Origin of the sequence: Kitasatospora sp. NBC_01287 (assembly GCF_026340565.1) — a bacterium.
Lineage (GTDB): Bacteria > Actinomycetota > Actinomycetes > Streptomycetales > Streptomycetaceae > Kitasatospora.
This window is the reverse complement of sequence record NZ_JAPEPB010000001.1, coordinates 7707697-8515066: the sequence shown is the minus strand read 5'-3', so window position 1 is coordinate 8515066 and position 807370 is coordinate 7707697. Positions and strand designations below refer to the sequence as shown.

General features: G+C 73.0%; 687 protein-coding genes, 2 tRNA genes, 6 rRNA genes, 15 pseudogenes, 2 CRISPR repeat arrays and 3 riboswitches (1 of these 715 cut by a window edge). Of the genes and pseudogenes, 323 read left to right on the top strand and 387 right to left on the bottom strand.

Features of this window, described 5'->3' with window-relative positions; genetic code table 11:
* Positions 1 to 175: 175 nt before the first annotated feature.
* The 23 genes from OG455_RS36700 to OG455_RS36590 all read right to left on the bottom strand — a co-directional run bounded on the left by OG455_RS36700 (position 176) and on the right by OG455_RS36590 (position 7774).
* The gene (locus OG455_RS36700; RefSeq protein WP_266300609.1) at positions 176 to 424 is read right to left on the bottom strand and encodes a hypothetical protein; all 249 of its coding nucleotides are present in this window, start codon (positions 422 to 424) and stop codon (positions 176 to 178) included.
* Positions 421 to 660, bottom strand: a complete 240-nt coding sequence (locus tag OG455_RS36695; RefSeq protein WP_266300608.1) for a hypothetical protein — start codon at positions 658 to 660, stop codon at positions 421 to 423. Before OG455_RS36695 ends, OG455_RS36700 begins: the two co-directional genes overlap by 4 nt.
* A complete protein-coding gene (locus tag OG455_RS36690; RefSeq protein ID WP_266300607.1) occupies positions 657 to 1199 on the bottom strand; it encodes a hypothetical protein in 543 nt (180 codons plus the stop codon). Before OG455_RS36690 ends, OG455_RS36695 begins: the two co-directional genes overlap by 4 nt.
* Before the next feature lie 139 nt (positions 1200 to 1338).
* Complete coding sequence (locus OG455_RS36685; protein WP_266300606.1) at positions 1339 to 1860, bottom strand: HD domain-containing protein; 522 nt, start codon at positions 1858 to 1860, stop codon at positions 1339 to 1341.
* Between the two features lie 111 nt (positions 1861 to 1971).
* Positions 1972 to 2250: a hypothetical protein gene (locus tag OG455_RS36680; RefSeq protein ID WP_266300605.1), complete on the bottom strand. Its 279-nt coding sequence runs from the start codon at positions 2248 to 2250 to the stop codon at positions 1972 to 1974.
* Positions 2247 to 2504 carry a hypothetical protein gene (locus OG455_RS36675; RefSeq protein WP_266300604.1) on the bottom strand — a complete coding sequence of 86 codons (258 nt, stop codon included), beginning with the start codon at positions 2502 to 2504 and terminating at the stop codon, positions 2247 to 2249. The genes OG455_RS36680 and OG455_RS36675 overlap by 4 nt, the downstream gene beginning before the upstream one ends.
* Positions 2501 to 2728 (bottom strand): hypothetical protein, encoded by a 228-nt coding sequence (locus tag OG455_RS36670; protein ID WP_266300603.1) that lies wholly within the window; start codon positions 2726 to 2728, stop codon positions 2501 to 2503. Before OG455_RS36670 ends, OG455_RS36675 begins: the two co-directional genes overlap by 4 nt.
* Positions 2729 to 2741: 13 nt before the next feature.
* A complete protein-coding gene (locus OG455_RS36665) occupies positions 2742 to 2864 on the bottom strand; it encodes a hypothetical protein (RefSeq protein ID WP_266300602.1) in 123 nt (40 codons plus the stop codon).
* Positions 2861 to 3163, bottom strand: coding sequence for a hypothetical protein (locus OG455_RS36660; RefSeq protein WP_266300601.1), 303 nt, complete (start codon positions 3161 to 3163; stop codon positions 2861 to 2863). Before OG455_RS36660 ends, OG455_RS36665 begins: the two co-directional genes overlap by 4 nt.
* The gene (locus tag OG455_RS36655; RefSeq protein ID WP_266300600.1) at positions 3160 to 3345 is read right to left on the bottom strand and encodes a hypothetical protein; all 186 of its coding nucleotides are present in this window, start codon (positions 3343 to 3345) and stop codon (positions 3160 to 3162) included. Before OG455_RS36655 ends, OG455_RS36660 begins: the two co-directional genes overlap by 4 nt.
* Complete coding sequence (locus OG455_RS36650) at positions 3342 to 3611, bottom strand: hypothetical protein (protein WP_266300599.1); 270 nt, start codon at positions 3609 to 3611, stop codon at positions 3342 to 3344. The genes OG455_RS36655 and OG455_RS36650 overlap by 4 nt, the downstream gene beginning before the upstream one ends.
* Positions 3611 to 3832, bottom strand: a complete 222-nt coding sequence (locus OG455_RS36645; protein WP_266300598.1) for a hypothetical protein — start codon at positions 3830 to 3832, stop codon at positions 3611 to 3613. Before OG455_RS36645 ends, OG455_RS36650 begins: the two co-directional genes overlap by 1 nt.
* Positions 3832 to 4008, bottom strand: coding sequence for a hypothetical protein (locus OG455_RS36640; RefSeq protein ID WP_266300597.1), 177 nt, complete (start codon positions 4006 to 4008; stop codon positions 3832 to 3834). The genes OG455_RS36645 and OG455_RS36640 overlap by 1 nt, the downstream gene beginning before the upstream one ends.
* 10 nt (positions 4009 to 4018) lie before the next feature.
* On the bottom strand, positions 4019 to 4267 hold the full coding sequence (locus OG455_RS36635; RefSeq protein ID WP_266300596.1) for a hypothetical protein: 249 nt from the start codon (positions 4265 to 4267) through the stop codon (positions 4019 to 4021).
* Positions 4264 to 4515, bottom strand: a complete 252-nt coding sequence (locus tag OG455_RS36630; RefSeq protein WP_266300595.1) for a hypothetical protein — start codon at positions 4513 to 4515, stop codon at positions 4264 to 4266. Before OG455_RS36630 ends, OG455_RS36635 begins: the two co-directional genes overlap by 4 nt.
* Positions 4516 to 4525: 10 nt before the next feature.
* A complete protein-coding gene (locus OG455_RS36625) occupies positions 4526 to 4765 on the bottom strand; it encodes a hypothetical protein (RefSeq protein WP_266300594.1) in 240 nt (79 codons plus the stop codon).
* The gene (locus tag OG455_RS36620; protein ID WP_266300593.1) at positions 4762 to 5136 is read right to left on the bottom strand and encodes a hypothetical protein; all 375 of its coding nucleotides are present in this window, start codon (positions 5134 to 5136) and stop codon (positions 4762 to 4764) included. The genes OG455_RS36625 and OG455_RS36620 overlap by 4 nt, the downstream gene beginning before the upstream one ends.
* Before the next feature lie 11 nt (positions 5137 to 5147).
* On the bottom strand, positions 5148 to 5420 hold the full coding sequence (locus OG455_RS36615; RefSeq protein WP_266300592.1) for a hypothetical protein: 273 nt from the start codon (positions 5418 to 5420) through the stop codon (positions 5148 to 5150).
* A 171-nt stretch (positions 5421 to 5591) separates the two neighbouring features.
* Complete coding sequence (locus tag OG455_RS36610) at positions 5592 to 5843, bottom strand: hypothetical protein (protein WP_266300591.1); 252 nt, start codon at positions 5841 to 5843, stop codon at positions 5592 to 5594.
* A 52-nt stretch (positions 5844 to 5895) separates the two neighbouring features.
* The gene (locus OG455_RS36605) at positions 5896 to 6513 is read right to left on the bottom strand and encodes a vWA domain-containing protein (protein ID WP_266300590.1); all 618 of its coding nucleotides are present in this window, start codon (positions 6511 to 6513) and stop codon (positions 5896 to 5898) included.
* A gap of 57 nt (positions 6514 to 6570) precedes the next feature.
* Positions 6571 to 6963, bottom strand: a complete 393-nt coding sequence (locus tag OG455_RS36600) for a hypothetical protein (protein ID WP_266300589.1) — start codon at positions 6961 to 6963, stop codon at positions 6571 to 6573.
* A gap of 13 nt (positions 6964 to 6976) precedes the next feature.
* Positions 6977 to 7423, bottom strand: coding sequence for a hypothetical protein (locus tag OG455_RS36595; protein WP_266300588.1), 447 nt, complete (start codon positions 7421 to 7423; stop codon positions 6977 to 6979).
* Positions 7424 to 7477: 54 nt separating this feature from the next.
* Positions 7478 to 7774, bottom strand: a complete 297-nt coding sequence (locus tag OG455_RS36590; RefSeq protein ID WP_266300587.1) for a hypothetical protein — start codon at positions 7772 to 7774, stop codon at positions 7478 to 7480.
* 322 nt (positions 7775 to 8096) lie between these two features.
* Between OG455_RS36590 and OG455_RS36585 the strand changes: the two genes are divergently transcribed.
* On the top strand, positions 8097 to 8411 hold the full coding sequence (locus tag OG455_RS36585) for a sigma-70 family RNA polymerase sigma factor (RefSeq protein WP_266300586.1): 315 nt from the start codon (positions 8097 to 8099) through the stop codon (positions 8409 to 8411).
* 53 nt (positions 8412 to 8464) lie between these two features.
* Entirely contained in the window at positions 8465 to 8695 is a 231-nt protein-coding gene (locus tag OG455_RS36580) for a hypothetical protein (protein ID WP_266300585.1), read from the top strand.
* 212 nt (positions 8696 to 8907) lie between these two features.
* On the opposite strand, the gene OG455_RS36575 is transcribed toward OG455_RS36580, so the two are convergent.
* From OG455_RS36575 to OG455_RS36520, 12 genes are all read right to left on the bottom strand, one after another.
* Positions 8908 to 9324, bottom strand: coding sequence for a hypothetical protein (locus OG455_RS36575; RefSeq protein ID WP_266300584.1), 417 nt, complete (start codon positions 9322 to 9324; stop codon positions 8908 to 8910).
* The gene (locus tag OG455_RS36570; RefSeq protein WP_266300583.1) at positions 9321 to 10139 is read right to left on the bottom strand and encodes a hypothetical protein; all 819 of its coding nucleotides are present in this window, start codon (positions 10137 to 10139) and stop codon (positions 9321 to 9323) included. Before OG455_RS36570 ends, OG455_RS36575 begins: the two co-directional genes overlap by 4 nt.
* Positions 10136 to 10516, bottom strand: coding sequence for a hypothetical protein (locus tag OG455_RS36565; protein WP_266300582.1), 381 nt, complete (start codon positions 10514 to 10516; stop codon positions 10136 to 10138). Before OG455_RS36565 ends, OG455_RS36570 begins: the two co-directional genes overlap by 4 nt.
* 1 nt (position 10517) lies before the next feature.
* Positions 10518 to 11156, bottom strand: coding sequence for a hypothetical protein (locus OG455_RS36560; RefSeq protein WP_266300581.1), 639 nt, complete (start codon positions 11154 to 11156; stop codon positions 10518 to 10520).
* 148 nt (positions 11157 to 11304) lie between these two features.
* Positions 11305 to 13980 (bottom strand): DEAD/DEAH box helicase, encoded by a 2676-nt coding sequence (locus OG455_RS36555; RefSeq protein WP_266300580.1) that lies wholly within the window; start codon positions 13978 to 13980, stop codon positions 11305 to 11307.
* A gap of 180 nt (positions 13981 to 14160) precedes the next feature.
* On the bottom strand, positions 14161 to 14619 hold the full coding sequence (locus OG455_RS36550; RefSeq protein ID WP_266300579.1) for a hypothetical protein: 459 nt from the start codon (positions 14617 to 14619) through the stop codon (positions 14161 to 14163).
* 4 nt (positions 14620 to 14623) lie between these two features.
* Complete coding sequence (locus OG455_RS36545; RefSeq protein WP_266300578.1) at positions 14624 to 14860, bottom strand: hypothetical protein; 237 nt, start codon at positions 14858 to 14860, stop codon at positions 14624 to 14626.
* 28 nt (positions 14861 to 14888) lie between these two features.
* Complete coding sequence (locus OG455_RS36540) at positions 14889 to 16250, bottom strand: replicative DNA helicase (RefSeq protein ID WP_266300577.1); 1362 nt, start codon at positions 16248 to 16250, stop codon at positions 14889 to 14891.
* A 15-nt stretch (positions 16251 to 16265) separates the two neighbouring features.
* Complete coding sequence (locus tag OG455_RS36535; RefSeq protein ID WP_266300576.1) at positions 16266 to 17180, bottom strand: hypothetical protein; 915 nt, start codon at positions 17178 to 17180, stop codon at positions 16266 to 16268.
* A gap of 111 nt (positions 17181 to 17291) precedes the next feature.
* Complete coding sequence (locus tag OG455_RS36530) at positions 17292 to 17486, bottom strand: hypothetical protein (RefSeq protein WP_266300575.1); 195 nt, start codon at positions 17484 to 17486, stop codon at positions 17292 to 17294.
* Entirely contained in the window at positions 17486 to 17683 is a 198-nt protein-coding gene (locus OG455_RS36525) for a hypothetical protein (RefSeq protein WP_266300574.1), read from the bottom strand. Before OG455_RS36525 ends, OG455_RS36530 begins: the two co-directional genes overlap by 1 nt.
* Entirely contained in the window at positions 17680 to 18033 is a 354-nt protein-coding gene (locus OG455_RS36520; protein ID WP_266300573.1) for a hypothetical protein, read from the bottom strand. The genes OG455_RS36525 and OG455_RS36520 overlap by 4 nt, the downstream gene beginning before the upstream one ends.
* 197 nt (positions 18034 to 18230) lie before the next feature.
* Between OG455_RS36520 and OG455_RS36515 the strand changes: the two genes are divergently transcribed.
* Positions 18231 to 18728: a GIY-YIG nuclease family protein gene (locus OG455_RS36515; RefSeq protein ID WP_266300572.1), complete on the top strand. Its 498-nt coding sequence runs from the start codon at positions 18231 to 18233 to the stop codon at positions 18726 to 18728.
* Positions 18729 to 18783: 55 nt separating this feature from the next.
* On the opposite strand, the gene OG455_RS36510 is transcribed toward OG455_RS36515, so the two are convergent.
* From OG455_RS36510 to OG455_RS36475, 8 genes are all read right to left on the bottom strand, one after another.
* Entirely contained in the window at positions 18784 to 18918 is a 135-nt protein-coding gene (locus OG455_RS36510) for a hypothetical protein (protein ID WP_266300571.1), read from the bottom strand.
* Positions 18918 to 20051 carry a methyltransferase domain-containing protein gene (locus OG455_RS36505; RefSeq protein ID WP_266300570.1) on the bottom strand — a complete coding sequence of 378 codons (1134 nt, stop codon included), beginning with the start codon at positions 20049 to 20051 and terminating at the stop codon, positions 18918 to 18920. Before OG455_RS36505 ends, OG455_RS36510 begins: the two co-directional genes overlap by 1 nt.
* Positions 20048 to 20173, bottom strand: a complete 126-nt coding sequence (locus tag OG455_RS36500) for a hypothetical protein (RefSeq protein WP_266300569.1) — start codon at positions 20171 to 20173, stop codon at positions 20048 to 20050. Before OG455_RS36500 ends, OG455_RS36505 begins: the two co-directional genes overlap by 4 nt.
* A gap of 118 nt (positions 20174 to 20291) precedes the next feature.
* A complete protein-coding gene (locus OG455_RS36495; protein ID WP_266300568.1) occupies positions 20292 to 20555 on the bottom strand; it encodes a hypothetical protein in 264 nt (87 codons plus the stop codon).
* A complete protein-coding gene (locus OG455_RS36490) occupies positions 20548 to 20829 on the bottom strand; it encodes a hypothetical protein (RefSeq protein WP_266300567.1) in 282 nt (93 codons plus the stop codon). Before OG455_RS36490 ends, OG455_RS36495 begins: the two co-directional genes overlap by 8 nt.
* 93 nt (positions 20830 to 20922) lie before the next feature.
* The gene (locus OG455_RS36485) at positions 20923 to 21045 is read right to left on the bottom strand and encodes a hypothetical protein (RefSeq protein WP_266300566.1); all 123 of its coding nucleotides are present in this window, start codon (positions 21043 to 21045) and stop codon (positions 20923 to 20925) included.
* A gap of 94 nt (positions 21046 to 21139) precedes the next feature.
* On the bottom strand, positions 21140 to 21955 hold the full coding sequence (locus OG455_RS36480; RefSeq protein WP_266300565.1) for a GntR family transcriptional regulator: 816 nt from the start codon (positions 21953 to 21955) through the stop codon (positions 21140 to 21142).
* A 3-nt stretch (positions 21956 to 21958) separates the two neighbouring features.
* Complete coding sequence (locus OG455_RS36475) at positions 21959 to 22501, bottom strand: UTRA domain-containing protein (RefSeq protein ID WP_266300564.1); 543 nt, start codon at positions 22499 to 22501, stop codon at positions 21959 to 21961.
* Positions 22502 to 22572: 71 nt separating this feature from the next.
* Between OG455_RS36475 and OG455_RS36470 the strand changes: the two genes are divergently transcribed.
* From OG455_RS36470 to OG455_RS36185, 58 genes are all read left to right on the top strand, one after another.
* Positions 22573 to 22890: a helix-turn-helix domain-containing protein gene (locus OG455_RS36470; RefSeq protein ID WP_266300563.1), complete on the top strand. Its 318-nt coding sequence runs from the start codon at positions 22573 to 22575 to the stop codon at positions 22888 to 22890.
* The gene (locus OG455_RS36465) at positions 22890 to 23048 is read left to right on the top strand and encodes a hypothetical protein (protein ID WP_266300562.1); all 159 of its coding nucleotides are present in this window, start codon (positions 22890 to 22892) and stop codon (positions 23046 to 23048) included. Before OG455_RS36470 ends, OG455_RS36465 begins: the two co-directional genes overlap by 1 nt.
* Entirely contained in the window at positions 23045 to 23263 is a 219-nt protein-coding gene (locus tag OG455_RS36460) for a hypothetical protein (protein ID WP_266300561.1), read from the top strand. The genes OG455_RS36465 and OG455_RS36460 overlap by 4 nt, the downstream gene beginning before the upstream one ends.
* Positions 23260 to 23508, top strand: coding sequence for a hypothetical protein (locus OG455_RS36455; protein ID WP_266300560.1), 249 nt, complete (start codon positions 23260 to 23262; stop codon positions 23506 to 23508). Before OG455_RS36460 ends, OG455_RS36455 begins: the two co-directional genes overlap by 4 nt.
* The gene (locus OG455_RS36450) at positions 23505 to 23666 is read left to right on the top strand and encodes a hypothetical protein (RefSeq protein WP_266300559.1); all 162 of its coding nucleotides are present in this window, start codon (positions 23505 to 23507) and stop codon (positions 23664 to 23666) included. Before OG455_RS36455 ends, OG455_RS36450 begins: the two co-directional genes overlap by 4 nt.
* Positions 23663 to 23788, top strand: a complete 126-nt coding sequence (locus OG455_RS36445) for a hypothetical protein (protein WP_266300558.1) — start codon at positions 23663 to 23665, stop codon at positions 23786 to 23788. Before OG455_RS36450 ends, OG455_RS36445 begins: the two co-directional genes overlap by 4 nt.
* Positions 23785 to 23913: a hypothetical protein gene (locus OG455_RS36440; protein ID WP_266300557.1), complete on the top strand. Its 129-nt coding sequence runs from the start codon at positions 23785 to 23787 to the stop codon at positions 23911 to 23913. Before OG455_RS36445 ends, OG455_RS36440 begins: the two co-directional genes overlap by 4 nt.
* Positions 23914 to 24098: 185 nt before the next feature.
* Positions 24099 to 24296 carry a hypothetical protein gene (locus OG455_RS36435; RefSeq protein ID WP_266300556.1) on the top strand — a complete coding sequence of 66 codons (198 nt, stop codon included), beginning with the start codon at positions 24099 to 24101 and terminating at the stop codon, positions 24294 to 24296.
* A 179-nt stretch (positions 24297 to 24475) separates the two neighbouring features.
* Positions 24476 to 24721: a hypothetical protein gene (locus tag OG455_RS36430; RefSeq protein ID WP_266300555.1), complete on the top strand. Its 246-nt coding sequence runs from the start codon at positions 24476 to 24478 to the stop codon at positions 24719 to 24721.
* Between the two features lie 91 nt (positions 24722 to 24812).
* Positions 24813 to 25253, top strand: coding sequence for a hypothetical protein (locus tag OG455_RS36425; RefSeq protein ID WP_266300554.1), 441 nt, complete (start codon positions 24813 to 24815; stop codon positions 25251 to 25253).
* A 1-nt stretch (position 25254) separates the two neighbouring features.
* On the top strand, positions 25255 to 25473 hold the full coding sequence (locus OG455_RS36420; RefSeq protein WP_266300553.1) for a hypothetical protein: 219 nt from the start codon (positions 25255 to 25257) through the stop codon (positions 25471 to 25473).
* Between the two features lie 95 nt (positions 25474 to 25568).
* Positions 25569 to 25751, top strand: coding sequence for a hypothetical protein (locus OG455_RS36415; protein WP_266300552.1), 183 nt, complete (start codon positions 25569 to 25571; stop codon positions 25749 to 25751).
* A gap of 37 nt (positions 25752 to 25788) precedes the next feature.
* A complete protein-coding gene (locus OG455_RS36410) occupies positions 25789 to 25971 on the top strand; it encodes a hypothetical protein (protein ID WP_266300551.1) in 183 nt (60 codons plus the stop codon).
* 58 nt (positions 25972 to 26029) lie between these two features.
* Positions 26030 to 26260, top strand: coding sequence for a hypothetical protein (locus tag OG455_RS36405; protein WP_266300550.1), 231 nt, complete (start codon positions 26030 to 26032; stop codon positions 26258 to 26260).
* Between the two features lie 90 nt (positions 26261 to 26350).
* Positions 26351 to 26575 carry a hypothetical protein gene (locus OG455_RS36400; protein WP_266300549.1) on the top strand — a complete coding sequence of 75 codons (225 nt, stop codon included), beginning with the start codon at positions 26351 to 26353 and terminating at the stop codon, positions 26573 to 26575.
* Positions 26576 to 26596: 21 nt separating this feature from the next.
* The gene (locus tag OG455_RS36395) at positions 26597 to 26863 is read left to right on the top strand and encodes a hypothetical protein (protein ID WP_266300548.1); all 267 of its coding nucleotides are present in this window, start codon (positions 26597 to 26599) and stop codon (positions 26861 to 26863) included.
* A gap of 34 nt (positions 26864 to 26897) precedes the next feature.
* A complete protein-coding gene (locus tag OG455_RS36390) occupies positions 26898 to 27893 on the top strand; it encodes a DUF2637 domain-containing protein (RefSeq protein WP_266300547.1) in 996 nt (331 codons plus the stop codon).
* Between the two features lie 30 nt (positions 27894 to 27923).
* Positions 27924 to 29888, top strand: a complete 1965-nt coding sequence (locus OG455_RS36385; protein ID WP_266300546.1) for an FtsK/SpoIIIE domain-containing protein — start codon at positions 27924 to 27926, stop codon at positions 29886 to 29888.
* A 13-nt stretch (positions 29889 to 29901) separates the two neighbouring features.
* Positions 29902 to 30429 carry a hypothetical protein gene (locus OG455_RS36380; protein WP_266300545.1) on the top strand — a complete coding sequence of 176 codons (528 nt, stop codon included), beginning with the start codon at positions 29902 to 29904 and terminating at the stop codon, positions 30427 to 30429.
* A gap of 59 nt (positions 30430 to 30488) precedes the next feature.
* Positions 30489 to 31142 carry a restriction endonuclease gene (locus tag OG455_RS36375; RefSeq protein WP_266300544.1) on the top strand — a complete coding sequence of 218 codons (654 nt, stop codon included), beginning with the start codon at positions 30489 to 30491 and terminating at the stop codon, positions 31140 to 31142.
* Positions 31143 to 31155: 13 nt separating this feature from the next.
* The gene (locus OG455_RS36370; protein WP_266300543.1) at positions 31156 to 31308 is read left to right on the top strand and encodes a hypothetical protein; all 153 of its coding nucleotides are present in this window, start codon (positions 31156 to 31158) and stop codon (positions 31306 to 31308) included.
* A gap of 5 nt (positions 31309 to 31313) precedes the next feature.
* A complete protein-coding gene (locus tag OG455_RS36365; protein ID WP_266300542.1) occupies positions 31314 to 31496 on the top strand; it encodes a hypothetical protein in 183 nt (60 codons plus the stop codon).
* A 313-nt stretch (positions 31497 to 31809) separates the two neighbouring features.
* Entirely contained in the window at positions 31810 to 32607 is a 798-nt protein-coding gene (locus tag OG455_RS36360) for a hypothetical protein (protein ID WP_266300541.1), read from the top strand.
* A 112-nt stretch (positions 32608 to 32719) separates the two neighbouring features.
* Positions 32720 to 32956 carry a hypothetical protein gene (locus OG455_RS36355; RefSeq protein WP_266300540.1) on the top strand — a complete coding sequence of 79 codons (237 nt, stop codon included), beginning with the start codon at positions 32720 to 32722 and terminating at the stop codon, positions 32954 to 32956.
* Between the two features lie 257 nt (positions 32957 to 33213).
* Positions 33214 to 33399, top strand: coding sequence for a hypothetical protein (locus tag OG455_RS36350; RefSeq protein ID WP_266300539.1), 186 nt, complete (start codon positions 33214 to 33216; stop codon positions 33397 to 33399).
* A 9-nt stretch (positions 33400 to 33408) separates the two neighbouring features.
* Complete coding sequence (locus OG455_RS36345) at positions 33409 to 33669, top strand: hypothetical protein (RefSeq protein ID WP_266300538.1); 261 nt, start codon at positions 33409 to 33411, stop codon at positions 33667 to 33669.
* Positions 33670 to 33699: 30 nt separating this feature from the next.
* On the top strand, positions 33700 to 33870 hold the full coding sequence (locus OG455_RS36340; protein WP_266300537.1) for a hypothetical protein: 171 nt from the start codon (positions 33700 to 33702) through the stop codon (positions 33868 to 33870).
* Between the two features lie 26 nt (positions 33871 to 33896).
* Positions 33897 to 34136 carry a hypothetical protein gene (locus OG455_RS36335; RefSeq protein WP_266300536.1) on the top strand — a complete coding sequence of 80 codons (240 nt, stop codon included), beginning with the start codon at positions 33897 to 33899 and terminating at the stop codon, positions 34134 to 34136.
* A gap of 62 nt (positions 34137 to 34198) precedes the next feature.
* Positions 34199 to 34768 carry a hypothetical protein gene (locus OG455_RS36330; protein WP_266300535.1) on the top strand — a complete coding sequence of 190 codons (570 nt, stop codon included), beginning with the start codon at positions 34199 to 34201 and terminating at the stop codon, positions 34766 to 34768.
* Between the two features lie 10 nt (positions 34769 to 34778).
* Positions 34779 to 36386 carry a phage terminase large subunit gene (gene terL / locus OG455_RS36325; protein WP_266300534.1) on the top strand — a complete coding sequence of 536 codons (1608 nt, stop codon included), beginning with the start codon at positions 34779 to 34781 and terminating at the stop codon, positions 36384 to 36386.
* A 15-nt stretch (positions 36387 to 36401) separates the two neighbouring features.
* A complete protein-coding gene (locus OG455_RS36320) occupies positions 36402 to 39374 on the top strand; it encodes a phage portal protein (RefSeq protein WP_266300533.1) in 2973 nt (990 codons plus the stop codon).
* Positions 39375 to 39385: 11 nt separating this feature from the next.
* A complete protein-coding gene (locus OG455_RS36315) occupies positions 39386 to 39766 on the top strand; it encodes an XkdF-like putative serine protease domain-containing protein (protein WP_266300532.1) in 381 nt (126 codons plus the stop codon).
* Between the two features lie 53 nt (positions 39767 to 39819).
* Positions 39820 to 41412: a hypothetical protein gene (locus OG455_RS36310; RefSeq protein WP_266300531.1), complete on the top strand. Its 1593-nt coding sequence runs from the start codon at positions 39820 to 39822 to the stop codon at positions 41410 to 41412.
* 79 nt (positions 41413 to 41491) lie between these two features.
* On the top strand, positions 41492 to 42985 hold the full coding sequence (locus OG455_RS36305; protein ID WP_266300530.1) for a hypothetical protein: 1494 nt from the start codon (positions 41492 to 41494) through the stop codon (positions 42983 to 42985).
* A gap of 96 nt (positions 42986 to 43081) precedes the next feature.
* Positions 43082 to 43519, top strand: coding sequence for a hypothetical protein (locus OG455_RS36300; protein WP_266300529.1), 438 nt, complete (start codon positions 43082 to 43084; stop codon positions 43517 to 43519).
* 44 nt (positions 43520 to 43563) lie between these two features.
* Positions 43564 to 43899: a hypothetical protein gene (locus OG455_RS36295; RefSeq protein ID WP_266300528.1), complete on the top strand. Its 336-nt coding sequence runs from the start codon at positions 43564 to 43566 to the stop codon at positions 43897 to 43899.
* Between the two features lie 14 nt (positions 43900 to 43913).
* Positions 43914 to 44849, top strand: coding sequence for a hypothetical protein (locus OG455_RS36290; protein WP_266300527.1), 936 nt, complete (start codon positions 43914 to 43916; stop codon positions 44847 to 44849).
* On the top strand, positions 44846 to 45259 hold the full coding sequence (locus OG455_RS36285; protein WP_266300526.1) for a hypothetical protein: 414 nt from the start codon (positions 44846 to 44848) through the stop codon (positions 45257 to 45259). The genes OG455_RS36290 and OG455_RS36285 overlap by 4 nt, the downstream gene beginning before the upstream one ends.
* 8 nt (positions 45260 to 45267) lie before the next feature.
* Entirely contained in the window at positions 45268 to 45648 is a 381-nt protein-coding gene (locus tag OG455_RS36280) for an HK97 gp10 family phage protein (protein WP_266300525.1), read from the top strand.
* Positions 45649 to 45666: 18 nt separating this feature from the next.
* Positions 45667 to 46167, top strand: a complete 501-nt coding sequence (locus OG455_RS36275) for a hypothetical protein (protein WP_266300524.1) — start codon at positions 45667 to 45669, stop codon at positions 46165 to 46167.
* 11 nt (positions 46168 to 46178) lie between these two features.
* The gene (locus tag OG455_RS36270; protein ID WP_266300523.1) at positions 46179 to 46355 is read left to right on the top strand and encodes a hypothetical protein; all 177 of its coding nucleotides are present in this window, start codon (positions 46179 to 46181) and stop codon (positions 46353 to 46355) included.
* Positions 46352 to 46714 carry a hypothetical protein gene (locus OG455_RS36265; RefSeq protein ID WP_266300522.1) on the top strand — a complete coding sequence of 121 codons (363 nt, stop codon included), beginning with the start codon at positions 46352 to 46354 and terminating at the stop codon, positions 46712 to 46714. The genes OG455_RS36270 and OG455_RS36265 overlap by 4 nt, the downstream gene beginning before the upstream one ends.
* 99 nt (positions 46715 to 46813) lie before the next feature.
* Positions 46814 to 47398, top strand: coding sequence for a hypothetical protein (locus OG455_RS36260; protein ID WP_266301087.1), 585 nt, complete (start codon positions 46814 to 46816; stop codon positions 47396 to 47398).
* 67 nt (positions 47399 to 47465) lie between these two features.
* Entirely contained in the window at positions 47466 to 47864 is a 399-nt protein-coding gene (locus OG455_RS36255; RefSeq protein WP_266300521.1) for a hypothetical protein, read from the top strand.
* 38 nt (positions 47865 to 47902) lie between these two features.
* Positions 47903 to 48187, top strand: a complete 285-nt coding sequence (locus OG455_RS36250) for a hypothetical protein (protein WP_266300520.1) — start codon at positions 47903 to 47905, stop codon at positions 48185 to 48187.
* A gap of 19 nt (positions 48188 to 48206) precedes the next feature.
* Positions 48207 to 52559, top strand: coding sequence for a hypothetical protein (locus tag OG455_RS36245; protein WP_266300519.1), 4353 nt, complete (start codon positions 48207 to 48209; stop codon positions 52557 to 52559).
* A gap of 32 nt (positions 52560 to 52591) precedes the next feature.
* Positions 52592 to 53842 (top strand): phage tail domain-containing protein, encoded by a 1251-nt coding sequence (locus OG455_RS36240; protein ID WP_266300518.1) that lies wholly within the window; start codon positions 52592 to 52594, stop codon positions 53840 to 53842.
* Positions 53843 to 53851: 9 nt separating this feature from the next.
* Positions 53852 to 54940 carry a hypothetical protein gene (locus tag OG455_RS36235; RefSeq protein ID WP_266300517.1) on the top strand — a complete coding sequence of 363 codons (1089 nt, stop codon included), beginning with the start codon at positions 53852 to 53854 and terminating at the stop codon, positions 54938 to 54940.
* Positions 54940 to 56148 (top strand): hypothetical protein, encoded by a 1209-nt coding sequence (locus OG455_RS36230; RefSeq protein ID WP_266300516.1) that lies wholly within the window; start codon positions 54940 to 54942, stop codon positions 56146 to 56148. The genes OG455_RS36235 and OG455_RS36230 overlap by 1 nt, the downstream gene beginning before the upstream one ends.
* Before the next feature lie 9 nt (positions 56149 to 56157).
* The gene (locus OG455_RS36225; protein ID WP_266300515.1) at positions 56158 to 56463 is read left to right on the top strand and encodes a hypothetical protein; all 306 of its coding nucleotides are present in this window, start codon (positions 56158 to 56160) and stop codon (positions 56461 to 56463) included.
* A gap of 31 nt (positions 56464 to 56494) precedes the next feature.
* A complete protein-coding gene (locus OG455_RS36220; RefSeq protein ID WP_266301086.1) occupies positions 56495 to 58279 on the top strand; it encodes a right-handed parallel beta-helix repeat-containing protein in 1785 nt (594 codons plus the stop codon).
* A gap of 69 nt (positions 58280 to 58348) precedes the next feature.
* Positions 58349 to 59227 carry a hypothetical protein gene (locus OG455_RS36215; protein ID WP_266300514.1) on the top strand — a complete coding sequence of 293 codons (879 nt, stop codon included), beginning with the start codon at positions 58349 to 58351 and terminating at the stop codon, positions 59225 to 59227.
* Positions 59227 to 59796 (top strand): phospholipase D-like domain-containing protein, encoded by a 570-nt coding sequence (locus OG455_RS36210; protein ID WP_266300513.1) that lies wholly within the window; start codon positions 59227 to 59229, stop codon positions 59794 to 59796. The genes OG455_RS36215 and OG455_RS36210 overlap by 1 nt, the downstream gene beginning before the upstream one ends.
* A gap of 1 nt (position 59797) precedes the next feature.
* Positions 59798 to 60619 carry a GH25 family lysozyme gene (locus OG455_RS36205; protein ID WP_266300512.1) on the top strand — a complete coding sequence of 274 codons (822 nt, stop codon included), beginning with the start codon at positions 59798 to 59800 and terminating at the stop codon, positions 60617 to 60619.
* Positions 60620 to 60701: 82 nt separating this feature from the next.
* Positions 60702 to 61055, top strand: coding sequence for a hypothetical protein (locus OG455_RS36200; RefSeq protein WP_266300511.1), 354 nt, complete (start codon positions 60702 to 60704; stop codon positions 61053 to 61055).
* A gap of 204 nt (positions 61056 to 61259) precedes the next feature.
* On the top strand, positions 61260 to 61622 hold the full coding sequence (locus OG455_RS36195) for a hypothetical protein (RefSeq protein WP_266300510.1): 363 nt from the start codon (positions 61260 to 61262) through the stop codon (positions 61620 to 61622).
* A gap of 132 nt (positions 61623 to 61754) precedes the next feature.
* Complete coding sequence (locus tag OG455_RS36190; protein ID WP_266300509.1) at positions 61755 to 62291, top strand: helix-turn-helix domain-containing protein; 537 nt, start codon at positions 61755 to 61757, stop codon at positions 62289 to 62291.
* A 20-nt stretch (positions 62292 to 62311) separates the two neighbouring features.
* A complete protein-coding gene (locus OG455_RS36185) occupies positions 62312 to 62803 on the top strand; it encodes a hypothetical protein (protein ID WP_266300508.1) in 492 nt (163 codons plus the stop codon).
* A gap of 288 nt (positions 62804 to 63091) precedes the next feature.
* On the opposite strand, the gene OG455_RS36180 is transcribed toward OG455_RS36185, so the two are convergent.
* A complete protein-coding gene (locus tag OG455_RS36180; protein ID WP_266300507.1) occupies positions 63092 to 63766 on the bottom strand; it encodes an HAD family hydrolase in 675 nt (224 codons plus the stop codon).
* Between the two features lie 101 nt (positions 63767 to 63867).
* On the opposite strand from OG455_RS36180, the gene OG455_RS36175 reads away from it, so the two are divergent.
* Positions 63868 to 65067: a helix-turn-helix domain-containing protein gene (locus OG455_RS36175; RefSeq protein ID WP_266300506.1), complete on the top strand. Its 1200-nt coding sequence runs from the start codon at positions 63868 to 63870 to the stop codon at positions 65065 to 65067.
* A 76-nt stretch (positions 65068 to 65143) separates the two neighbouring features.
* Positions 65144 to 65470 (top strand): hypothetical protein, encoded by a 327-nt coding sequence (locus OG455_RS36170; protein ID WP_266300505.1) that lies wholly within the window; start codon positions 65144 to 65146, stop codon positions 65468 to 65470.
* A gap of 174 nt (positions 65471 to 65644) precedes the next feature.
* Here the strand turns inward: OG455_RS36170 and OG455_RS42285 are convergent, their stop codons facing one another.
* The gene (locus OG455_RS42285; protein ID WP_353963033.1) at positions 65645 to 65908 is read right to left on the bottom strand and encodes a helix-turn-helix transcriptional regulator; all 264 of its coding nucleotides are present in this window, start codon (positions 65906 to 65908) and stop codon (positions 65645 to 65647) included.
* A gap of 618 nt (positions 65909 to 66526) precedes the next feature.
* Positions 66527 to 66841 (bottom strand): annotated as a pseudogene (locus OG455_RS36160) (amino acid permease); the annotation flags it as partial.
* A 351-nt stretch (positions 66842 to 67192) separates the two neighbouring features.
* Between OG455_RS36160 and OG455_RS36155 the strand changes: the two are divergent.
* Positions 67193 to 67939 carry an FCD domain-containing protein gene (locus tag OG455_RS36155; RefSeq protein ID WP_323185631.1) on the top strand — a complete coding sequence of 249 codons (747 nt, stop codon included), beginning with the start codon at positions 67193 to 67195 and terminating at the stop codon, positions 67937 to 67939.
* Between the two features lie 148 nt (positions 67940 to 68087).
* Here the strand turns inward: OG455_RS36155 and OG455_RS36150 are convergent, their stop codons facing one another.
* Both OG455_RS36150 and OG455_RS36145 read right to left on the bottom strand, forming a co-directional pair.
* Positions 68088 to 68945, bottom strand: coding sequence for a DUF4389 domain-containing protein (locus OG455_RS36150; RefSeq protein ID WP_266300503.1), 858 nt, complete (start codon positions 68943 to 68945; stop codon positions 68088 to 68090).
* A gap of 155 nt (positions 68946 to 69100) precedes the next feature.
* Positions 69101 to 69514 (bottom strand): GNAT family N-acetyltransferase, encoded by a 414-nt coding sequence (locus OG455_RS36145; RefSeq protein ID WP_266300502.1) that lies wholly within the window; start codon positions 69512 to 69514, stop codon positions 69101 to 69103.
* A gap of 155 nt (positions 69515 to 69669) precedes the next feature.
* Here OG455_RS36145 and OG455_RS36140 point away from each other — a divergent pair, with 155 nt between their 5' ends.
* Positions 69670 to 70092: an SRPBCC family protein gene (locus OG455_RS36140; RefSeq protein WP_266300501.1), complete on the top strand. Its 423-nt coding sequence runs from the start codon at positions 69670 to 69672 to the stop codon at positions 70090 to 70092.
* A gap of 255 nt (positions 70093 to 70347) precedes the next feature.
* Here the strand turns inward: OG455_RS36140 and OG455_RS36135 are convergent, their stop codons facing one another.
* The 6 genes from OG455_RS36135 to OG455_RS36110 all read right to left on the bottom strand — a co-directional run bounded on the left by OG455_RS36135 (position 70348) and on the right by OG455_RS36110 (position 74730).
* Positions 70348 to 70749 carry a (2Fe-2S) ferredoxin domain-containing protein gene (locus tag OG455_RS36135; protein ID WP_266301084.1) on the bottom strand — a complete coding sequence of 134 codons (402 nt, stop codon included), beginning with the start codon at positions 70747 to 70749 and terminating at the stop codon, positions 70348 to 70350.
* Positions 70750 to 70949: 200 nt separating this feature from the next.
* The gene (locus OG455_RS36130; RefSeq protein WP_266300500.1) at positions 70950 to 71129 is read right to left on the bottom strand and encodes a hypothetical protein; all 180 of its coding nucleotides are present in this window, start codon (positions 71127 to 71129) and stop codon (positions 70950 to 70952) included.
* A 294-nt stretch (positions 71130 to 71423) separates the two neighbouring features.
* The gene (locus tag OG455_RS36125; RefSeq protein WP_266300499.1) at positions 71424 to 71915 is read right to left on the bottom strand and encodes an HIT family protein; all 492 of its coding nucleotides are present in this window, start codon (positions 71913 to 71915) and stop codon (positions 71424 to 71426) included.
* Positions 71916 to 71994: 79 nt separating this feature from the next.
* Positions 71995 to 73218, bottom strand: coding sequence for an MFS transporter (locus tag OG455_RS36120; protein ID WP_266300498.1), 1224 nt, complete (start codon positions 73216 to 73218; stop codon positions 71995 to 71997).
* A gap of 4 nt (positions 73219 to 73222) precedes the next feature.
* Complete coding sequence (locus tag OG455_RS36115) at positions 73223 to 73765, bottom strand: transcriptional regulator (protein ID WP_266300497.1); 543 nt, start codon at positions 73763 to 73765, stop codon at positions 73223 to 73225.
* 179 nt (positions 73766 to 73944) lie between these two features.
* Positions 73945 to 74730 (bottom strand): alpha/beta fold hydrolase, encoded by a 786-nt coding sequence (locus OG455_RS36110; protein WP_266300496.1) that lies wholly within the window; start codon positions 74728 to 74730, stop codon positions 73945 to 73947.
* Between the two features lie 301 nt (positions 74731 to 75031).
* On the opposite strand from OG455_RS36110, the gene OG455_RS36105 reads away from it, so the two are divergent.
* Entirely contained in the window at positions 75032 to 75676 is a 645-nt protein-coding gene (locus OG455_RS36105; RefSeq protein ID WP_266300495.1) for a dihydrofolate reductase family protein, read from the top strand.
* Here the strand turns inward: OG455_RS36105 and OG455_RS36100 are convergent.
* From OG455_RS36100 to OG455_RS36090, 3 genes are all read right to left on the bottom strand, one after another.
* Positions 75663 to 76430, bottom strand: coding sequence for an HAD family hydrolase (locus OG455_RS36100; protein WP_266300494.1), 768 nt, complete (start codon positions 76428 to 76430; stop codon positions 75663 to 75665). The genes OG455_RS36105 and OG455_RS36100 overlap by 14 nt on opposite strands.
* Positions 76427 to 76915 carry an SRPBCC family protein gene (locus tag OG455_RS36095; RefSeq protein ID WP_266300493.1) on the bottom strand — a complete coding sequence of 163 codons (489 nt, stop codon included), beginning with the start codon at positions 76913 to 76915 and terminating at the stop codon, positions 76427 to 76429. Before OG455_RS36095 ends, OG455_RS36100 begins: the two co-directional genes overlap by 4 nt.
* A gap of 62 nt (positions 76916 to 76977) precedes the next feature.
* The gene (locus OG455_RS36090; RefSeq protein ID WP_266300492.1) at positions 76978 to 78207 is read right to left on the bottom strand and encodes a Gfo/Idh/MocA family protein; all 1230 of its coding nucleotides are present in this window, start codon (positions 78205 to 78207) and stop codon (positions 76978 to 76980) included.
* A 112-nt stretch (positions 78208 to 78319) separates the two neighbouring features.
* On the opposite strand from OG455_RS36090, the gene OG455_RS36085 reads away from it, so the two are divergent.
* From OG455_RS36085 to OG455_RS36075, 3 genes are all read left to right on the top strand, one after another.
* Positions 78320 to 78958 (top strand): TetR/AcrR family transcriptional regulator, encoded by a 639-nt coding sequence (locus OG455_RS36085; RefSeq protein ID WP_266300491.1) that lies wholly within the window; start codon positions 78320 to 78322, stop codon positions 78956 to 78958.
* 64 nt (positions 78959 to 79022) lie between these two features.
* Complete coding sequence (locus OG455_RS36080) at positions 79023 to 79763, top strand: maleylpyruvate isomerase N-terminal domain-containing protein (RefSeq protein WP_323185630.1); 741 nt, start codon at positions 79023 to 79025, stop codon at positions 79761 to 79763.
* Positions 79764 to 79884: 121 nt separating this feature from the next.
* Positions 79885 to 80172, top strand: a complete 288-nt coding sequence (locus tag OG455_RS36075) for a hypothetical protein (RefSeq protein WP_266300490.1) — start codon at positions 79885 to 79887, stop codon at positions 80170 to 80172.
* 122 nt (positions 80173 to 80294) lie between these two features.
* Here the strand turns inward: OG455_RS36075 and OG455_RS36070 are convergent, their stop codons facing one another.
* The 4 genes from OG455_RS36070 to OG455_RS36055 form a co-directional block, all read right to left on the bottom strand.
* On the bottom strand, positions 80295 to 81569 hold the full coding sequence (locus tag OG455_RS36070; RefSeq protein ID WP_266300489.1) for a hypothetical protein: 1275 nt from the start codon (positions 81567 to 81569) through the stop codon (positions 80295 to 80297).
* Positions 81570 to 81791: 222 nt separating this feature from the next.
* The gene (locus OG455_RS36065; protein WP_266300488.1) at positions 81792 to 82220 is read right to left on the bottom strand and encodes a DUF4259 domain-containing protein; all 429 of its coding nucleotides are present in this window, start codon (positions 82218 to 82220) and stop codon (positions 81792 to 81794) included.
* Positions 82221 to 82395: 175 nt separating this feature from the next.
* Entirely contained in the window at positions 82396 to 83100 is a 705-nt protein-coding gene (locus OG455_RS36060) for a hypothetical protein (protein WP_323185629.1), read from the bottom strand.
* A 184-nt stretch (positions 83101 to 83284) separates the two neighbouring features.
* Complete coding sequence (locus OG455_RS36055; protein WP_266300487.1) at positions 83285 to 84499, bottom strand: trans-acting enoyl reductase family protein; 1215 nt, start codon at positions 84497 to 84499, stop codon at positions 83285 to 83287.
* A gap of 443 nt (positions 84500 to 84942) precedes the next feature.
* Between OG455_RS36055 and OG455_RS36050 the strand changes: the two genes are divergently transcribed.
* Positions 84943 to 86718 (top strand): serine/threonine-protein kinase, encoded by a 1776-nt coding sequence (locus tag OG455_RS36050; protein WP_266300486.1) that lies wholly within the window; start codon positions 84943 to 84945, stop codon positions 86716 to 86718.
* A 252-nt stretch (positions 86719 to 86970) separates the two neighbouring features.
* On the opposite strand, the gene OG455_RS36045 is transcribed toward OG455_RS36050, so the two are convergent.
* Positions 86971 to 87990: a PHP domain-containing protein gene (locus OG455_RS36045; RefSeq protein WP_266300485.1), complete on the bottom strand. Its 1020-nt coding sequence runs from the start codon at positions 87988 to 87990 to the stop codon at positions 86971 to 86973.
* A 71-nt stretch (positions 87991 to 88061) separates the two neighbouring features.
* Between OG455_RS36045 and ligD (OG455_RS36040) the strand changes: the two genes are divergently transcribed.
* The gene (gene ligD, locus OG455_RS36040; protein ID WP_266300484.1) at positions 88062 to 88973 is read left to right on the top strand and encodes a non-homologous end-joining DNA ligase; all 912 of its coding nucleotides are present in this window, start codon (positions 88062 to 88064) and stop codon (positions 88971 to 88973) included.
* Between the two features lie 140 nt (positions 88974 to 89113).
* Here the strand turns inward: ligD (OG455_RS36040) and OG455_RS36035 are convergent, their stop codons facing one another.
* Positions 89114 to 90430, bottom strand: coding sequence for a YhgE/Pip domain-containing protein (locus OG455_RS36035; protein WP_266300483.1), 1317 nt, complete (start codon positions 90428 to 90430; stop codon positions 89114 to 89116).
* Positions 90431 to 90670: 240 nt separating this feature from the next.
* Complete coding sequence (locus tag OG455_RS36030; RefSeq protein ID WP_266300482.1) at positions 90671 to 91153, bottom strand: GreA/GreB family elongation factor; 483 nt, start codon at positions 91151 to 91153, stop codon at positions 90671 to 90673.
* 341 nt (positions 91154 to 91494) lie between these two features.
* Here OG455_RS36030 and OG455_RS36025 point away from each other — a divergent pair, with 341 nt between their 5' ends.
* The 3 genes from OG455_RS36025 (at position 91495) to OG455_RS36015 (ending at position 93538) form a co-directional block, all read left to right on the top strand.
* Positions 91495 to 91791: a hypothetical protein gene (locus OG455_RS36025; RefSeq protein WP_266300481.1), complete on the top strand. Its 297-nt coding sequence runs from the start codon at positions 91495 to 91497 to the stop codon at positions 91789 to 91791.
* 224 nt (positions 91792 to 92015) lie between these two features.
* A complete protein-coding gene (locus tag OG455_RS36020) occupies positions 92016 to 92819 on the top strand; it encodes a helical backbone metal receptor (protein ID WP_266300480.1) in 804 nt (267 codons plus the stop codon).
* Positions 92820 to 93016: 197 nt separating this feature from the next.
* On the top strand, positions 93017 to 93538 hold the full coding sequence (locus OG455_RS36015; protein ID WP_266300479.1) for a hypothetical protein: 522 nt from the start codon (positions 93017 to 93019) through the stop codon (positions 93536 to 93538).
* A 564-nt stretch (positions 93539 to 94102) separates the two neighbouring features.
* Here the strand turns inward: OG455_RS36015 and OG455_RS42175 are convergent.
* Positions 94103 to 94822, bottom strand: a pseudogene (locus OG455_RS42175) (MFS transporter); the annotation flags it as partial.
* 218 nt (positions 94823 to 95040) lie between these two features.
* Here OG455_RS42175 and OG455_RS36005 point away from each other — a divergent pair.
* The 3 genes from OG455_RS36005 to OG455_RS35995 all read left to right on the top strand — a co-directional run bounded on the left by OG455_RS36005 (position 95041) and on the right by OG455_RS35995 (position 99377).
* Positions 95041 to 95604: a CGNR zinc finger domain-containing protein gene (locus tag OG455_RS36005; protein WP_266300478.1), complete on the top strand. Its 564-nt coding sequence runs from the start codon at positions 95041 to 95043 to the stop codon at positions 95602 to 95604.
* 337 nt (positions 95605 to 95941) lie between these two features.
* Positions 95942 to 97345, top strand: a complete 1404-nt coding sequence (locus tag OG455_RS36000) for a recombinase family protein (protein ID WP_266300477.1) — start codon at positions 95942 to 95944, stop codon at positions 97343 to 97345.
* Positions 97346 to 97517: 172 nt separating this feature from the next.
* Positions 97518 to 99377, top strand: coding sequence for an FAD-dependent oxidoreductase (locus OG455_RS35995; RefSeq protein WP_266300476.1), 1860 nt, complete (start codon positions 97518 to 97520; stop codon positions 99375 to 99377).
* 23 nt (positions 99378 to 99400) lie between these two features.
* Here the strand turns inward: OG455_RS35995 and OG455_RS35990 are convergent, their stop codons facing one another.
* Positions 99401 to 99772, bottom strand: coding sequence for an SHOCT domain-containing protein (locus OG455_RS35990; protein WP_266300475.1), 372 nt, complete (start codon positions 99770 to 99772; stop codon positions 99401 to 99403).
* Between the two features lie 790 nt (positions 99773 to 100562).
* Here OG455_RS35990 and OG455_RS35985 point away from each other — a divergent pair.
* Positions 100563 to 102743, top strand: a pseudogene (locus OG455_RS35985) (TIM-barrel domain-containing protein); the annotation flags it as partial.
* Positions 102744 to 102874: 131 nt separating this feature from the next.
* Positions 102875 to 104659: a SpoIIE family protein phosphatase gene (locus OG455_RS35980; protein ID WP_266300474.1), complete on the top strand. Its 1785-nt coding sequence runs from the start codon at positions 102875 to 102877 to the stop codon at positions 104657 to 104659.
* A gap of 24 nt (positions 104660 to 104683) precedes the next feature.
* Here OG455_RS35980 and OG455_RS35975 read toward each other — a convergent pair whose 3' ends face one another.
* The 5 genes from OG455_RS35975 to OG455_RS35955 form a co-directional block, all read right to left on the bottom strand.
* Positions 104684 to 104914: a hypothetical protein gene (locus OG455_RS35975; protein WP_266300473.1), complete on the bottom strand. Its 231-nt coding sequence runs from the start codon at positions 104912 to 104914 to the stop codon at positions 104684 to 104686.
* Between the two features lie 62 nt (positions 104915 to 104976).
* The gene (locus OG455_RS35970; RefSeq protein ID WP_266300472.1) at positions 104977 to 108660 is read right to left on the bottom strand and encodes a GH92 family glycosyl hydrolase; all 3684 of its coding nucleotides are present in this window, start codon (positions 108658 to 108660) and stop codon (positions 104977 to 104979) included.
* Positions 108661 to 108736: 76 nt separating this feature from the next.
* Positions 108737 to 109792 (bottom strand): ABC transporter substrate-binding protein, encoded by a 1056-nt coding sequence (locus tag OG455_RS35965; protein ID WP_266300471.1) that lies wholly within the window; start codon positions 109790 to 109792, stop codon positions 108737 to 108739.
* Positions 109789 to 110850, bottom strand: coding sequence for an ABC transporter permease (locus tag OG455_RS35960; RefSeq protein WP_266300470.1), 1062 nt, complete (start codon positions 110848 to 110850; stop codon positions 109789 to 109791). The genes OG455_RS35965 and OG455_RS35960 overlap by 4 nt, the downstream gene beginning before the upstream one ends.
* A complete protein-coding gene (locus OG455_RS35955; RefSeq protein WP_266300469.1) occupies positions 110847 to 111614 on the bottom strand; it encodes an ATP-binding cassette domain-containing protein in 768 nt (255 codons plus the stop codon). Before OG455_RS35955 ends, OG455_RS35960 begins: the two co-directional genes overlap by 4 nt.
* A 238-nt stretch (positions 111615 to 111852) precedes the next feature.
* Between OG455_RS35955 and OG455_RS35950 the strand changes: the two genes are divergently transcribed.
* From OG455_RS35950 to OG455_RS35935, 4 genes are all read left to right on the top strand, one after another.
* Positions 111853 to 112890 carry a LacI family DNA-binding transcriptional regulator gene (locus OG455_RS35950; protein ID WP_266300468.1) on the top strand — a complete coding sequence of 346 codons (1038 nt, stop codon included), beginning with the start codon at positions 111853 to 111855 and terminating at the stop codon, positions 112888 to 112890.
* A 334-nt stretch (positions 112891 to 113224) separates the two neighbouring features.
* The gene (locus OG455_RS35945) at positions 113225 to 114154 is read left to right on the top strand and encodes a pseudouridine-5'-phosphate glycosidase (RefSeq protein WP_266300467.1); all 930 of its coding nucleotides are present in this window, start codon (positions 113225 to 113227) and stop codon (positions 114152 to 114154) included.
* 11 nt (positions 114155 to 114165) lie between these two features.
* Positions 114166 to 115107, top strand: a complete 942-nt coding sequence (locus OG455_RS35940) for a carbohydrate kinase family protein (RefSeq protein WP_266300466.1) — start codon at positions 114166 to 114168, stop codon at positions 115105 to 115107.
* A gap of 107 nt (positions 115108 to 115214) precedes the next feature.
* On the top strand, positions 115215 to 116018 hold the full coding sequence (locus OG455_RS35935) for a trans-aconitate 2-methyltransferase (protein WP_266300465.1): 804 nt from the start codon (positions 115215 to 115217) through the stop codon (positions 116016 to 116018).
* Positions 116019 to 116086: 68 nt separating this feature from the next.
* Here OG455_RS35935 and OG455_RS35930 read toward each other — a convergent pair whose 3' ends face one another.
* Positions 116087 to 116647 (bottom strand): histidine kinase, encoded by a 561-nt coding sequence (locus OG455_RS35930; RefSeq protein WP_266300464.1) that lies wholly within the window; start codon positions 116645 to 116647, stop codon positions 116087 to 116089.
* Positions 116648 to 116937: 290 nt separating this feature from the next.
* Here OG455_RS35930 and lnt point away from each other — a divergent pair, with 290 nt between their 5' ends.
* Entirely contained in the window at positions 116938 to 118491 is a 1554-nt protein-coding gene (gene lnt / locus OG455_RS35925; RefSeq protein ID WP_266300463.1) for an apolipoprotein N-acyltransferase, read from the top strand.
* A 66-nt stretch (positions 118492 to 118557) separates the two neighbouring features.
* Here the strand turns inward: lnt and ligD (OG455_RS35920) are convergent, their stop codons facing one another.
* On the bottom strand, positions 118558 to 119571 hold the full coding sequence (gene ligD / locus OG455_RS35920) for a non-homologous end-joining DNA ligase (RefSeq protein WP_266300462.1): 1014 nt from the start codon (positions 119569 to 119571) through the stop codon (positions 118558 to 118560).
* 70 nt (positions 119572 to 119641) lie between these two features.
* Here ligD (OG455_RS35920) and OG455_RS35915 point away from each other — a divergent pair, with 70 nt between their 5' ends.
* The 6 genes from OG455_RS35915 (at position 119642) to OG455_RS35890 (ending at position 123924) form a co-directional block, all read left to right on the top strand.
* Complete coding sequence (locus OG455_RS35915; protein WP_266300461.1) at positions 119642 to 120739, top strand: ATP-dependent DNA ligase; 1098 nt, start codon at positions 119642 to 119644, stop codon at positions 120737 to 120739.
* Positions 120740 to 120793: 54 nt separating this feature from the next.
* Positions 120794 to 121027 carry a DUF3040 domain-containing protein gene (locus OG455_RS35910; RefSeq protein WP_266300460.1) on the top strand — a complete coding sequence of 78 codons (234 nt, stop codon included), beginning with the start codon at positions 120794 to 120796 and terminating at the stop codon, positions 121025 to 121027.
* A gap of 124 nt (positions 121028 to 121151) precedes the next feature.
* On the top strand, positions 121152 to 121646 hold the full coding sequence (locus OG455_RS35905) for a hemerythrin domain-containing protein (RefSeq protein WP_266300459.1): 495 nt from the start codon (positions 121152 to 121154) through the stop codon (positions 121644 to 121646).
* A 46-nt stretch (positions 121647 to 121692) separates the two neighbouring features.
* Positions 121693 to 121974, top strand: coding sequence for a DUF6158 family protein (locus OG455_RS35900; protein ID WP_266300458.1), 282 nt, complete (start codon positions 121693 to 121695; stop codon positions 121972 to 121974).
* 55 nt (positions 121975 to 122029) lie between these two features.
* Complete coding sequence (locus OG455_RS35895; RefSeq protein WP_266300457.1) at positions 122030 to 122659, top strand: TIGR03086 family metal-binding protein; 630 nt, start codon at positions 122030 to 122032, stop codon at positions 122657 to 122659.
* Between the two features lie 248 nt (positions 122660 to 122907).
* The gene (locus OG455_RS35890) at positions 122908 to 123924 is read left to right on the top strand and encodes a hypothetical protein (RefSeq protein WP_266300456.1); all 1017 of its coding nucleotides are present in this window, start codon (positions 122908 to 122910) and stop codon (positions 123922 to 123924) included.
* Between the two features lie 71 nt (positions 123925 to 123995).
* Here OG455_RS35890 and OG455_RS35885 read toward each other — a convergent pair whose 3' ends face one another.
* Entirely contained in the window at positions 123996 to 124223 is a 228-nt protein-coding gene (locus tag OG455_RS35885) for a DUF2277 domain-containing protein (protein WP_266300455.1), read from the bottom strand.
* Positions 124224 to 124363: 140 nt separating this feature from the next.
* On the opposite strand from OG455_RS35885, the gene OG455_RS35880 reads away from it, so the two are divergent.
* Positions 124364 to 125503, top strand: coding sequence for a pyridoxal phosphate-dependent aminotransferase (locus OG455_RS35880; RefSeq protein ID WP_266300454.1), 1140 nt, complete (start codon positions 124364 to 124366; stop codon positions 125501 to 125503).
* Here OG455_RS35880 and argJ read toward each other — a convergent pair.
* Entirely contained in the window at positions 125491 to 126645 is a 1155-nt protein-coding gene (argJ, locus tag OG455_RS35875) for a bifunctional glutamate N-acetyltransferase/amino-acid acetyltransferase ArgJ (protein WP_266300453.1), read from the bottom strand. The two genes, OG455_RS35880 and argJ, sit on opposite strands and share 13 nt — an antisense overlap.
* A 170-nt stretch (positions 126646 to 126815) precedes the next feature.
* Here argJ and OG455_RS35870 point away from each other — a divergent pair, with 170 nt between their 5' ends.
* The 3 genes from OG455_RS35870 to OG455_RS35860 all read left to right on the top strand — a co-directional run bounded on the left by OG455_RS35870 (position 126816) and on the right by OG455_RS35860 (position 129826).
* Positions 126816 to 128360: an ATP-dependent DNA ligase gene (locus OG455_RS35870; RefSeq protein ID WP_266300452.1), complete on the top strand. Its 1545-nt coding sequence runs from the start codon at positions 126816 to 126818 to the stop codon at positions 128358 to 128360.
* Between the two features lie 128 nt (positions 128361 to 128488).
* A complete protein-coding gene (locus tag OG455_RS35865; RefSeq protein ID WP_266300451.1) occupies positions 128489 to 129139 on the top strand; it encodes an NAD(P)-dependent oxidoreductase in 651 nt (216 codons plus the stop codon).
* A 192-nt stretch (positions 129140 to 129331) separates the two neighbouring features.
* Complete coding sequence (locus OG455_RS35860; RefSeq protein ID WP_266300450.1) at positions 129332 to 129826, top strand: MarR family winged helix-turn-helix transcriptional regulator; 495 nt, start codon at positions 129332 to 129334, stop codon at positions 129824 to 129826.
* 46 nt (positions 129827 to 129872) lie between these two features.
* Here the strand turns inward: OG455_RS35860 and OG455_RS35855 are convergent, their stop codons facing one another.
* From OG455_RS35855 to OG455_RS35845, 3 genes are all read right to left on the bottom strand, one after another.
* Entirely contained in the window at positions 129873 to 130550 is a 678-nt protein-coding gene (locus tag OG455_RS35855) for a hypothetical protein (protein WP_266300449.1), read from the bottom strand.
* An 86-nt stretch (positions 130551 to 130636) separates the two neighbouring features.
* Positions 130637 to 131401 (bottom strand): VOC family protein, encoded by a 765-nt coding sequence (locus tag OG455_RS35850; RefSeq protein ID WP_266300448.1) that lies wholly within the window; start codon positions 131399 to 131401, stop codon positions 130637 to 130639.
* A gap of 104 nt (positions 131402 to 131505) precedes the next feature.
* The gene (locus tag OG455_RS35845) at positions 131506 to 132483 is read right to left on the bottom strand and encodes a YafY family protein (RefSeq protein WP_266300447.1); all 978 of its coding nucleotides are present in this window, start codon (positions 132481 to 132483) and stop codon (positions 131506 to 131508) included.
* A 106-nt stretch (positions 132484 to 132589) separates the two neighbouring features.
* On the opposite strand from OG455_RS35845, the gene OG455_RS35840 reads away from it, so the two are divergent.
* Complete coding sequence (locus OG455_RS35840) at positions 132590 to 134062, top strand: MFS transporter (protein WP_266300446.1); 1473 nt, start codon at positions 132590 to 132592, stop codon at positions 134060 to 134062.
* Positions 134063 to 134199: 137 nt separating this feature from the next.
* Positions 134200 to 134406 carry a hypothetical protein gene (locus OG455_RS35835; protein WP_266300445.1) on the top strand — a complete coding sequence of 69 codons (207 nt, stop codon included), beginning with the start codon at positions 134200 to 134202 and terminating at the stop codon, positions 134404 to 134406.
* Between the two features lie 70 nt (positions 134407 to 134476).
* Here the strand turns inward: OG455_RS35835 and OG455_RS35830 are convergent, their stop codons facing one another.
* The 3 genes from OG455_RS35830 to OG455_RS35820 are packed head-to-tail and all read right to left on the bottom strand — an operon-like array spanning position 134477 to position 139118.
* Positions 134477 to 136156 (bottom strand): SpoIIE family protein phosphatase, encoded by a 1680-nt coding sequence (locus tag OG455_RS35830; protein ID WP_266300444.1) that lies wholly within the window; start codon positions 136154 to 136156, stop codon positions 134477 to 134479.
* Positions 136153 to 136641, bottom strand: coding sequence for a universal stress protein (locus tag OG455_RS35825; protein WP_266300443.1), 489 nt, complete (start codon positions 136639 to 136641; stop codon positions 136153 to 136155). Before OG455_RS35825 ends, OG455_RS35830 begins: the two co-directional genes overlap by 4 nt.
* Positions 136642 to 136646: 5 nt before the next feature.
* A complete protein-coding gene (locus tag OG455_RS35820) occupies positions 136647 to 139118 on the bottom strand; it encodes an ATP-dependent Clp protease ATP-binding subunit (RefSeq protein WP_266300442.1) in 2472 nt (823 codons plus the stop codon).
* Between the two features lie 137 nt (positions 139119 to 139255).
* Here OG455_RS35820 and OG455_RS35815 point away from each other — a divergent pair, with 137 nt between their 5' ends.
* Positions 139256 to 140758, top strand: coding sequence for an MFS transporter (locus OG455_RS35815; protein WP_266300441.1), 1503 nt, complete (start codon positions 139256 to 139258; stop codon positions 140756 to 140758).
* Between the two features lie 49 nt (positions 140759 to 140807).
* On the opposite strand, the gene purB is transcribed toward OG455_RS35815, so the two are convergent.
* The 5 genes from purB to OG455_RS35790 form a co-directional block, all read right to left on the bottom strand.
* Positions 140808 to 142247, bottom strand: a complete 1440-nt coding sequence (gene purB / locus OG455_RS35810; protein ID WP_266300440.1) for an adenylosuccinate lyase — start codon at positions 142245 to 142247, stop codon at positions 140808 to 140810.
* Positions 142248 to 142334: 87 nt separating this feature from the next.
* Positions 142335 to 143066, bottom strand: coding sequence for a sulfite exporter TauE/SafE family protein (locus OG455_RS35805; RefSeq protein ID WP_266301081.1), 732 nt, complete (start codon positions 143064 to 143066; stop codon positions 142335 to 142337).
* A gap of 213 nt (positions 143067 to 143279) precedes the next feature.
* On the bottom strand, positions 143280 to 143720 hold the full coding sequence (locus OG455_RS35800; RefSeq protein ID WP_266300439.1) for a MarR family winged helix-turn-helix transcriptional regulator: 441 nt from the start codon (positions 143718 to 143720) through the stop codon (positions 143280 to 143282).
* 122 nt (positions 143721 to 143842) lie between these two features.
* The gene (locus OG455_RS35795; protein WP_266301080.1) at positions 143843 to 144244 is read right to left on the bottom strand and encodes a DUF3037 domain-containing protein; all 402 of its coding nucleotides are present in this window, start codon (positions 144242 to 144244) and stop codon (positions 143843 to 143845) included.
* Between the two features lie 32 nt (positions 144245 to 144276).
* Positions 144277 to 145056 (bottom strand): HipA family kinase, encoded by a 780-nt coding sequence (locus OG455_RS35790; RefSeq protein ID WP_266300438.1) that lies wholly within the window; start codon positions 145054 to 145056, stop codon positions 144277 to 144279.
* 115 nt (positions 145057 to 145171) lie between these two features.
* Between OG455_RS35790 and OG455_RS35785 the strand changes: the two genes are divergently transcribed.
* Positions 145172 to 146530 (top strand): NAD(P)/FAD-dependent oxidoreductase, encoded by a 1359-nt coding sequence (locus tag OG455_RS35785; protein ID WP_266300437.1) that lies wholly within the window; start codon positions 145172 to 145174, stop codon positions 146528 to 146530.
* Positions 146531 to 146633: 103 nt separating this feature from the next.
* Here the strand turns inward: OG455_RS35785 and OG455_RS35780 are convergent, their stop codons facing one another.
* Both OG455_RS35780 and OG455_RS35775 read right to left on the bottom strand, forming a co-directional pair.
* The gene (locus tag OG455_RS35780) at positions 146634 to 147815 is read right to left on the bottom strand and encodes a GDSL-type esterase/lipase family protein (protein ID WP_266300436.1); all 1182 of its coding nucleotides are present in this window, start codon (positions 147813 to 147815) and stop codon (positions 146634 to 146636) included.
* 377 nt (positions 147816 to 148192) lie between these two features.
* A complete protein-coding gene (locus OG455_RS35775; RefSeq protein ID WP_266300435.1) occupies positions 148193 to 149545 on the bottom strand; it encodes an aminotransferase class I/II-fold pyridoxal phosphate-dependent enzyme in 1353 nt (450 codons plus the stop codon).
* Between the two features lie 35 nt (positions 149546 to 149580).
* Between OG455_RS35775 and OG455_RS35770 the strand changes: the two genes are divergently transcribed.
* The 4 genes from OG455_RS35770 (at position 149581) to OG455_RS35755 (ending at position 153217) form a co-directional block, all read left to right on the top strand.
* The gene (locus OG455_RS35770; RefSeq protein ID WP_266300434.1) at positions 149581 to 150273 is read left to right on the top strand and encodes a pyridoxamine 5'-phosphate oxidase family protein; all 693 of its coding nucleotides are present in this window, start codon (positions 149581 to 149583) and stop codon (positions 150271 to 150273) included.
* Positions 150267 to 150902, top strand: a complete 636-nt coding sequence (locus tag OG455_RS35765; RefSeq protein WP_266300433.1) for an FMN-binding negative transcriptional regulator — start codon at positions 150267 to 150269, stop codon at positions 150900 to 150902. Before OG455_RS35770 ends, OG455_RS35765 begins: the two co-directional genes overlap by 7 nt.
* Before the next feature lie 270 nt (positions 150903 to 151172).
* Complete coding sequence (locus OG455_RS35760; protein WP_323185628.1) at positions 151173 to 152507, top strand: sugar porter family MFS transporter; 1335 nt, start codon at positions 151173 to 151175, stop codon at positions 152505 to 152507.
* Positions 152504 to 153217, top strand: a complete 714-nt coding sequence (locus tag OG455_RS35755) for a dienelactone hydrolase family protein (protein ID WP_266300432.1) — start codon at positions 152504 to 152506, stop codon at positions 153215 to 153217. Before OG455_RS35760 ends, OG455_RS35755 begins: the two co-directional genes overlap by 4 nt.
* Here OG455_RS35755 and OG455_RS35750 read toward each other — a convergent pair.
* Complete coding sequence (locus OG455_RS35750; protein ID WP_266300431.1) at positions 153189 to 154301, bottom strand: hypothetical protein; 1113 nt, start codon at positions 154299 to 154301, stop codon at positions 153189 to 153191. The two genes, OG455_RS35755 and OG455_RS35750, sit on opposite strands and share 29 nt — an antisense overlap.
* Positions 154302 to 154455: 154 nt before the next feature.
* On the opposite strand from OG455_RS35750, the gene OG455_RS35745 reads away from it, so the two are divergent.
* Positions 154456 to 156024, top strand: a complete 1569-nt coding sequence (locus OG455_RS35745; RefSeq protein WP_266300430.1) for an MFS transporter — start codon at positions 154456 to 154458, stop codon at positions 156022 to 156024.
* A 23-nt stretch (positions 156025 to 156047) separates the two neighbouring features.
* Here OG455_RS35745 and OG455_RS35740 read toward each other — a convergent pair.
* A pseudogene (locus tag OG455_RS35740) lies at positions 156048 to 157319 on the bottom strand (MFS transporter); the annotation flags it as partial.
* A gap of 44 nt (positions 157320 to 157363) precedes the next feature.
* Here OG455_RS35740 and OG455_RS35735 point away from each other — a divergent pair.
* The gene (locus OG455_RS35735; RefSeq protein ID WP_266300429.1) at positions 157364 to 158068 is read left to right on the top strand and encodes a TetR/AcrR family transcriptional regulator; all 705 of its coding nucleotides are present in this window, start codon (positions 157364 to 157366) and stop codon (positions 158066 to 158068) included.
* 189 nt (positions 158069 to 158257) lie between these two features.
* Entirely contained in the window at positions 158258 to 158410 is a 153-nt protein-coding gene (locus tag OG455_RS35730) for a hypothetical protein (protein WP_266301105.1), read from the top strand.
* Between the two features lie 114 nt (positions 158411 to 158524).
* On the opposite strand, the gene OG455_RS35725 is transcribed toward OG455_RS35730, so the two are convergent.
* The 4 genes from OG455_RS35725 to OG455_RS35710 form a co-directional block, all read right to left on the bottom strand.
* Positions 158525 to 158779, bottom strand: a complete 255-nt coding sequence (locus OG455_RS35725; protein ID WP_266300428.1) for a lipopolysaccharide assembly protein LapA domain-containing protein — start codon at positions 158777 to 158779, stop codon at positions 158525 to 158527.
* 79 nt (positions 158780 to 158858) lie between these two features.
* Positions 158859 to 160010 carry an OpgC domain-containing protein gene (opgC, locus tag OG455_RS35720; RefSeq protein WP_266300427.1) on the bottom strand — a complete coding sequence of 384 codons (1152 nt, stop codon included), beginning with the start codon at positions 160008 to 160010 and terminating at the stop codon, positions 158859 to 158861.
* A gap of 135 nt (positions 160011 to 160145) precedes the next feature.
* Positions 160146 to 162092: a penicillin-binding transpeptidase domain-containing protein gene (locus tag OG455_RS35715; protein ID WP_266300426.1), complete on the bottom strand. Its 1947-nt coding sequence runs from the start codon at positions 162090 to 162092 to the stop codon at positions 160146 to 160148.
* Positions 162093 to 162308: 216 nt separating this feature from the next.
* Entirely contained in the window at positions 162309 to 162671 is a 363-nt protein-coding gene (locus OG455_RS35710; RefSeq protein WP_266300425.1) for a hypothetical protein, read from the bottom strand.
* Positions 162672 to 163027: 356 nt separating this feature from the next.
* On the opposite strand from OG455_RS35710, the gene OG455_RS35705 reads away from it, so the two are divergent.
* From OG455_RS35705 to OG455_RS35690, 4 genes are all read left to right on the top strand, one after another.
* Positions 163028 to 163231, top strand: a complete 204-nt coding sequence (locus OG455_RS35705; RefSeq protein WP_030916923.1) for a cold-shock protein — start codon at positions 163028 to 163030, stop codon at positions 163229 to 163231.
* 372 nt (positions 163232 to 163603) lie between these two features.
* Entirely contained in the window at positions 163604 to 165136 is a 1533-nt protein-coding gene (locus OG455_RS35700) for a DEAD/DEAH box helicase (protein ID WP_266300424.1), read from the top strand.
* Between the two features lie 161 nt (positions 165137 to 165297).
* The gene (locus OG455_RS35695) at positions 165298 to 165678 is read left to right on the top strand and encodes a CBS domain-containing protein (protein WP_266300423.1); all 381 of its coding nucleotides are present in this window, start codon (positions 165298 to 165300) and stop codon (positions 165676 to 165678) included.
* Positions 165679 to 166003: 325 nt separating this feature from the next.
* Positions 166004 to 167488, top strand: a complete 1485-nt coding sequence (locus OG455_RS35690; RefSeq protein WP_353963039.1) for an IMP dehydrogenase — start codon at positions 166004 to 166006, stop codon at positions 167486 to 167488.
* A 197-nt stretch (positions 167489 to 167685) separates the two neighbouring features.
* Here OG455_RS35690 and OG455_RS35685 read toward each other — a convergent pair whose 3' ends face one another.
* Complete coding sequence (locus OG455_RS35685) at positions 167686 to 168657, bottom strand: Clp protease N-terminal domain-containing protein (RefSeq protein WP_266300421.1); 972 nt, start codon at positions 168655 to 168657, stop codon at positions 167686 to 167688.
* A 68-nt stretch (positions 168658 to 168725) separates the two neighbouring features.
* On the opposite strand from OG455_RS35685, the gene OG455_RS35680 reads away from it, so the two are divergent.
* From OG455_RS35680 to OG455_RS35670, 3 genes are all read left to right on the top strand, one after another.
* Positions 168726 to 169085 (top strand): excisionase, encoded by a 360-nt coding sequence (locus tag OG455_RS35680; protein ID WP_266300420.1) that lies wholly within the window; start codon positions 168726 to 168728, stop codon positions 169083 to 169085.
* Positions 169086 to 169300: 215 nt separating this feature from the next.
* Positions 169301 to 169492 carry a DUF1508 domain-containing protein gene (locus OG455_RS35675; protein WP_266300419.1) on the top strand — a complete coding sequence of 64 codons (192 nt, stop codon included), beginning with the start codon at positions 169301 to 169303 and terminating at the stop codon, positions 169490 to 169492.
* A gap of 127 nt (positions 169493 to 169619) precedes the next feature.
* Complete coding sequence (locus tag OG455_RS35670) at positions 169620 to 170555, top strand: PhzF family phenazine biosynthesis protein (protein ID WP_266300418.1); 936 nt, start codon at positions 169620 to 169622, stop codon at positions 170553 to 170555.
* Here OG455_RS35670 and OG455_RS35665 read toward each other — a convergent pair.
* Both OG455_RS35665 and OG455_RS35660 read right to left on the bottom strand, forming a co-directional pair.
* Positions 170533 to 171336: a CPBP family intramembrane glutamic endopeptidase gene (locus tag OG455_RS35665; protein ID WP_266300417.1), complete on the bottom strand. Its 804-nt coding sequence runs from the start codon at positions 171334 to 171336 to the stop codon at positions 170533 to 170535. The genes OG455_RS35670 and OG455_RS35665 overlap by 23 nt on opposite strands.
* Before the next feature lie 163 nt (positions 171337 to 171499).
* The gene (locus tag OG455_RS35660) at positions 171500 to 173002 is read right to left on the bottom strand and encodes a glutamate-cysteine ligase family protein (RefSeq protein WP_266300416.1); all 1503 of its coding nucleotides are present in this window, start codon (positions 173000 to 173002) and stop codon (positions 171500 to 171502) included.
* A 381-nt stretch (positions 173003 to 173383) separates the two neighbouring features.
* Between OG455_RS35660 and OG455_RS35655 the strand changes: the two genes are divergently transcribed.
* Positions 173384 to 174046 (top strand): hypothetical protein, encoded by a 663-nt coding sequence (locus OG455_RS35655; protein WP_266300415.1) that lies wholly within the window; start codon positions 173384 to 173386, stop codon positions 174044 to 174046.
* Positions 174047 to 174391: 345 nt separating this feature from the next.
* On the top strand, positions 174392 to 174583 hold the full coding sequence (locus OG455_RS35650; RefSeq protein WP_266300414.1) for a DUF5999 family protein: 192 nt from the start codon (positions 174392 to 174394) through the stop codon (positions 174581 to 174583).
* Between the two features lie 129 nt (positions 174584 to 174712).
* Here the strand turns inward: OG455_RS35650 and gcvP are convergent, their stop codons facing one another.
* Positions 174713 to 177613 carry an aminomethyl-transferring glycine dehydrogenase gene (gene gcvP / locus OG455_RS35645; protein ID WP_266300413.1) on the bottom strand — a complete coding sequence of 967 codons (2901 nt, stop codon included), beginning with the start codon at positions 177611 to 177613 and terminating at the stop codon, positions 174713 to 174715.
* A gap of 232 nt (positions 177614 to 177845) precedes the next feature.
* A riboswitch (glycine riboswitch) is annotated at positions 177846 to 177951 on the bottom strand.
* A gap of 168 nt (positions 177952 to 178119) precedes the next feature.
* On the opposite strand from gcvP, the gene OG455_RS35640 reads away from it, so the two are divergent.
* On the top strand, positions 178120 to 179196 hold the full coding sequence (locus OG455_RS35640) for a PRC and DUF2382 domain-containing protein (RefSeq protein WP_266300412.1): 1077 nt from the start codon (positions 178120 to 178122) through the stop codon (positions 179194 to 179196).
* A gap of 342 nt (positions 179197 to 179538) precedes the next feature.
* Positions 179539 to 181026, top strand: a complete 1488-nt coding sequence (locus tag OG455_RS35635; protein WP_266300411.1) for an MFS transporter — start codon at positions 179539 to 179541, stop codon at positions 181024 to 181026.
* Between the two features lie 191 nt (positions 181027 to 181217).
* Here the strand turns inward: OG455_RS35635 and OG455_RS35630 are convergent, their stop codons facing one another.
* From OG455_RS35630 to OG455_RS35565, 14 genes are all read right to left on the bottom strand, one after another.
* Positions 181218 to 182723: a DNA polymerase IV gene (locus tag OG455_RS35630; RefSeq protein ID WP_266300410.1), complete on the bottom strand. Its 1506-nt coding sequence runs from the start codon at positions 182721 to 182723 to the stop codon at positions 181218 to 181220.
* Between the two features lie 60 nt (positions 182724 to 182783).
* Positions 182784 to 183485, bottom strand: coding sequence for a vancomycin high temperature exclusion protein (locus OG455_RS35625; protein ID WP_266300409.1), 702 nt, complete (start codon positions 183483 to 183485; stop codon positions 182784 to 182786).
* 109 nt (positions 183486 to 183594) lie between these two features.
* Complete coding sequence (locus tag OG455_RS35620) at positions 183595 to 184296, bottom strand: MerR family transcriptional regulator (RefSeq protein ID WP_266300408.1); 702 nt, start codon at positions 184294 to 184296, stop codon at positions 183595 to 183597.
* Between the two features lie 268 nt (positions 184297 to 184564).
* The gene (locus OG455_RS35615) at positions 184565 to 185038 is read right to left on the bottom strand and encodes a bifunctional nuclease family protein (protein WP_184934015.1); all 474 of its coding nucleotides are present in this window, start codon (positions 185036 to 185038) and stop codon (positions 184565 to 184567) included.
* Positions 185039 to 185092: 54 nt separating this feature from the next.
* A complete protein-coding gene (locus tag OG455_RS35610) occupies positions 185093 to 185887 on the bottom strand; it encodes a MerR family transcriptional regulator (protein WP_266300407.1) in 795 nt (264 codons plus the stop codon).
* A 69-nt stretch (positions 185888 to 185956) separates the two neighbouring features.
* Positions 185957 to 186490 (bottom strand): FHA domain-containing protein, encoded by a 534-nt coding sequence (locus OG455_RS42170; protein WP_323185627.1) that lies wholly within the window; start codon positions 186488 to 186490, stop codon positions 185957 to 185959.
* Between the two features lie 526 nt (positions 186491 to 187016).
* Complete coding sequence (locus tag OG455_RS35600) at positions 187017 to 188066, bottom strand: DUF881 domain-containing protein (protein ID WP_266300406.1); 1050 nt, start codon at positions 188064 to 188066, stop codon at positions 187017 to 187019.
* A 14-nt stretch (positions 188067 to 188080) separates the two neighbouring features.
* Positions 188081 to 188413 carry a small basic family protein gene (locus OG455_RS35595; RefSeq protein ID WP_266300405.1) on the bottom strand — a complete coding sequence of 111 codons (333 nt, stop codon included), beginning with the start codon at positions 188411 to 188413 and terminating at the stop codon, positions 188081 to 188083.
* On the bottom strand, positions 188410 to 189486 hold the full coding sequence (locus OG455_RS35590; protein ID WP_266300404.1) for a DUF881 domain-containing protein: 1077 nt from the start codon (positions 189484 to 189486) through the stop codon (positions 188410 to 188412). The genes OG455_RS35595 and OG455_RS35590 overlap by 4 nt, the downstream gene beginning before the upstream one ends.
* Positions 189487 to 189594: 108 nt before the next feature.
* Positions 189595 to 192090: a mannose-1-phosphate guanyltransferase gene (locus OG455_RS35585; RefSeq protein ID WP_266300403.1), complete on the bottom strand. Its 2496-nt coding sequence runs from the start codon at positions 192088 to 192090 to the stop codon at positions 189595 to 189597.
* A 125-nt stretch (positions 192091 to 192215) separates the two neighbouring features.
* Entirely contained in the window at positions 192216 to 192827 is a 612-nt protein-coding gene (pgsA, locus tag OG455_RS35580) for a CDP-diacylglycerol--glycerol-3-phosphate 3-phosphatidyltransferase (RefSeq protein WP_266300402.1), read from the bottom strand.
* A 112-nt stretch (positions 192828 to 192939) separates the two neighbouring features.
* Positions 192940 to 193056, bottom strand: a 5S ribosomal RNA gene (rrf, locus tag OG455_RS35575).
* A gap of 83 nt (positions 193057 to 193139) precedes the next feature.
* Positions 193140 to 196259 (bottom strand): 23S ribosomal RNA (locus tag OG455_RS35570).
* A gap of 279 nt (positions 196260 to 196538) precedes the next feature.
* Positions 196539 to 198060, bottom strand: a 16S ribosomal RNA gene (locus OG455_RS35565).
* Together the 16S, 23S and 5S rRNA genes form the textbook arrangement of a ribosomal RNA operon.
* A gap of 709 nt (positions 198061 to 198769) precedes the next feature.
* Between OG455_RS35565 and OG455_RS35560 the strand changes: the two genes are divergently transcribed.
* Both OG455_RS35560 and ptsP read left to right on the top strand, forming a co-directional pair.
* Entirely contained in the window at positions 198770 to 199219 is a 450-nt protein-coding gene (locus OG455_RS35560) for a PTS glucose transporter subunit IIA (RefSeq protein ID WP_266300401.1), read from the top strand.
* 114 nt (positions 199220 to 199333) lie between these two features.
* Positions 199334 to 201004: a phosphoenolpyruvate--protein phosphotransferase gene (ptsP, locus tag OG455_RS35555; RefSeq protein WP_266300400.1), complete on the top strand. Its 1671-nt coding sequence runs from the start codon at positions 199334 to 199336 to the stop codon at positions 201002 to 201004.
* A gap of 78 nt (positions 201005 to 201082) precedes the next feature.
* Here ptsP and OG455_RS35550 read toward each other — a convergent pair whose 3' ends face one another.
* Positions 201083 to 203125: an acetoacetate--CoA ligase gene (locus OG455_RS35550; protein WP_266300399.1), complete on the bottom strand. Its 2043-nt coding sequence runs from the start codon at positions 203123 to 203125 to the stop codon at positions 201083 to 201085.
* Between the two features lie 175 nt (positions 203126 to 203300).
* Complete coding sequence (locus tag OG455_RS35545; RefSeq protein WP_266300398.1) at positions 203301 to 204503, bottom strand: M20 family metallopeptidase; 1203 nt, start codon at positions 204501 to 204503, stop codon at positions 203301 to 203303.
* A gap of 211 nt (positions 204504 to 204714) precedes the next feature.
* Between OG455_RS35545 and OG455_RS35540 the strand changes: the two genes are divergently transcribed.
* Complete coding sequence (locus OG455_RS35540) at positions 204715 to 205383, top strand: TIGR03085 family metal-binding protein (protein ID WP_266300397.1); 669 nt, start codon at positions 204715 to 204717, stop codon at positions 205381 to 205383.
* Between the two features lie 126 nt (positions 205384 to 205509).
* The gene (locus OG455_RS35535) at positions 205510 to 206235 is read left to right on the top strand and encodes a helix-turn-helix transcriptional regulator (RefSeq protein WP_266301077.1); all 726 of its coding nucleotides are present in this window, start codon (positions 205510 to 205512) and stop codon (positions 206233 to 206235) included.
* Between the two features lie 88 nt (positions 206236 to 206323).
* On the opposite strand, the gene OG455_RS35530 is transcribed toward OG455_RS35535, so the two are convergent.
* Positions 206324 to 207106: a methyltransferase domain-containing protein gene (locus tag OG455_RS35530; protein ID WP_266300396.1), complete on the bottom strand. Its 783-nt coding sequence runs from the start codon at positions 207104 to 207106 to the stop codon at positions 206324 to 206326.
* 81 nt (positions 207107 to 207187) lie between these two features.
* Complete coding sequence (locus tag OG455_RS35525) at positions 207188 to 207742, bottom strand: NUDIX domain-containing protein (protein WP_266300395.1); 555 nt, start codon at positions 207740 to 207742, stop codon at positions 207188 to 207190.
* A 139-nt stretch (positions 207743 to 207881) separates the two neighbouring features.
* Between OG455_RS35525 and mmuM the strand changes: the two genes are divergently transcribed.
* From mmuM to OG455_RS35495, 6 genes are all read left to right on the top strand, one after another.
* A complete protein-coding gene (mmuM, locus tag OG455_RS35520; RefSeq protein ID WP_266300394.1) occupies positions 207882 to 208841 on the top strand; it encodes a homocysteine S-methyltransferase in 960 nt (319 codons plus the stop codon).
* A gap of 216 nt (positions 208842 to 209057) precedes the next feature.
* Positions 209058 to 209822, top strand: a complete 765-nt coding sequence (locus OG455_RS35515) for an IclR family transcriptional regulator (protein ID WP_266300393.1) — start codon at positions 209058 to 209060, stop codon at positions 209820 to 209822.
* Positions 209823 to 210299: 477 nt separating this feature from the next.
* On the top strand, positions 210300 to 211019 hold the full coding sequence (locus tag OG455_RS35510; protein ID WP_266300392.1) for an MIP/aquaporin family protein: 720 nt from the start codon (positions 210300 to 210302) through the stop codon (positions 211017 to 211019).
* Between the two features lie 61 nt (positions 211020 to 211080).
* Positions 211081 to 212616 carry a glycerol kinase GlpK gene (gene glpK, locus OG455_RS35505; RefSeq protein WP_266300391.1) on the top strand — a complete coding sequence of 512 codons (1536 nt, stop codon included), beginning with the start codon at positions 211081 to 211083 and terminating at the stop codon, positions 212614 to 212616.
* A 126-nt stretch (positions 212617 to 212742) separates the two neighbouring features.
* Positions 212743 to 214338: a glycerol-3-phosphate dehydrogenase/oxidase gene (locus tag OG455_RS35500; RefSeq protein WP_266300390.1), complete on the top strand. Its 1596-nt coding sequence runs from the start codon at positions 212743 to 212745 to the stop codon at positions 214336 to 214338.
* A 143-nt stretch (positions 214339 to 214481) separates the two neighbouring features.
* The gene (locus OG455_RS35495; RefSeq protein ID WP_266300389.1) at positions 214482 to 215003 is read left to right on the top strand and encodes a YbhB/YbcL family Raf kinase inhibitor-like protein; all 522 of its coding nucleotides are present in this window, start codon (positions 214482 to 214484) and stop codon (positions 215001 to 215003) included.
* A 57-nt stretch (positions 215004 to 215060) separates the two neighbouring features.
* Here the strand turns inward: OG455_RS35495 and OG455_RS35490 are convergent, their stop codons facing one another.
* From OG455_RS35490 to OG455_RS35475, 4 genes are all read right to left on the bottom strand, one after another.
* Positions 215061 to 216458 (bottom strand): acyltransferase, encoded by a 1398-nt coding sequence (locus tag OG455_RS35490; protein WP_266300388.1) that lies wholly within the window; start codon positions 216456 to 216458, stop codon positions 215061 to 215063.
* A gap of 79 nt (positions 216459 to 216537) precedes the next feature.
* Positions 216538 to 216984 (bottom strand): nitroreductase family deazaflavin-dependent oxidoreductase, encoded by a 447-nt coding sequence (locus tag OG455_RS35485; RefSeq protein ID WP_266300387.1) that lies wholly within the window; start codon positions 216982 to 216984, stop codon positions 216538 to 216540.
* A gap of 195 nt (positions 216985 to 217179) precedes the next feature.
* Positions 217180 to 219444 carry a hypothetical protein gene (locus OG455_RS35480; RefSeq protein ID WP_266300386.1) on the bottom strand — a complete coding sequence of 755 codons (2265 nt, stop codon included), beginning with the start codon at positions 219442 to 219444 and terminating at the stop codon, positions 217180 to 217182.
* A 474-nt stretch (positions 219445 to 219918) separates the two neighbouring features.
* A complete protein-coding gene (locus OG455_RS35475; protein ID WP_266300385.1) occupies positions 219919 to 220362 on the bottom strand; it encodes a nitroreductase family deazaflavin-dependent oxidoreductase in 444 nt (147 codons plus the stop codon).
* Positions 220363 to 220563: 201 nt separating this feature from the next.
* On the opposite strand from OG455_RS35475, the gene OG455_RS35470 reads away from it, so the two are divergent.
* Together OG455_RS35470 and OG455_RS35465 are read left to right on the top strand one after the other, a co-directional pair.
* A complete protein-coding gene (locus OG455_RS35470) occupies positions 220564 to 221028 on the top strand; it encodes a cytidine deaminase (RefSeq protein ID WP_266300384.1) in 465 nt (154 codons plus the stop codon).
* Positions 221025 to 221540 (top strand): GNAT family N-acetyltransferase, encoded by a 516-nt coding sequence (locus OG455_RS35465; RefSeq protein ID WP_266300383.1) that lies wholly within the window; start codon positions 221025 to 221027, stop codon positions 221538 to 221540. The genes OG455_RS35470 and OG455_RS35465 overlap by 4 nt, the downstream gene beginning before the upstream one ends.
* 23 nt (positions 221541 to 221563) lie before the next feature.
* Here OG455_RS35465 and OG455_RS35460 read toward each other — a convergent pair whose 3' ends face one another.
* Positions 221564 to 222088 (bottom strand): gluconokinase, encoded by a 525-nt coding sequence (locus OG455_RS35460; RefSeq protein WP_266301076.1) that lies wholly within the window; start codon positions 222086 to 222088, stop codon positions 221564 to 221566.
* A 373-nt stretch (positions 222089 to 222461) separates the two neighbouring features.
* On the opposite strand from OG455_RS35460, the gene OG455_RS35455 reads away from it, so the two are divergent.
* The 3 genes from OG455_RS35455 (at position 222462) to OG455_RS35445 (ending at position 224273) form a co-directional block, all read left to right on the top strand.
* The gene (locus tag OG455_RS35455) at positions 222462 to 223157 is read left to right on the top strand and encodes a FadR/GntR family transcriptional regulator (protein ID WP_266300382.1); all 696 of its coding nucleotides are present in this window, start codon (positions 222462 to 222464) and stop codon (positions 223155 to 223157) included.
* Between the two features lie 138 nt (positions 223158 to 223295).
* On the top strand, positions 223296 to 223565 hold the full coding sequence (locus OG455_RS35450; RefSeq protein WP_266300381.1) for a hypothetical protein: 270 nt from the start codon (positions 223296 to 223298) through the stop codon (positions 223563 to 223565).
* Positions 223566 to 223640: 75 nt separating this feature from the next.
* Positions 223641 to 224273, top strand: coding sequence for a hypothetical protein (locus OG455_RS35445; protein WP_266300380.1), 633 nt, complete (start codon positions 223641 to 223643; stop codon positions 224271 to 224273).
* A gap of 190 nt (positions 224274 to 224463) precedes the next feature.
* On the opposite strand, the gene OG455_RS35440 is transcribed toward OG455_RS35445, so the two are convergent.
* Positions 224464 to 225570, bottom strand: coding sequence for an NADH:flavin oxidoreductase/NADH oxidase (locus OG455_RS35440; RefSeq protein ID WP_266300379.1), 1107 nt, complete (start codon positions 225568 to 225570; stop codon positions 224464 to 224466).
* Between the two features lie 157 nt (positions 225571 to 225727).
* Here OG455_RS35440 and OG455_RS35435 point away from each other — a divergent pair.
* The 4 genes and pseudogenes from OG455_RS35435 to OG455_RS35420 form a co-directional block, all read left to right on the top strand.
* Positions 225728 to 226030 (top strand): annotated as a pseudogene (locus tag OG455_RS35435) (ArsR/SmtB family transcription factor); the annotation flags it as partial.
* 202 nt (positions 226031 to 226232) lie between these two features.
* A complete protein-coding gene (locus tag OG455_RS35430) occupies positions 226233 to 226628 on the top strand; it encodes an SSI family serine proteinase inhibitor (RefSeq protein WP_266300378.1) in 396 nt (131 codons plus the stop codon).
* A 437-nt stretch (positions 226629 to 227065) separates the two neighbouring features.
* Positions 227066 to 230935, top strand: coding sequence for a Pls/PosA family non-ribosomal peptide synthetase (locus OG455_RS35425; RefSeq protein ID WP_266300377.1), 3870 nt, complete (start codon positions 227066 to 227068; stop codon positions 230933 to 230935).
* 12 nt (positions 230936 to 230947) lie between these two features.
* Positions 230948 to 232399 carry a M1 family metallopeptidase gene (locus OG455_RS35420; protein WP_266300376.1) on the top strand — a complete coding sequence of 484 codons (1452 nt, stop codon included), beginning with the start codon at positions 230948 to 230950 and terminating at the stop codon, positions 232397 to 232399.
* 77 nt (positions 232400 to 232476) lie between these two features.
* Here the strand turns inward: OG455_RS35420 and OG455_RS35415 are convergent, their stop codons facing one another.
* The 7 genes from OG455_RS35415 to OG455_RS35385 form a co-directional block, all read right to left on the bottom strand.
* Positions 232477 to 233040 carry a TetR/AcrR family transcriptional regulator gene (locus OG455_RS35415; protein WP_266300375.1) on the bottom strand — a complete coding sequence of 188 codons (564 nt, stop codon included), beginning with the start codon at positions 233038 to 233040 and terminating at the stop codon, positions 232477 to 232479.
* 141 nt (positions 233041 to 233181) lie between these two features.
* Positions 233182 to 233913, bottom strand: coding sequence for a trans-aconitate 2-methyltransferase (locus tag OG455_RS35410; RefSeq protein ID WP_266300374.1), 732 nt, complete (start codon positions 233911 to 233913; stop codon positions 233182 to 233184).
* Positions 233914 to 233946: 33 nt separating this feature from the next.
* The gene (locus OG455_RS35405) at positions 233947 to 234459 is read right to left on the bottom strand and encodes a hypothetical protein (protein WP_266300373.1); all 513 of its coding nucleotides are present in this window, start codon (positions 234457 to 234459) and stop codon (positions 233947 to 233949) included.
* A gap of 64 nt (positions 234460 to 234523) precedes the next feature.
* Positions 234524 to 235189 (bottom strand): TMEM175 family protein, encoded by a 666-nt coding sequence (locus tag OG455_RS35400; RefSeq protein ID WP_266300372.1) that lies wholly within the window; start codon positions 235187 to 235189, stop codon positions 234524 to 234526.
* Between the two features lie 70 nt (positions 235190 to 235259).
* A complete protein-coding gene (locus OG455_RS35395) occupies positions 235260 to 239882 on the bottom strand; it encodes a hypothetical protein (protein WP_266300371.1) in 4623 nt (1540 codons plus the stop codon).
* A 22-nt stretch (positions 239883 to 239904) separates the two neighbouring features.
* Positions 239905 to 240762 carry a hypothetical protein gene (locus OG455_RS35390; protein WP_266300370.1) on the bottom strand — a complete coding sequence of 286 codons (858 nt, stop codon included), beginning with the start codon at positions 240760 to 240762 and terminating at the stop codon, positions 239905 to 239907.
* Between the two features lie 112 nt (positions 240763 to 240874).
* Complete coding sequence (locus OG455_RS35385) at positions 240875 to 242314, bottom strand: hypothetical protein (RefSeq protein ID WP_266301075.1); 1440 nt, start codon at positions 242312 to 242314, stop codon at positions 240875 to 240877.
* Between the two features lie 507 nt (positions 242315 to 242821).
* Here OG455_RS35385 and OG455_RS35380 point away from each other — a divergent pair.
* On the top strand, positions 242822 to 243295 hold the full coding sequence (locus OG455_RS35380) for a hypothetical protein (RefSeq protein ID WP_266301074.1): 474 nt from the start codon (positions 242822 to 242824) through the stop codon (positions 243293 to 243295).
* A gap of 146 nt (positions 243296 to 243441) precedes the next feature.
* A complete protein-coding gene (locus OG455_RS35375) occupies positions 243442 to 243969 on the top strand; it encodes a peptidylprolyl isomerase (RefSeq protein ID WP_266300369.1) in 528 nt (175 codons plus the stop codon).
* A gap of 172 nt (positions 243970 to 244141) precedes the next feature.
* Here OG455_RS35375 and OG455_RS35370 read toward each other — a convergent pair whose 3' ends face one another.
* Together OG455_RS35370 and OG455_RS35365 are read right to left on the bottom strand one after the other, a co-directional pair.
* On the bottom strand, positions 244142 to 245023 hold the full coding sequence (locus tag OG455_RS35370) for an inositol monophosphatase (protein WP_266300368.1): 882 nt from the start codon (positions 245021 to 245023) through the stop codon (positions 244142 to 244144).
* Positions 245024 to 245033: 10 nt separating this feature from the next.
* A complete protein-coding gene (locus OG455_RS35365; protein WP_266300367.1) occupies positions 245034 to 245645 on the bottom strand; it encodes a bifunctional 2-polyprenyl-6-hydroxyphenol methylase/3-demethylubiquinol 3-O-methyltransferase UbiG in 612 nt (203 codons plus the stop codon).
* A 127-nt stretch (positions 245646 to 245772) separates the two neighbouring features.
* On the opposite strand from OG455_RS35365, the gene OG455_RS35360 reads away from it, so the two are divergent.
* Positions 245773 to 246549 carry a LamB/YcsF family protein gene (locus OG455_RS35360; RefSeq protein ID WP_266300366.1) on the top strand — a complete coding sequence of 259 codons (777 nt, stop codon included), beginning with the start codon at positions 245773 to 245775 and terminating at the stop codon, positions 246547 to 246549.
* 271 nt (positions 246550 to 246820) lie between these two features.
* Here the strand turns inward: OG455_RS35360 and OG455_RS35355 are convergent, their stop codons facing one another.
* Complete coding sequence (locus OG455_RS35355) at positions 246821 to 247009, bottom strand: hypothetical protein (protein WP_266301104.1); 189 nt, start codon at positions 247007 to 247009, stop codon at positions 246821 to 246823.
* Between OG455_RS35355 and pxpB the strand changes: the two genes are divergently transcribed.
* The 4 genes from pxpB (at position 246983) to OG455_RS35335 (ending at position 251218) form a co-directional block, all read left to right on the top strand.
* Positions 246983 to 247696 (top strand): 5-oxoprolinase subunit PxpB, encoded by a 714-nt coding sequence (gene pxpB, locus OG455_RS35350; protein ID WP_266301073.1) that lies wholly within the window; start codon positions 246983 to 246985, stop codon positions 247694 to 247696. The two genes, OG455_RS35355 and pxpB, sit on opposite strands and share 27 nt — an antisense overlap.
* Positions 247693 to 248670 (top strand): biotin-dependent carboxyltransferase family protein, encoded by a 978-nt coding sequence (locus tag OG455_RS35345; protein ID WP_266300365.1) that lies wholly within the window; start codon positions 247693 to 247695, stop codon positions 248668 to 248670. Before pxpB ends, OG455_RS35345 begins: the two co-directional genes overlap by 4 nt.
* Positions 248671 to 248856: 186 nt before the next feature.
* Entirely contained in the window at positions 248857 to 249909 is a 1053-nt protein-coding gene (locus tag OG455_RS35340) for a MerR family transcriptional regulator (protein ID WP_266300364.1), read from the top strand.
* Between the two features lies 1 nt (position 249910).
* Positions 249911 to 251218: an MFS transporter gene (locus OG455_RS35335; RefSeq protein WP_266300363.1), complete on the top strand. Its 1308-nt coding sequence runs from the start codon at positions 249911 to 249913 to the stop codon at positions 251216 to 251218.
* 87 nt (positions 251219 to 251305) lie between these two features.
* Here the strand turns inward: OG455_RS35335 and OG455_RS35330 are convergent, their stop codons facing one another.
* Complete coding sequence (locus OG455_RS35330; protein ID WP_266300362.1) at positions 251306 to 252796, bottom strand: HEAT repeat domain-containing protein; 1491 nt, start codon at positions 252794 to 252796, stop codon at positions 251306 to 251308.
* A gap of 290 nt (positions 252797 to 253086) precedes the next feature.
* Here OG455_RS35330 and OG455_RS35325 point away from each other — a divergent pair, with 290 nt between their 5' ends.
* A complete protein-coding gene (locus OG455_RS35325) occupies positions 253087 to 253533 on the top strand; it encodes a hypothetical protein (RefSeq protein ID WP_266300361.1) in 447 nt (148 codons plus the stop codon).
* 173 nt (positions 253534 to 253706) lie between these two features.
* On the top strand, positions 253707 to 253883 hold the full coding sequence (locus OG455_RS35320; protein WP_266300360.1) for a hypothetical protein: 177 nt from the start codon (positions 253707 to 253709) through the stop codon (positions 253881 to 253883).
* A gap of 8 nt (positions 253884 to 253891) precedes the next feature.
* Here OG455_RS35320 and OG455_RS35315 read toward each other — a convergent pair whose 3' ends face one another.
* Positions 253892 to 255361 (bottom strand): hypothetical protein, encoded by a 1470-nt coding sequence (locus tag OG455_RS35315; protein ID WP_266300359.1) that lies wholly within the window; start codon positions 255359 to 255361, stop codon positions 253892 to 253894.
* A 556-nt stretch (positions 255362 to 255917) separates the two neighbouring features.
* Between OG455_RS35315 and OG455_RS35310 the strand changes: the two genes are divergently transcribed.
* Positions 255918 to 257042 carry a phosphotransferase gene (locus OG455_RS35310; protein WP_266300358.1) on the top strand — a complete coding sequence of 375 codons (1125 nt, stop codon included), beginning with the start codon at positions 255918 to 255920 and terminating at the stop codon, positions 257040 to 257042.
* 87 nt (positions 257043 to 257129) lie between these two features.
* On the opposite strand, the gene OG455_RS35305 is transcribed toward OG455_RS35310, so the two are convergent.
* The 3 genes from OG455_RS35305 to OG455_RS35295 form a co-directional block, all read right to left on the bottom strand.
* Positions 257130 to 258257 (bottom strand): acyl-CoA dehydrogenase family protein, encoded by a 1128-nt coding sequence (locus OG455_RS35305; RefSeq protein ID WP_266300357.1) that lies wholly within the window; start codon positions 258255 to 258257, stop codon positions 257130 to 257132.
* A gap of 626 nt (positions 258258 to 258883) precedes the next feature.
* Positions 258884 to 259378, bottom strand: a complete 495-nt coding sequence (locus tag OG455_RS35300; RefSeq protein ID WP_266300356.1) for a hypothetical protein — start codon at positions 259376 to 259378, stop codon at positions 258884 to 258886.
* A gap of 715 nt (positions 259379 to 260093) precedes the next feature.
* Positions 260094 to 260291 carry a DUF397 domain-containing protein gene (locus OG455_RS35295; RefSeq protein ID WP_221521773.1) on the bottom strand — a complete coding sequence of 66 codons (198 nt, stop codon included), beginning with the start codon at positions 260289 to 260291 and terminating at the stop codon, positions 260094 to 260096.
* 379 nt (positions 260292 to 260670) lie between these two features.
* On the opposite strand from OG455_RS35295, the gene OG455_RS35290 reads away from it, so the two are divergent.
* A complete protein-coding gene (locus tag OG455_RS35290; protein WP_266300355.1) occupies positions 260671 to 261186 on the top strand; it encodes a PTS-dependent dihydroxyacetone kinase phosphotransferase subunit DhaM in 516 nt (171 codons plus the stop codon).
* Between the two features lie 290 nt (positions 261187 to 261476).
* On the top strand, positions 261477 to 262640 hold the full coding sequence (locus tag OG455_RS35285; protein ID WP_266300354.1) for a polysaccharide deacetylase family protein: 1164 nt from the start codon (positions 261477 to 261479) through the stop codon (positions 262638 to 262640).
* Positions 262641 to 262678: 38 nt separating this feature from the next.
* Here OG455_RS35285 and OG455_RS35280 read toward each other — a convergent pair whose 3' ends face one another.
* Positions 262679 to 263482 (bottom strand): glutamate racemase, encoded by an 804-nt coding sequence (locus tag OG455_RS35280; RefSeq protein WP_266300353.1) that lies wholly within the window; start codon positions 263480 to 263482, stop codon positions 262679 to 262681.
* Positions 263483 to 263550: 68 nt separating this feature from the next.
* Here OG455_RS35280 and OG455_RS35275 point away from each other — a divergent pair, with 68 nt between their 5' ends.
* Complete coding sequence (locus OG455_RS35275; protein ID WP_266300352.1) at positions 263551 to 264729, top strand: glycosyltransferase; 1179 nt, start codon at positions 263551 to 263553, stop codon at positions 264727 to 264729.
* A 33-nt stretch (positions 264730 to 264762) separates the two neighbouring features.
* Here OG455_RS35275 and OG455_RS35270 read toward each other — a convergent pair whose 3' ends face one another.
* Together OG455_RS35270 and OG455_RS35265 are read right to left on the bottom strand one after the other, a co-directional pair.
* A complete protein-coding gene (locus tag OG455_RS35270; RefSeq protein ID WP_266300351.1) occupies positions 264763 to 265443 on the bottom strand; it encodes a thiol:disulfide interchange protein DsbA/DsbL in 681 nt (226 codons plus the stop codon).
* Between the two features lie 75 nt (positions 265444 to 265518).
* Positions 265519 to 266445: a slipin family protein gene (locus OG455_RS35265; protein ID WP_266300350.1), complete on the bottom strand. Its 927-nt coding sequence runs from the start codon at positions 266443 to 266445 to the stop codon at positions 265519 to 265521.
* Between the two features lie 395 nt (positions 266446 to 266840).
* Between OG455_RS35265 and mscL the strand changes: the two genes are divergently transcribed.
* The 5 genes from mscL (at position 266841) to OG455_RS35240 (ending at position 272656) form a co-directional block, all read left to right on the top strand.
* Complete coding sequence (mscL, locus tag OG455_RS35260; protein ID WP_266300349.1) at positions 266841 to 267284, top strand: large conductance mechanosensitive channel protein MscL; 444 nt, start codon at positions 266841 to 266843, stop codon at positions 267282 to 267284.
* A 229-nt stretch (positions 267285 to 267513) separates the two neighbouring features.
* On the top strand, positions 267514 to 268194 hold the full coding sequence (locus tag OG455_RS35255; RefSeq protein WP_266300348.1) for a DUF6643 family protein: 681 nt from the start codon (positions 267514 to 267516) through the stop codon (positions 268192 to 268194).
* 183 nt (positions 268195 to 268377) lie between these two features.
* Positions 268378 to 269256 carry an MOSC domain-containing protein gene (locus tag OG455_RS35250; protein WP_266300347.1) on the top strand — a complete coding sequence of 293 codons (879 nt, stop codon included), beginning with the start codon at positions 268378 to 268380 and terminating at the stop codon, positions 269254 to 269256.
* Positions 269257 to 269346: 90 nt separating this feature from the next.
* A complete protein-coding gene (locus OG455_RS35245) occupies positions 269347 to 271785 on the top strand; it encodes a right-handed parallel beta-helix repeat-containing protein (protein ID WP_266300346.1) in 2439 nt (812 codons plus the stop codon).
* 55 nt (positions 271786 to 271840) lie between these two features.
* Positions 271841 to 272656: a DeoR/GlpR family DNA-binding transcription regulator gene (locus tag OG455_RS35240; RefSeq protein ID WP_266300345.1), complete on the top strand. Its 816-nt coding sequence runs from the start codon at positions 271841 to 271843 to the stop codon at positions 272654 to 272656.
* A gap of 84 nt (positions 272657 to 272740) precedes the next feature.
* Here the strand turns inward: OG455_RS35240 and OG455_RS35235 are convergent, their stop codons facing one another.
* The 4 genes from OG455_RS35235 to OG455_RS35220 all read right to left on the bottom strand — a co-directional run bounded on the left by OG455_RS35235 (position 272741) and on the right by OG455_RS35220 (position 276472).
* Complete coding sequence (locus OG455_RS35235; protein WP_266300344.1) at positions 272741 to 273847, bottom strand: PLP-dependent cysteine synthase family protein; 1107 nt, start codon at positions 273845 to 273847, stop codon at positions 272741 to 272743.
* Between the two features lie 79 nt (positions 273848 to 273926).
* Entirely contained in the window at positions 273927 to 274508 is a 582-nt protein-coding gene (locus OG455_RS35230) for a hypothetical protein (protein WP_266300343.1), read from the bottom strand.
* A 162-nt stretch (positions 274509 to 274670) separates the two neighbouring features.
* Positions 274671 to 275039, bottom strand: a complete 369-nt coding sequence (locus tag OG455_RS35225) for an SHOCT domain-containing protein (RefSeq protein ID WP_323185626.1) — start codon at positions 275037 to 275039, stop codon at positions 274671 to 274673.
* A 209-nt stretch (positions 275040 to 275248) separates the two neighbouring features.
* Positions 275249 to 276472 (bottom strand): ROK family protein, encoded by a 1224-nt coding sequence (locus OG455_RS35220; protein ID WP_266300342.1) that lies wholly within the window; start codon positions 276470 to 276472, stop codon positions 275249 to 275251.
* Positions 276473 to 276489: 17 nt separating this feature from the next.
* Between OG455_RS35220 and OG455_RS35215 the strand changes: the two genes are divergently transcribed.
* The 3 genes from OG455_RS35215 to OG455_RS35205 are packed head-to-tail and all read left to right on the top strand — an operon-like array spanning position 276490 to position 279037.
* Positions 276490 to 277737, top strand: coding sequence for an MFS transporter (locus OG455_RS35215; RefSeq protein ID WP_266300341.1), 1248 nt, complete (start codon positions 276490 to 276492; stop codon positions 277735 to 277737).
* Entirely contained in the window at positions 277734 to 278261 is a 528-nt protein-coding gene (locus OG455_RS35210) for a HutD family protein (protein ID WP_266300340.1), read from the top strand. Before OG455_RS35215 ends, OG455_RS35210 begins: the two co-directional genes overlap by 4 nt.
* Positions 278262 to 278314: 53 nt before the next feature.
* Positions 278315 to 279037 carry a nucleotidyltransferase domain-containing protein gene (locus OG455_RS35205; protein ID WP_266300339.1) on the top strand — a complete coding sequence of 241 codons (723 nt, stop codon included), beginning with the start codon at positions 278315 to 278317 and terminating at the stop codon, positions 279035 to 279037.
* 73 nt (positions 279038 to 279110) lie between these two features.
* On the opposite strand, the gene OG455_RS35200 is transcribed toward OG455_RS35205, so the two are convergent.
* The 4 genes from OG455_RS35200 to OG455_RS35185 all read right to left on the bottom strand — a co-directional run bounded on the left by OG455_RS35200 (position 279111) and on the right by OG455_RS35185 (position 282692).
* Entirely contained in the window at positions 279111 to 279608 is a 498-nt protein-coding gene (locus OG455_RS35200; protein ID WP_266300338.1) for a GNAT family N-acetyltransferase, read from the bottom strand.
* A 9-nt stretch (positions 279609 to 279617) separates the two neighbouring features.
* A complete protein-coding gene (locus OG455_RS35195; RefSeq protein ID WP_266300337.1) occupies positions 279618 to 280370 on the bottom strand; it encodes a DapH/DapD/GlmU-related protein in 753 nt (250 codons plus the stop codon).
* 137 nt (positions 280371 to 280507) lie between these two features.
* A complete protein-coding gene (locus tag OG455_RS35190; protein ID WP_266300336.1) occupies positions 280508 to 281290 on the bottom strand; it encodes an enoyl-CoA hydratase family protein in 783 nt (260 codons plus the stop codon).
* 118 nt (positions 281291 to 281408) lie between these two features.
* Positions 281409 to 282692 (bottom strand): MFS transporter, encoded by a 1284-nt coding sequence (locus tag OG455_RS35185; protein ID WP_266300335.1) that lies wholly within the window; start codon positions 282690 to 282692, stop codon positions 281409 to 281411.
* A gap of 71 nt (positions 282693 to 282763) precedes the next feature.
* Between OG455_RS35185 and OG455_RS35180 the strand changes: the two genes are divergently transcribed.
* Complete coding sequence (locus tag OG455_RS35180) at positions 282764 to 283750, top strand: MarR family transcriptional regulator (RefSeq protein ID WP_266300334.1); 987 nt, start codon at positions 282764 to 282766, stop codon at positions 283748 to 283750.
* Positions 283751 to 283798: 48 nt separating this feature from the next.
* On the opposite strand, the gene OG455_RS35175 is transcribed toward OG455_RS35180, so the two are convergent.
* From OG455_RS35175 to OG455_RS35165, 3 genes are all read right to left on the bottom strand, one after another.
* The gene (locus tag OG455_RS35175) at positions 283799 to 284470 is read right to left on the bottom strand and encodes a response regulator transcription factor (protein WP_266300333.1); all 672 of its coding nucleotides are present in this window, start codon (positions 284468 to 284470) and stop codon (positions 283799 to 283801) included.
* Positions 284467 to 285783, bottom strand: coding sequence for a sensor histidine kinase (locus OG455_RS35170; RefSeq protein WP_266300332.1), 1317 nt, complete (start codon positions 285781 to 285783; stop codon positions 284467 to 284469). Before OG455_RS35170 ends, OG455_RS35175 begins: the two co-directional genes overlap by 4 nt.
* Before the next feature lie 93 nt (positions 285784 to 285876).
* Positions 285877 to 287073: a geranylgeranyl reductase family protein gene (locus OG455_RS35165; protein WP_266301071.1), complete on the bottom strand. Its 1197-nt coding sequence runs from the start codon at positions 287071 to 287073 to the stop codon at positions 285877 to 285879.
* Between the two features lie 223 nt (positions 287074 to 287296).
* On the opposite strand from OG455_RS35165, the gene OG455_RS35160 reads away from it, so the two are divergent.
* Positions 287297 to 288670, top strand: a complete 1374-nt coding sequence (locus tag OG455_RS35160; RefSeq protein WP_266300331.1) for a dipeptidase — start codon at positions 287297 to 287299, stop codon at positions 288668 to 288670.
* 52 nt (positions 288671 to 288722) lie between these two features.
* Here OG455_RS35160 and OG455_RS35155 read toward each other — a convergent pair whose 3' ends face one another.
* From OG455_RS35155 to OG455_RS35145, 3 genes are all read right to left on the bottom strand, one after another.
* Positions 288723 to 289676 (bottom strand): DUF4184 family protein, encoded by a 954-nt coding sequence (locus tag OG455_RS35155; RefSeq protein ID WP_266300330.1) that lies wholly within the window; start codon positions 289674 to 289676, stop codon positions 288723 to 288725.
* Between the two features lie 126 nt (positions 289677 to 289802).
* Positions 289803 to 290861: an NUDIX hydrolase gene (locus OG455_RS35150; protein ID WP_266300329.1), complete on the bottom strand. Its 1059-nt coding sequence runs from the start codon at positions 290859 to 290861 to the stop codon at positions 289803 to 289805.
* Between the two features lie 228 nt (positions 290862 to 291089).
* Positions 291090 to 292028, bottom strand: a complete 939-nt coding sequence (locus OG455_RS35145; RefSeq protein ID WP_266300328.1) for an ROK family protein — start codon at positions 292026 to 292028, stop codon at positions 291090 to 291092.
* 227 nt (positions 292029 to 292255) lie between these two features.
* Between OG455_RS35145 and OG455_RS35140 the strand changes: the two genes are divergently transcribed.
* Complete coding sequence (locus OG455_RS35140) at positions 292256 to 292819, top strand: DUF1707 and FHA domain-containing protein (protein WP_266300327.1); 564 nt, start codon at positions 292256 to 292258, stop codon at positions 292817 to 292819.
* A 48-nt stretch (positions 292820 to 292867) separates the two neighbouring features.
* Here OG455_RS35140 and OG455_RS35135 read toward each other — a convergent pair whose 3' ends face one another.
* From OG455_RS35135 to OG455_RS35120, 4 genes are all read right to left on the bottom strand, one after another.
* Complete coding sequence (locus tag OG455_RS35135) at positions 292868 to 294283, bottom strand: acyl-CoA synthetase (RefSeq protein WP_266300326.1); 1416 nt, start codon at positions 294281 to 294283, stop codon at positions 292868 to 292870.
* A 110-nt stretch (positions 294284 to 294393) separates the two neighbouring features.
* Positions 294394 to 295356 carry an electron transfer flavoprotein subunit alpha/FixB family protein gene (locus tag OG455_RS35130; RefSeq protein WP_266300325.1) on the bottom strand — a complete coding sequence of 321 codons (963 nt, stop codon included), beginning with the start codon at positions 295354 to 295356 and terminating at the stop codon, positions 294394 to 294396.
* Positions 295357 to 295398: 42 nt separating this feature from the next.
* A complete protein-coding gene (locus OG455_RS35125; protein WP_266300324.1) occupies positions 295399 to 296184 on the bottom strand; it encodes an electron transfer flavoprotein subunit beta/FixA family protein in 786 nt (261 codons plus the stop codon).
* Between the two features lie 350 nt (positions 296185 to 296534).
* Positions 296535 to 296963, bottom strand: coding sequence for a thioredoxin family protein (locus OG455_RS35120; protein ID WP_266300323.1), 429 nt, complete (start codon positions 296961 to 296963; stop codon positions 296535 to 296537).
* Between the two features lie 235 nt (positions 296964 to 297198).
* Here OG455_RS35120 and OG455_RS35115 point away from each other — a divergent pair, with 235 nt between their 5' ends.
* Both OG455_RS35115 and OG455_RS35110 read left to right on the top strand, forming a co-directional pair.
* Positions 297199 to 297615 (top strand): DUF4395 domain-containing protein, encoded by a 417-nt coding sequence (locus OG455_RS35115; RefSeq protein ID WP_266300322.1) that lies wholly within the window; start codon positions 297199 to 297201, stop codon positions 297613 to 297615.
* A gap of 311 nt (positions 297616 to 297926) precedes the next feature.
* Complete coding sequence (locus OG455_RS35110; protein ID WP_266300321.1) at positions 297927 to 298694, top strand: 1-acyl-sn-glycerol-3-phosphate acyltransferase; 768 nt, start codon at positions 297927 to 297929, stop codon at positions 298692 to 298694.
* Positions 298695 to 298846: 152 nt separating this feature from the next.
* On the opposite strand, the gene OG455_RS35105 is transcribed toward OG455_RS35110, so the two are convergent.
* The 4 genes from OG455_RS35105 to OG455_RS35090 all read right to left on the bottom strand — a co-directional run bounded on the left by OG455_RS35105 (position 298847) and on the right by OG455_RS35090 (position 304636).
* Positions 298847 to 299455, bottom strand: coding sequence for an HIT family protein (locus tag OG455_RS35105; protein WP_266300320.1), 609 nt, complete (start codon positions 299453 to 299455; stop codon positions 298847 to 298849).
* Positions 299456 to 299523: 68 nt separating this feature from the next.
* A 5S ribosomal RNA gene (rrf, locus tag OG455_RS35100) occupies positions 299524 to 299640 on the bottom strand.
* 83 nt (positions 299641 to 299723) lie between these two features.
* Positions 299724 to 302843, bottom strand: a 23S ribosomal RNA gene (locus OG455_RS35095).
* 271 nt (positions 302844 to 303114) lie between these two features.
* Positions 303115 to 304636, bottom strand: a 16S ribosomal RNA gene (locus tag OG455_RS35090).
* A gap of 467 nt (positions 304637 to 305103) precedes the next feature.
* Here OG455_RS35090 and OG455_RS35085 point away from each other — a divergent pair.
* Positions 305104 to 306255 carry an alpha/beta hydrolase gene (locus OG455_RS35085; protein WP_266300319.1) on the top strand — a complete coding sequence of 384 codons (1152 nt, stop codon included), beginning with the start codon at positions 305104 to 305106 and terminating at the stop codon, positions 306253 to 306255.
* Between the two features lie 111 nt (positions 306256 to 306366).
* On the opposite strand, the gene OG455_RS35080 is transcribed toward OG455_RS35085, so the two are convergent.
* The 3 genes from OG455_RS35080 to OG455_RS35070 are packed head-to-tail and all read right to left on the bottom strand — an operon-like array spanning position 306367 to position 309622.
* Positions 306367 to 307482, bottom strand: coding sequence for a low specificity L-threonine aldolase (locus tag OG455_RS35080; protein WP_266300318.1), 1116 nt, complete (start codon positions 307480 to 307482; stop codon positions 306367 to 306369).
* Entirely contained in the window at positions 307479 to 308228 is a 750-nt protein-coding gene (locus OG455_RS35075; protein WP_266300317.1) for an SDR family NAD(P)-dependent oxidoreductase, read from the bottom strand. The genes OG455_RS35080 and OG455_RS35075 overlap by 4 nt, the downstream gene beginning before the upstream one ends.
* Complete coding sequence (locus OG455_RS35070) at positions 308225 to 309622, bottom strand: DUF6421 family protein (protein WP_266300316.1); 1398 nt, start codon at positions 309620 to 309622, stop codon at positions 308225 to 308227. Before OG455_RS35070 ends, OG455_RS35075 begins: the two co-directional genes overlap by 4 nt.
* 351 nt (positions 309623 to 309973) lie before the next feature.
* Here OG455_RS35070 and OG455_RS35065 point away from each other — a divergent pair, with 351 nt between their 5' ends.
* On the top strand, positions 309974 to 310627 hold the full coding sequence (locus OG455_RS35065; RefSeq protein ID WP_266300315.1) for a DUF5134 domain-containing protein: 654 nt from the start codon (positions 309974 to 309976) through the stop codon (positions 310625 to 310627).
* 135 nt (positions 310628 to 310762) lie between these two features.
* Positions 310763 to 311725 (top strand): M56 family metallopeptidase, encoded by a 963-nt coding sequence (locus OG455_RS35060; protein ID WP_266300314.1) that lies wholly within the window; start codon positions 310763 to 310765, stop codon positions 311723 to 311725.
* Positions 311726 to 311809: 84 nt separating this feature from the next.
* On the opposite strand, the gene OG455_RS35055 is transcribed toward OG455_RS35060, so the two are convergent.
* A complete protein-coding gene (locus OG455_RS35055) occupies positions 311810 to 312229 on the bottom strand; it encodes a MarR family winged helix-turn-helix transcriptional regulator (RefSeq protein WP_266301070.1) in 420 nt (139 codons plus the stop codon).
* Between the two features lie 111 nt (positions 312230 to 312340).
* On the opposite strand from OG455_RS35055, the gene OG455_RS35050 reads away from it, so the two are divergent.
* Both OG455_RS35050 and OG455_RS35045 read left to right on the top strand, forming a co-directional pair.
* Positions 312341 to 313867, top strand: coding sequence for an MFS transporter (locus OG455_RS35050; RefSeq protein ID WP_266300313.1), 1527 nt, complete (start codon positions 312341 to 312343; stop codon positions 313865 to 313867).
* Positions 313868 to 314074: 207 nt separating this feature from the next.
* The gene (locus OG455_RS35045) at positions 314075 to 314725 is read left to right on the top strand and encodes a TetR/AcrR family transcriptional regulator (RefSeq protein ID WP_266300312.1); all 651 of its coding nucleotides are present in this window, start codon (positions 314075 to 314077) and stop codon (positions 314723 to 314725) included.
* A gap of 128 nt (positions 314726 to 314853) precedes the next feature.
* Here OG455_RS35045 and OG455_RS35040 read toward each other — a convergent pair whose 3' ends face one another.
* Positions 314854 to 315720, bottom strand: coding sequence for a helix-turn-helix transcriptional regulator (locus OG455_RS35040; RefSeq protein WP_266300311.1), 867 nt, complete (start codon positions 315718 to 315720; stop codon positions 314854 to 314856).
* Positions 315721 to 316103: 383 nt separating this feature from the next.
* On the opposite strand from OG455_RS35040, the gene OG455_RS35035 reads away from it, so the two are divergent.
* Complete coding sequence (locus OG455_RS35035) at positions 316104 to 316724, top strand: ATP-binding protein (protein WP_266300310.1); 621 nt, start codon at positions 316104 to 316106, stop codon at positions 316722 to 316724.
* Between the two features lie 405 nt (positions 316725 to 317129).
* Here OG455_RS35035 and OG455_RS35030 read toward each other — a convergent pair whose 3' ends face one another.
* Positions 317130 to 317366: a DUF397 domain-containing protein gene (locus tag OG455_RS35030; RefSeq protein ID WP_266300309.1), complete on the bottom strand. Its 237-nt coding sequence runs from the start codon at positions 317364 to 317366 to the stop codon at positions 317130 to 317132.
* A 487-nt stretch (positions 317367 to 317853) separates the two neighbouring features.
* On the opposite strand from OG455_RS35030, the gene OG455_RS35025 reads away from it, so the two are divergent.
* Together OG455_RS35025 and OG455_RS35015 are read left to right on the top strand one after the other, a co-directional pair.
* Positions 317854 to 318858 (top strand): hypothetical protein, encoded by a 1005-nt coding sequence (locus OG455_RS35025; RefSeq protein WP_266300308.1) that lies wholly within the window; start codon positions 317854 to 317856, stop codon positions 318856 to 318858.
* Between the two features lie 755 nt (positions 318859 to 319613).
* Positions 319614 to 319777, top strand: a riboswitch (cyclic di-AMP (ydaO/yuaA leader).
* Between the two features lie 7 nt (positions 319778 to 319784).
* Positions 319785 to 320987 carry a transglycosylase family protein gene (locus OG455_RS35015; protein WP_323185625.1) on the top strand — a complete coding sequence of 401 codons (1203 nt, stop codon included), beginning with the start codon at positions 319785 to 319787 and terminating at the stop codon, positions 320985 to 320987.
* A 482-nt stretch (positions 320988 to 321469) separates the two neighbouring features.
* Here OG455_RS35015 and OG455_RS35010 read toward each other — a convergent pair whose 3' ends face one another.
* The 5 genes from OG455_RS35010 to OG455_RS34990 all read right to left on the bottom strand — a co-directional run bounded on the left by OG455_RS35010 (position 321470) and on the right by OG455_RS34990 (position 327696).
* Entirely contained in the window at positions 321470 to 322522 is a 1053-nt protein-coding gene (locus tag OG455_RS35010) for a LacI family DNA-binding transcriptional regulator (RefSeq protein ID WP_266300307.1), read from the bottom strand.
* Between the two features lies 1 nt (position 322523).
* Complete coding sequence (locus OG455_RS35005; RefSeq protein ID WP_266300306.1) at positions 322524 to 324203, bottom strand: glycoside hydrolase family 13 protein; 1680 nt, start codon at positions 324201 to 324203, stop codon at positions 322524 to 322526.
* A 174-nt stretch (positions 324204 to 324377) separates the two neighbouring features.
* Positions 324378 to 325313: a sugar ABC transporter permease gene (locus OG455_RS35000; protein ID WP_266300305.1), complete on the bottom strand. Its 936-nt coding sequence runs from the start codon at positions 325311 to 325313 to the stop codon at positions 324378 to 324380.
* A 52-nt stretch (positions 325314 to 325365) separates the two neighbouring features.
* A complete protein-coding gene (locus OG455_RS34995) occupies positions 325366 to 326313 on the bottom strand; it encodes a carbohydrate ABC transporter permease (RefSeq protein WP_266300304.1) in 948 nt (315 codons plus the stop codon).
* Between the two features lie 102 nt (positions 326314 to 326415).
* Positions 326416 to 327696, bottom strand: coding sequence for an extracellular solute-binding protein (locus OG455_RS34990; protein WP_266300303.1), 1281 nt, complete (start codon positions 327694 to 327696; stop codon positions 326416 to 326418).
* A 350-nt stretch (positions 327697 to 328046) separates the two neighbouring features.
* Here OG455_RS34990 and OG455_RS34985 point away from each other — a divergent pair, with 350 nt between their 5' ends.
* From OG455_RS34985 to OG455_RS34970, 4 genes are all read left to right on the top strand, one after another.
* Entirely contained in the window at positions 328047 to 329279 is a 1233-nt protein-coding gene (locus OG455_RS34985) for a homogentisate 1,2-dioxygenase (protein WP_266300302.1), read from the top strand.
* On the top strand, positions 329276 to 330484 hold the full coding sequence (gene fahA / locus OG455_RS34980; RefSeq protein WP_266300301.1) for a fumarylacetoacetase: 1209 nt from the start codon (positions 329276 to 329278) through the stop codon (positions 330482 to 330484). The genes OG455_RS34985 and fahA overlap by 4 nt, the downstream gene beginning before the upstream one ends.
* A 243-nt stretch (positions 330485 to 330727) precedes the next feature.
* Entirely contained in the window at positions 330728 to 331492 is a 765-nt protein-coding gene (locus OG455_RS34975) for a G1 family glutamic endopeptidase (protein ID WP_266300300.1), read from the top strand.
* A 160-nt stretch (positions 331493 to 331652) separates the two neighbouring features.
* On the top strand, positions 331653 to 332420 hold the full coding sequence (locus OG455_RS34970) for a G1 family glutamic endopeptidase (RefSeq protein WP_266300299.1): 768 nt from the start codon (positions 331653 to 331655) through the stop codon (positions 332418 to 332420).
* 104 nt (positions 332421 to 332524) lie between these two features.
* Here OG455_RS34970 and OG455_RS34965 read toward each other — a convergent pair whose 3' ends face one another.
* From OG455_RS34965 to OG455_RS34940, 6 genes are all read right to left on the bottom strand, one after another.
* Positions 332525 to 333091, bottom strand: a complete 567-nt coding sequence (locus OG455_RS34965; RefSeq protein ID WP_266300298.1) for an ATP/GTP-binding protein — start codon at positions 333089 to 333091, stop codon at positions 332525 to 332527.
* 2 nt (positions 333092 to 333093) lie between these two features.
* On the bottom strand, positions 333094 to 333438 hold the full coding sequence (locus OG455_RS34960; protein ID WP_266301068.1) for a DUF742 domain-containing protein: 345 nt from the start codon (positions 333436 to 333438) through the stop codon (positions 333094 to 333096).
* 53 nt (positions 333439 to 333491) lie between these two features.
* Positions 333492 to 333896, bottom strand: a complete 405-nt coding sequence (locus tag OG455_RS34955; RefSeq protein WP_266300297.1) for a roadblock/LC7 domain-containing protein — start codon at positions 333894 to 333896, stop codon at positions 333492 to 333494.
* Positions 333893 to 336349, bottom strand: a complete 2457-nt coding sequence (locus OG455_RS34950; protein ID WP_266300296.1) for a nitrate- and nitrite sensing domain-containing protein — start codon at positions 336347 to 336349, stop codon at positions 333893 to 333895. The genes OG455_RS34955 and OG455_RS34950 overlap by 4 nt, the downstream gene beginning before the upstream one ends.
* Positions 336350 to 336386: 37 nt before the next feature.
* Positions 336387 to 337493, bottom strand: a complete 1107-nt coding sequence (locus OG455_RS34945) for an aldose epimerase family protein (RefSeq protein ID WP_266300295.1) — start codon at positions 337491 to 337493, stop codon at positions 336387 to 336389.
* Between the two features lie 80 nt (positions 337494 to 337573).
* Positions 337574 to 340558, bottom strand: a complete 2985-nt coding sequence (locus tag OG455_RS34940) for an AAA family ATPase (RefSeq protein WP_266300294.1) — start codon at positions 340556 to 340558, stop codon at positions 337574 to 337576.
* A gap of 248 nt (positions 340559 to 340806) precedes the next feature.
* On the opposite strand from OG455_RS34940, the gene OG455_RS34935 reads away from it, so the two are divergent.
* The 3 genes from OG455_RS34935 (at position 340807) to OG455_RS34925 (ending at position 343880) form a co-directional block, all read left to right on the top strand.
* Entirely contained in the window at positions 340807 to 341787 is a 981-nt protein-coding gene (locus OG455_RS34935) for a hypothetical protein (RefSeq protein WP_266300293.1), read from the top strand.
* A 106-nt stretch (positions 341788 to 341893) separates the two neighbouring features.
* The gene (locus tag OG455_RS34930) at positions 341894 to 343399 is read left to right on the top strand and encodes an aldehyde dehydrogenase family protein (protein WP_266300292.1); all 1506 of its coding nucleotides are present in this window, start codon (positions 341894 to 341896) and stop codon (positions 343397 to 343399) included.
* Positions 343400 to 343445: 46 nt separating this feature from the next.
* Positions 343446 to 343880, top strand: coding sequence for a DUF779 domain-containing protein (locus OG455_RS34925; protein WP_266300291.1), 435 nt, complete (start codon positions 343446 to 343448; stop codon positions 343878 to 343880).
* A gap of 34 nt (positions 343881 to 343914) precedes the next feature.
* On the opposite strand, the gene OG455_RS34920 is transcribed toward OG455_RS34925, so the two are convergent.
* Both OG455_RS34920 and OG455_RS34915 read right to left on the bottom strand, forming a co-directional pair.
* On the bottom strand, positions 343915 to 344742 hold the full coding sequence (locus OG455_RS34920; RefSeq protein ID WP_266300290.1) for a hypothetical protein: 828 nt from the start codon (positions 344740 to 344742) through the stop codon (positions 343915 to 343917).
* A gap of 103 nt (positions 344743 to 344845) precedes the next feature.
* A complete protein-coding gene (locus OG455_RS34915; RefSeq protein WP_266300289.1) occupies positions 344846 to 346072 on the bottom strand; it encodes a serine hydrolase domain-containing protein in 1227 nt (408 codons plus the stop codon).
* An 80-nt stretch (positions 346073 to 346152) separates the two neighbouring features.
* Between OG455_RS34915 and OG455_RS34910 the strand changes: the two genes are divergently transcribed.
* The gene (locus OG455_RS34910; RefSeq protein WP_266300288.1) at positions 346153 to 346665 is read left to right on the top strand and encodes an NUDIX domain-containing protein; all 513 of its coding nucleotides are present in this window, start codon (positions 346153 to 346155) and stop codon (positions 346663 to 346665) included.
* Between the two features lie 81 nt (positions 346666 to 346746).
* On the opposite strand, the gene OG455_RS34905 is transcribed toward OG455_RS34910, so the two are convergent.
* On the bottom strand, positions 346747 to 347388 hold the full coding sequence (locus OG455_RS34905; RefSeq protein ID WP_266300287.1) for a cytochrome b/b6 domain-containing protein: 642 nt from the start codon (positions 347386 to 347388) through the stop codon (positions 346747 to 346749).
* On the bottom strand, positions 347372 to 348037 hold the full coding sequence (locus tag OG455_RS34900; protein ID WP_266301067.1) for a molybdopterin-dependent oxidoreductase: 666 nt from the start codon (positions 348035 to 348037) through the stop codon (positions 347372 to 347374). The genes OG455_RS34905 and OG455_RS34900 overlap by 17 nt, the downstream gene beginning before the upstream one ends.
* 374 nt (positions 348038 to 348411) lie before the next feature.
* Between OG455_RS34900 and OG455_RS34895 the strand changes: the two genes are divergently transcribed.
* Together OG455_RS34895 and OG455_RS34890 are read left to right on the top strand one after the other, a co-directional pair.
* Positions 348412 to 349149: a TetR/AcrR family transcriptional regulator gene (locus tag OG455_RS34895; RefSeq protein WP_266301066.1), complete on the top strand. Its 738-nt coding sequence runs from the start codon at positions 348412 to 348414 to the stop codon at positions 349147 to 349149.
* A 114-nt stretch (positions 349150 to 349263) separates the two neighbouring features.
* Positions 349264 to 351108, top strand: a complete 1845-nt coding sequence (locus OG455_RS34890; RefSeq protein WP_266300286.1) for a hypothetical protein — start codon at positions 349264 to 349266, stop codon at positions 351106 to 351108.
* A 124-nt stretch (positions 351109 to 351232) separates the two neighbouring features.
* Here the strand turns inward: OG455_RS34890 and OG455_RS34885 are convergent, their stop codons facing one another.
* The 4 genes from OG455_RS34885 to OG455_RS34870 all read right to left on the bottom strand — a co-directional run bounded on the left by OG455_RS34885 (position 351233) and on the right by OG455_RS34870 (position 354329).
* The gene (locus OG455_RS34885; protein ID WP_266300285.1) at positions 351233 to 352291 is read right to left on the bottom strand and encodes a YeiH family protein; all 1059 of its coding nucleotides are present in this window, start codon (positions 352289 to 352291) and stop codon (positions 351233 to 351235) included.
* Positions 352282 to 352863, bottom strand: coding sequence for a cysteine dioxygenase family protein (locus tag OG455_RS34880; RefSeq protein ID WP_266300284.1), 582 nt, complete (start codon positions 352861 to 352863; stop codon positions 352282 to 352284). Before OG455_RS34880 ends, OG455_RS34885 begins: the two co-directional genes overlap by 10 nt.
* Before the next feature lie 112 nt (positions 352864 to 352975).
* Positions 352976 to 353881, bottom strand: coding sequence for a LysR family transcriptional regulator (locus OG455_RS34875; protein WP_266300283.1), 906 nt, complete (start codon positions 353879 to 353881; stop codon positions 352976 to 352978).
* Between the two features lie 190 nt (positions 353882 to 354071).
* Positions 354072 to 354329, bottom strand: coding sequence for a LapA family protein (locus OG455_RS34870; RefSeq protein WP_266300282.1), 258 nt, complete (start codon positions 354327 to 354329; stop codon positions 354072 to 354074).
* A gap of 198 nt (positions 354330 to 354527) precedes the next feature.
* On the opposite strand from OG455_RS34870, the gene OG455_RS34865 reads away from it, so the two are divergent.
* The gene (locus tag OG455_RS34865) at positions 354528 to 355382 is read left to right on the top strand and encodes an aldo/keto reductase (RefSeq protein WP_266300281.1); all 855 of its coding nucleotides are present in this window, start codon (positions 354528 to 354530) and stop codon (positions 355380 to 355382) included.
* 128 nt (positions 355383 to 355510) lie between these two features.
* Here the strand turns inward: OG455_RS34865 and OG455_RS42165 are convergent, their stop codons facing one another.
* Positions 355511 to 356296 (bottom strand): MarR family winged helix-turn-helix transcriptional regulator, encoded by a 786-nt coding sequence (locus OG455_RS42165; protein ID WP_323185624.1) that lies wholly within the window; start codon positions 356294 to 356296, stop codon positions 355511 to 355513.
* Positions 356297 to 356780: 484 nt separating this feature from the next.
* On the opposite strand from OG455_RS42165, the gene fabG reads away from it, so the two are divergent.
* Complete coding sequence (gene fabG, locus OG455_RS34850; RefSeq protein WP_266300280.1) at positions 356781 to 357551, top strand: 3-oxoacyl-ACP reductase FabG; 771 nt, start codon at positions 356781 to 356783, stop codon at positions 357549 to 357551.
* 347 nt (positions 357552 to 357898) lie between these two features.
* Here the strand turns inward: fabG and OG455_RS34845 are convergent, their stop codons facing one another.
* Positions 357899 to 358117 (bottom strand): hypothetical protein, encoded by a 219-nt coding sequence (locus OG455_RS34845; protein WP_266300279.1) that lies wholly within the window; start codon positions 358115 to 358117, stop codon positions 357899 to 357901.
* Between the two features lie 67 nt (positions 358118 to 358184).
* Complete coding sequence (locus OG455_RS34840; RefSeq protein ID WP_266300278.1) at positions 358185 to 358433, bottom strand: hypothetical protein; 249 nt, start codon at positions 358431 to 358433, stop codon at positions 358185 to 358187.
* A gap of 117 nt (positions 358434 to 358550) precedes the next feature.
* Between OG455_RS34840 and OG455_RS34835 the strand changes: the two genes are divergently transcribed.
* Positions 358551 to 358826, top strand: a complete 276-nt coding sequence (locus OG455_RS34835) for a DUF6343 family protein (protein WP_266300277.1) — start codon at positions 358551 to 358553, stop codon at positions 358824 to 358826.
* 32 nt (positions 358827 to 358858) lie between these two features.
* On the opposite strand, the gene OG455_RS34830 is transcribed toward OG455_RS34835, so the two are convergent.
* From OG455_RS34830 to OG455_RS34755, 16 genes are all read right to left on the bottom strand, one after another.
* Positions 358859 to 360274 (bottom strand): aspartate aminotransferase family protein, encoded by a 1416-nt coding sequence (locus OG455_RS34830; RefSeq protein WP_266300276.1) that lies wholly within the window; start codon positions 360272 to 360274, stop codon positions 358859 to 358861.
* Positions 360264 to 362186, bottom strand: a complete 1923-nt coding sequence (gene dxs / locus OG455_RS34825) for a 1-deoxy-D-xylulose-5-phosphate synthase (RefSeq protein ID WP_266300275.1) — start codon at positions 362184 to 362186, stop codon at positions 360264 to 360266. The genes OG455_RS34830 and dxs overlap by 11 nt, the downstream gene beginning before the upstream one ends.
* A 67-nt stretch (positions 362187 to 362253) precedes the next feature.
* Positions 362254 to 363414: a flavodoxin-dependent (E)-4-hydroxy-3-methylbut-2-enyl-diphosphate synthase gene (gene ispG / locus OG455_RS34820; protein WP_266300274.1), complete on the bottom strand. Its 1161-nt coding sequence runs from the start codon at positions 363412 to 363414 to the stop codon at positions 362254 to 362256.
* 86 nt (positions 363415 to 363500) lie between these two features.
* The gene (gene hpnH, locus OG455_RS34815) at positions 363501 to 364523 is read right to left on the bottom strand and encodes an adenosyl-hopene transferase HpnH (protein WP_266300273.1); all 1023 of its coding nucleotides are present in this window, start codon (positions 364521 to 364523) and stop codon (positions 363501 to 363503) included.
* 2 nt (positions 364524 to 364525) lie between these two features.
* A complete protein-coding gene (locus tag OG455_RS34810; RefSeq protein ID WP_266300272.1) occupies positions 364526 to 365236 on the bottom strand; it encodes a 1-hydroxy-2-methyl-2-butenyl 4-diphosphate reductase in 711 nt (236 codons plus the stop codon).
* Complete coding sequence (gene shc / locus OG455_RS34805) at positions 365233 to 367314, bottom strand: squalene--hopene cyclase (RefSeq protein WP_266300271.1); 2082 nt, start codon at positions 367312 to 367314, stop codon at positions 365233 to 365235. The genes OG455_RS34810 and shc overlap by 4 nt, the downstream gene beginning before the upstream one ends.
* A 7-nt stretch (positions 367315 to 367321) precedes the next feature.
* Entirely contained in the window at positions 367322 to 368419 is a 1098-nt protein-coding gene (locus OG455_RS34800; RefSeq protein ID WP_266300270.1) for a polyprenyl synthetase family protein, read from the bottom strand.
* Positions 368420 to 368526: 107 nt separating this feature from the next.
* Positions 368527 to 369996 carry a hydroxysqualene dehydroxylase HpnE gene (gene hpnE / locus OG455_RS34795; RefSeq protein ID WP_266300269.1) on the bottom strand — a complete coding sequence of 490 codons (1470 nt, stop codon included), beginning with the start codon at positions 369994 to 369996 and terminating at the stop codon, positions 368527 to 368529.
* Between the two features lie 160 nt (positions 369997 to 370156).
* Positions 370157 to 371014, bottom strand: coding sequence for a presqualene diphosphate synthase HpnD (hpnD, locus tag OG455_RS34790; RefSeq protein WP_266301064.1), 858 nt, complete (start codon positions 371012 to 371014; stop codon positions 370157 to 370159).
* Between the two features lie 41 nt (positions 371015 to 371055).
* Positions 371056 to 371958 (bottom strand): squalene synthase HpnC, encoded by a 903-nt coding sequence (hpnC, locus tag OG455_RS34785; protein WP_266301063.1) that lies wholly within the window; start codon positions 371956 to 371958, stop codon positions 371056 to 371058.
* A gap of 387 nt (positions 371959 to 372345) precedes the next feature.
* Positions 372346 to 373206: an ABC transporter ATP-binding protein gene (locus OG455_RS34780; protein ID WP_266300268.1), complete on the bottom strand. Its 861-nt coding sequence runs from the start codon at positions 373204 to 373206 to the stop codon at positions 372346 to 372348.
* Positions 373199 to 374137 carry an ABC transporter permease gene (locus OG455_RS34775; protein WP_266300267.1) on the bottom strand — a complete coding sequence of 313 codons (939 nt, stop codon included), beginning with the start codon at positions 374135 to 374137 and terminating at the stop codon, positions 373199 to 373201. Before OG455_RS34775 ends, OG455_RS34780 begins: the two co-directional genes overlap by 8 nt.
* A gap of 125 nt (positions 374138 to 374262) precedes the next feature.
* On the bottom strand, positions 374263 to 375108 hold the full coding sequence (locus OG455_RS34770; protein WP_266301062.1) for a glycosyltransferase family 2 protein: 846 nt from the start codon (positions 375106 to 375108) through the stop codon (positions 374263 to 374265).
* A gap of 98 nt (positions 375109 to 375206) precedes the next feature.
* Positions 375207 to 375944: a CDP-alcohol phosphatidyltransferase family protein gene (locus OG455_RS34765; protein ID WP_266301061.1), complete on the bottom strand. Its 738-nt coding sequence runs from the start codon at positions 375942 to 375944 to the stop codon at positions 375207 to 375209.
* A 214-nt stretch (positions 375945 to 376158) separates the two neighbouring features.
* Positions 376159 to 377220, bottom strand: coding sequence for an iron-containing alcohol dehydrogenase family protein (locus tag OG455_RS34760; protein WP_266300266.1), 1062 nt, complete (start codon positions 377218 to 377220; stop codon positions 376159 to 376161).
* On the bottom strand, positions 377208 to 377963 hold the full coding sequence (locus OG455_RS34755) for a phosphocholine cytidylyltransferase family protein (RefSeq protein ID WP_266300265.1): 756 nt from the start codon (positions 377961 to 377963) through the stop codon (positions 377208 to 377210). Before OG455_RS34755 ends, OG455_RS34760 begins: the two co-directional genes overlap by 13 nt.
* Before the next feature lie 570 nt (positions 377964 to 378533).
* On the opposite strand from OG455_RS34755, the gene idi reads away from it, so the two are divergent.
* Positions 378534 to 379160 (top strand): isopentenyl-diphosphate Delta-isomerase, encoded by a 627-nt coding sequence (gene idi, locus OG455_RS34750; RefSeq protein WP_266300264.1) that lies wholly within the window; start codon positions 378534 to 378536, stop codon positions 379158 to 379160.
* A gap of 82 nt (positions 379161 to 379242) precedes the next feature.
* On the opposite strand, the gene OG455_RS34745 is transcribed toward idi, so the two are convergent.
* Positions 379243 to 379701, bottom strand: a complete 459-nt coding sequence (locus OG455_RS34745; protein ID WP_323185658.1) for an ATP-binding protein — start codon at positions 379699 to 379701, stop codon at positions 379243 to 379245.
* 533 nt (positions 379702 to 380234) lie between these two features.
* On the opposite strand from OG455_RS34745, the gene OG455_RS34740 reads away from it, so the two are divergent.
* Positions 380235 to 380319: transfer RNA gene (locus tag OG455_RS34740), tRNA-Leu, on the top strand.
* Here OG455_RS34740 and OG455_RS34735 read toward each other — a convergent pair.
* The 5 genes and pseudogenes from OG455_RS34735 to OG455_RS34715 all read right to left on the bottom strand — a co-directional run bounded on the left by OG455_RS34735 (position 380284) and on the right by OG455_RS34715 (position 385334).
* Positions 380284 to 381996 carry a recombinase family protein gene (locus tag OG455_RS34735; protein ID WP_266300263.1) on the bottom strand — a complete coding sequence of 571 codons (1713 nt, stop codon included), beginning with the start codon at positions 381994 to 381996 and terminating at the stop codon, positions 380284 to 380286. The two genes, OG455_RS34740 and OG455_RS34735, sit on opposite strands and share 36 nt — an antisense overlap.
* 616 nt (positions 381997 to 382612) lie before the next feature.
* Complete coding sequence (locus OG455_RS34730; protein WP_266301103.1) at positions 382613 to 382942, bottom strand: hypothetical protein; 330 nt, start codon at positions 382940 to 382942, stop codon at positions 382613 to 382615.
* A gap of 19 nt (positions 382943 to 382961) precedes the next feature.
* Positions 382962 to 383510 (bottom strand): annotated as a pseudogene (locus OG455_RS34725) (DNA cytosine methyltransferase); the annotation flags it as partial.
* Positions 383507 to 384484, bottom strand: a complete 978-nt coding sequence (locus tag OG455_RS34720) for a TRM11 family methyltransferase (RefSeq protein ID WP_266300262.1) — start codon at positions 384482 to 384484, stop codon at positions 383507 to 383509. The pseudogene OG455_RS34725 and the gene OG455_RS34720, both read right to left, overlap by 4 nt.
* 55 nt (positions 384485 to 384539) lie before the next feature.
* Positions 384540 to 385334, bottom strand: coding sequence for a hypothetical protein (locus tag OG455_RS34715; RefSeq protein WP_266300261.1), 795 nt, complete (start codon positions 385332 to 385334; stop codon positions 384540 to 384542).
* A gap of 422 nt (positions 385335 to 385756) precedes the next feature.
* On the opposite strand from OG455_RS34715, the gene OG455_RS34710 reads away from it, so the two are divergent.
* The 10 genes from OG455_RS34710 (at position 385757) to OG455_RS34665 (ending at position 398246) form a co-directional block, all read left to right on the top strand.
* Positions 385757 to 386521: a hypothetical protein gene (locus OG455_RS34710; RefSeq protein WP_266300260.1), complete on the top strand. Its 765-nt coding sequence runs from the start codon at positions 385757 to 385759 to the stop codon at positions 386519 to 386521.
* A 264-nt stretch (positions 386522 to 386785) separates the two neighbouring features.
* Positions 386786 to 387148, top strand: a complete 363-nt coding sequence (locus OG455_RS34705; protein ID WP_266300259.1) for a pilin — start codon at positions 386786 to 386788, stop codon at positions 387146 to 387148.
* A gap of 221 nt (positions 387149 to 387369) precedes the next feature.
* Positions 387370 to 388995, top strand: a complete 1626-nt coding sequence (locus OG455_RS34700; RefSeq protein ID WP_266300258.1) for a hypothetical protein — start codon at positions 387370 to 387372, stop codon at positions 388993 to 388995.
* Positions 388992 to 389948, top strand: coding sequence for a PrgI family protein (locus OG455_RS34695; protein WP_266300257.1), 957 nt, complete (start codon positions 388992 to 388994; stop codon positions 389946 to 389948). Before OG455_RS34700 ends, OG455_RS34695 begins: the two co-directional genes overlap by 4 nt.
* Complete coding sequence (locus tag OG455_RS34690; protein ID WP_266300256.1) at positions 389945 to 391714, top strand: VirB4 family type IV secretion system protein; 1770 nt, start codon at positions 389945 to 389947, stop codon at positions 391712 to 391714. The genes OG455_RS34695 and OG455_RS34690 overlap by 4 nt, the downstream gene beginning before the upstream one ends.
* Positions 391711 to 394143 (top strand): type IV secretion system DNA-binding domain-containing protein, encoded by a 2433-nt coding sequence (locus OG455_RS34685; RefSeq protein ID WP_266300255.1) that lies wholly within the window; start codon positions 391711 to 391713, stop codon positions 394141 to 394143. Before OG455_RS34690 ends, OG455_RS34685 begins: the two co-directional genes overlap by 4 nt.
* Before the next feature lie 15 nt (positions 394144 to 394158).
* Complete coding sequence (locus OG455_RS34680; protein WP_266301059.1) at positions 394159 to 395115, top strand: replication-relaxation family protein; 957 nt, start codon at positions 394159 to 394161, stop codon at positions 395113 to 395115.
* 15 nt (positions 395116 to 395130) lie between these two features.
* Entirely contained in the window at positions 395131 to 396075 is a 945-nt protein-coding gene (locus tag OG455_RS34675; protein ID WP_266300254.1) for a C40 family peptidase, read from the top strand.
* Positions 396076 to 396160: 85 nt separating this feature from the next.
* Positions 396161 to 397210, top strand: a complete 1050-nt coding sequence (locus tag OG455_RS34670; protein ID WP_266300253.1) for a hypothetical protein — start codon at positions 396161 to 396163, stop codon at positions 397208 to 397210.
* Between the two features lie 910 nt (positions 397211 to 398120).
* On the top strand, positions 398121 to 398246 hold the full coding sequence (locus OG455_RS34665; protein ID WP_266300252.1) for a hypothetical protein: 126 nt from the start codon (positions 398121 to 398123) through the stop codon (positions 398244 to 398246).
* Between the two features lie 475 nt (positions 398247 to 398721).
* On the opposite strand, the gene cas6e is transcribed toward OG455_RS34665, so the two are convergent.
* From cas6e to OG455_RS34630, 7 genes are all read right to left on the bottom strand, one after another.
* Complete coding sequence (gene cas6e / locus OG455_RS34660; RefSeq protein ID WP_266300251.1) at positions 398722 to 399372, bottom strand: type I-E CRISPR-associated protein Cas6/Cse3/CasE; 651 nt, start codon at positions 399370 to 399372, stop codon at positions 398722 to 398724.
* Positions 399369 to 400238, bottom strand: a complete 870-nt coding sequence (cas5e, locus tag OG455_RS34655) for a type I-E CRISPR-associated protein Cas5/CasD (RefSeq protein ID WP_266300250.1) — start codon at positions 400236 to 400238, stop codon at positions 399369 to 399371. Before cas5e ends, cas6e begins: the two co-directional genes overlap by 4 nt.
* Positions 400235 to 401407 carry a type I-E CRISPR-associated protein Cas7/Cse4/CasC gene (gene cas7e / locus OG455_RS34650; protein WP_266300249.1) on the bottom strand — a complete coding sequence of 391 codons (1173 nt, stop codon included), beginning with the start codon at positions 401405 to 401407 and terminating at the stop codon, positions 400235 to 400237. The genes cas5e and cas7e overlap by 4 nt, the downstream gene beginning before the upstream one ends.
* A 49-nt stretch (positions 401408 to 401456) precedes the next feature.
* Positions 401457 to 402203: a type I-E CRISPR-associated protein Cse2/CasB gene (casB, locus tag OG455_RS34645; protein WP_266300248.1), complete on the bottom strand. Its 747-nt coding sequence runs from the start codon at positions 402201 to 402203 to the stop codon at positions 401457 to 401459.
* Positions 402200 to 403804, bottom strand: a complete 1605-nt coding sequence (casA, locus tag OG455_RS34640; RefSeq protein WP_266300247.1) for a type I-E CRISPR-associated protein Cse1/CasA — start codon at positions 403802 to 403804, stop codon at positions 402200 to 402202. Before casA ends, casB begins: the two co-directional genes overlap by 4 nt.
* 211 nt (positions 403805 to 404015) lie before the next feature.
* A complete protein-coding gene (gene cas3, locus OG455_RS34635) occupies positions 404016 to 406871 on the bottom strand; it encodes a CRISPR-associated helicase Cas3' (RefSeq protein ID WP_266300246.1) in 2856 nt (951 codons plus the stop codon).
* Positions 406872 to 408289: 1418 nt separating this feature from the next.
* Positions 408290 to 409239: direct repeats of the CRISPR family, unit length 29 nt; unit sequence GTCCGCCCCGCGCGAGCGGGGGTCAGCCG.
* Positions 409240 to 409317: 78 nt separating this feature from the next.
* The gene (locus OG455_RS34630; protein ID WP_266296011.1) at positions 409318 to 410934 is read right to left on the bottom strand and encodes an ISL3 family transposase; all 1617 of its coding nucleotides are present in this window, start codon (positions 410932 to 410934) and stop codon (positions 409318 to 409320) included.
* 68 nt (positions 410935 to 411002) lie between these two features.
* On the opposite strand from OG455_RS34630, the gene OG455_RS34625 reads away from it, so the two are divergent.
* Positions 411003 to 411179, top strand: coding sequence for a hypothetical protein (locus OG455_RS34625; protein WP_266301101.1), 177 nt, complete (start codon positions 411003 to 411005; stop codon positions 411177 to 411179).
* A 133-nt stretch (positions 411180 to 411312) separates the two neighbouring features.
* A CRISPR array of direct repeats spans positions 411313 to 412073; the repeat unit is 29 nt; unit sequence GTCCGCCCCGCGCGAGCGGGGGTCAGCCG.
* A gap of 67 nt (positions 412074 to 412140) precedes the next feature.
* On the opposite strand, the gene OG455_RS34620 is transcribed toward OG455_RS34625, so the two are convergent.
* The 6 genes from OG455_RS34620 to OG455_RS34595 form a co-directional block, all read right to left on the bottom strand.
* Positions 412141 to 413358 carry a hypothetical protein gene (locus OG455_RS34620; protein ID WP_266300245.1) on the bottom strand — a complete coding sequence of 406 codons (1218 nt, stop codon included), beginning with the start codon at positions 413356 to 413358 and terminating at the stop codon, positions 412141 to 412143.
* A 97-nt stretch (positions 413359 to 413455) separates the two neighbouring features.
* Complete coding sequence (locus OG455_RS34615; RefSeq protein ID WP_266300244.1) at positions 413456 to 413656, bottom strand: hypothetical protein; 201 nt, start codon at positions 413654 to 413656, stop codon at positions 413456 to 413458.
* A 124-nt stretch (positions 413657 to 413780) separates the two neighbouring features.
* On the bottom strand, positions 413781 to 414077 hold the full coding sequence (locus OG455_RS34610; RefSeq protein ID WP_266300243.1) for a hypothetical protein: 297 nt from the start codon (positions 414075 to 414077) through the stop codon (positions 413781 to 413783).
* A 68-nt stretch (positions 414078 to 414145) separates the two neighbouring features.
* Positions 414146 to 414640 (bottom strand): hypothetical protein, encoded by a 495-nt coding sequence (locus OG455_RS34605; protein WP_266300242.1) that lies wholly within the window; start codon positions 414638 to 414640, stop codon positions 414146 to 414148.
* 70 nt (positions 414641 to 414710) lie between these two features.
* On the bottom strand, positions 414711 to 415175 hold the full coding sequence (locus OG455_RS34600; protein ID WP_266300241.1) for a hypothetical protein: 465 nt from the start codon (positions 415173 to 415175) through the stop codon (positions 414711 to 414713).
* 98 nt (positions 415176 to 415273) lie between these two features.
* Positions 415274 to 416089 carry a DUF317 domain-containing protein gene (locus tag OG455_RS34595; protein WP_266300240.1) on the bottom strand — a complete coding sequence of 272 codons (816 nt, stop codon included), beginning with the start codon at positions 416087 to 416089 and terminating at the stop codon, positions 415274 to 415276.
* Positions 416090 to 416412: 323 nt separating this feature from the next.
* Between OG455_RS34595 and OG455_RS42280 the strand changes: the two genes are divergently transcribed.
* Positions 416413 to 417228: a hypothetical protein gene (locus OG455_RS42280; protein ID WP_353963032.1), complete on the top strand. Its 816-nt coding sequence runs from the start codon at positions 416413 to 416415 to the stop codon at positions 417226 to 417228.
* A gap of 239 nt (positions 417229 to 417467) precedes the next feature.
* Here the strand turns inward: OG455_RS42280 and OG455_RS34585 are convergent, their stop codons facing one another.
* The 14 genes from OG455_RS34585 to OG455_RS34520 all read right to left on the bottom strand — a co-directional run bounded on the left by OG455_RS34585 (position 417468) and on the right by OG455_RS34520 (position 430515).
* Positions 417468 to 420350, bottom strand: coding sequence for a BTAD domain-containing putative transcriptional regulator (locus OG455_RS34585; RefSeq protein WP_266300239.1), 2883 nt, complete (start codon positions 420348 to 420350; stop codon positions 417468 to 417470).
* Positions 420347 to 420775: a pilus assembly protein TadG-related protein gene (locus OG455_RS34580; protein ID WP_266300238.1), complete on the bottom strand. Its 429-nt coding sequence runs from the start codon at positions 420773 to 420775 to the stop codon at positions 420347 to 420349. The genes OG455_RS34585 and OG455_RS34580 overlap by 4 nt, the downstream gene beginning before the upstream one ends.
* Positions 420772 to 421206, bottom strand: coding sequence for a TadE/TadG family type IV pilus assembly protein (locus OG455_RS34575; protein WP_266300237.1), 435 nt, complete (start codon positions 421204 to 421206; stop codon positions 420772 to 420774). The genes OG455_RS34580 and OG455_RS34575 overlap by 4 nt, the downstream gene beginning before the upstream one ends.
* Before the next feature lie 18 nt (positions 421207 to 421224).
* Positions 421225 to 421644 (bottom strand): TadE/TadG family type IV pilus assembly protein, encoded by a 420-nt coding sequence (locus OG455_RS34570; protein WP_266300236.1) that lies wholly within the window; start codon positions 421642 to 421644, stop codon positions 421225 to 421227.
* Between the two features lie 10 nt (positions 421645 to 421654).
* Positions 421655 to 421876 (bottom strand): hypothetical protein, encoded by a 222-nt coding sequence (locus OG455_RS34565; RefSeq protein ID WP_266300235.1) that lies wholly within the window; start codon positions 421874 to 421876, stop codon positions 421655 to 421657.
* A gap of 28 nt (positions 421877 to 421904) precedes the next feature.
* On the bottom strand, positions 421905 to 422792 hold the full coding sequence (locus OG455_RS34560) for a type II secretion system F family protein (protein WP_266300234.1): 888 nt from the start codon (positions 422790 to 422792) through the stop codon (positions 421905 to 421907).
* Positions 422789 to 423670, bottom strand: coding sequence for a type II secretion system F family protein (locus OG455_RS34555; protein WP_266300233.1), 882 nt, complete (start codon positions 423668 to 423670; stop codon positions 422789 to 422791). Before OG455_RS34555 ends, OG455_RS34560 begins: the two co-directional genes overlap by 4 nt.
* Positions 423658 to 424998 (bottom strand): CpaF family protein, encoded by a 1341-nt coding sequence (locus tag OG455_RS34550; protein WP_266300232.1) that lies wholly within the window; start codon positions 424996 to 424998, stop codon positions 423658 to 423660. The genes OG455_RS34555 and OG455_RS34550 overlap by 13 nt, the downstream gene beginning before the upstream one ends.
* On the bottom strand, positions 424995 to 425768 hold the full coding sequence (locus OG455_RS34545; protein WP_266300231.1) for a hypothetical protein: 774 nt from the start codon (positions 425766 to 425768) through the stop codon (positions 424995 to 424997). The genes OG455_RS34550 and OG455_RS34545 overlap by 4 nt, the downstream gene beginning before the upstream one ends.
* Positions 425769 to 425809: 41 nt before the next feature.
* A complete protein-coding gene (locus OG455_RS34540) occupies positions 425810 to 426412 on the bottom strand; it encodes an SAF domain-containing protein (protein ID WP_266300230.1) in 603 nt (200 codons plus the stop codon).
* 128 nt (positions 426413 to 426540) lie between these two features.
* Positions 426541 to 427197 carry a hypothetical protein gene (locus tag OG455_RS34535; protein ID WP_266300229.1) on the bottom strand — a complete coding sequence of 219 codons (657 nt, stop codon included), beginning with the start codon at positions 427195 to 427197 and terminating at the stop codon, positions 426541 to 426543.
* Positions 427198 to 427427: 230 nt separating this feature from the next.
* Positions 427428 to 427796, bottom strand: coding sequence for a hypothetical protein (locus OG455_RS34530; protein ID WP_266300228.1), 369 nt, complete (start codon positions 427794 to 427796; stop codon positions 427428 to 427430).
* Positions 427797 to 428365: 569 nt separating this feature from the next.
* On the bottom strand, positions 428366 to 429079 hold the full coding sequence (locus OG455_RS34525; protein ID WP_266300227.1) for an HAD family hydrolase: 714 nt from the start codon (positions 429077 to 429079) through the stop codon (positions 428366 to 428368).
* Positions 429080 to 429081: 2 nt separating this feature from the next.
* Positions 429082 to 430515 carry a helix-turn-helix domain-containing protein gene (locus tag OG455_RS34520; protein WP_266300226.1) on the bottom strand — a complete coding sequence of 478 codons (1434 nt, stop codon included), beginning with the start codon at positions 430513 to 430515 and terminating at the stop codon, positions 429082 to 429084.
* A gap of 332 nt (positions 430516 to 430847) precedes the next feature.
* Here OG455_RS34520 and OG455_RS34515 point away from each other — a divergent pair, with 332 nt between their 5' ends.
* Positions 430848 to 431306: an ATP-binding protein gene (locus OG455_RS34515; RefSeq protein WP_266300225.1), complete on the top strand. Its 459-nt coding sequence runs from the start codon at positions 430848 to 430850 to the stop codon at positions 431304 to 431306.
* 2 nt (positions 431307 to 431308) lie between these two features.
* Here OG455_RS34515 and OG455_RS34510 read toward each other — a convergent pair whose 3' ends face one another.
* The gene (locus OG455_RS34510; RefSeq protein WP_266300224.1) at positions 431309 to 432475 is read right to left on the bottom strand and encodes a helix-turn-helix domain-containing protein; all 1167 of its coding nucleotides are present in this window, start codon (positions 432473 to 432475) and stop codon (positions 431309 to 431311) included.
* Between the two features lie 6 nt (positions 432476 to 432481).
* On the bottom strand, positions 432482 to 432904 hold the full coding sequence (locus tag OG455_RS34505) for an NUDIX domain-containing protein (protein WP_266300223.1): 423 nt from the start codon (positions 432902 to 432904) through the stop codon (positions 432482 to 432484).
* Positions 432905 to 433128: 224 nt separating this feature from the next.
* On the opposite strand from OG455_RS34505, the gene OG455_RS34500 reads away from it, so the two are divergent.
* On the top strand, positions 433129 to 433785 hold the full coding sequence (locus OG455_RS34500; protein WP_266290265.1) for a hypothetical protein: 657 nt from the start codon (positions 433129 to 433131) through the stop codon (positions 433783 to 433785).
* On the opposite strand, the gene OG455_RS34495 is transcribed toward OG455_RS34500, so the two are convergent.
* From OG455_RS34495 to OG455_RS34440, 12 genes and pseudogenes are all read right to left on the bottom strand, one after another.
* Positions 433694 to 434659: an IS5 family transposase gene (locus OG455_RS34495; protein WP_266290267.1), complete on the bottom strand. Its 966-nt coding sequence runs from the start codon at positions 434657 to 434659 to the stop codon at positions 433694 to 433696. The genes OG455_RS34500 and OG455_RS34495 overlap by 92 nt on opposite strands.
* A gap of 1089 nt (positions 434660 to 435748) precedes the next feature.
* Entirely contained in the window at positions 435749 to 436210 is a 462-nt protein-coding gene (locus OG455_RS34490; RefSeq protein WP_266300222.1) for a hypothetical protein, read from the bottom strand.
* Positions 436207 to 436923, bottom strand: a pseudogene (locus OG455_RS34485) (integrase core domain-containing protein); the annotation flags it as partial. The pseudogene OG455_RS34485 and the gene OG455_RS34490, both read right to left, overlap by 4 nt.
* A gap of 169 nt (positions 436924 to 437092) precedes the next feature.
* Positions 437093 to 438316 carry an IS4 family transposase gene (locus tag OG455_RS34480; protein ID WP_266300221.1) on the bottom strand — a complete coding sequence of 408 codons (1224 nt, stop codon included), beginning with the start codon at positions 438314 to 438316 and terminating at the stop codon, positions 437093 to 437095.
* Between the two features lie 48 nt (positions 438317 to 438364).
* A pseudogene (locus OG455_RS34475) lies at positions 438365 to 438745 on the bottom strand (integrase); the annotation flags it as partial.
* A gap of 143 nt (positions 438746 to 438888) precedes the next feature.
* A pseudogene (locus OG455_RS34470) lies at positions 438889 to 439265 on the bottom strand (transposase); the annotation flags it as partial.
* A 178-nt stretch (positions 439266 to 439443) separates the two neighbouring features.
* The gene (locus OG455_RS34465) at positions 439444 to 439857 is read right to left on the bottom strand and encodes an Imm50 family immunity protein (protein ID WP_266300220.1); all 414 of its coding nucleotides are present in this window, start codon (positions 439855 to 439857) and stop codon (positions 439444 to 439446) included.
* Positions 439844 to 440344, bottom strand: a complete 501-nt coding sequence (locus OG455_RS34460; protein ID WP_266300219.1) for an Imm50 family immunity protein — start codon at positions 440342 to 440344, stop codon at positions 439844 to 439846. Before OG455_RS34460 ends, OG455_RS34465 begins: the two co-directional genes overlap by 14 nt.
* Positions 440325 to 445067, bottom strand: coding sequence for a putative T7SS-secreted protein (locus OG455_RS34455; protein WP_266300218.1), 4743 nt, complete (start codon positions 445065 to 445067; stop codon positions 440325 to 440327). Before OG455_RS34455 ends, OG455_RS34460 begins: the two co-directional genes overlap by 20 nt.
* Positions 445068 to 445477: 410 nt before the next feature.
* Positions 445478 to 450169 carry a putative T7SS-secreted protein gene (locus OG455_RS34450; protein ID WP_266300217.1) on the bottom strand — a complete coding sequence of 1564 codons (4692 nt, stop codon included), beginning with the start codon at positions 450167 to 450169 and terminating at the stop codon, positions 445478 to 445480.
* On the bottom strand, positions 450169 to 450741 hold the full coding sequence (locus OG455_RS34445) for a hypothetical protein (protein WP_266300216.1): 573 nt from the start codon (positions 450739 to 450741) through the stop codon (positions 450169 to 450171). The genes OG455_RS34450 and OG455_RS34445 overlap by 1 nt, the downstream gene beginning before the upstream one ends.
* The gene (locus OG455_RS34440; RefSeq protein ID WP_266300215.1) at positions 450734 to 451090 is read right to left on the bottom strand and encodes an SseB family protein; all 357 of its coding nucleotides are present in this window, start codon (positions 451088 to 451090) and stop codon (positions 450734 to 450736) included. Before OG455_RS34440 ends, OG455_RS34445 begins: the two co-directional genes overlap by 8 nt.
* 368 nt (positions 451091 to 451458) lie before the next feature.
* On the opposite strand from OG455_RS34440, the gene OG455_RS34435 reads away from it, so the two are divergent.
* Positions 451459 to 451827, top strand: a complete 369-nt coding sequence (locus OG455_RS34435; protein WP_266300214.1) for a hypothetical protein — start codon at positions 451459 to 451461, stop codon at positions 451825 to 451827.
* Between the two features lie 23 nt (positions 451828 to 451850).
* Here OG455_RS34435 and OG455_RS34430 read toward each other — a convergent pair whose 3' ends face one another.
* The 3 genes from OG455_RS34430 to OG455_RS34420 form a co-directional block, all read right to left on the bottom strand.
* On the bottom strand, positions 451851 to 452150 hold the full coding sequence (locus OG455_RS34430; protein ID WP_266300213.1) for a muconolactone Delta-isomerase family protein: 300 nt from the start codon (positions 452148 to 452150) through the stop codon (positions 451851 to 451853).
* Between the two features lie 39 nt (positions 452151 to 452189).
* Positions 452190 to 452798, bottom strand: a complete 609-nt coding sequence (wrbA, locus tag OG455_RS34425; protein WP_266300212.1) for an NAD(P)H:quinone oxidoreductase — start codon at positions 452796 to 452798, stop codon at positions 452190 to 452192.
* A gap of 110 nt (positions 452799 to 452908) precedes the next feature.
* Positions 452909 to 453571, bottom strand: coding sequence for an SDR family NAD(P)-dependent oxidoreductase (locus OG455_RS34420; RefSeq protein WP_266300211.1), 663 nt, complete (start codon positions 453569 to 453571; stop codon positions 452909 to 452911).
* Between the two features lie 109 nt (positions 453572 to 453680).
* Here OG455_RS34420 and OG455_RS34415 point away from each other — a divergent pair, with 109 nt between their 5' ends.
* Together OG455_RS34415 and OG455_RS34410 are read left to right on the top strand one after the other, a co-directional pair.
* The gene (locus OG455_RS34415; protein WP_266300210.1) at positions 453681 to 454034 is read left to right on the top strand and encodes a MerR family transcriptional regulator; all 354 of its coding nucleotides are present in this window, start codon (positions 453681 to 453683) and stop codon (positions 454032 to 454034) included.
* A 203-nt stretch (positions 454035 to 454237) separates the two neighbouring features.
* On the top strand, positions 454238 to 454369 hold the full coding sequence (locus OG455_RS34410) for a hypothetical protein (protein WP_266300209.1): 132 nt from the start codon (positions 454238 to 454240) through the stop codon (positions 454367 to 454369).
* Between the two features lie 590 nt (positions 454370 to 454959).
* On the opposite strand, the gene OG455_RS34405 is transcribed toward OG455_RS34410, so the two are convergent.
* Together OG455_RS34405 and OG455_RS34400 are read right to left on the bottom strand one after the other, a co-directional pair.
* Complete coding sequence (locus OG455_RS34405) at positions 454960 to 455217, bottom strand: tyrosine-type recombinase/integrase (RefSeq protein WP_266301058.1); 258 nt, start codon at positions 455215 to 455217, stop codon at positions 454960 to 454962.
* Between the two features lie 169 nt (positions 455218 to 455386).
* Positions 455387 to 456079, bottom strand: coding sequence for a suppressor of fused domain protein (locus OG455_RS34400; RefSeq protein WP_266300208.1), 693 nt, complete (start codon positions 456077 to 456079; stop codon positions 455387 to 455389).
* Positions 456080 to 456192: 113 nt separating this feature from the next.
* Here OG455_RS34400 and OG455_RS34395 point away from each other — a divergent pair.
* Positions 456193 to 457043: pseudogene (locus OG455_RS34395) on the top strand (transposase); the annotation flags it as partial.
* Between the two features lie 175 nt (positions 457044 to 457218).
* Here the strand turns inward: OG455_RS34395 and OG455_RS34390 are convergent.
* From OG455_RS34390 to OG455_RS34370, 5 genes are all read right to left on the bottom strand, one after another.
* Positions 457219 to 457893, bottom strand: coding sequence for an HAD family phosphatase (locus OG455_RS34390; protein WP_266300207.1), 675 nt, complete (start codon positions 457891 to 457893; stop codon positions 457219 to 457221).
* Between the two features lie 91 nt (positions 457894 to 457984).
* A complete protein-coding gene (locus OG455_RS34385) occupies positions 457985 to 458506 on the bottom strand; it encodes a hypothetical protein (RefSeq protein WP_323185622.1) in 522 nt (173 codons plus the stop codon).
* A gap of 129 nt (positions 458507 to 458635) precedes the next feature.
* The gene (locus OG455_RS34380; RefSeq protein ID WP_266300206.1) at positions 458636 to 458914 is read right to left on the bottom strand and encodes a hypothetical protein; all 279 of its coding nucleotides are present in this window, start codon (positions 458912 to 458914) and stop codon (positions 458636 to 458638) included.
* A 177-nt stretch (positions 458915 to 459091) separates the two neighbouring features.
* Entirely contained in the window at positions 459092 to 460642 is a 1551-nt protein-coding gene (locus OG455_RS34375) for a DEAD/DEAH box helicase (protein WP_266300205.1), read from the bottom strand.
* A gap of 366 nt (positions 460643 to 461008) precedes the next feature.
* Positions 461009 to 461212, bottom strand: a complete 204-nt coding sequence (locus tag OG455_RS34370; protein WP_030918248.1) for a cold-shock protein — start codon at positions 461210 to 461212, stop codon at positions 461009 to 461011.
* Between the two features lie 548 nt (positions 461213 to 461760).
* Between OG455_RS34370 and OG455_RS34365 the strand changes: the two genes are divergently transcribed.
* The 5 genes from OG455_RS34365 (at position 461761) to OG455_RS34345 (ending at position 463914) form a co-directional block, all read left to right on the top strand.
* Positions 461761 to 461988 (top strand): hypothetical protein, encoded by a 228-nt coding sequence (locus OG455_RS34365; RefSeq protein ID WP_266300204.1) that lies wholly within the window; start codon positions 461761 to 461763, stop codon positions 461986 to 461988.
* A gap of 251 nt (positions 461989 to 462239) precedes the next feature.
* A complete protein-coding gene (locus OG455_RS34360; RefSeq protein WP_266300203.1) occupies positions 462240 to 462680 on the top strand; it encodes a hypothetical protein in 441 nt (146 codons plus the stop codon).
* Positions 462667 to 463029, top strand: a complete 363-nt coding sequence (locus OG455_RS34355) for a hypothetical protein (protein ID WP_266300202.1) — start codon at positions 462667 to 462669, stop codon at positions 463027 to 463029. Before OG455_RS34360 ends, OG455_RS34355 begins: the two co-directional genes overlap by 14 nt.
* A 336-nt stretch (positions 463030 to 463365) precedes the next feature.
* The gene (locus OG455_RS34350; RefSeq protein ID WP_266300201.1) at positions 463366 to 463722 is read left to right on the top strand and encodes a PRC-barrel domain containing protein; all 357 of its coding nucleotides are present in this window, start codon (positions 463366 to 463368) and stop codon (positions 463720 to 463722) included.
* A 27-nt stretch (positions 463723 to 463749) separates the two neighbouring features.
* Complete coding sequence (locus tag OG455_RS34345) at positions 463750 to 463914, top strand: hypothetical protein (protein ID WP_266300200.1); 165 nt, start codon at positions 463750 to 463752, stop codon at positions 463912 to 463914.
* Positions 463915 to 464059: 145 nt separating this feature from the next.
* Here the strand turns inward: OG455_RS34345 and OG455_RS34340 are convergent, their stop codons facing one another.
* From OG455_RS34340 to OG455_RS34325, 4 genes are all read right to left on the bottom strand, one after another.
* Positions 464060 to 464455, bottom strand: coding sequence for a DUF2267 domain-containing protein (locus tag OG455_RS34340; protein ID WP_266300199.1), 396 nt, complete (start codon positions 464453 to 464455; stop codon positions 464060 to 464062).
* Positions 464456 to 464509: 54 nt separating this feature from the next.
* A complete protein-coding gene (locus OG455_RS34335) occupies positions 464510 to 464914 on the bottom strand; it encodes a DUF2267 domain-containing protein (protein ID WP_266300198.1) in 405 nt (134 codons plus the stop codon).
* 256 nt (positions 464915 to 465170) lie between these two features.
* Entirely contained in the window at positions 465171 to 465605 is a 435-nt protein-coding gene (locus tag OG455_RS34330) for an Hsp20/alpha crystallin family protein (protein ID WP_266300197.1), read from the bottom strand.
* A 504-nt stretch (positions 465606 to 466109) separates the two neighbouring features.
* Positions 466110 to 467012, bottom strand: coding sequence for an NAD(P)-dependent oxidoreductase (locus tag OG455_RS34325; RefSeq protein ID WP_266301057.1), 903 nt, complete (start codon positions 467010 to 467012; stop codon positions 466110 to 466112).
* 369 nt (positions 467013 to 467381) lie between these two features.
* On the opposite strand from OG455_RS34325, the gene OG455_RS34320 reads away from it, so the two are divergent.
* The 3 genes from OG455_RS34320 (at position 467382) to OG455_RS34310 (ending at position 469802) form a co-directional block, all read left to right on the top strand.
* Positions 467382 to 468614 carry an ABC transporter substrate-binding protein gene (locus OG455_RS34320; RefSeq protein WP_266300196.1) on the top strand — a complete coding sequence of 411 codons (1233 nt, stop codon included), beginning with the start codon at positions 467382 to 467384 and terminating at the stop codon, positions 468612 to 468614.
* 482 nt (positions 468615 to 469096) lie between these two features.
* Entirely contained in the window at positions 469097 to 469318 is a 222-nt protein-coding gene (locus OG455_RS34315) for a hypothetical protein (protein ID WP_266300195.1), read from the top strand.
* A 118-nt stretch (positions 469319 to 469436) separates the two neighbouring features.
* Positions 469437 to 469802 carry a hypothetical protein gene (locus tag OG455_RS34310; RefSeq protein WP_266300194.1) on the top strand — a complete coding sequence of 122 codons (366 nt, stop codon included), beginning with the start codon at positions 469437 to 469439 and terminating at the stop codon, positions 469800 to 469802.
* 152 nt (positions 469803 to 469954) lie between these two features.
* Here the strand turns inward: OG455_RS34310 and OG455_RS34305 are convergent, their stop codons facing one another.
* The 4 genes from OG455_RS34305 to OG455_RS34290 form a co-directional block, all read right to left on the bottom strand.
* Positions 469955 to 470935: a zinc-binding dehydrogenase gene (locus OG455_RS34305; RefSeq protein ID WP_266300193.1), complete on the bottom strand. Its 981-nt coding sequence runs from the start codon at positions 470933 to 470935 to the stop codon at positions 469955 to 469957.
* Between the two features lie 126 nt (positions 470936 to 471061).
* On the bottom strand, positions 471062 to 471646 hold the full coding sequence (locus OG455_RS34300) for a TetR/AcrR family transcriptional regulator (protein WP_266300192.1): 585 nt from the start codon (positions 471644 to 471646) through the stop codon (positions 471062 to 471064).
* A 1043-nt stretch (positions 471647 to 472689) separates the two neighbouring features.
* Entirely contained in the window at positions 472690 to 473724 is a 1035-nt protein-coding gene (locus OG455_RS34295; protein WP_266300191.1) for a 3-oxoacyl-ACP synthase III family protein, read from the bottom strand.
* Positions 473721 to 475571, bottom strand: a complete 1851-nt coding sequence (locus OG455_RS34290) for a ThiF family adenylyltransferase (RefSeq protein ID WP_266300190.1) — start codon at positions 475569 to 475571, stop codon at positions 473721 to 473723. Before OG455_RS34290 ends, OG455_RS34295 begins: the two co-directional genes overlap by 4 nt.
* 414 nt (positions 475572 to 475985) lie before the next feature.
* On the opposite strand from OG455_RS34290, the gene OG455_RS34285 reads away from it, so the two are divergent.
* Positions 475986 to 477260, top strand: a complete 1275-nt coding sequence (locus tag OG455_RS34285) for a glycosyltransferase (protein WP_266300189.1) — start codon at positions 475986 to 475988, stop codon at positions 477258 to 477260.
* 73 nt (positions 477261 to 477333) lie between these two features.
* On the opposite strand, the gene OG455_RS34280 is transcribed toward OG455_RS34285, so the two are convergent.
* From OG455_RS34280 to OG455_RS34265, 4 genes are all read right to left on the bottom strand, one after another.
* Positions 477334 to 478827, bottom strand: a complete 1494-nt coding sequence (locus OG455_RS34280) for a hypothetical protein (protein WP_266300188.1) — start codon at positions 478825 to 478827, stop codon at positions 477334 to 477336.
* A complete protein-coding gene (locus OG455_RS34275) occupies positions 478827 to 479273 on the bottom strand; it encodes a hypothetical protein (protein WP_266300187.1) in 447 nt (148 codons plus the stop codon). Before OG455_RS34275 ends, OG455_RS34280 begins: the two co-directional genes overlap by 1 nt.
* 162 nt (positions 479274 to 479435) lie before the next feature.
* Positions 479436 to 480251 carry an SDR family NAD(P)-dependent oxidoreductase gene (locus tag OG455_RS34270; protein ID WP_266300186.1) on the bottom strand — a complete coding sequence of 272 codons (816 nt, stop codon included), beginning with the start codon at positions 480249 to 480251 and terminating at the stop codon, positions 479436 to 479438.
* Between the two features lie 447 nt (positions 480252 to 480698).
* Complete coding sequence (locus OG455_RS34265; RefSeq protein WP_266300185.1) at positions 480699 to 481478, bottom strand: helix-turn-helix domain-containing protein; 780 nt, start codon at positions 481476 to 481478, stop codon at positions 480699 to 480701.
* A 227-nt stretch (positions 481479 to 481705) separates the two neighbouring features.
* On the opposite strand from OG455_RS34265, the gene OG455_RS34260 reads away from it, so the two are divergent.
* Both OG455_RS34260 and OG455_RS34255 read left to right on the top strand, forming a co-directional pair.
* Positions 481706 to 482371 carry a DUF4097 family beta strand repeat-containing protein gene (locus OG455_RS34260; protein ID WP_266300184.1) on the top strand — a complete coding sequence of 222 codons (666 nt, stop codon included), beginning with the start codon at positions 481706 to 481708 and terminating at the stop codon, positions 482369 to 482371.
* Positions 482372 to 482675: 304 nt separating this feature from the next.
* Complete coding sequence (locus tag OG455_RS34255; RefSeq protein ID WP_266300183.1) at positions 482676 to 484124, top strand: DUF2254 domain-containing protein; 1449 nt, start codon at positions 482676 to 482678, stop codon at positions 484122 to 484124.
* Positions 484125 to 484206: 82 nt separating this feature from the next.
* Here OG455_RS34255 and OG455_RS34250 read toward each other — a convergent pair whose 3' ends face one another.
* Positions 484207 to 484653 carry a S26 family signal peptidase gene (locus OG455_RS34250; RefSeq protein ID WP_266300182.1) on the bottom strand — a complete coding sequence of 149 codons (447 nt, stop codon included), beginning with the start codon at positions 484651 to 484653 and terminating at the stop codon, positions 484207 to 484209.
* A 345-nt stretch (positions 484654 to 484998) separates the two neighbouring features.
* Between OG455_RS34250 and OG455_RS34245 the strand changes: the two genes are divergently transcribed.
* Genes OG455_RS34245 through OG455_RS34235 form a run of 3 tightly spaced genes read left to right on the top strand, consistent with a single transcriptional unit; the run spans position 484999 to position 487930 of the window.
* The gene (locus OG455_RS34245; RefSeq protein WP_266300181.1) at positions 484999 to 485559 is read left to right on the top strand and encodes a hypothetical protein; all 561 of its coding nucleotides are present in this window, start codon (positions 484999 to 485001) and stop codon (positions 485557 to 485559) included.
* On the top strand, positions 485556 to 487412 hold the full coding sequence (locus tag OG455_RS34240; RefSeq protein ID WP_266300180.1) for an ABC transporter ATP-binding protein: 1857 nt from the start codon (positions 485556 to 485558) through the stop codon (positions 487410 to 487412). Before OG455_RS34245 ends, OG455_RS34240 begins: the two co-directional genes overlap by 4 nt.
* A complete protein-coding gene (locus tag OG455_RS34235; RefSeq protein WP_266300179.1) occupies positions 487409 to 487930 on the top strand; it encodes a MauE/DoxX family redox-associated membrane protein in 522 nt (173 codons plus the stop codon). Before OG455_RS34240 ends, OG455_RS34235 begins: the two co-directional genes overlap by 4 nt.
* Here OG455_RS34235 and OG455_RS34230 read toward each other — a convergent pair.
* Positions 487894 to 488670: an AfsR/SARP family transcriptional regulator gene (locus OG455_RS34230; RefSeq protein ID WP_266300178.1), complete on the bottom strand. Its 777-nt coding sequence runs from the start codon at positions 488668 to 488670 to the stop codon at positions 487894 to 487896. The genes OG455_RS34235 and OG455_RS34230 overlap by 37 nt on opposite strands.
* A 377-nt stretch (positions 488671 to 489047) precedes the next feature.
* Between OG455_RS34230 and OG455_RS34225 the strand changes: the two genes are divergently transcribed.
* The gene (locus OG455_RS34225) at positions 489048 to 492005 is read left to right on the top strand and encodes a BTAD domain-containing putative transcriptional regulator (protein ID WP_266300177.1); all 2958 of its coding nucleotides are present in this window, start codon (positions 489048 to 489050) and stop codon (positions 492003 to 492005) included.
* Between the two features lie 625 nt (positions 492006 to 492630).
* Positions 492631 to 492882, top strand: a complete 252-nt coding sequence (locus OG455_RS34220) for a Smr/MutS family protein (RefSeq protein ID WP_266300176.1) — start codon at positions 492631 to 492633, stop codon at positions 492880 to 492882.
* Between the two features lie 16 nt (positions 492883 to 492898).
* On the opposite strand, the gene OG455_RS34215 is transcribed toward OG455_RS34220, so the two are convergent.
* Complete coding sequence (locus OG455_RS34215) at positions 492899 to 493780, bottom strand: carbon-nitrogen hydrolase family protein (RefSeq protein WP_266300175.1); 882 nt, start codon at positions 493778 to 493780, stop codon at positions 492899 to 492901.
* Between the two features lie 5 nt (positions 493781 to 493785).
* Positions 493786 to 495366 carry an APC family permease gene (locus tag OG455_RS34210; RefSeq protein ID WP_266300174.1) on the bottom strand — a complete coding sequence of 527 codons (1581 nt, stop codon included), beginning with the start codon at positions 495364 to 495366 and terminating at the stop codon, positions 493786 to 493788.
* 134 nt (positions 495367 to 495500) lie between these two features.
* On the opposite strand from OG455_RS34210, the gene OG455_RS34205 reads away from it, so the two are divergent.
* Together OG455_RS34205 and OG455_RS34200 are read left to right on the top strand one after the other, a co-directional pair.
* Positions 495501 to 496109: a TetR/AcrR family transcriptional regulator gene (locus OG455_RS34205; RefSeq protein ID WP_266300173.1), complete on the top strand. Its 609-nt coding sequence runs from the start codon at positions 495501 to 495503 to the stop codon at positions 496107 to 496109.
* A gap of 133 nt (positions 496110 to 496242) precedes the next feature.
* Positions 496243 to 496905 carry an HAD family hydrolase gene (locus tag OG455_RS34200; protein ID WP_266300172.1) on the top strand — a complete coding sequence of 221 codons (663 nt, stop codon included), beginning with the start codon at positions 496243 to 496245 and terminating at the stop codon, positions 496903 to 496905.
* Positions 496906 to 497001: 96 nt separating this feature from the next.
* Here OG455_RS34200 and OG455_RS34195 read toward each other — a convergent pair whose 3' ends face one another.
* The 3 genes from OG455_RS34195 to OG455_RS34185 form a co-directional block, all read right to left on the bottom strand.
* On the bottom strand, positions 497002 to 497469 hold the full coding sequence (locus OG455_RS34195; protein ID WP_266300171.1) for an NUDIX hydrolase: 468 nt from the start codon (positions 497467 to 497469) through the stop codon (positions 497002 to 497004).
* A 159-nt stretch (positions 497470 to 497628) separates the two neighbouring features.
* Positions 497629 to 498165 carry an NUDIX hydrolase gene (locus OG455_RS34190; RefSeq protein WP_266300170.1) on the bottom strand — a complete coding sequence of 179 codons (537 nt, stop codon included), beginning with the start codon at positions 498163 to 498165 and terminating at the stop codon, positions 497629 to 497631.
* A 43-nt stretch (positions 498166 to 498208) separates the two neighbouring features.
* The gene (locus OG455_RS34185) at positions 498209 to 499543 is read right to left on the bottom strand and encodes a transcriptional regulator (protein ID WP_266300169.1); all 1335 of its coding nucleotides are present in this window, start codon (positions 499541 to 499543) and stop codon (positions 498209 to 498211) included.
* Positions 499544 to 499745: 202 nt separating this feature from the next.
* Between OG455_RS34185 and OG455_RS34180 the strand changes: the two genes are divergently transcribed.
* The 7 genes from OG455_RS34180 to OG455_RS34150 all read left to right on the top strand — a co-directional run bounded on the left by OG455_RS34180 (position 499746) and on the right by OG455_RS34150 (position 509519).
* Positions 499746 to 500669 (top strand): hypothetical protein, encoded by a 924-nt coding sequence (locus OG455_RS34180; RefSeq protein WP_266300168.1) that lies wholly within the window; start codon positions 499746 to 499748, stop codon positions 500667 to 500669.
* Complete coding sequence (locus OG455_RS34175; protein ID WP_266300167.1) at positions 500666 to 500875, top strand: hypothetical protein; 210 nt, start codon at positions 500666 to 500668, stop codon at positions 500873 to 500875. Before OG455_RS34180 ends, OG455_RS34175 begins: the two co-directional genes overlap by 4 nt.
* Before the next feature lie 172 nt (positions 500876 to 501047).
* Complete coding sequence (locus tag OG455_RS34170) at positions 501048 to 503048, top strand: ATP-binding protein (RefSeq protein ID WP_266300166.1); 2001 nt, start codon at positions 501048 to 501050, stop codon at positions 503046 to 503048.
* A 159-nt stretch (positions 503049 to 503207) separates the two neighbouring features.
* Positions 503208 to 504785 (top strand): MFS transporter, encoded by a 1578-nt coding sequence (locus OG455_RS34165; RefSeq protein WP_266300165.1) that lies wholly within the window; start codon positions 503208 to 503210, stop codon positions 504783 to 504785.
* 61 nt (positions 504786 to 504846) lie between these two features.
* Complete coding sequence (locus OG455_RS34160; protein WP_266300164.1) at positions 504847 to 506211, top strand: carotenoid oxygenase family protein; 1365 nt, start codon at positions 504847 to 504849, stop codon at positions 506209 to 506211.
* Positions 506212 to 506364: 153 nt separating this feature from the next.
* Positions 506365 to 507960, top strand: a complete 1596-nt coding sequence (locus tag OG455_RS34155; protein ID WP_266300163.1) for a serine/threonine-protein kinase — start codon at positions 506365 to 506367, stop codon at positions 507958 to 507960.
* On the top strand, positions 507957 to 509519 hold the full coding sequence (locus OG455_RS34150; protein WP_266300162.1) for a serine/threonine-protein kinase: 1563 nt from the start codon (positions 507957 to 507959) through the stop codon (positions 509517 to 509519). Before OG455_RS34155 ends, OG455_RS34150 begins: the two co-directional genes overlap by 4 nt.
* 53 nt (positions 509520 to 509572) lie before the next feature.
* Here OG455_RS34150 and OG455_RS34145 read toward each other — a convergent pair whose 3' ends face one another.
* The 4 genes from OG455_RS34145 to OG455_RS34130 all read right to left on the bottom strand — a co-directional run bounded on the left by OG455_RS34145 (position 509573) and on the right by OG455_RS34130 (position 518652).
* The gene (locus OG455_RS34145; protein ID WP_266300161.1) at positions 509573 to 509866 is read right to left on the bottom strand and encodes a hypothetical protein; all 294 of its coding nucleotides are present in this window, start codon (positions 509864 to 509866) and stop codon (positions 509573 to 509575) included.
* Positions 509867 to 510114: 248 nt separating this feature from the next.
* Positions 510115 to 515496 carry a LamG-like jellyroll fold domain-containing protein gene (locus OG455_RS34140; protein ID WP_266300160.1) on the bottom strand — a complete coding sequence of 1794 codons (5382 nt, stop codon included), beginning with the start codon at positions 515494 to 515496 and terminating at the stop codon, positions 510115 to 510117.
* Between the two features lie 69 nt (positions 515497 to 515565).
* On the bottom strand, positions 515566 to 517707 hold the full coding sequence (locus OG455_RS34135; protein WP_266300159.1) for an alkaline phosphatase family protein: 2142 nt from the start codon (positions 517705 to 517707) through the stop codon (positions 515566 to 515568).
* A 213-nt stretch (positions 517708 to 517920) separates the two neighbouring features.
* Complete coding sequence (locus OG455_RS34130) at positions 517921 to 518652, bottom strand: GntR family transcriptional regulator (RefSeq protein ID WP_266300158.1); 732 nt, start codon at positions 518650 to 518652, stop codon at positions 517921 to 517923.
* A 316-nt stretch (positions 518653 to 518968) separates the two neighbouring features.
* Here OG455_RS34130 and OG455_RS34125 point away from each other — a divergent pair, with 316 nt between their 5' ends.
* From OG455_RS34125 to OG455_RS34110, 4 genes are read left to right on the top strand one after another with little or no spacing between them, the layout of a single operon-like run.
* Positions 518969 to 519403: an XRE family transcriptional regulator gene (locus OG455_RS34125; RefSeq protein WP_266300157.1), complete on the top strand. Its 435-nt coding sequence runs from the start codon at positions 518969 to 518971 to the stop codon at positions 519401 to 519403.
* A gap of 8 nt (positions 519404 to 519411) precedes the next feature.
* Entirely contained in the window at positions 519412 to 519900 is a 489-nt protein-coding gene (locus OG455_RS34120) for a hypothetical protein (RefSeq protein ID WP_266300156.1), read from the top strand.
* 9 nt (positions 519901 to 519909) lie between these two features.
* Positions 519910 to 521124 (top strand): MAB_1171c family putative transporter, encoded by a 1215-nt coding sequence (locus tag OG455_RS34115; protein WP_266300155.1) that lies wholly within the window; start codon positions 519910 to 519912, stop codon positions 521122 to 521124.
* Positions 521115 to 522587, top strand: coding sequence for an amidase (locus OG455_RS34110; protein WP_266300154.1), 1473 nt, complete (start codon positions 521115 to 521117; stop codon positions 522585 to 522587). Before OG455_RS34115 ends, OG455_RS34110 begins: the two co-directional genes overlap by 10 nt.
* Before the next feature lie 186 nt (positions 522588 to 522773).
* Here OG455_RS34110 and OG455_RS42160 read toward each other — a convergent pair whose 3' ends face one another.
* Together OG455_RS42160 and OG455_RS34100 are read right to left on the bottom strand one after the other, a co-directional pair.
* On the bottom strand, positions 522774 to 523979 hold the full coding sequence (locus tag OG455_RS42160) for a TerD family protein (protein ID WP_323185620.1): 1206 nt from the start codon (positions 523977 to 523979) through the stop codon (positions 522774 to 522776).
* A gap of 184 nt (positions 523980 to 524163) precedes the next feature.
* On the bottom strand, positions 524164 to 525123 hold the full coding sequence (locus OG455_RS34100) for a chlorophyllase (protein ID WP_266300153.1): 960 nt from the start codon (positions 525121 to 525123) through the stop codon (positions 524164 to 524166).
* A gap of 186 nt (positions 525124 to 525309) precedes the next feature.
* Between OG455_RS34100 and OG455_RS34095 the strand changes: the two genes are divergently transcribed.
* The 12 genes from OG455_RS34095 (at position 525310) to OG455_RS34040 (ending at position 558227) form a co-directional block, all read left to right on the top strand.
* Positions 525310 to 525906: a TetR/AcrR family transcriptional regulator gene (locus tag OG455_RS34095; RefSeq protein ID WP_266300152.1), complete on the top strand. Its 597-nt coding sequence runs from the start codon at positions 525310 to 525312 to the stop codon at positions 525904 to 525906.
* A gap of 119 nt (positions 525907 to 526025) precedes the next feature.
* The gene (locus tag OG455_RS34090; RefSeq protein WP_266300151.1) at positions 526026 to 526403 is read left to right on the top strand and encodes a glyoxalase; all 378 of its coding nucleotides are present in this window, start codon (positions 526026 to 526028) and stop codon (positions 526401 to 526403) included.
* A 323-nt stretch (positions 526404 to 526726) separates the two neighbouring features.
* A complete protein-coding gene (locus tag OG455_RS34085; protein WP_266300150.1) occupies positions 526727 to 528043 on the top strand; it encodes a pyridoxal-dependent decarboxylase, exosortase A system-associated in 1317 nt (438 codons plus the stop codon).
* Positions 528044 to 528119: 76 nt separating this feature from the next.
* A complete protein-coding gene (locus OG455_RS34080) occupies positions 528120 to 530240 on the top strand; it encodes an AfsR/SARP family transcriptional regulator (protein WP_266300149.1) in 2121 nt (706 codons plus the stop codon).
* A gap of 518 nt (positions 530241 to 530758) precedes the next feature.
* Entirely contained in the window at positions 530759 to 539521 is an 8763-nt protein-coding gene (locus tag OG455_RS34075; RefSeq protein WP_266300148.1) for a type I polyketide synthase, read from the top strand.
* A gap of 65 nt (positions 539522 to 539586) precedes the next feature.
* Entirely contained in the window at positions 539587 to 544641 is a 5055-nt protein-coding gene (locus tag OG455_RS34070; protein ID WP_266300147.1) for a type I polyketide synthase, read from the top strand.
* Positions 544634 to 553894, top strand: coding sequence for a type I polyketide synthase (locus tag OG455_RS34065; RefSeq protein ID WP_266300146.1), 9261 nt, complete (start codon positions 544634 to 544636; stop codon positions 553892 to 553894). The genes OG455_RS34070 and OG455_RS34065 overlap by 8 nt, the downstream gene beginning before the upstream one ends.
* Before the next feature lie 65 nt (positions 553895 to 553959).
* Positions 553960 to 554805 (top strand): 3-hydroxyacyl-CoA dehydrogenase family protein, encoded by an 846-nt coding sequence (locus OG455_RS34060; RefSeq protein WP_266300145.1) that lies wholly within the window; start codon positions 553960 to 553962, stop codon positions 554803 to 554805.
* 25 nt (positions 554806 to 554830) lie between these two features.
* Positions 554831 to 555085, top strand: coding sequence for an acyl carrier protein (locus OG455_RS34055; RefSeq protein WP_266300144.1), 255 nt, complete (start codon positions 554831 to 554833; stop codon positions 555083 to 555085).
* 9 nt (positions 555086 to 555094) lie between these two features.
* A complete protein-coding gene (locus tag OG455_RS34050) occupies positions 555095 to 556255 on the top strand; it encodes an acyl-CoA dehydrogenase family protein (RefSeq protein WP_266300143.1) in 1161 nt (386 codons plus the stop codon).
* Between the two features lie 11 nt (positions 556256 to 556266).
* Positions 556267 to 557412, top strand: a complete 1146-nt coding sequence (locus tag OG455_RS34045) for an HAD family hydrolase (RefSeq protein ID WP_266300142.1) — start codon at positions 556267 to 556269, stop codon at positions 557410 to 557412.
* Positions 557409 to 558227, top strand: a complete 819-nt coding sequence (locus OG455_RS34040; RefSeq protein WP_266300141.1) for a thioesterase II family protein — start codon at positions 557409 to 557411, stop codon at positions 558225 to 558227. The genes OG455_RS34045 and OG455_RS34040 overlap by 4 nt, the downstream gene beginning before the upstream one ends.
* 150 nt (positions 558228 to 558377) lie before the next feature.
* Here the strand turns inward: OG455_RS34040 and OG455_RS34035 are convergent.
* The 6 genes and pseudogenes from OG455_RS34035 to OG455_RS34010 form a co-directional block, all read right to left on the bottom strand.
* Positions 558378 to 559161, bottom strand: a pseudogene (locus OG455_RS34035) (SDR family oxidoreductase).
* Positions 559162 to 559269: 108 nt separating this feature from the next.
* A complete protein-coding gene (locus tag OG455_RS34030; RefSeq protein ID WP_266300140.1) occupies positions 559270 to 562944 on the bottom strand; it encodes an SDR family NAD(P)-dependent oxidoreductase in 3675 nt (1224 codons plus the stop codon).
* 187 nt (positions 562945 to 563131) lie between these two features.
* Complete coding sequence (locus OG455_RS34025; RefSeq protein WP_266300139.1) at positions 563132 to 563902, bottom strand: ABC transporter permease; 771 nt, start codon at positions 563900 to 563902, stop codon at positions 563132 to 563134.
* Positions 563892 to 564725, bottom strand: coding sequence for an ABC transporter ATP-binding protein (locus OG455_RS34020; RefSeq protein ID WP_266300138.1), 834 nt, complete (start codon positions 564723 to 564725; stop codon positions 563892 to 563894). Before OG455_RS34020 ends, OG455_RS34025 begins: the two co-directional genes overlap by 11 nt.
* Before the next feature lie 160 nt (positions 564726 to 564885).
* Positions 564886 to 566529, bottom strand: a complete 1644-nt coding sequence (locus tag OG455_RS34015; protein ID WP_266300137.1) for an acyl-CoA ligase (AMP-forming), exosortase A system-associated — start codon at positions 566527 to 566529, stop codon at positions 564886 to 564888.
* The gene (locus tag OG455_RS34010; RefSeq protein WP_266300136.1) at positions 566522 to 566788 is read right to left on the bottom strand and encodes a phosphopantetheine-binding protein; all 267 of its coding nucleotides are present in this window, start codon (positions 566786 to 566788) and stop codon (positions 566522 to 566524) included. Before OG455_RS34010 ends, OG455_RS34015 begins: the two co-directional genes overlap by 8 nt.
* Before the next feature lie 345 nt (positions 566789 to 567133).
* Here OG455_RS34010 and OG455_RS34005 point away from each other — a divergent pair, with 345 nt between their 5' ends.
* Positions 567134 to 568189 (top strand): hypothetical protein, encoded by a 1056-nt coding sequence (locus tag OG455_RS34005; protein WP_266300135.1) that lies wholly within the window; start codon positions 567134 to 567136, stop codon positions 568187 to 568189.
* 175 nt (positions 568190 to 568364) lie between these two features.
* Here the strand turns inward: OG455_RS34005 and OG455_RS34000 are convergent, their stop codons facing one another.
* From OG455_RS34000 to OG455_RS33935, 14 genes are all read right to left on the bottom strand, one after another.
* Entirely contained in the window at positions 568365 to 569126 is a 762-nt protein-coding gene (locus tag OG455_RS34000; protein WP_266300134.1) for a hypothetical protein, read from the bottom strand.
* Positions 569119 to 570255, bottom strand: a complete 1137-nt coding sequence (locus tag OG455_RS33995; protein ID WP_266300133.1) for an acyl-CoA dehydrogenase family protein — start codon at positions 570253 to 570255, stop codon at positions 569119 to 569121. Before OG455_RS33995 ends, OG455_RS34000 begins: the two co-directional genes overlap by 8 nt.
* Before the next feature lie 160 nt (positions 570256 to 570415).
* Positions 570416 to 573055, bottom strand: coding sequence for an amino acid adenylation domain-containing protein (locus OG455_RS33990; protein WP_266300132.1), 2640 nt, complete (start codon positions 573053 to 573055; stop codon positions 570416 to 570418).
* The gene (acpS, locus tag OG455_RS33985; protein WP_266300131.1) at positions 573052 to 573576 is read right to left on the bottom strand and encodes a holo-ACP synthase; all 525 of its coding nucleotides are present in this window, start codon (positions 573574 to 573576) and stop codon (positions 573052 to 573054) included. Before acpS ends, OG455_RS33990 begins: the two co-directional genes overlap by 4 nt.
* Before the next feature lie 5 nt (positions 573577 to 573581).
* Complete coding sequence (locus OG455_RS33980) at positions 573582 to 574430, bottom strand: hypothetical protein (protein WP_266300130.1); 849 nt, start codon at positions 574428 to 574430, stop codon at positions 573582 to 573584.
* Positions 574427 to 575455: a 3-oxoacyl-[acyl-carrier-protein] synthase III C-terminal domain-containing protein gene (locus tag OG455_RS33975; RefSeq protein ID WP_266300129.1), complete on the bottom strand. Its 1029-nt coding sequence runs from the start codon at positions 575453 to 575455 to the stop codon at positions 574427 to 574429. Before OG455_RS33975 ends, OG455_RS33980 begins: the two co-directional genes overlap by 4 nt.
* Positions 575455 to 576459 (bottom strand): 3-oxoacyl-[acyl-carrier-protein] synthase III C-terminal domain-containing protein, encoded by a 1005-nt coding sequence (locus OG455_RS33970; RefSeq protein ID WP_266300128.1) that lies wholly within the window; start codon positions 576457 to 576459, stop codon positions 575455 to 575457. The genes OG455_RS33975 and OG455_RS33970 overlap by 1 nt, the downstream gene beginning before the upstream one ends.
* Before the next feature lie 81 nt (positions 576460 to 576540).
* Positions 576541 to 577707, bottom strand: coding sequence for an acyl-CoA dehydrogenase family protein (locus OG455_RS33965; RefSeq protein ID WP_266300127.1), 1167 nt, complete (start codon positions 577705 to 577707; stop codon positions 576541 to 576543).
* Positions 577704 to 578300, bottom strand: coding sequence for an acyl-CoA dehydrogenase family protein (locus OG455_RS33960; protein WP_266300126.1), 597 nt, complete (start codon positions 578298 to 578300; stop codon positions 577704 to 577706). Before OG455_RS33960 ends, OG455_RS33965 begins: the two co-directional genes overlap by 4 nt.
* Positions 578297 to 579232 carry a 3-oxoacyl-[acyl-carrier-protein] synthase III C-terminal domain-containing protein gene (locus OG455_RS33955; protein ID WP_266301056.1) on the bottom strand — a complete coding sequence of 312 codons (936 nt, stop codon included), beginning with the start codon at positions 579230 to 579232 and terminating at the stop codon, positions 578297 to 578299. The genes OG455_RS33960 and OG455_RS33955 overlap by 4 nt, the downstream gene beginning before the upstream one ends.
* A gap of 54 nt (positions 579233 to 579286) precedes the next feature.
* Positions 579287 to 579550, bottom strand: a complete 264-nt coding sequence (locus OG455_RS33950) for an acyl carrier protein (protein WP_266300125.1) — start codon at positions 579548 to 579550, stop codon at positions 579287 to 579289.
* Positions 579550 to 580848, bottom strand: coding sequence for a type III PLP-dependent enzyme (locus tag OG455_RS33945; RefSeq protein WP_266300124.1), 1299 nt, complete (start codon positions 580846 to 580848; stop codon positions 579550 to 579552). The genes OG455_RS33950 and OG455_RS33945 overlap by 1 nt, the downstream gene beginning before the upstream one ends.
* Complete coding sequence (locus OG455_RS33940; protein ID WP_266300123.1) at positions 580845 to 582167, bottom strand: ATP-grasp domain-containing protein; 1323 nt, start codon at positions 582165 to 582167, stop codon at positions 580845 to 580847. The genes OG455_RS33945 and OG455_RS33940 overlap by 4 nt, the downstream gene beginning before the upstream one ends.
* A 125-nt stretch (positions 582168 to 582292) precedes the next feature.
* Complete coding sequence (locus tag OG455_RS33935) at positions 582293 to 583948, bottom strand: condensation domain-containing protein (protein ID WP_266300122.1); 1656 nt, start codon at positions 583946 to 583948, stop codon at positions 582293 to 582295.
* 268 nt (positions 583949 to 584216) lie between these two features.
* Between OG455_RS33935 and OG455_RS33930 the strand changes: the two genes are divergently transcribed.
* Genes OG455_RS33930 through OG455_RS33920 form a run of 3 tightly spaced genes read left to right on the top strand, consistent with a single transcriptional unit; the run spans position 584217 to position 586946 of the window.
* Positions 584217 to 584933, top strand: coding sequence for an acyl-CoA dehydrogenase family protein (locus OG455_RS33930; RefSeq protein WP_266300121.1), 717 nt, complete (start codon positions 584217 to 584219; stop codon positions 584931 to 584933).
* A complete protein-coding gene (locus tag OG455_RS33925; protein ID WP_266300120.1) occupies positions 584930 to 586180 on the top strand; it encodes an acyl-CoA dehydrogenase family protein in 1251 nt (416 codons plus the stop codon). The genes OG455_RS33930 and OG455_RS33925 overlap by 4 nt, the downstream gene beginning before the upstream one ends.
* 22 nt (positions 586181 to 586202) lie before the next feature.
* Entirely contained in the window at positions 586203 to 586946 is a 744-nt protein-coding gene (locus OG455_RS33920; protein ID WP_266300119.1) for a 4'-phosphopantetheinyl transferase superfamily protein, read from the top strand.
* A 95-nt stretch (positions 586947 to 587041) separates the two neighbouring features.
* Here OG455_RS33920 and OG455_RS33915 read toward each other — a convergent pair whose 3' ends face one another.
* Positions 587042 to 588007, bottom strand: a complete 966-nt coding sequence (locus tag OG455_RS33915) for a TIGR03564 family F420-dependent LLM class oxidoreductase (protein ID WP_266300118.1) — start codon at positions 588005 to 588007, stop codon at positions 587042 to 587044.
* A gap of 444 nt (positions 588008 to 588451) precedes the next feature.
* Here OG455_RS33915 and OG455_RS33910 point away from each other — a divergent pair, with 444 nt between their 5' ends.
* Both OG455_RS33910 and OG455_RS33905 read left to right on the top strand, forming a co-directional pair.
* Positions 588452 to 589045: a TetR/AcrR family transcriptional regulator gene (locus tag OG455_RS33910; protein WP_266300117.1), complete on the top strand. Its 594-nt coding sequence runs from the start codon at positions 588452 to 588454 to the stop codon at positions 589043 to 589045.
* Positions 589042 to 589980: an alpha/beta fold hydrolase gene (locus tag OG455_RS33905; protein WP_266300116.1), complete on the top strand. Its 939-nt coding sequence runs from the start codon at positions 589042 to 589044 to the stop codon at positions 589978 to 589980. The genes OG455_RS33910 and OG455_RS33905 overlap by 4 nt, the downstream gene beginning before the upstream one ends.
* 75 nt (positions 589981 to 590055) lie before the next feature.
* On the opposite strand, the gene OG455_RS33900 is transcribed toward OG455_RS33905, so the two are convergent.
* The 3 genes from OG455_RS33900 to OG455_RS33890 all read right to left on the bottom strand — a co-directional run bounded on the left by OG455_RS33900 (position 590056) and on the right by OG455_RS33890 (position 593572).
* Positions 590056 to 590241, bottom strand: coding sequence for a DUF397 domain-containing protein (locus tag OG455_RS33900; RefSeq protein WP_323185618.1), 186 nt, complete (start codon positions 590239 to 590241; stop codon positions 590056 to 590058).
* A 117-nt stretch (positions 590242 to 590358) separates the two neighbouring features.
* Entirely contained in the window at positions 590359 to 592698 is a 2340-nt protein-coding gene (locus OG455_RS33895) for an ABC transporter permease (protein ID WP_266300115.1), read from the bottom strand.
* A 145-nt stretch (positions 592699 to 592843) separates the two neighbouring features.
* Positions 592844 to 593572 carry an ABC transporter ATP-binding protein gene (locus OG455_RS33890; protein ID WP_266300114.1) on the bottom strand — a complete coding sequence of 243 codons (729 nt, stop codon included), beginning with the start codon at positions 593570 to 593572 and terminating at the stop codon, positions 592844 to 592846.
* A 142-nt stretch (positions 593573 to 593714) separates the two neighbouring features.
* Between OG455_RS33890 and OG455_RS33885 the strand changes: the two genes are divergently transcribed.
* The gene (locus OG455_RS33885) at positions 593715 to 594929 is read left to right on the top strand and encodes a sensor histidine kinase (protein WP_266300113.1); all 1215 of its coding nucleotides are present in this window, start codon (positions 593715 to 593717) and stop codon (positions 594927 to 594929) included.
* Entirely contained in the window at positions 594926 to 595609 is a 684-nt protein-coding gene (locus OG455_RS33880; RefSeq protein WP_266300112.1) for a response regulator transcription factor, read from the top strand. Before OG455_RS33885 ends, OG455_RS33880 begins: the two co-directional genes overlap by 4 nt.
* Positions 595610 to 595861: 252 nt before the next feature.
* On the opposite strand, the gene OG455_RS33875 is transcribed toward OG455_RS33880, so the two are convergent.
* Together OG455_RS33875 and OG455_RS33870 are read right to left on the bottom strand one after the other, a co-directional pair.
* Positions 595862 to 596068, bottom strand: coding sequence for a DUF397 domain-containing protein (locus OG455_RS33875; protein ID WP_266300111.1), 207 nt, complete (start codon positions 596066 to 596068; stop codon positions 595862 to 595864).
* Positions 596065 to 596904: a helix-turn-helix transcriptional regulator gene (locus OG455_RS33870; RefSeq protein WP_266300110.1), complete on the bottom strand. Its 840-nt coding sequence runs from the start codon at positions 596902 to 596904 to the stop codon at positions 596065 to 596067. The genes OG455_RS33875 and OG455_RS33870 overlap by 4 nt, the downstream gene beginning before the upstream one ends.
* Before the next feature lie 284 nt (positions 596905 to 597188).
* Between OG455_RS33870 and OG455_RS33865 the strand changes: the two genes are divergently transcribed.
* Both OG455_RS33865 and OG455_RS33860 read left to right on the top strand, forming a co-directional pair.
* Entirely contained in the window at positions 597189 to 597617 is a 429-nt protein-coding gene (locus OG455_RS33865) for an ATP-binding protein (RefSeq protein ID WP_266300109.1), read from the top strand.
* A 2-nt stretch (positions 597618 to 597619) separates the two neighbouring features.
* On the top strand, positions 597620 to 597961 hold the full coding sequence (locus OG455_RS33860) for a hypothetical protein (RefSeq protein ID WP_266300108.1): 342 nt from the start codon (positions 597620 to 597622) through the stop codon (positions 597959 to 597961).
* A 286-nt stretch (positions 597962 to 598247) separates the two neighbouring features.
* On the opposite strand, the gene OG455_RS33855 is transcribed toward OG455_RS33860, so the two are convergent.
* The gene (locus OG455_RS33855; protein ID WP_266300107.1) at positions 598248 to 598808 is read right to left on the bottom strand and encodes a histidine phosphatase family protein; all 561 of its coding nucleotides are present in this window, start codon (positions 598806 to 598808) and stop codon (positions 598248 to 598250) included.
* A gap of 42 nt (positions 598809 to 598850) precedes the next feature.
* A complete protein-coding gene (locus OG455_RS33850) occupies positions 598851 to 599552 on the bottom strand; it encodes a 2-phosphosulfolactate phosphatase (RefSeq protein WP_323185617.1) in 702 nt (233 codons plus the stop codon).
* 185 nt (positions 599553 to 599737) lie between these two features.
* On the opposite strand from OG455_RS33850, the gene OG455_RS33845 reads away from it, so the two are divergent.
* Positions 599738 to 599938, top strand: a complete 201-nt coding sequence (locus OG455_RS33845; RefSeq protein WP_266300105.1) for a hypothetical protein — start codon at positions 599738 to 599740, stop codon at positions 599936 to 599938.
* A gap of 110 nt (positions 599939 to 600048) precedes the next feature.
* Here the strand turns inward: OG455_RS33845 and OG455_RS33840 are convergent, their stop codons facing one another.
* Both OG455_RS33840 and OG455_RS33835 read right to left on the bottom strand, forming a co-directional pair.
* Positions 600049 to 600900: an ABC transporter permease gene (locus tag OG455_RS33840; protein ID WP_266300104.1), complete on the bottom strand. Its 852-nt coding sequence runs from the start codon at positions 600898 to 600900 to the stop codon at positions 600049 to 600051.
* Entirely contained in the window at positions 600897 to 601808 is a 912-nt protein-coding gene (locus OG455_RS33835) for an ABC transporter ATP-binding protein (protein WP_266300103.1), read from the bottom strand. Before OG455_RS33835 ends, OG455_RS33840 begins: the two co-directional genes overlap by 4 nt.
* 134 nt (positions 601809 to 601942) lie before the next feature.
* On the opposite strand from OG455_RS33835, the gene OG455_RS33830 reads away from it, so the two are divergent.
* Both OG455_RS33830 and OG455_RS33825 read left to right on the top strand, forming a co-directional pair.
* Positions 601943 to 603148, top strand: a complete 1206-nt coding sequence (locus OG455_RS33830) for a sensor histidine kinase (RefSeq protein WP_266300102.1) — start codon at positions 601943 to 601945, stop codon at positions 603146 to 603148.
* The gene (locus OG455_RS33825; RefSeq protein WP_266300101.1) at positions 603145 to 603804 is read left to right on the top strand and encodes a response regulator transcription factor; all 660 of its coding nucleotides are present in this window, start codon (positions 603145 to 603147) and stop codon (positions 603802 to 603804) included. Before OG455_RS33830 ends, OG455_RS33825 begins: the two co-directional genes overlap by 4 nt.
* A gap of 228 nt (positions 603805 to 604032) precedes the next feature.
* Here the strand turns inward: OG455_RS33825 and OG455_RS33820 are convergent, their stop codons facing one another.
* Positions 604033 to 604428, bottom strand: coding sequence for a hypothetical protein (locus tag OG455_RS33820; RefSeq protein ID WP_266300100.1), 396 nt, complete (start codon positions 604426 to 604428; stop codon positions 604033 to 604035).
* 136 nt (positions 604429 to 604564) lie between these two features.
* Here OG455_RS33820 and OG455_RS33815 point away from each other — a divergent pair, with 136 nt between their 5' ends.
* From OG455_RS33815 to OG455_RS33785, 7 genes are all read left to right on the top strand, one after another.
* Positions 604565 to 605818 (top strand): sensor histidine kinase, encoded by a 1254-nt coding sequence (locus tag OG455_RS33815; RefSeq protein ID WP_266300099.1) that lies wholly within the window; start codon positions 604565 to 604567, stop codon positions 605816 to 605818.
* Positions 605819 to 605889: 71 nt separating this feature from the next.
* Entirely contained in the window at positions 605890 to 606552 is a 663-nt protein-coding gene (locus OG455_RS33810) for a response regulator transcription factor (RefSeq protein ID WP_266301054.1), read from the top strand.
* A 138-nt stretch (positions 606553 to 606690) separates the two neighbouring features.
* Positions 606691 to 607110, top strand: a complete 420-nt coding sequence (locus tag OG455_RS33805) for an SseB family protein (RefSeq protein ID WP_266300098.1) — start codon at positions 606691 to 606693, stop codon at positions 607108 to 607110.
* Positions 607107 to 607691 carry a hypothetical protein gene (locus OG455_RS33800; RefSeq protein WP_266300097.1) on the top strand — a complete coding sequence of 195 codons (585 nt, stop codon included), beginning with the start codon at positions 607107 to 607109 and terminating at the stop codon, positions 607689 to 607691. The genes OG455_RS33805 and OG455_RS33800 overlap by 4 nt, the downstream gene beginning before the upstream one ends.
* Before the next feature lie 16 nt (positions 607692 to 607707).
* Positions 607708 to 609429 (top strand): putative T7SS-secreted protein, encoded by a 1722-nt coding sequence (locus OG455_RS33795; RefSeq protein ID WP_266300096.1) that lies wholly within the window; start codon positions 607708 to 607710, stop codon positions 609427 to 609429.
* Between the two features lie 43 nt (positions 609430 to 609472).
* On the top strand, positions 609473 to 610075 hold the full coding sequence (locus OG455_RS33790) for a type VII secretion system-associated protein (protein ID WP_266300095.1): 603 nt from the start codon (positions 609473 to 609475) through the stop codon (positions 610073 to 610075).
* Positions 610072 to 612228 carry a hypothetical protein gene (locus tag OG455_RS33785; protein WP_266300094.1) on the top strand — a complete coding sequence of 719 codons (2157 nt, stop codon included), beginning with the start codon at positions 610072 to 610074 and terminating at the stop codon, positions 612226 to 612228. The genes OG455_RS33790 and OG455_RS33785 overlap by 4 nt, the downstream gene beginning before the upstream one ends.
* Before the next feature lie 79 nt (positions 612229 to 612307).
* On the opposite strand, the gene OG455_RS33780 is transcribed toward OG455_RS33785, so the two are convergent.
* From OG455_RS33780 to OG455_RS33770, 3 genes are read right to left on the bottom strand one after another with little or no spacing between them, the layout of a single operon-like run.
* On the bottom strand, positions 612308 to 617356 hold the full coding sequence (locus OG455_RS33780; protein ID WP_266300093.1) for a hypothetical protein: 5049 nt from the start codon (positions 617354 to 617356) through the stop codon (positions 612308 to 612310).
* On the bottom strand, positions 617353 to 620529 hold the full coding sequence (locus OG455_RS33775; RefSeq protein WP_266300092.1) for an AAA family ATPase: 3177 nt from the start codon (positions 620527 to 620529) through the stop codon (positions 617353 to 617355). Before OG455_RS33775 ends, OG455_RS33780 begins: the two co-directional genes overlap by 4 nt.
* On the bottom strand, positions 620522 to 621367 hold the full coding sequence (locus tag OG455_RS33770) for an alpha/beta fold hydrolase (RefSeq protein ID WP_266300091.1): 846 nt from the start codon (positions 621365 to 621367) through the stop codon (positions 620522 to 620524). Before OG455_RS33770 ends, OG455_RS33775 begins: the two co-directional genes overlap by 8 nt.
* 405 nt (positions 621368 to 621772) lie before the next feature.
* Between OG455_RS33770 and OG455_RS33765 the strand changes: the two genes are divergently transcribed.
* The gene (locus tag OG455_RS33765) at positions 621773 to 622222 is read left to right on the top strand and encodes a hypothetical protein (RefSeq protein ID WP_266300090.1); all 450 of its coding nucleotides are present in this window, start codon (positions 621773 to 621775) and stop codon (positions 622220 to 622222) included.
* A 234-nt stretch (positions 622223 to 622456) separates the two neighbouring features.
* Here the strand turns inward: OG455_RS33765 and OG455_RS33760 are convergent, their stop codons facing one another.
* Complete coding sequence (locus OG455_RS33760; RefSeq protein ID WP_266300089.1) at positions 622457 to 623581, bottom strand: D-alanine--D-alanine ligase family protein; 1125 nt, start codon at positions 623579 to 623581, stop codon at positions 622457 to 622459.
* Complete coding sequence (alr, locus tag OG455_RS33755) at positions 623574 to 624947, bottom strand: alanine racemase (RefSeq protein WP_266300088.1); 1374 nt, start codon at positions 624945 to 624947, stop codon at positions 623574 to 623576. The genes OG455_RS33760 and alr overlap by 8 nt, the downstream gene beginning before the upstream one ends.
* 240 nt (positions 624948 to 625187) lie before the next feature.
* Between alr and OG455_RS33750 the strand changes: the two genes are divergently transcribed.
* Positions 625188 to 626495 carry a HAMP domain-containing sensor histidine kinase gene (locus OG455_RS33750; RefSeq protein WP_266300087.1) on the top strand — a complete coding sequence of 436 codons (1308 nt, stop codon included), beginning with the start codon at positions 625188 to 625190 and terminating at the stop codon, positions 626493 to 626495.
* Between the two features lie 10 nt (positions 626496 to 626505).
* On the opposite strand, the gene OG455_RS33745 is transcribed toward OG455_RS33750, so the two are convergent.
* The 3 genes from OG455_RS33745 to OG455_RS33735 all read right to left on the bottom strand — a co-directional run bounded on the left by OG455_RS33745 (position 626506) and on the right by OG455_RS33735 (position 628814).
* Positions 626506 to 627162 carry a response regulator transcription factor gene (locus OG455_RS33745; protein WP_266301053.1) on the bottom strand — a complete coding sequence of 219 codons (657 nt, stop codon included), beginning with the start codon at positions 627160 to 627162 and terminating at the stop codon, positions 626506 to 626508.
* A 329-nt stretch (positions 627163 to 627491) separates the two neighbouring features.
* Positions 627492 to 627884 (bottom strand): nuclear transport factor 2 family protein, encoded by a 393-nt coding sequence (locus tag OG455_RS33740; protein WP_266300086.1) that lies wholly within the window; start codon positions 627882 to 627884, stop codon positions 627492 to 627494.
* Between the two features lie 114 nt (positions 627885 to 627998).
* Positions 627999 to 628814 (bottom strand): helix-turn-helix domain-containing protein, encoded by an 816-nt coding sequence (locus tag OG455_RS33735; protein WP_266300085.1) that lies wholly within the window; start codon positions 628812 to 628814, stop codon positions 627999 to 628001.
* Between the two features lie 233 nt (positions 628815 to 629047).
* Here OG455_RS33735 and OG455_RS33730 point away from each other — a divergent pair, with 233 nt between their 5' ends.
* Positions 629048 to 630736: a glycoside hydrolase family 10 protein gene (locus OG455_RS33730; protein ID WP_266300084.1), complete on the top strand. Its 1689-nt coding sequence runs from the start codon at positions 629048 to 629050 to the stop codon at positions 630734 to 630736.
* A 104-nt stretch (positions 630737 to 630840) separates the two neighbouring features.
* On the opposite strand, the gene OG455_RS33725 is transcribed toward OG455_RS33730, so the two are convergent.
* Together OG455_RS33725 and OG455_RS33720 are read right to left on the bottom strand one after the other, a co-directional pair.
* On the bottom strand, positions 630841 to 631599 hold the full coding sequence (locus OG455_RS33725; RefSeq protein ID WP_266300083.1) for a DeoR/GlpR family DNA-binding transcription regulator: 759 nt from the start codon (positions 631597 to 631599) through the stop codon (positions 630841 to 630843).
* Positions 631600 to 631738: 139 nt separating this feature from the next.
* Positions 631739 to 633730, bottom strand: coding sequence for a ricin-type beta-trefoil lectin domain protein (locus OG455_RS33720; protein WP_266300082.1), 1992 nt, complete (start codon positions 633728 to 633730; stop codon positions 631739 to 631741).
* 471 nt (positions 633731 to 634201) lie between these two features.
* On the opposite strand from OG455_RS33720, the gene OG455_RS33715 reads away from it, so the two are divergent.
* The 9 genes from OG455_RS33715 (at position 634202) to OG455_RS33675 (ending at position 642601) form a co-directional block, all read left to right on the top strand.
* Positions 634202 to 635482 carry an extracellular solute-binding protein gene (locus tag OG455_RS33715; protein WP_266300081.1) on the top strand — a complete coding sequence of 427 codons (1281 nt, stop codon included), beginning with the start codon at positions 634202 to 634204 and terminating at the stop codon, positions 635480 to 635482.
* A 117-nt stretch (positions 635483 to 635599) separates the two neighbouring features.
* Positions 635600 to 636535 carry a carbohydrate ABC transporter permease gene (locus OG455_RS33710; protein WP_266300080.1) on the top strand — a complete coding sequence of 312 codons (936 nt, stop codon included), beginning with the start codon at positions 635600 to 635602 and terminating at the stop codon, positions 636533 to 636535.
* Complete coding sequence (locus OG455_RS33705) at positions 636535 to 637380, top strand: carbohydrate ABC transporter permease (RefSeq protein ID WP_266300079.1); 846 nt, start codon at positions 636535 to 636537, stop codon at positions 637378 to 637380. The genes OG455_RS33710 and OG455_RS33705 overlap by 1 nt, the downstream gene beginning before the upstream one ends.
* A 185-nt stretch (positions 637381 to 637565) precedes the next feature.
* A complete protein-coding gene (locus tag OG455_RS33700; protein WP_266300078.1) occupies positions 637566 to 638516 on the top strand; it encodes an SIS domain-containing protein in 951 nt (316 codons plus the stop codon).
* A complete protein-coding gene (locus OG455_RS33695; RefSeq protein ID WP_266300077.1) occupies positions 638509 to 639480 on the top strand; it encodes an ROK family protein in 972 nt (323 codons plus the stop codon). The genes OG455_RS33700 and OG455_RS33695 overlap by 8 nt, the downstream gene beginning before the upstream one ends.
* Positions 639477 to 640412 carry a 1-phosphofructokinase family hexose kinase gene (locus OG455_RS33690; protein ID WP_266300076.1) on the top strand — a complete coding sequence of 312 codons (936 nt, stop codon included), beginning with the start codon at positions 639477 to 639479 and terminating at the stop codon, positions 640410 to 640412. Before OG455_RS33695 ends, OG455_RS33690 begins: the two co-directional genes overlap by 4 nt.
* On the top strand, positions 640390 to 641235 hold the full coding sequence (locus OG455_RS33685; RefSeq protein WP_266300075.1) for a class II fructose-bisphosphate aldolase: 846 nt from the start codon (positions 640390 to 640392) through the stop codon (positions 641233 to 641235). Before OG455_RS33690 ends, OG455_RS33685 begins: the two co-directional genes overlap by 23 nt.
* 81 nt (positions 641236 to 641316) lie before the next feature.
* The gene (locus tag OG455_RS33680; RefSeq protein ID WP_266300074.1) at positions 641317 to 641766 is read left to right on the top strand and encodes a GNAT family N-acetyltransferase; all 450 of its coding nucleotides are present in this window, start codon (positions 641317 to 641319) and stop codon (positions 641764 to 641766) included.
* Positions 641767 to 641863: 97 nt separating this feature from the next.
* On the top strand, positions 641864 to 642601 hold the full coding sequence (locus OG455_RS33675) for a VOC family protein (protein WP_266300073.1): 738 nt from the start codon (positions 641864 to 641866) through the stop codon (positions 642599 to 642601).
* A gap of 57 nt (positions 642602 to 642658) precedes the next feature.
* On the opposite strand, the gene OG455_RS33670 is transcribed toward OG455_RS33675, so the two are convergent.
* From OG455_RS33670 to OG455_RS33645, 6 genes are all read right to left on the bottom strand, one after another.
* Positions 642659 to 647962, bottom strand: a complete 5304-nt coding sequence (locus OG455_RS33670) for a tetratricopeptide repeat protein (RefSeq protein WP_266300072.1) — start codon at positions 647960 to 647962, stop codon at positions 642659 to 642661.
* On the bottom strand, positions 647959 to 649389 hold the full coding sequence (locus OG455_RS33665; RefSeq protein ID WP_266300071.1) for a triacylglycerol lipase: 1431 nt from the start codon (positions 649387 to 649389) through the stop codon (positions 647959 to 647961). The genes OG455_RS33670 and OG455_RS33665 overlap by 4 nt, the downstream gene beginning before the upstream one ends.
* A gap of 146 nt (positions 649390 to 649535) precedes the next feature.
* Entirely contained in the window at positions 649536 to 652517 is a 2982-nt protein-coding gene (locus OG455_RS33660) for an AAA family ATPase (RefSeq protein WP_266300070.1), read from the bottom strand.
* Positions 652518 to 652604: 87 nt separating this feature from the next.
* Complete coding sequence (locus OG455_RS33655; RefSeq protein WP_266301052.1) at positions 652605 to 653501, bottom strand: ABC transporter ATP-binding protein; 897 nt, start codon at positions 653499 to 653501, stop codon at positions 652605 to 652607.
* 23 nt (positions 653502 to 653524) lie between these two features.
* Positions 653525 to 656386 (bottom strand): hypothetical protein, encoded by a 2862-nt coding sequence (locus OG455_RS33650; RefSeq protein WP_266300069.1) that lies wholly within the window; start codon positions 656384 to 656386, stop codon positions 653525 to 653527.
* A gap of 106 nt (positions 656387 to 656492) precedes the next feature.
* Positions 656493 to 659927, bottom strand: a complete 3435-nt coding sequence (locus OG455_RS33645) for an FtsX-like permease family protein (protein ID WP_266300068.1) — start codon at positions 659925 to 659927, stop codon at positions 656493 to 656495.
* A gap of 257 nt (positions 659928 to 660184) precedes the next feature.
* Here OG455_RS33645 and OG455_RS33640 point away from each other — a divergent pair.
* The 3 genes and pseudogenes from OG455_RS33640 to OG455_RS42155 form a co-directional block, all read left to right on the top strand.
* Positions 660185 to 660258: transfer RNA gene (locus OG455_RS33640), tRNA-Met, on the top strand.
* Between the two features lie 399 nt (positions 660259 to 660657).
* Entirely contained in the window at positions 660658 to 661407 is a 750-nt protein-coding gene (locus OG455_RS33635) for a hypothetical protein (protein WP_266300067.1), read from the top strand.
* A 136-nt stretch (positions 661408 to 661543) separates the two neighbouring features.
* Positions 661544 to 662200, top strand: a pseudogene (locus OG455_RS42155) (FAD-dependent oxidoreductase); the annotation flags it as partial.
* A 902-nt stretch (positions 662201 to 663102) separates the two neighbouring features.
* Here the strand turns inward: OG455_RS42155 and OG455_RS33625 are convergent.
* Entirely contained in the window at positions 663103 to 664563 is a 1461-nt protein-coding gene (locus OG455_RS33625) for a chloride channel protein (protein WP_266300066.1), read from the bottom strand.
* Between the two features lie 255 nt (positions 664564 to 664818).
* Between OG455_RS33625 and OG455_RS33620 the strand changes: the two genes are divergently transcribed.
* The gene (locus tag OG455_RS33620; RefSeq protein WP_266300065.1) at positions 664819 to 665841 is read left to right on the top strand and encodes a formylglycine-generating enzyme family protein; all 1023 of its coding nucleotides are present in this window, start codon (positions 664819 to 664821) and stop codon (positions 665839 to 665841) included.
* A gap of 7 nt (positions 665842 to 665848) precedes the next feature.
* Here OG455_RS33620 and OG455_RS33615 read toward each other — a convergent pair whose 3' ends face one another.
* From OG455_RS33615 to OG455_RS33600, 4 genes are all read right to left on the bottom strand, one after another.
* Complete coding sequence (locus tag OG455_RS33615) at positions 665849 to 666448, bottom strand: cadmium resistance transporter (protein ID WP_266300064.1); 600 nt, start codon at positions 666446 to 666448, stop codon at positions 665849 to 665851.
* 18 nt (positions 666449 to 666466) lie between these two features.
* On the bottom strand, positions 666467 to 666790 hold the full coding sequence (locus OG455_RS33610) for an SHOCT domain-containing protein (protein ID WP_266300063.1): 324 nt from the start codon (positions 666788 to 666790) through the stop codon (positions 666467 to 666469).
* A 35-nt stretch (positions 666791 to 666825) separates the two neighbouring features.
* Entirely contained in the window at positions 666826 to 667248 is a 423-nt protein-coding gene (locus tag OG455_RS33605; RefSeq protein ID WP_266300062.1) for a DUF6325 family protein, read from the bottom strand.
* 79 nt (positions 667249 to 667327) lie between these two features.
* Positions 667328 to 669685: an arylsulfatase gene (locus OG455_RS33600; RefSeq protein ID WP_266300061.1), complete on the bottom strand. Its 2358-nt coding sequence runs from the start codon at positions 669683 to 669685 to the stop codon at positions 667328 to 667330.
* 177 nt (positions 669686 to 669862) lie between these two features.
* Here OG455_RS33600 and OG455_RS33595 point away from each other — a divergent pair, with 177 nt between their 5' ends.
* The 3 genes from OG455_RS33595 (at position 669863) to OG455_RS33585 (ending at position 673503) form a co-directional block, all read left to right on the top strand.
* Positions 669863 to 672769 carry a LuxR C-terminal-related transcriptional regulator gene (locus OG455_RS33595; RefSeq protein ID WP_266300060.1) on the top strand — a complete coding sequence of 969 codons (2907 nt, stop codon included), beginning with the start codon at positions 669863 to 669865 and terminating at the stop codon, positions 672767 to 672769.
* A gap of 175 nt (positions 672770 to 672944) precedes the next feature.
* Entirely contained in the window at positions 672945 to 673142 is a 198-nt protein-coding gene (locus OG455_RS33590) for a hypothetical protein (protein ID WP_266300059.1), read from the top strand.
* 91 nt (positions 673143 to 673233) lie between these two features.
* Positions 673234 to 673503 carry a hypothetical protein gene (locus OG455_RS33585; RefSeq protein WP_266300058.1) on the top strand — a complete coding sequence of 90 codons (270 nt, stop codon included), beginning with the start codon at positions 673234 to 673236 and terminating at the stop codon, positions 673501 to 673503.
* A 60-nt stretch (positions 673504 to 673563) separates the two neighbouring features.
* Here OG455_RS33585 and OG455_RS33580 read toward each other — a convergent pair whose 3' ends face one another.
* On the bottom strand, positions 673564 to 674448 hold the full coding sequence (locus OG455_RS33580; RefSeq protein WP_266300057.1) for a UbiA family prenyltransferase: 885 nt from the start codon (positions 674446 to 674448) through the stop codon (positions 673564 to 673566).
* A gap of 97 nt (positions 674449 to 674545) precedes the next feature.
* Here OG455_RS33580 and OG455_RS33575 point away from each other — a divergent pair, with 97 nt between their 5' ends.
* The 5 genes from OG455_RS33575 to OG455_RS33555 all read left to right on the top strand — a co-directional run bounded on the left by OG455_RS33575 (position 674546) and on the right by OG455_RS33555 (position 678683).
* Positions 674546 to 675610 (top strand): type III polyketide synthase, encoded by a 1065-nt coding sequence (locus OG455_RS33575; protein WP_266300056.1) that lies wholly within the window; start codon positions 674546 to 674548, stop codon positions 675608 to 675610.
* Between the two features lie 6 nt (positions 675611 to 675616).
* Positions 675617 to 676138 carry an isoprenylcysteine carboxyl methyltransferase family protein gene (locus tag OG455_RS33570; RefSeq protein WP_266300055.1) on the top strand — a complete coding sequence of 174 codons (522 nt, stop codon included), beginning with the start codon at positions 675617 to 675619 and terminating at the stop codon, positions 676136 to 676138.
* Positions 676135 to 677148, top strand: a complete 1014-nt coding sequence (locus tag OG455_RS33565) for an NAD(P)/FAD-dependent oxidoreductase (RefSeq protein WP_266300054.1) — start codon at positions 676135 to 676137, stop codon at positions 677146 to 677148. Before OG455_RS33570 ends, OG455_RS33565 begins: the two co-directional genes overlap by 4 nt.
* 85 nt (positions 677149 to 677233) lie before the next feature.
* On the top strand, positions 677234 to 677734 hold the full coding sequence (locus OG455_RS33560) for a universal stress protein (protein ID WP_266300053.1): 501 nt from the start codon (positions 677234 to 677236) through the stop codon (positions 677732 to 677734).
* 127 nt (positions 677735 to 677861) lie between these two features.
* Positions 677862 to 678683 carry a sulfotransferase domain-containing protein gene (locus OG455_RS33555; RefSeq protein ID WP_266300052.1) on the top strand — a complete coding sequence of 274 codons (822 nt, stop codon included), beginning with the start codon at positions 677862 to 677864 and terminating at the stop codon, positions 678681 to 678683.
* Positions 678684 to 678715: 32 nt separating this feature from the next.
* Here the strand turns inward: OG455_RS33555 and OG455_RS33550 are convergent, their stop codons facing one another.
* The 3 genes from OG455_RS33550 to OG455_RS33540 form a co-directional block, all read right to left on the bottom strand.
* Complete coding sequence (locus OG455_RS33550) at positions 678716 to 680593, bottom strand: ABC transporter ATP-binding protein (RefSeq protein WP_266300051.1); 1878 nt, start codon at positions 680591 to 680593, stop codon at positions 678716 to 678718.
* Between the two features lie 316 nt (positions 680594 to 680909).
* The gene (locus OG455_RS33545; RefSeq protein ID WP_266300050.1) at positions 680910 to 681869 is read right to left on the bottom strand and encodes an NAD-dependent epimerase/dehydratase family protein; all 960 of its coding nucleotides are present in this window, start codon (positions 681867 to 681869) and stop codon (positions 680910 to 680912) included.
* Positions 681869 to 683011 (bottom strand): glycosyltransferase family 4 protein, encoded by a 1143-nt coding sequence (locus tag OG455_RS33540; RefSeq protein WP_266300049.1) that lies wholly within the window; start codon positions 683009 to 683011, stop codon positions 681869 to 681871. The genes OG455_RS33545 and OG455_RS33540 overlap by 1 nt, the downstream gene beginning before the upstream one ends.
* Positions 683012 to 683581: 570 nt before the next feature.
* Here OG455_RS33540 and OG455_RS33535 point away from each other — a divergent pair.
* The 4 genes from OG455_RS33535 (at position 683582) to OG455_RS33520 (ending at position 687931) form a co-directional block, all read left to right on the top strand.
* Positions 683582 to 684481 carry an HEXXH motif-containing putative peptide modification protein gene (locus tag OG455_RS33535; protein WP_266300048.1) on the top strand — a complete coding sequence of 300 codons (900 nt, stop codon included), beginning with the start codon at positions 683582 to 683584 and terminating at the stop codon, positions 684479 to 684481.
* A 247-nt stretch (positions 684482 to 684728) separates the two neighbouring features.
* The gene (locus tag OG455_RS33530; RefSeq protein WP_266300047.1) at positions 684729 to 685934 is read left to right on the top strand and encodes a YcaO-like family protein; all 1206 of its coding nucleotides are present in this window, start codon (positions 684729 to 684731) and stop codon (positions 685932 to 685934) included.
* 72 nt (positions 685935 to 686006) lie between these two features.
* Positions 686007 to 686750: a class I SAM-dependent methyltransferase gene (locus OG455_RS33525; protein WP_266300046.1), complete on the top strand. Its 744-nt coding sequence runs from the start codon at positions 686007 to 686009 to the stop codon at positions 686748 to 686750.
* Positions 686751 to 687040: 290 nt separating this feature from the next.
* Positions 687041 to 687931 (top strand): phytanoyl-CoA dioxygenase family protein, encoded by an 891-nt coding sequence (locus OG455_RS33520; protein WP_266300045.1) that lies wholly within the window; start codon positions 687041 to 687043, stop codon positions 687929 to 687931.
* 149 nt (positions 687932 to 688080) lie between these two features.
* Here the strand turns inward: OG455_RS33520 and OG455_RS33515 are convergent, their stop codons facing one another.
* Positions 688081 to 688884, bottom strand: a complete 804-nt coding sequence (locus tag OG455_RS33515; protein WP_266300044.1) for a DUF2470 domain-containing protein — start codon at positions 688882 to 688884, stop codon at positions 688081 to 688083.
* A 133-nt stretch (positions 688885 to 689017) separates the two neighbouring features.
* Positions 689018 to 689141: riboswitch (cobalamin riboswitch) on the top strand.
* Between the two features lie 91 nt (positions 689142 to 689232).
* Between OG455_RS33515 and OG455_RS33510 the strand changes: the two genes are divergently transcribed.
* The 4 genes from OG455_RS33510 to OG455_RS33495 all read left to right on the top strand — a co-directional run bounded on the left by OG455_RS33510 (position 689233) and on the right by OG455_RS33495 (position 691616).
* Positions 689233 to 689397 carry a CbtB-domain containing protein gene (locus tag OG455_RS33510; protein ID WP_353963038.1) on the top strand — a complete coding sequence of 55 codons (165 nt, stop codon included), beginning with the start codon at positions 689233 to 689235 and terminating at the stop codon, positions 689395 to 689397.
* 77 nt (positions 689398 to 689474) lie between these two features.
* The gene (locus OG455_RS33505; protein WP_266300042.1) at positions 689475 to 690347 is read left to right on the top strand and encodes a CbtA family protein; all 873 of its coding nucleotides are present in this window, start codon (positions 689475 to 689477) and stop codon (positions 690345 to 690347) included.
* Positions 690344 to 691237, top strand: a complete 894-nt coding sequence (locus tag OG455_RS33500; RefSeq protein ID WP_266300041.1) for a (2Fe-2S)-binding protein — start codon at positions 690344 to 690346, stop codon at positions 691235 to 691237. The genes OG455_RS33505 and OG455_RS33500 overlap by 4 nt, the downstream gene beginning before the upstream one ends.
* A 103-nt stretch (positions 691238 to 691340) precedes the next feature.
* Positions 691341 to 691616: a hypothetical protein gene (locus tag OG455_RS33495; protein WP_266300040.1), complete on the top strand. Its 276-nt coding sequence runs from the start codon at positions 691341 to 691343 to the stop codon at positions 691614 to 691616.
* A 79-nt stretch (positions 691617 to 691695) separates the two neighbouring features.
* Here OG455_RS33495 and OG455_RS33490 read toward each other — a convergent pair whose 3' ends face one another.
* The 5 genes from OG455_RS33490 to OG455_RS33470 form a co-directional block, all read right to left on the bottom strand.
* Entirely contained in the window at positions 691696 to 694425 is a 2730-nt protein-coding gene (locus tag OG455_RS33490; protein WP_266300039.1) for a SpoIIE family protein phosphatase, read from the bottom strand.
* 81 nt (positions 694426 to 694506) lie between these two features.
* Entirely contained in the window at positions 694507 to 695685 is a 1179-nt protein-coding gene (locus OG455_RS33485; protein ID WP_266300038.1) for a methyltransferase domain-containing protein, read from the bottom strand.
* Between the two features lie 553 nt (positions 695686 to 696238).
* A complete protein-coding gene (locus OG455_RS33480) occupies positions 696239 to 696520 on the bottom strand; it encodes a hypothetical protein (RefSeq protein ID WP_266300037.1) in 282 nt (93 codons plus the stop codon).
* 77 nt (positions 696521 to 696597) lie between these two features.
* Positions 696598 to 696813 (bottom strand): hypothetical protein, encoded by a 216-nt coding sequence (locus tag OG455_RS33475; RefSeq protein ID WP_266300036.1) that lies wholly within the window; start codon positions 696811 to 696813, stop codon positions 696598 to 696600.
* The gene (locus tag OG455_RS33470; RefSeq protein WP_266300035.1) at positions 696810 to 697046 is read right to left on the bottom strand and encodes a hypothetical protein; all 237 of its coding nucleotides are present in this window, start codon (positions 697044 to 697046) and stop codon (positions 696810 to 696812) included. Before OG455_RS33470 ends, OG455_RS33475 begins: the two co-directional genes overlap by 4 nt.
* 101 nt (positions 697047 to 697147) lie before the next feature.
* Between OG455_RS33470 and OG455_RS33465 the strand changes: the two genes are divergently transcribed.
* The 3 genes and pseudogenes from OG455_RS33465 to OG455_RS42150 form a co-directional block, all read left to right on the top strand.
* Complete coding sequence (locus OG455_RS33465; RefSeq protein WP_266300034.1) at positions 697148 to 697984, top strand: helix-turn-helix transcriptional regulator; 837 nt, start codon at positions 697148 to 697150, stop codon at positions 697982 to 697984.
* Positions 697981 to 698187 (top strand): DUF397 domain-containing protein, encoded by a 207-nt coding sequence (locus OG455_RS33460; RefSeq protein WP_266300033.1) that lies wholly within the window; start codon positions 697981 to 697983, stop codon positions 698185 to 698187. Before OG455_RS33465 ends, OG455_RS33460 begins: the two co-directional genes overlap by 4 nt.
* A 138-nt stretch (positions 698188 to 698325) precedes the next feature.
* Positions 698326 to 698490 (top strand): annotated as a pseudogene (locus OG455_RS42150) (glutathione peroxidase); the annotation flags it as partial.
* 105 nt (positions 698491 to 698595) lie between these two features.
* Here the strand turns inward: OG455_RS42150 and OG455_RS33450 are convergent.
* The 5 genes from OG455_RS33450 to OG455_RS33430 all read right to left on the bottom strand — a co-directional run bounded on the left by OG455_RS33450 (position 698596) and on the right by OG455_RS33430 (position 702144).
* Positions 698596 to 699162: a hypothetical protein gene (locus OG455_RS33450; protein ID WP_266300032.1), complete on the bottom strand. Its 567-nt coding sequence runs from the start codon at positions 699160 to 699162 to the stop codon at positions 698596 to 698598.
* Between the two features lie 848 nt (positions 699163 to 700010).
* The gene (locus tag OG455_RS33445; protein ID WP_266300031.1) at positions 700011 to 700208 is read right to left on the bottom strand and encodes a hypothetical protein; all 198 of its coding nucleotides are present in this window, start codon (positions 700206 to 700208) and stop codon (positions 700011 to 700013) included.
* The gene (locus OG455_RS33440; RefSeq protein WP_266300030.1) at positions 700208 to 700435 is read right to left on the bottom strand and encodes a hypothetical protein; all 228 of its coding nucleotides are present in this window, start codon (positions 700433 to 700435) and stop codon (positions 700208 to 700210) included. Before OG455_RS33440 ends, OG455_RS33445 begins: the two co-directional genes overlap by 1 nt.
* A gap of 93 nt (positions 700436 to 700528) precedes the next feature.
* Entirely contained in the window at positions 700529 to 701392 is an 864-nt protein-coding gene (locus OG455_RS33435) for a helix-turn-helix transcriptional regulator (RefSeq protein ID WP_266300029.1), read from the bottom strand.
* Entirely contained in the window at positions 701389 to 702144 is a 756-nt protein-coding gene (locus OG455_RS33430; RefSeq protein WP_266300028.1) for a DUF6879 family protein, read from the bottom strand. The genes OG455_RS33435 and OG455_RS33430 overlap by 4 nt, the downstream gene beginning before the upstream one ends.
* A 257-nt stretch (positions 702145 to 702401) precedes the next feature.
* Between OG455_RS33430 and OG455_RS33425 the strand changes: the two genes are divergently transcribed.
* The 3 genes from OG455_RS33425 to OG455_RS33415 all read left to right on the top strand — a co-directional run bounded on the left by OG455_RS33425 (position 702402) and on the right by OG455_RS33415 (position 705556).
* Positions 702402 to 702890, top strand: a complete 489-nt coding sequence (locus OG455_RS33425; protein WP_266300027.1) for a glutathione peroxidase — start codon at positions 702402 to 702404, stop codon at positions 702888 to 702890.
* A 105-nt stretch (positions 702891 to 702995) separates the two neighbouring features.
* Positions 702996 to 703724, top strand: coding sequence for an ABC transporter ATP-binding protein (locus tag OG455_RS33420; RefSeq protein ID WP_266300026.1), 729 nt, complete (start codon positions 702996 to 702998; stop codon positions 703722 to 703724).
* Complete coding sequence (locus tag OG455_RS33415) at positions 703721 to 705556, top strand: hypothetical protein (RefSeq protein WP_266300025.1); 1836 nt, start codon at positions 703721 to 703723, stop codon at positions 705554 to 705556. Before OG455_RS33420 ends, OG455_RS33415 begins: the two co-directional genes overlap by 4 nt.
* A gap of 50 nt (positions 705557 to 705606) precedes the next feature.
* Here the strand turns inward: OG455_RS33415 and OG455_RS33410 are convergent, their stop codons facing one another.
* The 4 genes from OG455_RS33410 to OG455_RS33395 all read right to left on the bottom strand — a co-directional run bounded on the left by OG455_RS33410 (position 705607) and on the right by OG455_RS33395 (position 709277).
* A complete protein-coding gene (locus OG455_RS33410; RefSeq protein ID WP_266300024.1) occupies positions 705607 to 706674 on the bottom strand; it encodes an acyltransferase domain-containing protein in 1068 nt (355 codons plus the stop codon).
* Positions 706675 to 706752: 78 nt separating this feature from the next.
* Positions 706753 to 707064 carry a hypothetical protein gene (locus OG455_RS33405; RefSeq protein ID WP_266300023.1) on the bottom strand — a complete coding sequence of 104 codons (312 nt, stop codon included), beginning with the start codon at positions 707062 to 707064 and terminating at the stop codon, positions 706753 to 706755.
* Entirely contained in the window at positions 707061 to 708644 is a 1584-nt protein-coding gene (locus tag OG455_RS33400; protein ID WP_266300022.1) for a glycosyltransferase, read from the bottom strand. Before OG455_RS33400 ends, OG455_RS33405 begins: the two co-directional genes overlap by 4 nt.
* A 162-nt stretch (positions 708645 to 708806) precedes the next feature.
* The gene (locus OG455_RS33395) at positions 708807 to 709277 is read right to left on the bottom strand and encodes a hypothetical protein (RefSeq protein WP_266300021.1); all 471 of its coding nucleotides are present in this window, start codon (positions 709275 to 709277) and stop codon (positions 708807 to 708809) included.
* 27 nt (positions 709278 to 709304) lie between these two features.
* On the opposite strand from OG455_RS33395, the gene OG455_RS33390 reads away from it, so the two are divergent.
* The 8 genes from OG455_RS33390 to OG455_RS33355 all read left to right on the top strand — a co-directional run bounded on the left by OG455_RS33390 (position 709305) and on the right by OG455_RS33355 (position 722871).
* Complete coding sequence (locus tag OG455_RS33390) at positions 709305 to 709457, top strand: hypothetical protein (RefSeq protein ID WP_266300020.1); 153 nt, start codon at positions 709305 to 709307, stop codon at positions 709455 to 709457.
* Positions 709458 to 709693: 236 nt separating this feature from the next.
* On the top strand, positions 709694 to 711796 hold the full coding sequence (locus OG455_RS33385; protein ID WP_266300019.1) for a hypothetical protein: 2103 nt from the start codon (positions 709694 to 709696) through the stop codon (positions 711794 to 711796).
* Positions 711797 to 711817: 21 nt separating this feature from the next.
* The gene (locus tag OG455_RS33380; protein WP_266300018.1) at positions 711818 to 713362 is read left to right on the top strand and encodes an ABC transporter substrate-binding protein; all 1545 of its coding nucleotides are present in this window, start codon (positions 711818 to 711820) and stop codon (positions 713360 to 713362) included.
* A 275-nt stretch (positions 713363 to 713637) separates the two neighbouring features.
* Positions 713638 to 714585, top strand: coding sequence for an AIR synthase-related protein (locus OG455_RS33375; RefSeq protein WP_266300017.1), 948 nt, complete (start codon positions 713638 to 713640; stop codon positions 714583 to 714585).
* 170 nt (positions 714586 to 714755) lie between these two features.
* Positions 714756 to 715769, top strand: coding sequence for an AfsA-related hotdog domain-containing protein (locus OG455_RS33370; protein ID WP_266300016.1), 1014 nt, complete (start codon positions 714756 to 714758; stop codon positions 715767 to 715769).
* A 12-nt stretch (positions 715770 to 715781) separates the two neighbouring features.
* A complete protein-coding gene (locus tag OG455_RS33365) occupies positions 715782 to 718712 on the top strand; it encodes an AfsR/SARP family transcriptional regulator (RefSeq protein WP_266300015.1) in 2931 nt (976 codons plus the stop codon).
* A gap of 101 nt (positions 718713 to 718813) precedes the next feature.
* Entirely contained in the window at positions 718814 to 721057 is a 2244-nt protein-coding gene (locus OG455_RS33360; RefSeq protein ID WP_266300014.1) for a LuxR C-terminal-related transcriptional regulator, read from the top strand.
* The gene (locus tag OG455_RS33355; protein ID WP_266300013.1) at positions 721057 to 722871 is read left to right on the top strand and encodes an AMP-binding protein; all 1815 of its coding nucleotides are present in this window, start codon (positions 721057 to 721059) and stop codon (positions 722869 to 722871) included. The genes OG455_RS33360 and OG455_RS33355 overlap by 1 nt, the downstream gene beginning before the upstream one ends.
* A 112-nt stretch (positions 722872 to 722983) precedes the next feature.
* On the opposite strand, the gene OG455_RS33350 is transcribed toward OG455_RS33355, so the two are convergent.
* Both OG455_RS33350 and OG455_RS33345 read right to left on the bottom strand, forming a co-directional pair.
* Positions 722984 to 723934 carry a polyprenyl synthetase family protein gene (locus OG455_RS33350; protein ID WP_266300012.1) on the bottom strand — a complete coding sequence of 317 codons (951 nt, stop codon included), beginning with the start codon at positions 723932 to 723934 and terminating at the stop codon, positions 722984 to 722986.
* A gap of 277 nt (positions 723935 to 724211) precedes the next feature.
* Positions 724212 to 726932, bottom strand: a complete 2721-nt coding sequence (locus OG455_RS33345) for a LuxR family transcriptional regulator (protein ID WP_266300011.1) — start codon at positions 726930 to 726932, stop codon at positions 724212 to 724214.
* A gap of 659 nt (positions 726933 to 727591) precedes the next feature.
* Here OG455_RS33345 and OG455_RS33340 point away from each other — a divergent pair.
* Positions 727592 to 728329: a 4'-phosphopantetheinyl transferase gene (locus OG455_RS33340; RefSeq protein WP_266300010.1), complete on the top strand. Its 738-nt coding sequence runs from the start codon at positions 727592 to 727594 to the stop codon at positions 728327 to 728329.
* 55 nt (positions 728330 to 728384) lie between these two features.
* Here the strand turns inward: OG455_RS33340 and OG455_RS33335 are convergent, their stop codons facing one another.
* Entirely contained in the window at positions 728385 to 728816 is a 432-nt protein-coding gene (locus OG455_RS33335) for a hypothetical protein (protein WP_266300009.1), read from the bottom strand.
* A gap of 270 nt (positions 728817 to 729086) precedes the next feature.
* Between OG455_RS33335 and OG455_RS33330 the strand changes: the two genes are divergently transcribed.
* Positions 729087 to 730037: a hypothetical protein gene (locus tag OG455_RS33330; RefSeq protein WP_266300008.1), complete on the top strand. Its 951-nt coding sequence runs from the start codon at positions 729087 to 729089 to the stop codon at positions 730035 to 730037.
* Between the two features lie 7 nt (positions 730038 to 730044).
* On the opposite strand, the gene OG455_RS33325 is transcribed toward OG455_RS33330, so the two are convergent.
* The 8 genes from OG455_RS33325 to OG455_RS33290 are packed head-to-tail and all read right to left on the bottom strand — an operon-like array spanning position 730045 to position 741037.
* Positions 730045 to 730923, bottom strand: a complete 879-nt coding sequence (locus OG455_RS33325; protein WP_266300007.1) for a 4'-phosphopantetheinyl transferase superfamily protein — start codon at positions 730921 to 730923, stop codon at positions 730045 to 730047.
* On the bottom strand, positions 730920 to 731150 hold the full coding sequence (locus OG455_RS33320; RefSeq protein WP_266300006.1) for a hypothetical protein: 231 nt from the start codon (positions 731148 to 731150) through the stop codon (positions 730920 to 730922). Before OG455_RS33320 ends, OG455_RS33325 begins: the two co-directional genes overlap by 4 nt.
* Positions 731150 to 733033 (bottom strand): HAD family hydrolase, encoded by a 1884-nt coding sequence (locus OG455_RS33315; RefSeq protein ID WP_266300005.1) that lies wholly within the window; start codon positions 733031 to 733033, stop codon positions 731150 to 731152. Before OG455_RS33315 ends, OG455_RS33320 begins: the two co-directional genes overlap by 1 nt.
* Positions 733030 to 734043 carry a 3-oxoacyl-ACP synthase III family protein gene (locus OG455_RS33310; RefSeq protein WP_266301051.1) on the bottom strand — a complete coding sequence of 338 codons (1014 nt, stop codon included), beginning with the start codon at positions 734041 to 734043 and terminating at the stop codon, positions 733030 to 733032. The genes OG455_RS33315 and OG455_RS33310 overlap by 4 nt, the downstream gene beginning before the upstream one ends.
* A 32-nt stretch (positions 734044 to 734075) precedes the next feature.
* On the bottom strand, positions 734076 to 737129 hold the full coding sequence (locus OG455_RS33305) for a type I polyketide synthase (protein WP_266300004.1): 3054 nt from the start codon (positions 737127 to 737129) through the stop codon (positions 734076 to 734078).
* Positions 737129 to 737440, bottom strand: a complete 312-nt coding sequence (locus OG455_RS33300; RefSeq protein WP_266300003.1) for an acyl carrier protein — start codon at positions 737438 to 737440, stop codon at positions 737129 to 737131. Before OG455_RS33300 ends, OG455_RS33305 begins: the two co-directional genes overlap by 1 nt.
* Positions 737441 to 737471: 31 nt before the next feature.
* Positions 737472 to 739223 (bottom strand): acyl-CoA dehydrogenase, encoded by a 1752-nt coding sequence (locus tag OG455_RS33295; protein ID WP_266300002.1) that lies wholly within the window; start codon positions 739221 to 739223, stop codon positions 737472 to 737474.
* A complete protein-coding gene (locus tag OG455_RS33290; protein WP_266300001.1) occupies positions 739220 to 741037 on the bottom strand; it encodes a fatty acyl-AMP ligase in 1818 nt (605 codons plus the stop codon). The genes OG455_RS33295 and OG455_RS33290 overlap by 4 nt, the downstream gene beginning before the upstream one ends.
* Before the next feature lie 201 nt (positions 741038 to 741238).
* Here OG455_RS33290 and OG455_RS33285 point away from each other — a divergent pair, with 201 nt between their 5' ends.
* The 7 genes from OG455_RS33285 (at position 741239) to OG455_RS33255 (ending at position 751783) form a co-directional block, all read left to right on the top strand.
* Complete coding sequence (locus OG455_RS33285) at positions 741239 to 742798, top strand: acyl-CoA carboxylase subunit beta (RefSeq protein WP_266300000.1); 1560 nt, start codon at positions 741239 to 741241, stop codon at positions 742796 to 742798.
* 57 nt (positions 742799 to 742855) lie between these two features.
* Positions 742856 to 743092 (top strand): acyl-CoA carboxylase epsilon subunit, encoded by a 237-nt coding sequence (locus OG455_RS33280; RefSeq protein WP_266299999.1) that lies wholly within the window; start codon positions 742856 to 742858, stop codon positions 743090 to 743092.
* Positions 743093 to 743255: 163 nt separating this feature from the next.
* A complete protein-coding gene (locus OG455_RS33275) occupies positions 743256 to 744491 on the top strand; it encodes a cytochrome P450 (RefSeq protein WP_266299998.1) in 1236 nt (411 codons plus the stop codon).
* Between the two features lie 41 nt (positions 744492 to 744532).
* Positions 744533 to 745327 carry a hypothetical protein gene (locus OG455_RS33270; RefSeq protein WP_266299997.1) on the top strand — a complete coding sequence of 265 codons (795 nt, stop codon included), beginning with the start codon at positions 744533 to 744535 and terminating at the stop codon, positions 745325 to 745327.
* Positions 745328 to 745506: 179 nt separating this feature from the next.
* On the top strand, positions 745507 to 746721 hold the full coding sequence (locus tag OG455_RS33265) for a cytochrome P450 (RefSeq protein WP_266299996.1): 1215 nt from the start codon (positions 745507 to 745509) through the stop codon (positions 746719 to 746721).
* A gap of 56 nt (positions 746722 to 746777) precedes the next feature.
* Positions 746778 to 749804, top strand: coding sequence for a condensation domain-containing protein (locus OG455_RS33260; protein WP_266299995.1), 3027 nt, complete (start codon positions 746778 to 746780; stop codon positions 749802 to 749804).
* Between the two features lie 158 nt (positions 749805 to 749962).
* Positions 749963 to 751783 carry a non-ribosomal peptide synthetase gene (locus tag OG455_RS33255; RefSeq protein ID WP_266299994.1) on the top strand — a complete coding sequence of 607 codons (1821 nt, stop codon included), beginning with the start codon at positions 749963 to 749965 and terminating at the stop codon, positions 751781 to 751783.
* Positions 751784 to 752021: 238 nt separating this feature from the next.
* Here OG455_RS33255 and OG455_RS33250 read toward each other — a convergent pair whose 3' ends face one another.
* The 3 genes from OG455_RS33250 to OG455_RS33240 form a co-directional block, all read right to left on the bottom strand.
* A complete protein-coding gene (locus OG455_RS33250) occupies positions 752022 to 752330 on the bottom strand; it encodes a cupin domain-containing protein (RefSeq protein ID WP_266299993.1) in 309 nt (102 codons plus the stop codon).
* A 335-nt stretch (positions 752331 to 752665) separates the two neighbouring features.
* Entirely contained in the window at positions 752666 to 753166 is a 501-nt protein-coding gene (locus tag OG455_RS33245) for a GNAT family N-acetyltransferase (protein WP_266299992.1), read from the bottom strand.
* A complete protein-coding gene (locus OG455_RS33240; protein ID WP_266299991.1) occupies positions 753163 to 753420 on the bottom strand; it encodes a hypothetical protein in 258 nt (85 codons plus the stop codon). The genes OG455_RS33245 and OG455_RS33240 overlap by 4 nt, the downstream gene beginning before the upstream one ends.
* A gap of 207 nt (positions 753421 to 753627) precedes the next feature.
* Between OG455_RS33240 and OG455_RS33235 the strand changes: the two genes are divergently transcribed.
* Positions 753628 to 754602, top strand: a complete 975-nt coding sequence (locus OG455_RS33235) for a site-specific integrase (protein ID WP_266299990.1) — start codon at positions 753628 to 753630, stop codon at positions 754600 to 754602.
* 120 nt (positions 754603 to 754722) lie between these two features.
* Positions 754723 to 755628, top strand: a complete 906-nt coding sequence (locus OG455_RS33230) for an alpha/beta fold hydrolase (RefSeq protein ID WP_266299989.1) — start codon at positions 754723 to 754725, stop codon at positions 755626 to 755628.
* Between the two features lie 57 nt (positions 755629 to 755685).
* Here OG455_RS33230 and OG455_RS33225 read toward each other — a convergent pair whose 3' ends face one another.
* The 6 genes and pseudogenes from OG455_RS33225 to OG455_RS33200 form a co-directional block, all read right to left on the bottom strand.
* Positions 755686 to 755886 (bottom strand): Tn3 family transposase, encoded by a 201-nt coding sequence (locus tag OG455_RS33225; protein WP_266301050.1) that lies wholly within the window; start codon positions 755884 to 755886, stop codon positions 755686 to 755688.
* Between the two features lie 81 nt (positions 755887 to 755967).
* Positions 755968 to 756255: a hypothetical protein gene (locus OG455_RS33220; RefSeq protein WP_266299988.1), complete on the bottom strand. Its 288-nt coding sequence runs from the start codon at positions 756253 to 756255 to the stop codon at positions 755968 to 755970.
* A 90-nt stretch (positions 756256 to 756345) separates the two neighbouring features.
* Complete coding sequence (locus OG455_RS33215; protein ID WP_266299987.1) at positions 756346 to 756768, bottom strand: DUF6262 family protein; 423 nt, start codon at positions 756766 to 756768, stop codon at positions 756346 to 756348.
* 3 nt (positions 756769 to 756771) lie between these two features.
* The gene (locus OG455_RS33210; RefSeq protein WP_266301049.1) at positions 756772 to 758919 is read right to left on the bottom strand and encodes a tyrosine-type recombinase/integrase; all 2148 of its coding nucleotides are present in this window, start codon (positions 758917 to 758919) and stop codon (positions 756772 to 756774) included.
* Positions 758919 to 760145 carry a tyrosine-type recombinase/integrase gene (locus OG455_RS33205; RefSeq protein ID WP_266299986.1) on the bottom strand — a complete coding sequence of 409 codons (1227 nt, stop codon included), beginning with the start codon at positions 760143 to 760145 and terminating at the stop codon, positions 758919 to 758921. Before OG455_RS33205 ends, OG455_RS33210 begins: the two co-directional genes overlap by 1 nt.
* Positions 760146 to 760250: 105 nt before the next feature.
* A pseudogene (locus OG455_RS33200) lies at positions 760251 to 762659 on the bottom strand (Tn3 family transposase); the annotation flags it as partial.
* Between the two features lie 129 nt (positions 762660 to 762788).
* On the opposite strand from OG455_RS33200, the pseudogene OG455_RS33195 reads away from it, so the two are divergent.
* Positions 762789 to 763079 (top strand): annotated as a pseudogene (locus OG455_RS33195) (hypothetical protein); the annotation flags it as partial.
* Between the two features lie 21 nt (positions 763080 to 763100).
* On the opposite strand, the gene OG455_RS33190 reads toward OG455_RS33195, so the two are convergent.
* Both OG455_RS33190 and OG455_RS33185 read right to left on the bottom strand, forming a co-directional pair.
* A complete protein-coding gene (locus OG455_RS33190; RefSeq protein ID WP_266299984.1) occupies positions 763101 to 763781 on the bottom strand; it encodes an SIMPL domain-containing protein in 681 nt (226 codons plus the stop codon).
* 49 nt (positions 763782 to 763830) lie between these two features.
* Positions 763831 to 764259: a nuclear transport factor 2 family protein gene (locus OG455_RS33185; RefSeq protein WP_266299983.1), complete on the bottom strand. Its 429-nt coding sequence runs from the start codon at positions 764257 to 764259 to the stop codon at positions 763831 to 763833.
* Positions 764260 to 764397: 138 nt separating this feature from the next.
* On the opposite strand from OG455_RS33185, the gene OG455_RS33180 reads away from it, so the two are divergent.
* Together OG455_RS33180 and OG455_RS33175 are read left to right on the top strand one after the other, a co-directional pair.
* Positions 764398 to 765240: a MerR family transcriptional regulator gene (locus tag OG455_RS33180; protein WP_266299982.1), complete on the top strand. Its 843-nt coding sequence runs from the start codon at positions 764398 to 764400 to the stop codon at positions 765238 to 765240.
* A 195-nt stretch (positions 765241 to 765435) separates the two neighbouring features.
* Complete coding sequence (locus tag OG455_RS33175; protein WP_266299981.1) at positions 765436 to 765753, top strand: hypothetical protein; 318 nt, start codon at positions 765436 to 765438, stop codon at positions 765751 to 765753.
* On the opposite strand, the gene OG455_RS33170 is transcribed toward OG455_RS33175, so the two are convergent.
* From OG455_RS33170 to OG455_RS33135, 6 genes are all read right to left on the bottom strand, one after another.
* Complete coding sequence (locus OG455_RS33170) at positions 765708 to 766409, bottom strand: nucleotidyltransferase family protein (protein WP_266299980.1); 702 nt, start codon at positions 766407 to 766409, stop codon at positions 765708 to 765710. The two genes, OG455_RS33175 and OG455_RS33170, sit on opposite strands and share 46 nt — an antisense overlap.
* Before the next feature lie 147 nt (positions 766410 to 766556).
* Positions 766557 to 767324 (bottom strand): thioesterase II family protein, encoded by a 768-nt coding sequence (locus tag OG455_RS33165; RefSeq protein WP_266299979.1) that lies wholly within the window; start codon positions 767322 to 767324, stop codon positions 766557 to 766559.
* Between the two features lie 28 nt (positions 767325 to 767352).
* Positions 767353 to 777033 carry a type I polyketide synthase gene (locus OG455_RS33160; RefSeq protein WP_266299978.1) on the bottom strand — a complete coding sequence of 3227 codons (9681 nt, stop codon included), beginning with the start codon at positions 777031 to 777033 and terminating at the stop codon, positions 767353 to 767355.
* A gap of 95 nt (positions 777034 to 777128) precedes the next feature.
* On the bottom strand, positions 777129 to 792833 hold the full coding sequence (locus tag OG455_RS33155; RefSeq protein ID WP_266299977.1) for a type I polyketide synthase: 15705 nt from the start codon (positions 792831 to 792833) through the stop codon (positions 777129 to 777131).
* A 57-nt stretch (positions 792834 to 792890) separates the two neighbouring features.
* Complete coding sequence (locus OG455_RS33150; RefSeq protein ID WP_323185616.1) at positions 792891 to 802373, bottom strand: type I polyketide synthase; 9483 nt, start codon at positions 802371 to 802373, stop codon at positions 792891 to 792893.
* A gap of 43 nt (positions 802374 to 802416) precedes the next feature.
* A protein-coding gene (locus OG455_RS33135; protein WP_266299976.1) for a type I polyketide synthase crosses the window boundary here: on the bottom strand, positions 802417 to 807370 show its final stretch. 30602 nt of this gene lie beyond the right edge of the window; 4954 of the gene's 35556 nt are visible here — the last part of the coding sequence; its start codon lies beyond the right edge, outside the window; the stop codon is at positions 802417 to 802419.

Below are 807370 nucleotides of genomic sequence, written 5' to 3'. Positions count from 1 at the left end.
TCGTCGAGCATCTCATCGAGGTACCACCAGACGCCGTCGCGTTCTTGCCGGCGGTCCCGGTGCGCCTTGAGCCACTGCTCGAACTGGTCACCGCGGCGGGGCAGGGGCTCGGGCTGGTAGCTGGGGCCGGTGTGGAGTACGGCCGCGCCGAGTCGACGCCAGAAACTGCGGTCGGTCACTGCTCCTCCGTCGGGTACTGCTCGCCGCGGGCCAACGCTGCGCGGGCTTGTTGGGCTTCGGCGATGAACGCGTCCAGGCGGGCGAGGGCCGTGGTCTGGACGGTGGGGTCCTCATACGCGTTCTCGTCGTCGATGCGCCACTGGTCACACTGGTGGGGCAGGAAGACGCGCCAGCCGGGCTTGTTGTCCTCATCCCAGGGCTCGTCAACGTACTCCACGGTGAAGCCGAACTTCCTGGCGGTCATCCCCGGACCTCCTTCTCGCAGGTGTCGCAGAGTGGGTGGTCGCCGGGTGTGGCCCCGTAGTTGCCGCAGATCTGGCACTCGGTGTTGGCGCGGGCGGAGGCGAGATCATCGGCCAGATCGATGAGCGTGTTCAGCAACTCGTCACGGCTGTGGTCTTCCCGCAGGTGCTCGTACAGGTCCGTCCGGCCGTACAGGTCGTCTTCGTTGCAGTCGGCGATGGGGCAGGTGGTGATCATGCTGCGGTCTCCGTCTCCAGCGAGTTGGCCCAGTCGGCGAGCGCCTCGAAGTCGGCAGGCAGCATGCCGAGGCGCGGATCGACGTGATGAAGGAGCGCCGGGCCTTCGTGGACATCGGTCACGAACTCCCGGTCCGCAGCGCCGATCTCGTCGTCGACCCACGCGAACGGCCGGCCCTGCGCCCAGCGGACGACCTCCCACGTCTTGAAGTACATGCCGTCCGGCCGGCTGGCCCAGAGGTGCTCGAACGGCACGTGCGGCAGCTCGGGGAGGCCGAGGTGCGGGCCGATCCAGTAGTTCGCTTCGGCCTGCCACGTGGTGCACCACACGAGGTCGTACGGCAGGGCCTGCAGCATGGCGCCGTGATCGTGGTTGAGCCAGACGCGCAGGGGCTTGGCGCGGCGGGGGTTGGCTTGCCGGGCGATCCAGGAGGCGGGCAGCATGCGGTAGGTGGAGTATCCGTCGGGGCGTCGGGTGGCCTTCGCGGCGAACGGATTGAGCGGTCCGTCAACATCGATCAGGAGCAGCGGGCGAGTCATCGCCGGGCCTCCAGTAGGTGCTTGCCGTACGCGAGGTGCGCGCCGGTGACGGTGGTGTAGGTGCGGGACTGCCAGTCGCCGCATGTGCACGACGCCCAGCAGCCGTGACGGCCGGTCCGGTACAGCCAAGGGTGGTGCTTCACCGCCACAGCTGAGCCCCCAGCTCGCCGAGAAGCGCCGGGTTGACGATGCTGACGATCGCCTTGACGTCTTCGACGGGGACGGCTGCCCAGAGCACACTGCGGGCGTCTGCGTACTTTCGGGCGAGGCGCTCGCGCTTCTCAGCAGGGAGCTGGGCGGTCCGGTCGGGGTGGCTGTTGTGCGCGTTATCAGCGATCTTGATGAGGGTGGCGCCGTAGTTCGTGACGATCGCCTCGATCTTCGCCTGGTAGGTGACGTCCGGGTTGTTCGTCACCCGTTGCACCAGATCGACGACTGTACCCGGCACCCCGGCGGCGAGCAGCTGTTCGGCGGTCAGGTCGGTGTCTTCGAGGGTGTCGTGGAGGAGCCCGGCCATCTGCATGCCGACGCCGAACGGTGCGAGGCCGGCGGCGACAGCTTCGACGTGCCGGATGTACGGGGCACCGATCTTGTCGAACTGTCCGGCGTGAGCTTCGGTGGCGAGGGCGTGGACGTCGGCGAGGGTGATTCGGGTCGGCATGAGGGTGCCTCTCGGGCTGGGTGGTATGCGTCGATTATCTCATTTGTGCCACTTGATCGCATCTGCCTTGCGGGCCCAATCCGTGCCCTGAGCAGGGAAGTTGGGCCCGCGTCAGGCGCCGGGCGTGTCGCTCCTGGCCACCCAGTTCGGGCTGTAGACGACGGGCGGCTCGGGGTCGTCCTTGCGGTGGCGCAGGGCGCGCAGGGTTTCGCGGGGAGCAGTGACAGCCAGGGCGAGAAGCAACACCGTCTGGCGGAGCTTACTGCCGCAGTACCAGCTCCCACTGCTCCGCATCTGTCCCTTCGCCCAGTCGCCGAGCCAGCCCCACGGGCGGAGCCGGCCGGCCAGGTAGCCGGCCACGGCGGCCACAGCCACGACGAGCGCAGTCACGACTGGCAGCCGATCTGGTGGTCGCCGCCGGTCCCGGTACACGTCGGGCAGGCGTCGCCCTTGAATCGGGCCTCAACGGCCTTGTCGTCGATCCGGCGGTTGATGACCGTGGCGGTCGCGTCGATCGCCTTGGCGCACTCGTCGACCTCGAAGCGGGGGTTGTCGCCGGTGGTGGTTTCACGGCGTTCGGTGGTCTTGGTGTAGGTGCCGTCGGCTCGTTCGACCTCGACGGTGATCGTTACGGTGATCTTCACTTCGTCTCCAGTGCGTATCCGGTGCGGCGGGGCTTGCCGGTCTTGGTGGTCGGGGAGTCGTGGAGCTGGTCCGTGCGGATCCGGCCGTAGATGATGCCTGGCCTTCTGGTGTCGAGGTAGGTGATCGCGGCGTGGTCGTCGTGGATCGTGTCGATGCGGATCCGCGTCGGGTAGATGACGCGCGGGTCGCACTGCTGGTAGATCCGGCCGGGCTTCGCGGGCATGTGCTGCTCCTTGTCAGAGGGGTCGGCCGTCGCAGTCGTAGTAGTCGCCGCTACGGACGTGCGGCTGGTAGCAGCCATCGTGGTCGAACGGGTCGTCCTCGTCCTCGTCGTAAGCGTCGGGCTTCTGGTCGATCACGCCTGCTCCAGGGCGAGTTCGACGCAGTACAGGGCGAACTTGGTGCTGTAGTCGGAGTGGCCGATGGCCTGCTGCTCGACAGCCTCGACGGCACTGATGGGGATAGGCGGCAGAAGCTGGGCGGCCCGCGCGGCGTTGACCGCGTTGAGCATGACGGTCCGTTCGAATGTGACCCAGTCAAGTTCGCCGTTGAAGACTTCCTGGCGTTCGGGGCGTTCTTGCTGCGCCTCGGTGAGGATGTTGAGGAGTTGATCGTGGAGGGCGAGGCGCTGGTTGATCTGTCGCGGGGTGAGGGTCACCGGTGTTCTCCTGTCTGGCAGTAGTGGGTTCCGTCGGGGTGCGGGGTCCAGCCGGCGTCTCGCGCGGCGGTGTCGGCTTCGTGCTGGGTGTCGTAGGTTTCGCGGTGGCCGTAGCCCTGGCCGAGTTCACGGCCGCAGCCGTCGCAGGTGACGACGTGGACGGTGACCTGGCGGACCGTCACTGGGCTACTCCGTTGCGGGCGATGCGCGCAGCCATGCGAAGCATGTCGTTTCTGTCGCGGGCGCGATCGCCCATGCCCTCCCATGTGACAATCCCGGCCTCGTACCCGCGGGCGACCTGCTCACGGACGTGGGCCTCAACGGCCCGCTCCAGCTCGGCGAGTTGGGCGCGAACCCGGGCGGCGTCCCACGCTGGCAGGGTGTTCAGGGCCTCGTAGATGGTGCGTCGGGCTTCTTGAACGGCGAGAACGGTCGGGTCGGTGGTCATCACCACTCCTTGGGGTCGATGAGGTCGAACAGCGTCCAGCGGCTGGCGTCGGGTTCCCACTGCTCGACGCGGATCCAGGTGACGCGGCTGCTGCCGGCCTTCACGGCGTCGCGGACTTCACGGGCCTTCTCGTAGGCCTTGTTCTCGCTTGTGTGCTCGGTGCGGAACGGGCCGTCGGGGGTCCTGCAGATGACGGCCCAGGGCTTGGACTTGCGGGCCATCAGGACTCCTTCTCGACCCAGGGCCCGTTGGCGTTGGCGCGGGTGGCGAGGCTGAACGGCGCGGCGGGCAGCAGCAGGTCGGGGCCGGGGTTGTCGCCGGTGTAGCCGCCGGTCTGCTCGGCGCCGCAGCCGCAGTAGCTGCCCTCGTAGGCGTAGCAGTGCTTGAAGTGGATCACGGGTGGCTCCTCAGCTGTTGCGGATGGTGTCGGCGGCCCAGTCGACGCCCGCACTGAAGTCGGCGTCCCGGTCGGGGTTGGCATCGAGGAGCAGCTGCGCGAAGTGCTCGCGGATCGCGGGCCAAGCGGCATCGAAGGCCGCGTCGGCGATCTCGATGGCGGCGGAGTTCGGCAGCTGGCCGGAGTAGAGGGACTGTAGCTTGGCGACGGCGGCGTTCCGAGTGGTCTCGCGGATGCTGGCGGGGATCTGGCTGGTCACTTGGCGGCTCCGTTTCGGGCGGTGTGGGCGGCGTGTTCGATGCCGCCGTTGCGGATCTGTGCGGCGTCGTTGGTGGCGGGGAGGATGAGTTGCTCGATCTCGCGGGCGACCTGTTCGCGGATGCGCTGCTCGATCGCGGGCCAGAAGTGCGCCAGGAGGTATGCGGCCTGGCCGGGGCTCTTCGGGATGATCCATGGTGCGGACGCACACAGCTTGGTGACGCTGGCCGGAATGTCGTCGGGGCTCACGGGTGGCTCCTCAGTGCTGGTTGGGCTGGTCGCTGGCGTCGCAGGCCAGGCAGAAGGTGTACCTGTGGCCGAAGCCGGTGGCCTCGATCTGCGCGCGGGACCGCAGCGTCATGTACGGCTCCCGGAACTGGTCGTGGGGCGTGCGGCTGCTGTACGTCCGGATCGTCGGGTTGCACAGCGCGGTCTTGTCGTGGGTGAAGCGGTGGAGGTCGAACATGTCCTCGGTCGTGCCGGCCCAGTCGCTGCTCATGCTGCTCCTTCGGCCTGCTGGAGCCTGTCGCGGAGCCGCTGGGCGTAGTCGGCGGCGATGCCGTGCGGGGAGCAGTAGTCGCCCATCTCGTCCGCGAACGCCCGGGCGGCGGCCTCCACGGCGCGCAGTCGGCGGACCTCGGCAAGGAGAGCGGGCATGTCCTCGCGGGCGTGGGCGACGAATTCGGCGTCGGCCTGGTTGTTGTTGCCGAGGTAACCGAGGTTGATCTCGACAGTGCCGGCCTCATTGGTGACCCAGCGGTTGAGGTCCTGCTTGTCGTCCTCTCGGTACCACGGGCCCGGCCTGGCGGCGGCCTCGCGGGCGCTGATGTCGGCGAGCTGCTCGTCGGTGAGCGGGGCGGTGTCGGTCATCGTGCTGCTCCTCAGCAGAAGTCGCCGTTGTAGAAGGCGTGGCCGTCGGGGTCGATGTACTCACGGTTGCGGAGCTGATCGCTGGCCCGGTCTCCGTAGCGGGCCTTGAGTGGCTCGCCGTGGCCGTCCTCGGTGCGGTCCGCGATGAGCCGGAACTCGTCGAGGGGGTAGGGCCGGTCGTACTCGTCGCGGATGCTGCCCATGTTCTTGGCGAGGGCGAGGCGTGCCCAGATCGGCAGGTCGTCGGGGTGGTTCGGGGACATGGTGGTGGTGGTGGTGGGCATCGTGCTGCTCCTCAGTCGTTGACGTGGTCGTTGCTGCGCGTGCACGGCCCGGCGTGGACCAGGCCGTGGCAGGTGCCGTACACGGACCGGGCGCCGCAGAACTGCAACTGCTCGGCGCCGTGCTGCCTCATGGCGTCGGCGAGGTTCTGCGACAGCCCGGGGCGGTCAGACTCAGGGCTGGGCGTCAGCGAGGTAGGCGGCGCCGTCTCGGAGGCCCTGCAGTCGAGCGGCCCGTACGGCGAGCTGAAGGGCGGCCTGGGCGATCGCGCTGGCCTCACCGCTGCGAGTGTCCTCGCTGCTGCGGGCGAGCGCGTCGGCGAGGTTTCGGGTGTCCTTGGCGAGGATCTCGGCGTCGCGGACGAGGAGGGCATGGTCGGTGGTGATCTGGCGAACCGCGAAATCGCGGGTGAATTGGTCCGGCATGGTGACTCCTTGGTGTGATCGGGCCCGGCCGCCGATGGGGCCGGGCGGGTGGTCAGCTGGTCTCGTCGCGCTCGTCCTGCGTGAACCCGTACAGGCCCGTCTGCGTGCCGCGGGCGACCATCCGGCCCGCATTCGTCATGGACCGGTGGGTGTGCTCGCCGGAGTAGGAGAGCGTCGTGTCCGCCCGGATGCCCATGCCGCCAGCGGCGGCGAACGCGTCCTGGTCGGCGCCGAGGAACACGAACTGCCAACCGTAGGTGCCCTGCTGCTCGGTGATGAGCCGCTTGACGTGGTGCAGGTTGAACTCGCGGGAGGAGTTTTCTTCGCCGTCGGTGAGGATGACGACGATGACCTCGCCGGGCCGGTCTCCCGCCGGGAGGGCGGCGAGTTGCGCGCCGACGGTGGTGATGGTCCGCCCGACCGCGTCGAGGAGGGCGGTACCGCCGCGCGGGACGAGGGTGAAGTGGGGGACGTCGGCGAGCGGGGCGTTTTCGTACACGGTGTCGTATGAGGTGTCGAACTGGTACAGGGACACGGTGGTGTCGCCGGGGGCGTCGGCCTGGGCGGCGAGGAAGGCGCGCAGGCCGCCTTCGGTGTCGGTCTTGACGGTCTGCATGCTGCCGGAGCGGTCGAGGACGATGGCGATGTGACGGCGGTCGGGGTTGGTCATGTAGTGCTCCTCGGGTGGGGGTGGCCACCAGGTAGAGGCCACCAGGTTGGGCGACGGTCAGAGGTTGACGAGCTGGCCGTCCTCATCGCGCGGACAGTCACACCCGCACGCGTGCTCGCGGCTGGGGCAGTAGCAGTGACACATGCCCTCGCCGCACGGCTCGCGGTCATCGTCCTCGCTGCTCATGAGGTGGTCGCAGTAGTTGCAGGCGTCGCGCCACAGTGGCGCCGCGATGTCGTAGCCCTCCTGGGCCTGCAGGCGCTTCCACAGGCCGATGGACGGGTCGGGCTGGCCCGGTACGGCCTGCTGGTCGAGTTCGACCATCAGGTAGGCGAGTTCGACGAAGCTGGTGGGCAGCCGGTCGGCGGGGATGTCGGGCTGCTCGGGCGCCCAGTCGGCGGAGTCGAGGTCGATCAGGGTGCGGACACGCTGTCCGATGGCGAGGGACATGAGGGTCTCCTGGTCAGAACGGGCTGAGGGCGCTGTTCGACAACTCGTAGGCGTACCCGTAGGCGGGATCGAGGAGCGGACCGGCGGCGCCGTGGTAGTACTCAGCGATGGCCCGCAGGAGGATCTGCTGAGCACCAAACAGGGCACGCGCCTCCTGCTTGAGGTGCTGCTGCGCCTCGGCCGCGATGCCGCCCTCGACGACGTCGCCGCGGATCTCACTGTCGAGCTGATCGATGGCGCCGTACCAGGTGGAGAGCATGTCGAAGTGTCCGCGGATGGCCATGTACGCCGCAGCGGCCAACTGGCTGTTCGAGCTATCGGCGATGACCTCGGCTTCGTGGCGGATCGCATCGGCGGTGAAGGAGTCGAAGCAGTCGGAGATGCCGGCGATCTGCGCTTCGTAGCGGTTGATGGCGTCGTGCAGGGATTGCCGGAGCGGAGTGGTGCCGAGGTCGGACATCGAGACTCCTTACGGTGAGAGGGGCCCAGCCGCCGGGGCAGCCGGGCGGGATGGTCAGCGCGCGTTGGGGCAGTCGTCGGTGAGCGGGATCAACTCGTCCGGCCCGTAGATCCCGCAGTGGTGGCCTCGGGCGTCGATGAGCGCCGCAGTGCCGTCGCCCTGCCCGACCCAGTGGCCGAAGCGGTGCACGCCGTACGACGCCGAGCCGGGACAGGCGTGCAGGTCGGGGGTGGGTCCGCCGGTGATGAACCGGTCGCTGGACTTGAGGTCACGGGCGGGCACCCAGCGAGAAACGTTGTAGAAGCCGACGGTGCTGGTCCGTTCCCTGGTGATGCTGCCCCAGTTGCTCATGCCGGCCTCCTCGTTGGCGGTGCGCGGTCCGCAGAGGGCGATCAGGTCCAGGTCGTCCGTCCAGGTCTCAGCCCGGCCTACTCGGTCACGTTGTGCGTAAGCGTTGGCTGCCAGTTATCCGCTGTCCCCCGCTGTGCGGCGGTCACGGCTTCCCTGCGCGTCGCTTTGCCTCTCGGCTCACGGTGGTAGCGCGGGCAGCTCCCTGCTCACTGATCGCTCTCTGTGGAGTTGTTGCCGGTCTGCCGCTGGGCGGTGTTCCGACACTCAAAGATTAGCGGGTACCCGCTATTAATGTCAAGCGGGTACCCGCTACACTCTCCACATGGACACGCCGCCGCCACCCTTCGAAGCACTCGCCGACCTGACCAAAGACCCCGGCACCCTCGAACGCGCCAAGCTGCTCACCGACGCGCTGAACGCCGTGCCCGACCTGCAGAAGTGGCTGAGGCAGCTCCGCCAGCAGGACGTCTTGGCGCTCCACGAGGCCGGCATGTCCTACACCGACATCGCGCCCCACCTCGGCGTGAAGCCCGAACGCGCCTCAGGGATCGCCCGCGGCGCCTCCCGAAGCACCAACCCCGGCGGATCAGGCCGCCGCACCAAGGCCCCCGGCCCCGCCGAGCCCGACGGCCCCTGACCCGTTGTCGGTCCGCCATGCCAGGCTTACCCCATCCGACCGAAGGAGCAGCAATGACTCAGCCCACCCTCCCCTGGCAGCCTGGCGACCTCGTCCTCGCCGCCGACGGCCACCTGTGGGTACGCGCCTACCCGGAGGATGTCGAGAAGGGCTGGCCGTGGGCGCATTCGGCTGAGACTGTCGGTGCTGGCTCGGGCGCCGTCGAGGAGGACTATCCGGTGCGGCCGTTGACTCTGCTGGTGCGTGACGGCAGGGCGGTCGGCGGGACCGTGGTTGCCGAGTAGCCCGTGGCGTTCCCAAGGCCCCCTCACGTCGAGGGGGCTTCCTGCTGTCCGGCCCAGCAGCCCCGCCCCGGCCCGTGGCGGGCCCTCAGGCGGCCGAACCCGGGCCGGAGGAAGCCCGGGAGCCTGCGAGGCGAGAACGGGCCGCTACGGCGTTCCAACTTCGCACCGGGCGGCTGGTGGGGTTCGCCGCGGCCGGACACACCCCGAGACGATCAGGACGAGGCGAGCAACTCGCCATCCACCGCAGCGAGGTCGAGGATGGCCCGCGCAACGACCACGGCCTCAGGGCCGCCGGACGGCCCTTTCGCGATGAACTCGTCGCGCTCCTTCTGTCCCGCGTCGTCGGTCCCGGCCCATACGTGTTCGGCGGCCTGCCGGTTGGCGTCGAAGGAGCGCGTAGCCCAGTCGAGGAGTTCCGTCAGTGGCCCACGAAGGCGCTTCGGCACGTCCTCAGCCACTGCTGGCGCATAGGAGTGCTGGTCGTAGCAGTCCTTGCACCAGGGCGCGCCGTCGGCGTCAGCGACGTGAAGCTCCTCGGGGCAGCCGCAGCCACGCTGCTGGCAGACGTCATCCACGGCCCGGAGAACGGCGATTGCTCGGCGCAGGACATCAGCCGGGGCCTCGATCATCGCTGCTCCCCCGTGCCGAAGTCCCGCTCCAACTGGGCCGTCAGGTCGCCGGACACGCACCAGCAGCCGGTCCACTTGCCTTGCCCGCGCGGCCAGTGCCACTCCTGGTAGCGGTGCTCCACGTCGACGCTCGGACAGTCCACGTCGGTGCAGGTCTTGCTGTCGTCGAAGTGGTGGCTGAGGTGGCCTTCGCAGTAGAAGCCACGACGCCGGCCGGGTACGGCTGCCGCCCACCGCTTGTCGTACGCCTGCAGTTCGTGGCGGCACGACCCGCGCAGGTGGAACATGGCGGAGCCGTCACCGAGGTCGGGCCGAATCAGGTTCGGGCCGTCGAACCGGTGGAACTTCTGCCGGCTGGTGATGGGTTCGCGGCAGCCGTGGCAGGACCCGGGCATGATGGCCATCTGCTTCTCGAAGTGTTCCTCGGCGCGTTCGGCGATCTTCTCGTTGTGCACGTGCTGGCAGGGCGGGAGTTCACCGCACAGACGGCAGACCGAGTAGTGCTCGGGCAGGGTCCGCCACATGATCGACGCGGAGCCGGACAGGTGCAGGGGCTTCGCCTCGGGCTGGTCAACGTCGCGCAGAACCAGGACGAGCGGCCGGTACGGCCAGGTGGCAGGTTCGGGGCAGCCGTGGTCAACCCAGGTGTCGCGGACGGTGTCGTCCCAGTCGAACGGGTCACGTTCGCGGGTCTCGACGACGCGGTAGGGCTTGCGGTCCCAGATGACGATCTGGCCGGGGGTGAGCCTGCTGCCACTGCGGTGGTCGGCACGCTGGTCGGGGCGCCAGGCGTCGGCTTCGATACGGATGATCACTGCTGGCTCCTCAGTCCGGATTCGTCGCGGTTCCATCCGCAGGTGAACATGGCGCCGGCCTCGCGAAGGCGCAGCAGCCGTGCTGCATAGCCGACTTCGGCGGGGTCGTGCTGGGCGAGGTCGGACCATGCTGCGCCGCTCATGCGTTGGCCGGTCGTGTCGTGCGGGTCGCCGCAGGGGCACGGGCAGTTCGGCGGGTTATCGTCGAGGATGTTGGCGCCCCAGCACTTGTGGTGCCAGTGCTTGGCGCAGGCCTCGCACGCGTCGCGGGGGACGATCAGGAACGGCCCGTCACCGTCATCCCCACCACCACCCTTGCGCTTCCGCTTCGGGTCGGGCGTCTCACGGACGTGGGCGAGGTGCAGTGCGGCACCCATCTCAGGCCTCCTGGGTGGCGACGCGCTGGGCGAGCACCTGCTCGTACACGTTCTCGGTGAACAGCCAGCCCGCGGCGGTGTGCCGCTGGGGACGCCACGGTGTCGGCGGGACGAGCGTCTCGCTGCGGTACGCAACGCCGACACCCCAGAAGTCGGCCTCAGCCAGCACGCCCTTGTCGCGCGGGAGTGCTGCCGCGAGGATCGCACGGGCGCAGAACGGGGCGTACGCGGTCGCCCGTTCGATCGTCGTGCGGGTTGCGGTGCCGGGGAGGAGCGCCAGATGCACCGTCACCGGCCGGACCGCAGTGCGGGTCACGTGCCCGGCCTCGACGTGGACCGCGGCAGCGGGCAGGTGGCGCAGCAACTGCTGGTCCCGCCGGTCCAGCGAGCCGACAGGGACCGGCTCCCAGGCGGGCAGGCCGAGCAGCAGCCCGAGGTGCTCGATCCGGGTGATGGCGCGCAGCCCGGCGCGCTGGCGGCGGGTGTGCTCGACCTGGTCGACGGTGACGAACAGGGTGGCGCCGCGGCCGTAGCTGGCGGGTGCGGGAACAGCGACAGCGTGCTCGGGAAGATCGGGGACGAGGGCGCGGGCAGCGGCGAGCAGCGCGTCGCTGATCGCTGCGGCAGTGGGGGCCAGCATGATGGTGCCTCACTTTGCGATGGTATGTGGTCAAGTGTCCCGTGTTTTTGGGCGCACGGGTACCCCTTTGGCGTGGCGGTCCACGACCAATTCGGCTGGTGGGGTGGGGAGATGGGGCCGGCCGGTTCAGGTCACGGCCGGCTCCGGGTCAGGCTGCGGCCCTCTGCGCTGACGGTCGAGCCCGAGATGACTCGTCCCAGTCGACGTCCCAGTCGATCCCAAGGGCCTCCAGCAACGCTGCGCTCGCACCCGTGAGTGTGCCGTCCGCTCGCCGCTGTCGTTGGACCTGCAACCAGCAGCCCAGGTAGCACGGGTAGCGCTGTGGAACGTCCGCTCTGAAGTGGAGCGGGACGCGTAGATCGCCGTGGTCCTTGAAGTACTTCACTGCGAGCTCCGCCGTCTCCATCCAATCCGCAGCCGCCTCGGAACGGCTGGGTCCGGCCACTACCCAGCCGACCCCGAGTTCGTTGAGAGCGGCGGCTTGTTCAGGCGCCAGGTCACCTCGATTCGCGTCCCGTCGCTGGTCATTGAGCCAGCTAGACAGAGACTGGTCAAAGACACCCTCCCTGACCGGGTTCTCAAACTCACGCGGGATGTCGACATGCCCGAACGTCGCATGGAATGCCGCTACTCGTTCAAGGTATTGACGCCACCAGGGCGGAAGCCAGTCGAACCCCATGGCAGCGATGGCCGTTCCTTCCTCGGGGCCGAGTTCTCCCCAGTGGCGTCGGCGGCAGACGTCCTCCAGCCACTTGACGATGTCCACCTCGTTGCCATGGATGTCTGTTGCGATCACGCGGCCAGGCAGGTTGGCGCATCCGTGCTCTGCCAGCCACGCCGCAACCGCTTCTCTGGCCGCCCGCTGCTTGACTTCCCGGGCGGCCTCCATCTCGGCCTGCCGAACGGCCAGAGGCACCCAGTCGAAGCCACAGCCGTTGAGGGCAGCAATCCGTTCCTGGCTCAACGTGGCATCGGCGTAAGCGTCTTGCTGCTCCTCCACCCACTTCCAGTAACGCCTGCCCATCATGGCGAAGCCCTCAGTGCCCCTCTCGGACCCAGCGAAGAACTCATACATCCGCCACCAGGCGGCGGTCTCCGCATCCCACTCGAAGCCCAAGGCATCAAGAGCAGCCACTCGCTCGAACGGCAGGATCCCCTTCAGGCGATCCGAACGCTGGCGGGCGATCCACCTCTTCAAGAAGGAGCCGTCGGCAAGCTTGGCCCCGGCGGGGACGTTGAGGTGACCGGCCTCGTCGTGGAACGCTTTCAGCGCGGCGTAGCCGTCCAGCCAGGGTGCCGTTGTGTGGTCGATGAGCGCGACAGCAATCTGCCGAAGGATCTCAGGGTCGGCGCACGGACCCGCGATGGCGATCCTGTCGGGCAGTCCATCCTGCTGCGAATCGTCGGCCTCCTGGGCTTCAGGTTCGCGCACCGCGGAAGTGCGCAGCTGGTCGAGTTCGGCGCCAAGGTCGTTGTCGAGGTCTCGCAACGCCCGGATGACCGTCCACGCCGGCTCGTAGTCGGTGCCGTCCAGGACGTTCGAAGGAAGGTCGCCGTCGGGCGCTTCGGGGAGCATCATCGGCAGGATGAACTTGGCGACGCCGCGGCCGCCAGGACTTCGTCGCAGAGCCCGGCCGGCCGACTGGATGATGTCGACCTCGGACCGCTTGGGGCAGGCGAAGAGAACCGCATCCACCGACGGCACGTCCACGCCTTCACCCAGGCAGCGAGCGTTCGACACCACGACCAGCCGACCGTCCGACGGTGCCGCCAACTCGGCCAGGATCGGGGCGCGCTGCTCGCTGCTCATCGAGCCGTCCACATGGAGCGCCGTGACCATGTCGGGGTCGTAGCCCAACATCGCCGCCACCTGACGGAGCTGCGCGGTGAACACTTTGGACCCGCGGATCGAGTCGCAGAACGCGATCGCCCTGCCCACGCCCTGCTCCTGCCAGGAGCGAAGGAGGGCAACCTGCGCCACCACCGTGTTGCGGGCCTCGCCGGCATCGGTGTCTCGTGCCTCGTCAAGCAGTTCCAGGATCCGGCGGACCCTCTCACTCTCGACGACCGTCACCAGGGCCCGGTAGTCGTCCAGGTGTCCGTCGGCGATCGCCTTCGGGAACGCATACTCGTACGCGACCTCACCGAACAGCGCCGAGTCGTCCATGCTCAGCGCGCCGCTGCTCGTGACGCGCTCGGTGAACAGGCGCGGCGTGGCGGTCATGTAGACCCGCCGCGTTGCGGGGAGCCACCCTGGGTCCGAGACGAGGCTCCGCAGGGATGCGGCCGGGTTGCCGGCCAAGTGGTGCGCCTCGTCGCACACAAGGACGTCCAGCGGCCGCCCTGCTGCTTGAACGCCTCGCGCCAGCACTGCCACGGAGGCGTATGTACTGACGATCAGGAGTATCCCGGACGCAGGTAGGGCACGAAGCCGATGCTCGAGCACGGCGGGGTCCGTGGTCACCTGCGCGTCGAGGTCCGCGACACGAGCTGACTCGTCGCACTGGCCGATGGTGCGGTCGGAGCAGACCGCGAGGCACTGGACGGGGCCGAGTTCGGCGTCCCGGCGCCAGCCGTCGACGAACTGCTTCACGAGCGCCAGAGACGGCGTCACGACGGCTACGACACCCGGCTGCTGGCCCCGCTGTCGCACAGCCTCCAGAAGGGCCTCCGCGGCCCGCTGAGCAGTCAGTGACTTTCCGGTGCCACAGGCCATTCGCAGCTGCCGGACGCCACCGCCAGCAAGGGCGGTGGCGACCGACGCCACGGCCGCACGCTGGTAGTCACGGAGTTGCGGGGCCACCGTCCGGACGACTGTGCTCACGAGGGTCTCCTCGAATGGGGTTGCTAGTCATAATGCCGCCTTATGACTCCGAATGCGCGGACAGCGGGAGCGTGGTGGGGATGGCAAGCGAACAGCCAGCCTCACATACTCAGTTCGGCTCGTCACTGGTGGGCGGCACGGGGCCGGTCCCCGGGCCGACACGCCGGGAGCTAACCGAACTCAGCCGCCGACGGATCGTGCGAAGTCTTCGCCAGCCTGCTCGACGTAGCCGCACAGCCAGTCACAGCCGCCCTCTCTGCCGAAGCCCTCGCGGTGCAGCACCTCGTGCAGCTCCCCCGCAGTCGACCAGTCGACGTCGGCTGGCCCACTCCTCGGCGAGTAGCTGCAGCCGCGGAACATGCGCTGCGCCAGGTACGTCACCGGGTTCTCGTGGGCGTCACGGCGGGCGGCGTGCCCGTGCAGCCAGCGGGCGAACGTCATCGGCAGGGCCACGGCGGGCTTCCGCCCCGAGCCACCGCACTGGGTGTGCCAGACGACACCGCCGTCGGTGATCGTGCCGACGATCGGCCCGTCAGGGTCGTACGGCTGCTCATGCCGGTACAGGGTGCCGTTGTTGCGGATCCGGATGGTTTCCTCGCAGACCGGGCACAAGCCGGTCGTGGTGATCGTGGCGGTCATGCGGTCACTCCTCGGGGTCATGGGTGGCGGGCAGGCGCGGGATCGGGTCGCCGGGCCGGCCGCATCCTGCGGGCCACGCCCCGACCGGACGGCCGTCCTCGCGCGACTGCGGCGGGGCGGTCCTTGGGACTTCGTCATCGGTCTTCGAACCGGGGCGCTGGATAAGGCTTCGTACGAAGGTGCTCAAATCGCCCTGCTGCGCCATCTGGTGGATGTCGTCGGGGGTGAACTCACTGGCCATGGATGCACACTCCGATCACTGAGGGTGGCTAGCTGTCGTGCGGCAGGTCGCAGGCATGGGCCAGATGTCCCTTGAAGGCCACTGTGGCGGTCCCCGTTGTGCCCATGCGGTTCTTCGCGACAATCAGGTCGAGTTCACCGGCTCGCGGGGAGGTCTTCTCGTAGTAGTCCTCCCGATGCAGCAAGATCACTACGTTGGCGTTTTGCTCGATCCCGCCGCTTTCGCGCAGGTCAGACATCATCGGGACCTTGTCCGGACGCTGCGACACCTGCCGGTTCAGCTGCGCCGCGGCAACAACCACGATCTCGAACTCCTGCGCCAGCTCCTTCAACCCGACCGCGATGGAGTCGACCTGTGTCGTGCGGTTCGCCCCAGCCTCGGCCTCGGCCTTCGCGATCTGCAGGTAGTCGACGACGTACAGGTCCGGCAGTTCGCCAACCGCCTGCATCTGCCGCAGCCTGGTCTTCATCCGTGACACCGGCACCCGTGGCGAGTCGTCGATCCGCAGCTGCTTGGCGTGGATCCGCTGGATCGCCATGGCGACCCGGTGCATCTCGTCGTCGTCCAAGCAGCGGGCCCGGAAGCGCTTCAGGTTGACCTTGGCCTCGGCGCAGATGATCCGCTGCCCGATCTGGGTGTGCGGCATCTCCATGCTGCCAACCAGGGTCCGGCCGTCGTTGGCGATCGACACACACCGCGCCCAGTCGGTCATCACTGTGGTCTTGCCCATGCCCGGGGAGGCCGCGACGACGACCAGGTCGGTCTTCTCGACCGGCGCCAGTTCGGCCAGGTCCGCGTACGGGATCGGCAGTGATCCGTCTCCGGGGTTGAAGTACATGGCCATGGTGTTGTCCAAAACCTCGTGCAGGGGCTTCTCGCGGCTGACCGCGGTCGTGCTGGACGTCGCGGTGAGCTTCTGCAGCAGGCCCGCGGCATGGTCGAGGACCTCTTCCGCATCGCCGCCTGCTGAGGCGTAGCCGGCTTGCACGAGGCTCGTGCCGGTGTCGACGATGGCGCGCAGGGTGGCCTGTGCCTTGACGATGTCGGCGTAGTAGCCGGCGCTTGCCGCGGTCGGCGCCGAGTTGCTGCAGGTGAACAGGTAGTTGACGCCGCCGACTCGGACCAGGTCGTTCGCGTCGAGGGCGTTCTGGACGGTGAACGGGTCGGCGGGCTCACCGCGCTGGTACAGGCCGACGATGGTGCGGTGCAGCAGCTGGTGGGCGCCGCGGTAGTAGTCCTCGGCGGTGAGGATGTCGACGACTTCGGTGATGGCGTCCTTGGAGAGGAGCATGGCGCCGATGACGGCCTGCTCGGCGGGGATGTTCTGCGGGGAAACGCGTTCGATGGACTGGGCGACGGCGTCGGCGGGTTCGGTGTCGAACAGGGTCACTGGCTAAGTCCTTGGTCAGGCCGCGATGGGCGCGGCGTCGGGATGGCAGTCCGGGCAGAGGCCGCCGGCCGGGCTCTTGCGGAGCCGGGGATTGAAGCGGGCGGCCGGGTTGGCGTCCTCGCAGCGGGTGCAGGGTTCCAGCAGTGCGAGCCCGGCGGGCTGGGCAGCGGCTCCGGTCTGCTCGGCCCGCCACACGGCGGCGAGGTCGGAGAGGTCTCCGGCGGCACTGACGGTCCGCCACCAGCCGGGACCGCGGGGGTTGTGGGTGCGGGTGAGCCAGTCGATGAACGCCGGCTCGTCGGCTTCTGGAACAACGCCGGCCGCACGGACGGCACGGTGGGCAGCAGTCGTCGGGGTTGCTTGTGGTCGCGCAGCGATTGTCTCTCTCTCGTCGCTGGGTGCGGCGGGAGGCTGCTGGGGGTCGGGTTCAGACGGGTCGGACGGGGAGGAGAGAGATTGAAGAGGAGGAGATAGAGGAGTAGGACCCCCTCTGTAGGGGGGTCTTTCCGCCGATTGCCCCCCGTTCTTGGGGGGTCTTTCCTCTTGATTGACCCCCGCTCCTGGGGGGTCTTTCCGTTCTCCCTTGACGACGTACCCACCGAAAGCCCCCCTCTGCAGGGGGGTCTTTCGCCAGTCCTGGATGACGCACGGCGCAAACAGCGATGCGATGCGATACCGAACCGCTTGACCGCGGAATCCGCCGGACACCGGTTCGATCAGACCGCGCTTCAGCAGGATCGACCGCATCGCCTCCCACTTCTTCGCCGTCATCCGGATCCGGCGCAGGATCTCCGGATGCTCGGGCCCGTGCCAGGTCTCCCGGGTGGCATCGTTGGCGTCCCTGGCGAGCACGGTCAGGCACCAGCGTTGGGCTGGCGTCACGTCGTCCGGGCACCAGTCCATGACCTCTTCGACCAGCTTGATCCCCATCAACTCACCGCCGTGGGCGGCATGTCAGGGGTGTTGGGGTACACGTCGGCTCCAGCTGGGCGCAGGGGTGGTGTGTGCGGGCCGCCCGCGAAGCGCAGGCGGCCCGGGGGCCTATCGGCCGAGGATGTTGCCGAGCACGTTGCGGGCGTGCTGCTGGCCGGGCGGGTCGGTGACGACGTCGAACGCGTCGCCCAGCGACCGGTACTCGACGTGCGCGGGGACACCGCCCTGGGTGTACTCGCGGGCCTCGCTGGTGGCGTTGGCGGGCGCGTCGGGGTTGTTGCCGGGGTAGCTGTTGACGACCATCACTCCCCCAGCCCGCTGGTGCCGGCGAGGGTTCGCTGGATGCGCAGGCCGAGCAGCCAGTCGCCGTAGCGGTCGAGGCGGTGGCGGGCGGCGGCGCGGTCGAGGAGGAGCTGGGAGAGGTTGAGGCGCGGCGGCTTGGCGCGCATGGCGAGGCCGATCGCAGCGTTCTCGGTGGGGCGCGGGGCGGTCGTGTTCACCGGTTCACCTCGTGGAGGCGCTGGGCGGCGGCGAGGTGCGCGGCCTGGATCTGTAGGCGGTTCGCGAAGTCGCGCAGGCCCGCGGCGAGCTGGTCAACCTCGGCCAACGTGAGGTCGCCGTCGAAGCCGGAGATGCCGACCGAGAGGCGGGGTGCGGCGAAGTCGGTGCCCGCGTAGGAGTACAGGCGGGCGGACGCCAGCGACTGGATGGCTTCGTCCGGGCGGATCGCGGCGACCTCGTTGTCGGGTCCCCAGTGCTCGTCATGGGGGCCCTGTTCAACGCACTGGGTGTTGAGATGCGGGCACGAACCGGCGGGGGTGGTGGTGCTTCGGGCAGCCAGAGCTGTCATGATGGGCTCATCTCTGCTGTGAGTGCCTCGGTTACCAGGCCAGCTGGCACTCATGACGAGTCATCGGCCCCGCTTCTGCGGGGCCGTTCCCGTTTCTAGGGACAACCTGACCGTACAAGGTTTCTTGATAAGTTGCAATGTTCTGGAGGAATGGGCCACACTGGCTCGACATGACGGCACCAGGACCGGAGGACCCCGTGAAGAAAGATCTCCCCGATCGACCCACCGCGCTCTACCGGTTCTACGACGCGGACGACGCCCTGCTGTACGTCGGCATCACTCACGACTTACGAACACGCTGGTCAACGCACCGCTACTACCAGCCCTGGTGGCATCTCGTCGCGCGCAAGACCTACGAGTGGTACGAAGACAGGTCGCTGGCCGGAGCTGCCGAGAAGGCGGCCGTCGAGCATGAGAAGCCACGTTTCGACGCCTCGCACCTAAGCCGCGCTCACAGGGTCGACGGCGATCGCTATGAAGATCCACGGAAGGCCAAGATCGCAAAGCTGTTCCGCGCCGACATCGACAGCGGCGCGTTCCCCCGTGGTCGCATGCTTCCATTCCCAACCATCCTGGCAGCCAAGTACCAGACGTCACCGGCGACCATGTCCGCCCTGATGTGGGATCTCTGTGAGCGCCGTGTACTTGAGGGGCACGGTCGCAGATGCTGGCCAGCTGGCAGTCGACTGAAGTAGGCGTGCATAGGCGCCCGCCGCGAAATGCGGCGGGCGCCATCGTCGTTGGCCGGGCCTACTCGGCGGGGGCTCGCAGGAACCAGCTCAGGCGTGGATCCTCGCCGCGCTCCTTGGCCTCCTGCTGTGCCTTGCGGTACCGCGCGACCAGCTCCGCGTACTCGGGGCTGGTCCACTCGTCCTCTGCCGGCATCAGGGCTCCACTCGGTTGTCGGGACTGTTCAGCCATGGATGCTGGCCGTCGCGATCGACGGTCAGGCCGAACCGGTCGATGCCCGGCCGGCCAGCGGCCTGCCACCAGTCGTGGGCTGCCTCCATCTCGTCCCAGAGCCGCCGCGGTCCGGACTGCCACACCGTGGACCGCTCCACCTCGTCCTGGAACACGACGGCGGCCCACGACTTGTCCGCGAGCCCGTACAACCACACCACCCGCTCGTCACCGCGCCGGTCCGTGACGTGAGTGAGGCCTGCGAGGCGCAGGCCAGCAACGAACGGAAACGCCTTCCACGGCCCGAACGGCGGCCGCGCAGCGGTTGTGCTGACGGAGGCGTCGCCGGGGAAGTCGACAGGATGCTGCGGCGGCGTGAGGCGCTGCGAGCGCATCTTCATGAACTCCACCGGGCGCAGGAACGGGCCCGCCAGGGTGCCATCCTGGGCTGCGGTCAGACGCACCAGGGCGTCGCCGTTCTCGAAGTGCGTGCCCCACGGGGCGAGGATGACACCGCCCGGTTGGAGCTGCTCGATCCAAGCGTGCGGAATGTGCCGCATGCCGCAGGTGGCGATGATCCGATCGTAGGGCGCCCCGGCCGGGTGACCGGCAGAGCCGTCGCCTGTAATCACGGTGGGGTGGAGGCCTGCGGCGGCCAGGTGCTCGCGGGCTGCCTCGGCGACAGCAGGGTCCACTTCAATGGTCGTCACCGCGTTGTCGCCGAGCCGGTGCGCAAGCAGGCCGGCGTTCCATCCGGTGCCGGTGCCGATCTCCAGCACGCGCATGCCTGGGCTCGCGTCGAGGTCTTCGAGCATGCCGGCGACGATGGACGGCATGCTCGCCGAGCTGGTCGGCACCGTGCCCGCCTGGGCGTCGGAGTTCCGGCCGTCGTCCCACTGGGTGACGAGCGGGATGTCCGCCGCGGCGGCCTCACCCCAAGCGTCGGGATCTGCCCGGCGGTCAACGGGCTCGCTGGCGCCGGTAAACATGTCGTGCGCCCACATCAGGTCGGGCAGGAACAGGGCCCGGGGGAGCGCGTCCATCGCGGCGGCCCACGGCCCGGATACGGGGAAGGACCGCCCCGTAGTGCCGGGGCGGTCCTGATCGGTGGCGGTCACTTGCGGTGGCCCCCGTCGCCGGGGGGCGGCCCACCGTCGGGCTGTGGCTCCGGGTTCGGCACGGGCCACGGCTGGCCGGGTAGCTTGTCGCCGCCACCGTCCGCGTTGATCGTCTCGGGCATTGCTGCTCCTCTTCGAGGGTCTGCGTCAGCCCTACTCAATCGCGCGCGGCTGGCCGGCGCTAGAGCGCACCGGCGCACCGAGGGGCGCGCGTCAGCCCGCCGCAGCACGGGCGGCCCTCTACGGACCGACCAGGATGTTGACGACCCGGATCTGCTCTTCGCCGATCCGGTAGGAGAGCGTCATCCCCGGGACGGCGTCATCCCCAGGCACCACGATGATGCGTCCCGACAGGTCGTCACCGGCCGTGTACGGCAGACCGATCTCCGAGTCCCGCTGGAGGCTGCGAAGTGTGTGCAGCAGCTTCTTGCGCTGCTCCGGAGTCATGGCGATGGCCGCTACCCGCGCTGCGTCGTCGAGGAAAATGTCGGGCAGGTCAGACACTGACGTCCTCCCACTCGGGGAAGATCTCGGCGATCGGCGTGCCGGGCCGGTCGAACGCGGTGCGCAGCGCCTCCCCGATCTCCGGGACGGTGCGCAGGTGGAGCAGGTGCTGCCAGCCCTTGAGGTACTGGCGGATCTCGTGCAGGGGCACGTCGTCGATCTCCCGGTTGAAGCGGGCCAGGTCCGTCCCGGTGAGGACCGCGCGGAACTCGCGGATCGTCTGAGGGCTGTGGCTGTCCGGTGAGCCGTAGTGCTCGATCGGCTGTGCGGTCATGGATGGCGTCCGTTCGCTGCGGCGATGGCGGTTGGCTCCCTGTCGGGATGTGCTCACGCTACCGGGTAGCAAAGCGCGCGAGGTCGCTTTGGGTCAGCCGAGGAGCCGGACCTTCGCCTTCGGCAACTCCGCCAGGCCGCCCTTGTAGACCACCTTGTACTCGGCGAGGGGGGCGGCCCCGGCGTCGGCGGGCTGGGACTTCTTGAAGAGGGCCATCGTGCTGCTCCTGCTGTCGGGGACGGGCAGGAGCAGCCTCGCAGCAGAGACTGACGGGCGATCAGGGAGTTGCCAAGCTGTTACTCCGCCAGCATCAGAACTCGTACTCGACTGCGTAAAGGTGGCTGGCCTTCACCATCTCCGTTACTTCAATGACCCGGTCGTTGTTGCTGTAGACCACGCGCAGGGTGCGCAGCACGGGAAGCTTGCCCGGCATCTTGAGGGCCTTGACGTGCTCCGGGGTCGGCAGGATGGCCATCACCTTGTCAACGCAGCGGACGGGTGGGTAGCCCATGTCTGCCAGCAGGCGCGGGGTGCCACCCTTGATCTTCTTCTTCTCGGCGATCTGCGTGCCCCGGGCGATCTCGACCGGATAGTAGGACTTCACGAGCTCCGCAGGCTCATCATTCATCGAAAGCATCTGGACTCGCAGGATCGCCACACCGCCCGCACCCAGCCCCATCGCCGCAGCCGCGTCTGCCGGCGGCCCTACCTCCGCCACCTCCAGCAGCGTGCTACTCGCGCGATCACCCTGCTTTGCCGCCTCGTCGAGCCAGCGGTAGGTCTGGCCCGGCGCAGCCGGCTCCTTGTACCTGGCGGGCGTAAGCGTCCGCTGCCGGGGCGGCTGAACAAAGATGCCGCTCCCGCGCTGGCTGCGGACTAGCCCCTCCTCGGCGAGCATGTCGTTGGCGTTCTTGATGGTCTGCGGTGCGATCCCGTACATCTCAACCAGCCGCGGCGTGGACAGCAGTTTGCTTCCGGGCGGGGAGTCGCCAGTCAGAATGCCGTACCGCAGGTAGTTAGCGACGAGCTCGTGCTGAGCCCAGCTGCTCTCATTGGCTCCCAGGCGGTCCAGCGCTTCCGCTTTCGCCTGCCTCGCCTGCGCCTTGGCGTCGTCTTCGTCAGTCATGTGTCAGCCGATCTTGGCGATGTAGTGGAGGGTGCGCCCGCGTGCAGGCATCGTCATGGTGGTGACCTCGAACGGCTCGTCGTCGGCGTTGACTACAAGTCGGCAGACATCGAGGACCCACTCGTTGTCGTCTAGTGCGAGCGCTGTCCGCTCCCCGTCGCTGGGCTCGCGCGCCATCACTTCCTCGTGCCGGGCGTGTCCGACGTAGCCGAGTTCGGCGAGCAGGGTGACGGCGCCGCCACGGATCTTCCGGGGCTCGGCTAGGGCGGTACCTCGTGCGATGTGGGCTGGGTAATAGGAGTCGGTCAGCTCTGTTGCTTTGCCGTCGAGAGAGATGATCCGACGGCGCACGACAACTGGGGTGCCACCTGATATGCGCAGCGCGCGAGCCACGCGGGCAGGTGGGACGACCTCACCCACTTCGGTGAGCTGCTGCTCCCCCCTGTGCCCGTGCTGCTGTGCTTCCTGTTGCCAGGCGCCGGGTTCTCCTGTGGCAACCGGACGGAGATACGGCTCTGCGTCCTCCGCCCAGTGTTCCCTGCTCAAGAGCTACTCCCCTGTGCGAATCATGATCGAACGACCTTGTTGCCTTTCACGGTAGGGCACAAGGTTCGCTCGTGGATAGCGAGAGAACCTTGCAACCTTTCAAGAGAAGCTATACAGTCGAGTCGTCCCCATCCGAGACGACTCGATTGGAGAGCTCACAGATGCTCCCGGAGAGCCCCCCTGTACTGACCGTGAGAGAGGTGGCAACAGCTCTCCGGGTCAGCGTTCCGACCGTCTACCGCTGGGTGAAGGACGGCGAGCTCGAAGCCATCCGCCACGGGAAGCAGTGGTCCCGTGGCCAGGCCGGCCGAGGCGGAGCGATTCGCATCCCAGTTGCCGTGGTCGCCGCGAAGCTGCAAGCCATCTACGACTTGGGTGAGGTGGCGTGATGGCCGAGCCCGCTGAGCAACCGCCTACCGACCCGCTCGCCGCCGCTCAGTCCGCGGCCGCTGCGCTCACCGACTTCACTCTCACCGGCGAGCAGCGCGCCGACGCCGTCGCCGAGATCAAGGAGCACCTGCGGCAGGCCGACGAGGCCCCGCGGTGAGCGTCGACCGGGCCCGCACGATGGGCCTCACCGCCCGGGAAATCGCCGAAGCCCTCACCGACACCCCGCTCGACGAACCCGTTGACTACCCGCACCCCTCCGCACCCCGCTTCGGCTGGGGGGCGCCCGACATCGGCGCCTGGGCCACCCGCGACATCTACGGCCGGCCCGCCGCCTGGAACGCGTTCGGCGAAAACCTCAAGGAGCAGCAGTGACCACCACCTGGCCCGACGGCGTCATCGCCCGCTACCTGACCGTCGGCGGCGCCACCGTCGACATCGAGGACATCGACCCCGACCGTGTCACGGCCTGGTGTTTCAGCCCGTGCGGATCCACTCGCACGTTCCTCGGCCCGCACCTCTACGAGCAGGACCAGCCGATCCGCGACGCGAAAGCGTGGTCCCAAGCCCACGCCGAAACCTGCCGCGCCCGGCCCAGGCCGAACGGAGCCCAGCGGTGAACGCCCCGGTCGGCAGCCCCTGCCAGGCATGCGGTAACCCCACGGGCCCGCAGGATCCGCCCGCCCGCTTCGACGGATTCCTGATCCACGCCCGCCACCTCACCGACCCGCACAGCGGCTTCTACGGAGGCACGCCCGACACCGAGGAACCCCAGTGAACGCCAGCAACACGCCCGCTGAGCCGCCGCCCGCCCCGGTACTGATCCACCTCGACTGGCTGGAGACCGGAACCCCCGGCGGCAACCCCCCGAAGCCCGAAACCCCGCAGGAGCAGCAGTGAGTGTCTCCCCCGAGGCCTGGCAGGACGCGCCCGACGGGCTCTGGACGGACGAGGCCGAGGCGACCGAGGCCGACTGCTACACCGAGCAGCTCGCCGACCAGATCCTCGCCGAACTCGCCCAGTGAGCGCCCTTCATCGCCATGCCGAGGACAACCTGTCCGTCGCCACCGCGCCCTCGGCAGGCCCGCACCCCACGACCACGACCACGACGACCCGCAAGTCCAGCGCAACGCCGAAGACCTGATCCGGATCCTCGGCTACCTAGCCGATCGCCAACCTGTCAGCCGATAGACATCGAAAGGGAACTGTCATGCCCATGTTCGGAATCGGCGACGAAGTCACCGTGATCGACACCGAAGGACAGCCCACCAAGACTCTCGGCCGCACCGGCCGAGTTGTCGACACCGCCGGAGACGAACTCGTCGCCGTCGCCGGCATCGACCACAAGGTCACCGAATGGCTCCTCGGCGAGCGCGCCTACCGCCCCGACCAGCTCAAGAAGGTCTGACCGGTGAACCTCGACCAGCGACTCGACCGGGCCCTCGACGGCTACAACCGCGACGTCGTCAACCCGCAGCAGTAACTGCGCCCCGGGGCGGCCGCCCATCCGACCAAGAACGCCGGCCTCCCCAGGCCCCCCATACCCTCACAAGCCGATAGAAATCCGACAAGACAAGGGAACCCACGATGGCCGCCACTGCCACCCCCGCCGACTTCCCGATCCTCCTCCAAATGGTTGCAGCTGATCGCCGCGGCTACGTGGCCGACAGCTTCCTGGAGCAGGCCACGACGTACGGCACCCCCGCCGAGAAGGCCCTGATCCGTCGGCACGCCATCCCCAGCCACTCGCTCAGCGGCCGAATCGAGGCCGTGATCGAGGCCCTTGCCCGGGAGCTCGGCGTCGAGATCCCGGAGCTCACGCCCCGCAGCTAGCACTACCCCGGGGCGGCCGCCAGGTCGCCAAACTCACCGACCTCCCCGGGCAACCCTGCCACCCGCATCGAGCAGAAGGGCCACCGCCAGTATGAACATCGCCACCCACCTCATCCGCAAGGGCGCCAGCCGCATCATCGCCGACCGCGAGGTCAAGCGGATCCGCGCCGAGCACGACGAGTTCGTCCGCAACGCGCAGATCGGCGTCACCTACTACACGATCAAGCCGTACTGCCAGTACGACGAGCAGCCCGGCCGCCCCGTCCACGTCACCTACACGTTCACCGCCCACGGCCGAGGCATCCGCGCCGGGCAGCTCATCACCGACAGCGGCAGCGGCTCCTGGGCGATCTGGTACCAGAACGGGCCCCTCACCACCACCCGGCTACCCACCGCGGTCGACCACCGGGACGCCGACGACCGGGCATTCGGCGGTGCCGCAGCCGCCGCCCAGCAGCGAGTCACCGCCGCTGTCGAAGCGGAGATGCGGCGCCTCTACCCGGCTTCCGTCGACCAGCTCATCGCGGCCTGACATGGGCCCGCACCGGGACCGTCCGATCTACGTCGTCACCGCCTCTCACCCCGACGGCAGCCCCTACCACGACTACCTGTGCACCAAGATCACCGGCGGGCCCTATCCCTGCACCGGATGCGGCCGGTCCGCCTACGGCGACAACGACCGCGACCAGAAACTCGCCAACATCCGCGCCAACGGCCTCACCCCCCACTGGCGCGTGGCCCCGGAGAACTGACGTGCACCGGATCGGCTACTACGCCATCGCCCTCGGCGTGCTGATCGCCGCCACCGAAGCCATCACCCGGCCGACCATCACGACCCGGAGCTGACATGGACCCCCGAGAGACAGCCGACGCCTACCGCCGTGCCCGCCGCGCCGGAGACGACGACCTGTGCAAGCAGATCGTCGGCGAGGTGACCGCCCGGTTCGCCACCCGAACGACCGACGGAACTGAACTCGCTGCGCTCTACCGGGCCAACCGCGACACCCCGCTCGCTCAGCCCAATGCCTGATCGCCGTACGGCGCCTCCACTGACAGGGAGTCCACACATGAGGCACTTCAGCTACCACGCCACCGTCCGCGACTTCCACGGACGTGTCCTGTTCCAGGTCGGCAATCCCGGCATTCCCGTCTCCAACGACCAGGCCACCGACGAGCAGATCCGCCAAGAGATCAAGCGCATCCTCATCGAAGGCCAGCAGTGGGAGATCAACCTCACCCGCGTCAGCTGAGCAACTGATCGCCGTACGGCGCCGCACAGCCCCGCCATCAACCCCAAAGGACCACCCCATGCCCACCTTGTCGCTGACCCGCGACGGAGCCGACACCCCGGTCCCGCTCGGCGACTACGCCGGCACCCTCATCACCGAACTGCACGACACCATCGGAGCTGGCGTCAGCGTCAGGCAGATCACCACCCAGGTCACGGCCCCCCACACCCTGGGCTCACTTGCCGCCGGACTCACCACCCTGCTCCACGTGCCCGGCGCCGTAGTCGACCTCGCCATCACCTCCAGGTAGCAAGCCTGAGCACCGGCCGGCGCCGCACAGCCCCTGCTCTGTGCGGCAGCCGCAGGCACTCAGACGCGCCGCCTCGAAAGGACACCAATCGTGATCACCGTCAAGGCAGGAAACGACCTCGCCCTCCGCTGCACCTGCGGCTCCTACGCCTTCCGCGGCAACTGGACCGACTACGAGCCGTCAGGCACCTGGCGCGAACGGCGCGCCGGCCGGGTCGACGCCCACTGCCACGGCTACTGCGCCAACTGTGGCGAACACGTCCACACGGTCATCGAAAACACCCGCTGCGGCCGCCACGACCCCATCGACCTCTAGCCACCCCACCAGGAGCCCGTCATGCGCGCCCTCTTTGCCTTCCTCCTTCTCAGCATCGCCTGGCCCGCACTCGGCACCGCCGCCATCACCGCCAGCACCTGGCTCGCCGCCAACCTCACCCTCGACCTCACCGCCGCCGCCCTGATCCTCCTCGCCCGACACCGACCCCACCGCGCCCACCCGATCATCACGTTCCTCGCCGGCGCCGCAATCGCCACCTGGATCACCGGCCACCGACCCAAGCCCACACCGCTCACCACGGCCACCGGCCCCCAGATCCCCGCCTAACCCACCACCAACCACTCGAAGGAGAACCGCCGCCGTGACCGCCCACCGCGAACGCCTCGCCCTCGGCGCAGCGCTCGTCATCATCGCCCTCACAGTCGCCGCGTTCTGGCTCTCCTACGCCCACCTGCACGCCGTCGCCGCCGCACACGGCCTCGGCCAGTCCCCGGCCCGCTCCTGGGCGTGGCCCGCCACCCTCGACCTGTTCATCGTCGCCGGCGAACTCCTCATGCTCCGCGCCTCCCTCGCCCGCGCCACAGACTGGTGGGCCATCGGACTCACCGTCGTCGGATCCGGCGGCTCCATCGCCCTCAACGTTTTCGGCGTCGGCGGCCACGACCCGCTCGCGTACGTCACCGCCGCAGTCCCACCGACCGCCGCTCTGCTGGCCTTCGGCGCACTGATGCGCCAGGTCCACTCGCTGCTCTCCGATCACGACGAAGTGACGCCCGTCGACCATGAATCGGCGTACCTCCCGAGCGCCACGGACGCCGCTAGCGTGGCGCTCCAGCGCAGCTCCCAGAGCGCCACGCCAGGCGCCGCCAAGGCGCCCCGAACCAGCGCCCCGGCCACCACCCGGAGCGCCCCGGCAACCGCCACGATGGCGCCCTGGTCGCCCGCGCAGAGCGCCACGCAAGGCGCCACCGTCAGTCTCGTGAAGCGCTCTCAAGGCGCCGCCCAGAGCGCCCCGGTGAGCCTGACGAAGCGCCACCAGAGCGCCCCAACACCGCCCGTCGTGGCGCCCCCGCAGCGCCCCGCCCCCGCCACAACCACCGCCACCAAGGCGCCCCGACCGGCCGCCACAAAGCGCCCCAAGGGCAACCTCCGAGACGCCGCACGCGACGCCATCAAAGCGCTCTACGAAACGAACCAGAAGCGCCCTCTGGAATCCGAGATGGTCGCCGCACTGAAGGCAGCGAAGCTCCCGCACTCCCGCCAGTTCGCCAACGCCCGCCGGCTTGAGATCGAGAAGGACGACCCGGCGCTGGCCGCACTCGGCTCCCAGAACGTCCGCCCCCTGACCGGCTCCTGATCAGCCGCGACCACCGAAGGAGTACTTCTGATGGCCCAGTACATCGGCTACGCGCCGGCCCCGGCCGACCTGCCGGGCCCCCGTACGACGATCTCGACGACCGTGGCGACGGCCCCGACGACGACAGGGGGCAATCGCTCACAGACCGTCACAAATCGGGACACGTATGGGAACTCTCCGTACCCGCCGTCATCGTCGCCACGACCCCGCCGCACCCGATTCTTCATCTCCTGCACCACGGTCGTCATCCGCGCCACCAACTGGGCGCTCGCCCACCGGTGGGAACTCGCCCCCGCCGCCACCATCGCCGCCCTCACCACACTCGGCTGGTGGCAACACGGCACACCGGGCGCCGGCTGGGAAGCCGCCGGCTACCTGGCGCTCGCCGCCGGCTCCGGCACCGCAGCCGCGCACGGGCTTAAGCACAAGCACCAGCACCTGTACGGCGCGGGAGCCGGCCTCGCGGTGGCGTTCGGCGACGTGGCAGCCGGGACCGGATTCGGGCCTGACGCGGCCTCGCTCACCGTGGCGGCAATCAGCACCGCACTCGCCTATGCGGCGTACGTGCCGTGGCTGGCCGAGCACGGCAAGGGCCACAAGCACCCGGCGCGCCCCGCCGAGACAGCGGCTGCCATCGGGCCGGAGACGGGAACACGCCGCGCCCGGCAGTTCGCGGGCACGCCGAAGCCGGAGGACCCGAACAACGAGGCCCTGGCGGAGAGTGGCCAGCCGGTCGAGGTCGACAGCGTCTACGAGGCGCTTCAGCACAACCCGTTCTTCGACGATGTCATCCCGTACGCCGATGACGAGAGCGATGACCTGGCCGATCCGATCCGGATCGGCTGGGACGAAACCGGGGAGCCCGTGTATCTCACGATGCTGTACCGGCACACCCTCGTCGCCGGCGCTTCGGATTTCGGGAAATCCGGCCTCGTCAACCTGATCATCAAGAAGCTCCTCCGGAAGCAGCACGCCGAACTGTTCGGCATCGACATGAAGCCGGGCGCCCCCGAACTCGGCCCATGGGAGCCGACGCTGCGCAGGCTCGCCCGCACCCCGGAGGAAGCCCGCGACCTGCTCCAGTTCATCCGGGCAGAGTGCGACCGGCGCGGCGCATTCCTCGCGGACTTGTCCGCCAGCTCGATGGCCTCCGGCCGCGGCCCGGTCCGCAAGTGGATCCCCGGCGTCCACGGGCCCGCCTGGTGGATCGTCACTGACGAGCTGGCCGAGCTGATCCGCCAGGACGAGGAGCTTCGCAAGCTGGAAGCAGAGATCCGCAAGGTCAGTGAGGACCCCGAGCCTGCCGAGCCGAAGATCTCCACCACCTACGAGAGTCTGCTGGCGATGGCCCGTTTCCTCGGCATCCAATTCATCTCCGCCACGCAGCAGCCCTCCGCCAAGGTTTTCGGCGGCAACACCGATGCGCGCGGGAACTACGCCAACCGGATCTCTACGCGGGTCGGCGAGGCCGGGCACACACAATTCATCTTCGGCAGCGGCTGCACCGGGAAGGGCTGGAAGCCGGAGGAGCTGACCAGGCCGGGCGAGTTCTACCTGGGTGCTCCGGAGATGCCGTTGGTGGACCCTCCGCAGTGTCGGGCCGAGTACGTCACCGACGCGGACATCGGTGCGGACGTCGGGCACTACTTTCAGGCTGGTCACCGCGGGCCAGCGGTGGTGGTGACGGAGCCGAAGGTGCGGATGCTGAAGTCCGTGCCGGCCGATGCGGCTCCCGCCGAGCCTGAGCTGGTATTCCCGGACGGTTCGGCGGTTGGTCGCAACGACTGGCCCGACCTGTACCGGGTGTTCTGCCGCCTGTGCGCCGACCGGGGTTACGCCACCAAGGACGACCTGGTGGACGGGGGGCCGTTCAACTCCCGTGACACCGTGCGCCGGGCCACCGAGGAGTGGCTGACCCGCGGGGTCCAGGTCCGCAAGGCCGGCCGCGCTGAGCAGTTCTACCTACCCGACACCGCTACCGATTCCGATGACTGACCAGGAGACCCTCATGTATCAGGACACCGCCCCCGCGACGATCACGACACTGCTCGAGCCGAACACCACGATCCCCGCCCAGCTCGCCCCATACGTGCCACCCCCGCAGCCCACGATCATCCCCGCTGCGAGCCCCGCCGTTCCCGGCGTCATCATCGGTGTCGACGGCACCCCCTACTACGGGCACCCGCCGATCATCTACGCCCAGCCCCAGATGCTCGCCGACCCGCAAGCCGCCCAGATGGTCGGCCGCGGCGCGATGCTCGCCGGCGGAGGCATCCTCGCCGCCGGAGTCGGCGTCGGCGCCGCTGAACTCGTGTCAGCCGTCGCGGCCGCCGGCGTCGGGGCCGGTACCCTCCTTGCCGCTGCGGCGCTGATGGCGATCGGGAAGGCCAAGGCACCCAAGCGGATCGTCAACCACATCAACCGCCGTGAGGAGTACCACCAGCACGTCACGAACACCGCTACCGGCTGGCTCGGCCGGGCAACCGGCTCCATCAATTCGGCGAGCAACCACACGACCAGCAGCACGATCAGCTGAACACCGCCCACCCGTCGGCGCGGTGCACCACACTGGAACCTCACACCGAGGGGGACTCTGTGGCCGCACCGCGTCGACGCCGCACCAACTACCGGCCAGGGCGCCGCCGCACTACCATCCGTCGACCACGCCGCAGGTACGGGCTGTTCTCCCCGCCCGTCATCCTCACCGCCAGCGTGCTGGTCGCGATCGGCTCCCCCACCATCGGGATCCCGATCCTGGTCCTGGCCGTTGCCGGGCTGTGGTTCATGAAGCCCCGCCGTGTTCGGCGCATCGTCCGGGCACCGCGCAGGCCGGCCACCATGCGGCCGCGCATGGCCAGCGCTAGCATCGGCAGCTACCAGGCCATGACACCGGGCCAGTTCGAGCACGCCCTCGCCGCCCTGTGCCGCCGCGACGGCTGCACCAACGTCCAAGTGGTCGGCGGCGCAGGGGACCTCGGTGCCGACGTCATCGCCACCCTTCCCGACGGCCGACGCCTCGTCATCCAAGCCAAGCGCTACGCACTCACCACCAAAGTCGGCTCCGGTGACGTACAGAAGGTCGGCGGCACCGCCCGGCAGATCCATGGCGCAGACATCGCAGCCGTCGTCACCACCTCCACGTTCACCCCCGCAGCACGCTCCTACGCGACGCAGGTCGGCATCCGCACCCTCGATGGGAACGCCCTGGCCCGCTGGGCGAGCCGAACCGGGGCCGCACCCTGGCAGTGACATCCTGGACCGCATGACCGACTGCCCCGCCACCGCCACCATCCAACTCGGCGGCGAACTCTGCACCGCCATCTGCAACCTGCCGCCCGGCCACCACGGCCCCCACGAAGACATCGTGCTCGGCGAATGGGGCAGCCCCGAAACGGCCGCACCCGCGAGAGGATGAACAGCATGACACCCACGAACCCGTTCCGAGTCGATGCGATGCCCGCGGGCGAAGTCCGAGTGAGCGCCACGCTCTTCCCCGAGGAGATACGGCACGGCGCGGTAGTCCGCGGCTTCAGCATCGCTGAGGCGCGAGACCTGGCCGCACAGCTCCTCGCCGCAGCCGAGGTCGCCGAGGCCCATCAGTGACCGGCGATCTGGTGGCGTTCCCGCGGACATGCCTCCGCGAGATCAGGAATGGGATCCGTGCCATGCTCCGCGCACTGGCTGGTGACCCCAATCCGACCATGACGCCTGCGGAAGTCTGGATCGCCCTGACCGGGAAGCAGTTGCCTCGATGAGCTACCCCGACTATCGCAGCGAATGGGCACCCGAGGAGGGCTGAGCTGGGTGGCTGTCACTCAACTCCAACTGTGCTGTGACATGCGATAATTGGCCTACAACAGTACCCCGGCGACGGCGGTAACCGTCCCGGGGTTTGGCCGACTGCATAGGAGTCGACGTGGGCCAGACTAGCCCATTCACCCCCAACGAAATCAGCGACGGCAACTACGGCGTCCGACCAAGCATGGCGGGCCTAATTGAGCTGGTCGACACGTCGGATCCGGCCTTTCCATACATCGCGGCCGTCCTCCGGGACATGCAGGGCGGGGGCGTCGAGCTGAACGAGGCGACCATCGCGATTGCCATCCAGCTTGGACGTCAGAAGCAGGTGCGGAGCAGGTCGATGGGAACCCAGTCCGGCCATGCTGACACTGTCCACCCGACCACTGGCGCGATCGTCTACTACATACGCCGCAGCGAAGCAATCAAGATCGGCACCACTGCTTCGCCCGTGAAGCGCTTTCGGAGCCTCCTGCCCGACGAGATCATGGCGTTCGAACCCGGCGGTTACGCACTTGAAGCTGAACGGCACACGCAGTTCGCGCACCTTCGGATCGCCGCGAACCAGGAGTACTTCACCCCGGCCTCGGATCTCCTTTCCCATATCTCGACTGTGCGGGACCAACACGGCTCTCCCGACCCGGCGTGGCCGACTCTGGGATGGGTGCATCCTCGCTACGCCGTCGAACTCCCGCCACCAGCCACGACGGAGATGGTCACCGCCGCAGATGGTTGCACGCGTCTCGGCGTCAAGAAGAGCACGCTTCACGGCTGGGTTCATCGAGGGCGAATCTCCCCCGTCGGCTACAACTCTCGTGGTCACCAGCTCTTCTACATCGACCACCTGAGGTACCTTGCGCGCCTGAACGCACCGTGGACTGGCTGGACCGACGACGAGGCCACGCTTTCCGCGTAGTGGACAAGATCCCCGGGGAGGTGTCACACTCCGATCCAGCAGTACTACTGCGCCCAGAACCTGGAAGGCCTCCACCATCGGTGGGGGCCTTCACGCATGTCCGGGGGTGTCCGTGGACCGTGTCCTTCTCGAAGTCGTCCCCGAGCATCTCGTCTACGCACACGAGGCCGAGGCGGAGACCGGCGTTCCGCAGCAGGTGCTTCGTCAGTGGGCGCGGCGCGGAAAGATCCACCGCTTCCCCGGTGACGGCCGCCCCTCTGGCCAGGGCCACCTCTACCGGACCATGTACTCCCTGCCGGAAGTCCGCGAGGCCGCAGCGTCCTACCAGCCTCGCGCCGCAGCCGCCTAACTCCCGCCGGCCCGCACCCCCTGCGGGCGTCGAGGCGGGACGGCCCGCGTCCCGAGGGTGGCGCAGGGCCCGGGGGGTCCCGTAGTTGTCCGGCACTCCGAGGGCGCCGACGCCGACCACGGGACCCCACAACCCTCAAGGGAGGAGCACACGGTGGCCGACTGCCTGTGGTGCGGGCACCGCATCCCACCAGACATGGACGGCGAATACTGCTCCACCCGATGCGCCCTCCTCCACGCACGATCAGCAGGAGCCGAGTGACCCAGCACGACCAGGCCACCCGCGCCCTCGACGCCCCGTTCACGCCGCCTGACGACTGGGACCCGATCCCCGGAACCTGCACCCGCTGCGGGCAGCCAGCGTGGCTTGGTGAAACCAAGTGGTGGCACAACGCGGAACCCTGCCAATCCCGCGGCCGCACCGCCGACTTCCTGCCCGACTGAGGAGGCGCCGTGCACTGGCTCGCGCACTTCTTCGGCCTCGACAACCCGTCCGGCCCCGCATACCTCCTCTGGTCCGGTGTCGGCTCCGACGTGAGCGAACTCGCCATCATCGGCGGCCTCATCAGCATGTGGCGCCGCCACAACTGCCACGTCCGCGGTTGCTGGCGAATCGCCCGGCACCCAGTGGACGGCACCAACTGGGTCGTCTGCCGCCACCACCACCCCGACGACCCGCCCACCGCCGCAGCCGTACGCAACGCCAGGCACTGACCGACCCTCACCGCGAAGGAGCACTCCCTCATGCTCGTTCTCCCCACCCGCTCGCAGCGACGCTACGCGTCCCGCAAGCTCGCCCGCCAGTACGCGTTCTACAACGGGCCCGCGCCCCGTTACGAGCCGGTGCGCGACCTGTCCTGCCACGTGCACCACAGGCAGGCGCCGTGCAAGCGGTGCGCCGGCGACACGAAGTAACCCACCCTCACCGCAAGGAGATCACGATGTCCAAGATTGCCGACGAGCTCCGCGCAGAGTTCAACTCCCTCGTCACCAAATTCCACGCCGTCCTCGACAAGCTCCACGGCGACGAGACCACCCTCGCCACCGAGGCTCACGCCGACGAGATGCAGGTCGCCCAGGACGCGAAGCCGGTCGTCGACGAGGTGAAGACCGACGCCGAACAGCTGGTCACCGAGGCCGTCGACGACGCCAAGAACCTCAACACCCCGCCCACCGCCTGACCATGGGGCGCGACGACGCCAGACTCTCTCCCAGCAGGCGAGCCGCCCAGGAAGGCGGCACCGTGTCGGAGAAGCCCAAGTGCGGCGCGAAGACGAGACAAGAGGACTCGAAGGAGTTCTGCACCCTCGCCGCAGGCTGGGGTACGCCACACCCAGGAATCGGACATTGCCGCCTCCACGGCGGGAACACCGGCGGGCAGAAGATCAAAGCCGCGAAGATCAAGGCCGATCGGGAGGTCCAGGTGGTACTCGCCGAACTCGACGTCACCCCAGTCGACGACCCCCTCACCGCCCTGTCCCAGCTCGCAGGCCAGGTCGTCGCCTGGCAGAAAGCCACCGCCGCCCTCGTCAACCGCCTCGGAGACGAAATCCGGTACGAAGGCCACGCCGGGGCTGAACAGCTCCGCGCTGAGGTGCAAATGTACGAACGGGCCATGGACCGGGCCAACACCGTCCTGTCCACCATCGCCCGCCTCGACATCGACGGCCGGCTCGCCCGCATCGAAGAAAGCAAGGCGAAGCTGCTGATGGACGCCGTCCAAGCCGGACTCGCCGCAATCGGAATCACCGGCGATCAAGCCGTCAAGGTCAAGCAGGTCATGGCCCGAAAGCTCAGGGCCGTCTCCGGATAGGCGGTGAGCCGTGCCACGGCTCGACGCAATGACACTGCTGGCCGACAAGCTGGAACGCGGCGACGGGCAACCACAGTGGTCGACCCCCGGCGACCTGGCCGCCCTGGTCGACCCCACCACAGTGCAGACCCCGGCACTCGACCGGATCGACCGTGAGATCGCCTGGGCCTACTCGACCCCCGGCGCCCGGCTGATCATCAGCCTGCCGCCCCAAGAGGGCAAGTCGAGCCGCGTCACGAAGATCGGATCGCTGTGGGCGCTCGCCCGCGACCCCGAACTCCGCATCGCGATCGTCTCCTACAGCCAGCCTCTCGCCGAAGGTTTCGGCCGCGACGTCCGCAACTGGATCACCGTCAACGACGGCGACGAAGGAACTTTCGACATCGGCCTGCGGATCGCCCGCGACTACGGATCCGCTAAACGGTGGCAACTCGAAGGGCACCGCGGCGGCATCGTCTGCGTCGGCATCGGCGGCGGCCTCACCGGCAAACCCGCCGAGGCCCTCGTTATCGACGACCCGTTCTCCGACAAATCACAGGCCGACTCCGCCTACTACCGGGACCGGGTATGGGGCTGGTGGCAGTCCGTCGGATCAACACGCCTCGCCCCCGGCGCCCCCGTCATCCTGATCAACACCAGGTGGCACGAAGACGACCTCGCCGGACGGTTCCTTGCCGCCGACGACGGACACCGCTGGCGAGTCGTCAACATCCCAGCGCTCGCCGACCACGACCCCACAAAGGGCGAGAGCGACCCCCTGGGCCGCGAGCCGGGACAATGGCTCACCTCGGCCCGAGGCCGCACCGACACCGAATGGGAAGCAATCCGTATTCAGGCCGGCAGCCGGGTGTTCAACGCCCTCTACCAGGGCCGCCCCTCTCCTGATGCGGGGAACGTGTGGCAGCGCCACTGGTGGCGCCGCTACACCACCCCCCTGTGGTCACAGCACCCTCACCGACCGGACGCCTACCGGGTCGACGAGGCGGACGAGATCGTCATGTCGTGGGACATGGCCTTCAAAGACACCAAGAGCAGCGACTACGTCGTCGGCCAGGTGTGGGCCCGGCGCGGCGCCAACGTGTACCTCCTCGACCAGGTCCACAAGCGCCTCTCGTTCACGGACACGGTCACCGCATTCACCGCGATGGCCGCCCGCTGGCCGCAAGCCACCGCCAAGTACGTGGAGGACAAGGCGAACGGCACGGCGATCATCGACACTCTCAAGTCGAAGATCCCCGGGATCGTGGCCATCAACCCGACCGAGTCGAAGTACGCGCGGGCCAACGCCGTCGCCCCGGTCATCGAGGCCGGCAACGTGTTCCTCCCGGAGGCGGGGATCGCCCTGTTCGACCCCGAGGAACTCATCGACGAGGCTGCAGGGTTCCCCAACGCGGCGCACGACGACCAGGTCGACGCCACCAGCCAAGCCCTCGCGCAAATGCTCCTCGACGGCACCGGCGCCCAAGCCTGGCTGGCGTACGCGCGCCGCAAGGCCGAGGCCGCCACCGCTCCTGCCGCCGAACCCGCCCTCGAGCAGGCAACCCCAGGCAACCCCGAAGACCCAGCCGACATTCACAAAGCCGCCCGAGACGCCGCCTTTCGAGCCGCACGCCGATAACCAAGGGGGGTCCACGTGCCCGACCCCCGCCGCCTCACCAAAACGTTCGGGTCGGGCGCCCCAGCCGCGATGACCGCCGGTGAGAACGCCGCCCTGATGACGCCCTCCGCGCCGTTCTCACCCGGCACACCCATCAGCCCGTACGACGGCTACTCCCGCACACCCCGCGCCCACGAGTACGTCACCAGCTACAACACCAGTGCCCGGCCCCGATCGCACGAGCGGGTCAGCTTTGACAGTCTCCGCGGTCTCATCGAGTCCTACGACGTCGCCCAGATGTGCATCTGGCACAGGATCGACTCGATCCGGTCCCTGGACTGGTCGCTGGTCGCCGCCCCGCACTTCGACGGTGATGTGGCCGACGCAATCAACGTTGGCATGGCGGCCCTGGCGCGGCCAGACCGTCAAACCCCGTTCTCGACCTGGCTGTCCGCCTACCTGTACGACGTTCTCGCCTACGACGCCGGTGCCCTCTACCGGCTGCGGAACCGGCGCGGTGACGCGATCGGTCTCATGAACGTCGACGGGACCACGATCGCCCCGCTGCTGGACTACTGGGGGCGGTCTCCCGGGGGCAGCGCAGAAGCCTACGTCCAGTACATCAACGGCCTGCCGTGGAACTGGTTGACCCGCGGTGACTTGATCTATGAGCCGTTTCGGAAGCGCCCGAACTCACCGTACGGGTTGGCGCCGCTGGAGACGATCCTCCTCAACGCCAACACGGACATCCGCTTCCAGGTCTACTTCCTGGAGCGGTTCACCGAAGGCAACATTCCCCAGGCCTTCGCGTCCGCACCCGAATCGTGGTCCCCCGACCAGATCGAGCAGTGGCAGACACTGTGGGACTCGTTCATGGCCGGGGACCAGGCCGCCAAACACACCATCAAGTGGATGCCCGGCGGGTCCACGATCGCGTGGAGCAACGAGAAGGATTTCACCGACCAGTTCAGCCTCTTCCTGATGAGGAAGACCGCCGCCGCGTTCCACGTCGTACCCAGTGACATGGGGTTCACGGAGAACGTCAACCTCTCCTCCGGCGAATCCCAGGCCGACGTACAGCACCGCGTCGGTGACCTCCCACTGATCCGCCACCTGCAGCACATCCTCAGCGCCTTCCTCCAGGACGACCTCGGGCTCCCCCTCAATTTCACGTTCGACCTGGGCGAAGAGCAGGCCGACCGGCTACAGCAGGCCCAAGCCGATCAGATCTACATCCAGAACGGCGTGATCGGCGCCAGTGACATCCGCTCCATGCGGTACGGGCTCGAAGAACCCGAAGGCATCCCCGTGCCAAGGTTCATCTTCGACGCGCGAGGCGGCCCCATCCCGCTCGCCTCCCTGTACGCGGTCGCCGGACAGATCGACCCGGCAACCGCCGCACCAACCCCCGGCACACAGCTACCGCACACCGCTTTCGCCGGCGTCGAGGGCGTCATGCCGAACCCCCCGGTGCTCACCGCACCGCTCGCCGAGCAGGAATACGGGCCCTCCGCACTGCCTCCTGCACCACCGCCACAGCCAGCCGCCCCGGGTTCTGCCCCAGTGGCCAAGGCCGGCAGCGGCCAGCAGCAACGCGAGCAAGAGGCAAAAGCCGAACTTGCCGCGTTCCGGAAGTTCACCAAGTCCCGGCACCGCGCCGGCCGATGGAGGGACTTCGAGTTCCGCACCATCGACCCTGTCCGGGCACGCCGCCTCAACCAAGACGGCAGGCTCGCCCTTCGTAAGGCCGACGGTCAGGTTGCTGTAGCCGGCCTCGCTGTCCAGGCCGCCGACACCGGCCGGGTCCTGATGCTGCAGCGGGCCCTCGACCCCGAGGATCCGGCCGCCGGCACCTGGGAGATTCCAGGCGGTCACCTTGAAGGAGATGAGACACCGCTTCGGGGCGCCTGGCGGGAATGGTCAGAGGAGACCGGCTGCATACCGCCGCCGGGATGCCAGACCGGCTCCTGGACGAGCGCCAACGGGGTCTACCAGGGCACCGTCTGGACCGTCGACTCCGAGGACTGGGTGCCGCTCAGCAGCCGCGACCAGGTGTCGAACCCAGACGACCCGGATGGCGACTGCATCGAGGCGATCGCCTGGTGGGACCCGGCCCAACTCGCCGGCAACCCCGCCGTGCGACCTGAACTCCTGGCCAGCCTTCCGGACGTGCTCTCCGCGCTCGGCATCGAACCGGATGACGCGCCGGGGGAGTTGCTGAAGGCGGCTGCCAGCCCAAAAGGATCGGCCCCTGACGGGGCCTGGCCCGGATGGGAGCTGGATCTTGCCGTCGCCGCGCACTGGGCTCCGCTTATCGCCGCTGCGCTCGCCGGGGTCGTCACCATCGACAGGGCACGCCGGCTGGTCAACGGCTACACCGCCCAGCAGTCGGAACAGCCGACCATCGACGATGCCATCGACTGGCTGGACGGGCAGGGCATCGACCTGACCGACCCGCTCGTTCCCGTCCTGACCGGGCTGACCACTGACGCCTATCTCCTCGGCGCCGCCTCTGCTCAAGCCACCGTCAGCGGCGGCGATCTGCAGACAAGCGGCTGGCAGCCCGGCCAGAGCGGCACCGCGCGAGACCGGATCGAAGAGCTGGGACTCGCCGCCGGACTGACTGCCGTCCTTGCGGCCATCCCCGCACTGGCCGACAAGGTGGCCGACACCCGCATGAAAGCCGTCGCCCACATGCTGGCAACCGGTCCAGTGGCTGACATTGACGCGCTCGCCGAGGCGGTCAGCGATGCTGCCTCCGACCCGGGCGCAGTTGAGGCCGTTGCGGTGACCGAAACCACTCGCGGCGCCGCGACAGCGGCCGCCGACTACTACCAGCAGCAGAAGGTGCACGAGGGCCGATGGCTGACCGAGCCGGACGGCCGCGTCTGCCCCGTCTGTGACGCCAACGCGGCCGCCGGCCCCCGACCGATCGGGACCAACTACCCGAGCGGCGACATCTCACCACCCGCGCACCCGCGCTGCCGGTGCGCCCTCGTCCCCGCCTAGGAGGTGGCCAAATGCCTGAGCAGCGTTACCTCTTGGGGGTCGCCTACCAGGCCGGACCCGACCCGCGCATCCAGCGCGGCGCCGACGGCGGCCGCGACTACTTCTCGGCGGACGAGCTGGAGAAGGCCGCATGGAGCTTCCTTCCCGGCGGCGCCGAAGTCGGGCTGTTCCACGGACCCGAGGAAACCGTCGGCCACTTCACCGTCACAGAGTCCTACATCTACCGGGGCCCCGACTGGGATGTCGGCGACGGCACCATCGTCAAGGCCGGCGACTGGCTCCTGGGTGGCATCTGCGACGAGACCGCGTGGCGGCTCTACAAGTCCGGCCGGATCACCGGCTTCTCGCCGCAAGGGCAGGCGCGGCGCATCACACGACGGAGCACCGAATGACCTCACGCGCCGAGGACGAGTTCACCGAGCTCGTCGACGCCGACATCCCCCGCGTGGACCTCGTCGACAAGGCCGCCAACGGCACCACGTTCCTGATCGCCAAGCGAGCGGATGGCACAGGGCTCATGGGCTCGGACCTTGTGCGTGAGCTCATCGGAAAGTCCGTACCTGACCCCGCCCTGGAGGAGACCGTGACGATGACAGGCAGCCCCGGCGCGCTCATGAAGCTCATCCACGAAGCGGCCGCGCGCCACGAGCCCGCCGAACCGGTCGCAAAGACGGGCGAGCGGAACGCCCAGGACGACGGGGTCACCAAGGCGCTCGTCACCGGCGAACTCGACGACAGCGCCGACGGCATGGACCCCACCGTGGTCCTCGCCGCACCCGACACCGACGACGCCCCTGGCGACCCCAACGAGCCCGGCAGCCCCGCCTGGGAGGCCGTCGACGCGGCCACCGCCCAGAAGTGGATCTCGATCGCGGTCCGGCTCAAGAACGCCCTGGGTGTCCTCGCCGACCGTGAGCTGCTCGAAGCTGCCACCGTCGACCCCGATGACGCCGACAACGCGTGGGACCTGCAGGACGCCCAGTGCGCCCTCGACTACGTCATCGACACCCTCGCCGGATTCGCCGTCGACGAGCAGGCCGAGGCCGAGCTGTGCACCGAGGCTATGGAGCAGGTCGGCAAGGCGCTTCGAGGATTCGACGTGGCGCCGCTCGCCACCTTCGAAGCGCTCGCGCCGATCGCGAAGGCAGGCCGCAGCCTGTCCGCGGCGAACGAGCAGGCGATCCGGGACGCGGTCGACAGCCTGCAGAACGTGCTCGCATCCCTGCCCGCCGCACCTGTCGAGAAGAGCAGCGGCCCCGTGGTCGCCAAGACCGCACACGAGGAGCCGAACATGCCCGTACCGACCGAGAGTTCCGACACCATCGACGCGTCCGGCCAGGAACCCGCGATGGGAACCCAGGAGCCGATGGCAAAGGCCGACGGCGAGAAGGCCCCCGTGGTTGTCTGCTACGACCAGAAGGGCCGGCTGATCGGCATCGCAGACCCCGCCGACATCACCCCCGTCGCGAACGCGGAAGCCGATCCCGACGACATGGATAGCTCCGACAACGCCGACACCTCAGACGACTCCCCCGAGACGGCGGACGACGCCACCCAGACCACCGACCTTGACCCGCAGCCCGCGGACCAGGCCGGAACCCCCGCCGACGCCACCCCCGACGACGGCGCAGTCACCAAGCAGACCGACGACACCACCCTCTCGGACATGTTCAAGAGCAGCCTCCTGGCCGCGGTCGAAGACGCCATGACGAAGCACAGCGCCACCCAGGCCGAAAAGATCGCCAAGACCGGCGATGCGGTCCTCGAACTGGCGGAACTCGTCGAGACGCTCAAGGGCCGCATCGGGACGCTGGAAGAGCAGCCCGCCGAGCCGAAGGTCTTCACCCAGGGGGCCGGTCCCGTCCCGCAGCACCTTCGCGGACAGAACCACGGCGCCCCGGCCATCGACGTCGGCAAGGCCCAGGAACTCAAGAAGAGCCTCATGGCCTCCACCGACGCCGTCGAACAGCGAAACATCGCGGCCCTCATGAACCAGCAGGCCCGCCTCGCGTTCGACCAGCTCCAGCAGCGCGGCTAACCCCAGCGCCCCACCCACTTCGAAGCCCCCGACCGGCCAACGCCGTCGGGGGCTTTCGCATACCCCGAAGCAGGTGCTCATGAACACCCAGCAGGAAATGACGGAGGCCACCCTCGCGGCGATCGCCAAGGCCTCCACCAACGGCATCACCACCGCAACCGGCCTGTACTCCTACGATCTCGGGCCGCTCGTCCAGCTCGTCCCGGTCGTCACCCCCGCCCGCGACGCCATCCCGCGCGTCACCGCCACAGACGGCAACCCCTACGCCGTGTGGAGGGCCATCCTCAACAACACCAGCGCCCAGCCCAGCCCGTTCATGGGCCTGGACTACGCGGCGAACGTCTCCAAGGTCTCTGAGCAGGATTTTCAGGCGAAGTACATGCGCTCCGGCATGGGTGGCACCGTCACCCTCGACGCGCAGGATTTCTCCAAGGGCTACTCCGACGCCAACGCCGTCGCAACCTTCCAGACCCTGAACCAGGTGCTGATCGGTGACGACCGCGCGCTCGTCGGCGCCCAGAGTTTCCCGCTGGCCCGGCCGGCCGCGCCCACCCTGACCCAGCACGCCACCGGCGGATCGATCGGTGCTGTCCAGGTGTACGTCGGTGTCGCTGCTCGCACCGGGATCGGCTACTACTACGGGACCGGCAACAGCCAGGGCAACTCGGCGAACACCACGTTCGGTTCCGGCACAACCAACAGCCTCACCGCGACGGTTGGCGCGGTGCGGGGTGCCGTCTGCTACGACTGGTTCCAGTCCGCGAACGGCACCACCTGGTACTACTACACCACCACCACGGTCAACACGGTCACCATGACCTCGGTCATCTCCGCCAACAACGCCCTCCCCTCCGGCCTCGCCGTCCCCGACCTGTCCGTGAACTGGAAGGGCACCGCGAACACGGTCCCGACCATCAACACGGCCGCGGACAACAACTCCGGTGACCCCACCCAGTACGACGGGCTCCTCGCCTCCCTGTCCGGCGACTACTCCTCGACCGGCCAGTGGGTGCAGTCCGGGACCGCCAACACCAACCCGTCGACGTTCTCCTCCCTGGACGGGGCCGGGCTGACCCTGGGCGGCGGCAGCATCAACGAGTTCAACCAGTACCTGTTCCTGCCGCTGTGGAACGCCGTCAAGTGCAGCCCCACGGCGCTGATGATGAACGCGGCGCAGGCGCAGGAGACCGCGACCCTCATCCTCGGGTCGACCGGCGCGACGACGTTCCTCAACACCGACTCCTCGGGGCGTCTCAACGTCACCGCGGGTGGCCGGGTCGGCAGCGTCATCAACGCACCCGCCGGCGGCATCGAGGTGCCGATCGAGGTTCACCCGTCGGTGCCGCCCGGCACCATCGTCGCGCGAACGGACAGGGTTCCGTTCCCGCAGGCCAATGTGTCCAACGTGCTGGAGTACCGGGCCCTGCGCGACACCTACCGGTACGACTACGCGAGCGCCCGTCTGGCGAACACCGCAGGTGGGGGGCCCCGAGTCGACTACGAGATCGAGTCTCTCGGTGCCTTCGTGAACCGAGCGCCTGTGGCGATGGCGGTCTTGTCCAATGTGGCCTGACCGGCACTGATTTCACCTGCTTCCTGCCACCTGGGGTGTGTCAGCATCCCAGGTGGCAGGTGACGCCTTTCCCTCGCCAGTCCTACAGGAGGTGCGATGGCGCCCACGCGGGCAACAGCCCCGTTCACCACACTTGCCAGCACCCAGGAACTATTCCGCGCCGACGGCCTGACGCTGAACAGCAACTCGGACACCGTGACCGCGAACGTCAAAAACCAGCTGACGAACCAGGTCGGTGGTGTCATCGACGTGTCGGCGGTCTCGAACGGCTTGCTGATCGTCAACGTCGGATCGGTGGCAGGGAGTAGCCCGGGGCTCGCTGTGTTCTTCGACGTTCAGGACGCGTTCGGCAACTGGGTCCTCACCTCAAACCCCACCGCGATCTCCGGTGTCGTCCTCGGCTTCGCGACACCCGTCTGGGGCAACATCTCGACCGGTTACAACCTGACCCTCAACGGCAGGATCCGCTGGGTCGTCACTGGAACTGGAAGCCCGGTATTCAGTGGCGTCTCGTTCTCCCTGTTCGGACGCTGACCGACAGCACATCACCCACCCTCACTGCCGATTGGAGAGCAGGCATGCGCCTGTACTCGCGCACGGGCGCCACCGCGCTCGACGACCCCGAATATGGTCATTTCGAAGCCGACGCGGACGGCGGCTTCGACCTGCCCGATCCACTCGCTGCCAGGGAGCACGGCTTCGCTGTGCGTGGGGCGCGGATCTGGGAGACCGACATCGAGCGGCAGCACAGGCTGATCGCCGAGGAGGTCGAGCGCCGCAAGGACCCGGCGACACTGCTGCAGGCGGTCGAGCAGCTGGTGAACGCCCAGAGCAATTTCCGGGAGCAGTCGGCTGCTGAGACCCCGGCCAAGCGAACGTCCAAGCGAACCACCTCCTCTCGAGGCGCCGAGTAGACAGATGAACGGCGGTGATGCAGATGCCTGCTACGCCGTACATCACACCGGCGATGCTCACCTCGGCGCCAGCCGGGATCTCCTGGACCGTTGTCCCAACGCTCACGGCCAACACCCAGCAGCAGGCCGCCCAGTTGGCGCAGGTGTGTTGGCAGGCAACGTCGGCGGTGGACCGGTACTGCCGGCAGCCGTTGCGGGCTGTCATCAACACGGAGACGGGCTCCGGGCCGGGGTTGCCGCGGATCGCTTCGGACCGGTCCACCTGCAGGGGCACGATCGTGACGCGCCGCTGGCCTGTGACCGCGGTCGAGGCCATTCAGACGTCACCGTCCACTGCGTTCCCACAGCAGTGGACGGTGGTGCCGGCCGGGCAGTGGAAGATCAGGCAGCCGGTGATCATGACGGCAGCACCGACGCCGGACACCGGCCCGTCGGGCGGCAACGTCATTGATGTGGCACCGGGTTACATCACCTGGGACCGCGGTCGTGGCGGCTGGGACGTGATGACGTCCTACCAGTCGGGTCACCCGCACGCCGGGCTGACCGCAACCGCAACCGCTGGCGCCCAGACCGTGCTTGTGGATGATGTCACCGGATGGGCCGGGGCTGTCGGCTTCCTGTACGACGGGGTGTCGACGGAGCTGGTCGAGGTGGCATCGGTTGCGGCGACGGTTCCGGTGCAGCTGCCCGGGGTCGCTGGCGCGGTGCAGGCCGGGCCAGGCGTGCTCACCTTGTCCCAGCCCCTGACGTTCAACCACAGCTCGGACGCGGTCCTGTCCGCACTGCCGCCGGACGTCATCCGGGCCACCGCGTTGCAGGCTTCGGTGATGGCGTTGGAGACGATCGACGCGATCTCCACGCAGTCCCTGTCCGGGCAGATGGCCGGCGGCACGACCGTCCTCGCTGAGGAGGTCGAGATGATCCTTGACGACTACCGGCGGGTCGCGTGATGGCGCGCACCCGCACCGCGCGCGGCGGCAGCGGTGGTGCGACGGGCGGCGCCGGGGCTCTGCGGTTCCTCAACCGCACGATCACGATCATGCGGGGTGTCGAGGCGAACCCGTACGGGGACCTCTCCGACGTCGGGATCCCCCGGTACACGGGCGTGCAGGCAGCGATCGCCGAAACCTCCCAAACCTACTTCGACGCGGCTTCACAGCGGAATCAGATCATCCGGGCCATCGAGTGCATCGTCCCGGCGTGGGTCGACGTCGAGACCACGGACACGCTGATGGACGAGTCCACCGGCTACTACTACATGATCGAGGGAATCCGGGAACAGCCAGGCATCGGCTACTACCCGGCCCCGAAAGTCCTCACCCTGCGCATGCGTTCAGGTATCAACGTCACCTCGGACTAGGGGGCGCCATGACGAACCGCGTCGACATTGACGACTCGTGGCACGCCGAGGTCAGCGCCGCGGTGGAGGCTTTCCTCACGGACAGGCTCGGCCCGGACATCGTCAGCGACGCCAAACGGTACTGCCCGGAGCGCACCGGGGCACTGCAGGAGAGCATCGAGCACCACCTCGAGGACGGCGACTTGATCGTCTCCGCGACGGGCGGTGACGACGGTCGCACGTACGCGGCGTACGTGGAGCTGGGTACGCGGCCGCACGTCATCCTGCCCCGGGACCGTAGGGCGCTGTTCTGGCCGGGTGCTGGCCATCCAGTCGGAAAAGTCGACCACCCGGGCACACGCCCCCAGCCCTTTCTACGTCCGGCGCTTTTCAAGGAGCGCGGCGAGTAGCACAGCAGGGGGTGACCTGTGACGACTCCTTCCCTGCCGCTACTGCCGAACGATGAACTCGTCGCGGCCGCATGGCTCGGCTCGATCCCGGGCCTCACACCAACCATGGTCGGCACCCAACTGCCCCCGGATGTTGATCCGCAGGGCCTGGTCGCACCGTGGATCGCGACCGGCTTCATCACCGTGTCGGTCATCGGGGGGACCCCGGACCCGCTGCTGCCCATCAACCGGCCGGTGCTGCAGGTCGACTGTTGGGCTGCTGTGCCAGGCAGCAACAAACCGCCCTGGCACAAGGCCGCGGCGCTCGCTTCGGCGATCAGGTACGCGACGTGGGACCGGCGCCGCATTCCGCGTCCGCTGGCGCTGTCCGCCGCGGGCGTCACCTACCCGCAGGCCGTGGTGCAAGGCGCCTACCTGGCCACGGCTTTCCGGCGGCTTTATGACGACCAGGGTGATTACGCCTGCTACCAGGGGGACTTGGTCCTGTCCTGGGTAGCACCCACCGATGTCTTCGAGTGAGAGGACCCGCTGTGGCCGAGTACGCCACCGTTCAGACGACGATTTTCCCCGGCCCGATTGAAGTGCCACTGGACGAGGTGCAGGTGCTGCGCTCGCAGGGCCTCCTCGTCGAACCGGCCGCTGCACCCACCGACCCCGACCTTGCGCCGGCCCCGAGGGGGAGCGCGCAGAAGGACATGACGCCATGAGCCTGCTCAGTCTCTCCCCCACCCAGCTCCCCAGGACGGGCGCTTCCGCGCCTCTCAATCTCACGACGCTCATGGCAGCCGGAACGCTCGGCTCAAACACCGGTGTGACGTGGGCGAACACCGGCCGGGAGTTCCTGGTCATCGCTGTCGCCTCCGGCGGGTCGACGTGCTCGATTCCGATCGGCACGACGATCGAGGGTCAGGCTGTCGCCCCGCTCACGCCGACGCTGACCGCGTCAGCGACGAACGTCATCGGCCCGTTCCCGAGCGACGAGACCCTCGGCGGTGTGATGACCGTGAATTTCGGGACGGCGGCCAACGTGACCGTCGCGCTCGTGCAGTACATCGGCGTCATCTGACCCTCCCTGCGCACCACGTCCGGGCCCGCCACGTGCGGGCCTTTCGCATGCCCGCGCCCAGTTGCGGCGCCTGATCCAGAAGGATTGATCGCCTTGACCGTGAATGCGGCAAATTTGGTACTAGGTCCGGCCAGGCTCTACGTCGCCCCTTTCGGTGCCACCGAGCCACTCGACTCCGCCGTGACCCCCAATGGCCCGTCGAATCCGCCGTCGGCGCCGTGGACGGATGTGGGCGGCACTGACGGCGGTGTGACCTTCGAGGTCGACAACACGTACCAGGACCTCCAGGTCGATCAGCTGACCATGATGGTCGGCTCCCGGCTGACGGCCATGAAGATGACCGTGACCGCGAAGCTGTCGGAGATGACTCTCGCCAACCTCAACACCGCGCTCAACAGCATCGGTACGACGGGTGGCGGCACCGGCTACAGCACGCTGGACATTCCTGTGGGCTCGTCGTCAACGCAGCCGACGTACGCGGCGCTGATGATCGATGGGTGGGCGCCGACGCTGTCGACGAGCGCTCCGGCGCTGCGGCGCATCATCGTCCGCAAGGTGCTGTCGCAGGTCAAGGCCACGCTGGCGTACGACAAGAAGACGCAACAGAGCCTCGACTGTACGTTCACGGCGTATTTCGTGAGCAGCAGCATTTCGCCGGTCCACATCGTCGACCAAACGGCGTGACCCGTCCCGGCACGTGAGCCCGTGCCGGGACCCAGCCAATCACCCTCAACCCTCAAGCGAGATTCACATGGCAGCAACCGTGAGAGCAAAGGCCCCCGCGAAGCGCCCCAGCCGCACCGCGCCGGATCCGACACCCACCCCCGCGGCCGGCGGGGCGGTCGCCTTCGAGCCGCCGCGCCTGACGAGCAGCACAGCGCCGGCGGAGCGTGTGCCGCTGTTCTACATCGATGACCGCGAGTACTCGGTCACGCTCAAGCCCGGTGTCAACGTCGGCCTCAAGTACCTGCATTTGTCGCGGACTATCGGCGAGGCGCAGGCCATGGACTACCTGCTGGAGAAGCTCCTCGGCGCCGAGGGCTACCAGGCGCTGATGGACTACGACGACCTGACGCAGGAGCAGTTCCAGGGGATCTGCGAGATCGCCTCAAGGTTGACTGTGGGCGCCCTGGAACTCCCAAAAGCCTGACCGAGCGGGTCGCCCAACTGGCGTGGATTCTGGACTACTTGGACGACATTGAGTCCGACCTGTCCGTGTTCCACCGCATCGACGACCCGACCGCACTCGACGGTCCGCGGTATTTCCGGTTGGTGTGGCGGCTGGCCGCCTACCAGGGCGTGATGCAGGCCCGCACGCTCGCGGCGCGCGACGAGCAGCAGCAGTCTCCCGCCGCCGGCCCGCGTCACGAGGCCGGTACAGGCCGACGCGATATCAACCCTGGGATACGAGCCACCTTGCAGGCGGAGCCGGCGTTCGCCGGTGTTTTCTCTTTCGGGGCCCCTGACGGCTGACTGGTGAAAGGGGGCCTCGATGCCTGAGGGTTTCCGCGTTGCCAGCGCGTTTGTGCAGGTCAGCCCCGACATGGAGGGTTTCAAGGAGGAGCTGAAGGCGAGGCTCGATGAGGCGGTGGCTGGCACTGAGGCGCGGGCTCGGGTCACCCTCGACACGTCCGAGCTGGACGCGAAAGCAGACCAGGCCAGGGCGCGGGTCGATGAGCTGGATGGCGCCAGGGCTGAGCCGTCGGTGCACCTGGACGACGCGGACCTGGGTGCACGGGCTGATCAGGCTCGGGCGAAGATCGACGAACTGGACAGCAAGAGCGCGCGGCCGGATATCGGCCTGGAAAGCTCGGAGCTGGACGAGCAGGTTGATCGGGCCCGCGAGAAGTTGGATCAGCTCGACGGCAAGCGCACCGCGCCGGTGGTTTCGCTGGACACGGCGGAGTTCGACGCGAAGTTGGATGAGGCTCGGGCGAAGCTCGATGCTTTCAGCTCCAAGTCCGCCTCGGCCCGGCTGGGTGCGTCCGGTGGTAGTGGGGGCTCGTCCGGTGGTGGCGGTGAGGGCGGCGGCCTGGGCGGCGCGCTGGCCCTGGGTTTGGGTGCCATGTTGCCGGGTCTGGGTGGTGCTGCCGCGGCCGTTGGTCTGGGGGGTGCCGCCGGGTTCCTTGGCCTGGGTGGGATCGGGAAGGCGCTGTCCGCCGCGCACCAGGCGAGCCTGAACGTCGGCCTGACTCCGCAGGAGTTGGCGTCCACCCAGTTCTCGAACTCGGTGCAGAACAAGCAGGCGCAGGACCAGGTGACGCAGGCCCGGATGCAGGCGTCGCAGGACGCGATCACCTCGGCGAACAGCATCGAGCAGTCGCAGATGAACTTGGCGTCGGTGCAGCGGAACGCGGCGGAGCAGCAGGTCCAGGCCCTGCAGGCCGTGAAGCAGGCGCAGCAGGGCGTGGAGGAGGCGGACTACAGCCTCAGTGAGGCGCAGTACAACCTCAACCAGGCGTGGGAGGCCGCCCGCGAGCAGGTCCGGCAGCTCGATGACCAGCTGGCCGACTCGAAACTGAACGTGCAGTCAGCTGAGTTGGCGATTCAGCAGGCGATGTATCAGCAGCGCCTGACGAACCAGAACGCTTACTCGACCAGCCTGGACCGTCAGCAGGCGGCGCTTGCGGTGGCCCGTGCCCAGCAGCAGCTGACGGACGCCCAGGATCAGCAGACGGCGTCCGCGTATGCGGCGAACCTGGCGCATCAGCAGGGTGTGTCCGGTTCCCAGACCGTCATTCAGGCTCAGCAGGCGGTGACCGCCGCGCAGTACGGGCAGGCGGACTCGCACGCGAGCCTCACGGAGGCGCAGTCGCAGGCCACGTTGACGCAGCTGAACAATGCGGACCAGATCAAGCAGGCTCAGATGCAGCTGGCCGCGACGGAGGAGCAGACCGCTTTCCAGCGGGAGATGGACGCCCGGAACGTTGCGCTGGCCGAGCGGAATGTGACGGATACGCTGCGGGAGCAGCAGCTGCAGATGGCCGCGACGATGTCGACCAGCAATGAGGCGGCGAACGAGTTCGCGAAGGACATGGCGCGTTTGTCGCCCGCGGCCCAGCAGGTCGTTGAGCAGATCCTGAGCATGAAGGGATCTTTCAAGGAGCTGGAGACGGCCGCACAGAACGCGATCGCCCCTGGCCTACTGGTGTTCTTGCAGGGCGTGTCGGCGATGATGCCGGAGGTCACGGTCGCGGTCACGAAGATGGCCACGTTGATCTCGGGGGCGTTCGCCGATCTGGGTCGGGCGATGCAGACCAAGGGCGCGCAGGAGGTTTTCGCGGGCCTGGTCACCAACGGTCTGCAGTTCGCACAGGTCGTGGTGCCAGCGTTCGCCGGGTTCGCCGGCGAGCTGCTGAAGATCGGTTCGGCGCCGGGAGCGTCGAGCGGCATAGCGAACGTGCTGGCCGGTATCGGGCATGCTCTGACCGGGCTGACGGCGAGCATCGGCACGTACACGCCGCAGATCAACAATTTCCTGAGCGCTGTCGGCGTGATCATCGCGCAGATCGGCCCTCCGCTCGGCGTGATCATCGGTCAGGTGGCCAAGGCCCTGGGCCCGCTCGCGACATACCTCAACCAGCACCCCAACGGCACGGTCGTCAAAGTGATCGGTGACATCGTCGCCGGGATGCTCGCCCTCCAGGGCCTGAAGAAGATCATCCCCGATGTCTTGCTCGGGCCGTTGGAGAAGCTCGGCGACAAGGCGCTCCTCGGCCCGCTGAAGAGCACCCTGAAGTCGATACCGGGCCTGTTCAAGGACTCGCTCGGTCCTGGGGGCGGCTGGGACTACCTGGTGCAGTCCGTCAAGGGATTCGCCGCTCCCGGGGGCCCGTGGGACGGGATCCGACTGCAGGCCATGTATGCCGGCGAGAACGTCTCCAAGGCCGTCTCTGGGTGGGGCTCGAACATCGCCAACGCGGTGAAGGGCGTCATGCCGACCAAGCTGGACGCGCAACTCCTGCTGCAGTCCGCGAAAGACGCCGGTTCGCAGTTGGCGTCGCGTTTCATGAGTGCGGCGAGTTCGGTCGGCACCTGGTTCACGACAACCCTGCCGGCGGCGACCCGCTCGGGGATGAGTTCCCTGGGGACGTTCGCGTCGAGCGCGGGCGAGACCATCGCCGGTTGGGGGTCGTCCGTTGGCACTGCCATGAGCAGTGCGGCGTCCAGCACCGCGGCTTTTGTCGCCGACTTCGGCTCCAAACTGGCTGCGGCCGCCGTCGCTACCGGCACGTGGATCGCCGAACAGACCGTGGCTGCGGCGACGTTCATTGCGGAGAACGTCGCCGAGGCGGCGGCTGCGACGACAGCGTTCATCGCGGAGAACCTGGCGACGATGGGCATCGTTGCCGGGATCGCCCTGGTTGTCACCGCGGTTATCTATCTGGCGACGCACTGGAAGCAAGTCTTCGCGGATATCGAGAGCTGGACACTGTGGTTGTGGCACAACGTGCTGGACCCGTTCTGGCAGGCGATCGAGTGGGGGGCAATGTGGCTTTACGATCACGGGATCCAGCCGCTAGTCACCGGTTTCACCGAAGCTTTCGACAAGATCGAGTCCGGCGCCGGTTGGCTGAAGGACCATGTCTTCGCGCCGTTTTTCTCGGACATTCAGAAAGGGGCTGAGTCCTTCGTCAGCACTTTCGGGACGGCGTGGGGAAAGCTGGAGGACGTCTTCAAGTCGCCAGTGAACTTTCTGATCTCCACGGTCTACACCGACGGTATTGAGGCCCTGTGGAACGGTGTTGTCGGGGCGATCGGGCAGGACTCCCTGAAGCTGCCGGACATCAAGCCGTTCGCGACTGGCGGTGTGGTTCCCGGTTATGCGCCGGGTGAGGACACTGTGCCGGCGATGCTCAGCCCGGGTGAGGGTGTCCTTGTGCCGGAGGCTGTTCGGGCGCTCGGGCCGCAGACGGTCCTGGCTCTGAACGCTGCTTACGGCGGTGGGCGGGTCTCAACCCCGGGCCATTACAAGGGCGGCGGCATCATCAGCAACCTTTGGGGTGACGTCACCGGGGGTATCAGCAAAGCTGTCGACCTCGGCAAGATCGTCGCAGCGGTGACGACCGGAAACACCACCGCGCTGGACAACGCACTGACGAAGTTGGTCGGGACGAATGCGGTCGGGAATCTCGGCAAGCTGATGCTCGGCATGCCGACGACACTCATCCATGACGCGGTTCAGGCTGTTGCGTCCCTCTTCGGCGGCGGCTCATCGGGCAAGGGCAGCAGCAGCGCCTCGTCCCCGGGGCCGATCAGCGGCACCGTCGCCGACTGGTTCGCAGCCGCCGTGCAGGCAACAGGCGTTCCGACGTCGTGGATCCCGGACCTGGAGACGATCGGGATGCACGAGTCGAGCAACAACCCCAACGCGGCGAACAACTGGGACTCCAACGCCGCAGCCGGGGACCCGTCGCGCGGCATCATGCAGACGATCATGTCGACGTTTCTTGCCTATCACCAGGCCGGGACCGCCAACAACATTTTCGATCCGACGGCAAACATCGCCTCCGCGATCAACTACATCAAGGCCCGCTACCACGACGTCACCAACGTGCCCGGCATCAAGTCACTCGCCCGCGGTGGCCCTTACGTCGGCTACGACTCCGGGGGCTGGCTCATGCCGTCCGGGATGCCCGTCAACGGGCTCGGCCGGCCCGAGGCAGTCCTGACCCCGGACGAATCGCAAGCATTCGTAGCGATCGTGCGGCAACTGACCCAACAGGGCGGGGCCGGCACCGCCCTCGGATCGAAGGGCGTCGTCATCAATTTCACCGGCACCCAGTACCCGAATCCTGAGCAACTCGCCGCGATCAAACGGGACATGGCTCTCGCACTCGGCTGACCAATGCCCAGCACGACGGAGGAGGCGAGTGAGTGTCAACAGCGCAGGCGGGGCAGCCGTACCAGCTCAACCTGAATTTCTACTCGGCGACCGCCGGCGTCCTGGCCGACCCGTCCACCATCACCCTGGACATCACCTACGGCCAGCAAGTCGGCTTCGTCCCTGACGTCGCCGGCCCGTTCACCTACTCGGGGGCCTCCTCCCCGACCTACGGGCAGGTTTGGCGCACTGGCGTCGGCCAGTACTCGTGCATCTGGATCATCCCGGCGGGTTCCCCGCAAGGCGTGTACGTCGCCAACTGGACGTGCGGGTACGGCACTAGCACGTTCCTGGGCGTCGAGGATTTCACGGTCACCGGCGGTGTCACACCGGCGGTGCCGGCCGGTGACGTCGGCTACTGGACCGGCGGCCTGCTCTACGGGTCCCAGGACGTGGAGTTCGGCCAGACAGATGCCAGCGGGGTTTCCTGGATCTGGCGAAAGATCGAGGGCTGGGACGGCCCGGACGTGCAGGGCGGCGGGCTGGTCGCCCGCGCCGGTGACCACGGCGCCTGGGCCTCCCCCCAGTACGTCGCGGCCCGCACGATGACTCTCACCGTGACGGCGTCGGCCCCGACACAGGCGCTGCGGGATGTGGCCCGTGCGACGCTGCAGCAGGCGGTTCCCGTGTCGGATCTCGCGATGCTCCGGTATGACGAGCCGGTGCCGAAATACGCATGGGTGCGCCGGTCGGGGAAGTTGACCGAGGCGTATCCGACGCTCACTGATGTGACGTTCACCGTCGGTCTCGTGGCACCGGATCCGCGAAAATACGCGGTGGCTCAACGGTCCCTGTCCGTCGGTCTGCTGCCGTCCGGCGGCGGCGGCACCATGGTGACACCTTTCACCGTCCCCGTGACGTTGCATTCGTCACCGCCACCGGGTGGGGGTTACGCGGTCAACGGCGGAAGTTTCCTCTCACCACCGGTCGTTGTCATTTCTGGGCCGGCAAGCGGGCCACGAATCTCGAACGTGACAACCGGTCAGACCGTGTCCTGGTCGTCGGTGACGCTCAATTCGGGTGATGTGCTGGTGGTGGATTTCCTCAACCGGCAGGGTTATGTGAATCCCACGATGGTTTCCACCAGTCCGGGTTTTCCGTCCACCGGCGGCACGTACTGGCCCGCCGACCTGACCTCGTCCTGGTGGCAACTGGCTCCGGGCTCCAACACGTTGCAGTACGGCGGCGCGTCGATCTCCAGTGGCAGCACCGCGACAGCGTATTGGCATGACGCGTACCTTTAGGAGGGCCGCATGGCGACATCTGTGACCACCAGCCTGCCGATGTGGCTGACCGGCTGCACCTACGACGGCAGCGGCGGAAATGACCTGCGTAACAGCGGGGTCACTGCTTTCTTCTTCGACCCGGGCATTACCACCGGCAGCACGATCGGTCTACGCTCCGGGGTCGTTGGTGGTGCCGGCCTGTACGTGCAGCCCGGCACGGGCATGAACGTGCTGGTGCAGCCCGGCAGTTTCGTTGTCGCGAATTCCTCGAACGTCCTGTACGGCGGGTACGCTTCGACGCTCGCCTCGCAGGCGACTCTGTCGGTGGCCACCGCGGACCCGACGAATCCACGAATCGACCTGATCGTCGCCTATGTCTCCGACGTGGGTACCTCAGCGTCTTTCGGGGCTGTGGCGATTATCACCGGAACACCCGGCCCGGCCCCCTCCGCCCCGTCCGCACCGGCGAACTCGCTGACGCTGTCACAGCTGTCGGTCCCGGCGGGGACGTCGACCATCACGTCGGGTCTGCTGACGGAAAAACGGGTTTTCACGACGGCCGCGGGTGGTGTCCTGGTCGCCGTCAAGGGGTCCGCCTCCGGGTACCTCGGACAGTTGGCCTACGATCCTACGTCCGGCGCGTTCTACCACAACAACAATCTGACGGCGGCCACCCAGCTGAAGGTGTTGCCGTGGCAGCCCGCGATGACGAAGTTGACGACCCCGTACACGGTCAGTGACTCGGCCGAGCACACCATCATCAGCACCACCGTCACCACCGACGGCTACACCGACATCGAGTGTTTTTTCAAGAGCCCCGGCGTGCAGTCCGCCACCACATCCTCATCGAAGATCCGGCCCTTTTACCGGCTCTATCTGGACAGCACCCTGCTGGACAGCATCTACGCTGCCGAGGCAACAGCCGACTCCTACATCCAGTCGGGGGTGGCCTGGAGCTACTACACCTCCCCGTCGACCGCCGACACCCCGTCCGCCGGAACGCACACCGTATCGGTGAGCATCACCAACACGCTGTCATCGATCCAGTTCAGCCAGTTCGCCACAACAAGCACCGCGGCGAGCATCATCCTGCGCGTAAAGCCAGTGTCGACCTGATGGGTGTCTTCACGTATCAGGCGACCGACCTGATCAGCGGCCGGGTCCTGGCCGACAGCATCCCCCTGAACGTCCAGAGTTTCAGCGCCCAACTCAACGGGTCGGGCACGCTGTCCGGACAGCTGACCCTGGACGAGATCTACGCGGTCAACGCCCCGTTTGTCCGGGCATTGGAATGCCGACGGGCCGTCCTGTGGGTCCTCGAGGACGGCTACCCGGTGTGGGCCGGCCCGGTGTGGGACTGGCCGGACACCAGCCGCGCCCAGGGCACGCTGCCGATCCAGGCGCACACTTTCGACAGCATCTGGTCGCACCGGCTGATCACGGACACGATCGAGTACCAGCAGGTCGACCTCTGCACCGCATTCACCGACCTGATCGTCTACGGGCAGAGCAAGCAGTCGGCGTACATCGCCACCGGCGTCTCACCGGCCGCCACCCGCACCGCCGCATACCTGCAGACGGTTGCCACCAACGGGCCGGTCGCACGCCTGGTGCTCCCGACGGGGGCCGCGGCGATCGCAGGGGTCCCATGGACCGCGTCATACGTGTGGTCAGACCTCACCCAGATATCCAGCGCCTGGTCCGACATGTGCGCCAGCGGCCAACTGGAGTACGCGTTCGTGCCCGGCCTGGACAGCAGCGGCAACCTCGTGGTGTTCCTGCGGCTCGCCTACCTGCAACTGGGGCGCCCCGCCGCGCAAGCCGGGTACACGCTCAGCTACCCGGGCAACTGCCTGGATTACGGCTACCAGCGCACCGGCTCGCAGTCCAGCAACATCGTCTGGGCCACCGCACCACCCAACGGCTCGGCGCAGCAGTGGCAGTCGGTGTACCCGCACGGTGCTGACCTCGCGGACCTGGCCGGCGGGTATCCGCTGATGGAGTCCACCGCGTCCTGGCAGGGCTCAGTTGTCACCACGCAAGCCCAGATCGACTCCTGGGCGGATGGCCAAGTCGCCCTGAAGACTCAGGCGATGACCTTGCCCGTCATCACCGTGGGTGGCTCTTCCCTCCCGCGACTGCGGGACATCACCCTCGGCGACTCCACGGTCCTCACCGCGACGTCCGCGCTGCACCCGGCCAAGGCTGACGGCTCCCCTGGCCTGCAGGTGGCGGTCCGGGTCACCGGTTGGACCGCCTACCCGCCCGGCCCGCAGCAAGCGGAGTCGTACCAGCTGACAACGTCCAGTGTGATCGCCGCCTAGGAGGCTGTCGTGACCCTCTATCCGACGGACCTGCAACGGCGTTTCGAGACGACGTTCAGGGCCCTTTTGCAGCGCGTCTCGAGGTTGGAGACGCGGACGGCGTCCATCGACTCGGGTTGGCCCCTCGCAGCGCTGCCCGCCACCATCGACCCGGGCTACAGCAGCGGCGACCCCAAGGCCTACCTCAACGGGGCAACCACCCTGACCGGCCCCTACCAGCGCCTCGCGCCCTACACGCCCGCGGCCGGCGACAGCGTCCTGGTCGTGCCGGTAGGCGCGTCCCGGACCTACGTGGTCCTCGGCAAACTCGTCTGACCCTCGACCTGGGAGGACCCACGTGGTCTCCATGTACGGCGCCACCGACAAAGTTTCGAAAGCCGGTGACACGATGACCGGCCCGCTCAACCTCCCGGCGTTGAAAGTGACGACCAGCCCGGCCAACGGCAGCGTCCTCACCTCCGACTCCGCCGGCAACGCCTCCTGGCAGACGCCGGGGGCTGTGTCCGGCCTGGACTACCTGAACGTCAAGGCATACGGGGCCCTGGGGGATGGTGCCACCGACGACACCGCGGCCATCCAGAGCGCGCTGAACACATGCCCGGTGGGGGGCGTCGTCTACCTGCCCAAGGGCATCTACCGCACCAGCGCACCGATCAAGGTCCTGCCGGGAACCACCCTGGAGGGCAGTCACGGCGGGGGCGAGGCCCAGTCCACGGCCTGGGTCGCGCCGTCCTGCATCAAGCCGCTCGCCACGTTCAGCGGTGTGGCGGCCATTCAGGTCCTGGACCAGCAGCTCGGCAGCTACGCGACGCTGGCCAGCGAGATCACCATCCGCAACCTGACGATCGATGGCTCCGCGGTCCCTGGGGCGACCGCGGTCGACGGTATTCGCGCCACCGGGCAGATCCAGCATCTGGTTCTGCGCGAAGTGCAGGTCCGCAGTGCGACCGGGGTCGGCATCAACACCACCTACAACATGGGTGTTTCGTCGGGGCCGCAGGCCCCGTACTGCCTGCACTTCGACCGGGTGTCCGTCCTGTGGGCGGCGAGCTACGGCGTGGTCCTCAACAACTCCACCGACAGTTTCCTGAACGATGTGTACGTTCTGGGCTGTACCGGGCCCGGCTGGTACATCTCCGGAGCCGACAGCACCACGTTCGTCGGGTGCCGCGCCGAGTGGTCCGGCAGCGACGGCTTTCAACTCGCCGGCGGCAACGGCATCCAGAGCTACATCAGCTGCTCGACAGACCGCAACGCGCACAACGGCTGGTCCGTCACCGCGTCCACCAACACTGGACTGATCACCATGGTCGGCTGCCGCGCCACCCGCGACGGCAGCGCCAGCACCTCCGCCGGATACGCCGGCCTCGCAGTCGCCAGCACCACCCGCAAGGTGATCGTCGACAATTTCCAGACCGTCACCGGCGCGAACGACGACGGCAGTGGCCTCACCACCCCGCAGTACGGCGTGTCCGTCACCAGCTCCGCCTACGTCACCGTGTCCTCCGGGATCCTCACCGCTGTCACGGCGGGCTGGTACGACGGCGGCGGCAACACAGTTGCCCGGCGCGGCGCGATGCTGACCGGAACGGGCATCAGCACCTGGTCATGGTCAGGGACGGCGTCGCCCGTCGGGGCGGCGACCTCGACGGTGCTTCTGCAGGCCCAGGTCACCGGGGACACGCAGCAGCGGTTCACGGTCGGCTCGGACGGCAAACTCCAGTGGGGCCCTGGGAACGCCGGCCAGGACGTCGACCTGTACCGGTCCAGCAGCGCCCAACTGCAGACCGACTCGTATTTCGTGGTGGGTGCTGGTCAGTCCAACGGGACCTGGACCTCGTGGTCGAGCAGCGCGAAGGCTCTCATCTGCGGTTCGGCAGGCGCAGGACTGGCAATCGCGGAGGGCAGCAACGCCCGCTCCGGCACAGCGACCCTGGCTGCTGGGACCGTGACGGTCTCCAACACGAGCGTGACGGCCAACACCCGGATCCAATTGACGATCCAGTCCCCTGGCGGCACGGTGGGCGCCCCGTACGTCAACGCCCGTACGGCCTCCACCTCGTTCACGATCAAGTCGACGTCTGCCAGTGACACGAGCGTCGTGGCGTGGCTCCTGGTCGAGCCCGCCTAACAACCACCTCACCGACTCCCTCAAAGCCCCGCCACCGCGCGGGGCTTTCGCATGCCCGGAGGCAATCGCATGACCCTCACATTCCGTGGCGGCCGGCTCCCCGCCCAGCCTGCCCGACCGCAACTTCGGCTTCGCGACTACCTGACCGCGGGCACAGTGCCGCCGGCACCGACCACAGCCGACTGGCAGTCCCGCGTCACCAGCTGGCCCATGTACCTGAACGACCAGATCGGGGACTGCACCTGTGCCGCGGTCGGCCACATGATCCAGGCCGAGACCACCTACGGCCAGGGCACCACCGTCACCGTCGCCGACCAGGACATCCTCACCACCTACGAGAAGGTCAGCGGCTACAACCCCGCTGACCCCTCCACCGATCAGGGCGCGGTGATCCAGGACGTCCTCGCCTACTGGCAGAAGACCGGCATCGCGGGCCACAAGATCCTGGCGTACGCGTCCGTTGACGTCGGCAACCCCGCCGAGATCCGGGCTGCGATCGACCTGTTCGGATCCGTTGACGTCGGCTTCAACTTCCCAGCCAGCGCCATGACCCAGTTCAACGCCGGGCAGCCCTGGGACGTCGTCAAGGGCTCGAAGATCGAGGGCGGCCACAGCGTCCCGGTCGGGGCCTACGCCGCCGACGGGACCCTGACCTGCGTCACCTGGGGTGCGGTACAGAAGTTGACCGCGGCGTTCTGGTCCACGTACGTGGACGAGGCGTGGGTCGTCATCACCCAGGACTGGCTGTCGGCGAAGGGCTTGGACCCGCAGGGCATCAACCTGTACCAGCTCGGCCAGGACTTCGCGGCGCTGACCGGCAAGCCCAACCCGATCCCCACCCCGCAGCCGACCCCGAGCCCCACCCCGGCACCCACGCCGGCCCCTGCCTCCGTGGACGCCACGCTCGCCGCCGCGGTGCACACCTGGCTCACCGCGAAGGGCCTGTGATGGCCCTCCCCGATCTGAGCGCGCTCGATGGCCACCGGGTCGGCGGCTTCCCCGGCTACAAGCCAGGCCTGCGCGACTTCTACTCCCCGGTTGACGATGTCCACGGAGTCCTCCTCGACCTGATCAAGTCGGCCGATACGAGCCTGATTCTCGCCCAGTACGGCTTTGACGACGACGAGCTCGCCGATGCTCTTCACGAGAAGCTCGCCGACGAGAAGGTCTTCGTCCAGTTGACGCTCGACTCAAGTCAGGCAGGCGGCGTCCACGAACGCGTCCTACTGGCACGCGAGTCATACCCGGCGAGCAGTGTCGCGGTCGGCCGGTCCGAGAAGGGCGCCATTCAGCACCTCAAGCTGCTGATCGTCGACGGTCAGGATGTCGTCACCGGCTCAACGAATTGGTCGACGTCCGGCGAGACGCTGCAGGACAACCACTTGGTCGTGATCAGGAACGAGAAGGTCGCGACGCGTGCGCGGGCCCGGGTAGACGCGATCCATGCACACATGCTGGCCGCCGCTCGGGCGGCCCGCCCGTCAACGATCGCCGCGAAGACCGACAAGGAGCACTGACATGGGCATCTACGGGCAGGACTGGGCGAGTTACCAGTCGGCGACACCGGATACGACCGGCTTGAGCTTCGCGTTTATCAAGGTGAGCCAGGGCCTGACCTACACCAACCCGGAGTGGACGGCGCAGCGGGACCACGCCCGCGCCGCCGGCCTGGTGGTGGGGTACTACCACTACCCGGACATGGCCAACTCGCCGCAGCAGGAGGCCGATCACTTCCTCTCGCTCGCGCAGCCGCAGGTGGGCGAGCTGGTGTGTCTGGACTGGGAGGGCTACGACGCGGCGAACACCGCGGTGTCGCACGCCACGCAGCTCGCCTACAAGGAGGCGTTCCTCCGGCACCTGAAGGGCGCTGCCCCGCACAGCCCTGTCGGCCTGTACTGCAACACGGAGTACTGGCAGCACGTCGACACCACGGGGTACTTCCAGGACTTCCTGTGGATCGCCACCTCGGGTCTTCCCGCCGGGCAGCCGGGCATCAGCGCGAGCTGGCTGTTCCACCAGTACTCCAGCTCGGGTGTCGACCACGACTACTGCCACCTGGGCAGCACCGCGGCGCTGAGCGCTTGGGCCCGGTCGTTCGCTCCGGCCCCGGCGTGGCCGGGCGAGTACCTGCGGCTGCAGTCCCCGATGCTGCACGACGGGAACGTACGGACCTGGCAGCAGCAGATGGCTGACCGCGGCTGGTCGCTGACCGTGGACGGCTGGTACGGCTCGGCGTCCGCCGCGGTGTGCCGGCAGTTCCAGCAGGAGAAGCGGCTCACCGTGGACGGCGTGGTCGGCCCGGCCACGTGGGCGGCGGCCTGGGCGGATCCGGTGACGTGAGCCGCCCGCTCGTGACCGCTCACTTGTCTACCCGCTGGGGGTTGTGATCTGGGCTCTGGCTGCGGAGGGGGCTCCGGATGTGATGGCTGTATCCCTGTGGCCGGGCGGCGCGGCCGGCCTGGTTGCGCTGTTCGTTGTGCTGGTACTGCGCGGCGCGCTCGTGCCGCGCTCCACCGTGAGGGACTTCAGGGCGGACCGGGACGCGCGGATCGCCGACCGGGACGCGAGGATAAAAGAGCTGATGGCGGAGCGGGACACCTGGCGGGCCGCGTACGAGACCAGTGAGGCCGGCCGGCATCTGTCGCAGTCTCAGACTGGCGAGCTGCTGGAGCTGTCCCGCACCGCGGCGCACGTCCTGACGTCGCTGCCTCGCCCTACTCGGGAGGTGACCGCCGGTGCCGCAGTGGATCCGCAGGCTGTGGCGTCGCCGCCCTGACCCGGTGTCGCTGGTGCGGATGGTGCCGCGCACGACGCAGGGTCAGAGGGATGCGGAGGCGGCCCTGCGTCGGGCTGAGGCGGGGCGAATCGCCTGCGAAGGGCAGGCAAGCGAAGTCGGGGAGGTCGCGGGTGTCCTCCGGGTGCTCCGCGAGCGCAACCATTTCGCAGACGCAATCCGGGGGGCGTTGGAAGGAGGCCGCTGATGCTGGCGCTAGCGGATCTGTCACGCCTTGATTGGTCGCAGCTCGCGAACGTCTCGGCGTCGGCTTTAATCGCCATCGCGTGCACGCGCACGGTGGCCGTGTACCGGCGGGCACCGTGGAGGAGCAGCAGGGTCGGCCGGCACATGATGACGGTCACGGTGTCGATCGGGCTGCTCGGCGCCTACACCGTCGCCGCGACCCTGTGGCCATCGGGTCCGGTCTCGACTGTGCTGCGGGTTGTCCGGGTCGTCGTCCTGATGGTCCTCGCCGTGCTGATGCACCAGCGGGCCCGCATGGTCGCCGACGGGCGCCGCGGCAAGGTCGAGCCGATTCGCGACCCGATGAAGGAACCCCACCAGTAGTAGCCACGCCCCCGCCTGGCCTTCGGGCCGGGCGGGGGCGCTTCTGTGCGTCCAGCTGGGTTGTCGGTATTGAAAACCTCGGGCAGGGCGGCTATAGTTTTCGGTATCGGAAACGTCAGAGGAGGGGACACGATGGCCACCATCACCACCACCGAAGCAGCCCACCAGGCCGGCGTCACCATCGCCACCATCCGCCACTGGTGCCGCTACGGAGCCGTCACCGCCGCCAAGGTCGGCCGCCGCTGGGCCATCGAAACCGCCTCCCTCACCCACCGGATCGCCCTCAGCATCCGCCGCACCCGGAAGGCCAAGCCCGTGACCCTCACCCCCGAGCGCCTCGTCGCCATCGGCGGCAGCCGCTGGCAGAAGAACGGCAAGGACCGCATCTACTTCAACGACTGGGCCCAGTTCGCCGGGCTCGACATCAGCCGCTACCAGAGCGGCGGCGTGAACGGCGCCAGCCTCGGCGGCCGCGGCATCGCCAACGGCCGCATCGGCGCCATCCTGGCCAGCATCGACAAGGTCTGGTTCGACGTCGCCGACGGCAAGTTCTACGCCTACGAGAACGGGTCCACCGAGCTCTCCATCCGCTACCTCAACGGCGACCGCGACACCATCAACCTGTTCGCCCTCGTCGTGGCCGGCATCCGCGCCGCCGCAACGAACTGACCCCGGAACGGAGCGCCACCATGGCCCGAATCACCGTCCAGCAGCCCGACGGCAGCCTCGGCTGGTTCAACCCCAACGTCACCACCGCCGAGATTCCTGAGGGCAAGCGGTGGGACGGCAACAACCACCGCGGCGTCAAGTCCGGCCTGCAGATCGGCTACAGCGAGCTGATCCGCACCAAGCAGGGCCGATGGGTCCAGCACACCGACGCCCGCTCCGAGTTCAACGGGCCCGAGACATGGGAATTCCTGGCCGACGACGAGGCGCGTCACTGGCTGATGACCGCAGACAGCGAGGAAGCCGAAGAGGCACTCCTGAAGTACTTCGGGGAGCCGGACGAGGAGGCCGGCCCGAACCTCGGCGGCCGGCCCGAGGTCGGCAAGGCGTTCAGCATCAAATTCCCGGACGACCTGCGCGAGCGTGTGGACACTGCGCGCGGTAGCACATCGCGTGCGGAGTGGCTGCGGGTCGCGGCAGAACTCCGCCTTTCGGGTGAACCGGCCACCGACTGACGGTGGCCGGTGCTACGGTGAAGCCGTCCCCGGGAAGCCGGGGGTGAGCCGCGTGGGGTGTAAGAATCTCATTCGGCATGACGCCCTCCCCGCGCGAGCGGGGGTGAGCCTCCTCTAGCTGACCGGTTGGAGAGGTTCAGTGCGTACGCCCCGCGCAAGCGGGGGTCGGCTTGGCCCCGCATCTGCGGGGATGGCCCATAGCTCCGTCTCACCTGCACGTTGGCCCCGCGCTCGCGGGTTGTGCGCCCCGCCTCCCGAAGGAGGCGGGGCGCTTCTGCATGCCCGGGGTCAGCCTCGCGCCTGGACCAGCTCCACGACCCGCGCCGTGTCCTCCAGGCTGGGCAGCACCACGTCGGCACCGGCCGCCGCCAGCTCCTCCGCACTCGTCCGCCCGGTGGCCACCCCCACGACGCCCACGCCCGTCTCCCAGCCGGCCTCAACGTCCGCGACCGTGTCCCCGAAAATGATCGCCTCGAACGGCTTCACGCCACCCCGCCTGAGCACGACCCGGATCATGTCCGCCCGCACCTCCGCGTCCTCCCCATACCCGCCCACCTCGAAGTCAATGTGCCGATCCAGGCCGAACGTAGCCAGCTTGACCTCCGCAACCGGCCGCACATTCCCCGTCCCCACCGTCTGCACCACCCCCGGCACCGCCGCGAGCGCATCCAGCGCGGCCGCGGCCCCCGGCAGCGCATGCCCGCGCTCCCGCAAATCCGCCGCCCGCCGCCCGTACTCATCCGCGAGCAGCGCCGTGTACGTCGGGAAATCGACCAGATCCCGAGGCAGGCCATGCAGCGCCAGCGTCTCCCGGAAAATGACCAACTCGCTGCGGCCCGTGATCTCCGCCTGATGCACCAACGGCCGCCCAGTCGCCCGCTCGAACGCACCCGCGAACGCGTCGCGTCCAACCCCGCGCGTCGCGATCAGCGTGTGGTCAACATCCCAAAGCACCAGCACCATACCCGCTCCCCAAGTCAGCCCGGCCCGAGTTCAACAGCCTGCCACGAACCACCCCCGGCCGCCCCTACCCTAGAGAACCCACCACCACGACAGGAGCCGCGATGGTCGCCCCAGATCTCCCCATCGGTGACCGCATCCGGCACTACCGGCAAACCCGCGGCGGCCGCCGCCAGGACGTCATCGCCGGCCTCGTCGGGATCACCCCGGACTACCTCGGCCAGATCGAACGCGGCCTCAAAACCCCCACCATCCAGGTCCTGCATGCCATCGCCCAGGAGCTCGGAGTGCCCACAGCAGCCCTGCTAGCCGAGGCGCCCGTGCTGGCCAGCACGCCCCGCGACAGCACCGAACCGGCCATCGCCCAGGCCCTCATGGGCTACGGGCCGCCCCGTAGTGCCGAACCCGTTCCCACCCCGGCCCTGCGCGAACGCGTCGAGCAAGCCTGGCGCAGCTGGCAGACCTCGCGCACCAGATTCACTGACGCCGCCACCGTGCTGCCCGCACTCATCGCCGACACCGAACACGCCGTCCGCGCCCACCGCGCTGACCCGGGACAGCACCGCAACGCCCTACGGATCTCCGCCGACCTCTACTTCCTTCTCCGCTCCTATCTCCGCCGCACCGGACGCGTCGACCTCTCCCTCATGGCCGCCGACCGGGCCGTCCGCGCCGCCGAGGATGCCGACGACCCGCTGCGGATCGCCGCCGCTCAGTGGAATTTGGGCCATGTCCTCCTCGCCGCTGATGAGCCCGACGGTGCCGAACAGGTCGTCCTGCGAGCCGCGGAGGCCATCAAGCAGGAGGCGATCGAGGAGGAGAAGCGCGCCGCCATGGCCGGCGCCCTGCAGCTCGTCAGCGTCGTCGCCGCGGCCCGCCGCCGCGACTGGTGGACCGCCCGCGATCGACTCAACAAGGCCCGCACGACCGCCCAACACGTCGGCGAAGGCAACGTCGCCTGGACCGTCTACGGACCCGTCAACGTCGAGCTGCACCGCGTCTCGATTGAGATGGAGGCCGGCGAAGCAGGGGAGGCCCTGCGAATGGCCGATGCCGTCGACACCAGCGGCCTGCCGTCGATGGAGCGCGAATTCACGTTCCTCCTCGAAGTCGCCCGCTGCTACGACCTGCGCCGTGAGGACTCCGCCGTCCTCCTTCACCTCCTGGAGCTGGAGCAGATGGCCCCCGAGGACCTGGCCAGGCAGCCGATGGCCCGCGACATGCTCCTCGGCCTGATCCGGCGGGCCCGGGCGATGCACGCCCGACAGGCAGAGGCGCTGGCCGGCAGGGTCGGTGTCCTGTGAGAGCAATGCCGTACTGACAGTTCACCCGAGCTGACAGTTCGTCCAGCCCGACCGGGACGGCCCTACCGTCCTGCCCATGGCAGAGATCACCACCACGCCGGCCACATGCATCAACTGCGGCAGCCCCGACGCCCCACACCGCGGGGAGATCCGGACGACCCGCGTAGCCGACGGCGTCGTCCGCGACCAGCGCGTCCACCGCTGCACCCCATGCCAGGTCCAGCGGTACGAGCCCCAGGAACTCCGCGACGGGCAGTGGGCCGTCCGCGACCGCAGCGACGGCACCCTCACCGTCCACGTCGCCGACGGCCGCCCCCTCCTCTACCCCGACCGCGCCACCGCCCAGGCGTGGATCGACCGCGAGCACCAGCTCGACCAGGAGACGTCCCGTGGCCGACGCTGACCCGCCACGGCCCTGGCAGCATGGCGCCGCACACCGTGCCGGCCGCACCGTCATCGGACGCACCGACCCCACTCCGGACGACCTCGAGGACGAGGCTCCCGACCCGTGGCCGGCCCCGGGCCCGCTGCCGCCCCAGTTCTACCGTCACGCCCGCTGACCGCCGCCCGGCCCCGCTCACCCCCCGGCAGGGCCGGGCGGCCTATCCCTCGGCAGGAGATCGCCTGACGGGACTTCGAGAGCGTGGGCGATCCAGGCGACGAGATCGAGGCCGATCGAGTGCCAGCCATTCTCGGCCCGCGAGATGGTTTTGCTGTCGACGCTGAGCTGCTCGGCCAGTTGTTCCTGGGTCAGGCCGCGCCGCCGACGGGCCTGGCCGATGCGCTCGCCGACCTCTCGACGGTGTTGTCGGACCCACTCCGGTTGATCATCTTTCGCCACCCCTAACGCTTAGGTGACGTATCAGAGCACGTCCCTACCGCCGGGTGGTAAATCAGCAAGACATGGCGTCAATAAGCAACCGAGACGTCACTTACCGTCGATGCAAACTGGGCCACAGGTAGCACCCAGTCACTTCATATTCGAACAACAGGCAACAGTTCGACGAAGTCCGTAGCCGTCCCACCTGGCGATCTGCCAAGGTGAAGCAAGATTCCGCTACCCAGTCCTCGGGGACAGAATCGGACACCTGACGGCCCACCACACCCCACACCAGCGCGGCCACCCCCACCGCGCCCCGACGGCGTCAGCGCACACCCGCACGGGCACCAACAGCGCACCAGGAAGACAGTGACCAGCCCGGACCATGGCAGCAAGCAGGGCTCCGACGTCAGCAGCAAGCACGGATCCCCAACCCCCGACATGATCGAAGCCCGCATCGCACTCGCCGAACAGGACCTAACCGAGGCTGACGAGGTCAACCTCGCAACCGCCGGAGCAGCCGACCTAGTGGTCCTTGTCGCGAAACTCAAGGGCGCGGTAGCCGACCTGATTCGGCTCCACCGAGAGCGGGCAACGCCTCCCACCTGGGGAAATAGCTAAGGGCAACTTGACCCTCTAGAGAAAACTGAACCAGCCGGTGAACCAGCTCGCGGCGGGCGCGTTGCCGCGCGCCAGCTTGGCCGCCCAGTAGTAGAGGCCGCCCGCGGTCGGGTAGGCGGAGCAGATCTCGGCCATGGCCAGGCCCACGCACAGGGTCATGGCGCCGACCAGCGGCCAGCCCCAGGTGATCAGTGCGGGGCCGCCGGTCACCATGCCGAAGCCGTAGAGGGTGAGGCAACCGGAGAGGATCGAGACGATGGAGAAGGAGACGGCGAAGTTGGAGAAGCCGGAGAGCGAGCGGGCCAGCTCCTGGGTGTAGCCCAGCTCGCGCAGCCGCTGCTCGTCCTCCGAGAGGGCCGGGTCGGCGGCGGCATCGGGGCCGGCCGGCGTGTCGGCACTGGTGGAGTCGGCGGGGCCGGTGGAAACATGAGGGCCGGTGGAAACACGCGGGGGAACCACGTGCAACACAGGCGGGGAATCCTGGTTGACGGGTGACTGCTCGGAGGACATGCGCACCCCTTGGGGGTTCGGTGGGGGATCCGAAACATGCGCCCACAGCACTGTGGCCGCCAATGGCCCGGAACTAGACCTTTGACGTACCGCGCATGCTTCCGTCTCCGCCCGCACCGCGTCAAGAGGGGCATGCCCGCTGGTCGCGGGCTCGCACCTCGGTACGATTCGCTGGTGGCAGGAGCAGGCGAGGGTGACGCGGGAATGGACTGGCAGGGCGGCGCGATCTTCCGCCCCGTCCGGACCGGAAACACCTTCGAGGAGACCGTCGAACGGATCCTGGAGGCGGTCAAGCTCGGGGTCTTCGGCTACGGGGACCGGCTGCCGCCCGAGCGGGAACTGGCCGCCCGGCTCGGGATCAGCCGCGAGACGCTGCGCGAGGCGATCCGCTCGCTGCAGGAGGCGGGCTGCGTGGAGTCCCGCCGCGGCCGCTACGGCGGCACCTTCGTCACCTACCGGCTGCCGGCCCCGGACCTGGGCGAACTGCGGCGCGCCGTCCAGCACATGGGCGGCGAGTTGGAGGACGCGCTGACCTTCCGGATGGTGCTGGAGACCGGCGCCGCCGAACAGGCCGCCCGGCGCGAGCTGACCGAGGACCAGCGCGACTACCTCCAGCGGCGGCTGGCCGAGCTGGAGGCGGCCGGCACCGAGGAGTACCGCCGCCTGGACTCGCGCTTCCACCTGGCGATCGCCGAACTGACCGGCTCACCCTCGCTGGCCGCCGGGGTGGCCGAGAGCCGGATGCGGCTCAACGACCTGCTGAACGCGATACCCGTGCTGGAGCGCAACATCGAGCACGCCTCGCACCAGCACCGCGCGATGGTGCGGGCGATCCTGGGCGGGGACGTGGCGGGCGCGCGGCGCTCGACGGAGGAGCACCTCGCGGCGACGGCGGCACTGCTGCGCGGGTTCCTGGGCTGACGGGGGCACAGGGCGGGGGCCGGGCCGGGGCGGCGCGGCGCGGCGCGGCGCGGCGCGGCGCGGGGGACGCCGGGAGCGGCGCGGGCTCAGGGCGCGGCGCGGCGCGGGGGACGCCGGGAGCGGCGCGGGCTCGGGGCGCGGCAGTGGCCTACCGCACCGGTGTGGTGACGGGCGGCGCGCTGGACGAGTGGTGATCCGTGCTCACGAAGTCACTGGACACGTGGCCCGCCAGCCCGAGCACCAGGAACGCCACCAGGAACCCCTTGCCCGCACCGCTCAGCACCAGCGGCCGGGTGGCGGAGGCCGCCGGCTCGGCGGCGCCCGGTGCGGCAAAGCCCGGCGTGCTGGTGTCCGGTGCGGCGGCGCCCGGTGCGGTGAGCTGGGGCTCCTCACCGAACAGGCCCTTGGGATAGGCGGAGGTCAGCATCAGCACATAGGCGTCGAACCGCATCCGGAACCGCACGAAGGCCGCCGTCGCCTCGAAGACCGGCCGGGGCAACCGCCCGGTGACCAGCACCCAGAGCCAGATGAAGAAGGCGAGCGCCAGCCAGCCGGTGCCGAGCAGGCTGTTGACCACCGCCGCCGGGATCATCAGGATCAACCGGAAGAAGACCGCCGCCCGGTTCAACCGGCCCGGGCGCAGCTCGATCTGGACGGGGTAGTCGGGCTGCCGGCGCAGCGAGAACGGCGGGTAGCGGTCGACCAGCAGCGTGGCGGCCGCCGCCACCCGGGTGTCGTAGGCGACGTAGTCCGCCAGGTAGCGGGCGATCCCGCCGGGCAGGTGCGCGGTGAAGAGTGCGGCGAACCAGCCGATCACGGCGGCGAAGAAGGCGACCACCGAGAGCACCCAGAGCACGATGAACTGGGGCAGCAGCAGGAGCCAGCGGAAGAGGACGGTCAACCGGCGCTGCGGGCCCGGGCCGGGGATGTCCAGGATCGGCAGGAACTCCGGTGGCGCCGGCGCCACCGGCATCGTCCAGCCGCCCGGACCCGGGGTCTGCGCCATGGTGTGCTCCTTCGCTCCGTGTCCGACTCCTGCTCAGAACGCTCGCAGGCGGCCCGGCCCACGGCATCTCGGGACGGCCGGACGTGGGCGCGGGGGCGGCAGCGGAGGCATGGGACGGGCCGGGCACAGGCAGAGCCGGATCCAGGGCAGTCCGTTCAGAGCCGCATGAGCCCGGCGGCGGTCGGCCGGAATCCGCACTGCTCGTAGAAGGACTCCAAGTGCGGCTCGTAGTCGACGTGCAGCCACTGGGCACCGTGCGTCTTCGCCGCCTCGGCGGCCGCCCGCACCAGCCGGATCCCGAGTCCCTGCCGGCGCTCGTCCGGGTGCACGGTCGTGTCCAGGACGAAGGCGTGCGCGCCGCCGTCGCCGACCACGTTGACGAAGCCGATCAGCCGGCTCCCCCGCCGCGCCGCGATCCAAGTCAGACTGCGGGACAGCATCCGCGCGAAGGAGGTCGGCCGGTGGGCCGGCCACGACGCACCGAACAACTCGTTGAGCTCGACGTCCGTCAGCTCGGGACGCACCGCGAGCACCTCGTCTCCGGCCCCCGGCGCCTGGCTGATCATCATGCCGAGCAGCCTGGCACGAACCGGCGACCGTGCTCAACGCCTTTGCGGCGCTCTCACCGAACAGCGAGGCCTCGGCCCCGCCGGGGCCCTCAGGACGCATGATCAGGTCCATGCGGACACCTCACCTCACGCAGGCCCCCGCCGCCCGTGCATGCATGATCATCCGAAGGCCGGCCGAGGAGGCCTTCCAGGCGTTCGCCGACCCGGGCGTCACCTCCCGGTTCTGGTACAGCGGGAGCAGCGGACCGATGGTCGCGGGGGCCCGGCTGCGCTGGGAGTGGGAGACGTACGGCGCGTCCGTCGACGTGGTGGTCAAGGAGGTGCGCGATGGGCGGCTGATCCGGTTCGAGTGGGGGAACTACGAGCAGCCGACCACCGTCGAACTGCGGTTCACCCCACGGTCGGCGTACGCCACGTTCGTCGAGGTCACTGAGACCGGCTTCCAGGGCTCAGGTGACGATGCCGTCCGCTGGGTCAACGACACCGTCGGCGGCTTCACCACCGCCCTGTGTGCGATGAAGGCCCTGCTGGAGCACGGTATCGAGCTCAACGCCGTGCCCGACCACCACCCGGTCTGAGCGGCCCCGGAGGCCCGCCGGGCGCGGGCCCGGAGGAGTCCGGGTGTCGGCGAAGGTGGCGCGCCGGGCTCACAGGCCGGGGGGCACCGGTTCGGTCTGCCCCGTGGAAATCGGTCCAGCAGCTGACAGCTAACAGACGACGCTCAACAGGTAACGGGTAACGGGTAATGGGGATCGGGCAACAGGCGACGGATAACAGCTGACAGATGATGAAATCTGTCAGCTGTTATCCGTCAACCTCCAGCCGACAACGCCTCACCCCTCCAGCGACTCACGAATCCGGCGGGACGGGCTGAAGGAGTAAAGGTCCAGGATCTCCGGCGGCTCCACCAGCCCCGGCCCACCGGCCGCGACCCAGGCGGTGATGTCCCGCGCCGCGTCCTCATCGTTGACGAATCCGAGCCAGACCGGCCGGCCACCGGCTCTGCGGCCTTGCGGCGAGGGCTGTATGACGATCACGTTCGCGCGGTCACAAGCGTCCAGGCAGCCGACCGCCCGCACCTCGGACACCCCGGTCAGGCTCGCGCGGAGCCCGGTGAACTGAGCGGCGTGGTCGATCCCCGGCACCTTCGGAGTGCCGCAGCAGCAGCCGCGGCAGACGCTCACCGTGCAACGCGCCACCCCACCGCCACCGGCTCGCTGACCAGGCTCCGCCACCACTGCCGAACGGCCCTTGCCGCCCTTGTCCCCACGCCGCTTGCTCACCACGGCACCGTATCCCACCCCTCATCCCCCGCAGGCCGGGCAGGGTGGCATGAACAGGACCTGATGCACCCCCGGACCCCACCACCGGACCCCATCACCGGACCCCATCACCGGGTCCAGGCCCGAGGCCGAACACCGCGGCCGGCCCGCCATCAGCGTCGACGGCGACGCACCTTGCGCACCCTGCTCCAGAACCACCCGGCCGGCGGTCGGTCGGACCGCCACGGCTGCGGCTCCGGGGGCTCGCGACGCCAGCGGGCGGCCAGCATCCGGGCCCGTCCGGAGGGCTCGACCACCGAGGCGGAGCGGACGAAGGCCTCGTCCAGCTCCACCTCGTCCCAGTCACCGGCCGGCCACTGATCCGACCCTCCGGACCCTCCGGACCCGCCAAACCTCTCGGACCTCTCCGAACTCCCGGACGGCTCCGGCAGCCCCGACGGCGTGTCCGCGCTGCCCATCGACCCACCCTCCGTCCCGCTCGACGCTCTCGCCCTGTCAAACGCACGACCGTCCACCGCAGTGCCCGCACCCCGCCTCACGAGCGCGGCCGACGAGCACCGCACCGCCCGGACGGGTACGCCCCGATCAGATCCGCCACGATCAGGTCCGCCCCGAACAACCGACCGTCAGTCAGCGTCCGGACCCAGCTGGGCCAACCGGTCCAGCTCGGCGCCGATCTCCTCCCGCAGCGCGTCATGGTGCGGCCCGAGCGCGAACCGCTCGTCACTCCAGCGCTCCAGCGGATACAGCCAAACCGGCATGCCGACCAGCTCCGCGGGCTCCCACGCGTAACGCGGCCAGATGTGGGCGTGCAGGAAGCCGTCGGTGTTCCCCAGGATCTCCAGGTTCACCCGGCGGAAGGACGGATCCGACCGGCGGCAGGCGCGTTCGACCGCCTCCGCCAGTCGCTCCATGTCGGCCAGGAACGCCGATCGCCTCGCGCGCGGGAGGTCGGACAACCGCTGCACGGCGGGCTCGTCCGTCAGGAGCACCGAGTACCCGGGAAGGAACTGGACGTCCCCGATCACCGCGAACCCCGCCTCCAGGCGCCTCAGCACCGAGGGGTTCTCGCCGCGCAGTGCGCTGCCGATCCTGTCCGTCCGCCAGTCATTCTTCATGATCGGACCATATCGTTGGACCATATCGTCGGGCCCTGTCGCGGGTGCCGGTGGGAACCGTGAACGATCAACGCCGCGGCTACGGGGCAGTGTCAGCGGTATCCACCGCTGGTTCGACTCCGCCACGGCGGCGGTGCTCGGGGCGGGTGAGCAGGTAGGCCGACGCCAGCGCCGCCAGGCTCGCGATGGCCAGGAGCAGGATCCGGTAGTCCAGCACGGCGATCAGTGCGGCTCCAACCGCGATCGCGATCGTCTGCGGGGCGGACAGCACCAGGCCGAGCGCCGCGTCCGTCCTGCCCATCAGCTCAGCCGGTGTGCGCCGCTGAAAGAGCGTCACGATGCCGACGCTGATCCACGGCAGGCCTGATCCGATGAGTGCGCAGCCCGCGAGGACGGCCGGCGTCGACGAGGCGGTCTGCAGCAGGAACCCGACCGCGGTGCCGACCAGGCCCAGGGCGACGACGCGCCCCTCGCTGAGGCGTCGCATCAGCGGAGCCGCCGTGACCCCGGCGGCGACCGCACCGGCTCCCTGGGTCGAGATCAGGACCCCCAGGAAGGCATCCGGACGGTGCAATCCCTCACTCACCACGGCGAAGACGGCTGTCTCCGAGAACCCGAACGCGATCACGGCCAGCGCGCCGGCCATGGCCAGTTGCCGCAGAACGGGGGTGTCGCGGATGTGGCGGGCGCCGGCGAGCGCTTCGGCGAGCCAGGGCTTCTCGGACGGCGTCGGCCGCTCCTCCCGCACCCGCAGGGCGAGCAGGGAGGCAACGGCGACAAGGAACGTCACGGCGTCGCCGATGATCACCGGGGCCGCGCCGAACGCGGCCAGCAGCCCGGCGCCGAGGAGCGGGGTGGCCAGTCTCAGCCCCCACTGCGTTGTCTGCATGGCGCTGTTCGCGTCCCCCAGGAGTTCGGCGGGGACCATGGACTGCAGCAGGGCGGTCTGCGCCGGCCCGAGGACAGCGGCCGACAGGCCGTAGCCGAGCATCACGACGTAGATCAGCCACACCTGGCTCCGGACGTGGACCAGCAGCAGGACCATGACCAGCGTCGCGGTGGCCAGATTGGTGGCGATCAGCAAGGGCCTGCGGCGCAGCCGGTCGGCGAGAACGCCACCGACCGGCCCGCCCAACGTCCCCAGCGTGAACATGAAGAACGACAGGCCCGCGGCCGACGCGCTCCCGGTGAGCATCTTGACCCAGATGCCCAGGGCCAGCCACAGCGCCGAGTCCCCGAAGGTCGACAAGGTCTGCCCGGCTATGTAGAGGCGGGCGTTGCGGTTCGCCAACAGCCGTCGCATCTGCTCATTCCTCCGGCTTGGCGGCGTCGAGCGGGTACGTGAACAGGAGCATCTCGACCGGCAGGCTCTCGGCCGGGCGGCGCGAAGGATCCTCCAAGCGGTCCTGGTAGCGGTCGAGGACCACACGGAGGTCGGCGTGCAGTTGCCGGGCCTCATCGGGTGTCAGGTAGGCCAGGTTCTCGATTCCACTGGTCACCTGCAGCCAGGGGCCCTCGAACCCGGACCGGCGGGCGTTCACCGCGGCGGCCCGGTTGAGCCAGGTCTCCCACAGCACCCTGGCCAAGGCTTCGGACGCATGGGATGCCTCGGTCCCGCCCTGCGCGTGGTCCACCCGGAAGCCGAGGTGCCTGAGTCGCCACGGCCTACGCCGCCCAGGCGCGTCGCCGGCTTCCTCCACGAAGCCGTACTTGGCCAAGGTGCGCAGATGGAACGCGCAGTTGGTCGGTGACTCCCCGAGCAGCTCGGCGGCCTCGGTCGCCGTGAGGGGTGCGTGCCGGGCAAGCACCTCCAGCAGCGCGAGCCGGGTTGGATGGGCGACCGCTCTCATCGTCCTGGGGTCCGTGAGTCGGCGGAGCGGACGCTCGCTCTCCATCCGGCGCTCAGCGGTCGGCCCTGATTCCTCAGAAGACATGTTTCGAGAGACTAGGCTCGAAACGACCCTTTCGACAAGGCCTCGGGGGGCCACCCGCGAGGCGACACGAACATCGGCTTCCGGTACGGCAGGAGCTACGCCCAGGCCTCGGCCAGCAGGCGGTTCACCTCTTCGGGCTGGTCGCGGTGCGGCAGGTGGTCCGCGCCCGGGATCCGGACCAGGCGGGCGCCGATCCGCTCCGCGATGAACTCGCCGCAAGCCGTCATGGCCTCGCCGATGAACGCTCGGTACTCCGGGTGCGCTGTGTCCCAGGTGCCGTTGAGCACCAGTTTCGGATAGTCGGCGCGGGCGAGCGGGGTCAGCGGGATCTCGGCGTCCCAGACCACGCGCTCCGCCATTGCCGAGGCCGCGGCACGCAGCAGGTGCGGGGTGAACTCGGGGAGCGGCAGGCCGTAGTCCTCCGTCGAGTGGCGCAGGTACTCCTCGGGGCTCATCGGCTCGCGCTCCTCGCCGAAGGCCGCCCGGATCCGGACGAGCGCCTCCCGGACCGCCGGGACCTCCTCGGCGACGCGCAGCACCGACGGCTCGATCAGCGTCAGCGAGTGGACGGCCTCCGGACGGCGCGCCGCAGCGATCATCGCACCGGCGGCGCCGTAGGAATATCCCACCAAGTGCGCGCCGGTGCCGAGCAGTTCCGCGATGTCCTCGGCGTCCACCTCGTAGTCGGCGCGCTCGATGTCGGGGCTGTCCCCGAAGCCGCGCCGGTCCATCAGCTCCAGCCGGAACCCGCCGGCCAGCGGACGCTGAGCCCGGAAGCAGTCGGTCCCCCAGCTCATGGTGCCGTGCACAAGCAGTGCCCGGGGAACGGTTGCTGATGCCTCGTCCTGCCACGTCGTCACATGAACTGCTTCGCGTCCCATAATGCTCATCCTACGAACCATGCCAAGGCGCGTGGCCTGGCCATGGGGGTCAGCCCGGCCACCCGTCTCGACACCGGCACGGCCACCCCCGGCACGACCACCCCCATCTCGTCAGCCACCATCTCGTCAGCCACCATCTCGTCAGCCACCGTCTCGACAGCCACCGTCTCGACAGCCGCACGGCTCAGACCCGTTCATGTCGCTCCCCTTCGGAGGCGTGCCATCACGCCTAGGCTCGGCACCGGTGACCGACGGAGCGTCCGCAGTCATCCAGTGGTCAGCAGCAGCAGGAGGTCTCACCATGTCCCGGGTACGGGTCCACAACTTCTCCGTCTCCCTCGACGGCTTCGGCACCGGCGACGGGCAGAACCTGGAAGCGCCGTTCGGGCACGCCGGGATGCGGCTCGTCGACTGGTTCACGCAGACGCAGGCGTTCCGCCAGATGCACGGGCAGGGCAGCGGCGAGACCGGGGTCGACAACGCGATGGCCCTGACCTGGGGGGTCGGCATCGGCGCGGAGATCATGGGGCGGAACAAGTTCGGGCCGCAGCGCGGGCCCTGGGAGGACCACGAGTGGACCGGCTGGTGGGGCCCGGACCCGGTCTTCCACACCCCCGTGTTCGTGCTCACCCATCACCCCCGCCCCTCCGTCGAGATGGCGGGCGGCACCACGTTCCACTTCATCGACGCCACGCCGCAGGAGGCGCTGCGCCAGGCGCGCGAGGCCGCCGGGGGGCTGGACGTGCGGATCGGCGGCGGGCCCAGCACGGTGCGGGAGTTCCTGGCCGCCGACCTGGTCGATTACCTCCACGTCACCATCGTCCCGATCGTGCTGGGCCGCGGCGTGCGGCTCTGGGACGGCCTCGAAGGGCTTGAGCAGCGCTTCAGGACCGAGTCCGTGACGACGCCCAGCGGGGTCACGCACCTGGTCCTCAGCCGGGCGTAGCCCCGCCATCCAGCAGCGCGTCGATCACCTCGGTGACCCGATCGGCCACCAGGTCGGGAGGCCGCGCGGTAGCGGGCCAAGTGCGACCGCGACGGATCCAGGCCGTGCGCAGCCCGGCCGCCTGGCCGCCGCCGATGTCGGCGGCGACGCTGTCGCCGACCATCCAGACCGGCGCCGCAGCGACCTCCGCTCGCGTGTCCGCCACCGACGCGGCCACCATGGGCGCGCCCACCATCAGCACGGCCTCCGCTCGCGCGTCCGCGGCGGGACGGAGTCCGGGAAAGCAGCAGCGTTCGGCCGCCAGGGCGAAGATCCGCGGGTCGGGTTTGCGCAGGCCCTCCGCCTCGGAGACGCACCAACCGTCGACCAGATCGGCGAGACCGGTCAGCCACAGGGCGGCGACCTGCTGCTCGTTGGTGCCGTTGGTCACCACGCCGATCCGCCAGCCCGCCGCGCGCAGCCGGGTCAGGCCCGCCGACACCGCGGGCTCGCACCGCATCAGCTCCGCGTGACGGCGCCGGTATTGCGCCCACAGCTCCGCCACCGGGCTCGGCAGGTCGAAGCGGTCGCGGATGGCGGTGAAGACCTCGGCCTTGGGACGCAGCCCGTCGCCGTCCAGCTCGGTCAGCCAGGCGGCGGCGTCCGGCCCGAGCCGCCAGTGTCCGCTGAACTCCTCGACCCAGGCGGCAAGGGCGGCATCACGGTCGACCAGGGTGTTGTCCAGGTCGAAGAGCACGAGCCCTGCGGCCGTCACCGTCCCGCAGCCTCGGCCTCGGCCCGCCCGGCCCCGTCCACCGCGGCTCGGCCCCCGTCCACCGCCTCCGCCCCCTCGGCCGCCTTGACCAGGGCCGCCATCGTCACCGGCCAGTCACCGGTGACCGCCGGGCCCACCTCGGGGCCGAGCCGGTCGGCCGTCGGGCCGGTGATCTCCATCCGGTAGACGACCCGGGTGCGGCCCGGCCCGACCGGCTCCAGACGGTGCGCGGTGCGCAGCAGGAGGCCGTCGAACTCCGCCTCGTCGATGAAGAGTTCGCCAGGCACCAGATCACCGATCCGCAGCTCGACCGGGTCCTGCCCGGCCGGGGTCATGGTGATCTCACTGCCGGTCGCGAACGGTCCGCGCAGCTCGATCCGCTCGATGTCGGCGTTCCAGCGGCCCCAGTTCGCCACATCGGCCCAGAGCCCCCAGAGAGCCCGCGGCGAAGCGGTGGTCTCGATCCGGTGCTCGTACTCCCACATGGCAACTACCTCCGGTGCGGCGCGGCGGGCGATAACCTTCCAACAGATTATCTCCGCAGAGACTATATGTCGAGTGTCTGCCGCGCCCCGGTCGCGTCCGAGCGCCGGATCGCGTCGAGCAACCGGTGCAGGCGCAGGCCCGCCGCGAAGTCCGGCACGGTGCGCCCGCCGCCGCGCAGGTCGGCGGCGAACTGCGCGTACTGCTGCGCGACATGGAACCCCTGCTCGTCGACGGCAGTCGGGTCGACCGCGAAGTACCTTGACGGAACGGGAAGTTCGACGAAGGATCGATCCGCGCCGGCCTGGCCGCGCGCGCCCAGCAGCCGCAGTTCGCCGACCTGGACGCCCAGCGGACCGGCCGGGCCTGCCGAGACCAGCACCAGGTCGCCCTCGGTACCCGAGACCTCCAACCGGGTGCGCGCGTCGGCGCCCTTGCCGTCGTGCAGGTGCGCGGCGAGCAGCGTGCCGCCGGCCAGCCGCGCGTTCAGCAGCACCTGGTCGGGGCTGGTGACCTCGACCCGCTCGTCCGTCTCGGCGATCCGGAAGGACGACCGGCGCACCGCGAGGGTCGCGGAGAGCTGCTCGATGTCGCCCAGCAGGTGCTGCACCGCGTCCAGCGTGTGGCCACCGGCCACCTCCAGCGTCCCGGCGCCGTTGCGCTGGTCCAGCGTGTAGGCGGCCCAGGCCGGCAGGGCCGGGCCGGCCCCCTTCCCGCGGGCGGCGTAGAGGGTGGCCGAGTCGACCTCGCCGAGGTAGCCGTCCGCGATCAACTCCCGCGCGTAGGCCAGCGCGGGGGCACTCCTGGCCTGCAGGCCGACCGCGTGGTGGACCCCCGCCCCCTCGGCGGCGGCGACCAGCCGCTCGGCCTGCGCCGTGGTGCGGGCGAGCGGCCACTCGCAGTAGACGTGCTTGCCGGCCGCGAGCGCGGCCTCCACCAGCTCCAGATGAGCGGGTACCTTCACGGTGACGACGACCAGGTCGACCTCGGGGTGCTCGGCCAGCGCCCGCGCGTCGGCGAAAGCGTGCGGGACGCCGAAGTGCTGCGCGGCCGCCCGGGCGCTCTCGATCCGACTGGTGCCGACCGCGGTGATCTCGTAGTCGGGCAGCGCGCGCAGCGCCGGGATGTGGGCTCGCGCCGCCCACCCCTGCCGCGGGTTGACCCCGATGATGCCCACCCGGATCCGCGGCACCGCCCGGCGGTCGCGCCCCTGCGACGCCCGCACCTCCGACGCGTGCCCCTGCCCCTGCCCCTGCCCCTGCCCCTGCCCCTGCCCCTGCCCGACCATGGCCATGGCTCCTCCCGTACGTCAAACGGACAGATCTTGTCCGCTTCTGACGTAACCGGACTCTAGCCAACCGGACAGACTTGGTCCAGTTATTTCGCGACCGGGATAGGATCGGGTCATGAGCAGTTCGATCAGCGCCGTGGACCGCCTGACCACCGACCCGACGGGGCGTCAACCCCGAGCGGACGCAAGGCGGAACGTGGCACGGCTGGTGGTGGCGGCCCGCACGGCGATCGCCGAACTGGGCGTGGACGCCTCCGCGCACGAGATCGCCGCCCGGGCCGGAGTCGGCGTCGGCACCTTCTACCGGCGGATCCCGTCGCGCGAGGCGCTGCTGCTGGCCGTCCTGGACGAGGTGCTGGGCGAGATGATCGAACTCGCCGACCGCGCGCTGGCCGAGCCGGACCCCTGGCAGGGGCTCAGCACCTTCGCGGCCGCGTACGTGGGGCTGCGCACCGAGAGCTGCGGCATCGGCGAAGCGCTCGGCGGCGCCTGCGGCGCAGCGCTGGAGGCCACCCTGGCCGCCCTGCGCGAGCGATTCCGCCTCCTGGTCGAGCGCGCCCAGGAGGCCGGCGCGATGCGGCGGGACCTGCGCTGGCAGGACGTCCCGTTCCTGCTCGCCTCGGTCGCCGCCACCGGCGAACGCACCGTGGGCCTGCGGGCCGGCGGCGAGCAGTGGCGCCGCACCCTGCAGGTCCTGCTCGACGGGCTGCGCACCGGCTCGCCCACCCCGCCGCCAGGCGTCGCGCCGAGCTGATCGACCGTCAACCACCGGCCGAAATCGTTTGCCGATGGACGGCCTGGCCTGCCACGATCGCTCGATGGAGCAGACGGACCCGCCGCAGAGCGACCCCCAGGCCGACCCCCAGGCCGACCCCCGGGCCGACTGGCCCGCCACACCGAAGGCCACCCCGGGGAACACGCCACCCGCCGCCCCGGACACCGGTGGGCCGAGCGGTGGGCCGAGCGGGCGGCAGCACGGTCGGCCCGGCGAGATGACCAGCCATGACGTCGACCTCGCCGTCGCCGAGTTGCTCCGGGCACTCTCACCGCAGCTGGCGGCCGACTGGCAGGTGCGGGCCGGCACCCTGGAATGGACGTGCGCGGCGACCGCCGCCCACATCGCGCACGACCTGCTCGCCTACGCCGGCCAGGTGGCTGCCAGACCGGCCGGCGCCTACCTGCCCTTCGACCTCCAGGTCCGCCCCACGGCCACGCCGGACGAGTTGCTCGCGGTGGTGCGCGCCTGCGGCCGGCTGCTGAGCGGCGCACTCGCCGCCGCCGACCCGGCGGACCGGGCGTGGCACTGGGGCCCGACCGATCCGAGCGGTTTCGCCGCGATGGGTGTCGCCGAGACCCTGCTGCACACCCACGACATCACCCAGGGCCTGCGGATCGACTGGCGTCCGCCGGTCGACCTGTGCGCCAAGGTGCTTTCCCGACTCTTCCCGACCGCACCCGCGGGGGACCCGGTCGAGGTCCTGCTCTGGTCCACCGGCCGCGGTCCGCTCGGTGACCGCGAGCCGCTCAGCTCCTGGGTATGGAAGGCCGCGGTGAGCTGACCAGCCTGACCATCTCGACCAACTCCGACCAACTCCGACCAAGTCCGCCTAGGTACTCGCGCGGATAGGCGGAAGGAGGATACCGGCGGGGTCCGGGCAGGGGCCTGCGCAGTGTGCGACGGTGACGCTTCGTGCTCGCGCGGCTGCGCAGCTCGACCGGTCCCTGCGTCGAATTCCGACCGCCCACGCCGATGCGTTGCCGGCGGTGGCGACGGCGGTGCTCGACGGCCGCCCCGTCGCGGTCACCGGCGGCGACGATTGCACGGTGCGGATCCGGGACCTGACCACCGGCGACCAGGTCGGGCCGGAGTTGGTGTTCCCGTTGCCGGTCTGCGCGGTGGCCGTGGTGCCGGATGGCCGGCTGGTGGTGGGCTTCGGCTGGGAGGTCGCGGTGTTGGCCCGACGTTGACCGGGCCCCGCACAAACGCGCGACCTCTGAACCTGACCGATCCGACCGTGGCGAGGACCGCTCGGTCCCCGGGAGCTCAGGGGTGGCGACCGACTCCTCGCCAGTCACCACCCCCTGGAGGCTCAGTTCTCCCCGGCCCCGAGGCCCAGGATCTCGTCGTAGCCCAGGCCGAGCTGGTTCAGCGCGGTGATCGACTCCGGCGTCTGGCCGGTCTTCGCGGTCAGCTCCTTGACCTGGGCGGCCGTCAGCGGCGGCGCAGGGACCGTCGGGAAGGTGCTGCCCTTCAGCAACGAGCTGTCGGCGGCCCCGCCGGTGCCGGTCGCGTCCCCCTCAGCGTCCCCGAAGCCTGCCACCATGGCCATCAAGGCCTGCTGGAGGTCGGTCTCGGTGAGCTTGGCGGCCTTGTCGGGCGCCTGGATCACAGGGGCGTTCGTGTCGACGGCGATCTTGAGCGGCAGGTGGACGTCGGCGGTGGCCTTGCTGTCCAACTGGGCCAGGTCGAACCGGGCGCCGACCAGCACGCCGTTCTTGATCGAGAAGTCGGCCGCGACATTCTTGTCCGGGACGTCGGCGGGCACCGTGTCGGGCAGCTTCTCCTTGGTCGGCAGCTGCGCCATCACCGGCTTGACGGCCTTGAGCAGGTCCTCGGCCGCCTTGCGGAACGGGGCGGTGACCTGAACCTGGTCGGCTCCGTCCACGGTGCCCTTGCTCGCGAAGGTGAGGTCGTTGGAGAGGATGCCCTTGAGCGACCCGAGCAGGTCCGTGGTGGTCTTCGGGTCCAGCGAGGGCGCCGCCGACGGGACCGGCGCACCCTCTCCCGTGGGGTCGGCGCCGAACTCCTCCAGGGTCTTGGCGTCGAGCGAGACCCAACTGCCGGTCAGCGCGTCGTGCAGCGGCCCCAGGTCGGCGGCCACCTTGTCGAACTCCCCGCGCACCGCGGCCCCGTCCTCGCCGGAGAGCTTGGCCAGACCGGAGATGTCACCCCGCAGGTAGACCACACCGCCGACCTGCCGGAACTCGATCAGCGCGGCGCCGGACCGATCGGTCAGCTGGTAATCGACGTTGATCGCCTCGGCCTCGGCCTTCACCTTGGCGTCCTGCGGGTTCGCCGGGTGCTTGACGCTCTCCAGCTCCTTCAACGGCTTGTCGGCGTGCAGCGCCACCGAGATGCCCAGGCCGGCGACCGCATCGGCGTCCTGCTGCTCCATCTTCTCGCCGGTGGCCTTGCCATAGGCCATGAGCTGATCAGGAGTGGCGTCCAGGTCGAACTTGACGCTCAGATCCTTGCTGTCGCCGAGCTTGCCGAAGGCGTTGGAGAGCTTCTGGGCAGCAGTCAGCTCCTTCACCGTGCCGCAGGCTGCCAGGCCGGCGGTCAGCAGAGCGGCGCTGGTGGCCACGACGACGACGGTGCGGGCGGCACGGGCTATGGCGGTATTGATGGTTCTTCTCCTGTGTGTGGGCGCACGGCACTTCGGCAGGGCTGCGATCCGCCCGGACAGCGGAACGTACGAGCCAGAAGATCACAAAGTGCAAGCAAAAAGCACCCTATTTCTTTACCCTCTCTTGAAGGTCTCGGATAACCTACCGCACCGTTCTGCCCGCTCCCGCACCCAGGGCCACTACCCGCACCCGGGCCGCCACCGACCGTGCCCGTCGAGCACCGCGCGCAGCCTGGCCAGCCGCTCGCGCCAGCGGGGCTCCTCCCCGGAGTCCGCCCACTGCTCGGCGAGCGCGCTCCCCTCCCCGCCGACCAGGTCCAGCACCCGGCGGGCGAGCCCGCCGAACTCGGCGTCGAGCCAGGGGATCCGCTCCTTCGGCGCATAGGCCGGGTCGATCGGCTCGCCGCCGGGCAACTGCGCCGCGACCAATGCCACGGCTGCCATCGCCTCCTCGGCGTGCGCGGGCTCCAGGCGGACGTCAGCGGCGAGCGCGCGCTCCAGCGCCGCCAGCAGCAGAGCCGGGCGCTCGGCAGAGCCCGCCTCGTCCAGCCTCAGGGAGAAGTCAGCGGCGGTGTCGTTGTCGAAGGGGCCGGCGTCCCAGGTGCCCATGACCGCTCTCCTCAATCGAGCAATTGTTCGAATAGATGCCGCCAGCATGGCACCTACCACTGACAATCACGGGAGCGCGGGGCCGGCCCCCGGCCCGATGTGACTGGTCGCGATGGTTCTCACCTGCTCGCGACATCTGCCGGTCCCACGCCACCCCCGCGATGGCCCGACCGGCTCAGGAGTCCTGAACGAGCAGCCTGCCCTCGGTGCCGTCCTCGGACACGAAGGCGAAAAGCCTCGGCGCCGCGCCCAGGTCGAGGTGGAACGGCAGCCAGTTCGAGTCAAGTTGCAGCAGCAGCCGCCAAGGGCCGCCGTCCGGCCACTCGTCGCCCTGGAAGAACAGCGGCGTTCCGCCGATCTGGTCGCCGTCGGTCAACTCGACGTAGCGGCTTCGATCGGTGGAGGGCAGGCCTTCGAGTTCCTCATCCGTCACGGAACCGGGCTCGTCGGCAGCGCGGAGGTCGACGGTGTACTCCACCTCCGACCCGTCGACGCCGTACAGCCCGGGCCCGGTCGCCAGCGGGCGCACCGGACCGGCATAGTGGCCGCCCGGCTGCACGATCACCGCGTTCTCACCGCCATCGGGGTCGACGATGTCGGGGTCGAAGAAGTCCTCTTCGTGATCGGCATGGGTCACGAAGACATAGGCCATCCTCCCCTGGCCGGCCGCTCCGATCACCGGGCCCAACTCGATCTGGCCGACGAACCGCATCGGTCGACCCCACGCCGCGCTGATCGGCCACTGCGGACCTGCCAGCCACCCGGGCTGGCCGCCGAACTTGGTGGTCGGCGTGGAGATCGGCCGGCCGGTCTCGGAGAAGCCCTTGATACGCAGTGTTCTCACCATGCCCGGCATCATGGCAAACGGTGGCGACATCACCGCGGCGGGTTGCCCGCATCACCACCGCGAAGCCCGCCGCCTTGCCGGGATCCGGCACTGCCGGAGGGCTCGCGCCAGGAGAGGCCCCTTCGGCGCTCGGCAGGCTGCCCGTTACGTCGCGCGCCCGACAGGATCCGAAGGATCCGAAAGATCCGAAAGAGAGGCCCTGGCTCGACCGGCCACCTCAGACCACCCGGCGTGGCGCCCTCGCCGGGGGCTTGACCAGCACCCTGAAACGGATGCCGGCGGCCTGCAGCCGCTCGATCAGCGCCTCGCCCATGGCGACGGCCGGCGTCACCTGCCCCGCCGTCACCGGTAGCTCGTCGAAGGCGAGGCTGAGCGCCGACTCGGCCAGCATCTTCGCCGTCTCGGTGTATCCGGGATCGCCGCCGCCGACCTCGGTCCAGACCCGCGCCCCACCGCTCTCGGCCGCGAACCTGACGGTGAACCAGGAGTCGGCCCGCCGCGCCGCACTGGGCCCCTCCCCCGGCTTGCGCAGCGCCGAGAGCCCGCGGCGCAGGGCCGGCAGTTGGGCCGCCGCGAGCAGTAGCGCGATCCCCGCGCTGCCGCCGAGCGCGACCGGCAGGTGCTTGACGGCGGCGTAGTGGCCGTACCGGAAGTCGGGTCCGTAGAGCGGCAATGCGGCCGCCGAACGGCCCACCACCTGCGCGTCGATGGTGGGCAACGGCCAGGCCCAGGCCCGCGCGTCGTCGGACCAGCGCGGACGGTCCGGCGTGGTGCGGATCCGCCGGCCGGCCGGGCGCTCCTCGACCGCGCGGCGCTCGCGCGCGGCCCTGGCGGCGGCCCGCGGCCGGGAGAGCGCGGTCAGTGCCGAGGCGAAGGTGCCGCCGGAGAAGGTGCCGCCGGCCCGGACGAACCCGCGCACCTCGACCGGGGCGTCCCTGGTACCGGCCGGCAGCGTGCGCACGGTGAAGAGCACCCCGAGGTCGTGCGGCACCGAGTCGAAGCCGCAGGCGTGCACCAGCCGTGCGCCGTTCGCCTTGGCCCGCGCGTGGTGCAGCAGGTACATCCGGTCCACGAACTCGGGCTCGCCGGTCAGGTCGACGTAGTCGGTGCCCGCGTCGGCGCAGGCGGCGACCAGCGGCTCGCCGTGGCGCAGGTAGGGACCGACGGTGGAGATCACCACCCGGGCCGCACCGGCCACCTCCCGCAGCGCCGTCCGGTCGGCGGCATCGGCGGTGAGCAACGGCAGTTCGGCGAGCGCGGGATCGATGGCGGTGAGCGAGCGCCGCACCTCGGTCAGCCGGTCGAGGCTGCGGCCGGCCAGGGCCCAGCGGCAGCCCTCGGGCACGGCACGGGCGAGGTACTCCGCGGTGAGCCGACCGGTGAAGCCGGTCGCGCCGAACAGGACGAGGTCATAGGGGCGCTCGGAGTGCATGCTGATCCCTACTGGCCGGTAGCTGGGGCGCCCACGCTAAGGAGCGGAGCGTGCGAGTGTCAACGGTCATGACAACCATGCCAAGCGCGGGTCGACCATGGACACCACCGATCCTCCCCCGGTTTTCCGCGATCATTCGCACAGTCGCACCCCGGAGCCCGCAGCCCACCCGGAGCCCGCACCTCGCAGCCCGCAGCCCGCAGCCCGCAGCCGACCAGCGCTGACCGCCCGACCGGCCGACCGGCCGACCGCCGGCCCCGACTCCTGGACCTGTGCGCTGACGATCTGTCAATTCGTCGACAGGTCAAAGGAGGCAGCGCCGGGAGAACCGCTGCCCGGCCCCGGCCGCCGCGTTCGGGAACCGGCCCGGCTACCGGTACCGTCTGGCGTGACGTCGGGCGAGTGATCGGCGGCGCGACGGCGGCGAGGGGAGCGGTGTCGACATGGAGGCGCTGGGGGCGGCGGACCCGCGGCAGTTGGGCGGGTACCGGCTGCTGCGCAGGCTGGGCGCGGGCGGGATGGGCCAGGTCTACCTGGGCCGGACGGCCGGCGGGCGGACGGTGGCCGTGAAGACGGTGCGCGCCGAGTACGCGGCGGACCACGAGTTCCGGGTGCGCTTCCGCCAGGAGGTGGCGGCCGCCCGGCAGGTCGGCGGCCGCTGGACGGCGCCTGTGCTGGACGCTGACACCGAGGGCCCGCAGCCCTGGGTGGCCACCGGCTACGTGGCCGGGCCCGCGCTGGGCACGGCGGTGCGCGAGTTCGGCCCGCTGCCGGGTGCGGCGGTCCGCGCGCTCGGGTTCGGGCTCGCGGAAGCGCTCGCCACCGTGCACGGGCTGGGCCTGGTGCACCGTGACGTGAAGCCGTCCAACGTCCTGCTCGCGCTGGACGGCCCACGGCTGATCGACTTCGGCATCACCAGGGCGATGGACGCCGCCACCGCCCTCACCCGGTCCGGCTTCGTCGTCGGCTCCCCCGGGTTCCTCTCCCCCGAACAGGCCCAGGGGCTGTTGGCCGGGCCACCCAGCGACATCTTCTCGCTCGGCGCCGTGCTCGCCTACGCGGCCACCGGGGACGCCCCGTTCGGCGAGGGGGTGAGCGCGCCCGTGCTGCTCTACCGGGTGCTGCACGAGGAGCCGGACCTGGCACGGCTGAGCTCGGTCGACCCCGCGTTGCGGGCGCTGGTCGCCGCCTGCCTGGCCAAGGACCCGCAGGCGCGCCCGACACCGGTTCAGCTGCGCGCCGCACTCGCGTCGGACGGCGAGCCGGCGCTCGCGCTGGAGCGGCGCGACTGGCTCCCGGCGCCGGTCGCGGGGGCGCTGGCCCGGCTGGCGGTCGAACTGCTGGACCTGGACGGCGCCACCGGGGCCGGCGGCTCGAACATCGGCGGCTCGAACATCGGCGACCCACGGATCGGCGCCCCACAGATCGGCGGCGGGCACGCGACAGGGGCCGGCTTGGACGGGACGGGACGGGCAGCGCCGGCCTTCACCCGGACGGCCGGATCAGCACCTGGATCAGTGCACGGGGCGGCGCACGGATCGGCGCACGGGGCGACACCGCCCCCGGCTCCGACGTACGCTCCCACGCCCTCGCCCGGCGCACTTCCCACTGCGGTGCCCGGCGGCCGACCGCCACGTGGACGCGGGCTGCTGACCGTGCTGCTCGCGGCGGTCGTCGCGGCGGCGGTGGCGGGAACGGCGGTGTGGCTGACCGACGATCACGGGAGCACCCCGACCGCCGCCACGACGCAGCAGCAGAGCCACCAGCAGGCACCGACCCTCAACGCGGCCACCGGCACCCCCGGCAGCGGCACACACCCGGGCACCTCCGCCCCGCCGGCGGCGCCCGACTCGCCCTCGGCGGCCGGGGCCGCGGCAGCCGGGGCGGTGCCGAGCGCCTTCCTCGGCACCTGGCAGGGCAAGCTCAGCAGTCCGCAGTTCAGCACCCAGGCCGACTTCCGTATCACCATCGCCCAGGGCCAGGTCGGCGACCCGGTCGCCACCATTCACAACAACACCGGCCCCGGCACCGCCTACTGCGACGACGTGGGCTCGCTGACCTCCGCCGCCGCCGAGCGCTTGGTCATCACCTCCGAACCGACCACCGGGCTCAGCGGCTGCATCGCGATCACCCTGCCGCAGATATACACCCGCAACGCGAACGGCACCCTCCACCTGGTGATCGACGGCGTCAGCGGCGACCTGGCGAAGACGGGATAGTCGAGGACCAGATCGTCCCGGACCAGGTCGTCCAGAGCAGGATTATCCAGAACCGGATCATCTAAAATCTGATCGTCAAGGAACTGATGGTCCCAAATTGGATCGCCCAGGATCGTGTGGTCCAGAATTGGATGGTCCAGAACCGAAAAGCCCGGGAACCAAAGGAACCCAGGCCCCAAAGAACCAAGACCGGATCGTCCAAAACATGATCGTCCAGAACCGGATGGTTCAGAACCGAAGCACCCAGCGCAGCTACGGCCGCCGGCCCGTCCGCGTCCAGTCCAGCAGTTGGTCCACCGACCACGTGGTGATCACCCGCTCGGCCGGGACGCCCGCCCGGGCGGCCCGGGCGCAGCCGTAGTCCTGCCAGGTGAGCTGGCCCGGCGCGTGCGCGTCCGTGTCGAGCGCGAAGAGGCAGCCGGCCTCCTCGGCCTGGCGGAGCAGGCGGCTCGGCGGGTCCAACCGCTCGGGGCGGGAGTTGATCTCGACGGCGGTGCGGTGTTCGACGCAGGCGGCGAAGACCGTGGCGGCGTCGAACACCGACTCCGGGCGCTGCTTGCCGCTGATCAGCCGGCCGGTGCAGTGGCCCAGCACGTCGACCAGCGGGTTGCTGACGGCGGCCAGCAAGCGCCGCGTCATCGGCTCGGCGGCCATCCGCAGCTTGGAGTGCACGGAGGCGACCACCACGTCCAACTCGGCCAGCAGCTCGTCCTCCTGGTCGAGCGAGCCGTCGTCCAGGATGTCGCACTCGATCCCGGTGAGCAGCCGGAACGGCGCCAGCGCCCGGTTCACCTCGGCCACCACCGCGAGCTGTTCGCGCAGCCGTTCGGCGCTCAGGCCGCGGGCCACGGTCAGCCGCGGGGAGTGGTCGGTCAGCACGGCCCAGTCGTGGCCGAGGTCGCGGGCGGTGCGGGCCATCAGCTCGATCGGGCTGCCGCCGTCCGACCAGTCGGAGTGCAGGTGGCAGTCCCCGCGCAGGGCCCGGCGCAGCGCGGTGGCCGGGCCGTCCAACTCGGCGAGCGGGGCGGCGGCCCGCTCCTCCAGCTCGGCGAGGTAGTCGGGGGTGCGGCCGGCCTGGGCCTCGACGACCACGGCGGCGGTGACCGGGCCCAGCCCGGGGAGCGCGGTCAGTCCGGCGGTGGTGCGCGGCAGTTCGGCGCGGGAGCGCAGGGTCGCGGCCGCCTTGCGGAAGGCCTGGACCCGGTAGGTGGAGGCCTGCTCCCGCTCCAGCAGGAAGGCGATCCGCTCCAGCGTCGTGATCGGGTCCGTCACCCGCTCATCATCGGGCAGCCCGTCCCGCGCGCCGCCGACGACTCGCCGGGCGGGCTGCCACCATCGAAGGCATGCCCGACCCCGACCCCACCGCCGCGGTCACCGAGGTGGCCGGCCGGCGCCTGCGGCTGACCCACCTGGACCGCGTGCTCTACCCGCGGACCGGCTACACCAAGGCCGCCGTGCTGCGCTACTACACGCTGGTCGCGCCCGTCCTGCTGCCGCAGCTGGCCGGGCGTCCGGCCAGCTTCCTGCGGCTGCCCGAGGGGGTGGAGGGGCAGCGGTTCTGGGCCAAGCGGGTGCCGCCGGGCGCACCGGACTGGGTGCCCGCCCTGGAGGTGACGCACCGTCATGAAGTCCTGCGCCAGGCCGTGGTGGCCGACCTGCCGACGCTGCTCTGGGCCGCGAACCTGGGCTGCCTGGAGTTCCACGTCCCGCAGTGGCGCACGGATCCCCGCACCCACGACCGGCTGATCATCGACCTGGATCCCGGCGAGGGGACGGGGGTGGTGGAGTGCTGCGCGGTGGCGCTGGCCGCGCGCGAGCTGCTGGCGGCGGACGGGCTGCGCTGCTGGCCCAAGACCACCGGGAGCAAGGGGCTGCACCTGACCGTGCCGCTGCGCGAGACCCCGGCCGCACGCGTGGCGGGGTACGCCCGCGAGCTGGCCCGGCGGCTGCGCGCGGCACTGCCGGAGCTGGTGGTGGACCAGATGGCGAAGGAGCTGCGGTCCGGGCGGGTCTTCGTGGACTGGTCGCAGAACAACAGCTCGAAGACCACGGTGGCCGCGTACTCGCTGCGGGCCCGCCCGGAGCCCACCGTCTCGACACCGCTGGAGTGGTCGGAGGTGGCCGGCTGCCGCCGGGCCGAGCAGTTGGTCTTCAGCGCCGACCAAGTGGCCGAGCGGGTCCGGACCACCGGCGATCCGCACGCCGCGGTGACCGACCCGGCCCAGGCGGGTACGCTTCCGGCCCGGCCGAGCTGACCCGGGACCGCCGACCGGCCGCCGACCGGCCGGCAACCGCTGAGGCCCCGCCGCCCAGTCCCGCCACGCAGCAAACGGGCCGGCGCGCCAGACGGGCCGGGGCGTCGGGGCAAGCCGGGGCGTCGGGGCGGCCCGGGGCGTCAGACGGGCTGGGGCGTGGGGGCAGGCTGGGGCGTCAGACGGCGCAGGCCTCGGCGGTCGTAGTAGCGGGTCATGCCGAAGCCGAAGACCAGGGCGGCGGCGAACCCGATCGCGATCATGATCCAGCCCCGGGTGAGGCCGGCGTCCGCGCGGGCGTCGAAGTAGAGGATCGCCCGCACTCCGGCGGCGAGTTGGCGCATCGGCTCGAAGACGGCGAGGAAGCGGTAGAAGCCCGGCACGGCCTCCAGCGGGATGGTGGCACCGGAGGAGGGCAGGGCCAGGGCGATGAACACGAACATCGCCACGAGCTGGCCGATGCCGCCGAACGCGGCGTTGATGGCCTGGACGCCCAGGCCCACCGCCAGGCACGCGCAGTAGGAGAAGAGCCACAGCAGCAGCAGGTGCGGCGCGTCCATGCCGAGGACCGCCACCGTGGCGAGCAGGATCAGCGCGGTCGTCAGGAGCGAGATCCCGGCGGTCATCCCCATCTTCAGCAGCAGCGTCTGGGTGCGGTTGATCGGCACCGTGGGACGGCGGGTGTGCCACGGGCCGAGCTCGCTGTCGGCGTAGCCGAGGGCGGTGTCCACGCCGTTGTGGATGATGTTCGCGCCGATGAACCCCGCCAGCACCAGCAGCAGGGTGTAGTAGAAAGCGCTCAGGCCGAGTCCGGTGTGCGTGCCGATCGGATGGCCGACCTCGGTGTCGACCTGGACCGGATCGGCGAGCAGCACGCGTGCGGTGGAGCCTGCGGTGGAGCTGTCGCCCGCGACCGCCGGCGAGGCGGTCAGCTGTCGGCCGATGGCCAGCGACCCCTGGTGCGCCGCACTCTGGGTGATCTGGGAGGCGATCGAGGAGGCCAGGCTCCCCACCCCGGGGTTGGTCAGCACGGTGAGGGTGGGGCGGGTCGTGGCCCGGCTGGTGGTCAGCGCGGTGACGGTGGCGGTGAAGTCGGCGGGGATCACCAGTGCGCCGTACACCTTGCCGGAGGCGAGCTGCTCGTCGGCCTGCGCCCGGGTCAGCGGGCGCCAGGCGACGTGCCCGGCGGGGGTGGCGGCGGTGACCTGGACGCTCAGCTGGGTGCCGAGGTTCTCCCGCCCGCCGGGCAGCGCAGGGCCGGTGTCGGCGTTCACCAGGGCGATGGGCAGGTGGCGCAGGCTGCTGGTGGGGGTCAGGATGCCGCCCATGTACAGCAGCGAGAGCAGCAACGCGACCAAACCACTGAGCACGCTCGGGACGAGCCAGAGCTTCCCCCGACGCAGCAGCACCGCCGCACGCGTGTCGAGGGACGGCAGGCGCGGAGGCATCGCGGAGGCCACGCAACTCCTGTGGCTCGGTGGTCCGTTCCGAAGAGGGGCCAGCGGCGGGTAGGGATGCCCACGACGGACTTGCACGCCGCCGAGGAGCGCACGACCACGGTCGCAGCACGACGATAGACGCCGCGGGCGAGCACGGGCGGCCGCGACACTCGGCCACGACACTCGGCCACGACACTCGCGGCGCCGTGGCGGCGGGCCGGCACGCGGTCGGCGGGTCGACGCCGTACTCGGTCGGACCGCTCAGCCGCTGCTGGGCGGATCGCCGACGGACTCCACCACCGCGCTGGCCCGCCCGACGGGGGTGTCGTAGCTCACCGAGTCACCGGCCCGGTGGCCGAGCAGCGCGTGGCCGAGCGGGCTGTCGGCCGTCAACAGGCCCTGGTCCAGCTCGTTGGCCAGCTCACCGAGCTGGAAGGACTCCCGCGTGCCGTCGGCGAACGACACGGTGAAGCTGCTGCCCACCCCGATCACGTCCTGGCGCGGCGCGGCGGCCACGGCCGCCTCGCTCAGCCGCGAGGTGATCTCGGCGATCCCGGCGTCAAGGCGTGCTGCCTCACCAGCACGCTGCAGTTCGTCGGCCTGGTCGGCCTGGTCGCCGGGTGAGTCGGCGTCGTTGCCCTGCAGGGTCGCCGCGACCGCGTCGCGTTCGGCGCGCAGGTCGGCGAGTTCCTGTTCGAGCGCCCGGCGGGCCTCAGGGCTGATCGGCTCGGGGATACCAGTCATTCCTGCTCCCGTGGTGGTGGCGGGACCGCATCGATCGGCATCAGCGTGACCGCCGCGACCGCCGCGAATTGAGACATGTCCGCGCACAGCAATTCTCGTCCCGTGCCGAGCCCGACGCCCCTTGGGCCACCGGGAGGAGTGCGTTCCGACCGCAGGGGGTCGGCAGCCGGCGTCAGCAGCTGGGACCGGTGCGGAGCGGCCGCTGGCCCCCGGTTGCGGGCACCTGGGCGCGGAGTTGGAGTTTAGAGGTGGGGGTGCCGCCAGTCCGTCGCCGGCACCGAGGGCGACCGGGAGCGGTGGCCGCCGGCTGCCGGACCGGGCCGCGAGCGTCTGGAGGAGCCATGTCGCACCACAAGTCGAACAAGGCCGTCGAGGGCGAGGAGGCCACCGGCCACGGGCGCGGCATGCCGCGCCGTCCCGACGGCGACCAACTGGAGGAGCGCACCGAGCAGGACCGCGAGGAGGCGGGCCTGGACCCGGATCCTGGTGTGTCGTTCGCCGACCAGAACCCCGAGGCGAACTACGCGGACGAGCGGAACGAGCTCGACCGCGAGGTCGCGGAGGGCGACGTACCCACGGACCGGGGGACCACCCGCAAGGAACGCGATCCCCTTCCGCCGACCCGCTACGACGGCTGAGCGCGAGCCGCCCTGCCGCGCCGAGGCCCGGAGCCCGGAGCCCGGTAGCCCCGGAGCGGCGGGGTCGAGTGCGGGAGCGTGTGCGCGGTCCGGTGCGGGGGCGAGTTCGGGGGCGAGTTCGGGGGCGAGTTCGGCGAGAATGCCGTACCGGCCGTTGGCCGTCCCCGCCCCGCCAACGCCTCCCGCCAACGCCCCCCGCCCGCCCGCCGACCCGGAGCAGCGCGATGACCGCACCTCTCCCCCGCACGATCCACGACGACCAGGGCAGGCCCGTGCCGATCGGCGCCGTACGGCGGGTGGTCTCGCTGGTGCCCTCGCTCACCGAGGCGGTCGCCGCCACCTCGCCGGGCCTGCTGGTCGGCGCGACCGACTGGTGCAGCCGGCCGGCCGACCTGGCGGTGACCCGGATCGGCGGCACCAAGAACCCGGACGTGGCCGCCATCCGCGCACTGGCGCCCGACCTGGTGATCGCCAACGAGGAGGAGAACCGGCTGCCCGACCTGACTGCCCTGCGCGCGGCCGGGATCGCGGTGTACGTGACCGAGATCCGCACCCTGGACGCCGCGTTCACCTCGCTGGAGCGCCTGCTGACCGTGGCCTGCGGGCTGCCGGGCCCGGCCTGGCTGACCAGGGCCAGGGCCGCCTGGCAGCGGCTGCCGGTGCCGGCACCGGAGGGCACGCGGCGCGCGATCGTCCCGATCTGGCGCCGGCCGTGGATGGTGCTGGGTCGGGACACCTTCGCCGGTGACGTGCTGCGACGGCTGGGCGTGCACCAGCTCTACGCGGACCACTCCGAGCGCTACCCCGCCGTCCCGCTGCCCGAGCTGCTGGCCTGCGGCGCGGAGCTGGTGGTACTGCCGGACGAGCCGTACCGGTTCAGCGCCGCGGACGGCCCCGAAGCCTTCCCCGGGATCCCGACGGCGCTGTTGAGCGGCCGTCACCTCACCTGGTACGGACCATCGTTGACCGAGGCGCCCGACCTTCTCACCGCCCAGCTGCGCCGCGCCGGCCAGGGCCTGGACGGCTGAGCGGAGCCCCGATCGGCGTGGTCGGCGTGCTCGGCGTGCTCGGCGGTACCGCTCGGGACACCGGTTCCTGACGTGCCTTCAGCTCACCCGCCGCCTGCCACGGGAGACCTCTCCACCCCCGGGTGGAGAACGGGTTCAACCCTCCGCCCACCCGGGGGCCGAGGCGGTGGGGGGCCGGTCGGCGGCACGCTGGTCCCATGAACACCACCGAGTACTGCGTGCAGATCGCCCTGGTCCTGCTGGTCCTGCGGCAGATGAAGGGCGGCAAGCTGGACCTGGCCAGCCTGGTCCTGCCGGTTGTGCTGATCGCCGCCACCGCCGTGTTCTACCTCAAGTCGGTACCCACCGCGGGCGGGGACCTCGGGCTGGAGGTCGGCCTGGCCGCAGCCGGTGTGCTGCTCGGCACGCTGGCCGGCCTGACCACCAAGGTCTGGAACACCCGCGAGGGTGCGTTCGCGAAGGCCGGGCTGCTCGCGGCCGCCTTCTGGGTGGGCGGGATCGGCGCCCGGATCGCCTTCGTCCTGGCCAGTGAGCACACCGGGTTCGGGCAGCGGGTGACCGACTTCAGCCGGAACAACCACATCACCAGCCAGCAGGCCTGGGTGGCCGCCTTCGTCCTGATGGCGCTGGGCGAGGCCGTCTCGCGGCTGCTGACCATCCGGCTCCGCGCGCTGCGCCTGCGCACCGCACCCGGTGCGGTGGCCGCCCGTACCGTCTGACGCCTGGCACACTCCCCCGCGCGACTCCCCCGACCCGCTCCCCGGGCCGGGGGTTTCCCGGGTTTCCCGGGTTTCCCGGGTTTCCCGGGTTTCCCGGGTTTCCCGACCTGCCCGACCTGCCCGACCTGCCCGAGCACCGTGCCCGCCCCGCCTCCGGCCGACGCGGTCCAGCAGCGCGGGAAGTGGCAGCACGAGCAGTTGGAGGGCTGCGGCGGTCAGCAGCGCGGGGGCCGGCGAACGGCTCGCGAGGAGCCCGGACAGGCCCGCACCGAGCGCGAAGCCGGTCAGCTTGAGGCTGGCGCCGGTGGTGAAGAGCTGGCCCCGCAGCCGCGCCGGCGCCTCCCGGTGGCGCACCGCGAAGAGCGCCGTGAGCTGCGGCCCCTCGACGGCACCCAGCAGGACCGCACCTGCCAGCACCGGCCCCGGTCGGCCGGTCGCCACCAGCAGCAGCCCGCCCGCCTGCCCGGTCGGCGCCCAGCGGACCACCGGGTCAGGCGCGAGCACCCGCGGCAGCCGGGCGATCAGCGCGTTGGCCGCCAGCGCGGCACCGGCGATCACGGCGAGCAGCAGCGGGCCGCGCCCGGCGCCGCCGAGCACCCGCGCCCCGAGCAGCGGCACGCAGGCGACCAGCACGCCCTGGCCCGCGCAGGACACCACCGAACTGACGGTGGCCAAGGCCAGCGGACGGCTGCGCAGCGCGGCGCGGAACCCGGCACCCAGCTCGGCGCCCAGCCCACCAACCGCCGCGCCGACAGCGACGTCGCCCTCGCCGTCGCCGTCGCTCGTACGGCCGCCGCCGGGAAGCCGCCACGCCACCGGCACGGCGCAGCAGATCAGGCCGACCGCGGCCGCCACACCGGACCGCGCCCCGGCGAGCCCCGCGACCGCCCCGGCAAGCGCGGGTCCCGCCAGGCTCGCCACGTCGAAGGTCATCGCGTCCAGCGCGCTCGCCCGGGCCCGCCCGCCCGGCGACACCAGGTGGAACAACTGCGCCGTCCAACCGCCGGAGAGTGCGGGAGCGAGCAGGCCCGCCCCGACGGCGATCAGCAGCCCGACCGCCAGGTGCAGGCGGCCCAGGCTCAGCGGCACCGCCGCCAGCGCCACCGCGTAGAGCGCCAGCGCCCCGGCCAGCAGCCGTCCGGGACGGGCCGCGCGGTCGAGCAGCGCTCCGAAGACCGGCCCGCCGACCGCCGCGGCGACGGTGAGCCCGGCCAGCAACGCCGAGGCCGACGCGGTCGATCCAGTGGCCGCCAGCCCTGCCAGCAGCAGGGCCGGACCTGACATCTCGTCACCGATCCGCGCGCCGGCCGCACCGGCGAGGTAGGTCGCCGTCCTCATCCCCGCGGCCGTCCCATCTGTCGCACTCATCCCACCCGTCCCACCTGGCCGCGCCATCCGTGCTGTCCGTGCTGTCCGTGCCATCTCGATCACCCTCCTGGTCCCGCCTGACGGCACGGTATCCAGGTAACGCAATCCTTCGCCAGATGCGTTACATTGCCTGGATGCCACTCACCGACGACGACTGGTCGACCCGCCACTCGGTGGCGGCCACCGCCCGCCGCACCGCCGCACTGGTCAACGTGCTGACCGCCGAGCAGTCGGCACCGGCGGCGGCCGTCGCCGCGGTGCTGCGCGAGCACGGCGAGGGCGACCCGATCGAGCTGACGGAACGCGATCTCGCGGAGCTCCGCGCCGCCGCGCTGCTGCTGCGCGAGGCTTTCGCGGCCGAGGAGGCCGACGCGGTCGCAGGCGTCCTGAACCGGCTGCTCGCCGCGCACACCGGACAGCTGCGCATCTCCTCGCACCGGGGCAGCACTCCATGGCACCCGCACCTGGACGCCGATGACGACGGCCCGTGGGGCGCCTGGCTGCTGGCCTCCTCCTGCCTGGCCCTGACCGTGCTGCTCTGGGACCGCCAGCGCCCGCCGGGCGGACTCTGCGCCTCCCCGAGCTGCCACCAGGTCTTCCTCGCGCAGGGCAGCGGCCCCACTCGCCGCTACTGCTCGCGCCGCTGCGCCACCCGCGAACGGGTCGCCGCGCACCGCCGCGCCCAACCGCACAACTGACCCGGCTGACCCGGCTGACCTGACGGACCCCAGAGACCTGCCAGACCCGCCAGACCCGCCAGACCCGCCAGACCCGCCAGACCCGCCAGACCCGCCAGACCCGCCAGACCCAGCAGACCCAGCAGACCACCCGTCAGGCCGCCCTCTTCCAGCGAGCCCTGGGCCGGGCTAGCCTCCCTTGGGTTGTCCTGGCCTGGCCTGGCCACCGCAGGCTTCCCCCGAGCCCGTCACCACGCCCGGTCCGGACGGCATCCCCTGCGGGAGGCCGCAACCCCCACACCCGAGGACCCCAGACCCGAGGACCCCACACCCGAGGACCCCACACCCGAGGACCGCCGTGCCCGCTGCCAGCCCCGCCAGCGACCCCGCCCGCCGCGCCGCGGTCTACTGCTGGCCGCTGACCGGCGCCACGAGCCGGGACGGTCAGGACAGCCTCGATCTACAGGAGTCACTGGCCCGCGAGCGGAGCGCCGCACTCGGTCTCACGCTGGCCGCCCGCCACGTCTTCACCGACGCCCGCCCGCCGGCCGCCCTGTCCCCCGCGGCGCAGCCGGGCTGGGCCGCGCTGCTCGACGCGGTCACCGCCCAGGAGTTCGGCCACCTCTTCCTGCACCAGGCCGAACGGCTTGCGGAACACCCGTGCGCCCTGACCGAGTTGCTCACCCTCGCCACCCGGCACGGGCTGCGCCTGCACGGGCACCCGCAGGACCTGGACGACCCCGCCGTCCGCGCCGCGCTGCTGCGCCCGGCCGAACGCGCCTGCCGCGCCGCGCGCCTCAGCTCCGAGCGCGCCCGCACCGCGCACCGGGCCGCGGCCGAGGCGGGGCGCACCCACGGCGGCGGGCTGCGCCCATTCGGCTACGCCGCCGGGATGGCCGAACTGGTCGAGGCCGAGGCGGTGGTGGTCCGCGAGCTGTTCGCGCGGTTCCTGGCCGGGGAGTCGCTGCGCGCGCTCGCGCTCGACCTGAACCACCGCCGGATACCCACCGCCTACGGCAAGAACTGGACCGTCAGCGGGGTCGGCCGGCTGATCGCCGCACCGCGCTACGCCGGGCTGCGACTGCTGGCGGGCGGGATCGTGCGCTCGCCCGAGGGCGGCTACCTGAGTGCCGGCTGGCCCGCGTGCGTGAGCGTCGCCGACTGGGAGGCGGCAGGGGAGCTGCGCAGCAGGCGGGCGCGGGAGCAGGCGGCGACCAGCAGGCCGCGGCGCGTGTACCCGCTCACCTCGCTGGTGCGCTGCACCCGCTGCGAACGCCACATGGTGGGGTCGATGGTGGGCACGTACCCGACCTACGCCTGCACCTCCAGCAGCAGCCTGGAGGCGGATCGCTGCTCCCGGCACATCGGCGCCGAGTCGCTGGAGGCGCACGTCACCGAGCGGGCGATCGCGCTGCTCGAAGCCCTCGCGCCGGACCGGGCCGAGCCACCCGCCGACGGCGCGCACCCCCGCGCTCCAAGCCGTCCGGTCCCAAGCCCCCCGGCCCCGAGCGCCCAGCCTCAGCCCCCGCACCGCGCCCTGCACCGCGCCCTGCACGGCGCCCTGCACGGCGTCCCGCTCGGTGCGGCGGCCCGGTCGGGCTGGTCCGGGCTCACCCCGGCCCGCAAGGCCGCGGTCTTCCGGCACCTCTTCGCGAGCATCCGGATCTCCGCGTCCGCCACCAGCCGCGGCGTCTTCGACCCCACCCGGATCGAGATCAGGCCGCGCACCCACCGCCCCGCGACCGGCCCGGCCACTCCGTGACCCCCACTGTCCCCACCACCCTTGCTGTCCCGACCATTCCAACCGCTCGCGCCATCCCGACCACCTTCGGGTGAACCGGGCGGCCGACGCGTTCCCTTGACTATCTCAACCAAGTTGACGTTGGCGTCCAGTGTCTTTCGATTCGCCAGTATCTTTCGATTCAGGAGCCTTGATGTCCAACCCGCCTGTCAACGAGGCAACTTCAGCGGAGGAGACGAGCCCGCGACTGCGCCGCCGCGGCTTCCTCGGCGCGGCCGGCGCGACGGCCGCCCTCGCCGCCACCGCCACCGCCGCCCCCGCGTTCGCCACCACCACCGCACCGCGCGCCGTCCCCGCGCCCGCCGCCGCCCCCGGCAGCACCGGCGGCACGCGCGAGATCGACGCCGACCTCGCCCGCGACCTGGCACGCAAGCTGCTGCTGGTCGGCGACGACGGCTCCGACCTCAAGTACCAGTACCTGCGGATCCTGATCGACGGCCAACTGCCCGCCCGCGCGGCACGCAAGAAGGTGCTCGTGGTGGGCGCCGGCGTGGCCGGCCTGACCGCCGCGACCCTGCTCAAGCAGGCCGGGCACGAGGTGGTGATCATCGAGGCCAACGCGAGCCGGACCGGCGGCCGGGTGAAGACCTTCCGCGGCTTCAAGGACCCGGCGCTGTACGCGGAGGCCGGGGCGATGCGGCTGCCGGACTTCCACCCGCTGGTACTGGCGCTGGCCGACAAGCTGAACCTGAAGCGCCGGCTCTTCTACAACGCCGACGTCGCCCCGGGCGCCGAACCGACCGGCCCGCTGCCGCCGGTGAGCTACCAGGCGTTCACCGGTGAGAGCTGGAGCAACGGCAGCCCCCAGGGCCCGTTCACCCCGCCCCCGGCCACCGACCGCCGGCTGATCCGGGTCAACGATCTCGCCACCACCCGGGCCGGCTACGCGAACAGCCCGCAGCGGATCAACGAGAGCTTCGGCACCGACGCCACCAGCACCATGGCGGACACGATCAACGCCGCGCTGGCCCCGGTGACCGTGCCGACCAACCAGCCGATCGACACCCAGCTGGACGCCTGGACCCGGATCATCCAGGACTACGACGACTACTCGACCCACCGCTTCCTGATCGAGCAGGCCGGCTGGGACCTGGCCACCGTCCAGGCGGCCGGCACCCTGGAGAACCTCACCTCCCGGCTGCACTACTCGCTGATCCCCACCCTGATGGACCACGCCGTGATCCAACCGGGCAACCGCTACTGGGAGTTGGAGGGCGGCACCGACACGCTGACCACCGCGCTCGCCGCGCCGCTGCGCAACGAGCTGCGGATGGGCCGGCGGATGACCCGCCTGGTGCAGACCGACACCGGGGTGCGGATCGAGACCACGGCCGAGAGCGGCACCGAGGAGTCCTGCGACGGCGCGCCCACCGGCCCCGTCGAGTCCTTCGAGGGCGACTACGCGATCGTCACCATCCCGTTCAGCGCGCTGCGCTTCTGCTCCGTCGAGCCGCTGATGTCCTACCCGAAGCGCCGGGCGGTCAACGAGTTGCACTACGACGCGGCGACCAAGGTGCTGCTGGAGTTCAAGACCAGGTTCTGGGAGCAGGGCGGTACCGGTTTCACCGGCGGCGGCTGCACCTCGGACAGCCCCAGCCGCTTCACCTACATGCCCTCGCACTCGCCGGCCGGCTCGCCGGGCGGTGTGCTGCTCGCCTCCTACACCTGGTCCGACGACGCGATGCGCTGGGACTCGCTGACCCCGGGCGAGCGGTACGCCTTCGCGCTGGACGACCTGGCGAGGCTCTTCGGCCCCGGCGTCCGCAAGGAGTTCACCGGCCGGGCCGCCACCCAGTCCTGGGCCCGCGCCCGGTACGCGCTGGGCGAGGCCGGCATCTTCACCCCGGGACAGCTGCACGAGCTGCACCCGGCCACCCGCACGGTGGAGGGCCGGGTGCACTTCGCGGGTGAGCACACCAGCCTGAAGCCGGCCTGGATCGAGGGCGCCCTGGAATCGGCGGTCCGCACCTTCCTGGAGGTGCACCCGCGCTGATCAGCCAGGCGCACCCGCGCTGATCAGCCCGTTCCGGGCGGCCCGCCGACGGGCGGCCCGCCCGGAACGCCCGGCCCGCCCGGCCCGCCTGGATCGCGCAGCATCCGCAGCCGCCGCTGGTACTCCGCTTCGTCGATCTCGCCCCGCGCGTACCGCTCGCCGAGGATGCGCTCGGCCTCGCCGCCGCCCGACGCACCGGGCCCGCCGGCGCCCGGTCCGCCCGCACCGGCGCCACCGTGCGAGGCCGGGTGGTGCCGGCTCCCCAGCAGCCGGACCAGCAGCACGATGAGCACGACCAGCAGTGCGAGCAGCACGAAGCCGCCGATCGAGAAGAGCCAGAAACCGGCGTGCCAGCCGCCGATCCCACCTCCGTGGTGATAGCGGTGGAAGTTCATCTCACGCCACCTCTCCGACCTCGGGTCGAGGCCGTCCGCGCCACCCCCCGCCAGTCGAATCCCCTCCAGTGTGCGCCCCGATCATGAGCGCGCTTCTCAGAAAGCTGCGCGTTCGTGCGCGCAACACCATTGAGCGCGCAGAAACGCACTGCTACCCTCGGCCACGGTCGCGGCTCGCGCACAGCTCCGCGACCTCTCTTGTCATGCACTCACCATCTGCAGGAATGCGCCACGCCGGTTCCGCCTCCCGCTCCCCTCCACGCCCCTGGACGGCTGTATGCGAACGCGCCGAACTCCCCCGCGCCGAACTCCCCCGCCCCGCTCCCTCGCCCTGAGCGCCGTCCTCGCCGTGCTCTGCGCCCTGCTGGGCGGTCAGGTCGCCGCCCGCGCCGCCGCCCCGCCCGGCGGCACCCTGGCCCTGACCGGGCAGCACTCCATCGGCTGGCAGGGCCAGAGCTTCGCACAGGGCTCGGTCCCCGACCCGGCCCACTGCCCGCCACAGGCCCAGGACCCGCAGAACCTGACGTGCGACCACTTCGACCTCACCGTCGACGTCCCCGCGAGCTACTGGCAGGGCAACCCGGACGGCGGCGTCCCGGTCTCCATCAGCTGGGCCGACCAGAACAACGACTTCGACCTCTACATCTACGACAGCGCCGGTCACGAGGTCGCCGAGAGCGCCTCCTCCGCCGACCCCGAGTCGACCGTGGTCCCGAACGCCTCGGGCCTCTACCACGTGCTGGTCGTGCCGTACGCGGTGACCGGCTCCGGCTACACCGCGACCGCGAGCATCCCGCAGCCCACCACGGTCGGCGCCGCCACCGCGCTGACCCACGACGGCAACGGCTACCTGATCCAGGCCGGCAGCGCCAGGGCCCGGATCGACTTCACCGGTGACGACGTCTTCCGGCTCCAGCTGGCCCCCGACGGCACCTTCACCGACCCGCCGGGCCAGGAGATGGTCCCGGACCCGCCCAAGGCCGTCGCCGGTACCCACCAGTGGGACGCCGGTGCCTACTGGGCGGTGGCCTCCAAGGACCTGGTGCTGCGCGCCTACAAGAACCCGCTGCGCTTCGCGCTCTACAGGGCCGACAACCGCACCGTCGTCTGGCAGGAGACCCGCGGCCTGACCTGGACCGGGGACGCGATGCAGCAGACCCTCGCGCGCGGCCCGCAGGAGCAGTTCTACGGCGGTGGCGAGCAGAACGGCAGCTTCTCGCACCGCGACCAGAGCGTGCACGTGGCCAACAGCTTCGACTGGAACGAGGGCGGCTACAACAACTCGCAGCCCTTCTACCTCTCCAGCGCCGGCTACGGGGTCTTCCGCGACACCTTCGCGCCGGGGCTCTACGACTTCGGCGACCCGGTGGCCACCTCGGCCCAGGAGCGCCGCTTCGACGGCTACTACTTCTACGGCCCCGACCTGAAGAAGATCATCGGCCAGTACACCGACCTGGTCGGCAAGCCCTTCATGCCCCCGGTCTACGGCCTGGAGCCGGGCGACTCGGACTGCTACCTGCACAACGCCAACCGCGGTGAGCGGCACACCCTGGACGCGCTCACGGTGGCCGACGGCTACACCGCCAACCAGGACCCGCTGGGCTGGATGCTGGTCAACGACGGCTACGGCTGCGGCTACGAGGACCTCCAGCAGACCGGCCAGGGCCTGCGCGACCACCACATGCAGCTGGGCCTGTGGACCTCCACCGGCCTGCCGGGCCAGGACCAGGAGGTGCAGGCCGGGGTCCGGGTCCGCAAGCTCGACGTCGGCTGGGTCGGCCCCGGCTACCAGTTCGCGCTGGACGGCTGCCAGCAGGCCAAGGACGGCATCGAGCAGAACAGCGACGCGCGCGGCTTCGTCTGGCTGCCGGTCTCCTGGGCCGGCGTGCAGCGCTGCGGAGTGGTGTGGAGCGGCGACCAGACCGGCACCACCGACTACCTGAAGTGGCAGATCCCCACCTACGCGGGCGCCACCATGTCCGGCATCGCCTACGACACCGGCGACGTGGGCGGCATCTTCGGCAGCGATCCGCAGGTGGAGACCCGCGACCTGGAGTGGAAGACCTTCATCCCGACCATCATGACCATGGACGGCTGGGCCGCCACCGACAAGCAGCCCTGGCGCTCCGGCCAGCCCTACAGCGCGGTCAACACGAGCTACCTGCAGCTCAAGGAGCGGCTGCTGCCCTACTTCTACACGCTGGCCGCCCAGGCCCACACGACCGGCGTCGGCCCGGTGCGCCCGCTGGTCCTGGACTACCCGGACGACCCGAACACCTGGGGCGACGCGGCCAAGTACGAGTTCCTCTCCGGTGACGACTTCCTGGTCGCGCCGGTCTACGACGGCTCGCAGACCCGCGACGGCATCTACCTGCCCAAGGGCACCTGGGTCGACTACTGGAGCGGCAAGACCTACCAGGGCCCGACCACGATCAACGGCTACCAGGCGCCGCTCGCCACCCTGCCGCTCTTCGTCAAGGCGGGCGCGGTGGTGCCGATGTGGCCGCAGGGCACCCTCTCCTGGCAGACCCGGGACACCAGCAGGCTGGCCTACGACATCTACGCCCAGGGGCAGTCGGACTACACCCTCTACGAGGACGACGGCACCACCCGGGCCTACCAGCAGGGTGCCGACGCCACCCAGCGGGTCGACGTGCGGGCCCTGGGCCAGGGGCACGGGGTGACCGAGGTGACGGTCGGCCCGAGCGTCGGCGACTACACCGGCAAGCCCGCCGCCCGCGCGTACGACTTCACGGTGCACGTGGGCGCCGCGCCGGCGGCGGTGCTGCTGGGCGGCCGCCCGCTGCCCGCCGTCAGCACGCCCACCATCACCACGCCCACCGTCACCACGGCGGCCGCGCCCGCGGCGGCCACCGGCGGCTGGTGGTACGACGCGGCGGCCGGTGTGGTGCACATCAGCACACCGCGGGAGTCCACCGGGAGCGGCTTCTCGCTGCTGCTGGCGGGCTCGGGCGGGCTCGCCCACTGACGAGCGGAACGGCCGGTGGCCGCCGGGACCCGCGGAACTCGCGGCACCCGGCGGCCACCGCTGATCGATGGGATGATCGATCGAGGAGTGCCCCTCGTTCGGCAGGAGGGACCATGGCCGATCCCGGCGCCCCACTCTCCTTCCTCGACGACGCGCAGGCCCGCGAACTGCTGGCCGTCCTCGGCACCGCGCTCGGCGAGCGGCCCGAGCTGGAGACGCTGCTGAGCGACTACCACCTGGTCCGCCAGATCCTGGACCGCGCCACGGTGGGCATCGCCGTCCTCGACCTGGAGCTGCGCTACCAGTACGTCAACGCCACCCTCGCCGCCGTCAACGGCGTCAGCGCGGCCGGGCACACGGGGCGCACCATCGCCGAGGTGGTCCCCGGGATCGACGCCGGCGCCGCCGAGGCCGAGCTGCGCGCCGTGCTGGCCGACGGCAAGCCGCGGGTGCACACCGTCGAGGGGACCACCGCCTCCGGACCGCCGACCGAGCGGCGCTGGTGGCACAACTCCTACCACCGCTTGGAAGCCGCGGACGGCACCGCGCTGGGCCTGGTCGCGATGGTGCTGGAGATCACCGAGGACCGCCGGATCCGCCAGGCGCTGGACCGGGCCAGGGTCCGCCTGGCGCTGCTGGACGAGGCCGCCACCCGGATCGGCACCACCCTCGACGTGCAACAGGCCGCCAAGGAGCTGACCCGGTTGCTGGTGCCCCGGCTGGCCGACGCCGCCATGGTCGACATCCTGGAGCCGGAGCGGCCCGCGGCCGAGAACGGCGGCGGGCCGGCGATGCGCCGGCTCGCCTTGAGCAGCACGCCGGAGCTGGTCGGCCTCGCCGCCTCGATCGGCGGCACCGGCGCGGCGGTCCACCCGCAGCCGGGCTCGGCCGCCGCCCGGTGCGTGCTGGAGCAGCGGCCGGTCGTGCTCAACTTCCCGACCGACGCCCAGTTGCGCACCACCGCGCCCAACGCCGCCCGGATCAGCCGCTACCGGCGGCTCGGGCTGCACTCGGGCGTCTACGTGCCGCTCACCGCGGGCGGCCTGGTGATCGGCACGGTGATCCTGATCCGGGGCGGCGACTCACCCGCCTTCAGCCCGGACGAGGTGGCGCTGATGGTCGAGCTGGCGGGCCGGGCCGGCTCGGGGATCAACAACGCGCAGCTCTACTCGCACGAGCACGAATCCGCGCTGGCCCTGCAGCGGGCACTGCTGGCCGAGCCGATGACCCCGCACCCCGACGTCGAGTCCGCCGGGCGCTACCTGCCGGCCGGCACCAGCGCCGAGGTGGGCGGCGACTGGTACGACACGGTGGCGCTGCCCGGCGGACGGACCCTGCTGGTGGTGGGCGATGTGATGGGGCACGGTCTCGACGCGGCCGCCACCATGAGCGAGTACCGCTCGCTGGTGCGGGCGCTGGCGCTGCAGCGGCGCTCGCCGGCCGGGATCCTGCGCGAGGCGGAGCGGATCACCGAGGCGCTCGAACAGGAGCGGGTCGCGACCTGCGTGCTGGCGCTGCTCGACCCCGCCTCGCAGCTGTGCACCTTCGCCACCGCCGGCCACCTGCCGCCGCTCCAGCTCGACCGGCCGCACCTGCGCGGCCGCCTGCTGCGGCTGCCGGTCGGCCCGCCCCTGGGCGCGGGGGCGGGCGGCCACAGCCAGCTCACCCTGCCGTTCGGCCCGGGTTCGACGCTGCTGCTCTACACCGACGGCCTCATCGAGCGCCGCACCCGCGACATCGAGGAGTCGCTCACGGCACTGGCCGCGCTGCGCTTCGACCCGGCCGCCCCGCTGGAGCACCTGATCGACACCGCGCTGACCGGACTGTCCGCCGGCCACGGCGAGGACGACGTCGCCATCCTCGCCACCCGCCTCTCCGCACCGAGCGAGACCGTCTGAGCACCCGGGCGGTGGGGGACGGCGCTACGCCTCGCCCGGCCGCCAGGAGGGCCACTCCCAGGGATGGTCCTGCCACTCGACCTGCTCGGGGTCGTCCATGTCGATCCGCGGGAAGAGGCGCGCCGCCTCGGCCCGGAACTCCGCCTGCTCGACCGGCTCCCAGGAGTGCCCCTTGAAGCGGACCAGGCGGTAGCGGCTGTCGCTGCTCAGCGCGGCGACCTCGACCAGCGGATCATGACTCGCGTTCGTGTCCATACCACCAGGCTGCGCCTCCTGCCGGGAGATCGCAGCGCCCGCCGCCTTCGACCTCGCCGTCCTCACCCCGTCACCGCGATCCCGTCCGGCACGTTGCCGGTCGCGATCGGCGGCCCGACCTGGCCGGTGGCCACCGTCACCGGGCGCACGTCGTTGACGTTGCTGTCCACCACCCAGGCCGTGCTCCCGTCCGGTCCGAACGCCACCGCGTAGGCCCCGGCACCGGTCGCCAGCAGCGGCCCCGGGGTGCCGGTCGCCACCGCGATCGGGGTGACGCCGCCGCTGCCCGCGTCGGTGACGTAGAGCGTGCCGCCGTCCGGGGTGAGCGCCAGGCCCTCGGGCGCGGCGCCGACCGGCACGGTGCCCAGCAGCCGGTAGCCACGTGCGTCGAGCACGCTCACCGCGCCGCTGCCGTTGTCGCTCACATAGGCCCGGCTGCCGTCCGGGGTCAGCGCGACGCCGAACGGCGCGGTGCCGACCGGGATCGTGGCGGTCACCGCACGGCTCGCCAGGTCGACCACGCTGACCGTGCCGTCCCCCTGGTCCGCGACCCACAGGTGGGCACCGTCGGGCGACACCGCCACCCGCTCGGGCTGGCTGCCCACCCGCACCGGCGGGCCGGCCGCCAGGGTCGCGGTGTCGATCGGCTGCACGGTGCCGTCGCCGAAGTCGCTCACCCAGACCGTCTTCCCGTCCGGGGTGGCGGCCAGGCCCGCCGCGACGCCGCCGACCTTCACGGTGGCGGTCACGGCATTGCTGGTGGTGTCGATCACCGTGACGTCGTCGCTGTTGTTGTCGGCCACGAAGAGGTGGCCGGCGGCGACCACCATGCCGTCGGGGCCGCTGCCCACCGGGATCGGCGGGCCCGCGGTGCGGGTGCGGGTGTCCACCGGGGTGACGGTGTTGTCGCTGTAATTCGAGACGTAGGCGGTGGGGATGGTCTCGCCGGGGCGGGCCACGGTGACCAGCAGTGAGGTGTGCGCGATCACCGCGCCGTCGGCCTCGTGCGCGTCCACCCCGACCTGGTAGTACCCGGTGGCCGCGTCCGCCGCCGCGGTGAGCGTCACCGGGGTGCGTGCGGTGGCGCCCGGGGCGACGGTGGCGGTGCCGGCGGCGGGGCTCGCGGTCAGCGCCGCCGGGACGTCGGTCAGACTCCAGCTGACGGTGGCCGGCACCGCGCCCGCGCTGTTGTCGACCGTGATGCCGAAGCCGCTCCCGGCGCCGGGCGCGATCCGCAGCTGGGCCGGATCGGCGCTGACGGCCGCCCGGGTGGTGGGCGGGAAGTGCACAGGACCGGCGCCGAAGGAGGGCGGCGCGTCGCCGGCGCCGCTGCCCCAGGCCGGGTCCGGGTTGGTCCCGAGGGTGAAGTCGAGCCGGTGGGCGCGGGTCGGATCGATCCAGGTGCGGCTGCTCGGCCGGCCGTCGACGGCCAGGCTCTGCACGTAAGTGCCGCCAGCGCCAAGGGCGTTGATGGTCAGGTCGCCGTGCCCGGTGTGCAGCACGGCGTGCGGGAAGAGCGGGCTGCCCAGCACCAGCATCGGCACTCCCGGCGTCTGCGGGTAGAGCCCGAGCGCCGCCCAGACGTACCAGGAGCTCATCGCGCCGAGGTCGTCGTTGCCGGGTTCGCCACCCGGGCCGAGCCGGTAGAGCTGGTCCATGACGGCCCGCACCGTGGCCTGCGTCTTCCAGGGCTGCCCGGCGGTGTCGTAGGCCCAGGGGGTGTCGAAGGCCGGCTCGTTGCCCTGCCAGTGGTAGGGCAGGTCTGGACCGGCGTTCAACTGGCTGAAGTAGGCGTCCAGTCGGCCGGCCGCGGCCGCCGGACCGCCCATCCCCGCCATCAGCGCGGCCAGGTTCTGCGGGACCATCCAGGTGTACTGCGCCGCGTTGCCCTCCTGGAAGCCGCTCTGGCCGAAGCCGCCGGTGGTCTGCACGGGCGGGCCGCTGGGGAAGGCCCCCTGGGCGTCCCGGGGGCGCAGGTAGCCGGTGGCGGTGTCGAAGAGCTGGGCCCAGTTCTGCGAGCGGCCGGCGAAGCGCGCCGCGGTGTCCCGCTGCCCGAGCGCGCCGGCCAGCCGGGAGACCGCGAAGTCGTCCAGCGCGTACTCCAGCGTCTCCGAGGCGCCGTTGGGCACCGGGCTGATCGAGTCGGAGCCCAGGTTGGGCACGTAGCCGCGGCTGAGGTAGGCGGCGGCGTTCGGGCGCTCCACGTACCAGCCCTGGCCGGGCGGGCCGCCGGTGGCCTCCGCGCCGTTCACCATGGCCGCCAGCGCCTTGCCCGCGTCGAAGTCGCGGGCCCCGAAGGCGTAGGCGTCGGCCAGGATCGGATCGGCCGGGTCGCCGTTCATCACCCCGCTCTCGCCGTTGGCCACCGGCCACTTGGGCAGCCAACCGCCCATCTGGTCGGCGTCGTCCAGCAGCGAGGTGGCCATGTCGCCCATCCTGTCGGGGGCGATCAGGGCGAGCAGCGGGATCTGCGAGCGGTAGATGTCCCAGCCCGAGTAGTCGGCGTACTGCGCATGGCCCTTGGGCACGTGGTGCACCGCGTTGTCGAAGCCGAGGTAGCTGCCGTCCGCGTCGCTGAAGGTGTTGGGGTGCAGCAGCGAGTGGTAGAGCGCGGTGTAGAAGGTGGCCTGCTGCTGCCGGGTGCCACCGCCGATCGCGACCGCCCCGAGCGCCCGGTTCCAGGCGTCGTGGGTCTGCCGGGCCACCGCGTCGACGTCCCAGCTCCTGGCCTCGGCGGCGAGGTTGGCCTCGGCGCCCCGCACGCTGACGTAGGAGAGGGCCACCTGCATGCCGACCACGGGGTCGGTGCGGGTGTCGAAGGTCAGCCAGCCGCCCGCCACCACGGCACCGTCCGGCGCGGTGCGCTGCCGCGCGGCCGGGCCGCCCTGCGCCGCCTGCGCGGTGCCGCCCGGCTGCGCGCTGAGGGGCGGCTGCGCGCTGGCGGGCGGCTGCGCGTCCGGACCGCTGACGCTCACGCTGCCGCTACCCGGACGCGGCACCGCGCTCGCGGCGTCCTGGCCGCCCCAGGTGCCCACCGAGCTGAACGGGCGGTCGAAGCGGGCGGCGAAGTGCACGGTGTAGCTGTCCGGTTGACCGCAGAAGTGGCCGCTGGTCACGGTGCCGGTGATCTCCCGGTCGCCGACGGTCTGGAACGCCGCCGCCGAGCTGCCGTTGGCACTGTCGGCGACCTTGACCAGCAGCAGGGCCCGGTCGGTCGCCGGGTAGCTGAAACTTCCCACCCCGGCACGGGTACTGACGGCCAGTCGGGTTCGCACGCCGCCGGCGGTGACCGCGTACGAACCGGGACCGGCCTGCTCGCTCGCGTGGTCGAAGGGCGCGCCGGCCGCTCCGGGATCGGCGGGCAGCGCGCCGGTGAGCGGCAGGAACGGGATGTCGCCCGCGATCGAGCAGCCAGGACCGGAGAGGTGGGTCAGACTGTAGCCGGTGATCGCCTGGTCCGCGTCGTCGTAGCCGCCGCCCGGCGGACGTGACGGTGTGTCAGGACTCCACTGCAGCATACCGAACGGCGCGTCGGCCCCCGGAAAGGTGTCCACCTGGCCGACCACGCCGCCGCCGTTGCCGGTGCCCGCGAAGGTGTCGACCAGGGCGGCCGGGTCGGTGACCCGGTCCGCCGGCGCCTCGGCGCCCGCCCGGGCGGCCGGGGCGAGGGTGAGGGCGGCCAGCAGGGCACCGGCGAGCAGCAGTGCTCGGGGGCGCCGGGCGGTGGCGGCTGACAGGCGGAGCACGCGGGCACCTCGCGTCCGGTCGGGGGCAAGTCGGGTCAGATCAGGTGCGGTTCATGCCGGTCCAGGGGGGCGGACGTCAGGAGTCGCAGTCCGTCCGGTACAGGAAGCGAGACATGCTCGGGTCGCCCACGTTGTCCCGGGTGATGCCGGCCAGATCGGTCTGGATGCTCCCGGTCACCGGCTTGCCGGTCAACGCGTTCACCAACTGGTCCACCGCCTGCTGCCCGATCCCGTACGGGTCCTGCGAGATCAACGCGTCCACCGCGCCGCTCTTCAGCTCGCTGACCTGCTGCGGGCCGGCGTCGAAGGAGACCACCTTCACCGCGCCCTGCCTGCCCGCGTTCTTGAGCCCGGTGCCCACCCCTTCACCGGTCTGCGAGTTGGCGGCGAAGATGCCCACCAGGTGCAGGTGGGCGGCGAGTTCGTCACCTACGGCGGCGGCCGCGCCTTGCGCGGTATCGCCCACCTGGCGGGTGTCGTCGATCCGCAACCCCGGGTACTTCGAGGCGAGTTGCTGCTTGAAGCCCTGGATCCTGGCATTGGTGGTGGTCGTGGTCAGGTCCGGGGTGAGCAGCACCACCTCGCCGCTGCCGCCGGTCAGCTGCGCCATGCTGTCGGCCGCCTGCCGGCCACCCTGGAGGTTGTCGGAGGAGATCCGGGTGACACCGATCGAGGAGTCGGTCAGCGTGGTGTCGACGATCGCCACCTTGGTCCCGCCGCTCTGCAGGGTGCGGATCGGCCCCTGCAGCGAGTTCGGGTCCACCGGCGAGATCAGCACGCCGCCGGGACGGGTCGCGGTCACCGCGGAGACCGAGCCGACCTGCTCGGGCACGCTCCAGTCGGCCGAGCCGGTGGCGGTGAACTTCTCGCCCAGCTTGGCCGCCTCGGCCTGCGCGCCGCACTTCATGGTGATGTAGAACGGGTCGCCGGTCTTGCCGGCCACGAAGGTGATGCTCTTGCCGCCCGATCCGCCGGAGCCCGAGCCGGAGCCCGTGCCCGTGCCCGAGCCCGAGCCCGAGCCCGAGCCTCCCGAGCTTGAGCACCCGGCCGCCAGCGCGAGCAGCGCCACCGCACCCACTGCCAAAGCCTTGCCGTGCACCGTGAGTTCCTCCTTGCTGGGGTTGCCGGTCATCGGTTGCCGCGTCTGCGGCGGCGCAGCTGGTCGAAGTAGACGGCCAGGATCAGCACCGCCCCCACCGCCACGGTCTGCCAGAAGGACTGCACCTGAAGGATGGTGAAGCCGCTCTGCAGCACCGCCGGGATGAAGACGCCGATCACGGTGCCGATCACCGTGCCGACGCCGCCGAAGAGGCTGGTCCCGCCGAGCACCACCGCGGCGATGGCGTTCAGGTTGTCCTGGGCCCCGCTGGTCAGCGTGGTGCTGCTGTAGTGCGCGAGGTTGAGCACGCCCGCCAGGCCGGAGAGCAGGCCGGAGAGGGCGTAGACCTTGATCAGGTGCCGGTCGACCCGGATGCCGACCCGGGCGGCCGCCTCCTCGTTGGAGCCGACCGCCAGTGTGTAGCGGCCGAACCTGGTGGCGTGCAGCGCCGGCGCGGCCAGCGCGACCACCAGCACCGCCACCACGATCAGCCAGGGGATGCCGAGCACACTGCCGCTTCCGACCGAATTCGCCAGCGAGGAAGGCACGTTGCCGACATCGATGCCATGGGTGAGCACCTGCCCGAGGCCGAGCGCGATGCCCAGCGTGCCCAGCGTGACGATCAGCGGCGGGACCTTGGCCTTGGCCACCCAGACCCCGTTGAAGATCCCCCAGCCGAGCCCCGCCAGCAGGCCGGCCAGCACGCCGATCAGCACCGCGCCGGTGCCGGCGTCGGGGCTCGGGTCCAGCGCGTTCATCGTCCTGACCGCGACCACGCCGGAGAAGATCAGCACCGAGCCGACCGACAGGTCGATCCCCGAGGTGACGATGACGAAGGTCTGGCCGACCGCGAGCACCACCAGGATCGAGGACTCCACGGCGATGCTGCGGAACTCGAAGCCGGTGGCGAAGGCGTCCGGGCGCAGCGCCGAGAAGGCCGCCACCAGCACCAGCAGCACCAGGAAGGTCCAGAGCGTGTTCTGGGCGCGGGCGCGCTGCCAGAGCGGCCGGAACTGCCGGAGCGGCCGGAGCGGCCAGGACGGGCGCTTCGCCGGTGCGGGCGCCGGCCCGGGCGGGGCGGTGTCGCTCACGGCTGCTCCCCCTCGTTCACCAGGGCGCCGGTCATCGCGGCCACCAGTTCGTCCAGCGAGGTCCCCGCCGCCGTGAAGCGCGCCACCCGCCGCCCGAGCCGCAGGACTTCGACCCGGTCGGCCACCGCGAGCACATCGGGCATGTTGTGGCTGATCAGCACCGTGGCCACGCCCCGGTCGCGGACCTTGCGGATCACGTCGAGCACCCGGGCGCGCTGCACCACGCCGAGCGCGGCGGTCGGTTCGTCCATGAAGACCACCCGGGAGGCCCAGGCCACCGAGCGGGCGATCGCCACGCTCTGCCGCTGGCCGCCCGAGAGGGTGGCCACCGGGGCGTCGATGTCCCCCAGCTCGACGCCGAGTTCGGCGAACGCGGCCGCCGAGCGGGCCCGCATGGCGCGCTTGTCCAGCACCCCGAGGGCGCCGAGCGGCCCCGCGCGCAGCAACTCGCGTCCGAGGAACAGGTTCGCCGCGGCGTCCAACTCGGCGGCCAGCGCCAGGTCCTGGTAGACGGTCTCGATGCCCAGCCGCTGGGCCTGCCGCGGGGTGCCGAAGAGGACCGGCCGGCCGTCCATCCGGATCTCGCCGCGGTCCGGGGCCACCGCCCCGACCAGGGTCTTCACCAGGGTGGACTTGCCCGCGCCGTTGTCACCGATCAGGGCCACCACCTCGCCCGGGTGGACGGTGAAGTTCGCGCCGCGCAGCGCCTCCACCTGGCCGTACGTCTTCCACAGGCCGCGTGCGTCGAGCAGCGGTTCGGGCATCTCTCCTCCGCCCTGACAACGTTGTCACCGTCTGCATGAACTCACGCATGACGGTGCACTGTCAATGCCGCGGGCTGAACTGGCCGATCGTCAATTGCCACTGATCAAAGGTCAGTTGCCTGCTCCTGACAGGGCGTCGGGCAGCTGCCTATACTGCGCTGGCAACGTTGCCGGCGCGCCATCGGCAACGTCGCCGGCGAGTCATCATCGGTCCAGCGCGTGCGGAAGGTGCCAGCGGATGCCCGAGGCCCAGACGCGGCCCGAGCCCGCACCCGCGGGGCGGTCCACCATGAAGGACGTGGCGGCCGCGGCGGGCGTCGGGATCAAGACCGTCTCCCGGGTGGTCAACGAGGAGTCCGGTGTCACGGCCGGGACGGCGGCCCGGGTCCGCCAGGCCATCGAGACCCTCGGCTACCGGCGCCACGACGGGGCCCGGCTGCTGCGCCAGGGCCTGCGCACCGGCAGCGTCGGCCTGATCATCGAGGACCTCGCCGACCCGTTCTACGCGGCGCTCTGCCGGGCCGTGGAGGAGGCGGCCCGGCACCGCGGCTCGCTGCTCTTCGCCGGCTCCTCGGCCCAGCAGCCACCGCGCGAACGCGAGCTGGCGCTGACCTTCTGCGCCCGCCGGGTGGACGGCCTGATCCTGGTCCCGACCGGGACCGACCAGGGCTACCTGCTGCCCGAGCAGAGCGCCGGCACCCCGATCGTCTGCGTGGACCGCCCGGCCACCGGCCTGGTGGCCGACACCGTGCTCAGCGACAACGCGCGCGGCGCCCGCGAGGGCACCGAGCACCTGCTGCGCCAGGGGCACCGCCGGATCGGCTTCCTCGGCGACTGCCCGGAGCTGCACACCGCGGCCGAGCGGCTGCGCGGCTACCGCGCCGCGCTGGCCGGGGCCGGCCTGCGCGGCCGGGCCGACTGGGTGGCGATGGGCGCGCCGGAGCCGGCCCGGCTGCGACCGGCCCTGGAGCGGATGCTGGCCGGGCGCCGGCCGGTCACCGCGCTGCTCTGCGGCAACAACCGGATCACCGTCACCGTGCTGCGCGAACTGGCCTCGCTCCCCCACCGCCCGGCCCTGGTCGGCTTCGACGACTTCGAACTGGCCGATCTGCTCGCCCCGCCGGTGACCGTGATCGCCCAGGACCCGGCCGGACTCGGCCGCACCGCCGCCGAACTGCTCTTCGCCCGCCTGGCCGGCGAGCGCGGCCCGGCCCAGCGGATCGAGCTGCCCGCCAGGCTGATCCCACGCGGCTCCGGCGAACTCCCCGCCCGGTAGCCCGGGCGGGCCGCCCGTCATCGCGGACGAAGTGCCCGAAGTGCTGGACGAATCGCTCGAAATACTGGGCGAAAACCCTTGACCACGGGGAAATACGGAGGAAACTGGGCATTACACCGGAATACCGGAGAGAGCCACACCGCCTGCGGAGACGTCCCGCCGGCCGGCCGCGTGACCCTGATCCAGGCTCTGGCCAGACCCCCGATGGTCCCGTTCGAGACCGGAGTGGCCGGCGACGACCGGCACCCATGGATCGAGCCGCACCACCGGGGGCCGCCACTTGCCCACGCGCCGCACAGGTTTGAAGCCCACCACGCCACGCCAGGTATAGGGGATGACCGATCCCGCCCCCGCCCTGCTCCTCTCCGACGAGGTGCGCGACGCCCTCGCCGACCGCCGCCCCGTGGTCGCCCTGGAGTCCACGATCATCGCCCACGGCCTGCCACGACCTCGCAACCTGGCGGTGGCAAGGGAGTTGGAGGAGCTGGTCAGGGCCGGCGGCGCCGTGCCGGCCACCATCGCGGTACTGGACGGCATCGCCCGGATCGGCCTGGCCGAGCCGGAGCTGCTGCGGGTCGCCGAGGACCGGGCGCTGCGCAAGTTCGGCTTCCGCGATCTCGCCCCGGCGCTGGCGAGCGGCGCGAGCGGGGCGACCACCGTCTCCGGCACGGCCTTCCTGGCCGCCCGGGCCGGGATCCGGGTCTTCGCCACCGGCGGCCTGGGCGGCGTGCACCGGGGCTGGACCGAGACCATGGACGAGTCGGCCGACCTCAACCTGCTCTCCCGGACCCGGATCACCGTGGTCTGCGCCGGAGTGAAGTCGATCCTGGACGTGCCGGCCACCCTGGAGCGGCTGGAGACCCTGGGGATCACCGTGCTGGGGTACCGCACCGCCGAGTTCCCCGGCTTCTACCTGCGCACCTCGGGCCGGCCGGTCGATTGGACCGTCCAGCAGGCCTGGGAGGTGGCCCAGTTGATGCTCCGTCAGGATCAGCTCGGCGGGCTGGAATCCGCGCTCGTGGTGGCCAACCCGGTATCGGCCGAAGAGCAGTTGGACCCACTGCTGCACGACCGGGTGCTCGCCGAGGGTCTGGCGGCGGCCGAGCGGGCCGGGGCCACCGGGCAGGCGGCGACCCCCTTCCTGCTCGCCCACCTCGCCGAGCACACCGCGGGCGCCTCGCTGGAGGCCAACCTCGCGGCGGTGCGCGGCAACGTCAGGCTCGCCGCCGAGATCGCCGCCGACTGGGCGGGCCCGCACCGGTGACGCCTGCCCCGGTGACACCCGCACCAGTGACGCCCGCGCCGGTCAGGCCCGCGCCGGGCGCCCTGCTGGTCATCGGCGACATCGCCACCGACATCGTCGCCCTGCTCGGCGCGCCGCTCGCCCCGGACACCGACACCGCCGCCCGGATCACCCTGCGCCCCGGCGGCTCGGCGGCCAACACGGCTGCCTGGGCGGCGCGTTCGGGCGCCGAAGCGCGCCTGCTGTCCCGGGTCGGGGCGGACTTCGCGAGCTGGCACCGGGCCGAACTGCTGGCCGCCGGAGTGCGGCCGGTGCTGACGGTCGATCAGGAGCTGGCCACCGCGACAGTGATCGCCCTGGTGGACATGGCCGCCGAGCGCAGCTTCCTGACCGACAGCGGCGCCGCCCTGCGCCTGGGCCCCGCGGACTGGGACCCGGCCCTGCTGGCCGGCGCCGGACACCTGCACCTCTCCGGCTACCTGCTCTTCTCCACGCCGGGCCGCGCGCTGGCCCGGCGCGCGATCACCGCCGCCCGCGCCGCCGCACTGCCGGTGAGCGTCGATCCGGCCTCCACCGGCTTCATCGAGGAGCTGGGCACCGTCGCCTTCCTGGCCGCGATCGAGGGCGTCGACCTGCTGCTGCCCAACCTCGCCGAGGCCCGGCTGCTCTCCGGCGCCACCGATCCGAGCACCGCCGCCGAACGACTCAGCGCCGCCTTCGGGCAGGCGGTGGTGACCCTGGGCCCCGCCGGCGCGATCACCGCCGAGGCCGGCGCCGTCGTTGCCCGGGTGCCGGGCGTCCCGGCGGCGGCGCTCGACAGCACCGGGGCGGGCGACGCCTTCGCCGGTGCCTTCCTCGCCGCCCGGCTGCGCGGCGCGGACCTCACCGCGGCCACCGCCGCCGGCTGCCGCACCGGCGCCGAGGCGGTCACGGTGATCGGCGGCCGTCCCACCCACCGAGCAATAGCCAAGTAACAGCCAAAGAACCCTATTGCCTCTTACTCGATGCCGAGTAGAGTGGGTAACACCTCCAGGCGCCAGGAGCACCTTACCCATCTCTCCTCACCATGATCGGCGGCACCATGACCGACACTCAGCTCACCGGCCCCGTCCTGCCCGCCGACCCCGGTCTCGACACCGAGCACGTCTCCTGGGAGGACTGGCAGCGCAGCTGGGACCGGCAGCAGGAGTGGTACCTGCCGGACCGCGAGGAGCGCTTCCGGGTGATGCTCGACGTGGTCGAGGCGGTCGGCGGCCCCGCGCCGCGCGTCCTCGACCTCGCCTGCGGCACCGGCAGCATCAGCCGCCGCCTGCTGGCCCGGCTGCCCGGGGCGAGCAGCGTCGGCGTCGACCTCGATCCCGCGCTGCTGGCCATCGCCGAGGGCAGCTTCGGCGCCGACCCGCGCCTGACCCTGGTCACCGCGGACCTGCGCGACCCGGGGTGGGCCGCCGCCCTGCCCGCCGGCCCGTTCGACGCCGTGGTCACCGCGACCGCCCTGCACTGGCTCAATTCCCAGGACCTGCTGCGCCTCTACCGCGACCTGACGGGCCTGCTCCGCCCGGGCGGGGTCTTCCTGAACGCGGACCGCGCCCGGCAGCCGGACACCCCGCTGCTCAACGCGCTCGACCAGGCCCAGCAGGAGCGGCGGCAGGAGCAGGAGCGGAGCGAGGGCGTGCTCGACTGGGCCCAGTGGTGGCAGGCCGCGGCGGCCGATCCGCGCCTGGCCGCGCCGGTGGCCGCCCGCTCCGCCCTCTACCGCGACCACAAGGACGGCGAGCTGCACCCCGCCGAGTGGCACACCGCCCGGCTCGTCGAGGTCGGCTTCGCCGAGGCGGGCGTCGCCTGGCGCTCGGTCTCCGACGCGCTGGTCACCGCGATCCGCTGACGCCCGCTCTCAGCCCGCCCCGGCCGCCCCGGCCCCCTGTCGCGCCACCGCACCACCGCACCACCGCCTCAGCCCGCGTCGTCCTGCCCCGCCCGCCCGACCGACTCCTCGCCCGGCTCCTCGCCCGGCTCATCAGCCGACGAGCTCGCCGCCCGCTCGGCGGCCCGGACCTCCGCCGCCACCTCGTCGGCCGGGCGGCGCAGCAGTGTGCCGCCATGGCGGGCGGCCAGCTCGTCGGCGAGCTCGCGGTGCCGCTCGTGCAGCTCGACGATCAGCATCGCGTGACCCTCGGCCAGATCCCTGCTGTACACCAGCAGCCCCTCGGCCCCGTCCTGGAACTGCCTCAACTCCGCGGCCCCGCCCAGCACCGTGCCGGCCGTCCAGCCGAGCAGTACCCCGATCGGGCCGCCGAACAGCCCGAGCAGGCCGCCCACGATCCCGGTCGCCACCGTCGGCGTGCCCGCCCCGCGCACCCAGCTCTCGGGCGTGTCCAGCAGCCCCTCGGCCGACCGGCGCAGGACCGCCGCCTGCCGCGCCCCCGGCAGCTCCTTCGCCTCGGCGAAGGCGGCGAGCGCGGCGGTGGGGTCGGCGAAGGTGATGAAGAGCATCGTGTGGGTCTCGTCCGCCATCGTGCTTCCTCTCCAGAACGACGCCGGATCAACTCCGGTCCGGCTCCACGGCCGTACGACTCAACGACCGTATGACTCAACGACCGTACGACTCAACGACCGTACGACTCCACGGCCGCGGCGCCCTCCGGCGCCGCGGTCGCACGGCCCTACGGTGCACGTTAGGCGCCGCGCCCGGGCCCGGCGACGGCGCCACGCCCGGGCGGCCGACCGGCGTGAGCAACGCGACACGCGCGACCCAAGGGGCCGCTGTCATGGTGTCGACAGGCCCGGCAGCGGACAATCGGCCCATGCCGATTCGCACCGCGCTCGCCGTTCCCGCCCGCTACGGCTCCCTGGCCGCGGGCATGCTCCCGGTGCTCGCCTTCCCCGCGCTCGACCTGGCGCCGCTGGCCTGGGTCGGCCTGCTGCCGGGCCTGCTGCTCTTCCGTGCCGCGCCACGGGCCCGGGAGGCGGCGGTGCGCGGCTGGTGGTTCGGCACCGGCTACGTGCTGGCCGCGATGTACTGGCTGCTGCCCTCGGTGGGCCCGGCGCTGCCGGTGATCGCGCTGGTCTTCGGCGTCCTGCAGACCGGCCTCGGCGCGGCGACCTGGGCGCTGCTGCGGCCCCCGCTGACGGCGCGTCGGGCGCTGGCCGCGCTCGTCGTACTGCCCTCCCTCTGGGTGGTCGCCGAGTTCGCCCGCTCCTGGCAGGCGCTCGGCGGCCCCTGGGCGCTGCTCGGCGCCACCCAGTGGCAGCATCCGGCGGTGCTCGCGCTGGCCTCGATCGGCGGGGTCTGGCTGCTCAGTGCCGCCGTGGTCGCGGTCAACACCGCCGTGCTGATCGTGCTGATCGCCGAGCGCACCGCCGTCCGGATCGCCGGCGGCGTCACGGCCGCCGCCCTGCTGCTGGCCGGCCCGCTGGCCTTCGCGCTCACCCCCGCCCCGCGCCCGGTGCGCACCACCACCCTGGCCCTGGTGCAGCCCGGCATCACCCCGGACGGCCCGTCCCGGCTGGCGGCCTCGGCCCGGCTCACCGCGGAGCTGACCGACCGCCCCGACCTGGTGGTCTGGGGCGAGAGCAGTGTCACCACCGACCTGGCCAGGGACACCGCGACCCTGGCCCGGCTCCGCGCGCTCTCGGCGGCCACCGGCAGCGAGCTGCTGGTCAACGAGGACGCCCGGAAGGCCGACGGGACCATCTCCAAGGACGCGGTGCTGATCGACCCCGCCGGTGTCCAGGCCCGGTACGCGAAGATGCGCCTGGTCCCGTTCGGCGAGTACATCCCGTTCCGCTCCGCGCTCGGCTGGCTCACCGGGATCAGCAAGGCGGCGGCCGAGAACCGCACTCCCGGCCACAGCTTCCACCTCTTCCAGCCGGTGGACCGCACCGGGCGCCCGCTGCCCACCGGGGTGCTGATCTGCTTCGAGTCGGCCTTCCCCGACCTGTCGCGCACCGCGACCCTGCAGGGCGCGCAGCTGATCGTCTACCAGTCCGCGACCTCCACCTTCCAGCACAGCTGGGCCCCCGCGCAGCACGCCTCACTGGCCGCGCTGCGCGCCGCCGAAACCGGCCGCCCGGTGGTGCAGGCGGCCCTCACCGGTGTCTCGGTGGCCTTCGACGCGCAGGGCCGCGAGCTGGCGCGCTACGGCACCGGTCAGCGCGGCGTGCTCACCGTCCACCTCGCGCTGCCCGCGCCGAGCGCCCGCACCTGGTACGACCGGGTGGGCGATGTGGTGCCGTGGACGGCGGTGACCGTCACCCTCGTCGCGGCGGCCGTGGCGCTGCGCTCGACCCGCCGCCGCCCGCCCCGCGCCGCCCTGCCCGCGCCGGCGGAGGAGCGGCACCCGGCGGCCCAAGGCTGAACCGCGGAGCCGCCCGGCCGCCACTCACTCCTGCCCCTGCTCCTGCTCCTGCTCCTGCTCCTGCTCTCACTCCGGCCGGGCCCGGCTCGGCTGCACCCGGGGCGGCTCGCCCGGCATCTTCGGATGGTCCGGCGGATAGGGCAGCTCGCCCAGCCCGTGGTCGCGCTCCTGGCGCTCCGCCAGCTCCAGCACCGCCTCCAGCCCGAAGGCCTGCCCCTCCATCCCGGCATACGGATCGCCCAGCTCGGCGAGCCGGTCCGGCACGGTGCGCAGCGTGAAGTCGCCGGGCGCCGCCTCGTCCAGCTCCGCCCAGGTCAGCGGGGTGGAGACGGTGGCCTCGGGGCGGGCGCGCAGCGAGTAGGGCGAGGCGATGGTGCGGTCGCGGGCCATCTGGTTGTAGTCGACGAAGACCCGCACCCCCCGCTCCTCCTTCCACCAGTGCGTGGTGACCTGCTCGGGCATCCGCCGCTCCAGCGCCCGGCCGAGCGCGATCGCGCAGCGCCGCACCTCGGCGAAGTGCCAGGCCGGGTGGATCGGCACGTAGACGTGCAGGCCGCGTCCGCCGGAGGTCTTGGGCCAGCCGGTCAGCCCGCACTCGGCGAGCACCTCGCGCAGTTGGTGGGCGGCCCGCACGGCGTCGGTGAAGTCGGTGCCGGGCTGCGGGTCGAGGTCCAGGCGCAGCTCGTCGGGCCGGTCGGTGTCCCCGCGGCGGACCGGCCAGGGGTGGAAGGTGAGGCAGCCGAGGTTGGCCGCCCAGAGCACGGCGGCCGGCTCACCCGGGCAGATCTCGTCGGCGAACCGTCCGCTGGGGAAGGCGATCCGGGCGGTCGGCAGCCAGTCGGGCGTGTTCTTGGGCGCCCGCTTCTGGTAGAAGAACTCGCCCTCGACGCCGTCCGGGAAGCGCTGCAGCGTGGTCGGCCGGTCCCGCAGCCCGCGCAGCACCGCGGGCGCGACCGCCTGGTAGTACCGCGCGACGTCCAGCTTGGTGTAGCCGGGCCCCGGGTAGTACACCTTCCCGGGGCTGGAGAGCCTGACCGTCCGCTCCCCCACCTGCAGTTCGACCGCGTCCGAAGAAGCCATGGCTCCACGCTAGACTCCCGGGCCGCGGCCCGCGCTGCGGCCCGCGCGGGGGTGGCGCACCATCGGTGCCATGGACCTTCCCGTGCTGCCTCCCCTCGCCCCGATGCTGGCCAAGGCGGTCGCCGAGATCCCCGCCGGCATGCACTACGAGGCCAAATGGGACGGCTTCCGGGCGATCGTCTTCCGCGACGGGGACGAGGTGGAGGTGGCCAGCCGCACCGGCAAGTCGCTGGCGCGCTACTTCCCCGAGCTGCTGGACGCCCTGCGGGCCGAGTTGCCGCCGCGCTGCGTGCTGGACGGCGAGATCGTGCTGGCCCACGACGGACGGCTGCACTTCGAGGAGTTGCAGGAGCGGATCCACCCGGCGGCCTCCCGGGTGCGCAAGCTCGCCGCCGAGAAGCCGGTCAGCTTCATCGCCTTCGACCTGCTGGCGCTGGCGGACCGGTCGCTGCTGGCCCTGCCGCTGGCCGAGCGCCGCACGGCGCTGACCCGGGCCCTGGCCGGTGCGGGCCCCTGGGTGCACCTGGCGCCGGCCACCACCGACCGGGAGCTGGCCCGGCAGTGGTTCACCCGCTTCGAGGGCGCGGGCCTGGACGGGATCATGGCCAAGCCACTGGACGCGCCCTACCGGCCCGGCATCCGTTCGATGTTCAAGATCAAGCACGGCCGCACCGCCGACTGCGTGGTGGCCGGCTACCGCGAACACAAGGACGGCCAGGGCGTCGGCTCCCTGCTGCTCGGGCTGTACGACGCGGCCGGTGTGCTGCAGCACGTCGGCGTCTGCTCCTCGTTCACCGCCGCCCGGCGGCGGCAGCTGGCCGAGGAGCTGGCCCCGCTGCGCCTGGCCGACGCGAGCGCGCACCCGTGGGCGGCCTGGACCGAGGAGAGCGCGCACGAGGCGAACCGGATGCCCGGGGCGCCCAGCCGGTGGAGCGGCGGCAAGGACGGCGAGCGCGCCAAGAGCGCAGCGTGGGTCGCGCTCCGCCCTGAACTGGTCTGCGAGGTCGCGTACGATCACATGGAAGGGACCAGGTTCCGGCACACCACGCGCTTCCAGCGGTGGCGCCCCGACCGGTCCCCGCGCAGCTGTGACTACGGCCAGCTGGAGGAGCCGGTCGGCTACGACCTGGCACAGCTGCTGGCCGACGGCGGGGCGCCGGAGCACTGAGGCCCGAAGGCGCGCCCCATGGTGGAAGGGCCGAAAGGACAGCAGGTGAGGATCATGGTCCTCTCACGGCAGGAGGCTCGGGAGAGTCGGCGGATCGAGACCCGGCTGGTAGCCGAGGATCCGGTGCTGGAGCGAAGATTCGAGCAGTGGCGGCGCAGCCGCGACCGGGTGGCCGAGGCCGCCGCGCTCGCCGCCGGGCGCACCCCCGCACCGGATCCGACCGGTCCGCCGCCCCGGCTGCGCCGCCTGTGGCACGAGATCCTGCGCGGCCGCATCCCGCTGCCGTGAGGCCCTCCGCCGATCGGCTCCCACCGCCGGCCGGCCCCACCCGATCGGCCGCGCCGCCCGGCGGACCGTTCGTTTTGGCACCATCGTTCTCAGGGGAGACGCGAGGCCGAGAAGGTGAGAGCGGATGTCCAGCGACGCGATCGTGCTGCTGAAGCAGGAGCACAAGGAGTTGCAGCGGCTCTTCAAGGAGTACCGCGCGGTCGGGCCCGCCGATGCCGCGGCCCGCGTGGACCTCGCGCAGCACATCGTGCACGACCTCACGGTCCACTCCTACCTGGTGGACGAGGTGCTGTATCCGCAGGTCGTCGCCCTGCTGCGGGATCCGGCGCACGAGGCGCTGCGCGGCTACCGGGACCACCGGGCGATCGACCGGCTCTGCGAGGAGGTGTCGGGGCGCGGGGTCGGTGACCCGGCGTTCACCGGACTGGTGGACTCGCTGCTGTCGGCCGCCGCCCAGCAGATGAGCCAGGAGGAGCGGGAGTGGTTCCCGCAGCTGCGGGCCGCGCTGCGGCGCGCGGACCTGCAGGAGATCGGCACCCGGCTGCTCGCCGTCCGCGAGACGGCGCCACGCCACCCGTCCGGCCCAGTTTCCGACGCTCCGCAGGGGGCACCGGGGTAACAGGGGGGTCGCGACCCGCGAGGTCGACACCGAGGAGGCACCCGCCATGCGATTGACCGCCACCACGGACGGCGCGTCCGAGGGAGTCGCCGCCCGCAGCCTGCTGGACGAGCGGCTGCTGCATGAGCTGGAACAGCTCCACCGGACCAGGCACGAGACCTTCCTGTACGGCTCCGACGAGGCGCTGCGGCACCACACCGAGCGCTCGGCGGAGCTGGAGGCGGAGTACCTGCGCCGCTTCCCGAACCGCCTGGTCACCGCCGGCCGCACCCGCTCCGGCGCCCGCGCCCGGGAGGCCGCCGCCCGGATCGAGGCCACCCCCCGGTGACCGGTCAGGTCCGGCAGCGGCCCACGGCACCCCGGCACGGCAGGACGGGCGGCCGATGAGCCGCGAGCGCGCCGAGCGGCGCCACCGCGAGGTCCTGCGCCTGTACGCCGAGGCGCTGGCCTCCTTCGGCCGCCGGGTGCCGGCAGTGGCCCGCAACCAGTGGCAGGCACCGACCCCGTGCGCGGGGTGGTCGGTGCGGGACCTGGTCAACCACGTGGCGGCCGAGCAGCTCTGGGCCCCGGAGCTGCTGCTCGGCGCGACCCCGGCCGAGGTCGGCGACCGCTTCGAGGGCGATGTGCTGGGCGCGGACCCGGCCGCCGGCTGGGCCCGCGCGGCGGCCGGCGCCCGGGCGGCGTTCGCCGTGCCGGACGCCCTGGCCCTGACCGTGCACCTGTCCTACGGCGACCGGTCGGCGCTGGACTACTGCACCCAGCTGACCATCGACCTGGTGGTGCACACCTGGGACCTGGCCAGGGCCACCGGCCAGGACAGCCACCTGGCACCGGAGCTCGTGGAGTTCGGGCTGCACGAGGTCGCTCCGTACGCGGACCGGCTGGCCGCCACCGAGCGCTTCGCCGCCCCGGTACCGACCGCGCCGAACGCCGACCCGCAGACGAGGCTGCTCGGCCTGGTCGGCCGCCACTCGGCACCGCACCCGCCGGTCGACCCCGAGCTGGCCGACTGAGCCCCCATCAGCTGAATGTCCGCTGACCGTCGGCTGAATACTGCCTGAATGCCACGTGAATCCAAGATGACGGACCGTCAGGCCGCACGCCGACGACGCGTCAGGCACAGCCTCCGCCCCGGTCGCAAGACCGGGCACACCGTCGGATATCGTCCCGCTCTCAGACGCAATGGCCCCGGCCGGTCCACGGACCCGCCGGGGCGGTGCGCCACACCACACTGTGCACCTACGTTCAGGGAGCAACACCCGTGCACCACCCCCTGCGCCGGACTCTTCCGGCACTGGCGGCGCTCGGCATAGCCGTGACCGCCCCCCTCCTGACCGCCGGGCCCGCCCAGGCCCACGAGGTCGACCACTGCGACAGCGCGACGGTCGAGTACTCCGTCGACAACGGCGCCACCTGGCAGAACGGCGACCGGATGGCCCAGCCGCACGGCACCATCCAGGTCAAGCTGGACGGCGACATCAGCAAGGGCTGCTCGTACCAGATCTCGCTGGCGTCCTACAGCACCGAGGGCCCGACCTGGCCCACCTCGGGCACCCAGAGCTTCCTGGGCTGGGCGACCACCACGCTCTCCCAGAGCCACCGTCAGGCGAAGCTGGACGTCAGCGGCAGCCTGCCGCCGTGCTTCGGCCAGATCGACCTCTACAGCGGCGGCACCAAGTTCGACGGCACCAAGGGCAACGGGCCACTGCCCAAGTACCCCAACGGGGTCTTCTCGAACAGCCTGATCAGCGCGTGGAACGGCGGGACCGCCTGCCAGGGCACCCCGACGCCCACCCCCTCGCAGAGCGCGAGCCCGTCGGCCTCCGCCTCGGGCTCCACCAGCCCCTCGCCCTCCGCCTCGACCTCCACCAGCCCCTCGCCCTCGGGCAGCACCTCGTCGAGCCCCTCCGGCTCGCCGAGCCCGTCGGCCTCCACCTCGGGCTCCACCAGCCCCTCACCCTCCGTCTCGGCCTCGACGAGCACCTCGCCGTCGGCCTCGGCCTCGGTGAGCACCTCGACCAAGCCGAGTTCCTCGGCGTCGGCCCCGGCCGCCGTCGCGGCCACCCCGTCGGCGCCCGCGCCCTCGGGTTCGCCGGTCACCACCGATGAGCTGGTCGGCTCGCCGTCGGTCCAGCCGGTCTCCGCCACGCCCACCGGCCTGGCCTTCACCGGCACCAACGGCGGCCAGCTGGTCACCTTCGGTGTCGGCGGCGCGGTGCTGATCGCCGCCGGCGTCGGCGCGGTCCTCTTCACCCGTCGCCGCAGCGCGCAGCGCTGACCCTGCGGCACACCGTCGCGCCCGTGGCACCGGCCCCGCCAGGCCGGCGCCACGGGCGTCCCGCGTTCCGGCTACTCGGACGCCCGACCACCCGAACCGCGCACCTCCAGGCCCGCCAGCAGCGCGGCAGTGGCCGCGGCGACGGCCGCGACGGCCTGGTCGAAGACCGCGCGGTTGTGCGCGGCCGGGGCCCGGAACCCGGAGACCTTGCGGACGTACTGGAGCGCCGCGGCGTGGATGTCCTCCTCGGTGACCTCGGGCTGCACGGGCGGACGGAGGGTCTTGATGCTTCGGCACATGCCTCCAGTCTGCTCCCCCGGACGGGACCGCCGGGCAGCCGGCCGCGCCCCTGGCGGGCAGGATCTCGACAGGTCGCCCGGTCCGGACGTACCGTCCAGGCACGGCGGGGAACTCTCCGCACACGGAGGGAGACCCACGGATGACCAGACTGCCCGAATTCCGGCTCGAAACCTACCTCTCCCGCTGGGAGTTCACCGCCCGCTACCACCTGACCGCCTCCGACGCGCAGACCATGGCGATGGCCGAGCTGCTCGCCCTGGCGGACGAGGAGGACGCGCGGGCCTGGGAGACGCTGACCCTGGGGTACACCGAGACCTACGGCGATCCCGGGCTGCGCCAGGCCATCGCGGACACCTACGACCTGGCCGGCCCGCAGGACGTGCTCTGCTTCGCGGGCGCGGAGGAGGGCCTCTACCTGGCGATGCGGGCGCTGCTCGGTCCGGAGGACCACGCGGTGGTCGTCACTCCCAACTACCAGTCCGCCGAGACCGTGCCGCGCTCGCTCTGCGCGGTGACCGGAGTGGCCCTGGACGCGGCCCGCGACTGGGCCCTGGACCTGGACCGGCTGGTCGCGGCGCTGCGCCCGAACACCAAGGTGGTCTCGGTCAACTTCCCGAACAACCCGACCGGCAAGCTGATCACCGCCGCGGACTTCCGTGAGCTGGCCCGGATCTGCGACGAGCGCGGCATCCGCCTGTTCAGCGACGAGGTCTACCGCGGCCTGGAGCGCGACCCCTCGACGCGGTTGCCGCAGGCCGTCGACCTGTCGGAGCGGGCGCTCTCGCTCAACGTCACCTCCAAGTCGCTGGGGCTGCCGGGGCTGCGGATCGGCTGGATCGCCTGCCGCGACCGGCAACTGCTGAGCGAACTGGAGCGGGCCAAGCACTACACCACGATCTGCTCCTCGGCGCCGAGCGAGGTGCTGGCCCGGATCGCGCTGAAGGCCCGGGACACCCTGGTGGCGCGCAGCCGCTCGACCATCGCCGCCAACCTGCCGCTCTTCGAGGCCTTCTTCGCCGAGTTCGGCGACCTCTTCGAGTGGTCCGCGCCGGACGGCGGCTGCGTGGCCTTCCCCCGGTACCTGGGCCGGGAGGGGGTCGAGGAGTTCTGCGGCCGGCTGGTCCAGGAGGCCGGGGTGCTGCTGCTGCCGGCCTCGGTCTACCGCTCGGAGCTCACCGCGACGCCGACCGACCGGTTCCGGATCGGAGTGGGGCGCGCCGATCCGGAGCCGGCGCTGGCGGCCTTCGCCGACTGGCTGACCAAGCGTCAGGTGGTGTAGCCGGAGTTCAGTTCGACGTAGCCCGGCGTCAGATCGCAGCCGTAGACGGTGAATCCGGCGTCCCCGAGACCGAGGTCGATCCCGATCACGACCTCGCTCCCGCCCAGGTAGGCGCGGGCCCGGGCGAGCAGCTCGTCGTCCGGCTCCTCGGGGAACACGGCCAGCGCCCCGTAGCGGATGGCCACCTTGGCCGGGTCCAGGTCGAGGTCGTCGTCCAGCTTGCCGATCGCCATCGCCACCCGGCCCCAGTTGGGGTCGGCGCCGTACACCGAGGTCTTCACCAGCGGGGAGTTGACCACCGCCTTGCCCACCCGCTTGGCCTGCGCGGTGTCCCGGGCGCCGGTGACCTCGACCTCGATCAGCTTGCTCGCGCCCTCGCCGTCCGAGGCGATGTCGCGGACCAGGGCCAGCGCGGCCCGGTGGAGCACGGCCTCGAAGGCGGCGGGGTCGACCGGCCCGGCCAGGCCGTTGGCGAAGACCGCGGCGGTGTCGCTGGTCGAGGTGTCGGTGTCGATGCTGAGCGCGTTGAAGGTGCGGTCCATCACCCGCCGGAAGACCGCGTCCAGCTCGCCGGCCGGCAGCTCGGCGTCAGTGAAGAAGAAGGTCAGCAGGGTGGCCATGTTCGGCTCGATCATCCCGACGCCCTTGGCGATGCCCACCAGCACGGCGTCGCCGCAGCGCAGGTGGACCGACTTGGCCCGGGTGTCGGTGGTCATGATCGCCGCGGCGGCCGCCTGGAAGTCGGCGGGGGGCAGCCGCGCGGGGAGCTCCGCCACACCCGCCCGGATCGACTCCATCGGATAGGGCCGGCCGATCACCCCGGTGGAGCCGATCACCAGTTGCTCCGGCGCCACCCCGGCCGCCGCCGCGGCCAGCCGGCGGACCTCGGCGGCGTTGTCCGCGCCGGCCCGTCCGGTGGCCACGTTGGCGTTGCGGGAGATCACCACCATGCCCCGGGCGTCCTGCCGGGCCGCGTCGCCCCGGCTCAGCAGCACGCTCGGCCCGGCGAACCGGGAGCGGGTGAAGACCGCGGCCGAGACGGCGGGCGCCTCGGAGACGACGAGCGCGAAGTCGTCCGCGTCGTCCTTGAGGCCCATGTTGGCCGTCCAGGAGAGGAACCCCCGCGGCAGCGGCCGGTTCATCACACCACCCCCATCTGTATAAGTATTCTGATTTGCGCATACAATATCAGGTGGACGGGACAGCGGACCGGGCGGACGGCCGACCGGCGAGGGTGCGGGGATCCGCCCTCGGCCACCCCTGGCGGCGTGTCACCGGCGCCACGCCCGAACGGCCGGGCGAGCATGGGTCCATGCTGCTGGCCGACCTCGCCCGGACCTCGCGCGAGGTCGCCGCCACCTCGGCCCGTTCGCGGAAGGTCGCGCTGCTGGCCGAACTCCTCAGCGCCACCGAGCCGGCCGAGGCACCCACGGTGATCACCTACCTGGCCGGTCGGCTGCCGCAGGGCCGGCTCGGCGTGGGCTGGAGCGTGCTCGGCCGGCCGGTCCCGCCCGCCCCCGCCGCCACCCTGACGGTCCACCAGGTCGACGCCGCGCTGGCGGAGCTGGCGGCCGTGCGCGGCACGGGCGCGCAGGCCGAGCGGCGGCGGCTGCTGACCGGGCTGCTGGGCGCGGCCACCGGCCCCGAGCAGGAGTTCCTGCTCCGGCTGCTGGGCGGCGAGGTGCGCCAGGGCGCGCTGGACGCCGTCGCCGTGGAGGCCCTGGCGGCAGCGGGCGGCGCTCCCGCCGAGCAGGTGCGCCGGGCGGTGATGCTCGGCGGCACGCTGGGCGCGGTGGCCGGGGCGCTGCTGGCGGACGGGCCGCCGGCGCTGGCGCGGTTCCGCCTGCTGGTGGGCCGCCCGGTGCTGCCGATGCTCGCGCACGCCGCCAAGAGCGTCGACGAGGCGCTGGACCGGCTCGGCCCGTGCGCGGTGGAGCAGAAGCTGGACGGGATCCGGATCCAGGTGCACCGGGACGGAGCGGTCGTGCGGGTCTTCACCCGGACCCTGGAGGAGATCACCGACCGGCTGCCCGAGGTGGCGGCCGCCGCGCTGGCCCTGCCGGCCGAGCAGGCGGTGCTGGACGGCGAGGTCATCGCGCTGGACGCGGCCGGCCGGCCCCGTCCGTTCCAGGAGACCGCCGGCCGGGTCGGCTCACGGCTGGACGTCCCCGGCGCCACCGCGTCACTGCCGCTCTCCCCGGTCTTCTTCGACCTGCTCGCGGTGGACGGCCGGGACCTGCTGGAGCTGCCCGCCGAGCAGCGGCACGCCGAACTGGCCCGCCTGGTGCCCGGGTCACTGCGGGTGCGCCGGCTGGTGGCGGCGACCCCCGCCGAGCCGGCCACCCGGCGGGCGGCGGGCGAGTTCGCCGCGGCGGCCCTCGACCAGGGCCACGAAGGCGTGGTGGTCAAAGCGCTGGACGCGCCCTACACCGCCGGACGGCGCGGCACCGCCTGGCTGAAGGTGAAGCCCGTGCACACGCTGGACCTGGTGGTGCTGGCCGCCGAGTGGGGCCACGGGCGGCGCGCGGGCCGCCTGTCGAACCTGCACCTGGGCGCACGGCGTGTGGACGGATCGTTCGCGATGCTCGGCAAGACCTTCAAGGGACTGACCGACGTCCTGCTCGCCTGGCAGACCGAGCGGCTGGCCCGGCTCGCGGTGGAGCGGCCGGCCTGGGGCGTGCGGGTGCGGCCCGAGCTGGTGGTGGAGATCGCCTTCGACGGGGTGCAGCGCTCCTCGCGCTATCCGGCGGGGGTCACGCTGCGCTTCGCGCGGGTGCTGCGCTACCGCGAGGACAAACCCGCCGCCGAGGCGGACACCGTCGAGGCGGTGCGGGCCCTGCTGCCGAAAGAATCCTGACCGGACGGAAATACCTGACTGCTCAGATACTGTTGACTCAGATGATGGTCGCTACCGCCCATCGGCCCCACCCGCTCGTCAGTCCCACCGCTCGTCAGTCCCGCAGCATCCCTAGAGGAGGACCTCGCATGTCCAAGATCGCTGTCTTCGGCGCCAACGGCACCATCGGAAGCGCCGTCGTGCGCGAGGCGCTGAGCCGCGGCCACCAGGTCACCGCCGTGGTCCGCGACCCCGCCAAGATCACCGAGAGCTCCCCCGCCCTCACCGTCACCCAGGGCGACGTGCTCGACCCGGCCTCGGTCCACGCCGCGGCCGCCGGGCAGGACGCGCTGGTCAGCGCGGTCGGCGGCGGGGACGGCCCGGGCCACCTGGCCACCATCGAGCCCGCCGCCAGGTCCCTGGTGACGGGCCTGCGCGCGCTCGGCGACCAGGCGCCGCGGCTGATCGCGGTCGGCGGCGCCGGCTCGCTGCGCACCCCCGACGGCACGCTGGTCTGGGACGCCCCCGGCCTGCCCGACTGGCTGCTGCAGATCATGCACGCGCACGGCGACGCCCTCGACTACTACCGCACCGTCAGCGACGTGGCCTGGACCAGCCTCAGCCCGGCGGCGCTGATCGAGCCCGGTGACCGGACCGGCTCCTACCGCACCGCCCAGGACGACGTGGTCGCCGCCGCGGACGGCAACAGCAAGATCTCCGTCGAGGACTACGCGGTCGCCGTGGTCGACGAGATCGAGCGGCCGGCGCACCTCGGCGAGCGGTTCACCTGCGGCTACTGACCGGGCTGGCCGTCCGGCCGCGGCGGGCGGCACCGGCACCGACTGGACCGGCGCCGCCCCACTGGCCACGATAGGGGCCGACGAACCTGCCGAACCTGACGGACCCGACGGACCCGGCGAACCTGACGGACCCGACGGACCCGGCGAACCTGACGGACCCGCCGAACCCGACGATGCCGAGGGAGATCCAGCGTGCCCGAGCCCGACCAGCAGCCCCGCAGCGTCGCGCAGGTGGCCGCCGACCCGGGGATCCAGGCGGTCGGCGTGCTGCTCAACACCTCCGCGCTGATCGAACGGCTGCTCGCCGGCGCGATCCAACGGGCTGCCGGGATCAGCCACTCGATGTTCGAGGTGCTGCTCATCCTGGCCGCCCAGCCCGGCGGTACCCCGGTCAGCCGGCTCTCCGGCGGCCTGGTGCTCACCAGCGGCGGCGCCACCCGGCTGATCGACCGGATGACCGAGGTCGGCCTGGTGACCCGGACCCCCTCGCCGACCGACCGGCGGGTGCAACTGGTCGCCATGACCGAGCAGGGCGAGCGCACCCTGCTCACGGCCGCCGCCGCCCACACCAGGGAGGCCGAACGGCTGCTGCACGGGGCCCTCGCCCCCGCCGAGGCCACCGCCATGGTGGACGCGCTGGACCGGCTGGGCCGGCACGCCCGCGCCGAGCTGCCGCCGCTGGGGTAGCCGGCGCGCCCGCCGAGCGCGCCGGCTACCCCAGCGGCACGAGTGGTCAGGGCGCCGGGTTGCCCGGGCGGCCGTTCAACCGGCCCGACCAGCGCGGCTCGACCACCGACCAGCCCTCGGCCCACTCGCGCAGGCAGCGGCGCTCCAGCGCGCGGCGGCGCATCGCGTGGCCGGCCAGGACCGCCGCACTCGCCAGCAGCCAGGCGCCACCGCCGAATCCGATTGCCAGCAGGACCAGGCCCGCGGTGGTCGGCGGCGGCGAACCGAGGCGTCCGTCGTCGGTCACCCAGACCGGCAGCGTGGCGCCCGCCGACGCCGGACGGTTCAGCGCGACCCGGCCGGTGCCGCTGTGCCCGGCGGGATACTCCCAGGCCACCGTCACCCGGTCGCCGCCGTTGAAGCGGAAGCCGGGTGAGCTGGCGTCAGGCCGGGGCGGACCGAGCACCTCGGCCCGTACCCGGTGCAGCTGGGCGGCGCGGGCGGCCACCTGCCGGGGCGCGCTCGCCACACCGCGTACGGCCAGCAGTGAGCCGAGCAGCAGCGCGGTCAGCAGGCCGAGCACGGTGAGCAGTTGCCCCCGGCTGCGGACGCGATCCAGCTGCCGACCGAGCGGCCCGAGGTCGCGGCCGAACGCGAACCGCAGCTGCCGGCCGAACGCGCGCAGCGGTCGGCGGCGCCATCGGGACAGCGGTGCTCCAGGGGGGTGTTCAGGGTTGCGCCGCACGGACATCCCTCCCCTCCCGTGCCGCACTGATGATCCGACGATAACTCAGACAATGGCACTTTCGACACGGGTGGTACGCAGGATCATCACCCCTCGGTACCGGCCAGGTAGACGCCGAAGCCCGCGCCCTGCGGGTCGCTCAGCACCGCGATCCGCCGACCGCCGGCCAGATCCATCGGAGCCAGCAGGGTGCCGGCGCCGAGGCCGGCGGCCCGCCGCACCACGGCGTCCACGTCGGTGACCGCGAAGTACGGCCGCCAGTGCGGCGGCACCTCGGCCGGGACCCGGTCGTCCAGCCGCATCATCCCGCCGAAGTCGGCGCCGTCGACGCCCCACTGGGTGTACCACTCACCGGCCGCCACGCTCCAGCCGAAGACCCGCGGGTAGAACTGGAGGGCGCCGGGGACGTCCCGGGTCAGCAGCTCGACCCAGCCGAGCGAGCCCGGCCGGTTGAACACCGCCGCGCCGCCGAACCGCCGCGGCTGCCAGAGCGCGAACACCGCCCGCGCCGGGTCGGCGACCACCGCGAACCGGCCCGCGTCGAAGACGTCCATCGGCCCCGTCACCACCTGGCCGCCGGCCGCGGTGACGGCCGCCGCGGTGGCGTCGGTGTCGGTGACGGCGAAGGAGACCGACCAGGCGGTGGGCTGTCCCGGCGCGTACAGCGGGGTCAGCGCGGCCACCGGGGCGCCGTCGAGCAGCAGCATGGTGTAGCCGCCGGCCTCCGGACGGGGATCGGTCTCGGCCCGCCAGCCGAAGAGCTCCCGGTAGAACGCGGCGGCCGCCGCCGGATCGGCGCTCCCCAACTCGACCCAGCACGGGCCGCCGGTGACCACCTGATCGTTCTTCACCTGACGCTCCTTCGGATCCCTGACGTGCCTGGGGGACTCTAGCGCCCGCCGATGGTCCGCCCCGGGCAGCGCGCCAGCGCCGAACGGGGGATCGCGCCGTCCCGTCAGGCGGTGGCCCGACCGTCCCCTCGGGCGGTGGCCCGGCCGATCCGCTCGCCCAGCTCCCGCAGGTGGTCGAGGAGTTCGGGCGGCTCCTCGACCTGGAACTCGCAGCCGAGCGCGAGCAGCCTGAAGGCCAGCCACTCCAGGGTGTCGGCCGACGAGCACAGCCGGCAGCTCACCGCGTCCACCGGCTCCAGCCGCACCGGCGCCTGGCCGAGCCGCAGTTGGGCCTGGACCAGCGGCAGCCCGAGCAGCACCACCGCCGTGAAGGTCTGGGCGTGCAGCCGCAGCTTGGCCGACACGTACGCGGCGGCGTCCGCCGCGGGCAGCTCGCGCGGTGCCACCCGCACGCCGGTGGGCCGCGCCGCCGCGATCCGATCGACCCGGAAGATCCGCCAGTCGTCGCGGTCGTTGTCGAAGGCGACCAGGTACCAGCGCCGCCCGGTGGCGACCAGCCGGTGCGGCTCGACCAGCCGCAGGCTCTCCGCGCCGTCCGCCGCCTGATAGCCGAACCGCAGCCGTTCCGGACCGGCCACCGCGCCGGCCAGCACCGCGAGCAGCTCGGGATCGACCGCCGGTCCGCCGCCCGGCAGCGGCACGGTGGCCGCGGTCAGCGCCCCCACCCGGTGCCGCAGCCGGGCCGGCAGCACCTGGGCGAGCTTGGCCAGTGCCCGCACCGAGGCCTCCTCGATCCCGCTGACCGCGCTGCCGGCGGCCGTGCGCAGCCCGACCGCGATCGCCACCGCCTCCTCGTCGTCCAGCAGCAGCGGCGGCATCGCCTGCCCGGCCGCCAGTCGGTAGCCGCCGACCGAGCCGAGCGTGGCCTGCACCGGGTAGCCCAGCTCCCGCAGCCGTTCGACGTCGCGGCGGATGGTCCGCGGGCTCACGCCGAGCCGCTCGGCCAGCTCGCTGCCGGGCCACTCGCGCGGTGTCTGCAACAGGGAGAGCAGGCTCAGCAGCCGGCCCGGGGTATCGGTCACGGGATCCAGGATGCCGGAGAACTGGGACAGGAGCTGACCTAGTTGGCCGCTACGGTCGGTCCGGACGACGAACCGAACACCGACGCAACAGGAGACGCTGCACCTCATGACCACGACGACAGCACTCGATCGGCGGCGCTGGATAGCGCTGGCCATCGTGATGACCGCCTCGTTCATGGACCTGGTCGACGTGACCATCGTCAACATCGCGGTGCCGAGCATCCAGCGGAACCTGGGCGCCTCGTTCAGCGCGATCCAGTGGGTCACCGGGGGTTACGCGCTGGCCTTCGCGATCGGCCTGATCACCGGTGGACGGCTGGGCGACGTCTACGGGCGCAAGCGGATCTTCCTGCTCGGCATCGGCGGCTTCACCGTGGCCTCCGCGCTCTGCGGCCTGGCGTCCGACCCCGGGATCCTGGTGGCGACCCGGGTCCTGCAGGGCGGCACGGCCGCGCTGATGGTGCCCCAGGTGCTCTCGATCATCCACGCCACCTTCCCGGCCGAGGAGCGCGGCAAGGTCTTCGGCATGTTCGGCGCGATGGTGGGCCTGGGCGCGGTCAGCGGACCACTGCTCGGCGCGCTGCTGACCGAGTGGGACCTGTTCGGCCTGCAGTGGCGGCCGATCTTCCTGATCAACCTGCCGGTCGGGGTGGCCGGGCTGCTGCTCGGGCGGCGCTTCATCACCGAGTCGCGCGCCGAGCGCGTCCTGCGGCTCGACCTGGTGGGCATGGCGCTGGCCGGCCTCGGCCTGCTGATGCTGCTCTACCCGCTCACCCAGGGCCGGGAGGCCGGCTGGCCGCTCTGGGGCTTCGTCTCGATGGGCCTGAGCGTGCCGGTGCTCGGGCTCTTCGTCGCCTACGAGCGGGTCAAGACCCGCCGGGACGGCTCACCGCTGGTCGAGCTCTCGCTCTTCCGGGTGCGCAGTTTCGCCGGCGGCGTCGCGGTGCAGCTGATCTTCGGGGTGACCTGCGGGATCTTCTTCCTGGTCTGGACGCTGTGGATGCAGATCGGCCTGGGCTGGAGCCCGTTGCGGGCGGGCACCACCGGGGTCCCGTTCTCGATCGCGGTCTCGGCCGCGGCCGGGATCTCGGTGCAGGCCCTGGTGCCGCGCTTCGGACGCAAGGTGCTGCAAGCCGGCGCGCTGGTGATGGCGACCGGCGTGCTGCTCTACCTCGGCGAGGCGCACCGGTACGGCACCGGCATCCACCCCTGGCAGATGGCGCTGCCACTGGTCGTGATGGGCCTGGGCATGGGGCTGATCGTGGCGCCGCTGACCGACGCGGTGCTCGCCGAGGTGCCGCGCGAGCACGCCGGCTCGGCCTCCGGGCTGATCAACACCACCCAGCAGCTGGGCAACGCGCTGGGCCTCGGCCTGGTCTCGGTGGCCTTCTTCGGAGTGGTCGACACGGCCGCGCCCGGGCAGGCGGTCGGGGTGGTCTTCACCCACGCCTTCAGCCACGCGCTCTGGTGGCTGGTCGGCTGCCTGCTGGCGGTCTTCCTGCTGATGTTCGCGCTGCCGGCGCGCACGGCGGCGGCCCCGGCGCCAGCGGACTCCCGAGAGCCGCAGCTGGTGGGCTGATCGGCGCACCTCGAAGGTCTTCGGCGGCCATCAGGGTGAAAAAGTCCGTATGCAATTAACTGTCGGGTCGTCAGGTGGTGCATTCTCATCGTCATCACGGGCCGAAATCCGCGGCCCGCCGGATAAGGGGAATACGCATGCGACTTCGCACCGCCCTGATCGGCTTTGCCCTCGCCGGACTGACCGTCGCCGGGACCGCCACCGCCGCCAGCGCGCACAGCATCAGCGGTTACCACGCGGGCTACGCCAGCGGCAGCGGCAGCATCATCGCCGGCCACGGCACCGTCGGCAAGACCTACCAGTTCGAGGATGGCCACGAGGCCGGCTTCACCGCCGGCGAGTGAATTCCGCCGGAGCGCGCATTCCGAGCTGAGTGCGCGGGCTGAGGGAATAGTGCCGGGCGCTGATGGACCATCAGCCGCCCGGCACAGCCGTGCCCGCCGGTTCGTCCCCGGGCCCCAGTCGGCGCAGCAGCAGGAGCGCGGCGTCGTCCTCGGCCTCCAGCCGCCCGCCCAGGGTGTCCCGCAGGTGGTCGGCCAGCGCTGGCAGCTCCACGGGCCCCTCCGCCAGCACCCTGGCCAGCCGGGCCAGGCCCAGCTCCAGGTCCTCCCCCGGCCGCTCGACCAGGCCGTCGGTGTAGAGCAGCAGGGTGCCGCCCGGCGCCAGGTGGAAGTCGGTGTGCGGGTAACCGTTCGGCAACCAGTCGGCGGGCAGACCCAGCGGCAGGCCGGTGGCCACCTCGATCAGCTCGACCGTGCCGTCGGCGTGCCGCACCAGCGGCGGCAGGTGTCCCGCGTTGGCCGCCCTCACCTGACCGGTGGCCAGCGAGACCTGGGCGTAGAGGCAGGTGGCGAAGCGGTCGGCGTGCAGCTCGGCCAGGAAGGCCGAGGCGCGGGTCAGCACCTCGGCGGTGCCGTGGCCCTCGGCGGCGTAGGCGGTCATCGCGATCCGCAGCTGCCCCATGATCGCGGCGGCCTCGGTGTCGTGCCCCTGCACATCGCCGATCGCCACCCCGACCACGCCGCCGGGCAGCGGCAGCGCGTCGTACCAGTCGCCACCGATCCAGACGCCCTCGCGCGCGGTGCGGTAGCGCACCGCGAGCACGCCGCCGACCAGCCGGGGCAGCCGGCGCGGCAGCATCGCGTTCTGCAGCCCGGCCGCGATCTCCCGGGACTGGTCGACCAGCATGGCGCGCTGCAGGGACTGGGCGATGGCGCTGGCCAGCGTGGTCAGCAGGGTGCGGTCCTCGCTGCTGAAGCTGCGCTTGCCCTCGTAGACCAGGGCGAGCGCGCCGATCGGACGGCCCTGCGCGGTCAACGGCAGGAAGGCGGCGGCGGTGGCCAGGCTGTCCTGCAGTTGGTCGGCCAGGTCCGGGTAGCGGCGCACGAACACCTGGCGCGAGGTGAAGAAGGCGGGCTCACCCGAGCGGACCACGTCGTTCAGCGGCCGGGGCTCGGTCAGCCGGGCCTGGTGCAGCGCGCGGACCCGGACGTTCACCTGCCCGACCGCCCCGACCAGTTTGATCCGCCCCTGGTCCACCACGCCCAGGGTGATGCCCTGCGCGCCGAGCCGGCGCATGCTCTGGTCACCCGTCAGCGCCAGCACCACGTCCTCCACGGTGAGCGCCTCACCGAGCGCCTGCGCCACCTCGCCCAGCGCCGTCTCCTGGCGCCGGCGGTCGTCCTCGGCCATCAGCCGCAGTGCCGAGTGGGCCAGCTCCGCGGTCGCGTCGCGCACCACGCCGACCACCCGGATGCCCTCGCGGCCGGGCTCGCGGACCACCTGCCCCTGGGTGTGGGTCCAGCGCATCGAGCCGTCGCGGCGGCGGATCCGGAAGTAGCTGCTGTACGAGTCGCTGCGCCCGGCGCGGATGTCCTCCACCAGCTTGAAGAGCCGGATCACCTCCTCCACCGGGATCCGCCGGGTGAGCCCGGCCGCCATGCCGTCGTACTCGTCCGGTCGCAGGTCGAAGACGGCCAGGCCGACGGGGTCCAGGGTGAACCGCTCGGTGGCCGGGTCCCACTCGAAGCAGCCGATCCCGGTGGCGGCCATCGCCTCCACCGGGTCGACGTGCGGTGGCGGGCGCTCGGTCATCCGTCACCGGCCGGTTCGTCACCGCCGTGGTGCTCCCCCGACCTGGCCCGGACCACCACCGCCGGGCACGGCGCGTGCTCGACCACGTGGCGGCTGACCGAGCCGAGCAGCACCCCGGCGAAGCCGCCCAGCCCCCGGCTGCCGACCACCAGCAGCTCGGCTCCCTTCGCCTGGCCGAGCAGCGCGACCGAGGCGGGCCCGGGCAGCACCAGTTCGCGCACCGGCACCGCCGGCTCTCCCCCGGTCACCTCCCGCACGGCCTCGGCCAGCACCTGGGCGGCGAGCCGCTCGGGGTCCAGCTCGGCCGGGGGCGGCGGCACCATGCCGCCGGCGAACGCGTAGCCGGCCGGCAGCTCCCAGACCATCACCGCCTCCACCACGTCGGCCCCGGTCACCCGGGCCTGCTCGATCGCCCAGCGCAGCGCCTGCGCGGCACTCGCCGAGCCGTCCACGCCGACCACGATCCGCCGCTGCTTCGCCACCATCGCGCTCACTCCTTCCCACTGGCCGCGGGGCGGGCCAGCGTGCAGGTCAGCTCGCCGTCCTCGACGTCGGCGAGCACGGTGTCACCGGCTTGGACGGTGCCCTCCAGCAGCAGGTTGGCCACCCGGTTGTCCAGCTCGGACTGGATGGTGCGGCGCAGCGGACGGGCGCCGAACTCGGGCTGGTAGCCGCGGTTGGCCAGCCACTCCTTGGCGTTCGCGGTGACCTCCAGGTCGACCTCCTGCGCCCTGAGTCGGCGGCGGCTGCGGTCGAGCAGCAGGTCCACGATCCGCACCAGGTCGGCCCGGGTGAGCGCGTGGAAGACGATCACCTCGTCGATCCGGTTGAGGAACTCGGGCCGGAAGTGCTGCCCCAGGTCCTTCATCAGGTCACCGCGGATGGTGTCGACCTCGCCGTGGTGCTCCAGGATCCGGCGGGAGCCGATGTTGCTGGTCATGATGACCACCGTGTTGCGGAAGTCGACGGTGCGGCCCTGGGCATCGGTGAGCCGGCCGTCGTCCAGCACCTGGAGCAGCAGGTTGAAGACGTCCGGGTGGGCCTTCTCCACCTCGTCGAGCAGCAGCACGCTGTACGGCTTGCGGCGCACCGCCTCGGTCAGCTGGCCGGCCTCCTCGTAGCCGACGTAGCCGGGTGGGGAGCCGACCAGGCGGGAGACGGTGTGCTTCTCCTGGAACTCGCTCATGTCGAAGCGGATCATCCGGTCCGGGTCGCCGAAGAGCAGCTCGGCCAGGGCCTTGGCCAGCTCGGTCTTGCCGACCCCGGTGGGGCCCAGGAAGAGGAAGCTGCCGGTGGGGCGGTCCGGGTCGCCCATCCCGGCCCGGCCGCGGCGCACCGCCTGGGCGACGGCGACCACCGCCTCGTCCTGGCCGATCACCTTCTGGTGCAGGGTCTCCTCCAGCTTGAGCAGCCGGTCCCGCTCGGTCTCGGTGAGCTGGGCGACCGGGATGCCGGTGCGCCGGGAGAGCACCTCGGCGATGTCCTGGGGGGTCACGCTCACCACGCCCTCGCGCTGCTCGGCGACCTCGGCCAGCCCGTCCTCGGCCTGCCGCAGCTGCTGCTTGTACTCGGCGGCGCGGGCGAAGTCCTCCTCGGCCACCGCCTCGTCCAGCTCGCGGCGCAGCCTGGCGATCGCGTCCTTGCTCCGCTGCGCCTCGCCGCTGCCGCCCAGGCCGCGCAGCCGCACCCGGGCGCCGGCCTGGTCCAGCAGGTCGATCGCCTTGTCCGGCAGGAAGCGGTCGCTGACGTAGCGGTCGGAGAGCGCGGCGGCCGCGTCCAGCGCCTCGTCGGTGAAGCGGACCTGATGGTGGGCCTCGTAGGAGTCGCGCAGGCCCTGCAGGATCCGCACGGTCTCCTCGACGCTCGGCTCGGGGACCAGCACCGGCTGGAAGCGGCGCTCCAGCGCGGCGTCCTTCTCCACGTGCCGGCGGTACTCGTCCAGCGTGGTGGCGCCCACCACGCTCAGCTCGCCGCGGGCCAGCGCCGGCTTGAGGATGTTGCCGGCGTCCATCGAGCCCTCACCGCCGCCGCCCGCGCCGACCACGGTGTGCAGCTCGTCCAGGAAGAGGATCACGCTCTGGTCGGCGGCGACCACCTCGTCGATCACCTTCTTCAGCCGCTCCTCGAACTCGCCGCGGTACTTGGAGCCGGCCACCAGCCCGGTCAGGTCGAGGGTGACCACCCGGCGGTCCTTCAGGGTCCGCGGCACGTCCCCCGAGACGATCCGCTGGGCCAGGCCCTCCACGATGGCGGTCTTGCCGACACCCGGCTCACCGATCAGCACCGGGTTGTTCTTGGTGCGCCGGGAGAGGATCTCGACGGTCTGCTCGATCTCCTCGGCCCGGCCGACCACCGGGTCGAGCTTGCCGGCCCGCGCGTCGACGGTCAGGTCCCGCCCGTACTCGTCCAGGGTCGGCGTGTCGCTCGGGCTGCCGCCCTCCCCCGCGGTCGCCGTGCGCAGCGCGCCGGGCGAGGGCGCCACGTTGCGCAGCGCCTGGCCGGCCCCGGAGCGCTCCTGCTCCAGCAGCGCGCCGAGGATGTGCTCGGGGCCGATGTAGGAGGCGCCGGCGGCCTGCGAACGGGCGTGCGCGGTGAGCAGCGCGCGCTTGGCGGCGGGGGTGAGTGACGGCTCGCCGGTGGTCCCCACGGCGTCGGTGGGCAGCGAGGCGCGCAGGTCCTCGGCCAGCTCGTCGGGATCGACCCCGGCCCGCTCCAGCATCCGGCGGGCGGCGTCGACCTGGGTGGCGGCCCAGAGCAGGTGGCCGGTGTCCAGGTCGGTGCTGCCGTCCTCGGCCGCGCGCTGGGCGGCCGCCTCGATCAGCTCCCGGCTCGACTCGTTGAGCAGCCGGCCGATCGGGACCCGCTGCACGGCGGGCGGCGAGGAGAGCGGGCTGGTACCGAAGAAGCGGCTGAAGATGTCGGAGAAGGGATCGCCGGCGCCGAAGGCCGAGGGCAGCGTCATGGGGCATCACCTGACTGCACGGGGGGACATGATCCGGCTCCACCCTCACCCGCCCCAGGTCCGGTCGCCACCCGGGATCGGCCACCCCGGCGCGGCGGTGTTCCGCCCGCGAGCCGCGTCCCGCAGGATCGGAGGTTATGGAGAGTCAGCTGAGGTTGAAGAGCCGTCAGGGGCGCTGGGTGGTGGTGGCCGCCGCGCTCGGGTCGGGGATGGCGATGCTGGACGGCACCGTCGTCAACGTCGCGCTGCCGGCCATCGGTGACGACCTCGGGGCCTCGCTGGCCGCGCTCCAGTGGACGGTCAACGCCTACCTGCTGACGCTCGCCGGGCTGATCCTGCTGGGCGGCTCGCTGGGCGACCGGTACGGGCGGCGGCGGATCTTCGTGATCGGCGTCTGCTGGTTCGCCGCCGCCTCCGGGATCTGCGCGATCGCGCCCTCGGTCGGCGTGCTGGTGGCCGCCCGCGCACTGCAGGGCGTGGGCGGCGCGCTGCTGACCCCCGGCTCGCTCGCGCTGCTCCAGGCGAGCTTCCACCCCGACGACCGCTCGGCGGCCGTCGGTGCCTGGTCCGGGCTGGGCGGGGTGGCCACGGCGGTCGGGCCGATCCTGGGCGGCTGGCTGGTGAGCGGTCCCGGCTGGCGCTGGATCTTCGTGATCAACCTGCCGGTCGCGGTCGTGGTCGCGGTGCTGACCCTGCGCCACGTGCCGGAGAGTCGGGACGAGCAGGCCACGGGCGGCTTCGACGTGCCGGGGTCGGTGCTGGCCGCGCTCTCGCTGGGCGGGGTCACCTACGCGCTGACGGCCGCGGCGGAGCAGGTGTCGGCGGCGGTCTGGGTCTCGGCGGTCGCCGGCGTGCTGCTGGGCGTCGCGTTCGTGACCGTCGAGCGGCGCAGTGCCCATCCGATGCTGCCGCTGGAGCTCTTCCGCTCGCGGCTGTTCAGCGCGGTCAACCTGGTGACGCTCGGCGTCTACGGCGCGCTGGGCGGGATCTTCTTCTTCCTCCAGGTGCAGCTGCAGACCGTGTCCGGGTTCGAGCCGCTGGTGGCGGGGGTGGCGTTCGCCCCGGTCACGGTGCTGATGCTGCTCTTCTCGGCCCGGGCGGGCGCGCTCGCGACCCGGATCGGCCCCCGGCTGCCGCTGACCGCCGGTCCGCTGATCGCGGCGGGCGGGGTGCTGCTGATGCTGCGGATCGGCCCGGACGCCTCGTACTGGACGGATGTGCTGCCGGCCGCCGTGCTCTTCGGGATCGGTCTGACGCTGCTGGTGGCGCCGCTGACCGCGACCGTGCTGGCGGCGGTGGAGGTGCGCCGGGCCGGCATCGCCAGCGGGGTGAACAATGCCGCGGCGCGCGCCGCCGGCCTGCTGGCGGTCGCGGCGCTGCCGCTGCTCACCGGGCTGAGCGGCGAGCAGTACCGGGTGCCGAGCGCGGTGGACGCCGCGTTCCGCACGGCCGTGCTGATCTGCGCGGGGGTGCTCGCCGCGGCCGGGCTGCTGGCACTGGCCACGGTGCCGGGCCGGCCGCCGGTGCCCGAGCCCACGCCCACCGGCGAGCCCACGGTCGAGCCGGACGGCACCTGGTACTGCGGCACCACCGGCCCGCCGGTGGACCCGGGGCACGAATGCCCCGGGTCCACCCGCTGACGGGCGGCGGCGGGCAGGTCAGGTCCGCCGGGAGGGACGGCTCAGCGGCTCAGAGGATGTCGCCCGGCGCGTACTTGGCGGCCTGCGGGTGGGCGGTGGCGACGGCCTCGATCCGGCGGACCACCTCGGCCACCTGGGCCCCGGCGGCGCCGGTGAAGGAGAGCCGGTCGGCGAGCAGCGCGTCCAGCCCGGCCCGGTCCAGCGGGATCCGCTCGTCGGCGGCCAGCCGGTCGAGCAGCTCGTTCTCGCGGGCGCCGGCGCGCATCGCGAGCGCCGAGGCGACCGCGTGCTCCTTGATCACCTCGTGCCCGACCTCGCGGCCGACCCCGGCACGCACCGCGCCCATCAGCACCTTGGTGGTGGCCAGGAAGGGCAGGTAGCGGTCCAGCTCGGCCTCGATCACGGCCGGGAAGGCGCCGAACTCGTCGAGCACCGTCAGGAAGGTCTCCAGCAGACCGTCGAAGGCGAAGAAGGCGTCCGGCAGCGCGACCCGGCGCACCACCGAGCAGGAGACGTCGCCCTCGTTCCACTGGTCGCCGGCCAGCTCGGCGGTCATCGAGGCGTAGCCGCGCAGGATCACCGTGAGGCCGTTCACCCGCTCGCAGGAGCGGGTGTTCATCTTGTGCGGCATCGCGGAGGAGCCGACCTGGCCCTCCTTGAAGCCCTCGGTCACCAGCTCGTGGCCGGCCATCAGGCGGATCGTCTTGGCCAGGCTGGAGGGTGCGGCGGCCAGCTGGACCAGCGCGGTGAGCACCTCGAAGTCCAGCGAGCGCGGGTAGACCTGGCCGACCGAGGTGAAGACGTGTCCGAAGCCGAGGTGGCCGGCCACCCGCTGCTCCAGCTCGGCCAGCTTGCCGGCGTCGCCGCCCAGCAGGTCGAGCATGTCCTGCGCGGTGCCGACCGGGCCCTTGATCCCGCGCAGCGGGTACCGGGCGATCAGCTCCTCCAGGCGGGCGAAGGCGACCAGCAGCTCGTCGGCGATGCTGGCGAAGCGCTTGCCGAGGGTGGTGGCCTGGGCGGCGACGTTGTGCGAGCGGCCGGCCATCACCAGCGCGGCGTGCTCGGCGGAGAGCCGGCCCAGGCGGACCAGGACGGCGACGGTGCGGTCCCGCACGTGCTCCAGGGACTGGCGGATCTGCAGTTGCTCGACGTTCTCGGTCAGATCCCGGGAGGTCATCCCCTTGTGGATCTGCTCGTGGCCCGCGAGCTCGCTGAACTCCTCGATCCGGGCCTTCACGTCGTGCCGGGTGACCCGCTCACGGGCGGCGATGGAAGCGAGGTCGACCTGGTCGATCACCCGCTCGTAGTCGGCGACAGCGGTCTCGGGGACGTCGATCCCGAGATCCTGCTGGGCCTTCAGGACGGCGAGCCACAGGTGGCGTTCGAGGACCACCTTGTGCTCGGGGGACCACAGCTGGGCCAGGGTAGCCGAGGCGTACCGGGCGGCCAGGACATTGGGGATCTGGGGCTTCGCGCTCACGCTTCGCAAGGTTAACAGCCGAGGTCAGCCGGTCGGCACGACGGGGCTGGGGCCCGGTCGGCACAGCTCAGCTGGGGCCCGGTCGGCACGACGGCCCTACAGCTCGAGGAGGCCCTTGGCCAGGGTGGTCAGCCCGCCGGCCAGGGCGAGCAGCAGGACGACGGTGCGGGCCCGGCGCTCGGGCACCCGCTCGGCCAACTCGCGTCCGATCAGCGCGCCCAGCAGCAGGGCGGCGGACACCGCCAGCCAGGCAGGGCGGCCGAGCCGGGGCACGCCCTTGGCGAGGAGTGAGAAGAGGTTCACCAGGAGGCCGTAGAACTGGGCGTTCGGCACGAACTCGCGAACCGTCCAGCCCGCGTTCACCGCGTACAGCGACAGGGCGGGGCCGCCGACCCCGGCCGCGGAGTTCATGAAGCCGCTGGCCGCCCCCGCCGCCAGCGCGCCGCGCAGCCCGCGCAGCGCGGCCACCCGGGTACCGAAGATGACCAGCAGCACCGCGACGCTGACCATGGCGCCCATCGAGACGAACAGCTGCGGTTCCGGCAGCCGGGCGGCCACCCAGGCGCCGAGCGGGACACTCACCGCGGCGGCCGCCACCAGCGGCACCATCGCCGCCGGGCGGACCTGGCGCCAGCTGGTGGCCAGCCCGATCGCGCTGATCGCCCCGGCGGCGCAGTTGGACAGCACCACCCCGGGGCCCGCGCCCAGCAGCAGCGCCAGCGCCGGCGCGGCGACCAGCGCGAAGCCGATCCCCGCCATCCGCTGCACCGAGGCCCCGGCCAGCACCACGGCGCCCAGCAGTAGGTCCGCTCCCCAGCCCTGCGTCACCGACACGCCCCCCGATCGATCGGACCCGAACCGGGGACACGTAAGCAGACGGCGGACGGCGTCGTCCAGCGGCAGGACGCGCCGAGCAGCCGGTCGGGCAGTCCGGCAGCCGATCGACCAGTCGGTCAGCCAACCAGCCAACCAGTCGGTCAGTCGGTCAGTCGGTCAGTCGGTCAGTCGGTCAGTCGGTCAGTCGGTCAGTCGGTCAGTCGGTCAGTCGGTCAACAGTGGCAGCAGCTGGTGGCACATCGCCAGCAGTTCGGTGCGCTGCGCCTCGCTGAGCGAGTCCAGGGCCCGGTGCGCCTTGGCCATGTCGGCACGGATGTTCAGCAGCACCTCGCGGCCCTGCTCGGTGATGGTGACGATCTTGACCCGGCGGTCCCCGGCGGCCGCTTCGCGGCGGGCCAGGCCCAGGCCCTCCAGGCGGTCGACGATGCCGGTGACGTTCGAGGCGTCGCAGCCGAGCCGGCCGGCCAGCGCCCGCATCGGCACCGGTTCCAGCACCACGCCCAGGGCCTTGGCCTGTGAGGAGCTGAGCCCGTGCCGCCCCGCCGCGGCGGTGAAGTCGAGGAAGTAAGCGGCGCTGACGGCGGCCACCGCCTCCATCAGAGCGGAGGTGGCGACGGGGGGTGCGGCGGTGGTCATGGAGCCCATGAGACCACAGTACGCATAAAAGTTTTATCTACTCCAGTGTTGAATCCGACAACCGACCTGTCCTGTTCAACTGAGTGTTCAACTGAGACCCGCCAGGCCAGGCCCGCGCCGGGCGATCCGGGTCAGGCGACCAGCTGGGCGAAGAGCCGCTCCAGCTCCGCCGCCGGGTCGCCGGTCAGCCCGGTGTGCACCGGTCCCGGCTGCACCACGGCGCTGCGCGGCGCGGTCAGCCAGCGGAACCGCTGCCCGGGGCTGTCCCCGGCCGCCGGTCCAGCCGCTGGGCCGCCGGCGCAGACGCCCTCGATGCCGCGCAGCGCCCGCGCCACCCCGGACAGGTCCAGGGCCGGGTCCAGCACCAGCAGCTTCGCCTCGGGCAGCAGCGTGCGCACCGCCAGCTCCTCGCGCCAGCGGCAGTACAGGAGCACCCCGAGGTTGACGCACTCACCGCGCTCCACCCGGGGAACCGCCCGGATCACCGCGTACTCGTAGTCGTGCAGGTCGGTCGGGCCGTGCGGGTCGGTCATGCGGTGCAGGTCGGTCATGCGGTGCGGGTCGGTCATGCGGTCGCCTCCGGGGAGTGCGGGGGGAGCACGGGCAGCCAGTCGCGCGGTCCGGCCAGCCGCGCCAGCAACTGGTCGACGTAGGCGGCCCGGACGGCCGCGGGGTCCGCGAAGCCGGGCTCGTCCAGCAGGAACTCCTCGGGGATCGCCTCCGCCGCCGCGGCCAGCAGCCCCGGCGTGGCGCGCCCGGCCAGCTCCGCGTCGGCTGCCGCCAGGTCGCCGGCGAAGCGGCGCAGCGCGTGGTCGCCCGCGTCGTAGGGCCGCCGGGTCCACCGGGCCGCACCGGCCCAGTGGTGGTGGAAGATCAGGCTCGCGCCGTGGTCGATCAGCTGCAGCCGCCCGTCGACCACCAGCAGGTTGGGGTTGCGCCAGGAGCGGTCGACGTTGCCGATCAGGGCGTCGAACCAGAGCACCCGGGCGGCCTGCTCCGGATCCACCTCGAAGCAGAGCGGGTCGAAGTTGAACGCCCCGCTCAGGAAGGCCAGGCCCACGTTGACCCCGCCGCTGGCCCGGATCTGCTCCTGGATCTGCTGCTCCGGCTCACTGCGGGCCAGCACCGGGTCGAGGTCGATCCGGACCAGTTCGGGTACCGGCAGTCCGAGCCCGCGCGCCAGTTCGCCGGCCAGCACCTCGGCCACCAGCGCCTTGCGCCCCTGTGCCGCACCGCTCCACTTGAGCGCGTAGAGCCGGTGGTCGTCGGCCGCCACCAGGCCCGGCATCGAGCCGCCTTCTCGCAGTGGCGTCACATAGCGGACCGCCGTCACCTCACGAAGCACGCGCCAACCCTACCCATCCGCCCGGCTTGCGGTGGCGCGCCCCCAGGGCCCGTGCAAGGGTTGCCAGGACGTGGCGTCCCGTCACATGGGCCCCGCCGACTGCGAAGGAAGACAGATGGAACGTCCTCGGATCCTGGTGGTGGGCGGTGGCTTCGCCGGTCTGGAGTGCGCGCGTCGGCTGGAGCGCAAGCTCGCCGCGACGGAGGCGCAGATCACCCTGGTCGCCCCCTTCAGCTACCAGCTGTACCTGCCGCTGCTCCCGCACGTCGCCGCCGGGGTGCTCACGCCCTCGTCCGTGGCCATCTCGCTGCGCCGCACGCTGCGCCGCACCGACATCATCCCGGGCGGCGCGATCGGCATCGACCCGCGCGCCAAGGTGTGCATCATCCGCAAGATCACCGAGCAGGTGGTCGCCGAGCCCTACGACTACCTGGTGCTGGCGCCCGGCAGCATCACCCGCACCTTCGACATCCCCGGCCTGAGCGATCACGCCCGCGGCATGAAGACGCTGGCCGAGGCCGCCTACATCCGCGACCACGTGATCGCGCAGCTCGACCTCGCCTCCGCCACGCTGGACCAGGCCGAGCGCGAATCCCGGCTGCAGTTCGTGGTGGTCGGCGGCGGCTACGCGGGCACCGAGACGGCCGCCTGCCTGCAGCGGCTGACCACCGCCGCGCTGGACCGCTACCCGCGGCTGGATCCGCGGCTGATCAAGTGGCACCTGATCGACATCGCGCCCAAGTTGATGCCCGAACTCGGCGAGCACCTGGGCACCCGCGCCATGAAGGTGCTGCGCGAGCGCGGCGTGGACGTCTCGCTCGGCGTCTCGGTGGCCGAGGTCGGCGACACCACGGTGACCTTCACCGACGGGCGGGTGATCCCCTCGCGCACGCTGATCTGGACCGCCGGGGTGGCCGCCAGCCCGCTGATCGGCACGCTGGACGCGGAGACGGTGCGCGGGCGGATCGCGGTGACCGCCGAGATGCGGGTGCCGCAGTTCGAGGGCATCTTCGCGCTCGGCGACGCGGCGGCCGTGCCGGACCTGGCCAAGGGCGACGGCGCGGTCTGCCCGCCCACCGCGCAGCACTCGGCGCGCCAGGGCCGCAAGGTGGCCGACAACCTGGTCGCCGCGCTGCGCAACCAGCCGCTGGAGCCGTACTACCACAAGGACTTGGGCCTGGTGGTCGACCTGGGCGGCAAGGACGCGGTCTCCAAGCCGCTCGGCGTGGAGATGAGCGGCCTGCCGGCGCAGCTGGTGGCGCGCGGCTACCACCTGATGGCGATGCGGACCAACGTGGCCAAGCTGCGGGTCGGCGCCAACTGGGCCATGAACGCCACCGCGGGCGACGACTTCGTGCGGATCGGCTTCCTGGCCCGGCGCCCCGCCAGGCTGCGGGACTTCGAGTACACCGACGCCTACCTGACCAAGGAGCAGATCCGCGAGCACACCAGCTCGCTGCACGCCAAGCACTGAGGCCGCCCCGGCCCCCGCGCCGTCGCACCCCGGCCCGCCGTGTCCAGCGCACGGCGGGCCGGGGTGCGTCCCGGTGCGGGTCCCGAGCAGGACCGCCGGGGTGTCAGGAGGTGGCGCTGAGGTACATCCCGGAGGCGTCCTGGCCAGGGGTGTTGCGGCAGGCGAAGTCGCCGCTGGTGCGGGCCCAGAGCAGGGTCAGGCAGCGGCCCAGGGCCTGCTGGGCGTAGTAGTTCGGGTGCATCGACTCCTGGGTCGTGCCCTGGGTGGTGGTGCCGACGTCGACGAAGCGGGCCCACTCGCTGGTGGTCGCCGAGGGCGGGGTGCCCGGGGTGGCCAGCCGGGTCGCGGTGGAGCAGACCTCGCGGCCCTGCAGGAAGTCACGCAGGTCGAGGAACTGCACGCCCTTGGCGGCCGCGACCGCCGCCAGCTGGTCGGAGACCTCGGGGACCATGGTGTCCCTGGCCCAGTCGGAGTCGGCGTCCCAGAACGGGCAGCCGCCGGTGTTCACCCGGTCCCAGCCGCTCTCGCTGTAGCGGTTCTCGCCGCTGCGCGGGATCGGCGAGGGGTAGGACTGCAGCACGATCCGGTAGGAGCCGCTGGCGTAGCCGTCGCCCGCCATCGCCGCGCGGATCTCGTCGATCGCCTTGCCGACCCCGGCCATCGCGGCGGGCATCTTGCCGTCGATCGCCGACTGCTCGGTGTCGGCGCAGTAGGAGTCCCAGATCGCGTAGTCCTCGGCGCAGTCGGTGATCACGTCCGAGAAGCCGAGGTCGTTGCCGCCGATGGACAGGGTGATCAGCTTGACGTTGTCCTTGGCCGCCAGGGCGGCGAGCTGGTCGGCCTGCGGGGCCTCGCCCTTGAAGGACTGGCCGCCGTCGGCGGCCCGGAAGACGTTGGCGGTGGTGGCACCCGAGCAGGCCAGGTTGACGCTGGTCTGGGCGATGCCGGTGGCGCTCTTCACCTCGGCCACGTCCGAGCGGTCGCACCCGCTGGCGTAGGTCGAGCCGTAGATGCCGGCGGGCGCGTAGCCGCTGCCGTTCCACGCGCGGTCGGTGCCGTCCCGGCTGCCGGAGGTGTCGTCGCTGTTGCCCTTCCAGCGACCCGCCTCCCCGGAGATGTAGCTGTCACCGAGCGTGACGCTGGCGGTGGGGCCGGCGGGGGCGGCGGCGTGCGCGGGGGCGGCCAGGGTGAGCAGGCCGCCGGCGCAGAGCGGGAGCGTGAGCAGCGTGGCCAGCGACCGTCTCAACGGGACGGTGCGCTTGACCTGTGGGGATCGTTCGAGCACGGCTTTACTCCTGCGGACGGCGGCGTCCCGGTGTGGGAGTGGGACGCCGCTGAGGGTGAGGGAGAGCCGCCGGCCGGTGGCGCGATGAATGTGGCATGAGCGCGCCGGTTACCGCTAGGTAGCTGCAGCACCTTTCTCACGCCGTTACCGGTGCGTTAACTTCTGTCGCTCCCTCAGGCCGCCGCCCGACCCGGCGCCCCACCCCGCGCTACCCGTCCCGCCCACCCCGCCGCATCTCTCCCGCCCACCCAGTCATGTTTCTCCCGCCCACCCAGCCCTGTTTCTCCCGCCCACCCAGCCCTGCTTGTCCCACCCACCCAGCCCTGTTTCTCCCGCCCACCCAGCCCTGCTTGTCCCACCCACCCAGCCCTGCCTGCTCAGATCTGCCGCGCGCCCGCCGCGGAGCCGCCGAGCACGGCGGCCAGGTCGGCGGCGAACCGCGGCGCCTCGGCCGGGTCCAGCCGGGCGATGGTGACCCGGATCCCGCTCGGGGAGTCCACCCGGAACGCCGCCCCCGGCGTGACCACCCACCCGCGCTGCAGCAGGCCCACCACCACCCCGGTCTCCTCCGGCACCGGGATCCAGACGTTCACCCCGCTCACCCCGTGGCCCGCGATGCCGTGCGCGGCCAGCGCCGCGAGCAGCGCCTCGCGGCGACCCCGGTAGGCCTCGGCGACGCCCGCCGGGCGGGCGCCGTGGGTGCGCCAGAGCTCGGCGGTGGCGCGCTGCAGCAGGTGGCTGACCCAGCCGGTGTCCAGCCGCTGACGTCCGCGCAGCCGGTCGACGGTGGCCCGGTCGCCGGTCAGCACGGCGAGCCGCAGGTCCGGGCCGAAGGCCTTGGCCGCGGAGCGGACCACCACCCATCGGGTGACCAGCGGCCGGCCGTCCGGCCCCGCGATCAGGGTGGCGAACGGCAGCTCGGTGATGCCGTGCCCGTGGTCGTCCTCCAGCAGCAGCACGTCCGGGTGCCCGGCCAGCACGGCGCGCAGTTCGGCGGCGCGGGCGGCGGTGATCGCGGCGCCGGTCGGGTTCTGCGCCCGGCTGGTGACGATCAGCGCGCGGGCGCCGGCCGCCAGGGCCGCGGCCAGCGCCGCCGGGCGCGGGCCCTGGTCGTCCAGCGCGACCGGCAGGGTGCGCAGCCCGTGGGCGGGCAGCAGGTCGAGCAGGCTCCCCCAGCCCGGGTCCTCGACGGCGACGGCGTCGCCGGGGCGCAGCTGGGTGGCGAGCACCCGATCGATCGCGTCCAACGCGCCGTTGGTGACCGCGAAGGCGCCCTCGGGCACCTTGTCGGCCCGGAAGCCGGCGGTGGCGAAGGCGGCCAGCTCGGGCTCGGCGGTGGGCTGGCCGTAGAGCACCGGGGACCGGTCGGCCGCGGCGGCGGCCACCGCGAGGGCGGGGCCCAGCGGTGGCAGCAGGGCGGGATCGGGATTGCCGGCCGCCAGGTTGCGGGCGCCCGCCGGGACGTCGAGCCGGACCTGGTCGCGGTAGCTGGTGACCGGGCGCGGACGGATCCGGCTGCCCTTGCGCCCGGCGGTCTCGATCACCCCGCGGTCGCGCAGCAGGCGGTAGGCGGCGGCCACGGTGTTGGGGTTGACCCCCAGCTCCTCGGCCAACTCACGCAGCGGGGGCAGCGGCTGGCCGGGCTCCAGCCGCCCGGCGCTGACGGCCCGCTCGACGTCGGCCGCGATGTCCGTGGCGCGGCGGCCCTGAATCCGATAGTCTCCTAGCACAAAAGAAATTATGCACTAGTACATAGGGGGTTGTCATGTCGGACCCGCGCGCCGAACAGCACGACGAGCGCTACGCCCGCACCCCGCGCACCACACCCACCCGCTACCGGGACCGGGCCAGCTGGGAGCGGACCGAGATCCACGCGATCCTGGACTCCTCCTGGGTCTGCCACCTGGGCTTCGCCGGCACCGACGGGCCGGTCGTGCTACCGACGATCTTCGCCCGGGTCGAGGACCGGCTCTACCTGCACGGCTCCACCGGCAGCCGCCCGCTGCGGGCCGCCGGCGCCCCGGCGGGCCTGCCGGTCTGCGTGACCGTCACCCAGGTGGACGGCCTGGTGCTGGCCAAGTCCGCGTTCCGGCACTCCGTCAACTTCCGCTCGGTGGTCGCGCACGGCGTCGCCGAGCAGGTCACCGATCCCGCGGAGCTCGCGGTGGCGCTGGACGCGCTGGTCGACCAGGCAGTCCCGGGGCGCTCGCGGGACGTGCGGGGTGCCAGCCCCAAGGAGCTGGCCATGACGGCGGTGATCCGGCTGGTGCTGGACGAGGTCTCGGCCAAGACCCGGGCCGGCACGGTGAACGACGATCCCGAGGACGCGGACCTGCCGTACTGGGCCGGCGTCGTGCCGGTGTCCACCGCCTACGGCACGCCCGAGCCGCACCCGGACACCGAGCGCGAACTGCCCCCGTACCTGAGGGACTTCCGGCCCGGCGGTGCGGCGTGCTGATCCGCTCCTGGGACCGGGGCAGCGAGGCCGAGTGGCGCGACTTCATGGTCGGGCGGGACTTCGGCGTGCTGGCGGCCAACGGGCGCGGTGACGACGGCCCGGTGCTGGTGCCCACCCACTTCGCCCTGGACGCGGACCGGGGCGAGATCCTGCTCCACCTGGCCTCGCCCAACCCGCTCTTCGCCGCGATCGAGGCCAACCCGCGGGTCACCCTCGTGGTGACCGACGACTACGTCTTCGTGCCCGGTTACTGGCAGGCCAGCCGCACGCCGACCAGCTACTACGCCGCGGTGCAGTTCGACTGCCTGGCCGAGGCCGTGGACAGCACCGCCGGCAAGGCCGAGATCCTCAACCGGCAACTGGCGCACTTCCAGCCGGAGACGCCGGAGGTGCGGGTGGTGCCCGGCGCGGAGCCGTACGGGCCGCGCCTGTCGGGCATCCGCGGACTGCGCCTGACGGTGGGTGAGGTGCGGGCGAAGTTCAAGTACGACGACAAGGTGCCGGTGGAGCAGCAGAGCGCCGCCGCCCAGCGGCTCGCCGACCGCGCCGGCCCCGGGGACGCTGGCGCGCGGGCCCAGCTGGTGCGGCGCAACCGGCAGCGCGGCGGCTGCCCGGTGGAGCAGCCTTAGGGCACCTGCCTGACGGGTGGCCGCAGGGGTGGGTCACCCGCGTGACGGCTGGTCAGGCCGGTCCAATCTGATGGACATACCGGTGGCATTACGGGGAAGACGGGCATCCACCTGATCTGATGGTACGGATCAGCCCAAAACGATCAGCCCAAAGCTGATCAGCCCCGACCACACCCCCGGGAGCCCACCCTGTCCAGGACCGCACCGGCCCAGCCGGCCGCCGAGAGCCCCCATCTGGGCCGCGTCATCTTCATCTCCGCGGCCGCGGCCATGGGCGGCTTCCTCTTCGGCTACGACAGCGCCGTCATCAACGGCGCCGTCACCGGCATCCAGAAGCACTTCCACGTCGGCAGCGGGGAGACCGCCTTCGTGGTGGCGATCGCGCTGCTCGGCTCGGCGGTCGGCGCGGTGGCGGCCGGTTGGCTGGCCGACCACCTGGGGCGGGTGCGGACCATGTGGCTGGCCGCGGTGCTCTTCGCGATCAGCGGGGTGGGCTCGATGTTCCCGCCGAGCGTCCAGGTGCTGGGCCTGTGGCGGGTGCTGGGCGGCATCGCGATCGGCATCGCCTCCGTGGTCGCGCCCACCTACATCGCCGAGGTGGCGCCGACCGCCTACCGGGGCCGGCTGGCCTCCTTCCAGCAGATGGCGATCGTGCTCGGCATCACCTTCTCCCAACTGGTCAACTACGGGCTCAACCAGTGGGCGGGCGGGGAGTCGACCAACCCCCTGGCGGGCATCCAGGCCTGGCAGTGGATGCTGGGCGCGGAGACGGTGCCCGCCCTGGTCTACGGCGTGATGACGCTGCGCATCCCCGAATCGCCGCGCTACCTGATCGCCACCGGCCGGGAGGCGCAGGCCCGCGAGGTGCTGCGCGAGGTGGAGGGTCCCAGGGCCGACCTGGACGCCCGGGTGACGGAGATCCACACGGTGCTGCGCGCCGACCACAAGCCCCGGCTGCACGACCTGCTGGGCGGCCAGTTCGGCCTGCTGCCGATCGTCTGGGTCGGCATCGGCGCCTCGGTCTTCCAGCAGTTCGTCGGCATCAACGTGATCTTCTACTACTCCTCGGTGCTCTGGCAGTCGGTCGGCATCAACGAGAGCAACTCCCTGCTGATCAGCATCTCCACCTCGATCGTCAACGTGATCGGCACCGTGATCGCGATGCTGCTGGTGGACCGGATCGGCCGCAAGCCGCTGGCCCTGGCCGGCTCGATCGGGATGGCGATCTCGCTGGCCACCGCCGCCTGGGCCTTCTCCTACCGCACCGGTACCGGCACCAGCGCCACCCTGCCCAGCCTGCAGGGCACCGTCGCGCTGGTCGCCGCGCACGTCTTCGTGCTCTGCTTCGCCTTCTCCTGGGGCGTGGTGGTCTGGGTGCTGCTCGGCGAGATGTTCCCGAACAAGATCCGCGCGCTGGCCCTCTCGGTGGCCGCCTCCGCCCAGTGGCTCGCCAACTGGGCGATCACCGTCACCTTCCCGGACCTCGCGGACTGGAACCTCTCCGCGACCTACGTGATCTACGCCTGCTTCGCGCTGCTCTCGATCCCGTTCGTGGTCTTCTGCATCAAGGAGACCCGCGGCAAGCCGCTGGAGGAGATGGGTTGAGCGACTCGACCACCGGACCGGCCGCGGGGGCGCAGAACACCACCTTCCCGAGCGACGGGGGCCGAGCGCACGGCTATCTCGCGCTGCCGCCGCGGGGGCGCGGCCCCGGGCTGCTGGTGGTGCAGGAGTGGTGGGGCCTGACCACGCACATCACCTCGATGGTCGACCGGTTCGCCGCCGAGGGCTTCCTGGCCCTGGCGCCCGACCTGTACGGCGGCGCCACCACCCACGACCGGGCCGAGGCCGCCGAACTGCTCGCGCGCCTGCCGCCCGAGCGGGCGGCGGGCGACCTGCGCGGCGCCGTCGACTTCCTGCTCGGCCACCCGGCGCTGATCGGGGACGCGGTCGCGGTGGTCGGCTTCTGCATGGGCGGCGGCCTCGCGCTGCGGCTGGCCGCGCTGGAGGGCGACAAGGTGGCGGCGGTGGTGCCGTTCTACGGGCTGCCGCGCGAACCCGACTACGACTACCGGGGGCTGACCGCTCACGTGCTGGGCCACTTCGCCGAGCACGACCACGGGTTGCCCATGGCCGCGGTGGACGAGGCGGCGATCCGGATCGGTGAGGCGACCGACGTCCGCCCCGAGATCCACTTCTACCCGGCCGGGCACGCCTTCATGAACGACGAGGACCCCGACGGCGCCTACGACCCGCTGCAGGCCAGGATCGCCTGGCGGCGCACCCTCAGCTTCCTTCGCGGGCACCTGGGCTGAGGGCCTGGCCCGGTTCCGCGAAAGCGGGGTAACCGGGCAGCGGTGGCACGCTCCAGTTCGCCGCCGGCCCGCGCAGCAGCCGGTCCATGGTCTCGCCCAGGACCGGCAGGCCCGGCAGCGCGGCCGCCCGCTCCCAGCGCTGCCGCAGCACCTGGCGGATGGTGGGCACCGGGCGGCGGGTGCGGTGCGTCGGAGCGTCCGCCGTCACCGCGCGGGGCAGCAGGCCGACCGTCAGGTCCACCGTCCAGACGGCGACGGCCTGCGCCATCCCCGCCTCCCAGATCGCGTCCTCGGCCAGCTCCGGGTAGCAGGCCAGCAGCTCACTCCGGTAGGCCCGCTCGATCCGGGCGGGCAGGCCGGGCGGCAGCTCGAAGACGCACCAGCAGCTGGAGAAGGGCATCCGGCAGTACGCGGCGGTCAGGAACACCGACTCGAAGCCGGCCGCCTCGAAGTCGATCAGCCGCAACCCGTCCGCGGTCAGCAGGTTGTTGTCCGGGCAGGTGTCACCAGGGCCGAAGCCGGGGTAGCGCGCGCGGCCGGCCGTGCCGACCTCGGCCAGCTCGGCCGCCAGCCCCGGGGGCGGCTCGACCCCGGCGGCGCGCAGCACGGCGGGCAGTTCCTCGGCGTTCTTCGCCGCCCACGGCTCACCGTCCCCGGGCGGCATGCCGAGGTCGTAGCGGGTCAGCAACTCGGCGAACTCGGCGCGGCGGCCGACCGAGTCGGCGGCCAGCCGGCCCAGGCTGCGGGCCCAGTCGAGCAGGCCGAGCTCGGCGGCCTTCGGGTCCGAGCCGAGCAGCAGGTCGGCCAGCGTCGGCGCGGCGCCCAGATCGGCCAGCACCAGCAGCCGCAAGTCCCGGTCAGCGGCGAGGAGTTCGGGACCGGCCAAGCCGAGCGCCAGACCGGCCGCCTCGCTGCTGAAGGAGCGGCGCGCCTCCTCGTCCTCGGCGAAGGCCTTGAGCACCACGCTGCCGCCCTCGCCCGTCCGGCAGCGCAGCACGCGGCTGCGCGGGCTGCCGCCCAGGTCAACCGGATCGGTCAACTGGCAGTCCAACAGAGCACCGGCCGCGCGGAGAAGATCATCCATTCGGCCGATGCTGCCATGGGGGTTCGGAGCATCCAAGTTGATTTTCGATCAGCCTCGACCAGTTTCGAGCTCTGATTGCCGGGTAACTCACCCAACCTGTCCGTACCTGTCCGTAGCGTGGACAGGCTTCCATGCCACCGTCATAGTCGGGCGAATGCCGAACCGAGCCACCACCACTGTCGGCCGCACGCCGAACCACCGTGAGAACCGCCCCCGGAACCGAACAGCTCACCGCCCCCGCCCGCCCTCCTGGGCCGGCCGCGACTATCTGATCCAGACCGGCGCCACCGTGGTCAGCGGCCTGGGCAACGCCGGGGCCCCGATCGCCACCGCCTTCGCGCTGCTGCGGATGGGCGGCGGCGCCGCCGAGATCGGCTACGTGACCGGCGCGCGGCTGGCCGCCATCGTGCTCTTCCTGCTGATCGGCGGCGCGGTCGCCGACCGGCTGCCCCGGCACCGGGTGATGGTCGCCGCCAACCTCGGCAACGCGCTCTCCCAAGCAGCGCTGGCCGCCCTCGTGCTGACCGGCTCGGCCCAGCTCTGGCAGGTGGTGCTGCTGGCGGCGGCCAACGGGATCGGGCAGGCCTTCTACGCCCCCGCGGCCGAGGGCATGATCATGGAATCGGTCGACCAGGAGCAGGCCCCACGGGCCTTCGCGCTCTTCCGCACCGCGCTCAACTCCTCGCAGATCGGTGGCGCGGCGCTGGGCGGCGCGCTGGTCGCGGCGGTCGGCCCCGGCTGGGTGCTGGCGCTGGACGCCACCACGCTGGCCGCGGCCGGTGCGCTGCGGGTCTTCCTGCGCACCCCGGCGCCGGCCGCCGCGGCCACCGCCCTGGCCGCGCGGGGCGGCGGTGGGGCAGCGACTGCCGACCGGTGCGCCGGGCCGGGCCCGGGGCCGGACGCCGGACGCGAGGGCGGACCAGGGATGCTGGCTGATCTGCGCGAGGGCTGGCGGGAGTTCACCTCCCGGCGCTGGCTCTGGGCGGTGGTGGTGCAGTACGGCGTGGTGAACGCCTGCCTGATCGCCGCCGAGTCGGTGCTCGGCCCGCTGGTGGCCGACCAACGGCTCGGCGGGCCGCGCCCCTGGGGCCTGGTGAACGCGGCGATGGGCGCGGGACTGGTGGCCGGTGGGCTGCTGATGGTCCGTTGGCAGCCGCGCCGGCTGCTGCTGGCCGGCACCTTCGGGATCCTGCTCTTCGCCGCCCCGGCCGCCTCGCTGGCGGCGGGTGCTTCGCTGACCGTGATCGGCTGCGCGATGTTCGCCTCCGGCGTCGGCGGCACCGTCTACGGGGTCTGCTGGATGGTGGCGCTGCAGCAGGAGATCCCGGCGGCGAGCTTCTCCCGGGTGGCCGCCTACGACTGGTGCGGCTCGGTCGCGCTGGCCCCGGTGGGCACCGTGGCGGCCGCGCCGCTGGCGGGCGGCCTCGGGCTGAACGGAGCGCTGTGGGCCTGCGCGGGTGGGATGACGCTGCTGTCGGTGCTGGTGCTCGCGGTGCCCGAGGTGCGGCGGCTGGCACGGGTGACCGCCGTCTCACCGGCAGCGGCGACCGCGACGGCGGCCACTGCGCCGTTATCGGCGGCCGGAGCGGCCGGATCAGCAAGAACGGCCGGATCAGCAGGAGCGGCCGGATCGCCGGCTGCGGCGACAGTGGCGACAGTGGCCACGGTCCGCGTGGACCCCGTCCCCGTCGCCGTCCCCGTAGCGGCCAGGGCCGCGGCCTGACGAGCGGTCAGCACCCGGAAGAGCAGCGGTGCGACCAGCACGGTCAGCGCGGCGCCGACCGCGAACGGGGCCCGCAGCCCGTAGGCGTGCGCCACCAGGCCGGCCAGCACGGCACCGACGGCCAGGCCGCCGTTGGCGACCATCTGGTACGCCATGCTGACTCGGCCGAGCAGGTGCTCCGGCACCAGGTCCTGCCGCAGCGAGACGGCGAGCACCCCCCAGGCCAGGCTCAGCGCGCCGTACCCGACGGTGGCGGCGCCCGCCAGCGGCCAGCTGTCGGCACCGGCGGCCACCGCGAGCGCGAGGCCGGAGCCGAGCATGGTGACCAGCAGCGTCCACCGGGTGCCCAGGCGGCGGCCGAGCCGGGGCGCCAGCAGCGAGCCGACCACCCCGCCGACCGCGAAGGCGGCGACCAGCAGGCCGTAGCCGAGCGTCCCGAGGTGCAGCACCTGGCGCGCGTAGAGCACCAGTTCCGCGATCACGCCGCCGAGCACCAGGTTGGCCGTGGCGGCCGCCAGGCAGAGCGCGCGCAGCAGCGGGTGCCGGGCCAGCCAGCGGGCGCCTTCGAGGGCCTCGGCGAGCAGGCCGCGCACCGCCGGGCGGGCGGCCGCCGGCGAGCCCGGCGCCTGCTCCACGTCCCGCTCATCCTCCCGCCGCCCGGTCGGCGGGCGGCCCGGCGCGACCGCCTCGGGCCGCGGCACCCGCAGGCTTCCCGGCAGCACGAAGACCAGCAGCGCGGCGAGCGCGAAGGAGAGCGCGTCCACCGCGAACGGCGCGAGCGCGGCGAGCCCGAAGAGCACGGTGCCCAGCGGCGCACCGAGCAGCGAGTCCGACACCAGCGCGCCCGCCTGCAGCCGTCCGTTGGCCCGCGGCCGGTCCACGGGCGGTACCACCGCGGGGACCACGCCCGCCCAACCCGCGTTGTAGAGCGTCTGACCGCAGCCGAGCAGGAAGCCGACCAGCGCGATCCCCGCGATGTCCACCGCGCCCAGCGCCACCGCGACCGCGAAGCCGGCGGCCAGCAGCGCGCGGCACAGGTCCACCGTCCAGAGCAGCCGCCGCCGGTCGACCCGGTCGGCCAGCGCGCCGGCCGGCAGGCTGAGCAGCAGCCAGGGCAGCTGCTCGGCCACGGCCACCAGGGCCAGATCGCGCGGGTCGCCGGAGATCCGCGCGGCGAGCAGCGGCAGCGCGACGAAGCGCATCCCGTCGCCGAGCGAGGAGACCGTGACCGAGGTCCAGAGCAGGCGGAAGCGGGATCCCAGTGGCGCGGCTGCCGATCCCCCGGTGGAAAACATGAACTAGACTCTGATTCACCTTTGAGGCCCTGTCAAGGAGCGCGATGACCGAGACCGACCCGTCAGCCGCCCCCGCCCAGCCCGCAGCCCTGCCCGCCGAGCCGCCCGCCGAGTCGCCCGCCGCCCGCCCGCTGCCCGCCGGCGTGCTGCGCGAGCCGCAGCAACAGCGCAGCCGGGAGAAGGTGGCCCGGATCCTGGCGGCCACCGCCCGGCTGCTGGAGGAGCGGGACTACGAGGAGGTCGGCACGAAGCTGATCGCCGCCGAGGCCGGGGTCTCGATCGGCGTGCTGTACCGCTTCTTCCCGGACAAGGAGGCGATCGTCACCACCCTGACCGCCCGCTGGCTGGACGAGTTCGACGCCCTGGGCCGGCGCGTCCTGAGCGGGCCGCTGCCGGACACCCCCGGCGAACTGGCCGCCCGGCTGCTCGACGCCCACGCCCGGTTCCGCCGCGAGCAACCCGGCTTCCACCGCCTCTGGTTCGCGGGGCCGCCGCCGCCCGCCCTGCGCGCCTACGGCGACGCGAACGACCGACGGCTGGCCGCCGCCGTGCACAGCACGCTGGTCTCCCGCTACGGCTACCCCGACACCCCCGCCTTCGCGCTGCGCGCCGAACTGGCTGTGCTCAGCGCCGCGCACCTGCTCAACACCGCGTTCCAGGACCGCCCCGAGGGCGACCCGGCGGTCCTGGCCGAGATCCAACTGATGCTGGACCGCTGGCTGTTCGAGCGGCCGACCGCAGCGGGCTGAACCCAGCACCGGAACGCAACCTTCCGCCTACGGCGGTGGTCCCACTACCGAGGTCCACCGCCCGGGAGGGAGACCCTGTTGTCACCATCGTTGCGGCTCAACCGAGATGACGACCAATCAGACCGACCAGACCGACCAGACCGACCAGACCGATCGGCCGGTGCCTGCTGGCTGGTCGAGCTGGCCGGGGTGGACGGGCGGCGCTACGCCTACCGCGTGTACGCCTCCCGGCACGCGCTCCCGGCCGACCTGTTCTGGTCCGCCCTGCACCACCACGACCAGGGGCCGCTGCCGCGCGCTCTCGACCTCTTCGACAGCGCGCTGATCCGGCTGCTGGGCTGACCGCCCGATCACCGGCCGGCCTGGCCGTGCGGCAGTCGGCTCCGCGGCGGTCGGCTCACGGCTACGGGCACTGCGGCTACGGGCACCGCGGCAACGGGCGCCGCGGCGGTCGGCTCACGGCCTGGTGCGGCGGCGGCCCAGGACGTAGCCGATCAGCAGCCCCACCAACAGGGTCACGGTGAGCACCGCCCACAGCGGCAGTGTGACGGTGGGGATCCACAGCCTGACGGAGACCGATCCGGTGTTGGCCGCGATGAACCAGATGGCGAGCACCGCGAGCACGGCGAGCCCGATCGTACGGAACCGCACGTCGCGTCCCTTGACCGTGATGCCCGGCGGACGGTGCGGCGGAGGAGTGTTCTGCGCCATTCCTCCAGTATGGTCCGCCCCCGGCCGCCGGGCCTGCGCTGGAGCGCCGGGGCCAGGCCCGGCGGCCGGCGGCGCGCGGCTACCCGGGGATCAGGAACGCCAGGAAGCGCGTGCGCACCGCGAACCAGGTCACCGCGATCACCGAGACGTCGAAGACGGTGTTCTCCCAGAATCCGCTGGGGCCGACCACGAACGGGATCAGGAAGACGAAGAAGCTCTGCGCGACGTAGACGTACAGCGAGCTCCGGCCGAACGGCAGCAGCAGCCTGCCGACGGTCCGCGCGATCGGCTCCTCGTACTTGCGGACCAGCAGGAAGGTGCCCGCGAAGCTCACCGGGGCGGCGAAGGGCCGCAGCAGGCCGAGCCGGTTGTTCTGGAACAGGTGGTTGTAGGTGTCCGAGTCGACGATCAGCTCGGGGTGGAAGAGCAGCAGCATGCCGACCAGGTAGAGCAGGACGGTCCCCACGACCAGCCCGGTGCACAGCGCCCGCCGCACCGCGGGCGACAGTCGGCCCACCAGCCGTCGCAGGTCGTCCCAGTGGTAGCCGGCGATGGTGCCGAGGAAGAAGTACACGCCCCACTGCAGGAAGGGACTGAAGAAGCTGGTGTCGTAGTGCGAGGGCAGCACGAACCCGGCGTACGCCAGCAGGACGACCACCGGCGCCAGGCGGCGGGAGAGCAGCCAGACCGTCAGCGGCGCGATCAGGAACATCGGCACGTAGAAGGTCAGGAAGTCCGCCCAGCCGTAGGTGTACCGCAGGGTCAGGGTGTTGGCCAGCAGGGCCATCGGTGAGGAGTCGCTGTCGAGGCCCACCTTCACGTTCGACACGCCGTGCGCGACCGCGAGGCGCCCGATGACGGTGAAGAGCAGGGTGAGGCTGACCGCGAGCACGTAGAGCTGACCTGCGCGCTTCCACGCGTTGCGCGCCATCCGGAGCGGCCCGTGCCGCTCCAGGTCGCGCCGACGCAGCATACCCACCAGCAGGCCGGAGATCAGGAAGAAGTTCTCCGCCTCGGAGACCAGCAGCGAACCGCGGCCGTCGAACAGGCCCAGCAGGGAGGGGAGGTAGTCGAGGTGGACCGCCGCGAGCACTCCCACGTAGTACCCGCGCATCAGGTCGAGGGTCACCATGCGCGTCCGTCTCGGGGCGGCGGGGAGCGGCCCGGTCAGGGCGGCGGCGCGGGTGGTGACGTTGGCCGAGGCTGTCGCGGGCAGGCGCAGTGACGTCATGCGGCCATTTCGCCAGGCCGGTCTTTGACGCGGCTGAGAAACGGGTCAACCGCGCTCAACTGTCAGGATCTTCTCAGATCGACCGGCACCTGATGGGGGTCTCGGGCTCCCCATCAGGTTCCTCCCGCCGCTCGGCTATCCGTTGCCGACCGCCAGCACCTGGGCCACCGCGCTGCCCGCCACCCCGGCGCCGTGGCCGCCGCCCTCCACCTCCGCGGCCACGGCGAGGTTGCCGCGGTAGCCGATGAACCAGCTGTTGGGGGACGCGGCCCCGCCGACGTCCGCGGTGCCGGTCTTGGCCCCGACCTCGCCGCTCAGACCCGCCATCGCCTGCTGGGCCGTGCCGGAGGCGGCGGTCTGGGCCATCATCGCGCGCAACCCCTTGGCCACCGAGGACGGCAGCGACCCGGTGGCCTTCACCTGAGGCTGGCCGGGCAGCAGGACCGGCTGGCGGAAGGTGCCGTTCTGCACGGTCGCGGCAACCGAGGCCATGGTCAGCGCGTTGGCCTGGATGGCGTCCTGCCCGACCGCCTCGGCGGCCGCGTGGTCGGAGGCGTCCGGGTCGCTCGGCACCGGGATCTTGGCGTCGAAGCTCGGCACGCCCGGGGCCGTCGACCAGGTGAGGCCGACACCGAACTGGTCCCGCGCGACCGCTGCCAGGGTGCCGGCCGGCAGCTTGGCGTACTCGTTGATGAAAGCCGTGTTGCAGGAGTGCGCGAAGTCGTCGGCCAGCGTGTAGCCGGGGAACGAGCCCGGCTCGTCGTTGGTCCAGAGCTTGGGCGAATTGGTGCTGCTCGGGCAGGCCACCGGGGTGCCGGGGGTGTCGCCGGCCTCCAGCAGGGCGGCCGCGGTGATCACCTTCATTGTCGAGCCGGGCGCGAGGCCGGCCAGGAAGGCCTCGTTGAAGCCGGCCGCCGGCGCGTTGGCGACCGCCAGGATGTCGCCGGTGCTCGGCTCCACGGCGACCAGGCCGGCCGCGTTGGCGCCCGCCTGGGTCTGCAGCGCCTGCTCGGCCGCCCGCTGCACATCGGCGTCCAGGGTCAGCCGCACCTGCCGCGCGGCGGCCGGCGGGCTGACCACGAAGAGCTGCTGGGCCGGCTTCTGCCCCGTGTCGTCCAGGAGCACCACGGCCTGGCCGTTCCCGGTGGCCGAGGCGGTGCCGTCCCCGGCGGACGGACTGCCGGACGGGGAGGCGCCGGACGGGGAGGTGTCGGCGTCGCTCTGGAGGGCGGCGAGCAGCGGGGCCAGGGAGGGGAACCCGGCGAGCGAGCGGCCCTTGCGGTCGGTCACCACCGTCGCCGCCTGCGAGCTGATCGCCCGCAGCGCGATGGACTCGCCGTCCGTCAGCCGCGGATAGACCACGCTCGGCGCCCAGTGCACCAGGGTCTGCCCGTCGCCGGTCCGCAGCAGGCCCAGCTGCCCCTGGTACTGCCAGGGGTTGGCGCCCGCACCCGCGAAGCCGACCGAGGCCGTGAACCCCAGCGTCAGCAGGCCGCCGCCGGCCGGGGGCGAGGAGGTGGCCGGGGCAGCGGGCGCCGGGCTGGACCCGGCGGTCGCCGGGCCGCCCGGGGTGAGGGTCAGCGCGCTGAAGCCCAGCTGCTGCTGGAACCCACCGAGTGCCTCCTTGGCCATGCCCGGGTCGTCCGTCAGCCCGGCCGCGCCCGCCAGGTCGCCCTTGGCCCAGGCGGCCAGGAACGCGTCTGCCGCGGTGGCGGCCTGGGCGGCGGTGGGCGGTGCGACCGTCGCCGCCGGGCCGCTCGCCGTGCGCGCGGGTCCGCTCCTGGCGGGGCCGTCGCCCAGCACCGCCGAGGCCAGGTTGAAGGCGCCGCAGCCACCGACGGTCAGCAGACCGGCGAAGACCAGCCCGCAGGCGATCCGCACCGCCGTGCGCGAGACCGGGCGGCGGGCAGCGGGCGGGGCGTCGTCGTGCTCCCCGTCCTCCTCGTCGTCCTCCGCGTCCTCGTCGTACTCCGGGTACCCGTCCCGCTCGCCGTCACGGTCGGCCTCACGGCCCGCGTCACCGGCCGCGGCCAGGTGGCTGCCGCCGTCCAGCCGCACCAGCTGCTCGTCCTCGGGTTCCATGCTTCGCCGCTCCCCCTGGCCGGCGGCCGCGCACTCCTGCAGTGCCCGTCTCCCACCGGTCCCTCGGCGCGCGGCAGCCATCGCCCGCGCCTCCGTGTACCTGACGCTCCGGGCCGGCGAAATGTTGCAGGGGTTCCGCCGGATTTTCCGTGCTCCGCCGAGGCCTGGGCGGCACACGGCGGAGCAGGCGCGGGCGATCGCCCGCCGCGCGGCGTCTCAGGTGTCGGAGTAGCTGAGGTCCCCGACCGTCCAACTGCTGATGTCCTCGATGGCGATGCGGTACATGCCGCCGGTGTGCGGGAGCCCGAAGTCGCCCTGCAGGATCCTCGCCCGGTGCAGGTGGAGGTGGGTGGGTCGCGCGGGCGGGGTCTCGGCGGGTGCGGCGAAGAGGGCGGCGAACGGCTTGAGGTGCTCCGAGGCCTGGAGGACCTCCGCCACCCGCCCCCACCACAGGGACACCGGCGCGAGCCTGCCGGTGATCACCGCGCCTGGGACCACCACTGTCAAGGACATCTGGTTGCTGTGCTCGGACTCGACCATCGCGGCGATGTCGACGAGCAGCCCGTCAGGGTTCGACATGACTCCAGATTAGGCCACGCCGCCCCGGGTCCTGACGCCGACCCCGGGGCGGCGATCGCGCCGTGTGCGGGCGTCCGACGGGTCGGGAGCCGCGGCCCGGGCGAGGTTCCCGCGGGCCCCGAGGGGCTCCCACGAGGGGCTCCCACGAAACCCGAGGTGGAATGTTCCACCACTGCGGGCCGGGGCCTGCTAAGCTGATCCCAGTTGCAGTAGTGGTTCCCATGAACTTTGTGTGCGCCTGCTGATGTATCGCAGGCGCATTTTTGTTTCCCGGCCTCGCCGGGTGGGTGCTTATCGCGGCGACTCGGAGTTCGCGCAGTGCGTTCTCCGGACAGCCCTTTGAAGGAGAAGTTTTTATGGCTAATGGCACTGTGAAGTGGTTCAACGCGGAAAAGGGCTTCGGCTTCATCGAGCAGGAGGGTGGCGGCCCCGACGTCTTCGCCCACTACTCGAACATCAACGCCAGCGGCTTCCGTGAGCTGCTCGAGGGCCAGAAGGTCGAGTTCGACGTCACGCAGGGTCAGAAGGGCCCGCAGGCCGAGAACATTCGCCCGCTGTAGTTTTTCTGCCATGGCACCCGCCTAGCAGCGAGGGGCCCGCACCGAGTACATGCCCGGTGCGGGCCCCTCGGCATTGCGCCACGACACATTCCCCGCCGCTCAGGCCCCCTGGCTCCGCCACCGGCGGCCCTCCCGACGCGAGACGCACAGCGCCGCGTCCGGATGAGCGCCCTGCCGTGACATCTCACGGTTCGAGGTCTTCGCCCCGCCCCTGTCGGTGAGCGCCGACCGTAGGTGCAGGTGACGTGTCGCACGGTTTCTTCCGTCCACGCTCCGCCCGTCACGCTTCCGGCCCGTTCCCTTGCGGCCTCCGCCGGCGCCCCGCGCCGCGGAGCCTTCCTCGTGACGTGCCGCCCTGAGGAAGGTTTTCGCATGAACCGCTCCAGTCGTTCCTCCTACCAGAACGCCAACTCCCGCTCCGGCGGCGCCGCCTACGGATCCCGCTCCGGCGGCCGTCCCTCCTCCGGCTCCCGTTCGGGGGGCGCCCAGCGACCCTCGGGCCGCAGGCCCGGTCAGGGCTCCTCGGTGCAGGGCGAGTTCGCGATGCCGGTCAGCACCACCCCGGCCCTGCCGGCCGTCGAGTCGTTCGCCGAACTGGACATGCCGAAGGCACTGCTGCCGGTGCTGACCCGTCAGGGCGTCACCTCGCCGTTCCCCATCCAGGCCGCCACGCTGCCGAACTCGCTGGCCGGCCGCGACCTGCTGGGCCGCGGGCGTACCGGTTCGGGCAAGACCATCGCGTTCGGGCTCGCCGTGCTGGCCCGCACCGCCGGCCAGAAGGCCGAGCCGCGCCGGCCGCTGGCCCTGGTGCTGGTGCCCACCCGTGAACTCGCCCAGCAGGTCACCGAGGCACTCACCCCCTACGCCCACGCCGTGCGCCTGCGGATGGCGACCGTGGTGGGCGGCATGTCGATCGGCCGCCAGGCCCAGGCGCTCAACCGCGGAGCCGAGATCGTGGTGGCCACCCCCGGCAGGCTCAAGGACCTGATCCAGCGCGGGGACTGCCAGCTCGACGGGGTCGGCATCGCGGTGCTCGACGAGGCCGACCAGATGGCGGACATGGGCTTCCTGCCGCAGGTGACCGAACTGCTCGACCAGGTCGCCGAAGGCTGCCAGACGATGCTCTTCTCCGCCACCCTGGACCGCAACGTCGACCGGCTGGTGCGCCGCTTCCTCAAGGACCCGGTCACCCATTCGGTGGACCCCTCGGCCGCGACGGTCAGCACCATGGCGCACCACGTCCTGCACGTCCAGAACCGGGACAAGGACGCCACGATCGCCCACATCGCCTCCCGCGAGGGCGGGGTGATCATGTTCATCGACACCAAGCACGCCGCGGACCGCCTGGTGGAGCAGCTCCTCGCGAACGGGGTGAAGGCGGCGGCGCTGCACGGCGGCAAGTCCCAGCCGCAGCGCACCCGCACGCTGGAGCAGTTCCGCACCGGCCAGGTGACCGCGTTGATCGCCACCAACGTCGCCGCCCGCGGCATCCACATCGACGGGCTCGACCTGGTCGTCAACCTGGACCCGCCGAACGACCACAAGGACTACCTGCACCGCGGCGGGCGCACCGCCCGGGCCGGCGAGTCCGGCACCGTGGTCACCCTCGTGCTGCCCAACCAGCGCCGCGAGATGGCCCGCATGATGACCACCGCCGGCATCACCCCGGTGTCCACCCAGGTCCACTCCAGCGACGAGGAGCTGGCCCGCATCACCGGCGCCCGCGTCCCCACCGGCGTTCCCGTCGTGATCGCCGACCCCGTCGTCGAACGCCCCCGCCGCAGCGCCTCGGCCAGCCGCGGCCGCCGCGGTCGCCCCGGCTATGCCGGGCGCGACCAGCAGACCGCCAACGGCTCCCGCGGCTCCCGCGGCGGCGCGCCCAAGCGCGTCGTCCTCGCCGCGTAGGACACCGCGCGGGCCCGGTCGCGACGCGCGGCCGGGCCCGGCAGGATCCCCCAGTGGGGAGCCGGGGCCGCAGCCGGCTCCCGCGGGCGCCGTCGACCACCCCGCCGCCAGTGCCCCGAGCGCCGCCACGACCGGCGGCGCAGACGCGAAGGAGTCCGCCCATGACCACCGCCCTCGACCGCCCCGCGACCACCCTCGTGGTCCGCGACCTGATGAAACGCCCGGACCTGCAGATCAGCGACGACGTCATGGTCGACACCGCGATGGACATCCTGCAGAGCTCCGGCGCGGACCACGTCCTGGTCCGCGACGACGACGGCCGCTGCGCCGGGCTGCTGACCCGCCTGCACCTCGCGCCGTTCCAGGCCCGGTCCTGGTACACCGAACGCACCGCGGTGCGCGACATCGTCCTCGACCGCGCCCCCTTCGCCACCGCCGACATGCCCGCCGATGACGCGGCCGCCGCCATGCGCTCCCGCGGTCTGGACGCGTGGCCGGTGGTGGACCACGACGGCCACGTCATCGGACTGTTCAGCTGCTGAGTCGTGCCGTGCGGATCGCGCCGGGCGCACCTCGGGTGACGGTGACGGTGGCGCGCAGTCGGTGGCGGGCGGGTCGGCCGGCCTCCGCTCCCGGCACGACCCACCGGCCAGGATTCGTGCACAGGCCGATCAATCGATAGGGTGCGGGATCACTACCGCACCTTGTTCGGGCAAGGGACAGGTCAGAGTGCATGCCCCAGCGGCGTGAACTCCGCCGAGGCGTCGCTGACTTCTGGCCGCCCGGGCCGTCGGACCCGGGGGCGATCTGCACGGCCGGCCGGCGGGGCGCCGGCCGATGGATCAGGAGGAATCAGTGGCAAAGATCATGGCCGAGGTCTCACGAACGTTCAACGAGTACCTGCTGCTGCCGAATCGGACCCGCACCGATTGCTCACCCGGGACGGTCGACCTGCGCACCCCTCTGGTGCGGCACCTGGTGGGCGAGGCGCCGGCGATCGAGCTGCGGTCCCCGTTCACCTCGGCGATCATGCAGGCGGTCGGTTCGCCGGAGCTCGCGATCGCGCTCGCGCGCAACGGCGGCCTGACCTTCCTCCACCACAACCAGTCGATCGAGGAACAGGCCGCGGCCGTCCGGAAGGTGAAGAACTTCAAGGCCGGGTTCGTCACCAGCGACACGAACGTCCGCCCCGACGACACCCTGCGGCACCTGGTCGACGTGATGCGGCGAACCGGCCACAGCACCGCCGCCGTCACCCACGACGGCAGCGCCACCGGACGCCTGCTGGGACTGGTGACCTCCCGTGACTTCCACCCCCAGCGCCACGACCTCGACGGGCCCGTCAGCGGCCGTATGACCGCCACCGCCGACCTGCCCCACGCCGGCAGTGACACCACGCTCTCCGCGGCCAACGCGCGACTCTGGGACGAGCGGCTGGACTGCCTCCCGGTGCTGGACGAGGGCGGAAACCTGCAGCACCTGGTGTTCCGGTCCGACTACGCGGACAACAAGCGCTTCCCGAACCAGATCGTGGACGGCGACAAGCGCCTGCGCGTGGGCGCGGGCGTCAACACCCACGACTACCGTGAGCGCGTCCCCGCCCTGCTGGAGGCCGGCGCGGACGTCCTGTGCTTCGACTCGTCCGACGGCTACAGCGACTGGCAGGCGCAGGCCCTGACCTGGGTGAAGAAGCACTATCCGGAGATCCCGATCGGCGGCGGCAACGTGGTCGACGGCGAGGCGTTCACCTTCCTCGCCGAGGCCGGTGCGGACTTCGTCAAGGTCGGCGTGGGCGGGGGCTCCATCTGCATCACCCGCGACCAGAAGGGCATCGGCCGCGGCCAGGCGAGCGCCGTCCTGGACGTCGCCGCGGCCCGGGACGCCTTCGCCGAGCGCACCGGCGAGTACGTGCCGATCTGTTCCGACGGCGGGCTGGTGCACGACTACCACGTGGCCCTGGCACTCGCGATGGGATCCGACTTCGTCATGATGGGCCGCTACTTCGCCCGCTTCGACCAGGCGCCCGGTGCGAAGCTCCCCACCCGGGACGGCTTCGTCAAGGAGTACTGGGGCGAGGGCTCGAACCGGGCCCGCAACTGGCAGCGCTACGGCCAGGGCGGCCAGGGGCTGATCTTCGAGGAAGGCGTCGACGGCTACGTCCCCTACGCGGGCGACCTCCACGAGGGCCTGGCCGTCACCACCGCGAAGATCAAGTCCACCATGGTCTCCTGCGGCTCCGCCTCGTTGCCCGAGTTCCGCTCCACCGCCCGGCTGACGATGGTCTCCGAGCAGAGCTTCCAGGAGAGCCACGCCAACGTCACCGTGCGGGACACCCCGGCGACGATCGCCTGAGCGCACCCGCCGTGCCGACCGGCGTCTGCAGCCGGTCCGCTCCGGTCCGCTCCGCACGCGGCGCGGGATCGAGACCCGCGACGGGCAGCCCGGCACGCCCGCTCCCGTAGGCCGGCACGACGGGACGGGTGATGTCGGCGAGACTCAGCTTGTCCCAGTTGTCCCAACGGCAGGTTCCGGCCCGCTGATCAGCCGGATCACCGGCGGAGCCGGGGCGCCAGGACCGCGCGTACGACCTTGGCCACGCCGCTCGCGGCGGGGCCGTCCTCTTCTCCGGATTCCGGTTCCAGCACCCGCTGGATCTGCAGCAGCAGCTGATTGGTCGACCGCCAGAGCGGGACGAACATGCCGGCCACCGGCCCGACGCCCTGGATCGGGCCGGTGGACAGCTCGGTGACCTTCTTGGCGATCGTGACCGTCGTCGGGTCCCGCAGGATCAGGTGCACCTCATCGTCGACCAGCCGGATCTCCATCCTGCGCGCGGCGGCCTCCTCCGGGTTCGCGTCCGTGGTCGTCTCCGGGTCCAGTTCGTCGATCTTGGCGGCGACCGCGTCCGGGTCGACCCCGAGTTCACGCAGCGCCCTGGCCGCCATGCTGTTCTCCGACCGCAGCATCGCCTCGAGCAGGTGATGGCTGCCGACCGGTCCACCACCGGCCAGCGCGCTCGCGGCGGACACGGTGTCCTCGGTGGCGGCTGTGCCGGCCGGCCATGGGCCGGCCTCGACGTCCTGCGATCCCTCCAGTGACGCCAGCACCGCGGCACGGATCTTGCTGATCGGATTGATCCGCTCGGCAAGTGCTTCGGCGCCGACGCCCTCGCCTTCCGTGACCAGGGCAAGCAGGATGTGCTCCGTACCGATGTAGGTGTGGTGCAGTTGCAGCGCCTCGCGCAGGGCGAGGTCCAGCGCCTTCTTCGCGCTCGGCGCGAACGGAATGTGGCCGCTCAGCTCCTTCGTGCCGGGCTTGACCACCGCGGCGATATCGGCCCGCGCCGCCTCCTTGTCGTACCCGAGCTGGTGCAGAACTCTCGCCGCCGTGCTGTCCGGCGCGTCGAGCAGCCCCAGCAGGATGTGTTCCGTGCCGATGTGGTTGTGCTTGAGCAGCCTCGCCTCCTCCTGAGCCGTGACGACCACCTTGCGGGCTTCCACCGTGAACCGTTCGAAAGTCATGGTTCCATGGTCGCAACCCTGTCAATACACTGCTATTGACAGGGTCACCATGTTGAAGGGAGGGTGTCATGGAGCCACCGTCGAACTGGGAGGACCGGCTCGCCCGCTGGCAGAACGAGCTGGAGCTGTTCGAGCGGCTGGACGAGAAGCCCTGGGTCACGCTGGGCAAGGCGGAAGCCGAGAGCGGCGTCTCCCGCTCGGCCCTGCGGTCCTGGTACCGCAATGGCGAGATCCAGTCCCGGCTGGTGGACGGCCCGAACGGGCCGCAGCGACTGGTCCGGTTGGACGCGGTGATCGAGCGCGCCGCCGCGTCACCGCGCATTCAGCGCAGGGCGGAACGCGAGGTCAGCCTGGAAGCCCAGGTCACCCTGCTACGGCACCGGGTTGACCAGCTAGAGCTGCGGCTGGCCGCGCTGGAGCGGAAGTGACTGCTCCAGGGCCACGATGCCGTACTTGACGAACCGTCAAATATGCACTGCCGCACGGGAAACGCTGAGATCCGGCTGCGAGCCGGGCCCAGCCGTCCGCCCGGTGAGCGCCGCCCCGCTCCCCGCCCCCGACAGGCTGTCCGACATGCGACCCCGTCACCGACCGCCTACCGTGCGTGAGGAGGGGGGTGACCGAGCACGAGAGGTGGATCTCCATGGCAGGGAAGTTCGAGCTCTACAAGGACGACAGCGGCATGCACCGGTTCCGGCTCAAGGCCAGCAACGGCTCCGTCGTCGTGGTCGGCGACGCGCACGAGTCCAAGGAGTCGCTGCTGAAGAACATCGAGTCGCTCCGCAAGCTGGCGCCCTACGCGGAGGTCCTCGAAACGAGCGGCAGCCCGGCGTAGCGGTCCTCGAACTCCGGTGGGGAGCGGTCGATCCTGACCGCTCCCCACCGGCGTGACCGATTCGGCCAGGCCGGACCTGCCGAATTGGCACTGTCGAGCGCACACTGACTGCCCGTAGGCTCGGGGAATGCGCATCTCGATCATCGACGCCTTCACCGACCGACCGTTCGCCGGCAACCCGGCCGGGGTCTGCCTGCTGGAGACGGACGACTGGCCCGCCGAGCAGTGGATGCGCCGGCTGGCCCGGGAGCTGAACCTCTCCGAGACCGCCTTCGTCCGTCCGCTGAACGGCGACGGCACGGCCGGCGACGGCACGGCCGGCGACGACACGGCCGGCGACGACACGGCCGGCGACGACACGGCCGGCGACGACACGGCCGACTGGGCGCTGCGCTGGTTCACCCCGATGACCGAGGTCCCGCTCTGCGGCCACGGGACGCTGGCCGCCACCCACGCCCTGCGCGCCCGCGGCCTGGTGGGGCAGGAGCCGGTCCGGTTCAGCTCGCTGAGCGGGGTGCTGACGGCCACACCGCGCGCCGACGGGATGATCACCCTGGACTTCCCGGCCGCCCGGCCGCGCCCCGCCGAGGTGCCCGAGGGCCTGGCCGAGGCGCTCGGCAGTCCGGTGCTCAGCTGCCGGACCACCGGCACGCTGGACATCCTGCTGGCCGAGTTGCGCAGCGAGCACGCGGTGCGCGGTCTGGCCCCCGACCTGGCGGCCATCACCCGCCAGCTGGCCCGCGGCGTGGTGGTCACCGCGCTCGCCGAGGACCCGGCGGACGGCTACGACTTCGTCTCGCGCTACTTCGCGCCGGCCGCAGGGGTGCCCGAGGACCCGGTGACCGGCAGTGCGCACACCGTGCTCGCGCCGTTCTGGGGCGAGCGGTTGGGGCGCACCGTGCTGACGGGCTACCAGGCCTCGGTGCGCGGCGGACTGGTCCACTGCGAGCTGCTCGGGACGCCCGGTGGCCCGGCCCGGGCCGAGGGCGGGGCGAGGGTGCTGCTCTCCGGTAGCGCGGTCACGGTGCTGGACGGCGTGCTCAGCCCGTCGGCAGCCAGCTGACGTGCCCGGCCAGCAGCGCGTAGCCGACGAAGGCGGTGGTGTCGATCAGCGCGTGCGCGGCGGCCAGCGGCATCACCCGGCCCCAGCGCCGGTAGAGCAGGCAGAAGACCGCACCCATCACCATGTTGCCGACCAGGCCGCCCACGCCCTGGTAGAGGTGGTAGGAGCCGCGCAGCACCGAGCTGGCCACCAGGATGGCCGGCCGGCTCCAGCCTCGCTGGTCGAGCCGGCGGATCAGGTAGCCCAGCACGACCACCTCCTCCAGCACCGCGTTCTGGCAGGCTGAGGCGATCAGCACCGGGATCCGCCACCAGACGTCCGGCAGCCCCGAGGGCACCACGGTGAGGTTGAATCCGGCGGCCCGGGAGCCCAGGTACAGGGCCAGTCCGCTGCCCCCGATCACGGCGGCCACCGCCGCGCCGCGGCGGAGGTCGGCCAGTTTGTGCCGCAGGTCGAAGCCGAGCACCCGCAGGCTGGTCCCCTCGCGGATCAGCAGGTAGCCGACCAGCGCCACCGGCATCAGGCCGCGCGCGATGTAGTAGAGCTGGTAGGCCAGGTCGAGCCAGGGCCGGCCGGGCGCGGCCGAGGAGTTCAGCGGCGCGATCTGCTGGCTGAGCGCGGCGTGCTGGGTGAGCGAGTCGACGAAGCTGATCACGGCGTACACGCCGCTCGCGCCGAGGGAGAGGCCCAGGACGATCAGCAGCTCGATCCCGAGCAGCCGGCGCCCGGGAGGGCCTGGCGGCAGGGTGTTCTCGGGGTGCGCGGGGGGTGCGATCGTCATGGCCGATCATCCTGTCATACCAGGATGATCGCGCCCTTCAGGCCCGCGCCCGTCCCCGGCGCCCGCCTCGCCGGCGCCCACCCGCGTCCGGCCGCCGCACGACCAGCCACCGCACGGCCGACCACCGTAACGGCCGCCGCACGACCGACCGCCGCACGACCACTCACCCCACCGGCCAGGTGTGCACCGGCTCCCCCGCCCGCATCAGCTCCATGTAGCGCCGGGTCATGGTGGCCAGCGCGGTGGCCCGGTCCATGCCGTAGCGCTCTCGCAGCTGGTGCACGGTGGCGGCCTGCCAGGCGGCGCCGTTGGTCCGGCGCAGGCAGCGCTGCTCGATGATGCCCAGGTAGCGGTCCCGGTCGGCCGGCTGCACACCCCAGGCGTCCAGTCCCTGGTGGGCCAGCGGCAGCAGCTCGCCGAGCACCAGGTCCACCACCGGCACCTCGGCGACCGCGCCGCGCGCCCCGCGGCCCGAGCGGGGCCAGCGGACGGCGCTGTCGATGCCGTAGCGCGCGGCGGTGTGGAAGTTCTGGTCGGCGGTGGCGAACGGCAGCCTGCTCCAGACCGGCCGGTTCTGCTCGGCCAGCGCCCGGACCAGGCCGTAGTAGAAGGCGGCGTTGGCCAGGGTGTCGGCCACCGTCGGGCCCGCCGGCAGGCAGCGGTTCTCCACCCGCAGGTGGGGCACGCCGTCGGCCACGTCGTAGATCGGGCGGTTCCAGCGGTAGATGGTGCCGTTGTGCAGCCGCATCTCGGCGAGCCTGGGGACCCCGCCGGAGGCGAGCACCTTGGCCGGGTCCTCGTCGTCGCAGATCGGTAGCAGCGCGGGGAAGTAGCGCAGGTTCTCCTCGAAGAGCTCCAGCGCGGATTCCACCCAGCGCTCCCCGAACCAGGTGATCGGGCGCACGCCCTGTGCCTTGAGCTCGGCCGAACGGGTGTCGCAGGCCTGCTGGAAGAGCACCGGCCGGGTCTCCCGCCACAGCTCGCGGCCGAACAGGAAGGGCGAGTTGGCGCCCAGCGCCACCTGGACGGCGGCGATCGCCTGGGCCGAGTTCCAGACCGAGGCGAAGCGGTCAGGGGTGACCTGCAGGTGCAGCTGGAGCGAGGTCGCAGCCGCCTCGGCCACCATGGTCACCGAGTCCAGCACCAGGTGCTCGACGCCCTCGATGTCGAGCGCGATGTCCTCACCGCGGGCCGCCAGGATCTGGTCGCTGAGCAGGCTGTAGCGGTTGTTGTGGGACATCGACTCCAGCCCCGTGTGCTCCACCCCCAGGGTCGGCAGCACCCCGACCATGATGATCCGGGCGCCGGCCTCGGCCGCCCGCCGGTCGGCGTAGCGCAGGCCGGTGTCGATCTCCTCTCGCAGCTCCTCGAAGACATGGCCGCTGAGCCGGTGCGGGGCGATGTTGACCTCGATGTTGAACTGGCCCAGCTCGGTCTGGAAGTCGGTGGACCCGATCGCCGCCAGGACCTGCTCGTTGCGCATCAGCGGCAGGCCCTGCTCGTCCGCCAGGTTGAGCTCGATCTCCAGCCCCAGGACCGCCCGCGGCCGGTCGAACCGGCCCTCCCGCAGCATCCGCTCCAGTGCCTCCTGGCAGGACTGCAGTTTGCGTCGGTACTGCTGCCGGTCCGCCAGGTCCGCGCGGGTCGCGATGACCTTCTCCCCCATACCTGTCCCCTTCACCCGGTGCCACCGTGCCCAGCATCATGCCCACCCGGAAGATCGATACCCGAGGTGCCTCAATGCCTTGCGCCACAAGGGAACTGACGCTTTCTCACTTTTCTCGCCGACTTGCCGGGCACGACAGAAGGTGATAAACAGGTCACCCTGCGCACTTGTTCGAGTAGGCTCCGCGCCGCTTGCCGTCCCGGCCCCGAACCGCTGCCCCGGACCACGGTCCGGGCCGTTGTCCCGGACCTGGGCGGCACCCTCGCGTGCGGTGGAGTCGCGCGCCAAGCCCCGCGATCACGCCCAACCGGACCCGGCCCTGTCGCGCCACGCCGGTATGCCGCTTTCGCACGCCGATCTCGCACGGAGAGGCGACCCGCCATGACCTTGCAAACGCCCCAGCCCCCGCCCAGCGCACTGCGCGCCGTCCTGGCCGCACTGACCTCACCGGCCGCACTGCGGCAGTCCGGGGCCGCCGCGCTGCTCAGTCCCACCGGCCGGCTGGTGCCCGCCCATCCCCTGGCCGTCCATCAGCTGCCCCCGGGGACGACCACGGCCCGCGCCCTGGCCGCCGCGCCGCGCTCGGGCTGGCGCTTCCTGGTCAAGGACACCCTGGCCAAGGGCGGCTCGGTCGAGCCGGGCGGCGCGGTGGTGGCGGCGGCCGAGGTGATGAAGTCCGCGGAGGGCCACAGCTTCGCGCACTTCGCGGCCGGCCCCTACCTCGACTCCACGATGCAGGCCCTGGACCAGGCCTGGCAGCTGGTGCAGGCGCAGCGCACCAGCCATCAGGCGCGGTTGCTGTCGATGCCGGGTCACTACGCCACCGCACTCTGGCTGCACGGGATCGACGCCACCCCCGACGACGACCTGCTGATCCCGCTGGCACCGGCGCCGCTCGGCATCACCGCGCACCGCGCCTACCCGGCCGGCGAGCTGCTCGCACTGCTCACCCGGCCCTCGGCGGCCAGGGACACGGACACCGCGGCACCCGCGGCACCCGCGGCACCCGTCAGCACGCCGCTCGCCCCGGTGCCCGCGTTCTAGGCGGGCACGCCTCACCCTGACGGACTACCTCGCGGCCACCCGGCCGAACCAGGGCCGGGTGGCCCGTTTGTGCGCCCGGAGGCCGGAGAGACATCTGAATGGGTGATCTATGCCCTGGAGTTGTGGCGCGTGTCACCAAACAGCTGCGGGACGGGCCGCGGATGCCGACACTGGGAACCAGCGTGGAAGGACCACCTGTCCTACCCACAGATGCGTCGGCTCACACCTGAGCCGGCCGGACAGGATCCGACCACCGTCAACGGTGTTCCGGAGCCGCGGGTCCACCAGGGCTCAGGCCGGTACCGCTGCGGGGGGCGTGGATCGTGAGTGAAGCGAGGTACAAAGATGTGCCAGCATCGACCTGAGTGCCCGTCGGCCGAATCCGCCGACCGAGAGGCGGCCGTGCCGGTCGCCCGCCACCCCGAGCAGGGCTGGAGCCTGCTCTGCAACGGGGTCCTGCTCTTCGAGGACACCGGCGAACTGCTGCCGGACGGCCGGGTGATCGCGCCGCACCGCTCGCTGGTGATCGCCGCCTGAGCCGATCCACGCCGCCCGCCGGGCACCTCCCCGCCCAGGGCCCTGCCCAGGCCTGGTCCAAGCCCCGCCCGAACGTGACGAAGTCCCCTGCGGCAGCTGCCGCAGGGGACTTCGTCACACCGGGGACGGTCAGGCGCCGTACTCGTCCAGCGGCGGGCAGGAGCAGACCAGGTGACGGTCGCCGTAGGCACCGTCGATCCGGCTCACCGGCGGCCAGTACTTGTCCGCCGGGTTCACCCCGGCCGGGAAGACCGCCTCGTGGCGCTGGTAGGCGTGCGACCAGTCACCGGCCAGGGCGGCGGCGGTGTGCGGGGCGTTGCGCAGCGGGTTGTCGTCCGCGGCCCACTCGCCCGAGCCCACCTTCTCGATCTCCGCGCGGATCTCGATCATCGCGGCGCAGAACCGGTCGATCTCGTGCAGGTCCTCGGACTCGGTCGGCTCGATCATCAGCGTGCCGGCCACCGGGAAGGACATGGTCGGGGCGTGGAAGCCGTAGTCGATCAGGCGCTTGGCGATGTCGTCCACGGTCACCCCCGTCTCCTTGGTCAGCGGGCGCAGGTCGATGATGCACTCGTGCGCCACCAGGCCGCCGGGGCCGGTGTAGAGCACCGGGAAGTGCGGGGCCAGCCGCTTGGCGATGTAGTTGGCGCTCAGCACCGCGACCTGGGTCGCGTGCTTGAGGCCCTCGCCGCCCATAAGCCGCACGTACGCCCAGGAGATCGGCAGGATCGCGGCCGAGCCCCACGGGGCGGCCGAGATCGGGCCGACACCGGTGGCCGGACCGGCCTCCGACTGCAGCGGGTGGTTGGGCAGGTACGGCGCCAGGTGCGCGCGCACCGCGACCGGGCCGACGCCCGGGCCGCCGCCGCCGTGCGGGATGCAGAAGGTCTTGTGCAGGTTCAGGTGCGAGACGTCCGCGCCGAACTTGCCCGGCTTGGCGAGGCCGACCAGGGCGTTCAGGTTGGCGCCGTCCACGTAGACCTGGCCGCCGGCCTCGTGCACCAGGGCGCAGATGTCGGTGATCTGGGTCTCGAAGACACCGTGGGTGGAGGGGTAGGTGACCATCAGCACGGCGAGCTGCTCGCGGTGCTGCTCGATCTTGGCCTTCAGGTCCTCGACGTCCACGTCACCGTCGGTCAGGGTCTTGACCACGACCACCCGCATGCCGGCCATCACGGCGGAGGCGGCGTTGGTGCCGTGCGCCGAGGCCGGGATCAGGCAGACGTCGCGCTGGGTGTCGCCGTTGGCGTGGTGGTAGGCGCGCACCGCCAGCAGGCCGGCGAACTCGCCCTGGGAGCCGGCGTTCGGCTGGATCGAGACGGCGTCGTAGCCGGTGACCTCGACCAGCTGGTGCTCCAGCTGACGGATCAGGGTCAGGTAGCCCTGGGCCTGGTCGATGGGGGCGAAGGGGTGCAGCTGGCCGAACTCCGGCCAGGTGACCGCCTCCATCTCGGTGGTGGCGTTGAGCTTCATGGTGCAGGAGCCGAGCGGGATCATGCCGCGGTCCAGCGCGTAGTCCCGGTCCGAGAGGCGGCGCAGGTAGCGCAGCATCGCCGTCTCCGAGCGGTGGCTGTGGAAGACCGGGTGGGTGAGGTACTCGTCCTCGCGCAGCAGGTCGGCCGGGAGCGTCTCGGCGACCGCGTCCGCGTCCACGCCCGCGACGCCGAAGGCGGCCCAGACGGCGGCGAGGTGCTCGCGGGTGGTGGTCTCGTCGCAGGAGATCGAGACCGTGTCGGCGTCCACCTGGTACAGGTTGACCCCGGCCTCACGCGCGGCGGCCAGCACGGCGGCGGCGCGACCCGTGACCTTCGCGGTGACGGTGTCGAAGAAGGCCTCGTGGGCGAGCTCGACACCGCCGGCCCGCAGGCCCGCGGCCAGCGCGGCGGCGTAGCGGTGGGTCCGGCGGGCGATGTCGGCCAGACCGTCCGGGCCGTGGTAGACGGCGTACATCGAGGCCATCACGGCGAGCAGCACCTGGGCGGTGCAGATGTTGCTGGTGGCCTTCTCCCGGCGGATGTGCTGCTCGCGGGTCTGCAGCGCCAGCCGGTAGGCGCGGTGGCCGTCGGCGTCCACCGAGACACCGACCAGGCGGCCGGGCAGCGAGCGGGCGTATTCGGCGCGCACCGAGAGGTAGCCGGCGTGCGGGCCGCCGAAGCCCATCGGCACACCGAAGCGCTGCGAGGTGCCGCAGGCGATGTCGGCGCCGAGCGAGCCGGGCGACTTGAGCAGGGTGAGCGCGAGCAGGTCGGCGGCGACCGCGACGATCGCACCCAGTCCGTGCGCCTGCTCGATCACGGCAGCGAGGTCGCGGACCGCGCCGGAGGCACCGGGGTACTGCAGCAGCACGCCGAAGACACCGCCCTCGGCGATCTCCGCCGGGATGCCCTGGGAGAGGTCGGCGACGACCACCTCGACACCGGTGGGCAGCGCGCGGGTCCTGATCACCGCGACGGTCTGCGGCAGCGTGTCGGCGTCGACCAGGAAGACACCGCCCTTCACCTTGGTGACCCGGCGGGCCAGCGCCATCGCCTCGGCGGCGGCGGTGCCCTCGTCGAGCAGCGAGGAGCCCGAGGTGGACAGACCGGTCAGGTCGGAGACCAGGGTCTGGAAGTTGAGCAGCGCCTCCAGGCGGCCCTGCGAGATCTCCGGCTGGTACGGGGTGTACGCGGTGTACCAGGCCGGGTTCTCCATGACGTTGCGCAGGATCACCGGCGGGGTGAAGGTGCCGTAGTAACCCAGCCCGATCATCGGGGTGAGCACCTCGTTGCGGGCGGCGAGCTCACGCAGCTCGGCCAGCACCTGGGCCTCGGAGCGGCCCTCGGGCAGGTCCAGGCCGGTGATGCTGCGGATCGCCTCGGGGACGGCGGCGGCGGAGAGCTCATCGAGCGAGCCGTAGCCCACCTGCGCCAGCATCTTCTCCTGGGCGGCGGAGTCGGGGCCGATGTGCCGGGACTCGAAGGGGCTGGCCGCTTCGAGTTCGGCGAGGGTGGCAGCGCTGCGGGGACGACCGGCGGTCGGCTGGGCAGTCATGGTGGTCGAGGCCTCCTGGTCACGGACCGGCGGGGGCACACACGCCTCAGGACTCGCCGCCGTGGGGAAGCGGATGAGCCTGGACGGGCGAGCCCGACAGGCCTCCCCCTCTGTCATCGGGACCTGAGAGCTTCGCCCGCACGGGGCGGGGGCCCCGTCGGCTTGCACCGTCGGTGAGGGTGGTCCCCGCCAGCTCCCTCGCCGGCGGTCCTGCCCTGCTTTCCAGAGTGACCTATCCCACACGGTACGGATGCCTGAGAGATTCCGGGGAGGGTTTGCTCCTTCGGCGCCTCACTCCCCTGCGTTTCCAAGGGTGAGGACTCTCCCGAGCGGGTTCGGCGGTCGCGCCCAGGGTACCAGCGCGGACCTGCGCGGCAGCCGCCCAGGTGAGCGAATCCACTCCCCCACATGGCGCAGTACGCGCACGGACGGCCGCGCTCGGCTCGCCCCGGTCCGCTTTGTGCCTTTTGGTGTGAATCGCAGACAGTAACTTAATGGAGGAAAGCGTGCAGACCGACATCGACCCCCGAGACCTGATCGGGCACAAGGCCGTCGACCGCAACGGCGACAAGATCGGCACGGTGGACGAGGTCTACCTCGACGACGCGACCGGCGAACCCGAATGGGCCGCCGTGCGGACCGGGATCTTCGGGCGGGACGCCTTCGTCCCGCTGACCACGAGCGAGTTCTCCGGCGAGGAACTGCGGGTGCCCTACGACAAGTCGCTGATCAAGGAGTCACCGGACTTCGGCGTCGGCCAGCACCTGTCGCCCGCGCAGGAGCTGCAGCTCTACCGCTACTACGGGCTCGACTCGCCGAACAACGGCCGCCCGACCGAGCGGAGCGGGGCGCCGGCCAACGGCTCGGGCGCCGCTCAGGACCTCGACTTCGGCATCGGATCCGGCTCCGGCCCGGGCGCCCCGATGGCGGCGGCCGCCGCGGCGAGCACCTCGGCCGCGCGGTCCGGCGGCACCACGGCCGGCCCCGCCACCCAGCTGACCGCCCAACCGACGGCGGCCCCGACCACCATCGGCCTGGACAAGCCGATCGATCCGCACCCCGCTCCCGTCCCGCCGCCCACTCCGGACCCGGTGCACGCGCCCCAGAAGGCCGGCGCAGCGCACGCACCGGCGACCTCGCCGCCGCCCGGGCCGATCGAGCTCACCCTGCGCGAGGAGCGGCTGGAGATCACCAACGAATGGCACGTGCTGGGCACCGCCCGGCTGCGCAAGTACGTGGTGACAGAGCCGGTCGAGCGGCGGGTGCAGGTGGTGCGCGAGCGCGTCCGGGTCGAGCGGGTGCCGGTGAGCGAAGCGGAACAGGCCGCCCTCACCGCGCAGGAGATCGCCGAGGGGGTGGAGGAGGTCACGCTGCGCGAGGAGCGACCCGCGGTGCGCAAGTACGTCGCACCGCTGGAGCGGGTGCGACTGGTGGTCGAGCGGTACACCGAGGAGAAGGTGATCCGCGAGGAGTTGCGCCGCGAGCAGGTGGAGATCCACGACAGCACCTCGCCCGACGCGGCCGGGCCGACCCCGCCCAGCCGGCCGGCGATGCCGCCGGAGCACGGCGGCCGCGAGCACTGAACGGCTCGTCCGCCCCTGGAGGCGCGCTGGCCAGGACCCCCGATCAAGGGTTCTGACCAGCGCGCCTTCGGCCGTTCCAGCCCGCCGGTGAGCCGTGCGACGAGCCGTGCGACCGGCCGTCCGGTGGGCCGTGCGACCGGTCGGCCGATGACCCGGCAGACCGGCCGTCCGGTGGGCCGTGCGACCGGTCGGCCGATGACCCGGCAGGTCGACCGCGCCAAAGGTTCAGCGATAGATATTTGACATACTGAAGCACTTTGGGCATGGTTACTTCAGTTCATTGACTATCGCTGGCTTGAAGCAGCTGCAGAGCCGCTGGAGCCCGTTCCTGAAGGAGCCACCGTGAGTGAGGCAGCCAAGCCCGCCGCCACGGCCGTGAAACCGAGCAGTGCCCGGGTGCTGCCCGCCTTGGTGCTGGCGATGCTGGCCTACAGCGTGATCCAGACCGCGGTCGTGCCGATCCTCCCGTCGCTGGCGCTGGAGCTGAAGGTCTCCGGCTCCGACATCACCTGGCTGATGACGGCGAACCTGCTCTCGGCCGCCGTACTGACCCCGCTGCTGGGCCGCTTCGGCGACCTGCGCGGCCGCAAGCCGATGCTGCTGATCTCGCTCGCCGGCCTGGTGCTCGGCTCCGGGCTCGCGGTGGTGACCCACTCCTTCACCCTGCTGATCATCGCCCGCGTGCTGCAGGGCGCCGGCGGTGGCGTGCTGCCGCTGGCGATCAGCATCGTGCGCGACGAGCTGCCGCGTGAGAAGGTCACCGGCGGCGTGGCCGCGATCAGCGCCTCGATGGGTGTCGGCAGCGGCCTGGGCCTGGTGGCCACCGGCGTGCTGCTGGAGCACTGGGACTACAAGTCGATCTTCTGGATGGGCCTGGTCTTCGCCCTGATCGCGGCCGCCCTGGTGATGGTCCGGGTCCCGAACGACCCGGTGGTCGACAAGAACGGCGGCGCCGACCCGCTGGGCGCCATCACACTGGCCGGCTGGCTCTCCGCCCTGCTGATCGCGGTCAGCCGCGGCAACGAGTGGGGCTGGACCTCCACCAAGACCCTGGGCCTGTTCGCCGTCGCCGCGGTGGTCGCGCTGATCTGGGGCGTCATCGAGGTCAAGGTCAAGCACCCGCTGGTCGACATGAAGATGATGGCCCGCCCGGCCGTCGCCTTCACCAACATCTCCGGCCTGCTGATCGGCTTCGGGATGTACGGCTCCTTCCTGGTCATCAGCAACTTCACCCAGACCCCCGAGAAGTACGCGCACTACGGCTTCACCGCCAGCGTGCTGCACGCCGGTGTGCTGCTGCTGCCCTCCGCGGCCGGCTCGATGGTCGCCGCCCCGCTCGGCGCGATGCTGATCGCCCGTCGCGGCCCGCGCCTGCCCCTGGTGCTCGGCGGCCTCTTCGGCGGCGTCGCCATGGTCTACCTGGCCCTGCGGCACAGTGCCGAGGGTGACGTCTACTTCGCGGCCGGCCTCTTCGGCCTCGGCGTCGGGATGGCCTACGCGGCCATGCCGGCCTTCATCAACGGCGCCGTGCCGGCCGAGCAGAGCGGCATCGCCAACGGCATGAACGCCGTGCTGCGCACCGTCGGCGGCGCGATCGGCACCGCCGTGCTGGGCGCGATCCTGACCGGGTCCACCATGAAGTTCCCGGTCCCGCTGCCGGTCCAGATCCCGACCCTGGACGCCTACAAGCACGCCTACTGGATCACCGCGGTGATCTGCCTGGTCGCCGCCGTCGTCCCGTTCGCGATCCGGACCGCCGGCCGCTCCACCCCGGTGGCCCAGGCCGCCCAGCCGAGCGACGCGGCGCAGCCCGCCAAGACCGGCGCCTGACGAGGCGCCAGCCGGCGGCGCCGCCAGGGATCGGCGGTGCCGCCCGCGGATCGCCCCGCCCGACTTCTCGGACGGGGCGATCGGCGTTCGGTACCTGATGTTCGACGTTCCACGACCCGCGCTCCGTGGTTCACCGCCGGGCTGCCCGCGCGCTAATCAGCCGGCCAGGACCCCCCAGGACCCCCAGGACTCTAGGGATCGGCCCCCGCGCCAGGCTGCTGACCAGCGCCCGGCGGCCGCAGCGGCAGCGGGTCGGCGGTAGTGAGCGCCGGGTCGTCCACCGCGAAGGTCCGCACCCGCCCCGGCGGCGAGTCCGGCGTCTCGAAACGCACCGTGACCCGGCCGACCCCGCTGCCCTGCACCCAGCCGGCGCCGAACTCCTGGTGCCACACGTCCTGTCCCGGCATCCAGAGGCGCGGCCGCACCGGCTGGTCGGCGGCGGCGGTCGGGGTGGCGAACGGTCCCGGCTCCCCGGGGGCGACCTGCGCCGCCGACTCGGACCCGGCGCCCGCACCGGACGGGCCCGCGGCCTCGGCTGCCGCTGCCGCTGTCTCGTGCGCGGCAGCGGCAGCGGCAGCGGCGTCCGCCTCCGCCTCGGCTGCCGCCTGGGCGAAGAGGTCCTCCTGGGTGTACTCCGCCAGTTGGGAGACGCCGACCCCGAGGAGCCGGATCCCGCCGGTGAGGTTGACCTGCTCGGCCAGGCGCCGCGCGGTGGCGGCGATCACCCGCTCGTCGTCGGTCGGGCCGCGCAGCGTCTCGGAGCGGGTCAGCGTGCTGAAGTCGAACCGCCGCACCTTGATCACCACGGTGCGCCCCGACCGCCCGGCGGCCTGGAGCCGGCGCACGCAGCGGGCGGCCAGCACGTCCAGTTCGCGCAGCACCTGGTCCCGGTCGGCGAGGTCGACCTCGTAGGTGTCCTCGACCGAGACCGACTTGGCATCCCGGTCGGGGACCACCGCCCGATCGTCCAGGCCGCGCGCCATCAGCGAGATACCGGCCCCGTGCGCCTTGCCGAGCAGCCGGACCAGCTCCTCCTCGGACTGGTCGGCGACCTCGGCCACCGTCAGCAGCCCGGCACGGCGCAGCGCCTGCTCGGTGGCCGGCCCCACCCCGGGCAGTGCCCGGACCGGCATCGGGCCGAGCACCGCCCGCTCCTGCCCCGGGGGCACCAGCACCAGCCCGTCCGGCTTGGCCTGCTCGGAGGCGATCTTGGCCATGAGCTTCGAGCCCGCCGCCCCGATCGAGGCGGTCAGACCGGTGCGCGCGTGGATGTCCGCCCGCAGATCCTGGGCGATCGCCTCGATCAGCTCCGCCCCCTCGGCCACCGGCACCGCCCCAAGCGCGGCGCCGTAGGGCCCGACCGCCAGATCGACGTAGGCCTCGTCCACGCTCAGCTGCTCCACCAGCGGCGACAGCTCCCGCATCATCGCCATCACCTGCTCGCTGACCTCGCGGTAGGCGACGAACCGCGGGCACAGATAGGCACCGTTCGGACAGAGCCGCCGCGCCACGGCGGTGGCCATCGCCGAGCGCACCCCGAAGACCCGCGCCTCGTAGGAGGCGGTGGAGACCACTCCCCGTCCGCCCAGCCCGCCCACGATCACCGGCTTGCCGCGCAGGCTCGGCTTGGCCGCCTGCTCCACCGAGGCGAAGAAGGCGTCCATGTCGAGGTGGAGGATGCTGGGCACGGTCCGCACCAGGCGATCATCGCGCACAGGTCCGACAAACGGCCCCGACCCTGCCGAGGCGGGGAGAGGTCAGCCCGCGGAGCGTGCCGCGTCCGCCAGGGCCACGGCCACGCCCGGCTCCTTCGGCCCCAGCAGTGCCGGCGCGGGGTGGAACAGCGCGCTCAGCAGGGCCTTGTCGGCCCCCGGTATCTCGCGGACCGTGCCGTGGTACCAGGTGGAATCGCGCGGCTCGGGCACCCCGACCGCGTAGGAGTCGATCCCGGCCGCCCGGCAGAGCGCGAGCGCCCGGGGTACGTGGTAGTCCTGACTGACCAGCACCGCGCGGTCGACCCCGAAGATCCGCTTGGCCCGGGTGCAGGAGTCCCAGGTGTCGAAGCCCGCGTAGTCGCGGACCACCCGCACCGCCGGCACCCCGTGCGCCACCAGGTAGTCGTACATCGCGCCCGGCTCGTTGTAGCCCGTCCTGCTGTTGTCCCCGGTCACCAGGATCGCCTGCACCTTGTGCGCCTGGTAGAGCCGCAGCGCCGCGTCCAGCCGGTCGGCGAGGTAGGGCGAGGGGACGTCGTCCACCTCGGCGGCACCGAAGACCACGGCGACCGGCTCGGCCGGGACGTCCGCCACTGTGCGGATCCGCGCGCTCTCCGCGCAGAACAGCCAGGCGCTGGGGGCCAGCACGAGCACACTGAGCAGCAGCACCGCCTGGAACGCCCAGCGCTGCCGCCTGCGCCCCCGCAGCAGCCCGCCGACCCGCCGCAACCAGCGCACCCGCATCTCCTCGCCCCCCGTTCCGACCCACGGTGATCCACCTTGATCCACCATCAGGCCGGACGACAGCGCGGGCCCGGGCGGTTCCCCGCCCGGGCCCGCGACCGATGGGTTCTCAGACCGCGCGGTTGCGCCGCCGCGCGAGCTCGTCGGCCGGATCCTGGCTGACCAGGGTCTCCCCGGTGTCCGTCCGCTCGGCGTGCAGCCGCGTGAGGGCGGCCTCCAACTCCTGGGCCACCGCGCCGACCGCGATGCCGAAGACGCCCTGACCACCCTTCAGCAGGTCGAGCACCTGCTGCGGCGAGGTGCACTCGTAGACCGTCGCCCCGTCACTCATCAGGGTGAGCCCGGCGAGATCGGGCAGCTCGGCGGACTGCAGGTGGGTGACGGCCACCCGGATGTTCTGCAGCGAGACCCCGGCGTCCAGCAGGCGCTTGACGATCTTCAGGATCAGCAGGTCGCGGAAGCTGTAGAGCCGCTGGGCACCCGCCGGGTGGGCGGTCCGCACGCTCGGCTCCAGCAGGCCGGTACGGGCCCAGTAGTCGAGTTGACGATAGGTGATGCCGGCCGCCGCGCAGGCCGTCGGGCCGCGGTAGGCCAGCGGGCTCGCCGCGCGGGTGGGCTCCGCGGTCGGCGGGATCCGCTCCACCGCCGGCTGGCCGGCCTGGATGGCGGGGAACCGGCCCACCCGGGGCGGCTCGGCGACCGCCTCCGCGACCGGGGCCTCCCACGATCGGCCGATCATCGCCCGGTTGCCACGGGGCAGGTGGAGGGCGCACGGGCCTCCCACGGCCGCCTCATCGCCGCTGCTGCTCATGCCAACCTCCGTCCACTCGTGCACCGGGCGCCCGGATCGGGTCATCCCGGCGACCACCCCTGACGGTAGGCAGTCGTCCAAGACCCGTCAACGATCGCCACGCCGGGGCGCCGAAACAGCTTCACTCCACAGAGTGGTTTCGCGTGCCCCTAGTGTGGGTAGGTCCGCAGTTTTTGGCAAAACAACTGATCGAATCGGACTCGACCCCGGCTACACCAACAGGCCCGACAGGTCCTGCCGGACCGGCCCGGGCCACGTCGCCGACCGGCTACTGGGCGCTGCCGCCGAAGTCCTCGGGCGACACCTGGTCGAGGAACTCGCGGAACTTCTCGACCTCGTCCTCCTGCTCGTCCGGGATCGCGATGCCCGCCTCGGCGAGCACCTCCTCCGCCCCGTAGATCGGCGTACCGGTGCGCAGCGCCAGCGCTATCGCGTCGGACGGCCGGGCGCTCACCTCGACCCCGCCGGTGAAGACCAGCTCGGCGTAGAAGACACCCTCGCGCAGATCGGTGATCCGCACCTCGGTGAGCTGCTGGCCCAGCGCCTCCAGCACGTCCTTGAACAGGTCATGGGTCAGCGGCCGCACCGGAGTCATGCCCTGTTGGGCGAAGGCGATCGCGGTCGCCTCGCCTGGGCCGATCCAAATCGGCAGGTACCGATCACCCCCCACTTCGCGCAGCAGGACGATCGGCTGGTTGGAGGGCATCTCCACCCGGACACCCACGACGTCGAGCTCATTCACAAGGCAACCCTATGGCTCCTCCGTGAGATATGAAAGCGCGGCCCGGCCCGGAGGCTAGGACCGGCCGCGCAGACCGGCCTGCACCATCGTCGCGTGCAGCCGCACCGCCAGCGTGGCCAGCTCCCGTGCGGTGGTCTCCGCATGGGCTCTGGTCTGCGGGTTACGGTGCCGGCGCAGCGGCGCGACCACCTGGTCCACCAGAGCGATCTCGCGCTCGGCGGCGGCTTTCACCTGGCGCAGGTGCCGGGGCTCGAGACCGAACCGGCCCAGCTCGGCCACCAGCCGGGCGATCTGCAGGGTGTCGGCGTCGTAGCCGCCGTCCGGGCCGGCCACGACCAGCCCGTAGGACTCCCAGGCGGCCAGGTCGCCCTCCTCGGCCCCCGCGGCGGCCAGCAGCTCGGCGCGGCCCAGCCGGACCCCGCCGCCCTGGCCGCCCGCGACCAGCTCACGGTCCGCCTCCTCCAACGGCCCGGGCCGGGCCTCGGTGGAGGCCGGCAGTGCCGGCGGCTGCTCACCGCGCTCGATCGCGTCCAGGTGCTCGCGGATCACCCGCAGCGGCAGGTAGTGGTCGCGCTGCATGCGCAGCACGTAGGCCAGCCGCTCGACGTCGGCCGGGCCGAACTTGCGGTAGCCCGACGGCGTGCGCTGCGGCTCGACCAGCCCCTCCGCCTCCAGGAAGCGGATCTTGGAGATGGTGACTTCGGGGAAGTCCTCGCGCAGGAAGGCGAGCACCGCGCCGATACTCAGCAGCTCGCCCCCGCGCCGTTCGGCGGACCGGCTCACCGGGCCGCCGGGCCGGCGCGGGGTCGTCACGGTTGTCACAGTTGTCACGGTCTGATTCGAGGTCATGCGCACTCTCCTGCTGGCGTCGTGCTGCGAACCCCCACCTGTCCGTGTCCCGGTGCCGCCGGACTCGACTCAGTACCGCTGCGGGCCGGCGAAGAACACCAGCCGGTACTTGCCGATCTGCACCTCGTCGCCGTTGTTGAGACCGACCTCGTCGATCCGCTCGCGGTTGACGTACGTCCCGTTCAGGCTGCCGACGTCCGCGACGGTGAAACCACCGGGGCGGCGGCGGAACTCCACATGCCGGCGCGAGACGGTGACGTCGTCGAGGAAGATGTCGCCCTGCGGGTGCCGGCCCGCCGTGGTGACGTCCGCGTCGAGCAGGAAGCGACTGCCGGAGTTCGGCCCGCGCTGCACGATCAGCAGGGCCGAGCCCGGCGGCAGCGCGTCGATCGCGGCCAGGACCTCGGCCGACAGCGCCGTGTTGGCACCGGTGCTGGTTGCGGTGGGGTCGTAGGACTCCAGGCCGGCGATCGAGATGGTCGAGGTCGTCTCGGCCGGCATCTCCGGCGAGCCGCCGCGCAACGGGCTTCCGCAGTTGTTGCAGAACCGGGCGGTGGCCGGGTTCTGGTTGCCGCACCGAGGGCAGACGATCGGGCCGGTCATGTTCGCAGCCTCCTGGCGCGGCACTCCCCCTGGGACGTGCCCGGCGTAGGGATCCGGGGCAAACCCTCCACCAGAGGTTGAGGGTGCTGTCGGGAAACCTATGCGGGGCGCGCCCGAAGAATCAACCGACGCGCCGTAGCCCGGATCGCGGAAGAGCGGACGCTCGCCGGCCGGCTGGTAGCCCTCCTGCGGCGCTCCCCTCATCCCGGGGACCTGGCCCGACTCATCCTCCTCGCGCCGGTGGCGCGCGGTGGGCATCTCCACGGCGGCCGCGCGACGGCGGTTGGAACGGCCGAACAGCTTCGAGAACAGACTCACGGGCGAATCCCCTTGCGTGAAACAGACCCGCCCGCGGGGCAGGGTGAGAACCTCGGACAGGCTGGGAGCCCGGCGTCAGGCCGGGGCTGCGGGAGTGGTACTGCACAGTGTGGCCGACGCCGTTCCGGCGGTCTGCACCGGGGGGCGTTCACAAGCGCAGGTGAGGGGCGGTGGAGCCGACGGCACGTCAGCTGAATCGGGTGGCGCGTCACTGTGCCGCCGGCTTGGCGAACTGCGCCGGTGCTGGCACTGCAAGCGCGTCCACCGTCACCCTCTGCTGCTCCGAGATGTTGGTGCCCACCTGCTCCTTCTCCAGAGTACGGACGATGCCACCCGGAATGTTCAGAGCCGGCGTCAGGTCCTGCGGATCACCGATCACCGTGAAGCGGTACGGCTGCGCGACCTTCGTCCCGTCGATCGAGACGCCGCCCGAGGACAGGTCGGTGAAATAGGTGTGGGCCACCACGCGCACATCGTTGATCTGAATCGCCTCCGCCCCCGCCGCTCGGAGTTCCTGCAGGGTGTCCAGCAGCATATCGGCCTTGACCTGCCCCTGGGGGTCATCGACCGTCAGTACGATTCCCGGGCCGCTCGCCTTCACCGTACCGGCCAGCACGCCGAGCTCCTGCGTCTTCTGCTGGGTCTGCTCCTGGGCCTCCTTGGCCTGGTTCGAGCTGTTCTCGAGTTGGGTCAGCGACTGGTCGAGCTGATTCTTCTCCTGCTGCAGGCGCTGCTGACGACTGTCCAGCTCGTCCAGGATCCGCACCAGGTCGTCCTGGCGGGCGCCGCGCAGCGCACTGTGGTCGTTGGTGCTGCGCACCTGGATCGCCAGGCCCAGGCCCAGCGCGAAGAGCAGCAGCGCGACGACCAACTGCCCTCGGGAGACGCGCGGCGGCCAGACCGCGTTGCGCAGCCGCCCGCGGCCGTCCAGCGGCGCAGCGGGCCCATCGGACGAGTCCGGCGCCTCGACCTGGCCGGCCCGCTCGGGGTGCTCGGCCCGCTCGGGCTGCTCGGACCCGGCCACGGAGGCAACCGCCGGCCCGGCCTCGGACACCGGCTCAGGGTCGGGCTCAGGCTGTGGTTCAGGCTCGGGTTCAGGCCCGGCCTGCTGAACGGCGGCCCCGAGTTCCGCCGAGCCCGCGGCCCCTGTCAGCTCGGCCATGGCCGGATCGACCATGGCCGGATCGACCGCCGCCGGCTCGGCCCCGGTCGGTGCGGCCGCCGGCTGCGGCTCGTCCTTGCCGCTCTCCTCCGTCACGCCACGCACCCGCCTCAGGCCCGGAACACGTGGCGCCGGATGGCGGCCGCGTTCGAGAAGATCCGGATGCCCAGCACCACGACCACGCCGGTGGACAACTGCGAGCCCACGCCCAGTTGGTCGCCGAGGAAGACGATCAAGGCCGCCACCACCACGTTGGAGAGGAAGGAGACCACGAAGACCTTGTCGTCGAAGATCCCGTCGAGCATCGCCCGCACCCCGCCGAAGACCGCGTCCAGCGCGGCCACCACGGCGATCGGCAGGTACGGCACGACGGCCGCCGGCACCGACGGCTGCACGAAGAGCCCGACGACGACCCCGACTACCAGGCCCAGTACGGCGATCACGGCTTGGATGCTCCTGTCGTAGCGGTCGGCACGGTTCTCGACGGCGCGGCTGCCGAGGGTGCGGCCGGGACGGTGGGTGACGCTGAAGGTACGGCTGAACCTGAGGGTGAGGGTCTGCCGGACGACGCCGGTGCGGGAGCGGCCCCCGGCGACCGCGTGGCGGTCGGTGCGGCACTCGGCGGGACGGTCGGCGCCCCGGTGTCGGGGGCGGCCAGGCGCAGCGTGAACCCCACGGCGGCGGGTAGGTCCAGCGAGTGCTGCGCGCTGGCGGTGGCCTTGATCCCGTAGCTGTCCTGCAGCACCTTCAGGTAGCGCCCGCCCATGCTGTTCTGGAACGCTCCCGGCAGCCGCTTCTCGTCTCCGACCGCCAGCACCGTGTACGGCGGCACCAGCGGCCGGTTGTCGACCAGGATCGCGTCCCCGGCCGCGCGGATCGCGGAGAGCGCGGTGAGCCGCTGCCCGTTCACCGAGACCGCCTCGGCCCCGGCCTCCCAGAGCCCGTTGACGATCAGCTGCAGGTCGCGGTCGTGCAGCCGGCCGCCCGTGAAGTCGTCACCGGTGCGGGGGTCCACCCCGCCGCCCGAATCGGTCCCCGCCGCGTCGTCCAGCACCAGTTTGAGCCCTGGCCCGCGCACCGCGCCGGTACCCACCGCGGCGGACAGGTCGGTCAGCGCGACATCGCCCCCCGGCTCCCGCAGGGCCCGCTGTTGCTGCTGCGCGACCTGGGTCCTGGCCGCCTCCACCTGGCGCTGCAGCTTGTCGGCGGCGGCCGTCTCGTCGGTGACCTTCTGCACCAACGCGTCGTGCTGCTTGGCCAGCACCGGTTCGTCGTCGTGTGCCGTGACCCCGCTGACCGTCACCACCACGGCTGCCAGCGCCAGCCCGAGGGAGAGCAGCAGCCGCCCCCGGGTGGTGGTCGGCAGCCGGCGCTCGCCCACCTCGCCACGGGCCCGCGCCGCAGCGGCGTAGCCCTCGTCCAGACTCTGGTCCATGACCGTGGTCAGCAGCCGCATCGAGGCGTCGGGACGGGCGAACCGCCCGCTCCCCCGCACCGGTGGCCGCGTCGCTGACATGCGGGACATCGTCCCATGGCGCTGTGGCCCCCGATGACCAGCCCCCTGGATCAGGGGCGGCCACCGGGGGCCACACGCGTCAGAGGCCTTGCGGCCGAGGGTGGTTGATCAGCGTCCGGCGCTGTCCACCACCGCCGCCCACTCGTCCAGCAGGCCCTGGGTGGCCTCGTCGTCCGGGCCCTCGGCCCAGAGGTGGGTGACCGCCTCGGCCGGGTCCGGCAGCACCAGGGTCCAGCGGCCGTCCGGCTCCACCACGCGCACGCCGTCGGTGGTGTCGAGCCGCCGGTTGCCGGCCGCCTCCACCACCACGCGCATCACCATGCCCTTGGCCGCCCACGGCGTCGCGATGTCCCGCCGCTGCATGTGTGCCTGCGGGATCCGCGCGTCGATCTGGCTCAGGGTGAGCTGGGTGCGGGCCACCAGGCCCACCAGTCGCACGAAAGCCGCCGCGCCGTCCATCACGCCACTGAACTCAGGGACCACGAAGCCGCCGCGCCCGTCCCCGCCGAAGATGGTGCCCTCGGCGGCGGCGGCCTTGGCCAGGTCGTCCGGCGAAGTGGTGGTCCAGGTGACCTGGGTGCCGTGGTAGGCAGCCACCTGCTCGGCGATCCGAGTGGTGGTCACCGGCAGGGCCACCTGCCCACTGCGCCGCTCGGCGGCGACCAGGTCGAGCAGCACCAGCAGCGCCCGGTCGTCCTCGATCACCCGGCCCAGCTCGTCGACGAAGGAGACCCGCTCGCCGACCGGGTCGAACCGCACCCCGAACGCCGCCCGCGAGGAGGCCACCAGCGCGCCGAGCCGGGCCAGGCCCGCCCGCCGCTCCTCGGCGTCCTCGGTGGGCCTGGCCTCGTCCAGGCCGCTGCTGACCGTCAGTGCCTCCACCCCGAGCCGGCCCAGGATGCTGGGCAGCACCAACCCGGCGCTGCCGTGCGCGGTGTCCACCACCACCTTGAGCCCGGCCTCCCGGGCCCCGGTCGTGTCGATCGCCCGCAGCAGGTTGCCCGCGTAGGAGTCGAAGACGCTGGACGGGAAGGTCAGGTCACCGATCTCACCGGGGAAGGCCCGGCGGTACTCCTGGCGGGAGTAGACCCGGTCCAGCTTGCGCTGGCCCGCCTGGGAGAGGTCGGCACCGCGCTCGTCGAAGAAGAGGATGTCCAACGAGTCCGGCACCCCGGGGGTGGTGCGCAGGAAGATGCCGCCCGCGCTGCCCCGCGCGGTGTGCTGGCGCGCCACCGGCAGCGGCACGTTCTCCAGGTCGCGCACGTCGATCGCACTGGTCTGCAGGGCCGAGATCATCGCCCGTTTGAGGGCACGGGCGCCACGCGAGTGGTCACGCGCGATGGTGACGGTGGCGCCCTTCTTCAGCGTGGTCGCGTACGCGCCCGCCAGTCGCACGGCCAGCTCCGGGGTGATCTCCACATTGAGGATCCCGGAGACCCCTCGCGCGCCGAAGAGGTGCTCCTGGCCGCGGGACTCCCAGATCACCGAGGTGTTGACGAAGGCGCCGGCCTCGATCGTCTTGAACGGGTAGACCCGCACGCCGCCGGCGATGATCGACTCCTCGCCGATCAAGCACTCGTCCCCGATCACCGCGCCGTCCTCGATCCGGGCCGCACGCATCACATCGGTGTTCTTGCCGACCACGCAGCCGCGCAGGTTGGTCTGCGGACCCACATAGACGTTGTCGTGCACGACCGCCTTGTGCAGGAACGCGCCGCGCTTGACGACCACGTTGCTGCCCAGCACCGTGTGCTCACGCAGCTCCACGCCGGCCTCGACCTTGGCGTAGTCGCCGATGTAGAGCGGGCCGCGCAGGATCGCCTCAGGATCCACCTCGGCCCCTTCGGCGACCCAGACGCCGGGCGAGATCTCGAAGCCGTCGAGCTCGACCTCGACCTTGCCGTCCAGGACGTCCGCCTGGGCCTTGCCGTAGCTCTCGTGGGTGCCGACATCCTCCCAGTAGCCCTCGGCGATGTACCCGAAGACCGGCTTGCCCTCCTTGAGCAACTGCGGGAAGACATCGCTCGACCAGTCGACCGACTGCCCGGCCGCGACGTAGTCGAAGACCTCGGGCTCCATCACATAGATGCCGGTGTTCACCGTGTCCGAGAAGACCTGGCCCCAGGTGGGCTTCTCCAGGAACCGCTCGACCCGGCCCTCGTCATCGACGATCGTGATACCGAATTCCAGCGGGTCGGGAACCCGGGTCAGGCACACCGTCACCAGGGCGCCCTTGCTCCGGTGAAAAGCGATCAGTTCGGAAAGATCGAAATCGGTGAGCGCGTCCCCTGAGATGACCAGAAAAGAGTCGTCGCGCAGTGCGTCCTCGGCGTTCTTGACACTGCCGGCGGTACCGAGCGGAATCTCCTCGTTCGCATAGGTGAGGTTCATGCCGAGGTCCTCACCGTCACCGAAGTAGTTCTTCACCAGTGAGGCGAGGAACTGGACGGTGACCACGGTATCGGTGAGGCCGTGCCGCTTGAGCAGCCGCAGCACGTGCTCCATGATCGGGCGGTTGGCCACCGGCAGGAGCGGCTTGGGCATACTCGAAGTCATCGGGCGGAGACGAGTTCCCTCGCCTCCTGCCATCACAACGGCTTTCATTGCGGGTGCGTCCTCCTTCGCGGCTATGGACTCCACGTCCATCAAACCGTTCCAGGACACCTCTACCCGGCAGAAAAGATCCGACGCGCGGACGGACGGGTCATCTGCGCCACGATTACGGCGCGTCAGCCGACGACCGCGGTCTCCGCCTTCACGATGCGCCGTGCCTGCACGGCGTAGAGGATGCCGGCCCACCAGTACAGAACGGTGCCCCACCAGATGAATGCCCAGCTGACGGCGCTCGCGGTGCGGTGGACCCACCCCTCCCCCTGCCCCAGCAGCAGCAGCGGAAACGCGTACATCAGATTGAACGTGGCCGCTTTGCCCAGAAAACTGACCTGCAGCGGACCGTAACCGTGGCGGTTGAGAATCGGTAGAAGCCCCGCGATGAAGAGCTCCCGGGCCAGCAGGATCGCGGTCAGCCACCAGGGAAGGATCTCGCGCCAGGTCAGCCCCAGCAGGGTGGAGAGCACATACAGCCGGTCCGCCAGCGGATCCAGGATCTGGCCGACCCTGCTGATCTGGCCCCACCGGCGGGCGAGCTTCCCGTCGAGGTAGTCGCTGATCCCGCTCAGCAGCAGGATGAGCAGTGCCCAACCGTCGTTGTTCGGCCCGCCGAACTGCGGCCAGAGAATCAGCCAGAGAAAGACCGGGACCCCGACCAGCCGCGCCATGCTGAGCAGATTGGGGATGGTGAGGACGCGGTCGGTCTGGACGCGCGTCTCCTGGACCTCCACCCGGGGGCCTCCTTCTCCTGACGGTGACTGTGCGGGCCCGACTTTACCCGGCCGCGCATGGGAACGCGAAGAAGCCCCCAGCCGAAAGGCTGGGGGCTTCTCCTGAATGATTGTTCGGCGGCGTCCTACTCTCCCACAGGGTCCCCCCTGCAGTACCATCGGCGCTGTAAGGCTTAGCTTCCGGGTTCGGAATGTAACCGGGCGTTTCCCTCACGCTATGACCACCGAAACACTATGAAACTGTCACCGCACCGTCCCATGGCCATGGAACGGGGTCGTTGTTTCAGAACAACACAGTGGACGCGAGCAACTGAGGACAAGCCCTCGGCCTATTAGTACCGGTCAGCTCCACCCATTACTGGGCTTCCACATCCGGCCTATCAACCCAGTCGTCTACTGGGAGCCTTACCCTCTCAAGGAGGTGGGAGTGCTCATCTCGAAGCAGGCTTCCCGCTTAGATGCTTTCAGCGGTTATCCCTCCCGAACGTAGCCAACCAGCCATGCCCTTGGCAGGACAACTGGCACACCAGAGGTTCGTCCGTCCCGGTCCTCTCGTACTAGGGACAGCCCTTCTCAACACTCCTACGCGCACAGCGGATAGGGACCGAACTGTCTCACGACGTTCTAAACCCAGCTCGCGTACCGCTTTAATGGGCGAACAGCCCAACCCTTGGGACCTACTCCAGCCCCAGGATGCGACGAGCCGACATCGAGGTGCCAAACCATCCCGTCGATATGGACTCTTGGGGAAGATCAGCCTGTTATCCCCGGGGTACCTTTTATCCGTTGAGCGACGGCGCTTCCACAAGCCACCGCCGGATCACTAGTCCCTGCTTTCGCACCTGCTCGACCCGTCGGTCTCACAGTCAAGCTCCCTTGTGCACTTACACTCAACACCTGATTGCCAACCAGGCTGAGGGAACCTTTGGGCGCCTCCGTTACTCTTTAGGAGGCAACCGCCCCAGTTAAACTACCCACCAGACACTGTCCCTGATCCGGATCACGGACCCAGGTTAGACATCCAGCACGACCAGAGTGGTATTTCAACGTCGACTCCACGACAACTGGCGTTGCCGCTTCAAAGTCTCCCACCTATCCTACACAAGCCGAACCGAACACCAATATCAAGCTATAGTAAAGGTCCCGGGGTCTTTCCGTCCTGCTGCGCGAAACGAGCATCTTTACTCGTAATGCAATTTCACCGGGCCTATGGTTGAGACAGTCGAGAAGTCGTTACGCCATTCGTGCAGGTCGGAACTTACCCGACAAGGAATTTCGCTACCTTAGGATGGTTATAGTTACCACCGCCGTTTACTGGCGCTTAAGTTCTCAGCTTCGCCCCACCGAAGTGGAGCTAACCGGTCCCCTTAACGTTCCAGCACCGGGCAGGCGTCAGTCCGTATACATCGCCTTACGGCTTCGCACGGACCTGTGTTTTTAGTAAACAGTCGCTTCTCGCTGGTCTCTGCGGCCACACCCAGCTCAGAGAGCAAGTCTCCTCACCAGACATGGCCCCCCTTCTCCCGAAGTTACGGGGGCATTTTGCCGAGTTCCTTAACCATAGTTCACCCGAACGCCTCGGTATTCTCTACCTGACCACCTGAGTCGGTTTGGGGTACGGGCCGCCATGAAACTCGCTAGAGGCTTTTCTCGACAGCATAGGATCATCCACTTCACCACAATCGGCTCGGCATCAGGTCTCAGCCCTAATGAGTGGCGGATTTGCCTACCACTCGGCCTACACCCTTACCCCGGGACTACCACCGCCCGGGCTGGACTACCTTCCTGCGTCACCCCATCGCTCACCTACTACCCTGTTGGATCAGCGGCTCCACCACGTCCCTTCGTCCGAAGACTCCAGGCCGGCTTCACGGCTTTAGCATCCAGAGGTTCGACGTTGGCGCTTCAAAGCGGGTACGGGAATATCAACCCGTTGTCCATCGACTACGCCTGTCGGCCTCGCCTTAGGTCCCGACTTACCCTGGGCAGATCAGCTTGACCCAGGAACCCTTGGTCAATCGGCGCAAGAGTTTCCCACTCTTGTATCGCTACTCATGCCTGCATTCTCACTCGTATCCCGTCCACGACTCGATTCCTCGGCCGCTTCACCCGGAACACGACGCTCCCCTACCCATCCACAGCGCCGTTGGACGTATTCTGTGAATGACACGACTTCGGTGGTGTGCTTGAGCCCCGCTACATTGTCGGCGCGGAATCACTTGACCAGTGAGCTATTACGCACTCTTTCAAGGGTGGCTGCTTCTAAGCCAACCTCCTGGTTGTCTCTGCGACTCCACATCCTTTCCCACTTAGCACACGCTTAGGGACCTTAGTCGGTGTTCTGGGCTGTTTCCCTCTCGACCATGGAGCTTATCCCCCACAGTCTCACTGCCACGCTCTCACTTACCGGCATTCGGAGTTTGGCTAAGGTCAGTAACCCGGTGAGGCCCATCGCCTATCCAGTGCTCTACCTCCGGCAAGAAACACGTGACGCTGCACCTAAATGCATTTCGGGGAGAACCAGCTATCACGGAGTTTGATTGGCCTTTCACCCCTAACCACAGGTCATCCCCCAGGTTTTCAACCCTGGTGGGTTCGGTCCTCCACGCGGTCTTACCCGCGCTTCAACCTGCCCATGGCTAGATCACTCCGCTTCGGGTCTTGGGCATGCAACTCAAACGCCCTATTCGGACTCGCTTTCGCTACGGCTACCCCACACGGGTTAACCTCGCTACACACCGCAAACTCGCAGGCTCATTCTTCAAAAGGCACGCAGTCACGGCCCGTGTCCGAAGACACGAACGACGCTCCCACGGCTTGTAGGCACACGGTTTCAGGTACTATTTCACTCCGCTCCCGCGGTACTTTTCACCATTCCCTCACGGTACTATCCGCTATCGGTCACCAGGGAATATTTAGGCTTAGCGGGTGGTCCCGCCAGATTCACACGGAATTTCTCGGGCTCCGTGCTACTTGGGAAAAGCTCAAGTGAGCCGCACAGATTTCGTCTACGGGGGTCTTACCCTCTACGCCGGACCTTTCGCATGTCCTTCGACTATCCATACGGTTTCTGACTCACCCAGCCGCCGGCAGACGACTGAAGAACTCTCCCACGACCCCGAAGTGGCAACCCCTGCCGGGTCTCACACCACTACGGTTTAGCCTCATCCGGTTTCGCTCGCCACTACTCCCGGAATCACGGTTGTTTTCTCTTCCTGCGGGTACTGAGATGTTTCACTTCCCCGCGTTCCCTCCACATACCCTATGTGTTCAGGTATGGGTGACAGCCCATGACGACTGCCGGGTTTCCCCATTCGGACACCCCCGGATCAAAGCTCGGTTGACAGCTCCCCGGGGCCTATCGCGGCCTCCCACGTCCTTCATCGGTTCCTGGTGCCAAGGCATCCACCGTGCGCCCTTAAAAACTTGGCCACAGATGCTCGCGTCCACTGTGCAGTTCTCAAACAACGACCAGACACCCACCCACACAACCCCCAAAAGAGACTGTGTCCGTGGGACCGGCACTGAGGTGACGACCAAACGGCCGTTCCCTCAGGACCCAACAACGTGCCCGACACACCAGACTCACAGTTACGCTTTCCACGCCGAAGCAGTACTCACGAACCATCACCCAGTGTGCCGAATAGTCAACGTTCCACCCATGAGCGAGCACTCCGGGACATTCGCCCGAAGCTGCTATGTGCTCCTTAGAAAGGAGGTGATCCAGCCGCACCTTCCGGTACGGCTACCTTGTTACGACTTCGTCCCAATCGCTGGTCCCACCTTCGACGGCTCCCTCCCAAGGGTTAGGCCACCGGCTTCGGGTGTTACCGACTTTCGTGACGTGACGGGCGGTGTGTACAAGGCCCGGGAACGTATTCACCGCAGCATGCTGATCTGCGATTACTAGCAACTCCAACTTCATGGGGTCGAGTTGCAGACCCCAATCCGAACTGAGGCCGGCTTTTTGGGATTCGCTCCACCTCACGGTATCGCAGCCCTTTGTACCGACCATTGTAGCACGTGTGCAGCCCAAGACATAAGGGGCATGATGATTTGACGTCGTCCCCACCTTCCTCCGAGTTGACCCCGGCAGTCTCCTGTGAGTCCCCATCACCCCGAAAGGCATGCTGGCAACACAGAACAAGGGTTGCGCTCGTTGCGGGACTTAACCCAACATCTCACGACACGAGCTGACGACAACCATGCACCACCTGTATACCGACCACAAGGGGGCGCCCATCTCTGGACGTTTCCGGCATATGTCAAGCCTTGGTAAGGTTCTTCGCGTTGCGTCGAATTAAGCCACATGCTCCGCTGCTTGTGCGGGCCCCCGTCAATTCCTTTGAGTTTTAGCCTTGCGGCCGTACTCCCCAGGCGGGGAACTTAATGCGTTAGCTGCGGCACCGACGACGTGGAATGTCGCCAACACCTAGTTCCCAACGTTTACGGCGTGGACTACCAGGGTATCTAATCCTGTTCGCTCCCCACGCTTTCGCTCCTCAGCGTCAGTAATGGCCCAGAGATCCGCCTTCGCCACCGGTGTTCCTCCTGATATCTGCGCATTTCACCGCTACACCAGGAATTCCGATCTCCCCTACCACACTCTAGCCTGCCCGTATCGAATGCAGACCCGGGGTTAAGCCCCGGGCTTTCACATCCGACGCGACAGGCCGCCTACGAGCTCTTTACGCCCAATAATTCCGGACAACGCTCGCACCCTACGTATTACCGCGGCTGCTGGCACGTAGTTAGCCGGTGCTTCTTCTGCAGGTACCGTCACTTGCGCTTCTTCCCTGCTGAAAGAGGTTTACAACCCGAAGGCCGTCATCCCTCACGCGGCGTCGCTGCATCAGGCTTTCGCCCATTGTGCAATATTCCCCACTGCTGCCTCCCGTAGGAGTCTGGGCCGTGTCTCAGTCCCAGTGTGGCCGGTCGCCCTCTCAGGCCGGCTACCCGTCGTCGCCTTGGTAGGCCATTACCCCACCAACAAGCTGATAGGCCGCGGGCTCATCCTGCACCGCCGGAGCTTTACACCAACCCCCATGCGGAGGAAGGTCATATCCGGTATTAGACCCCGTTTCCAGGGCTTGTCCCAGAGTGCAGGGCAGATTGCCCACGTGTTACTCACCCGTTCGCCACTGATCCACCCCGAAGGGCTTCACCGTTCGACTTGCATGTGTTAAGCACGCCGCCAGCGTTCGTCCTGAGCCAGGATCAAACTCTCCGTGAATGATTACCCGTAATCGGGTTCACACCCGCGTTGAGCGGCACGACAACCACCGGAATAGGGCGGCCCCGTGCACTGCGTCCTCGCTGTGTCTTACTTCAAAAGGAATCTCCAACCCCCACCAAACGGTGAAGGCCGGGGATGTCAACATATCTGGCGTTGACTTTTGGCACGCTGTTGAGTTCTCAAGGAACGGACACTTCCTTCAAGCCGCTCTCGCAAGCTCTCCGGGCATTCGTTTCAGTTACTGCGTTCTTTCGTGTCCTCAGCTTAGCACGTGATTTTCGCTCGGCTTTCACCGTGAATTCACTTGCTGTTGTCGCTGGATTCACCATCACCTTGCGGCGACTCGGCCAACCATAGCCGCTCCGGGCTGGTCCGCCTAATCGAGCATGGTGCGCCCCGAGCCGACCGTCCGCCAGCACCGCGCGGAGTGCCACGCCGGGACGATCGTCGGACTCACTCGGATGCCGTAGAGTGCGGCGCGTCGACCAAGAGGACTAGACCACTTGGGTCGCGCAGGGGCCTGACCGGCCCGGGATCCGGTCGACGACCGACGTCGGAGTGAGTCCGGCGGGTCGCACGCGACCGCCCGGGGCGGACGTCTCTTACGTGACGGTATGTCCGAAGTTGGCATGATTTAGGCTTCAGCCGACACATCCCGCCGCAGGCCGCGGCCGCACGCTGTACTCCGCACCTGGGAGGCTCCACCATGACCACCGTGACGTCGCCGCTGACCGGCCGCGCCATTGGACTTGCCGCCGTGCCCGACCCCGTCTTCTCCGGCGCGATGGTCGGCCCGGGCACTGCCATCGACCCCGTGCGCGAACCCACCACGGCGGTAGCGCCGGTGGACGGGCTGGTCGTCTCCATGCACCCTCACGCGTTCGTGGTGATGGACGCGGACGGCCACGGGGTGCTGACCCACCTCGGGATCGACACCGTCCAGCTGAACGGCGAGGGCTTCGAGCTGCTGGTCAGCAAGGGGGACCAGGTGACACGTGGACAGCCGGTGATCGCGTGGAACCCGGCTGCCGTGGAGGCTGCGGGCAAGTCGCCGATCTCGCCGATCGTGGCCCTGGAGGCCTCGGTGGACCAGCTCGGCGCGGTCACCGAGTCGGGTGAGGTCGCCACCGGTGGCGACCTGTTCACCTGGCACTGACCGACCTGCCACCACTGACCGACCCGGAACCGACCTGACGGAACGCCGGACGCAGCCCCGTCCCACATGCTCTGGTGGGACGGGGCTGCGATGCGGGCGAGAGGAAAGAAGCACATGGAGAAGACGCTGCGCGGCGTAGGAGTAAGCCACGGGGTCGCCATCGGCCAGGTGCGGCACATGGGCACCGCCGTACTGGAGCCCACGACCACCCAGATCCCCAGCGAGGACGCCCCGCGCGAGCAGGCGCGGGCCAAGGCGGCCGTGGACGCGGTGGCCGCCGATCTGATCGCGCGGGGGAACCTGGCCGGCGGTGAGGCGCAGGGGGTGCTGGAGGCGCAGGCGCTGATGGCGCAGGACCCGGAGCTGATGGCGGACGTGGAGCGTCGGATCGCGGTGGGCAGCAGCGCCGAGCGCGGCGTCTACGACGCGTTCGCCGCCTACCGGGCGCTGCTGGCCTCGGCCGGCGAGTACCTGGCCGGCCGGGTCGCGGACCTGGACGACGTGCGCAACCGGATCGTCGCCCGCCTGCTGGGCGTGCCGATGCCGGGCGTGCCGGACAGCGACGAGCCGTACGTGCTGCTCGCCCGGGACCTCGCGCCGGCCGACACCGCGCTGCTCGACCCGGCTCTGGTGCTGGGCTTCGTGACCGAGGAGGGCGGGCCGACCAGCCACTCGGCGATCCTGGCCCGCGCCATGGGCGTGCCGGCCGTGGTCGCGCTGCCCGGGGCCACCGACATCGCCGAGGGTCTCGTCGTTGCGGTGGACGGCAGCAGCGGTGAGGTGCTGATCGGCCCGAGCCAGCAGAGGCAGGACGAGCTGCGCCGGCTGGCCGCCGAGCGCAAGGCCGCGCTGGCCGCGTCCTCCGGTCCGGGGCGGACCTCGGACGGGCACCTGGTGCCGCTGCTCGCGAACGTCGGCGGCCCAGCCGACGTGGCGGCGGCGCTGGACGCGGGGGCGGAGGGCGTCGGGCTGTTCCGCACCGAGTTCCTCTTCCTCGACGACTCGAAGCGGGCCCCCAACGAGGAGAGCCAGGTCGAGGCGTACCGCAAGGTGCTGGAGGCCTTCCCGGAGGGCCGGGTGGTGGTGCGGGTGCTGGACGCCGGCGCCGACAAGCCGCTGGACTTCCTGACGCCGGCGGACGAGCCGAACCCGGCCCTGGGTGTGCGCGGTCTGCGCACCCTGCTGGAGCACCCGGAGGTGCTGCGCGCCCAGCTGCGGGCGCTGGCGACGGCGGCCGAAGGGCTGCCGGTGCACCTTGAGGTGATGGCGCCGATGGTGGCGGACCGGGCGGACGCCAAGGCGTTCGCGCAGGCCTGCCGGGAGGCGGGGCTGGCCGCGAAGTTCGGCGCGATGGTGGAGATCCCCTCGGCCGCGCTGCGGGCCCGGGCGATCCTGGAGGAGGTCGAGTTCCTCTCGCTGGGGACCAATGACCTGGCGCAGTACACCTTCGCGGCCGACCGCCAGGTCGGCGCGCTGGCACGGCTGCAGGACCCGTGGCAGCCCGCGCTGCTCGACCTGGTGGCGACGGCGGCGACGGCGGCCCAGGCTGCGGGCAAGAGCTGTGGGGTCTGTGGTGAAGCCGCCGCCGACCCGCTGCTGGCCTGTGTGCTGACGGGTCTGGGCGTGACCAGCCTGTCGATGGGCGCCGCGTCGATCCCCTATGTGCGGGCCTCGCTGGCCACCTTCACGCTGGCGCAGTGCCGGCGGGCGGCCGAGGCGGCCCGGGCGGCGGACAGCGCGGAGGAAGCGCGGGCGGCCGCGCAGCAGGTGCTGTCCGGCGAGTGAGCTGCCGGTGAAGGACGCGAAGGGCCCCCGCCGAGGCGGGGGCCCTTCGCGTTCGGGCGCGGTGCCGGAGCACGGCGATCAGGCTCGGCGTTCGCGGCCCAGGCGCTCGAAGAAGCGCAGGTGGTCGAGGTTGTCGACGGATCCGGGGTTGACCGCCTGGTCGAGCGGGGTGCCGGCGAGCAGGCGCTTGACCGGGACCTCGATCCGCTTGCCGGTGAGGGTGTGCGGCAGGCCGTCGACCGCGATCACCTCGTCGGGGACGTGGCGCGGGGAGAGCTGCTCGCGCAGCACGGTGCGGATCCGCCCGCGCAGCCCGTCGTCCAGCGCGGCGCCGGGGGCGAGGACGACGAAGAGCGGCATCCAGTAGCCGCCGCCGTCCTCCTCCAGGCCGATCACCAGGGATTCGGTGATCTCGGGCAGGCGCTCGACCACCTCGTAGATGTCGGAGGAACCCATCCGCACACCCTGGCGGTTGAGGGTGGAGTCGGAGCGGCCGTGGATGACGACGGTGCCGCGCGAGGTGACGGTGATCCAGTCGCCGTGGCGCCAGGTGCCGGGGAACATCTCGAAGTAGCTGTCGCGGTAGCGGGCACCGTCGGGGTCGTTCCAGAAGCCGGTGGGCATCGACGGGAGCGGCTTGGTGACCACCAGCTCGCCGACCTCGTCGATGTGCGGCTTGCCGTTGACGTCCCAGGACTCGACGGCGGCGCCCAGGCAGGGGGCCTGGATCTCGCCGAGGTGGACCGGGAGGGTGGGGACGCCGCCGACGAAGCAGCTGCAGACGTCGGTGCCACCGCTGACCGAGGCGAGCCAGACGTCGGGCTTGACCTCGTCGTAGATCCAGCGGAAGCCGTCGGGGGGCAGCGGGGAGCCGGTGGTGCCGATGCAGCGGACGGCGGAGAGGTCGAGGTCGCGGCCCGGGTGCAGCTCGGCCTTGCGGCTGGCGATCACGTAGGCGGCGGAGGTGCCGAGCACGGTGGCGCCGGTGCGGGCGGCCACCTCCCACAGGGCGCCGGTGGTGGGGTGGCCGGGGCTGCCGTCGTAGGTGACCACGGTGGCGCCCACCAGCAGGCCGGCCACCAGGAAGTTCCACATCATCCAGCCGGTGGAGGTGTACCAGAGGAAGCGGTCCGCCGGCCCGAGGTCGAGGTGCAGGCCGGCCTGCTTGAGGTGCTCCACCAGGATGCCGCCCTGGCTCTGCACGATGGCCTTGGGCAGGCCGGTGGTGCCGGAGGAGTAGAGCACCCAGAGCGGGTGGTCGAAGGGGAGCGGCTCGAAGACCGGCTCGGTGTCCTGGCTGGTGAGGTCGGCCCAGTCCCGGGCGCCCTCGGGGGCCGGGGTGCCGAGCAGCGGGACGTGCACCACGGCGCGCAGGGTGGGCAGTTCGCGGCGCAGCTCGGCGACCACCTCGGCGCGGTCGTGGTTCTTGCCGCCGTAGTGGTAGCCGTCGACGGCGAAGAGGACGACGGGTTCGATCTGCTGCAGGCGGTCCAGCACGCTGCGGGCGCCGAAGTCGGGGGCGCAGGAGGTCCAGATCGCGCCGATCGAGGCGGTGGCGAGCAGCGCGGTGATGGCCTGCGGGATGTTCGGCAGGTAGGCGCCGACGCGGTCGCCGGGGCCAACGCCCTGGGCGCGCAGCGCGGCGGCGAGCGAGCCGACCTGGCGGCGCAGCTCGGCCCAGCTGATCGCGACCGGCTCGGCGGTGGTCTCGTCCAGGTGCAGGATGGCCGGGAGTCCGGCATGGGCCGGATCGGCGCCGAAGCGCAGCGCGTGCTCGGCGTAGTTGAGGGTGGCGCCGGGGAACCAGCGGGCGCCGGGCATCGCCGGGTCGGCGAGGACGGCCTGCGGCGGGGTGCTGAAGCGGATGTCGAAGTGCTCGGTGACGGCGGTCCAGAACCGGTCGAGATCGGCGGTGGACCAGGCGTGCAGCTCGGCGTAGCGGGCGGCGGCGGTGGCGTCGTCCGGGGCTGGGGCCAGCGGGGCGGCGGGGGCGCCGTGGTGCTCGGCGGCCCAGGCCTGGAAGGCGACCAGGCGGGTGGCCGCGGCCGCCTCGGGGGTGGGGCGCCAGAGCGCCTCGCTCGCGTCGGTGGCGGGGGCCTGGTCCTTGGGTGGGGTGCTCACGGTGGTGGTCTCCCGGCCGGAGGATGGGGGCGGGGGTGGCGCTGGTGGCGGCTCCCCTCCCGTGCGTACGGACGGTGCAAGACCCTGCCATGTGATCGTCCGGTGCGCCAGGGGTGGCCGGAGCGGCAGCCCCTGGCAAGGTGGCGCTGGGTGGCGGTCGCCCCGTGGGCCGGCCTCACCCCTGGCTGAGCCGCTCCAGGGCGAGGCCGGCCAGCAGGGCGGCGGCGTCGCCGAGCACCGCGTCGTCGAAGACGGCCTGCGGGGCGTGGTTGTAGGGAGCCGTGGCCGGGGCGGTGCCGGGCGGGCAGGCGCCGAGCATCAGGTAGGCCGCGGGCACGTGCTCGGCGACCACGGCGAAGTCCTCGGAGCCGGCGATCGGCCGGGGCAGCTCGAAGAAGCGCTCGGCGCCGAGCAGTTCGCGGGCGGTGCGGACGGCGAACGCGGCCTCGCCGGGGTGGTTGACGGTGACCGGGTAACCCTCGTGGTGCCGGGTCTCGGCGGTCAGGCCGTGCGCCTCGGCGATGCCGCGCACCACCCGGGGCGCCTCGGTGAGCACCCGGTCGCGGGCCTCGGGCGAGAAGGAGCGGACGGTGGCGGAGAAGACCGCCCGGTCCGGGATCACGTTGGCGGCCGTGCCGGCGTGGAAGCTGCCGACGGTGAGCACCACCGGGTCCTGGACGTCGAAGCGGCGGGTCGCCATGGTCTGCAGTGCCAGCACGGCCTCGCAGGCGACCGGGACCGGGTCCAGGGCCAGGTGCGGGCTGGAGCCGTGACCGCCGTGGCCGCGCACGGTGACGGTGAGCGTGTCGGAGCCGGCGAGCACCGGTCCGGGGCGGGTGGCGACCACGCCGAACGGCAGCTGGGAGGCGGCGACGTGCAGTGCGTACGCGGCCACCGGCAGCTCGCCCGCGGCGCTCAGCACGCCCTCCTCGATCATCAGCCGGGCCCCGCCGTCCCCCTCCTCGCCGGGCTGGAACATCAGGACCACCGAGCCGGGGAGCTCGGCCTGCCGTTCGGCCAGCAGCCGCGCGGCGCCGACCAGCGCGGCGGTGTGCAGGTCGTGGCCGCAGGCGTGCATCCGGCCGGGGATCGTGGAGGCGTAGGGCAGCTCGGTGGCCTCCTGGACGGGCAGCGCGTCCAGGTCGGCGCGGAGCAGCACGACCGGGCCGGGGCGGTGGCCGCGCAGCACTCCGGTGACCGAGCTGAGGCGCTTGCCGAGGGTGAGTTCCAGCGGCAGGCCGTCGAGGGCTGCGAGCACCTTGGCCTGGGTGAGCGGCAGGTCCAGGCCGAGTTCGGGCTCCTGGTGCAAGGCCCGGCGCAGGGCGGTGAGTTCGGGCTGGAGCTCGGCGGCGGATGCGCGCAGGGTAGGGGTCGGCATGGCACTCCTCGCGGAACGGGCTGCGGAACGGCTGCGTTGGGACCTGGCCATGCTGCCCGGTGCGGCGGCGGTACGGCTAGGAGCTGTCCGGTCGATCTTGTCGCGCGCCCGGCAAGATCGGCCGGACAGCTCCTAGTGGCGCGCGGATCGCGGGGGATCGCCCGGCCGCGCGCACGGATCCGCCGCCGGTCGGCGCCGCTAGCCTGACGGCATGTCGAATCACGCGCGCGGGGAGCGGGAGCGGTTGGCAGGGCTGCTGGCGGCGGCGGGACCGGACGGGCCGACGCTCTGCGCCGGCTGGCGGACCCGGGACCTGGCCGCCCATCTGGTGGTGCGCGAGGGGCGCCCGGACGCGGCGCCCGGGATCCAGCTGCGGCGGTTGGCGGGCTGGACGGCGCGGGTACAGGCCGGGTACGCGCGCCGCCCGTACGAGGAGTTGGTGGCGCGGTTCGCGGCCGGGCCGCCGCGGTTGTCGCCGTTCGCGCTGCCGGGGGCGGACGAGGCGGCCAACACGGTGGAGTACTTCGTGCACGCCGAGGACGTGCGGCGGGCGGTGGCCTGGGAGCCGCGGCCCCTCGGGCCGGCGCTCGCGGAGGTGCTCTGGCGGCGGCTGCCGATGCTCGCGCGGTTCGAGCTGGGGCGGCGCACTCCGGTGCGGCTGGTGCTGGACCGGCCGGACGGGGCGAATCTGACGGTGGCTCAGCGGCGGGCGGGCTCGGTGCGGGTCACCGGCGAGCCGGCGGAGCTGCTGCTCTTCGCCTTCGGACGCGGGGCACAGGCGGCGGTCACCGTGCGCGGGCCGGCGGACGAGGTGGCGCTGCTGCGGAGCGCGGTGGCGCTGCCGGCGGAGTCGGCTGGATCGGCTGGGTCGGCGGAGTAGCCGGGGCGCGATCGGCGGGCCGGTCGGGGGCGTGCGGTGCCACTACCGGGATCATGCGGCCCGTCCTGGGCGGCCCGCGTTTCGGCGGTGGCCGAACGGTCGGCGAGGAGAATGGGGTACATGGCGATGACCGAACAGATGGACGAGGCTCCACAACTGGCGAAGGTGGCCGCGCTGCTGGCGGACGGTACGCGCGCGGCCTTCTGCCTTGCGCTGGTCGACGGGCGGGCCTGGACGGCCGGTGAGCTGGCCCGACACGCGGGGGTGGCCCCGGCGACCGCGACCGGGCACCTGCATCAGCTGGTCGCGGGCGGGCTGCTGGCCGAGGAGCGGCAGGGGCGGCACCGGTACGTCCGGCTGGCGAATCCGCAAGTGGCCGAGCTGATCGAGCAGTTGGCCGCGCTGGCCCCGCCCCGGCCCACACCCCCGCCGCCGCGCTCGCTCTCGGCCGCCGGGCGCCGGAACGCGCTGGCGCGGGCGCGGACCTGCTACGACCACCTGGCCGGCACGGTGGGCGTGGCGATCTACGACGCGATGACCGAGCGCGGGCTGCTGGACCGCACCAGCGGGCTGCGGCTGACCGAGCAGGGCGGGGAGTGGCTGGCGGCGCTGGAGGTGGCCGTCCCGGCGGGCGGGCAGCGGCCGGCGGTGCTGGCCTGCCTGGACTGGACGGAGCGGCGCCCGCACCTGGCGGGCGCCGTCGGGGCGGCGTTCTGCCGGCACGCGCTGGCGGCGGGCTGGGTGACCCGGATCGGCAGCACCCGCGCGGTCGCGATCACCGCGGCCGGGCAGGCGGTGCTGCGCGAGCGGCTGGGGATCGCGGCCGAGACGCTGGCGGGCGAGGCGGCCTGAGGCGGGGCAGCCAGGCCCGGGGCGGGGGGCAGGCCTGGCCCGGGGCGGGGGGCAGGCCTGGCCGAGGTGGTCGGGCAGGCCGCCGGGATCAGGCCTCGGGCACCTCGGCGAGCACGGTGAAGAGCGTGAAGGCCGCCAGGAACGGCCCGGCGCCGAGCGAGGCGAACCAGGCACGGCCGCGCTGCTCGTCGAGGGCGCCGCGGTCGATGGCCCGCTGGGTGTTGCGGCCCAGCGCGAGCAGCTGATCGGCGAGCCGCGGGTCGCGGAAGACCGGGGTGTGGGCCTCGACGGTGCGGACGGTGCAGCCCGCCTGCTCGGCCAGCCGGGCCAGCCGGCGGCCGATGGCGGCGTTGCGGACCACCTCGGTGACCGTGAAGCGGGTGAAGGCCCGGCTGGTGTCGAGGTCCTCGGCGTCCACCACCAGGGTGTCCCAGTCGGGCTCGGCGAGGGCGATCAGGCCGCCGGGCCTGACCACCCGGCGCAGCTCGGCCAGCACCTGGGCGGGGTCGGCGACGTGCATCAGGACGCGGTCCACCCGCGCCCGGTCCACGCTCGCGGCGGCGAGCGGCAGCGCGTGCGCGTCGCCTTCGAGCAACTCGACCCAGGGGCGGTCGGCGGTGCGGCGGGCCGCCTCGGCGAGCATCACCGGGTCCTGGTCGACGCCGATCACCCGGCCCCGCTCCCCCACCGCCCCGGCCAGCGCGCCCAGGTCGGTGCCGGGGCCGCACCCGAGGTCGAGCACGGCCTGCCCCGGCCCGGGGTCGAGCAGTTGGAGCAGGCGCCGCTTGTAGGCTGCGCCCGCGTCGGTGGCGGCGGCCTGGGTGAGGTAGTCGACCTGGTCCGGACGGGGTACGCCGAGTGTCTCTGTCATGGGTTGCAGTCAAGCATCGGCGTGAAGCCCGGTCTTCCGTCCACGGACTGGTGGAGGATCAGACCCCGGGCGGACGCCGGCTCAGCTCCTCGGCTGGTACTCGCCGGCGAACCAGGCGTCGGCCACCCGGGTGTGGAAGGGGAAGGCCAGCCGGGTCGGTGCCTCGATCAGCTGCCAGCCCTCGGTCTCGTCGGTGGGGACGGACGGCGGCAGCGCGGCCAGGTCCTGGGCGGGGAGCAGGGCGAAGAGGCAGAGGAAGCCGCCGGCGCTGTCGGAGTCGGTGGCCACCAGGGTGACGTCGGCGGCGTCGGCGTGGATGCCGGTCTCCTCGCGCAGCTCGCGCACGGCGGCCTGCTGCCAGCTCTCGCCGTAGTCGACGTAGCCGCCGGGCAGCGCCAGCAGACCGTAGCCGGGCTCGATCGTGCGGCGGATCACCACCAGGCTCTGACCGCCGTCGGGGCGGTTCACCGGGAGCAGGCTGACCGTCACGGGCAGCGGGTTGCGGTAGCTGATCTCGCCGCAGCCGGAGCAGGTGCGCGGCCAGGCGGTGGTGCCCTCCGGATAGGGCGTGCCGCACCAGTGGCAGTGCGCCCAGGGGCCGAAGGTGGCGGGGCGGGTGGCCTGGTGAGTGGTCATGGTGTGGATCGTAGTCCGCGCGGCTGACGGCAGGTCTACGGTTCAGTTGGAGCCGCCGTGCGAGGTGGGAGGTACGCGGTGGTCCAGGCGTGGTGGTGCCTGCGCGGTAGTGCCTGCGCGGTCGAAGGAGGTGGCGAGGGTGGCGGCGGACGATTTCGCCCGGGCGCTGGCGGCGGGCCCGCTGGTGCTGGACGGCGGGCTGTCGAACCAGCTGACCGCCGCCGGGCACGACCTGGGCGACGGCGAGCTCTGGTCGGCCCGGCTGCTGGCGGACGCGCCCGAGGCACTGGTGGCGGCGCACCGGGCGTACTACGCGGCGGGGGCCGAGGTGGTGATCACGGCCAGCTACCAGGCGAGCTTCGCGGGGTTCGCCCGGCGCGGGATCGGGCGCGGCGAGGCGGAGCGGCTGCTGGCCTCCAGCGTGGCGCTGGCCCGGCAGGCGGCGGACGTCGCCGCAGGGGACGTCGCCGCGGGGGCCGTCGCCGCGGGGGCCGTCGCCGCGGGGGACGGGCGGCGGCGCTGGGTGGCCGCCTCGGTCGGGCCGTACGGGGCGGCGCTGGCGGACGGTTCGGAGTATCGCGGCCGGTACGGGCTGAGCGTGGCCGAGCTGGAGCGCTTCCACCGGCCCCGCATTGAGGTGCTGGCGGCGGCCGGGCCCGATGTGCTCGCGCTGGAGACGGTGCCGGACGTGACCGAGGCACGGGCGCTGGTGCGCGCGGTGCGTGGCGTCGGGGTGCCGGCCTGGCTCTGCTACACCGTGGCGGGCGGCCGGACCAGGGCCGGTGAGCCGCTGGCCGAGGCCTTCGCGGTGGCCGCCGGGGCACCCGAGGTGGTCGCGGTCGGGGTCAACTGCTGCGCGCCCGAGGAGGTCGGCGCGGCGGTGCGGCTCGCGGCGCGGGTGACCGGCAAGCCGGTGGTGGCCTATCCGAACAGCGGTGAGCGGTGGGATCCGGCCGCGCGGGACTGGACGGGAGCGGGCGCCGGACCGGCCGGGTTCGCGGCGGGGTGGGTCGCGGACGGGGCCCGGCTGGTGGGCGGGTGCTGCCGGGTCGGGCCGGAGCGGATCGCCGAGTTGAGCGCCGTCCTGTCGCCGCGCTGACGTCGCGCCGGGATCGCACCGAGGTCGGTGCGACGGCCGCGACCGGGGAGGATGGCGGCGAAGAAAACGGCCGAGAACCGGTAGGCGACGTGCGGGTCCGCGGTCGCGCCTGGCAGACTCGGGACGATACCCCTGCGGTCGGCATGACCACGAACTGTGCGACATTGTCGAACGTCAACCAGAACCACCTGTCAGAGTTGCCAGTGGAGGTCCCCCATGCCCGGCCCGATCCAGTCGCTCTCCCGGGCCGCCGCGATCCTGCGTCTGCTGGCCGGCGGTGAGCGCCGGCTGGGCCTGTCCGAGGTGGCCACCTCGCTCGACCTCGCCAAGGGCACCGCGCACGGCATCCTGCGCACGCTGCAGCAGGAGGGCTTCGTCGAGCAGGACCCGGAGAGCGGCAAGTACCAGCTGGGCGCCGAGCTGCTGCGGCTGGGCCAGAGCTACCTGGACGTGCACGAGCTGCGGGCCCGCGCCCTGGTCTGGGCCGACGACCTGGCGAGGGCGGGCGGCGAGACGGTCTACCTCGGGGTGCTGCACCAGCGCGGGGTGCTGATCGTGCACCACGTCTTCCGGCCCGACGACACCCGCCAGGTGCTGGAGGTGGGGTCGATGCACCCGTTGCACAGCACCGCGCTCGGCAAGGTGCTGCTGGCCTACGACCCGGTGGCCCGCGGCGAGCTCGGCGACGAGCCGCTGCAGGCGTACACCCCGCGCACACTGACCTCCCTGGAGGACGTCGACGCCGAGTGCGCGCTGATCCGCGAGCGCGGCTGGGCGGACGCGATCGAGGAGACCTGGGAGGGGGTGGCCTCGATCGGCGCGCTGATCCAGGACCGCCGCCGCAACCCGGTCGGCGCGGTCTGCGTGAGCGGCGCGGTGGAGCGGGTCTGCGAGGACGGATTCGTGCGGCCGCAGCTGGTCGCCTCGGTGCGGGACGCGGCCCGGGCGATCTCCCGGGACCTGGGCGCCGGGCGGTTCTGAGCGGTCGGTCCGGGGCGCGGGCCCCGAACGACGCCGAACGACGCCAGGTGGTCCCTGGGCGGTCCCTGGGCGGCCACTGTGCGGCGCTGCGGGAGTCGAAGAGGTTACGGAGGGTGGACAGGCTTCCTGTCCACCCTCCGGTGTTTTGTCCTTATTTTCAGCTATTTGGCTGGTAGCTTCGCGGGACCGGCGGCCCGGCCGGAGGAGGGGAGGGTCACAGGGAGGTAACCCGGCCTTGACGTAGCCGCCGACAAGGGGAAAACTCCCGCATAGCGGTCGACAATGTCGAACGGTGGCCGCCGGAGGCGACGAGCACAGCCTGATCCTCCGCCCACCGGTCGTCCCCACCGCAGGCCCGCCTCCCGGTGACGGAAGGCGCGCGCACCCGCCACGGTCTCCCCCGCCGTGGCGCTCTCCCCCACCGCCTGCCACGGGCTCGACCCACTAGGCACCGGCCATATGGACAAAGGAGTCTTTGTGTCCGCCTTCTCGAACGGCGATGTCTTCGTCGGTGAAACGCTCGGCACGGCCGCCCTGATACTCCTGGGCGGTGGCGTCTGCGCCGCCGTCACGCTGAAGAAGTCCAAGGCCTTCAACGCCGGCTGGGTGGCCATCACCTTCGGCTGGGGCTTCGCGGTGCTGATCGCCGCGTACATGGTCGCCTCGAAGTCCGGTGGTCAACTCAACCCGGCGGTCACGCTGGCCGTCGCCGTCAAGACCGGCCAGTGGAGCCAGGTGCCGCTCTACCTCGGTTCCCAGTTGCTCGGCGCGATGATCGGCGCCGTCCTCGTCTACCTGACCTACCTCGGCCAGTTCAAGGCGAACGAGGAGCCCACGCTCGGCATCTTCTCGACCGGTCCCGAGATCCGGAACCCGATCCAGAACCTCCTCACCGAGATCATCGCGACCATGGTGCTCTGCATGGCGATCCTGACCCAGGGGCTGACCGTCAACGGCGCCCTGACCGGCATCGGCGTGCTGCTGACCGCCTTCACCGTGGTCGGCATCGGCCTCTCGCTCGGCGGCCCGACCGGCTACGCCATCAACCCGGTCCGCGACCTCGGCCCGCGCATCGTGCACTCGCTGCTGCCGATCCCGAACAAGGGCGGCTCGGACTGGAGCTACGCCTGGATCCCGGTCGCCGGTCCCGTCATCGGTGGCCTGCTCTCCGGCCTGCTGTACAAGGGCCTGTTCTAAAGGCACCGTGCTGCCAGTGCCAAGACCCCACCCACCCCTCAGAGCCGAGGATTTGACCCACATGAGTGCGAACAGCGAGCCCGCCGGCAACTACATCGCCGCGATCGACCAGGGCACCACCTCCAGCCGCTGCATCATCTTCGGCGCCGACGGCCGGATCGTCGCGGTCGACCAGCAGGAGCACCGCCAGATCTTCCCGCAGCCCGGCTACGTCGAGCACGACGCCGCCGAGATCTGGACCCGGGTGCAGTCCGTGGTCCGCGGCGCGCTGGAGAAGGCGAACCTGACCAAGGACGACATCCGCGCGATCGGCATCACCAACCAGCGCGAGACCACCGTGCTCTGGGACAAGAACACCGGCGAGCCGGTGCACAACGCGCTGGTCTGGCAGGACACCCGCACCGAGGCGCTCTGCCGCGAGCTGGGCCGCAACGTCGGCCAGGACCGGTTCCGCCGCGAGACCGGCCTGCCGCTGGCCAGCTACTTCGCCGGCCCGAAGATCCGCTGGCTGCTGGACAACGTCGAGGGCCTGCGCGAGCGCGCCGAGGCCGGCGACATCCTGTTCGGCACCATGGACACCTGGGTGATCTGGAACCTCACCGGTGGCGTCGACGGCGGCAAGCACATCACCGATGTCACCAACGCCTCGCGCACCATGCTGATGAACCTCAACACGCTGGCCTGGGACGAGAAGATCGCGGACTCGATGGGCGTGCCGCTGGCCGTCCTGCCCGAGATCCGCTCCTCCGCCGAGGTCTACGGCGAGGCCGTCGGCGACCTGGCGGGCGTCCCGGTCGCCGCCGCGCTCGGCGACCAGCAGGCGGCCCTGTTCGGCCAGACCTGCTTCGACGAGGGCGAGGCCAAGTCGACCTACGGCACCGGCACCTTCCTGCTGCTGAACACCGGCGAGAAGATCGTCAACTCGTACCACGGCCTGCTGACCACGGTCGGCTACCGGATCGGCGACCAGAAGCCGGTCTACGCCCTGGAGGGCTCGATCGCGGTCACCGGCTCGCTGGTGCAGTGGCTGCGGGACCAGCTCGGCATCATCTCCACCGCGGCCGAGATCGAGACCCTGGCCAACACCGTCGAGGACAACGGCGGCGCCTACTTCGTGCCGGCCTTCTCCGGCCTCTTCGCCCCGTACTGGCGCTCCGACGCCCGCGGTGTGATCGCCGGCCTGACCCGGTACGTGACCAAGGGCCACCTGGCCCGCGCCGTCCTGGAGGCCACCGCCTGGCAGACCCGCGAGGTCGTCGACGCGATGGAGAAGGACTCCGGCGTGACGCTGACCGCGCTCAAGGTCGACGGCGGCATGACCTCCAACAACCTGCTGATGCAGAACATCGCGGACGTGCTGGACGCCCCGGTCGAGCGCCCGTTCGTGGCCGAGACCACCGCGCTCGGCGCGGCCTACGCGGCCGGCCTGGCCGTCGGCTTCTGGAACGACCTGGACACCCTGCGGGCCAACTGGCACCGCGCCGCCGAGTGGACGCCGCGGATGGACGAGGCCACCCGGGAGCGCGAGTACAAGAAGTGGCTCAAGGCCGTGGAGCGCACCATGGGCTGGGTGGAGGAGGACGACCAGGAGAGCTGAGCAGGACGCCGGCCGGGGCGGTGACGCCCCGGCCGGCACGCGAGTTTTCCCCGGCCTCCCCGGAGGCCGAACCGCACTTCGAGAGGAGACCCGGCGCCGCCCGCACCGCGGCCCGGAACACACACCATGGCAACCATCCCGACCCTGGGCGCCGAGCGCACCCCCGGCCGCACCGCTTCCCGCGCCGAGACCCGTGAGCTGCTGGGCAAGGCCACCTACGACCTGCTGGTGATCGGGGGCGGCATCCTCGGCACGGCCGTGGCCTGGACCGCCTCCCAGGCGGGCCTCAAGGTCGCCATGGTGGACGGGGGCGACTTCGCGGGCGCCACCTCCAGCGCCTCCTCCAAGCTGGTCCACGGCGGTCTGCGCTACCTGCAGACCGGCGCGGTCAAGCTGGTCGCCGAGAACCACAAGGAGCGCCGGGCGCTGGCCACCGACGTGGCCCCGCACCTGGTCAACCCGCTCACCTTCTTCGTGCCGGTCTACAAGGGCGGCCCGCACAGCGCCCCCAAGCTCGGCGCCGGCGTCTTCCTCTACTCCGCGCTCTCCGCCTTCCGCGACGGCATGGGCCGGGTCTCCACCGCCGCGCACGCCGCCCAGCAGGTGCCGGCGCTGCGCACCGAGGGCCTGCGCTCGGTCGCGGTCTACGGCGATCACCAGATGAACGACTCGCGCGTCGCCGTGATGACGGTGCGCGCCGCCGTGGACGCGGGCGCCGTGGTGCTCAACCACGCCGAGGTCACCGGCCTGCGCTTCACCGGCACCCGGGTCACCGGCGCCGAGCTGGTGGACCGGCTGGACGGCACCGAGTTCGGCGTCGACGCCCGCCTGGTGCTCAACGCCACCGGCCCCTGGGTCGACCACCTGCGCCGGATGGAGGACGCGGGCGCCGCCCCGAGCATCCGCCTCTCCAAGGGCGCCCACGTGGTGGTCAAGCGCCGCTCCCCGTGGCGTGCCGCGCTGACCATCCCGATCGACAAGTACCGCGTCTCCTTCGCCATTCCGTGGGAGGACCACGTCCTGCTCGGCACCACGGACGAGGAGTACACCGGCGACCCGCGCGACGTGCGCGCCACCGACGCGGACATCGACCAGATCCTGGACGAGGCAGGCCACGCGATCAAGGACGAGCACCTCGACCGCGACCTGATCACCTACGCCTTCGCGGGCCTGCGGGTACTGCCCGGCGGCCCCGGCGACACCGCCGCCGCCAAGCGCGAGACCGTGGTGACCGAGGGCCGCGGCGGGATGCTGTCGGTGGCCGGCGGCAAGTGGACCACCTACCGCCACATCGGCCGCACCGTGCTGGAGAAGCTCGCCCACGTGCGCGGCACCGGCATCGGTGAGGACCTCTCGCCGATCCCCGCCACCGTCCCGCTGCCGGGCATCGGCGCGCCGAACGCGGTGGCGCACCGGCTGCTGATCGACCGCGAGCCCGGCTCGCGGATGGAGCCGCTGGTCGCCAAGCACCTGGCCAGCCACTACGGCACGCTCTCCTTCGGCATCGCCCGCCTGATCGCCGAGGACCCGGCGCTCGGCGAGCCGATCCACCCGGACGGTCCGGACGTGTGGGCGCAGGTCGCCTTCGCGGCCGACAACGAGTGGGCCTACACCACCGACGACGTGCTGCGCCGCCGCACCACCATGACGGTGCGCGGGCTGGACACGCCCCAGGTGAAGGAGCAGGTCGCCGAGTTCCTGGCAAAGCGCGACCAGGGCTGACGACCGGTCGGCGACCGGCTGACGGCTGGCTGACGACCGGCTGACGACGCGTCGAGTTGAAGGGCGGTCACCCCGTGGAGGGGTGGCCGCCCTTCGTCTACTCTCGGACCCAACCATCCCGCATCCTCAGGAGCTCTCCCGACGTGACCAGGCCACCGCTTCCGCACGACTTCCAGCGCCCCGTCCCCGGCTTCACCGTGACCAGCACCGACCTGACCGACGGTGGCCTGCTGCCCGAGGCCCAGGTGCTGGCCGGCGGCGACACCTCGCCGCAGCTGAGCTGGGCGGGCTTCCCGCCCGGGACCCAGAGCTTCGCCGTCACCTGCTTCGACCCCGACGCGCCGACCGGCAGCGGCTGGTGGCACTGGGTGCTCTTCGACATCCCGGCCGACGTGACCTCGCTGCCGACCGGCGCGGGCACCGGGGACTTCGCGGGCCTGCCGGCCGGCGCGGTCCAGGCGCGCAACGACTACGGGACGAAGAACTTCGGTGGCGCCGCGCCGCCGCCCGGGCACGGCCCGCACCGCTACGTCTTCTCGGTGACAGCGGTGGGCGCGCCGAAGCTCGGCCTGGACTCGGACACCTCGCCGGCCGCGATCGGCGGCACGCTCGGGTTCCTGGCGGTCGGCCGCGGCACGATCACGGCGACCTACGAGAACGAGTGACGGTACCGGGTTGAGCCGGCCTTGTGGCGCGGGGCCGGCCGGCCCCGCGCCACAGGCTCAGACCAGCTTGCGGACCGCGCCCGCCAGCGGCGGCAGCACGTCGGCCGGCTCGCGGAATTGGTGCAGCGCCGCACGGCCGGCCGCCGAGCGCACCTTGGCCGCGAGTCTGGCCGGGAGCACCACGGTGAGCAGGTAGCCGCTGCCCTCGAAGCCCTCGACCAGCCAGGAGACCCAGGGCAGCGGGAGGTTGCCGGTCGGGCTGAAGAAGCTCGGGCGCTGTCCCTCGAAGCTGAGCCGGTAGATCCCGGTGCGGCACCAGCTGGAGAGCGTGAAGGTCTTGCGTGCCGGGTCGAAGCCCAACGGCACGCAGTCGCGCAGCCGTTCGCGGCCCAGGGCGTCGAGGAAGGCCCGGCTGGCGCGCAGGCTCAGGTGCGAGCCGGTGAAGTCGGTGACGGCGGCCCGGATGGCTGCGGCCAGTTCGGCCGGGGCCTGGTCCGGGGGGCCGGCGAGGTAGACCTCGCCGAGCAGGTTGCCGAGCACCCCGGGCGGGGCGTCCAGGAAGCGGCGCAGGTTGACGGGCATGGTGAGGTACTGCTCGTCGTGGTTCTCGTCCAACTGGCGCAGGGTGCTCATCAGATGGGCCGTCAGCACGTCGTTGGTGGACAGGCGGGTGCCGGCCTGCTCGCTGAACTCGGCGCGCATCCGGGCCGGTTCGTCGTCGGTGAAGTAGACCTGCACGGTGCGGTTGGCCAGCGCCGCCTGCTCGATCTCGCGGGTCAGCCTGGCGGCGTCGGCCGCGTCCGGCAGCCGGAAGCCCGGACGGCCCGCGTCGGTGGGCGGGAGCACCGAGTCGAGGTAGGCGTCGCGGTCCTCGACCACGGTGATCTCCGGCGCCTCGGTGCCCTCGACGGCGGCCGACCAGGCGCTCATCAGCACCATGAAGGTCTGCATGTCGCCCAGGGCGTGGTGCCAGGAGCAGCCGAGCGCCGTGCCACCGTCGGCCAGCCTGGTCAGCCGGACGGTCAGCAGCGGGTGGCCGCCGGTGCGGGCGGCGGTGGCCTGGACGTGGTCGGTGTAGCCGGCGGCGGTCAGGGTCAGCCGGCCGAGCACCTCGGGCAGGGTGTCGGGGGCCACCGCGGTGGTGAACGGGACGCCGTCGTCGGTGCAGCGGATCTCCAGCGTGCCGTCGGGCGCGGTGCGCAGGCGGCCGGCGAAGATCGGCGCCCGGGCGAGGGCGCGGGCCAGGCCGGCCGCCATCCGGTCGGCGTCCAGTGCCCGCGGGAAGCAGAAGACGACGGAGACCGCCAGGTCGGCGAGCATCAGATCGGGCAGGCCGCAGCGGACGGTGGTGCCCGGCGCCGAGCCCGCCCGCACGGTGCGGGTGGCGTCCGCCGGGGCGGTGGTGGTGGCGACCGCCGGGGCGGTGGTGCGTTGCTCGGTCAGTACCTCGTCCACGGTGCGAACCCCTGCTCCCCGGCGGCCGGTGGTGATCTCCGGGACGGACGATAGAGCAGGGGGCGCGGGGAATCCAGGGTCAGTCCGCGGCAGCTGCGGGCTCCAGGACGAAGACCGGGATCACCCGGTCCGTCTTCTTCTGGTACTCGGCGTAGTCCGGCCACGCCTCCACGGCGCGGTCCCACCACAACTCCCGCTCCGCGCCGCTGACCTCACGGGCCGTCATGTCCCGTCGCCGAGCACCGTCCTGCAGCTCGACCAGCGGATGCGCCACCAGGTTGTGGTACCAGGTCGGATGCTTGGGCGCACCACCCTGGGAGGCCACCACGGCGTACCGGCCGTCGTGCTCGACCCGCATCAGCGGGTTCTTGCGGATCTTGCCACTGCGCGCGCCCACACTGGTGAGGACGACCACCGGCCGGCCCCGCATGGTGGTGCCGTCGGCGCCGTTGGACGACTCGTAGAGCTCGACCTGGTCGCGCACCCACTGCTCCGGGCTCGGCTCGTACTCACCGCTGAGAGGCATGCTGTTCCGTTCCGTTCCGTTGACCGACTGTGCGCACTCCATCATTCACGGCCGGAGCCCGCGCGGCCGGGCAGCGCGCCGTGCGCGGTCGGCCTGGTGGCCGACACGCCGACGGCACGCCGCGCGGACCGATGCTGCGTCAGCGGTTCTTCAGGTGGCGCTTCAGTGGCGCTTCAGTAGCACTTCAGTGCCTGGTCAGCGCTTGGTCAGGAGCTGATCAGGCTTGGTCAGGAGCTGGTCGGCGTGCAGCCGGGTGGCGTCCTGCGGGCCGAACGGCACCGGGACGCGGACCCCGGCGGGCACCGCGGCAGGCGCTGCGGCGGGCGCTGCGGCGGGGGCCACGGCCCGGGCCTGCGAGGGTCGGGCGGAGGCGACCACGGGCGGGACGGGGGGCGGCTGGTTCGGGTCCGGCGGCGGGTCGGCCTGGGGCAGGGTGACCGTCAGCGTCACGGCGCTCTGCCCGGTGTCGGGGGTGAGCCAGCCGGACAACTCGTCGGCGTAGAGCGAACCGGGTTGCGCGGTGCCGGCCTGCTTCACCTGCAGGCTGCCGTAGGGCACGGTCACCGGCACCTGGACCCCGCTCGGCGCGGAGACGGTCACCGTGGAGCCGACCCGGTAGGCGGTCACCTGGCCCGCCGCCAGGGCGGCGTTCCAGGCCGCCTGGTTGCGCAGTTGGGTGGCGATGTCGCTCAGCGACAGGTTGACCAGCGGGGTGTCAGGACCGTACAGGGTCTGATAGGTGGCGAGGATCTGGTTGAGCACCGGGTAGGCGATCCGGTCCTCCGCCAGGTTGGACTGCGACAGCACGTCCGGCGTCGGGTCGTTGGCGAGCATCCGCTGCAGCACCATCTTGGCCTCGGTGGGCACGATGGTGCTCTGGAAGCCGGTGCTCTCGTTCAGCGGCGCGGACAGGCAGGTCGAGCTGGACGAGCCGGTGCACTGGCCGCTGCCACCCTGGGCGGCGGCGGTGTAGAGCCAGTTGTACTCGTCGGCCTCCTCGGCGGCCGTGCCGGCGTTGGGGTAGAGGTCGAGCTGATGCTGCGGGACGGCGAGCGCCGATCCGACCGGCCGGGCGGCCGCCTCGGTGGCGGCGTTGGCGCCGAGCGCCGTGACCCCGAGCGCGGTCAGTGCGGGGGCGAGGGCCGGGTTGTCCTGGCTCTGCTGCGGCGGCAGGGCCAACCCGGAGTTCTGCGCGGTGACCAGCGTGCTCGGGTCCACCGGCAGCCCCTTGGCCTGTGCCCAGGCGAGGTTGGTCTGCGCGGCCGCGGTGATGGCCGCCTGGCTGCTCCACTCGGTGGCGCCGGTGCCATCGGTGCCGCAGACCCACGGCACCACCGTGACGTCGCGCACGCAGCCCAGGAACGGCTGCCCGTAGGTGCCGTTGATCCAGCGGAAGGCCGCCGGGTCGGCGGCGAACGCCGCCTCGGTGGGATCGGAGCCGTTCGCGGCGGCCACGCTGTCACTGCCGCTGCCGTCGTAGGCCAGGTCGAGCGTGAGGTGGTTGGCCGCCTCCCACTTCTCGGCGTACTCGACGTCGGCCGCCGTCATCCGGATCGGTACGGTGTCCGGGCCGCCCGGCACGGTGGCGCACCCCACGTCCCCCTGGGTGCACTTGAGCGTCGTGCTCCAGCGGTTCTGGGCGAGCAGGGTGCTGCCGACCTGGACGGAGAGGTAGTTGCGGTTGTAGCCGAGGTGGACGCCCTGGGTCATCCAGTCGACCACGCCCTGGGCGATCGCCTGCCACTGCTGCTGGTACTGGTTGAACGCGAAGGTGAAGACCAGTTGGTGGCGTCCGTCGTAGTAGTCGCCGACCAGCACGCCGTCCTGGGTGCTGCCGGGGATCGGCATCACCACCAGCGGCTCCATCTCTATGTTGAGCGGGGTCGCCAGGTAGCCGTAACTCTCCACCTTGTTCGGGTCGTTGTCCTCGAACGGGATGGGTCCGGCGAGGTAGTGGAAGGGGAAGAACCAGCCGATCTCGAACACCGAGGCGGTCATGCCGTCCAACGACCCGATGTAGCCGGGGTTCTGGGCCCAGTTCAGGCCGACGGCGGGCTGCGCGTAGGTGTTCAGGTCCACCTGCCCGACGTTGTAGGCGTGTTCGTAGGCGATCAGCGCGTTGGTCTCGGCGCTGCCGCTGCCCAGGGCGTCAAGGGTGGGGAGCACGATCGACTGGAACTTGGCCTCGACCGTGCCGTCGGGGAGCAGATCGTCGAGGTAGGCGTCGTTGATGGTCGGGCGGTTCGGGTCGGCGAGGTTCACCGTGGTGTACGGGATGCCCTCGCTCACCAGCTCGGCGCGGACCGCCGCCACCGAACTGCTGCCGTCGTCGACCAGCAGGATGCGCAGGTCGGTGCGGTAGGTCGGCGCGCTGTCCGCGTGTGCGGCGAGCGCCGGCGACCCGAACGCCAGCAGGGCGGCCGCGGCGATCGCGGCCGGCCAGCGTTGTCTGAGGCCCATCGGATTTCCTCCTGGGAGGAGGCGCGCGCCCTCGCACACGCCTCGGGGGAACGGCCGCGGACGCGGTTCTGCCCGCGCGCGGATCGCGCTGTGCGTGTGCGGTGCTGTGCGCGTGCGGTGCATGTGCGGTGCATGTGCGGTGCTGTGCGTACGTGGCGCTGTGCGTGTGGTGGGGCGCGGGGTCCCGTGGGCGGCACCCGTGGGCCGCGCGGCACGACGAAACCTAGCCCACCGGCGGGCGCTCCGGCAGGCGTTCAGGCGGTCCCGGACCGGACGGCTGGCCGGTTCCCGACCCGGGACAGCAGGAGGCGGGCACCCCATCCGCACACGAATGGACGCTCCCCTTCCGGTCACCCCTGGTCGCCGCCGCCGCGCCGGGCCACGCGGGCGGCGGCGGCCGGGGGCGCCGGGCCGCCGTGGCGCCGGGCCTCGCCGGCTATTGGCGAGAACCCGCCGCCACGGACGCTGCCGGGGTCAGTTCGCGGCAGCGGGCTCCAGGACGAAGACCGGGATCACCCGGTCCGTCTTCTTCTGGTACTCGGCGTAGTCCGGCCACGCCTCCACGGCCCGGTCCCACCACAACTCCCGCTCCTCACCAGTGACCTCACGGGCCGTCATGTCCTGGCGCAGCGGGCCGTCCTGCAGCTCGACCAGCGGGCCGGCGGCGAGGTTGTGGTACCAGGTCGGATGCTTGGGCGCACCGCCCTGGGAGGCCACCACGGCGTACCGACCATCGTGCTCGACCCGCATCAGCGGGTTCTTGCGGATCTTGCCGCTGCGCGCGCCCACACTGGTGAGGACGACCACCGGCTTGTCCCGGTAGGTCGTGCCCTCGGTGCCACCGGAGGACTCGTACTGCTCGACCTGGTCGCGCACCCACTGGTCGGAGCTGGGCTCGTAATCGCCGGTCAGAGGCATGGTGTTCAGTCCCATCGTTGAGGGCCGGGACGACTGACGACACGTCAGTGACCGTGGCCCGTCGGTCGGATCTGTCACCGCCCATCATTCCCCATCGCCACTTCACGTCCACCGGGGTCCACCGGGGTCCACCGGGGCCGGGGCGCTCACGCGATCGAAAACGGGTTCCCAGTCATGTGCGGGATGCGTACCATCCGCGGCATGAGTCTTGATCAAGAGGGCTTCGACGGCTCGCACCCCGTCGTCGACCAGGAGCTCGTGGACGCCGCGATCGAGTTGTGCCGTTCCCGCTTCCCCGGGCAGGACTGGTCCGGGGCCGCCGCGCTACGGCTGGACAACGGAGCGATCCTCACCAGCGTCGCCCCCGAGGTGCCCAACGGCGCGGTGCGGCTGTGCCACGAGACGGGTGCGATCTGCGAGGCGTTCAAGCTGGGGCGGCGGGTGGTGGCGTCGGCCTGCGTGACCCTGGCCGACGAGGGCCGCGGCTTCTGGGTGCTGGCGCCGTGCGGCGTCTGTCAGGAGCGACTGCTCGCGTACGGCCCGGACGTGGCGGTCGCGGTGCCACAGGGCCCGGACCCGCGCGAGTGGCGCTCGCTGCGGCTGCGGGACGTGCAACCGCACTGGTTCGGGCGGGTGTTCCCGGAGGAGAACTGGCCACTCACGTGACCGAGCCGCCGAACGCGCCGCTCACCGACGGCACCATCGCGGTCCGGTTGCGCCGCGTCACGGATCTGGACGCGATCGCGGCGGCGAGCCATGACCCCGAGACGCGGCACTGGCTCGACGACGCCCCCATGGACGCGGACGCCCGCCGAACCAGCCTGGCCCGTGCCGAGGAGGCCTGGCGCAGCGGGCGGGCCACCCCGCTGGTGGTCGCGGACGCGAAGACCGACGAGCCGCTGGGCCTGGTGAACCTGCGGTTCCGAGCAGGCGCCGAGGAGGCGACCGTCGCCTACAGCGTGTTCCCCGCGCACCGGGGGCGGGGCATCGCGCCCAGAGCGGTCCGCCTGGTGGTGGAGTGGGCCTTGCGCGAACTGGGGCTGACACGGGTGCTGCTGGAGGCCAAGGAGGCGAACACGGCCTCGATCCGGGTCGCCGAGAAGTGCGGGTTCCAGCGGATCGACAGCAGGGGCGGCGGCGCGGGCGTGACGGTCGTCTTCTCGCTCGGACGTGCGTGAACCGGGACCCGCCGCCACTGCCTTCAGCCGGCTGCCGAGACGCCCGGGGCCTCGGGGCCACCGGGACCGGGCCGCAGCAATGTGGCGGCCAGCTCGACGAGTTCTTGGGGAGTGCGCGCCCCGAGCTTCAGCACGGCTCCGTATTCGTCCTCTTGGAGCGGTTCGAGCAGGGCGAACTGGGAGTCGAGCAGCGAGGGCGCCATGAAGTGGCCGGTGCGCAGGGCGAGTCGGCCGGCGACCAGGCGGCGGCTGCCGTCCAGGTGCAGGAAGAACGCCGCCGGGCAGCCTGCCCGCAGGGTGTCGCGGTAGCGGCGCTTGAGGGCGGAGCAGGTGACCACGCCCCCGGTGCCGGCCTCGCCGCGGTCACGCAGCCAGCCGGCGAGCGCGCGCAGCCAGGGGGCCCGGTCGGCGTCGTCCAGCGGGATGCCCGCCCGCATCTTGGCGATGTTGGCGGCGGGGTGGAAGTCGTCCGCCTCCGCGTACGGGACGCCGAGGCGCTCGGCGAGCAGCTTGGCGACGGTGGTCTTGCCGACGCCGGAGACGCCCATCACCACGATCAGTGGACGGGCGCTCGCCGCCTGCGGGTAGGACGGCCGAGCATTGAATGGCTGGGGATCGGACGGCTGCGGATCGGACGGCTGGTTCTCGGCGCTGAGAGCCATGGGTTCTGCTCCTGCCACTTCGGGCGGGCGCCGGCCGATGGACCGGTCGGCGCCCGCGATGACGTCACTATCCTGCCAAAGGTATGACCATTTCAAGGCAGCGACACTAACTAGTCATACTTATCTACTCGGCTCTACTCGGCGCCGAGCCCAACGCGCCGCACCGCCACCTACCGCACCGCCACCTACCGCACTTACGCCGACTCCGGCCGGGTGACCACGCGTTCGAGCGGTCGGCGGCGTCATCTAGGCTGGACGGATGGAGATCCAGGGCCTGCCCGGCAGACTGCTCGCCTCGTTGGGACCGGCCATCGCGTCCGGGGAGCTCGCCGAGGGGGCGGTGCTGCGGATCGAAGAGCTGGAGGCCCGGTTCGGGGTGTCCCGCACGGTGGTGCGGGAGGCGGTGCGGATCCTGGAGTCGATGCACCTGGTCGCCTCCAAGCGGCGGGTCGGCATCACGGTGCAACCCCGGCGCGACTGGGACGTCTTCGATCCGCTGGTGATCCGCTGGCGGCTGGCCGGCGCCGACCGGGCGGCGCAACTGCGCTCGCTCGGCTCGCTGCGGGTGGCCATCGAACCGGCCGCCGCCGCGCTCGCCGCGCAGTATGCCGGCCCGGACGACTGCCGTGAACTGAGCTCCCTCGCCGTGGAGTTGACGGTCAGCGCGCGGGCCGCCGACCTGGCCGCGTTCCTGCGCCACGACATCGCCTTCCATGCCACCGTACTGCGGGCCTCCGGCAACGAGATGTTCGCACACCTGGGCGACACGGTGGGCGCGGTGCTGACCGGGCGCACCGAGCACAAGTTGATGCCGCATCAGCCGCACGCCTATGCCGTCCAGTTGCACCGGGAGGTCGCGGAGGCGATCTGCGCGGGGGCACCGGAGCGGGCCGAACAGGCGATGCGCACCATCGTCACGGGAGCGATGCAGGAGCTGGCCGCCGAGTTGGGCTAGGCCGTGGGCCGGGGCGGACAGGATTCAGCAGAGCGTTTGCCCGGTGCGCGAGCGGGCAGGCAGTGGGCGGGGCGTGACGGACCGCCCCGCTCCGAGTCTCCCCGGGGGTTGGCGCCGATGGCCGCGGCACGCAGACGGATGCCTGACGAGGTGCGGGCCGCCGCTGTGCGCACCGTGCTCTTCCTGGCCCTCACCCTCGTCGGCCTGACCATCGCCACCCTCGCCTCGTTCGCGCACGAGCCCAGGACGCTGACGCTGATGCTGCTCCTCAGCGGGCTGGGCGTGTTCGGCATCGTCTGGTGCCTGCTGGAGATCGTGATCTCGCGTCAGATCGCCTCCCAGCGGCGGCGCGGCCCCGGCCGCGACTCCCCGCGCGCGGTCAGCGACTTCCACCGGGCGGCCGGCTGATGCCCTGCCCGCAACGGGTGGTGGGTGATCGTAGCGATTGGAGGAGGCCGCGCGAGCCGGGTTAGGCTGACGATCATGAATACGGGGAGAGCCGCGGTCGTCGGCATGGTGAGTCTCATGGCCCTGGCCACAGGATGCGGGAGTGCGGGATCGGGATCGGACGGCACCGGCGCCAAGGCCGCACCCCCGACGGCGCTGGCCTTGCTGCCGCAGAAGCTGGACAAGCCCGCCGGCCCGTATCCGGACCTGACCCCGTCGCCGTCCCCGGCGCACGACGCGACCTTCAGCGAGAACCTTGAGTTCGAACTGCGCCGCAGGACCCTCGCGATGACCCTCGCACCGGGCGAAACCTCTGCCCAGTGCCCCAAGGACCTCGACTCGAAGGCCGGCACGACGGTGGCGTGCACCGTCACCTACGACAGCCTCGACCTCGTGTGGGACGTGGCCCTCGGGGACAAGGCCGCCTGGTCCGACAACTACGTGACCTACCAGGCGCAGCCCCGCCAGGGCATCCTCACCCGCGACGGCCTCGCACTCTACTTCTACGGCAACTTCTCGCCCGACGAGGTGCGCTGCAACAACGTTCCCACGGCCGTCCTGGTACCGCTGAACCAGCTCACCGATTACGCCTGCCAGACCGTGAGCGGCGGCCGGCCCGGTACGGCCGACAAGGTTCGGATCACCGACTCAGGACCGCTGGCCGGCTGACCAGGCCGCGGCCGGGGCCCGGCCGCTGACGGTCCGTCGGCCGTGCGGCCGGCCAACAACAGCACGACCGGCCACAGCACGGGCAGCCTCGGCCAGGGTGGCGCCATGACGACGAGGGACGAGTTGCGGCGCACCACATCGGCGACGGGCCGGCCGGTGGCGCGGCAGCACCACCGGCCGGGCGCGGGTCTCAGCCGCGGGTGCCGACCGCGCCCGCGTACTGGCTGGGCCAGCGGCGCTCGGCCTGCAGCTCGCGCGCGGCGTGCTGCGCGAAGTACGGGTTGCGCAGCAGCTCGCGCCCGAGCAGGACGACATCCGCGCGTCCCTCGGCGATGATCTGCTCCGCCTGCGCGGGCTCGGTGATCAGACCGACCGCACCGACCGGCAGGCCGGTGGCCTCGCGGACCTGCTCGGCGAACGGCACCTGGTAGCCGGGGCCGACCGGGATCCGGGCGCCGGGCACCAGGCCGCCGGTGGAGACGTCCAGCAGGTCGATGCCGATGGCCTGCAGCTCCTTGGCCAGCTTGACGGTGTCCTCGCCGGTCCAGCCCTCGCGCCCGTCCTCGGGGTTCTCGGTCAGCCAGTCGGTGGCCGAGGTGCGGAAGAAGACGGGCAACTCAGCGGGCCAGACCGCGCGGACGGCGGCGGCCACCTCCAGCGCGAAACGGGCCCGGTTCTCGAAGGAGCCGCCGTACTCGTCGGTGCGGTGGTTGGAGTTCGGCGACAGGAAGGAGTGGGTGAGGTAGCCGTGCGCGCCGTGCACCTCGACCACCTGGAAGCCGGCCGCCAGCGCCCGCTCGGCCGCCGCCGCGAAGGCGCGGACGACCTCGCCGATCTGCTCGACGGTGAGCGCGTCCGGGTCCGGGAAGTCACCGAAGGGCTCGCTGGTCGGACCGACCGCGCGCCAGCCGCCCTCGCCCTCGGGGATGGCGCGGCCGCCGACCCACGGGGAGGCGGAGGAGGCCTTGCGACCGGCGTGCGCCAGCTGGATGCCCGCCACCGTGCCGTAGCTCTTGATCGCCGCCGCCACCCGGGCCAGGCCCTGCTGCTGGCGCTCGTTCCACAGGCCCAGGTCCTGGGCGCTGATCCGGCCCTCGGGCGCGACCGCGGTCGCCTCGACCAGGATCAGGCCGGTGCCGCCGGCCGCCCGGCTGGTCAGGTGGGTGAAGTGGAAGTCGGTGACGACACCGGTCTCCGGCCCCTCGGCGGCGGCCGAGTACATGCACATCGGGGCCATCCAGATCCGGTTCGGAACGGTCAGCTCGCGCAGCTTGATGGGCTCGAACAGAACAGACACGGCAGGCTCCTCGGAGCTCAGTGGCAATTAGTACGAGAACCAACGTACTACTAAATCCTTCGAAGTACGATCCTCGCCGTATGAATCGCCGTATGATGGGGGGATGAGCGGAGAAGAGACGGCGCGGCGCGAGGCGGCGAGCGGAAGTGCGGCGCCGATCGGGGACGGCAGCTGCTGCCTGCCCGAGCCGGCCGCCGGTGAGATCCGGCTGGCCACCGTGCTGCACGCCCTGGCCGACCCGCTGCGGCTGCGGATCGTGCGCGAGCTGGCGGCCGGGCACGCCGAGATGTCCTGCATCGCGTTCCAGCTGCCGATCAGCAAGTCGACCACCACCCACCACTTCCGGGTCCTGCGCGAGGCGGGCGTGATCCGCCAGAACCGGCGCGGCACCTCGCGGGTGAGCACGCTGCGCGCCTCGGAGCTGTCCGGGCTCTTCCCGGGCCTGCTGGAGGGCCTGCTCGCCGCCGCGGCGGCCGAGGAGCGGCGGGACGCGGCGGCGAGGCCGATCGCTGCGACGGCTGCGTCAGCGGCGGCTACGACGGCGACCACCATGACGGCGGCCACCACGACAGCGGCCGCCGTCGACGTTTGAGTCGTCCGCCGCGCCCACGATCGGGTGATGACTTGGGCGCGCCGCGTAACCCGCTGGTACCCCTGTCCGCGTGATCTCCCTGCGTATCCGCGCGGCACTGTCCGCGCTCGCCCTCGCCCTGCTCACCGTGCCCACGCCCGCCCAGGCACGGCCCGCCGACCCGACCACCCGGCTGCGGTTGACCATCCAGGACGGCTCCGGCAGCACCTCCCGGAGCGTCGAACTGTCCTGTGCTCCGATCAGCGGAGACCATCCGCGGGCACAGCCCGCCTGCGCCGCGATCGAGGCCGCCGACGGAGACCTCGACCAGCTCAAGGGCGTGCCCGGGACCCTCTGCAACGACCTCTACCAGCCGGTGACCGCCTCAGCGGTCGGCTACTCCCAAGGCCAGGGGGTCCGCTGGCAGCGGCACTTCGCCAACCTGTGCGGACTGCACACCAGGACGGACCCGGTCTTCCACTTCTGACATCCCGCCGACTCCTACTGAGTCCCAGGCCCGAACGGCCCACCGAAGCCCACCCAAGCCCGCTGAACCCGCGGAATCCCGCGGAATCCCGCGCCCGAACGGCCCGCGCCACCGGGCGGCGCACCCGACACGCCCGTACCGTGTTGCCTGAGTCACATTCGAAAAACAGACCTGACGGACCGTCAATCCAACTGACGGTCCGTCAGCATCTTTGCCAGGACACGCACATCAGAGCTGATGCATCGTCAGTTTTGATCAAATCCGGGCCAGTTGAGCCGGAGGCACCCTCGCCGTCTCGCTGCGTATCGGACTAACATCGATCGGGTTGTTGTGCTCCGGGCCGGGGCCGATCACCTGGACATGCGGATCGTCGCAGCTCACCGGGGGTCCGGCAGTGGCCCGAGTGGGGGACGAGGGACGAGGATCGCATGGCTGTCATGACACAGATCAGCACGCAGGGTGACCAGCGGGAGCCGGTCGCCCCTCTTGGCGTGCCCGCACTCTTCGACGCCGGCGCGGCCCCGGTCCCCCGCACCCTGGTGGACATCCTGGCGGCCAGCTGCCGGGCCCACCCGCAGGAGCCCGCCCTGGACGACGGGCGCGCCCAGCTGAGCTACCGCGCGCTGGCCGCCGAGGTGGAGGCCCTGCGCCGCCGCCTGGCCGCCGCCGGGGTCGGGCTCGGCGACCGGGTGGGCATCCGCGTCCCGTCCGGCACCAACGACCTCTACGTCGGGATCCTGGCCGTGCTGGCCGCCGGCGCCGCCTACGTGCCGGTGGACGCGGAGGACCCGCAGGAGCGCGCCGACCTGGTCTTCGGCGAGGCCGAGGTGACCGCCGTGCTGGGCGCCGCGGGCGAGCTGACCGTGCTGCGCCAGGGCAGCGGGATCGCCGAGCGGCCCACCCCGGACCACGACGCGTGGATCATCTTCACCTCCGGCTCCACCGGCAAGCCCAAGGGCGTGGCCGTCACCCACCGCAACGCCGCCGCCTTCGTGGACGCCGAGGCCGCGATGTTCCTCCAGGAGGAGCCGATCGGCCCGGGCGACCGGGTGATGGCCGGGCTCTCGGTCGCCTTCGACGCCTCCTGCGAGGAGATGTGGCTGGCCTGGCGCTACGGCGCCTGCCTGGTGCCGGTGCCCCGCTCGCAGGTACGCGGCGGCGCCGACCTGGGCCCCTGGCTGGCCGAGCAGGAGGTCAGCGTGGTCTCCACCGTGCCGACGCTGGCCGCGCTCTGGCCCGCCGAGTCGCTCGGCGACGTGCGGCTGCTGATCTTCGGCGGCGAGGCGTGCCCGCCCGAGCTGGTCGAGCGCCTGGTCACCGAGGGGCGCGAGGTGTGGAACACCTACGGCCCGACCGAGGCCACCGTGGTCGCCTGCGGGGCGCTGCTGACCGGCGAGGGCCCGGTGCGGATCGGCCTGCCGCTGGACGGCTGGGAGCTGGCCGTCGTCGACGAGGCGGGCCGGCCGGTCGCGATGGGCGAGTGCGGCCAGCTGGTGATCGGCGGGGTCGGCCTGGCCCGCTACCTGGACCCGGCCAAGGACGCCGAGAAGTACGCCCCGCTGCCCTCGCTCGGCTGGGAGCGCGCCTACCGCAGCGGCGACCTGGTCCGCGCCGAACCGGCGGGCCTGGTCTTCCTGGGCCGCGCCGACGAGCAGATCAAGCTCGGCGGGCGCCGGATCGAGCTGGGCGAGGTGGACGCCGCGCTGCAGGCGCTGCCGGGCGTGGCGGGCGCGGCCGCGGCCGTGCGGACCGCGCGCGGCGGCAACCAGCTGCTGGTCGGCTACCTGGTCACCCAGGAGGGCTTCGACCGCGAGGCGGCGGTCGCCAAGCTGCGCGCCGAGCTGCCCGCCGCCCTGGTGCCGCTGCTCGCGCCGGTCGCCGACCTGCCCACCCGCACCTCCGGCAAGGTGGACCGCGACGCGCTGCCCTGGCCGCTGGAGCTGCCCGAGGCCGGCGGCCCCACCGAGCAGCTCTACGGCACCGAGGCCTGGCTGGCCGAGCAGTGGAGCGAGATCCTCGGCGTGCCGGTCAGCGGCGCCCGGGACGACTTCTTCGCGATCGGCGGCGGCAGCCTGGCAGCCGCCCGGCTGACCACGCTGCTGCGCACCCGCTACCCGACCGCGGCGGTGCTCGACATCTACCAGCAGCCGGTGCTGCGCAAGCTGGCGCGCCACCTGGAGCGCTCGGCGCAGGGTGACGGGGCCGCGCGCGAGATCGCGCCCACCCCCACCCGGGCCAAGCTGGTGCAGCTGCTCCTGCTGCTGCCGCTCTTCACCCTGACCGGGCTGCGCTGGACGGTGGCCCTGCTGGCGCTGGGCAACGTGCTGCACTGGTTCGGCGCCTACCCGTGGGCGCCGGGCGCCTCCTGGTGGCTGGTCGGCGCGGGCGCCGCGCTGCTCTTCAGCCCGCCAGGGCGGCTCGCCGTCGGGGCGGGCGGGGCCCGGCTGCTGCTGCGCGGGCTCACCCCCGGCAGCTACCCGCGCGGCGGCTCGGTGCACCTGCGGCTCTGGGCGGCCGAGCGGCTGGCCGAGGCGAGCGGCGCCACCGAGCTCTCCGGCTCCTGGCTGATCCGCTACGGGCGGGCGCTGGGCGCCAAGATCCACTCCGAGGTGGACCTGCACGCGCTGCCGCCGGTCACCGGCATGCTCCGGCTGGGCCGCGGCGCGGCGATCGAGGCCGAGGTGGACCTGTCCGGCTACTGGCTGGACGGCGACCGGCTGGAGGTCGGCACCGTCAAGATCGGCGCGGGCGCCGTGGTCGGCACCCGCAGCGCGCTCTTCCCCGGTGCCAAGGTCGGCAAGCGGGCCGAGGTGGCACCCGGCTCCTCGGTCACCGGCCTGGTGCCGACCGGGCAGCGCTGGGGTGGCGCGCCCGCCGTGAAGCTGGGCCGGGCCGACCGGGCCTGGCCCGAGCAGCGCCCGCCGCGCCGACCGCTCTGGGCGGCGGCGTACGGGGTCGGCGGCTTCGCCATGACCCTGCTGCCGGTGCTGTCGGCGCTGCCCGCGCTGCTGCTGGCCGGCCGGTTCGTCGGCGAACGGGACGGGCTGGGCGAGGCGCTGCGCGGCGCGCTGCTCGCGGTGGCGCCCGCCGCACTGGTCTTCGGCCTCGTCTACGCGGCGCTGCTGGCCGGCGCGGTGCGGCTGCTGAGCCTGGGGCTGCGGGCCGGGCATCACCCGGTGCACAGCCGGCAGGGCTGGCAGGCGTGGACGGTCAGCCAGCTGATGGACCTGGCCCGGGAGACCCTCTTCCCGCTCTACGCGGGCCTGGTCACCCCCCTCTGGCTGCGGCTGCTCGGCATGAAGGTGGGCCGCGGCGCCGAGGTCTCCACGGTGCTCGCGCTGCCCAGCCTGACCACGGTGGGCGAGGGCGCGTTCCTGGCCGACGACACGCTGATCGCCCCGTACGAGCTGGGCGGCGGCTGGCTGCGGATCGGCCCGGCCGAGATCGGCCGCCGCGCCTTCCTGGGCAACTCCGGGATGACCGCGCCCGGCCGGTCGGTGCCGGACCGGGGCCTGGTCGGGGTGCTCTCGGCGACCCCGAAGAAGGCCAAGAAGGGCAGCTCCTACCTGGGCCTGCCGCCGGTGAAGCTGCCGCGCGCCGCCGAGGGCGGCGACCAGAGCCTGACGTACGAGCCGCCGACCCGGCTGCTCTGGGCGCGCGGGCTGGTCGAGCTGGCCCGGCTGGTGCCGGTCTTCTGCTCGGTGGCGCTGGGTGTGCTGACCGTGGCGGCGCTCTGCCTGCTGGGCTCGCCGTGGCTGATGGCGCTGCTCGGCGGCGCGGTGCTGCTGGTGGCCGGCGCGGTGGCCTGCCTGGTCTCGCTGGCCGCGAAGTGGCTGCTGGTCGGCCGGTTCCGGGCGGTGGAGCACCCGCTGTGGAGCGGCTTCGTCTGGCGCAACGAGCTGGCCGACACCTTCACCGAGGTGCTGGCCGTGCCGTGGTTGATCGGCGCGGTGCCCGGCACGCCCGTGATGACGCTCTGGCTGCGCGGCCTGGGCGCCCGGATCGGGCGGGGCGTCTGGTGCGAGAGCTACTGGCTGCCCGAGGCCGACCTGGTCACCCTGGGCGACGGGGTCAGCGTGAACCGCGGCTGCGTGCTGCAGACCCACCTCTTCCACGACCGGATCATGCGCATGGATACTGTGGTCCTCCGCGAGGGCGCCACGCTGGGCCCGGGCGGGATCGTGCTGCCCGGCAGCACCATCGGGGAGCGCAGCACGCTGGGCCCGGCCTCGCTGGTGATGCGCGCGGAGTCCGTCCCGGCGGACACCCGCTGGCTGGGCAACCCGATCGAGGCCTGGCAGGCGTAGCGAGTGAACGGCATGGAACGGGGAGCGGGTACGACGGTGGGTAGCAAGCAGATCGACCCGTACTTCCCGGACAACGGCGATCCCCGCTACCGGGTGCACCGCTACGAGCTGACGTTGGACTACCGGCCGGGACCCAACCGGCTGGCCGGCTCGGCGCGGATCAGCGCGCTGGCCGGGCCCGAGCCGCTGCGCGAGTTCGCGCTCGACCTGGCGGACTTCCGGATCGGCCGGGTGCTGGTGGACGGCAAGGCCGCGCACTACACGCACCGCGGCGGCAAGCTGCGGATCCGCCCGGGCCGCGGCCCGGCGGCCGGGGCGGCGTTCACCGTCGAGGTGCACTACAGCGGCAACCCGAAGCCGGTGCGCAGCCAGTGGGGCGGCCTGGGCTGGGAGGAGCTGACCGACGGCGCCCTCGCGGCCAGCCAGCCGGTCGGCGCGCCGTCCTGGTACCCGTGCAACGACCGGCCCGCGGACAAGGCCTCGTACCTGGTCTCGATCACCACGCCCTCGCCGTACGCGGTGGTGACGGGCGGGCGGCTGCTCACCCGGACCACCCGGGCGAGCAGCACCACCTGGGTCTACGAGCAGGCCGCGCCCACCGCGAGCTACCTGGTCGGGATAGCGATCGGCGTCTTCGAGAAGGTGCTGCTGGTGGACGCCGAGCCGGGCGCGGTGCCGCAGTCCGGCTACGTCCCCTCGCAGCTGGTCTCCCGTTTCGCGGGCGACTTCGGGCGCCAGCCGCAGATGATGCGCTTCTTCGAGGAGCTCTTCGGGCCCTACCCGTTCGGCGAGTACGTGGTGGTGGTCGCGGACGAGGAGCTGGACGTCCCGGTCGAGGCGCAGGGCATGGCGGCCTTCGGGGTCAACCACGTGGACGGGCTGCGGGGTTCGGAGCGGCTGGTGGCGCACGAGCTGGCGCACCAGTGGTTCGGCAACAGCGTGACCGTCGCGGACTGGCGGCACATCTGGCTGAACGAGGGCTTCGCCAAGTACGCGGAGTGGCTCTGGGCCGAGCACGCGGGCGGCCGCACCGCCCAGGCCCACGCGGCGGACGCGCACCGGCTGCTGGCCGGGCTCCCCCAGGACCTGCGGCTGGCCGATCCCGGCCGGAAGCTGATGTTCGACGACCGGCTCTACGAGCGCGGCGGCCTGGCCGTGCACGCGCTGCGGGTCGCGCTCGGCGAGCAGGCCTTCCGGCGGATGCTGCGGGACTGGGCCACCGGGCGGCGCCACGGTGTGGTGACCACGGCGGACTTCATGGCGCACGTGCGGCGCTACGCGGGGGCGGGCGACTCGGTGGTGGAGCTGTTCGACGCCTGGCTCTTCGAGGGGGCGCTGCCGCCGCTGCCGGTGCTGCCGATGCCCGTGCCGCCGCTGCCCGTGGCTCCGGTGCCTGTGCCGCCGATGCCCGTGCCGCCGATGCCGACCGTGCCGCCCGCGGTGCCGGCGCCGCCGGCCTGGTAACCGGTCCTGGCGGGCCTGGCGGGCCTGGCCACCGGGTGAACCGGCCGCAGTCGCCGGCGGATCCGCGGGCGGCCTCGCTACCGCTGCTCGATCCCGCTCCGGACCACCGCCAGCAGCCGCTCCGTCCGCCCCTCGGCCGCACCGCCCGCCTGCTGCCCGGCCCAGGCGATCCCGGCCACCAGGGCGAGCAGGTCGTTCACCGTCAGGTCCGCGCGCACCTCGCCCGCCTGCTGGGCCCTGGTCAGCAGCGTCGCGGCTGCCGCGCGCATCGCCGCGCAGGAGCGGTGCAGGTCGGAGGCCTCGTCCTGGAGGGCGGCCAGGATCGAGGCGGGCAGGCCCTGGTAGCGGGTGGAGCCGACCGCGAACGCCGCCAGCCAGTCGAACAGCGCCTGCTGGGTCGACGGCGCGTCGAGGAGTTCCTCGGCCTCGGCCCGCAGCGCGTCCAGGCCGTGGCGCATGGCGGCTTCGAGCAGCGCCTCACGGGTCGGGAAGTGGCGGTAGAGGGTGCCGATCCCGACACCGGCGCGGCGGGCGACCTCGCGCAGCGAGACCTCGGTGCCCAGCTCGTCGAAGGCGGCCCGGCCGGCCGCCAGCAGGAGTTCGTGGTTGCGCCGGCCGTCCGCGCGCCTGGTCTCCGCCACCGGGTCCGCCTCTCTGGGGAGTTGCTTGGGACGTTGTCCGTGGAGTTGCCTGAGGGACTACGAGCCGGAGCGCTGCTCCGGCCGCTCATCCTAGTCGAGGGGAGCGGGCAGGCGGGCGGGCTCAGGCGCGGACGGGCGGGCTCAGGCGCGGACGGCGACAGTGACGATCTCCCGGCTGGTGGCGGTGACCGGGCCGCGGTGCCAGTCGCCGTAGCGGGCCTCGACCGTGAAGCCCGCCTCGGCGAGCAGATAGTCGAGGGCCTCGGGCGCGAGGAAGCGCAGGCTCGAGCGGTCCCGGTGGAGCACGGTGCCATCGGGCGCAGCCGTCGTCGAGTTGAAGGTGACGACTGCGTCGTCGGCGGACTCGACCTCGTGCCAGATCCGCAGCGCGCGCCCGGCCCCGTCGGTGAGCTCGACGGCGTTCGCCGGGTTCCACTCCAGCCAGGCACGGGCCTGCGGATGGCGGGTCTCGAAGGCGAACCGGCCGCCCGGGCGCAGCGCGGCACGGATCGCCGCCAGCGAGGCGCGCAACTCCTCGTCGCCGACCAGGCACTGGAAGGCGTGGCTGGTCATCGTCGCGAGGTCGAACTCGCCCGACCAGGCCGCGTCCGCCGCCCGGCCGTCGACCCACTCGATGTCGGACCGGCGCCGGGCCCGGGCCAGTGAGGGCCGGTCCGGGTCGAGGCCGACCAGCCGCCCGGTGTGGCCCTGTTCACGCGCGCGGTGCAACATCGCGCCGGTGCCACAGCCGACGTCGAGCACGGTGGGGGCGGCCAGCACGAGTTCGTCGTAGAAGGCGTTGTCGGGCGAGCGAGCCGGATCCCAGGGGTTCAGCAGGTCGTACAGCGCGGCGGCGTCATCGTCTGAGTACACGGCGGGAGTGTGCCGGGCCCGGCGCTCGGGGCGCTACCCGTTTTCCGACGGACGGTGCGTCAGCAGATCGCGGGCGGCCAGCACGACGCCCTCGGAGAGTTCCTCGTGCGTGTAGTCCCACTCCTCGTCCCGGACGTCCCAGGTGAGCGCCCATCTGACCATCGGTGCCAGCGCCTCGGGGTGGCCGAGTTCCACGGCTACCTCCCTGATCAGGTCCGCGCCCCGGGCGGGCTCGAGCACCCCTTCGACGATCCGGGCGGCCAGCCAGTCGGCCAGTGCCCGGCGGTCGGCGGCGAACGTGGCACCGACCGGCCGCGGGTAGGCCAGGCCGAGCTCGTCCAGCACCTGGTCGAAGAGGTCCAGGGCCTGCGGCTCCTCGTTGCGGCCGAGCCCGGCGAGCAGTGGCAGCGAGGGACTGTCGACCCCGGCCAGCAGCGCGTCGAGCCCGAACCGGATCAGCTGGTCGGAGCCGGGGTGCAACCCCAGGCCCCGGTCGACGGCCAGGGCGCGCAGGGTCCGCAGGGCCTCGGCTTCGGCCTCGGTCATCGAGAACTCCTCGGGCAGCTGGTCGCGGCCTGCGGCACGGCGCGCAGGAAGAGTTGACGCATCGTCAGAACTGGTTCAGTGGCTTGAGGTTGGGAGCTATCGCCGAGTTGAGCTGGAGCAGGATGATCAGCGCGACGCTCAGGTAGGTGTTGACCAGGCCGAGCAGCACCGCGGCCGCGTAGAGCGTCTGGGCCACCACGATCCGGCGCCTGGCGGCGGCGACCAGGCCGGCCGGGGCGTCCTCGCGGAACAGGGCGGCGCGTTCGGCGTAGCGCAGGGCGGCGAGCAGCAGCAGGCCCAGGGTGAGCAGGTGCAGCCAGTAGACGAGCAGCGCGACGCGGTAGGTCTCGTACGCGGCGAGCAGTGCGGTGGAGAAGGGCATCAGCGAGACCGCGCAGAGGAAGGCGAGGTGGATCCAGGTCAAGTGCCGGTCGCCGCGGGCCAGGTGATCGAGCTGTGCCTGCTGGCCGAGCCAGAACATGCCCAGGGTCAGGAATCCGAGTACGAAGACCCCCAGGTGCGGGGCCAGTCGCGCCAGCGCGTGCCAGAGCTGGGCCTCGCCGTCGCCGGCGCCCGGCGCCCAGAGCGTGTGCTGCGCGTTCAACAACTGGATGGCGGGGACGTGCAGATCGAGCACCAGCAGCGTCATCGCGACGGCGAAGATCCCGTCGCTGATCGCGGCCAGCCGGTGCACGCTGCCGCCGACGATGCGGTGGTAGGCGTTCGCCATGGTCTTCTCCCCCGAGGTCAGGCGACCATCCAAGCAGGGGTGGCCGCCCGACCGCACTCCGGGGGCGCCGTCAGCCGGCGGCCGGCACCTCCGGCGGGCGCTTGAACATCCGGGTGGCGGTGATCTCGCCGTGGATCGCCGGGCCGTCCGGGTCCTGGGGGGTGGGCAGGCCGGGGCGCAGGTGCTCCTCCACCGAGATGTACTTCAGGCCGGCCCGCAGGTCGGCGTCGTTGCGCAGCCGGATGACCAGCGGGAACTCGGCCAGCGCGGTGGTGTCGAACAGACCGGTGGTGTAGATCAGCTGGACGCCGAGCGCGTCGGCCACCGCCCGCTGCAGCTCCAGCAGGTAGGTGGCGTTGGCGCGCCCGATCGGGTTGTCCAGGAAGAGCGTGCCGGCGTGCCGCAGTTGGGACTGGCCCCGGTCGTTGGCGCGCAGCGCGGCCATCGTGCAGTAGAGCGCGATGGCGGCGGTGAGCAGCTGGCCGCCGGAGAAGACGTCGGACATCTGGCCCACGCTCACCCGCTCGGCGCGCAGCACCGCGTCGGGCTTGAGGATCTCGACGCTCACCCCCTTGGGGCCGATCGCCGCCGCCACCGCGCGCAGCAGCAGCGACATGCCGTCGCGGCGCCCGAACTCGTTGGCGGCCGTGGAGTTCTTCTTGACGGCGGCCCGGGTGGCCTCGTCGATCACCTCGCCGAGGCGTTCGGCGAGCACCGACTGGTCCGGGTCCTCGAAGCGGATCCGCAGGAACTCCTGACCCGACCACTCGCCCAGGCCCTCGGGCAGCCGGGAGAGCCGCTGGGCGGCGCGCAGGGTGGCGAGCGAGGTCTCCACCAGGCCGCGCAGCCGGTCCACGATCGAGCCGCGGTTGCGCTCCAACTGGGTCAGCTCGTCGGTGAGCACCCGCAGCCTGGGGGCGAAGGCGTCGGCCCAGGCGGCGGCGTGCTCGGGCAGCGCGGCGGCCGGCAGTTCGCGGATCTGCTGGCGGGCGGGGGTGCGGACGGCCTCGTAGCGGGCCGCGTTGGCGTGCCGGACCAGCGCGTCGCAGGCGTCGCGGACGGCGAGGTCGGCGGCGCTCAGCTCGGCGGAGGCGGTGCGCAGCGCGCGGCGGGTCTCGGTGGCGGCGGTGCGGGCCTCGGCCAGCGGGTCGAGGTACGGCTCGGCGGCCGGCTCGCCCTCCTCGGCGGTGTGGTCGCGAAGGCCGTCGCGCAGCTGGGCCGCGGCCTCGTCGAAGTCGGCCGCGGCGGACTGCGCGGACTGCAGGGTGCGCAGCAGCTCGCTGTGCTCGATCCGGGCACCCTCCAGCTCCTCGCGCCGCTCGGCCAGTTGGCCGGTGGCCACGCGAAGCAGTTGCTGCGCGTGCTCGGGGTCGGTGGGCACCAGGTCCTCGGGCAGCTCGGTGTGTGCCTCGCCCGAGGCCGGGGCCGAGCGCTCGACCTCGCCGCGCAGCCGGCCGAGTTGCTCACTTGCCACCGCCGAACGGGCCTCGATGGTGGCGACCAGCTCCTCGGCCCGGGCCGCGGCGGCCTGGCGGGCCGGGCCGTCGGCGCCGTCGGGGCTGTTCAGCAGCTCCTCGGCGCGGATCCGGACCTTGTTGGTGAGCCGGTCCAACTCGGCCTGGGCGGCGGTCTCGTCGCTCTCCGCGCGGGCCTGCTCGGCCCGCAGGTCGGCGCCGACTCCGACCTTCTCGTAGAGCTGGGCGGCGGCCCGGTAGGCCTCGCGCAGGGCAGGCAGCGAGGCGGTCGGCAGTTCGTCGCTGACCGCCACGGTGCCGGCCAGCTCGGCCCGCTCGGCCCGCAGGGTGCGGGCGGTGCGGCGGGCGTCGTCGGCGGCGCGCTGGGCGGCCCGGCGGTCCTCGTCGCAGGCCTGGGCGCGCTCGGCGCAGGCCCCCTGGCGGCGCTCGCACTCGGCGGCGTCCTCGGCCAGCTCGCGCAGCGACCTGGTCCAGGCGGGGCGCTCGCGCAGCCGGAAGGCGAGGCCGGCCAGCGCGTCGGCGCGGCGGCGGGCGCGCTGGGTGGACTCGCGCCGCTCCTCGTGCACGCTCGCGGCGGCGGCGCGGTCGGCCTCCGCCTCGGCGTGCTCGGCGCGGGCGGCGGCCAGTTGGGCGGCGGCGAACTCGGCCTGCTCGGTGGCGGCGGAGGCCGCGTCCGCCACCTCGCCGAGGGTGCCGGACGGGCTGGCGGCCTGCCAGGAGGCGAGCCGGGCGGCCAGCGCGCGGTCGCCGCCGAGCCGGGCGGCCAGCTCGCGGATGTGCTCGTCCCGGGCGCTCGCCCGCTCGCGCAGCTCGCGGCGCTCGGTGTCGGCGGCGCTCTCGTCGTGCATGGCCGGGTTCGGCGGCACGAGGAAGAAGGCAGGTTCCTCGGTGATCGGGGCGATCAGCGCGGCGGCCGTGCCGACCGCCACGGTGGAGCGCGGCAGCAGTGCGGCGGCCTGCAGCGCCTCGCGGGCCCGGTCCAGCGCGGACGGGTCGGTGACCACCACGCCGTCGACCAGTTCGGGACGGGCGGCCAGGATCCGCTCGTGGTCGAGCGGGTCGACGGACTGGGCCAGGTAGCGCCAGCCGGGCAGCGCCGGCACGCCGTGCTCGCCCAGGTACTCGACGGTGGCCAGCACGTCGGGCCCCGGCGGCAGCAGGCCGCCGTCGCCGAGCGCGGCCAGGATCCGGGAGTCATCGGCGGCGGCGGTGCGCAGGTCGAACAGGGTGCGCTCGGCGGTGGCGACGGAGGTGTCGAGCAGCTCGGCGAGATCCTCGGCGGCGCGGTCCAGCACGTCGGGGGTGAGCACCTCCGCGCGGCCCGAGAGGTCAGCCGGTTCTGACGGTCCGTCAACATCGACGTCGTAGTAGGGAGCCAGCCCCAGCAGTTCGGCCAGCCGGGGCTCCCCCGCCAGCCGCGCGGCGGTGCGGCGCTCGGCGGCCAGCGCGCGCTGGGCGGCCGAGCGGGCGTCGCTGGCCCGGGCGGCGGCCAGCTCGGCGCGGCCCTCGGCGGCGGCCGCCTCGCGGGTGCGGGCGGTGGCCAGCTCGGCGGCGGCGCGGGCCTGCTCCAGTGCGGCGGTGGCGCTCTGCTCGGCGTCGGCGGCGTGCAGGGCGGCGCGGGCCGGGTCCCCGGCGGGGTTCGCGGCATCGCCCGCGGTGTCGATCCACCCGGCGGCCACGGCGGCCTGGGTCTCCTGCTCGACCTCGGCGAGCCGCTGGCGCAGGTGGTCGGCGTCGGAGCGGGCCTTCTGGCCGGCGGTGGCGGCGGCCAGCGAGTCGGCCTGCGCGCGGGCGCCGTCCTGCTGCAGCTCGGCGGCGCGGCCCTCCTCCGACTCGGCGCGCTCCTCGGCGGTGCCGGCGGCGGCCTCCAGCGCGTGGGCGAGCGCGCCGGCGGCCTGGGCGCGGGCGGCGAGCGCGGGGGCCGCGTCCAGCTCGGCCTCGCGGATCGCCACGGCGACCCGGGCCGCCCGGTCGGCGGCGGCGCGGTGGCGAAGCACCGCCTCGGCGGCCTGCCAGGCGGCGTGCAGGGTGCGGGCGTCGAGCAGTTCGCGGCGCAGCCCGGCGGCCTCCCCGGTCGCCGCGGCGAGCGAGAGCGTGGCGTGACGGTGGGTCAGCTCGGCGGTGATCAGCGAGTGGCGGGTGCGGTCGGCCTCGGCGGTGGTCACCGCGCCCGCGGCGGCGGCCACTTCGATGGCCAGGTCCTGGGCCCGACCGCGCTCGGCGCCGGCCCGGGCGGCCAGCGCCTGGGCGAGTCGGCGGGTGCGGCGCTCGGCGGCTCGGTGCGCCTCGCGGACGCCCTCGCGGGCGGCGCCGGCGCCCACGATCCGCTCCAGCAGCTCCAACGAACCGGCGGTGAAGTCGCGTTCCGCGGTCAGCTCGGCGCGGCGGCCCAGCTTGGCGGCGAAGCCGTGCACCAGGTCGGCCAGGCCGTCGGTGTCCCGGGTGTCGGTGACCGCGCGCAGCAGCAGGTCGGTGAAGTCGGCGTCGTGCTTGACCGCGAAGAGGCCGGCCGCTTCGCCCTCGTCGGCGTTCATCTCGCGCTGGTAGCGGAAGAGTTCGGGGTCCAGGCCGAGTTCGCCCAGGTGCTCGGTCCAGCGGTCGTGCCCGTCCTCGAAGGTGAGGTCGAGGTAGGGGTAGGCCTTGCCGGCCTCGGTGAGCGCGTCGCGGAAGCCCTTCATGGTGCGGCGTCGGCCGCGCGGACGGGCGGTCGGGGCGCCCAGGGTGGCGCGCTCGGCGACCGGCAACGCGTCCAGGGTCAGGCCGGGGCCCGGGCGGAAGGAGTACCAGGTCTCGGCGAACTTGCGCGGGTCGGAGGAGACCTGGCGGCCGCGCCACTCGCTCACCTTGCCGACCACGATCAGTTCGCCGGTGACGGTGTGCTGCCACTCCAGCGCCACGTGGCCGCAGTCGTCGGCGAGCAGGAACTTGCGCAGCACCCCGGAGCTGGCGCCGCCCAGGGTGTTGCGGTGTCCCGGCAGCATCACCGAGAAGATCAGCTTGAGCAGGACCGACTTGCCGCCGCCGTTCTCCAGGAAGAGCACACCGGCCGGGGCCGGGCGGCGCTGCGGGCCCTCGGGCTCCTCGCCGAACAGGCCGGGCTGCTGCGGGGCGGGACTGGCCACCGGCTCGCCGACACCGCGCAGGTCCAGCACGGTGTCGGCGTAGCGGGCGCCGGCCGGGCCGATGGAGTAGAGGCGGACCCGGTTGAGCTCGTACATGAAGTCTTGGCCTTAACAGGTGTCAGAGGGAGTGGAACGGCAGGCCGGCGTCGGCCACCAGCTCTTCGCTGTGGTCAGCGGGCAGCAGGGTGGCCGTGCCGTCGGAGACCGGGACCACACCGAGGTCGAGCAGTTCGGCCATCGCGGCGGTGCCGGCCAGGTCGCGGACCTGGAGCTGGTAGCGGGCGGTGGTGCGGAAGGTGCCGCCGGCGTCGTCCGAGGTCCGCTGCAGGAAGCCGGAGTCGACCAGGAAGGCGACCGCCTTGCCGGTGATGCCGATGGTGGAGCCGGACAGTCGCCGGGCGTCCTTGGTGGCGCCGGTGGTGGAGCGGCGGGCCCAGACCCGCCAGGCGGCCTCCAGGCCGGGCGCGTCGCTGGCCGGGTCGGTGTTGGCGCCGGCCAGCTCGGCCTGCTCCTCCAGGCGGCGGCAGGCCTGGCGGACGAAGGCGTCCACCCCGTTGACGGTGATCCGGCCGAGGTAGCCGTCGTCGGCCAGGTCCTCGGGGCGGGGGAACGCCATCGCGGCGACCGCGAGGTGCGCCAGGCCGTGCAGGAAGCGGTCGGCGGTGTCGGAGGCGGCGCGGCGCGAGTAGTCGCCCATCTTGACCGCGAAGGCCGAGTCCTCGGCGGCGGCCAGGGCCATCCCCGCGCGGGCCGAGACCTCCAGCACCACCAGGCCCAGCCCGGTGGCGACCGCGTCGGCCAGCCGGGCGAACGACGGGTCCTCGCGGTGGCGGCGCACCAGCTCGCCGTACTCGGCGTCGCGGGCGGGCAGCAGCTTGGCCTGCAGGCCGAAGGAGACCAGCCGGGCGGCGTCGGCCACGTCGGCGGGGGTGACCGCGGCCTCGCGCGGCTGGGCTTCGTCGTGAGGCGTCGTCACGGGTGGTGCTCCTCGGTCCGGGATGGGGGCGCCCCAGGCCGGGGCCTGGGGTCGCGGCGTCACTTGCGCGTCCTTGGATCGCGGCGTCACTGCGCGTCCTTGGATCGTGGCGTCACTGCGCGTCCTTCCGGTCGGCCGCCATGCCGACCGCGTCCAGCAGGGCGCTGCCGACGATCAGGTCGGCGCCGCCGAACTCCGGGTCGGCCAGCTGGGCGCCGTCGTCCACCGCGAAGAGCAGCCGCTCCTCGCCCTGGCGGTAGGCGGTGCCGACCGGCGGACTGGCGGCGTGCACGGCGAGCAGCGCGACCAGGTAGGGCAGCTCCGGATCCTGCGCGCGGGCCTCCGCGAGCAGGCCGGAGAGCCGCCGGGGCGCGTCGGCGGGCAGGTCGAGCAGCACCAGCGCGGCCTCCAGCTGGGCCTCGGAGAAGCGGCTGTCGTCGGGGGTGGCGACCAGGTCGGGATCGGGCAGCTCGGCGCCCAGGTGCTCTCGCTCGACCGGCGGGGTGAGCAGCAGCTCGACCAGGTCGGCCACCCGGACGGCGGTGGGGGTGCGCAGCCCGGTGCCGCGGGCGAAGAAGGCATCGGTGGGCCGGATCGCCTGCTCGATCGGCAGCCGCAGCACCGGCGCCAGCAGCTGGCCGTAGAGGTCGACGCCGACCCGGGAGGTGGGCGCGGCGAAGGCCTGGCGGTCCTGCTCGGCGCGGAACAGCGGGCCGGCCTCCAGCAGCCGGGTCTGCAGCTGGGTGTGCCGGCGGATGCAGTCCTTGACGATGTCCACCAGTTCGGCGGCCTGCCGCTTGTGCTCGGCGCTCTCGGCCTCGTCCCGGGCGCGGCGGATGTTGGTGAGGATCGCGTTCTCGTGCCGGTAGCGGTCGGCGATGTGGTCCAGCGCCTCGTCGATCAGGTCGGGGATCGCCTGCATCCAGTCCACCGCGCGGACGTTGCGCCGGGTGGCGTCCAGGGCGCGGCGCAGCGTCTCGGCGTACTGGACGGTGCGGTAGCGGGCCTGCTCGGCGGCGAGCTGGGCGTCGGCGAGGCGGCCGCGGCGGATCAGCACCTCCAGCTTGACCTCGGCGGCGATCTGAGCCGAGGTCACATCGGTGTCCAGCGCGCCCACCAGGACGTTGACCGCCTCGTCGGTGGTCCGCAGGTAGACCCCGCCGTCCGGTCCCGGAACCTCCTCGATCAGCTTGAAGTCGTAGTCGCGGCGCAGGTAGCTGCCGTCCGCGCCGAAGGTGCCGTAGACGGCACGGAAGCCGCGATCGACGCTGCCGACGTTGATCAGCGACTCCAGCACCCAGCGGACGACCCGCTGGTGCTCGGCAGCCGGGCGCCGCGGGTGCTGGGCGGCGACCCGGGGCAGCAGGCGGCCCAGGACTATCTCCCGGTCGGCCCCGGTGTCGAAGTCCATGTGCAGGGTGACCAGATCGATCGCCGCGAGGCCGACCTCGGCCATCGCGTAGCCGCCGTACTCGCCGGCCAGGTTGACCTTGCGGTTGTCGAGGTCGTGCAGCGGCGCGGTGCAGGCGAGCGCCTTGAGCCGGCGGGCCAGACCCTCGTCGGCGGCCGGGCCCGGCGCGGGGCGGGCGCCGGGGCCCGCGGGCGGGCGGGCACCGCCGGTGGGCGGGCGGTGCTCGCGCTCGGCGGGCTGATCAGCGATGACGGTCACGGTGGACAAGCCTAGGGCCATCGACCGACAGGGCCTGAAATGGGGGTACTCGTCAGGACTCATCCCGCTTTGGGCGGCGGGGCGGGGTGGGGCGCTCGGGACGGGGTGCTCGGGCAGGGCACTCGGGGCGGATGACTCGGGCGAAGCGCTTGGGGCGAAGCGCTTGGGGCGGACCGCTCGGGGCGGAGCGCGAGACTGGCGGAAGAAAGTTGAACGTGTTCAAATCCAGGTCTAGAGTCGGCCTCGCCGGGCAGCGGCCCGGCCCGGCAACGGCCGGTCCGAAGGGGGAGCAACATGACTGTTGGGACTCACGGCGAGGCATCCGCCGCAGCACCGGGGGTGGTGCCGGCCGCGGATGCCACCGACCTGCGCACCGTGCGCCGCTGGCTCATGATCTTCATCGTCTGCCTGGTCCTCAGCGGACTGACCGCCTTCCCGCTGCGCACCGAGACCGCATGGCTGGCCGACGCCGCGCACCGGCTGCCCACTCCGGCACCGCTGCTCCACTGGCTCGACCGGGTCCGCACCGGTCTGGCCGACACGGACGCCCGCTACCCCTTCATCGCCTACGGCACCGACTGGCTGGCCTTCGCGCACCTGGTGATCGCCGGGGCGTTCTGGGGACCGCTACGCGATCCGGTGCGCAATGTCTGGGTGATCCAGTGGGCGCTCGGGGCGTGCGCGGCGATCGTGCCGCTCGCCCTGATCTGCGGGCCACTACGCGGGATTCCGGTCTATTGGCGATGTGTCGACATGTCGTTCGGGGCGGTCGGGGCCGTGCCGCTGCTGCTGGTACTGCGGGCGATCCGCCGGGTGGAACGGGTGGGCCGGGTGGGCCGGGTGGGGCAGCTGAAGCGCCCGTGACCGGCTGCGCCGCACCGCACCCGCTCCTCCCACGGACCAGTTCCCCGGCCGTCGGCACCGCCGCACCGGCCTCGGCGGGAATCAGGACACCCGCCCCGTTCCACCCTTACGGTGAGGCCGACCGCCAGACCGAGGGAAGGCATGACATGGCCGAGCAGCTCTACGCGACCATCAAGACGAACCAGGGCGACATCGAGGTGCGGCTGCTGCCGAACCACGCCCCGAAGACCGTGCGGAATTTCGTCGAGCTCGCCAAGGGCGAGCGCGAGTGGACCCATCCGGAGACCGGCCGGCCGACCACAGCCCCGCTCTACGACGGCACCGTCTTCCACCGGGTGCTCGAAGGCTTCATGATCCAGGGCGGTGACCCGCTGGGGAACGGCACCGGCGGCCCCGGCTACAAGTTCGCCGACGAGTTCCACCCCGACCTCGCCTTCACCAAGCCCTACCTGCTCGCCATGGCCAACGCCGGCCCGGGAACCAACGGCTCGCAGTTCTTCATCACCGTCGCCCCCACCACCTGGCTGACCCGTAAGCACACCATCTTCGGCGAGGTCACCAGCGACGCCGGCAAGAAGGTGGTGGACGCCATCGCCACGACCGCGACCAACCCGGGCAACGACCGTCCGGTCGAGGATGTCGTCATCGAGTCGGTCGTGATCGAGACCCGCTAATCCAGCGAAGGACCGACGAAGAACCGGCGAAGGACCGACGAAGGACCGACGAAGGAATCCGACCAGATCTCGGCGACGACGGCCGGCCCGCAGGCTCACAGGCTCACAGACCCGCGGTGAGCGGGCCCGGGACGGGGCAGCCCACTCACCGCGGGAGCCACTGCCTGCCTGCTCAGTCCTCCAGGGCTGAGCGGACCGCGGCCCAGCAGTGCGGGTCGGCCACGGCCAGCAGGCCGGTCCGCTCGTCGGTCACCCGGTACTCGCTCCCGTCCAACCGACGCACCGCACCGCCGGCTTCGCTCAGCAGCAGCGCGCCCGGTGCGTGGTCCCAGGGCAGGGTGCGGTGGTAGCGGAGGAAGTCCAGCTCGCCGTCGACCAGTTGGGGGTAGTCGATCCCCGCGCTCTTGGTACCGCTGCCCAGCGCGGCGAACCGCCCGGCGGCCCGCTCGACCCTGGCGCGCGCGGCCGGGTCGAGGAACCGGGTGAGCGCGGCCCCACGCAGCGCGCCGAGGTCGCTGGTGGCGCCAGGGCCGCCTGGCGAGCCGTTGCCTCCGGGGCCGCCAGGGCCGCCGGGGCCGCCAGGCGAGCCAGGCGCGGGTACGGGCGCCATGGCCGGTGCGCGCCGCAGCCGCACCCCGTCCCGCCAGGCTCCCGCGCCCAGCTCCGCCGTGTAGGCGCGCCCGGTCGCGGGCTGCACGATCCACGCGGCCACCACCTGCCCCGAGCGCACCAGCGCCGCCATCACCGCGTAGTGCGGCCGTCCCGCGACGAAGTTGGCGGTGCCGTCCAGCGGATCGACCAGCCAGGCGGCGGGCGCCTCGCGCAGCGCGGCCACCAGCCCCGGCTCGGCAGCGCTCGCCTCCTCGCCCACCACCGGGACGTCGAGCAGCGCGCGCAACCGCGGGGTGATCAGCTCCTCGGCCTCCTGGTCGGCGGCGGTGACCAGTTCGCCCGGACTCTTCTCGGTCACCTCACCCTCCGCAAGTGCTCGGTAGCGCGGCAGGATGGCGGCCGCGGCCGCCTCGCGGAGGATCTCGGTGACTCGGTCCATCATGATCGTCATCCTAGGCGGGCGCCCGGTAGACCAGCAGGTACCGCCAGAACAGCAACCGCCGCACCCGTGCTCCGGGCAGCAGCAGCGCCGCCTGCCGCCGCACCTCGGCGTACGGCAGCCGGGGCGGCGCGACCGGCGCGGCCACCTCCGCCGGGGCACCACCGCGCAGCCACTCCCCCGCCGCCACCGTCACCCGGAACACCGCGTTGACCGGCACCGCCGTCAGGCTCCACGCCCAGTCCACCGCCGACTCCTCCGGCGCGCAGCCGAGCACCAGCAGCACCCCACCAGGCGCGAGAGCGGCCCGTAGCCGACCGACGGTCTCGAACGGCAGATGGTGCAGGCTCGCCAAGCAGCTGATCACGTCGTACGCCCGGTCGGGCAGCTCGGTCTCGGCGAGGTCCTGCCGACGGAACGTCAGTCCGGCCATGCCGGCCGCGGCCTCGCGCGCCGCCTCGATCACCGCCGACGAGCTGTCCAGCGCGGTCACCGCGATCCCGCGCGCGGCCATCCGACGGGCGAACCGGCCGGTGCCGCAGCCCACGTCCAGGGCCGTCCGCGCACCGGGCGGCAACTGCCTTGTCAACAACCGGTGGTAGAAGTCGTTGTGGTTGAACGCCATGGTCCGACCCTGGCACAGCCGCACCCGAATGCGTGCGCCCGAACGGGGTGACCTGGGCGGCCCTGGCCGGGAGTCAGGCCCTACCATCCCCTCAGGCGTCTGCGGCAGCTCTGGGAGGCAGTGGCTCGTGACCGGTACGGTGATCGATCTCAACGCGGATCTCGGTGAGGGGTTCGGACGCTGGACGCTGACCGACGACGAGGCGCTGCTCTCGGTGGTGACCAGCGCCAACGTGGCCTGCGGCTTCCACGCCGGTGACGCGTCCACGATGCGCCGCGTCTGCTCGCTGGCTGCCGAGCGGGGGGTGCGGATCGGGGCTCAGGTCTCCTACCGGGACCTGGCAGGCTTCGGGCGGCGGCCGATGGAGGTGCCGCCGGACGAGCTGGCCGACGAGATCGCCTACCAGATCGGCGCGCTGCAGGTCTTCGCCCGGGCGGCCGGCTCGCGGGTGAGCTACGTCAAACCGCACGGCGCCCTCTACAACAAGGTGGTGGCGGACAGCGAGCAGGCCGAGGCCGTGGTCGCCGGGGTGCTGCGCGCCGGGGCGGTCTGCGACGGGCCGCTGCCGGTCCTCGGGCTGCCGGGCTCCAAGCTGCTGCAGGTCGCCGAGGGGGTCGGCCTGCCGGTGGTCACCGAGGCGTTCGCCGACCGCGCGTACACCTGGGCGGGCACCCTGGTGCCGCGCAAGGACGCGGACGCGGTGGTGCACGACCCGGAGACGGTGATCGCACGGGCGGTCGGCATGGCCCGGGACGGGCTCGTGACCGCGATCGGCGGCGAGCCGGTCGCGGTTGACGCCCGCTCGCTCTGCGTGCACGGGGACACACCGGGCGCGGCCCAGCTCGCCTGGCGGGTGCGGGGAGCATTGGCCTCGGCGGGGATCCGGGTGGAAGCCTTCACCTGATGAACTGTCGGGGGGCAGAATCATCGAATGCGGGACGGTCGACTGGCGAACGGTCGACTGGCGGACGGTCGACTGGCGGACGGTCGGACGTCCAAGGGGGAAGTGGCAATCTGGCGCCGGGCGACCGAGGGGCACCAATGGTCCGGAGAGCAGACGGTCGGCAGCCGGAGGATCGAGTGACAGACGATCGAGTTGGCAGGCAGTCCGCTCCGCAGACGGTCGAATGATGGACGATCAAGTGACGGGTACTCGGATGGTCGATGATCAGATGTCAAGCGGTCGCACAATCGATCGTCGGAAAGTAGATGGTCGAATCACTGACGATCAGCCGGAGAACGATCGGTGTTCCGACGGCCTGGTGGGAAACGATCAGACAGGCAACGACCAGCCAAGCGACGATCGGACAGCCGACGATCAGCCTACGGATGATCGACTGACGATCCGTCCCTTCGGCGACCACGCACTGCTGCTTGAGGTCGCCACCGGCGACCAGGTGGCAGCGCTGTATTCCCGCCTGCTGGCCGAGCGGGAGCGCGGGCGGCTGGGCGAGGTCGCGGAGATCGTGCCCGCCGCGCGCACCGTGCTGCTGGACGGCGTGGCGCAGCCGCACGAGATGGCCGCGCTGCTGGCACCGTGGCGGGTGACCGGCGCCGAGCCGGTGGCCGGACCGCTGCTGGAGATCCCGACCGTGTACGACGGCGCCGACCTCGCGGAGGTGGCCGCGCACTGGGGGGTGACGCCCGAGGCGGCGGTGGCGCTGCACAGCCGGATCGAGTACCGGGTGGCGTTCTGCGGCTTCTCGCCGGGCTTCGGCTACCTGACCGGCCTGCCGCCCGAGCGCGAGGTGCCGCGCCGGGCCACCCCGCGTCCCGTGGTGCCGGCCGGGTCGGTGTCGGTGGCGGGACCGTACACCGGGGTGTACCCGCGCTCCTCCCCCGGCGGCTGGCAGTTGCTGGGGCGCACCGCGCTGGTGCTCTGGGACACCGGGCGAGAACCGGCCGCACTGCTCACCCCGGGGGTGCGGGTTCGGTTCGTCCCGGTGCGGGGCGAACCCCTGGGGTGCGGCTCGGCGCGGGACGCGCCGGCGCGGGACCTGCCCGTGCGGGACGCGCCGGTGCGGGACGCCGCGACCGGGGGTGGGGTGTGAGGGCGTTGAGCGTGGTGCGGCCGGGGCCGCTGACCACCGTGCAGGACCTGGGGCGTTCCGGTGTCGCGCATCAAGGCGTGCCACGGGCCGGGGCGCTGGACCGGCCCGCCCATGTGGCCGCCAACCGCCTGGTCGGCAACCCACCCGGGGCCGCCACTCTGGAAACGACGCTCGGGGGTGTCACGGTCCGCGCGGTGGGCGGGCCGCTCTCGGTGGCCGTCACCGGTGCGCCCGCCGGAGTACGGGTCGACGGACGTCCCGCGGCTTGGGGTTCGGCCGTGCGGCTGGAGGTCGGCGAAACACTGGACGTCGGCCCGGCCGACTTCGGCGTCCGCAGCTACCTGGCGGTGCGCGGCGGGATCGCGGTCCCCCTGGTGTTGGGCAGCCGCTCGGCCGACCTGCTCACCGGTCTGGGGCCCGCGCCACTGCGGGCGGGTGACCTGCTGCCGGTCGGTGACCCGCAACCGACCGGTTACCCGCTGGCGCTCCCGCTCGGCGCGAGCGGAGCCGAGGCCGGAGCGGTTGAGGCCGGAGCAGCTGAGGCCGGAGCAGCTGAGGACGAAGACCTCGGTACCCGCGCCCGGCCGTGGGGCGCCGACCTGGTGCCGCTGCCCGGGATGCCGACGGAACTGGTGCTGCGCCTGCGCCCGGGCCCACGCGCGGACTGGTTCCTGCCGGGCTCACTGGCCACCCTGGCCCGGGCCCGCTACCGGGTGGCGGCGGCCAGCAACCGGATCGCCCTGCGCACCGAGGGCCCGGGGTTGGACCGGCTGCGGCACCAGGAACTGGCGAGCGAGGGCATGGTGCTGGGAGCCGTGCAGGTACCGCCGGACGGGCAACCGGTGGTCTTCCTCGCCGACCACCCCACCACCGGCGGCTACCCCGTGCTCGGAGTGGTGCCGGAGGCCGACCTGGCAGCCGCCGCGCAGGCCAGGCCGGGGGTCACGGTACGGTTCGTCCCAGCACCGAACTGAGCCCGCCACGCCACGCCGAGCACGCCAAGCCACGCCACGCCACGCCGAGCAGGCCAGGCCAGGCAAGGCCAGGGCAGGCCGAGCAGGCCACGGCCGGGCCGGGGTTGACCTTGCCCCAGGGGGAAGCCCGAGCATCCTGGGCACCGGGCACCGCGCCCGGTACGACGAGGAGGGGACGGGGAAGGGTTGGACCGGCTGACCATCGGGGCGTTCGCCCGGGCCTGCGGGCTGACGCCGAAGGCGCTGCGCATCTACGACGAGCTGGGCCTGCTGCGCCCGGCCGAGGTGGACCCGCTCTCCGGCTACCGGTTCTACGCCCCTGAGCAGTTGGAGCGCGCCCGCCTGGTGGCCCACCTGCGCCGGATCGGCCTGCCACTGGCCCGGATCCAGCAGGTCTGCGAACTGACGCCCGTTCAGGCGGCGGCCGAGCTCGGCGCCTACTGGGACGGGGTGCTGGCCGACACGGCCGCCCGGCAGGACCTGGTCACCCTCCTCCTCGGCCACCTCACCGGGAGCACGCGAATGACCACCACACTGCGGCTGCGCTACGCGGCCCGTACCGACCGGGGCCTGGTGCGGGCCCACAACGAGGACACCGCGTACGCGGACGGTTCGCTGCTGGCCGTCGCGGACGGCTTCGGCGGACCGCAGGCGGCCGGTGCCGCCGTCGAGGCGCTGAAGCGCTTCCCATCGCGGCACTTGGAACCGGAACCCACCGCCGCCGGGCCCGGCGAGCTGCTGAACGCGCTGGCCGAGGCCGTGCGCGCAGGGGTGGACGCAGCACCGGGCGAGGCCGGAACCACGCTGACCGCGCTGCTGCTCGCCGGCTCGCGGCTGGCCCTGGTGCACATCGGCGACTCCCGGGCGTACCTGCTGCGCGACGGGGAGCTGTTCCAGATCACCCACGACCACACACTCGTCCAGGCGATGGTGGACGAGGGCCGGATCGCCGCCGCCGAGGCCGCCTCGCACCCGCAGCGTGCCATGCTGCTGCGCGCACTCACCGGCCCGGCCGGTGAGGCACGGCCCGACGTGTCGCTGCACAGCGCGCGGCTCGGCGACCGCTACCTGCTCTGCTCCGACGGTCTGAGCACGGTGGTGGCACAGGACAGGCTGCACACCGCGCTGAGCACCATCGCGGACCCGGACCAGGCCGTGCAGCAGCTGATCACGCTGGCCAACCGGGCCGGCGGACCGGACAACATCGCCTGCGCGGTGGCCGACGTGGTGGCGGCCTGAGATGCGCTCGGCCCTGCTCGACCCGCGGCCGCTGCGGCTGCCCGATTTCCGCCGGCTCTACCTCTCCTCCGCCGTCACCGCGGTCGGCGGCCAGCTGACCGCTTTCGCCGTACCGCTCCAGCTCTACCGGCTGACCGGCTCCTCGCTCTGGGTCGGACTCGGCAGTTCGGCCGGGCTGCTGCCGATGGTGCTGGCCGCCCTCTGGGGCGGCGCGGTGGCCGACACCGCGGATCGGCGGCGGCTGCTACTGCTCGGCAACACCGGGATCGCCCTCTGCTCGCTGCTGCTCTGGGCACAGGCGGCGGCCGGCCTGGCTTCGGCGCCGCTGCTGCTGGTCCTGATCGCCGCGCAACAGGCCTGCTTCGGCGCCAACTCCACCGTGCGGGGCGCGCTGGCACCCCGCCTGGTGCCCGCCGAACTCCTTCCCGCCGCCAACGCGCTGCAATCGATGCTCAGTTGGCTGGGCGGCATCGGCGGTCCGCTGCTCGCGGGCATCCTGGTCGCGTTCACCGGCCTGGGGCCGCTCTACCTGCTGGACGCCCTCGCGCTGCTGGCTGCCCTGCTCTGGGTGCGGAAGCTGCCGCCCCTGCCGCCGACGCTCGCCGAGGGCGCCGCCGACAGGACCGACAGCACCGCCCCGGCGGGCCGCTCCCCGCTGCGCGACATCGCCGACGGGTTCCGCTATCTGGCGGGCCGGCGGATCCTGCTGGTCGCCTATCTTGCCGACTTCACCGCGATGTTCCTCGGGATGCCCGTCGCCCTCTTCCCGCAGCTCGCGCGGCAGGGCCTCGGTACGGCGGCGATCGGTGTCCTCTCGGCGGCGCTCTCGGGGGGCGCGGTGCTCGCGGGTGCCCTCTCCGGCAGCTTCGTCCGGGTCCGCAGGCACGGGGTGATGGTGACCTGCGGGGTCTGCGGTTGGGGCCTGACGATGGTCGGCCTCGGCCTGGTGCGCTCGCTCTGGGCGTCGGCGGTGCTGCTCGCGCTGGGCGGGGCGGGCATCGTGGTGCTGAGCGTCTTCCGCAAGACCATCCTGCAGAGCGCCGCCACCGACGGGATGCGCGGGCGGCTGCAAGGCGCGGACACGGTGATCGCGGCCGGCGGGCCCCGGCTGGCGGGCCTGGCGCACGGCGCGGCGGGCACCGCCCTCGGCACGGGCTGGGCGATCAGCGGGGGCGGGCTGCTGGTGGTGCTGGTGATGCTGGCCACCGTGGCGGCGGCACCCGCCTTCTGGCGCTACCGGCCGGTCCCCGCTCCCCTCACTGCGGCACCCGCCTCGGGCCCCGCGCCCAGGCCGGCCCACGCAGACTGAGCCCGCCCGTGGCGTCGGGCCCTGCCGCGGCCGGTCAGCACGGCCGCGGCGGTCAGCACGGCCGCGGCGGTCGCCCTGCCGCGGCGGTCAGCGCGGCCGCGGCACCGACCCCGTGTGGTCGCCGCCCGAGGCCATCCCGGCGGAGCCGCGTGAGGTGAGCCGGCCGCGCACGGCGGCGTGCACCTCGGCCTCCTCGGCCGGATCGGCGGCCAGCCGGCGCAGGCGTTCCAGCACCCGGGCGTCGCCCGTGGTCACCACGTGGTGGGCGGCCAGTTCGCGGGTGGTCTCCTCGCAGTCCCAGAGGCACTCGACGGCCACGCCGCAGGCGAAGTACGGGTCGGTGACGGCCAGTGCCCTGGCCGCGCGGCCGCGCAGGTCGGAGGAGGCGGCCTCGCCGTAGACGTGGCGCAGGATCGGCACGGCTTCCACGGCGGCCAGCCGCCCCGCGCCGTCCACCAAGCCGCCCAGCCCGGGAGCGCGCACCCCGCGCACCAGCATCCACTGCCGCAGCCCGGCCACCAGGGCGGGGGCGTCGGCCGACTCGCCGATGTCGGCGAGCAGCAGCACCGCGGCCTCGCCGAGGGCGCTGTCGACGCCGCCGGCGGCCGGGTCGGCCCAGCGGCGGGCCCGGGCCAGGGCGCGCGGGCCGCGCATCCTGGCCAACGCGTCGAGCGCGGCGCGGACCACCCGCTGGTCGGGGTCGGCGGCGGCCGCCTCGATCAGCTCGGTGAGGGCCTCGTCGTCCTGGTCGACCAGGTGGCGCAGCACGGCGCGGCGGGCGCCCTCGGCACCGTCGCGGGCGGCGGCGAGCAGGGTGTCACGGTCCTCGGGGCGTGCCACGGCGGCCAGGCAGCGGGAGGCGGCCGCGGCCCGGCGCTCGATGGCGGCCTGGTCGGGGCGGACGACGTTCTCGGCCTGGTCGGCCCAGGCGAGCACATCGGTCACGCTCCAGCCCGGGGTCACCCCGCCGCCGCGGCCCAGTTGGCGCTGCCAGAGGTCGAAGGGGGACTGCTCGCTCGCGTCGGCGATCCGCTGGTGGTGCTCGGCCCACAGCCGCCACGGCCGCGGTTCGTACGCGGCACGGATCGCGGCGCGCAGGTCGGCCTCGCCCTGCGGGGTCTCGGGGAAGCGGCTCAGCACGGCGGGGGCCAGCGCGAGCAGCGCGGCGTCCTCGTCGCGCAGGCCGAGCTCGTCCAGCGCCCAGGCCCAGTTGGAGCCGGTCTCGGCGTACTGGCGCAGCAGCAGCAGCGCGTCGCGGCGGCCGTAGCCGGCCAGGTGGCCCAGGACCGCGAGGGCCAGGCCGGTGCGCTGATCATCCGGGTCGAGCAGGTCGTCGAGGTGGGACAGGTGCCGCTCGATGCCGCCGAGCGGGGCTTCCAGGTCCATGTAGACGCGTGCGTAGTAGAGGGAGCGGTTCTCGACCTGCCAGTCACCGCGCGGGTCGCTGGTGACGCACTCCTCCAGGGCGGCGATCGCCTCGTCACGGTCAGCTGCGAGCGCATGCAACTGCCCGTCACCGCGTCCTCGCTGAAGCAGGCCGAGGAGGCTGTTGCTGGGGGCTATCACGGGCTCGAACATGAGGTCAGCATCCGTTGCGGCGGTCGTCGTGGCAACGGGATTTCCGTCGCCGGGGGTCTGGTGGTCACGCTGGGCGGGCGCCCGGGCGCCGGAATCACCGTAGGTTACCGCCTGCCTGCCCATGACGCACACATCTCAATCGGATCCGGCTGGATCGGGGGACCGATCGGCATATGCCAGGTGAAAGTTCCCTGCGTTTCTGCCATTCTTCCCACACGGACGGTGATGCTGTGCGACAGTCGTCACCACCGCTCCTCCGTTCACCTCTACCTGCCTTGGCGGTCCCGCCGATGAGTCTCCCCCTGAGCAGCGAGTCACCGGCCGCACCCGCGACGACACCGTCCACGGCACCGTCGAACACGGCAGCGGGCGCACCGTCGAACACGGCAGCGGGCGCACCGTCGAACGCGGCAGCGGTGACCGCGGCCGCCGCCGTCGAGTGGGACCTGGTCCGGGACACGGTGCGCTGGTCCGCGGCGGCCTACCCGATCCTGGCCCGCGATCCCGAGCTCGGTCCGCTGACCCTGGACCAGCTGCCGGGCCAGCTGGTCCCGCAGGACCGGCCGGCGCTCTGCCGGATGGTGACCGAGGCGCTGGTGCACGGCCGCCCGCTGGACGGGGTGGTCCGGATCCACCGGCCGACCGGTCCGGCCGCCGCGGTGCACTGCTCCGGCCGCCCGGTGCTCGGCCCGGACGGCCAGGTGGTCTCGCTGCGGATGCGGATCCGCGCCTGCTGACCCAGGGCCGCTGCCCGAAAGTCGCTGTCCGAAGGCCGCTGACCTCCGCGCGCGACCGCTCGGGTACCGCTCGTGTCGTGGCGCCCTGGGCGATCAGCCGTCACCCGGCCCGACATATGCTGTCCGCCGCAGCGTCAGCAAAGGGCGGACCTGCACCAAGGGAGGACCGTTCCATGGAAAGCCAGATTCTTCACAAGGCCGCATTCCTGCTGCACGACTGCCACGAGCCCGAGCAGGTCGTGGTGGAGCGCCTCAAGGAGTACTTCCCCGCGCTGAGCCTGGTCGAGCGCGAGCGCTACGTCCAGGAGGCCTGGGACCAGGTGCACACCGCGGCTGTCGACACCCTCTGAGGCCGGCGCTACTCGGCGGGGCGGCGGGCCGGCGGTACCGCCGCCCTGATCTCGGCCCGCAGCTCGGCCACCGCCGGCAGCCCCTGGTAGCGCGCGGCCAGCTGGTCCATCCGGTACAGCCGGTCCCAGGTCCGGTGCGAGGACGTGTCACCGATCCGCTCCAGCGCCTCCCGGGTCTGCCGCAGGGCCTCCTCCGGCTCCCCGGTGAGCCAGTGCACCGAGGCGAGCGTGACCAGGTCCAGCACCGTGGACCGCTCCTGGCCCTGCCCGGCACGCAGCCGCATCGCGGCCCGCACGTGGGCCACTGCCTTCTCGGCGGCGTCCGGATCGTGCTCCGCCAGGGTGCGGTAGACCAGTGACTGCATCCCGTGCAGCTCGGCCTCGTTGAAGTTCTGCATCCAGTCCGGCTGCGGCTCGGCGGCGCCCCGGGTGTAGTACTCCTCGGACTCGCCGAGCAGTCGGGCCACCTCCTGGGTGCGGCCCAGCGAGGCCTGGGCCCAGGCCTCCACCGTGTTCAGCATCGCCCGGTTCAGCGGCCCCATGGCGGGGCCGGCGCCCGCGTGGGCCATCCGCATCAGGTCCAGCGCCTCGGCGGCCCGGCCGTGGTGCAGCAGTTGGCGGGCGCAGCGCGAGATCGCCTCCCCCGCTCTTGGCCGGTCGCCGGCCTCCTTGGCCGCCTGCGCGGCGATCACGAAGTAGCGCTGCCCGGTCGACTCCAGGCCGACGTCGTGCGACATCCAGCCGGCCAGCGCCGCCAGGTTGGCCGCCACCAGCCACAGCCGCCGCGCTGCCTCCGGGGGGTGCGGGTGGGTCAGCAGGCCGCCCACCTCGTTGAGCTGGCCGATCACCGCCTTGCGCTGCAGGCCGCCGCCGCGTGAGGCGTCCCAGGCCCGGAAGACCTCGAACGAGCGCTCCAGCGCGGCCACCTCCTCCAGGCCGGCCGGGCCCGGCTCGTAGACGTCCACGATCGGCCGGCCCGGGGTGCCGGTGATCACCTGGCGCGGCAACGAACGGCTTGCCGCATACGCGACGCTGTCCCCGGAGAGCCAGCGGTAGAGGGAGTCGGGGATGACGGAGGCGCCCGGCAGCTCCGTGACGGTATCGGCCAGTCCGCGTCGGTTGAGCATGAGATCCATTCCCGTGAACTCGGTGAGGATCTCGGCCGTCCGCTCCGGCTCCTCGGCCTCGGCGGTACCCGCCCTGGCCGAACTGGATCGCCGTTGTCGTGCCAGACCGAGGTCCTCCATGGAGACGACACGGCCGAGCCGCTCGGTGAACACCGCCGCCAGCACCCGCGGCACCGGATCGCGCGGGATCTCCCCCCGCTCGATCCAACGCCGCACCCGCGAAGTGTCGGTGGACAGCTGCTGCTGCCCCATCGCCGCTCCCCGCCGGTTGACCAGCCTGGCCAGCTCGCCCTTGGACCAACCGGTCAGGGCGAACAGGTCGGCGAGTCTGGTGTTGGGTCCGCTGCTCACATCAAGCCCCCAGGCTCCTCGGCTGCTTCGAGCCTAATGGCCTGTCACATGCCAGGCGAGCATTCGCCAGGCTTCGCCAGGGCACGCCAACTGGTGAGCCAGTGCGGCCGAGGTGTCAGGTAGAGATGCGCAACCCCACCCCGGGGCCGAGGAGTCCTCCGGGCCCTGGAAACAGTGGCCGCGGCAGCGATCCGGGAGCCGGCGGCGGGCCGCTGGTCGGCCTGGCGAAAGGGGGTGGCGCGACCGGGTGGCGCGTCGGCGCCGGGCCCGGCCGATCGCACGGACCAGCGCATTTCCCCAGGGTGCGCGGGTCCGCTCGGGCGGCCGGTCCCGGCCCGAGGTCCGCCCACCCGCGGAGCCCCGCCCGTCCCACCCATCCCGGGCGGCCCCCGCGCCCGGGTACGCCGGAGCGCGCCCCCGTGCGCCGTCGTACACACCAGCGAGCCAGGTCGTACGCAGCTGCGAGCCGGCTCCGCCGGTACCAGCGCCTGACCACGCCAAGGCCGCCGCCTTGGCTGACATATGCCGTCGGCAAGGAAGGGAATCCCTCCCCCTCATGTACTCCTCCGCGACTTCCCCCACCGCGCCCCGGACCGGCATCCCGCAGCGGCCGCCGTCCTCCGTGGCGGTCCGCCGGCCCGGGCCGAAGCCTGCCCTGCCCGCCCGTCCGGCCGGGCGCATCGAGGCACCCGCCTACCTGCCGCGCGCCGGTGAGCGCCTGCTGCGCCCCCGCATGCCCCAGCAGGCCGCCCCCGTCGCGGAGCGGACGGACACCGTCGCCCTCGCCACCCCGGCCGTGCGGGCCGCGCTGGCCCACATCACCCGGATATGTCCCGCCTTCTCGGCGCGCCAGGTGCTGCGCGAGGACGGGGCGCACATCCTGATCACCGGGCTGATCGGGCGCACCGCGGTGGTCGCCAAGTGCCTCTCCCCGCAAGCGGTGCAGGGCGAGCGGCGGGCTGTGCTGGTGGAGCGGTTCCGGCGCGAGGTGGCGATCTACCGGGGGTTCGTCCGGCACCGGCCCTCGGTGCGGATGCCGCGCCTGGTCGCGGCCGACCACGACCGCTGCGTGCTGGTGCTGGAGCGGATCCCCGGCCGGCCGGCCGCGATGGAGCGCCACCCGGCCAACGCCCCCACCCCCGGCGAGGTGCGCGCGATCCTGGGCTCGATCCGCTCGCTCAACCTGTGGCGCCCGCCGGTCGACGTCTTCCACCAGCCGCTGGACTACCAGTTCGAGATCGGCCGCTACCACTCCGTCGGTCAGCTGACCGACCGCGACGCGAGCGACCTGCGCCAGCTGCTGCACGGCCTCTCGCACACCGGCTGGCAGCTGTGCCACGGCGACGCACTGCTCGGCAACATCATGCTGGCGCCCTCCGGGCCGGTGCTGCTCGACTGGGAGCAGGCCGGCTGGTACCTGCCCGGCTACGACCTGGCGGTGCTGTGGAGCGTGCTCTCCGGCGACACCGCGGCCCGCCGCCAGATCAGCCAGCTGGCCCAGCTCGACGGCACGGTGGCGCGGGACGCCTTCCTGGTCAACCTGGTGCTGGTGCTGATGCGCGAGCTGCGGATCTACGACGTGCCCGGAGCCGGCGAGGAGCAGCGGCTGATGATCCGCCGCCTCTACGACGACGCGGCGCTGGCCCGCCGCGCGGTCCGGGCAGCGGTGGGCACCCGCTGAGCCTCGGCGGGCCACCGCCGCGCGGTCCCTGGCGCGCGGCGGGGCCGTGCGGGCCCTGGCGCCGTCGCCCCGGCGGCTGACGCCCGGTCAGCCGCCACCACGCGGGCGCGGCGGCGGAGCCAGCGCCGCCCGGCCCGCCTCGGTCAGCACCTGCTCCTCGCAGCGCGCGTGCACCCGGCAGCTGAGCGCGTCGCGCAGGTAGCGCTCCAGCGGGTGGCGCCGGCTCAGCCCCGGGCCCCCGGTGAGCGCCACCGCCCGCTGCACCGCGTCGACCACCGCGCGGGTGGCCAGCAGCTGGGCCGCGCCGGTCCGCGCCGCCGCGCCGCTCTCTCCCGCGTCGATCCGGCCGGCCAGGCCCAGCACCAGCTCCTCCGCCCCGACCAGCGCGCTCTCCATCTCGCCCAGCCCGAGCTGGTACCGCGGCAGGGTGCCGAGCGGCTCACCGAGGTTGGCCGGTGTCCTCTGACTCAGGAACCGGACCAGCCAGTCCCGGGCCGCGCGGCCCACACCGAGCTGCACGGCCGCGAGGGCCAGGTCCCGCCAGGCGGTGTTCGACGCGGCCGCCGGGTCCGGCCCGGCGTCGAGCCGGCGCAGCCCGACCGCCGCCTCGGCCGGCACCGCGACCTCACTGAACACCACGTCATGTCCGGCGCTGGCGCGCAGACCGAGCTGGTCCCAGACCGGGTCGACCTCGACCCCCGCGCTCTCGCCGCGGACCAGGAAGAGGCCGGTGCGCGGCTCGGGCTCATCGGTGACCGCCCGCACCGCCAGCCAGGCCAGCGCCTCGGCGCCGGTGCAGCCGCTGCGGCGGCCGGTCAGCAGCCAGCCGGTCCCGTCCCGGCGGGCCAGCGGCAGCGCGGGCTCCCCCGGTTCGACGTCGAGCGTGCTGACCAGCGCCGGGCCGCGCCGGGACTCGGCCAGCACCCGGCGGTAGGCGGCGGCCGGCCAGCTGCCGACGCGGTCCTGCTCGGCGTGCAGCAGCAGGGTCTGGGCTGCGACCAGGGCCACCGAGGCGTCGCCCCGGCCCAGTTCGGCCAGTACCCGGACGGTGTCCGCGAGGCCGCCGGCCGGGCCACCGAAGCGCCGACCCACCGTCAGGGTGAGCAGGCCGGCCTCGTGCACCGCCTCGATCCCCTGGTACGGGAAGGTCGCGTCCCGGTCGTGCTCCTCGGCTCTGGCGGCCAGCAGGTCCACCACCCGGGGCAGTTTGGCCATCGCCTCGGCCAGCGCCGATGGGGTGTCCGTCTCCTTACCGGGTTCGGCAGTTGACGAACGGTCCGCTGCTGACCGGGCGCCCGTCGAGCGGCCGGGCGCCGCGTGATCGGCTGCCGCGTGATCGGCTGCCGGGTGATCGGCTGCTGAGCGACCCACTGCTGAGCGATCGGTTGCTGAGTGGTCGGCCGCGGGGCGGTCCGCTGACGAACGGTCGGTGCGAGTGGTCATGGCGCTGCTGCCTCCGGGCGGCCGGCGTGGGGGCTCGGCAGCCGGCGTCGGCTGCACGGCGGTGGGAGCGTGCGGGAACGCGGGGCACGGCCGCTCTGGCATGGGGCAGCACGGCCGTCCTCGCCGATCGGACGCTCGGGAGCCGGGTCGGCGCCCCGCGCGGTCCGGGCAGGCCCTGGTGCCGCGTCAGGCAACTTTTGCGCGACGGGGCGAAGGTTGCCTGACGCGGCACTAGCGACAGAGGGCGCTGGCGGTCCGCCGCAGGTCCAGGTAGCTGCGACTGGTCAGCAGCGGGCGGCGGGACGACATGCTGGTGACTGTACGAAGTGTTGATCGAAATCGTCAAGCAACGCTCGAACAGCGGTCGAGCGGGCGCGGTCGGCCGCCCGCGCTCCCGGTCAGCCCTGCTGGAACAGGTCGGCCGGCAGCGGCTTGAGCAGCTGGTAGAGGTCGTCCGCGATCGGCCGGTCCCAACTGGCGATGGTGACCTGGACCTGGTCGCTGCGGTCGAACTGGGCGCAGAAGACGCGCTCCTCGGAGACCTTGACCTTCTTCACGATCAGCAGGTCGTCGCCGAGCATGACCGGGAAGTCCTCGGCCGAGACGAAGTCCACCGGCTCGTCCAGCTCCAGCGCCGCGAGCAGTTGTCTGATCTCGAACGGCACGCCGTCCTCAGGATCGCGGGCCGGCGATCCGTCCGGCAGGTTGCCGATGAACATCGCCGGGCCGCGACCGCCGAACAGGTCGTAGCGCAGGAAGATCCCCTGGCAGGAGCCGTCCGGGCCGGTCATCACCGCGGCGCCGAAGAGGCCGGGCCAGTCGCCCGGATCCATCGCGAGGACGTCGAAGTCCGGGCCCGCGGGGGTGCCGGAGCGTCGGCGGAGGAATGACATGTCGCCATCGTACGTGCCCGGGGGCGCGCGTCGGCACGGGGCGCCGCCGAGGCGCGTTCGCCAAGCGTTCACGGAGCCGCGAGCTCCACGCTCCGAGACGAATGTTGACGCTGAGCAACCGTCCGGGCTACGGTCGCGATGTACGGCAGCTGCTGTGGACCCGCTCCACGTGGGGGTGGCCTGCTGTGGCGCATTCGCGTGCGCCCATCCACCCCTGCCTCCCTTGGCACGGGCCGTACAGCGACTGCGGCCTCGCACCACCACAGCTCGTTGATCAGTGCAACCTTTTCAGCTTCGCCATCTTTCACACCCAAAGCCTGGTTCGTGGGTTCCCCGACTCCGTCGCGCCCGCGAACCACGCCTGGGACACCGACGCGTGGGGGCGTTCGGATCCCGGGCACCGGCGGCCTGGGCCACTGGCCCCGCCGTCAGCCTCCCGGCGGCGCCGGTCTTCGCGGACCGGCGTCGGGGACAGCCGGAGGGAGCCCGGTTTCGCGAACCGGGCCGCACAGCAGGCGCCGTGCACGACCGCGTGGGGGCGGTCGGCACGGCGCCTGCCTGTTGCGCGGGCGCGCCGACGGGCCCGCGCCCCTGCGGGCGGCGGGGAGCGCGTAGCGCGCCGCCTCGATCGGACGCGGGGGGCACGGACGCCGAAGGCCGCCGATCACGAGAACCGGCGGCCCTGGGCCGTCCCTGTGCGACGCTCGAGCTGACCTCAGGTCAGGTCGAACTCCCCGTCCTGGGCGCCGAGCACGAAGGCCCGCCACTCCTCCGGGGTGAACACCAGCACCGGCCCGTCCGGGAAGCGCCCGTCGCGCATCGCGATGTAGCCGTCCACGAAGGCGATCTGCACGTCGCCGGGCGAGCCGTCCTCCTGCTTGGCGGAGAGCCACTCGGCCCCCGTGGTGTCCAACGTGGGCTTGCGCGCCGGGGGAACGGCGGCCCGGCCCTGGGCGCTCTGGTCGGCGCTGGTCTCGGTTGACACTGGTCCTACTCCTCCCGAAGATCCTTCAGCCCGGCCAGCGTATCCGTCCGGGGAGCCTCCGGAGCCGCCTGCGCCAGGACTCCTCCGGTCGGGGGGAGCCGGAGCGGAGCGGGCAGCGGGCGCGGGGGCTTCGTGCTAGGCCGTGTCTGACAATTCCCGCCGGGCCCGCGGGGCCAGCACTCCGTCAGGTCCGCCGCGAGGCCGGCGCGGGGCCGCTCCGGCGCGGCGGGACGGGCACGGCGGGCCGGGTTTGCGAGAGTGGGCAGCGAGTGGCAGGAGCACGGGCAGGAGAGCTTGGGAGCGGCCGATGGGGCAGATCAGCCCGCGGGGCGGGAGCGGAGCGGATGTCATCCCGATCAGGGAGGCCCCGTCGGCCGCCCGGGTGCCGGGCCAGGCGCCTATCCGCTCGGCCGCACTCGGCCGGGTGGGCGTGGTACTGGTCTCGCACAGTCGGGACCTGGCGCAGGACACCGCGGACCTGGCCCGGGCGATGGCGCAGACGGAGGATCCGGCCGCCGTGGCGGCCACCGGCGGCCACCCCGGCGACGGCCTGGGCAGCAGCGCCCTGCTGCTCGCGGCGGCCGCCCGGCGGGTGGACCAGGGGCACGGGGTCGCGGTGCTGGCCGACCTGCCGTCCGCCGTCCAGACGGTGCTGGCGGTGCTGGCGGCGGCGGACGAGCACGGGCTGCCGTTCCCGGTGCGGTTCGCCGACGCGCCCTTCGTGGAGGGCGCGGTGGCCGCCGTACTGACCGCCTCGGCGGGCGGCGACCTGGCGGCGGTGGTGGACGCCGCGGAGGAGACGTTCCGGCAGGGCAAGGTCTGAGCGGGCCGGATGCCGGCGGCGGCTGCCTCGATGGTCGATCAGGTGAACACTGCGCGATGGAAGATGTACGGAACATGTCCGATCGGCTGCGCCCGGCTCGCCCGGAGCGCCGGACGGCCTCACTGCCCCACATGTGGGGTTCCCCGCGGCCCGCGCGGGGCGGTCGCGGGGCGGCGGCAGATCGCTCGCACTGTCGGCCCCATCGCGTACAACCATCCGCGGGACGTGAGAGTCCGTATGACGTTGAGCGATTTCTTGCCGGGTCCGCCCGGCCATGCCTTGGGGGCACCGTGCCGCGACCGGATACCAGGACACCGGGCTTCAGGACACCGCACGTCGGGACACCGCACGTCGGGACACCGCACGTCGGGACACCGCACGTCGGGACACCGCACGTCGGGACAGCGAACGGCGGGCCGCAGGAGCTCGGGACAGCGGGCTGCGAGACGGAGGACTACGAGACACCGGGCTCCAGGTCGCGGGAGCGCGAGCGGGCGCGGGAGTACGGCGCCCGCCGGTTCGGCGCGCCCGACGCGCCCCAGCCGGCCGGCGCCGACCGGCTGGTGCAGTGGCTGCGCCACTCCCCCGCCCAGCCGCTCTTCCGCGCCCACGCGGCGCGCCGCCTGGTGGTGCTGGCCTTTCGCCGGGTGACCGACCGGCACGTCTTCGGCGCCCAGCTGGACCGGCTCTGCCGCGTCGCGGTGCCGGTCTCGCTGCGCGCCCTGGAGCAGGCGGTGCGCGAGGGCCGACCGCTGCCGCCGCGCAGTGTGCTGATCACCTTCGACGACGCCGACCGCGGCGTGCTGGACCACGCGCTGCCCGCCCTGACGGCCCGCGGGCTGCCGGCGGTGGCCTTCGTGGTCACCGAGCTGATCGGCACCGACCGCCCGTCCTGGCGGCAGGAGGCCGCTTTCCTGCTCGCCAACGGCGGCCACGCGCGCGCCGTCACCGCCGACGGCCTGGCCGCCCGGCTGGCCCAGCTCGCCACGCTGCCCGACCCGGACCGCCGCCGGAGCCTGCACGAGTTGCGGGTCAACTCGCCCGTCCGCCCGCCGCGCCGTGAGCGGCTGACTCCGGAGCAGCTGCGGCGGCTGACGGCCGCTCAGGTGGTGATCGGCAACCAGACCCTCGGCGACGCCGACCTGCGGCGCTGCGACGACGCCACCGTGCACGCCGAGATCCGCACCGCCCACCAGGCCCTGACCGAGTGGCTGGGCGCCGCCCCCACCGCCTTCGCCTATCCCGGCGGCCACCACGACCCGCGCGCCGCCGGGCTGCTGACCGACCTCGGCTACCCCACCGCCTTCGTGAACGACGACCGCCTCAGCCCCCGGCTGCCCCGCGAACCGCTGCGGGTGAGCCGGCTGGCGGTCGAGGCGGGGTGCGACGGCGCCCAGTTCGAGGCGGTGCTCTCCGGGCTCCATCCGGCGGTGCACCGCTGGCGGGGGGTGTAGCGCGGAGGCGGCGGCGTGCTGGGGGTGGTACCGGGGAGCTACCGGGCGCCGAGCTCCGCGCCCCGGCGGAAGCCCTGCCGGCGCAGGGCGCGCCCCTGCGGGTAGCGGATCGCGGCGGACGGGAGCGGGCTGACCTCGCCGGCGTGCAGGACGGTCAGGGTGGCGCCGCCGCTGCGGGCAAGCGCCTCGGCCGGCAGGCGGCGCAGGGCCTGGGCGGCGACGGCGTCGGCGGAGCCGTACAGGGCCAGGTCGGGGTGGGCGGTCGCGGCGATGGCGGCGCGGATCGGCTCGGCGACCAGCTCGTAGTGGGTGCAGCCGAGCACCACGGCCGTGGTGCCGGGCGGGGTGAGCGCGGCGGCCGCGGCGATCGCCTCGTACTGGGCGGCCTCGTCGGCGTGCTCCACCGCGTCGGCCAGGCCCGGGCAGCCGACCTCGGTGACCTCCGCCTCGCCGCCGAACTCGGCGATCAGTCCGCGCTGGTAGGCACTGCCGGTGGTGGCCGGGGTGGCCCAGATCGCCACCTTGCCGCCCGCTCGGGCGGCCGGCTTGATCGCCGGGACGGTGCCGATCACCAGCAGCTCCGGCTCCAACTCGGCGCGCAGCGTGGCCAGGGCGTGCACCGAGGCGGTGTTGCAGGCGACCACCAGCGCGTCCGGGCGCAACGCAGCGGCGGCCCGCGCGCAGGCGAGCGCGTGCTCGGTGAGGTCGGCGGGCGTGCGCGGACCCCAGGGCATGCTCTCGGGATCGCTGGAGAGCACCAGATCGACATCCGGACGCAGGGTCCGAAGGGCGGCGGCCGCCGGGAGCAGGCCGATTCCGGAGTCAATCAGTGCGATCTTCACGACATATGACCCTAGCCGATCCGGCCGTGCTGAGCGCCTAGGCGGTACCGCTGCGGCAGACTGCGACCGTGACGCTGCTGCCGTGGATCACCGGGCTGACCGGACTGTCGCTGCTCTGCTGGCTCTGGCTGGCCTGCGGCCAAGGGCTGTTCTGGCGCACGGATGTGCGACTCCCGCCGCACCGCCCCGATCCGGACAGGTGGCCCGAGGTGGCCATCGTGGTGCCGGCCCGGGACGAGGCGGCGGTGCTGCCGCTGAGCCTGCCGGGGCTGCTGGGGCAGAAGTACCTCGGACGGGCCAGGGTGATCCTGGTGGACGACCACAGCTCGGACGGCACGGCCGAGACCGCCCGCGCGCTCGCCGCGCGGTTCCCGGACGGCCTGCCGCTCACCGTCACCACCCCGCCCGCGCTGCCGGCCGGCTGGACCGGCAAGCTCTGGGCGGTGCGGCACGGCGTCGAGCTGGCCGGCGAGAGCGGGGACGTGGAACTGCTGCTGCTCACCGACGCCGACATCGCGCACGGCCCGCAGACGCTGGCCGCGCTGGTGGCCGGCGCGCAGGCGGAGCGGCTCGACCTGGTCTCGCAGATGGCCCGGCTGCGCACCGAGACCGGCTGGGAACGGCTGATCGTGCCGGCCTTCGTCTACTTCTTCGCCCAGCTCTACCCCTTCCGCTGGAGCAACCGGCCCGGCGGAAGGACGGCGGCGGCGGCCGGGGGCTGCTCCCTGGTGCGCCGGGCGGCGCTGGAGCGGGCCGGCGGGGTGGCCGCGATCCGGGGCGCGGTGATCGACGACGTGTCGCTGGCCCGCGCCGTCAAGCGGACCGGCGGGCGCACCTGGCTGGGCCTGGCCGAGCGGACCGAGGCGCTGGCCGTGCTGAGCGTGCGCCCGTACCCGGGGCTCGGCCCGCTGTGGCGGATGGTCTCGCGCAGCGCGTACGCCCAGTTGCGGCACTCGCTGCCCCTGCTGCTGGGCACGGTGCTGGGGCTGGCGCTGATCTACCTGCTGCCGCCCGTCGCCGCCGTGCTGGGGGCCGCCTCGGGCCACTGGCTGCTCGCGGGCGGCGGCGCGGCGGCGTGGGCGGTGATGACGGCGACCTATCTGCCCATGACCCGCTACTACGACCGGCCCGCCCCCGCCGCCCTGCTGCTGCCGCTCACCGCGCTGCTGTACCTGCTGATGACGGTGGACTCGGCCGTCCAGCACTACCGGGGGCGCGGGGCCGCCTGGAAGGGCCGCACCTACTGACCGCTGAGACCGCCGGGACCGCCGGGAACGGCTTCAGGTGGTGGGGGCGGCGGATGCGGCACGCTCCGAGCGCACCTGCTCCAGCAGCTGGTCCAGCACCCGCGGCACCGCGTCCACCCCGCCCGCGCGGGTGGGCGAGGTGAGGTAGCGGCCCTGGACCACCGCGCTCGGCAGCTCGGTGACCTCGTAGCGGGCCAGGTCGTCCGGCGCCTGGGCCACCTCCTGGCGGACCCGGTCGGACTCGTAGGCGGCGGTGAACCTCTCGCGGTCCACCTGCTGGGCCACCGCCCAGTCGGCGGCGGCCGCCTCGGTGGTCAGATCCAGGCCCTCGTCGCGCACGGCGTGGAAGACGGCGCGCTGCAGCCGGTCCACCTCGCCGAGCTGCTCCAGTGTGAAGTAGAGCCGGGCGTGCGCCCGCTGGGCCGTCTGGTCCGAGTCGCCGGGCCAGACGGCGGGCAGCCGGCGCAGCACCACATCGGCGGGCCGGCGGGCGGCCCACTCCTCCAGGGGGCCCTCCAGCAGCTGGGAGTGCTGGCAGCCGTACCAGAAGACCTCGACCACCTCGCGCTTGGCCGCCTCGCCCACCGGCTGCGGGTGACGCAGGCTCACGTACGACGCCTGCTCGGCCGGCGCCGCACCGCAGACGGGCACGGCGGTGCCGAGCGCACAGGTGACGGAGACCAGCAGGACGGCGGCGCGGATGACGGGCTTCATGCCCGCCACCGTGCCAGTCCGCCTGCCGCGCGGGCCAGTTGCACCGCGCGGGTTCGCCCGATCGAGCGAGTGCGGTTACTCCGGAAGCTCCTCGATGGCGACCGGCGCGGGGACGTCCGCCGCCAGGACCGCAGCCGGTGCGGCCGCCAGCGCGGGAGCGGCCTGCGCCGCCGCCACCTCGGCCGGCGCTTCAGCCCGCCCGGCCCGCTCGGCCGGCGCGGCCTGCGGCGCCGCGGGGGTGTGCGCGGCGGCGGCACCCGCCGCGCTCTCGAAGAACCGCAGCAGCTCCACCGGGAAAGGCAGCACCAGCGTCGAGTTCTTCTCCGCCGCCACCTCCACCACGGTCTGCAGCAGCCGCAGCTGCATCGCGGCCGGCGTCTCGGACATCTTGTGCGCCGCCTCCGCCAGCTTGGCGGCGGCCTGGAACTCACCGTCGGCGGTGATGATCCGGGCCCGCCGCTCGCGGTCGGCCTCGGCCTGGCGGGCCATCGAGCGCTTCATCGAGTCGGGCAGCGCGACGTCCTTGATCTCCACCCGGTCGATGTGCACGCCCCAGCCGACCGCCGGGCTCTCCAGCATCAGCTCCAGGCCCCGGTGCAGTTGCTCGCGCCCCGACAGCAGGTCGTCCAGCTCGCTCTTGCCGATGATCGAGCGCAGCGAGGTCTGCGCGACCTGCAGCATCGCGAAGGAGTAGTTCTGCACGTCCACCGTGGCGCGCACCGGCTCGATCACCCGGAAGTAGAGCACCGCGTCCACCCGGACGGTGACGTTGTCCTTGGTGATGCCCTCCTGGGCGGGCACCGGCATGGTGATCACCTGGACATTGACCTTGCGCATCCGGTCGACCAGCGGTATCAGCAGCGTCAGTCCGGGCTCGCGCACCTTGCCGCGCACCCGGCCGAGACGGAACACCACCCCACGCTCGTACTGCTGCACCACCCGCATGCTGGTGGCCAGGAAGGCCACCCCGAGCACCACCAACGCGACGATCACGCCAGGCATCGAGAACTCGCCCATCCCCTCGGGCGGCGCACCACCCCCGGGCCCCCGTGGGTCCGGTCGGCCGGCACGCGCCGCGCGGATCAGTATGCGCCCGCCCACGGCGGGGCGACAGGTGTTTTCACCGGCGGGACGGCGGGCGGCACCACCAGCCGCCGGCTCCGGTCAACAGCGCGGCGCCGCACGCCACTGCTCGCACACCCGTCCGCTTGCACCGCGCCCGCCTCGCGAGCCGCGGCACGGGCGCACACGGACGATCTGATGCGTCGTCAACTTCGGTATCACCATTGGGCGGAACGGGTGATCGCGAATGGACCCGGGCACCCCGGCCCGACCAGGATGTGGGTCCGCCAGCGGGCCGAGCCGTCGCCCCGCGTGATCCTCCTGGAGTCAGAGCCGTGTTCAAGGGCTTTCGCAGCTTCCTGCTGCGCGGAAACGTCGTCGACCTGGCCGTCGGTATCGTCATCGGGGCGGCCTTCACCGCCGTGGTCACCGGGTTCGTCACGGCGTTCCTGACGCCGCTGGTCGGGGTCGCCATGGGGGCGGTCGGCGACTTCACCAAGGAGAGCTTCGAGGTCGCCGGGGTGGCCTTCCCGTACGGCGGCTTCCTGAACGCGGTGATCAGCTTCGTGCTGGTCGCGGCGGTGATCTACTTCGGCGTGGTGCTCCCGATCGGCAAGGTGCACGCGCGTTTCGAGGCGCCCAAGGCGGCCGAGCCGGCCAAGACGGACTGCCCGCAGTGCCTGAGCAGGATTCCGGCCGCCGCCTCGCGTTGCGCGTTCTGCACCGCCGAGCTGGCCGTGCAGCCGGGCTTCCCGGTCCAGGCGATGCAGCGCGGCTGATCAGAGGCCTCCCGGCCGGACGGACGCGGATGTCGCGTGCGCCGGAGTGAGCCCCCCGGCGCGAGGGGGCTCATCCATTTCTCATGACCAAGTTTGACCGGAAATCATTCGCAAAATGTCCGATCTCTGATCATTCGCCAGGTTTGGGTTGGCGAAGACTGCGTAAACAGTCGAACTGCCACCCCTCCCAGTCTCCTCAGGGGCGCATTCTGGGCTTACGGTATGCCCCATGACCTCGCCCCGCTCCTACGACGGAGTCGGCTACTACCCTCCGTCCTTCTCGTCGGGCACGCCCATCTACGACAGCTTGGTCGCAGAGCGCGGAGTCCCGCAGATCGCGCCGATCAATGTGCCCGCCGCACTCCCCCCGGCGCCCGTCCCGGCGGGCGGCTACGGCGGCTCGGCCCTGGAGTCCACGAGCCTGCTGCCCGCGCTGCCGCCGGCCCGCCTCGCACTCGGCCCGGGCCCCAGCAGCCCCGGTTTCCAGACCCCGCCGCCCGGCACCGGCTACGCCGGCCAGCCGTACGTGCCCGGTCCGCGGATCCCGGCCGCGCCGATGCCGCCGGGCTACCCGCAGCCGGCCGCGCAGCAGGCCTGGGACCAGCAGCCCGGCGCCTTCAGACCGACCGGTCCGATGGCACCCGCGCCGGTGGCCCCGGTGCGGCCGATGCCGCCGCAGCAGTTCTTCCAGCAGCCGGGGCAGCAGTTCCCGGGGCAGCAGAACCCGGCCCAGCAGCAGCCGCAGGCCTACGCGAGCCAGCAGCCGACCGGTCAGCAGCAGCAGTTCGGCCAGCAGCAGTTCGGGCAGCCCTCGTTCGGCCAGCAGCCCTTCGGGCAGCAGCAGTTCAGCCAGCAGCAGCCGGGCCAGCCGCAGCAGCCCGGCCAGCCCTACCAGGGGCAGGCCTACTGATCGTGAGGAAACCGGTCGACCGACCGGAGCAGTAACCACAGGGGGGTCAGCCACGGGCCGCCCGGCGCACCGAGGACATCGGCGCACCGGGCGGCCCGCGTGCGTCCACCCCCACCACCGGGCTCCCGGCCGGTGGCGCCCGAGCCGGTCGGGAGCGTCCCGGCGACCTGGCAGGATGGTCGTATGCCACTCCTTTCCGGCCTGCACCGATATCCCGTCAAGTCGATGTACCGGCAGGACCTCGAAACCGCCGCCGTGGAGCCGTGGGGGCTGCGCGGGGACCGGCGCTGGATGCTCGCGCGCCCCTCCGGCCTGGCCGTCACCCAGCGCGACCTGCCCGAACTGGCCCGGTACCGGGTGGCCTCGGCCGCCGACGGAGCGCTGCGGGTCACCTCCCCCGAGGGTGACGAGCTGCAGGTCCCCGCCCCCGGGTCCGGGCAGGGTGCCACCGCGACCGAGGGCGACGTCTTCGGCACCCGGTTCGCCGCCGTCGAGGCCGACCCGAAGGCCCAGCTCTGGTTCGCCGAGCGGCTGGGCCCGCACGAGCTGGGCGAGGTGCGCCTGCTGCACCTGGCCGACCCGCTGGCCCGCCAGGTCGCCCCCGCGTTCAGCGCCCCGGGCGAGACGGTCAGCATGGCGGACGGGTTCCCGCTGCTGGCGATCACCACCTCCTCGCTGGCCGCCCTGAACGGGTGGCTGACCGACGGCGGGCAGCCGGGCGTCCCCAAGGAGCGGTTCCGCGCCAACCTGGTGATCGAGGGCACCGAGCCCTGGGAGGAGGACGGCTGGCGGCGGGTGCGGGTCGGCGGGCTGACGTTCCGGGCCGTCAAGCTGTGCGGGCGCTGCATCGTCACCACCACCGACCAGGAGACCGGCGAGCGGATGGGCCAGGAGCCGCTGCGCACCCTGGCCAAGCGCCGCCGCTTCGACAAGAAGTCCGCCTTCGGCGTCAACCTGATACCCGAGCGCCCCGACCAGGTGACCGCCTCGGAGCTCGGCACCCTCCGGTTGGGTGACCAGGTCAGCGTGCTCGCCCGGGGCGAGCGGCTCCCAGCCGCTTAGCAGCTGGGGGCCCAGGTGAGCACGCTACGGTGAGCCAACGGCACGATCAGCGGAAGGCGGGACGGCACAGCGTCATGAGTGGGCACCGTCATGAGTGAGCACAGGGTCCGGGTCACGCAGGACAGCGGCTCGCGCTGGCGCCGCCGTGCCGGGGAGTACCAGACACTGGCCGAGGCGCTGGCCGCCGCCGAGCCCGGTGACACCGTCACGGTGCGCCCGGGGGTGTTCCGCGAGAACGTGCTGCTCGACAAGGCGGTCACCGTGCTGCCCGCCGAGGGCCCGGGCACCGTGCGGATCGACCCGCCCACGGGGGTGCCGCTCACCGTGACCGCCGCCGCCACCGTGCGCGACCTGGTGGTCGAGGGCTTCAACAGCTCGGCCGCGGCCGTCCGGATCGCCGGCCCCGAGGCGGCCGCCACCCTGATCGGGGTCCGGGTGGACACCCACTCGGCGGTCGGCGTCGAGGTGGCCGACCAGGCGCGGGCGCAGCTGACCGGATGCACCGTCAGCAACCCCTCGGGCCTGGGACTACGGCTGCGCGGCGCGGCCACCGCGCGGATCGACGAGTGCGAGGTCACCCAGGCCGGGCAGGCGGCGCTGGCGGTGCTGGAGGGATCGACCGCCGTGCTGAAACGTTGCCGGCTGCACAACGCGGTCGGCGCCGGCGTGCTGCTGACCGACGCCGGCACCCTGGCCGAACTGACCGGCTGCGAACTGTACGAGATCAAGGGCAGCGGCGTGCAGGCCGAGGCCAAGGCGGTGGGCCGGCTGACCGACTGCGAGGTGCACCGGGTCACCGGCAACGGCCTGACCCTGGACACCGAGGCCGAGCTGCGGCTGCTCGACTGCCGGCTGCACGACCTGCCGGAGAACGCCGCCGACCTGCGCGACCGCGCCGTCCTGACGCTGGAGCGCAGCACGATCAGGGCCTTCGGACGCGGCGCGCTCTCGGTCTGGGACACCGGCACCACGGCCGTGGCGACCGGCTGCCTGATCGAGGACAGCACCGGCGACTACCCGGCGATCTGGATCAGCGACGGCGCTCAGCTGGCGCTGACCGACTGCACCCTGCAGAACCTGCCGGACGCGCTCTTCGTGCTGGACCGGGACTCCCGGGCCACCGCCACGGACACCTCGTTCAGCGCGATCCGCAGTTCGGCGGTCTCGGTCAGCTCGGGGGCGAGCGTGGCGCTGGAGCGCTGCAAGGTGCGCGAGGCGGGCACCGGCCTCTGGTTCCGCGACCACGGCAGCGGCGGGCTGCTGACGGAGTGTGAGATCTCCGACGTGGCCACCGGCGTGATCGTCACCAAGGGCGCCGACCCGGTGCTGCGCGACTGCGTGGTGCGCGGCAGCACCGAGGCGGCGGTGTACGTCTCGGCGCAGGGGCGGGGCAGCTTCGAGGACTGCCGGGCGGTGCAGGGCAAGGGCTTCGGCTTCCACGTGATCGACGGCTGCCGCACCGCGCTGACCCGCTGCCGGGCCGAGCAGAACGGGCGGGCCGGCTTCGAGTTCTCCGAGCCGGGCCCGGTGGTCGAGGCCTGCACCTCGGACGACGTGCCGGGCGCGAGCGCGGCCGCCCCGGCCAAGCCCCCGGCCCCCGCGCAGGCGCCGAGCGCGCCCGCGCAGCCGGAGACGGTACCGGGACCGCGCACCGCGCAGCTGACCACGGCCGGCGCGCTCACCGCCCCACCGCAGATCTCCCCGATCCCGGACTGCCGCCCGGCGGAGGAGGCGCTGGCCGAGCTGGACTCGCTGATCGGGCTGGCCACGGTGAAGCAGGAGGTGCGCACCCTGATCGACCTGATCTCGGTGGGCCGGCGCCGCCGGCAGGCCGGGCTGAAGGCGCCCTCGCTCCGCCGGCACCTGGTCTTCACCGGCGCCCCCGGCACCGGCAAGACCACGGTGGCCCGGCTCTACGGCGAGATCCTGGCCGCCCTCGGGGTGCTGCAGCGCGGGCACCTGGTGGAGGTGGCCCGGGTGGACCTGGTCGGCGAGCACATCGGCTCCACCGCGATCCGCACCCAGGCCGCCTTCGACCAGGCCAGGGGCGGGGTGCTGTTCATCGACGAGGCCTACACGCTCTCCCCCGAGGACGGCGCCCGCGACTTCGGCCGCGAGGCGATCGACACCCTGGTCAAGCTGATGGAGGACCACCGCGACGAGGTGGTGGTGATCGTGGCCGGCTACACCGCCGAGATGGAGCGCTTCCTCGGTTCCAACCCCGGTGTCTCGTCCCGCTTCTCACGCACCGTCGCGTTCCCCGACTACACCGACGCCGAACTGCTGGCGATCGCCCGCACCCAGGCCGTGGAGCACGAGTACCAGCTCGCCGCGGCCACCGAGGACGCGCTGCTCGGCCACTTCGCCACCCTGCACCGCGGCCCCAGCTTCGGCAACGGCCGCACCGCCCGCCAGGTCTTCGAGACAATGATCGAGCGGCACGCGATGCGGGTGGCCCACCTGCCCGACCCCTCCACCGAGGACCTCCAACTCCTGGTTCCCGCTGACCTCCCGCTCCCACCCGGCTAGCCCGACGTGGCAGGATGACTATAAGAACGGATCACCGAAAGGCGGGGTAACGTACGTGGCCGACAACAGCAACCTGCTCGCCGAGCAGCGCCGGGCGCTGATCCTGGACGAGGTACGGCGGCGCGGCGGTGTGCGGGTCAACGAGCTGACCCGTCGGCTGAACGTGTCGGACATGACGATCCGACGGGACCTCGACGCGCTCGCCAAGGTCGGCGCGATCGAGAAGGTGCACGGCGGCGCGGTGCCGGTGGAGGAGGCGCGCACCCATGAGCCGGGCTTCGAGGCGAAGTCGGCGCTGGAGCTCTCCGCCAAGGAGGAGATCGCGCGGGCGGCCGCCGCCCTGGTCACCCCCGGCAGCGCCATCGCCCTCTCCGGCGGCACCACCACCTTCGCGCTGGCCCAGCACCTGGTGTTGATCGGATCGCTGACCGTGGTGACCAACTCGGTCCGGGTCGCGGACGTCTTCGAGCGTGCCCAGCGCCAGGGAGAGGGGGCCGGCACCACGGTGGTGCTGACCGGCGGGGTGCGCACCCCCTCGGACTCCCTGGTCGGCCCGGTGGCGGACCGCGCGATCCGCTCGCTCCACTTCGACCTGCTCTTCCTGGGCACCCACGGCCTCTCCCCCGAGGCAGGCCTGTCCACCCCGAACCTGGCCGAGGCCGAGACCAACCGGAACTTCGTGGCCTCGGCCCGCCGCGTGGTGGCGGTGGCCGACCACACCAAGTGGGGCGTGGTCGGCCTGTCCACCTTCGCCGAGCTCGCCGAGGTGGACACCTGGGTCACCGACGCCGCGCTGCCCGGCGAGGCCGCCGACGCGGCCCGCGAGCACGTGCGGGAGCTGCTGCTGGCACCGTCCGGGGCACAGGGGTAGCAGCGGCACGGGGGTAGCGACGGCACGGGAGTACGGCGGGGCCCGGGTGGCGGCGAGGTGGCGGCCGACGCGGAGGCCGCTCGGTCAGAAGCCGGACGGTTCCTGGTCGTCCGCGCGGAGGAAGGCCTCCAGCGAGCGCTGGTACGGAGCGATGTCCAGGCCCTGGGCCGTGAGCCAGGAGTCGGCGTAGTACTTGTCCAGGTAGCGGTCGCCCGGGTCGCAGATCAGGGTGACCACGCTGCCGCGCTCACCGCGCTCGCGCATCTCGGCGACGATCTTGAGCGCGCTCCACAACCCGGTCCCGCTGGAGGCGCCGGCCCGCTTGCCGAGCACCCGCTCCAGCACCCGGATCGCGGCGATCGACGCCGCGTCAGGAACCTTCATCATCCGGTCGATCGCGCCGGGCACGAAGCTCGGCTCCATCCGAGGCCGCCCGATCCCCTCGATCCGCGAGCCGCGCTCGCAGACCGCCGCCGGGTCGCGCTCGACCCACCCCTCGAAGAAGCAGGAGTTCTCCGGGTCGGCCACGCATATCCGGGTGTCGTACTGCTGGTAGCGCACGTAGCGCGCGATGGTCGCCGAGGTGCCGCCGGTGCCCGCCGTCGCCACGATCCAGGCCGGCTCGGGGTGCGGCTCCAGGCTCAGCTGGGCGAAGACCGACTCGGCGATGTTGTTGTTGCCGCGCCAGTCGGTGGCCCGCTCGGCGTAGGTGAACTGGTCCATGTAGTGCCCGCCGGTCTCGGCCGCCAGCCTGGCCGAGGTCTCGTAGACCTCGCACGGGTCGTCCACCAGGTGGCAGCTGCCGCCGTGGAACTCGATCAGGTCGATCTTGGCGCGACTGGTCGTCCTGGCCATCACCGCGATGAACGGGACGCCGATCAGCTTGGCGAAGTACGCCTCGGAGACGGCCGTGGAACCACTGGAGGCCTCGATCACCGGCTTGTCCGGCCGGATCCACCCGTTGCACAGCCCGTACAGGAAGAGCGAGCGGGCCAGCCGGTGCTTGAGGCTCCCGGTGGGGTGCGTGGACTCGTCCTTGAGGTAGAGGTCGATGCCCCACGCCGCGGGGAGGGGGAAGCGCAGCAGGTGGGTGTCGGCCGAGCGGTTGGCGTCGGCCTGCACCCGGCGGACGGCCTCCTTGAGCCAAGCTCGGTAGGCGGCGTCGGACCGGTCGACATCCAGTGTTTCCATGAACATCATTGTAACGGAAAGTAATCATTTTGAGAGTCATAGGTTCCGCTTATCGAGTGCACCGCCGCCCGCGCGGCCGCTACCCGAGCGGGGCCGCGAAGGCTCCCGGCCCGTACCCGCGGCGACCCGACGGCGGAGCCACGCAGATGCAGGCGCCGACGAGCAGGACGCCCATCGGCACCACCGCGCCGCCGATCAGGAACGTGACGAACCCGGCGACCCCGGCCAGCACCACGAGCACCGCGAGCGCCCACGCCGTCCGGGCCGCCGCCCTGGAGCGCTCGGCGGCGCCGGTCCGGACGAGCAGGCCGACCACCAGGGCCGCCAGCAGCGGCAGCAGCACCAGCAGCAGGACGCCGTAGCCGCTCTGCGCGACCAGGCTGACCCGCGGCTCCGTGACGAAGACCTGGGACGCCGGGTCGGACGGGCCAACTGCCCCGGTCAGGGCGGCTGTCGGGGCCGCTGTCGGGGCGGCGGTCGCGAACACCGGAGGACTCTGTACCGTCACGATCGGCAACCAGCGGGCCAGCGCCAGCAGCACCAGCCCCCAGCCGACCGCCGCACCGGCGAGCAGCACGGCCGTCCGGCGCGCGGGCGGGACCGGGACCGGGACCGGGAACGCCGTGACGGGGCCGGGAGCGGCGCTGGGGGCAGGGCTCATCGGTTGCTCCTCCGGTCCGGCGGCCGGTGGGCGGCGCACGCGCCGCCCACCAGTTTTGAGCGAGTGCTCAAACTTTCCGTCCCCACCGTAGGGTCGCGCGGCAGGGGCGTCAATGCGTCGCTGACAACCGGTCAACTCCGTTGCGCACCAGTGCGGCACCGACTACCGGCTGCCGCCCCGCTCCTCCTCCCCGGCGTTCAGGGTGGCCCGGCGCGCCCAGTACTCGTCCTCGTCGATCTCGCCCCGGGCGAACCGCTCCGCCAGCAGCGTCAGCGGCGAGGACTGCGAGGCGGCCTGCGGACCGCCGTGGGACCAGGGGCCGGTGCGCCCCGTGGGCCCGGCGGCACCGAAGCGGCCGGCAGGTCCCGTGGGGCCGAAGCGGCCGCGGCGCCAGGCGGTGCGGCGCAGCGTCACGAAGACGAAGGCCAGGAAGGCGAACCAGAGCAGCGGGAAGAACAGGAACCACGGGCCGCCGTGCCAGTGGTCGTCGGCCAGCAGGGCCGTCGCGGTCGTCGCGTTCATCGCGTCCATCGGGATCCATCTCCTCGGGTGCGGCCCGGGTGGCACCGGGCCCGTCCCCTTGAGCGTCCCGCGCGGGGGTGCGACGGCGCGTCGTGCGGGCGGCGGCGGTGGGCGTACCACGCGGGGAGTACGTGGGCCGGTCCGGCCTGCGCCGGCGGCCCGCGCCGGCGGCCAGGGCCGGGGGCCCGCGCCGGGGGCCCGCGCCGGGGACGCCGCAGCTACGCCTCGGCCAGCTGCGGGTTCTCCAGGTACGGCGCCCAGGCCAGTTCGGCCGCCCCGGCCAGGCCCGCGTGGGCGAGCGAGGCGGCGAGGATCGGGACCTGGTCGCAGCGGCCCCACAGGCTGTGCCCGGTCACCTGCGCGGGCAGCCGCTCGGGGGCGGCGGCCAGCAGGTCGCGGTGCAGGCCGCCGAGCACGATCCGGTCGGGGTTGAGGATGTTGGCCAGGCCGGCCAGGCCGAGGCCGAGGCGGTCGACCACCTTGTCCACCGCCGCCCGGGCGACCGGGTCGTGGGCGGCCGAGGCGGCCAGCTCGTGGGCCTGGTCGAGCAGCCGGACGCCGGGCTCGGGGCTGCGGTCGGCGGCGGCCAGCAGGGCCGTCGGGTCGGTCTCCACGTTGAGGCAGCCCCGGTTGCCGCACGGGCAGGGGCGGCCCAGCGGATCCACCGTCAGGTGGCCTACCTCCAGCGCGAGTCCGGCGCTGCCGGTGTGCAGCCGTCCGTCCACCACCAGCGCGCCACCGACGCCCCGGTGCCCCGAGGTGACCAGCAGCAGGTGGCGGGCCCCGCGCCCCGCGCCGTGCCGGTGCTCGGCGAGCGCGACCAGGTTGGCGTCGTTGGCCACCGCGGTGGGCAGCGGCCGCCTGGTCCGGGGACCGAGGTCCTGGGCGGCCAGTGCCTCGGCGAACAGGGCCGCCGCCGGGGTGTCGCCGGGCCAGCCGAAGGTGAGCGCGGCCGGGGCGGTGCCATCGGGCTCGCGGACCGGATTGGGCAGCGCGAGCGCGGCACCCAGGCAGCGGCGGCGGTCGGCGCGGACCAGCGCGGCGCCGGCCTCGGCGATCGCCGCCGTCAGCGCGCTCGGCCCGGTGTCGGTGGGCAGCGGCAGCTGCACGGGCTCGCCCAGCGCGCCGCCGAGGCCGGCCAGCGCGAGCGAGAAGCCGTCGGCGTGCAGCTGGGCGGCGAGCACCACCGGGCCGTCGGGGGCGGGGCCGAGCCGGTGCGAGGGGCGTCCCCGGCTGCTGCCGACCGGGTGCTGGTCGACGCTCACCAGGCCCAGTGCGGCCAGTTCGCCCGCGACGGCGCCGGCCGTGGCCCGGGTGACGTCCAGGGCGGCGGTGAGCGCGGAACGGGTCGGGGCGCGGCCGGTGTGGATCAGTTCGAGGGCCGGGCCGAGCAGGCTGCGGCCTCGGTCGGGCGTGCGACGGGTTGTCGGAGTGTGCGGCACTCCTCTATTCTCACTTTGTGCCGCCCCTAAACAAAATACGCGCCGCCGTCCACCACTCACCGGCCCCGACCGGCTCCCCGCACCCGGCCCGCCGCACCGCCTGGCCCAGTGCCTGGCCCAGCGCCCGGCTCGCCCTCACCGCCTTCTTCGCGGCCGACGGCTTCCTCTTCGCCGCCTGGGTGGTCCGGATCCCCGACATCCGGGCCCAGGTGCACGCCTCGCACTCGGCGCTCGGGCTCGCGCTGCTCTGCGTCTCGGCCGGGGCGGTGGCCACCATGCCGCTGGTCGGCCGGCTCTGCCTGCGCCACGGCAGCCGCCGGATCACCGTGCTCTCGCTCGCCCTGCTGAGCGCCGCCGTACTGCTGCCTCCGCACACCCACTCGGTGCCGGCGCTCGGCGCGGTCCTGCTGCTCTTCGGCGCGGCGTACGGCGGCGCCAACGTCGCGATGAACAGCACCGCCGTCGAGCTGGTGACCGAGCTGCGCCGCCCGGTGATGCCCAGCTTCCACGCCGGCTACAGCCTGGGCGGACTCGTCGGCGCGGCGGTCGGCGGGCTGCTGGCCGGGCAGCTGACGGCGAGTTGGGCGCTGGCCGGCAGCGGGGCGTTCGGGCTGCTGGTCACCGGCTGGGCCGGCGTGGTGCTGCTGCGCGGCCACGGCACCACCCACCGGCGCGATCCGGCCGCACCGGCGGCCGCACCGCTGCTGCCGAAGGTGCGGGTGCTGGTGCTGCTGGTCGGGCTGACCGCGCTCTGCAGCTCGTACGGGGAGGGCTCGCTCGCCGACTGGGCCACCCTGCACCTGACCGACGACGTGCACGCGGGTGCGACGCTCGCCGCCTTCGGCTACGCCGCCTACGCCTTCGCGATGACGGCCGGACGGCTGGCCGGCACCTGGCTCTCGATCAGGCTGGGCCACGCGCGGCTGATGGTCGCGGGCGGCCTGACCGCCGCCGCCGGAATGCTGGTGGCCGCACTGACGCCCTCGGCCTGGGTGGTGCTGGCCGGCTTCGTGCTGATCGGACTCGGACTGGCCAACCTCTTCCCGCTCGCCATCGCCCGGGCCGGCGAGGTCGGCGGCCCGCGCGGGGTGGCCACCGCCTCCACCCTCGGCTACGCGGGCATGCTGATCGGTCCGCCGGTGATCGGCGTCCTCGCCGACGCCGTGAGCCTGCCGGTCGCGCTGACCACGGTCGCGGCGGCGAGCGCGGGGGCGGCGGCGCTGGCGCTGGTGGCGAGCCGGGCCGGGAGTAGCCTGCGGGCATGAGCGTTCTGCGACTGCCCGCCGCCACCCGCACCGCCACCGAGTGGCGCAACGGCGGCGGGCTGACCCGCGAGGTGGCGGCCGACCCCGGCGGGGCGTGGCGGGTCAGCCTGGCGGAGGTGGCGGCGGACGGGCCGTTCTCGCTCTTCCCCGGGCTGGCGCGGATCCTCACCGTGGTCGCGGGCGAGGGGCTGGAGCTGACCGTGGGCGAGGCAGCGCCCATCGCCGTCACCCCGCTGCGCCCGTTCGCCTTCGCCGGCTCGCTGCCCGTCCGCGCCCGGTTGCTGGGCGGCCCGGTCACCGCGCTCAACCTGATGACCCGCGTCGAGCGGCCCGACGCCGCCGTCACGCTCACCCCGGGCGGCGGCGAGCTGCGTCCGGCCGCGGGCGGGGCACTCCTGGCCCTCGCCCTGGAGGGCTACGACGCGCTGCTGGTCGAGCACCCCTCGACCGCACCCGGGCCGACCGGACCGACGGCGCTGATCCGGCTCCAGGCCAGACCTGGTCCGGCGCTGATCCGGCGCTGATCCGGCGCTGAAAACCCCTGGTCAGCCGGTGCGGATACTGCCATCCTCCCGCTATGCGCCAAGATCTCGCCGCTCAGGCCCAACGCCTCGTCAGCCTCCGCTTCCCGCACGCCCTCGGGGCCGTGCTCGGCGGCTCCGCCGCGACCGGGCGGGCCACCGCGACCAGCGACCTGGACCTCGTGGTGCTGGTCGGTGAGGACACCGGCACGACCTACCGGGAGACGATCCGCTTCGAGGGCCGGGTCGCCGAGCTCTTCGTGCACACCCCGACCGCCCTGGCCGAACTCTTCGCCGCCGGGCGGGCCGACCGGCGCGGGGTGCTGCAACGGGTGTACGCCGAGGGCGCGGTGCTGGTCGACGCCGAGGGCCACGCCACCCGGGCCAGGGCCAGCGCCGAGACCGAACTCGCCGCGGGGCCGCCGCCGCTGGGGCCCGGTGAGCGGGAGAGCCTGCGGTACGGCCTGACCGAGGCGCTGGACGACCTGGCCGACAACACCGACCCCGACGAGCGCGCCGCGATCGCCACCGTGCTGCTGCGCCAGGCGGCCGACCTGCTCTTCGACCACCACCGGGCCTGGAGCGGCGCCGGCAAGTGGCTGCCCCGCCGCCTGCTCGCCGCCTCCCCCACCCTCGGCGCCGCCCTGCTCTCCGGGCACCGCACCGCCGTCGAGGACCCCGCCGCACTGCTGCACGCGGGCGGCCGGGTGCTGGCCCGCACCGGCGGCACCCTGCGCGAGGGCTTCCGGCGGGAGTGGCCGGGCAGCCGGCAGGGGTGAGCCGCCCAGGGGCGGGCCGGGACGAGCCGAGCCGGCGGGGGACGCGGCGTCCGGTCGGCCACGAGCAACCGGCTCAGCCGGGGTGCCGCACCATCCAGACGTCCACCGCGTCCTCGCTCTCCGTCGTGAAGCCGAACCGCTCGTAGAGCCGCCGCGCCGGGCTGCCCTGGAGGACGTTCAACCGGACCGTCCTGCCCCGCGCGTCCGCCTCGGCAAGGAGTTCGCGCAGCACCGCGCCGCCGAGGCCGCGCCCCTGGCGGGCCGGGTCCAGGTAGAAGTGCTCCAGCCAGTGCCCGTCCGCCGCCGGGCGCAGCGCGACGCATCCCGCGAAGGCGTCGGGACCACCGGTACCGTCACCAGCCTGGTCACCAGTACCGCCGGCGGGACCGTCGGCGGCCAGGATCACCCAGGTGTGCTCGGCCGCGAAGCCCTCGCGCAGGCGCTGCCGCACCCGGTCGGGGTCGTAGCGGCCCAGCCGTTCCAGGTCGGTGCGCAGCACCACCGCGCGCAGTTCGGCGATCGGCTCGACATCCTGCGGGCGGGCCGGGCGCAGGCGTGCAGTCGCGGTCATCAGGGCGGATCAGCTCCCGGCGGGCGGTCGGAGGTCCCAGCCCACCAGCGCCCGCAACTGCTCGGCGGTCACGCCGTCCGGCAGTGGGCGCGGCGGGTCGGTGCGGAAGGGGGGCTGCCAGCCATCGGCATCGGTGAAGCCGCGCACCACCCGGGCGGGGGCGCCGGCCACCACGCTGTGGTCGGGGATCTCGCCGCGGACCACCGAACCGGCGGCGACCACCACGTTGCGGCCCAGCCGGGCGCCGGGCAGGATCACCGCGCCGGTGCCGATCCAGCTGCCGGCCCCGATCTCGACCGGCTCGTTGCGCGGCCACTGCTTGCCGATCGGCAGCGTGGTGTCGCGGTACTCGTGGGCCTGGTCGCTGATGTAGACGTTCGGGCCGGTCCAGACGTCGTCGCCGAGCACGATCGACTGGTGCCCGACCAGGTGGCTGCCCCGGCCGATCACGCAGCCGCCGCCGATGGTGATCACCGGCTCGGGGCCGAGGTCCAGGCCGGGCAGGAAGCCGGCCGAGATGGTGACCCGCTCGCCGATGATGCAGAACGGGCCGATCGCGATCGACTGCTCGTTGAAGACGGTGCCGAGCGGGAAGGCGAGCTTGCTGCCGTCGCCGAGGGTGTGGAACCGGTACGGTCCGGGGCTCTGGTTGGAGACCGCGCCGCGCTCCTGCACCCAGCGCCAGCCCCGGTGCACGACCCGGCCCGCGGCCCGGTGGGCCGTGGCGCGAAGGGCGGTGAGCAGGGCGGCGGCGTTCGGCATGCGCACACCGTAGCCGCCGCCGGGCCTCGGCAGGCCGCCGGGGGAGCAAGATCACACCCCGGCGCCGCGGAGCACCCCGCCAGTGAGCACCCCGCCGGTGAGCAGCTCCCAGGACCCCGGTCGGCCCGCGGACCCGGTCAGTCCGCGTCCACCGCCCAGGGCGCGGGGCGGCGCTCCAGGAAGGCCTTCATCCCCTGCTGGGCCTCGGGCGAGCCGAAGAGCCGGGCGGACTGCTCGACCCGGGCGTCCGCGTCCTGCTCGAAGGAGCGCACCACCTCGGCGTTGACCAGCCGCTTGGACTCGGCCAGGCCCTGCGGGGAGGCCAGGCGCAGGGCGGCGAGCACCTCCTCCAGCGCCTTGGCCGCCTCGTCCTCGGCAGCGGCGGCCAGGGTGATCAGGCCGATCCGGGCCGCCTCGACCGCGTCGAAGGTCTCGCCGGTCAGGTAGTAGCGCGCGGCGGCCCGCGGCTGCAGCTTGGGGCGCAGCGGCAGCGAGATGACGGCGGGCGCCAGGCCGAGCCGCACCTCGGTGAAGGCGAAGGTGGCGGCGGGCCCGGCGATCGCCAGGTCGGCCGCGCCGAGCAGCCCGAGCCCGCCGGCCCGCACATGGCCGTTGACGTAGGCGATCACCGGCTTGGGGCAGTCCACGATGGCCCGCTGGATGTCGACCAGGCCGCGCGGTCCCACCGTGGGGTCGCTGCCGGTCGCCTCCGAGAGGTCAGCGCCCGCGCAGAACACCTTGCCGGTGTGGCCGAGCACCACCGCGCGCACCGCCGGGTCCGCGGCAGCCGTCGCCAGCCCCTGGGCCAGCTCGGCCATCAGCCGGGTGGAGAGGGCGTTGCGGTTGTGCGGGGAGTCCAGCTCCAGGGTGGTGACGGCGCCGGTGGTGCCGACGCGGACGAAGGGGGCTGCGCTGGTCATCGTGGTGGGACCTGCTTTCCGGTATCCGACATGAGGGTGGTTCGGACGGGCTGGGAGCACTCTGGCATGCCGGGCGCGGGAGAACCAGAGGCCACCGGCCCGGCGCCCCGGCGCTCCGTCAGGCCGTCGCCCGGCGCTGCGCCCAGCGGCTCGCGGGGGCCATCGCGGCCCCGGCGGCGGCGAGCAGCAGGCCGGTGCAGAGCCAGCCGAGCAGCCCGTGGCCGACCACGCCCAGGGTGACCAGGGCGGGCCCGACCATCATGGCCGCGGCCGCACCCGCGTTGAAGACGCCCTGGTAGGCGCCGACCGCGCCGTCACCGGCCAGGTCGTAGCTGAGCGCCCAGCCGCCCGCCTGGGTGAGCACCTCACCACCCGCCTCGACGATGAGACCGAGCGCCAGGACCACCGAGGCGAGCAGCGGCGACAGCCCGTGCGCCAGGGAGACCAGCACGAAGCCGGCCGCCAGCAGCAGACCGCCGCGCAGGCAGACCCGGGCCGCCGTCCCCGGCCGCTCGGTGCCCCGGGTGGCCCGGACCTGGAAGAGCACCACCAGCACGGTGTTGATGGCCATGGAGGCCGCGACCATGGCGCGCGGCGCGTGCGTGTCCCGGACGATCCAGAGCGGGACGCCGATCTCCAGCAGCGCGAACTGCAGGGTGAGCACGGCGTTGAGGCAGGTGATGACGATGAACGGCAGGTCGCGCAGCGCTGGGTTGCGCCGCTCGGCGCGGGTGCGGGCGGCGGCGGCCGCGCGCACGGCCGGCGGGCGCCCCGGCAGGCGCGTCATGACCACCGCCACCGCCAGGAAGCTGGCGGCGTCCGCCAGCACGGTCACGGTGTAGGCGAAGCGGGTGTCGGCCTGCAGGGTGAGGCCTGCCACGATGCCGCCCAGGCCCATCGCGACGTTGGTGACGGCCCGCAGGTAGGCCCGCCCCGCCACCCGCTGCTCGCTCGGCAGCACCTCGGAGTAGAGCGCGCTGCGCGCGGTGGCCTGTCCCCGGTCGAGCGCGGTCACCGCGCAGGAGAGGATCACGAAGGCGGCCAGGCCGTGCAGCAGCGGGTAGGCGGTCGCGCCCACCCCCTCGACGGCGCACAGCGCGATCGCCACCCGCTTGCTGCCCCACCGGTCGGCGGCCCGCCCGGCGGGGATGCTGGCCAGCACCCCGCACAGTCCGGCCACGGTCAGCACCACACCGACCTGCGTCAGGCCGTAGCCGAGGATCCGGGTGAAGTAGAGCGCGCTGACCGTGAAGAAGAGGCCGTTGCCGAGGCTGTTGACGAGGGTGACCCAGGTCAGCAGCCGCACCACCGGGTCGGCGGGCAGCAGGCGGCCGCGCGGGCGGATGGGGGCGGGCGGGGGGATGGCGGTGGACGTCGTGGGGGCAGCGCTTGTCGTCGTCATGACGCGAATCTCAGCCCGGCCGGATACCGTACGGACACTGATTTAGCACCAGGCTAAAGTGGCGCCCTGTTATGCACCGCTATCACCTCGGCCTGGCCGACCTCGCCGCAGTCTCCTTCGCCCGCTCACCGCTGCAGGAGACGGTGCTGAGCCTGCGGATGTGGACCCATCCGGGCAGCTACCCGGCGCAGCAGCCCTGGTTCCGCCCGCTGCGTCCGCACTTCGAACGGCTCGAAGGCGGTCCCCTGCTCCGCTCGCTGGTCGGCGCCAACCGGTACATACCGGACTTTCTGACGCCCCGTCCGAACACACCCGCCCCCGCCTTCCGCACCGAGCTGAGTGTGGTGCGGGCCACCGACCCGGCCGTACTGCGGAGCGAGCTGGAGAAGGCCCTGCTGCCACCACGGGGAGAGCTGCCCGCCCTGCTCGCCGAGGGGTTGTCGGATCCGGCGCGGCTGCTGGCGGAGATCTGCCTGGCCCTGGCGGAGTACTGGGAGAACTGCCTGGCCCCGCACTGGTGGCCCAGGGCCGGGTCGGTGCTGGAGGCGGACATCGTGCACCGCGCGCGGACGCTGGCCCAGCACGGCATGGCCGCGATGCTCGCCGAGCTGGACGGCCGGCTGCACTGGGCGGACGGCGTGCTGACCATCAACCGCAGCTGGGACCGCTCGCCGGACGCGGACATCCAGGTGGACAGGCGTGGCCTGGTCTTCCTGCCGACCTGCTTCGCCGGTGCGGCCAACACCTCGATCAGCACCGACTGTCCGCCGGCCATCTGCTACCCGGCCCGCGGCCAGGGCACCATGGCGGAGGCCCTCGACCCGCCGGCCACCCCCCACGCGCTGGCGCAGCTGCTCGGCACCCCCAAGGCGCGGCTGCTGACCCTGCTGCACGAGCCGGTCTCCACCACCGAACTGGCGCTGCGCCTGGGAGTCACCCCCGGCGCGGTGAGCCAGCACCTCGCGGTGCTGCTGGCCACCCGCCTGGTCACCCGGGCCCGGCACGGCCGCTCGGTGCTCTACCTGCGCAGCCCGCTGGGCGAGGAGCTCTGCCACTGACCGGCGCCAGCGGTTGCCCTGGGCTCCCCTGGCGCCACGTCGGTCGGCTCAGCCCAGCCACCCCGGCCGTACCAGGCCGCTCTCGTAGGCCAGCACCACCAGCTGCGCCCGGTCACGGGCACCCGACTTGACCATCGCGCGGCTCACATGGGTCTTCGCGGTCAGTGGGCTGACCACCAGGCGGCGGGCGATCTCGGCGTTGGACAGGCCCAGGCCGACCAGCGCCAGCACCTCCCGTTCGCGCTCGGTCAGCCGGTCGAGCGCGGGGCCGGCGGTCGGCTCCGGAGGCTTGGAGCGGGCGGCGAACTCGCCGATCAGGCGGCGGGTGGCCCCGGGCGAGAGCAGTGCGTCGCCGGCCGCCACCACCCGCACCGCGCGCAGCAGATCGGCCGGCTCGGTGTCCTTGACGAGGAAGCCGGCCGCACCGCCGCGCAGCGCCTCGAAGACGTACTCGTCCAGCTCGAAGGTGGTCAGCACTACCACCTTGACCTCGGCCAGCTCGGGGCGGGCGGTGATCCGGCGGGTGGCCGCCAGCCCGTCCAGGCCGGGCATCCGGATGTCCATCAGCACCACGTCGGGGCGCAGTTCGGCGGTCAGCTCGACGGCCGCCGCGCCGTCGCCGGCCTCACCGACCACCGTCAGGTCGGCCTGCGCGTCCAGCAGCGCCCGGAAGCCGGCCCGCACCAGTGCCTGGTCGTCCGCCAGCAGGACCCGGATCATCCCTGGTGCTCCTCGTCCGTCGCGCGGTCGGTGCCGGTGGTCGGCAGGTACGCCCGCACCCGGAAGCCACCCGCGTGCGGCCCCGCCGCCAGCGTGCCACCCAGCGCCCGGACCCGCTCCCGCATGCCCGCCAGTCCGTTGCCGCCGCCCGCCGGCTCGGCCGTGTCCGGCGCGGCGGGCGGCCCGGGGTCGTCCACCTGGACGGTCAGGCCGGTGGCGGCCGTCCAGTCCAGCAGCAGCTCGGCGCGGCGGGCGGCCGAGTGCCGGATCACGTTGGTCAGCGCCTCCTGGACGATCCGGAAGGCCGCCAGGCCCACACCGGCGGGCAGCGCGCGCTCGCCGCCCTCGGTGCGGACGGCGACGCTCAGTCCCGCGTGCGCCGCCTGCGCGGTCAGCTCGGGCAACCGGTCCAGGCCGGGGGCCGGGCGGCGCGGCGCGGCCGCGCCGGGGGTCCGCAGGGTGCCGAGCACCTGGCGGACCTCACCGAGCGCCTCCTTGCTGGCGGCCTTGATGGTGATCAGGGCGGACCGCGCCTGCTCGGGCTGATCGTCGATCAGCTCCAGGGCCACCCCGGCCTGGAGGTGGATCAGCGAGATGCTGTGGGCCAGGATGTCGTGCAGTTCGCGGGCCATCCGCAGCCGCTCCTCATCGGCCCGGCGTTGGGCGGCGGCCTGGCGGGCGGCGCGGTGCGCGGCGGCCTGCTCGCGGCGGAACCGCAGCAGCTCGGCGACGGCGGCCAGCAGCAGGGCGAGCGCGGTCAGGCCGAACTCGGGCCAGGCGCCGACCGGGCCGCCGCCACCGCGCAGCCAGCGGGCCGGCAGCGCGAGGGCGAGCAGCAGGTGGCCGCCGTAGAGGCCCAGCAGGCTCAGCACGGCGGCGCGGCGGTGGCCGCGCTGGACCGCGGCGCAGTAGGCGACCGCGAAGCTCAGGAAGACGGGGCCGTAGGGGTAGCCGGCGGCCAGGTAGCCGAGGGTGACCGCGGCCGTCCCCACCACCACCGCGGCCGGGTGGCGCCGCCGCAGCACCAGCAGCGCGGGGCCGATCAGCAGCAGCAGGTAGCCGGGGGCGTCCAGCGGCACCCACGGCGGCACCTGGTGCCTGACCGCCCCGGCCGTGCCCGCGAGCTGGAGGGCGGCGACGAGGAGCGAGGAGACCACCGGAGGGCCGCCCCGGCGCCGGCCGGCCCAGGGCGGACCCCACGGCCCGGGTCCGGGTCCGGCACTCGGGCCGGGTCCGGCACTCGGGCCGGGTTCGCCGCTCGGGCCGCGCCGGGCAGGCGGGCCGCTTTCGCCGCTCGGGCCGGAAGAGCTCATGCCGGAAGGCTAGGGCAGCCGCACCCCGGCGGACGTCAGCCCGCCGGGGTGCCCGCGCCTACTCCCCCGGGAGTACGGACGGTCGTGCCGCGGTCAGCGCGAGGCCAGCGCCGCCAGCCGGCGGGCGGCACCGTACTGGCGCAGGATCTGGGCGAAGGTGCTGTGCCCCTGGGTGGTCCGGGCGAAAGCCCGCCACGCCGGGTCGATCAGGCAGACCGCCAGGTGGAACAGGTGCGGCCGCCGCTCGAAGGCCTCCAGCATCACCTTGCCCGCCCGCATCTCCACGCCCAGGCCCGCCTTGACCGCGAAGGCGTAGTTCAGCGCCTGCCGCCGCACCTCCTGCGGGCCGGTCGCCTCGGCCACCTGCACCGCCCACTCACCGGCCAGCCGGCCCGAGCGCAGCGCGTACGAGATGCCCTCGCGGGTCCACGGCTCCAGCAGCCCGGCCGCGTCGCCGGCCACCAGCACCCGGCCGCGGGAGAGCGGAGAGTCCTCGGCCCGGCAGCGGGTCAGGTGGCCGGACTCCACGGCCGGAGTGAAGCCGGAGAGCCCCAGGCGGCGGATGTAGTCGGCCAGGTAGCGCTTGGTCAGCTCGCCGTCGCCGCGCGCCGAGATCACCCCGACGGTCAGCGTGCCGGAGTCGGTCTTCGGGAAGACCCAGCCGTAACTGCCCGGCAGCGGCCCCCAGTCCAGGTGGATCCGGCCCTCCCAGGCGCGGGCCACCTGCTCGGGCACCGGGATCTCGGCCTCCAGGCCGAGATCGATCTGGTCGAAGGTGACCCCGACGTGCCGCCCGATCCGGCTGGCGCTGCCGTCCGCGCCGACCACCGCGCGGGCCTGCACCGAGCGCCCGTCGGCCAGCGTCACGGCCACCGTGCGGCGGTCGGCGCCCCCCTGCTGCTCGACGCCGGTCACGGTGACCCCGCAGACCAGCACCGCGCCCGCCTGCTGGGCCGCCTCGACCAGCCGCAGGTCGAACTCGTCGCGGTTGACCAGGCCGAAGAGCATCCGCTTGGAGCGCCGGGTGCGGGTGAAGCGGCCGTTCAGCGCGAAGGTGACGGCGTGCACCCGGTCCTGCAGCGGGAGCTTGAAGTCCGGCGGCAGGCTGTCCCGGGACGGGCCGATGATGCCGCCGCCGCAGGTCTTGTAGCGGGGGTGCTCGGCCTTGTCCAGCAGCAGCACCCGGCGGCCCTGCGCCGCCGCGGCGTGCGCGGCCGAGGAACCGGCCGGGCCGGCCCCGACCACCACGACGTCCCAGACACCGTCGAGCGGGTCGGGGCCATCGGTCACGGCTGCTGGGTCGGCGGCGGGTCCGTCCGGGCCGTCGACGGGCTGGCTGGTGGTCAGGCTGGCTTCGGGTGCGCTACCGGAGTCTCTCACGTCGAGTCATCTTAGGCGGCGGACGGCCGCGGGCCTCCTGCGCCACCAGCCCCATCGCGCGGCCGGGGCACCGGGGCGGCGCCTATGCTCGGTCGCACGTGTGATCAGACCTGCCAGCTTCCGGAGAACTTCCATGACCGAACCCTCGCCCGATCTCGCCACCGCCGTCCGCGCCCTGATGCCCCGTGCCCAGCGCGAGCTGGCCGAGCTGGTGGCGTTCCCGTCGATCGCCGATCCGCAGCTCGGGCTGGAGCGGGAGTGCCAGGCGGCGGCGCAGTGGGTGGCCGACGCGCTGCGCGCCGAAGGCCTGACCAATGTGTCGCTGATCGACACCCCCGACGGCAGCCAGTCCGTCTACGGCGAACTGACCGGGGTGCCGGACGCGCCCACCGTGCTGCTCTACGCGCACTACGACGTGCAGCCGCAGCTGGACGAAGCCGCCTGGAGCACCCCTCCGTTCGAGCTCGTCGAGCGGGACGGCCGCTGGTACGGACGCGGCGCGGCCGACTGCAAGGGCAACATCCTGATGCACCTGACGGCCCTTCGGGCGCTGCGCGAGAGCGGCGGCCAGGTGCTGCCGGTCAACCTGAAGGTGATCATCGAAGGCTCCGAGGAGCAGGGCACCGGCGGCATGGAGCAGTACGCCCTGGCGCACCCCGAGTTGCTGACCGCGGACGCCATCGTGATCGGCGACGTCGGCAACTTCGCGGCCGGCCTGCCGACCGCCACCGCCTCGCTGCGCGGCATCACCGAGGTCTCGGTCGAGGTCCGCACGCTGGCCGGCAACCTGCACTCGGGCCAGTTCGGCGGCGCCGCCCCCGACGCGCTCGCCGCGCTGCTCAAGATCCTCGCCTCGCTCTACGACGAGCACGGCGCCACCACGATCAACGGCCTGCCCGCCGACCAGACCTGGCCGGGCGTCAGCTACCCGGAGGACCGGTTCCGCGCGGACGCCAGGGTGCTGGACGGCGTCGCGCTGATCGGCACCGGCGGGATCGCGGACCGGCTCTGGGCCCGCCCCGCCGTGACGGTGGTGGGCATCGACGTGCCTTCGGTGGTCGGCTCCACCTCCTCGGTGCAGGCCGGTGCCCGGGCCAAGGTGAGCCTGCGGGTGCCGCCGGGCATGTCGATCGAGACCGCCCAGGACGCGCTGATCGCCCACCTGGAGCAGGCCGCCCCGTGGCAGGTCCAGCTCACCGTGACCCGGCTCAACGGCGGTCACCCCTTCCTCGCCGAGACCTCGGGCCCCGCCTACGAGGCGCTGGGCGAGGCGATGCGCGAGGCGTTCGGGACGGACATGGTGGTGGCCGGCGAGGGCGGCTCGATCCCGCTCTGCAACACGCTGCGCACCCTCTACCCCAAGGCCGAGATCGTGCTGATCGGCGTCGAGGAGCCGACCACCCAGATCCACGCGGTCAACGAGAGCGTGGACCCGGAGGAGCTGACCCGGATGGCGCTCTCCGAGGCGCTCTTCCTGCGGCGGTACGCACAGGTCTGGCAGGGCTGACGGGGCCGGGGCGGCGCCGGTGCGCACCGCCCGTGCGCGGCGCCGGGAGCCGTCAGCGCGGGTCGGCGCCGGGCCGCCCCAGCGGGTCGAGCGCGCCCAGGTCGAGCGCGCCCAGCGCGGCGGCGGCCGTCACGGCGCCGGCGATGGCGCCGAAGCAGAGGTCAGCGATCAGGTCGGGCCGCCCGCCGGGGCCACGGACCCGGCCGGCGCGGACCACCCGGTGGGCCGCCCCCACCACCGTCCCCGCGGCGACCACGGCGCGGCGCCGGGCGGTCCGGGCGGCTGCGGTCCGGGCGGCTGCGGTCCGAGGCCCGACGGCCCAGGCCTCAGCGGGGCGCTGGGCATCGGTGGGGCGCTGGGCCTCGGTGGGGCGCTGGGCGGCGTCCGGCTGCCGGGCGGTGGCGGGGTGCCGCTGCCCGGTGGACGCCGGGTCGCCGGTCAGCGGTGCGGTCGCGGCGGCGCGCAGCTCGCGGGCCAGGTAGCCGCCCAGCCCGGCCAGGGCGAGGGCCGAACTGCCGTACTGCGCCACCGTGCAGAGCGGCACGCCCGCCACCCGCCGCTCCAGCGCCGGCAGCAGCCGCACGCCGGCCCGCCCCGAGTGGGTGAACGCGTCCCACCCCACGTGGCCGGCCGCCCCCAGCGCGGCGGAGAGGGCGAACCAGGCCGCCCGCTCCCCGGGCCCGCCGCCGGCCGCGCGGCGCTCGGTGGCCGCCAGCGCGGGAGCCGCCCAGCGCGGCGGCAGCAGCCCGAGCAGCGGGCGCCGCAGCAGCCCCTGCCAGCCGGCCACCAGCACCCCGGCCAGCACGACGTCCACCGTGGGCACCGCCCACCAGCGGTGGGTCAGCGCGCCGCGCCGGAACAGCCCGGGGTGCCAGCTCTCGGCGAAGAACGGCAGGTCCGGCGCCATCGACCCGGCGACCAGCGCCGACGCCACCAGCGGCCCCCGGCCCCGCAGTCCGCGCATTAGCGGCAGCACGGCGGCGGGGTGGCTGAAGGTGAACGGCATGCGCCCATCCTGCCCGAGCACCGTCCGCCGGGCCGCTCGACGCGACCGCCGGATGCCACCACTCGACGCCATCGCCCGGCACGCGTACCTGCCACGCGTACCTGCCACCCGTACCCGGCCGGCCCGCTACCAGCCGCTGCCGACCCCGCGCGCGGCCGGCCGACCCGCCTCCAGGTAGCTCGGCGTCCCCTGGCCGCGCGCCGCCAGGGCGCCGGCCAGGCGCCGGTGGCGGCCCGCGGAGAGCAGTTGCCCGGCCTCCTCCAGGGTGACGAACCGCCAGTCCCGCAGCTCGTCCGGCGGCAGCCGCAGTCCGGCCCGCTGAGCGGCCGTCAGCCGACCGCCGTCGTAGACCAGCCGGATGCCGCCGCGGCGCGACCCGACCCGCGGCTCCCAGTCGACCGCCAGCAGCCGCAGCTCCTCCTGGTCCAGCCGCAGCCCCAGCTCCTCGGCGGCCTCCCGGACGGCGGCCAGGGTGGGCGCCTCACCGCGCTCCACCACGCCGCCGGGGAACTCCCAGTCCGGCTTGTAGACGGGGTCGACCAGCAGCACCCGGTCGTCCTCGTCGAAGAGCAGCACCGCGGCCGCCACCGTGTCGTCCGCCGAGTCCGTGCCGCGGACGATCGGGCAGCGGGCGACCCCCTCCTTGACCAGGGCGGCGAGCGTCCGAGCCACCTGGCGCGGGGTCAGCCCCGCGGTGTCCAGCACGCAGGCGTCGCGGTGCATCCAGGCCTGTGCCTCCTGGTAGGCGGGCAGGTGGGCCAGGCGCCAACGGCGGCATCTCTCGCTCGCCGCGGGATCGCCGGGCACCTCCTCGCTCAGCGCGATCCGCTCGCGCAGGATCGTTTCCTCAGCGTGCAGCACGAAGTGGTGCACGGGCAGGCCGCGGGCGGCGAGTGCGCCGAAGATCTCGTCCCGGTAGGACTCGCGCAGCAGGGTCATCGGAACCACCAGCGTGCCCGGCACCTCGCCCAGCAGCGCGGCGGCGGCCTCGGTGACCAGGCTGCGCCAGGCCGGCAGCTCCTGGAAGTCCCTGACCTCGGCCATCCGGCGGCCCGGCACGATCCGCCGCAGGAGGGCGCCGACCTCCTCGGGATCGAAGAGCGTGCTGCCCGGCAGCAGCTCGACCAGTTCGCGGCAGGCCGTGCTCTTGCCCGCGCCGAACGTCCCGTTGACCCAGATGATCATGATTCCCCCTGACCTCGGGCGAACCCGGCGGCGTCCGCGCCGGACGGCTGCCGGGCCCGCCGCGCCGGAACGCCGGCCGCGCCGACACCCCCGCCGCGCCGAGCGCCCGGCACCATCCGAGGTGGTACCCGCCCGGGCCGACCTCTCATTCCTGACGAACTGCCGCGGCGTCATTTCTCAGCCCCGGGCGGGCGCGCACGCCAGCTCCCCGCGCCGTCCGGACCACCCTCACGCCCCGGTGGACCAGAGCGCCGCCGCGGCGGCGCCCACCAAGCCCGCGTCGGTGGCCAGCGCCGCCTGCCGCAGCCGCAGGCCGCGCACGTAGGAGAGGGTCGCGTAGTCCCCCAGCCGCTCGCGCAGCGGACCGAAGAGCAGCTCACCGGCCTGGGCGACGCCGCCGCCGATCACCACCACCTCCAGCTCGACCAGCGTCGCGGCGGCCGCGATGCCGGCCGCCAGCGCCTGCCCGGCCCGGGCGAAGGCGGCCAGCGCGGCCGGATCACCGGCCCGCGCCGCGACGGCCACGGCGGCCGCGTCCGCCCGCTCGGCGGGGCGCCAACCGGCCGCCAGCGCGTGCCGGGCGATCGCGGTGCCGCTGGCCAGGCTCTCCAGGCAGCCCCGTCCGCCGCAGGCGCACGGCTCACCGTCCAGGTCCACGCTGATGTGGCCGATATGCCCCGCGTTCCCGGTCGGCCCCGGGCGCAGCGTGCCACCCAGCACCAGGCCGCCGCCGACCCCGGTGGAGACCACCATGCAGAGCGCGTTGTCGAAGCCCCGAGCCGCGCCGCGCCAGTGCTCGGCGGCGGTCATCGCCACCCCGTCGCCGGTCAGCACCACGGGGCGGTGGCCGGCCAGCTCGCGCACCTCCTCGACCACGGGGAAGTCGCGCCAGCCGGGGATGTTCACCGGGCTGACGGTCCCCCGGACCGTGTCCACCGGGCCGGCGCTGCCCACCCCGACCAGTTCGACCCGGGACCACTCGGGCGAGCCGGCCAGGGCCTCGACCACCTCGGCCAGCGAGTCGCGCACCGCCTTGCCGGACTCCCGCGCCCTGGTGGGGCGCTCGATCCGGTGGCGCAGCTCGCCGTCCACGGCGCCGACCAGGGCACCGGCGATCTTCGTCCCACCGATGTCGACCGCCGCGACCAGCGCCTGACCCGCCATCATCCACCGCCCTGTTCCATGTGCCCGCTCCTTGTGCCCTGGTGCCCGATCCGCGCGCGCCGGGCCCGACGCGCTCCGCTCCGCACCGCACTGCCGCTGTACTCGACCCCATCCTGCCCGGTCCCGGTGCCACGGCCGCCGCTCATCTGCTGGACTGCCACCGAGCCGCGCACGGTTCCCGCCGGCCTGATTCTGGACACCGCGCCCACGGGCAGCTCAGAATCGGTGCCATGACCGCTCCCGAGCCCCTCACCAGCGCGGCCCCGGCCGACATCCGACCGCGCCCCTCGGAGGCCGATCGCGAGCGGGTGCTCGGGGTGCTGCGGGCCGGCGCGGGCGACGGCCGGCTCTCGCACGACACCTTCATCCGCCGGATGGAGCTGGTGCTGACGGCGCGCAGCGCGGCCGAACTCGACGCGGTGCTGGCCGACCTGCCCGCCGACGGCCCGCTGGCCCGGTTCACGCTGCGCACGGTCGGACGGCTCTCCGCCTTCACGGTCCGGCTTCGCGATGCCTGGCGGGCCGAACGACTGCCAGGGCTGACGCTGCCTCAACTGGGACCGGCGGCACTGCGGGTGGGCCGGGCACCCGGCTCGGACCTGCGGCTGACCGACATCTCGGTCTCCCGCTGGCACGCCGAGCTGCGTCGCAACGCCAACGGCTGGGTGCTCTACGACCTGGGCTCGACCAACGGCACCCAGGTCAACGGCCACCGGGTCACCGGCGGGGTGCCGGTCCGCCCCGGCGACCAGATCTCCTTCGGCAGCCAGGCCTTCCGCGTCGCGAGCGGCTGACCGACCTGACCTGACCGAGCCGACCGGGCGCGGACACGGCCCGCCGACCTAGCCCTCCAGCAACCGCTTCTTCAGCACCTTGCCCATCGCGTTCCGCGGCAGTTCCTCGACCAGGACCACCTTGCGCGGGCGCTTGTGCACCGAGAGCCGTTCGGCGACGAACGCGGTCAGCTGATCGCCCGTCACCTGGCCGTCGGGGATCACGAAGGCCACCACGGCCTGGCCCAGGTCCGCGTCCGGCGCGCCGACCACCGCGGCGTCCGCGACGGCCGGGTGGTCGCGCAGTGCGGCCTCGACCTCGCCGGCGCCGATCTTGAAGCCGCCGCTCTTGATCACGTCCACCGAGCCGCGGCCGACGATCCGGTGGAAGCCGTCGGGGCCGATGGTGGCCACGTCGCCGGTGCGGAACCAGCCGTCCGCGGTGAAGGCCTCGGCGTCGGCGACCGGGTTGCCCAGGTAGCCGTCGAAGACCGAGGGGCCGCGGACCTGCAGGTCGCCCACGCTCTCGCCGTCGGCGGGCACCGGGCGCCCGTCCTCGGTGACCAGCCGCGTCTCGGTGCCGGCCAGCGGCAGGCCGACGCTGCCGGGGCGGCGCTCGCCGTCGGCCCGGGTGCTCACGGTGATCAGGGTCTCGGTCATGCCGTAGCGCTCGACCGGGCGGTGGCCGGTCAGCGCGGCCAGCTTGTCGAAGACCGGCACGGGCAGCGGAGCACTGCCGGAGACCAGCAGCCGGGCGCCGCCGAGCGCGCGGGCCGCGGCCTCGTCGGCGGCGACCCTGGACCAGACGGTGGGCACCCCGAAGTAGAGGCTGCCGCCCGCCTCGGCGTAGGCGGCGGCGGTCGGACGGCCGGTGTGCACCAGGCGGCAGCCGGTGCGCAGCGCGCCCAGCACACCGAGCACCAGGCCGTGCACGTGGAACAGCGGCAGGCCGTGGACCAGGGTGTCCTCGGCCGTCCAGGCCCAGGCCTCGGCCAGCGCGTCCAGGTCGGCGGCGACCGCGCGGCGGGAGATGATCACGCCCTTGGGCGGCCCGGTGGTGCCGGAGGTGTAGAGCACGAAGGCGGCCTGCTCGGGCGCCGGTTCGGGACGGCTCTCGGCGCTGGTCTCGCCGAGGTCGACCGGCAGCGCCTCGACGGTGTCCTCGGCCGCGACCTCCTTGACCGCCGGGCCCTCGCCGGCCAGCAGCTGAGCTCCGCTGTCGCGCAGGATGTGCGAGCGCTCCAGCGGTCCGGCGTCCGGCGGCAGCGGCACCACGGGCACCCCCGCGAGAAGCCCGCCGACCACGGCCGTCACGCTCTCCACGCTGGGCCGGGCCAGCACCGCCAGCGCCTTGGCGCCCGCGACCCGCGCCGCCACCGTGTTGGCCGCGCCCAGCAGCCGCTCCCGCGACAGGGCCCGGCCATCGATCCGCAGCGCGTCGGCCGCGTCGCCGTGCCCGCCCTGAAGTGCCGTCAACAGGTTCACGGCCGAACTCTACGGGACCCGCACACGCCGCAGGGCGTGATCCACACCACCACGGGGGATCACGCCCTGCCAGGGACGATCGGCCTGAGCCGTCCTCAAGCTCTCGGGTTTCAGCCCTTGCGAGCCTTGACCTCACCGGTCAGCTGCGGCAGCACGTCGAACAGGTCGCCGACCACGCCGTAGTCGACCAGCTCGAAGATCGGCGCCTCTTCGTCCTTGTTGATCGCGACGATGGTCTTCGAGGTCTGCATGCCGGCCCGGTGCTGGATCGCGCCGGAGATGCCCGCCGCGACGTAGAGCTGCGGGGAGACCTGCTTGCCGGTCTGGCCGACCTGGTTGCTGTGCGGGTACCAGCCGGCGTCCACCGCGGCGCGCGAGGCGCCGACGGCCGCGCCGAGCGCGTCCGCGAGCTCCTCGACCACGCCGAAGCCCTCGGCGGCACCGACACCGCGGCCGCCGGAGACCACGATCGCGGCCTCGGTCAGCTCGGGGCGGCCGGTGGAGACCCGCGCGGCGCGCGCGGTGACCTTGGCGGCGTTGCCGGTGAACTCGACGGTGACGTTCTCGACCGTGCCGGCGGCCGGGGCGGCCTCCGGAGCGGCGGCGTTCGGCTTCACGGTGATGACCGGAGCGCCGTGCGAGACCTTCGACTTCACCTGGAAGGAGGCGGCGAAGACCGACTGGGTCGCGACCGGACCGTCGGCGCCGGCCTCCAGGTCGACGGCGTCGGTGATGATGCCGGAGCCCAGGCGCAGCGCGACGCGGGCCGCGACCTCCTTGCCCTCACCGGAGGAGGTGACCAGGACGGCCGCGGCACCGGAGGCCTTGGCGATCTGGGTCAGCGCGTCCACCTTGGGGACGACCAGGTAGTCGGCGAACTCGGCGGCGTCGGCGACGTACACCTTGGCGGCACCGAACTCGGCGGCCTTGGCGGCGATGTCGGCCGCGGCCGCGCCGGCGCCGAGCACCACGGCGGCGGGCTCGCCGATCCGGCGGGCCAGGGTGAGCAGCTCCAGGGCGGGCTTGCGGACGGCGCCGTCGGCGTGGTCCACGAGGACCAGGATCTCAGCCATGATTTCTTATCTCCTGATGGAACGTGGGGTCCGGACGGCGGGTCAGATGAACTTCTGGTCGGCGAGGTAGCCGGCGAGCTGCTTGCCGCCCTCGCCCTCGTCCTTGACGATCGTTCCCTTGGTGCGGGCCGGGCGCTCGGTGACGGTCTCCACCGCGGTCCAGGCACCGGCCAGGCCGACCTGCTCCGCGTCGATGCCCAGGTCGTCCAGGTCGAGCTCCTCGACCGGCTTCTTCTTGGCGGCCATGATGCCCTTGAAGGACGGGTAGCGGGCCTCGCCGGACTGGTCGGTGACCGAGACGACGGCCGGCAGCGCGGCCTCGACCTGCTCGGTGGCGGCGTCGCCGTCGCGGCGGCCCTTGACCACGCCCGCCTCGACGCTGACCTCGGAGAGCAGGGTCACCTGCGGCACGCCCAGGCGCTCGGCGAGCAGCGCGGGCAGCACGCCCATGGTGCCGTCGGTGGAGGCCATGCCGCAGACCACCAGGTCGTAGCCGGTCTTCTCCAGCGCCTTGGCGAGGACGGCGGAGGTGGCGATCACGTCCGAGCCGTGGATGTCGTCGTCGTTGACGTGGACACCCTTGTCGGCGCCCATGGAGAGGGCCTTCTTCAGCGCGTCCCGGGCGTCGTCGCCGCCGACGGTCAGCACGGTCACCTCGGCGTCACCGGACGCCTCGGCGATCCGCAGCGCCTGCTCGACGCCGTACTCGTCGAGCTCCGACAGGAGGCCGTCCACGGCGTCCCGGTCGGTGGTGGTGTCGTCCGCGAAGCGACGGTCACCGGTCGCGTCGGGCACGTACTTCACACAGACAACGATCCTCAAGCTCACGGCCTGTCTCCTGTACTGGTCTTGTCCGGCGGCTGCGGCGGTGCAACAGACGGGCGCGCTCACGGCGGCACCCGCTACGGACAGCGCATTCCCGCTGCCCCGACCGGCACTTCCGGCAGCATACTCGGCGGCGTCCCGCTCTGGTTACTCGTCAGTATCTAAATACCGGTCGCCCACATCTTGCCGCAATGTCAGGGCGTTATCCCCCCTGATCATTGTGACGAAGCTCTCGACTTCCACGGACCGCAACCCACCGGCGATTCCAAGGTCGGCGAAAGGCGCCCGGGGCGTCGCCGCGCGGGTACCGGGCGGCTGCCACGGCAGGCGTACCGCGGGTGTCGCGGGAGTACTCAGCCGGCTTCGCCCAGCGCGGCGATCACGTCCGCGCGGCGCGGCTGGCCGGCGGCCCGCTTCACCACCCGGCCCTCGGGATCGAGCACCAGCACGGTCGGCGTGCGCAGGATCTCCAGTCGGCGGACCAGCTCCAGGTGCCGCTCCGCGTCGATCTCCACGTGCGCCACGCCGGCCACCATCGCGGCCACCTCGGCCAGCACCCGCCGGGTGGCCCGGCAGGGCTGGCAGAAGGCGGTGGAGAACTGCACCAGGGTGGCCCGCTCCCCCAGCTCGACGCCCTCGCCCAGATCGGCAGCGGACAGCAGCACGCCCTCGTCCCTCCCGCGCGCCGCCACGGCGCGCACCCTGCCGTCGCGGCGGGCCCGGAACAACCCGAAGACGCTCGCCGTGGCGAGCACCGCGACGCACACCAGCAGTCCGGTCATGCGCAACAGTGTGCGCCACCGCACGCCCGGACCGGACACCAGGCCCTGGCTCCCGAGCTCGCCGGGCGCGTACCATCGCGCCGTGGACACTCCAGGGAACCGACTGACGCGCCGCCGCGTGGTCGACCTGTGCCGGGCCACCGCGTCCCGCTGTCGGTGAACTCTGCTGCCGCTCGCCCCTTTCACCTCGACAGCCCGACGCCCTGACGCCCTGACGCCACCGGAGCAGTCCACCGTGCAGATCGACCCCCGCGGGCCGCGGTTCGCCGCCGCCCTCACCAGCCTTGTCCTGGCCGCCGTCCTGATCACCGGCAGCGGGCCGCTGCTCGCCGTCCAGGCCCTCGTCTTCGCGCTCGGCGCGCTGGCCGGCCTCTCCTACTCCCCCTACGGCTGGCTCTTCCGGGTACTGGTGCGGCCCCGCCTCGCGCCGCCCGCCGAGTTGGAGGACGCCCGGGCACCGCGCTTCGCCCAGGCCGTCGGGCTGCTCTTCGCACTCGTCGGAGTGGCCGGCTACCTGGGCGGCGCGAGCTGGCTGGGGCTGGCCGCCACCGCCTGCGCACTGGCGGCCGCCTTCCTCAACGCCGCGTTCGGCTACTGCCTCGGCTGCGAGATCTACCTGCTCTGGCGCCGGGCGGTGCCGAGCCGCGCCTGAGCGCGGCGATCGGCCGGGGCGGGCGGGCAGCTGGGTAGGCGGGCAGTCGGGCGAGCGGGCAACTGAACGGGCGGGCAGCTGGGCGAGCAGTTGCCGAAGAGTTCCCGAGCACCGCTGACCTGCGGTGTGATGACTATCTCGCGCAGCCGAGGCATGGCCAGATGACAGATGGCACCCCTTCGAGGGACCATCATCAGCAGAATCACCCGTGTCAGCCGCGGCGTGCCGCGCCCCGGGGCCCGGTCCACCGGCGCGGCGATCCGGGTGCCGTCGTGCCGGGCAAGGGCCCGCAAGCAGAAGTAGGGCTGACCGTGGCAGAGTTCGTATACCCGCCGGTGATCGGTGCCGCGCTGACCGTCTTCAAAGCGCTCGACTGCCGGATCACCATCGTGGGTGCCGAACACGTGCCGGCCACCGGTGGCGCGGTGCTGGTGAGCAATCACATCAGCTACCTGGACTTCCTCTTCGCCGGCCTGGGCACCGTCCGGGGCGCCAAGCGCAAGACCCGCTTCATGGCCAAGGACGACGTCTTCCGGCACAAGATCTCCGGCCCGCTGATGCGCGGCATGAAGCACATCCCGGTCGACCGGACGGACGGCCAGCCCGCCTACGCGGCCGCGGTGCGCGCCCTGCAGGCGGGCGAGGTGGTCGGCGTCTTCCCCGAGGCCACCATCAGCCGTTCCTTCACCCTGAAGAAGTTCAAGACCGGCGCGGCCCGGATGGCCGCCGACTCCGGCGCTCCGCTGCTCCCGGTGATCCTCTGGGGCACCCAGCAGCTCTGGACCAAGGGCCGCCCGAAGACCCTGACCAAGCGGCACGTGCCGGTCACCATCATGATCGGTGAGCCGATCCACCTGGAGCCCACCGACAAGCCGGTGATGGTCACCCGGCGACTGCGCGCGGCGATGACCGAGATGCTGGACCGCGCCCAGCGCGACTACCCCGTCAAGCCGACCGGCCCCGACGACTCCTGGTGGCTCCCGGCCCACCTCGGCGGCACCGCGCCGACCCTGGAGGTCGCGGAGGCCGAGGACGAGCAGGAGGCGGCGGCGAAAGCGGCCCGACGGGCAGAGGCCTGAGCAGCGGCCCGCACTCCTGCTGACGGCGCGCCACCCTTCCCGGGTGGCGCGCCGTCAGGCATTTCGGACAGTCAGGGTTTCCTGCCCGGCTACCGCTACCCGGCTTCCGCTGCCTGGCATCCGCCGCCCGGCTTCGTCCGGCTGACCGCGGCTCAGCTCTCGGCGGCCAGCGCGGCGGCGATCCGGCGGTTGGTCTCGGCCCAGACCTCCGGCTCCACCTTGGGCATCACATCGCCCCAGAGCGGCAGGAAGGTCCCCTTCAGCTGTGTCATGCCCTCCGGTCGCGCCAGGAACCAGAGGTGGAAGTGCGCGGCCCCGTCGCCCCACCGGTTGACGTGCACCCTGGCTATACCGCCCAGGGAGATCACGGCGCGCTCCACGCGCTGAATCATCGGCCCGAGCTCGGCAGACCGCTCCGGCGGCAGGTCCGCCAGGTCGTAGTGCCCGCGCGAGTAGAGCATCACCGCGGCCGGCAGCGCCTCGGGCTCGTCGAACCCGCAGACCATCCAGTGCTCGTCGGCCCAGAGCACCTTGGGGTCGGTGACCTCCCGCCGGCAGGCGTGGCAGCCCTCGGGACCGTCCTCACCCATGCGCGGCGCCTCGGGCAGCTCCGGTTCGGCCAGCACCTTGACCCTCATGTCGCCCTCGAGCGGGAACTGGGCCCAACTCACCACGCCGTCCTCGGCCAGGGGCAGTGGCTTACCGATCGGCAGGCTCCGGACGTACGCGCTGGGCTCTGCGGAGAGTTCGTTCTCAGTCATGCGCGGAATTCTGGCACACAAACAAAGAAGCCCCCAGCCGAAAGGCTGGGGGCTTCTCCTGAATGATTGTTCGGCGGCGTCCTACTCTCCCACAGGGTCCCCCCTGCAGTACCATCGGCGCTGTAAGGCTTAGCTTCCGGGTTCGGAATGTAACCGGGCGTTTCCCTCACGCTATGACCACCGAAACACTATGAAACTGTCACCGCACCGTCCCATGGCCATGGAACGGGGTCGTTGTTTCAGAACAACACAGTGGACGCGAGCAACTGAGGACAAGCCCTCGGCCTATTAGTACCGGTCAGCTCCACCCATTACTGGGCTTCCACATCCGGCCTATCAACCCAGTCGTCTACTGGGAGCCTTACCCTCTCAAGGAGGTGGGAGTGCTCATCTCGAAGCAGGCTTCCCGCTTAGATGCTTTCAGCGGTTATCCCTCCCGAACGTAGCCAACCAGCCATGCCCTTGGCAGGACAACTGGCACACCAGAGGTTCGTCCGTCCCGGTCCTCTCGTACTAGGGACAGCCCTTCTCAACACTCCTACGCGCACAGCGGATAGGGACCGAACTGTCTCACGACGTTCTAAACCCAGCTCGCGTACCGCTTTAATGGGCGAACAGCCCAACCCTTGGGACCTACTCCAGCCCCAGGATGCGACGAGCCGACATCGAGGTGCCAAACCATCCCGTCGATATGGACTCTTGGGGAAGATCAGCCTGTTATCCCCGGGGTACCTTTTATCCGTTGAGCGACGGCGCTTCCACAAGCCACCGCCGGATCACTAGTCCCTGCTTTCGCACCTGCTCGACCCGTCGGTCTCACAGTCAAGCTCCCTTGTGCACTTACACTCAACACCTGATTGCCAACCAGGCTGAGGGAACCTTTGGGCGCCTCCGTTACTCTTTAGGAGGCAACCGCCCCAGTTAAACTACCCACCAGACACTGTCCCTGATCCGGATCACGGACCCAGGTTAGACATCCAGCACGACCAGAGTGGTATTTCAACGTCGACTCCACGACAACTGGCGTTGCCGCTTCAAAGTCTCCCACCTATCCTACACAAGCCGAACCGAACACCAATATCAAGCTATAGTAAAGGTCCCGGGGTCTTTCCGTCCTGCTGCGCGAAACGAGCATCTTTACTCGTAATGCAATTTCACCGGGCCTATGGTTGAGACAGTCGAGAAGTCGTTACGCCATTCGTGCAGGTCGGAACTTACCCGACAAGGAATTTCGCTACCTTAGGATGGTTATAGTTACCACCGCCGTTTACTGGCGCTTAAGTTCTCAGCTTCGCCCCACCGAAGTGGAGCTAACCGGTCCCCTTAACGTTCCAGCACCGGGCAGGCGTCAGTCCGTATACATCGCCTTACGGCTTCGCACGGACCTGTGTTTTTAGTAAACAGTCGCTTCTCGCTGGTCTCTGCGGCCACACCCAGCTCAGAGAGCAAGTCTCCTCACCAGACATGGCCCCCCTTCTCCCGAAGTTACGGGGGCATTTTGCCGAGTTCCTTAACCATAGTTCACCCGAACGCCTCGGTATTCTCTACCTGACCACCTGAGTCGGTTTGGGGTACGGGCCGCCATGAAACTCGCTAGAGGCTTTTCTCGACAGCATAGGATCATCCACTTCACCACAATCGGCTCGGCATCAGGTCTCAGCCTCAATGAGTGGCGGATTTGCCTACCACTCGGCCTACACCCTTACCCCGGGACTACCACCGCCCGGGCTGGACTACCTTCCTGCGTCACCCCATCGCTCACCTACTACCCTGTTGGATCAGCGGCTCCACCACGTCCCTTCGTCCGAAGACTCCAGGCCGGCTTCACGGCTTTAGCATCCAGAGGTTCGACGTTGGCGCTTCAAAGCGGGTACGGGAATATCAACCCGTTGTCCATCGACTACGCCTGTCGGCCTCGCCTTAGGTCCCGACTTACCCTGGGCAGATCAGCTTGACCCAGGAACCCTTGGTCAATCGGCGCAAGAGTTTCCCACTCTTGTATCGCTACTCATGCCTGCATTCTCACTCGTATCCCGTCCACGACTCGATTCCTCGGCCGCTTCACCCGGAACACGACGCTCCCCTACCCATCCACAGCGTCGTTGGACGTATTCTGTGAATGACACGACTTCGGTGGTGTGCTTGAGCCCCGCTACATTGTCGGCGCGGAATCACTTGACCAGTGAGCTATTACGCACTCTTTCAAGGGTGGCTGCTTCTAAGCCAACCTCCTGGTTGTCTCTGCGACTCCACATCCTTTCCCACTTAGCACACGCTTAGGGACCTTAGTCGGTGTTCTGGGCTGTTTCCCTCTCGACCATGGAGCTTATCCCCCACAGTCTCACTGCCACGCTCTCACTTACCGGCATTCGGAGTTTGGCTAAGGTCAGTAACCCGGTGAGGCCCATCGCCTATCCAGTGCTCTACCTCCGGCAAGAAACACGTGACGCTGCACCTAAATGCATTTCGGGGAGAACCAGCTATCACGGAGTTTGATTGGCCTTTCACCCCTAACCACAGGTCATCCCCCAGGTTTTCAACCCTGGTGGGTTCGGTCCTCCACGCGGTCTTACCCGCGCTTCAACCTGCCCATGGCTAGATCACTCCGCTTCGGGTCTTGGGCATGCAACTCAAACGCCCTATTCGGACTCGCTTTCGCTACGGCTACCCCACACGGGTTAACCTCGCTACACACCGCAAACTCGCAGGCTCATTCTTCAAAAGGCACGCAGTCACGGCCCGTGTCCGAAGACACGAACGACGCTCCCACGGCTTGTAGGCACACGGTTTCAGGTACTATTTCACTCCGCTCCCGCGGTACTTTTCACCATTCCCTCACGGTACTATCCGCTATCGGTCACCAGGGAATATTTAGGCTTAGCGGGTGGTCCCGCCAGATTCACACGGAATTTCTCGGGCTCCGTGCTACTTGGGAAAAGCTCAAGTGAGCCGCACAGATTTCGTCTACGGGGGTCTTACCCTCTACGCCGGACCTTTCGCATGTCCTTCGACTATCCATACGGTTTCTGACTCACCCAGCCGCCGGCAGACGACTGAAGAACTCTCCCACGACCCCGAAGTGGCAACCCCTGCCGGGTCTCACACCACTACGGTTTAGCCTCATCCGGTTTCGCTCGCCACTACTCCCGGAATCACGGTTGTTTTCTCTTCCTGCGGGTACTGAGATGTTTCACTTCCCCGCGTTCCCTCCACATACCCTATGTGTTCAGGTATGGGTGACAGCCCATGACGACTGCCGGGTTTCCCCATTCGGACACCCCCGGATCAAAGCTCGGTTGACAGCTCCCCGGGGCCTATCGCGGCCTCCCACGTCCTTCATCGGTTCCTGGTGCCAAGGCATCCACCGTGCGCCCTTAAAAACTTGGCCACAGATGCTCGCGTCCACTGTGCAGTTCTCAAACAACGACCAGACACCCACCCTCAACACCCGAAGGCATCTCAAGTAGGACCGGCACTGAGACAACGGAAACCCGTTCCCTCAGGACCCAACAACGTGCCCGACACACCAGACTCACAGTTACGCTTTCCACGCCGAAGCAGTACTCACGAACCATCACCCAGTGTGCCGAATAGTCAACGTTCCACCCATGAGCAACCAATCCGAGGCATTCGCTCGGATCTGGCCATGTGCTCCTTAGAAAGGAGGTGATCCAGCCGCACCTTCCGGTACGGCTACCTTGTTACGACTTCGTCCCAATCGCTGGTCCCACCTTCGACGGCTCCCTCCCAAGGGTTAGGCCACCGGCTTCGGGTGTTACCGACTTTCGTGACGTGACGGGCGGTGTGTACAAGGCCCGGGAACGTATTCACCGCAGCATGCTGATCTGCGATTACTAGCAACTCCAACTTCATGGGGTCGAGTTGCAGACCCCAATCCGAACTGAGGCCGGCTTTTTGGGATTCGCTCCACCTCACGGTATCGCAGCCCTTTGTACCGACCATTGTAGCACGTGTGCAGCCCAAGACATAAGGGGCATGATGATTTGACGTCGTCCCCACCTTCCTCCGAGTTGACCCCGGCAGTCTCCTGTGAGTCCCCATCACCCCGAAAGGCATGCTGGCAACACAGAACAAGGGTTGCGCTCGTTGCGGGACTTAACCCAACATCTCACGACACGAGCTGACGACAACCATGCACCACCTGTATACCGACCACAAGGGGGCGCCCATCTCTGGACGTTTCCGGCATATGTCAAGCCTTGGTAAGGTTCTTCGCGTTGCGTCGAATTAAGCCACATGCTCCGCTGCTTGTGCGGGCCCCCGTCAATTCCTTTGAGTTTTAGCCTTGCGGCCGTACTCCCCAGGCGGGGAACTTAATGCGTTAGCTGCGGCACCGACGACGTGGAATGTCGCCAACACCTAGTTCCCAACGTTTACGGCGTGGACTACCAGGGTATCTAATCCTGTTCGCTCCCCACGCTTTCGCTCCTCAGCGTCAGTAATGGCCCAGAGATCCGCCTTCGCCACCGGTGTTCCTCCTGATATCTGCGCATTTCACCGCTACACCAGGAATTCCGATCTCCCCTACCACACTCTAGCCTGCCCGTATCGAATGCAGACCCGGGGTTAAGCCCCGGGCTTTCACATCCGACGCGACAGGCCGCCTACGAGCTCTTTACGCCCAATAATTCCGGACAACGCTCGCACCCTACGTATTACCGCGGCTGCTGGCACGTAGTTAGCCGGTGCTTCTTCTGCAGGTACCGTCACTTGCGCTTCTTCCCTGCTGAAAGAGGTTTACAACCCGAAGGCCGTCATCCCTCACGCGGCGTCGCTGCATCAGGCTTTCGCCCATTGTGCAATATTCCCCACTGCTGCCTCCCGTAGGAGTCTGGGCCGTGTCTCAGTCCCAGTGTGGCCGGTCGCCCTCTCAGGCCGGCTACCCGTCGTCGCCTTGGTAGGCCATTACCCCACCAACAAGCTGATAGGCCGCGGGCTCATCCTGCACCGCCGGAGCTTTACACCAACCCCCATGCGGAGGAAGGTCATATCCGGTATTAGACCCCGTTTCCAGGGCTTGTCCCAGAGTGCAGGGCAGATTGCCCACGTGTTACTCACCCGTTCGCCACTGATCCACCCCGAAGGGCTTCACCGTTCGACTTGCATGTGTTAAGCACGCCGCCAGCGTTCGTCCTGAGCCAGGATCAAACTCTCCGTGAATGATTACCCGGCCCCGTCATCAACAGAGCCGGTTCACACCCGCGTTGAGCGGCACGACAACCACCGGAATAGGGCGGCCCCGTGCGCTGCGTCCTCGCTGTGTCTTACTTCAAAAGGAATCTCCAACCCCCACCAAACGGTGAAGGCCGGGGATGTCAACATATCTGGCGTTGACTTTTGGCACGCTGTTGAGTTCTCAAGGAACGGACACTTCCTTCGAGCCGCTCTCGCAAGCTCTCCGGGCATTCGTTTCAGTGTTGCTGTGTTGCTGTGTTCTTACTTCGTAGAGCTTATCAGATCAGCTTCACTCCGATTTACCGAAGTTCATCTTCCCGACTCACTCAGTCGCCCTTCTCGGCGCGACTCCGGAACTGTACGGGCACCGGGCCACCGCAAGCAAATCGCCCGTCCGGCATTCTTTGGGTGCCGGTCCGACCGGCCCGGCCAGCCTGAGGGAGGGAGCGGCCTTGGACGTGATCAGGACGCTGAGCGAGGCACTGAACGCCGTCGCGGTGCCCGTCGGCGAGGGAGCCGGCGACGGGATCGGCCACCACCGATTCGTCCTACCGGATCCGGTGGAGCCCCCCGTCGTTCTCGATGTACTGGCGACGCCCGGAGCGCGGCCCGAGCGGGTGACCGTGCTGCTGCCCGGGGGCGGGCTCAATGTGCGGGCGAACTACTGCACGGCGCGGGGGCGCGGCCTGGCCCGGTTCCTGGCCGACCACGGGCGGCTGGTCATCGGCATCACGCCGCGCGAGGACGGGCTGACCGGGGCGAGCACCGGCCCGCGGTGCGCCACGTGGGGGCTGGCGGCGCACCGTCGCGACGTACAGCGGGTGCTCACCGCGGTGCTCCCGGTACTCGGCCTGCCCCACGAGCTGCTCGGGCACTCGGCGGGCGCCGTCCTCGCGCTGGACACGGCTGCCCGGCCCGGCAGCACGGCGGACCGGGTCCTGGTGCTCGACAGCACCGGTCCCTACGATCCGGCGACCGATCCGGAGTGGGCCGCGCGGGCCGGCGTCCTCGCCGACACGCTCGCCAACCAGCTCGCCCGGGGCGTGTGGACCACCGACCCCGGTCTCTCGGCGCTCTTCGACCGGGCCACCGCCGACCCGGCCGGCAGCAGCCCGTTCCCACGGCCCGGACATCCGGGGACCGCCTTCAGCAACCTCGGGCTGCTGCACTACGCGCTCACGCACACCGGGGAGCTGCCGGGTCCGGCGAACTGGATCTACCACCGGGGCCACAGCAGCGGCACCTTCACGTTCGGCGCGACGCCCGGCGAGGACCGGTTCGCGCTGGACCGCACGCCGATCGAGGTCTGGGCCCGCGCGGTCGCCGCGCTCGGCAGCGGCCTGCAGCCCAACGCCCTGCTGCGCGACCTGGCGGCGGTGTGGGCAGGCCGGACGGAGGTGTACCGGATCGACTGGGCCGCGATCAGCGCCGACGTGGTCTGGGTGAACACGGAGCTGGGCCGGGGGGACCACGACCTGGGGGCCCGGCTGATCCGGGCGGGCGGCGCCCGGGTCGACTACCAGGTGGTCCCCGGCTACGGCCACGGGGACGTGGTGTGGGCGCCCGGCGCCGAGCGGGAGGTCTGGCCGCTCCTGCTGGGCTGAGCCGTCCACCCCGTCCAGCCCCGTCCAGCCCCGGACGGGGCTGGACGGGGCTGGACGCACGAGCGGCCGGTCGGGACAGGGTCCCGACCGGCCGCTCCCACCAGCGCCGGGTCAGACGCCCCGACCCAGCTCCTCCGCGATCGCCGCGGCGAACGCGTCGATGTCCGCCTCGGTGGTGTCGAAGGCGGTCATCCAGCGCACCTCGCCGGTCTGCTCGTTCCAGAAGTAGAAGCGGTAACGCTTCTGCAGGCGCTCACTGACCTCGCGCGGCAGGATCGCGAAGACCGCGTTCGCCTGCACCGGCCGGACCAGCTCGACGCCCTCGATCGTGCGGACCGCCGCCTCCAGGCGCTGGGCCATCGCGTTGGCGTGCCCGGCGTTGCGCAGCCAGAGGTCGCCGGTGAGCAGCGCCTCGAACTGCACGGAGACGAAGCGCATCTTCGAGGCGAGCTGCATCGACATCTTGCGCAGGTACTTGATGTTCCGGACCTTCTCCGGATTCAGCACCACCACGACCTCGCCGGCCAGCAGGCCGTTCTTGGTGCCGCCGAAGGAGAGCACGTCGACGCCGGCCTCGGTGGTGAACTCCCGGAACGGGCGGCCCAGCGAGGCGGCGGCGTTGGCCAGCCGGGAGCCGTCCATGTGGACGAGCATGCCGCGCTCGTGGGCGTGGTCGCAGATCGCCCGGACCTCGTCGACGGTGTAGAGGGTGCCCAGCTCGGTGCTCTGGGTGATGGAGACCGCGAGCGGGGCGGCGCGGTGCTCGTCGTCCCAGCCGTATGCCTGCTGGTCGATCAGTTCGGGGCTGAGCTTGCCGTCGGGGGTGACGACGGTGTGCAGCTTGATGCCGGCGACCTTCTCCGGCGCCCCGCACTCGTCGACGTTGATGTGCGCGCTGGTGGCCGTGATCACCGCGCCCCAGCGCGGCAGCAGGGCCTGCAGCGCGACCACGTTGGCGCCGGTGCCGTTGAAGACGGGGTAGGCCTCGGCCCGCTCGCCGAAGTGCTGCTTGAAGACCGACTGCAGGTGCTCGGTGTACTGGTCCTCGCCGTAGGCGACCTGGTGGCCGCCGTTGGCCAGGGCGATCGCGGCGAGGACCTCCGGGTGGACGCCGGCGTAGTTGTCGCTCGCGAACCCCCGCACGGCGGGATCGTGCCGCCGCCGCGCGTCGGTGTCCTGGCCGGTGGTGCCAGTGGTGCCGGTGGTGCCGGTGGGGTTGGTGCTCATCGGGCTGTCAGCCACAGGTGCTGTCCGTTCAGTTCTGCTGCGGGGCGGTCCCAGAGGCCCGCCAGGGTGTCGGCCAGGTCGGCGGTGTCGGTGAAGCCGGCGAACTTCGCCTCCGGCTTCTCGGCCCGCATCTCGGGGGTGACCAGGGCCTTGATGACCAGGATGACGGCCGCCGCCGTCGGGGCGCCGTCGGGGGCGGTGGTCTCCTTGGTGAAGGAGTGCGCCATCGAGCGGGTCCAGGCCTCGCTCGCGGCCTTGGCCGCCGCGTAGGCGGCGCCGCCGGCGGTGGGCTGGTGGGCGGCGGTGGCGGAGATCATCGCGAACCGGCCGGCCTCGCTGCGCAGCAGGGCGGGCTGGAAGGCGAGCGAGGTGTGCTGCAGGGTGCGGACCACCCGGTCCTGGAGCCAGTCCCAGTCGTCGATCCGGCTGTCGTGGAAGGTCTTGCTGCCGCGCCAGCCGCCGACCAGGTGGAACAGGCCGTCGACCCGGTCGTGCTCGGCCTCCAGGTGGTCGGCCCAGTCGTGCACCTCCTGCGGGTCGAGCAGGTCGATCACCTGGCCGCTGATCCTGGCCCCGGGCACGGCGGACCGCACGGCGTCGGTGGCGGCGTCCAGGCGCCGGGCGTCGCTGCCGGCGGCGACCACGGTGGCACCGGCGACTGCCAGGCGGCGCAGGGTAGCGCGGCCGGCCGGGCCGGTGGCACCGGCGACCGCGATCACCTTTCCGGAGAGGTCGAGGTCGCTCATGCCGCCACGTCCTGGGTGCCGGCGCCGGTGATGCCCGCGGTGGCGGCGATCACGGTGGAGAGCTTCTTGGACAGGGCCTCGTAGAACATGCTGAGCGGGAACTCGTCGGGGTGGACGGCGTCGCAGAGCGCCTTGTTGAGCGCCTTGCCGTCCAGCTCCAGCGGGAGGGCCGCCGCGCCCTTGGCCCAGGTGGAGGCCGGGTGCGGGGTGAGGTAGCGGGAGACCAGCTCGTAGGCGGCGATCCAGTGGGCGGTCTTCGGGCGGTCGATGCCGGCCCGGTAGAGCGCCTCGATCTCGGCGCAGAGCGCGTTGGTCACCTCGGCGACCCGGTCCCAGTCGATGCTGAGGCGGTTGTCGCGCCAGCGCAGCGCGTCGTGCTGGTGCAGGTAGGCGAAGAGCAGCTGGCCGCCCATGCCGTCGTAGTTGCGGACCCGGCCGCCGGTGACCGGGAACCGGAAGAGGCGGTCGAAGAGGATCGCGTACTGGACGTCGCGGCCCTGCTCGTAACCCTCGGCCTCCAGCTTGACGGCCTCCTTGAAGGCGGTCAGGTCACAGCGCAGCTCCTCCAGGCCGTACATCCAGAACGGGCTGCGCTGCTTGATCATGAACGGGTCGAACGGCAGGTCACCGTGGCTGTGGGTGCGGTCGTGCACCAGGTCCCACAGGACGAAGGTCTGCTGCGCGCGGGCCTGGTCGTTGATCAGCGCGGCGGCGTCGGCCGGGATCTCCAGGCCGAGCAGCTCGACGGCGGAGTTCGAGACGGCGCGGAACCGCGCGGCCTCGCGGTCGCAGAAGATGCCGCCCCAGGTGAAGCGCTCGGGGGCCTTGCGGACGGCGACGGTCTCCGGGAAGAGGACCGCGGAGTTGGTGTCGTAGCCGGCCGTGAAGTCGGTGAAGGTGATCGGCACGAACATCGGGTTGTCGAAGCGGGTGCGCTCCAGCTCGGCCAGCCAGTCGGGCCAGACCACCTGGAGGAGGACGGCCTCCAGGTTGCGGTCGGGGTTGCCGTTCTGGGTGTACATCGGGAAGACGACCAGGTGGCCGAGGCCGTCGACGCGCTCGTCGGCGGGCTGGAAGGCGAGCAGCGAGTCCAGGAAGTCGGGCTCGCGGTAGCCGGTCTCGGCCCATTTGCGCAGGTCGGCCTGGACGGCGTCGAGGTACGCGGCGTCGTGCGGGAAGAACGGCGCGAGCTCCTGGATCGCCCCGAGCACGGTGTCGAGGAGCGGGTCGACGCTCTGCCGCTGGACGGCGGAGAGGTCGATCGAGCCGTCCTTCGACTGCAGCGGGCGCAGGGCCTCGACGGCCTGCTTGAGCCGCTGCCAGGCGGGGTGCTCGGCCAGGGACGCCGCCGGAAGGTCGGCCGCCACAGCGAGCTTCGACGAAAGATTCTGCATGGGAGACCTGCTTCGACAGAAGTTATTGAATCAAGGACACGATAAGGACGAAAGGTTCTCCTGTTCAAGGGGGGGTCGGTGAGAGATTCTCCACGCCACGGGGCGTATGGCCGAAATCCTTCCTGCGCCCGGCAGTTGGACACCCCTGGGAGCGACCCTGCCCGGGGCCGCCGGGCGCCGCCAGCGGAGCGCGGCCAGTCGGCCGCCCGTGCCACCGGCCCCGGCGCGCGGCTCGGGAGCGCGGCCCCGGCTCACCTCAGTGCGCCCCTGTGCGCGCCCTGCTGTCGGCCGGTGGCGGTGGGTGATCGTGGACGTGTCCCCGCTGCGCGCGGGCACGAAGGGGGAGCGGCGATGCACGGACCGGCTGTGCTCAGTTGGCTGCTGGTGGTGCTGACCACCGCGACCGGGCTGCTGTGCCTGCTGCGGCTGCGCCGACCGGGCACCGGCACCCGACACCCCGCGGGCCTGCTCAGGGACGGCGCGCACCCCGGCAGCCGCGAGTCGGACGCGGCGGAGGCCGCGATGGCGCTGGGCACGGCGGCGATGGTGCTGCTGGGCGACCGGCTGCCGGCCCCGCTCTGGGTGGGGCTCTTCGGGCTGCTGGGCGCGGCCTCGCTCTGCGCGGCGGCCGGCCCGCGGGCCTCGGGGCGCCGGGCGCACCGGCTGCACCACGTGATGGGGGCCGGTGCGATGGCCTACATGGCACTGGCGATGGGCCAGGGTGCGCGGGCGGAGCACCCGGGGATGGCGATGCCGATGGGGCTGCCCGTGGTGACCGGGCTGCTGCTGCTCTACTTCGGCGGCTACACGCTCTGGTCCGGCAGCCGGCTGCTCTCGGTGGCGGCACACCCGGGCGGCCCGGTCGCCGGGACGGCGGGGGGCACGGACCCGGCGGGCACCGGGGCCGGGGCCGGGCCGGAGGGTGGTCTGCTGGGCGGCGCGCTCCCCCAGGCCTGCCGACTCGCCATGGGCGTGGGGATGTTCGCGATGCTGCTGGTGCTCTGAGCCCGCGCGTGGTGTTGTTGGTCACTGCCGCGGCACGATGGTTCCACGCCGTCCGGTGAGCGCCTAGATTGAGCCGCAGCGTTCGGTCACGCCTTTCGCGTTCGGTCACGCCTTTCCCTGGGGGGACCTCCTGCCATGACGGCCCTGCTCGGCCTGCTGCTGCTCGGTGTGCTGCTCGCCACCGCCGGTCCCCTGCTGCTGACCCGGGCCGGCTGGGCGGAGCGGGAACCGGTGCTGGCGCTGCTGGTCTGGCAGTGCCTGGTGATCGCGGTGCTGCTCTGCTGCCTGCTGAGCCTGCTGCTGGCCGTCTCCGCCTCGCTGCCCGAGGTCCGCGCGCTGCTCTTCACCGGTGCCCCGCACGGGGTGGAGGCCGCCTACGGGCTGGCCGGCGCCGAGGGCTGGGGGCGGCTGTGCGCGGCGCTGCTGGCGCTCGGCGGGCTGCGCACGGCGCTCTCGCTCACCCGCGAGGTCCGGGCCGCCCGCGCACTGCGGGACCACCGGCACGCCGAGCTGGCCCACCGCGCGCCCGAGCTGCCCGCCGGTATCGGGCACGCGCCGGCCCGCCGGGAGCGGTTGGTGGTGCTGGAGAGCGGCCGCCCGGAGGCCTGGTCGCTGCCCGGTCCGCAGTCCCGCCTGGTGGTCACCACCGGCGCGCTCAGCCGGCTCACCGACCGCGAGCTGGCGGCGGTGCTGAGCCATGAGCGCGGGCACGTGCGCGCCCGGCACCACTGGCTGGCGCAGTGTGCCCAGGCGCTCGCGGCCGGCTTTCCCGGAGTCGGGGTGTTCAGCGCGTTCCGCGACCAGGTGGGCGAGCTGGTGGAGCTGGCGGCCGACGACCGGGCCGCGCGGCGGCACGGCCGGCTGACCACCGCCCACGCGATGGTCGAACTCAACGCCGGGCGCGGGGTCTTCGGGGCCTGCTCGGGGCAACTGGCCCCCGGTCAGCTGGCCCAGGCGCCGCGCCGGGTGGACCGGCTGCTCGCCGGGGCACCCCGGCTGCCGGTGACCAGTCGGCTGCGGCTGACGGCGCTCGCACTGGCGGCCCCGGTCACCGTGCTGCTGCTCGCGGTGCTGCCGGGGCTGACCGCCCTGCGCTGACCCCGTGCGCACCGTGCCCGGACGGGCCGGACGACTGCCGGGCACCACTGACGGGTTGCGGGTCTGCCGTGGCCCAACGCCGTTTCAGCCGCAGCTCGGTGGCGCCTGAGGTGTCGTCAGCATGCGGCCGATGACCTCGCGGTGCAGCGGCCGGGCCGCCTCGTAGCGCTCGCGGCCGGCCTCGGAGAGCAGCACGACGATGCCGCGCCGGTCGATCTCGCACATCACCCGCTCGACCAGGCCGGCCTTCTCCAGCCGGCCGATCAGCCGGGAGAGCGCGCTCTGACTCAGGTGCACCTTGTCGGCGAGCACCTGCACCCGCAGCTTGCCCGGGGCCTCGGCCAGCCGCTCCAGGACCTCGAAGTCGCTCATGCAGAGGCCGAAGGCCTCGCCCAGCTCACGGTCGAGGGCGCAGGCGGTCGCCGCGTGGCGGGCCAGCAGGTCGCGCCACTCGGCGACCAGGGCGGTCGTCTCGACGCCGGACTGCTCGGCGCCGGACCGCAGGGACTGAGGGTCTTGTACGGACACCCGGGCAGCCTATCACATGCACGGGAACTATATGAGTTCACACTATATTTACTTGCATTGATTGCACGTGCATGTAGTCTCTTGCCCATGACCACAGCACCCCGTGACGCCTCACCGAGCCATGCCCGAAGGAACCCTGACGCTCCGTCCGATGCCCTGCGCTGGAGCCCCCAGCTCTGGGGCGCGCTGATCGTGCTCTGCGCCGCTCTCTTCCTGGACGCGCTGGACGTCTCCATGGTCGGCGTCGCCCTGCCCTCGATCGGCTCCGACCTCAAGCTCTCCACGTCCGCGCTGCAATGGGTGGTCTCCGGCTACGTACTCGGCTACGGCGGACTGTTGCTGCTCGGCGGGCGGGCGGCCGACCTGCTCGGCCGGCGCCGGGTCTTCCTGATCGCCCTCGCGGTCTTCGCCGCCGCCTCACTGCTCGGCGGCGTGGTGGACGACGGCGGGCTGCTGATCGGCGCCCGGTTCCTGAAGGGCGCCAGCGCCGCGTTCACCGCGCCGGCCGCCCTGTCGATCATCACCACCACGTTCCCCGAGGGCCCGGCCCGCAACAAGGCGCTGTCGATCTTCACCACCTGCGGCGCCAGCGGCTACTCGCTCGGCCTGGTGCTCAGCGGCCTGCTCACCTCGGTCGGCTGGCGCTGGACCTTCCTGATGCCGGTCCCGGTGGCCCTGATCGCCCTGGTCTTCGCGGTCAAGCTGCTCCCCCGGCACTCGCACGAGCAGCAGGGCGGCGGCTACGACGTGGCCGGCGCGATCACCGGCACCGCCTCGCTGCTGCTGCTCGTCTACACCGTCACCGAGGCGCAGGGCGCCGGCTGGGCCAGCCTTCGCACCCTCGGCTCGCTGCTCGTGGTCCTGGTGCTCGGCGCGGCCTTCCTGCTGATCGAGCAGCGCACCGCACACCCGCTGGTGCGGCTGGGCATCTTCCGCAACGGCAGCGTGGCGCGGGCCAACCTGGCCGCCTTCACGCTGATGGGCTCCTACGCGGGCTTCCAGTTCATCGTCGCGCTCTACCTGCAGCGGGTGCTGCACTGGTCGGCCCTGGAGATGGGCTTCGCGCTGCTGCCGGCCGGCGCCCTGGTCGCCCTGTCGGCCACCAGGATGGGCGCCATCGTGGACCGCTACGGCACCGGCAAGCTGCTGCCGCTCGGCAGCCTGGCGATGGTCATCGGCTACGCGCTCTTCCTGCGCCTGGGCACCCACAGCACCTTCCTCGCCCTGGTACTGCCCAGCATGGTGCTGCTCGGCCTGGGCTTCGCGCTCTTCTACCCCTCGGCCAACATCGCCGCCACCAACGGGGTGGCCGACGAGGAGCAGGGGTTGGCCTCGGGCCTGGTGAACACCGCGATGCAGATCGGCAACGCCCTGGTGCTCGCCGTGACCACCGCCGTGCTCACCGCCGGCAGCCATGGCGGCACCAGCGCCACCGCGCAACTGGACGGCTACCGGCCCGGGTTGGCCCTGGTGACCGGAGTGGCCCTGGTGGCCCTGGTGGTGACCGTGACAGGGGCGCTGCTGGACCGGCGACGCGCCGGCGCCGCGCTCACCGTCCCGGACTACGATTACGGTCGGCTCGGCGCCGAGGCGGCGCTGGAGGAGAAGGTCTGACCGACCGGCACGCACGACTGTCACGCCCACCGGGCCGGCGGAACCGCCGCTGCCCGGTGGGCGTCGGTCTCACCAGTCCCCCGTTCTGGTGAGACCGACACCGTTCCGTACCGGCCGACGCCCGCCTTCGCCTCGGGCATCCGCCATCGGTGCTCCGCGCCAGACGTATATTGGCCCTGAGTCAACCAAACGTACGGAGCTGACACGATGGCACCTCGTGGGGAATCGGTCAACGAGGAGATGCGGCTGCGCTCCCGGCGCCGGCTGATGCGGGCCACCGTGGAACTCGTCGACCAGCACGGATACGCGGCCACCACACTGGCCGACATCGCTGAGCGGGCCGGGCTCGCACGCGGCCTGGTGTCCTACTACTTCGACGGCAAACGACTCCTGATGCAGTCGGCCACGCACCGGTTGATGCACCTGGAGCTGACCGCCGCGCTCGCCGAACTGCCCGCCGACGCCTCCGCGCAGGCCCGACTGGCCACCGCGATCGACACGGTGCTGCACCTCGCGCTCGACCACCCGCGGGTGATGCGCTCACACCTGGCGCTGATCCTCGACCCGGACACCGGCGGCTTCGTGCAGGACCCGGAGCAGCAGCAGTTGGGGGCGATCCTGCGCGAGGTGCTGGTGGGCTGGGGCGCCCAGGACCCGGTGGCCGAGCACGCGGTGCTGCGCAGCGCCTTGATGGGCGGCTGCATCGGCGTGCTGCTGCCGGACGCGCAGACCCCGCTGCCGCCGATCAGGGCCGACCTGTTCGCACGCTACTCGCTGCCCTGGGAGCTGGGCCGCCCGCCGCAGCCGCAGGCGCCGAGCCGGCCGCACTGGGTGCCGCCGGGACCGACCGCCTCCTGAGCGGGGCCGGTCCGCGATCCCCGCCCGGCCGGGCGGAGTTCTGGTGGAGCCGGGTGGAATCCTGGTGGAGCCGGGCGGAATCCGGGCGCAGCAGGCCGGAGTTCGGACACCGCGGGTCGGATTCCGGCTCAGCTCTCCGCGAGGATCGAGGCGAGCAGCTCGATCGTGCGCTCGGGGGTCAGGCTGTCCACGCAGAGCCGCTCCATCACCTGCACGTAGGCATCGACGTCGTCGCGCTTGTCCAGGTACAGCGCGCTGGTCAGCTGCTCCAGGTAGACCACGTCGGCCAAGTCCTGTTCGGGGAAGCGCAGGATGCTGAACGCGCCGCTCTCGCCGGCGTGCGCGCCGAACCGGAACGGCATCACCTGGATCACCACGTTGGGCTGCTCGGCGATGTCGATCAGGTACTGGAGCTGACCGCGCATCACCTTCGGCCCGCCGACCGGACGGCGCAGCGCCGCCTCGTCGATCACCGCCCACAGGCGCGGCCCCTGACCATCCGTCAGCAGCTTCTGGCGGCGCAGCCGCAGGCCGACCAGGCGCTCGATCTCCTCGTCGCTGAGCACCGGCCGGCTCTGCCCGAAGACCGCGCGGGCGTAGTCCTCGGACTGGAGCAGGCCGGGGATGAACTGCACTTCGTAGGTGCGGATGAGGGAGGCGGCCTCCTCCAGGCCCACGTAGGTCTGGAACCAGCCGGGCAGCACGTCGCTGAAGCTGTGCCACCAGCCGGACTTGTTGGCCTCGCGGACCAGGCCGAGCAGCGACTCGCGCTCCTCACCGTCGGTCACGCCGTACAGGCTCAGCAGGTCGGCGACGTCGCGCTCCTTGAAGCTGACCCGACCGAGCTCCATCCGACTGATCTTGGACTCGGAGGCGCGGATCGCGTAACCGGCGTCCTCACGCGTGATGTTGCGGCTCTCGCGCAGGCGGCGCAGCTGAGAGCCCAGGAGGATCCGGCGCACCATGGAACCGCCGCCGGGCTGCGCTGTGGTCATGCCGTGGGAACCTCCGCATCGGGAAACAGCGCACAGTCTGCCATCACTTGGCCGCTCACAGTGCGTGTAGTGGCAGAAGGATCTATCAATTCTGCATCGGCACGTCCATCCGCACGTCCATCAGCACGTTCCGCTGCACGTGCATCCGGCGCCTGCATATGCCAATCGGCCGACTGCACGTGAATCGACTCTTGCATCTGCCGTGAGCGCAGAGCACGATGGTGCACGTGCAGTTGCACGCCCCTTGGACATTCCCCGCGGGCTACGTCGTCGACCGTGCGCGGTTGGTCACGACGAGGGCGAAGCGGCCGAGCGAGTCGGAGGTGACCGGCATGACCCCGCCGGGTCCAGCCGTGTCCGCCCCCTTATGGGAGGAGCTCTTCATGGGCACCGCTACGGCCCTGGCCGTCGATTCTGACGTCGTGACGTGTACGCTCGCCCCCCGCTACGACGCGGTGAAGACCGCGCGCGACTTCACCCGGAGCACTCTGCTGCACTGGGGCCTGGACGACCTCTTCGACGATGTGGCCCTGGTGGCCTCGGAGTTGGTCACCAACGCGCTGCGCCACGCGATCGGGCAGCCGACGCCGAGCGACCTGGCGGCGGCCTCCTGTCCGGGCGGCGTCATGGCCGGCTTCCCCGTACAGGGCGGCAGCGGCCGCTCCCTGGAGAGCCAGCACCCCGAGGTCCGGCCGAACTCCGAGGGCCGGCTGCCGATCCGAATAAGCCTGGTCCACCGAGCACCCCAACTGGTCTGCGCGGTCAGCGACCCGAGCAGCGCGGGACCGGTCACCCGGGAGGCGGACTTCGTCGCCGAGTCGGGCCGCGGCCTGCACCTGGTCGACTCCTTCAGCCGCTCCTGGGGCTGGCACCCGCTGGCCTCCGGGGCCGGCAAGGTGGTCTGGGCCCTGTTCCAGGCCGACGAGACGTCAGAAGGCGACTCCGGCCTGGCGCCTGACGCCCTGTCAGCGATGACCGCCGGACGCCACCGCCGCTCCGCCTAGGGCCGGTCCGGGCGATCTTGGCGCCCGGCAAGATCGCCCGGACCGGCCCTAGCCGTCGGCCGTGCGACGAGGGCGCGCCTCCCGGTCGACGGCCGGGGGGAGCCGAGCCCTCGCCCGGCCTTCCGCCGTCTTCGCGGCCGGCACTCGGCGCACCGGCTCCGCCCGCACCAACACCGCCCGCACTGATACCTGCCGGCACCGAGACTGGCCGCACCGCACCTCCCGGCCCCACCCCGCTCGGAGGCCGCACGACCGGCGGCCGCACATCCGGCGGCTCCTCAACCAGCAATCGCGCCTCCGGCGGCCACGCCAGGAGCGCGCACCGCGTGCCCGGACACGCCGAACGCCGTCGCGGCACCAACTCCCACGACGGCGCTTACTCGTATCGGTGGGCGCACTCGCCCATCAGGCCACCAGGTGGTCGAACTCCCCGTCCTTGACGCCGAGCAGCATCGCCGTGATCTCGTCGCGGGTGTAGATGAGCGCCGGCCCGTTCGGGAAGCGCGAGTTGCGCATCGCGACCGCACCGTCGGGGAGGGCGGCGAACTCGACGCAGTTTCCCTTGGAGTTGCTGTGCCGACTCTTCTGCCAGACCACGCCGTCGAGGTCCGCAGCCGCCATGCCGTTGTACGTGTGGTGCATAGAAATCTCCCAAGAGCCTGGAGTGCTCGTACTACGCGACGCCCGACCGCTCCGGCCGCCGGCCGCCTCCGGCTCGTACGGGCAGGGCTGATGCCTTACTACTCGTAATGATAACGCTAATGCACGTGCATCGGCATGTGATTTTGCGCGTGCAGAAGCCCGTACGCGAGGTGACCACAGCAGTCCTCCAGAACCCCTCCAGCCACACAGAACCGGACAACTGACGCCAAATCGCCCGACGATCAGTGACCTGGCGTCGGAGTACGGGCCGATAAGGCTGACCGGTTCAGCCATTGACACCGCTCCCCGGTGATCAACTTCGCAGCCAAACCCTCACACTCCGTCACATCAGCACCAGGCGGGGAGGGTTTTGCCGCGGCTTGTCCGGGTTGGCGGCCCGCACGGCACCGCCCCCTCCCCTTCTATGACGCGCGAGGAGGCCCGGCCGGATGCGGGGCGATCACGCGCATGTCCTACGATCTCCGGCATGAGCACTGCAGCCATCCCGGGCGCACCACTGCCCGTCCGCACGCCAGGCTCCCGCGCGCGGGGGCGCCACCGTCGGCCCGAGAGGCCGGAGGTGCCGGTCGGCGCACCGGCACTCGTGCTCGCCGTGCCCGCCGTGGCCACCCCGGCCGCGGTCGCGCTGGTGAACGAGCTGGTCTCGGTGATCCGCGGCGAGCAGCCCGGCATCGAGGTCGCCGCCGGCTGGCTGCCCACCGCCCCGGCGGCGGAGCAGGACCCGTACCAGGGCGAGCCGACCGCGAACGCGGACGAGGGCGCCGAACCGAACGAAACGAACGCACACCCGCGGTTCTGGCCGACCGCGACGGTCGAGGGCTTGATCGCCGGCGCCCTGGAGGCCGGCCGCCCGGCCCCGGTGCTGGTGCCGCTGCTGCCCGGCCCGCACGACTACCTGACGGACCTGCACTCCCTGGCCGCCGAAACCGGCGCGCTGCCGACCGAGGCGCTCGGCCCGCACCCGCTGCTGGCGGAGGCGGTGCACGTGCGACTCTCCGAGGCCGGCCTGGCCCGCGCCGACCGCGCCCGACTCTTCGCCATCACCACCGCGGCGGACGGCGTGGTGCTGACCACGGTCGGCGGCCAGGCCGCCGCCGATGCCGCCGGGATCACCGGCGTGCTGCTCGCGGCCCGCCTGGCGGTGCCGGTGGTGGCGGCCGCGCTGGACGTGCCCGGGTCGGTGGCCGCCGCCGTCGAGCACCTGCGGGCCACCGGTTCGCAGCGCCCGGCGCTGGCGCCGCTGGTGATCGGCCCCGAGGTCGAGGAAGAGCTGCTGGTCGCCGCCGCCGAGGAGACCGGCTGCCCGAGCGCCGCCGCACTGGGCGCCTACCCGACGATCGGTCAGCTGATCGCCTCGTCGTACCTGGCCGCTCTGCCCGCCCCGACCGCCGAGGAGGCGGCCGAGCGTGCCGCCGCGGAGCTGGCCGCCGCCGAGCGGGCGCTCGCCGAGGAGGCCGACGCGGGCGAGTGACGCGGTAGGAGAACGCGGCACACACTCAGCAGGACCGCTCCTGGCCCTGTCCACGGTGAACACCGGGGACAGGGCCAGTGGCGTGCCCCCGGGCGGCTGGTCCGCGCTTCCGGCTCCTCGACGAGCGCTCCGACGGGCACTCGACAGCCGCTTGGACGGCGCTCCGACGGGCGCTCGGCAGACGGTCGACAGACGATCGGCGGGCCACCGGCGGGCTACCCCCGCGGCCCCGCCCGGCCCCGCCCGGCCCCGGCGAGGTGGCGAGCAGATGACGAACCGATGACAAGCGGGGGCGTCCACGGCCGCGGCCGAGGGGGCGGCAGGGAGCGGTTCGCGGCGTCGTCCTGACGGAGTGACAGAAGGGGCAAATCGGACATTCAGTTGATGTCGACCTGTCACACCGCCCCGCGCCCCACCGGACTCCCACCCCGCTCGCCGACCCGTCTCCGGCAGTGAATTTCTCTGCTCACCCGGCCGCCGCCGACCCCGCGGAACGGACGGCCCATCAGCGTCCGAGCGCCTGAGGGGCCAGCACCTTCCGTGCCCGGCGGGCCAGTTGCCGACGCCGGGAGCCTCACTCCCCCGACACCCCCTCAGCTGTCACTCCGGGGCGATCTTGAAGCACTCGTGGAGCCGGTGTGATGGCCATCACAGCTGTTTGCGATTTCAACTTATCTCTGTCTAACGTGCTCCCCGTTCGTGGTCACACGGACCCAGCGCGCCGGACGCCTAGTCCTGCCACCGACCGCGCTGGCAGCGCGAAAACGCAGCCACGGCAGGAGCGGGGGAACCAGGTAAGCCGCCCAGGCGCCGGTCTTCGGACCGGTGATCGGGGCTAGGGGTGAAGCCGCGCAGCAGCGCGGCCGGGCAACTCCAGTCCGAATCCGACAGCTCACCTCGCAGGCGTAGGAGAGGATCGCGTCTTTATGCTGCCCACCACCGGCACGACCCGTCCGTCCCGCACCACCCGCCGGGTGATCGCCGCCACCGGTCTGCTGGGCCTCGGCCTGAGCCTGCCGTGCATCACCGCCACCACCGCCTCCGCCGCCTCGGTCTCCACCTGGGACAAGGTCGCCCAGTGCGAGAGCACCGGCGACTGGAGCATCAACACCGGCAACGGCTACTACGGCGGCCTGCAGTTCAGCGCCTCCACCTGGGCCGCCTACGGCGGCACCCAGTACGCCGCGCAGGCCAACCAGGCCACCAAGGACCAGCAGATCGCCGTCGCCGAGAAGGTGCTCGCCGACCAGGGCCCCGGCGCCTGGCCCGTCTGCTCCGTGCAGGCCGGCCTGACCCAGGGCGGCCCCGCCCCGGTCGTCAACACCGGCTCCTCCTCCACCGGCAGCACCAGCACCCCGGCGCCGAGCACCCCCGCCCCCAGCGCCCCGGCGCAGAGCACCCCGGCGCAGAGCGGCTCGACCCAGGGCTCCTCCGACCAGGGCTCCTCGAGCCACGGGAGCTGGGGCCACTGGAACCACTCCCAGGGCGACCAGAGCTACACCGTGCAGGCCGGCGACTGGCTCTCCACCATCGCCAACGCCCACCACGTGGACGGCGGCTGGCAGAAGCTCTACGACCTCAACAAGTCGGTCCTGACCCACGGCCCCGACGTCCTCTACCCGGGCCAGCACCTGTCCCTGGGCGGCTCGCAGGGCACCACCACCTCCGCTCCCGCCAGCACCCCGGCACCGGCACCGGCGCCGGCCCCGGCCGTGCCCGCCCAGACCACCGCCGCCACCAGCAGCGCCACCAGCGCGCCGGCGGCGAGCGGCTCGATGGCCGCGGCGATCAGCTTCGCCGAGTCCCAGGTCGGCCAGGCCTACATCTACGGCGGCACCGGCAACGGCGGCTGGGACTGCTCCGGCCTGACCCAGGCGGCGATGGCCAAGGCCGGGATCTCCATCCCGCGCGTCGCCGCCGACCAGGCCGCCGCCAGCACCCCGGTGTCGATGAACAGCCTGCAGCCGGGCGACCTGCTGTTCTGGTCGAACAACGGCCAGGACTCGGGCGTCTACCACGTCGCCATCTACGTGGGCAACGGCCAGTTCGTCGAGGCCGCCAACCCGAGCGCGGGCGTGAAGTACGAGACCATCGCCAACTACGCCCCGGACTTCGCCGGCCGGGTCTGATCCAGCCGGCGCGCGCGTAGTGAAGTACGCGTGGTGACCGACGCGTAGTGAAGTACGCGATGCCGTGGACGTAGTGAAGTACGCACACGGACGGACATGTGCCGATCGGCCCCGCCGATCGCAACCGCAGGGCAGCCAAGAGGGCCGTCTCCCCCCAGGGGAGACGGCCCTCGGGCGTGCCGGTGCGTGCCGCGGCCCGCACCGACCGCGAAGGGGACCCGCGGCCGTGGTGGACAGCACGCCGGACACCGACGGCTGACCCGCCCGCCCGGCACGCGCGTACGCAGCACTCGGCACGCAGCACGGCACGGCGCCGCGGGTCCGCTCGGAACCCGCGGCGCCGTGCCGTCGTGAGTGCTGTGCCGTCGTGAGTGCTGTGCTGTCGCGAGTGCTGTGCCGTCGTGAGTGCTGTGCCGTCGCGAGTGCTGTGCGGTGCCACCGTGCCGCGCCGCGCCGCCCGGTGGCGGCGCCCGTGCGGCCGGCTACTCCCCGCGGTGCGCGCGGGCCCCCGTGGAGCCGCGCACCACCAGCTCGGGCTGGAACATGAACTCGGCGCGCTGGCCCGACTCCCCGCCGACCTCCTCCAGCAGCGCGTCCACCGCCGCGATGGCCATCGCCTCGACGGGCTGGCGGATGGTGGTGAGCGGCGGGTCGGTGAAGGCCATCAGCGGCGAGTCGTCGAAGCCGACCACCGAGACGTCGCCGGGCACGCTCAGGCCGCGCTGACGCACCGCGCGGATCGCGCCGAGCGCCATCAGGTCGCTGCCGCAGATGATCGCGGTGCAGCCTCGGTCCAGCAGCACACCGGCGGCCGCGTGACCGCCCTCGACGGTGAAGAGGGTGTGGTGCACCAACTCCTCGACCTGCTCGGCCCCGAGCCCGAGCACCGAGCGCACCGCCGCCGTGAAGCCCTCGATCTTGCGCAGCACGGGCACGTAGCGGCGCTGGCCCACGGCCAGGCCGATCCGCTGGTGGCCGAGTTCGGCCAGGTGCTGGACGGCCATCGCCATCGCGGCCCGGTCGTCGGGCGAGATGAACGGCGCGGCGATCTTCTCGCTGTAGCCGTTGACCAGGACGAACGGCACCTGGCGGCCGGTCAGTTTGGCGTACCGGTCGTGGTCGGCGGTCACGTCGGCGTGCAGCCCGGAGACGAAGACGATGCCCGCCACGCCCCGCTCGACCAGCAGCTCGACGAGTTCGTCCTCGGTCGAGCCGCCCGGGGTCTGGGTGCAGAGCACCGGCGTGTAGCCGTGCCGACTGAGCACCTGCTCGATCACCTGGGCCAGCGCCGGGAAGATCGGGTTGCTCAGCTCCGGGGTGATCAGACCGATCAGACCGGCACTGCGCTGGCGCAGACGGGTGGGGCGCTCGTAGCCGAGCACGTCCAGCGCGGCCAGCACGGTCTGCCGGGTGGCGGCCGAAACGCCCGCCTTGCCGTTGAGGACGCGGCTGACGGTGGCCTCGCTGACCCCCGCCTGCGCCGCGATGTCCGAGAGTCGCGCCGTAGTCACGAGCCCAGAGCCTATTGCAACCATGTCAGACCGCCCACCAGCTGGTGGAGTCCGGAGCCAGCAGGCCCGGCTCGACCGTCCCGGCCGAGGCGAGCAGCAGGCGTCCGTGCGTCGGGTGGGCGACCGGCTCGCCGGTGGTGTTGACCAGGCAGACGAAGCCCTCGCGGCGGAAGGCGAGCACCCCCTGCGGGGCCCGCAGCCACTCCACCGAGCTGCCCGCGCCGAGTTCGGGCCGCTCACGGCGCACGGCGAGCGCGGCGCGGTAGAGCTCCAGGGTGGAGGCCGGGTCGCCGGTCTGCGCCTCGACGCTCAGCGCGGCCCACTCGGCGGGCTGCGGCAGCCAGCTGGGGCCGCCCTCGCTCGGGCCGAAGCCGAAGGGGGCGGTGCTGCCGGACCACGGGATCGGGACCCGGCAGCCGTCGCGGAAGCCGTCCTGGCCGCTGGCGCGGAAGAAGGAGGGGTCCTGGCGGACCTCGTCGGGCAGGTCGGTGACGTCGGGCAGGCCGAGCTCCTCGCCCTGGTAGAGGTAGGCGGAGCCGGGCAGCGCGAGCATCAGCAGGGTGGCGGCACGGGCCCGGCGCAGGCCGAGTTCGCGGTCGCCGGGGGTGCGGATCTGGGTGCCGCCGGGCGGGTTGGCGAAGCGGGTGGCGTGCCGGGTGACGTCGTGGTTGGAGAGCACCCAGGTGGCGGGGGCGTCGACCGGGCGCATCGCGGCGAGCGAGGAGTCGATCACGGCGCGCAGCTCGGCGGCGTCCCAGGCGGTGCCCAGGTACTGGAAGTTGAAGGCCTGGTGCAGCTCGTCGGGGCGCACGTAGTTGGCGGTGCGCTCGACGGTGGGGGTCCAGGCCTCGGCCACCGCGATCCGCTCGCCCGGGTACTCGTCCAGGATCCGGCGCCAGGCGCGGTAGATCTCGTGCACGCCGTCCTGGTCGAAGAAGGGCATCACGTCGTTGCCGAGCAGCTTGAGCTGGTCGTGGCTGCCCAGGTCGGGCAGGCCCGGGGCCTTGACCAGGCCGTGCGCGACGTCGACCCGGAAGCCGTCCACGCCCATGTCCAGCCAGAAGCGCAGGATCGAGCGGAACTCGTCGGCGACGGCGGGGCTGTCCCAGTTGAAGTCGGGCTGCTCGGGGGCGAACAGGTGCAGGTACCAGTCGCCCCGGGTGCCGTCGGGGTCGGTGGTGCGGGTCCAGGCCGGGCCGCCGAAGATGGACTCCCAGTCGTTGGGCGGCAGTTCGCCGTCCACGCCGTTGCCGGGGCGGAAGTGGTAGCGCTCCCGCAGCGCGGAGCCGGGGCCCTCGCGCAGCGCGCGCTGGAACCACTCGTGCTGGTCGGAGGAGTGGTTGGGGACCAGGTCCACGATGATCCGCAGGCCCAGCGCGTGCGCGTCGCGGATCAGGCCGTCCGCGTCCAGCAGGGTGCCGAACATCGGGTCCACCGCGCGGTAGTCGGCCACGTCGTAGCCGGCGTCGGCCTGCGGGGAGGCGTAGAACGGGGAGAGCCAGACCGCGTCGACACCGAGGTCGCGCAGGTAGGGCAGCCGGCTGCGGACGCCGGGCAGGTCGCCCATCCCGTCGCCGTTGGCGTCGGCGAAGCTGCGCGGGTACACCTGGTAGATGACGGCGTCCCGCCACCAGCCTCTGGAACCGCCGCCGAGGGCGGCGCAGGCGGTGGTCGGCCGGGTGGTGTCGGCCAGGTTCTGGGTCATCAGGCAGATCCCTCGGGGACTAGGTGGCGTGCCGGCGACTCGCGCGAATGGGCGCTCGACGCACGCGCAAAAGGCAGAATACTGGTAGGAGTTGACTGTCCGTCAGGACTTCTGTCAGGACGTCTGTCAGGATTTCCGCCTGGACTTCTGTCAGGACGTCTGTCTGGACTTCCGTCAGGACTTCGCGGCACCCGCGGTCAGCCCGGCGACCAGATGCCGCTGGACCAGGTAGAAGAAGGCCGAGGCGGGGATCGCGATCAGCACCGCGGTGGCGGCCATCAGGTTCCACTGGCTGTCGTGCTGGCTGACGAAGGTGGTCAGGCCGACGGCCAGGGTGTACTTGTCGGAGCTGAGCATGAAGGTGGAGGCGAACGGCACCTCGGCCCAGCAGGTCAGGAAGGTGTAGAACGCGGCCACCGCCAGGCCCGGGCGGGCCAGCGGCAGGATCAGCCGCCAGAAGGTGCCGAACGGGCTGAGCCCGTCCACCCGCCCGGCCTCGTCGATCTCCAGCGGGATGGTGTCGAAGTAACCCTTCAGCAGCCAGGCGCAGTACGGCACCACGGTGCCGGCGTAGACCAGGATCAGGCCGCCGTAGCTGTCCAGCAGGTTGAGGCCGGCCAGGATGTAGTACATCGGCACGATCAGCACGGCGATCGGGAACATCTGGGTCACCAGCAGCGACCACATCAGCGGGCGCAGCCCGGGGAAGCGCATCCGGGAGACGGCGTAGCCGGTGCTGGCGGCGATCATCACGCCGAGCACGCAGGTGCCGCCGGCCACCAGCAGCGAGTTGCCGAACCAGGTGAGGAAGTCGGTGTGGTTCAGCACCTGGGAGAAGTTGGCGAAGCTCGCCTTGTGCAGGATCCCGCCGGGCTTGAGGTAGTCGGTCTCGTCCGGGCCGAGCGCGATGTACGCCAGCCAGAGGACCGGGAAGACGGCGACGAAGGCGGCCAGCACCAGCACGCCGTGGGTGAGCACGGAGGCGGTGCGGCTGCGCTCGCCGCGCCGGCGGACCCGGCCGGCGCCGGCCGGCCGGGTGCGCGCCGAGGGGCGGGCCGGGGCGGGGGCGGCGAGGTCGGTGGTGCTGGTCCTGGTGGTGCTGGTGGTCATCTGAAGGCCTTCCGTTCCTGCGTGCTCTCGTGGCGGTGGTGCGGACCGGCCGTCAGATGGCGGTCTGGTCGTTGCGCTTGAGCCAGCGCTGGTAGAAGCCCGTGAAGACGATCAGGATGGAGAGCAGGATGATTCCGTAGCTCGCCGACTGGGCGTAGTCACGCGGCTGCTGGCCGAAGCCCAGCTGATAGGCCCAGGTCACCAGGATCTGCACGTCAGGGGCGTTCATGCCGAACAGCAGGTAGATGATGGCGAACTGGTTGAAGGTCCAGATCACGCCGAGCAGCACCACGGTGCTGGAGACCGAGCGCAGGCCCGGCAGCGTGACGTGGCGGAACTGCTGCCAGGCGCTCGCACCGTCCATCTCGGCGGCCTCGTAGAGCTCGGCGGGGATCGACTGCAGGCCGCCGAGCAGCGAGAGCATCATGAACGGCACCCCGCACCAGGTGTTGACCAGGATCGCGGCGGTCTTCTGGGCCAGCGGGTCCTCCAGCCAACTGGGCTGGGGCAGGTGCAGCGAGCCGAGCAGCGTGTTGACCAGGCCGCCGTCGGCGAGCATCAGCCGCCAGGAGAAGACGGTCACGAAGGTGGGCACCGCCCACGGCACGACCAGCAGCATCCGGTAGGCGGTGCGGCCGCGCAGCTTCTGGTTGAGCAGCAGCGCCAGGCCCAGACCGGTGCCGACGGTGAGGGTCACGCAGAGCACGGTCCACTCGATGGTCCACACGAAGTGCGACCAGAAGCGGTCGTAGGAGCCGGGGCCGAAGAGGATGTCGGAGTAGTTGTGCAGCCCGACGAACGTGAAGGTGTCGGGGATGTGGTTGACCCCGACCGTGTGGCCGACGTTGAGGCTGTTGGCGTCGGTCAGGGTCAGGTAGATGCCCCGGCCCAGCGGATAGGCCACCAGGACGCCCAGCACGATGACCACCGGTGCCACCATCGCGTAGGCGTACCAGTACTTGCTGTACGAGAGCTTCAGGCGCTGCGCCAGGGCTGCCATGGGGGTGACACCTTCTTGGGAGGACGACGTGCGGGGCGGGGCGGTCGGACGGGGCAGCGACCGCTCGGCCCGCCCCCGTGGCGGGCCGAGCGGAGGGGCTGACTACTGCTTGGCGAAGTCCGGCAGGATCTTGGCGTAGTCCTGCGCGGTGGCGTCCAGGCCGGCCTGCACACCCTTCTGACCGGTGGCCACCTGGGCCAGGTTGGTGCCCAGCGAGGTGAAGAGCGAGGCGTACTCGGGCAGCGCCGGACGCGGCTGGGCCGACGACAGGATCTGCTGGAAGCCGGCGATGCCCGGGTCGGACTTGACGTCGGCGGTGAAGGCGTCGGAGCGGGTCGGCAGGGTGGAGTTCTTCTCCGCGATGAACGACTCGCTGTCGGCCGAGGTCATGAAGGCGGCGAACTTCTCGGCTGCGGCCTGGTGGGCGGCGTCCGAACCGGCGTAGACCGCGATGTTGTGGCCGCCGGTGGGGGCGCCGGCCTTGCCCGTGGAGCCGGCCGGGACGGCGGCGATGCCCAGGTTGGTGTGGTCGGTGAAGGCCGAGCCCTTGTAGATGTTGGTGATCTCCCACGGGCCGTTGATGATCGCCGCGACCTTGCCGCTGTTGAAGGCGTCCATCATGTGGGCGTAGCCGTCGGAGGTGATGTCGGCCTTGACCGTGCCGGGCGCGGTGAACAGCGACTGGTAGGTGTTGATCGCCTTCACGGCCTCGGGCGAGTTGACGGTGATCTTCTTGTTGGCGGCGTCCACCATGTCGCTGCCCTCGCCGAAGAGCAGCGGCATCGCGTAGTAGCCGTCACCGGCCCGCATCTCGAAGCCGTCGACGCCGGTCTTGTCCTTGACCGTGGCGGCGTCGGCCTTCAGCTCGTCCCAGGTGGTGGGCGCGGCGGTGATGCCGGCCTTGGCGAAGAGCGCCTTGTTGTAGAGCAGGCCCAGGGTGTCGGTGACCAGCGGCACGCCGTAGGTCTTGCCCTGGTACTGGGCCTGCTTGATCAGGCTGGGCTGGAAGACGCCGGCGTTCGGCAGCGCGGCGGTGCCGTCGAGCGGGGTCAGGTAGCCGCCCTTGGCGAAGGCGGCGGTCCAGCCGACGTCGGAGCGGAAGACGTCCGGGGCGCCCTTGCTGCTCATCGCCGTCTGCAGCTTGTTCTGCGCCTGGTCGAACGGCACGTTGACGAAGTTGACCTTGATGGTCGGGTTGGCCGCCTCGAACTTCTGCACCACGGCCTGGTAGTTCGGCGCCTCGTTGGTGGCGTTGGAGGTGTCCCAGTAGGTGATGGTCACCGGGCCGGAGGCCGAGGACGAACCGGAGCCGTTGCTGCCGCAGGCCGCGAGAGAGACCGCGAGGGCCGCGACAAGGGCGGAGGCCGCGATGCCACGCCGCATGAGAACTCCTTGGGGAAAGGGGGGTGGGGGTGGGGTGCCCGGGCCGGGGGACGGGAGCGCATACTGGCCCCCTGACACCGACCGCACCGGGTGTCGGCGCCGGGCTTGTGACCAGGAACGTAACAGCGCCGCAAGGCGCTTTGAAAGTTCTTGCAGCGGTTTTCTGCAAGAACTGGTTGATCGTTACATCCGCGTGTCCGGAGAGTTGCCGTCGCGCGTCTTGACCCGCAGGGCGGTCCTTGACAGCACCGGGGCCCTGGCCATGGGATTGGTCCGGACCGCCCCCACCCCATGGGCGGGTCTCGCCCTGGCCGGCGCAGTCCAGGGCGTCAGTCGCTCAGGAGGCGCAGATGGCGTACTACCGCACCGTCGGCACGGTGCCGCCCAAAAGGCACACGCAGCACCGCAACGAGGCCGGCGGCCTCTACTACGAGGAGCTGATGGGCGAGGAGGGCTTCTCCTCCGACTCCTCGCTGCTCTACCACCGCGCCATCCCCTCCGCCCTGGTGGACAGCCGGATCTGGGCGCTGCCGGACGGCAAGCCGGAGCCGAACCACCCGCTGAAGCCCTTCCACTTCAAGCTGCACGACCTCTTCCCGGGCGAGCAGTGGCGGCAGACCGACGCGGTGCGCGGGCGCCGGGTGGTGCTCGCCAACGCCGACGTGCGGATCGCCTACGTCGCCTGCGGGGCGCCCTCCCCGCTCTACCGCAACGCCATAGGCGACGAGTGCGTCTACGTGGAGTCCGGCAGCGGCACGGTCGAGACGGTCTTCGGCTCGCTGGAGGTCGGCCAGGGCGACTACGTGGTGCTGCCCCGCGCCACCACCCACCGCTGGCTGCCGACCGGCGAGCAGCCGCTGCGGTTGTACGCGATCGAGGCCAACAGCCACATCACCCCGGCCAAGCGCTACCTCTCCAAGTACGGCCAGCTCCTGGAGCACGCGCCGTTCTGCGAGCGCGACCTGCGCGGGCCGGTGGGGCCGCTGCTGGCCGGGGACGCCGAGCGCGACGAGGACACCGAGATCTACGTCAAGCACCGGGGCAACGGCTCCTCGGGCATCGCCGGCACCGTCTTCGTCACCCCGACCCACCCCTTCGACGTGGTGGGTTGGGACGGCTGCCTCTACCCGTACGCCTTCAACATCAGCGACTACGAGCCGATCACCGGCCGGATCCACCAGCCGCCGCCGGCCCACCAGGTCTTCGAGGGCAACAACTTCGTGATCTGCAACTTCGTGCCGCGCAAGGTGGACTACCACCCGCTCTCCATCCCGGTGCCGTACTACCACGCCAACGTGGACAGCGACGAGGTGATGTTCTACTGCGGCGGCGACTACGAGGCGCGCAAGGGCTCGGGCATCGGCCAGGGCTCCATCTCGCTGCACCCCGGCGGGCACACCCACGGTCCGCAGCCCGGCGCCTACGAGCGCTCGATCGGCGCCGAGTTCTTCGACGAGCTCGCGGTGATGGTGGACACCTTCCGCCCGCTGGAGGTCGCCGAGGGCGGGCGGGCGAGTGACGACGGCAAGTACGCGTGGAGTTGGAGCGGGCGCGGCCCGCAGGACGGTGGCAAGCAGCAGTGACAGCCCTCCAGAGCTGGGTCCCGGTGCCGGACGGCTCCGACTTCCCGGTGCAGAACCTGCCCTACGGCGTCTTCACCCCGCGCGGGTCGGCCGAACCGCGGGTCGGGGTGGCGATCGGCGCGTTCGTGCTCGACCTCTCGGCGGTCTGGGCCGGCACCCCGCTCGGCGCCGACCTGGCCACCGGCTCGCTCAACCGGTTCCTGCGCCGGGGCCCGGCCGAGTGGGCCTACGTGCGCGAGCGGGTCACCGACCTGCTGACCACCGAGGGCGAGCGACGCCTGGTGGAGGCCAACCTCCACCGGATCGACCAGGTGAAGCTCCACCTTCCGGTGGAGGTGGCCGACTACGTGGACTTCTACGCTTCGGAGCAGCACGCCACCAACCTGGGCCACATCTTCCGGCCCGACGGTGAGGCGCTGCTGCCGAACTGGAAGCACCTGCCGGTCGGCTACCACGGGCGCGCGGGCACCGTGGTGGTCTCCGGCACCGAGATCCGCCGCCCGAGCGGGCAGCGCAAGGCGCAGAGCGACCCGGCACCGGTCTTCGGCCCCTCGGTGAAGCTGGACATCGAGGCCGAGCTCGGCTTCGTCGTCGGCGCCGGCTCGAAGCTGGGCGAGCCGGTGGACGTCGACGACTTCGCGCAGCACGTCTTCGGCGCCGTACTGCTCAACGACTGGAGCGCGCGCGACATCCAGGCCTGGGAGTACGTGCCGCTCGGCCCGTTCCTCGGCAAGTCCTTCGCGACCTCCATCTCCCCCTGGGTGGTGCCGCTGGCCGCGCTGGAGGCCGCCCGGGTGGCCACCCCGGTGCAGCAGCCGCAGCCACTGCCCTACCTGGTGGAGAAGGAGCCCTGGGGGCTGGACATCGACCTGGCGGTGCGGCTGAACGGCTCGGTGGTCTCCCGCCCGCCGTACGCCGGGATGTACTGGTCGCCGGCCCAGATGCTGGCGCACACCACGGCCAACGGCGCCTCGCTGCGCACCGGTGACCTCTACGGCTCGGGCACGATCTCCGGCCCCGAGGCGGACCAGCGCGGCTCGCTGATCGAGCTGACCTGGAACGGGCGCGACCAGCTCACCCTGCCGGACGGGGAGAGCCGGACCTTCCTGCAGGACGGCGACACCGTGACGATGACCGCCACCGCACCGGGCGCGGACGGCGTGCGGATCGGGTTCGGCGAGGTGAGCGGCACCATCACCGGCTGACGCACCGACAGCGAAGCGGCCGGCCACCCCATCCGGGGTGGCCGGCCGCTTCGCTGCGCCCGCTCCCACCGCCCCCGCTCCGCATGGAACTCTTCTCATCGACCTCACAGGAAGATTTGCATACCCGTAACATCATCTACCCGGCTGGCTGCCCTAAAGTTGTCGGCGCGCCGTCAAACAGGCGCATCCCCACCGCAGTTCGCGCGACACCGACCCCCTCCTCTCGCCCCCAAGGGAGCAGCCATGTCCGCAACTCCTCGCCGTACCCTGGCCATCGCCGCCGCACTCACCGCGGTCCTCGGCAGCGCCGCGCCCGCCCTCGCCGTCGGCGCACCCGCGCTGGTCAACGCGCCGATGGCGGTCGCCTCGCACCACCTCACCGCGCACGGCGGGACCGTCAACAGCACCAGCAGCAACTGGTCCGGCTACTCCGCCACCGGCTCCAAGTTCACCAGCGTCAGCGCCAGCTGGGTGCAGCCGGCGGCCAGTTGCAACGGCGACGACACCTACTCCAGCTTCTGGGTCGGCCTCGACGGGGACGGCAGCAACTCGGTCGAGCAGACCGGCAGCGAGGTCGACTGCTCCGGCGGCTCCCCGCAGTACTACTCCTGGTACGAGATGTACCCGGCCTACCCCGTGAACTTCAGCAACACGGTCCGCCCCGGCGACCACTTCACCGCCTCGGTCACCGAGAGCGGCAGCGGCGCCTTCGTGCTGAAGCTCTCGGACACCACCCAGGGCTGGTCGAAGACCGAGAACAAGACCCTGAAGAACGCGGCCCTCGCCTCCGCCGAGGTCATCGCCGAGGCGCCGTCCGACTCGAGCGGCGCCCTGCCGCTGACCAACTTCGGCAAGATCAACTTCACCTCGGCCACCGCCAACGGCCAGCCGATCGGCAACTTCTCGCCCGACCAGATCACCATGGCCAGCGGCGGCACCACGCTGGCCAGCACCTCCGCCCTGAGCGGCGGCAACGCCTTCTCGGTGACCTGGAAGGCCGAGGGCTGACCACCGCCGGACGCTGACTAGCGGTCAGGGCGCGGCAGCTCACCCGAACAGGTGAAGCACAGGGTAGATCTGAGTATGTGTCACATCAACGGACCGTCGGACGGGCATACGTAGCTCGGCATACAGCCTGTCAGCACACAATCGATCCGGTGGAGTAGCCATGCCCGCCCCCTGCCGCCGCGCCCTGGCCGCCTCCGCCGCCCTGGCGGCGGCCCTCGGCACCCCCCTGCCCGCTCTCGCCGCCGCCGGCCCCGGCCTGGTCCGGGCGCCGATGGTGGCCACCTCCCCTCACCTGACCGGTCCGCACGGCCCGGTCGCCCAGGGGACCAGCACCAACTGGTCCGGCTACGCCGCGACCGGTGCCAAGTTCACCAGCGTCAGCGCGAGCTGGGTCCAGCCCGCCGGACAGTGCGGCAGCACAGACACCTGGTCCAGCTTCTGGGTCGGCCTGGACGGGGACGGCAGCGACTCGGTCGAGCAGACCGGCAGCGAGGTCGACTGCTCCGGCGGCTCCCCGCAGTACTACTCCTGGTACGAGATGTACCCGGCCTACCCGGTCAGCTACAACGACCCGGTGGCGGCGGGCGACCACTTCACCGCCTCGGTCACCGAGTCCGGCAGCGGCTCCTTCACCCTGAAGCTCTCGGACACCACCCAGGGCTGGAGCCACACCATCCACAAGACCCTGCACAACCCCGCGCTGGCCTCCGCCGAGATCATCGCCGAGGCGCCGTCCACCGCGAGCGGGCCGCTGCCGCTGACCGACTTCGGCCAGGTGCAGTTCAGCGACGCCAGCGCCAACGGCAAGCCGATCGGGAGCTTCGACCCCGAGAACATCACCATGGCCGAGCACGACGGCACCACCCTGGCGACCACCTCCGCGCTGACCACGCAGAACGCCTTCTCGGTGGCCTGGCAGCACAGCTGAGCACCGCGCACCGCGCACCGCGCACCGCGCCGAACGCACGCGGGCCCGCCGGTCACCGACCGGCGGGCCCGCGGCGTCGTGGCGCCCGGATGGTTCAGGGGGCTTCAGACGAGGGCAGGCTGGTTGATCAGGTGGTCGACCAGGGCGAGCAGCACGTCCCGCCCGAACGGCCGCGAGCGCGCGTCCCCGATCAGCAGCGGCACCTGGGGGTCCAGGTCCAGCGCGGCTCGGATCTCGGCAGATGCGCGGCTGTTGACCCCGTCGAAGCAGTTGATCGCCACCACGAACGGGATCTGTCGGCTCTCGAAGAAGTCGATCGAGGCGAAGCTGCTCTCCAGTCGCCGGGTGTCGGCGATCACCACCCCGCCCAGCGCGCCGTTCACCAGGTCGTTCCACATGAACCAGAAGCGCTCCTGGCCCGGGGTGCCGAAGAGGTAGACCACCAGCTCGGGGCCGATGGTGATCCGGCCGAAGTCGAGCGCGACGGTGGTGGTGTCCTTGGAGTCCACCCCGTCCAGGAAGTCGACGCCGACGCTGGCCCGGGTCAGGTACTCCTCGGTGCGCAGCGGGGCGACCTCGCTGACCGAGCCCACCAGCGTGGTCTTGCCGACGCCGAAGCCGCCCGCGATCAGGATCTTTACGGCGGCCGGAGCCGCCTGACTGTCAGTCATCTCTAGAGTCTCCGCAGTCCTTCACGTACGGCGTTCAACAGGCCGATGTCCACGCCCCCGCTGGCCCGTGCCACCGAGATCGGGGCGCGGGCGACCAGCAGGCCCTGGGCGATCAGGTCGCCGAGCAGGATCTTGGTCACCGAGACCGGCAGGTCCAGATCGGCCGCGAGCTCGGCGACCGCCGCCGGCTGCCGCAGGCAGCGGGCCATGATCACCCGGTGCTCGGGCTGCAGCCGCCGGCTCGCCTGGTCGGCGCCGCGCGACACCGCCGAGAGCACGGTGATCAGGGTCAGGTCGTCGCGCTCGGGCGCGGTGCGGCCACGGGTGATGGTGTACGGGCGGACCATGGACTCCGCGCCGTCGTCACCGATCTCCGCCTCCAGCTCCTGCCAGCGCGGGGTCACCCGACACCCCTGATCGGGGTGCTGAGCTTCTGGCCGACCTGCTGCACCAGCGTGTGCATGGCCAGCGACATCACCTCGGCGTCCACCGACTGGGAGGCGATCACGGCCAGGTGGGTGCCCTGCCCGGCCGCGGTGATGAAGAGCCACAACTCGGCCAGCTCCACGATCACCTGGTGCACCGAACCACCGCCGAAGAGGGTGCCGACCCCGCGGGCCAGGCTCTGCTGACCGGTGGCGACCGCCGCCAGCCGCTCGGCGTCCGCCCGGTCGATCCCGCGCGACTTGCTGACCACCAGGCCGTCGTCGGAGAGCAGTACGGCGTGTCTGGTCCCGGCCACCGAGTCGACCAACCCGTCCAGCAGCCAGTCCAGATCCTGATGGGTGGCGGTGGTGCGCGTCATGACGGGTCCTCACTGGTCGGGATAGGGGTCAGCTCCCCGGTGCTTTCGTCACCGAGGCGGGCGGCGCGCGAGCGGCGCTGGAAGGCCCCGATCGCGGCACCGGATCGGGTGGGGGCGGGGGGCGGCACCTCAGCCGGGTCACCAGGGGTCGGGCCTTGGTCCGCCGAGGTGGGCGGGATGCGCAGCTCGGCGGCCAGGCTGGCCTGGCGGACCCGCTGCGGGAGCGGGGGCTGCACGGTCTCGGCCGTCCGTTCGTGGTCGGTGGCGGAGGCCGCCCAGGACGGACGGACCGCGGGGGCGGACTCGGGCGCGGGCACCGGGGCGGACGCGGGCGCGGCGGCCGGCGGCAGGGGCTGCCGCACCGCGGCCGGCTCGGCGGGCAGAGTGCGGCCGCGGACCCGGGAGGGCAGCGCGCCGGCCTCCACCAGCACCGGCTCCAGCACCGGTCCGCTGGTGACCAGCTCGCCCGGGATCAGCACCACCGCGCGGGTGCCGCCGAACGCCGAGGCGCGGAACTCCACCCGCAGACCCAGCGTGTCGGCCAGTCGGGCGACCACGTAGAGGCCGAGCCGGATGTCCTCGGCCTGCGCCAGCACGTCCAGTCGCGGCGGGCGGCGCATCAGTCCGTTGGCGGCGTCCAACTGCTCGGTCTCCATGCCGAGCCCGCGGTCCTCGATCTCCACCGCCAGACCCCGGCCGACCATCGCGGCCCGCACCTCGACCGGTGTGGGCGGCTTGGAGAAGGCCGCGGCGTTCTCCATCAGCTCGGCCAGCACGTGCACCACCGGGCCGACCGCGCGCTCGGAGAGCCACGGGGTGCCCTCGATGTCGATCAGGATCCGCCGGTAGTCCTGCACCTCGCCCTGGGCGGCGCGCAGCACGTCCAGCAGCGGGACCGGCTTGCGCCAGCGGCGCTGGGGCTGACCGCCGGCCAGGATGACCAGGTTCTCCTCGTAACGGCGCAGGCGGGCGGTGAGGTGGTCGAGGTCGAAGAGGCCTTCGAGCACCTCGGGGTCCTCGTGCTTGCGCTCCATCTCGTCCAGCGTCTTGAGCTGGAGGCCGATCAGCAGCTGGGTGCGGCGGGCGATGCGCTGCAGCAACCGCTCGAAGCCGCGGTGCTGCTCGGCCTGGCCGACGGCGGCGGTGACGGCGCTGTGCCGGGCCAGGTCGAGCGCCTGGCCGAGCCGGCTGAGCTCGTCGCCGCCGGCCGGATCGGCGCTGACCTCCCGGCTCCCCTGCTCCGGTGCCACCTGCTCGCCGCGTCCGAGCCGGTCCACCAGCTCCGGCAGGGTGCGTTCGAGCTCGACGGCCTGGCCCTGCAGGTCCACGATCCGGCGGCGCAGCGAGCGGGTCAGCCGCCAGGAGGTGATGATCACGGCGATCACGGCGATCAGGCCGATGACGCTGGTCAGCACCACCCGCAGCAGCAGCGTCCTGACGGCGCTCTTGCCGGTGGCGACCACCGAGTCGGAGCGGGTCTGCAGCAGCGAGACCAACTGCGGGGTGGCCAGGTCGACGGACTGGCGCCACTGGGCCTGCACGGGTGGCAGCGGGATGGTCCCGTCGGCGTTGGCCGCGGCGGGCTTCAGCACCATCAGCTGCTCGATGCCGACCTTGGTCTGCCAGGCCGAGCCGTTGGTCAACTGCTGCGCGGCGGCGGCCTCCTTCGGAGGCAGGAACGGCAGGATCTCGCTCTTGTAGAGGAGGGCCTGGGCGCCGATCAACTGCTGTACCGAAGCGAGGTCCAGCGCCGAGAGCTTGCCGCTGGGCCAGCCGCGGGCCAGGATCGCGTCCTCGCGGGAGATCGTCTCCTCGGCCCAGAACTCCTGGACCAGGACCCGCGAGATGTAGCTGACCTCGCCGTTGTCCACGTGGCCGATCGCGGTCAGCAGTGCGAGGTCGTCGCTGATCGCGTCCGTGTAGTAGGAGAACGTGGTCTCCTGGTCCGTCTTCCCCTGGTCCACGGCGGTGCGCTGCTGGGCGAGCCGACCCAGCGCGGTGCGGGTGGTGTCGAGGGCACCGCGCACCTCGGTGGAGGCGTTGGAGTCGGTGACCTTCGAGAGGTTCAGGAAGGTGCGCACCGCGTCGTCGGTGCTCTGCCGCTGGCGGGCCAGCTGGTCGGTGACGCTCCCGGGCTGGGCCAGTTGCTGGGCGCTGAGCCGGCGTTCCTCCTGCAGGTTGTAGTACACGATGTTGGTGGGCTGGCCGGCCTTCTGGGCCAGCATCCCCTGCGCCGCCTGCCGCTGGAAGTCGGACAGGGTCTGTCCGGTGGTGACGGCCCAGAGCGCGGTGAGCGCGATGCTGGGCACGATCGCCAGGACCAGCAGGGCGGTCCGCAGGGTCAGGCGCGAGCGCCCGTTCTTCGACGTCTTACGCGACGTCTTTCGCAGCTTGGAGGCTCCACGCGCGCGCAGGGCATTCTCCTCGTGAGGGGCGGCGATCTGTAGCGACACGCCGTCTGTGGTACGACCTTTGACGGAGCGATACTAGTCATACTGTGTGACTCCTGGGAAAACCCGAGGCGAACCGCAGTACGGTCACCGAACGAAACTCCTGGCCAGGGCGCAACTCGGTGGACGGGTAGGCCGGGTGGTGCGGCGAATCCGGGTGGTGCTGCGTCTCCAGCGCGACCCCGGCGTAAGGCCCGTAGGCGACCCCGCTCGGCCCGCGGACCGCGCCGTGGAAGCTGTTGGCCGTGTACACCTGGACCCCCGGTTCGGTGGTGAGCACTTCCAGGCTTCGCCCAGAAACCGGGTCCTCCAGCAGCGCCGCCCGCACCGGCGGCCCGTCCTGCGGGCGCGGGCGCAGGACCCAGTTGTGGTCGTAGCCACCGGGGCCGGTCAGCTGCGGGTGCTCCTCGTGGATGCCCTTGCCGATCGGGCGCGGGGTACGGAAGTCGAACGGGGTGCCGGCCACCGGCTCGTACGGGCCGAAGGGGATCTGCCGCTCGTCCACCGGGGTGTACTCGTCGGCGTCCACGGTGAGCAGGTGGCCGAGCACGTCGCCGCTGCCCTCGCCGGCCAGGTTGACGTAGGCGTGGTTGGTCAGGTTGACGACGGTGGGCCGGGTGGTCACGGCCCGGTACTCGATGGCCAGTTCACCGCCGCCGGAGAGCAGGTAGCTGACCCAGACGTCCAGCGCCCCGGGGAAGCCCTGGTCGCCGTCGGGGCTGTGCAGGTGCAGCCGGACCCCCGCGCGCCCCTCCTCGCCGACCTGCTCGGCCTGCCACAACCGGTCGGCGAAGCCGTCCGGACCGCCGTGCAGCGTGACCCCGCCGCCGGTCGGCGCCAGCCGGTGCTCCACGCCGTCCAGGGTGACGCGGCTGTCGGCGATCCGGTTGGCGTAGCGCCCCACGGTGGCGCCGAAGTGGCGGGCCGGACCGAGCAACTCGCCCAGGTGCTCGGAGCCCAGCAGCACCTGGGCCACCGCGCCGGTGCGGTCCGGGACCCGCACGCCGTGCAGGGTGGCGCCCAGGGTGAGCACCTGCACCTCCACCGGCCCGGCCGCCAGCGTCCAACGCTCGATCGCGGCGCCGGCACCGCTGGAATCCAGCGGTGCCCGGGAGACCGTCACCGGGGGAACGGGATTCGACGCCATCTGCTGCTCCTTCGAATTCGCCTTGCGGACGGGAGGCTTGCCGATCATCGACCGCCGACCATCAGCCGCCGATCGCCAGCCTAGGACGTTTCCGGCCGCTCACCCGGGAGGCCGAGCGCGGCGCCCAGCCCCTCCGGGGTGCTGCCGGTCTTGCGCAGCACGGCGGCCAGCCGACGCTCGATCAGGGAGACGTCGACGTGCAGCCGGTCGGCGATCACTGCCTCCGACAGCCCGGCGACGGTCAGCTCGGCGACCCGCCACTCGACCTTGCTGAGCGCGTCCTGACCGGTGCTGCGCAGCCGGATGGGCCGCAACCCGGAGGCCTTGAGCTCCTCGCGGGCCCTGACCATCAGGCCGTCGGCGCTGCACTCCACGGCCAGCTCCATGCCCTGGTGCAGCTGCTCGGTGGCCTCGGCGAGCCGGCCCGCCTTGCGCAACGCGGCACCCAACTCGACCAGGACCTGGGCCTGCTCGTAGCCGACCGGGGAGCGCCCGAGCTGGCGCGCCGCCTCCCGCAGCCGCTCGACCGCCAACTGGCCCTCGACCACGGCGGCGCTGATCCGCAGCGCGGTGCCGACGGCCGAGGCGGCACCGAAGGCCTGCGCCCTGGCCAGCCCCTCGTCGGCCAGCTCGCGGGCCCGCTCCGGGTCCGCGGGCAGCACGGCGAGGGCGAGGTTGCCGAGCCAGGGCGCCCAGATGGTGTTGTGCCAACCGCGCTCGGCCAGTCGACCGCCGACCTCGGTGAACACCTCGGCGGCGCCCTCGTGGTCCTGCCGGGCCAGCAGCAGCTTGCCGTAGAGGGTGGCCGCGTCCGGCAGCACCATCGCGGTGGGGTGGTAGGGCGGGGCGAAGGCGTAGTCGGTGGCCAACTTCCAGGCCTCCTCGGTCCGGCCGCGGGCCAGCAGGGTGTCGGCCAGCACCCCGACCGCGTCCCACTGCAGCGGCAGGCCGGGGCCCAGCCCCTTGGCGACCCGCAGCGCCTTGCGCAGCAGTTCCTCCGCCTCGGCCAGCGCGCCGCGCCGGAACTGCGCCAGGCCCATCAGGAAGTGGGCGAAGCCGAGGTGGCCACCGCCCCAGCCCGCCACCTCGAAGGTCATGATCGCCTCCTCGAAGAGCTTCTCGGCGCGGTCCAGGCGGTCGGCGTAGACGTAGGTGAGGCCGATGATGCCCGGCAGCTCCAGGCCCCACATGGTGCTGGTCCACTCCAGGCCCTCGGAGAGCCTGCCCTCCGGGGTCAGCACCGAGTCGACCAGGACCAGCGCCTCGGCGGCGCTCTCGCCCCGCAGCGTCAGGTCCCAGGCCAGCAGCGCCCGGGCTGCGCGGGCGTAGACGTCGTCACCGGGCAGTTCGGCGCAGAGCGCGGCCAGCCGGGCCGAGCGGCCGGGGCCGTCGTCCTCCTCGCGCTGGAAGGCGGCCCAGATGAAGTGCGCCACCTGCAGCCTGGTGCGCCCGGGCCCCGGCGGGGTCCGCTCGGCCTCCGCCAGGGTGACCTCGGCGGCCTCCACCAGACGGCCGCTGTGGGCCAGCACCTCGGAGAGCCGGAAGGTGGCGTCCACCCGCAGGTCGGCGCGCAGGCCCTTGGTGTCCAGAGCCAGCCGCAGCTGGTTGACGGTGCTGACCGGGTCGGTGAGCAGCGTCGCGCAGCCGAGTTCGTAGATCACCTCGGCCCGGTCCTCGTCCTCCGGTGGCTCGGCGAGCGCCCGGTCCAAGCAGCGCACGGCCGCCTCCGGGGCGCCGACGGCCAGGTGCTCGTCGGCCGCCCGGCGCAGCTTGGCGACCACCTCGGGATCGCCCTCGGCATGGGTCTCCAGCAGGTGCCGGGAGGACTCCACCAGCGGGCGGCCGGCGTTCTCCAGCTCGACGGCGGCCTTGCCGTGCATGGCGGTGCGCATGCCCGGCCGGATCGACTTGTAGAGCGCGGTGGCCAGCAGCGGGTGGACGAACTCCAGCGGGCCCTCGGCCGGACCGTTGAGCACCTGGTGGCGGCGCAGCTCGGCGATCGCCTCGGCCGCGGCCGAGGGGGCCAGGCCGGTGATCCGGGTGGCCACCGGGATCGCGATCTGGGTGCCGAGCAGTGCCGCGGCCTGGGCGAAGTTGAAGGTGTTGACGGTGAGCTTGGTCAACCAGTATTCGCGGTCCATGCCCTGGGCCTCGGCGGCCAGGTCGTGCAGTAACGGGACGTTCTCGTGCACCGGGTCGATGCCGCTCTCGCGGACCTTGGCGAGCAGTGCGTTGACCAGGAACGGGTTGCCGTTGGTGACCGCCCAGACCTGGCGGCAGAAGGAGTCCTCGGCGGTCTCCGGGAAGACCTCGCGCACCAGCTTCTCGACCGGCGCCGGCTGCAGGCCCTTGAACTCCAGGTGGCGGTGCGCGTTGGCGGCCACCAGCGTACGGAACGCCTGGGCCTGTTCGGGCAGTTCGTTCGAGCGCCAGGCGATGGCCAGCAGCACCGGCAGCTCCGGGCAGCTCTTCGCGAAGGACTCCAGCCAGCTGAGCGACTCGTGGTCGGCCCACTGCAGGTCGTCCACCAGCATCACCAGCGGGGCCTTGCGGATGGCCAGTTGGGTGACCACGTAGTCGAGGCCGTCACGCACGCTCTGCGGGTCCGGCGCCTTGCCGCCGGGCGGCAGCAGGCCGATCGCGGGGCCGGCCACGGGCCACCAGTCGCCGAGCAGTGCCCGCTGCTCCTCGCCGCTCAGCCGCAGCAGCTCGGGCCGCAGCAACTGGCGCAGCAGGTAGAACGGCTCGTTGACGCGCTGCTCGCCGGCCCGGCCGTTGAGCACGGTCAGGCCCCGCGTCCCCGCGAGCTTCCGTACCTGCTGGAGCATGCTGGTCTTGCCGAGGCCGGCGGTGCCGCTGTAGAGCAGCACCGAGCCGAGCTGGTACCCGCCGGCCGCGAAGTCCCGGCACAGGGAGTCGATCGCCGTCCTGGCGGCGCCGATCGCGCTCTCCCGCTCGTAGAGTCGCGGGAGCTCCGGGGTCTCGTCCGCTCCCGGCCCGCTCTCCTGCCGGCTCTCCTGCCCGCTCTCCGGCCCGCTCGCCGGCCCGCTCGCCCGTTCGGTCACCGTCGGTCCCCTCCACCTCGCCACCAGCTGGTCCTGCCGTGAGGCTATCGCCGGGAGGGGCGCTCGCGCCGGGCTTCACGCAGGTAGAACAGCCGCGCATGGTTCAAGCGCAGATGCCATGGGCAATTGCTGCGACAGTCAGGCCATCTGATGGTGTGATCGGATACCCTACGGGCCGGGGAGACCCAGGGGATCATGGTAGACCGTTGCAGCACCTGTACAGCCGGCCCTCACCCCCCGGGAGCCCGATGTCCGACGCGACGACCCTCGACGTGCCCTACCCCCACCGCCGCAACCCGCACCGCCCGAACGCCGAATCCCAGCACGGGCGCTGGCTGACCGAGCACCGGATGCTCGGCAGCGCGCTGACCCCCGAGGCCTACGCCCGGTGGGACGTCCCCGACCTGGCCGCCCTCAGCTATCCGGACTGCACGGCCGAGGAGTTGGCGCTCGCCACCGACCTCATGGGGTTCTACTTCCTCTTCGACGACCAGTTCGACGGACCGCTCGGCCGCCGACCCGCCGAGGTCGCGGTGCTCTGCGACCGGCTGACCGGCGTGCTGCACGGCACGCCCGCCCCGGCGGACACCCCGTGCGCCGCGGCCTTCGAGGACCTCTGGCAGCGGATCAGCCGCGGGATGTCAGCGCGCTGGCGGGCCCGGGCCACCTACAACTGGGAGAGCTACTTCGCCAGCCACCCCGCCGAGGCGGCCGGCCGGCGCGGCGGCCAGCCCCCGGACCGGGAGACCTATCTGATCCTGCGCCGGGGAACGGCCGCGATGGAGTCGGTGCTCGACATGGTGGAGCGGCTGGGCCGGTTCGAGGTGGCCCCCGCCGCCTTCCACAGCCCGCCGCTCAAGCAGCTGCGCCAACTGGCCGCCGACATACCCTCGCTGAGCAATGACATCCGCTCCTATCCGCAGGAGGCACCCCGCGGTGACGTGAACAACCTGGTCATGATCGTGCAGCGGGAGCGCGGCTGCTCGCTGGAGGAGGCCGGCTCGGTGGTGCTCGCCGAGGCCCAGCTGATGGTCGACCGCTACGCCCGGCTGGTGGACGAACTGCCGCGCACCTACCGGGAACTGGAGCTCGGACCGGACCAGAGCCGGACCGCGCAGCGCTACGCGGACGGCCTGACCGCCTGGCTCTCGGGCTATCTGAGCTGGGAGAGCGGCACCGGCCGGTACCGGCCCGAGCAGCCCGGGCCCGAGCAGCCCGGACCCGAGTGATCCCTGGTGATCGGCGTGGCACACACGGTAGCCGAGCGGCCGAAGCAAGGCTAGGGTGCGCAGAGCACGTCACCTTTCGGGCCACCCTGCCGAGGAGAAACCGGACTTGACGATCTACCAGCCTCCCACCAGCTTCAAGTCCCGCTACGAGAACTGGATCGGCGGCGCCTGGGTGCCGCCGGTCCGGGGCCAGTACTTCGAGAACCCGACCCCGGTCACCGGCCAGGTCTTCTGCGAGGTCGCCCGCTCCACCGCCGCCGACATCGAGCTGGCTCTGGACGCGGCGCACGCCGCCGCGCCCGCCTTCGGCCGCACCTCCCCCGCCGAGCGCGCCCAGTTGCTCAACGCGATAGCCGACCGGATGGCCGCCAACCTCGAACTCCTCGCGGTCGCCGAGAGCTGGGAGAACGGCAAGCCGGTGCGCGAGGCACTGGCCGCGGACATCCCGCTGGCCATCGACCACCTGCGGTACTTCGCGGGCGCGATCCGGGCCCAGGAGGGCGGCCTCTCGCAGATCGACGAGGACACCGTCGCCTACCACTTCCACGAGCCGCTGGGCGTGGTCGGCCAGATCATCCCGTGGAACTTCCCGATCCTGATGGCGATCTGGAAGCTGGCCCCGGCGCTGGCGGCCGGCAACGCGGTGGTGCTCAAGCCCGCCGAGCAGACCCCGGCCTCGATCCTGGTGCTGATCGAGCTGATCGCCGACCTGCTGCCGCCCGGCGTGGTCAACGTGGTCAGCGGCTTCGGCGTGGAGGCGGGCAAGCCGCTGGCCTCCAGCAGCCGGATCCGCAAGATCGCCTTCACCGGCGAGACCACCACCGGCCGCCTGATCATGCAGTACGCCAGCGCCAACCTGATCCCGGTCAGCCTGGAGCTGGGCGGCAAGAGCCCCAACCTCTTCTTCGCCGACGTGGCGGCCGAGCGGGACGCCTTCTACGACAAGGCACTCGAGGGCTTCGCCATGTTCGCCCTGAACCAGGGCGAGGTCTGCACCTGTCCCAGCCGGGCGCTGATCCAGTCCTCGATCTACGACCGCTTCCTGGGCGACGGCCTGGAGCGGGTGCGCGCGATCAAGCAGGGCAACCCGCTGGACACCGAGACCATGGTGGGCGCGCAGGCCAGCAACGACCAGTTGGAGAAGATCCTCTCCTACATCGACATCGGCCAGGCCGAGGGTGCCAAGGTGCTGGCCGGCGGCGAGCGGGTGGACCTGGGCGGCGAGTTGGCCGGCGGCTACTACGTGGCGCCGACCGTCTTCGAGGGCGACAACGGGATGCGGATCTTCCAGGAGGAGATCTTCGGCCCGGTCGTCGCGGTGACCCGGTTCGACGGCTTCGAGGACGCGATCGAGATCGCCAACGACACGCTCTACGGGCTGGGCGCGGGCGTCTGGAGCCGGGACGGCTCGACCGCCTACCGGGCCGGGCGGGCGATCCAGGCGGGCCGGGTGTGGACGAACGCCTACCACCTGTACCCGGCCCACGCGGCCTTCGGCGGCTACAAGAACTCCGGCATCGGCCGGGAGAATCACCAGATGATGCTGGAGCACTACCAGCAGACCAAGAACCTGCTGGTCAGCTACTCGCCGCAGGCGCTGGGGTTCTTCTGATGGGGCTTCTTCCCGTGGGGCTTCTTCCCGTGGACGGGGAACGCTGATGCCCAGGGTCGCGGTGACCGCGGCGGCGGCCGAGCTGCTGCGCGACTTGGCAGCCGAGCACGGTCCGCTGATGTTCCATCAGTCGGGCGGCTGCTGCGACGGCTCGGCGCCGATGTGCTACCCCGCCGGGGAGTTCCTCACCTCGGCGGGCGACGTGCGGCTCGGTGAACTGGCCGTGGCCGGGCTCGCCGAGCCGGTCGCGGTCTGGATGGCGCGCGACCAGTTCGCCTACTGGTCGCACACCCACCTGACCATCGACGTGGTGCCCGGCCGGGGCAGCGGCTTCTCGCTGGAGTCGCCGACCGGGCAGCGCTTCCTGACCCGCTCGCGACTGCTCACCGACGCCGAGGCGGCGGAGGCGGCGGAGGTGGCCGCAGTGGCGCAGGCCGCGGCGGCAACTGAGGAGGCGGCTGAGGCGGACCAGGCCAGGTGACCGGGCCGGCCACGCCGGCCGGGCCGGCCTCGGCTCAGCCCATCGCCGGGAGCAGCGCGGCCGCCACCTTCGACAGGTCCGGATAGCTCCCCGAGCTGTTGTCGGCGTGCACCGAGACCATCAGGTCGCCGCGCCGCACCAGCAGGTTCTCCTGTCCGGTGTACGGGCCCTGGGGCGCCACCCGGACCAGCACCGCCTCGTCCCCGAGGCCGCCGGCCGGCGCGGCGAAAACGTCCACCGTGACGGCCCCGGCCTGCTGCATCGCGGTGAACGACTGGCAGGTCGTGCTGGTGCTCTTCCGGACCTCCGCGAGGACCTTGGCCGCGTCACCGGGCGGATAGGCGTACAGGCCCACCCCCGCGGGGGAGTTGCCGTTGTTCAGCGGTTCGGTCGCGCCGGCGACGCTGTAGCTGCCCGCCAGATCGAGCCCCTTGGCGTTCAGGTAGTCGCAGGTCCCGGCGCCCACGAGCGAGGGGGCCGGAGTCGCGGCGGCCGCCGGACCGCTGTCGTGCTCGTCGTTGTCGTCGGCCACCCACCCGCTGGGCAGCGCGGTACCGGACACCCCGGGGACCGCCGCACCGGCGCGGGTCGGCAGCAGCGTCTTCAGGTAACTCCCGGTCGGATGCTGGGCGTCGCCCGCCGCGCCGGTCGGCGCCACCGGAGTCGACGGCACGGACGACGCCGAGGGCGGGGGCGCCGCCGGGCTCGACGGGTTGCCCGGAACGGAGCCGGTCGGAACGGAGCCGGTCGGCGCACTCACCGCCGCGGACGGTTTCGCCGCGCCGTCCGAGCAGCCGGCCAGGACCATCCCCACCGCCAACCCCCCGACCAGCAGACCCATCCCGCGTACCGACTTCAGCAAGCCAACCACCCCTCCCTGTATCGGCGTCCGGGCCCTGTGGTCCCTACTCCACCACAGCCCCCGCCTCCCTCATAGCCCTAACGGAGGCGGCCGCGCCCGGCGTTCACCCCCGGTTCACTCCCAGGCAGCCGCGGACCGCGGCGATCAGCCCCCGGGAGCGGATGTCCCCGGTCACCCCCGGCTGCATGCCGCAGGTGACGTAGCCGAAGCCGATCCCCAGCTCGGGGTCGGCGAAGCCCAGCGCGCCGCCGCGCCCGGGGTGCCCGAAAGCCGCCGGCGAGGACATCGGCGAGGTCGAGCTGTGCCGGAAGTAGCCGTGCCCGAAGCGCGAGTTGACGATCAGTACCCGGTCGGGGCCGTCCGAGGCGGAGCCGACCGCCTCGGCCAGCGTCCCGGCCGTGAAGAGGGCCGGCAGCGGCTGCCCGGGCGGGCCGCTGTGCCGGTCGGCGGCGCCGATCAGCGCCGCGTAGAAGCGGGCCACCGATCGGGCCGTGCCGATCCCGTTGGCGCCGGGGATCTCGGCGGCCTGCGCGGCCGGGTCGTTCAGGTCCAGCGCCGGGCGCACCACGCCGAAGGCGCGCGCGGTCAGCGAGGCCTGGTCCTGGTAGGCCTCGGTGACCGAGCGCTTGGGCCGCAGCCGTAGCCCGCCGGCCGGGGCGGCGGCCGGGGGCGCGGGCAGGTCCACCAGCCGGCCGACCCGCGGCGCGGCCCCGGTGGGCAGCCCGATCCACAGGTCCAGGCCGAGCGGCTGGGCGATCTCCTCGGCGAAGTAGCGGCCCACCGTGCGCCCGCTCACCCGCCGCACCACCTCGCCGACCAGCCAGCCGAAGGTGTACGGGTGGTAGCCGTGCGCGCTGCCCGGCTCCCAGGCGGGCGCCTGCGCGGCGACCGCGGCCACCGCGGGCTCCCAGGCCAGCACGTCCTCCACCCGCAGCGGCACGTCCAGGGCCGGCAGCCCGGCCCGGTGCGAGAGCAGCCAGCGCACCTGGATCCGCTCCTTGCCCGCCGCCTTGAACTCGGGCCAGTACTCGGCCACGGGCGCGTCCAGGTCGAGTTGCCCGCGCTGGGCGAGCAGCAGCGCGGTGGCCGCCGTGCAGCCCTTGGTCACCGAGCGCAGCACCTGAGCGGTGTCCGCCGTCCAGGCCACCGCCGGCGCCGGGCGCCCGCCGACCTCGGGGCGTGCGTCCCCGCCCCACAGGTCCACCACCTTGCGGCCGCGCACGTAGAGCGCGAAGGCCGCGCCGAGCTCGCCGTAGTCCTGGAAGTTGCGCTCGAAGGCCGCCCGCACCGGCTCGTAGCCATCGGCCGTCTCGCCCCAGATCTCCACCACCGCGCGCCGCCTCCGCTGCTGAATCCACCATTCCGATTCTCGGTCGAAGACTAGCTCGGTCGATGACTAGTCTGATCATCATGAGCAACCCCACCGAAGAGCTGCTGGACGTGGTCGACACGCAGGACCGCGTGCTGCGCACCGCGACCCGGGACGAGGTCTACCGCGACCGGCTCACCCACCGCTGCGCGATGGTGCTGGTCCGCGACGCCGAGGGGCGGATCTTCACCCACCGCCGCTCGCCGGACAAGACCTACGGCCCCGGCACCTACGACGTCTTCGTCGGCGGTGTGGTCGGCGCGGGCGAGAGCTACGCCGAGGCCGCCGTGCGGGAGGCCGAGGAGGAGCTCGGGGTGCGCGGGATCAGCACCGAGCCGCTCTTCCGCTTCCTCTTCGAGACGCCCGACTACTCCTGGTTCTGCGACGTGCACCAGGCCCGCTGGACCGGCCCGGTGTCGCCGCAGGTCGAGGAGATCGACTGGCACGGCTGGCTCACCGAGGCGGAGATCGCCGAGCGGCTGGCCGACGGTGAGTGGACCTTCGTGCCGGACGGTCGCGAGGCCTACCGGCGCTTCCTGCTGGCCCGCGGCTGATCCGGCTGCTCCAGCTGATCCAGCAGGCCGGCAGACCGGCAGACCGGCAGACAGGCAGGCAGGCAGGCCGGCAGGCCCTGGTCAGGTGCGGTCGCCCTCCGCCTCGGTCGGCTCCCACTCCGGATGCTCGCGCACCGCCCAGTGCCGCTCCACCCACCCGGTGCGCATGCCGAGGCGGGCCTCCGGGTCGCCGAACGCCATGTAGAGGTGCCCGGCGACCACGACGCCGATGGCCAGCGCCAGCCAGTCGTGCACGAAGGTGGCCCCGGTCCGCCAGCCGATCGACGTGAGGTGGGTGAACCACATCAGCAGCCCGGTGCCGAGCATCACCAGCACGGCGCCCGCGATCCAGCCCGCGAAGAGCTTCTGCCCGGCGTTGAACTTGCCCGCCCGGCGGCCCCGTCGGCGGCGGCGCAGCGCGGCCGCCAGCCAGGCCCGGTCGTAGGGCAGGAAGCGGTTCAGCCGACCCAGGTCCCGGCGCAGCGCCCGCGAGAGGAGGCCGAGCAGCAGCGGCACCGGCAGCAGCAGCCCCGACCACTCGTGCACCAGCACGACCAGGCGGCGGCGGCCCACCAGCACGGCCAGCTCCGGCAGGTAGAGGCAGGCGGCGGTGGCGATGCAGACCATCATCAGGGTCGCGGTGCAGCGGTGCACCCAGCGCTCGGCGCGGGTGAAGCGGGGCAGCCGGCCCTCCCCGGGGGCCGGGTCAATCGGTCGGGGCATCGTCGCGCCCGTTGGACTTGCCGACCCAGGCGTCGATGTCATACCCGTAGTTCTCCCAGTAGCCCGCCTCGACGGAGGGGGTGAGCGTGATGCCGGACAGCCACTTGGCCGACTTGTAGAAGTACATCGGCGCCACGTACAGCCGCACCGGGCCGCCGTGGTCGTGGGTCACCGGCTTGTCCTGCATCTTCAGCGCCACCAGCACGTCGTCGCGCCGCGCCTGCTCCAGCGTGAGGCTCTCGGTGTAGCTGCCGTCGAAGCAGGTGAAGTGCACGGCGGTGGCGCCCTTGCCGACCCCCGCCGCCTCCAGCAGGTCCGCCAGCCTGACGCCTTCGAACGGCGTCTTGGGCACCCGCCAGCCGGTCACGCACTGCACGTCGTGCACGATCCGCACCTGCGGCAGCGCCTGCAGCTGGGCCAGGGTGTAGCTGGCCGGGCGGTCCACCAGGCCGTCGACGGTCAGCCGGTAGTCGGCCGCCGTCTTCGTCGGCACCGCGCCGGTCACCGAGTAGTACTCGAAGCTGCCGGTGTCGGGCAGCAGGCCGGTCAGCCCGGTCGGGTCCTGCTTCGCGATCCCGGAGAGCAGCGAGTTGACCGTCTGGGAGAGCGCGGGCCCGGCGGCCACACCCGCGGCGCCCAGCCCGAGCATCCCGAGCACCACACGTCGGCCGACCGGCGTGCCGCGGGTCGGAGGGTTGTCGTTCACGAGCCCATTGTCGTCCGCTGCGCCGGCGCACGGACAGGGGCCGGGCCCGGCCGTCAGACTTTCGTCATCTCCCCGACCGGACCTCGCCGGCACGGCCGGGTCCGGCACCCGGGCCCGGCACCTGCGGCCCCACCCGCACGCGCATCCGCATCCGCACCCGCACCGAGCCGCTGGTCCGGACCACCCCGCACCGACCCGACCGGATCCGAACCGGACTGGATAGGGTGACGCCCATGTCCCCGTCCGCCGCGAAGCCGGCCGCCGCGTCCGCCGCCCGATCAGCCGGCCCCGCCGCCAAGGCCCAACCGCGGCGGCGGCTGAGCGTCGACGAGCGGCGCGAGCAGCTGATCGCCGTCGCCCTGGAGCTGTTCAGCGCCCGGCCGCCGGAGGAGGTGTCGATCGACGACATCGCGGCGGCGGCCGGCGCCTCCCGGCCGCTGGTCTACCACTACTTCCCCGGCAAGCAGGCGATCTACGAGGAGTCGCTGCGCCGGGCCGGGCAGGAGCTGGCCGGGCGCTTCGAGGAGCCGGCCGCCGGACCGCTCTCCGAGCGGCTGGCCCGGGTGATGGACCGGTACCTGGACTTCGTCGCCTCGCACGGCCCCGGCTTCGCGGCCCTGCTGCGCGGCGGCTCGGTGGCGGCCAGCCCGGGCACGAACGCGGTGATCGACGAGGTCCGGCAGGCCGCGCACGACCAGATCCTCAGCCACCTCGCGCTGCCCGATCCGAGCGCGGCCCTGCGGCTGACCGTCCGGTGCTGGATCGCCAACGCCGAGATCAGCTCGCTGGCCTGGCTGGCCGACCGGCAGCGGCCACCGCGCGAGGAGGTCCGGCTGCGCCTGGTGCAGGACTTCGTGGCGGCCCTGGTGGTCACCGCCGCCCGCGAACCGGCGCTCGCCGCCGCCCTGCCCGGCTATCTCGCCGACGAGCGCCCGGACACCCCCACCGGCACCCTGGTCCACTCCCTCGCGGGCCTGCTGGCCGTCCCAGGCCTGGCCGGGACCCTCGGCGGCCTCGCGGCCGGCCTGCCCGGCCCCGCCCCCAGCGCCGGGTAGCGCGCGGCGGACGCGGGTGCGACCTGGGGCGGGACCGGCCGACGGGCGCGGTCTGATACAACAGCGGAGCAGACGGATCAGCACAACGGAACGATCGAACGGGGGCTGCGGAGCATGACGCAGGACGGCCACGGGGGGCTCACCGGAGCGGCGGTGGCGACGGCCGCCGAACGCATCTCCGCCTCGCTCGACTCACTCGCCGAGGCACTGCTCGGCCCGGACGTCGCCCGGCACGCACCGAGCACCCTGTTCAGCGGCCCACCCGCCGCCCGGCTCTTCGAAACCTGGCTCACCCGCACCGGCCACGGCCGACTGGCCCGCTCCGGCCGCGGCACCCTGGTCTCCTGCGCCCCGGCGGCTCCGGCCGCCGCCACCGCCGGCACCGTCGAGCGGCTGCTCGCGCACTACGGTCACGGGCCGGTGCGCGGGGTGGCCCAGGCCCCGAGCGCGGCCGCCTTCCAGCTGCCGGTCAGCGCGGAGCCCTCGGCCGCCCGGCTGCGCCCGGCCTTCGCCGCACCGCTGGCCGAACTCGCCGCCGGGCGCCAGACCCTGGGCCCGGCCGAACTGCCCACCGGCAGCGGGGTGGAGGTCCGCTTCACCGTCCCCGCGGCCTTCCACGCGCTGACGGTGCGCGGCGCCGACGAGGCCTGGGCCGAGCAGCTGGGCGAGGTGTCGGAGGAGCTGTTCGCCGCCGCCGGCCCCACCGCCCGCCGGGACTGGGCCCTGCTCAACGCGGCGCTGCTGGACGACAGTACGGCGGCCGGCGTGCGGTTCGCCGCCGTGGCAGCGGTACGGGTGGACGGGCGGCCGAGCAACGCCTCGCTGGTCGTCGCGCTGCACCAGGACCGCACCCCGATTGCCGAACTCGCCGCCGAGCTGGCCACCTCCCGCCCGCAGGCCGAGGTGTGGACGGTGATCCTGCCCTCCGGCCCGGCCGTGGTGCTGGTGCAGGGGCGCACCGGCGCGGTGCCGGCCCCGCTCGCCGAGGACGGCAACCGGCGCTGGGTGGTCTCCTCGGTGGTGCAGGCCTTCCTGCCGTTGCCGGACGGCGCCTCGCTGCTGAGCGTGCAGCTGGGGACGGCGCACGGCGAGGACTGGGAGCTGTACGCGACGGTCTTCGCCGAGCTGCTGCGGAGCGTCGAGCTCGGCTGGGACGGGGTGCCCGCACCCGCCGCCGCGGCACGGCCGGCGCCGATGCCCCCGGCACCCGCACCCGCACCCGCACCCGCACCCGCACAAGTCGCGGTGACACCGGTGGCCCCGCCCGCCACCGCGCCGGTAGTCGCGCCGCTGCCTGCGCCGCTCCCCGTGCCACCCCCGCCGCCGTTGCCCCCGGCACCGCCGAGCACGCCGCCCGCGCAGCCCGTCCCCGCGCCCGCCGCCGCACCGGCCGCCGCCGACGCTGCCGCGACGCCCCCGGCCGCCAGGAAGGGCACCCCGGTCAACGTCCCACCGCCGGACTTCGACCCCTTCGCCCCCCAGACCGAACCCGCGCCCGCCCCCGCACCGGCCGCCGCACCAGCCGCCGTCCCAGCCCCGGCCGCCGCCGAACCCGCGCCCGCGCCCGTCCCGCAGCCGCTCGATCCCTTCGGCACGGTGATGAAGAATCAGCCCGCGGACCCCTTCGGCACGGTGGCCCGCCCCAGCGCGCCCGTCGCCGCCCCGCCACCGAGCGCGCCCCCCGCGACCGCCACCGCACCGCCCGGCAAGGGCACCCCGGTCAACGTCCCGCCGCCGGACTTCGACCCCTTCGCCCCCCAGACCGAACCCGCGTCCGCCCCCGCACCGGCCGCCGAGGCCGCGGCCGTCCCGGCCCCCGGCAAGGGCACTCCGGTCAACGTCCCCCCACCGGACTTCGACCCCTTCGCCCCCGCCAACGCCGCCCCGGCCGCAGCCCCGGCTCCCACCAGCGGTTCAAGCTCTGCTTCAGCGGCTTCCAAGCCCGATCCGTTCTCCTAGCCCCAGGTAGCCGCTGACGGGGCGTCACCATCGGTCGACCCCGGGGTCCCCCACACCCCGCCGACCGATCGGGCCTCCCCCATGCCCGACGCCTCGTCAGCCGCGCTACCGGTCGGCCCCGGTCTCAGGTGGTCAGCAGCACACCCGCGTACGACACCCCCGCCACCACCACCCAGGAAGCCAGCCCGAGCAGCGCCAGCCGGCCTCCGGTGCGGACCATGGTGCGCAGGTTCACCGCCGCCCCGAGCCCGAACAGCGCGGCCGCCAGCACGAGTTGCTGCAGCTGGTCAGCGGCGTTCAGCTCCCCGGCCCCGAGCAGGCCGGTGCTGCGCAGCACGATCATCGCCAGGAACCCGGCCACGAAGAGCGGCAGCAGCGGCACCCGCGCGGCCCCGACCGGTCGCGGCCCCCGGGAGCGGCGGGCCGCGATCCCGACCCCCGCGACCAGCGGGGCCAGCAGCGCCACCCGCATCAGCTTGACCAGCACCGCCTCACGCAGCGCGACCGGCCCGGCGGTCTGTGCGGTGGCGACCACCTGACCCACGTCGTGGACGCTGGCACCGACCCAGCGGCCGAACTGCGCGCCGTCCAGACCGAGCGGGGCGTGCAGCAACGGCAGCACGGCGATCGCCAGCGTGCCGCAGAGGGTGACCAGCGCCACCGAGCCGGCGATGTCCTCCTCCTCACTGCCGGCCACCTGGCTGACCGCGCCGATCGCCGAGGCGCCGCAGATCGAGTAGCCGGTGGCGACCAGCAGCGGCTGGTCACCGGGCAGGCCCATCCGCCGGCCCAGCCAGTAGGTGCCGCCGAAGGTGGCGGCGACCACGGTGAGCACCATCGCCACGGTGGCCCAGCCGAGCCCGGCCACGTCGGAGACGCTGAGCTTGAGGCCGAGCAGCACCACGCCGACCCGCATCAAGCGCTTGCCGGCCAGCGCCAGTCCGGGCTTGGCCACGCCCTGGGCCAGTCGGCGGGTGGCGGGGAGTTGGGCGGCCCCGATGCCGAGCAGCACCGAGGCGGTCAGCATCGGCACGGCGGGCACCACCCGGTGCACCCCGATCGCCAGCAGCACGCCGGTGGCCGCCATCGACAGGCCCGGCAGGGCGGCGGGCGGGCGCGGGCGGAGCGGGCGCCGGTCGAGCCAGGCGGCCGCCGGGCGGTGCTGAACGCGGGTCAGTGCCATCTGCCGCTCTCGTCCTGCGAGCACTCGTAGACCCGGCGGATGCTGGAGCCCAGGCGCAGCACGTTCGCGCCGTAGACGTGGATCGAGATCGCGGTGCCGGTACAGGAGTTGCGCACCTCGTGGATGTCGCCGGGCGGGGCGAAGCCGCAGACCGAGCCGAGCGGGTTCACCACGTCCTCGGTGGGGACCAGTTGGGCAGCGCTGCCCCCGGGCACCAGCCGGTAGCGGCGCTCGCTCTCCTCGCCCTGGTGGACGCCCGCCACGCACCAGGAGACGTGGTCGTGGATCGCGGTGCGCTGGCCCGGCAGCCAGACCAGCGCGACCACCGAGAAGCTGCCGTCGGCCTCGGCGTGCAGCACGTGCTGGCGGTAGTGGTCGGGGTCGCCCTCGCACTGCTCGGGGGTCAGTAACGCCGGGTCACCGAGGTGGTCGCGCAGTGCCTCGGCGATCAGGTGGGCCGTCAGCTCGGGCGGCAGGCCGCGCGCCACCACGGCGCGCACCTGGGCGATCAGGGCGGCTGCGAGCGGGGTGATGCGCGCGCCCTCGGTACGGGCGGTGGTGGTCAGTGTCATGTCCGGCAGCTTCCGGCCGGTCGGGCCGCCGCGTCCAAGGAGCGCTGCTTGGCGACCCCCTAGCTCCGCTTATCGGTCCCAGCAGTCACCCCTGTCTCAGCACCGGTGGCTCTCAGCAGCCCACCCGGGCGGCGGCCGCCGCGCGCAGCCCGTCCAGCACCAGCTCGGTGGCCGGCAGCGGCAGGTGCTCGCGCAGCACGTAGGCGCAGACCTGGCGGCGGACGTGCGGCTCCAGCGCCCGGCCTGTCACCTTGCGGTGGTTGAGGAAGGAGAGGACCAGCGAGGGCGCCACCGCCAGGCCGACCCCGGCGGCCACCAGGCTCTGCAGCGCGAGGTTGTCGTCGGTGGTGAAGACGATGTCCGGGTCGAAGCCCTGCTCGGCGCAGATGTGCAGGAAGTTGGCCCGGCAGCGCGGACAGCCCGCGATCCAGCGGGCCTGGGCCAGCTCGGCCAGCCGCACCGCGTGCCGGCGGGCCAGCGGGTGGCCGACCGGCAGCAGCACCGTCAGCAGGTCCTCCATCAACCGGACCTCCACCAGTTCGGGCGGCAGCTCGGCACGCATCCCGGGGTAGCTGAAGGAGAGCGCGATGTCGCACTCGCCGGCCAGCAGCTTGTGCAGTGACTCGGGTGGCTCGGCCTCCAGCAGTTCCACCCGCACGCCGGGGTGCTCGGCCAGCAGCGCGGCCATCGCCTCGGGTATCAGGGTGGCGTTGGCGCTCGGGAAGGCGCAGACCCGCACCCGGCCGGCCCGCAGCCGGGCCAGGGCCTGGAGCTGCTGCTGGGCGGCGCCGAGGTTCTCCAGGATCACCCCCGCGTGCCGGGCCAGCGTCTCGCCCGCCTCGGTCAGCTTCATCCGGCGCCCGTCGCGGGTGAAGAGCGGCACGCCGGCCTCGCGCTCCAGGGCGCGGATCTGCTGGGTGACAGCCGGCTGGGTGTAGCCGAGGGAGCGCGCGGCCGCGGTGAACGAGCCGGTGCTGACCACCTCGTGAAAGGTCCGGATGTGTCGGGAATCCAGCATCCGAGAATCATAAGCAGAAGTTGGGGAAAATTGACCTGCGCGTAGTAGCGGTGATCACTTCCCCGATGCTCAGGCCCGTGCGGCCCGCCGACGGACCGCTGCCGGGCCTGAGGCGGCGCCGCTGCCGGGCCTGAGCCGGCGCCGCTGCCCTGCCCCAGCCCTGCCGCCGCTGCCCTGCCGTTGCCGGCGCCTACCGGCTATCGCGCCGGCCCTTGACGAGGTAGCCGAGCACGCCGCCGATCAGCAGCGTCGCGGCGAGCGCGATCCACAGCGGCGAGGTCACGGTGAAGACCCAGAACTGGATCCTGACACTGTTCAGGTTCGCCAGCAGGAACCAGAGCGCGAGCCCGGCCACCACCACGCCGACGATCAGTCTGGTGGGGATTCCGGCGATCTCACTCTGCTTCGCCTTCTGGCCGGCGAACGGGCGCTCCGAGTTCCTGGTCACACCGGCAGTCTGCGCGCCGAGCCGGTCCCGGCCACCGCGAGCCACCGCCGACTGGCCCGGACGGCGTACCCGTTGTCCCCCGCCGGGGTGGCCGGCGGGGCCTCCGGCACCGAATGCGGCGATGCGGGAACACCCCTGTGCCCCAGTTGGTTGACCCACCGGCAGAATCAGGACAAACCGAAGGGCACACCAGAGCTCGTGAGCACCATTCCGACGATCACCCTGAACAACGGCGTCGCCATCCCGCAGCTCGGCTTCGGCGTCTGGCAGGTCCCCGAGGAGGAGGCCGCCGCCGCCGTGCGCACGGCCATCGAGACCGGGTACCGGAGCATCGACACGGCCGCCATCTACGAGAACGAGACCGGCACCGGCCTGGGCATCCGGCAGGCCGGCGTGCCGCGCTCGGAGCTCTTCATCACCACCAAGCTGTGGAACAGCGGCACCCGCGACTGGACCGGCCAGGCCGGCCGGGATGCCGTGCTGACCGAGTTCGACGCCTCGCTGGCCAAGCTCGGCCTGGAGACCCTCGACCTCTACCTGATCCACTGGCCGCGCCCGATGCACGGCAGCTACGCGAATGTCTGGCAGGGGCTGGAGGAGCTGCTCGCCTCCGGCCGGGTCAAGGCGGTCGGCGTCTCCAACTTCGGCCAGGCCGAGCTGACCCGCCTCTTCGAGACCACCTCGATCGTGCCGGCGCTCAACCAGGTCGAGCTGCACCCGCACTTCCCGCAGCGCGAGCTGCGCGCCTTCCACGCCGAGCACGGCATCGCCACCGAGGCGTGGAGCCCGCTGGGCCAGGGCAAGGGCCTGCTCACCGACCCGGTGCTGGCCAAGGTCGCCGCCAAGCACGGGCGCACCACCGCCCAGGTGGTGCTCCGCTGGCACCTGCAGAGCGGCGTCATCGCGATCCCGAAGTCGGTCACCCCGTCCCGGATCGCGGAGAACTTCGACGTGACCGGCTTCGAGCTGGACGCCGAGGACCTCGCCGCGATCGCGGGCATCGAGACCGGTCAGCGGCTGGGCCCGGACCCGGTCCACTTCGACTGGAACTGAGTCACCACTGGTCGCGAGTCAATTCGTGACCGGTGAACTGTTGGCTCCCGCCCACTGGACGGGAGCCAACAGTTATGCGGGACGCATCGGAATTCCCAGTCGATTGCCAGGAATTTCCGGGCGAATCGTTACGCCACCGGCCCGAGTCGAGCCGCCTTGGCCAGCAGGATCACCGCCTGCTGGTGTTCTGCCGGGTCCAACGGTTCGAGCAGCAACTGCTCCACCCGCGCCACTCCGGCGGCGGCGCTGTGCAGCAGCTCCTGACCGGTGGGCGAGAGCGAGAGCAGGTTGCGCCGCCCGTCCGAGGGGTCCCGCCGACGCAGCACCAGACCGCGCCGCACCAGCCGGGAGACCATCTCGGCCATCGTCGCCTTGTCCAGTGAGGCCAGCTCGCCGACCGTCCGCTGGTCGGCTCCCGGCTCGCTCTCCAAGGCATCGAGCACCGCGAACTGAGGAGCCGTCAGCTCCGAGCCGACGTGCTCGGACCAGAGCTTGGTATGGACCTGCTGGCCCACCCGGATCAGATAGCCGACCGCACGCTGCGCATCGAGCAGCGGGCGGGTGTCGGTCAGCGCGGCCACCGCGGCCGGCTCCAACTTGGCTATCTTGGCCAGAAAACGGACCAGTTCGAGCTGCTCATCGGCCGTCAGCGGCTCGAACAGGGTGCGCTGGACGCGCACCACACCGCCGGTGGCCTCGCGGACCGCCTGGGCCCCGCTCTGTGAGAGCGCGAGCAGTTTGCGCCGGCCGTCCGCCGGATCGCGGCGACGCAGCACCAGGCCACGCCGCACCAGCCGAGCGACCATCTCGGCCATCGTCGCCTTGTCCAGTGAGGCTCGTTCGCCCACCGTGCGCTGGTCAGCGCCCGGTTCGAGGGCAAGAGCGAGCAGCACGGCGAACTGGGGAGCCGTCAATTCGGCTCCCACATGTTCGGACCACAGCCTGGTATGCACCTGCTGTGCCACGCGAATGAGGTGACCGGGCGACTGCTGCAGTCGTCCGGGCACACGGGTCGTCGGGATCTCCCCCAGCACCATGAATCCGTCCTGATGTCACACCCGGCGCGCTGTGGGACGCCCGGGCGGGGCAGTAGCGGCGTGCTGGCCTCCCCCGGTGCGAATCGAGAACCAACCGCAGTGATTTCGATCCGTATCGAGGGGAGCTCCGCCGTGCAGCCGACGGCTGCTGGCGCACACTATACAAACGGACTCCCTGTTGTGGCAGGCAGGGGCAGATAGTAGACGGATGTTCACCGCACTTGTGGTATTTCGTCCCGAGCCATCGAGTTGACCACTCGCCCGGACCGCACCCTGGCCCCCTCAACTACCCGCCGGTAGGGTATTCGCGCACCGCTCTCACCACCATTTTTCGCACAACCGAGAGGGACAGGTAATACGTATGACCGAGCAGCAGAGCAGCACGCCCCGGGTCGCGATCGTCACCGGCGCGGCCCGCGGCATCGGCTCCGCCACGGCCCAGCGGCTGGCGGCCGACGGCTACGCCGTCGCCGTGGTCGACCTGGAGGAGTCGGCCGGCAAGGAGACCGTCGAGAAGATCACCGCGGCCGGCGGCCGGGCCCTCGCGGTGGGCGCCGACGTCTCCGACGAGGCCCAGGTCCAGGCGGCCGTGGAGCGGATCGCGACCGAACTCGGCGCCCCCGTGGTGCTGGTCAACAACGCCGGCGTGCTCCGCGACAACCTGCTGTTCAAGATGTCGGCGGCCGACTGGGACACCGTCATGAACGTGCACCTGCGCGGTGCCTTCCTGATGACCCGCGCGGTGCAGAAGCACATGGTGGACGCGGGGTTCGGGCGGATCGTCAACCTCTCCTCCTCCTCGGCGCAGGGCAACCGCGGCCAGGCCAACTACTCCGCCGCCAAGGCGGGGCTGCAGGGCTTCACCAAGACGCTGGCGATCGAGCTGGGCAAGTTCGGCATCACCGCCAACGCGGTGGCCCCCGGCTTCATCGCGACGGACATGACCGCGGCCACCGCCGCCCGGGTCGGCATGGAGTTCGAGGCCTTCAAGCAGGCCGCGGCCTCGCAGATCCCGGTCCAGCGGGTGGGCGTCCCCGCGGACATCGCGCACACCATCTCGTTCCTCGCCAGTGAGGGCGCGGGCTTCGTCAGCGGACAGGTGATTTACGTCGCCGGCGGACCGCTCGACTAGTCCACCGGACGTAGCGCCTCTGGTCACCTTTCCGATCCGGTGGCCAGCGGCGCTACGCTGCTGCGACGCTTTTCCCCGGCCGTGCGCCGGATGTGATGCTCCGTCGTCGATCCGATCGGCCCCGGCCGGCGCCGTGGCGCGGCAGTCCGGCGGCGCGAGTACGGGTCGCCCGCGGACGCCGGTTCACCCGCCGCACCATGGCCACCGCCGCGGGCCGGCTGGCCGGCCCGGTCAGTGGATGCCGGCGGACGACGGCGGACGGTCGGCGGAGCGGGGTCGTTCAGCGGCAGGGCCAGGCGGCCGGGTGGCCGCGGGCAGACACCGGTCGACAGCCGGTACTAGAGGATCTAGTACTGCTGCAGTGCCCGCAGCCGGGCCGCCTCCGCGACCATGGCGGCCCGCTCGGACCGGCGTGCCTTGCGCGCCTCGTCCGCACCGACCGGCTCGACCACGTGGAAGCAGGCTCCGCAGACGTAGCCGCCCTCGGGCCCCTCGGAGACCGGGGTGCCGCAGTGCGCGCAGTAGCGGGAGTAGGTGACGGTGGCGACCATGACGACCTCTCGCATCGGTTACGAAGAGTAGGTCCACGGTAGCCGCTCGGTTCAGTGCCAGAAAGAGCGAACTGATACTCGATCAGGCCTCGACGGGACGGTTCCCGGTGATCGACCCGGTACCGTCGCAGGTCCGGCAGGGCTCCTCGCGGTATGCCTGCTTGCTGCCGTCGGCCGAGACCCGGTAGCGGGTATAGGTGCCGGTCCCGCTGCACAGGAAGCAGTTGCCGCCGCCGTCCCGCTCGGTGGTGCCGGTGCCCGTGCAGGTCCGGCACTGCAGTCCGGCCAGTCGCCCGGTGCCGGTGCAGATGGTGCACACCGCGATGCTCACGCCGGTACCTCCGTTCCTCGTGCTCCCGCCAGGGGGCCGAATGCCACGCCCGACGAGCCTACCGCCGGAATAACCTGGACTTGTCCGGGTACCCCGTTCCGGACGGAGGTGGACCAGATGCGGCACGCGACCACACCACGCCGATGGCGCAGCGGGACCGAGCCGAGGTTCGCACGCAGCGACCTGAAGCTGCGCTTCCTGCTCTCGCTGATCTTCATCCCCGTGTTCGTCCTGATGACGGCCGCTTTCGCGCTCTTCGCCGCACTGGCGAAGCCGACCAGCACGCCCCCACGGGACACCCTGATCGGCTTCGCCGCCTTCTGCTTCGCGCTGACCGTCGTCGCCTGCGTCGACCTCTACGTGGTGATCAGGCGCCGCCGGGTCGAACTCTAGGACCGGTCGGACCGGCCTCCGGTAGCACTCCGCTACCGGCTCGCCACGGCCTGCTTCACCAGGGTCTTGCCGAAGTCCCACATCAGGCCGCTGCCGCGGTGGGCGTCGTCCATCACCTCGCAGAACGCGTCCACGAACCGGTCCACCTCGCGCTCGGTGATGATCAGCGGCGGGATCAGCTTGATCACCTCCAGGTGGTCCCCCGAGACCTGGGTCAGGATCCGGTGGCGCTGCAGCAGCGGCACCACCACCATCTGGGCGAAGAGCCCCTTGCGGGCGGCCTGCAGCGCCGTCCAGCCGGTGCGCAGCTTGAGCGAGCGCGGCCGGCCGAACTCGATGCCGATCATCAGGCCGCGTCCGCGCACGTCGGCGAGCAGCTCGTACCTCTCGGTGAGCGCGGCCAGCCGCTCGCGCAGCAGGTCACCGACCCGGCGGGCGTTCTCCACCACCCGCTCGTCCCGCATCACCTGGAGGGTGGCCAGGCCCGCGGCCATCGCCTGGGCGTTGGAGCCGAAGCTGGCCGAGTGCACCAGCACCCGCTCCATCGAGGAGTAGACCTTCTCGAAGATCCAGCCCTTGCCGAGAGTGGCGCCGATCGGCACGTAGCCGCCGGAGAGCGCCTTGGCGGCGCAGACCAGGTCGGGCAGCACGCCCTCCTCGTCCTGGTAGGCGAAGAACGCCCCGGTGCGCCCGACGCCGGTCTGCACCTCGTCGCAGATCAGCAGCGCCCTGTTCTCGTGGAGCAGCTCCTGGGCCGCGCGCAGCCAGCCGGGCGGGGCGCTGTGCACGCCCTTGCCCTGGATCGGCTCCACGATCAGCGCGGCCACGTCGCCCTTGCGCAGCTCGCGCTGCAGGGCGCCGAGATCACCCAGCGGGATCGCGGTGTCCGGCAGCAGCGGGCCGAAGCCCTTGCGGAAGCCGCCCTCACCGTTGATCGAGAGCGATCCGGTGGTCAGCCCGTGGAAGGCGTGGTCGCAGTAGAGGATCCGGCCCCGGCCGGTGGCGTAGCGGGCGAACTTGATGGCGGTCTCCACCGCCTCGGTGCCGCTGTTGCCGAAGAAGACCCGGTCGAGGCCGGGCGCCTGCGCGAGCAGCCGCTCGGCGAAGAGCCCGGGCAGCGGTGGGCAGTCGAACCGGGTCAGGTCGGGCAGATCGAGGTCCATCACCTGCTGGACCGCGTCGCGCACCACCGGATGGTGGCGGCCGAGCGCGAAGATGCCGAAGCCGGCCAGCATGTCCAGGTACTCGTTGCCCTCGGCGTCGTAGAAGTACGGGCCGGCGGCACGCTCGTAGGTCTTGTCGAACCCGATGGTGTGCAGCATCCGCGGCAGCTGCGGATTGAGGTAGCGGCCGTGCAGCTCGTACCGCTCGCCGCCGCGCTCGGCGAGCAGGGCGGCGAGGTCGAGAGCGCCTTCAGGTCGGTCGAGCGGCACGCGGTCAGCTGGCACGGGGTTCGTTCACTCCTCGGTTCGGTAGCAGGTGCTTGGCGAAGGCCGCGGTCTGGGCGGCGATCCCGGTGCCGGTCAGGCCGGCCTCCTCCATGATCTCGCCGCGCCCGGCGTGCTGCAGGAACTCCTGCGGAATGCCCAGATCGCGCAGCGGGGTGTCCACGTCGGCGTCCCGCAGCGCCTGGGCGATCGCCGCGCCCACGCCGCCGATCCGGCCGTTGTCCTCGACGGTGACCACCAGCCGGTGGCGGGCGGCGAGTTGGACGAGCGCCGGGTCGACCGGCTTGACCCAGCGCGGGTCGACCACGGTGGTGGCCAGGCCGTCGGCGGTCAGCAGCGCCGCGGCGTCCAGGCAGGCGCAGGCCATCGAGCCGACCGAGACCAGCAGCACGTCCTGGCCCTTCGTCCCCGGCACCTGGGTGCGCTGCAGCACGTCGACGCCGCCGAGGTGCTCGACGGCCGGGCGGACCGGGGCCACCTCCCCCTTGGGGAAGCGGATCACGGTCGGCGCGTCGGTGACCTCCAGCGCTTCGCGCAGCTGGGCCTTGAGCTGCTCGGCGTCGCGCGGCGCGGCCAGCCGCAGGCCGGGCACCACCTGCAGGATCGACATGTCCCACATGCCGTTGTGCGAGGCACCGTCGTTGCCCGTCACCCCGGCCCGGTCCAGCACGAAGGTGACGCCCAACCGGTGCAGCGCGACGTCCATCAGCACCTGGTCGAAGGCCCGGTTGAGGAAGGTCGCGTAGACCGCGACGACCGGGTGCAGCCCGGCGGTGGCCAGGCCCGCGGCGCTGGCGACGGCGTGCTGCTCGGCGATGCCCACGTCGAAGATCCGCTGCGGATAGGCCTTGGCGAACGGGGCCAGGCCCACCGGCTGGAGCATCGCGGCGGTGATCGCCACGACGTCCGGGTGCTGGGCGCCGACCGCCACCATCTCCTCACCGAAGACCGAGGTCCACGAGGTACCGCCGGTCGGCGAGATCGGCAGGCAGGTGTAGGGGTCCATGGCGCCCACCGCGTGGAACCGGTCCGCCTCGTCCAGCTCGGCGGGCCGGTAGCCGCGGCCCTTGACCGTCAGGCAGTGCACGATCACCGGGCCGCCGAACCCGCGGGCCTTGCGCAGCGCGGACTCGACCGCGGCGGTGTCGTGCCCGTCGATCGGGCCGACGTACTTCAGGCCCAGGTCCTCGAACATGCCCTGCGGGGCGAAGGAGTCCTTGAACCCCTTCTTGGCGCCGTGCAGCGCCTCGAAGATCGGCTGGCCGACCACGGGCGTGCGTTGCAGCGCCTCCTTGCCCCAGGCCAGGAAGCGCTCGTAGCCCTGGGTGGTGCGCAGCGTGGCCAGGTGGTTGGCCAGGCCGCCGATGGTCTTGGCGTAGGAGCGCTCGTTGTCGTTGACCACGATGACCAGCGGGCGGTCCGCGGCCTCGGCGATGTTGTTGAGCGCCTCCCAGGCGAGCCCGCCGGTGAGCGCGCCGTCGCCGATCACCGCGACGGTGTGCCGGTCCCCGTGCCCCTGGATCTGATGCGCCTTGGCGATGCCGTCGGCGTAGCCGAGCACGGTGGAGGCGTGCGAGTTCTCGATCACGTCGTGCTCGGACTCGGCCCTGGACGGGTAGCCGGAGAGTCCGCCCCTGGCCCGCAGCCGGCTGAAGTCCTGCCGCCCGGTGAGCAGCTTGTGCACGTAGGTCTGGTGTCCGGTGTCGAAGAGGATCCGGTCCCGGGGCGAGTCGAAGACCCGGTGCAGCGCGATGGTGAGCTCGACCACCCCGAGGTTGGGCCCGAGGTGACCGCCGGTGCGGGAGACGGCCTCGATCAGGAAGTCCCGGATCTCCTGGGCCAGCTGCGGCATCCGGTTGGCCGGCAGTCGCCGCAGATCGGCTGGTCCGTGGATTGAGGACAGGAGGGACATGGCTCCACCTCTTCACTCGGTGTCGGAGGGACTGGCAGGACGCGCGGAACTGATGGGACGTCTGGGTTCAGCCTGCGCCGATCACCGTCGGAACGCCCGCCGGGACGCCCTCGGCCTGCATCTGCTCGGCGAGCAGCAGGGCCTCCTCGATCAGGGTCTCGACGATCTTGGACTCGGGCACGGTCTTGATCACCTCGCCCTTGACGAAGATCTGCCCCTTGCCGTTGCCCGAGGCCACCCCCAGATCCGCCTCACGCGCCTCACCCGGCCCGTTCACCACACACCCCATCACCGCCACCCGCAGCGGCACCTCCATGCCCTCCAGACCAGCGGTGACCTCCTCCGCCAGCTTGTACACATCCACCTGCGCCCGCCCGCACGAAGGACACGACACGATCTCCAGACCACGCTGACGCAGGTTCAACGACTCCAGGATCTGGTTGCCGACCTTGATCTCCTCCACCGGCGGCGCCGACAACGAGACCCGGATCGTGTCCCCGATCCCCTCCGCCAGCAACGCCCCGAACGCCACCGCCGACTTGATCGTCCCCTGGAACGAAGGACCCGCCTCCGTCACCCCCAGATGCAACGGATAATCACACGCCGCCGCCAACTGCCGGTACGCGTTGATCATCACCACCGGATCGTTGTGCTTCACCGAGATCTTGATGTCCCGGAACCCGTGCTCCTCGAACAGCGAGCACTCCCACAACGCCGACTCCACCAACGCCTCAGGAGTCGCCCGCCCGTACTTCTCCAACAACCGCTTGTCCAACGACCCCGCGTTGACCCCGATCCGGATCGGCACCCCCGCCGACCCCGCCGCCCTCGCGATCTCACCCACCTTGTCGTCGAACGCCTTGATGTTGCCCGGATTCACCCGCACCGCCGCACACCCCGCGTCGATCGCCGCGAACACGTACTTCGGCTGGAAGTGGATGTCCGCGATCACCGGGATCTTCGACTTGCGCGCGATGATCGGCAACGCGTCCGCATCGTCCTGCGAAGGCACCGCCACCCGCACGATCTGACACCCCGAAGCCGTCAGCTCCGCGATCTGCTGGAGCGTCGCGTTCACATCCGAGGTCAACGTGGTGGTCATCGACTGCACCGACACCGGCGCGTCACCACCCACCGGAACGTTGCCGACCATGATCCGACGCGAATGACGCCGCTGGGCCAACGGCTTCAGCGGCAGGGACGGAATACCGAGCGAGATCGCGGTCATGACTGTTCGCACATCCTTGCTGTGTTGGTCCTGGTGTCATGGTCGAGCCCGGCGCACGGTCCCGCACGCGCGCCGGGCCCGCCGACTCAGCGGTTGCCGCTGACGGTCTCCCGCAGCGCCCGCAGCGACTCCTTGAGCGAGCCCATGGTGGCCAGCACGGCCGTCGGCTCGTAGCCGCAGTGCGCCATGCAGTTCTCGCAGCGGGGGTCCTTGCCACGGCCGTACTTGGCCCAGTCGGTCTTCTCGATCAGCTCGCGGTAGGTGGGCACGTACCCGTCCGACATCAGGTAGCAGGGACGCTGCCAGCCGAAGAGCGAGTAGTTGGGGATGCCCCACGCGGTGCACTCGAAGTCGACCTTGCCCTCCAGGAAGTCCAGGAAGAGCGGGCTGTGGTTCAGCCGCCAGCGGCCGCGGTTGCCGCCGGAGAAGGCCTTGCGGAAGAGTTCGCGGGTCTGCTCGACACCCAGGAAGTGCTCCTGGTCCGGAGCCTTCTCGTAGGCGAAGGCCGGAGAGATCATCATCTCCTCGACCTTGAGGTCGTCATTGAGGTAGTCCAGCACCTCGATGATGGTCTGCGGGGTGTCCGTGTTGAAGAAGGTGCTGTTGGTGGTCACCCGGAACCCCCGTCGCTTGGCCTCCTTGATGGCGGCCACCGCCTCGTCGAACGTCCCCTCCTTGGCGACCGACTCATCGTGCCGCTCGCGCAGCCCGTCGATGTGCACCGTGAAGGTGAAGTACGGCGAAGGAGTGAACTTGTCCAACTTCTTCCGCAGCAGCAGCGCGTTTGTGCAAAGGAAGACGTACTTGCGCCGTTCCACCAGCTGGCGGACGATCTCGTCGATCTGAGGGTGCATCAGCGGCTCGCCGCCCGCGATGGAGACCATCGGGGCGCCGGACTCCAGCACCGCACCGACCGCCTGGGCGACCGGCATCCGCTGCTTGAGCACCCCGGCCGGGTGCTGGATCTTCCCGCAGCCCTCACAGGCGAGGTTGCAGGCGAAGAGCGGCTCCAGCTCGACGATCAGCGGGAACTTGTCCCGCCGCTTGAGCAGCTTCTGCTGCATGAGGTAGGTACCTACCCGCACGGTCTGGCGCAGCGGCATGGCCATGGCTAGCTCGCCTCCTGAGGGAGCGTCGGCTGAGAAGAGTGGGGCATCGGGGGCAAGGCGGACGGCTCCGGTATCGGGCGCGGGTGCGGGGCACCGGCCTGAGCGCCGAGGGTGGCGCGGTGCCAGCCGAGCAGAGCGGGCACCAGGGCCCGCAGGGTACGGAAGGCGCGCAGCCCGGCCGGCAACGTGCCCGGTCGCAGCAGCTCGCGTTCGGGGGTGTCGACCACCACCCGGATCGCCGCAACCGGCAGCCCCGGGGGCAGCCGGTCGAGCGCGGCGGCGGACTCCATGTCCACCGCGAGCACTCCTCGGCGGTGCAGCATCCGGCGCTCGTGGCCGCGCACCACGTGGTCGGCGGAGTACAGCGGGCCGGTGCGCACCGGCAGGTCCAGAGCGGTGACGGCCTGGGCGAGGAGATCGGGCGACCGGGTGGCAGTTGAACATCCCGAGGCGGACTGCACCCTGTCGGCAACAATCACGTCGCCGGGTCTTGTTCCCGGCGCGGCGGCGGCGCAGAATCCGGTCATCAGCACCGCGCCGTATCCCGAAGGAGCGGCCGCCAGCAGGGTGCTGACGGTCCGTCCGGTGCGGATCGGGCCCATCCCGGTGCGCGCGAGCACCGCCGGACCGCCGAGCGCGTTCGCCCAGTCACCGCCGCGCAGCGCCCACTCCTCGGGGGGCAGCGCGCACAGGACCAGGAGTGGAGCACTCATGTCAGCCTCCCCAGCACCGGGTTGCCGTGCAGGTAGCGGCCCAGCGCGGTGACCGGGAAGACCAGCCGGTAGAGGTGGTAGTTGATCGAGAAGTCCCACGGGAACCCGGTGCCGGTGAACTGCGGCTCGTCCCAGCTGCCCTCGGCCAGCTGGGTGGCGGCCAGCCAGCCGACGCCGCGTTCGACCGCGGCGCTGCCCCGGTCGGCCGCGGGCGCGAACCGTCCACCGGGGCCCTCGCCGGCCGACAGCAGCGCCATCAGCGCCCAGGCGGTCTGCGAGGCGGTGGACTCGCCGCGCCCGGACCAGTTCTCCGGGTCCTCGTAGGAGCGCATGTCCTCGCCCCAGCCGCCGTCCGGGTTCTGCCGCGCCTCCAGCCAGCGCACCGCGCGGCGGATCGCCGGGTCGGACTCGGGCACCCCGGCGGCGACCAGGGCCGGCACCACCGAACCGGTGCCGTAGATGTAGTTGGTCCCCCAGCGGCCGAACCAGGAGCCCTCGGCCTCCTGGTTGCGCAGCAGCCAGTCCACGCCACGTCTGGTGCGCGGGTCGTCGGCCTTGCCGACCTCGGCCAGCATCTCCACCACGTGGGCGGTGACATCGGCCGACGGCGGATCGACCACCTCGCCGAAGTCGCAGAACGGCAGCTTGTTCGGCAGCGTGCTGGTGTTGTCGACGTCGAAGGCTCCCCAGGCGCCGTTCTTGGACTGCATCCCGAGGTTCCACTCCACGCCCCGGTGGACCGCCCCCGCCACCACGGCGGGGTCGGGGTGGCGCACCCGGCGCAGGGCCAGCACCACCTCGGCGGTGTCGTCGATGTCGGGGTAGGTCTCGTTGTGGAACTCGAAGGCCCAGCCGCCCGGGGCCAGCTGCGGGCGCTGGACGGACCAGTCGCCCTTGGTGGTGATCTCCTCGCCGATCATCCAGTCGGTCGCCTTGACCAGCGCCGGATGGTCGGCCGGCAGCCCGGCGTCGACCAGCGCGATGGTGGCCAGGCAGGTGTCCCAGACCGGGGACTGGCAGGCCTCCAGCCAGCGCTTGCCGTCCTCGGTGTGCACGGTGAAGCGCTCGAAGGCGGCCAGTCCCGCCTTCATCACCGGGTGGTCCAGCTCGTAGCCGAGCAGGTTCAGCGCGATCAGCGAATAGACGGCGGGCGGCTGGATCCCGCCCCAGCAACCGTCCGCCTCCTGCCGCTCGACGATCCAGCGCCCCGCCTGGCTCAGGGCCAGCCGGCGCAGCGGGCGCACCGCGCGCTTGTGGTAGGCGTGCAGCACCAGGTCGAGCCGCTCGAAGAGGCCGTCCCAGCTGGCTGGTGGCGCGAGCGGGCGCAGCGGGAACGGGTTGTCCGGGTCGGTGTGCAGCTCGTTCAGGTCGAACGGCGCCGGTCTGACCGGGCGGTGCGCGGAGACCACGGTGAGCGGGACGATGGTCTGACGGGCCCAGCAGCCGAACGCGTAGATGTTCAGCGGCAGCCACTTGGGCAGGAACATGATCTCGGGGGGCATCTCCGGCAAACGCTCCCACGGCCACCAGCCGAAGAGCGCGAGCCAGATCCGGGTGAAGACCCGGGTCGCCGCGATGCCACCGCAGTCGCGGACGTACGTGGCGGCCGCCCGCATGTGCGGGGCGTCCGGCTCGTCGCCGGCCAGGCGCAGCGCGACATAGGCCTCGACCGTGGTGGAGATCTCCGGCGGACCGCCGTGGAAGGTCCCCCAGGTGCCGTCCGCGCGCTGCTGCGAGCGGATCCACTCGGCCGTGGCCGCGGTGTGCTCCGCGGTCCTGATTCCCAGGAACTGACGGAGTAACAGGTCCTCCGCGTCCATGGTGACGTTGGTCTCCAGGTCCCCCTTCCACCAGCCTTCGGCGTCCTGCAGGGACAGCAGGTGCGCGGTGGCCCGGCGCAAGCTGTCCTCGATCTGCGCGCGGCTCGCCGGGGCGGCCGCCACCGGCTCGGCGGCGTCCTCGGCGCCCGCCACCCCCACCTGCCAGGGGGCGCCCACCGGCTCGGCCGGCCGCTCGTCCACCGCGACCGGCTCGGGATCGTACTCAGGGTCGAGCCGGCCGTCCGCGGTTGCTGTCAACTTGATGTCACCTCTCTCGTACCACCACGAATTCGGCGAGGGCGACGAAGCGTTCGCGCACCTCGTCGGCCATCGATACCTCGTCCAGTGCGGCGAGGGCGGTCGTGTGCTGGCGGCGGGCCTCCTCCTGGGTCCAGGCACGGCCCCCCGCCTGCTCGATCAGCGCGGCGCGCCCGGCGAGCACCTCCTCGGACTCCTCGCCGCGGCCGTGCGGGTCGGCGAGCAGCTCGGCCAGCCGGCGCGAGGCCGTCCCGCCCTCGGCCAGCGCGGCGGCGACCGGCAGCGACTTCTTGCGCTGGCGCAGGTCCCCCCAGTGCGGCTTGCCGGTGACCTCGGTGGCGCCCCAGATGCCGAGCAGGTCGTCGACGGCCTGGAAGGCCAGGCCCAGGTGGTGCCCGTAGCGCTCCAGCGCGTCGGCGGTGCGGTCGTCGGCGCCGGCCAGCACCGCGCCGACGGCGGAGGCCGCGGCCAGCAGGGCGCCGGTCTTGTTGCCCTCCATCGCCAGGCACTCCTCGACGGTGACGACGTCGCGGTGCTCGAAGGAGAGGTCCTGGGCCTGGCCGTCGATCAGCTTGCGGGTGGCGGTGGTGAGCAGCCGCACGGCGCGGGCCGCGTCGGCGGCGGTCGCCGAATGACCCTTGGAGGGGAGCGCGGAGTCGAGCAGGACCTCGGTGCCGAGAGTGGCCAGCGCGTCACCGACCAGGATGGCCTGGGCCGGGCCGAAGACCGTCCAAGCGGTGGCCCGGTGCCTGCGGGTCTCGTCACCGTCCATCAGATCATCATGCAGGAGCGAGAAGTTGTGCACCAGCTCAACGGCCACCGCACCCGGTACTCCGGCAGATGCGTCGGCACCCGCCGCCTCCGCCGAGAGCAGTGCCAGGGCCGGGCGGACCGCCTTGCCACCGTCACCCGCGGTGGGGTTGCCGGCCCGGTCGGTCCAGCCGAAGTGGTAGGCGGCGACCGCGTCCATCGGAGGCGCCAGCCGCGCGATCGCCGCGCGCAGCGGCGGGGTGCAGAGCGTGCGGCCTCTGGCCAGCAGCTCGGGTACCGAGACGGGCTCGGCCTGGGCCGTGGCTCCCGCGGCCGTGCTGGGGCGTGCCTCCACGTGTGTTCCCTCTCCGTGGGCCGTTGTGCTGGGGTCGGTGCTGGTGGGGTGAGCCGCTGAACGGCCCGCCGGGCCCGCTGGGGCGGGCGGGGCTGCCTGCGGCGCGCTCATCGGGGCCACCGCCCGTCGCCGCGGTCCACCGGGACCCGGACCCCCGCGGCGCGCAGCGCGGCGTCGGCGGCGGCGTGGCCGCTGCGCACGGCGCTCTCCATGGTCGCGGGCCAGCCGGTGGCGGTCCACGAACCGGCCAGCAGCAGGCCGGGGATCCTGGTGGCGGCCGCCGGCCGCAGCGCCGCGGTGCCGGGCGCCGGGTCGAAGGTGGCGGTGCGCTCGCGGGTGACGAAGAAGTCGAGCACCTCGGCGCCGCGGGCGGCGGGCAGCAGGCGCTCCAGCTCCGGCAGGTAGCGCTCCCGCAGCTCGGCGACCGGCAGGTCGATCTCCTCGCGCACCGCGGACTGCGACAGTGCCAGGTACTGGGCACCGGGGCGGGTCCTGGCGAGCTCGGAGCCGGCGAGACCGGAGTGCGGCGTCCGATCGAAGACCCACTGCACCGGGGAGTCGAGCGCGGCGAAGAACGGGCGGCGCAGCACCGTGCGGTCGTAGACCACGTGCACGTTCAGGATCGGCGCGGTGCCCAGCTCGGCGAGCCGGTGCTGCCCCTCGATCGCCTCGGGCGGCAGCAGGGCGGCGGCCGTGTCCTGGGCGCCGGCCAGCACCACGGTGTCGGCGCTGAGCAGCTCGCCGCTCTCCAGCCGCAGCGCGTGCGGCGGTCCGACGGCGGCCGAGACCGACTTGAGCTCGACCACCTTGGCGCGCAGCCGCACCTCGACGCCCGCGCGCTCCAGCGCGGCGAGCGCCGCGTCGTGGTGCAGGGCACCGAGCGGGACGGCGGCGGCGCCGATGTCGCTGGCCCCGGGGTCGGTGAGCAGCCCGGTCTTGAAGACCATCGCGGCCAGCGCCAGCGAGACCTCGTCGGCCCGGGCGTTCAGGGTGGCCACGCCGACCAGGTCCCACAGGGCGGCCAGCGTGCGCTCGTTCTGGCCGTGCGCGCGCAGCCAGGCGCCGAAGGAAACCTGGTCCAGCGCCGGGTCGGCGAGGTCCAGGCGCTGCAGCGCGAGCGCGCCGCGCACCACCCGAAGCCGGTCCAGCGGGCCCAGGTGCGGATAGGTCGCCAGGCTGGCGGCCAGGTGCAGCGGGACGGGCAGCCCGGCCCGGCTCAGCCGGCCGAGCCGTCGCCGCTCCCCGTGCACCGCGAGCACCGGCACGTCGAGCCGGGGCTGGATCGTGACCTGGTCGGTGGCCCCGAGGCGCTCGACGAGGCCGCGGTAGGCGGTGCAGCAGCGCAGGAAGACGTGCTGCCCGTTGTCCACGGTCAGCTCGCCGCGGCGGAACGAGAAGGCCAGCCCGCCCAGCCGGGGGCGGGCCTCGACCAGGGTCACCCGGTGGTCGGCCTCGGCCAGCCGGAGCGCGGCGGTCAGGCCGGCCAGTCCGCCGCCGACCACCACCGCGGCGGGCCGGCCCGCCTGCTCGCCCGGCCTGCTCGGCCCGGTCACCTTCGGCCCGCTCACCGCACTCATCGCACCTCCCCGCTGACCGCTCCGGACACCCGGGCCACCGGTGCCGCGGCACCGTTCACCTGAGTGCGCACCTGTCCCACGCACAACACCCGCAACAACAACGCTGCCGACCTTCTCGCTGATTCCCCGTCGCCGGCGGCTGATGGGGGGTCGGACGGGTTCAAGAACGTCCTCCGGCCAGGCCGGAGAGCGCGACGTACGCCTTCTCCCAGCCCGGCAGCGAGACCCGGCCGCGCAGCACCGACTCGGGCTCGGCGGCGATCCGCGCGAGCAGCCGGTGGTAGATGCCGGCCATCGCGGCGGTACAGGCACGGCTGCGGCGGTCCAGCATCGGCAGCAGCCGCAGGCCCTCCTCGAAGTACCCCTGGGCGCGCCGGGCCTCGAAGGCCACCAGGCCGGTGAAGTCGGCGCCGGCCGGCGGCACCGCCGAGGCGAAGCCCTGCTCGCAGCCGAACCTGGCCAGGTCCTCGGCGGGCAGGTAGGTGCGGCCGTTGACCGCGTCCTCGCGCAGGTCGCGCAGGATGTTGGTGAGCTGCAGCGCCAGGCCCAGGGTGTCCGCGTACTCGGCACCGCGCTTGGGGTCCGCGCAGCCGTACACGCCCAGCGAGAGCCGGCCGATCGAGCCCGCCACGCAGCGGCAGTAGACCTTGAGGTCCTCGAAGGTCCGGTACTCCTCGCCGCGCAGGTCCATCTCGACGCCGTCGATCAGCTCGTCGAAGGCGTCCAGCGGGATCGGGAACCGCCGCGCGGCGTCCGCCAGAGCCACCTTGATCGGATCGGTGTCCTCCTCGGTCACCGCGCCGGCCCGGACCTCGTCCAGCAGGGCACGGGTGGCGAGCAGCTGCTCCTGCTTGCGCTCGGCGGACAGCTCGCCGTCGCCGATGTCGTCGACCCGGCGGGCCAGCGCGTAGAGCGCGGACATGGCCAGGCGCTTGGACTCGGGGAGCAGCCGGATCCCATAGCTGAAGTTGCGGGCCTGCAGGGCGGTGACCGCCTCGCAGTACCGGTACGCCGCCATGACCGGTGCCGACGCCAGTGGTGATGCCGCCACTCGGGCGTTCACCTTCCCTTCGCGAAGATGGCCGCCGCCTTCATCGCGAGGCGGCGCTTGTCGGGCTTCGGCTGCTGGGCCAGCACGTCGTACCCGGCGGCCTCGATGGCCGCCAGGGCCGCGTACCCACCCGCGGTGAATCCCGCCAGGAGAAGTCGAAGCCTCCCCCGAACCGTACCCACCAGCGGCGCGCCGTGATCGAGCAGGGTCCGCGCCCGGGCCGCCTCGAAGGCGATCAGTTCGCGCACCCCGCCACCGGCGGTCGGGGCGGCCAGGTCGGCCTCGGTGACGCCGAACCTCGCCAGGTCCTCGGCCGGGAGGTACACGCGACCTCGGGCGAAGTCCTCGGCCACGTCCTGCAGGTGCTCGATCACCTGGAGCGCGGTGCAGACCGCGTCCGAGAGCTCGATCCGCTCCGGCGTCGCGACGTCGGCGAGCGCGAGCACCAGGCGGCCGACCGGGTCGGCGGACAGCGTGCAGTAGCCGACCAGACTGTCGAAGGTCGGGTACCGGGTGGTGGTCTGGTCCACCCGGTTGGCCTGGATCAGGCGGCGGAACGGCTCGGGCGTGACGGCGTGCCGACCGATCAGCGGGACCAGGGCGCCCAGCAGCGGGTGGCGCGGGGGCTCGGCGCCGACGGCACCCGGCAGGGCCGCGGGCAGCGCGGCCTCGAAGGCGCGGTCCAGGTCGCGCTCCAGCGCGTCGAGCAGGCCGAGCCGGAAGGCGGTCTCGTCACCGCCGTGCGCGGGTGCGCCGAGCAGCGCGGCGGTGGCCGCGGGATCGGCGAGGTCGCCGTCACCCGCGTCGTCCACCAGGCGGGCGAAGCCGTAGACGGCCATCAGGTCGTCGCGCCAGGCGGCGGGCAGGAAGCCGGGCGCGACCGGGAAGTTCTCCCGGGCCGCCTTGGCCAGTGTCTCCCCCTGGTCGGGATCGCCCGCTCCGCCACTGCCCGGCCGCGCCGAGAACTGAGCCGAAGTCGTCACTGCCGTCACTCCCCCGTTCTACACCGGTGCTGACCATGGACCTGATTCGGACACGCTCCCCCGCAGGCTGGGCCGCTCCCGGCCCTCAGCCTTTCACTTCCGGCCGCTCGCCGAAAAGACCACCCCCCGGCGCGCCGACCCCCCTCACCCTCCCGGCGCACACGCGGGGGCGTGAACGCAGGGCACGCGCCGAGGCCGGCCCCCGATGGGAGCCGGAGGATCACCTCGTTGCCGAGGGCAACAATGCCAGAGCCGGTGCCCGAAACGCTCGCGCGTTTTCGGACACCGGCTCTGCGGGCCGGCTACGGTGCGGCCCTACGGGCGCTCGCCGCGCTCGTACATGCCGACGACCTCGTCGGTCGGACCGTCCATGATCAGCTTGCCGGTCTCGATCCAGACGGTCCGCTCGCAGGTGTCCCGGATCGCGTTGTTGTTGTGGCTGACCAGGAAGACCGTACCGGCCTCCTTGCGCAGCTCACGGATGCGGGCCTCGCTGCGGCGCTGGAAGGCCTGGTCACCGGTGGACAGGGCCTCGTCGATCAGCAGCACGTCATGGGTCTTGGCCGCCGCGATGGAGAAGCGCAGGCGGGCGGCCATACCGGAGGAGTAGGTGCGCATGGGCAGGTTGATGAACTCGCCCTTCTCGTTGATGCCCGAGAAGTCGACGATGTTCGGGTAGCGCTCCTTCACCTGGGCCGGGCTCATGCCCATCGCCAGGCAGCCGAGCACCACGTTGCGCTCACCGGTCAGGTCGTCCATCAGGGCCGCGTTCACGCCGAGCAGCGAGGGCTGGCCGTGCGTGTAAATGCCGCCCTTCTCGGTCGGCAGCAGGCCGGCGATCGCCGACAGCAGGGTCGACTTGCCCGAGCCGTTGGAGCCGATCAGGCCGACCGCCTCACCCTTGTACGCGGTGAAGCTGACGCCGCGCACCGCGTGCACCTCGGTGATCGCGGGCGAGCGCTTGCGGGAGATCAGGCGGGAGAGAGCCGAGGTGGCGCTGCCCTTGCCGGCGGAGGCGCCGTGCACCTTGTAGACGATGTGCACGTCGTCGACGACCACGGTGGGGGTGCGGGTCTCCTTGGCGGCCTCGACCGCGCGGACGTCACGCTCCCGGCGGGCTGCAGCCCGCTCCTCCTTGGTCATCTCCTCATCGGACTTCGTGATGGTGTCAGCCACGTCCGTACTCCTCTTCGGCCTTCCAGAAGAACACATAGCCGATCACGAAGGCCACGACAGCCCAGCCCGTGGCCATCGCCCAGATGTGCGGCGGCATGGTCAGGTGATTACTGGGGTACTTGTGCTTGCTGTAGATGCTCGGGATCATCGCGTGCCGCACCAGCTCCATGTACACGGAGGCAGGGTTGGCCTGGGCGATCATCTGCACCCAGTGCGGCCAGTTCTTGACGTGGTCCGAGATGGTGTACATGACGCCGGACAGGTACATCCAGGTGCGCAGCAGGAACGGCATCAACTGGGAGACGTCACTGGTCTTGGCGCCGATCCGGGCGAAGACCAGCGCGAGACCGGTGTTGAAGAAGGAGAGCAGGATCAGCGTCGGGATCACCTGGAACCAGGTCAGCCCGGGCATCAGGTTGTTGGACAGCACGATGGCGACCAGCACGACCATCGAGATCAGCAGCTGCTGGAGCTGGATGACCGTGAAGGCGATCGGCATGCAGGCCCGCGGGAAGTGCAGCGCGCGGATCAGCCCGAGGTTGTACGAGATCGCCCCGGTGCCGGACTGGATGGCACTCTGGATGAACTGGAAGATGAAGACACCGACGCACAGCCACGGGATGTACTTCGGGGTGTTGTTGCCGCTCAGGATGACGCCGAAGACCAGGTAGAACACCGCGCAGTTCAGCAGCGGCGTGACGACCTGCCAGATCTGGCCCATCTTCGCCGTGGTGTACTGCGCCACCAGCCGCGCGGTCGCGAAGGCGACGATGAAGTGTCGGCGCCCCCACAACTGCTTGGTGTAGGCGAAGAGCCCTGGGCGGGCGCCGCTCACGCTCAGGCCGTACTTGTCGGCGAGCTGCTTCGGGGTCAGTCCGGTGTCAACACCCCCAGGTAGTGAGAGGTTGATCGGTTCAGTCACTGTCGACACATTCGTCCTTCACGGGCTCGGAAGTCCGGCTGCTGGCCGGGGGGCAGGCGCCGGGGCTCTCGGCGGGGAGATCCAAGCGGATCACAGGGGGGCCGGATGGCGGCGTGGTGTCCGCCACCGAGTGATCAGATGACCGGCGGTCTGCCCAACCTGGTCAATCGCCATACAGTACGCCATCGCATCGGGCGCCGCTCACCGCACGGTGTGCGCCAGCCCTCCCGGAACCCGCCCCACCAGGCCTTGCGCGCCTCCGGGGCGGGACGGCGGGCCAGGGTGAGCAGGATCCAGGTACTCAGGTAGAGAGGCACCAACGGGGCCGGAAGGTTCCGTCGGGCCAGCCACACCCGGTTGCGCGCCACGTTGTGGAAGTACGCGGCGTGCCGGGCGGGCGAGGTGGCGGGGTGGTGCAGCACGATGTCCGCCCGGTAGTCGATCGACCACCCGGCATCCAGCGCCCGCCACGCGAAGTCGGTCTCCTCATGGGCGTAGAAGAAGACACCGGGCAGCTGCCCGGCCTGCTCGAACACCTCCGACCGGACGGCGCTGGCACCGCCGAGGAACGTGGTGACCCGGGAGGAGCGCAACGGGTCGGCGGCGCGCAGCCGCGGTACGTGCCGGCGCTGGGTGGCGCCGGTATCCGGATCGGCGATCCGGAAGCTGACGATGCCGAGCCCCGGGTCGGCGGTGAAGGCCTCGCGCAGCAGCTTCGCCGAGTCGGTCAGCGGCAGCCGGCCGTCGTCGTCCAGGAAGAGGACGGCGTCCACCTCGCGGGCGTCGGGGCCGAAGAGCTCGATGCCCACGTTGCGCCCGCCAGGGATGCCGAGGTTCTCCGGCAGTTCGACGGCACGCACCCCGGCGGGCAGCGGCGGCAGCGGGGCGCCGTTGCCGACCACGGCCAGTTGGACGGCCTGGCCCTGCTGCGCCAGCACCGAGTCGATCAGCGCGTTCAGCTCGGCCGGGCGGTTGCCCATGGTGATGATGACGGCACCCAGGCGGAAGGTGTCGGCCTTGGTGGCGGGGTCGTTGGTGGCGTCGACAGCGGGGTCGCTGGCGTGATCAGTGGTCATGTTCACCGGAGCCTGCTGGAGAGGACGATGCTGAGCAGGTGGAGCACGGTCTGGAGCATCGCGATGGCGGCGAGCACCACGATCGCGAGACGGGTGAAGAGGAGGCCGCCGTGCGCCTGGTCGGCGATCCCGGCCGCCAGGATGAGCAGCGAGGCCTCGACCGCGCCCACCAGCCGGTGGAACTTCAGCAGGGAGGCGACCCGGCGGGCCCTGGCCACGCCCGCCGAGCGCGGCACCGAGGCACTGTCCTCGACGGCGGTCAGTCCGCTGCGGGCCCGGGCCACGTCCACCAGGTCGGTCTCCGACTTGATCAGGATCGCGCCGAGCGCGGCCAGGGCACCGAGGAAGGCCCACTCCCAGTGCGCGGCGCTCCCGGCGCGGTGCAGCAGGTCCGCGCCGCGCAGGCCCAGGCCGGTCAGCAGCGCGGCCTCCGACATGTAGTGGCCGACCCGGTCGAGGTAGACACCGGTCAGCGAGGTCTGCCGACGCCAGCGGGCCACCTCGCCGTCCACGCAGTCGAGCAGCAGGTAGAGCTGGATCAGCAGCGCCCCGGCGACGGCGCCGGCCAGGCCGGGAACGAGCAGCCCGGCGCCGGCCAGGATGCCGGTGGCCATCATCAGGTAGGTCAGCCCGTTGGGCGTGATCGCGGTGACCGTGGACAGGATCCGGGTGATCCGCAGCGAGACGCCGCGCATGTAGAGGCGGCCGGCCCAGTGTTCGGCGCTGCGGCGCTGCAGCATGCCCGCCGGGTGGATCACGGCGCGCAGTTCCTCGATCGAGGGGCGGACCGTGAGGTCGGGGCGGACCACCAGGTCGGGCCCGGCGCCGATGGCGGCCGCCGCGGGGGCGGCAACCTGTGCGGCAACGGGGGCGGCTGCGCGGGCTGTTGAGGCGCCGCCGGCCCGCGAGGAGGTGCCGGCTGTTGAGGCGCTGCCGCCCGGTGCGGGCGGTGCCTCAGCTGTTGACGGCTTGGACATAGTCGGCGTACGCGTCCCTGATCGCTGATGGGGAGAGGTCGAGGTGCTCGAGAATGGTGAAGCGGCCCGGCCTGGTGTTCGGAGCGTAGTGCACCGCATCGGTGAACTCCGCCTCGGTGAAGCCGATCTGATCGGCGGTCACCGGCAGGCCGTGGGCCCGCAGGCGGTCGACGATCAGCTTGGTCAGCTCCTGCTCCCCCCGCAGGAAGCTCGCGAAGGCGGCCCCGAGGCCGACCTGCTCGCCGTGCTGCGCGGAGCGCTTGGGATGCAGCACGTCCAAAGCATGCGAGATCTCGTGGCAGGCGCCCGAGGAAGGCCGGGTGCTGCCCGCGATGCTCATCGCGATGCCGGACAGTACCAGTGCTTCCGCGAGTGCCGTAAGGAGGTCCGAATCCTCCAGCCGGCCCGGGTGGCGCAGCAGGCTCTCGCCCGCGGAACGGGCCATCGCCACCGCCAGTCCGTCCACCTTCTCGCCCGTGACGCGCTGGGAGAGTTCCCAGTCGGCACAGGCCGAGATGTTGGACAGGACGTCACCGATCCCGGCCGCCACGTAGCGACGCGGGGCCTGGCGGACCACGTCCAGGTCGACCACGACACCGATCGGTCCGGGCACCCCGTAGGAGCCACGGCCCGCGTCGTTGTCCAACGTGGCGACCGGGGAGCAGATGCCGTCGTGCGCCAGGTTGGTGGCGACGGCGACCACAGGCAGCCCGACCCGCGCGGCGGCGTACTTGGCGGCGTCGATGATCTTACCGCCCCCGAGACCCACCAGGACGTCGTAGTGCCCGCCGCGGACCTCGTCCGCCAGCCGCACCGCACCGTCCAGGGTGCCGTCGGCCGCCTCGAACCAGTCGGCGTCCGGCAGCATCGGCAGCAGGCGCTCGCGCAGCCGGGCGCCCGAGCCGTTGCTGATCGCCACCGCGACCCGTCCGGCGGTGGAGAGCCGCTGGTCGGCGAGGATGCCGGCCAGGGAGTCCAGCGCGCCCGGACGGATCTCGACGAAGACCGGGGAGGGGATCAGCCGGGTCAGTACTGGCACGCGATCTCCCGCGCCTTCGTCAGGTCCGCGTGGTTGTCGACCTCGACCCAGGAGACCTCGCCGATCGGCTGCACGTCGATCCGGAAGCCGCCGTCGACCAACTCCTGGTACCCGTCCTCGTAGTAGAGCTGCGGGTCGCGCTCGAAGGTGGTGCGCAGCGCCCGCGCCAGCTCGGCGGCGGCGGACGGGTTGATCACGGTGACGCCGATGTACTCGCCGGTCGCGTCGAGCGGATCCATCAGCTTGGTGATCTTTTGCATGCCCTTGACCGGGTCGGCGACGACCTTCATCTCCTCGTCGGCCAGCGACTTCACGGTGTCCAGCGCGAGCAGGATGCCCGGGGCCCGGCCCTCGGCGATCAGCCGGTCGTTTCCGTCGAGCATGGTGCGCTGGACGGAGGCCGGGTGCACGGTGTCGCCGTTCGCCAGCAGCAGGCCCTCACCGAAGAGATCGCGGGCGCACCAGAGCGAGTAGGCGTTGTTCCACTCCTCGGCCTTGTCGTTCTCGACCAGGGTGAGCTTGACGCCGTACTTCTGCTCCAGCGCCTCCTGCCGCTCGTACACGGCCTCCTTGCGGTACCCCACGACGATCGCGGCCTCGCGCAGCCCGACCTCGGCGAAGTTGCCGAGCGTGAGGTCCAGCACGGTCCTCTCGCCGTCCACCGGCACCAGCGCCTTGGGGAGCGTGTCGGTGTACGGGCGGAGTCGGCGGCCGGCTCCGGCCGCCAGAACGAGGCCGATCATGCGGGGTCTCCTGATTCGTCGTCGTACCCGGGTACCCGGTACGCGGACCGGGTCTCGGGCCCGCGCCCGCCGGGCACCGGCCCGCGGCACCACGCCCGAGAACGCCCGAGAACGCCCCGGTGACGCCCCGGGTGACGCCCCGGTCCCGCCGCTCGGCGGAGCACCGTGTCGTATGTGATGGTAGGCGACGGCCGCGACCAGCCCGAACGCCGCCCCAGGCCGCGTCCGGGGCCGCGCGAGGGTCCGGCGGGACTCGCGTGGAGGCGGCGAGGATCTTGGATGACGGGGACGTGACAGGGTCGTGACCGACTGGTGTTCGATATTCAGCCACGGAGTGGACGCCCGTTCCCCTCCGGGGCGCCCGACCGTGCCTTCGCGCCGGTGTTCCCGGGGCTGGTGCGTCGAATCCGTCCCAGTGACCCCACCATGCGGCAGACTGGGCAGCCGACGCCCTCCGTCAGCGCCGAGTACAACCGCGCCGGGGGCGTACTGCCGTCCGCTGGACCGGGGGGGCTCGCCCGGGTGGCGCACCCGGGTGGCGGCGCCGGTCCCCGTGCCGAAAGAGGCGCTATGTCCGAGAGTCGATCGACCAGCCTTGCCACCGAGCCGGCCGCCGCTCCCGCGAGAGCCGCGGCTGCCGCCGGAGCCGCTCCCCTCGACGCGGAGATCATGCTGGAGCTGGTCGACGACACGGGCGTGACCATCGGGACCGCCGAGAAGCTCTGGGCGCACCAGCAGCCGGGCCACCTGCACCGGGCGTTCTCGGTCTTCCTCTTCGACCAGCAGGGCCGCCTGCTGCTGCAGCGCCGCGCGCTCGGCAAGTACCACTCCCCCGGGGTCTGGTCCAACACCTGCTGCGGCCACCCCTACCCCGGCGAGCCGCCGTTCGTGGCCGCGGCCCGTCGCACCGCCGAGGAGCTGGGCGCCGCCCCGGGCCTGCTCTGCGCGGCCGGGACCGTGCGGTACGACCTGCCCGACGAGGCCTCCGGGCTGATCGAGCGGGAGTGGAACCACCTCTTCGTGGGCCTGATGACCGATGAGCTGCGGCCCGACCCGGCGGAGGTCGAGGACACCCGCTTCGTGACGGCCCGCGAGCTGAAGGAGTTGCAGGCGGGGAAGCCGTTCTCGGTCTGGTTCAGCACGGTGTTCGAGGCGGCGCTGCCCGGGATCCGGGAGATCGCGGGACGGGACTGGTAGTCGCGCGGGGGGGCGGGAGCGGGGAGCGGGAGCAAGCGGCGGCGGGCGGGCGGCCGGGGCGGCTGAGGCTACGGGGCGGCGGTCAGCCCGCCACCCGGCTCCCGGCCGGGGACGGCAGGGGCAGGGGCAGGGAGGCCCAGATCACCTTTCCGCCGTCCCCCGTCCGCTCCACGTCGCAGGACCCGCCCGCCGCCAGCGCGATGCTCTTGACCAGCATCAGCCCGCGCCCGCCGGTCTGCTCCGTGTCACTCTGCACGGCCTTGGGCCGGTGCGGGTGCCCGTCCTCCACCGCGACCCGCACCTGCCCGTCGCCGATCGCCAGCTCGGTGGTCACCCGCGGCGAGAGCAGCGCCGCGTGCGTGACGGCATTGGTCACCAGCTCGGAGACGATCAGCAGCAGCCCATCGGTCAGGTCCTCGTAGCGTTCCCCCGTCAGCCCCCGGTCGCGCAGCAGGTCCCGCACCACGTGCCTGACCCGCGGCACCGAGGCCTCCCGCGCCACGGCGACGATCCGCCACAGACCCTCGGCCGCACGCTCCACCTCGACACTGTCGACCACGCACTCAGCCGCCCCCGGTTTCCGCTGCTGCGGCTGGCTGCTCTGCGGCTGGTGCTGGAGCTGCTTCCGCAGCACCCCCGGCGTCGTCGCGCTCGTCCGCTCCACGTCCTGCCACCCTTCGTCCGGGCCTCGGGAGGCATCGCCGGTGCCGGCCGACACCGGCCGGCCCTCCGGGAACGGGGCGTTCCGTTCAGGGCTCCCCTTCGTCTCCGAGGCTAGGAGAGCCACCGGAATCCCTGTGTCCGGTCGAGCAACTTGCCCCCCGCGGGACCGCTTCCGACCGACCATGACCACATCTGCCCGTCTCCTGCCCGCCTTCCCCCGGACTTCCGGCGCAGGACCGTTCATCCTCCAGCCCCTCCGCCGCCCCCGGCCCACCCCGGCTCCGCCGCCACCCTGGCCCATCCTCCCGAGGACAGCGCAGGTGAACGGGGGTGAGGGGCACTCCGAAAGCCTGATAGTGTTCTCTCTGTCGCCGCGGGGACAGAGAGAACAACCCCCAAGGCATACACCCTGTCCGGGTGGCGGAATGGCAGACGCGCTAGCTTGAGGTGCTAGTGCCCTTTATCGGGCGTGGGGGTTCAAGTCCCCCCTCGGACACTTCGATACGCACATAGAAGATGCGGGTCGTGACTCAACAGTCACGATCCGCTTCTTTGCGTTGTAGGTCAGGTTAAGGCCGAATGCCTCGTAGAGCGGCGCCTTACGTGCGGGTGTGGCCTGCATGAGGCGGTCGGTGAGGTTGCCGAGCTCGGTGATCAGCGCCTGGATCTGGTCGGCCGTCAGGGTGGGTGGTGCTTCGGCGGTGAGCTGGTTCAGGCGTTGCTGGGCGGTGGTCTGGTCGAGGCGGGCTTCGTTGATCCACCCGGCGACGGTGGCGGGGTCGCCGCCCGCGTCGAGGGCGGCTCGGTAGCTGGTGAGCCGGGCGGCGCTTGTGTCCAGGTCGCGGCGGGCTGCTTCGAGGGCGACGGGGTCGGGGCCGCTGACGGCCTGGGCTTCTTGCATCTCGTGGATGGTGCACTTGAGCCGGCCGGGAGCGAAGACGGTACCGATCCAGCTGTCGAGGGCGGGAAGCAGCGCGTCCTCGCGCAGGTAGACGGTCAGCGGGTGGTCGAGGGCGCGGCTCTGGGCGTATTCGCTCGGGTAGCGGCAGCGGTAGTGGGGGTGGCCGTTGTTGAAGTTGCCCTGCATCTTGCGCTCGCACAGCCCGCAGCGGAGCAGTCCACGTAGCGCGTAGGTGCGGTCGGTGGTGCGGGGTTTGCGCTCGACGGGGTGGGTTGCGGCGGATTTGGTGGCGAGTTTGAGCTGGGCCTGTTCGAAGTCGCCGGTGGTGATGAGGGGTTCGTGGGCGAGGCCGGCGGACTTGATCCACTTCTCGGGGTCGTTCCAGCGCAGCTTGGTGATGTGGCCCAGCGCGACGTCTTCGACGTCGAGGAGGACCTCGTCCTTGCGCTGGCGGTTCCAGACCTGGTGGCCGGTGTAGCGGGGGTTGAGGAGGATGGCGCGGATCGCGCTCTTGGCCCAGGCGTTGCCGTGGCGGTGAGGGTTGCGGGCGCGGTCGTGGGCGGAGGGGCAGGGGATGTTGTCGCGGGTGAGGCCTTCGGCGATGGCGTACAGACCTTTGCCGCGCAGGTACTCGGCGAAGATCCGCTGGATGACGGGGGCGGCGGTCGGGTCGGGTTCGAGGCAGCGCAGGCGCTTGCCGTCGCGGGCCTTGATGGGGTTGGGGTGGGGTCCGGCGTCGGCGAGGCGGTAGCCGTAGGGCGGCCGGCCGCCGAGGTAGCGGCCTTCGAGGGCTGCTTGGGAGGCCATGGCGGTGCGGACCCGGATCTTGATGCGGGTCCGTTCGCCCTTGGACATGCCGCCGAAGACGGACATGACCAGGTCGTGGGCCTCGCTGTCGGGGTCGACGGCGCCACCGACTTCGGGCACCCACAGCTGAACGCCGTAGTGGGCGAAGACGGGTTGGGTGAGGCCGTACTGGTTGCCGTAGAAGACGCGCTGGGGTTCGCCGATGACGACGGCGTCGAACCCTCGGTCGGGATCCTTGAGGGCGGCGAGCAGGGCGGCGGCCCGGGGGCGGCGCTTCCAGGGCAGGGAGCGGGAGTAGCCGACGTCGAAGAACTCGGTGACGATCCGGCCGCCGGCCGGGGTGATGAGCGCTTCGGCGCGGGTGCGCTGCCAGTTGCGGGAGGTCTCCGGGTCTTGAAGGTCCTCGGTGGAGACGCGTCCGGCGAAGGCGAACGCGAGGGCAGTGGGACTGGGGGTGGCGGTCATGGGCAACTCCAGGGGCGGCTGGCGGTTGGTACGCCCCCGTCGTAACTCGGACGGGGGCGAAGGGCCAGTCGGCGCGACGAGTTCACGGCTGTCAACCGATGGATGGGGGCCTTGTGGCCTGGGCTCGTTCGGCCTTGAGGAAGGCCAGCAGAGCTGCGGCAGCGGGGCTGGTGAGGTCCGGTGGGTGTTCGGGAAGTACCACAGTGACGGTCACGGGCGGAAGTTCGTCGTGCTGCCGGGCAACGCGTGCTGTCGAGCCGTCAGAGCGCCGTTGGCGCGGCGATTCAGGCCGCGGCCGGCGATCCTCGGCCGGCGAGGTGCCTGACATGTCAGCTCCGGTCCGAGGCGGCGTGCTGCTGGAGGAGTTCGGTGAGGGCTCCGGCTGCCTGGTTGACGACCACGGAGTTGCCGAGCAAGCGCAGGCGGGCGGTGCGCAAGATGCCGGGCACAGTTGTCCACCCGGGCGGGGTCCCCATCACCCACTCCACGAACACCGGTGACAGGACGGGCGTGCCGGTCCGCCCCGGGACGGTGGGCGGGGGCGCCGGGCGGCCGAGTATGTCCTCCCAGCGGCGGATCGCCGACTCGTAATCGCCCCAGTCGATATGACCAGAGGTCAGGTCGCGCGATCCGGCGGGCGGCCGAGGGCGGCAACGGCCGAGGGCAGGGAGAGGTCGCCCTTGGATCCCTTCTGGCGCGGACTGCCCTTGGCACCGTCGCCCGCCAGCGGGGTGGGCAGCAGGACGCACGGAGCACCGCGGCGGCATATCGCGCCGTACTCCAGCGTCGTCATCGCGGCCAGCTCCGGCTGTTCGGGTCCCTGGGCGGTCATGGTGGTGGCGTCGGTCGGCGTCAGGGTGAGGGCGACCTGAGTGCGCAGGTTGAGGCCGCGGGCGAGGGGGTGGGTGCGGTTCGGACCCGTCGAGTCGGAGGCGGTGGGGGTCACCAGCAGGCGTGCCGGGGTGGGCGGCGAGGAGGAAGAGGCGGTCGCGGCGGTGAGGGGCTCCGACGTCGCTCGCTCGTAGGCAGCGCCACGCCAGGTCGTACCCGCTCGCGGCCAGGTCGGCGGCGACGGTGTCGAGCCCGCGTCGGCGCAGGGCGGGGACGTTCTCCACGAACACGAGTCCGGGTCGAAGTATGCGAACGGCACGGGCGACGGTATGCCACAGGCCACTGCGGGTGCCTTCCTTCAGGCCGGCTCCGCGTCCGGCGTAGGAGATGTCCTGGCAGGGGAAGCCGGCGGTCACAATGTCCACCGGCGGGACCTTGTGCCAGTCGATGGCGGTGAGGTCGCCGAGGTTGGGGACGTGGGGGAAGCGGTGGGCGAGGAGCAGGCTCGCGGCGGGGTCGTTGTCGGCGCACCAGGCGAGCCGGGCGGGCAGGACCTGTTGGACGGCGAGGTCGAGGGTGCCGATTCCGGTGCAGAGGCTGCCGATCCGCAGGGCCGGCTCGGGCGACGGGATGGGGCCCTGCGGGCCGGGAGTGCCCGGCCCGCAGGTGAGAGTGGGGCTCACGCGACCGTGCCCTTGGCCGAGTTGGCGGCGTGGTCGGTCGGGTGAGCGAGTGTCCGGCGGTCGCCGGGTTTGGTGAAGACCAGGACGTCCTCGTGGACGATCAGGTGCATGGGGATGCCGGCGGCGCGGGCGGCGCGGATGTTGGTGAGTTGGAAGAAGGAGGGGCGGGCGAGGAGTTCGCCGTCGCGGACCGCGGCCAGGAGGGCGATGCAGCGCTCGACGGGGGTGAGGCCGGCGTTTTGGCCAGCGGCGATGATGGCGGTGGGGAGGTCGACGAGTTCGCCGTGGTGGCGCCAGGGGCGGGCGGTGACCGCGACGTGGGCGCCGGGGGCGAGCAGTGGCAGGCAGTTGGTGAGGATGGCGGTGAAGGCGTCCAAGAGGTGGTCGGTGGAGGCGTGGGCGAGGTTGGCGGGGTGGGCGCCGTAGGTGGCGTTGAACTTGGCGATGCCACCGCGGTGGGTGTCGCGGGTGGGGCGGACCCGGCCGTGGACGGAGGCGCCGTAGGGCGGGGAGGTGAGCAGGAGCTGGACCCTGCCGTGGTGTTCGGGGTCGAGGAGGGTGTGGGTGTGGCGGGCGTCGCCGGTGGTCACGGTGGCGGTGCCGGTGGCGCCTCGGGTGCGGGCGAGGTGGAGGTTGGCGCGGGCGGTGGCCGTCCAGCGGCCTTCGAGCTCGATGCCGAGGGCGTTGCGGCCGAGGTCGACGGCTTCGATGAGGGTGGTGCCGATGCCGCACATCGGGTCCAGGACGAGCTGGCCGGGGGCGGTGTAGGTGGAGATGGCGTGGGCGGCGATCGCGGGGAGCATCTTCGCGGGGTGGGCGGAGGAGGCGGGGGTGTAGCGGTCGCGGCGCTGGCCGGCGGCGGTCTTCTGGGCGGTGACCCACACGGAGGTCGGCAAGTCGGCGAGAGTGACCGGGGTGGTGGGGCGGCCCGGCTCGCGGGGCGGCGGCACGGGAGCGGTGCGGAGCTGGTTCATCGCGGTCTCCTCACAGGGGCTGGCGGCGGGGCTGACAAGCGGAGGTGACGGCTGGTCAGGACTTGGTGAGGACCAGGAGGTCGTGGTGGGCCAGCAGGTGGCGGCCGGGGCTGGTGCGGGGGTGGTGGCAGGAGCAGCCGGGCCGGTGGCGGGTGGGCGCGGTGGGGGTGAGGCGGTCGTCGGTGGCGGTGGCTTCGACGGCGGCGATGTGCTGGAGGTAGATGAGGCCGGCGGCCTGGGCGTGGGCGGTGAGGTGTCCGGCGGTCTCCTGGCCGCTGCTCTGGCGGGTGGTGATCACGAGGGTGCCGCCGGGTGCGAGGGCGCGGGCGCAGGTGCGGATGAGGGCGGCGATCTGCCCGGGGGTGGCGGGCTGGTGCGGGGCCGCGATCGCCAGCTGGGCGGTGGCGTCCGGGCCGGGCCTGGTGGGCGGGGTGCCGGGGTTGCCTCGTCGTAGGACGGCCAGGGAGGCGAGCTGCGGAGCCTGGGTGTGGAGGGTGTCGTAGGCGAGGTCGGCGCCGTGGCGGGTGGGGGCGTGGGCGAGGACCTTGCGGCCGGTGGTGACGGCGGCGATCAGGCAGGCGGCGTTGCCGGCCTCGGGGACGTAGACGAGGTCGCCGCACTTGGAGAACGCGTCGATGACGCGCCGGGCGAGGGTGGGGCTGAGGCGGTGGGCGCAGGCCGCGTCGATCGGGGGCTCGCAGTGCGGGCAGCAACCGGTGAGCGGGCCGGTCAGCCAGACCGACAGCGGCACCTCGGTCGGTCGGGAGCGCCGGGGGCGGGGCGGCTTCGGGGCCGGGCGGGGCGTGGTCGAGCGGCGGGTGAAGAGGGCCTGGAGGACGGCGGGGCTCACGGGGCGGGTTGGCTGGTTCATGCGGGTTCGGCCCGACGGCCGCCGCGAAGACGCTGACACCTGGAGAAACCGGATTTCAGGCCCGTTTCTAACGGCCTGTCCATTCGACTGCGGATAAGTCATATCGCAGCCGGGTTCTCGGGCGGCCGCCGGAAGGGCTCGTCCGAGGTTTTTCGGGATTCTCTCCGGTGCCCGCATCTCCAACTCTCCCCCAGCCGTCGTGTGCTCGTTTGTGCTGGTCAACGGCATGCTGGGGCCGGGCTGGGGGTGCTCGTCCAGGGTGGGGAAGCCACCGGATCCCCAGCTGTTCCCCGCGTCGGCTCCTGGCTCTGCCCGGATTGTCTCCGGCCCGTCCCCAGGGCCTTGGCGAAACCGGTGCCGACGGCGAAACCACGCCGTCGGCAACCGAGAGGACGACCGCCATGCGAGAGAACACCACCGCCGCGATGGAGCCGCTGCAGGCCGTGGAGGAGGAGCTACACCGTCTGGTGGAGCGCTCGTGCCCGCTGACCCTGGTGGTCGGCGACCTGGATCCGGCGCTGCCGCAGCACCCGCTGGACATGGTCGCGCTGCGGGCGCTGCTGCTGCACCCCTCGATCGGCTACCAGACTCGCGGGGCGATCTGGGCTCGCCTGCTGAAGCTGACCGCAGCCCCGGGGTGGCGCGGTGAGGACTGGCCGACCGCGGTGTGCGCGATGGCGCTGCCGGGGCTTCGGCGGATCGCCGGGCGGCTGCGCAAGGAGGCGCCGGAGCTGGTGCAGGGCGAGGTGCAGCAGGCGATCCTGGCCGGGTTCTGGGCGGCGGCGGTCGAGCTGCGCGGACGGTTGGACTGCGTGGACGTGGGCCGGATTGCGGCGAGTCTGTGCTGGTCGGCGGACCGGGCGGCCCGCGCCTACCGGCTCGGCGAGCAGCGGCACGCCGAGGCCCGGGCGGAGCTGGACGAGCAGTCCGAGCAGCAGGTGGAGGTTCCGGCGGGCAGCCCCGATGCGGTGCTGGAGCGGGCGGTCGCCCGTGGAGTGCTGGGCCGGGAGCAGGCTGAGTTGATCGCGCGTACACGGCTGGAGGGGATGCCTGCGCGGGTGCTGGCGGAGCGGGCCGGGATCAGTGTGGAGGCGATGGGGATGCGCCGTCACCGGGCCGAGCTCAGGTTGGCCAAGGCCGTGCGGGCCGGTCTCCTGAGCGACTGACGTCCGGTGTGACTTTCTCGACCGGGCGTTAGACACGCCGTCGAATCCCGGTTTTCAGAGAGTGAAAGGGCGCCGCCGACCGGCACGGCGGCCGCTGTCTCGGATCCGCCGCAGACGCTGACACCGCTGCCCCGTCCACCATCCGCGCATGAGTGGAGGTGACGGCCCACGGAGCTCCGAGACGGCCTCCCGCTACGGCGGCGCCCTCTCCCTTTGACACGAGCGGTCGCACCCGCTCCCCCGTCCCCACCGGCTGGAGCCCCCATGCCCCTACGGCGTCCAACCCATCCCCTCGCCTCTTCGGCCGTCGTCAGCGCGCTGGCGGTACTGCTGCTCCTGGGCCCGGCCACGGCTGCGGACGCAATCGCGCCGCTGGCCGTCCTGGCCGCGCCGCCCACGGTCGACCAGCTGTTCGCGAACATCACCACGTGGATCACCGGGATCATCGCCACGATCGCCACCACCTTCCTGACCTTCGGCGGCCTGCGCTACCTGCTGGCCGGCGGCGACCCGGGCGAGGTCGAGAAGGCCAAGGGCGCGCTGAAGGGCGCCGGGGTCGGCTACATGATCGCGATCCTCGCCCCGGTGATCCTGGACATCCTCAAGGGCCTGGTCGGCGCCAAGTGACTCCCGCCCAGGGCCACTCGGTCCGGTGGAGGCTGCGGTCCGGGACGGCAGCTGTGCTCCTCGCCGCCGCCCTCCTCTGTGGGCAGCAACCCGCCCTCGCGGATCCAAGCGGCCCGGGCCCAGCGCCGGGGGCAAGTCCCGCGCCCGCACCGTCCCCACCCGGGACGGACGGACCGCGCCCCGCCCCGAGCGGTCAGCAGGTGACTCCGACCCCAGGGTTGATGCCTTCGGCTCCGGTCAGTGAGCCCGCGCGGCCGCTGCCGACCCCCACCTCGTCGCCCGGGCCCGCGCCGGTGGCGCCGGCCGACAGCGGCACCAGCACCGGCGGTGGCGGCGACTCAGCGTCGTTCTGGGACATCCCCGGCCAGATCCGCGAGGCGATCACCGGCTGGCTGGCCGACCTGATCCGGCCGTTCGTCGAACCGCTGTTCAACACGCTGATCGAAGCCCTGCTGACCACCGTCAACCCCGCCGACCAGCCCAGGATCAGCGAGCTGTGGGAGGCGATGCGGCTGCTGGCGACCGCAGGCTACGGCCTGTTCGTCCTCGCCGGCGGCCTCACCTCGATGACCCACGGCAGCCTCCAGCAGCGCTGGTCCGCCCGCGACCTGCTGCCCCGCCTGGTCCTCGGCATCGCCGCCTCCAACCTCTCGCTGACCATCTGCTCCACCACGGTCGAGCTGACCAACGCACTCGCCTGGGCGATCTTCGGCAACGGGGTGAACGCCCACGACGTGGCCGGCACCCTCGTCGGGCTACTCCTCGCCCAGCTCACCAACACCGCGGCGCCCTACCTCGTCGTCATCCAGCTCGTCGCGACCACCCTGGGCGCGACCCTGCTGATCACCGTCCTGCTGCGCACCGCCGCCATCGACGTACTCACCGTCGCAGCCCCGCTGATGCTCGCCTGCCACGCCCACCCCGCCAGCGACGCCATCGCCCGGCTCTGGTGGCGCGCCTACCTCGGCTGCATGGCCACCGAGGTCGCCCAGGCCATCGCGCTGCTGGTGTGCGTCAAAGCCCTCCTCGACCCCGACAACTACGGCCTGGTGCCGTCCGACGGCAGCACGCCCCTGCTGAACCTGCTGCTCCTGTGCTGCGCCCTCTACCTGCTCATCAAGATCCCCTCCTGGATCCGACGCATCGTCACGACCCCCGCCCGCGCCATCACCGGCAGCACCCAGGGCCCGCGCCTGCCCGGCCTGCGGGTCCTGCGCAAGGTCGCCCTCGGCGCCCTGGGGATGTCGCTGGGCCCGTACGCCTTCGGCGCCCACCTCGCCGGACGCGTGCGCGGCACCCACGGCACCGGTGCGGCAGCCTTCCGTGCGGCACGGGGCGGCGCGGGCGGCCCCCGCCACGGCCGGGGAGGCCCGCGCCGCAGCCACCCCGGCGGCCCGGGCCCCGGTCCCGCCGCGCCTCCCGGCGGACCGCCACCACCGCCACCACCGCCACCCGGCGGCGGCCACCCCGGCCCACCCCCAGGCCGCCCGAGCTCGCCCGGCTACCGGTGGGGACGCCCGCGCCGCCGCACCGCGAACAACCATCTCGACACCCAGCAGCCCCCCACTACCCCCGCTCTGCCACCCACCCCGCCGGCACCGCCGCCCACTTCCGGCGGCACCGGCCCCGCACAGCCCCCACCCAGCGGCCCACGCAACACCAACCGAACACCACCCTCGCCCGGACCACCGCCCCCACCCCCGCCGGCAGTTCGGCCCACCGCCGCCGCGAACCTGCGCCCGGCCCGCGCCAATCTGCCACCCGCGCTCCCCCGCCCCGCGCCGCTTCGCCCGCCCCTGGACAACGACCCACCACCCAAGTCCCGCCGAGGAAGGAGACCGCGGTGAGCAACCGCCCCGACCACGACGAACCGTGGGCCTCGCTCGTCAAGATCCCCGCAGACGTCGACAAGGACGACACCGTCCTTGGCCCCTTCACAGCCCACCAGAGCATCCAACTCGGCGCCATGGCCATCATCCTGTGGGCCGGCTATCACGCCACCCGGCACCTCCTGCCACCCCTGCTCCTCGCCGCCCTCGCGCTCCCCCTCGCCACCACCGGTGTGCTCGCCGTCCTCACTCGCCACGACGGCCTGCCGCTGGAGCGCTGGCTGCTGGCCGCCTGGCGCCACCACCGTGCACCCAAGCGTCTCGTTCCCACCGGCGGCCTTGCGGACGTCCTGCCCTGGCAAGCCGACCTCCTCCGCCACCGAGCAGCACCCGAACGCATCGGGACCCTGACGCTGCCGGTAGCCGACATCGACAGCGATGGACTGCTCGATCTGGGCCTCGCCGGATGCGCGGCACTCAGCGAGGCCGGAACGGTCAACTTCGCGCTGCGTACCCCGCGGGAGCAGCAGATCCTGGTCACCGGCTTCGGACGCTGGCTGAACTCGCTGGCCGGCCCCGTCCAGATCCTGCTGCGCACCCGCCCCCTGGAGCTCGGCCCGCGCGTGGCGGCAATGCGCCAGGCAGCGCCCGCGCTGCCGCACCCACTGCTGGAACAGGCCTGCCTGGACCACGCCACCTTCCTCATCGACCTCGACCAGCGGCACGAACTGCTGGAGCGCCACGTGCTGCTCGTCCACCGCGAGCCACGCCTGGACGCCGCAGCGCCCGCGCGGGCCCTGCGCCGCAGCGAGGAGTCCATTGCGCTGCTGGCCACCGCCGAGATCGCCGTCCGGCCCCTGGCGGGCACCGCCGCGTTCGCCGCGCTCTCGGCCGCCTGCGACCCGCAAACACCCCTCCACCCCTGCCCAGCTCTGCCCCACGCCCCCGTCACCTCCGGAGAACCACAGTGAGAACAGCCCTCCTGAAGAGCCATCAGCAGGACTTCGGCGCAGGCCACGAGGGGGAGCCGCTGGGCCTGGGGCCGGACTCGGTCCAGGTCGAAGCGCGCCTGCTGTCGGTCGGCGACCTGCTCGCCACCACGCTGATCGTCACCGGCTACCCCGCCGAGGTCACCCCGGGCTGGCTGGACCCGCTGCTCACCTACCCCGGCCGCCTGGACCTCTCGCTCCACATCGAACCCGTCCCGCCCGCCGTCGCCTCCCAACGGCTGCGCAAGCAGCGCGCCCGCCTGGAGTCCAGCCTGCGCACCGGCCAACGCCAGGGGCGCCTGGAGGATCCGGAGACCGAAGCGGCCGCGGCCGACGCCGCCGAACTGGCATGGCGTGTCGCCCGGGGCGAGGGCAAGCTCTTCCGCGTCGGCCTCTACCTCACCCTCTACGCCAGCGACCACCAAGCGCTGGCCGACGAGGTGTCCGCCGTGCGCGCGCTCACCGAATCGATGCTCCTACGCTGCCAGAGCGCCACCTGGCGAGCGCTGCGGGGCTGGACCACCTGCCTACCCCTCGGTATCGACCAACTCCGCGCCACCCGCACCCTCGACACCGCGGCGCTCGCCAGCTGCTTCCCCTTCTCCTCCACCACGCTGCCCGCCCCCGGCCCGGACGACGAGCACGGCGTCGGCACCGTGCTCTACGGGCTCGACACCGCCGCCTCCGGCCTCGTGCTGTGGGACCGCTTCGCCCAGGACAACCACAACTCCGTCACCCTCGCCCGCTCCGGCGCCGGCAAGTCCTACCTCGCCAAACTCGAAGCCCTCCGACTGCTCTACCAAGGCGTCCAGGTCTTCGTGATCGACCCCGAGGACGAGTACACCCGCCTCGCCCAGGCCGTCGGCGGCACCCTGATCCGGCTCGGCGCACCCGGCACCCGGGTGAATCCGCTCGACCTCGCCACCGACGGCTCCGCCGACCAACTCACGCGCCGCGCGCTGTTCCTGCACTCCTTCCTCGCCGTCCTCCTCGGCCAGACACCCACCCCTGAGGAGAAGGCCCTGCTCGACACCGCGATCCTCACCGCCTACCGCCAAGCCGGCATCACCCTCGACCCGCGCACCCACACCCGCCCCGCCCCGCTCCTCGCCGAACTCGCCACCGCGCTCGCCGCCGCAGGACCGCCCGGCGAGGCCCTCGCCACCCGCCTCGCGCCCTACACCACCGGCACCCACCGAGGACTCTTCGACGGCCCCACCACCCACCAGCTGAGCGGACACCTGACCGTCTACTCGCTGCGAGACGTCCCCGAGGAACTGAAGACCGCGGCCACCATGCTCACCCTCGACGCGACCTGGCAGGCCGTCACCAACCCGGCCGATCGCAGGCCTCGCCTGGTCGTCATCGACGAGGCCTGGCTGCTGATGCGCGACGAGCACGGAGCCCGTTTCCTCCACCGGATGGCCAAGTCCTCCCGCAAGCACTGGGCCGGACTGTCCGTCATCACCCAGGACACCCCCGACCTGCTCGCCACCGACCTCGGCAAGGCCGTCGTCACCAACGCCGCCACCCAACTCCTGCTGCGGCAAGCACCCCAGGCCATCGACGCCGTGTCCGATGCCTTCCGCCTCTCCGCCGGAGAAGCCGCCTACCTCCTCACCGCTGCCAAGGGCGAGGCCCTGCTCTGCGCCGGGCCAGGACGACGCACGGCCTTCACCACCGTCGCATCCGACCTTGAGCACCAGCTCGTCACCACCGACCCCGCCGAACTCGAAGTGACACCGTGAGCGCTCCGACGCCGGGCGGACCGCTCGGCAACCTCCTCCTCGATCGGGCCACTTGGTGGGAGTCCGGGCTGAAAGCCGTCGCGTCGATCGGCTCGGCACAGTGGGTGGTGCTCCTCTCCTCGACGGCCGGCGCGGCCGCAGCCTTCTGCACGGCCAGGCGAGCGCTGCACCACAGGCAGCAGACGCGGCTCACCGAGGGCGGGACCGTGCTGACGGTCCTGTGCCCGCCCAAGGTCGACCCGGCCGCCGCCGCAGCCCTGTGGAGCCACCTCGTGGGCCTGCTCCGGCCCTGGTACCGACGCCTCTTCGAAGGCCAGCCGCACCTCGCCTTCGAGTACCACTTCACCACCGACGGCCTCACCGTCAGGCTCTGGGCGCCGGCCACCGTCCCGCAGACCCTGCTGCGGCGCGCCGTCGAAGCCGCCTGGCACGGCGCCCACGCCCAACCCGAACAGCTGCCCGTGCAACTCGCCAAGCAGAATCAGCGGTTCACTGCCGGCGGAACACTGCGCCTGGGCCGCCCGGAGATTCTGCCGCTGCGCACCGACCACAACACCGACCCCCTGCGCGCACTGCTCGGCGCGGGCCTGGCCCTCCACCACGGCGAGCACATCACCGTCAGCGTGCTCGCCCGACCCGCCACCGGCCGGCGCGTGCGCCGAGCCAAGTACCAACTGCGCAGCCTGCGTTCCGGCACCGGCAGCCCCAGCCGAGCCGGGCGGCTCCTCGACCTGCTCACCCACCAGCCCTCCCGCACCACCCTCACCGCCCACTCCCCCGAGCAGAGCACCGAACTACGGGCCGCCCTCGCCAAGTCCGTCGGGCCGCAGTGGGAGACGGCGATCCGCTACGCAGTCACCACCCCCATCCGAGCCATTCCCGCCGAGCCCGGCCGCGACGGCGAGGCAACCGAGCAGGCGCTCGCGCTGGCCCGAGCCCGGGCCCGAGGCCGCGCGCACGCCATCGCTTCCGCCTTCGCCGTCCACTCCGGCCGCAACTTCTACACCCGCCGCCGACTGCTCCACCCCGCCCAGCAGCTGGCCGCACGCCACTTCCCCCGCCGCGGGGACCTGCTGAGCATCCCCGAACTCGCCGCCATCGCCCACCTCCCCCACGACCCGGACGCCCCCGGCGTCCAACGAGCCGGCGCCCGCTCCATCCCGCCCACCGCCGCCATCCCTCTGCCCGGGCCGAGCGTCAAGCCGCTCGGCGTCGCCGACACCGGCACGTCGCGCCCCGTCGGGATCTCCGTCCCCGACGGCCGGCACCACCTGCACATCATCGGCGCCACCGGCTCCGGCAAGTCCACCCTGATGGCCACCATGGTCCTCGCCGACGCCACCGCGGGGCGCGGAGCGCTGGTCGTCGACCCCAAGGGCGACCTCATCAACGACCTCCTCGCCCGGCTTCCCGAATCAGCGCTCGGCCGGACCGTCCTCATCGACCCCGACGACCACGCCCACCCGCCCCGCCTCAACGTCCTGGAAGGCGCGGACCCCGGCGTCGTGGTCGACAACCTGGTCGGGATCTTCCGGCGGATCTTCACCGCCTTCTGGGGCCCACGCACCGACGACGTGATGCGCGCCGCCTGCCTGACCCTCATGACCTCGCGCACCGCCGGCCCCACCGTCACGCTCGCCGACATCCCCCGCCTGCTGACCGAGCCCGCCTACCGCCGCCGCACAACCGCAGGCGTCGACGACCGCGTCCTCCTGGGCTTCTGGACCTGGTACGAGCAGTTGTCCGAACCCGCCCGCGCCGCGGCGACCGGGCCGCTGATGAACAAGCTCCGCGCGTTCCTGCTGCGCCCCTTCGTCCAGCACGCCATCGCCTCCGGCCCCTCCACCTTCGACCTCGCCGACGTCCTCGACGGCGGCATCGCGCTGATCCGCCTCCCCAAGGGCGTGCTGGGCGAGGAGACCGCCCGCCTGCTCGGCTCCTTCGTCGTCGCCAAGACCTGGCAAGCCGCCTCCAGCCGCGCCACCGCCCGCGAGCAGGGCCGCCGCGACGCCGCCCTCTACCTCGACGAGTGCCACAACTTCCTCACCCTGCCCTACCCGCTGGAGGACATGCTCGCCGAAGCCCGCGGCTACCGCCTCAGCCTCGTCCTCGCCCACCAGCACCTCGCCCAACTCCCCCACGACCTGCGCGAAGGCATCTCCGCCAACGCCCGCTCCAAGATCGTCTTCAACGCCTCCCCCGAGGACGCCCGCGACCTCGAACGCCACATAGCCCCGCACCTCGCCGCGCACGACCTCTCCCACCTCGGCGCCTACCAAGCAGCCGCCCGCCTCGTCACCTCCGCCGCCAACGCCCCCGCCTTCACCCTGCGCACCACACCCCTGCCCGAGCCCGTCCCCGGCCGCGCCACCGCCATCCGCCGCTCCTCGCGCACCACCTACGGACCCAAGACCACCCACCGGAAGTGAGCCGCGTTGAACCCCATGCCCCCGCCCCGCCGCCGCGCCAACCCCGATCGCCGTGTCCCCCTCACGCTGCTCGCCCGACGCCTGACCAGCCGTGACATCTGGACCCTGGAGATGCTCCTGGAACACACCGTGCTGACCTCGACCCACCTGACCGACCTGCTCACCGTCTCTCGACGTTCCGTCAACCGCCGCCTGGCCACCCTCACCCGCCTCGGCGTCATCGACTCCTTCCGCCCCCACCACCGGCCCGGCTCCGCCCCCGAGCACTACGTCCTCGGCACCACCGGCGCGGCGCTGCTCGCCGCCCGCTACGCCACCACCCCGGCCGCCCTCGGCTGGCACCGAGACCAAGCCACCCGTGCCATGTTCTCCCCCTTCCTCACCCACGACACCGGCACCAGAACCTTCTTCACCCACCTCACCCGGACCACCGCGTCCGGCGAGCACCTCACCACCTGGTGGTCCGAACGCCGCTGCGCCCAGCTCTGGGACGACCTCGCCACCCCCGACGGCTACGGCCAGATCACCGGGCCCACCGGCAGCAGCACCCCGTTCTTCGTGGAGTTCGACACCGGCACCGAGTCCCTGCCCCGACTCGCCACCAAACTCGACTCCTACGCCGAACTCGCCACCACCACCCGCACCCGCCCCCTGCTCCTGTTCACCCTTCACAGCACCACCCGTGAGACCAACCTCCACCAGCGCCTGACCGGCCACCGCGCCCTCGACCACCTCGCCGTCGCCACCACCAGCCGCGACCAGCACCACCCCGCCGACGACGCCTGGCTCCCCGTCGGCCGGCCCGCCACCCGGACCCGCCTCGTCGGCCTCCCCGGCACGTGGCCCGCGAACCTGCGCCCCACCCCGGTCCTCGCCGCCGACGACGAACCGGCGGCCGGCCTCCGCCCCGACGCACGGCCAGCCGTCCCCGCGCCCGCGCCCCTGCCACCGCCCCACATCGACCGCTACTGACCCCGGGCGAGCGCCATGGAGTCGACCGCCGCCCGGATCGGCGCCGCGGCCGGGGCCGGGTGCCTGGCCTTCCTCGTCCTCGCCGCGGCCGCGGCCACCGCCGTCCTGTCCACCCTCACCGGCGGCCTGTTCGACTTCTTCGGCGGCGGCGCCGGTGCCGGCCCCAGCGCGCCGGCCGACATCCCGCCCCGCATGCTCGCCCTCTACCAGCAGGCCGCCCCCACCTGCCCCGGCCTGCCCTGGACCGTCCTCGCCGCCATCGGCAAGATCGAGACCGACCACGGCCGCGTCCCCAACCAGGTCTCGACCGCCGGCGCGGTGGGCCCGATGCAGTTCCTCCCCGGCACCTTCGACCAGTACACCACCCCCGTCCCGCCAGGCGGCGCCACCCCACCCACCCCCTGGGACCCCGTCGACGCCGCAGCCCGCCTCCTGTGCGCCAACGGCGCCCGCGACGGCCTCGACCTGCACGCCGCGATCTACGCCTACAACCACGCCGACTGGTACGTCGACGAGGTCCTCACCCAGGCCCGCGCCTACGCCAAGGACGCCCGCCTCCAGGCCGAGGCCGTCCTACCACCCAACCAGACCACCGCCACGACCATCGCCTACGCCCGCTCCAAGATCGGCACCCCCTACGAATGGGGCGGCACCGGCACCCCCGGCCACGGCTACGACTGCTCCGGCCTCACCCAAGCCGCCTACGCAGCTGCCGGCGTCAACCTCCCCCGCGTCGCCCAGGACCAGTACAACGCCACCCTCAAACTCCCCTCCACCGCGCCGCTCCTCCCCGGCGACCTCCTCTTCTACGGCGCCGACCTCACCAACATCACCCACGTCGGCCTCTACACCGGCGACGGACAGATGATCGACGCCGCCCATACCGGCACCCCCGTCCGCACCGAACCCGCCCGCCACCCCGACGACCACTACCTCGCCGCCACCAGGCCCGCCCCGTGAACCGCACCACCCAGGTACGCAGTCCCCCAGCGCACCCGGTGCACACCTGTCCCCTCCCCCACCGCCCTCCAGGAGCACCATCACCGTGACGAGCGCGCACCAGCCCCACCCGCCGTCCCAGGCCGAACTACGCCGGGCAGGACAGGTGATCACCCTGGGCACCTGGACCCTGATCACCGCGGTGTGCACCTTCTCCGCCATGACCGGCGCCCACTTCATCGGCGCCCACACCCCCTGGCCCTGGTCCGGCTGGATCCTGGCCACCGGCATCGACAGCGCCTTCGTCATGGCCCTCCAAACCGACGCCACCCTCGCCCGCTACGGCACCGCCCCAGGCCCCTGGCCCACCACCTTCCGCTGGACCACCGGCCTCTGCTCCCTCTTCGTCAACACCGGCGACGCCGCCCTCCACCACGACTCCGTCGGCATCGCCATCCACCTCATCGCCCCCACGCTCCTGCTCACCCTCGGAGAAGCCGCACCCTCCTGGCGCCGCCGGCTCTCAACGCTCGAGTACCTCGCCAAAAGCAGCGAACCATCCGTAGCGAACGACTGCTTCGGCCTCACCCGGACCAGCCTTCCTGGTGCGCATCAGCCCGCAGAGCGCGAACACCACCCACCCGAAGCCGAGGACCGACCCCTTCCCGAGCAGGCTCCAACAGCTTCAGCAGCTCCCACAGCGAATCCGACCGGCTCCCCGGTGCGAACAGACTCCACGGTCCGCCCCGCAGTGGTGACCGCCGCGGGCACCCAGTCATCCGCCGCCGAGTGCGAGGTACCCACTCCAGGGGCTCACTCCGCAGCCACCTCGGGCACCCGCGCCCTCCCTGCGAACGGAGTTGAGCCCAAGGTCGCCACGGTGAACACCGAACACGCAGCTCACACTGCCGAACACCCGTCGCGCGTGCTCAGCGACGTCCCAGCCGCGCCCGCCAACGCCCGCGAGGCCCGCTCCCGCATTGTCCAGGGCCGACTCAACGGCCTCAGCCAACGCGAAACAGCCCGCCTCGCCCACCGCAGTCCCACGTACGTCCGCAAGGTGTGGACATCCGTCGAAGGCCAACACCGGCAACCTGCAGCGCCACAGACGCCGGACCGGCTTTCCCTTAGCCGCCAGTCAGCACCGGACAGTTGACTTCGTCAACGGCCCTGGTGATAGCGACCTGCCTCTTGCGGCGCAGTCCGCTCGCCCGGGTGTAGCTACTGCGCATGCCGCCCAGCTGGACAGAGCAGCCCCGCGCGAGCGCGGCGGACGAGCCCCGGCAGTCCGACCCGCACTACGCCGCCGGCTGACCCCCGCTCGCGCGGGGCGGAGTCGACGCTCTCGCCCAGGCCGTCACCGAAGATCGGCTGACCCCCGCTTGCGCGGGGCGGACACCGAGACCGCCATCAGCTCGGGAAGATCTTCCGGCTGACCCCCCGCTCGCGCGCAGCGGACCCCAGCCAGAAGATCAACACCACCACGTACTACGGCTGACCCCCGCTCGCGCGGGGCGTACGCACTGAACCTCTCCAACCGGTCAGCTAGAGGCGGCTCACCCCCGCTCGCGCGGGGCAGACACATTCAATTAGACCTGCAGCGTACTGGTTCCTATCCGACACTTAAGGATCACTGTTCGACTGGCCTGTCGACGTGCCAGATGGGCGGTGGAGCGGCCGGCAGTGGTGTCGGCCTCGTTGAACCGGGCGATCAGGTAAGTGGCATGGCCATGCGAGCTAGCCTGTCGGCCGCCGTTGGGCCCGCGCGCATGAGCCCCCGAGGGAACAGAGACAGTCAGAAGATCAGCGACAGGCACGCAGCATGATCGATAGTCGTCAAGGTGGAGTCGCGAGCGGCTCGCATCAACCAAAGCCTCTTGCAGAGCAGTTACGAGAGGTTCACAGGCGTGTACCCTGACCTGCTGATTCGACCGGCGAGCACAAGGGCACTAGAGTCATCCTCACGATCAATCAGATGACGACTCGTCAATTGATCATGTCAGGAAGGGTGTTATGGCCATGGGGGCGATCTCGACTGGCTTCCATTGACAGCAAGGGAGAAGTGCATGGCTGAAAGTGATCCGCCAAAAGGCGGCGAAGAAGGTGCACCGGATCCGAAGTGGATCCGCTTGACGATCGCCATCCTCGCGGCGGTCACGGCCGTTGCCGAATGTATCCAGCACCTGCACTAGCGGGAGTACTTGGCGCGGTCGATCGGGTCTCGGGTCTCTATGCGGACCCGGCCGCTTCTTGGTCGACCGGGTCCGCATAGGACTTCCGTGCACGCCTTCACGTCCGGCTCCGGTTGCCCCCGGAGTCGGACCTTGGCGGCACACTCCGCTTCAGAGGCGGAAGTCTTCGGCTGATGCAGCTGCTGGGAGCCACGCAGCCACCACGCTCACCTGTCTATTCTTCCGCGGTGACTTCAACTGGCAGCGCACGCCCCCGTCGATGATAGAGCTTTCTGGCGCACTAGATGAAGCCCTCGTGCTCGGTGCAGGCCTACTCAGCTTGAAGGGAGCCGACGCGCTACCGCGCCAGGTGACCAAAGGAGTGTCTGGTCCAACTATCGCTGACAGGTGAAACCCCGACCTGTAATCAACTGTCATTCATAAAAACTTCTGTGCTGCCGGGTCATGTCTGGCAGGTTTCGACGAGACATGGCCATCAGGGCTGCCTGGCGGGTGCGATGCTGAGCAGGCCGCAGCCGTAGGCCTTGCCCTTGCCGATGCCGTCGGTGAGGCGGGTGCGGAGTTGGTCGGGGTCGGTGATGAGGGCGGTGCCTTCGAACTGGGTGCGGGCGTGCTTGATGCGGTTGTGGTCCTGGCGGCGGGTGCCGCGGGCCGCGTCCAGCGGGGTGGAGTGCACGGTGATGACCTTGAGGCCGGAGTTCTCGGCCTGGCGGATCCACCATTCCTCGGCGGCGGCGCCGTTGAGGGGGACGACGGGGCCGAGGTTGTAGAGCTCGCGGGTGGTGCGGCCGGGCTTGCGGATGGCGTTGGCGGCTATGCGGTAGCGGATGGTGAGGTCCGCGCGCAGGGCGTCGAGCAGGGGGGTGAGGGGTTTGGTGGCGGCGGTTCCGTAGCCGGTGGGGAGGCGGGTGAGGTCGGGTGGTTGGGTGCTCTGCAGGAGGATCTGGGTGCCGGCGGGTGCGTCTTCGACGCGGAAGAGGACGCCGAGGTGCTGGCGGGCCTGGTCGCCGATGTGGTCGGGGAACAGGGCCATCAGGCGGTGGTGCAGGTCGACCGCTGCGTTCAGGTCCTTGCGGGCGTCGCGGTGGCGCTGGTCGGGCAGGATGCGGGTGAGCCACAGGTTCACGCGTGGCCCCTTTCCAGGTGGCGGGTGTGCTGGTCGAGGTAGGTGACGAGCGCGGTGAGGTAGGCGCTGCCGAGGCCTGCGCACTGGGCGGCGGGCAGGGTGAGGGTGCGCTGGTAGCGGGTGCGGGCCCGGTAGGCGCGGGTGCGGGGGTGGAAGCCGAGGGGGTCGTCGTTGACCTGTCCGGCCGGTGACGTGCCGTCGGCATCCGTGCGGTCGGCGGCTTCGGCGGCGTCACGGGCAACAGGCAGGCGGCCGAGCGGCTGGTCGCCGTGGAAGACCACCCGCACCGGTCCGGCCTCGCCGTTGCGCGCGCGGACGGCGAGCGGCAGTTGGACCAGGTGTTGCAGGGGCTGCTCGAGCAGGTCGATGAGCAGCGGGCCTTCGGGTGGGCAGGAGCGACGTCCGAGGTAGAGCGGCCACCTGGGTGCGCGCAGTGCGGCCGCGCACCGGTCGAGCAGGTCGGTGTCGGTGCCGGTGACGGCCGCGGTGAAGGCGGCGTCGGCCAGGTAGTAGCGGTGGGAGAGCAGGGTGGCGGTGGCGCCGCTGCGCTTCTTGCCGTCCGCGGTGGTGACGGTGTCGCGGCCGCGCAGGCCGCCACCGACGGTGTGCAGGTCGCGCAGCAGCACGCCGGGGCGGTCGGCGCGCACGGTCAGTGACAGACGGGCGAGGTCGTCGATCGGCTCGTCGCGGTGGCGGCCGAGGGCGCAGGCGAGCAGGCCGATGACCCCGGAGCGGGTGGGGAAGGGCGCGGTGTCGCGCTGGTTGAACTGGCTTCGCTCGCCCCAGGATTGCAGGGGGCCTGCCAGGTGCAGGAGCAGTCCGGGTGCGGCCGGGTCGGTCGTGGTGGGCTCGGGGCTGGTGCTCACGCGTCGGCCCGGGTGTTCAGGGCGGCGTTGACGGCGAGGTCGATGAGTGCGGGGAAGGAGTCGACGCGCGAGCCGAGGCCGGTCAGGTCCTTGTCCTCGAGGCTGGCCCAGCCGGAGGTGACGACGCCGCGGTGGCCGAGCAGCTTGTTGGCGGCGGTGGCGTAGGTGTTGAGGGCGGAGCGGGAGGCGGTGGCGTAGCCGCCCTCGTCGTGGGAGCGAACGGGCTTCTCGAACGCGGCGGCGTAGGAGAGCGGGCGGTCCGAGCGGACGCTGACGTGGACGAGGTCGGGGATGGTGTGCGGGGCGGTGGCGGTCTTCTTGGCCTGCGGCAGGGAGAGGATGAAGGCCTCGATGAAGGCCTCGGCCAGTTCGCGCGCGGCCTGGCGGTCGCCGCCGAGGTTGGCGAGCAGGTCGGCCAGGTCGACGGTGGCGTAACGGTAGAAGACGCCGGCGCTGTATTCGGTGTGGCCCATGTGGGCGCTGCCGGTGGTGTCGCCCCAGGTGGAGGTGACGTCGTCGACGGCCGAGAAGTAGTCGAGTTCGACGTCGGTGCCGTGGGTGGTCAGGGCGTGGGCGACCTGGACGGCGCCGTCCACGCCGGCGTCGTCGACCTCGGCGAGCATCCGGCCGAAGAGGTTGATGACGCCGTTGCGGGTGCGCAGGATCGCGTCGATGCGGTCCTTGGGCAGCACGCTCTTGTCGGCGGGCTTCTTGATGTCCTTCGCGCCCTCCAGGGCGGTGCGGAACTCGTCTGCGAGGTCGGCCAGTTCGGCGACGGCGGTTTCGGGGACGTAGACCATGGCGTTGGTCAACACCACCGGGTCGTCCTTGCCGAGTTCGAACTTGATGCTGCTGCCGGCGGCGGCGTGCTGTCCGGCGCGGCGGGCGAGGTCGGCGGGCCAGGCGCGCTCGGTCTCCAGCAGGTGCGTGACGCGGGCGCCGATGCGGCGGGTGCGCAGCGCGTTCTCGCCGATGGTCTGCTGGAAGTACTGGCGCACGGCGCGCTTCCAGGACTGGCTGCTGACCCGGGTGCGATCGGTGTCGCCGTAGCGGACGGTCTTGACGGAGTTGTTGTCGTCGCGGTTCAGGTTGGCGAAGGGCACGCTCTGCACGACGTGGATGTCGATGAACCGGGCCGGGGCGCTGGCGTTGGTGTTCTCGGTGGGCATCGTTGGCTCTTTTCCTGGGACGGGAAGGCTTGCGGCCTGGGGTGGTCGGTCAGTTCTCGGCGGCGTCTTCGGCGGGTGGGGCGGGCGGGTTCGCGTCGTCCTGCCAGCGGGCGTGCTCGTTCTCGGCGGCGTTGCGGGCGCGGTAGTAGTCCTGCAGCCAGCGACGCTTGATGCTGCCGCTGTGACGGTGCCAGCGGGTCAGGTCCACCAGCAGCTGCGCCCAGTCGACGTCGACGTTCTTGTCCCGCAACTGGCGCACGGCGCCGGGCAGGTGGCGGTGCAGCCCGTTGACGCTCTGGCGGGTCAGCAGGTTGAGGCGGGTCTCGGCCGAGCTCTCGCGGATGCCGTCGGTGCCCTTGGCGACGGCGGCGGCGAAGGCGGTGCCCAGGCTGGTGCCGTAGCGGCGCTCGGGCGTGGCGGTGCTGCTCTCCTGCTGGTTGCCCGGGGCGTCGGCCTCGCCGACGGGCGGCTTCTGCTTCGCGGCGGCGTACTGGTCGCGGCGCTGGTTGGCGATCAGGGACGCGATGGCGTAGTAGGCGCGCTGGGTGTCGGGGGTGCGCAGGTGCTCGGCGGTCAGCCAGTTCACGACGTACCTGTGCATGAAGGGAACGTCGTCCAACGGCCGGCCCACGCCGCGGCGAAGGGCACTGCGCACTCCCGGGTCGGTGTGGCACCGCTGGTCGATCCAGCCGACGAAGGCCCTGGCGTGGCCCAGCGGCGAGCCGGCCCGATCGGTGGCGAGGGGCGCGCTGCTGCTCTTGGCGGGGGTGGTCGGGTCGGTGGCGGTGTCGCTCACGTGTCCTCCGTGGTGCTGCTCCGGCGGGTGGCGCCGGCCTTGGCAGGGGCCTTGGCAGGGGCCTTGGCAGGGGTCTTGGCGGCGGCCTTGGCCGCGCCGCCGTACAGTTCGCCGCGGGCTTGTGAGCAGGCCTTGGCGCCGCGCAGAGTCCCCAGGGCCTTGCGGGTGACGGTGTCGTAGACCTGTTCGGCGAGCTGCCGGAAGGCTGCGGCCGCGGTAGCGAAGTCCTGGTTCTCCAGGCGGTGCCAGAACTCCGCCTCGGCCGCCGGCCAGTAGCGGGCGCCGGCATCCAGGGACCAGGTGCAGTCCTCGATCTTGGGCACGTCGATGTAGAGGGCCCAGGCCTTCTTCACGGCCCGGTTCAGCCGGGCCCCGTACGTCTCGCCGACGATCCGCAGGTTGCCGATCTGCGGGGCGAGGTCCTCGTTGCAGTCCTCGGTCAGACCCAGGACGGGCGGGGTCGAGGCGTCGACGAACTGGACGTCCTTGGCCTGGCCGTCCTGCTCGAAGCCCAGCGCGCGCACCCGCAGGTCGTCCGAGACGTCGAACGCGGTGAGGAACACCCGGGGGCGCTGCGGCCGGGCCGTCCCGCTGGGATTCTTCAGCAGCAGCGCGTCCAGGTCGCGCCACAGCGCGCGGCCGGAGTCGGCCGGCCGCGGGTAGGGGTTGCCCTCCTTGCTGGTCTGCCAGATCAGGTACGGGTCGCCCGTGCGGGAGATCTTGTCCCGGTAGGCCCAGGTGATGAACGCGTCCTTCACATGCCGTCCGGTGGCGTCCGGGACCAGGAGGAGGGCGTGCTGCGAGCGGGCCGTCAGCCCGGAGCAGGGACCGCTCAACTCCGGCGGAGCCGCGCTCGGGGCGGGGAGCTCGTCCCGTTCCCACGGGCACAGGTCGCTGACGCGGCGCACGGTGCTCTCGGGCATGGGCAGCCCGGCGAGCAGGCTCTCGAAGAGCGATGCGCCCTCGGGGTGGTAGGAGAGCGTGCTGCGCAACGGCCCGGCCAGCGAGTTCGCGATCTTCTCCGCACCGACCGTGCGACTGGAGCAGCGCCCCGAGGGGCCGTAGTAGAGCCAGACCAGCAGGTGCAGCACCGCCTGATCGGTGGTCGGCAGGTCGGGGGCAGTGTCGGAGACGTGGCGGAACCAGGCGTGGTTGTTGCCCGAGGGCCGGGTGGTGATCAGCTTGTTGACGCCGGCGGTGTTCTCGGCGTCGCACTGGTGAGTCAGGCGCGGGTCCTGAAGGAACGGCTGCCGCGGATCGAAGAGGTCGAAGCGCCCGTGCTGGTCCTGGACGAACTTCTCGACCGCGCCGGCGTCCAGCCGTTCCCCGTCGAGGAGTTCGAGCCGCCGGGTTCGCCAGTCGCCGGGGCCGGCGGCGGCCTCGTCCAGCGCGGTGACGCGCGCGGTGACGGCGTACAGGATCCGGTAGAGGGCGGAGAGGGCGGGCGGTAATGCGATGGCGATGTGGCTGATCTCGTGGCTGCGGAGCAGGAGTTCGCGCAGTCCCACGGCCTCGGGCCTGGAATCCTGGGCGCTGATGGTCCAGCGCACGGGGATCCAGGGTTCGTCGAACAGGTTGTAGGTGGGTGGGTCGGGCGGCATCCTGCCTCCGGTCGAGGGCTGGGCTGTGTACGGCTGGGTAGGCTGCAGCGGGTTCCCCGCACCGGGCGGGGGTCAGCCGCCTGGGGTGTAGATACCGCACGATGCGCGGCCACCCGCATCCCCGCGCGAGCGGGGGCTGGCGTGGTTCCGGCGCGGCGCGCCGCGCCGGAACCACGCCATCACAGTACACACAAGCCTGGTGTGTAGATGGTCAGTTCCCGGAAATCCCGAGTTCGGAGATCTCGATCTCACGGGCGCCGAGCCGGCACGTCCACCGCCCGTCCGTGCCTCGGCGCATCGGCAACAGCACGAGCTCCGCGAGCAGCGGACGCTTTCCCCAGGGGGACGGGATGTCGTGCTCGGCGGTGCGCCCCAGGAGCCACGGGCCGGGCAGCGGGACCGTGTGGCGCATCACCAGGGCGACATCCTGGCGCGCCGGTGTGCGGCCGGACGCGGCCGGCAGCGGTGTCGTGCCGACGGCGTCCAGGGTGCGGGAGCCGTCTGCCTGGAGGTAGACGCAGACCGCGCGCCCGGTGTCCGCGCCCAGACGAGTCGTCAGCAGCTCCTCGGTGATCCCCGGGTCGCTCGTGCTCAGCGCCGACAGATCGCCGGCGACGTCCAGTGGCGCCGGGATCGCCGCCATCTTCGCCAACTGGCCTTCCGCCGCGGCGGTCGCGAGGCGCTCGGCGTCCATGCGGGCCAGCCGATCGCGCTCGGCGGCGTCCGCGAGGTGGGTGGAGAAGTCGTCGGCGTAAACGGCGTCGACCAGGTGCTGCACGTCGCCCGGGACCTGGATGGTTTGGTGTTCCGGTGTGTTCAGGAGAACGCTGGTGCGGTGCAGCAGGGCGCCGTCGTAGACCGCGCCCCAGCTCCTCGGTGCGGCGAGGGTGCCGTCCTCGTCGAGCGGCTCCAGGACGACCAGGCGCGGTGTGCGCGGGTCGCCCGTCCAGGCGGGCCGGTTGGCGCGGTTGTGGCGCTTGCCGCGTCCGGCCCGCTGCAGGAGTTGGGCGAGTGGGGCGAGGTCGCTGACGACCAGGTCGAAGTCCAGGTCCAGGGACTGCTCGACGATCTGGGTCGCCACCAGGATCGAGCCGGCGCGGGCCTGGGACGCGGCGTTCCCGTCGGCCGGCTTGCCGTAGGCGGCCTCGCACTCCCGCGAGATCCGCTGGCGCTCATGGGCCGGGTAGCGGGAGTGGAGCAGCCGCAGCCCGCCCTCGCGCGAGGCCAGTTCCGGCAGGGCGTGACACAGGTCCCGGTAGGTGCGCTGGGCCTCGTCCACGGTGGTACAGCAGACCAGTACGCAACCGCCGTGATCGGTGACCGGCGCCAGCAGTTCGCGCAGCGCCTCGCGGCGCGAGCCCGCCTGCGGTCGCACCGCGGGATCCTCGCGCACGTCCCAGCGCACCTGGCGGGTCTCCACCTGGAGGCTGCGCTCCCGGTCGCTCTTCACCGCGCGGGGCTCGCTGACCTCCCCCGTGCCGGCATCGACATACAGCCAGCCCGGGTAGCACGGCGCGATCGCACTCGGCTCGTTGAACCCGGCGCCGCGACGATAGGCCTCCACCAGCGAGGAGGCCGCCCTGCCGGTCAGCGTCGCCGACAGCAGGACGACCGGCGCCCGCAACGCGCCCAGCCACTCCAGCAGCCGCACCAGCAGGCTGTGCATCCACGGCCCGTACGCGTGCGCCTCGTCCACCACGAACACCTTGTCCGACAGGCCCAGCAGGCGCAGCACGTTGTACCGCACCGGCAGGACCGCCGTCAGCGCCTGGTCGATGGTGCCGTTGCTCAGCGGCGACAACAGACCGCGCCGGCCCGTACGCAGCCACCGCCCCGCCTCGACTCCCGTCCGCTCGTCCGACAGCACCGGCGATCCCTGCTCCGCCTCGTCGGGCTCGGCGTACGCCGGGCTGAGCCACGCCATGCTGTGCAGCAGCGTCAGCGCGCGCTCGCCGACGACATTGCCCTCGGCGAACTTCCGCACCCGCTCGAACATCGCGTCCGCCGTGGCCATCGTCGGCAACGCGAAGTACAGCCCGCTCGCGCCCGAGGCCCTGGCCATCACCGAGGCGGCGTGCAGCGCGGCTTCCGTCTTGCCGTCCCCGGTCGGCGCGGTGACCAGCAGCAGCCCCGCCCCCGACACCACCTCGGGCAGGCGGGCGGCGATATCGGCCTGCAACCCGTTCGGCGGGAACGGGAACCGCTCCTCGAACGACCGTTCCACGAACTCGGCACGGCCAAGTCCCGCTTGCCGCACCAGCGCCGGCGCCGACTCGACCGCCGCGACGTAGTGCGCGTCGAGCTGCGCGCTGTTCCCTTGCCAGCCCGGCTCCGGCAGCCGTTCGGTGATCACCTCGGCCTGACTGGCCAGCCAGTCCGCCACGACCACCAGCCCCGTGACGACAGCCGCCGTCGGCGCCGACAGCGCCCCCTTCGGCACCGCGACCGCACCCGTCAGCCGACGCACCGCAGTCGCGTGAGCCGTCCGCTGCTCACGCCAGCCGTGCTCCCCCAGGCCCGGCTGATACGCCGTCGGGTTCGCCAACTCCTTCTTCCGAAGCGGCTCCCCGAAACGGCCGTGGTGCCCGCCAAGCAGTTGGGCGATCTGATGGCCGGCGGAGAGACTGACGAGCCTGCTCGTCGGGTAGCCGCATTGCGCGAAGAACTCGGCGAGCGCCCAGTGCGTCACCGTCTCATGACGCAGAGCCGGTCCGGAGACGGCGGCGAGGCCGGCGCCTTCTCCGTAGCGGGGGTCATCCGCCACGCGCGCGAACGCGGCCTTGTCCAGGGCCTGGAACGGCGGCGAGATCTTCCCCACGTCGTGCAGCCCGGCCCAGAAGCACACCACTTGGCGGCCCTCAGCCTCTGACAGGCCCATCTCCGCGGCGATCCGCCGGCGCGAGCGCGGGCTCGTCATCCGGTCCCACAGGGCTCCCGCCACGGCCGCGGTGTCGAGCAGGTGGCAGATCACCGGATACGGTCGCGGCAGGTCGGCGCTCTTGCCCCACAGGCGGACGTCCAGCCCCAACTCGTGACTCTCGGCGATCGGCTCAGTGTTCTCAGTCATGACCGAAGAGGTAGCAGAGCCCACTGACAAACCCGCTCCGCAGGATCGGGAAGGTCCCGGTCGACCGCTCCGGAGACCTCTAGTATCTGCGTTGTGACAGACGAGATCCGCGGTGGTGGAGGTGTGTTGCGCGGGATGCGGACTGGTCCGGGCAGCAGCATGACGGATCGTAAAGCTATGGCAAACACCCTCTAGCGTTGCAGGTCAGGAAGTGTCCGCCCCGCGCGAGCGGGGGTCAGCCGACTGACAGGCCTGGTGAGATCGCATTTTCCGCGTCCGCCCCGCGCGAGCGGGGGTCAGCCGTACTTCAGCAGCGCCCCGTCGGCCTGATCGCTGTCCGCCCCGCGCGAGCGGGGGTCAGCCGCAGAGAGTGATCGCGGCGAGGGCGGTGACGAGGTCCGCCCCGCGCGAGCGGGGGTCAGCCGATCCACAGGTTCCCCGGTGACGGCCGGCCGTCGTCCGCCCCGCGCGAGCGGGGGTCAGCCGGACTCTGCTTGCTGCGGCCCGGGCGGGTACGCGTCCGCCCCGCGCGAGCGGGGGTCAGCCGACTGACAGGCCTGGTGAGATCGCATTTTCCGCGTCCGCCCCGCGCGAGCGGGGGTCAGCCGTACTTCAGCAGCGCCCCGTCGGCCTGATCGCTGTCCGCCCCGCGCGAGCGGGGGTCAGCCGCAGAGAGTGATCGCGGCGAGGGCGGTGACGAGGTCCGCCCCGCGCGAGCGGGGGTCAGCCGATCCACAGGTTCCCCGGTGACGGCCGGCCGTCGTCCGCCCCGCGCGAGCGGGGGTCAGCCGTCCCCCGCGGGCGCCGAGGGGCTGTCGCAGTTGTCCGCCCCGCGCGAGCGGGGGTCAGCCGCACCCGGGCACCATGGCCGACCCGGCCACGTTGTCCGCCCCGCGCGAGCGGGGGTCAGCCGCCACACCACCCGCGCGGCGGCGGCGGAACGGCGTCCGCCCCGCGCGAGCGGGGGTCAGCCGTTCCCCAACGGCAGCTTGATCATGTTCCGGTAGTCCGCCCCGCGCGAGCGGGGGTCAGCCGCCGACCCCGACGACATGGATAGCTCCGACAACGTCCGCCCCGCGCGAGCGGGGGTCAGCCGTGCAGGTTGTTGTCCTGCGCGAGGCTGCGGGCGTCCGCCCCGCGCGAGCGGGGGTCAGCCGCCCTCGCACGTGCCGCACCACCCGTCCAGGCGGTCCGCCCCGCGCGAGCGGGGGTCAGCCGTAGGCGCCGCGGGCGCTGGGCATGGAGTCGCTGTCCGCCCCGCGCGAGCGGGGGTCAGCCGCTGAGGACTGTTCCGGAGATCGCGGTCGGGTTGTCCGCCCCGCGCGAGCGGGGGTCAGCCGCCGCAGGGCTCTCCCGTAAGGAACTGGCGGACGTCCGCCCCGCGCGAGCGGGGGTCAGCCGTCCCTGGCCTCGGGCGGCCCTTACGTCGGCGAGCGGGGGTCAGCCGGCGGCCCAGGGGCACGTGCGGGCGCCTGGCTAGTCCGCCCCGCGCGAGCGGGGGTCAGCCGCCGTTCCGCCGAATTACCGGCCCGGCCACCCGGTCCGCCCCGCGCGAGCGGGGGTCAGCCGGCGTTGGCCGAAGGCCGCAGCACCCCTGAGCTGTCCGCCCCGCGCGAGCGGGGGTCAGCCGCAGCCGCGCGCCACGAGCCCGCCGAAACGGTCGTCCGCCCCGCGCGAGCGGGGGTCAGCCGGATGAACTCGGCGTACTCGTCCGGGTGGATCGGTCCGCCCCGCGCGAGCGGGGGTCAGCCGGCGTCCGCCCGCGAGGCAGAGGCGACGCGCAGGTCCGCCCCGCGCGAGCGGGGGTCAGCCGTAGCCGCTGACCAGGGCGTGGTCGGTGACCGCGTCCGCCCCGCGCGAGCGGGGGTCAGCCGCCATACGGTCCCCCGTGCTGAACAAGCCCACCTGACCCGTCCGCCCCGCGCGAGCGGGGGTCAGCCGCCTCACCACCCCCAGCATGCCGCCCTGATGGCGTCCGCCCCGCGCGAGCGGGGGTCAGCCGGTGTACCGCACCAGCGGCTCGACCGGCACCGAGTCCGCCCCGCGCGAGCGGGGGTCAGCCGAGGTGTCTCGGTGGTCGGCGCGGGCCGGTACGGTCCGCCCCGCGCGAGCGGGGGTCAGCCGTGGGAGCAGGAACGCGAAGCAGCCGCCGAGCAGTCCGCCCCGCGCGAGCGGGGGGCAGCCGGTGCTCCCAGGATCGCCACATGGCGTTCAGACGTCCGCCCCGCGCGAGCGGGGGTCAGCCGGACCACCTGCAGGCCCGCCGCGATGTGATCGAGTCCGCCCCGCGCGAGCGGGGGTCAGCCGCAGGTTCGAGTGTTCCCGGTTCTCCTCGGTCCGTCCGCCCCGCGCGAGCGAGTGTCGGCAACGGCTGAAATCGGGTTCTGGATCACTTTCCGTGCTGATATGACTGATCGTCACTGACCGTGCTGGGGTCGGGTGCCGGTCACGGGGCGAGGAGCACGCGCTTGCGCAGGAGGTCCAGGCCCGCGCGGCCGAACATCTGCCGCTTCAGCATCTTGATCCGGTTCACCTGCCCCTCCACCGCCCCCGAGCTGAACGGCAGACTCAACCCCGCCACCACCGCACCCAGATCAGACCCGATCCCGTTCACGAACGACACCAGCTCGGGCAGGCCGGTGGCCTTCACCTGGTCGATCCAGCCTGCCAGTTGAGTGTGGCCGGTGCGGGCGGTCATCATCTCGGCGAAGGTGCGGACGTGGTCGGCGGTGGTGGCGAGCTGCGGGCACCGGGCGAGGACGCCCTTGAGCTTGAGGGTCTCGTCCGTGGTGAGGCTGTCGGGGTGGCGGGTGATCCAGGAGGTCACGTCGCGGACCGAGGGCGGCCGGGTGGAGCGATCCTGCGGCTGGGCGCCGGACCGTAGGGGCCGCAGGTAGTCGCGCAGGACGGTGAGGCCGCCGGTGTAGCCGACGGCTTTGATCTCGTCGAAGAGCGTCTTCGCGGTGGTGCAGCCTTCCTGCCACCGCTGATGGAGGTAGGGCTTGTAGTCGTCCAGGACGCTCGTGCGGCCCTGCCACTTGCCGACCACAAGTTCCTCGGGGGCGGTGGCGCGGGCGAACCTGCGCACTGTGCCGCGGGCCAGGCCCAGTCGGCGGCTGATCTCCCGCCGGGACAGGCCCTGGGCGAGCAGGTCGTGTACGGCCTGGTGTCGCTCGCTGGTGCGGTCCGCGTATCGGTGGGCGCCCCTGGCCGCCTTCGCCGTCGTGGTGACCTTCTCCAGTTCGGCGAGGGCCGCCGCGGATTCCTCGGGGGTGGGAACGTGGGCGGGTTCGCGCAGCTGGGTGGAGTGCCGGGTGACGCAGCGTTCCACGGCTTCGGTGAGATTGTGGAACAGGTGCCAGCGGTCCGCGACTTGGACCGCGTTGGGTGCGCCGAGGCGGGCGCCTTCGGCGTAGGCGATGGCGCGGTCGCGGCAGATGACCTCGACGCCGGGGTGCTCGGTCAGCCAGCGGGCAAGGGTGGCTGCCTCGCGGTCGGGCAGCAGGTCGACGGGACGGCGGGTCTCGATATTGATCAGCACGGTGCCGTAGACGTGACCCTTGCGCAGGGCGAAGTCATCAACTCCGAGCACTCGTGGTGCCGTTGTCGGTGGATCGGGCATCGCGCGGATCAGCCTCAGCAGCGTCGAGCGACTGACCTTCGAGCTGAGGACGCTGGACAGCCGGGCGCCGGCTCGTCCGGCCAGCATCAGCGCCACTGACTGCAGGACGGTGTGCAGCCGCAAGCTCCGCCGCCCGTGGCGGAAAGTGAGCCCGGCGACCTGCTCGACGAACGTCGACCGGGCGCACGACGTCGCGGGGCAGCGGAAGCGCCGGACCTGCAGCTTCACGACCACTCGCCGGCCACCGACCGCCGAGTCCGCCAGCCGGCGCTCGTAGCGGCTGTGGACCCGACGTGATCCGGCGCCGCAGGCAGGGCAGAGCGCCTCGGGCGCACACGCGCAGGCCGTGACGGTCACGCTGTCGCCGCCGATCTCGATGTTCGCTATCTCTAGGTCGCCCAGGTCTGGGAACAGGACTTCCTCAACATCCACGTCGCTCACGACTGTTGATCATCACGCATGTGGCGCGACCCCAGCCCGGGAGCATCGAAAGTGACCACAAGTCGTTGGTGTCGTTCGTGAACGGGATCGGGTCTGATCTGGGTGCGGTGGTGGCGGGGTTGAGTCTGCCGTTCAGCTCGGGGGCGGTGGAGGGGCAGGTGAACCGGATCAAGATGCTGAAGCGGCAGATGTTCGGCCGCGCGGGCCTGGACCTCCTGCGCAAGCGCGTGCTCCTCGCCCCGTGACCGGCACCCGACCCCAGCACGGTCAGTGACGATCAGTCATATCAGCACGGAAAGTGATCCAGACCCCCGTTTCACCCGTTGCCGACAGCGGGGGTCAGCCGGTGCTCCCAGGATCGCCACATGGCGTTCAGACGTCCGCCCCGCGCGAGCGGGGGTCAGCCGGCGAGAGCGTCGTCGATCTGCCGCTCGGGGTCGTCCGCCCCGCGCGAGCGGGGGTCAGCCGGCGAGAGCGTCGTCGATCTGCCGCTCGGGGTCGTCCGCCCCGCGCGAGCGGGGGTCAGCCGACGATGTCGGCGTGTACGCCGCGGTGAGTCGCGTCCGCCCCGCGCGAGCGGGGGTCAGCCGATCGAGCAGCCCACCGCGCCCGGGACGACGGCGTCCGCCCCGCGCGAGCGGGGGTCAGCCGCCCAGGCGCCGCGCGCGGGTCCAGGCGGACCAGTCCGCCCCGCGCGAGCGGGGGTCAGCTGGGTCAGCGCGCGGGCCGCACGTTCACGGCTGAGTCCGCCCCGCGCGAGCGGGGGTCAGCCGCCCGAGCCGCACATCCGCGGCGGCCGGCGCGCGTCCGCCCCGCGCGAGCGGGGGTCAGCCGGTGCTGGACGCCGTCCGGTTGGGCAACCAGGCGTCCGCCCCGCGCGAGCGGGGGGCAGCCGGCATGGCACATCACATCGGTTCCGACGGGTCCGTCCGCCCCGCGCAAGCGGGGGTCAGCCGAAGTCGGAGCAGGTGACGCGTTCCCTGGTGCAGTCCGCCCCGCGCGAGCGGGGGTCAGCCGGCCGTCCAGGTCGTCCAAGTCGAAGAATGGGGGTCCGCCCCGCGCGAGCGGGGGTCAGCCAGCGTTTTCCGACGCCGGCTACACCCGGCACCCGTCCGCCCCGCGCCAGCGGAGGTCAGAGCTGCGATCGCCGAGCGGAGGCGGGGCTGCGCGGAGCTGATCTCGGTCCGCGCGGCCCCGTTTCCCGGTTCACCCGGCGTTGGTGCCGTCCTCGGCGGCGGTGGGAGCAGCCTGGTAGCGGCGAGGCTTGTCGGACGTCATCAGCGCTTCACCGCGGCTGACCATGGTGGTCAGCGCGTTGCCGATGGCGCCGGAGGAGCGGCCGAGGATCTTGGCGATGGCGGTCGGGGTCCACGCCTGGTCCCGGTTGGCTCGCAGGTGGTCGAGGACGAGCCGGTGCAGGCCGCCGGGCAGCAGTCGGGGCCCGCCGCTGGTGACGGCAGCAGCGGGCCGCTTGCGCGCCCGGGAGGGGAGCTGGGTACCGCAGGTCGCGCAGATGCAGACGTGATCGGCGGGCTCGACCGACGCATCGCTGGATACCGCCCCCGGCCCGGCTCCGGCGCCGTCCGTCGGCCCGCTGTGACCGTCGGATACGGCCCCGGTGTCCCGGCGGGTCGAGTCGCTGGTGCCTTCCTCCGGAGCATCGGCTGCGGCTGGCACGTCCGCGGTACGGTCCTGGGCGGCCGGATCGCTGCCCGGCGGCGTGCCGTCCGACGCCCCCGGTGCCTCTCCGACGGCGGTCCACCCGATCGCCGTGGACCCCGTGTTCACCGACGGCGGGGTGCCGGTGTCGGTCCCGGTGGTGCCTGGCACCCTCTCGCCGGTGCCGCCGGATGCCGCGACCGCCGCAACCGGGTCGACGTCCGCGACACCGCCACGCCCGTACTGCTGCTGCGCAATGCCGTCTTCTGCCGCACCAAGGTCCGTGCTCTCACCGCCACGCGGCAACCCGGCCTCTTCGCACCGGACTTCGGAATCTCCCTTGTCCGGCGAACTGTGCTGGTCGGCACCTGCGGTGGTTGTCCCGTTCTCCGTGTCGCGTTGGGGGAAGGTGCTGCCGCCGACATCACCGGCCGTGGGCTCGGAGCCGCGCGTCGACTCGGCGGTCTCGGCCGTGTCGGTCGGGGTGGCGGCGGGGACGGCCGTCGTGTCGTTGTCGGCCGGGTACCAGAGGTCGGCGAGCTTGCGGGTGCGGTCGTTGCCGCCGGGCGTGCGGCGGGCCAGGCCGCGCTGCTCCAGGGTGGCGAGGGCCTTGCGGGCGGACGAGGGGCTGACCTCGGCCGCGAGCGCCAAGGCGGCGGCGGTGACGGCCTGCTGGCCGCACAGTTCGGTGTAGACGGCGGCCGTGGCGCCGGTCAGCGCGGTGACCGGCTGAGTGGGGATGGCATCGGCGGTGGTCTGGGACATGGTGGGCCTCCTTGGTGTGGTCAGCGGGTCGGTAGGGGGTCCCAGGGCCGCCGGGCGGGCGGCCCTGGGAGAAGGGGTTGGGCGGTCAGCGGCGGCCTCAGCCGGCGTGGCCGCAGCCACCACAGAATCCGCCGGTGGCGCAACCGCGCTGGCAGCTGCCCGAGCGGGCACGCTGGCGGGGAAGGCGACCGGAGCCGCTGGCGGCGGACACCAGCGCGGGGCGCACCGCGGCCAGGACGAGGTCGGCCAGTTCGGTGCGGGTGGTGGGCCGGTTGGGCGAGGACTGCGGGGTGCGCATGGCGGGGCTCTCCTGGGGTGTGGCAGGTGCGGTTTCGGGGTGGGCCGGGGCGTGGGGTGCCCCGGCCCGATCGGGGTCTCCGTGCGGCGGACATTGGCGGTCTGCCGTGCGGCGGTGGATGCGGTCAGGCGACGCCGGTCAGGTCGTCGTCGGGGTCGCGGTGGAGCTCGACCCAGGCCTCGGGCGGGAGGTGGCCGATCTGGCCGCCGTCACCGATCCACACCGCACCGCGCTGCTCATCGTGCGCGGCGGCGGTGGTGCTGTCGGGGGTGGTGGGCGGGATGTGGGGGGTGGCGGTGATGGCGCCGACGTAGTGCTCGAAGGGCCACTCCGGGGACAGCGCCAGGCGCACCGGGGTGCGCGGGTCGTGGGCGGCCAGGCTGTTGATGAGGTCGGCGACGGTCAAGTGGCGCTCGGGCATGTCAGGTTGTGCCTCTCTCCGCGCTGCCCGGGGCGGCGCGGCCGGTTGGAGCAGCGGGGGTCGGTTGGTCAGCTGCCGTAGGCGCAGCGGTCACGGTGGCCCGGGTCGGTGAGGAGGACCTGGGCGCTGGAGGCGGTGCGCAGGACCTCGGGGAGCGAGGCCTCATCGGGGAGCTGCGGAACCCGCCCTGCGCGGGCGAGGTCGGCCAGGGTCCGGATCTCGCGGAACGCGACCTCGCTGCCGCAGCCGGGGCAAGGGCCCAGGAGGCGGAACGGCTCGTCGTCGTAGCGGGGGTCGATCAGGGAGAACCGGTGGACGGCGTCCGGGTCGGTGGGGTCGGTGGCGGTGAGGATCAGCGCGTCGTGCTTGCGGGTGGCGCGCAGCTCGTCGTCAGTGGTGGTGACGTCCGTGGGCGCGATGCCGAGCAGGGCGGCCAGGCGCAGGTGGGCCAGGGCCTGCTCCTCGGCGTGCCACCGTGGGTCGGGGTCCTGGGCGGTGATCGCGCGCAGGTACTCGGCGGCCTGCTCGGCCCGGGCGGCGATCGTGCTGGGAGGGGTGGTCATGACGGTGAATCACTTTCGGAGTCAGGGGGCCGGGTGAGCCCGGCCCCTGTGTTGGTGTGGTCGGGTGCGGTCAGCGAAGACCGGCGGGCAGCGGCGCGTGGGGGTCGGTGTCCCACGGCAGGAGGTGGCTCGCCCGGGGTCGGGTGCTCTTCCTCTCACCGCTACGGATCACCTGGAGTCCCTCGGGGCGCAGGACGTAGACCCACGCATGGCGGGGCAACGTGCTTTCCTGGTCGATCAGTTGGGGCTCGGCAGCGAACGGGCCGTGGCACAGGCACCGGCTGTAGAAGGCGCCGGGGTCCGTGCGGGGGGCGGTCGAGTCGGGCAGCACGGTGAAGTCGATGCCCAGCTCGTCCCATCCGGCGGGGTGGTCGTCCAGGTAGAACCGAGCGGCCGCCTGGACGTCACCGCGGAAGTGGTCCCGAACGGCGGTCAGCAGGACCGGCACCTTGGCGCGCGGGTAGCCGTCGTAGTGGACGTAGCGTCCGGCGAAGCCACCGGGGGTGGGGCGGGCGATGACTGCATGGGTGGTCACGGCACGGCCTCCAGCTTTCGTGTCGGCTTGGCGAGGTGGGATGCTGGGTGGCGGTGCCGCCCCCGATTGGCGCGGGGACGGCACCACTTGTCCTGGCGTCAGGTGCGGGTGACCGTGTCGCGGCAGGCCCAGGGGACCTGGTGGTCCTCGCGCACCAGCGGGGCGGGGTCGGTCAGGGCCCGGCAGAACGCGGCGATCAGGCCGGTCGGGGTGCCCGTGCTGAAGACCGCGTCCCAGAGCGGGCGGCGGTACGGGGCCGGGGCGGCCCAGATCGTCCAGCGGGGCTCGCCGTGCAGGATCTCGGTCTCGACGCTGCCGCGCGCGTTGATCCGCACCTCCACCCCGGCCCGGCCGTCCGGCGCCGTCCACCGCTCCAGGCTCTGGCCCCGTCCGGTGTTCGGGTCCCGGCCCCAGTCGGCGAGCTGGAGGACCGTCAGGACCTTCTCGATTCCGTCACGGTGACCGTCGTCGGGCTGGGCGAAGGGCGGGTCGTCGGGACGGTAGCCGTGCGCCCAGTCGGCAGTGAAGGCGGCGATGAACTCGTAGGGCACCTCGTCCGAGAACGCCGCCATCCAGGTGCGCGCGCCGTGGTGGTGCGGGCGCGCCCAGGCCTTCCACCGTCCGACCTCCTCCGGGTGGTGCTCCGGCAGGAACCCGAGGTAGGCGCGCCCGCAGGGGCTGGTGAGGTGGCGGTTGGCGAGCTCGTCGCTCCAGGCGTGCCAACCGGCACTGTCGGTCAGCGGGTCCATCGCGGCGTCCGCGTCGTGGCCGGACCCGGCGAGGTAGCGGGGCGCGATGCGCACCTCCCGCCAGGGGATGACGGCGGCGCCGGACGGGGCGGGGGCGATGGGGATGGAGGCCGCAGGCGGCGGCTCAGCGGTCGTGACTCCGCTGGCAGCGGTGGGGCAGTCCATGGTGAATCTCCTTTTCTGGTAGTGGAGTTGAAGGGCGGTTGGCGGTGAGAATCGGCGTTCCCGCGCTGTGGAGCCGAGGCCGGTGGGCGGGGGTCGGGCGCGGACGGGTCCAGCACTGTGTGCTCCGGCCGCAGCAGAACCGCGTTCATCACTTCTTCCGCGCGCATCTGAATTCCCCTTTTCTTTTCTGCGTCAGGGCATTCCTCACCTGCCGCAGGATTTCATTGATGGATTCTGGCAGGATTCCCGCCGCCGGTTTCCCGGGCACACTTAAAAGATAGCTCGATCCCGGAACGATGTGAAGTCGTATTCAGGGCTCTGAAATGATGGAATCCTCAGGATTTCACGACACCTTGCGTCGTGAAATCGAAAATGCTCGACGCGTTCTGCCGTCTAATCAGGGCAGCACGACCGATTCAAAGGAAACGTCCCGTTCCGGGTGCCTGATTGTCACCCGATCGGGTGACAATCAGGCACCCGGAACGCCAGCGGGGCGGGCCAACCCCGGGCGGGCCAACCCCGAGCGGGCCAACCCCGAGCGGGCCAACCCCGAGCGGGCCAACCCCGGGCGGGCCAACCCCGGGCGGGCCAACCCCGGGCGGGCCAACCCCGGGCGGGCCAACCCCGGGCGGGCCAACCCCGGGCGGGCCAACCCCGGGCGGGCCAACCCCGGGCGGGCCAACCCCGAGCGGGCCAACCCCGAGCGGGCCAACCCCGAGCGGGCCAACCCCGAGCGGGCCAACCCCGAGCGGGCCAACCCCGAGCGGGCCAACCCCGAGCGGGCCAACCCCGAGCGGGCCAACCCCGAGCGGGCCAACCCCGAGCGGGCCAACCCCGAGCGGGCCAACCCCGAGCGGGCCAACCCCGAGCGGGCCAACCCCGAGCGGGCTGCTCGCCCACCGCTTCGCGGGGGCATCGCGCCCGCCGGGGCCTGGCCGGCAGCTGACGCCGACGGGGGTACCGGGACCTGCAGAAGGGGAGGGCAGCCGCCGGTCAAGAGGCAACGGGGGCGGGGCGGCACCGCCGGGACCGGGCTACCTGGCCGCCGGGACGCGCGAAGACCGGGTGGGGACCTACCACCGGGTATTGAGTCCGGCCATGCCCAATTGCCCCATCAGACCGCCCACCTGCGGCGATGAACCGGGACAGGGCGTCCCGTCCAGGGCGGGACACCTGAGGCGACATCCGAGGATCGACACCCATGGGTCGACGTCCCACCGGCCACCCGGTTCGGACTCCGCAGCGCCTGGCCACCGTCGGCCGATGAGCCGGCAGGCGCTCCTCCCGGCCGGTCGCACCACCTACCTCCCGGTGGATCGCCCGCATCGAAGCTGCTGCTCGGCATGCCGAGCAGCAGCCTTCGGAGCCACCTGGCCGGCTACCGCCTGACAGGCGCGCCCGGGCCCGAGGTGGAGCGGGCCGGGCGAAGCGATGCCGCCGATTCGGGACGTCGGGGTGTTGGCCCGTCGAGGACCGAGCGGGCGGATCGCCCGGCGAGGAGTTCATGGAAGGCGCGGGTGGTCGCGGCGGTCGGGCGTTCCTCGATCTCGGCGAGCCGACTGCGGAGCCGCTCCTGGGTCCGGTGGACGGCCTCGGTGCGGCCCAGAGCGATGTGCTGGCGGGCCAGGCGCAGGTGGAGTTCCTCGTTGTAGGGGTCGTGCTCCAGGGCGCGCTCCAGCAGGCCGAGCGCTTCTTCGGGGTCCGCGGTGCCGGTGGCCAGAATGCCGAGGGCGTTGAGGACGCGGCGGCGGGCCTCCTCCCGCGGCGCGGTGAGCCAGGGGCGGTCCATGCCCTCGCACAGTTCCCCGGTGTAGAGAGCGACGGTGCGGCGGTGAGCGGCGAGGCGTTCGGCCTGGTCAGGCGTGGTGGTCGCTCGCCGTACCGCTTCGTGGAAGGCGTCGAGATCGGTCTCCGCGAGCATGGGGTCCAGGCGCCACAGGCCACCGGCCTGCAGGAGGACGCCGAGCGAGGTGGTGGCACCCAGTGCGGTGCGCAGGGCGCCGCGAATGCTCTTCTTCGCGGTGTGGAAGGCCTCGGTACCGGTGGTCGCGGGGTCCTTGTCGGGCCAGATGGCTTCCAGGATCGCGTCCTTGGTGGAACCGCCGGGGTGGGTGGCGAGGTGCGCGAGTAGCTCACCGGCGTACCCACTCAGCCCCTTGGCCACCAGGTCGCCCCGGACGGTCGCGGCCAGGGGGCCGAGCAGGGTGACGCTCACCGGGCGTCGCTCGGCGACGGCGGTGCGGGTTTCGCCCGCACCAGCCTCGGCTGTCGGGCGTGATCGGGGTGTCCGCTGGGGGTCGATCGATTCCCAGGCGGTGCCCGAGGGGACATCCCTCCCTGTCGCGAGCATGAGCTCGCTGTTATCGGAGCGGTCCTGCTGGCTCGCTTTTCCCAGCTCGATGGAATTCTGCGTACCCACAGAATTCTCAGGCCTCTCCGGGGTCGGCGGCTTGCGCTCAGGAGCGCCCGGGGAAGGCTCCCGCCCTTCATCTTCTTGCCCAGCGGCGGAAGCCCCTCCGGCAATTACCCGGGTTTCCGCCAGGGGCTGTTCTTCGCTCTGCTGGATGAGGCCCAGCAGGATGTCCGAGCTGCTCATCGGCAGGTGGAAGAAGTGCAGCGGACTGTCGGTGTGCGGGCTGCCGGCGGTGGCGTGGCCGTCCGTGTCGACCTGGTAGGCCAGAGCGTCGGGTGGCGCCGGTGCGGTGCCGGTGAGGACCAGGGCAGTCAGTCCATGGGGGCGGCCGGCCTTGAGCACGGCGGCCAGGCGCTGGTGGTGGCGCGGATCGTGCTGGGTGAGCAGGACCATCGGCCGGGGCTCCCGCGCGGCGGCGGATCGCTCTGCATCATGGTGCTGGCGGGTGCGGCGCAGAAGTTCTGTCTCCAGCACCGAGAGGGCCTCGTCAAGGTCCGCGGTCAACTGGCATGCCGGGAGGCGCCGGTTGGCCAAGCCGGGCGCCAGGCGGACGGCATCGGTTCGGGGCAGGAGCAGGCGGGCCTGTCCCGGTGCCGTCAGCACGGTGACGAGCAAGGCGCGGGCCGCGTCCTCGGCACCGGGGCCGGAGAGGGCCAGGACGGCTTGCTGATTGCCTGCCAGGAGATCGAGCAGGTGGCACTGTCGGGTTCCGCGGGTGGCGAGCGGGACGTCGCCCTGGTCGGCTCCCGGTTCACGGCCGGCCGGTGGGTGGAGACTGGCGATGCTGCGGAGCGCGGCGACGAGCGAGGTCTCCTCGGGACGCGGGTGGTGCTCCTCCCCCACGTCGCCGGGGTGGTAGTCGCGACGCCGGTGCAGAGTCCGGCGCACAGCGGCGGCGCTCAGCGCGGTCCCTACCGCCAGGGCCAGGTATCCCGCCTCCCGGGGAAGCTGGATCCCTGGAGCGGCCGCTTGGTGCGGGACCGCCGGGGGAGCAGCCGCTGCCGGGTCCTGGGCGGTGGTCGCATGCGGCTCGACCGGCGTGCTCGGGGTCGCCGCCGTCGGGGAAGGCATCCGTGGAGAGGGCGTCGGCCGCGTGGGCGGGGCGGGCACCGGGGCCGGGCGGCTCGTGACCGGGGCCGGGTTCGCGGCGGGCGGCAGCAGCATGGTCCAGCCGGGGGTGATCCGGTCCGGGTCGCTGAGGTGACTGCCGTCGGGTTGCGGGCGGAGCCGGTTGAGTTGGTAGATCTCTTTCCAGCGCAGCGGGTTGTCGAGGTGGCGTTCGGCGAGGTCCCAGAGGGTGTCGCCGGGCCGCACCTCGCATGCGGCGGTCGTGTCGGTGCTCGCCGCGGCGCGCGCTGTCGCGCTGTTCGGTGAGGGAACGGGGGTGGCCGGGGCGGTCGCGGCGATCGGCGTGGTCCACGCGGCCAGGCTCGCGTCGCCGCGTTCGACGGGTGTGCCGCGCAGGCCTGCGGCGATGGCCAGCACGATCGCGCCGACGAGCAGCCCGGCGATCGTGCGCCGGGCCACGGCCGTGACCGCCCCCGGGCCCGCCTCGCTCAGCAGCGCTCCGAAGTTGGCGGCGTACCAGCACACTTCGCGCAGTACCTGGAGCAGCAGGTAGGCCCAGAGTAGCCAGCTGGCGCAGTAGAGCAGTTGCAGCAGGAGGAACGCGGCGAGCGGGTCCTGCGCCCAGACGGTCGCCTCGCCCAGAGTGGGCAGGTGCTGGGGCCGGAACTGCGCGGCGTAGTGCAGGAGGGCGTACGGGAGTCCGGCGAGGAGGCCGGTCAGAGCCGCGGTCGCGACCAGGGCGCGCAGCAGGTGACCGGCGCGGTGCGCGAAGGGGGTCACGGGGTACCGGTCTCCTCGGCGCGCGCGGTGGCGGTGGCGCTCACGTCGATGGTGCGGATGCCCAGCAGGGTGAGGATCTGGGTGTGCTGGGTGCGGTGGACGGTGACGGTCACCTCGTTGCCGCGGGCTGTGGCTCGGCCGGTGGCTCCGGCGGTGTGCAGGTAGTCGGTTGAGGCCTGTTCGGCCTGGGTGCTGCGCACGGTGAGGGTGCGCTGGTCGCGCAGTTGCCGGAGGTCGAGGTGGCGGGCGCCGTCGCGGGCTGCTTCCTGGGCTTGGCCATAGGCGCGGACCCGGGCGGCCAGGGCGAGGCCGCCGTCGACGGTCAGGCCCAGGAGCGCGAGCAGGCCGAGCACGATGGCGACGGTGAACGCGGTCACCGAGCCCTCGTCCCGGCAACGGGCTGCACCGCGGTGGGGGTTGGTCACTTCGTCTCCGTGGCGCGGTAGGTCTCCAGGGGTGCGGTGAACGTCTCGGCGACGGTCCGCTCGCCCGGCCAGGGCAGCAGGGTGAGGCCGCTGAGCGAGGCTGCGCACACCACGGTGACGCTGATCCGCCCGCCGGGGCGGAAGGCGGTCGTGTCGGTGGTGACCGCGAGGTGGGAGCAGGCCAGTCCGGCTCCCACCAGTGCCTCGCGGGCCGCCTGCGTCGCGGCTCCGGTGGCGGCGCTGGGTGTGCGGGCCAGGGTGGCGGCGCGGGCGGCCTGGTGGGCGGCATCCGCCACGTCCAGGCGCGCCGAGACGAGGCGTCCCGCGCCGATGCCGAAGAGGAGCAGGAGCACCAGCAGCGGCGCGGTCAGGGCCATCTCGGCGGTCACCGAGCCCCGGTCACCGAGGCGGCGTGCCGGATGGTCGGGCACAGGCTCTCCTCCTTTGGGCTAGCGGTCGGGGCCGGTGAGGTGTTCGACCGGGCCGGCCGCGCGGGCGGTGACGTGCAGGTCGAGGAACGGGATCAGCTTCACGACGGTGCCGCTGACCTCCACGCTTGCCCGCGTGCCGGTGCGGGTCACCGCCACGCTCGGCCCCCTCAGCGAGCCGGAGTCGACCGCGCGCAGCAGCGCCTGTCCATCGGCTCGTCCGGCTTCGGCGGTGGCGTGCTCGGCGCGGGCGGTGGCAAGGGCGCGGGAGGCTGCGGCCTGGGCGATGTGGTGGGCGTGGACAGCCAGCGCGAACTGCACGATCGCCAGCAGCAGGAGCAGCAGCAGCGGTGCGACGATGGCGAGTTCGGTGCTGGCCGAGCCCCGGTCCCGCTCTGCGGCGCTGGGTCGTCGAATACGGGTGCGTCGGATGCGGGGCATGGCGGTGTCCCTAGAACTCGAGGCCCTTGGCCTTGGCGAGGACCTTCGCGGTGATGTAGCCGACTGCCGCCAGGCCGCAGGCGATGAGCAGCGCGGTGATGATGACGGTCTCGGTGGTGTAGCCGGCGTCGGGCTCCGCCTTGAACCGGGCACGGGCGTCGGCCAGGCGGGAGGCGATGCGGTGTCCGAGGATGCGGGCGATGGAATTGGCGTTGGTGAGGGTGGTGCGCACGTGGGGTTCTCCTTCGTGAGGGTGAGGTTCAGAGGCCGGCGAGGGCGTGGGTGAGGGCCGGGTAGCCGATGAAGAGGAGGAAGCCGGCGAAGAGGACGACCACCGGCAGGCTCATCCGCTCGGTGGCCGAGGCGGCTTCGGCTTCCGCCTCGGCGAGCAGGTGGGCGCGCACGGTGGCGGCCTTGCTGGTCAGGGAGGTCTTGATGCGGGCACCTTCGTGGCCGGCGAGCGAGGTGGTGGCGGCCAGTTCGACCAGTTCCGCCACCCCCAGGCGCTCCCCCAGCTCGCCCAGCGGCCCCCAGGGCGCGGTGCGGGTGAGTTCCGCCTCGCGCAGCGCGCGGCGGAAGGCGGTGAACGCCGCTCCGTGGCCCGCGCCGGCGGCATCGGTCAGCGCCTGCTCCACCCCGGCGCCACCGGACAGCGCCACCACGGTCAACTCCAGGAGGGTGGACAGGGCCTGGCGGACCTCGGAGCGGTAGGCGGCCGCGCGTCGGCGCACCGCCAGGTCGGGGGCGAGGAAGAGCGCACCGGCCAGCGCCACCGACGTCCAGGCGGGCAGCAGCAGCGTGAACCGCGCGCCGGCGAAGGCGGTCAGCAGGGCCATCAGCCACGGGATCAGCAGCCCCGCCACAGCGGCGCCGGCCTTCTCGGCCAGGTGCCGCTCGACCGGGACGGACAGGGCCAGCAGGTCCGCGCGGGTCTTGCGGCCGGGAAGGTGCCGGCGTCCCAGAAGGGGGACGAACCGATCCCCGATCCGAGCCGACCAGCCGTCAGCTGAGGCGGGCCGCGGCGTGGTCGCGGGAGCGGGCGCCCTGGGGGTGAGGGCGTCGGCGAGGGCGGGCAGAGGTGGGCGCCAGCCGAGGAAGGCCCACCAGGCTCCGGCTCCGAAACCCGCGCCGATCAGAAGGTGGATCATCGTGCGGCCTCCGGCGTCGGGACGGCGAGCAGCCGGGCTGGCTGGGTGAAGGTGGCGATGCGGCGCAGCCAGCCGAACGCGGCCGCGAACAGGGCGGCCACCAGCACCAGGACGAGTTGCCCGGTAGCGGTGTCGAACGGCGCCAGGTAGGGCCGGTTGAGGATGATCAGGGCGCCCGCCATGGTGAGGGTGGTGGCGACCACGATCCGCACCGAGGTCTGGATCCGGGCCCGCGACGATGCCGTCCTGGTGCGCATCAGCGCCTGCTCCCGCGCCGAGCCCGCCAGACCCGCCAGCAGGTCGCCCAGGCGTCCGGCCTGCCGTCCCGAGGCGCTGGTCAGCGCGATCACCACCAGGTCGCCCAGCGGGTCGGCCAGGTCGTCTCCGAGTTCGCGCAGGGCATCCGGTAGGCGTTGGCCTCGCGAGATGCGCTCGGCGCACGTGGCAAGCTGCGGCCGCACCGACGGCGGGGCCGTGGCGGCGGTGGCGAGCAACGCCTGCTCCAGTCCGGCCGCGGCCGCGAGAGTGTCGCGCAACTGCTCGGTCCAGGTGGCGATCGCCTCGATTCGGGCCACGGCCCGCTCGTGCTCCTTGTCCCGCCCCAGCAGGCCCGGCAGCGACCAAGCCGCAAGCGCGGCAATCGGCGCGGCCACCACCCACCCCGTGACCACCAATGCGGCCAGCGCGGCGAGAACGGCCCCGGCCGCCCGGCGGCGCGGGCGCGGCGGGCGGTTGTGCCGCCACCATTTCGCGAGCCTCGGCTCCTGAAGCTCGACCGGCTCGGTCGGCCACAGGCCGGCCCACAGCAGCCACACCCCGCCGCCGAACCCGGCACCGAGCAACAGGACGAGCAGCAGCCGGGCACTCACCGCGACCACCCGCCGACCATGTCCGGCACCCGGAAGCCCACCGCGACCAGGTCCTCCACCGTGGTGGCGCGCAGCGGAACAGCCGCGACCGCGCGGCGATCGGGACCGGGCCGGTAGACCTCGTTGGAGACCAGCTGGCCGCCGTCCGCGTCCACGATCTCGCGGACCGAGGAGAGCACCCGGCGCCCGGCCGTGTCCCGGGCGAGGTGGATGACGAAGTGGACGGCGGAGGCGACCAGCAGGTTCGTCGCCTCCAGGCTCAGCCGCTCAGGGGCCTGGACGGCGTAGGCGGCCAGCTTGGTGAACACCCCGCGCGAACTGGAGGCGTGGATCGTGGACAGCGAGCCGTCATTGCCCTGCGACATGGCGTTGCACATCGGCACCACCTCGGCGCCGCGGATCTCGCCCACGATCACCCGGTCCGGTGCCATCCGAAGGCCCCAACGGACCAGCTCCGCCTGGTCGATCGCGCCCTCGCCCTCGATGTTCGCCTCGCGAGCCTGCATCGGCACGACGTCCGGGTGCAGCCCGTCCAGGTGCAGCCCCAGCTCGAAGGTGTCCTCGATCGTCACCAACCGCTCGATCGACGGGATCTCCGAGGCCAGTGCGCGCAGCAGCGTCGTCTTGCCGACGTTCGTGCCGCCCGCCACGATGATGTTCTTGCGCGCCAACACCAGAGCCCGCAGCAACGACTCCGGCTCCGCGTCGAACACACCCAGGCGCCGCAGCTCCGGCAGCGTGGCGCGCGGGTAGCGGTGCCGGCGGATCGACAGCGACACCCGCCCCGAGACCGCCATCACCGCGAACATCCGCGAGCCGTCCGGCAGCTGCACGTTCAGCCTCGGCACCGCCCGGTCGAACCGGCGCTCCTCGCTGCCCCCGCGCGCCGCGATCGTGCGGATCAGCTCCACCAACTCCCCGTCCGAGGAGGCGATCGGCCCGACCCGCTCCTTGCGGCCGTCCGCGTAGCGCACGAACACCGCGTCGCACCCGTTCGCGTCGATGTTCTCCACCGACGCGTCCTCCAGCAGCTCCTGCAGCCCGCCCAGCCCGAACAACGAACCGTGCGCGGCACGCACCACCCGCCGCTCCGCCTCCGCGTCCAGAGCCGGCCGGCCGAGCGCAAGCAGCCGGGCCGTGTGGCGCTCCAGCGCCTCACCCAGCAACCGCTCCCCCAGCGAGCGCCGCTCGGTGGCGGAGCGGGCCGGCGCGCCCACGTCCTCCCGCTCCTGTGCGTCCGCCACCAGCAGCCGCGCAACCTCGGCGCGCAGGACCTCGCTCAACTCACCATGGCCCGTCGCAGCTTGCTCGGGCATCCCGTACGGGGTCGTCGTCATGCCCGCTCACCTCCCAACACGGACGCCAGGTCGCCAGGCCCGGATACCGAACTCGGCTCCCACAACGGGCTGTCCTCAGCGGCCTGCCGTTCGGGAAGCCGTCGGTCGATCTCGCGCGCAAGCTGTCCGGCCGCGCCGAGCAGGGGACGACCTGGCCCACCGAACCAGCGGCGCTTCGGCTCGGGCCGCCCCCGCAGCAGCGCGGCGCTCGCCGAATCGTGCGGAAGGAGCCGGCAGAGGTCCGCACCGAGCGCGGCCTCCACCTCCGCAGCCGGCCAGGCACACGGACCGACCACCGCGACCACCAGGCACCCGGCCCGCGACCGCAGCCGAGCCGCGGCCTCGGCCGTGTGCGCCAGCGCCTCCACCGCGCCGCCTGTCACGAGCAGCACCGCATCCGCGGAGCGCAGCAGCGCCTCCGTCCCGCTCTCCCGCGGGCCGAGCCGCCCGCAGTCCACGATCAGCAGCGCGCCATCGACCTCGGCCTCCGCCCAGGCCGGACCCAGCGCATCCAGCGCCGCCGCGCACTGCGCGCTCTCCGCCGGAGCGACCACGACGTCGACGCCGCCCGGCAGCCGCTGCGCGTGCTCACCGATCAGGGCCGCGCTCAGCCCCGCCCGCCGGGAGGCCGCCGCCAGGCTCACCAGCCCCGGCGACTCCCGCAGCCCGAAGCGCAACAGCGCGTCCCCGCCCGCCGCGTCCGCCTCCACCACCAGCGGCCTCCGCTCGCCGGGCCACGCCGCTGCCAACGCCAGCGCGGTCGTACTCACGCCCGGCGAACCCTTCGCCGACACCACCGCGACCACGGCCATCAGCGCCCACCCCCGCCCGGTCCGGCCCCCAGCACCACCACGGCCGGCTCCTGGTCCGCCACCAGCCCGCCCGCGCTCTCGGCCGAAGCCTGAAGCGTCACCACCGCACCACCCGACGAACCGTCGCCGGGCCGAACGTCCAGCACCATCGCCTCGACCGGAACGCCGACACCACCACCGGCACCACCGGCCGCGGGCTCGGGACGGGCCTCGTAGACCGCGACCCGGTCGCCCGCGTCGAGGGTCGGCGGATACCGCCCCTCCTTGACCGCCAGCGCCAATACCGCCGCCCCCGGCCCTGCCACACTCCGCCCCAGCAACTCGTCCGAGAGCAGCAGACCGGCCGGCAGCGACGCACTCACCCGCTGCCCCACCACCGCGTCGAGCCGCTCCGCACCGATCGTCGCCGTACCCGCCTCGGCCGAGACCAGCACCGACTTCACATCAGCACCGGTCAACACCTGCCCGGCGGCGACCGGCCGCGCCAACACCAGCACCCGGCTCCGGTGCCCCGTCACGATCGCGAGCGCGCCGAACAGCAGCGCGCACACCGCCATCACCGCCAGCCCGGCCAACAGCCGCATCCGATCACGCCGCTTCACCGCCGCGACCCGCGCACCGCGCTCCGGCCCTGGCGCTCCCGGGCTCGCTCCCCCGGCCCGCGCCGACGGCACTCTCAACGACAACACCAACGCACCTCTCCTCAAAGAGTCTTGAACACGGACAGCTCTCAGTGCCCGGCCCCGGCCACCACGAGCGACTGCACCTCCACAACCTTCACCGGCAGCACCGAACGCGACGTCAGATCCGGAAACGTCCCGCCCTGCCCCGCCCCCGACCACGACACCGACCAATGCGCCGTCACCACCACCCGGAACACAGCACCCGGCTCCCCCGCCGATGCCCGCTCGAAGGTGTGCCCGCAGTCCGGCGACTCCCCGTCCGGATCCGACCCCGGCCCGTACGGCGTCCCAGGACCTCGGCACACCACCGGGACCGTCCCGTCCCCCAGCTCCCACGTCACCGAGGACGGCGTCGCGGTCGCCACGACCTCGACCCCCGGCACCTCGGCGCTCGACTCCACCGGTTTCCACAAGCTGCTCTCGACCCACAACCACGACGGCACCCCGACCACCTGCCGCGCCGTCTCCACCGGCGACATCCGAACCACCGGCTTCGGCAGCTCCAGCCGCGACGCCGCCTGCACCGCCAGTACACCGGGATCGACAGCCGGGGCAGCGGGCTTGTCGCCCTTGCCGAGGTCAGCCCACAGCGGACCACCGGTCAGCGGCGTCGACCCGAAATTCCCCTGCGGCAGCGTCCCGCCGCAGTCGAGCTCGTACCACTGACCCTGGTGCCCGTCTCCCAGCGTCAGCACGTCCGTCACCGGTTTGCTCGCACAGGTGGGTTGGCCGCCCCCGCCGTCGACGGGCTCAGCCGGCCGCGCGGGTGCTCCCAGCTGCCCCTGCTGCGCCGAGGACACCCCTGCGGTCAGCTGGCACTGCCCCTGGGAGCAAGCCGTGGATCCCGTCCCGAGGGTGCCGTCAGCAGCAGCCTGGGGCGCGACAACAGCGAGCCCCAGCAGGCAGCCCAGGGCGAGGACGGCACGACGGTGGTTCAGCACGTGCCGATCGCTCCGATCACCTGCTGGTCCACAACCCACGAGCCGTCGGGCTGGCGGACGATGGCCGCCGCCGAGAGGTGCCTGCCTCCCGCGACCTGGTCGGCGGGTTCACCATCCGGCAGGTACTTCAACCAGCCGCTGTCGTCCAGGCAGTCGGTCACCTCGACTCGCTCGGGCTGCGAATCCGGGCTGACCTTCGTCACGCGCGGGCTCCACTTCGGCGCACCATGACTCACAAGCCCCTTGGCTTGCTGGTTCGCCAGAGCTGTGGTCCAGAAGGAAAGGGCCTGCGCGGTCATGTGCGCGGCGAGACGCGGATTCTTGTAGTCGGACGTCGCTGCCACCGCGGTGACATCGCGCATCATGGCGTCATAGGCCGCGAGCGCCTCGGGAGGCGCGGGAACCCCGCTCCACGACGGCGTTGAAGACGGCGAAGCCGGCACCGGGGAGCTGGAACTCGACGCTCCGCCAGCCACCGCAGTGGGAGCAGCACGAACAGAACTCTTGCTACTGGGACTTCCGTCGGCCACACAGCCAGCCACGCAACCCAAGCCGATCAACCCGGCAGCCAGCGCCGCCAGCGACCTTCGGCTTACCGGCGTAATCAGTTTCGTCACCGCACACACCCCACCCATCGCTCTGGTCACGAAGAACCTGTGCCACACCTCGGCGGCGATACAGATTCCATTGCACACCGAGAAAGATCACGATCGCGATCTTTCTCACACGGGAGAGTGCAAAGTCCGACAAGCTGTCCAGCTTGGGGACTCGTAGCTCCGCCCGCCCGGTCGTGGACAGCGTGCCCGCTCCGGGTGTGCTGGACAGGGGATTGTGGAGCTATTCACGGTCACGGAGGACAAATCCTCCGAACTAACGGTCCGTCCAGGGGAATCCTCGCGATGACAGAACCTTGGAGCCCGCAGTTCCGGCTTCAGCTGACCAGCCGTGCGATGGTGGCGAGCAGAACCTGGGCATCCGTCAGGTCCGTCAGAACCGCGTCCGCCCCGGCGTCTTCGAGGTCCTGCGCATCAGCAGTCCCGGAGGCGACGCCGATCACGCGCGCGCCGCCCTGAAGGCCGGTTCGAATGTCCTCCAGGGAATCGCCGATGATCACCGTATTGGCACGGGTGAACGCCGTCCGGTGCTTCAGCCCCGCACGTCGCTGGGCCACGGCGACAAGCGCCGGCCGGTGAGAATCGTCAGAGGAGAAGGCACCGATCGAGCTTTCCAGGTAGGAGCTCAGCTCGAACGCCTGGAGCTTGATCTCGGCGTTGGCCCGCAGGTTCCCTGTCAGCACCGTCGGGACCAGCCCAGCGGTCTGGCGCACTGCCTGCAGAGCGGCGACCGCCCCGTCCATGAGCCGGCCCCCCTCGCGCATCTCCACTCTCCGGGCGGCCAGCAGCTCCGGCAGCAGCCGAATGACACGCTCGGCGAGAGCTTCGACCTCCGGCTCGGGCACGCCGTTCTCGCGCAGCAGTTGCCGCACGGCCAACGGCATCGTCACCCCGGTGCCCCGGGCGGGCAGCCGCTCGACGGGGCGGCCGACGACCCGCTCGAACGCCTCGCGGTAGACCCGCCGGTCGGTCTCGCCGACGTAGAGAAGGGTGCGGTCGATGTCCCAGAGGACGAGCGCTCCACCGGGCATGGTCAGCTCCCTTGAGCCAGGAGGAGGTCAGCGCGCTCGATCAGCGCGTTCGCGTTCGCCCCACCGCCGAAGGAGCGCAGGTCGTCGGCCGTACGGCCGAGGTGCTCGTGCAGGCGGGGTGACTGCACACCAACCGCAAGCTCCAACACGCTCTCGACGGCCGCGAATCCCGCCTCGCGCTCGCCGCTCCGCAGGTGGGCCGAAGCCGCTCGAGCCTCGAACAGGGCGCGAGTCCGGCGGTCCGCCGGGTTCAGGGACGCATGGGCCGCTTCGAACTTCACCGCGGCGCCTCGTGGCTCACCCAGGTCGAGGTGGCAGCTGCCGGCCTGACCCGCGATCTCCCCGCTGTTGATCCAGTACAGCCAGCCCGGGTCCTCCTCCGACGGGCCCGCCGCAGCGAACTCGGCGGCCGCCCCCAACGCCCGCAGGCACGCCTCCCGCTCGCCCAGCTTGGCGTGGCCGCGCGCCTGCCGGGTGAGGAGCATCGCCTTCAGTGAAGGCGAGTTGACGGACTTGACCTTCTCCCGGGCCGCCTGCATCGCGCCGACCGCGTCACGGGGGTCACCGTTGGAGTAGCTCTGGATCGCCAGGTAGGAGAGCGCTCCGGCGCCGAGCCGCGGGTCACCGGAGGCGTGGGCTGCCCGCAACGCGCCGAGGAGGGCCTGCTGGGCGGCGGCGTGCCGGCCGGCGTCGAAGTGGAACCAGCCGAGCTGGGTGGCGGTGTCGGCGGCGATGGCGGCGAGCGAGCGCCCGGTCGCCTCGTCGTAGCTCGCGTTCCGCAACATGCCTTCGAGGAGGGAGAGATGGGCGCGGGCCAGATCCGCGAGGCTCCCGCTGCCGGTGCTGGCATCCATGTGCCGCAACTGGTCGACGGTTCCGCCGAGGTGGGCGATCAGCTCCCCGGTGATCCGGCCGCCGTTCTCGGCCCGGTGCAGCGGCTCCGGGTCGGCGATGCCCCAGTGGTGGATGTGTACGGTCAGCGCCGTACCTGACAGGGTGAGAAATCGGCGGCGGTCCATGGACTCCCCTAACACCGCGTTGTGCAGTGCGGTCACCATACGACCCGCGGTCCAGGGCAAGCCGGGGTCCAGGACGACCGCGTTGCCCGATTCGCCGGTGTCCTGGCTCGGGACCGGCGGGGGCTGGGGAGTCGTCGCGAGCCGACGGGGAAGTCTGATCAGGTCCGCCGGAACTCCGAGGCCGACGAGGAAGTCGAGCGCCTTGTCGATGTTGGTCAGGCGGCGGCTGCCGGCCTCCAGCATCGACAGGTAGCCCTGACTGAGCCCGGTGAGCGCGGCCACGTCCTCCTGCCGTAGGGAGGCAGAATCCCTTACAGACTTGCTGAGTTGACCGAAGTCCCAGCGTGCGATGGAGTTCCGCACCGCCGGGTCCAGCCAGACCCGGGCAGGGACCTCCAGTCGAACAGGCGGAGGCATCGCGACTGCGCGCGCGCACGGTCCGCACAGGGAACCAGCGGTGTTGTAGCGGCTGAGCCGGCACCCGCACCTGCCGCACCGTTCTTCTGCCAAGGCCGTCCCCATCCGCTCAGCAAAGTCTGGCCAACAGCGCTCATCGTGGCGGCGATCCGGATATCACAGCCGTGATATCCGGCCTGCGATGTGCGCCAACCACCGCCTTCGGAGCACCCTACTGCTGTCAGCGACGCCTGGGGGACGGAATGTGACGCCCCCGCTTCCTGTCCCCGTCGGATGAGTCGGCAGCCAGGTCAGGCACCGCACAACCCCCTTTCCATAGAGGAGGTGTAGCCATGTCGTCGCCCCGAACCATCTGGGGTCTGGGCAGTGTCCCCGACCTCTCCCTGATTCCATCGCCGGACCCGAGCGTCGGTGTCCTTCGCTGCGTGTTGCCGGTAACGAACGAAGCCGGTCGAACCGCCCGTGACCGACTGAAGCGGCACTTCGCCACCCAGCTGACTGATACCGCTCGCGACAACGCCGAGCTGATCCTCACCGAACTCGTCGCCAACGCCGTCGCCGCGTCCATCGGCACTGACGTCATCCTGCTGGTCGTTCGGGTCACGGCGGGCCAACTGCTGATCGAGGTCTTCGACGAGTCCCCCGCCATGCCCCGCCCACGGTCGGCCGACGACTGCGCCGAGGACGGACGCGGCCTCCAGCTGGTCGACGCGCTCAGCACCACCTGGGGCTGGCACCCCTCCCCAGGCGGCAAGGTCGTCTGGGCGCTCCCCAAGGCCGGTGCCGCGTGAACTCAGGCCGCCATCCCGATCTCAAGGTCACGCAGCGCGACGGAGGCCTGCTCGTGCAGGTCTGGCACGGACCTGCTGGCTCGAAGTACCCGTTGGAGCTGGTGCGGCAGGTGGTGGGCCGCGGCGCCGGTGAGTCCGGCGGACAGCCGCTCCCGCGCCGCAGCCGAATCGCCGTGGCGCAACAGGACCTGCCCAACGGTGATGTGCTCGATGATGCGCCACTGCGCCGTCGTGTGCGCGCCGGCCTGCGGAGCGCGATCGAGCAGCCCGGCGGCCTCCCGCGTGCGGCTGGTCGCGGCGAGACCGCGGAGCTGGATCTCGTGCAGCGCGAAAGCGTTGAACAAGGAGCCGTGCTCAGCACTGTCGAGCAGCCGCCTGCCTTCCTCGACGACCTCGTCGAAGAGCGACGGGCGGTTCGCCGCGCCGGCGGCTCGGGCCAGGAGTGCGAGCGCGGCGGCCCGGTCTGTTCGCGTCGGAGCGAGCGCGCAAGCTCTGTGCAGCCGGTCGAGCGCCGCTTCGTGCAGCCCAGCTTTCCTGAGCTCGTTGCCGTGCATGCGCAGGGCGTAGGCATGGAAGGCTGGGTCGTCCAACCGGCGGGCCAGCGAGACTCCGCTGCCGGTCCACCGCGCCGCGGTTGCCAGGCGTTCCTCTGGGAGGACGTGCCCCAGCGCCACACCGAGTCCGACCCGGGCGCGGGCGAGCAGCGCCAGCGCGGCGCGCTCGGGATGGCAGTCGGTCGCACGGGCCTCCAGCCTGGCCACCAGCGACCACAGCTCCCTGACCGCATCGACGGCGTTGCCGCTCTGACGGGCGGTCTCCGCGAGGCGCACGGTGGAGTCCCCGAACTGCAGCAGAGCGGCGAAGTCGGCGTCCGAGGGGTCCGTCGCGCCCAGGGCGTGGGCCGGCAGGGCCAGGGTCCGTGCGATGTGGCGCAGCGAGGGCAGGTCGAGGATGGTGCGGCGCCCGTTCTCCAGCAGCGAGATGTAGGTCTTGTCGTAGCCGAGGGCTGCTCCGAGCGCGGTCTGCGAGAGGCCGTTGATCATGCGGTGGTACTTGAGGATCTCGCCGAGCCGGCGCCGCTGCAGCACCTGCTCGGCCTGCGGGGTGGCCCAGCGCCAGAGCGTCGCGGCGCTCGTCGGCGCAGGCGCGGTGAAGGTGGGCGCTGCCATGTCGGGTCAGCCGAGACCGAGGTGCACGTACCAGCGGGCCACGGAGTCCTTGTAGCCCTGCGGCATCACCAGGTCGGCCACCTCGTCCTTCCGGAAGAGCCCGATCTCCTTGTGCTCGGCGCTGACCACCGGCGCTTGGTCCGGGCCGAGTCTGCGGCAGCCGTAGGTCACGATGAAGACGTGGCGGTCTGGGATCGGCCGGTACATCCAGACGTCCAGCAGCGGGCCGGCTTCAACAGTCCAGCCGCTCTCCTCCTGGACCTCACGGGCGGCGCAGGCCGCAGGCTCTTCTCCGAGTTCCAGCTTCCCGCCGGGCAGCTCCCACTCCTCCCGCTCGTTCTTGAGCAGCAGCACGCGGTCCTGCTGATCGAGCACGACGCCCTTGACGGAGATGGGGAAGGTACGCGGGACGTACGGGGTGTCGTTCATGGCTTCCTTCGCGGTGCGCCGACAGCCAGTGGCGTTTCGAACCTAGCACCTGACGTGGCGTCACTGCTGGGCGAGCCTCGATTGCCCTGGTTGACAGTCAGAGCGTTGTGGTGAACCGCTCTGTAGCTCGATGAGCTGCGGTTTCCTCAGCACGGTGGTGTGTGGATGGCTTCTTCAGGGCAGCCAGCTGACGGTTGGTTGGGTCGGTGGTGGAGGTGTCGTTCGTGCCGTCGGTGATTGCGTTGCTGGAGCGTCGTGAGGCGCGGGCCCGGGAAGAGTTGGATGCCTGGCAGGAGCTGCTGCGCGAGGCCCAGGAGCAGGTGGCTGTCCATCAGGAGCGGTTGGAGTGTGCGCGGATCGGCCGGGAGGAGGTGCTGCGTGCGCTGGCGGAGGAGGCCGAGGCCGTGATGGTGCAGCCGCTGACTGCGGTGACGCCCACCGCTCGCGCGCTGGCGCCGGTGACGGCACCGCAAGTGCCGCCGCAGCCGCCGCACGAGGCGGGGGACGGCGTGCCGGAGCCGGCAGTGCCCGCGGTGCCTTCGGTCCTGCGGACGGGTTACGATCCGCGGCCGCCTGCGTGGCAGCCGGGCCTGGGCGTGGAGGTGCTGGCCGGGGCCTATCGGCAGGTCTTCGATGTGGTCGCGGGTGCGGGTGCCCCGGTGGCGGTCAAGGCGTTGACTGTCGCGCTGGGGCGGGACGCAGAGCGGCTGAAGGAGATCGAGAAGGTCCGTCACCGGGCCTATGCGCTGCAGGCCAGGGGCTGGCTGGGGCGGGTGCCGGGCGGGTTGTTCATCCCCGCGCCGGGCCCGGCGCGGGGAGCCGGTGCGGGCGGAACTCGGGCCAGTGCAGGCGCTGGCGGGCCATCCGCCGGCCGAGGGTGATCGAGGCGGCCCACCACACCATCTGCACGTGGTGGTCGTCGCGGCGCTCGTGGTCGCGGTTCAGGCGCCGCGAGCGCGAGAGCCAGCCGAGCGTGCGCTCCACCACCCACCTGCGCGCCAGTACCCTGAACCCCTTGGTTCCGTCGGTGCGCTTGACCACCTCCACTCTCACCCCGTGCGCGGCGAAGGCGTCGGCCAGTTCCTGGCCCTGGTAGGCGGAGTCCGTCCACACGAGTTCGAGCAGCCGTCCGGGCTCGGCCATGAATGCCTCGAGCAACTCCGGGGCGGCCTTGGAGTCGTGCACGTTGGCCGCGGTGACGGTGACCTCCAGCAGCAGTCCGCCGGTGTCGGTCAGGACGTGGCGCTTGCGCCCGTCGCGCAGCTTGCCGCCGTCGAAGCCGCGTGAGGTGGCCGGACAGGTCTCCGAGCCGTCCACGGACTGAGAGTCGATGATGCCCGCGCTCGGCTCCGTCGCCTTGCCCTGCTTCTTGCGCTCGGTGCGGCGCAAGCGCTGGTAGAGCTCGCGGATGTAGCCGTGGCGGCGCCAGCGGCGGAAGAAGTCGTACACCGCCCGCCAGAAGGGGTAGTCCGCAGGCAGATTGCGCCACTTGACGCCATTGTCGACCAGATAGCGCACCGCGTCGATCACCCCCCGGTGGCAGTGCGCCTCAGGGCGTCCGCCCTTCCCCTCCAGCCAGGCGGGCATCGGCATCGCGCCGCGGATCACCGCCCATTCGGCGTCCGTCATGTCGCTGTCGTAGCGCGGCGCGCGGTGCCCCTCCCCGATCGCCCCGTACAGGTGCACGTAGCAGTCACACCCCGGAGTGAGCGCAGTGGACTCGCCGGCACCGGGAGTGCTGAACTGGTTGGGCAACGGGCCTCCTCGGGCGAAAGCGGTCTCGACAACCAGCTCTCTACCAAGGGGCCCGTTGCTTCACGCCCAAGCGGTCACGGGCACCTGCGTGCGAACGCTCACCCTCCCCACCTGCAAACCTCGAACGCCGCACGGTTCACCACAACGCTCTGAGACCGCCGACCGCCCTCCAGACCGATCTGGACGAGAACGACATCCCCCGAACGAAGTCCTGGCGAACCCTTGGCACTTGAGCACAACGTCCAAGATCCCCGACAGAGTCACTCACTGGCGCCTTCTCCGTATTCGTCAACGTCGGAGACGCCGCGCTCCGGCACGACCTGGTCGGCATCGCCGTCCACCTCATCGCCCCCTCCTGCTCGTCCTCGGCGAAGCCGGACCCGCCTGGCGCCGCCAGCTCGTCGTTCTGGAACAGGTAGCCGCCGCCCACGCCCGCCAGCCGCACCCCAGCACACCCCACCCGTCTCCCGACTGTCCAATGTGATCGCGCACGCCGATCCGCCGCGCACCCCTCTCTCCACCCAGCAGCCAGAGCCAGCCCCCTCGGAGCAAACGTGCAGTTCAGCCGGGTGCGCTTGATTGCCGGGGGGCGTGGTCCTGGTGGTTTCACGTTCCGGGATGTCCACGATGATCGGAATGACGCCGGTCTCGGTGCGGCGGCGGGGGCCGTCGTAGAAGGGCATCTCGACCTCGGCAAACCCGATGTAACGAGCCATCGGGGCGGTTAACTTGGCGTTCGACGCGGATTCACCACCGGCACCCCGCCCACGGCTCCGGCGCCCGGCTCGCCCGAAGCAGAGCCCCTTGAGCAATCCACCTGCAGCCGACACCTCGTCACCCGGGCCGACCGTCGCCCACATGCGCTCGTGGGCACGCGAACACGGCCTCGCGGTCCCTGCCCGCGGCAAGCTACGGGCCGCGATCTGGGACCCATACCGCGAGGCCCGCCCGTACCCAACAAACTGAACCCCTGCGACCTCCGGGCCTACGGCCGTCGTCGGCGCCGTGCCGCAAGGCCGACAGCCCTCTGGCCTCACTCGAATGAGTGAAACCCAGCCATCGGCCCTTCCGCGAGCCTCTTCAGCACTGTCAGGATGTCATCAGGAGGCTGGCGGACACCCACTGCGCTCGGCGGGCTTTCCCTGACCCAAGGTCCATTCCAAGATCAAAGACGAGGCGAAGTCCCGTACTGCTACAGGGATAGCTCCCCGAGCAACGGTGACATGTGCGTATGGGTCGACACACCCCTCGGACACCGACCATGGGCCTACGGGTCCCGAAGAAGTGCTGATCGAGGTTCATCTCGATCAGCACTTCTTGCTTTCCGGAATCATAGGTCAGGATCAGCCCGAGCTGCTGGTAGAGCGCTGCCCGGTCGGCGGGCTCGGCGCCGGTGAGGACGGTGACGAGGTCACTGTTGGCGCGGGCGAGGGCGGCGATGTCGTCGCGGGTGAGCTGACCTGCGCCGGCCTGGAAGGCGGTGCGGACTTCGGCTTCGGCGCCGGCGCGGGTGGCCTTGTAGGTGCCAAGAACCACGTCCATGCTGGTCACGCTGCGTGTTGGTATTCGTGCAGGATGCCGCCGAGGCGGTCGCGTCGGCGGACGTCGAGGTGGGTGAGCCGATCGGGTTCGGTGATCGGTTCGGGTAGTGGGCATAGGGGCGCGGCGCTGGCGAGGCTGCGGTGGGGCCTGTGCGTGTTGTAGAACTGCTCGTACTCGCGTAGCGCGTGGAGTATGTGGGCCTGATTCCAGATGAGGATGCGGTCGAGGAGTTCGGTTCGGCATGAGCGCACCCAGCGCTCCATGATTGCGTTCATGCGCGGCATTCGGACGCCGGTCTGGACGACCTCGATGCCCTCGGCCTGCAGGACGGCGTCGAAGGCGGCCGGGTAGCGGATGTCCCGGTCCCGGATCAGGAACTTCACCCTGGCGCCCGTGCCCTGAAGGTCCATGACCATGTTCCGGGCGAGCTGGGTCATCCAGGTCGCGGTCGGGTGCGCGGTCGCCCCGAGGATCCGCACGCGCCGGGTGGCGTGCTCGATCACCGCCAGGACGGTCACGGTCGCCCCGGTCAGAGTCTTGGTCTCGAAGAAGTCGGCGGCGAGGATGGCGTGGGCTTGGGAGCGCAGGAACGCTGCCCAGGTGGTGTGGTCGCGTTCGGGTGCGGGGTCGATGCCGTACTCCTTGAGGATGTTCCACACAGTGGAGGCGGCGACCTTGATTCCGAGCGCGGCGAGTTCGCCGTGGATGCGCCTCTAGCCCCAATGCCGGTGACTTTAGGTTGTTCTTGGCTGGGTGATGGTGACTGCCGTCGGTTCTGGTTGCGGCCAGTTGCGGTGGTGGGCGCGTTTGAGGGGCCAGTTGGACATCTTGCGTTTGATGACGCGCGGGCAGGTCCGCCTGTGGCGTTCGGGTAGCAGGCGGTCGGTGATCTCAGCCAGGGTGCGGGTCAGTGCGCGGGCGAGTCTGCCGGGGGGAAAGTCCCGCCTGGGCGGGGACTTGGCGGCGCACGACGCGCAGGCTGCGGGTGAACGAGAGCCGGTCGGGGTCGATGCCCTCGTGCAGGGCCGCTTGGTGCATCAACTGCCGGATCGCGTAGTGGACGAGCAGGAGGCCGTAGACCTCCTGCTCGACTCCCCACGGGTACTTGGAGCGCAGGACGAGCTTGGGGCCGCGCTGGTGGGTCTTGACCTCGTCCAGGGTGGTCTCGATCTCCCAGCGCTGGGTGTAGAGCGCGGCCAGCTCGGCGGCCGGTGCCTGCTTCGGGTCCAGAAGGGTGGTGATCAGGCGGTAGACGGTGGCATCGCCGGTGCGGGCCAGGGTGTACTCCACGACCCGCACGACCACCGGGTTGCGGCGGGCCTTGCGGTCCTGTTCGGCGTGGATCGCGCTGAGGTAGGAGCCGTCGTCGAGAACCCGCACGACCGGCAGCGCCGCGTTCTTCTTGACCCGCCACAGCAGGTCCGCGCCACTCGCCCGCGCCTGCTGCCACAGCTCGAAGCCGTAGAAGCCGCGATCGGCCAGCAGCAGCATTCCCGCCCGCAGGTGGGCGAACAGCTGCCGGGACAGGGTCTGCTCGCTGACCGACAGCGGCCCCAGCGCGGCGCCGAACACGATGTGGGTGCCGCACTCGGCCAGGGCGACCAGCCTGGCCTGCGGGAACGCGCCGACCCCGCGTCCGGAGCCCGGGCGGCCGAAGAACTCGTCGTTGGCCTCGGTGTCCGCCAGGTCCAGCGTGGTGCCGTCCACCGCGACCAGATGCCAGCGCCGGTACCAGGCACCCGCCGTCCCGGACACCGCCACCGGACGGCACACCCGCGCGAACAAAAGCCGCAACGGCTCCGGACCCAGCCGGCGCCGGGCCCGGCCGATCGCGGCGGTCGTCGGCACCCGCCACGGCCGCCGCCCGTCCCCGAGCCCCTCACCCAGAAGCCGCGCGACCTCCTCGTAGCCCTGCCCGAAGAACAGGCACATCGCGAGCACGAAATACACGACCACCCGCGCCGGCAGCAACCGACTACGCTGCTCGGCCCGCCCGGTCTCAGCGATCACCTCGTCCACCAACCCCGGCGGAAACGCCTGGGTCAGAACCCCGATCGCGATCCGATCCGACAACCGCTCACCCGCAGGCGCCTTGACCTGCCCCACCCTCGCCACACCACAACCAACGAGACAGACAGGCCAAAGTCACTGGCATTGCCTCTAGCCCCAGTTGCGGTTGTCGCTGGCGAGCCGTAGCACCAGGACGCGGACGGAGCGCACGGTGCGCGGACGACCCGGGCGCTTGGGGCGGGAGGCTCTGGCGTGGCGTCGGCGCAGCAGGTCGCGGTGCCAGCGCAGCAGCGTGTCGGGGGAGACGATCAGCCGGAGTCGACGAAGTTGCGCTCATGGGAGGTGGTGCAGGGGTGCGGCGAGCAGCGCGCGGTCGGGCCAGGTGATCTTCGGCTTGTCGGTCTACCGCTGTAGCACGGCCAGTTGGTGGCGTAGCGCCAGGATCTCGGCGTCCTTGTCGCGGTCGCTCATCGGCGGGAGCCGTATCAAGGTGAACACACTTGTCAAGGCCAGGTAGGGCAGTCGCAGCAGCACCGGACCATCCTGGAGCCAGCCGGAGCCAGCCGGAGCCAGCTGGCAATCAGCGAGCGAGACCTCCGCTGTCACCGGATCAGCCGGCCTCGCGACAGCGCCCACATGTCAACTGACCAGCACGGACGTGGTTCTTGGCACCTACAGCGTCCGTAGACGTGGCAGAAGAGCCGGTCCTCGCTGGTGGGAGCGTCCGGCCGAAGCCAGTTGCTGACGTCGACGGCCAGCACGATCCGCCCGTCGGCGGCCTTGGGCCGCGGCAGCCCGGCCAGAGCTCGGCGCAGACGGGCAGGCTCGGCCCGGCCCCGGGCCAAGGCCTGGTACAGGGCGCCGTGCCCGCGCCGGTGCTCGGCCACGAGCGACAGCTCGACCAGGTCTTCACCGGCCCATCCGTGCACAGCACCGCGTCCGTGAGCTCGAAGAGCGCGTCGGCCCGAGCGTAGAGGCTCTCGTAGAACTCGACCCGAAAGTGGGACAGCAGCCCCGATACGTCGCATGCGGGCACATCGACGGGCAGACTCATCGGCAGCGGCCGTTCTCTCGCACTTCGTTACTCGACATCTCGAAGCGTGGGGAACAGCCGCCTCACGTGCCGCCGAATCCTAGAGATCTCAGCCGGTCGAGTGACCTGCGAGGTTAGACGTCAAGCTTATGAGAACTCCCAAAGCGGATATATGTCCACAAAATCCAGGCAGCTTCAGTCATCTGGACTCGATCGCGGCTCGATAGGCACGAATTCCCTCGATCCGGCACGAGTCCGCCAGGAACGTGATATGCCAGGTTTCGCCAGCAAGGGAGACCTGGATGGATCCGGATTCGACTGTGCGGATGCCATAGTCCTGCAGACCGGTGTGGTCCCAACCGCTGACCGTGAGCTTGCTGACTCCTGAGAAGACGACGAAGAATTCGAGGGCATTCTGCCCGCCCACGAAGAGCGAAGAGGCGTCGGCACCTGGGATATCACTTGTGTCGAACCCCAGGGTCAACCCGCAGTCCACCCGCTCATCGATCAGCACGCCCATGAACTCGAGCTCTGCGAGCGGCGGAGCCCCGTAGAAGAGCTGCACCAGGTCAGCCGCTCCACTGACATGGTCGGTCCAGTCAGATACGGCCATAGTAGTTCTTCTTCCAGGTGTCCGGCGGTGCGCTGTGGAGCCGTCGGTCAAGCGGACTCAGGTAGTGGTGAATCGGCTGCTCCTCCGGCGCCCTGGAGTTCCAGGCACTCAAACGGCCGATGGTGACTGATCGATGACTTGAGAAGCCGAGGTGGGTGGAGCCGCCAAGCACGTCGACCCGGATCCGGTGGAGCTCCCGCGCTACGACATCCACCGAGATCGATGCTGGGAAACGAGCACGGGTCATCGACAGGTCCGCGATGTCCAGGAACTGCAGGTGGAATTCAAAGCGATCGCATTCTGCCGCCAGCCACTCAGTCGGCATCCGGTCGGGGAGTCCGGTCGTACTGAGGCGCAGCGTGATCGTCGGCCCCAGCCGGTCAAGGTAGACGGAGTGCAGCACCAGCGGCTCGATGCTCGACGGGTTCTCGTAAAGCCCGGAGAGCTTCTCGGGGTTACGAAGGAAGTCACCCCAGGCTGGGGTCATAGTAGTAGTGCGCCTCTGCCGGGGGTGGGAGGACTCCGTTTCGCGGGTCATCAAGAGGCCTTACGTGAAGATGGGGAGGTTGGTCGCCGACGCCGTCCGGAGCGCCGAACGAATGCCCAGTGTAGTGGTCCTGGAAGACGATGATGTCGCCATCCTTCGTTTCGTAGTACTCCTGGTGGAAATACACCGGTTGGTGGTTCTCGTCCAGGATCTGCTTACCTTGGCGGTTTGTGGAGGGGACCCAGTCCTCGTCGAGCGGTACCGCGTCATCAGCGACGCCGGCATCCCTGAGCGCTTTCCGCTTCTGCTCAGCCCGACATGGGGCGAGGCCGAGTGGATCACTGGCGACCAGCGGATGGCTGACATAGGAGTGGTTGTCCGGCGCAGGCCGCAGACCCGCTGGGTCGGGCGAGAGGTATCGCGCGGCCTCGGGATCGTAATAGCGATTCAGGTTGTAGTGGAGTCGGCTCTCCGGGTCGTAGTACTGACCGGGGAAGCGTAGCGGGGTGTAAGTCCTGCTGTCTTTCGGCCAGGTCGTCGCACCCCAGATATTGGCTCGACTGCGCCAAGCACTGCGACCATTATCGTCAACCAGTTCGACCGGGGTGCCGATGAGGTCGGTGACGATGGCGAAGAAGCGCCGGTCGGCATTGACCTGAGCGGCGTCGTTTCCGGCGACCGACTCGGTCTGGGCCACAGGGCGGCCGCGATCGTGATCCCACGTGATCACGTGAGGGCCGGGAAGACCAGGAGTCAGGGAGGACTGTTCGACCAGTGTCGAGCTGTCCCAGGTGAAGTCCGTCTGCTCCACCGCGGTCGTTCCGCCAGGGCCGAGGAGTTGCTTGCTTGTACGACGGCCAAGCGGGTCATACAGATAGCGCCAGTTCTGGCCGTCCGGAGTGGTGACTGCGACCAGGCGGTCCTCGGCGTCCCAGGTGTAGTGCCAGTTATCGGGCTTTCGTGACAAGTTGACTCGCTGACGCAGTGTCACCCGACCTTGAGCGTCGTACTCGTAGCGCAGCATGCCCGCGCGGCGAACAAGCGTACCCTGGTAAAGGCGTTCCCCCAGTGCACTCTTGGCAGCTGGGCTGGCTGGCCAGGAGGCAGCAGTTGGCCTGCCGCTCAGGTCATACGCGTAGCTCTCGGACCAGTTGTCGGCGTGCACGGCCGCCACACGGCCGAGGGCGTCCAGGGTGAAGCGACGGGTGCCATGTTGCCGGTCGTCGACCTGGAGTAGCTGGCCGTCCAGCTGGTAGCGGTACGAGCGGTGGGGCAGGGGGTGGTCGACGGCGAGCTGTGGCAGGGTGGCTGTTTCGTTCGGTGTCGCCGACAGGGTCTGGTCGAGGAGCCGGTGTGCCGGATCCCAGACGCTGGTCAGCAGCAGGCGGTTCCCGATCGCGCGGCCGGTCTCGCGACCGGCCAGGTCCCGGTCGAAGTACATTACCGCCCCAGGGGATTCGAGCTGGGTGGTTCCGCCGTTGGCGTCATAGGTCCATCGGCTGATGGCACCTGAGGGCGTCCGGCGGGTAATCCGGCGACCGACCACATCGCGGTCGAAGGTGAGAGTTCGGCCGTCGCAGGTCTCCTCGAGTATGCGGCCGCAACGGTCGTAGCGGCGTATCAACTCGGAATTCGGGCCGACCGCACGGGTCAGATGGCCCAACTCGTCGTGCTCAAAGGTGGTGACCATTCCTTGAACCGATTTGCTGCTGATGGCGCCGAGCAGGTCGTACTCATAGTCGATGCGCTCACCGAGTCCGTTCAGGCGTGTGACGAGTCGGCCGGCCTCGTCCCGCAGGTAGGCCAGGTTCCGTCCGTTGAAGTCGGTTTCCGCGTCAAGGAAGCCTCGCGAGTCATAGCTGTACCGCCATTGCAGGCCTTCCGGGTTGGTGACCCCGACAAGCCTGAGTTCGGTGTCGTGCTCGAAGAGGTACCTGGCGCCATTCGCTCCTGTCCGCGCGGTGAGCCGGTCGAAGGGTCCGTACTCGCAGGTGGTGACAGCGCCCATCGCGTCGGTATGGCGAGTCATGTTTCCCTCGCCGTCGTAGGTCCAGCTCTCCGTGGCACCGGTGGCGTCCGTACGACGGGCCAGGCGCCCTTCCACCGTCCAGGACAGCTCCGTCACCCCGTCCACCGGATCCGTGATGATGACCGGCCTACCGAACGCGTCGCGGCTGTAGCGGGTGCGGCCGCCTCGCGGGTCGGTGACCTCGACCGGAAGCCCCGCCGCGTCGCAGCGGATGCTGGTGGTACGGCCCAGCGGGTCAGTGACCGAAGCCAGGTGCCCTCGCGAATCGTAGCTGTATCTGGTGACCGCCCCTGACGGATCGACTGCTGCGTTCCGGTTTCCAGCCTGGTCGTACTCTTGACGCCACATCCTGCCGCCAAAGTCGATGGAGACTGTAGGCAGGTGGAGTTGAGTGTCGAATTCGGTCATTGTCTTCCGGCCGTCAGGCCGGGTACTGGTGACTAGGTTGCCGTGCTCATCGTATTCGAAGGATGTCGTACGCCCCGTCGGGTCGGTGAGCGCGAGCAACCGGCCGTACCTGTCACGGGCGTAGCGTGTGATGCCACCCATTGGGTCGATCTCGGCGACCACCTGGGCAATCGAATTGATGAGGTAGCGGCTGGTCTGGCCCAGCGAGTCGGTCGCACTGGTAGCCCCGAGGCCGGTTTCGGTGTCGGCGTCGCTGTAGACGTACCGGTAGCGTAGGTGACCCTCGATGCCGCCTTGATTAATACATCGGTCCAGGTCGTCGTACTTGTATTCGTAGCGAGACCCATTGCGGTCGAGCCAAGCGGTCATTCGCCCCGACGCGTCATACTCGAAACGTTGCGGCACACCGGAGGAGTTGATGACCTCGGTGAGGTGGCCATCCGTGTAGCCGTAGCGGAGAAGCTCGACCTCGTCGACATCGGCTTCAAGCACATCGCCAACCACCAGGTGCAGCGCGCTGATCCGGCCCGCGGTCGTACTGACCTTCAGGTGGTAGCCCGCGCTGTGCCGGATCCCGGTCGGCACGCCGTCGAAGTCGTAGTCGAACGCGATCCAGTGGCCGTTCCGGTCACGGATCTCAGTCAGTGGCGCGCGCTGTTCGCGGTCCTGGTCGGGCGTGAAGGTACGGAGCAGGCCGGACCGCGGGTCATATACCGTGTAGGTACCGCTGCTCTGACGGCTCAACGTCCACCGCACACCAGCAGTCGGCAACGTGGGTGCGCCGGGCGCAGGTGGCGGATACGAAAGCACGACCCCGTCGGCTCGCAGCAGCAGAACCCTTTCTGCATCCACGACAAGGCGCTCATCGAGCGTGCAGGACCAGGTCGGGCCCATCCAGACACCCGCGCGGTAGTCAGACCTGTGGGTCCGCTCGAAGGCCAGCGGGAGCGAACTCCGCAAGGTCGTGTCCCGCTGGTGCAGGAACATGTGTCCGGTGGCGACATCCACCGGGTCGCCGCATTCCGTCACATCCTTCGGCTCCTTGGCCGCCTTTGCAGGGTCCTGGGCGGCATCGCGAGCAGCGCTGTCGCCGGTGTCCTTGGCGGCGTTGGTGGCGGCGTTCTCGGTGACGTCGATGCCGGTGGTCTCGGTGGCGGTGGCCGCCTCGCCCGCGCCGTCGGTCGCCACCCCGAGCGCGATGTTGGTGAACAGCTTGCCGCCGGCCTCGAACGGGTCGGAGCTCCAGCCGGAGCCGACCAGGGACTTGACCACGTCTACTGGGTGCAGGTCGGCGTGCACCAGGCCGGCGGCGGTCTGGTTGAGGTGATCGAGGTAGGTGGCGGGATGGGTGACGTTGTAGGCGTCCATCGGGTCCAGAGCGCGCCCGAACTTCACGATGTCGGCCCCACCCTTGACCACACCACCGAGCAGGTGGGCGGTCCCCAGCGAACTGCCCTCGTAGAGGTCGACGGCGTCCAGCTTCATGCGCTGGGTGAAGCTCGGCTCGGCGGGCGCCCCGGCCAGGGCGGTGCGCAGCGCTTTGGCGGCCTGGTCGGCGGCGCTGTCGCGCCCCGCGCGGGCGGCGCGCAGCAGGTCGCGGGCGTGGGTGAGGCCGGTGGTGCTGGGGTCCTGGAAGGCGCCGGGGTCGGTGGGCTTCGGACCCGGGGCGGCGTTCGGCTTGGCCGCGGCGGTGTTCCAGGCCTTGGCGGCCTTGTTGTAGGCGTCGACGCTGGTGTTGTAGGCGTCCTGGGCCTGCTGATGCGCCTTCTTGGCCGCGTTGTAGGCGTCGATGGCCTGCTTGGCCTGATCCTGCGCCCAGGCCACGGTCTCAGCGAAGTGCTCCAGTTCCTGGGCGGCGGTGGCGCAAGCGTCGGCGGCGCTCAACCACTGCCCGGGGTGGGGGGCGAAACGGGTCCGGAAAGCGTCGGCGGCCTGGCCCTTCCAATGGTCGGAGTCCATCGACTGCAGTCCACCGCCAGTCTCCTGGAACGCGTCGTGGAACTTGCGCAGATCCCCTGCTGACTTGATGAGTGCCTTGGCGTCACCGTGGACCAGGTCCTTGGGATCATCGGAGTCACCCAGTTGCATCTCGCCGATCTGCGCACCCAGGCTGTCCGCGACACCATCACCCCAGTGGTCGACCGCGTGCGCGGCGTCGTGCAGCCCCACGAAGTCCAGCATCCCGCCCACCGTGTGGGCGTTCTGGTCGATGACCCTGCCGACCTGCTTCTTACCGTCCTTGTACAGCCCCTCCAGGCCATCCCCGACATCGTCCAGGAACCCCATCAGCCCTTGCCCCCCTGTCTCCCCAGCCGACGCAATATTCTGTTGCGCACCGGGACCCTGTTTTCCAGTCCTTACTCAGCTACGAGCCCGAAAGATTTACAGCGGAAAGTCATTCTTCCAGGGAGCGTCCAGCTCGTCCGGATCGGCACCTGCTCCTCTGATCATATCGTCGATTTCTGATGCATCAGCGGCGGTCCCGACATGCTCTCGAATGATGTCGCATTCGGAGAAGCAGATGTCATTGTCAACAAACCTCCTGGGCACTTCCACCGTCGAGACGCTGAAAGTGCCATCGCGAAGTGGGGTGACCCAAATCCAAGAATACCGATCATCACAGCCCCCTCGGAGCCGCGCTGAAACAACGGCGTTAGTCATGATTAGGCGATTCCAGGCCTCAGTTTTCATCTCTTTCAGCCCTTCCAGAAGATCCGGATGATACGGCCTCCGTACGGAGAGTCTTCGAACGTGTGGATTTGGAGGTGCGGCAGATCTCCATCCGAGTTGCTTGGCCCGTGGCCGACCACCCGACCATCCGCGCCGAGTCGGTCATCCCAGTGGTAGGTTCCACTCTTTGAGCCGAAGAACTGCCTCGTCCCCTTTCCGTCAAACCCAGCCGCATTCCGATAGCCATCCCCCTGGAATTTCCCGAGAAATAGCTCTTCTGCATCAGAACGAGAACCGACCCGGATGCTCGTAGAACCGTTGTCGATTGCTCGAGCGCCCCCCGAAACCCTACTGTTCGACCAAGGGACTTTGCACTCGTCGGGGGCGAGTCCGAGTGGGTCGCTCCAGGTGTGGGGGTTGTGGACGTAGGTGGTGGGGTTGGGTGCTGGTGCGAGGCCGAGGGGGTCGGGGCTGAGGTAGCGGGCTGTTTGTGGGTCGTAGTGGCGGTGGAGGTTGTAGTGGAGGCCGGTTTCGGGGTCGTGGTATTGGCCGGGGAAGCGGAGTGGGGTTGTGGTGGTGGTGGTGGTGTTGCTCGGTTGGGTGGTGGTGCCCCAGAGGGTGGTGTGGGCTTGCCAGGCGGTGGTGCCGTCGGGGTTGAGGAGGTGGGTGGGGGTGCCGATGAGGTCGGTGATGATGGTGTGGAAGCGGTGGTCGATTTCTTCCTGGTCGGGTGTGGTGGCGAGGTGTTCGGTCTGGGTGAGTGGGTGCAGGCCGTTGTGGTTCCAGGTGAGGGTGTGGGGGCCTGGGAGGGTGGGACTGTTGGCGCTCTGTTCGGCGAGGGTGGTGCCGTCCCAGGTGAAGAGGGTCCATTCGGCGGTGGCGGGGCATTGTTTGGCGATGCGGCGGCCGAGGGGGTCGTAGTGGTAGAGCCACAGGGTGGCGTCGGGGGTGGTGACCGCGATGAGGCGGTCTTCGGGGTCCCAGGTGTAGTGCCAGGTGTCGGTGCGTCCGGAGAGGGTGCGTCGGCGGCGGGTGGTGATGCGGCCCTGGGCGTCGTGGGTGTAGTGGATGCGGCCGGCGGTGGTGATCCGGGTGCCGGTGTGGTTGCGGGTGCCGTGGGCGCTGTCGTCGTGGGCGGGCCAGGTGGCGTGGGTGAGGTTGCCGGTGTCGTCGTAGGCGTAGCGCTCGGTCCAGTGGGTGGCGTGGACGGCGGTGACGCGGCCGGCGGGGTCGAGGTCGAAGCGGCGGGTGCCGGTGTGCTGGTCGTCGATGCCGGTGAGGTTGCCGTCGGGGCGGTAGTGGTAGGCGCGGTGTTGGAGGACGTCGGGGCCGGTGGTGAGGGTCTGGGTGGTGCGGCGTCCGAGTGGGTCGTGGGTGTTGGTGAGGGTGAGGGTGTCGGTGAGGTGGCGGGTGGTTTCGCGGCCGGCGGCGTCGTGGTCGAAGGTGAGGGTGTGTCCGGTGGTGGTGAGGGCGCGTGGGTTGCCGGTCGGGTCGTGGGTCCAGGTGCTGAGGACGCCGGATGGGGTGGTGCGTGAGGTGCGGCGGCCGAGGGTGTCGTAGGTGTTGGTGAGGGTGTGGCCGTTGACGGTCTCGGTGAGGAGGCGGCCCAGTGGGTCGAGGGTGCGGGTCAGCTGGACGGCGGGGCCGGTGGCGGTGAGCAGGCGGCCCAGTGGGTCGTGGGTGTAGGTGGTGAGGTCGCCGTCGACGTCCTTGGTGGTGAGGTTGCCCAGCTGGTCGTAGGTGTAGTCGATGGTTTCGCCCAGGCCGTTGGTGCGGGCGGTGAGTTGGCCGGCTTCGTTGTGGGTGTAGGTGAGGGTGCGGTTGTCGAAGTCGGTTTCGGCGGTGAGTTGGCCGGCGGCGTCGTGCTGGTAGGTCCAGGTGAGGCCTTGGGGGTTGGTGACCTGGATCAGGCGTAGTTCGGTGTCGTGGGTGAAGGTGTGGCGGGCGCCGTCGGGGGTGGTGCGGGCGGTGAGCAGGTCGAAGTGGGTGTATTCGAAGGTGGTGGTGGCGCCGAGTTGGTCGGTGTGGGTGAGGGTGTTGCCTTCGCCGTCGTGGGTCCAGCTCTCGGTGGCGTTGTCGGGGGTGGTGCGGGTGGTGAGCCGGCCCTCCGCGTTCCAGGTCAGGCGGGTGGTGTGGCCCAGCGGGTCGGTGATGGCGATGGTGCGTCCGAGGGCGTCGCGCTGGTAGGCGGTGGTGGCGCCGAGAGGGTCGGTGGCGGACAGGACGAGGCCGGCCGCGTCGCACCGGACGGCGGTGGTCGCGCCGAGCGCGTCGGTGAGGGTGGCGAGGTGTCCGGCGGCGTCGTAGCCGAAGTGGGTGGTGGCGCCGGTGGGGTCGGTGAGCGAGGTGCGGTTACCGGATTCGTCGTAGGTCTGCCACCAGCCGGCGCCGTCGGGGCCGGTGACGGTGAGCGGTAGTCCCTGCGTGTTGTAGGTGGCGGTGGAGCGGGTGCCGTCGGGGCGGGTGACGGTGGTGGTGTTGCCGGCCGCATCGTGTTCGAAGGTGGTGGTGCGGCCCAGCGGGTCGGTCACCGCGAGGAGGCGGTGGTGGTGGTCGCGGGTGTAGCGGGTGGTGTGGCCGAGCGGGTCGGTGTGGGCGGTGATCTGGTGGCGCTCGTTGACCTTGTAGCGGTTGACGGCGCCCTGGGAGTTGGTGGCCAGGGTCAGGCCGGGCCGGTAGTCGTAGCGCCAGCGCAGGTGGCCGCCGGAGCCGCCCTGGGATGTGCAGCGGTCCCGCTCGTCGTAGGCGTAGTCGTAGCGGGAGTCGTTGCGGTCGATCCAGGCGGTCATCCGCCCGGCCGTGTCGTACTCGAAGCGCAGCGGCAGGCCTGAGGAGTTGATCACCTCGGTGAGGTGGCCCTCGGTGTAGCCGTAGCGGACGAGTTCCAGCCCGGCCGAACGCAGGGCGGTGATCCGGGAGTTGGTGACCTCGACTTCCAGGTGGTAGCCGGCGGAGTGCCGGATGCCCATCGGGGTGCCGTCGTGGTCGTACTCGAAGAGGAGTTGGTGGCCGGTCCGGTCGGTGATCGAGTCGAGCGGGGCCGGCACGGAGCCGTCGGGCCGGGCGGGGGCGTCTGGATCGGGGTGGAAGGCGCGGGTGCGGCCCGTGGCCGGGTCGGTGACGGTGTACCGGCCCTGGGCGTCGATCGTCAGCGGCCAGCGCGCGCCGGTGCTCGGCAGGCTGGGCGTTCCGGGCGCGGGGTGGGGGTAGGCGAGGGCGATCGTGTCGCCGCGCAGCAGGACCACGCCCTCGGCGTCGATCTCCAGGCGCTCGTCCAGCGTGCAGGCCCACGTCGGGCCCATCCAGCGCCCGGCGCGGTAGTGGGAGTCGTGGGTGCGGGTGAACAGCAGCGGCAGGACACCCGCCAGGTGCACGTCGCTCTGGCTGAGCGTCATGTACCCGGTGGCCATGTCGATCGGGTCGCCCTCGCAGATGCGCTCACCCGGGTCGCGCCCGTTGACGTTCGGGTCCTTGACCGCCTCGCGGCCCGCTCCGCCCGCGGCGCTCTCGGTGGTGTCCTTGGCGGCGTTGGTGGCGGCGTTGGTGGCGGCGTTCTCGGTGACGTCGATGCCGGTGGTCTCGGTGGCGGTGGCCGCCTCGCCCGCGCCGTCGGTCGCCACCCCGAGCGCGATGTTGGTGAACAGCTTGCCGCCGGCCTCGAACGGGTCGGAGCTCCAGCCGGAGCCGACCAGGGACTTGACCACGTCTACTGGGTGCAGGTCGGCGTGCACCAGGCCGGCGGCGGTCTGGTTGAGGTGATCGAGGTAGGTGGCGGGATGGGTGACGTTGTAGGCGTCCATCGGGTCCAGAGCGCGCCCGAACTTCACGATGTCGGCCCCACCCTTGACCACACCACCGAGCAGGTGGGCGGTCCCCAGCGAACTGCCCTCGTAGAGGTCGACGGCGTCCAGCTTCATGCGCTGGGTGAAGCTCGGCTCGGCGGGCGCCCCGGCCAGGGCGGTGCGCAGCGCTTTGGCGGCCTGGTCGGCGGCGCTGTCGCGCCCCGCGCGGGCGGCGCGCAGCAGGTCGCGGGCGTGGGTGAGGCCGGTGGTGCTGGGGTCCTGGAAGGCGCCGGGGTCGGTGGGCTTCGGGCCCGGGGCGGCGTTCGGGTTGGCCGCGGCGGTGTTCCAGGCCTTGGCGGCCTTGTTGTAGGCGTCGACGCTGGTGTTGTAGGCGTCCTGGGCCTGCTGATGCGCCTTCTTGGCCGCGTTGTACGCGTCGATGGCCTGCTTGGCCTGGCCCTGCGCCCAGGTGACGGTGGTGGAGAAGCCGTCCAGGGCGGTGGCGGCGGTGGCGCAGGCGTCGGCGGCGCTCAACCATTGGGCGGGGTGCGGCTGGAAGCGGGTGCGGAACGCGTCGGCGGCCTGGCCCTTCCAGTGCTCGGAGTCCATCGACTGCAGGCCGCCACCGGTCTCCTGGAACGCGTCGTGGAACGTGCGCAACTGCTTGGCGGCGTCGCTCAACGCCTTAGCGTCACCGTGCACCAGGTCCTTGGGATCATCGGAGTCGCCCAGTTGCATCTCGCCGATCTGCGCACCCAGGCTGTCCGCGACACCATCACCCCAGTGGTCGACCGCGTGGGCGGCGTCGTGCAGCCCCACGAAGTCCAGCATCCCGCCCACCGTGTGGGCGTTCTGGTCGATGACCTTGCCGACCTGCTTCTTGCCGTCCTTGTACAGCCCCTCCAGGCCGTCCCCGACATCGTCCAGGAACCCCATCAGCCCTTGCCCCCCGGCAGTTCACTCGTCGACACCACGACCCCGGGCAAGCCCGGCAGCGGGGCGCTGTTCTCAAGGTCCTTGCCCTCCGCCGCCCACGCCGCCCGCGAATCGGCCACCGCCTTGTCCAGCGAAGCCGCCGAGTCATCGGGACGGGCGAGATCGGTGTACGGATTGTCCGACCAGGTCCGACCCCAGGACTGCCCCTCGACCTGCTCCTGCGTCAGATCCGGGTCACCGATCGCGGCGGAGACCACGTCCTTGAGCATCCCCGAGGCGTACTGCTCCTGGTCGTAGTACATACCCGCCGACAACCCCAGCCGCTGCGCGATCTCGTTGCCGTCATGGACCAGGGTGCGCACCCCCCAGCTCCACCGCTCACAGAAGTCCGCCAACGCCGACTGCAAACCAGGGTTGCCGACCTGCAACCCCGTCAACCCGATCTCGGAGAACCCCCGCCCACCCTCCGCGCTCTCATCGATCCCCAACGTCCTCAACTCCGCGATCGCGTCGTTGATCCCCTTCGCCGTCGCCTTCAACGCCTCCGGGTCCACCGCGTAGGAGTCAGCCATTGGGCATCGCCGAGGCTGGAAGCAGGAACGGCGCCGGGCCGGCCACATCCAGCGCCACCCCGGCCCGGGCGCCCAGCGCGGGAACAGCCACATCCAGCAGCCGCGACCCACGCACCGTCAGGTACTCCACCTCGCCCTCGACCCCGCGCGCGGACGCGAACCGGGCCAACGCCGCCTCGCCAGTGAACGCGTACAACCAGCGCACCCCCTCCGCGTCCCCCGCCAGCGGCTCACCACCCCGGATCGGCAACAGCACCAGCGCCTCGCGCAACTCCCCCACCAGCGCCGGGCCGTCCACCTGCCCCGCGTGCAACGCCGCCAGGCGCGCGACCAGTCCCGTCCCGGACATCAGCCCCCCGTAACGCTCGGCAATCAGTTCGATACGAATCTCACCCTAACCGACGAGAGTGACGGCGCGATCACAGTCCCCCAGAAGCACAGACGCCCAGGTACGCACTCGCGCTACCCGATCGTGCGAGTCGCGACAGCGCGACAGACGGACGGACGGACGCACACCCCCTCCCAGCAGAGCATCTGACGCCAGACAAGGTCGCGCAGCCGATCACTTGATGAGCGGAATTGGGTAGTTCGGGGGACTCTTGGGAAGCTTGGCCGAAGGAGGCCGGCCCATGCTCTCGGCGACGGGTGAATCGCCGCCATCGACGCCGTCTCCACCGCCCTCACCCCCCCCCCCCCCCCCCCCCGGACACGATCGCCGTGAATGCCTGCACCCAACTCACCGACCCCGCCACCATCCAGGACCACAACGTCGTCAAGGTCGTCACCACTCCCGACCATCGCGCCCTGATGTTCTCCCGCCAGCCCATCCCCTACCCCAAGGCCGATCGGCCGACCTACCTGCGCCAACTCGGCCTGTACGGGTTCACCCCCGTCAGCCTCCGCTCCTTCCGCGCTCTCAAGCCCGGCCCCCTCGAAAGGTCCGAGGAGGTGGAACTGCTCCGCCTCCTCGAACACTCCCACCACGTCCAGATGGTGCTCACCCCCGATTCCGGCCTCGCCGTCGACGCCCCCAACGACCTCAACCGCGCCGAGGCTCACCTGCTCTACGGGACGAACACCAAGTAATCTGCCGGTGACCCGCGTGGGGATCAGACGGCGTAGCCGGCCGCGGCCGGGTCGTTGGGGTGCGAGTGGACGGCGGTGACCGTCGAGGTCATCCACGGCCACAGGGGAAGCGTGCCGAGCACCGCCTCCAGCTCGGCCTTGTCGGCGGCCCGCCACAGGCCGATGCTGCGCAGCTCGCCCACGGGGCGCCACAGCCTGACCAGGTGTCCGGCGCGGGCCAGCTCTGCGGCCCGGACGGCCTCGGCCGCGCGCCGGCGCTCGACCTCGGCCGCCTCGGTGCCCTCGGGCACGGTGGTGGTGAGCTCGACCAGGAATTCCTTCATGGCTTCTCCTTTGATGCTGGTGTCACGATTGACGATCGGTCAGGCGGCCTTGAGCTGTGCGGCGATCTTGACGACGCGCTCGGCCTGGATGCGGGCGGCGGTGCGGGTGGGGTCGTCGACGGGGTTGTTGCCCTGGGCGTCGACGTGGGAGGTGCCGTAAGGGTTGCCGTCGACGAACTTGGCCGGGTCGGTGAAGCCGGGAGTGACGGTGATGCCGCCGAAGTGGTGGATTGAGTTGTAGAGGGCGAGGAGGGTGGACTCCTGGCCGCCGTGGGCGGTGGCGCTGGAGACGAAGCCGCTGTAGACCTTGTCGGCCAGCTTGCCCTGGGCCCACATGCCTCCGAGGCCGTCGATGAACTGCTTGAGCTGCGCGGAGACGTTGCCGAAGCGGGTGGGGGTGCCGAACAGCACCGCGTCGGCCCACTCGATGTCCTCGGCGCTCGCCTCGGGGATGTCGCGGGTGGCGGCGTGGTGGGCGGCCCAGGCCGGGTTGGACTCGATGGCGCTGGGCGCGGCGAGCTCGGCGGCCCTCAGGAGGCGGACCTGCGCACCGGCCTTGACGGCGGCGTCGTGCAACGCCTGGGCGATCTCAGCGATGGTGCCGGTGGAGGAGTAGTAGACGATGGCGAGCTTCACAGCGGTGGACACGGGGTTCTCCGTCTCGTCGAGGTGGTGGGGTGGGGTGGCTGGGGTGCCTGGGGTGGCTGGGGTGCCTGGGATGGTTTGCGAGCCAGTGGGAGTCCAGCTCGGCCGGATGTTCACGCCGGCGCCGAGGTCGAGTGCACGATCTCGTGCTGCCATTGCGCGCGCGGCTGCCGGTGCAGAGCCCAGTAGTGCTCGGCGATCAGGTCGGGGTCCGTGTCCGTGCCCGGCACGATGGCGCAGGCCACGGTGACGGTGGCCACGTGCACGCCGGAGTCGCCGTACTCCTGGTCGAGGATGTGGGTGAGCGCACGTACACCGGCCTTGCCGAGGGACAGGCTCGTACTGCGGCTGATGGGCTGCGGCATGCCGCCGGTGATGATCACGGTGCCGCCGCCGACCCGGGCCATCTGCGGGGCCAGGTGGGTCACCGCGTCCATCGCGCCGAGCACGTTCACCGACCACGCGTCCAGGTGCTGCTGCGTGTTCAGTTCGCCGGGCCGGTCCGACCGGATGATAGCGGCGTTGTAGACGAGGACGTCGGGCACGCCGTGCGCGTCCACGGCGATGTCGAGGGCGGCGTGCAGCGCGGCACGGTCGCTGCTGTCGGCGCGCAGTGCGAGCACCGGTACCGAGGTCCGCGTGCCTACTGTGGCGGCGACCTCGTCGACGGCCTGGCTGCGGGCGATCGCCGCGACGGGCAGGCCCTCGCGCCCGAACCGCGCGGCGACCGCGGCGCCCAGGCCCGGTCCGGCGCCCACGATGACTAGTCCTGGCAAGGGAATCTCCTCCGACTCACACGGTGTTGAACGCGATGACCGTAGGTCCTCTCATCGGTGTGAGGAGCAAGCCCTGCGGCATCGCCGCAGGCAGGAAGAGGTAGCGCGGATGCAGATCGGCGAACTCGCCGCCCGTTCCGGTGTGGCGGAGCGGCTTCTGCGGTACTACGAGGAGCGCGAGCTGCTGGCCCCTGACCGGACGTCTGCGGGCCGACGTCGCTACCAGGAGTCGGACGTGGCGCGCGTCAGCACCATCCGCGCGCTGCTCGCCGCGGGTCTGAACACCTCGAACATCGCGATCATGCTCCCCTGCGTGGGGAACGACGCGGGGCAGCTGGTGCCGCAGTGCCCGGAGATGGTCACCCGCCTGGCCCGCCAGCGCACGCGCCTGGACGAGTCGATCGCTGGACTCGAGCACTCACGTCGCCTGGTCGACGCGCTCCTCGCACAAGCAGGGCGATGAGGCTCCGGGCGAGCCGAGGGCAAGCCGGCTTCCCTCGCTCCCGCCGCTGGTGGACGCGCCAGCAACCGGGGGCGACGAGGAAGACGTGACGCCCCTTCAGTTCGCCCAAAGCGGCTACCGCAGCGGTGATCTGGACGCCACGTCGCGCCGTGGTCTCCAAAACGGCACTGTCGCACTCAGTGTCATGATCATTAGACTCTGGGGTGGCCGGCATCGACTGGCACCACAACCACGAGGACCTCGTCCACGCCTTCTGCACCCTCGCCCCGCACGTGCCCGCCGCCGCGAGGGCACTTGACGACTCCCTCGCCGCACTCAAGACCGGCCTCGCCTGATTCCTTGAATCGGTGAGAGGATTGCTCGCTCCGCATAGTCGTAGGGTCCTGCTGACCAATGGCAGCTCGCCTTCTGACACACTGGTGCCATGACAGAGCAACGAAAGGACCATGCCGCGTAGGCGGCCTTCGGACCTGCGTTCGGATCGCCAGAAGTTCCCGGTCGAGCGTGGGCGATATTCGAAGATCGGTCAGGTGTCTGGCTCGGCGCAGGCCGAGATCATCCGCCTGGAGCGAACTCGCTTCGCGCCCGGTGACCTGGGTAAGGCCCTGGCTGCCTGGAGCGAGCTGGCACATACTCCGCGAAAGCGTTCGCCTGGCGTTCGCACGGGATGTGGTGAACCGTCCTGCTGTCCGCCGGAGCCGGACGAATGGCGCGAGCTGCTTGAGATCGCCATGCATGCTCTGCCCTCGAAGTCCGCGCGCGAGCTCGCCCGCATCGTCGGACCTCTGGACAGCAGAATTCTCGATCATCCGGCCTTGAGACACACCGTTTCACCGCGCGGACGATGGTGGCACTTCAGCCGGTGGCCGTGGGAGGACTGACTGCAGGGGCACCGGGCTTTCATCCTGGGTGCAGTCGATCAGTGTCACAGCCGATCGAGGAAGGCGAGGACCTTGTCGGTGGGCTGGTAGCGGCCCGGCCGGGCGGTGACCGGGGTAGTCAGCGCCAGGGCCTTCTCCTTGATGGTCACTTCGGCGTGGACGTAGGCGTCGGTGGAGCGGACGCCGGCGTGGCCGAGCCAGAGGGCGATGACCGTGGTGTCGACGCCTGCCTGCAGCAGCGACATTGCGCAACCATGCCTTGTGTCCGCAGAGCCCGTGTGCGGGTCAGTCCGTGTTGCGATTGAGCTGGTCGAAAGCGGGGACAGCGTTCGCGCCGCTCATCCCCGTCCGTGTTTCATTGCGAGCACGCGCCTGTGAGGCAGGACACACTCCTCGTGGTGTCTTGGGCCATGCTGGCCAGGCCTCACTCGAAGCTCCGGCGGCCCTCTGGAGGGCGGAGTGGGAGGTCGGTCAGACTACGGAAGCGCGCTTGGGGTCCGTGGGGTCAATCTCGTGTTCGTCGAAGAGCTGCTCAAGTGCTTCATGGCCGTGTTCGCGGCGAAATGCGACTTCGGCCGCCGTCACTGGGAGAGTCCAGAGGATGCGCGCACGGCCGTTCGGCAGAGGGCAATGCTCCAGGTCCGGGCCATGAAGGTAGGACAGGCTGGCAAGTAGATGGTCGCATGATGAACCGGGGATCCACGGCTCGCCGATGGGCATGCTGTGCTCAAGATCAAGATGATGTCCGGCATGGTAGTAAGCGATCTTCGCGAGGAGGTCCACGAAGCTCTCGTCGCCTGCTGGGGCGGTCAGAGCGAACTCCAGTCCGTGCCCGTGCTTCTCCGCCGTCGACCAGCAGCCGGCAGTGACGTATGTCCAGCAGCTGCCGCGCGGACCCGGGCTGGCCACGATTACGCGGAGACCTGGGACGGCATCCCGACGGCCAGGCCCGAGATCGTAGGTGCCCGCCCAGCTGATGGCGACGTCGCGCAGGGAACTGGTTTCGGAAGTCGCGAGTGCGTCCCGAAAGGCCTTCGTCAGCGAGACCACCACCAGTTCGCCGTCGCCGACCATGCCGACGAGGCTGCAGTGTCGAGGGTCGGCCTCGATCTCGGCGGCGGACCTGCCCGTGATGAGTTCCTCGACGGGCATCAGCACGAGCACGGGGTCGATGACCTTGACCCGCTGAGATCTCTAGGATTCGGCGGCACGTGAGGCGGCCGTTCCCCACGCTTCGAGATGTCGAGTAACGAAGTGCGAGAGAACGGCCGCTGCCGATGAGCCTGCCCGTCGATGTGCCCGCATGCGACGTATCGAGGCTGCTGTCCCACTTTCGGGTCGAGTTCTACGAGAGCCTCTACGCTCGGGCCGACGCGCTCTTCGAGCTCACGGACGCGGTGCTGTGCACGGATGGGCCGGTGAGGACCTGGTCGAGCTGTCGCTCGTGGCCGAGCACCGGCGCGGGCACGGCGCCCTGTACCAGGCCTTGGACCGGGGCCGGGCCGAGCCTGCCCGTCCGCGCCGAGCTCTGGCCGGGCTGCCGCTGCCCAAGGCCGCCGACGGGCGGATCGTGCTGGCCGTCGACGTCAGCAACTGGCTTCGGCCGGACGCTCCCACCAGCGAGGACCGGCTCTTCTGCCACGTCTACGGACGCGGCGACCGCAAGACGGATCGGTTCGTCCCCGGCTGACCGTACTCGTTCGTTGCCGCCCTGGAGTCCGGCCGCACCTCCTGGGTCGCGCTGCTGGACGCCGTCCGCTTGGGTCCCGCAGACGATGCCACCGGCGTCACCGCCACTCAACTACGCGACGTGGTGCAGCGATTGAAGGACAGCGGCCAGTGGAACGACGGCGATCCCGCGATCCTGATCACGATGGACTCCGGCTACGACGTCGCCTACCTCTCCCACGCCCTGACCGACTTGCCAGTGGTGCTGGTCGGACGCCTGCACTCGGACCGGGTGACGCTCCGCGACGCCGGCCCCGCCCGCTCCGGCCCCAAGGGCGGCCGGCCCCGCAAGCACGGCCGCGTCCTCACCCTGGCCAAGCCCGATACCTGGCACAACCCCGACGTCACCACCTCCACGGACACCGCCCGCTACGGCAAAGCCGAGGCGACGGCCTGGGAGGCTTCGGCGGTACGGTGAAGCCGTGGACAGCGGACCCCAGAGCAGGCAAAGAAGGCGCCAGGCTGATGAATTCCTCGATCCAGGGGTGGAGCGTGCCGCGCACCTTGGCCGCGACCCGCGGTGTGGGTTCACCGAAGGTCCGGCGGAACGGTTGAGGATCCGCAGCACGCGATGCTCACGTGGCGTTCCGGCTCCCCCTGGACACATACGCGCCGAAGACAGAGGTATCGAGATCCTTGAGGGACTCCAGTACCAGAGTGGCAATCGCGAAGCCAGGATCGCAGCGATCAGCGGCCTCGGGAACGGCGACGACCGTCATCTGGGCTGACACGCCAGAAAGGACACCGTTGAGCGAGTCCTCGATCACAATGCACTCGTCGGGTGACGCGCCGAGGGCGGCGGCCGCGCGGAGATAGGCGCCCGGGTGGGGCTTGCCGTGCTCGTCGTCTTCGGCCGAAAACACGGCATCGAAAGATCCGTCAAGGCCGGTGCTCGCGAGCGCATGCCGAATCACCGACTCCGGCGAAGATGACACGACGGCCATCGCCCTCGATGCACGCGCGCACGCCGCGACGGCGTGTTCGGCACCGGGTTTCAGCGCCACTCCCTCCAGCCTGCGGCACACGGCGGCCACGATCTGCTGCTCGACGTCGTCGGGGTCGGCTTGAATGGTGGCCCGATCGAACCAATAGGCCACCATGTCCCTTTGCCGCAGCCCGCGCGTCGCCGCCTGCATCTCCGTTGTGAGGTGCAGGCCAAGCGGACCGAACACTTCACGCTTTGCCGCGTCCCAGATCGGCTCGGAGTCGATCAGAAGGCCGTCCAGGTCGAACAGGACAATCGGTTGCAACGGTTGCTCCTTCGTTGGCGATCACGCGAGGACGAGACGATTCGCTGCCCCGCCGTGCATGAGCAGATGGTGCTGTGGTCGATGACGATGCTCATGAGCCGCCGGCTGGCCCGGCGGCGAGCGTGAACCGTCCCGGGGTGGGCTCGTCGGCCCAGCCCCGATCGGCCAGCCGCTTCATGGACAGTTCGGCCGTCGCCGCGTTCAACTGTGCGTCCGGGCCGCCTGACCGGGAGGGGATCTGGGCCGGTACCGGCTCGACGGGCAGGTGCTCGTTGAAGACGAAGCCCAGTTGGATGATTCCGCCGGGCAGGCCGGGCGAGGTCCAGGGCAGGACGAGTCGGCGGCCGGGGACTCGCTCGTAGGTCCAGATGTCCTCGCTGACCGCTCCGGCCGCCTCGAACCGAACGACAGTGCCACCGTGCTGGCTCACGGTCCGCGTCGCGTCGGCGATTCCCCGGAGCATCGACTCGGTGCGCGGTTCGTCGATGCCCCAGTCCGCGGGGACCACGACGAAGTCCAGGTCGCCCGGCTCGCGGGCCGCGTGCGTCTCGAACGCTCCCCTGAATACGGCGGTCGCGGGAGCCTGTCCCGGCGCGGTCGTCAATGCTCCCATGAGCCGATCATCTCAACTGCCCGGGCCGGCCCGAAACCGAGTTCTATCGCCTGTCGGCGGCCATCGCTTCTGCTGATCACTGCAGCACGCCCTGAGCAGCCGCCACAGCGTCAGATCAAAGATCCGGTCTCATGCCCCGCCTCCGAACGCTCCCTGCCGTCTGATGAACTGCTGGTCACGTGCAGCGACCTGGCCGTGTGGCCCGGTCGCGCGCAGGACGACATCACGCACCGCGTCCGGGTCAGCGGCGTAGCCGTGGGCGAACCATGGCATGTTCGCGGCACCGGAGCTGTGCAGGATGTCCATCGCGGTGTCGGCCGTGACGTCCTCGCTGATCTGCAGTTCCGGGGTTTTCATGAGGTCGCCGACCGTGGTGGTGGTCATGGGGCGTTCGAGGGTGGTGGTCATGGGCGGATTCCTTCGCGTCGCTCCCGCCTGCGGGGGCGGCGATCAGGGCACTGGTGGTGGGAGGGGTCGGTGGTGCTGGTGGCGGGTGCCTCGTCCGGTCGTCGTGGGAACCGGGTGTCGGCCGCCGGTGCATGGTGCGGGCCCGGACCGTGTCGCGGTCCGGGCCCGCACGGCGTCCTATGCGGCGAGGGCGACGCGCGCGGGGGCTGCGTTGCGGGAGCCGGTGGTGCTCTGCGGGGTGCGGCCGGCGTGGGTGGGGCGACCGCGGCGGTTGCGGCTCGCGGAGGTGCTGCGGCGGGGGCGTTCGACGACGGGGTCGGCGATCACGGTGGGGATGCCGGTGGGCACGCGGGCGCCGGTGATGCGGGCCAGGTCCTCGTCGCCGGCGCTGACCCTGGTGGTGACGGGGGTGATGGCGGCCGTGGCCATCATGCGGGCCATCTCGCGGCGCTGGTTGGGCAGGACGAGGGTGACCACGGTGCCGGACTCGCCGGCCCGGGCGGTCCGGCCGCCGCGGTGCAGGTAGTCCTTGTGGTCGTTCGGCGGGTCCAGGTTGACGACCAGGTCGAGCCCGTCGATGTGGATGCCCCGGGCGGCGACGTTGGTGGCGATCAACGCGGTCACCTGGCCGGTGCGGAACTGCTCCAGCGTGCGGGTGCGCTGCGGCTGGGACTTGCCCCCGTGCAGCGCCGCCGCCTTCACCCCGCTTGCGAGCAGGTCCTCCACCAGGCGGTCCGCGCCGTGCTTGGTGTCGATGAACATGATCACCCCGCCCTCGCGGGAGGCGATGTGGGCGATCGTGGCGCTCTTGTCGAAGTTCTGGACGTGCAGGACGTGGTGCGCCATGGTGCTGACCGTCGCGGCCGAGGGGTCCACCGAATGGGTGACCGGGTCCTTGAGGAAGCGGCGCACCAGCCGGTCGACGTTGCGGTCCAGGGTGGCGGAGAACAGCATCGTCTGGCAGCCTTCGGCGACCTGGTCGAGCAGTTCGGTGACCTGCGGCAGGAAGCCCATGTCCGCCATCTGGTCGGCCTCGTCGAGCACCGCGATGCCGACCCCGTCGAGCTGGCAGTCCCCGCGCTGGATCAGGTCCTTGAGCCTGCCGGGGGTGGCCACCACGACCTCGGCTCCGCGGTTCAGCGCCTGGGCCTGGCGCCCGATCGACATCCCGCCCACCACCGTGGCCAGGCGAAGCCGCACCGCGTGGGCGAAGGGGGTGAGTGCGTCGGTGACCTGCTGGGCGAGTTCACGGGTGGGGACGAGCACGAGCGCCAGCGGCCGGCGCGGCTCGGCCTTCTGGCCGGCGGTGCGGGCCAGCACGGCGAGCCCGAACGCGATGGTCTTGCCGGAGCCGGTGCGGCCTCGTCCGAGGACGTCACGTCCGGCCAGCGAGTTCGGCAGTGTCGCGGCCTGGATCGGGAACGGCGAGGTGACGCCCTGCCGGGTCAGCACCGGCAGTAGTGCCTTGGGCATGTCCAGTTCGTCGAACGACTCGACGGCCGGCAGGGCCGGGGTGGTGCTCACCGGCATCGCGAACTCGCCCTGCGGGGAAGAGCCCTGACGGGCAGTGCGACCGGATGCGTTCCGGCCGCCGGCAGGCCGGTCGCCGTAGAAGGAACTTCCGCCGGAGCGGGACCCGTAGCCGGCGCCACCGGAGCGGGATCCGTAGGAGGAGCTGCCGGAGCGGGAGTTGGCGTTCTGGTACGAGGAGCGACTGGAACGATTCATGCGGGAAACCTTCCTCGGGGCGGCGCGTCACGAGGAAGGCTCCGCGGCGCGGGGCGCCGGCGGAGCCCGCAAGGGAACGGGCCAGAAGTGTCACGGGCGGAGCGTGGACGGTAGAACCGTGCGGCACGTCACCTGCGGTCGGCGCTCACCGCGAAGGGGCGGGAGCGAGGACCTCGAACCGTGCGATGTCACGGCAGGGCGCCGATCCGGACGCGGCGCTGGGCGTCTCGCGTGGGGATGGCCGCCGGTGGCGGAGCCAGGGGCCTGAACGGCCGGGGATGTGCGCGATGCAATGCCGAGGGACCCGCACCGGGCATGTACGCGGTGCGGGCCCCTCGCTGCTAGGCGGGTGCCATGGCAGTAGAACTACAGCGGGCGAATGTTCTCGGCCTGCGGGCCCTTCTGACCCTGCGTGACGTCGAACTCGACCTTCTGGCCCTCGAGCAGCTCACGGAAGCCGTTGGCGTTGATGTTCGAGTAGTGGGCGAACACGTCAGGACCGCCACCCTCCTGCTCGATGAAGCCGAAGCCCTTTTCCGCGTTGAACCACTTCACAGTGCCATTAGCCATAAAAAATTCTCCTTCAAGGGGCAGTCCGAGGCGCGCACTGTGCGCACTTCGAGTCGCCGCGATGAGCACCCACCCGGGGAAGAGCCGGGAAACAAAAATGCGCCTGCGAAACATCAGCAGGCGCACACAAAGTTCATGGGAACCACTACTGCAACTAAGAAGACTCTAGCAGGCCCAGGCCTGCCGCGGTGGATTGTTTCACCCCCGGTTTCGCAGGACCTCCCGGCGCAACCGCCGCCCCCGAGCCGCAAGGAACCTCAACACCCCATGCGATCAGGATGGTTGACCGCCTGTGGCTCTGCCCGGGGTAGCGGTTCCACCGGCAGCTCGACGCGACAATGCCCCACCGCGCGCCGCATGGACTCCCGCCACGCCGACCCCGGTCCCGGGCCGGCGGCCGCGTCAGGCCATCGGCACCATCGGCACCATCGGAGACAGCTAGAGACAGCTAGAGACAGCGAACGACATCATTCGGATTCCAACCCATCCGAATTTCCAGTCCCACGAAAAGAGCCCGCTCCCGAGATTTTCGGCGCATACTGCACGGGATGACGAAATCAGTAGCAGTCCGCCGCCCCCTGCCCACCAGCCCCTTCAAGGCCAGGGTTGAGGCGCCCCTGAAGCGGTTCGCCGTGGGCGACCGAGTCACCCACGACCGCTACGGCCTCGGCCGGGCCATCGGCGTCGAAGGTGACAGCGACATCGCCGTACTCGTCGACTTCGGATCGCGACGCGAACGCATCACCCAGCCGTACACCGCGATGTTCAAACTCTGACCCCGAGCGCCCTGCGCTTCGAGGCCGATCGTGCTCCGCCGCTCGCGGGTGGACCCTGTGCCGAGGCGATGGCGCACCGTCGCCTCGGCACACCATCCAGAGGGCACGCACCCCGGCCATTTGATCCCGATGCCATGTCGATCGGCCCCGCCGGCCTGGGCGTCGGCGCGGTACCGGCGTTAGCCGGAACGGCACATGACGATCAGTCACTGTCGTCTGAACGCCGGCCATGCGGGCGGTAGAATCGTCGCGTGGATGACAAACATTTGTTTGAGTCCGTCTGTGAGGTGCTCTCACTCCGAGGGTTCGAGCTGGCGCCGCCACAGGCGGCCAGCCTCTCCGTCCGACAGCGTCCGGAGGGTGGCCTGGTGCTGGGATGGCGGCCGGGCGAGGATCTGATCGGGACGACGCTCCGCGCCTCACCGCATCCCGCCGACGACGCTGGGCGCACCGAGTTCCGCGGCATCCGCAACGCACTCACCCTGGCCCTGTCGGAGGTCCTGGACTCCGCGGGCTTCACCGTCACCACACTTGGAACTGAGGTGCTCGTCACCGCGGGCCAGAGCGATCCCGGCACCATGCCGGTCTTCGCGGGCACGCCCTCCTGCGGCACGCGTCGCGCTGGAAGCATCGGGGCGGGCTCCCGGACACCGATGGCCGTGTCCTCATCTGGGCGTCATGTCGAACCCTGACGGGCTGCTCGTCGACATCGCCGCGATGGTCGAGTCCGAGCACAGCAACCAGATGTCCTTGACAGTGGTGGTCCCAGGCGCGGTGATCACCGGCAGGCTCGCGCCGGTGTCCCTGTGGTGGGAGCGAGTGGCGGAGGTCCTCCAGGCCTCGGAGCACCTCAAGCCGTTCGCCGCCCTCTTCGCCCCACCCGCCGAGACCCCGCCCGCGCGACCCACCCACCTGCACCTCCACCGGGCGAGGATCCTGCAGGGCGACTTCGGGCTGCCCCACACCGGCGGCATGTACCGCGTCGCCATCGAGGACATCAGCAGCTGGACCATCGGGGACCTCAGCTACTCCGACACCTGAGACGGTGAGCAGGAGGGCGAGTGTCCGCTTCGAGAGTGGAGTCGGGTGAGGCGGGCTGGTCTTGAGTCCGTTCGTCAGGCTATGAGCGTGGCAGGGCGAGAAGCCGGCCGTTGCGGCCTGGACGCCCCCGTGCGGCAGTCCCAAGCGGGGAACGGTCCGGCGCCCGCCGGGGAGAGTTCTGTGCCCGCTGCTCGCGTGGCGTGGACGGCCATGTTGGTTGGCGTCCGCACCGGAGCGGAGGCACGCTGGGAGGTGCACCAGCCGCCACCCGGGGCCGGTAGGCGCTGCTCCGCGAGCGATCCCGTCCGCGGGGCTCGGCAGCGCAGAGGAGTCACGGTGATCGAGGTAGGCGACATCCGCGAGTGGCGCACCACCGACGACGCCGATGCGGGTGGCCACAAGATCGGCACGCTGGAGGCGGTCTACGTCGACACCAGCACCGACGAGCCGGCGATGGCGACCGTCCGGATCGGGCTGCCCACCCGCCACCGCCTCGTGTTCGTCCCGCTGGCCGGTGCGTCGGTGGGCCCGGGCTGCGTCAAGGTCGCCTACGACAAGGCCCCGGTCAAGGACAGCCCCGCGATCGGCACCGACGATGTCAGGCCCGCCGCCGACGAGGAAGCCGTCTTCCGGCACCACGGCCTCGCCTACCAGAGCGGCACCGCCGGCGAACGCCTGCCCGCGCGCCGCTGACCACCCGCCCGTTCAAGGAGGCACATCATGGCGCTCTTCCTCCTCGTGGTGATCGTCGCGATCCTGCTCGGCCTCATCGGCGTCGTGGTCCACGGCCTGCTCTACCTGCTGGTCATCGGCATAGTGCTCCTGATCGCCGACCTCGTGTTCGTCGGCGTGCGCGCCTCACGGCGCAAGGGCGTCCAACGATGACAGCCCGCGGCCTGGTTGACCGGCGCTGGACGGAGGCGGACCGCCCGGCCGCACACCGAAGCGCACCCCCGGCTCCAGGTCGAGCCGGGGGTGCGCTGAGCCTGATGGGCGGCTCTCGCCGTGGAACCTGCCGCTGTTGGCTTCGTCAGGTGGCGGCGGTCAGGTCGGCGCGGCCGTAGAGGAGTGCGTAGCCGTGGGGGAGTTGAGTCAGGACGCGGCCGGTCAAGGGCTCGCCGAGCAGGTTGGTGAGGGCGGCGAGGACGGCGCCGGTGTGCCAGCGGGCTGCGTCGGCGGTGGTGTCCAGGGTGGTGGCGATGGTGTCGACGAAGGTGTGGGCGTCCAGGGGCTGGGTGAGGGGGATCTGTGAGGCGAAGGTGGTGCGGGCGGGTTCGGGCACGGTGGCGGCCAGGTCGCGGCGTTCCTCGCCGATGAGCTGGCCGCCGAGTGTGGCCAGGACGGCGTGCACGACACGTTCGGCCTCCTGGTCGGTGTCGTAGCGGCCGAGGTCGCGGACCTGCTTCAGGAGGTGGTGCCAGGTCATGGGCGGAAACCTTCCGGTCTGTCGGGCCGCGCGGTGGCGGGGCGGTGTGGGTGGTCAGGGGCGGTGGCCGGGGGCGGGTCGGCCGAAGAGGAGGTCGTAGCCGGGGGGTAGTTGGAGCAGCACGTGCTCGGTGAGGTCGTCGCCGGCGGCGTCGGCGGTGGTGGAGAGGACGGCGCCGATGTCCCACAGGGCGGTGGCTTCGGTGGCGCCTTCTATCCAAGCGGCGGTGGCGCGGACGAAGCGTTCGGCACTGAGCGGTTCGGCGGCCTGCAGGGGATTGAGCAGGATCAGGGCGAGGGTTTCGGGCAGCCGGGCGGCCAGGTGGGCGCGCACCTCGCCGACCAGGTGGGCGCCGAGCAGGGCCAGGATGACGCGGGACGCCCGTTCGGCTTCCTGGGGGGTGTCGTATTCGCCGCGTTCCTGGACCTGGGCCAGGAACGCTTCCCATCGAAGAGTCACCGCGGGTCTCCCTTCGTTGCGGGGTGGACGCGACCGCGGGCGGTCAGGGCTCCGCGGTCGCGTCCCGGTTCGGGCCGGTGAGTCGGTGGCCGGACCACCGGGTGTCCGGCTTCCGTGGTATCAGCTGGCCACTCCTCTGGCCGGACCGGTTGCAGGCCCGCGAGCGCCCGGAGTGGCCGGTGGCGATCGGTGGTCGAGGGGGCCGTCCCGCACGGCCCGGGGGGAAGGGTGGTGCGGTGCGATGGTCCGGGGGCGGTCAGGCTCGGATCTGCTTGCGGTCGCCACTGTGGCTGATGGCGACCTTGCGGGGCTTGGCCTTCTCCGCGACCGGGATGCGCAGGGTCAGCACGCCGGCGTCGTGGTCCGCGGTGATCCCGTCGGCATCGAGGGTGTCGGAGAGCATGACCTGGCGGGAGAACACGCCCAGCGGGCGCTCGGACAGCTCCCACTTCACGCCCTCGCCCTCGTGACGGGGACGGCGCTCGGCCTTGACGGTCAGCATGTTCCGCTCGACGTCGATGTCGATCGCCTCCGGGGCCACCCCGGGCAGGTCGAAGCGGATCACGTACTCGTCGTCGGTGCGGTAGGCGTCCAGCGGCATCGGGGTCGGACGCGACCAGGTGCCGTTGGCGCCGAGGAACTGCTGGGTGAGCCGGTCCAGCTCACGGAAGGGATCGGTGCGCATCAACATCAGGGAACACCTCCAGTGGTCCAGGCGGCAGGGCCAATGCGCTTCACCTGAATCCGTTCTAACATGTCATCCATCTGATGACATCTCCCCAAGTCGCCAGGAGAGTGACAATGATGCGTGCCAAGCCCAAGCCGGCCCCGCCCGACGGCGCCCGGGCCTCGACGGCGCCGAGGCCGACGACGGCAACCGCCGCCATGGAGAGTACGACCACGCGCTGTCGCCGCGATCCTGGGCGAGGACGCCGATCCCGTAGAGGTCAGCCTCCGGGACGAGATCGTCGGGCCGAGCCGGCGACTGCTCGATGAGGATCGCGCGGCGGCAGAACGGGGCGAACTGCCCGGCGGGTTCCAGGGGGTGCCGGGAGTTCGTGGCACGGACCACGGCCAGGTCGATGGTGAGGGGCCGCACCGCCAACCTGGTGACCGTACGCGCCGTCACCCGGGCGGCACCGGCCGGGAGGCGGCGGACCGCCGCCTGCTCGGAACGAGTGCGGCGACCACTCGGCTACCGGTCGGACCGGTGGCCGACCGCCCGGCCGCGAACCTCGATGGCCTTGACGACGGCGGACATATCGGAGTCCGCATAGCCGAGTTGACCGGTCTCGGCGAAGAGTGCCCGGCAGACGTCGAGCAGCGGGGCCGCGATACCGGCCGCGGCGGCGGTGTCGGTGATCAGCCGGGCGACCTTCTGGGAGTCGGTGATCGACGCCTGGACCGAGAAGTCCTCACTGACCAGCTTGGGCGCCTTCAGTCGCATCGTCGCGCTCGCCAGCGGCCCCGCGCCGAGTACCGCCACCAGTTGGTCGAGATCGAGCCCTTGGCGGCGTGCGAACTGGAATGCCTCGGCCAGCCCGGTCACCTGGGTGATCAGGAAGGTGTTGACCGCCAGTTTCATCAGCAGACCGCTGGGCACCGGCCCGCAGAACGTGAGCTCACGGCAGAGCGGTTCGAGCAACGGGCGCACCGCCGCCACGTCGTCCGGCTCTCCGGCCATCAACCCGACCAACTCGCCGGCGGCGGCCTGGGTGCTCGATCCGGAGACCGGCGACTCCACGTAGCGGCCGCCCGCGGCGCGGATCTCCACTGCCAGTTCCTGGGAGTAAGCCGGCTCGAACGTACCCATGTTGACGATCGTGCGGGCGGCGACGCGCTCGGCGAAGGCCGGCGTGCCGCGGCCGAGGACGGCGTCCACGCCCGGGTCGTCGAGCAGCATCAGGATGACGACCTCGCAGCGGGCGAACACGCTCGCCGCGTCGGGGGCCACTTCGGCGCCGGCGGCTGCGAGCTTGTGGGTCTTGGCGATGGTGCGGTTCCAGATCAGCGGCGGAGTACCGGCCTTCACCAGGTTGAGCGCCATCGGCTCGCCCATGACGCCCAGCCCGATAAAACCCACGGAGAGTAAGCTCATGAGCAGAGCTTGGCATACTGTCGGATCACTCGACCAGGCACAGGGGGGCCGCCGGAACCCGTCGACGCGCACTGCCGAGGTGGCGGGGTGACAGGTGGGACCTGCCGACGTAGGCCTGGTTTCCCGCGGAGGTTCCGGCGGACACGCGGTCCGTTTCGGAACGGCGAATGGTCGGTCCCCCGGGGAACTCGCGCGCTGCTGCCGCCCGCACCGCCGCGGACGGACGGGTGATCGCGCGGTGGCTCGACGGGCACTCGTGCGCTGTTACCGGGTCGTCCTCCTGGCATTCAACCGCCGTATCCCCCTCCTTGTGGCGTGCCGGATTTGCTGAGCCGATCAGCCGCACGGCAGTTCGAGGAAGGCAGACGTATGAGCAGGTGGACCCGGCCCGGAAGCGCGGTCGCGGCGATCGCGCTGCTTCCCGCCCTGCTCGCCGCCTCCGGTTGTGGGGGCTCGGCGGGCGCCACCGGGACCGACTACGCGGTGATGACCTGGGCGCCCTCGGGGACCGGGGCCTTCGACCGCTCCGGGGTGACCGCGCTGGCGGAGGTGATCGGGCGCGACGTGGACGCCAAGGGCGGGCTCGGCGGGCACCGACTGCGGGTGATCACCTGCAACGAGCACAACACCCTGGCCGGGGGCACCGCCTGCGTGCGGCAGGCGGTGGACAACAAGGTGATCGCCGTCATCGGCTCCTACAGTCTGAACAGCGACGACCTGCTGCCCGGCCTGGAGGCGGCCCGGATCCCCTACATCGGCGGGTACGGCCTGTCCGACGCCGAGTTCAGCAGCCCGCTCTCCTACCCCGTGGCCGGCGGCACCCCGACTCTGGTGGCCGGCAACGGCCGCCAGCTGGTCGCGGCCGGGTGCCGGACGATCGCGCTGGTCCGCCCGGACACCTCGGCCGGCGACACGCTCACCGGCTACCTCGGCGCCGCGCTGCGGCCCGAGGGAGTCAAGCTGGTGGACGTGCGGGTCAGCGAGCAGTCCCCCGACTACGGCAGCGCCGCCCGCAGGGCACTGGGCGACGACCAGCCGGGCACCTGCGCCAGCGATGCCCTCGCCCCCGAGCAGAGCGCGAAACTACTTGACGCGTACCGGCAGTTGACCCCCCGACACACGCTCCTGGGCGCGCTGATCGGCAGCGTGCCGCAGTCCGTCGTCGACTCCGAGAGCGGCGCGGGCGACCCGCTGGACAACGCGTACGTGGCCGGCTGGTACCCGCCCACCTCTTCGCACGTCTGGGACGCGCTGCGCGCCATGGTCGGCGGCGACCACCGGATCGACCCCTCGGACCTCGCGGTCCAGACCACCTGGGCCGCCTACCAGGTCTTCCTGCAGGCCGCCCAGCACCTGCAGGACGCCGGCACGCCGCTCAGTGCCGAGTCCCTGCGCCAACAGCTGGACAGCGGGGACGCACTCGACACCGGCGGCGTGACGCCCCCGCTCAGCTGGGGCGAGATGCTGCCCAGCGCCGAGACGCCGCGCCTGGTGAACACCTGGGTCACGTATCAGAAAATGACGGGAAATCAGCTGACGCAGCAGCAGAGCGGCTTCCTGGACATGCGCTGGGTCCTGACCGGGGGCAACCCGTCGCAGTGACCGCCGGCCACTCCGGTCCTCCCGCACGGGCGGAGTCGGGTGGTGCGCGGGCACGTTCGGGGAGCTTGGCCGGATGAAGCGGGCGCATGCCGCCTTCGGCCCGGCTGCGGCCCGACCCCTGATCGCCGTCCTGGCCGAACCCCTGGGTGGCGGGCACCAACGACCGGGATCACCGAGGTGTGGGCGGGCCGGGGCGACGACCGAGCGTCAGCGTCCGTCGGAGCTGATCACCGGCCACCCCGACAGCGCTTCCTCGCCCGGCCCCACCTCCAGCAGCCGACCCGCCCGTATGACGCCGACACGGTCGGCAACCTGCCGCACCACAGCGGGGTCGTGGGAGACGTGACCTTCGGTTCCTCCTCGGGGACACGCAGATCCAGGCTGCGGTGAGCCCGTCCGGCGTTACGCGCGGTGCGGCCCGGGGGCCGGGGGCCGGGGGCGGAGTTTGGGAGGAGCGCCGGTCCCGGGCGAGAATGAGGCCCATGAACCAGAACAGCCCCGACGCACCCACCTCGGCCATCGAGCGACGCGACCAGCTCCTTCAGGCGATGCGGCTGGACGGTGGTGCCTGGGACTGGGTGCGCGCCCGCGCGAGCTATGTGGTCGAGCCCGACCCGCGCACGGTGCGGCGGGACCTGGAGCAGCTGCGCAAGTCGGGCGCGATCTACCGCGACCGGGAGACGGGCAAGTACCAGGCCGGTTAGTGCTCCAGGCGGTCTCCGTGCCCGAACCGACCTCCACGCTCCGGCGCCGGTGACACGCCGATCGGGCGCGGGCATCGCGACCGCCGAGCGGGGTGCGCGGGCCTGGGATCATGGTCCTATGACTATCACCGGAGAACAGGACGGCGGGGCGCAGCGGCGTCGTCGTGAACTGCAGGAGCGCCACCGCAGGCAGTTGGCGGCGTTGGAGGCCTACGACCAGGCCCTGGTGCGGGCGGCGCGGGCGCAGGCCGATCTGAGCCGCACGGTGGCGGAGGCGGTGGACGCGATCGGTGGGCTGGATGTGACGGCCGGACTGCTGGACCTGACGGTCAAGGAGGTCCGTACCCACCTCGCGGCCCACGAAGCGGCCCCTGCCACCCAGGACGCGGTCCCCGCGCCGCCGGCCGCACCCGAGGCGAAGACCCCCGCGGTGCCGGGCCCGGCCAACGGCACCGGAGCCGACCAGGAGCCGGTCCCGGCCTGACCCGCCCTCGCGGTCACGGCCACCGGCTCGATGACGGTGGCCGCCGGCGCCTCCTGGAGCACTGCGCAAGGTCGCGCCGGCGTGAGCGGCTCCAGGCCGACGGTGCCGCACACCGCGCTCTCCGAGGCGGCCACCCGGCCCGGGCCTCGGCGTCAGACGAGCGAGACGACCATCTTCCCGAGCGCCTGGCCGGCCTCCATGACCCGGTGTGCTTCGACGACCTCGTCGAAGCCGAAGATCCGGGTGGGTCCGGCCCTCAGCGCGCCGGCCTCGACCTGGGCGTAGATCGCGTCCAGCGGCACGTCGGTGAGTGGGAAGGCGGCGGTGCCCAGGACGAAAGCGCTGCCGAAGAAGCTCAGTTGGACGCCGCTGGGCAGGTCGGCGATCGGGTCGAAGTCCGCGACCGGGGCGAATCCGCCGAGGAAGCCGACCTGGCAGACGCGCCCGCGCGGGCGGACCGCGGCCAGTGAGTCGCGCAGCACGCTGTTGCCGACGACATCGAGCAGCGCGTCGACCTCCAGCCCCCGGCGCCGGACCTCCGCGGCCAGCCGGCCGTCGTCGATCAGCACGTCGCCGGCGCCGATCTCCTTGAGCAGGACCGCGTGTGCCGGGTCGCGGGTCGTGGCGATCACGTTCGCCCCGTGCCGGCGGGCGAGGTTGACGGCGGCCTGCCCGAGCGAGGAGGTCGCGCCCCGCACCACGATCGTCTCACCGGCCCGCAGCGCGAGGTTGCCGTGCAGCGCGCTCCAGGCCGTGGCGTACACCTCGGGCACCGCGGCCAGGTCGGTCCAGGGCAGCGGTGAGCGGACGGCCACGACGTTGCCGGCCGGCACGGTCACCAGTTCCGCGTAACTGCCGTTCCGGGTCCGGCCCATGCCGCCGAGGATCGCCACGACCTTGGTCCCGGGCGGGAGGTGGCCCGAGGGGTCGGCCTCGACCAGGCCTGCGCACTCGATCCCCGGCACCGCCGCCACCTCCCCCCAGGCTCCGCCGCGCATGTAGACCTCGGCGTGATTGAGGCCGAACGCCTTGACCCGGATGAGGACTTCGCCCTCCACGGGCACCGGGTCGGGCAGTTCGGTGGTGGTGAGCACCTCGGGGCCGCCGTAAGCGGAGATGATGATGGCCTTCATGTCGGCTTCCGTTCTTGTTCTTGAGTAATCATTCAAGTATTGGGCCGATGAAAGGGCCACCGCGCAAGGTGGCCCTTCTGCCGTACTGCCTGCCCTACCGCTTGCCGCGCCCGTCCGCCGCGCCCGTCAGGCGAGCGCGACGAAAGCGTTGTCGACGATCGCCCGCAGCAGCGCCTCGTCGGGGTTCGCCTTCCCCACGACCATCAACCCCTGACACGTCGCGACCAGCAGCTTCGCACTGCCGGCCGCGTCGAGCGAGGAACGCACCTCGCCACGGCGGACGGCGTTCTCCAGCGCGTGGGTCATGCAGCGCTCCAGCCGGGCGAGGTGCCCGCGCACGACCGCCGCCGCCTCGTCGTCCTCCGCGGCGCTCTCGATCGCGGTGTTGACCAGCAGGCAGCCCTGCCGCCCCTCAGGGCTGAGCAGATCCCGCACCAATCCGTCGAAGTAGGCCCGGATCTCGGCCACCGAGGCACGGGCCGAATCGAGTTCACCCAGCTTCTGCGGCACGACCAGCTTCGAGTAGCGCTCCAGGGACTTCACGAACAGCGTGCGCTTGCCACCCGGAAAGGCACCGTAGATGCTTCCGGGCTTCACCCCGGTCGCCTTCACCAGATCCTCGATGGACGTGGCCCGGTACCCACGCTCCCAGAACCGCAGCATCGCCTGGTTCAGGACGGCGTCAGGCTCGAACTCGCGCGGTCTCGGCATGGGGGAAACATACCTGAATGATCATTCAAGAACAAGGCCACCCAGAAACGGGACCACGCCACCCGGCCGCCACCGCCCTCCTCGAACAGCAGAACCCCCGACCGCTCCGACCCCGCCGGCACCAGCGGGGTCACACCCGGCCCGGGCCGCCCGGCGAGACGCCCCGCAACCTCTTCGACTTCAAGGACGGAACCGCCAACCAGGCAGCGGGCAACGACCACTGGAGCCCGGGGCCGCCGGGGACGGCGAGGACGACAACTCCCCCGCGGATAACCTTTGTGTCACCATCACCGGCGGCGCCCCGCAGCTCGGCCGGACACTCGGCGGGCGCACGCCCCCGCCGTCCAGCGGGGTCCGGACCGGTCAATTCGGGCAAATCGTCCCTGACGGCGCGTCACTGTCGCAAAGCGGTCACGCTTCGAACACGGACCGTCCGGCCGACTCGGAAGCCGCTCGTCCACGGATGGCCGAGCATGGAGACGCTGAACCGGACGCGGCACGGGCGGGTCGCCGGGCCCGCCCCGCCGCGGGGGTCGCCGGATCGGCGCGGTCCCGGCCGGAGACACCGCCGCCTGTGGGGAGGGGGCACCGGCGGCAGCGGTCTCCGGCCGGTGCACCACGGACGGACCACGGGCACCACGTGGGAGGCCCCCGAGGGCTCCTGGGCGTTCAGGTGGTTCAGGTGGTTCAGGTGTTTCAGGTGTTTCAGGTGTTCAGGAGCCCTCGGGGGCTGTTGAGGGAGCGTTCGCCACCGCTACTGCTCGGGCGTGGCCGGGTCGGCGTTGTCGACGACCACGTTGCCCGCGTGGCCGCCGTCGCGATCGTCCGCCCCGGACGGCTCCTGAAGACCTGTTCCACGGCATCTCCCCTGATGTTCCCCGCCTCGACGCGGCCGATCAGAGCGACAGCTGCGATTGACTGATCATCAGGGGAACGGGTGCGCCATCACGCGGCGGCAGCGCACGTGGTGCGGGTCCACGGACTCGGATGCCCGGACCGGTCCGACGCCGCCGCTCGCTACTCCTCGCTGCCGGGCTGGCCGTTCAGCTGTGCCGCAGGCACAGGGTGCCCCAGTGGAAGCCCGCGCCGATGGCGGACATGACGTAGGTGTCGCCCGGCTTGAGCCGTCCGTGGGTGACGGCGTCGTGGAGCGCGGTGAACATTCCGGCCGCTCCGGTGTTGCCGAGCTTGTCGAGGGTGATGGGGGCGCGTTCGGCGGGGACGTCGAGGGCTTTCAGGGTTTCGCCCAGGATGTTGATGTTGGCCTGGTGCAGGAAGTAGTGGTCGATGCCGGAGGGGTCCAGGCCGGCGCGTCGGGCCGCGAGGGTGATGCTCTGGGGCAGCCGGGTGGTGGCGGTCTCCCAGACGGCGCGCCCGTCCATGGTCAGGTAGTGGCCGCCGGCGGCGAGGGTGTCGGCGCTGGTCGGCAGCCGCGAGCCGCCCGCCGGGATCTGCACCTGGTAGGAGAGTCGCGAGCCCAGGTCGTAGGAGAGCAGGCCGGCGCCGTGGGTGTCGTTCCTGGTCAGGACGGCCGCGGCCGCGGCGTCGCCGAAGAAGACACCGGTCGTGCGGTCGCCCGGACGGGTGACGCGGGAGGCGCAGTCGGCGGCGAGGACCAGGACGTTGCCGATGGAGGGGTTCTGGAGCAGGTGGGCGGCCAGCAGCAGGGCCTGCACGCCGGAGGCGCAGGCGGCCTGGGTCACGTCCAGGGCCATGGCGCGGGTGGCTCCGAGCGCGTCCTTGACGATCAGGGAGGTGGAGGGCAGGGGGTGGTCGTAGGTGTAGGTGGCGACGATGACGGCGTCCAGGTCGGCGGCGCGCAGCCCGGCGGCGCGCAAGGCCGGCCGGGCGGCGGCCAGGCACATGTCGGAGGTGGCCAGGTCCGGGGCCAGCCGGCGTCGTTCGCGGATGCCGGTGCGGGCGACGATCCACTCGTCGGTGGTGTCCAGGGTGCGGGTGAGGTCGTGGTTGGTCACGACGGTCGGCGGCAGGTGCACGCCGGTGCCGGTCACCGCGAACGGGACGGACAGGCCGGCGCCGGTGTGCGTGTCGGCGGCCAGCTCGGGGGCGATGGTCATGCGACGGTGCTCCGATCGGCTCGGGTGAGGAGTTCCAGGTCGGCGTAGAAGCGCCCGGACGGACGGGGCTGGCCGAGCAGGATGCGGCGGGCGGCCTCGGCGGTCAGGGCCCCGCCCAGCGCGACGCCGGAGGCCAGTTGCGGCCAACTGCTCAGCGTCTTGCCGATCTGCGGGATGGAGGCGGCGAGTTCGGGGCTGATGCGCTCGCGGTCGACCATGGTGAGGATGAGGTCGACGATCTCATCGAAGGTCAGGTCGAGCAGGTCCTCGGAGGTCGTCCCGCCCAGGATGCCGTGCAGCAGCGGCCGTTCGGGTTCGAGGTCGAAGCGCTCCACGTCCAGCAGCCCGCGGTCGTTGGCGTCCATGACGACGGGGATGCCGAGCCCGCGGGCGTGCTCGCGGGCGGCGATCTTGACGTAGGGGGTGTCGCACTCCTCGACGAGCAGGTCGATCGGGCCGTGGCCACCGCTGAAGAACTCGGGCATGTTCGCGTCGGTCAGACCGGCCGGGTAGATCTCGATGTCCAGCCAGGGATCGATCTCCAGCATCTGGCGGGCGGCGATGACGCACTTGTTCAGGCCCAGGTGGTGAACGCCGGCGCGCAGCCGGTTCAGGTTCGACAGGCTCAGGTCGTCGAAGTCGGCGAGCTTGAACGCACCACCGATTCCCTCCATCGCGAAGGTGAGCGCGGCACTGCTGCCCACCGACAGTCCGATCACGCCCACCCGGCGGCCCATCAGCTCCCGCTGCTGCGGACGCTCGATCCGACCCCGGTTGCGGTCGGTGCGCACCAGCCGGAACTCCTCGCGCGGCAGCAGGTGCACCAGCCGACCCGACCACGGGTACCACGCCCAGACCCCGTAGGACGCCGGCGCGACTCCCGCCAACTGCTCCGCGACAGCCGCCTCCAGCCGCGCCCCGGCCAACTGCCGTCCGGGGTCACGGCTCTTGACCAGCTCGCGCAGCTGCTCCTCGATCGTGTCGCAGACCTCGCGGACCTGGCCCGAGGCCAGCAGCGCGTCCAACTCCCCGCGGTCCTCGGCACGCTGGGGCTCGAACAGGACGGGCCGCCAGACCTCGGCGTCCGCGCGGCGACCGGCACCGGGGGCGGGGATCGTGACGGCGGGCGCTCCGGCCCCGCGGTGGGCGCGGGGCAGGTCGCCCAGGGCCTGCTCCGGTGTCACCGTGATCGAGGAGAAGACCGGTTCCAACCGCTCGACCAGGTCGGTGTACTCCCCCGCGCCGCGGGCGGCCCGGTAGAGCATGAGGACCACGTCCTCGGTGTACCGCTCCACGTACCGGCGCGTGCCGGGCACGGGGCGGAAGCCGAACCGTTCGTGGAACAGGTCCTGCCCGTCCGCCGTGCCGGAGGTCCCGATCATGGCCTTGGCGCCCAGGCAGCGGGCCGCGGCGATGGCCATCGCGTTCAGGTGCACACCCAGGCCCAGCTTGCGGGCCCGGTGCTCGACGACGAGTCGACTGTGCTCAAACGTTTCTGCGGTTCCCAGTCCTTCCTCGGTCAGCAAATCCTCGAAGGGCCCCTCCCCCAGGAAGGCGCGGGACTGGAACAGCCGCGCCGTCTGCGGGGTCGACAGCCGCACGTACCCGACGGGCGGGCCGTCGACCTCGCGTCGGCCCACGAAGTGCCAGGCCCCGAAGTCCAGTTCCTGATCATCGACGTAGTCCTCACCGTCGCGGAAGTCGGGCCGCCGGCCCCCGTCGAACAGGATCCGGGCGCGTAACCCGCGGATCCGGGCCACCAGTTCCGCGGCCTCCGGCGCCCCGGCCGCTAACTGGAACGCGGACACCCGCCACGGCACGCCGGGACCCACACCATCAATACCCACAGTGGACAACTCCTTGCTCAGGCGCGCACGTCACACGACGTGGCGGCATGACGCCGCCGCGCGCTCCTTGATCACAACGAGCGCGCGGGCGAAGCGTTTCTCCGGACCGATCCAGCCAGGCGACTGCCGGGGAGCGGGATGCGAAGGCGATGACGCGAAGGAGGCGGCCGTCGCAGCACGCGAGCCCGCCCACTGACGACGATAGTCATATGGCATGTCCACGGCGAATATTTCTGGATCTTCGCCGGCCCATCGGCGAGGACGGTTAGAATCCCGCCCGCCACGCGATCTCACCCCGGGCCACGCACGGGAACGGCGCACCGTCGGGGCCGTGAGGCGGGTCGGCCCTCCTCGGTCGGGTCGGCCCTGCGTGGCGCACCTGCTGTGGATGACGCCTGCGCGAGACTGGCGTTCATGCGAGTGGCAGTGATGACGGCGGGCTCACGCGGCGACGTGGCTCCCTACACCGGGCTCGGCCATGCTCTGGTGCGGGCCGGACACCAGGTCACACTCGTCACCCACGCCCGCTTCGCGCCGCTCGCGGCCGCGACGGGCATGGACTTCCACGCGCTGCCGGTCGACCCGCTCGCGGAACTGCGATCCGCGCGCGGACAGGCCCTGCACCGCAGCTCCACCGGCGCCGGGAAGCTCGTCCGCGTCATCGCCCTGGCCCGGTCGGCGGTCGGCCGAACGGCCGACGAGCTGCTGCGGGCCGCCCGCGCCAGCGACGTCCTGCTGCTGTCCAGCTCGCTCGGCCCGCTCGGCCACACCATCGCCGAAGGTCTCGGACTGCCGAGCATCGGCGTGTACCTCCAACCGCTCGCCACCACCAGCGAGTTCGCTCCTCCTGTCACCGGCACGCGCTCCTGGGGGCCGGTGGGCAACCGGCTGGCAGGACAGGCGGTGAACGCCGCTGTGGACCGGATCTTCGCGGACAGCGCCCGTGCCCTGCAGGGACGCCTCGGCCTGCCCCGCCACCGGCCGCGCGCCGCCCGCCGAGCCCGCGAGCGCCAGGACTGGCCGATCTTCCACGGCTTCAGTCCCCTCGTCGTGCAGCGCCCCCGCGACTGGCGCCCCGGCCTTCAGGTCACCGGATACTGGTGGCCCCACGACCCGCCACAGGCGCAGCTGCCGCCCCGGTTGCGCGCCTTCCTGGCCGCCGGCCCGCCACCGGTCTTCGTCGGTCTGGGCAGCGCCACCGTCCCCGACCCCGAGCAGCTGAGCCGAACCGTCGTGCGTGCCCTGCGTGCGGCCGGGCTGCGGGGGGTGATCCAGCGCGGCTGGAGCGGACTGTGCTGCGAGGACGACGACATGCTCACCATCGACGAGGTGCCGCACCAACTGCTGTTCCCCCACCTGGCCGCGGCGGTCCACCACGCGGGGGCGGGCACCACGGCAGCCGCGCTGCGCGCGGGCATTCCGGCCGTCCCCCTGCCCGTGCAGTTCGACGCCGCGTTCTGGGCCGCCCGCCTCACCGCCCTGGGCGTCGCCCCCACGGCGATCCCGCTGCGCCGGCTCACCGCCCAGGCCCTCACCGCGGCTCTGGTCCAGGCGACGGCCGACCCGTCCTGCAGCCGCCGCGCCCAGGCCCTGGCCGCCCGGATCCGCCAGGAGGACGGCGCGGGCCCGGTCCTCGCCGCCGTGGACCGGCTGGGCACCACCCCGGCACGCCGTGCGGGATCGGACTGACGCGTCACCGGGCATCGCGGTGGCGGGCGCTGGTCGCGGAGCGGTGCCGCTGATCTCCCTGGGGGCTGCCGGCTCAGGCGCTCCTGTGCGGAGCCGGGTTGAGGCCGGCCAGGATGGCGTCCGAGACGGTCTGCGGATGCGGATGCGCATTCGGGTTCGGGCTCGGACTCGGGTGCGGACTCGGACTCGGACTCGGGTGCGGACTCGGCGGTGGGGTCGGGTCGGTCGAGTGCGTCGACAGGTCCGGCCCGAGGTCCAGCGGCGGCAGCACGGGAGGTCCGCCGGAGGTCGGCGGGGCGTGCTCGGTCGGCAGCGGCGGGAGCGGCGGCAGTGGCCGACCGGGGACCGGCTGTCGGACGGGGGTGTCGTTCGGGACATGGGGCTGGGAGGGCGGAGCCGGGACGCTGCCGGGCGGCGGTCTGAAGTCGCCCACGGGGGCGGGAAAGTGCCCCATCTCCTGGGACAGGTCCGAGAGATCCGTATCCTGCGGCGGCAGTGGTGGCAGCTCGTGGGGCAGTTCCCCGACCGGCCCGAGTTCGATCTCCGACGGGCCGCCCCCGGTCGTGCCGCCGGCCGGTGGGCGCGGGCCCTCCAGCCTGCCGTTCAGCCAGCCTTCGATGTGGTCCGCAGGGGAGATGGAGAACTTGTTCCCGGGGTTCATCGCCCCGTGCCGCGAACCCCACGCCCCGGCGAACGCGCCGTTGGCGGCGCCGGAGACGTAGTCGCCCGACAGCCCGAACGCCGCGTCCTGCGCCGCGCCTTCGGCCATCCCGGTCAGGGCCCCGTAGCCGGTGTTCCAGACCAGATCGGCCGTGCCCTTGGCGAACGCGCCGGCCTCCTTGCCGGTCAGCGAGGTGAAGCCCTTCCCGAGGCCCTTGCCCAGGCCCTTGGAGAGGCCCTTGCCGAGCCATCCGGCACCGACGCCGACCGCGCCACCGATCGCGCCGTTGATGGCGGCGGTGCCCAACTCGCCGCCGTCGATCGACTTGCGGTGGCCCTGGCCCAGCTCGATCACCTGGGCCAGCAGGTCGAAGCCGACCTGGGCCAGCACCGACTCGGCGACCCGGGTCACCGCGCTGATCAGCGCCTTTCGCAGGAAGGCCCACAGCAGGGCCCTGGTGAAGGCGATCTCCACGGGCGCCGCCTCCGCCCCGCCGAAGAGGAACATCGCGGTGTCGATGGCCAGTTGGATGGCGAGTACCACCAGCGCGCCGATGATCTCGATGCGCAGGGTCTCGATCTCGTTCGCCAGGTTGTCCAGCGCGTCGGCGGCGGCGTCGCAGCACTGGGCGATGAGCGGAAGCGCGGCGGAGTCGGTGGTGGCGAGGGCGGCCAGATACGCGTCGACGGCGTCCTTGGTGCTGCCGCTGAGGCCCTGGTCGAGCTGGGACTTGGCGTCCGTCAGATCCTGGACGCAGTCGCGGATCGACTTCGCCGCGGCGGTCCAGGCAGCCGCCTCGGCGCGCAGCGCGGTCTCGTTCCCGGTGGGCCACTTGTTGCCCACCAGGATCATCAGCAGGTTCTGCAACCCGTCCGGCAGTGAGGCGTTGGGGGCGTCGACCGCCATCACGCGCCTCCGGTGCCGGGAGACCGGAACGACCGGGCGAGGTCCATGGAGTCGTCATCTCCGTTCTTGAGAGCGCTGTGGGCGGCGCCGAGGGCCTCGGCGAACTTCCGCAGGGTCTCCGGCAGCGCCTGCACCGCCTTCAGCAGATCGTCCCGCGGCTGGGCGAAGACCTGGTCGAAGCCCTGGCCGAGGGCGGGGTCGTCCCCCCAGGGCGCCGCGCCGAACAGGGCGGCGGAGTGCAGAGCCGTCCACGCGGCGGCCATGGTGTCGGCCGCGTTGCTCGCGTCGATCCCGGCCTTGCCGACCAGGGCGAAGTCGACCACCAGGGTGCCGTCGAGTGTGGGCAGCGTCGGCAGCGTCGGGCCGTTGTACGGCGGGTCCCCCGTGGGGGCGTTGCGGTAACCACCGGTGGGCGCGGGGACATCGGGCAGTGGAGGGGTCGGCACCCGTCCAGCTCAGCCGAATCCAGCTCCGGTTCAGCCGCTCTTGACGAGATCCCAATGATCAACGCCGCGTTCCTGACGCCCTGCTGACATCTACCGACGGCTACGGGCATCTACTGGCATCTGCGGGCACCCGCGGGCACCCGCAGACGGCTTCCGTCGGCGTCAGGCCGTGGTCGCGAGCAGGTCGGCCAGTCGGCCCAGGCGGCGCTGCGAACGCTCCTCGTGCACCGTGACGGCGCTCGGCGCGATGTCGCCGCCCTCGTAGTACTCGCCGTTGATGAGGCGGATCTCGGGGAGGCAGAGCCGGACGACCGCCGCCGCCCCCTCTGCCGGCGGTGCGCCGACCCGGCCGTACAGCGGGAGGAGCGCGGTGTCGCACAGGCCCGGGTTGACGCTCACCGAGGTGATCCCGCTGCCCTCGGGGGCCATGTCGCCGGCCGCCATGGAGAGCGCCAGCTGCGACTGCGCGTACGCCGCGACCCGGGAGTACCTCTTGGCCCGGTTGGGGTCGGCCCAGTTCATCGAGGCCGTGCGGTGCAGCGAGGAGGAGACGTTGACGATCCGCGCGCCGCCGGCGGCGGTCAGCGGGGCCCGCAGCAGCTTGGCGAGCCGGTGCGCGGCAAGGAAGTTGACCTGGAAGGAGATCTCCACGCCGTCCTCGGTGAGCGTGCACCGCTCGGGGGCCATCACCGCGGCGTTGTTGACCAGCAGGTCCAACGCGGGGAACGCCCGCGCGACCGCGTCCGCCAGCTCGACCACCTCGGCGAGGCGGGTGAAGTCCGCTGTGAACATCTGGAGTTGGTCACGGCGGACGCCGTGTTCCACCAGGCGTTCGACGGCGCTCCCGCCCTCCTGGGCCGTCCGGGCGTGGACGAGGACGGTGGCGCCGAGCTCGGCGAGCAGTCGGGCGGTCTCCCAGCCGATCCCGGAGGAGGCTCCGGTGACCAGGGCGACGCGAGTGGACAGGACAGCGGACATGGTCCATCCATGGGTGTGCGGGCACAGCCGGGGTGCCGGCCGGCGCGGGGGAGCGCGCCGGCCGGGCGCCGGGGTGCGAGGAGGTGAGAGGACGTCCGGGACGGCCATCGGCCGTGATCCCGAACGGTGTTGGGAGCCGCGGGCGGACTGCTGCTACCGCCCGCCCGCGGTGCGCGACCGACACGCGCCGGCCGCGCAGCGCTGCCGCTGCCGGCACCGGAGCCGTACCGGCACCGGAGCGGCACCGGCGCTGGAGCCGACCCGGCGCTAGCCGGCGGTGCGGGCGCCCATGACGGCGGCCGGCGTCCGCGGATGTGGCGGACGGTCGTGGTGGCGTGCCGGACGGGTCATGACGATGATTCAAGTACGGCCGCGCGCGCCGGGCAAGTTCGCCTCACCCGCTCTGATGAATCCTTGACGACGGCCGCCGGGAGACCGCCGAGCCCGTCAGGACGGCGGTGCGTCCGCTGCCCCTCCGAGGCCCTGACCTGGCGTGGCGGTGTCGCCCGGATGCGGTTCGGGCTTGACGTAGAGGACGTCGCGGACCTGTTCCGCGGCGCGGAGCATGCTCTCGCTGATGAAGTCGCTGAAGCGGGCGATGTTCTCCAGCCGGGCGGCGGCCTGGCTGTGGCGGCCCAGGACGCCGACACCCTGGCGTGCGGTCTCGGCGACCTGGGCGATGCCGCGGGCACTGGCGATCGTCGACTGGTACCAGACGTCGCCGTCGACGAAGTAGCGCTCGCGGCGGCGTTCGTCGCGCTTGCGGCGGATGAGGCCCTGATCGTCGAGGAACGTGATCGCCTTGGAGATGGACGCCGGGCTGACCTGGAGGTGCTGGACGAGCTCGGACGCGGTGAGGCTGCCCGCCTCGGCGATGAAGAGACAGGTCAGCACCCGGGCCACCATCCTGGGCAGGCCCTGCTGCGTCAGGAGGGTGGTGAACACCTCCTCGTACTCGCGCACGGCCGCGTCGTCGCGCCCGTGGGCCCGCGCCGGTGTCTCCCGCCCGCCGGACGGGGCCTGCTTGCGCCGGTGGGCGCGGCGTTCGGTGGCGCGATGGGCCAGGTCTGCGCGGTAGGCGGTGGGGCCGCCGTTGCGCATCACCTCGCGCGTGATCGTCGAGGTGGGGCGGTCCAGACGTCGGGCGATCTCCGCGTAGGCGAGGCCGTCGGCCAGCCCCAGCGCGATCTGCTGACGTTCCTGCTGAGTGAGCCTGCCTCCCGGCACCGCGATCTCCCTTCGTGCCCCCCTGGTGCCGCCAGCGTAGCGTTCGACCGCAGTCCAATGCAACGACCAGGGCATCTGCCATTGCGTTAGATTTACACTGGTTGCAACGAAAACTGGGCTTCTACCTGCTGTTATTCGGATCAAATGCAACATCGTCGTTGCCTGATCCTCGAACGCAACGTAGCGTTTGCGATGTCAGAAACAACGAACGAGCACCGGAGAACACCATGCAGAAGTTCGACACCACCGCCCCGATCGCCGCCGTCCTGGACGTGCCCGCCGGACGCATCCGCTTCATCGCCGCCGACCGCGCCGACACCACCGTCGAGGTCCTGCCCGCCAACCCCGCCAAGACCCGCGACGCCAAGGCCGCCGAGCAGACCAGCGTCACCTACGCCGACGGCGTCCTGCGCATCACGGCCGCCAACCCCGCCAACCAGTTCCTCGGCCCCACCGGGTCGGTGGAGGTCACCGTCCAACTGCCCACCGGCTCCCGCGTCCAGGCCAAGACCGCCAGCGCCGAGCTGCGCGGTGTCGGCCGCCTCGGCGACGTCGCCTTCGAAGGCGCCTACCGCCAGATCAAGATCGACGAAGCCGCGAGCCTGCGCCTGACCGCGGTCGACGGCGACGTCGAGGTCGGCCGGCTCGGCGGCTCCGCGGAGATCAGCACCGCGCGGGGCGACATCCGGATCAGCGAGGCCCTGGGCGGCACGGTCGTGCTCCGCACCCAGTGCGGTGACATCACGGTCGGCGCCGGCGCCGGCGTCTCGGCCGCCCTGGACGCCGGCACCGGCCACGGCCGGATCAGCAACGCCCTGAAGAACGACGGCACCACCGGGCTCGACATCCGCGCCACCACCTCCCAGGGCGACATCACCGCCCGCAGCCTCTGAGCCGCTGGGGCGCTGAGCCGCTGGGGCGCCGGGGCGCTGAACCCCTGGGCCTCCGAGCTCCGTCAGGAGCCGACCCAGCACCGCCCGGCCGGGCCACCACGATCGGGATCCGCTCGATCGTCACGGCCCGGCCGGCCGTCCGCGAGGCCCACCGCCCCCCACTCAAACTCCCCCTACTCAGGCTCCCTCTGCTCAAGTAGGACCCAGGCAGGGCCCAGGCAGGACTCCGGTAGGCTCGGCTGCTGGTGAGCCGGGAAGCCTGGTCGGCAGCGAACGACGTCCCTACTGCCACCAGGAGCCCCGCGTGCCCGCCCCGCGCTTCCCCGCATCCCGCCGCTCCGCACCCTTCGGCGGAGCCGCCTGGTACCGCGAGCGGCTGCGGACCAACCTCTGGCTGGTCCCCACCGTCGAGGCGCTGCTCTTCGCGCTGCTCTTCGCGGCCACGATCACCCTCGACCGGCTGGCGTACGACGGCCGGTTCTCCCTCGCCGACTGGGTCCTGAGCGGGACGGCCGACAGCGCGCGACAGATCCTCACCACCATCGCCGCCGCCCTCATCACCGTGGTCGGGCTGGTCTTCTCCATCACCATCGTGGCCCTGACCCTGGCCTCCACCCAGTTCGGCCCGCGGATGCTGCGCACCTTCATCCGGGACCGGGGCACCCAGCTGACCCTGGGCACCTTCGTGGCCACCTTCTTCTACACCGTGCTGGTGCTGGTCGCGATAAGCCCCGGGCCGCACGGCGACTTCGTGCCGCACCTGTCGATCACGCTCGCGCTCGGCTTCACCGTCGTCGACCTCGGCGTGCTGATCTACTTCATCCACCACATCGCCACCATGATCCAGCTGCCGCAGGTCATCGCCGTGATCGCCGATGACCTGGCCAGGGCCATCGAGGCCCACGGCGGCACCGACCAGCCCCCGTCGACGAGCGCCGACGGCGGACCCGGCACCGAGGACCTGCTGCGCCTGGTCGAGGACCTGGGAACGGTGATCCCGACCCCGACCACCGGCTACCTGCAGTTCCTCAACCACGACGAGTTGGTCCGGCTCGCCACGGCAGCGGACGCCGTGCTCCATCTCCCTTACCGCCCAGGACACTTCCTGGTCCAGGGCCAGCCGCTGGCCGTGGTCTGGCCGTCCGCCGCCGCGCCGCGACTGGCCGCTCAGCTCGCCCGGGCCCAGGTGACCGGCCCGTACCGCACCTTGACCCAGGACGTCTCCTTCGGCTTCGACCAGTTGGTCGAGATCGCCATCCGCGCCCTGTCCCCCGCCGTCAACGACACCTTCACCGCGCTGACCTGCATCGACTGGCTGAGCCACTGCCTGTGCCGGATCACCCACGGCTGGCACCCGCAGCACGCCCACCGCGACCGCTCCGGCCGCATCCGCGTCATCGCCTACCAGGCCGACTACGACCGCCTCGTCCAGCGCGCCTTCGAGAAGATCCGCCAGTGCTCGGCCGGCATGCCGGCCGTGATGATCCGTCAACTGGACGCGCTGTGCCGCGTCATGGAGCAGACCACGATCCCGCGCAGGCGCCAGGTCCTGATGGACCAGGGCGCCATGATCTGGCGCACCTGCGAGGCCTCCGTACCCGAGCCGGCCGACCGCGAGGACGTGCTGCGCCGCTACACGACACTGCTCGCGCTGCACCGGGCAGCGGAAGCACTCCCGGAGGCGGCAGTTGAGGCGGCAGCTGAGGCGGCAGCTGAGGCGGCAGTGGCCCACCTGGGCCCGCCCCACGCCTGAGGCCACACCTGCCGTCACCGTCGGCGCGGGCGCGCGGTGATCGCACCGACCGCGCGGTGCGGTTCAGGGGCGGCCTCGGGCGTCAGCTCCTCCCGGGAAGGTCATCGCCGAGACGCCGGGGCCGCAGTGCCTTTCCGACGATGTCTCGGCTGGAGACGTATCCCCAGTTCTTCGAATCCTCGCTGGCCCGGTGCCGGCCGAGTACGAGGTAGCAGCCGTCAGGGGTGGCCCGCCCTGCCCGGTCGCCGGTGATCGCCGCGAACAGCGTCGGGACGGGATCCCCCGGCGCGGCCACGACATTCTTGAGGAACAGCACGCTCCCGCCGTTCGCGCCGGAGGGACGCCTGATCAGGACCACGTCGCCTGTCACCGGCCGGCCCAGCAGTCGGCCCCGCAGCGCCACGACGCGGTCACCCGGCCGGTACTGGGGCTCCATGCTGTGGCCGTCGACCGTGATCACCACGAACATCAGGCGAACGGCGAGCAGAACCGCCACCAGGCCGACGGCGGACAGGAGGCCGACCGTCATTCCCATGTGCGTCCCGCCGCCGAAACCCTCGGGAAAACCATTTCAAAGGGTCGGGATCCGAGTGCAAGGAATTGATTCAGCAAGGTTACCCCAAACTCATCAGGGGAAATTCGTAATCAGTCGCTCCGATTCGATCCGATTCGATCCGGCGAGCGAGTGCCAGAACCGTACAGCCGGCACGGCCCCGTTTCGCAAGCGCCCGACGGCAATGTGACCCAGGTCACATCCGGCGCGAGTAGAGATTCAACAGCGGTCGGATAGAAAGCGGGAGAGCGGACGAAGAGAGCGCGACCGCAGCATGGCTTCCGGAATCAACCGCACCAATGCAACGGATGGGGGAAGAACATGCTTGCCACGCTCTCGGTGCTCGCCTCGGTCCTCGGGATCGCCACTGCCGTGAACCTCTCGCTGACCTTCGCGGTGATCCGCCGGCTGCGCGAGATGGAGGCCGGCCAGGGCGGAGCAGCGGCCGAGAAGCTGCCGCCGACCGGCTTCCCGGTAGCGGAGTTCACCGCGGAGACGGTCTCCGGTCGGTCGCTGAGCCGCGCCGACATCGCCGGCGGCGAGGCGCTGGTCGGCTTCGTGATGGTGGGCTGCGGCCCGTGCGCCCAACTCATCGACTCGCTCACCGGCGGCGCCGACACCGGGGTCGCCGACCCGCTGTTCTTCGTGATCGGCGACCCCTCCTCCGCCGAGGCGCAGGGCATCGCCGGCAAGCTCTCCCCCGTCGGCGACGTGGCGCTCGTCGCCGACGTCCCCGCGCTCACCGCGGCGTTCGGCGGGGTCAGGTCCTATCCCACGCTGATCCGGCTGCGGGACGGCGTCATCGTCCAGGCCGGGCACAACCTGGACGGCGTCCGGGCGCCGACCGCCGCCCGCCCGGCGCCGGCCGGAGGGCGCGGGTGACCCCGCCGACCCGGCTGGGCTCCACCGCCGCGGCCCTTCGCCTGGGGTGGCAGGCCTCCCCACTGGGGGTGAGCGGTCAACTCGCGCTGGCCCTGCTGTCCGGCCTGGCCCCCACCGCGACCGCCTACCTGGGCCGGCTGCTGGTCGACGGCCTGGCCGGACACACCGCGTCCGCCTCCCGGATCACCTTCCTGGCGGCCGCGGTGGCTGCTCTCGGCGGCCTGACCGCCGTGCTCACCTCGCTGTCCGTCCTGGCCGCGGCCGACATGGGACGGGCCGTCAACCTCGCCGCGCAGGACCGGCTCTACCGCCGGATCAACGACTTCCGAAGCCTGCGACCGTTCGAGGACCCGGCGACCCAGGACACCATCCGACTCGCCGAACAGGCCGCCCAGGACGCCCCCCGGCAGGTCCTCGACTTCACCCTCACCGGCGCGCGCAGCGCCGTGACGGTCGCGAGCTTCCTGTCGACCATGCTGGCCATGTGGCCGCCGATGGGGCTGCTGCTGGCCGCGACCGTCACGGTCACGGCCATCGGCCAGCTGAAGCTGGCCCGCCGGCAGGCCGAGACCACCAAGGCGATGATGGCCACCGTCCGGCGCCGGTTCTTCTACCGGACGCTGCTGACCGACCGGCGCGCCGCCATGGAGATCCGCCTGTTCGGCATCGGCCCGCTGCTGCACCGCCGAGCACAGGAGAGTCTGCGCGAGAGCAGCGACGCCGACATCGCCGTCGCCCGCCGCAACGCCGCCGTCCAGTCGGTGCTGGCGGTGCTGGCCGCGGCCGTGACGGCCGTGGCCGCCGTCGCCGTCGCCCGCCAGGTCGCGCACGGCCGGATCACCCTGGGCGAGATGACCCTCTTCACGGCCGCCGTCACCGCCGTGCAGGGCGCGCTGTCGGCGGTGCTCACCCAGTTGGGACGCACCGACGAGGCGCTGCAGCGCTTCGGGCACTACCTGACTCTGCTCGAAGCGCCCGTCGACCTGCCGGACGGCGACCGCGTGCCGGCACCGCTGCGCGAGGGGATCACCTTCGAGGACGTGTGGTTCCGCTACGGCCCCGAGAGCCCCTGGGTGCTGAAGGGCCTGGACCTCGTCCTGCCGCACGGCCGCGCGGTCGGGCTGGTGGGCGTCAACGGGGCCGGCAAGAGCACCATGGTCAAGCTGCTGTGCCGCTTCTACGACCCCGAACGGGGCCGGATCCTCATGGACGGCGTGGACATCCGCACCGTGCCCGTCGCCGAGCTGCGCCGGCGGATCGGGGCGACGTTCCAGGACTACATGACCTACGACATGAGCGCCCGGGACAACATCGGTGTGGGCGAGCCCGATCGCATGGGCGACCTCGCGCGCATCCGGGCCGCCGCCGAGAGCGCCGACATCGACCAGGCTCTCAGCGGGCTTCCGCGCGGCTACGACACCATGCTCAGCAGGATCTTCCTGGACGTGCAGCAGGAGAAGGGCGCCCTGCTCTCCGGCGGCCAGTGGCAGCGGGTGGCCCTGGCACGATCGCTGGTCCGGTCGGACGCGGAGCTGCTGATCCTCGACGAACCGAGCTCGGGCCTGGACCCGATCGCCGAGCGACGGGTGCATCAAACCCTGACCGCCCACCGGGCGGGTCGCACCAGCCTGCTGGTCTCCCACCGGCTCTCCGCGCTGCGGGAGGCCGATGTGATCGTGGTGCTCGCCGATGGCCGGATCGCCGAGCAGGGGCGGCACCACGAACTGATCAGCCTCGGCGGGCAGTACGCACAACTGTTCACCGCCCAGGCCGAGGGCTACCAGGCCGAGGGCTACCAGTACGCGGCGACCGCGGCGTCGGCCGCGGACCGGGACGAGAGGCAGCGGACATGACGGGCATCGAACTCACCTCCCGGATCACGCTGCTGGTGGTGTTCGCCGCGGCCGCGTTCAGCAAGGGCCGCAGCCGTGCGGCGCTCCACGCGTTCGCGGCCGGGTTGGCGGACATCGGCTGGCTCCCCGCCCGCCTTCGGCTGCCGACCGCGCTCGGTGTGGTGCTGGCCGAACTGGCCACGGCTCCCCTGCTGCTGGCGACGCCCAGGGCAGGCGCAGCCGTGGTCCTCGGCCTGCTGGCGGCGTTCACGGTCACCACCGTGGCCGCCGGACGCGCCGCGTCCTGCCAGTGCTTCGGCTCCGGCCACGGGCCGGCCTCCGGTGGCACCGTCGCCTTCCTGCTGCGCAACTCCCTGCTGGCCGGGGCCGCGCTGGCCGCCGGGTTGCTGCCGAGCCACCCCGCGGCGCCCGCGATGTGGGTTGCCACCGCGGGCGCCGGCACGGCGCTCGCGGCCGTCGTGGTCGGCTGGGACGAGTTGGCCTACCTGGTCCGCCCGCAGGCCAACGCCGGCGCGTGATCCAACGCCGGGTCGGCTCGCAGGATCTCACCCTCCAGCTGCGCCAGACCGTGGCCGGGCGCCAGCCCGAACTCGTCCGCCAGCAGAGCGCGGATCCGCCGGATCACCCCGAGCGCGTCGGTCTGCCGCCCGCTCCGGTACAACGCCAGGGCCAGCCGCTCCGCGACCGCCTCGAACGCCGGGTACTCGTTGAACCACGTGGTCAACTCCGGTACCAGCTCCAGGTGCCGGCCGGCCTCCAGCTCAAGGTCGGCCAGCAGCTTGCAGGCGACGACCCGCTCCTCCCCCAGCCGGGCCCTGGCCGGCTCGGCGAAGGGGGCGTCAACCCCGGTCAGCGCGGTACCGCGCCACAACTCCAGGGCGGAGCGCAGCATCCGCACCGCCTCGGCCTTGCCTCCCTGCCCCGCCAGAGTCTGGGCGGCGCCGAGCCGACGGCTGAACTCCGCCGAGTCCAATGCGCCGGCCCGCACCGACAGACGGTACCCGGCCGACTCGGAGCACAGCGAGTGGGCGAACGGCGCGGGCAAGCAGCCGCGCAGCCCGGACACCGCCGTGTGCACCTGGGCCCGGGCCGTGCGCGGCGCCTCGCACCACAGCGCGTCGACGACCTGCTCGGTGCTGACCTGCCGGTTGGCGTGGAGCAGCAGGAACGCCAGCAGCGCGCGGCGGCGCGGGCGGAGCACCTCGACCGGGTCACCCTCGGAGCGGACTTCCAACGGGCCAAGAATCGCGAACTGCACAGCACTCTCATTCCTGCGCAACGACCGTGCCGTCCGGCACGGCGGTGATGGGCGAATTGACGTCAGGAGGGCCGGAACGAGGACGGGTCGAGGCGCGGAGCCGGATCGCCGCCGTGCCAACGGCAGCTCCGGACGGGGCGCCGCGCCATCCGCGGCTCCGGCGGGTCAGGGTGGCGGAGGGGACGGCTTGGACGTGGACGCTGTCCTCCATCGGACGGAGGCGGGCGGCCCGCGGGCCGAGCCGGCCCTCCGACCGTATCGTTCCGATACTTCGTGGCCTGAGCATCGCCCAGCCGTCCAATCGCGTCCTAATATGAATCCAACGCGTCATTCATGAGCTGCCTGACCGTCAGGCACCGTTCGTTGGAGACCTTCTGATGAGGTTCGCCGTGCTCGGGCCGCTGGCCGTTCACGAGGACTCGGGAGCACGCTCGATCGGCACCCGGAAGGTGCAGCTGCTCCTGGCGCTGCTGCTGCTGGAGGCGAACCGGCCGGTATCGGTGGAGCGCATCAAACTGGCCCTCTGGGGCGACCGTCCGCCGAGCACCGTGAACGCCTCGCTCTACAATCACGTGGCCCAACTGCGCCGGGCCCTCGCGGAGCCCGAGGCCCTGCCAGGTCCCCCGCGCATATCCAGGATCGACCGCGCCTACCGCCTCCGGGTGGAGGCCGGGGAGCTCGACGCCGACGAGTTCACCGGGCTCGTCGAGGCGGCCCGCCGTTCCTACCTCCAGGAGGACTGGCCTTCGGTGGTTCGGGAGGCCGATGCCGCACTCGCCCTGTGGCGCGGCAGCCCGCTCGCCGACCTCGCCCCTTCACTGGAGGCCGAGGGTCAGCTCTCGCACCTGTCCGAAGCCCGGCTCCAGGCGCTGGAGTGGAGCTTCGACGCCCAACTCGCGCGCGGCCGGCACCACGGCCTGATTCCCCAACTCACCGCCCTGACCGCCGAGCACCCCTGGCACGAAACCTTCCACCGCCAGTTGATGCTGGTGCTGCACCGATCGGGGCGCCAGGGCGAAGCGCTCGCGGTGCACCGTCAGCTGCGCGACAGGCTGGCCGAGGACCTGGGGGTCGAGCCCGGTCCCGATGTCCGAGCGGCGCACCGCGCGATCCTCGCACCGCCCGGCGGTCGGCCGCGGGCTGTCGTGCCCCGGACCTCGCCGGCCACCGGGCAGCCTGCCGAAGAGCTTGCCGAACCGCGCCCGGGACCTGCTCAACTCCCGATGGGAACACCGTACTTCGTCGGCCGCGCGAGCCAACTCGCCGAACTGCGGGAGCATCTGACGTCCGCGGGCGAGGAGCCCGCCGTCGCCGTCGTGAGCGGCATGGCCGGAGTCGGGAAGTCGGCACTGGCCGCCCGCCTGGGCCGAAGCCTCGCCGCCCACTTCCCCGACGGCCAGCTCTACCTCGACCTGCGCGGATCGACCGCGGGAGCCACCTCGCCGACCCCCGCCGAGGCGCTGGCCCGGCTGCTCACGGCACTCGGATCCGATCCGCAGCACATCCCCGAGGATCCTGACGCCGCCTCGGCGCGGCTGCGCTCCGCCCTGCACGGCACCCGCACCCTGCTCGTCCTGGACGACGCCGGCTCGGCCGCCCTGGTCCGGCTGCTCCTGCCCGCCACCCCCGGTTGCGCGGTACTCATCACGAGCCGCTCGCCGCTCGCCACCCTGGACGGCACCCTGCGGCTCTCGCTGGCACCCCTGACGGAGTCCGAGGCACTCGCCCTGATCACCAAGGTCGTCGGCGCCGAGCGGGTGGCCGCCGACGAGTCCGCGGCCCGGAGGATCCTGGAACTCTGCGGTCGGCTGCCGCTGGCCCTGCGCGTCGTAGCGGCACGACTGGTCGCCCGGCCGTCATTGAGCCTGCGCGTGCTGGGCGGCCAACTCGCTGACGAGACCCACCGCCTGGACCATCTTGAGTACGACGATCTGAGTGTCCGAGGTTCGCTCACCATCGCCCACCGCGCTCTCACGTCCTCGGCCGACCCCGTCGAACGCCGCGCCGCCCTCGCCCTGCGCCGGCTCGGCGGGATCGCGCTGATCGAGTACGAGGCCCCCGTGGTGGCCAGACTCCTCGACTGCTCGGTGCCCGAGGCCGAGGCGGCCCTGGGCCGCCTGGTGGAGGTCGCGCTGGTGGAGGAGGTGCAGCCCGGCCGCTACGCACTGCACAACCTGATCCGCCACTTCTCCCGCGAGCTCAGCCTGCGCGGGGACTCCGACCACGATCGAGCCGCGGCGGCCGGCCGGGCCGTGCGCTGGTACGCGGAACTGGCGGGCGGCACGGCGCTGAGACTCCAGCCCGCCGAGACGGGCAGGCAGCGAGTCCTCCAGGACACGGCGGCAACCGAGGTCTTCACCGACACGGCGTCCGCGATGGCCTGGTACGACAAGGAGTACTGCAACCTCCGCACCTTGATCGAGCACCACATCGCGCACCCGACCACCCGGCCACTGACCCTGGTCCTGGTCAGGGCGCTGAGCCCGGCGATGCAGCATCGTGGCGACTGGACCGCGATCAGGAACCTGAACGAGCTGGCGCTGACGACCGCCCGCGGTTGCGCCGACCACCGGGCGGAAGCCTTCGCCCTGCACGACGGCGCCTGCTCGCACTTCATGACCGGCGACTTCGACACCGGCCTGGCCCGCATCGAAGCGGCGCTCGCACTCTGGCGGGAGCTGGGGAACCGGCATTTCGAGCTGGCGGCCTTGAACAACCGGGGCCTGATCCTCGAATCCCTCGGGCGGTACGCGGAGGCCGCCGAGGTCATCGAAGGCGTCCTCGAACTCGACCAGGCGGCGGACGACTACACCCGGGCCGTGGCGCTCAACAACCTGGGCAACCTCTACGAGCACACCGACCCCCTGAAGGCCATCCGGACCCACCAACGCAGCCTGGAGGTCGGCCTGAGGCTGGGGCTGGGGGGATTCCAGTACACCCCGCACTCCAACATCGGGTTCGCCCACCTGAGCCTGCACCGGCCGGACCGAGCGCTGCCGCACTTCGAAGAAGCCATGCGCCTGCTCGCCCAGCACGACGGCGACTGGATGACCGAGTACACGGCGCGCCTCGGGTACGTGAGGGCCCTGCGTGAACTCGGCCTCCACGAGCGCGCGGCCGCGGAGTGCCAACAGCTGATCGAATCGACCCGAGCCCACGACGACACGTACAGCGAGGGCCTCGCCCGTCACCAGTACGGGCTCGTACTCCAGGAGACGTGCGATACCGCGCTGGCTGTCGAGCAGTGGGGGCTCGCTCTCACGGCACTGGTGGCGACGGACAACGCGGCGGTCCTGGGTGAGCTGCGGGACCTGCTCGCGGCGGCCGCCGGATGAGCGGGGTCGGCCTCCCGCGCTGAGGGTCCCTGCCCTCGGCGCGGAACCGGATCGTCGGGCGCGGACCTGCCCGAACCTGCCGAACCTGCCCGAACCTGCTCGCGGAGACCGAAGAGGACCTGGAGAGGAGGCGGGAAGGAGGCGGGGAGGAGCCGGGAAGGAGCCGGAGAGGAGCCGGAGAGCGGTGGCGGGCAGCATGGTCGGTCAGTGACAAACCGCGATTGACGCCCGGAATTCCACCGGGGCGGAGGGAGAAACTGATGCGAGGTACCTTGCGTGGAATCGGCGATCGACTTCTTGGTGTGCTCCTCCACCAGAAGTCCGCGCAGGCAGGCTGCTCACCCTCCTGCGAGTGTGTAGCACCCGGGGCGGATCCGTGCGCCGTTCAGTGCTGCTACACGCCGAACTGCTGTAGCTACTGCTTCTGAGTCCCTCAGCAGGAGGAGAGTTCCCGCTGGTAGCGGCCCGCACCCCGCGGTGCGGCCGGCCCCGGCGCCCGCCTCGTCGAGGCAGGGCGTCGGGGCCGGCCGCTCTCTACCGCGGGGTACGGCGGTAGGGTGCAGCCGTGATCAACACGTGGAACGCCGACCGGCCCTTCCCGCCGCTCGACGGCAGGTGATCCCGGATGCGTAGCCTCGACCTGCACCCCATCTTCCGCAACAACCGCGACATCGAACTGGCGATGCGTCAGTTCCTCTTCGCCTCGGCCCAGTCGGGCGACCGGGTCGCCGAGATCATCCCGGGGAAGGGCTCGGGGCAGCTGATGCGGCGAGTGCTGGCCTTCCTGGACCAGAAGCACATCCGCAAGCTGTACCTGCGGCACGAGTTGGACCCGAAGAACCCCGGCCGGGTGCTGGTGCACTTCCGGGAGCAGTGAGGCCTGCCCGCGGAGCCTAGCGCGCGCCCTCGGCGTCCAGCCATGGCGGCGTGCGGAACATCCCCCCATACATCGGGAGTTCGATGCCCGCGCCGTGGCGGGCGAGCTGGGCCCAGGGGCGGTTGAGGCCGGCCGAGCCGTAACGGCGCACCCGGGTGACGGTGTCCAGGTCCAGGACGTCGACCAGGACCTCCTCGCCGGAGCCGGCCTGCTGGCGGACGATGCCCTCGGGGTCCACGATGGCGCTGGCGCCGACGCCGGCCGGGTCGGCGGCGTTGACGTTGACGACGTAGAGCTGGTTGGTCCAGGCGTTGGCGCGGGCGCAGACCAGTTCCATCTCGCGGTCGCGGGTGGTGGTCAGGGTGGGCTGGATGACGACCTCCGCTCCCATCCAGGCGAGTTGGCGCATGGTCTCGGGGAAGGAGCCGTCGTAGCAGATGGCCAGTCCCACCCGGCCGATCCCGGGGATGTCGAAGACGGTGAACCCGGTCCCGGGAGCGGCCTTCTCATAGGGCTGCCAGGGGAAGACCTTGCGGTAGCGGGCGACGATCTCGCCCTGGGGGGAGACCGCGAGCGCGGTGTTGTGGATGCGGCCGTCCTCCGCGCGCTCGAAGACGCTGCCGGGCACGAGCCACAGACCGGTCTCCACCGCGAGGGCCCGGATCCGGTCGGTGAGCGGGCCGGGGATGGTGACGGCGGCCCGCTCCATCCAGTCGGCGGGCGCCGGGCCCAGCAGCGGTCCTTCGGCGGCCAGCAGCAGTTCGGGGACGGTGACCAGCTGGACGTGGGGGAACAGCTCGCGGGTGGTGCGGACCTGGTCGGCGAAGCGCAGCCAGCCGGCTTCGAGGTCGTGGGGCACGGGGGCGGTCTGCAGGGCGGCGATGGCGAGTGTGCGCATGGGTGTCAGTCCTCGGTGATGGTGAGCTGCGCGACGGCGGTGCGGCCTTCGCGGAAGAAGCGGGGGAAGCGGGCGCGGGCGATCAGTACGGCCACCGCGCCCAGGGCGATGGAGCCGACGCCGAGCAGGAACACTCCCCCGACACCGTGGAAGGAGGTGCTGCCGTAGGTGGGGGCGTACATGTCGTGGGCGCTGCGGGCGAAGGCCGCCAGCATCATCACGGCGCCCAGCAGCGGCAGGACGCCCTTCATCACCAGGTCGCGCGGCGAGTCGCGCAGTTGCCCGCGGAAGTGCCAGACGCAGGCCAGGGCGGTGGTGCCGTAGTAGCCGGCGATCAGCAGGCCGACGCAGAGGATCGCGTCGCCGAGGAACCTCGGCGAGAGGAGCTGGAGCAGGACCAGCAGGGCGGCGGTGGTCGCGCCGAAGAAGACCGTCCCGAACCCGGGGGTGCGGTGGCGCGGGTGGATGCGGGCGAACGCCGGGGGCAGGGCGCCGTGCGAGGCCATCGACAGGGTGGCACGGGAGCTGCTGATGAGGCTGGTGAGCAGGGCGGAGAGAGCCGAGAGGCAGATGGCGAGCTGGACCCCCCTGGCCAGAGCCGTGCCGAGCACCGAGGGGGCGAGGGTGGCCAGGATGTCGGTGGCGTTGGCGGGGTTGCCCAGTCCGATGCCGCTGCCGGCGGTGCCGGCGAAGCTGATCGCGGCGAAGGCGGTGAACAGGTAGGTGCCCAGCAGGACGAAGGTGGAGATGAGCACGGCCCGCCCGGGGACCCGGTCGCTGTCACTGGTCTCCTCGTTGACCGTGATCAGCGCGTCCCAGCCCCAGTAGATGAACAGGCAGAGCAGCACCGCCTGGGCGCAGGAGCCGAAGCCGCCGAAGGCCAGGGGGTCGAGCCAGGCCGGGGACGGGGCGGCGGCGTGCTGCCGCAGGAGGGCGGCGGCGCCGAACCCGAACAGGGCGGTGAGCTGCAGTCCCAGCAGGACGTACTGGAGCGGGGCGGCGATCCGCAGGCCCCTGCGGGCGACGGCGGTGAGGGCCGCCAGCAGCAGGACGGCGGTGGCGGTCACGGCGGCGCTGCTCCGCTCCAGCGCGTGCAGGCCGAGCGCCTGGAGCAGGTAGTCGGCGCCGACCTGGGACAGGGCCGTCATCGCGATCACCGTGGCGACCTGCACCACCCAGCCGCCGGTGAGCCAGCCGGTCAGCGGGCCGAAGGCGCGGGTGGTCCAGACGAAGGTCGTGCCGCAGTCCGGCATCTGCCGGTTGAGCTCGCGGAAGGCGAAGGCGGTGAAGAGGATCGGCACGAAGCCGAGCAGCAGCGCGGCCGGGGCGAGGTGCCCGACGGCCAGGGTGACCAGGCCGAGGGTGACGGCGATGCTGTAAGCCGGCGCCACCGAGGACAGGCCCAGGGCGACGGCCGCCGCCAGGCCGACGGAGCCGGCGCGCAGCCCTTTGCCGGGGGCGGTATCGGGGGTGGTATCGGGGGCGGGCGGGGCGGCGGCCTTGGGGCCGGTGTCGGTTCTGTGGCCGGTGTCGGTTCTGTGGCCGGTGTCGGTTCTGTGGCCGGTGTCGGTCGGGTTCGTCGTCACGGTGGGGGCTCCTGACGCTGGTGCGGCACTGCTTGTTAAATCTGGATTTAAGATCCTGGCGCCAATGCCGTCAAGAGCTGTGCTGTTGTTGTTAAAATCAGAGATAGACATCCGAGCGAAGGAGAGGGGACGCCGTGGCGGCGAAGAAGGGCGGCGGGAAAGAGGCCCGCCGGGCCGAGCTGGGCGCTGCCGTGCAGCGCGCCCTGCTGGTGCGCGGGCTGGAGGGCCTGCGTCTGCGCGACATCGCCGAGGAGGCCGGCGTCACCCCGGCCGCGGTGCTCTACTACGGCGATCTGGACGCCTTGGTCCACGAGACCTACCAGCTGGCCATCGAGCGCTACAGCCAGGACCGCGAGCAGGCCGCCGACCGCTTCGCCGACGCCCGCGACAAGCTCCGGTCCTGCATCGACCACGGCGTCGCCGGCGGACCCGACGACGCCCTGACCCGGCTGCTCTTCGAGTACTGGCCGCGCTGCCTGCGCGACGCCAGGGCCGCGGCGCTGGACAGCGCATTGACGGAGCGTCAGATCGCCGTCTACGCGGGCATCCTGGTGCTGGGTCAGGCCCAGGGCCACTTCACCCTCCAGGACCCGCCCCGCCTGCTCGCCGCCAACTTCGTCGCCATGGAGGACGGTTACCAGATGGAGGTCCTCGCCGGCCGCCGCACCCGCGCCGAGGTGGTCAGCGCCCTGCACGCCCACGCCCGCGCGGTCACCGGCCACGACCTGGGCGAGGAGCGCTGACCTCGGGGGCGAGGGCACGGAGGTCCGGGGAGCGGTGGGCAGATCGCGCCGATGCAGCGCCGCACCGCACGCCCTCGCGGCATCGCCCAGGCGCTCGGTCAACTGCGCGGAACACCTCCGCTACGCTGCCGCCATGACGATCAAGGCTGTCGTTTTCGATGTCGGCGAGTGCCTGGTGGACGAGACCCGTGAGTACGGCACCTGGGCGGACTGGCTCGGCGTTCCCCGCCACACCTTCGTCGCCCAGTTCGGCGCCGTCATCGCCCAGGGTCGCGACTACCGCGAGACGTTCCAGATCTTCCGGCCCGGCTTCGACCTGTACGAGGAGCGTGACAAGCGCGCGGCGGCCGGGCGACCAGAGACCTTCGACGAGGCCGACCTCTACCCGGACGTCCGACCTGCACTCGCCCGGCTCCGCGCGGACGGCCTGTGGTTGGCCATCGCCGGGAACCAGACGGTGCGGGCCGGCAGGATCCTGCGGGAGCTCTTCACCGGCGACGTCGACCTGATCGGCACCTCGGACGACTGGGGCGCCAGCAAGCCCGACCCACTCTTCTTCGAACGCGTCGCCCAGGTCACCCCGGCCGAGCCCCGCGAGACCCTGTATGTCGGCGACCGCCTCGACAACGACGTACTCCCGGCGCTCGCCGCCGGGATGCGCACCGCGCTTCTCCGGCGGGGGCCATGGGGCTGGATCCAGCAGCACGACCCGGCCGCCGACCGGTCCACGCTCCGGATCGATTCGCTGGCGGAGCTGCCCGAACTGATCACCGATCTCAACGCTGAAGCGAGTTGAGCGTCGCCGACCAGGAGTAGAGCCGGTCGTCGACCTGCTGGAGAGCAGCCATCTCCTGCCAGAGGACAGCTCACACGCTCGAATCAACGCCCGGGATCAGCGCACCACTGGGATCCGCCCCGACCGCCAGTCGTTCAGCCGCTTCCGGATGGACGCCACCATCGGCAGCCCGTCCACCTCCGCAGGCGTGAACCAGGCGACCTCCGTCGACTCGTCCGACACCTCCAGGTCCCCGCCGACCGGTCGGCCAAGCAGGCAGATCGAGAACTCCTGCCTCACCTCGCCATCGTCGTAGGCGAAGACGTGCCCAGGGCTGGTGTACGTTCCGACGATCCCGGTCACCTCGATGCGGATGCCGGTCTCCTCCAGGGTCTCCCTGATTCCGCACTGCTCCAGGGACTCGCCCAACTCCATCCTGCCGCCGGGGAGCGCCCACATCCCGTTGTCGGTGCGGCGCTGGAGCAGGACGCGGCCGTCGTCGCCGACCACCACCACCGACGCGGCGGGCACCAGGCTGTTCGGCTCAGGTGCGTTCGGATCGTCCTCGTAGTCACGCCTCGGCATGCTGCGCCACCTCCATGTCCCAGCTGTTCCGGCCACGACCCCACAGCTCGTCGACGTGCTCCAGGAAGCGGTCGAACATGCCGTGGGTGCCTCTCCTCCTGCGGGGGAGCACCAGCAGATCGCACGCTGTCCGAGGGCCTCCTTGCGGCATGCGGCAGCTCAGGGGCGGCGCAGGTGGTGGAGCAGAAGCAGCGCCGCAACCGCGTTCGCGCTTCGAATCTCGCCCTTCGCCACCAGGTCGGGTACGTGGCTGAGCGGCACCCAGTCGCGGCGCTCGGACTCGAAGTCGTCCTCCGGGTGACCTACGTATTCAGCGCTTTCGGACCAGTAGACGTGGTGCCGGCCGTCGGCCAGGCCGTTGGACGGCTCGACCGTGAGCAGGTGCCGAAGCGGACCGGGGCGCCAGCCGGTCTCTTCGAGCATCTCGCGGGCCGCTGCCTCCTCAACCCGTTCACCGTCCTCGACCACGCCGGCCGCCAGTTCCCACCCCCAACTGTCGGTGATGAAGCGGTGGCGCCAGATCAAGAGCGCCTCGCCGCGCTCGTTGACGGTGGTGGCCAGAGCGACGGGCCGCTGACGCAACACGTAATGGTCGAGGTGGCGTCCATCAGGCAGTTGGACGTCGGCGAGGTTGACCCTCAGCCAAGGGTTCTCATAGACGGTGCGCTCGCTCAAGTTCTGCCACGCCGACGACACGCTGTCCTCCCGATCTCGACCTGTACTGATCAGCGTAGGCCAGTCACAGGGGCACCGAGAGCGACGCGTCGATCCGGTCCACCGCGTCGCGAGCCGCTGCGGTCCGGTGGTTGACCAACTGTCGGCGAAGCGCGACGAACCGGTCCCGCAGCCGCTGAGACTCCATACCGCCCGCCAGTCGCAAAGCTGACACCGCGTTGGCCGCGGCTTGCTCCACCTCGCCGCGGCCGATGTCCACAGTGGTCAGCGTGGCCATGCGGTGCACCTGCCCCCTAGGGTGCGCCTGAACGCGCACGGCTTCCTCAGCGTAGGTCCGGGCGGGGCTCCAGTCGCCGAGGCTGATCAGCGCCTCGGCCAGCTGGGCCTCGACCAGACCCGGCTGCACGTACCCGGTCTCGGGCGGTTCTTCCTCGTGTCGGATGCTGGCCGCCGCAGCCTCGGCGCGGGCCATGGCCCGGTGGGCACCGGCAGCGTCACCCATCCGTGCGAAGGCCTTGGCCTGCATCGCGCTCAGGTCAGTGGCAAGCGCCGGACTGATGGCCGCACCTGCGCTCCGGACGCCGACTTCGGCGAAGCCGACGGCCTGTCGGTAGTCCCGCAGGAACAGTGCCTGGTTGACGAGCAGGGCGACGACATAGCCTCCGAACGCCCGGTCCCCGGAGGCCTTGGCGAGGCGCAGGGCATGGTGGAAGTACCGCTGTGCCAGACCCTGGTGGTCGGAGTCGTAGGCGCAGATTCCGGCGACCGCGACGAGGCCGCCAGTCGCCCGGAGCAGGTCCCGGCCTACCGCGTCGGTGTAGGTGCCGCGGACAAGCGGTGCTGTGTGGGTGGCGAGGAAGCCGACGACTCGGTCCCGCGTGGCCACGCCACCTGAGGCGCGGTACATCTGCTCGTAATGGGTCCGTGCTGTGCGGAGCATCACGAGGTCTGCCTGGCCGACTCGCAGGCTGCCCACTCGGGAGACGTCAGCATCTTCCGGGGGGTTCTCCCACTCCCAGACCGGGACGATCGCCGGGGTTCCCACTATCGCCGGCGTGCTCTCGACCTTGCTGCGGTGCTGCTGGTCGGAGCGCCACAGAGCGGTTGCGCGGTCCACGAACGTCCCGAGCGCGGTGGGCCGGGGCAGGGCGTTCGGCGTGCCCATCCCGATGTCGTCCAAGCTGATCGGTCGACCCAGATGGCAGCTGAACGCCTCGCAGAGCAGGGCCGGCACCTGGCCGCGAGGACGTTCGCCGCGGAGCCAGCGGGCCACCGCGGTGTGGTCGTATCGCGTGCGCTTCGCGCTCCTGGCGCTGGCCTGGTTGACGCGAGCTGCGAGGCCGCCGTGGGACCAGCCGGCTTCCTCGATCAGGACTTCGAGCAGGACGTTAGGCTCCATCGGAGCACCTCACATAATGACTTGACGTCCCATCAGGCTAGCGAGTCCCGGTTCACACGAGGTGTGAACCGAGTGCTCGACCTGGCTGTCCGCACACGCTCCCGGAGCCACGCGCTCAGGGCCAGCATGGCGTCATGCAATGGACATCGAAGGAGATCCGGCCCGTAGTGGCCTGCCCCGAGCACGCCGAGGAGGCGAGTTGATGGCCCCCGTCACCGACCGGCGGCACACCGATCTCTACGTCAGCGCCGCCACCTTCCTCACCGAGCACGGCCTCCACCCCGACCCCGCCGCCCACCTCGCGCACGGTTACGTCGACCTGTGTCTGGCGGCGTGGCCGGGCTCGTCCGGTGCGCCGCTCGACCTGGCGACGCGTTGGGCGGTGTGGACGTGGCTGGCGGATGACGTCCTCGACCGGGAGTTGCGCGATGCCGAGCCGGCCACCGTGCCGGCGTTCGTCCACGCGCTCATCATCGCCCTGAACGGGAAGCGGCAGGACGAGGGCCCGCACGCCACCCAGCCGGTGGTGCGCGCCCTGTGCGCGCTGTCGCGGGAGACCCAGGCTTCGATGCCCGAGGCGTGGTGGCGGCGCTACCGGGAGCAGATGATCGACTGGATCGACGCCGCGGCGGCCAAGTTGGTGCGTTTCGTGCAGCCGGCGCGGGTCCCGTCGCTGAGCCAGTACCTGGCACTGCGACCGGCCGACGGCGGCATGCTGCTGGCCGCGATGTGGTGCGAGGTGGCAGAGGAGTGCGTCACGCCGCAGTGGACGGCGCCCGTGGTGCGGCTGCTGCTCGACGCCTTCTCGACGGTCGGCTATCTGGCCAACGATCTCGCCGCCGCTGTCGCTGTCGACCGTGACCGCTTCGGCGTGGTCGACGCCTTGCGGGTGGCCGAGGAGCTGACGCGGCCCCAGGCGCGGGCGCGGGCCGAGGAGTGGCTGATCGCCGAGCGGTGCCGCTTCGAGGTGCTCTGCCGTGCGGCGCGCACGGACCCCGCGCTGGACGACGCCACGCACCGGCTCGCCCACGCCCTCGACCGCTTCCTGCGGGCGCTGACGGCCTGGACTGCGAGCAGCCCCAGGTACCGTCCACCCGCCGCCGTGGCCGAGGCGGCAGCCCGGTGACGCCGTACCAGGAACGGGCGCTCGCCGAACTGCGGCTGCTCGGCGCGCAGTTGCAGGACGCCGCGGTGCGGGGCGCCGGGACCGCGGTGCTGGACGCGGTGCTCGCGAGCATGCGCGAGGTGGACGGGGGGATCCACGGGCACCTGGCAGCTGAGCTCGGCATTCACCATCCGCACCCGACGCGGCCCCACACGCGCCCCAGTTGACGCACCGGCACGCCGAGCGCGCTTGCCACCAGAGGCATCCCTCCACGTCAGAGCCGTGGGTGCCGGGCTCCGCCCGGACGGGTCGGATTCGATCCCTGGCACTCCGCTGCTGTTGGATGGGCGCCCGGTCCGCTGTCCGGGGGCGGGCCGGAGCAAGGGGATGGGAGCCGACATGGTGTCCGTGGGTGAGCGACTGAGCAGGACGCGGGAGCGGGCCTTCCTGGGGCGGGAGGAGGAGCTCGGCCGTTTCGGGGAGGCGCTGGCCGGGGATCCGCGGGCGCCGTTCGCGTTCTACGTCTTCGGGCCCGGGGGCATCGGGAAGTCGGCGTTGCTGCGCTGCCTGGCGGACCGGGCGCGGGCGGCGGGGCGGCCGCTCCTCGAACTGGACGGCCGCTTCGTGGGCCGGGATCCGGACGACTTCGAGCGGGCGGCGGCGCCCTTCCTGGAGGTCGCCGGCACGGTGCTGCTGGTGGACTCCTTCGAGCACTGCCAGTGGCTGGAGAGCTGGTTGTGGCAGCGCTTCCTGCCCCGGGCGGCACAGGACACGCTGGTGGTCCTGGCCGGCCGGCTCGCGCCGCAGCCGCAGTGGCTCGCCGATCCGGCCTGGGCCGGGCTGCTGTACGTCCGTGAGCTGGAGCCGTTCTCGCCGGAGCAGGCCCGGAGCCTGCTGGCCGCGGGGCAGGTCCGGCCCGAGCTGCGGGAGCGGGTGCTGCGCTTCGCCGGGGGCAATCCGCTGGCGCTCTCCCTCGCGGCGGCCGCGGGTTCGACCGGCTGGACCCGGGAGGAGGTCTGGGCGCCCTCGGCCGATCTGCTGCGCACCCTGCTGAGCGGCCTGATCGGGGAGGTGCCCAGCGCGGCCCACCGCCGTGCCCTGGAGGTGGCGGCCCAGGCGCACTCGACCTCGGAGGAGCTGCTCGCCGCGGTGCTGCCCGAGGAGGACGCCCACCTGCTGTTCGGCTGGCTGCGGGACCTCCCGTTCATGGAGTCCGCACCGCGGGGGCTCTACCCGCACGACGCCGCGCGCGAGACGCTGAGCGCCGATCTGCGGTGGCGCGCTCCGCAGGCTTTCGTGACGATGCGCCAGCGGCTGGCCCAGGAGTACCTGCGGGTGCTGCGCGAGGCGCCCGAGGAGCAGGTGTGGACGGTCACCGACGAGCTGTTCTACCTCTTCCGGGAGCTGCAGAGCCTGGCCCGGATGCGCACCTGGACGCGCGACGACGAGGTGCACGACTGCCCGCTGCGACCGGACGACATCGAGCTCGTGCTGCGGATGGCCGAGGAGGCCGAGGGAGCGGCGTCCGCGGAGCTGGTCCGCTACTGGATCGGGCGGCAGCCGCAGGCGTTCAGCGTCTACCGGCTGGTGAGCACGGGGCGGACCGTGGCGTTCACGGCCCGGCTGGTCCTGCCGGCCCCCGCCGACCCCCGGGACACGGCCGTCGACCCCGTCGTCGCGGCCGCCTGGGAGCACACCGCCGCCACCGCGCCGGTGAGCCCCGGCGAGCACATCGGCGTCAGCCGCTTCTCGGTCTACCCCGAGCGCTACCAGGTCCCCTCACGCGTGATCGACCTCAGCAGTTCGCGGGCCCAGGCGGAGGCCGCCCGGGCCCGCGGCCGCGCCTTCGGCTTCGCCGTCTGGCGGGACGCCGACGCCTGGGCGGAGCGCGTCAGCGGGACCCTGAGCGACATCGGCGCCCGGCCGCGGGTCGGTGAGCACAGCTACGGGGTGTTCGCCGTCGACTGGCGCCAGGTGCCCGTCGAGGCCTGGCTCGGCCGCTTCATATCGGCCGCCGACGTCCCCGCCCCACCCGGCCCTGCCGCCCTCTCGCGCTCCGCCTTCGACCAGGCCGTGCGCGAGGCGCTGGCGCACTGGCGCGACCAGGCCGCCTTCGCGGCCTGCGCCCTGACGCGCACCCGGCTGGCGGCCGACTCCACCGATCCGGTCGAGGAGCTGCGGGCCCTGCTGCGCGGCAGCGTCGACGACCTCGCCCGCGACCCGCGCGGTGTGCGTGCCCGCGAGGCCCTGGTAGCGGGCTACTTCTCCGGTGCGCCCACCCAGGAGGCCGCCGCCCGCCGGCTGGGCCTGCCGTACGGCACCTACCGGCGCCACCTGCGCCAGGGCCTGGACCTGGTGTGCGAGGCCCTGTGGCAACGGGAGCTGCACGGCCCCCGGTAGGCGCGCCCGGGGCCGCGCACCGCCGGCCGGAGCGGGCGGGCGGGCGCGGGTGGACAGGCGGAGTGGACAGGCGGAGTGGACAGGCGCGGACAGGAGTGGACAGTCACCGCCCCTGCCGGGCCTGGATAGTGGACACCGCCCCGCACGAGGCTGTGCGCCATGAACCTCCCACGCAGACAGCCGGGGCCGGCGCCGACACCGCCGATACCGCCGGCACCGCCGCCCGCCCCGCGGCCGGCGGCCGTGCTCGCGGTGCTCGCCGCGGCCCAGTTCACCGTCATGCTCGCCACCTCGATCGTGAACGTCGCGCTGCCGCAGATCCGCGCCGGGGTCGGCCTCTCGGACAGCGGCACCACCTGGGTGGTCAACGCCTACGGTCTGGCGTTCGGGGCGCTGCTCCTGGTCGGCGGGCGGGCGGCCGACCTGCTCGGCCGCCGACGGGTGCTGATCGCCGGGCTGGCGCTGTTCACCGCCGCCTCGGCCGCCGCGGGACTGGCCGCCTCCCCCGACGTGCTGATCGCGGCCCGGGCCGCTCAGGGCCTGGGCGCCGCCGCGATCGCCCCGGCCGCGCTCGCCCTGGCCATGAGCCTCTACCCGGCCGGCCCCGGGCGCGGCAGGGCGCTGGGGGTGTGGGGCGCGGTCTCCGGCGCGGGCGGGGCGGGCGGTGTGCTGCTGGGCGGCGGGCTCACCCAGGCCTGGGGCTGGCCGTGGATCTTCTACTCCGTCGCGCTCGGGGCGGCGCTGGTCCTGGCCGCCGTAGCCGCCCTGGTCCCGCGGACGGCCGGCCGCGAGGCCGGGCGGTTCGACCTGCTGGGCACCGCCGCCGTCACCCTCGCCCTGACCTGCCTGGTCTGGGGGCTGACCACCGCACGCGGCGCCGGTTGGACGGACGGCCGGGTGCTCGGCGCCCTCGCCACCGCCGCCGCGCTGCTCTCGGCCTTCGCCGCGCTGGAGGTCCGCCGGCCGAACGCGCTGATACCGCCGCGGTTGCTCACCACCGGCCGGGTGGCGGCGGGCAATCTGCTGATGGCCCTGCTGGGGTCGGTCTGGATCGCCCTGTTCTTCTTCCTGCCGCTCTACCAGCAAGTGGTCCTCGGCTCCAGCCCGCTGGCCACCGGGGCGGGGCAACTCCCGCTCGCGGCGGCCAACATGCTCGGCTCGGCGCTCTCCCCGCGCCTCTCCCGGCGCTTCGGCGCCACCGCGACCGTGACCGCGGCCCTGCTCACCGAGGCCGCCGGCCTGCTGTGGCTGTCGCGGATCAGCGCCGACGGGAGCTACCTCGCCGATCTCCTGGGTCCGAGCGCACTGGTCGGCCTCGGCCTGAGTGTCGCCTTCGTCCAGCTCACCGCGTTCGCCGTGGAGGGTCTCCCGCCGCGGGACGCGGGCCTGGCCGGCGCGCTGGTGAACACCACCCGCCAGGTCGGCGGCGCGGTAGGTCTGGCCGCCCTGACCACCCTGGCCGGCTCCGTCACCGCGCGGGCCGCCACGCACGAGCCCCGTCTCGCGGCCCTCACCGCCGGCTACCGGGCCGCCTTCGCGGTCTCGGCCGCCGTGCTGGCCACCACGGCCGTGCTCGCGGTGCTCCTCACCCGCCGCACCGGAGCGCGAACCACGGCCGACCGCCCGGCCGAGGACCGTCCCGACTCCCCGGGCACACGGTCCGACTCCCCGGGAGCCCGGCCCGGCCACCTGGTGCCGCGTCAGGCACCAGGGGCCGGCGCCGAACAGCCCGCCTGACCACCCGTCGCACCACCGCGCCGGCACGTTCTTCCCACCCCTACCGAAGGAGAGCCCCGCCATGACCGCCGACAAGCCCTACCTGACCGGCCACTACACCCCCGTCGCCGACGAGATCACCGCCACCGGGCTCACCGTCGAGGGCTCGCTGCCCCCCGAGCTGACCGGCCGGCTGATCCGCAACAGCCACAACCCCAAGCCCGGTGTCACGCCCACCCACTGGTTCAAGGGCAGCGGCATGGTCCACGGCATCCGGCTGCGCGAGGGCCGCGCCGAGTGGTACCGCAACCGCTGGGTGCACACCCCCGCCCTCGACGGCGCCCCCTACCTGACCGAGCACGGGCCCGACCTGACCGCCAGCGTCGCCGGCACCCACGTCATCGAGCACGCCGGGCGGCTGCTGGCGCTCTGCGAGGCGAACCTCCCCTTCGAACTCACCCGGGAGCTGGAGACGGTCGGCGCCCACGACTTCGACGGCAAGCTGCGCACCGCGATGACCGCGCACCCCAAGCAGGACCCGGTGACCGGGGAGCTCCACTTCTTCGGGTCCGCACCGTTCCCGCCCTTCCTGACCCACCACGTGGCCGACGCCAAGGGCGAGATCGTGCGCAGCGCCGAGATCCCGGGGGCGACCGCCTCGCTCAAGCACGACTTCGCCATCACCCGCCGGCACGTGGTCTTCATCGAGGGCAACGTCACCTTCGATCCCACCGAGCACTCGGGCATCCCCTACGGCTGGAGCGAGAAGCAGCCCGCCCGGATCGGCGTCATGCCGCGCGGCGAGGACGGCGCCCGGCACATCCGCTGGTTCTCCATCGAGCCGGGCAACATGCTGCACGTCGCCAACGCCTTCGAGGACAGCCAGGGCCGCGTCGTGCTGGAGGGCCCCGCCGTCGACCGCGCGGGCTTCCAGCTCTCGTGGAACTGGTGGGTCGGCGCGCCCGGGCGCGGCACCGAGCCCAACGCCCGCTCCTACAGCCGCCGCTGGGTGGTCGACCTGGCTGCCGGCACCGTCGACGAGCAGATCGTCGACGACCTGGCGGTGGAGTTCCCCACCATCAACGAGGACTACCTGGGCACCGAGAACCGCTACCACTACGCCGTCTCCTTCCCCGACGAGAAGGGATTCGGCGGCTACGGCGTGGTCAAGTACGACCGCACCACCGGTGCCCGCCGCGTCCACCAGGTCGGCGACGCCCGGCTGCCCAGCGAGGCCGTCTTCGTCCACGCCGCCGGCGCCACCCGTGAGGACGACGGCTACCTGCTCACCGTGGTCTCCGACCTCAAGCAGGACGCCTCCCAGCTGCTGGTCCTCGACGCGTCCGACCTCGACCGGGTCGCCACCGTCCACCTGCCGCGCCGGGTGACCGCCGGCATCCACGGCTCCTGGATCCCCGACAGCGCCCTGGACGGCACCGAGGGCTGACCTGCGGGCCGGGCGGGGCCGCGACGGCCACTCGTACGGCGCTCCGGCCCCGCCCCGCTCGTGCCCGCCCTCGCCCCCCTGGACCCGGACGCGCCGCCCGCGGTGTCAGTAAGATCCTCGGTGTCCAGGGGGAAGGGCGGATACGGCATGCGGATGCTGGGAACTGACGGCCCGACGCACGTGGGACCGTTCCGGACGGTCGGGGTGCTCGGGCAGGGCGGCATGGGGCAGGTGCTGCTCGGGGTGGCGGCGGACGGGCGGCTGGTGGCCGTCAAGCGGATCCATGCCGACCTGGCGGAGGATCCCGGGTTCCGCTCACGGTTCCGGCGGGAGGTGGACGCGTCGCGGCGGGTGTCCGGCGCCTACACCGCGCCGGTCGTGGCCGCCGACCCGGAGGCCGCGACGCCGTGGCTGGCCTCGGTCTTCCTGCCGGGGCCGACCCTGGGCGAGGCGCTGGAGGCGGGCGGCGCGCTGCCCGGGGCAACGGTGCTGCTGCTCGCCGCCGGGCTCGCGAGGGCCTTGGAGGACATCCACCGCGCCGGGCTGGTGCACCGGGACCTGAAGCCGTCGAACGTGCTGCTGACCGAGGACGGCGTCCGGGTCGTCGACTTCGGCATCGCCCGGGCGGCGGACCACGACACGAAGCTGACCCGCACCGGTGCGGTGATCGGCTCGCCCGCGTTCATGTCGCCCGAACAGGTCCTGGGTCAGGAGCCGGGACCGGCCGGGGACGTGTTCTCCCTCGGGGTCACGCTCGCCACCGCCGCCACCGGCCGCAATCCGTTCGCCGGGGACTCGCCGATCGCGCTGATGCACGCCGTCGCGCACGGCTCGCCCGACCTGGCCGCGCTGCCGCCCGGACTGCGCCGGATCATCGAGCCGTGCCTGGCCAAGGAGCCGGGCCTGCGGCCGACCCCGGGTCAACTGCCGGCACTGATCGGCCCGCTCACCGCGGCCGCGCGGCCCTGGCCGCAGACGGTGTACGCGCAGATCGCCGAGCGCCGGGCCGGGGCCGCCCAACTCGCGGCCGCGGCGGTCCCCGTCCCCGCGCCACCGCTCATGCCACCGCCCGCGCCCGCACCCGCACCCGCACCCTTCCCCCCGCCCGCCCCGCGGCGGGTCCGCCGGTGGCTGGTCACCGCCATCGTGGCCGGCGTGGCGGTCCTGACGGCGGCCGCCGCGGTGCTGGCGATCGGCCCGGCCAACGTCTACTACGACTTCTTCCCCGAGCCCGTGCCGACCCCCGGCTCGACCCCGCTCTCGCAGGTGGCGGACAAGTACACCAAGACCGTCCCGACCTGCGCGCAGGCCGGCCGCAGCATCACCGTCCCGTCCGGCTTCGGGGACGCCAAGGGCAACGTACCCGGCGTGTTCCAGAAGTCGGACGGGGACGGGCACACGCATCCCGAGACCGAGTGCGCCTGGGACACCCGCTCCGGCGACGAGATCGACATCTCCTGGGACCTCTACCTCTCCCGCACCGGCGGGCCCACCGGCGCCGCCCAGGCGAAGGAGAACTACGAGGGTGAGTACATCCGCGGCGAGACCCGCCGCGACCCCGGCCTGGACTTCGTCCAGGAGGGCCTGTGGCTGACCGCCACCGACGGCGAGGACTGCATGCTGTACACCCGGGACGTCAACCTGTTCATGATCGTCTCGATCAAGGGCACCCGCTACCCGAAGGGCGGTTGCGACGACCTCACCAAGGACCTGGCCCGCCAGGCGGTGGCCGCGGTGGTCTCGCTGTGAGCGCCCCGCACCCGCCGCCGGAGCGGGCCGGACCCTACGTGCTGCTCGCCGAACTCGGCCGTGGTGGCATGGGCCGCGTCCTGCTCGCCGTCGCACCCGACGGCCGGCCGGCGGCGGTGAAGCTGGTGCACGCCCGGCACGCGGCCGACGACGGCTTCCGCTCCCGGTTCCGGCGGGAGGTGGCGGCCTCCCGGATGGTCTCCGGCGCGTACACGGCGGCCGTCCTGGACGCCGACGCGGATGCCGAACAGCCGTGGCTCGCCTCGGTGTTCGTGGCGGGCCCCTCGCTGGGGGCGGCCGTGGAGGAGGCGGGCGCGCTGCCGGAGGCGGCCCTGCACCGGCTGGCGGTCGGTCTGGCCACGGCCCTGGACGAGATCCACCGGGTCGGGCTGGTCCACCGCGACCTCAAGCCCGAGAACGTCCTGCTCGCCGAGGACGGCGCCCGGGTCATCGACTTCGGCATCGCCCGGGCGACGCAGGGCGGGGAGGCCACCGAACTCACCGGCACCGGCTGGGTGGTCGGCTCGCCCCCGTTCATGTCGCCCGAGCAGGCGGAGGGCCGGGAGCTGACCGGGGCGAGCGACGTGTTCTCGCTCGGCTCGCTCCTCGTCCTGGCGGCGACCGGCCGCAGCCCGTTCGCCGGGCCCTCCGCGCTCCAGACGCTCTACAACCTCGTCCACACCGATCCCGACCTGAGCGGCGTGCCGCTGCCGCTGCGCGCGGTCGTCGCCCGCTGCCTGGCCAGGACCCCGGCCCAGCGGCCCTCGCCGGCCGAACTGCTGGCCCTGCTCGGCCCGGTGGCCCCGGTGCCGCGGCCGTGGCCGCCCGCCGTGCACCGGCTGATCGACGAGCGGCGGGCCCACGCCGAGCGCCTGCTCAGCGGCGCCCCGGAGCGGACGCTCGTGCTGCGGGGCCCCGCCTCCGCCGTCCCGCCGACGGCGCTGCGCACCGCCTACGACGTCCCCGCCGCGCCCGCGCCCCGGCGCGGCCCGCGCCCGATGGCCTGGGCGGCGGCGGGCGTGCTGCTCGCGGCGGGCCTCGGCACGGGCTGGTACCTGCTGCGGCACAAGGACGGCGGCGGCCTGCCCGACGCCTACCTGACGGCGCCGGTCTGCGCGGAGGCCGGGCCCTCGCTGCCGGTGCGGGAGCAGCGGCGGCCGGACGAGGACGTCTACACCGAGGAGGGGGACTACGCGACGACCCAGTGCTCCTGGTTCGGCAAGGACCAGCCGATGGCGGACGGGTGGAACTCCGCCGCCGACGCGATCGTCTCCTGGGACCTGCGCCGGTCGGGTGACAGCGGCAACGGCACCGAGGCCGCGCGGAAGGAGTTCGGCGGCGGCACCGACGGGGAGCGCCCCGAGAAGGGCCTCGGCTTCGGCGACGAGGCGTACTGGCAGGACGCCACGACGGACGGCCCGACCTGCCAACTCAACGTCCGCACCGGGAACCTGACCATCCGGGTCCACCTGGTCCGCGCCGAGTACCCCGACTGCGAGGCGCAGGCCGAGGTGATCGCGAAGGCCGCTCTGGCGGCCATGCCACCGCGCACCAGCTGACCGGGCCTGGCCCGCGAGGTCAGGCCAACAGGGCGTTCAGGCCGAGCGCAGGTTCACGCGATCAGGAAGGAGACGCGGACCGAGAGGTCGGAGTCCCAGTCGACCTCGCCGCGCAGCTGCACGGTGCCGTTGCCGGGCGCGACGTTGTGCACCGTCAGGGTGGCATCGCCGACGAAGGGCAGGTTGCTGCCGTTGGCGAGCTCCGTCATCGACACCATGACCACGCTGTCGCTGGTCACGCCCGGGACGGTGAACGTCAGTTTGAAGACTCCGTGGATCCCCAGATCGTAGATGTAGGTCCCGGTCTGCGCCGCGGTTACCGGCGTGACCTGGAGGGGCTCACTCATGACCCGACACCTCTCGTGTGGACAACCGAACGGATGCCGCGCGGCCAAGTTGCGCGCGACCAAGTGCCGCGCGGTCAAAGCTTCGCATCCGTACGAAGATTGGCAGCGCACGTACCGCACGGGCAATGCGCGCCGGCGGATTTGATCCGTACGAGTGAACAAGCCGCCACGGCCGTGCGCCCCGCGACGACCGATCGGTCGTCGCGGGGCGCACGGTCGAGCGGTACCGGCCTAGCGGTACCAGGGGCCTAGCCGGTCCTCTTCCAGGGACCGTTCGCGGTGCCCGGGGCCTGGTTCCGGGTGTACCACCGCGCCTGGTAGGTGCCACCCTGGTAGGTGACCTGGGCTCCGGAGTCGTAGACCGTGGTCGGCGTCCAGGCGGCGACCCCGTTCGGGCCCAGGGGTGCCTGCTCCTCCCAGGGGCCGGTCACCGAACCCGGGGGCTGGTCGCGGGTGGACCAGTCGGCCTTGAAGGTCCTGCCCTCGTAGACGGCCAGGTCACCGGCCTTGAAGGTCCGCGAGGCCGTCCAGAGCGCCGTACCGTCCTCGGTCATGGCGAGTTGCTGCCACGGACCCTGCGGGTCGCCGGGCTGCTGGTTCCTGGTGTACCAGGAGGCCGTGTACTCGGCGCCCTGGTAGGAGACCTTGGCACCGGAGTCGTAGACCGCCGAGGCGCTCCAGGCCGGGGGCAGGCCGACGGTGACGACCAGCGTCTGGGTCACCGGGGTGAGCAGGTCGCTGCCCGCGTAGGAGGCGAGCAGGACGTGGCCGCCGGCGGCCAGGCCGACCGGCAGGGTGAAGGCCGCCGTGCCGTTCGCCAGGGCGGCCGATCCGCGCGCGGTGCTCCCCTCGGTCAGGGTGACGGTGCCGGTGGCGGGCAGGCCAGGGGAGCTGATCGCCACCGTCACCGTGGCCGCCGTGCCGTAACTCGCGGCCGGGGCACTCGTGGTGATCGCCGGGGCGACGGGGGCGATGGCGGGGACGACCAGGTGGTGCGGCGGCTCACCGTTGCCGGCCGTGTCGGTCGAGCGGTAGGAGACGGCCTGGTCGGTGAAGAGCGGCTGCACGGTGAAGGGCCCGGTGTAGGCCGTCCAGTCGCCGCTCCCGAGCTGGTACTCGGTGCGGGCCACGCCCGAGCCCGCGTCGGTGGCGATCAGGGTCACCGTCACCGGCGCGATGATGGTCGCGCCCGGCGCCGCGGCGGCGGTGGTGCTCGGCGCGGTCCGGTCGACCCGGACCGGCACGGCGACCGGGGCACTGACGTGGCCCGCGTCGTCGGTGGCGCGGAACTGGTACGTCAGCTCGCCGTCGGGGGCGGAGAGCGGCCCGGTGTAGGCCGTCCAGTCACCGGTGCCGGTGCGGTATTCGATGGCCGGCGCCGTGCCGGAGTCGTCGACCGCGGTGGCCGTCAGGGTCGGGGCCGAGGCGTACCAGCCGTTCCGGCCGTCGGCCGTGCCGGGGCTCACCGCCGTGGTGAGGACCGGTGGCAGGTCGGGCGAGGTGATGACGACCGTGGCCCGCGCCGTCGCGGTGAAGCCGTGGTCGTCGGTCCCGGTCACCGTCACCGGGTAGCTGCCGGTCGCGCCGGTGTCGACCTGGGAGAGGTCGACACCGGTGGTGCCGGTGGTGTCGAGCGTCGCGCCGAGTCCGTCGAGCACCGCCGCCTGGGTCAGGCCGAGGCCGGGCAGCGGGACCGAGCTGTGCGCGAGCGTGATGGTGACGACCGGCACCACCTGCACGGTCACCGCGACCGGGTCGGAGACGTAGCCGTTGCTCGCCGCGGTCACCAGCACGGTGTAGTGCCCCACCGTGCCGTAGTCCACGTGGCCGGCGTCGACGGTGACGCTCGCGTCGGCGGGGTCGGTGCTGACGCCGATCGCCGCGCGCAGGGCGTCGGCGCTCGGCCCGTGGCCGACCTGGTAGACCAGCGCGCTCGTGGCCGTGCTGACGGTCGGGGCCGGGGTCGCCGGCAGCGGGGTGCCGAGCGTGAAGGTGGTGACGACCGCGGTGTGGTCGCTGGTCCACGCGTTGGTGTTGGTGTCGGTGGCCGAGGGCCAGCCGGCGACCAGGGTGTTGGAGCCGAGCACGTGCAGGTCGCTGCCCGCGTAGTCGACGTAGTCGATCCGGTCCTGCGGCTCGGCGGCGCCGGTGGCCGGGTCGACCGGCTCGATCGGCGACCAGGTGTTCCCGGGCGCGGCCGCCGGATCGGGGTTCGCCACCCGGAAGGAGTCGGCCAGGCCCGTGCCGGTGACGGCGTCGGGCACCGGCCAGTCGACGGCACCGATGCCGCAGTGCGCGGCGGCGGTGGCCGAGGTCCAGTCGGCGGCCGACGGGGAGGCGAGGTCGCCGAGCAGCAGCACCGGCGTGCCGCCGGCCGCGGCGGCGTCGGGCCCGATGGCGGCGGCGATCGCCTGGGCCTGGGCGTAGCGGGTGGCACCCTTCTCGGCGGCGGTGATCGCCGCCGCGTCGGTGCCGGGCTTGGCGCAGGCCTGCTCGGGTCCGTAGGCGCTCTCGTCGAGGGCGGCGTCCCAGACCCGCACGTCGCGGCCCGCCACGTTGACGGTCACGCCCACGGCGGGGGCCGCGCCGGTGGCGGCGACGACGCCGGCGGCGGAGATCGGCCAGGCGGAGACGATGCCGAGGCCGCCGGTGCCCTCGTAGGCGTGCCAGCCCAGTGCCTGGGCGAGTTGCTGTGCGAGGGTGCCGCCGTCCTCCTGGACGCCGATCACGTCGAGGCCGTTGCCGGCGATGACGGCCAGGTCCTTCAGCCGAGAGTCGTCCACGTGCGTGCCGGCGTCCCAGAGGTTCCAGGTAGCGGCGGCGAGCTGCGGGGCGTCTCCGGCGGCGAGGACCGGGACCTCGACGGTGATCGTGGAGGAGGTGGTCCCGTCGGTGGCCCGCACGGTGATCGTGCCCGGGTGCTGGGGCGCGGTGCCCGGCGCGGTGCCGCTCACCACCCCGTTCGCGTCGACGGTGAGCCAGGGGTCACCGCCGGCCTTGGTGTAGGAGGTGACGGTGTCGCCGTGCCACAGGCCGGCCACCGGCTGCGTGACGGCGGTGTTCACCCGGGCCGGCGGGGCGTGGAAGGTGTCGGTGACGAAGCCCGCCGGCAGGGTGGAGACGGGGGCCTGCACGTCGACCGTCGACTCGTCGGGCAGCGCGGTGGCGGCCGGCTTGGTGGCGTTGTAGTCGTTCGCCACCTGGGCCGCCGTGAGCGGCTGGTTGTAGAAGTCGAAGTCGTCGACCAGGGCGTCGACGGAGGCGGCGTAGGCGCCCGTGCCGTCCTGGCCGATGGTGAACGGCAGGCCGGAGGCGAGGTTGGTCGCGGCGGTCAGCTGGCCGGCCGAGGAGGTGGTGACCAGCGTGCCGTCGACGTAGTAGCTCAGTGTCTGCGCGCCGCGGTCGACCACCACGGTGAGGTAGTGCCAGTTGCCCTGCAGCGCGGTCGGGCTGGTCGCCGAGTACTGGCGCGTCGTCCCGGTGGGCTGGCCCCAGCAGGCGCGCGTGGTCGAGGTGCCGGAGAGGTGGTAGAGCGAGGTGCCCGGGTTGTAGCAGGCGCTGGAGTCCTGGTTGCTGACCAGGGCCGAGTCGGAGGTCTCGCCGTACTCGCCCCACCAGGTGGAGAAGGAGAAGCTGCCCGAGCCGTCGGTGCGGCCCGCCGTGACCGGCAGCTGGATGAAGTTGCTCCCCGCGCTGACGTGGGCGGCCAGACCCGACAGGCCGCCCTTGGCGTAGGTGGCGGCGCCCTTCCAGGAGGCGTTCCCGCCCTGGCCCGAACTGTCGCTGACCACAGCGTTCTTGTCGGCGTCGAAGTCGTAGGAGGCGACCGGGGCGGCGGTGTCGCCCGCGGCGCGGAAGCGGCCCCAGACGGCGTAGAGGGTGACCTGCGCGCCGGCCGTCGCGGTGAGGTCGTCGACGCGCTGGCCCGCGGTGTAGGCGAGCGGGCCGGTCGGGCTCGTCGCCCAGCCGAGGAAGCCGTAGCCGGCGCGGGTGAAGCCGTTCGCGGTCAGCGCGGCGCCCTGGTCGTAGCTGAACTGCTGCGCGGGGGTGGCCCCGCCGGTGGCGCCGTTGCCGTCGAAGACGACGCCGTACGGGTTGGCCGAGGACACCGCCTTGATGACGGTGTTCTGCGCGGGCATCGTGAAGCTGCCGTCGGCGGCGATCACCAGCCCGGCGGGGCTGACGGCCTGCCAGGTCGAGGAGTAGCCCGTCGCGGGGGCGGCGCTCAGGGTGACGGTGGAGCCGGGGGCCGCCCAGCCCGCCGCCGGGTCGGCGGAGGTGCTCACCGTGACGTGACTGTCGCCGGTGGCGGTCACCGCGAAGGCGCCGGCCGGGGCCCAGCGCGCGTAGAGGGTGATGCTGCCGTTGGCGGTGGCGGTGAGATTCTTGACGGCGGCCTGGTCGGCGTAGCGCGGCGCGCCGCTGGGGGTGGTGCTCCAACCGGCGAACTGCTTGCCGGTGGCGGTGAAGCCGTTCGCGCTCAGCGTGGCGGCCTGGTCGTAGGTCAGCGTCTGCGCGGCCGTCGTCCCGCCGTCCGCGCCGTTGCCGTCGTAGCTGACGGCGTAGGTGTCGGGCGCGAAGGTGGCCTGGACCGTGACGGCGCTGCCGGGCGCGGTGAACGTGCCGTCGCCGTTGACCGCCGGCATGGACGGCGACACCGGGACCCACGCCTTGAACGAGTAGCCGGTGGCGGGCGTCGCGGTGAGCGTGTCGGTGGTGCCCGCGGCCGGCGCGAGCACGGACGCCGTGCCCCAGCCGTGGCCGTCGTCGGTGACGGTCACCGGGAAGTGGGTGGCCGGGTTGGTGGCCGCGTAGTCGGCCGCGATCTGGGTGGCGCTGACGGCCTGGTCGTAGAAGTCGAAGTCGTCGACCAGCGCGTCGTCGGTGGCGCTGTACGCGCCGGTGCCGTCCTGGCCGATCCGGATCGGGCTGCCGGAGTCGAAGTTCGCGGCCGTGCTGCCGGAGATCGTCGAGGTGGTCGAGGAGAGCGCGCCGTCGACGTAGTACGAGTAGGTGTGCGCCGTGCTGTCCTGCACCACCGCGAGGTGGTGCCAGCCGTTCTGGATCGAGGTGGTGCGGGTGGCGCTGTACGTCTTGGTGGTGCCCACGCCGTAGCAGGAGCGCTGCTGGTAGCCGCCGCTGAGGTGGTAGAAGGTGAAGCCGGCGTTGGCGCAGGAGGCGAAGTTCTGGTTGGCGACCAGCGGGGCGTCGGCCGTCTCCGCGTTGTCGTACCACCAGGTCTCGAAGGAGAAGCTGCCCGAGCCGTCGGTCTGGCCCGCCGTCTTCGGCAGCGTCACGAAGTTCTTGCCGGCGCTCACGTGCAGCGCCTTGCCCGAGACCCCGGCCGCGTAGGCCGGAGTGCCGCTCCAGGTGCCGTTGTTGGCGTGGCCCGAGCTGTCGGCCACGGTGGTGCCCGAGTCGTTGTCGAAGGTGTACGACACCACCGGCAGCACGGAGTCGCGCGAGTCGTAGGCCGGGTCGGCCGTCGCCGGTGCGGCCAGTGACAGGGCCAGACCGGCGAGGGCGAGGGTGGTGGAGAGGGCGGCGGCCGACAGCCTCCGCAGCGGGCGGTGCGATGGCGGCGGTAGGGGTTGGCGGGGTCGGCGGGGTGTGCGCGGCCGAACGGCCATGGAGCGCTCCAGGGGAGGGGGTTGCGGGGCGGCGGCGGGCTTCAAGCGGCGGGCGTCAGGCGGCGGGCGTCAGGCGGCGGGCTGGGCGATCCGCCCGGCGTAGCGGTGGTTCCAGCCGGTGCCCGTGTCCGCGGTCATCACGACGTCGTAGTAGCCCTCGGCGGTGGGCCAGTTGACCTTCTTCGACTGGCCGGGCGCGACCCAGAAGTCCTGGGTGCCGCCGACGAAGTCGTTGGCGGCCAGGGTGTAGTGCACCTGCTGGAGGCCGTCGTTGTGCAGGGTGATCGCCAGGACCGGCGCGGCGCCCGCGGTGAGGTCGACGTCGACCCGGGGCACGCCGGTGTTGTTCTGCCCGGCGGGCAGCACCGTGCCCGCGTGGGAGCGCACGAAGCCGTCGGGTCCGTAGACCGAGAACGCGTACCGGCCCTGGTAGGCCGTGGCGTCCCAGACGTAGGAGCGCGGCGCGGCGGCGGTCACCGTGAACGGCGTGTTGGTGAAGGGCTTGTAGCGGTCGGGGAAGACCTGGAGGCTGACGCCCTTGCCGCTCGGGCCGCCGGCCAGGGTCAGGTTCGCGGTCACCTGGCCGGTGGCGCGGTTCTCCGTGAACGTGCCGTGCGCCTGGAAGGAGAGCGGGCGCGGGCGCAGCGGCGGGTAGTCGTTCCACTGGTCGTCGGCGGGCACCTGGGTGGCGATCGTGCCGCCGGCCCGGGCGATCGCGACCAGGGCCGCGGTGTCCGGCAGCGACGGGGTGCCGAGGACCGGGCGGGAGAAGTCGATGGCGCTGGTCAGGTCGCCGCTGATGGTGCGCCGCCACGGGGTGATCGTGGTGCTCGGCGCCGGGGTGCCCAGCGAGGCGGTCCACACCTCCAGGAAGCGGATGACCGAGGTGTGGTCGAAGACCTCGGAGTTGACCCAGCCGCCCCGGGTCCACGGCGAGACCAGGGTCATCGGGACCCGGGCGCCGTAGCCGAGCGGGGTGCTGCCGGCGTACTCCCCCGCGGTGCCGGGCTCCGCGAACGGCGGCAGCACGTGGTCGAAGTACCCGTCGTTCTCGTCGAAGTTGAGGATCAGCAGGGTGTGGTTCCAGACGTCCGGGTTGCTCTGCAGCGCCTGGATCACCCGGTCCGTGTAGCGGGCGCCGTGCTCCGGGTTGGCGGAGGGGTGCTCGGACCACTCGTACGGCGCGACGATCCAGGAGACCTGCGGCAGCGGGTGGGCGGCGCCGGGGGCGCAGGCGGCGATGAAGTCGCCCAGGACGCCGTTGAGGTTGGTGTCGCTGTCGTCGTTGGGCAGGCCGTCGGCGGCGTACGGGAAGGAGTTGGCGCGCCAGACCAGGCCGGTGCCGGGAGCGGTCTTGGTGGTGTCGGCGAGGTTGGCCGCGCTGGGGGTGAAGGTGGCGAAGCCGCGGATCGGGCTGTCCTCGTAGTCGCCCCGCCAGCCGTCGCCGTTGTTGTTGTCGACGTAGACGCGCCAGGAGACGCCGGCCGACTGGAGCGCCTCCGGATAGGTCTGCCAGGACCGGTTGCCCGAGGTCTCGCCGCCGTTGGCGGTCACGCCGTTGGACGTGCCGGTCCACAGGTAGAGCCGGTTGGGCGTGGTGGGCCCCATGATCGAGCAGTGGTAGTTGTCGCACAGGGTGTAGTTGCTGGCCAGCGACCACTGCCACGGGATCTCGTCACCGGTCAGGTAGTTCATGGTCGCGCTGCCCTTGGCGGGCACCCAGTTGTTGTACCTGCCGCCGTTCCAGGCCCCGGTGCCGGTGCCGTAGCCGTGATCGAGGCCGGTGGTCGTCTGGGCGACGGTCGTGACGTGGTTGGGCTTGACCGTGCCGGAGCCGCTCGGCTGCGCGAAGACGGTGGTGCCGTTCTGGAACCGCAGCGCCTGCTTGTCGTTGAAGCCGCGGACGCCGGGCATCGCCCCGTAGTAGTGGTCGAAGGCGCGGTTCTCCTGCATCAGGATCACCACGTGCTTCAGGTCGGCCATGGTGCCGCTGAAGCCCTCGGGCAGCACGTAGGCCGCCTGCTGGCCGCTCTCGCCGCCGGCCGCCCAGGCGAGCGCGCCGCCGCCGGTGAGCGTGGCGGCGCCACCGAAGAGCCCCATGGCCTTGAGCATGGCCCGCCGGGAGAGGCCGGACCGCAGGATCTCCGGCGGGACGAGCCCGCCCTGCCGCGCGTCGTCGGAGCCGGCGGGCTCGGGGGTGGTGGTGGTCATGGGGCGCTCCTGGTTCCGGTGCAGTTCCTGGGGAGGACGGACCGGATCAAAAGCGCCGCGGGTTAATGAGCTGTGAACAGGGACCGACAGCCGCCTGGTTGCGGGCTCGAACGGTGGGATTCGATCGCCGACTGCGCGCAGTGGGCCGCGAGCGGCGGCCGACTGCGCGCGGTGGGCCGCGAGCGGCAGCTCAGCCGGACAGGGCCGGGGCGCTCACTCGCCGGGCGAGCGCAGCAAGGGCGCCACGTCCCCGGCGCGGACGTCGAAGGCCGCCGCATCGGAGACGTAGCGGTCGACCGCGACCTCGACCAGCCGGCCGTCGACGGTCGGCGAGGTGCGGCTGACCTGCAGCAGCGGGCTGGAGCGCCGGACGTTCAGCAGTCGGGCGTCGTCGCTGGAGGCGGCCACCGCCTCGATCCGGTGGTCGCCGAGCAGGACGCGGACGCCCGCGGCGTCCAGCGCGCCGAAGACCGAGGGCGCGTCGTCGGGCAGCGCGTCGATCACCGGGACCACCCACGGCGCCCAGGTCGAGCGCTCGACCATGACGGCGCGCCCGTCGAGCGTGCGCACCCGGGTGAAGCGCAGCACCTCCTCGCCCAGTCCGATGCCGAGCAACCGGGCCTCGCGCGCGCTCGCGCCACCGCGCTCGCGGTGCACGATCCGCCCGCTGGACTCGCGTCCCTGCTCCGCGGCCCACCGCGAGAACGCGCGCAGCTCCCCCACCGTCTGCGCCCGGTGGCCGGCTTGGACGAGCCAGCCCGAGTTGGGCCGGGAGACCAGCAGGCCCCGGCGGGCCAGCGACGCCAGCGCGGTGCGGACCCGGGCGCGGGTCGTGGCGTACTCCTGTGCGAGCGCCTGCTCACTGGGCAGCTTCCGCCCGGTGGGGTACCGTCCGTCGGCGACGCGCCGCTCGATGTCCGCCGCGATGGCCGCGTGTCCGTTCACCGAGGCACGTCCTGCTCAAGGGTGGGTTGGCGTTTCGTGTGGTGGAGGTTACCAGGTCAGGGCGGTGGCGAGGCCGCGCGGAGCCGGCCCCGGCCGGTGCCGGCGCGGACCGCCGCGGCCGCCGCCGGCCGCCCGCGCCCGCCCAACTTCCTTGTGCGACAGGTGATCGCCGTGCGCCGCGGTCGCGTGCCGGGCCGCGGGCCCGCCGGGACTCGACGGCCGACGGCCGACGGGGTTCGGCTAACATGCTGACTGTCGCATGATCGGTACGTTGGGTCAGCTCACGATCATTTCCGAGGGCTGGGGAGGGGTTCTTTTGGCCAGGACACTCCAGGAGCGACTGAACGCGCTGTTCGAGACGGTCCACCCACCCGACCGCGGCCCGTACAGCAACCACGAGGTCGCCGCCCTGCTGCGCGAACGCGACGGCGCCTCCCTCTCGCACGTCTACCTGTGGCAGCTGCGCACCGGGCGGCGGGACAACCCCACCAGGCGCCACCTGGAGGCGCTGGCGTCGTTCTTCGGCGTCCCCGCGGCCTACTTCTTCGACGACGGCACCGCCGACCGGGTCGCCGGCGAGCTCGCCTTCGTCAGCGAGCTGCGCAGCAGCGGCGTGCGGCGGGTCGCCACCCGGGTGGCCGGGCTGTCGCCGCAGAGCCTGGCGCAGGTCCTCGCGACGGTCGAGCAACTGCGCGCACAGGAAGGGCTCCCGGTCGTCCCCGCCGACGAGGCAACGGACCGGAACCCGTGAGGGGCAGCATGCGGAGCAGCTGCCGACGCTTCGTGCGCGGCTTGGACCTGCCGCGCGTCGCCGGCGTGCGGGAGCTCTTCCCGGTCGTCGAAGCACGGTCCGGCTACCCGATCCGGATCCTGCCCATCTCCGAGGACATCGCCCAGGGCGTGTGCGGCCTCTGGATCAGGTCGACGAGCACCGACTACGTCTTCGTCCACCCGGACACCAGCCGCGCCCACCAGGACCACATCATCGCGCACGAACTCGGGCACATCCTCCGCGAGCACCAGGGCCTGCCCATCCTCCCCGCGGCCCCGCCGGTCGCCGACCGGCTGGTTCCCGACCTCGACCCGCGGGTGGTCAAGATGATGCTGGGCCGCACGAGTTACGAACACGACGACGAGGAGGAGGCGGAGTTGATCGGCACCTACCTGCAGCGCCACGCGCACCGCCCCGGCCTGCGCCCGCGGGGCGACGACCCGGTGGCGGAAACGCTGCTGCGCGACTGGCGGTGACCGGGGTCGATGCAGCAGCTCCTGCACCCGATCTGCCTGGCCCTGGCCGTCGCCGGCTTCCTCCTGCTGCTCTGGCCACCACGGCGCCTGGGGCGGGACAAGGCGCTGACCGCCCTGGTCGCCGTGTACGGCCTCTCCGCCGTCTCCTTCCTGGTCTCCCTCGATCCGGTCTGGCGGCTGCTCGGTGAGGCGACCGGCAACCCGGCCACCGGCATCCTGGCCGCCTTCGGCGTCGTCACGGTGCTGTCGACGCTGCAGCTCGTCGTGCTGGCCCACTGGGTGCTGCCCGGGGAGCGGGCCCGCGGGGCGGTGCGGCTCTGCCTCGCGGCGGGGGCGGCGGTCACCGCCGCGCTGGTGGCGCTCTTCCTGCTGCTGCCCGTCAGCGGCCCCGTCTCCCCGCAGGCCTTCACCGCCCACTACCTCCACGACGGCGTCTACCAGGCGTTCCTGACCCTCTACATCGGTGCCTACGCCGTCGGGGAGGGCATCCTCGCCGTGGTCTGCTGGTGGCGGGCCGGCGGCACCGGCGAGCCGTGGATCGCCCGCGGACTGCGCGTCGTCGGCGCCGGGGCACTGCTGACCTTCGGCTACAGCGCGGTCCGGCTGGTGGACGTCGCGGCGGCGGTCTTCGGCCTCGCCCCCGCCTCGGCGTGGTGGGAGAACGTCGCCTGGCTCTGCGCCGACGGCGGCACCACGCTCGCGCTGGCCGGCTTCTTCATCCCCACGCTGGCGGTGCACGCCGTCCCGCAGGCCCGCGCCTGGGCCGGCGCCTACCGCGACCACCAGCGCCTGGGGCCGCTCTGGCACCGGCTGCACGACGCCCTGCCCACCATCGCGCTGCAGACCCACCGGAAGGCCGCGGCCGACCGACCGCCCCTCTGGGGGACCAGCTGGCACCTGTACCGCCGTGCCGTGGAGATCCGGGACGGCCAGTGGGCCCTGCGCCACCACCTGGACGAGTCGGTGCGCCGCGCGGCCGAGGCCCGGCACACCGGCGCCGGGCTACGCGGCCCCGAGCTGGCCGCCGCCGTCACCGCCGACCAGTTGCACGCGGCGCTGGCCGCCTACCAGCGCGACGAACCGCCGCGAGCCCCGGCCTCGTACGCCGACGCGGGCATCCGCGACGACGTCCGCACGCCGGACGACGACATCCGCGTACTGCTGCGCATCGCCGCCCACTTCGAGGCCGTCCCCGCACCCGAGGAATCCCGATCATGGACCTGATCCACCGCCCCGCGCACGAGCAGTTGGCCGCCCTGGACCGGGGGGAGGTCTCCAGCCGCGAGCTGACGGCCGCGCACCTGGACCGGATCGCCTCGCGTCCCGACGACAACGCGGTCGTCACCCTCGACGCCGAGGGCGCCCTGGCCGCGGCCGCCGCGGCCGACGAGCGGCGCGCCCGGGGCCGGGGCCGGGGCCGGGGCCGGGCAACCGCGCTGCTGGGACTGCCGATCACCCTCAAGGACGCGCTGGAGACCGAGGGCCTGCGCACCACCTGCGGCGCCGTGGAGCTCTCCGAGCACGTCCCGTCGCGCGACGCGGACGCCGTGGCCCGGCTGCGCGCGGCCGGCGCGGTCGTCCTCGGCAAGACGAACACGCCGCCGTTCTGCCAGGACCTCCAGACCGGCAACGAACTGTTCGGCACCACGCCGAACCCGCACGACCGGCGCCGCACCGCCGGGGGCTCCTCCGGCGGCTCGGCCGCGGCCGTGGCCGCCTTCCTCAGCCCGCTGGACATCGGCAGCGACCTGGCGGGGTCGCTCAGGCTGCCCGCCCACTACTGCGGGGTCCACAGCCTGCGCCCCACCGGCGGCGTGGTGCCGAGCCGGGGTCACATCCCGCGCCCGCCGGGCTGGCTGACGACCTCCGAACTGCTCTCGGTGGGCCCGATCGGGCGCAGCGCGGCCGACCTCGACCTCGCCCTGGGCGTGCTGGCCGGTCCGGCGCCCCGCGAGGCCGCCGCCTGGCGGCTGGAGCTGCCGCCGCCCCGCCACGAGCAGCTCGCCGGCCACCGGATCGGCATCTGGGCCGACGACCCCTTCTGCCCGGTGGACGCGGCCACCCGGGCCCTGCTGGAGGAGCTGGACCGGGTGCTGTCCGACCTGGGCGTGCGCGCCGGCGACTCCGCTCCCCCGGTCGACCTGGCCTCCTGCGACCGGCTGTTCCGCTCCCTGATGTTCGCCGGCAGCACCGCGAGCGCCGCACCGCAGGCGTTCACCGCCGAGCTGGCGGCCGCCCGGCGGCTGCCCGAGGACGACGGGTCGCCCGGCGCCGACTACCTGCGCGACCGCACGATGAGCCACCGCGACTGGCTGCTGGCCAACGAGGAGCGCCGACGGCTCCAGGAGCGCTGGGCGGCCTACTTCGAGGACGTCGACCTGCTCATCGCCCCGGCCGCGCCGACGGCCGCGGTGCCGGACCAGACGGGCGTACCCGTGCCCGAGCGGTACCTCACCGTCGACGGGCGGCGGCGCGGCTACTTCGAGCAGACCACCTGGCTGAACCTCGCCGGCCTCGCCCAGCTGCCCTCCGCCACCGTGCCGTTGGGCCGCACCGGCGAGGGGCTGCCGCTCGGCGTCCAGCTCATCGGGCCCCACCTGGGTGACCGCACGGTCGTCAGGGCCGCCGGGCTGCTGGGCGAGCTCTGGGGCGAACTGCGCGGCACTCAGCCGGTGTTCGCCGGCTGAGAGAGCCCGAGGAAGCGCGGGCGGGCCCTGGCCGGCCAGGGCGGAGCAGCCGGCACGGCCGGCCAGGGCGGAGCGGCCGGCACGGAGCAGCCAGAGCGGAGCGGCCGGCGCGGCGCGGCGCGGTTAGGACGGCGCCGCGAAGCCGCTGGCCCAGAAGCGCCCGTGGACCGCGAGGTCGAGCAGCATCTAGAAGAACCCGTCGTCCTCGTAGTAGTTGTTGACCACCACGTCCGGCTCGTCGTCGCTCAGCGCCTCGTCCAGCAGGATGCCGCCCAGGATGCCGGCCGCACCCGCGCCGATCAGGGCTCCGGTGCCGAACCGGCGGCCCTGGTCGGGCCCCGCCTGCTGGGGGCGGACGCCGGCCGGCGGGTATCCGCCCGGAACCGGCTGCGGATACCCGCCCGGGGCCGGCTGGGGGTAGGCCGCTTGAACCGGCTGGGGGTAGGCCGCTTGAACCGGCTGGGGCGGGGTGTAGAAGGGCGGCGCGGTGCTCAGCACCCGCTGCGCGCAGGAGGCGCAGGCGTGGATCCCGCGCGGGGTGCCCCACTGCGGCGACCAGAGCACGGAGGCGCTGCCGGCGCCGTGGGCGGGGTCGAAGAAGCACGCCGCGGCGGGACTCCCCGCCGCGCGCGGGTCGGCGGCGCGCGCGGCCGGCGCGGGCACCGGGGCGGCCGACGGGAACGGGGTGGCCACGGGAGCGGCGCCGGCCATCGGGAGCGTGGCCGTCAGCGGGAACGGCGCGGGCGCCGGCGGGACCGGGGCGGACCCGGGAGCCGGTGGGAACGGGGCGGCCGCGGGGGCCGGTGGCGGCGGCGTGCTCGGCTCGGCTGCCTGCTGCAGCACCCGCACGCCGAAGTCGGCCGCGATCCCGGCCAGCCCCGTGGCGTAGCCCTGGCCGACCGCGCGGAACTTCCACCCGCCGACATGGCGGTAGAGCTCGCCGAAGACCATCGCGCTCTCGCCCGCGGCCTCGTCGACCAGGTCGTAGCGGGCCAGTTCGGCGCCGCCGACCGGGTCGGTCAGGCGGATCCGGGCGCCACGCACCTGGCCGAAGGTCTGACCCCGCTGCGCGGCCTCGTAGATGGCGACCGCGAAGACGATCCGCCGCACCTCGTCGGGCACGGCGGCCAGGTCGATCTCCAGCTGCTCCCGGTCCCCCGACCCCGCCGGGGCGGCGCCGCGGTGGCGCACCGAACCGTCCGGGCTGCGCAGGTTGTTGAAGAAGACGAAGTTCTGGTCGGAGACCCTCCCTTCGCGGTCGCACAGCAGCGCGCTGGCATCGAGCTCGTACCCGGCGGCGGCCGTCCACCCCAGGCCCACGAGCACGGTGCCAAGACCCGGCGCCACCTCACCCAGGGACACGTTGCCGCCCCTCGTCAGGACCACGCCCATGAATCCTCCTTCAGCGCTCACGCGCGAGTACCGGTCTGCGTCGGCGACAACGCCCCGCACGCCGCGACGGTTCCCGAACCGGGCCCGGCCCTGCATCGAACCGCCCGCCGCCCCTCCCCCGCCGCCCGCCACTCGGACCCGACTGCTCGGACCCGACTACTTGGACCCGACTACTCGGACTCCACTACTTGGACTCGACCCGGCCGAGCGGGTCGGGCCCGGCCGTCAGCGCGTCGCACGCCGCCCGCCAGGCGGGATCCCCCGGGTCGAGCGCGGTGCGCAGGTAGGCCCAGGTGAGCCGCTGGAGCGCGGCCACCCGCCCGGGGTGCTCGTCCGTGGTCTCGGCGACGTCGTACCCGGAGATCCCGCCGAGCCCGTGCTCCGCGCCGAACAGCGTGAGCAGGGCCTTGGGACCGGGGGCGAGGTGGTACGGATCGGTGTGCCACCGCGGGCCGTTGACGGTCAGGTGGGCGGAGGCGTCCAGGTCACCGGCGACCACGAGCGCGGGCGTCGTCATCCGGGAGAAGTCCGTGGTCAGCAGGAAGGGGAAGCTCTCGGCGATCGGCGCGGTGAGGGCGTCGCCGCCCCTGCCGGGCGCGGCGAGCAGCACTCCCGCCTTGATCCGGGGCTCGGCGAGGTCCACCTCCGTACCGTCCTGGGGATCGGTGAGCCGCGCGCCCAGCAGCAGGCTCGCGGTGTGGCCGCCCATCGAATGCCCGGCCACGGCGACCCGGTCCGGGTCCAGGCGCCCGCGGAGCTGGGGAACGGCGCTCTCGATCACGTCGAGCCCGTCGAGGAGGCGCGTCATGTCCTGGGCCCGCGACCGCCAGTACATCGGCGCTCCGGGGGTGGCGGGATCCAGGCGCAGCGTCGTCGAGCTCAGGTGGGTGGGCTGGATCACGACGAATCCGTGCGCCGCCCAGAAGTTGGCGAGGGGGGCGTAGCCGTTCAGCGAGGAGAGGTGGTTCGAGTGGCCCTGGCCGTGCGAGAGGAGGATCACCGGCAGGCCGCTCCCGGTCACCGGCGCGGAGACCCGCACCTGGAGGTCCACCGCCCGCCCGGGCGCCGGCAGCACCACCGGGCTGACCGAGAGGACGGGCGTGGAGGGGCTGAACGCGTCGGCGCCGTAGGTCGTTTCACTCATGAGATGGGTATCCCTTCGATGGCCTCCGCGGCCGGTGCCGTTCGACGGCGGCGGGCGGGGCGGTCGGGAGCGTCCGGTTTCGACTAGGCTGAAAGCGGATCGTTGTTCCGATTACGATACGGATCAACGTTCCGCTTTGTCAACGGACACCGGACGGCAGCGGACGTCCCAGGAGAGGAGAGCGCGATGCCCACGACAGGACCCTCCGGGGAGGCGCCGGTCCGGAGCAAGCGGGCCGACGCGCAGCGCAACCAGCGGACGCTGCTCGCCGCCGCCGCCGCGGTGTTCGTCACCTCCGGCGTCGACGCGCCGATCCGCGAGATAGCGGCCGGCGCGGGCGTCGGGATCGGGACGATCTACCGCCACTTCCCGACCCGGGCGGACCTGGTCGCCGCCGTCTACCGCCACCAGGTCGAGGCCTGCGCCGAGGCCGGCCCGACGCTGCTGGCCGAGGCCGGCTCCCCGCTGGCGGCACTGCGCCAGTGGGTCGACCTCTTCGTCGATTTCCTGGTCACGAAGCACGGGCTCGCCAACGCGCTGCAGTCGGACAGCAGCGGCTTCGAGGCGCTGCACGCCTACTTCCTCGACCGCCTGGTGCCCGTCTGCGCGCACCTGCTCGACGCCGCGGTCGAGGCCGGCGAGATCAGCCCGGGGACGCAGGCCTACGAGCTGATGCGCGGCATCGGCAACCTCTGCGCGGGCCGGGACAGCGACCCTCGCTACGACCCCCGCCGGCTGGTCGAGCTGCTCCTCCAGGGGCTGCGGCCGCCGGGCCCGGCCTGAGGCACAGGCTCCGAGCGGGGCTCCAGGAGGGTCCGAGCGCTTCGCGCGCCGATGGCCCACTGTGTATCTTGATATCAAGATACTTACTGTGAGACCTGACCCAGCCGGAGGCCCGTGCCATGACCGCCGCCCACTCCCTCGCCGCCATCAACCACGTCCAGCTCGCCATCCCGGCCGGCGGCGAGCAGCAGTGCCGAGCCTTCTGGGGCGAGTTGCTCGGACTGCCCGAGACCCCCAAGCCGCCGGCGCTCGCCGTCCGCGGCGGCTGCTGGTTCCAGGGCTCCGGCTTTCAGGTCCACCTCGGCGTGGAGGCGGATTTCCGACCCGCGCTCAGGGCTCATCCCGCCTTCGAGATCCGCGGGCTGCGCGCGCTCGCGGACCGGCTGGCCGACCACGGACATCCCGTCACCTTCAGCGACGAAGTGCCCGGACAGGACCGCTTCCACACCGCCGACCCGTTCGGCAACCGGCTCGAATTCCTTGAGCCGCACTCCTGAGCGGGCGCCCGGCGGGCCGCGGCCGGGCTCGGGTGCGGTCGGCGCCGCCGTCGCGCCGCCCACCGACCCGGTGGATCAGCTGACTGCCCCTCACATCCCGTGCGGAGAGCGGCCGTAGCGGCTCCGCGGCCGCCGTAACGAGTGATCGTAATCCCGCCGCAGCCCCATTGACCTGCGGCGGGATTGCGACGTTCCAGAATCTCCAAGAACCTTGTACCCCAGTACACTTGTCTCTGCTACGATCTCATCCACGGTCAGGGGCATGTCAGTTGATCAGGCATTCCTCGACATCCACCGCTCGTCCGTTGACACGGAGGCTCCCGATGAAGGGGATTTCGACCAGAGCGGTACCGTTCGGACGCGAGAACGGCGTCCTTCTGGTGGGGGGAATTCCGGCGGACCGCTTGGCGGAACGCGTCGGCACGACACCGTTCTTCGCGTATGACCGAGGGCTCGTCAATGAGCGGGTGGCGGCGGTGCGCGCCGCACTGCCCGGCGGCGTCGAATTGAGTTACGCCGTGAAGGCCAATCCGATGCCGGCGCTGCTGCAGCACATGAGCGGTCTGGTCGATGGATTCGACGTGGCGTCGGCCGGCGAACTGCGCGAGGCGCTGAACACCGCGACACCCGCCGAACGCGTGAGCTTCGCCGGTCCGGGAAAGACGACGGCGGAACTGCGGCAGGCGGTGGCCGCCGGGGTGACGGTCGAGTTGGAGTCCGCCAACGAGCTGGTCCGGCTGCGGGCGGTCAGCGAGCTGCTCGGCGTCCGGGCCAGGGTGGCGCTGCGGGTCAACCCGGACTTCTCGGTGCGCGGCTCGGCGATGCAACTGGGCGGCGGACCGCAGCAGTTCGGCATCGACGCGGAGCGGGTTCCGGCGGTGCTGCGCGAGCTGGCGGCCGGGGATCTCGACTTCCAGGGCTTCCACGTCTTCGCCGGGTCGCAGAACCTGGACGCCGCGAGCATCTGCCAGGCGCAGCGCGCCACGGTCGAACTGGCCGTCAAACTCGCCGAGTCGGCTCCCGGGCCGGTCCGCTACCTCAACCTGGGCGGCGGGTTCGGCATCCCGTACGCCGCCCGGGACCGACCGCTCGACCTCGCCCCGATCGGCGCCAACCTGGCCGAGCTGCTGGACGGCGAGATCCGCGCCCAGCTGCCGTCCGCGCGCGTGGTCATCGAACTCGGCCGCTACCTGGTCGGGGAGGCGGGGGTCTACCTGACCCGGGTGGTGGACCGCAAGGAGTCGCGCGGGAAGACCTACCTCATCGTCGACGGCGGCCTGCACCACCAGCTCGCCGCCTCGGGCCACTTCGGTCAGGTGATCCGGCGCAACTACCCCGTGGAGCTGGCCGGTCGGGCAGCGCCGGCGGCTGAGGCGAGTGCGGAGCCCGACGCCGACGGCACGGCCGACGCCACCGACGCCACCGACGCCACCGACGCCACCGACGCCACCGACGCCACCGACACGGTCGACGTCGTCGGCTGCCTCTGCACGCCGCTGGACCTGCTCGCCGACAAGGCCGTCCTGCCGCAGGCGCGGATCGGCGACCTGGTCGCGGTCTTCTGCGCCGGCGCCTACGGCCTGACGGCCAGTCCGACGGCGTTCCTCGGCCACCCGGCCCCGCCCGAGGTCCTCGTCTAGGAGCTGTCCGGTCGAGCGACGGAACGGCGCAACTCCTCCGGCAACGTCAAAGGGACTCAGAGTGCGAGCAGTGCCCATGATGGAGACCAGGAACCCGGGTGGCGCGACCTTCCAGACCCGGGCGGCACCGGACAGACCCGTCCTCGGCCCCGCCAAGCCACCGTGCTTCCGCGTGCTCGGGCTCCTGCAGGTGCACGGTGACCGGCCGGTGCCGGTCACCGCGCGGCGCCAGCAGGTGGTGCTGGCCCTGCTGCTGCTGAACGGCAACCGGGTCGTGGCGCTGGACAGCCTCTTCGAGGCGCTCTGGGGCGGCGCGCCGCCGGTGACCGCCCGCGCCCAGGTGCAGACCTGCGTCTCGGCACTGCGCCGGGCGCTGCTGGGCGCCGGGCTCGGTGAGCGGATCCAGGTGCGCGGCGGCGGCTACGCCATCGAACTCGGCCACGCCGAGCTCGACCTGCAGATCTACGAGAGCCTCGTGGTGCGGGGCCGGGCCGAGTTGGCCGCCGGCCGCCAGGAGGCGGCCCGCGCGGCGTTCCGCGAGGCCCTGTCGCTGTGGCGCGGCGAACCGCTGGACGGCATCGACAGCAGCCTGGTGCGCGCCCACCGGGTGCGGATCGGTGAGCGGCAGGTCGAGGTGCTGGAGGACTGCGTCGACGTCGAGCTGCAACTCGGGCGGCACCGCGAGGTCGTGGGCGAGGTCTCGGCGATGGCCGCCGAGCACCCGCTGCGCGAGCGGCTGGTCGGGCAGCAGATGACGGCGCTGTACCGGTGCGGGCGCCAGGCCGAGGCGCTGGCGGTGTACCGGCTGGTGCGGCAGCGCTTCGTCGAGGAGCTGGGGCTCGAACCAGGTCCCTCCGTACGGCAGTTGCACCAGGACATCCTGAACGGTTCGCTCTCCGGTCACGGGGGTGCCGCTCGGCGTGAGCAGGCGGACTCCTGGCGCGGCGGCAGCAGCGGCGCGGCCGCACCGGTGCCGCTGCCGGTGCCGCTGCCGGTGCCGCTGCCGATGCCGCTGCCGCTGCCGATGCCGATGCCGGTACCGCTCCCGGGGTCGATGCCAGCCCCGGCGCCACTGCCCGCGCCCGCGCCCGCGCCCGCACTTGTGGCCACGCCCGTGCCCGTGCCCGTGCCGCGCATGCTGCCGGCCCGGGTGCCGTACTTCACCGGGCACGGCGAGCTGCTCGACGCGCTGCGGCGGCGGCTGGTGGCCGACCGCGGCCCCCACGCGGAGCTGGTGGCGGTGATCACCGGACGCGGCGGTGTGGGCAAGTCGACCGTGGCGAGCGAGGTGGCCAACACGCTGGCCGCCTCCTTCCCCGACGGGCAGCTCTACGCGCGGATGGCCGCCGGGGCGGGGCGGATCGAGAACGTCTCGAACGTCCTGAAGCAGTTCCTGAGCGCGCTCGGGTTCACCCCCTCGAAGATCCCGGCCGGCATGGAGGACCGGGCCGCCTTCTACCGCAGCGCGATCGCCGGGCGCCGGGTGCTGACGGTGATCGACGACGCCGTCGACGAGGCCCAGGTCCGCCCGCTGGTGCCCGGCACGCCCACTTGCCGGCTGATCATGACCACCCGGACCAGGACCACCCCGCTGCTCGGTTCCGCCGTCTTCGAACTGGACGTCTTCGACACGGCGGACGGCGTCGAGCTGCTGGCCGCCATGGTCGGTCGGGAGCGGACCGACGCGGAGCCGCGGGCGGCCGGCCAGCTCGTCGAGCTGTGCGGCGGGCTGCAGTTGGCCCTGGGCGGGGCGGCGGCCCGGCTGGTCGCGCGTCCGCACCGGACCATCGGCGACTTCGTGGCGCTGCTGCGGGACGAACGCCGCCGCCTCGACCAGCTGGCCGGCCAAGGGGTCGACATCCGGGCCACCCTGCGGCGCGGCTACCTGGGCCTCGACCCGATGGCGCGGCACCTCTTCGCCCGGCTGGGGCTGCTGGAGTCCGGCAGCTTCGAGGCCTGGGTGGCCGCCCGCCTGGTGGCGCTCGACGCGGGATCGGCGGCCGAGGCGCTGGAGAGCCTGGTCGACGCGCGCCTGGTGGACGTGGTGAGCGGGACCGGAGCGGCCGCCCGGTACCGGTTGCACGAATTGGCCCGGATCTACGCCCGCGAGTGCTTCTTCGCCGAGGACCCGTCCTTTGCCGAGGGCCCGTCCTTTGCCGAGGATCCGTCGGAGGGGCGCACCGGCGCGGAGCGGTGAACGCCCGACACAGGTCGCACCCGGTGCGGTGTCCGCACGGGAGCCGGTGAGCCGCGGCAGCGCCGCCGTTCACCGGAAATCCCGCTGAACGCGGGCACCGGACAGCGGGCCGGCACGGCCGGGAAACCTCGGGGGAACCCTCGGGGAAGATCTCGGGGGGAAGCCTCGGCGGAGAAACGCCGGCCGGGAGCACCGGCGGGCGGAAACCGGGCTGGAATTATTGATCCTGACGGACCGCTCAGGAGTTCCGACACGCCCGCGTCCCGGCCGTTCCAGAGAACTGACGCATAATCAATCGGCCGCCACTGGCAGCAAGTTACCGGCCCTTTCCGGTCGCCGCGGTAATCCCGGCCGCCGTTGACGCCCTGATCGCCCGCAAAGCAGAATCGGCGTGGAATGTTGCCGCGCCGAATCAACGCGGGCCGGCGATGTTCGCAGCCGATGAACGGACTTTTCCAGTTCCCTGTGGCTCTGTTGCGACGGCGGTGAGTGGGCTGACTTCCCTGGATACGAAGCCGGTGGTCGAGGAACCGATCGCCGTCGTCGGCATGGCGTGCCGACTGCCGAAGGCCGGTGACCCCGGTGAGCTGTGGCACCTGCTGCGCACGGGCACCGACGCGGTGACCGACGTGCCGGCCGGCCGCTGGCCGGACGCCGCGGCCACCGCTTTCCGCCGCGGCGGGTTCCTCACCGAAGTGGACGGCTTCGACGCCGACTTCTTCGGCATCTCGCCGAACGAGGCCGCCGCGATGGACCCCCAGCAGCGGCTCGCCCTGGAGCTGTCCTGGGAGGCGCTGGAGGACGCCCGGATCGTGCCCGCCGCCCTGCGCGGCGCGGCGGCGGGGGTGTACGTCGGCGCCATCGGCGGCGACTACACGCTGCTGCACGACCGGCTCGGCGCGCCCGGTCCCCACACCCTCACCGGGACGCTGCGGAGCCTGATCGCCAACCGGGTCTCGCACCAGTTCGGCCTGCGCGGCCCCAGCCTCACCCTCGACTGCGGCCAGTCCTCCTCGCTGGTGGCGGTCCACCTGGCCTGCGAGGACCTGCGCCGCGGCACGGCCGGCCTGGCGCTGGCCGGCGGGGTCAACCTCAACCTGCTCGCCGGGACCAGCGAGGTCATCGGCGACTTCGGGGCGCTCTCGCCGGACGGCCGCTGCCACACCTTCGACAGCAGGGCGAACGGCTACGTGCGCGGCGAGGGCGGCGCCGTGGTGGTGCTCAAGCCGCTGGCCGCCGCACTGGCGGACGGCGACCGCGTGCACGGCGTCATCCTCGGCGGCGCGGTCAACAACGACGGCGGCGACGACGGCCTGACCGTGCCCAGCCCGCGCGCGCAGCGCGAGGTCATCCGGCTCGCCTGCCGCTCGGCCGGGATCGACCCGGCCGACGTGCAGTACGCCGAACTGCACGGCACCGGGACCAGGGTGGGAGATCCGATCGAGGCCGCCGCGCTCGGCGCGGCGCTCGGCACCGGCCGCGCGGACGGGGCTCCCCTGCTGGTCGGCTCGATCAAGACCAACATCGGGCACCTGGAGGGCGCCGCCGGGGTGGCCGGGCTGCTCAAGGTCCTCCTCAGCCTCGAACACCGCCGGCTGGCGCCCAGTCTGAACTTCGAGACTCCGAACCCCGACATCCCGCTGGCCGCGCTCCACCTGGAGGTGGTGCGCACCGCGCGGGAGTGGCCCGACCCGGACCGCAGACTGCTCGCGGGGGTGAGCTCGTTCGGCGTGGGCGGCACCAACTGCCACCTGGTGCTGGCCGAGGCACCGGAGCCGACGCGCACCGAGCCGGCCCGACCGGCCCAACCGGCACAACCGGCGGAACCAGCCCAACCGGCCCAACCGGCGGAACCAGCCCAACCGGCCCAGTTGGCGGAACCGGCCGGCGCGCCGCGAGCCGCCGGCGTCCCGCCCCTGGTGCTGTCCGCCCGCAGCGCGCCGGCCCTGCGGGCGCAGGCCCGCGCCCTGGCCCGGCACCTGGGCGAGCACCCGGCGCTCCCGGCGCCCGACGTGGCGCTCTCGCTGGCCCGCACCCGGGCGCAGTTCGAGCACCGGGCCGTCGTGCTCGGCGAGGACCGGGCCGAGCTGGTGGCCGGCCTGGACGCACTCGCGGAGGGCCGGCCCGCCGGATCCGTGGTGGTCGGCAAGGCGGTGCCCGGCGGCGACGTGTTCGTCTTCCCCGGTCAGGGCTCCCAGTGGCCGGGCATGGCGCAGGGCCTGCTCGACACCTCACCGGTCTTCGCCCGGCGGCTCACCGAGTGCGCGCGGGCGCTGCGACCCCACCTCGACCACTCGCCGCTCGACGTCCTGCGGGGCCGGCCCGGCGCCCCGCCCCTGGACCGCGCCGAGGTGATCCAGCCGGCGCTCTGGGCGGTCATGGTCGCGCTGGCCGAGGTCTGGCGGGAGCGGGGCATCGAGCCCTCGACCGTCATCGGCACCTCGCAGGGCGAGATCGCCGCCGCGACGGTGATCGGCGCGCTCACGCTCGACGACGCGGCCAGGGTGGTGGCCCTGCGCAGCCGGATCGCCGGCTCGCGGACCGGTGGGAGCATGCTGTCGGTCGGCGCGCCGCTCGACCTGGTCGAGCGCCTGCTGGCCGGCGCGCCCGAGGTCACCCTCGCGGTCGTCAACGGACCCCGCGCGGCCGTGCTCTCCGGCCCGGCCGAAGTGCTCGCGCGGCTCCAGGCCTCGCTCACGGCCGACGGCCACCGCGCCAAGGTCCTCGCGGCCGCCTACGCCTCGCACTCACCCGCCGTGGACGCGGTGCGCGAGGAACTGCTCGCTGCGCTCGCCCCGATCCGGCCGCGGGAGGCCGCGGGCACCTTCATCTCCACGGTGACCGGTCGGCCGGTGGATCCCGCCGCGCTCGACGCCGCGTACTGGTTCGACAACCTGCGCCGGCCGGTGCTCTTCGCCGACGCGACCCGGTACGCGCTGGAGCACGGCGCGGGGCGCTTCATCGAGTGCGGCCCGCACCCGCTGCTCGGCGGGAGCATCGAGGAGACCGCGGAGCACGCGGGCCGCGAGGTCGCCGTGCTGGGCACGCTGCGGCGCGGCGAGGGCGGCGCCGAGCGGCTGCGGCGCAGCCTCGCGGAGAGCTGGGCCGCCGGCGCGCCCGCCGACCGGGCGGAGCTGTGCGCGGCGCCGGGGGCCCGGCTGACCGACCTGCCGACCTACCGCTTCCAGCGGGAGCGGCACTGGCTGGACGGCGCGGCCACCCGCGCCGCGACGAGCCCCGGCACGATGACCGCCCCGGCCGCGACGACCGGGCCGGCGCCCACCCCGGCGGCGCCCGACACCCCGGCGCCCCGGCCACTGCCGGGCGCCTCCCGGCAGGAGCTGCGCGAGCTGGTGACGGCCACGGCGGCGGACCTGCTCGGGCATCGCGAGGGCGCGGCCCTCGACCCCTCCCGCAGCTTCCGGGACCTCGGGTTCGACTCCCTGGCGACCGTGGAGCTGCGCGCCCGGCTCCAGGCCCTGACCGGCCTGCGGCTGCCGACCGCCCTGCTGTTCGACCACCCGAGCCCCGACCGGCTGGCGGACGCGCTGCTCGCCCTGCTGACCGGGAAGAGCGGCGGCGGGCACCCCGACGACGTCCCGGCCGGCGCCCCCGCGCCGCGGGCCGAGCCGGCCGCCGACCCCGTGGTCATCATCGCGATGGGCTGCCGCTACCCCGGTGCGGTCACCTCGCCGGAGGACCTGTGGCAGGTGGCGGCGAGCGGCACCGACGCCATCACCGAGCTGCCCACCAACCGGGGTTGGGACCTGGACGCGCTCCTCGGGCCGGGGGACGGGCGCGCGGGCAGCTGCGCCACCCGCTTCGGCGGCTTCGTGCACGACGCGGACACCTTCGACGCGGCCTTCTTCGGCCTGAGCCCGCGCGAGGCGCTGGCGATGGATCCGCAGCAGCGGCTGCTCCTGGAGACCGCCTGGGAGGCCCTCGAACGGGCCGGGATCGACCCCACCGGGCTGACCGGCTCGCCGACCGGTGTCTTCGTCGGCGCCATGGCCGGCGACTACGGGCCCCGCCTGCACCAGCCGGGCGGCGTCGTCGACGGCCATCTGCTCACCGGCACCGCGACCAGCGTGGCCTCCGGACGCATCGCCTACACCTTCGGGCTGCGGGGCCCGGCGATCACTGTCGACACCGCCTGCTCCTCCTCCCTGGTCGCGCTCCAGCTGGCCACCGAGTCGCTGCGCCGCGGCGAGTGCTCGCTCGCGCTGGCGGGCGGGGCGACGCTGATGGCCAACCCGGGCAACCTGGTGGAGTTCAGCCGGCAGAACGGGCTCGCCGTCGACGGCCGCGCCAAGGCCTTCTCCGCCGCGGCCGACGGCACCGCCTTCGCCGAGGGCGCCGGGATGCTGCTGCTGGAGCGGCTCTCCGACGCGCGCCGCAACGGCCACCCGGTGCTCGCGGTCGTGCGCGGCGTGGCGGTCAACTCCGACGGCGCCAGCAACGGCCTGACCGCGCCGAACGGCCTGGCCCAGCAGCAGGTGATCCAGCAGGCGCTGGCCGACGCGGGCCTGCGCGGCGCCGACGTGGACGCGTTGGAGGCGCACGGCACCGGCACAGCGCTCGGCGACCCGATCGAGGCGGGCGCCGTGCTGGCGACCTACGGCCGGGAGCGGTCGGCGGAGCAGCCGCTCTGGCTCGGCTCGGTCAAGTCGAACATCGGTCACACCCAGGCCGCGGCCGGGGTGGCCGGGGTGATCAAGATGGTGCAGGCGATGCGGCACGGCGTGCTGCCGCCCACCCTGCACGTGGCGCGGCCGACCGCCGAGGTGGACTGGGACGGCGGCCGGGTGCGGCTGCTGACCCGGGAGCAGCCGTGGCCCGCCACGCCCGAGAGGCCGCGCCGGGCCGCCGTCTCCAGCTTCGGGATCAGCGGCACCAACGCGCACGTCGTGCTGGAGGCCGCGCCGGAGGTGGACCCGCAGCAGGCGGCGCCGCGCCCGGCCGGACCGCAGTTGGCCGGACCGCCGCCGGCCGGGCCGCAGTTGGCCGGGCCGCCACTGATCTGGGTGCTCTCCGCCCGGTCCGCCGCCGCCCTGCGGGCCCACGCCGAGCGGCTGGGCGCCCACGCGCTGGCGGCGGACGAGGACGGCCTCGCGCAGGCCGGCCCCGCCCTCGCGCTGCGCCCGGCCTTCCCCCACCGCGCGGTGGTGCTCGCCGCCGACCGCGCGGAGCTGTGCGAGGCGCTGGCCGCCCTCGCCGCCGGAGCGGCCCACCCGTGCCTGCGGCAGGGCATCGCCGCCGCGGACGTCCGGCCGGTCTTCGTCTTCCCCGGCCAGGGCGCGCAGTGGGTCGGGATGGCCACCGAACTGCTCGCCGCGGACCCGGTGTTCGCCGCCGACCTGGGCGAGTGCGCCCAGGCGCTGGCCCCGCACACCGGCTGGTCGGTGCTCGACGTGCTGACCGGCGCCGAGGGCGCGCCGGCGCTGGAGGGGACCGAGGTCGTCCAGCCGGTGCTCTTCGCCCTGATGGTCGCGCTCGCGCGCCGGTGGCAGTCGCTGGGCGTGGCGCCGGCCGCGGTGGTCGGCCACTCCCAGGGGGAGATCGCCGCGGCGCAGGTGGCCGGCGCGCTGACCCTGGCGGAGGCCGCGCGGGTGGTCGCGCTGCGCAGCCGGGTGCTCGCCGCGCTGGACGGCACCGGCGGTGTGCTCGCGGTCGGCGCCCCCGCCGCCTGGGTGCGCGAGCGCCTGGCGCCGTGGCGCGAGCGGCTCTGGATCGCGGTGGACAACGGCCCCTCCGGCACGGTGGTCGGCGGCGAGCTGGCCGCGATCGAGGAGTTCACCGCGGCCTGGGGCGAGGCGGTGCAACTGCGCCGCACCCCGGTGGCGTACGCGGCGCACACCCCGCACGTGGCACCGGTGCGCGAGGAACTGCTCTCGCTGCTGGGCGCCTTGGCGCCGGTGGACACCGGCACCGGGTTCTGCTCCTCGTGCCTGGGCGGCTTCGCCCCCGGCTCGGCGCTGACCGCCGAGTACTGGTACCGCAACCTGGCCGAGCCGGTCGGGTTCGACGCCGCGATCAGGGCGTTCGGCGGCCAGGAGCCCGGCGGGCGACCGCTGTTCGTCGAGGTGAGCCCGCACCCGATCCTGGCGGGCGCGGTGCAGGACATCCTCGCCGACGCGGGCATCGAGGGCGGCGCCGTCGGCACCCTGCGGCGCGGCCAGGGCGGCCCGCACCAGTTCGCCACCGCGCTCGCCGCCGCCTTCGTCCAGGGCGCGCCGGTGGCGTGGACGCGGGTGCTCGGCCCGGTGGCACACCCGGCGGCACACCCGCTGGACCTGCCGACGTACCCGTTCGACCGGCAGCGGTACTGGCTGGACGGCGCGGAGGTCGGCGCCCCCGTCAGCCCGCTGGGGCACCCGCTGCTGGCGGCCGCGGTGCCGGTGGCCACCAGCGGCGGCCTGCTGCTGACCGGGCGGCTGTCGCGCCGCAGCGCGCCCTGGCTCCTCGACCACGCGGTGCGCGGGAGCGTGCTGCTGCCCGGCACCGCGTTCGTGGAGATCGCGCTGCGGGCCGCCGCCGCGACCGGGGCCGACCTGGTCGAGGACCTGACCCTGCACGCGCCGCTGGTGCTGCCGACCGCGGGCGCGGTGCAGCTGCAGGCCGAGGTCGGCGGCGCCGACGAGCGGGGGCGGCGCACCCTGGCCGTCCTCTCCCGACCCGACGGTGACGTCTCGGCGCCGTGGACGCGGCACGCCGAGGGCGTGCTCGGCGTGCGGGAGGGGGCCGCCGCCGAGCGGATCGCGCCCTGGCCCCCGGCGGGCCGCACGGCGATCGACCTGGCCGACGGCTACCGGCGCCTGGCCGAGCTGGGCTACGAGTACGGCCCTGGCTTCCAGGGCCTGGCCGCCGCCTGGCGGGACGGGGCGGACCTGTACGCCGAGGTGCGGCTGCCCGAGCCGCTCGCCGCCGGGGCCGACGCGTTCGCCGTGCACCCCGCGCTGCTGGACGCCGCGCTGCACCTGCTGGTGCTCGAACCGGGCGCGGAGCCCGGGCAGGCCGGGCCGCTGCTGCCGTTCTCCTTCTCCGGGGTGTGGCTGACCGGGCACGGCGCCGACCGCCTGCGGGTGCGGCTGACCCGCTCGGGGGACGGCGGCGCGGCCCTCTCGCTGCACGACGCCACCGGGGCCGCGATCGGCGGCATCGAGGCGCTCACCCTGCGCCCGGCCCCCGCCGGCCTGCCCGATGGTGCCGGCCTGCCCGGTGGTGCCGGCCTGCCCGGTGGCATGGGCCTGCCCGGTGGCGCGGCGGCCGAGCTGCACCAGCTCGACTGGGTGCGGGCCGCGCCCGGCACGCCCGCCACCGGGTCGCGGCCCGCGCCCGGCTGGACCGTGCTGGGCACCGGCCCCGCCGCGAAGGCGGCCCTGGAGGCGCTGCGGACGGACGGCCTCGACCCGGTGCGCTGCGCCGACCTGGCCTCGCTGCCCAGCCCGGTGCCGCCGGTGGTCGCGGTGCCGTTCCCGTCCTGGGCCGCCGGGAGCGGCGATCCCCGGGCCGCCGTGCGGGCGGACCTCCAGGAGGCGCTGGAGCTGATCCGGCGCTGGGCGGGCGAGGACCGCTTCGACGGCTCGCGGCTGGTCTTCCTGGCCGACCACCGCTCACTGACCGGCGCCGCGCTCTGGGGCCTGGTGCGCTCGGCCGCCACCGAGCACCCAGGCCGGTTCGCGCTCGCCGACCCCGGCTCCGCCGACCCCGGCGCGGCGGCCCTGCTGGCGGGCGCCGTCGAGGCCGGCGAGCCGCAGTGCGCGGTGCGCGAGGGCCGGCTGCTGCTGCCCCGGCTGGCCCGCCGCCCGGCGGGCCCGGACGCGGCGGACTCACCAGGAGCACCGGGAGCGGCGGGAGCACCGGGAGCGGCGGTGGAGCTGGGCGGCGGCACGGTCCTGGTCACCGGCGGCACCGGGGGCCTGGGCGCGCTGGTGGCGGCCCGGCTGGTCGAGCGGCACGGCGCCCGTGACCTGCTGCTCGTCTCCCGCACCGGCCCGGCCGCCCCCGGCGCCCAGGAACTGGTGCGCCGGCTGGCGGAGCTGGGCGCCTCGGTGCGGATCGCCGCGTGCGACCTCGCCGACCGCGCGGAGCTGACGGCGCTGCTGGCGTCCGTACCGCCGCACCGCCCGCTCGTCGGCGTGGTGCACGCGGCCGGGGTACTGGACGACGCGGCCGTGACGGGGCTGACCGCGCGGCGGCTGGACACGGTGCTGCGGCCCAAGGTCGACGCCGGCTGGCTGCTGCACGAGCTGACCGCCGGGCTGCCGCTGCGCGCCTTCGTGCTCTTCTCCTCGATCGCGGGGGTGCTCGGCACCGCGGGCCAGGGCAACTACGCGGCGGCCAACGCGTTCCTGGACGCGCTGGCCGAGCACCGGCGGGCGCTGGGTCTGCCCGCGCTCTCCATCGCGTGGGGCCTGTGGTCGCTGCCGACCGGGATGACCGCGGGCCTGACCGGGACCGACAGGGCCAGGCTGGCCGCCTCCGGGGTGCTGCCGTTCCCGGCGGCGCACGGCCTCGACCTGTTCGACGCGGCGCTGCGCGGCCAGGACGGCGACGCGCGGCCGGTGGCCGCCCGCTGGGACACGGCCGCCCTGCGCGAGCGGGCCGAGGCCGGCGAGCAGGTGCCGGCGGTGCTGCGCGGCCTGGTGCCCGCCCGGCGCCGGGCGGGCACGGCTGCGAGCGGCACGGCTGCGAGCGGCACGGCGGGTGCGCGCGGCACCGGCGCGGACCAGGCGCCGGGCGGCTTCGCCGAGCGGCTGGCCCTGCTGGGCCAGGCCGAGGCGGCGGAGGCGGTCCTCGCACTCGTCCGCGACCAGCTGGCCCACGCGCTGGGCCACCGCACGGCGGACGCCATCGAGCCCGACCGGCCGTTCCGCGACCTGGGGCTCGACTCGCTGACCTCGGTGGGGCTGCGCAACCGGCTCAGCACCGAGACCGGGCTGCGGCTGCCCGCCTCGCTGGTCTTCAACCATCCGACGGTCACCGCGCTGGCCGCCCACCTGCTGGGCGAGCTGCTGCCGGCCGGGCCGTCCGCCGAGCGGCTGCTGCGGGAGGCGCTGGAGCGGCTCGCGCCGCGCCTGGCAGAGGCGGATCCGGCCGAACGGGAGCGGATCGCGGCCGCCCTGCACGACGCGCTGCGGCGCCTGGACCCGGCACCGGGCGGCGGGACACCGGACGGCCAGGGGCTGAGCAGCCAGGGGCTGAGCGGTCCGGGGCCGAGCGCCGAGCCGGCCCTCGGCTCGGACGAAGAGATCTTCGCGTTCATCGACGCGCGGGGCTGACCCGCCGCCCACCTGGCGCGGCGCTGACGGACATCGGGAAACGGACAGCTGGAATGGGGTCACCAATGGCGGGCGAGGACAGGCTTCGCGAGTATCTCCAGCGGGCGACGGTCGAACTGGCGGGCGCGCGCCGCCGGCTCGCCGAGGCGGACGCCCGGGACCACGAGCCGATCGCCGTCATCGGCATGGCCTGCCGGTTCCCCGGCGCGGAGGGCGTGGACGCGTACTGGGACCTGCTGCGCGAGGGGCGCGCCGCCCCGGTCGGGGACGTGCCGCCCGGTCGGTTCGACCCCGACCCCCGGCGGTCCGAGGACGCGGCGGGCGCCGGCGCCGGGAGCACCGCCACCGGGGGCGCCGGCGCCGGGAGCACCACGCTCTTCACCCCGCGCCAGGGCGCCTTCCTGCCCGAGGTCGCGGGCTGGGACGCCGAGTTCTTCGGCTTCCCCGCGCGTGAGGCGCTGCGGATGGACCCGCAGCAGCGGCTGCTGATGGAGCTGGCCTGGGAGGCCATGGAGGACGCCGGGACCCCGCCGCCGAGCCTGGCCGGCAGCCGGACCGGCGTGCTGCTCGGCTTCTCCGACGCCTTCCAGTACGGGCAGGTGGCGGCGGAGCAGTACGGCACGGACGTCTACGCCGACCCGCTCATGGGCCAGGGCACCCTGGCCAGCGTCGTCGCGGGCCGCCTCGCCTACCACTTCGACCTGCGGGGTCCGACGCTGTCGCTGGACACCGCCTGCTCCTCCTCGCTGGTCGCCACGCACCTGGCCGTGCGGGCGCTGCGCGGCGGCGAGTGCGACTACGCGCTGGCCGGCGGCGGCTACCTGGCCCTGCACCGGTTCCTCTACGTCTACAGCTGCGCGACCTCGCTGCTCTCCCCCACCAACCGCTGCCACACCTTCGACCGCGGTGCCGACGGCTACCTGATGGGCGAGGGCGGCGGCCTGGTGATGCTGGCCCGGCTCTCCGACGCGCTGCGGGACGGGCACCGGGTGCGCGCCGTGATCCGCGGCTCCGCGGTCAACCAGGACGGCCGCAGCAACGGCCTGACCGCACCCAACCGCGACGCCCAGGCGCGGGTCATCCGGCAGGCGCTGGCGGCCGCCAGGACCTCGCCCGACGAGGTGTCCTTCCTGGAGGCGCACGGCTCGGGCACCCCGCTCGGTGACGAGATCGAACTGGGCGCCCTGGGCGACGTGTTCGGCCACCGCTCGGCCGAACAGCCGCTGCACGTCGGCGCGGTGAAGACCAACATCGGCCACACCCACACGGCGGCGGGCATCGCGGGGCTGATCAAGACCGTGCTGGTGCTGGAGCGCGGCGCGGTCCCGCCCAACCTGCACATGGACGACCCCGCCGAGGCGGTGGTGGCCGGCGGCGCCGTCCGTCCCGCGACCGCGCTCACGCCGCTGGCGGCAGGCGGCCGGCCCCCGATCGCCGGGGTGAGCTCGTTCGGCTGGTCGGGGACGAACGCGCACCTGGTGCTGCAGGCGGCACCGCCCGCCGCGCCGCGCGAGACTCCTGAGACGACGGGGGCGGGGGGCGTGACCGTGCCCGAGCTGCTGCCGGTCTCCGCCGCCGGCCCCGCCGCGCTGGGCGCCCAACTCTCCCGGCTGGCCGCGGCGATCGGGCCGGCGGACCTCGCGGACGTGGCCCACACCCTGCGGACCGGGCGCGCGGAGCACGCCTGGCGCCGCGCGGTGGTCGCCACCGACACCGCCGACGCGGTGGCCAGGCTCACCGCGGCCGGGGCTGCCCTCGACGCGGCGGGCGTCGGGGCGAGCGGCGCGGCCGGTGGCCGGCGGCTGCCGGAACGGCCCCGGGTGGCCTTCCTGCTGCCCGGTGTCGGCGACCAGTACCGGGGCCTGGGCCGCGCGCTGTACCGCGCGGAGCCGGTATTCGCGGCGGCGGTGGACGAGTGCGTGGCGCTGGCGGCCGAGCGCTGCGGCGTCGACCTGCGCCCGGCGCTCTTCGCCGACCCGCCCACGGCCCAGGGCGCCGCGCCGGGCTTCTTCGGCCGCGCCGACGGCTCCCCCGCGCCGGGCGACGACCCGCTGGAGCACGCCGAGACCGCCCACCCGTTCCTCTTCACCGTCCAGTACGCGCTGGCCGGGCTGCTCGCCCACCGCGGCATCACCCCGGACCTGCTGGTCGGCTACAGCCTGGGCGAGTACGTCGCGGCCTGCCTGGCCGGCGTCTTCACCCTGCCGGACGCGCTCGGGCTGGTGATCGGGCGGGCCCGGCTGATCGAGGCCGCGCCGGCCGGCCGGATGCTCGCCGTCGCCGCCGGCGAGGAGCGGCTGCGGGCCGCGCTGGCCGGCTGCCCCGCCCAGGTGGACGTGGCGGCCCTCAACGGCCCGGGGATGACGGTGCTCAGCGGTGCTCCGGCGGAGATCTCGGCGGTGGCGGCGCGGTTGGCCGCCGCCGGCCTCGCCGCCCGTGAACTGCGCTCGGCGCACCCCTTCCACTCGACGCTGCTGCGGCCCGCGCGCGACGAGCTCGCCGCGCTGGTCGCCGCGGTACCCCGGCAGGCGCCCCGGACCGGCATCGTCTCGAACGCCACCGGCACCCTGCTGACGGACGAGCAGGCCACCGACCCGCGCTACTGGGCCGAGCACCTGTGCCTGCCGGTGCGCTTCGCGCAGAGCGTGCGCCACTGCCAGGCGGACGGCATCGACGCCTACCTCGAACTGGGGCCGGGCCAGGTGCTCGGCGGGCTGGTGCGGCAGAACACCACCGGCGACGCGCGGCCGGCCGTGCTCGGCACGCTGCCCGCGCCGTGGCCCGCGCAGGACCGGCCCGAGGAGAACACCGCCCTGCTGGAGAGCTGCGGCCGGCTGTGGGAGCTCGGCGTCGCCCTCGACTGGTCCGCGCTGCGCCGCGCCGACGCCCGGCTGACCCAGCTGCCGGCCTACCCGTTCCAGCGGACCCGGTTCTGGCCGCAGCGCGAGCCCCGGCAGCAGCGGCAGCAGCAGCGCCGCGAGGCAGCCCGCAGCGGCAGCGGGAGCGGCAGCGGGGCCGCGCAGGTGCCCGCCGAGGGCCTCGGCTACGCACCCGCCTGGCGGCACGACCTCACCCGGCTGCCGGCCGACGCCCCCGGGCTCACCGGCACGCTGGTGGTGCTCGGCGGCGACGAGGGGGCCGGCAGCCGCCTGGCCGACCTCGCGCGGGCGGCGGGCGCGCGGGTGCTTGAGGTGCTCGCGGGCGACGGGCCGCGCCGCGAGGGCGATCGGTTCGTGATCGACCCGGCCTTGCCCGAGCACTACCGCGAGGTCTTCGCCGCCCTCGGCGGGGCGCCCGCGGGCCCCGTGCAGGTGGTGCACCTGTGGAGCCTGGGGCGGGCGAGCCGCCGGGCGCCGTTCGCCACCGACGCGGAGCTGCGGGCCGCCGTGCGGCTGGGCTTCGACACGCTGCTGCTGACCGTCCAGGCGCTCGGCGCGGTGGCCGCCGAGCACGGGGTGCGGCTGCTCACCGTCACCGCCGGTGCGGCCGAGGTGCTCGGCGGCGACGCGACGGCGCCCGAGAGCGCGCTGGTGCACGGCCTGGCACTCGGAGTGCGCGCCGAGCACCCCGGGCTGCGCTGGCGCGGCGTCGACCTGCACCCGGGGGCCGGGGCGCGGGAGTGGGCCGACACGCTGGCCGCCGAGCTACGGCGCGGCCCCTGGAGCTACGACGATCCGGCGGCCGAACCCGCGCTGATCGCCTGGCGGGGCGGGCGCCGCCTGCTGAAGGGCTGGGCGGAACTCGCCCCCGCGCCCGCCTCTGCGCCCGGCGGCGGAAACGACGGCGGGAACGACGGCGGGAGCGGCACGACCGCCTGGAACCCCGACGGCGCCTACCTGATCACCGGCGGCACCCGCGGCCTGGGCATGGCGCTGGCCGAGCACCTGGTGCGCCGCGGCGTGCGCCGCCTGGCCCTGGTCGGCCGCACCGACCTGAGCGCCGCGCGGGACGGGCGCCCGGCGGACGGGGGCCCGCCGGACGGGCGCACGGCGGCCGACGAGCGCGCCGCGCGCAGCCTGCGCGACGTGGCGCGGCTGGAGGCCGCCGGGGCGACGGTGCTGCTGCTCACCGCGGACGCCGGAGTGCCGGACGAGCTGCGCGCCGCCCTGCACCAGGCGCGGCGCCACTTCGGCGCGCTGCACGGGGTGGTGCACTGCGCCGGCGTGGCGGGCGGCGGCCTCGCGGGGCGGCAGACGGCCGCCGGGGCGGCCCGGGTGCTCGCGCCGAAGGTGCTGGCGATGGGGCCGCTGGCCGAACTGGTCGGCCCGGACACGCCGGCCGAACTGCGGCCGAAGCTGCTGGTGCTCTACTCCTCCATCGCCACCGTCCTGGGCGGGATCGGCGAGGGTGACTACTGCGCGGCCAACAGCGTGCTCGACGCCTACGGCACGGCGCTGGCCGCCGCCGCCCCCGACACCCAGGTGATCAGCGTCGCCTGGGGCCAGTGGCAGCACGACGACTGGCAGACCGAGCTGACCGGCACCGTCTTCGCCGAGCAGCTCGACTACCGCAAGCGGTACGGCTTCACCGACGAGGACGGCTGCGCGCTGCTGGAGCGGCTCGTCGGCGGCACGGCGGGCGGCGGCGGTGGGGTGAGCGGCAGCGTGGTGGCGCCGCGCCAGCCGCTGCCGCAGGCCGTGCGCGAGTGGAGCGGGATCACCGACCTGGAGGAGCTGGTCGACGCGGCCGCCGGTGCGAGCGGCTCGACCCGCTTCCCCCGGCCGCCGCTGCGCACCGACTACGCGGCGCCGCGCTCCTCGCTGGAGACCACCGTCGCCGAGGTCTGGGGCGACTTCCTGGGCATCGACCGGGTGGGCGTGCACGACCCGTTCTTCGACCTCGGCGGCACCTCCCTGGTCGGTATGGCCATGGTGACCGCCATCGAGCGCCTGCTCGACCAGCGGATCGCCCCCGCGGTGCTCTTCGCCCACCCCACCGTCGCGGCCTTCAGCGCGGCGCTCGCGGAGCCCGACGGGGCGCGCCCGCAGGACGCGACCGTGCTGGCCGCCGGCGCCACCCGGGGCGAACGGCGCCGCCGGGCGGGCGGCACCCGGACGTCCGCCTCCCCGGCCGCCGGCACCCAGACCTCCGGAACCCAGAAGCGAGGACACCGTGACTGAGCACGCCACCGGGCCCATCACCGGGCCCATCGTCGACGAGGTCTCCGGCACGGACATCGCTGACACGGACATCGCACTGGTCGGGATGGCGGGCCGGTTCCCGGGGGCCGGGGACGTGGCCGAGCTGTGGGCCACCATCAGGGCCGGCCGCTCGGGCATCACCCGGTTCACCGACGAGGAGCTGCTCGCGGCCGGTGTGCCGCGCCGGACCCTGGCGGACCCGGACTACGTCAAGGCCGGCGCGGTCATCGACGGCGTCGACCGGTTCGACGCGGGATTCTTCGGGGTCAACCCCAAGGAGGCCCAGATCCTCGATCCGCAGCACCGGCTCTTCCTGGAGCACAGCTGGCACGCGCTGGAGGACGCGGGCTGCGACCCGGCCCGCTTCGACGGAGCCGTCGGCGTCTTCGGCGGCTGCGCCTGGAGCACCTACCTCACCAACAACCTCGACCCGGCCGGCGCCGCGCGCGAGGTGGGCCCGATGGCCCTCGCCCTGGCCAACGAGAAGGACACCCTGGCCACGCGGGTGGCGCACCTGCTCGGTCTGTCCGGCCCGGCGTTCACCGTGCAGAGCGCCTGCTCGACCTCGCTGGTGGCGGTCTGCGTGGCCGCGAGCAGCCTGGCGAACCTGGAGTGCGACCTGGCGCTGGCCGGCGGTGTCTCGATCGCCGTGCCGCAGCGGGTCGGCTACCTCTACCAGCGGGGCGGCATCGCCCCGCCGGACGGCGAGTGCCGGGCGTTCGACGCCTCGGGGCTGGGCGCCCCGCTGGGCAGCGGCGTCGGTGTGGTGGCCCTGCGCCGCCTGCGGGACGCGCTCGCCGACGGCGACCGCGTCTACGCCGTGCTCCGGGGCTGGGCGATCAACAACGACGCGGGCCGGAAGGTCGGCTTCACCGCGCCGGGCGTCGAGGGGCAGGCCGCGGTCATCGCGGAGGCACTGGCCGCCGCCGGGCTGGCCCCGGCCGACATCGACTACGTCGAGGCGCACGGCACCGGCACCGCGCTGGGCGACGCGGCCGAACTGGCCGCGCTGCAAAGGGTCTTCCGGGGCGAGGCGCTGCGGATCGGCTCGATCAAGACCAACATCGGCCACCTGGACCGCGCCGCCGGGGTGACCGGTCTGATCAAGGCGGCACTCGCGCTGCACCACGGCGAGCTGCCGCCGACCCGCAACCTCACCGAACCGAATCCGCAACTCGCCGCCGGTGACGCCGGATTGACCGTGGTCACCGAGCCGACGCCGTGGCAGCGGGGTGCGCGGCCACGGCGCGCGGGCGTCAGCGCGTTCGGCATCGGGGGCACCAACGCGCACGTGGTGATCGAGGAGGCGCCGCCGCGCGTGCGGCCCGCCGCCACCACGCACCGACCCGAACTGCTGCTCTGGTCGGCCCGCTCGTCCGCGGCCGCGGACGGGGCCACCGCCGCGCTGGCCGGGCACCTGGAGCGCTCCGGGGACGAACTGGCCGATGTGGCCCACACCTTGCGGACCGGCCGGGCGGCCTTCCGGCACCGCCGGATGCTGGTCGCCGACTCCCCGGCGGCCGCGGTGGTCCTGCTGCGCGAGGGCGCCGCCTGTGCCCGGGTGGCGCCCGGCACCGACCGCCCGGTCGCCTTCCTGCTCGCGGGCAGCGGCGCGCTCCACCCCGCGGCGGCGGCCGAACTGGCCGCGAGCGAGCCGGTCTTCCGCGCCGGGCTCGACGGGTGCCGCACCCTGCAGCACGGGCTCCCGGGCGCCGACCCGCTGCGCCCGAGCACCGGCGGGGACGCGGCTGACGGCCTGCCGGACCACGAGGCGTCAGCAGACCTCGCCGCCTTCGCCGTCGACTACGCGCTGGCCCAGCTGGTGCGCTCCTGGGGCATCGAGCCCTCGGCGCTGATCGGCCACGGCGTGGGCGAGTACGTCGCGGCCTGCCTGTCCGGCGTGCTCCCGCTGAAGGACGCGCTCGCCCTGCTCGCCCACCGCGCCCACCTCGCCCGGCAGACCGACCCCACGCCGCGCGCGGAGCTGACCGCCTGGGTGGCGGCCAACACCACGCCGCGGGCACCCGGCATCCCCTGCCTCTCCGGCGCGACCGGGCAGCCGATCACCGGCGCGCAGGCGACGGATCCCGGCTACTGGGCCGAGCGCCTGTGCGCGCCGGCGCCCGCCGGGACCACGCGGGCGCCCGTCGACGACGAGGCCGTCCTGCTGGTGATCGGTCCCGCCGACTCCCCCCGGACGCCCGACCACGCGGCACCCGACCACACGGCACCCGACCACGCGTCCGAGGTCGTGGCGCTGCTGCCGGGCGCCGACGACCCGAGGCCGGCCGGCGTGGCGGCGGCCGAGGCGGCGGGGCGGCTCTGGCTGGCCGGGGCGGGCCTCGACCTGGCGGGCTACCAGCCCGGCCGGCAGGCCGACCGACCGCTGCACCGGGTCGGCCTGCCCGGGTACCCGTTCCAGCGGGAGCGGTACTGGATCGACCCGCCGAGCGCGGCCGACCCCGAGCCCGTCGAGGCCGTCGAGACCGTCGAGGCCGTCGAGGCCGTCGAGCCCGCGGCGTGCCCGGTGGCCGGCGCCGGGCACGTGGCCCTGCTGGCCCAGACCTGGCACGCGGCCGAGGACACCGGCCCTGACGCGCCGCCCGCCACCCGGTACGTGATCGTCCCCGACGCGGGCGGTGTCGGGCAGGCGCTGGCCGACCTGCTGCGCCGGACCGGCGGTGCCGAGGTCACCGTGGCACCCGGCGGCGAGGGCCTGACGGAGCTGGCCCGTACGGGCGGGGCCACCGTGGTCCACCTGGCGGCGCTGGACAGCTCGGGCGCCGAGGACGACGGGGCGCCGGCGGTGGCCGCCGTCTCGCGCGCCCTGGCCGCCGCCGCGGGCGACGGGACGGGTGCCGTCCGGGTCCTGGTGGTGACCCGCGGCGGACAGGCCACCGCCGGCTCCGAGCGGGTCCGCGCCGCCCAGGCGGCCGTCGCGGCGCTGCCCGTGGTGGCCGATCAGGAGTACCTGAACCTTCGGAGCCGGGGCGTCGACCTCGACCCCGGGTACGGCGTGCTCGACTCGGCCCAGGCACTGGCGGCCGAGCTGGACCGCACGGACGGCGCGGTGCTGGTCGCCCACCGGGCGGGCCGGCGGCTGCTGCCCGGCTACGAACCGGTCCCGGCCCCGGTGGCGCCGGTCGCCGCCGTCCGCACCGGCGGCAGCTACCTGATCACCGGTGGCCTCGGCGGCGGCGGCCTGCTGGTGGCGGAGCACCTGGCCCGGCGCGGGGCGGCGCGGCTCGTGCTGACCGGCCGCGGCGCGCTGCCCGAGGACCCGGCGCACCCGCGCCACGCCGCCCTCGCCCGGCTGCGCGCGGCGGGCGCCGAGGTGCTGACCCCGCGCGTCGACGTGACCGACCCGGTCGCCATGCGCGAGCTCTTCACCGGCGAGCGGATCGACGGCGTGGTGCACGCCGCCGCGGACTCGGGACCGGACACCTTCGCGCCGCTCTCCGCCACGGACGAGGCCGCCGCCGCCCGCCACTTCGGGGCCAAGGTCGGCGGCGCCCGGGTGCTCGCCTCGGTGCTGGACGCGCTGCCCGCGGGGCGGGCGCCGCACTGGTGCGTGCTGTTCTCCTCGACCTCGGCGCTGCTCGGCGGCGTGACCTTCGGCGGCTACGCGGCGGCCAACGCGGCGCTGACCGCCCTGGCGCGGGGTCGGGACCCGCTCGGCACCCGGTGGCTGGCCGCCGCCTGGGACACCTGGCCGGGCACGCTTGAGCGGTTGGGGGGCCGGATCGGCGCCTCGATGGCCGCGCACGCCATGAGCGAGGAGCAGGCACTGGCCGCCTTCGACCAGGTGCTCGCCGCCGGCCTGCCCGCGGTCGTGGTCGCGGCGGGCGGGCTGGCCGACCGGCTGCCCGCCCCGCGCGGCGCGGCCGGCCCGGCGACGGCCGCCGGCGCCGCGCGGCGCTTCCCCAGGCCCGACCTGCCGCAGCCCTACGCTCCCCCGCTGACCGCCACCGAGCGCGGGCTGGCCGAGGTGTGGTCCTCGGTGCTCGGCGTCGAACCGGTCGGCACCCGGGACAACTTCTTCGACCTGAGCGGCAATTCGCTGCTCGCGCTGCAGATGCTCGCGCTGGTCAAGGAGCGGTTCGGGGTGGCGATCCCGACAGTGTCGCTGTTCGAGATGCCCACCGTGCACGCCCTGGCCGCCCGCCTGGACCGCCCGGGCGCCGCGGCGGCTCCCGCGCCCGTGCCCACACCCGTGCCCACACCCGTGCCCACACCCGTGCCCACACCCGTGCTCGCGCCCGTGCTCACGGCACCCCCCATGCGGCTGCCCGCGCCGACGCCCGCCGCCCCGGTCGCGGTGGCCGACGCGGACCTCGACCGGCACATCGCGGTCGTCGGCATGGCGGGCCGGTTCCCCGGCGCGGGCGACGTGGGCCGGTTCTGGCGCAACCTGTGCGACGGGGTGGAGTCGATCAGCTTCTTCTCCCCCGAGGAGCTGATCGCGGCCGGCGTCGACCCGCTGACCGTGCACGACCCCTCGTACGTCCCCGCCCGTCCGGTGCTGGACGAGATCGCCGGCTTCGACGCCGCGTTCTTCGGGCTCAGCCCCCGGATGGCCGCGCTGACCGACCCCCAGCAGCGGCTCTTCCTGGAGGTCTGCTGGGAGGCGCTGGAGCAGTCCGGCTATGCCCGGCCCGAACACCGCGGCCGGGTCGGGGTGTTCGGCGGCTCCAACCTCAGCACCTACCTGCTCGGCATGATGGACCGGTTCGCCGGCGACCAGGACGTCAGCATGTACGAGCTGGTGATGGGCAACGACAAGGACGCGCTCACCACCACCGTCTCCTACCTCTTCGACCTGCGCGGCCCGAGCGTGGCGGTGCAGACGTTCTGCTCCACCTCGCTGGTCGCCGTGCACACCGCCGTGCGCTCCCTGCGCGCGGGCGACTGCGAGATGGCGCTCGCCGGGGGCGTCTCGGTCCGGGTGCCGGACCGGATCGGGCACCTGCACACCCCCGGCGGCATGGAGTCGCCCGACGGGCACGTGCGCGCCTTCGACGCCGGGGCGCGCGGCAGCATGTTCGGCGACGGCGCCACCGTGGTCGTGCTCAAGCGGCTGGGCGACGCGCTGCGGGACGGCGACCACATCTGGTCGGTGATCCGCGGCTCGGCGCTGAACAACGACGGCGCGCTCAAGGTCGGCTACACCGCGCCGAGCGTGGTGGGCCAGGCCGCCGTGATCGCCGACGCGATGGCCGACGCCCGGGTCGCCGCCACCGACATCGGCTACGTCGAGGCACACGGGACCGGCACCGAGCTGGGCGACCCGATCGAGGTGGCCGCGCTGACCCGCGCCTTCGGCCCGACCGGGCGGGACCAGTACTGCCCGATCGGCTCGGTGAAGACCAACGTGGGCCACCTGGACCGGGCGGCCGGCACGGCGGGCCTGATCAAGACCTCGCTGGTGCTGCGGGAGGGGCTGATCCCGCCGACGCTGCACTTCACCAGCCCCAACCCGCAGATCGACTTCGCGCACAGCCCCTTCTACGTCAATGCCGAGCTCACCCCCTGGCCCGCCTCGCCGCGGCGGCCGCGGATCGCCGGCCTCAACTCGCTGGGCATGGGCGGCACCAACGTGCACGTGGTCGTCCAGGAGCCGCCGCGGCGCCCCGAGCCGCCGGCCGGCGACGCGCGGACCGCGCGCAGGTACCAGCTGCTGCCGGTCTCGGCACGCGGCGCGCAGGCCCTGGAGGAGGCCGTCCGGCAGCTCGGCGAGCACCTGCGGGAGCGGCCGGGCACCCGGCTCGCCGACGCCGCGTACACGCTCCAGGTGGGACGCAGGACCTTCGAGCACCGCAGTGTCACCGTGGCCGCCGACCTCGCGGGCGCGGTCGCGACGCTGACCGGCGCGGTGGGCGCGGCGCCGCCGGCCGGGCGCGTCGAGGCCGTCCAGGGCAGGCCGGTGGCCTTCCTGTTCACCGGGGTCGGCGAGCAGTACCCCGGGATGGTCGGCGAACTCCACCGGCGCGAGCCGGTGTTCCGGGCCGAGCTGGACGCGTGCCTGGCCAAGCTGGCCGAGCTGACCGCCGACCTGGACGGCCTGGACGGCCTGGACGGCCTGGACGGCGCCGACAACATGGCCGGCCCGGCCGGGCTGCGCGACCTGCTCACCGGCGAGCGCGGCGGCGGCCCCGACCTGGCGGCGCTGCTGGGCCGGGCCACGGCGGCGGACGGCGGTGCCGGCAGCGGTGCGGACGGCCGCGCGGACGCGCTGCAGCGCACCGAGATCGTCCAGCCACTGCTCTTCGCGGTCGACTACGCGCTGGCCGCCACCCTGCTGAGGTGGGGCGTCCGCCCCTCGATGATGCTGGGCTACAGCCTCGGCGAGTACGTGGCGGCCTGCCTGTCCGGTGTGCTCTCGCTGGACGACGCGCTCGCCCTGGTCGTGCACCGCGCCCGGCTGATCGCCACCGCCGAGCCGGGCGCGATGGCCGCCGTCCAGCTCCCGGCGGCGCGGCTGAGCGAGCGCTTCGGCCTCGAAGCGCGCGGCCTGGACATCGCGGCGGTCAACGGTCCGGAGACGGTCGTGGTCGCGGGCCCCGGGGCGGCGCTCGACGCCCTGGCCGCCGAGCTGCGCGCGGCGGGCATCGCCTGTCGGCCGCTGCGGACCAGCCACGCGTTCCATTCCCGGATGCTGGCGCCGCTGGCCGGTGAACTCACCGACTGGATCAGCCGCAACATCCGCCTCGGCGCGCCGACGCTGCCCTACCTCTCCAACGTCACCGGAGCCCCGGTGGACGCCGAGCTGGTGCGCGACCCGGCCTACTGGGCCCAGCACATGTGCAGCCCCGTGCAGTTCGAGCGGGCCGCGGCGGCGCTGCTGGCCGACGAGCAGCTCGCCGTGGTGGAGATCGGCCCTGGCCAGTCGCTCGGCGCGCTGCTGCGCGGCGCCGGCTGCCCGCCGCGGCGCTGGCCGATGATCACCGCGACGCTGCCCGGCGCGGGCGACCCGCGGCCCGACGACGCGGTGCTCACCGAGTGCCTCGCCCGGCTCTGGCTGCTCGGCGTCGACGTCGACTGGACCGCCCACCACGGCCGGGACCAGCACGCCGCTGTCCAGCCCGCCGCTGTCGAGCCCGACCAGCGCCGCGACGGCGTCGTGCTGGACACCGGCGCCGCGCCGGGCCGCATACCGCTGCCCACCTATCCGTTCCAGCGCCAGCGGTACTGGATCGAGCGCACCGAGCGCACCGCCGCCGGAGCACCGGGCGCGAGCACCGGCGCGGGCGCGGCGGAGCTGCCCGCCGGACCGGGTGGCGCGCTGGAGCAGTTCGACCGGATCCCGCTGCTGCCGGAGGAGCGGTGGATCCACCTGCCGGCCTGGCGCCAGGCCGCCGCCGGTCCGGCCGAGGAGCGGACGCCGTCCTCCTGGCTGGTGTTCGCCGCCGACGGCGCGGCCGACCGGGTGCTGGCGGCGCTGCGCGAGGCGATCGCGCCGAGCGGTGTGCCGCTGACCGTGGTCCGGCCGGGCGAGGGCTACCGGCGCACCGAGGACGGCTGCACGATCCGCCCCGGGAACCCGCAGGACGCCGCGGCGCTGCTGCGCGTGCTGCGCGCGGAGGGCCTGCGCCTGGACCGGGTGGTCCACCTGTGGACCCTGGGCGAGGAGCCGGGCAGCACCGCGACAACCCTGGCGCTGGGCCTGCACACGCTGACCGCGCTGGCCCGGGCCGCCGGCGAACTGGGCCTGGAGGACTGGTCGCTGGACATCGTGACCACCGGCGCGCAGCGGGTGCTGCACGACGGCGAGGCCCGGCCGGACGCCGCGACGCTGATCGGCCCCGCGCTGGTCGTCCCGATGGAGTACGCCTCGGTCGGCGCGCGGTTGATCGACGTCGACCCCGACCCGGTGGCCGCCGAGGTGGCCGCCGAGCTGCTGCGCCCGGCGAGCGAGCGGAAGGTCGCGCTGCGCGCCGGCCGGCGCTGGGTGTGCGGCTACGACGTGGTGCCGCCGGCCGCGCCGGAGCGGACCGCCGCGGTGCTGCGCGAGGGCGGCGTCTACCTGATCACCGGCGGGCTGGGGGGCCTGGGGCTGGCGATGGCCGAGCGCCTGGCCCGCGACTGCGGCGCCCGCCTGGTGCTCTTCGGCCGCCAGGGGCTGCCGCCGCGGGAGCGGTGGGCGGCGATCGCGGCGGGCACCGAGCGGGCCGAGGAGCGGATCCGCGCCCGGGTCACCCGGGTGCTGGAGATCGTCGAGGCGGGCGGGCAGGTCGAGATCGTGGTCGGCGACGTCGCCGACGCGGGCGACCTGCGGCGCGCGGTGGAGCTGGCGCTGGAGCGCTTCGGCGCGCTGCACGGGGTGCTGCACACCGCGGGCGTGCCGGGCACCGGGCTGATGCAGTTCAAGCAGCCGGGTGACGCCGACCTGGTGCTCGCGCCGAAGATCGCCGGCACCCTGGCGATCGCCGAGGCGCTGCGCACCGGCGAGGCGGACGAGATCGCGCCGGACTTCCTGGTGCTCTTCTCCTCCATCACCTCGGTCACCGGCGGCGGCCCCGGCCAGGTCGACTACTGCGCGGGCAACGCCTACCTCGACGCCTATGCCGCCCGGCACAGCGCGCCGGGCCGCCGGGTGCTGTCGGTGGCCTGGGGCGAGTGGACCTGGAACGCCTGGGACGAGGGCCTGGCCGGGTACGAGGAGAGCATCCGGTCCTTCTTCCGCGAGCACCGGGCGCGGTTCGGCATCGGCTTCGAGCCGGGCTGGCGCACGCTGCTGCGGGCCATCGCCTCGGGCGAGTCCCATGTGGTCGTCTCCACCCAGGACCTGCCGGCCGTGGTGGAGATCGCCGGCCGCTTCACCGTCGACGCGGTGACCTCGGCGGCCAACCCCTCGGCGGGCGCCGGGGCCGGCGCCGACCGGCACCCGCGCCCCGAGCTGCTCACCCCGTACCAGGAGCCGAGCGGGAGCACCCAGGAGGCGATCGCCGAGGCGTGGTGCGCCTCGCTGCGCCTGGAGCGGGTCGGCGTCGTCGACAACTTCTTCGAACTGGGCGGCACTTCGCTGCTCAGCATCAACCTGCTGGCCGCACTGCGCCGCGCCTTCCCGGACGCGCAGCTGCCGCCGCACATCATCCACGAGGCCCCGACCGTGGCGGCGCTCGCCAAGATCGTCGACGAGGCCGGCCCGCGGGAGGAGCAGGACACCGGGGCGCGGGGCGAGTTGCGCCGCTCCGGAGTGCGGGCGGCGGCGGCCCGCCGCCGCAGGCCGTGAGCGACCCGGCAGCCGCATCGGCGGAGACAACGACGGACAGACCCAACGGACGGAACGGAGAAGTCATGGCCCTGATCGGCGTGGTGGGTGCGGGGGTGATGGGCGTCGGAGTCGCCCAGAACCTCGCCCAGGTCGGGCACGAGGTCATCCTCGTCGACCGGAACGAGGAGATCCTGAGCGGTGCGCGGGCCGCGATCACCCGGAACTGCCGGATGAGCCGCATGATGGGCGGCCCCGCGCTGGACGCGGACACCGTGCTGGCGCGGATCGGCACGGCCGTGGGCACCGCTGCCCTGGCCAAGGCGGAGATCGTGATCGAGAACGTCACGGAGAACTGGGAGGTCAAGAAGGCGGTGCACACCGAGCTGGACGAGGTGTGCCCGCCCGACACCGTCCTGATCGCGAACACCTCCGCGATCCCGATCACCAGGATCGGCTCGATCGGGCGCCACCCGGAGCGCGTGGTCGGCGTGCACTTCATGAACCCGGTGCCCGCCAAGCCGGTGGTGGAGCTGATCCCCGGCTACCACACCTCGCCGCAGACCGTGCGGCGCACCCGGGAGCTGCTGGAGAGCATGGGCAAGCGGGCGGTGGACGTCAAGGACGCCTCCGGCTTCATCTCCAACCGGGTGCTGATGCTGACGGTCAACGAGGCGGCCTACCTGGTCCACGAGGGGGTCGCGACCGCCGAGTCGGTCGACGAGGTCTTCCGCGGCTGCTTCGGCCACCCGATGGGGCCGCTGGAGACCGCCGACCTCATCGGCGTCGACACGATCCTCTACAGCGTCGAGGTGCTCCACGAGCACTACGCCGACAGCAAGTACCGGCCGTGCCCGCTGCTCAAGCAGATGACCGACGCCGGACTGCACGGCCGCAAGACCGGCCGCGGCTTCTACACCTACCAGGGCTGAACCCACCAGGGCTGAGGAGAACACCATGTCGGAGACGATCAGCGACCGGATCCTCGACTTCATCACCAACCGGTTCCCGCAGGCGGACATCACCGAGGCCGAGGACATCTTCTCGCTCGGCTACATCAACTCGCTCTTCGCGATGGAGTTGGTGATGTTCGTCGAGAAGGAGTTCGCCGTCACCATTCCCAACGCCGAGCTACAGATCGACAACTTCCGCACCGCCAAGTCGATGACCGAGCTGGTGGAGCGGCTGCGCTCCACCGGCGCGGCGGCCTGAGGGGCGGCCATGACGGACCAGTTGACCAGGCCGCCGGCCGCCCGCGCACCGCGGCGGGCGCCGGACCGCGCCTCGGTGCGGGCCTTCGTGGACGAGCACGTCGCCCCGGACGCCGATGCCCACGACCGCGCCGGCGCGATCCCGGAGGAGTTGCTCACCCGGATCGGCGAGGCCGGCCTGTGGGCGCCGTTCCTGCCGCCCGGGCTCGGCGGCTCCGGCACCGACATGGTGACCTTCGGCGAGCTCCACGAGGAGGTGGGCCGCGGCTGCTCCTCGGTGCGCAGCCTGCTCACCGTGCACGGGATGCTCTGCTGGGCGCTGCAACGCTGGGGCAGCACAGCGCAGTTGGAGCGCTGGGCGCCGGACCTCGCCGCCGGCCGGGTGCTCGGCGCGTTCTGCCTCTCCGAGCCGCAGGCCGGCAGCGACACCGCCGCGATCAGCACCGAGGCCGTGCCGCGCGGCGGCGGCTGGGTGCTCAACGGCACCAAGAAATGGATCACCGGCGGGCAGCGGGCCGATCTGTTCCTGGTCTTCGCCAAGGGCCCGGCGAGCACCGTGGCCCTGCTGGTGCCCCGCGACACCCCGGGCGTGGGCGTGCGCCCGATCGACGACATGCTGGGCACCCGGGCCTCGATGCTGGCCGAAGTGACCTTCTCCGACGTGCCGCTGGGTCCGGACGCGCTGCTCGGCCCGTCCGGCTTCGCGGCCGGCATGGTGCTCACCGGCACGCTGGACATCGGCCGCTACAGCGTGGCGGCCGGGTCGGTCGGCATCCTGCTGGCCTGCCTGGAGGCGAGCGCCGGGTACACCGCGCGGCGCCGGGTCGGCGGCTCGCCGCTGCGGGAGCTGCCGCTGATCCAGGCCAAGCTCTCCGAGATGGTCACCGACCTGCGGGCGGCGCGGCTGCTGGTCGCGGAGGCCGGCCGGCTCAAGGACGCCGGGGACTCGGCCACCATCATGTCGACCTGGGTGGCGAAGTACTTCGCCTCCACCGCGGCGGCCCGGCACGCGGCCGAGGCCGTGCAGATCCACGGCGCCAACGGGTGCAGTCCCGACTACCCGGTGGCGCGCTACTACCGGGACGCGAAGGTCATGGAAATCATCGAGGGCAGCAACGAGGTCCAGCGGACCACCATCGCCGCCGAGGCATACCGGAAGTGGGCACCGTGATCGTGAGCAGCGTGACCGCGAGCAGCGTGACGTCGACCGGCATGACCTCGACCGGCATGACCTCGACCGGCGTGACCGCGACCGGCGAGCAGGCGGGCGGCGAGCAGGCGGCCGCCCCCGAGGAGCCCGGACAGGGCAGCATCAAGTGCGTGGTGTGGGACCTGGACAACACCCTGTGGGACGGCGTGCTGCTGGAGGACGCCGAGGTGGTGCCGCGGCCCTCCGTGGTGGCGCACCTGCGCCGGCTGGACGCGATGGGCATGCTGAACTCCATCGCCAGCAAGAACGACCACGCGGCGGCGATGGCCGAGTTGCGCTCGCTCGGGCTGGCGGAGCTGTTCCTCTGCCCGCAGATCTCCTGGAACCCCAAGTCCGCCTCGATCCAGCGGATCGCGACCCGGCTCAACCTGGGCCTGGACGCCTTCGCCTTCGTCGACGACCAGGCCTTCGAGCTGGCCGAGGTCGCCTTCGCGCTGCCCCAGGTGACCCGGGTGGACGCGGCGGACCTCGACGAGGTGCTGGCCGGGCCGCGGTTCCGACCGCGCTTCGTCACCGACGAGTCGGCGCGACGGCGCGGCATGTACCGCAGCCAGCTGGAGCGGGAGGACCTGGAGGCCGGCTTCACCGGCACCAGCGAGGAGTTCCTCGCGAGCCTGGACATGACCTTCACCATCGCGCCCGCCCGGCGCGAGGACCTGCAGCGGGCCGAGGAGCTGACGGTCCGCACCAACCAGCTCAACTCCACCGGCCGCACCTACTCCTACGACGAGTTGGACGCGCTGCGCGAATCGCCGGACCACCTGCTGCTGGTGGCCTCGCTGACCGACCGCTTCGGCTCCTACGGCAAGATCGGCCTGGCCCTGCTGGAGACGTCCGGGCCCCACTGGCGGCTGAACATGATGCTGATGTCCTGCCGGGTGATGTCGCGCGGGGTCGGCTCGGTACTGCTCGGCCACATCATGGGGCTCGCCCGCGGCGCGGGGGCCGGCCTGCGCGCCGACCTGGTCGAGACCGGCCGCAACCGGATGATGCAGATCACCTACGCGTTCAGCGGCTTCCGCGAGGTGTCGCGGGACGGCGCGCACGTGGTGCTCGCCGCCGACCTGGATGCCGTCCAACCGCCGCCGGGCTACGTGCGGTTGGAGATCGAGCCGTGACCGCCGCGATCGAGCGCACCCGGACCGGCCCGTGGCTGCCGTTCACCGACCCGGCGGGCGGGGTGCGGCTCTACTGCCTGCCGCACGCCGGCGGTGCGGCCTCGGCGTTCCGCCCCTGGCTCGGCCGGCTGGACGGCGTGTCGGTCCGCCCGCTCCAGCCGCCCGGCCGCGAGAGCCGGGCGCGCGAGACCCCGCACGTCCGGATGGGCCCGCTGGTCGCCGAGTTGGCCGAGGTGGTGCTCGGCGACGCGCGCGACGCCCCGTACGCGGTGTACGGGCACAGCCTGGGCGCGCTGGTCGGCTTCGAGCTGATCCACGAGATCCGCCGGCTCGGCGGCCCGCCGCCGGTGCGGTTCCTGGTCTCCGGCTGCTCCGCGCCCCAGTGGCCGGACGAGCCCGGCGACCCGTTCACCACCACCGACCCCGAGATCGATATGACGGACAATCAGATCGTGGCGCTGCTGCGCCTGCTGGGCGGCACTCCGGAGCAGTTCCTGTCCAACCCGATGGTGCTGCGCATGATCCTCCCGGCGATCCGGGCCGACCTGGCGGTCAAGTGCGCCTACCGCTACGAGCCGCGGCCGCCGCTGGAGGTGCCCATCACCACGATCGCCGGCCGCACCGACCCGCGGGCCGGCGTGGCGTCGATCGCCGCCTGGCGCGAGCAGACCGTGCGGCGCTTCCAGGCCCACGTCCTGCACGGCGGTCACTTCGCCGCGCTCGAACAGCTGGACGCGACCCTGGGCCACATCGGCCGGGCGCTGGCCGGGGCGCGGGACCCGCACCCGGGACCCCAGCGGCAGCGGCAGCGGTAGCGGCAGCGGTAGCGGCAGCGGTAGCGGCAGCGGTAGCGGCAGCGGTAGCGGCAGCGGTAGCGGCAGCGGTAGCGGCAGCGGTAGCGGCAGCGGTAGCGGCAGGCAGCGGTAACGGCTCCCACCCGGCCGGGGTGGGAGCCGTTACCGGGATCACTGCGCCGCGGCCGGTCCGAGGTAGGTACCGCCGGAGACGTCGATGGTCTGGCCGGTCACCCAGCGCCCCTGCGGACCCGCCAGGAAGCCCACCACGTCCGCGATGTCCTCAGGCTCGCCGAGCCGTCCGAGCGCGGTCATCGACTCGATCCCGGCCACCGCCTCGGGGACCGTGGTGAAGCCGGCCACCATGTCGGTGCGCACCACACCGGGCTCGACCGTGTTCACGGTGATCCCGCGCCGGCCCAACTCATGGGCGAGCGAGGGGCCCAGGGCCGCCAGCGCCGCCTTGGTGGCGGTGTAGCCGATCTGGACGGGGGCGGCGATCCGGGTGGCCGCCGAGCCCATGTTGACGATCCGCCCGCCGTCCCGCAGCAGCGGCAGCGCCCGCTGGACCACGAAGAGCGGCGTGCTGAGGTTGACCGCCAGCAGCCGCTCGAACTCCTCCTCGGTGAGCTCCCCGATCGAACTGACCGAGTGGATACCGGCGTTGTTGACCAGGATGTCCAGACCGTCCGCACCGTGCTCCGCCAGCCCGGCGGTCAGCCCCGCGAACAACCGGTCCACCGCGCCGCTCTCGCCGAACCGGGCCGCCACCGCGAACGCCCGGCCGCCCGCCCGCCTCGGCGATCCGCGCCACGGTCTGCGCGGCGGCCGCCTCGTTGCCGCCGTGGTGGACCGCGACCAGCGCCCCCTCGGCGGCGAGCCGCACCGCGACCGCGCGCCCGATCCCGCGCGAGGCGCCCGTCACCAGCGCCGTCCTGCCGTCCAGTTCCCCCACGATCGACTCTCCCCTCGCCCTGGTGCCCCGGTCGGATCCGGGCACGGTTCAGCGTAACCGGCCTCCGCAAGACCGCCGTTGCGGGCGGTGTCGGCTCGGCTCGAACGCCTACGCGCCTTCGGGACCGGTCAGTTCGGCGATCCGGGAGCTGAGCAGGCGGACGGTCGGGTGCTCCACCAGCGCGGTGACCGGCAGGACGACGCCGAAGGTGGCCGCGAGGCGGGCCGCGAGTTGCACGGCGGTCGCCGAACGGCCGCCCAGGTCGAAGAAGTTGTCGTCCGCGCCGAGGGCGTCCAGGGCGAGGCCGGCGGCCAGCGCGTCGGCGACCGCGCGCTGCACGCCCGCGGCCGGCTCGACGTAGGGCGTGGCCAGCGCGGGACGGGGGCGGCGGGCCGCCGCACCGCCGGCGGCCCGGTCCGTGGCGGCCGCGGGCGCCGCCTCGGGCGCCGGCCGCGCGTCGAACGGGCCGGTGGCGACGAGCAGGTGGCCGAGCGGGCCGGCGGCGAGGAGCCCGTCGACCAGCTCACCCAGCTCCGCCGGGGCGAGGGTGCCGGCGTGGGTCCGGTCGACGGTGGTCCAGCGCCGGGTCACCGCGGCGTACGCCGCCAGCGCGGCGGCGGCCGGCTCCTCGGGCGGGCAGAGCGCGAGCCGCCGGGGGGCGTGGGCGCCGAGCGCGCGGTGCAGCGCGTGGAAGGCGCGCACGGCGGGGGCGTCGTCGGCGGGGGCGTCGTCGGCGGTCGTGCGCACGTCCGCGGTGTGCACCACGACGTCGAGCGAGCCGAAGGCGTCAATCGCCGCGGCGACCACCGCGCGCAGCCGGGCCTCGTCGTCGGGAGCGGCGCTCAGCACGAGGACGGTGGCGCCGCACCGCTCCAGCTCGCGGACCGCCTCGGGGTCGGCGCGCCGGTCCGCGCGCGCGGTGAGCACGAGGTTGCAACCGTAGGCGCCCGCCAGGTGACGGGCGATCAGCAGTCCCTCGCCGTCGAGCCCGTCGGTGACCAGCACGGTGCCGTCGGCCGGCAGGGCGGGCGCCGCCGGGTCGGGGGCGGGTAGCGGGTGCGGCTCGTGGCCGCGCAGCCACGCGCCGGCACCGCGCACCGCGAGCGGACCCTCGTGCGGGGCCACCGCGCCGGCCAGCACCTGGTCGAGGGTCGCGTCGAGGTCGGCGTCGAGGTCAGCGTCCAGGCCGGCGCCGGCGCCGATGCCCGTGCCGGCGTCGAGGTCGAGGTGCCGGCAGTCCCGGTGCCGGGGGTCGAGGGCGAGGGACGGGGCCAGGGCCCCGAGCGCCGCGTGCTCGGGGTGCGTGAGGTCCGGGCCCAGCACACCGACCGCCCCGGCGGTGAGCAGCACCAGTTCGACGGGCGGGAGTTCGGCCGCCTCGACCGCCTCGGCCAGCGCCCGGGCCAGCGCCGCCGCCGAGCGCCGCCCGAGGTCCCGCACGCCGCCGGTGTCGGCGGGGGCGGCCAGGCTGAAGCCGTGCACGACGGTGCGCGGCACGGTGATCAGTGAGCGCAGCAGTTCGGCCAGGTCGTCGGGCGCGGCCGGGCGGACGGCGAAGTCGCCGAGCTCGTCGATCGCGAAGCGCGGCCCCGGGCGCACCACGGCGACCTCCGCCCCGGCGTGGGTGAGCCGCTCGGCCAGGGCCTCGGCGCGCTCGTCGGCGGCGAGGACCAGCCACGGTCCGGCCGGCCGCAGCCGCTCGTCGAGGCCTGGCAGGGGCAGCACCCGGCGGCGCCAGCGGGGCAGCACGGTCCGCTCGACGGGCGGCGCGCCCGCTGCGGGCGCCACCGCGTCGATCCAGTACCGGCGCCGCTGGAACGGGTAGCCGGGCAGCTCGACCCGGCGGCCGCGGCCCCGGTGCAGCGCGGGCCAGTCGATCACGGCCCCGGCCTGCCACAGGCGGGCGATCGTGGCCAGCAGCCAGTCGGCCGCCGACGACGACGCACCGTCCGGGGTGACGACCACCTCCACCGCACCCGTCGCCCCGGGCTCGGCCGGTCGCACCCCGATCCGGGCCAGGCCGGCCGCCAGCGCCGCGAGCGCGCCGGCCCGGTCGCCCTGCTCACTCCGGGGGCCGCTCGCCGGCTCCTCCCCCGGGGCGAGCGGGGCTGCCGGGGGTGCTGGGGCTGCCGGGGCGAGCAACCGCGCGACCGCCCGGTGCAGTTCGGCCCACCAGTGCTCCGGCGCCGCCTCGTCCGCGACCAGCCGGACCAGCGGATCGCGCCGCCGGGTCTCGCCCTCGATCCACCGCCGCGGGTCCGCCAGCGCCGCGAGGGCGTCGGCGTGGTCGCGGCAGACCACCGCGCGGCGCAGCGCGAACCGCCCGCGGGAGACCTGGAGGGTGTGGGCGACGTCGGCCAGGTCCTCGTCCGGGTGCCGCGCGAGGTGTTCGCGCAGCCGCCGGGCCAGCGCCGCCAGCGCGGTCGCGTCGCCCGCGGAGAAGGCCAGCAGGTGCGGCCCCGGCCGGGCCGGGCCGGCCGGGCGCGGGGGCGCCTCCTGGAGCACGACGTGCGCGTTGGTGCCGCCCACGCCGAAGGAGCTGACGCCGGCCCGCCGCGGTTCGGGGCCGGCCGGCCAGGGGCGGTCCTCGGTGAGCACGGTGAAGGTGCCGCCGGCGGCGGCCAGCGCCGGGTTGGGCGTCCGGAAGCCGGGCAGGCCCGGCAGCGTGCGGTGGCGCAGGTTCAGCGCGGCGCGCAGCAGTCCGGTGACACCGGCGGCCCGGTCCAGGTGGCCGATGCTGGGCTTGACCGAGCCCAGCACGCAGGGGGTCTCCCGCGCACCGCCGAACGCCCTTGCCAGCGCGGCCAGTTCGATCGAGTCGCCGAGCGGGGTGCCGACGGCGTGGCACTCGACGTAGCCGACGGACTCCGGCTCGACGCCGGCGACGGCCAGCGCCGTGCCGATCACCTCGGACTGCCCCGTGACGCCCGGCGCCCCGTAACCGGCGCGCTCGCGGCCGTCGTTGTTCACGGCGGAGCCGAGGATCACCGCGTGGACGGTATCGCCGTCGGCCAGCGCCTCGGAGAGCCGCTTGAGCGCCACCAGGGCGACGCCCGATCCCATGACGGTGCCGTTGGCGGCGGCGTCCAGGCTGCGCACCCGTCCGTCGGGCGAGAGGATGCCGCCCTCCTCGTAGCGGTAGCCGGCGGGCTGCGGCAGGGGCAGCGAGGCACCGCCGGCCAGGGCCAGGTCGCACTCGTAGGTCAGCAGGCTCTGGCAGGCCAGGTGCACGGCGACCAGGGAGGTCGAGCAGAAGGTCTGGACGGTCAGGCTGGGGCCCCGCAGGCCGAGCTTGTAGGAGACCAGCGAGGTCAGCGAGTCCCGTTCGATGCCGGCGGCCAGCAGCGCCTTCCCGCCCGGCTCGGCGCCCAGCCCCGGGACGTGGTCGATCAGGTAGTCGGGGAAGCCGGACCCGGCGAACAGCCCGACCGGGGCGCCGGGGTCGGTCGGGCAGTAGCCGGCCCGCTCCAGGGCCTCCCAGGAGCACTCCAGCAGCAGCCGGTGGTGCGGCTCCAGCGTTTCGGCCTCGCGCGCGCCGAAGCCGAAGACGGCCGCGTCGAAGAGGTCGAGGCCGGCCACCGGCCCACCGACCCGGACGTATCCGGGCTCGGCCGCCGACGCCGGGTCGATCCCGGCGGCGAGCAACTCGGCGCCGGTGATCTCCCGCAGGCCGCCGGTGCCCTCGCGCAGGTTGCGCCACAGCTCGTCGACGTCGGCGGCGCCCGGGAAGCGGCCCGACATGCCGATGATGGCCACGGACGAGTCGTCAGCTGGTTCCGTCACGGTTGCTCCTCGGTCCTGTCTGTCCTGTCCTGTCCGGCCTGCCCTGTCCCGGCCTGCCCTGTCCCGGCCTGCCCTGTCCCGGCCTGCCCTGCCGGTCCTGCCTGCCCTGCCGGTCCTGCCGGTCCTGCCGGTCCTGCCGGTCCTGCCGGTCCAGGCTCGCGGGCCGGCTCAGGTCCGCGGGCCCGGCTCAGACCAGCCGGCTGCGGCCCCAGCCCCGGGCGAGGCGGTAGCTGGCCAGCGCACCGGCGGCCAGGGCGATCCCGAGGCAGACCAGCGCGGGGCGCAGGGTGTCCGCCGTGCGGCCCTCGACCGCCGCGCGGATCATCGTCAGGCCCCAGTAGCCGGGCGAGAACGGCGCGGCGTCCTTCGCCCAGCCGGGCATCAGGCTCACCGGCAGCAGGGCGCCGCCGAGCGCGCTGATGGTGATGGAGCCGACGTCGGAGGCCATCATCAGGTCGCCCCGGCTGCGCACCAGCGTCGCCAGGGCCGAGCCCATCGTCATCAGGGTGAAGCCCCAGACCGCCATGGCCAGCCCCAGCAGCCCGATCGACCTGGGCGAGGGCATGCCGACCACCAGGCAGCCGTAGCCCACCAGCACGGCCTGCTGGAACATCAGCACCGCGAACACCGGCAGCGCCTTGCCGACCAGCAGCTCGGCCCTGGTCGCCCGGCTCGCGCGCAACCGGTCCCAGGTGCGCCACTCGCGCTCCACGAAGATCGCGTTGCCGACGATGGCCATGGCGAAGACCGAGAACATCACCAGCTGCCCGGTGACCGTCTGGACCACGCCGCCGCCCACCGTGTCGGTGTAGAGCGCCTTGGTGTACAGCGGCTTGAAGAGCACCATGAAGATCATCGGCGTCACCAGGTAACTGATCAGCTGGGCCGGATCGCGCAGCCGCAGGATCACGTTGTACTTGATCAGCGCGCCGGTGCGGTAGAGGGAGTCACTGGACATCGGCGGCCGCCAGGGAGCGATAGAGGTCGTCAAGGGTCGGGGGGTGCAGCTCGACCGACTCGACCGGTCGCCGCACGGTGCCGAGCAGCTCCAGCAGCGTCGAGGTGACGTCGGTGGTGGAGACCTTTAGGTCGCCGTCCGCCGAGCTCACCCGCACCTCACCGGGGAGCCGTTCGAGCAGCTCGGCGCTGCTGCCCCGCGCGATGATCCGGCCGGCGGCGGCGACCGCGATGGTGGCCCGCAGCTCGGTCAGTTCGTTGAGGTAGTGGGTCGTGTAGACCACCGCGGCGCCCTCGCCCGCCCGCTGCTTCACCACGTCGAGCAGCGCCTGCCGGGTCTGCGGGTCGGCGCCCGCGGTCGGCTCGTCGAGCAGCAGCAGCGCCGGCCGGTGGATCAGGGCGGTCGCCGCCTGGGCCCGCCGCTGCTGGCCGCCGGAGAGCAGGCCGGCCGGCCGGTCCAGGAACTCGGTCATCCGCAGGGCGACGGCGAGGTCCTCGATCTCGCCGCGCAGCGCGGCGCCGCGCAGTCCGGCGAGTCTGCCGTAGAGGCGCAGGTGCTCGCGGACGGTGACGGAGCGGTAGAGGGCGATGTGCTGGGGCGAGATGCCGATCCGGTCGCGGGCCCGCACCGGCGTGCGGCCGTCGATGAGGATGACCCCGCTGTCCGGCTGGAGCAGCCCGGAGACCATCTCGACGAAGGTCGTCTTGCCGGCGCCGTTGTGGCCGACCAGGCCGACGATCTCCCCGGCGGCGGCTTCGAGGCTGAACCCGGCCAGCGCCTGGACGTCGTCGTACCGCTTGGTGAGGTCGATCGCTTGCAGCAAGGTCACTCCTTGGTCGGGCCGGGATCGGGGCGGCCGCCCGGGGCCCCGCGGGGCCCTCGGCCACCCTGGCACGGTGCCCCGGCGGGGGACACCGCCCGGCGGCGGCACGAACGGCCGCCCTTCGCTACCCGGCGGCGGGCGGGCCGTGAGCGCGGGTCGGTCAGTCCGGCAGGCTGCCGTGCTCCTGGCCGCCGCGCCGCTCCAGGGCCCGGCGCAGCTCGACCCGGTCGAACTTGCCGTTCACCGACCGGGGCAGGCGCGCCAGCACCTCGACGCGCGCGGGCAGCATGTAGGCGGGCAGCTGCTCGGCCAGTGCCCGGGCGAGCGGGACCGTGGACGGGTCGGGGGCGAGCAGCGTCACGACGAGTTCGACCCGCTGCCCCAGCACCTCGTCCGTGACGCCCACCGCCACCGCCTCCCCCACCAGGCCGGTGGCGTAGGCCGCTTCCTCGATCTCGGTCGGGCTGACCCGGTACCCGGAGGTCTTGATCATGTCGTCGTGGCGGCCGACGAAGTAGAGGAAGCCGTCCTGGTCGCGGTAGACCGTGTCGCCGGACCAGACCGCCGGCTCGGGCGGCGTCGCACCGCTCGCCCCGGGCACCGGGCGGAAGCGCTCCGCGGTGCGCTCGGGGTCGCGCCAGTAGCCGAGCGCCACCAGGGCGCCCCGGTGCACCAGTTCGCCGTGCTCCCCCGGGCCGCAGGGCGTGCCGTCCGGGCGGACCACCAGGAGCTCGGCGTTCGGGACGGCCTTGCCGATCGAGTCCGGTCGGCGGTCGGCCTCGGCGGGGTCGAGGTAGCTGGAGCGGAACGCCTCGGTGAGCCCGTACATCAGGTACGGCTCGGCCTTCGGGAAGAGCTGCCGGAGCCTGGCCAGGGTGGCCCGCGGCATCCGGCCACCGGTGTTGGCGAAGTAGCGCAGGTGCGCGGTGGCCTCCTCGGGCCAGTCCTGCGCCGCGAGTTGCAGCCACAGCGGGGGCACGCAGGTGAGGGCGGTGACCCGGTGCCGGGCGCAGAGCCGGACGATCTCCTTGGCCAGCAGGTAGTTGGCCAGCACCACATGGGCGCCGGCGATCAGCGCGGTGGTGAGCTGGCTGAACCCGGCGTCGAAGCTGAGCGGCAGTACGGCCAGCACCACGTCGTCCGGTCCGTGGCCGAGGTAGCCGGCCACGCTCGCGGCGCCGGCCAGCAGGTTGCGGTGCGAGAGCACCACGCCCTTGGGGCCGCCGGTGCTGCCGGAGGTGTACATGATGGCCGCGACGTCCTGGTCGATGACCGCCGAGCCGTCCGGGACCGGGAGCGGCTCGGCCGCCACCAGCTCGGCCCAGGTCCGCGGCACCACCCGCCCGCCGTCCCGCCTGCCGTCCCGCGCTCGCGCTCCCGGCGCGGTGGCGCCGATGAGCACGGCGTGCTCGACCGAGCTGTCCGGGGCCAGCGCCTGGCGCACGGCCTCCCACCGCTCGGTCGTGGTGATCACCACCCGCGGCGCGCAGTCCTGGACGACATGGGCGAGTTGGAGGGTCCGGAACAGCGGGTTCACCGGGACCAGCACCGCGCCGGCCGCGGCGATCGCCAGCAGGGCGACCACCGTCTCGATCCGCTTCTCCGCGTGGACGACCACCCGGTCACCGCGCCGCACGCCCAGCGCGTGCAGCCCGGCGGCGACCCGGGCCACCCGGTCGGACAGCTCCGCGTAGCTCAGCGTCTCGGACCTGAAGGTCACCGCCGGCCGGTCGGGGGCGCCGCGACCGAGCAGCTGGTCCAGCCGGACCGGCGGCACGGGCCGGGGGCCGAGCGCCTCACGCATCGGCGAACCGCTCGGCGGCGACGAGCCCACCGACCGCCGCCCAGAGCGAGCCGACCGTCTCGAAGGTCTCCTCGGTGATCAGCTCGTCGGGCAGTTCGAGACCGAACCGCTCCTCCAGGTCGGTCAGCAACTGCACCACGCCCATCGAGTTGAGGCCGAGCGCGGCGAGGTCGTCCGTGGCGGCGAACCCGTCGTCCTCCGCGTACGGGAGGTGGGCCAGCAGGGTCTTGCGGAAGGCGGCCGGTAGGTCCGTCGTCATGGTGGTCTCCGTAGGCTGAGGCTTCGTCACCGCACCGTGTGCGGACCGGAGTTCCGGTCCGCACCGCACGGAGTCCATCACGCCGCGCGCTCGGCCCGCCCTCGAACCGCTATCGCGCGCACTCGCGCCCGAGGCCCGTTCGAGGGTCGTTCGAGGTCCGCGTGATAGCGGCGTGATAGCGGGCCGCGTCGGACCGGCCGGGCGGTGGCGAGCGGTGGCCCGGTGGCGGCTGAGTGGTGGCTCGGCGGTGGCCCGGCGGTGGCCCGGCGAGAGCCGCTTGATGGGCCCCTCTGGCACCGTCAACCGCACTGAGGCACATCAGGAGTTCAGCCCTCGGGAGGCTCAATGTCCACGGTCCAGGTCTCACCGACCGGTCCGCAGCTCGTCGTGAACGATCAGACCCCCTACGCCCGACTGGTCCCCGGCCCGGGTGCCGGCGACCGGGAGACCGAGGTGTACCGCTTCGCCGTGCGCCACGGCGAGATCGCCTCCTTCGAGGTTGCCGCGGCCCACCTGGGCCTGCCGGTGACCCAGGTCTTCGGCGCGATCACCCGGCTCGTCGAACTGCGCCTGCTGCGCACGGCCGGCGACCGCCTGGTCCCGGTGGCGCCCGAGGCCGCGGCGGCCTCGCTCGTCTCCCCCATCGAACGCGCGATGTACGAGCGGCGGGAGCTCGCCGACCGGCTGCGCGACCGCATCGACGCCATCACCCGGCCGGAGACCGGGACGGCGGAGCCGGTCGGCGGCATCGACGGCTTCGAGGGGGTCGCCGAGATCCGCGGCCTGTTCAAACTGGCCAGCGAGACCTGCCGCAAGGAGCTGCTGATCCTGCGGCCCAGCCACCACGACGAGGAGCTGCTCGACAGTCTGCTCGACCCCTGCTACGCGGCACTGGACCTCGGGGTGAGCGTCAAGGTGGCCTGCCCGCACCGCAGCCGGGCCGGGTTCGCCTCCCGGGCCAAGGCCAGACGGCTGATCGAGCACGGCGCGGAGATCCGCACCCTCAGCTACCTCCCGCAGGCGGCCGTGGTCTTCGACCAGTCGCTCACCGTGATGGTGAACCTGCCCGGCCCCGACGAGGAGCCGACCGCGCGCCGGATCCGCGACCGCGGCGTGGTCCAGTACCTGGTCAACCTCTTCAACCAACTCTGGGAGGGCGCGGCGCCGTTCACCACCGAGCCCGGCTACGCCGACACCACCGACAGCCTGCACCAGTCCATCGCCCGGCTGATGGCCGAGGGGCTGACCGACGACGTGGTGGCCCGGCGCCTGGGCATGTCGGTGCGCACCTGCCGCCGGCACATCGCGGTGCTGCTGCGCGACCTGGACTCGGTCAGCCGCTTCCAGGCCGGCGTGCACGCGGCCAGCCGGTTCACCATCAGCAGCCGGCCCGGCGCCTGAACCCCGGCTCCGCCCCTGTGTCGCCGAGGCCGCTCCCGCTGATCGATGCGGGGGCGGCCTCGGCGGCACAGGTCTTCCGGACGGGTCAGGTTTTCCGGACGGGTCAGGTCTTCCGGACGGGTCAGATCTCCCGGAGGAGTCCGGTCTTCGGGACGGCACAGGTCTCCCGGAGGGGTCAGCCGACGGCCCCGGCGGTGCCCTCGGCCAGCCGCAGCGCCGCTGTGTCCACCGCCCGCAGCAGCACCCAGCCCTCGCGCAGGGGGCCGCGGGCCTGGAGCAGGATCAGCTCGCCGTCGGCGATCCGGCCGGCGGCCAGCGCGTCGTGGCAGGCCAGCCAGCCGTCGCACGGCCCGCTCCCGCCGAACCGGTGCGCGGCCCGCTCGGCCGCCGCCCCCGGCGGGCCCTCCCCGCACTCCAGCACCCGCAGCGGCCCCTCGCCCGGCCGCACCCGCAGCGCGACCGCGGTGAACCGGGCCCCGCCCGCGCGCGCGTCGGCGACCAGCGGTTCGTCGCAGATCAGCACGGTGGCGCCGGTCTCCTCGGGCACCGCCCAGTCCAGCAGGTCGAAGACGGCGGTCCCGCCCAGCTCCTCCAGTTGCGTGATGCCGACGTCCTCCCCGGCCCAGCCGACCTGGTGGACCAGCCCGGCCAGCGCCGCCACCATCGAGTCGCGCGGCACCCCGCGGACCAGGAAGAGCGGCTGCTCGCCGGGCGGCGGGCCGAGCGCGGTCAACGCCAGCTCGCTGACGTCCGGTTCACCCGCGACGTCCTCGGTGTCGTCGGTGGTCACCACCATCCGGTACGCCATCGGGATGCCGCGCGACTCCTGCTCGAACCGGGAGGCCGGCATCGCCACGGCGGCGGGGTCGGTCACCGGCAGGTAGTCGGTGCGGTGCAGGACCGCGACGGCCAGGGCGTCGGCGCTGAGGTCAAGCATCGGCGTCCCCCTGCCGGTAGCCGCGCTCCACGTGCAGCCGCTGGATGTTGCCGGTCCCGTCCATGAACTCGAAGGCGCCCACGTCCCGCGTCCACTTCTCCAGCAGCGGATGCTCCAACAGGCCCGCCGGACCCATCGCGCCCGACGCCCACCGGGCCGTCTCCACCGCCATCCCGGTCGCGCCCAGCTTCGCCGCGCTCGACAGGTAGCCGCGCCGCGGATCGCGGTCCATCCGCACCGCCGCCCGGTAGACCAGCTCCCGGGCCGCCTCGGCGCGGGCCAGCGCGAGCTGCGTGCCGGGCGCGCCCTTGCGGTGCTCGGCGACGTACTCGGCCATCGCCAGCGCGGTGCCCACCGCGGCGGCGGCGACGTGCAGCCGCACCTGGTTGAAGGTCTTCAGCGCGCCCCAGAGCCCCCGCTGGGTGGTCGGCAGGTGCCCGCCCAGCAGCATGTCCCCCGCCACCGGCACCCCGTCGAACGCCAACTCGCTCAGGCAGGCGCCGCGCAGACCGATCGTCTCCAACCGCCGGGCCGACCAGCCCGGGGAGGGCAGCTCGACCAGCGCCGCCCGGATCGACAGCGCCGAGGGGCCGGTGCGCCCGAACACCACGCCGACGCCGCCCCGGGCACCGTTGCCGACGAACCGCTTGGCGCCGAAGAGCAGCCAGCCGCCCGCCCCGTCCGGCTCGAAGCGCGTCTCCATCGCGGCCGCGTCGCTGCCGTGCGCCGGCTCGGTCATGGCGAAGAACGGCCAGGTCCGGCCACCGTGCAACCGGGTGTAGAACCGCTCCTGCTGGGCCGGGTCACCCAGCAGGCGGACCATCACCCCGGCCAACCCAGGGCCCGGACAGGCCAGCGCGGTGGCCGCGTCGCCCCGGGAGATCTCGATGAAGGCCACCACGGTCTGCAGGCAGCTCCCGCCCGCCTCCGGCGCCGCGCCGGCGGCGCTCGGCTCGCGGTACCCCACCGGGGTCTCGGCCCGCCGCATCGTCGCGAAGGCCGGGGAGTCGAAGTGCTCCTCCATCGCGTCCGGGTCCGCGTCGATCGACAGCGCGCGGGCGCGCAGCTCCGCCCCCTCCTCGCGGGCGGAATCGCGCACGGCGCGCAGGTGCTGGTCGAGCTCGATCATGCCGGGACTTCCTCTCCGTCTGCCCTGCCGGTGCTGCCTGCCGTGCCGGTCCTGCCTGCCGTGCCTGCCCTGCCTGCCCTGCCTGCCGTGCCTGCCCTGCTGGTGCTGTCTGCCGTGCCTGCCCTGTCCGCCCTGCCTGCCGTGCGCGGGGCCGGCCGGCTCACGGCGCGTCCGCCACGAGCTCGACGATGGTCGCCTGGCAGTACCCGCCCCGCCCGCTGGCCACCAGCGCGCAGCGGTCCCCCGGGCGCAGCCGGCCCGAACGGTCGGCGTGTTCGAGCGCCATCAGCGAGTCCGCGCCGAAGTTGTGCCCCCGCTCCGGCAGCAGGTCCAGGCAGATCCGCTCGAACGGGAAGCCGGACTGGGCACTGAAGTTGGTCCACACCATCCGGTTGGACAGGTGCGGCATCACCCAGTCGATCCCCTCCAGGCCGACGCCCGTGCTCAGCGCCGCGCGCCGGATGGTCTCCAGCGTCTGCGCGCGGATGACCTCGGCGTTCGCGGTGGCCTCCGCCTTCGACATCCGCAGGTTGCGGTGGAAGCGGGGGTCCCGGCTGACGGCGCCGCCCAGGTGGCGGTAGCGCGGCCGGTCCGCGGCGCCGGGGCCCTGCACCACGATCGCGGCCACGCTGTCCCCGGAGACCGACCGGCCGGGGAAGACCCGGGCGCGGTCGTTGCAGCTGCCCTGGTCGCCGGCGAGCACCAGGACCCGGTCCTCCGGGTCGGCGGCGCGGCGGCGCAGGTAGCGGCGGGCGAGTTCGATCGACCGCAGCACGGAGACGCAGTTGATGTGCGAGACGCCGTAGAAGCGGCCGGGGGGCAGGTCGAGCCGCTCGCTCATCCGGTCCCGGAACTCGCCGCACAGGTCGATCTGACGGAGCAGCAGCGTGTGGCCGTAGAGGACCAGTCCGGCCGGCCGGCCGTCGAGCGCGGCCAGGCCGGCCGCGACGAGCTGGTCCTCCATCCGCTCGTCCTCGGCCAGGGTCAGGCTGTCGCGCAGGCCCATGGCCCTGAACATCCGGCTCTCCCGGGTGCCGTACCCGGCCCGCTCCACCACGTCGGCCACCGGCTCGACGCGGCCTGGCAGCCGGACCGCCACCCGGGAGAGGCCGACGGCCCCGGGGGCGGCCTGCGACGGGGCGCGCGACGACAAGGCGGCCGGCGAGGGAGCGGCCAGCGACCGGACGGCCACCGAGGGAGCGGCGACGGAGGAAGCGGCCGGCGCACGCGTGGTGCGGCGGGCGGCGGCGGGCAGTTGGGCGGCGGCCCGCGCGGTGAGCACGGGGCGGTCGACCTTGCGGTTGGCGTTCAGCGGGAACTCGTCGAGGTACTCGAAGCGCAGCGGGATCAACGGCCTGGGGCAGAACACCGCGAGCTCCTCGATCAGGGCGGCGGCGGGGCGGGGCGTACCGGTGCAGAAGGCGAACAGCTCGCCGTCGACGGCCACCGCCACGGCGTCGGTGACCCCGGCGCAGCGCCGCACTCCCGCCTCGACCTCGGCGAGCTCGACGCGGACCCCGTGGATCTTCACCTGGTGGTCCCGGCGGCCCAGGTAGGCGAGTTCACCCTCGGGCCGGCGCCGCACCAGGTCGCCGGTGCGGTACCAGCGCCGCCCCGCGTGGTCGAGGAAGCGCCCCTGGTCGTCCGCCGGGTCCAGGTAACCGGGGAACATCTGCGGTCCGGTGACGCACAGTTCGCCGGTGAGCGGGTCCGGGTTGCCCTCGGCGTCGACCAGGAGGTGGTCGCTGCCCGGGTGCGGCGTGCCGATGGGCACGATGTCGTTGACGCAGCGCGCGGGCGAGGTGGCCGGGTCCCACCGGTGCGCGCTGCAGGAGATGGTCAGCTCGGTGGGGCCGTAGAGGTTCTCCACCCGGGAGTCGGGGGCGGCCGCCTGCCAGTCGGCCGCGTCCCGGCCCAGCAGCGGCTCGCCGCAGAACAGGCTGTACCGCAGGCCCGCCAGCGCGTGCGGGGCGAGCGCCTTCAGCCGCCGCAGCAGCGGGATCACGCTGGGCGAGGAGAACCAGACGGTGATGCCGGACCGCGCGACGAAGGCCGGCACGGCGGTGAAGGCCTGCGGCGGCATCGACACCAGCGTGCCGCCGCTGCCCCAGGCGGCGAAGAGGTCGAACATCGCCAGGTCGAAGGTGAGGTCGAAGGTCTGGGAGAAGACGTCGGCCGGCGTGAAGCGGTAGCGGTCGTGCGTGAAGCGCAGGTAGGCGTCGACGTTGCGGTGCAGGACCGGCACGCCCTTGGGGCGGCCGGTGGAGCCCGAGGTGAACAGGATGTAGGCCACCTCGTCGGGTCCGGGCGTGCGGGGGTGCGCCAGCGCGGCGGCGCTCGGTTCGTGGACGACCGCCACGCCGCGCAGCGCCTCGGCCAGTCCGGGCAGCAGCGCCAGGCCCTGGGCGTCGACGATCAACGCGTCCAGTCGGGCCGCGGTGATCATCCGGCTGGTCCGCTCGGCCGGGAAGTCGGGGTTGAGCGGCACCACCGCGGCCCCCGCGTACCCCGCCGCGAGCACGCCCGCGTAGGCCTGCTCGCTGCGGGCGGCCAGCAGGCCGACCCGGCGCGGCCCGGGACCGCCGCCACGGGCCACCAGGTCACCGGCAACCAGGTCACCGGCCAGGGCCAGCGCGCGCTCGTGCAGCCGCCGGTAGCTGAACCGCTCGGCGCCGATCCGCAGCGCCACCGCCTCCGGATCGGCCCGCGCGCCGCGCAGGAACCAGCCGTGCAGGGGGCCGGCACCGGCCGCCGCCTCCGGCCCTGCGCTGGCGCTGCTGACTGCACTGGCACTGGTCATCGTGCTCCTCCGGGCGGGTGCGGCGGCCGGGGCGCGGGCCCGCGGCCGACGGGTGATGGATGTCCTGGGCAGGCAGTGGTGGCGACGGCGGTCGTTCCCGCGGTGGCGACGGCGGTCGTGCCGGCGATCGTGCCAGCGGTGGCGACGGCGGCCGTGACGGCCACGGCGACGGCCACCACCAGGTCGACCTGGTGGGTGAGGGTCACGGCGATCTCGTGCACGCCGGCCTCCTCGGCCAGCTGCCGGGCGCCACCGGACAGGGTGACCACGGGGGCGCCCCAGGAGTCGCCGGTGACCTCGATGTCCCGCCAGCGCAGCCCCTGCCCGAAGCCGCGGCCGAGCAGCTTGCAGGTGGCCTCCTTGACGCAGAACCGCCCCGCCAGCCGCTCCACGCGGCGCCGCGGGCCCAGCTCGCCGGCCTCGGCCAGCTCCGCCTCGGTGAACACCAGCGCGCGGTAGCGGTGGTGTTCGGCGACCCGCGCGAAGCGGGAGACGGAGAGCAGGTCCACGCCGATCCGCATCCGGCTCAACTCCCCGCGTGGGAGGCGTTGGCGGTCAGCCGCAGCGCCGCGGTGTCCACCGCGTCCAGCAGCAGCCAGCCCTCCCGCAGCGGGCCGCTCGCGTGCACCAGCACCCGTTCGCCGTCCCGCACCCGGCCCGCCGCCAGCGCCCGGTGCAGCGCCAGCCACCCGTCGCACGCGCCCCGGCCCGAGAAGCGGTGCGCCACCGCGCCCACCGCCCCGTCCGGCGGCCCCTCGCCGCACCCGGCCACCCGCAGCGGCCCCGCGCCACGGCGCACCCGCAGCCCCACCGCGGCGAAGTGGCCCGGCACCCGCGCGTCGGCGAAGAGCGGCTCGTCGCAGACCACCACCGTCGCGCCCGACTCCTGCGGTACCGCCCAGCCCAGCAGGTCGAAGACCACCGTGCCGCCCAGCTCCTCCAGGTGCGTGATCCCCACGTCCTCGCCCACCCAGCCCGACTCGTGCACGAGTTGGGCCAGCGAGGCCACCATCGAGTCGCGCAGCGGACCGGAGCGCACCAGGAAGAGCGGCTGCTCCACCGGCGGAGCGCCCAGCCCCGCCAGCGCCAGGGCGCTCACATCCGGCTCGCCGCCCGTGGTGTCCTGCGAGGAGAGCACCAGCACGTGCTCCGCCGGGATGCCGTGCTCCCGTTCCAGGCGGAAGAGCGGCACCGCGTCCACCGGGAACGAGCCCAGCGGCACGTAGTGCTCGAACGGCAGGGTCGCCACACTCAGCGCCTCGATGCCGAGAGTGACCGTCCCGGTCCACCCGTCCTGGGTCAAGCCGCCCTGGAGCAAGCCGCCCTCGGTCCAGCCATCCTGGGTCAAGCCGTCCTCGGTCCTGTCCGCACTCACGAGTCCTCCAGGACCTCGACGATCACCGATTGGAAGTAGGCGCCCTGGCCGACCGAGACCAGCGCGCACCGGTCGCCCGGGCCCACCCGCTGGGTGCGGTCGGCGTGTTCCAGGGCCATCAACGCGTCCGTGCCGAAGTTGTGGCCCCGCTCCGGGACCAGGTCCAGGCAGATCCGGTCCCAGGCGAAGCCCGACTCGCTGCTGAAGCCGCGCCAGAGCGTCCGGTTGGACAGGTGCGGCATCACCCAGTCGATCCGCTCCAGGTCCAGGCCCGCGCTGCGCGCCGCGCGCCGGACGGTCTCCACCGTCCGGGTCCGCACGCTGCCGGCGAACGCGGCCGACTCCGCCGGCGACATCCGCAGGTTGCGGTGGAACCGGGCGTCCCGCTCCGCCGCGCCGCCCAGGTAGCGGTAGCGCGGCCGGCCGGCGGCACCGGGGCCCCGCACCAGGACGGCGACCACCGCGTCCCCCGCCACCGTGAGGCCGGGGATGATCCGCGACCGGTCGTGGTGGCTGCCCTGGTCGCCGCCGAGCACCAGCACCCGTTCGTGCGGTGCGGCGCCGGGCCGGGCCAGGTAGCGGCGGGCCAACTCCACCGAGCGCAGCACCGACGTGCAGTTGACGTGCGAGACGCCGAAGAAGCGGGCGCCGGGCAGGCCCAGCCGCTCGCGCAGCCGGTCCCGGAAGGCGCCGCAGAACTCGGGCTCCGGGAGCAGCAGGGTGTGCCCGTAGAGCACCAGTTCGGCCGGTTCGCCGCCGAGCGCCGCGCGGCCCGCCTCGACCAGCAGGTCCTCGGTCCGCTCGCCCTCGGCCAGCGTCGGGCTCTCGCGCAGGCCGTGCAGCTTGGCGAAGACCCGCCGTTCCCTGGGGCCGCACCCGGTGCGCGTCAGGATCTCGTCCACCGACTCGACCCGGCCCGGCAGTTGGACCACCACCCGGGAGAGCCCGACACCCATGGCCCGCCCCCGGTGGCGGGCGGCGGCCGCGGGAGCACCACGGGTGCCGAGGATCTCGGCTCGCTCCATCAGAACTCACCTCCCTCGATCGTGGGTTCGGGGCCTGCGGGCCGGCGCTCGTCGAGGACCTCGACGACGACCGCCTGGAAGTAGGCGCCCAGCCCGATGGCCACCAACGCGCACCGGTCCCCCGGGCGCAGCCGGCCCGAACGGTCGGCGTGCTCCAGCGCCATCAGCGCGTCGGCGCCGAAGTTGTGCCCCAGCTCGGGCAGCAGGTCCATGCAGATCCGGTCCTTGGGGACACCGGACTGGCTGCTGAAGGCGCGGGTGAACATCTGGTTGGAGAAGTGCAGCATCACCAGGTCGAGTTGGTCCATGCCGAGGCCGGCGGCCCGCGCCGCCCGGTCCAGCACCGCCACCGCCTGCTCGGAGCAGACCTTCTGGAAGAGCGCGGCCGCCGACGAGGTCATCCGCATGTTGCGATGGAAGCGGGTGTCCCGGCCCGACGCGCCGGCCAGGTACCGGTAGCGGGCGCCGGCGGCGGTGCCGTGCACCAGCAGTCCCACCGCCGCGTCCCCGGCCACCGTGGTGCCCGCGATGTAGCGGCCACGGTCGCTGGCGCTGCCCTGGTCGCCGCCGAGCACCAGCACCCGCTCCCGCGGATCGGCGCCGGGCCGGGCCAGGTAGCGGCGGGCCAGCTCCACCGAGCGCAGCACCGAGGCGCAGTTGATGTGCGAGACGCCGAAGAAGCGGGCGCCGGGCAGGCCCAGCCGCTCGCGCAGCCGGTCGGGGAAGTCGCCGAACAGGTCGACCTCCGCCATCAGCAGGGTGTGCCCGTACAGCACCAGCCCCGCCGTCCCGCCGTCCAGCGCGGCCCGGCCGGCCGTCACCAGGAGGTCCGCCATCCGCTCGCCCTCGGCCAGCGTCGGGCTGTCGCGCAGCCCGTAGACCTTGGCGAACATCCGGCGCTCCAGCGGGCCGCAGCCCGACCGGACCAGGATGTCGTCGACCGGCTCGATCCGCCGCGGCACCCGGACGGCCACCCGGGACAGGCCCACGCCGCTCGGCTCCACCGGGCTCACCTCCCGGTGCGGGCGGCGGCGGGCCCGGCGCCGCTGCCCGAGTGCCCGGCACCGCTGCGACCGGTGGTTCGCTCAGTGCTGGGGACGGCCATCGGCGTCGCCCTTCCGGTAGCCGCGCTCCACGTGCAGCCGCTGGATGTTGCTGGTCCCGTCCATGAACTCGAAGGCGCCCACGTCCCGCGTCCACTTCTCCAGCAGCGGGTGCTCCAGCAAGCCCGCCGGGCCCATCGCGCCCGACGCCCAGCGCCCGGTCGCCACCGCCATCGCGGTGGCGCCCAGCTTCGCCGCGCTCGACAGGTAGGCCCGCCGCGGATCGTGGTCCATCCACCCCGCGGCCTCGCAGACCAGGTCCCGCGCGGCCCGCGCCCGCGCCAGCACCAGCTCCAGGCCCGGCGCGCCCTTGCGGTGCTCGCCCACGTACTCCGCCATCGCCAGCGCCGTGCCCACCGCCGCGGCGGCGACGTGCAACCGGACCTGGTTGAAGGTCTTCAGCGCCCCCCAGAGCCCCCGTTGGGCGGTCGGCAGGTGCCCGCCCAGCAGCATGTCCCCCGCCACCGGCACCCCGTCGAACGCCAACTCGCTCAGGTAGGCACCCCGCAGGCCGATCGTCTCCAGCCGCCGGGCCGACCAGCCGGGGGACGGCAGCTCGACCAGCGCCGCCCGGATCGACAGCGCCGAGGGGCCGGTGCGCCCGAACACCACCCCGACGCCGCCGCGCGCCGCGTTGCCGACGAACCGCTTGGCGCCGAAGAGCAGCCAACCGCCCGCCCCGTCCGGCTCGAAGCGCGTCTCCATCGCCCCGGCGTCGCTGCCGTGCGCGGGCTCGGTCATGGCGAAGAAGGGCCAGGTCCGCCCGCCGTGCAGCCGGGTGTAGAAGCGCTCCTGCTGGTCGGGGCTGCCGAGGAGTTCGACCAGCACGCCGGTCAGGCCGGGGCAGGGGCAGGCCAGCACGGTGGCCGCGTCGCCGCGGGCGGTCTCGATCAGGCCGACCACGTTCTGCAGGCAGGTCCTGCGGTCCGGCAGCGAGACGCCGGCCGGAAGCCCCAGGCCGCCGGGGATCGACTCGCGGTACTCGGCGGGGGTGTCGGACTGCCGGAACAGCGTGAAGACCGGGGAGTCCAGGTGGGCCGCCATCGCCTCCGGGTCGGCGTCGATCGGCAGCGCGCGGGCCCGCAGGTCCTCGGCGGCCTCCCTCGACAGGTCGCGGACCGCGCGCAGGTGGGCGTCGAACTCGATCACCGCGCCACCCCGTCCCGGGGGATCCAGCTGCCGGCCACCAGGCAGGAGACGTGCAGCGCGCGGCCCGGGCTGTCCGCCAGGTAGCCCGCGGCGCCGTAGAGCTTCGCCACCTCCCAGCCCAGCTCGTCCAGCCGGGTGTGGATGTCGGCGAGCGCCACCGGCTCGCGCTGCTCCGCCGCGTAGGCCCGCAGCATCTCCACCCCGGCCATGACGTCGGCCACGGCGCCGGTGATCAACTGCTTGCGGATCAGCGGCTCGTCGCCGGACAGGCGCCCCGACAGGTGCTCGACCACCTGGTCCAGCACCCGCCGCAGCAGGCCCAGCCGGACGGCGGCCAGCAGCCGGCCCACGTCCGCCAGTGCGCGGGTGCCGGTGGGACGCTCGCCCGGGCACTCCAGGAAGACGATGCCCTCCCCCTCGGCCAGCCGGTGCCGCAGCACCGGGGCGCCGTCCGGCAGGTCCTGGGCGGCGATCGCCGCGTACCGGCCGGGAGCCGTGCCCGCCACCGGCGTTCCCGCCAGCAGCAGGGCCAGGCCCGCCGCCAGACCGGCCTCGCGCCCGGTCCGCTCGCACTCCGCCATGCTGGTACTCACGAGTCCTCCTGGACCTCGACGACAATCGATTGGAAGTAGGCGCCCTGGCCGATCGCGAACAGCAGGCAGCGCTCGCCCGGCCGCAGCCGGCCCGCGCGGTCCGCGTGCTCCAGCGCCAGCAGCGCGTCGGTGCCGAAGTTGTGCCCCAGCTCCGGGATCAGGTCCAGGCAGATCCGGTCCTTCGCGATGCCCGAGCTCCGGCTGACCCGGCCCCAGAACATCCGGTTGGACAGGTGCGGCATCACCCAGTCGACCTGGTCGGTGGTCAGGCCGGCGGCCGCCACCGCCCGCCGCACGGTGCGCACCGTCTCCTCGAAGCAGACCTCGTTGAACAGGTCGGCCTCCTGCCGAGACATCCGCAGGTTGCGGTGGAAGCGGCTGTCCCGGCCCACCGCGCCGCCCAGGTAGCGGTAGCGCGGCCGGTGCTCCGCGGTGGCGGCGTGCACCAGCAGCGCCACCGCCGCGTCCCCGGCCACCGCGACGCCGGGGATGACCCGGGCCAGGCCCTGGAAACTGCTGCCCTGGTCGCCGCCGAGCACCAGCACCCGCTCCCGCGGATCGGCGCCGGGCCGGGCCAGGTAGCGGCGGGCCAGCTCCACCGAGCGCAGCACCGAGGCGCAGTTGACGTGCGACAGGCTGTAGAGGCGGGCGCCGGCCGGCCCCAGCCGGGAGCGCAGCCCGTCGAGGCAGGCGTCGGACCGGTCGAGCTCCGAGGCCAGCAGGGTGTGCCCGAACAGCACCAGCCCGGCCGTGCCGCCGTCCAGCGCGGCACGGCCCGCCTCGACCAGCAGGTCCTCCATCCGCTCGTCCTCGGCCAGCACCGGGCTCCGGCGCAGGCCGTGGACCTTGGCGAACATCTTGCGCTCCATGGCCCCGCGCCCGGCCCGCAGCAGGACCTCCTCCACCGGCTCGGTGGACCGGGGCAACCGCACCGCCACCCTGGACAGGCCCAGGGCGGCGGGGGACGGCGGCGGGAGCGCCACCGGTCAGGCCGCCGGGCTGGTGGCGAAGGCGGCCTGGACGTAGTCGACCAGGGTGCCCACCGTGCGGAACACCTCGGGCCCCAGCTCGTCCGGGTCGATCTCCAGACCGACAGTGTCCTCCAGGCTCATCAGCAGCTCGATGACACTGGTCGAATCCAGCGCCAGGTCCTCGAACAACCGCGCGTCCTCACGCAGTTCGGGCACCTCACGGTTGAGCACCTCGGACAGGCTGCGCTGCAGCTGGACCAGGATCTCGGTACGCTCCATCAGAACTCACTCTCCTTGTCGGCCGCCGCGCCGCGGCGGTACAGGTACTGCGGACGCATCAGGTCCTCCGGCTCGTCGCGGCTGCGCACCAGGTGGGCCGCGCCGTCCACGACCAGCACCTCGGCCGGGAACCCGTGGCTGAGGAACAGCCCCGGCGAGGCCGAGGGCCCGTAGGCGCCGGAGCACTGGATCCCGACCAGGTCGCCGGGGACCAGGGCGGGTAGCGAAGCGTGCTTGAGGACCGAGTCGTTGGGCGTGCAGAGCGGCCCGGTGACGTTCCACGACTCGTCCTCGCCGACATCGGCCGCCTCCTGCGCGCGCCGGCTCAGCAGGGCCGCCGGGAAGTTGCGCTTGACGAAGGAGCCGATGCCGACCGCCGCCATGTGGTGGTGGGTGCCGCCGTCCGCGATCGCGAACCGCTCGCCCATCGACTCCTTCACGTAGCGCACGCCGAGCAGGTAGACCCCGGCCCGGCCGGCCAGGTAGCGGCCGGACTCCATGATCAGGCGGGTCCCCGGGTGCTCGGCGGTGAAGGCCGCCACCAGCGGGTTGACCTGGGCGGCGACCTCGGCGGGGTCGATGTCCCGCTCGCCCTCGAAGTACGCGACGCCCAGGCCCCCGCCGATGTCCACCGTGTCCAGCCGGATGCCCGTGCTGTGCGCCACCCGGTCGGCCAGATCGAGGATGTAGCGGGTGTTCCGGCCGACCACCTCGGCGTCCAGGATCCGGGTGCCCAGGTAGACGTGGACGCCGGCCACGTCGGCGTACCGGTACTTCTTCGCCAGGTTGCCGGCGGCGAGCACCTGCGCCTCGTCGATGCCGAACTGGCGGGGCTTGCCGCCCATGGTCAGCCGGGAACCACCGATCGCGCACTCCGGGTTGACGCGCAGCAGCACCCGCTGGCGCAGCCCCCGTTCGGCGGCCAGGTGCTCGATGTCGTCCAGCTCGTCGAAGGACTCGCAGACGATCGCGTGCACGCCGCTCTCCAGGCAGGCGATCAGCTCCCGCTCGCTCTTGCCCGGTCCGAGGAAGATGATGTCCTCGGGCGGGGCGCCGGCCGCGAGCGCGGTGCGCAGTTCGACCAGCGAGGAGACCTCGGCCCGGGCGCCACCGGCGCGCAGCACGTCGAAGACGCTGATGTTCGGATTGGCCTTCAGCGAGTAGAAGACCTCGACGGCCGGGTGCAGCACCTGGCGCAGCCCGGTGATCGCCGCCGTGAGCACCTCGCCGTCGTAGACGTAGAGCGGCGTGCCGAAGCGCCGCGCCAGCTCCTCGTACTCGATCCCCTGGATCCTCATGACCGGTCACCCGCCATCTCGTGAAGGCGCCGCTCCGCCTCGTCGCGCACGGCCAGCACCGCGTCGGCGGACCCGGCGAGGCAGATCGCGTAGAGCCGTCCGTGGAAACCGCCCTGCTCGGCCGCCGCGTTGAGCGTCGCGAAGTTGTTGATCAGCACGCCGGGCCGACCCGTGCCGTCGAGGAGCAGGTCGCCCAGCGCCCGCGCGACCTCGGCGAAGGTGTGCGCCCGGGTCAGGCGCAGCCCGAAGGTGGCGGCGATCGCGTGGGTGCCCTCGGGGATGAACCGCTCGGCGATCCGGCTCTGGTAGGTCGACATGTTGAACCTGGCGTTGATCTCCAGGCAGGGGTAGAGCGTGCCGTCGCGGCCCAGCATGGCGTCGACGCCGACCATCCCGAAGTAGCCCTCGGCGTGCAGCGCGCGGCCGATCCGCCGGGTCGCCTCGTGCAGTTCCCCGACGACGGCGGACGGCAGCTCGACCGGGAAGCGGTGGCCCTGGTGCACGCCGTCGCGCAGCACCGCGGCCTTGACCGTCTCGAACCGCACGTCCCCGGTGCGGGAGACGACGAACTGGTAGTTGAGGTCCTGGGCGTGCTCGATCCAGGACTCGACCACCAGGTTGGCCGGGGCCTCGGCGCCGCGCCGCTCGATCAGGCGCAGCAGCCGTTCGGCCCCGCGCCCGTCCTCGACGCGCACCATGCCGCGCCCGGAGACCCCGAGCGACTCCTTCACCACCACCCGGCCGCCCAGGGCCAGTTGCCCGGTGAGCGCGCCGCGCAGTTCGCCGACCGTGCGGCAGATCCGCCCCGGCACGTCGCGCAGACCGGTCTCCGCCACCAGCCGGCGGCTGAAGATCTTGCCGTTGACGGCCTTGCAGGTGGCGGCGCTCGGGCCGGCCAGCGGCAGCCCGGTCGCCTTGGCCAGCTCCTCCTCGGCGGCGGAGACGCCCAGCGGCATCAGGTAGGTGCGCCCGTCGTCGAGCGACCGCAACCTCTCCAGCAGCCGCGGAGAGACCAACGCGTCCTCGGTGACCATCCGCTGGGGGTCGTGGTTCTCCACCGAGACGGTGCGGCCGGCCGCCGCGCCGAGGCCGGCGAGGTAGGCGGCGAAGTCCGGGTCCAACTCGGCCTTGAGGAGCACGATGTCGCCCTCGTCGGCCAGCAGGACGCCCAACTCCTCCATCCGGTTGACCGTCGCCCCCGCGAAGGAGATGTCGGCTCCCGGCAGTTTCGGTTCCCCGACCGCCCAGCTCCGTTCCACCTCGAAGTTGTTGACGAAGACGAAGCGGGCCGCGGAATCGCCCGTGAGATCGTGTTTCAACCGCTCAACGAAATTCATCGCGCTCTCTCTTCTCCGATCTCGGCGTTCTGCGGTTCCGGTGTCCTGCGGTGCCGGCGTTCTCGGGCCCTGGCGTTCTGCGGTTCCTGGCGTTCCGCGGTGCCGCCTCATCCGTCAGCCGTCCCGCACCGCTCCATCCGCGCCGCGAGGCTCCGCAGCGATGCGGCACTGGCGAGTTGACCGACCGTCAGACCGTGCCAGTCCAGCTCTCCCAGCTCCGCCAGCAGCCGCGGCAGCCGCAGGACGCGCCCGCCGGCCGCCGCGTAGCTGTCGGCCGGATCGACCCGGGCGAGCCCGTTGACCTCCGCCGTGACGGCCAGCAGGACCCGCTCGGCCTCGCCGACGGGTGCCGACTCGGCGACCGACTCGGCGACCGACTCGGCGGCCGACTTGGGGGCCAGGTCGGGGGCGGGCCCCGGCGGCGCGGCGGCGAAGCCGATGAGTTCTGCGGCCTGACTGACCGTCAGATCTATCCCGGGCTCCCGATGGGCGTCCAGCAGCCGGGCGTACCCGCGCAGGAAGTGCTCGACCGTCTCCCGGTCCATCACCTCGTCCATCGCCTGCAGGGCGAGGGTGATGCCGTCGGACCACTCGTAGATCCGGAAGTAGACGTCCGAGCCGGCCGTCGCCCAGTCGCTCGGCTCGGCGTTCCAGACCAGCCGCTCCCGACGGGTCCGGCAGGAGCGCGGCGCGTTGTCCAGGAAGTTCAACTCCGAGGCGATCCGCAGCGGTCGGCGCCGGCGCCGGCTCTCCCGCTCGACCAGCTCGGCGAGCCGGTCGTACGGGACGTGGGCGTGCGTGATCGCCTGCTCGACCCGGTCCGCGGCGCGGCGCAGCACGGTGCTGAACGCCGGGTCGTCGGTGAGGTCGATCGAGGCCGCCGTGGGATAGGACATGCAGGTCAGCACCGAGTGGTAGCCGCTGGCGTCCCGCTGGCTGGTGTACATCCGGTGCGCGACGCGCCGCTCGCCGGTGTACGCGGCCACCGCCACCGCGTAGGCGGCCAGTTGGACGGCGGACGGCCAGACCCGCGCCCGTGCCGCGATGGCGCGCGAAGTCGCCAGCAGCGACGGCACGGTGAGCGAGGCGCTGTGCGCCGCGCCGGGCGCCCGGGACGCGTCGCGGCGCGCGGCGAAGACGTCGTCGGGCAGCCGCCGCAGCTCGCCGTGCCAGTGCGCCAGCGCCGCGTCCACCTCGGCGGCCGGCCGCCCCGCCTCGTAGCGGGCCAGGTCCACCGGCTGCTGGGGCACCGGGGCCAGCGCGACGGGCCGGCGCTCGACGCGGGCGGCCAGCAGCGCGTCGAGGTCGCGGCAGAGCACGTCCAGGGCCACGTCGTCGAAGGAGAGGTGGTTGAAGACCAGGTGCAGCCGCCTCAACCGGCCGCCGGTGGTGACCGCGCAGGCCCGGACGGGCCACTCGCGGCCGAGGTCGAACGGGGCGCGGACCAGCTGGCGGATCACCTCGGCGGGCGGCGGCGTGCCGTCGTCCTCGGTGGTCGCCTCGCGCACGGGCAGCGGGGCCGGCGGCTCGACCCGCTGCAGCGGCCACGGCCGGGCGCGCAGGTCGTAGACGGTCCGCAGGCCCTCGTGCCGGCGCACCAGTTGGGTCAGCGCCTGCCTGGCGTGCTCGGTGGTGCAGCCGGCGGGCAGCGGGTAGTCGGCCGTGATGTGGGCCTCGTGCCGCGAGCCGGCCGGGACCTGGTGGTACCGCAGCAGGTGGTAGTGCTGGCCCCAGCACAGCCGAGCACTCCTGGTTGCGAGCATCTACCTTCCCTCCGCCGCCTGTTCGGGTCCCCATTCGCAGCGATAATCGCCCGGGGCGACCGGATCGCGTCAGTACTCGGCGGTGGCACCTTGCGGCCGGTAGAAAGCTGCCACCGGAATGCGTCGGAAACCGCTCGCCGATCGTTGACACCGGATTTTTCGGCAGGCGAGCATAACCGCTGTCCGGTGGCGGTGAATTGTGGAGAAGCAGCGGGCCGGACCGCGGCGCGCGTGTCCTGACACGGCGCCGGCAGCGGACGGAGGGTGAATGCGGAACGCGATCACGGCGTGCGAGCGGGCCGGCCACCGGGACGGCCTCGCGGACGGCCTCGCGCTGGCGCTGGACGGGGTGGACGCCGACGCGGCGCCGGGCGGGATCGCGGCGCTGCCCTCGGCCGCCGTGCCGGCCGGGGCGCGGGTGCTGCGCCACCCCATGGCGGCCGGCGAGGGCATCAGCTTCGTGCGGGCCGCGCCCCGGTGGCCCGGCGCGCCTGACGGCCCGCCACCTGGCGGACCACCACCTGGCGGACTACCCGGCAGACCGTCCGGCCCCGCACCTGGCAGACCATCCGCCGGACGATCCGCCGAGCTCGCCGAGCTGGCCGAGCTCGCCGAACTGGCCGAACTGGCCGAACTGGCCGTCCGGCTAGGCGCGGTGCGGATCGGGGTCACCCGGCGGCTGATGGAGCAGGTCGTCGCGCACCTGTCCGACCGCGTCGTCGGCGGCGAGCCCACCGTGGCCAAGCAGTTGGTCCAGGGCGCGCTGGCCGACGCACTGGTCGCCACCGAGGCCGCGCGCTGCTGCCTGCTGGTGGCGGACCCGCTCGCGGTGGTCACCGATGTGCACGACCGGCTGACCGCCGTGGACTGGGAGCTCGCGAAACTGCTGGGCGCGAGCGGCTACGTCGGCCGCAACCCGGCCTCGGGCGCCTACGTGTCCCGGCTGACCGCGAACTGCTGGGTGCCCAGGAGGCGTACGGCATGAGCGGGCCACTGGAACTCTCCCCCGAGCTGCGGGAACTCTCTCCTGGGCTGCGGGAGTTGCGCGGGCTCAGCCGCGAACTCGCCGCCGACCTGCGCCGCGACGCGCTCGCGGTGGACGCCGACCCGTTCGACACCGATCGGCTGCGGACCTCCGCGACGCTGGAGCTGCTGCGCCTGATGGGCACCCCCAAGGCGTTCCGCACCCAGGCCGTGCCGCCCTGCGCCGACGAGTTCACCGGCAGCGCGCTGGGCCGGGTGGTCGCCAACATCGAGCTGGCCGGCGGTGACGTCGGGGTGCTGAACGCCTGCGCGGCGCCGTCCCTCGCCGGACTGGCGGTCGAGGCGCTGGGCGACGAGAGGCAGCAGGAGTTCTTCTACCGGGACCTGGCGGAGCGGCGCTCGTGGACCTTCTTCGGGATGACCGAGCCGGCCCGCGGCAGCGACGCGACCGCCATGGAGACCCGCCTCGACCCCGAACCCGGCGGCGGCACCCATAGCGGCTCCGGCGGGTCCGGCCCCGGGTCCGGCCACGCGTCCGGCCACGCGTCCGGCCACGCGTCCGGCCCTGACGGCTACCGGCTGAACGGCGCCAAGCGCTACGTCGCCAACGCGGAGCGCGGCACGATCGGCGTGGTCTTCGCCCGCACCGGCCAGACGGCCCTGTCCATCAGGGCCGTGCTGCTGCGCCATCCGACGCCCGGCTTCACCGGCACGGCGCTGGACATGATGGGGCTGCGCGGCGCGTGCATCGGCCACATGTCCTTCGAGGACGTGCCGGTCCCGCGCGAGATGGTGCTCGGCCGGCACCTGCCGGCGTCGCGCCGCGGCATGTGGGGGGCGGTCCGGGCGTTCAACGTCATCCGGCTGCAGATCGGCGCCCAGGCGCTCGGCGTGGCCCTCGCGATCCGCGACTACGTGTGCGCGCGGCGCCCCGGCTGGTCGGGGCACGAGCTGATGTCGGCGCGCCTGGCGGCCGCCCGCGAGCTGATGTACCGCCACGCGATCGAGATCGACCGCTCCCCCGACGATCGGCGGGCGCCGTCCATCGCCAAGCTGCACACCACGGACCTGGCCGTCGAGGCCACCCGGTGGGCGGAGGCGGCCCTCGGCCCCGGCTCCCTGCTGGCACACCCCCTGCTGGAGAAGTGGTGCCGTGACGTCTACGCGTTCGAGTTCATGGACGGCACCAGCAACATCCTCCGGCTCACCATCGCACCCGACGCGGCCCCTCGGCGATCCCGGGCCTGAGGTGGTGGGAGTACCGGGTGGCGTGCCGGACGCGCCGGACGTACCGGACGTGCCGGACGCGCCGGACGCGCCGGACGTGCCCGGCGCGGGCGAGTGCCACCTGTGGCTGGTCCCGGTGCGCCCGCGCCCCCACTGGCTGGGCCTGCTGGACCCCGCCGAGCGGCTGCGGGCCGAGCGGCTCGCCGGCACGCCCGCCGAGCACGTCCACCTCACCTCCCGGGCGGCGCAGCGCCTGATCGGTTCCCGCTACCTCGGCGTCCCGCCGCACGAGGTGACCGCGAGCCGCGACTGCGGGCACTGCGGCGCCCCGCACGGCAAGCCCCGGTGGCGGGCCGGCGAGGTCGACTACTCCGTCTCGCACACCGACCGCTGGCTGATCCTGGCCGTCACCGGCGCCGGACCGGTGGGCGCCGACATCGAGAGCCCCGCCTCGATCACGGACCCCGCCGCCCTGGTCAGGTCCGCGCTGACCCCCGGCGAGGCGGCGCGCTTCCACCGGCTGCCCGCCGCGCGGCGCACCGCGTGGCTGCTCCGGGCGTGGACCCGCAAGGAGGCGGCCATGAAGCTGACCGGGCTCGGGCTGCGGGCACCGCCGAACCAGCTGGACGTGCGCGGCCCGACCGTCCGCGCGGGTGAGGTCCCCCGGTGGCCGCACGGCCCGGTCCACCTCTCCGCCCTCGCCGTGCCCGACGGCCACGTCGCGGCGCTGGCGACCACCACTCCGGTCACCGCGCTGCGCCGGCTCCAACTCCCGCCCGACCGCTGACCGCGCGCCACGCCGACTGTGCCGACGCCCGACGCCGCAGCGCCAGGTGCGCGCCGCGGCGTCGGGCGGGTCGCGTCCTCAGGCGGTGGGCGCCCTCAGCTGACGCGGGACGCCGCGCGGGCGAGAGTCGGGTCGGCGGCGAGCCGGCCGGCCAGCGCCCAGGTGCGCAGCCGCTCCCGCGAGGAGCGCATCCCGGCGTGAACGACCACCACCTCGGTGGCCCCCGCGTCGAAGTAGCGGCGGATCCCGGCCTCGACCGTCCGCTCGTCCCCGATGAGCGCCAACTCGACCGGGTGCGAGGCCCCTTCAGCGGCCAGCACCCGCTGGTAGGACGGGATCGAGGCGTAGGGGCCCAGGTGCACGGCGGCGGTCTGCCGCACGATGTCGGCGTCGTCCGTCACGACGGCGGGCACCGCGGCGACGATCCGCGGCGCGGGCCGGCCGGCGCTCGCGGCCGCCTCGCGCAGCTCCGGCCCGATGCCGCCCTCCAGTGACCGGGGCCCGGCGAGGTAGGTGACCGTGCCGTCGGCGAGTTCACCGGCGGCCCGCAGCGCCTGGGGTCCCATCGCGGCGACGAGCAGCGGCGCACCACCGCCGCCGGCGACGGAGGTCGACAGCGGCGGCCGCGCGGTGACCGTGCGGCCCGCGAAGCTGGTCCGCTCCCCGTCCAACACCTGGCGCAGCACCGTCAGCGACTCGCGCAGGTGGCGGATCGGCGCCGGGTACGCCGCGCCGTAGGCGGGCTCCAGCAGTCCCCTGACGCCCAGTCCGACGCCGAGGGTGAAGCGCCCGCCGGTGGCGGCCTGAGCCGTCTGCGCGAGGCTCGCGAGCACCAGCGGATGCCGGGGGTAGAGCGGCACCACCGCCGTACCGACCGCGATCCCGGGCACCGCCCGCCCGGCGAGCGCGGCCAGGGTGATCGCGTCGTGGTCGAACAGCTGCGAGAACCAGACCGAGGTCAGCCCGAAGTCGTGGGCCTGCCGGGTCTGGTCGATCAGCTCGTCGACGGCGTTCCGCGCGCCCGCGGTGTCACCGGCCGGCAGCGCGACTCCGATGCTCATGCCGCACCCCCGGCCGGCAGCGACGACGGCGACGGTGGCGGCGGTGGCGGCGGTGGCGGCGGTGGCGCGAACGGCGGCGCGAACGGCGGCGCGAACGGCGGCGCGAACGGCGGCGGCGGCGCGGACGGTGGCGCGGACGCGATCCTGGACGACCTCATGTGACTGCCTCGCTCTCCCTCTCCGGGTCCGGCCCGCACGCCGGCCGGGGGCGGGCCGTCCCACCGCCTCGCCTGCGACGGAGAACGGGCACGGCACCAGCTAGTCAGCGACCCCCGGCACCGGTCAACGCCCGCTCACCGACAGCTGGTCACCGCCCTTTCCCGCCACCGCCGGAGACCGGGCGCGGACCAACCGAAGAGTCAAAACAGCTTGCTGATCCTAGGGGTCCTAGGCATATCCTAGGACCCCTAGGAACCCAGGACTTCCAGCACATGAGGAGGGCGCATGCCGCGAGCCGGACTGACTGCCGAACGGGTGACGATCGCGGGTGCCGAACTGGCGGACGAGGTCGGGCTCGACCAGGTGACCATGTCGCGGGTGGCGCGAGGCCTCGGCGTCAAGGACGCCAGCCTGTACGCGCACGTCCGCGGCCTGGAGGATCTGCGGGGGCGCGTCGCGCTGCTGGCGGCGGACGAGAAGACCGTCCGGATCGCGGAGGCGACCGCCGGGCGGGCGGGCAAGGACGCGCTGGTCGCCTACGCGAACGCCTGGCGGGAGTACGCCCACGAGCACCCCGGCCGGTACGCGGCCACCCAGGCCCCGATCCGGATCGACCCCGAACTGGCCGCGAAGGCCGCAGGGCCGCGGCGCGCGGTCGAGCTGACCTACGGCATGCTGCGCGGCTACGGACTGGCCGAGCCCGACCTGACGGACGCGGTCCGGCTGCTGCGCAGCACGTTCCACGGATTCGTCGTCCTGGAGGCCGTGGGCGGCTTCGCGCACGCGCGCGCCCCGCAGGACTCCTGGGTCCGGGCCCTCGACGCCCTGCACACCCTCCTGACGCACTGGCCCCCCTCCGACGAAGGAGCCTCCCGATGACCACCCCGACCACCCCGACGACCCCGACCACCCCGACGACCACCCCGCCACTCCCGACGCCCCCGGCCACCGGCCGCCTACGCGTCGACGGCGCGACGCTGCACTACGAGGTGCGCGGCCAGGGCCCGCTCCTGCTGCTGATCCCCGGCGGGACGGGCGGCGCGGCCTCCTTCGACGGCATCGCCGACGACCTGGCCGCCGAGCACACCGTCGCGACCTACGACCCGCGCGGCCTGTGCCGCAGCACCCTGGACGACCCCGAGGCCGAGCAGCGCGTGGCCGTGCACGCCGACGACGCCTTCCGCCTGCTGGAGTTGCTCTCGCCGGGTCGGCCCGCGCGGGTCTTCGGCGCCAGCTCCGGCGCGATCGCGGCCCTGCACCTGCTCACCGCCCATCCCGAGCGCCTGGAGCGCGTGGTGGCGCACGAGCCGCCGGTGGTGACCGTCCTGCCGGACGCGGCCGCACACCGCGCGCTCCTCGCACGCGTCCAGGAGGCCTTCCACACGCAGGGGTTGATGCCCGCCATGGCCGCCTTCGCCGCCGGGCTGGCCAAGACGGGCGACACCGCCGGCTCACCCCCCGAACCGGCAACCCAGCCGGCACCCCGGCCGGCACCCGCGCCCCAGCCCGAGATCGCGCTCCCGCCGCAGGCGGCGGCGCGGGCCGAGCAGACGATGGCCGGCCTGCCCTTCTTCGTCGGGCGCATCGTGCCCGCCTTCATGTCCTACACCCCGGACCTCCAGCGGCTGCGCGCGCTCTCGGACCGACTCGTGCTCGCCTGCGGCGCGGAGTCGCGCGGCGAACTGCCCTACCGCCCGGCCGCCTTCCTGGCCGACCGGTTCGGCACCGAACTCCGGCACTTCCCCGGCGGACACACCGGCCTGACCACACACCCGGCCGCGTTCGGCGCGGCCCTGCGCGAGGCCCTGCGCTGAAAGCCCTGCCGGTTCGGCCGGTTCGGCCCTGGACCGGACCCACCGACCAGGCGCCGTCCTCACCTGTGCACCCGGTCAGCGACCGCCCTCGAAATCCCCCACCCGCACGCCACCGACGAAGGCTCGCCACGCACCAGGCCCGAAGACCAGCACGGGGCCATGGGGATCCTTGCTGTCACACACCGGCACGGAGTCGGCGATGCCGTCCGCTACCTCGACGCACTCGTTGTCCGGCCCGCTGAACGTGCTCTTCCGCCACACTGCGGCCGACAGACCACCCCTCGGGGCCCGAGGGCCTTGACCGGAAGTGTGTCAAGGTCCCCCGGGCCCTGCCCGCCGATCAAGGCGGAGAGACATTGGCGCTACGAGCGACCGGTTCTACTCGGTCCGCAGCGCGGTGGCGGTCCGGGAGCGCGCCGCCCAGCCGGCCGGCAGCAGTGCCCCGAGCAGGGCGATCGCGATCCCGCCGGCCAGCAGCGGGAGCAGTATCCCGGCGGTGTAGACGTGGGTCACGCTCGGCGGCAGGTTCCTGCCGATCGCGTTCCCCATCCGGGTCAGCGTCGCCTTCTCCACCGCCATCCCGATCGGGACCCCGATCAGCCCCGCGACCAGGCCGGTGAGGCTCACCGAGGTCAGCACCATCGCGACGGTCTGCTTGGGCGTCATCCCGAGGGCCTTGAAGATCCCCAGGTCGTGGATCCGTTCCCGGGTGTCCTGCACCACGGTGTTCAGCACGCCGAGCGCGGCGACCGCGATCATCATCAGTGTGAGGGTGGCCACCAGGGCGCTCATGGTGAGCACCGTGTAGTTCTCGTACGTGATGTTCGGGGTGGCCGCGGCGTGCAGCGGGCTCAGCGCGGCGGTGGCCGAGGCGGACCAGTCCGGGCCGCTGACGTCGTCGGCCAGCTCGACGTTGAACTGGGTGATGTACGGCGTCAGACCGGCGGCGGTGAACGTGGCCGCGTCGGTCATCACGACCCCGTTGCTGCTGGCATCGAAGTCGATGCCGACGATCCGCAGCGGCAGTCGCTCGTTCTCCTGCGTCACGGTGACGGTGTCGCCGACGTGCATCCCGGCCGTCGAGGCCAGGTGGTCGTTGATCACGGCTTCGCCGGGGTTCTGGTACCAGCCGCCGTGCAGCAGCCCCAGGTTGGTCCAGGACAGGTCGCCGGTGGTGGTGGCCACCATCGTGTAGTCCCCCGTCGGCGCGCCGATCACGGTCGCGCCGCTGTTGCCCCAGCCGAACGCGGCCTTCGTGCCCGGGACCGAAGCGAGCGCGGCGGCCACCCCGGTGGAGTCCAGGTGGGGGTTGGCAGGGCCGCCGCCGGAGGAGTGGAGGCCGGCGGGCGTGCCGGCGGGCACCACGAGCATCGACGCGGCGTTGAAGCCGGTGGTATCCGTGTCCTGGTACTTGGTGAACGCGGTCTCCAGCCCCATCGCGAAGGTGACGCTGACCGCGCCGAACAGCACCGCGGCGCCGACCAGCGCGGCCCGGGCCGGCTTGGCGAACGGCTGGGCCAGTCCCAACGACATCGGCCGGGGCAGCGGCAGCCGGCTTGCCAGGCGCTGCGCGCCTTGGCCGCGCTCGGCGTTCGGGGCGCGGCCGACGACCAGGGTCTGCACCGCCGGCACGCGGCCGGCCCGAAGTGCCGGGACGAGCGCGGTGACACCGACGATGACCGAGGTGCCGATCGGCACTACGAGGCTGACCCACACAGGCAGGCCGGTGCTCGCGGCACCGAGATCCTTGCTCGCTTTGCCCAGGACCGGAACAGCCAGCAGGTTGCCGGCCAGCGTGCCGCCCACCACGCCGATCGTCGCCGGGATCAGGGCCTGTGCGGCGTAGGCGCGGGCCACCTGCCAGGGGGTGAAGCCGAGCGACTTCAGGATCCCGATGCGCCGGATTCCCGAGACCACCGCGCCGCTGACCACGATCGCGATGATCAGCACCGACAGGAACAGGCCGAGGACGCCGAAGACGACCAGGAACGGCACGAAGGACTTCGCGCTGCCGACGGCCTGCTTCTCCACGGCCAGGTAGGACTGTCCGCTCTCGACCGAGCCGGCCGGCGCGGCGGCGGCGATCGCCTGCTTGTCCGTGGTGAGGTCGGCGTCGGTCCCGGACTTGGCGAACCGGTAGAGCATCTGCTCGTCGGTCCTGGCGCCGGCGGCGGTCAGCCGCGCGAAGCCGTCGGCGGTGAGGAAGCCGGTCGCGGTGTTGGTCAGCGAGTTCGCTTGGCCGACGACCTTGAACGAGGGCTTGCCCGGCAGCGAGTCGAACACCACGGAACCGCCTGCGCAGTGACGGTCCCATGAGAACAGGACGATCTCGTTCGCGGTGGTCGGCCACCTGCCCTGGACCAGGGCCAGCTGGTCCAGGCCGGAGGTGCCGGCCAGGTCGGGTCGGGTGGCGGCGACGACCGGCTCGTTGGCGCGACCGGCGAGCGGCATGCCCGGGGCGATGTTCGCGGTGCAGTCCGTGCCGAAGGTCGTGTTCAGGGCGGCGGTGACCGGGTACGGCCCGGACGCCTCGGTGACGCCGGCGGCGTGCGCGGTGGCGGCGGCCTGCGCGGCAGTGGCCTTCGACCCGTCGAACTGGACCGACAGATGCGCGCCGTTCCGGGCCTTGAAGGCGTGGTCGAACGGGGCCTGCACGACAACCAGCAGACCGAGCGAGAGCACCGAGGAGGTGACGGCCGCGAACGTCGTCAGGGCCATGACGAGGGACTGCACACGACGCCGGCCGACGCCGGAGCGCACGACCTTGCCCAGGGCGCTCATCGGCTCACCGCCGGCAGCAGACGGGCCACGGCCCGGAAGGAGACCTCGTACGGGCGCTGGGATGGCAGCGCTGGGGGCCGCGTCATCGGACCGCTCCCGCCGAGCTGTTGGAGGTGGCGCCGCTGACCGTGTTGACCACGTCCCGGGCCACGGCACCGTCCACCAGCTCGATCGTGCGGCGCGCGGTGTTCGCGGCCAGGTGGATGTCGTGGGTCACCAGCAGGATGGTCTGGCCCTCGGCGTTCAGATCCAGCAGCAGCCGGCGCACGTCCTCGGCCGAGCGCGAGTCCAGCGCGCCGGTCGGCTCGTCGGCCAGCAGCAACGCCGGCCGGTTCATCAGGGCCCTGGCCACCGCCACCCGCTGCCGCTGACCGCCGGACAGCCGCTGCGGGTAGGCCTTGGCGTGCCGGTCGATACCCAGCGAGGTGAGCAACGCGGCCGCCCGCCGCTTCACCTCGCCCTTGCCCATCCCGGCCAACTGCGCCGGAACCATCACGTTGTCCAGCACCGTCAGGTCATCGAGCAGGTTGAAGAACTGGAAGATCATGCCGATGGAGGCCCGCCGGTACTTCGCCGAACCGGCCTCGCCGAGTTGATCGACCCGGGTTCCGTTGACGGTCACGGTGCCGCTGGACGGCTTGTCCAGACCCGCGACCAGGTTCAGCAGCGTCGACTTGCCGCTGCCGGAATGGCCGAGGATCGCCACGCACTCACCAGCCGCCACGGACAAGGTCACCCCGGCCAGCGCGGGCGGGCCGTCATCATATTTCTTCGTCGCGTCCTGGAGATCGATCATCGGCTCATTCGTCATGGCCATGAACCTAGGAACGGACCGTGATCCATCGCGTCGGCCGGCGGATGTCACCTCTCCCCAGGCCATCGGCCCGGCGGCGTACCCCACGTACGCCCCCGGGACGACGCGCAGAGCCGACGCCGATCAATACGATCTCCGCATGGAAGAGCTGCTCCAGCGTTTCTCGACGTCGGAACCCGTGACCTGGCTGACGTCGCGGGCCGTGGTGCTGGCCACCGCCGGCTTCTACGCGCTGATGCTCTTCTGGACGATGCCGGTCGGTCAGCTCCGGCGCTACGACGGCCCGTTCCGGTTCCCCGACCTCGAGCCCGACCAGATGATCGGTCTCTGCGTCGTGCTCGCCCTTCCGATCCTGCTGGTGCGCCGTCTGCCCGCGGCGGTCTTCGCGGCGATCCTGGGCGAATCAGCCCTCGGCGACCTCTTCGGCGCGCGGTCCTGGATCGTGTTACTCCTGCTCCTGGCCTTGGGCGGGCACCTCACCGCCCGGCGGCCGAAGGCTGCCGCCGTCGCCTCCATCGCGGCCGTCGCGACCGCCTTCGTCGAGGACACCCAGGTCTACCCCAGGGACTCCGCCGGCTACGCGGCCCAGAGGGCCGGGCAGCTCGCGTTCTTGTTCGCGGTCGCGTGGGTCTTCGGCGGTGTGTACCGCAAACGCCGTGAATACCTCGACGCCCTGCACGAGCAGACCGAGGCCCGCGCCGTCATGGCCGAGCGGCTGCGGATCGCCCGCGAACTGCACGACAGCGTCGCGCACAGCATCGGGATCATCACGGTGCTGTCGGGAGCGGCGGCGCGGGTCGTGGAGACCAAGCCCGAGCAGACGCGGCAGGCTCTGACCGGCATCGAGACCACCAGCCGGGAGACGCTGCTCGGGCTGCAGCGCATGCTCGGAGCGCTACGCCGCGCCGAGCCCGACGACGCCATGCCCAGGGCCGCTCCGCTGGCGCCGGCCGGCAGCCTGGCGGACGTCCCGCGGCTCGCCGAACGCACGGCCGGCGCCGGGGTGCGGGTCCACGTGACCTGGCAGGGCGAGCGGCGTCCGCTGCCGCCGGAGATCGAGCTGTCGGCGTTCCGGATCGTCCAGGAGTCGGTGACGAACGTGGTGCGGCATTCCGGTGCGCGGACGTGCCGGGTCGCGGTCGGTTACGAGCCGACAGGAGTGACGATCGAGGTGGTGGACGACGGGGACGACGGTCTCCGCGGGCCCGGCCGTCCGAGGCTCTCGGCGGCGGCCGGCGGGAGCGGCTTCGGCCTGCTCGGCATGCGCGAGCGGGTGACGTTGCTGTCCGGCCAGTTCAGCGCGGGCCGGCGTCCGGAGGGCGGATTCCGGGTGGCTGCGAGGCTCCCGGTATGAGCGTGCGGGTGCTGCTGGTCGATGACCAGCCGCTGATGCTGGTCGGGCTCGGGATCCTGATCGGCGACACCGCCGACCTGGAGGTGGTCGGCGAGGCCGGCGACGGCCGCGAGGCGGTGCGCCTGGCGCGTGAGCTGCGGCCGGACGTCGTGGTGATGGACATCCGGATGCCGGGCATGGACGGGATCGAGGCGACCCGGCAGGCGACCGCCGAGCCGGACCCGCCCAAGGTGCTGGTGCTGACGACCTTCGACGACGACGAGTACGTCTACGGCGCACTGCGCGCCGGGGCCAGCGGATTCATGCTCAAGAGCATGGCCCTGGACGCGATCCTGGACGCGATCCGCGTGGTGGCGGCCGGCGACGCGTTGATCGCGCCGAGCGTGACCCGACGGCTGATCGCGGACTTCGCCGGAACGTCCGGCCCCGCGGCCCCCGAACCGGACGCCGAGCCCGCCGCGGACTCACGTCTCATCGCGGGGATCACCGACCGGGAGCACGAGGTGCTGGCACTGGTCGGACAGGGACTGTCGAACGCTGAGATAGCCGAGCGGTTGGTGATCAGCGCGGCGACGGCGAAGACACATGTCGCGCGTCTGTTCGCCAAGCTCGAAGCTCGGGACCGCGTCCACCTGGCGATCATCGCCTTCGAGGCCGGACTCGTGCCGCGTAGACGGTAGGGCAGGATGAGAAGAACGAGCGAGACCACGAGTTCGCCGCGTTCCGGATGCGCCAGCACACCCAAGTCACGGACCCCACCTGCGCCTCCTCGGGCGGTCGGCGCGAGGGACAGGTACTCCCCGAAGCCCTGCTCGCTGATCCGCTGCACACGCGTTCGGTCACCACCAGCTCGTCCCGCGCGGACAAGTCCTTGATCGGCACGCCGGAGCCCCGACCTACCGTCAGATCGGGGCTTCCGGCTGGGTCGAGTCTCAGGTACTCGGGAAGCTGCGCGCCTTGACCATCTTGATGAAGCCCAGCCACTCGACCGCCGGGAACGTCAGCGCAGGCCCGTTGGGGTCCTTCGAATCCCGGGTCGCCACCGCGCCCACAGCCGACGCGACCTCGACGCACTGGCCATTGCCGCTGCTGTAGGAACTCGTCCGCCAGTTCAGCGCGAAGGGTTCGTTGCTGTTCACTCTGCTACCTCCTCTCCACTGCTCATCTCTGCCGCCGCTTTCTTGATCAGATTCAGCGAGTCGTCGGGCCCGAGAGCCACCGCGCGGAGATTGTCGAACAGCAGCCCGTACCGCCGGATGTCCGCCTCGGCCTCCAGGAAGAGGTCACCGGCCATGCTGTCGATGTAGATGATCTCCGGATCATCCGCGCCGGAGAAGCTCATCAGGACGAACGAGCCCGGCATTCCGGCGTGCGCCCCGGCTGCGAAGGGGATCACTTGTATCGTGACGTTGGGGACCTCACCAGCGGTAACCAGGTGACGGAGCTGAGTACTCATCACCTCCGGGCCACCGACGATCCGCCGGATCGCGGCCTCGTCCATGATCGCCCACAGCTGGAGCGGGCGATCACCGTCCAAGACGGCCTGACGCTCCATGCGGGCCTGGACCCGCTGCTCGACCTCCCGCGCGCTCGCCATCGGCAGCACGCTCCGGATCACCGCGCGAGCGTAGTCCTCCGTCTGCAACAGCCCTGGAACGAACAGGGATTCGTAGTTGCGCACGTTGCCGGCCTCAGCCTCGAAGCTGATGTAGGCCGTGTACTCCTCGGGAAGTTCGCTGTGGTAGGGGCGCAGCCAGCCCTGCGAGTCCGCCCCCTGGGACAGGGCCACGAGTTCACCGAACTGCGGCTCTTCGACGCCGTACAGCTTGAGCAGGGCGATCAACGTCCGCTGCTGCGGCTTCCCGCGAGCGGTCTCGATCCGGTACAGCGTCGCCGGATTGATCGCCGTTTCCCGGGTCACATCCTCCCTGGTCAGGTCGGCATCCGCGCGAAGCCGCCGCAGTTCGGCCGCCAACCGGCGGAGGCGGACCGTCGGCGGTCGCTGACCTGGCATACTCCCCGACCCCTTCGTCTGCACGGCTGTCACCCGCGATTCTGATCAGCCTGGGCCAAAACAGCAAGCTGCGACAACAAACGCAATCATTGCAAGTAAGTCCCTTGCATCTGACACATAGTCAGGTGCATCCTAAGCATGCCGTAGCCGTCTGTGACGCTTTGGTTACCAGCCGGCTGCCGTGGGCCGGCCGCGTCCTCCTGCGGCCACGTCATTCACGAGCCGTGCAGCAAGGGAGCTTCGCCATGCCCGAATCGCCCGACACACCACCGCTTCCCACCGGCAAGGATCACTGCTGGCTGCCGAACAGCCGGCGCTCCCCGGCGCTCGCGCGGGGACTGCTGCGCTCGTTCCTGCCGCGCGTCCGAGGCGGTGAACGCTTCGCCGAGAACGGCGAGTTGCTCGTGAGCGAGCTGGTCACCAACGCCCTCGTACACGGCACCAGGCCCGGCCGGATGATCCAGCTGGGCCTGGAGGCGGACGAAGACCTGCTGTGGATCTCGGTGGAGGACGCCTGCGACACCCCACCGGCGTTGAGCACCGAGGCCGACGGGGAGTCAGGTCGCGGCTTGCTGCTGGTCGACACGCTGTCCCAGGAGTGGGGCTGGGGCCCGCGCGAGGGCATCGGCAAGCGCGTGTGGTGCGCGTGCGCCCCCGACCCGGCGGTGAAGTAGCCATGGCACCCGAGAACATGATCGGTCCCGTCATGGTGGAGCTGACCGGGGTGACGCCGCCCGCCTGGTTCGCCAGGCTGAGCGACGCGCTCGCCGCCACCTGGGCGGCCATGAGGCTGCTCCCCCTGGACAACGCCAACTACTGCGCGTTCGAGCTGAACCTCGCCAGACCCCGATCCCTGGAGTACATGACCGAGCGCCTGGAGCGCGACAACGCGGTCAGCCTGACGTTCATCCTGCCGGACGGCCCGCACCTGCTCCACCTCCGCCGCGCCCACAAGGAGCTGAGCGGACCACAGGACGCAGACGGCTCCACACCACCGCGCGCCGGCCGGAGGCGGTAGCGGGAGGCTCTACGCACCTCCCACCGGCAGCACCCGAGTCGGGCAAGCCCGGGGAGCCACTGGGCCGCGCTGCGGTCAGCCCCGGAAGCCTGCCCGGGACCGCGACGAGCTCACCACCCCCGGACCCGCCCGACCCCACCACCGGTCAGCGGGGCACCTGCCAGGCAGTCCTCAGCGGCAGCCCCGCCAGCCGGCCGCGCTGCTGGTGGACGTGGCCGAACCAGCCCCAGTCCTGGGCCTGGCGGGCGGCCCGGAGGGCGAGGACCGCGACCAGGGCGGATCAGGTTCACCGGGTTGAGGCGGGCCAGTGTGCGGGTAGCGTGTAGTACCAGCCCGGGCTCCAGGTGGGCGGTGCTTCGAGCAGCTCTTCCAACGGCGTTCCGGTGAGCAGGTGTTCCAGTGCCGATCGGTTGGCCGAGTGGGCGATCACCAGGATTCTGCTGCCGTCCCATTCCGTGGCGAGGTCGTGGAGGAAGGCATCGGTGGCCGTGACGACCTGGCGGTAGCTCTGACCGCAGGGGAATGGATTGTCGATGCGCTGGGCTCGCTGGGCGGCGACGAGGGAGACCGGGCTTCCGTTGTGGTCGCCGTAGTTGCACTCACGCAGTCGGATGTCCTGGTGGATCGGGGGCCGGCCGTCGGGGAACGCGATCTGGGCTGTCTGGACGGCACGGTGCAGGTCGGAGGTGAACACGGCCGCGAAGCCGTTGCCCGGTCGACGCTCGCCCAGTTCACGGGCCTGGCGGCGGCCCAGTTCCGAGAGTCGGCCCGGGAGCCAGCCGGTGGCGATGCCGGCCTCGTTGTCGGTGGTGGTGGCGTGTGTCTCGTAGACGATCTCGACTGCCATCAGGGCTCCCAGATGTTCTCGACAATCGCACCTCGCCAGTGATCAGATCGGGGCGTCACCGGTCAGCGGAGGCACGGCGCACGGACGCAGGACCATGAGCGGGTCTTCCAGGGTCGCCACCATGGCAAAGGGGAACCGGTCGACCTCAAGACAGAGCGAGACGTCATCAGGATGGACTCCTTGACGCACCCCCTCCGCCAGTTCGGCGGCGGCACGCGACTCGGCAGCGCGGCGGACGAACTCAGCAGCATCCGTCCCGACCTCCGTTGCCCTGCGAGCGATGTATTGAGCACACGCCAGATCTTCATCGGCCTGCCCGTCTTCGCCGGTGACCACGAACGTGACACTGGCGCTCTTGCGCGCCCGCAAGAGCCGAGCCGTTGCCTCCGCCACCACGAAGCCGGCGCACAGCACCAGCGGCGCCTCCTTGACCGCGAGGGCGCCGACCGTCCCTGCCGTGGTCTTCTGCACAACGGTCCGTCCGCCAAGGTCGACAGACCGCAGCAGGCCCGGCGAGTTGACCAGGTCGAAGCCGGGCGCGGGCGGACCGTCCTTGATCGCCACCCAATCCGGGTGGCGAGCCTTGAGCGCCAGGGCTTCGTCCAACGACTCAGCAAGAACGATCTCTTCCGCCCCCTGCGCAAAGGCCCAAGCAGCCACGGTGAAAGCACGCATGACGTCGACCACGACCGCCACGGACGGGACTTCGACCAGCTCAGCGATACCAAGGAAACGAGCGTCCATACCGATCATGATCGCGCGTGCCCGACCGAAGGCGCCCGGCGAGTGATCCGCATCACTCGACGGTCTCGGAATGCAAGACCTCCGGCTACCTGCGTCGCGAAAGCAGTCCGCAACGACACTCCTGCTCGATCGCCACCCGGGGGGACCCGCACACGGCCTCTGCGGACACGAGCCGACGTCGCGCGATGTCGTTGTCGCAGGCAGGAGTGGACACCACGGTCATCGCGCTCTGGCTCGGCCACGTAGGCGTCCGCTCCACCGACGCCCACGTCCGTGCCGACTTGACCATCAACGAGAAGGCGCCGGCTCTGACAGCACCGGTCAGCGCCCAGCCGGGCCGCTACCGGCCCACCGACAAGGTCCTCGCCTTCCTCGACTGCCTGTGACCGTGCCGAGGCTTTCCCAAAGGGCTGACTTCGCGCAGGGCGAGCTGTGACTGTCGGGGCGGCCCGGCCGTATCAGCCCGCGCCTGGGAGAAGGTCCAGCGGAGCGCTGCTCACTGGTCCCGGTGGTTGGAGGTGAAGATGGCCAGCACCAGGGAGACCAGCCCCCAGATGGCGAGGACGAGGCAGGCGCCCGGCACCGTCCACGGAAACCTCGCCGTGGTGGACTGCTCGAAGCAGATGCGCCCCCAGGCTTGAAGGATCGTCATGTGCAGGATGCTCACGGTGAGGAGCTTCTGGCTGTCCAGCAGCGAGGGGAGGATGAAGAAGAGCGCGATCGTGACCACGATGGTGAGCACGCTGTGCCGGATGACCGCGGCCAGCCCCATGCCCACGAGTGCGGATACCGGAGCGAGCACCGAGGAGGCGACGAGCATGCGCACGACCCCGGAGTGCCCGAGACCGGCGGAGGCGTGGTCACCGGACAGGATCACCTGGGTCACACAGTACGAGACCAGTACCAGGGCAGCACCGAAAGCGGTCGCGGACGCGGTGACCACCGCCACCTTCGCGGCCATCACCGAACGGCGGGCCGGGACGGCCGTGAAGGTCGTCCGGATCATGCCGCTGGTGTACTCACCGAGGATCGTGATGGCGCCGATGGCGCCGACACCGAGAATCAGCATCGTGGCGGCGCCGGTGGAGAACGAGTCGCCCACGGCCCCGAACATCCGGAAGTACTCCTGATGCGGCGCGTCAAACGTGGTGTAGTTCCGGGAGTCGCCAACAGCGCCGGCCACGGTGGTCGCGAGGACCGCCACGACGGTGGCGGCGAAGGCCCAGGGGGTCGAGCGCAACGACCACAGCTTGATCCACTCGGCGGCGAGCAGGTCAGCGAAGCGGGCTTTGGGCTCCAGGTGCGGCACGTTGGGCACCACTGTCATCGTCTTCGTCGGCGCGGTCACTTGGTCTCTCCTGCGAGGTACTCGACGCTGTCGGCGGTCAGCTCCATGAACGCCTTCTCCAGCGAGCTGGTGTGATTGGTCAACTCGTTGAGCAGGATGCGGTGTTCGAAGGCGATCGCGGCGATCCGGTCCGAGTCGAGCCCGACCACCTTGAGCTGCCCGTTGGGCTCGCGCTGGACCGACGCGCCCTCGGCGGTCAGCAGCGGCGACAGCGCCGCCGGGTCCGGCGTGCGGACCGACACGCTCCGGTCGGTCCCGCGGGCCGCGAAGTCCGCCACGCTCTCCGCCGCGATCAGCTCACCGCGACCCAGGACGATGAGCTGGTGAGCGGTGTGCTCCATCTCGGACATCAGGTGACTGGAGACGAAGACCGTGCGCCCCTCGGCGGCCAGCCGGCCGAACAGGCTGCGCACCCAGTACACGCCCTCCGGGTCAAGGCCGTTGAGCGGCTCGTCGAAGAGCAGCACCGGTGGGTCCCCGAGCAGCGCGGTGGCGATGCCGAGGCGCTGGCGCATGCCAAGGGAGAAACCGCCGATCCGGCGATCCGCCGCGTCCATGATGCCGACCTCGCGCAGCACCTCGTCCACCCGGCCGCGCGGGATCGCGTTGCTGCGGGCCAACGCCCGCAGGTGGGCCCGGGCGGTGCGCCCGCCGTGCACGTCGCCGGCGTCCAGCAGCGCGCCGACATGCCGCAGGCCACGGGGCAGCGAGCGGAACGGGCGGCCGTCGATGGTGACGGACCCGCTGGTGGGCGTGTGCAAGCCGAGGAGCATCCGCAGGGTCGTGCTCTTGCCGGCTCCGTTGGGGCCGAGGAACCCGGTCACCTGACCGGGATTCACCGTGAAGCTCAGGCTGTTGACGGCCGGCTTCTTGCCGTAGCGCTTCGTCAGCTCGTGTACTTCGATCATGCCGCCGATCCTGCCGCCGACGCGCTGTTCATCGCGTCGGACCAGTGGTGACACTTCTGCGGACCCGGCTGTCAGCAATGGTCGTACACCCGTGGTCCGATGCCCGGTCGAGACCGCCTGGCTACCATCACCGGATGTACGCCACGATGACTCTCCCGTTGCTGAAGCGCGTGCCACCGGGTGTCTGGACAGCCCTCACCTGGCTGGTGGTCACCATCTACCCCACCCTGCTCGTCGGGCAGAACGGAGCCGCCGCCTGGTTGAACAGCATCACCATGGGCGGCCACTCGGCGACGAACCGGGACTGGAACATGGTGTCCGCGGCGGCACTGGTGACCCTGGCGGGCAGCGCGCTGCTGACGCGCCGTCCGCTGATCGGCCTCGCCCTGCTGGTGACCGCCTCGGTGGGAGTGACCGACGGCTGGGCGGCCGGGTCACACTTTCCGCCCCTGCAGTTCCTCTCGGCGGACATCGCACTACTCGTGATCACCGCCACCCGCCCCCGGCGAACGGCGCGCATCGCGGCGGCCATCCTGATCAGCGTCCTGGTCGCGCACATCGGCATGGTTCCCCGCAGCGACACCAGCGATGCCCAGGGAGCGGTGCTGCTGGCCGTCATCGCCTGGCTGATCGGTCGCTCGATGCACCAGTCCCGCGAACACGCCGAGCAGCTCAGCGCCCAGGCCGCCGCCCGGGCGGTCACCGCTGAGCGCCTGCGGATCGCCCGAGAGCTGCACGACATGGTGGCGCACACCATCGGCATCATCGCCCTACAGGCCGGCGCGGCCCGCCGGGTCATCGACACTCAACCGGACGGGGCTCGCAACGCGCTGGGCGAGATCGAGACCGCGAGCCGGGAGACTCTGTCCGGACTGCGCCGGATGCTCGGTGCCCTCCGGCAGCCCGAACCGGGTTCGGACGCCGAGCCGGCCCCGATGGCGCCCGGTCCCGGTCTGGCGAACGTCGACGGGCTTGCCGTGACCGCAGCGGCGGCCGGCGTCCAGGTCGACGTCCGGTGGAGCGGCGAGCAGCGGAAGCTTCCCCCGGAGATCGACGTGTCGGCCTTCCGGATCATCCAGGAGGCGGTCACCAACGTGGTGCGGCACGCGGACACCAGAGCGTGCCAGATCTCCATCGACTGCCAGGAGTCGGAGCTGTCCATCGAGATCCTCAACGGCGGCCATCGGCACCCGCACGACAAGACCGCCGGGTCCGGCCTCGGCCTGGTGGGCATGCGGGAGCGGGTCGACCTGCTGCACGGCGAGTTCTCCGCCGAGCCGCTTCCCGAAGGCGGCTTCCGTGTGGCCGCACGTTTTCCCGTCCCGGAGGGGGTCCGATGACGATCCGCGTGGTCCTGGCCGACGACCAGCCGCTGGTGCGCGCCGCCTTGCGGATGGTGATCGCCGACGCGCCCGACCTGGAGGTGGTCGGTGAGGCCGCCAACGGCGCCGAGGCGGTCGAGCTGACCGCCTCCCTGGAGCCCGACGTCGTGGTGATGGACATCCGGATGCCCGGCATGGACGGCATCGAGGCCACCCGGCAGATCACCACCGGCCCCGGGAAGACCCAGATCGTGGTGCTCACCACCTTCGACGACGACGACTATGTTTACGGCGCACTGCGGGCCGGCGCCTCCGGCTTCCTGGTCAAGGACATGGCGCTGGACGAGATCCTGGCCGCGGTACGGGTGGTCGCCGCCGGCGAAAGCCTGATCGCCCCCAGCGTCACCCGCCGGCTGATCAAGGAGTTCGCGCGCCGCCCCTCGTCCGGGGCCGCCGCCAAGCCGCGGCGGACGATCACCGGCATCACCGACCGGGAGCGCGAGGTGCTCATCCTGATCGGCCAAGGACAGTCCAACACCGAACTGGCCGAAAACCTCGTGATCAGTGTCACCACCGCCAAAACCTATGTGACCCGGCTGCTGGCCAAGCTCAACGCCCGCGACCGGGTCCAACTGGTGATCATCGCCTATGAGGCCGGCCTGGTGACCCCGTAGACCCGGCAGGGGTTCACGGGCCGGTGCCCGCGCTCCTCGACCAGCCTCTCGAACGGCACGTCCTGGTGTCCGAACGCTGCCAGGCTCATCGCCCGCCTGGCACCACCCACCCAGGCACCGGACACCCAGGCACCGGACACGCAGGCACCGGACACCTCACAAGCCTGACGCCGGCTGCGCACCGGCGCCCGGGGCCGTCAGCAGAGGCCGTCCTCCATCTGCGCCCGGTCAGCGGCCGGACTCAAAAGGCACCTGCCAGGCAGTCCTCAGCAGCAGCCTCACCAGCCGGCCGCGCTGCTGGTGGACGTGGCCGAACCAGCCCCAGTCCTGGGCCTGGTGGGCGGCCCGGAGGGCGAGGACCGCGACCAGGGCGGACACCGCGATCGCGATGACCGACGCCACCACGGCGGTGGCGGACTCGCGGCGGCCCGCGCCGGTGCGCCGGGATCCGACCAGGGCGGCGATGCCCAGGACCAGACCGAGCAGGCCGAGCAGGCCGCCGATCAGGAAGACCGAGCTGATCAACGCGTTGACGCCCAGCTCCCTGGCCGCGGCGGCCGGGCCGTCGGGCGCCGGGCGCTCCGGTGACCGCGCCGGTGACCGTACCGTGCCTTGGCTGTTCATCAGCCGTCCTCTCCTCGGTTGGGCAGGACACGATCCTGGTGTCCGGACCACGGGAACCGCATCGCGGGAAGGCGGGAGAAGGTGCTCCCTCGATCGGGGGAGGCCACCGGGGAGCTGCCCGGCCATACTGGCGATCATGATCAGGGGAATACGGCCGCTGCTGCGCGGCTCCACGTACTCGGGCGCGCTCTTCGCCTACTGCGCCGCGCCGGCGAGCCTGCCACTGCTGCCGTTCGCCCTGCTACCGGTGCTGGCCTGGCGGTCCGCTCCGGAGGGGGTCCGGGCCGCGCTGGTCCTGCTGGTCTGGGCGGCCCTGATCGGTGTGCTCGGGCTGGCCCGCACCACGCGGCGGGCGCTGGTCGCCTGCGCCCGCCGGTTGCTGAGGGTGCCGCTGCCGGATCCCGCCGCCACGCCGGCCGGTGCCGACCGCTGGCGGACCCCGCTGTGGCTGCTGCTGCACGTGACGCTGGGGTGGACGGGGGGCCTGGCGAGCGGTGTGCTGATCGTGGCGGGCCTGACCCTGCCGGGGAACTGGCTGCACGGCGAGGGGCGGATGGCCCTCTTCGGCTGGTCGGCGCGGGTGACGGGCGGCTGGGGCAGCTGGGTGGCGGCGGTCGGCTGCCTGCTGCTGGCGGCGGCCGTGTGCGCCGTGGTGGCGGGCGTACTGCGGTGGTCGGCGCCCAGGCTGCTGGGCCCCTCGTCGGCCGAGCGGCTCGCGCTGGCGGCGGAGCGGGAGCTGCGGCTGGCCGAACGCAACCGGCTGGCGCACGAGTTGCACGACTCGATCGGGCACACGCTGACGGCCACCACGATCCAGGCGGCGGTGGCGGGCGAGGTGCTGGCCGCCGACCCGGCGGCGGCGCGGGCCGCGCTGCGCAGCATCGAGGAGTCGACCCGCGCGGCGCTGGCGGACCTGGACTACGTGCTGGGCGTGTTGCGCGAGGAGCAGGCGGGCAGGGCGCCGACGCGGACCCTGGCCGATCTGCCCGAGTTGCTGGAGCGGCTGCGGCACGCGGGGGCGGTGGTGGAGCCGGAGCTGTCCGGCGAGTTGGCGCTGGTGCGGGGCACGCTCTCGCGGGCGGCGTACCGGATCCTTCAGGAGGGGCTGACGAACGCGCTGCGGCACGGCGCGGGCGGTCCGATCGAGGTGCGGGTGGCGGCCGCTCCGGACGGGCTGGAGCTGAGCGTGGTCAACCGCACCGCGTCGGGAGCCGATGCGGGCTCGGGCGGAACCACGGGCTCGGGCCGGGGAGCCTTCCCGACGTCGGGGCACGGCCTGGCCGGACTGGCCGAGCGGGTGCGGCTGCTGCACGGTGAGATCGAGGCCGGCCCGGCCGGGGCGGGGCTCTGGCGGCTGGCGGTCCGGCTGCCGGTGCGGGTGTCGGCGTGACGGGCCCCGAGCCGGGTGCCGATCCGGGTGCCGCCCCCGTCACCTCCGTCGCTCCCGTCACTCCCCTCACCCTGCTGATCGCGGACGACGACGAGGTGACCCGCAGCGGTCTGCGCACGCTGCTCGCCGCGCAGCCGGGGATCTCCGTGGTCGGGGAGGCCGGTGACGGTGTCGAGGCGGTCGAACGGGTGCGGCTGCTGGCGCCGGACGTGGTCCTGATGGATGTGCGGATGCCGCGACTCAACGGGATCGAGGCCACCCGGCGGTTGCTGACCGCTCCCGCCGAGGCGGCGGGGTCGGCCGCGGCGCCGAAGGTCGTGGTGATCACCACCTTCGAGAACGACGACTACGTCACCGCCGCACTCAGCGCGGGGGCCAGCGGGTTCGTGCTCAAGCGGCTGCCGGTCCGCCAGATCGCCGAGGCGGTGCGGGTGGTGGCGGCGGGAGAGGCGATCCTCTTCCCGGCGGCCCTGCGCCGGATGGTCACCGCCCGCCCGCCCGGTTCGGCCCAGGCGCTGCCCAGGGCGGCGCTGACCGGGCGCGAGGAGCAGGTGCTGCGGTCGATGGCCACCGGCCTGTCCAACCCGGAGATCGCGCAGGCCCTCACGGTGAGCCTGGAGACGGTGAAGACCCACGTCGGCAACGTGCTGACCAAGCTCGGCGCGCAGAACCGGACCCACGCCGTGGTGATCGCCTACGAATCCGGCCTGGTGGTACCGGGATTCGCCACCTGACGTGCCCGGCCCCGTGCCCGGCCCGGTGCCCGACGGGCGGGCGCCCCGGGCCCCGGCGGCGGCCCGACCAGGCCTCACACAGCATCAGCGGACCCCCTTTACACCGTCGAGGGGCTGCTGATGTTTAAATCGACTCCTGTGTCCACGCAGGTCGACGGGTCGGGGGTGACGGTGGGAGCGCTGGATCTCGCACGGGGGATCGAGGCGGTGTACGGCGGCCGGGGCGACAGCCGGGGCCTGACCGGCCTGTTGCGGAGCGCGACCGTGCTCTGCCCGCTGGTCGACGACGAGCCGCTGGTGGCGGAGTCGGGCTCGATCAGGTGGATCTACGCGTTCACCGACGAGGCCGCGCTGGCCCGCTTCGCCGTGGCGCGCGGTGCCGGTGACCGTCCGTGGGACTTCGCCCGGGTCGAGGGCCACCGGCTGCTGGACGTCGCGGTGCCCGCGCTCGGCGGCCCCGGCGGGGTGGCCGTGAACGTGGGCTCCCCGGCCCCGATGCCGTTCCCCGCCATGGGCACGCTGGGCACGCTCTCCTCCCGCGCGGCGGTGGCGCGATGACCAGCAACGCGCAGAGCGGCGGCGGCGTTTCGGGGGACGGCTACACGGTCCTGCCGAGCGCGCTGGACAGCGCGGCCAAGGGCATCAACGACGCCATCGCCGAGTTGAAGACGCTCGGCTTCGACGGCGAGGCGACGGAGGGCCGCGGCTTCGGCAACATGTCCATGGAGACCTGGCAGTTCGGGCACGACAAGGCGCACGCCGCCTTCTCGGGCTTCCTGGACCGCTGGGGCTGGGGCGTGCGCACGCTGGTGCAGGACGGCAACCAGATCTCGGTGCGCCTGGGCCTGAGCGCCGGCCTCTACTACCAGCAGGAGCAGTACATGCAGGGCGTGCTGAAGGACGCGGTCAACGCCGGCATGGGCAACCCGCACCTGACCGACGACCAGGTCGAGGCGCAGTCCTGGGGGCAGACCTGGGCCGACAACCCGATCAACGACGACATCAACCACCCGGACAACGCCCAGGACGTCGCCAAGGCCAACGCGGACATCAAGAAGACCTGGTCGGCCGAGGGCAAGGACTTCGTGCAGACCGAGAAGTCGCGCGGCGGCCTGGACCTGCTCGCGGGGCTGATATGAGCACGGGGGCGGACGCATGAGCGGCATGCCGCCCGGGATGGGCTACGCGTTCGCGGTGCCCGAGATGGATCTCGGCCAGACCGACGACCCGGCGGAGCTGCTGCACGGCGACCCCGACGAGCTGCACAAGAACGCCCTGCACCTGCGCAAGTTCCAGATCGCCTTCGAGGAGACCCACTCGGGCCTCGCCGCCCTGGACACCGCGCACTGGCAGGGCAAGGCCGGCGAGGCGTTCCGGGCCAAGTACCTGGAGCACCCGCAGAAGTGGGCGGACGCCGCCACCGCGTGCGGTGACGCCGCGATCGCGATGGAGGACTTCGCGCACGTCGTGGCCTGGGCCCAGGACCAGGCCAAGCAGGCGCACGACACCTACCAGCGCGCCCAGAACACCTCCAAGACCGCCAAATCGCAGTACGACCAGTCGGTCAAGGACTACAACCAGGGCGTCGACAGCTACAACAAGGCCGTCGCCGCCGGGCAGTTCCCGGACCGCAAGCCGACCGACCCGGGCGCGTTCCAGGACCCGGGCGCCGGCGACCGCGCCGCCGCCCAGGAGCAGCTGACCGAGGCCCGCCGCCAGCGCGACGCGGCGGGCGTGAAGGTCGCCGCCGTGCTCGACCACGCCACCGGTCTGGCGCCGAAGAAGCCGGGCTTCTGGCAGCAGATGAAGGACGACCTGCACGACGTCGTCGAGGACGCGCCGAACGAGGTCGTCCACCTGGCGGGCGGCGTGGTCAAGGGCGTGGGCGACATGCTGAAGTTCGGCCGCTCGCTCAACCCGCAGGATCCGTACAACATCGCGCACCCCGCGCAGTACGTCGACGGGGTGTCGACCACGCTGGCCGGCCTGGTGAACGCCGGTCAGCACCCGACCAAGCTGATCCAGGGCCTGGTCGGCTCGGGCTGGGGCTCGGATCCCACCCAGGCCTTCGGCAAGCTGCTGCCCAACCTGGTGCTCACCGCCGCCACCGACGGCGCGGGCGCGGCCGAGGGGGTCACCACCGACGTCGCCGAGGCGGGCGCCAAGGACGTGGCCACCACCACCGCCGAGACCGGCGCGGAGAAGGCCGGGACCAGCGCCGCCCAGGACGCCGGCGAGTTCCCGGCCGACTTCGGCGCACCGCTCTCCGCCTCCCCCGCCGGCGGCGCCCCGGTGCTCGACACCGCGGCCATGGACAGCGCCCAGACCTCGCTCGACAGCCTTGAGAAGGGCATGGACGAGCTCGACCCGGACCTGTCCAACGTCACCACCACTCCGACCGACCCGCTCAAGGTCGCCGTCGACCCCAACGTGGACCTCTCCAAGATCCCGGGCAACCCGCTCTGGCGCACCAGCACCGAGCCGCTCTACCGCTGGGACGGCCGCACGCCGGACCAGATCATCGCCGACGAGGGCTTCAAGCCCTTGCAGTCCGAGAACACCGACCTGCCCCGCTACGTCAGCCACAACGAGCCCTCCGCGTTCGTGGGCACCAGCCGCGACCCGGCCTACACGCGCAACAAGCCTTACCGGTACGAGATCGACGCTCCCGGCGGCATCGACGTAAACGCCACGATTCCCGACAACACCTTCGCCGCGGAGTCGGAGATCGTCATGCCGGGCGGCGTCAAACTTGAGAACATCAAGGGCTGGCAGCCGTGGGACGACGCCCGGAAGAAGTTCGGCCCGTTCGAGCCCAACCCCTACTACAAACCGAGCGCGGGAACCGGGGCCGGCCTGCCGCCACCCACCCCGTGAACCGTAGGATCGCCCGGTAGACGAACGAGATGGAGCCCCGAGAATGAGCGCGCAGCCCGAGCAGCCGCCGGCGCCGCAGCCCGAGCAGCGCCCCGAGCCACCGCTCAGCGAGGCCATGCGCGCCGCCGCCAGGAGCCGTCCCGGCAGCTGGCTCTACGCGACCGACCCGGCGTTCGGGCCGGACGAGCAGGTGCCGCCGTTCGGGATCATCGGCGGCTGGCAGGTGGACGCGCACGGGGAGATCGCCGGGTTCTGGCACAACCCGAAGTACCGGCCCTCCCCCCAGTCGCTCGGCCTGCCCGTGCCGCGCAGCGCGGCGGAGGCCGCACTGCAGCTGGCGGCCACCGGCTACGGCGACTCGGCGCAGCTGCTCGCCGCGCTGGCCCAGGCACCGCTGCTGCTGCTCGCCCGCCCCGAGGACACCAGCCTGTACGTCGAGAACGGTGTGGTCGACGCCTGCACCTCGCGCGAGCTGGTCCCCACGACCTGGCCGGGCTGGCGCGAAGTGACGGGCCGTCAGCTCGCCTCGGCGCTACCGGCGGGCGGCGTCCGGCTCAACCCGGGCAGCAGTGTCTGCGTCACCATCCCGCTGGCCGACCTCGCCGAGGCCCCCGAGGCCCCCGAGGCCACCGAGGCCACCGGATGACCGAGCATGCCGCGCAGTCCAGCGCCGCGCACAGCACCGCCGCACGGACCACCGACGCGACCACCGACGCGACCACCGACGGCGTGCGGCTGCCGCCCCTGCCGGCCGGTCGGCGGCCGGCCGGCTCGGCCCTGCTGCGCTGGCTGGACGACCCGCAGGCCCCGCGCCTGTGCCTGGTCACCGGCGCCTCGGGCAGCGGCCGCAGCCACCTGCTGCGCTGGCTCGCCACCGCCCGCCCGCCCACCACGGCGACGACGACGACCGGCATACCGCCCGCCCGGCCGACCCGGCAGCTGCACGTCCTGCTGGACGCCGCCGGGCTGAGCCCGCGCGGCGCCACCTGGCAGCTCGGCCGCGCCTTCGCCCGGGCCACCCGCACGCCCGCCGCGCTGCTGGCCGCGCTGGCCCGCCTGCCCGAGCCGCCGGTCATCGCCGTCACCGACCTGCAGCGCGCCGCCGACCCGGCGGGCATCACGCGCGAGTTGCTCGGGCCGCTGCTGACGCTGCCCGGTCTGCGACTGCTGGTGGAGGGCGCGCCGGTGCCCGGCGTCCCCGAGCCGGCCGTGCTCGACCTGGACGATCCCCGGTGGACCGACCCGCAGCGCTTCGCCGCCTGGTGCGCCACGCTCGGCGCCCGGCCGGAGAACGTCTACCCGAGCCCCGGCCTGGCCCTGCTCGCCGCCCGCACCGCCAAGCCCTCGGCGGCGAGCGCCCCGGGCGCCGACACCTGCCAGGCCTGGTGGGCCGCCGTACCCGAGGAGCTGCGCCCGGCCCTGCGCGCGCTGGCCGCCGCCGACCTCCCGCTGACGGAGCGCCAGTGGGCCGCCCTGCCCAGGACCGGCGGCGAGCAGGCGGTGCGGCGCGCCGCCGCGCTGCTCCCGGCCGAGCCCGGTGGCACCGCCTGGCGGCTGCGCCCCGACCGGCTGGCCACCCTGGTCGCCGCCTCCGGCCCGGCGCCCTCGGCCGCCGAGTTGGCCGCGGCGCTGGGCCGCAGACTCCCGCGGACGCCCGACGGCACCGCGGACCTCACCACCGCCGATCCCGAAGTCGTCGCGCTGCTGGCCGAGTTCACCCTGCGTGCCGGCTCCTCCGCCGATCTGCTGGGCAACGCCCAGCTGCTGATCCGCGCGACCCCCGCGACGATCGGCCGGGTCCTCGACCAGGCCCCGGCCGAGGTGCTGGCGACGCTGACCGGCCGGGCCTGGAACCTGGCGGGCCCGGCGGTCGCCGCCGTCCCCGATCCGGGCTCCCGCTCGGCCGTGCTCCGGCTGCACCTGCTCGCCCAGCAGCCCACGGCCTGGGACGGCCTGCCCTGGCAGGTCGACTGGACCCGCTGGACCCCGGTGCTCGCCCTGACGCTCGGCCAGGGCCCGTACGAGGACCGTCTGCTGGTCCTCACTCCGGACGGCCGGCTGCGCGAACTCAACCCGGAGGACGGCCGGCAGACGGACCAGCCGCGCTCGCTGCCCGAGGCGACAGGACCCGAGACGCCGGGACCCGAGGCGCCGGGACCCGCGGCGGCACCGGACTGCCTGGCCTGCACCAGGAGCGGCGACCTGCTGCTGCTCGGCCCCGCGGGTGCCTTCCAGCTCGTCCCCCCGCCGACCGCCGTCCCCAACCGCCACGCCGCCGTGGTCGCCTCGTCCATCGCCAGGGCCCTCGGTACCGGCCTCACCGCCCTCGCCCCGCCCCACGGCATGCGGACCCCGGGCCTCGCGGCCGGCGACACCACCGGCCACCTCCACTGGTTCCGCACCGACGACTCCGACCTGCGCTCGCCCGAGCCGCTGCACCAGGGCCCGGTCAGCGCGGTGGCCGCCACGGACGTGGCGGCCACCAACGAGCTGCTCCTGGCCAGTGGCGGCCTCGACGGCCAGGTCAGGGTCTGGGCGGTGGGCCGCCCCCCGCTGACCACCCCCGCCGACGCCCGGCCCACCCCGGTCACCGCCCTCGCCCTGGCCGACAGCCCGAGCGGCCCGCTGCTCGTCACCGCCTGGGCCGACGGCTTCGTCCGGATCCGCCGGCTGACCGAGACGGACCCCGCCTGCGACCTGCTGCTGGGCTCGGCCGTGCACTCCGCCGCCGTGGACGCGCTCGGCCGCATCTTCCTGGCCACCCCGGACGGCATCCTCTCCCTGCGGCTGACCGACTGACCGGCTGACCCGAGCCGACCCGAGCTGACCGAGCTGACCGAGCCGACCCGGGCCGCCCGGGTCACGCGAGCCGCCCGGGTCACGCGCCCAGCGAGTCGAGGGGCTCCGCGTCGAACCAGGCCCTGGCGAGGTCGCGGTGGCCCGCGGTCCGCGCCGTCGGCCGGTCGATGCGCTCCAGGACGGCTTCGCGCTGGGCGACGAGGGCGCTGCGCAGCACCCGGTCCTCACCGGCCATGCCCTGCAGCACGGTCAGGGCGCGGGCCCCGCTGGCGGCGACGCTCGGCCAGGTCCCGTCGGCGGCGAGCAGCTCCCCGGTGCGGCCCGCCTGCGAGGCGCAGGCGAGCGCGACGAAGGCCGCCCCGGGACTCGGCCGCGCGGCCCCCAGCACGACCGCCATCCCCGACTCCACCGTCCGCCTCGTCCAGTCCTGCTGGGGCAGCCAGCGCACCCCCCAGACCGCCGCGTAGGGATGGGCCTGGTTCGGCAGCCGCCCCGGCAGCTGCGGGGGGATCAGGTCCACGCGGTCCATCAGGCGCAGCGTCATCGCCGCCCAGCCGATCTCCTCCCAGTGCTCGGCCTCGTCGAAGACGACCGCGCGCCGCACCCGGCGGCCGATCGACTCCGCGAGTGCCGGCGCCAGCCGCGCGGCCAGGGCGGGACGGCAGCGGCGGGCGAACTCCACCAGCGCGTCGGCGAAGCGCAGCTCCAGGGAGCGGACCACGGAGTCGGGCGGCAGCTCCTCCAGGACGTCGAGGAGCAGTTCGACGCCGGCGTCGGCGCCGGCGGTGCGCAGCGTCGACAGCAGGCCGGCCAGCTGCGAGAGGTCGTCGACCCGGCCGTGGGCGAGCCGCCGGGCGACCTTCGGTGCGTCGATGAGCGCCGCGAGCTCGCTCGCCCACTCGGTCCGCCAGATGAGCGCCAGGCGCACCAGGTCCCGCAACGGCGCCGGGCCGGTCACCTCCCGCGCCATGGCGTCCAGGCGCGGCCTGAGGTTGTCCATCCAGGCCGAGTGCGGCTGGTCGGGCCGCAGGCCCAGCGTCACGAGCTGCCGCAGCACCGTGTACTGCTGGGTGGGGTGCTGGATGTGGCCGAGCTCGACGGTGAAGGTGTTCCAGAGCTTGTTGCCGTCCCGCTGCGCCTGGCGCATCAACTCCTCGCCCCGGCCGGGCGCGAGGCCCTCGACCGCGGTGAGCAGGCCCACCGCCTCCACCGGGTCCCGGTACATCGCCCGGCGCAACTGGTCCTGCAGCACGGTGCCCGCGCCGGCCCGCGCCGAGGGTCGCCGGATGTCCAGCGAGGCCAGCACGGCGGTGGCGGCGGCGGAGTCGAGCTGCCTCAGCACGTTGAGCACCTCCGTGACCTCGCTGCTGCTGGAGCCCCGGCGCAGCCGCCCGGCCCAGCGCCGGCCCGCCTCCTCGACGCTCTCCCGGTCGCTCTCCAGCAGGACGTAGCGCCCCGCGTCGGCCGCGGTCAGGCCGCCGGCGACCAGGGTCCTGATGGTCTCCCGCGCGCACAGCGCCGCGCTGCTCGCGGAGGACGCCCGCGCGCGCTCGGCGAACTCCCGCTGGGTGTGGCGCTGGAGGTACGCCACCGGCAGGGCCGGGTAGATCGCGGGCCCCAGCCGGTGGAACTGACGCCGCGCCTCCAGGCTGACCGCCGTCAGCATGCCGGACAGCAGGCGCTCCTCCTTGACCTCCCGGCCGAGCTTCTCGATGAAGACGGAGCCGAACTCGTCGTCCTGCCCGATGAGCAGGGCGACCTGCGGACCCCACGGCCGCATCGAGTAGTTGAGCGCCCGCGCGGTGACCTCCACGAAGAGGTCCAGACTCTGCGCGCGGTAGGACGCGTCGACCTCCCAGACGCCCTTGATCAGGTGGTACTGCACGGAGATCCGCGGGTCGCCGTCGATCTGACGGGTCACCCACTCCTGCCCCAGCGCCTCGGCGAGGTGCCAGGCGCAGCCCTTGGTCCCGGTCAGGAAGAGGTCGTCCACCCGTGCCGCGGCCGAGAGCAGCAGTCCGGCCCCCTTCGCGTCGTCGCTCTCCTTGACCAGCTCGGCCAACCGGACGGCCAGGGCGCGCGCGTGGGGGTCGTCCCCGGTGAAGATCGTCTTGCGGGCGGTGGCGCTGTGGATCTCGCTCACGGTCCGCAGCAGCAGGGCGGCTTCCGCCGGCAGCGCGCCGCGGGTCAGCGCGCCGCGGGCCGCGGTGGCGAAGGCGTTGGTCGAGTTCGGCGCGTTGAGCGAGTTGAGCATCTTCGTCACGAACACCAGGTTGAAGCGCCGTGCCTCGTCCAGCGCGTAGCGCAGCTCCCACGCCCGCGCGTCGCGCAGCGCGCGGCGGAGCCGGTCGCCGTAGCGCTGGAGCACGGCGTCCCAGTCGTGGTACTCGTGGTCGAAGCGCAGCCTCAGGACGAGGGCGGCCATGAACAGCGCGGCGCCGTCCAGGGGGTTCGGGGTGTGCGCGAGCAGCTTCTGCACCTCGGGGGTGTTCTCGACCCACGCGTCGGCGCTCTGCTCGCCGCTCATCCGCCTGGCCCGCCGCACGATCTCGTCCACCCGGGAGACCGTGCGGTAGTCGAGGGCCCGCTTCGGGTCGAGCCCCACCAGGATCTCGGCGCCGCGAGCGGCGACGAACCGGTCGAGCTCGGCGTCGTGGAACCTGCTGAACAGCTCCAGCAGGCTGAAGAGCTGGTCGCCGGCGGCGGGCCTGCGGTCGAGGATCCCGGCGAAGCGCTCCTCGCACCAGGCCAGCAGGCGGTCGAGCTCCTCGTCGCCGATCCGGTGGCGGTAGCGGTGGACCGCCCGGACGGCGGGCAGCAGCTCACGGGCCGTGCCGGGGCGGGCCTCCGGGAGCCCGTCCAGCATCGTGCGGAGCAGCTCGGTGAACATCTCGTCGCCGAGTGAGGAGTCGACGGCCAGCAGCAGCACGGCCAGCTCCAGCGGCGAGGCCATCCGCTCCCAGCCGCGCAGCGCCTCCCGGTGCTCCTGCCAGAGCTCGTCGGTGAGCTGCCGGCAGACCGCGTCGTCGTGCAGCCGGGCCCCGCGCAGCAGGGCCAGCGGGCGTTCCGCGACGCTCTCCGACGGCTCCTCGGGGCCGCTGCCCAGCAACTCGGCCAGCACCGGCGCCACCAGTGCGACCAGCAGCCGCCCCGGTTCCGGCCGCTTCGCCTGGTCCGGGTACTCGGTTCGGGCGAAGGCGGCGAGCAGCTGCTGACAGTCGGCGCGGCTGTCGAAGCGGTAGCTCCCCGGGAGCCTTCCCCGGGTCGCGCCGAGCCCGTCCAGCTCGGCCGCCAGTTCGAGCTCGGCCTCCGGCACGACGTGCTCGCCGCCGAGCAGGGAGAGCGCGGCCACCAGCGCGACCTGCCGCTGGGTGCGCGCGCCGAGCTCCTCGGTGAACCGGGCGCGCAGCTCCTCCTCCAGCTCCTCGACGGTGTCGATGCCCTTGCGGCGCGCCATGACCAGGCCGTGGCTGAACCGGTGCAGATCGTGCGGGTAGCGGCGGCACATCGCGCTGATGAAGCGTTCGCTGCCCGAGACCGCGTCCGGGTGCGCCGCCTGGGCCCGGGCCGCGAAGTCGGCCAGCGCGACCGGCCGGACCACGGAGCGCAGCACCGTGAGCGACTCCGTCTGCCAGTCGTGGTGCGTGGTGACGTCGTACTGGAGGACGGCCAGCAGGCTGACGTCCAGTTCGTCCGCGACGGACGGCAGGATCTGGTCGGCATCCGTCTCGCCGAGCGGACGGATGCCGTCCAGCACCACCACCGGGCGCCCGGGCCCGTCCGAGGGCGGCGCGGCGGCCGCCAGCGCGTGGCGGACCACCTGGCGCAGCACCCCCTGGGACGGGAACTCACCGCTGTCGGGCGCCAGCAGGACCACGGGCCGGCCCTCGTCCGCCATCCGCCGCAGGAAGCAGCGGGTGATGCACGACTTTCCGGAGCCGCTGGGCCCGCCGAGCACCGCGACCCTGCGGCTGTCCCCTTGGAACATCCGCCGCAGGTGCTCGACCTGCCCGGTCTCGATGTCCGCGAGCGGCTGGTTGGCCGGGCTCTCCCGCCACTCCCGCAGGGACCAGCGCAGATCCCCCAGCGCGGTGCGGTGCTGGGCGCGCTGCCAGTCGTCCCACGCCGGGCCCCAGTAGGCCTGGGCGGCTCCGGCCAGGCCCAGCGCCGGGTCGGCCACCACGCGGACGGACGGCCCGCCGGCGCTCGGGGTCAGGTACCAGCCGCCGTCACCGGGGTGGACCAGCGCCCCGCCGGTGGCCTCGGCCCGCACCCGCGCCTCGGCCGCGTCCATCGGCTGGTAGCTCCGGCGCCCGAGCTGCCCCTGGGCACTCGCGCCGGCCGCGAGCACGGGTCTGTCCGGGTAGCGCAGGTCCGGGAGGTCCAGCGTGCGGGCCAGCGTCCGCAGGGCCGCGGGCAGGGCGACGGCGGCATCGTCGAGCGACTGCGGCGGCAGCAGCCCGAGGGCGGCCTGCGCGGGCGCCGCCCGGACCGCCCGCCGGACGTCCAGGTCCGCCAGCAGCGCGCGGACCGCCTCGACCGCCTGCCCGGCGGCCCGGCCGGTCGCCCGGGAGACGGACTGCCAGCGCCTGGCTCCCCGCAGCAGCTCCCGCGCCGCGGCGTCGTGGTCCGGGCCGGCCGACCCGCTCTCCCCGTCCTCGGTACCGGCCCGCAGCCCGGCGACCCACGCCCGGCCCTCCGAGAGGGCCACCACGTCGAGGATGCCGGCCCCCGACCGCGCGACCGGATCGCCCGCGCCCACGCACCGCGCGTCGCCGAGGAGCGTGAGGAGGTCACCGCCCAGCCCGGGGACCTCCTGCACGGCGCCGACCAGGAACCCCCAGGGGTCGTCCTCGCCGCTCTCCTCGGTGAGCACGCCGACCAGCCGCCCCAGGCCCCGCTCGGTGCCGCGGACCAGCCAGGCCGGGAGGTTCGCGAGCGCCGGCTGCTCGATCAGCGGCCGCAGGCCGTGCTCCGCCAGGTGGACGAGCAGGGCCTCCAGTGACTTCGGCTCGGGCGGCTCGCCCTGCTCGGACGCGTCCATCAGCCGGTCCAGCGCGAGCAGCGCGCCGATGACGACGTCGCGGGCGGGGACGTCGCGGGCGGGGACGGGATCCGGTGCACTCATTGCGGCTCCTCCTCGAAGACGGGCGGCACTGCCGACGGGTCGGCCTGGACCGCGGGGTCGGCCTGGACCGCGGGGTCGACCTGGACCTCCAGGCACAGCAGCCCCCTGGTGTCCGCCACCAGCAGCAGGCCACCGTCCTCGGCGAAGGCGAGCGCGACCGGGGTGTCGAGCAGCGGCAGCTCGGCGACCGCGGCGTTCCCGGTGGCCAGCGGCCGGAGCGTGAGCGCGGGATGGCGGCCACCGCTCGCCGTGGCGACCAGCTGGTCGCTGACGGCGAGGCAGCCGGGCGCGGCGAGCGGCCGGGCCGTCCCGCCGCCCACCGCGGCGCCCCGCCCCCACACGTACACCTGGCCGTCCGCTCCCACCGCGGCGAGCGTGCGCCCGGAGGCGGCGACCGCGAGGCGGGCACCGGCCGCCGCCAGGACCGGGGCGGGCCGCACCGCAGAGGCCCCCGGTGCCATCGGCCAGGTGGTGACGGTGCCCCTGGCCTCCACCACCACCAGGCCGGCCGCGGCGGCTCCGCCGACAGCCAGCAGCCGGCTCACCGGACGGCCGATGCGCAGGGGCGGTGCCGCCGCCCGGGGCCGAGCGCCGAGCTCGGTGACCTCGATGCCCCCGCCACGCGCCACCGCCAGCCGCCCGTCCGCCAGCAGCGCGAACGCCTCGCCCGGGGCCAGCAGCGACGGCGGCAGCGGCACCGGCTCCCCGCCCGCGCCGTCCGGGCGCCAGAGCAGCGCGCCGCCCCCGGTCGCGGCCACCACCACCGGCCGGCCGTCGACGACGGCGAGGGAGAGGCCCGACGGGACCCCGCCGGAGTGCGCCGCCGCCAGGACGGCCGCCACCGATCCCGTGGCCGTCTCCCAGAGCCGCAGCGAGCCGTCGTGATGGGCCGTCAGCGCGTATCCCTCCGCGACGGCCAGCTCGGTGGTGATCGGGGGCTCGTCGTCCTCGGGTGCGGCCCAGCGCAGCCCGACCGGGGAGCCGAAGCGGCGGATGTCCAGCGCGGTGGCCTGCTCCGCGGCCCCGCCCCTCAGCAGGACGGACTTCAACCGGAACGCCCTGGCGCCGGGCGGGCTCTGCGGGGGCAGCGACCGCACGGCCTCGCGGAGCGCCGCCGAGCCGAGCAGGCCCGGACGGTCGCCGACCAGGCGGGCGGCGACCTCGGGCGGCAGCGAGAGCCAGAAGTCCGGCAGGTCGAGTTCGGCCCGGAAGCGCTCGGGGTCCTGCCGCGCCAGGTCGGCGAGGAGCCAGGCCCGCCGGGCGACGGCCCACGCCCGGTCGGCCGGCGGGCCGTCCGGGGGCAGGGCGGTCCGCACGGCGGCGGCGAACTTCGAACTGTCCCGGCCCGGTTCGAGCGGGTGGGCGAGCCGCCAGGTCCGTGCTGCTGGGCCCGCCCCGTGCGGCAGCGCGGCCGGGCCCAGCAGTTCGGCGGCGGCCCGCGCGTCCTCGGGGCGGTGGGCCGCTCCGGCAGGGTCCAGCGCGGTGGCGAGCGCGGCCCACTCCGCGGCGGTCAGCCCGGCCCGCGCTCCGCCGGCCGCCGCGGCCTCGATCGGGCGGAGCATCGCCTCGGCCCAGTTGCCGGGGCGGCCGGCGGCCGCGCCGAGCAGCTCGCCGTAGAGCAGGCGCAGGCTCCTGCCCGCCGCCGCTCGGGCGGCGGCCAGGTCCCCCTGGCTCTCATGGAACGTGAACACCGCGTGGGCGGCCGCGTCGAAGTGGCCGTGGCACGCCTCCGCGAGGTCGTCGGCCACCACCGCGACCTCCGCCGCGCCGTCCTGCCGCGCGAACGCCCCGGTGCGGTGCTCCAGGTACGCGCCCAGGTAGGCGCGCACGGCCTTCGGGTCGGCGGCCAGGGTGCGCACCGGCACGCCGAGCCGCTCCCAGAGGGCGTCCGTCCCGGGCGCGGGGCGGGCGGCCAGCACGATCGTGGCGTCGGCGTACTGGCAGAGCGGCTCCAGCAGCTCGGTCACCAGCAGGGCGGGGTCCGTGCCGGCCCGGTCGATGTCGTCCACCAGGATCGCGCGGCGCGGCAGCCGCTCCAGGGTGTCGATCAGCTCAGCGGGCCCCGCGTGCGGGCCGAGCGGCAGGTCGAGCGCGCGCCCGATCCGCCGGGCCAGCTCGTCGGTGGTGGCCGGCCTGGCGCTGACGATCGCGTGGACGCCGTCCTGCGGCGGCAGGGAGCCGCGGCGGCGCTCGATCGGCGGCACCTCGCGGCGCCAGGCGGCGATGCCCGTCATGGCGAGGCGGGCGAGCAGGGCGCTCTTCCCGGTCCCCGTCGCACCGCGCAGCACGAGCAGGCCGGACGCGCCGAACCCGGCCAGGTGGTGCCGCAGTTCGTCGAGCTCGGCCGCCCGGCCGGAGAAGAACCAGCCGGGCCGGGGTGTCGTGCCGGTCAGTCCGCGGCCGACGTTGCTCCACTCGCGGTCCAGGCGCGGGGGCGCGGCGGGCATGTGCCCGGGGTCCGGCAGCACCTCGCAGGAGCGGGTTCCCGAGCGGGCGATCCAGACCTGCTGCGGCCCCTCGATGTGCGCGTTGACCGCCTCGACCAGCCGGTCGGGATCGAGCACGGCCGCCCGCCCGTCGGCTCCGCGCAGCGCCTCCCGGAAGGCCCGGACGAACACCAACTGCCGCGCCTTCTCGACGGATTGGGAAGCCGCGACGAGCCAGACGTCGAACCCGGTGGCCCGCAGCTCGTCCGCGAGACCGGAGATCTGCTGGATGCCCTGCAGCGCGCCCAGCTGGGCGAAGCACGCGTCGAGCACCAGCATCACCTGGCCGACCTGGGGCAGACCCTCCTCCTGGCTGCCGAGCAGTGGCTCCACGATGTCCAGCGCGGAGAGCGTCCTGGGCTGGGCGGAGGTGTGCTCGGGCAGCACGAGGCCCCAGCGGTCGGCGCGCCGCTGGAGGCCGTGGCCGGTGCAGTAGACCAGGACCAGGGGCGGCGGGTGGGCGGGGCCGACCGGCAGCGTCCGCTGCCAGTCCACCAGCGCCTGGCGGGCCTGGCCGAGTCCCCGCTCCCCGGCCCCCGGCGGCGGGGGCCCGATCTCGGTCATGCCCAGCTCGGTCAGGGCGGTGCGCATCAGGGCGAGTTCGCGCGCCACGAAGGTCAGCGGTTCCAGGCCGGTGGACTGCGCGTAGTCGCCGTCGCCCGCGAGCAGGAACCAGCGCTCAGCCAAGCGCTGCGCCGACGGCACGGGCGGTGCGCAGGTTCTGCAGGTACCAGTCGGCGCTGTGGACACCCCGCAGCGGGTTCGTGACCGGGAAGTCCTCGACGGCGGGGCCGTAGCGGCCCTTCAGCCGCTTCGCCAGGGCGATGACGTCCTGGTCGGCGACCACGTTGACCCAGCGGCGCACGGACGGCGGCAGCCCGGGGTGGCCCTCCCCCGGCGCGTCGAGCCGCTTGCGCACGCTCCGCAGGCCCAGCGGGGAGCCGATCGTCACCAGCGTGTCGATCCGCCACTCCGGGTGCGCCCAGAGCGCCTCGTACGCGACGACGCTGCCCAGCGAGTGCGCGACGACCACCCGGGTGTCGGGCCGCACCGCGGCCACCACCTCGGCGCGGACGGCCGCCCGCAGCTCGGGCTCCTCGAAGTACCGGTGCACCTGCTTGAAGAGCCGGATGAAGGCCGAGCTGGTCGCCCCGCCCACGTACGGCACGCTCAGGAGCGCGTTGAGCAGTGTCTGCGGGCTCCGCACCAGCGCGCCCTTGGCCGCGGCCGCCTGCGGCCCGTCGGCGGAGGCCGCCTGCCCCACCCCCTCGGCCAGCTCCTCCAGCAGCTCCAGCTCGAAGCCGGCGCGCAGGTCGGCGGCCTGGTAGAGCGGCTCACCGGCGCTCTTGCCGGGGCCGATGTTGTACAGCGCCCCGTAGTAGGCGGGCTCGAACGAGAAGGTGTCCGCGTGCGGGGAGCGGCCGTTCTCCAGCCCCTTGCGGAGCGCGGCCGGCCACGCCTCGGCGATCTCCGCCCGGGACGACCAGGTCCACCCGATTCCGTGCACTCCGACGACCTGTGCCACCGCTGCCCTCCACACCCGCCCCGGCCGATCCGCCCCATCGCGAGGAGAACTGACACTACACCAGCGCACGTCAGCGGTAGGTCAGTTGGCGGTTGATCCCAGGTCGCGATCCGGGCACGGCCGCACGCCGTGCCCCGTACGCCGTGCGCCGCGCGGCCCCGACCCGGACCGGGGCCGCCGACGCACCCGCCCTCGGCCTCAGGCGGCCCCGAGGGGACGGATTCGGTACGGATCGCCGCCCAGGGCCGTATGGTCGCCGCGGCCGCGATCGGCGCGCATGCTGGAGAGACGGTCGCCGCTGCCGGCGAGGACCCGACCGCGCACACGCGGCCGCGCACACCCGACCCGCTCGCGCGGGCTGTCCGCAGCGGACGCCGTGCCGCCCTCGCCCAGCCTGGAGGCACCGTGACCCCGCCCGCCGATCCCCCGACCCGCACCCTCGGACCCGCGGAGCTGGTGCGCGGCGCGCTGCGCCTGCTGGCAGCGGCGGGCCTGGCCGTCGACGCCGCGATCCACCTCCACCTGGCCGACCGGTACGACCCCGTCAGCGCGAGCATCAGCCAGGGCACGCTCTTCCGCGCCGAGGGCGCCGCGGCGGGCCTGGCCGTGCTGCTCGTCCTGTTCTGGCGCCACCGGATCGGCGACGCCTTCGCCTGGCTGGTCGCCGTCGCCGGGCTGGCCGCCCTGCTGCTCTACCGGTACGTCGACGTCGGCGCGCACGGGCCGCTGCCCAACATGTACGAGCCGATCTGGTACGCCGACAAGACCCGGGTGGTCTGGGCCCAGGCGATCGCCGCGGTGGCCCTCACCCCGCTGCTGCTCCGGCCCCGCCGCCGCGGGGGCGCCCGGCAGTGATGTCCGACCGCGGCAGGGGCGACGGGCGGGGAGGGGAGGTACGCGGGGCGTCGGCGGACGGCGTACCGGCGAGGTCCCACGGCGGCGGCTGAGGTGCGGCCGGACCCGGGGCGGCCGGCTCCGGGGCGGCCGGCTCCTGCGGGAGGGTGGGGGCGTCGACCACCGAGGCGGCGCAGGTGGCCGCGCCGAGCAGCACGGTGGCCACACCCAGCACCCGCCGCCGCGTCGGAGGGGTCACCGGGCCGCGGTGAGGCGGGCTCCGGCGGTACGGCCCGCGGCGGCACCGGCCCCGGGGGCGGACCGGTCGGCGGCGCCGGCCAGGGCCGTGGCGATCAGCACGTCGAGCAGTTCCTCGTACAGCAGGCCCGTCGCCGCCCAGATCCGCGGGTACTGCGAGGTGGCGGTGAAGCCCGGGAAGGTGTTCACCTCGTTCACCACCGGCTCCGTGCCGTCCCTGAGCAGGAAGTCGATGCGCAGCAGCCCGGCGCAGCCAAGCGTCTCGAAGACCGCGACCGCCATCTCCCGCAGCCGTTCGGCGATCCCTGCGGGCAACCTGGCGGGGATCTCGAACCGGGTCGCGCTGTCCTGGTACTTGGCGTCGTAGTCGAAGAACGCCTGCCCGCCGCGCACCCGGATCTCCAGCGCCGGCCCGACCTCCAGCCGGCCGTCGGGATGCTCCAGCACGGCGACGTCCACCTCGCGCCCGAGCACCGCCTCCTCCACCAGCACCTTGCTGTCCGATACGCGGGCGTGGTCCACCGCCGCCTCCAGCGCGTCCCAGGAGTCCACCCTGGTCACGCCCAGGCTGGAGCCGGCCCGGGCGGGCTTCACGAAGACCGGCAGGCCCAGCCGCTCCCGATCGCCGGGAGTCAACCCGTGCTCCCGCCGGGGCAGCAGCACCGAGGCCGCCACCGGCAGGCCGGCCGAGGCGAGGAGCCGCTTGGTGACGTCCTTGTCCATCCCGGCCGCGCTCGCGAGCACCCCGTTGCCGACGTACGGCACGCCCAGCGTCTCCAGCAGGCCCTGCACCGTGCCGTCCTCCCCGTACGGGCCGTGCAGCACGGGCAGCACCACGTCGGCGGCGCCGAGCACCGGCAGCGCGTCCACCAGACTCGCCCAGGGAGCGGCGCCCCGGCCCGGCAGCAGCCGTGCGAGGTCGGGCGCCGAGTAGCTGCCGGCGGCCAGGTCGACGGGGCCCGGCACCCACTCGCCGTCGGTGCTGACGCGGACCGGTCGCACCTGGTAGCGGGCGCGGTCCAGGTGGGTGAGGATGCCCGCGGCCGAGGCGCAGGAGACGTCGTGCTCACCGCTGCGGCCGCCGAAGAGCACCGCGACACGGATCCGGTTCTGGTCAGGCACGGTGGCCGTCCTCCTTCATGGCGGTGGCTGTGGCGGTGGTAGTGGCGGTGGTAGTGGCTGTGGCTGTGGCTGTGGCAGTCGCGGTGGCGGTGGCAGGTCCGGCCGTGGGGGCCGGGAGGTAGCGCCTGGGGACCCGGGGACCGATGCCCGTGAGCAGCTCGTGCGCGTTGGTGCCCGCCCAGTCGGCCCATTCGCTCACGGTGGGCTCGCCCCGCTCCCCCGGCCCGAAGAGCACCACCGGCTCCCCGACGCCGACCTCGGCCCCGCCCGCGTCGAGCACGCACTGGTCCATCGCGATCCGGCCGGCCACCGGGCGGCGGGCCCCGGCGGCCCACATCTCGGCCCGCCCCGAGGCGGCGCGCGGCACGCCGTCCGCGAACCCGAGCGGGACCAGCAGCAGGGTGCCGTCCCGCTCGGCGTGGTACTCGTGCCCGTACGACACGCCCTCACCGGCCGCCACCGGGCGGGCCATGATGGCCCTGGCCCGCAGCGTCATGGCCGGGCGCAGCCCGAAGGCCCGCCCCGGCACCGGCTCGACGCCGTACAGCCCGAGCCCCACCCGCACCAGGTCGTAGTGGGTGCCGGGGTCGGTCAGCGCGGCGGCCGAGTTGGCCAGGTGCAGCAGTTCGGGGCGCAGCCCGGCCGCGCGGGCGGCCCCGACGGCCTCCTCGAAGGCGTGGACCTGGCCCGCGGTGCGACCCGGGGCGCCGTCGGCGTCCACCAGGTGCGACCAGAGGCCGCGGACCACCACGGTGCCGCGCTGCTCGAAGGCGCGGGCCGCCCGGACCAGGGCCGCCCAGTCGGCCGGGGCGGCACCGCCCCGGTGCAGCCCAGTGTCGATCTTGAGGTGGACCCGCGCGGTGCGGCCGGTGCGCTCGGCGCAGGCCGAGATGCCCGCGAGGTGCAGGTAGGAGGAGACCGACAGGTCGACCCCCGCCAGCAGCGCCGGGGTGAAGTCCTCGTGGGGCAGGTGCATCCAGCTGAGCACCGGCGCGGTGATGCCGGCCGCGCGCAGGGCCAGTGCCTCGCCGGTGGAGGTGACGCCCAGCCAGCTCGCGCCGTTGGCCAGCGCGGTGCGGGCCACCGGCACGGCGCCGTGCCCGAATCCGTCGGCCTTCACCACCGCCATCAGCGCGCCCCGCGAACGCGCCGCCAGCAGGCGGGTGTTGTGGGCGATCGCGCCGAGGTCGACCACCGCCTCGGCGTAGCCGGCCGGCTGGCCCTGACCGCCCGCCGGCACCGGGTCACCCGCCTGCACCGGGTCGGCCGCCCAGGCCGCCCAGGCCGCCCAGGCCGCTCCGGCCGCTCCGGCCGCTCCGGCCGCTCCGGCCGCTCCGGAGGGGGCCGCGTGGCGGCCGTGGGGCATGGCACCCCGTGCTCTCGTCGCGCTCCGCATGAGCACCGACCTCCTGTCTTCCGCAGTTCCGCAGTTCCGCACCACACTCCAGCCCAGCCGCCGTTAAACCCCGGTGAGGTGATCACTCACGCCCAGCTCACACCGCCCCCCGATACTGTGGGAGCTCCGCGCGGGCCGGATCCGTCCGAGCCGCGCGGATGTGACGCCTCGTGACCCTCGCGCGGCGGATCTCGACGACGAACGGGCACCATGCGCATACCGGCCTCCCCCGAGTCCGACCGACGGCCCGAGCGGGGTCCCGAGCCGGGCCGGGAGACGGGCCCCGGTGACGAGTGGCGCGGTGGCAGGTGGCGCGGTGACGGGTGGCGCGGTGACGGGTGGCGCGGTGGCGAGTGGCGCGGCAGCCTGCGGGTGCGGCTCTCCCTGGTGTTCGGCCTGATGTTCTTCGTCGCCGCCGCCGCGGTGCTGGCCGTCACCGTCGTGCTGGTCGACAACTCGATGCGCTACTGCCTCGACCTCGCGTTCTCCCCGCACTACGCGAACGACCCGAACCTGGCACCCGCGGTCCAGCAGTACCTGGTCCGCCAGCAGTCCTCGGTGGCGGCCACCAAGGGCGTCATCCTGACCTCGATGCAGCGCAACCTGCTCTTCAAGGGCGGCCTGACGGTGCTCGCCGTGGGCGTCGTCGCCACCACCGCGGGCTGGCTGGTGGCCGGCCGGATGGTCCGCCCGCTCAGGGTGATCAGCTCGCACGCCGAGCGGATCGCCACCCGCACGCTGCACCGGCGGATCAGCCTGCAGGCGCCGCCCGGCGAGGTGAAGTCGCTGGCCGACTCCTTCGACAGCATGCTGGACCGGCTCGACCAGGCCTTCGCCGGCCAGTCACGCTTCATCTCCAACGCCGCGCACGAGTTGAAGACCCCGATCGCGGTCAGCCGCACCCTGGTCGAGGTCGCCATGAACCGGCCCACCGCGCCGCCCGAGATCAGCCTGCTCGGCGAGAACCTGCTCGCCGTCAGCGAGCGCCACGAGAAGCTGATCGACGCGCTGCTCACCCTCGCCAGGGCCGAGGACTCACTGACCGAACTGCTGCCGCTCGACCTGGCCGACCTGGCCGAGGCGGTGGTCACCGCGGCGGCGGCCGAGGCGGACCGCCAGCAGGTGACCCTGGAGTGCCACCTCTCCTCCGCCCCGGCCACCGGCGATCCGATCCTGCTGGAGCAGGTGCTGCGCAACCTGGTGGACAACGCGATCCGCTACAACGTCCCCGGCGGGGTGGTCACCGTGCGCACCAGGAGCGGGCTGTACGGGCCCGAGGCGCAGGTCGGCAACACCGGGCCTGTGATCTCCGAACACGAGATCCCGGTGCTCTTCGCCCCCTTCCGCCGCCTGACCGACCGGGTGGGCTCGGCCCGGGGCACCGGTCTGGGCCTCTCCATCGTCCGCGCGGTCGCGCAGGCGCACAGCGGTGAGGCCACCGCGCGGCCGCGGCTCGGCGGCGGACTCGAAGTGCGGGTGGTGCTGCCCACCGACCACGGCGGCCAGGGGGTGCGGTAGCCCGTGCCGGTCAGGGGATGCGGTAGCCCGTTCCGGTCAGGGTCTCGATCAGCGCCGGCTCACCGAGCTTGCGGCGCAGACCGCGCATGGTGACCCGGACGATCGTGGTGAAGGGGTCGATGTTCTCGTCCCAGGCCCGCTCCAGCAGTTGCTCGGCCGAGACCGGCGCGCCCTGGGCGCTGAGCAGCTCCTCCAGGACGGCGAACTCCTTGCGGGAGAGGGCGAGCGGGCGCCCGTCCCGGCTGGCCGCGTGGTGGTGCGGGTCCAGCCGCAGGCCGGCCCGTTCGAGCACCGGCGGCGTGGCGGGGCGCGAGCGCCGGCCCAGCGCCCGGATCCGGGCCACCAGTTCGGCGAAGGCGAACGGCTTGGCCAGGTAGTCGTCGGCACCCAGGTTCAGACCGGCGACGCGCTCGGCCAGCGTGGTGGAGACGGTGAGCATCAGCACCCGCACGTCCAGGCCGTCCGCGACCACCCGCCGGCACACCTCGTCCCCGTGCAGCAGCGGCAAGTCGCGGTCCAGCACCATCACGTCGTAGGTGTGCACGCTCACCCGCTCCAGCGCCGCCTGCCCGTCGTGCACGACGTCGACGGCGAACGCCTCCTGCCGCAGCCCCTCGGCGATGGCCCTGGCCAGCATCTCCTCGTCCTCGACCACCAGCACGCGCACGACAGCCCCGCCCACCCTCGTTCCGATCACCGACCCCCATATTCGCATCGGACGCCGGTGCGAGGTGAACGGTTGCGCCCGCACGGCCAGCCGCGCCACCAGGCCGCGGGCCGTGCGGGTCCGGCTTCGCTCAAATCGCGCTCAGCAAAGCGCCTCCGCACTTCTGCGCGCGGTGCCCGAGGGCATACCGTCCGCTCGGGGGCGGATCCGCGTCAGGCGGACCGCTACTTCTACAGCAGCGGCGGGGCCGTGCGCACCTACGGCGAGCACTGGCGCTGACCGACCTGCGACACGCGGGCTGAGCCCGGCCGACCCCGCCCGCCCCGGCGTCAGCGGTCGATGAACTGGTGGTCGCTGGTGATCAGGCCGTCCTGGTCGAGGAGGACGAGGTCGAACCCGACCGACACCGCCTCCCCCGAAGCGAGGTGCGCCATCTCCCAGTTGAAGCGCACCGCGCCGTGATGCCCGTTGGCGTTCCGGACGGCCCGGAAGGCGTGCTCCCCCGGCCTGACCCAGCTGTCGAAGGCCTTGGTGACCCGGACTTCGAGCTCCGCGTGCCCGCGCACCTCCTGCGAAGGGGTGAAGTGCGCGGCGTCCGGCGCGAAGAGGTCGGCGATGCGCTTGCGGCGCAGCTCCGCGTCCGGCTCGTTCCACAGCGCGATGTAGCGCTCGACGAAGGCGTTCGGGTCGCTCGGGTCGCTCGTCACGTTCGGGTCGCTCATGGGGTGCCTCCGGTGCGCGTGGTCATGGGGTGTCCTGGTCGATCAGGCCGTGCCGCCTGGTCCTTGAGGACCGAGGACTCGGTACGACCAATCTCGCCGCCATGACGTGCGGGATCAATTACCTCCGAGGTAGTGGCCCGCCATGGCACGCACGGCGTCGGCGGTCCGCGCGTCGGCGGGGAAGAAGGACTCGATGATCAGCTCGGCCACGGTGATGTCGCGCGGCGTGCCGAAGGTGGCCAGCGTGCCGAAGAAGGACAGCTCCAGATCGCCGTGCCGCAACCGCAGCGGGATGCAGATGTCCCCCACACCCGGCACGTCGACCTCGGGCTCCTCCTGGTCGCAGGGGTAGCCGAGGAGTTCCTCGTAGAGCGGCCGCAGCCGGTCGTCGGCGGCCACCCGCCGGCGCAACCGGTGCAGCAGCTTCGCCCGCCAGACACCGTGGTTGACGATCCGTGGCGCCATCCCGCCCGGGTGCAGCGCCAGGCGCAGCGCGTTCACCGGCGGCTCCAGCAGCTCGGCGGCGACACCCTCGGTGAACAGCGCGAAGCTGCCGTTGGTGTCGACGAGGTTCCAGTCGCCGTCGACGACCAGTGCGGGATACGGGTCGTGCCCGCGCAGGATCTGCCGGACGGCATCGCGGACCGGGCGCATCGCGGGGTCCGCAAGCGGAGTCTGCGCGAACACGGGGGCGTAACCGGCTGCCAGCAGCAGCGGGTTGCGGTCCCGCATCGGGACCTCCAACTGCTCGGCGAGCCGCAGCACCATGGCCCGGCTGGGGTTGGCCCGGCCGGTCTCCAGGAAGCTGACGTGCCGGGCGGACACCCCGGCCCGCAGGGCGAGTTCGAGCTGGCTCAGTCGGCGCCGCTCACGCCACCCCCGCAGCATCGGTCCGACCTGGGGCCGCACGCCGAGCTCCGACACGCTCATTCCGCGGCACTCTCCCCCTGGCACGACGACTCTGCACCGTCGAGTATGGCAGCCGCACCGGCGGTGCCCCGCGGTGCCCGGACGTGGGCGCCGCCGGGGGTGCCTTGGGGCGTTCGGCCGCACCGGCTCATCCCGTTCCGGTGAAATCGGGGCTCCCGGCGCGCCGTCCCGCTCGACGCGGCGCCGGGCCGGGGATGGTCCGGCGAGCCCGCCCAGGACCCAGGAGGACCGCCGTGCACCGCACCCGCGCCACCCCGGCCACCGGCAGCCGGGGCCGGACCTCCCCCGCCGGCCGGCCCCGGCGGCGCACCGTGCTGCGCGCGATGGGGGCGGCGGCGCTCACCGCCGCGGGCGGCGGCGGCCGGCCGGTGGCCGCGGCGGTGAGCGCCGCCGAGCCGGCCGAGCCGTCGGAGGCGTCCGAGGCGTCGGAGGCGTCGGAGGCGGCCGAGGCGACCGAGGCGACCGGCAGCACCCGCAAGCGGCAGCTGCGGGGCCTGTGGATCACCTCGCTGGACCACATCGACTGGCCGCGCCGCGGCGTCCTGAACCCGGCGCAACAGCGGACGGACTTCACGGACCTGCTCGACCAGGTGGTGGCGATCGGCTTCAACGCCGTCTTCGTGCAGGTCCGCCCCACGGCGGACGCGCTGTGGCCCTCGCCCCACGAGCCGTGGTCGCAGTGGCTGACCGGGGTGCAGGGCCAGGATCCGGGGTGGGACCCGCTGGCGTTCATGGTCGAGGCCGCCCACCGGCGCGGCCTCGCCTTCCACGCCTGGTTCAACCCGTTCCGGGTCGCGATCCAACCCGACCCCGCCGCCCTGCTGCCCACCCACCCCGCGCGGCGCCACCCCGACTGGCTGGCGGTCTACAACGGCGAGCTCTACTACGACCCGGGGCTGCCCGCCGTGCGCGCCTTCGTCCAGCAGGCCATCCTGGACGCCGTGGTGCGCTACGACATCGACGGCGTGCACTTCGACGACTACTTCTACCCCTACCCGGCCACGAACGGGCGCCAGTTCCCCGACGACGCGGCCTTCGCCGCCCACGGCGGTGGCTTCACCGACCGCGCGGCCTGGCGGCGCCGCAACGTGGACCTGATGATCAGTCAGATGGGCGAGCTGGTCCGCGCCGCCCGCCCCGAAGCCGCCTACGGCGTCAGCCCGTTCGGCGTCTGGCGCAACCACCGCACCGACCCGGCCGGCTCCGCCACCGACGCCCTGCAGTCCTACGACGCGCAGTTCAGCGACTCGCGCGGCTGGATCCGCAACGGCTGGATCGACTACCTCGCGCCGCAGCTCTACTGGTACTTCGGCTACCGCGCCGCCGACTACGGCGTCCTGGCCCGCTGGTGGGCCCGGCAGACCGCCGGGACCGACACCCAGCTGTGGATCGGGCAGTCGGCCTCCCGCCCCGGCGCCCCGGACCGCCCGGCCCCATGGCAGGACCCCGCCGAACTCTCCCGGCACCTGGCCCTGAACGCCACGCTGCCGCCGATCGGCGGCGACCTCTTCTTCAGCGCGCGCTCCGTGCAGGTCGACCGGATCGGCGCGATCCGGCGGCTGGCCGCCGAGCACTGGCCGCGCCCGGTGCTGGGCCCGCTGCTGCCCCGGCTCGCCCGGGCCACCCCGCCCGGGCCACCCGCGCTGCACCGCGCCGCGGGGCGGCCCGCCCTGCGGATCGTCCCCTGGCGCGAGGCGCGGCGCCCGCAGCCGTTCCAGTACGCCCTCTACCGCTACGACACCGACCCGGGGCCCCGGCCGCCCGCCGACCCCGCACGGCTGATCGCGCTGCTCCCGGCCCTGGCCGTCGACCACTACACGCCCGCGGCCACCGCGCCGGGCGCCTGGTACGCGGTGACCGCCGTCGACCGCGCCGGGCGGGAGAGCGGCGTGAGCGGCCCGGTACGGCTGCCGGGCGGCTGAGCCGGCCGCCGCCTGGTGGGGCGCGGCGCGGCGCTCACCGCGTACCAGGCGGCGGCCGGTCAGGCGGCGGCCGGTCGGGCTGCGGCCGGTCGGGCTGCGGCCGGTCAGGCGCGGATGACGCGCACGCCGCGGTCGGCGATGGCCTTCTCCTGCTCCTCGCCGAGCGCGGCGTCGGTGACCAGGTCGTCGATGTCGGCGAGCGGGCAGATCTCGGCGAAGGTGACCCGGCCGATCTTGGTGGTGTCGGCGACCACCACCGAACGGGCGCTGCCGCGCAGGAACGCGCGGTCGGTGTGCGCCTCCGCCTCGTCGTGCGTGGTGCAGCCCTCGCTCGCGGTCAGGCCGTCCACGCCGATGAAGGCGAGGTCCAGGTGGTACTGGCTCAGCATCCGCTCGGCGGCCGGGCCGACCAGTTCGTAGCTGGCGGTCCGGGCGTTGCCGCCGATGACCACCAGGCGGATGTCGGAGCGGACGATCAGGTCGGCGGCGATGTTGACCGCGTTGGTCACGATGGTGAGCCCGCTGCGCTCGGCCAGCACCCGGGCGATCTCGGTGACCGTGGTGCCCCCGGTCATGCCCACCACCGCCCCGTCCGGCACCAGGCGGGCGGCGGCCAGGGCGATCCGCCGCTTCTCGGCCTGCTGGCGGCCTGCCCGGTGGCGCAGCGGGAGCTCCAGGTTGACCGTGCCGGTCACCGCGCCGCCGCGGGTGCGGTGCAGCAGGCCCTGGTCGTGCAGGGCCTGCAGATCGCGGCGGACGGTGGCCCCCGAGACCTGGAGCAGCTCGGTGAGTGCGTGCACGTCTGCGCTGCCCACGGTGGCGATGTGGTCAAGGATGCGCGCAGTTCGATCAGCTTTGAGCATGCGGAGAGTGTAGCCCTCGGGTCTCGGGGCCCGGCCGGTCAGTGGCCGCGGGAGCCGCGGGAGCCGCCCGGCCGGGCGCGGGTGCCTTAGTGGGTGGGTGGGTGGGTGGTGCCTGGCGGCGCGCGTCAGGCAGCAGGCGTCAGGCGGTCGGCGGGGTGGCGAAGGGCGCCGCCCAGGTCTGGTTGGTCTGGACGTTGGGCGAGGTGCCGCAGGTGTAGAGGTCGACGGGGGTGCCGCTGGTGGTGGTCGTGCCGCCGTAGACGTCCAGGCACTGGGTGGTGCCGGCGAGCTTCAGGTTGCCGTCGCGGTTGTAGGTCCAGGTCTGGTTGCCCGGGGACGAGCCGCAGGGGGCGACGCCGGCCCAGCGGCCGGGTTGGCCGTTGAGCGCGCCGGTGCTGGTGCCGCTCTGTGCGGTGAGGCAGAGGTTGGCCGCGCCGCTCTGCATCAGCTGGACGGAGCCGTCGGCGTTGCGCTGCCACTGCTGGTTGGAGTTGCCGGTGCAGGGATACACGTCGACGGGGTTGTTGGTGGCGGTGCCGGAGGCGTTGTTGTCCAGGCAGAGGGACGCCTTGCCCCAGTTGTCGCGCGAGGCGGTGATCTGGCCGCGCGGGGTGACGGTGCCGCAGCCCTGCTGGGGGGTGATCTTCAGCATCGCGTTGTCGTGCGAGGCGATGCTGAGCGCGACCGTGCCCGTCGAGGTGCTGGTGCTGTGCGCCCACAGGTCGCGGACGCTGTAGCCGCAGCCCGTCCCCGAGAAGCCGAGGTTGGCGAGCGAGAGCGTGTACGGGACGGTGGCCGGGCCCTTGTTGAGGACGACCACCGCGCGGCTGCCGTCGGCCAACGGCTTGACCACCACGTCGATGCCGCTGGCGGCGGCCGGGCTGCCGTCCGCGTTGGCCCCGCCGCCCGAGACCCGGTAGCCGCCGGCGCCCAGCGGGTCCTGGTCCACCGCGACGACCTCGGAGTTGCCGAGGATGGCCACCGAGGCGTTCAGGTGCGCGGCCTCGGCGGGGTGCGCGGCGATGTAGGAGGGCTCGAACTTGCGGGCGTCGGTGGAGATCACCAGCGGGGCGGCCAGCGAGGAGAAGAGCGCGAGCTGGCTGCGCTCCTCGGCGGTGGTCATGCCGTTGTCGCCGATCAGCAGCATGTCGGCGTCGTTCCAGTTGCCCGGGCCCTGGTAGCGGCTCAGCTCCAGGGTGTTGTCGAAGCTCTGGTAGGCACCGAAGTTGTAGCCGCCGCTGGGCAGCGCCTGGTTCCACGGGTCCTTGCCGTCACCGTAGTTCCAGATGTCCGGGCCCACCCGCCACAGCTGGCCCAGGCCGCGCACCGAGTCCATCGAGGCGAACTTGGCCGAGCCGTTGCCCAGTCCGGCGGGGGCCGAGATGTTGAACATGACGTTCGGCGTCGGCGTACCGGCGCTGTTCGCGTTGGTGACCGCCGCGTTCAGGTCGCCGGACATCCGCGCGTCGAGCGTCGGAATGGGCTCCTGGGCACCGCAGTTGTCGTACTTGAGCTCGTCGACACCCCAGTAGACGAAGGAGTTGGCGTCGCTCTGCTCGTAGGACTCGCTGCCGTTGGGCAGGTTGGGGGCGGTCGGCGCGGCGGTGCTGCAGGTGTGCGTGCCGGAGGTCTCGTAGATGCCGAACTCGGCGCCCAGGCTGTGCAGATAGTTCCCGTAGGCGGTCAACTCGTAGTCGAATCCGGGCTGCTCGGTGCTGTCGCGCACGTCGGTGGCGCCGCCCCAGTTGAGCGCGCCGTGCAGGTAGCCGGCGCTGTTGCGGTACATCCAGCAGTCGTCGACGGTGACCGTCTTGTAGCCCGCCGCGATCAGGCCGGAGTCGGCCAGGCCCTTGGCGTTGTCCTCCATGTACTGCTGGAACGAGTAGGCCGACCGGTCGGAGCCGTCCAGCGGCGCCTGCGGCGTACAGGTGGCGCGGGCCCAGTTGTTGAAGCCCATCGGCGGCACGGGCGCGATCGGCGTGTTCGGGGTGGCCGCCGCGGAGTAGTTCGCGGCGGCCTGGGTGACGCCGTCGTCGGCGGCGGCCGCGCCGCTGCCGAGCAGGCAGCCGGCCGGGACGAGGGCGGCGGTCAGGACCGCCAGCAGGGGTCTGCGGAGTGCGCTGGATGCCACGGGGGTGGACTCCTTAGGGCGAGGGTGGTGCACGCGGGGCGCAGGGCGGGCAACAGGGCTGACGGCCCGTCGCCGGCTCTCGGCCGTGGGGACGGGGAGCCGGGCAGACCCGCGGAAGGCGGGGCGCGCGCATCGAGTGGGTGACATAATCTGCGCGAAACCTGGGTGTCGTCAACAAGAACGCGCAGAATTCGCGGCCGCTCACCTCCTCGGACCGAACCGGCCGCACCCGTTGACCGACCGGGGCAGGCCAGAACAACAGTCCAGTAACGACGTCTGGACCTGGGCGTCCCACCTGGTGAATACTCCGTGGCGCGGCAGATCCGTTTCGTATCTGCTCGAAAATTGCCAGGTCTGCGCAGGTTCGCGCATCCAGTGCCAGAGTGACGCGGGGCGTCCGGCTCGGCAGACCTGAAAACCCTCAGGCGGGGCCCGGTGTGCGACCGCGGATCCGACGGTGCGAAGGCGGTAATGGCAGTGAACAAGCGAGTGCTCAGCTTTGCGGCGGTCTGTGCGGTCGGTGCTCTCACGCTCACGGCGTGCGGCAGCAGCGGGGGCGGCGGGGGCTCCGCGGCGGGCGGGACGGTGACCCTCAAGCTGGTCGCGGCGGACTACGGCGACAAGGCGTCCAACAGCTCCACGCTCTACTGGAACGACGTGGTGAAGAACTTCGAGGCCGCCAACCCGAAGATCAAGGTCGACGTCCAGGTGATCAACTGGAACGACATCGACGCGCAGGTCAAGACGATGATCCAGAGCGGCAACGTGCCGGACATCGTGCAGACCGGCGGCTACGCCGACAAGGTCGCCGACAACCTGCTCTACCCCGTCTCGGACGTCCTGTCCGTCACCACCGCGGGCAGCTTCATCCCCTCCTTCGCCACCGCCGGCCAGGTGCAGGGCGTCCAGTACGGCATCCCCTTCGTCTCCTCCGCCCGCGCGTTCTTCTACAACAAGGCGATCTTCGCCCAGGCCGGCATCGCCGCCCCGCCGCAGACCTGGGCCGACGTCGCCGCCGACGCCGCGCTGATCAAGGCCAAGGTCCCCGGTGTCACCCCCTACGCGCTGCCGCTGGGCCCGGAGGAGGCGCAGGCGGAGAGCATGATCTGGGAGCTGGGCAACGACGGCGGCCCCACCGACACCTCGGGCAAGTACACGCTCAACAGCCAGGCCAACATCGACACCTTCTCCTGGCTCAAGACCAACCTGGTCGCCCCCGGCCTGACCTACCCCAACCCGGCCACCACCGACCGCAAGACCGCCTTCGCCGACTTCGCCGCGGGCAAGGCCGCGATGCTCAACGGCCACCCCTCGCTGATCCAGATGTCCACCGACGGCAAGGTCGACTACGGCGTCGCCCCGATCCCCGGCAAGACCGGCGCGCTCAAGTCCACCCTGGGCGTGGCCGACTGGATGATGGCCTTCAAGAAGAACGGCCACAAGGACCAGATCAAGCAGTTCCTGGACTTCGCGTACTCCGAGCAGAACACGCAGACCTTCGACGAGATGTACAACCTGATGCCGGTCACCCAGGACACCCTGCAGGCGATGACCACCAGCGGCAAGCACAAGGACCTGGAGCCCTTCTTCGCGCTCCTCCCGCAGGCCTCCTTCTACCCGCTGGGCGACACCACCTGGGACACCGTCTCGGCGGCGATGAAGCAGAGCATCGGCACCGCCGTCAGCGGCGACCCGGCCAAGGTCCTCGGCGACCTGCAGAAGAAGGCCCAGGACGCCGTCGCCGACAAGTAGCAGCCAGCCCGCACCGCGGGCGGGGTCCGCACGCCGCCGACCGGACCCCGCCCGCGGCACCCGCACGCCGCAAGCCGTGCGGCGCCCGCCGCCGCACACGCACGGAAGGCACCACCCGTGTCCCACACCCCCGCCGCGCCCCGGGCCGCCAGGCCCGCCCGGGGCGCCCCGGCGCGACGGCGCCCGAAGCTGGAGCGGCTGGGCCCGCTGCCCTGGATCGCCCCGGCCGTCCTGCTGATCGCGCTGGTCGTCCTGTGGCCCGTCTACGAGATGGTCCACACCTCGTTCCTGCGCATCAGCAGCAGCGGCTTCGTCCGCGGCTCGGCCGGCCTGGACAAGTACCGCAAACTCTTCGGCGAACCCGACCTGGGCCACGTGCTGATCTGGACGGTCGTCTGGACACTGGTCGTGGTGGCCACCACCATGCTGCTCTCGCTCGCCCTCGCACAACTCTTCGACCAGCAGTTCCCCGGCCGCCGACTGACCCGCTGGGCGCTGATCGCCCCCTGGGCCGCCTCCGTCCTGATGACCGCCATCGGCTTCAAGTGGATGCTCAACCAGACCGCCGGCGTGCTGAACACCGCGATGACCGACCTCGGCCTGATCAACGGCCCCAAGGACTGGCTCGGCACACCCGCAACCGCCTGGCCCTGGATGATGTTCGTCGCGGTCTTCGTCTCGCTGCCGTTCACCACCTACACCCTGCTGGCCGGCCTGCAGACCGTCCCCGGCGAGGTGTACGAGGCCGCCCGGGTCGACGGCGCCTCCACCTGGCAGACCTACCGCAAGATCACCCTGCCGCTGCTGCGCCCCGCCTTCCTGGTCGGCGTGGTGATCAACCTGATCAACGTCTTCAACTCCTTCCCGATCATCTGGGCCATGACCCACGGCGGACCGGCCAGCGCCACCTCCACCACCACCGTCTTCATGTACCAGCTGAAGGACACCGACATCGGCGAGTCCGCCGCGATGTCGGTGGTCAACTTCGCACTGGTCGTGGTGATGGTGCTGGTCTTCCTCAAGGTCAGCCGCTGGAACGAGGAGGAGGGCTGATGGCCCGTCAGATGTCTTCGGCCAAGCCCAGGATCCGGCCGCGCACCCTGATCGTCACCGCCATCGCCTGGCTGCTCGCCGCACTCTTCCTGCTGCCCTACGGCGAGATGGTGATCACCGCCCTGCGGCCCGCCGACGAACTGCGCGACCCCGGCTACCTGCCCCACCACTTCGCCTGGTCCAACTTCGTCAACGTCTGGCGCGACTCCACCCTGGGCGACAACCTCAAGGTCACCCTTCTGGTCGCCGCCAGCTCCACGCTGCTGGCCCTGCTGGTCGCGCTGCCCGCCGCCTACTACACCGCGCGGGTCAGGTACCGCGGCCGCAAGTACTTCCTGCTGCTGGTGCTGGTCACCCAGATGTTCCAACCCACCTCGCTACTGGTGGGCCTGTACCGCGAGTTCTTCCAGTTCGGCATGCTCAACTCCGTCTGGACGCTGGTGCTGTGCAACGCGGCCTTCAACCTCGCGTTCGCGATCTGGATCCTCACCGCCTACATCGGCTCGATACCGGTGGAGTTGGAGGAGGCCGCGATGATCGACGGCCTCGGGCGGTTCGGCGCGCTGCGCCGGGTGGTGCTGCCGCTCGCGATGCCGGGCGTGGTCACCGCCGTGATCTTCACCTTCATCTCGGCCTGGAACGAGTTCGTGATGGGCCTGACCCTCTCCACCGTCCCGAGCAGTCAGCCGCTCACCGTGGGCATCAACAGCTTCATCGGCGACTACACGGTCCAGTGGAACTACCTCTTCGCCGGCTCCGTCATCGCGATCCTGCCGGTCGTCGTGCTCTTCGCCTTCATCGAACGCCAGGTCGTCTCCGGGCTGACCGCGGGGTCGGTGAAGTAGCCGCGCGTGGATGGCTGCGGCCGGGACGCCCAGGAGGGCGTCCCGGCCGCAGCCATCTGCGCCCGAGGTGCACGTATCTGCGCAGCGGGACCGCTCTTATTGATTATTTCTGCGCACAGATGCTAGAAATCAGTCATCATCGAGCATCAGTGCCTGCTCGGAACTTACTCTGAAGGAGCTGCCGCATGCCCACCACCACGTCTTCGCTCACCTCGGTCGAGATCGCCACCCAGCCCGACCGCTGGCGCCGGGCCGCTGCCGCGCTGCCGCAGCACGCCGCCGCGCTGCCCCGCCGGGGCGAGAAGGTGGCCGTGATCGGCTGCGGCACCTCCTGGTTCATGGCGCAGGCCTACGCGGTGCTGCGCGAGAGCGGCGGTCACGGCACGACCGACGCGTTCGCCGCCTCGGAGTTCCCCGGCCCGCGCGACTACGACCGCGTCCTGGCGATCACCCGTTCCGGCACCACCACCGAGGTGCTGGAGCTGCTCGGCCGCCTGCGGGGCACACTCGCCACCACCGCGATCACCGCCGACCCCGCCACCCCGGTGATGACGGCGGCCGACGCCGTGGTCGTGCTGGACTTCGCCGACGAGCAGTCGGTGGTGCAGACCCGCTTCGCCACCACGGTGCTCGCCCTGCTCCGCGCCCACCTGGAGGCCGAGGACGCGCTGCCGGCCGGCGTGCGCCCGATCGCCGAGGCGGCCCGGGACGCCGAGCGGGCGATCGCCGCGCCGCTGGCCGAAGAGGTGCTCGGCGCCGAGCAGTTCACCTTCCTCGGCACCGGCTGGACCTACGGGCTGGCACTGGAGGCGGGCCTGAAGATGCGCGAGGCGGCCGGCGCCTGGACCGAGGCCTACCCCGCCATGGAGTACCGGCACGGCCCGATCAGCATCACCGGACCGGGCCGGGTGGCCTGGGTGTTCGGCACCCTGCCGACCGGCCTGGCCGGCGACATCGCCCGGGTCGGCGGCACCCTGGTCGCCGAATCCCAGCACGCCGCCGGGGGCCTGGACCCGCTCGCCGACCTGATCCGGGCCCAGCGGCTGGCCGTCGCGATCGCCGAGGCCCGCGGCTTCGACCCCGACCGCCCCCGCAACCTCACCCGCTCCGTGGTGCTGGAGCCCGGCGATGCCTGAGCCGCACGATGAGGGCGAGTGCGTGATCGCCCTGGACGTCGGCGGCACCGGGATGAAAGGCGCGCTGCTGGACCGGGAGTTGAAGCCGGTCCTGACCGCGCGCCGGCCGACCCCGCGGGGCGCCGGCCCGGACGCCGTGCTCGACGCGGTGACCGCCGCCCTCACCACGCTCGCCGAGCAGGCCGCGCACCACGCGCTGACGGTCCGCCGGGCGGGCGTGGTGGTGCCCGGCATCGTGGACGAGGAACGGGCACTGGCCGTCTTCTCGGCCAACCTCGGCTGGCGCGACCTGCGCCTCGCCGACCTCCTCGCGCGCCGCACCGGCCTGCCCGTGACGCTCGGCCACGACGTGCGGGCCGGCGGGTACGCCGAGACCGTCCTGGGAGCCGCCCGCGGCGCCCGCGACGTCCTCTTCGTGGCCATCGGCACCGGCATCTCGGCCGCCGTGATCAGCGACGGCCACCCACTGCGGGCCGGCGGCTACGCCGGCGAACTGGGCCACCTGGTGGTCGAACCCGACGGCGCGCCGTGCGGCTGCGGCAGCCACGGCTGCCTGGAGACGGTGGCCGCCGCACCCGCCATCGCCGCCGCCTACACCGCCCGCTCCGGGCACGCCGTCGACGGCGCGGCCGGCGTGGCCGCGCTGGTGGCCCGCGGCGACGCGGACGCCGCGGCGGTCTGGGCGCGCGCGAGCGAGGCGCTCGGGGCGGCGCTCGCCACCGCCACCACCCTGCTCGCCCCCGAGCTGATCGTGCTCGGCGGCGGGCTCGCCGAGGCCGGCGAGCTGCTGCTGGCACCCGTCCGGGCCGCGCTGGCCGAACACCTCACCTTCCAGCGGCGGCCGAACGTGGTGCGCGCGGCACTCGGCGACGAAGCCGGCTGCCTGGGCGCCGGGCTCCACGCCTGGCAAGCGGCGGAGGGGGCGGGCGTGCCCGGGCCCGCCGGGGCGGCGGTGGCCCGGTGATCCTCACCGTCACCCTCAACGCGGCCCTGGACGTCACCTACCTCGTCGACGCCCTGGTCCCCCACGCCTCGCACCGCGTCGAGACCGCGCACGAGCGCGCCGGCGGCAAGGGCGTCAACGTCGCCCGGGTACTCGCCGCCCTGGGGCAACCGACCACGGTCACCGGGCTCGCGGGCGGCCCGACCGGCGCCCTGCTGCGCGGCGAACTGCGCGCGGCCGGCCTCACGGACGAGCTGGTGCCGATCGCGGGCGACTCCCGGCGCACCGTCACCGTCGTCTCCCGGGCGGACGGCGACGCCACCGTCTTCAACCAGAGCGGCCCGAGCGTCACGCCTGCGGAGTGGGCCGCCTTCACCACCCACTACGCCAGGCTGCTCGGCGACGCGTCGGTCGTCGTGCTCTCCGGCAGCCTCCCACCGGGCCTGCCGCCCGACGCGTACGGACGGCTCGTCACGCTGGCCGCGGAGGCGGGTGCCGCCACCGTGCTGGACACCAGCGGCCCGCCCCTGCTGTCCGCGCTCGCCGCCGGACCGGACGTGGTCAAGCCCAACGCCGCCGAGCTCACCGCCGTCACCGGCCGCCAGGACATCGCGGGCGCGGCCGCCGAGCTGCGCAGCATGGGCGCCCGCGCGGTGGTCGCCTCCGACGGTCCGAACGGGCTGTACGCCGTCACCGCGCACGGCAGTTGGCGCGCCACGCCACCCGAGCGGCTCAGCGGCAACCCGACCGGCGCCGGCGACGCCTGCGTCGCGGCGCTCGCCGCCGGACTCGCCACCGGCGCCCCCTGGCCCGAACTGCTGCGCGAGGCCGTGGCGTTGTCCGCTGCCGCCGTGCCCTGCCCGATGGCCGGCGACTTCGACGCCGCCACCTACCGACGTTTCCGCACCGCGATATCCGTGGAGGACCGCCATGCCGCTCACCCCGACCGATGAGATCGTCCAGCAGGCCGCCGAAGACGCGGTGGGCGTCGGGGCGTTCAACGTCGTGCAGCTCGAACACGCCCAGGCCATCGTGGCCGGCGCCGAGGCCGCCGAGCGGCCGGTGATCCTGCAGATCAGCGAGAACACCGCCCGCTACCACGGCGGCCTCGAACCCGTCGCGCTCGCCACCCTCGCCACCGCCAGGGCCGCGCGGGTGCCGGTGGCCGTCCACCTGGACCACGCCGAGTCGGTGGACCTGGTGCGCGAGGCCGTCGAACTCGGCTTCACCTCGGTCATGTTCGACGCCGCCAAGCTCCCCTACGAGCAGAACGTCGCCGCGACCCGCGAGATCACGGCGTACTGCCACGCCCGCGGTGTCTTCGTCGAGGCCGAGCTCGGCGAGGTCGGCGGCAAGGACGGTGCCCACGCCCCCGGCGTGCGCACCGACCCGGCCGAGGCGCGCGCGTTCGTCGCCGCCACCGGCGTCGACGCCCTCGCCGTCGCCGTCGGCAGCTCCCACACCATGCTCACCCGGGACGCCGTCCTCGACTTCGCGCTGATCACCCGCCTGCGCGACGCCGTCAGCGCCCCGCTGGTCCTGCACGGCTCGTCCGGCGTCAGCGACATCGACCTCGCCGAGGCCGTCCGGGCGGGCATGACGAAGGTCAACATCTCGACCCACCTGAACAAGACGTTCACCCAGGCCGCCCGCGCCTACCTCGACACCCACGCCGAGGTCGCCGACCCCCGCAAGTACCTCGGCCCCGCCCGTGACGCCGTCGCGGTGGAGGTGGCACGCCTGCTCGGTGTGCTGACCGGCGGCCAACTGCTGTGACCGGGACGGTCCGCCCAGGCCGGTAGGTCGACGTCGCCGCGGGCAGTCCCCTGTTCGAAGCGGTTCCGTAAGATCCACGGCATGAAGATCACTCAGCCTCCTTGGGACGATCCGGACGCGACCGCGCTCCGCGACAGACAGCGAGCCGAGATCGCCGCGATATACGGGACCCCGGACAGTGATCCCGGTGTGCCGCCATCGGCAGCGGACATCGCGGTGTTCTTCGTGGCCCACGAGGACGACGGCACCGCTGTGGGATGCGCGGGGCTTCGGCACCTCGGCGAAGGGGTCGGCGAGGTCAAGCGCATGTATGTCGCACCGGCCTGGCGCGGCTCAGGCGTCGCCGCACTGATCCTTCGCTCGCTGGAGGACTGGGCACGCGCACAGGGCTGGACGAGCCTCCGGCTGGAGACCGGGGACCGCCTGTCCGGTGCCGTGCGCTTCTATACACGCTCCGGTTACGAACGCATCCCGAACTTCGGCGCCTATGCCGACTCGGAGAGTTCCTTGTGCTTCGAGCGGATGCTCTGACTCACCTGACCTGTCGAGGTGGCGGGCGGGTTGATCTCCGTCCGGCAACGGTGAAGGTGCTTGTCGTCGCGGGGGCGGTGTGCATAGGGTCGGCGGAATGGCGACACGACTTGTGCAAATTGCGATGAATGCTCAGGATGACTCCGCGCTCGGCCGGTTCTGGGCGGAGGTGCTCGGCTGGGGCGTCACCAGCGAGGGGCCCGGCGTGACCAATCTCGAACCCGTGGGCCTCGTCTATCCCGACCCCGTCGCCGTCTACGTCGACGTCCTTCGCGTCCCGGAACCCAAGACGGTGAAGAACCGTGTGCACATCGACCTTGCCACCACCTCTGCGGCCCACCAGGCAGAGCTGGTCGCGCGCCTCCAGGCCCTCGGCGCGACGCCCGCCGACGTGGGCCAGGGCGACGTGCCGTGGACGGTCCTGGCCGACCCGGAGGGCAACGAGTTCTGCGTGCTGGAGCCGCGATCGATCTACCGGGACACCGGGCCGATGGCCGCCGTCGTGGTCGACTGCGCGGATCCGCGGGCGATGGCCCGCTTCTGGGGCGGGGCGATGGACTGGACCGTGCACGAGGTGACCGACGATCAGGCGGTGCTGCGCTCCGCCAAGGGCGTCGGCCCGTACCTGGAGTTCATCCGCACACCCGACGCGAAGACCGTGAAGAACCGCATCCACCTCGACCTCCGCCCGTACCCCGGAGACGATCAAGCGGCCGAGGTGTCCCGGCTGCGGACTCTCGGCGCCACCGACGTCGACCTCGGCCAGGGCGACGTGCCGTGGACCGTCCTGGCCGACCCGGAGGGCAACGAGTTCTGCCTCCTCACCCCGCGCTGACACGCTCGGGGCTGCTCGTCGGAGTTGTTCGTCGCAGTTGTTCGTCGCAGTTGTTCGTCAGAGTTGTTCGTCACGGTGGATGAGGTCGGCGAGGTCGCTCGCGCCGGCCAGGTCCGGGGCGAGCTCGGCGAGGGCACGGAGTCGGATCGCGTAGGCCTGGCGCTGGATGTCGGTGCCGTGCTCGGCGATGATCAGCGCGAACTGGCAAGCCTGGTCGGTGTTGCCGGCGGCCGTGGCGATCACGGCGGCGAACAGGACCCCGGCGATGTTCTCGACCAACTGGGGACAGGCGTCCGCGACGGCGCACAGCAGCGGGACGTCCCCCAGCTGCACGGCCCTGAAGCCGTACTCAGTGGCGGTGTCCAGGTCGGTGACGATCTCGAAGACCTGGTCGTGGGGCAGCTGGGCGGCGAGCTGCAGGATGGCGAGGTGCTGGCGGCCGACGGGGGTGTCCTGCCCCGCGAGCAGGGACAGGACCTCGTGGGTGAGCAGCTCTTCGATGTGCTCGTCGAGGAACTCCAGGGAGTCCGGCCAGGTGGGGGTGGTGATCCAGGCAGCCAGCAGCGTGTGCGCCTCGTGGTTGCGCCGCTCGCGGTCCAGGATCGGGTCGAGGCCGTGGGTGTCGGCCTCGGTCAGGGCATGAGCCAGGCTGTCGACAGCCGGGTCATCGGGGAAGAGGGACACGAGCAGGCGAAGGTGATGGCGGAAGTCCGGTCGCAGGATCTCGGCGGCGTGCGCGCGTAGAAAGGCTTCCCCGCTGCGCCAGTCGGCGGTTCGGTTCCATTGGTCGAGGAGTTTCAGGGAGCTGTCCGGCAGGGCGTGTGTGGCCCAGTCGGGCAGTCGCGGGTCGTGGAGGTCGAGGCCGGTCGCGGTGCGGCGGATCAGTTGCCGGGCACGTTGCAGGGGCTGCGGGTCGCCGGCGGCTGCGGCCTGCGCCGCGTGGAGGAGTTGGTCAACGGCGGCGCTGGTGCCGACGCGCTCCGCGAGGTGGGCTGCGAAGTGGGCCCGGAGCTCCGCCTGTGCCAGGGGGTGGTTCTCCACGGCGGCCACAGCGTCCTCCCAGGCAGCTGTGGCTGCCGCCGTGTCGCTCTGCCAGATGGCGAGATTGTTCAGGGACAGGGCGAGGCTGGGGAGGAAGGCGGCGGGATCGGCGGCTGCGAGGGTGCGGCGGATGTCGACGGCTTCGGTGATGGAGGCCAGCGCCGCCTGTGGGTTCCCCGTGTCGTTCTGCGCGTTCGCAAGGTTGTTAAGGGACATGGCGAGGTTGGGGAGGAAGGCGGCGGGATCGGTGGCTACAAGGTCGCGCCGGATGTCGACCGCTTCGGTGACGGACGCCAGCGCCGCCTGGCGGTCCCCGGCTTCGCCCTGCCGGTTGGCGAGGTTGTTCAGGGCGCCGGCGAGCTCGGGGAGGAAGGCGGCGGAGTCGACGGCGACGAGCTCGCGGTAGAGGTACACGGAATCAGTGATGGAAGCCAGCGCTGCCTGCGGGTTCCCCATCTCGCCCTGCCGAATGGAGAGGTTGCTCAGGGCACCGGCGAGCTCGGGGAGGAAGGCCGCGCGGTCGGCAGCGACAAGGTCGCGGTAGAGGTCGACGGTTCTGGTGATGGAGGCCAGCGCCCCCAACCGGTCCCCGGTCTCACCCTGCCGGTTGGAGAGGCTGATCAGGGCCCCGGCGAGGTCGGGGAGGAAGGCGGCGGGGTCAGCGGCGGCGAGGCCGCGGCGGATGTCGACGGCTTCGGTGACGGACGCCAGCGCCCCCCGCCGATCCCCGACGTCGCCCTGCCAGTTGGACAGGTTGTTCAGGGCGCCGGCGAGCTCGGGGAGGAAGGCAGCGGAGTCCGCGACGAACTCGCGGTAGAGGTCGACCGATTCGGTGACGGAGGCCAGCGCCCCCAACCGGTCCCCGGTCTCGCCCTGCCGGATGGACAGGTTGTTCAGGCCAACAGCCAGGTCGGGCAGGAAAGCCGCGCGGTCGACAGCGACAAGCCCGCGGTAGAGACCGACAGCCTCGGTGACGGAGGCCAGCGCCCCCCGCCGATCCCCGGTATCACCCTGCCGGATGGACAGGTTGTTCAGGGCACCGGCCAGGTCGGGGAAGGCAGCGGAGTCCGCGACGAACTCGCGGTAGAGGTCGACGGATTCGCTGACGGAGGCCAGCGCCCCCCGCCGATCCCCGGTATCACTCCGACAGCTGGCGAGGCTGTTCAGGGCGCCGGCGAGGTCCGGGAGGAAGGCCGCGCGGTCGACAGCGACGAGCTCGCGGTAGAGGTCGACGGATTCGGTGACGGACTCCAGCGCCCCCCGCCGGTCCCCGGTCTCGCCCTGCCGGATGGACAGGTTGTTCAGGGCACCGGCCAGGTCGGGAAGGAAAGCCGCGCGGTCGACAGCGACGAGCTCGCGGTAGAGGCCAACAGCCTCGGTGATGGAGGCCAGCGCCCCCCGCCGGTCCCCGGTCTCGCCCTGACAGTTGGACAGGTTGTTCAAGCCAACGGCCAAGTTGGGGAGGAACGCGACGGGATTGGCCACGACGAGCTCGCGGTAGAGACCAACAGCCTCGGTGACGGACACCAGCGCCCCCCGCCGATCCCCGGTATCACCCTGCCAATTGGACAGGTTGTTCAAGCCAACGGCCAAGTTGGGGAGGAACGCGACGGGATTGGCCACGACGAGCTCGCGGTAGAGACCAACAGCCTCGGTGACGGACACCAGCGCCCCCCGCCGATCCCCGGTATCACCCTGCCAATTGGACAGGTTGTTCAAGCCAACGGCCAAGTTGGGGAGGAACGCGACGGGATTGGCCACGACAAGCTCGCGGTAGAGACCAACAGCCTCGGTGACGGACACCAGCGCCCCCCGCCGATCCCCGGTATCACCCTGCTGGATGGCGAGGTTGTTCAGGGCCGCGGCGAGTTCGGAGCGGAAAGCGCCGCCGAGGGCGCGGTGAATCTCGACGGCCTCGGTGACGGACACCAGCGCCCCCCGGCGATCCCCGGTCTCGCTCTGCCGGTTGGCGAGGTTGTTCAGGGCCGCGGCGAGTTCGGAGCGGAAAGCGCCGCCGAGGGCGCGGTGAATCTCGACGGCCTCGGTGACGGACACCAGCGCCCCCCGCCGATCCCCGGTCTCGCTCTGCCGGACGGCGAGGCTGTTCAGGGCCGTGGCGAGTTCGGGGCGGAAGACGGCGGGCTCGGTGCCGACGAGCTCGCGATAGAGGTCGACGGCTTCGGTGATGGAGGCCAGGGCTCCCCGCCGGTCACCGGCATCGGCCTGGCGGCGGCTCAGGCGCCTTAGCAGTCCGGTGAGTTCGGCGGGCGCAGGGCTGCCGCCGGACCGCAGCAGCGCCAGCCGGCGGCCGTCGGCCCGCAACCCCAGCTGGGGCAGCCCGATGGCGGTGAAGGGGATGGCCAGGGCGAGGTCGTCGAGCCACGGCGGCGCGGGCTCGCTGTCGACGAGCCGCTGCAGCGCCACCAGGGCACTCCCGCCCTGTTCGGCCGCGATCAGCAGGACCGGCTGCCAGCGCTCCGGGCCGCCACCGGTCCAGGCCGCGAACAGGTCACCGGCCGCATCCGGATCGGCGGCCGCGGCGCGGTTCAGCTGGCGCAGGGCGGCCGACAACTGCTCCGGGTCCAGGCCGTCCAGGGTGCGGGCGAGCAGCTCGGGGTCGTCCCGCAGTTCGTTCAGGACGAGGTGGTCGGCGATGGGGTCGGGGCGCAGCGTGAGGGGTTCGCCCGGGCCGGGTTGCAGGCAGCTGGTCAGGGTGGCGTGGATGGTCTCGCGCCACCGCGCGTCGTCGGCGAGTTCCGCCACCGCGCGCAGGGCGTTGAGGGTCTGGGGCCGGGTGGTGGGGGCGCGCAGGGTCAGGCAGGCGACGGCGCGGTCGAGGACGTGCCGGGGGGCGTCGGCGGTGGTGCCGGTGGTCTTCCGGTAGGTCTGGGCCCAGTAGTCGCGTTCGTGGCCGAGGACTTCCTCGTACAGCTCTTCGCGGGTGGTCGGGACCCGGTCGGGGCCGCTGGAGAGGTGGAAGGCCAGCAGCAGGTGGTCCAGCGTGGTCCACTCCTGCGGCGCGGCGGCGTGGAAGGACTCCGGGTCGGCGAGGTCGGGGTCGTGCTGGAAGGTCCGCAGGGCGCGGCGGAAGAGGGCCGCGCCGTCGGGGTGCTCGGGGGGCAGCCGCAGGGGCGGGCGTTCGCGGCAGGGGTGGCCGTCGCGTTCCCAGCCCTTGCGCAGGGTGGTCAGCCACTGGCCGTCGGTGGAGCGGGCGGTCAGCACCAGCACGGCGGGGGTGGCACCGCGCTGGGTACGGCGTTTGAGGACCGCCAGCAGGTCGCGGGCATCGGCGGCGCGGGCGTCGGCGTAGTCGAGCACGATCAGGGTGGGCGAGGTGACGGCGCCCAGCCAGGCGCGTCCGTCGGCGTTCTCCCGCAGGCAACCGGTGTACCAGCCGTGGTCGGTGGCGAGCCGGTGGGCGAGTTCGAGGGCGAGGCGGGTCTTGCCCGCGCCGCCGACGCCGTGGATGACCGCGACCCCGGTGTACGGGCCTTCGGCGGTGCTGAGGCACCAATCGGTGAGGATGGTCAGCTCGTCGCGGGCCTGGAACCGCACCGCCGCGTGCTCGGCGCGCAGCAGCTGCAAGGGGCGGTGCACCCGCGGGTCCAGCGCCACGTACGGCGGGCGCAGCGGGCTGTCCTCGGGGCGCCGCGCGGTGGGGTGGGTGTCCTGCCGGCGCCAGGCGCGGCCGAGGTCGACGGCCAGGCGCCAGGCCCAGGTGTCGGCGTACCGGGCGCCGGTGCGGGCGGCGTCCGCGAAGGTGGCCCGGGTGCCCAGGGCGGGGGAGGTGGGGAGCGGGTGGGCGAGCCCGACCGGGTCCAGGAGCAGCAGCGGGCGGGGCGCACCGGTGAGGTCCTGCTGGACCAGCTCCTCCCAGCCGTCGGGGCGGGTGGTCCACACGTCCGCGTCCGGCAGCGGCGGCCCGTCGGGGTCGGGGTCCTCGATCCAGAGGCCCAGCAGCGCGTGGCCGGCGCGGCCGGAGTCGGGCGCGTCGACGATGACGACGAGGGGGTGCAGCCCGGCGTGCAGGCAGGCGGCGGCCAGGGTGAGGGCCAGGTCCAGGCAGGTGGCGTGCCGGGGGCTCCAGAGGATCTCGCCGGGTTCGCGGATGACCTGTCGGCCCGGCTCGTCGGAGCGGCCTTCGTGGGAGTAGGTGATGCCCACTCCTGCCAGCGCGTCGTAGACGGCTCGGGCCTGGTCGAGGCGGCTGCCGGTCGCGGGGCCCGGCAGCCGCACCAGTGCGGCGACCTCCTCGGGCAGGACGTACTTGGCGAGCGCGGCCGGCTCGCCCTCCAGCGACCAGCGGGGCCAACCGCTCACGGGCCCACCACCGCCACCGTGTCGGCGGCGTTCAGGTCGCCCACGCCGGGCACCGCCCGCGCGCTGACCCTCACGTCGTACAGCCCCGGTGGCAGGCCGGGCAGTTCGGTGCTGAAGCCACCGCTCTCCTGGTCCTGCTGGTCCTGGTCGAGGCGCACCTCCGCCACCGTGCGCCGCGGTTCCCCGACCGGCCGCAGCACCGCCCACACGGCAGCGGGCCCCTCCGCGGGCAGGACGTCGCCGCGCAGCCGCACCCGCAGCGGGATCGGCGTCCCCTCGGGGTGGAGTTCGTCCAGGTCCAGCCCGAGGGCCGCCTCCCGCTCCTCCCCCCGCACGGCGGCGAGCGGCGCCCGGTCCTCGTAGGCCTGCACCAGGGCGGGGATCCAGGGAGCGGAGGCCAGCGGTCCGTGCCGGTCGCGGGCGCGCCAGCCGGAGGTGTCGTACCCGCTCATCTCCACCGGCACCGCGGAGATCGCCGGTACCGTGCCGTCCCCGTGGTCCTTCTCCCAGCCGGCCAGGTCCAGCCAGTGCGGCAGCTTCTTGCTGACGGTCAGCCGGCGTCCGTCCCACCGTGCCGAACCGGCGGTGGCGTGGCTCCACCCGAGCCGCGGCACCACCTGCGGCGCGTCCGGGGTGCGCGGGATCTCCTGCCACGCCCGGTCGATCTCCTGGTGCACGGCGAAGGCCGCCCTGGCCGCCGCGCCCAGCCCGGCGGCCGGCACCTCGTGCGGGTAGCGGGCGGTGTTCGCGGTGGTGTCCCAGACGGCCGGGTAGCGCGGCAGCAGCTCGGCCATCGAGGGCCACTCCCGCAGGAGGTCGCTGACGCCGTCCAGCCGCGAGCCGAGCAGCCGCACGCCGTTGGTCAGCAGGTCCAGGGCCTTGGGGGCGCCGCGGTGCGGGGTGCCGAGGGTGATCAGGGACCGGCACAGCCGCCATCCGCCCAGCGGGCCGAGCCAGTAGCGGGCGACCAGGCCGCCCATCGAGTGCGCCACGATCACCACGCGGCCCGCCCGCTCGGCCTCGCCGCAGTCCTTCAGCCGTTCGTGGACGTCGGCGGCCAGCAACTCGGCGGCGTGCGCGACCCCCAGGCGGAAGTCGTAGGGGAAGACCACCACGTCCGCCGCCAGGTCGCGCCGTTCGGGGTGCCCCTCGTCCAGCCGCACTCCCGGCAGCGCCCGCAGGCCGCCCAGGAGCTTCTCGTAGCCGGGAACGACGGTCCACCCGGGCAGCAGCCGCTTGGAGCTGATCAGTCCGGTCGCCCGCAGCGGCTCGTCCACCGCCAGCCGGTCCGGCCCCCACAGCAGGCCGGCGAGGTCACCGAATCCGGCGTCCCAGACCGTCTTCGCGGGCCGCCCGCCCGTCCCGGGCCGCTCCAGCACACTGCCGCCGATCCCCGGCAGCACGTACACCACATGCCTACGACTCAACACGCCTCCGCTCAGCCGGCTCCGCCGGGCCGCCCCCTGGTCCTGGACGGCCCACCGCGGATGCCCATGCTCCGGCCTACCGCGCCCCGACGGCGCGGGATTTCACGGCCGGTGTCCAACCTGATACACACCCGCGCTGCCGCCCGTCAACCGACGTCCTGCGGCAGCAGCAGCCGCAGCTCGTCCAACGTGGCTTCGCCGCCCGCGCGTTCGAGGACGGCGATCCGGCGGGCGTGCGCCGTCCTGGCCGCCTCCAGCAGCTTGCGCACCTCGCGGGCGTTGCCCTGGGCGAAGCGCTCGCGCTCGGCGGCCATCAGCAGGCGGGCCACTTCGGCGGTGGCGGCGGGCAGTTCGAAGCCGGCGCGCTCCGCCTGGTGGGCGAGGATGGTGGCTAGCTCCGCCAACTCGTAGGCGGGGAACTCGACGGTCCGGGAGAAGCGCGAGGCCAGCCCTGGGTTGGCGGCCAGGAAGGCGGCCATCTGCCCGGTGTAGCCGGCCGCGATGACCACCACCTCGTCGCGGTGGTCCTCCATCAGCTTGACCAGCGTGTCCACCGCCTCCTGCCCGAAGTCGTGCTGGGAGCCGGTGTCCCTGGTCAGGGTGTACGCCTCGTCGATGAAGAGCACCCCGCCGCGGGCGCGTTCGAAGACCTCCGTGGTCAGGATCGCGGTGGAGCCGATGAACTTCCCCACCAGGTCGGCCCGGGAGACCTCCACCACCTGGCCGCGCGCCAGCACGCCGAGGGCGGCGAGCAGCGAGCCGTAGAGCCGGGCGACCGTCGTCTTGCCGGTGCCCGGCGGCCCGGCGAAGACCAGGTGGCCGGGCGCCGGGTCGACGGGCAGCCCGGCACGTTCCCTGCGGCGGGTGGTCACGATCAGGTCGATCAGGTCGCTGATCTCGCCCTTGATCCCCTCCAGGCCCACCATCGCGGCGAGTTCGTCCAGGATCGCCTGCAGCTGCCCGGGGTCCCTGGCGTCACCGAACCGGGCGCCCAGCCCGCGCTGCACGATGCCGTCCAAGTCCTGCGGGAGCAGCTGGACCAGGTCGGCGGAGGAGGGCGCGGCCGACTGCTCGGCCAGGCGCAACGCCTGCTGCTCCAGGGCGGCTTCGAAGATCCGGCGCGCCTCGCGCCCGTTGCCGAAGGTCTCGGTGCGCCGCACCCCGCGGAAGTGGACGCCCAGCGCCGCCCTGGCCTCGGCGGCCAGCGTGAAGCCGTACTGCCCGGCCAGCCCGTCGACGATGCCCACCAGCTCGTCCGGGCTGTAGTCCTCGAACTCCAGGGTGCGCGAGACCCGCGACTGCAGCCCCGGGTTGGCGCCGAGGAACTCGCGCATCTCGGCCGAGTAGCCGGCGAACACCACCACGACCTCGTCGCGGTGGTCCTCCATCAGCTTGACCAGGGCGTCGATGGCCTCCTGCCCGAAGTCGGTGCCGGTGCCGAAGCGGCGGGAGAGCGTGTATGCCTCGTCGATGAAGAGCACCCCGCCGCGCGCCTTGGTGAAGACGGCGGTGGTCTTGCGGGTGGTCTCGCCCAGCGCCGAGCCGACCAGGTCGGCGCGCGAGACCTCGCTGAAGTGGCCCGCGGAGACCACGCCGAGGGCCGCCAGCAGCTGCCCGTAGACCCGGGCGACCGTGGTCTTGCCGGTGCCGGGCGAGCCGGAGAACACCATGTGCCGCCCGATCACCGGCCCTTCGGGCAGGCCGGCGCCGCGGCGCTGCTCGACCACCCGCAGGAAGCTGACCAGCTTCCTGATCTCCCGCTTCACCGCGCCGAGGCCGATCATGGCGTCGAGTTCGGCGAGCAGTTCCTCCACCGACCGGGCGCCGGGCGCCGCCCCGCCGGCGGTGCCGGCCGGGGTCCGCGGCGCCGCGGACCCCGGGGGTGCCGGGGGTGCCGGGGGTGGCGGGAGCGGGGAGCCGGACGGGGCCGCCGAGGCCGCCGCCGCCTGCGGGTCGTCATCGCCCGCCGGCTCGACGTCGAACAGGTCCTCCGCCGCGTTCTCCCGCGACACCAGCTCGGAGAACTCCACCCGGGCGCCGCGCACGGTGACGATCCCCTGGCCGCCGGTCCCGGTGACCACGCAGCCGCGCAGCACCGCCGAGGCACCGGGATCGGCGGCGAAGCCGATCTTGTGATTGCCGGTCAGCCGGGTGCCCTCCAGCGCCACCCGCCCGTCGGCGGCCACCGCCACCCCGATCTCGCACTGCGCGACCGAGCCGTTCACCAGCACCGCCTCGCCAGCGGCGAGCGCGGTGACGCCGGAGTCGCCGGAGTCGCGGATCCCGCAGTCGGTGAGGCGGGCACTGCCGCCCGCGTCCACCGCCAGCCCGAACCGCGCCGCGTCGTGCACGGTGACCCGGGTGGCCGTGAGGACTCCCCCGTTGGTGCACCAGACGCCGTCCTGCGCCGCGTCGGCGATCCGCAGGCCCTCCACGTCGGCCCGGCCCTGGTCGCGCACCACCAGGGCGCACTGCCCCGACCCGGTGATCACCCCGCCGTGGACGGCGGCCTTGGCGTGGCTCTCCACCAGGATCCCGCTGAAGCCGGGGCTGTCGACCTCGCAGTCCTGGATCAGCGGCGCGGATCCCGTGGTCACCCAGATCCCGTGCTGGGCGGCCCGGTGCACCCGGCTGCCGCGCACGCTGACCTTGCTGCTGTCCCGCAGCGCGATCCCGCAGGACCGCGCGCCGGTGACCTCGGTGTTCTCGATCATCCCGGCGGCGTCCGAGTAGACGACCGCGCCGTCGCGCACGGTGCAGCGCCGCAGGAACAGCTCCGCGCCGCCCCAGGCGCTCACCGCCGTGTCGGAGGCACTGACGAACTCGCAGTCCTCCGCCACCGCGGAGCCGCCGTTCACCCGCAGCACGGCGCCGGACTCGTGCCAGTTGCGCAGCGCCAGGCCCCGCAGCGTGACCCGGCCCTCGACCAGCAGGTCGTACTCGCCGGAGCCGTCGATGGTCACCGACCCCGGCCCGCCCAGCGCGGTGATCACCAGGGTGCCCCAGCAGCGCAGCGGCCCGGTCCGGTACTGCCCCGGCGCGACCACCACCTGCCGCGGCCCCGCCGGCCACGGCGCCTCCAACGCGTCGCCGATCGTCCGGAACGCCCCCGGATCCGTCTGCGACACGAACATGTTGAACAACGGGCCCCCCGCGATCGGGATTCATGATCGGCGGGCCCGATCGTAGTCGATCCGCCCCCGGGCGCCCCGGGGCTATTCCCCGGTCGCGGACGCGGCCGGGTCGCCGTGGTCGGGCCAGACGCCGATGTGGTCGCGCTCCAGGACCAGGCGCACCCGGTGGGCCAGGCCCAGGGACTCGGTGAACTCGCGGGGCAGTTGGAGGCGACCCACCCGGTCCAGCACGGTGTACTCCTGTGCCACCAGCGGGCTGCCCTCGGCCTCGCCGGCCGCGCGGCGCAGCAGCTCGGTGGCGGTGCGCCCGTCGCGGATCCGCACGGTGCGGCGGACCTGCTCGGCCACCATCGCGTCGTGGGTGACGATCAGCACGGTGGTGCCCAGCTCGCGGTTGGCGGTGCGCAGCGCGTCGAAGACCTCCGCCGCGGTGGCGCTGTCCAGCTCGCCGGTGGGTTCGTCGGCCAGCAGCAGCTCGGGGCGGTTGGCCAGGGCGACCGCGATCGCCACCCGCTGCTGCTCGCCGCCGGAGAGCGCGGCCGGGGTGCGGTCGGCGGCCGCGGCGATGCCCATCAGGTCGAGCAGCTCCAGCGCCCGGGCGGCGCGCTGAGGGCGCGGCAGGTTCACGTAGCCCATCGGCAGCTGCACGTTCTCCCGGGCCGTCAGGTACGGCAGCAGGTTGCGCGCGGTCTGCTGCTGGACCACTCCGACGGTGCGGCGCCGGTAGGCGGTCCGCTCGCGCCGCTTGAGCGCCCCGAGGTCGGCGCCGGCCACCTCGGCGGTGCCTGCGCTGGGGGCGTCGAGCCCGGCCAGGATGCCGAGCAGGGTCGACTTGCCGGAGCCGGAGGCGCCGACCAGCGCCGTCAGCTCGCCCCGCGCCACGGTGAGGTCGAGCCCCTGCAGGGCCTGCACCTCCACCCCGGCGCGGCCCGCCGCGCCGGTGCGGAAGATCCGCACCAGGCTCTGGCACACCACCATGGGACCTTCGGTCTGACGGACAGTCACAGGGCCTCCCCCAGTCGTAGCACCGCGCCCAGTCCGCGACGACGGCCGAGCACCGCCTCCAGCGCGGCCGCCGCCAGCACCAGCGCGGCCAGGGCGGCGCCGAGCAGGGCGGTGGTCGTCCAGTCGATGTGCACGGCGGGCTCGAACGGCCCGCCGGTGAGCGCGCCCAGCCGCATCCCGGGCCCGAGCGCGCCGGGCAGCAGCAGCCCCAGGGCGGTGCCGCCGAGCGCGGCGGCCAGCAGCAGCGGCAGCAGCTGCAGCAGTTGCAGGCCCAGCACGGCCCGGCTGCCCAGCCCGAGGGTGCGCAGGTAGGAGGTGGTGCGGGCCCGCTCGGGCGCGCTGAGCACCAGCTCCAGGGCGAAGGCGCCCAGCGCGAGCAGCAGGCCGAGCGCGGTGGCCACCTGGTAGCCGAGGCGCAGCGAGCGGACCAGCCCGTCACCGCGCAGCACACCCAGCTCCGTGGCCCGGTCGCGGACCTCCACCGGCGCCCCGACCCCGGCGGCCGGCGCCGGGCGCGCGGCGGTGGCGGCGCGCACCGCCGCCAGGTCCAGCGGTGGCCCGCCGGGCGCCGGGTAGAGCAGGTCAGCGCTGGGGTGCCAGCTCTGCGTGGGCAGCAGTTGGACCGCCGGACCGGCGAAGAGCAGCAGCGGGCCGCCCTGCGGCCCGCTGCCCAGCACCGGGCCGAGCGCCGGGTCGCGCAGCGCCCCGCCCGGCAGCGCTCCGAGCAGGTGGACCAGGAAGCGCGCCGTCCCCGGCCCGGAGACCTCGAAGCTGCCGTCCGGGAACCGGGCGGCCAGCGCGGGATCGGCCAACGCGGGCAGCACCGGCTCGTCGCCGTCCGGACCGCCCTTGCCGGTCGGCGTGGTCGCCAGCCCGGCCGCCAGCACCGCGCGGGCCAGCGCGGAGGCCGGATCGGCGGCGCCCAGCGCACTCGCGTCCAGGCCCACCAGTTGGGCGCCCGGCAGCTCGGTGCCGTCGTCCTGCGAGGTCAGCGTGCCGGCCGCGCCGACCACCCGCACCTGGTGTCCCACCGTGCGCAGGCCCGACAGGTCGGCGGGCAGCTGGTCGCGCGGGCCGACCACCGCCACCGGTGCCCCGCCGGTGGCCCAGTCGGCCGCCTGCTCACGGCTGTCCGCGATGGTGCGCGAGACCAGACCGCCGAAGACGCCCTGCCCCATGGCCAGCACCAGCACCAGCAGCGCGAGGGCCGCCGCGCCGCTCTGCGCGCCGGCCCTGGCCAGCGCCACAAGCGGCACCGGGCCTCGGGCCCGCCGCGCCCAGCGGGCCGCCCGGAGCAGCACCGCGGGCAGCAGGCGCAGCAGCACCAGCACCGTGACGAGCGCCAGCAGCCCCGGCACCACGGCGAGTTCCGGATCGATCCCGTCACCCGCGAAGGCGCCGCGGGCGCGCAGCGCGGCCAGCCCGGCGGCGGCCGACAGCAGCACCAGCCCCTCCAGCACCAGCCGGCGCGAGCGCGGCAGCGTGCGGGCGCGCCCGACGGAGGCGAGCAGTACCGCGGCCGGCGCGCACCAGACCAGCAGCCCGGCGACCAGCACCGGCAGCGGCGAGCCCAGCGCCGTGCCCGGCGGGGCGAGCGCGCGGCCCAGCGCCCAGCCGCCCGCCACCCCGAGGGCCACCGGCACCGCCGCCTCCGCCAGCAGGCGGGCGGCGATCCCGGACAGCCGGGCCCCACGCGACAGTTGGAGCGTGAAAGCGCCGGCGCGACGGCGCACCCCCAGCCGGGCGGCGGCCACCGCGGTGGCCACGCCCACGGTCAGCAGCCCCGCCAGCGCGAAGCCCTGCAACTGCTCGGTCCGTTCCCGCTGGGCGGCGAACGCGTCGATCTGGGGGGTGAGTTCGTCGAACATCTGGACGGGCGGCAGCTGGTGCCCCGACAGCACGCAGGTGTCGCCGACGTGGCCGGCGCAGAGCGTGGTCGAGTCGAGGGCGAGCAGTCCGGCCACCTCGGCCCGCAGCGCGGCCAGCGCGGCCACGGTACTGCCGGGCCCGGCGCGGTCGATGGTCACCGGGAAGTCCCAGGCCAGCTGCAGCGGCACGGTGCCGCGGCTCTCCGCCTGCTCGATCCCGCCGGAGCTGGTCAGCAGTTGCCCGTCCAGCTCCTGGCCCCACCACGCCGACACCGTGATCGGCGCGGCGAGCAGCGGGAACTGCTGCCGGAGCCGGTCGGCGCCGTGGTCGGTGCGGAACACCCCGACCAGGACGACCGGGGTCTCCCAGTCCTGGCCGGTCAGGGTGAACCGCTGCCCCACCGTCAGGCCGAGCCGGTCCCTGGTCGCCTCGGAGGCAGCGACCTCGATCGGGTCCGGCTGAGCGGGGTCCGGCTGAGCGGGGTCCGGGGCCGAATCGTCCGGCGGCTGCCGCGGGGCCCGACCCTGGACGTACTCGACCGGCCCGCCGGCGCCGCCGGGCTGGGCGTAGTCCAGGGACAGCCGGGGCGGGTTGCCGTAGGGCATCGGCAGCCCGGGGCCGGCCGCGTTGGCGCCGGGGGTCTGCGCGCGGGCGCTCGGGGTCCCGAGCAGCGGGGTCAGCCGCGGGCCCGCGTTGGCGCGGATCGCGTGGCCGACGGTGTCCAGGTCCCCGTCCAGCGAACCACGCGGCACCCCGGCCGCGATGTCGGGGGCCGCCGAGCCGGGCTCCGTGGTGGCGCCGGCGGCCAGCAGCGGACCGGCCTGCTCCGCCCGGGTGACGCGGTCCGCCAGCGAACCGGCGGCCAGCTGGTCGAAGCGCGGCGGCCAGCTGAGCGGGATCGCGGTGAGCAGCACGCCGAGCAGCGTGAGCACCAGGGCGACCGGCCAGGAGATCCGCGCCTCGCGTCGGATCAGGCGCAGTGTCAGCATCGTGCGGTCCCCCGGTCGTGGCACGGTCGGCTCGGGCTGGACACGTCGTGGCACGGTCGGTTCCGAGTGGTCAACATGCTTGCGGCATCGGCGTGATGACGGTTCGTCACTGCTGTCCGTCCTCCCCGGCCCGCAGTGCGCGGACGAGATCCACCCGGGCCAGCAGCCGGGTGAGCAGCAGCACGGCGAGGGCCAGCAGCAGGCCGCTGACCAGCACGGTGAGTGCGGCGCCGGGTCGGCCCGGCGCGGTGAGCAGGGCGGGGAAGAGCGGCCCCGCCCCGGCGTCCAGCACGATGAGCGGCAGCAGCACGGCCGCCAGGACCAGGCCCAGCACGCCACCGAGCAGCACCGGCAGGGCCGTGACCGCCAGTTGCTCGGCCCGCAGCAGCGCGGTCAGCTCGCCGCGCCGCACCCCCAGCGCCCGCAGCACCGCGAACTCGCGCTGCCGGGCCCGCGTCGTGCCCACCGTGTGCAGGGTCAGCGCGGTCACCGCGAAGAGCGGCGCGGCCAGCAGCATCAGCAGCCAGGCGCCGCGCAGCCCGGCCTGGAACGGGTCGCTCGCCAGGGCGGCGGCGACCTGCGGCACGCTCTGCGCGCTGCCGAGTTCGGCGTCGGCGTCGACGGCCGCCGCGGTGGCCCGTGGGTCGGTGCTGGTCAGCCACCAGTGCGCGTCGGTGGGCGGGCTCTCCCCGGTCGTCGCGCCGGCGGCGGCCAGCGCGCGCAGATCAAGCAGCAGGTGCCCCTGGTCGTGGTCGTAGCCGGGCAGCGCGTCGATCTCACCGGTGATCCTGACCAGCTGTGGGTTCTGCTGGCCGCGGTCCCAGACGAGCCGCACGGTGTCGCCGACCTTCGCGTTCAGCCCGGTGAGCATCGCCCGGTCCGCGAGGGCGGGTAGCACGGGCGGTGGCGGCGCGGTGGCACCGTTGTCGGGCAGGGCCGCGAAGACCACGTCGGGGGCGCCGGTGGTCGTGTCCGCCGGGTCGGTGGACGGCAGTTGGGAGCGGACCACGGCGTGCAGCAACCGCGCCGCGTCGCCGGACACCTCGCAGGCGCCCGCCGCCTGACTCGACGCGTCGCCGCCCCAGCGGGGTTGGTCGGGGACCTGGACGCTGCCGGGGCAGCCGAGCGCGGTCGGGTCGGCGAAGGCCGCCGCGGACCGGTACCAGCGCTGGCCGGCTGCCAGGGCCACGGCGGCCCGCTGGTCGCCGGTGACCGCGCTGATCCCGGAGAGGTCCAGGTCGAGGGTGGTCCGAACGGCCGTGGCGTCGGGAAAGCGGACGGCCAACCGGCTGATCCGCAGCGGGTCGTGGCGGTGCCCGGCGGCGGCCAGCGGCACCGTCAGGACGTGCGAGCCGCCGTCGGTGGGCAGCGCCACCGTCAGCTGGTCGGTCAGGCCGTCCGCGTCCTGCACCGAGAGCACCAGCCGCACACCCGGGGCCGGCACCGGCTGGTCGGCCGTGGCCCGCACGGTCAGCTCCAGCGCGGTCGGCGCGCCCGGCACCGCCAGGCCCTGGACCGGCAGCGCGGTCAGCGGCGCGAGCAGTGCGCTCAGCGGCCGGTCGGCCAGGTCCGCGCGCAGCGCGGGCAGCGCGGGCAGCCCCGCGGCGGACGCGCCGGGTGCGGCAGGCGCGGCGGACGCGGCGGAGCCGGTGTCGATGGCGACCGTCTGCACCACCGTGCTGCCCACGTACCCCGAGCGCTCGGCCACCGGGGTCAGCGCCGTGACGCCCGGCAGCGCGGCCAGCGCGGCGTGCCGCTGCCCCGGCGCGCCGGCCACCCCGGTCAGCCGCAGGTCGGCGCCGACCGTGAAGGCCGCCCGGTCCCGGTCGCCGGCCGGCAGCGCGCCCAGCACCCCGGCCGCCAGCGCGGCGCAGGCCACCGCCAGCAGGGTCACCAGCACCGGCACCGCCTGCCGGGCGCCGTCGCGGCTCACCCGCCAGCCACCCAGCGGCAGCACCAGGGCGCGGGAGCGGCTCGCCGCCCGCTCCAGCAGCCGCCCGGCCGGCGGCAGCAGCCGCAGCAGCAGCACCGCGCCGGCCACCGCCAGCGCCACCGGCGCGAGCACCAGCACCGGGTCCACCGCGGCGTCGAACCCGCTGCCCACGCCGATGGCCACCACACCGCCGTAGTGGCGCAGTTGGAGATAGCCGAGGACCGCGAGCAGGAGCAGCGCCAGGTCCGCGCCGGCTCGCTGCGGGCCCGCGCGGCGCGGTGCCCGGCGGCGCGGCGCGCGTTCGGCCCCCGGGTCCAGGACCAGCCGGATCACCGGCAGCAGCAGCGCCACCCCGTGCACGGCGAGCGCGAAGCCCGCCGTCCACCAGATCACCGGCGCCCCGGCCGCCGCCGCCCCGGGCAGCCCGGCGACGCGCAGCACGGCGGTCAGCAGCGGCCCGGCCAGCAACAGGCCGCCGACCGCCGCCGGCACCGCGACCAGTGCCCACTCACCGGCCGTCACCGCGAGCAGTCGCACCGCGCCCGCCCCCCGGGCGTGCCGCAGGGCCTGCTCGGCGCCGACCGCGTCGGCCAGCCGACGTGCCGTCAGCACCAGGACCACGGCGGCCAGCACCGCCAGCAGCGCGAGCGGCACGTCGATCTCGGCGCGGGCGGCCAGCGCCGGCACCACCAGGCCGTCGACGGCCCCGGGCAGCGCGCTGCGCACCACGGTCCCGGCCAGCGCCGGGGTGCCGCCGCGGTAGACCGAGCGGGCGGTGTCGCTGCCCACCAGGACGGCCACCCGGTCGCGCAGCGCGGCCAGTTGGGACAGGCTCAGCCGATCCGTGTCGGGCAGCGCCAGCCAGAGGGCCAGGGTGCGACCGGCGAAGGCGGGCAGCGCGGTCAGCTGCCGGCCGTCGACCAGCAGCGGTTCCGGAGCCGTGCTCTCCCCGGCGTCCAGGCCGGCCCAGAGCGCCGCGGCGGCCGGTTCGGGCCGGTACAGCCCGGTCACGGTCAGCGCGAACGGACCACCGGAGACCGGGTCACGCACCTGGATCGCGCTGCCGACGCCCACCCCGAGCCGGTCGGCGGTGGGCGCCGGCAGCGCGATCCGCAACCCGCCGCCGGCCGCCGGCGCCTGGCCGGGCGCGGCGGGCGCGGCGGGCGCGGCGGGGGCCGCAGGCGCGTCCGGCCAGGCGCCGGCCAGCAGGCGGGCGAAGCGTCCCGGGTCCGGCAGCGCCACCGGCAGGCCGGAGAGGGTGGTCTCGGTGGGCCGCGAACGTCCGGCGGGCGGCAGCGGCAGGTCCAGCAGGCCGGTGGCGCGCAGCGCGGTCTCGGTGCGGAACGGGGTGCCGCCCAGCGCCCGGACCAGCGCCGTGTGGACCGCGCGGTCGGCCGCCGGCAGTCCCTGCGCGCTCCACCGCGCGTCCACCTCCACCGAGCGGCCCGGGTCGGCGGCGAGCCGCTGCCGCACCCCCTCGGTGGCCGCCGCGCGGGCCAGCCCGGCCACCGAGGCCAGCACCGCCGTCGCCACCAGGATGCTCACGGCCACGGCCGCCAGCACCAGACCGTGCCGCCGGAACCGGCGGCCGACCCCCCGCAGAACCATCCACCGCTCCCCTCGGCGCCCCGCGCGGCGCAGGGCCGTGACACCGGAGACCACTCGTGCCGCAGAGCTGAGGTTCTACCACAGCAGGCACCATGTGGTCTGTACCACTCGTCTTACGACTGGACAACGCGCCAGGTGCCGCGAGGAGTTCACTCCGGCCCGCGCGCAAGGAACGACAGAGGTGCCCACCTGTCGCCACGGCCAGGGAAAACGGATTTCCCCTGGCGTCCCGCGTGCCGTAGAGTCTGGTTCACCGACGCGGGGTGGAGCAGCTCGGTAGCTCGCTGGGCTCATAACCCAGAGGTCGCAGGTTCAAATCCTGTCCCCGCTACTACGGCGAGAAGAGTCCCGGCGCAGATCCTGCGCCGGGACTTTCGCGTTGCCGCTCCAGGGTTCGCAGGACTGCCCTCTCTCCGCAGCCCCGACCAGTGACCCGCCGCGAGACCGCTGAACGATCACCCCGGATTCATGCCGATCGCTCCGGGCGGAGGCGGCCGCCGTCCATTGTTCGGTACATCCGATACTGCTAGGTCATTTTGACGATCAATCAGCTAAAATTAGCCAGAGCCTCCAGGACCGGCGGCAGCAGGCCCTCGGCGTGAACGGGCTCCATCACGACGGATGGTGGCGAATGGCTCCACTATGGCCCTTTCGTTCCAAAAATGGACAGGCGCGCGGCCGCGCGGCCGCGGACGGACCGTCACGCGCTGGAAGTACCGGTGCGCCCTCGGTGCGGATCGACCCCTCCGACCCGCTGGGCTCAGCCGAGAACGCCCGTAGCTCGTACGAGCGGACCGGCGCTCCAGAGCTCCTGGAACTCGGGCTCTCGCTGATCGAGATCGCCTACCAGGCGGCCCCCGCGGCCAGTTGGCAGCGGGCCGACGCGTTGCGGTTGCGCGGGGTACTGCTGCGGCTGCGCTACGAGCGGACCCGGGACCGTGCGGACCTGGACGCGGCGGTCAAGGCCGGGCGCCAGGCCCTCGCAGCGCCCGGCCCGCAAGGTGCGGTCCGCGCCAACGTCCTGTCCAGCCTGGGCTCCTCCCTCCAGGAGGTGTTCATGCTCACCAACGACGAGGCTGCCATCGAGGAGGCCGCGACGCTGACGCGGGAGGCATGGAACGAGGTCGCGGGCGACCCCGGCTTCCGCCACCGCGCGGCCCTGCAGGGCACTCTGAGCAACGCGCTGCTGCTCTGGGGCAAGGCGAGCGGGCGGGACGAGCTCATCGCGGAGGCCGTCGCCGCCGGCCGCGAGGCGGTGCGAGCGACCCCCGAGGGCGACCCGGCCGGCCCCCGCCTGCTGGTGAACCTCGGCACCGCTCTGATGTTCCACGCGCGTAGCAGCGGCGGCACCGCAGCGGTGGACGAAGCCGTGACGTCCTACCGGGCGGCCCTGGCGGCCTTTCCCGCCAAGCACCCGAACCTGCCCGCCGTCCGGGCCCTGCTCGATCAGGCCATGACGGTGCGGAAGGCCCTGCGGTAGTCCACGCCCCGCACACCCTGACCGCCAGGGCGTGCGGGGCGCTCCGGGTCCTCGCCCATGGCTGAGGGCCCGCCCGGCGCCGTCGACCGGTTCGCGCGAGATCCTCGTCGACCGGGCCGGGGCCGCGGGTGCCACCATGGAGGGGGGACCGCGAGGGCGGCAGGAGGACCCGTTGACCTCGGACGGACGAGCGAGGACCGCCACGACGGCCACGGCCGCCACGACCGCGACCAGCGCGCCCGCGGCGGCGATCACGACCGCCACGACGGCCGCCGCCACCCGCGCACCGGCCGCGCCCGGCCTTCGGGTGGCCGTGGTCGGCTCGGGGCCGGCCGGCCTCTACACGGCCGAGGCGGTGCTGAAGCAGGCAGCGGCGGGCGGCATCGAGGACGTCGAGGTGGACGTGCTGGAGCGGCTGCCGACGCCGTACGGCCTCGTCCGCTACGGCGTCGCCCCCGACCACCCCTCGATCCGCTCCATCGCCGACTACCTGCGCCGGGTGCTCGAACACCCGCGGGTGCGGTTCCTGGGCGGCCTCGGCTTCGGTACCGAGGTGAGCCGCGAGCTGCTGCTGCGCTGCTACGACGCGGTGGTCTACGCGACCGGCGCGGCCCGCGACCGGCGGCTCCAGGTGCCCGGCGAGGACCTGCCGGGCAGCGCCGCGGCGGCCGACTTCGTGCGCTGGTACTGCGGGCACCCCGACGCGGACCCGGCGGGCTTCGCGCTGGACGCCGAGTCGGTGGCGGTGATCGGCGCCGGCAACGTCGCGCTCGACGTGGCCCGGGTGCTGGCCCGGCCCGCCGCCGACTTCGACGCCACCGACGTGCCGCAGGCGGTGCTCGCCGCGCTCGCGGCCAGCCGGGTCCGGGAGATCCACGTCATCGGCCGCCGCGGGCCCGCGCAGGCCAGGTTCACCACCCGGGAGCTGCGCGCGGTCGGCGAGCTGCCGGACAGCGATGTCACCGTGGATCCGGGCGAGACCGTGCCGGACGGCGTCGACGCCTTCGACGGGACCGGGGCCGGTGGCGAGCCAGCCCGGCCCGACCGGCGGGTGCGGGACAACCTGGCGGTGCTGGCCGGCTGGGCGCACCGGGCCCCGGCAGGCGGCCACCGCCGGGTCTCGGTCCGGTTCTGGCTGCGCCCGGTGGAGCTCACCGGGCCCGACCGGGTGCGGGCGCTGCGGGTGGAGCGGTGCAGGCCGACCGCGTCCGGCCGACTGGTCGGCACCGGCGAGTACCGGACCCTGCCCGTGCAACTGGTCCTGCGCTCGGTCGGCTACCGCGCCACGGCGCTGCCCGGCGTGCCGTTCGACGAGCGCCGGGCCGTCGTGCCCAACGCCGAGGGACGGGTGCTGGACGCGGACGGCACCCCGTGCCCCGGCGAGTACGTGGCCGGCTGGCTGAAGCGCGGGCCCACCGGGGTGATCGGCACCAACCGGTCGGACGCGGCGCAGACGGTGCGCGCGCTGCTCGCCGACCACGCGGCCGGGATCGGCGCCCGGGCCCGGCCGCCCGGGGGTGCCGCACCCCGGCTGACCGACCTGCTGGCGGCGCGCGGGGTGCGCCCGGTGAGCTACGCCGACTGGCTCGGCATCGAGGCGCGCGAGCGGGGCCTCGCGGCCGAACTGGGCCGGGGCGCCCGGGTGAAGCTGCCCGGGTGGGACGAGCTGAACGACGCCTGCGGGCACCGCCCCGCTCAGCCGGTCGCCGGCGCGGCGGGCGCGGGCGGCGATACGGGCGGGGCAGACGGGGCAGGCGGGGCAGACGGGGCAGACGGGGCAGACGGGGCAGGCGGGGCAGCGGACTCCGACGGCGGAGCCGGCTCCGGCGTCAACCGGAGCGCCACCACGTAGGAGACCACCACCGCGACGATCACCAGCGGCATGACGGTGAGCCCTTCCGTGCCCAGCAGCAGGGTGGCCAGCAGCACCGCGGTCATCGGGAGCCTGAGCATCGCCACGCACATCGCCCCGATGCCCATCGCGAAGCCGGCCGTGAGCGAGAGCCCGGGCAGGTGCGAGAGCAGCATCCCGCCGGCCGCGCCGATGAACATCGACGGGAAGACCGGGCCGCCCCGGAAGGCGCTCAGCGAGACGCCGTACGCCAGCGACTTGCAGGCGATCAGCAGCAGCAGCACCCCCACCGAGTAGGAGGCCTGGTTGATCAGCAGCGGGTCCATCGCGCTCTGGCCCGAGTAGAGGACCTCGGAGGCGTTCCGGCCCGTCCCCTGCGCGTAGGCGATCGCCGACCCGGCCACCACCAGGCCGGCCAGCAGCGTTGCCACCACCGTGCGTCGCTCGACCCGGGCCTGCAGGGCGAGGCCGAGCCGCCGGATCGCGGAGCCGAGCAGTCCCGCCGCCAGGCCGATGGCCAGCGCCCAGCCGAACTCGGCGATGTCGGGCGTACTGGCGTGCGGCACCTGGTGCAGGACCAGCGAGTAGGTGCCGAGGCCGGTCCAGTCGCCAAGGCCGACGAAGATCAACGAGCCGACCCCGGCCGCGAGCAGGCCCGGCAGCAGCATCGTGCTCAGCATGGTGCCACCGAGCCCCGAGGCCTCCATCAGCAGGAACGCCCCGAGCAGCGGCGAGCCGAGCAGCGCGCTGACCGCCGCGAAGCTGCCCGCGGCGCCCACCACCGCGGCGGCCCGCGGGGGGATCGGCCGCTTGGTCAGCCGCACCGCGCCGACCGCCAGACCGCCACCGAGCGCGATGAGCGGCCCCTCGGGCCCCAGCACCGCGCCGAGGCCGAGCGTGACCAGCGCGGCGAGCAGGATGCCGGGCAGCTCGATCGAACCGGACACGCCCTTGGTCGACAGGCCCTCGGCCGGCCGGTGCCCGCCGGTGCCGGGCAGGTAGCGGATGATCGCCCCGACCAGCAGACCCGCCACGCCGAGCAGCGGCAGCGGCCACCAGGGCGGCGTCCCGTGGAAGCCCAGGCCCTTGGGCAGGTCGGTGTAGGTCCAGGACTGGAGTTCACCGACCAGGGCGAGGAAGCCGTAGGCGACGGCGGAGACCGGCACCCCGATCACCGCCGCCATCAACAGCAGCACCAGGTAGCGGCGGGTGCGCACCAGCGCCAGCGGGTCCGGCGGCGCCGCCCCGGGCGACCCGGGCGGCCCAGGGGCCCCGGGCGTCTCGGCGGGACTCTCGGCCGACATGCGGATCGCCTCCTCGGCACGGGTGGTCGGCCGCGACACGGCACGCCCGCAGCATCCCTGACGTGATATCACGGACCGTCACCCACACCCCGGCACCTCGGGACGGCGGCCCGACCGGGCGGCCAGCGTCATCCCAATGGCCCCCGAGCGGCCTCCGACGGCCGGACCCGCCATCGCCCTAGGCTGACCCCGACCGGGCGCCCGGCCCGGCAGGCGGCGCCCCGCGCGGTGCCCGACCGGAGGGAGCGCGCACCGATGCCGCCCACACCGCCCACGCCGGCCACGCCGCGGCAACCGTCCGCGCCGGACCGCCCGCCGGCCAAGGGCATGGTGTGGGTGCCGGGCGGCAGCTTCCGGATGGGCTCGGCGCGGTTCTACCCCGAGGAGCGGCCGGTCCGGCCGGTGGCCGTGGACGGCTTCTGGATGGACGCGGCACCCGTCACCGTCGCCCAGTTCCGCCGGTTCGTGAAGGCGACCGGATACGTCACCCTCGCCGAGCGGCCGCTGGACCCGGCGGCGTACCCGCGAGCGGACCCGGCGCTGCTCGTCCCCGGCGCGCTGGTCTTCCGCCCCACCCCGGGACCGGTGCCGCTGGACGACTTCCGGCGCTGGTGGGCCTACACCCCGGGCGCGCAGTGGCGACGCCCTGAGGGGCCGCCCAGCACGCTGAACGGCCGCGAGCTGCACCCGGTCACCCAGGTCTCCTTCGCGGACGCCCAGGCCTACGCCGCGTGGCTCGGCAAGCGGCTGCCCACCGAGGCGGAGTGGGAGCGGGCCGCGCGGGGCGGCCTCGACGGGGCGGTCTTCTGCTGGGGCGAGGAGTTCACCCGCAAGGGCCGCTACCTGGCCAACACCTGGCACGGGCGGTTCCCCTGGGAGAACCTCGCGCTGGACGGCTTCCACGGCACCTCTCCGGTCGGCTCGTTCCCACCCAACGGATACGGCCTGGCGGACATGGCCGGCAACGTCTGGGAGTGGACGGCCGACTACTACGACGACCACCACCCCGACCCGGCGCCGCGGCCCTGCTGCACGCCGCACAATCCGCGCACCGCCGGGCCGGTGGAGCGGCACAGCCAGAACGGCTTCCACCGCCGGGTGGTGAAGGGCGGCTCGTTCCTCTGCGCCCCCGACTACTGCCTGCGCTACCGCCCGGCCGCCCGGCAGGGACAGACCGAGGACACCGCCACCTGCCACCTGGGGTTCCGCTGCGTCGCCGACGCGACCGGGCCCCGCCCGCCGGGCCCGTCCGGGCCGGGCCGCTCCGAACCGGCCTGACGGCGGCTCAGAGCAGCGCGCCGCGCAGCACCACCAGGCCCACCGTGATCAGGAAGGCCGGGAAGACCCGCTCGCCCAGCGCCCGCAGCCGACCCAGAGAGGCCGTGCGGCGGGCCAGCCAGAGCGCCAGGCCGCAGAGCACGGGCACCAGGGCGGCGAAGACCGCCACCGGCACCAGCGCGCCGGGGAACCCGGCCCGGGCGAGCAGCGGGGTGTAGACGGCGACGTTGTCGGCGCCGCAGGTCAGGGCGAGCAGCGCCACCGCCCCGGTACCGGCGCGGCCCGTGGCCGGTGCGACGGGCTGCGGGCCGCGGCGCAGCAGCGCGCGGACGCCCAGGGTGAGCGGCACCAGGCCGACCAGCGCCGCGCCGCGCGCCGGGAGCAGCAGCAGGCCGGCCGCGCCCAGCGCGCTGAGCGCCAGCAGCACGAGCAGCGCCAGGTACTGCCCGCGCAGCGCGGGCCCGGACCTCGACGCCCGGTCCCGCGCCCCGCCCGGGCCCGGTGGGTGCCGGCCGGCGAGTTGGAGCGTCAGCAGCACCAGGTTGTCGACATTGGTGGCGCCGAACGCGGCCGCCGCCGTGGCCGCCCACGCGAGTGAGCCGGTCATGGCCGGCGGCCAGTCACGTCAGATCCCCAGGATCCGGGCCTTCGCGGCGGCGAGCTCCTGGTCGGAGAGCACGCCCTGCTGGTGCAGCGCGGCCAGCCGCTCCAGACCGTTGAGGTCCTCCTCGCTGAGCCCGCTCCCGCCCGGCGCGGCGGCGGCCGGCGCCGGGGCCGGGGCCTGCTCCTGCGGCGGCTCGGCCTCGACCTGCTGACCGGCGTAGCGGTCGGCCTGGCGCCGCGAGACCCGTCCGGAGACCGCGGTCGCGGTACCGGCGACCACCGCGGTGCGCGCCGCCGTGCCGAGCAGACCCGGCCGACCGCCTCGACGTACTGCGCGTCCCAACATCCTCGTGCTCCTCTCGACTCGATGCCGCCGACCGGTCAGCCGGCGGCGGCGGCCAGCGCCTGGGCCACCACGGGGCCCGGGATCCGCTCGTGCTCCACCAGCAGGCCGCCGGCCCGCCGGATCGCCCCGGCGATCGGGGCGGCCCAGGTGTCCTCCCAGACGATCAGCGCGGCGGCGGAGTCGGGGGCGAGCTCCCGCGCGACGAGTTCGAGGTCCTGCTCGCTGAGCAGGCCGCCGACCTCACCGTCGATGTTGTCGAAGACCGACGCCTCGTCCGGGCCGAGGGCCTCCAACTCCTGGTAGCTGACCAGACCTTCCGCGTCCTTCTTGATGAAGGTGAGGTCGAGGATCCGCACCGTGCCGCTCTCCACCAGCCGGCGCAGTTCGGGCTCGATCTCGCCCCTGAAGTGGTTGCCGGGAAAGGCGATGACCACGTACTCGACCGGTCCCACATCCATGGCCGGCACTCCCTTCCTGTCCTGCGCGCTGTCGCGCGCTGTCGTGGCGGTACTCCCGCTCCCGCTGCTCCCGCTCCCGCTACTCGCGGGAGAGCATCGCGGCGGCCTCCCGTTCGAGGTCGAGGAAGGCCTCGCCACTGACGTCGACGGCCACCCGGTCGATGGTCCCGCCGGTGAAGGCCCAGGGGCGGGTGCCGGGGTAGTCGTCGGTCACGGCGTCGCCGCCGTCCCGGCCGATGTTGAGACCCTCACCCGCGACGCTGAACTTGCCGGGCTGGGTCATGATCCGCCCCTCGCCGACCTTGCGGTCGCCGTGGTAGAGGCTGAGGATCCCGCGGGCGGTGCCGGGCGGGTCCTCGCCGTCCTTGTCGAAGGAGGCGGCCAGGATCACCTGCGACCCGGTCGGCAACTCCTCGTTCGCGCGCATCAGTTGCTCATGGCTGCCGAGGAAGTTGTAGACGTAGTGCAGCCGGTTGTCCTTGACGTAGAGCGCGTGCCCGCCGAACCGGCCGCCGTGCGCGAAGAGCACACCGGACGCTCCCGGCCCCGCCAGGTCCACCAGCGCGCCGATCGAGAAGGAGCGCCCGCGCACCGCGACCGCGACCGACTCGGGCACCTCCGCGCCGCCGGGGTGGTAGACGTAGCGGGAGCGTGGCGGGGCGAGTTGGGGGCGCGGGTTGGTGATGATCTCGACACCCGAGCGGTCGTCCAGCGGGAACGCCTGGTGGGCGCCGGCCTCGTGGAACCAGAGGCCGATCAACTCGGCCAGCCGGCCGGGCTCCTCGGCGGCGAGGTCGTGCAGCTCGGCGCGGTCCTCCGCCGTGTGGTAGAGCTCCCAGGTGTCCTCGCTGAAGTGGCTCCAGCCGCTGAGCGTGGGGTGGGTGGTGACCGCCTTCCAGCCGTCGTGCCAGATGCCCCGGGAGCCGAGCATCGAGTAGAACTGCGTGTGCTTGGCGGTGGGCAGGCTGCCGGAGTCGAAGCTGTACCGCATGCTCACGCCTTCGAGCGGGAGCTGGGTGTAGCCCTTCACCGCGTCGGGGAGTTCGACGCCCACGCAGTCCAGCAGCGTCGGCACCAGGTCGACGGCGTGGTGGTACTGGTCGCGGACCTCGCCGCGGGCCCGCATGCCGGCCGGCCAGGAGATGACGCACGGGTCGCAGGTGCCGCCGTTGAACGAGTAGCGCTTCCACATCTTGAACGGGGCGTTGAAGGCCATCGCCCAGCCGTTCGGGTAGTGGTTGTACGTCTTGGTGCTGCCCAGGTCGTCCAGCATGGCCAGGTTCTCGGCGAGGTCGTCCGGCACGCCGTTGGCGAGCTTGTTCTCGTTGACCGAGCCGTCCGGGCCGCCCTCGCCGCTGGCCCCGTTGTCGGAGACCACCACGACGATGGTGTTGTCCAGCTGGTCGTTGGCCTCCAGGTAGTCGAGCAGGCGGCCGATCTGGTCGTCGCAGTGCGTCAGGAATCCCGCGTACACCTCGGCCATCCGGGAGAAGAGGCGCTGCTCGTCCGCGGAGAGGCTGTCCCAGGGGCGGGTGAAGTCCAGCGGCGGGAACGGCTCTCCCCCGGGGCCGCTGCGGCTGGCGGGCGTGCCGATCGGGTTGAGCGGCGGCAGTTCGGTGTTCCGCGGCACCAGGCCCATCGCCTTCTGCCGCTCCAGGGTCTGCGCCCGCAGCACCTCGTACCCGGCGTCGAAGCGGCCGTGGTAGCGCTCGGTCCACTCGTGCGGCACCTGGTGCGGCGCGTGCGCGCAACCCGGCGCGTAGTAGAGCAGGACCGGCCGGTCAGGGGCGATCGCCTTCACGTCGTCGATGAACTCCAGTGCCTTGTCGGTGATGTCGACGCCGAAGTGGTAGCCCTGCTCCGGGGTGGCGGGCTGCTCCACCGGGTGGTTGTCGTGCACCAGGTCCGGGTACCACTGGCTGGTCTCCGCGCCGAGGAAGCCGTAGAAGCGCTCGAAGCCGCGGGCGACCGGCCAGTTGTGCTTGCTGGAGGCCAGGTTCATCTCGTCCTCGGCGCACAGGTGCCACTTGCCCACCAGGGCGGTGCTGTAGCCGCGCTCGACCAGGATCTCCCCGAGGTTGGCGCACTGCGGCGGGATGTGGCCGTTCGCGCCGGGGAAGCCGACGGCGCACTCGCTGATGCAGGCCATCCCGTTGGTGGTGTGGTTGCGGCCGGTGAGCAGGCAGGAGCGGGTCGGTGAGCAGAGCGCGGTGGTGTGCCACTGGCCGTAGCGAAGCCCGTTCGCCGCGATCCGGTCGATGTTCGGCGTCTCGATCGGGCCGCCGTAGCAGCTCATCGCGCCGAACCCCACGTCGTCCAGCACGATGTACAGGATGTTGGGCGAGCCGGGCGGCGCCTTCGGCTGCTCGTACGGGCCCCAGTCCGGGACCGAGTCGCGGATGTCGAGGTTGACGACACCCCGGAATGGCTTGGCCATGGCGCTCTCCTCACGGGTGGTCCGGCCACGGAGCCGGCCCGGTGTCCAGCCTGCGGCCCCGGCACCGGCACCCGCATCACCCGGGGCAGGTGATCCGCACTGGTGATCACCCGTGCGCGGGGGTTGAGTAGGAGGTGCGCACCGGTCGCGGACCCCGTCCCACCGAACCCCGTCCGGATGCCGCGCGACCCGACCCCCACCTGGACCTCGGTGACCGCCATGGGGAACAACGCGACGCCCCCACCGCCCGGCCCGCCGGACCACCGACGGCCGGCGCCGTCGGGCGACCCGCTGCTGGCCGCCAGGTTCGCCGTCCCCGCGCCGCCCGAGCCGCTGGTGCGCCGCCCCGCGCTGCTGGCCGGCCTGACGGCCGGGGCGCGCGGGCCGCTCACCCTGGTCAGCGGCCCGGCCGGGGCGGGCAAGACGGTGCTCGCCGCGCACTGGGTGCGCCTGGGCCTGGCGCCGCGCGCGACGGCCTGGCTGACCGTCGAGGCCGACGACGCGCCCGGGGTCTTCTGGGCCTACCTGATCGAGGCCCTCGACCGGCACGGGGTGAAGCTGCCGCCCGGGCTGGGCCGGCCCACCCGCGCCGAGGGAGTGGACCGCTCGCTGCTGACCCGGCTGGCCGCTGGGCTGGCCGAGGCGCCGGAGTGCACCGCCCTGGTGCTCGACCAGATCGACCGGATCGACCAGATCAACCGGAATGACCAGATCAACCGGAATGACCGGGTCGGCCGGATCGACGCGGCGTACGCGCGCGGGATCGCCGACGACCTGGAGTTCGTGCTCCACCACGCCGGCGGGGGCCTGCGCCTGGTGCTCACCGCACGAACGGACCCGCTGCTGCCGCTGCACCGCTACCGGGCCGCCGGCCAGATCGTCGAACTGCGCGCCAGGGAGCTGCGGTTCACCCCCGAGCAGGCCGAACCGCTGCTGCGCGCCCACGGCCTGGCGCTCTCGGCGGCCGGCCTGCGGCTGCTGCTGGAGCGCACCGAGGGCTGGGCGGCCGGGCTGCGGCTCTGCGCGCCGGCGATGCGCGAGGCCGCCGACCCCGAGGCGTTCGTGCGCGAGTTCGCGGCCGACCGCACCACGATCGCCGACTACCTGCTCACCGAGGTGCTGGCCGCGCAGCCACCGGCCGCGCAGGACCTGCTGCTGCGCGCCTGCGTCGCCGAGCGCGTCCACCCGGCGCTCGCCGACGCGTTGACCGGCCGGGCGGACGCCGCCTGGACGCTGGCCCGGCTGGCCCGCGACAACGCGTTCCTCGAACAGCTCGGCGGCTCGGCCTGGTACCGGCTGCACCCGCTCTTCGCCGAAGTCCTGCGCGCGCACCTGCGCCACCGCTGCCCCGGCCTGGAGGGCGAGCTGCGCGGCCGGGCGGCGCGCTGGCTGGCCGGGGCCGGGCAGCTCACCGAGGCCGTCACCCAGGCCGCTGCCGCCGCCGACTGGCCGCTGGCGGCCGGGCTGCTGATCGACGACCTGGCCGTCGGCCGGCTCTTCACCGGTCTGGACACCCAGCTGTTGCGCCACGCCTTCGCCGCCATGCCGCCCGAGCCGGACGGCACGGCCCCGGCCCTGGTGGCGGCGGCCTGCCGCCTCGCCGAGCTGGACCTCGACGGCTGCGCGGCGGCGCTGCGGCACGCGGATGCCCGGTTGGCCGAGGATGGCACGGCGGCCGACCCGGTGCGCCGGCTCAGCCGCGCCTTCCTGGGGGTGCTCGGCGGGCGGCTGGGGCACGACCTGGCGGGCACCCGCGCGGCGGCCGCCGAAGCCCGCCGGCTGCTGCGCGCACTGCCGCCGGCGCTGCGCGCGCGGCACCCCGAGCTCGGCGCGATGGTGCCGGCCGCGCTGGGCGCCACCGAGCTCGGCGCCGGCCGGCTCGCCCGCGCCGCCGCCGAGCTGACCGAGGCCGTCGAGGCCTGCGCGGCGCCGGGCACGGAGTACCCGCTCTGCGACGCCTTGGGCTCGCTCGCCCTGGTGGAGCTGCTGCGCGGGCGGCTGCGGCAGGCCGCGGAGCACGCGCGGGCGGCGCTGGCCGCGGCCGAGCGGGCCGCGATACCGCCGGGGGGCCGGGCCGGGGTGGACCACCTGGTGCTGGCCGGCGTGGCGGCCGAGCACGACGACCTGCGCACCGCCCGCGCCCAGCTCGCCCTGGCCACCGCCGGCCCCGGCGGGCCGCCGCCGGAGCCCGCCGCCGAGGTGGCGGCCGCCGTCATAGCCTGCCGCCTGGCCACGGCCGAGGGCGACTGGGCGGCCGCGCTGGGCGCGGTGCGCGCGGTCCGCACCGCCGGCACCGCCGGCCCTGAGACGGCGGACGGGACGGACGGGACGGACGGGACGGACGGGACGGACGGGACCGGCGCGCCGGCGCGATTGAGCGGGTGGAGCGTGGACGAGCTGGCCATCGCCGAGTCGGGCGCGCACCTGGCGCACGGCGACCCGCGGCGCGCGCTCGCCGTGCTCGACGGGCCCGACAGGCCCAACAGGCTCGACGGGCTCGACGGGCTCGACGCCGTGGTGTCCGACCGGCCCGAGCACCGGGTGGCCCTGGCCCGCGCCCTGCTGGCGGCCGGGCGGCGCGAGGAGGCGGCGGCGGCGCTGGCCGGCCTGGCCGCCGAACCCTCGGCCACCGCGACCAGCAGGGCGCAGGCCTGCCTGCTCCAGGCGCAGGCCGCCGCCGCGACGGGTGCCACCGAGCAGGCGCACCGCCTGCTGCGCGAGGCACTCGCGCTCGCGCGGCCCCAGCAGCTGCGGCGGATCTTCGCCGAGAGCGGCCCCTGGGTGCGCCGGCTGCTCCGCCAGGACCCCCAACTGGCCCGGGCGCACGGCTGGCTGCCCGCACCCGGCTGGGGCCGCCCGAGCCCGGGCGGCGGCGCCGCGCCCCCGGTGGCGGAGCCGCTGAGCGAGCGGGAGACCGAGGTGCTGCGCCAGGCCGCGCTGCTGCTCTCCACCGAGGAGATCGCGGCCGCGCTCTACGTCTCCGCCAACACGGTCAAGACCCACCTGCGCAGCATCCACCGCAAGCTCTCGGTGACCCGGCGCAGCGAGGCGGTGCGCCGGGCCCAGGACCTGGGGCTGCTGTGAGGGCGCCCAGGCGGCTCGTCCGTACCGGGCGATGCCGCGCCCGGTGGTCGGGGCGCACCATGGACGGCAGAGGAACGCCATGGACGGTGGAGGAACGCCGGCGCACCGAGCGCCCTGCCCCGCTCCTCGGTCCTCGGTCCTCGCTTCGCTCCTCGCTGTCGAGGGAAGTGCTCGTATGCGCTACGAATTCCGCGTCGTCGGCATCGTCTCGGAGACGCTCGCCGAGGCCTTCCCCGAGTTCGACCGCAGCCCGGTCCCCGACCAGACCGTCTTCTTCGGGCCGGTGACCGACGAGGCCCAGTTGGACGGCGTGCTGCTGCGCTTCCAGTCACTGGGCCTGCGGGTGCTGGAGCTGCGGCAGCTGCCCGACTGAGCGGGGCACCACCGAAGCACCATGAAGCACCACGAAGCACCACGAAGTAGCACGAAGCACAGGAGACAAGAGGACAAGAGGAGCAGGGAACATGGCAACGCTTCTTCCCCACCCGCAGCGGACGCCGCCCCACCTGGCCCCCGCGCTGGCGGCCCTGGCGGCGGCCTACGACCGGCTGCGGGCGGCCCCCGATCCCGACCCGGCCCTGCTGCTCGACCTCAAGTACCGGGCCCGGGAGCTGACCGAGGCGGCGGCCGGCTCGCCGCCCGAGGACCCCTCGCACGGGCCGACCCGGCACCTGCGCCGCCGCTGCACCGGCGCCGAGCGCGGCACCCGGTGGATCCTGCGGCACTGCGGCTGAGACCGGACCCGCCGGCCGTCGCGCCCCGAGCGCACCCCCGCCCCGCGCGCCACCGCCCCCTCAGGTGAGCGCGGCGCCGCGCAGCAGCAGGAGCGCGACGTCCAGGCCGACCAGCGCGAGGGTGGCCAGGAACGGCAGCCGGCTACCCGGCCCCGCACGCGGCGGCAGCGCGACGCAGCACGCCAGCAGGCCGGTGGCGGCGAGCGAGGCCAGACCCGCGCCGCCGACCCGTCCGCCCGGCCCCAGCACCAGCACCGCCGCCCCGGCGAGCAGCAGCGCGGCGGCCAGCAGTCGCGCGCGGCGCGGGCCCAGGCGCTGCGGCAGGCCGCGCACGCCCGTCGCCAGGTCGCCGTCGAGGTCGGGCAGCACATTGGTGGCGTGGGCGGCCGCGCCCAGCAGCGCCCCCGCGGCCACCGCCCAGCCGGCCGGCCAGGGGTGCCCCGGCAGCGCGAGCGTGACGAAGGCGGGCAGCAGCCCGAAGGCCACGGCATAGGGCAGCCAGGAGAGCACCGTGCGCTTGGCGCCGAGGTTGTAGGCCCAGGCCGCGACCACCCCGGCCAGATGAGCCGCGCCGGCCGCGAGACCGCTCGCCAGCGACAGCGGGACGCAGAGCAGCAGCGCGCACCCGGCGGCCGTGCCCACCGCGCGGGCGCCCACCGTGCCCGCGACCAGCGGCTTGTCCGCGCGCCCGGTGGCGAGGTCGCGCCGCAGGTCGAGGCGGTCGTTGCTCCAGCCCACCGAGAGCTGCCCGGCGAGCACCGCCGCCGCCACCAGCGCGCTGCCCGCCGCTCCCCGGCCGGCGCCGGCCGCCAGCGCGGTGATCACGGCGGTGACGGCGAACGCGGGGGCGGGGTGCGCGGCCGCCAACAGCGCGCGCACCCGCCGAAGCGGGCCGGGCAGCGCCTCGGCGGCCGCGGCACCGCGCTGGGCTTCGGCGATGGGCACGTCTGATCGTAGACCGGGCGAAGCGTGCGGAACGTGCGAAATGCCGAGCATTGCCCATTTCCTGATGAACAGTCAGATTCCGCCTATTCTGACCGCCATGACAAGAATCGCCGGCGTCCACGGGGTGCTCCCGCCGCACCGCTACGAGCAGGGCGAGATCACCGCGGCGCTCGCCGCGATGTGCCGCCCCGGGGAGGGGGAGGCCGGCGTCCTGGAGCGGCTGCACGCCACCGCCGGCGTGCGCGCCCGCCACCTGGTCCTCCCGTTGGAGCGCTACCCGGCGCTGAGCGGCTTCGGCCAGGCCAACGACCACTTCATCGAAGCCGGCCTCGACCTGGCCGAGCAGGCCCTGACCGGCGCGCTGGCCGCGGCCTCGCTGGCGCCCGAGGACGTCGACCTGGTGATCTCCACCTCCGTGACGGGCATCGCCGCGCCCTCCCTGGAAGCCCGGCTGGCCGGACGCGTGGGGCTGCGCCCCGACGTGAAGCGGGTGCCGGTCTTCGGCCTGGGCTGCGTGGGCGGCGCCGCGGGCCTGGCCCGGGTGCACGACTACCTGGTGGGCCACCCGGGCCAGGTCGCCGTGCTGCTCTCGGTCGAGCTGTGCTCGCTCACCCTGCAGCGCGCCGACACCTCCACCCCCAACCTGCTGGCCGGCGCGCTCTTCGGCGACGGCGCCGCCGCGCTGGTGGCGGTCGGGCGCGAGCACCCGCGGCACGCGGAGTCCACCGGGCCCCAGGTGGTGGCCACCCGCAGCCGGCTGTACCCCGGCACCGAGCGGGCGCTCGGCTGGGACATCGGCGACACCGGCTTCACCATCGTGCTCGGCGCGGAACTGCCCGAGCTGGTGCGCCTGCACGTCGGCGAGGAGGTCGGCGCGTTCCTGGCCGAGCACGACCTCAAGGCACCGGACATCACCGGCTGGGTCGCCCACCCGGGCGGCCCCAAGGTGCTGACCGCGCTGAGCGAGGCGCTCGGCCTGGACGGCTCGGCGCTGGAGCTGACCCGGCGTTCGCTGGCCGAGGTCGGCAACCTCTCCTCGGCCTCGGTGCTGCACATCCTGCGCGACACCCTCGCGCTGCGCCCGCCGCCGCCCGGCTCCCCCGGCCTGCTGCTCGCGATGGGGCCGGGCTTCTGCTCCGAACTCGTCCTGCTGCGCTGGTAGGCCCGGATGCCCCCCTACACCCTGCTGATCCTGCTGGTGGCCGCCGAGCGCCTGGCCGAACTCCTCGTCGCGCGCCGCAACGCCGCCTGGAGCCGCGCGCTCGGCGGCGTCGAGTACGGGCGCGGCCACTACCCCGTGATGGTCCTGCTGCACACCGGGCTGCTGGTCGGCTGCCTGGCCGAGGTCCGGCTCGCCGACCGGCCGTTCCTGCCCGCGCTCGGCTGGCCGATGCTCGCCCTCGCGCTCGCCGCCCAGGCCCTGCGCTGGTGGTGCGTGGCCACGCTGGGCACGCGCTGGAACACCAGGGTCATCGTGGTGCCGGGGCTGCCGCTGGTCGCCGCGGGACCGTACCGGCTGCTCAGCCACCCCAACTACCTGGCCGTCGTCCTCGAAGGGGCCGCGCTGCCGCTGGTCCACAGCGCCTGGCTCACCGCGACCGCCTTCACCCTGCTCGACCTGCCGCTGCTCGCCACCCGGCTGCGCTGCGAGAACGCCGCGCTGACCCGCTGCGTCCCGGTACCGGCGTGATCGACCTGCTGATCGCCGGCGGCGGCCCCGCCGGCCTGGCCACCGCGATCCACGCCGCCGAGGCCGGCCTTCAGGCGGTGGTCCTGGAGCCGCGACCTGCCCCGATCGACAAGGCCTGCGGCGAGGGCCTGCTGCCCGGGGGCGTGCGCGCGCTGGCCGAACTGGGCGTCACCACCGCCGGGCAGCCGCTGCACGGCATCCGCTACCTGGACGCCCACCGGCTCGCCGAGGGCCGGTTCCGGCACGGCGCGGGCCTGGGCGTGCGGCGGACCGTGCTGCACGCGGCGCTCTCCCGGCGGGCGGCGGAACTCGGCGTGCCGGTCCTGCCCTTGAAGGCCGGCCCCGTCCACCAGGACGCCCACGGCGTCACCACCGCCGGCCTCACCGCCCGCTACCTCGCAGCCGCCGACGGCCTGCACTCCCCCATCAGGCGGCAGCTCGGCCTGGAGCTCCCCGACCCGCGGCCGCCCCGGCACGGGCTGCGGCGCCACTTCGCGGTGGCGCCCTGGACGGACTGCGTCGAGGTGCACTGGTCCGCGCGCAGCGAGGCGTACGTGACGCCGCTGGGCCCGGAGTTGATCGGCGTGGCCGTGCTGACCACCGAGCGGGCGCCCTTCGACGAGCTGCTCACCGCGTTCCCCGCCCTCGCCCGGCTGCTGCCCGCGCGGGCCGGCTCCGCGGTGCGCGGCGCCGGGCCGATGCGCCGCCGGGTCCGCAGCCGGGTGGCCGGGCGGGTCCTGCTGGTCGGCGACGCGGCCGGCTACATCGACGCGCTCACCGGGGAGGGCCTCTCCCTCGCCCTGGCCGGCGCGGCCCACCTGGTGCGCTGCGTGCGCGCGGACCGGCCGCGCCAGTACGAGGCGGCCTGGCGGCAGGCCTCCTGGCGCCACCGGCTGCTCACCGAGGCGCTGGTGCGGATCCGCGCCCGCCCGCTGCTGGCGCCCGGGATCGTCCCGCTGGCCACCCGCGCGCCCGCCGTCTTCGCCGCGCTGGTCAACCAACTCGGCTGACCGGCCGGCTCGTACCGCCCCGCTCGTCCAACCCGCTCGTCCAACCCGCTCGTACCGCCCGCTCGTCCAGCCCCGGAGGTGCCCCATGACCGACGCTCCCGCTCCCCGCCAGGTCCCGCCGATCGTGGTCGGCACCGACGGTTCGGCTCCGGCCCGGCAGGCGGTGCTCTTCGCGCTCGCCGAGGCGCGACTGCGCGGCGCCGCGCTGCGGGCCGTCTGCGCGTACGAGTACACCCCCACCCTGCACTCCGGCTTCGAGCGCACGGCCATGGCGGGCCCCGGCGGCCAGCCGATGCCGCAGCAGCGCGATCTGGTGCTCCAGGCGGTGGGCGACTCCGTCGAGGAGCTGCGGCGGGAACTGGGCGCGCCCGAGGTGCCCGTGGAGGTCGTCTGCGAGCCGGGACGGCCGGCCCAGGTGCTGCTGGAGGCGAGCCGGGACGCCGCGCTCCTGGTGGTCGGCTCCCGGGGGTCGGGCGCCTGGGGACGCCTCACCCTCGGGTCGACCAGCACCGAGGTCGTGCACCACGCCACCCTGCCGGTCGTCGTCGTGCCGGCCGACGAGCCGGGCCGCGACCAGCGCGACTAGGAGCTGTCCGGACCGCCGAGGTCAGGACCCGGGTCCAGGCGGGGGCGCACGCGGCACGCCCGGTGCGTCCCCGGGCGGCCGCCGTGCGCCGTTGCCCGGTGCTCGGCGGCCGCCCAGACTGGCGGGCATGACGAACCCCAGCCGGCCGGGACACAGCGCCGTGGACGACGCGGACGACGCGGAGGTCGTGGTCATCTCCTTCCCCAAATGCGGGCGCACCTGGCTGCGCGTCATGATGGCGAAGGCCATCTCGGCCCACTGGGGACTGCCGATGGAGCTCTGCGCGGACCTGCGGCTGCCCGCGTTCTCCGAGGTCGAGCCGCGCGTGCCGCGGATCATCTTCTGGCACGACGACCGGGTCGCCTGGCGTACCCCGGAGGAGCTCTCCGGCGACAAGGGCTGGTACCACGACCGCAAGGTGGTCTTCCTCACCCGGGACCTGCGGGACACCATCGTCTCGCAGTACTTCCAGCGCAGCCGGCGCCCTGGCGACCCGTACCCTGGCGAGTTGGGCGCGTTCCTGACGGAGCGCCGGGGCAGCCTGCGCACCTGCGTGGAGTTCTGGAACATCTGGCACGCGGCGCGCGCCGTGCCGGACGGGTTCCTGCTCACCTCCTACGAGCGGCTGGGCGCCGACACCGCCGGAGAGCTGGCCCGGGTGCTCGAGTTCTGCGGTCTGCCGGCGCCCGGTGCGGGCACGCTGCGCGAGGCCGTGGAGTTCGGCGGCTTCGGCCGGATGCGGGGGATGGAGCTCGCGGACGCGTTCCGCTCGGAGCGGCTGCGCCCGGGACGCCCGGACGACCCGGAGTCGTTCAAGACCAGGCGCGGGGTGGTCGGCGGCCACCGCGACTACCTGAGCGCCGCGCAGATCGCCTGGGCCGACGCCCTGATCACCGAGCGGCTGGTGCCGGCCTGGCAGCCGCTGGCCCTGGCCGCCGACCTGGCCTGACCGCCGGCCGGCCAGGGGGTGTCCGGCAACTCCTAACGGTCCTGGGAGAGGCGGTGCAGCTCGGCGAAGCGGCCGCCGCGGCGGAGGAGTTCGTCGAAGGTGCCCTCGTCCTCGATCCGGCCCTGGTGCAGGACGATGATCCGGTCGGCCACCCGGGTGTTGGCGAGGTTGTGGGTGACGAAGAGCGCCACGCACCCGGCGGCCAGCTCCTTGAAACGGCTGATCACCTGGTGTTCCGCGCGCGGGTCCATCGCCGAGGTGGGCTCGTCCAGCACCAGCACGGAGGCCTCGCGGTAGAACGCCCTGGCCACCGCGAAGCGCTGCCACTGGCCGCCGGAGAGGTCGTGCCCGCCCCAGAAGGACTTGGCGAGCAGCGTGTCCAGGCCGTGCGGCAGCCCGGCCAGCACGCTGTCGGCACCCGCCGCCGCGGCGGCCGCGTGCAGCAGGTCGTCGCCGCCGCGCGGCTGGCCCAGGGTGATGTTCTCCCGGGCGGCCATCGGCCAGCGGGTGTAGTCCTGCGGCACCAGGCCGACCCGGGCGTGGACCGAGTGCGGATCAGCCTCGGCCAGGTCGGTGCCGTCCCAGCTGACCGTGCCCTCGGTGGGCAGGTAGAGGCCGGTGAGCAGCCGGGCCAGGGTGGTCTTGCCGGAGCCGTTCTCCCCGACCAGGGCGACGAGTTCGCCCCGGCGCAGGGTCAGGCTCACCCGATCCACCGCGAGCCGCCCCGGCGCCGCGCCCGGGTGGCCGAAGCAGGCCTCGGCGGCGCGGATCTCGCGCGGGCCGGCGGCGTCGATCCGGCGCGGGCCTCGGGTGGCGCGCAGGGCGGCGGCCAGGTCCAGGAAGTCGCGCCAGTCCTGCAGGTGCAGCGAGGTGCGGAAGAGCCGGGCACCGGCCAGCACCAGCGCGGTGAGCGCGCCGGTGGAGGTTCGCACGGCGACCACAGCGGTGGCCGCGACGGCCAGGCTCATCGCTCCGGAGGCGGCGAGCAGGCCCACGGTGAGCCAGGTCAGCACGAGCATCGCGCCGGTCGTGCCGGCCCCGGCCAGGGTGACCAGCAGGGTGCGTGGCGCGGCCGCCCGGTGCCGGTGCCCGATCCTGGCGGTGAGCTGGGCGTACCACTGGCGCAGGAACGGCGCCATGGTCCCGGCCCGCACCTCGGCGGCCGTGCGGCGCTCGGTGCTGTGCTGGCAGAGCAGGTAGCGCAGTCGCTGGTCGGCCAGGTTGGTGTGCTCGGTGCGGTGGGCGATCCGGGCCGCGGCCAGCGCGGCGGCGCCCTTGGGGAGCATCGCGAGCAGCAGCAGCGGCAGCAGCACCGGGTGCAGCAGGGTGAGCACCACGGCGGCGGCGGCGAGTTGGGCCGCGGCGGCGATCAGCAGCTGGGCGTCGGGGATCAGCTCCTGGGTGGCCAGCGCGCCGAGCGTGGCGGCCTGCAGCGCGTCGTTGAAGTCCGGGCGGTCGTAGGCGGTGAGTTCGACCTCCGGGGTGTCCGCCAGGATCCGCTCGTCGGCCAGCGCGGCGACCTGCGGGCCCAACTTCGTGGCGGCGTACTGGGCCACGGCGTCCGCGGTGGCCCGCACCGCGGCGGCCGTCGCCGCCACCAGCAGCGCGGGGAGCGCGTGGTGCAGCTGCCCGGCGATCGGCCCCGGCCGCAGCAGGGCGGCCATCACCTTGGCCGTCGCGGCCAGCGCGAGCGCGGCAGTGACCGCCGCCAGGCCCTGGCCGAGCGCCAGTTGGACAACGGCACGCGGGTCTGCCGCCCAGCCGAGCCGGGCCGCGTCGGCCAGCGCCGAGGGCACCCGGGCCGCCAGTTGGCGCAGACCGGCCGAGCCGACCCGGTGGTGGTGCGGATCGTCCCAGCCGAAGTTCAGCTCGGGCTGGACGGCGGGGCTCGCGGGAGCATCGGTGGACACCGGCCCCATCCTGCCGCCACCGGTGGCCTCCGCCCGTGCTGCCGGTGCCACGTCAGGCACTCGGGTGAAGAAATACCCACCGTCGGTGGAAAGTGATTTGACAGCCACTCAGATCATGTGCCGCCGTACGGCGGAGGTCGGCAGCCGGGGAGCCGAAGGTCCGGGACCCGCACGCCGAGGAACGCGCCGGCCGCAAGTGGCCGTGGCGGGTGCCGGGGCGACGTCGAGACCCAGGGTGGCCGGCCCGGCGGTGGGCGGGCGGGTGCCGGTGCGGGACAAGCCGAGGCGAAGACCTCGGGTAGGACGGGACGGGCCCTCAGCCATCGGAGCTCCGCCGCGCGGCCGCCCGCCCCGCCCGCGCGTGCCGGGCCATCGCAGCCAGCCCCTCGTGCAACCCGGTCCGCGGGGAGTAGTCGAACTCCCTTGCGGCCACTGTGATGTCGGCCCCCGTGTGCCGCGCCTCGCCGGGGCCGCCCGGGCGCGGGTCGAGGGTGACCGGGCCCACCAGCTGCTCGACCGTGGCGATCGCCTGCTTCATCGAGACCGGGTGCCCGCCGCCGATGTTGGCGACGCCGGTGAAGTCGGCGCGGGCGGCGGCGCGCATCGCGGTCACCACGTCCCGCACGTAGGTGAAGTCACGGGTCTGCTCGCCGTCGCCGTGCAACGGGAACGGTTCACCGGTGAGCGCGGCCTCGATCAGCCGGGCGAAGGCCATGTCCGGTCGCTGCCGGGGCCCGTAGACGGTGAAGAGCCGCAGCGAGACGCTGGGCAGGCCGTAGGCGGCGCGGTAGAGCTCGCACACGTGCTCGGCGGCCAGCTTGGTGACCCCGTACGGCGAGACCGGCCGGGGGCAGACCGTCTCGGGGGTGGGGAAAGCCGGCGCGTCCCCGTAGACGGAGGAGCTGGAGGCGTAGACGAACTTGCGCAGCGGGTGCCGCCGGGCGGCCTCGACCAGGGCCTGGGTGGCGAGCAGGTTGCGCTCGGCGTAGCGAGTGAACTCCCGCCCCCAGGAAGGGCGCACGCCCGGCTGGCCGGCCAGGTGGTAGACCACCTCCGCGCCCTCCAGCAGGCCGGCGAGGTCGGCCGTGCGCAGGTCGGCCCGGTGGTGGCTGAAGCCCGGGTGCGGCGCCAGCTCGCGCAGGTTGCGCCACTTGAGGGCCGGGTCGTACGCGTCGGTGAGCGCGTCGACGCCGACCACGGTGTCCCCGGCGGCCAGCAGGTGCGCGCACAGGTGCGAGCCGATGAACCCGGCCGCGCCGGTCACCACCGCCCGCATCAGCGGCGCCCCGGCCCGGCGGCGGCGAGCGGGCCCGGCAGCACCAGATCGGCCCGGGCCCGCCAGGTGTGCCGCTCCGCCAGCTGCCGCCCGGCCCGCTCGCCCAGCGCGCCGCGCAGCGCCGGGTCACCGGCCAGCCGCTTGACCGCCTGGGCCCAGCCGTCGACCGAATCGGGCGGGCAGAGCAGACAGTTGACGCCGTCCTGCAGCACCTCGCGCAGCACCGGCAGGTCGGAGGCGATGACGGCCTTGCCGTAGGACATGTACTCGAACAACTTCATCGGCGAGACCCAGCGGCTGATCTCACCGACCCCGCCCGCGCAGTAGGCGCGCCGCTGGTACGGCGCCAGCACGATGTCGAACGCCCGGTAGTAGGGGGCGAGTTCGGCCGGGGGAAGGTGCCCGTGGAAGTGTACGTTGGGCTGCCGGGCCAGGGCCTGCCAGTGCGCCCGGTCGCTCGCGGTGCCGCCGACCAGGTGGAACTCCGCCTCGGGGAGCCGGTCCGCCAGCGCGAGGATCACGTCCGTGCCCCGGCCCGGGTAGAGGTGGCCGACGTAGCCGATCCGCACCGCCTGCTCCCGGCCCGGCAGCTGGGCCACCGGACCGTCGGCCGCCACCGGATCGGCGCAGTCGTGCGCGGTCACCAGCTCGGCGTCCGGCAGCGCGGCCAGTTCGGGGACGGCCGCGCGGTAGTCGTCGGCCAGTGCCTGGGAGACGAAGACCACCCGGCGAAGGTTCGGCCGGCGCAGCAACTGCCGCTCCACCCCCTGGATGCTCGGCTCGTCCCAGAGCAGGTGCGTCTCGTACACCAGCGGGGCCAGATCCGAGCAGGCCAGCAGCGCGTACCGGTCCCGCCCGTAGAGCAGGTCCGGCACGCCGCGACGGCACAGCTCGGCCCGCACCCGCAGCGCCCGGTCCCAGAGGCCGGCCTCGGGAGGTCCCAGCTGCGGCAGGGTGCGCACCTCGAAGCGGTTGCGGGTGCCGTAGTAGGCGTGGAGGTCCTCGGCGGGCGCGGTGCCGGCCAGCGCGTGGAGCACGACCTCGTGTCCCGCGTCGGTGAAGGCGTCGCACATCCGCATGACGTGCACGCCGTTGGCGTAGACGGAGGGGATGCTGCCGCTGTGCAGATAGGCGATCCGCATGGCTTTCGGGGCCTCCGGGGGTGTGGTGACGATCGCCCATGCTTCCCGCTGCCCCCTGCGGTCACAACCGTGCCCGCCGTCCCGCCGGTGGCACCGCGGGGCGCAGCACGGCGCACGGCCACGCCGTAGGGGGCGGGTATCGGCCAGATCCGCCGCCCCCTGGTGCCCCACCGCCCCCGCCCGGCCCCGGGCCTCCCATGCCAGGACCCGAACACGCGCACGGCGCCGCTGGTGCGCGGCCCGTGGCGGTGCCCCCGGCGCACGGGCGGCGGGCGGCGGCCGGTTCCGGCGCAGCACATCCGAGGGCCGTATGGTGCGCGGGCCGGGCCCGCCGTAGCTTCGGTGCGGGCGTCAGTTGACGCTCCATCAGGTATGCGACCCGCCACGGAAGGACTGCCATGGAGCACGAGGACATCGAGCAGGTCACCGAGGATCTCCCCGACTACGCACTCATGATCGACCTGCCGGACCAGGACTGATCCGGCGCGGCCACCGGCTACCCGCCGTGCCGTTCCCGACCCCGCAGGTCCGGTCCCAGAGGTGGAGTGTGAACTCGGTGGAGGTGAGCCGGTGCTGCGGGTAGCACCCGATGCGCGCGAGGCCGCGCGTGACGAGCAGGCCGTCCGACGGGTGGCACGCGGAGTGCTGACCTCGGCCGGGCACCCGGCCACCGCCGCGACCGGCCCCGCTCTGATGGCGGCCGCGTTCGCCGCCCAGCACGGTGGGGCGGTCGAGCCGACCGGCAGCCGGCTGATCTCGTCGCCCGGGCCACCACTGGCGCTGGAGCCGGCCGAGCCCGGTCCGGCACACAGCCGCTCGGTGGCGCGCGCGCTGGCCGCGCGGCCCGCCGGCGCCGACGCCTCGGCCGGCTCCCGGCCCACCGGCTGGCTGCCCTCCGAACGCGCCGCGCTGGCGCGGAGCGCCGCCCGACTCGGCGACGCCTGGCCGCAGTTGCTCGCCGAACTGCGCGTCTGCGTGGCGCAGGTCGTGCTGCTGGAGGGCCGGGCGATCGACGGCTTCACCGACTTCGCCACCCACGGCGCCGTCTACCTCAACCGGGCCCGGCTGGGCACCAGTCCGCTCGGTCTGCCGGGTCCGGTCCGCCTCGCCGAGGCACTGGTCCACGAAGGCACCCACACCCGCTGCAACGCCGCCCAGTTGGGCAGCCCCTTCGTCACTCCGGCCGCCGGTGGCGCGGACCTGGTCCGGACCCCGCTGCGCGCCGATCCGCGCCCGGTCACCGGGCTCTTCCAGCAGGCGGTGGTCCTGGTCCGCTGCGCGGAGCTGTACCGGCGACTGCTGCGTGATCAGGAGACGGACCTCGGCGTGCTGGCGGACCGTCGGCAGAAGCTCGTGGACGGTGCCCGGCAGGCGCTCGCCACCCTGCGGGAGCACGGGGGCCTGCTCACCGAACACGGGCTGGCCGTGCTGGACCAGTGCGAGGGCCTGTTGCGGCCCAGCGGCGTCTGACACTGTCGTCTGAGACCAGTGTCTGATGTCGCGATCCGATACGTCCGTCTAACACCTTCGTCTGACACCTTCGTCTGACACCCTCGTCTGACACCTTCGTCTAACTCATGCGTCTAACACATAAGTCTGGCACAAATGTCTGAAACGGACGTCTGACACGTTCGTTTGACACCTATGTCTGACTCCGCCGTCTGACACCACGCACTGACCCGCTCCTCCTGCGCCGCCACTCCCCGGGAGCCCTCCTGTGCCGCCGCCCGCAGCCCGCGCCCTGCCGACCAGCTGGCCACCGCAGCTCTTCACCCCGTTCCCCGACGAGCCAGAGCTGCTCTTCGGCCGGGTCGCCGCTCGCAGCCCGCTCTTCGACACCACCACGAGCGCGGGCGAGGACCGGGTGCTGATCGGCAGCGCGGCAGGTGGCTCAGCTCCCGAGGTCGCGCTGCGCGCCAGGGGCGAGCTGCTGGAACGGCTGGGCAACGTGCTGGCGGGCCGGGCGGCCGAAGCCGCCCCCACGCTCGCGCTCGCCGCGGACCACACCGGGCTGCGCCGCCACGCGGTGCCCGCGCTCGACCCGGCACACTGGTCCGGGCCGCAGAGCCGCGAAACGCGCCAACTCTGGGTCACCGGCGCCTCCTTGCTCTCCGGCACGGAGCTGCTGGTCCCAGCTGCCCTGGCCTTCCTGCAGCACCGCCCACCGGTCGGCTGCGCCGCGCCGGCCCGATCCGGCTCCACCGGCCTGGCGGCCCACCCGGAGCGGTCCGCCGCCATCGACCACGCGGCCTGGGAGCTGCTGGAGCGCGACCTGCTGCGCCGCAGCTGGCACGACCCGGCCCGGCACCCACCCAACGCCGCCGCCGTCCTCGGCGAACTCCCGCTCCCGGTCCGACGGGTGTGCGAACTCCTCGGCCTGGAGGCCACCGCCCTGACCTTGCCCGCGCCCGGCCGGCGCGCCGTCGTCGTCGCGCTCTGCCTGCACACCCCCGACCGCCGCGAACAGGTCTTCGGAGCTCGCTGCGGCCCTGCCGCCGTGCGGGCGGAACTGCTGGCCAGGGCCGCGCACGAGGCCCTGATGGTGCGCTGGAGCATGCGCACCCCCGCAGCGCTGCGGGCCTACCGGCGACTCGCCGTGACGGGCGCGCCGAGCAGCGCCGTCGAGCACGCGCTCTGGACCTACCACGGCGGCCAGGACGCGCTGGCACACTGGCTGCGGAGCGGACCACCGACGACGCCCCCACGACCCCGGAGCCCGGCAGCGACGACACCGGCCCCGACTGAGCCACTCGACCCCGTTCGGCTGCTCTCCGAGCACACCGGCCAGGACGTCATCGCCGTGGACACCACGCCCGCCCAACTCCGGTCGGAGGGACTGTCCGTGGTCCGCCTGCTCGCCCCCGGCGCCCGCCCGCTGCCCGCCGCGAGCGCCCCCGGCGTCCCGCCGCACCCCTTCGGCTGACCCCCTCGCCCCGCCCACTCCCCCGACTCTCATCCCTCTCACCCCCTCACCCCCTCACCCCCGAGGAGCACGATGACGACGGCCCCCGGCTACGCCACCGACTTCGCCGATCGCTACGACGAGTGGTTCACCCCGACCACCGCCACCACGGACGCCACCGTGGCGCTGCTCTCCCGGCTGACCGGCAGCGCACCGCCCGGCCCGGTGCTCGAACTCGGCGTCGGGACGGGCCGAGTGGCGCTGCCGCTGGCCGCGCGCGGGCACCAGGTGCACGGCATCGACGCCGCCAAGACCATGGTCGAACAGCTGCGTGCCAAGCCCGGTGGCGAGCAACTGACGATCAGAATCGGCGACTTCGCCGAGGTCGAGCAGGAGGAGGAGTTCGCCCTGGTCTATGTCGCCAACGGCAGCTTCTTCGAACTCGCCTCCCAGCAGGACCAGCTGCGCTGCTTCGCCCGGGTGGCGCGACGGCTGCGGCCCGGCGGCCTCTTCGTGCTCGACGCCCACCTGCCCGAAGCCCTGGCGGCGAGCGCGGCCGCCGGGGCCCAGCCCGTGACGAGCGCGAACGGCGCCCCGGTGCTCCGCACCCGCAGGATCCACCCCGCCGCCCAGCGCTACGTCTCCGACTACCTGGTGCTCGACGAGGGCCTGTTCCGCCACGTCCGGGTGGCCTTCCGCTACGCCGCGCCCGGCGAGCTCGACCTGATGGCGGTGGCCGCCGGCCTGCGGCTGCGCGAGCGCTTCGGCGGCTGGTCCGGGGCACCCTTCGACGACACCAGCACCTGGCACGTCAGCGTCTACGAGCTGCCCGCATGACCGCGCCGAGCAGGCCGAACAGGCTGGGCACGGAGTACGCCTGGGGCTCTCGCTCGGCGACATCGTCAGCGCCCTGGCGGCGGCCGGGCTGCGGGTGGAGTTCCCGCACGAATGGCCGTTCGCGGCCTGGCGGATGCTGCCGTTCATGACCGAGGACAAGGACGGCTGGTGGCACCTGCCGGACGGCCTGCCGACTATGCCGCTCTCCTTCTCGCCGCGCGCGAGCAAACCGGCGACCGCACCGGCCGACCGGCCGACCACCTGAGAGGGAAGGGCGGAGGGGAAGACCCATGGCACTGGCGACCCTGCACGAGGCGCCGCTCGGCGGCCTGCGCCTGCGCGACGCGCTGGACGGGCGGCTGCTGGTGGTCCGCGGTGCGCTGGACCTGCTCGCCCCGGGCGAGTCGGCCCGACGGGCGGCGCTGGCCTCGGTCGCGGCCACCGTCTCGCCGCAGGCCGCCGGGAAGTTGGACCGGTCAGGCCTGGAGCAGCTGCACCTGGTGGCCGACGCGGGGCAGATCCGGTCGGTCCGCGACGAGTTGGACCGCCGCTTGCGCCCGGCCGCCGAGCAGCTGCTGCTCCGCTTCGCCGGCGCCCTGCCACCGCAGCGCCGGCGGCTGTACGTGAGTTCGCACCTGGGCGTGCGGATCATGTCGCCGCAGGCCACCGTGCGCGGCCGGGAGGCGGAACTGGGCGACTACACCGGTTTCCTGCTGCCGACGCTGGCGCACACCGACTCCTGGTTCAACACCGCGGTCAACTCGGTGAACCTCTGGCTGGCCGTCAGCCGGGTGCGGCGGGACAACGGCCTGACACTCTGGCCGCAGGCGTACCGGCGTCCGCTGCGGCACGACGGGGTACGGCTGCTGGCCGGCCAGGCGATCGGTGAGCCGGTGGAGGTCGAGCTGGAGGCCGGCGACCTGCTGGTCTTCGCCGGCGACCAGCTTCACGCCACCCGCCCGAACACCGGTCCGGAGACCCGCTGGGTGGTCACCAAGCGGCTCTGCCTGGGCCCGCCGCGCTACCACCCGCGCGCCACCGGCTGGGTGCCGTACCTCGATCCGCGCCTGCTCGACACCCCGCTGCGGGCACTGGCCCCGGCGCGGTCAGCGCTCACCCTCGGCGGGCTGCGCCAACTCGGCCGCGAGGCCGACCGATTGCTCACCCGGCTGCGCCACTGAGGCCGCCGGAGTCGGGCAGGCCGCCGTGCTCGGGCAGGCCGCCGGGACTGCCACCGCCGGGCGCGCCGGGGGTGTGGCGAGGGCGGCGGCCAGCGGCGCGGCGCGGAGGATCGTGGCCACGTCGAGGACGGGCCCGCGCGGCGCCCCCGTCACGGCCGTCCGGCGGGCCCGCTGGAGCCGCTGCCGGCTGAGGCATCCGGTCCGTTCTGGTCGCCGTGGTGATGGTGGTGGTGCCGGCAGGGGTGAGCGGCGTCGAGCAGCGCGCGGACCCGGTCGCCGGCCTGGTCGGCGGTCCGCGCCGGGGTCGGGAACAGCAGCCGGACGTCGCGCCGGGTGTGCGGGTGCTCCAACCGCAGCGTCAGGCCGTGGCGGTCCAGTGCCAGCGGCCATGCCCGGGCCGGGCCGGGCGGGGCCCCGGCCCCGATCCCGGCCCCAGTCCCGACCAGACCGGCGAGCAGGGCCAGCACGTCCTGGTGATCATCCGTCAGATGAGTGAGCAGGTGCGCCTCGCACCTGGCCAGCGGATCGGGCCGGGCGGCGGTGAACGCCTCGGGCGCCACCGTGCTGCCGCCCTCGACCGTGCGCAGGGTGGCGTGTGCGAGGTCCAGGCGCAGGGTGAGGTCCGCCGCGTCGGACGCGCGCTCGTCCGCCAGCAGTCGGCCGACCAGGGTCACCCGGGCGCGGACCCGGTCACGCACGGCAGCCGGCGCGACGTCGGTGATCTCGACCACGCAGGCCAGCGCGCCGCGGGGGGCCTGGGCGTGCTCGGCGGCCAGCGGGGTGTCCCGCGGCACCCGCATGGTCAGGCCGCCGTCCGGGTCGAGCGCGTGCACCCCGATCAGGTCGTAGCTGTGGCGCTCGGTGGCGAGGGCCAGCGAGTCGGCGGCGGCCAGCACCGTGCGGACCCGCTCCGCCGCGTCGGCGCCCGTCGTACGGGTGTGCGTGGCAGCCATGCCACACCTCCACTCAAGTTAGGTTTGCCTAACCTTAGCGGAGCGGGCGATACGGTGCCGGCCCAGGGCCGGCCGACCTCGGCGGGGGTGATCCCGGTGACGCGCGATTGACGGCGCATCGGCCGCGCCCTACCCTGCCTCAGGTAGTGATGGCGTAAGGAAGCTGGTGGGAATCCAGCACGGTCGCGCCACTGTGAAGCGGATCGCCCCCGGGCGGTGCGCCAGTCAGATACGACGCCATCACCGCACTCCACACGCTAGCGGGACGCACGATCCCCTGAAGGAGACTCACCTGTGAGCACCAGTCTGCCCAGTTCCAGCGCGCTGCCCACTCCCGTGGTGCTGCCGGTGTCGAAGGCCGTGACCTGGCTGGTCGGCACCGCGCTGATCGCCCTCGCGGTCTACTACTTCATCGGTGTCGACCAGGGCGCCTACTCCGTCTTCGGCAAGGACATGCACATCCACGAGTTCGTCCACGACTCCCGGCACTTCCTCGGCTTCCCCTGCCACTGACGAGCCCGACGAGCCCGACGAAACCGACGGACCCGACGAACTCGACGCCCGACGAACTGAAGTACGGACAACTGGACATGGAAAAGAGACTCATCCTGCGCGGCGTGCTCGCCGGCGCAGTGGCAGGCCTGCTCGCATTCGTCTTCGCGCGGATCTTCGCCGAGCCGCAGATCGACGCCGCGATCAGCTACGAGAGCGCGCGCGACGCCGCGCAGAGCACGCTGGACAAGGCCGCCGGGCTGCCGATGGCCGACTCCGGCCCCGACATCTTCAGCCGCACCATCCAGGCCAACATCGGCATCGGTGTCGGCATGGTCTTCTTCGGCATGGCGATGGGCGCGCTGTTCGCCGTGGCGTACACCGTCTGCCTGGGCCGGGTCGGCAAGCTGCGGCCGCGCACCCTGGCCATGCTGGTGGCGCTGGGCGGCTTCCTCGGCATCTACTTCGTGCCGTTCGTGAAGTACCCGGCGAACCCGCCGTCGATCGGGCACCCCGACACGATCCGCGACCGGGGCAACCTCTACCTCGCCATGGTGCTCTGCTCGGTCGTCTTCCTGATCGCGGCGGTCTGGCTGGGCAAGCGACTGCAGGCCAGGTTCGGGAACTGGAACGCGACCCTGCTGGCCGGCGCGGCCTACGCGGTGGTGCTCGGCGTGATCATGGCGCTGCTCCCCTCGCTCGGCGAACTGTCGGACAACGTCCGTGAGTTCGGACACCACGCGACCGAGACGCCGCAGCCGCTGACCGACCCGGGCGGCACCATCGTCTTCCCCGGCTTCCCGGCCGACACGCTGTTCGAGTTCCGCTTCTACTCGGTGATCGCGCAACTGCTGCTCTGGGCCGTCCTCGGCCTGGTCTTCGGCCCGCTGGCCGAGCGCCTGCTCGCCCCGAAGGAGCGGACGGCGTCCCAGGCCACGCCGGTCCGGGCCAAGCCGGTCGGGGCGGTATGACCGAGCCGGACCACCGGTGCGCCCCGGCGCGACCGGACCCGAAGGCCGCGACGCCCGCACGGGTCGCGGCCCTCGGGCCGTTCTTCGCCTTCGAGACCCGCCAGGAGAGCGGCATCCCTGGGCCGCCGCCGGCGCCCTGGCGAGCACTGGGTGAACTGCTGGATGACCCCTCGGTGCTGCGCGCGCGGGTGACCGCCGTGCGCGGCTACCTCGCGGCGGCCGGCGGGCAGCCGGTGACGGCGGTGGAGGAGCGGGTGGCCGCCTCGGTGACCCAGCTGGGGCTGGCCTCCCGGCTGCTCTCCCCGGCCTTCGCCGTCGGTGTGCTGACCGGCGAGGCGCTCCCGTTCGACCCGCGCCGGGCGTGGTGGCAGCCGGTACCGGGCGGGCCCTTCCCGCTCTCACTGCCGCGACGGACCACCGGACGGGGCGCGGGCGGGGACCCGGGCGAGGACCCGGGCGCGAGCGCGAGCGCGAGCGCGGACCAGGAGCCGGAAACGGGCGAGCCCTGGGACCCGGTCGGGCTCGCGGACCGGCTGGCCCGGGACCTGCTCGACGGGCCGATCCGCGAGCTGGTGGCGGCGGCCGGCGCGTACTCGCTCTCCCCGCACATCCTCTGGGGCAACGTCGCCTCGGCGGTCAACGGCGCGGCCTCGGCGATCGCCCGCACAGCACCCGAACTCGCGGGCCGGGCAGGCGAACTGGCCACCCAGCTGCTCGACCGGCCGCCCCTGCGCGGCGCCGGCGGCCCGACGGCCGACGGCGGCGGATTCCGCCGTCGCAGTTGCTGCCTGATCTACCGGGCCGCCCCGGACCGCGCGGGCGCCCTCTGCGGGGACTGCGTGCTCACCGGCCGCCCGCGCCCGCTGCCCGGCCGTGCCGGTCTGCGCTGACTCCCCTCCAGCAGACGGCGGCTGACGCCTCGTCAGAGCGAGAGTAGGTCGATAGTCGAGCCGGACCCCGGAACCCCGCAGGGCGACCGTCGACGGCGTCGACATGGTCCTGCTGCCCGTCGAGCAGTACCAGAACCTGGCCCGCTCCCGCCGCCAGGCCGGCGCCCAGGGCCCGCAGATCCAGGCCTTGAAGCGCGCGCTGAACGACGTGGACGCGCTGCTGGCCGAGGTCGAAGAGGCACTGGCGGGCTCGGCGGGGCCGAGCGGCTCGGCGGCGGAGCTGCTCGTTCGGATCCGGGCACACCGCCTGGGCCCGGGTGGGAAGTTGCCATCGCGTCAGCCGCAGCCCGGCCCGCCCGCCGATCCGCGCACGGACTGATCCGCGGGGGTCACGGGCGCCGCCGCCAAGTGCGGGCGGCACCGCGCGGGCGGCACCGCGCGGACGACACTGCGCGGGCTCACTCGCCACCCCTCGTCGGCTCCTCCTCGCGCCGGGTGAGCAGCAGCGCGACGTCGTCCACCCGGTGGGTGGAGCGGCGGGCGTCGCCGACCAGGCGGTCGGCGAGCGACTCCAGTGAGGCCGTCCCGGCGTGCGCGAGCGAGCTCCGCAGCCGGTCGATGCCCTGGTCGATCGCGATCCCCGCCTCCTCGACCAGCCCGTCGGTGTAGAGCGCGAGCACCGAACCGGCCGGCAGCACCAGCTCGCCGGCGGGGAAGACCGCCGCGGCATCGACCCCGAGCAGCGGGCCGCCCGCCAGGTCCAGCACCTCGGTGTGCCCGTCCGGATGGCGCAGCAGCGGCGGCAGGTGCCCGGCGCGCGCCGCCCTGGCGTGGCCGGTCAGCGGGTCCACCCGGATCAGCAGGCAGCTGGCCAGCAGCCCGGGGTCCAGCTCGTCCAGCAGCCGGTTGGTGCGCGCGAGCACCTCCTCGGGCGGCGTCCGACTGGTCGCGAACGCCCTGACGATGCTGCGCAGTTGGCCCATGGTCGCGGCCGCGGCCACGCTGTGCCCCTCGACGTCGCCGATCACCAGGCTGACCCCCTGCCCGGTGACGATCACGTCGTACCAGTCGCCGCCGATCTCCATGCCGCTGGTGCCCGGCAGGTAGCGGGCGGCGATCTCCAGGCCCGGCGGCTCCGGCAGCCGGTTCGGCAGCAGCGCGTGCTGCAGCCCACGGGCGAGCGCGAACTCGGTGTCGTACAGCCGCGCCCGCTCCAGCGCCTGGGCGATCAGGCCACCCAGGGCCGTCAGCACGCCGCGCTCGTCCGGGGTGAACGGGCGGGAGTCCTCGAAGCCCAGGATGCAGCTGCCGACCGGCCGGCCGGAGGCGATCAGCGGCAGGAAGGCCCAGGCCGAACGCTCGTCCAGCGGGATCCCGGGGTAGGCGGCGGCCAGCTCGTCGACCGACTCGAAGAAGATCGGCGAGCCGGTGCTGAGCGCCTCGACGCCCGGCAGCCTGGCCCGCATCGGGGAGCCCTCGAAGCGGTCCAGGAAGCCGTCGGGGTAGCCGGACTGCAGGGCCAGGTGCAGCCGGTTGTCGCGCACCACGTAGATCGCCAGCTGCTGGCCGCCGAAGGCCGGCAGGATCTGCTCCGCGACCGCCGTGCACACCTCGCGCACGGTGACCGCCTGGGTCAGCAGGCTGGCCAGCCGCATCAGGTGGTGCATCGCGCCCGGCCCGGCCGGCACCGGCGCGTCCAGGCCGGCCGGGGCGGCGGGGGCGCCGGGGGCGGACGGGCCCGGCCCGGGAGCGGGAGCAGGCCCGGGGGCAGGCCCGGGACCAGAGCCGGGAGCGGTCGGCGGGGCGGTCGCGGGGACCACGGTGCCGGTGACCCCGTGCGCGTCCGGGTAGAGCGAGAAGGCCAGCCAGTGCTCGGGCGGGCGGCAGGCCAGGAACGAGGTGGGCTGCTGGGAGAGCATCGCCGCCCGGTAGCGGTCCTCGTAGGTCGGATCGGCGAGCCAGGGCAGCGCCTCCCAGGGGTGGCGGCCGAGCAGTTCGGCGCGGCCGGCCCCGAGCATCATCTCGGTGGCCCGGTTGGCATAGGTGATCCAGCCCTCCGGATCGAGCGAGAAGACCCCGTGCCGCAGCCGTTCGACCGCCCCGGCGGCGGCCTCCCCGCCGGAGATGTCCAGCAACGCGCCGGCCAGGTGCCCCGGGGCCGAGCCGAGCGGCCTGGCCCACAGCTGGATCGACCGGGCGCCCCAGTCGTGCCCGCCCTCGTGCTCGTGCCCGTGCTCGTGCCCGTGCCTGTGCCCGTGCGCGGCCGGTCGCAGGCGCAGGCGCAGCGCCAGCGAGCGGCCCGGCTGCCGGGGATCGGCGCCCGCGGTGGCGCCGGCGGCGCGCAGCGTGGCGAGGTCGCCGGGGTGCAGCAGCCGCGCGAGGTCGGCGCCGCGGGGGTCGGCGGCACCGGCGTCCAGGCCCAGCAGGGCGCGGGCCCGCTCGTCGACGGTGAGGACGTCGGTGGCGAGGTTCCACTCGAAGAGGCCCAGGGAGGCCACCGGTCCGGTGGGCGCCGGCAGCTCGACGATCGCGATGCCGCCGGCGGACTCGACCGGGTCGCCGCGCTCGGCCAGCGCCGCCAGCGAGGCGCCGAGCCGGTTGGCCAGGGTGCGCAGGTGGCGCCGGGCGGTCGAGGCGATGCCGTCCTCCGATGCCGGCCAGAGCGCGCACAGCACCCCGAAGCTCTCCGCCCCGCTCGCGATCGGCGCGCAGACCGAGGCGAACGCGTACGGCAGGCCGACCAGCAGCTGCGGGAAGCGCCGCATGGTCTCCTCGGGCCCGGTGAGGGTGATCGTGCGGCCGTCCCGGTAGGCGGCGGAGGCCGGCAGCGCGGCGCCGACGGGCAGCCGCCGGAACCCGTCCAGCAGCGAGACCGGCACCCCTGCCACGGTGGTCAGCAGCAGCGCGCGGCGGTCGCGGGAGCGCAGGTAGATCACGCAGCCGTACGCCTCGGTGGAGAGCACCGCCTTGCGCGCGGCGGTGGCGAGGACCTCGTCGCGGGAGTCCTGGCACTCGCGGGGGTCATGGGGGTCGCGGGGCTCATGGAGGTCGCGGGGCTCATGGGGGTCGCGGGGCTCATGGGACCGGCCGGTACCGCGGACGCCGCCCGGGGCACTCCCGGTGTGCTTCGCCCTGCTTCCGCCGGCCGGTCGCGGCCCGCTGGGGCCCGACGGCTCGCCCTCACGCACCCTCCCTCTCTAACCCCACCCAGCAGGGGTGTCAATCCGGCCGCGGCCTTGGCGGGAGCCCGGGGACGGGCGACGTGGAGTTCAGCTCCGGACGGGCACCGGGTTCCCCGCTTCGTCCAGCCAGGCCGTGTGCCCCGAGGGGGTGACCGTGAGCCCGAACCGGTCGAAGCCCGGTCGGCCCCGGTCGTCCCACCACTGCCAGGCGGCCGCCACCTCGTCCCAGAGCTGCCGCGGCCCGGACTGCACCACCTCGAACGACGTGCGGCCGCGCACGTAGTCGGCCGTGGCCCAGGAGAGGGTGTCCCCGCTGTACAGCCACAGCGTGTACGCGCCGTCCGCGTAGCGCTCCGCCCGCCAGAACGCGCCCGGCACGCCCAGCCCGATCGCGAACAGTGCCGACCAGCCCCCCGTCTCCGGCGGGGCCAGCGTGGTCACGCTCCGCACCCCGTCCGCCGGCCACTCCCGGCCGTTCAGGTAGGCGTCGACCAGCGGCCGGTCGGTCCGCTGCTGGCGCAGCCGCATGAACGCCGATCCCCCGGTGAACCGGCCGGACGCGCCGGCGCCATCGGCGTCGACGGTCAGGCGGACGATGCCCTCCCCGCCGTACTCCGTGCCGAACGGCGCGACGATGACCCCGCCGGGCGCCGTCTGCTCCAGCCACGCCGGTGGGATCCCGACCAGGGAGCAGGTGGCGATGACGCGATCGTACGGAGCGCCGCCCGCCCAGCCCGAGCGGCCGTCACCCTCGATCACCTCGGGGTGCAGTCCGGCCCGGAGCAGGTTCTCCCGCGCGCCGCGCGCCACGTCCGGGTCGTACTCGACCGTCACCACGTTGCGGTCACCGAGGCGGTGCGCCAGCAGACCCGCGTTCCACCCCGTCCCGGTGCCGATCTCCAACACCCGGTCGCCCGGCCGGACGTCCAGGTCCCGGAGCATCGAGAACACCATCGTGGGCATCGAGTTGGACGAGCTGGGGGTGGTGCCGAGCCCGTCCCCCTCGTGCTCGCCGTCATCCCACTGCGTGGTCAACGGGATGTCCGAGTAGACCGCCCGCCACCAGGCACCGGCGTCAACCGACCGGTACACCACGGGGTCCTGCCCCGTGCCGTCCGCGATGCCCGGCCAGATGCGCTCCGGGACGAACAACTCGCGGGGTACGGCGTGGAACGAGCCGAGCCACTCCGAGCCGAGCGCGCCGGAGGCCAGCAGCGCGGAGGCGAGCCCCGCCGGGCCCGCCCCCTCGGGCGTCCCGCCGCTCACCTGCCGCCGCCGTGTCCGGATCCCTGAGTGCTGCCGTCCTGCCTCTTGCCGCCCTGGCCGTCGCCGTGCTCACCCATCTCGGTACCTCCGTGCTGGTCGGGGCCAATCGAGTTCCGCACCACGGCACGACGCTCCGCAACAGCCTTACCATCAACGCCATCGGGGCTCCCGTCCGGCACACGGCATTGCGGGGATTCACCCGAGGGCAGCCATCGCCGACGTGACAAGGCGGTTGGCGAGGGCAGGACGCGCCGCCTGCGCGCTTGATGACGGAGACAAGAGCATGAGTCCGGCGATCCGGTGCCAGCAAGGTGAGAGCAGGTCAGACGCTGTACTCGTCATGCGGAGTGCCGCGCTCCCACACGGTGTCGAAAGCCGAGGAGACAAGCCGAACCGTCGCGGGGTCCTCGACACCCACGACCCTGGCACGGAACGGTATGTGGTCAGGACCGGGGCAGGGGCCCGTGCCGGTCGGGGGGGAGGAACCGGCGACCGGCACGGGGTCAGGTGGGGTCGGTCAGGTCGGCGGCGCCGGCCCGGCGGGCGGGCCCGCTCACGCGGCGCGCGGCGCGCGGGCGCTCCGATGCTGCCGGACGGCCGGCGCCTTCGGGCGGCCGGCGGAGAGCTCGGCGGCCTGCTCGGCGAGGACCCGGCGGTGCACCCCGCTCATCGTGCCGAGCGTCGCGTTCAGTTCGGCGTCGCTGATGCCGGTCCTGGCCGTCACCTGGCGGTCGAGCTCTCGACCCAGGTGGTTCAGGTCGGCTTCCGCGGCGGCGTGGTCGTAGGGCCGAGCCAGGCTGTCACCGGGTCGGCGAACAGCGCTCGTCGTGCTCACTCGTGCGTCCCTTCATGTTCGAGTACCGTCCGCACCCCACCGCGGGAACGGAGTTGGACGCCGTCCAGCCCACGCGATCACCCACGGACCGACGCCCGCAGCCCCACCCGGTGGACGTAGCGCGCGGCGCGTTCGAAGCCGTCCACGCAGTAGGGCAGGGTGACCGCGCGGCCGTCCACGGTGTGGATCTGCGGGCCGGGGGCGACCAGGGTCTGGCGGTCGCAGCAGGAGCAGCGCCCGAACCGCCACTGCCGACTCGGCGGCAGCGGGATCGGCCCGCACCCGGCGCTCACCGGGTGCCCGGGGGCGGTACCGGGTCCAACTCCGGCTGCTGGGGCAGCCGCTGGATCTCGCTCGCGGGGGTCTCCCACTCCATGCCGCCGCCCGTCGGCCGGAGGAAGACCGTGGGGTGCTTGCCGTATCCGGGGCCCATGTACAGCCCGTTCACGCCGTGCTTCTCATCGCGGACCAACTCCCCGAGCTGGGGGGTGTACAGCGCCCGCGGGGGCTTTCTGCGTGCGTTCACCGGTAGTTCCTCTCTGTGCTCGTTCCATTACTAGGATCGGCACGATGGGGGCCCAGGGCCAGTACTCCAACCCGCAGCAGATCGGCAGGTAAAACTCTCCGATGGCCAACACGAAGAATGAATCTGACGCTACGTCATCACCCCAGGCGCGCTTCGGCGCGGAAGTTCGCAGGCTGCGACGGTTGCGAGGCTGGTCCCAGGTGAGGCTCGGCGGTCTCATGGGCTACTCGGATACCTGGATCTCACTCATCGAACGAGCTAAGGAACTCCCAACCCCCAAGTTCGCGCTGAAAGCCGATGAGGTGTTCGAAACCGGTGGGACGTTCGTGGAACTCTTCCGGCGCATCAACAGCGCCGCGCTACTGGAGGGCTTCGAGGAGTTCGCGGAGCTGGAGGCCCGGTGCCGAGAACTGCGGGAGTTCCAGACGGGCGTCATCCCCGGCCTGTTCCAGATCCCTGAATACGCGGCAGCACTGGCCCGTGCGAGCGTCGCTCGCGGGACCATCACTCAGGCGCAAGCGGACGAACGACTCGCCTACCTTGCCGTTCGGCAGCGCCGTGCCCTGGACCGCTCTCCTGCGCCGATCATCCACAGCGTCATGGAAGTAGCCTGCCTGACGCGCCTTGTCGGCGGTCCCGGGGTGATGGGTCGTCAACTGGACCATCTCCTGTGCATGGCCGAGCGACCGAACATCACGGTGCAGATCGCTCCCCTGAGCTTGGGCGAGCTGACCCCGTTCCTCTTCCCGATCGTCCTGCTGTCGATGCCCAACCGCTCACTGGTCGGCTACACGGAGACGTACGCGCGTGGGTACGTCGAGCGCAACTCCGTTGCCTGCGCGGCCTGGGAGAAAGAGTACGATCGGCTCCAGGTCGAGGCCCTGAACACCACGGCTTCAGCCGCCGTGATCATGGAGATTCGAAGGGAACTTGAATGAACAGCAACTTGGCCGGCGCCACTTGGCGCAAGTCCACCCACAGCCAGTCCGGTGGGCAGTGCATCGAGGTAGCTGACGGCGTTCCCGGCCTCGTCCCCGTCCGCGACTCCAAGGACCCCGAGGGTGGCGCCCTGGTCTTCGGTGTCGAGGCGTTCTCCTCCTTCGTCGCCGAGGTCAAGGCGGGCGGCTTCGGCACCTCCTGACCTGGCTCCCGCAGCCGGGCCCCGCCCGCTCGTCCACGGAGCGGGCGGGGCCCTCTCTGCTTCGGAGCCCCGCCCGTGCGCGAAGGGGGACGCGCACAGATGGGGCGACTCAAGGGGGCTGGTCAGTCCAGCGCCAAGGCGGAGGAGATCCAGACCTTCTGCGATGCCAAGTACAGCGTCTCGTTCCCGCTGCTGGCGAAGACCGAGGTGAACGGCGAGGGCCGGCACCCGCTCTTCCAGCAGCTCACCGAGGTCGCCGACGCCGCCGGTGCGACCGGGGACGTGCAGTGGAACTTCGAGAAGAGCCAGAAACGTCCCACCAGCTTACGAACTGCGGAAGCGCACGCAGGGCCCCCTGGTAACCAGGGGGCCTCTTGCATTCGAGGTACGCGGAGCCCCACCCAGAGGTCAGGGCTCCACCGGGCGGGAGTACACCCCCTCAGCCAACTCCGAGAAGCCGTGCCGCTCCCAGGCCCGCCGGAGCTTGCCCACGGCCTCCTCGTCCGGCCGCCGGACCTCCGGGTCGTCCGACTCGTACGAGCAGACCTCTCCGGGCCCGTGCTGCGGGTGGACGGGGGCCGGGTAGCAGACTGCCAGCGTGCCGGGCACAGCCAAGCGCCGAAGCGCCTCGACAGCCAGGCGCATCCCCACGCCCTTGCCCCGCCACTCGTCCTTCACCTCCACGGACTCCAGCAGCAGAAGCAGCGAGGGGCGCAGCTCTGCCACCACCGGGGCCAGCCCGCCGTCCTCGGTGAAGATCACCCGAGGGATGCGGTCGAGAATGCCCGGGTCCGCCTCGAACGCCGCGCGAGGGTTCGGGGTCGCGCCGGGGATGACTCGGGTGATCACGGCGGAGCCGAGTACCTGGTCAGCGTCGTTCTCGTAAAAGGCCGCCGTCCACCGATCCGCCCTCCCCGACCAGTCCGCGCCCGAGAAGTGGCGCGAGCTGTACGAGATCACAAGTCGGTTGTCCATCTCTCTCCCTTGCAACGGGGACAGGCCCCCGCCAACGCGCACGAGGGGCCTGTCAGTCTGTCAGATCAGCCGCCGACTACTTGCTCGGCTCCGGCTGCGGGTTCTCCGGGGCGGGGTTGCCCGCGTGCTTCGGCGGCGGCTTCGCGTCGCCCTTGTGCTTCATCGTGGCGGTGGTCATGGTCCTGCCTCCTACTCGGTGGGGTTGGTGGCCGGGTCGGTGTCGCCGTCGGGCGGCATCGGGCCCGGGGGCCTGTCCTTGGGCGCGGGGGTCGTCATACTGGCCTCACTCCTTGCCAGGAACCTCCCAGGCACCTGGCAGTGCCCGGGTTGTGCGGTGGAGCAGAGCACCCGCCCGGTCCCGGGCCACTACCGGACCGGAGCAGGTGCTTTCCCGCATCAGGGACCCTTCCTGTCCTGACGCGGGGTCGCACCCCGCACCGGGAAGAGCCAGGAGAGCGTGGCAATTGACCGCTTTCCCTGGTGCGGGAGTTGGGCCCCGTGCCAGGGGACCGGGGGGATTTCGCCCCTTGGCACGGGAGTCCTCAGATCCGCTACCGGCCTCGGCGTCGCCGACGGAGCCAGCAGCGGCGGGTGCGGGTGGACGGATGCTGGTGCCGGTCCCGCGGACCCGCCGTGAACAGGCGGCGGATCAGCAGGCTGCGGGAAGGGGACCGGCTCACCCGAACCGCCAACGGTGCGACCCGTCGTTCAGCTGCCGCACGGCGGCCCTCAGACGGGCCGTGGTGCCGGACTCCGCTGGCTCCAGTGCCTCGGCTCCGGTAGGAGGCTCGGCGGGCTCTGACGACGGCTCATCCGTCGGCTGGCTGTCGGTGGCCGGTGCGGGGAGATCAGGCGGCTCGGGCACGGCGGGTCATCCTCTTCCGCAGCGGGCACCGAGGCGCGTGGATGGCGCGCACTCGCTGGACCGAGGCGTGCAGCGCCGGGAAGCGCTCCCCCTCCTCAAGGAGCAGCGCGGCCAGCCCGTCGCACGTCTTGCAGGTCGGCGCCGTGGTGGCGGCCATGGCCGCACCGGGCAGGTAGGCCATCAGCCCCGGCTCGCATCCGGGCAGCCCGTAATGCCGCACTCGCATACCGGGAAGCCGGTGGCCCGGGGCGACCGGGCCGCACGCTCCGCCGTGTCGGGGTCGTAGTCGTAGTCGGGGTCGTAGTCGTAGTCGTCCAGCGGGTTCCAGCCGCCCGGGAGGTTCATGACCTCCCCGGCGTGCTGCTGACTCCTCGGGCCCGGCTGCTCGCTCAACGCCGCTGCGCTCATCTCTCGGCCTCCTGCTCCTGCTGGTGCAAATGCACCTGCAATCCCGTCAGCAGGAAGGTAGGCCGGGAGCCGGAAGCGAAGGGCGTGTGATTCTCAATGATTCTCGCGAAGCCGGGCCCCGGCACGCGCAATCACCCGATGGGCTTCCACTCCGTAGACCGCGCAGCGCTGCAAGGCGTCCCATGCTCGCTGGTGGAGTGCCACATCCGCCGGGTCGTCCAACCACATCTCGGCGTGCCACGATTCCGTGATCACCAGGGAGTCGTCATGGATCGAAAAGCCAACTCCCGCCGGTACGGTCAACTCCGCGTCGAACGGTACGACGCCCAACCGGACATGGCCCGGCGCAAGCCATGGGACCAGTGACTCCAGTTGGTCGGCCAGAGCGGCCTGCGGGCAGAGCCGAGAGACCAACGCCCCTTCCCACACGAGGAAATGGAAGGAGCGGGCACGGTCCCTGAGCACCTGCTGACGCCCCATCCGGGCACTCACCGCCGCGTCCACGTCCCGAATGGACGGGTGGACAACCGTGTACCGGGCAAGCACGCCCCGGGCATACCCAGCGGTCTGCAACAGGCCCGGAATCAGCGTCGGGTCGAACGAGCGCCGCACACTGGTCCGCTTGCCCTGTGCAGCGTGGGCCTCCTGCACCGGGACGACGCCACCCGCGAGCTGCCGCCGCCACGATCTGTACTGCGTCTCGACCGTTCGAAGGCGGCCCGCCAGCTCAGCAGCGGCCTCCGGCCTGCCGACGGCCTCCGCCCACGCGCGCACGTCCGCCATCGTCGGAGTCTGCTTGCCGTTCTCCAGCTTGCTGACCCTGGACTGAGTCCAGCCCAGACGGGCAGCCAGCGCGCGGCCGGAAAGCCTACGCCCATCGGGCTGGGCGCTCTCCTCCCGCAGCTCACGCATGCGGGCACCGAGAGCAGCCCTGGCCTGTTGAAAGTCGGTGCTCACATGGCGGAAGGTACCTGACGCAGGAACTCGCCGTACGGCGTCGCGTGGTGCCAAGCGGCATCGCGGACCTGGCAAGCACGGAGCACCTCCAGCGGGTCCGTCACCAACTCCATGCCGACTGTCCGTTCGCCGTCGAAGTGGAACCGCGCGACCGTCCGGGAGTCGAACAGCCAGAAGTCCGACAGGCCTGCCAGCCCCGCCTCGTCGGCGTCCGAACGCCACATGCAGCGGATATCCTCACCGGCCGCCACGTTGGTCCGGGCACAGGCAAGGAGGTAGCGCTGGCCCTCGGTCAGCGGGTCGTCCAGCAGCCGCACCCGCTCGAACCGCTTCCCCTTGCTGACCATCCGACGGACGTTGTCGAACCACGGGTGTCCGACCTCCCCGGCTGTGTCCCCTGTCCGAAGGAACTCGTCGTACGAAGGCATCTGCTTGTCGGACAGGTAGCCAGTCCGGGTCTCCAACCGCCATGCGGTGTGCTCGAAGCCGTCGTTGACGAACTCGGTGATCTTCTGCTGCGGTACGAACTCAGGCATGGCGGTTGACTCCTTCGGCGCGAACCTCACCAGCAGTTCGCGCGGCACGACGACGAAGCCCTCATCGTCCTTCACGTGCTTGAGCTGCGCCACATCCTCCGGGTCCGTAACCGCGTAGCCCTGCACCAGAACTTCGCCAGTGTCCACGTCCTCGTACAGGGTCGGGCAGTCGCCCACCCCGGAGGTGCTGCCGATGACCCGCAAGCGCCGTGCCATGAAGGTGCTCCCCTCAGCCAGCTGGTTTCCCAAGCATCGTGCCCCGGCACGGATCTGTCATGCATTCAGCTCCCTGCGGGCCGTGCCTGGCACAAGCGCTACGCGGTGCGGTCCGGCATCGAGGGACCAGCACAGCATCCCGCGTCTGCGCTCCTGGCGAGCAGCCAGCTGACGCCGCGGCGACCAAGGTCACCGACAGGGTCGAGCTGGTAGAAAGGAGCCGCACGGCAGCACCCACCTCCGGAGGGATCCACCCCATGAGTCTGACCGACATCCCGCTGCAGACCCTGGCCGGTGAGCCGACCAGCCTGGCCGACTATGCGGGCAAGGCCGTCCTCCTGGTCAACGTGGCCTCGGCGTGCGGCCTCACCCCGCAGTACGCGGGGCTGGAGCGGCTGCAGCAGCAGTACGCGGAGCGCGGGTTCACGGTGCTGGGGGTGCCGTGCAACCAGTTCGGCGGGCAGGAGCCCGGCACGGCGGAGGAGATCCAGTCGTTCTGCGATTCCAAGTACAGCGTCTCGTTCCCGCTGCTGGCGAAGACCGAGGTGAACGGCGAGGGCCGGCACCCGCTCTTCCAGCAGCTGACCGAGGTCGCCGACGCCGCCGGTGCGGCCGGGGACGTGCAGTGGAACTTCGAGAAGTTCCTGATCTCGCCCGCCGGTGCGCCCGTGGGCCGCTTCCGGCCGCGGACCGAGCCGGAGGACGCGGAGCTGGTCGCCGCGATCGAGGCCCAGCTGCCGGTCTGAGGCGGGGTCCCGGGGCACTGCCGCGGCAGGTGGCAGTGCCCCGGTGATCGTCCGGATCCGGTCGCTACGCTGGACGGACGCTCACCTCAGGAGGACTCCGTCCGCATGGCCAAGAAATCCGCCGCGACGCGCACCCAGACGCGCCCGGCCCTGCTGCAACTGACCGGGGTGAGCCGCTCCTACGGCGACCGCGAGGTCCTGCACCCGGTGAACCTCGCGCTGGCGGCCGGTGAGTGCGTCGCGCTGCTCGGCCACAACGGCTCCGGGAAGTCGACCCTGCTGCGGGTCGCGGCCGGACGCGACCTGCCGACCAAGGGCACCGTGCGCTTCGACGGGCTGCCGATGGACGAGAACGACCCGCGGATCCGGGCCCGGGTCGCGGTGGTGGGCGACACCGTGGCGCACTACCCCGACCTCACGGTGCGCGAGCACCTGCTGCTGGTCGCGGTCGCGCACGGGGTGGCCGACGCCCGCACCTGGGTCCAGCAGGTGCTGGACGACCGGCTGCTCACCGAGCGGGCCGACGCGCTGCCCTCGGCGCTCTCCTCCGGGCAGCTGCAGGCGCTGCTGCTGGCCTGCGCGCTGGTGCGGCCGCGCGACCTGCTGCTGCTCGACGAGCCGGAGCAGCGGCTGGACCCGCAGGCCCGGCGCAAGCTCGCCGAGCTGCTGCGGGCCGAGCTCGCGGACGGCGTGGCGGTGCTGCTGGTCACCCACCACACCGACCTGGCCCGCGAGCTGGCGGACCGGGTGGTGGTGCTGGAGGACGGCCGGATCGTGGCCCAGGGCGCGCCCGGCAAGATCCTGGACCGCGACGACGCGGTGGGTGCGCGGTGACCGACTCGGGCGTACGGGCCGGGCAGGCCCCGGACGACCTGCTGGGCGGTGGCACGGCGGCGGAGAGCGCCGTCGAGGACGTAGCGGTCGAGGACGAAGCGGTCGAGGACGGGCCGTTCGATGAGGAGCCGGTCGGGGACGGCGGGCCCGCCGGGGACGGCTGGGACGACGAGGACGACTGGACCGACGAGACCCTCGCCCTGCTGCGCACGCTGCGGGCGCCCTACCGCCTCAACCGCGCCAAGCAGCTCGGTTTCGCGGTGTACTGCGTGCTGCTCATCCTGATCATCTGGGGCGGGGTGCCGAGCCTGGGCCTCTTCCTGCAGGCCTCGATGGGCGCGGACTACACCGGCCACGGCGGCGACCTGCTCGCCGCCATGCCCAGCGGCATCGCCGCCGTCGGGCTGGCCCTGGTGCTGCTCGCGGTCCGCGACGGGCTGTGGCGCGGCCCGGTGGTGCCGCCCCGGGCGGCGACCGACTGGCTGCTCGCCCACCCGGTGCGCCCGCGCCCGGTGCTGCGGCCCTGGTTCTGGCTCTCCTGCGGTCTGGCGCTCTTCCCCGGCCTGGTGACGGCGGTGGGCGGCATGGTCGCGCTGGGGCTGATGCTGCGGGTCGGGCTGCCGGCCGCGCTCGGCTGGTGCCTGCTCGGCGGCGCCTGCCTGCCGCTGCTGGCCACCTGCGCCGGGCTGCTGGTGGAGCGCAACGACACCGCCGCCCGCTGGGTGCGGCGGCTCACTCCGCTGCTGACCGTGCTGGTGCTGCTGCTCGCCGCGCAGAGCGGGCTGGCCGTGGCGGGGCACCGGGTGCGGGTGCTGGAGCTGGTGGAGCTGTGGTCCGGCCCGTGGGGCTGGGCCGGGATCGCCGCGCTGGCGCCCACCCGGGGCGCGGTGGCGGGCGCCTGGGTGGCCGCCGCGCTGCTGCTGGTCAGCACCGTGGGCGCCCTGCTGCTCGCCGACCGGGCCGCCGGCACCGTGCCGCTGGGCCGGCTGCGGGAGCGGGCCCGGACGGCGGCCGGGGTGCTGGCCGCGCTGCGCACGGTCGAGCTGCGGGCCGCCCGGCTCGCGGTGACCGGTGCCTCGGGCGGCGGCCGGCTGCGCCGGTTGCGGCTGCCGGCGCCGAGCCGCCCCGAGCTGGTGGTCCCCTGGCGGGACGCGACCGCGCTGCTGCGCTCGCCTGCCCGGCTCGGCCGCGCGGTGCTGCTCGCGGTGCCGGCCCTGCTCTGCGCCGCGCTGGCGCACGGCATCGGCAGCAAGCCCTCGGTGCCGACCACGGCGGTCGCGCTGGTCTTCGGCTACCTGTCCCTGGCCCAGTTGCTGGAGCCGGCCAGGATCGAGACGGACGACATCCGGCGGGCCGCCTGGTCGCCCTACCCGTTCGCCGCGCTGATGCTGAGGCACGCGATCGTGCCCACGCTGGTGGGCGTGCTGCTCGGGCTGGCGGGCGCGCTGGCGGCCTCGCTCTGCGGGGCCGGCGGCGCCACGCTCTGGCTCGCGCCCGCCGTGGCCCCGGCCCTGGTCGCGGCCGGCCTGGTGAACACCTGCCGGGGCGTGATGCGGCGAGACCTGATGTACAAGTCCCCCAGCTCCGGCACGGGCCTGGGCCTGTTCCTCTTCATCGCCTGGTACGCGGCCGGTCCGGCCGCGGCCGTCGCCGCCCTGACCCTGCCCTTCTCCCAGGCGCTGCGCGCGGACACCGCTTCGAGCTGCGCCGAGGCCGCGGTGGTGAGCCTGCTGGCCGCCGCCGTCCTGCTCGGCTGGGCCCGCTCCCGGGCGGCCGAGCTGACCGGCCGCGCCCGGCCCGGGGCACAGCCCAGGGCGCGGCAGAGCCCGTGAGCGCGCGCTGACGCGCACCCGCTGACCCGCGCGGCACGGCGCCGCGCGGGTCACAGGGCGAACCAGCCCCGGCCGCCGTGCCAGTGGCCGCCGGCGCGGAGGTGGTCGCCGATCGCCCGTTCGAGCGAGGTGCGGCGGGGCAGCTCGGCCGGCGGGAGGTCGACGGGGCCGAAGACGTAGCGCAGCGGCGCCTCGTCGTCGGCCGCGGCCGCCGTCCCCGGGACCCCGGCTGCCGCGGTTGCCGCAGCTGCCCCGGCTGCCTCAGCCGCCTCGGACACTCCGACGAGGTGGAAGCGGCGCTGGAAGGCGAGGATGTTGGAATCCGCCGCCAGGTAGTCGCCGAGCTGCGGGTCGAGCAGCCACGACGAGCAGTGCGCGAGCGCCCAGCGCCGCTCCGGGAAGTGCCGGGGGAAGAAGTCCCGGGCCAGCGCGAGCGACTCCTCACAGGCCGCCTCGCTCAGCGGTCCGCTGAAGTCCGGGATGTGCAGCGTCAGGGCGGCGCGGTCGGCGGGCAGCGGCACCCAGGCCGGGGCCGGGTCGGAGCGCTGGAACTGCAGCCGCCCCAGCTGGAAGAGCTCCGCGCGCAGGTGCAGCCGCAGCCACGAGGGCTTGTTCACGCCGCTGGTGCCGTTGCGCATCCGGTGCACCGCCAGCTGCCGGCCGAGGTCGGCGAACGTCCGCCGGGAGACCTCCGCCGGGATCCCCCGCTCGCGGTGCAGCGCCCTGGCCCGCGGCAGCGCGGCGAGGAAGACGAAGACCGCGAAGAGCCGCCCCGCCGCGCCGAGCGCCGCGGGCAGCCGGGGCATCGGCGGCCCGCCGGTCCCGTGGCCTCCACCGCTCCCGCCCTCCGAGGCCGGGGTCGGGTCGAGCCCGCCGAAGAGACCCGCCGCGCAGCGCCCGAGCAGCCAGCGCCAGTCCTCGTCGGCCAGCATCCGGTCGCGCAGCTCCACCACCTCGTTGACGTCCTCATGGGGAACCGCGAGGTCCAGGAGCACCCCCGGCAGCTCCAGCACCGACGGCAGCACCGGCTCGGGCACCGGCCCGCCGAGCGCCCGCAAGCCGTCGAGCCAGGCCGCGGCCTCCTCGTCCTCGCGCAGCCGTGCCAGCACCTCGCCCATCCCGATCCGCCTTCCACCGATCCGTGATCCGCCCCGAGCCGAGCGGCCGCACCGATAGCTATACAGACCGGTCGGCGGCTACGTCGCGCGATATCCCGCATCACCGACCAGGCCGGCGGTGCCCAGCTCGGTGAGCGCGAGCCGGACGACGGCGGCGTCGGCCGACGGGTGGACGGCGGCCACGGCCGAGGTGAGGGCGGTGAGCCCGCGGGTGCCGTCGGCCAGCCGGTGGACGGTGGCGCAGAGCGGGCTGAGCAGGTGACCCCGCTCGGCACGCTCGTCGTAGAGGGCCAGGCGGCCGTCGGCGAGCTCCTTGACGCGCAGCCCGTCGCGGCGGGCCCGCGGGGCGTCGCTGTCGGCGCCCGCGCCGCGATGCCGGGCGCGGATCACGGGGCGAACTGGTCGCGCAGGTCCTCCGCGACCAGGTGGATCTGGTTGGTCTGGGCGGCGATGACGGGTACGGTGCGGTAGCAGTCGGGCCGGTCCCAGCGGGCCAGGTACTGGTCGAGCGCGGTGTTGCGGTGGATCCATCCGGCCATCTCCTCGACGGTGGCGGGGAGTTCGTCGAGCAGCCGACCGAAGACACTGCGGTGGTAGGCGACGGCGTGGGTGGTGGTGATGCCGGTGACGGCTTCCAGGTGGTGGCAGCCCTCGGCGCGCGGGAAGGTCCGGCCCCAGTCGGCGCCGCCGAGGTAGAGCAGCGACCAAGGCCGTTCCGCGAGTTCGGCCAGCGCGCGGCGCAGCACCCAGGCCGCACCGGGGAGGAAGACGGCGTCGTCCTCCAGGACGAGCAGGGTTTCGAGGCCGTCGGTGTGGGCTTGCTGGATCGCGTGGCGGTGGGAGAGGGCGCAGCCGATGTGGTGGTTGGCGGGTGTGGCGGTGGCAGCCTGGCGGTGGATCCGTTCGGGTGGGATGCCCTGGGCGGTCAGGCGGTGCCGCATGGCCTGCCAGCGGTCGGGGCGCTCATCCAGGTTGAGGCAGGTGATGCCGTCGAAGGCGGTGTAGGGGTTGCGCTTCTCGGCCTGGTAGTCGGCGAGACCCCTCTGGACGGCCGCTTCGCCGAGGAGGGCGGTGAAGTGGTCAATGGCCTCGTCGGCGCCCTGGCCGAGTTCGTCGAAGCCGATCAGGTAGTTGCGCAGGCGCTGGTACCAGGTCTGGGTCAGCGGGGTGGAGCGCGGTGCGTCGAAGCGGTGGGTCCAGCGCAGGGCGGGCAGGCACCGGGTGGTGTGGCCGGCGCGGCGGAACTTCTCGTGCAGGTGGCCCTCTTCGCCGCCGTGGCCGGCGAAGGCCGGGTTGAGGCCGGGCCAGGCCTCGGTCCGGCAGGCGAACAGGCCCAGGCCCTGCATGGCGATCTCGAACGGCGGCGCACCGGGGTCGGTGCCGCGCGGGTCGGTTCCCCAGGCCCCGTACATGAGCCGGTCCCAGCGGGGTTCCCAGTGGGTGGACACCTTCTGTCCGTCCGGGGAGACCAGCGGCCCCTGGAGCAGGTCACCGCTGCCGGGGTCGGCGTCGATGTGGTCCAGGAGGGCGGCCAGGGCTCCGGGGGCCAGTTGGACGTGGGAGTCGACGCACAGCACCCACTCCGAGGCGGCCTCACGGAACACCCGGTCGCGGGCGGCGGTGCCGCGGCGCCGGTCGTAGGGCACGTAGCGCAGCCGGGGGATCTCCTGCTCCAACCGCTTCAGCGCCCAGGCGTGCGGGCCGGTGGGGTGGCCGTCGACCACCAGGATGTTGACCCGGTCCATCACCTCGGCGTGGTAGAGGAACAGGCTCGACACGGTGAAGTACACGCCGTCGTAGTCGTCGTACGTCCCCATGCCCACCGTGAGGGTGCGCGGCTCCTGGGCCGGGCCGGGCTCCGGGCGTTGCCTGAAGCGGTCGTCGGACGCGGCCACCAGCTCCCGGAGCGCCGCGAGCCCCGCCTCGTCCGCCGTCCCGGCCTCCGCGCCGGACGGATCTGCCGCCGTCATGCCCACCTCGCCAACTCTCGACATCCCACGACCGCGGGGCAGTTGCCGCTGGTCTCGGTACGGCCCCGGTACAACTCTCGGTACGGCTCTCGGTACGGCTCTCGGTACGGGGCTCGGTACGGGTCTCGGTACGGCCCGTCGAAACGGGTCGAGTCGTGGCCGCTACTGGGCGCTGGTGCAGTCCGTGCCGACCGTGATGGCCGCGTGTGCCGAGGCCGGGGCGTGGACGCCGTCACCGACCAGCACGGCGTCGTAGCCGTTCAGCAGTTCCTGGACGGTGCCCGGGCCGAGGTTCTCCGAGGCGTTGATGGCGGCGGTGCCGTAGTAGTTGGTGAAGGCCGAACCCAGCAAGCGGCCGCCGGTGGTGAAGAACTGGATCCGCGCGCCCACCAGCGGCTGCCCGGTTCGGGCGTCGGTCGCGGTGGCGGAGATGTTCTCCAGCTGCATCTGGGTGACGTTGAGGGAGCCCTGACTGGCGCCCAGGCTGGTCGGCGTCAGGCTGGGGCATTCGGCCTCGCCGCAGACGGGCGGCTGGGCCATGGCGGGCGTGGCGGAGGCGGTGATGACCCCGAGTGACAGGGTGCTCACCGCGACGGCCGCGAGCTTGGCAACCTTGTTGCCTGGAACCTTCATGGCCCCTCCGGAGGGTGAGTCGGTGACGTGCTGTTCGGCCAGGTGCTGTTCGGCCAGGTGCTGTTCGGCCACGTGCTGTTCGGCCACGTGCTGTTCGGCCACGTGCTGTTCGGCCACGTGCTGTTCGGCGCTATCCAACCCGAACGGCCCACCAGGCTGACTCCGCCAATCGGGATATAGCGGACTTCTGTTGCGCTGTTCGCTCCATCGGATGAACGCTCCGCTCCGGCCTGTGTTCGACGGCCGGGCCACTGCCCGAGTGGTGAAGGCGGCACCGGTCGGGCAGTCGCGGGGCTCACCGCCACGGATCCTGCGCGATGGGAACGCGCGAACGACATTCCGTGGCACCATGAATCCCCGCGGCCGCGCGCCGCATCTCACGTCCCGCACCGCGGACTTGGAGGGGGCTCGGCGAGTTGCCCGACACACCGTTACGCCGCCCGTTGGGGATCGAGGGCATCGAGGACCTGGTCCGGGACTGCTGGATACGCGCCGGGGATCCGGGCGGGCGGCGGCCGGACCGGGAGCTGCCGATCGTGGTGCTGCTGGGGCGGCACGGCAGCGGGAAGACCGCGGTGCTGCGCTACCTGGGGCAGCGGGCGGCCACCGCCCCGCACGCCGGGCACGACTTCGCGGCCGGGGCGCTGCGCCCCCACGAGGTGGTGGCGCGTCTGGCGTTCCGGCTCGCGCTCACCTCCCGCCGGCTGCACTTCCCGCGGCTGACCCACGGGCTGATCGCCGTCGACCCGGAGCTGCGCCTGGACGTGACCAGTCCCGATCTGGCCAGGCGCCGGCTGGAGAAGCGGATGCGCGAGGCGCGGCAGCTCAGTTCGGGGCTGCTGACCGACGCGCTCTCGGAGGGCGTCGGGCTGCTCAACGACCTGGGTGTCATCCCGCTGCCGGGGGCCGGACTGATGGCGGCGGTGCTCTTCCGCGGCCTGGGCCCGCGCCTGCTCGGCTCGGTGGCCCGCTCCGGCATGGACTGGTACGGCCAGGGCCGCGGGGCCGAGCCGCTGGACGCGCTGGTCGCGCTCAACGAGCGGGGCCGCAGCGAGGATCCGGGTGACCAGGAGCAGGTGGACCGGCTGCTCTGCACCGCCTTCCTGGCCGACCTGCGGGCCGCCTACCGGCGGCGCGGCGCACCGGGCCGGGACCGCAACTGCCTGGTGGTGCTGGACAACATCGACCACGGCGGCGGCACCCGGTTCCTGGGCCTGCTGCTGGAGGTGCGCCAGGCGCTGGCCCGGCACGAGGACGGCGACGGCGGCGGCGGGGACCCGCTGCTCACGGTGGCCAGCGCCTCGACCGCGCGCGCCGTGCCGGGGCCCTTCGACCCCGGGCCCGCCGGGCTGCGGATCCGCGCGCCGCGCCAGGCCTCCTACGCCGACTGGCGGGCCGGCGTCCCGCAGTCGCCGGCCGACTCCTCCTGGGCCTGGTACGCGCTGCAGCTGCCGGACCTGACGGCCGGTCAGGTCTCCAGGCTGGCCGAGGGGGTCGCCCCCAGGCTGCCCGAGGCGACGCCGCTGGTGCACCGGCTGACCTACGGCCACCCGTGGAGCGTGCTGCGGATGCAGCAGGCCGCCGCCCGGATGATCGACCGGCCGGACGCGGACATCCGGCTGCGCGGCATCCTCGACTCCGGACCGCTCGCCCAGGACCTGGCCGACGCGCCGCCCGAGGCAGCCAGGCTGACGCTGCGTCAGCAGGCGATGCACTACCTGCTCCAGGGCATGGCACCGGAGCTGCTGGCCGGCCTGGTCAGCTGCGCGGCCGCCCGGGACCTGGAGTCGGCGGTCAACTCCCCGCTGCTGGCCGACTTCTCGCCGCAGATCAGGGAGACGCTGCTGGAGGAGACGGCGCAGCGGCTCTGGCTGGTCGCCCCGCTCACCGAGGACGCCGGCACCCGGGGCGGCCGCGGCTCGCGCTACCTGCCCACCACTGGCCGCACCGCACACCCGCACCCGCTGCCCGACTCGCTGGTGCTGCAGCCCTGGCTCTGGCTGCTCCTGCTGCGCGAGTTGGCCGCCCGCCCGGCCGACGGCCCGTACCCGGACTGGAGAGCGGCCCACCAGCGGCTGCACGCCTGGCACGCGGCTCGCGAGGGCCACCTGCTCGACGCCCACTACCACCGGCTGGCGCTCGGCGAACTGGAGGAGGTGATCGCCCACTTGGAGGAGCGGCTGCACGTACTGCCCACCGAGGCCTGGCTCTACGAGCTGTACGCGATCACCGCGGCGCCGCAGCGCGAACCGGTGGACACCTCGATGCCCGCCTCGGCCCGGGCCGACCGGCTGGCCCGCGAGCTGGCCCCCGCCGCCTTCCGCCACCACCGGGCGCTGGCGCTGCTGGTCACCGCGCTCTGGCTGGCGGTCGATCCGCGCAACCGGCTGCCCAACGCACGCCCCGAGCTCAACTTCACCATCAGCGCCTCGTTCCGGGATCTGGCCTGGCACACCGACGACGCGAACAGCGCCGTGCTGCGCTCCGAGGCCGCCCGCTACGAGCTCCAGCCGGTCTGAGCCGCCAGGAGGTCCACCGCGATGCCCCCGTTCTCCCCCACCGGCCCCGCCGACCGCGACCGCGACCCCGAGCCCTGGGACCCGCCGCGCCCCTGGTGGCGCGGCCGACTCGGGCTCGCCGCACTGGTGGTGGTGCTCGCGCTGCTCGGCTCGGGCCTGTACGCGCTGCTCCAGCCGCCCGGCACCGGCTGCGCGAGCGGGGTGGCCCGGCGCGGCGCCGACCACACCTGTGTGGGCCTGACCGACGGCTCCTTCGTCTTCACCCCCGACCTGGCGCAGGTCTCCGCCCTGGTGCGGGCCGAGGACCAGCAGGTGCTGGCGGCCGCGGCCAGGCCCGGCGGCGCGCCCTGGGTCAGCGTGGTCTACCTGCTGCCGATGGTCCCCGGCGAGGGCGGCACCAGCACGGCCGACTCGATCCGGCACGAGCTGGAGGGCGCCTTCACCGCCGTCTGGGCGGCCAACCACACCCACTCCTACGGTGATTCCCCGCAGATCCGGCTGCTGCTGGCGAACAGCGGCGGCAGCGACCCGCAGCGCACCTACGCCCTGGGGCAGATCGAGGCGCAGCGAAGCGCCCAGCACATCGTGGCGGTCGCCGGCCTGGGCACCAGCACCGCCGCGACCCGGGCCTCGATCCTGCGGCTGACCCAGGAGGACATCGCCGCCTTCGGCTCGGTGATCACCGCCGACGACCTGGCCGACATCCCGGGACTGGTCCGGGTCGCGCCGCCGAACGCCGACGAGGCGGCCGCCGCCGCGGCCTACCTGGCCAAGGACCACCCGGGCGCCAAGGTGCTGCTGGTCGAGGACCGCAAGGCCGGCGACCTCTACAGCAGCAGCCTGGCCGACCAGTTCCGCGGCAGCTACCCGGCCGGGCAGCTGGTCCAGCAGCCGATGGAGTACGACTCCTCCAAGTCCGACGTCTCGACCTACTTCACCAAGCAGATGGCCAACGTCTGCCTGGACGACCCGGACGTGGTCTTCTTCGCCGGGCGGGGCGTGGACCTGCCGCGCTTCCTGGCCCCGCTCTCCCAGCGGTTCTGCGCGCAGAAGACGCTGACCGTGATCAGCGGCGACGACGCCTCGCAGGTCGAGCAGTCGGCGGGCATCGACGAGGTCAAGAGCGCGCTGCGGCTGGGCAACATCAAGCTGCTCTACACCGGTCTGGCCCACCCGGACGCCTGGACGCTGCGACCGCAGTCGTACTCCCCCACCGCGATCGCGCCGTTCCAGAGCGGCGGCGAGTTCACCACCGCGTTCCCGCACGAGTCGCTGGCCGACGGGCAGGCGATCATGGGGCACGACGCGGTGCTCACCGCCGTCTCGGCGATCCGGGCCGCGGCCTCCGGCGGCAGCGACCAGGTGAGCGGTCAGGACGTGGTGCAGATGCTCACCACGCTCTACGGCGCGGGAGCGGTGCCCGGTGCCAGCGGGCTGATCTCGCTGGACTCGCACGGCAATCCGGTGAACAAGGCGATCCCGATCGTCGAGCTGAGCCCGGACGGCCAGGTCCGCACGGTCGCGGTCTCCTCGCGCACCGGCAACCCCCCGGACGGGCACCCGTAGCCGCCGGGCGGCCACGGGCGGCAGCGAGCCGGCGGGCGCATCGCGCCTGGCCGGCCGCACCCTTAGCGCCCCCACCGGGCCCGGCGGCGGCCCCTACCGGCCCGCCGCCCACGCCCTAGCAACGGCGTGCCGCCGCCCCTGAAGGCGGCCCGGCCCGAAGCGGGCGGCCCTCGGGCGCGGCAGGATGCTCACTGTTCCACCCTCGGGCCGCGCTGCTGTGACGCCGAGGCCTGCACGTGCTTGGGCCCCGGTCGGGACCCGGAGAGGAGCCCGCCGTGCGGCAGGTGGCTCTCGGCTCGGCGGCGCCGGCGCTGGTGCGAGCCGCGCTGGACGGGGTCGGACCCGCCTCCGACGACCTGACGATCGGTCAACTCGACGTCCGCACCGGTGTCTTCGTGGTCGATCCGCCGTTCTTCGGCAACGGCGACGTGGGCCGCGCGGCCGTCTGCGGCGTGGTCAACGAACTCGCGGCGGCGGGCGCCGAACCGCGCCGGCTGGCGCTGGGCGTCATCGTGGAGGCCGGGCTCCCGGTGCGGCTGCTGCAGCGGCTGGTCCGCTCGATCCGGGAGGCCGCGCGGGAGGCGGGCGTGGCGATCGCCGCGGTGGACACCAAGGTGGTCCGGGCCGGCGAGGCCGACCAGGTCTTCGTCACCGCCACCGCCTTCGGCGTCCACCGCCGCCCGGCCGCACTGCCCGCCGCACTGCGGCCCGGCGACCGGATCCTGGTCACCGGCGCGCTCGGCGACCACGCGGCCCACCTGCTGACGCTGCGTGGCGCGCCGGGCCTGGAGCAGTACGTGGACAGCGACTGCGCCCCGCTGGCGGGCCTGGTCACCGGGGTCAGGCCGCAGTTGCGGTACGCGGCGGCGATCGGCGGCGGCGGGCTGGCGGCGACGCTGGACAACTGCTCGCGGGCCCGGGGGCTGACCCTGCGGATCACCCGGTCGGCGCTGCCGGTCCGGCACCAGACCCGGGTCGCGCTCGGACTCCAGGGCCTGGACCCGTTGCACGCCGGCTGCGCGGGCAGCCTCTGCCTCTTCGTGCCGCCGGACCACGGCGCCGCCGTGCTGCGGCGACTGCGGGCCCACCCCTACGGCCGGCTCGCCTGCGACATCGGCGAGGTGACCGGCCGTCCGCTGCCCGCCGTGGAGGTGGTCGGCCCCGACGGCACGGCGCACCCGCTGGCGCCGGCGCGGCCGCCGGAACAGGTGCGGCTGCTCTAGGAGCTGTCCGGCCCCGGCAGGTGCCGGATCGGACACGGAGCACGCAGATCGTTCGGACACTGTGAGTACACAAGCCAAGCGCACAAGTTGCCACGCAGCTAGTTGCCTCCGTGATCGGCTGGCTGCCCGTCCACCGCCCCGCCCACCATGGACCCGGACAAGGAGATGCCATGACAGTGCACAGCGAGACCACGCCGGTCCGGCAGCCCCAGGACGAGGAAGGCGCGCGGCATCTGATCCACTGTCCGTCCTCGTGGGAGCACTACCTCCTGGACGCGCCGAGCCTGGGCGAGGAGCACTTCGTGCTGGTCGGCGACCTGCCGGTGCGGCACCCCTTGTTCAACGACGGCCCCGGCCACTTCCACGACGCGCAGCTCGCCACCGAGGCCGTCACCGAGATCGGCGCCTTCGTCGGCCACCGCTACTTCGGGGTCCCCGAGGACCGCACCGGCCTGTTCCACCGCTTCACCCTGCAGCTGACCGAACTCTCCGCCTGGCGGGCCGACTCCGGCGCGAGCGGCGGCTTCCGCGACGGCGTGCCGCGGATCGCCACCGAGATCACCGCCATACCGACGAACATCATGAACGAGGTGCCACGCTGCCTGGAGCTGCGCCTGGAGATCCGGATCGACGACATCCTGTGCGGGCGCGGCTCGGCCGGGCTGATCTTCCTGATGCCCAAGCTCTACCGCAAGCACCTGGCCACCAGCCGCCGGGTGCTGCGCGAGGCCCCCGAGCTCGCCGACCTGCCGGAGGGCCGGCCGCGACCGGCCCGGCCGATCGAGGTGGGCCGCAGCCGACCGGAGAACGTGGTGGTCAGCGAGCCGGCGGCGGACGCCCGCGGCCGGCTCAGCACCTGGCTGCTGACCGAGGGGGTCAGCCCCGTGGTGGCCGGCCTGCAGGGTGAGTTGACCGGGCTGCACCTGCTGGAGGCGCTGCGCCAGACGGCCGTGCTCGCCGCCGGGCGCACCGCCGGGCTCGACCCGGCCCGCTGCACGCTGGCCGCCTCCGAGGTCGACTTCCGCGCGCAGGCCGCCCTCGACCTGCCGCTGCGCTGCCTGGCGGTACCCGGCCCGCGGACCCACGACGGGCACGGCCGCCCGGCCGTCCCGGTCACCCTCACGGTGACCCAGCACCGGCGCGCCGTGGCCGAGGCTCGGCTCACCGTCGTTCAGGACCTCTGAGCGAGGCCCGTGATGCGGTTCCGGATCCTCGGCCCGCTGGAGCTGCTGGCCGCCCCTGGGGCCGAGCCGGTGGTGCCCAGCGCCACGAAGCTGCGGGTGGTGCTCGGCACCCTGCTCATCCGCGCCAACCAGGTCGTCTCGGCGGAGGACCTGATCGACGAGCTGTGGCCCCTCGCGCCGCCGCGCACCGCCACCACCACGCTGCAGGTGTACGTCTCGCAGTTGCGCAAACTGCTGCACACCGTCGACCCGGTGGCCGGACGCGACCTGCTGGAGACCCGGGCCCCCGGCTACTCGCTGCGCGCGAGCACCGACACGCTGGACGCGCTGCGCTTCGAGCAGCTCCTGATGGCGGGTCAGCAGGCTTCTGCCGTAGGTGATTTCACGCTGGCCGCCGAGCTGTGCGGGCAGGCCGCCGGGCTCTGGCGCGGACCGCTGCTGGCCGACCTGCCGCCCGGCCTGCTGCTGGAGAGGGCGGCCGGACGGCTGGCGGAGCTGCGGGCCACCGCGCTCGACGAGCGGGTCCGCGCCGAACTGCGGCTGGGCCGGCACCGGGACCTGATCGCGGAGCTGCAGTCACTGGTGGCAGAGCACCCGCTGCGCGAGGAGTTCCACGGCCACCTGATGACCGCCTACTACCGCGCGGGACGGCAGGCCGAGGCGCTGCGCGTCTTCGCGCGGCTACGGGCCGCGCTGGTCGCCGAGCTGGGCGTGGAGCCGGGCCCCGGGCTGCGCGAGCTGCACCTGCGGATGCTGCGCGGGGACGCGGCGCTGCTGCGGCCGGACGAGGCGGCCGACGGGGCCGCCGGAGCCAACGGGGCTTCTGGTGCGGCGGGGGCTGCGGGGGCTCGGGCCGACCGGGCCGGATCGGCCACTGGTGGGACGACCAGCGGCGGGACGGCCAGTGGCGGGTCCGCCGGGAGCGGATCCACCGGGAGCGGATCCACCGGGGCGCCCGGGCGGGCACCGCTGGGCACCCGGCTGCCGCCCGCAGATCCGCTCTTCACCGGGCGCGGCGCCGAACTCGCCGAGCTGGAGCAGCTGCTGCGCCCGGTCGGGGGCGGCGGGGCCGCGGTGGCGCTGTGCGGGCAGGCCGGGGCCGGCAAGACCGCGCTCGCGGTGGCCGCGGCGCACCGGCTCGCGGACGTGTTCCCGGACGGGCGACTGCTGCTGGAACTGCCGCCGGGTGGCGGCGCGGCGGCCGCGGGCAGTGGGGCCGCTGGGGCCGCTGGGGCCGCTGGGGCCGCTGGGGCGACGACGACGGCTGAGCAACAGAGCGAGCTGGCCGAACTGGCCGAACTGGCAGGCAGGTTGGTCGGCCTGCGGGCACTGCTGATCGTGGACGGGGCGGAGCGCGTGGAGCAGATCCGGCGCCTGCTGCCGGTCCCGCCGGGCTGTGCCGTGCTGGTCACCGGGCGGCGGCGGCTCACCGGGCTGGCCGGTCTGCGCAGCCTGACACTCGGCGGCTTCACCCCGGCCGAGTCCCAGCGCCTGCTGACCGGCGCCTCGGACGGCGGCACCGGCGTCGAAGGTCTGGCCGGCGGAGGGCTGGCCGGCGGAGGGCTGGCCGGCGGCACGAGCGGCGGAGGCGGGGACGGCGGGGGCCACGACGGGTCGGTGGCGGACACCACCGGGCCCGCCACCGCCGAACTCGGCGAGCTCTGCGGGCAACTCCCGCTCGCCGTGCGGATCGTGGCCGAGCTGCTGAGCGCCCGTCCGCACTGGAGCCCGCAGTGGCTGGCCCGGCAGCTGCGCCCGGAGTCGGAGCGGCTCGACTGGCTGCGGATCGGCGATCTCGACCTGCGGCAGCGACTGCTGACGGCTGATCAGCCACTCGGGACAGCCGAGCGCAGGGCCCTGGCCCTGCTCGGTCTGCTGCCGCCGGGCGAGTTCGTCCTGCCGATCGCCACCGCGCTGCTGGAGCTGGACCGTCCGGCGACGCTGCGGATGCTGGAGGAGCTGGTCGGCGCGAGCCTGCTGGAGGCGTACCGGACACCGGCCGGGGTGGCCTACCGGCTGCCCGAGCTGCTGCGGCTCATCGCCGGGGAGCGGCTGGGCGAGCTGCTGACGGCCGATGAGCGGCGCGCCGCCATCGAGCGGATGTGCGGGGCCTTCGCGACGGCCGCCGAGGCACCGGCCGCCGGGCCGCTGCCCGTGGGCACGGCTTCGACCACGGGCAGCGGCCCGGCGGCCGCGTCCCCGTCCTGGCGGGCGGCGCTGGTCCGGGTCACCAGGACCGCGCACGAGCACGGGCTGTGGGAGCTGACCGTGCGGCTCGCCGACGCGCTCGCCCCCCGTCTGGAGCGGGCGGCCGCCTGGGCGGACTGGGCAGCCACCCACACCCAGGCCCTGGACGCCGCCGAGCACCTCGCCGACCTGCCCGCCCAGGCACGGTTGCTGCGCTCGCTCGGCGACCTCGCGTGGCAGCGCTGCCGGACGGCGGACGCCCGCGCGTACTACCAGCGCGCCCAGGCGGCGGCCCAGGCGGCCGACGAGCCCGAGGAGTACGCCCTCGCCCTGGTCGGGCTGGCCCAACTGCGGCTGGACGAAGGCGCGCTGGCAGCCGCCAGGGAGCTGCTCGCGCCCGCGCTGGCCGCTGTCGGCGGCCCGGCCCATGGACGCGGCCGCTTCGAGGCGAACCGGGCCCTGGCGCTGCTGGCCCTGGCCGGTGGCGCGCCGGCCGCCGCCGCGGGCCACTTCGCCGAGTGCCTCGATCTGGCCGGCACCCTGCGCGACCGGCGCCTGGAGGCCTACGCGAAGCGCTCGCTGCGCGCCCTGAGCAGCGGGGCCGGCCCCCCGGGCGTCGAACTCCGGCCGGGCGTCTGGCGCCTGGGACCACCGGTGGCCCGGGCCTCGCCGCAGCCGCCCGCCGCACCCTGGCAGCCACGCGACGACCAGGCGCGCGACGACCAGGCGCTCAGCGCACCCGAGCCCGTGCGCTGAACCGGTGCGCCGAGCCGGGGCGCTGAACCGGGCCGCTGAACCGGGCCGCCGGGCCGCTCGGCGGGAGCAGGACCACCATCGACACCAGCAGGGGGAGCGACATGTCCGTCACACCGCAGCAGGGCCAGGCGCCGCCGAGCGGCGGCGAGCTGGTCGGACGGGCCCTGGAGCTGCTCCAGCTCGCGGCCCGGCTGCAGGATCCGACGGTCCGGCTGCTCACCCTGACCGGACCGGCCGGGGTCGGCAAGAGCCGGCTGGCCGCCCAGGTGCTGCCCCGGGTCGCGGACGCCTTCGAGCGGGTCCGGTGGATCGGGCCGGCGGCCGGCGCGCCGCTGCTCGACGCCCCGGCGGTGGCCGAACTGCGCGCCGTCACCGGTCGCGGCCTGCTGGTGCTCGACGGCTGCGACCACGAGGCCAGGCCCGCCGCCGAGGAGCTCGCGCGGCTGCTGGCGGAGCTGCCCGGCACGGTGGTGCTGGCCACCTGCCTGGAGCCGCTGCGGGTGTACGGGGAGCGGCTGCAGCCGGTGCGGCCGCTGCCGGTGCCGGAGCCCGGCGAGGGCGATCCGCAGGCACTGCGGGCCGTGCCCTCGGTCGAGCTGTTCGTGCGGCGGGCGCGGGACGCGGCGCCCGGCTTCGACCTGACGGCGGAGAACGCCGCCGCCGTCGGGCAGGTCTGCGCCCGGCTCGGCGGACTGCCGCTGGCCCTGGAGCTGGCCGCCGAGCGGCTGCGGCTCTTCCCGGTGCACCTGCTGGCGGCCCGGCTGCGCGAGCGCACCACGGGTCTGGCCGGCGGTCCGGCCACCGCACCCGAACGGCACCGCTCGCTGGCCGCGCTGGCCGCCTGGAGCTGCCACGGGCTGCCCGCCGAGGCCCGGACCCTGCTGGACGAGGCCGCCGTCCACCAGGGCGGCTTCGGGATCGCCGCGGTGGGCCGCAGCGGGGAGGGCGCGCTGGAGGCGCTGATCGACCGGAACCTGGTGGACGTCACCGAACAGGAGCAGGGCGAGCCGCGGTTCACCGTGCCGGAGCCGGTCCGCTCCCACCTGCTGGACGAGTCGGCCGCGAGCGGCCGGCTGGACGCGGTGCGCGACGCGCACGCCGAGCGCTACCGCAAGCTGCTCGCCGGCACGGAGCCGCGCCTGTCCGGCACCGAACAGGCGCACTGGCTGCGGACGCTGGCCGGCGAGAGCGCCAACACCGAGGCGGCGCTGCGCCGCCTGGAGGAGCGCGGCGAACGGGAGGCGGCGGCCGGGCTGCTGCTCGCCTGCCGGTTGCCCTGGCTGGTGCAGGGCCGGCTGCGCGAGGGGCTGGAGTGGTGCGACCGGCTCACCGCCGAGGACGGCCCGGCGCCCGCGACCGCGCTGCGGGTGCGACTGGTCGACCTGGCGGGCTGCTTCGCCACCGCACTGGGCGAGCCGGCCGACGCGGTGGCCCGCCACCGCCGGGCACTGGCACTCGGCAAGGAGCTGGGCGACCGGCGGCAGGCCGCGATCGGCTCGGCGCACCTGGGCGAGGCGCTGCTGGCGGCCGGCGATCTGCCGGGCGCGCAGAGCGTGCTGGTGACGGCGCTGGCCACCCTGGAGTCGGTGGGCGCTGCGGCCCCGGCGGCCGAGGCGGCCACCGCGCTGGCCCGGGTGCTGCGGGCGCAGGGCGAGCGGCGCAAGGCGCGCGAGCTGCTGGACCGGGCCGAGGAGAGCTGCCGGCGGCGGCGCGACAGCCGGGGCCTGGCCCAGGCGCTGCGCGAGGCGGCGGCCTTCGCCGTCGAGGAGGGCGAGCCGCTGGTGGCCGACCGGGCGCTGCGCGAGTGCCTGCGGCTGGCCGAGGCGACCGGAGAGCGCGGTGAACTGCCGGTGCTGCTGGAGGAGTTCGTCCTCAATCTGGGACGGCTGCGACTGGAGCAGCAGCCCCGGGCGGTGCGCCTGCTGACCGCCGCGCAGGCACTGCGCTCGGCGCTCGGCGCTCGGCTCGGCGAGCCGCGCGCGACGGCGCTGGCGGAGCTGCGCAGCGGCCTGGAGACCCGGCTGACCTGGCACGCCTTCGCCACCGCGCGCGCCGAGGGGCGGCGGCTGACCCCGGCGGGCGCGGTCACCGAGGCGCTCTCGACGCCCGTCCCGACCCTGGAGGCGAGCGGCGCGGACTCCCCCGCCGAGATCGAGACCCCCGCTTTGACGCCACGTCAGATCCAGGTCGCGATGCTGATCGCCGAGGGATTGACGAACCGTCAGATCGCGGCCCGACTGGAGATCTCGGAGTGGACCGTGGTCAACCACGTGCGCCAGGTGATGCGCCGGCTGAACTGCACCTCGCGGGTGCAGGTGGCCTGGTCCGCGGGGCGGTGGACCTGATGGCGCCGACCGGACCGGCCACGCCCACCACGCCCACCGCACCCACCACGGCGGCCACACCCGACACGCCCACCGCAGCCACCGCACCGGCCGCCGCCCTGGCCGCGCTGCGGGTGCCCGCGCCGGTGGCGGACCGGTTCCGGGCCGCCGGCTGGTGGCGTGACGAGACCTTCCTGCACGACCTCTACCGCACCGCCGCGCTCGACCCCGGCCGCCCCGCGATCGTCGCGGACCGCTCGCAGCGCCCCGAGGCGCGCCGCCGGATCACCCTGAGCTACGCCCAACTCGCGATCCACGTCGACCGGTTCGCCGCCGCGCTGGCCTCCCTGGGGATCACCGCGGGCGACCCGGTCGCCTATCAGCTGCCCAACTGGTGGGAGGCCGCGGCGCTCACCCTGGCCTGCCTGCGACTGGGTGCGCTGGCCGTGCCGGTGCTGCCCACGGTCCGCACCCACGGCCTCAACCGGATCCTGAGCGCCAGTCAGGCCAGGATCTGCGTGGTGCCGGACGTCTGGGACGGCTTCGGGCACGCCGAGGCGCTGGCGGGGCTGGCTCCGGGCCTGCCCTGGCTGCGGCACCGGGTGGTGCTCGGCGAGGCGGAGGCCACCGGGGCGGTGGATTTCGAACGCTACTTCCTGCGCACCCCGCACGAGCGCCGCCGCCGGCTGCCCGCGCCGGCGGAGCCGCTCGCAGACCCGCTGGGCGGGCCGGCGGCGGACCCGACCGGTGCCACGGCGGTGCGCGGGGCCGATCCGGCCGACCGCGCCGGACTGCTGGTCACCGTGATGGGCCTGGCCGACTCGTTCAGCTCCGTCCTGCACTCCCCCAACACCCTCTATGCCAACGCGAGCACCCAACTCGACCCGCTGGGGCCCGGGATGCGGCCGGGCGAGGCGTTCTACAGTCCGCTGCCGCTCACCTCGCTCGCCTCGCTGATCTACACCGTGTACTGGCCGCTGGCGGTCGGCGGCACCGGCGTCTACCAGGACGTCTGGGACCCGGCCCGCTGCCTGGAGCTGCTGGCGGCCGCCCGGGTCGACCAGGTCTACGCCGCTCCGGTCTACTGGGCCGAGCTGCTCACCGCCCAGCGCCAGGCGCCGACCGCGCTCGACTCGCTACGGCTGATCCTCTGCGGCGGACGGACCAGCACGCCGCCCGAGCTGCCGGGTGAGCTGGCCGAGGCCTTCGGGGTGCCGGTGCGCACCGTCTGGGGCGCGCCCGAACTGGGCCTGGGCACGCTGGCCGACCCCACCGGCGACGGCGGCGCGCTGCTGCCGGCCGGCCTGGAGCTGGCCCTCGACGGCGAACCGGCGCGGCTGCTGGCCCGCGGCCCGCAACTCTGCCTGGCCCGCTGGCCGCACGGTGACCCGGCCCCCGAGCCGACCTGGGAGCGGGCCGACGGCTGGCTCGACACCGGCGACAGCGCCGCGGCCGACGGGCACGGCGGGCTGCGGGTGGTGGCACACGCCGGTGAGCGGACCGGCAGCATCTTCATGGTCCCGGTCGCCGAGGTGGAGGCCGGCCTGCTGGCCCACCCACTGGTCCAGGAGGCCGCCGTGGTCTCGTACACCGACGGCGAGTACGGCGAGCTGCCCTGCGCCGTGGTGGTCCCGGCCGCCCAGGCCACCCCGCCGGGGCTGGTCGCCCTGCGCGAGCACCTGGCCGCCCTGGGCCTGGCCGAGGCCTTCCGGCCCACCCGCCTCGAACTGGTCGGCTCGCTGCCCCGCGACGCCCACGGCGCCGTCCGCAAGGACGTGCTGCGCGGCTGGCTGGACCGGCTGCGCCCGGGCGTGCCGCGCTCGGCGCCGGCCTGACGGCGAGCCGGGCCACCTGCCACCCGAGGGCCGCCTGTCAACGGCCACCTGCCACCTGCCGGGGCGGGGCGGGGCGGGGCGGGCGGACGCGAGTGGCGGCGAGCGGGCGGTGTCAGTGGCCCTCGGCCACCAGGTGGGCCAGGGCGACGAGCTCGGCGTGGCCGCCGGGGGCCAGCGGGGCGTCGGCGAGGCTCCGCAGCGCGCGGGCGACCAACTCGGCGATCGCCTCCTGGGCCTCGCGGCGGCCCTGGTCACCGAAGACCACCTCGCGCAGGAACTGGGCGTCGGAGTCGTAACCCGGTCCGCCGTCCAGGAAGCCGCGCAGGCGCCAGGCCGCGTGCAGCGCGCCGGCGTACTCCTGGTACGCCGTCACCAGGTCGGGGCGCCCGGCCAGGGCCGCGCCGATCAGCAGCGGGTGGCGCAGCGCGTACCAGCCGGCGCCGCAGCCCGCGGCACAGCCCTCGACGCAGTGCCCGGGCCACGGGTCGCCGAGGTACTCGGTGGCGGCGGCGGCCTCGGCCTGCGCGCCGATGATCCGCTCGGTGCGGAACTCGCCCCACAGCTCGGCGACCGCCGCGGGGAGCTTGCCGGCCAGCCGGTCGCCGAAGGCCGTCGCCAGGTCGCCGACCAGCACCGCGGTGCCCTCGCCGAACCGGCGCGACTCGCCGCGCCAGCCGTTGCGCTCGTGCTCGGCGGCGTGGCTGATGTGCAGCGTGGGCATGCTGCGGCGCAGCACCGCGTTCTCCCGCACGTCCTCGCGGATCACCTGGCAGGTGTCCAGCAGCTCCAGCGCGGCGGCGGCGGTCAGCGCGGCCTCGTCGTGCGGATCGCCGCCGGCCGCCAGGTAGCCGGTCAGGCAGATCACCGGGCGCACCCGGTCGCTCCTGGCCTGCAGCAGCTCGCCCAGCCCGCTGACCAGGGTGGCCGCCTGCGGCTGGGCCATCCTGCGGTGGTGCTCGCGGGTGACCAGCTCGGTCAGCAGGTCGTCGACCCGGCCGAGCATCCCCTCACGCGTCTGGCGCAGGCCCGCGGAGGGCCGGGACTTGGGGCTTGTGGTCATCATGGACCCTCCATCGGTCGGCTCGGCTACGCAACCGACCCTCCCAGGCACTCTGGTTCGGGTCCAGAGCGCCCAGCAGCGCGGGCCCGAACGACCTCGGCGAGCCCCCTTCGACTGCCAGTGGCCTGCCATCGCGGCGGGGGTGCGGCCCGGGGCTTGCTATGCGCTTGTCATAGCAAGCCCCGGGCAGCACCCCGACCGATCCCCGGCCGATCCCCGGCCGATCCCCGGCCGATCCCACCGGCCGATCCCACCGGCCGATCCCGCCGGCCGCGCCGGATCACCGGGCTGGCTGGACAGCTTCCGGCAGACCCAGCTGGAGGTCCATCGGCAGCGCCTGCCGACCGGCGATGTTGAGCTTGCGGTACACCCTGGTGAGGTGCTGCTCGACCGTGCTGACGGTGATGTAGAGCTTGACCGCGATCTCCCGGTTGGTGTGCCCGTGCACCGCGAGCACCGCGACCCGGCGCTCGGAGTCGCTCAGGCTGGCCAGCAGGTCGGGCTGGGCGGCGGGCGGCGGCTCGACCGGAGCGGCCGGCTCCTCGGCGTGGCCGGGCAGGATCCGCTCGCGCAGCGCCTCCGCCCCGCACAGCTGGGCCAGGTGCCAGGCCCTGCGGTTCACCATGGCGGCCCGCCCCGGATCGCCGGTCTCCTTCAGGGCCTGGCCGAAATCGGCCAGCGCGAGTGCCAGCTCGTAGCGGTCGCCGGACTTGTGCAGCTCCTCGATGGCCTTGCCGAGCAGCGCGTGGCGCTCCTTCGGCTCGCGGGTCTGGGCCCGCACCCGCAGGGAGATGCCGCGCACCCAGGGGTCCTTGCCGTCGCAGCCGGCCAGCTGGTCGGCGATGAAGCGCTCGGCCTGGTGGGTCTCGCCCAGGCGCAGCAGGGCCTCGGCGGCGTCGGTGCGCCAGGGCAGCACCCGCGGGCGGTCCAGTCCCCAGCGCTTGAGCTGGCGGCCGACGTCCAGGAAGTCGCCGAGCGCGGCGTGGAAGCGGCTGGTGAGCAGGAAGTAGCGCCCCCGGGCGCGCAGCCGGCCCAGACCGTGCACGCTGCCGCCCAGGTCCTCGGGCACCAGGCGGCTGAGCACGGCGGCGGCCTCCTCGGGGCGACCGATCGCGGTCTGCGCCCTGATCAGGGTGCCGGCGATGCCGCTCAGCAGCATGCTCTCGCTCCACTGAGGCATCGCGGCCAGCACCGAACCCGCGGTCGCCACCGCCCCGCTGAGGTCGCCCATCCGCAACTGGCCCTCGGCCTGCAGCCCGGCCAGCGCGGCGCGCCAGCCCGGGGCGCCGCGCCGCTCGGCCTGCTCGGCGAAGGCGGCGCAGAGCGGCACGGCCTGCTGCGGACCGCCCAGGTGCAGCAGGGTGCGCAGCGCCTGCAGGACCGGCTCGACGGTGCCCTCGGTGAGCGAGGCGCCGCGCAGGAAGAGTTCGGCGCTCTGCGCGATCGCGGCCTCGTCGCCGTGCTCGGGCAGCGCCCAGAGCGCGGCGGGGTCGCAGCGCGGCACGGGGCGGCGGGCCGCGCCCGGTTCGGCGGGCGAAGAAGCGCGGGTGGCGGCCCAGTTGGGGAAGGCGGAGAGTCCGTCCAGCGGGTCGGCGCGGCGCTCCTCACGGCCGCCGGCCCCGCGCCCGGGCCCCGCCTGCGCGGCATCGGCGCTCTCGGCACCGAGTCTGCCGAGCGCCTCGGCGGCTTCCTGGATCCGTCCCTGCGCGACCAGCAGTCGGGCCAGCGGGCCGAGTTGGGTGGCCGGCAGTCGGTCCTCGCGCAGCGCGGCGAGCGGCTGGGCGAGCTGCCGCTCGGCGGCGGCCGGGTCGAGCGGCCAGGCCACCTCGGCCAGCCTGATCCGCAGCGCGGTGCGCTGGGCCGGCTCGGCGTCGGCCTGGTGGGCCAGTTCAAGGCAGGCGGTGGCCCTGGCCGGCTCGCCGTCGGCGAGGAACTGGTCGGCGGCCGCGCGCAGCACCGGCAGCGCCCACTCCTCCTCGCTGTGCCGGGCGGCGAGCAGCTGCTCGGCCACCACCAGCACGGACAGGTCGTGCCGCCGGGCCAACCTGGCTGCCCTCAGGTGGAGTTGCTGGCGCAGCGCGGGCTCCATCCGGTCCAGCACCGCGGCCCGGGCGGCCGGGTGGCGCAGCCGCAGGCCGTCCACCAGGCCGGCCGCGCGCAGCGCGCCGATGCCCTGGCAGACCGCTGCGGTGCTCGTGCCGAGCAGTTCGCCGATCTGATCGGGCTCGCAGGCCCCGTCCAACACGGCCAGGCCTTCGGCGAGTTCGAGCGTGCTGGTACCGCAGCGGTAGAAGCTGGCGAGCACGGCCTGGCTGTAGGGGCCGCCGGCCTCGGTCCCGGGGTCCTGGAGCAGCGCCCGCAGCAGCAGCGGATTGCCACCGCTCGCGCGGTAGAAGCGGTCCGCCTCAGCCTGTCCGTATCCGATCAACAGCTGGCTGACGGCCGCGTGGTCGAGCCTTTCCAGGCGGACCCGGTTGAAATTGGGCTGGCGCAGCAGTTCCGTCCCGAAGAGCGGGTCGTCGCCCCGTTCGTGCAGGGACTCGGCGAGCACCAGGAGCACCGGCATCGCGCGGGTGTGGCGGGCCAGGTGCAGCAGGTAGCGGCCGGACAGCTCGTCGAGTTGGTGGCTGTCGTCGACGCAGATGACCACCGGCGCCTGAGCACTGAGCCGGCCGACCGCGCGGGCGAAGGCGTGCATGGCCTCCACCCCGCCGGGCTGCGCGGCCTGGGCCGGGTCGGGCAGCGCCCCCCGCGGCGCACCGGCCGTCAGCTGGCCGATGACGCCGAGCGGCAGGGCGCGCTCGGCGGCGGTGCCGATGGCGCGCAGCACCAGATGACCGCGCTCGGTGGCGCGAGTACTGACCACTTCGAGCAGTTCGCTCTTGCCGCAACCGACCGCGCCCTCGATGAGGACCAGGCCCGCATTTCCGTCCACGCAGCTGTCGAGCGCGGATTCCAATTGGGCGAGTTTTGACTCACGCTGAACCAGCACCGCTGGCACCCCCGTTGCCGATATTCCCGAGGCGCGGCTATTCGCCGGGCCGCCGCACAGGAATTGCGTAAATGCGCATCAAACTTGATTTCCACCATGAGTCTAGTGGGACTCAAGCGGCCCTCCCGGTGTCCGCAAGTTGCATGGCAGCCACTCCCCGCGCCCGCCCCGCCGCACGCGCCCGGGCACGGGGCCCCGGCAGGCGGCCGGACCAGGGGGCCCGGCAGGGGCACGGGTGGGGGCGCGCGCGGGGAGCGCGGCAGGGCGCGAGGGGAGGAGAGGGGCTGGACGGCGGACCGGGCCGGGCGACGGCACAGCGCGGGCAACCGGCAACCGGCAACCGGCAACGGACCGCGGACCGCGGGCCGCGGGCCGCGCCAAAGGGCGGCAGGCAGCAGGCGGCAGGCGATGTAGCAAGCGGATGACAAGCCCCTCGCGTCCGGCCGCAGTGGACCGGCAGGCCCTCCGGCGCCGCGGCGCAGGGCACCGGCAGGCGGCGGGGCGACGGGGCGGCGGATGGCAGGGAGCCGGGACGAAAGCGGCCGGTGGCGGCACCCGTCCCGCCACCGGCGCCCCGAACGCTGGCCGCCGGTGGGGGCCCTCGGGAAACGTGGCAGTTGCCCGAGAGAACCCGCGGGTGTCCGAACCGGAGAGAGGTGGGGGACCCCATGCTCGCTGACCTGCTGCCCGCGGCCGTCGCCACGGCGGAGGCCCTGGCCGACCCGCCGGAGGTGGTGCTCTACCCCGAGGAGGAGCGGCTGATCCGCTCCTCGGTGGCGAAGCGGCGCGACGAGTTCAGCACGGTGCGCTGGTGCGCGCGCCGCGCGATGGCCCAGCTGGGCCTGCCACCGGCACCGGTCCTGCCTGGTCACCGGGGTGCGCCGCGCTGGGCGCCGGCGGTGGTGGGCAGCCTGACGCACTGCACGGGCTTCCGCGGGGCGGCGCTGGCCCGCGACGAGGACTACGCCTCGCTCGGCATCGACGCCGAGCCGAACGCGCCGCTGCCCGAGGGGATCCTCTCCTCCATCTCGCTGCCGCAGGAGGAGCACTGGGTGCGCCGGCTGCTCGCCGAGCGGCCCGAGGTCTGCTGGGACCGGCTGCTGTTCAGCATGAAGGAGGCCGTCTACAAGACCTGGTTCCCCTACGTGGGCCGTGAGCTGGACTTCGGGGACGCGCTGATCACCACCGATCCGGACAGCGGCCGGTTCCGGGCCGAGATCCTGCTCGGCAGCGGCGAGCGGATGGCGGGCGACCCGCGCGAGTTCTACGGCCGCTGGCTGGCCAGGGACGGCCTGCTGCTCAGCGCGATCGCGCTGCCCGCGATGGCGCCCGCCGGACTCCGGCCCGCACACGGCAGCGCTCCCCGCGGCGTGGCTGCCACGGGGAGCGCGCTGGGCATCCGCTGAGGCCAGGGGTACCGGCCGGTCAGGGAGCGGGTCGGGAAGCGGGTCGGGAAGCGGGTCAGGAAATCGGCCAGCGGTCGTCCGCCGGAGTGACCTGCCCCTGCGGAGGGCTCGCCACCGGCCAGCGGTCATCGGCCTGGGTGACCTGCGGGGCACCGGCCACCGGCCAGCGGTCATCGGCCGGAGTCACCTGCCCCTGCGGAGGGCTCGCCACCGGCCAGCGGTCGTCCGCCAGGGTGACCTGCGGGGCACCGGCCACCGGCCAGCGGTCATCGGCCGGAGTCACCTGCCCCTGCGGAGGGCTCGCCACCGGCCAGCGGTCGTCCGCCAGGGTGACCCCTGCGGCGTGCCCCACCCCGGTCGCGGCCGGAGCCGCGGACCCGGCCGGAGCGGCGGACCCGGCGTGGGTGAGTCCGTCCACCGCCGGGCCGATCGCGACCACGAGAATACCGAGTGCCAGTCCCGCGACCGCGCCGCGGATCTTGCCCATCGAAGTGCCCTCCATGACATCCCCCAATTACTTGCCGTCAGTAGCAGCGGCTGTGACTTCGTCGGTGGGGCCGGATCCCCTGCCGACACGGATCACAGTGCCCGACCTTCGGCGGGGGCCACAGAGAAATCCCGCTGGCGTACAGTTGCGCTGCAGCAAGTTACGAACACCTGCGGGGGCGGAATGTCACGAGGCGATCACTCCGGGTTTGGCTTCGCCGAGCTCGATGACGCGAGCGCGGCGGCGTACCGCAAGGCTGTGGAACTAGGGTTGTTCAACCGGCGTGAGATCGCCAAGGAGTTGGACCTCTCCCAGGAGGAGACCGTCAGGTCCGAGGCCACACTGCGTCAGCTCAACCTGCTGCAGCCGATGCCCGGCGACCCGGAGGCGCTGGTCCCGGTGGGCCCGGACGTGGCCGCGGCCGAGCTGGTCTCGCCGACCGAGCAGGAGATCCACGAGCTGCAGCAAGCGGTCACCAGCGTGCGCACCAAGCTGCTCTCGCTCATGCCGGCCTACTTCGAGGGGCGCAGGCAGCGCAACCGGCTGGAGGCCTTCGACCTGATCACCGAAGGCCCGATGGTGCAGTCGCTGATCGACGAGGTGGGCAAGCGCTGCCGCACCGAGGTCCTCACGGTGCAGCCGGGCGGGGCCAGGCCGCCGGACGCTCTCTCCTCGGCGCGGGACGTGACCATGCAGTTCCTGGAGCGCGGGGTCAAGGTGCGCACCATCTACCAGCACACCGCCCGCAGCGACCTGGCGACCCGCTCCTACGTGCGCGAGGTGACCGCGGCCGGCGCCGAGGTGCGCACCGCCGACCAGTTGGTCGACCTTATGCTGATCTACGACCGCGAGCTGGTCTTCCTGCCGGAGCGCAGCGCGACCCCGGAGCGGCCGGGCGCGGCCGTGGTGCGGGAGCCGACGCTGGTCGCCTTCCTCTGCTCGGTCTTCGAGTTCATGTGGGACAGCGCGACGCCCTTCGTGGTCGACTCGCAGAAGGCCACGGCGACCTCCGACGACCTGAAGCAGTCGATCATCCGGCTGATGGTGCTCGGCTACAAGGACGAGATGGTGGCCCGGCGGCTGGGCATGTCGGTGCGCACCTGCCGGCGCCACATCTCCGAGATCACCGAGGAGTTGGAGGCCACCAGCCGGTTCCAGGCCGGCTACAACGTGGCCGTCTCCAACGCCCTGCGCGAGCCGCGGTCGCCGGAGGAGCGGTAGGGCCCGCTCAGCCGTCCTCCCCGGCCGGCTCGCCCGCCGGCGGTTCGTCCCCCAGCGCCTCGGTGATCGCCTCCACGCAGTCCTGGTCGAGCATGGTGGTGATCTCGGTGTCCAGCAGGGTGCCGAAGCCGGCGTCGTAGACGGCGGTGCTCACGGTGTAGCCGCTCTCCAGCACGAAGGTGCGGAAGGCCCACTCGCGCCCGGTACCGGTGCTGCCGTCCGGACGCTGCACCCGGACCGGCTTGCCGTCGGGGCCGAAGCCGAACTCGGTGAAGCGGAAGTGCATGCCCTGGCCGATCGCCTTGCTGTACGCCTCCTTGAGCGTCCACAGCCGCACCAGGCTGGGGTTGCGCTCCTCCTCCGGGAGGTTGCGCAGCATCACCAGCTCGTAGGGGGTGCAGACGTGCCGGCCGAGCCCGCTGCCGTACATCGGGCGCTCGGTGCGCTCGGCGTCCACGCCGATCAGGCCGCGGGTGGTGAGGCCCACCAGCAGCAGGTCCTCGGTGTGGCTGAGGCTGATGTCGATCTGGTCGCAGCCGCGCAGGTAGGGGCGCCCGGTGGCACCGTAGGCGAGTTCCAGCGTGCTCGGGTCGCCGCCGAGCACGGCGGCGGCGGCGCTCTTGAGCAGCACCCGGGAAGCGGCGTAGCGCTCGCGGACCTCGGCGTGGCCGAGGTCGAGGAAGCGGGACCAGTCGCGGCCGAGCAGGGTGCGCAGTTCCTCGCCCTCGGGCAGCGCCTTGTGCAGCTCGCTCAGCTGGGCGTAGGCCAGCGCGGTGCCGTGCGCGACCAGGTCGGCGCGCACCCGCTCCCAGTCCTGCTCTCCCGCGGTCACCGCGACCGGTTCGCCGAGCGGCGGACCGAGCGGCGAGTTCCCTGGGGCGGTCATCCCTGTTCCTCCATCAGCGCGTGGATCTCCGTGAGGCACTGGGCCTCCAGTAGCTTTCGAACCGAAATCCGTCGCCCTGATTCCCGCTCCAGCAGCACCACCAGGCGCAGCAGGTGGACGGAGTCCCAGCGGGGCAGCGTCGCCAGCGGCGCGTCGGCGGCGCCCGGGCCGTCGAGCTCCAGGCCCAGGTCGTCGCCGACCAGGTCGAGGAAACTGTCGAGGGTCATCACGAGGCCTCCGGTTCGGGGGTCTTCACCTGCAGGTGCCCGGGGGTGTCGGGGATACTCCGCAAGTCGTGGCGGTAGTCGACGCCGGGTCCTGGTCGGTCGGCGGCGCTGAAACCGAGGGACGGGTAGAACCCGGCGGCCCGGTGGTTCTTCGGGGTGGGCAGGTAGTGGGCGTGCACGGCGGGCTGCCCCTCGGCGCGGGCCCGGGCCAGCAGCGCGGCCAGGCAGGCCTGCTCGATGCCGCGGGCCAGCACCCGGCAGCTGAGCCACAGGTGGTCCAGGTGCAGTCCGTCCGGGGCGCGGCGGCCGAGCAGTGCGCCCACCAGGCCGTGATCGCCGAAGCGGTCACCGCTGCGGACCGCCAGCAGCAGGTCACCGTCCGGCCCGGCCGCGTGCCGGGCCAGCTCGGCCTCCGGCAGCCGGGCACCGGTGAGGTTGAACTGGTTGGTGCGCTGGGTGAGCTGGGCCAACCGGGCCAGCTCGTAGCCGCGCGGCGGGCCGATCTCCAACCAGATTTCAAGATCGTACAGGAAGTCCTGATAGGTACTCACTTGTGTTCTGCGGGCCGCGCGGTGCTGCTCCTGACGGTAGCGCGCGGGCCGTTCGCGGTCCTCCTCGGTCAGCCGCAGGGTGGCGAACCAGCCGTCCCGCAGCAGGGCCCGCAGGTGCAGCGCGGGTTCCTCGTCGATCGGGACCACCGCCACCCCGGGGGCGCCGTGGCGGACCTGGGCGCGCTCGGCCGGGGAGTCGTCCACGAAGACCAGCGCGTCCAGACCGAGGCCGAGCCGCTGCGCGATCTCGCGCAGATTTCCGTCCTTGGGAAGCCAGTTGGCGTTCACCGCCGCGAAGTGCTCCGGGCGCAGCGCCAGATCGGGGTGGTCGCGCAGCACCGCGCCGACCGCCGCGTCCTCGTTCTTGCTGCTGATCGCGAGCAGCACGCCCTGGGCGGCCAGTTGGGCGATGCCGCGCTGGAACCGACCGAAGGCGGCGCCGCGCAGGGTGCCGGCGGCGGCGATGCCCTCGGGGCCGTCCTCGTCCAGGATGCCGTCCCAGAGCGTCTGGTCGAGGTCGAGCACCAGGGCCTTGCGGGTGCGGCCGGTCAGGGCGCGGGCCAACTGGGCCGCCTCGCGGGCGTAGCCGGCCAGCAGCGCGGCACCGAGCCGGGCGCCGGCGTAGCAGGCCAGCCGGGGGTCGCAGAGCGGGCCGCCCTCGGCGAGCAGCGGGTCCAGGTCGAGCACCACCAGATCGGCCCGGTCCGCCGAGAGGCGCAGCAGCTCGGCGTTGAACTCCCGCCACACCGCGCCGAGTCGGGCGCGGGCGTGGTAGTCGACCAGCTGCCGGGCCCAGTGCGCGGGCAGCGGCAGGGTGTTGAGCACCAGCAGGCCGCCGGTGGTGCGCCCGTCCAGCACCGCGGTCAGTCGGCGCAGCGCCTGCGCCGCGGCCTGCTCGACGTCGGCCACCCGCCAGGGGGTGGGCACGGCGGCGAAGACGGTCTCGGCGTCCAGCAGGCAGAGGGTGAGCTCGGGTTCGGTGCCGGCGAAGGCGCCCGCGGGGCTGGTCAGATCGGCCTGCCAGGCGCCGTGGTCGCCGAGCAGCGGGCGCAGCAGCAGGCCGTGGCGGGCCAGTTCGGCGGTGAGTGGATCGAGCAGCTCGCCAACGGTGGACTCCCCCGTGACGGCGACGGTGAGCGCGCGGGTGCCGGGGTGGTGGGCGAGGACGGCCGCCGGGTCGGCGGCGGCCAGCAGCCGGCCGACCCGGGCCGCGTCGAGGTCGCCGGTGGCCAGCTCCTCACAGCCGGCGAGCAGCGGTGCGACCTGGTCGTAGTCCCGCTCCAGCCGTCCCTGGGCGCGCAGTTCGCGCAGCCGCTCGATCACCGCGCTCACCGCAGGGCGGCCTTCTCCAGGGCGAACCCGGTCTTGATCCACTTGCTCGACTCGATGCTCACGGCCAACGCCCGCTCGCCTTCGCCCAGTTCGCCGAGCAGCTGGTCGAGCTGCAGGAACGGCAGCGCGTTGGCGGTGTTGCCGGTGGCCCGCACGCAGGAGATCTCGCGGGCCCGCGGCAGGGCGAGCCGCCGCACGATCCGCTCGGTCATCGCGCCCGAGAGTTGCGGCGGCAGCAGGTAGCCGACCTCCTCGGCGGCCCAACCGGTCAGCTGGAGCAGGTCCCAGAGCGCCTCGGCGGCGAGCTCCGGAACGCCGCTCTCGATCGCCTTGTAGTCCTCCATGACCATCCGGCGCGGGGAGTGGCGGTCGCTGACCCCGTACCAGTCCACCAGCTGGCCCGGTGCCCGGCCCAGGCCGACGAAGCGGTTGAGCACCGCCTTGACCTCCACCGCCTCGCCGAGCGGATCGCCGCTCAGCACGGCGGCGCCCGCGCCGTCGCCGAAGATCAGGTAGTTGACCAGCTCCTCGGAGCTCAGCTCGGTCAGGTCGCGGCTCAGGTCCAGGTGGCGGTGGGTCACGTCACCGCCGATCACCAGGCCGGTGCGGTACCCGGTGCCGAGCAGCGCGCGGGCCAGGTCAAGCGCCTGCACCGCGCCGGAGCAGCCGGCCTGCACCTGGTGGACGGGGAGCTGGTCCAGGCCCAGCAGATCGGCGGTCTGCGTCGCGGTGGTGGGCAGCAGGGTGTCGGGCGTCGCGGTGGCCAGCACCAGGAACTCGATGTCGGCCGGCTCCAGCGCGGCGGCGGCCATCGCCTGCGCGCCGGCCTCGGCGCACAGGTCGGTGAGCGTGCGCAGCACCTCGCCGGTGCCCAGGTCCCAGCCGAAGTGCCGGGTCTCGGTGCCGACGAAGATGTCGATCCACTCGTCGCTGACACCCAGCAGCTTGCCCAGCCGCGCGTTGTCCACCGGCTCGCCGGGCAGCGCGGTGCCCACCGCACCCAGGTACATCCTCGTCCCGTTCACTCTCTCCCCCATCCCAGTCACGCGGCCTGCTCCGTGATCAGTTCAGCCAGGAACGCCGTCAGCGAGTCGACCGTGCGCAGCGCCGGCAGCAGGTCACGCACCGGGACCGGGCCCAGCTGCGGCAGCCGGCTCTCGATCCGGTCCTTGAGCTGCACGGTCATCACGGAGTCGAAGGCCAGGTCCTCGTAGAACCGGGCCGCTCCCACCACCCGCCCCTCGGGATAGCCGCCCAGCTCGGCCACCGTCTCGATCACGGCGGCCAGCAGCGGGGAGGGCGGCGCGGTGCCCGGTGCCGGGCGCACCGCCGCCGACGGCGCCTGGGCCGCCGTCGCTGCCGTCGCCGTTGTGGCTGCCGTCGCCGTTGCGGCTGCCGTCGCCGTTACGGCTGCCGTTGCCGTTGTGGCCGCTGTTGCCGCTGTTGCCAGTGCTGAGACGTCCACCAGCGGGCGCGCGGTTGCGCGCGCGCCGGCGCCGGGCGAGGCGGCGGGCGAGGCGGCGGCGCTCCAGCGGAACCGGTGCTCGGTGGCGAAGACGTAGGGCCGCAGCCGCTCGGCGCGCCGGTCCTCGGGCTCGTAGAGCTCCTCCCAGTGCGGGTCGAGGCCGGCCAGGTAGAGGGTGGCGAGCAGGTCGGCGAGCTCGTGCCCGGTGGCCTCGGGCCCGGGGGCCGGGTGCAGCAGCCGGGCGCCGGGGGCCAGCGCGGCGCGGCGCACCAGCGCGAGCAACTGGCGCTGCGGGCCGATCTCCACCAGGTGGGTGGGGGCCGCCTGGGCCACCAGCGCGCTGACGGCGTCGGCGAACAGCACCGGTTCGGCGGCGTGGCCGGCCCAGTACCGGGCGTCCATCGGCTCGGTGCCGAGCAGCGCTCCGCGCCGGGTGGAGGCCAGCGGGATGACCGGCGCCGCCACGTCCAGTTCGAGCCCGCGCAGCCGCTCGGCGGCCGGGGCGATCAGCGGGGAGTGGAAGGCGCGCGAGACCCGCAGCGCGCGGCTGCGCAGACCACGCCCGGTGAGCCGCGCCTCGATCCGCGCCAGTGCCTCGCCCGCGCCGGAGAGCACGGTGTCCTGCGGGCCGTTGACGGCGGCGATCACCACCTGCGGCTCGTCGAGCAGGAGTTCGCCGAGTTCGGCGGCGCCGGCCCGGACCGCGAGCATGCCGCCGGGCTCGGTGGCCTCCATCGCCTTGGCCCGCTCGGCGACCAACTCGGCCGCGCTGTCCAGGCCCAGGGCGCCGGCGATGGTGGCGGCGGCGATCTCGCCGAGGCTGTGCCCGGTGACGGCGGCCGGCACCACGCCGAGGTCGGTCAGGGTGCGGGCCAGCGCGTAGCCGACGGCGAAGAGCGCGGGCTGGGAGTGCAGCGGGTCGTGGATCCGCTCGTCGCCGCCGAGGATCGACTCGGCCACCGAGAAGCCCAGATGGGGCCGCAGGGCCTCGTCGGCGGCGGCCAGGTGGCGCCGGTAGGGGGCCGACTCGCGGTGCAGGCCGGCCGTCATGCCCGGGTACTGGCAGCCCTGGCCGGTGAAGACGAAGGCCACCACCGGCTTCTCCCAGGGGCGTTGCAGGCTCTGCGGCCCACCGTCCGCGCCGGCGGCCCGGCGCAGCTCGTCGACCAGCTCGGCGCTGTCGCGCACGGTGGCCGCGAAGCGGTAGGGCAGGCCGGTGCGGGCGCGGTTGCTGCTCCAGCAGAGCGCGGCCGCCGCCGAGCGCGGGCGCTTGGCCAGCGCCTCGGCCTGGGCGGCCAGGTTGCGCAGCAGCGCGGCGGGGGTGTCGGCGGTGAGCGTGAAGACCCCGGCGGCGGCCGGGCGGCGGGCCGCGGCCGGGCGCCGGGCGGGCGGGGCGCTGGCCAGCACGGCGTGCGCGTTGGTGCCGCCCATGCCGAAGCTGGACACGCCCGCCAGCTGCTCGCCGGCCGGCAGCCGCAGCGGCGAGCGGAGCAGCGCCAGGCCCCGCTCCGCCAGTCTGAGCTGCTCGTTGACCTGCTCGGCGCCCTGGCTGGCCGGGACGATCCGGTGGTGCAGCGCCAGCGCGACCTTGATCAGCCCGGCGATCCCGGCGGCGCCCTCGGTGTGCCCCAGGTTGCCCTTGACCGAGCCGATCGCCAGCGGACGCGCCCGCGGCACCCCGTGCACCGCGCCGAGCGCCGCGCACTCGATGGCGTCGCCCAGCGCGGTGCCGGTGCCGTGCGCCTCGATGAAGGCGATCTGCTCGGGGGCGACCCGGGCCCGCCGGTAGGCGGCCTGCAGCAGCTGCTGCTGGGCCCAGCGGTTGGGCGCGGTCACCCCGTTGCTGCGGCCGTCCTGGTTGACGGCGGTGGCCTTGAGCACGGCGTAGATCCGCTGCCCGTCGGCCTGCGCGTCGGCCAGCCGGCGCAGCACCACCGCGCCGAGGCCGTCGCCGCGCCCGATCCCGTCGGCCCGTGCGCTGAACGGCTTGCACCGCCCGTCCGGCGCGGCCAGGCCGAGCTGGGCGTAGACCTGGTTGAGCGCGGGGGTGAGCTGGAGGTTCACTCCCGCGGCCAGCGCGGTGTCGCACTCCCCGGCGAGCAGCGCGTTGCCCGCCAGGTGCACCGCGACCAGCGCGGAGGAGCAGGCGGTGTCCACCGCGATGCTCGGTCCGGTCAGGTTGAGGTGGTAGGAGATCCGGTTGGCGGTCATCCCCGCGCTGCCGCCCGCGCCCAACTGCGGGGTGACGCGGGCCGGGTCGGCCATGGTGAGCCGGCCCCACTCGCCGCCCATCACGCCGACGTAGACCCCGGTGTCGGTGCCGGTCAGCCGGGTGGGCGGGCGCCCCGAGTCCTCCAGCGCCCGCCAGGCGCAGTGCAGCAGCAGCCGGTGGTGCGGGTCCATCACGGCCGCCTCGCGCGGGGTGACGGTGAAGAACTCGTGGTCGAAGACGTCGGCGTCGGCCAGCAGGCCGACCGGCGCGGGCAGCCCCGGCACGGTGGCCGCCTCCCAGCGCCGCTCGGGCACCTCGGCGCTCACCTTGCCGCCGCGCAGCAGCAGCTCCCAGTAGGCCTCCAGGCCCGCCGCGCCGGGGAACGCGCAGTCCATCCCGACGATGGCCAGCTCACCCATCAGCTCCGCTCCTCCGCCGCCTTGGGCAGCTCCTCGGCCAGGAAGCCGAGCAGCGCGCGGACGGTGGGGTGGTCCCAGAGCAGGGTCTGGTCGACCTCCAGGCCGAAGACCTCCTCCAGGTCGCCGCACAGGCTCAGCGCACAGACCGAGTCCATGCCGTACTCCGCCAGCGGCACGTCCGGGTCGATGGCCAGCGCCGGGCGCTCCAGGTAGCAGGACAGGCGGTCGAGCAGCCACTCCTGCAGCGGCTTGCCGCCCTCGGCGAGCAGGGCGGCGGACGCGGCGGCGCTCTGGTGCGCGGATGTTGTCATGGCGGGTCTCCTTCGGGCGTGGCCGGGCCGGTCAGCCGGGAACGGGGGTGTTGAAGAGGTCGAAGGTGCGCCGCGTGGTGTGGCGCAGCTGGATCTCGTGGCCGATCCGCAGCGCGCACTCGGGCGGCAGCTCCACCGGAGCGGCGCCCAGCCGCCGGGCGACCTGCTGCAGGGCCGCCGCCGCCCAGGAGGCGTCGGCCAGGAACGGGTCGCCGCCGCCTTGGCCCCGCAGCCAGACGCCGAGCACCGCCGCGGCCGCCAGCAGCAGGGCGTAGCGGTCCACCAGGGCGAAGCAGGCGGCGCCGACGGGCACCGCCCGCCCGCCGGCCGTCATCGCCAGCACCCGGTCGCGCAGTTCGCGCAGTTCCCCGGTGAGCAGTTCGGCCAGCTCGCGCAGCGCGCGCTCGGCCGGGCTGCGCCCGGGGATCCGCTCGGCGGCGGTGACCAGGGCGGCGGTCAGGCTGTCCCGCCCGCTGGCCAGGCCGATCGCGGCGGTGTCCAGCGTGGGCAGGTCCCCGTGCGGGGCGAAGAGCGCGGCCGGCGCGGCCTCCTCCCGGAACCAGGAGCGGGCGGCCAGCCGGGGCAGCTGCGGGATCAGCGTCGACTGGCAGGCGACGGTGCCCGCGTGGCCCAGGCTGAGCACCGGCACGTCGCGGATGTGCTTCTGGAAGATGCCGCGGGTGCCCTCGGTGGTGTGGAAGCCGGCCCCCAGCACGATCGACAGGTCGTACATGGCCGCGACCGGCAGCTGCGGCAGCAGGTACTTGAGCGCGGCGGAGTAGACGCTCGTCTCGGCCGGGCGCAGGTGCAGCGCCCGCAGGGCCACCACCGCGAGGCTGTCGTAGAGCAACAGGTTGACGAAGGCGCCGGTGAACGCCGCCTCGGTGGTGGCCGAGTCGTTGCCCGCGGTGCGCCAGCCGCGCGCCCGGTGCTCGCGGTCGAAGGAGAGCGCGGTGCGCAGGTTGGTGTCCACCGCCGCCACCGCCAGGGCGCTGACCACGGTGCGGCTGATCTGGAACGAGCGCTCGGCGGTGGCGATCCCGCCGCCCTGCTCGCCGAGCAGCGCCTCACGCGGGATCGGGCAGTCGCGGAACTCCAGGCCGGCGAAGCGCAGGCCGCGCAGGCCCACCGCCAGGTGGCGCGGCAGGATGGTGGCGTGCTCGCGCGGCAGCTCGCCGGGGTCGAGCAGCAGCACCGACTGGCTGCCGCTGCCCGGGGCCGGGTCGGTGCGGCAGAACAGCACCAGCGCCTCGGCCCGGTCCAGGTTGCTGATCACCGGCTTGGCGCCGTTCAGCAGGAAGCCGCCCGGCACCGGGCGGGCGGTCATCTGGCTGCGCACGTAGTCGTTGCTGTGCGCGGTCTCGTGCTGGGCGATGGTGGCCCGCGCGCCGCCGAGCAGCAGCGCGGCCAGCCAGCGGCGCTGGCGCTCGTCACCGGTGGCCCAGACGTCGTTGGCCGCCATGTAGCTGAGCATCCCGTAGCCCATGCCCAGGCCAACGTCCCGGCGGAAGACCGGGCGCAGCATCCGCACCAGGTGGTCCATCCGGGTGAGCCGGCCGCCCAGCTCGCGCGGCACGAACTCGCGGGCGAGGCCGAGCTCGTCGAGCACCGCCTCGCCCTCGGTGAACGGCACGGCGGCCCGGTCGGCGCGCATCAGGGCGGCGAAGCCCAGCGGGTTGCCGGGGTCGGTGGGATCGCCGAGGCGGTCCTCCAACTCGGCCACCCGCAGTGGCAGTTCGGCCTTCCGCCGGGCGGCGGGGGCGGCGGCCGGGGCGGCGCTCACCACGCGCGGGCCCCCTCGGCGGTGAGCGGCGGCAGCAGGTCGTCCCCGAGCTCGACGGCCCGGGACCTGACCAGCTCGTGCACCTGCGGGGTGAGCACCTCGTACTCGCCCTGCAGCGCGCCGGCCAGGAAGAGCCTGCGCATGGTGGTGCGCTGGACCTTGCCGCTGGTGGTGCGCCGCACGGTGCCCGGGGGCACCAGCAGCACGTTGCCCGCCGGGATGCTGAACTCGCGGCCGATCAGCGCCTGGATCGCGTGCGCCAGGGTGCGCAGCGCCTGCGGGTCGGCACCGGCTCCGCGCACCTCCTGGACCAGCACCAGCTGCTCGCGGTCGGCCTCCACGGCGAAGGCCGCGCCGAAGCCCAGGGTCAGCGCCGGGCGCACCGAGCGGGCGGCCCACTCGATGTCCTGCGGGTAGATGTTGCGGCCGTTGAGGATCACCAGCTCCTTGAGCCGGCCGGTGACGAACAGCTCGCCCTCGTCCAGCACGCCGAGGTCGCCGGTGCGCAGGAACGGGCCCTCGCCGTCCGCCAGCGCGGCGGCGAAGGTCAGCTCGCTCTCGCCGGGCCGCTTCCAGTAGCCGCGCGCCACGCTCTCGCCGCGCAGCCAGATCTCGCCGACGGCGCCGTCGGGCAGCGCCCGGCGGGTGGTCGGGTCGACGATCCGCGCCCGCAGGCCGACCGGCCGACCGCAGCCCACCAGGGTCCGGGCGGGCCGCCCCGGCAGGGCCGGCAGCAGCTGGTCGCGCTCCAGCGCGAGCGGGTCCACGACGCGCTCGGTGGGGCCGGCGCCGGGCTCGCCGCCGGAGACCACCAGCGTGGCCTCGGCCAGACCGTAGGCGGGGAAGAGCGCCCCGGGGTCGAACCCGGTGGGGGCGAAGCGCTCGGCGAAGGCCCGCAGGCTCTCGGCCCGCACCGGCTCGGCGCCGTTCAGCGCGAGGCGCCAGCGGGACAGGTCGAGGCCCGCCAGCTGCTCGTCGGTGATCCGGCGCACGCACAGGTCGTAGCAGAAGTTGGGGCCGCCGGCCACGGTCACGCCGTAGCGCTCGATCGCCTGCAGCCAGCGCAGCGGGCGCCGCACGAAGGAGTCGGGCGCGACCTGCACCGAGAAGCTGCCGAGCAGCACCGGGTGCAGCAGGTGCGCGATCAGGCCCATGTCGTGGTAGTACGGCAGCCAGCTGCCGAACCGGTCCGCCGCGGTGGTGCCCAGCAGGGAGCGCAGCGACTCCTGATTGGCCAGCAGGTTGCGGTGCGTCACCATCACGCCGCGCGGGTCGGCCACCGAGCCCGAGGTGTACTGCAGGAAGGCCAGGTCGTCCGGGCCGGCGGGCACCTCGCGCCAGTCCTCGGGAGCGCCGAGTTCGGGCAGGTCGATGGCCAGGCAGACCACGTCCTGCCGGTTCGCCTGGGCGAGCCAGAGCGATACCTCGGGGGCGCCCTCGCTGTCGGTCAGCACCAGGCGCGCGCCGGTGTCGGCGAGCACCGAGCCGGCGCGGTGCAGCCGCTTGCCGTGGCCGCCGTCGCCCGGCATGGGGGCCGGGACGGCGACCGCGCCGGCGTACAGGCAGGCCGCGAAGGCGGTCAGGAAGCGGGTGGTGGAGGTGTGCAGCAGCAGCACCGGCTCACCGGTGGCGCCCAGCGACTGCAGGCAGGAGGCGATCCGCCGGGCCTCGCGGTCGAGCCGGCCGTAGGTCAGGTGCTCGGCCACCGGTCCGCCGGGCGCGTCCCGCAGGTGGACGTGGACGTCCTGCTCCGCGAGCTCGGCCGCCCGGGCCCGCAGCAGCTGGGTGAACGTGTCGAATCGCGGTGCGGCCATTCCCGGTATCCCCCTCGTGCTGTTCGTCTGCTGTCGACACGTGATCCTCACTCGTCAGCGCTAAAGCGGCCCTTAAACGTCACACCCCCCTCGGACAGGGGTGGCCAGGGGTGCTCAGGCCGGACGGGGCGAGGTGATCCTCGGTCGGAACCAGGGCCTGTGCAGGGCCCCGACGGCCTCGACCGACCAGATGGGTGGAGTATGTCTGCTACCGACCTCCGGGTGAGAGCGGCCGAGCTGCGCGCGGTCAAGGAGGACGCCGAGTTCGGCCCCTCGCTGGCCGCCACCGAGGCCCAGCACCAGCGCGGCAAGCTCACCGTGCGCGAGCGTCTTGAACTCCTCTTCGACCCGGGCACGTTCCGCGAGATCGAGCAGCTGCGCCGGCACCGGGCCACCGGGTTCGGCCTGGAGGACCGCCGACCGCCGACCGACGGCGTGGTGACCGGCTGGGGCAAGGTGGCGGGCCGCACGGTCTTCACCTACGCCCACGACTTCCGGATCTTCGGCGGCTCGCTGGGCGAGGCGCACGCCGAGAAGATCCACAAGGTGATGGACCTGGCCCTGGCGGCCGGCGCGCCGCTGGTCTCGCTCAGCGACGGGGCCGGTGCCCGGATCCAGGAGGGCGTCACCGCGCTGGCCGGCTACGGCGGCATCTTCCGCCGCAACGTGGCCGCCTCCGGGGTGATCCCGCAGATCTCGGTGATGCTGGGCCCCTGCGCGGGCGGCGCCACCTACTCCCCCGCGCTGACCGACTTCGTCTTCATGGTCCGCGACATCGCCCAGATGTACATCACCGGGCCCGACGTGGTGCAGGCGGTGACCGGCGAGCAGATCACCCACAACGGGCTCGGCGGCGCCGAGGTGCACTCCTCGGTCTCCGGGGCCAGCGCCTTCCTCTACGACACCGAGGAGGACTGCCTGGCCGAGGTGCGGCACCTGATCTCGCTGCTGCCCGCCAACAACCGCGAGCTGCCGCCCCGGGTGAGCCCCGGCGATTCGGTGGACCGGGTCAACGAGCGCCTGTTGGAGCTGGTGCCGGCCGACCCCAACCGCTCCTACGACATGCGCGCGGTGATCGAGGAGATCGTCGACGACGGCGACCTCTTCGAGGTGCACGCCACCTGGGCGACCAACATCATCTGCGCGCTGACCCGGCTCGACGGCCACGTGGTCGGTGTGGTGGCCAACCAGCCCGCCTCGCTGGCCGGCGTGCTCGACATCCACGCCTCGGAGAAGGCGGCGCGCTTCGTGCAGACCTGCGACGCCTTCAACATCCCGCTGGTCACCCTGGTCGACGTGCCCGGCTTCCTGCCCGGCGGCGACCAGGAGCACGGCGGGATCATCCGGCACGGCGCCAAGCTGCTCTACTCCTACTGCGCGGCCACCGTGCCCCGGGTGCAGGTGATCCTGCGCAAGGCCTACGGCGGCGCCTACATCGTGATGGACTCGCGCTCGATCGGCGCCGACCTCTCCTACGCCTGGCCGACCAACGAGATCGCCGTGATGGGCGCCGAGGGCGCGGCCAACGTGGTCTTCCGCCGCGAGATCGCCGCCTCCGACGACCCGGAGGCCGCCCGGGCGCAGCGGGTCAAGCAGTACCGGCAGGAGCTGATGCACCCGTACTACGCGGCCGAACGCGGCCTGGTGGACGACGTGATCGACCCGGCCAGGACCCGGGCGGTGCTGATCGACGCGCTGGAGGTGCTGCGCGCCAAGCACGCGCCGCTGCCCGAGCGCAAGCACGGCAACCCGCCGTTCTGACGGGCACACGGAGTTGACGGGCGGCCAGAGTTGATGGACGGACAGAGGGGAGAGCAGGTGTCTGCGGCACCCACGCCCGCACCAGGACCCGCGCTGCTGCGGGTCGTGGCCGGCCGCCCGGACGCGGCGGAACTGGCCGCCGTCACGGCCGTGTTGCTGCGCGCCCGCGCGGCGGCGCTGGCGGCCCAGGCGGCCCAGGCGGCCGCCGAGGAGGCCGAGGAGGCCGCCGGCTCGGGCTGGCGGCCCGGCCGGCGCGGCTCCTACCGGCAGGCCGGCAGCTGGGCGATCCGGTAGCACCCGGCGCCGGCCCACCGGTCGCGCGCACCCGGCCGCCGGCCGACGCGCTCTGTGGGGTCCACCCGGACCCGCTAGGGGTTCTCGCCCCACCCAGCCCGCAGCTAGCTTTCCAGCCGGAAGGCCGCGCGGCACCACGGTTCACCACTGGCTAAGGATCCTGATGACTATTCCGGCGGGCGACCAGCTCCAGGAGCAGGCCAAGACTGCCACCTTCGTCTGGCAGATGAGCGAACTCGGCGATCCTTACGCCAAGTTGCTGCTGCGTCAGGTCAACCCCTACCGCTTCTGCGAGCAGGCGCGCGAGCTGGGGCCGATCCACCGCAGCAAGGTCGGCCCCTGGGTGACCGCGGACCACAAGCTGGCGCTGGGCATCCTGCGCGACCGCCGGTTCGGCGTGCGCCGGGCCGACGGCACCCGCGACCTGGCCCAGTTCACCTCGATGGACGACTCCTTCCTCAAGCTGGACCCGCCGGACCACACCCGGCTGCGCCGGATGGTCACCCCGTTCTTCGGCGCCCGCCGGTTCAACGCGCAGCGCCCGCGGATCGAGGCGCTCTGCCACGAGCTGCTGGACGCCGTGGAGCCCGGCGCGGTCTTCGACCTGATGGACCAGCTGATCCGGCCACTGATGAACACCCTGGTCCGCGACCTGTTCCAGGTGCCGGCCGCCGCCGCCGAGCGCTTCGACCGCAACTGCACCACCACGGGCCGGGTGTTCGAGGGCTTCGCCTCCCCCGAGCAGTACGAGGAGCTGGAGACCGCCGTCACCGACCTGCGCGAGGTGCTGACCGAGCTGGTCGAGCTGCGCCGCGCCGAGCCGGGCGACGACGTGGTCAGCGAGCTGCTCGCCTCCTACGGCCAGGGCGGGGTCACCATGGACGAGGTGATCGGGGTGCTCGGGCTGCTCTCCATCGCCGGCACCGAGTCCACCTCGCACCTGATGGGCAACGGCCTGCTCGCCCTGCTGGAGCACCGCGACCAGTGGGAGCTGCTGCTCGCCGATCCGGACCTGGCGCCCAAGGTGGTCGACGAGACGCTGCGCTACGACCCGCCGAACCAGCTGATCAGCCGGGTCGCCCACGTGGACGTGGAGCTGGCCGGGGTCCGGATCGAGGCCGGCGACTCGGTCATCATCCTGACCGGCGGCGCGAACCGGGACCCGCAGGCCTACCCCGATCCGAACCGCTTCGACATCACCCGCGAGGGCGGCCCCGAGTCCCTCACCTTCTCCACCGGAATCCACTTCTGCCTGGGCGCGGCCCTGGCCAGGACGGCGGCCGAGATCTGCTTCCGCGTGCTGGTCGACCGGATGCCCACGCTGCGCCAGGCGGGACCGGTGCGGCGGCGGATGGCCTCCTCGATCCGCGGCCTGCACCGCTTCCCGGTGACGGCGTAACAGCCCTCGCTCCGCCCCTTTTAGCGAACCTGGATGGAATCATGGCAAGCAGCAGTTCCTGGGACATCCTCAACGACACCGGCGAGGGCGACCTGGTGCTCGCCGTCGACTACTCGGTCAACGGCCGCCGGGAGGCGGGCTTCCGCGACCTCTCGGCCAACCTCGGCGCCGGCGTGTCGATCTGGGAGACGCTGGCCCCGCCGGTCGGCGAGGAGGAGGGCCTGAACGGCGACGCCTACCTGGCCCGCTGGCTGGACGAGGTGCGCGACAGCGGCCGCCGGGTCACCGCGGTGCTCGGCTACTGCGCAAGCAGCGCCTTCGCCAGCGCGATCGCCGACGGCATCGCCGGCTGGCAGGTGCAGGGCCCCAAGCCGGTGCTCTTCGACCCGACGCCGTCCACCGCCTGGACGATCCTGCACTTCGGCTTCTTCAAGGTGATCGAGTCACTGACCGCCTCGCTCTCCGAGGTCGACGTGGTCGAGGCGCAGAAGGCCGGTTGGGAGGCGGCCGCCCGCAACGGCGAGGACCTGGAGGCCTTCCGCACCGAGATCGTGGCCATCTACCGCTCGCTGGGCGACAAGGCCTTCGAGAAGCTGGGCCTCAACGCCGAGTTGGGCGAGCAGCTGGTGGCCTGGTTCCGCGGCTACGTCTCCTACCTGATCGCGGCGGCGGAGTTCACCGGCAAGTTCGACCTGTCGGCCACCACCGTGATCTGCTCCTCGGCACTGGAGGAGAGCCCGGGCGAGGTGCTCGCCGAGCACCGCTTCGACGTCGACCACTCGGACCTGCTGCGCGACGTCGAGGTCGCCAAGGCCGTGGCCGAGATCCTGAACTGACGGAGCGTCAGCCGCACGCACCGTCCACCGAGCTGCGCCGAGGCCCCCAACCCCTGTGCGGGCCTCGGCGCTCCGTGCGCTCGCCGCTCGTCCCGCTCTCCCGCTCGTCCCGCACACACGTCCCCGCACGTCCGCACTCGCCCCTGAGGAGACCGATGCCCGCCCCGACGGACCAGGAAATGGAAGAGTATCTCCAGACCTCGCGGTTCATCTGGTACATGGGCGCGCTCGGCGACCCGTACGCGCTGCTGCTGCGCGGCCAGGAGGACCCCTACCAGTACTTCGAGCAGGTCAGGGCGCGCGGTCCGCTGCACCTGAGCCGGCTGGGCACCTGGGTGACGGCCGACCACGCGCTGGGCAACAAGATCCTGCGTGACGGCCGGTTCGGCACCCGCCGGGGCGACGGCGCCCGGGTGGCGCCGCAGTTCTCCTCGCTGGACGACTCCTTCCTCAAGCTCGACCCGCCGGACCACACCCGGCTGCGTCGCCTCTCGATCCCGCTCTTCAGCCCGAAGATGATGTCCGGCTACCGCCCGCACGTCGAGCACGTCTGCGACGAACTGCTCGACCGGCTCGACCTGGAGGGCGGCTTCGACCTGGTCCAGGACTTCGCCAAGCACCTGCCGATCGCGCTGATCCGCGGCCTGCTCGGGATCCCGGAGGAGTTCCGGGAGAAGTTCGACCGCTGCTGCCACGGCTCCGCGCTGGTCCTGGAGGGCTTCGTCTCGCCCGAGCAGACCGAGGAGCTGCAGTACGCGGTGGACGGCCTCTACGAGGTCTTCTCCGACCTGATGGAGCTGCGCGCCGCCGAACCCGGCGAGGACGTGATCAGCCGGCTGGTCGCCGCCGAGCAGGAGGGCCTGCTGACCCGGCGAGAGTCGATCGGCGTCTGCGGCATCATCGCGGTGGCCGGCACCGAGACCACCACCAACCTGGTCGCCAACGGCACCCTGGCCCTGCTGGACCGCCCCGAGCAGTGGGAGATGCTCCGCAAGGACCCCGACCTGGCCTCCGGCGTGGTCGAGGAGACCCTGCGCTGGGACTCCCCCGCGCAGTTGGCCACCCGGGTCGCCCACAGCGAGGTGGAGATCGCCGGGCACACCATCCCCGAAGGCGCGCTGGTCGCGGTCCTGACGGCGGCCGCCAACCGCGACCCGGCGGTCTTCGCCGAGCCCGAACTCTTCGACATCACCCGCAACTCCAAGGCCGAGCACCTGGCCTTCTCCGGCGGCCCGCACTACTGCCTGGGCGCGCCGCTGGCCCGGATGGAGGGCGAGGTCGCCTTCCGCACCCTGGCGGCCCGGCTGCCCGAGCTGCGCCAGACCGGGCCGGTGGACCGCTGGGTCTCCGCCTCGGCCCGCGGCCTGCGGCACTTCCCGGTAGCGGCCCGCTGATCCCCCGAACGCCCTTCGGGACACTTCTTACTGAGGACGAGGACGGAGACGGGGACATGGACCCTCGCGAGAACAGCCAGGCGCCGGGCGCCGATGGCCGGCCGGCCGACACACAGCCGGCCGGCGCGCAGCCGGCCGCGACGCGGCCCGCCGCCACGCGCAAGGAAGAGGCGATGTGGCTGCTGGAGCGGCTGGTGCCGGGCAGCAACGTCAACAACGTGCCCGGCGCCACCGTGCGGGTCGAGGGCCGCCTTGACCCGGATCTGGTGCTGGCCTCGGTGAACGCGCTGCTGCGCCGCCACCCGGTGCTCCGCACGGTCTACCACGCCGACGCGACCAGCCTGCGCAAGGCGGTGCTGCCACCCGAGCCCGCCACCCTGCCGCTGGAGCGCCACCGCGTCGCCTCCGAAACCGAACTCACCGAGGGGCTGCGCGAGTTCGTCGCCCGAACGTTCCCGCTGGACGGCAGCCCGCTGGTCCGCCTGGCGCTCTTCTCCACGGCCGACGCCGATGTGCTCTGCCTGGCCGTGCACCACCTGGTCTTCGACAGCACCTCCAGCACCGTCTTCCTGGAGGAGCTGGCCCACGTCTACGACCTGGCGGCCGGCGGCCAGGACCTGACCGCGATCCCGGTCGAGGAGGTGCCGACCTTCGAGGAGCGGGTGCCCGACGACAAGAGCCTCGCGTACTGGCGGGCCCAGCTGGAGGGCTTCGACCCGGACAGCGGCGAGCTGTGGCTGGGCAGCCGCCCCGGCGGCTCCGGCACGCTGGCCGGCGACCACCGGGTGCACCGGCTCTCCGCCGAGGCCTCGGCGATGCTGCGCGGCGCCCAGCGCTCACTACGGGCACCGGACGCGGTGGTGCTGCTGGCCGCCTACTTCCTGCTGCTCGCCCGGCACGGCGCGGGTCCCGACTTCGCGGTCGGCCTGCCGGTCAACATCCGCGACCAGAAGGTCCAGCGGACGATCGGCTACCACGTGAACATCCTGCCGCTGCGCACCACCATCGACCTCGGGGCCACCTTCAAGGACTTCGTCCGCCAGGTCCGCGACAGGTTCCTGGAGGCGGTCGCGCACGCCGACGCCCCGGTGGACGTGCTGCTCGCCGACGCGCCGCGGATCGAGGCGACCTGGCGCTCGGCACTCTTCCGGCACGTCTTCAACTTCCTGCCCGGGCGCGGCACCCGCGAGTACCGGATCGGCGGCCTGCCGGGGCGGCTGGAGATCGTGGAGACCGGGAGCAGCAAGTTCGACCTGGAGTTCCTGATCGTCCCGATCGGCGAGGGCTACGAGATCAAGGCCATCTACTCGACCGACGTGCACACCGCCGACGAGGTGGAGCTGCTGCTGGAGCGCTACGACGAGCTGCTCAGCGGGCTCGGCCGGGACCCGGAGCTGGCGCTCGGCGCGGTGCCGGCCTTCTCCGACACCGACCGCGCGGTGCTGGGCGCGGCGGCCGGCCCCACCTTCGACGGCCCCGGGCTGGTCCCGGCGCTCGCCGCCCGGGTGGCCGCCGAGCCGGACGCCGTCGCCGTCCAGGAGCCGTCCCGCTCGGTCAGCTACCGGCAGCTGTGGCAGGCCGCGCTGGCCACCCGTGAGCTGCTGGTGGCGCACGGCGTGGGCCGCGCGGACACCGTGGGCGTCAGCGCGGCGCCCGGCGCCGAGCTGCTCGCGGCCGCCCTGGGCTGCTGGCTGGCCGGCGCCTCCTACGTCCCGCTGACGGAGCTGACGGCGGACGCGGACGCGGACGTGAAGCTGGTGCTGGCCGCCCCCGGGGCCGCCTCGGCGGCGGTGGCCGAGCGACTGCCGCTGGTGGCGCTGGCCGCGCCGGGCGAGGGCGGCCTGCCCGAGCCGCTCACCGCCGCGCCGGACCCGGACGCGGAGGCGGTGGGTGAACTGACGCATCGTCAGCTCGCGGTCCTGCTCTCCCACTTCTCGAAGCAGCTGGCCACCGGCGACGGAGCGGGGGCGAGCACGGCGGCCCACCGGGTGGACGCGCTGTGGCGCTCACCGCTGGGGGCCGAGGGCGCACTGCTGGAGGTCTGGCTGCCGCTCGCCACCGGCGGGCGGATCGTGCTCGCCGCCGAGGAGGCGGCGCTGACCGACACCCTGGCGGCCCACCCCGACGCGCTGCTGCAGGCGCCCGCCACCGACTGGTGGCGCCTGCTCGCCGCCGTCGAGGGCAGGCTGCTCGACCGCCCGGTGCTGGTCACCGGCGCGGGCCTGAACCTCGCGCTGGCCGCCCGGCTGCGCTCGGCCGGCGCCCGCCCGCACACGCTGCGCGGCTGGTGGGGCGCGGCCGCGCTCCGAGCGGCAGGGACCCGCGTGCCGGCCGAGCTCACGCCGCTGGCGGGCGTGCGGGCCGAGGTCACCGCGCCCGATGGCGGCGCGCTGCCGATCGGGGTGCGCGGCGAGATCCGCGTCGCCGCCTCCGGCGCCCTGGCGCCCACCGGCCTGCTGGGCCGCTGGACCCGGGAGGGCGACCTGGAGGTGCTCGGCGAGCTGGGCCGCCGGCTGCGGCGCAAGGGCGGCGCGGTCCAGCCCGAGCAGGTCGAGCAGGTGCTGGCCGGACACCCCTCGGTGGCCGCCGCCGCCGTGCTGGAGCTGCCCGGCCCTGGTGCGGCCGACCCCGTGCTGGTCGCCCTGGTCCAGCGGGTGCCCGGCCTGCGCCAGGACGACCCGCAGCTGATCGCCGAACTCCAGGACCTGGCCACCGCGCGGCTGCCGCACGCCGCCGTTCCCGACCGGATCGCCGTGCTGGCCGCGCTGCCAAGCGCCCCGGACGGCACCGTCGACCAGTTGGCACTGCCCGCCGTGGCCACCGAGGCGCTGGCCCTGGCCGGCCCGGGCGGCGACGAGCACCTGCCGCTGCTGGTCGGGCTCTGGCAGGAGCTGATCGGCCGCCCCGACCTCGACGCGGACGCCAACTTCTTCACCAGCGGCGGCCATTCGCTGCTGGCCGCGCAGCTGGTGCAGCGGGTGGAGGAGCGCACCGGGGTCCGGCTGCGACTGGCCGACGCCTTCGAGCACCCCACGCCCGCGGCGCTGGCCGCCCGGATGACCGCCGTGGCGCGGGCCGCCTGAGCCCTGGCGCGGCGCGCCCGCCCCAGCTGTCGTCGCCCAGCCGTCGTCACCCAGCTGTCGTCGCCCAGCCGTCGTCACCCAACTGTCGTCGCCCAGCCGTCGTCACCCACCCCGACTCCCTTTCTCGTGTCCGTTCTTGTGTCCAGGAGGACCCAGCCGTGGCAGGACCAGCGCCCCACCCGGAGTGGAATCCGGCTCCCCACCCGCCGACCCGCGGACAGACCGTGCACGAGCTCTTCGACTGGTGCGTCGAGCGCGGGCCGCGGGCCGTCGCGGTGCGCCACGGCGAGCGCCGGGTCGGTTACGCCGAACTGGCCGAGGCCTCCCACGCCTACGCCGCCGAGCTGGAGCGACTCGGTGTCGGCCCCGGCACCCTGGTCCCGGTGCTGATGCCGCGCTCCCCGGAGTTCCTGGCCGTGCTGCTCGCCGTGCTGCGGCGCGGCGCCGCCTATGCCGCGCTCGACCCGCGCTGGCCCAGGCCCCGGCTGGACGGCCTGCTGGAGCGGCTGGCCGGACCGGTGCTGGTCACCACCGAGGCCGGCCCGTGGGCGAAGCCCGCGTGGGCGCCGCCCGCCGTGGAGGCCGTCGAGCCCGGTCGGCGCCCCACCCCGGTCGCGGTCACCGGCGACGACCCGAGCGCCGTCTTCTTCACCTCCGGCAGCACCGGCACCCCCAAGGGCGTGCTCACCGCGCACCGCGGCAACGTGCGCCTCTTCGACCGGTGGGCCTTCGCCCCGGTCGGCGGCGGGGCCGTGATGCCGCAGTCGCTCGCCGCCACCTGGGACGCCTTCGGCCTGGACTCCTGGGCCGTGCTGCTCGGCGGCGGCACCATCGTGATCCAGCAGGACTCCCTCGAACTGGCCCGCCGGCTGCGCGAGCTGATCGCCGAGCAGGACGTGGACACCGTCTTCCTGCCCACCGCCGTCTTCCACCTGGTGGTCGACAGCGACCTGGACGCCTTCGCCGGCCTGAAGGTGCTGGGCACCGGCGGCGAGCGGCTCTCCGCCACCCACGCCCGCCGGTTCCTGGAGCGCCACCCCGGCATCCCGCTGCACAACATGTACGGACCGGTCGAGTCGACCATCGCCGCCACCGGCCACCTGGTCACCCTCGCCGACTGCGACGAGAGCGGCCCCGGCATCCCGATCGGCCGCCCCTACGACAACACCGCCGTGCACATCCTGGACGGCGCGGACCAACTCTGCGCCGTCGGCGAGACCGGCGAGATCTGCCTCTCCGGCGCGGGCCTCGCGCTCGGCTACCTGAACGACCCCGGGCTGACCGCGCAGCGCTTCGTCGCCCTGCCGCTGGGCCAGGACGGCGCGCCGGTGCTGGTCTACCGGACCGGCGACCTGGGCCGCTGGTCCGAGCAGGGCCTGATCCACTTCGAGGGCCGCGCCGACCGCCAGGTGAAGCTGCGCGGCTTCCGGGTCGAACTGGACGACGTCGAGCAGGGCGCCCGCCGGGTCGAGGGCGTGGGCAGCTGCGCGGTGGTCCCGCTGGCCGGCCCGGACGGCGCCTGCGAGGACCTCTGCCTCTTCTACGTCCCCTCCGGCGGCAGCCGGCTGACCGAGGACCAGCTGCGCACCGCCCTCGCCGCGGCGCTGCCCGGCTACCTGGTCCCCGGCCAGATCCACCGCCTCGACCAGCTCCCGGTGCTGGAGGACCGCAAGGTCGACCGGCACACCCTGGCCGCCCTGGCCGTGCGCCTGCGCACCCAGGGCGCCGACGGCGACAGCCCGCGGGGCACCACCGAGCAGCTGCTCGCCGACCTGTTCCGCGAGATCCTCGGCGTCGCCGCCGTCCCGCGCGACATCTCCTTCTTCGCCCTGGGCGGCACCTCGCTGACCGCCGCCCAACTGGCTGGCCGCCTGGAGCAGCAGTTCGCGGTGCGGCTGCGGCTCGCGGAGATCTTCGACGCGCCGACCGTCCGCGACCTGGCCCGCACCCTGGAGGCGAGCCCGGCACGGGTGGACTGAGCCGCCGCGCCTGAACGTGTCCGAGGTGTCCGGGGTCCCGCCGATCGATCGGCGGGACCCCGGACACGTTCAGGCGCTCGCCGCCGGTGAACCGCACGGACCCCACGGCCCGTCACACCAGTGGGAGCCCACCGCATCCCGGTGGCCGGAGCCCCCCCGACCCGGTGGCCGGCCGGTACACCGACAGTGCCGGCCGGCCGCTCCCCCCGCAGGCCGCCTCGCGCCTCCTCACCCCGGCTCACCCCGGCTCGGCCACCTCCAGGATCACCAGCGTGCCCGCGCTCCCGGCCCGCACGGCGTGCCGGACCCCGGCCGGAACCTCGCAGACCTCGCCCTGACGCACCGTCATGTCCTCTTCCCCCAGGTGAAGTTCCAGCCGCCCGTCGAGGACGAACAGCAGCTCGGCGGCAGCGTGCACCTCCTCCTCGACGGGCAGCTCGTCCATCCGCAGCACCTTCAGCCGGGCCGTCCCCACCTGCCCGAGCAGCTGGGACCGCCAGGCCCGCGGCAGCGCGGCCGCGGTGTCGAACACGTTGATCGGACTCATGGTCAGCGAAGCTACCCGCGCCACGGCCGCCGTTGGTCGACCGTTCGGCAAAATCTCGCGCCGCGCTGTCGTGCGCCCATGACCAGCACCGCGGACCACCCGGCTGCCCTTCCTCGACATCGACGGCCCCCAGCGGAGCCGCCCTGCCCCGCCCCGCGCCACCGGAAATCCGCTGCTGGACCGACTCGACCCCACCCTCGGGCCCCGACTCGCCGCGCTGCTCTGCACCCTCGTATGGGCGACAGCCTGGTCAGTGTCCCGGCTGAGCTGCCGGGTGTTACCGCGACGGCCCCGGGCCGGGTGGGCGAGGTCGCTGACCTCGTTCCATGGTGCTCTCACTGTTCGGGGCCGGCCTCAAGCCAGACGGCTGGGACAGGGGGCGGCGGCTGGATGAGGTAGGTCTCGAACCCGTCGACCCTGCCGGCGGGGGTGAAGCCGGATTTCGTGAGGACACGCCCCGAGGCGGGGTTGTCCGGGTGGTGCTTGGCACGGATCTCCGGCAGCCCGAGGTGGCCGAGACCCAAGGCGAGGACCTTGCGAACTCCCTTGGTGGCGTAGCCTCTTCCCCAGACATCCACGCGCAGGATATAGCTGATCGTGGCGGCGGGGCCGTCCCGATCGAGCTTGATGACACCGAGGAGCTCGGCACGCACGGTGATACCGAGGACGTACCGCGTGCGGGGCGTCCGCGCTGCGGCGGCCATTGCGGCGCTCGTGTAGCGCAGTGCTTCGGCTTCGTTCATTGGTCCGCGTCCGAGGAACCTGGTCGATTCCGAGCTGTAGATCTGCTGGAGCGCCCCGGTGTCCTCGGGAGTCAGTTCCCGCAGTTCAATCACGTTTCCATCGTGCCGATCAGGGCGGCGAGTTCTCCGGCGGTGGGCCGGTTGTCCGGCTCGGAGAGCAGGACTTCGCACAGGATGTCCTGCAGCTCCGGCCACGGGGTCACCCTCGCCAGGGGAACGCGGCGGGCGGCAATGGCGTCGCGCAGCCCTGCGGGGCCGACGACCCGCCGGTCGATCGCGGCAGCCTCGTAGTCGAGATGCCAGTTCCCTGTGGTGCAGGCCCAGAGCGTTCCGGCCAGTGCGTACACGGGGCTTGAGGAACATCCGTGCCAGATCGTGCGCTAAGGCCGGATCGCCACTGGTGGGCCGCTGGCGAGTCGTTGGCTTCAGGACGGCGGTGAAGTCTTCCCACAGATAACGCCCTATTATCTGCGGTATCACTGAGCGCGACCTGCGGCGGCGTCTTTCGCACGCTGCGTGAAGCGGCCCCTGTTATCTGTGGCAAGGGGGATGCCGTGCCCGCCGTCGTTCTGCTCCCGACCGGGAAGGCGGTGACCGTCCGGACGGCGGCCGACCTGTTCCTCGACTCGCTCGGCAACCCGAACACCGTCCGGAACTACGGCATCGCCGTCGGAAAGACCGCCGAGCGGATCGGCGAGGGCAGGCCGTTCGACTCGGTGGCGGACGACGAGCTCGGGGAGGCGCTGGAGCTGCTGTGGGGCAGCTCGGCGGTGAACACCTGGAACGCCCGCCGCGGCGCGGTCCTGTCCTGGACGAGCTGGTGTGCCGAACGCGGCTACGACGGGCCGAGAGTGCCGGTGTGGGCAAGGCGGCTGGCGGCGCCGAACTCGGAGACCCCGGTGCGCTCGAAGATGGCGATCGACCGGCTGATCGCCCGCCGCGATGTGCACCTGCGGGAGAAGACGCTGTGGCGGATGCTCTACGAGACGTGCGCCCGGGCGGAGGAGGTCCTGGGTGTCAACATCGAGGATCTGGATCTGGCTGGCCGGCGCTGCCGGGTGAAGGCGAAGGGCGCTCAGCCCAAGGCCCGCCGCCGGGGCCAGGCGCGCGAGGACTTCGTGCTGGAGACGGTGTACTGGGATGCCGGCACCGCCCGGCTACTACCTCGCCTCCTCAGGGGCCGTACCCGCGGACCGGTGTTCGTCACCCACCGCCGCCCTGGCCCCGGGAAGGTCGTCGGCCCGCGCGACGTCTGCCCGGATACCGGGCTCGCCCGCCTCTCCTACGGACAGGCCCGCGCGCTGTTGGACGAGCACACCGCGCTCGGCGGGCCGGGCACTTGCTGGGACCTGCACGAGTGGCGGCACTCCTCCCTGACCCACCTCGGTGAGGCCGGCGCGAGCCTGCTGATGCTGATGGCGAAGTCCCGGCACAAGAAGACGGAGAACGTCCGTCGCTACTTCAAGCCCTCCCCGGAGGCGATCGCCGAGGTCACCAGCTTGCTCGCCCCGGGCGACAGCAAGAGGTAGGAGCCAGTCCAGTTCATCCGGAGCCCCGCGAACTATTCAGTATTTTACCAGAACAGCGATGGAAAGTCATATCCGCTTGGGATATGGAAAAGTGGTGCCTTGTTCGCTATGTTGGCGCCCATGACTGCAAAAGCTGAATTAATTGTCGACTCTGGTGAATTGCAGCTGTGGACCGAACGGCTCGGCAACTCAAACGACCCGGCGGTCCTGCTGGTGATGGGGACCGCCGCACCAGGCATCGGATGGCCGGACGAGCTGGTGGATGTGCTGGCAGCCAGCGGTCGCCAGGTCATCCGCTACGACCACAGGGACACCGGCCGGTCCGCCTGCGTGGACTTCGCCACCCACCCCTACACGCTGGCAGACATGGCCGCCGACGCGACGGCCGTGCTCGACGGCCACGGAGTAGCCGCCGCGCACATCGTCGGGGTGTCCCTGGGCGGCGCGATCGGCCAGTGGCTGGCCGTGCACCGCCCTGAACGCGTACTGACTCTGACAGCGATGATGACCGGCCCGATGGGCCACAGCGCGGGCCCGGCTTGGGCACGCGCCATGGCCGGCCAGGCACCCGACCCCAGCGACCTACCGCCACCCACAGCACGCTTCCTGGCTCACCTCGCGCAACGCGCCGCTCTCCCGCAGGGGACTCGCGACGAGTACGTCATAGCGAACCTGGAGACGTGGCGAGTGCTCAACGGCGACATCCTTCCCTTCGACGAGCCTGCCGCTCGCCGCTTCGTGGAAGCCTCCTTCGACCGGACCAGTAACCACAGCGCGTCCCTCAACCACGATCTGGCAGGACGTCACATGACCGAAGACCGCCTCGCACCGCTGTCCTCGATCAAGGCCCCGACACTGGTCATGCACGGCACGGAAGATCCCCTGCGCCCGCTACCGCATGGCCATGCCCTCGCCGAGGAAATCCCTCATTCCCGATTCCAGCCGATTCCCGGCATGGGGCACACACTGTTCTCTCCTGGACTTCCCCAGCAGATCGGCGAAATCATTCGCGAGCACACCGCGTAGAGAGCGGAACGTCGAGCGGATGCCCGCCAATGGGCTCCAAATACCCTCTGACAGCGCTCATCCCTCATCGACGGTGTCCGGATCCCGCAAGGGACGCAGCCCACCAGGCAGCTCGGGCAACTGGAACGAGTAGCGGCCCAGCATGTTGATGTGGTGGCGTACGAACGGGGAGAGCCGGGCGCCATCCTCGTCGCGGACGTCGAGGCCATCGCTGCGGAGCTGGGTGACTGCGGCATCCATGTAGCGGGTGTTGCACAGCGTATCCGGGGCGAACGCTTGAGTTGGTGATGTTTGCGCAGGTAGAACGTCTGCGGTCGCGTCCGCAAGGGAGGGGTCGCGTCAGCCTCGGCGTTGACGGCCGACTTTCGTGGCCGGGCCGCTGCTGATGAAGAGCGCGAAGCCAGCGAAGACGAGACCGATGGGCAACCATCCGGCCTCGCCCATGCGACCGAACGAGCCGGTGAGTGCGAGGAGCGCGCCTCCAGCGATGCCGACGCCGCCCGTCACCGAGGACCAACCGCCGACACGCGGGCGTTTGTAGGCGTGCGCGTGCCAACCGCTCAGCGTCCGCACCCCGATCACTACCAAACCGCTGCCGGCGATCAAGCCGAACCAGTCCTGCCCCATGGCGTCCCTCCTCCACCGGGGAGCGTACCGCGAGGTCGCGGCACCTCGACGGGTGGCGTCGGGGTAAAGCGCTGACGGCCGCGGCAATGGTCATGTGCTGTCGGCCGCAGCAACGGTCCGGGGGCCGAGACGCCGTCGCAGTTGGAGGTTCTCGCTCTGGGCCGCTTCGAGGGCCTGCCGCAGGGCCCGCACCTCGTCGCGATGCCGCTGCTTTAGCTCGGCGAGCTGGGCGGTCAGAGTGCGTACGACGCTGCTGGGCGTGTCGTCGGGCGGTTCCGCGACCGGACGTGGTGGGCGGCTCTGCTGCTGGGCGCGGAGTTGTTCGACGCGTTGGCGGATCTCGGTGCAACGGTAGAGGAAGTCCAGCGAGACTCCGGCGGTCTGGGCCAGGCCGCGGAAGGTGATGGACTGCCTGGTGCGGATCATCTCGCGCAGGCCCTGCTCGGCTCGGGCCCGGGCGGTGGCGCTCTTGCGGGCGGCGGCCTGGCGGAGGTTGTCGGGGTTGCCGCGCATAGGTCAGCTCCCCTCCTGGCAGCGGGTGATCGCGTCGGCGCGGGCGCCGACACCGGCCCCGCGCACGGCCTGGGGTTCGTCGGCGAGCCGGGTCGCTTCGAGTTTGAGGATGATGCGCCCCAGGGCGTCCTGTTCCTGCCGTCGGCCGGTGAGCCAGATGTTGTCCTCGCCCATGGGCTGGCCGGTCCGGGCGGTGAAGGCGCGCTGCCGTTCTTCGACGAGTTGGACGGTGCGGTCCCGCTGGGAGGTGAGCTCGGGCAGGTAGGTGGCGTCGGTGGCGAACTTGTCGCAGGTCAAGCAGGCGTTGCCCTTCGCGCAGACCTGACGGGGCGGCAGCAGGCACAGCCCGTTGGGGAGGATCCGGTCGGTGCGCTTGTCCAGCTCCAGCATGTCGTAGAGGTCGCGCGGGTCGGTGGTCAGCTCGCGGGCATCAGCGGTGATCTTCCGGTAGCGCAGGAACTCGCGCTCGTGGGTCTCGGCGAGGGTCTGCGCATAGTGCATCACCATGGTCGGAGACAGGTGTCCGAAGTATCGCTGGACAACGTGGATCGGGACGCCGGCGTTGAGCAGGCTGGTGGCGCGGGTGTGCCGAAAGCGGTGGGTGCGGTTGAAGTCGACCAGCCTCCCGGCGCTGTCGCGGATGTCGAGGCGACGGGCGAGCTTGGAGAGTGTTTGCTGGACGCGCTCCATGGGATAGGGCTTGTCGGCGTGGCGGTTCATCTTGTGCGCCAGGAACAGGTACTTCGGCGTCACCCCGGTTGCCCAGCGGGGTCCGAGGTGGGCGTCGGCCCATTGCCGCTGTCCGGTGATGATGGTGACGATCTCGGCGTCGACGAGGATCGAGTCCGGCGCCTGTTCGATCTTCGTCTGCTGGTAGCGCAGTTTGGCGACGAAGGCACCGTCCTCGGCCTCCTGCCCGTCGGGTCGGGTGAGCTGGTCCAGTGCGAACAGCGGGTCGCGGTCGAGCATGCGGACCTCACTGATCCGTCGGCCCAGGCGGGCCTGCAGCATGACGATCCGCATGAGCTGCTCGTCGTCGAATCCGCCCTCCTCGACCGGGGCGCCGAGCAGGTGCAGGTTGGCCATGATCTGGGAGAAGGCGGTGTCGTCGATGACCTCCCAGCGTTCCGGCTGAACCGTGGGCCGACCCTTCTCTCCGCGACGCCACAACATGGCGTGGTAGGGGCCCAGCTCCAGCCAGTCCGGTTCCGCCAGGGCCTGAGCGGCAGCCTCTCTGCTGTCAGCCATGAACGCGTAGAACTTCTCGACGTCGGTGACGATGTCGTTCACCCGCAGCCGCGACAGCGGCTTTCCCCGGTTCGGGCCGGCACGCGCGATCTGGGCGCGGACGTGGCTGAGGAAGTCCAGCATGAACACCCGCACCGCGGCGGGGTCCTCGCCCAGCCATGGTGAAGGGGCGGGCTGCCGGTCGGCGATCCAGTCGGCGAACACCTGCAGTCCGGACCGTCGGGCGCGTGCCGTGCTCCACGTCATGTCCCCGGTCTCCAAGGAGACGCGGAGATACCACTGGACGCCGTGCCGCAGCCAGAGCGGTTGCATCTGGTGGAAGTAGAGGCTGTGGTCACCCTGCGGTTCATGGGTGCGCCGCGGGATGCGCGGATCCAGGGCCGGGTCCCATACCTCGCGCTGCCACCAGGCCCGCTGGTCGTAGGCACTCCACAGCATCTGGTAACAGCGCCGCAGGAGCGAGGTGGTGTTCTGCAACCAGCCCCTGCTGGGCAGGCGGCCGTTGTGCCGGGCGAACGCGGCGGCTACCGCTCGTTCCCACGCGCGAGGAGTGTGGTCCATCAGTGAGCCGCGAAGTTCCGGATCGTCCTCCACCGCCCTGGCCAGCCAGGTGAGCATAGACCCCAGCGCTCCCACCGGGACTCGTCCGCCCAGTTCGACGATGCGCCAGCAGCACCAGGCCATCTCGCGGTCCATGGGCTCGGGCAACTGCCCGAAGCGGAGCCGGAAGCTTCGCTGGTGCGTGGCCACCAGGAAGGCTGCCAGATCTGCGGACCCCAGAGCGCCCGAGGTCAGTTCGACCGTGCGGAACCGCTGCGGGACCCCGTCCCACATGGCCTGGAGTTCCTCTGCCTGGAAGAGGCCGGAGGCGTCGCGCATGCTCTCCAGTAGTTCGGCGCCCATCAGCACGGCCCGATCTGTGCGGCGTCCGTGGCTGCCCGCCAGCCGGCGGTGAGTTTCGTCCAGTCGGCCACGGCCCGCAGTTCGGCGTCCTCGGTGACATGGGCGTAGGTGTTCATCGTGGTCTGCACGTCCGCGTGCCCGAGTCTGCGCGAGACCACATGCATCGGCACTCCGGACAGCAGCAGCGCGGTGGCGTGGCTGTGCCTGAACCAGTGGGGTGTCCACCCGTCCGGGACCTGCCCTGCCAGCTGGTGGCGGAGCCGGTCGACCAGGTCGTAGACGCTGTCGGGCTTCCAGGGGGCGAACCGCGGTTCGCGGTCCAGGTTGACGAACACGTACCAGTCGTCGAGGTTGGCGACTGCCAGGTCAGCCCCCACATCGCACAGTTGCCACAGGTACTCGCCGTAGAACCGGTCGAGCTCGTCGGAGATGTAGAGCTTGCGGTAGCAGCCGCCCTTCGCGCGCACCCTGTGCGGATGCTCGCGTGGGACCACTTCGATGAACGGGGTGTCGCCGCGGCCGGTGTGCCAGTCGCGGTGCTGGAGCCCGAGCGCCTCGCCGAGCCGAAGCCCGGTCTCGGCCAGCAGCGCCCACAGCAGGCGGTCGCGCACCGATCCCCGCCACTCGCCAACCGCCGGGTCCCAGACCGCGCAGGCGTCGCAGATCCGGTCGATCTGCCGAGGCGTCAGCACTGGGGGTGCCGCCGCATGCTGCTGACGCACCCGGATGACGGTCTGGCGACGGCCCTTGCGGCGCGCGATGTGCTCCAGCATCGGCTTGTAGCGGCCACCGCCCCCGTGCACCAGGCGGTGCAGGTCCCGGCCGACATCGACGCCGTTGAGCCGGTGGAACTCGTAGCAGGACAGCACTGCCCGCAGCCGCACCGTGATCGTCGACTCGCCGAACCGCGCCTTCCCCGGAACCAGCGCCGCGACCTGCGGGTCCTCGCCGGTCCGCAACCAGGTCAGGAACGCACCGAAGTCCTCCAGCGTCACCCCGTCCCAGACCAGCCCGAAGGCATCCAGGTACTGCCACCACAGGGCCAGGCCCCGGGCGTAGGACTTCACCGTGTTCGGGGAGACCTTCTGCACCCGCAGGTACTCCAGGTACTCCTCCGCCGGCCCCACTACCCGGTGGTCACGGCCCAGCACCGTCCACGTCCGCTCCCCAGCGCCGAGGGTGAGGCGCTGCGTACGGAACCCCGAGAGATCAGCTACGGTCGTCACGACCCGTAACGTACGCGCCCCGGATACACCGTCCGCGAAGGCGACGAGACACGCTCTAGAGATCACTCATACTGCGTAACGGACGGCCTTCGGCCGCCCCAGATAAAACAGCACCAGGGCGTTGAGGACCAGGCCGAGCGCGCCGATCTGGTCCTCCATCCCGTCGTGGTAGTTCCGGTAAAGCTGGCCGGCCCGGCCGTGGAAGATCTTCCGGGCGAGCGCATGGCGCCCCTCCTGCAGGTTGGCCTGCGTCTTGATCTGCCGCCGGTAGCCGGGCTCGTCGGCCAGCCGCAGGATGTGCAGCGACTTCGAGATCCGCCCGTAGTGCGCGATCGCGTCGCCCAGCGGGGTGGGCCGGCCGTCGCGCGACAGCATCCGGATCACGTCGTAGGCCCGCACCGCGCCGGTGTGGATCGAGCCGATGATCCGCAGGATGTCTTCCCAGTGCCGCTCGACCCTGACCAGGTCGATCCGGCCGCGGGCCGCGTCCTGGAAGGCGCCGTAGTCGGCTGAGCGGTCGATGCGCCACATCTTCTGGTCCGGCAGGTCCACCAGCTGTGGCGCGTACGTGAACCCGGCCAGGGTGAGCAGGCCGAACACGATGTCGCTGTAGCTCGCGGTGTCGGTGACGATCATCTCAGGGCGCTTGCCGCCATCGCGGTCGTAGAGCACGTCCAGGACGTACAGGGAGTCGCGCGGGGTGCCGGCCACCACCTTCCCGCCGAGCCCGGCCGCCTGGTCGTTGATCAGGTTGAGCCAGGTCGCCCCGCCCCGGCGCCCGAAGTACTTCGGGTTCGGCCGCGCGTACACCGACGGCACCGGTACGACGAACCGCATCCCGTCGACCGAGGCGACCAGGCCGCCGCCCCATGCCTGGGCGAGCGGGATGGACGCCTGGGTGTCGATCAGGGCGGCGTTGGCGGCCAGCACGGTCGGCTTGGCCTGCGCCCACGCCTCGCCGGCCAGCAGCTTGGCCCTCGGGTCGCCCCATTTGGAGGAGTTCTTGGCGAACACCTCCTTGCGCCGCAGCATCCGGTGGAACTGCTCCAGCACGCAGAAGGTGTACGCCTTCCAGTCCACCGTGCCCGGCTCCAGCTGCGGGGCGGTCAGCACCAGGCGCCGCCAGGAACCGGCCAGCAGGTCGGTGTCGATCTCGGTAGGGCCCACCTTCTTGCGGCCCATCAGGTCCGGCAGCGACTTCAGCGCCTTCAACACGGGCAGCCCCTCCGGGGTGGCACCGAAGTCCACCACCTCCACCAGCAGCTTCAGGAATGGCCGCACCGTGCCGAACCGGCCCACCAGCATTGCCCGCCACGCCTCGTCCGCGTCCGAGTCCAGCGGCGGCGTCAGCTCGAACAGGGCCGCGATCGCCGCGGCCAGCTCCTGACGCGGGATCACTGCCTCGATTCGCTCCCACATCGCGTCGAACGTGGCCACCTTGGGCCCGGTGACCTCCCCTGTGTCGGTATCGACCTGCTCGGAGGTGGTGTCGAACACGACCTGGAAGGCGGTGGCCAGCCTCATCCCGGCCCGCTCGACCTTCGGCAGGGTCTTCAACTTCTCCTTCGCCGTGTCCCGCTCCGCGCGGGCCAGCAGCTTCGTGGCGACCAACACCTCCAGTAGGTCCAGTGCGTCATCGATCGCCCTCGTCGTCAGGTACACCGCGGTGGACAGTAGCGTGGCCAGCCGCCGGGAGTCGCCGTGCCGCTTCAGCAGCGACGCCTTGCCGTCCACGCCGTACCGGGACAGCTCCGCCAGGCGCCGAGGCGGAATCCCGGACACATCCAGGTCGCCCATGCCCAGGTCCGTGATCTCCCGCGCCCGCTCCAGCGACCACTTCATCTGCGGCCCCGACACCCGCACCGGACCTCGCCGCAGCCGGTCCAGCTCCGAGACCCGCTGACCGGACGGCTCGATCAGTAGCGAGTCCAGCACCGCCCGCTGACCGGTGTTCAGCAGCCCGTACAAGGTGTCCCACAGCCGCTGGTTCGCCGCCTCCCGCACCGACGCCACCAACCGGGCCAGCCGGGACACCCCCGGCAGCAGCACCCGCCGCTCCCGCAGCCACCCCACCGCCGCGTCGAACATCGCCTTCGGCCCGTCCCCGGTCGTCCAGGCCCGCGCGTCCAGCCACTCCACCAACTCGTCCCGGACCTCGGCGAAGTCCCGCCGGCCGCCGTCCTGCTGGATCTCCCCGGCGTGTGTGCGGGCCGTCCCGTCCCGCTCGCCGTACTCCCGCAGCACCGCGAAGTCAGCAATCCCCAGTTGCGCGGCCAGGTACTCGGCCACCTCTACCGGCACCTGCCGCGGGTCGGGCATGAACCGCCCCAGGAACCGCACACTCGTCAGCTGGACCGCGAACCCCAGCCGGTTGTGCGCCCGCCGCTTCGCCTGCACCTTCTCCCGGTCGGCGTCGTCCAGGAAGAAGAACCGCTCCAACTCCGCCCGCGTCGGCGCCCCGTAGAACGACCCGTACCGGGCTGCCTGCTCATCTGTCAGAAACTCGACCGCCACCACGGCCCTCCGGAGATCGACAACATCGACCCGCGAAGGTTCCGCCGCACGATCCGCCCTGGTCAACGGCCTCCCGAGACCGACCAGGGCTTAGCGCACGATCTGGCACGGATGTTCCTCAACCCCCGCCCCCTGCTCGGCCTGCCCCGGCTGCCCGTGGTCCACTGGCCGGACCTGACCGATGACGACTACCTGCTGGACGTACGGGCCGGACTCCACTGGAAGACCCGCACCCTGCTCGCCTGGGCGGCGGGCCGCGCGTTCGCCTGGGTCGACGACGAGATCACCGACGCCGACCGCCACTGGACCACCGCCCACCACCCCGCCCCGGCCCTGCTCCACCGCGTCGACCCGACCCTCGGACTCACCGACACGGACTTCACCGTCCTCGCCGACTGGCTGGCCACGGCGGGCCGTTGACGCCACCACCCGGCGAGCGCCTCAGGAGAGGTCCGGGGGGCGCAGGGTGAAGCGGGCCACGACCGTGGCGCGCACGGTCCGTGGCACCGGGCGCAGGTCCAGGTCCGGGCGCTCCTTGAGCGAGCCGTAGGACACCGAGCCCTGGGCCCTGCCGCCTGCCCCTGGCGATGGGTAGGTCTCCCCCTCGCCCAGCCCCTGGTCGGCCAGGCTCAGCAGACCCGTCAACTCCGAGCCCAGCGCACCCGCGTACTGCCGCGCCCGCAGCACCGCCGCCTCCACCGCCTGGGCGCGGGCCCGCTGGTGGGCCGGGGCGTCCCGACGCAACCGCCAGTCCGGGCCGGCCAGGGTGCCGCGCTCCAGGCCGGCCAGCGCCAGGACGATGTCACCGAGCTGCTCGAATTCGACGACGGTGACGTGCAGTTGGGCGCTGCCACGGTAGCCGGTGATCCGCTCGGTGCCGCGCCGGGAGCCGGGGCGTTCGGGATTGATCCACAGGGCGCCGTTGGCCACCCGCTCCACGGCCGCGCCGTAGGGGGCGAGGAGCGAGCGGGCGGACCGCAACTCCTCGGCCAGGAGCCGCACGACGGACTCGCGTTCCCGGTCCTGGACCTGGACGGTCAGATGCAGGTCGGCGTGGTCCGGTTCGACCTCCAACTCGGCCTCGCCGTACACGGTCACGGTGGGGAGTGCTGCTGATTCCATGCTCGGCAGTCTGCCAGCCACCCCGACGCGGGCTGACCGGGCCGGCTGGTCAGGTGGCGAGTGCCTTCACCGTCAGGTGGTAGTCCTCGCGGATCCGCCCGGCCTCGTCCAGGACGAGCAGCACCCGGGCGGACCAGGCGAGGTGGCCCGCGTCCGCCCCCTGCCGGGCGATCAGCTGGATGGTGAAGGTGACCACCCCGTGCCCGTCGGCGGCGTCGTCCCCGGCGGTGACGGCGTAGGTCCCGCTCGCCACGAACTGCTGGTACGCCTCGGTGATCCGGTCGGCGAGCCGCTCGTGGCCACGGAAGTGGGCGCCCTCCACGTACTCGACGCCGTCAGGTGCCCAGAGGGCGGCGATGGCCCGGCGGCGTGCGGCCGGGTCGGGCTCGCTCCACACCGCGATGTAGCGGGCGACGAGCGTGTCGAGGTCGAGGGGGAGGGCGATCGGGTGCGCGGCTGCTGCGGTCGTGCTGGTCATGGCTGTCGTCCGTTCTTCGTCCACTTCGGTCGGCCGGTGCCGGCCGCCGCAGGCAACGTTCGCCGCTGCCGCGGTGGGAGGGGCAAGACGGCGGCCGGGGCGGACTCTCCCCCTGTGGGAGGGCGCAGAATGGTCGCCGTGACCGCTCTCCTGTCCATCGGCGACTTCTCGCGCGCGACCCACCTGACCGTCAAGATGCTGCGCCACTACCACCAGGCCGGGCTGCTGGAACCGGCCGAGGTGGACCCGCACACCGGCTACCGGCGGTACACCACCGCGCAGATCCCCACCGCGCAGGTCATCCGCCGCTTGCGCGCGCTGGACCTGCCGTTGGAGGAGATCCGGGCGGTGCTGACCGCGCCGGACGTGCGGACCCGCGGTGAGCGGCTCGGCTCCCACCTCGCCCGGCTGGAGGAAGAACTCGTGCGCAGGCGGCGCACCGTGGCCTCGCTGCGCGAACTGCTGGCGCCCGCCCCGTCCGTCGCGCCCGAGGCGGCTGACGCCGGCATCGAGCTGCGCGGTGTGCCGGCCGTCCCGGCGGCCGCCGTCAGCGACGTGGTCGACGCCGCGGACTCGGTGTCGTGGCTGCAGGGCGCGCTCGGCGAGCTGCACGCGACCCTGGCCGCCCAGGGCCTGACGGCCGACGGACCGGCCGGGGGGATCTTCGCCGACGACCTGTTCACCCACCACCGCGGCCGGGCCACCGTCTTCGTGCCGTGCGCCGGACCGGTCCGCCCGATCGGCCGGGTCGCCCAGCTGGACGTCCCGGCCGCCGAGTTGGCGGTCATCACGTACACGGGCCCACCGGAGGAGGTCGACCGCGCCTACGGCACGCTGGCCGCCTACGTGGCCCGGCACGCGCTCGCGGTAGACGGCCCGATGCGCGAGTACTACCCGGTCGGCCCGCGCGACACCGCGGATCCGGCGCGCCGGCGGACCGAGATCGGCTGGCCGGTCTTCCGGACCGGCGACGGCACCTGACGGCACTTGACGGCACCTGACGGGGCAGCCGCGGCGCGAGCGGCCGAGCACCACGGCCACCTCGATCGCCATGTACCTGACCCCAGTTGCCGCACCGGGCAAGCCAGGGGTCCGAGCTGCGGGGAGCGGGGTTGGCCCGGCACCGGCACCTCGCGACCATGAAGCGAACCGGTCCGTCTCAAGAAGGAGTTGACGATGCGTCACCGCCTGCTGGCCACCATGGCCCTGGGAACCTCTCTCGCCCTCGCCCCCCTGACCGCCACCGCTGCCTCCGCCGCCACTGCCGCCGCGCCCGCCACCGCCCCGACCACGGTCACCGCCGACCAGTGCTTCAACAACGGCGGCTACTTCGGCGGCTACAACGCCAACGCCCAGGCCTTCTGTACCGAGGGCATCTACAACGGCATCCCCTTCGACAAGGACCCCAACCAGGGCTGGTGCCCCACCGGGCAGCACATCTACTTCGTCTACCTCAAGGGCCTCTTCTGCACCGTGGACGTGCCCAACACCTGACCCGCGAGCGGCAGCGCGTCGACCGGCACCGGACCCTCCGGTGCCGGTCGACGCGCTGCCGCGGTCGGCCAGTCCAGCACGGTGAGTCCGGGCCACTGCTCCTGCCAGCGGGACGCCTTGGCCTCGTAGACCTCCCGCGGCGCGAGGACCGGATTGGGGCGCACGACGAGGTTGAACACATCGGCCAGCCCGTGCGGCGCGTAGACCCGCCACCTCCCGTCCGGCTCGACCCGGACGCCCAGGCAGCAGGTCGTCGCGGCGAAGCAGTCGATGGCCGCCTCCGTGGACGTGTGCGGCGCGCAGGGCACCCCGAACTTCCCCTCGTACCAGAGGTGCACCCGGGCCTCGTTGCGGATCTCGACCTCGACGGGAAGATCCGCGAAGACCTCCCGGCCCGCCCTGATCACCGCGTCCTCGGCCTCCCAGGAGAGGTCGGCGCCGTCGAAGTAGAAAACGTCGTAGTCCTTGATCCCACTGGTCGGCGGCCTGTCCGTGACCACGTTCCAGACCGTCTGGAACAGGCAGCCGGCCGTCACGTACCACCCCGGCAATCCCATCCCCGCCGTGCGGGTCAGCACTTCCAGCAGCACGTCATTGCGGGACAGCGCGCTGCGCAGAGCGGCGAGCTGCTCATCGAGGGGAAGTCGACTGATCATCTCCCCTGCCTACCAGGTGCCCCCGACAACCGGCAGCCGGCAGCCGGCAGCCGACAACCAGCCGGGCCGCACCGGTGCCGACCTCGCAACGCGAACGCCCCGGGTGCGGGGAGGCAGCCGGGGCGTCGCTCGGGAGGGCGGACGGGGTTACGGGACGAGGTCGGCCATGGTCCGGGAGATCACGTTGATCACGGGGCCGGCGTGCTGTTCGAGGTAGAAGTGGCCGCCGGTGAAGGTGTGCAGCTCGCTCGTGCCGGTGGTGTGGTCGGACCAGGCGCGGGCCTCCTCGACGGTGGTGCGCGGGTCGTCGTCGGCGGTGAGGACCACGATGGGGGCGGCGATCCGGGCGTCGGTGCCGCGGCTGTAGCGCTCCACCGCGCGGTAGTCGTTGCGGATCGCGGGCAGGACCATCGCCAGCAGCTCGGGATCGCCCAGGACGCGGGAGTCGGTGCCGCCGAGGTTGCGCATCTCCTTGATGATGCCGGCGTCGTCGCGCAGGTGGACGTTCTCCTCGCGCAGCCGGCTGGGGGCCCGTCGGCCGGAGGCGAAGACCGCGGCGGGGCTGATGCCGTCGCGCTCCTCGAAGCGGCGGGCGACCTCGAAGGCGAGGACCGAGCCCATGCTGTGGCCGAAGAAGGCGAACGGGCCGCCGTCGCGGACGGTGGGGGTGAGGGCCAGGTGGATCACGTCGGCCAGCTCGTCGATGGTGTCGATGAACGGGTCGGCGCGGCGGTCCTGGCGGCCGGGGTACTGGACGGCGAAGACGTCCAGCTCCGGCGACAGGGCGGCGGAGACCGGGAAGTAGTAGCTGGCCGAACCGCCGGCGTGCGGGAAGCAGACCAGGCGGGCCCGGGCCTGCGGCGCAGGGTGGTAGTTGCGGATCCAGAGGGCGCTGTCCACCACGGGAGTCGTCATCTTCGTTACCTCTCTGAGGGGTTCGGGGTCAGCGGGTCGCGGCCAGCAGTTCCTGGACCAGACGCGCGGTAGCGGCGGCGTCGGTACCCAGGATCTCCAGCGGGTCGCCGGTCAGGTCGGCGGCGCGGTGCGCGCCCGGCCAGCGCGGGCGGTCGGCGCCGGTGGGGCCGGTGAGCGCCGGGCCCGCGGGGGTGAGCAGCAGGGTCGGCGTGCTGTCGAGGGCGGTGGGCTGCCAGGGCGGCAGGATCCGGTGGTAGCCGCCGGTGGCGATCAGCCGGGCGTCCTCGCCGACCAGCGGGTCACCGGTCACCAGGCCGCCGACCAGCTCGGCGGTGAGGACCTCGGTCAGGTCGGTGCCGGGGGCGGGGGCGTCGATCAGGACCAGGGCGCGGGCGGGGGTGCCCCGCTCCTCCAGCGCGCGGGCCAGGTGGTGCGCGAGCACGCTACCGGTGCCGGCGCCGAGCAGGATCGTACCGTCCTCGACGCTACCACCCGCCGCGGTCGCGGCCGCCAGCGCCTGGGCCTGACGGTCGATCAGGGCGGCGAAGGAGGCGGGCAGGCCCTCACCCGGGGCGAAGCCGGGGGCGGGCAGGAAGGCGACCCGGTGCTCGCCCTCCAGCTCGGCGGCCAGGCGCAGGTAGCGGCCGGGGCCGGCCACGGCGGTCAGCGCGGAGCAGCAGACCAGCGTGGCACCGCCCGCACCGGCCGGACCGGCCGGACCGGCCGCGAGCCGGACCAGCGCGGGCGCCGGGGTGCGGGCACCCGCGGCGCTCTGCAGCGCGGCGGCCGCGCCCAGCAGGTCCAGCAGCTCGCCGGTGCGGCCGGTCCCGCAGGCGCCGGCCAGCAGGGTCGCGAAGCTGCCCAGGGCCGGTGCGAGCACCGGAGCGGGCGACGGGGCGGGGACGGGGATGGCGGCAGGCTCGGCCACCGGGGCGGCCGGCGAGACGGTCACCGCGGCGGGCACCGCGGCGACTGCCTCGGTCAGGCCCCCGGCCGGGCCCTCCGCCAGCACCCCCGCCAGGTACTCGGCCAGCTCCACCGGCGTCGGGTAGTCGTACACCACCGCCACCGGCAGCGCCTGCCCGAGGAGCGTGCCCAGCCGGTCCCGCAGCTCGACGGCGCTCAGCGAGGCGAAGCCCTGGTCCAGGAACTCGCGGGTGGGCTCCACGGTGTCCGCCGAGGCGTGGCCGAGCACCTCGGCGGCCTGCGCCAGCACCGCCGTCAGCAGCAGCTCACGCCGCTCCGAGCCGGTGGCACCGGTCAGCCTGGCCAGCGGAGTTGCCGGGAGGTCGGCACGGACCGCGCCCACCGGCTCGGCGAAGCCCAGCTGCTCCCGGCTGCGCCGCACCCACTGCGACAGCACCGGCAGCGCCGGCCGCAGCACCGCGAGCGCGGCGTCCGGCCCCTCGCCCGCCTCGCCGCCGTCCAGCGCGCGGGCCAGCTCCGCCAGGTCCTCGCGCTCCACGGCCTCCCAGAAGCGCGCGTCCACCGAGCCCGGCCGCACCGACGCGACCGCGCCGCCCGCGCCGTCGATGGCCTGCGCCTCGCGCAGCCAGTACCGCTCGCGCTGGAAGGCGTAGGTCGGCAGGTCGACGCGGTGCGCGCCAGCCCCGGCGAAGTAGGCGGCCCAGTCCACCGCGACGCCGCGCACGTGCAGGCGGGCGACGGCGGCGGCCAGCGCCTGCGGCTCGGGGCGGTCGGCGCGCTGGGTGGGGATGAAGGTGCCGCCGTCGCCCAGCGCGCTGAGCACGCCGTCGGGGCCGAGCTCCACGAAGGTGGTCACGCCCTGCTCGCGCAGCGTGCTCAGGCCGTCGGCGAACCGGACCGCCTCGCGCACGTGGCGCACCCAGTACTCCGGGTCGCCCAACTCCTCGATCCGGCCGGTCAGGTTGGAGACGACCGGGATCCGCGGCTCGGCGTAGTCCAGCGACTGCGCGACGGCCCGGAACTCGGCGAGCATCGGGTCCATCAGCGCGGAGTGGAAGGCGTGGCTGACCGCCAGCCGCTTGACCTTGCGCCCCTCGGCGCGCCAGCCGGCCTCCAGGGCGGCGATGGCGGTCTCGGGGCCGGAGACGACGATCGCCTCGGGCCCGTTGACGGCCGCGACGTCCACCTCGGCGGGCAGCGCGGCGCGGACCTGCGCCTCGGTGGCCCGCACCGCGAGCATCGCGCCGCCGGCCGGCAGCGCCTGCATCAGGCGACCACGCGCGGCGACCAGACGGCAGGCGTCCGGCAGCGACCAGAGGCCCGCCACGTGCGCGGCGGCCAGCTCACCGATCGAGTGGCCGGCCAGCACGTCGGCCCGCACCCCCCAGGACTCCAGCAGCCGGAAGAGCGCCACCTCCACGGCGAACAGGCCGGCCTGGGCGTGCACGGTGCGGTCCAGCAGTTCGGCGTCGGTGCCGAACAGCACCTCCTGCAGCGGCTTGGGCAGCAGCGGGTCGAGCTGCTCGCAGACCGCGTCCAGGGCGGCGGCGAACACCGGCCAGGCCGCGCGGAGTTCGCGCCCCATGCCGAGGCGCTGGCTGCCCTGGCCGGAGAAGAGGAAGGCCACCCGGGCCTCCGCGCTCAGCCCCTCGACCACCCCGGGGGCCGCCTCGCCGGCCGCGAAGGCGTTCAGCGAGCGCAGCAGCTCCGCCCGGTCGCCGCCGGGCAGCACCGCGCGGTACTCCAGCGCCGACCGGCTGGTGGCCAGCGAGTAGGCGATGTCGGTGAGGTCCGTGAGGTCCGTGAGGTCCGTGTGATCAGCGAGGTCGGCGAGGTCGGCGAGGTCCGCCGTCGGACGGTCCGCCAGGTGCTCGGCGAGCCGCCGCGCCTGGCCGCGCAGCGCGCCGGCCGAGCGGCCGGAGAGCAGCACCGGCAGCCCGCCGGGCAGTTCGGCGCGCTCGCCCGCCGCGGTGGCGGTGGCGGCCGGGGCCTGCTCCAGGACCAGGTGGGCGTTGGTGCCGCTCACCCCGAAGGAGGAGACGCCGGCCCGGCGCGGGCGGCCGGTCGCGGGCCAGTCGACCGTCTCGGTGGCCAGCCGCACCGCGCCCGAGGTCCAGTCCACGTGCGGGGTGGGCTCGTCCACGTGCAGGGTGCGCGGCACGACGCCGTGCCGGAGCGCCTGCACCATCTTGATCACGCCCGCCACCCCTGCGGCGGCCTGGGTGTGCCCGATGTTCGACTTGACCGAGCCGAGCAGCAGCGGCCGGTCCTCGGCGCGGCCCTGGCCGTAGGTGGCGAGCAGGGCCTGGGCCTCGATCGGGTCGCCCAGCGTGGTGCCGGTGCCGTGCGCCTCGACCACGTCGACCTGGTCGGCCGTCAGCCGCGCGCCGGCCAGCGCCTGGCGGATCACCCGCTGCTGGGCGGGGCCGTTGGGGGCGGTCAGGCCGTTGCTCGCGCCGTCCTGGTTGACGGCCGAGCCGCGCAGCACGGCGAGCACCTCGTGGCCCTGCCGCTGGGCGTCGCTGAGGCGCTCCAGCAGCAGCATGCCCGCGCCCTCGCCCCAGCCGGTGCCGTCGGCGGCGGCCGCGAACGGCTTGCAGCGGCCGTCGGCGGCCATCCCGCGCTGGCGGCTGAAGTCGATGAAGACCCCGGGGGTGGCGAGCACGGTCACGCCGCCGGCCAGCGCCATGGTGCACTCGCCGGCCCGCAGCGCCTGGGCGGCCAGGTGCAGGGCGACCAGCGAGGAGGAGCAGGCGGTGTCGACGCTCACCGCCGGGCCCTCCAGGCCCAGGGTGTAGGCGATCCGGCCGGAGGCCACGCTGCCCGAGCTGCCGGTGCCGAGGAAGGCGTCCACGCCCTCGGGGAAGGTGCGCAGCCGGGAGGCGTAGTCGTGGTACATCACACCGGCGAAGACGCCGGTGCGGCTGCCGCGCTGGGTGGCCGGGTCGATGCCGGCCCGCTCGAAGGCCTCCCAGCTGGTCTCAAGGAGCAGGCGCTGCTGCGGGTCCATGGCCAGCGCCTCGCGCGGCGAGATGCCGAAGAACGCGGGGTCGAAGGCGTCCGCGTCGTGCACGAAGGCGCCGTTGCGGGCGTAACTGCGGCCGGGCAGGCCGGGCTCGGGGTCGTAGAGCGCCTCCAGGTCCCAGTCCCGGTTGGTGGGCAGCTCGCCCACCGCGTCGGTCTCGGCGAGCACCAGGTCCCAGAGCTGCTCGGGCGAGGTGACCCCGCCGGGGTAGCGGCAGGCCATGCCGACGATGGCGATCGGCTCGCCGAGCGCGGCGGCGGCCGGGGTGCCGGCGGACCGGGCCGTGGCGGCCTTGGCGGCGTCGGCGGTGCCCAGCAGGCTCTCGCCCAGGCGGGCGGCCAGCGCGCTGGGGGTCGGGTAGTCGAAGACCAGGGTGGCGGGCAGCCGCACGCCGGTGCCGGCGGCGAGCCGGTTGCGCAGCTCGACGGCGGTCAGCGAGTCGAAGCCCAGCTCCTTGAACGCCTTGCCGGCGCCAACCAGTTCGGTGGAGTCGTGGCCGAGCACGGCGGCGGCCTGGGTGCGGACCAGTTCGAGCAGGGTGCGCTCGCGCTCGGCCGGGGTGAGCCGGGCCAGCCGCGCGGCCCAGTCGGGGGCGCTGTCACCGGCCGCGGCGGCGGCGCGGCGCGGGCGGTAGGGCACCAGGGTGCGGAAGAGCGGGGGCAGGCCGACCCCGGCCGCCTGGGCGCGCAACGCGCGCAGGTCCAGCCGGATCGGGACGGTCAGCGCCTGGCCCGCACCGGTGGCGGCCGCGGCCGCCACGGCCACGTCGAAGAGCGCCATGCCGTCCTCGTTGGAGAGCGGAAGCACCCCCTGCCGGGCCATCCGGCGGCGGTCGTCGCCGTCCAGGTGCGCCGACATCGCGCTGCTCTGCTCCCAGAAGCCCCAGGCCTGCGAGGTGGCGGGCAGGCCGTCGGCCCGGCGGCGGGCGGCCAGCGCGTCCAGGAAGACGTTGCCCGCCGCGTAGCCGGCCTGGCCCGCGCTGCCGACGATGCCGGAGAAGGAGGAGAAGAGCACGAAGGCCGTCAGGTCCAGGCCCGCGGTGAGCCGGTGCAGGTTCCAGGCGGCGTCCACCTTGGGGCGCAGCACGGCGCTGAGCCGCTCGGGGGTGAGCGAGTCGAGCATGCCGTCGTCCAGCACGCCCGCCACGTGCACCACGCCGCGCAGCTCCTGGCCCAGCTCGCCGATCAGCGCGGCGAGTTGCTCGTGATCGGCGGCGTCGCAGGCGCGCACCGAGGCGTCGGCGCCCAGCTCGGCCAGCTCGCGGACCAGCTCGGCGGCGCCCGCGGCGGCGGGGCCGCTGCGCCCGGCCAGCACCAGGCGGCGCACGCCGTGCGCGGTGGCCAGGTGACGGGCCACCAGCGAGCCCAGCAGACCGGTGCCGCCGACCACCAGGACGGTGCCGGCCGGGTCCCAGAGCGGGGCCGCGGCCTCGTCGAGCGCGGGGGCGACGGCGGCGACCCGCGCCAGGCGCGGCACCCGCACCACACCCTCGCGCAGCAGGGCCTGGGTCTCGTCCGAGGCGAGCAGCCGGGCCAGCGCGGCCCAGGAGCTGGCGGTGCGGTCGAGGTCGGCCAGCACCAGGCGGCCGGGGTTCTCGGTCTGCGCGGTGCGGGCCAGTCCCCAGACGGCGGCGGCGGCCAGGTCGGCCGGCGCGGTGCCGCCGAGCGGGGCGCCGCCGGTGGTCAGCAGCACCAACCGGGTGTCGGCCAGGCTCTCGGCGGCCAGCCACTGCCGCAGCTCGCCGAGGACCGCGCCGGTCAGCGCGTGGACGGCGGCGGGCAGCTCCTCGTCCGGGGTGCTCGGGGCGTCGACCTCGATCAGCAGCACCTCGGGCAGCGGGGCGCCGGCCGCGACGGCGGCGGCGAGCGCGGCGAGGTCCGGGTGGGCGGTCAGCTCGACGCCGAGCGCGGTCAGCGCGTCCGCGGTGCGCGGGCCGTGGCCGCCGAGCAGGGTCCAGCGCTGCCCGGCCGGGTCCTGCTCGGGCAGCGCCTGTTCGGTCCAGGCCACCTGGTAGAGGTCGTCGCCGACGGTGGGGGCGGCGGACTCGGTGGACATCGGGCGCAGCAGCAGCGGCTCGATGGTGGCCACCGGCGCGCCCTCGGCGTCGGCGACCAGGATCTCCACCGCGTCGGGGCCGGTGCGGCGCAGCCGGGCGCGCAGCACACTGGCGCCGGTGGCGTGCAGGGTCACCTGGTTGAAGGAGAACGGCAGGCGCCCGGGGGTCTCGGGGCCGTCGTCGAAGAGGCCGCCGACCGCGATGGCGTGCAGCGCGGCGTCCAGCAGCGCCGGGTGCAGGGCGAAGGTCTGCGCCTGGGCGCGGAACTCGGCGGGCAGCGCGATCTCGGCGTAGACCTCCTCGCCCAGGCGCCAGGCGGCGCGCAGGCCCTGGAAGGACGGGCCGTAGCCGTAGCCGCGGGCGGCCATCGCCGGGTAGAGGCCGGCGGCGTCCAGCTCGGTGGCCTCGGCGGGCGGCCAGGCGGTGAGCGGCTCTGCGGTGTCGGGGGCCGGGGTCAGCGCGAGCACGCCGGTGGCGTGCCGGGTCCACGGCTGCTCGCCCCGCGCCCAGGCGTCCTCGCCCTCGTCGGGCTGGGCGTGCACGGTGACGGTGCGTCGGCCCGCCGCGTCCAGGGCGCCGACCCGCACCTGCACCCGGACGGCGCCGCGCTCGGGGACCACCAGCGGGGCCTCGACGGTCAGCTCCTCCACGCTCTCGCAGCGCAGCTGTTCGGCGGCGTGCAGGGCGAGTTCGAGGAAGGCGGTGCCGGCCAGGATGACGGTGCCGTTGAGCGCGTGATCGGCCAGCCAGGGCTGGGCCTTGACGGAGAGCCGGCCGGTCAGCACCAGGCCGTCGTCCTCGGCCAGGGTGACGGCGGCGCCGAGCAGGCCGTGCCGCACGCCGTGCAGGCCCAGCCCTGCCGGGTCGCCGGCGGCGCCGGTGCGGGCCGGCGGCCAGTGGTCCTGACGCTGGAAGGCGTAGGTGGGCAGCTCCACCCGCCGCTCGGCGCGCCGCTCGGCGGCCGGCAGCAGGGTGGTCCAGTCCACGTCCACACCACTGGTGAAGGCCTGCGCCAGCGAGCGGACGAAACGCTCCGCACCGCCCTCGTCACGCCGCAGCGTGCCGAGCGCGGTACCGCCGACGCCCAGCTCGACCAGGGTGTCCTCGATCGCGGGCACCAGGACGGGGTGGGCGCTGACCTCGATGAAGGTGCGGTGCCCGGCCTGGGCCAACTGCGTGACCGCGTCCTGGAACAGCACCGGATAACGCAGGTTCTCGTACCAGTAGTCCGCGTCCAACTCCGGCCCGGAGAACCACTCACCACGAATCGTGGAGAGCATCGGCACCTGCCCGGCCCGCGGCACCACCGAGGACAGCGCCGCCTTCACCTCCGCCTCCACCGGCGCCACCTCCGGCGAATGCGAAGGGAACGCCGCAGCGATCCGCCGCGCCCGCACCCCCCGCACCTCACACAACTCCAACAACCGCTCCAACGCCCCGAACTCACCCGACACCGCGACCGTCGCCGGACCGTTCACCGCCGCCACGTACAGCCGGCCACCCACCTCGGCGACCAACTCCTCCACCAACACCCGCGAAGCGAACAACGACACCATGCTGCCCACATGCGCGATCCGCTCCATCACCCGCGCCCGCAACACACTGATCCGCGCCGCGTCCTGGAGCGAAAGAACACCAGCCACATGCGCGGCCGCCACCTCACCCTGCGAATGACCCACCACCGCCGCCGGCTCCACCCCCGCGGCCCGCCACACCGCCGCCAACGACACCATCACCGCGAACAACACCGGCTGCAACACCCGCACACCCGCGAACTCAGCCCCGTCACCCGCCAACACCTCGACCAGCGACCAGTCCACCAGGCCCGCCAACGCCGCCTCGCACTCCGCGATCGACCCCGCGAACACCGGCGACACCCGCATCAACTCCCGGGCCATCCCCACCCACTGCGTCCCCTGCCCCGGGAACACGAACACCGGACGACCACCACCGGCCGCCACCCCCCGCACCAGGCCAGGCGATTCGACGCCGGCCGCCAACCCCTCGACCCCGGCCAGCAGTTCGACCAGGCCATCACCCAGCACCACCGCCCGGTCCTCGAAGGCCGAGCGTCCGATCAGCGAACCGGCCACCGCCGCCGGGTCGAGGTCGAGGTCCTGCTCGCCGGCGAAGGCCGCGAGCCGGCCGGCCTGGCCGGCCAGCGCCCCGGCCCCGCGCCCTGACAGCACCCAGGGCGTGAGGGGGAGTTCACCCAGCGGGCGCGCGACCGGAGCCTGGACGGCGGCGGGAACCGGCGCCGTGCCCTCGCTTTCGCTTTCGCTGTCGCTCTCGGCCCCGGGCGCCACCGGCTCGGGGGCCTGCTCGATGATGGTGTGCGCGTTGGTGCCGCTCACCCCGAAGGAGGAGACGCCGGCCCGGCGCGGCTCGCCGGTCTCCGGCCACGCCACCGACTCGGTGAGCAGCTCCACCCCGCCCGCCGACCAGTCGATCCGGCTGCTCGGCGCGTCCACGTGCAGCGTCTTGGGCAGCACGCCGTGCCGCATCGCCAGCACCATCTTGATGATGCCCGCCACCCCGGCGGCCGCCTGGGTGTGCCCCAGGTTGGACTTCACCGAACCCAGCCGCAGCGGCCGGCCCTCGGCCCGGTCACGGCCGTAGGTGTTCAGCAGCGCCTGCGCCTCGATCGGGTCGCCCAGCTTGGTGCCGGTGCCGTGCGCCTCCACCACGTCGATCTGACGTGTCGTCAGCCGAGCGCTGTCCAGGGCCTGCTGGATCACCCGCTGCTGGGAGGGGCCGTTGGGGGCGGTCAGGCCGTTGCTGGCGCCGTCCTGGTTGACGGCGGAGCCGCGCACCACGGCCAGCACCGGGTGGCCCAGGCGCCGCGCGTCACTGAGGCGCTCCACCAGCAGCACGCCCACGCCCTCGCCCCAGCCGGTGCCGTTCGCCGCCTCGGCGAAGGCCTTGCACCGCCCGTCCTCGGAGAGCGCGCCCTGCCGGCTGAGGTCGACGAAGACGCCCGGGGTGCACATCACCGAGACGCCGCCGGCCAGCGCGAGCGAGCACTCGCCCTGGCGCAGCGCCTGGATGGCCAGGTGCAGGGCGACCAGCGAGGAGGAGCAGGCGGTGTCCACGGTGACCGCCGGGCCCTCCAGGCCCAGCGCGAAGGAGACCCGGCCGGAGAGCACGCTGGCCGCGTTGCCGGTGCCGACGTAGCCCTCGGCGCCCTCGACCGTGCCGATCAGCAGGCCGGCGTAGTCCTGCCCGTTGGAGCCCATGAAGACGCCGGTGCGCGAGCCGCGCAGGCCCTGCGGGTCCAGGCCGGCCCGCTCGAACGCCTCCCAGCTGGTCTCCAGCAGCAGCCGCTGCTGCGGGTCCATGGTCAGCGCCTCGCGCGGCGAGATGCCGAAGAAGCCCGCGTCGAACTCGGCGATGCTCTCCAGGAAGGAGCCGGTGCGGACGTAGGAGGTGCCCTGCTTGTCCGGATCCGGGTCGTAGAGGGTCTCCATGTCCCAGCCCCGGTCCTCCGGGAACGGGGTGAGGGTGTCGCGGCCCTCGGCGAGCAGCTCCCAGAGCTGCTCGGGGGTGCGCACACCGCCCGGGAACCGGCAGCTCATCCCGATGATGGCCACGGGCTCGGGGGCGCCGCTCTCCACCTCGTGCAGCCGCTGCCGGGTCTGGTGCAGGTCAGCGGTCACCCGCTTGAGAAAATAGCGGAGCTTGTCCTCGTTTGCGGTAGCCATGTCTGCTCTCACCTCAGGGAGTCACGGGAAGTCTTGGGGTCGGCCGCTGCCGGTCCGGTGGGACGGGGCAGGCGGGGGGTGGCGGGAGGTGGCGGTCAGGAGATGCCGAACTCCTTGCCGATGAAGTCGAAGACCTCGTCGTCGGTGGCCCCCTCCAGGACGTCGGGGACCGCCTCGTCCGCCCCCGTCCTGGCCTCCTCCAGGGTGGAGAGCAGGGTGCGCAGTCGGGCGCCGATCGCCTCGCGCCGGTCCTGGTCGCCGCCGCCGAGGCCGGCCAGCACGGATTCCAGGGCGTCCAGCTCGCGCTGGCCCTGCTCCGCCTCGGCATCGGCCTCGGGCGACAGCTCCAGGTAGAGATGGTCGGTGAGGGCCAGCGGGGTGGGGTAGTCGAAGACCAGGGTCGAGGTGAGCCGCGAACCGGTCGCCCTGCTCAGCCGGTTGCGCAGTTCGACGGCGGTGAGCGAGTCGAAGCCCATGTCGCGGAAGGCCCGCTGCGGGTCGATCGCGCCGGCCGAGGCGTGCCCGAGGACGAGGGCGACCTCGGTGCAGACCAGCTCCTGGAGCAGGCGGCGGCGTTCGGCGGCGGAGGCGGCGGCGAGCCGCCCGAGCAGGGCCGGGGCCGAGCCCGCGCTCTGCTCGGCGGAGACCGTCATGGCCTCGCGGGCCGCCGGGATGCCGGCCAGCAGCGGGCTGCGGCGCACGGCGGTGTAGCCGGGGGCGAAGCGCTGCCAGTCCACGTCGACCACGGCGAGCAGGGTGTCGTCCACCCGGACCGCCTGCTCCAGCGCGGCCACCGCCCGGTCGGCCGCCATCACCGGCAGACCGCCCCGGCTGGTGCGACCCTCCACCAGCGCGCTGTCGGCCACCATGCCGCCCTCGGCCCACGGGCCCCAGGCGATCGAGGTGGCCACCAGGCCCTGCGCGCGGCGCCACTGGGCGAAGGCGTCCAGATAGGCGTTGGCGGCCGCGTAGTTGCCCTGTCCGGGGCCTGCCAGGGTGCCCGCGATCGAGGAGAAGAGCACGAAGGCGGAGAGTTCCTGATGCTCCGTCAGCTCGTGCAGGTGGCGGGCGGCGGCGGCCTTGGCGTCCAGCACCGTGCCGAAGCGGTCGGGCGTCAGCCCGTCCAGCACGCCGTCGTCCAGCACACCGGCGGTGTGCACCACCGCGCCGAGCGGGAACTCCTCGGGGACCGCCGCCAGCACCTGCGCCAACGCCTCGCGGTCGGCCGCGTCGCAGGCGGCCACCGTGACCCGGGCACCGAGCCCGGTGAGCTCCTCGACCAACTCGGCCGCGCCCGGCGCCTCGGCGCCCCGGCGGCTGAGCAGCAGCAGGTGCTCGGCCCCGTGACCGGCCAGCGAACGGGCCACCTGGGCGCCCAGCGCGCCGGTGCCGCCGGTGATCAGCACGGTGCCGTCCGGGCGCCACGGCAGGCCCGGGTCGGCGACCGGGGAGGCCGCCACCGGGGCGTGGGCCAGGCGGGCGGCGAAGGTGCCGGAGGCGCGCAGCGCGAGCTGGTCCTCCTCGCGCTGGGCCAGCACGGAGCGCAGCCGGGCGGCGATCCGCTCGTCGACCGCCTCCGGCAGGTCGACCAGGCCGCCCCAGGTCTCCGGGCGCTCCTGCGCGGCCACCCGGCCCAGGCCCCAGACCATCGCCTGCTCGGGCCGCCGGACCGCCTCCAGCTCGCCGACCGACACCGCGCCACTGGTCGCGCACCAGAGCGGCGCCTCCAGGTCCAGATCACCGAGCGCCTGGAGCAGGGCCGCCGTGGCCGGCAGGCCCGCCGGCGTGGCCGGGCTGCCCGGCAGCGGCTCGGTGTCGAGGGCGAGCAGCGAGAGCACGCCGCTGACCTGGAACAGGGCGTCCAGCGCCTCGATGTCGGAGAGCGCGGGGTCGGCCAGCGCCGCGCGCAGCCCGTCGGTGTAGGCGGCCCGGTCGGGGTCGGCGGTGTCCAGCTCGGCCCGCACCACGCGGGCGCCGCCGTCCGCCAGCGCCCGCGCCAGCTCGTCCACCAGCTCGGCCGCCGGTTGCCCCGCCGCGCCCTTGGGCGTGACCAGCAGCCAGCTGCCGCGCAGCGCGGCCGCCGTCTCGGGGACGGCGGGCGCCCAGGTCACCCGGTAGCGCCAGGCGTCCAGCGCCGACTGCGCGCTGCGTCGGCGGTGCCAGGCGGAGAGGGCGGGCAGGACCTGGCCCAGGGCGGCGGGGTCGGCGTCGGTGAGGGTGGTGGTGAGGGTGGCGAGGTCCTCGTGCTCGACGGCGGCCCAGAAGCGGGCGTCGACGTCGCTGACGACTGCGGGGGCACTCACGCCCGCGTTGGGGGTGATGGTGGGCCAGAAGCGGGTGTGCTGGAAGGCGTAGGTCGGCAGCTCGACCGGGCGGGCGGTGGGCAGCAGCGCCGACCAGTCGACGGCGGTACCGCTCACGTGCAGGTGGGCCAGCGCGGTGAGCAGCGTCTGCGCCTCGGGGCGCCCCGCACGCTGGGTGGCGATGCCCTCGGCCAGGGCGGCCAGCACGCCGTCGGGGCCGATCTCCAGGAACGTGCCCACCTGGTGCTGCCGGAGGGTGGCCAGGCCGTCGGCGAAGCGGACCGCCTCGCGCACGTGGCGCACCCAGTAGGCGGGATCGGTCAGGTCGGCGGAGAGGTCGCCGGTGACGTTGGAGACCACCGGGATCCGGGGCGCGGTGTAGGTGAGGGACTCGGCGACCGTGCGGAAGGCGGCGAGCATCGGGTCCATCAGGGCGGAGTGGAAAGCGTGGCTGACCGTGAGCCGCTTGACCTTGCGGCCCTCCGCGCGCCAGGCGGCCTCCAGTTCGGCGATCGCGGTCTCGGGGCCGGAGACGACGATGGAGTCCGCCGCGTTGACGGCCGCGATGTCGACACCGGCGGGCAGTGCCGCGCGGACCTCGTCCTCCGAGCCCTGCACGGCGAGCATCGCGCCACCGGCCGGCAGCGCCTGCATCAGGCGACCACGGGCGTCCACCAGCGTGCAGGCGTCGGCGAGGGAGAGGATGCCCGCGACGTGCGCGGCGGCCAACTCGCCGATGGAGTGCCCCGCGAGGAAGTCCGGGCGCACGCCCCAGGACTCGATGAGGCGGAAGAGTGCGACCTCGATCGCGAAGAGCCCGGCCTGCGTGTAGCGGGTCTGGTCCAGCAGCCGCGAGTCGGTGTCGAAGAGCACCTCGCGCAGCGGGCGGTCCAGCTCGGCGTCGAAGTGCGCGCAGACCGCGTCCAACGCGTCCGCGAACACCGGGTAGGCGGCGTGCAGTTCGCGCCCCATCCCGGCCCGCTGGCTGCCCTGGCCGGAGAAGAGCAGCGCGATCCTGCCCTCCTCCACCGCCGTGCCCGTCACCACGCCCGGCGCCTCGCGGCCCTCGGCCAGCGCGGCCAACCCGGCCAGCAGCGCCTCACGGTCACCACCGACCACCACCGCACGACGCTCCAACGCCGCCCGCGACGTCGCCAACGAGAACGCGACATCGGCGGGTTCGACCGCAGGAGCCGCCGTGACGGCGGCCAGCAGGCGTGCCGCCTGCTGGTGCAGTGCGTCCTCGCTGCGGGCCGAGAGGGTCCACCCGACCACCTGTTCCGGGCCGGCCTCGGCCGGCTCGGCCGCCACCGGCGTTGCCGCCGGGGTGACTTCGAGGATCGCGTGCGCGTTGGTGCCGCTGACGCCGAAGGAGGAGACGCCCGCACGACGCGGACCCTCATGCTCCGGCCAGACACGGTTCTCCGTCACCAGCTCGACCGCACCCGCCGACCAGTCGATCTGCGGCGAGGGCTCGTCCACGTGCAGCGTGCGCGGCACCACACCGTGCCGCATCGCCAGCACCATCTTGATCACGCCCGCCACCCCGGCTGCCGCCTGGGTGTGCCCGATGTTCGACTTGATCGACCCCAACAGCAGCGGCTGATCGGCGGCCCGACCCTGGCCGTAGGTCGCCAGCAGCGCCTCCGCCTCGATCGGGTCGCCCAGCGCCGTACCGGTGCCGTGCGCCTCCACCGCGTCCACCTCGGCCGCGCTCAGACCCGCCGACGCCAGCGCCTGCCGGATCACCCGCTGCTGCGAGGGACCGTTCGGCGCCGTCAGACCGTTCGACGCACCGTCCTGGTTCACCGCCGTGCCACGCACCGTCGCCAGCACCCGATGCCCCAGCCGCTCGGCGTCGCTCAGCCGCTCCACCAGCAGCAGCCCAACGCCCTCGCCCCAGCTCGTGCCGTCGGCCGCCGCCGCGAACGCCTTGCAGCGACCGTCCGCTGCCAGGCCGCCCTGGCGCCCGAACTCGGCGAACAGGCCCGGGGTGGACATCACCGTCACGCCGCCGGCCAGCGCCATCGAGCACTCGCCGCTGCGCAGCGCCTGAACGGCCAGGTGCAGGGCCACCAGCGAGGAGGAGCACGCGGTGTCGACCGTGACCGCCGGACCCTCCAGACCGAAGGTGTAGGAGATGCGCCCGGAGACCACGCTCGCCGCGTTGCCCGTCAGCAGGTGGCCTTCGAGCCCCTCGGCGGCGGCCGTCGCGCTGAGCAGGGCCGGGTAGTCCTGGCCGTTGCTGCCGACGAAGACGCCGGTCCGGGTGCCGCGCAGGCCGGTCAGGTCGATCCCGGCCTGCTCGAAGAGCTCCCAGGAGGTTTCGAGCAGCAGCCGCTGTTGCGGGTCCATCGCCAGCGCCTCACGCGGCGAGATCCCGAAGAAGTCCGCGTCGAAGTCGCCCGCCTCGTAGAGGAAGGCACCGCGCGGCGTGTAGGAGGTGGTGGAGCCGAGCTGCCAGCCCCGGTCGCCCGGGAACTCCGCGATGGTGTCGGTGCCGGACTCCAGTACTCGCCAGAGCGCCTCCGGCGACACCGCGCCGCCGGGGAACCGGCAGGCCATGCCGACGATCACCACCGGGTCGTCCTGCGCCACCACCGCGACCGGGGAGGCGGATTCGACGCTCGACGCCTCGGCACCGGAGAGCTTGCCGAGCAGGAACTCCCCCAGCGCCCGAGGCGTCGGGTAGTCGAAGACCAACCCCGCCGGCAACCGCTGACCCGACAACTTCGCCAACCGGTTGCGCAGTTCCACCGCCGTCAACGAGTCGAACCCGAGATCACGGAACGCCCGACCCGCCGCCACCGCGTCCGCCGAGCCGTAGCCCAGCACCGACGCCGCCTCCGCACACACCCAGCCCACCACCGCCGACAACCGCTCCGCCGCCGCAAGACCCGCCAACTGCCCCGCCCAGCCGATCAGCTGCGGTGCCGCCGCCACCGGCGCACCGGAGGCCAGCCCGGCCAGCACGTCGGCCAGCAGGGCGGAGGAGCGGACCGAGACGAAGGACGGCGCGAACCGCTCCCAGGCCACATCGGCCACCGCGAGCGTGGTGTCCCCGGCCGCCAGCACCCGCCCGAGGGCCGCCAGACCCGCCGACGGCGCCATGCCCGGCAGGCCGCTGCGGCGCATCCGCGCCCCGACCACCTCGCTCTCGGCCGCCAGACCGTCCTCCGCCCACGGACCCCAGCCGATCGAGGTCGCCGCCAGACCCTGCGAGCGGCGGTACTCGGCGAGGGCGTCCAGATAGGCGTTCGCAGCCGCGTAGTTGCCCTGACCCGCCGCACCCAGCGTGCCGGCCAGGGAAGAGAAGAGCACGAAAGCATCGAGCTGCTGATCACGCGTCAACTCGTGCAGGTGCCACGCCGACTCCGCCTTCGCCGCCAGCACACCGCGCAGCCGCTCGGGCGTCAGACCCGCCAGCACACCATCGTCCAGCACCCCGGCCGCGTGCACGACCGCCGAGAGCGAGATGCCCTCGATGACCCGGGCCAGCGCGTCACGATCCGCCACGTCGCAGGCGACGACGTCGACCCTGGCACCCAGAGCACGCAACTCCTCGGCCAACTCACCCGCACCAGGAGCCTGCGGACCACGACGGCTCACCAGCACCAGATGCTCAGCACCCCGACCGACCAGCCAACGCGCCACCCGCGCACCCAGACCACCCGTACCACCCGTCACCAACACCGAACCGGAAACCGACCAACCGGCCTCCACCCCGATCCCCGGCACCGCCCGCTCCAACCGCGCCCCGAACACACCCGAAGCCCGAACCGCGACCTGATCCTCCACCGACTGCCCCAGCACCGCACACAGCCGCACACCCGCCCGAGCATCCAACTCCACCGGCACATCCACCAGACCACCCCAACGCTCAGGGAACTCCAGCGCCGCCACCCGACCCAAACCCCACACCGACGCGGCACCCGGACCGCTCAACACATCCGAACGCCCCACCGACACCGCACCCGACGTCACACACCACAACCGGGCATCCACACCCAACTCACCCAACGCCTGCAGCACCGCGAGCTGCTCCACCGGCACCACCGGAGCAACCGAACCACCACCCACCAACGAGAGCACACCAGCGAACTCCCGCCCGGCGAAAGCCTCCGCAAGCTCCGAAGCACCATCGATGACCTCGACCTCGGCCCCACCCGCCCGCAGCACCTCAACCAGCCGATCAGCGTCGAGCCCGTGCGAAACCACCAACCACGAACCCACCAGCGCGGCACCCGCACCCGACAACACCGGCCGCCACACCACCCGATAACGCCAGTCATCCACCACCGACGCCTCACGCCGACCACGACGCCACGCAGCGATCGCCGGCAACACCTCACCGAACGACTGCCCCCCATCCACCCCCAACGCACCAGCCAGACCCGCCAGATCACCACCATCCACCGCCGCCCAGAACCCCGCCTCCGCAGGATCCACCGCCGCGGCCGCCAGCGCGGCCGCCGCGAGGCCGGACTCCAGCCAGAGCCGCTCCCGCTGGAACGGGTAGGTCGGCAGCTCGACGCGCTCGACGTCGCCCGCGAAGAGGCAGGACCAGTCGACGGTGGCGCCGTTGACGAAGGCCTCCGCGACCGAGGTCAGGAAGCGGTCCGCACCGCCCTGCTCACGCCGCAGCGTGCCCAGCGCGAGGCCACCACCACTGGCATCCAGCGTGTCCTGGACGCCCACGGTCAGCACCGGATGCGGACTCGCCTCCACGAAGAGCCGATGCCCGGCCTTCGCCAGCTCGGCCACCGCCTCCTGCAGACGCACCGGGTGCCGCAGGTTCTCGTACCAGTAACGCGCCCCCAACTCACCCGACTTGACCCACTCACCGGTGTACGTCGAGAACATCGGAATACTCGGGGCAAGCCCGGTGACCGGAGCGAGCGCCTCGGTGATCTCAACCTCCAGCAACTCCATCTGCGCCGAGTGCGAGGCGTAATCCACCTTCACCCGCCGCGCGTCCACACCCGCGTCCGAGCAGGCCACCATGAACTCGTCCAGCCCGCCCGCCTCACCCGAGACCACCACCGAACCCGGACCGTTCACCGCCGCGATCCCGACCCGACCCTCGAACCCCACCAGCAACTCGCCGGCCTTCGCGGCGGACGCGAAGAGCGACACCATCCCACCCGAACCCGCCACCCGCGCCAACGACTTCGCCCGCAACGCGACCACCCGCACCGCATCCTCCAACGACAACGCACCCGCCACACACGCCGCAGCGATCTCACCCTGCGAGTGACCGACGACAGCCGCAACCTCGACACCCAGCGAACGCCACAACGCCGCCAGCGACACCATCACCGAGAACAACACCGGCTGCACCACATCGACCCGCTCCAGCAGCGCCGCATCCGCCAGCGCCTCCTCCAACGACCAATCCACAAAAGGCGCCAACGCCGCCGAACAAGCCGCGATCGACTCCGCGAACACCGGCGACACCGCCAGCAACCCCGACGCCATCCCCACCCACTGCGAACCCTGACCCGGGAAGACCAACACCACCCCACCATCACCGGCCGCGTGCCCGACCACCCGCTGGTCACCCAGCAGCACCGCCCGGTCCTCGAACAGCGCCCGACCGCGCACCAGCGCCGCACCCACCGCCGCGAGATCACCCTCGACCGCGTCGGAGCCCTCGAACGCCGCGAAGCGCTCGATCTGCGCGCGCAGCGCCGGCTCACCACGCCCCGACAGCACGAGCGGTAGGACAGGCAGGTCGGTGAGCGGGGCGTCGATCGCGATGGCCGGGGCCTCGACCGCCGGAGCCTGCTCCAGGATCACGTGCGCGTTGGTACCGCTGATCCCGAACGAGGAGACGGCCGCGCGGCGCGGCTCCCCCGTCAGCGGCCACTCCTGGGCCTCCGTCAGGAGTTCGACCGCGCCCGCCGTCCAGTCCACGTGCGGGGTCGGCGCGTCCACGTGCAGGGTCCGCGGCAGCAGTCCGCCGCGCATCGCCAGCACCATCTTGATCACACCGGCCACTCCGGCCGCCGCCTGGGTGTGCCCGATGTTCGACTTGATCGAACCCAGCCACAGCGGGCGGTCCGCGTCGCGCTCGCGGCCGTAGGTGGCGAGCAGGGCCTGCGCCTCGATCGGGTCGCCCAGCGCGGTGCCGGTGCCGTGCGCCTCGACCACATCGATCTGATTGACCGTCAACTCAGCGTTGGCCAGGGCCTGGCGGATCACCCGCTGCTGCGAGGGCCCGTTCGGCGCGGTCAGCCCGTTGCTGGCGCCGTCCTGGTTCACGGCGGAACCCCGGACCACGGCGAGCACCGGGTGGCCCTGGCGGCGTGCCTCGGAGAGCGGTTCGACGAGCAGCATGCCCGCGCCCTCGGACCAGCCGGTGCCGTCGGCCCCGGCCGCGAAGGCCCGGCAGCGGCCGTCGCCCGACAGACCGCCCTGCTTGGAGAACTCGGTGAAGATGCCGGGGGTGGCCATCACGGTCACACCGCCGACCAGCGCCATCGAGCACTCACCGCTGCGGATCGCCTGACCCGCCAGGTGCAGCGCGACCAGCGAGGACGAGCACGCGGTGTCGACGGTGACCGCCGGACCCTCCAGACCGAAGGTGTAGGAGAGGCGGCCCGAGATGACGCTCGGGGTGTTGCCGGTCAGCAGGTGCCCCTCGACGCCCTCGGGGACGCTGACCAGGCCGGTGCCGTAGCCGGAGGCCGCCGCGCCGACGAAGACACCGGTCCGGCTGCCGCGCAGCGAGCGCGGGTCGATGCCGGCCCGCTCGAAGGTCTCCCAGGAGGCTTCGAGCAGTAGGCGTTGCTGCGGGTCCATCGCGAGCGCCTCGCGCGGCGAGATGCCGAAGAAGCCGGGGTCGAACTCGCTGGCACCGTAGAGGAATCCACCGGACTGCACATAGCTGGTCCCGGGGGTCTCGCCGTCCGGGTCGTAGAGGCCGTCCAGGTCCCAGCCCCGGTCCACCGGGAAGCCGCCGATCGCGTCGCCGCCGGTGCTGACCAGCTGCCAGAGCGCCTCGGGCGAGTCCACCCCGCCGGGGAACCGGCAGGCCATGCCGACGATCGCCAGCGGCTCATCGGCGGCGGCCGTCGCGACCACCGCGCCGCCCACCCCGCCGCCCGCCGTGGCTGCCACCTCGCCCAGTTCGGAGGCCAGTTCGCTCAGCACGTACTCGGCGAGGACCTGCGGGGTGGGGTAGTCGAAGACCAGGGTGGCGGGCAGCCGCAGACCGGTCGCCCCACCCAGGCGGTTGCGCAGCTCGACGGCGGTCAGCGAGTCGAAGCCCAACTCCTTGAAAGCCCGCCCCGACTCGACGCCCTCCACCGAGCCGTGACCGAGCACGGCAGCCGCCGCACCCCGCACCAGCTCCAGCACGGCGCGGCCGCGCTCGGCCACCGCCAGCGGCGCCAGCTTCTCCACCAGCGCCGAACGGCCACCGGCCACCGCCGTGCCGACCACCCGGCGGCCGGTGGCGCGGACCAGGCCGCGGAAGACCGGAGCCAGCGCTCCGGCGGCGGCCTGGCCGCGCAGCACGGCGAGGTCGATCCGCAGCGCGACCAGGGCCGCGCCCGCCGATCCGGTGCCCGCGTCGAAGAGCGCCAGGCCCTCGGCGCGCGAGAGCGGCAGCAGACCGCCGCGCGCCATCCGGGTCAGGTCGGCACCGGAGAGGTCGGCGGTCATGCCGCCCGACTGGTCCCAGGGGCCCCAGGCGAAGGAGGTGGCGGGCAGGCCCAGCGCGTGCCGGTGCTCCGCCAGCGCGTCCAGATAGGCGTTGGCCGCCGCGTAGTTGCCCTGCGCGGTGCCGCCGAGGGTCGCGGCGGCGGAGGAGAAGAGAGCGAAGAGCGCCAGGTCCTGATCCCGCGTCAGCTCGTGCAGGTGCTCGGCGGCCCCGGCCTTGGGCGCCCAGACGCCGGCCAGCCGCGCGGCGTCCAGCGAGGCGATCACGCCGTCGTCCAGCACGCCGGCGGTGTGCACCACGGCGGTCAGCTCGCGCCCGGCCAGCACCGCGGCCAGCGCGGCGCGGTCGGCCACGTCGCAGGCCACCACCTCGGCGGCGGCCCCCGACTCGGCCAGCTCCGCGACCAGTTCGGCCGCACCCGGCGCGGCCGGGCCCCGCCGGCTGAGCAGCAGCAGCTTGCGCGCGCCGTGCTCCGCCACCAGATGACGTGCCGTCAGGGCGCCCAGCGAGCCGGTGCCACCGGTGATCAGCACCGTGCCGTCGGGGTCGAGTGCCCGCGGCACGGTGAGGACCACCTTGCCGATGTGCTTGGCCTGGCTGACGAAGCGGAACGCCTCCGGCGCCTGCCGCACGTCCCAGACCTTCACCGGCGAGAGCTCGACGGCACCGGCCTCGAAGAGCGCCAGCAACTCGGCCAGCAGCTCACCGATCCGCGCCGGACCGGCCTCCACCAGGTCGAACGCCCGGTACGCCACCCCCGCCGGCACCTCGGAGCGGATGTCGGTCTTGCCCATCTCCAGGAACCGCCCACCACGCGGCAGCAGTTCCAGCGAGGCATCCACGAACTCCCCCGCCAGCGAGTTGAGGACCACGTCCACACCCTCGCCACCGGTCACCGCGAGGAACTTCGCCGCGAACTCCAGATCACGCGAGGAGGCGATGTGCTCGTCATCGAGACCCAGCGAACGCAGCGTCTCCCACTTGCCCGGACTCGCGGTGGCGAAGACCTCCGCGCCCAGGTGGCGGGCCAGCTGGATCGCCGCCATGCCCACACCGCCGGTGCCGGCGTGCACCAGCACCCGCTCACCCGCCCGCAGCGAACCGAGGTCGGTCCAGGCATAGTGAGCGGTGAGGAAGACGGTCGGCACGGACGCGGCCTGCGCGAAGGACCAGCCGGTCGGGACCGGGGCGAGCAGGCGGTGGTCGGTGACCACGAGCGGGCCGAAGCCGCCGACGAACATGCCCAGCACCCGGTCGCCGACCGCGAGTCCGGTGACACCCGGACCCACCTCGGCCACCACACCAGCGCCCTCGCCGCCCAGCAGACCGGCCGGGCCCGGGTACATCCCCAACGCGCTCAGCACGTCACGGAAGTTGACGCCGGCCGCCCGCACCGAGACCCGAACCTGACCCTGCGTCAATTCCGCGATGGCCTCCGGGGCGGGAAGCAGCTCCAGCGCGTCGAGCGTGCCGCGTGCCGCGCTGTCCAGCCGCCAGGCCACCGCACCGGCCGGGGCGGCGAGTTCGGCACCGGCCGCCACCCGGGCGAGCCTGGGCAGCAGGGCCGCGCCGGCCCGCAGGGCCAACTGCGGCTCACCGGTGGCCAGCGCGCCGGGCAGCGCGGCCCAGGACTCGGCCGAGCCGTCCACGTCCACCAGCAGCACCCGGCCGGGGTTCTCCGACTGGGCCGAGCGAACCAGGCCCCAGACCGCGGCCGCGCGCGGGTCGCGGACCTCGTCACCCGGGACCGCCGCGACGGCACCGCTGGTCACCACGGCCAGCGCGGCCTGGTCGAGCCGGTCCTCGGCGAGCCACTCGCGCAGCAGGGTGAGGGCCTGCCCGACGGCGTCGGGGCCACTGGGCCCGGCCAGCGCGACCAGCGGCGCGTCACCCGGCTCGGGGGCCTCGGCGGGCACGGCGATCTGCCTTACCGCCAGGCCGAGTTCGCGCAGCGGTCGCTCGGCCGCCGCGACGCCCGCGCCGAGCAGCAGCCACTGCGCCCGCGCGGCCTCGGCGGCCTCGCTCGCCACGCCGCGCGCCTCGGCGGGCACCGGGGCCCACTCCAGGCGCAGCAGCGCGTCGCCGGCCTCCTCCCGCGGCTGCTCCAACTGCTGGGCGGTGACCCGGCGGACCGCGAGCGAGTCGACGGTGGCGACCAGCTCACCCGACCGGTCGGCCACCAGCAGGCTGACCGCGTCGGTGCCGGCCGGGGCCAGCCGCACGCGCAGCGCGGTGGCGCCGGTGGCGTGCAGCGAGACCCCGCTCCAGCAGAACGGCAGCCGCCCCTCGCCGGCGGCCGGCGCCTCGCCGCCGACGAAGCGGCCCAGGCCGATCGCGTGCAGGCCCGCGTCCAGCAGGGCGGGGTGGATGCCGTAGTCGGCGGCGTCCGCCTCCTCGGGCAGCAGCACCTCGGCGAAGACCTCGTCGCCGCGCCGCCAGGCGGCCCGCAGGCCGCGGAAGGTCGGGCCGTAGTGGAAGCCGGTCCGCTCCCAGCCGCCGTAGAAGTCGGAGACGTCGATCGGCTCCGCCCCGGCGGGCGGCCACTCGGCCAGCGAGCCGACCGGCTCGGCGGCGGTGGCCAGCAGGGCGCCCTGGGCGTGGCGGGTCCAGGGCAGTTCACCGCCCAGGCCCGGATCAACGGCGCCCTGGCGGCGCGAGTGGATGCTGATCGGGCGGCGCCCGGCCTCGTCCGGCGCGCCGACCCAGACCTGCACCTGGACGGCGCCCTCGGCGGGCAGCACCAGCGGCGTCTCCAGGGTGAGTTCGTCCACCTGGCCGCAGCCGACCAGGTCGCCCGCCCGGATGGCGAGTTCGAGGAATGCGGTGCCGGGCAGCAGCACCGTGCCGAGGATGCCGTGGTCGGCGATCCAGGGGTGGGTGCGCAGCGAGAGGCTGCCGGTCAGCAGGGTGCCCTCGCTGTCGGCGAGTTGGACGGCGGCTGCGAGCAGCGGGTGGTTGACGCCGGCCAGGCCGATCGCGGCGGCGTCGCCGAAGAGCGCGCCACTGGGCTCCAGCCAGTAGCGGGTGCCCTGGAAGGCGTAGGTGGGCAGCTCGGTGCGGCGGGCGCCGGTGCCGGCGTAGTAGGCGGACCAGTCGGGCGCGGTGCCGTGCACGGCGAGGGTGGCCAGGGCGGTGGTGAGCGTGGCCGCCTCGCCGCGCCCGGCGCGGGACAGCGCGACGGCCACCACCTCTGCGCGCAGGGCGTCCTGGGTCGGCGCGTCCTGGGTCGGGGCGTCCTGGGCGAGCACCTCCTGGGCCAGCGCGGTCAGCACCCCGTCGGGGCCCAGCTCGACGAAGGTGCGCGCGCCCTGCGCGTGCAGGGCGGCCACCCCGTCGGCGAAGCGGACGGCCTCGCGCACGTGGCGCACCCAGTACTCGGGGTCGCTCAGGTCGGTGGCGAAGTCGCCGGTGACGTTGGAGACCACCGGCAGCGCGGGCGCGTGGTAGGTGAGCGACTCGGCGACGGCGCGGAACCGGTCCAGCATCGGGTCCATCAGCGGCGAGTGGAAGGCGTGGCTGACCGGCAGCCGCTTGACCTTGCGGCCCTCCGCCCACCAGCCCTGCGCCAGTTCGTCGATGACGGCCGAGCAGCCGGAGACCACGACGGACTCGGGGCCGTTGACCGCCGCGATCGCCACGTCCCGCTCGCGGCCGACCAGGGCGGTGCGCACCTGCGCCTCGGTGGCCCGCACGGCGAGCATCGCGCCGCCGGAGGGCAGCGCCTGCATCAGGCGGCCGCGCGCGGCGACCAGGCGGCAGGCGTCCGGCAGCGACCAGAGGCCCGCCACGTGCGCGGCGGCCAGCTCACCGATCGAGTGGCCGGCCAGCAGGTCGGGGCGCAGGCCCCAGGACTCCAGCAGGCGGAAGAGCGCGACCTCGATCGCGAAGAGCGCGGCCTGGGTGTAGCGGGTCTCATCGAGCAGCTCGGAGTCCTTCTCGAACATCACCTCGCGCAGCGGGCGGTCGAGTTCGCCCTCGAAGTGCGCGCAGACCTCGTCCAACGCCCGCGCGAACACCGGGTACGCGGAGTAGAGTTCACGCCCCATCCCGGCCCGCTGGCTGCCCTGGCCGGAGAAGAGGAAGGCGGTGCGGCCGGGGACCGCGGCGCCGCGCAGCACGCCCGGCGCCTCGCCGTCCTCGGCGAGCGCGGTCAGTGCGGCGAGCAGCTCCTCACGGCTGGTGCCGACCACGGCCGCGCGCCGCTCCAGCGCCGAGCGGGTGGTGGCCAGCGAGTAGGCGAGGTCGAGCAGGTCCGGCTCGGGCGTGGCGGCCAGCTGGGAGGCGAGCCGGGCGGCCTGCTCGCGCAGGGCGGCGTCGGTGCGCCCGGCCAGCGGCCACAGGCCCACCGGCAGCGCGCGCGCCGGAGCGGCGGCCTCGGCGGGCGTGGCGGCCTCGGCGGGCGTGGCGGCCTCGGGAGCCTCGGTGGGCTCGGCGGCGGCCACCGACTCGGGGGCCTGCTCGATGATGGTGTGCGCGTTGGTGCCGCTGACGCCGAAGGAGGAGATGCCGGCCCGGCGCGGGCGGCCGGTCTCCGGCCACTCCTGACGCTCCGCCAGGAGTTCGACGGCGCCCGCCGACCAGTCCACGTGCGGGGAGGGCGCGTCCACGTGCAGGGTCCGCGGGATGGCGCCGTGCCGCATCGCCAGCACCATCTTGATCACGCCCGCGACACCGGCGGCCGCCTGGGTGTGACCGATGTTCGACTTGATCGAGCCGAGCAGCAGCGGCCGCCCGGCCTCGCGGCCCTGGCCGTAGGTGGCGAGCAGGGCCTGCGCCTCGATCGGGTCACCCAGGCTGGTGCCGGTGCCGTGCGCCTCCACCACGTCGACCTGGTCGGGGGAGAGCCCCGCCCCGGCCAGCGCCTGCAGGATCACCCGCTGCTGGGAGGGGCCGTTGGGGGCGGTCAGGCCGTTGCTGGCACCGTCCTGGTTGACGGCGGAGCCGCGCACGATCGCCAGCACCGGGTGGCCCAGGCGCCGCGCGTCGCTGAGGCGCTCGACCAGCAGCAGACCGGCGCCCTCGCCCCAGCCGGTGCCGTCCGCCCCGGCGGCGAAGGCCTTGCAGCGGCCGTCGCCGGCCAGCCCGCGCTGCTTGGAGAACTCGATGAACGGGCTCGGGGTCGCCATGATCGTCACACCGCCGGCCAGCGCCAGCGAGCACTCACCGCCGCGCAGCGCCTGCACCGCCAGGTGCAGGGCGACCAGCGAGGAGGAGCACGCGGTGTCCACGGTGACCGCCGGGCCCTCCAGGCCCAGCGTGTAGGAGAGGCGGCCCGACATCACGCTGGCGGCGTTCCCGGTGCCGCCGTAGCCCTCGACGTCCTGGGCGGCGCCCATCAGCAGCGCCGCGTAGTCCTGCCCGTTGGAGCCGACGAAGACACCGGTGCGGGTGCCGCGCAGCGACTGCGGGTCGACACCGGCCCGCTCGATCGCCTCCCAGGCGGTCTCCAGCAGCACCCGCTGCTGCGGGTCCATGGCCAGCGCCTCGCGCGGCGAGATCCCGAAGAAGGCCGCGTCGAACTCCGAGGCGCCCGAGACGAAGCCGCCCTGGCGCACGTAGGAGGTGCCGGGCCGGTCCGGGTCCGCGTCGAAGAGCCGGTCCAGGTCCCAACCGCGATCGGTCGGGAAGTCGGCGAGCGCGTCGCGCCCCTCGGCGAGCACCTCCCAGAGCTGCTCCGGCGAGCGCACGCCACCCGGGAAGCGGCAGGCCATCGCCACGATGGCGATCGGCTCCTGGTCGCCCTCCTCCAGCTCCTTCAGACGCTGGCGCGTCTGGTGGAGGTCGGCGGTGACGCGCTTCAGGTAGTCAAGAAGCTTCTGCTCGTCGCTCATGTCTACTGGCCCCTCGGGAAGTTGTTCGGAAGAAGGTGCTCTGGCTGGGCCAGCGACTCAGGACATGCCGAGTTCTCGATCGATGAAGGCGAACACCTCGTCAGAGGTCGCCTCGTGCAGCTGGTCGGCGACCGCCGCGGCCTCCTGCGGCGCGCCCGCACCTCGGCCGGTGGCGCCCGAGCCCCACTTCGCCAGCACGGCGTTGAGGCGCACCGCGATCCGGGTGCGGTCGTCCTCCGCGGCCGTCAGAGCGGCCAGCGCCGCCTCCAGGCGGTCGAACTCCGCCAGCACCGAGGCCAGGCCGCCCCGGTCCTCGGGGCAGAGCTCGTCGTGCAGGTGGGCGGCCAGGTCGGTCGAGGTCGGGTAGTCGAAGACCAGGGTGGGCGGCAACTGCCGACCGGTGGCGGCGCCCAACTGGTTGCGCAGCTCGACGGCGGTGAGCGAGTCGAAGCCGAGGTCCTTGAAGGCCCGGTCGGGCTCGACGGCCTGCGGCGAGGCGTGCCCGAGCACCAGCGCCACCTTGCCGCGCACCAGGGTGAGCAGCGCCTCCGCTCGCTCGGCCGGGGCCAGTTGGGCCAGCCGCTGCGCGAGGTCGGGAGCGGCGGGGCCCGCGGCCGCGGCGGACTCCTGGAGCGCGGCCAGGACCCTCGCGGCCTCCGGCAGCCGGTCGAAGAGGCGGCTGGGGCGGGCGGCGGTGAAGCCGGGGGCGAACCGGTCCCAGTCCACGTCCACGATGGCGAGCAGGGCGGGTGCGGCGGCGAGTGCCCGGCGGAACGCGGCGGTCGCCGCCTCGGGCGCCATCGCGGGCAGGCCTGCCCGGCGGGTGCGCCGCTCGACCACGCTGCCGTCGGAGGCCATGCCGCCCTCGGCCCACGGGCCCCAGGCGATCGAGGTGCCGGGCAGGCCGGCCGCCCGGCGCTGCTCGGCCAGGATGTTGAGGAAGGCGTTGGCGGCGGCGTAGTTGGCCTGCCCAGCGCCACCGATGGTGCCGGAGACCGAGGAGAAGAGGACGAACTCGGCCAGCTCCTGATGGCGCGTCAGCTCGTGCAGGGTGAGGGCGGCGGTCACCTTGGCGCGCAGCACCGGGGCCAGCCGCTCGGCCGTCATCCGGTCGGCCACGCCGTCGTCCAGCACACCGGCGGTGTGCACCACCGAGGTCAGCGGGTACTCGGCCGGGATCGCGGCGAGCAGCCCGGCCACGGCCGCGCGGTCGGCCACGTCGCAGGCGGCGACGGTGACCTGGGCACCGAGCGCGGTCAGCTCAGCGGCGAACTCGGCCGCGTCCGGGGCGTCCGGGCCCCGGCGGCTGACCAGCAGCAGGTGCGCGGCGCCGTCCTCGGCGTAGGCGCGGGCCACCTGGCGGCCCAGCGCGCCGGTACCGCCGGTGATCAGCACGGTGCCGTGCGGCGGCAGTTCACCACTCGGCGCGGCGGATCGGTCGGCGGAGAGGTCGGCGTGCTCCAGGCGGCGCACGTAGCAGCCTGCGGCGCGGATCGCCGCCTGGTCCTCGCCCTCGGGCGCGGCCAGCAGTCGGCAGAGCAGGTCGAGTTCGGCCTCCGCCGGCTCGGGCGCGAGGTCGACCAAACCGCCCCAGAGCGCGGGCGACTCCAGCGCGGCTGCCCGGCCCAGGCCCCAGACGTGCGCCTGGACGGCGCCGGTCAGGCGCTCGCCCGGGGTGGCCGCGACGGCGTCCCGGGTCAGGCACCAGAGCGGGGCGGAGGCGGTGCCCGCCGAGGCCGCCGCGTCGCCGATGCCCTGGAGCAGCGCGAGGGTGGCGGCGAGGCCGGCCGGCACGGAGGGGTGCTCGGGGTGCTCGGCCTCGTCGAGGGCGAGCAGGGAGAGGATGCCGCGCAGGGGCTCGGAGTCGGACCCGATACCGGCGCCGGGCTGGGTGTCGGGCTCGGCCGCCAGCAGCTCGGCGATCCGCTCGCGGTCGAAGCGGTCGGCCCGGGAGAGCAGGAGCAGGCGCGCCTCGGCGCCGTTCCGGGCCAGCGCGGCGGCGGTCGCCGTGACGAACGGGTCCTCGGCCAGCTCGGCCGGGACGGCGAGCAGCCAGCTACCCGAGAGCCGGGCCACACCGGGCAGGGGCTGGCGGCGCCAGGTGAGCTCGTAGCGCCAGCCGGCGGTCCGCGCGTCGGCGCTGCGCCGGCGGTGCCAGGCGGAGAGGGCGGGCAGGACCTGTCCCAGGGCGGCGGGGTCGGCGTCGGTGAGGGTGGTGGTGAGGGTGGCGAGGTCCTCGTGCTCGACGGCGGCCCAGAAGCGGGCGTCGACGTCGCTGACGACCGCGGGGAGCGGCGCGGCCGCGCCGGGGGTGATGGTGGGCCAGAAGCGGGTGTGCTGGAAGGCGTAGGTCGGCAGCTCGACCGGGCGGGCGGTGGGCAGCAGCGCCGACCAGTCGACGGCGGTGCCGCTCACGTGCAGGTGGGCCAGCGCGGTGAGCAGCGTCTGCGCCTCCGGGCGACCCGCACGCTGGGTGGCGATGCCCTCGGCCAGGGCGGCCAGCACGCCGTCGGGGCCGATCTCCAGGAACGTGCCCACTTGGTGCTGCCGGAGGGTGGCCAGACCATCGGCGAAGCGGACCGCCTCGCGGACATGGCGCACCCAGTAGGCGGGGTCGGTCAGGTCGGCGGTGAAGTCACCGGTGAGGTTGGAGACGACCGGGATGCGGGGCTGCGCGTAGGTCAGGGACTCGGCGACCGTGCGGAACTCCGCGAGCATCGGGTCCATCAGCGCGGAGTGGAAGGCGTGGCTGACCGTGAGCCGCTTGACCTTGCGACCCTCCGCCCGCCAGGCCGCCTCCAGCTCGGCGATCGCGGTCTCGGGGCCGGAGACGGTGATCGAGTCGGCGCTGTTCACGGCCGCGATGTCGAGGCCGGCGGGCAGCGCCGTGCGGACCTCGGCCTCGGTGCCCTGGACGGCGAGCATCGCGCCACCGGCGGGCAGCGCCTGCATCAGGCGGCCACGGGCGGCCACCAGTGTGCAGGCGTCGGCGAGGGAGAGGATGCCCGCGACGTGCGCGGCGGCCAACTCGCCGATGGAGTGGCCCGCGAGGAAGTCCGGGCGCACGCCCCAGGACTCGATGAGGCGGAAGAGTGCGACCTCGATCGCGAAGAGCCCGGCCTGCGTGTAGCGGGTCTGGTCCAGCAACTGCGACTCGTCGTCGAAGAGCACCTCGCGCAGCGGGCGGTCCAGCTCGCCCTCGAAGTGCGCGCAGACCGCGTCCAACGCGTCCGCGAACACCGGGTAGGCGGCGTACAGTTCGCGCCCCATCCCGGCCCGCTGGCTGCCCTGGCCGGAGAAGAGCAGCGCGATCCTGCCCTCCTCCACCGCCGTGCCCGTCACCACGCCCGGCGCCTCGCGGCCCTCGGCCAGCGCGGCCAACCCGGCCAGCAGCGCCTCACGGTCACCACCGACCACCACCGCACGACGCTCCAACGCCGCCCGCGACGTCGCCAACGAGAGGGCCACGTCCTGCGGGTGGAGCTCGGCGTCCTCATTCACCCGGTCCAGCAGCTGCCGCGCCTGCTCCTGGAGCGCGCTCCCGGTACGGCCCGAGAGCACCCACGGTGCGACGGAGTCGGCGGGCTCGGCCGTGACCCGCGCGTCCTCCGAGGGCGGGGTGACTTCGAGGATCGCGTGCGCGTTGGTGCCGCTGACGCCGAAGGAGGAGACGCCCGCACGACGCGGACCCTCGTGCTCCGGCCAGGCACGGTTCTCCGTCACCAGCTCGACCGCGCCCGCAGACCAGTCGATCTGCGGCGAGGGCTCGTCCACGTGCAACGTCCGAGGCACCACACCGTGCCGCATCGCCAGCACCATCTTGATGATGCCCGCCACCCCGGCTGCCGCCTGGGTGTGCCCGATGTTCGACTTGATCGACCCCAGCAGCAGCGGCTGATCGGCGGCCCGACCCTGGCCGTAGGTCGCCAGCAGCGCCTCCGCCTCGATCGGGTCACCCAGCGCCGTGCCGGTGCCGTGCGCCTCCACCACATCGACCTGACGAGTCGTCAGACCGCCGGCCGCCAGCGCCTGACGGATCACCCGCTGCTGCGAGGGACCGTTCGGCGCCGTCAGCCCGTTCGACGCACCGTCCTGGTTCACCGCCGTGCCGCGCACCGTCGCCAGCACCCGATGCCCCAGCCGCTCGGCGTCGCTCAGCCGCTCCACCAGCAGCAGCCCAACACCCTCGCCCCAGCTCGTGCCGTCGGCCGCCGCCGCGAACGCCTTGCAGCGGCTGTCCGCCGCCAGGCCACCCTGGCGCCCGAATTCGGCGAAGGAAGCGGGCGTGGACATCACGGTGGCACCGCCGGCCAGCGCCATCGAGCACTCGCCGTTGCGCAGCGCCTGAACGGCCAGGTGCAGGGCCACCAGCGAGGAGGAGCACGCGGTGTCGACCGTGACCGCCGGCCCCTCGAACCCGAAGGTGTAGGAGAGGCGCCCGGAGACCACGCTCGCCGCGTTGCCCGTCAGCACATGGCCGGCCACGTCCTCCGAGGCGGCGGCCAGCAGGGCCGGGTAGTCCTGGCCGTTGGTGCCGACGAAGACCCCGGTCGCGCTGCCGCGCAGTGCGGACAGGTCGATCCCGGCCTGCTCGAACAGCTCCCAGGAGGTCTCCAGCAGCAACCGCTGCTGCGGGTCCATGGCGAGCGCCTCACGCGGCGAGATCCCGAAGAAGTCCGCGTCGAAGTCGCCCGCCTCGTAGAGGAACGCACCTTGACGGGCTCCCTCGCTCGCGGCGAAGAGCGACTCCAGGTCCCAGCCGCGATCGTCGGGGAAGTCCGCGATGGTGTCGGTGCCGGACTCCAGCAGCCGCCAGAGTGCCTCCGGCGAGGTCGCCCCTCCCGGGTACCGGCAGGCCATGCCGACGATCACCACCGGGTCGTCCTGCGCCACCACCGAGACCGGGGACGCCATTTCGACGCTCGACACCTCGGCGCCGGAGAGCTTGCCCAGCAGGAACTCCCCCAGCGCCCGAGGCGTCGGGTAGTCGAAGACCAACCCCGCCGGCAGCCGCTGACCCGACAACTTCGCCAACCGGTTGCGCAGTTCCACCGCCGTCAGCGAATCGAACCCGAGATCACGGAACGCCCGACCCGCCGCCACCGCGTCCGCCGAGCCGTAGCCCAGCACCGACGCCGCCTCCGCACAGACCCGACCCACCACCGCCGACAACCGCTCCGCCGGCGTGAGACCAGCCAACTGGCCTGCCCAGCCGCCCTGTTCGACGGCAGCCCCAGTCGGGGCCTCGGCGCCGAGCCCGAGCCCCTCGATCACATCCGTCAGCAGGGCGGACGGGCGGACCGAGACGAAGGACGGCGCGAACCGCTCCCAGGCCACATCGGCCACCGCGAGCGTGGTGTCCCCGGTCGCCAACGCCCGCTCCAGCGCGGTCAGCCCACTGGCCGGCGCCATCGCGGGCAGGCCGCTGCGGCGCATCCGCGCCCCGACCACCTCGCTCTCGGCCGCCAGACCGTCCTCCGCCCACGGACCCCACGCGATGGAGGTCGCCGGCAGGCCGTGGGTGGCGCGGTGCTCGGCGAGGGCGTCCAGGTACGCGTTCGCAGCCGCGTAGTTGCCCTGACCCGCCGCACCCAGCGTGCCGGCCAAGGAAGAGAAGAGCACGAACGCGTCCAATCGCTGACTCCGCGTCAACTCGTGCAGGTGCCACGCCGACTCCGCCTTCGCCGTCAGCACACCACGCAACCGCTCGGGCGTCAGACCCGCCAACACACCATCGTCCAGCACCCCGGCCGCGTGCACGACCGCCGAGAGCGAGATGCCCTCGATGACCCGGGCCAGCGCGTCACGATCCGCCACGTCGCAGGCGACGAGGTCGACCCTGGCACCCAGAGCACGCAACTCCTCGGCCAACTCGCCCGCACCGGGCGCCCGCGGACCACGACGGCTCACCAGCACCAGATGCTCAGCACCCCGACCGACCAGCCACCGCGCCACCCGCGCACCCAGACCACCCGTACCACCCGTCACCAACACCGAGCCGGAAACCGACCAACCGGCCTCCACCCCGATCCCCGGCACCGCCCGCTCCAACCGCGCCCCGAACACACCCGAAGCCCGAACCGCGACCTGATCCTCCACCGACTGCCCCAGCACCGCACACAGCCGCACACCCGCCCGAGCATCCAACTCCACCGGCACATCCACCAGACCACCCCAACGCTCAGGGAACTCCAGCGCCGCCACCCGACCCAAACCCCACACCGACGCCGCACCCGGACCGCTCAACACATCCGAACGACCCACCGACACCGCACCCGACGTCACACACCACAACCGGGCATCCACACCCAACTCACCCAACGCCTGCAGCAACACGAGCTGCTCCACCGGCACCACCGGAGCACCCGAACCAACACCCACCAACGAGAGCACACCAGCGAACTCCCGCCCCGCCACCACATCTGCCAGCTCCGCCACCCCGGCGACAACCGCCACCTCGGCCCCACCCGCCCGCAGCACCTCAACCAGCGGATCAGCGTCGAGCCCGTGCGAAACCACCAACCACGAACCCACCAGCGCGGCACCCGCACCCGACAACACCGGCCGCCACACCACCCGGTAACGCCAGTCATCCACCACCGACGCCTCACGCCGACCACGACGCCACGCGGCGATCGCCGGCAACACCTCACCGAACGACTGCCCCCCATCCACCCCCAACGCACCAGCCAGACCCGCCAGATCACCACCATCCACCGCCGCCCAGAACCCCACCTCCGCAGGATCCGAACCGGCGGGCAGGGCAGCGCCGGCCGCCGACTCCAGCCAGAGCCGCTCCCGCTGGAAGGCATACGTCGGCAGGTCGACCTGGAGATCCGAGGTCACCACACGCGACCAGTCGACGGTGGCGCCGTTGACGAAGGCCTCCGCGACCGAGGTCAGGAACCGGCGCGCGTCACCCTGCTCACGCCGCAGCGTGCCCAGCGCGAGGCCACCACCACTGGCATCCAACGTGTCCTGGACGCCCACCGTCAGCACCGGATGCGGACTCGCCTCCACGAAGAGCCGATGCCCGGCCTTCGCCAGCTCGGCCACCGCCTCCTGCAGACGCACCGGGTGCCGCAGGTTCTCGTACCAGTAACGCGCCCCCAACTCACCCGACTTGACCCACTCACCGGTGTACGTCGAGAACATCGGAATACTCGGGGCAAGCCCGGTGACCGGAGCGAGCGCCTCGGTGATCTCGGCCTCCAGCAACTCCATCTGCGCCGAGTGCGAGGCGTAATCCACCTTCACCCGCCGCGCGTCCACACCCGCGTCCGAGCAGGCCACCATGAACTCGTCCAGCCCGCCCGCCTCACCCGAGACCACCACTGACCCCGGACCGTTCACCGCCGCGATCCCGACCCGGCCCTCGAAGCCCACCAACAGCTCGCCGGCCTTCGCGGCGGACGCGAAGAGCGACACCATCCCACCCGAACCCGCCACCCGGGCCAGCGCCTTCGCCCGCAACGCGACCACCCGCACCGCGTCCTCCAACGACAACGCACCCGCCACACACGCCGCAGCGATCTCACCCTGCGAGTGGCCGACGACGGCGGAGACCTCGACACCCAGCGAACGCCACAACGCCGCCAGCGACACCATCACCGAGAACAGCACCGGCTGCACGACATCGACCCGCTCCAGCAGCGCCGCATCCGCCAGCGCCTCCTCCAACGACCAATCCACAAAAGGCGCCAACGCCGCCGAACAAGCCGCGATCGACTCCGCGAACACCGGCGACACCGCCAGCAACCCCGACGCCATCCCCACCCACTGCGAACCCTGACCCGGGAAGACCAACACCACCCCACCGGAGCCCTCGCCCCGGCCGGTCAGACCGCCACCGGCGGCGACCTCACGCAGCCCGGCGAGCAGCTCGTCCCGGTCGGCGCCGAGCACCACCGCGCGGTCCTCGAAGAGCGAGCGCCCACCCACCAGCGCCGCACCCACCGCCGCCGGCTCGCCCTCGACGCCCGCCAGCCGCTCCGCCTGCGCCCGCAGCGCCGTCGTGCCCCGCCCCGAGACCACCCACGGCACCACCGGCGACACGAGGGCCGGCAGCACGACGACGGCCGGCTCCACCGGCGAGTCGGACACGGCAGGCGCGCCAGAGGCCTGATCTGACGCTACGTCAGCAACCGTGTCCACGGGCGCCTGCTCGATGATCACGTGCGCGTTGGTCCCACTGATCCCGAACGAGGAGACACCGGCCCGGCGCGGCTCGCCCGTGCGGGGCCACTCCTGGGGCTCCGTCAGCAGCTCGACCGCGCCCGCCGTCCAGTCCACGTGCGGGGTCGGCGCGTCCACGTGCAGGGTCTTCGGCAGCAGGTCGCCGCGCATCGCCAGCACCATCTTGATCACGCCCGCCACGCCGGCGGCCGCCTGGGTGTGCCCGATGTTGGACTTGACCGAGCCCAGCAGCAGCGGCGCGCGGTCCTCGGCGCGGCCCTGGCCGTAGGTGGCCAGCAGCGCCTGCGCCTCGATCGGGTCACCCAGCGCGGTGCCGGTGCCGTGCGCCTCGACCACGTCGACCTGGTCGGCGCTCAGCCGGGCGTTCTCCAGGGCCTGGCGGATCACCCGCTGCTGCGAGGGACCGTTGGGGGCCGTCAGTCCGTTCGACGCGCCGTCCTGGTTGACGGCGCTGCCCCGCACCACCGCCAGCACCCGGTGGCCCAGGCGCTGCGCGTCGGAGAGGCGCTCGACCAGCAGCATTCCCGCGCCCTCGGAGCTGCCGAAGCCGTCGGCGGCGGCCGCGAAGGCCTTGCAGCGGCCGTCGGTGGACAGGCCGCGCTGCTTGCTGAACTCGGTCAGCGTGCTGGGGTTGGTCATCACGGTCACGCCGCCGGCCAGCGCCATGGTGCACTCGCCGCCCCGCAGCGCCTGGACGGCCAGGTGCAGCGCGACCAGCGAGGAGGAGCAGGCGGTGTCGACGGTGACCGCCGGGCCCTCCAGGCCCAGCGTGTAGGAGACCCGGCCGCTGGCCGCGCTGGTCACGTTGCCGGTCAGCAGATGGCCTTCCAGGCCCTCCGGCATGGGGTAGACACCGGTGGTGTATCCGCTGTAGGCGGCGCCGATGAAGACGCCGGTCCGGCTGCCCTGCAGGGTGGCCGGGTTCAGCCCGGCCCGCTCGACGGCCTCCCAGGCGGTCTCCAGGACCAGGCGCTGCTGGGGGTCCATCGCCAGCGCCTCACGCGGCGAGATCCCGAAGAAACCGGGGTCGAAGTCCGCGGCGCCGCTCAGGAAGCCGCCGCCGCGGACGTAACTGGTGCCCGGCCCCTGGGCGTCCGGGTCGTAGAGCGCCCCCAGGTCCCAGCCCCGGTCCTCGGGGAAGCCGCCGATGGCGTCCCCCTCGCCGCGCACCAGCTGCCACAACTCTTCCGGCGAGGAGATCCCGCCGGGGAACCGGCAGGCCATGCCCACGATGGCGATGGGCTCCTGCTCGGCCGCCTCGATCTCGCGCAGCCGCTGCCGACTGCGACGCAGATCGGCGGTGACGCGCTTCAGGTAGTCCCGGAGCTTTTCTTCGTTCTCCACGTGAATCACCTATCGAGGCAGCCAAGCATGACGTGAGGTCAGCTCAGGACAGCCCGAACTCTTCGTCGATCAGATCGAAGAGGTCGTCGTCCGTCGCTGTGTCGATCTCCCGAACTCCGGCATCGGGACCGGTGTTGGTCTCCTGGGTGGCCCGCCACTTGGACAGCAGGGTCTCCAGGCGTGCGGTGACCGCCGCGCCGGTGGTGTCACCGGGTGCGAGGGCCGCCAGTGCGGTTTCCAGGGCGTCGAGTTCGGCCAGGGCCGGGGCCGGAGCGGCCTGGTCCAGCTTCAGTTCGACGCGCAGGTACTCCACCAGGGCCCGGGGGCTCGGGTGGTCGAAGACGGTGGTCGCGGGCAGCCGCAGACCGGTGGCCGCGCCCAGGCGGTTGCGGAACTCCACCGCGGTCAGCGAGTCGAAGCCGAGCTCCTTGAACGGGCGCTCGGTGTTGACCGCGCTCGCCGACTCGTGGCCGAGCACCACCGCCACCTGGCCGCAGACCAGGTCGAGCAGGGCCTTGTCCCGCTCGGCGGGGGCCAGCCCCGCCAGGCGCTGGGCCACCGTCGCCTCGCCCGCGGCGCTCAGGGCACCGGTGGCGGCGGCGCGGCGGACCGGGCCGCGGACCAGGCCGCGCAGCAGCGGCGAGAGGCCGCCACCCGCCGCCTGGGTCCGCAGCGCGGGCAGGTCCAGCTCGATCGGCACCAGCAGCGCCTCCGGCCGCGCCAGGGCGGCGTCGAAGAGCGCGAGTCCGGTCCCGGTGGCCAGGCGCAGCGTGCCGCCCCGGGCCGTGCGGCTGAGGTCGGCCTGCTCCAGGTGACCGGTCATGGTGCTGGACTGCTCCCACAGGCCCCAGGCCAGCGAGGCGCCGGGCAGGCCGTTGGCCTGCCGGTGCTGCGCCAGTGCGTCCAGGTAGGCGTTGGCCGCCGCGTAGTTGCCCTGCCCGGCCGCTCCGAAGGTGGAGGCGGCGGAGGAGAAGAGCACGAAGGCGGCCGGGTCCAGGTCCGCGGTGAGGCGGTGCAGTTGCCAGGCGGCGTCGGCCTTGGGCCGCAGCACGGTGTCCAGGCGTTGCGCCGTCTGCGAGCCGATCACGCCGTCGTCCAGCACGCCCGCCGCGTGCACGACCGCGGTCAGCGGGTGCCCGGCCGGGATCGCGTCGAGGACGGCGGCCAGTTCGGCCGGCTCGGCCACGTCGCAGGCCTCCAGCTGCACGGTCGCGCCCAGTTGCTGGAGCTCGTCCAGCAACTCCGGCGCGCCGGCGGCCTTGAGGCCGCTGCGGCTGAGCAGCAGCAGGTGCTTGACGCCGTGCTCGGTGACCAGGCGGCGGGCGATCAGCGCGCCCAGGGTGCCGGTGGCGCCGGTGACCAGGGCGGTGCCCTCGGGGTCCAGGGCGCGCGGCACGGTGAGCACGACCTTGCCGATGTGCTTGGCCTGGCTGACGAAGCGGAAGGCCTCGCGGGCCTCGCGGACGTCCCAGGTGCGCACCGGCAGGGTCTCGATGGCGCCCGCGGCGAAGAGCCGCAGCAGTTCGGCGAGCAGTTCGGCGGTGCGCTCGGGCCCGGCCTCGGCCAGGTCGAAGGCGCGGTAGCGGATGTCCGCGGGGCGGTCGGCGGCGGCTCGGATGTCGGTCTTGCCCATCTCGACGAAGCGGCCGCCGCGCGGCAGCAGGTCGAAGGAGGCGTCGACGAACTCCCGGGCCAGCGAGTTGAGCACCACGTCCATGCCCGCGCCGCCGGTCGCGGCGAGGAACTTCTCGCGGAAGTCCAGGTCGCGGGAGGAGGCGAGGTGCTCGTCGTCCAGGCCGAGCGCGCGCAGGGTGTCCCACTTGGCCGGGCTGGCGGTGGCGAAGACCTCCGCGCCCAGGTGGCGGGCCAGCTGGATCGCGGCCATGCCCACCCCGCCGGCGCCCGCGTGCACCAGCACCCGCTCACCGGCGCGCAGGCCGGCCAGGTCGTCGAAGGCGTAGAGGGCGGTGAGGAAGACGATCGGCACCGAGGCGGCCCGCGCGAAGCTCCAGCCCTCGGGGATCCGGGCGACCGTGCGGTGGTCGGTGACGGCCAGCGGCCCGAAGCCGCCGGTGACCATGCCGAGCACCCGGTCGCCGACCGAGAGGCCGGTGACGGCGGAACCGGTCTCCACCACCACGCCCGCGCCCTCGCTGCCGAGCAGCGACGGGTCCGGGTACATCCCGAGTCCGATCAGCACGTCGCGGAAGTTCAGCCCGCCGGCCCGCATCGCCAGGCGCACCTGGTGCGGCGCCAACTCCCGCTCGGCGTCCGGGGCGGCCCGCAGGGCCAGGCCCTCCAGGGTCCCCTCGTCCACCACGGCCAGCCGCCACGGGGCGGTGGCCGGGAGCGGGACGGGCAGCGCGGCGGCGGTGGCCGCCCTGGCCAGGCGCGGGGTGAGCAACTCGCCGCCGCGCACCGCGAGGTGCGGCTCCGCGGAGGCGAAGGCGGTGGCGAGTGCCCGCTCCGAGTCGGCCGTGCCGTCGGTGTCGACCAGCTGCAGGCGCAGCGGGTTCTCCGACTGGGCGGAGCGCGCCAGGCCCCAGACCGCGGCGGCCGCCAGGTCGGTGACGTCCTCACCGGCCGTCGCGGCCAGCGCGCCGCGGGTGAGCAGGGTCAGCCGCAGCTCCTCGAAGGCGGGCTCGGCCAGCCAGCGCTGGAGCAGGTCGAGCGCCTGGTGGGTGGCCGTGTGGACGGCCTCGGCGCCGTGGGCGGCGGGGTCGGCGGTCAACAGGCGCAGCACGACCGGGCGACCGTCGGCGGCCAGCTCGGCGGCCAGCGGCACCAGGTCGGCCAGGTCCTGGCCGTCCGTCAGCGTCCAGGGCTGGACGGCGGCGGCAGTCCCCTCGGCGGCCCTGGCGGCCTCGGCCTCCTCGGTGGCGCGAACCCACTCCATCCGGTAGAGGCAGTGGGCGGCCGGGCCGTCCTGGGCCGCGTCCAGCAGCTCGGCCGCGATCGGCCGCAGCGTCAGGGCGTCGGCCCGGGCCAGCGGCGCGCCGGTGGCGTCGGCGACCTCGACCGAGACCGCGTCCGCGCCGGCCGGGGCCAGCCGCACCCGCAGCGCACTGGCGCCACCCGCCAGCAGCGAGACGCCGGACCAGGCGAACGGGAGCAGGGCGCGCGGCCCGGCGCTCTCGTCCACCAGGCCGACCTGGGCTCCCAGGCCGATGGTGTGCAGGGCGGCGTCGAGCAGCGCCGGGTGCAGGCCGAAGGCCGCGGCCTGGGGCCGCTCGCCCTCGGGCAGCTCGACGGCGGCGAAGACCTCGGCGCCGCGCTTCCAGACGGCGCGCAGGCCCTGGAAGGCGGGGCCGTAGCCGTAGCCGCGCTCGGTCAGGCCCTCGTAGAGGCCCTCGATGTCGATCTGCTGGGCGCCGGCCGGCGGCCACTCGCGCAGGTCGGCGGTGGCGGCGGCCGGTGCGCCCTGGGCCAGGACGCCACTGGCGTGGCGGGTCCAGACCTCCTCGGCGATACCGGTACCGGCGCCGTCCTCGCGGCAGGAGTACACCTCCAGCGTGCGGCGTCCCTCGCCGTCCGCCGCGCCCAGCCGGGCCTGCAGGCGCACGCCGCCGCGCTCGGGCAGCACCAGCGGGCTCTCCAGGGTCAGTTCCTCGATCAGGTCGCAGCCGACCTGGTCGCCCACGTGCACCGCCAGTTCGACGAACGCGGTGCCCGGCAGCAGCAGCGTGCCCATCACCGCGTGGTCGGCGATCCAGGGGTGGGTCTGGGTGGAGAGGCGCCCGGTGAAGAGCAGGCCCTCGCCGTCGGCCAGCGCGATCGCCGCGCCGAGCAGCGGGTGCTCGGCGGTGCCCAGGCCCGCGGTGGTCACGTCGCCCGTGCGGGCGGCGAACATCGGCGGCCAGAACCGGCGGCGCTGGAAGGCGTAGGTGGGCAGGTCGACGTGGTCGCCACCGGTGCCGTAGAGGCGGTTCCAGTCGACGGTGGCGCCGTTGACGAAGGCCTCGGCCAGCGAGGTCAGGAAGCGGTCGGCGCCGCCGTGCTCCCGGCGCAGGGTGCCGAGCGCGATGCCGCCGCCGTTCTCCTCCAGGGTGTCCTGGACGCCGACGGTGAGCACCGGGTGCGGGCTGGACTCCACGAAGACGCGGTGCCCGGCCTTGGCCAGCTCGGCCACCGCCTCCTGGAGTCGGACGGGGTGGCGCAGGTTCTCGTACCAGTAACGGCCGCCCAGCTCACCGGGCTTGACCCAGTCGGCGGTGTAGGTGGAGAACATCGGGATGCTCGGGGCGAGTCCGGTGACCGGCGCGAGCGCCTCGGTGATCTCGGCCTCCAGGATCTCCATCTGGGCGGAGTGCGAGGCGTAGTCCACGTTGACCCGGCGGGCGTCCACGCCCGCCTCCGAGCAGACGACCATGAACTCGTCCAGCGCGGCCGCCTCACCCGAGACGACCACCGAGCCGGGGCCGTTGACGGCGGCGATGCCGACCCGGCCCTCGAAGGAGGCCAGCAGCTCGCCGGCCTTCGTGGCGGAGGCGAAGAGCGACACCATGCCACCCGAACCCGCCACCCGGGCCAGCGACTTCGCCCGCAGCGCGACCACCCGGGCCGCATCGTCGAGCGAGAGCGCGCCCGCCACGCAGGCGGCCGCGATCTCACCCTGGGAGTGGCCGACCACGGCGGAGGGGGTGATGCCCATCGAGCGCCAGAGCGCCGCGAGCGAGACCATCACCGCGAAGAGCACCGGCTGGACGACGTCCACCCGCTCCAGCAGCGCCCGGTCGGTGAGCGCCTCCTCCAACGACCAGTCGGTGAACGGCGCCAGCGCCGCCGAGCAGGCCGCGATCGACTCCGCGAAGACCGGCGAGGCCGCCAGCAGACCCGACGCCATCCCCACCCACTGCGAACCCTGACCCGGGAAGACCAGCACCACGCCGCCGCTGCCGAGCGCCCGCCCGGTCAGCGCGCGGTCGAAGTCGCCGCCCAGCACGACCATCCGGTCCTCGAAGACCGAGCGGCCGCGCACCAGCGCCGCACCCACCGCA

Coding starts and splice junctions, on each gene's coding strand:
- OG455_RS36700 (WP_266300609.1), bottom strand. CDS start 424: ATGACCGCCAGGAAGTTCGGCTTCACCGTGGAGTACGTTGACGAGCCC.
- OG455_RS36695 (WP_266300608.1), bottom strand. CDS start 660: ATGATCACCACCTGCCCCATCGCCGACTGCAACGAAGACGACCTGTAC.
- OG455_RS36690 (WP_266300607.1), bottom strand. CDS start 1,199: ATGACTCGCCCGCTGCTCCTGATCGATGTTGACGGACCGCTCAATCCG.
- OG455_RS36685 (WP_266300606.1), bottom strand. CDS start 1,860: ATGCCGACCCGAATCACCCTCGCCGACGTCCACGCCCTCGCCACCGAA.
- OG455_RS36670 (WP_266300603.1), bottom strand. CDS start 2,728: ATGCCCGCGAAGCCCGGCCGGATCTACCAGCAGTGCGACCCGCGCGTC.
- OG455_RS36650 (WP_266300599.1), bottom strand. CDS start 3,611: ATGACCACCGACCCGACCGTTCTCGCCGTTCAAGAAGCCCGACGCACC.
- OG455_RS36645 (WP_266300598.1), bottom strand. CDS start 3,832: ATGGCCCGCAAGTCCAAGCCCTGGGCCGTCATCTGCAGGACCCCCGAC.
- OG455_RS36625 (WP_266300594.1), bottom strand. CDS start 4,765: ATGAGCAGCGACTGGGCCGGCACGACCGAGGACATGTTCGACCTCCAC.
- OG455_RS36620 (WP_266300593.1), bottom strand. CDS start 5,136: ATGACCGACACCGCCCCGCTCACCGACGAGCAGCTCGCCGACATCAGC.
- OG455_RS36615 (WP_266300592.1), bottom strand. CDS start 5,420: ATGCCCACCACCACCACCACCATGTCCCCGAACCACCCCGACGACCTG.
- OG455_RS36610 (WP_266300591.1), bottom strand. CDS start 5,843: ATGCCGGACCAATTCACCCGCGATTTCGCGGTTCGCCAGATCACCACC.
- OG455_RS36605 (WP_266300590.1), bottom strand. CDS start 6,513: ATGACCAACCCCGACCGCCGTCACATCGCCATCGTCCTCGACCGCTCC.
- OG455_RS36600 (WP_266300589.1), bottom strand. CDS start 6,963: ATGTCCCTCGCCATCGGACAGCGTGTCCGCACCCTGATCGACCTCGAC.
- OG455_RS36595 (WP_266300588.1), bottom strand. CDS start 7,423: ATGTCCGACCTCGGCACCACTCCGCTCCGGCAATCCCTGCACGACGCC.
- OG455_RS36590 (WP_266300587.1), bottom strand. CDS start 7,774: ATGAGCAACTGGGGCAGCATCACCAGGGAACGGACCAGCACCGTCGGC.
- OG455_RS36585 (WP_266300586.1), top strand. CDS start 8,097: ATGGACACGCCGCCGCCACCCTTCGAAGCACTCGCCGACCTGACCAAA.
- OG455_RS36580 (WP_266300585.1), top strand. CDS start 8,465: ATGACTCAGCCCACCCTCCCCTGGCAGCCTGGCGACCTCGTCCTCGCC.
- OG455_RS36575 (WP_266300584.1), bottom strand. CDS start 9,324: ATGATCGAGGCCCCGGCTGATGTCCTGCGCCGAGCAATCGCCGTTCTC.
- OG455_RS36565 (WP_266300582.1), bottom strand. CDS start 10,516: ATGGGTGCCGCACTGCACCTCGCCCACGTCCGTGAGACGCCCGACCCG.
- OG455_RS36560 (WP_266300581.1), bottom strand. CDS start 11,156: ATGCTGGCCCCCACTGCCGCAGCGATCAGCGACGCGCTGCTCGCCGCT.
- OG455_RS36550 (WP_266300579.1), bottom strand. CDS start 14,619: ATGACCGCCACGATCACCACGACCGGCTTGTGCCCGGTCTGCGAGGAA.
- OG455_RS36545 (WP_266300578.1), bottom strand. CDS start 14,860: ATGGCCAGTGAGTTCACCCCCGACGACATCCACCAGATGGCGCAGCAG.
- OG455_RS36535 (WP_266300576.1), bottom strand. CDS start 17,180: ATGGGGATCAAGCTGGTCGAAGAGGTCATGGACTGGTGCCCGGACGAC.
- OG455_RS36530 (WP_266300575.1), bottom strand. CDS start 17,486: ATGGTCGTCAACAGCTACCCCGGCAACAACCCCGACGCGCCCGCCAAC.
- OG455_RS36520 (WP_266300573.1), bottom strand. CDS start 18,033: ATGACAGCTCTGGCTGCCCGAAGCACCACCACCCCCGCCGGTTCGTGC.
- OG455_RS36510 (WP_266300571.1), bottom strand. CDS start 18,918: ATGCCGGCAGAGGACGAGTGGACCAGCCCCGAGTACGCGGAGCTGGTC.
- OG455_RS36500 (WP_266300569.1), bottom strand. CDS start 20,173: ATGCCCGAGACGATCAACGCGGACGGTGGCGGCGACAAGCTACCCGGC.
- OG455_RS36490 (WP_266300567.1), bottom strand. CDS start 20,829: ATGACCGCACAGCCGATCGAGCACTACGGCTCACCGGACAGCCACAGC.
- OG455_RS36485 (WP_266300566.1), bottom strand. CDS start 21,045: ATGGCCCTCTTCAAGAAGTCCCAGCCCGCCGACGCCGGGGCCGCCCCC.
- OG455_RS36480 (WP_266300565.1), bottom strand. CDS start 21,955: ATGACTGACGAAGACGACGCCAAGGCGCAGGCGAGGCAGGCGAAAGCG.
- OG455_RS36465 (WP_266300562.1), top strand. CDS start 22,890: ATGGCCGAGCCCGCTGAGCAACCGCCTACCGACCCGCTCGCCGCCGCT.
- OG455_RS36435 (WP_266300556.1), top strand. CDS start 24,099: ATGCCCATGTTCGGAATCGGCGACGAAGTCACCGTGATCGACACCGAA.
- OG455_RS36430 (WP_266300555.1), top strand. CDS start 24,476: ATGGCCGCCACTGCCACCCCCGCCGACTTCCCGATCCTCCTCCAAATG.
- OG455_RS36425 (WP_266300554.1), top strand. CDS start 24,813: ATGAACATCGCCACCCACCTCATCCGCAAGGGCGCCAGCCGCATCATC.
- OG455_RS36420 (WP_266300553.1), top strand. CDS start 25,255: ATGGGCCCGCACCGGGACCGTCCGATCTACGTCGTCACCGCCTCTCAC.
- OG455_RS36415 (WP_266300552.1), top strand. CDS start 25,569: ATGGACCCCCGAGAGACAGCCGACGCCTACCGCCGTGCCCGCCGCGCC.
- OG455_RS36410 (WP_266300551.1), top strand. CDS start 25,789: ATGAGGCACTTCAGCTACCACGCCACCGTCCGCGACTTCCACGGACGT.
- OG455_RS36405 (WP_266300550.1), top strand. CDS start 26,030: ATGCCCACCTTGTCGCTGACCCGCGACGGAGCCGACACCCCGGTCCCG.
- OG455_RS36395 (WP_266300548.1), top strand. CDS start 26,597: ATGCGCGCCCTCTTTGCCTTCCTCCTTCTCAGCATCGCCTGGCCCGCA.
- OG455_RS36385 (WP_266300546.1), top strand. CDS start 27,924: ATGGCCCAGTACATCGGCTACGCGCCGGCCCCGGCCGACCTGCCGGGC.
- OG455_RS36380 (WP_266300545.1), top strand. CDS start 29,902: ATGTATCAGGACACCGCCCCCGCGACGATCACGACACTGCTCGAGCCG.
- OG455_RS36370 (WP_266300543.1), top strand. CDS start 31,156: ATGACCGACTGCCCCGCCACCGCCACCATCCAACTCGGCGGCGAACTC.
- OG455_RS36365 (WP_266300542.1), top strand. CDS start 31,314: ATGACACCCACGAACCCGTTCCGAGTCGATGCGATGCCCGCGGGCGAA.
- OG455_RS36340 (WP_266300537.1), top strand. CDS start 33,700: ATGCTCGTTCTCCCCACCCGCTCGCAGCGACGCTACGCGTCCCGCAAG.
- OG455_RS36335 (WP_266300536.1), top strand. CDS start 33,897: ATGTCCAAGATTGCCGACGAGCTCCGCGCAGAGTTCAACTCCCTCGTC.
- OG455_RS36315 (WP_266300532.1), top strand. CDS start 39,386: ATGCCTGAGCAGCGTTACCTCTTGGGGGTCGCCTACCAGGCCGGACCC.
- OG455_RS36305 (WP_266300530.1), top strand. CDS start 41,492: ATGAACACCCAGCAGGAAATGACGGAGGCCACCCTCGCGGCGATCGCC.
- OG455_RS36300 (WP_266300529.1), top strand. CDS start 43,082: ATGGCGCCCACGCGGGCAACAGCCCCGTTCACCACACTTGCCAGCACC.
- OG455_RS36295 (WP_266300528.1), top strand. CDS start 43,564: ATGCGCCTGTACTCGCGCACGGGCGCCACCGCGCTCGACGACCCCGAA.
- OG455_RS36280 (WP_266300525.1), top strand. CDS start 45,268: ATGACGAACCGCGTCGACATTGACGACTCGTGGCACGCCGAGGTCAGC.
- OG455_RS36265 (WP_266300522.1), top strand. CDS start 46,352: ATGAGCCTGCTCAGTCTCTCCCCCACCCAGCTCCCCAGGACGGGCGCT.
- OG455_RS36255 (WP_266300521.1), top strand. CDS start 47,466: ATGGCAGCAACCGTGAGAGCAAAGGCCCCCGCGAAGCGCCCCAGCCGC.
- OG455_RS36245 (WP_266300519.1), top strand. CDS start 48,207: ATGCCTGAGGGTTTCCGCGTTGCCAGCGCGTTTGTGCAGGTCAGCCCC.
- OG455_RS36235 (WP_266300517.1), top strand. CDS start 53,852: ATGGCGACATCTGTGACCACCAGCCTGCCGATGTGGCTGACCGGCTGC.
- OG455_RS36230 (WP_266300516.1), top strand. CDS start 54,940: ATGGGTGTCTTCACGTATCAGGCGACCGACCTGATCAGCGGCCGGGTC.
- OG455_RS36220 (WP_266301086.1), top strand. CDS start 56,495: ATGTACGGCGCCACCGACAAAGTTTCGAAAGCCGGTGACACGATGACC.
- OG455_RS36215 (WP_266300514.1), top strand. CDS start 58,349: ATGACCCTCACATTCCGTGGCGGCCGGCTCCCCGCCCAGCCTGCCCGA.
- OG455_RS36210 (WP_266300513.1), top strand. CDS start 59,227: ATGGCCCTCCCCGATCTGAGCGCGCTCGATGGCCACCGGGTCGGCGGC.
- OG455_RS36205 (WP_266300512.1), top strand. CDS start 59,798: ATGGGCATCTACGGGCAGGACTGGGCGAGTTACCAGTCGGCGACACCG.
- OG455_RS36200 (WP_266300511.1), top strand. CDS start 60,702: ATGGCTGTATCCCTGTGGCCGGGCGGCGCGGCCGGCCTGGTTGCGCTG.
- OG455_RS36195 (WP_266300510.1), top strand. CDS start 61,260: ATGCTGGCGCTAGCGGATCTGTCACGCCTTGATTGGTCGCAGCTCGCG.
- OG455_RS36190 (WP_266300509.1), top strand. CDS start 61,755: ATGGCCACCATCACCACCACCGAAGCAGCCCACCAGGCCGGCGTCACC.
- OG455_RS36185 (WP_266300508.1), top strand. CDS start 62,312: ATGGCCCGAATCACCGTCCAGCAGCCCGACGGCAGCCTCGGCTGGTTC.
- OG455_RS36180 (WP_266300507.1), bottom strand. CDS start 63,766: ATGGTGCTGGTGCTTTGGGATGTTGACCACACGCTGATCGCGACGCGC.
- OG455_RS36175 (WP_266300506.1), top strand. CDS start 63,868: ATGGTCGCCCCAGATCTCCCCATCGGTGACCGCATCCGGCACTACCGG.
- OG455_RS36170 (WP_266300505.1), top strand. CDS start 65,144: ATGGCAGAGATCACCACCACGCCGGCCACATGCATCAACTGCGGCAGC.
- OG455_RS36150 (WP_266300503.1), bottom strand. CDS start 68,945: ATGGCGCAGACCCCGGGTCCGGGCGGCTGGACGATGCCGGTGGCGCCG.
- OG455_RS36145 (WP_266300502.1), bottom strand. CDS start 69,514: ATGATGATCAGCCAGGCGCCGGGGGCCGGAGACGAGGTGCTCGCGGTG.
- OG455_RS36140 (WP_266300501.1), top strand. CDS start 69,670: ATGATCATCCGAAGGCCGGCCGAGGAGGCCTTCCAGGCGTTCGCCGAC.
- OG455_RS36125 (WP_266300499.1), bottom strand. CDS start 71,915: ATGAAGAATGACTGGCGGACGGACAGGATCGGCAGCGCACTGCGCGGC.
- OG455_RS36120 (WP_266300498.1), bottom strand. CDS start 73,218: ATGCGACGGCTGTTGGCGAACCGCAACGCCCGCCTCTACATAGCCGGG.
- OG455_RS36115 (WP_266300497.1), bottom strand. CDS start 73,765: ATGAGAGCGGTCGCCCATCCAACCCGGCTCGCGCTGCTGGAGGTGCTT.
- OG455_RS36110 (WP_266300496.1), bottom strand. CDS start 74,730: ATGGGACGCGAAGCAGTTCATGTGACGACGTGGCAGGACGAGGCATCA.
- OG455_RS36105 (WP_266300495.1), top strand. CDS start 75,032: ATGTCCCGGGTACGGGTCCACAACTTCTCCGTCTCCCTCGACGGCTTC.
- OG455_RS36095 (WP_266300493.1), bottom strand. CDS start 76,915: ATGTGGGAGTACGAGCACCGGATCGAGACCACCGCTTCGCCGCGGGCT.
- OG455_RS36090 (WP_266300492.1), bottom strand. CDS start 78,207: ATGGCCATGGTCGGGCAGGGGCAGGGGCAGGGGCAGGGGCAGGGGCAG.
- OG455_RS36085 (WP_266300491.1), top strand. CDS start 78,320: ATGAGCAGTTCGATCAGCGCCGTGGACCGCCTGACCACCGACCCGACG.
- OG455_RS36080 (WP_323185630.1), top strand. CDS start 79,023: ATGGAGCAGACGGACCCGCCGCAGAGCGACCCCCAGGCCGACCCCCAG.
- OG455_RS36065 (WP_266300488.1), bottom strand. CDS start 82,220: ATGGGCACCTGGGACGCCGGCCCCTTCGACAACGACACCGCCGCTGAC.
- OG455_RS36055 (WP_266300487.1), bottom strand. CDS start 84,499: ATGCACTCCGAGCGCCCCTATGACCTCGTCCTGTTCGGCGCGACCGGC.
- OG455_RS36050 (WP_266300486.1), top strand. CDS start 84,943: ATGGAGGCGCTGGGGGCGGCGGACCCGCGGCAGTTGGGCGGGTACCGG.
- ligD (WP_266300484.1), top strand. CDS start 88,062: ATGCCCGACCCCGACCCCACCGCCGCGGTCACCGAGGTGGCCGGCCGG.
- OG455_RS36030 (WP_266300482.1), bottom strand. CDS start 91,153: ATGACTGGTATCCCCGAGCCGATCAGCCCTGAGGCCCGCCGGGCGCTC.
- OG455_RS36025 (WP_266300481.1), top strand. CDS start 91,495: ATGTCGCACCACAAGTCGAACAAGGCCGTCGAGGGCGAGGAGGCCACC.
- OG455_RS36020 (WP_266300480.1), top strand. CDS start 92,016: ATGACCGCACCTCTCCCCCGCACGATCCACGACGACCAGGGCAGGCCC.
- OG455_RS36015 (WP_266300479.1), top strand. CDS start 93,017: ATGAACACCACCGAGTACTGCGTGCAGATCGCCCTGGTCCTGCTGGTC.
- OG455_RS36005 (WP_266300478.1), top strand. CDS start 95,041: ATGCCACTCACCGACGACGACTGGTCGACCCGCCACTCGGTGGCGGCC.
- OG455_RS35995 (WP_266300476.1), top strand. CDS start 97,518: ATGTCCAACCCGCCTGTCAACGAGGCAACTTCAGCGGAGGAGACGAGC.
- OG455_RS35990 (WP_266300475.1), bottom strand. CDS start 99,772: ATGAACTTCCACCGCTATCACCACGGAGGTGGGATCGGCGGCTGGCAC.
- OG455_RS35980 (WP_266300474.1), top strand. CDS start 102,875: ATGGCCGATCCCGGCGCCCCACTCTCCTTCCTCGACGACGCGCAGGCC.
- OG455_RS35975 (WP_266300473.1), bottom strand. CDS start 104,914: ATGGACACGAACGCGAGTCATGATCCGCTGGTCGAGGTCGCCGCGCTG.
- OG455_RS35965 (WP_266300471.1), bottom strand. CDS start 109,792: ATGACCGGCAACCCCAGCAAGGAGGAACTCACGGTGCACGGCAAGGCT.
- OG455_RS35955 (WP_266300469.1), bottom strand. CDS start 111,614: ATGCCCGAACCGCTGCTCGACGCACGCGGCCTGTGGAAGACGTACGGC.
- OG455_RS35950 (WP_266300468.1), top strand. CDS start 111,853: ATGCCCGAGGCCCAGACGCGGCCCGAGCCCGCACCCGCGGGGCGGTCC.
- OG455_RS35945 (WP_266300467.1), top strand. CDS start 113,225: ATGACCGATCCCGCCCCCGCCCTGCTCCTCTCCGACGAGGTGCGCGAC.
- OG455_RS35935 (WP_266300465.1), top strand. CDS start 115,215: ATGACCGACACTCAGCTCACCGGCCCCGTCCTGCCCGCCGACCCCGGT.
- OG455_RS35930 (WP_266300464.1), bottom strand. CDS start 116,647: ATGGCGGACGAGACCCACACGATGCTCTTCATCACCTTCGCCGACCCC.
- lnt (WP_266300463.1), top strand. CDS start 116,938: ATGCCGATTCGCACCGCGCTCGCCGTTCCCGCCCGCTACGGCTCCCTG.
- ligD (WP_266300462.1), bottom strand. CDS start 119,571: ATGGCTTCTTCGGACGCGGTCGAACTGCAGGTGGGGGAGCGGACGGTC.
- OG455_RS35915 (WP_266300461.1), top strand. CDS start 119,642: ATGGACCTTCCCGTGCTGCCTCCCCTCGCCCCGATGCTGGCCAAGGCG.
- OG455_RS35910 (WP_266300460.1), top strand. CDS start 120,794: ATGGTCCTCTCACGGCAGGAGGCTCGGGAGAGTCGGCGGATCGAGACC.
- OG455_RS35905 (WP_266300459.1), top strand. CDS start 121,152: ATGTCCAGCGACGCGATCGTGCTGCTGAAGCAGGAGCACAAGGAGTTG.
- OG455_RS35900 (WP_266300458.1), top strand. CDS start 121,693: ATGCGATTGACCGCCACCACGGACGGCGCGTCCGAGGGAGTCGCCGCC.
- OG455_RS35895 (WP_266300457.1), top strand. CDS start 122,030: ATGAGCCGCGAGCGCGCCGAGCGGCGCCACCGCGAGGTCCTGCGCCTG.
- OG455_RS35885 (WP_266300455.1), bottom strand. CDS start 124,223: ATGTGCCGAAGCATCAAGACCCTCCGTCCGCCCGTGCAGCCCGAGGTC.
- OG455_RS35880 (WP_266300454.1), top strand. CDS start 124,364: ATGACCAGACTGCCCGAATTCCGGCTCGAAACCTACCTCTCCCGCTGG.
- argJ (WP_266300453.1), bottom strand. CDS start 126,645: ATGAACCGGCCGCTGCCGCGGGGGTTCCTCTCCTGGACGGCCAACATG.
- OG455_RS35870 (WP_266300452.1), top strand. CDS start 126,816: ATGCTGCTGGCCGACCTCGCCCGGACCTCGCGCGAGGTCGCCGCCACC.
- OG455_RS35865 (WP_266300451.1), top strand. CDS start 128,489: ATGTCCAAGATCGCTGTCTTCGGCGCCAACGGCACCATCGGAAGCGCC.
- OG455_RS35840 (WP_266300446.1), top strand. CDS start 132,590: ATGACCACGACGACAGCACTCGATCGGCGGCGCTGGATAGCGCTGGCC.
- OG455_RS35835 (WP_266300445.1), top strand. CDS start 134,200: ATGCGACTTCGCACCGCCCTGATCGGCTTTGCCCTCGCCGGACTGACC.
- OG455_RS35830 (WP_266300444.1), bottom strand. CDS start 136,156: ATGACCGAGCGCCCGCCACCGCACGTCGACCCGGTGGAGGCGATGGCC.
- OG455_RS35825 (WP_266300443.1), bottom strand. CDS start 136,641: ATGGTGGCGAAGCAGCGGCGGATCGTGGTCGGCGTGGACGGCTCGGCG.
- OG455_RS35820 (WP_266300442.1), bottom strand. CDS start 139,118: ATGACGCTGCCCTCGGCCTTCGGCGCCGGCGATCCCTTCTCCGACATC.
- OG455_RS35815 (WP_266300441.1), top strand. CDS start 139,256: ATGGAGAGTCAGCTGAGGTTGAAGAGCCGTCAGGGGCGCTGGGTGGTG.
- OG455_RS35800 (WP_266300439.1), bottom strand. CDS start 143,720: ATGGGCTCCATGACCACCGCCGCACCCCCCGTCGCCACCTCCGCTCTG.
- OG455_RS35795 (WP_266301080.1), bottom strand. CDS start 144,244: ATGACCGACCCGCACGGCCCGACCGACCTGCACGACTACGAGTACGCG.
- OG455_RS35785 (WP_266300437.1), top strand. CDS start 145,172: ATGGAACGTCCTCGGATCCTGGTGGTGGGCGGTGGCTTCGCCGGTCTG.
- OG455_RS35770 (WP_266300434.1), top strand. CDS start 149,581: ATGTCGGACCCGCGCGCCGAACAGCACGACGAGCGCTACGCCCGCACC.
- OG455_RS35760 (WP_323185628.1), top strand. CDS start 151,173: ATGGGCGGCTTCCTCTTCGGCTACGACAGCGCCGTCATCAACGGCGCC.
- OG455_RS35750 (WP_266300431.1), bottom strand. CDS start 154,301: ATGGATGATCTTCTCCGCGCGGCCGGTGCTCTGTTGGACTGCCAGTTG.
- OG455_RS35745 (WP_266300430.1), top strand. CDS start 154,456: ATGCCGAACCGAGCCACCACCACTGTCGGCCGCACGCCGAACCACCGT.
- OG455_RS35735 (WP_266300429.1), top strand. CDS start 157,364: ATGACCGAGACCGACCCGTCAGCCGCCCCCGCCCAGCCCGCAGCCCTG.
- OG455_RS35725 (WP_266300428.1), bottom strand. CDS start 158,779: ATGGCGCAGAACACTCCTCCGCCGCACCGTCCGCCGGGCATCACGGTC.
- opgC (WP_266300427.1), bottom strand. CDS start 160,010: ATGACGTCACTGCGCCTGCCCGCGACAGCCTCGGCCAACGTCACCACC.
- OG455_RS35715 (WP_266300426.1), bottom strand. CDS start 162,092: ATGGAACCCGAGGACGAGCAGCTGGTGCGGCTGGACGGCGGCAGCCAC.
- OG455_RS35710 (WP_266300425.1), bottom strand. CDS start 162,671: ATGTCGAACCCTGACGGGCTGCTCGTCGACATCGCCGCGATGGTCGAG.
- OG455_RS35705 (WP_030916923.1), top strand. CDS start 163,028: ATGGCTAATGGCACTGTGAAGTGGTTCAACGCGGAAAAGGGCTTCGGC.
- OG455_RS35700 (WP_266300424.1), top strand. CDS start 163,604: ATGAACCGCTCCAGTCGTTCCTCCTACCAGAACGCCAACTCCCGCTCC.
- OG455_RS35695 (WP_266300423.1), top strand. CDS start 165,298: ATGACCACCGCCCTCGACCGCCCCGCGACCACCCTCGTGGTCCGCGAC.
- OG455_RS35690 (WP_353963039.1), top strand. CDS start 166,004: ATGGCCGAGGTCTCACGAACGTTCAACGAGTACCTGCTGCTGCCGAAT.
- OG455_RS35685 (WP_266300421.1), bottom strand. CDS start 168,657: ATGACTTTCGAACGGTTCACGGTGGAAGCCCGCAAGGTGGTCGTCACG.
- OG455_RS35680 (WP_266300420.1), top strand. CDS start 168,726: ATGGAGCCACCGTCGAACTGGGAGGACCGGCTCGCCCGCTGGCAGAAC.
- OG455_RS35675 (WP_266300419.1), top strand. CDS start 169,301: ATGGCAGGGAAGTTCGAGCTCTACAAGGACGACAGCGGCATGCACCGG.
- OG455_RS35670 (WP_266300418.1), top strand. CDS start 169,620: ATGCGCATCTCGATCATCGACGCCTTCACCGACCGACCGTTCGCCGGC.
- OG455_RS35665 (WP_266300417.1), bottom strand. CDS start 171,336: ATGACGATCGCACCCCCCGCGCACCCCGAGAACACCCTGCCGCCAGGC.
- OG455_RS35660 (WP_266300416.1), bottom strand. CDS start 173,002: ATGGGGGAGAAGGTCATCGCGACCCGCGCGGACCTGGCGGACCGGCAG.
- OG455_RS35655 (WP_266300415.1), top strand. CDS start 173,384: ATGACCTTGCAAACGCCCCAGCCCCCGCCCAGCGCACTGCGCGCCGTC.
- OG455_RS35650 (WP_266300414.1), top strand. CDS start 174,392: ATGTGCCAGCATCGACCTGAGTGCCCGTCGGCCGAATCCGCCGACCGA.
- gcvP (WP_266300413.1), bottom strand. CDS start 177,613: ATGACTGCCCAGCCGACCGCCGGTCGTCCCCGCAGCGCTGCCACCCTC.
- OG455_RS35625 (WP_266300409.1), bottom strand. CDS start 183,485: ATGCGGGTGCGCTGGTTGCGGCGGGTCGGCGGGCTGCTGCGGGGGCGC.
- OG455_RS35620 (WP_266300408.1), bottom strand. CDS start 184,296: ATGAGCAGCAGCGGCGATGAGGCGGCCGTGGGAGGCCCGTGCGCCCTC.
- OG455_RS35610 (WP_266300407.1), bottom strand. CDS start 185,887: ATGACCTCGAATCAGACCGTGACAACTGTGACAACCGTGACGACCCCG.
- OG455_RS42170 (WP_323185627.1), bottom strand. CDS start 186,490: ATGACCGGCCCGATCGTCTGCCCTCGGTGCGGCAACCAGAACCCGGCC.
- OG455_RS35590 (WP_266300404.1), bottom strand. CDS start 189,486: ATGTCAGCGACGCGGCCACCGGTGCGGGGGAGCGGGCGGTTCGCCCGT.
- OG455_RS35585 (WP_266300403.1), bottom strand. CDS start 192,090: ATGAAAGCCGTTGTGATGGCAGGAGGCGAGGGAACTCGTCTCCGCCCG.
- OG455_RS35560 (WP_266300401.1), top strand. CDS start 198,770: ATGACCACCGTGACGTCGCCGCTGACCGGCCGCGCCATTGGACTTGCC.
- ptsP (WP_266300400.1), top strand. CDS start 199,334: ATGGAGAAGACGCTGCGCGGCGTAGGAGTAAGCCACGGGGTCGCCATC.
- OG455_RS35545 (WP_266300398.1), bottom strand. CDS start 204,503: ATGCCGACCCCTACCCTGCGCGCATCCGCCGCCGAGCTCCAGCCCGAA.
- OG455_RS35540 (WP_266300397.1), top strand. CDS start 204,715: ATGTCGAATCACGCGCGCGGGGAGCGGGAGCGGTTGGCAGGGCTGCTG.
- OG455_RS35535 (WP_266301077.1), top strand. CDS start 205,510: ATGACCGAACAGATGGACGAGGCTCCACAACTGGCGAAGGTGGCCGCG.
- OG455_RS35530 (WP_266300396.1), bottom strand. CDS start 207,106: ATGACAGAGACACTCGGCGTACCCCGTCCGGACCAGGTCGACTACCTC.
- OG455_RS35525 (WP_266300395.1), bottom strand. CDS start 207,742: ATGACCACTCACCAGGCCACCCGCCCCGCCACCTTCGGCCCCTGGGCG.
- OG455_RS35515 (WP_266300393.1), top strand. CDS start 209,058: ATGCCCGGCCCGATCCAGTCGCTCTCCCGGGCCGCCGCGATCCTGCGT.
- glpK (WP_266300391.1), top strand. CDS start 211,081: ATGAGTGCGAACAGCGAGCCCGCCGGCAACTACATCGCCGCGATCGAC.
- OG455_RS35500 (WP_266300390.1), top strand. CDS start 212,743: ATGGCAACCATCCCGACCCTGGGCGCCGAGCGCACCCCCGGCCGCACC.
- OG455_RS35485 (WP_266300387.1), bottom strand. CDS start 216,984: ATGCCTCTCAGCGGTGAGTACGAGCCGAGCCCGGAGCAGTGGGTGCGC.
- OG455_RS35480 (WP_266300386.1), bottom strand. CDS start 219,444: ATGGGCCTCAGACAACGCTGGCCGGCCGCGATCGCCGCGGCCGCCCTG.
- OG455_RS35475 (WP_266300385.1), bottom strand. CDS start 220,362: ATGCCTCTGACCGGCGATTACGAGCCCAGCTCCGACCAGTGGGTGCGC.
- OG455_RS35470 (WP_266300384.1), top strand. CDS start 220,564: ATGAGTCTTGATCAAGAGGGCTTCGACGGCTCGCACCCCGTCGTCGAC.
- OG455_RS35460 (WP_266301076.1), bottom strand. CDS start 222,088: ATGGGCGTCTCCGGCGTCGGCAAGACCACCGTCGCCAAGCTGCTCGCC.
- OG455_RS35455 (WP_266300382.1), top strand. CDS start 222,462: ATGGAGATCCAGGGCCTGCCCGGCAGACTGCTCGCCTCGTTGGGACCG.
- OG455_RS35450 (WP_266300381.1), top strand. CDS start 223,296: ATGCCTGACGAGGTGCGGGCCGCCGCTGTGCGCACCGTGCTCTTCCTG.
- OG455_RS35445 (WP_266300380.1), top strand. CDS start 223,641: ATGAATACGGGGAGAGCCGCGGTCGTCGGCATGGTGAGTCTCATGGCC.
- OG455_RS35425 (WP_266300377.1), top strand. CDS start 227,066: ATGACACAGATCAGCACGCAGGGTGACCAGCGGGAGCCGGTCGCCCCT.
- OG455_RS35420 (WP_266300376.1), top strand. CDS start 230,948: ATGGAACGGGGAGCGGGTACGACGGTGGGTAGCAAGCAGATCGACCCG.
- OG455_RS35405 (WP_266300373.1), bottom strand. CDS start 234,459: ATGACCGAGGCCGAAGCCGAGGCCCTGCGGACCCTGCGCGCCCTGGCC.
- OG455_RS35400 (WP_266300372.1), bottom strand. CDS start 235,189: ATGGCGAACGCCTACCACCGCATCGTCGGCGGCAGCGTGCACCGGCTG.
- OG455_RS35395 (WP_266300371.1), bottom strand. CDS start 239,882: ATGTACGAGCTCAACCGGGTCCGCCTCTACTCCATCGGCCCGGCCGGC.
- OG455_RS35380 (WP_266301074.1), top strand. CDS start 242,822: ATGATCTTCATCGTCTGCCTGGTCCTCAGCGGACTGACCGCCTTCCCG.
- OG455_RS35375 (WP_266300369.1), top strand. CDS start 243,442: ATGGCCGAGCAGCTCTACGCGACCATCAAGACGAACCAGGGCGACATC.
- OG455_RS35370 (WP_266300368.1), bottom strand. CDS start 245,023: ATGATGGACCGAGTCACCGAGATCCTCCGCGAGGCGGCCGCGGCCGCC.
- OG455_RS35365 (WP_266300367.1), bottom strand. CDS start 245,645: ATGGCGTTCAACCACAACGACTTCTACCACCGGTTGTTGACAAGGCAG.
- OG455_RS35335 (WP_266300363.1), top strand. CDS start 249,911: ATGCGCTCGGCCCTGCTCGACCCGCGGCCGCTGCGGCTGCCCGATTTC.
- OG455_RS35330 (WP_266300362.1), bottom strand. CDS start 252,796: ATGTTCGAGCCCGTGATAGCCCCCAGCAACAGCCTCCTCGGCCTGCTT.
- OG455_RS35325 (WP_266300361.1), top strand. CDS start 253,087: ATGAGTCTCCCCCTGAGCAGCGAGTCACCGGCCGCACCCGCGACGACA.
- OG455_RS35320 (WP_266300360.1), top strand. CDS start 253,707: ATGGAAAGCCAGATTCTTCACAAGGCCGCATTCCTGCTGCACGACTGC.
- OG455_RS35310 (WP_266300358.1), top strand. CDS start 255,918: ATGTACTCCTCCGCGACTTCCCCCACCGCGCCCCGGACCGGCATCCCG.
- OG455_RS35305 (WP_266300357.1), bottom strand. CDS start 258,257: ATGGCCAAACTGCCCCGGGTGGTGGACCTGCTGGCCGCCAGAGCCGAG.
- OG455_RS35300 (WP_266300356.1), bottom strand. CDS start 259,378: ATGTCATTCCTCCGCCGACGCTCCGGCACCCCCGCGGGCCCGGACTTC.
- OG455_RS35290 (WP_266300355.1), top strand. CDS start 260,671: ATGGGGCAGATCAGCCCGCGGGGCGGGAGCGGAGCGGATGTCATCCCG.
- OG455_RS35270 (WP_266300351.1), bottom strand. CDS start 265,443: ATGAAGCCCGTCATCCGCGCCGCCGTCCTGCTGGTCTCCGTCACCTGT.
- OG455_RS35265 (WP_266300350.1), bottom strand. CDS start 266,445: ATGCCTGGCGTGATCGTCGCGTTGGTGGTGCTCGGGGTGGCCTTCCTG.
- OG455_RS35255 (WP_266300348.1), top strand. CDS start 267,514: ATGACCTCGCCCCGCTCCTACGACGGAGTCGGCTACTACCCTCCGTCC.
- OG455_RS35250 (WP_266300347.1), top strand. CDS start 268,378: ATGCCACTCCTTTCCGGCCTGCACCGATATCCCGTCAAGTCGATGTAC.
- OG455_RS35245 (WP_266300346.1), top strand. CDS start 269,347: ATGAGTGAGCACAGGGTCCGGGTCACGCAGGACAGCGGCTCGCGCTGG.
- OG455_RS35235 (WP_266300344.1), bottom strand. CDS start 273,847: ATGGAAACACTGGATGTCGACCGGTCCGACGCCGCCTACCGAGCTTGG.
- OG455_RS35230 (WP_266300343.1), bottom strand. CDS start 274,508: ATGAGCCCTGCCCCCAGCGCCGCTCCCGGCCCCGTCACGGCGTTCCCG.
- OG455_RS35225 (WP_323185626.1), bottom strand. CDS start 275,039: ATGGACGCGATGAACGCGACGACCGCGACGGCCCTGCTGGCCGACGAC.
- OG455_RS35210 (WP_266300340.1), top strand. CDS start 277,734: ATGAGCGTTCTGCGACTGCCCGCCGCCACCCGCACCGCCACCGAGTGG.
- OG455_RS35205 (WP_266300339.1), top strand. CDS start 278,315: ATGCGCCAAGATCTCGCCGCTCAGGCCCAACGCCTCGTCAGCCTCCGC.
- OG455_RS35200 (WP_266300338.1), bottom strand. CDS start 279,608: ATGACCGCGACTGCACGCCTGCGCCCGGCCCGCCCGCAGGATGTCGAG.
- OG455_RS35195 (WP_266300337.1), bottom strand. CDS start 280,370: ATGCCGAACGCCGCCGCCCTGCTCACCGCCCTTCGCGCCACGGCCCAC.
- OG455_RS35190 (WP_266300336.1), bottom strand. CDS start 281,290: ATGACCAGCGCAGCCCCCTTCGTCCGCGTCGGCACCACCGGCGCCGTC.
- OG455_RS35185 (WP_266300335.1), bottom strand. CDS start 282,692: ATGACGACGACAAGCGCTGCCCCCACGACGTCCACCGCCATCCCCCCG.
- OG455_RS35180 (WP_266300334.1), top strand. CDS start 282,764: ATGCACCGCTATCACCTCGGCCTGGCCGACCTCGCCGCAGTCTCCTTC.
- OG455_RS35175 (WP_266300333.1), bottom strand. CDS start 284,470: ATGATCCGGGTCCTGCTGGCGGACGACCAGGCACTGGTGCGGGCCGGC.
- OG455_RS35170 (WP_266300332.1), bottom strand. CDS start 285,783: ATGAGCTCTTCCGGCCCGAGCGGCGAAAGCGGCCCGCCTGCCCGGCGC.
- OG455_RS35160 (WP_266300331.1), top strand. CDS start 287,297: ATGACCGAACCCTCGCCCGATCTCGCCACCGCCGTCCGCGCCCTGATG.
- OG455_RS35155 (WP_266300330.1), bottom strand. CDS start 289,676: ATGCCGTTCACCTTCAGCCACCCCGCCGCCGTGCTGCCGCTAATGCGC.
- OG455_RS35150 (WP_266300329.1), bottom strand. CDS start 290,861: ATGATCATCTGGGTCAACGGGACGTTCGGCGCGGGCAAGAGCACGGCC.
- OG455_RS35145 (WP_266300328.1), bottom strand. CDS start 292,028: ATGATGGCGGGTCAGGCGCTGGTCGCGGCGGTCGACATCGGTGGGACG.
- OG455_RS35140 (WP_266300327.1), top strand. CDS start 292,256: ATGACCGCTCCCGAGCCCCTCACCAGCGCGGCCCCGGCCGACATCCGA.
- OG455_RS35130 (WP_266300325.1), bottom strand. CDS start 295,356: ATGGCTGAGATCCTGGTCCTCGTGGACCACGCCGACGGCGCCGTCCGC.
- OG455_RS35120 (WP_266300323.1), bottom strand. CDS start 296,963: ATGACCGGACTGCTGGTGTGCGTCGCGGTGCTCGCCACGGCGAGCGTC.
- OG455_RS35105 (WP_266300320.1), bottom strand. CDS start 299,455: ATGACTGAGAACGAACTCTCCGCAGAGCCCAGCGCGTACGTCCGGAGC.
- OG455_RS35080 (WP_266300318.1), bottom strand. CDS start 307,482: ATGAGCACCAACCCCACCGGCACCACCGGCACCACTGGCACCACCGGC.
- OG455_RS35075 (WP_266300317.1), bottom strand. CDS start 308,228: ATGAGCGACCTCGACCTCTCCGGAAAGGTGATCGCGGTCGCCGGTGCC.
- OG455_RS35070 (WP_266300316.1), bottom strand. CDS start 309,622: ATGCAGAATCTTTCGTCGAAGCTCGCTGTGGCGGCCGACCTTCCGGCG.
- OG455_RS35065 (WP_266300315.1), top strand. CDS start 309,974: ATGCACGGACCGGCTGTGCTCAGTTGGCTGCTGGTGGTGCTGACCACC.
- OG455_RS35060 (WP_266300314.1), top strand. CDS start 310,763: ATGACGGCCCTGCTCGGCCTGCTGCTGCTCGGTGTGCTGCTCGCCACC.
- OG455_RS35050 (WP_266300313.1), top strand. CDS start 312,341: ATGACCACAGCACCCCGTGACGCCTCACCGAGCCATGCCCGAAGGAAC.
- OG455_RS35045 (WP_266300312.1), top strand. CDS start 314,075: ATGGCACCTCGTGGGGAATCGGTCAACGAGGAGATGCGGCTGCGCTCC.
- OG455_RS35040 (WP_266300311.1), bottom strand. CDS start 315,720: ATGACCACAGCGCAGCCCGGCGGCGGTTCCATGGTGCGCCGGATCCTC.
- OG455_RS35035 (WP_266300310.1), top strand. CDS start 316,104: ATGGGCACCGCTACGGCCCTGGCCGTCGATTCTGACGTCGTGACGTGT.
- OG455_RS35030 (WP_266300309.1), bottom strand. CDS start 317,366: ATGCACCACACGTACAACGGCATGGCGGCTGCGGACCTCGACGGCGTG.
- OG455_RS35025 (WP_266300308.1), top strand. CDS start 317,854: ATGAGCACTGCAGCCATCCCGGGCGCACCACTGCCCGTCCGCACGCCA.
- OG455_RS35015 (WP_323185625.1), top strand. CDS start 319,785: ATGCTGCCCACCACCGGCACGACCCGTCCGTCCCGCACCACCCGCCGG.
- OG455_RS35010 (WP_266300307.1), bottom strand. CDS start 322,522: ATGGTTGCAATAGGCTCTGGGCTCGTGACTACGGCGCGACTCTCGGAC.
- OG455_RS35005 (WP_266300306.1), bottom strand. CDS start 324,203: ATGACCCAGAACCTGGCCGACACCACCCGGCCGACCACCGCCTGCGCC.
- OG455_RS35000 (WP_266300305.1), bottom strand. CDS start 325,313: ATGACCACCAGCACCACCAGGACCAGCACCACCGACCTCGCCGCCCCC.
- OG455_RS34995 (WP_266300304.1), bottom strand. CDS start 326,313: ATGGCAGCCCTGGCGCAGCGCCTGAAGCTCTCGTACAGCAAGTACTGG.
- OG455_RS34990 (WP_266300303.1), bottom strand. CDS start 327,696: ATGCGGCGTGGCATCGCGGCCTCCGCCCTTGTCGCGGCCCTCGCGGTC.
- OG455_RS34985 (WP_266300302.1), top strand. CDS start 328,047: ATGGCGTACTACCGCACCGTCGGCACGGTGCCGCCCAAAAGGCACACG.
- OG455_RS34975 (WP_266300300.1), top strand. CDS start 330,728: ATGTCCGCAACTCCTCGCCGTACCCTGGCCATCGCCGCCGCACTCACC.
- OG455_RS34970 (WP_266300299.1), top strand. CDS start 331,653: ATGCCCGCCCCCTGCCGCCGCGCCCTGGCCGCCTCCGCCGCCCTGGCG.
- OG455_RS34965 (WP_266300298.1), bottom strand. CDS start 333,091: ATGACTGACAGTCAGGCGGCTCCGGCCGCCGTAAAGATCCTGATCGCG.
- OG455_RS34960 (WP_266301068.1), bottom strand. CDS start 333,438: ATGGTCCGCCCGTACACCATCACCCGTGGCCGCACCGCGCCCGAGCGC.
- OG455_RS34955 (WP_266300297.1), bottom strand. CDS start 333,896: ATGACGCGCACCACCGCCACCCATCAGGATCTGGACTGGCTGCTGGAC.
- OG455_RS34945 (WP_266300295.1), bottom strand. CDS start 337,493: ATGGCGTCGAATCCCGTTCCCCCGGTGACGGTCTCCCGGGCACCGCTG.
- OG455_RS34935 (WP_266300293.1), top strand. CDS start 340,807: ATGTCCGACGCGACGACCCTCGACGTGCCCTACCCCCACCGCCGCAAC.
- OG455_RS34925 (WP_266300291.1), top strand. CDS start 343,446: ATGCCCAGGGTCGCGGTGACCGCGGCGGCGGCCGAGCTGCTGCGCGAC.
- OG455_RS34910 (WP_266300288.1), top strand. CDS start 346,153: ATGAGCAACCCCACCGAAGAGCTGCTGGACGTGGTCGACACGCAGGAC.
- OG455_RS34905 (WP_266300287.1), bottom strand. CDS start 347,388: ATGCCCCGACCGATTGACCCGGCCCCCGGGGAGGGCCGGCTGCCCCGC.
- OG455_RS34900 (WP_266301067.1), bottom strand. CDS start 348,037: ATGCTCGGGCTGGGCGCCGCGGGTGTGGCCGCCGGGCCCGCGCTCTCC.
- OG455_RS34890 (WP_266300286.1), top strand. CDS start 349,264: ATGACGCAGGACGGCCACGGGGGGCTCACCGGAGCGGCGGTGGCGACG.
- OG455_RS34885 (WP_266300285.1), bottom strand. CDS start 352,291: ATGGCACTGACCCGCGTTCAGCACCGCCCGGCGGCCGCCTGGCTCGAC.
- OG455_RS34880 (WP_266300284.1), bottom strand. CDS start 352,863: ATGACACTGACCACCACCGCCCGTACCGAGGGCGCGCGCATCACCCCG.
- OG455_RS34875 (WP_266300283.1), bottom strand. CDS start 353,881: ATGCTGGATTCCCGACACATCCGGACCTTTCACGAGGTGGTCAGCACC.
- fabG (WP_266300280.1), top strand. CDS start 356,781: ATGACCGAGCAGCAGAGCAGCACGCCCCGGGTCGCGATCGTCACCGGC.
- OG455_RS34845 (WP_266300279.1), bottom strand. CDS start 358,117: ATGCGAGAGGTCGTCATGGTCGCCACCGTCACCTACTCCCGCTACTGC.
- OG455_RS34835 (WP_266300277.1), top strand. CDS start 358,551: ATGCGGCACGCGACCACACCACGCCGATGGCGCAGCGGGACCGAGCCG.
- dxs (WP_266300275.1), bottom strand. CDS start 362,186: ATGTCCCTCCTGTCCTCAATCCACGGACCAGCCGATCTGCGGCGACTG.
- ispG (WP_266300274.1), bottom strand. CDS start 363,414: ATGACCGCGATCTCGCTCGGTATTCCGTCCCTGCCGCTGAAGCCGTTG.
- hpnH (WP_266300273.1), bottom strand. CDS start 364,523: ATGGCCATGCCGCTGCGCCAGACCGTGCGGGTAGGTACCTACCTCATG.
- OG455_RS34810 (WP_266300272.1), bottom strand. CDS start 365,236: ATGAGTGCTCCACTCCTGGTCCTGTGCGCGCTGCCCCCCGAGGAGTGG.
- hpnE (WP_266300269.1), bottom strand. CDS start 369,996: ATGAGTGCGGTGAGCGGGCCGAAGGTGACCGGGCCGAGCAGGCCGGGC.
- hpnD (WP_266301064.1), bottom strand. CDS start 371,014: ATGGCGGCGTACCGGTACTGCGAGGCGGTCACCGCCCTGCAGGCCCGC.
- OG455_RS34770 (WP_266301062.1), bottom strand. CDS start 375,108: ATGGGCAACCGCCCGGCCGAGCTGAACGCGCTGATCGACTCGGTGCTG.
- OG455_RS34765 (WP_266301061.1), bottom strand. CDS start 375,944: ATGCTGCAGCGCCGCAGCGCCGAACACTGGGCCGGCCGCCTCTACATG.
- OG455_RS34755 (WP_266300265.1), bottom strand. CDS start 377,963: ATGATCGGCCTCGTTCTGGCGGCCGGAGCCGGCCGCCGACTCCGCCCG.
- idi (WP_266300264.1), top strand. CDS start 378,534: ATGTCCGAGAGTCGATCGACCAGCCTTGCCACCGAGCCGGCCGCCGCT.
- OG455_RS34735 (WP_266300263.1), bottom strand. CDS start 381,996: ATGACCGCCACCCCCAGTCCCACTGCCCTCGCGTTCGCCTTCGCCGGA.
- OG455_RS34720 (WP_266300262.1), bottom strand. CDS start 384,484: ATGAACCAGCTCCGCACCGCTCCCGTGCCGCCGCCCCGCGAGCCGGGC.
- OG455_RS34710 (WP_266300260.1), top strand. CDS start 385,757: ATGCGAGAGAACACCACCGCCGCGATGGAGCCGCTGCAGGCCGTGGAG.
- OG455_RS34705 (WP_266300259.1), top strand. CDS start 386,786: ATGCCCCTACGGCGTCCAACCCATCCCCTCGCCTCTTCGGCCGTCGTC.
- OG455_RS34700 (WP_266300258.1), top strand. CDS start 387,370: ATGCCTTCGGCTCCGGTCAGTGAGCCCGCGCGGCCGCTGCCGACCCCC.
- OG455_RS34680 (WP_266301059.1), top strand. CDS start 394,159: ATGCCCCCGCCCCGCCGCCGCGCCAACCCCGATCGCCGTGTCCCCCTC.
- OG455_RS34675 (WP_266300254.1), top strand. CDS start 395,131: ATGGAGTCGACCGCCGCCCGGATCGGCGCCGCGGCCGGGGCCGGGTGC.
- OG455_RS34665 (WP_266300252.1), top strand. CDS start 398,121: ATGGCTGAAAGTGATCCGCCAAAAGGCGGCGAAGAAGGTGCACCGGAT.
- cas7e (WP_266300249.1), bottom strand. CDS start 401,407: ATGCCCACCGAGAACACCAACGCCAGCGCCCCGGCCCGGTTCATCGAC.
- casA (WP_266300247.1), bottom strand. CDS start 403,804: ATGCCGCCCGACCCACCCACCTACAACCTGTTCGACGAACCCTGGATC.
- cas3 (WP_266300246.1), bottom strand. CDS start 406,871: ATGACTGAGAACACTGAGCCGATCGCCGAGAGTCACGAGTTGGGGCTG.
- OG455_RS34620 (WP_266300245.1), bottom strand. CDS start 413,358: ATGTCCCAGACCACCGCCGATGCCATCCCCACTCAGCCGGTCACCGCG.
- OG455_RS34615 (WP_266300244.1), bottom strand. CDS start 413,656: ATGCGCACCCCGCAGTCCTCGCCCAACCGGCCCACCACCCGCACCGAA.
- OG455_RS34610 (WP_266300243.1), bottom strand. CDS start 414,077: ATGCCCGAGCGCCACTTGACCGTCGCCGACCTCATCAACAGCCTGGCC.
- OG455_RS34605 (WP_266300242.1), bottom strand. CDS start 414,640: ATGACCACCCCTCCCAGCACGATCGCCGCCCGGGCCGAGCAGGCCGCC.
- OG455_RS34595 (WP_266300240.1), bottom strand. CDS start 416,089: ATGGACTGCCCCACCGCTGCCAGCGGAGTCACGACCGCTGAGCCGCCG.
- OG455_RS42280 (WP_353963032.1), top strand. CDS start 416,413: ATGATGGAATCCTCAGGATTTCACGACACCTTGCGTCGTGAAATCGAA.
- OG455_RS34570 (WP_266300236.1), bottom strand. CDS start 421,644: ATGCCCCGCATCCGACGCACCCGTATTCGACGACCCAGCGCCGCAGAG.
- OG455_RS34560 (WP_266300234.1), bottom strand. CDS start 422,792: ATGATCCACCTTCTGATCGGCGCGGGTTTCGGAGCCGGAGCCTGGTGG.
- OG455_RS34550 (WP_266300232.1), bottom strand. CDS start 424,998: ATGACGACGACCCCGTACGGGATGCCCGAGCAAGCTGCGACGGGCCAT.
- OG455_RS34530 (WP_266300228.1), bottom strand. CDS start 427,796: ATGCGCGATGTCACCGCGGTGGCAGCGACGTCCGACTACAAGAATCCG.
- OG455_RS34525 (WP_266300227.1), bottom strand. CDS start 429,079: ATGCCCGGTGGAGCGCTCGTCCTCTGGGACATCGACCGCACCCTTCTC.
- OG455_RS34520 (WP_266300226.1), bottom strand. CDS start 430,515: ATGCCTCCGCCTGTTCGACTGGAGGTCCCTGCCCGGGTCTGGCTGGAC.
- OG455_RS34515 (WP_266300225.1), top strand. CDS start 430,848: ATGTCGTCGCCCCGAACCATCTGGGGTCTGGGCAGTGTCCCCGACCTC.
- OG455_RS34510 (WP_266300224.1), bottom strand. CDS start 432,475: ATGGCAGCGCCCACCTTCACCGCGCCTGCGCCGACGAGCGCCGCGACG.
- OG455_RS34505 (WP_266300223.1), bottom strand. CDS start 432,904: ATGAACGACACCCCGTACGTCCCGCGTACCTTCCCCATCTCCGTCAAG.
- OG455_RS34465 (WP_266300220.1), bottom strand. CDS start 439,857: ATGGCCGTATCTGACTGGACCGACCATGTCAGTGGAGCGGCTGACCTG.
- OG455_RS34460 (WP_266300219.1), bottom strand. CDS start 440,344: ATGACCCCAGCCTGGGGTGACTTCCTTCGTAACCCCGAGAAGCTCTCC.
- OG455_RS34455 (WP_266300218.1), bottom strand. CDS start 445,067: ATGGGGTTCCTGGACGATGTCGGGGATGGCCTGGAGGGGCTGTACAAG.
- OG455_RS34450 (WP_266300217.1), bottom strand. CDS start 450,169: ATGGGGTTCCTGGACGATGTCGGGGACGGCCTGGAGGGGCTGTACAAG.
- OG455_RS34445 (WP_266300216.1), bottom strand. CDS start 450,741: ATGGCTGACTCCTACGCGGTGGACCCGGAGGCGTTGAAGGCGACGGCG.
- OG455_RS34440 (WP_266300215.1), bottom strand. CDS start 451,090: ATGTCCGGGACGGGACTGGTCGCGCGCCTGGCGGCGTTGCACGCGGGG.
- OG455_RS34430 (WP_266300213.1), bottom strand. CDS start 452,150: ATGAAGGAATTCCTGGTCGAGCTCACCACCACCGTGCCCGAGGGCACC.
- OG455_RS34415 (WP_266300210.1), top strand. CDS start 453,681: ATGCAGATCGGCGAACTCGCCGCCCGTTCCGGTGTGGCGGAGCGGCTT.
- OG455_RS34385 (WP_323185622.1), bottom strand. CDS start 458,506: ATGGGAGCATTGACGACCGCGCCGGGACAGGCTCCCGCGACCGCCGTA.
- OG455_RS34380 (WP_266300206.1), bottom strand. CDS start 458,914: ATGACCACCACCCTCGAACGCCCCATGACCACCACCACGGTCGGCGAC.
- OG455_RS34375 (WP_266300205.1), bottom strand. CDS start 460,642: ATGAATCGTTCCAGTCGCTCCTCGTACCAGAACGCCAACTCCCGCTCC.
- OG455_RS34370 (WP_030918248.1), bottom strand. CDS start 461,212: ATGGCTAATGGCACTGTGAAGTGGTTCAACGCGGAAAAGGGCTTCGGC.
- OG455_RS34365 (WP_266300204.1), top strand. CDS start 461,761: ATGACGAAATCAGTAGCAGTCCGCCGCCCCCTGCCCACCAGCCCCTTC.
- OG455_RS34355 (WP_266300202.1), top strand. CDS start 462,667: ATGTCGAACCCTGACGGGCTGCTCGTCGACATCGCCGCGATGGTCGAG.
- OG455_RS34345 (WP_266300200.1), top strand. CDS start 463,750: ATGGCGCTCTTCCTCCTCGTGGTGATCGTCGCGATCCTGCTCGGCCTC.
- OG455_RS34340 (WP_266300199.1), bottom strand. CDS start 464,455: ATGACCTGGCACCACCTCCTGAAGCAGGTCCGCGACCTCGGCCGCTAC.
- OG455_RS34330 (WP_266300197.1), bottom strand. CDS start 465,605: ATGTTGATGCGCACCGATCCCTTCCGTGAGCTGGACCGGCTCACCCAG.
- OG455_RS34325 (WP_266301057.1), bottom strand. CDS start 467,012: ATGAGCTTACTCTCCGTGGGTTTTATCGGGCTGGGCGTCATGGGCGAG.
- OG455_RS34320 (WP_266300196.1), top strand. CDS start 467,382: ATGAGCAGGTGGACCCGGCCCGGAAGCGCGGTCGCGGCGATCGCGCTG.
- OG455_RS34315 (WP_266300195.1), top strand. CDS start 469,097: ATGAACCAGAACAGCCCCGACGCACCCACCTCGGCCATCGAGCGACGC.
- OG455_RS34310 (WP_266300194.1), top strand. CDS start 469,437: ATGACTATCACCGGAGAACAGGACGGCGGGGCGCAGCGGCGTCGTCGT.
- OG455_RS34305 (WP_266300193.1), bottom strand. CDS start 470,935: ATGAAGGCCATCATCATCTCCGCTTACGGCGGCCCCGAGGTGCTCACC.
- OG455_RS34300 (WP_266300192.1), bottom strand. CDS start 471,646: ATGCCGAGACCGCGCGAGTTCGAGCCTGACGCCGTCCTGAACCAGGCG.
- OG455_RS34295 (WP_266300191.1), bottom strand. CDS start 473,724: ATGACCATCGCCCCCGAGCTGGCCGCCGACACGCACACCGGCGCCGGC.
- OG455_RS34285 (WP_266300189.1), top strand. CDS start 475,986: ATGCGAGTGGCAGTGATGACGGCGGGCTCACGCGGCGACGTGGCTCCC.
- OG455_RS34280 (WP_266300188.1), bottom strand. CDS start 478,827: ATGGCGGTCGACGCCCCCAACGCCTCACTGCCGGACGGGTTGCAGAAC.
- OG455_RS34270 (WP_266300186.1), bottom strand. CDS start 480,251: ATGTCCGCTGTCCTGTCCACTCGCGTCGCCCTGGTCACCGGAGCCTCC.
- OG455_RS34260 (WP_266300184.1), top strand. CDS start 481,706: ATGCAGAAGTTCGACACCACCGCCCCGATCGCCGCCGTCCTGGACGTG.
- OG455_RS34250 (WP_266300182.1), bottom strand. CDS start 484,653: ATGACGGTCGGCCTCCTGTCCGCCGTCGGCCTGGTGGCGGTTCTGCTC.
- OG455_RS34245 (WP_266300181.1), top strand. CDS start 484,999: ATGCTTGCCACGCTCTCGGTGCTCGCCTCGGTCCTCGGGATCGCCACT.
- OG455_RS34235 (WP_266300179.1), top strand. CDS start 487,409: ATGACGGGCATCGAACTCACCTCCCGGATCACGCTGCTGGTGGTGTTC.
- OG455_RS34225 (WP_266300177.1), top strand. CDS start 489,048: ATGAGGTTCGCCGTGCTCGGGCCGCTGGCCGTTCACGAGGACTCGGGA.
- OG455_RS34220 (WP_266300176.1), top strand. CDS start 492,631: ATGCGTAGCCTCGACCTGCACCCCATCTTCCGCAACAACCGCGACATC.
- OG455_RS34215 (WP_266300175.1), bottom strand. CDS start 493,780: ATGCGCACACTCGCCATCGCCGCCCTGCAGACCGCCCCCGTGCCCCAC.
- OG455_RS34200 (WP_266300172.1), top strand. CDS start 496,243: ATGACGATCAAGGCTGTCGTTTTCGATGTCGGCGAGTGCCTGGTGGAC.
- OG455_RS34195 (WP_266300171.1), bottom strand. CDS start 497,469: ATGCCGAGGCGTGACTACGAGGACGATCCGAACGCACCTGAGCCGAAC.
- OG455_RS34185 (WP_266300169.1), bottom strand. CDS start 499,543: ATGGAGCCTAACGTCCTGCTCGAAGTCCTGATCGAGGAAGCCGGCTGG.
- OG455_RS34180 (WP_266300168.1), top strand. CDS start 499,746: ATGGCCCCCGTCACCGACCGGCGGCACACCGATCTCTACGTCAGCGCC.
- OG455_RS34170 (WP_266300166.1), top strand. CDS start 501,048: ATGGTGTCCGTGGGTGAGCGACTGAGCAGGACGCGGGAGCGGGCCTTC.
- OG455_RS34165 (WP_266300165.1), top strand. CDS start 503,208: ATGAACCTCCCACGCAGACAGCCGGGGCCGGCGCCGACACCGCCGATA.
- OG455_RS34160 (WP_266300164.1), top strand. CDS start 504,847: ATGACCGCCGACAAGCCCTACCTGACCGGCCACTACACCCCCGTCGCC.
- OG455_RS34155 (WP_266300163.1), top strand. CDS start 506,365: ATGCTGGGAACTGACGGCCCGACGCACGTGGGACCGTTCCGGACGGTC.
- OG455_RS34145 (WP_266300161.1), bottom strand. CDS start 509,866: ATGAGTGAGCCCCTCCAGGTCACGCCGGTAACCGCGGCGCAGACCGGG.
- OG455_RS34140 (WP_266300160.1), bottom strand. CDS start 515,496: ATGGCCGTTCGGCCGCGCACACCCCGCCGACCCCGCCAACCCCTACCG.
- OG455_RS34135 (WP_266300159.1), bottom strand. CDS start 517,707: ATGACCACCACCACCCCCGAGCCCGCCGGCTCCGACGACGCGCGGCAG.
- OG455_RS34120 (WP_266300156.1), top strand. CDS start 519,412: ATGCGGAGCAGCTGCCGACGCTTCGTGCGCGGCTTGGACCTGCCGCGC.
- OG455_RS34115 (WP_266300155.1), top strand. CDS start 519,910: ATGCAGCAGCTCCTGCACCCGATCTGCCTGGCCCTGGCCGTCGCCGGC.
- OG455_RS34110 (WP_266300154.1), top strand. CDS start 521,115: ATGGACCTGATCCACCGCCCCGCGCACGAGCAGTTGGCCGCCCTGGAC.
- OG455_RS42160 (WP_323185620.1), bottom strand. CDS start 523,979: ATGGGCGTGGTCCTGACGAGGGGCGGCAACGTGTCCCTGGGTGAGGTG.
- OG455_RS34100 (WP_266300153.1), bottom strand. CDS start 525,123: ATGAGTGAAACGACCTACGGCGCCGACGCGTTCAGCCCCTCCACGCCC.
- OG455_RS34095 (WP_266300152.1), top strand. CDS start 525,310: ATGCCCACGACAGGACCCTCCGGGGAGGCGCCGGTCCGGAGCAAGCGG.
- OG455_RS34090 (WP_266300151.1), top strand. CDS start 526,026: ATGACCGCCGCCCACTCCCTCGCCGCCATCAACCACGTCCAGCTCGCC.
- OG455_RS34085 (WP_266300150.1), top strand. CDS start 526,727: ATGAAGGGGATTTCGACCAGAGCGGTACCGTTCGGACGCGAGAACGGC.
- OG455_RS34080 (WP_266300149.1), top strand. CDS start 528,120: ATGATGGAGACCAGGAACCCGGGTGGCGCGACCTTCCAGACCCGGGCG.
- OG455_RS34070 (WP_266300147.1), top strand. CDS start 539,587: ATGGCGGGCGAGGACAGGCTTCGCGAGTATCTCCAGCGGGCGACGGTC.
- OG455_RS34060 (WP_266300145.1), top strand. CDS start 553,960: ATGGCCCTGATCGGCGTGGTGGGTGCGGGGGTGATGGGCGTCGGAGTC.
- OG455_RS34055 (WP_266300144.1), top strand. CDS start 554,831: ATGTCGGAGACGATCAGCGACCGGATCCTCGACTTCATCACCAACCGG.
- OG455_RS34050 (WP_266300143.1), top strand. CDS start 555,095: ATGACGGACCAGTTGACCAGGCCGCCGGCCGCCCGCGCACCGCGGCGG.
- OG455_RS34025 (WP_266300139.1), bottom strand. CDS start 563,902: ATGTCCAGTGACTCCCTCTACCGCACCGGCGCGCTGATCAAGTACAAC.
- OG455_RS34015 (WP_266300137.1), bottom strand. CDS start 566,529: ATGCGTGAGGCGCTCGGCCCCCGGCCCGTGCCGCCGGTCCGGCTGGAC.
- OG455_RS34010 (WP_266300136.1), bottom strand. CDS start 566,788: ATGACGACGGACCTACCGGCCGCCTTCCGCAAGACCCTGCTGGCCCAC.
- OG455_RS34005 (WP_266300135.1), top strand. CDS start 567,134: ATGTCCACGGTCCAGGTCTCACCGACCGGTCCGCAGCTCGTCGTGAAC.
- OG455_RS34000 (WP_266300134.1), bottom strand. CDS start 569,126: ATGCTTGACCTCAGCGCCGACGCCCTGGCCGTCGCGGTCCTGCACCGC.
- OG455_RS33995 (WP_266300133.1), bottom strand. CDS start 570,255: ATGATCGAGCTCGACCAGCACCTGCGCGCCGTGCGCGATTCCGCCCGC.
- OG455_RS33990 (WP_266300132.1), bottom strand. CDS start 573,055: ATGACCAGTGCCAGTGCAGTCAGCAGCGCCAGCGCAGGGCCGGAGGCG.
- acpS (WP_266300131.1), bottom strand. CDS start 573,576: ATGCGGATCGGCGTGGACCTGCTCTCCGTCTCCCGCTTCGCGCGGGTC.
- OG455_RS33975 (WP_266300129.1), bottom strand. CDS start 575,455: ATGGAGCGAGCCGAGATCCTCGGCACCCGTGGTGCTCCCGCGGCCGCC.
- OG455_RS33950 (WP_266300125.1), bottom strand. CDS start 579,550: ATGGAGCGTACCGAGATCCTGGTCCAGCTGCAGCGCAGCCTGTCCGAG.
- OG455_RS33945 (WP_266300124.1), bottom strand. CDS start 580,848: ATGAGGATCCAGGGGATCGAGTACGAGGAGCTGGCGCGGCGCTTCGGC.
- OG455_RS33935 (WP_266300122.1), bottom strand. CDS start 583,948: ATGCTCGCAACCAGGAGTGCTCGGCTGTGCTGGGGCCAGCACTACCAC.
- OG455_RS33930 (WP_266300121.1), top strand. CDS start 584,217: ATGCGGAACGCGATCACGGCGTGCGAGCGGGCCGGCCACCGGGACGGC.
- OG455_RS33925 (WP_266300120.1), top strand. CDS start 584,930: ATGAGCGGGCCACTGGAACTCTCCCCCGAGCTGCGGGAACTCTCTCCT.
- OG455_RS33915 (WP_266300118.1), bottom strand. CDS start 588,007: ATGAGCATCGGAGTCGCGCTGCCGGCCGGTGACACCGCGGGCGCGCGG.
- OG455_RS33910 (WP_266300117.1), top strand. CDS start 588,452: ATGCCGCGAGCCGGACTGACTGCCGAACGGGTGACGATCGCGGGTGCC.
- OG455_RS33905 (WP_266300116.1), top strand. CDS start 589,042: ATGACCACCCCGACCACCCCGACGACCCCGACCACCCCGACGACCACC.
- OG455_RS33895 (WP_266300115.1), bottom strand. CDS start 592,698: ATGGCCCTGACGACGTTCGCGGCCGTCACCTCCTCGGTGCTCTCGCTC.
- OG455_RS33890 (WP_266300114.1), bottom strand. CDS start 593,572: ATGACGAATGAGCCGATGATCGATCTCCAGGACGCGACGAAGAAATAT.
- OG455_RS33885 (WP_266300113.1), top strand. CDS start 593,715: ATGGAAGAGCTGCTCCAGCGTTTCTCGACGTCGGAACCCGTGACCTGG.
- OG455_RS33880 (WP_266300112.1), top strand. CDS start 594,926: ATGAGCGTGCGGGTGCTGCTGGTCGATGACCAGCCGCTGATGCTGGTC.
- OG455_RS33865 (WP_266300109.1), top strand. CDS start 597,189: ATGCCCGAATCGCCCGACACACCACCGCTTCCCACCGGCAAGGATCAC.
- OG455_RS33860 (WP_266300108.1), top strand. CDS start 597,620: ATGGCACCCGAGAACATGATCGGTCCCGTCATGGTGGAGCTGACCGGG.
- OG455_RS33855 (WP_266300107.1), bottom strand. CDS start 598,808: ATGGCAGTCGAGATCGTCTACGAGACACACGCCACCACCACCGACAAC.
- OG455_RS33850 (WP_323185617.1), bottom strand. CDS start 599,552: ATGGACGCTCGTTTCCTTGGTATCGCTGAGCTGGTCGAAGTCCCGTCC.
- OG455_RS33845 (WP_266300105.1), top strand. CDS start 599,738: ATGTCGTTGTCGCAGGCAGGAGTGGACACCACGGTCATCGCGCTCTGG.
- OG455_RS33835 (WP_266300103.1), bottom strand. CDS start 601,808: ATGATCGAAGTACACGAGCTGACGAAGCGCTACGGCAAGAAGCCGGCC.
- OG455_RS33830 (WP_266300102.1), top strand. CDS start 601,943: ATGTACGCCACGATGACTCTCCCGTTGCTGAAGCGCGTGCCACCGGGT.
- OG455_RS33825 (WP_266300101.1), top strand. CDS start 603,145: ATGACGATCCGCGTGGTCCTGGCCGACGACCAGCCGCTGGTGCGCGCC.
- OG455_RS33820 (WP_266300100.1), bottom strand. CDS start 604,428: ATGAACAGCCAAGGCACGGTACGGTCACCGGCGCGGTCACCGGAGCGC.
- OG455_RS33815 (WP_266300099.1), top strand. CDS start 604,565: ATGATCAGGGGAATACGGCCGCTGCTGCGCGGCTCCACGTACTCGGGC.
- OG455_RS33800 (WP_266300097.1), top strand. CDS start 607,107: ATGACCAGCAACGCGCAGAGCGGCGGCGGCGTTTCGGGGGACGGCTAC.
- OG455_RS33795 (WP_266300096.1), top strand. CDS start 607,708: ATGAGCGGCATGCCGCCCGGGATGGGCTACGCGTTCGCGGTGCCCGAG.
- OG455_RS33790 (WP_266300095.1), top strand. CDS start 609,473: ATGAGCGCGCAGCCCGAGCAGCCGCCGGCGCCGCAGCCCGAGCAGCGC.
- OG455_RS33785 (WP_266300094.1), top strand. CDS start 610,072: ATGACCGAGCATGCCGCGCAGTCCAGCGCCGCGCACAGCACCGCCGCA.
- OG455_RS33780 (WP_266300093.1), bottom strand. CDS start 617,356: ATGAGTGCACCGGATCCCGTCCCCGCCCGCGACGTCCCCGCCCGCGAC.
- alr (WP_266300088.1), bottom strand. CDS start 624,947: ATGCCCCACGGCCGCCACGCGGCCCCCTCCGGAGCGGCCGGAGCGGCC.
- OG455_RS33750 (WP_266300087.1), top strand. CDS start 625,188: ATGCGCATACCGGCCTCCCCCGAGTCCGACCGACGGCCCGAGCGGGGT.
- OG455_RS33740 (WP_266300086.1), bottom strand. CDS start 627,884: ATGAGCGACCCGAACGTGACGAGCGACCCGAGCGACCCGAACGCCTTC.
- OG455_RS33735 (WP_266300085.1), bottom strand. CDS start 628,814: ATGAGCGTGTCGGAGCTCGGCGTGCGGCCCCAGGTCGGACCGATGCTG.
- OG455_RS33725 (WP_266300083.1), bottom strand. CDS start 631,599: ATGCTCAAAGCTGATCGAACTGCGCGCATCCTTGACCACATCGCCACC.
- OG455_RS33715 (WP_266300081.1), top strand. CDS start 634,202: ATGGCAGTGAACAAGCGAGTGCTCAGCTTTGCGGCGGTCTGTGCGGTC.
- OG455_RS33705 (WP_266300079.1), top strand. CDS start 636,535: ATGGCCCGTCAGATGTCTTCGGCCAAGCCCAGGATCCGGCCGCGCACC.
- OG455_RS33700 (WP_266300078.1), top strand. CDS start 637,566: ATGCCCACCACCACGTCTTCGCTCACCTCGGTCGAGATCGCCACCCAG.
- OG455_RS33695 (WP_266300077.1), top strand. CDS start 638,509: ATGCCTGAGCCGCACGATGAGGGCGAGTGCGTGATCGCCCTGGACGTC.
- OG455_RS33685 (WP_266300075.1), top strand. CDS start 640,390: ATGCCGCTCACCCCGACCGATGAGATCGTCCAGCAGGCCGCCGAAGAC.
- OG455_RS33680 (WP_266300074.1), top strand. CDS start 641,317: ATGAAGATCACTCAGCCTCCTTGGGACGATCCGGACGCGACCGCGCTC.
- OG455_RS33675 (WP_266300073.1), top strand. CDS start 641,864: ATGGCGACACGACTTGTGCAAATTGCGATGAATGCTCAGGATGACTCC.
- OG455_RS33655 (WP_266301052.1), bottom strand. CDS start 653,501: ATGGTGGTGTGCCAGAGCCTGGTGCGGATCTTCCGCACCGGCGCGGCG.
- OG455_RS33650 (WP_266300069.1), bottom strand. CDS start 656,386: ATGCTGACACTGCGCCTGATCCGACGCGAGGCGCGGATCTCCTGGCCG.
- OG455_RS33645 (WP_266300068.1), bottom strand. CDS start 659,927: ATGGTTCTGCGGGGGGTCGGCCGCCGGTTCCGGCGGCACGGTCTGGTG.
- OG455_RS33625 (WP_266300066.1), bottom strand. CDS start 664,563: ATGTCGGCCGAGAGTCCCGCCGAGACGCCCGGGGCCCCTGGGCCGCCC.
- OG455_RS33620 (WP_266300065.1), top strand. CDS start 664,819: ATGCCGCCCACACCGCCCACGCCGGCCACGCCGCGGCAACCGTCCGCG.
- OG455_RS33615 (WP_266300064.1), bottom strand. CDS start 666,448: ATGACCGGCTCACTCGCGTGGGCGGCCACGGCGGCGGCCGCGTTCGGC.
- OG455_RS33610 (WP_266300063.1), bottom strand. CDS start 666,790: ATGTTGGGACGCGCAGTACGTCGAGGCGGTCGGCCGGGTCTGCTCGGC.
- OG455_RS33605 (WP_266300062.1), bottom strand. CDS start 667,248: ATGGATGTGGGACCGGTCGAGTACGTGGTCATCGCCTTTCCCGGCAAC.
- OG455_RS33600 (WP_266300061.1), bottom strand. CDS start 669,685: ATGGCCAAGCCATTCCGGGGTGTCGTCAACCTCGACATCCGCGACTCG.
- OG455_RS33595 (WP_266300060.1), top strand. CDS start 669,863: ATGCCGCGCGACCCGACCCCCACCTGGACCTCGGTGACCGCCATGGGG.
- OG455_RS33590 (WP_266300059.1), top strand. CDS start 672,945: ATGCGCTACGAATTCCGCGTCGTCGGCATCGTCTCGGAGACGCTCGCC.
- OG455_RS33585 (WP_266300058.1), top strand. CDS start 673,234: ATGGCAACGCTTCTTCCCCACCCGCAGCGGACGCCGCCCCACCTGGCC.
- OG455_RS33575 (WP_266300056.1), top strand. CDS start 674,546: ATGACAAGAATCGCCGGCGTCCACGGGGTGCTCCCGCCGCACCGCTAC.
- OG455_RS33570 (WP_266300055.1), top strand. CDS start 675,617: ATGCCCCCCTACACCCTGCTGATCCTGCTGGTGGCCGCCGAGCGCCTG.
- OG455_RS33560 (WP_266300053.1), top strand. CDS start 677,234: ATGACCGACGCTCCCGCTCCCCGCCAGGTCCCGCCGATCGTGGTCGGC.
- OG455_RS33555 (WP_266300052.1), top strand. CDS start 677,862: ATGACGAACCCCAGCCGGCCGGGACACAGCGCCGTGGACGACGCGGAC.
- OG455_RS33545 (WP_266300050.1), bottom strand. CDS start 681,869: ATGCGGGCGGTGGTGACCGGCGCGGCCGGGTTCATCGGCTCGCACCTG.
- OG455_RS33540 (WP_266300049.1), bottom strand. CDS start 683,011: ATGCGGATCGCCTATCTGCACAGCGGCAGCATCCCCTCCGTCTACGCC.
- OG455_RS33525 (WP_266300046.1), top strand. CDS start 686,007: ATGACGACGGCCCCCGGCTACGCCACCGACTTCGCCGATCGCTACGAC.
- OG455_RS33520 (WP_266300045.1), top strand. CDS start 687,041: ATGGCACTGGCGACCCTGCACGAGGCGCCGCTCGGCGGCCTGCGCCTG.
- OG455_RS33515 (WP_266300044.1), bottom strand. CDS start 688,884: ATGGCTGCCACGCACACCCGTACGACGGGCGCCGACGCGGCGGAGCGG.
- OG455_RS33505 (WP_266300042.1), top strand. CDS start 689,475: ATGGAAAAGAGACTCATCCTGCGCGGCGTGCTCGCCGGCGCAGTGGCA.
- OG455_RS33500 (WP_266300041.1), top strand. CDS start 690,344: ATGACCGAGCCGGACCACCGGTGCGCCCCGGCGCGACCGGACCCGAAG.
- OG455_RS33495 (WP_266300040.1), top strand. CDS start 691,341: ATGGTCCTGCTGCCCGTCGAGCAGTACCAGAACCTGGCCCGCTCCCGC.
- OG455_RS33465 (WP_266300034.1), top strand. CDS start 697,148: ATGGCCAACACGAAGAATGAATCTGACGCTACGTCATCACCCCAGGCG.
- OG455_RS33460 (WP_266300033.1), top strand. CDS start 697,981: ATGAACAGCAACTTGGCCGGCGCCACTTGGCGCAAGTCCACCCACAGC.
- OG455_RS33450 (WP_266300032.1), bottom strand. CDS start 699,162: ATGGACAACCGACTTGTGATCTCGTACAGCTCGCGCCACTTCTCGGGC.
- OG455_RS33445 (WP_266300031.1), bottom strand. CDS start 700,208: ATGGCCTACCTGCCCGGTGCGGCCATGGCCGCCACCACGGCGCCGACC.
- OG455_RS33440 (WP_266300030.1), bottom strand. CDS start 700,435: ATGAGCGCAGCGGCGTTGAGCGAGCAGCCGGGCCCGAGGAGTCAGCAG.
- OG455_RS33430 (WP_266300028.1), bottom strand. CDS start 702,144: ATGGCACGGCGCTTGCGGGTCATCGGCAGCACCTCCGGGGTGGGCGAC.
- OG455_RS33425 (WP_266300027.1), top strand. CDS start 702,402: ATGAGTCTGACCGACATCCCGCTGCAGACCCTGGCCGGTGAGCCGACC.
- OG455_RS33420 (WP_266300026.1), top strand. CDS start 702,996: ATGGCCAAGAAATCCGCCGCGACGCGCACCCAGACGCGCCCGGCCCTG.
- OG455_RS33410 (WP_266300024.1), bottom strand. CDS start 706,674: ATGGGCGAGGTGCTGGCACGGCTGCGCGAGGACGAGGAGGCCGCGGCC.
- OG455_RS33400 (WP_266300022.1), bottom strand. CDS start 708,644: ATGACGGCGGCAGATCCGTCCGGCGCGGAGGCCGGGACGGCGGACGAG.
- OG455_RS33395 (WP_266300021.1), bottom strand. CDS start 709,277: ATGAAGGTTCCAGGCAACAAGGTTGCCAAGCTCGCGGCCGTCGCGGTG.
- OG455_RS33380 (WP_266300018.1), top strand. CDS start 711,818: ATGCCCCCGTTCTCCCCCACCGGCCCCGCCGACCGCGACCGCGACCCC.
- OG455_RS33370 (WP_266300016.1), top strand. CDS start 714,756: ATGACAGTGCACAGCGAGACCACGCCGGTCCGGCAGCCCCAGGACGAG.
- OG455_RS33365 (WP_266300015.1), top strand. CDS start 715,782: ATGCGGTTCCGGATCCTCGGCCCGCTGGAGCTGCTGGCCGCCCCTGGG.
- OG455_RS33360 (WP_266300014.1), top strand. CDS start 718,814: ATGTCCGTCACACCGCAGCAGGGCCAGGCGCCGCCGAGCGGCGGCGAG.
- OG455_RS33355 (WP_266300013.1), top strand. CDS start 721,057: ATGGCGCCGACCGGACCGGCCACGCCCACCACGCCCACCGCACCCACC.
- OG455_RS33350 (WP_266300012.1), bottom strand. CDS start 723,934: ATGATGACCACAAGCCCCAAGTCCCGGCCCTCCGCGGGCCTGCGCCAG.
- OG455_RS33340 (WP_266300010.1), top strand. CDS start 727,592: ATGCTCGCTGACCTGCTGCCCGCGGCCGTCGCCACGGCGGAGGCCCTG.
- OG455_RS33335 (WP_266300009.1), bottom strand. CDS start 728,816: ATGGGCAAGATCCGCGGCGCGGTCGCGGGACTGGCACTCGGTATTCTC.
- OG455_RS33325 (WP_266300007.1), bottom strand. CDS start 730,923: ATGACCGCCCCAGGGAACTCGCCGCTCGGTCCGCCGCTCGGCGAACCG.
- OG455_RS33320 (WP_266300006.1), bottom strand. CDS start 731,150: ATGACCCTCGACAGTTTCCTCGACCTGGTCGGCGACGACCTGGGCCTG.
- OG455_RS33310 (WP_266301051.1), bottom strand. CDS start 734,043: ATGTACCTGGGTGCGGTGGGCACCGCGCTGCCCGGCGAGCCGGTGGAC.
- OG455_RS33305 (WP_266300004.1), bottom strand. CDS start 737,129: ATGGGTGAGCTGGCCATCGTCGGGATGGACTGCGCGTTCCCCGGCGCG.
- OG455_RS33300 (WP_266300003.1), bottom strand. CDS start 737,440: ATGACAACATCCGCGCACCAGAGCGCCGCCGCGTCCGCCGCCCTGCTC.
- OG455_RS33290 (WP_266300001.1), bottom strand. CDS start 741,037: ATGGCCGCACCGCGATTCGACACGTTCACCCAGCTGCTGCGGGCCCGG.
- OG455_RS33285 (WP_266300000.1), top strand. CDS start 741,239: ATGTCTGCTACCGACCTCCGGGTGAGAGCGGCCGAGCTGCGCGCGGTC.
- OG455_RS33275 (WP_266299998.1), top strand. CDS start 743,256: ATGACTATTCCGGCGGGCGACCAGCTCCAGGAGCAGGCCAAGACTGCC.
- OG455_RS33270 (WP_266299997.1), top strand. CDS start 744,533: ATGGCAAGCAGCAGTTCCTGGGACATCCTCAACGACACCGGCGAGGGC.
- OG455_RS33265 (WP_266299996.1), top strand. CDS start 745,507: ATGGAAGAGTATCTCCAGACCTCGCGGTTCATCTGGTACATGGGCGCG.
- OG455_RS33260 (WP_266299995.1), top strand. CDS start 746,778: ATGGACCCTCGCGAGAACAGCCAGGCGCCGGGCGCCGATGGCCGGCCG.
- OG455_RS33250 (WP_266299993.1), bottom strand. CDS start 752,330: ATGAGTCCGATCAACGTGTTCGACACCGCGGCCGCGCTGCCGCGGGCC.
- OG455_RS33230 (WP_266299989.1), top strand. CDS start 754,723: ATGACTGCAAAAGCTGAATTAATTGTCGACTCTGGTGAATTGCAGCTG.
- OG455_RS33220 (WP_266299988.1), bottom strand. CDS start 756,255: ATGGGGCAGGACTGGTTCGGCTTGATCGCCGGCAGCGGTTTGGTAGTG.
- OG455_RS33215 (WP_266299987.1), bottom strand. CDS start 756,768: ATGCGCGGCAACCCCGACAACCTCCGCCAGGCCGCCGCCCGCAAGAGC.
- OG455_RS33210 (WP_266301049.1), bottom strand. CDS start 758,919: ATGGGCGCCGAACTACTGGAGAGCATGCGCGACGCCTCCGGCCTCTTC.
- OG455_RS33190 (WP_266299984.1), bottom strand. CDS start 763,781: ATGGAATCAGCAGCACTCCCCACCGTGACCGTGTACGGCGAGGCCGAG.
- OG455_RS33185 (WP_266299983.1), bottom strand. CDS start 764,259: ATGACCAGCACGACCGCAGCAGCCGCGCACCCGATCGCCCTCCCCCTC.
- OG455_RS33175 (WP_266299981.1), top strand. CDS start 765,436: ATGCGTCACCGCCTGCTGGCCACCATGGCCCTGGGAACCTCTCTCGCC.
- OG455_RS33170 (WP_266299980.1), bottom strand. CDS start 766,409: ATGATCAGTCGACTTCCCCTCGATGAGCAGCTCGCCGCTCTGCGCAGC.
- OG455_RS33165 (WP_266299979.1), bottom strand. CDS start 767,324: ATGACGACTCCCGTGGTGGACAGCGCCCTCTGGATCCGCAACTACCAC.
- OG455_RS33160 (WP_266299978.1), bottom strand. CDS start 777,033: ATGGCTACCGCAAACGAGGACAAGCTCCGCTATTTTCTCAAGCGGGTG.
- OG455_RS33155 (WP_266299977.1), bottom strand. CDS start 792,833: ATGAGCGACGAGCAGAAGCTTCTTGACTACCTGAAGCGCGTCACCGCC.